Source organism: Natronomonas pharaonis DSM 2160, from assembly GCF_000026045.1.
Lineage (GTDB): Archaea > Halobacteriota > Halobacteria > Halobacteriales > Haloarculaceae > Natronomonas > Natronomonas pharaonis.
Map to the genome: position 1 here is coordinate 1,386,906 of NC_007426.1, position 901,733 is coordinate 2,288,638.

The window sequence follows — 901,733 nt, forward strand, 5'->3', positions numbered from 1 at the left end:
TCGCCCTCGAAATCCTTCGCCACCATCGGCTCCTAGAAGCGTTTCTCACCGAGCATCTCGACTACGACTGGGCGGACGTCCACGAGGAAGCCGACCGTCTTGAACACCACGTCTCCGAGGAGCTCACCGAACGCATCGCCGAGGCGCTCGACAACCCCGGCGTCGACCCGCACGGCGACCCGATTCCTGACGCCGACTTGGAACTGCCCGAAGCAGGCGAGACCACCCGGCTCACGGCAGCGGCGGAAGGCGACACCGTCGTCGTTCGCCGCATCCGCCATCAAGGCGATGAAGAACTACGGTACCTCGCTGCTGCTGGCATCGAACCGGATGTCGAAATCGAAGTCGTCGAAATCGCGCCGTTTGGGCTCGTAACCGTTCAAACGCCCGAGGGCGAACAGAGTCTCCCCGAAGAAATCGCCCGTCTCATCGAAATCGACTCGGATACCTGATTGCCAGCCCTCCCCCGTTTTTGACTACTGTTCTGCTAACGGTCGGATTCCAGACACCGCAAGCACCGACCGGAGCGTGAGAAAGACGATGAGGCCCGCGCCGACGAGCATCGGCGGGGCTGAAATCAGCGTCGCCGTTTCACCGCCGACGAGAAAGCCGCCGAAGCCGCGAACGATGAAGCTCACGAGCACGAGGCCAAACGCGAGCGCTGAGAGTTTGACGAAGGTGTTCTGGTGCATGGCTGTTGCTGGCGGCTCCGGGACCCAATAATAAAAGTGTAGCCGTTGTCCGGCTTAGAGGTAGCCTTCTTCTTCGAGCCCGTTCATGATGTCCTCGACAAGCTCGTCGGAGGACTCGTAGGGGAAATCCTGATTGCCGCCGGCCTTCGTGTTGAGTTCCATCGCAGTCATCGAAAAGTCGCCGGACTCGAATTTCGTTCCCGGTCCCTGCGGGAGCGCGGGCACGAGGTCCATCGGGCTGTTGACTGGGTAGTCTGCGCCTTCGAACGCGTCCTCGAACTGCTCACGGAGGTCGTCTTTGTCGACCATTGCGATACCGCATACAACGTACACTCAATTGAATGTTGTGCTCACCGTGGACACGCATTTATAAATGTTTCATCGTCTTTAAGACACCTGATTACGTCGCTGTCGACTATGACTGCCGACGGTGGCGGCGGCGCGCGCGCCGCCGAAGGAGACGACATACTCGCAGCGCTGTTTCGTAACAGCCGCCTCAATGCTATCATCGCGTGGCTGCTCGTTGCCGTGCTTGCTGGAGCGCTCCTTGAAAGTGTTCTCGACCGCGACCTGCTCTGGATACTGTTTGTCTCCGCGACTGCTGTCGTTGTACTGCTGCCGCCGGCAGCCTACTTCGACTGGCGGACGATGCTCCCGTGGGAGCTGCTCGTCGTTGCTCTACTGCCAGTACTGGTTCGTGGCCTGTTCGGCGGCGAACTCGGCACCTTCGGCTACTACTTTTCGGTCGCCGCGCTGGCGCTTTTGATTATCGTCGAACTGCACATGTTTACTGAGCTCAGGCTGACCCACTGGTTTGCTGTTGCGCTCGTTGTCATGACGACGCTGGCGTCAGTTGCGGCGTGGGCAGTCGTCAGGTGGATTCTGGACCGACATTTCGGAACGGAGTTTCTCAGCACGCCGGGCATGTCGCAGGATGCAGCCAACGCCGCGCTGATGGGTGAGTTCCTATGGGTAACGCTTGCCGGGCTGTTGGCGGGCATTCTTTTTGATTCGTACTTCAGACACCGTGGCCGTCGCCTCGGGCGGCATCTCCGCGGGGTGATGGGCCGATGAAGCTACCGCGGCCATCCGTCCGGAACCAGCGGCGGCTGACAGCCGGTATGCGACTGTTGCTCGCCGGCATCGTCGTCTATGGGCTCGTCTACGGCCAGCCGAAGGCCATCACCAACGGGTTGTTGTCGCTCGCCATCACGTTCGTCCCTGCCGTCATGGAGCGCAACTACGGCATTCCGCTCGACCCGTGGCTCGGGCTCTGGATTACGTTGGCTGTCTTTCTGCACACGATGGGCTCGGCCGGGCTGTACGGGCACTTCGAATGGTGGGACCACCTGACACACGCAATGTCGGCGTCACTTGTCGCCGGGGCTGGCTACACGTTCGCCCGTGCTGTCGACCTCCACAACGACCGGATTCACATCCCCCGTCGGTTCTTCTTCGTCTACGTGCTCGTCGTCGTACTGGCCTTCGGGGTCGTCTGGGAGCTCTTTGAGTTCGGTCTCGATGTCGCGGCCGATGCGACGGGCATCGAAATGCCCCTTGCCCAGCACGGCCTCGACGATACCGTTCGTGACCTCATTTTCAATTCGCTGGGTGCGCTTGCCGTCGCGACGTTTGGACAGGCGCACCTCTCCGGTGTAGCAGAGAAAATCCAAACATCGCTGACAGCCCGATAGCGGAATCCGGCAGTAGATGGGTTCGGTCCGTTGCCGGGCAGTAACAAAGTACGTCGGTTAACGAGGATTTACAGAATTGCAAGGCGAATGCCACGGGGCTTGACCCCGAGGCACTTCACGAAAGACTGATGTCTACATCGACCCCGTCCGGGAGGTCATCCGAGAGATTCTCGTCTTCCGGCAGCTCGTCCACCGTGTCTTCGTCTTCCGGTAGCGAGCCGTCTTCCGCTGGCTCGTCGTCAGCGTCGTCGGCATCGTCCCGGTTGTCTTCCGCATCATCGGCTGTTTCGTCAGCTTCCTCGATGACGCCCGTCATCAGCGCTTCAATGTTGGGGTCTTCCTGCTGGCGAACCTGCTGTGGGTAGACACCGATTGTGACGAGGTGGTCGTTGCTCGTTTCAACGCTTTCGGAGATGTGGATGTACACCGGTAGCTCTTGGCCCTCAAACATCGCATCGGCCTCATACCGTGCCACTGTCGTCTCCTGTTCCAGTATCGTTAGCTCGTCGTCTTCGACGTGTTCGACGTTGCTGATATCGTCGTAGTCAGCCTCCAGCAGCTCTGTCAGCTCTTCAGTCCCCATCTCGGCTATCGGAATTGAGCTCCCGGCCGGCAATGGATATCTGCGGCGACGTGAGAACGGTGAAGACCGCAGCCCGGAGCCGTCCGAGCGGGCCGAGGTCGATTCCCTTGTCGTGTTCGGTCAGATAGTTCCGGACAACGACCTCCTCCGATAGTCCCGGCAAGTCCACCTGCTCTCGGATGACGAGTTCTTCGATACCGACCTGACTGTACCCAGTAGACGAACGTACCTCCGGGTCGACGCCGGCCGGCGTCGCTTCATGCTCGTCGAGTCCCGCAACACCGAGACAGCCCGCGGTACCCAAAAGCGCTGTCGCCCCAACCCCCGCTAACACGTCGCGTCGCTTCATATCCGGACACAAGTACGCTGTCCGGTATGTATGTGTTGGCTATGCAGCGTCGGCCGCGTCGGCGGTTCCCTCACGGAGTCGCTCAACACGCTTTATCAGAGCGTCGATACTTTCGGCCTGACTGGTAGCCGCCGATTCGACGTCTTCGGCGGCTGTCTCGGCTCGCTCGGAGTGTTCACGGACTGTTTCGAGCGTTGCGGTTACCTCCTCGATGCTCGCCGCTTGGTCGTCGTTTGCCTGTGCGACTTCGGCGATGCCGTCGGCGGCCGCTTCGACAGCATCAGCAATGTCTTCAAAGGCATCGAACATCTCCTGTATTCGCTGGTCGGCTCTATCAACCCGCTCGCTGGAGGTCATTGCCGCTGAGACGGTCCGGTCTGTCTGTTCTCGAAGCTTCTCGATGCTGTCTGTGATGTCGTCAGTGTGGGACTGAGTTTCATCGGCCAGTGATTTGACTTCGTCGGCGACGACAGCAAAGCCCTCACCGCTCTCGTCGGCGCGGGCGGCCTCGATGTTGGCGTTCAGCGCAAGGATATTTGTTTGGTCTGCGACATCTGAGACCACTTCGACGACAGACTCAATGTCGTCCATTCGGGCTTGCAGCGCGGTAATATCGTCGACGAGTTCTTCGCTGATGTCCGTGACCTCTTTGGCAGCTTCCCGAGCGTCTTGTCCCGTCTCAAGCCCGTGCTCAGCGGTTTCTTTAGCGTCGCTCGCTGCCTCGTCGACATCTTGGGCCGTGGCCGCGACCTCTTCCATCTGTGCCGAGAATGTCTGCATCTCCGAGACGGCGTCGTCGACCAGTTCGTTTTGCTCTCCGACGGCGTCGCTGATTTCGGCGGCCGCCTCGACGACCCGGTCGACCGCGTCGTCCAGTCGGTCGGCCTGCTGTTCGACGCGGCCGCTCAACGTCTGGAATTCCTCGGCGAAGGCGTTGAGTGCGTCAACCACATCGAGCAGTTCATCGTCAAGGGCGGCAGCGTGTTCGTCTTCGAGTTCCGCGCGGGCATCAAGCTCCCCGCTTCGCAGCGATTCGAGCGTCGAGCCGAGCGTCCCGACCAGCCGCTCGATGGCAAGTCGTCGTTCGACCTCCTCCGTCCGGTCGATGACCGTCTCTACGACGCCGACCAGTTCGCCATCGCGGTACTGCGGTGTCGCGGCAAAGTAAATGTGCTTTTCGTCGCCGTACTGGTCAAGCATCGTACTCGTGTCGGCGACACGTCCCATTTCGGGGGCTTCGAGCTCGACATCGTATTCCTCGTGAACCGTTTCGGGATGTTCGAGCACCTTGTCGGCCAACGTCTTCGCCCGGCGGCCATCCGGATAGAACATCTCGCTGGCGTGGTCGTGGCCGACGGCTTCATCGCGGGTGGCTCCCGTTAGTTCCGCGAGTGCCTCGTTCCAAGCGACGACCTCACCCTCAGCGTCAAGAACGAATGTCGGCTGACTGAGACCGTTCAGCAGGAGCCGAACGTTTTCATCGACGAAGCGGCCGGTCGACAGGCCCGTCCCCGTGTCCGTCCCCATTTCTCGGGTCGTATCAGAATCAGCCGCGCGCTGTTCGCGTGCGTCTGAGTCACCCGCTGTTTCAATCTTGGAGGCCTCGTCCTGCTGTATGCCCCCGTCCGGTAGCCGCTGTCCGGTCCTCCCTCGTACCATCCGGAGCAATCTTCGAATCATATGTTGACAACTATTACCTAGGGCATAGCATTCATTACACAAAAAACAATTGCCGAACTCGAACGGTGTCGGCACGCCCCCGCTCTTGTGTACCGATACACAGGAACGACTGCAGCGCAGCCGCTAGCCGGTGGGAACCACCACCGATTACTTAATGGAGGGCGCTGTACTCCCGCTACTGTCACGCCCCGTCGGCCGACGGGACACCAAACTACTACCCATGGATATTTCAGCCATTGTTTCAACCGAATTCGAGGAGCTCAGCCCCGATACACCCGTATCGAAGCTCACCGGCGTCTTCGACGACCCCGATGTCAAAGGCGTCGTCGTCAGCGATGACGGCGACCTTGTGGGAGTTGTCACCCGACGACAACTGACGACATCCCACCATTCGCCGGAAGAAAAGCTCGCGTCGCTCGTCTGGCACGCCCCGACTGTCGCCCCGGACGAAAACGTTCGCGAAGTCGCACGGCTGATGATAGACAGCGGAACGCAGCTACTGCCGGTCGTCGAGGGCGATTCGATGGTCGGCGTCGTCACGGCCGACGAGCTGCTCGAGGCCGTCCAGTCATTCCTTGAAGCTGCGACCGTCGGTGACGCCTACTCGGAGGAACTCATCTCCATTGAGCCACAGACCTCTTTCGGAAAGGCACTGCACTCGTTCCGCGACAACCGTATCGCACACCTACCGGTTGTTGATGAGGGCTCTGCAGTCGGTGTTGTCAGCCTCTACGATGTGACCGACATCGCCGTCCGGGCGACCACACAGAGCCAGGGCGGCGACGCCGGCGGCACCGACCCCTTCGGCGGCGAAATATCGAGCAGCAGCGGCCGTGCTCGTCGCGGCGGGTTCGGTGCTCGCGAAGGCGAACGCGACCGACTGCTCGACCTGCCCGTACGCGACGTAATGGTCACGCCGGTCCGGACTGTCACCCCCGACGAAACACTTGAAGACGCCGTTGCGGCGATGTTCGATGCGGGCGTTTCGTCGCTCGTTGTCACCCGTGACGGAGAGCCGGACGGTATCCTGACCAAGACCGACATCCTCGATGCGCTGACGTGGGAAGCCGAGGGCAACCGCGCCGTACAGCTCTACGGCTCCGACCTGCTCGACGACATGAACTACGACGAGGTCGTCTCGATGATAGACGCCTTCGACGATATGGACGGCGGAACGAACGTTCTCGACGCCAAGATTCACCTCCACGAGCACAACGAGACACGCCGCGGGACGCCGCTGTTGCTCGCCCGCATCCGGCTGTACACCGACGGCGGCCTCTTTATGGCGTCCGGCGAGGGGTACGGTGCGAGCCACGCGCTCGGTGAGGCCAAGGATACGCTCGAGCGCCGCATCAGAGACAACAAGACCTACGCACAGACGAAAAAGCACCCCGACGAGGAGTTCTGGGACAAGCGGTTCGGCTGGTGGCTGGAATCGTAACCGGGAGGTCGCTCCACGGTCCAGCCACCCGCGGATTCAAGGGGAATGGCACGTAGAATCACGTATGGACATCGACACTGACGAACTGCTGGCGTCGCTGACGCCGCGCGAAGAGAACCCGGCCATCAAGTCCTACCAGAACACGGTGTCTGTCGCCTGTCCGGCCTGTGAGGAACCGTTCGATGACCTCGTCGTCTGCAAGCAGAACCCGACGAGCCTCAACCTCTCCAAACAGCTTGACCTCTGTGTCGGCGTCGAGGACGACCAAGCGTTCATCTTTACCCACAAACCCTGACTGGCGGTACAGCCAAGCGCTTCAGCCGTCGTCATCGTTGGCCCACGGACCGACGCCGAAGAGCGTCCCGGCGGCCCAGCCGACCAGAAGCGGCGTAACGACGACCAGTCCACCGATGCCGACATACCGGACTGGCGGCTGCTGCAGCGCCAGATAGAGCAGATACAGCGAGCCGAGAATCGGCCACGCCGACCGCAGGGCCGACCGAACCTTCGGGAACATACCATCGGCTCGCCGCGGCAGCGCCCTGAAGCTTCCGGCCTCACGTTGGTCGTGGCGCAACCGGCCGGAACCAAAAGGGACACCCCGCTGGCCCTCGTTGGGCCGACTACTATGGTAGCAGAAGGCGACGACGCACCCGACTTTACGGCACCGGTTCGAACGTCCGACGGCAACATTTCCGAGTTCACGCTCTCAGAAGCGCTTGCGGACGGCCCAGTCGTGCTGGCGTTCTTCCCGGGCGCGTTCACAAGCGTTTGCACCGGCGAGATGACAACGCTGCGTGACCGGCTTGACGACATCGAAGCCGGCGGGGCGAGCCTCTACGGCGTCAGCATCGACTCCCCGTTCTCGCTCGGCGAGTTCGCCGAGCAAAACGACCTTGAGTTCCCGCTCATCGGCGACACCAACAAGGAAGTCATCGACGCCTACGATGTCGTCATGGACTTCGAGGACCTCGGTATCGAGGGCGTCGCAAAGCGGTCCGTCTTCGTCGTCGACGAAGACGGCACCGTCACCTACAGCTGGGTCTCCGACGACCCCGGCGTCGAGCCCGACTACGACGAACTCGAAGCCGCCGCCAACGACGCCTGAGGAAGCCGTCGCTTTTTCGTTGCGCCCGTCGATAGCCACTGCATGGACGAGGCTGCTGACAGCTGTGCGACCGGCCGCACGTACAACCCAGAAGCCGACCACGCGTTCCCGGACGAACGTGTCAATGAGGTACTGGACCGCATCGAAAACGACGAGGAAATAACGGCGTATCTTGCGGCACAGAACGTCAATCCGGTCGACCGGATGGGATACAACGACCACGGCAGGAAACACATCGAAATCGTCCGGAATGCCGCACTGTCGCTGTACGATTTGCTGAAAGCCGGCGGCGTCGAATTCGACGGGGCCCGCCAGCAGGGCCTCGACGAGGCCGACGAAGCAGTCATTATTGCCCTTGCTGCGACGCTACATGACATCGGCCATGTCGTGCATCGCGATGACCACCCCTACTACTCGCTGCCGCTCGCCGCGGACATCCTTGACCGGTTTCTCGACGGCCTCGGGTATTATGACCCCGCAGAAACCGTTCGGCTAAAGGGCGAAATCCTGCACGCCATCCTCTGTCACCACAGCGAGGAGCAGCCGTTGACTCGGGAGGCCGGCATCGTCAGAGTCGCCGACGCGCTGGACATGGAACGGGGCCGCTCGCGCATTCCCTACGAGCAAGGCGGCCGCGGCATCAACACCATTTCGAGCCGTGCCATCACGTCAGTGGCACTGTGCCCCGGCGAGTCGACCCCTGCGATGGTCGAAATCGAGATGACCGACGCCGCGGGCGTCTATCAGGTCGACGAGCTACTGAAACACAAACTGGACGACTCTCGCATCGAATCGTTTGTCCGCATTGTCGCGGTCAACACCGACCGCGGAGAAGATCTCATCGAGCGAATCGAGCTGTAGCGAGTCTATTCTTCGAAGCCGGTCCCACGGACCGTAATGTCGTCGTCCGTGACTTCGGCCTCGCAGTCGAAGACCGCACGGATGGTGTTGTGTGCCTGGTCTTCGTGCATCGACGGGTCCATCGCGAAGACGCCGAGCATGTCTCCGGAGCGGATACGGGCAGTGAAAACATGCAGGAAGCGGAACATCGTCCGCAGTTCGGCGTACATCAGCGCTGTCGAGACGGACGCAAACCCGATACGGGCACGGACGGATTCATCTTCGCTGTCTTGGTCGAGTAGCTTGGCGAACTCGAGGCTGATACCCGTCAGGTCACCGGGTGAGCTTAGCTGCCGAACCGGCACGCCCTCGACATCAGCCTCGGTACTCGTACAGTCGATAATCCCGAGCTGGTCGCGGTCGGCCCCGCGGCGTTCGAGCTCCTTGACGACCTGCTGTGCCCCCATATTCATCGTGATGACAATTGCGCGCTCGCCGTCCTCGGGCGCGACCGCATCGAGGAGCCGCTGGTTCGTTACCGTCGACGCACCGGTCATCAGCAGGCTCACGCCTTCATCGAAGGCCGATGCGTTGCCGAGGTCAGTCGTCGAGTAGCTCATTCGTCGTCACCTCCTCGTTCGGCGTCGTCCTCACCGTCCTCGATATCACGGACCATCGCGACGAAGTCGTCGTCTTCCATGTCCGGCATCGCGGCGTCGAGGTCACCCCGGAGCTCGTCGATGCGCTCCTGTAGTTCGCTAAACTCCTCGCTTTCGTCGAGTTCTTCCTTGGGCTTCGAGGACCGCAGCGCCGCTTGCTTCGAGGACAGCGCATACAGTTCCTGCTCGATCTCGTCGAAGGCCGTCCGCGAGAGCAGTCCTTCGACGGTCTCGACGAGTTCCTCGCGCTCGACAGGCTTTGTGAGGTAGTCGTCGAACCCCATCGAGATAACGTCGAAGTCGGGCTCGACGGCGGTTACCATCGCGACCTTACAATCCGGGACCTCCTCTCGGAGGTGTTCGAGCACCTCGTCACCGCTCATGCCGGGCATTAGCCGGTCCAAAAGTGCAACGTCAATGTCGTCGCGGAACTGTTCGAGGGCTTCCTCCCCACCCGTCGCAGTCAGGACCTCGTAGTCGTTTTCGAGCCACCGAACGTAGAGTTCGATGAGGGCACGCTCGTCTTCGACGACGAGGACCGTCGGTTTGTCATCTCCATCGGCCATCCTTTGTGCACCGTTTTGAGAGGCTATGTGATATGTATTCCGGGAACAATCGCGTGGTGAAACAGAAGCAAACGACTGAAACCCACGCTAATTGACGGTTACATCGATATCGAATTCGTCAACTGCACCCGCATCAGGTGCGTCAATGGTTATTGTGTCGTCCTCGTCGCTGGCTTCGTACGTGACGATTGCTTGCCCGTTAGCGTCGGTCGCAGCTGGGCCACTTGCATCGCCCTCGTTGGCCTCGTACTCCAATTCAACGCCGCTTACAGGGTTGTTGTACCTGTCTCGTACTTCGATCGGTATCTCCACCGTTTCGTCTTCGTCGACTGTTACTGCGTTACCGGTCTCAGTCGGGTAGATGTATTCTGCATCCGCCGAGGCGACGGCGCTCCCGACCCCGACCTGTGACATCCGTAGCTCAAAGTTTTCGTGGGCGTCCTCGTCGATTTCGATGACAATGTCGTCACCCGAGTCGCTGACCGTAACAGCGTCCTCGTCCTCGAACACGGTTTCTTCCCACTCGGTAGCATCGAGGTTGCTCGGTACTGTAATTTCAATATCATCGGTCGGTTCTACCGTGACCGTTCGTGACGGCGCGCTCGCTGGAATCGTATCGAGCGTAATCGAGCCGCTTGTAGCCTGTGAAACGTCGCCAGCATAGAACATGAGGTTGATGTTGTTGCCGCTGACGACCGCACCAGTGTTTTCGACGACCTGTGCGTCAGGGAAGCTGTTATACAGGATGCCGTATTCGAGCGCGGTCACCGGTGGGTTCTGATACTCGTTGTATATCGGTTCGTATTCGATACGGCTGGTTTCGAGTTCGTCTATTTCACCGTCGATGTGCGCATCACGGATGATATCGTCGGTGGCCTCGACGTTCTCAATTGTCACCTCACCGTCTTCGACCGTCCGAACCGTTCCGGCAGGGTTCGGCGGGTTGAAGAACAGCAACCGCGAGGGGTAGGTCGTACCGGCACGGATGCCGACCGATTCGGTCGTCCCGTGGGCTGCCGTCCGGGAGGCCGCCTCTTGGAACTCGATGAGGTCGTTTTGGACCTCTTGGTTGTGGTTGAACTCGATTTCCTCGTTTGCGGTCGGGATAGCTTGTGTCTGGAGTATCGCAAGCACGGCGACAAGCAACCCGAAAAGCAGGATTGCGCCGACGACCTCCGATACGCCTCTGGTGTCTGTTGTAAGCGACATGGTTAGATGAGCATGAAGACCGCGACGGTGACTGCGACGAGGCCGACGCTGTATTTCAGCCCCGAGACGATGCTGTTTTCGGCAAGCTTGCCGGCGAGCAGCCCGCTACCGATGCCCTGGATGAGCGCCGAGTGGAAAAAGACCGTCCGGAACAGGTCGACGGGGACCTCCTGTACGTCGCCGAAGCCGCCCGCACCGGCCTCAGTACTGACCTCTTCGGTGCCGGTGAGCTCTTCGCTTATCGGCGTCAGGTAGCTCACGTCGAGCAACACCACCACAGCCAGATAGACGAGGAAGCCGATGATGACGATGGCCATGTACGCGTTCATCTCGTTGCGCCGTTTTCGCTCGATTTCGTAGCGGTTCCTCGTGTCTTCGGCGGCAATCGAGATGATTTTCGAAAGGTCGCTGGAGGCGTGGTTGCCTTTTGCCAGCAGCTTCATCGTCCGGGTAACCTGTGGAACGTCGAGCCGATTGGCGAATTTCAGCAGCGACCGTTCGACGTCGTGGTTCCAGCGGATGTCGTTTCTGACCATCCGGAGCTCCTTGCCGAGGACGCCCTCGCTCCATCGGGAGACGAGGTTCAGCGCCTCGACGAGTGGAATCCCCATCTGGTTCGCGCTCGAAAGGATGTTCAGCGTGTCGGGGAACCGCTCGTTGATTTTCTGCTCCCGTCGGCGCTCTCGCTCGTAGAGCACCATCAGCGGCACCGTTGCCACGAGGAACGGCAGGACGAAGAGCAACGTCGTCGACCGGATGGGGGCATCGAGCAGCCCCGCAACCGAAAGCGGGACCGCACCGGTAGCGACGACAACGACAAGAGCCACAAGCGACAGCGGCACCGAGACGGCAAGCGACAACAGCGGGTCCTGTGCTTTGATGTACTGTATCGGCCGACCGAGCATTTCCCGGCGGGCCTGCTTGCGCTTGCGCGACTCGTACTCCTGATATTTCTGCTCCGACTTGAGGAGCCGGCTCCATTCGCGGTCGGTGTCGATGTCCTCGATTTCGAGGTCGAAGTCGTGCTGTGCGTACGGCGCAGAGAGTACGTCGACAAACAGAATAAACAGCAGCATCGCCAGTGGAAGACACAGATAGATAATGAACTGCGCCATCGCGATGGCACCGCCGCCGAGCAGCGTCACCATCAGCAGCATGACGATGACGAAAAGCGGCGCAGCGACGAAGACGACGATGTAAATCTCGGAGAGAATCGAAAGCGTCGAGAGGAAATTCTCCTGTTCTTCTCTGGCTTCCTCCATGTAGGTCTCGGCTTCGTCCTCAAGGAAGGCCGAGAAGTCGCTGCCGGAGTCGACAACGGAAATCGTATCGTCGAGGAACTGTTCGAGGTTCTCGCTGGGGGTGAGGTTGCGGGCGTCCCGCAGCGCCGCAAAGAGGTCGTTGCCGAACAGCTCGACGTCGCGGACAATCATATCGAACTCGTCGGAGACGGCTCCGTAGACCTCGTCTGCCTCGGCCAGTTCCTCCATCACCTCGAAGGTGTTCATCCCGCCGTGGCTCAGCGCGTACATGTAGACGATGGCGTGGGGCAGCATAACGTCGATATTCCGCTTGCGGGTGTCCTTGCGGAACCACGGATAGTAGTAGCCGGCCATGAGCGTCCCGCCGGCGAAGAGGCCGACGGTGCCGACAACGATGAGACTGTTGAGCAGCGTCGTCACCGGACCAGCCGAAAGGCCGAGCCCAGCCCAGATGCCACCCGCCGAGAGCGCCACCGCAAGCGTTCCGCCAACAAGCAGCCCGATGACAGCCGCGACAACGGTGTACAGGACGACCTTGGTCAGGTAGATGTCGTAGGTATGGCCCATCCGGGCCTGATTGAGCCACCGCTGGAGCTGGCGGAACCGGTCGGGGTTCATCAGGAACCAGGTGCGGACGTAGCCGTGCTGGTCCCGGAGCCGCTCTTGGTCGGCTTCCGAGAGGTCGTGCCGTTCCGGGAAGTACTGCTCTAGCTCGTAGTCCGGAACCGGAGCGGCCTCTTCGAGGTCCGGTTGGCTCATTCGTTGAGGAGGTCGCGTGCGGTCAGCGTGCCGTCACGGACCTTCGCCATGAGCTCGTCTTGTTTCTTGCCGAACTTGTGGATGCCGCTGGTGACCTCGTGGTATCCCGAAATGTCGTTGTCGACGAGGTACTGAAGGAACTCACGGCGGTCCCGCTGCTGTTGGGCGAGCTCTTTGCCCGACCAGCCGCGGTTGTCGGCGATGTCCTGCAGCACGTGGGAGTTGTTCACCCGGTGGAAACTGTCGGCGTTGGCGTCGCGGTCGAAAATGTCGATGGCGCGGACGGAGTCACCGCCGTCGTCGCCAGCCAGCAGTTCCGTGACGCCGTCGTTGCGTCGCACTCGGTCGTCGCCTTTGAACGTCTGTTTCTGAATGCAGATGACATCGAGCTCCAAGATCATCTGCGTCGGGACGTTCAGCGGCTTGTTCTCAAGCCGGTTGAGCACGCCCTCGACGCTTTCGGCGTGGATTGTACTGTAGGCGGTGTGACCAGTTCCGATGGACTGGAAGAAGGTGAAGGCGACGTTCTTTTCGGTCCGTATCTCACCAACGAGAATATACTCGGGGCGCTGTCGGAGCGACGCCTGTAGAAGCTCATACATCGAGACTTCGCCGCGACCGTCGGAGGCGATTGAGTCCCGAGTGAGGCTCTGAATCCAGTTTTCGTGCGGCAGCGTGATCTCGCGGGTGTCTTCGATAGAAACGACCTTCGAATCCTCGGGAATGAACATCGAGACGGCGTTCATCGACGTCGTCTTCCCCGAACCAGTTCCGCCAGCGAAGATGAGCGACCGGTTGTGCCCGATGACGAGCCAAAAATACGCCATCTGTTCGACGCTGAACGTCCCGTTCTGGATGAGATCGACCGGCGTGAACGGGATATCGGCGAACTTCCGGATGGTGAAGTTCGACCCGCGGGTTGCGATATCGGAGCCGAACGTGAGTTGGACCCGGGAGCCGTCCGGCAGCGTGCCGTCGACGAGCGGCTCTGAGACGGATACCTGTTCGCCGGCCTGCTGTGAGAGCCGCAACGCGAACGACGACAGTTAGTTCTTGTCGAAGGTGATGTTCGTTTCGAGGTCCCGGTGTTCGGTGTGATAGACGTAGATCGGAATGTCGACGCCGTCACAGGAGATGTCCTCGATGTTCGGGTCCGACATGAGCGGCTCGATGCGGCCGAGATGGACGAAGTCCCTGAGCAGATAATACTTGATTTTCAGCAGCGAGCCGTCGTCGATAGTCGCCGACGCGTGGTCGGAGATGATTTCTTTGGCCTTCTCCTCGAAAATCGTCTCCCGGTCGTCGTCGGCTTCTAGGTCCTGATACATCAGGCTGTTTCGGAGTATCTTTACGAGGTCCTCGCGGACGTATTCCTCGAACTCCGAGAGGTGCGGCTCGTGGACGTAGTACCGGTACTTGTCCTCGTTGTGCCGCCGGAGCACGGAGACGTATGCGTACGGCTTGTCGACCCACATCCGCTCGACTTCCTCGTGAGTATCTAGGTACGAGAAGTCGAAGAAATGGCTCCTGATGAACTCCGTGTCCGGTCGCTCCGCGAACGACTCATCGAGGTCAGCAGCGTCGAAGTGTCGGTCGACTTCCCGGAGAATCTCACCCTTTATCGGGTGGTCCGTGACGAGCGACCGGTCGGAGGTTCGCTGGGGTGTCGATTCCGCCGCCTCGGGGGCCGACTCGTCATCGTCGTCACCACGCATCGACGGTATCGAGTCAACCCAATTGAACCCGCCCGAGCTGTCGTCTGATTCCTGTACTGTTCCGCCGTCCGTGGTCGGCGGCTCCTCTGCCCCCGACTCGTCGTTCATGTTCCCCATGGTTAGCGTTCGGCGCTCCGAATATACGGTTCGGTCTCGGCATCGCTACTGTTCTCGGCTCCAATGCGACCCACCCAGCCGTGCGCTAGCGTGTGAGACGAACCCACGTTGGTAGTGCTCTTTCCCCGCTGGTTATATCTCTGGCGGATTGTTAAGATAATAAACTAAATTAGAGTTTCATACACCACGCGTAGCGTCGTTGAGTGACTTCTTCCCGCCTGCCGCTGTACGGTTTCGGCGGTCAGACTCTTGTATTGGGGCGGCAAATGGCCGATAGCATGAGCCGGATGATGCGACTCCTCGCCGGGCTTGCACGGACAGCACTGACCTTCGCCGTGCTCGTACTGCTCGGTATCGTCGCCTTCTACGTCACCGTTTTTGTCGTCTCGACGGGGGCGGGGCTGGCCGGATACGACCCGAGCGGCGACTTCGTCGTGCTCTCGGCGTCGCTGCTCGTCGTGGCAGCGCTTCTGGGCGGTATCCCGCTTTCGGCCGCGGCGTCCGAAGCAAACGACGGCGGCGACAGTCGACCGCGGGCCGGCTTCGAATAGGCTTATACTGGCGGCGTCGGTAGATTCCAGTATGCCGCAGTTGCCGGGGGTCGACCCGCGACGGCAGGTCGTCTGCCACGTCGATGTCGACTGTTTCTATGCGGCCTGCGAGCGGCTCCGGGAGCCGAAGCTCCGTGACGAGCCGGTGGTGGTCGGGATGGGGTATGAGCCGGGAGCCGACCATGGGGCCGTTGCGACGGCGAGCTACGAAGCCCGCGAGCACGGCGTCGAGTCGGCGATGGCTATCTCCGAGGCACTAAAGCGGCTTCCACAACGTACAGACAGCGAGAGCGGCGAGGCCGGGACCGGCTACTACCGTCCCGTCGATATGGCATACTACGAGTCGGTCAGCGAAGACGTTCAGGCGGTCCTCGATGACACCGCCGAAACCGTCCGGAACGTCTCTATCGACGAGGCCTACCTCGACCTCGGAGACCTCGCGTGGGACGACGCCGAAGCGTTCGGCCGACAGCTCAAAGCCGATATCGAGGCGGCCGCCGGCGTCGTCGCATCAGTCGGCATCGCACCGACGATGGCGACCGCGAAACTCGCCTCCGACGCAGAAAAGCCAGACGGGCTGGTCATCGTCGACCCCGATTCAGTGGCGACATTCCTCAAACCGATACCGGTCGCAGAGCTACACGGTGTTGGCCCGGTAACGGCGGCGGAACTCCGCGAGCGCGGGTACGAGACGGCCGGTGATGTCGCCGCGGCCGACGAAACGGCGCTCGTAGACGCCTTCGGCGAGCGTGGCCGGGACATCTACCGACAGGCTCGCGGCGAGGACGACCGTGTCGTCGAACCGAAAGGCCGTCCGAAGAGCCTCTCCAGCGAGTCGGCGTTCCCGAAGCCGACCGACGACGGCGACAGGAAGCGTCGGAAGCTCACCGCCCTCGCCGCCGATGTCACAGAGCGAGCGACCGCGAAGGACGCCCTCTACCGCACTGTCGGTATCAAGGTCGTCGAGCCGCCGTTCGACGTACACACCCGTGAACGCTCGCTTTCCGGACCGGTCGATGACCCCAAGCTGGTCGAAGAGATCGCCGTCGACTTGCTTGCGGAATTCGACGACCCCGCCGTTCGGAAGCTCGGTGTCCGGGTTTCGAATCTCTCTTTTGACGACCGCGAGCAGGCGACGCTCGGTCAGTGGGCCGACGGGACGGCGGACCAAGAGCCCGTCCGCTTGTCGCACGTGCGGCGCTCTGGAGAGACCGACACGCAGCTTGAACTCTCTCAGTTCGAGTAGCTGCCAGCAGCGGAGGCGCCACAGCATTGTCGGGGCTCTCGGCCGACGGTAGATAGCTTCTTAACGGTGCCGGGCACGTGCTCCGGCATGGACCTCTGGAAGCGTCGCGCGCTCAAGACGGTTCTCGCTATCGTTTTACTCGTTGTCGCTACGTCGCTCGTCTACCACTACATCATGGTGGTCATGGAGGGCCAACCCCGCAGCTACTTCCGGTCGCTACAGATTATCGTCGAGACGTACACCGGAACCGGGTTCGGCTCCGACTCGCCGTGGATGACGCCGCTGGCGAACCTGTTTATCATCTTCGTTGACCTCTCTACCTTCCTGCTGCTTTTCATCATCCTCCCATACGTCTTCCAGCCGGTGCTGGAAGAGTCGCTGTCCCCGGAGGTTCCCGACGCTGTTGATGCGAGCAACCACGTCGTCGTCTGCGGCGTCGCCCAGCAGGGCGAGCGACTCATCGACGAGTTCCGCTCGCGGAACATCGATTACGCCGTCGTCGTCGACTCCGAATCCGAAGCGCTTGAGCTACACGACGAGGGCCATCCCACCGTCTACGGTGACCTCTCGTCGGTCGAAACGCTCGAAGCAGCCAGCCTCGAAGACGCCCGAGCGGTGGTCGTCGACACTGCCGACGACCATGCGGCGAGCGTCGTCTTGGCTATCCGCGAAATCGATGAACAGACGCGGACAATCGTGCTGGCGAGCGACGGGGAGTTCGAACAGTACCTCGAATACGCCGGTGCCGATGAGGTGTTGACACCGCGGCAGTTGCTCGGGCAGCGACTCGCTAGGCGCATTTCGACCGAGGTAAGCCCCGGGGCCAGTGACACAATCAGTCTTGGCAACGGGACTGCACTGCTGGAGCTGACAGTTTTCGCCGACAGCCCCATCTGTGGCGACCGGTTGGTGGATATCGAGGCCCGGAACGAATCGGTGGTGGTCCCCAGCATTTGGCAGGGCGGACGCTTCGTTCCGAACCCGAACCCGGAAACCATCGTTGACGAGGATACCGTGCTCCTCATTGCCGGGACCGAGTCGGCGCTCAGCGACCTCGAAAGCGAAACCTACGCCGGACGTGAACAGGATGTCAACGTCGTCATCGCCGGGTACGGGATGGTCGGCTCGACAGTCGCCAAGGAGCTTCAGACGACGACCGCTGACTGTACAGTTGTCGACATCGAGAACGGCGACGACATCGATGTCGTGGGTGACGCGACGCGTCCCGAAACGCTTCGGGAGGCTGGCATCGAGGATGCGACGGCTTTCGTCGTCGCGCTCCACGACGACGACCAGGCCATTCTTTCGGTGCTCGTTGCGAACGAACTCGTCGACAGTACCGACATTCTCGTCCGGGTGAACGAACCGGAAAGCACTACGAAGGTCCGTCGAGCCGGTGCGGGGTATGTGCTTAGCCTCCCGGAGATCAGCGGGCGAATGCTGGCCTTGGAGGTGCTTCAGGAGGAGATTCTCACCTACGACCGACAGCTGAAAATCGTTCGGCTTGACGCATCAAAGCTGGACGGTGCCCGGCTCTCGGAGACCATCATCGCGGAAACCGACTGTGCTGTCGTTGCCGTCAACCGGAACGGCGAATTCATAACTGACATCAACGACAACGTCCGACTCCAAGACGATGATGAGCTGCTAGTTGTCGGCAGCGATGCGGCAATCGATGTTATTGAGGCTTAATCCCCGGCTCGCTCGTATCTGACGAACGCCACCTCGTCGCCGGCCTCGCGCTCGGTTGCTGTCCACTCGTCGCCGATGGCAGGAAAGTAGGTGTCGCCGTCAGGTGACTCCGGAACTTCGGTTATCCGGAGTTCGTCGGCACGGTCGAGACACTGCTCGTAGACGGTCGCGCCGCCGGCGACGTAGACCGTCTGTTTGTCGGCGTCGAGAGCGTCTTCCGCAGCCGAAAGCGCTGCTTCGATGTCCCGAGCGTGGACGACTTCTTCCGGAATGGGAAGCGACTCTCGCGAAGAAAGGACAATATTCGTCCGACCGGGCAGGGGACCACCAAGCTGGCCGGTGATAGATTCGTACGTCGTCCGACCCATGATGACCGGATGGCCCATTGTCGTCTCCTTGAACCGCTTCAGGTCTTCCGGGTAGTGCCACGGCATCTCGCCGTCGGTGCCGATGACGCCGTTTTCCGCGACCGCAGCGATGAGCACCAGCTTCATTCTGCAACCGAAAAGGAAATGCCCGGCGCCGGGTCGTAGTCGTGTAGCTGTACGTCATCGTATTCGAGGTCATCAAGCGGCCGGTCGGCGACCTCGATTTCGGGGCGGTCACGCGGCGAGCGCGAAAGCTGCGTCAGTAGTCCGGGGACGTGGTCCAGCCCTCCCTCGTCGTCGGCCTCGGCCGGAGCCTCCGATTCGAGCCACTCGCGGACATCAACGTACTCCTCGCGGTCGTCGATGTCGTTGAGGCGGTCCTGTAGTGCTGGGAGCTTGTCGGCATACCATGCGCCGCGGTCGCCGGCACCGCAGTAAATATGTGCGTCAACGATGGTGTGACCGAAGGAGCCGACCTCGAACGCAGTCCGGTTGGCGACGGCGTGTGCCAAAAGCGAGTACGCGGCGAGGTTGAACGGGACCCCCAGCGCGATGTCGCCGGACCGCTGGGTGAGATGGACGTTCAACTGGTCGCCCTGTACGTTGAAGACAAAGGTGTAGTGGCACGGCGGCAGCGTTGAGACAGCGGCGTTGGCCGGATGCCACGCGTTGACGACGAGCCGCCGGGAGTGTGGGTTCTCTTCGAGCGTATCGAGCACGTACGCGAGCTGGTCGAACACCTGTCGTTCGGTGCCGTCGGGCGTCGTTTCGGTCGTCGTCCAGCGGTGGCTGTCGTCGGGCCAGCTCTCGCCGGGCAGCCGCGCCGGCTCGTCCGGAACCGGGAACCGACGCCAAAACCGCCCGTAAGCGGTGTCGAGATGGCCCTCGTCGTCGGCCCACGCGTCCCATATTTTTGTCTCCTCGCGCAGCGTGCGAATGTGTTCTTCGCCCGAGAGATACCACAGTAGCTCGTGGATGAGCGAGTTCCAGCGATAGCCGTCCATCCGTTTTGTCGTCAAAAGCGGAAAGCCCGCTCCGAGGTCGACTTCGTAGTGGTGGCTGAAAGAAGCGATAGTGTCGACGCCGGTCCGGTTCGGCTTGTGGGTCCCGCCGGCGAGGACATCCGAAACGAGGTCGTGGTACTGTTGCATTCGATACTGGAGGGGTTGTACCCGAAGGGCTAATAGGTGATTATTCAGCTCCCGACATCACTCCTGCAGGAACTGCCGGGCGACTATCTGGAGGACGTGGACGAAGACACCCGTAAACGCCACGTAGATGCCGACCGCGTGCCGGAGCGACTTATCGGGGGCGTAGTTGGCGCTAACCTGCCAGATTTCGTAGCCGAGGCGGAGCGTGAAGCCGGCGAAGATGGCGACGAATCCGCCAAGCAGCACGGCCGGAATGGCCGAGCCAACGGCGACAAGCAGGGCCCCGAGGATGAACGCGCCGAGCGCCCACCGTCCCCAGTGGTCGTAGCTGCCGCCGCGGCGATAGACGTAGGCAGCGATGCCGATGGTCATCGCCAGCGTCACCACGAACGCGATGCCGAGAGCGACCCCACGTGTACCCCCACCAAGGCCGGCGATGATACCGCCGCCGAAGAGCGCGTAGGCGACCTGCAGCAGGACGACGCCGACGGCCGCGAGTTCCATCGACCCCGATTCGAGGCCCCGCTCGGCGAGAATGCTGCCGCCGGTCAGCGCCGCACCGTAGACGAGCAGGCCGAGTATCGGAACCTGAAAGAGCAGGTCGTTGGCGACCGCAAGCGGCGTCGCTGCGACGAGATACATCAGCAGGATGTTGACGCCCACAAGCGCCGCCGCTGGTGCCGCGACACGGCGGAACTTCGGATGTGCCGTCCGCTGTCGTCGTGCGGTGAGACCGTCCATGTTCGGGCGTTCAGACGACAATATATAAAGCTGCTCGCTTTTGGACTGACTGCGGCGACCGTTGTCGGCGGCGGGAACATAAAGTGCGTTCGATGTAGACAGTGATACGGAAACATATGCGAACTAAATTCGACGGCAAAGAGATATACGTCGTAAAAAGCGAACCCGACGAGGAACGCACCTACCATTGCGACGCCTTGGCCTCGCGGTTCCCGACAGCGACCGAAATCGACTACCCGGCTGGCGAGCGGGTGCCGGTCGATTCAGCGGCCGCCGTCGTGCTGACGGGCAGTACGGCTGCCGTCTACGAGCCGGAGCAGTATCCGTGGGTCGATGACCAGCAGGCGCTCGTCAGACGGCTCGTCGAGCGGTCGGTACCAACGCTTGGGGTGTGCTTCGGCCACCAGATAGCCAACGCCGCCCTCGGTGGAACGGTAGAACACGTCGGGATGACCGCAGGGCTCGTCGAGGCCGACCTCGACCACCAGCCCTTGTTCGAGGGTGTCGCTCCCGTCGTTCCAGCGCTCCACGGCGACGCGGTGACAGCCCTCGGCGATGGGATGGAATCCATCGCAACAGCGCCACACGCGGACATCTTCGCGAGTCGACACCAGTCGGCACCGCTGTGGACCGTCCAGTTCCATCCCGAAATCACCGCCGCGCTTGAGCCGCGGCTGACCGAGGACTTCGGCTGGGAGTCGGGCCGGTGGTCGTTCGGCGACGTGACCGCTGCGGTGGTTTTTGAGAACTTCAAATCGATGGCCGAGTCGGCTCCCGCAGCCGCCGACAGCCCGTGAACGGTGGCTCTCAGTCCAGCGCGGCCGCGGCCTCGTCGCGAATCTCGCGTGCCTCTTCGAGTCGTTCGTTGATGTACCCCTCCAAGTCCGTATGCAGCGGCTCGACGCCGGCCGGGATATCCACGGCTTCCAGTTCCGACTCGACCGTTTCGAGGTCGTCGATAGCGATTTGTGACAGCGCCAGCGCTTCGTCGTCGTCGCTGGCCGTCGCGGCGTCATCGAGCGTCGAGAGCGTCTCCGCGAAGCTCTCGAAGGTGTCGTGATACTCCGAAAGCGCTTCAGCGCCCGCTTCGAGCCGCGAAGCGAGTTCGGGGTGGTGCGGGCTCTCCAGCGCCTCGCGTTCCTCGTCGGTGGCGGCGACGATGGGGTCGGCCCGAGCGGCGGCCACCTCGGCGTCTGCTGTTGTCGCTGCCAGTAGCTCACCGAGTTCGTCGTGTCGGTCATCGGCCAGCCCGTAGGCGTTCTGGTCGGCTAGGTCGACAGTCTCCTCGACGAGTTCGAAGCCGTCTGCCAGCGCCGCGTGGGTTTCGGCGGCGACAAAGAGGAAACTGATTTCGGCTTCTAGCAACTCGACGAGCCGCTGGAACGGCTCATCGTCGACGTTCTGTCTGTCTGCCCGGCTGACGGCACTTTCGAGCCGTGCGTCGGCGTCGTCGAGCTCGCGCTGGACATCGATTCGGTCGACGGGGTCGACGAGGGGAACCGAAAGCAGCGGCGGCTCCGTGCTATCGAACTCGCCCCCGGCAGCGTAGACCGAAATCGCCTCTTGGATGTATCCGCGGCTCGACTGTATCGTCTCCCGAATCAGCTCCGGAAGCTCCTCTTCGCGCGTCTGTAGGTCTGGCTCCTCGGGCGTCTCTGGGTCTTCCGTGTCGTCCGGCGTGTCTCCGTTCTCGGGGTCGGGGTCCGGTGTGTCCTCGCCGTCGACATCCGTCGGCGTGTCTCCGTTCTCGGGGTCGGGCTCGTCGTTGGGGGCGTCGTCAAGCAGCTCTTCGGCTTCGCTGCACCCGGCAGCACCGACTGCGATGCCGGAACCGAGGGCAACGAGCAGCCGCCGACGGGTCGAGGCGTGGGAGGACATCTCTCGACTGCGTGTAGGGCAAAGACGCATATTAAAATGATGATGGGTCAAACGGCCGCTACAGCAAATACCACGCGAGCGCCGCTCCGGCGAGCAGCCCGCCGCCGATGGCCCAGAGCACGACCGCAAGTGAGGCCTCTCCCTGTGTCGTCATGAGGCCGGCCGAGAGCCCAACGAGCACGGTAATGCCGACCTTCGCCCACCGGCGTCGTCTGCGTCGGTTGCCAGCGTCCCGTCGATACGGGTCGTCGCGACGTTCGACCATCAACGCCTCCCGGCAGCGCCGTCCGGTATCTGTCGACGTAGGCAACGACGCCGCGCTCTCGCCCGGCGGCTCGGGGGGCTCCACTTCGAACCGGTGCGTCCGGCAGCGTCAGTCGTCGGCTGTGGGTGCATCGACCAGCGTCTCGGGCTCGACGGATGCGTATTTGGCGATAGCGGCGAAGGTCTCGTCGTCCATCGCGAACCGTTCGCCGGAGGTGACGCCGTAGGCCTCGTCGTCCTCGAACCGGGTTTCGATGAACCGCGTGGCGACGAGAGCTTTCCGGCCGTTTCCGTCGGCATCTATCTGTTCTTGGGCTTCCTCCAGCAGGAGCGCTCCCGAGACAACATCGAAGACGAGGTCGGCCAGCCGCTTTGCGTGGTACTGTGCGTAGTCGCCGTCCTCGGTTGCCAGCGAGGCGAGCGCGTTCTGTAGCTCGACGAACCGCTCCTCGACGGTTCCGGCCAGCGGCTCCAGCGCCGGATGCTCGACGGCATCGAGCTTCGCCTGCAGGTAGGGGACCAGCGCCTCGTGGGCGTCTTCGCGGTTGAATGCCCGCAGCACGTCAAGCGCAAGGATGTTCGAGGGTCCTTCCCAGATGGGCAACACCTGCGCGTCCCGGAGCAGTCGCTCGGTGGTGTGCTCGCGGACGTAGCCGTTGCCGCCGAGAATCTCCATCGCATAGGAGCTCATGTCGACCGACATCCGCGCCGTCTTGTACTTCGCGACGGGGATGAAAAGCCGCATCAGCTGGTAGGCATCCGAGTCGTCGCCCTGTCGTTCACGCTCATCGAGCGTCCGAGCCGCCTCAAAGGAGAAGGCAGCGGCGGCCTCATAATCGACGCTCATGTCCACGAGGTCACGGCGGAGTAGCGGGTACTCGTCGATTGCATCGCCGAAGGCCTCCCGCTGTGCGGCCCGGACCTTCGCCTCAAGTAGTCCCCGTCCCATGACACCGAGTGCGCCGGTGGCGTTTGTGAGCCGCTCGAAGTTCATCATCTCGGACATGTATTTGAACCCGCGGCCCTCCTCGCCGACGAGGTAGGCTTCGGCCCCTTCGAACTGTATTTCGCCGGTCGGCACCGAGATGGTCCCGAGTTTGTCCTTCAGCCGGCGGAAGTGCGCCTCGTTTACCTCGCCGTCCGGCTTGGTTCGGGGAACGAGAAACAGCGACAGTCCATCGACACCTTCGGGCGCGCCCGGCGTTCGGGCGAGCGCTAGTGCCCCCTCAGCGTCGATGTTCGAGCAGAACCACTTCTCGCCGTGGAGCCGGTAGATGCGGTCGCGGTCGATGTCGGCAGCCGCGACAGAGTCGTCGGCCTCGACCGGCTCGGCTCGGGTCTCGTTTGCGCCCACGTCGGAGCCGCCCTGCTCTTCGGTCAGGAACATCGCCCCTTCGATGTGTGTATCGAGGTCGCGGGCGGTCAGCCCCTCGAAGTACGACGAGAGCTCCCCGTCGTCGAACTTATCGAGGACGATGGCCGCGCCGGTCGTCATCGAGACAGGACAGCAGAACCCGGCGTCAACGTAGGAAAGCAGCGTCTGCATCATCAATGTATGCGACAGCCCGACCGGTTCGTCCCGTCCCGGCGGCGCATGGAAGGCATCGTGCGTAACGCCGAACTCCTCGTAGGTGATTCGTTCCTGTTCCTCGATGAGCGGATGGTATTCGACCTCGTTGCGTCGCTCGCCGAACTTGTCGAACGAGCATAGCTCGTGGCCCTCCTTGTCGATTCTGTCAGCGGTGTCGGCCATCCGGTGGCCGAGCACGTCGCCGAACTCCGAAAGGACCTCTTCGGCCCACTCGAAGTCGTCGTCCGGGTAGATGCGCTCTGCCTCGAACTGCAGCGTCGGGTCCAACTCCCAGTAGTTACAACCCCGCCCCTCGTCGAGTGCTCCGTAATCAATCGGGTCGGTCGCCATACCCGTTGGATTTGTGATTCGGTATTATAAACCTCATTACAACTGCGTTATGTTCAACGCCGTTTCCTGACGGTCTGTTTAACAGCGGACGCGTTCGTCGCTGTCCGAAACCATGATTGTGAGTGACGGACACAGTCGGGTAGTATGGAACGACACGACGCCGCCTCGACCGAGGCCGTCGCCGTCCGCGTCTCGGAAGACGACCTCGTAATTCGGGCGACGATAGAGCGCCCCGAGCGACAGAACGCGCTGAACGACGCCGTCATCGAGGGGTTGACCGCTGCCTTCGACCTCGCGGCGGAGACGCCGGCCCGAGTCGTCGTTCTTCGCGGAGCAGGTGGTACCTTCTGTGCCGGCGGCGACATCGAGTCGATGGCCGCGGCTATCGGGTCCGGCTCGATGGCGTACCGGGAGGGATTTGCCGGGATGCGACGGCTCATCGAGGCCGCCGTCGACGCACCGGCACTAACCGTCGCCGCCGTCGAAGGGTACTGTCTCGCCGGCGGGATGGGGCTTGCGGCCGCCTGTGATGTTGTCATCGCTGCCGACGATACAACGTTCGGGCTACCGGAGGTCGATATCGGCCTCTTTCCGGCCCAGGCGCTCGTACCGATTATGCGAACAGTCACCGAAAAGCGGGCGTTCAAGCTACTGTTCACCGGCGAACACATCGACGCTGCGACGGCCCACGATATTGGTCTAACGACGGCAGTGGTGCCGGCGGATGAGTTCGAGGCCGCCATCGACACGACAGTCGACGACCTCACTGCGGCATCGCCCGCAGCGGTCGAACTCGGCAAGGAGGCCTTCTACAACCAGCGAGAGATGGGCTTCCGGGAAGCGCTCGATTACATGCACGAGGTCGTGACGCTCGTGGCGATGAGCGACGACGCCGAGTCGGGCATCAACGGCTACCTCACAGATTCCGAGCCGGGTTGGGACCGACGAACGGAGGGGGTGTGACGATGCCGCTCGAACAGGATTCGACGAAAGGTAACGACCCCGAAAAGGCGGTCATCAGCGCCGCGCTCACCGGTGCACTCACGACGAGAGACCAGTGTGAGCATATTCCGTACACGCCGGCGGAGATAGCCGATGACGCCGCCGCCGCCCGCGAGGCCGGCGCAGCGGTCGCACACATTCACGCCCGGACGGAAAACGGGTCACCGACCTTCGAGACGGAGGTCTACCGCGAAATATACGAGGCGGTCCGCGACCGAACGGACATCCTTATCAACTTCTCGACGGGCGCGCTCCACGAGCCGGTCGAATCACGCGTCGACTACATCGAATCCGTCGCTCCCGACATCGCGGCGCTCAACATGGGGTCGATGAACTACGCCAAATACAGCGAGTCCCGCGGCGATTTCGTCTTCGATATGGTCTTCGAGAACTCGTTCGGCGAAATCGAGACGATGCTCGCCGCGATGAACGAACACGGCGTCACCCCCGAACTGGAGTGTTTCGACACCGGCCACATCGGCAACGTCCGGCCGTTCCTCGAAGACGGAACGCTCGACCACCCACTGCATTTTTCGCTCATCATGGGCGTTCTCGGCGGTATCCCGGCGACAGTCGAGAACCTCGCCCATCAGGTCCGACAGCTCCCCGACGATGCGACATGGCAGGTCATCGGCATCTCCGAACACCAGTGGCAACTCGTTGCCGCCGCGCTCTCGATGGGCGGCAACGTCCGGGTCGGTCTCGAAGACAACTTCTATCTCCCGGACGGCGAGATGGCGACAAATCCCGAACTCGTCGCCGAAGCGGCCGACCTCGCGCGTACGGTCGGTCGTGAGCCGGCGACGCCAGCGGAGGCGGCCGACATCATGGGCGTTGACACGTAGCGAGCGGAAGCCCACCCCTTCAGGGGTGGGTCCGAGCGACAGCACAACCACACAATCCACGCGCTACGGTTCGTCTGGATGTTCCACCGCTTCCAGACCGGCCTCTAACACTTCCGTATAGGCTTCCGATAAGTCTAATCCGTTCGCTTCTGCGTAGTCTTTGATTCGCCCGCCGAGCGTGTGCGAAATGTCGATGTTTGGTCGCATACGAAAAGACTTTAAGACTAAAAGTATAATAATCTGTTGTCATGAGGCGAACCAACACGTTCGCGGTACGCCCGCTCTCTGACGACGACGAGCGGCTACTGCTGGACCTGTTGGACGCCTCTGCGAGTCTGTGGAACGAGTTGAATTACGAGCGCCGCCAGCAATTCTTCGACGGCGAATCCGTGTGGGATACCGCAGACTACCGGAAACAGTACGTCGGTGTTCTCGGTTCTGCGACCGCACAGCAGGTAATTCGGAAGAACAAATCGGCGTGGCAGTCATTTTTCGCCGCCCGTGAGAACGGCGAGGACACCGCCCCGCCGGGCTACTGGGGTAACGAAGACGACGGCAGGGAACTCCGCACGTTCATCCGCCACGACCTCTACACGCTGGATACCGGCGAACGGTCACGAGTCGAGATACCAGTCGGCCAAGACCTCAAAGACGAGTACGGGCTTGGCTACCACGACCGTCTCCGCCTCGAAGTTGCTGGCGACCCGAAATGGGACGGCGAACAGGGGCGTTTGGAGATACAGTACGGCGAGACTGACGACACGTTCAGGGCCTTTCAACCTGTCACCGTGCCTGATTCTCGACAGGATTCACCACTGGCTTCCCACGAAGCCGCACTGGACGTGGGCGCAAACAATCTCGTCGCCTGTACCACCACAACCGGCGAGCAATACTTGTACGAAGGCCGGGGCCTGTTCGCCCACTTCCGCGAGACAACGCGAGAAATCGCCCGTTTACAGTCGAAACTCCGAGAGGGCCGATACAGTAGTCAGCGGATACGGCGGTTGTATCGCAAACGGACGCGACGGCGCGACCACGCACAGGATGCACTGGTTCGAGACCTGATGGAACGGCTCTACGCCGAAGGTGTCGATACCGTGTACGTGGGCGACCTCACGGACGTTCTCTCGACGCATTGGTGCGCCGAGGTGAACGCAAAGACCCACCAGTTTTGGGCGTTCCGGGCGTTCATCGAGCGCCTATCGCACACCGCTGAGGAATACGGCATCACCGTCGAGGTGCGGTCAGAAGCCGATACTACCCGGACGTGCCCGGCGTGTGGCGAACAGGACGATACCGACCGGGACGGCGATGTGTTCCGGTGTCCGTGCGGTCACGAAGCCCACGCCGACCTGTGCGCGTCTCGCACGTTCCTCGAACGACAGACTGGCAAACCCGTTGGGTCGATGGCACGGCCCGTGCGTCTCAAGTGGGACGACCACAACTGGTCGGAGATACCACACTCTCCCGAAAGGGCACGTCCCAACGAGAAGCGCACAAACCAGAGTACCGATTCCCAAGACGGGAAACTTGCCTCCGTTGGTACGGCATAGCCAACATCCCCACCGGAGGAATCCCACGGCTGAAGCCGTGGGAGGATGTCAAACCGACCATCTCTGAGCGTCAGCCGGCCCACTCCAACATTCGCTCGTAGAAGGGGACACTCCGCAATGCCGTCGCATCGCCCACGAGAACCAGCGCTTTCTTCGCCCGCGTGAGCGCCACGTTGACCCGTCGGTAGTCCTCGAATATCGGGCTCGAAAGCTCACCGGTCGCCACGAACGAGACGATGATAACCTCCTTCGAAGAGCCCTGAAACCGGTCGACCGTATCGACGGTTACCTCGTCGATGCGGCGGGACAGCTCCGCGACTTGTGCCCGAAACGGCGCGATGACACCGATGTCGTCCGGGTCGACGCCGGCATCGAGATACGCCGAGACGATGTCGGCGACACGGTCTGCTTCCGTCGGGTTTGTGTTGCCATCGGCGCTTCCGCCGGGGTCGACAAAGGAGACGGCATCGCGGAGCGCCGACGGCAGCGTAGAGACATCCACGCCGTCGAGGTCGGCGAGCCGCTGGCTGGCCACCTCGGCGTTCGCGGGTCGGAGCTGTCCGTCGTAGAACTCCCGGCTGGCGAAGTACTGAATCCGCTGGCTCATCCGGTACTGGCGGTCGAGCATCACGGCCGCGTCGGGATAGTCGTCGATGAGCTGTTCGAAAAGCGACGTTTGCAGGTCGTTTTCGGCCCGAACCACCGGCGGGAGCTGCTCGTGGTCGCCGACGAGGACGAAGCGGTCGGCACGGTTGGTCGCGAGGAACGTCCCTGGCTCGGTGAGCTGTCCCGCTTCGTCGATGACAGCCACGTCGAACTGCTGCTGTTTGAGCGCCCGCGAACCGCAGGCGGCTGTCGTCGCTGCGACGACCTGTGCGTCCCGGAGCGCTGCCGCCCGCTCGCGGGGGTCGCCGGTCCGGTCGAAGCGGTAGGACTGCATGTCATCGCGGACCCCCGACTCCGAGCCCCACCGGAGCACGTCGGTAAAGCCCTGCGCTTCGAGGGCCTCAATGGCGTTGTCGACGGCGCGGTTTGTGAACGCCGACAGCAGTACCCGGTCGCCGCGGGCGACGAGTGCCTGCACGGTCTGTGCGAGCGTGTAGGTTTTCCCGGTCCCCGGCGGCCCGTGAATCAGCGCAAAGTCCTCCGCCGCGAGCGCGCGGTTTACAGCCTCGTTTTGGGACTCGTTGTTGTCGATGATGGGTCGGTGGTCCCCGACGAACGACGGCTCCCGGCGGCCGAAGAGCACGTCCTTCCGGTCGGGGTCGCCACGAAGGACGGCGTCGTGCAGCGCCGTCAGCTGCCGGTCGACGCCGAGTTCCGAGGGGTAGACGTCGATACGGCGGAGTTCGAACGGCTCGTCGGCGACGACGACGATTTCGTCGTCGAGGTGTCGAACCGTCGCCAGTTCTGCGGTGCCCTGTGTCGGGTGGCCGTCGCTCGCCAGCACGCGGTCGCCCTCCCGTATCTTCGAGACCGCGTCGCTCGTTCGGCGGGCGCTGAGCGCCCAGCGGCCGCCATCGAGCGGCTCCCGGCCGAGCGGGTCAAGGTCGACGAGCGCCCGGTCGTCGTCGGCCCGTTCCGCAGCCGACTGCTCCCACAGCTTCCGGTATTCGGCGTGGACCTCACGCCGCTCCTCCTCGATGGCCCGGTAGAGCCGTTCGAAATACGCCCGTTCGGGTTCCGGCAGCGGCTCGCCAAGCTGGCCGGCCTTCGATTCTTGGTCGAGGCGGCCGGAAACGACCATGCAGGTGTCCTGCTCGAAACAGTAGTCACAGTTCGCGTCGGCCTCGAACCCGGTCGGCACCGACATATCGTACTCGGCGGCCGCAATCTCGTTTCGCACCCGGAGGACGTATTTCAGGAAGCCGGGGCCGATAGAGAACTCCTTGGCCGGCGAGAGGTCGCCGCTTTCCTCGCTCCGGTCGAGGGCGCTGTTTTTCGTGTACAACAGCGTCCCAGTGTCGGGCGGGTCGGCGATGTCATCGGCGAGCAACAGCCCATAACAGGCCGCCTGCACCTTGTCCTGAAACCGTGGCGACCGCTTGAGGTTCTTTCCGGTCTTCAGTTCGACGGGCATTCCGCGCCTGACGGCGTCCGCCCGGCCTTTAATACCGAACCGCTCGGAGATAAGCGTCTGTTCGGAGCGCCACGAATCCTCGCCGAACCGCCCCTGCTGGAGCCATCCTTGAATCGCCGCCGCGTTCTGCCGTACGTCATCGGCGACCGCGTCGGCCGTCTCGCCGAGCAAACCGATGTCGAGTGCCGCCTCGGCGACCCGCGATTCGATGCTCGATTCGAGGTCCCGCCCCCGGAGCAGGTCGCCGAACACCTCGTGGACGACGGTCCCCTTGAGCACCGGGTATTTCAGCGGCAAGCCGGTGAGTTTGTTGAGATAGTACATCCGCGGACACTGGACCCACCCGCGAATGTCGGTCACATCGACCAGAAAATCCGGCTCGACGACGACCGCCGACTCGCCGGTCGTCGAGTACTGCGTGTCGCCGTCGAAGGTGCGCTCGTCGAGGTCGGTCGCCAGCAGTTCCATCCCGACCGCAAGGTACTCGACGGTTTCCGTCCACTTGCCCCACAACGTCACTGTCGTCGGGGAGGCAGCACCCCGTTCCGGCCGGATGACGACCTCCGCCAACTGGCTTGTGCCGTGGCTCGTCTCGACGGATTTCGGGTCGTCGACTTCGAGGACCGGGCCGCGTACGTTCACATCTGTCCGTGCGTCGTCGTCAAAAAAACGCTGTCGGTGCCCGGAAGCGCCGCCACCGATACCTTCATTTTTCCAACTGCCCGAAGGTCACGTATGCGCGTCCGCGACTGGCAGGAAATCCTCGAAGACGTCGTCGAATCGGACGCCGAACCGAGCGGCTGGCGCGCCGTCGCCGGCGACCGCCGCGGCGGTGTCGGCGAGGACATGTTCCTCGGCCACCCGTCGGTCGGCGTGTTCCAACTCAAGACGTTCGCCAAGAACCCCTACGAGGTACAGGGTGTCGGGTCGCGGGTCGCTCGCAAAGTCGACGACGAGCTCGACCCGCTGTTCCCCGGGGAGGAAAGCGGCGGCCGTTTCGGCGTCAATCAGGCCTTCGAAGACACAGACGAGGCCACGGAACGGGCCAAAGAGCTCGAAACCGTCATCGAAACACACGCTGAGGCTCCGACGACCGGAGATGCACTGTTCGAGGACGTGATGGGCGCCCTCGACAGCCCAGCGTTCGGGCCGATGGAGTACGACATGTACGACCGGCCGGACGAACTCGATGACCTCACAGACACCTTCGAAGAGGCCGAAGAGGTGCTCTCGAAGGAGCTTGACGACCTCATTGAGGACGACAATGTCGGCCGCGGTTTCCACTGAGTCAGGCCTGTTCGATTTCGATACGCCATGTCCCGTCGGTTTGGGACGTATCGTAAATGAACCCCCGTTCTTCGAGCACGCCGTACAGCGGTTTCGGCTCGAAGCTGTTTATCAGCAGCAGCGTTTCGTCGGCTCCGAGTTCAGTAAGCGCCGCCATGATGTCGTCGAACGGTTCCCCCTCGATGTCCCGTACGTCAAGGACAGTTTCGGCAGCCGTGTCTGGTGCCATATTCGGTTTTCGGGGTGCCTCATCGGTTGGTGTTGTTCCGATTATGTTCGGCCGGGGAAACTGGGCGGTCCGCTGGTGAGGCTTTTGGGCAGGTCGAGGGGCTACGGAAAGGCGGGGCCGATGTTCGATACCGGCAGTCAGTCCGACTGCTCCGGCGACCCGGCTGCAGAGCCGGTGTCACTGACCAGCCCGCGAACACCGCCGGGGTTGTGACGGCGGACAACGAGGGTGATGTTAGCAACGAAGACGGCACCGCCGGCAAGGACCAGCAGGCTACCGAAAAAGCGCACCGACGACGGCACCGCGAGGCTATCAGCAATGACGAGGGCGACCACCCCACCCGAAAGGAGCGTGAAATCAACGACAGCGAGCCGGTCCGAGTAAAGGTCGTCTATCATCGGCACATCGGCAAGCCCCAACTGGCCGCTGTAGCGGTCAACCCAGATGAGAAAGGGCACGATGTGGTACAGCGTCCCGAAGACGACGAAGCCGACAACGCCGAACGCGAGCAAATAAAAGGTCCCCTCGGCCCCGTACAGCGTGCCGGCAGCGAGGGGGGCGACTGCCCACGCTGGCAGCGCGAGCAGCCCCCATATGACCATTGCCACGGCAACGACAGCGTACCGCGAGAGCATCGGCGTCTGGTCGACCTGTGTTTCGTAGAGCCGCCGGGCGACGACAAAACCGACGGCAATGATACAGCCGGCCACGAGAACGCCGCCAAGGCGGGCAAGCAGGACGGTTTCAAACAGCCGGCCGACGACAAGTGCGGTCACACCGACCGGGTAGGCGACCGTCTCGGCACGGCGGACGGTCGTGTCTATACCGTGGAGTTCGGTCTGTGTGGACATTGTCGCGAGTTGATATAAAGCACCCAGCACCGTCGCCAGCACGGCTCCGAAGACAGCGACGGAAGCGTGAGCCATCCGCACTGATTCGTGGGTGACCGGCAGACTGGTGAACACCGGGCGGCTGAAGCCCACTGCAAGCGGCAGCGCCAGCATGGTCACCGCCACGAAACAGCCGAGCGCGAACGCGAAATGTCGTTCGGTCACATCCCACGGACGAGCGGCGGCGAGCGTCCGGCCGATGTTATAGACAAACAGCCAGATACCGACTGCTAGCACGGTTCCGGTGGCGGCGAGCCACGCAACGGCTCCCGAAAACAGCGCGGCGACGAGGCCAGCAAGCCCGACAGTGACAAACAGCAGTTGCACGTTTGCCAACCGCCGCGAGTGGAGGTCAAGACCGGACCACACCGGGACGAACTGCGTCATTGCGCCGAGAATGGTGATACAGACCCACCCGACAAACAGCAGGTGAACGAACGCGACGTGTTCCATCCCGGCGAGTAGACCAAACTGTCCGGCGGCACCGGCGACTGTTCCAGCAAGCAAAAACACGAGCGCGACGACGAAGTGCTGCAGTGGGACCGCCATCGGCGGCCCGCGGTCGGCGTCGATAGCGTCCGGAATTGCGGCCATACTGTCGATTGGGCGTGTCGCCGTCTCCGTTCTCTGCCGAATATGTCCCGAGTCAGGCCTCGACGTCGACCCGGGTCACGTAGCCGCCGCAGCCACACTGGTCGACGAACGCCCAATCGATGGCGGTGTCGCTGTCTTCGAAAACGGTACGGAGATGGTCGAAGAGATACGTTGACGGATGGCCGTGGGCAGCGTGAGTGACGAGGGTAACATGAACACCCTCAATTATATTAGCGTTGGAAAAGCGCGACCACGAATATATCCTTGCTGACGGTGGGGAACGACGATACCGGTGGTCAGCGCCCGTCGTCGGTCCGCTTGCCGTCAGTGCAGTCCTGTTCGAGAGCCGCTGGGTCGCGGCCGTCAGGGTCGCCGTGGCCGCCGCCGCCGGGCGTGCGGACCGTCACGGTCGTGCCGGCTTCGACATCGACGGTTGTTTTTGCTGCCACCGGCTCGCCGTCAAGCAGGTTCTCGCCGGGTGCGCCGTCCCCGCCACCAGCAATGCCGCTCGGGGCGTGTCGGCGACGTTCTGTCAGCAACGAGACGGTTGCATCGGTCTCGACGGTCAGTGCCCGTTCGAGACCGAGACCGCCCCGGTGTTTTCCCCGGCCACCGCTGTCGGGTCGGAAGGCATACCGGTCGACCCGAAGGGGGTACTCCGTCTCGATGGATTCGACAGGCGTGTTGAGCGTGTTCGTCATCCCGACCTGCACGCCGTCCATTCCGTCTTTGTCGGGGCGACCGCCGAAGCCACCGCCGATGGTCTCATAATAGGTGAACGAGCCATCGCGTGCGCCGATTGTCAGGTTGTTCATCGTCCCCTGTCCAGCCGCCGGCACGCGCTCAGGGGCAGCCTCGGCAAACGCCGCAAAGACCACATCGGTCACCCGTTGGCTCGTCTCGACGTTGCCGCCGACGACAGCCGCGGGCGGCTCGGGGTCCAGAAGCGATTCGTCGGGGACCGAAACGGAAACCGGCTCATAACAGCCGTGGTTGGGCGGAATCTCGGGGTCGGTGACACAGCGGACGACGAAGTAAACGGCGCTTTTTGCCACCGCAAGCGGCGCGTTGAGGTTTCCAGCCAACTGGCCGTCGGTCCCGGAAAAGTCGAGTTCGACCGCTCCCCCGTCGACTGTCACTTCGACGGCAATATCGATGTCTTCGTCGGTGACGCCGTCGCCTTCGAGAACATCGGCCGCTTCGTAGGTGCCGTCCGGCAGCGACTCGATTTCGCGTTCCATCCGCTCTCTGGAGTAGTCGATGACGGCGTCGAAGCCCGCAAGCACCGTCCCGCGGCCGTGTTCCTCAAAGAGCGATTCGAGCCGCTCGGCGGCGCGTTCGTTGGCCGCAAGCTGTGCGCGAAGGTCGGCACGGCGCTCGCGGGCATTGCGGACGTTCGCGAGCACGAGCGACTGGACATCGTCGCGGATGTCGCCGTCCGCAACGAGCCTCGTCGGCGGCAGCCGCAGGCCCTCCTGATAGATTTCCCGCGCGCCCGCTGGCATGCTCCCGGGCGTCATTCCGCCAACGTCGGCGTGGTGTGCCCGCGAAACGGCGTAGCCGACGATGTCACCGTCGGGGGCAAGCGGCGAGACCATCGTCACGTCCGGCAGGTGGGTCCCGCCGGTGAATGGGTCGTTGAGCACGAAGACATCACCGGGCTGTGGGTCGTGGTCCAGTACCGCCGCAACCGCCGCCGGCATCGCGCCGAGGTGGACGGGGATGTGCTCGGCCTGTGCGACCATCCGGCCTTCGGCGTCGAAAAGCGCCGTCGAGCAGTCGCGGCGTTCCTTGATGTTCGGGGAGTAGGCTCCCCGGATGAGCGTCTGTCCCATCTCCTCGGCGATGCTCTCAAGCTGGTTCCGAAGTACCTCCAAGGTCACGGGGTCGACATCGGCGTCAGCTTCAGCGTCGGACATCAGTTCTCACCCCCTTCGTGTGTCATCACGAGCGTCCCGTCTTCAAGCACGTCGCCGGCCCACGTCGGCGGGACGACAGTGGTGCTTTCGGCCTGTTCGAGGACCGCCGGCCCGGAGATAGTCGTCCCCGGTTCGAGCCGGTCGCGGTCGTAGATGGTCGTCTCTCTTGTGCCGAATCCGGGGAAGTGGGCTTGCCGGCTGCCGACGAGCGGGTCACCCGCCCCTTCGTGGCGGACGGTCGGTTCAGTTCCCGGTCGTGTCGCTGTCGCCCGGAGGTTGACAACCGATATCTCCTCATCCATCGCGTAGCCGTAGGCCCGCTCGTGGGCGTCGTGGAACCGCTCTTCGACCGCGGTGGCGTCGAACGTCTCGTCGACCGGGACGGTCAGCTCGAAGCTCTGACCGTTATACCGGCAGTCGGCGGCGCGTTCGACGACAGCCTCGTCGGGGTCGGAGGCATCCGCAAGGACATCCTCGATAAGACCGTCATAGACCGTCTCGATGCGGGAGGGGTCGGCGGTCGCGAGGTCGACCCCGACAGTTCGAACCGCATCGTAGCTCTCGTCGGCCGCCAACAGCCCGTACGCCGAGAGCACGCCACCGGGTCGCGGGACGACCACGCGGTCGATATCGAGCGACTCGGCCAGCGAGGCGGCATGCATCGGCCCCGCACCGCCGAACGCCACGAGCGCGAACGACCGCGGGTCGTGGCCGCGTTCGACTGTCACCGAGCGGATTGTCCGCGTCATCGTCGCGTTAGCGACGCGGTAGACGCCCTGTGCAGCCTCCAGCGCACCATCCAGCCCGGCCTCGTCTGCCAGCCGTTCGAGCGCGTCGTGGGCGGCCGCAACGTCGAGCGTCATCTCGCCGCCGAGCTCCGTCTCGGGGCCGATGTAGCCGAGAACGACGTTCGCGTCGGTGACTGTCGGCTTCGTTCCGCCACGGCCGTAACAGGCAGGGCCGGGCTGTGCGCCCGACGATTGCGGCCCCACCCGGAGTGCGCCGCCGGCGTCGACCCACGCTACCGAGCCGCCGCCCGCGCCGACGGTGTTGACATCGACCATCGGCGTTCGAATCGGCACGCCGGCGATTTCTGAGTCGGTCGTCCGTTCAGCTTCGCCGTCTCGAACAAGGCTGACATCGCTGGACGTCCCGCCCATATCAAAGGTGACAAGCCCGGTAACGTCGCTGTCGTCGACCGTCGCCGCCGCCCCGACGACGCCGGCTGCTGGCCCGGACATCGTCGTTGTTACGGCGTGTTCCTGTACCGTCTCCGGGTCAGCGATACCGCCGTTGGCTTGCATAATCCGGGGGGCTGGAACACCAGCATCGGCGGCCTCGTCGACAAGGCGGCCGATGTAGCCCTCGATTGCCGGCCGGACGTAGGCATCAGCGGCCGTCGTCGAGGTGCGTTCGAACTCTCGGAACTCCGCCAACACCTCGTGGGAGGCCGACACCGGCACATCAAGCTCGTCGCGGAGCGTCTCGGCGACGACCTGCTCGTTTGTCGGGTCGGCGTAGGCGTGCAGCAGACAGACGGCGACGCTCTCGACATCGCGGTCACGCAGTGTCGCCGCGAGGTCGCGGACATCGTCGGGGTCGACCGTACGCTCGATGCCATCCGGCGTCGTCCGTTCGTCGACCTCGAACCGCCGCCGTCGCGGAACGAGCGGGGCCGGCTTCTCGGCATCGAGGTCATACAGGTCGGGTCGGTCCTGCCGGCCGATTTCGAGCACGTCTCTAAATCCCGCCGTCGTCACGAGCGCGGTCTCAGCACCGTCCCGTTCGAGCAATGCGTTGACCGAAACCGTCATTGCGTGGGCGAAGGCGTCGAGCTCGCTCGGGTCGATGCCGGCCCGCTCGCAGGCCTTCTCGATGCCGTCGAGAACGCCGACGCTTTGGTTGTCGGTCGTCGGCACCTTCGCGGTGACGAGGGCATCATCGACCGAGAGCACGACATCGGTGAACGTCCCGCCGACGTCGACGCCGATTCGCGTCTCGGTGGACTGTTCGTCTGTCCGATGGGTGGGTGAGTCAGCCATATTAGAGCACGAGTACGTCGTAGAGCGTTTGCAGACCGATGCCAACGACAACGAGGGTGACAAGCCCGCCGAGGATATTCTGCAGCCGACTGTTCGTGTACTCGCCGAGCAGGTCATCGTTGTTCATCGCGTAGATGAGGAAGACCGCCAGTATGGGCAGCAGGAGGCCGTTGGCAACCTGTGCGAAGACAATGACGCTGACCGGGTTGAGGTCCATCGCCGAGCCGACGATGCCGACGCCGAGAATCGTCATCCAGATGGCGCGGAACCGCATCGAGGTGAGGTCCCGCTCCCAACCGAGTGCGCCAGCAGTCGCGTACGCACCGGCGAGCGGAGCGCTCATCGCACTGGTGAAGCCGGCTGCGAACAACCCCACAGCGAAGAACGTGAGCGCGTACCCGCCAAAGACCGGCTCGAGTTGGTTTGCCATTTCGCCGACATCGTCGATTTCGGTTCCTGGCGGAAACACCGCGGCGGCGGTGACAACGATTGCCGTCGTAATAATTCCGCCGACAGCAACCATCGCAATGGTGTCTGTTCGACACTCCGCGAGGTCGCTTTTATCATCCCAACGTTCCTGAACGGTGCTCGCATGCAGGAAGAGGTTGTAGCCGACGACGGTCGTGCCGATAAGCCCGACGATGAGATAGGCCGACCCATCCGGAATCGTCGGCACCAACCCACCGCCAAGCGCCCCGAGGTCGGGGCGGACGATGATGGCATTGAGGATGAACGCGACGCCCATCACAGCAACGAGAGCAATAAAGACGCGTTCGATGAGCTTGTAGTTGCCACTCCACAGCAGAGCGGCCGCGACGAGGCCGATAGCCGGCCCCCAGACGTTCTCGCTAACGCCGGTAATCGTCGCCAGCCCGGCCGCACCACCGACGATGTTGCCGGTCTGGAACGCGGCGGTGCCGATACCGATGGCACTCACCACAAGTCCAACAGTCGCCCACTTTGCCAGCGGGTTTGAGAACTCGTTTCGAAGCGCCTCGCCGAGTCCGTCCCGAGTTATCAGGCCGAGACGCGCGCTCATCTCCTGTAACACCATCGTCGCAAGAATCGAGAACGCGATGGTCCACACGAGGAGATACGCGTACTCCGCGCCGATGACGCTTGCCGTCGTGACCGTACCGGGACCGACAAACGCCGCTGCGACCAGCGCTCCCGGTCCGATGGCCTTCAATCGTGCTAACAGCCCCATGTTCGATATCTACTCACAACCCCCGCCGAAATGCCCAAAAGTATTGTTGAGAGTTGTTCATACAGCTATCAATCGATATGCTATGGCACACATCTGCTTATGAATCAGTATGAACGCTGCTGTGGGGGAACGCGACTGGCGCGCTCAGGTTTCCCGCTCGGTAACAATGAGCTTCGAGACGCCGCGTTCGGTCTCGATGTCACCCGGTAAATCCGTCGTGCTTCGCTCAATGAACCGGGTCATGAACCACTGAATGGCCTCGGACGGAAAGACGGCATGGTAGACGCCGTCGTCCTCGTGGCGGACATCGAGAAAGCCGCAGAACGACAACCACTCAAGCAGTTCGCCGACTGACTCAAACCGGGAGGCGTACTCGCTTGCATGGTAGTCTGAGACACGGTCGGCAGCAGCGACGAACTCCGCGTCGGGGTCGCCGCCGGCATAAAGGTGTTCAAGAAAGGCATGGAGGAAGTCGATATCCAACAGGACGTGTTCGCCGGACGAAAGCATCCGGTAGTACTGTTCGAGCGCGTCGCTTTGGCGGCCGGTTGCGGCCTCGTAGTTGGCTGCATAAAACGAGAGGGCACGGCGGACGATTTCGCTTTGACCAGCACCGGTCTCGTCGTCAAGTTGTTCGAGAGCCGCTGCCGTGTCGTCGTCGAGCGATACGGTGACCCGCCGCGTCATGAGCGGAGGGAGGCGCTACGGACGGGTATACTTCACGCCTCTAGGCGGTCAAAACCGGAAGGTCATCAAAAGCGCCTTGGCGGCGGTGTCAGTCGCCGCTGGTCCGGTTTGGAGTCTCGGGTCTTGATGGTGACTCCGAGTCGTCGTCATCGGAGCCGCGAACGTCTGGAGCGACAGCCCACGCGAGGAGCGCCGCGACTGCAAACAGCGCCAGCAGGACGGTCTGCAGCACTGTGAGGTCGATGCCGACCCACACGAGTGCGGTCCGGAGTTCGACGATTACCGGGACCAAAAACGCAATCGCCACCAGCAGACCGGCCCGACTGACCCGCATCAGTGTGTCACCCCGACGACGGTGTCAGCGGCTGTCTGGGCGATAACCTGCAATGTCTCGACGACCATCGGGTAGGTTCCGACACCCGGGCCGAAGACGCCGCCGCGGCTGATGATGGAAGCCAGCGGAAGCGCGTACGCCAGGATGACGAGGATGACCGCGATGGCGGTCCACAGCTTCAGGTTGTCGAGAACTTTCGGCGAGTCCTCGGGACCGGAGAGCGTGTCGGCGTACTCGTTTGCCGGTAGCGTCCCGGGTTCTGCCTTGTCGCCGAGAACAGTCATGACGACAACGAGGACGAACAGCAGCGTCGAAACGAACAGCAGGATACCGCCGAGGATGACCTGCGCGTTGAGTTCGCCAAGTGAACCGGCTGCCATTTCGAACTCGAAGTTCCGGTATTGGGGTTCTGCGGTCCGTCGCGGCATGCCGGCCAGCCCGGAGCGGTGCATCGCGTTCGACATGAACGTCATGCCGACAAACCAGAGGACGACCTGAGCGAGCGCGACCGATTTGCCCCAGAGCTTCTTGCCGGTCACCTGTGGGAGGAACCAGTAGGAGACAGCCATGATGGTCAGCGCGACGGCAGTACCGACGGTCAGGTGGAAGTGACCGACGACCCACCACGTGTTGTGGACGAGGTAGTTGATGTTCATCCCGGCGTTGACCATCCCGGAGAACGCGGCGGCGGCGAACATCAGCCCGGCAAGCGCCATGCCGGTAAAGACCGGGTCACGCCACGGGAGCGCTCGGAGCCAGCCGAAGTAGCCCGAGCCACCGCGCTGGCGGGCCCCATGCTCCATACTGGCGACGACGGTAAACGCCGTCAGTAAGCTCGGCAACAGCAGGAACATGGTGTTGACCATCGCCATGAATTTGAACCCTTCCGCAATGCCGGGGTCGAGGTACTGGTGGTGAATACCAGTCGGCGTCGAAAGCACCAAGAACAGCACGAAGACCACGCGAGCAAGCGGGTCACTGAACAGCTTGCCGCCGGAGATCTTCGGCAGCATGATGTACCACATCATGTAGGCCGGCATCAGCCAGAAGTAGACGACTGCGTGGCCGAAATACCAGAACAGCGTTCGAGTCAGGAGCGCGTTCACTTGGTCGATGATGCCAACCGACCACGGCAACAGAAACAGGAGAACGGATGCGGCGACACCGAGGCTGGAGAGATACCAGAATATCATCGTCGTCAAAACCATAAAGGTCGGCAGCGGAATCCGCTCGCCGGGGTTGTCCTGCTTCCAGCTCCACCATGTCGTGAACCAATCAACGCCGGCAAGCCATGTGCCGACGATGAAAATCGCGAGCCCGAGGTAGAACAGCGGGTGTGCCTGCATCGGCGCGTAGAACGTAAACAGGACGCCGGCGCTCATCTCTACGGAATCGATGAGGCCACCGATCATCGGGAGGGCCGCCAACACGGTCCCAACGACCATCAGGCCATACCACGCCTGCGTGAACCTGATATTTCCGAGGCTCCTATCGAGGCTGGTCGTGATGGCCCACGTGAAGATGCCCACAAGGAAGAAGATGGTAAACGTTATTACAAGCAACACGCCGTGGAGCGTCAGCACGTCGTAATACTTAGCGGAGTCGATGAATCGGACGATGTCGGTTCGGTGGAGTACCTGTACAAGCCCTAGCGCTGCGCCAACAGCGAGGGCAGCAAACGAGCTGAAAAACGCTAGCCGAACGATGCGTGCTTCTTCGGGGAACTGCTCAATGTACGTGCTCATTCGTCGTCCTCCAGTTCGAATTCGTCTTCAGGAACGACGGTCATCAGCGCCTCCATGTCGTGGTGGCCCGGGCCACAGTACTCGTTACAGAGGATGCCGTATTCCGTTGGCTCGTCGACATCCGGCATCTCGACGGTCAGCGAGGCGACTTCGCCGGGGATGACCATCGTGTTCGCGTTTGTACCAACGACGCTGAAGCTGTGTATCACGTCTTCGCTCGTGACGTGGAACGTTACTTCGCTGTCAGCGGGCACCTCGAAATCGCCCGGGAAATACGCATACTGCACAGCGATGATATGGACCTCGTATTCGTTTTCGCCGACTTGCTCGACGCCAGGGTCAGCAAAGCCCGGATGTTCGTCAAGGTTGTCGGGGTTGACGGTGTCTTGCTCGTCGTCGACCATCGCGATACCGATGCCCACCGAACCGTAGGTGATTGTCGCGATGAAGCCAACGATGAGAACCATCGCCGCGGCCAGCCAGAACTTCTCGTAGGTGTGGATGTTCACAACACCACCCCCACGACGGTCATCTCGTTGCCGAGGAACTCAACGAAATACGTGAATATCCACAGCCCCGCGATGAGCAGGAAGTATATCGCGATGAGCGCGAGCGTTCCCTTGGGGTCGTACTCGTCGTGTCCGATTTCTCGTTCTACGTCCGTACCCATATACGGGGATTATAGCGAGGTGTTTTATTTGTTAACCCCCTCTTTCCAGCGCACTGAGACAGGGCCAACGTTTTATGGGTCACTACTCCCAAGTCGCCTGCATGCCAATCGACGCGCTTTCGCCACGTCAAGCCGCCGCCGTCGGCGCGCTGGCGCTCATTCCGGTCGCGCTGTACGGGTATACGCTTTCGGCGACTGCAGCAGCGTTCTCGACCGTCAACGTGCTATTGACGCTTGCCGTGCTGTACATAGCGATGTCACCAGTTGAGGGCGGCCATCACGGCGACAGCGGAGCGGCCGTCTAGGTGATGCAGGCGGTGGCGCTGCCGCTCGCCTCGGTTCTCGCGCAGGCTCATGACCACTCGACGACGCTGCCGACCGAACACGTCGACCTGCTGGTGTTTCTGGTCATCGGCCTGCTCGCCGGGGCACACTGTCTCGGAATGTGTGGTCCGCTCGTGACCGCCTACGCCGACCGGTTCAATCCGCAGGCGGGAACGCGACGCGCGAACGCGCTAACGTTATACGAAGTCCGACAGCATGCCCTGTTCAATCTCGGGCGGGCAGGGAGCTACGCCCTCATCGGGGGACTGTTCGGTCTCATCGGAGCGCTCGCTTTCGCCTCGACGGACGCTGTCACCGCGGTCGGGGACTCAGTCAGAGGCGGTGTCGGGCTACTTGTCGGTATCGCCATCGTCGCCAGCGGCCTCTACTACCTCAGGGGCCAGTCCGGCGTGCCACACGGCGTTCCCGTTATCGGGACGTTCTTCGGATGGGTTTCGGGGCTGCTCACAAGCCGTATCGACCGGCTCGCGAACTCGCCGGGCATCCTCGGGCTCGGAGCGCTGCACGGACTGTTGCCGTGCCCGATTATCTATCCCGCCTATCTGTACGCGTTTGCGCTCGGTGACCCGGTCCGCGGTGCGCTCTCGCTTGCCGTACTCGGCCTCGGAACGATACCGACCCTCTTTGTCTACGGCACGGCGCTGGGCTCGCTCAGCACCTCAAGCAGGGTTCGCCTCCACCGGCTGCTCGGCGTGGCGTTCATCGTCCTGGGGTACATACCGATTCAGCACGGGCTGATGCTCGCCTTCGGCATTCACCTTCCACACCCCCCGATACCGTTCTACCAGCCGCTCTAACAGACTATGTCAGACCCCGACTTCGACTTCGACTCCGACCCCGCCCTCGACACCGACGACACCTGTCGGCTCTGTGACCTCCCGCTCCCCGCGTCGCCAGTTGCTGGTGCCGACACCGAAGGGGAGTTCTGCTGTCGGGGCTGTCTGGAGGTCCAGCGGTCACTCGGCGACCTCGACCAGGAGGCCGCGGCAGCGGTCCGGAACCGAGTCGGCGGGGACGCCCCCGACGAGAGCGACGACCGTGGCGAGGCCGCCTTTTTCGCCGTCGACGGAATGCACTGTACCACCTGTGAAGCATTCCTCGAAGGGCGGGCCGAGGCCCTCGACGGCGTCTACAGCGTCGAGGCAAGCTATGCGACCGACACTGTCCGGGTTAACTACGACCCGGAAGCGGTCGACGAGTCAGCGCTTCCCGAACAGCTCTCCGGCTACGGCTACGAGGCCGGCGAGCGGGCGGACGGACGGCACGGCGACGAGACCAACGCGGTCGCGAAGTTCCTCGCCGGTGGCGGCTTCTTCGGGATGATGGTGATGATGTGGTATGTCCTCTTTTTGTATCCGACATACTTCGGCTACGACCCGGTTGTCGACCTCGATGGATACGTCGGCCTGTACGTCTTCGCCAATATCTGGCTAATGACGTCGTTTGTCCTGTTCTACACCGGCTGGCCGATTATCCGCGGCGCGTACGTCAGCCTCAGAGCCGGCGCGCCGAACATGGACCTGCTGGTGACGCTTGCGGCCTGCAGTGCCTACGCCTACAGCACGCTCGCGATGCTCGTCGGGCGTACGGACCTGTACTTCGACGTCTCCGTCGCCGTCATCCTCGTGGTGACGGCTGGGGGCTACTACGAGAGCCGCATCAAGCAGCGGGCAGTCGGGCTGCTGTCGGAGTTGACCGAACAGCAGGTCGACAAAGCCCGCCGTGAGAACGGCGAGACCGTCCCTGTCTCGGAGGTGGCGGCCGGCGACCGGCTGCTCGTCCGACCGGGCGAGCGGGTCCCGCTCGACGCTGAAGTCGTCGAGGGGTCAGCCGCCGTCGACGAGTCGCTCATCACCGGCGAGTCCCACCCCGTGACGAAACGGCCGGGCGACGGCGTTGCAGGGGGTACCGTCGTCACCGACGCCCCGCTCGTTGTTGCGGTCGACGAGGGGGCCGAGAGTACGCTGGACCGACTTGTTGAGCTGCTGTGGTCGATACAGAGCCGCTCCCCGGGCGTCCAGCGGCTCGCCGACCGACTGGCGACGATTTTCGTCCCGCTCGTCATCGTGGTCGCGACGGTCATCACTGCGTGGATGCTCGTCGCTGGCAACCCTGTCACGGCCGCCCTCTTGGTCGGATTGACCGTTCTTATCGTTTCCTGTCCGTGCGCGCTCGGGTTGGCGACGCCGCTGGCTATCGCCTCCGGTGTCGGCGCTGCCACCGAGCGTGGTATCGTGGTCGCCACCGAGACCGTCTTTGAGGAAGCGGCAGACATCGAAACGGTCGTCCTCGACAAGACCGGCACGCTCACGCAGGGGTCGATGGCGGTTACGGACGTCCACGCGGACGACGCCGAACCCGTCGTCGAGCGGGCTGCGGCCGTCGAAGCACTCTCCGAGCACCCCATCGCCGAAGCTATCGTCGAATACGATGCAGCCGGAGATATGGCGGCCGATGGTGGTGTTGTCGAAGAATCACCGACCGACTCCGGTAGCGACCGGTCCGCCGACGCAGCCATCGCTGACGCCGACGGCTTCGAACGGCACTCCCGCGGTGTCGTCGCGCCCGTGGACGACGAGACGGTCGTCGTCGGCCACCCCGATTTGCTACGGCACAACGGCCTGTCGGTCGAGGAACGGTATTCCGACCACATCGAGGCGACCAGAGCCAACGGTGACGTACCGGTGGCAGTCGGCTGGGGCGGCCGCTGCCGCGGCGTCATCGTCGTCGGGGACACACCACGCCCAGAGTGGCGTGAAGCCGTCGAGTCGCTGTCACGCAACCGGTCGGTTGTCGTCCTTACCGGCGATGAGGGGGCTGCCGCAGACCGATTCCGTTCTGTTGACGGCGTTGACGAGGTGTTCGCCGGGGTGCCCCCCGAGGCGAAAGCCGAAACCGTTCGCCGGCTTCGCGGCGACGGCTCCGTGGCAATGGTCGGCGACGGCAGCAACGACGCGCCGGCGCTCGCAGCGGCCGACCTCGGTATCGCGCTCGCCAGCGGCACGAAGCTAGCGACTGACGCCGCCGACGCCGTCATTGTCCGTGATGACCTCCACGCCATCGAGGAGACGTTCCACATCGCCGAGCGGACGAACAGCCGCATCCGACAGAACCTCGGCTGGGCGTTCGTCTACAACGGGCTGGCGATTCCGATGGCTGTTACCGGCGTTCTCAACCCGCTACTTGCGGCCGCCGCCATGGCGCTTTCGAGCACGCTTGTGGTGTCGAACTCGGTTCGGTCGCTCGTCGACTACGAGTAGCCGCGTTCGTCAAAACGGCGTTTCCGGACCATCGTCATCGTCTCGCTCGGGAACGGGTCCGTTGGGGCCGCCCACCGCCGGACCGGCAGCGGCTGTATTGTCCGTCGGTTCCGATGTCCCGTCGCCGGCAGGCACCTCGCCCGTTTCGAGAAACTCCGCTTCGAGCGATTCGAGCTTCTGGTTTACAGCCTCGATTTGGTGGTGGCTTGACACAACGCGTACCCGCACAAGGTCGTAGCCGTGGTGGTCGTCAAGGCCGTTCCAAGCCCGAAACGAGCCGACGGTGAGCGTATCCGTCTGCGGACAGAAATCGGTCGTCGGCGTGAACTCCGCCCGCAGGACCGTCTCGTCGTCGGCTTCGACGGCGTATCGATAGCCGGCACCAGGATGGCGGGTATCGAGATTCAGCCGCGCGAGGTTGTATCCGAAGGTCATGTCGTACACTGTCCGTTCCTCGAACACCGTCTCGGTCACGTCATGAAACGCCACGTGTCGGTCGCCGGTCAGCACGTCGTGGGCGTCGAGAAACGGTCCCGGCTCCGGCAGGTGCTCCGGGACGAACTCGTCTTCGCTGTCGAAGGTCGATTCGTCGCTACCGCCGAACGGGGACGGGAAGCCAGCCATACTGAGACGTTTCGGTCCGAGCTCGCTACCGATATTGCCGAACGTATTCGGGAGGACGCCGATGCCGTTTCACTCACTCCGTGGAGCAAGCACAATGAGCGCGGTGCTTTCCTCGAGGGCCGTCGGAGATATCTCGCGTTCGCCTTCGAAACGGGCGACATCGCCCGCTGCCAGCGTATGCGTCTCGTCGTCGAGCGCCAGTTCGAGCCGTCCGTCGAGCAGGTGGAGTACGATATTCCCGTCCCGGATGTGTATGCTCCGGAACGGACTCGTCGGCCGCCAGATGCAGCCTGATTGTTTTCGGCTCCGCGTCCGGGAAGACGTTGGTGTGCGGCTGTCCCTCTATGTCATCGAGCGTTTGGACTGTCGGCATTGTTCTGCATTGCCCTGTCCGGCCGAACTCGAAAAGCGTTGTCCCGAACGCGGACGGCGGCAGGGTTCGGCCGCTCGTGGATGAAATTGACCACTATAACTTAATGCGATGGCCGCGTAGCCGGCAGTTGTCATGACCCACATCGTACTGGTTATCGACGACGACGAGGAGCGGGCGCGGACGGCAGCCGAGCAGGTCACTGACCTCGACTGGGACACGGATGCGCTGGATGTGACGGTCCTGCACGTGTTCACTGACAACGTCGAGGGGGCGACGATAAGCCAGTTCGGCCCGGCCCGGGAGGCCCGTGACGTACTGGAGGCGGCGGGTGTCGACGTGACGCTGGCGGAGACGAGCGGCGACCCTGCGGACAAGATTGTCACGTACGCTGCCGACGAGGACGCGGATGTTATCTGTCTGTCGGGCCGCAAGCGGTCGCCGGCCGGCAAGGCAGTGTTCGGCAGCGTCTCCCAGTCGGTGATGCTGAACAGCGACCGCCCGGTGCTGTTCTGCCCGCCGGAGTAGTACGCTAGTTCAGGCGTCCTGACAGCGGTCCTCGATATACTTGCCGAGGTGGTTGTCCATCCGGCGCTTGAAGCCGGCCTGTCGGGCAAGCCGGTCGAACTCCCGGGCGAGGAGGCTCCCGTACTGGAGCGCCTTCTTTTCGCGGTCGCGGATGTCAGCCGGCACGCCGCCGTCGGGGACGGTTTCGGCCGCACGGCGGAGAGCCACCTTCCGGGTATCACCCGCGACGAGTAGCTCGGCCGGAAGCCGGAGCGCTGCCGAAACCACGCCATCACACAGCAGCGGCGTCACGGGCTCGATGCCCGCGGCCCGCACTGCCAGCACGTCCCGTTCGAGCTGTGACGGCAGTGACCCGACGACCTCCCGGCGTGCGCCACGAACGGTGTCGGCGTCGACGCGGGGGTCCGCAGGGGCTTTCGCCACTTTCGCGTAGCCGCCGAACAGCTCGTCGGCCCCCTGTCCGAGCGCGAGCCGGTCGTGGCCGTCCTCAGCGACCGCCTCGGCGATGAGATACAGCGACAGCGCAAGCTGGACATCCATGGGGTTCGAGCGCCCGGTCGCCTCGACGACCGTCGGCGTCGCCCGTTCGAGGTCGGCGTGAGTGAATTCGACAACCCGGACCCGCCGGTCGAGCAGGTCGGCCGCCGAACGGGCTGCCGTAATGTCGTGGCTGCCCTCGAAGCCGCCAACGTACAGCGGGCCGTCGAGGCCGGCCGCGAGCAGCGACGAATCAATGCCGCCGGAAAAGGCGACCGCTGGCGCGCCGTCGACGCTGTCGATTGCGGCGTCGATAGCGTCGGCGACTGCCGAAACGGCACGGTCGGTATCCGCGACCGGCTCCGGGTCGGGGAGCGACCACACCTGTCTGTCGCCGTCGGCGGTCCGGATACAGCCGGCGGGGACCGGCTCCGGCTCGGAGAGGTCGGTTGGGTCAGGGCTCCACGCTGAGGGAGTCTCGGGCTCGGTAAAGGCCGGATAGCGGCCGAGGACATCCCGGACGACGCCCCCATCGAGTTCACCAGCGAACCCGCAGGTCCCAGCCAGCGGGGCTTTTGTTTCGAGGCACTCGCGGACGGCCTCGACAGCCGTCCCCTGCATCGGCTCGTCTACCATGGCAGTAATCCGGCAATGCGGCGGGTAACACCGCCGCCGAACTGTTGGATGCTAATCGCCCACGGCGTCCGTTTGCCGACGACGCTCGTTCGTCCCTCGGCGATGGCGTCCAAAATTCCTTCGGCGCTGCGATGGTAGGCGTCGACTTCGGTAACGGCTTGCCCCACCATCTCGGCGATGTGCGCATCACTGCCGGCAGTCATCGGCACGTCGTACCGTTCGGCGAACCGCTCGGCCTGCCGGTTTGCACGGCCGGTAAAGAGCCGGGAGTTGTAGACCTCGATGGCGTCGGCAGCCGCCAACTGGGCGTCAGTGATATGCGGGGCAACGCCGTGGCGGGACGTCTGGAACGGGTGGGGAACGACGGCAATTCCACCCTGGTCGCGGATACGGTCAAGCGTCTCATCGTAACTCAGGCCGGCGGGAACGAGTTCCTCGACGCCGAGTGCGAGAATGTGGCCTGCGGCACTGGAAACCTCCATACCGGGGATACCAACCAATCCGTAGTCTGCGGCCTTCGACGCAGCCGCTAAGGAAGCGTCGATTTCGTCGTGGTCGGTGACCGCGAGCGCATCGAGGCCGACCGCTTCGGCCTGCTCTAAGAGCAGTTCGACGGGGTCGCGGCCGTCGTAGGACAGCGATGAGTGGGCGTGAAGCTCGACCGACAGCACGGATAGCCGTTCGCGGCCGGCATAAAAAAGCAGCCCGGTTGTCGCCGTCTGTCAAGCGGCCGCCCGAGTGGATGGCGGCCAAAGGTTCCTACATATACACGAACGTGGACATGGAAAGCGATTTATTCGGGGGAAGGAAGCATACAGATGAATGAGCCTCTCGCCGTCGGACCGCGAACTCGTCACCGAGGAACTGGGTCGAGAGCCCACGCCCGCCGAGGAAGCGCTGTTCGAGAACCTCTGGAGCGAACACTGTGCGTACCGCTCGTCGCAGCCGCTGCTTTCGGCCTTCGAAAGCGAGGGCGACCGCGTCGTCGTCGGCCCCGGCGACGACGCTGCCGTCGTCGCGCTGCCGGACCCCGAAACCGGCGAAAACAGCGACACCTACATCACGATGGGTATCGAGAGCCACAACCACCCGTCCTACGTTGACCCCTTCGACGGGGCCGCGACCGGTGTCGGCGGCATCGTCCGGGATACGATGTCGATGGGCGCATATCCGATTGCGCTGGCTGACAGCCTCTATTTCGGCGACTTCGACCGCGAGCACTCGAAGTATCTCTTCGAGGGTGTCGTCGAGGGCATCTCCCACTACGGCAACTGTATCGGCGTCCCGACAGTGACCGGCTCCGTCGCCTTCCACGACGATTACGAGGGGAACCCGCTGGTCAACGTCGCCTGCGTCGGGCTGACTGACGACGAGCGGCTAGTGACTGCCGAAGCACAGACGCCGGGGAACAAGCTGGTTCTGTTCGGAAACGCGACCGGCCGAGACGGGCTTGGCGGTGCGTCCTTCGCCAGCGAGGACCTCGACGAGGACGCAGAGACGGAGGACCGCCCAGCCGTGCAGGTCGGCGACCCGTATGCTGAAAAACGACTTATCGAGGCCAACGAGGAACTCGTCGACGATAGCCTCGTTCGCGCGGCCCGGGACCTCGGCGCGGCCGGTCTCGGCGGCGCGTCTTCCGAACTCGTCGCCAAGGGTGGCCTCGGCGCTCACATCGAACTCGACCGGGTCCACCAGCGCGAGCCGAACATGAACGCCCTCGAAATCCTGCTCGCCGAGTCCCAAGAGCGGATGTGCTATGAGGTCCGCCCCGAAGATGTCGATGCGGTCGCGGCCGTCGCCGACAAGTACGACCTCGGCTGCTCGGTCATCGGAGACGTCACCGACGGCAACTACGTCTGTACTTTCGACGGCGAGACGGTCGTCGACTGTGATGCCGAGTATCTGGCCGACGGCGCGCCGATGAACGACCTCGACCACGTTGAACCGACACAGCCGGACCGGGACCGACCGAGCCCTGACCTTGAGACGGCCTTCGAAGCCGTTGTCGCGGCTCCGAACACCGCCTCGAAGGAATGGGTCTACCGTCAGTACGACCACGAGGTCGGGACCCGAACGGCGCTCAAGCCGGGCGACGACGCCGCGCTGATGGCGGTCCGGGAAGCCGGCGTCGGCCTCGCCTTCTCGTCGGGGGCAGACCCCAACTGGACCGATACGGCTCCCTACGATGGTGCCCGCGCGGTCGCCCTCGAGAATGCGACCAACATCGCCGCCAAGGGCGCGCTGCCGCTTGCTGCAGTCGACTGTCTCAACGGCGGCAACCCGGAGAAACCGGACGTGTACGGCGGCTTCCGGGGTATCGTCAACGGGCTGGCAGACATGTGTTCGACACTCGATGTTCCGGTCGTCGGCGGCAACGTCTCGCTGTACAACGACTCGCCGTCGGGGCCGATTCCGCCGACGCCGACGCTGGCGATGACCGGCACCAAACCCGGATACGACGCTCCGCCGGCGGCGCTATCCGGCGACGGCGACCTGCTGGTCGTCGGCGACGGTGGCGACCTCGAGCTGGGTGGCTCGGAACTCTTGGCCCAGTTCGGCGGCAGCGACCAGTTCCCCGCTCTCCCCGATTCCCCTGCAGCGTTCATCGAGGCGGTAGCAGACATCGCCGACCTCGATAGTACGCATGCGACCCACGACGTGAGCCACGGTGGGCTGGCGGTGGCACTGGCCGAACTCGTCGGCGACGCTGGGGCCGACGTGGACCTTGCAGGCAGTCCCGACGCGCTTTCGGTGCTGTTCTCCGAAGCCGTTGGCCGCGTCGTCGTTGAGACGACCGACCCTGAGGCCGTCAAAGAACGGCTCGACGGCGTCGCGCCGGTAGAACACATCGGCCACGCGACAGACAGCGGCCGACTTGAGCTGTCGGTCGGCGACGAAACACTCTCCTACAGCGCGGCGGACATCGCCTCGCTGCGGTCGGTTATCGGCGAGACACTGGAATAGCACGCCACACTCGTCCGGCTCCGGCCTTGAGCCGGCCGAGCGTCGGCGGCGTCTCCTCGTATCGCTTGCCGAGTTCGACGCTCACCCACGCGAGCGCGATGCCGAACACCACGTCGGTCGCCCAGTGAATACCGAGGTACATCGTTGAGATGGCGACACTGACGGCGAGCAACGCCGCTACCGGCACCCACAGCGGATACTCATCGCGTGTCGTCCACGCCAGCAGCGCCGCTGTGACAGCCATCGATGTGTGTAGCGACGGAAAGACGTTCGTTTCGTCGTTGACAGCCGTCGTCACGAACTGGTACTGGGCGTACTGGCTATAAAGCAGTCCGTCGGCCTGTTCGACGATGATGTTCCGCGGCCCGTAGGCGATAAACAGGACGTAACAGACGACGCCGATGACGTAGTTGGCACAGTAGGCGACGATGGTCCGGCGGAGCGGTTCAGGCCGTGGCAAAGCGAAGTAGGCTACGAGCGGAAAAACGAGCAGGAAGACGTAGCCATAGACGTAGATGAACGAAAAGTACGCGGTGAGTTCCTGTGTCGCCATCGACTGCAGCCAGACGACAAACTGGGGCGTTTCCTCGCGAAACAGCGGCCACAGTATCTGTCGGTCGATCCGCTCTAACTGGCCGGTGATGCCGACGCCGATGAGCAGCGACACGTCGGGGCCGACATCGCGTGCGACCTTGTTGGCGACGAGTACGACGGCGAGTAGCCCCGCATACGGTGCGACGGCAGCGATTCGCGTCCGGAGTTCACGCCGGGTCAACGCGAGACGCTCGCGACCCACAAACAAAACGGTCCCAGCGAGGAGCAACAGCAACACCACCGCGGCCAGACGGCCGATGACGAACGGAAACAGCACGGCAGCTACGACCTCCTGACGAGCTGTCCATCGTCGTACTGATAGCCGGCGTCTTGGAAGGCTTCGCGGGCTGCCTCGGCGTTGATTTCACCGTCCTCGCCGAAGAACGACAGGCTCGCCTGCCCGTCCCACCGGAGATCGTTGGGTACCCACTCGCCGGTAAAGGGAACCTCGGACGGGTCAGCGTATCCACCCATCGATTCGGCGACGATGTCAGCGCGGTCGATGTGTCTGGCGACGGCCCGACGGAAGTGTGGGTCGGATGTCGGTGCCCGCCGGCAGTTGTACCCGATGTGGTAGAACTGGTTGGAGCGGGCGATACGGAGCGACAGCGACTCATCGCGCTGTACCCGTGAGACGACATCGGCTTGCAGACCGTCGGCGGTCGCGTCGGCGGACCCGGCACTGAGGAGCTCTACCGCCGCATCGTGCGATGGGGCGACGGTGAACCGGAGTCGCTCGAACGGTGGCTCCCCGGCAAGCCGGTCAGGGATACCGTCGGTGTCGCCGCCGTACAGGAAGTGGTCGTCGAAGACGGACAGCTCGAGAGATTCATCAACAGTCGCGGCGGCGAGCTCCAGCGGGCCGCTGCCGACGGCCGCCTCGTTCGCGGTGACAAGCGCCTCCGTCGTGCCACCGACGATGTCAATCCCGGCGAGGTCAGCAGCATCGCTTCGGGAGTGCCAGACGTGTTCGGGCAGTACCGGCACTGTTAGTGCTCTCCGTGCTAGGTCTCTGTTGCTAGTTGTGAACTGTATTCGCAACTCACCCTCTGGGGCATTGGTTTCGATGTGGTCTATAAGCGAGACACAACCACGACGCCACGGTGTCGGAACAGGTGTCTCGAAGGTGTCAAGTGAGGTATCGCTGAGGAACCTGTATGTGAACGCCACATCGTCGGGAACGACAGGGTGGCCGTCGTGCCACGTTGCGGCCCGCAGGTCGGCAGCGGCCACTAAGCTACCGTCGTGCTCCGTCCAGTCGATATCCCGGGCAAGCCACGGAATCGGACCGGTACGGGTCTGTCTGACCAACGGGTCATACAGGAGACCGATAATGTCGCCCTGGTTTCGGTGCTCTGCGGAGAGCGGGTTCCGATTGTGAGTGGCCCGGTTGTCACGGAGGAGCAGTTCGACGGTGTCGACATCTGCGAGGCGGCGAAGTGTGAGATAATCGGCCGGGAGCGTGAGGCCACCGTCGGGCCAATCGGTGTACCGGTCCGTTCTGACTCCCGCGATGCGGTCCGGATAGGCGACGACAGTAAACGGCTGTTCGTCGACGACTTGTCGCTGAATCTCCCGAACAGTCTCGACGCGTTCGTCGCCGGTTTCGGTCCGCTGTCTGTCCAGCGTCTCGTCCATTGCGATGTCGCTGAAACCGACCGGGTTCTGCCAGCCGGCTTCCTCGGCGTACGTCGAGTACAACAGCGACCGGAGTTGGTCAGGGTCGCCTTCGCCCGGATAGCGAGCGACGTAGATGTCGAAGTCGTGGTTGACGAGAATCTCACGGAGCAGCACGTCATCGGCCATCGGGTCGAGGACGGTATCGATGCCGGAGCGGGCGAGGTTGTCCGCGAGCCGGTTGGCAATGCGCACGGCATACGGGTCATCGGCAGCGGGTGGATGGGCGATAGTGAGGCTGAGTTGCCGCGCCCGCTGGCGACCGACGAGGTTTCGCAACTCCCGGACACAGCCGGCGGTAGCCGCCGCCGTGCCTGTCGACGCCGCCGCGAGGAACGCACGGCGGCGCATCGACTGCCCAGGAGTCATTCCTGCCGTTACTGGTGCGCCGACGTTTATAAACTTCTCCGTCGCCGGGGAGAGATGCAATGCCACGGCGACAGCACGGCGAGGCCGTACGTGGCGAGACAGCCGACGAATGCGATTGCGCCGAGCTTCCCGCCGAAGCCGCCGAAGTACGGCGTCGTCGCAACGAAGAAAATGCCGGTTGCGAGCCCAGCGACGCCGACAAGCGGCTCCCCGGGGAGCCGCGACTCGGCAACCATCCCGGTAAACGATGCACAGAAGGCGACCGCGGCGACGGGTGTCCCCTCAGCGAAGACAACCGGTGCGAGACCGCCGGCAGCGAGACCAACAGCGGCGGATGCGGCGACCGGGCCGTACGCAAGCCGGACACTCAGCACGTACGTCAGGACTGCTGCGACAACAGCAACGGCCGTCAAACCCACCGCGGTGCCCACGTGCGGGACCGGCTCGGATGTAGGCACCGCACCAGTACCCAAAACGACGGCCGTACAGCCGACGAAGGCCGTCGCGCCGAGCTTGCCGCCGAAGCCGCTGTAGACGCCAGCGGCGAGGATAAAGACGGTCCCGGCGACACCGCCTGCGGCCGCGACTGTCGCGTAGCCGGGAAGCACCGCTGGAGCAGCCATGCCGACAAACGAGCCACAGTAGGCGGCCGCCGCGCGCTCGGGAACGACGAGCCACGCCACCAAACCGACAAGCGCCGACGCGACGACGACCCCGAGCGCGGCCTCGACTGCCAGCCAGCGTGTGAGTACGCCACCGACGACGACGGCCACGAAGTCGGCTCCATCAGCCACTCCAAGCCGAATCCGATGCTGGGGAAACAGCTCTGTTCCAACCTCGTGGGCGGAGACGTAGCCAACAGCGATGACGAGCGAAGCCAGCACGACGCCGCCGACAGCCGACAGTGGGGTCGGCGGTGTCGTCACTGCGCTGCCGACGCCAGCGATTCCGACGCTGATAGCAGCCGCTGCGAGCGGCGCGACGCCAACACTTCGTAGTAACCGCTGCACGGGACGGCATATCGGTGTGTCGAACAAAGCGATGTCGAAACGCGTGGAGCCCGAAAAGCGCCGCCTTCGCAATGAATCTGTCTTCGAGCCGACCGCTGCTCAAATATACCCGAAGACGGGGAGCAGAAGCGCCAGTGCCCAGCAGGCGAGCCCGGCCGAGAGCGGTGCCGGTCGTCTATCGTCGATGGCGAGTGCGCCACCAACGGCGATAAGACCGACCGCCAACAGCACCGCGGCGCGGTGAAGAATGTACCGTAGCGGCAACACGGACACCCCCATCGCAACGAAGTCGACAATGAGCGCTGCGCCGAGCCCGAGAACGGCAAACGAGAAGGCCCACGTCGTATCCGACCCACGGCCGAACCGGTAGGCGACCGCTGGGATGCCGACAGCCAACGCGAGATACAGCGGCGCCGCGACGACTTTTGGCGAGACGCCGTCGAAGAGTAGCTCGCCGGCGATACCGAGCCAGCGGACGGCCGTATAGAGCGCAAAAAGCGTGGCGCCGAGGGCGATGGCTCTGCGATGCTCGCGCAGGAACTGTGCCGTCTGGCGTCTGGCGGCCGTCGCGCGGGAGACAACGCCGAACAGCAGGAACGGAAGCACAGCGCCTGCGAAATAGATGTTCGTCACCCAGCCGTCGCTGTCTGCGGTCTCGTTCTCGAAGGGAAGCCGGACCACTTCGTCAACGCCCGGCTGGTCCATGAAGTCGCGTTCGAGTTCCCGTTGGGAGTCGCTGATTCCGGTGACGGTGTGGCGGAGCCGGAACCAGTCCCAGTGTTCTTCGTGTATCTGTACCGCGGTCCACTCCTGTTGGGGTTCGTCGTAGGCACGGATGTGGAGGCGCTCGCCGAGATACGTCCCGGAGTGGAGCTCGTAGGACTCATCGACCCACTGGCCGTCACCGTCGACCTCGAAGTAACTGTAGCGAACGGAGCCCTCTGCTGGCTCCCACGAGATGATGTCCGCAATGTCGTCGGCTTCGGGGTCGACTTCGATGCGGTCGGGGGAGACGGTGTCGCTGTCGGCGTCTCCTTCATGGACTTGCTCTTCCTCCCAGCGTAACGCTGAGCGCTCCTCAAGTGCGGTTCGAACGTCTCCGGGGTCGCCGTGGAAGACGACGTTGATGCCGAGTGTGCGCGTGCTGTGGTCCATCGCACGGGAGGTGTAGGGCCACAACTCGGTGCCGCCGTCGGCCGGCTCGACCAGATGCGGCTCATCGTCGGCATCCGGCTGTACCCCCCACAACGGCCACTCGGCGAGGAGGACTGCGCCGCCGAGGGTGGCGACGGCCACGACGGCGATGGCAACCCACGCGGTGTTTTCGCCGATGTCGAGCTCCTCGCCGTCCATCAGGGTGGCGTTGTATCGCCGGCCAGAAAACCGTTCGGGCTAGGCCCTATCGGGAGACAACGGACCTTATAAGATACCGGGCGCCGACGGCGGCGATATGCCCTTCGAGATTCGCCGTCGGCTGGTCCACGCTTCCGGAGCCGCCGTTCCCGGTGTGTACCTGCTCGACAACCATGCCATCGGCGCCGGTCTCATCACGTGGCAGGTCGTGCAGCTGCTCGCTGTCGTCGGGCTCGTTGCGACAGCCGTTCTTGAGGTGGCCAGACTCTACGGCGGACTCGAGCACGCCATCTACGACCAGCTCACCCGCGAATACGAACAGGAGACCGTTGCCGGCTACGCGCTCTACGTCCTCGGTGCCACGATAGTCGTTTTCGTCTTCGAGCCGACCGTGGCCGTCCCGGCCCTGTTTATGTTGACGCTTGCGGACCCGGTAAGTGGAATGTTGTCCGGCAATGAGTTCCGACGCGTCGCCCGTCCGCGTGTCTTCGCCGGGATGTTCCTCGTGAGCTTCGCGCTCGCGTACCCGTTCGTGTCGGCGGCTGCGGCCGTCGCCGGGGCGGTCGGGGCAGCCATCGCGGACGGGGTCAAACCGGTGGTCGGCGGGTACGTCGTCGACGACAACCTGACGATACCGGTCGTGTCGGCCGCGCTGATGTGGGCTGCACGGACGGCACTCGGTGTCTGACTGTTGTCGCTCCGAACGTTCGTGGTCGCTGTCAGTCTCCGCCGAAGTCAGCAGGGTCGAACGCGCTGGGTGCCACATCGTCGGCAGTCGGTGCTGTGGCCGTCGCTGCATCGCCGAGAATCGCCTTTCTATCCCCGACCTGAATGTCTAGCGCCGAGCAGACGGCCTCGAAGGCCGGCATCGCCGCCTCCGTCGTGACGCCGGCATCACCACCGCCAGCCGCCGTTGCGACGACGAGTTCTTCGGTCGCCGCGAGGCCAGCACGCGCCCCAACTCCGGCGACACTTGCATCGACACGGTCGATGCCAGTCTCGGCCGCGACGATGGCGTTTGCCGTCCCGCAGCCGACATCGTCTCTAAACCGGACGCCAGCGCGGGTCAGGTCGGCGCTTGCGTCCGCCAGCGTTCGGAGGAAGCCGGCGACAAACGGTGGGGTCCGGCCACCGCTGGCGTCGTCAAGGACGATATGACAATCGAAGCGGCCAAAGACGCCGGCGATGGCTGGAATCTCGGCGCGGAACGCGTCGATGAGAGTCAGATGTGCCGTCGCGCCACCTTCTCGGGCACGGAGCACGGCGTCTTCGGCGGCGTCAAGTGCCGCTTCGCTCGACCCGCCGAACGCAGCCTCAAGCCGCGGGCCGGCGACCGGGACGAACACGTCGATGATGTCTGCCTCCGTTTCGAGGGCGTCCTCGACCGCCTCGTAATCCGGTGGCGCGACAGCGACGGTGTCAGCACTGAGCGTGTCGGCAAGCCGCCGAACGACCTCCGCGTCGGTTTCGTCGTGCGCCGGCCGTCCGGCTCGAACGAGCGGGACACCGAGCCTATCGAGCGCGCGGCCGGCTTCGACGCGCTGGTCGGCGGTGTACGTCCGGTCCGGGAGCCGTGCTGCCTCGTCGACGGTCGCGTCACAGAGTCGCATACTACTCCTTGGGCCGCACGCGTGACAAGTCTCCCGCTTCGGCCGGACAAGCGAGGCGGCCGTTCAGGTCAGAACTCTTCGGCCCGTGTCGGGTCGGTATCGAGCCGTTCGTCGGCCCTGGCGAGGGCGTTTTCGTCACCGTCGGCGATGTATCGCCCGATGTCACGGGCGACAGCGACGAGTGATTCGGCCTGTCGGGAAGGTACGTCGCCGTCGAGGGCCTGTATCCGCCGGACCCGGTCGGCGAGTCGCTCGACGTGTCCGCCGACCACGGGGTCGGGCTGGTCGTCGAGATACGCCTTGAGGTCCGACCGGTAGGCGTCGACGGCGTCCGCGTAGGCGAGCCCACGCATCGCCCGCAGTTCTGACGGGACATCGCCGACATCCGGCCGGACACCCTTGTCGGCTTTGAAGAGCGTTGTGAGGTACAGCGTCTCCTCGTCGGTCGGGTCAAAGCGGCGTTCGAGTTCGCCAGCGACGTAGCGAAGCTCCATGGCTGCCAAGTACGTCTCGTCAAGCGGTTGCAGCGAGCCACCGTCGATGAAACCGTACCCGCGAGTGAACTCGCGAGTGCGTTCGATGGCGCGGGTGGCGAGTCGTCGAAGGGGAACATCGTCAACGGCCTCCCGCACCGGTGTCAAATCCAGGGTTGCCGCGGTGGCCGTGTGGAGCTTTCGCTCGTCGTCGGTACCGACACTGTGGAGACTCCCGCAGGACGGACACGCTGTGTCGCCGGTGTCGTAGTAGGACCATCGCGTCCCACACGCCTTGCACTCACGACGGCCACGGACCTTCATATCCGCTACTGGGGCGTCGCGGGACAAAACTTCCCCGATGCCGCTGCCGGTGGAATTGCCGCGACTCGAAACTTTTCCTGTACTGCGTCCCGAACAAATAGGTATGCGAGACGAAGAGGAAATCCGCGAGCAGTACGAGTTTCTGAAGGAGGAGCTGGACGACGAAGACATGAACCACGAGGGCGTCAGACAGATGTTCACGTACTACAAGCGGGCGCTCGGCTGGGTGCTTGAAGAGGAGTATATATAATACGTCACCATCCCGCAACCCGGGAGAAAAGTCGTTGGGTTTATATTCTGTCGACCGTTTGTTTCAGGTGACGCTTCGCTTGGAGGGCCGAAGCGTCAGCGGGGACCAATTCAGGGCGGCAAGCGCCCGGCCGGCCCTTTTCATCCGGCCGGGTCGCTTTCCTCTCTCGCTGAACAATATTAGACAGCAACGCGTCCGTCAGGCAATTTCGATGTCACCGTCGGTGCTGTCGCCGTTCTCGTCCCACTCGATCTCGAACTCAACGCTCAGTTCGGTCTCTGAGCCCTCGGTCTCCCGTTCAGCCTTGATTTCGAACGTCGGCTGGCTGGGAACGTCGAGTGTTACCGACTCGTCGCCTGCCGAGAGGGTAAGGTCGCCCCCATCATCGAGTTTGTCTGCAACCGTCCGTAGCATCGACGCGATGTCGGCCCGTGACTGACGCTTCTCGGTCTTGAAGAGTACTTCTTCCATAGTGTTCTGTAGGGGCGGATGCATTTATAATCGTATGGAATGTGACTGGAACACACTGACGTGGTGATAAACAAACGGACATATATCTGTAACGGCCGATAGAGATGGCACGCGGCAGTCGGTATTACGGGCGCGCTATTCGCTCGCCTCCGGAAAGCGGCTACTCCGATATATTTAACCTAATGCGATAGTAACGGATAAACAGAACTTACCGATGTACGACCTAACAGGATTCCAGCGAGACCTGCTGTACGTCATCGCCGGCCGAGAAGAACCCCACGGCCTCGCCATCAAGGAAGAACTCGAAGATTACTACGAAAAGGAGATTCACCACGGCCGGCTCTACCCGAACCTCGATACGCTCGTCGAGAAGGGGCTTGTCGAGAAGGGCCAACGCGACCGCCGGACGAACTTCTATACGCTCACCCGACGCGGCCGCCGCGAAATCGAAGCCCGACGCGACTGGGAAGACGAGTACGTCGACATCGAGTGAGGAAACTCCTTTTTGGATAAACTCGGATAAATACCCTTACCATTGTAAGTATACGAGGGAAAACAGGCAAACGTCGTTAGGAATAGTGGCTATTTTATATCTGCGGCCGAACAGACGGGTATGGACTTCGAGCTAAGCGACGAACAACAGCAGCTGAAAAAGACCGTCCAGGACTTCGCCGAAGAGGAGATTATCCCGGTCGCCAAAGAGTACGACCGCGAAGAAAAGTACCCATGGGAAGTCGTCGAAAAGGCCGCCGAGAACGGCCTGCTCGCGCCCCAGATTCCGCTCGACTACGGCGGTGCCGGCTACGAGGTTCTCGACACGGCCATCATTGTCGAGGAGCTGTTCGCTGCCGACCCCGGTATCGGCCTGTGTCTCTGTTCGACCGGTTTCGGGACCGAAGCCATCATCGAGTACGGTACCGAAGAGCAAAAAGAAGAGTACCTCGCCCCCATCGCCACCGGTGATGCCATCTGTGGTGCGGCCATCTCCGAGCCGGACACCGGCTCCGACGTCTCCAGCGTGAGCACGCGCGCCGAGAAAGACGGCGACGAGTGGGTCATCAACGGCAACAAGATGTGGATTACCAACGGTTCCGTCGGCGACTTCTTCGTCGTCCTCTGTAAAACGGACCCTGACGCCGAGGGCCGCTACAACGGCTTCTCGCAGATCATCGTCGAGTCCGACCGGGACGGCTTCGAGGCCGACAAGATCACCGGCAAGCTGGGTATCCGTGCCTCCGACACGGCCGAGCTCATTCTCGACGACGTTCGCGTCCCCGAGGAGAACCTCGTCGGAACCGAAGGCATGGGCTTCCTCCAGCAGATGCAGTTCTTCGACGAAACCCGTACCGGCGTCGCCGCACAGGGCGTCGGCATCGCAAAGGGTGCCGCCGAGCGCGCCCTCGAATACGCGCAGGAACGCGAGCAGTTCGGTCGCCCGATCGGCGACTTCCAGGCCATCCAGCACAAGCTCGCTGACATGCACACGAACGTCGAGGCCGCCCGGAACCTCACCTACAAGTCCGCGTGGTCGGTCGACAACGCCGACGGCCAGCTGACGAAGCTCGCCTCGATGGCCAAGGAGTACGCCTCCCGCGTCGCCGTCGAGAACGCAAACGAGTGTGTCCAGATCCACGGCGGCTCCGGCTACGTCGACGACTTCGACGCCGAGCGGTTCTTCCGCGACGCCAAGATTACCCAGATTTACGAGGGCACGACGGAAATCCAGAAGATGATTATCGCGCGCGAGCTGCAGGGTAAGGGCTTCTAACGGCCCCAACGCGTCCGGATGCGTATCTTTTTGAAACGGTTGGTTTACCAGCGAGCAGCCGGTAGTCCGTGGTAATGAGCAGTCTCGTTCAGGACGACAGTACTCGCGCGGCGACGTTCTTCGCAGCCGCATTCTTGCTGACCGCCCTTGGTGGCCTTCTCATCGGCGAGTTCCGAGTCGGCGTCCAGTGGGGCCTCGGCCTCGGCGCTGCCTTCGCCGTCTTCGCGTACTTCTTTATTACTCCCGCCCCCGACGAGTGAGCCCCGAAGGTCGCCGGAGCCGTCTGTTATATGCGCCCGGCCGCCCAACCGGAAGCGTATGAAGATATACACCGGTCGTGGCGACGAGGGGATGACTGACCTCCGCGACATGTCGCGGGTGTCAAAGACCAGCGCCCGCATCGAAGCCTACGGCACTGTCGACGAGGTAAACAGCCTCGTCGGGATGGTCCGTCCGTCGGGCCACGACGATGTCGACGAGAAACTCGCCGCGGTCCAAAACCATCTCCACATCATTCAGGCCGACTTCGCTAATCCCGATGCCGACGACCCCGACGCGCCGCATATCGAAGCCGACCACGTCGAGCGGCTCGAGTCGTGGATGGACGACTTCGACGACGAACTCGACCCTCTGGAGAGCTTCATTCTTCCGGGCGGCAGCGACACCGGGGCAAAACTCCACCACGCGCGTTCTGTCTGTCGTCGCGCCGAGCGGCGCGCGGTCGCTTTGGCCTCCGATGAGCCGGTCAACGATGCGGCTGTGGCGTACCTGAACCGCCTCTCCGACGCGCTCTTCGTGTGGGCGCGGGTCGTGAACAAACGCGACGGGGTCCGAGAAGAGTCACCGTCCTACTGACACGAAAAGCGGCACGCTACTGCTTCCAACGATATCGCTCCGTCTAGACGAACGGAACCACGTCCGGAAGCGGTAGCATCGTCACCATGTAGAGGCCGAAGATGGTGGCAACCCCCACGAGAACCGGGAAGACAACCAGCGCGTAGTTCGTATCACGGAGGACACGGCCGATATCGCCGCTCATGCTGGAAAGCGACGGCGTCCGGCTCTGTGAGAGGACAACCAGCTCAAGACCGAACAGAATGACTGTTGCCGCAGCCGACATCATACAGAACGGACAGATAGCGCCGATAGGCACCAGCTGCAGGTAGACGAAGTACGCCGAAAACAGCACGCCGGACGCAGTAATCGGCGTCAAAACCTTGATTATCAGCGGATGGCGCGTGTCGAACCACCAGAGGGCGAGGCCGATGGTGGTGATGTAGTAGAAACTACCCAGCGTCGCCAGCGGCACGCCAAGGACGTACGCCCACTGGCTGGTGATAACTTCGATGCTCCCCTGCACCTGCGCATCAGCCGGGATTGCGGGGATAGCGAAAAAGTGGATGGCAGTAAGGGCGACGGTAATCAGCCACCCAAAGACCGCAACAAGGGTAAAGCCACCGAGAAGGCCCGAGACGCTTGGGGAGTACTCCCACTCGTAATCGAATTGGATTGTGCTCGATGTTTCGGTTGACATGCAATACTGTCTTTGGAGTACTGGTACAAAAGTATTGCGCTACACCCACAATTTTGACCTAGCGAGGGATGGCTTTGATTGCGTCAGATGCTTTTGAAGCCCCCATTGGCGGTATAGATTCACCATTTCGGGCATGGTATTGTGCGAAGAATGCAACGAACCCTTCGGGCAGCATCCGTCCTGGTCAGCAAAAACAGCACCTGCACCCCAACCGCAAACCGTAACCGTCCGCCCCCACCCCGATGCTGCGGTTAGTAGAATTCGCGGACGAGGTCGGTGGCGTCTTCTGGGGCACCGTCGGGGATGTCGACCATCGGCTCGTCGACGCCTTCGCGGACCTCGAACGGCACCGAACTCTCATCCTGATACAGCACGCCTTGGTATTCCTTTTCGCGGTCAAGGATGAGCTCTTTGGCCTCGTCGTAATCCGAAGGGTCGTGGTCGACGTCCTCGTCGCCGACATCGACGATTGCATCCCGGAAGTAGTCGTAGGTATCGACGTCGTTGAACGTCACACACGGCGAGTAGACGTTCACGAAGCCGAAGCCGTCGTGCTCGATGGCCTCTTGGACGAGTTCGGCGTGGCGCTGGGAGTCCGACGAAAAGGACTGGGCGATGAAGGTCCCGCCTGCTGCAAGCGCCAGCGCCAGCGGATTCACCGGCTGCTGGTTGGTCCCGTCCGGCGACGTCGAGGTCTCGAAGTCCTCACGCGATGTCGGCGACGCCTGGCCCTTCGTCAACCCGTAAATGCGGTTGTCCATGACCACGTAGGTCATGTCGACGTTTCGGCGGACGGCGTGGATGAAGTGGCCGGCCCCAATCGAGTAGCCGTCACCGTCGCCGCCAGCAACCATCACCTCAAGCTCCGGATTGGCCATCTTGACGCCCGTCCCGACCGGCAGGGCGCGACCGTGGACGCCGTGCAACGCATACGAATGCATGTAGGTCCCAATCTTACCGGAGCAGCCGATACCCGCGACAACAAACGTGTTGTCCGGGTCGTTGCCGGTTTCCGCCAGCGCCTTCATCATCCCGTTCATCGTCCCGAAATCACCGCACCCGGGACACCACGTCGGCTGCTTGTCTGACTTGAAATCAGTAAAACGTACGTTCGAACTCATTGTCTTATTTTGAAACCTCTCTGGTTGCCGTATCGAGCTCGGTGATGCCGAGTTCGTCTATCTCGTCGGCGACCGCTTCCGGAAGCCGCTCGAGCGCGGTGGCCGCGTTCGGATCGATTTTGATACCGTCGATTTTGAGCCCCGCTAGCTTACCTCGGGAGCCGTTTGCTGCGATTTCAAACTCAAACGGCCGGTCCCGTTCGTCGAGGGTCCGTATCCAGACCTTCGCTAACCCGTTTGCGCTCTCCCAGCGGAGGCTGTCGGTGACGGTGAGCGTTCCCGCCGGCGGAACGCAGGGCGAGTCACACGCCGGACATTGGCCCGGATGGGGCATCGCACCGACGTACCCGTACTCGGTACCGCACCGGTAACAGTCCAGCCGGAGGCTATACATGGTCTGTCACCTCACGTCCCGCTTCCCGACGGCACCGCTTTGCGGCCGCTCTGGGGCTGTTCTGCTCCGGCGGTCTGCGGGGCGTGGTCCGATACTGCGGTTGGTCGGTCGGCATGGTTGGCACTTTTATTTTCACGTATACGGCTGAGCTACCCGAGCGAGCCCTCCATTTCGAGTTCGATGAGTCGGTTGAGTTCGACGGCGTACTCGATGGGGAGTTCTTCGGTGATGGGTTCGATGAACCCGGAGACGATCATCTGTTTTGCGTCGTCGTCGTCGAGGCCGCGCGACTGGAGGTAGAAGACGTCCTCGTCGCCGATTTTGCCGACTGTCGCCTCGTGGGCGACATCGACTTTCGACTCCTCGATCTCCATGTACGGCATCGTGTCGGAGGTCGATTCGTTGTCGAACATCAGGGCGTCACACTCGACGGCCGTCGAGGAGTTTTCCGCTCCGTCGGCGATGTGGACCAGCCCGCGGTAGTTCGTTCGACCGCCGTCCTTTGCGACCGACTTCGATTCGACGGTTGACTTCGTGTTGGGTGCGTTGTGGTAGACCTTTGCCCCCGTGTCGATGTTTTGGCCTTCGCCGGCGAAGGCGATGGTGATGTGGTTGTCCGTCGCTCCGGGGCCTTTCAGAATCGTCGACGGGTACAACATTGTGGCTTTCGAGCCCATCGACCCTGACACCCACTCCATGGTCGCATCGCGTTCGGCGATGGCGCGTTTGGTGTTGAGGTTGTAGGTGTTTTTCGACCAGTTTTGGACGGTTGAATACTGGACGTGGGCACCTTCTTTGACGAAGACTTCGACGCCGCCCGAATGAAGGTTGAACGCCGAGTATTTGGGCGCTGAACAGCCCTCGATGTAGTGGACTTCCGAGTTCTCCTCGGCGATGATCAGCGTGTGCTCGAACTGGCCCATCCCTTCACTGTTCATGCGGAAGTACGCCTGGACGGGCATTTCGACGGTGACGCCCTCGGGGATGTAGACGAAGGAGCCGCCGGACCAGATAGCGCCGTGGAGTGCGGCGAACTTGTTGTCGCTCGGCGGGACGCATTTGGTCATGAAGTACTCACGGACCAGTTCAGGATGTTCCTGAACCGCCTTGTCCATGTTGCAGAAGATGACGCCCTTTTCCTCCCAGCGTTCCTGCATGTTCTGGTAGACGACTTCGGACTCGTACTGTGCGCCGACGCCGGAGAGGGCGTTTTTCTCGGCTTCAGGAATCCCGAGTTTGTCGAAGGTGTCCTGAATTTCTTCGGGCAGGTCCTCCCACTCTTCGGCCCCGCCGCGGGCCTCGATATCGGGCCGGATGTACGGAACGATCTCATCGATGTCGACCTCGGAGAGATCGGGTTGTCCGGGCCAGTCGGTAGGCATGGGCATCTGCTGGAACTGTTCGAGCGCTCGAAGTCGCCGTTCGAGCATCCACTCGGGTTCGTCTTTGTCCTCGGAGATGACGCGGATGGTCTCTTCGGTGAGGCCCTTCTCGGTCTTGAAGGCGGAACTCTCCTCCTTTTTGAACTCGAAGCGGGCTTCCGTGTCCGTATCTTTGAGGTGGTCTTCCTCGGAACTCATCACCCGTTGCTTGGGGATTCAGTATAAAAACGCTAGTGAACGGATACCGACACTAGAAACCACAATCAGTTAACCAAATGCGGAAAGGCGGGGTTTGGAAATCTCGCGTATTTACTTGCAGAAGAGACACCACACCGCACGAGTAGTCCGAGCCGAACCGAGAAGCCACCAGTCAGCCAGCCACGGCAAGCGCCTCGGCTGCGTTGGTACCAAGCATTGAGAGCCCACCGGCTGTGAGAGCGCCAAAAGCGACGGCCCACAAAAGGAGGCCCGCGGTCATCCAAACAGCGACGCTCCGCCGCGGGGACCCGAAAAGGACCGCGAAGGCGAACACGAGGCCGTACGCGACTGCCCCGTCAGCGGTATCGAGTGTGTTGATAAGGGCCTGTCCGTACTCGCCGGAGAGGTCTGTTACTGTGACTGTTCGCGGAGGGCTTATTACCCGAGACACGGCGCGGCACGGCATGTATGCCGCGGTTCCACGGCACATGGCGGAACGTGACGGGAGCCGACGGAGCGAAAGTTGTATGATGCATGTTACCGTATGTGGACTAGTGGCCGGATACGGGTCCGGCAGGAGCGTCCAAGCTATGTCTGTATCTGAACAGTACATCGACGGCGGGTGGACTGATGGAGACGGAACGGAGACATTCGAGAGCAAGAACCCGGCAACTGGAGAGGTGGTGGGGACGTTTCGTCGCGGCACCGACACTGATGTCAGCCGCGCTGTTGCCGCGGCCGCCGATGCCTTCGAAGCGTGGCGGACGCTGTCGCGTATCGACCGCGCCGAGCACCTGTGGGAAATCTATCATCGGCTGCAGGAACGGCATGAGGAACTCGGCGAAGTAGTCACAAAGGAGTGCGGCAAGGAGATATCGGAGGGGAAAGCGGACGTGGCCGAAGCGTGGCATATGGTGGAGTGGGCTGCGGGGGACGCACGCCATCCAAAAGGCGACGTGGTCCCCTCGGAGATTTCCTCAAAGGATTCGTACATGCGCCGCAAGCCCCGCGGCGTCACCGCCTGTATCACGCCGTGGAACTTCCCCGTCGCGATTCCGTTCTGGCATATGGCGGTCGCGCTTGTCGAGGGCAACACCGTCGTCTGGAAGCCCGCCGAACAGACGCCGCGATGCGGGGAGGCCGTCGCTGAGCTGTTCGACGATGCCGGTGTTCCCGACGGCGTTTTCAACATGGTACAGGGGTTCGGCGACGCCGGGGCCGCGCTCGTCGACGACGACCGCGTCGACACCGTGCTGTTTACCGGCTCCGCCGAGGTCGGCCACGAGATCGCCGAACAGGTCGCCACCGCCCCTGGCAAGCGTGCCGCCTGCGAGATGGGCGGCAAAAACGCCGTGGTGATTACGGAACACGCCGACCTCGATATCGCGGTCCACGCAGCGGTGATGTCCGCGTTCAAAACGACCGGCCAGCGATGTGTCTCCTCGGAGCGACTCGTGGTCCACACCGACATCTACGAGGCGTTCAAAGAGCGGTTCGTCGAGATAGCGAGGACGGTGGCTGTCGGTGACCCGCTTTCCGAGGAAACGTTCATGGGACCGCTCATTGAGGCCGACCACTACGAGAACGTCGCGACGTACAACCAGCTGGCCAGAGACGAAGGTGTAAACGTCCTCGTTGACCGGACTGCACTCGACAGCGAGGCCGTTCCGGAGGGCCACGATGACGGCCACTGGGTCGGGCCGTTCGTCTACGAGGCTGCCCCCGATGCCGACCTGCGGTGTACGAGCGAGGAGGTCTTCGGCCCGCACGTCGCGCTGCTGGAATACGACGGCGGTATCGAACGCGCCGTCGAAATTCACAACGATACGGACTACGGACTCGCGGGGGCTGTCATCTCGGAAGATTACCGGCAAATACACTACTACCGTGACCACGCCGACGTCGGCCTCGCATACGCGAACCTGCCGTGTATTGGCGCTGAGGTCCAGCTCCCGTTCGGCGGCGTCGGCAAGTCCGGGAACGGCTATCCGTCCGCGCGCGAGGTGATCGAGGCAGTTACCGACAGGACGGCATGGACGCTCAATAACGCAAGGGACATCGAGATGGCACAGGGGCTCTCGGCGGATATCCGGACACAGAAGGACTGAACGTTTTACCGTGGCGCGACGACCGACTAGCATGCACACTCCGAAACCGTACCGTAGTGGAGGTGCCACAGCGTGACCCAGCCCGGGGACAGCCGGGCAGCAGCCTCCCGGGCAGAGCACGTCGAAAGCGGCGTTGAACTCGCCTACGCCGGCTTCGACACGTTCCTGAAGAGCGGTCCGACTGCCGTCGAAGCAGCCGGCGGGGCGGACGCGGCGGTGCTGGGGGTGCCATACGACGGTGCGGTGAGCAACCGCCCCGGCGCCCGGTTCGGTCCGCGAGCCGTCCGTCGGGCAAGCGGCTGGCTTGCCTACCTCTCCGGATACAAAGGCGGCTTGACCAACGTCCGAACGGAACAGCAGGTATCGTTTTCGGCTCTCGACATCGTCGACTGCGGCGATGTTCCCGTTTTCCCGATGGACCGCGAACGGACTGCCGACTCGATCGCCGCGCATGTCGCCACGGTCACAGCCCGGGGGACGATGCCGGTGGTCATCGGCGGCGACCACTACTGCACGTATCCGGCGTTTCAGGGCTTCGCGGCGGCGAGCGACCACAGCCGAATTGGACTCGTTCAGATAGACGCCCACTCGGACACCGTCGATGGAAGCGCCGCCTTCGGCGAGCACTTCCACGGGTCGACCACCCACCATATCGCGCAAACGGCATATACTGACTTCGACCACATCGCACAGGTCGGTCTTCGCGGCTACGAGTCGCCTGACTTCTTCGAGTTCGCAGACGAGAACGGACTGTCGGTGTACACGATGCGAGATGTCGAACGGCGGGGGGTTCGCCCGGTCATCGAGGACGCGGTAACAGCAGCGGCGGCAGACACTGATGCGGTTTACGTCACGTTCGACATCGATGCCGTTGACCCCGCAGCGGCACCGGGAACGGGAACGCCTGAGCCGGGTGGGCTGACCGCCTCACAGGCGCTGGCAGTTATGGACGTGCTCGGTGCCCACGACGCCGTCGGCGCGGCCGACCTCATGGAGGTCGCACCGACCCATGACCCGACGGGGAATACAGCACGGCTGGCCGCGTACCTGTTGGTGACGCTGCTTGAGCGGCAGTTCGCTGAAGCTGACGGTAACTGATACGGCGCGTATTGGAGCTCCGGGCCGATACATAGCCTATCGACGTGCGGGACTGTCGTCGACGCCATGGGGTGACGCTCCCGTTGAAGCGGGGACGGTACTGTGTTCATCGGCAGCCTCCAACAGCTCCGAGCCACCCTCCGGGCACTGGTCCACGTCGGTTCAATTGTTTTATGATACGCCGGCTCGCCGGGACAAATATGCAACAGGTAGATGTCGCCATCGTGGGCGGCGGCCCCGCCGGCTCGGCTGCCGGCCACGCGGCCGCCACGAACGGTGCCGACGCCGTCGTCATCGAGAAGGGCGTCCCCCGCGCCGACCGTGACGGCCTCGGCCCCGACTCAACGGACGCGGCCGGAATCCTCGATTACTGGGTCGACATCATGGACCTCGGTGAGCCGGTCCCAGACCACGTCAAACACCGAGAGCTAAACGCCGCAGAGTTCATCGGCCCCGAGGACCGGCTTGAGCTGACTGACACGAGCATCGACGCAAGCTATCCGAACTTCGGATTCACGATGCACCGCGCCCGCTTCGATGACTGGCTCCGCGAGCGTGCCGAAGCGGCCGGCGCGACCTACCGGGTCGGCGAGGCTGTCGGCGATATCGAGTCCGACCTCTCCGGTCGGCCAACCCATACCGTTACCCTCCGTGACGGCACCGAATTCGTCGCCGACTATCTCATCCTTGCTGACGGGCCACAGCGGACGGTCACCGACGGCGTCATTGGGTCGTGGCTTCCGGACTCGAAGACGGAAGGACTCGAAACACGCCGGGCGAACCACATTGCCTACCAGGAGTATCGGGAGTTCCCGGCCGAACTCTTCGAGGACGACCGCATCAAGTTCTGGTGGGGGCATATGCCGGGCCACACCGCCTACCCATGGGTGTTCCCCAACGACGGAACGGTCGCCCGAGTCGGGCTGACGATGCCCATCGGTCTCGACATTGACGACATCGACAACCGAAGTGCGTATCCGCTACTCCAACCGGACGACGAGCGGCTGCCGCAGGGCGGGACGTATATCGAGCGACTGTTGGAGACCGTTTACCCGGAGTATGAGCTCGCTGACTTCCCGATACTCGAAGACCGCGGGAAGTCGAACGGTACGGAGACGTATCCCATTTCTTCGACACGGCCCATCGAGTCACCAACCGACGCCAACGTGGCCATCGTCGGCGGCGCAATGGGTGCGACCTCGGCCTTCCACGAGGGCGGCGACCACGTCGCCGTCCGGACCGGGAAGCTCGCCGGGGAACTGGCGGCGACTGAAGCTCTCGGCAGCTACAACGCCGCCTGGCACGACGCCATCGGCTCGGAGGTTCGCCGGAACTGCGTCTTCGCCGACATGGTCCGGGGGTACGAGCCGGACGACTGGGACCACCTCTTTTCGCTCGTTGACGGCCTCACCTCGGAGGACGGCTTCACGCCGCACGAGGCGATCTATGCGGGGTGGTCCGGAACGAAGCTGTTTGCGGAGTACAAATACCGGGCGTTCACGTTCCGGAACGGCGGGTATGCACAGGTCCGAGAAAGCGACTACAGCATCCGATAACGCCGCCGGCCGAACAGCACCACCGAGAACAATGCGGCGATGGCCACGACAACGCCGAAGCCGGCCTGGTCTTCGGGAGCCGGGTCGTCGGCGTCGTCGGCATCGTTCGTAACCGCTGGCCCGTCTTCTGCTTCATCGTTCGTTGTCCCGCCGTCATCGCTGATTTCGATACTCGCGTCGGTCTCGATGACCGGCAGCGGGTATTCGAGCATCTGGGCGCTAGCGTCGGTGTATGCGACCGTCGTGTTCGTTGCCGGCGCATCCGCAGCGACGGCGAACGTTATCGTTGCCGTCGTTCCTTCACCGATAACACCGCCTGCAGGCGGCTGTCTGGCCTGGCTGACCGTAACAGCACCTGCTTCTTCATCGATGTCGGTCTCGAAAGCCACCGTGGTCTCGTTGCCGCCGGACAGCCACGGTCCCTCCTCGATGTCGTCGACAGACAGCAGTTCGGGGTCGTACTCGACCGTGTACTCGAAGGACTCGACTGCCTCGTTGTCATAAACGCTTATGACTCGTATCTCGGCGTCGATATCGACCGTCTCGCCGGCAGTAGCTTCGGTCTCGTCCGGTTCGAAGTAGACCAGTCCGGGGCTGTCAGCCGCCGCTGCACCGCCGGCAAGCGCCGCAACGGCGACGGCCAGGCAGCCGACGACAGCGACGAGACGCCGCATCAGTCCTCACCCACCGTCATCGACGGCATATCGAGGAACGCGGTCTCGTAGCCGGCGTGCCGGGAGACCTGCGGCGGCGACTCGACCACCAGCTCGAAGGGGCTGTCGGGGCGGTCGATTGCCGCGCCGTAGTGCAGGCCGAGTTCGCTGTCGAGAGTCTGTTCGAGGGTCGTTTCAACCGGCCCCTCGGTTGAGAGCGCCATATCAGCCAGCGGGACCCTGTTGTACGGCGTTCGCGGCGAGACGAGCAGGTACCCATCGTCGGCGAACCGCGACGCTTCGAGATGCCGGACGACGAACCGGGCGTCGCCGCTCTCGTGGACACCGAGGTCGACGCCGGGGTATTCGTCGGCCTCGGGAAGTGCGGAAAACGGCATCTGGTGGCCATCGTGGCTGTTGTGGCCGTTGTGGTCGTTATGGTCGCTGTGGCCGTTGTGGCTGCCGTGGTCGTTGTGGTCGTTGTGACTGTCGTGGTCGCTATGGTCGTCGTGACCATGTTCCATCGGCGGTGCGAGCGCACCTCGCTGCCCCCACTCGTCTTGGTCGAGGTATTCGACACCGCCGATGACCTGTTCGCGGAAGTCGTCGTCGTACTCGAACTCGAAGCTCATCGTCGCCGGCTCTTCGAACCGGCCGTCGAAGTCGCCGGTTCGTCGGGCCTGAATCGGGTTGATGTCGACCTCGACCGTGTAGGTGTCGTCGGCCGGCAGCGGCACGTTGTCACCGAAGTGAAAGCCCATCGTCTGGGAAATCATCGGCCACGGCGCGCGCTGGTCGACGATGTTGCCGTCGCGCAGCACCCGCATCTCGGCACCGGCGTCGGTCGGCAGCACGCGGCCGGTTTCAGCGTCCCACAGCGTCACCATCAGATGAACACCGCGGGCCTGCTCCGGGATGACTTCCTCACTCTCCTCACCGGTGATAAGCCAAAACGAGTGGGGATAGGTCACCATCGGGGAAAGACGGTAGTCGCCGGCCTCAACGGCCGGCAGGTGCCGCATCGCCTCCCGGTGGGTCGGTTTGTAAACGGCGTTCGGCGGGTCGTCGACCTGCGGAATGTTCGGAACGGCATCCGGCTGGTCTTCGGGTTCGCCGTCGTCCGGTTCTTCGGGGCTGTCCTCTTCGGGGTCGTCGGGCTGCTCGGCCGTACAGCCGGCGAACGCGCCGAGTGCGGCCAGTGCACTTGAGCCAAGCAGTCGTCGTCTCGTGTATCGTGTCATCGTACTACTATATTGGGTCAAAAGCTGTCGTGGGCTACAGGCTGGGAAGCGAGCGGTCCTCGCGCGGCGGCACGATGAAGTTCCCGCGCCGCCGGACGAAGATGTACTGGAGGATGCCGTTGTTGAGTCGCTGGCCGACGCCGTCGCCAGCCAGATCGGCTCCGGTCATCGCGTCGCGGACCTCGACGAACTCGTCGACCGTCCGCTGAAGTGAAACGAAGTGAACCCCCGGCTGGTCGCCGTCGACGGTGTTGAAATCACGGCGCAGCAGCGGTGGCGTTCCGTCTTCGTCGCGGGCGCGGGCGGCCTTCTGTGCGTGTCCAACCATTCCCTGATTTCGGGCATGGGACTCGGTTGCCTCGGCGATGTCACCGGCGACGCCGGTTTCGGTGCCGAGTCGCTCGCCGATTTCTCCCACCGACTCGTTGTGGGCGTGTTCGGGGCTGAACATCTTGGCGACGCGCTGGAAATGGCTGTCCTGCTCGAACCACGTCCGCAGTTGGAGACCGAGCGACGAGATGTGCATCGTCGTTCCGCCCGCAAACGGACCGTCCTGTATTGTGACTCGGTCTTCCGGAGCCTGACTCTCCGTGAAGCCGGACCGAAAGCCCATAAAGAAGGGCGCATCCTCGGGTATGGAGTCCGGAACCCCGTCGAGGTCGGTGTGCTGGGTCGGCAGCCCCGGTCCGAGGAAACCGGTGCGCCGCGGCTCCGCAGGCTCGAAAACACCTGACAGCGTCGCTTCCATCGGCGTGCCGTTCGGCGCGTCGACATCGCCTACGAGCGCCTCTTCGGCCTCAAGGACAACGTGCGGGTGGTTGCTCGCCAGATGGATGACAGCGTCGAAGGTGTCGAACTCCGGCGTCTCCATCGAGGTCAACGCCGTCGGTTCCGGAATCGGCGGGTCGCTGTCGACCCGCTCGTCGAAGTAAGCGTGTGAGTAGCCGACGGCGAAGAGCAGGCCCTCCGGGCTGTACTCGTAGGCACGTTCCAGCGACTGGAACGCGGTTTCGACCTGCGTTCTGGCGTCGTCGTCGATGTCGGTCGCAAGCGAGAGCGGCAAGAGGACGTGGTGTTCCGGCGCGACGAGATTACCGTCATCGTCGGTCGGGAGCGTTTCGTCCCACGCGTGCTGTCGGGAAGACCGTGCCTCCGGGTCACCGGACGGCACTGTCGGCTCCTCGTCGCCTCCGTTGCCTCCGGTATCTCCGTCATCGAACGCCTCGAGACACGCGGCGAGTCCCGCAGCACCGCCAGCCGCGACCATCGCGCGTACGTACTCGCGGCGAGAGAGACCGTCTCGCTCCCGGAATTTCATCAACTGTCAGTAGCCGATGGCCCTGCAAATAGCTGTCCCCTCGATTATCGGCTACCGTAACCGGTGACAGCCCGCAATTTGCCATACCACCATACAGTGGCCCTATAAGCCCCTATGAAGCCAAAACTGTACGAAAGTTTACGTCATAGCTACCAGCATTATTTTCTGGTATTTGCGACAGTCGTCAAGATTACAGAATTGCGGCGTTTTGCGGCCTTTCAGTACTGATTTCGAGCCGCACCGTCAACTTTTTCCCCGTGTGGAAGAGAGGCAGTTACAGGATGAAGCGAACAACTCGACGCCGGTTCATCGCATCTGGAGCGGCAGTAGGTGCGATTACCATTGCCGGCTGTGCTGATGAAGACCCCGAGCCGGAACCTGAAGAGACGCCCGAAGACGACGAAACGCCGACTGAGACCGAAGAGGAAGAAGCGGACGTCTTCGAGGCAGGCTACGAGATCTGGGCTGCCGACCAGGGGACGGACACGGTTTACATCTACGAGCCGGCGGACGACTCCGGTGAGGAGTACGACCTCCTCGACGAAATCGACACTGGTGCGGAAGGCGGCCACGTGCCGCACATGGCCGACTACTCGTCGGATTACGAGTACGTCGCCATCCCGTGTACCACGGGTGCGCGGACCCTCATCTACCGAGCCGAGGACCGAGAACTCGTTGCCAACCTAGAAACCGGTGCCGGGTCGCACTTCGCCGGGTTCGGCCCGAACGACGAGTACATCCACGTCGATGTCATCGGCGAGAGTGAAATCGTTCGCGTCGATGTCGACCTCGAGAACGAAGAGTTCGAGATCGTCGACGAAATCGAAGTTCTCGAAGACGAAACGGTCCAAGAAGCCGGTATCGAATCCGGGTCGCCGATTTGTCACTCCTACGATAAGAGCGGCCGCTCGATTCACACGATGGGGCCGGCCTACGATGACGGCTCGCTCGTCATCGTCGACCACGAGGAGTTCGAAGTCGACACCGCATTCCCCCACGAAGAGCTCCCGACCAACTGTGGAACGATGCCCCACGTCACCGAGGATACGTTCTATCTCACGGCCGGTAACCCGACACCGACCGACGATGACGGCAACGTCATCGAAGAGCAGGAAGACGAGGCTGTCGGCGAGTACTACGTCCTCGACACCGAAAACGACGAAGTCATCCACAACGAGTCGACCCGCGGCGTCGACGCACACGGCTTCTGGTTCACTCCGGACGGCGAAGAGCTGTGGGTGCTGAACCGCGAAACAAACGACGGTGTTGTCGTCGACCCCGACACCCACGAAGTCGTCGACGAAATCGACGCCTTCGGGCCGGCAACGGCACCTGACCCCGACGAGCGCGACGCCCCGGACATCTTCTGGGGCTCGCCCGACGGCGAGTATATGTTCGTGACTCTCCGCGGCCCCGAGCCGCAGTCGGGTGACCCCCACGCTGCAACCGGCGTCAACCCCGGGTTCGCCGTTATCGACACCGACACCCACGATATCGTCACGACCGTCCAGCCGGACCCCGACAACGACGAGAGTGACCTCCACGGCATCGGTGTCCGACCGACCCGAGAGTACGACGGCTTCAACCTCCCGCCGTTCTAGAACAGCCGAGCCGAAAGACGATTACCGCTGGCGGACCTTTCTTCGCCTGCACACCATTAGTCCCCGACTGAGTCGCCCCCTTGGGGCAGCGATGACCGCTCGGAGAACCCAGGTGTGCGACAGCGGACGGTGGCGCAGCCACCCGCCCGGCACGAGGGTTAGCCGACTGACCACGGCACGCCGCTTGGGGTGATGTCGGACGTTAGTGTTCCGGGCGTACATTTCAACTATCTACGGGAGTCATCGGTGGGCCTCCGAGCGTTCCCAGCGCACCTGAGCGCCCGCTGCTATGTGGATTTGTTTCCGAGCCACTGCTGTAGTTCGGCTCTTTTCTCCTCGTAAATCGTCTCTGGGTGCTGGTCCTTTCCGTGCCGTACGATGGCTTTCGTCTCCTCAAATAGCTCTTCACAGAGCGATTCCAACGTCTCCGAATCGGCCCGGGAGTTGTCGTTCATAATCGGGAACTCACTCCGCTCAGAGCGAGATAGTTCCTGATAGAGTCTGCGGGCGAGTGGTTCGTACAGGTTGGCGACGCGCTTCCAGTCTGCTGTCTCTTCGACTGACCGCTGTCGGTATTCCTCGTCAGTACAGACCTTCTCGGCAACGTTCCACATGTACGCCTCGGCTTGTTCGTCAAAGTGAACTGCCACGGGCGCGGTGGCCCGTGGCTTCCCGTGGATTAGTCTGACACACCCACGACACCATCGGCTTGATGACCTGTAGCGGTGTCGTGGGTCACGGTCGGCTGGTTCACACAGCCCGATGCCTGCCGTCGCACCTTCCGAACTTGTGGAAGGCTGTTGAGAGCAGGCACATTTCGATTCAGTTTTTCCAACCCTTTCTTGGCGATGTTGATAGCCGCGTTCCGGTCGGCGTGGTCTTGCCGCCCACACTCCACGCACTTGAATCGCTTCTTGTTTCGGTTTGCACGAGTCGTATGCTCACACTCGGTGAGCGAACACGCCTGACTCGTGTACTCGGGGTTAATCTCCTCGCTCGGAATGCCTTGGAACGCGGCTTTGTACGTGATGAACTCTCGAAGTTTACGGAATGGGAGACTGTGAAGGCGGCGGTTCATCCGGGTGCCATAATCAATCGAGTCCCGCATCTCTTTGAGGTCTTCAAAGACGATGACGGGGTTCTCGAACCGTGGCACCCATTCCACGACTTGTCGAGAGACTTTGTGGAGTTGGTCGTGAACGAATCGTTCTTCTTGTTGCTCGAACGCTCGGTCGAACGACGACTTCCCGCTGTTCTGCATCCGTTTCCGCATCGTGAAGTACCGATGACGTTCTTCCTTGATTTCCGGGTAGTCGATGACAACTGAGTTAACAATGTCGTCTTCGTGGAGTGAAGCGAGTGCAACGCAGTCCTCGTTGATGTCCACTCCAACAACTGTGCGTGAGTCCTGTTTGTCTCGGACTTCAGCCTCGGTGTGAGTGATGTTGATGTGGAGTTCGTAGTTCCCGTTCCGTTTCATCGCTTCCGCCGTCCCGACTCGCCACGTCTCGGACTCGATGGCCGTTCGGAGTTGTTTGAGCACGTCTAGCGACCCCTGAAGCGTACCCTTCACTGGGTTGTACGGCTTCGCACTGATTCGGTAGCGGATTGAGTCGTCTTCGAGGAACAGGTTGTAGCCTTCCTCGTAGTTTGACCGAAGTGGGTACGCGCCGTCTTTCGTGTGACTGGGTTGGTTGTAGTCGTCGTACTCGTAGTAGTTCTCCATCGCTTCCAGCGATTTCTGCACGACGAGTTGCGCGGTATTGTTTACGAGATCGGCGTCGGATTCCAAGTCCTGCCGAATCTCGTCCCAGTCGTCACCGTTCTTTGTCCGGCGGATGGTTTCGTTGTACACGCGCCGGGCTTCGAGGAAGGCGTCGTCCAGAAGTTGCTGACCAGACTCATCGGGGTCGAGTTGGAAGACGAGTGTTTTGGTCAGCGACTTCTGCATACAATAATCGTCGTACTGCGGTCTTGTAAAGGTATTGTCTGTGGTTGATAGGTTGACCCAGTGTCGGGCTTCACCCCCGCGCACGGTGGCGCGGGGTACTCACCCTTGTTCTTCTAGTATAGAACCACCGGTTTATCAGCCAGTCCGCTTCGGTATCGACCGGTTTGACGATCAGCAGGTGATTGCTCCCAACCGGACCACCGGTGTCGAATACCAGCGTAGCTTTACAGCCGTTTATCCTTCGTTCCTCTATCGTTTCGCGCACGTGGGCCGTTCCCTGCGTTATTATTCAAATACGTTCGGAAGAAGGCTGTCTCACCACGCCTCAATTGCTGCGCGTAGGACAACTGGAGACGAGCATGCTCGGCTTTCTATATACGTTAGTGGCGCGTCCGGATGTCAGCGGGGGGATGGCACGAACTGAGGTTCCATCTCCGAAGCCACGGGCGGGGTGGTCTCCGGTTGGGTTCCGTCCTGCGTCGGTAGCAACCACAATCAGTTACATCATCGTGTAAAAAGCTAAGTGCGTTGCCGCAGAGCGTTGTATCGTTGTCGATGCAACGACGCGAGTTCCTCGCCGGGGGGGCCGGCCTCACCACAGCATTCACCGCTGGCTGTGCCGACAGCGACCGCGCTAACGTCGGTATTGCCGACGAGACGCTGACACTGGCGACGACGACCAGCACCTACGACACCGGGCTGCTCGATGCGGTAACCCTCGCTTTCGAGGACCGGTATGGCGTTTCCGTCAGGACACTTGACCAAGGGACGGGAGAGGCACTCGCGACAGGGCGGCGAGGCGATGCCGATGTCGTGATGGTCCACGCCCGGTCGCTCGAAGACGAGTTCATCGCTGACGGCCACGGTATCAACCGCCGCGACCTGATGTTCAACGATTTCGTCGTCGTTGGTCCGGACGACGACCCGGCCGGGATTGCCGACTTAGAGGATGTGACAGCGGCGTTTGCGACCATCGCTGAGACGGCTTCGGCGTTTGTCTCCCGCGGAGACAACTCCGGGACCCACGCCAAGGAACTGGCTATCTGGGAGGCCGCCGAGGCCGACCCTGCCGGAGAGTGGTACCGTGAGGCGGGCGCGGGGATGGGCGTGGTGCTGAATCAGGCAAACCAGACGCCCGCGTACGCGCTGGCTGACCGTGGGACGTACATCGCTCAGCGATCACAGCTGGAGCTCTCCATTCAGGTCGAGGGGCCGATAGAAGGCGGCCCGGAGCTGTTGGCGAATCCGTACGGTGTTATTGCTGTCAATCCGGCCGTCCACGACGCTGTCAACTACGACCTCGCGATGGCCTACATCGGCTTCCTGACCTCACCCGAGGGGCAGGCGGTAATCGAAGAGTACACTGTTGCCGGCGAACAGCTGTTTTTCCCGCGAGCGGTCGCTGAGGAACCGAATTTCCAGCAGTACGTCCCCGAGGGCTGGCAGCCCACGGAGGAGTAGTTGCATGTCGCTTGGGGGGCTCTCGCTGCTTGCGGTCGCCGACGCGTTGCCTGTCGTCGGCGACCTTCCGTTCGAGCGCCACTACATTACCAGCATCATCTACGTCTCGCTGTATGTGAGCCTCACCGCTGTGGTACTCAGCACGCTCATCAGCATCCCGATAGCGCTCGGTGTCGGCTTCGCTGACTTCCCGGGGAAGGGGGTCGTGGTCGCCGTTATCAACACCGGGATGGGCTTTCCGAGCGTGGTTGTCGGTCTGCTGGTCCTGTTTGCCGTCTCGAATCAGGGGCCGCTTGGAGGTCTGGGACTCGTCTACACGAAGGAGGCGATGATTCTTTCACAGATAGTTCTGGCAACACCGGTCATTACGGGCGTCAGCCTCGCCGCGGTCACGAGCGTCGGCGACGGGGTCCGGGATGCCGCCTACGCGATGGGTGCGACGAAGATGGATATCGCCCTCGTCACGGTCAAAGAGGCCCGGTACGGAATCGCGACCGGCGTTCTCGCGGGGCTTGGACGGGCCATCAGCGAGGTCGGCTCGGTGCTCATCGTCGGCGGCAACATCGCAGGGGCTGATGGGACAGCCATCACCCGAACGCTGACGACGGCGATTCAGCTTGAAGCCCGGCAAGGGCGATTCGAAGCCGCATTGGTCCTCGGCGGCATCCTCGTCGCGCTCGTGTTGGTTATCAACGGACTCGTTCTCAGACTCGGGGGCGGTCGGATATGACGCTGCTATCGACGCTGCGAGGGATTTCCAGCCCGGCACGCCAACAGCCCGGAACGCAAAGCGAATCGAGACGTGGCGGCGACACGCTCGCCGAACGCGGATTGGCCGTCGCCGGTGTCTCTCACGGCTTCGACGGGACGGCAGTTCTGGAATCGGTGACGCTGGCTGTCGACCGGGGTGAGACAGTCGCGATAATCGGCCCATCCGGAACCGGAAAGACGACGCTGCTGCGGCTGCTGGCGCTATTTTCCGAGCCAGACGATGGGACCATCGGTCTCGACGGGACCGATGTGTGGCGGCAATCCGAACGCCAGCGGCTCGCTGCGCGTCGCCGCATCGGGATGGTCTTTCAGAAAGCGAACCTCTTCGATACGACCGTTCGGCGGAACGTCCGCTACGGGCTCTCGGTGCGCCGTAGCTGGCGGGAGCGACTCCGGTCGTGGCTCGGAGGCCGGAAGCGACAGGAATCTGTTTTCGAGGCGCTGGACATCGTTGGGCTAGCCGACGCGGCCAGCCAGTCCGCGTCGTCGCTTTCAGGCGGGGAGGCCCAGCGAGTCGCTTTCGCCCGTGCACTCGCTTACGACCCGGACTTCCTGTTGCTCGACGAACCGACCTCCGATCTGGACCCGCGGAACACGGCGGTCATCGAGGAGGCGGTCGACGCTGCGCGCTCGCGAGGACTGGGTGTCGCCGTCGCAACGCACGACATGCATCAGGCTCGACGTATCGCAGACCGGATAGTCGTCCTCCTCGATGGGCAGGTCATCGAGGCCGGACCAACCGAGCGGGTGTTCTCTGACCCCGACGACGCCCGCGCCCGGAAGTTCATCAACGGAGAGTTGGTGTACTGACGATGACGGGCGAACACTCAACTGCCCCCCGCGGCTACCCGCCGTTGATGAATCGGACGAACGGACAGGGGGAGGCTGCCCTCGTCGCAGAGGGTGTCGAGTTCGACGCGGACGATGCCACCCTACTCCGGGAAATCAATGAGACGGGGTCCGTAGCGCGCGCCTCGTCGAACCTCGGCCGGTCGCGAGCACGCCAGCTCTCCCGAATCGAGACACTGGAGTCAGCGTTCGGCGACCTCGTTGAGCGACGGCGTGGAGGCAGCGGCGGTGGAGGCAGCCGGCTGACCGAGAACGCGGGGGCGCTGTTGCGCCGCTACGACCGGCTGCAGACCGCCCTTACGGCCACAGATACGGTTCCGGAGACGGTGCTCAATGGGACGGTCACGGCGGTTCTTGGCGAACTTGCTGATGTTGAGACAGAGATCGGAACGGTCCGCGGGCTCCACCCCGATGTGACAGCCGGCGATGACGTACAGGTACGAATCGGTGCTGATGCTGTTACCCTTCAGGACCCCGCAGACAGCCCCGGACCGGACGCGACGAGCGCACGGAACCGTTATCAAGGGACCGTAACCGCCGTTGAACACGGTGAGACCGTCCTTGAGGTGACGGTGGCCGTCTCGGACGTTCCGTTCCGGGCGCTTGTGACCGACGAAAGCGCCGACCGACTCGGGTTGGATGCTGGGTGTCCCGTCGTCCTGACATGGAAGGCGACGGCGACGCGGCTCGCGCTCCGATAGCTCGCTTCCGCGGTCACAAAGCCCATTGGTGAGTCCTCCAAACGTCGGCCATGGACCCCGCCCGAGTTGTCACCTACGGATTCGTCTACGCTGCCGCGGTCTTCTTTCTTCAGTGGGTGTTGCATCCGGACCCGACTGCGTTCGAGCAGGGCGGCCTCTTCAGCCTCCTTTCGGCGCTCATATTCGGGTTCTTGGGGCTGTACCGCCGGTTCGGACCGGAGACAGCAGAGCGCAAGCCGGAGTCGTACGGGTTGTTCGTGTACGGATTCGTGGTACTGTTGGTCCTTCTGAGTGGATTGACGGCCGCGTCGCTTGTGGTTCAGTAGCCAGCGTACTCGTCGGTAGCGGCCGCTCCGTTTACTGCATAGGCCCAATTCGTCAAACGCACCACAGTCCTTTTTATGACCTCCGGCAGAACATCGTGGATATGGGTGCAACATCCACAACCAGCAGCGCGTCGGTGTTCAGGAAGCCGGGCAATCCAGTCGGCTACATCGCCATCGTGATGGCGCTCGTGACGGGCGTTTTGCACCTCGTTGCGGCGACAAACGCGATACAGTTCAGTCAGACACTCGGTATCCTGTTCGTGCTCAACGGGCTCGGGTTCCTCGGCGGTATTGGGCTCTACTTGAGCAAGTACTGGCGAAAAGAGCTGTTCATCGTGGCGGCGCTGTACTCACTCGTAACGATTCTGGCGCTTTTCCCGGTGCAAGGCTGGGGTGTCGAGGCCTTCTACATGCAGGGAGAAATCAATCCGTTAGCAGTCATCACGAAGGCCGCTGAGGCGGTACTCGTTGTCTGTGCACTCTATCTGTACGCGACGGATAGCTGAACGGGCCAGCAGCGCTCGGAGCCAATAAACCCGTCCGGGAGAGCCCGGACGGAGCGTACGGCAGCGTCCACACCAGACCGCAGGGAGAATCGCGGTCGGAGACGAGGCGTACAGCCGAAAGGCGCCCGCGGCGGAATGGTGGGGGGAAACGCCGCAGGCGTGGGTTGTGGTGGCATCGCCGGCCGCGAGCGGGGGGACCCCGCAGCCGACGAAGGCGCCGACGGCCACAGCACGGTGGGTGGGTTGCGATGGGGGGGTCGGTGGTCGGCGCCTATACGGAGATATCTCCTACAGACAACTAACGATTGAGCCACGCATCACCGGCTATTTAAAACTGAGTCGGTGGCGGGGCTGCCGCGGGATATATCACGAGGCCGCACGACGATAACATCGTGCGCGTTCACGGCTACGAGGTACGGGGCGTCGGGCTCGACGGCGAAACGCGCTGTGCCCACTACGGAACCGAGCGCGACGTCGTCGCCATCAAGTTCGCCTGCTGTGCGACCTACTACGCCTGTCACCGGTGTCACGAGGAATGTACGGACCACGAACGGAGCCGGTGGCCGCTCGGACGCCGGGACGAGAAGGCTGTACTCTGTGGAGTCTGTGGGACCGAACTCGCTGTACAGGAGTATCTCGGCGTCGATAGCTGCCCCGACTGTGGAGCGCGGTTCAACCCCGGCTGTAACAACCACACCCACCTATATTTCGAGGAGCGGCCGACGGATGGCACGTAGGTTTTGTCGTTTCCGGACGAACAGCACACAGGTTTTGTCGTTTCCGGACGAACAGCACGCATGGACAAGGACGCGCTCGCTTGGGAGACACTTGCTTCGGAACGTGACTACACCTGTCCCGGCTTCGATGTCATACGCGACGATGTGCGGCTGCCGAACGGCACCGAGACGGAGTTCCACTACGTCTCCGAGCCACCGTCAGTTGTGATACTCCCGTTCCGGCCGGACGGTGACGTGGTCGTTATCGAGGAGTGGCGACAGGCGGTCGGCCGGGTCAGCTATGGGCTCCCGGCTGGTGGCCTCGAAACTGACGACGAAGATGTCATCGCAGCGGCACACCGTGAGCTGGCCGAGGAGACGGGCTATGAGGCTGACGCGATAGAACAGCTCGGTACCTATGAGCCGGCAAACGGGCTGTTCGACTCGGTGTTTCACTACGTCGTCGCCCATGGCTGTCGGCCGACGGCCGAACAGCAACTCGACGACAACGAGTCTATCACCGTCGAAACAGCCTCATTCGACGACCTCCGCGACCGCGCGGCTGTCGGCGACCTTCGGGACGGTCGCACAGCGCTCGGGGTTCTGCAGTATGCGGTCAGAAAAGATAGCTAGCGGCGCTATTGGTCGACGTCGACGGATTCGATACTGACGTCTTCCTGCGGGTCGTCGTTTCGGCCGGTCGGCAGCGAGCCGACCTCTTCGACGACATCCATCCCGTCGATGACCTGGCCGAAGACCGCGTGTCGGCCGTCGAGATGCGGCTGTGCGTCCAGCGTGATGAAGAACTGGCTCCCGTTCGTGTCGGGGCCGGAGTTCGCCATCGAGAGGATACCGGGGCCGTCGTGGGACAGCTCGTCGTGGAACTCGTCGTCGAACTGGTAGCCGGGGCCGCCGCGGCCGGTTCCGGTCGGGTCACCGCCCTGAATCATGAAGTCCTCAATGACGCGGTGGAAGGGCACATCGTCGTAGAGTGGGTCAATCCGCTTTTCACCGGTTTCGGGGTCTTCCCACGCGCCGGTTCCGGGCTCGATGTCGGTTCCCTCGTAATCGTTGGCCCCCGTCGCAAGACCGATGAAGTTCTCGACGGTTCGCGGGGCGCGCTGCTCGAAGAGTTCGACGGTGATGTCGCCGTGGGTCGTCGCTATCGTCGCGGTCGGGTTCTCGGGGTCGGAGACCGAAGCATCATCGCTCATATCCGCATCTGGGGTGGGTGTCGCAAAAGACTGCCGGCTCCCGTCGTCGCCAGCGGGCGTCCCGGACGTCTGTTGGTCCTCGTTATCGCGGTCGAGACAGCCTCCAGCGACAAGCACTCCGATTGCTGCTAATATTGCTCGACGGTCCGTGTCCATAGGACCTGTTCGTCCCCGTAGAAATGAACCCTTCTCTATGCTGCCTGAACGGATTTCGATGGCCAGATACCAGCTAAAATCCCCGAGAAATCATGAACCACAACCCTGTTTAGCATGCTTCCGGTAGTCCGAACGTATGGTCCGGGACCCGTTGGCTGACGACGACGCCCCAGACACCGAGGCGGTGTTGGAGGCGTTACACGACGACGACTGTCGGGCGATACTCGCCGAGCTCGACGAGCCCCGGACGGCCCGGGAGTTACTCGACCGGTGTGACATCCCGCGGTCGACGCTCTACCGGAAAGTCGACCTGCTCTCGGAAGCCACGCTCATCAGAGAGGGGACTGAAATCAGCGACGACGGGAGCCACGCGTCACGTTATCACGTCGACTTCGAGGAAGTAATAATAACCCGGGAGGAATCATCCCTCAACGCCGAAATAGAACGGCCCGCAAGGCGGGCCGACGAGCGGCTCGCGGAACTGTGGTCGGAAGTCCAAAAGGAGCTATGACAATGGTACATGCAAGTGTCGACATAGAAGTGCAGTTCGCTATCGCGGTCGTGAAGACGCTCATCCTCGTTTTGGGCGGCATCGTGACGTATCTCGCCTACAGCGCCTACCAGCGTACGGGGGACGAAACTCTCTTTCAGCTGTCGGTCGGGCTGGCGCTTGTCGGTGTCGGCGTCCTTCTCGGCGGATTCACCTTCGAACTGCTCGATGTCAGCCTCGGTGTCGGCGTACTCATCGAGAGCCTGTTCGTCCTCGCCGGACTCTCGGTCATCGCCTACTCGCTCAAAAAATAGCGGTATGTGTTTTGGCTCGCGTCAGAAGGACTGTAGCGTCGAGAGCCGCTCGGCCGCAGCGCCGGATTCGAGCGCCTCGCGGGCGGCGTCAAGTCCGGCATCGATGTCGTCGGCATCGCCGCCGGCGTAGATGCGCAGCGCCGCGTTGACTGCCACCGCGTCGGCGAACTCGTCGGTTCGCTCGCCAGCGAGCACCGACTCGGTGATGGCCGCCGAATCGGCGGCAACATCGTCGACAGCGAGGTCCTCGCCCTCGAAGTCCATTCCGTAATTCGGCGTCTCGATGTCGAAGTCATCGATGTCTTTGCCCTCGTTCCAGACGGCGACCTTCGTCGACCCCGGCCGGACATCGTCGTATCCTTCCATTCCCTGGAACATCACTACGCGGTCGACGGTTGCCGTCTCGGCGGCGTCGAAGGTGTTGATGAGTCGCTTCGCATAGGGCAGGTGGTAAAACGAGCCGAGGTGGACGGACGCGTCGGCCGGATTGGCAAGCGTCTCGATGGTGTTGACGAAGGTCCGAACCCCCATCTGGTCGCGCCGGTCTTCGAGGCCGGCGACTTCGGGAGCAAAGTTCGGCTGGTAGTAGAAGCCGAAGCCGACCGTATCAGTCATTGAGGCCGACTCCGCCGGAGCAAGTTCCGTTCGGACGCCCAGTTCATCGAGGACGTGCTTGTAGGCGTCCTGTTTTTGCGTCGGGACACGGTCACCGGAGTGAACGACGACCGGTGTACCCGCTGCAGCGGCGACAAGCCCCGAAGCGACACCGAGGAGAGCGCTTCGGCCCTTGCCGTCGTAGTTCGCACCGCAATCAACAGGGTCACACTCCGGCGCAGCGCTTTCGATACCCTCGTCCATGACATCGACGTACGCCGCCAGTTCCTCGGGCGTGTTGCGCTTCCAACGGTTGGCGAGCCAGAAGGCACCGAGCGTCGTCTCGTCGGGTTCGCCATCAAGGATGCGACGGAACGCGTCGGACGCCTGCTCGCGAGTCATGTCGTCGGCGGACTTGTGTCCGGACCCGACGACCTCTGTCATCAGCCGCTTGAGCGGCCACTCGCCGTACGTCTCCGATGTAGCTGCCATACCCGTGGTTCGGGAGCCGACGGCAAAAACGTCTCCCATTCGGCAACGCAACCCCACCGCGACCGACGGAATTTAACCCTCGGACAGCCAACGTACAGCAATGAGTACGCCAGCGACCGACGACGACTGGCGCGCCGGCATCGACGATATCGACGCGGCGCTCATCGATGGCTACCAGTCAGGCTTTCCGGTCACCGAGCGTCCCTTCCGGACTGTTGCGGACGACCTCGGCATCACGGAATCGGAAGCGCTGACGCGCGTCGAAGACCTCTACGAGCAAGGCATCTTCAGGCGGTTCGGTGCCGTTCTCAATCCCCCGGTCATCGGCGCGTCGACGCTGGCTGCCGTCAGCGCCCCCGACGACCGGTTCGAAGAGGTCGCAGAAACCATCAACGGCTACCGGCAGGTCAACCACAACTACCGCCGCGACCACGAGTGGAACATGTGGTTTGTGGTTACCGCCGGCTCGCTGGAGACGCGGAACGCCATCCTCGAAGAGATAGCGGCCGAGACCGGCTGTGAGGTCCTGAACCTCCCGATGCTGACGGACTTCTACATCGACCTCGAGTTCCCGGTCGTGAACGGCGACCGCTTTGCCCGCGAATCAGTCTCCGAGACAACCGCTGATGCGACACGAATCTCGGAGACGGCCGCCGCCGACCTCTCACCGCTTGACGAGGCCATCCTGCTGGAGATTCAGGACGGGCTTCCGCTGACGGAGACGCCCTACCGAGATGTCGCGGCGGCTGTCGACGCACCCGTTGCTTCGGTCTGTGAGTCGATCGAGGCGCTCCGAGCAGACGGCTGTATCAAGCGCATCGGCTGTGTCGTCAACCACATCGTCACCGGCTTTGACGCCAACTGCATGGTTGTCTGGGACGTTCCCGACGAAGACTTAGACACTCGGGGCGAGGCGGTCGGCGAGCTGCCGTACGTGACGCTGTGTTACAACCGCCCACGGCGGCCCGACCAAGACTGGCCGTACAACCTCTTTACGATGATTCACGGCCGCGACCCCGACGCGGTCGACGAGAAAATCGACGAGTTGGCCGACGAGGCGCTGCCATACGACCACGAGCGACTCTATTCGACGGAGACACTGAAGCAGACCGGCGCACGGTACGACGAAATTCTGGGCTCGTAGCTACAAGCGCCGTTCAGCCGCTCTCGGGGCCGGTGAGGTCGATGTGCCGAAGCCAGACGAACCAGACAACTGCGAAGGCAGCCCCGTAAGCGAGTGTCCAGATAACGGTGCCGACCATCTCGTAGCCGGCCCGCGTCAGAAAATAGTCAGTGATGCCGGCGATGGAAATCGTCCCTGCCAGAAGCAGCGAGCCGAGCGCCCAGTCCGGGACGCGCTCGCCGAGGGCCGGAGTCGACATGGGGAGAGATAAGGCCTGGATGGTTTCGAGTGTTCCGGTTCCGAACGGTCTCGGTCCGATGTGAAGGGGGTCGATGCGGGCTGTCGGGGACACGGGCGGCTGGCACCCCGGCCCCCGACCGCTGGCCGCTACTGGTTCCCGTACTGCTTGAGTTCCTCCATCCGGTCGATGAGGCTATCGATTCCACCGTGTATCCTCCCGATACGCTCCTCGACACCGTCGGTTGGGACCGCCCCCTGTGGCGTCGGCTCGATGAGGTCGTCGTCTTCGAGCATCCGCATCGAGTGGCGGGTCTTGTGTTCGTCGAGGCCGGCCTCCTCGGCGATTCGCTCGATGCCGATGGGATGCTGCTGGAGGATAATCTCCAAAACGAGCAGGTCTCGTTCTTCCTTTCGAAGCTGTCTTGCCAGCCGGTCTATCATTCGCCAACCGCTACCGACCGGACCGGCAAAACAATGTCGGAGTACCGGTCACCCGTCGCGGCCGAGCAGCGCCGACAGCCACGGTGTCGACCGACAGTCCTCGAACGGCGTTGGCTCGGACGGCTCCGGTGGTCGCTCACGGAGTTGCCGCTCGTACCACGCCACGTCGTGCCAGCCGCCGAGTTTGTAGCCGACCGCGGGGAACGTAGCGTTCCGCTCGAACCCCAGCGACTCGTGGAGGGCGACGCTCGACTGATTCGGCAGTGTCACGACGCCGTAGGCGGAGACGAATCCTTGTCGAGCGAGAGTTCGCAAGAGCAGCCGGTACAGCGCCGAGCCGACGCCGGCTCCGTGTGCCGACTCTCGGAGGTAGACTGTCAGCTCGGTCGCCCACCGGTAGGCGGCCCGTTTCCGCAGTTCGCCAGCGTGAGCGTAGCCGATAACGCGCCCGTCGCGCTCGGCGACAAACCACGGGTACGTCGGCTCGTCGATTTCGTCGGCAACATCAGACGGCTCCAGCGGCTCCTCTCTGAACGTGGCGGCCGTCGATTCAATGTAGGGACGGTAGATGTCAGCGATAGCAGCCGCGTCCCTCGTCGTTGCAACGCGAAGCGAGACGTCTTCGGGCGGTGTTGGCTCCTCGACGGGCGGGGAGGCAATCTCGTCCATAGCAGCCGGTCGGACGCGCCGGCGCAAATCGCTGACGAACCACGAGCGCAGCCTTGCCGAAGCGTTATCGAGGCCATGTGAGCAAAAAGCATATCTCCGGTGCGTCCTGACTCAACACATCAGGATGAACGAGGTCCAACTCGAAGTCGCAAAAGCGTACCCGAACGATTCGGGACGGGGCATCGCCCGCCTCGACCCCGATACGCTTTTGCATCTCAAACTGTCGCCCGGGGATATCATCGAAATCGAGGGCGCGGAGACGACCGCGGCGAAGGTCTGGCGGGCTGACCGGCAGGACTGGAACACCGACACGGTCCGCATTGACGGCTTCACCCGTCAGAACGCCGATGTCGGTATCGGCGAGCGGGTGACGATTCGGAAGGCCGATGCGACCAAGGCCGACAAGCTCGTGCTCGCGCCGCCGGAGGACGCCTCCGTCCAGTTCGGCAGCGACGCTGCCGGGATGGTCAAACGGCAGATTCTCAAGCGGCCGGTCGTCGAACGCGACATCGTGCCCGTGATGAGTTCGACCAACCACCCGTTCATGCGGTCGCCGGGGCAGGCGATTCCGCTCATCGCCGTCGAAACCGACCCCGACGGCGTCTGCCTCATCACCGAAGACACCGAGGTCGAACTCCGCGAGGAGCCGATTTCCGGCTTCGAAAAGACCGGCGGTGGCATCACCTACGAGGACATCGGCGGCCTGCAAAACGAGATTCAGCGCGTCCGCGAGATGGTCGAGCTGCCGATGAAGCACCCCCAGATATTCAAGAAGCTCGGCATCGAGCCGCCGCAGGGGGTGCTGTTGCACGGCCCGCCCGGAACCGGGAAGACGCTGCTGGCGAAGGCCGTCGCCAACGAAACCTCGGCCAGCTTCTTCTCGATTGCCGGCCCAGAGATTATCTCGAAGTACTACGGCGAATCCGAACAGCAGCTCCGGGAGATATTCGAGGACGCTACCGAGGAGTCGCCGTCTATCATCTTCATCGACGAACTCGACTCCATCGCCCCCAAACGGGAGGACGTCACCGGCGAGGTCGAACGTCGTGTTGTCGCCCAACTGCTGACGATGATGGACGGCCTCGAATCCCGCGGGCAGGTCATCGTCATCGCGGCGACGAACCGCGTCGACTCCGTCGACCCGGCGCTCCGTCGCCCCGGGCGCTTCGACCGTGAAATCGAAATCGGCGTCCCCGACGAGACCGGCCGGAAGGAGATTCTCCAGATTCACACCCGTGGGATGCCGCTTGCCGACGACGTCGACCTCGACAAGATGGCCGACGAAACCCACGGCTTCGTCGGCGCGGACATCGAGAGCCTGACGAAGGAGGCCGCGATGAAGGCGCTCCGGCGGTACCTCCCGGAAATCGACCTCGACGAGGAGGACATCCCGCCGAGCCTCATCGACCGGATGATAATCAAGCGCCAGGACTTCCGCGGCGCGCTCAACGAGGTCGACCCCTCCGCGATGCGGGAGGTGCTGGTCGAGCTGCCGAAAGTCTCTTGGGACGACGTGGGTGGCCTGACAGAAGCCAAAGAGCAGGTCCAAGAGTCCGTCGAATGGCCGATGAACGCCGGCGAGAAGTTCTCGCGGATGGGCATCGAGCCGCCGTCGGGGGTGCTGTTGTACGGCCCACCCGGCACCGGGAAGACCCTGATGGCGAAGGCCGTCGCCAACGAGACGAACGCCAACTTCATCTCGGTTCGGGGGCCACAGCTGCTCTCGAAGTGGGTCGGCGAAAGCGAAAAGGCCATCCGCCAGACCTTCCGGAAGGCCCGGCAGGTCTCGCCGACGATTATCTTCTTCGACGAACTGGACTCGCTTGCGCCCGGTCGGGGCGGCGAGGTCGGCTCGAACGTCTCCGAGCGCGTGGTCAACCAACTGTTGACCGAACTCGACGGCCTCGAAGAGATGGACGACGTGATGGTCATCGGCGCGACGAACCGACCGGACATGATAGACCCGGCGCTCATCCGTAGCGGCCGCTTCGACCGCCTCGTGATGGTCGGCGAGCCGGACCTCGACGGCCGGGAGAAAATCCTCCGCATCCACACCGGTGATACGCCGCTTGCGCCGGATGTGAGCCTCCGGGAGCTGGCCGAAATGACCGACGGCTACGTCGGCTCCGACCTGGAGTCGATTACCCGCGAGGCCGCTATCGAGGCGCTCCGCGAAGACGACGACGCCGAAGCAGTCGAGATGCGTCACTTCCGGGAGGCGGTCGAGTCGGTCCGACCGACAATCACCGACGACATCCGCAACTACTACGAGCAAATCGAAGAGGAGTTCCGCGGCGGCACCCCCGACGGCAGACGCCAGAGCGGCGGCCGAATCGGCTTCCAGTAAGAAGCCCCCAGCGCGGGCTCACCGCCCGAGTTCGTCGGCTATCGTCCGCGCCTTGATGACGACGAAGCCGCTGGCGATGAGGACGAAGCCGGCGACCATTCCGGCAGTGAGCGTTTCTCCGAGCAGTGCGATGCCGCCGAGCGTCGCAACCACCGGCACGACGTAGGAAACGAGGTTGATTTCCAGCGGTCCGAACCGCTCTAAGAGCGTGAAGTAGACGACGTAGCCGACAGCGCTGGCAAACACTGCTAAATAGACAACTGACACGACGGCGACCGCCGACGGTGTCGCATGCGCCAGCCGCTCGCCGGCGACGAAGCTCCCGGCGTGGAGCAAGAGCCCTCCGACGACCATCGCCCATGCGGTCATCGGCGCGACGCCGACCGTCGGCGTGCGACGACGGAGGAGAACGCTGCCGAGCGCAACGCTGAGCGCCGCCGCGACGACGAAGGCAACGCCGACAAGCTGTGCCGAAAGGAGTCCCTCCGGGTCGGGGCGTGCGATGACGGCGACACCAACGAGACCGAGGGCGACGCCGACGATACGCCGCGCCGACAGCGGTTCAGCCGGCAGCAGGACGGCCGCCAGCGCGGTCGTCAACACCGGAATGAGTGCATAGATGATGGCGGCGACGCCGCTGGGGACGGTCTGTTGGCCGACAAAGAGCAGGCTGTTGCCGGCAATCAGGAACGCACCGGCAATCAGGATGGCAAGGGCGTCTTCGCCGGTTCGAGGACGCCAATCTGCGCCGCGGGCGGCGAGGAACGCGAGCAAGACGACGCCGCCGACATCGTATCGCAGCGCCGCAAACAGCAGCGGCGGCAGTGCTTCGAGCCCAGCGCTGATAGCGGGGAACGAAAACCCCCACAGCGCCGCAAGCAAAAAGAACAACCCGAGGTTCCGGAGCGGTCTCATCGACTGCTCCCGAGACGGCAGGAGCTACGCCTCCGGGTCGGCGGTGCGGCGTTCCGCGACAAATGGGAGCGTCTCCTCGTGGTGGTGTCTATTTGGGGTTGCACAGGTGTTGAAACGGCGGCTCAGAGCGAGGCGTCGTCACAAGGGGCTCGGAGCGGGGGTAACGAGCCTCATCACAGCCGCCACCCGTTGTAGACGGCGGTGGGATTTGTACCCTACGCGTCGTCGCCGACGACGAGTTGCTTTTCGTAGTCGGTGAGGTTCTCGTAGCCGTCCTCGGTGACAACGACGAGGTCTTCGATGCGGACGCCGCCAACCGTCGGGTCGTACAGCCCCGGCTCGACGGTGATGATATGGCCGGGCTTCAGTTCGGCGTCCTGCTCGGAGACGCGGGGCGACTCGTGAACGTCGAGGCCGACGCCGTGGCCGGTCGTGTGGATGAATCCGGTCTCGGTTTCGGGGTCGGACCGCAGCGTCGGCTCGCCGGCTGCCTCATACACCTCACAGACGGCGGCATGGACCTCGCTGCCCGAAGCGCCGGCTTCGATGGCATCGAGAGCCGCCTGCTGGGCCTCGTGGGTGAGGTCGTACCATTCTTCGACCGTCTCGTCCGGCTCGCCGACGCAGAACGTCCGGGTCATGTCGGCGTGGTAGCCTGTCTCCTTCGAGCGCGGGAAGATGTCGACGATTATCGGCTCGCCGGCTTCGAGCGGGCCGGAGCCGCGGTCGTGGGGGTCGGCGGCATCGCGACCGCAGGCGACGATGGTTTCATCGAGGGCGCAGTCCTGCCGCAGCAGCTCGATTTCGATTTCCCGTTTGACGCGTTCGGACGTGAGCGGCTCGCCGTCGTAGAGGAGCGTTCCGTCCTCGGCGGCCGCGGCTTCGAGCAACGATTCAGCGCGGGCCATCGCCGCCTCGTTGGCTCGCTGCGCGGCACGGATGTTGTCGATTTCGGCGTCCGTCTTCGTCGCACGGATGGACTGGACAACGCCGTCGTAGTCGACATCGACGACAACACCCTGTTCACGGAGCCCGTCAGCGGTGCCGGCCGGGCACGCTTCCGGTACCGCTACCGATTCGACGCCGTGGGCATCGAGAAACGCCGCCAGCGTCCGGTGCTTACCGGTTGTCGGGCCGTACTCGGCGATGTTCTCGCGGTGGTCGTACTCCGTGTGGCGGGCGACGGAATCAGCACGGGCAGTTCGTTGAGCGCGTCCGTACTCCAGCGCCGAGACAAGGAGATGCGTCTCACCGGTGTACAGCGTCACGAACGGGTCCGGCGCGGTGAAGCCGGAGAGATACCGCTGGTCGGACGTCTCGCCGTCAGCCTCGATCAGGTAGCCGTCGACGTCGGCCTCCTCGATGTAGGCATCCAGCTTCGAAAGGTCGGGGTTCATATTCGAAGGAGGGCTGGCGGCCACAAAGCCTTGGCTCTTTTTACCTTGCTGAATGTCCGTCTTGGCCGGGCTGTCCCCGGAGCCGGCAGGCATTTGCCGGCGGGCCCCGAGACGGCGCGTATGGACGCCCACATTACGCCATCTACCGTCAACGGGACGGTCCGTGCGCCGCCGTCAAAGAGCTACACCCACCGCGCGATTCTCGCGGCCGGATACGGCGACGGCGCGACAGTCAAGAACCCGCTTTTCAGTGCTGACACCCGTGCCACCGCGCGTGCTGTCGAGGCCTACGGCGGCACGACCGAGCAAGCAGATGACGACCTCGAAGTCACCGGCTTCGACGGCACTCCGGGGACGCCGAAGGATGTCATCAACTGCGCCAACAGCGGAACGACGATGCGCCTGACGACCGCCACCGGCGCACTCGTCGACGGACTAGCGGTGCTGACCGGTGACGAATCGCTGCGGTCGCGGCCGCAAGGACCACTGCTTGATGCGCTCGACCAGCTCGGTGCCCGCGCGGAATCGACCCGCGAGAACGGACAGGCACCGCTTGTCGTCGGCGGCGACATCGACGGCGGCGAGCTTGCCATCCGTGGCGATGTCTCCTCACAATACATCACCGGCCTCCTGATGGCCGGAGCAGTCACCGAATCGGGAATCGATATCGAACTGACGACGGCGCTCAAGTCCGCACCGTACGTCGACATCACGCTGGAGGTACTGGCGGATTTCGGGGTTGACGCCGAAGTCATCGGTGGCGACGACTCCGAGGTGCGGTCGGCGGGAGCCGACGGCTTCCGTGTCGACGGCGGACAGAGCTACGCGCCGACCGACGGGACCTACCACGTCCCGGGCGATTTCTCGTCGATGTCGTATCTGCTCGCCGCGGGGGCGCTCGCCGCAGACGAGGAGGTCGTCGTTGCGGGCGCTCATCCGAGCGCACAGGGCGACGCCGCAATCGTGTCCATACTCGAATCGATGGGCGCTGACATCGAATGGAACCGCGACGATGGCCGTATTACTGTCCGCCAGTCGTCGCTTTCCGGTGTCGAGGTCGGTGTCGCCGACACACCCGACCTGCTGCCGACGATTGCCGTCCTCGGGGCGGCCGCCGACGGCGAGACGCGAATCACCGACTGCGAGCACGTCCGGCTCAAAGAAACCGACCGCGTGGCTGCGATGGCGACAGAACTGGAGCGCCTCGGCGTCGAGACAGACGAATACGAGGACGAACTCGTCGTCTACGGCGGCGGCATCGACGGCGGTACCGTCGCCGGCCACGACGACCACCGCATCGTCATGTCGCTTGCGGTCGCCGGGCTGGTCGCCGACGGCGAGGTGACAATCAAAAACGCCGACCACGTCGATGTCTCCTTCCCGTCGTTTTTCGAGACGCTCGCCGACCTAGGTGTCGGCGTAGAAACTGGAGCCTGAAGCAGCGTCTACGGACTCACCGCCGCTTGCGGGCAACCCCGTGGGCAGCGTTGCGCGCGTCAGTCGTCGGCGTAACTTCCATGAACGCCGCGTTCTCGCGGGCGGTTTCGAGGTCGTGTGCGCCGGCGTAGGAAAGCCCCGAACGGATACCGGCAGCGAACTCGTCGAGGCGTTCGTTGACTGGTCCGACGTACTCGGTGACGGCCTCGACGCCCTCGTCGGCGACGACATCGACGTCCTTGTCCTCGCGGTCCTCAGCCGCCGCGGCGGTCGACATTCCCCGCGAGCGCTTGTAGGTCTGGCCGTCTATTTCGACGGTTTCGCCGGGCGATTCGTCACAGCCGGCGAAGTAGCCACCCATCATCACGGCATCGGCCCCTGCCAAAAGCGACTTGACCGCATCGCCGGATGACTGAATGCCGCCGTCGGCGATGACGGTGACATCGGCCGCCGACGCAGCGTCGGCACATCGGTCGACGGCGGTGAACTGTGGCACGCCGAATCCGGTTACCTCACGCGTCGTACAGTGGGAGCCGGGGCCGACACCGACCTTGACGCAGTCAGCGCCTGCCTCGGCGAGGTCCGCGACACCGTCCGGGGTGGCGACGTTGCCCGCACAGAGTGCCGTCTCCGGGAACGCCGATGCCAGTTCGGCGGTCACATCGAGCGTCCGTTCCATGTGCCCGTGAGCGACATCGACGACGAGCATGTCGACGCCGGCCTCGACGAGTGCTGCCGCGCGTTCGGTGTGCGGTTCGGCGATACCGACCGCCGCCGCGACCGGGACGCCGTCGTCTGCGACCGACGCGACCATCGCTGCCTGCTCTTCGGCCGGCAGGAAGCGGTGGAGGACGCCGAGCCCGCCGGCCTCGCCGACGGCCCGCGCCATCTCGGCTTCGGTGACGGTATCCATCGCAGCGGTCGTTACCGGTAGCGACAGCGTGAGCCCGTCGGCAAGCGTCGTCGTTAGCTCGACGTTATCGCGGCTGTCGACCGGCGACCGTTGCGGGACGAGCAGCACGTCGTCGTAGGAGAGTCCAGTTCGTTCGGGCATACACAAACCTTCACCGGATAGCTGAGGGCAACGAATAAGTCCGTCGTTCTGTCGCCGGAGTGGAAAGGCTAAACCCCCACCGGTACAACTGGCCAGTAATGAACGGAAACAGCTTCGGGCGGCTCTTTCAGGTGACGACCTACGGCGAGAGCCACGGCGACGCGATGGGCGTCACCGTCTCGGGCTGTCCGGCCGGCGTCGAACTCGACGAAGAAGCCATCCAGTACGAACTCGACCGCCGCAAACCGGGGCAATCGAAGATTACGACCTCTCGCGGCGAACCCGACGAGGTGACGATAAACTCCGGGACGCTGGAGGGATATACGACCGGCACGCCGATCGGTATGGTGATTCAGAACAAGGACGCCCGCTCGGGCAAATACGAGCCGTTCATCACCGCGCCGCGGCCGAGCCACGGTGATTTCACCTACTCGGCGAAGTTCGGGACGCGGAACTGGGGCGGCGGCGGCCGGTCGTCGGCCCGCGAGACAGTCAACTGGGTCGCGGCTGGCGCGGTCGCAAAGCAGGTCCTCGAACAGTCCGAGCACGATGTCGAAATCAAGGCCCACGTCAACCAGATCGGCGACATCGAGGCCCCGCCGGTCTCCTTCGAGGAGATGGTCGAGCACAGCGAGGAAAACGAGGTCCGGTGTGGCCACCCTGAAACCGCAGCGCGGATGCGGGAGCGCATCGACGAGTACCAAGAGGCAGGTGATTCAATCGGCGGCGCAATCGAGTTCGAGGTTCGCGGCGTCCCCCGCGGGCTGGGCGCGCCGCGCTTCGATTCCTTCGAGGCTCGCCTCGGAAAGGCGATGCTCTCGGTTCCGGCAACCACGGCCTTCGAGCTCGGTCTCGGGCGAGAGGCGCGGGAGTACACCGGCTCCGAGCGCAACGACGAGTGGGCCTTCGACGAGGGTGACCGCCCCGAGGCGGTCAGCGACGAGGGGGACCCGGTTCCCGTCGAGAACGACCACGGCGGGCTTCAGGGCGGCATTACGACCGGCCTCCCGATATACGGCGAAGTGACGCTGCACGCGCCGACATCGATTCCGAAAGGCCAGCAAACCGCCGACTGGGAGACAGACGAGATTGTCGACGACGCCCAGGTCATCGGCCGACACGACCCCGTGCTGCCGCCGCGCGGCGTCCCGGTCGTCGAAGCGATGCTGTACCTGACGGTGCTTGATTTCATGCTTCTCGGCGGGCGCATCAACCCTGACCGAATCGACGACAGCCCCGGCGAGTACGACACCGACTACCACCCATCGAGCCCGCGAAACGAGTAGTCGACGCCGCGGCTCACGGAGCGCTCGTTGCGAGGGCAGAACGGTTTCGCCACAACACGGTGGCGACGATGAAACAGACAAGAACACCGAACAGATGCGTTGCTATCTCTATGTCTAACAGTACTGTAGAGACCGTGCTACCACCACCCGTCGGAGACCACAGAACACCGAGGAGCAGGTTGTGTATCCCCATCACCGGGTCGGGTGCCGGAACGGTCGTATTAAATAGCTCGGTTGCAAGCTCGGGGGCAACCTCCCAAAGAAGCCGCTGTACAAAGCCAAGCCCACTGACAACGCCGCCGGCAGCGAATATCACCGCCGCAAGGCCGATTCCGCGGCTGTCACGGAGCACAATTCCGCTGGCGGCACCGAACCACAGGAGCAAGAATAGCCACTCAACTGCACCGGGGTCGAACCGCTGGAATACGTCCATCGTCGCGAGCGCCACGATACCGCCGGCCGCAGCGAGGCTTAGTGCGATACCAGCGTAGTGTGTCAGCGTCCAATCATCGCTGGAGGCTCCAGCGGCGTCGGCGTCAGGAGATGTCTCAACCGATGAGGACTGCAGGCTGCTGTCAGGGGCTGCCGACTGGAATTGGGCCCCGCAGTTCGGACAGAACGTGTCATCCGCGTCGACCGATTCACCGCAGTTGCTACATTGTTGCATGTGCTCATGCGACACGTGTTCTGGGCAGGACTAATAGCTGTCCCCGAGGTAGCAGGAGAAGGATGCGGTGGGACTGGGATTTGAACCCAGGAGGCTTGCGCCATCTGCTTTCAAGGCAGACGCAATGGGCCACTCTGCCATCCCACCGGGCAGTGTGCCTCCGTCCGTCAGTTTGCCATCGGAAGTGTTGAACCTATCGCTCTCCGCTCGGCATTGCAGTCGCTTTCAGTTCAGACCAAACTGAGCCCGTCGTCGTCGGTGACCACCTCGTATGGCATCCCGTCGATCCACGCGGCGAAGTGTCGCGGGACGAGCTCGCCCGCGGTGTCGTGGGCGCGAACGGAGACAATCGCGTCGGCGAGTTCCTGTGGTGTTCGGACGGACTGCTTGGTTTCGAGAAACTCGACATCGTGGCCGGCATCGAGACACCGGTTTGTCAGCGTCTCGACTGCGGGCGCGGCATAGCAATCGGTGAAGTCGATGGGCTCGCCGAAGGCCGCGTAGTGGACACGACCGCCGGTCGACGGTCCGATGACGACATCACAGCTTCGGAGCTTCATCGCCGCGCTGTCGATGTCCGTTCGGGCGAACGTGGCGACTTCCGGGCGGATGATACCGACCGAGCTGAGTTCTTCTGTTTCAAGGAGGTGCGTCGCCGTGTTCCCGACCCGGCCGGCAAACGTCTCTCCGACCTGTACCTCGAATCGGGCGTCGTCCGTGTCGACGACATCGGCGATTGCTTCCCGGATGATAGCTTCCGCGTCGCCGTCGACGCCGACCGCCTCGGCCGGCCGATAGTTGACGAGGAGTTCGCCGCCGCTTCCGTCGACGGCTTCGACGGTATCACACAACAGGGCGGTATAGAGGTCGGCGGCATCCTCCGGCGACACGGGCGTCCCCTCAACGAGTTCCGGAAGGACAGCCCCAGGCTGCGGCGGGTCACAGAGCACTGCGACGGTTGTCATACCGGAGGCACGGGTCGTCGCGTCTTTGCCTTTGGGAACGAGGCGGCTCGCAGGTTTGTCGCGAGCGGGCGGATTTATATCGGTGGCCGAGAACTACCGGATATGGAGTGGACGAAACCACTGTCGGCGGCGCTTGCGGTCCTCATTGCGCTGCTGGCGGTCGGCTCCGCCGTACAGCTCGGACAGACTACCTTCACGACCGGTCCCGACGTAATCGAATCCATCGCGACGATTGTGTTTGTCGGCGTTGTCGTTGTCGCAGCAATCGCCGTCGGTGCCCGGGGCGGACAGTGGCTCGACAACCCCGGCTACTGGTAGCACCGGCAGCGTCGTCCCGACATTCTGACTAGTTTGACGATTCGTTTGCGCGTTCTCGCGCTACTCCGTTCGTTTTCGTTGCTGTTCTTTTCAGCCCCGAGGCAGAAGTGACGAGCCGGAGGGAAGCAACGGCTTGGGATAGCGGTCGCCACTGAGTAGAAGAGATGTGCGGTGACCGAAAGAGCCGGTCGCCGTACGACGCAGTCGGGTCGTTATTCGAGTTCGTCGGCGATTTCGTCGGCGTCGATGTCGGCCTCTTCGAGCGCCTCTTCGAGGTCGACGTCTTCGCCGCCAGCACCGCCCATGCCACCCATCATGCCGCCCATGCCCATCCCCATGCCGCCGCCGTCGAGGATTTCCTGGATGAGGATGCGGTCGATGTCGGTGAGGTCGATGACCTGCTGTGCGATCTGCTGTTTCTGCATCATCCACTGCTGGTTCATCGACAGCTGCGGCGTCGATTCGACGTAGAGGGTCCGTTTTTCGACCGTCTCAGTGACCGTTTCGGGCTCGGCGTCCTCGTCGTCTTCGTCAGGCTCCTCGACGCGGGTTTCTTCGACTTCGTCGGTTTCGACCCACATGTCGAGGTCGAGGTCGAGAAACATACCGAGCAGACCTTCGGCCTGTTCGAGGTCGCCCTCGACAGTTTCGAGGACTTCGTAGTTGTATTCGATGTCCTCGCCGGCGAGCGGGTGGTTGAAGTCTACTCGGGCGCGGCCGCCGATGATGGTTTCGAGAACGCCCTGCTGGCCGTCAATCTGGATTCGGGCACCGGGATAGCGGTCGTCCTCGTCGATTTTGTCCGCGGAGACGGTGCGGACTTCCTCCTCGTCGTATTCGCCGAAGGCCTCCTCGGACTCGACGACGACGGAGCCTTCGTCACCGACCTCCTTGCCACGGATATCGTCTTCAACATCCGGGAAGAGGTGGCCCTCGCCGAGCACGATGACGCGGGGCTCGAACTCGCCTTGGTCGGCGACGCCTTCCTCTTCGGCAACGTCTTCGTCGGTCGTGTCGACGAGCTGGTCTTCCTCGACGGTGCGGGCGGTGTAGTCGATGCGGATGAAGTCGCCGTCCTGCAGTCCGTCAACGTCCTGCGTGTCGGCGTCGGCTTCTTCGCTTTCGGCCGCGTCGGTCTCTTCGACCGCCTCGGATTCGTCACTCATACTCGCTACGACAGTCGTCCCACCCTTAACAATCACGTTTCACGGCCGCCGAGACGCGGCGCTTTTGTCCCTGTGTCGTGAGGCTCCGGTCATGTACGAAGTCGAGTTGAAGGTACAGACCGACCACGAGCCGGTCCGAAGCCGGCTTTCGGAGCTTGAGGCCGAGCCGCTCGGGGCTGTCACGCAGGTCGACACCTACTACGACCATCCGGTCAGGGAGTTCGGAGAGACGGACGAAGCGCTCCGTATCCGTCGCGAGCGACAGGACGGGGACGCGGAGGCGCGGGTGACGTACAAGGGGCCGCTTGTTGAGGCGGCTTCGAAGACCCGTCGAGAGCTCGAAACCGCGGTCGAGGACGGCGAGACGATGGCCGGCGTGCTCGAAGCAGTCGGCTTCGAGCCAGCGGCAACCGTCGAAAAAACGCGGGAGCGGTTCGAGTACGACGGCTACACCGTCACGCTAGATTCGGTCACGGGGCTGGGGGAGTTCGTCGAGGTTGAGACGGAAGCCGGAGAAATCGAGCCCGCTCGTGAGGGGGCGGTTGCGGTGCTGACAGCACTGGGACTCGACGCCGACGAACAGGTGCGGACATCGTACCTAGGGCTGTTGCTGGACGAAGACGGGGATTGACTGGACTGGAGTATGCTGCTTTCCTGTGTTCGTCGCTGCAGCGTCTCGTTCTGTGCTTCCCGTGGTGCGGTTAGGAGTCTGTGGTGTGGTCGGTAGTCTGTGGTGTGGTCAGTAGTCCGCAGCGCTGCCGGTGTACGGACACCCCTCATTTCGTCTGTTCTTGGCAATGGAGGGGTACCGTATTCGGATGGGACGTGGGGTTGATGCGCAGGCCCACACCCCTCGTTTCGTCTGTTCTTCTCAAAAGAAGAGGGAGAGAAGTGGAGGAGAAAGAAGTTGAGGGAGAGAAGTGGAGGGAGAAAAGGAGAGGAAGAAAAAGAGATAGAGAAGGGAAGGAAGTGGAGAAAAAGAGGAGGGTGAGAGAATGCAAGGGAAACAGAGCGGGAGCAAGATGGAACAAAAAGACGAGGAGGACACCAAAGAGCTGAAAGGGCAAAAAAGAAAAACGAAAACAGCTTCATACGAAACACCCGAAACAGACGAACGCTACTTTTATTAGGTGCCGTTCTGTTTGCGACCTTACGTGAGATGACTGAGGACCTGTTTTCCGAGATGACAGAGACGCTCTTCGAGGACAAATCGATTCTGTCGGAGGAGTACCGGCCCGATGTCATCGTCGAGCGGGACGACGAGATCGACGCCTATCGGACCGCACTCAAGGACGTGCTGTTCGGCCGAAACCCATCGAACGTATTTATATACGGAAAAACCGGTGTCGGAAAGACGGCTGTCACGGAGTACATTATGAACGCTCTGCAGACGGAGGTTTCACGCCGGGACGCCGCCGACGAGCTACACGTCCACTTTCGCAACTGTAACGGAGACACCGTCTACCGGACAGTCCGGGCGCTTGTCAACAGTATCCGGGGACACAACCGGGAGAAGTTCCCCGAAACCGGCCTCTCGACTTCACACGCGCTTGAGACGCTCTACGAGGAGATGGACTCTCTCGGCGGGACGTTCCTGTTTGTCCTCGACGAAATCGACCATCTGTCAGACCCGAACACACTGCTCTATGAACTCCCGCGTGCCCGCTCAAACGGTCATCTTGAGAATGCCCGTGTCGGTGTCATCGGCATCAGTAACAACTACACGTTCCGGTCGTCGCTCAGTCCGAAAGTCAAAGACACGCTGATGGAAAAGGAAATCGCCTTCTCGCCGTACGACGCAGGCGAACTGCAGTCGATTCTCACCGCCCGCGCGGAGAAGGCGCTCGTCGACGGTGCGTGTGAGGAGTCGGCGATTCGTCTCGCAGCGGCCAAAGCCGCAAAGGATACGGGAAGTGCCCGACAGGCGATTGACCTGCTTCGGGAGGGTGGTGACGTTGCCGAAGAACACGGCGCAGAGGCCATCACTGATAGCCACATCGAGGTCGCCTCCGAGCGCGTCCAGCGTGGCCGCGTCCAAAACAAGCTTCGGGACCAGACGATGCACGGACAGCTCATCTTGGAGGCGATAGCCCGCCTCGAAGCGGACGGCGAGGCACCAGTCCGTTCCAAGGAAGTCCAAGACAGCTACGAGCGGGTGGCGGGACGCTGGAGCCGCGACCCACTGACGACGCTGAAAAGCATTCAGAACCACCTCGCTGACCTGACGATGCTCGGCTTTCTCGAACGGACCGAGCAAAACGAGGGTCGAGCCGGCGGTGTGCACTACCAGTACGAATTGACTCTCGACCCCGAAATCGTCCTCGAGACACGAGCGTCCATCGAGACGGACGCTTGAGCATTCCATCGGCGTTGCTGCCGAGTTAAAGCGTCCGTGTCTCGCGGGGCCTCGAATTGAATCCGGGAGCCCGCATAGTTCTAATGTTCGGGGAATATACCCGTACACATGGCCATCATTGCAGCGGTGGACAGCTCTGACCGAGCCATCGCAGTAGTGGAACGAGCGAGTGAACTGAGTCGGGAGTACGGTGTCGCTCTCCACGTCGTTCACGTCGCTGAGCCAACCGTTGATTTCCGGGAAGAACTCATCGACGTCTCCGCCGACGCGCTTAATCCGGAAGGCGGAGAGGTCCCAAAGCAGCGTCTCGACGACCTCCGGACGGCGGCGGCGGAAACGGCAGCGGCAGCGGCCGCCGATGTAGACGACCTCGAAGCATACGAGGCGGTCGGACTCGTCGGGAACCCAGCGACGGCCATCAAACAGTATGCTTCAGAGCACGATGCCGAGTACATAGTGGTCAGCGGCCGAAAGCGTCATCCACTCGGACAGGCGCTGTTCGGGAGCGTGACGCAGGCCCTGTTGCTGAACGCCAACCGGCCGGTAGTCGCAGTGCCCCACGACCGAGCGGATTCGTAGCCGTCCCTACCGACCGTGGCCAGTCGGACGGAATACATCCTGACGAAACCTGAGGACGCCACCGCTCTTGGCTTCAGGCCGGGGTGACTGCCGTGGCCGCCGTGACGACTTCCGCTTTACGCTGCTGTCGTCTCCAGCCTACTCGGTCGCTTCGTTCTCTCATCGAGACCGGAAGCTCCACCGCGGAGCCGCTTGGTTGCACCGCACGACTGCCGGGGGCATCCAACGACAAGAACAGACGAAACGAGGGGTGTTCGCTCGTTCGATACCCCCTCCGCACTCGACAGAACAGACGAAATGAGGGGTGCGGCCCTGTATAATGCGTGTTAGTTATCTCCAAATGATATTTGGTTTCCGTAAGTTATAGAACCGGTCGAGGGGTATGAAGCCGTAATGAGCGACCGAAACATCCGCGTCGAGCCCGTTGTCGGCCGCGCGGTAGAAGAGCAGGACGTCGAAATCGTCGAGCGGAAAGGGCTAGGTCACCCCGATTCTCTCTGTGACGGTATCGCCGAGCACGTCTCGCAGGCGCTGGCGCGGGCGTACATCGACCGCGTCGGGAAGGTTCTCCACTACAACACCGACGAGACGCAGCTTGTCGCTGGGACCGCAGCGCCGGCGTTCGGCGGCGGTGAAGTTGTCGACCCCATTTACCTTCTCATCACGGGGCGTGCGACGAAAGAGTACGAGGGCACGAAGATTCCCGCCGAAACCATCGCGCTCCGCGCTGCTCGGGAGTATATCAACGAAACCCTTCCGTTCCTCGAGTTCGGCACCGACGTTGTCGTCGATGTCAAACTCGGCGAGGGGTCCGGCGACCTCCAAGAAGTGTTCGGCGAGGACGGCAAGCAGGTGCCGATGTCGAACGATACGTCCTTCGGCGTCGGCCATGCGCCGCTGACTGAGACCGAGCGCATCGTCCTCGAAGCCGAGCGGGCGCTGAACGGCGACTACAGTGACGACAACCCCGCCGTTGGACAGGACATCAAGGTGATGGGCAAGCGTGAGGGCGACGACATCGACGTGACCGTCGCCGTCGCGATGGTCGACCGATATGTCGACGACCTCGACGGCTACGAGGCGGCCGTCGCCGGTGTCCGTGAGTTCGTTGCCGACCTCGCGACCGACTACACCGACCGGAACGTGTCGGTCCATGTCAACACCGCTGACGATTACGACGAGGGTGCCATCTACCTGACGACGACCGGGACATCCGCCGAACAGGGCGACGACGGCTCCGTCGGCCGCGGCAACCGCTCGAACGGGCTCATCACCCCGAACCGCTCGATGTCGATGGAAGCGACTTCGGGGAAGAATCCGGTCAACCACATCGGGAAGATTTACAACCTCCTGTCGACCGAAATCGCCCGCACCGTCGTCGACGAGGTCGATGGCATCCGGGAGATTCGCATTCGGCTGCTCTCGCAGATCGGTCAGCCCATCGACAAGCCCCACGTTGCCGACGCGAACCTCGTCACCGAGGATGGCATCGAAATCGCCGACATCGAAGACGAGGTCGAGGCCATCATCGACGCCGAACTGGAAAACGTCACGTCGATAACCGAGCGGGTAATCGACGGCGAGTTGACGACGTTCTGACGGGCTGCAAAGCAGAACCGTCTGCGCCGTCGCTGCCACCGATATCGACATCGCTCCGAAACCGATTTTTTCCGTCACCCGAAGGTGACGCACATGGCGCGTGTCTGTCTCGTGGGGGCCGACGACGTAGAGCTTCGGTACGAACTGCTGAGCCGTGAGACGGCCCGCGAGGCGCTCGCGACCTACAATCTCACTGAGCCGTACGAGAACACTGTCGCCGCCGAAACAGTCTCGCTCGGCAGCGCAGTCGCTCTATTGAACGACCTCAACTGGTATCTCGTCCGGTTTGCCGAGTCCGCTCTCGTATTGGAGCCGTCGGTCAGCGACACGGAGTGGCTCTCACGGACCGTAGCAGCAGGCATTCGCGATGACGACATCTCGCCGGCGGAGACGGGACAGTTGCTCAAACTATATGCCGTCGTCGATGGCACGCTCTATGACCCAATATATGTCACGCGGGACGCGATGGACGGTGACCCACCGACTCACGAACGGGAAGCTGAGGACGCTGGCGGAACTGTCGTCGTCCGGGTCGCTGAATCGGAGTTTGAGGGGTGAACTGCCCGGCTACTCTCGGCGGCGAGCGGTGCGTTGCCGGCAAGTAGGGCGCAAAAGGGTCGGCTACAGTTCGACGCCGCTCGGAATAAGGCTCTCCTCGCGCAACAGATTCCCGTCAGCATCGTAGACGAGCAGCGTTGATGCCTTGTGGGCATCGAGCTGTGTGCCGTCTTCGTCCTCAATGACAATGCGGAAGTGGCCGTCCTCGGGGTCGTCGGCGTCGCGGGCGCTCTCGACGAGCTCTGAGACGAGCCCGGCGTCGGCGTTGACTTCAAGGACGTACTCGCCAGTAACGCGGTCCGCGACGGCGAGGACGCCGCTTGGGTCGTCGATATCGATCGGCTCCTGTAGCCGGTAGGCGACATCGAGACCGTCCTCTTCGAGCGGCGTTCCGTCGTCGTGGAGCCGCTCGGCCAGTTCTTCGGTCGGTCCCTCGTAGCCCACGACCAGCGTTGGCGTCGCTGGGTCGTCGGCTTCCGTGCCCTGTTTGCTCAGAGTGAAGTAATCACGCCGCATCCTGCTTGTGGCCTACCGTAGGACCGCCGAACGAATGAACTTGACGCCGGCGGCGGTCGGCTCATTGGCGGATACCGCAGCCGACATTTATTAGGCCTGTTTTCGTCTATCAACACACCGTCAGAGACCGGGCTTCGAAGATGGCATCTAATCACACGGACAGTCGGCTCGAGTCGCTCCGTCGGCAGCTACGACGCACAGCGGAGCTACTACAGGGAACGACCGTTCCGGGCGGTGCGTATCGACCGAGCGACCACAGCCCGATAGTCGGGGATCACGATGTTGATGGCCGGGTCGTGGACCAGTACTGGCTGAACGCCCCCTTTTCATACGCCGTTATCAGCTACGACGAGACCGAAAGCCAGCACCGATATCACGCTATCGAGCCCGACCTCGACCGATTCGAGAGCGACCTGCTCGAGACACTGTACGACGACGTTCGCGCCCCGCTACTGTATGAGAAACGAGACGAACCGCCCGAGGAGGCGCTCCGTCAGGAGCTTCGCCGACGCCTCCAGCAGTACGGAACGAATATCGACACGGCGACGGTTTATCGCCTCTTCTACTATCTATACCGCCGGTTTCAGGGCTTCGGACGGCTTGACCCACTGATGTACGACCCACACATTGAGGATATCTCCTGTGACGGCTACGAGCTGCCGCTGTACATCTACCACGATGACTATCAAGATATCGAGTCGAACATCACCTTCGACCGGGACGAGCTCGATAACTACATCATCCGGATGGCCCAGCAATCCGGTCGGCACATCTCCGTCGGTAATCCCATCGTCGAGACGACGCTGCAGGATGGGTCCCGTGCTGAACTGGCGCTCGGTGAGGAAGTCACTCCTCGCGGGTCGGCGTTTACCGTCCGGAAATACAGCGACGAGCCGTTCACCCCTATCGACCTGTTGGAGTACGGTACCTACTCGCTCGAGCAGATGGCATATCTCTGGATGGCCATCGAGCACAACAAGAACATCGTCTTCGCTGGCGGGACAGCATCCGGCAAGACGACGTCGATGAACGCTATCTCAATGTTCATCCCGCCGCGGTCGAAGCTGATTACCATCGAGGACACCCGGGAGCTGTCGCTGTACCACGACAACTGGCTCTCGTGTGTCACCCGCGAACGGCTCGACGAAGGAGCCGACGTGACGATGTACGACCTGCTCCGGTCTTCGCTCCGCCATCGCCCCGAGTACATCATCGTCGGTGAGGTGCGTGGTGAAGAGGCCATTACGCTGTTTCAGGCGATGAACACCGGTCACACAACGCTGTCGACGATGCACGCCGACTCGGTGCAGACAGTCATCAACCGGCTCGAAAACGAGCCCATCAACGTGCCGCGACCGATGGTCCAGTCGCTGGACGTGCTCTGTGTCCAGACGCTCGCCCGCTTCGGCGGCGAGCGGGTCCGCCGCGCGAGCACCATCGCCGAAATCGAGGGTATCGACCAGCGAACCGGCGAACTCGACTACACCAACGCGTATCGGTGGGAATCGGGGTCCGACGAGTTCCGGGAAGGGACCCGAAGCTTGATGGATGAAATCCGAGAGGAGCGTGGCTGGTCGCAGTCGGAGCTGCTTCGCGAACTGCAGCGGCGGCGGCTGGTGTTGCAGTTCCTGCAGGAACGGGGTGTCAACGAGTACCAGCGGTTTACAGCCATGGTCAACCGGTACTACGCCTCGCCGGATACGGTGATGCAACGCATTGAGGAAGCGGAGACGGACCTCGACACCGACCTCGATGACAAATCGGACCAACAGCAAGCATAATGTTCCGGTTCCTCCCGCTTGTCGCCGCGGTGGGTGTCACGGCCGTTCTTGTTGCGGCCCCTTTCATCGGCCGTATCGATACAATGGTCTCGCGGTTGGCGTTTCGGCTCTTCGACGGCCGGTCGATATCGGCTCCGCCTCAGCGAACGAAGCTGCTTCGCGGGGCGGCAATCGGGACTCCCTACCGCGAGTACGCCACGAAGACCTATTTTTATATCGTCTTCGCGGCCGCAGTGGGTGCCGTTTTCGGGGTTTACGCCGGTGCTGGGGTGTTCGCACTCGTGGAAACGTACGGCCCCGGCGTCCCGACAGTGCTACCGACCGTCTTCGGGCTGGATGGCACTCGGCTCGCACTGTTGCTCCTCACCAGCGGGCTCGTCGGCTCACTGGCTGCGGGCGGAGCGTATGCGGCCCGATGGCGGCTGCCATCCATCCGTGCCGACGCCAGACAGCGGCAGATAGACGCCAGCCTGCCGCGGATGGTCGCCTTTACGTATGCGCTCACCCGCGGCGGGATGTCGTTTCCCGATGTGCTTCGGACGCTCTCACAGAACGAGGATGTCTTCGGTGAGGGGGCCGCCGAGATCGGCGTCGTTGTCAGGCGGATGGACCTGTTCAACGTCGACCTCGTAACAGCGGTCCAAGACATCTCACAGCAGACACCCTCCGAACAGTTCGCACAGTTCTCCGAGAACCTCGTCAGCGTACTCCAGAGCGGCCAGAACGTTTCGACGTTTCTCCGCGAACAGTACGAGCGGTACCGCGACGAGGCCGAAGAACAGCAGAAAGAAATTCTTGAGTTACTCGCGACGGCAGCCGAGGTCTACGTTACCGTCATCGTCGCTGGGATGCTGTTTCTGGTCACGATACTGCTCATCATCGGGCTGACCGTCGGTGAGACGCTGTTTATTATGCAGGCCATCGCCTATGTCATCATCCCAGCAGCGAACCTGCTGATACTGTCGTATCTGCTCGAAATTACCCAACCCCTCCGGACGGGAGGCGAGGCCCGACAGCTCCTCGGTGTCGGTGGTGCGGCAACGCCACAAGAAGTCGTCGACACCAGCAGTGAGTACCACCACCCGCAGTCGGCTGAAAACCACGAGCGTCTCGACGCCTACCGTCGCATCCAGTCGATTCAGGAGACGCTTGCGAGTCCGGTGCAGTCGCTGGTTACCCGTCCGACCCTGCTGCTCTACGTAACGGTGCCAATTGCCCTCGTCGTCACCGCCTATCGGCTGCCGGGGGCAATCGCCGGCGGCAGCATCGACATCGAGGTGCTTGACGACATCCTCATTCAAGCGGCCATCTTCCTGATGGGAACCTTCGCCGTCGTCTACGAGGTAAGCAAATACCGACTCCGGCGACTGGAGCAGGCCGTTCCGGACTTCCTCGACCGGCTCGCCAGCCTCAACGAGGCCGGCATTTCCGTCGTCTCGTCGCTGGACCGCGTCCGTGACAGCGATGTCGGCGCACTCGACGACGAAGTAAACCGCATCTGGCGGGACATCGAATGGGGTGCGACCGTCGAACAATCGCTAAACCGGTTTGAAAGCCGGGTCAAGACCCCATCTGTCACTCGCGTGGTGACGCTGATCACGAATTCGATGCGGGCCTCCAACGAAATCGGCCCGGTTCTCAGAATCGCCGCCGAGCAAGCACGCTCCGACCTCCGGCTCCGGCGACAGCGTCGCCAGGAGATGCTCACCTACCTCGTGGTCATCTACGTCTCGTTTCTGGTCTTTTTGATCGTCATTCTCGCACTCGATTATGTGCTCATCCCGAGCCTGCCGGATGCCGAAGCGCTCGCCGGGCCTGAGGGCGCACCAGCAATGCTCGGAGGCTTTGAGGGGGGCGATGAAGAGGCCTACCAGCTCATCTTCTTCCACACCGCCGTCATCCAGTCGACGCTCTCTGGGGTTGTCGGCGGCGTCATGGGGGGCGGCTCGATAAAAGACGGTATGAAGCATTCGACGGCCATGCTGACAATAACGTATGTGCTGTTGACCCTGCTGTAGGCGCTGTGGTCGAAGGGGGTCCGGACGGGCGCTGGCAGGCACAACGCCAGCGAGTCCGCGGGACCACGGCCTTCATATCCGCCCGGACCGGACGCCGCATATGGACGACAGGCCGGGCGTGCGGGCGACCTACGAACGTATCGCCGACCACTTTGCGGAGACGAGGGAATACCCCTGGCCCGAAGTCGAGTCTTTCTGTGCGGACCGCCACGTTGTGACCGCCCTCGACGTTGGGTGTGGAAACGGGAGGCACACGGAACTGCTCGGCGCACACGCCGACCACGTCATCGGCATCGACGCCAGCGGCCGCCTACTCGCGCTGGCACGTGAGCGCGCACCGAATGCGGCGTTCCTTGAGGCCGACGCTGCCGCGCTCCCGCTTGCCGACGGTGTCGTCGACCTCGCAGTCTACGTTGCGACGCTGCATCATCTCCCAAGCCGCGAGCTTCGGCGACAGAGCCTCGATGAACTCGCCCGCGTACTCGATGAGAGCGGAACGGCGCTCGTCAGCGCGTGGAGCACCGCCCACGACCGCTTCGACGCCGATGAAGACGCCGAGGACGGCTTTGACACGGATGTCGAGTGGACGCTGCCCGGCGGCGAGACCGTGCCGCGGTTCTACCACATCTATGCGCCCGCCGAGTTCGATACCGACATCGCCGAAAGCGACCTCACGGCCGTCGACTCGTTTGTCTCCAGCGGCAACTGTTATGCGGTCGTCGAGGCAGCCTGAAGCACCCGAAACGAAAAGACCCTTATACGGCGTGCCGCTACGTTGGATTGCGCGCCGATGGTCTAGTGGTAGGACCTGAGCCTTCCAAGCTCATGGCCCGGGTTCAAATCCCGGTCGGCGCACTCCCAGCGGTCGTTTGCCGACCGACTTCTCGTTCGCTTTGCTCACGAGAATCCCGGTCGGCGCATACTCGACTCCGTCGCGTCCTGCACTTTTCAGACATCTCTAAGGTGAATACAAGATGCCGAAAAAGCTCAATGCCCGGCTGTACCCAACCCACACCGCCGCCGCATTGCGATTTTCAAAAGTGTCCGGCCCAAAATAGAAAAACCGACAGACGGCAACGGGGGACCCGTCTAATGGACAAAATCGGAACAGCCCTCATCGTCGGGAACAACGTCAAAGGGTCAATGGTAGGAATCAGAAAGATAAGTGATGCGATAATTATAGGCTCCTACCGGACGGATAGTTGTCAATGTCCTCGATGGAACCACCAAAGGCATTGATGGTTGTTGACCTCCGAGAGCTGGCGCTAATTTACGAGATGAGTAAAGAGGCATCTCAAGATACAGCTCGGCACAGTAGCGACCGGGGAACAGCAGCGGAACTGCACGAGAAGTGTACGGAGCTTCTTGGCCGAGACGAGACCTCGAAGTAGTTTCAGCTATGCCGGTTGCGTGGTAAGTAAACGAAACGTGCCTGAATTGCGGGGGTGACGACGATGTGGGAGTGTCTGTAAAGGAAGAAGACAGCGGTGAGAAAGAGTGCTATACTGTGAGTCGTGTGGATGCGAGTGGTCGTAGATGCGGTAACAGGGTACGATTTTTATAAGTCGGACGTAACGGCCTACATATGTCTTCGAGTGGTGACTTACTCGACGCCCTCCACGGAATTGCTAACCGCGTTGACGATGATATGAGTGAACGCGATATCGAGAATCTATTCATTGAGACTGGGTTCTACAGTACGCTCGGCTACGAAGGGACAGGGACGGATATCCGAAGCGAATTTACGCTCTCTGACGACCGTCGACCGGACTACATAACTCTCGACACCAACGAGGCAGTTACCGCTGTCTACGAGTTCAAAACCAGCGGGCGAAGTCTTCCACCACACGAGTCGCAGCTATTCCACTACATGGAGAATCTGCGAGCGGAGTACGGCGTCCTAACGAACGGAGAGGAGCTGCGGCTCTATCGACGAGACAAAGAAAGCGCCGTTCTTGCCGTCTCGCTTGAAGCGGTTTCTGAATCTGATGCGAGAGACCTGTTCAGCACCCTCCAGAAGCGTGAGTTCGACCTCACAGACCCGGACGATGTGAATCAATTCCTTACCGGACTCGACCCGATACCGCTCGATGAAAAAGCCGAACTGGGTCAGGAACACTTCTTCGATACCTTCCGGCTGGAAGAAGGCAGTCCATTCGCCGACCTCGTTACTGGTATGATGGATTTGCTGGAGGAGCTGCGTGACGACCGGGAAGCCAAATTCGTCAAAGGAGCCTACGACTTCTGGGAGGCTACCTACGCCGATGTACCCGATGATGACGAGATTCCAGATTCATGGGAGCCGTTCATCGACGGCGACCAGTCAATCCATGACTTTATGTTCTGTCTTGAGAGCGGCCACGCGCTCTTGTCTCGGGTGCTGCTGGCGAAGGCGACCGAAGACCACGATTTCTTCGTGGGCACCGGCTACGACGGAATGGGTGAATACTTCCACGGCTTGCAGGGGTTCGGCGACAGCATCAACCTCGACGCCTTCCCGGTCGCAGCCGACAACCTCATCGACGATATGCAGGAGCAGTTGGTCGAAGGGCTGTTCCAAGACGACATTTTCGTTTGGTGGACGGACGGCTACGCGGAAGAAATATCGCGGGGACACGATACTGGTGCGAGCCAGTTTGAGGCCGTGGCGACTGGTCGCGGTGATGAGGGCGGTGTTACCCGTATCAGCGAAGCCACGCGCAATCGTTTTAGCCGCGCCGTCGCGGAGGTCTTCTTCAACGTTCTCCGGTTCGACTTCGGAGATATACAGGGCGACCTCCTTGGAGACCTCTATCAGAAATACTTCGACCCGGAGACACGCAAGGCGCTCGGAGAGTTCTACACGCCGCAGCCGGTCGTAGACTACATTATGGACGGCGTCGGGTATGAGCGTGGGGTCTCGAATGAACGCCTCATTGACCCCGCCTGTGGGTCTGGTACGTTCCTCGTTGAGGCTGTCGAGCGGTATATCGAAGATGTAGAGCAGTACGAAGACGACCCGGACTGGAAAGAGCATCTTCAAGACCTCTGCACGCGCCCTCGTGTCGTCGGTCTCGATATTCACCCCTTCGCCGTGTTGATGGCGCAGATTCGTTTTGTCGTGGCTGTCCTCCCTGCGTACCGCGAGGCAAAACAGCAGCATCCCGGCTATACAATCCGTCGTCTGCCCATCTACCGAACTGACACGCTTCGGAACGAGCGGGAACTGACTGGGGCCGACCTCGGCGACGACGGCACCCGTCAGATGACCTTCGACGCGATGACCGAGGACGAACAGGACGTTCGGATTCCCGTCCCCCTCCCGGTTGAAGTTGACGAGTCTGAGGTAGCCGAGACAGAAGACGGCTTCCTCGTCCGTCGCGTTCGGATGCCGCTATTCGATACCATTCAATTGGAAACCGGCGTGAACAATTTCGGGGAGTATTTCGCGGCGCTTCAGGGTGTGCTGGATACAGTCAAAGACCACATGGCGCTGGCAGAGGAGTTCGGCGACGACTTCGATTGGTCGTATCAGAGCGGCCTCGAAGAACGAATCAATCACCACACCGAACGGGACTATGACGGCGTAGAGGAGTTCTTCGCGCCCTACGTTGACGATATGCTGGAGAACGTTCGTTACCTCAAAGAGGAACACAACGACGGGCGGCTGTTCAAGATATTCGAGGACACCGTTCTCGCCCTTGTCGTGAAGAACTACATGGAGTACGACTACGTTGTTGGCAATCCGCCGTACGTTCGAAAAGAATCAATTCCATCAGAATATAAACAGAATATCCTGAAACCGCTATATCCAGAAGTATACACCGGCAATGCGGATTTATCAGTCTATTTTGCTCAACGAGGTATAGAGCTACTCCGGGAAGGGGGAAAAATGAGCTACATCACCTCGATTAAGTTTACAAAATCGACGTACGGTGAGGGTATACGCAACTCAATTTTATCGGATACACAAATCAAAGAGTTTTCGAATTTCGAGATGAGTAATTTCTTTGAGGATGCGACAGCGTATCCCTGTGTATTTGTTCTGGAAGAGGGTGCGCCAAACAATGATTACGACATTCCTGTAATTTATGCAAAAGACAAGCCAAATGATGTAAGTTCGGCTATCCAAACGATGCGTGACGCGATACGGAATCCAGACACCGTACGGGCAGATTATTTTGAGCGATATATCACCCGGAAAAGCAACCTCGATGAACGGGAATGGAGATTTGTCCCGAAAGAGGCAAACGATGCATTCGAAAAAGTAGATAATCTGAAAGAGGCGGTGTTATCGGAGGTAATGGAAGATATTTCTGCGGGAATAAAGACTGGTATGAATAGCGTGTTCATTTTGGAAGACGATGAAACAGACAAGGTTGAAGATGAGCTTCTTCATCCCATCCTTCGCGGCAATGAAATCAAAAAGTACGATATTGGAATACCTGATGAACACGTAATCTACACAAACGGCGTTCAAATTGACGACTATCCACAGGCTAAATCATATCTATCGGAATATAGGGAGAAGCTTGCAAATCGGAGCGATGGGGCATTCAAAGGCAAAGAATGGTTTGAGCTGAATATACCCCTCTCGACTGAGGTTCTTGATAGCAACAAGATACTGTGCCCGGACATCTCTGAAGAAAACAATTTTGCGTATGATACGGAAGCAACGCATATATTGAATACTGCATATCTCCTCCGGGCAACTGACGACTCAGATTATAGTTTGAAGTATCTAACCGGACTTTTGAACTCGAATGTATTGGAGTTCTACGTGAAAATGATTAGTCCACCGCTCCGTGGTGGCTATCACAGATATATTACCAAATATCTTGAGCCACTACCTGTGAAATCCGACGTAGACTCAGTAACAAAAGTAGAGCAACAAGTGGATGAAATTCGTGATATCAAACGAAAAGAAGAGAAAGCGAGCAAATTCCCAAAAGCGTACGTAGATGAGTACGGTGGCGAACTCGATTACATCACCTACGAGTGGCAGACCCGCCGCTACCCGGTTAATGCCGAAGTACAAGGCGACGTAGATGGAGACTTCACGGTGCAGGCCGGTCGGTCAGACACAATCAGCGACCCCGCAATGTACTCTGACGACCGCGAGGCTCGAAAGCGCCGAGCCGAGTACGTTCACGCTGCCGTAGACGGTCGCAATGTCAAGAGCGGCGAGGAGACCACAATCCCGATTCCACGAAGCGATGACGGCGTGGCAGCGCTTCTCGAAGAATTAGAGGCGGATAAGAAGGAGGTTCAGGAAACCTCGATTGAGGAATTGGAAGCAGAGATTGATGAAGCAGTTTACGACCTATTTGAACTGACAGCGGAGGAACGCGAGGTCGTAGAGGAGTATCTGGAAGTCTTCTAAAGATGCATTGATTTGATTGTGGCGACCGCGTCCGGGCGACCTTCCTGACGAGACCGACTCTGACGACGAGCTGTATCACGGCAGACACGGCGAGGTAGCTGGTTTCCGCTGGCGTGATTTGCGGCCACCATAGACCGGCGGCGTTCCTGTCGTATTCGAGCCCATCTAAGGAATCTACGATTGGTGTTGGTTGTTCGTTGGCTATGGCCTGCGTGTAGCGAACTCTCTCGGCATCTATTGATGCAGACTAAAGAGTTATGCAAAACTGATTAAGCGGCAGTTAGAGGCTTTCTATCCCGTGTTTTGGTTTCATGTAATTGTGGGCTAATCGCTTACAGGCTCATGGAGTGGGGTTTATATAGTATTGGTTCGTTTGAGGACGGTAGAGGGGCCTGAAAAGGGCAATACGGCGCTGTAATCGTGGTCTTGGTCTACGGGTACCTCGTAGCCTTCCAAGCTCATGGCCCGGGTTCAAATCCCGGTCGGCGCACTCCCAGCGGTCGTTTGCCGACCGACTTCTCGTTCGCTTTGCTCACGAGAATCCCGGTCGGCGTATTTGATACAATTCCGCTGGCGGCGTTTGCCGAACAGGAACACGACGACGCGAGAGAAAGCAGCCGTTACCGTTCGGAAATACAGCGACGAACCGTTCACTCGGAGAGCTGTTCGGCCAGATACACCGCAATCGGCTCCGGCTCCTCCTCGATGAAGCGAGCCAGTTCCGTCCCGCTGTCGGCGTCCTCGACGACCACCGTCGGGATGTACTCGATGTCGTATTCGTCGACCTTCGGGCCGTGTTTTGAGCCGTCGTCGGCTTTCTCGACCGGGTAGTGTTCGATGTCGTCAACGCCAGCGGCTTCCAGCGCCGCGCCGAAGTCGGGAAGCTGTGAGCGGCAGTCCTTACACCAGTCGCCGCCCCAGACCTTCACGACGATGTCGTCGGCAAGCGATTCGAACGTCGCGACCGTTTCGGCGTAGGCGTCGGCGTCCCACGCGGGGTTGGGTCGCATCGTCTCCAGTTCCATACCGCCAGTTCGCGCCGCGCAGCATAAATACGCGTCGCGTCGTCGACAGGGGCAGACAGAGACGGCGTCCACGGAGGTTTTGTACCGGGCAGTCAAACGGCCGGGCAATGAAACGGGGCATTCTGGACACCATCGGGTCGCCGCTGGTGCAGGTTGAATCGCCGCCCGGGTCGGTCATCGCCGCGAAAATCGAATCGAAGAACCCCGGCGGGTCGGCAAAGGACCGACCGGCGCTGGCGATGGTCGAGGCTGCCGAAGCTGCGGGCGAACTCGAACCCGGCGACCGCATCGTTGAACCGACATCCGGGAACACCGGTATCGGGCTAGCGGTCGTGGCCGCGGCGAAGGGCTACGACCTCACGGTTGTCATGCCCGAATCGAAGTCGCCGGAGCGGCGCGCGCTGATGCGGGCCTACGGTGCCGACCTCGAACTCGTCGAGGGGACAATTTCAGACGCCAAGGACTGCGCGGACGAACTCGAAGCCGAGGGGATGGTTCAGATTCGGCAGTTCGAGAACCCCGCCAACCCGGAGGCGCATTATCGGACGACCGGCGAGGAAATCCTCCGACAGGTCGGCGACCGCGATATCGACGCCCTCGTCGCTGGCATCGGAACCGGCGGAACGATTTCGGGCACCGGCCGCCGGCTCAAGGAGGTCTTCCCGGAGATGGAGGTCATTGGTGTTGAACCCGAGGGAAACGCCGTGCTGAGCGGCGATGAACCGGGAGACGACGACTTTCAGGGAATGGGTCCTGGATTCGTTGCGCCGAACCTCGACCGCGAGCTGCTCGACGGTGTCGAGGTCGTCGACATCGAGACCGCCGAGGCGGAGTGCCGTCGTCTCGCCGAGGAAGAAGGCGTTCTTGTCGGCCAATCCTCCGGCGGGTCGCTGGTTGCGGCCAAGCGCGTCGCTCGCCGGCTGGCGGACGAACGCGGCATCGAGGTGCCCTGCCCGGGACCGGTGAACGATATCGGGCTCCTTGACGATGAACCGCCGGAGCGACAGGCGGTTCCCGACGATTGCCCGCTTGTCGTGACGGTGTTTTGGGATTCCGGTGAGCGATACATGTCAACGGGGATGTTCGACTGATGTCGGGTTTCGGTTGCTGTGTCGACCGGTGGGGTTACTATACGGAGGCCGAACGATACCGTATGGACAGCGATGGCACGCCGGAGCCACGGCGGCCAGCGACCGAACGGTCGGCGGCGAACGGACCACGAGGAGTGCGACAATGAGAATTGCGATAAACCAACTCGAAGAGTACAATTATCTCGCGTCACGAGGGGCAAAGCAGGCCGCGCGGGCGCTGTCGCAGATGACCGGCATCAAGATGCGCCACGAGGTGACAGGTGTTAGCCTAGTCTCCGACGAGGCGCTCGCCGATATCTTCACCGGCCAGAAGTATGTCGGCGTACAGGTCGGTCTCAGCGGCGGTATCGCCGGCGAAACAGTCCTTATTTTCGACCCGAATTCAGCAGGGCGGCTCAGAAAGCGTCTCCAATCTCGGGGCGGCGAAAGCACCCTTGCCGGCGGTGCGTTCGCCGAACTGGGCAACATTATGATAGGCGGCTTCATCGACGGCTGGGCGGACCACCTCGGCACGGAGGTCGATATGACGCCGCCGACCTACATTGAGGCCGCAGGAACACGAATCCTGCCACCGATTACGCGCCGTGACGCCGAAGAGTACGGTGTCTTCCTCTTCGAGAGCCGGCTACAGGCGGTCAACCACGACCTCTCGGTCCCCATCTATCTCATTCCGGAGTACAGCGAGTTCGTCAAACTGCTCCGTGCCCAGCCCAGCGGACTGGCAGTTCCGGCAGAGAAACTCACCGTCTTCAACGGCTTTGCCGACCAGAGCGCCCGACGCGCCTCACAGCAGATATCCCAGCTAACCGGGCTCCGGACCGACGTGACGGTCAGCCAACTGCGATTCATTTCCTTTTCAGATATCTCCTCCGAGGTCGGCACCAACGAGTATGTCAGCGTTGTCTTCGAGCTAACGGGGCGTCCGAGCGGCTACTTCGTCGTGATGTTCAGCGAAGACTCCGCGAGCCGGGTCGCATCCGCGATGTTGCCCGGCGGCGTCGACCCCGACAACGGCGGAATGATGCAGGAAGCTATCAAGGAACTCGGTAACATCGTCACCAGCGGCTTCATCGACGGCTGGGCCAACACCCTCCAGAGCAGTATCGAACACTCCCCGCCGGAGTACATCGAGGATTCGGGGTCGAACATCATCGAAACCGTCCAACGGCGGCTGTCAGACCAGCAGGAGTATGCGTTCACAATCGATACGACAATCACCATCGACAACCGACAGGCCGAGGTCCAGCTATACGTCCTGCCGGACACCCGTGAGCTGGCCGAGGCGCTCTCGGCGCTGCCAGTACAGGAGTAACGGTACCCAACAGTACTGCTGTGCCAAACCACGGCGGTTTTAATCGCCCGCGTCGGACGTAGCGACAATGACCGACGAAGACCCGCCCGAGATTCCGATACTCTGTTCGGAGTGTGACACGAGAACGAAGATTCCGTTTCCGGAGGTCGAAGCGACCGTCGAGCGGCACAATGAACAGCTTCACGACGGCGAGCCGGTCGCACAGGTCGACCCCGCCGTTTTTGACGAACTCGCGGACTTCGTCGCCGAGGACCTCGGCCTCTACGAAGACGCCTGAGCGGCTGCCGGCAGCGTAGCTCGCGGTGCCAGCCGGGGGTCTACGTCAAGCCGGCCGACGCTGTCGGGCGTCCAACGGCAATGGTATAAAAAATCGACACCGCTACAACGACCCAGCTATGCTACGTATCGCGCCGTTCCCCGCCGTCCGATGCCGCCTCGGGGGCCGCGGAAGCCTCAGTATCGGCAGATGCCTCCGGACCCGAAGCGGCTGGTGCGGCGTCTGAATCGGTGGCTGTCCCCGCTTCGGTATCATCTGTTTCCGCAACGCCGACATCGCGTTCGCCATCGTCTGAGACGGGGGCTCCGGCGGCATCGCCAGTACCCCCCGGCGTCGCTGGCCCGTCATCAGCGGTAGCGTCGTCTGCAGCACCCTGTGCCGTGCCGGCGCCGCCGTCGGAGTCCCGTGTGGAGAAGGTATCAAGACGAGCCCTGAGGTCGCCGGTCCGGTCTGCAAGCCCCGCCGTTGCCGACTGGACGTCTCCCATCGATGCCGCGGTCTCGTCGGCCGCCTCCGCGAGGTCCCGAGAGCGGTCAGCGACGGCGTCAGCCGTCTCCCGGACGCTGTCGATAGTCGCGGCGACCTCTTCGGTACCGCTTGCTCCTTCATCGGTCGCTTTGGCGATGTCCTGCATTGCTGTGTCGATGTCTTCGACGGTGCCGGTCAAGCTCTGGAACGTCTCGCCGGCTTCGGTGACCGTCTCGACACTTTGGTCTACCTCTTCGGTCGTAGCCTCCATTTCGGCTGTCACGTCACGAACGTCGGCGTGTGCCGTCTCGACGATACCGTCGATTTCGCCAACCGCCGACTGCGTCTCTTCAGCCAGTGATTTGACTTCATCGGCGACGACAGCAAAGCCTTCCCCGACATCAGCCCCTCCACCGCCGCTCCCACCGGCGCGGGCGGCTTCGATGTTGGCGTTGAGCGCAAGGATGTTCGTCTGCTCGGCGATGTCGTCGATGAGTTCCGTCGTTTCCGAGACATCGTCCATCTGTTGTTCGAGTTGCTCGATGAGCGAACCGAGTTCGGCAACCGACTCGCCGACATTCTCGATGGCCTCGATTGCGTCTTCGGCACGCTGTTCGCCCTCAGCACCGACCTCTGCGGCGTCGGCCGCCTGCGTGGCGACTTCATCGGTTGTCGAGGCGACCTCCTCGATGGCCGCCGAAAGGTCGTTCGTCTCGGCGACGGCTGCGTGGAGCTGTTCGGACTGGTCGGCTATCTCGTCGGCCAACTCCCGGATATCCCCGGCGACCTCGCGGTTCATCTCGGCGATGTCGGCTGCTTCCGCGGCGACATCCTCGCTTGTCTCCTCGACGTCGGCAGCGAAGGCCCGCAGTTCATCGAGCGTTACCGACAGGTCAGCGGCCATCCGGTCGTAGGCGGCCGCGATGCGGTCGATAGCGTCGATGTCGGTGTCGCTGTCGAGTTCGGTGGTGAAATCGCCCGCAGCGGCGTCTTCCATCGCCGTGCCGATTTCATCGGCGTGTTCCAACAGTGCCTCGTTGAGCTGTTCGGCCTCCTGCCGAGCGGCTTGGGCATCCTGTTTTGCGGCCTCGGACTCTTCGAGCGCCGTTTTCAGCGAGAGGCGCATGTCGTCGAACGCCGAAAACAGCGACCCGATTTCGTCGTTGCGGCGTGAGTCGACCGACTCGTCGAGTTCACCCTGCTCGATAGCCGCGGCGGTGTCGGTGAGCCGCTGGAGTTCGACGGTGACGTTGCCGGCCAACACCAGTCCCAACAGCCCGAGGTTGAGCGTGAAAACGAACGCGGTACCGGTCAATGCTGGAATCGCCAGTTCCGCGGTGTCGCCTGCAGCAGCATGCCAGCCGAACAGAACGGCGAACGCAAGCGTCACGGCCATCGTCAGCCCCAGCGCCACCCCGAGCCGCCGGCTGTATCTGCTCGTGACGTACTCCCCTGGATTCATTTTAATCTGTGGTAGAGTTTACCACCCTAGGATAAGAACCCCACACCCGTTACAGTTCGTGAGCCGATACCCGCTACCGTTCTCCGCCGTCGGTTTCGATGCGTATTCGACCGTCTACGGCGGTCACAGAGAGCGTTTCTGCTGGCAGTTCGATACGGAGCGTCGACGCCGTTATCCGACCGTCCTGTGACTGCAGCACGCGGAGCAGTTGGTCGAACTCGCCGTCGACGGCCGTGACTGTCCCGACTGTATCGTCTGGCTGTCCGGTCTCGTCGCCGGGGGGTCCGACCGTGTCCACGTCTGCTCCGGTATCGGAAGCACCAGCAGTGTCGCTTGTCGCCTCCGCAGCGGAACGCTCTTGTGTGGGGTCAGCGAGCCCGAGGACGTTGCCACAGTCGCTGCACTCGATTGTCGTGACGCCGCCGCTCTCTACTGCTTCGCCGACGCCGCCGCATTGCTGACAGCGCTGGTCGGACAAGTCGTCCGTCATTCACCCGGTCGTCTATCCCCGGTGAAGAATAGTTAACGATGTTATTCCTGATATAAAAATCCATCCCGGAAATGTACGGCAGCGGCCACTCCGGGAGAGCATTAACCGGGTGCCACGAGTGTATGCAGACATGTCCGACCACGACGCTGCGGTCGAACCGCTTCCCCCGAGCGCTAAGCTCGTCTACAAGACCCTCGAGTACGAGGGCCCGATGTCCCAATCACAGCTTGCGGACGCCTCGCTGCTCCCGCAGCGAACCGTCCGTCACGCGCTTCGCAAACTGGATGCAGCCGGCGTTGTTGAGGAATCTGTCTGTCTTATGGACGCCCGGAAATCGACGTACGAACTCCGCGAGCCGGAGAGCTCCGACCCCGATACTGTTACTGCGTGACTGTGTACAGCCCTCGGACCGACGCGGTCCCGGGCAGCGAAAAAGATTATAAATGAGTGAGCGAATCAATGGCATAATGCGACAGCGTCCCCGCAGTGACCCCTCGTTTTCCGGTCCGGCTCCGAAGCCCTCCCCAAAAGCCACTGGATGTAGTCACGGCGGGAGCCGTCCGACGAAGCGATGACCGCAAGCGGCCACAGGCGAGTGCTGACACTAGCCGGGGCCGTCGTACTCGTCGCCGTGACGCTCGGGGCCGTCGGCGTCGCCGACGCACAGCTCAACCGCGGTGACCCGTCGCTCGATGTCTACCTCCCGGACAACGAGGTCGACCCGGGCACTGAAGCCGAACTCGCCGTCCAGATACAGAACGACGCCGATGTGAGTGCCGGCACCGGTACTGAAGGCGTGACGACGGCACGGGCAGTCGAAGTCGAGGTGACAGATGACGGCCCCTTCGAGATACCGACCGAGAAGACGCCCATCGGGTCGATAGCCGATGGGACGACCGGGACAGCCAATCTCAATGTCCGTGTTCCAGAAACCATCGACCCCGGAACCTACGAAATCGACTTGCGCGTTCGGTACTCGGCGACGAGACAAGAAAGCAGCGTCGGCGACCAGCGGGTTCGCCGAAGCACCCGCGAGACCGTCGAGGTTCGTATCGCCGACGGCGTCCGGTTCGACATCGACGAAGTCTGGACGGATGTCCAACCCGGGACGACCGGCGATGCGACGGTCGTCTTGGAAAACACCGGCAGCGAAACCGCGTACGGCGCTCGCGCAACAGTGACTGGCAGCGGCGGCGTCACCATCGACGACGGTGCTGCAGAGGCGTTCCTCGGTGACTTGGAGGCCGGCGACAGTGAGATGGTCACCGTCGACGCCGCGGTCGCCGAAGCGGTCGGCGGGGGTCCGAAGCCGGTAGAGGCCACCCTCAACTATCGGGACGAGAACGGCGTCGAACGTGGAAGCCGGACGGTCGACGGCAGCCTCGACTCGCTTTCGGCGCAGTCGTTCAGCATCGAGGCCCTCGAGGACACGCTCGCGGTCGGCTACGATGGCCGGATAACCGGAACGGTCAGGAACGACGGCCCGAAGACGCTGACCGACGGTGTACTGGTCGCTGAGCCGGCCAGTGACTCGCTTTTCATCGAGGAACAGCGCGTCGCGCTGTCCGAATTGGCTCCCGGGGAGACAGAGTCGTTCGTCTACCCGACCGATGTCAGCGGGCAGGCTGAAGCCGGGCCACGGCAGGTTCGGTTCACGCTGGAGTACGCTGACGGAGGCCGAACAACCGCATCCGTCGGGCCGGTCTCGGAACGTGTTGTCGTCGACGACCAGCGGGATGCGTTCACCATCACCAGCGAAGACATCCGCATCCAGCAAGGCAGTACCGAGGTGATTTCGCTGACGTTGACGAACGAACGACCGGAGACGCTCAGCAACCTCAACGCGCGGCTTTACACCGATAGCCCGCTGTCATCCGGCAGCGACGAGGGATTCATCAACGAACTCGCTCCGGGCGAGTCCGACGATGTTCGGTTCGAGGTAAGCGCCAGCAGCCGCGGGATGCCGAACACCTACCGGGTCGAAATCGACATCCAGTACGACACGGAGCGTGGCGATACCGTCCTCTCGCGGACCTACCAGCATCCTGTCGAGGTCGAAGAGCGCACCGACGACGGCGACGACGGTCCCTCACTGCTTCTGATAGCCCTTGTCGTCGCTGCCCTCGTCGGCGCGGGCATCTGGTGGCGACGGCGGGACTGACGGATGGCCGACGGCGATACCCCGGACGCCGGTGACGATTTCGACCGCGATGACAGCTTGGTTCCGGATGCCGGTGCCGGAAAAGACCCCGACAGAGACCAACACCCGTGGCTGCAGCGAATCAACTCGCTCATCACCGCACGTCCGTGGGCCATCGTTGCGGTCTTCCTTGCGGTGACTGTGCTGTTTATTGGGGGTTTGGGCGCTGGCGGCGACCAGCAGGCCGGTACCGACCAGTTCACGGAGGAACTGGAGGAGGCCGACGCCTTGGAGGACATGGAGGAAAACTTCGAACGGGGAACCAGGTCAACCGGCGGCAGCAGCGCGACGCTGTTTATCGACGAGGGGAACGTCCTCTCGAAGGACAGCCTCCTGCGGATGTTGGAGGCACAACACCGGCTGGAGACCCACGACCGGCTGCGAGTCACCTCGACGACCAGTCCCGCATCACTCACCGCCCAACAGCTTGACCCCGACGCCGACAGCGCCGAGGAAAAACAGCGGGCGGTCAGGCGGGCCTCGCCGGGGCAGCTCCGGACCGCAGTCAACGACGCCGACGAAGCCGCATCGCTGCCGGTCAGTACTGATTTCAACCGTGCTGACCCCTCTGCGTCGGTCGCACAGCTCGCGGTCAGCTATGACACGCCGCCGATGGCGGACGACAGCGACCGCGCATCGCTGCAGTTCCGCACCGTCGATGTCGTCGCCGGCGTCGACGGCTACGAGCCGGGCGAAAACGTCGTCGTCTTCGCCGATGCCATCATCGACCAGGAAGTAAACCAACTGCTGACCGACACCGCAGTGCTCGTGTTCCCGGCTGCCCTCCTGCTCATCATCTTTTTCCTCATCGTCGCCTACCGTGACCCGATTGACCTCGGGTTGGGCATCGCCGCACTCCTGATGACGCTCGTCTGGACGTTCGGTTTCATGGGGTATGCCAATATCCCGTTCTCCGACTCGCTGGTCACCGTTTTCCCGCTGTTGCTCGCGGTCGGTATCGACTTCGGCATCCATATCATCAACAGGTATCGCGAAGAGCGGCTTGCCGGGGCGGAAATCACTGACGCGATGGATATTACAGTCCGACAGCTCTCTGCGGCGTTTCTCATCGTCACGCTCACGACCGTCATCAGCTTCATGGCGAACCTCACTAGCTCGCTGGACCAGTTGCAGGACTTCGGTATCGTCGCTGCCGTCGGCATGGTGTTTACCTTCCTCATTTTCGGCGTCTTCCTGCCGGCCGGTAAGGTTGCCTTCGACGGCCTCCGCGAGGGGACTCGGTTCCCGACGTTCGGTACCCGGCCGCTCGGTCGCGAGGAATCCATCCTCGGCCGGATACTGCCCGTCGGGGCGACAGCGGCGAAGGTCGCCCCGGCAGTCGTATTGGTGTCGGCGCTCGTCATCGGCGGCGTCGGGGGTGCATACGGGACCGGCGTCGACACGGAGTTCTCACAGGAGGCGTTCTTCCCCGACGAGGAGCGTATCGAGACGCTACAAGTGCTCCCCGAGCCGTTCGCACCCTCTCAGTATACGTTCATGTCGGTGCTCAACTATCTTGAGGAAGACTTCGACCAGGGCTTTGTCGGCAGCGTCACCGTCTATATTGAAGACAGGGCCGTCCGCTCGGATGTCGCACTCGAGGACATCGACCGAGCACTACAGGACCCGCCGGAGGCGTTTGTGTCCGAAGAACGACGCGCCGACGCGACGAGCATCGTCGGCGTCATGGAGTCGCGTGCGGCCGCCGACCCGGAGTTTGCCGCGACCGTCGAACGATACGATACGACGAACACCGGGGTCCCGGACCGGAACGTCGACACCGTCTACGAGGAACTGTTCGACTCGCCGGCTGAAGACGAAGCCCTCGGCTCCCTGACGCGGGACCGAAGCGCCACGCGCATCCAGTATCAACTTGACGCCGATACCGACCAGACCGAGGCGACAGCGGCCGCGGAGACGGTCGCCGATGGGATGCGGATGGACGCTATCCCGACCGGGCAACTGGTCGTCAATCAGGTCGTTATCGACCGCATTACCGACTCGGCTATTACCAGCCTCATCGTCGCGTTCCTGCTGACAGCGGTGTTTCTCATGGTCTCCTACCGGTGGCTCGAAGGGCGGGCAATCTACGGGCTCATCAATCTCGTGCCGGTGCTCGTGACTGTCGGCGTACTCGCCGGGTCAATGCGCTACTTCGGAGTGCCGCTGACGCCGTTCAACGCGCCGATACTCTCGGTGTCTATCGGGCTCGGCGTCGACTATACGGTCCACTTCATGCACCGCTTCGTCGACGAGTACGAGGGCGGCCGGGATGTCCACGAGGCGCTCCGGGTGACCGCACAGGGCACTGGCGGTGCGCTGACCGGCAGCATGTTGACGACCGTCTGCGGGCTAGGCGTTCTCTATATCGCTGTCATCCCGCTCATCGCAGAGTTCGGGCTGCTGTTGGCGCTCGGCGTCCTCTATGCGTATCTGGCATCGATTCTCGTGCTCCCAGCGACGGTCGTCGTCTGGCACTACCTCGAAACCGACCTGCTGGCCGGCGTTGGTGACTACATTACAAACAGATAACCGGCGTCAGTCGGCGGCTGCAGCCGACGTGTCGCCGAGGTCGACCGCTCCACCGGCCGACCGCTCATCGAGGACGTCGAGGTTGTTCAGCACGAAGCCGGCGAAGCCGGCCCGGATGAGGAGGTCGACGTACTCGACAAGGATGTTGCCGCTAAACCCATCAAGAACACCCAGAATAGGCAGTACCGCGACGATGATGAGCATCCCGAACAGGAACAAGAGCAGGTTTCGAGTCTTCCAGAACAGGAGGTATCGGGACTCCGAAATCGTACCGCGGCTCTGTCGACCGAGCCAGAGAAGCAGGCTGGTTAGAACCACGAACCCGACGACCACCAGCGAGAGCATCGCCAAGCCGAGTGCTCCATCAAGAACTGACCCGAGTTCGAAGAACGTCCGGATGGCAAACATCGACGCCGCAGTGAGCACAATAATGCGTCGGCTGGCACCGCCGATATACGCGATAGCGGCGAAGATGCCGAGGTAAGCGACGTAGTCCTCAAGCAGCCGCGGAATCCCGGCCCCGTTGACAGCGCCGAACCCCGCCGACCACACGACTGATGTGATTGCTGTAAGACTGAACAGCCCGACAAACGCGTAGCCATACTTCCGGTGCCGGTCTGGTAGCCGGGTCGTCGCAGCCAACACGACAACAGCAGCGACAGCATACGCTGCCGCGAACAGGCGGTAGACTGTCGCGTCGGTTGCCAGCGCTTCAGTCATCGCCGGTCACCTCCGTGTTGTCGGCGGTCGTAGCCGCTCCCGGGCCGCCGGCGGGCGTTGCCGTCGGTTCCTCGCTCGCTGTCGACGTTGCGACATCGAACTGGTCGAGTTTCGCTCTGAGTTCGGCGGTTCTGTCGGCCAGTTCCGAGACCGACTGGGCCGAAACTGTCATCGTCTCGGCGGCCGCCTCCGCCGCGTCGGCAAGGTTCTTCGAGGTTTCAGCGACATCGAGCGCGTCGTCTTCGACCTGACTGATGGTTGCGGCGACCTCTTCAGCGCTTGCGGCCCCTTCGTCGGTCGCGTTGGCGACGTCTTTCATCGCCGTGTCGACGTCCTCTACGGTGGCGGTAATCGACTGCAGGGTCTCGTTTGCAGTCGTGACCGTCTCGCTGCTGTCTTCGAGTTCGCTCATCGTTCGGCCCATCTGCTCGGAGACGTCCAGCGCATCCTGTCGGGCGTCATCTATCGTGCCTTCGATTTCGGTGACCGCTGTCTGTGTCTCGCCGGCCAGCGACTTGATTTCGTCGGCGACGACGGCGAATCCCTCGGTGGACCCGTCGCCAGCTCCGTCGTTGCCGGCGCGGGCGGCCTCGATGTTGGCGTTGAGCGCGAGGATGTTCGTCTGCTCGGCGATGTCGTCGATGAGCTCCGTTGTCTCGGCGACGTCGTCCATCTCCGTCTCCAGCGACTCCGTGAGCGACCGAAGCTCCTGCATCGACGACTGTATCTCACCCATCGCTTCGATGGCTTCCTCGGCCTGCTCGCGGCCTTCGATACCGATATCGGCCGCCGATTCAGCCTGATTGCTGACCTCGTCGGTCGTTGAGGCGATTTCTTCGACGCTGGCGGCCAACTGGTCGGTCTCACCCTGTGCGTTCTGGAGGCTGTTGGCCTGCTCTGTCATCTCGTCGGCTAGCTGCCGAATGTCGTCAGCGAGCGACTGGTTCTCGTCGGCGAGGCCTGCGGCTTCCTCCGAAATGTCGACTGTCGAATCCTCGACATCGGCGGCGAAGGCTCGCAACTCAACGATGACGTCCCCGAGGTCGGTCACCATCTCGTTGTAGGCGGTTGTGATGCGGTTTATCGCCTCGATGTCAGCATCGGCCGACAGCCGCTGGGAGAGGTCACCGTCTGCAGTTTGCTCCATTGCGTCCCCGATGTCTTCGGCGTGGTCGACGAGCTGCTGGCTGAGCTGTTCGGCCTCCTGCTTGGCTTGCTGTGCGTCCTGTTTTGCCGCCTCCGATTCCTCAAACGCTGTCTTCAGCGAGAGCCGCATATCATCGAACGCCGAAAACAGCGTCCCGAGTTCGTCGTTTCGGTCCGACTCGGCGACCCGGTCGAGTTCACCGTCGCCGATGCGTTCGGCGTTGTCGATGAGTCGCGACAGTTCGACGGTCAGGTTCCCCGAGAGCACGAGGCCGAGCACGCCGAGGTTGAGCACCAGCACGATGGCGGACCCGATGAGCGCGGAGCTGACCGCCGCCGGCTCGCCGACAGCGAGGGCGTGGGCCCGGAACACCGCCATGAACGCGGCGGTCGCAACGAGCGTTGTCGCGAGCCCAAGGCCAATGCGTCTGCTGTACCGTTTCGTAACGTAATCGAGCATCTCCTTGCCATATGAACTATAGTTAGCAATGTTAAGCATGTGCTCGCTTTCGAGCAGTGATTCGTGCGGCGTCAGCACACGCATCACACCGGACGAGCAGACGGTTACGACGCCCGTACCAAACAGCACAAGTTTACACGAACCCAATCGGAGCGTATATGACCCAGCCTGACGGTCGCTCCTCGTCCGCCCTCTCCCGCCGGCAGTATCTCGCCGCGTTCGGTGCCGCAGGCGCTGTCAGCGCCGCCGGCTGTCTCGGCGACGTATTCGGCGGCGGGGACGCCGCTGTCGTTCTCGACGAACCGAGCGACGAACTCGACAGCGACCACCTCCCGTATCCGACCCACGGTGAGTCGTTCCCGGATTTCGAACTTCCTGACCCGATTGCAGGCGAGACGATTTCGACCGACAGCGAGACACTCGCCGACCAGACGCTCATTGTGACCGGATTCTACGCGTTTTGTCCCGCCGAGTGCCTGCTTCTCATCGGGTCGATGGCCGAAACCCAACGTGTTGTCGTCAACGACGGCTACGCCGACGATGTCACATTCCTTCCGATTACGTTCGACCCGGAGCGTGACACACCTGAAGAACTGGACGATTACGCCGACGAGATGAACGTCGACCGCGATGCCGGTAACTGGCGGTTCCTCCGTCCCGAAGACGAAGCGGAGGCTCGGGCAGTGGTCGATGAAAAACTCGCCATCAACTACGAGCAGGACGACGGTGCCGGCGACACCTACGAGTTCATCCACAACACGCTTACGTACCTCGTCAACCCCGACCGGTACGTCGAGCGAGTCTACCGCGACGACGACCTCCCGGTCGAGACGCTCGCCGACGAGGCGATGACCGTCGCTGACGCCTACTAAACACGCGTGGTCCCCCCCGGGTTACTGTCTGTGCTGTCGGTTCAGACCTGCAACGACCCGAGCGTCTCCGCAGTGCCGGGAACGGAAACACTTAGCCTCGGTGTCTTTGCGCTTGTCGGGCTGTTGGCCGGCGCCCACTGCCTCGGGATGTGTGGGCCGCTCGTGACCGTGTACTCGGACCGCCTCGGGAACGACGGACGACGGGATGTACTAACACTCCGGCAGGTGCGTCAGCATGCACTCTTCAATCTCGGGCGAGCGGTGAGCTACGGTCTCATTGGCGGCATTGCCGGGCTCGCCGGAAGCCTCGTCTTCGTCGAAGCGGGGCATTTGACCACTGCGGCAACCGAAATCCACGCCACGATGGGGCTCGTCGTCGGACTCGCCATCGTCGGTATCGGCATCGCCTACATCCGCCACGGCGGCGCGGGGCTTCCACATCTCACCATTCCCCTGCTGGGCGGGCAGTTTTCCCGGCTCCAACAGGGGATGGTCGCCCGCGTCGACCGCTGGGTTGCGGGACCCCGCATCGCTGGGCTCGGTGCGGTCCACGGACTGTTTCCGTGCCCGATTATTTATCCGGCATATCTGTACGCGTTCGTGCAGGCCTCGCCGGCCGGCGGTGCAGCGGCGCTGGTCGTGCTCGGCCTCGGAACAGTGCCGTCGCTTTTCCTCTACGGGACACTTCTCGGAGGCCTCTCTGCGACGACCCGTCAGCGACTCCACCGGCTGCTCGGCGTGGCCTTTGTCGTGCTCGGCTACATTCCGCTCCAGCACGGGCTCGCGGCGATGGGGGTTCCGCTCCCGCATCCACCGATTCCGTACTACAGCCCGTTCTAGGTGGGCGGAAAAACAGCCGACAGCTGTCCTGCTGGCTCACACGAGAGACCGCCGGGAGTTCGAGACGACGATGAGGCTGCTGGCGGCCATCAGCACGGCGGCGATAAGCGGGTTGACAAGGCCGGCGACGGCGAGCGGAATCGCGACGACGTTGTAACCGACCGCCCACACGAGGTTCTGTCTGATGCGTCGCCGGACACGGTCGGCGATGTCGAAGAACTCCGGCACCGTCGCCAGTTCATCGCCCGTGACGACGGCGTCGGCGGCATCGATTGTTAACTCCGTCCCGTGGGCCATCGCGACGCCGAGGTCGGCACTCGCAAGCGCTGCGGCGTCGTTGGTGCCGTCGCCGACCATCGTCACCTCACCGTCGGCCTGCAGCCGGGTTATCAACTCCCGCTTGGCCTCGGGGCGAACCTCGGCAAACACCTCGTCAACGGCCGGCTCGGCCTCGAACTGTCGGGCGACACGCTCGTCGTCGCCGGTGATGACAACGACATCGGTCTCCGCACCGAGGGCCGCGACCGCCTCTTGCCAGTCGTCACGTGGGGTGTCCTGCAACGCGACGACGCCAGTGACAGTCCCGTTCCAGCCGACGACGGTGGGGTGCTTCCCATCGGCCCGGGTCTCATCAACGGCCGTCCGGAACCGCTCAGGGACCGTCCATCCCTCGGCATCGAAGGTATCAGGATGGCCGACGAGCACCCGGTCGCCGTCAACGTCGGCGGCGACGCTGCGAGGGTTGCGCTCGAACGCCGTGACCGTCGCCGTGGTTTCGGGAGCGGCCGCAAGGATTGCCTTCCCGACGGGATGGCTCGACCGTTGTTCGACGGCTGCCGCCCGGCGAAGCACGGCATCAGGGTCGTCGCCAACGACATCGACGACCGCCATCTCGCCGGTTGTCAACGTCCCCGTCTTGTCGAAAGCGACCGTGTCGGTGTCGGGAATCCGCTCGAAGACCGAGCCGTCGAAGACCAGCATACCGGACGACGAGGCCGCATTCGTTCCAGCGGTAAGCGCAAGCGGCGTCGCGATGCCCAGCGAGCACGGACAGGAAACGACGAGCACCGAAACACCGATGAGGATTGCCTCACCGACCGGTCGTCCGAGCGCGACCCACCCAAGCGTCGTCACGACGGCGATGACGATGACAACAGGGACAAAGACCAAGGCAAAGCGGTTCGCAAGCCGCTGGATACCGGCATCGCTGCTTTGGACCGACCACAGCAGCTCAACGAGCCGGTCGAGAGTGCTTGTCCCCTCGTCGCCGACTTCGACCACGACGGCGTTGTCGGTGACGATGGAGCCGCCGATGACCTCCGAGCCGGGGGACTTCGGCACCGGCACCGACTCCCCGGTGATGACCGACTCGTCGACCGCGGCCGTCCCCTCGACGACGGTTCCGTCGACCGGGACTCGCTCGCCGGGGCGGACGAGCACGCGGTCGCCGGGACCACAGGACTCCAGCGGAACCTCTTGTGTCGCTCCGTCATCGTCGAGGAGTCTGGCATGGGTGACTCGCGACTCAGCGAGTTCGGAGTAGTAGTCCAGCGCACGCTCTTTGACCCGCGATTCGACGTGGTCGCCGACGGTGACAACTGCCAGAATCATCACCGCCACATCGAAGTAGACGGTCCGAGAGCCGAGCAGGAACACCGACACCGTCGAGTAGAGATAGGCGGCGCTGACAGCGAGTGCTATCAAAACGTCCATATTGGGTTGTCTGACCCGTAGACTCACGTACGCTCCTCTGAAGTACGGATAGCCGACGCCGGCGACGATTATCGTACTCCAGACGAAAAGCGGCACGAACACCATGTAGTAGAGGTTCGACTCGAAGAGAAACGACCGTGGATAGATACCAAGGTAGGTCGGGTAGACGAAAAGCAAATACGGTGCCATCACTGGCATCATCACGAGCAGCGCAATGACCGACCGGTACTCCTTGAACGAGAGCCGGTCGAGGAAGCTGTCCGGCTCCTCGCCGGGTTCAGTCGCGTAGTAGCCAAACTGGCTGAGCGCATCGGGCAGCGACGAGGGGTCGCAGGTGTCGGGGTCGTAGTGGACGCGCGCCATGTCCGTCGAGTAGCTCGCCTCGGCGGCGTAGACCCCGTCGATGTCGTCGGCGACGGACTCGATGAACAGCTCACAGGTCGCACAGTGGAGCCCCTCGACGGAGAGGTAGGCTGTCTCGGCGCTTTCAGGGACGTCGTCGGCCGGCGTTGTGTCAGTACCCAACGCCTCCTCGTCAACGTCCTCGACATCGACATCGCCGAGCGACCGGTAGACCTCCAGACAGCCCCGACAGCAGAACTCGCCGTCGACATCGGCTTCGGTCACCGGTGTGTCCGGCGTTGGCAGTTCACACAGCGTGCACGTACCCATCACCACCTATTGTGGCTCAACGTACAAGGCCGAACCGGTACGCGACGGGGGTCGCTCAGCCACCAACGACGGCCGGCTGGTGCGGCGCTCGAATCGGTTCGTTGGCTGCACCAGACGACGTTTACCGCTGGTGGTCTAACGAGCGTATATGTCGAAGCAGACGCAGGACACCTGGACCCGTCGACGAATGCTCGCCGTTGCCGGTGCCGGCGCAGTCGTCGGGCTGGCCGGCTGTGCGGACGAATCGTCCGAGGAACCGGAAGAGGAACCGGAAGAAGCTCCTGAAGAGGACCCAGAAGAGGACCCCGAGGAAGAACCGGAGGCGCTTGCCCACGACGAGCCGGCAGAGTTCCCCGAAGGCGAGGAGTGTGCCGTCTGTAATATGGTGACCCCGGAGTACCCCGAGTGGAACGCCCAGGTCGTTCACGAGAACGGCGACCGGGCGTACTTCTGTTCGAGCGGCTGTCTGTCGGCGTATGTCGCTGACCCCGAACACTTCGACGGCCCCGGAAGCGACATCGAAAACGCGTGGGTCACGTGTTACGAGTCGGGCGAACTCATCGACGGAAAAGAGGCCTACTACGTCCGCGTGACTGATTCCGACCACGTCGACGACCCGATGATGCGGAACCCGACCCCGTTCGGGATGCGGGAGGACGCCGAGGCCTTCGCCGATGAGTTCGACGAGTACGACGACAGCGACATCATCACCTACGGCGACTTCGACCAGGACCTCGCCGAGTTCTACCGGGGTAACTTCTTTGCCGACGAGGATATGGACGACCACGACCACGACGACATGGACCACGACCACGACGATATGGAGTGAGACAGGCGGTCGCAATCCGCCACCGGCAACCACAGGACGCCACGCAATTTTCTGGGAACCGTCGCAAGGCATTACACCACGCTCTGTGAACCAACACCTATGTACGACAGAATTCTCGTCCCGACGGACGGCAGCGAAGGCGCAGAACGGGCAATCGAGCACGCACTCTCGCTGGCAGAGGTCCACGGGGCGACCGTACACGGGCTCTATGCTGTCGAGCCGGTCTATTCGACGGAGACAGGTACCGCAGAGGCAGTAGCGGCTCTCGAAGACGCTGGCGAGCGGGCGGTCGCCTCGCTCGCAGAGGCAGCCGAGGCACGAAACGTCGCCGCCGTGACGGACGTCCGACGTGGGACTCCCCATCAGATGATTCTCGATTACGCCGAGGAGGAAGGCATCGATGTCATCGTGATGGGGACCGAGGGACGGACTGGCTTGAGCCGGTACTTAGTCGGTAGCGTCGCCGAGAAGGTCGTCAGACTGTCCGACGTGCCGGTGCTGACAGTCAGGGCGGAGCCAGCCGAGGAGTAGGCGGGTCAGTCCTGATAGAAGTCCGATTTTGAGGACCGATGGGGTGAAGACTGCCGCAGTTTCTCGACCCGCGTGGGTGCGTGATTGCGGACGATGACGACATCGTAATTTTTCTCCGAGGCAACCTTCGCGCCGACGCTACTGACAGTGCTGACCACTCGGCCGGCGTTCTCGCTGCCGATAAAGAACATCGACGGCGACACCTCCGTCGATAGCTCGCGGATTCGCGTGGCAATTGTCCCTGGTGGTGCGTACTTGCCGACCGTGGCATGTCTGAAATCCGCTTCCGGAGCTAGGTTAACGACCTGTTCGTGAAGGGTGGTGACTATCTGCTGTCTGTCGAACGGTTCCTCCTCGTCTATCCAGCCGCGTTCACGGGCGTACTCGGCGTTGCCGCGGGGGATAGCAGTAACCGCCAACACCTGCTCGTCGAGTACTGTGCTGAACTCGACGGCACGGACGAGTGCGGTCTCGGCGAGAGAGGTCCCGTCGAAGGGCACAACGAATATCATGATTTAATTACGTGATTGTAGACAAAACCGTTTGGTTGGCGTCAGCGTTCGCGGCTCAAAGCGGCGTCGTCAGCCGGCTGCCGACCAACTGCTCTAACAGGGCATCGGTGTCGGCCGACCGCTCCGGCGGATTCTCCAGCAGGACCGTCTCGCTGGGGAAAAGCTGTTCACCGACCCGGAGGCCGTGGTCTCTGGCCGTCGAGCCGGTGACGGTCAGATAGACGCCCATTCCGACGGAGGCGATGGCAGCTTCTTCTTCGCGCTCGCCGGGATACCGGAACGAGACGCCCTCCATGGCGTCTGTACCGAGGACTGCTTCGACGAGCCGTTCGTACCGCGGCGAGATACACAGCGGCCCCTCGTAGTCCTCGATGAACTCACGAGTCGGCGATTCGGACACGTCAGGCGTTGCGAGCAGCGTGTGGTAGACTGTGTCGCCGAGACCACCAGCGACACGAACGTCGGTGTCCCGCGGGTCGATGCGGTCGTTAAGCTCCGACAGCGACCCGAGCGGTTCGGGTTCAATACCGACAACCTCCTCCAAAACGAGGTCGGCCGCGTCGAACCCGAGGGCAAACTCGTGCTTGCGGAGTGCCCGGAACGGCTCCTCGCGGCCGACGAGGTGCAGTTCTCCGTCCTCGACCGGCACCCGCCAGCTGTCGAAGACGATTCGACGCGGCATTCCGGGGCGTGCGTCCCGGAAGAGCGTGTACTCAGGGGCGTACGTGTCAGTGTCGCTGTAGTCGGCGAGCCGGTCGTAGACCGACCGTTCGTCGGTCTGGTTGCCCTTCGTGACGGCCTTCTCGTAGCGGAGCGTCGATGCGATAGCGTCGGCACGGTCCTCGACGCCAGCCAGCGACGCGACCCGTTCCAGCACGGCCTCAAGCGGTCTCCCCTTCCGCGGAACGGCGACGCGAGTCGTCATTATCGGAGCGTGCGGCTCAAAGGGTAAAACACGACTGGTTCTCAGGCGGCGTCGGTGGTGTCGGCCTCTGTGTCGTCGCCCGCCGCTGCCCCGTCATCTGTGTCGCTTGCCTGCGCAGCATCGTCTGTGCCGTCCCCGCTCCCCGACCCGGCTACGTCGTCTGCCGCATCGGCAGCCACCGCGGGTGACGTGTCGTTCTCAGCCTCGCCCGCCTCCGTGTCCGGCTCGCCGTCCCCGACTGCCGGCACGTTCCCACCCAGGCCGCTGAGTGCCGTCGCCAGCCGGTCCCGCAACTCGGCGACATCCGAAAGCTCCGCTTCGAGCGACTCGATTTCAGCCTCCAGCTCATCGAGCCGTGTCTCGGTTTCCTCTTGAAGTCCCGTCTCTACCTCGGAAAGCTCTTCGCGCAGCTCTTCGATACCATCCGTTGCAGCAGCGGCGTCGTCGGCGATACTGTCGACCCGCGATTCAAGCGCCTCAAGCTCCGATTCAACGGCGACTTCGACCTCCTCGTCGATGGCCTCAAGGTCGTCTTCGACCTCCGTGACTACATCGTCAAGTCGAGTTTCGACATCGTCGAGCTGCTCTTCGAACGTTTCCTCAACGTCGTCCAGCCGGGCGTCGATATCGTCAGTCGCCTCGACGGCCTCGTCGGCGACGGACTCGACAGCATCGATGCGGGCCGTCGTCTCCTCGTAGTCGTCCCGAACGTCTTGGATGAGCTGCTGTGCATCGCCGTTCTCATCGAGAAACGCCTCGAGCGCCGACGTGTAGGCGTCGAGGTCGGCGACCGACGACTGAAGCTGCTCGATTCGAGCCTCGACGCTGGCGCTTGCGAGGTTGACGCCCAGTGCGTCCCGGAGATACAGCACCGTCTGCCGGTCGACGGCGCCGGCGTTTATCTCCGTCGCCAGTTGTGCGACCAGCGAGTCCTCGTCGCCGGGCGCGATAGCCGCCTGCTCGCCGTCGTCAGCTTGACCTGCGGACGGTTGTCTGTCGTCCGCGCCGGCCGTCGTTCGGCCGGCACCGGAGGCCGTCGCGTCGTCGGCTATCGGACCGATTCCCATCTCGATGTCGCCAGCGGCCTGTGCGGCGGCTCGCTCCGGTCCCGAGAGCGGTGGGTCAACCGATTCGATTTCGGGCTCGGACATGAATTTCCTTGCGACCTCGGCGTCGCCCCCACGGAGTCCGTAGACAGTGGTGAACTCTTCTCCGGCGTCGAAATCCCGCTCGAAGACGATTTGACCCTCCTCGACGTCCCAGAACTCCGCCCCGTAATCGGGGTGGAAGCCGATATCTTCCGGGGCGACGTCCTCCGGGACCGTATCCGTGATGCGGACGGATACCGACTCATCGCGCTCGGATTCGATGGCGAACGCGATAGCAGGAACTGGGAAGTCGTCCGGCTCGAACGACTTCTCGACGGTGACACCGTCGCTCGATGCCGTCACGACCTCGGTCGGGTCGGCGTTGCTCATAACCTCTAGTGAAACCAGCCGTAAATAAAGCTATTCGACGGTGAGAAACTCACGCACAGTTTCCATCGGCCGGTACGGCGGCTCAAACGGCTGATTCGGCTACACCGAGGTCCGGTCGCCGATTTCGAGTATTTCCAGCGTCCGGGGGTGGTCGAAGCTTCGGGTGTGGTCTCTGAGCGCGGTCGGGTCGGCCGTCAGCCCCTTCCACATGTCCCAGTGGGTTGGCAGCAGCCGGTCGAGCTGGAGCTGTGCGGCCGCCTCGGCGGCCATGTTCTCGTTGGAGTACCACTGCGTGTATTTTGGCTCCCGTGTCTCTTTGTCGGGAATCATGCCGGCGGACCCGAAGGCGACAGCACCGAGGTCGATGTCGTAGCTGCCGCCGATTGCCTCGAAGTCCTCACTGGGCCGGGCGTCGCCGCCGTGGAAGAAGGTCCCCGACTCGTGTTCGACGACGTAGCCGACCGGGTGGTCGGCGTCAGGGTCGTGGGCAGGTTCGACGTGAATCCGGAGCGACCCGACTTCGAGCGTCTCACCTTCGGTTATTTCGGCGATATCGTTGCCGTCAACCCCATGCTCGTCGGTCCAAGCCTCTGCCGTCGCCACCGATGTCGGCGGCCCATAGAACGTCGCGTCGGTGCCGGTGAGAATCGGGGCCTGCGAGGGACCGTGCGTGTGGTCGGTGTGGTCGTGGGTCGCCAACACTGCGTCGGCTTCAACGACGTCTGTCGGCTCGAACGGGACCGGAATCATCCGGACGGTCCGCGGCGGGTCGCCGGTGCCGAGATACGGGTCGATAAAGACGGTCGTCCCGTCTGCGGCCTTCAACGCGAAGCCGTTGCAGCCGAGATACCAGACAGCTAGTCCGTCGGGTTCGGCGGCCGCGATTGCCGTCGGCAACCAGTCGCCCCAGTCGGAGTGAATCGTCATAGCGGCGCTTCGCCGTGGCGAGTCAAAAAGCCGGCCGGTTCGTTCTTTCAGCCACTGTATGCAAACGAGCGATGGACTCCAGAAACGTGCAGGTTTTACGCCCGCGGCCACAATCGCTGTGCAATGAGTCAGCAACCGGAATCGGACCGTACGGAGGGTGATCTCCGAAATACGGGGATGGAACTCAAACACGAGCGGACGTGGGACTACGAACTCGACCGCATCGTCGACGCCGTCGAAGAACGCGACGCGATGAAGGTCGGCCTCCAGTTCCCCGAAGGGCTCAAACGACGAGCCGGTCGTGTCGCCGACGACCTCCGGCGGCTGCTCCCCGACGAGACGACGGTGCTCCTCTCCGGCCAGCCCTGCTACGGCGCGTGCGACCTCGATACCTACATGATGCGGCGGACGGACGTGTTCGTCCACTTCGGCCACTCGCCGATGAAGGAGTCGGACAAGATAATCTACGTGCCGCTGTTTTCGAACGTCGAAGTCACGCCGATTATGGAGGAAGCCCGGGCGGAGCTCGCCGCTCCCGAAGAGGACGACGCCGTCGGCCTCGTGACAACCGCCCAGCACATGAACCGGTTCGATGAAATGCAGGCGTGGCTCGAAGAGCGCGGCTATACTGTCGAGACCCGTCGTGGCGACGAGCGGCTGACACACGAGGGGCAGGTTCTCGGTTGCAACTACGCCTCCGCCGATGTCGACGCCGACCAGATTCTCTACGTCGGCGGCGGGAAGTTCCACCCGCTCGGACTGGCGATGGAGCATCCGGACAAGAAGGTCATCATCGCCGACCCGGTCAACAACGCCGTCCACGTCGCCGACACCGAGCAGTTCATGAAACAGCGGTACGCCGCCGTTCACAAGGCGATGGACGCCGAGGAGTGGGGTGTCATCTTCTGTACCAAAATCGGTCAGGGCCGATGGGACACTGCCGAGGAAATCGTCGAGGCGAACGACAACGCCTACCTGATTACGATGGACGAGGTGACGCCCGACCGCCTGACGAACTTCGGGTTCGATGCCTACGTCAACACCGGCTGTCCGCGGATTACGACCGACGACGGACCGCAGTTCAAACAGCCGATGCTTACGCCCGGCGAATACAAAATCGCCATCGGCGAAAAGCCGATGGACAGCCTCTCGTTCGACACGTTCCACGGCACGTGGTAAGGCGACGGTCGCCTGCCTCGGGACAGCCTGGGCGGGAAGCCACCAACATATATCCGTGACATAGCCGAATCCCCAGCATGGTCTGCCCTCCCCGCCGATTCCTCCCGCCGGCCGTACCCGTCGCCGGCACCATCGCTGCCGTTCCGACGGTCGCCGCACAACCATCCAGTGAGGAGGTTGTGGCTGCCACCATCGGTGACGCCCTCGGCTCAATGCTGTGGGCACTGATTGCGCTTGCCTTTTGGGTTGTCATCGCCCCCGACTACAGCAGAGACGTTACCGACTGGAGCATCAAGCAGCCGGGCAGTGCATTTTTATATGGTGTCGCTGTCACGCTCGGCGTTGTCGTTGTCACGTTTCTCCTCGTCGTTACCGTCGTCGGCGTTCTCGTGGCGATACCGCTGCTTTTGGCGGTAGCGCTTGCCGTACCGCTGGGGTTTCTGGCAGTCGGCCGGACGGTCACAGACAGCCTGGGTGCGGCTGCCATTGTCGGCGTTGTCATCGCTGGTGTCACCGGGCTCGTTCCCGTTCTGGGCGGTATTGTTGGCTTCGTCTGTAGCTGTTTGGCGCTCGGCGGAATCTTCCTCGAGTACACCGAAGGAGACGACGGCCCTCGGGGGCGGCCAGACCGGCCACCGTCTACAGGTGACGACACGCCGTACGGGCCGTTGAGTGAAGACCCAGACCGGGCATCTGATTCAGGAGGCCACAGTTCTTCTCCCCCCGGCAGCCGGCAGACCGGGGGGTCGAACGACGGCCGCCCAGAAAAAGGAGCATCAGAGGATTGGGGGGCAGGTTCCAGCCGGAGCCTCCCAGAAGAGAGTCCAGAGGAGCGCCGCCGAGACAATCCGGACGACGCGCCCGAGGACCCGCCGGAAGACCCGCGTGAAGACCTGCCGGAAGACAGGTGGAACGAAAGCGTCGAGGACTGGGACTGGGGCCTCGATGAAGACGAAGACGAAGACGACCGGTAGCGCCGACTCACAGACGGCTCGCCTGCCGACACGGCTACTGTGTCGTACCTGAGGGTTTTAATAGTACGAGGCGACCCTCCAGTAGAGCGACAGAATGGGAAACCGGCAGCGAATGGCACAGCTCTCCGCCCGGGCGCGCGAAGACCCCGCCGCGGTTGTCGACTGTCTCCCGGAGCTACGGCAAGAGCTCGCGACGCTTGACCCGCGTCCGAGAGAACACGCCGCGGAGGTCGTCGCGACAATCGCCCACCACTACCCCGAAGCCGCCCGGACAGCCGTCGACGACATTCGGCCACTGCTTTCGGATGCGAACCCCGGCGTTCGGGCCGAGGCGGCTCGGGCGCTTGCTGAAGTCGCCACTACCTTCCCGGATGCCGTCTATCCATCCGTCTGTGACCTTCTCGACCGGCTTACCGACGACCACTACGAGAGCCGTGTCAACGCTGCCTGGGCGCTCGCCGAGCTTGCGACCGAGCAACCAGCCGGGCTCCGACCAGCGGTTGAGGCTCTCTGTGGTGTCCTTACCGACGACGTTGCGGCCGTCCGGGCCGGTGGCGTCTGGGCGCTGGCCGAACTCGCCGAGGAGTATCCCGAGCCGGTACGGAACGCAGTACCTGCGCTGCGGCGGTTGCTGGATGACGACGCGACGCTGGTCCGGGTCCACGCCGCCCGGGCGCTGGCGGTCCTTGCAGAAACACATCCCGACGCTGTCGAGCCGGCCCGAGTCGACCTCGAAGCGTTCGGTAACGGAGAGCCCGAAGACCTCCGAAAAGCGGTAACGTTCGCGCTTGCCCAGCTCGACGAACAGACCACCGAGGCGAAAGCAACCTCCACGGCCGGAGCTACTATCGACGACCCGCTCCCAGAGGAGGAGTGGATATTCGGCGGCTCCGACACCGAGACGACCGCGACAAGTTCCGGTCTCTCAGCCGGCGGCATTCCCGAGACAGTCCCAGATGTGCCGACACCGGACCTCAGCTACGACGACCTCAAAAAGCAGACCACGGTCGAAAACGGCGACCTGTCCGCCGTCTATCGGGCGGCTGCGTCGACCGAGAACGGAACTGTTCCGGTCGCGCTGAAGGAGCTTCGACCGTCGGACGGGGCGACACTTGACTCCGACCTCGCACACGAGGCCTACACCGAGGCGCGACGCTGGGAGGGCCTCGACGACCACGACCACATCGTCACTCTCGTCGACTACGGTCGTGAGCCGACCGTCTGGTTCGCAATGGAGTATATGGACGCCGGCCATCTCGCTGAGGTCGCCGACTCGCTCGCGTTCGAGCACAGGCTCTGGAGCGCACTGGTACTTACCCGTGCTATCCGGCGAGCCCACCGGGCCGGAATACTGCACCTCAATCTCAAGCCGGAAAACGTGCTCTTTCGGACCGTCGACGACGGGTGGGCGGTGCCGAAAATAAGCGATTGGGGTATGGAAATCCAGCCCCATCAAGACGACCACGACGTAGTGCCACGGTATGCGGCCCCGGAACAGCTCGCTGACGATGGCCGGACAGACGGTGTCACGGATGTCTACCAGCTCGGTCGGGCGTTCTATCAGCTCTTTACCGGACGGCCGGCTTTCGAGACGACGCCGGAGTGCCCGGCAGACATCGTCGAGGCCGAACCGCCAGCACCGAGCGACATCGCGTCAGTGCCAGCAGCGGTCGGAGACATTATCCGGACGGCGATGGCACCGAGCCAGCCGGACCGGTACGGAGCGGTCGTCTACCTGCAGGAGGAACTGGAGACTATCTGTGCCGACCACGGGGTGCCGACGACGTAGCGGCACGGGGAGCAGGGACGGAACGTCAGGGGGCGGAGAAGGCTACTTGCTGAGCTCGGCTGCTTCAAGCGCCGCTTCCGCCGAGTAGTCGTCGTGAACCACAAGCGAGACCGCACGGGCAATGTGTTCCGGCGACTCGTGCTGGAAGATGGTCCGGCCCATCGAGACGCCGGCCGCGCCGGCATCCATCGCCCCGCGGACATCGCGCAGTGATTCGAGGTCGCCGTCCGGGGAGCCGCCAGCAATGAGCACGGGGAGGCTCGTCGACTCACAGACGTGTTCGAAGCTCTCGGCGTCGCCGCTGTAGCCCGTCTTGATGAGGTCTGCACCGAGTTCTTCGCCGAGCCGGACAGCGTGGCCGAGAGCCTCGGGGTCGTCGCCCTCGATGTCAGGGCCGCGAGCATATGTCATCGCCAGTACGGGCAGCCCGTACTCAGCAGCCTGGTCGGTCAGCCGACCGAGTGCCTCTATCTGCTCGCGTTCGTACTTCGAGCCGACGTTGATATGGAACGAGACAGCGTCGGCGCCCGCCCGCAGAGCGGCCTCGACAGAGCCAGTGGCCCGCTTGTCGTTGGAATCGGGACCGATGGCCGTCGAGCCGTTGAGGTGGACGATATAGCCCGCGCCGTTTTTGTTGCCGTGGACGCGGTCGGCGATTCCTTTCTGTGTCAGCACCGAGTCGGCACCGCCGCGGGTGACGGCGTCGATGGTGGATTCGATGTCCTTGAGGCCGTTGACGGCCCCGAGTGTGATACCATGGTCCATCGGAACGACGACGTAGCGGCCGTCGGTTCCGACGCGGTCGAGACGTGCAGCAATCCCTGGTGTCATCTTATGTGTGAGTGTGAGAGTGTCCGTCAAGTTCGTTCCGGTCCCGGCTGACGTTGCTTGCCGGCGACCGCCCCCGATTTCAGTTCGCGGGCGAGCGATTCGAGTCGGTCAGCGACGACGTCTGGGGCGTCACCGTTCTCGTGGCCCTCCGCAACGATGTCGACGAGCGCCGAGCCGACGATAACGCCGTCGGCACCGGCAGCAACGACGGCTTCGGCCTGTTCGCCGCTGGAGATGCCGAACCCGACGGCCTTCGGCACGTCGTACGCTTCAAGCCGGGCGAGGGTTTCGGCGGTCCGGTCGGAGACATCCTCTCGCGCGCCGGTCACGCCAAGGCGGGCCTGTACGTAGACGTAGCCCGAGACCTGCTCCATCATCCGTTCGAGCCGGTCGCCGGCGGTCGTTGGGGCGACGATGAAGACCAAATCAAGGCCGTACTCGTCACACGCCTCCCGAAGCGGTCCGGCCTCCTCCGCAGGCAGGTCGGGGACGACAAACCCTTTGAGGCCGACCTCGGCAGCCCGCTCGACGAACGGCACGACGGGCTGGCTGCCCGCAGGGCCGTACTGGTAAATGAGGTTGTAGTAGGTCATACAGACTAACGGTACATCGACATCGAGCGTCTCGACGAACTCGAAGAACCGTTCGGGGGTCATGCCGCCCTCCAGCGAGCGAACGACCGCCTGCTGGATGGTCGGCCCCTCGGCGATGGGTTCCGAGAAGGGTAGGCCGAGTTCGATAACGTCGGCGCCGCCGCGGGCCAGCGCCTCGACGTAGGCCAGCGACGACTCGAAGTCGGGGTCGCCGGCCGCGAGATACGGAACGAACGCTGGCTCGTCGAAGGCGTCTTCGAGGCTCACTCCTCGAACACCTCCATCGTCGGTGCGGCATCGAGGCTCCGCTTTTCGGTCTCCTCAATCGCAGCCTCGAGGTCCTTGTCGCCGCGGCCAGAGACGTTGACGACAACCGGTTCTTCGATGGCTGCCTCGTCAGCACCGTCCGGGCCGAGCGTCTCCTCAAGAAAGCCGAACGCGTGGGCCGTCTCTAGCGCTGGGATGATGCCCTCTGCTTGCGAGAGCCGGTGGAACGCCTCCAAGGCGGGTTCGTCGCCGACGGTAACCGGAGTGACACGGCCTTCGTCGACGAGATGGGAAAGCTCCGGCCCGACACCGGAGTAGTCGAGCCCCGAGGAGACACTGTGGGATTCCATGATCTGCCCGTGGCTATCTTGGAGTAGCTTCGTACGCGCACCGTGGAGGACACCCTCCTCGCCGGTCGAAAGCGACGCCGAGTGCGGCGCGACGCCTTCCTCCTCGTCGACAGTCAGCGACGAGCCGCCGGCTTCGACCGCATAGAGGTCAACGTCGTCCGCAACGAACTCGGCAAACGCGCCCATCGTGTTGGAGCCGCCACCGGCACAGGCAACGACTGAACCGGGGAGTTCACCGAGTTGGTCGCGCGACTGCTGACGAATCTCTTCGGAGATAACCGAATGGAAATCACGAACCATCGCGGGGAACGGAGCGGGGCCAACGATGCTGCCGATGACGTAGTGGGTCCGTTCGACCGTTGTCGCCCAGTCGCGCATCGTCTCGCTTATCGCTTCCTTGAGCGTCCCGCGGCCGATATCGACCGGGTTGACTGCCGCGCCGTTGATGCGCATCCGGAAGACGTTCGGCCGCTGCCGGTTGATGTCACGGCGGCCCATATATATCTCACAGGGCATATCGAGATGGGCCGCGGCCATCGCCGTAGCGGTGCCGTGCTGGCCCGCGCCGGTTTCGGCGATAATGCGCTCTTTGCCCATGTACTTCGCCAAGAGCACCTGACCGAGAGCGTTGTTCAGCTTGTGTGCGCCACCGTGGAGCAGGTCCTCCCGCTTGAGATATATTTCGTGGTCGTATCGCTCCGAGAGTTGGTCGGCCCGCTGCAGCGGTGTCGGCCGTCCGCCGAAGTCCCGAAGCCGCTCGCGGAACTCGTCCATGAATCCGTCCTCGTTTTCCAGCACGTACCGCTCGTAAGCGTCTGTCAGTTCCTCGATGGCGGGCATCAGCGCCTCGGGGACGTACTGGCCGCCGTAATCGCCGAATTTGGTATCAGGTTCAGACATCTGTGAGTCGCTCCGTGTTCTCGCGGACATCGCCGTCCATGATGGCCGAGCCGACGAGCAGGCCGTCGGCACCGGCCGACCGCATCCGTGTCACGTCTTCGCGCGTCTCTATGCCGCTTTCCGCAATCAGGGTGACGCTCCCGTCGCGTAGCTCCGGAACCGATTCGACGACCGACTCGAACGTCGAGAGGTCGACCGAAAGCTCCGCGAGGTCGCGGTTGTTCACCCCGATGATATCGGCTCCGGCGTCAAGCGCTGTGCGGGCTTCCCCGGGGGTATGAACCTCCACAAGGACCTGAAAGCCGCGCTCCCGGGCCGCCGCCAGCAGTCCGTCGAGGTCATCGACGAACCGAGCAATAAGCAGTACGACATCGGACGCGACGGCGTCAAGCTGGGCCTCTCTGAGCAGGAAATCCTTCCGCAGAACGGGGACCGAAACCGCCTCTCGGACCCGGCGGAGGGTTTCGGTCGACCCGCCGAAATGCTCGGGTTCGGTCAGCACCGACAATGCCGCCGCACCGCCGGCGACCATCTCTTCGGCGAGTTCGACCGGGTCATCGGTCCGTTCGCCGTCGGTCGTCGGACTCGTCGGCTTGAGTTCCGCGATGACCGGCGCGCGGCCGCCGTCGGCAGCGGCATCGAGTGCATCGGGTAATGACCGCGCGTCGACGGTACAGCGCGTCTCGCCGCCGTCCCGCTCCTCGGCTGCCGAGAGGATAGAACGGACGGCTGGAGATAGCTCGCCACTAGTGTCCATTACTGTACATTGACGAACTCATCTGCACATAAGGGTTGCGCATCGGAGCCGTACGCGATGCTGCTCGGTGAGAAAAAACGGAAAATGTGAGGAACCTCAGACGTCGGGGGCTTCGCCGCCGAACTCCTCGATGAGTTCGGGCACGACCTCGAAGAGGTCGTCGACGATGCCGTAGTCCGCAATGTCGTAAATCGGCGCGTTCGGGTCCGTGTTAATCGCCACGATGGTGTCCGAACCTTTCATGCCGGCGACGTGCTGGACCGCACCGGAGATACCGATGGCGATGTAGACATCCGGCGTGACGACCTTCCCGGACTGGCCGACCTGCCGGTTGGCGGGCAGCCATCCGTTGTCCACAATCGGTCGCGACGACGAAAGCGTCGCGTCCAGTGCATCCGCCAGCTCTTCGACCAGCGGGAGGTTCTCCTCTTCTTCGATGCCACGACCGACGGAGACGAGCACGTCAGCCTCGCTGATGTCGACGTCGCCGCCGCCGACCTCTTCGAAGCCGTTGACCGTCGTTCCGAGCGCGTCCTCGTCGATGTCCGCATCGAACGCCTCGATAGCCGCGTCACCGTCGGCCTCGGCGGTCGGCCATTCGGCCGGCCGTACCGTCAGCGCATACTGGTCGGCGTCGATGTCGTAGGTCGTCTCGACCTTTCCACCGTACTGCTCGCGGGTCACCTCGACCGTCTCGTCGCCTTCCAGCCCGATAACGTCGGTGACAAGCGGAATGTCGAGGCTCTGGGCCACGGCAGGCGCGTAGTCGAGGCCGTTGACCGAGTTCGGCATCAAAAGCGCCGTCGGGTCAAGCTCGTCGTGGAGCTGCTCGATGGCCTGCGTGTAGACGCCGTGGTTGAACTCCTCGCCCTCGTCGACAGTGTAGATGGTGTCGACGCCGTCTCGGTTCAGCTCGTCGGCGAAGGCATCGACATCGCCGCCGATGACCGCCAGCGCGAGGTCGCCGCCGAGCTCGTCGGCGAGTTCGCGGCCTGCTGACACGAGCTCAAGGGAGACATCGCGGAGCTCGCCGCGTCGGTGTTCGGTAATCGCGAGAACCGTCATCCTTCAACCACCCCTTTGTCGCGGAGGAAGGCGGCAAGTTCACCGGCGGTTTGGTCTGCGTCGCCCTCCCAGATGGTGGCGTCGCCTTCGGATTCGGGCTCGTACATTTCAGTGCGCTCAACGGGCGACTCGACGACATCGGCATCGAGGCCGAGTTCGGAGAGGTCCTGTACGTCGAGGGGTTTGCGCTGGGCCTGCCGGATGCCGCGGAGGCTAGCGTAGCGCGGCTCGTTGATACCGGTCTGGATGGTGAGGACGGCGGGCAGGTCGACATCGGTCAGCTCCTCGATACCGCCTTCGAGTTCGCGGTGGACGCTGGCGGTTTCGGCGGCGTCGTCGAGGTCGAGGTCGTTGACGACGGCTCCCCATTCGAAGTCGAGGAGCTCGGCGAGTGCGACGCCGGTAGCGCCGTTGGAGTCGTCGCCGGCCTGGACGCCGGAGAGGACGAAGTCGGGGTCTTCGGCTTCGGCGACGGCGGCGATGATTTCGGCCTTGGCGTCGACATCGAGGAACTGGGTGCCTTCGAGAGCGTCGTCCCATACGCGGATGGCGCGGTCGGCTCCCTTCGCGAGGGCCATCCGGATGGTCTCATCGGCGCGTTCGGGGCCGATGGTGACAGTGACGACTTCGACGTCGTCGCGCTCCTCGCTTATCTGTACGGCTTCCTCAACGGCGTAGTCGTCCCATTCGTTGAGGTCGTATTCGAGGGAGCCTTCGTCGATGTCGAGTCCGGAGATATCGAACTCGTCGTCGACTTCGGCCACCTCTTTGACGGTGACGAGTATTTTCATGCGGCTAGTCACCAGAAAGGTCGGACTATCCCGGGTTAAACGTTTCCGAATCGTACGCCGTTTGTCGCGGGTTTATACTCCGGTAAACACTGTTTGACGGCGATAGAAACCGAAAGAAACACAGACCCGGTTTTTATTGCTGCTATCGGGTCGTGAGGGACTGCAGCCGGGAGTGCTCACAGTTCAGAGCGGCATCGGTCCTCGGCCGCTCTCGCCGGCCGACTGTCGGGCCTGCGAGAGCATCTCCGAGACGGGCTGGCCGTACTCGTATCCGGGTACGATGCCTTCCATGTATGTTCCCTCGACGTATTCGGCTATCGCTTTCGTCATGTCGGGGACGTGGTCGGCGTTACCCCATTCAAACCCGAAGACGGCGACCGCATCGCCGGCCTCCTCGAACACTCGCTGTTCGTCGAGTTCGAGGTCCTGTCTAACCGCCATCGGCGCGTCTTCGAGCCGTCGGTCGTAGGTATCGAACCAGCCGTCCTCGACCGCCGGGCCGACGACTTCCTCAGTCGCCGACGACAGCATCGGTGCACGGACTTCGACAGTATATGAAAGCGCCCAATCGTCCGTTTCTTCGGCGGTGACACGGCCGTCGAACGTCGTCGTCGTCACGGTGAACCACTCGCCGTCGCGCTCGAAGGCATCGTGCCGCTCGAAGGCTCGAACCGCCTTCTCGGGGAGTTCGTCGCTCATCGGCATATGGTACGCGAGCAACCCTCAAAAGGGCGTCGCGAAGGGCAAGCGGTACCGCGGAGAACATATTCGCACGAGTCTTTATTGATTCTGACCACGGGCGTAGAACCGAATGATTGGCGCGAAGCGCTTCGGCAAGAAGCTCGCAGCAGGATACGGTACCGACATCGACCTCGGCCCGGAGCCGAGCAAAGCGGAGATACGGGACGCTGTCAAACAGCTCAAACGTGAAGAAGGGCTCTGTGGGCGGCGTATCGGCGAACAGCGACTCGGTCCGTACTTTATTTCGGGCGACGACTACGGGCAGCGAGAACTCGACTTACTGGATGAGGCAATCGAAACCGAGTATGCGGGTTCCGACCTCTGCATCCAAACCCGGCGGTCCGAATGTAGCCGCCTCCGCGGTGGTTGTAAGGGCAACCAGTAACGCCTGAGTGAAATCGGATGCCGCTTGCGCACACGCATGCGAGGGGAGGGATTCGAACCCACGGACCTCTACAGGAGCGGATCTTAAGTCCGCCGCCTTTGTCCAGACTCGGCCACCCTCGCGCGGTTGAAACTAACCGCGTGGGGGATTAAGAGTCCACGGTTCGGCGCGGAGCGGCCGAAGCTCACCAATCGACGCTCAGCGTGCCGTCGCCCTTCGGGTCGGGGGCGAGTTCCTCGTCGGTCCGTCGGTCGACGACGTGGATGACGCCACGGTCCTTTTTTGCCGGGCAGGCTTCGGCCGCTTCGATGTTGTGTTCCAGGTCGGACTCGTCGAAAAAGTACACGTCGGGCTTTGCGATGCCGGTGTCGATGTCCATCTCCCAGTTGGCCGACACCTCCGCGCACTTGCCGGCCGCGATGCATTTGTTGGCCTCGAAGATGATCTTGTATGGGGCCGCTTCGACTGGCGGCGCGTCCCCTTCGCCGATGTCGCTTGGGTCGACAGGTTCGTCGGGCATACCTACACTCGGTCGGCACCGGGTTTGGGTGTAACGGAAGTTCCCGCTGCTTGCCTTGGTGCGGCCGCTGCGTGCTCGGACCTATTGTCAGCTGAATCAGTCGGACGACCGAACGACGACGTTATATCGCAACGCCTGAAAGCGCAGGTAACGATGACCGACACAGGGGAGCGCGACGGCAGCCGGGCCGTCCGCAGCGTCCGCTGGCTTGGAAGCAGGCTCCCATTTCTGCTCACCGCTATCGTCGCCGTGCTCTCTGTCGTTACGGGCATCGTAAATATCGGTGCGACGGGTGTCTCGGGCCCCTTTGCGGCCTACATTCCGGAGGCGATGGCTCGAACGGCTGGCTTTACTGGTGCACTGACCGGGTTTTTGATGCTCCTCAGCGCGTACGGGCTCCGCCGGTGCTATCGCATCGCGTGGTACTCGACGCTGGTGTTGCTACCGATAACGGCCCTGCAGGGGCTGGCTCAGTCGAGCGTCGTCTCCTATCCCCTAGTGGGACTTTCGGCCATCTCGCTTCCGGTCGTTCTACTCAACTACAGCTACTTCGACCGCGCTGCGAACCTCACAACAACCCAGTTGGCATCGCTCGCGGCCGTAGTTTTTGTACAGGTCTACGGGACCATCGGAGCCTATGCGCTTCAAGACGAGTTCGAAGGCATCAATACGATACTTGATGCGTTCTACTTTACGCTTGTCACTGCTTCAACGGTCGGCTACGGCGACATCACTGCAACGACACAGTTCGGCCGGCTCTTTTCGATGTCAGTGCTCTTGACCGGCGTGTCAAGCTTCGGTGTCGCCGTCGGTACACTCCTTGGACCGCTCATCGAAGCCCGTCTTGCAACCGCACTCGGAAACATGAGCGACAAACAACTCGATTTGCTCGATGACCATTTCATCGTCATCGGCTACGGCGACCTGACAGAACCGATTCTCGAAAGCCTCGGTACCGCTTCGGCGGTCGTTGTCGTTCCCGACCCAGAGGATGCAAAGCGGCTTCGCGACCGCGACTACGAAGTCATCACGGCCGACCCGAGCGACGAGGACCCGTTACAGCGAGTCCACATCGAGCGTGCAAAGGGGCTCATCGCCGCCACAAACGACGATGCGCAGGACGCGATGACTGTCTTGACCGCACGGGAGTTGAACCCCGAGCTCCGAATCGTCGCGGCCGCGACCGATAGAGAAAACGTCCGTAAGCTCCGGCGGGCAGGAGCAGACACGGTGTTGAGCCCATCTGTCCTCGGCGGCCGGTTGCTCGTTGAGTCGGCGTTCGGCAACGACGACCCCGAACAGGTGCTCAACGAACTGCTCGGTGTCGGAAAAGACTGACAGCTAGAGCTTGGTCGTCGCCTCAAGCGCGATGCGGATGGCGCGGCCGACGTTGTCCTTGGCTTTCTCCGGGAGTTCCTCGTCGTCGGTTTCGCCTTTCTGGGTCCCTTCGATGAGGTTCCCGTCGACAGTACAGATAGCGCCGGCGCTGAGCCCGTTCCGGCGTGCGAGTGTAAACAGCGCGGCGGCCTCCATCTCGACACAGAGCAGTCCTGCCGCCTCCCACTCAGCGACGTAGGTCTCCGTCTCAGCGTAGAATGCGTCGTCGGTGGCGATAGGGCCGACGTGGACAGGTGCATCGCGCGCCTCGGCCGCGTCGACCAGCGAGTCGAGCACTTCGTAGTCAGGAACAGCCGGCACCGCCGTCGACTCGTATCGCTTCGTGGTTCCTTCGTCTTTGGCCGCCCCCGTCGCGACAACCATATCCCCGATTTCGATGTCCGACTGGAGCGCGCCCGTCGTTCCGACGCGGATGAACGTCTCGACGCCGACCGCGGCGAGTTCTTCGGCGGCGATTGCGGCTGACGGCGACCCGATGCCGGTCGAGCAAATAGTCAACTCACGACCCTCGTAGGTGGCGTTTACGACCTTGTACTCTCGGTTCTCCGCGACGACTTCGCTGTCGTCGCAGTGGTCGGCGATACGGTCGACCCGCCCGGGGTCGCCGGGAACGAGTGCGATGTCTGCGAGTTCGCCCGATTCGACGAGGAGATGCGGCTGCTTTGCCATACTGGTACCGACGACCAGCGCCGTCAAAAGTCGGTCGGCTCGACGGCATCGAGCCGCCGCGGTAGCGCCGGCAGGTGGGCGGGGCTCGAAAGGCAGATGTCAGCTTCAGCCGCGTCGCCGTCACCGACGTAGACTGTCCGGTAGCCGCGCTCGGCTGCGGGCCGGATGTCGTACTCAACGCTGTCGCCGACCATAACGTAGTCACCGGCCGGCAGCGCTGCAGTGATGGCGTCGAACGGGGCGTTGTCGGGCTTGAACGCCTCCACGTCGTCGGCGCAGACGACCGCGTCGACGTGCGGTTCCAGTCCGGTCTCGGCGAGTTTCCGGCGCTGTACGGGACCGTAGCCGTTCGTGACGATGCCAACCGACGACAACGAGGCCAGCAGGTCACCGACACCGTCGGGAACGGTCGTCGCAGCCAGTTCGGCCTCGATGTGTGCCTCGGCGAGCCGCTCCGGGTCGACATCGAGGCCAGCGTCCCGGGCCGCCCGTGCGGCGCCGAGGTAGGGGCTCTCATCGAAGGCACAGAACGTCTCAACGTACCCGGTTCTGATGATATCGGCGGCGTCGTCGGGCGGCTCGACACCCACCGCCTCGCAGGCATTCCGGAAGATGCCCGGGATGTCCGGCTCGTAGGTGACGAGCGTCCGGTCAAAGTCGAAGAGATAGCCGACGGTCACGCTTGCTGCTAGGAGAGCACGCAGATATACCGTTTATGCCGCGCTATCGGGGCTGGTCTTTCCGGAGGTCGTTGATGCGGTCCCACGAGAGGTCGATGTCGACACCGCGAGTGCCTGCCGCGAGCGCACCGGCGGCGTTGGCGACCGAAAGCGCCCGCTCTGGGTCAGTATCCTCGAACCACGCTGCGAGAAAGCCCGCGGCGAACGCATCGCCCGCACCGGTCGTATCCCGAACCGTTTCGATGTCGAATCCGGGGTGGGATATCTCCGCACCCTCTGGCCCGGCACAGACGGCTCCGTCGCCGCCGAGTTTGGTGATTCGCCACGGCACCGCGATATCGACGGCGGCGGCCTCCCGCCGGTTGACAAAGAGCAGGTCAGTCCGACGGAGTGTTGTGCTGTAGTCGCGGCTATCGACGCGGCGTCCGGGGTCGAAGCTCACCAGAACGTCGTGGTCGACGGCCCGCTCTGCCAGTTCGGCCGCAGTCTGTGGGTCCTGTCCGGTCAGATGCAGCATGTCGGCGTCGACAAGTGCTTTGGAGGGGAGGTCGTCGGCCTCGAACGCCTCGTTTGCCCCCCCGCTTTCGAGCATCGCAACCTCGCCGTCGTCGTCTGTGAACACATACTTCGCTGTCGTTTCGGCATCCTCGACAGTCCGGACGTACTGTCGAACGTCCGCCCGTTCGAGCCGCCCACGAGCGCTATTGCCCCGGTCGTCGTCGCCGACGCTGCCAAGCATCGCCGGCGCACAGCCGAGCGACGACAGCCCGACGGCGACGTTAGCGGCACTGCCACCGCCCGATTCGGTCCGGTCTTTGATTCGCCCCTCGCTGTCGGGGGCCGGCAGCCGGTCGACCCGAAGCCGGATGTCCCAGTTGAGATGGCCCGCACAGACGACGCGCATGCCGTCGGCTCCGTCGGCGATACATAAGAAACGCTCGTCGGGCAGACAGCAGTAGCTACGAGTCGGTGCTCGGTCGGCTGACCAAGAAAGACGCCAAAAAAACGGCGGTCGTCAGCGGACGGTGATGGACACGGTAGACGGCGGCAGCTTATTCGGCGTCGCCGGTCTCGATGGGGGCACGGATGGTGTTGCCCCACTCGGTCCACGAGCCGTCGTAGTTCTGGACGTCATCGAAGCCCAGCAGTTCGGCGAGAACGTACCACTCGATGGACGACCGCTCGCCGACACGGCAGTAGGTGATGACCGACTGGTCTTCGGTGATGCCGACATCCTCGTAGAGTTCACGGAGTTCGTCCGGGCCTTTGAACGTTCCATCATCGTCGAGCACTGACGTGGTGGGGACGCTCTTTGCGCCGGGGATATGGCCGCCACGCTGGGCAGTCTCCTGTAGTCCTTCGGGAGCGATGACTTCGCCGGTGAACTCCTCCGGCGAGCGGACATCAACGAGCGGAATGCCGGAGTCGATGGCCTGCTCAACGTCGCTCTTGTAGGCGCGAATGCTCTCGTAGGGGCCGGAGGCTTCGTATTCTTGGGCGGCGAACGCCTGCTCGTCGGCAGTTAGTGGATAGTCGTTTTCGACCCAGTAGGGCTTTCCACCGTCGATGATGCGGACGTCATCGTGACCGAAGTACCGGTACTGCCAGTAGGCAAACAGCGCAAACCAGTTGGGAACGCGGCCGCCACCGTAGAGAACGATAGTCGATTCCTCGGTGATACCAGCCTCGGCGTTTAGCTCCTCGAAGGCGTCCTTGTCGAGGATGTCGCGGGTCGTCTCGTCGCTGAGGTCGTCGTCCCAGTCGAAGAATATCGCACCCGGGATGTGGCCCTCCTCGTAGGGGGTGTACTCCGAGTCGGCGGTCACCGTCGGATTGTTCACTTCGAGAAGACGATACTCGGGGTCGTCAGATTGGAAGTCCTCAAGGTGCTCTTCTACCCAGTCGGCCGAAACGAGCGTCGGTGAATCGTGTTCCGTCATGCATCCCATCATATGGTCGGGGTATATAAACCGGTACTCGTAACGGGGAGTTTGGCAGTCGTCGATGACGGGGCAGAAGGGCCGGCTGCTATCCCGTAAGCGGCCGGCTACACGGCCTGTCCGAACGGAGCTGGGTCTCCTGTTCCGTCCCTGAAAGGAGCATACGTTTCTGGTATATCTGTCGAAAAAACAGGCGAGCGGCTACAGCAGCGCAAAGAGCACCAGATTGTGGAATCCGGGACCGAAGCCGACGGCCGCAACGAGACCCAAGACGAGATACCCCTCGGCAGGCGCCTCGCGGACGTAGCTTTCAAACAGCACGACGATGGCGCCCCCAAGCGCTATTTTCACGAGCGCGAACAGCCAGCCGCCGCCGATGTCGGGGGGGAGCGCCGCACCGGCTTCGAGGATTATCCTGGACAGCGGCGTCTGCTCGCCGAAGCCAAGCAGGTCGTAGCCGACGGCCGTTGAAATACCGTCGAGTGTGTGACCGAAGACCGCAAGGACGCCGACAGCGCCGGTTGCGGACACTTCGGCGGTCCGACTGAGGAGCACCCAGGCGACCGCGGTTGCGGCAATCGAGGCAGCAAGAATCACTGCTGACCCGGCGGCGCTCGTTCCCATCGTGTCCGGAGTCTCCGCCAGCGCGGCCGCGACGAGTGCGGCAGCAAGCAGCACACTGCCGGAAGCCGCGAGCGGCCCGGCAGCCCCAGTCAACGACCATGTCGACCCATCCCTATCGGCGACGCCAGCCCAGACACCCCCGGCGAGGACACCGACCGAGACGTAGACTGCGGGTGCGCTGAAGAGTGGCGCGAGCGGCTCCGGGGCCGCGCCGGCCTGATAGAGTGCATACAGCGTACCCCCGGCAGCCATCCACGGTGCCAACGCCGCCACCGTTCGCTCTGTGACCGGCGGCCGACGCCGATACAGTAGCACGACCGCCACCACCCCTCCGAGCGCCAATGCGGCGAGGTACGGCAGCGCCGGCAATGCGAAATCCGATGGGAGTACCACTACCCGTGTCCGGGTCGTCGTCGTTGGAAAACGTTGCGATTGCGGTTCCGCGGCCGCCTGTCCGGACGCGCCGAACACAACCCCTTTTGCCGCACCGGTCGAATCCGGACGTATGAGTGTCGACCTCAGCGACGAGAAGTTCGAGAAACACCGTGAGGCCGGCGAGATTCTCGCACAGGTCCGCGAGGAAGCCGCCGAGCGGGTCGAGGTCGGTGTGAGCCACCTCGACGTCGCCGAATACGCCGAAGAGCGCATTCGCGAACTCGGCGGCGAGCCGGCTTTTCCGGTCAACATCAGCATCGACGAGGAGGCCGCCCACGCAACGCCAGCCCCCGACGACGAAAGCGAGTTCGGCGAGGAGATGGTGAACCTCGACATCGGCGTCCACGTCGACGGCTGGCTTGCCGACACCGCCGTTACCGTCGACCTCTCCGGAAACGCCGAACTGGCGGAGGCTTCCGCCGAAGCGCTTGAGGCGGCCATCGACGTCGTCGAGCCGGGCGTCCACACGGGCGAAATCGGCGCCGAGATCGAGTCAGTCATCGATGGCTACGGCTACAACCCGGTTGTCAACCTCTCGGGACACGGCCTCGGCCACTGGGAGCAGCACACCGAACCCAATATTCCGAACCGCGGCGTCCAGCAGGGCGTCGAACTGGAGGTCGGCGACGTGGTTGCTATCGAGCCCTTCGCAACCGACGGCGGCGGCAAAGTGAGCGAGGGCGCCACGGAAGAAATCTACGCGCTCGAACGGGAGGCGAGCGTCCGCGACCGCGGGGCACGACAGGCGCTCGAACAGATTGTCGAGGAGTTCAAGACGCTTCCCTTCGCCCGCCGATGGCTGGAGACGAGCCGCGCCGAGATGGCGCTTCGGCGACTCAAGCAAAAGAACGTCGTCCACGGCTATCCCGTCCTCAAGGAAGAGGACGGCTGTCTTGTCAGCCAAAAGGAGCACACGGTGCTCGTGACCGAAGACGGCTGTGAAGTGACGACGCGGCCGCGCTAGCGACACGGATACGGCGCGTCTGTCGGCTGCCTTACTCGTTGTTCATTCGAATCGACCGCTCCCGGCCGCAGAGCCGACACGATGTAACGCGATACGGCTCCCGGGAGAACTGCGCGTTTTCCGCCCGGTCGCTCTCGGTACGGAGCTCAATGCTCACGTCGTGTGGCGTCTCCCGGCCGCAGTCCGCACACGGTTCTGTCATTCCAGCGTCATCGTCGTCGATTCGGGTTGCCATGCGTGGTCGACGCTATCGACGGGAGGGGGATAAAGCGGGAGTTCGGTTGCAGACCGTTCAACCGTTTACCGAAATCCGGGGGGATTCGCGGCGGCGAGCGAAGATTGTTCCAGATAGTTCTAGAGCGTTTAACAAGGCATCTAAGGCACTCTCATTCTAGCCAGCATCTGCTGAACAGCCAAAATATTTAAATACAACCTTCGGCATCTGGAGGCGCGAACATCCGTGCGCTTCATCCATCAGGGGGTTCATCATCCACCATGGACCAGGTGTTCGCGCCGTGGCGCATCAAGTGGGTCGAACGCGAGGACAAAAACGAGGCCATCGATGGGTGCCCGTTCTGTGTGCTTCCGGAGCGTGACGACGCCAGTGAGTCGCTGGTCGTTGCCGAGTCCGAACACGCCTTCGTGCTGCTGAACAACTATCCCTACAACCCCGGTCACGCGATGGTCATCCCACGACCGCACGTCGGGGAGTATCCCGAACTGGAGCCGGATGTCCTGTTCGACCACGCGCGGCTCAAGCAGCGCACCATCGAAGCGCTCAATGCGGCCTTCGAACCCGACGGCATCAACGCCGGACTCAACCTCGGCGAGGCGTCAGGGGGGTCCATCGACGACCACCTCCACACCCATCTCGTCCCGCGGTGGCACGGCGATACGAACTTCATGCCGGTCTGTTCGGACACGAAAGTCATCGTCCAGGCGGTCGAAGAAACCCACGAGCAACTCATGGAGGCGTTCGCCGCCCAGCCCGATACGGAACCGCTCGACAGCGGTGCCGTCTTTGTCGACATCTAATCGCGCGTTTTCGTCGCCGAAACCACCGGTTCGACCGCTCTAATCCTGTCACTTATCCGGACAGTCCTCCAACAGCAGCCAATGCGAACCACCGCGGCCGAGGAGGCGGGGTTGGAAACCGAGACCGCGCGTCGGCGGTTCAGCCGCGCCAGCCTCGTCAACGTCGCGGGGAACGCGGTGAAGATTCTTGTGGAGGGTGCTGTCGGCCTCGCGTTCGGGTCGGTGGCGCTGCTTGCCGACGCTGCTCACTCAGTGGCCGACCTCGTTGCTAGCGCTGTTGTGTTGGTGTGGGGCCGTAGCGTCTACACCGACCCGGACGAAAACCACCCACACGGCCACCAACGGGTTGAGCCGCTGGCGGCGCTCTTTGTCGGGAGTCTCATCGTGCTCCTTGGGCTCAACCTCTTTTATGAGTCGGCAACCGGGCTTGTCGCCGGCCCGGAGGTGCAGTTCCACCCGCTCCTCGTCGGGGCGTTGCTCTTTGCGATGGCGGATATGTATCTACTGTACTGGTATACGACGCACATCAACGAGTCGGTCGGCTCCTCGGCGCTTGAAGCGCTGGCCATCGACTGTCGAAACGATATCTACACCACTATCGCGGCTCTCTGTGGCGTCATCGGCGTTTTCTTCGGCTATCCGCTCTTCGACGCCGTCGCCGGCGGGTTGGTGAGCGTTCTGGTCGTCTACCAGGGGTTCGAAATCAGCCGCGAGAACGTCTCGTATCTCGTCGGTGCGTCACCGTCGGACCAGCAGCGTCAGCGCGTCGTCGAGACGCTTACCGACCATCCGGCCGTCCACGGTGCCCACGATGTGGCGGTCTTCTACGACGGGACCGACATCGAGGTCGAAGCCCATGTCGAAGTCGACGGCGAGCTAACACTCGTTGAGGCCCACGACATCGAGACGGAGCTGGTCTCGGCGCTGCGGTCGCTGGAGTCAGTCGGTGACGTGCATCTCCATCTTGACCCGGCCGGCATCGGAGAATGGAAAGACGCGGCGGTGAACGAACAGCGAGGGCCGGAGACTCAGACCGGCTCGCCGAAGCAGTAGACGGTCTCGCTGTCAGTAATTGTAACATCTAGCATGTCGCCCGGGTCGATGTCGTGCTCTGTGGCATCGGTAACGATAACCTGCCGGTAGGCTTCGTCGCGGCATTTCACCGAATCGCCGGTCCCCTGCTCGACAACCAGCACCTCGCGTGTCTCGCCGACCATCGAGCCGTAGACCTCTCGACAGATATCCATCTTCAGGTCGGTCATCGCCTTCGAGCGCTCCTTCTTTATCGTTCCACCGAGCCCCTTCATGTCGGCAGCGTCCGTACCTGGGCGCTTCGAAAAGCGAGTGACGTTGATTTTCTCGGGACGAACCTCTGCAAGCAGTTCCATCGACAGCTCGTGGTCGGCCTCGTCCTCTGTCGGGAAGCCGACGATGAAATCCGTCGACAGCGTCCAATGGTCGAGCCGCTCGTCGAAGGCGTCGACGATGTCTTTGAACTTCTCGACGCGGTGCTGCCGGCGCATGTCTTCGAGGACATCGTCGCTACCGGACTGCACCGGGGCGTGGATGAAGTTGTAGAGCTTCTCGTTTTCGGCGAAGACATCCGCCAGTTCCTCGTGTATCCCGTGGACGCCGCCGGGGTTTGCCATCCCGAGCCGGACGCGGAACTCGCCGTCGATGTCGCAGATGCGGTCCAACAGCTCGGGGAGTTTCCGCTCGCCCGTATCCCAGCCGTACACGCCGGTGTCTTGACCAGTGATGCGGAGCTCCTTTGCCCCCGCGTGAACCAGCGCTCGAGCCTTCTCGACGTTTTCCGCAACTGGCGGGGAGTCGACCCGGCCGGTCGCGAATTTCGTGATGCAGTACGAGCAGTTGCTCATACAGCCGCGAGCGATGGGGAGGATGCCGACAACACCGTCGAGCACCGGCTCGGCGTCGGGCGTCGTCGTCGGACATTCGCCGTTTGTGACCGCCGTCGGAACGTCTTCCCAGTGGAGCACCTGTGCGTCGATGTCGCCGAACTCGTCGCCTTGGGCGAGTGCCATACAGCCGGTGACGATGAGGTCAGCCGTCTCGGCTTCGAGTTCCTCGGCCCGCCGGAGCATGTTTCGCTCGGTCTTCTCGACGACCGTGCAGGTGTTGAGAATGGCCACATCGGCTTTCTCGGGGGTGTCGACGCGGTAGTGGCCCGCGTCGCGGAGCTTCCGCTCTATCTGGCGGCTCTCACCCCGGTTCGACGTACAGCCGTACGTCTCGATGTGATAGGTGGCCATCGGTTATCCGCGGTAATGGGTCGGCACGCAAAAGGGCGACGTTTCGGACGGCTCGCCGCTACGTCTCGAAGGCCGCCGGGTCGAAGCCGTCGACGATGGCAGCGCCCGCAGAGGCGCCGATGCGGTCGGCGCCGGCATCGAACATCTCGACAGCCGCCTCAAAGCTGCCGATGCCACCGCTGGCTTTGACGGGGAGGTACTCGGCCATCGTCTCGACGGCCGCGACAGTCGCATCCCCATTGAACCCCGTCGCTGTCTTGAGGTACGCCGCATCGGCGTCTGCGGCGAGTTCGCAGGCGGTCCGAAGCTCGGACGCCGACAGCAGTGGCGCCTCAACGATGACCTTTACCGGCACGGGGACGGCGGCGACGACCTGTTCTATCTCCGCACGGACGGCATCGGTGTCGCCGCCCCGCAGTCGGCCGACGTTGATGACGACATCAATTTCGTCAGCCCCGGCCTGCCAGACCGTTTCGGCTTCCGTGGCTTTCGTCTCCGTGGCGTGCTGGCCGTGCGGGAAGCCACAGACGGAGACGAGTGTCACGTCCGGGGCGTAGTCGGAAGCGGCCTCAACGTAGCAGGGCGGCACGCAAGCGTTCATCCCGTACTCCGCGGCGGCATCAAGCACCGCCTCGACATCCCCGGGCGCTGTCTCCGGGCCGAGGACGGTGTGGTCGATGCGGGCGGCAAACGTATCGCGGTCCATACCGTGTTATCGCAACGCCCTCAATTAAATAATACGCAGCCGGCACCGGAGACAGGACGCCCGCCCGGTCACGGAACGACCGCCGCGGGTCTTTTTGTCCCCCCGAGCGAACGGCACCCATGGACGAGACGCCGGAGCTCCATTCCGATGTCGAGGAGACTGCCCGCCGTATCGCGGAGATGGAGGTCCGTGGAGCGGCTTCGATAGCCGATGCCGCTGCCGCTGCACTAGGAACGCAGGCTGCGACAGCCGAAAGCGAGACACCGGAAGCGTTCCGGCGGACAATGCGCGCGGCTGCTCGACGGCTCTACGAGACGCGGCCGACGGCGGTCAGTCTGCCGAACGCGTTGCGGTATGTCCTGTCCGGAATGGACGGCGACGATGTCGAGACGCTTCAGACCACCGTCCAACAGCGCGTGTCAGCATTCCGGGACGACCTCGATGACGCACAGGACCGGCTCGGGCAGATAGGGGCTGGGCGGTTTAGCGACGGCGATGTCGTGATGACCCACTGCCACTCGTCGGACGCCCTATCGTGTATCGAGGCGGCCGTCGAGTCGGGGGCCGACATCGAGGCTGTCGTCAAGGAGACCCGTCCGCGGAAACAGGGGCACATCACCGCCAGCGAACTCCGCGAACTCGGCGTGCCGGTGACGCTCATCGTCGACAGCGCCGCCCACAGTTTCCTCGACGACGTTGACCACGTCCTCGTCGGGGCCGACAGCATCGCCGCCGACGGCAGTGTCATCAACAAAATCGGGACCGCCGGCCTCGCCGTGTCGGCCCGTGACCGCGGGGTTCCGGTCGTCGTCGCCGCCCAATCCATCAAGCTCCACCCGAAGACGTTGACGGGGACGGCCGTGGCAATCGAGCGCCGGGATATCAGGGAGGTCCTCGACGAGGAGACACATGAGGACATTGGCGCTGCTGAGGTCGCCAACCCGGCCTTCGACGTAACACCGCCGCGGCACGTTGACGCCATCGTCACCGAACACGGCCAGTTCCCGCCGGAGAGCATCGTCACACTGATGCGAGAGCTGTTCGGCGACAGCGTCTCCGAACCGTGGACGGACCCAGACGGAACCGGGGCGACCGGGGCCAGCGCCGCTTCAGGTGGCGAGTAGAAACGGTTTTGTGTCCGACCGCTTGAGGTACACCCGGGAACCGCACGACCGCAAATCCGACTCGCCGGCCGCTTGGCCGGCTTGGGATTGCGGTAGTGCTGGCGGCGAGGCCCGTGTGGCCGTGCCGCCGTCTACGCAACCAGCGGTCCGTGCAGTTCCAATCAGCACAGCAAACTATGGCACGAATGCATTCCCGCCGTCGCGGGTCGTCCGGTTCGGACCGCCCGACGGCAGACGAACCGCCGGAGTGGAGCGAAGTAGACGAAGACGCAATCGAAGACCGCGTCGTCGAGCTTGCCGAGGAAGGCTACGACCCGAGCCAGATCGGCCTCAAGCTCCGCGACGAAGGTGTACAGGGTGTTCCGGTCCCTGACGTGAAGCTGGCGACCGGCAAGAAGGTCACCGAGATTCTCGAGGAAAACGACGCCGAAAACGAGCTGCCGGAAGACCTCCGCAACCTGATGGAGCGGGCCATCCGGCTCCGCGAGCACATGGACCGGAACCCCGGCGACGCCCAGAACAAGCGGGCGCTCCAAAACACCGAATCGAAGATTCGACGCCTCGTCGACTACTACCGCGGCGACAAGCTCGACGAGGAGTTCACGTACAGCTACGAAGACGCCAAGGACCGACTGGAGTAACACACGCCGATGTCAGCCGCCGGCCACCCGGAACCAGCCCGCGACCGCGTCGCCGCGACGCTCCGTGACGCCGAGTTCGTTCGGCTCGTCGCGACCGCCGACGGCGACGCCCTCGCAGCCGCAGGGCTGCTCGCCAGCGGACTGGACGCCGCCGAGGTACCCTATCAGGTGAGCCTCGCGGCCGTTCCGGACCCACCGGCGACAGACGCGGACTGTACGGTCGCCGTCGGCACCGACGGCGGCGACGTAACCGTCAGCGAGTCGCCGCTTGCGGTCGCCGCCGCCGAAATCGTCCGCAGTCTCGCCGCGGAAGCCGTCGACGCTACGCTCGCACTCGCCGGCGCGTACTGTGCCGGCTACGAACCCGAAGGGTGGCTGCTCGAACAGGCCGGCCTCGAACGAGCACCCGGAATCGCTATCCCGACCGACGACAGCATCGAGGGGCTTGCAGGCTCGACACTCCTGCATGCCGGGTTCTCTGGCGACGGCGAGGCCGCAGCGGCCGCGGTCGCTGACCTCGAAACCGCCGACGGTCGGTCGCTGGCTTCGCTGGCCGCGCTTTCGGCCGTGGAGGATGCGCCGCCACGAGCCGCCAACGCGGTGCAGCGATTCCTGCATCCTCACTCCGTCGACCGCTTCGAGACACTCGGCGGCTTCGCCGACGTGCTGGATGCGGTCGCCAGAGAGCACCCCGGAAGTGGCATCGCGCTGGCGCTGGGCCACGACATCGAGGAGACGGCGCTGGAAGCGTGGCGTAGCCACGGCCAGCGCGCCCACGAGGCCGTTCGCTCGGCCTCGTCGAGCCGCTATGACGGCGTCTCCGTGGTCCGCGTCGACGGCGCAGCCCCGGACACGCTCGGGACTGTCGCCCGGCTCTGGTTCCACTATCGGAGCCCGGAGCCGACCGTCGTCGCCGTCACCGACGGCGCTGCAGCGGTCACAGCCGAGGGCGCAGTCGAGTCGCCGCTCCGGGAGGCCACGACGGCTCTCGGCGGCCGGTCGACCGCACGAAACGGCCACGGAACGGCCACCTTCGACGCGTCGGCAACCGATTTCACCGCCGCGATACGGGAGGCACTATGACCCAGCGTCGCCTGACGATACGGACCGACCACGACCGACCCGAAGTCGTCGCGGCCGCAGTCGCCGCTGACAACACAGCCGAGCTATCGACGCATGCCGAGGACGGAACGGTCGAGACCACAATCGAGCGCGAGACGACCGGCGGCCTCCGAACGACGGCTGACGACTACGTGTGTAACCTCATCGTCGCACAGCAGACAACCGACACGACAACCCAATCATGAGCGAACGTTCAGTATCCAAGCAGAAACAGGAGAAGCGATGGTACACCGTGATGGCCCCCGAGATATTCGACCGGGCCGAACTCGGTGAAACACCCGCAGACGAACCCGAGCAGGTCTACGACCGCACGGTTCAGACCACACTCGGCGAACTACAGAACGACCCGAGCGAGAACAACACGAAGCTGACCTTCCAGATTTCGGACGTCGGCAGCGACACGGCCTACACCGACTTCGTCCAGCACGAGCTCACCCGCGACTACCTGCGGAGCCTCACGCGCCGCGGAACGTCCAAGGTCGACGCCTTCGTCACCGTGCTGACGACCGACGACTACCGCGTACAGGTCCAGCCGGTCGCCTACACGACGAAGTCCGCCGACCGCAGCCAAGAGCAGGCCATCCGCAGTACAATGGTCGACCTTGTCGAGGAAAGCGCCGCCGACAACACCTTCGCCGACCTCATCGACAGCATCGTCGAGGGCCGGCTCTCGTCGGCCATCTACAACGAGGCAAAGACCATCTACCCGCTGCGCCGCGTCGAGATTCAGAAGACTCGACTGCAGGCCAGCCCCGAAGAGGTCGCGGCCGAAGAGGAAGCCAGCGTCGACGTCGACGACTGATACAGGCCGCCGCAACGAACGACCGGCAAGCGCCGGACCGTCCGGCCCTCGTCGGCACCACGTTTCGGTGCGCTGTCCGAAGGCAACTCCTTAATTTTGCGTCTGCGCTCGGCAACCGTCACGAACTTTCCTTTTATATTAATCTTTTGGCGCCTATAACCGGCAATATTGCCGAAGGGATTATATCGGTAACGAAGAATCGACCTTACAACAGCCATGGTATCCGGTATCTTCGCACAGCTTGCGGGTGTCGTTGATGGCAGCGACACTGGGGGAGACAGAGCGGAAAACGCCGGCGGAAACAGCGAGTCGCCGGGCGAGCGACTGGAACGAGTGCGGACAGCGGTCGGCTACGACGACGCCGACGCTGCCAGGTTGGCCGACGAAACAGGGGCTATCGACGGTGGGGAACGAGCGCTATCGGGAGACGATATCCGTTCGGCCTACGGCACCGATGTGGGTGATAAGCTGCTTGCACAGCAGGCTCGGGACCTCAACGCTGTCGTCGGCGAGGCTGACGACACTGAGCGAATGCGCCGCATCGCTTCTTCGGCCAGACAGCAGGCCGCCGAGGGTATCGCCCCGTCGTCGTATGTCGCCTCGCATGCGCCGCTTTTCGAGGACCTGATAGACGACGCCTTTGCGGCGGTCCAAGACGGTGGCGACCCTGAAGAAGCAAAGCAGGACCTAAAAGCGGCGATGCGGGCGTCGTTGACCGGCATGGCTGCCGGGGCTGACGAGTTCGACGGCAGCGATACCGTCGAGCCGCTCGACGAAAGCGACTACATCGAGGAGTTGACCGCGGACGACCTCTTCGAGTCGATTCCATACGGGGTCTTTCTCATCGACGACGAGAACACGATGCTGGGGTACAACACCGCAATCAACCGGCTTCTGGGGCTTGATGCGGACCACCGGGAGTTCCTCGGACGGGACTGCCGGGAAACGCTTGCGGCGGCGACCTACACCGACAACTCCCGTCACCACGCCCTTGCTGACAAGGTCGTCGACGCGCCGCGCAATGCCGACGAGGAATGGGATGTCGAGCGCCGCGAAGACACCTTCAGCTTCATCGGCAACGATGACATCGTCTACGGCGATACGAGCGTCTCGGTAAACACAGAAGGCGAGGAGACGCACATCGACTTCCTCGCAGCACCCATCTTCGACGACGACGGGGAGCTACGGGCGGTTATCGAACTGGTCGAGGACCGCTCCGAGGCGGTCCGTGAACAAAAGGAGCTCAACGGACTTGTCACCGAGGTAACCGATACCCTCGACAGCATCGGCACCGGGGAACTCTCTTCGCGGGCCGACTTCGACGGTGACGACGAACTCGTCGAAGACGAGTTGCTGGATGTCGTCGAAGCGGTAAACGGGATGGCAGAGAACTTCGAACAGCTTGTTATCAGAGTCGAAGACCAGACGGAGGCGCTGGCCGAATCGATAGCACGGGCGACAGACAGCGCACACAGCATCGATAGGCAGGTCGAAGACCAGACTGAATCGCTCGAGGAGGTGAGCAACGAACTCGAATCGTTCTCGGCGACGATGGAGGAAGTCGCCGCAAGCTCCAACGAGGTCGCGACGGCCGCCGAAAGCGCCCTCGACAACGCCGAACGCGGCGTCGATTCCGGGCAGGATGCCAAGGCAGTCACCGACGAGGTCAACGAGCTGAGCGAACAGCTCGTCGACTCGGTTGCGGAACTGGACGAGTATATGGCCGAAATCGGGGAGGTCGTCGACATTATTGCCGACGTAGCCGACCAGACGAACATCCTCGCGCTGAACGCCAACATCGAGGCCGCTCGCGTCGACGCCGACGGCGACGGGTTCGGCGTCGTCGCCGACGAGGTGAAGTCGCTGGCCAACGAGACCCAACAGTACACCGACGAAATCCGCGACCGCATCGAGACGGTGCAAGGACAGACCGACACGACCGTCGAGGAAGTCGAACGGACCAACGACCACATCCGCGAGGTTCGCGAGGAGATCGACGAGTCGCTGTCGGCGCTCGATGAACTCTCAGAGAGCATCGAAGACGCGGCCGAAGGCATCCAGGAAGTCGCGGAGGCCAACGACGAGCAGGCCGCAACTGTCGAGGAGGTGACCGCCACCGTCGATGAGGTCCGCGAGCAAGCCCACGAGGTCAAACAGGAGACAAACGACATCGTCGAGGAAGCAGAAACACAGGAGGCGGCCGTCGGAACGCTCTCCGAGCGGGTCGAACGGCTCTCGACGGACGCCACAGAAAACGACGGCGACGGCTTCGACGAAACCACCGCCGAGGACAGCGACGACTGACTGCGCGGACGGCTTTTATTCGTTGGGCTCGTAGTTCGCGTATGCTTCAGGTTCGCGGCTCGGCCCACGGGACTGCGCTGACCGGAACACTCTACGAGCCGGACGACGAGCCGCCGACGTTCAGCGGCGCGCCCGACGACAACGCACCCTACGTGTGGGTCTGTGACGCCTTCTATGAGGTCGAAAGCGGCGGCCGAACCCAGACGCTCGGCGACCGAACGCTGCAGGTAGCCTTTGAGTCGCCGATGCCACGGGGTTTCGACGACCGCGAGGCAGCGTTGGATGCCGCTGCCGACCATGTTCGGACACAGTTTGCCCGTCTCGGCGTCGACCGGTCGACGGTCGATATCGAAGTCATCGAAGCGGAGCCGCAACCGGAGTGATTTAGCAGCCGGCAGCCGAAGCGGCTCGCCGTGCGTGTCCTGAACTACCTCGAACTCGAAGCCAGGCTCCAGCGAAGCGGCATCGGGACCGCCACCCGCCAGCAGCGCCGGGCGCTCTCGCCGACCGATGTCGAGGTCGTAAAAACGCCGTGGAACGGTGCCAATCCTGCGGAGGCAGCCTTTCGGCGGGCGGTTGGTGGCCGGTTCTTCGAGCGGGTCGACCTCGCCCACTGCAACCTCGTCGGTCCCGGCTCGGCGGCCGTTGCCCGGCGGGCGATACGGACGGGGACGCCGTTGGTCCTCCATGCACACATCACGCGCGAGGACTTCGCCGGAAGCTTCCGCGGCTCGCGGGCTGTCGGGCCGGTGCTGGAGCGATACCTTCGGTGGTTCTACTCGCAGGCGGACCTCGTCGTCTGCCCGAGCGAGCATACGAAACGGGTGCTGTCGTCGTATCCGGTCGATGCGCCGGTTCGTGTCGTAACGAACGGTGTCGATATCGAGTCGCTCGCCGGCCACGAGGCGCTCCGGGACCGCTATCGGAGCCGGTTTGACCTCGACGGGACCGTCGTTTTCGCTGTCGGCAACGTCTTCGAGCGCAAGGGGCTGACAGCGTTCTGCCGGCTGGCCGAACGGACCGACTACGAGTTCGTCTGGTTCGGTCCCTACGACACCGGGCCACACGCTTCGCCGACAGTCCGCCGGTGGGTCAAGGACCCGCCGGAGAACGTCACGTTCACCGGCTGGGTCGACGATATTCGAGGTGCATACGCGGCAGGCGATATCTACCTGTTTCCGACGAAGGCCGAAAACCAAGGCATCGCCGTGCTGGAGGCGATGGCCTGTGGCAACGCGGTCATCCTGCGCGATATCCCGGTTTTCGAGGAGTTCTACACTCACGGCGAGGACTGCCTGAAATGCGACACCCGCTCGGAGTTCGAGGCGGCGATAGACCGGCTCGCGTCCGACCCTGACCTCCGGGCCCGTCTCGGCGACACGGCCGCAACGACGGCACGCGAACACGGTCTGGACCGCGTCGCTGAGGAGCTACGGGATGCCTACAGTGACGCCCAGCGGCTTGCCGGGGCGGAACACACAACCGATTAAACCCCGGTTGCCGAACGGGTCGACATGCGGACCGTCGCGGCCTTCACGGATACGTATTTGCCGACGGTCAACGGCGTCAGCTATACCGCCAGCACGTGGCGGGACCGCTGGTGTCGCCGCGGCGGTCGGATGCCGCTTGTCTATCCGGCGGCCGACGGCTACCAGCCCGAAGACGGCGAGCATCCGGTCGGCAGCGTCCGGTTCCCGTGGTATGAGGGGTTCCGGCTCGGCCGGCCAGCCGTCCCCGACGCCGTCGAGCGAGCAGCGCCGGATGTCGTCCACGCGCACACGCCGTTCGCGCTGGGGCTGGCGGCCGCACGGTTGGCCGCCCGGTCCGACGCGCCACTTATCGTGTCCTACCACACGCCGGTCAGCGAGTACGCCGGCTACGTCAGCGACGCCTTCGCCGACGCTGTCGGCGTCGCTGCCGACCGTTACGAGCGATGGTTTCTCAACCGTGCTGACGCTGTCGTCGCGCCCTCACAGACTGCTGCCGAACGCATCGACGCCGAGGAGACGCCGGTCTACGTCGTCTCCAACGGCGTCGACACCGACCGGTTCCGGCCGGTCGGAGAACACGCCGTGACAGCGTTCCGCGACCGGTACGGGCTCCCGGATGGCCCGCTGGTCGGGTATACGGGCCGGCACGGCCGCGAAAAGCGGCTCGGGGATGTATTGGCGGCAACGGCCGGCCTCGATGCCGGTGTCGTCATCGCCGGTGCGGGGCCGGCAACACCGGAACTCCGGCGGCGGACCGCCGCCCGCGAGGATGTCCGGCTACTCGGGTTCTTAGAGCGAAACGAGCTTCCGGCCTTCTATACGGCACTGGATGCCTTCGCGTTTCCCAGCCCCGTCGAAACACAGGGGCTTGTCGCGCTGGAGGCCATCGCCTGCGGAACGCCCGTCGTCGCCGCCGACGGCGGCGCGCTTCCGGAAACCGTCGACAGCGGCGAGACCGGCTGCCATTTCCCGGTCGGCGATGTTAGGGCGTTTCGGACTGCGCTCCGGCAGACACTCGCACGGACGGACGTTCTCAGCGACCGCTGCGTGGCACGTCGCGAGCAACTGGCCGTCGAGCGCGCCATCGACCGGCTTGGAGACGTCTACGAAACAGTTACGCATGCCTGAGCGGAGCGCCCGAAGAGCGGTCGCGGCGATGTGCCGGGTGTTTTAACAGCGTTCCTCGCAGATGCGGTCGACGATGCGTCCGGTCGATAGAATCTTGTCATCACCATCGCGCGCCGAGGCCCGTGCGACTTCGCAGTCGATTCCCTCCTCTGTGAGCATCTCTGCGAGCCGTTCGTCGTCGTGATGCTGGTCGTGGCCGAGGACGATAACGTCGGGGTCGATATCACGAATCGGGACGAAGAAATCGTCGGTGTGGCCGAGCCGTGCCGAGTCGACTGGGTCGAGCCCGGCGACCATCTCCCGGCGCTGTTCATCGGGAACGATAGGTGGCTGTTTGTGGGTGACGTTCTGACTGCGAGCGACGATAACGTGTAGTTCGTCGCCCATAGATTTGGCTTCGGTCAGATAGTAGAGGTGCCCCGGATGTAACAGGTCGAATGTGCCTTGGGCGACAACGCGTCTCATCGCATCTCCCGGTCGATGTCGGCCTGCGTGAAATCGAAGAACTGGTCGTCAGGCACGTCAACGGAGAGAACGTCGAGGTCTATCGGCTCCCCTTCGCGGTCGAAGGCTCGCCAGTCGCTCCGCCGGTAGGGTGCGCCGACGATGATGTGGACCTGTCCCTTGGTGAACGTCGCAAGGTCGGCGTCGCTCGGGCGTAGTACGCCGTTTGGATGTGAGTGAACAGAGCCGACGCTGTTGAGGTCGTTCGGCATATAGGTCGGTTTGAACTCGGCGCTTGTCGGGTTGGTTTTGGTTCCCGGCGCAAGCAGTACGTCGGTGATGACGGTCCCGTCGCGGTCGAGTCCCAGCGAGCGCGCGTCCTGTCCCCGAAGCTGTCCCATATACTCGTTGGGGTGTGAGTCCTCCGAAGCCTGCAGTGCAAACTGCAGCGCGTCGTCGGCGATGCCGATGACCTCTTTCGACCGGAAGAGCGTCGGCTTCCACAGCGACCCGAGCAGTCCCATACACGCAAGTGGGTTCGGACGACAACTAAGGCTTCCGGGTTCGAGGGGCACTTCGGGCAGGGTGGACAGCGCGTCGAGTTGATACAACACCCTTAAAACGTGTCGGAACCGACAGTTCCACAATGACTCACTCCGCGGCCGGCGACGCCGGCGGCAACCGCTCTGCAGAGGTCGTCTACGAGCTGGCTCCCGGTTGTACCCTCGAAGATATCGAGGCGGGGGCCGCATATCTGGCGACCGTCAACGGCGTTGTCGATTACGGCGTCTTCGTCGACCTCTCCGAGCACGTCTCGGGGCTCGTCCACGAATCGAACCTGCAAAACGACCACGATGTCGGCGACGAACTCGTCGTCGAACTCGTCGAGGAACGCGAGAACGGCGACCTCGGTTTCGAGGAACTCGACGCTGACCCCGACGAGGTCGACCGGACCTCGGTAAACGAGGGCACGGCGGCGAGAACCGGCGACCTCGCAGACCACGTCGGCGAGACCGTCCACCTCGAAGGCGACATCGTCCAAATAAAACAGACCGCCGGACCGACCATCTTCTCGCTGCGCGACGGCGACGGCGTCGTCCCGTGTGCAGCCTTCGAATCAGCCGGCGTCCGCGCCTACCCGGCTGTTGAACTCGACGACACGGTCCGCATTACCGGTGCCGTCGAGACCCACGAGGGAGCACTCCAACTCGAAGTCGACAAGTTGGTCCGGCTCCGCGGTGAGGCGGCCGACGAGGTTCGGACCGAACTCGATGCCGACCTCGAAGCGCGTGCGGCTCCCGCGGATGTCGAGCCGCTCATCGAGTGGCCGGCCTTCGAGAAGCTCCACGATGACCTTGCCGACCTCGCTCGCCGGCTCCGGCGGGCCGTGCTTGAATCGCGCCCCATTCGGCTCCGTCACCACGCCGACGGCGACGGCATGTGTGCCTCCCTCCCGGTGCAAATCGCCCTCGAACGGTTCATCGACGAGGTCCACCACGACCCCGACGCCGGCCGCCATCTGCTCAAGCGGCTGCCGTCGAAGGCCCCGTTCTACGAGATGGAGGATGTCACCCGCGACCTCAACTTCGCGCTTGAGGACCGCGAGCGCCACGGCCAGCGGCTTCCGCTGCTGTTCATGGTCGACAACGGCTCGACCGAAGAAGACACCCCTGCCTACCGTGCCGTCTCGGAGTACGACATCCCGGTGCTCGTCGTCGACCACCACCACCCCGACCCCGACGCCGTCGGCCCGCTCGTCGAACAGCACGTCAATCCGTATCTCCACGACGAGGACTACCGCATCACCACGGGGATGATGTGTGTCGAGCTGGCGCGGATGATAGACCCCTCGCTCACTGAGGAACTCGAACACGTGCCGGCTGTTGCCGGGCTCTCCGACCGCTCGAAGGCCGACGCGATGGACCAGTACCTTGAGTTGGCCGCCGACGCCGGCTACGACGAAAGCGACCTGCAGGACATCGGCGAGGCGCTCGATTATGCTGCCCACTGGCTGCGCTACCAGTCCGGTCGGAATCTCATCAAGGACATCCTGAACCTCGACTGCGACGACGCTGCACGGCATCGCGAACTCGTCTCGTTCCTCGCCGACCGTGCCGAGCGCGACGTTGCAGAGCAGATCGACGACGCGGAGCCACACGTCGAACACGAGCGGCTCGACAACGGGGCACACCTCTATCGGCTCGATGTCGAAAACCACGCCCGCCGCTTTACCTACCCCGCGCCGGGGAAGACGACCGGCGAACTTCACGACCGAAAGGTTACCGAGACCGGCGACCCGGTTATCACCATCGGCTACGGCCCGGACTTCGCTGTGCTCCGGTCCGACGGCGTCCGACTCGACATCCCGAACATGGTAACGGAGCTTAAATCGGAAGTCGACGGGGCGGGCGTCTCCGGCGGCGGCCACCTCGTCGTTGGGTCCATCAAGTTCGTTCCTGGGATGCGGGAGCCGGTTATCGACGCGCTCGTCGAGAAGATGGCCGACGCTGAACTCGACGAAGACCTCCGCAGCACGCTGGTTCGGGACGACTAGGCTACCACTGCCAGTCGGTGAGCGTCCCGTTTCTCCCGACGAACTCGAACTGCCTGACGACGAGCAGTGCCACGGCGATGCCGACCGCCACGGCACCCAGAATCCCAGCAGGAACACTCCGCGACGACGCTCCGTCGTCCCCGTGCCAATCATCGTCGAAGACCGCCGCATAGTAATCGGCGGCCGGCTCGCCCCGAAGCGCGACCAGTACCTCCCTGTTTTCGGCTTTCGCCGTCCGCACCCAGTTGAGGCTTCCAACGACGGCGGTGTCGTCAACGACGACGCCCTTCGTGTGTATCTTGTCGTACCCGGCTGGGTCGTCAATACGAACGTCGAGCGGCAGGTCGTCGGTCGCTGCCCGGTCGGTGAGCCACTCGGCGAGTGCGGCGTTGTCGTCCTCGACGTACCAGCTATCGGCGAGGTGAATACGGACCGGGACGCCGCGGTCGGCGGCTCGTACTGCCGCCCGTAACAGGCGGTTTTCGCGGCTGTCGATGCGGACCTGCTGGATGAGGATTCGCTCCTCGGCGGCGTCGAGCATCGAGACGAGTTCGTCGTCGGCGTTGTCCGGGGCGGTGAGGACCGTCGCCGAGTTGACCGAAACCGTCTCCGGAGCGTGTCGCTTCTCAAACCCGCCGAGTGCGGGGTCGCCATCGACAAACGACCGGCCGGCGCGGTACTCCTGCCACGGCGTCGCGGCGCGCCACGACCAATCGGACTCGAAGACGGCTGCCAGTTCGTCGGCGGTCGCCTCGTCGTCAAGGCGGACGCCCCACCCGCGGCTCGACATCCCGCCGGTGCCGGCCGGCTTGAAATTCTCCGTCGTGACGAGCGACCGGTCGTCCGCGAGAGCGTACTTCGGGTGGTGATGTCGGTAGCGGCTGTGGTCGCCGGCCAGGAGGCGAACGTCGACACCGGCAGCAGTGAGCCGGTCCAGCAGGCGCGCCTGCCGGTCTGTCATCCCACCGACGGGTGCGCCGTCAAGCAGGAGGCGGACATCAACCCCGCGGTTGGCCGCCGCGACGAGCGTATCGGCGATGGAATCGGAGCCGAACGTGTAGCCGGCAAGCCACAGCCGGTTCTCAGTCCCGGAGAGCGATGCTTCGACGAGGTCCGGCGAGTCGGGAAGGACGAAGGCAGTCGCCTCATCTATGTGGGTTGAGACCGGCCTATGGTCGGTCGCCCCGAGCGGTCGCCACGCCGCCGCCTCGAAGTCCCGAATCTTCGAGTCCGGAGCCCGTCGGTAGCGGGCGGTCGACACGGCCCGACCGTCGGCGCGGAGTTCGAGCCGGTCGCCGTCATCGGCCAGCAGTAGTCGCCCTTCGACCGGCTCAACGCGGTGGTCGGTGTAGTTCCGTGCGACGCCCGGCTCGGGGGAAAACGCCACCGTGCCTGACATTGTTCGGTTGGGCAGTTGGGCTGTCGCGTGGCCGTCAGTGAGGGTCCAGTTTGTCGTATCGGTCGGTCCGTCGAATCTGACGGCGACGAACTCACCGGGGTCGCCCCGGGGAACTGGGCTGGGGAATGCTTCGACGAGCGTGGCGTTCGGCCCCGCCCCCACGTCCGGAGCGGCGGCGTCGCCGTCGGCGACTACACCTGCCGGAAAGCCTCCAAGGGCGACGACAGCAGCCGCTGCAAGGACAAGCATAGCGACCAACAGCCGACCGTTTTCGGGCACGAGACCCTCTGGTCCCGTCTCCGTATATAAATCGTCGGCGAGGAAGCGTCGTCAGGCGGTTGCTTCGCGGGCCTTCTCCGCCTCAAGCTGGACGGTGTAGACGCGGTCGTCGTCGTAGGCGGCAGCAGCTTCGAGTGCTCGCTCGGTCCCGATTTGGACGAGCGCCCATGCCGCGGAGGCACGGACCTCTGGAGGCTCGTCGTCATCGCCGAGTACGTCTTCGAGAGGGGCGATAGCCCGCGTGTCGCCGATGAGGCCAAGGCCGCGGGCCGCCATCGACCGGACCATCGGCTCCTCGTCGGCCAACGCGTTCGCCAGCGGCTGGGTGGCCTCCTGGCTGCCAATTTCGCCCAGTGCGCGGATCGTCGCCTTCTGGAGCGGCGGGTTCCCGCTGTCAACGAAGTCGGAAAGCGTCTCGACGGCCCGCTCGTCGCCGATCTTCCCGAGTACCTCGATAGCGCCGACCTCACGGCGCTGTGCGAGCTGGTTCATCTCCTCGAAGGCCGCCTCGGGGCCGAGCCGGCTGAGGGCATCGATGCAGTTTTCCTGCATGAAATCCGAATCGAGCTGCTCGAAGGCCATAAGGATGCGCTCGGGGTCGTTTTCGGCCTCGGCGATGCGGACGACGTTGAGTTCCGGCGGGAAGTCCCGGCGGTTCTCGGCCGTCAGGCGGTCGTAGAACCCCTCGCGCCGGAGCTGCTCGGCGACCTCAAGGTCGCTCCATTCTTCGGCATCGTCAAGGTCGCTTTCGAGGTCGTCGACAGCATCCAGCAGCGCCGCAATCGTCTCGGCGTCGTCGTCAGCATCAAGGCGACCGTCAGCGGCTGTCTCGGCGACTGTCTCGACGGCGTCAGCGAACGCGTCGATATCGTCGCCGGCTTCGAAGTCGGTATCGAGCTGCTCGCCGGCGGCGTCGAGGAACGTCTCGACGGCTGCTTTGACGGCCGGCCGGCCGTCCCGAGTCCAGCGCGTGCTGCGTATCTGTCCCGCCGCACCGTTGGCGTCGCTCGCCACGTCGTCACCGTACGGACCGCGCTGGTCTTCGATGCCGTCGCGGATGTCGCTAAGACGGTCCACAAGCGGCTCCTTGGGGTCGTCGGGCTCTTCGTCCTCGTCGTCGGGCTCTGGAACGGGGAACTCGACCGTTTCGAGGTCAGCCTCGACATCGTCAGCGTCGGCCTCGACGGCATCGAGGTCGTCCTCCGTCGAGGCGTCCTCCAGCGCCGCCTCGATGTCGTCCAGCCGTGTCTCGAACTCCTCGATACTAATATCCGGGTCCTCGCCGTCGGAGGCCGCCTCGTCGGGGGCGTCCTCGGTGCTCTCGTCGTCCCCGTTGCTCATGGGGTAATCTGCGTCGGACCGAATCAAGAGCGTTTCCCTTCGGTACTCCGCCAGTAGGCTACCGGAGCGAGCAGCAGGTATCCGAGGGCAAACACCAGCAGCACACGAGGGAAGGCCCGTCCGAAGGCCGTCGGAAAGAGCACGACGCACGCCTGCAGGCCCCCGAGAATGAGCGCATCACGGGCGTACAGCTCCGGATAGGTAATCGACGCCACCATCAGATACGCGAAGGCAGCAGTCGCTGCGACAAACACCGCAGGGTCGGTGACGCCAGCCAGATGCAGCACCGAAAGCACTGTCGCCGCGAGCGTCGTTTGAACGCCGACCGTCTCCGGTGCTCCATCGTCTTCGAGCAGATAGAAGCCAAGCCGGACAACGGCCATCGCGACGTACAGCGCCGCGACAACGACCGCGGCGACAGCAAGCGGCTCATCGAGTGTGACCTCCCCGCCGCTCGCCAGCGCGTAGACGAGCACCGCGGGCGCGACACCGAATGACGCCACATCGGCGAGTGAATCCAGTATCGGCCCCACCGGCGTACCGCCGCGGAATCTCGCGATGACGCCGTCGAGGCCGTCAGCGATGGCCGCAAGCAGGATGAGCCGGGCCGCCAGCTCGGTGTCGAACACCGCCACGGCAGCGGCGATAAATCCCAGCGCCGCGTTGGCGACGGTCACGACATCGGCGAGCCCGAGCTGACCGAGGAACCGCGGCTGCATAGCTCTATCTCGCCGGTCGGAGACACCGACCTTAGTACGTTCGCTTCCGTTCCGGAACCGAGGTACCTTTAGTTCGCGGTGACGAAGCGCCGATTATGGACAGACGGGCGTTCCTCGCAACCACTGGCGCTGCGGCAGCAGCCTCCGTTGCCGGCTGCCTCGGTCGAGGGCTCTCTGATGAGGACTTCGACATCGGCATGTCGGCGAACGCGTTCCTACCGGAGGAGTACGAAATCGACGTCGGCGAGACCGTGGTCTGGGGAAACAACGGCTCCCGGGGCCACACCGTCACCGCCTACGAGAACTCGATCCCCGAGGACGCGACGTACTTCGCGTCCGGCGGCTACGACGACGAGGGGACGGCACGCGACGACTGGCACAACACCGCCGGCGGGAACATTCCTCCAGGAGAGACGTTCGCACACACGTTCAACACTCCCGGTGACCATCACTACGTTTGCATCCCGCACGAGCCGGGAGGGATGATAGGCGTAATCCGCGTTCGGGAGCCGTAGCGACAGGTCACGCCCGCCACGGCTCGCCCAGCTCGTCCCGGGAAGCGGTGTCCATCTTGCCGTCCCGAAACACCGAGACGCGGCCGTTTTTGCCGCTCAGCGTCACGGTCGCAACGACCTCCGGACGGAGCGATGTCTCAAGCGCACTCATACAGAGGGGGCGCGGAACCCCACGGCTTTAGCCGTGGGAGGAAGCGCGTCACTTGTGAATCTAACTACGCGCTACAGCACGACTGGGTTTCAAATCCCTCTTTTCAAGTAATACTCAGACAAATCAAATGCTAGTGCCAGCGAGCCACAAGTGTTCGCAGGTACGGGCGGTCGTCAGCCCGCTCTGAACTCGGGGCCGACGAAGCGAGCGTGCTACCCTGTCCACACTGGGCACGGGTTCTCCGCACCCCACACAGGGTTCGAGTGGAGGTCACCGAGAATTAAATCGGCGTGCCCCATCGCCTCGCCCTCGCAAGAGCGCGAGAGTGCCTCTCCATAGGTCAGTACCCACGGTCGTTTGAAGCGGACGTGGAGTACCCGAGTGTGGAATAGAGTAATTCCACACGGGGAATCGACGGGTTGCAGTCAGCCTACGACGATACGGTCGCTCGGGCCGAAACCCCACTACGGGTGGAAGCCCACGACTTCACTCGTGGGTAGCTGACGTGCCGTGCGCCCATCCAGTTCTCGTAGGCAATCTCTTCAGTAGCGACGAACGCCGGGTTCCGAAAGCGGACCAACTGCGGCTCGATGTGTCCGTCAACACCGACGACAACAGCGCCATCGGCGTCCATTCCGACTTGCCAGCTAGCATCAAGCAGCGCCGCCTCGTCGTAGACCGTCGGACACGTTTCGGTCGGCCAGCGGTAGTCGCCCATCGGGTCGGCGTAGTCGCCGTACCCCCGGTCAGCGATGACAGCGAAATAGAGGCCGGGGCCTTCGGCCCGGGGGGACTCCCACTCGTCAAACGTCCGGCTGATGCTCTCCAGACAGTATTGGAGCCTAGCAACGACCTCAGTGACGCTGTCGTGGGAGTGATACTCGATTTCAAGCGACGGCATGGCTGTAGAGAGGACTGGGGGTCGAATAACGCTTTTCGAGTACGCAGCAGCGGCCGGTCGGCTCCAGCCGTCCTTATCTGTCTTCAATATCGTCCAGTAGAACCGATACTGGGCGGGACGAACGGCACCACATGGAGAAGCCAGCGCGTCTCGCAGCACTGCTGGTCGTAGTGGCCGCATTCACGCTTGGGGTAATGGTATCTATCGGCGCGCCGGGGGTCGCCATCGTTTCCGGACTGTTCGGCGCGCTCGTACCCGTTGGGGTGATATACGGGGTTATGGTGGGCTAACCGATTTGCGAAGAACCACACGCACCAGCGGTCGCTTATGGGCGGGTACCTGGGGTACCAAAACGTTTAGAAGTAAAGTGGGTTCGGGCAGTATTGAACTGCCCGCGGGCGGTTTTGGACTTATTCGCGTTCTGATTCATTGTTGAGTGAAAGCTTCTCAAGCTGTGGTCGACGGCGATTCTCCATCTTCTCTCGGCGGGCTGCCTTGTCGTAGTGCTTCTCGATGGTCCGCAGCGAAGCGTTGACTCGCTCGGACGTGTCGTTCGGATCGAAGCCACGATCACGATGGAACGTGATCGCACCCGTCCGAACAGCGTGCGGGCTCCTCGAGGACGGACACTTGCTCGAAGCCGCTGAGGATGTCCAGTCGCAGAACTCTCGGCGCTTGTCGTGCGGGCACGGCTCGTCGGTATGCCAGCATGGCTGGGTCGCCTGGTAGACCCACGCCCGAACCGTGTTCGTCGACGGCCGGGCCTGCTGCGACCGCGTCGTGAACAGTGGCGCACGACCCTCCTCGTCGTGCTGCTCGATCCGGTGCTCCTCGATGTAACACTCAAGCGCCTCGGCGACCACCGGCAGAATCGCAACGTCCCGCTCGCCGTCCTGCTTGTTCTTGAGCGGTGTTCCCTGCCGCGGCCGATGCCGGAACTCAAGGACGTGAAACTCGCTATCGAAGTCCTCGAGGTCAAGCGCTCGAATGCCCCCGATTCGAGCACCAGTGTGCCAGATGACCTCCAGAATGGCGTGCCACTTCGAGCCGAAGAGGTCGTTCGACTTATCGCGAAAAAACAGCAGCAACTCCGTCGCATCCTCAGTCGAGAGCTTCTCATCGCGGGATTGCTCTTCCACGGTCGCGCGGGGGACGTGGACCGATTCGTGGAAGCCCTCGGGGAGCGCTCCGATGTCCTCACAGAACTTAACGAAGCGCTTGAGAAGGCCCATCTGGTTCTCGAGGCTGGTCGGTTCGATCTCGGCAGCGCGGTCGTCCTGGTAAAGCTCGAAGTCGATCTTCTCGAGCTCCGAAACCTGCTCGATGCCTTCGGCGTCACACCACTGGACAAACTGCCGAAGGTCCAGACGGTAGGTCCGGACCGTCGACTCTGCCTTATCGCGGCGCATCCGACGGACGAACCGCTTGACGGCATCGGAGACAGAGAGCGCTTCTGGGTCGGATCGGCGAGTCACGCGCCACCTCCCGGCAGCTTCGAGTCCGAGCCAGCCTCGATGAGCGGCACATCCGGGACGTAGTCGACCTCGTTGCTGTGCCAGTAATCGTCCGACTCGACAGCGGCACGGGCCTCGCTAATCGAATGGTACGCACGTTGCGGGCGACCCTCCGAGTCGACCGTGTAGTGAATATGTGTCTCGACAGTCCGGTTACTCGCCATCGTCGACGGCCTCCCGAAGTGTTGTCTGTGGCGTGTCGTCGATGACGGTAACTTTCCCGTAACAGCACTGCGGTTCGCGTCGGCTGTCGTAGTATGTGGCTTCGACGCGGAGGTTTCGCGGGCTGGCTCCGTGTTCGAGAATCGCCTCCTTAACGGCATCCTGTGCGAGACCGGCGAGCAGCTTGGCTTTTGATTCGCGGTCTCGCCAGAATGGGCAGTTCTCCCCGCCCCGTTTCTGCAGAATCTCGTCGAACGTCATTCTGCGACCACCTCCTGTCGTCGAACTGAGTCCCGCAAGGCGACTGAATCGACCTTCGAGCACTCGTAACACAGCTGGCTGTGTGGGTGGTCTCCGTCGCGACCGTCGATGGTGAACGTCTCAAGCTCGACGGCGTCGCGGTCGAAGGTCTCCCCGCAGTGCGTGACGCCGAGCAAAGACTCAACGCAGAAGCCGTTATGACCGTTGTCGAGATTGACGACGTAACCGGTCGTCATCAGTCATCGACCTCCGTTGGCCGCGCGGCGCGTTCTTGAGCGATTAGCGCGACAGTAACGATGAGCCCGAAGACGATTCCGAGCCCAGCGACCATCTCGCCGAGCGCTCCGAACCACAGCTGCGAAGCGGCCCACGTCACACCGCTCGCACCAGCGACGGCGAGCGCGACGATGGGAACAGCGTCATCCATCACTCGCTCACCTCCCGCCCGCCGACCGTTGCTTGGTCGCTGTACGCCGCGAGTGCAGCTTCGAGGATACCCGTCAGGTCTCCATCGATGGATTCGTCAATCGCTCTGTCGACGGTCTCTTGAATCTCATCGCGGGCCCTGTAGTCGACCGTGAGATCGGCTTCTTCGATGGCCTCGTCAATGAGTTCCTCAAGACGCTGTTGGTCGATATCGATAGCCTCCTGCCGAATCTTCTCCGCGTACCGATAGGCGATACCGCGCGTCATCGGTCCACGCTCCGCCCGCAGCGCGGGCAGTGTTGGATGTCGCTCTTGTCGTCGACGATGACCTCAAACTCAGCATCGTAGAGGCCGCAGGTGACCGTCACCGGCTCTGCTGTGGTGCTCATTCGCACCACCCCACGATGCTGATTTGGTCGCCATAGCGTTCCCAGAAGGTGCGGTTGCCTTCCGAGACCATCAGCGCGGTGTCGCCATGCGGCGTTTCGAACTTGAAGGCGTGCCGCTGTTCGCTGTCGGGTTGCTGTGCGTCCATACCAGAGCCGTCGGTTGTCGGTTTCATAACGTTCTGAGGGTGATTTTCGAAAACCAAGCGACTCCGCCAGAAAGCAGCGCGTCGGCGCTGCTGCTGGACAAAATCGGCGATTTTCGATATCTTTCGATAGTTTCGATTCGGCCCAGTCGCGCCCCGAGACTTATGCCGGGGTAGGTCGTTGCGTCTCATGTCGCGTGGATTGACGACACCCGGGCGGTGTTGGTCCCACCGCGCGGGACTCCTTTTCAGAGGCTCCACGCCGAGAGGCCCGAGTGTCGACAGTTATGCATCAAACGTTGCAGGTATAAATATTTACGTGGTAGCTTGCATTAGTGCGAGATATAATGCAGCAGTTCACACTACCGGTGCGATTAAGCGTTTGTTACGAAACTAAGTACGTATGCGCCCGCGGGTGCCGTGGATGAACGAAACTGACGACGCCATCCTTGAGTTCTATCTGAAGCTCGACGAGGCGGATGGCCTCCGGGTTGCGTTACCACCGACGGCAGTCTGGTACAACCTCGTAAAAAAGGAGGCGTTACTCGACAAAGGCTCGAGTACCATATCGCGCCGGATGTCGCGTCTCGACAAAATCGGTCTACTCAATCTCGTTGACAGCGACCGTGCGTACTACCAGTTCACAGATAAGGGCGCGGCGTATCTCGCGGGCGACCTCGAAGCCGACGAGTTGGAGCTTCCGGACGAGTAGGTATTCAACCACTCGGCGACAGGCTGAATATCCGCCTTTCGCAGCCCGATGCTTATACCGAATGAGAAAGCGAAAATGTGCATGGAGTATCGGGACCGGTGTCTCAAGACGAAGGGCGAGTACTGCCACAGCTGTGGCGTCCGTCAAAATATCCAAGTCCACCACATCGACGGCGACCACTCAAACAATGGCCTAGATAACCTCGTCCCGCTCTGTGCGAACTGTCACAGCAAAGTCCACTCGGGTGAAATAGACTGGCCGCCATCACGGTACAGGAAACTCGAAGTTGAACTCTCCGAGGAAAATTACGATGCGGTTAGTGGGGCTGCTGGCTCGCTTGGAACAGAACCAGAATGGCTGATTAACGCCATCATCGACAGGTTCCGGTCAGAGGGAGGTCTCCAGCAGGTCAGCACCGAGCGCCTTCGCTCCTACGAATCAAGTGAACCGGAAACAGAAACAAACGGTATCGAGTCAGAGCACGCAGCAGCAGTCTACGATATTTTAGAACCAGACGAATGGATGACGATAGGCGAGTTGTACGAGAAGTACTGTACAGAAGTCTCAAATCCAAAATCGAAGAAAACCGCAAAACGGTACATTCTGCGTCTCTGTGAAAACGGTATGGCAACGAAGCGTGGGAGAGCAAAGGGAAGGAAGTACAAAAGGGTCAGATAGCCCGATACCGCCGGCCTCGCTTCTCGCCTTTCAGTTCGACCAGATTGTATTCGGCAATCTTGCTCAGATAGTTCGAGACAGTTGTTTTCGTTCTTGCCTCGTCGACGCGCTCAGAATACTCCGGATAGAGCTCTCCCATCGGGAGCCAACCGCCGTCCTCTTCGAGCACATCGTAGATGACTCGTTGGTGGCGATTTAGCTGCGAGATAGCCTTCTGCCGGATGTTCTCTTCTGCTTCGCTGACGGCCTCGTCAACGTAGTCGGATTTGATGCTGGTGCTGTCTCGCTCGGCTTGCTTCGCGGCCTCGGCGAGCGTCCGGATCGCCACGCGGGCGTCGCCGTTAGAGACCTCGGCGATCTCCCGGAGCACGCCATCAGTCAACGACCCCGCTTCGAGCCCGACCTCGGCGCGACGGTCAAGAATGTCGACAAGCGTCGCTGTTGAGTAGGCTTCGAACTCGATGCGCCGGCAGCCACGCAGCCGCGAAACAACACGTCGGTCGAGCCCGTCCAGCAGTTCCCGCTCGCGGTTACAGATGAGTATCATGTAGACGTGGTCGAGCGTGGTGAGCTCGTAGAGGATATCCTCGCGGCAGTCGAGTTGGTCGGCCTCGTCAAGGATGACGATGTACGGCCGGTCGTCGACGTTGCGAAGCCGACGAAGCAGTTCGTCGTGGGGAGTGCTGTGCTGCTGGATATCCATCGACTGGCCGATACCGTCGACCAGCTGCAGCAGCGCGGCGAAGCGGCTGGAGTGTTGCCAGCAGTTGATGTACTGCGCTCGCACGTCGACGAGCGACCGGCGAAGCTGTTCGACAGTGTAGCGCGCGCAGGCGGTCTTTCCTGCACCGCTCGGTCCGACGACGATAGAATGTTCTCCACGGTAGCCGTCCAAGAGTGGTTCGAGCGCGTTCGAGAGGGCATTTAGCTCGTTATTCCGACGAAGAATTTCGCTGGGGACTGCTTCAACGTCGAGGGCGCGGGCGTCGACGATCATCTTCTATGCGGCTGCTTTCATCGGTGGGCCTTCAACGTCAGCCGTGCGGGGCGGAAGTGGAAGGGTCCATTTAATTACGGTTCGATAGTGGAATCCTATGTCGGCACACCTCGATAAAGTACGGAAGGGGCTGGGAAAGCGGGAAGTGTATATTGTGTTCCCTGTCGCCATATTTCTCACCGGCGCATTGCGGCCGATGCTTGAGTTACTGTGGTACGATAGTGCTTGGTTCGGTATTCTCGGAGCAGGGCTTGCAGCCCTTGTAACGGCATGGGAAATTAATCGTATACAAAACAGAATGGATGAGACAGCGGTGAAATACAGTGTTGCATTGGATTGAAATCGGAGTCGGATATGGCGGCTGTCGAAGGCAGTGTGTCCAGTATCTGGACAGCGGTATCCGTGGTGGATTGCGTCTCACGTTTGTATAGCTTCTTATAAACACTCACCTCGGTCCGGATTCTTATTCAAATAGTCCACGACCTCACGTCCGATTTTGCCCCTTACTCAACTGCAGATTCACCAGAGCTGGCCGACCCCGCTGGCCGATTCATCCCGAAATCAGATTTCCCTATGAAGAACCTTGAACCGCCGCGTCAGTAAATTGTCATTGGCGCGAGAATCACAATCAACCACGACATAGAGGGTTCTAAGCCATAGACAGTATTTCACCAGAAAAAGTCACACGAACACGCTTTGCCTTCTCACTGGTATCCGCCTGGATAACACCAGCTTCTTCGAGATCATTCACGTGGCGTACGACTGTACTCTTCGAGTGAGATGTTCTGCTTACAATCTCAGAAAGAGAGATCCATCCGCCTGCTTCGAGAATAATGGTGAACGTATCGGTTGTTCGGTCGGGGATTTGGGTAGTCAGATCTGGAAGAACCCACTCTCGTACCGTGCTGTCGAGGTCGCTGAAAAACAGCGCTGTATCAATCTGATTTGCATAGACTAACGATGCAACTGTAAGCGGAAGAAGGACGTCTCGGGCTCCACCGCCTAAGGAAACAATCGTCTCTCGGTCAGGTTCAATGTCTCCAAGGAGTCGACAGCAGTCGCGAACGGTCGCTTCGAATGATGCTGTCTCGACCCGCTCGACGTTGATCTCGAAGGCCGGTTCAGCTTCGTGCAAGTATTGTTTGACATCTGCAATTGTCTGGTTTGCCCACTCTGTATCAGATTCGGCCTCGGGGCGCAGCAATACTAACATATCTCCGCCCTGCATTCCTTGATTGATTACTGGCCGCGTAGCACGCCGAGTATCGTAGCCAATCGGCGAAATGTAGGTGCGCATATGCCCACATTCGTTGAAACAGAGAAAAACTGTGTTGGTGCAGATTCCTGCATTCGTACCCAGCAGAGTGCATATTGTCGAATAAGTATGTTTTCTTTCAGACAGGATTTAAGTAAGTGTCCGCTGAACAGTCGGCTATGGCCTCTGCCGGTGAAAAGGGAACCGTCGTCCCGCAAGTCCGACAGGTGACCGTGTCACTCACGCCGAGGACACGGTTCCCGGTACCGAAGTCAGATGGATATTCCGTGTACTCTGCACTCCTCTCAGTACTCTCCGACGTAAGCGAGGAGATTGGATCGAGCGTTCACGACTCGCCACTCGGAAGCCTCCACAATAGCGGACTACTGGGGCCGCGTGGGAGTAGTGATCGACCACATCACAAGCTGTTGCTGCCCGACGAGACCTACGAGTTGTCGCTGGGCATCGTTCACCCGGAAGATGGCGAGGTATTTCAAGCACTCGTGAACGCGCTCGTGCTACAAAATGAAACAGTCGAATTGAGTCACGGTGAACTGGAAGTGCGAGAGTTCGAGAGTTCGAACGCGACGCACGAGGAGCTGCTGGCAGAGGCTAGTCAATACGACGATCCGACGGTTGAGATGACTTTCCAGACGGCGACGTGTATTGAAGAAGCAGACGGTGTAACGACGATGTTCCCAACCCGTGGTGCCGTCTTCAACTCACTACTGGGCAAATGGAATCGAAGTGTTCCCGAGGAGTTGGAACTGGATCTGACTCGTGAGGAGGTTGATGCAAGCGTCATTGAAAAGCCCAACGACCGGAGCTATCAGACGCATTCAGTGCTGGTCAACCGAGTGAAAAACGACAACGGTGAAAACCGGAATATCTTCCGGCAAGGGTTCACTGGCGAGTGTGCATACGCGTTCAAAGGTGCCAGTGAGAGTGTAGAGAATGCCGTGACTGCGCTGGCGCTGTTCGGAGAGTATTCAGGTGTTGGGAGTGCCGTGGCGAGAGGTTGTGGACAGGTAAGTACGGAGGTCAAGGATTGATGACAGAGAACGATGGTAAACAGACCAAACTCGGTGAAATCGAGTCGGAGACTGATGATGTTGCAGAAGAAGAGCCTGCTGAAGGCGTTGGCTCGTTCTCACCGGCTTTCCTGGCAAACCCAGAGGAAGAATTTGAAACGGATCCCAATTCGGAGACTGTCGATGCAAAGTTGGATAACGTCTTGGGCGAGTATATTTCGGAGGTAGACCCACGTCTTATAGAAGCTGGCTGGGCGTTCCTCCCGAACAAGAGCGTCGAATACGGCAAGGTTGACCAGTCGATGCTCAATCACACGCGAAATCTAGTGTACTTTTTACACCAGCTTGCTCGCCAGATAGAGAACACCGATCTTCCGTCGATCACACCGAAAAAACTCCGCCATCTCGTCGCACTCGCGGTCGCTCACGATTATCACAAGCTCCGCGAAGAAGACGAGAATCCAAACGAACGGTTCGATATCAAAATCAAGGAACTAGAACCATTCATCGAGGAAATCGGGCTGGACGAATTCAGTTCTACACCGGACGATCCTGAATCAGAACTTTCGATACGAACCTTCCGCTCGTGTGCCGTCGACCATCACGACACTGAGAATGCTAACTCGACTCGCGTTACGACAACGTGGCGAGAGTATCGGCCACTAATTCGACTGGCAGACTCGATGGCTTCCTCGGCGACACCAGAGGCAGCGACGAATAATCGCGTTCAGGACCGGTTCCGTGAGGCCTTCCCCAGTGGAAACTTCGAACTCGCCTATCACCAGACCGATCACGTCAGTGGTGTTTTCACGAACTTGTTGAACAAGGTTGTGAGCGAGTATCTACAAGAGGAGTACGATTATCAACTGCTCACGATGTATCAGGATGGCTGTGTGTATCTAACACCAGCCGAACTGGACCAGCCGGAAACTGACGAAGACATTGTTGCCGCGATCACCTCCCGCCTAGGAGACAGCATCGGAGATTCCCATCCATCGTACAACGATATCGATCAACTACGATCAAACTTCTCGATTGTCGGCGCACAGGGACTCTACAGTTTGAACGAGCCCGATTTCTTCTATGCTGGCAGTGGAAAGATGTTGCAGGCTGTCGTTCGGAAGGGAGTCACCGATGGCGACGCGGACGCCAGCGCCACGGACGCTGCCACGGAGTCAATGGAACTGCTGGAAGCTGAACTGGGGACCAAGTTCGAGAAGACGGAGCAACAGTACGGTCTCGGTCGATTCGTGAACACAATAAAGAGCTGGTTTGTCGACCCCTTGCTTCCCAGCGACCGAACTGCGAACGACCTGATTCGAGCCACTGTCACCGCGTTCGGTCTTTCGGATGAGCTAGCTGAGGATCTTGTTGCTCTCTCAGAGGAGACTACCTCGGCGCTGACCAGTGGTGGCAAATGGGAGTACTCGTATGCAATTGCACAAGGACTTCTGGACCGACACGGAACCGGTCCCGTAATCCCCACTGTCGAGGACGAAATCGTTATGACACTGTCGGATGGGTTTGCTGCACTCGTTGAGGACGATTCTGATTGGCAGACCCGCATTCAGAACGCACACGCGGGTGACATGGCGACAGAAGTCCAGGCGTTCATCGGAGAAACCCTCCGTATCGGTGGTGGCAATCTCATCCTCACGAGCGCGACGGTCGATACCTACGACGAATACGTCAAATCATCGCGGGGCAAGACCTGTACACTGTGTAGCCGTGGCGTCGCGGTGGGGGGGAACCTTGGACCGATGAAATCGAAACAATCCCTGACGACGTTACAGGGGGGGTTCTCGAACAGAGAGATGGTTGGCGGGATGAAACGGGATAAGCTCCTGCTGTGTTCGATCTGTCGAATCGAATTCTCGTTGCGTGAGACAGCAGCGTCCAGGCGAGACGGTGGGCGACTGTTCTTCCATCTGGTGCCTGATTATTTTTATACGCCCTACTCCTGGCGACTCTATTCTCGTCTAGTTAACCGGTTCACGGGTGAAAACCGAGTTCGACTGGGACGACTTGCTGAGCGGGTGTTCGATATTGACTCGCTGGAGGAGTTCACTGGTGTGATGGACGAATTGACACAGCCGGAAGGGAATGGGCGAACGATGATCGAGTCGCTTTCCCAGGAGTTCGACCGTAATCGGCAGTTCGGTGCCCAGACGGTCGGCTATTTCAAGAATCCGGACAACGATACCGAATTTCAGTTTTTCGGTGCGTTTCTGGCCCTCACCGTGAGCGCCTACACTGGGATGCGTGTGTATCTGAGTTCGTCGCCTGTTCCAGAGATGCGCTCTCGTGACTTCCCGGAGTTCGCAAAGATCGGGAGTGGGTTCACGCAGGTGACGAGCTTCTACGGCGAAACTGTCTCGTTGACCAGTCTGCAGTCGGAACTCCAGTCAGCGGCCGCCGTCGTGAAGCTTGGGTACGCGATCCAGGGTAACGACCGCAACGACTCCCTGTTCGCAAAATACCTCCGGACAACACGAAACGAACTATTGCCGGGGTCGTATCTGCTCAAGCGTGCTGTCCAGACCTCAGATGAGGGGCCGTACATACCCGCCCTGATGAGGTATGCAGTCGCGCTCGATCAGCGAAACGCAATCAGACAGTCCAATTCACAAATGACTGATACACCACACAATCGCATCTCGACACTCGCGGAACTTGCATACGATGCCATCCGACCGGCGAGCGGACACGGCCGGAAACCGCATCGTGTCGAACGGGTGTTCCGTGAGAGCGTCAAAGCAGTATCGAAGACAGGACAGCAACTAGACCAAGAGGACTACAAGATGTGCGTGTCCGGGCGGCTTCAGAAGATGATCGACCGGCAGGCGGGGGATGCTGTCTATCCCGTCAGTGCCGAGGAATCAGACGCTGGGACGCCGCTTCAGGAGCGCATTGAGGAGTACGCGGCATACTTCGTCGACGAAATCCTCTACGGGATCGCAAACGGGCGTCCCTCCCAACTGAAACGACTCGAAAACAACCTCGCAGACGGGTTCTTCGGTGCGACACTTCGAGCCGAGGCAGAGTATTACGACCAAAAAGGCGAAGAGAAACAGAAAGCAAACGAGGCCTAACAATGATTCCAGACAATATCACCAACGCACTCGCAGATGGTACCGTTCCAATCGATGGCATGACCAACACTCCCGGAACGAACTACACGACGCTCCTCGTGCTCCGGGAACTGGACAGCCATGCCATCTTCACGACGAATGGACAGGACGCCGACATCACTTCACTATCGGTCGTCGGCGACAGCGGGAGTATCGAGTACTCACCCGGACTGATGTTCATGCGGAAACAGACCGGGAGTGATCGCCGGGCTGGAAAGGCAATTCAGCGGGAACTACTGGAGTACGACCGGAGCGATTCGATGGATGTCAACGACATGAACCCCCAGTCCGTCGAGTCAGCTCTCTACGGCAGTGCAGCCAGTGGAGACGATGATGTCGATATCGGGGTCACGTCACGAGTGATGTACGATACCGCGTTTACTGTTCGCGATGCCAGTGCGTGTATCGATGAAAAATTCCAGAACGCGCCCGGTGAGGGATACGCCAAAGGATCAACTGCAAATATTCGAGAACCAGATTTCTTCGAACCGGGAACCCTGTTCCCATGTACCATAACCCTACGTGACGCAACACCTGCGGAAGTGGCATTTGTTACCGCAATAACAAGTAGAAATAAGCGGTACGGAGCGGCAACGACTCGGCTAGGGCGGGTGAACAATCGTATCCTCGGCCTCTACACTGGCTCTGAAGAAGGTCCGTCAAACCGAGAACTCACCGCCGAAACGATTGTCTCGTTCGCCAGCGAGAGTAATCGGACGCTTGGTGATGTCGTCCAGGCCCCAGCGCTGAATGCTGACCAGGCAGCGGCATACGTCCGAGAGGCATACGACACAGCCTGTACGGAGACAGTTGCACAGACACCCGTTGATGACGAGGTGCTCGACGAATTACTGGCGCTCACAGATGACGACGATCTCCGAGCTGTGCTTGAGGCCCAACAACCACACTCACGATCGTTCATTGATGACGCAATCGCGGCAGACGAGAGCTAATCCGAGCCATGGAGGTACTTGAAGCAACGCTGACAACACACGGGAAGGTCGGGTTTGCATCTCGTGAGGTCGGTCGGATGGCCGACACCGACCCGTATATCCTCAACACAGCGTTACATTATGCGCTCGGTCTGGCGGGTGGCAACTACGTTGACGTCACGCACCAGCCGACATACATAGAGGATACAGCGGACATCGTAGACGAAGTGTACGTAACTCCAGCGACACCTGTCGCGGTTGAGAGCGAGTCAATCCGAACGGAATACCTCACGACCAACCGGAACGCGAGAGCGGATACCTACGCAACCCCGAACTATCCGGCCGAGGACGATCCCACAGGAAAGGCCAGCCAGAACCTGCCAACGTTCGAGCGTGAACGAGCGCTAGCGCCGGGCAACCACTTCCGGTTCTATGTCTTTCCATACGGCCGGACAGCTAAGTCAGCCAAAGAGACACTGCCGTCGTACATCCGACTGGGAAAAAAGCGTGGGAAAGGACGCGTTCGCTATCGTATCGTTGAGGCCGAGCGAAAATCGGGGACATTCTCGCTAGGTCACCCGTTGAGCATCTACGATCATGACGCACAGCCACTCGGTGGCGTTGTAATGCGGCAGATGCAACCCACACCGCTCTGGTTCGAGGGCAAGTTCGAAGCTGACCACTACGCGATAGAATCCCCGACTGAGTCTGCTGATCGCGTGTACTATCCGGCAGGTGCCAAATTCCTCGCAACGAAGCGTGGCGATGTCTGATTCGACACCACTCAACGTCCAATTGAAGGGACTTGGGTTGCGAAAATATCCAAGTGATTCGTATCCGGTCGACGGCGTTACTCCTCACCGCCACCAGTGGGCACTCCACGACGCTCTGACAACAGGTGTCTCAGGTGCCTTCGTGAACGACGCGCCAACTGGTGCGGGAAAGACGCTGTCGTGGCTTGCGCCGACGATTTCGGAGGGTCTAGACACCGTTGCGGTGTATCCAACGAACGCACTGATCGAAGATCAACGGAAGAATATCGAGTTAATGCTGGACGATATTGATGGCGGAGACGATGTCCATTTGCTGGCAGTCTCAAGTGATACACTCCAAGACGAGTACGCAACAGACTATCCTGCTGAGTCGAACGGAGAGATCCTTTCGTACCTCTTACGGGATGCATTTCAGCGTTCGGAAACGGTTATTCTGCTCACGAATCCAGACATATTCGTCCTGTTACGCCGGAGAATATATCACAATCGGACTGATGGAATCAATTTCTTCGAAGTCGCTGTGGTCGATGAGTTCCATCGAGCGACACGAAAGGAGCAGAATACGCTCCTGTTCTTACTGGACGAAATGCAGGATGCTGACACCGAAATATGTCGGTTGTCATACCTTGTGTTCCTCAGTGCAACACCAGACGAGGAACTAGCTGGCCGGTTCGAAGAAGCGGTCTCTGCACCCTACTATCCACTCACGGGTTTTGGATGGCGTGAGACGCCACACCCAGCGATGGCAGCGGACGACCAGCCAGCTATCGCATTTGCCCCCGGCCAGCTACCGACTGCGTACCGTCCAGTATTGCCTCCACTCGAACTTCGGTTGCAGCCAGCAACAACATTTCAGACTGCGTCACGTCTGGCTGAACAGCGAGAGGAAACTATCGACCAGCTCTCACAGGGTCGGACCGTTCTGATGCTGGATGGCCTACATGAAGTTGACGAAATATATCGATTACTGCAAGATTCTGAGCTCGGTACTATCGAACGAATCGACGGGTTTCATCGCGCAGACATAGCTGATAAACTCAACCGATTCGACACTCTTGTCAGCAATGCGGCAGTCGAGGTCGGTGTCGATTTCGATACTGATCAGGTGCTGTTCTCTGCACACAGTGCCGCAACGTTCTTCCAGCGACTCGGCCGTCTCCGAACACGTAAAGAAACATCAAAAGCCTACGCGTACATTCCTCCCTACGTATATAAACAACTTCAATCGGAAATAAATGCGTACGGTAACGAATGGATAAACCGAGAGAGATTCGAGGGATTGGTTGAACAACACTATGTCGATAACTCGACACCGAAGTCGTTCGACTGGCGGTATTCGACTGTCGAGGCGTACCATCACGTCGAAGAACGGGTGGAGAACACCCCGTCGGACGAAGCTGGGTTGATCAGAAAAGAGGGGTGGAAGCGGATCGAGCGGCACTTTTGCCGACCGCATGGTACTGTGTTCTCAAAACAAGATGCGAAACGTTGTCATGATTCGGTACAGACAAAGATTCTTGATGCGTTGCAGATGTACCGCGGTGACAGTCTTCAACTGACAGTCTATGATCCAGATCAACAGGTCGTCCAGAACTACAATCTGACGTATCTGCTACGACACGGTGACATCCAGTTACTAGAGCGGGATGACTTTTTGACGCGTGTTCCTGACCGTCTCGGAGACGATGTATCGCGGGTGGAACGCTACAGCATTGGATACTGCATCTACTACGGGACCTACGATGGCGATGGAACCGAAGGTGATGACGAGTACACTGGTCGTGACCTTTGCTTCAAACCGACTGGTGATCTATACTCACTGTTGAATAGAGGGAAACGACAGACTCGGGAACCAAAAGTGTGTACCGGGCTGGAAGTCGAAACGTCGCCAGACATCGATGGGTTAGACCAGTTGAAGATCGAGCTCAGTGAAACCGAAGTCCTCTGCTATCCAATTGAGGGGCACGTCAGCGAGGTCTCGAAACAATACTCCATTGGCGAGTTCGGATTCGTGTATCCACTCCTACACCCAGAAGGAGATACGGCTACGATCGCGTTCAGCCACGATGCGCTTTATCTGTACTGCCGAGTACAGGATCAACAGGAGGCTGATGGACTCGATATCGAGGTGAGTGAGTTGTGACGCCAGCAAATTCCGTCACAGATCACGATGAGTGCGTTCATGTGAGTGCGCTGAATGAGTACCTCTACTGTCCACGGCGATTCTACTACCAGCGGTACCACGACGAAATGGGAACCCCATACGAACTGGTTGATGGTCGCAGTAAACACGAGAACGCTGCCCAACGGGGCGATTGGATCAACGAGCGATACTTGAGTGATAGTTCACTCGGTCTTCATGGCAAAATCGACATTATCGAATCCAAAGACGGAGTACTCACGCCAATCGAGCGCAAGCGAGCTGAAAGCGGCGGGTACTACACCAACGATGAAGTTCAGCTGGCCGGCTACTGTATGCTGCTGTCCAACGCAATAGGCGAGCCCGTCAACGTTGGCTACATATATCTATATTCTACAGACCAGCGACATTCGATTCGAATTACAGAGGACCACCGACAGGCTGTCACCAAGATAGTGGATCAAATTCAATCCATGTCAGCCACAAATATTCCGCCACTCACGGACAACCCGGACAAGTGCGATGCCTGCTCCGCTAGGGAGTACTGTATGCCAGCAGAGACGGCAAAGCTCGAACCCGAGAAAGCCCACGGAACGGGCTGGGAGGACGAAATATGAAAGCTGCAGAAGGGATGTTCGACGAGTCAGTCGTCTACGTCACCAAACAGGGAACCCAAGTCCGTACTGACGGCGGACAAATCATCGTCTGGGACGTTGACGGCGATGACGGAGAGCTCGCAGCCTACCCCAAAGAAAAACTCGACACCATCAACGTCTTCGGGGGGGTCAACTTTTCGACACCGTTCGTTGCAGAGGCGAATGAACACGGCATCGTCCTGAACTACTTCACGCAGAATGGCAAGTATCGGGGGAGTTTCGTCCCCGAAAAGAACACCATCGCAGAGGTCAGGCGCGCGCAGTACGCACTCACACCTGCGAAGGAACTGGCAATTGCCAAGGAAATGATTCGTGGTAAGATACGCAATCAGCGCACATTGCTCTCACGGAAGGGTGTCACCGGCACAGATGTGCTGAAAGACCTTGGCGTTCGTGTAGACAATATCAAAACGAAAGACGACCTTCGAGGAGCAGAAGGCGAGGCAGCAGAGCGGTACTTCGACAGACTCGATGAGACACTCGTTGATGGCTGGACATTCGAGAAACGGACGAAGCGACCGCCCGAGGACCACATTAACTCGTTGCTCTCGCTGACCTACGTGTTCATGAAAAACGAGGTCATGAGCGCCCTCAGACAGTACAACCTGGATCCGTTCCTGGGAGTGCTACACGCAGATCGACACGGGCGACCATCACTCGCACTCGATCTGCAAGAGGAGTTCCGCCCGATCTTCTGCGATGCTCTGGTGACGCGGCTGGTCAATCGGCGGACGTTGACACACGACGATTTCAACAAGGATAACAGACTGTCCGATGACGCGTTCAAGACCTACCTCTCAAAGTTCGATGAGTTCATGCAAGAAGAGTTCACACACCCGCACTTCGAGTACTCCGTCACACGGCGAAAAGCAGTGCGACAGCAAGCAATTCTACTGCGAAAAGCAATCACAGGAGAAATGGACCAGTACCATCCTCTGACATTCCAGCGATGACAATGCGGCTCGCCGTAGCTTACGATGTCAGTGACGACACGAACCGACGCCACGTGTATCGAACACTCCAACGGTACGGGGCATGGAGACAGTACAGCGTCTTCGAGCTGGAAATCAGCAAAACCGACCGTGTTGAACTGGAAGCCGAACTGGAATCACACATTGACCCGAGTGCTGGTGACCGCATTCGTATCTATCGCCTCTGTAGCGCCTGCCAAGACGCAACAACAGATATTGGCAACGACCCGCCGGATGGGCAATCCAACGTGATCTGAGCCCCGTCGTTCATCGACCCTTATCAAATGTCTGTATAGCCCCCCTCCACGAAGAACCGCCCGAGTATCGATACCAGAGAAACGCTTATCATTCCTATCATCGTATTTCCACCCCCCGTCGAGACGGACTGAAAACCCAGAACGGGATTGAAACAAGTCCCAAGCGTGACTGAAGACTTAGAGTTTGCGGTCGAGACGGACTGAAAACCCAGAACGGGATTGAAACATTACGGCGAATGGACGCTCGATATGACGTTTGACGATGTCGAGACGGACTGAAAACCCAGAACGGGATTGAAACGTTGCGGTCGACGATTCAGGCGACCAACTCGAACGTCGAGACGGACTGAAAACCCAGAACGGGATTGAAACAAAGATACGCTCAGGCGTTGTCTCCCGCAACCCATGTCGAGACGGACTGAAAACCCAGAACGGGATTGAAACAACGTCCCTGATTCAACGCGGATTGGGTCGGTTGCAGTCGAGACGGACTGAAAACCCAGAACGGGATTGAAACTGAAGGTAAAGATATCGTCGTCAATCATGAAAACCGTCGAGACGGACTGAAAACCCAGAACGGGATTGAAACTCGCTAGTCATCGGTCAGGCCCTCCGGGCTGGTGGTGTCGAGACGGACTGAAAACCCAGAACGGGATTGAAACCGTCGGCGTCTCGCTCGACGACCGTGCCCGTCGAGTCGAGACGGACTGAAAACCCAGAATAGGATTGAAACCTGCCGGTGAAGAACGCGCGGAGCGGCGGCAGCGGTCACAGTAGACAGAAAGCCACTGATTGCGCTGAATAGTCCGAGCTGCTCGTATTGAATTGCCCTGATGCTTATTCTCGATGCTGCTCAAGCAACGCCGATGACCTGTGAGAAAGACAACAACAGTCGGAACAGTTCGATAGAGGTGTGTCCGGAGGTCGGCGAAGCGGTGGTTTCGGTGCGGGACCGTGGGGTCAGAGCTGAATGTATACGACCATCCCGATGTATGCACACTTCGTCGTCTGCTGAGCGAGTCGCGTGTATAGATCGAGCCGGTGATCGGCACGATCACGCCGGCCGCCGAGCGACGGCCACGACCGGGTATATAAAGAACAGCCGCTCGGTCACCGCAGAACGACGCAACCGAATCCCCCGTATGCACGGAGCTATATAAATGGGTGAACGAACGACCCTCAGACTGTCCGACGAACGGAAGCACCTACTCGATCAAGCAAGCGATATCGTGGCGTCCGACCCATCGGATGACCCGCCGAGGAGTGACGTCATCGACGCCGCACTGACGCACCTGATCGAATCCCACGAGAACCTCGAAGACGTCCGCGACAAGTACCCGCCCGGCGAGGTGAAAGACTGCTGCAACACGTCCGTGCTGCAGCTCCGGTACCGAACGTCAATCGAGCAGCGCTGGCGGTAAGAGGCTACCAACCTGAGAGGGTGTCATAGAACAGTTACCATACCAAAGAGCAGAGCCTGTCATAGAAAACTTCGCACGGTCTGTCTATCCGACTCTTGTCAAGACCTGCGTGCAAGATACACAGCGCGTATCTTACATAGCGGATATTTGGATTCTCCCAAAGGTCGGGCTACACGAACGAAGGTAAACCGATACAAAAATATAATATAGTCTATAACATTAATCAGTAATTATGAGTGATCCATTTACCGAAATCCGGTATGTTGGGGATCACCGGGCAGATGTCCTGCGAAATGCCGGGTACGACTCTTTAGATGAATTGAGTCAGGCGTCAAGAGATGAAATAGCGTCGATAGATGGATTTGAGGACGGAATTGCAGAGAGAGTTGTTCGGCACTTCAAAAACGAACAATAAACAGGACGATTAGACATGAGTGAGTAGCAGGAACTTGAGGCTCTGTGCTGAATAGATGCTCTATATCTTGCATACCACCTCAGATATCAATCGTATCTAGTAGTTTCTTTTTCGCCCAGTACGCAGTTCTCTAACCGGCTGAGACTGATTCTATGACACGCTATTACTGGAAAATTCGCATGTGACAGAATCAGCACACGGTTAGCAAATTGCCGAGCTGATTAGCTCTACTGTAGCGGTCGGACTAGTTTAATTGGCGCGACGTGATGGACGGACAGATTTCGACCGTGGAGCACGTTTGAGCAGTCTGGTGAGGCCGCAGAGCCAGCCCAAGAACGTCGAAGCTAACTCGTCCGGTCGACCCACTGGCAGAAGTCGTGAAAGTCGTCGGCACCCGCTTGTTTGGCTATTTGCTGCAGCGTCCCGACTGGGATCGGATCGGCTTTCGGGACCGTTACCGTCCGCACCTCGCCCGTTTCGTCATTCTCGTATCGAAGCGTTGTGTGGCTCCCCTTGCCACCAACCGGTACGAACCCGTGTTTGGTGAGCGTCTTAATCACGTCTCGCGAGGAAAAGCTCGTCCGGACCACACTACTCGAGCCACGGTGGCGAGCCATTTTCGCCGATCTCGACATCGATTCCTTGGTCCTCAAGATACGCTTCAGGATCGTCAATCCGCTCGCCGTCGCCAAAGTGGCTATCCAAAGCATCGGCGAGCTCGCGAAGCGCCTCAGCCTCGGTGTCGCCGAACGAGGCTACGCCCGACTCAACGTGTCGGGCCGTTACACGACCGTCGTCCTCGTGAACGAATTCGACGCCGGCCGGAGGCTCTGATACAGTCGCCATACTTCACATAAGCTATCGAGTGTTGTAAACTCACCGCCCAGCCGCTCGGTGCCGGCAGCGTAGGAACTCCTCAACGCGCGCGCTTCGCGGAGGTCACCGGTCCCTGACCGAACAGCGAGTTTCAGACCCCCCGCCCCCGCAGTACGCGAAATGGATTCCGGGTCGGACATCGAGGCCGTGCGACCCCCGGCCTGCCCTGTTAGAGCTGACCGTCTCATACTGTTAGCGCGTACGTACATACACATACCCTGCCTACCGCCGTTAGTAACAGTCAATCTCGGACCTCCGATGCAATCTGAGACACGCGTCCACGCGAGACCTCGCAGGCCTCCAGACGCGCGACATCCTTGCCGGTCATCTCCGTATCACGGTAGACCGATGCGATCCACTTGTCCCGCTCTTCCTCACGAGCCTCCTTCCGGGCTCGTTCGACCATCTCGTTGACCTCGCTTTGTCGCACCCAGTTCGACCCGTGGTCCCCGTCGTCAAGCCGGTCGTCTTTCAGCGCGTCCATGTATTTGAACGACTCCGAATCGTCCATGTTCGGCCACTCGAAGGTCTGGAGCGTCTCGTAGTACAGGACGCGCTTGGTGGGATGGATACGCTTCTTGTAGACACGAGCGAAGCCTCTGCGTTCGATGTTGATCCAGTAGTCCGCCAGCCGCTCGAAGCGGCTGTCTATCTCCTCCGGCGACGGCAGGTTGACGAAGGCGATAATCTCCCGAACACGGGCCATCTGCCACCTTTCGGCCGCATCGATGTTCTTGTTCGAGTTCGACCGGCGGGCATCGAACTGCTCGCCTTCCTCCATAATCGTCGCCGAGCCCGGTGGAAGGTGCCCGTAGAAATCCAAGAACTCGAAGGGGTCGATAGTCGTCTTGTGTTCGCTGAAGCCCGCTGCCGACGTATCTGAAACGTAGCCGAGGAAGTCACAGCAGTTCGACTTCCCGATGCCGGTCTGGCCGTCCTTTGCCGTGACGAGACACTTTGCGTCCCGATTCTCAGCCTTTCGCTGTGCCAACTCGCGGAAGAACGGTCCGTTGAAGGCTCCGAATAGCGACTCGGCTGCTTCGGTCGGTGCGGGGTCGGCTTCGCGCTTCCGGAGCTCGGCGGCAAGGTCGGCATCGAGGACTCCGTCGAGGTCGTGCGGCTCGTGGCCGTGATCGACGCTGACTGCCATCGCTAACTCCCTCCGGGGACCTTTTCGAGGGCATCATCCTGCCCTCTGGCTTCGAGTAGCGCCGCGAGGTCCTCGTGGCCGATATCATCGTGCGGCGTTGTCTCGCGCGCCTGTGCGCCGAAGCCGAGCTTCTTCGCCAGATCGTCGAGGTCCTCGGTCAGCTGTAGAATCTCCTCAACGGGGATCTCGGTAATCGCTGGGACAGTTTGGGTTGAGACGCCTCGTCCCCGACCGGCTGACGGCTGATGCCGTTCGACACGTTGACCGAGGCGCTGCCGTAGCGGTGCGATGTTCGGGAAGTCGCCGTCGTCAAGCACCGATTCGTCGCGGAACTCATACAGGACGTCGTAGTACTGGATGCAGGCGGCGGCTAACTCCTTGTGCGTCTGGACGCTGACCTGTCCTTCGACGCCTTCGTCCCAGTACTGATTCCGGACCATCTGTACGCGACGGCGCATATCGTGAATCATCCGCCGTGGCGCTCTGTCCTGCCGCTCGTCGTCGTCACTCGACATCGATATCGACCTCCGTTCCGGTGTCGTCGACGGGCTCGATCCAGATGCCGCCCCGGTACGTCTCGACGCGGACGGTTTGTCCCTTGTCGAGATTCAGCGTCATCGTAGCGTACTCGGTCAAGTTCGCGTAGAGGGCGGTGTTGCGCTGCTGGACAGTTCGCTCTTCGGTGTTGAGCGGTTCGTGACCGTCAGTGTACTGTCGGCGGTGGGTTCGGACGGGTTTACTGCATTGATTGGAGGCCATCGATTCGGAGTGCGCGGTGTTGCAGTAAAAGTCCCCGGTCCTGATGCAACAGCTATCCCCGGCCATACAGGAACCGGAGTCAGGCTATATGCCGTCCCATATTCAACGGCTACTCATGGCTGGTCAAAGCCAGAGTTACGTCAGCAAAGGCGCTGGCGCAGTGGAAGGAGTGTCGAACCGTACCGGGCTATCGGAGGCTCGTATCATGGGCACCGTCCGTGTCATCGGCGGTGCGATGATCGGCATCGCGATTCTCGCCCTTGTTCTGACCGAGGTGTTCACCCTCGAGGCGATGGACATCCAGGAGGGGCCATTCAGCGGAGTCGTCGATAGTCTCGAATCGACCGGGGGTGCTGCTCTCGGGCTGCTCGTCATCGGGCTGTTGGTTGCTGCTGCCAACCGCGTGATGGGCTTCTTCGGCAGCGGGGGCTTCTGACCAATGTCGGCGTCGTACGCCCACCGCGGTGCTGACGCCGTCGAACACGCGAGCGACGCAACCGGCGTTTCAGAGGCGCGCATTATGGGCACCGTCCGTGTTATCGGCGGTGCGATGATCGGCATCGCCGTCCTCGCCCTCGTCCTGACCGAGGTGTTCAGCCTTGAGCAGTTCGCTCAAGACGCTGACGGAAACTACGAGGGGCCATTCGGTGGTGTCCTTGACAGCCTCACGTCGACCGGTCCGGCAGCACTCGGGCTGCTGGTCATCGGCTTACTCGTCGCCGCGGCCAACCGCGTGATGGGCTTCTTCGGAGGCTCTGGCTTCTGAGCAGTCCATCCTGAGGCACCGCTTTTCGACTACTTTCCAACCGTCACACACCTATGAGAGGAAGCGTCTGGACCGTCGTCGTTCTGGCCGTCGGCTTAGCGATGCTGCCGTTGATACTCGATTTCGGTGACGCCGAAGGCAGCCTGACGGCTGACCTCTTCGGCATCATCGCTGTCTTCGACGGCATCCTTGGACTGTTGGTCCTCGTCGCCGCGATGGCGGCGTTCGTGGCGTACTTCCAGAGCGACGGGTTCTGAGAACGATGTACCAACGCTATTACTTCGCGCTGGCGGTCGGCGCGACGCTGCTGACAGCGGCGTGGCTGTTCCGACCGGACGAGCGTACCACTATCACGAGCTTCGGTGCATTCGTCAGCTGGAGCTTAACCGCCCTCGTCGGTGGTGAGGTCGAGCGCGTGACCAGCGACGGGAGCGTCGTCGCCGCTCCGGTTCCCGCTGAGGTCCGGTGGCTGACGTTCCTGTTTGCACTCCTGTCGCTACTCGCGCTGATTCTGTACACAGTCGGCGTCTACCCGCCGAACACCGACGATGAACCACTGAGTGATTCACAGACCAATGGATAGCGAAACGCAAGAACACATGGACGCACAGGAAGACCGGCAGCTCACCGCTAGCAGCCAGCAGGCTGTTATGTCGGCTGCTGCCGAGAAACAGCACCGGAAGCTCGAAAACAGCCACTTCCTCAACGAGCTTCGCGATTCGGATCTCGGTGATTCGGAGCTCTTCGAGTGGCTGGAAGACGAACATCCGACGTGGTTTTCCGGGGCGCATGCCGTCTCGAACCGCGGGGATACGTGGGACGATGAAGCCGACCTGCTCATGTTCAACAAGCGTGAGCGGGCACTGGCAGAGAACCGCCCTGGGCGGCTGCTTCGCGGGCGGCCATTTCTGCTTGCGACCGCGCAGGGAGCCGAAACGCCACAACTCGATGCCTACGACCAGCCGGGTATCCCTGGCGACCGGCAGTACTGGAAGCGGAAGACGGCTGACAAAGAATCGGCCCGCCGGCCGATGTCCTCCGAGGAGCAGAGCCGCCTCTACGGCGCTGCCGAGGTCGCCGCCGACCTGATGGCACTGTCGAAGAACGCTGCCGGTCTTGATGCGACCACGACCGCCACGACCGAAACGCGCGTTCGGCGCGAAGAGCAGGAAGAGGGAGCTGCATCGCGACTCGGGAGGTTCTACGAATGACCGCCGGTAACGATAGCGACCAGCCCAAGACGATGCTGGAGTACCATTTCCGGCGACTGTCGCGGAAAATCGTGGTAGTGGCTGGCCTCGTTATAGCGAGTCTCTTCGTGGCAGCCGGCATGATCGTTACGCCGTTCGACTCGGTGGTGGGATTGATACTCACACTCGCTGCGATTGCTGTACTGGCCGTTTGCCATGCGATTATGGAAGACGGGTTGCTGCGCCGCGGACTGAATAAGTTGCCTGGGGGTTCTCTCTCCGAACTCAAGCGCCCGGACGAACGCGAGCCTGCTGGAGGTGTCGCCGATGACTGACGACGACCTTCCGGGCGACGACGTCCTCGACGACGACCTGCTCGAAGACGCGGAGACAGAGGACACGGACCCTAAAACACGTGGAAAGAAAGCCGGCGAGCGAATGCGGCAAAAGACAGAGAACTTTGTCCTCTGGACCGGCGGCGTCGCCGGTGGCCTAACCAGTACCGCGTTCCGCATCGTACCGTTTACCGGTAGGCTGTTCAAGCGGATGGCGGTCAAGAGCATCGAGAACTACCACAAGAAGGCCGGCGGTGACGCGGTCGGTATCGTCGCCAAGGAGGGCCAACAGATCGACCTCATTCCGGTCAAGTACCGAACTCCTGAGGAGGTCGACGAAGGCGAAAAGGCCGGCTGGAAGGCCAAAGGAATCGACAAGGTCTGGAACCCCGGACCGGAAGGCTACTCGGTCAACTACATCGGCCGGACGCCGACAGTGCCGCTGCAGCGCGACGATCACGTCGAAGCCGGCTGGCTCAAACCCCGCATCGGCACGGCCATTGAACTCGACAACTACTGGCCGCTGTTCGTCAACCCGGACATCACCGCAAACATCGACTACGGTGCGGCCGGCGGGTCACAGCGGGCTCGTGCTGACGGTGGTATCAACGATCCGGCAGTGAGCTTCGAGCTCGACTCGCCGGGCGAGTGGGCCGGCGACAACATCATCGATCTCGACAGTGGGGACGGCTACGACGGGATGCGAATCTCGTTCAACAAGGCCAAAGAGTGGCGTGCCGAGACGACGACCTCCGAGTCGATGCAGATGCAGGAGGACCGCGGGTTCCTTCGTGGACGGCTCTCTGGCGACGAAGGGCCGTCGCTGTTCAAGTTGCTGCTGCTCTGTGCCGCCATCATCCTCGGCGTGCTGGCTATCGTCTTGATTGGTCCGCAGCTTGTCGGCGGCGAAGACGGCGGGTCGTCGATGAACCCGCTGCTGGTCAACAGCCTGATGGCCTTCGGGGCGGTCTGAGATGTTCGGCGCGTTCATCCGCGCCGTGCTTTCTGCGGGCGCAGCCGTGCTTATCGCCGCGATACTGTCGTTCATTCTTGGATTCTTTCTGCCGTTTCTTGGCCCCGAAGACGAGCTCCTGTATCGGAGCTTCGCGGCGGTCGCCGAGCACAACCTGCTGGTGATGATGCTGGCCGTCTGTGCGGCGCTGGTGGCCCGCGCCGTCGTCGAGGCGCGGCCGGGAGGGCTGTGAGATGTCGGCGTGGCTGCGGTTTGGCTACGGTCTGATGGCGACTGTCGGGCTGGCGGTTGGCGGACTCATTTACCAGCAGGTGTTCGTCGCCGAGTTGCTCCCGATTGCCCCGACTGAGGGGCCGTTCGCGACACCTGTCATCTGGCTTGACCGCCTTGTCCCGGTGATTCTGGTTGGATTGCTACTGTTCGTCTGGGCGTGGGTGATTGCGGGCTCCGTCCAGGAAGAGCGGACGCTCGATAGGAGGCGTGTGCGATGACCGACGAAGAACTACAACGGCTGCGAGATGAAGCGGTGCAGGAACAGCGGGGTCGTAATGCCGAGCGACCGCTTGCAGCAACGCGAACCGAAATCAAGACCCATGACTGACAGAGTCGAAGAACTTGAGAGCCGAGTCGAACAGCTTGAGCAAATAATCGAATCGCAATCGGCAGGTCCGAGCCGGCGGAGCGTCCTCGCATCGCTGGCTGGCGTCGCTGGCGCTGGGGCGCTCGGCGCTGGCGTCGGGAGTCAGCGGGCAGCGGCGCAAGAGGCAGTCGGGCAGGTCGGCACTGAAGCCGATCCAGTCGATTTGTTTGCCAATTCGATAGACGCGGAGTCAGCAAGCATCGGGGAGGTTGCAGGTCTGATGTACTCAACCAGCGACCAACCCATCCCGGACAATACATCAACACAGGTCGAATGGAATACTGTCGAAATAGAGGACAGCGATATTGTGGATGCTGATACTGGCAACGACCGTTTCGTTATTCAGGAGGACGGTACATATTACGTTGAGTCAAGTATTTTGTGGGGCACTGGTCTGAGTTGGGGTGAAGGTGATCGAGCACAACTGTCAATACAGGGGGATGTTGGGCTTTTTATTAACCGAACCCCAGCCCATGTCGGGTGGGTAGGCGAGGAAAAGCATATGAAAATATCCCGCGTTTACGAGATTTCGGAGGGTGACAGTATTGAGATATTTGTTGAACAACGAACAGGGGGTGAGGTGGAGCTGCGGCACTTTAGCGGTATGACAAATGCGTTTCAGGTGGTGAAGCTCGGATGAGTGACCACACCGACGCTTAACGATAAACACAACTGACAAAAATGAACGAACGCACCGGCCTCGTCGTGGTCGCGGTCGTGCTCATCGGCCTCTTGCTACCGGCCGGTGCAGCAATTGCTGTTGACCTCGGGACATTCGAGGCCAGCGAAGGAGTCGTGCTTGAAACAAACAGCGGCCTCACGGTCGAGCTCTCGGACAGCCAGGAGTTGCCAGCCGTCCCGTTCGCCGACGACGAAACAATTGCCGTTGATGGAGTTGAGATATCAGCCGACGGAAGCGCTGAGGTTGCGGTTTCGGATGCAACATTCGACGGCGATAGTGCGTCTGTCTCAGAGATCGACGCCACTTCGTCAGACATCTCAATTGCTCGTGACGATGTTGTCGAGGTTACTGTCGGCGGCGGCGTTGGCGAAGTCACGCTGCACGACGCTGAGTTAGATAACGACGAAACTGATATCGAGATATCTGGGAACTCTGAGATGCAATTGGAGCTGCACGGGACAGGATTTGATGGCGGGATTCAATTAGTTGATGCTGATGGGGATCAGGTTGGCGGCACAACGACAGCAATCGACGGTGAGACAATTGACCTTGCTGCCGGAAGCTACGAGCTTCGGCTTCAGGACGGTCCGTCACAGCTTGAAATCCGGGATGAAACCAACCCGGAGACTCTGCTTGATGACGACGAAATTGATCTCCGCGTTCGCTTTTTCGGGGATGATGAGCAGGTGTTTGAGCGGACGGCTACCGATGGCACGGTTGACCTAGATGGGTTGCCCGCCGATGAAGAGCTCGTTGTCACCGTTCGTGATGAGAATGCGGACTACGTCTGGCGGCGCATCCTCATCGACTCGATACTTGACCAAAGTGCAATTTATCTGCTACCGGCCACGGAACCGTCGTCAGAAATCCGCTTCCACCTGCAGGACGACACCGGCCGCTTCCCATCGGATGAAGCGCGGCTCTTCGTCGAGAAGCCGCTAACCATCGACGGAGAAACGACCTACCAGATTATCTCCGGTGATGAGTTCTCAGCTGGTGGGGAGTTTCCGACAACACTCGTCGAAGAGGAACGATACCGGCTGCGTGTCACCAACGATGCCGGCGAGGAACGGGTGCTCGGCGCGTATACAGTCACCGGGCCCGACAATCCCTCAGTGACGATTGGCACTGTCAACATCGCCGGCGATGTCGAAACGGAGCCAGTCGCACAAGCGTCGCTTCGCGCCGCACCACCGGATGCTGACTACGAGTACGAAGCCCGCGTCATCTATATCGACGAGGAGGGCGCGACTGACGCACTTACAATCGGTATCGAGAGTGAAGCCGGCGAGACCGTCCGGCCTGAAATTGAGGAATCTGGACCGTACGGTCGCTACATCGAAACCTACCCAATCTACGACCACAACTTCGACCCCGAAGAGGACTCGCTTATTGTCCACGTTGAGGCCGACCGCGGGTACCAAGGCACCGAGACGTGGGATATCCCGGTCGGTGACTTGCCAGACGTGCTGGCTGACGCCGATATCGACCCGTGGATTCTGGAGTTGATGGGTTGGGTCTCGTTGATTGCACTGGCAGGTCTCATCGTCATCGTCTCGCCGTCGCTGGCAGCCATCGTTACAGTCGGCTACGCGGCGCTGTTGACGGCCATCGGCATCCTACCCATTCCCGGCGTCGCCATCGGTGTCGCCGGGTCAACGGCCATCCTCTACCGGCTTGGCGGGGGTGGACTCCGATGAGGACCATCGGCGTCGTCGCATTCGTGCTGTTCCTCGGGTTCAGCGTGTCGATGCTGTCGATGTCCGGCATCGGGCCGGCTATCTTCGGCCAAGACACCGACGACGAAGTCGGCCTCGGACCGCAGGAGGACCTGGAGCAGGCCGCCGACGACGCAAGTGTCGATGAGGGTGACGAAGGTGGTATTGGGGCCGATGTCGCAGCCGAAGACGAGCCGACAACCATCGGGTTCGTGCTCGAAGGTGCGCAGTTCGCTGTCGGACTGGTAGCTTCGATAGCCGCGCTGCCGTTCACGCTGATGAATCTCGGTCTCCCGCGGTTCTTTGCCATACCGCTCGGGATGGTCCTGCAGATTGTCGGCGCAGTCGGGCTCTTTCAGTTCCTTACTGGGAGGGAGTGGATATGACGACGCCCGACTCTCCGGAGCTCGAGGACAGCTCACTCGCGTGCTTCGGGCAGGGGACTGAAGGCGACCTCGTCGAGTGCGTGACGACTGACCTGTCGGCAGCGGCCGGCGGGACGACGATGATGGGGCTACTCATCGGCGGGACGCTGCTGCTGTCGCTATACATCGCCGGCGACGGCGATCCAGCGGTCCCGACCGTCGTCACGATCCTCGTCGGCGGCACGCTTGTCCCGATGCTCCCGCCGCATCTCACGCCGTTTGCCTACTCGATAGTCGTTCTCGGCATCGCCTTCGGCGGGATGGCCGCCGCACAGCGCTGGCTGCTTCGCGGAGGGTTCTGACAGTGCGACGGATGCACCAGTTGATGGCGCTGCTGTCGTTTCCGCCGGTGCTGCTGCATGAGCTGACGCACTACGCCGTTGCGCGTCTCAGGACCGATGACGCCGCCTTCGAGGCCGAGGTCTTGGGCTCCGAAGCACGGGCCGTCTGGCGGCCGCTGGACAGTCCGCTGTGGCGATTCCTCGCGTTCCTTGCCCCGACGCTCTTCGGAGCGCTGCTGGCCGGCCTGTGGCTCGCCAGCGGCACTTCCTTCGAGGGCTGGCGTGCTGTCGCCGGCGTCGGGCTCGCACTGTACACACTCCCCTCAGTCGCTGATATACGCGGCGCGCTGGGGCGGCAACAAGCGCAGCAGTAACTACACCACAACTATGCGAACCTTTCAAAACACATCTGTAACGGAGGTAGAGTTCGGCCGTCTCGACTACGCACGTCAAGCCCGTGACGAACTCCCCAACGAGGCACTCGACGTGGATGACGACGGCCGTGAAAAGCGCCTCATCGTCGACAAGGACGCCATCGACAGGCGGACGATGTCGAGAGTCGAGGGGCTGGCTGCCGACAGCCGCGACTCCGCCCGCGGCGATATGCACGGCCAAGCCGAACTGACGCAGTCGGAACGGAACCAACTCGACTTCTCGCGAACGACGATTCCGGAAGCACGGACAGCGAAGGCGTCGCTGCAGTCCGAAGGTGTCGACGACTGGGTCGCACACTTCGACCCCACACTGACAACATCGGAGATGGCCGACAAGGCCCGTGACTCGGCAATCGGTGGCGGCCAGCGGATGGACGCCGAAGACAGCGTCCGCGCACAGGACCGCCGCCACGCCGAAGCCTTCCGCGAAGTACAGGGACAGGCAGAACGGCGAGCCCGAGATGGCTGTGAACAGGGCTTCGAGGATGCCTGCGACCAACTCGTTGAAGAGTTCGGCTTCGAACGCGCGGAAGCTGAACAGCTCCTCCGGCAGCGACAGGCGGAGGCCGTTGCACAGGCCGACCTGCAAGATACGAGTTTTCTCCGGGCAGCAACGAATGGCCGGTACCTGCAGGAGCCGCCGGAGCCAGCTCCGAACGCGCCCGGCTGGCGGAAGGCATCGACGGGGCGCTTCATTGGCTACGACCTGGTCGACCCGCGTGCAAAGCGACACCCCGAAACCGGTCATATCGCTGAAACCGACCCGATAGAACTCTCTCGCCGGGAAGCCAGAGCGCGATACGGCGACCCGGACGGTGGGTCGACTTCACCGGGCAGCCGCGAGGAAGCCAAACGCGAAGCCCTCTTCGAGTTCGAACCGATGGATCGCGGAGAGGACATCATGGCCCAAGCGGCGGCGGCTGATGTCACTCTCTCACCCGATGAGGCAGACCCCGAATACCCAGCCGGAGCGACCGGGCGGACGGCGATGGGCGGGTTTAATCCCCACTACGGCGGCGAGGTTGCCCCAAACACGAACACACCGCTCGATGAGACGCCGCCCGATATCGCACGCGGCGACGATCCCTTCGACATGAGCGAAAACGGTGGACTACTCAGTGACGACCGCGACCGTCAGGGAACACTTGACGCCGGTCTCGATGCCGGCACAACCCGCGACCGGAGCGGCGAAATAGCCGGGTCGGCTGGCTTCGAGGACCGTCGCGACGAACTGCAGCCGGACAACGACGCCGGCGAACAGACTGGGCTCGTTGAGGTCGAGAGTGACATCGGCGACGGACAGACGGACCTCTTCGGCGGCAGCGCGACGGAAACGACAGGTGGTGAGTACCGATGACCGACGATGATGACGCACAGAGCCGGAGCGGGACAGCCGAGGAACGACGTGAGGCCCGTCGTGGCGGCGGCAGCCGGCAGCGACAAAGACAGATTCAAGACGAAATCGCCGAGCAGTACGGTGTCGATAGAGATGAGGTTCGTGTTCGCGGCACTCAGCAAGGAATCGAACGGGAGCTCACCGAAGCCGGCGCGACGACCGCGGCGGAGACAACGCGGGAGCGCTTCGCTGAGAGCGATTTCGTTGAGCCGGATGATGTCGACGTCGACGTGCAACGACAGGGTGCCCGCGTCGACGCTCGTATCCCAGAGGACCGACAGCAAACAGTCGCCGAGCGGGCGCGCGAGGAACTGACAGACAGCCCAGTTGTTACTGAGCAGGATGTCGACGTTGAGGTCGGTGAACGCGGTGTTGAGGAAGGCGGCCTTACAGAAGAAGGCGAAGAGCGTGTTGAGCAGCGTCAAGAGGCGCTTGAACAGATAACAGAGGCAGATATCGAACCGACCGGGCGGGGACTCGCCATCGACACGCCCGACGCCGAAATCCTGCGGCAGCTGTCCCAGATGGGCGACACGCCGGGGGAGATTCTCGACGACCCTCGAACGTTTTCGACGAACGCGCCAGGGTTGGGCGACGCTGCCGGGTATAACATCTCAGTTTACCGGAGCGAGAGCCGGCGCGACAGCGTCGGCGGCATCTCGTTTGAGGACCGCTCCGAAGTTCGTGATGTTCTTGAGGCAGCAGCGGAGCTGCCCGACCGCACGCTCGCCGAGTTGGATGATGATCCACTCTTCGCAGGTACGGGCGATATAGCCCGGTATCGTGCCGAGCGTCGCGGGCGCAGACAAGCTCGCGAGCAGGCGCGCGAGGCGTTCGACGATATCGACGATATCGACCCGGCCGGCATCGATGCGACAGCAGAGGGCGAGATTATCGTTCAAGACGAGGAGGGCAGGACGCGAACCGGTGATGATATTCAAGCGGCTGCGGAAGGCGCGGCCGAACTTGAACGCGAGCACAGCAGGGTGGATGTTCCTGACGCCGATGGTTCAGCAGCCGCACGGACGGAGCCAGACATCGATGTCGGCGTCGAAGACGTCGAACAGGAACTCCGTGACCGCGTCGAGGACGATGTCGAGCGGATTCGCGTTCGCGAACGTGGGGATGGGCTCGTCGGTGCAGCGACGACGGAAGCTGGGGAGACCCAAGTCGTCGGTGTCGGCGTCGACGACGAGACGACGCGAGCATTCGCCGAGGATATCCAAGAGAGTCGCCGAGACCGACAGCGTCGCAACGTCGCTGAGCAGTTCGACGAGGACCTCGGCGGCGTCGATGTCGATGAAGACGATCTCGTCGAAGAGGAAGATGAGGAAGACGGCGAGATTACGCTCGGCCTCGGCGAGGATGTTCAGCAAGAGGCGGCAGTTGCACAGGCTGCTGACGAGTTCGAGCAGTTCGACGAGGACGATTTGGAGACGTTTGAGGAGGATGATGGCGACCTCGGCGTCCGTCCCGAAGCGTCGGCCGTTCGGGAGCAGGCCCGCGAAGAGGCGGCTGATGAGTTCGGCACTGGTGTTGGCCCGGACGATGTGGAGCTCCGCGAGGAGGACGGCGAGCTCGTCGCCGAAGCGGAGGTGCAGACCGCCGAGCCGCAAACGCGCGAGGAGCGCGTTCTTGACACCGTGACCGGCGGCTTCACCCGCGAGGTCCGAGACCTGCAAACGGATACGCCGACTGAGGAGGATGTGCTGCCGGACATCCGTGAGGGGTTAGAACCGGATATTGATGTTGACGATGCCGACCAAGACCGAGACGTCGTCGACGAGATTTTCAGTGGGCGAACTGGCGGCATCGCGGCAGCCGGTGGGGCAGCAGTCGCCACGCCGGAGCCTGTTTCGACGACGGGCGGCGCGGTGGCGTTGGGAGCCCTGACTGTCGGTGCAATCGCCGCCGACACCGCCCGTCGTGCTGGCGTGTTCGAGCGTTCGGAGCTTGACCCGGCCGAGCAACGACAAGTCGAGGAAGTCGGGCTCGGCGCTGTCGCCCCTGAATCCGAGATTGATGTCGCCGACCCGCAGACAACGGCTGAACTGGAGGTTGGCGACACCCGGACGACAGAGCTGGAGCCGACGGACGTGACCGACCGCAGTGAGTTGGGTGTAGCGCGCGACGGCGACACGACTGCCGACCGCCAGCCCGTCGACGACACGGTTGTCCCGGGCGAGTACCCACTCCCCGGTCGCGACATCGCGCGTGACCCCGCTCAGGACCGCCCGGAGCGTGTTGACCCAAGCGACGTGCTGGGGGACGTACAAGCCGCCACAAGCGTGACTATTGGCGATACTGTCGGCGACGCTGTCGACGGCGAGCAATTCCGCCGCGAGCGCACGGGCGTCGGGACGATGGATGAGATTATGGACGAGGTGCAACGGGATATCGACGAGCCCGTTCGGCGGGATCGTGGCGGGGCGTTCCGGCCGGAGCGGGAGTTTCCCACCGGCGCAGGGGCGGTTGTTGGCCGCGAGACGGCGCGTGTCGGAGAGGCACAGCGCCCCGGCATCGAAACTGGACAAGACCAGTTCACCGGCGCTGCGGCAGGCCAGCCGCCCGCACAACCCATGACTGGTGCGTTCGAGCGCCAGCAGCAGGCGCAGCGACCGCGCGTATTTGAGCGGACCGGCGTCACTTCAGGATCCGATATCGCTACTGGTCCGCGCACCGGTGTTGAGCCGGAGACGGGGCTCGGTGTTGATACTGGCCTCGGCACTGATATCGCGACCGAGCCAATGAGTACACAGATGACAGGGCAGCAGATGCGCATGGGGCAAGCGCAGCAGGCTACGGCCGAGCCCACGGCAACGCAAAACGTGTTCGAGCAGGCTCAGCCAGCAGAGACGGCGATGCCCCCGACGCAGCAGTTTCAGCCACGGCGACGGCTACCGCGTCTAGGCATCAACCTGCCAGCGACGGAGATTGAAGAGGAGCAAGAAGAGTTCACCGCCGACGACGAAACATTTGGGACCGGGTTCCAAGACGCCGACGACGCCTTCAGCGGCTCGGTATTCGACGACGACTTTGAGTTCGATGGTGACGGCTTCGGGCGCTGACGCCTCCGCACTTTTTTGCTGTTTGCGCGTGTCGCTTGCAATATGTTCGAGACGGTGGTACCAAAACTTCGAAAGTGGGTCCGTTTGCTGGCGTTCTTTGGTGGCTTGGCAGCCGTCGGCTTCGGGATCTACTCGATTCTTGTCGAACCGCTGTTTCTGGTTCCAGGGCCGGCGGAGCCGACTCGGGGCATCGAAGCCGAGTTGCTGCTCATCGTCGGCGGGTTCATGTGGTGTCTACTTGTCACAAAAATCTGATTTCAAAACACCATATTCGTCAGGATGAAATAGGCCAGAAAGCCGAGCACAATCACGAGCACGGCGATTTGTGCTGCGGGCGGGAGCTCTTGGATGTTCGTGGGTGATATATGCGTGGGGGGAGACTAAGAATCGGAGCTACAAGAGCTCCTCTTGGGAAACAAAACCGTCGTCGTCTTTATCATCGTCTTCGGCGTCTTGTGCCGCATCCTCGGTGAGCCGATCTAGAATTTCCTGACGTTCCTGTTCGCTGTAGCTCCGCTTGGTCTTACGTAGCTTCGTTCCGGGCATTCCGGGGATTTCCTTTTTTTCTGGTTCGTATTTCATATTCTGTCTCTCCAGTTGATCGGCTCGGTCTCTATCGTGTGCTCGCGTATGTTTTCTTGCTTGAGCGAAATAGATTCTTCCCTTTCCATCAGATCACTTCGGTTCTGGGTGTTCATGTTCTATAGCAGATACTTGCTGCGTAGTTAGCAACCGATCCGCGCCGAGGAAGACGACTGGGTTGTCGGTTCCGTGGTTCGTTATGGCAGCTACGCCGACGGTCATAGTTGGTGGACCAACCCAATTGATAAAAAACCGATGTTGGAATCGGGACAGATGTGTTACAGACCTTCATTTCGTCTGTTTCGTGTGGTGCGGGTGCGGTAGTTTTTCTGCGAAGGCCGGAGGCCTGAGCAGTCTTTGTGCTCTTAAGCACACCCCCGTAGGCCCTCCCGCCCACGAGCCGCAAAATATCCGCCGTCGACGTTCGGCGGAGCGGCTCTCGAAGGCGGTCGCGGCGCCACGATCACGGCGGACTCCCGGCTGGCGCGCGGTATCTCTTATAAAAAGACGAAGCGAAGAACAGTGTTGCCACTCGGAAGGGCCGCGTCAGTGGAGGGCGTCGACCTCGAGCTTCCCGAGCAGCTTCGTGCGGCCGCCCTGATTTACGCCAACCCACTCGCCGATATCGACCTTCTCTCCGTCGCGGTCGTAGTACGAGACCTCTGCCGATGCGAACTGAGCAACGTCGACGCTCTGGGTCATATCAGCCGCCTCGTAGCCGGCTCGCAACACAGACAGCAACTCGCTCTCGGTGAGGTTCCCTCCGACAATCGCGACGCGGAGCTGGTCGCTCCACCGGTCCGACGACTCGGCGATCTTCACTCCCCAGCGCCGGGCCCACTGACCGAGCGCGCTGTCCTCGTCGATCTCGTTCCTCCCGGAGGCCAACAAATCAAGGCCTTTGTTGACTCGGTCGAGGCGCTGCTCAACGCCGGCGAGGAGGTCCTGGACGCGGTCGCGAACGACCTCGTCGGCCAGTTGGATACTATCGAGACGCGAAAACAGCGTCTCGAACTTCCGGACCGTTCGTGATGCCGTCGACGACGACACGCCGGCTTCTTCAGCGAGGTCCTGGAGGCGCTCGAATGCGCCTTTCTCAGCCGCCGCTCCGAGCACGTCCTTCTCGGCGTCGGTCGGCGGCTCATCAAGAAGCTCGTTCGTCACCACGTCGCGCTCCGCATCGGCGACCTCGTCGATAGGGTCCGGAACGAGTGTCAGGTCCGAAGCGACATCTGGCTCGAGGCGGGCATCGGCATCGAAATGATCGTCAGAAACGAAAGCATCGTGGCCGGGGGTTCGCGGGAGCTCCGCCCAATCGAGAACGTTCATCAGTAGACTCTGTAGACGCTTCGATAGCAGTTTCCAGCCGACGTCCGGGGAACCGTCACCAGCGTCCTCTGCAAACCATGGGAGATGACCGCAGTAGGTGTACTCGCGGTTGTACTGGACCTCGATCTTCGGATGTTCGGTCGCAGTGTCGGAATCTGTGTCTTCTCCAGGGTGCTTCATCAGGTAGCTTTTGATGAGCTTCCCAACATCGTGCTCCTGATACAGATGGGATAGCTGTTCAGCATCGAGGGCGACGTGATGTCGGCGACCGAACGCCTCCCCGTTGTCCCATTTCAGCTCTCCACAGCCACTGCGCTGCCGTTCGAACTGTGACAGTCGGTCGAACAGCGCCATCTTCCCGATGACGAGTTCGTTGACGAGTTCGCGCTGACAACGGACGTAATACTCCAAGCCCATAATCCGACTCCACTCGTGGACAGCGTCAGCCTCGAAGTAATGGCTATTGACGCCGATGTTACTGGCGAGGCTCTGCAGGAGCTCCAGGACGATCTCGGGGTCGACGTTGCTTGCTTGGACCTGAACGCGGACGCCTTCCGGGAGCGTCTCCGGCATTGACCGGATGCGATTACCTGTCTCAGCGTGACAGGCTTCAGGAAGCGCCGGCCGGAACTGAAAGTTGACTCGCCGATTCCGCTTTTCATCGTCAGCATCGTAGATGGGAATCTGATATTCGAGATAGTTATCTCCTGAATCCTGTTCCCTGGTTGCGATGCTGCCGTCCCAGTAGCGGATTGTCGAGTTGTCGTAGTCGTCGACACTGTCGATACCGTGGTCGATCTTCCACGTCGTTCCGTCGCACTTGAACTCAGCTTCGAGATCCGGCTCGAAGGCGGAGACGATGGCGAAGTAGGGCCGCATCCCATCGACGTCTGGTTTTGTCTCAAACGGAGCAAACAGCAGATGAGCGTTTAGTCCGTGGACCTGCGGCTTGACCAGCTCCGGGCCGGCGTGCCCATGATCTTCCGACTCGTACGGGTCGATATCCTTCTCTTCCTGGTCGTCTTCGACTTCGAAGCGACCGCTCGGTTCGGCCTCGTCGAGCGCAGCGAACTCGTCTTCGACCGAGGTCACTGTCCATCACGCTCCTTAACAAAGCCGTCGTGGCCGTACTTGATCGCGCGCCGACGCTGTTCGAGCTTCCGGATGACGTGGTCTCGGTCGCGACATCTCTTCTCGACTTTGAACCAGTAGGCGAGTTCTTCAGGATCGTCGATGCCTTTGACGATGGACATCGCTGTGGCGAGCTCCGGCGTCTGCCCTGGTCCGGTATCGAGGCCGGATTCGGAGCGGGTGTGCAGCCACCGCGCCGGGTTGTAGCCGAGTTCGTCCTCAATCTGCGGAAACTCGGGAACATCTTTCGTCCCTGCATGTCCCCGCATCAGTCATCCCCCCGGCGAGGATGGAACCGGTCATCAACCTCGACCCACCTCCGGTCCGTCTTGATGTGGTCGACCCAGTCCTCCAGTGTCGCGTGGGCGGGGATGGTGCCGCTATCGACGAGCTCCAGGTCGGCGTCAACGACGATGATCGTCTCGGCTTCATCGTCGCGACGGCCAGGAACGATGTAGTGAGCGAGCCCGCGGTGGTCGACGCCGATGCGCTCGTAGCGAACCTTTCGCTCGAGCTCCGGCGGCGCGTCGTCAAGCTTTAAGAAGGAATCATCAGCGGCGAGGTGACGGACATCGAGTTGGTCAAGGATGTCCCAGTCGCCGCGGTCACAGTCAGCCCACAGTGCGAGATGGAAGTCACAGAACCGCTTGCCAGCGATAGTGCCGGGGTCGGGGACGCAGGCAACCGCGTCCTCGTCGCAGCACGGGTACTCGCAGTCGGCCTCGTGGTCGACGGGGCCGGGAGTCCGCGACAGCGACATCAGTCCATCCCTCCCTTCTCGGGGAAGCACTCGTCGTGCGTGCAGAGTGAAAAGCGGGCAAACGGAAGCAGCGACGGGATATGCGCTTCCCGCCAGTCGGCGTCGCGCCCACTTTCACCGCAGGCCGGCATCGGTTCGTCCGAATCAGGGCACTGGCGGTGAAGACAGCGGGAGTGTTGGCTCGATTTTCGGACGCCGGTTGTTGGGGTGTCGCGCTTCGATGTCTGCTCGGCGCGACTCATGTGCGGCACCCCCCATCGTCGAGTGCCGGGCAGCGCTGCTCAGGTTCGGTAATGTAGCAGCCACAGAAGCGGCAGATTTTCGGTTCGACGGGGCCGACCTCATCGGCACTTTGAGGCCGGCTCATGGCCGCTCACCGCCGTGGTGAGGCCCAGAAGTTACTTGTGTGTGTTTACTTGAGGTACCAAAAACCTTTAAAGTGGTATGGGTTCGGGCAGATTTGAACTGCCGGCCTCCTCCATGTCAAGGAGGTGTCATAACCAGCCTAGACCACGAACCCTCGCGTGCTCTGTCTGCACTCAACCGTAGTCGGGTGATGTAATTGAAGCTTTCGGAATCGATACCGGCTCGGGGAAAGCCACCATACGACGGTGGCGTCACGCCACCACGTGGAACGGCGGTGTTGCGATACGTTTATAAGTGTGTACGGATTTGTACATCATAACGCAGTCTTGAACATCGGTGTGCAACATGAAGGATTACATTCGACGCGTTAGTGACGGCGAAGACCTCACACAGGCGGAGGCACGGGAGGCAGCCTCGCTTGTTTTCGAGGAGGCAACAGAGGCACAGATCGGGGCGCTGCTGTCCGCCCTGCGAGCGAAGGGCGAGACCGAGCCCGAAATCGCCGGCTTTGCCGAAGGGATGCGCGCCGCGGCCCGACGAATTGACCCCGACCGGTCGCCGTTGGTCGACACCTGCGGCACGGGTGGGGACGGCCACGACACTATCAACGTCTCGACGACGAGCTCATTTGTCGTCGCCGGCGCGGGCGTCCCCGTCGCCAAGCACGGCAACTACTCGGTGTCGTCATCATCGGGCAGCGCCGATGTCCTCGAGGAAATCGGCGTGACCATCGACGCCGAGCCGCCGGCCGTCGAGACCTGTATCGAAGAAACCGGGATGGGCTTTATGCTCGCGCCTGTGTTTCATCCGGCGATGAAGGCCGTCATCGGCCCGCGAAAGGAACTGGGGATGCGGACAATCTTCAACGTTCTCGGGCCGCTGACAAACCCCGCCGACGCCGACGCGCAGGTCGTCGGTGTCTACGATGAGGCGCTCGTGCCGACGCTTGCGGACGCGCTCTCACGGATGTCAGTCGACCGGGCGCTGGTCGTCCACGGCGCGGGGCTCGACGAAATCGGCGTCCACGGCGAATCGACCGTCGCCGAGGTCGACGGCGAATCCGTCGAGCAGTATACGGTCACGCCGTCCGATTTGGGCGTCGACAGCCACGACCTGTCGGCTGTGGCTGGGGGCTCGCCGACGGAGAACGCCGCCGACATGCGTGGCATCCTCGAAGGCGATGTTGAGGGCGCAAAGCGGGATATCATCCTCGCAAACGCGGGCGCGGCAATCTATATCGCCGGCGAGGCAGACAGCCTCGCCGCTGGCGTCGATGCCGCCCGCGAGTCCATCGACACCGGGGCCGCCGCCGCCCAGCTCGCGTCGCTCCGTGAGTTCGAGCCATGACGCGGGTGAAGGTCTGCGGCATCACGAACCGCTCGGACCTCGACACCGCTGTTGATGCCGGCGTTGACGCGGTCGGTCTCATCGTCGATGTCGATGTCCAGACGCCCCGGGAGATATCGCCACAGCAGGCGGCGGAACTAGCCGCAGCGACGCCGCCGTTCGTGACGGCGGTGCTCGTCACGATGGCGGACGTACCGGACGCTGCGACCGAGTTGGTTGAGGCGGTACGCCCGGACGCCGTACAGGTCCACGGTGAATCCACTCCGGACGCGCTCGCCTCGCTCGGGGCGGCCGTCGAGGCCGATGTCATCAAGGCGACCGACCCCGGAACGGCAGCCACGTACGACGGGCATGCCGATGCCGTGCTTGTCGACTCGCTTGACGAATCGGGCGCAGGGGGTACGGGGACCGTCCATGACTGGGACCGAACGGGAGAGCTCGTCGAGTCGCTTCAGTCGCCGGTCGTACTCGCCGGTGGGCTAACCCCCGAAAACGTTGCTGACGCCGTCGAAGCGGCCGCGCCGTTCGCCGTCGATGTTGCAAGCGGCGTCGAGGCGGAATCGGGGCAAAAAGACGCCGACGCCGTCTCTGCCTTCGTCGATGCAGCGGGGGGATGCCAGTGATATCCCGCTCCGAGTTCGTGGAGCTGGCCGGCGACGAGCCGGCAGTCATCCGCCTCGTCGCCGAACTCGATGCTGCTGTTGAGCCGCTTGAGGCCTACGCGGCGTTGACCGGCCGGACGACCGATTGTTCCCCTGCCGACCACACGTTCCTGCTGGAAAGCGCCGAAAAGGTCGCCTCCAGCGACCCCGATGGAGCCTTCCGGGCCGGTCAGGGGGCCGACCGACACGCGCGGTACTCGTTTGTCGGCTACGACCCCGCCGCTGTCGTCACCGTCGACGCTGGAGCCGAAGCGACAGTCGATGTCATCGACGACCGCTACGAGGGCTTCTTCGAGCCCAACGGCGGCGACACGGTGGCGACGCTCCGGGAAACGCTGCCGGACGTTCCCCTCCGGAACTTCCCTGAAACCGACCGACAGACGCTGCAGGGCGGGTTGGTTGGCTTTCTGGCCTACGACGCCGTCTACGACCTATGGCTCGATGAGGTCGGCGTCGAGCGCCCCGACTCGCGGTTCCCGGACGCACAGTTCATGCTGACGACGAAGACGCTCGTCTTCGACGACGCGGCCGGGACCGTCTCGCTGGTCTGTACGCCGCTGGTTCGGCCGGGAGACGACCCGGGAGCGCTGTACGACGACCTCACAGCGGAGGCAGACCGTGTCGAGTCGGTGCTTGCTGCGGCTGAATCGCCCGAAACGGGCGGGTTCAGTCCGGTCGAGGAGCGGGCTGGGCCGCAGGAAGCCTACGAGGATGCCGTCGAGACGGCCAAAGAGCACGTCCTCGACGGTGACATCTATCAGGGCGTTATCTCACGGACGCGGGAACTGGACGGCGATGTCGATACACTTGGGCTCTACCGGGCGCTGCGTGACATCAACCCGTCACCGTACATGTACCTGCTTGATTACGACGACCTCGCTGTCGTCGGGGCCTCGCCGGAGACGCTTGTGTCGGTCCGCGGTCGGGAGGTGATGAGCAACCCGATTGCTGGGACCTGCCCCCGGGGCGAAAGCCCCGTCGAGGACCGCCGCCTCGCCGGAGAGATGCTCGCCGATGATAAGGAGCGAGCCGAGCACACGATGCTTGTCGACTTGGCACGCAACGACGTCCGTCGGGTCAGCGAGGCCGGTAGCGTGCGCGTCGAGGAGTTCATGAACGTCCTGAAATACAGCCACGTCCAGCACATCGAGTCGACGGTAACGGGACGGCTCCGCGAGGACTGTGACGCCTTCGACGCGACGCGAGCGTCCTTCCCGGCTGGAACGCTCTCGGGCGCGCCGAAGATACGCGCGATGGAAATCATCGACGACCTCGAACGGACGCCGCGGGGGGTCTACGGCGGCGGTGTCGGGTACTACTCCTGGAGCGGTGACGCCGACTTCGCTATCGTCATCCGCACCGCGACCGTCGAGCGGGGCCGCGGCGTTGCGGGCACCGACCGGATAACCGTGCAAGCCGGGGCAGGCATCGTCGCTGACTCCGACCCCGAGAGCGAATACGAGGAGACCGAACAGAAGATGGACGGCGTGCTTGAGGCCATCGAGGCTATCGAGACGCCGCGTGCCGAACCGGAGGACCAACGATGACGCGGGTCGTCTTCATCGACAACTTCGATTCGTTCACGTACAACCTCGTGGAGTACGTCAGCCAGCACGACGGCACCGAGACGGCCGTCCGGCGGAACACGGCGTCGCTTTCGGAGATCGAGGCGCTCGACCCCGACGCTATCGTCATTTCGCCGGGGCCCGGTCACCCGAAAAACGACCGCGACGTCGGTGTCACAATGGACGTGGTCAGCGAACTGAGCACCGAGGTCCCGACCCTCGGCGTCTGTCTCGGGCTGGAAGCGGCCGTCTACGCGCACGGTGGCACCATCAGCCGCGCGCCGGAACCGATTCACGGCAAGGCGTTCCCGGTCGACCACGACGGTGAAGGTGTCTACGCCGGGCTTGAGCAGGGTTTCCGGGCCGGACGGTATCACTCGCTCGTTGCCGAGTCAGTTCCGGACTGCTTTGCGGTGACAGCCACGACCGACCACGAGGGCGAAGAACTGGTGATGGGCGTCCGCCATCGAGCGCATCCGCTCGAATGCGTGCAGTTCCATCCCGAGTCCGTACTGACAGGCGTCGGTCACGACATTATTGCGAACTTCCTCGACACTGTTCGGGGACAGTAGCCGGACGAACTGGCGAAGCGACTGTCCGAGCGAAGAATCATAAATAATGATATACTTGCGGCACAGGCACGCGGATGCGTTCGCTGGCGGGCGCTCGACTGTTGCCGGCTGTTTTTGATTCGGAGCAACGACAGCGCTCCGCACCGCCGACAACCCGACCCCCAACTATTTCCAGTGGAAACATGCCTGCCTTCGTGCGGTCTCTACGCTTCCGATTTCACTTTCACCGTGGACCGGCTAGGCTTATGTGTTCCCGACGACTCCGTAGTTCCCGTACGAGGAGGGGACCATGCATAGTTACCGAACACCGCCGCGTGTGTGTCTCCCTCTGTTATCGGATAGACGATACATTCCCCGATGCCAAGGGTTATTTGGCGCCCCGCAGTACGAAATTCCCGTCACAATGTCCCGCTCAGTTAGCTTCGATCCACAAGTATATCGAACGAAACGAACAGCCACAGCCCGGAGGGCCGAATGATGTCCGGGCAGGAACTCTCCGCGGACGAACTCACGCTCCCCATCAAACGAACCGAGGGCGACACCCTCGAAGAACGACTCACCGGTAACGCCTATCACAACATTCTCCCGGCCCGCTACCTCCGCAAGGACGCCGACGGCGAACTCATCGAAGAACAGGAAGACCTCTTCGAGCGAGTCGCGAAGAACGTCGCGCTCGCCGAGGCCGTCTTCGAGGCCGAAAAGCAGGGAGTCGAGGTCACCGTCACGCCGGACCAACTCAAGCCCGACCACCCACGGCGTGATGAACTCGCCGCTGAGGTCTTCGGCGCGGGCGTCACGGCAGACGACGACGCCGAGACGGCGCTTTCTGTCTACAACGTCAACAAGTTCGCCTACGATACGATTGTGCCTGCGCTGCCCGACGAGGTTCGCGACCACGTCGAAGCGACTGCCGACGCCTTCCAAGAGCAGATGGAGTCGCTTTCCTTCATGCCGAACTCGCCGACGCTGATGAACGCTGGCGACGAGCTCCAGCAGCTTTCGGCCTGTTTCGTCGACAGCCCCGAAGACGACATTGACGACATCCACCAGACCGCAAAGGAGGCCGCCCAGGTCTTCCAGAGCGGCGGCGGCATGGGCTATGCGTTCTGGCGGCTCCGCCCGTACGGCGATGCCGTCGGCTCGACGGGCGGCATCGCCTCCGGGCCGATTACCTTCATGCGCACGTACGACCAGATGTGTGAGACCATCGCCCAAGGGGGTGCCCGCCGCGGCGCGCAGATGGGTGTCATGCGCATCTCCCATCCCGATGTCATCCAGTTCATCCACGCCAAGAACAAGGACGTCTCGCTGGCGGAGACGCTGCGTCTGAACGACCCCGACGACTTCACACACAACTCCTTCCAAGAAGCCCTCGAAGAGGCCCGCGAACTCATCGACGAGGACGGCAAGGTGCCCAAGCACCTCCGCAACGCCGTCGAAGGTCACCTTTCGAACTTCAACATCTCCGTCGGCGTCACGGACGGCTTTATGGAGGCGCTGAAGAACGGCGAGGAGTTCACCTTCACGAACCCCCGGACCGACGAGCCCCACATCGCCACCCCCGAGACAAAAGAGCTCTACGACATGTTCGGTCTCGGCGACCACGTTGAGGTCGGCGAGGAGCTTTCCATCCCCGCCACGAAGCTCTGGGAGCACATGATAGAGGGCGCCCACGAGAACGGCGAGCCCGGCGTCATCTACCTCGAACGGGTCAACAAAGAGCACTCCTTCGACGTCGAGGAACACCCCGACCATCAGATTCTCGCGACAAATCCGTGCGGCGAGCAGCCGCTCGAAGAGTACGAGGCCTGTAATCTCGGCCACATCAACCTCTCGACGCTTGCGGACCTGGACGCTCCTGACTGGCGTGTCTGGTACGACGAACACGGCGACGACTACGAGACGCTTGCGGACGCTGTCGACGCGTTCCTCGAAGAGGCTATTGATTTCGAGGCTCTCGACGGCCGCATCGAACTCGGCACCCGGTTCCTCGAAAACGTCGTCACGATGTCCGATTTCCCGGTCGACAAAATCGAGCAGAAGGTCCGAGAGATGCGGAAAATCGGCCTCGGCGTGATGGGGCTGGCACAGCTGTACATCCAGCTAGGTATCAAGTACGGCAGCGAGGAGGGCAACGAGGTCGCCCGCCAGCTGATGCGACATATCAACCACGGTTCGAAGTGGACCTCCCACGAACTCGCCGAAGAACGCGGCGTCTTCGACGAATGGGACAAGAGCAAGTACGCCAATCCCGCCGAGTACCGTGAGTGGTTCGAAAAGCAAACCGGCCTTGACGCCGACGAGTGGGCCGACGGCTTCGCCATCCGGAACCACAACACGACGACCATCGCGCCGACGGGAACGACCAGTATGGTCGGCAACACGACCGGTGGCTGCGAACCCATCTACAACGTTGCCTACTACAAGAACGTCTCCGACGACGTTCAGGGCGATGAGATGCTCGTCGAGTTCGACGACTACTTCCTCCGTGTGCTGGAGGAGAACGGTCTCGATGTCGAGGCCGTCAAGGAGGAGGCCCAAGAGCAGATGGCCACAAACGAGTTCGACGGTATCGACGGGCTTTCGACAGTGCCGGACGCCATCGGCGAGCTGTTTGTAACGACGGGTGCGCTGTCGGCGAAACAGCACGCCGGCGTGCAGGTCGCCTGTCAGGAAGGCGTCGACTCCGCCATCTCGAAGACCGTCAACGCGCCCAACGACTCGACGGTCGAAGACGCCAAGGACGTCTTCGAGTACATTTATGACCACGGCGGCAAGGGCGTCACCTACTACCGCGACGGCACCCGCAGCAAGCAGGTGCTGACGACGCGCGCACAGAACACCGAGTTCGCCGACATGGACGAAGCCGAGGCGGCCGAGGCCATCGTCGAAAACATCGAGGAAATCTTCGGCGGCATCGACGGCTTCCTCGAAAGCGACGAGGTCGCGTCCGCCGTGGAAACCGACCTCAGCGAACTGTTCGAAACGGACTACGACCTCGGCAAGAAGCGCCCCCGGCCCGACGTGCTCCGAGGCGTCACCCAGCGCATCGACACCGGCTACGGGAAGCTCTACGTCAACATCAACGAGGACCCCGAGACGGGCCGTCCGTTCGAACTCTTCGCCAACATCGGCAACTCCGGCGGCTTCACGGCCTCCTTCACCGAGGCGCTGGCGAAGACCATCTCGACGGCGCTGCGTTCGGGTGTCGACCCCGAAGAGATCGCCGACGAGCTGCAGGGCATCCGCTCGCCGAAGGTTGCCTGGGACAAGGGAGAGCAGATCAACTCCATCCCGGACGCCATCGGAACCGCGATGCGCCGGTATCTCGACGGCGAAATCGACAAGGCCTATCCTGACCAAGCGACGCTGGACCAGACGGCAAAGCAAGCCGAGGAAACCGCCCGAGAGACCGACGGCGGTGCCGTCTCGGCCCCGACCGGCGGCAGCATGGAAGCGGCGTCGCCGAACGACGACACCGACGCTACCCAGTCGCTCATCGACTCCGGGGAATCGCCCGAATGCCCCGAGTGCGGAAGCATGTCGCTGTACTACTCGGAAGGCTGCAAGACCTGCGAGTCCTGCGGTTGGTCCGAGTGCTGAGGCGGGCTGACACACAGACGATTTAGTAGCTGACCGCCGCACGACGACGCGTTTTTCTCGTTGCCGGCCACAGAACGGCCATGAGCGACGACAGCGGCCGGCCGTGTCCGATGTGTGGGACACAAATGTACAAGCGGCATTGCAAGTACGTCTGCCCACAGCACGGCGTCGTCGTCGACTGCAGCGACCCGTTTACGTTCTGAGCGGTCTGTCATCGGCGAGTCGACGGTAGGCGGGCCGCGAAAGGGCCAGCAGTGCCGCCAACGCCAGCGCCGTCACGACCAACAGCGGGTTCGAAGCAGCGCCGGCGGTTGTAAGCTGGCTCGTCGACGCTCCGAGCAGCACGGCCGTTAGCACCCACGGGGCCTCTCCGACCGCTGTGCCCAGCACGTACGGTCGTAGCGGGACCCCAGCCACCCCCGCAGCATACGAGACCGGGTCTGTCGGCAGCGGCGCAAGCCGCACCGCGACGATGCCCCGGAAATCACCCGTCGTCCGTCGAACGACGGCCCCAGCATCGCCGACACGGGCGAGGACGCCCTCACTGTGGCCGAGCCGCCGCGCGAGCGCGTAGGCGGGAAGTGTCGTTACGACTGCACCGGCAAGCGCGATCGGGGCCGCGGCCACGCCAAGCAGATATCCAAGCAGTATCGACAGCGCGCTGATGGGCCACGCCAAAAGCGGTCGGACGAGGTAGAGACCGACGACGGTCACGGCGAGCAGCCCGGGGCGTTCGACAAGCCGCTCGGCGGCCGCGAAAAGCGCCTGCGGCGAGGTCGAAATTGCCGCCACCGCCGCGATGGCCGCGACGACGCCGGCACCGAAAAGCTGTCGGACAGTCGCCCGGTGCACACGGAAGGAAAGCACACCGCCCGGCAAACCTCTTGTGGTCACAGCGGCCGCCGAGCGGACGAAACGCCCATAGGCTACCGTGCCGAGCACTCGGATGTGAGCCGCGACGCCTCCGACGATGGTGATATCGAAGACCCCGTCGAGCTCGGCGTACAGCTCTTGGCACGGCTTGAAGCGCCGGAACTCCCGCTGCCGGCAGTCATCGACCGCATCGAGACGATTACGACCCACCCGGAGACAACGCGGGCGATTCTGGAGGCTGCAGAGCGACGTGGACACATCTCCCGTGACGGCGAGACAGTCACGACAGCCGGCGGGCAGTTTCTCAGTTTTGAAAGCGAGGTCGTCACAAAGGAGGGCGATTTCGAGTGTCAGCGCTGCGGCGCATCGATTTCAACGGGCTATTTTATGCAACTGGAGGCTGGCGAGCACGGGCCGTTCGGTTCCTCGTGCATTAAGAAAGTCACCGGCAGAGAGTAGGCGAAAGCAGCCGTACCGACGCGGCGTCACCGACCGCGCCGAAGCTCGTCGACGAGTTGTTCGATGGTCTCCTGTTGGGCTTCGAGCAGCTCGGTCTGTCGGTCGACCTTTGCTGCAAGCGCCTCAACCTGTTGTGAGAGCGCCTCGACATCGGCGGCCGCATCGGGCGTGGCCGTCGTAGCGTCGGCGGTCGGCTGCGACTCCGCTGCACCGGCCGCAGCATCGTTGCCATCGACATCGCTGTTCGGCGTGACCCGAGCCGGGTCTTGGTCAGCCGGGGGCGACCAGTCGGCAGAGACGAAGCCGTCGTCGTCGTCCTGTCCGCCGTTTTCTTCCGGACTGGTCGTTGCTTCCGCCTCGTCGGCGTCGGCCGCCTCGTCTCCGCCGACGGGCTCTGGCTCCGTTTCGGGGTCAAGCTTCGCTTGCAGACCACTGAGCGAGGACACACCGTGATACTCGAAGACGGCGGTCTGTACCACCTGCTGTACACTTCCGGCGTGCTCGTTGGGCACCTTGACGCGCTGCCGTCGGCTGTCGGTCTCAACGATAACCTGCGTCGCGACGCTTCCTTTCTCGAAGTCCAGCCCGGTGAGTTCGTCGTATCGGAAGGCCTCGTACTCATCGTCCCAGACGGCGCTGCCGACGTGCTTGAGCAGCTGTCGGTCGGTCACAACGAGCGTTAGCTCGCTGAACCGAAACTGTGTCTGGAGCTCTTCGTCGGCCGCAACGACACCCGTCGTCCTGAGGACACCTTCAAGCGTTGCTTCAACAACCGCGTCGGCGATCTTGGATGGAACGGTGAAGCTCTCGCTTGCGTCGATGGATTCGAGTTGAATTGAGCTTTTCCGTCGCTTCGTCTTCACGCCGATCCGGTCTACGTCGTGGCCGAACGTCTCGACAGACTCGTCTTTCAGCAGTCCGTCGGAGCGGAAGACGTGCGTCGCGCTCCGGGTAACGGCGATGGTGTCGCCGCCGCCGATGTCGATGATGTCGATGACCGTCCCGCCGGCGACAGCATCAGCCAGCAGTTCCGGTAGGTCGTCCATACCAGTTGTGTACTTGGGGGATAGCATAAAATGGGGGGTCGCCCGATGGTCTCCCTGTGGCGTGGTGACGGACCGGACCGACAGACGGAGATAGGAAGGTTCAAGAGTCCAAGCGGGCAAAGCGAAAATGAGCCCGGGTGGCTTAGCTGGACATAGCGCCGCACTCATAGGGTACGAGGCGGCACACCGCGATGTCCCGAGGCGTTGCCTGCGCCTCGTTCCTGGGACATGCGGAGATCGAGGGTTCGGAGCCCTCCCCGGGCACTTTTCAATTCCTTCACACACCCATGAGCCACGGACAGCCGTCTCTCCGATGAGGGTGGTATCGCTTGGCCGCAAGTTCACGGACAGCAAGTCTTCACGCTTGAGGAATCCCATTGGGTCCCCTACGGAGAACCCGATTTAGCCGCTCCGTGGTGAGCGCCAAGAGCACGTTCGCCGCTGTATCGGTGCCATTCGAGCACAGGTTATCGTGCCGGGATTTGTGTTGAGCTGAACTGTCCGCTCTGTTCAGCGGCGCTCCTCTTGACGATGGAACTGTTCCTGAGTCGCTGCTTGAAGATGTCGACCAAGAGCTTGTTGAAATCGAGAGCGTCATCGAAGAGATTCGCCGGCGATACAGCGACAACGAGCGCTAATACGGAGCAGATATGGTCTTCTCGCCACGGGCGGGCTACGGTGAATCGCCTCGGTGTCAAGTGGCTCGAGACACCGAAGACGTCTCGTCATCACGGAAGACGAAGCCTTCCGTACGACCCCGAGAGACTCGGCCTGTATTTTCTGTAAACAATCGGCGACACCGTCACTCGGCGCGGCCGAACGTCTGCATCCCACGGACCTCGAACCGTGCGCCGCCGTCGGCGCTTTCGGCCGCCGACACGTCCCACGCATGGCTCTCCGCGATGGCGGCCACGGTCGGAAGGCCGAGTCCCGTCCCGTCGCCGTCGTCGGTCGTGTAGCCGACTTCGAAGACGGTCTCTGGGGCCTCCAGTCCCGGCCCGTCGTCGGCGACATAAATGCCGTCCGGGAGCATTCCGACGCGGACGGTCACGTCACCGCCGTGCTCGACGGCGTTCTCGAACAGTTCGGTGAGCAACCGCTCAAGCCGCTCGGGGACGGCGTTGACAGCCGTCAGCTCTTCCGTTTCAAGCCGCGCCCACATCGGGTCGGCGGCCTCCCAGGCGCTTTCGACGGCTGAATCAAGGGCAACACGTTCGAGCGCGTCGGCGTCACGATGGGCGGCTGCCAGCGCGTGTATCTCCGCCAGCGGGTCCGCCATCTCTTCGAGCGCCGTCGCCGCGTCGTCTAGCCGCCCGCTGTCGTTGCGGGTACGCTCATTGGTAACCGCCTCACTCGCCGTTGCGTGCGGTTCGCGAAGCGTCTCGTCGACTATCGGCGCGAGCCGTTCGAACTGACGGCCCCAGTGGCCGCTCCGGTCGTCAGGGGTCGCCTCCCGCTCGTGTGAGGGGGCGGTGTAGCCGCGGTGGTCGCGGGCCGAAACGACCAGCGTGTACCCGACGAGCGTTTCGCCGTCCTCGGCAGCGGTGAGCGTACCGGTGACCGGCACCCATTCGTCGTCAGCCCGCCGGAGGCGACCGTCGAGGACAACGTGGTCGGTCCGCAACGCCTGCTGGAGGTGATGTCGTGCGGACGGTTCGTGGGTGTCGTCGTCGGTATCCTGCCCGGGCTTTAGCTGTGGATGGCGGATGTCGTCATTGTCGTCCGGATAGAGGGTGCTGAGATGTTCACCCCGGATGCCTTCGGCGTCGTACCCGAGGATGTCGGCCGCGCCGGCGCTCCAGTCGTCTACCTCGCCGGCGGGCGTGAGCGAGACGAGCCCGACCCCGCTTGTGTCTGCCAGCCGTGTTTCGAGTTCGGTGACGCGCTGTCGGTAGCGTGCAAGTGTATCACGACGCTTGGTGTCGATAAACGCTGCGCCGGCCGCGCCAGCCGCACCGACCGACCCGACCGCCAGAAGGATCAAAAGCGGGTCCAGACGGACATCGAGTAGATGGACCCGGAGAAGAATCGCGCCGACGGCGGCGGTCACCGCGATAGCGCCGACACCCGTCCACAGAAGGATACGGTCGGTCCGCTCCGAGAGGGCGTGAATCCGATACCCAAGCACCAGCAGCAACCCGCCGGTCAGCAACACGGGCAGTAGCGCGGCGATGAGCATCGGTCCGATGGTCTCTGCGACGACGGTTCGCCACGCGGCAATGCCGATGACGACGAGCCCGGCGACAGCGAGTATCGGTCCTACTGGCGGCTCTTCGGCGATGCTGTTCATTGGCGGCCTCCGTCGCTGCGTATCATCCATTCCCCCACCGTTGACGGTTTGTTTCGCCCATTGGTATTAGTATGCACGGTTCGTCTCGGGAACCCGACCGGACAGCCATCTCTCTGGGGGGCGAAACAAACCCGACGAGGACGGCCGACACGCGGGCTGACAGCCGCAGAGGAACCTGTCCGTGAATGGCAAAGACGAACCGCTTTTGAACGGTGGTCGGTTACGAGAGAGTATGCAACTGCTCGTCGTCGGCGCCGGCGAGATGGGGCAGTGGTTTGCCCGTCACAGCGGCGCCGACGCTGTCGCGTTCGCCGACCGCGATTCCGACACCGCACGGCGAGCCGCAGCTGGACTGAATGACGCTCAGGCGGTACCGCTCGACACCGACGAGCGGTTCGACGTTGTCTGTATAGCGGTACCGATGTCGGCGGTGGCGGACGCGGTCGCGGCACACGCTGGGAAGGCAACAGCAGCCGTCGTCGATGTCGCCGGTGAGATGCGCGATTCGGTCGCGGCCCTCCGGAAACACGCTCCCGACCGCGAGCGAGCCAGCTTCCATCCGCTGTTTTCGGCTTCGAACGCTCCCGGTAACCTCCCGGTCGTCGTCGACGCCGAGGGACCGACCGTCGCGGCCCTCCGGGCGGCGCTTTCTGCGGCCGGCAATGAGGTCTTCGAGACAACGCCGGAAGAACACGACCGGGCGATGGAAACCGTACAAGCGCAGGCCCACACAGCCGTGCTAGCCTATGCGCTCGCGGCGGACGATGTCGATAGCCGGTTTCACACAGCACTTTCGGAGCCGCTGGAAGCGCTTGTCGATGATGTCGTCGGTAACACGCCCGAGGTGTATGCCGAGATACAGTCCCGCTTCGATGGTAGCGATGCCGTCGCGGAGGCGGCACAACGGCTGGCCGACGCCGATGCGTCCGAGTTTGCCGACCTCTACGAGGAGGCGGGTCGATGACCGACACTGAAGCCGTACTCGACACGGCGCGTTATCTCCGCGAAGTCCGGCCGATCGACCCCGAAGAGATATACGAGTACGTCGACGGCCAGCCACATCCGGCCGTCGTTCGGCAGACGCTTCGCGAACACGCCTTCGAACTCGGGCTCAAAGAACGCGAGGACGGCGCGTTCGTCCCGGTTGAGGACGGGACGGTCCACCCCGATTTCACCGGTGTTGAGCGGTTCCCAGAACAGTACGCCAGACAACTTGAATCGCTGCTTGTCGACCGCTACGGCGCTGGCTGGCCCGACAGCGACGCTGGCGACCGCCTGCGAGAGCACATTGACCAGCTGAAGGTTGACTACTTTGCCGACGCTGATGTGACATACGACGAGGAGACGGCGCTGGCCTACGCGCTGTACCATCTACCGGACTACTACGCTGCAATCCAGTATGTCCTCGATGACCTCGGCTCGGCGGGACTGCTCGGCCGACGGCTTCGCGTGCTCGATGTCGGGGCCGGCACCGGCGGACCGATGCTCGGCATTCACGAGTACCTCCCCGAGGAGACGCTCGTCGACTACGACGCCGTCGAACCGAGCGCCGCTGCCGATGTCTTCGAGCAGATGGCCTCGGAGACGCGCCGAGGGTTTGAGCCAACCCTCTACCGTGAGACCGCCGAATCCTTCTCGCCGGACGGCGACTACGACCTCATCGTTTTTGCGAACGTGCTCTCGGAGCTTTCGCAGCCGGCTGCTGTCTTCGAGCGGTATCTCGACCACCTCGCCGACGATGGGACGGTAGTCGCCGTCTCACCGGCAGAGGAGCGGACTGCGACCCGGCTGCGGGACATCGAACGTGAGGTACTCGACCGCCGGCCGGACGCGACCGTCTACGCACCGACAATTCGGCTGTGGCCCGACGAGTCACCGTCGGACCGTGGGTGGACGTTCACCCGGCAGGCTGACATCGAACCGCCAGCCTTCCAGACGCGGCTGGACGCAGCCGCGGCCGACGATGCTGCGGCGGACGGCATCGCCGCCGGCGGCGACGGGACCTACACCAAGACCACCGTACAGTACGCGTACCTCCTGTTGCGGACCGACGGCAGGCGCGCCATCGAGTATACGCCGGACCCCGACACGGTGGCAAAGATGGCGGATATGGACGCCCACGTCACCGACCGCATCGACCTCGCGGCGCTGAAGCTGTCGCCTGACCTCTCGTCGGACGGCAACCCACTGTACAAGATTAGCGACGGCAGCGAAGCGGTCGACCACTACGCCGTGCTGACTCGGGAATCGTCGCTCAACAGGGAGCTACCTGCGGCTCCCTACGGCTCGCTGCTCCGATTTGAGAACGTTTTGGTGCTGTGGAACGACGACGAGGACGCCTACAACCTCGTGGTCGACGACGAGACAGTCGTCGACCGGCTCGCCTGAACTTTCGCTCCCGACACCGAATAACAGCACGGCCGTCGCGAGGCTTTAGTCGCTTGCCATCGAACGACTGTTCGTGGTGTACATCACCCGCGGACTGCTGGCGGCGCTGTGTGAACTCGCGGCCGAGCGTGACCCGCGGTCGGTCACCGTCGCGCTAACCGTGACGCCGGCGTCGGAGCTCGCCCCCGCCGGCCCAGCGGCCGACGACGGGTCGGCGACTGTACCCGCCCGCCGCAACGACGTCGACCTCTCGGCGCTCCAGCCCGACGCCGATGTTTTCACCGATATGTACTTGCCAGATACCGGCGGGTCCGTCACGGCGGTGTTCGGCATGGACCTGTCGACGCCCGGCTCAGCCGGCCGGTTCATCTCACATCCGGAGGGGCCATTCGGTCTGACGAAGGCAGACGACCTCCACGAGGTCGTCTTCATCGCGGTGCCGCCCTATGACCGAGACGCCGTCGCCGCCTTCGACCGGCGCGGCAACGTACTGACTGTCACTGTTGTCAAAGCGGTGCCGCCGGAAGGGTCGGTGGAGCCGCTCGATACATAGGTCGCCCCGAGTCGGGAGCCTTTAGGCCCCTGTGGAACGTACCGACTCATGATGGGAGTCCGGCCGCCACAGGCAAACGACGACGAGGAGCCCGAAATAATCGCGTTCGGTATCGCCGCACTCGACGAGTACCTCGAGCAGGGCAACGTGACGTTTCCGGCCACTGACGAGGAGCTCCGCCGAGCGCTCGGCGACCCCGACATTCCTTATGACGCAAAGGGACACACGATTTCTTTTGGGTCCGCGCTCGAACGGGCCGGCCGAGAGCGGTTCGAGAACCGCCAACAGTTCATGAACGCACTGCATCCGGTCTTTGAGGCCGAGCGGGAACGGACGAACAACAGCTTCGTCGGACGCGTGCGCTCGCTGCTGCCGTTCTGACCCGAATAGGGTGGCCGAGTCGATGCGTCACGCCCGCTATTACTCGTCGTTTTGTTCTTCGAGTTGGTCGGCGATATCGTCGAGCCGGCGGGTTTGCTCTCGGTGTATTGAGACGATAATGTCGGAAAGCACCCCGAACATCAGCAGTTGGACCGACAGCAACACCAGAAACGCTGCCAAAAGCGCCAAGACCTCATGCGAAACGCCGGCAGTCAGATACCGGTAGCCCACAAACGCTCCCAGTGCCACACCACCGGCGGTCCCGACAGCCGCCACGCTCCCGAAATAAAAAATCGGATTGTTCATCCGCGCAAGCCGGTACAGCGTCAGCAGAATGCGGCCGCCGTCCTTCAGTGGATGCAGGTTCGTCTCCGACCCTCCCGGCCGAGCCTCGTACCGAATCGGCACGACCGCAGTCGAAACCCCGCGACGGACGCACTCGACGGCCAACTCGGTCTCGATGCCGAACCCGTCAGCCGAGAGCTTCGACCGCTCGAACGATTGGGTCGTAAACGCCCGGTATCCCGACAGAATGTCCTGTAAGTCACGCCCGTGAATCGTTGCAAACAGGCGATTGATGAGGCGGTTACCGACAGCGTTCAACCGCGTCATCGCCCCCGCCTCCATGTCGGCAAACCGGTCGCCGATGACATGCTCGGCCCGCCCCGCAAACAGCGGCGTGAGCATTTTGTCAGCGTCTTCCGGCCGATACGTGCCATCGCCGTCGGCCATCAACACGTACGGTTGGTCAATCTGTTCGACACCTTCCCGGACTGCCTGTCCCTTTCCGCTGCCCGACTGCGTGATGACGCGGGCCCCGTGCTCGCGGGCGATGGCCCGCGTTCCATCCGTCGAGTCACCGTCAACGACAAGTACGTGCTCGAAGCCGTGGTCGTAGAAGCCACCGACGACGTCACCGATTGTCTCGGACTCATTGAGCGTCGGTAACAGCACGCACACGTCTGTCCGGTCTGGCATTCTCATCGACTCTCCAACCCGACCCGCAAAAATACCACGGGTTCTGACAGCGGGCACAGACGCTCGCTCGGCCGCCATACTGCGGTCGCCCGGTCGGCCGCCCGGTTTTGACCGAGCTAGTCCTTCGCCGGAGGGCGGCCGTCGGACTCCGGCGTGAGATTGCCATGCTCGTCGATTTCACCCGCGACGATGCGGGTCGAGGAGATGATGTCGCCGTCCTCAGCGTAGCGGTGGTCGACGACCTCGATATCGAGCGGCTCCAGACCCTTTTCTATCCGCTCTTCGTTCACGAGTTCGCCGCCGTCCTTCGTTTCGGGGGAGACGATTAGCGCGTCAAACCCCGGTTCGGTTGCGATGCCGGTCGGCTCTGTCAGCTCTCGGACTTCGAACTCGCGGCCGTAGTCGTCCGCAAGCGTTTCCAGTTCGGCTTCAAGGTCATCCTTCCGCTCGTCGTAGGAGCGGACATGGCGGTCGACGCTGCGTGTCTTGGGGGCGAGCTCGTCGCTCGTCAGCCCGACGGTGACGTCGCCGAGTTCGAACGCGCGTTCGAAAAGCGCCCGGTGCCCGTCGTGCACCGGGTCAAACGTCCCGCCCAGTACGACCTTCATAGAGGCCGAAAGTACGGCCCCGGTTTAGCTTCTGCGATGCGGTTCCGGGAAACAACCCGGATGTGAGCCGACTCAGGGGTCGTCGCGCTCGACGGTAATCGTCACCGGCTCGGTGTCGTCGTCTTCACAGACGCCCAGATGCGAATCGAGGTTGAAAACGGTGTTCAGCTCGTCTTGAATCTCGCCGACAGCGTCGCCGACGAGCTCGCTCGGTGCCATGGCGGTGTACTCGTATGGATTGTTGCCAGCCCCATCGGCGTCGCGCTTCTGCCGTTCGAGCCGTCCTTCCTCGTGGAGCCCTGCCAGCGCCTCGCGAACGGTGCTCGGGTACAGGCCGGTCCCTTCGGCGATTTCCTCGCTCGTACTCCCCGGGTTCTGCCGGAGGAACACGTAGATACGCGCCCGTGTCTCCGTATCAAGCACCCACGAGAGCAGATCGACAATGCCGTCGTCGAACTGTTCTGCGGCCCGTTCGGCTTCCTGCTCGAGCCGGTCTCGGACGCCGTCGCTGTCGCCCGCTGTTGACTCCCCCTCGTCGTCTGACGATTTGTCCGTAGCCATGCGTTCGTTCTCAGCCGGAGACAGGGAATTGGGGGATAAAAACCCTATGACGAGTCCCACTCGACCGACAGCGACCCACAGAGGGCATCCATCCCCTCCGATTCCAGCAGCCGGCGCTGCTTTTCGGCACCGCTTTCAGCCTCGTAGACATCGCGAATCCCCGAAACGCCGAGGCGCTGGCACTCGCTTTCGACGAGCTCTCCGAGCGGGACCGACTCCTCCAACGAGCGGTCGAGTAGCTCGGCGTCGTGGCCGTGGCGTAGCGCCCGCCACTTGTTCTCGTCGAGTAGCTCCCGTCGGTGGTTGGCCCCGGACTCCCCATCCTCGTATCTGGCCGACAGGTCTTCGACGAGCGCCTGTGTGTACTCGACGAACGCGAGCACATGGTCGGGGTCGGCCTGTCCGTCCGGCGTTCTGACTTCGACGGTTCCGTGCTCGGAGTGGGGCCGGACATCGTACCACAGTTCGCCGCGGTCGTTTATCGACCCGGTTTCGACCATTGTCCGCTCGAAGGACTGGAACGATTCGAAATCCTCGAAGGCAGTCGGCATGCCGGTGTTCGGCAGTGCCTCGAATATTTTTGCCCGGGCGGACTGCAAGCCCGTATCGAAGCCGTTCCAGTACGGCGAGTTAGCAGACAGCGCCAACATGACTGGCATGTACCACCGGAGTTCGTTGGCGACCCAGACAGCTTTATCAGCGTCGTCAACGCCGACGTGGATGTGCAGTCCGGCGGTGGTGTTTCGATGCTGTGGGTACTGGATGCGGTCCAGTTGTGCGCGGTACCGCGGCTTCTCGGCGTGGTCGAGTTCGCGCCACTTCGCCGCCGGGTGCAACCCTGCAGCGGCGATGCCGAAGCCGTGGGTCTCAGCGTGACTGACGAGCGCTTTCCGCACCTCGGCGAGTGCGTCGTCGGCCGCGGAAAGCGAGCCGATGGTCGGCGTCTGAGTCTCGATAACGCATTTGAACAGTTCGTGGTCGAGACGGTCTTTGAGGGGCTCCGGGGGCTCGTTCTCGTAGACAAGTTCGTCGGTGCCGGCGGTCGGGCGTCCGTACTCGTCGACGACGAAGAACTCCTCTTCGATGCCGAGCGTTCCCGTCCGGTCGAACGCCTCACGCGAGCCCAAATCCATCGTCGGCTGTTCGCTCCCGGTCGTTAAAACTCCACGGACCTCGGACAGCACTCCCGCTGTCGTCACTGCATACGCCGGACATCTCCACAAACCGTGATACACCGACACACGCGGTCTCTACGGTACATAAACTCTGTGAACGTTCTCGACGGTGAATCCGTTCAGGCATTGATTTGTATCGCGGAAGAACGTCCTGTATGTCATCACAGCCAGCCGAGGGGGAGCCGGACGAAGACGGGCTTCCGTCGTCGCACTTCGAGCTTTCCGAGGAGTTCGAAGCGTTGGACAGCACGGAAGCGAAGGTTATGCTCCAAGAACGGACGAAGGAGCTGTCGGCAATACAGCGGGCAAACGAGCTGTTCGGGAACGTCGACCAGCCAGTCGAAGCACTCGCCGAAGAATACGTCACAGAGCTTCCACAGTGGTTTCAGTATCCGTCGGTCACCGAAGCGGAGATTCAGGTCGGCGACCAACTGTTTCAGTCGTCAGGCTACCAGCCAACCGCACATCCGCTGACGAGCGAAGAAACAACCGACGCCGGAACGACGGTCCGCATCCAGATCGTCTACACAGAAGACCGACCGGCGGAAGACGACGGCCCATGGCTCGACGAAGAACAGGAGATGTTAGATACCCTTGACGGGTTCATCCGGAACTACGTCGCTCAACTGGAGACCAGAACACAGGTCGAGACACAGGTTCAATCGAGCGTTCAGGAGGTCCGACAGACGGCCGACAACATCGCCGAAAGCTCCGAGCAGATAAGCGACTACGCCCGCCAGCAGGCCGAGTCGATGAACGACGTCGGCAACGAGGTGTCGGGGATGTCGGCAACCATCGAAGAAATCGCATCGACGACCGACGAAGTGGCCGAAAGCAGTATTCGGGCGGAGAACCTCACCGGCGAAGGCCAAGACGCCGTTACTGATGCGGTCGACGCGATGGAGGCCATCGATGCATCGAGAGCGGAGGTCAGCGACGACATCCACGACCTCGAGTCGCACGTCGATGAAATCGACGAGGTCGTCGAAATAATCCACGACATCGCCGAGGAGACAAACATCCTCGCGTTGAACGCCAACATCGAAGCCGCACGTGCTGGCGATGCCGGGTCTGGCTTCGCAGTTGTCGCCGACGAGGTGAAATCGCTCGCCGAGGACTCACAGTCGTACGCGAGCGACATCGAGACCATCGTCGAACAGGTCAAACAGAAGACAGACGAAAGCGTCTCCAGCCTCGAAACGACGGCACAGCAGGTCGACCGCGGCCTCGAACAGGTCGAAGAAGCAAAAGACAGACTGTCGGAAATCGCCGACTCGGTCGGCGAGGTGACCGAAGGCGTCCAAGACGTGGCGGCTGCGACCGACGAGCAAGCGACATCGTCCGAGGAGGTCGCCAGCATGGTTGACGAGCTCACAGAGCAGGCCGAAGAGATCGCCGACGAAATTGAGTCCATTGCTGCGGCTAACGAAGAGCAGGTCTCGAAGGTCGAAGAGATAGACGAAGCGGTAGAGCAACTCTCATCACGATAGCTGGACGTGGGGTACGGCTCCTACAAAATATAGCAGGTGGTTCAACCCCAACTTGCGGTTCGGCGGCGCCATAGTCGCTGTATCAGAAGCCACCGGTGAGACATCCGGCCGTTCGAGTCCAGCCGCGTCCCCGATGAAGTTGTGGCCACTGATATCATTTTATAGACACGGCGTGATGTCTCGGTAACCACCATACGGTGAGGGTACCGCACCGCTCCGGGGTTCAAATAATTGCTTGAAATCTTGCGATGATTTTCAGCGAACCCGTCGCTGTCTTGCTGTTTTGGGGAGTCACGAAGCAGTTGTATGGGGACGGAGGGATTTGAACCCCCGATCGACTGATATCTCCGGTATGCGCCTCGGTCCTCCAGAGGGTCGTCAACGCGGAAGCGGTGATCAGCCGTCCGCTCGGTATATCAGTCTGGAGTCTCGTCACCGGGCGCGTGGCCTCTGGAGTCAGTCGCCATGCCTGGCTTGGCCACGTCCCCTCACCTCTCTGTATTTCTGGTTTCCGTAAAGGGGTTTCGATTCGAGCTACGAGTACAGGTTGGTCCCGATTAGACGTCGAGAATCTCCGCCAGCCGCGTAGCGAGACTGAAGGTCACGATGCCACCAGCAGTCAACAGCCCGAGGAAGCCGGTCAGCTGCCCGAAGCTGGTGACGAGCCCGCCGTTGGATTCGGGGGTCGCCTCGCCACCGTCTTCATCTGACTCATCCTCGTTGTTTTGTTGTTGTTGTTGTGAGGTAGCATCGTCGTCGGCGTCGAGTTCGACCTCGAGGTCGAGTTCGAACCAGTTTGTGCCTTCGTCGGTCGCCGGCAGGTCGAGCGTCCCGTCAATCAGTGGGTCCCCTGTCTCGTCCGGCACGGTGAACTCGTTATCGACGAGTGTCGCCGTTCCGCCCTCCTCGTCCAGTGACGCCTCGCCCGACAGCGATTCACTCTCGCCGACTGTCGTCGCAATCTCAAAACTAAACTGCGTGTCATCGTCGCCTTCTATCGCCACTGACAACTCGCCGTTTGCGCTCATCTCGCCGCTGTCGGCGTCTATCTCACCCGACAGCCCATCCGGCGCGCTGACTTCCGCTGCAATCCCTGAGTCGGTCACCAAATCCGGGAACCGAATCGAACTCGACTCCCAACTGCCGTCGTCGTCGACCGCGCCGACAATCTCAATCGGCTCCTCGCCGGCATCCGCCGATGGGAACTCTAACCCTTCCTCGATGGCCGTCTCTTTGTCTCCGTCCTCAGCAAAGGAGATGAAGCCGCCCTGACTGGTCGCAACGAACGTGTCGCCGTCGGCGTCGACATCCGGTCCGAGGTCTTCTGCAACCGTCACGTCGGCCGTCGATTCGAAGCTTTCGCCCTCGATTTCGGCCGTGTGCTCGCCGAGGTCCTCTTCGGCGACGTCCCATTCGAGCGTGACCGTCTCGGTGTCGCCGGGGGCGACCTCGACGGTTTGGGTTTTGGTTTCGTCGCCGACGGTGGCGGTGACCTCTTCGGAGCCGGGAGCGCCGCCGGTGTTTTCGACGGTGGCGGTGAGTGCGACGGTGTCGCCGGGTTCGGCGTCGGTGACATCGACGTCGACGGTCATCTCGGGGTCGTCGGCGTCGAGTTCGACATCGACGGTGGTGGTGTCGTCTTCGTCGACGGTGACGTCGGTGGTGGTGTCGGCGTGGCCATCGGCGGTGATTTCGAGTGTGTAGTCGCCGGTTTCGATGTCGTCGAGTTCGAAGTCGCCGTCGTCGTCGGTGGTGGTGTCGTCGAGTTCGTCCTCGATGTCGACGGTGGCATCTTCGATGGGGTCGCCGGTTGATGATTCGACGGTGCCCTCGATGTCGCCGGTATCGGCTGCGGTCTCTTCGATGTCGATGTCGAAAGAGAGTGTGAGCCAGTTTTCGCCGGGTGTGGTGGCGGGCAGGTCGAGGGCGTTGTCCATGATGTCGTAGCCGCTTTCCTCTTGGATGAGGTATTCGTTGTCGACGGCGGTGATGGTGCCGCCGTCGGCGTCGAGGTCGGCGTCGCCGTCGAGGTCGTTGCTGCCGTCGGTGGTGGCGTCGATGTCGAATTCGAAGTTGCCGTCGGCGGCGGTGACGGCGAGTGTGCCCTCGACGGTCATGGTGTTGTCGTCGGTGTCGATGGTGCCTTCGAGGCCGTTGGGGGTGTCGATTTCGGCTTCGACGCCGTCGATGCCGGCTTCGCCGAGGTCGAGGTTGGGGAAGTCGACGGCGGTTGATTCCCAGGAGTTGTCGTCGGGGTTGTAATCGGCTTCGAGTTCGATGGGTGTGTCGCCGTCGTCTTCGTCAGGGAGCGAGAGGCCTTCGTCGCTGGCGGTGGTTTCGCTGGAGGTGTCTTCGGTGAAGGCGATGAAGCCGCCCTGGCTGGTTGCGGTGAGGACATCGTCGCCGGAGTCGGTTTCGTTGTCGTCGGCTTCGGAGACGGTGACCTCGGCTTCGGCGGTCGCATCGCCGGTATCCAGTTCCGCCGTGTACTCGCCGTCATCATCCGCATCCGTCTCCCAAGACAGATCGATAGTCGTCTCTTCCTCGAAGCCGACTTCGAGGGTTTCGGTCACCTCTTCGTCGGCGACCGAGAGCGTGACATCCTGCTCGCCGGCACCCTCACCGGTGTTTTCGACAGTTCCGAGTATTTCGGCCTCTTCGCCAGCTTCGACATCGTCGCCGACGACGGCGACGGCCTCGAAGTAGGCGTCGCCCGATTCAAGCGTGAGCGTCCGCTCTGTCGTCTCGTCTTCTTCGACAGTCACCTCAGCCGTCTTGTTGACGTAGCCCTCAGCAGTCACGTCAAGCTCCTGTGTACCGGCTTCGAGCTCGAACTCGAAGGCACCGTCTTCGCCGGTCTGAGTCGCGTCAAGTTCGTCGACAACGTTGACATCAGCGCCCTCAATAGGAGCACCGTCTTCAGACTCGACCGTTCCCTCGACCGTTCCAGTCGGTACTTCCGTATCAACAACTTCGATGTCGAGGGCGAGACTCAGCCAGTTGTCCCCCTCTTGTGTCGACGGGAGGCCGAGGCCGCTATCGACGATGTCATCACCGGTCGTGTCTTCGACGAGGAACTCGTTGTCGACAAGCGTGACTGAGCCACCGTCGTCGCCGAGCGATGCATCACCGTCGAGAATGCCGCTTTCGCCCGTCGTGGCGCCGATTTCAAACTCGAAGGAATCATCTTCATTGCCGTCGACGATAACGTTCAGGTCGCCCTCGGCGGTCATCTCGTCTCCCTCGATGTCGATGTCGCCGTAGAGATTGTCGATGACCTCGACATCGGCTTCAAGTCCCGCCGGTGCATCGAGGGTGGGGAACGTGGCGTCGGTCGACTGCCACGTTCCATCGTCGAAGATTTCGCCTTCTATCTGAATCGGTGTGTCACCGTCTTCTTGGACCGGGAACTGAACGCCTTCATCTTCTCGGTCACTCTCGTCTTCGTTGAAAGCAATGTAGTTACCCTGACTCACAGCGGTGAACTCACCGACCTGTGGACCGTCGGGGTCCTCCGGACCATCGTCGTCAAGCTCGTCGACGATTTCGACCTCGCTTGTCCCCCACCAAACGTTGTCATCGTCGTACTCGGAGATGCCGGTCGACCCCCACCACATCGTCGAGTCATCGGTAATATCGATGTCAGCCGTCTCCCCCGGGTCACCAGTGACAGCGAACTCAAGCGTCGCGAGCGTGACGTTCATATTCGGTGACGCCTCACCGTCGGCGACTTCGGCGATAAATTCGTCGGCGACGACATCAAGGAAGCTCGGCACCCACTCGACCTGCACTGAGTCGCCGTCATCGTCGATTTCGAGCTCTTCCGGTTCGGTCAGGAAGGTATCGGCGTCAGCGAAGACGAGCTTGTCATCGTCGTATTCGATATCGAGCTCGTATCCGGTTACATCGGCATCCTCGTTGTCACCGATGAGCGTCTCTGCGGTGACATCTATCTCAACGCGGTCGCCCGATTCACCTTCTGTTGTCTCCGGGACAACCATGTAGTCGGCAAAATCGGAGACGGGCGCTGATGGGCTCTCCTGTGGCTCTGATTCGCCATCGCTGGCCGCCGCTGCGGGCACTGCGGCGAACGCGACTGCGGAAGCGAGCATAATGAACGCGAGGAGGGCGGCCGTAGACTGCCGTCCTCCGCATCCCCGTATTTTGCTAACGATTCTCCCCGCCGATGGCTTACCACTGCCGTTTCGCGTCGACAAATGTGCTTCCCCCGATTGCTAAACGTATTCTTTATTGTCGTACTTAAAATGTATGTAACTATTGTCTAGTTTGGTATCGTTTATCGGTGGGAAGCGCCCAGCGATGGCGCACAACGGGCTAGCGGTCCGTCTCACTCCAGCCACAGTCCTGGCACTTGTATCCGGTGACGAACTCCGTTATGCCGGGCATGTAGCCGACCGAGAGCACGTCACCGCCACACTCCGGACACTGTCGGTCGGCGTCTTCGATGCCCTCTGTGTCCATGACGCTGTCGTCTTCGATGAGTTCGGCAAGCTTCTGTGGGGTGACCATCCGTCCTTCAACGACGCGGTTTTCGGACATACGCGTCATCGGGAGCCCGGACCCCTAAACCTGTCCGGTTGGGTCTCGAATTGCCTCAAGCTCAGAGCCACGGGGCCCTGTCGCCGTCGGAAACGCCCGGTTCGCCGTCCTCGGATTGGTCATCGTCGCTGCCGGATGGCTCGTCCAGCGGGTCCTCGAGCGGCGATTCGTCATCGACGCCACTGCCGTCAGTTGCGGCAGGAACACCAGTATCAGGTGTTTCCTGTGGACCTATCTCGAGTGCCCCGTCGGGGTTGAACGCGAGCAGTCCCGTCAGCGCCAAGACGATGAGCGCAAGCGGCTCTTCACCCGTAATGGGGCCGACTTCGAGGATCGTAAGCGGCAGTACGCCTAGTGCGACGGCGCTGCCGAACCGGAACCGGTCGATGTCGACGTTACCGCGCAGCCACGGCCCCAACAGCGCGACAGCGAGCGCGAACCCGACACCGACAAGCGCTGCGCCGGTCCCGTACACCACGTACATCGGTTCGGCGACGACGGCAACCGCAAAGCCGTTGGGCTGGAAGCTGGCGACCAATCCAAGGGCGATGATGACTCCTGGCCCGGGAAGATATTCACCGATGGTCGCGCTGGCGGTCTTCGCCGCAACCGCGAGGATGACAAGCGCTGCAAAGCGCTTGAAAATATCCATCGCCAACAGCGACTCGATAGTCGGCGCGATAGCCGCCTGCACGGCCGCAAACGGGACGACAAGCGCGCCCACAAGCAGGATGTTTCGGACTCGGTCGCGGCGACTGCCTTCCATCTCAGCGAGAACGACTGCGAGCGTCGCACTCCCGCCGAATATCAGCAGGCCGACTTCAATCATCCCCAAGACAGAGGAGACAGCGCCCGCAACGACGAGGGCGGCGAAGATACCGTCGAGTAACGGCAGCGCCATGACAGTCCCTAGTAAACGGGTGCCTTCACCGACGCGTCGCTCAAGACGGAGCGCGACCGGATGTCGGGACGTACTCATACCTTAGGCTGGCAGTCCCTCACCGTAGGAGCGGTGGTGAATATGGCGATACCCTCTCGGACGGCCGCAGAAGCCTCGCTTGAGGGTATTCTCCGCTTTATTGAATCCCATCGAAAATGTAAATGTAATGCCGGTGTCGAGAGCGGTCTCGCCGGCAATGCGCTGGTCGATGGGACTTGCGGAGTCCATACTGCGAATTACAACCGGTTTTTACATAAGTGTTGTGTGGTTGTGGTTCACAGACGAAAGACGAACGAGCACAAGGAGGTGATTTTTGAAAAAATACTCCAGCTAAGGAGACAGAAAGAGCTACGAATAGCCAGGTTTGTGCACTAATGATTGGGTCCACACATCGTTCAGCCTCCCGAAGTTATCGGAGGTCAGTCGGTCGCCGGTGTGCCGACGCACACCACGCAGTAGCCGTCTCGCAACGTTTTTGGGCGGCCGATTCGGACCGGTTACATGGCGAGCGACGAACCCTTCTCCGAGAAACTCCGCGTACCCGAGGCGCTGACGTTCGACGACGTACTGCTACGGCCGAAAGAGAGCCGTGTCGAACCTGACGACGCCGATATGGCGACGCGGGTGTCGACGAACGTCTCGCTCAACATCCCGGTCATCTCGGCGGCGATGGATACAGTCACCGAAGCCGAACTCGCAATCGAGATGGCCAGACAGGGTGGCCTCGGCGTCCTTCACCGGAATATGTCCGTCGAGGAGACGGCACAGCACGTCGAGGAAGTAAAACGAGCCGACGAGCTCATCATCCGGGATGTCGTTACCGCGTCACCGGACCAGACGGTCCGTGAGGTTGATGCGATGATGGAACGAAAGGGCGTCTCTGGGGCCCCCGTCGTTGACGACGATGATACGGTCCTCGGTATCATCTCCGGAACTGACATTCGACCGTATCTGGAGGTCGGCGAACACGACAGCGTCCAGGAGGCGATGACCGACGAGGTCATTACCGCGACTGAAGAGGTCAGCCCCCGTGAGGCGCTTGAGCTGATGTACGAGCACAAGATAGAGCGAGTCCCGATAGTCGACGACGAAAACCGGCTGACCGGTCTCGTGACGATGGCTGGCGTTCTCGCCCGCCGCGAGTACGACAACGCCGCTCGCGACGACGACGGCGCGCTCGTTGTCGGGGTCGCCGTCGGCCCGTTCGAGCTTGAGCGAGCGCGTGCTGCCGATGCGGCAGGCGCGGACATCGTCTTCATCGACTGTGCACACGCACACAACCTCGACGTTATCGACTCCGCCAGAGAGATTCGCGAAGAAGTCGACGCCGATGTCGTTGTCGGTAACATCGGCACCCGAGAGGCCGCCGAGGCTGTCGTCGACTTCGCTGACGGGGTCAAGGTCGGCATCGGTCCCGGTTCCATCTGTACGACGCGGGTCGTCTCCGGGTCCGGGATGCCACAGATTACGGCCGTCGCCGAAGTCGCCGATGTCGCATCTCAACACGACACGCCGGTCATCGCCGACGGCGGTATTCGCTACTCCGGCGACGCCATCAAGGCCATTGCGGCCGGCGCTGACGCTGTCATGCTCGGGTCGTACTTCGCCGGGACCGAGGAAGCACCGGGTCGTGTCATCACCATGAACGGCAAGCGGTACAAGCAGTACCGCGGCATGGGCTCAGTTGGTGCAATGAACGACGGCGGCGGCGACCGCTACCTCAAGGACGACGAGGAAGACGAGGAGTTCGTGCCTGAAGGTGTCGAGGCAGCGACACCGTACAAGGGACCACTCTCCTCGGAGCTCCACCAACTCGTCGGCGGAATGCAGTCCGGAATGGGCTATGTCGGCGCGGAGACGATTCCGGAATTCAAAGAGCGCAGTGAGTTCGTCCGGGTCTCCTCTGCCGGCCAGACAGAAAGCCACGCCCACGACGTCGTTATTACCGACGAAGCGCCGAACTACAGCCCCGACAGCAACTAAAACGGCAGCAATCGACCGGGCGCTACAGCTCTTCGCTGGAGCCGAGCGGGCCGTCGAGCCGGTCGTCGAGTTCTTCTTCGAGTTTATATCGCTGGACCTTCTGCGTCGCCGACCGCGGTAGCTCCTCGATGATGAAGATACGCCGTGGGTGGGCATACGTCGCGACGTGGTCAAGCGTGAAGTCTCGGAGCTGTTCTTCTTCGAGGTCGGCATCCGGCTCCGGAACGACGAACGCGACCGGCGCTTCGCCTTTGATTTCGTGTGGGGCGGCGACGACGGCAGCCTCGGCAACCCCCGGATGCTCGTAGAGGGCGTCCTCAACTTCGGCGGGGTAAATGTTCTCACCGCCGGAGATTATCATGTCGTCGGCGCGGTCGACCATCCAGAAGTAGCCGTCTTCATCGACGCGGGCGATGTCTTCGGTGTAGAACCACCCATCGTCGTCGAAGACGGCACCGGTTTTTTCCGGTCGGTTGTAGTATCCCTCGAAGACGTTCGGTCCACGGATTGCGATTTCGCCAGTCACCTGCGACTCATCGGTGAAGTCAATGTCGTCGTCTGGTGCCGGTTCGAGTTGGTCGGAATGGAGCCGCGTCTCGCGAGTCTCGGGGTCGACAAGTTTGATGTCGACCCCACGGAGCACGGGCCCGATACAGCCGGCGGATTTCCGGACGCCACGCGACGGTTCGGTACAGCCCGCCGGCCCGGTTTCGGTCATTCCCCAGCCTTCGGTCATCGGCACGTCCCACGCGTCTTCGATGGTGCGCCGCGTATCGTCCGCCAGTGGGGCAGCCGCACAGACGACATCGTTCAGCGACGCCATGTCGTAGTCGTCCGGCGACTCTCGATAGACCTGCCACATCATGTTATACAGCGCCGGCACGCCCGCGAACGTCGTCACGTCGTTCTGTGAGATGGTCTGCAGAATCATCTCCGGGTCCGGGCGCGGAATCATATGCATCGTTCCTCCCTTGTAAATGAACGTCCCCTGAATGGCGTTGAGCGCGTAGATGTGGAACAGCGGCAACACGAGCGCAGTGTTGTCGTCGGCGTCGACGGGAAGGCCGCCCTTCGTGTACGACTCGATTGTCGAAAGCAGGTTCTCGTGGGTCAACAGCACGCCCTTCGGCTTGCCGGTCGTTCCGGAGGTGTATGGCTGGACGGCAACATCGTCGTATGCGCGCTCGACCGTCTCGAACTCGTCGTCGGCTTCGGCCACCGCCTGCGAGTAGTTGACAACATCGTCATCGCCGACGCCCGGCACGTAAACGTTGCCAACACCCGCGTTGTCGGCGAGTTCGGTCGGGCCGGCGATGCGGCCGTCGTCGGTGTCCATCCCGCCGACAAGCAGCGGTGAGCCGATAAGATGGTCGACGCCGCTGTCCTGCAGCACGAACTCCAGTGTGTTTGGGTCCATCCGGAGATTCAGGGGGACGGGCACGGCACCGGTCTTGATGGCTCCGAAGTAGGCCGCCGGGAACTGGTCAGTGTTGGGGATATAGAGCCCAACGCGGTCGCCGGCCGCAACCCCGTTTTCGACGAGAACGTTGGCGACACTGTTTGCCGTCGCTTCGAGTTCGCCATAGGTCGTCTCTTGGCTCATAAACTCGACGGCGACGTTGTCCTCATACCGGTCGGCCGCCATCGAGAGGAGGTCGCCCATGTGCCGCAGTGGTGCTCCGTTATAATGTTCCATGGTAGCATCCAAATCTCCGAAGCATGGATATTAAAGATTCGCCCGAGGGGAAAAATTACAGAACACAGTACGGAGTGCCGTGGCAACGCCGAGAAATACACAAAATGTGGGCGGGCTGACGCTTCGCGGCGGTGCCGGCGGGCCAGCCCCACCATATCAGCTATTCGGGCGTGACGTCGAGCGACCAGTCGCTGTCGGCTTCGATATCAAGCCAGACCACGCCGGCTAGGTCGGTCTTGGTTTCCCCGTCGAACGTACCGAGCTCGTTGAACAGTAATTCACCAGCAAGCGATGTCGAGGCCGCCTCGCCGTAGCCTTCGACAATAAAGTTCATACTTCCGTCGTGTTCGCCGGCGACCGTTTCCGATCCGTTCAGTTCGACCGGCCCCACCACGTCCGACCCTGTACCGGTGGCCGAGACCGGCGGCGTGCGGACGGCCTCGGCCGGTGCCCGTGGCTGACCGACCTGCAACGACCACTCGCCGCCAGCGTCGACATCGAATCTGTACGACCCCGCCGGCGTCGGGACGGCGACAGCCCCGCTCGTCGCACCGATGTCGTTGACGAGCAACTCAGTTCTGTCTCCCTCAAGTTCGATAATAACGTTCCCGGCGCCCGTATGTTCGAACACGACCACAGTGAGTCCACTCCCCAGCGTCATCTCGTCGGTGACGACTGCTCCCTCGCCGTCGAGGCGTTCGATGCCGTCCGCATCAAAGAGCGGTTGGTCGCCGCCGAGGGTTTCAGTAACGGAAAGCAGTGTTCCCGCATCCGACCGGTCGGTGTCGTCGTCTTGCTCGGGTGTCTCCTCTGGCTCCGTTGGGTCCTCATCTTCGGCCGTCTCCTCTACGTCGTTGCGTGGGGTTGTCTCCTCGTTGTCGTCTGTTGCTTCGGCTCCCGGTGTCGGCTCGGGGTCGGACGGAGTTTCCGCTCCGTCCCCGTTCTCGCCCTCGTCGTCGCTGCAGCCGGCGAGAGAAGCCAGCGCCGCCCCCGAAAGAGCGATGTACGTGCGTCTACGCATTGCGCAGATATCTGCGGAGCGCGTGTAAAAACCCTCTCTCCGTATCGCGGGCCCAATCCGGTCGTGAGAGCCGACGGGAACACTGCGACCACCGTGAATGTAATGTAGGATGGATGATTACTACACCCATGAGAGAGAGGGCGGATGCCGTCCATCTCAGATCGACCAATGTACGAAAACAACCGAATATTAACCGGGGGGTGGACACGAGGTCAAATCCGCGCAGTACTGCTCGCTGCAATACTTGTGATGTCGCTGGTCGCACTCGCTGTCCCAGCCGCCGCAACGGGTGAAGACGAATCGGCCACCGAACACACCTCCACAGCAGATATCGGCCCAACGCCCGCCGTATCAGCCGTCGAGCGGGGCGGTGCTGACGCCGCGCTTCGGTCCGGTGGACTGTTCTTCCAGGGACAGACGGTCGTGCTTGAAGTACCGGAGTCGGTGACCGAACAGCGTGACTTCCAACTCCGGCGGTACGACAGGCCCGGCGACCGGACCGCCTCGTTCGTTCGTGAGTTCAACGTCGATGGACAGGACCGCTACGAGATCTCAACCAACCGACTCCGCGGCGACTACGCTGTGACACTCGGCAACGACCAAACCCAAGTTGTCGAGTTCGACAGCGACGGCGTCGCAACCGGCGTCGTCGACCAAGCCGACGCCCGGCCGTTTGAGGTCGCCGAACAGTCCCTGCGGGTTTCATGGGGCCAGGACCGAATCACGACCGGTGACGACGATGTTGACCTCAATATCCGCTCGAACCGTGCGCGGTACAACCTCAACGTCAGTGCCGACGGGCTTGACTTCGACGACCTCGTGAACGTCTTCCGCCACGGCGGCGCCTCCGACAACCCCGAACCGCACGCAGACAGAAATCCGTTTGCGGTTGACGGGAGCGTCTACGACGCCTACGAGGACGAGGACGTCCTCGTTGTTCGTGGCCTCCGCGATGGCTCGCTTACCGCTGACTTCACTCAAATCGACGCCGGCGACTACCCCTTCCGGTTTGAGGTGACGGACACGGGTGTTTCGTCAGGTGCACCGGCCAGCGAGGAGACCGACCCCTCGCCCGCATTCTTCGATGCTTCGGACATAGAGCCGATGAGCGCGACTGTCGCACCCGGTGAGACAGTGAGCGTCTCGGCGACAGTCACGAACACGGGCGAGACCGAGGGGACACAGACGGTTTCGCTCCGTATCGACGATTCACCGGTCGCCAACAGTACGGTCGGCTTGGAGGCTGGCATGTCGACAACCGTCGACTTCGAGGTTGACGCGCCGGAGGAGCCCGGACAATACGTTCATAGCATCACGACTGATAACGCGACCGTCGCTGGGAGTCTGACCGTCGAAGCACCCGCGGAGACGCCGACCGAAACGCCAACCGAGACACCGACTGAAACGCCGACTGAAACGCCGACCGAAGAAACTCCCGAGACACCGACTGAAACACCGACCGAAGACCAGCACGGGTTCGGTGCTGTCGTCGCCATCGTCGCTGCGCTCTCTGCCGCGCTACTGCTCGCCCGCCGACAACAGTCGTAAGCAGTGAACCGCCTCGGGGTCAAGTGGTTCGAGGGACTTCGTCTCTCGTCATCACGGAAGACTCCGTCTTCCGTACGACCCCGAGGCTTCCCGTTTCGATGACGCGACTTGCAGGAACCGACGAAGACCGGCCTCCATCGGTTTCCACAGCGGTCGCAGTCTCCACGGGCGTGACTTCGGCCTGTCCCAGACCTAACTCCCGAAGACCGCGAGAAAGAACGTTGTACGACGCATTCGCGTCCCTGTCCGCCTCGAACCCACACGACGGACATGAGTGTTCCCGCACCCACAACGGCTTCTCCGTCTCGACGCCACACTCGGCGCACTCTTTGGTTGTCCCCGCAGGGTTCACTTGGACAACGTGCGTGCCGTACAGGTCGCCCTTATACTCCAGCATATTGATGAACCCACGCCACGCAGCGTCCTGCTTATTCCGGGCGTTCCCCCGCTGTTGAAGCATCCCTGAGACGTTCAAATCCTCCACGAACACGGCGTCATACGTCTTGACCAGCCATGTCGTGAGTTTGTGCTGGAAATCTTCGACTTTCCGCTTGATTCGACGTTTGACTTTGGCGACCTCCCGGCGTTGTTTCTTCCAGTTGTTGCTCCTATGTTCTTTTCGGGAGAGATTGCGCTGTTCCCGACGCAGGCGTTCGTACTCGTCGGAGAGGTTAAGCCAGTCCACGCTGTCGCCATCGCTCGTATAGATGTAGTTGGTGATGCCGAGGTCGATGCCGACACAATCCTCGGCATCCAAGTCATCCACGTCGGGTTTCTCGGGGAGCGTGGTGTCTTCGACTTCGAGGCCAAACGTGACGTACCACTCGCCAGTCGTTTCTTTCTTCAGCGTGACTTCTTTGATAGTGGCGTTGTCGGGGATAGGGCGGTGGTAGCGGATGGGGATGTCACCGATTTTCGAAAGCCAGAGCGTGGCAGTCCGACCACTCGTGTTTTTGAGTTCGAAGCCGGACTGCGAGTACGTCACACTCTGGTATTCTCGCGGCGGTTTCCACTTGAGCCACCCGACCTTGTGCCCGTTCTGTTTCTTCTCGGAAAGGTTCGATAGGTTATCGTAGAAGCGTTCGACGGTTTTCTGCAACGCCTTCGAGTGGACTTCCGAGAACACGGACCATTCGTCTTTCCACTCGGTGAGGCGCTTCTGGTGTTGATACGCCGAACCGATGTTGTCCTCGTCAGTGTCGAGGGCGTTGTATTCGTAGCGGGTGTGGTTGTAGGCTTGGCGGTGGATGTCGATGTGGCGTTCCGCTTCCGCAGCCACACCTGTTCGGTCAGGATAGGCACAGAAGCGGTAGTCGTACCACATCGCCGTACCGTGATTATTGGCATATTTCGACTTAATGATTTGGTTCACAAGTTGTCGGCTTCATCCACGGGGTCAAGCCCCGTGGCATTCGCCTCGACAGCCTGTAAAGACCCCTGAATTGACCGTCAGAGGTCCTCAAAACTGAACCGCTCGCTTTCGGTTGGCCGTGTCGCCCCCGGCCGTGTCACTGTGCTGATTTCTTTCCTGAGGTCGTGGTAGTGTTCGATAACATCGTGCGCGGTGAGAACGCCGACGAGGTCGAAATCCTCGACAACCGGGAGCTTCTTGATGTTTTCTTCCTCCATTCGTTCCGTGGCCCGGCGGAGCGTTTTGTCCTTCGTAATCGTCACCAGTGGCCGGTTCATCACCTTCGATACTGGAATCTCGGAAAACGCCACGTCAGCGGCGAATCCGGCCCGGAGGGCGTCAGTCTCGGTTACCATGCCGACAGGCGTCTCATCGTCACGAACGATGACGCTACCGACATCGTTGCGGAGCATCCGCCCGGCCGCCGTTCGCAACGATACATTGGCGTGACATGTGACCACACGCTCGGTCATGGCTTCCTTGACGAGCATGTCGGCCGGTGGGGCGGGCCGTAGATAGCTCTACCGCGGCCGTGTTGTATTCACCGTCGACATCCGGCTACCGGTTCACCAGCATCGACCAGCCGAGATGTATCACGAGCGCGGCGGCCAGCCCGCCGGCGATGCCGTAGAGGAGGTTCGGCCCGTCAGTCGCAAACCCGAGCGCGAGCATCACGACACTGCCCGCTTCGAGGCCGCCACCGAGAGTTCCAAGCTGCGTGCTCGCCGGAACCCGCGCTGCGGCCTCGGCAAACGGTATCTGGTCGCCGTCGTCCGACTGCACGGACGAGATGCCGATGAACCACGGTAAAAAGAAAAACGACCCGAGAGCCGAGAGGACGCCGGCGACAGCGCCGTAGGTGATACTCTCAAGGGCGACGTAGCCGACGGCAGTGAACGCAACGAAGTGCATCACCGCGGACCCGCTTGCCAGCATGGTCAGAGAGCGCTCGCTCGCTTGCATTTCTTCGGAGGGCATACACCACCGGATTACGCGCAGTGCACAAAAATCAATATACTTGTTTCCGAGTTCTGTGGCGCGTCGGACCACAGACCACAGAAACATCAAACATCCTCCAGCCCATAGGTATCATTGTAATGGCCGAAAGGGAGCTGGAAGCAGAGCGGGAGCGACCGACCGTCGTTCAGCTTGACGACGACCGGGAGCGGGACCTGCTCGCCGGGGCGGTGACGGAGGCCGAGGGGACGACAGCCGACGAGGACGCGCTTGAGAAGTTCGCCGAGCAGCTTGCCGGCTACCGAAAGAACGCCGAGCGGCAGGAGGCCTGGATACGGACGCTCCGGCTCCCACGCGACGGTAAACCGGACCCCGGGGAAGAAATCGAAATCGAGTTTCTGCTGCCGAGCGGTGACACGTTCACCCGTTCGTTTGTCGTCCCGCCGCAGGTCTGGCCGGCTGACAACGACCTTGTCAGGCTGCTTGATGCTGTCGGCCGAACGCCCGCGACGCTTACCGACCTGCTTGGGGACGCGGTGCCGGTCACCCACGACGGCGACGAGTGGACACTTGATATCGACCCCGAACCGACCGGCGAACGGGCCAACGGCGGCTGGTCAGAACGACAGACCACGACGCTTCTCATCGGTACGCTCGTTCCGCTTGTCGTTGTCGCACAGGTACTCTCGCCGATTGCGATGTTCGTCGGCGGCGCAAGCCTCATCACGCCGCTGCTGTATCTGCTCGGCGGTATGGGGCTTGTCGCGACGCTCGGATACATGGTCACGAGCGTCGTCCAGCGGGCGGATGCCGACCTCACCCACGGGTGACCCGTTCCGAGCTCCCACTCTACGTCGGTCAAACGACAGTCGAACCGACCGATAGGTATACGTACGATTGTCCGAAATTTTCGCACAGACGATGCATCGTGCCGGACACGTCGGGGCGGCACTGCTGACGTACGTCCCGTTTGGATTTGTTCTCTCGGCGGCTGAACCTGCGCTCGCGATTCTCGGCGGCGTCGGTGTCGTGGTTCTCTCCCGGCTTCCGGACATCGACTTCGTTCTCCCCGGCGTTGAACACCGTGGTGCAACCCATACAGTCGGCTTTCTGCTCGTTGTCACGGCGGTGCTCGCCGGGGTCGGCTTCGTAATCTCGGGAACGTTCGGGACCGGAACGACTCCGGGACAAAGTGCCGTCCTCGGCGCACTCATCGGGGCGACGGCTGTCGGCTCGCATCTGCTCGCCGATATGCTGGCACCGCCCGGCCTCCCGTTGCTGTGGCCGGTATCGAGGGCACAGTTTACTGTCAATGTGACACACCCCCGCGACCCACTGGCGAACTACGGCTTGCTGACCTTCGGCGTGGTGTTGACAGTGCTCGTCGGCTACGTCGCGAGCTGAAGAGCGCCATCGGCTGCGGCGGAAGGAATATTGCTGTCGCCTCCGCAATGTCGAGGGTATGACCGACGATGCCATGGGGAACTTCCCCGTCCCTGAGCTGTCCGACCTGCCGGAGGACATCAAAGAGCGAATCGAGTCGGAAACCGAACGCGCCGGGTTCACCCCGAACGTCTTCTCGGCTTTCGCGTACAAACCGAGTCACTTCCGGGCGTTTTTCGAATACCACGACGCAATCGTCGACGAGTCTCCTCTGGAACGGGAAGAAATCGAGATGCTCATCGTGACCGTTTCGGGTGTCAACGACTGTCTTTACTGCGTGGTTGCACACGGAGCGTTGCTCCGGGTGTATGCTGATGCGCCGAAGCTCGCAGAGCAGTTGGCGACGAACCACCGGAGTGCAGACCTTTCAGAGCCGCATCGGGCCATGTTGGATTTCGCGGTCACGCTCACCGAAACGCCGGGAAAGGTCGACGAACGCGACCTCGAACGGCTTCGAGAAGCAGGTTTCTCGACCGAGGAAATCTGGGACATCGGCAGTGTCGTCGCGCTATTCAACCTCTCGAACCGAATGGCGACGCTGGCGGATATCCGACCGAACGAGGAGTTCTACACGCTGGGCCGATAGCCCGCAGTATCGAAGCGCGGGGTTCATAGCCCCCGGGGCGCTAGGTGGCGGCAGATGCGCGTCGAGACGCTGGGCGACGGCGAGCCGGAGGTGGCGATCGTCGGCGGAATACACGGCGACGAGCCGTGCGGCCCCGCAGCGGTCGAAGCGCTCCTTGATGCCGCCCCGGACGTCGAACGACCGGTGAAGCTCGTTGTCGCCAACGAGAAGGCGCTGGCCCGCGGTGTCAGATACGTCGACGAGGACCTCAACCGTGCGTTCCCGGGCGACCCCGACGCCGATACCCACGAAGGACGGCTGGCACACGAGCTTCTCGGCGAGATTCGCGGCTGTGAAATCCTCTCGCTCCACTCAACGCAGTCGTACCCGGAGCCGTTCGCGCTGGTTGACGAACGTGACGGATACGCACGGTCGGTCTGTTCGTACCTCTCGGTCGAGGCACTCGTCGAGACGGCACAGTACAGCGGCGGTCGGCTCATCGCCTACCCGGGCGTCGTCGAACTTGAGTGTGGGTTACAACGGTCCACCGCCGCCGCGAAAAACGCCGAAGCGCTCGCCCGGGAGTTCCTCGTCGCCGTCGGGGCGTTATCCGGCGGCGGCGAGCAAACACGACATCACCCGCTCCCTATATTCCGACTTGACAAGCAGATTCCGAAGCCCGAGGCCGACACCTACGAGGTGTTCGTCGAGAACTTCGAACGCGTCGCGGAGGGCGATGCATTCGCCGCGGCCGACGGCGAGCGGCTCGTGGCCGAGTGGCCGTTCTATCCGGTGTTGCTTTCGGCGTACGGCTACCGGAACGTCTTCGGTTACGCGGGCGAACTCGTCGGTCGTCTCGGCGACGAAACACCGACCCGCCATGGTGCGGTGGAAGCGGACGGCCGAGAGGACTAGCTGCTGGCTACTCTTCGGCAGCAAACTGGACCAGTTGTAGCTCCCGGTCGAGCATACAGTAGTCGTGTGGCGGGTCACCGACGACCTCGGTTATCTGATACTCTTCGTCGAAATCAGCGCCGTCCGGCTCGCAGAACTCGTGGCTTGGACACTCAGTGTACGGACATGGTCCCACGAGCGAAGCCTTACTGCCGGCGTAAGCGGCGTTCGCATCGACGTTCGCGAGCACCGGGGCAGGCTCTACTTCGACCGCGGTGACACCGGTGTCGTGGACCGCACACTCAAGCGTCCCGGAGTCACGGACACCCGTCACGCGGTAGCGGCGACCTTCCGTAAGGTTGAGACACTGCTCCCGATACGGACAGCCCTCGCAAGCGTCGGTCTCGCCCCCGTAAACGAACTCCGTCCCGACCTCCGCGAGGCGCTCGCCAAGTAGCGTGACGGTACTCATACCCACGCGTTCGCCGGCGAACGGGTTAAGCCTGTCTCGTCCGATTCTGCAGAATGATAATTTATCCTATAATGAAAAGTTTCGTATATTTCTGGGGCGGCTGACCGCTAGCAGTCGCGACCGCGCTCTTTTATATCGTGAGGAACGAACCTGTCCGTAGTGAGCGACCGAAACCGCTGTAAGGTCTGCGACGTCGTCCGGCGGTACGACATCGAGTCGCCGATCGGGGAGTACGCGACGGTTGACGAGTACCTGGTCGCCCGGTGGAGCGGTGCTGCAAGAGGCGAGGCGGTCGGATACCGGACGCTGACAGGGTGGATAAACAAGCGGATACTCCGGGAGGCATACGACGACGCCGCGCTTTCGTATCCGGGGAGTCGCATAACCGACGACTACGAGACGCTGCAGGGCGACGACGAGCTGGCACGGCAGGAGTTGCTCGAGTATCTGGACGCAAACGGCGTCGATGCGACGAGGGTCGTCAGTGACTTCGTCTCCTGGAGCACCGTTCGCCACCACCTGAAAGACTGCCTAAACGCAAAAAAGCCTGACCAGTCGGCGTCAACCGACTGGGAGCAAGAGAGTGTCGACACCGCTGTCGAGCAGACGGCAGAAAAGACAGAGCGGGCGCTACGCGCACTTGCTAACAAAGGTCGGATACGTGACGGGAAAGCGGCGACGATACGCGTGCGGGTGGAGCTGGAGTGTCCGGAGTGTCAGGTCCGGGTCCCGTTTGACGAGGCGTTCCAGCGCGGTTACGTCTGCGAGGAACATGCGCCGCAACCGGCCGAGGAGGACCATGCTGAGCCGGCAAGCGGAGGTGGTGCTGGATGACGTGGAAGCTGGAAATAGAGAATATTGCTGGCATTCGCTCCGGGGCGGCAACGATCGAACCGGGGCTGAACGTCGTCCACGCTGAAAACTGGCAGGGTAAGTCGAGCTTCTTGAAATCCATCCGAACTGTTTTCGGAACGGCCAACCCGATTACAGAAAGTTGTGATGAGGGATACGTCGAGCTTCGCGAGGAGGAAACGACCACGACGGTTCGGTTGACGCGCGCCGACGGCCGAATCATCCGAGAAGGGGACCCGGTTTTGGAGACGCCCTACGACCGACGACGGGCCATACTGTTTGCGTTCCTCGGAGAGGAAAACGAGATTCGGCGGGCAGTTCGCCGCGGCGAAGACCTTGAGGACGAACTCACTGCTCCGCTCGACCTTCAGAACATCGACGAGCAGATAACAGCACTGACCGAAAAGCGGGAAGATATTGAACGGCAGCTAGAACAGGCCGAACGCGCTGCCGACGACGCCATCGACCTCGAACAACGGGTACAGGAGCTCTCAGCGGAGCTCGAAGAGCTTCGTTCGGAGCGGTCCAGCATGGAGACCCACGGCGACTCAGACAGCGGCAGCACGACACAGGCGCTTGCTGACAAGCAGGCGCAACTGGAACGACAGCGAAACCGAAAATCACGGCTCGAAAGCACGGTACAGCGGGTCGAAGACCGACTCACAGAGCTGGACGCAGCCGAGTCGGGCATCGATGTCCCGGAGGCAGCCGTCGGCGAGGAACTCGCGACCGTCGAGACGGAGCTCCGCCGGCTGAACAGCGATATCGACCTGTTGCAGTCACTGTACTCGGCGAACCACCGACTGCTTGAAGAGGACCGCCTCGAACTCGTCGCCGATATCGACCGGTCTATCGCCGGCGATGTCGTCTCCTGTTGGGTGTGCGGCGCCGACAGCGACCGGGAGACAATAGAGTCGTACGTGACGGCCCTCGGCGAGCGATTGTCAGATGCCCGTGCGGAACGCGACGAGCTCCAGCAGCGACACGAGGAGCTGAAATCCCGCAGAGAGCAGCGACAGGAGGCAGAAAAGCGGCTCCAGGAGATTCGCGACCAGCAGTCGGAGCTGGAACGACAGCTCGAAGAAAAACGGGAGTCGCTGGCCGATGTCGAAGAGCGCATCGAGGAGCTCGAAGACAAAGTCGAAGCCCTCGAGTCGGAAGCCGAGGCTGCCAGCGAACAGCGGACGGACATCGAGAGCGAAATCAAATTCACCGAGACCAAGCTGGAGGAGACGAAGGCCTCACTCGAGGAGAAACGCGACACCGCCGACCGGAGGCCTGAGCTGGAAGCCCGCCGCGACGAGCTAACCGCCGAGATAACTGATTTGCGGACCGAGAAGAAGACGACAAAGCGGCGGCTTCGAACGGAGTTTGAAGACGCGGTTGACGACGTTATCGAACGTTTTGAAACCGGGTTCGAGAAGGCACGGCTGACGGATTCGTTCAACCTCGTTGTCGCACGAGATGGCCGCGAGGCTTCGCTCGATGCGCTCAGCGAGGGCGAGCGGGAGTTGCTGGGGCTTCTGGTCGCTCTTGCCGGCCACGAAGCCTTCGAGGTTGGCGAGGACGTACCGGTGTTGCTTTTCGATGGCTTGGGTGCGCTCTCGGCGGCCAACCTCGAAAAGCTCGCAGACTACGTCGAGGGGCGCGCCGAGCGTATCGTTTTCACCGCCTACCCCGAACACTCAACAGAGGGCGCTCACGAGATAGACCCAGCCGACTGGAAAGTCGTCTCGGGGCGGGATGAGGCCTGAATCGACAGAAGAGTATTTACAGCTACAACAACCACCACAATAAAAACGCGAGATGGTACGCGAATATATCACGTCACGCGAGTATCTTCCGGACGACCCGGAAGGTGAACACCGGCTTCAACTGACCGACGCCGAAACGAAGGAGATATTCGAGACGCAGGTCCGTATTGCGAAGTCGAAAGCGGAGCTTGCAGACCCTGCACCGCTTGTCGTCCGCGGCGGCCCACACGAGGACAGCCACGAGGCGTGGTATGTCGAACTCGTCGAGTCGGACGCCGGCGGGGAGATAGACCGGGAGCTGCTCCGCGATTGTCTCGAGGACGCACAGAGCGGGACCGATGTTATCAACGCTCGGTCGGCGGAGCTGAAAGCGGTGCTCTGTTACCTCGTCGAAAAGGGCGTCTTCGAGTCACAGTCGGAGGCAGCCCGGTCGCTACTCTGGGAAAAGCTAGCCGACGACCACCGGCCGCTGCTCCGACAGCTTGACGGAGTCTGCGATGAGCTCGAAGAAAGTGACCTCGATGCGGCACTGGGACGATGAGCGCGACCGAAAGCTTCCGCGGGTTCCTCTCGGCGCTGGATGCGGCCGGCGAGCTAAACCGGATACAGCAGCCCGTCTCGTGGGACCTCGAAGCAGCCGCAATCACCACCCGTGCGAACGAGCGGGATGCAGCGATTCCGGTCTTTGAGACGATGTCCGGCGACGCTGCATCCGCGCGACTCGTCGGCGACCCCTATCGGGGGCCGCCGACCCGACCGTGGGCAAACGTCGCACGCGGTGCTGGTATCGACCCGCGAAGCGACAGCACGACATTCTTCGAGGCGATGGTCGAACGGCTCGAATCGCGAATCGAGCCGAAGACGGTCGAAAGAGACGAGGCACCCTGCAAAGCGGTCGTCAACCGCGGCAGCGATGCCGACCTGCTCGACCTTCCGTGGCCGTATATCCACCAGGGCGACGGCGGGAGATATTCGAGCCTCCATACCCTCGTCGCTCCGGACCCGACGACCGAGTGGGGTCGCTGTGGCGACCACCGTGCGATGATACACGGAACCCAGCGGGCCAGCGTCCGGCTGCTGGCCGGCGAGCAGATTCCCAACCGCTACTACTACGACTACGAGCGAGGCGGCGAGCCGATGCCGGTTGCCATCGCTATCGGCCCGCCGCCCGCGGTGTCGTTTACGTCGAACCTGTGGATTCCGACGGGACGAAGCGAGTTCGAGTTTGCCGGCTCGATTCGCGGGTCGGCCATCGAACTCGTCGAATGCGAAACCAACGACCTGTACGTCCCTGCGACGGCCGAGATCGTCATCGAGGGGCATATCCACCCGGACGACCGGCTCGACGAGGGGCCGTACGGAGACTATCTCGGGTTTATGCACGGCCCACGGCGGTCGATGCCGGCTCTAGATGTTGCGGCGATTACGCACCGTCCGGACCCGTATCTTCCCTTCTGTGTCGACGGGTCCGGTACCGGCTATCCGTTTAATTCCAGCAACGCGATCGAACACGCCTGTTCCGGGCCGGACGCGACCATCGGCGCCCGGGCGGCCGGATTCGACATCGAGCGGAGCGCAACGTGGCCCTACACCGAGCAGACGGTGTTCGTCTTTGCGACCGAAGAACAGTACGACGGGTATTTCCACGACGTGGCGAACTTCGTGTTCACTTCGTGGGGGATGCTCCGGGTCGACTTCTTCATTTTCGTCGACGCCGACGTAGACCCGATGGACCCTCGTGCCGTCTTCGAGGCTATCGCCCTACACGCAGACCCCGAAGAGGATTTCTACCAGTTCGGCATCGAGCGGATGCCGAAGACGCCGCTCAACATCTACCAGACACCCGAAGAGAAGGGTAGCGCCGACCTCGGGACCTCAAAGACCAAGACGGCAAAAGCCTACATCGACGCGACCCGAGCCGAAAACGCCGAGGGCGTCGAGCAGACGGTCTACTCCGACCGTCGCCTCCGGGAACGCGCCCAAGAGACACTCGCGACGGCCGGCTTCGACGCCTCAAAGCTGCCGCTGTCGTCCGGACGGGGGAAGCGATGACCGCCTTCAGAGACCACCTCCAGCGGCTCGAACAGGACGGCGACGCCCTCGCTGTCGAGTCGGACCTCCATACTGTCGACGAGGTTGCAATGGTGGGATACGAGTCGCTGAAGCACAACGGTCCCGCAATAACCTACGAGAACACTGCTGGAGTGGTCCGCCTCGCAAGCGGGGCATACGCTGGGCCGGACCAGCTGCAGCCACACGAACAGAAGCCGTGGACGCGAATCGCGCTTGCTGTCGGACTCGACACAGGGACGAGCTACGCAGAACTCCTGGAGTATACGACCGGGTTGCGGGAGACGACACCGGTCGCAGAGAACGGAACCGAGCCGCTCGATGCACGACCGGCCGGTATTGACCTCGGCGACCTCGGGTTGCCGGTGCCGCCGACCTGCGAAGGCGGCATGGCGACGCTCGGAATCTTCGCCGTCGGCGGCGACCGGACGACGTGGAGCCCGGTCCGCGGCCGAGTCCGTGGCCCCAATCGGCTCCGTGTTTCGATACCGGAGCGGCTCGGCGAGGAACTTGGGACGCGAGCGCGCGTGACCGTCTCGCTGGGTGTGCCGTGTGATGCGTTGTTGTCGGCGTACCTGCCGTGGTTTACCGGTGCACGACAGCGGGAGGCGTTCCCGGTCGCCCGTGGCCCGGATTCGCTTTCGGTGAGCCGCCACCGTGGTATGCTCATCCCGACCTCGTCGGAGGTCGTTGTCGACGGTCGCGTCGTGGGAGACGCCGGAGCGCTCGAGGAACCGCTTGCCGGCTGGGAGCGGCTTCTCGACACGACGACTGTAGACATCGCTATCAACGAGATACGGACCCGCAATAGCCCGACCGTTCCGTTCGCCTCCCTCGGGGCGCCACTCAGCGACGATATCCAACTCGCGGGACTGCTTGAGGCGGCGAAGCTTCATCGACGAATCAACAGCTACTGGGGCGTTTCGCCGATAGAGTGGCTGCTCATCCCACCGGAAGCCCGGTTGAATTTCTGTATCGTCGCCAGCGAAATCCTCTATGCGGGCTTTGAGTGGCAACTGGCGAACGCGCTGTTTACCTTTTCCGATAGCTTCGACAAGGTGCTCATCCTCGATACTGACGTGCCCTCGACCGACCTCGGCAAGGCGCTACAGGATATGTGGGTAAAGGCCCACCCATCCCACAACTGGATATTCAGCACGTCCGACGCCCCACGAGCGACCGCCCCGCTGTATCGACAGGACGGGTCGACCGGGTCTCGGCTCTATGTCGATGCCACGTGGGACGCCCGTTGGGACCAAGAGTACATCGCGCCGCGGGTCGGGTTCGAGGAGTCATTCCCCGAAGAGATACAGGCGGCCGTCCGCGAGTCGTGGACGTCGATGGGGTTCAGTGACGAGTGACGAAGCTGTTGTATACATTACATTATCTGTCGACGGCGGTACGGACCGATATCGCGTTGACGTGTGTCGGTTTAGCTGCGTCGGCGTCTTGTGTGAGAGTTGATTGCATATCTCTCGGTAGCTTTCTATAACACGCTTAGGGTTTGTTATACCACGCTCCGCTCAGTGGGGTGTCAAAGCCGTGCAGGTCGCTACACATCCACTGTCCGACCTTTTGTATACAATTATGTATACAAAACCGAAGGCGAAGGCCGGCTGTATCCGCTCTCGATAGAATACGGTGTGCGCTCAGGCGTCAGCCGTCGAGGTCGAAAACGTGCATCGGCCATTCGCGCTCGTACTCCAGCGCAAGCGCCCGCTCGTCGTCCGTCGGCTCTCTGACCCGGAGCCGTACCTCGTCGCCGATTTCGACCGCCTCGTATGGGGCATCGACACGGCCCAAAAGCCGGCCGCCACCGTCAAGTTCGACGACTGCAATCGTATACGGCGCGTCGTCGTCCAGCTGTGGCGGCGGCGAGTGAACCGCAGTGTAGGTGTAGACAGTACCGGTTTTCGGCTGCGGTTCCGCGCTGACGTTGGTGCCGCCGCAGTTGTAGCAGGTCGGCCGTGGCGGGAAAAGCACGGCTCCGCAGTCGGTACAGACGCCGCCGAAGAGTTCGCCGTCGTCGAGCGCCGCAAAGAATCCCGGCAGCGTCAGCGGGCTCTCAGCGTCTAGCGGCCGGTCCGCTCTATCGCTCATCGGCCACCTCCCGCGGTGAGGACGTGTGCAACCGTCACGGCATCAGCGACGCCCCCCTCGTTCAGCAGCAGCGCCGTCTCCGGCGCTGGTGGTCCACGGTTCGGCGCTTGTCCCGTGAGCTGTTCGTAGGCCTCGATAGCCTGCAAGAGTCCCGTCGCACCGATTGGGTGGCCGCGGGCCTTGAGACCGCCGCTGGTGCTGAGACTGACATCTGTCCAGCCGTCAGCCCGCTCCGATGGGGGGCGGTAGCTCTGATAGCCGGTGCCCTTCGGTGCAAAGCCGACCGCCTCCGCAAGCAGCGCCTCGCTGACGGTAAAGGCGTCGTGTACTTCGGCGATATCAACATCGTCTGGGGTGAGGCCCGCCTCCTCGTATGCGGTCTCGGCAGCGATTCGCGCCCCGGCGATGTCGGTCATATCCCGCTCTGCGACCGCGATGTTGTTCGCCGCCGCGCCGGTTCCGCCGATGGCGACGGACGGTGCGTCGAGTTCCGCGGCCCGCTCTTCGGTCGTAACGAGGACGACGGCCGCCCCGTCGCCGACCGGCGCGCAGTCGTAGAGCTTCAGCGGCGGCGCGACCGGTGGCGATTCGATGGCTGCCTCAAGCTCTATCGGCTCCGAAAACTGTGCACGAGGGTTCGCTGCGGCGTTCCGATGGTTCTTGACAGCGATGCGAGCGAGGTCTTCCTCAGTCGCGTCGGTCTCGTGGAGATACCGCTGTGCGAGCAGCGCATACTGGCTTGGGGCAGTCACCCCCGAACGTTGCTCGATGGCGCGGTCGAACGCTGCCGAGAGAGCGTCGGTCGCACCGCCTGTCCCACCGGCAGTCATTTTTTCGACGCCACAGGCCAATACGCCCTCGTGTTCGCCGTTCCGGACATCCTTGACCGCATGGCGCAGCGCGAGCGCGCCGGCGGCCGCACATCCCTCCACACGTTCGGCGGGGACGTTCCGGAGTCCGGCCCACTCAGCAAGCAGGGTTCCCTGCATTATTTGATGTTCGTACGTCTCTGATTGGTTGCCGACGTAGACAGCGTCGGCGAGCGACGCCGGGTCGGGCAACCCATCGAAGGCCTCTGCTATGGCCAGCGAAAAGAGGTCGCGACCGGGCAGGTCTGTCTGGCCGACGGGTGATGACCCGACAGCCGCGAGTACTGGTTGGGGCATAACGGTCCAGGGTATCGCTCGCTGTGTGATAGTTCTTTTGTCACATGGAAGGTGGGTACTTGTACCCACCTGCATAAACCGGAGAGAATTACATATAGACATACTTTATTATTGTAGGTACTGGACAGCACAACCTGTATGCGCCGACCACTACTAGTCACGCAGTTCCTGGAACGCGCACGCCGTAATTACGGCGACCAGGAAGCGGTAGTTGCAACGACCGGTGAACGCTTTACCTACAATGAACTCGCTGACCGGGCCGACCGCGTCTCGAAAGCGCTGCAGGAGCGAGGCATCGAGAAGGGCGACGCCGTCGCCGTCCTTGACCCGAACACCCACTATCACCTCGAAGCCGCCTATGGGTCGATGCAGCTGGGTGCGATTCACGCCCCTCTGAACTATCGGCTGCTCCCGGACGACCTTGAGTATATTCTCAACGACTGTGACGCAAAGGCTGTCATCGCGGACTACGAACTAGCCGAGAAGATTGAGGCGGTCCGTGACGACATCCCGACCGATATATTCATCACGAACGACGCCACCGAGACGGACGGCGAGTGGGAGGACTTCGACGAGGTCATCGACGGTGTCGGCCCCGACTACGACGAGCCGGAGATGGACGAAGACGACGTCATTACCATCAACTACACCTCCGGGACGACCGGCGACCCGAAGGGTGTCATGCGGACCCACCGCAGCGAGACGCTCCACGCCTATCTAACGTCGATTCATCAAGAAATCAGCGACGATGATGTCTACCTGTGGACGCTCCCGATGTTCCACGTCAACGGCTGGGGGCACATCTACTCCATTACCGGCATGGGTGCAAAGCACGTCTGCACGCGCGGCGTCGACGCCGAGACGATCTTTGAAGCGATTCAATCGGAAGACGTCTCGTATCTCTGTGCGGCACCGACCGTTCTCAACATGCTGCTCGACTACTACGACAGCCACGATGTCGAGACGACGGGCGACAGCGACGTCCGCGTCGCGACGGCGGGCAGCGCCCCGCCGGAGGCGACCATCCGTACCGTCGAAGACGAGTTCGGCTGGTACCTCAAGCACGTGTACGGAGCGACCGAGACAGGGCCGCTCATCACGACCTCCGATTCGCGGCGGTTCTTCGACGACGACAGCGAGGACCGATTCGCAGTCAAGAAAACCCAGGGACTCGGCTTCCTCGGCACCGATGTCCGTGTTGTCGACGAAGATGGCAACGATGTTCCCCGCGACGGCCAGACCATTGGCGAAATCGTCGTCCGCGGCAATCAGGTGATGGACCGGTATCTCGGCAAGCCCGAGGCCACGGAAGAAGCGTTCAACGACCGTGTCGAGGGCTACTACCACATGGGAGACCTCGCAACGGTTGACGAAAACGGCATGATGCGGATTCAGGACCGCAAGAAGGATATCATCATCTCCGGCGGAGAGAACATCTCCTCCATCGAACTGGAGGACACGCTCTTCGAACACCCCGAGGTATCCGATGTCGCCGTCATCCCGGCCCCGAGCGACGAATGGGGCGAGACGCCGAAGGCGTTCGTCGTCCCGGAAAGTGGCGACCCCGACGACCCCGCTGTTACAGAGGACGAACTCACCGCGTTCACCCGTGAGAACCTTGCCAGCTACAAGATGGTCCGGCGCGTCGAGTTCGTCGAGGAACTGCCGACGACTGCGACCGGGAAGGTCCAAAAATACGAGCTTCGCGAGCAGGAGTGGGAAGACGAGGACGCGATGGTCGGTCAGGGATAATAACACGGCAAAGATTTAATTACGGGGACGCTGTCTACGACCACTACGGGACGGCACCACATACTGCCGTGGGCCACGCCGTCCCTGTTAGCCGCTCTCGATAGTCACATCTGGCCGCATGTTTTAAGTAGTCCTCCGTCTATAACCGGTATACTTATTATACTCTCTTACAACGTGTCGAACGGAATCTATCATGACAGACAACCGCATCCGCTCGTCCCGCCGTCGCCTGCTGAAGGGCGCTGCGGCGGCAGGCGGTATCGGAGCGTTCGCTGGCTGTGCCCTGCTCGAAGAAGCCGGCGAAGAGGAACAACTGGACGGAATTCCGGATGAGCCGTTCCGAATCGTTCACTTTACTTTCGAATCCGGCCCGCCGGCTTTCTACGGCGACGAGATGATAAACGCCGTCGACATGATGGTCGACCGGATTAACGACCGTGGCGGGCTGCTGGGCGAACGCGAAATCGAAATCGTCGACCGCATCGACGAGGACGCCGGCGTTGAGTCGATGCGCGGTAGCGTTCGCCAGATCGCCCAGAACGACGAAGCCGACATGCTCATGGGCCTCATTTCGAGCGCCAACGCGCTTTCTGTGGTGCCGGCGGCGGAGGAAAACCAGATACCGTTCCTCGTTACTGTCCCCGGAACGTACCAGCTATTCGAGGAGAACCCTGACCTAGAGTATGCGGTCCGCACTGCCGGAACGAACGCGGCAGGTGCCATCGGTGGTGCCCGTATCGTCGAGCAGATGGACGATGTCGAGACGGTCGTCACCGTCGACCAGGACTACGCGTGGGGCCACGACCACCGCGACATGTTCGTCGAAGCGCTGGAGCGTATTCGGCCCGACATTGAGGTGCTGGAGACACGGACGCCGGAACCGTTCATCTCCGACTACAGCGCCCACATCAGCGCCGTACAGGACCTTGAGCCGGATGTCGTGTTCTCGAGCCTGTGGGGCGGCGACATCTCGACGTTTACCAGTCAGGCTGTCGACGACGGGCTCTTCGATGACATCGGAACCGGCGTCTTCGTCGGCGACACGGGCGCGCCGCTTCTCCGAGCGCTCGGTGACGACATGCCGGAAAACGTCATCATGGGCGGCCGTGGCGGCTACCAGCCCAACTACCGCTACGAGACTGCTGAAGACCATCAGGAGTTCGTCGACGACTACTTCGACCGCTACGGCGACATGCCCGGCTGGGGTGCCTACCACGACTGGGTCGCCTTCCAAGCACTGGAAGCGGGTGTCGAGCAGGCGGTTCAGCTGACCGGCAACTGGCCGACGGGCAGCCAGCTGATGTCGTCGATTCGAGGGCTGTCCTTCGAGACGACCCACGGCAGCCACGTGATGGCACAGGCCGGCGGCCGGCAGGCGTCCGCCCCCGGTGTCTTCGGTCAGCCCACGCCTGACCACGACTTCCCGGTCGACCACCACCTCCTCACCGACTACGAGTTCATCCCCGCACACGAGTGCAACCCGCCAGAAGGGATGGACACCTTCGAGTGGGTCGAACAGATCGAACCAGTCGAATAAACCGAGGTGATTACTATTCTCTCAAGTATACTTGGACCAACGTTCAACGGCCTATATTTCGCCGCGCTACTGTTCTTTGCGTCGGTCGGGCTGACGCTCGTCTTCGGCGTGTTGAACCTCCTGAACATGGCGCATGCGGCGTTCTTCGGGCTCGGCGTCTACATCGGGGTCTGGACGCTGAACAACATGCACGATATCTCGACGTCGCTTGCGGTCTTGCTCGTGCTTATTGTCATCGCCATCCCGGTCGTCGTTTCGGTGCTGGCAGGGGCGCTAGACAAGACGCTCTTTGCACCACTGTACGACATCGAGCCCGTCTATCAGCTGCTCGCCACCTTCGGCGTGTTGCTGATGATAGAGGACCTCATCAAGTTCATCTGGGGAACGACGCCCATTGCCGTCGATTCCGCCGTCAATCCGAGTAGACAGCTCGGTTCATTCGAGGTCCTCGGCTCGTCGCTGTCGATGTACCGCACGTTCATTGTCCTGATGTTCATCGTGACCGCTGTCGGGCTGTTTCTGATGTTCGAGCGGACGAAGCTCGGAAAGATTTCGCTGGCGATGGCTGAAGACTACGAGATGGTTCAGATGCTCGGCATCAACGTCAACCGCGTCCGAGTGCTCATCTTCTCCATCTCGGTCGGTCTGGCCGCACTCGGCGGCGCACTCTTCGTGCCGCTTGCGCCGGCGACGCCCGCGATTACCCTTGAGTACGTGCTGCTCTCGTTCGCTGTCATCGTCATCGGCGGCCTCGGCAGCCTCAAAGGGGCAATCGTGGCATCGCTGATTATCGGGCTGGTTCGCAGCTTCGGTATCACGTACGTCCCGCAGATAGAGCTGGCTATCGTCTTCCTGCTGATGGCCGCGGTCATCATCGTGAAGCCCGAAGGTCTCTTCGGCCACGAGGAGGTGGGTGAATGAGCCGCCTCGGTCGTATCCGCAATGCGCTCGGCGACAAGCGAGTGCTCGGCGGCATCGGCCTGTTCGTCCTGCTTGCGCTCATTCCAGCCACTGGGCGGGGCTTCGAATCGTTCCTCGTCATCTGGATGATGTGCTTTGCCATCGCCGCGCTCGGCTTCAACGTCCTGTTGGGCTATACGGGGCTGCTCTCGTTCGGACACGCGGCCTTCTTCGGCAGCGCAGCCTACGCGATGGCCATCGGCATGGACCGACTGGGGATTGAGTCGCTCATCGTGTTGCTGGTGTTTGCCGTCGCTGTTGCCGGACTACTCGGTCTCGCGATGGCCCTTCTTACACTTCGGAGCAACGAGATTTACTTCGCGCTGTTGACCCTGGCGCTTGCCCAGCTCGTCTACGTCGTCGGGGTCCGAGATATCTACGGCCTCTCGGGCGGAACCGACGGCATGTCCGTCGGAACCCCCGACTTCCTCGGACTCGGGCTGAACGAGCTCGCGTTCAACACCTACATGCTCGGCTTCTACTACTACATCGTCCTGCTGTTCCTGGCCGGGACGATTCTGCTCATGTGGGCGATGCTCCGCTCGCCGTTCGGGCTGACGCTGAAGATGATTCGAGAAAACCCCGAGCGGGCGATGATGAGCGGCGTTCCGGTCGAGCGATACCGGACGTATTCGATGACGCTCTCGGCGATGATAACCGGCCTCGGCGGCGCGCTGTACGCCGTCCAGCTCGGACGCATCACGCCCGACCAGCTCTACTGGGTCCAGTCCGGTGAAATCGTCTTCATGGCCCTGCTCGGCGGCATGGGGACGTTCTTCGGCCCCATCGTCGGCGCGGCCGCCTTCATCGGGCTACAGGAGCTGACGCTCCGGTTCACCGAGTACTGGCACTTCGTGATGGGTCTCATCCTGCTCATCGTTGTGGTGACACTCCGCGAGGACGGTATCTGGGGCGGTATCAAGCAAGCCAGCGAGCGGTTCCGCGGAGGTGACGACTCATGAGTTCGACACCAATACTCGAGACGGTCGATGTCCGCAAGGAGTTCGGCAATCTGGTCGCAGTCGACGGTATCAGTTTGGAGTTCTACACCGACGAGACGGTCGGCATTATCGGCCCGAACGGGGCCGGCAAGACGACCTTTATCAATCTGATATCCGGCGTTTTGCCGCTGACGGACGGCCAGATACTCTTCGCCGGCGACGATATCAGCGACCTAAAGCGCTACAAGCGCGTCCGTCGTGGGCTGGTTCGGTCGTTCCAGATCCCGCAGATTTACGACGAGTTGACGCTCCGTGAGAACATCCAATCGAGCATTCTCTCACGGAAGCAGGAGAACAACCGTCTGTTCACGCCGACCGACCGCGAGGAGGAGTCGCTGCAAGAGGCAAACGAGCTCATCGAGACGTTCAACCTCGAAGCCCACGCCGACGAGCACACGGAGCACCTCCCACACGGTGTCCGGAAAGTCCTCGACGTGGCGATGTCGTTTGCGCTTGAGCCACAGATTATGTTCCTCGATGAGCCGACAAGCGGTGTCGGGTCAAAGGAGAAAAACGACGTGATGGAGACCATAACACAGGCAGCCGACGAACAGAACATCGGACTGGTGTTCATCGAACACGACATGGAACTCATCCGCGAGTACTCCAGCCGGACCGTTGCGCTCCATGAGGGACGCGTGCTGCTTGACGACGAGCCTGACGCGGTGTTCAACTCCGAGGAAGTAAACGAATTCATCCTGGAGGGAGGTGTCTGAGATGAGCGACGCACTGCTTGAGCTGTCCGATGTCAGTGTGACTATCGACAGTGCGCCGGTGCTTTCGGGCGTCTCGCTCCGTGTCGACCCCGGCGAAACCGTCGCGCTCGTCGGTCGTAACGGAGCCGGCAAGACGACGACCTTCCGAACTGTGATGGGCCAGACGGACATGACAGACGGCAGCATCCGCATGTCAGGAACGGAAATCGCCGACATGAAATCCCGCGAGCGGTCCCGGATGGGTATCGGATTCGCGCCGGAGGACCGCCGGCTCTTTACGTCGCTAACCGTCGAGGATAACCTCCGGATGGCGACGTGGGGCGGCGACAGCATCCCGGAATCGGAGTTCGAAGAGCGGCTCGACCGAATCCTCGATATCTTCCCGGAGATGGAGGAGTTCCTCGACCGGCCGGCCGGCCAACTCAGCGGCGGCCAACAGAAGATGGTAACCGTCGGCCGCGCACTCTCGTCTGACCCCGAGTTGGTGCTTGTCGACGAGCCTTTCGAGGGGCTTGCCCCGTCGGTCCGCGAGCAGTTCCGCAACGGCCTCGAACGAATCAAGGACCTCGATGTCTCCATTGTCGTCGCAGAGTCGAACGTCAGACACGCCGGCGAAGTCGCCGACCGTGCCTACGTCATCGAACGTGGTGAGATAATCACCGACACCGACATCACCGAAGAAGACCCGCTCGAAGAAAACGAAGAGGTCCGCCGTATCTTCGAAGGCGGCTGACCGAACACCGACGCGTCGTTTTTTGTTACTCGAACTCCGGCGTGCGGTCCTCGACAAACGCTTTCATGCCTTCTCGCTGGTCGTGGGTGCCGAACAGCCCAGCGAAGGCTCGCTTCTCGTAGTCGAGGCCGCCGGTACCGTGGCGCTGTTCGATGGCCTGCTTTGCCGCTTTGAGCGCAACGGCGGGTTTGGAGGCCAACTCCGCGGCGAACTCCTCGATGCGGTTGTCGACCTCATCGTCAGAAACGACCTCGCCGAAGAGTCCCTCCGCGGCGGCCGTCTCCGCGTCGAGCCGCTCACCGAGGAATATCATCCGCTTTGCGGTCTCTTCGCCGACGAGCCGGGGGAGCCGTTGTGTGCCACCCCAGCCCGGAATGATACCGAGGTCGATTTCGGTGTTACCGATGAGCGCCGACTCGCTGGCGATGCGGAAGTCACAGGCCATCGCCATCTCGCAGCCGCCGCCGAACGCGTAGCCGTCGACAGCGGCGACAGTCGCGCCGGGGAACTGTTCGAGTGCGTCGGCCACGTCGTGGCCGAGTTCACCCCACGCCTGTGCCTCCGGCGTCGAGAGGTCCTTCATGTATTTGATGTCCGCGCCGGCGATGAAGGCATCGTCGCCAGCACCTGCAAGCACTAACACGCGTGCGTCGCCGGCCTCCGCTGCAGCTATTGCCTCTGCGAGTGCTTCCAACGTTTCAACATTGAGCGCGTTGAGCGCCTCCGGGCGGTCGACGGTGACGGTCGCGATGCTGTCGTTCCACTCCAGAGAAACGGTTTCCCATTCCATAGCAGTTGTTCGCCGGAACGGAGAATAAAACTATGGACGCGGGCAGTTCAGCTACTTGTCCGCGCCGGTGACGACGACCGGACGGTCCGAGTCGAGGATGACAGACTGGGTGACACTGCCGAAAAGCGCCTTGCCGACTGGCGACTGCTTGCGCCCGCCGAGGACGATGCTGTCGACGTCGTGTTCGTTTGCTTCTTCGATTATCCGGTCGGCCGTCTCGCCGGCATCGTCGAGCACGGTGTACGCTACGTCGTGTTCGTCGAAATGCTCCGAGACGCGCCGGACGGAGCCGACACGAGTGGCAGATTTGAACGAGCCGAATCCCTCCGGGAGTTCTTCATCGTCGTCCTGAAAAATGAACAGGATGATAGCCTCGACATCGGTGTCGCTTCCCGGCAGCGAAGAGACGTACTCCGCTTGCTTCAACGAGCGCTCTTCGTCCGTATCGACCGGCATCAGTACGCGGTACATATCTAATGGCTCGCGCGCGGGGGAGGTAAAACCACAGGCTCACATACGAAGGTCGAACGAGGCCGCAGCCATTGAGGCCGGGTCGGCTCCGGTCGTGAGTCGATTGCACGCAACACCGAAAGGTCGTTATGCGTCCCCAGTAGACGTTCAGTTATGGCTGAGATACGGGTAGCCGGAACCGGAATCACTGATTTCGGTGAACACGACCGAACCACACGCGACCTGTTCGCGGAGGCTGGACTCGCGGCGCTGGACGACGCCAGCGTCCCGGCCGAAGACGTTGAAGCGCTCTACTACGGGAATTTCATCGGCGAACTCGCCGAGCGACAGGGCCATCAGGGACCGCTCGTCGCGGAGGCCGCCGGGCTGGATTGCCCGTCGACCCGCGTCGAAAGCGCCTGTGCCTCTTCGGGGGCCGCTGTTCGTGAAGGTGTACAGGCGATTCACGCCGGTGCAGACGTGGTCGTCGTCGGCGGCGCAGAGCGGATGTCCAACATGGGAACGGAGGGTGCGACCGAGGGGCTCGCAACGGCTGCCGACGACCTCCACGAGGTCCGGGCAGGCGTTACGTTCCCCGGCGCGTACGCGCTGATGGCCTCAGCGTACTTCCACCAGCACGGCGGCGGTCCGGAGGATTTGGCCCACATCGCCGTCAAGAACCACGACAACGCTCTCGTCAACGACCACGCACACCTCCAGCAGGAGATAACGGTTGCGGACGCTCTCGATGCGCCACAGGTGGCCTCGCCGCTCGGCCTCTACGATGCCTGTCCCATTTCGGACGGCGCGTCGGCCGTGGTGCTGGTTTCAGACGATTACGCGGAGGAAAACGACCTCAGCGCGCCAGTCGCTATCACCGCAAGCAGTCAGGCGAGCGACCACCTCGCTCTTCATGACCGGGAGTCGCTGACCGAAACGCCGGCAACGGAAGTTGCGGCCGAGGCAGCATATCAAGAGGCCGGGATTGGCCCCAACGACCTCGATTGCATCGAGGTCCACGACTGTTTCACCATCGCCGAGGTGTTGGCGCTCGAAGGGCTCGGCGTCTACGAGACCGGCGAAGCCATCGGCGCGGCCCGCCGCGGCGAGACAACACGGGACGGCGAGTTGCCGGTGAACCTCTCCGGTGGGCTGAAGGCGAAGGGCCACCCGGTCGGTGCGACCGGCGCGGCACAGATAGTTGAGCTGACGCGACAGCTCGACGGCACGCATCCGCGTGCCCCGGACGACGCGAGCGTTGGACTCGCGCACAACGCTGGCGGCACCGTCGCGAGTGTCACGGTTCACGTCCTGGAGGTGGCAGAATGAACTACGACGAGTTCCTCGATGCGCTTGCGGCGGGCGACGAAAGGTACCTTGAGTCGCCCGAGGGCCACGGTTGGCTGCCGCCACGACGGGTCTGTCCGGAGTCCGGGTCGACCGACCTCTCACCGGCAGCGCTGCCAGAGGAGGGAGAAATTGTCGCGCTAACACAGGTCCACGTTCCGGCCCCCGACTTCGCCGATGACGCGCCGTACTGTACCGCTGTCGTGGACTTCGGACCGGTTCGAGTAACTGGCGTTCTGCAGGGCGTTGAGTACGAAGCTGTCGCCATCGGCGATACCGTCACTGCGGGCGTCGGTCATTCGGAGACGACCGACGAGCGTATCGTCGTTTTCGAGCCGGTCTAGTCGGGTCGCAGTTGCATATCTGAGCGCTAATTGGCAACTGTTCGAGACGTATTTTGAACTGGTACTTCTGGCAGACGCGGGACAGCAGACAGCGGCGGAAGAAGTAGCTGCTAAACAATCTCTTCTCAAATATTGTTCTATAGCTATTATTTCTGAATTTTATATAAATTAAAGGATGTTAAACAATCAAGGCGGTCGAATCCAGTCGTCCTGAATGCTATCGTAGCGTAGCTACGTCTGTAGTATAGATGTTGCTACAAAACAACCAAAATAAAAGAAAGTCTACAGTTGGAGAGCGTTATTCCGCTGTCGGGCCGCCGGTCAGTTCGTCGAGGCGCTCGAAATACGATTCCCGAGGAATCTGATAGAGGCCGCGGTAGTCGACATCGCCATCGGCGAACCGGCGAGTAAGCCGTGCGGCGGCCGCTGCAGCTTCGGCCGCGGTGTCGTAGGCCTCAGCATCGCGATTTACCTCTGGTTCGAGGTACAACGTCACCATCCACGGAGCATCGGGGGGTAGATTCCGGTTTCCCTCGGGCCGTCTGTTGGGTCGTCCACGCGTGATATACACCGTCGGAAGACAGGGCGGCGGGAACTCGTCGCCGTCGAATACGTCGGGGCGGTAGGCCAGTACCGTCCGGTCGCTGTCGGCGCTCCAGATGTCCCAGCCGTCGCCGAGCGTCGAGGGGTCGGGCGTGCTGTCGTCGGACACGGCCGAACGTTTCATCCGCGCGGATATAAATAGCGACCGTCAGCCGTCGACTGGCGACCGGTATATATCGGGGGTGATGGCGTTGTCGGTTCTCACGGAGGGCGGCGGCACAGCATGACAACTGGGAACAAGCCTTATGCTTCTGTGGCCCCCATCTATTAATATAGTATCGGTGGGTCCGCACCGCCGAGTGCCGGTGGAGACGGCGGAGCCGCCGAAACAGCGGTGATGGCCGCCCCGGGCTGGCCGGGGACGGTCGTCCACGTGATAGAAATGAACGACATGGAAACCCTCGAAGAACTCAGCAAGGAGTACAGAGACACGATTCCGTCCGACCTCCGTCGGGTCCACTCGTTTGAGTGGTATCTTGAGACCCTCTACGAGGACCCCAAAGTGGCCCGCAGCTCCCATCAGCGGTTGGCCGACATGTTCGACTACTACGGCACCGAGTACGACGAGGAAGCCGGGGTCGTTGAGTACGCCCTCGCCGCCGAAGACCCGCTGGACGAGGGGGAAAACACCTTCTACGGCCGTGGCATCCACGAGTCCATCCACGAGTTCGTCAACAAGGTCAAGTCGGGGGCCCGCGGTCTCGGACCGGAAAAGCGTATCAAGCTACTGCTCGGGCCGGTCGGCTCCGGTAAATCCGACTTCGACCGGCAGGTCCGACAGTACTTCGAGGATTACACGGCCCGCGACGAGGGCAGAATGTACACCTTCCGATGGACCGGACTTTGCGATATCCTCGGCGACCAGGACCCGTCGGACGATGTCGTTCGGTCGCCGATGAACCAAGACCCGCTCGTGCTCCTTCCGCCGAAGCAGCGGGAGCGCGTGCTTGAGGACATCAACGAAGCGCTTGACGCCCCCTACACCATCCGCAACGAGCAGGCACTGGACCCGGCCAGCGAGTTCTACATGGACGCGCTGCTGGAACATTACGACGATGACCTCCAGCAGGTGCTCGAAAACCACATCGAGGTGGTCCGACTGCTTGCCGACGAGAACAAACGACAGGCAATCGAGACCTTCGAGCCGAAAGACAAGAAAAACCAAGACGAGACGGAGCTGACCGGCGACGTCAACTACTCGAAAATCGCCGTCTACGGCGAGTCAGACCCGCGCGCCTTCGACTACTCCGGGGCGTTCTGCAACGCCAATCGGGGAATCTTCTCCGGCGAGGAGCTCCTGAAGCTCCAGCGGGAGTTCCTCTATGACTTCCTGCATGCGACGCAGGAACAGACCATCAAGCCGAAGAGCAACCCCCGCATCGACATCGACCAAGTCATCGTCGGGCGGACGAACATGCCCGAATACCGCGATAAAAAGGGCGACGAGAAGATGGAGGCGTTCAACGACCGGACAAAGCGCATCGACTTCCCGTACGTCCTCCAGTACGACGCCGAGGCCCGTATCTACCGGAAGATGCTCAAAAACGCCGACGTGCCGGAGATGCACGTCGAACCACACACCCTTGAGATGGCCGGGCTGTTCGGGGTATTGACCCGCATCGAGGAGCCGGACGGCGGCACCATCTCGATACTCCAGAAGGCCAAGGCCTACAACGGCGAAATCGATGAGGGCGAAGACATCGATGTCACAAAGCTCCGCGAGGAGGGCGACACAACGGCCGACATCGGTGAAGGGATGGACGGCGTTTCGCCGCGTTTCATCGGTGACGAAATCGCCGAGGCCATCATGGACTCGATGCACCGCGGTCGAACGTTCCTGTCGCCGCTCGCCGCGTTCAACCATCTCGAGGAGAACCTCGAAAACCACGGCTCGATTCCCGAAGAACAGTTCGAGGACTACTACCGGTACCTTGAGCTCGTCCGCGAGGAGTACAAAGAGCGGGCCATCGAGGACGTTCGACACGCGCTGGCCTACGACCTCGACGAAATCCAACGGCAGGGCGAAAAATACATGGACCACGTCATGGCCTACATCGACGACGACACCGTCGAAGACGAGCTCACGGGCCGCGAACAGGACCCCGACGAGGCGTTCCTGCGGGCTGTCGAAGAGAAGCTCGATGTTCCCGGCGACCGGAAGGACGACTTCCGACAGGAGGTCGCAAACTGGGTGAGCCGTCGGGCCCGTGAGGGAGAACCATTCGAGCCACAGGACAACGACCGACTACGACGCGCGCTGGAGCGAAAGCTCTGGGAGGACAAAAAGCACAACATCAACTTCTCGGCGCTGGTGTCCAGCGGCGACCTCGACGACGACGAGCGCAACGCATGGGTCGATGCGCTCGAAGAACAGGGCTACAGCACCGACGGAGCCAAAGAGGTCCTTGAGTTCGCCGGCGCGGAGGTCGCAAAGAGCGAACTGGAAGAATGACAGACGGCGACTACATCGGCCGCGCCGACGACGCCCTCCGGGACACCTACGAGCCGCCGATGAGCTTGACGGAGTACGTCGAGACGGTCTTCGAAAACCCGACATCGGCAGCTCACGCCTCGAAGTACCTGCTCAAGGCCATCGAGGCAGCCGGGACCCGAACGGTAATCGAGGAGGGCGAAGAAAAGCAGCGATACCGCTTTTTCGACGACCCGTACAACGACGGCGAACACGCCGTCCTTGGAAACACAGCGGTGCTGAACGCCTTCGTTGACGACCTGCGGTCGATTGCCGCCCGCCGCGGCAAGGAGGAAAAGATACTGTGGCTCGACGGTCCGACAGCCACCGGTAAATCAGAGCTCAAGCGGTGTCTCATCAACGGCCTCCGGGAGTTCTCAAAGACGGACAACGGGCGGCGCTACACCGTCGAGTGGAACGTCTCGGCGACCGACGCCACACCGGGACTCACCTATGGCGACGACAGCAGCCCGGACGAAGACGAGTGGTATCCGTCCCCCGTACAGGCACACCCCCTTTCGGTGTTCCCCGAGCGCGTCCGAGAGCAGCTGATAGCCGACCTCAACGACAGCCGTACGGACCACATTCCGATAGCGCTCGACGCCGAACTCGACCCATTCAGCCGCGAGGCCTACGACCATCTCGAAGAGCGCTACCGGCGGGAGGGGGTCGAAGACCTGTTTTCGGCGGTGACTGACGAGAAGCATCTCCGGGTGAAGAACTTCGTCGTCGATGTCGGACAGGGTATCGGTGTCCTCCACAGCGAGGACGCCGGGTCACCGAAAGAGCGGCTCGTCGGCTCCTGGATGGCCGGGATGCTCCAGCGGCTGGACTCCCGTGGCCGGAAGAACCCGCAGGCGTTCAGCTACGACGGCGTGCTCTCGCAGGGCAACGGCCTGCTGACAATCGTCGAAGACGCCGCTCAGCACGCCGACCTCCTGCAGAAGTTGCTCAACGTTCCCGACGAACGGCGGGTGAAGCTCGACAAAGCGGTCGGGATGGACATCGACACCCAGATGGTCGTCATCTCGAATCCCGACCTCGAAGCGCAACTGAACAAGCACGCCGAGATGGAGGGGACCGACCCGCTGAAGGCGTTGAAGCGGCGGCTCGACAAACACGAGTTCCAGTACCTCACGAACCTCTCGCTTGAGGCCGAGTTGCTCCGCCGAGAGCTGACAAACGAAACCGAGCGCTGGACGGCGGAAAGCTACGACGAACTCGAAAGCCGGATTCGGGAGCCAGTGACGCTTTCGGTTAGGGACGCCGAAGGGACCGTCAAGGACAGAGAACTCGCGCCGCACGCTGTCGAGGCGGCGGCACTGTACGCGGTCGCGTCCCGTCTCGACGCGGAGTCGTTGCCACCCGGCATCGACCTCGTTGACAAGGCGCTCGTCTACGACAAGGGCTACCTGCAGGACGGCGACGAACGCCGCTACCGGGAGGAGTTCGACTTCGGTGACGCCACGGAAGGCAAGACGGGGATTCCGGTGACCTACACCAGAGACATCGTCGCAGACCTGCTCCACGAGACGCCGGACCGCCACCACCCCGACCTTGACGTCGAGACCATCGTCATGCCGCGGGACGTGCTCAACACGATGGCCGAGGGGCTTGACGATGCGCCGGTCTTTTCGTCAGCCGAGCGAACCGAGTACGAGAACCGGCTCGTACCGGTCAAAAACCACATCTTCGGCCGGCAGGAGTCCGATGTCATCGACGCCATCATGCGCGAAAAGCAGGTCGATGAATCGACAGTCGAAGAGTACATCGAACACGTCTACGCGTGGGTCGAAGACGAGACCATCGAGAACGACCGCGGCGAGTCGGTGCCGCCGGACCCGCTGAAGATGAAGGTCTTCGAGACCGAACATCTCGGCCGGTTCGACGAGGACGATTACGACGGCACCGAGCCGGAAGCAGCCGTCGAGACGTTCCGTGCAGAGAAGATAATCACCGCACTAAACCGTCACGCGTGGCGGAACCGCGATGCGGAGTTCCGTGTTTCGGATGTCGACCCGCGGGACATTCCGGTCATCGAGACCGTGCTTGGACGCCACGACTGGGACGATGTCCGCCGGACCTACGGCGACTTGGACCCCGCACAGTGGGACGATCCACCGTCGGGAACCGAGACAGAGCGCGTCAAGGAGCGAGCGCTGACGAACATGCAGGAGCTGTTCGGCTACTCGCCGGCGGCCGCAGAACTGACGAGCAGACACGTTATGGGACAGGTGAGCTACCGATGGGACTGAACAATCCAGACAGTACCGGGCGTGAACCGACGGCGAGCACGGCGGAAGCGCTGTGCAGAAGCACAACGGTAGAGGAAGATGGGACGTAGAGACGACCTCGACCGGTTCCGGGAGGTCGGCGAGGAGCGCCGGCAGGACCTCTCGGAGTTCATCCAGTACGGCGACCTCGGGGCGTCCGGCCCCGACTCGGTGAACGTCCCCATCAAAATCGTCGACCTCCCGGAGTTCGCTTACGACCCTCGCGACATGGGAGGCGTCGGACAGGGGCAGGGTGGGACGCCGGATGTCGGCGACCCAGTTGGGGAGCCGGAGCCACAGCCCGGCGATGGCGACGATGACGGCGAAGACGGCGAGCCCGGTGAAGAAGGGGGAGACCACGAGTACTACGAGATGGACCCCGAGGAGTTCGCCGCGGAACTCGACGAGGAACTCGGCCTCGACCTCGACCCGAAGGGCAAGAAAGTAATCGAAGAGACAGAAGGCGACTTCACTGACATCACCCGCTCCGGGCCGGCAAGCACGCTTGACTTCGAGCGCCTGTTCAAGCAGGGACTCAAGCGGAAGCTGGCGATGGACTTCGACGAGGAGTACCTCAAAGCGGCGCTGAAAGTCGACGGCTGGGGACCGGCAACCGTCTTCGAGTGGGCACGCGACCAGAACATCCCGGTATCGAGAGCGTGGATAGACGACGCATACGCGTCGATGCCCGCAGACGAGCGCTCGAAATGGGACTCCATCGAGGAGATGACCGACGATGTCGACCGCGAGTCGACAGCGACCCGAATCCGCCGTGAGGGGGTCGATGAGGTTCCATTCCGGCGGGAAGACGAGCGCTACCGCTACCCGGAAATCATCGAAGAGCGCGAAAAGAACGTCGTCGTCGTCAACATTCGAGACGTCTCGGGGTCGATGCGGGAGTCGAAACGCGAACTCGTCGAGCGGACGTTTACCCCACTTGACTGGTATCTGACCGGGAAATACGACAACGCCGAATTCGTCTACATCGCCCACGACGCCGATGCTTGGGAGGTCGACCGCGAGGAGTTCTTCGGCATCCGCTCGGGCGGCGGCACCCGAATTTCGAGTGCGTACGAACTCGCCAGCGAGATATTGGAGGCGGAGTATCCATGGAGCGAGTGGAACCGATACGTCTTCGCCGCGGGGGACTCAGAGAACTCCTCGAACGACACCGAGAACAACGTCATCCCGCTGATGGAGTCGATTCCAGCGAACCTCCACGCCTACGTCGAGACACAGCCCTCGGGCAACGCCATCAACGCGACACACGCACAGGAGCTTGAATCACACTTCGAGGACGACAACGTCGCGGTCGCCTACATCGAGGGGCCGGGCGATGTCCTCGATGCCATCGAAACCGTCCTTAGCGCAGAACAATGACCACAAACGACCGATTCCACAAACAGCGCGTCGCCGGACAGCTCGAAGAGCCGGCCCACGAGGCGAACGCGCTCGCCAGAAAGCTCGGGCTCGACCCCTTCGATGTAAACTACTGGATTATCGATTACGACGAGATGAACGAGTTGGTCGCCTACGGGGGCTTCCAGCGCCGCTATCCGCATTGGCGGTGGGGGATGAGCTACGACCGACAGCGAAAACAGCGGCAGTTCCTCGGCGGCAAGGCCTTCGAAATCGTCAACAACGACGACCCCTCGAACGCCTTCCTGCAGGTCTCCAACGACATGGCCGACCAGAAGGCGGTCATCACGCATGTCGAGGCTCACGCAGACTTCTTCAAAAACAACGAGTGGTTCCGGCTGTTCGACACGTCGCCGGACGCCGCCGCCATGCTGGAGCGACACGCCGAGACGGTCGAGGAGTACATTTCCGACCCTGATATCTCCCGGGAGGACATCGAGGCGTGGATAGACCACATCCTCTGTCTGGAGGACAACATCGACCAGCACCAGCCGTTCGCGCCGGCTGAATCCGAGGACGGGGCTGAGACGCCGGCGGGAGATATCACCGAGACGCTCGAATCGTTGGATGTCTCCGAGGCGGTTCGAGACCAGGTCTTCGACGAGGAGTGGCGCGAGTCGGTCGCCGGCGACGGCGACGGCGCGACGGTGCCCCCGGAGCCAGAGCGTGACGTGCTTGGCTTCCTGGCGACCCACGGCAAGGCCTACGATGAGGAAAGCGGCAAGGCGGTCGGCTACGAGGACTGGCAGCAGGAGGTCTTGGAGCTGCTTCGAAAGGAGGCCCACTACTTCGCCCCACAGAAGCTGACGAAGGTGATGAACGAGGGGTGGGCGGCCTACTACGAATCGCTGATGATGGCCGACGAGCGCTTCGCCGACGCCGACGAGTTCATCTCGTATGCCGACCACATGGCGCAGGTGCTTGGCTCGCCGGGGTTGAATCCCTACAAGCTGGGCTTCGAGCTGTGGCAGTACGTCGAGAACCGACGGAACCGCCGGGAGGTCATCGAGCGGCTGCTCCGGGTCGACGGGGTGACGTGGCGGAATTTCGACGACACCGTCGACCTCGATGCGGTTCGTGACCGACTCGAGCCCGCACCGGAAGTCGCCGACCCCGTGAGCCATCTCGACGCGCTCGACCCCGACGATGAGCGGGTTGACACCGAAGCGCTCTCAGCGGCGCGGGACGGCGACATCGATGTCGAGTCCTACCCGTGGAAGCTGCTCACCTACGAGGGGCTGGCCGAGCGGCATTACTCACTGGTCAAACCCCAGCACCGCGGGTTTCTCAAAGCGGTCACCAAACAGGAACTCGAACAGGTCGCCAGATACCTCTTCGACACCGAGCGCTACGACGCTATCGAGGAGGCGGTCGACGATGTCGACCGCACGGCCGGCTGGGACCGGATGCACGAGGTCCGGGAGAGCCACAACGACGTGACGTTTATCGATGCGTTCCTCACCGACGAGTTCGTCGAGGCAAACGACTACTTCACCTACGAGTACACCCACACGACGGAAGATTTTCGAGCGACCTCGACGGACGCCGCAGATGTAAAAAAGAAGCTGATGCTGCAGTTTACTAATTTCGGGAAGCCGACGATTGCCGTCCACGACGGCAATTTCAGAAACCGCAATGAGCTACTGTTGGCCCACCACTACAACGGCGTTCAGCTCGACATCGAGCAGGCAAAACAGACACTTGAACGGGTCTTCGAGCTGTGGGGGCGGCCGGTCGCGCTGAAGACCATCGTCAAGGAACTCAGCGACCACGACATCGAGGTCGCCCGTCGGCAGGACCGGGAGCCGGAGCCGACCGAGCAGGGCAAGCTCATCCGATTCGACGGCGAGGACTTCGAAATCGAGGACCTCCCGGACGAGGAAATCGAGGATATCACGGCGACGGACGTCGACTACGACACGAAGCCAGACGAGTGGTTGTAGCAGTCACTTCTCTTTTTCGCCGACGCGCAGCGGCTGCCACTGGCGATACGTGAGCGTTCGCCAGAGCCACTCGATGGGGCCGAAGCGGTATCGACGCAGCCACGCGACCGACAGCGGCACCTGTATCGCCCAGATGGCGACGACGACACCGAGCAGTTCGATGCGGCTCAACGTCCCGAACCACCCGACGCCGTGGCCGTAGAACAGCGTCGTCGCCAACACCGTCTGCAGAATGTAGTTCGAGAAGGCCGTCCGGCCGACCGCCGCGAGCGCGCCGGCAGCACGGCTTTCGGCGGCCGCTCGGCAAAACAGCATCACGGCCGCGACATACGAAAGCGACAGCAGCAACGCACCCCAGTAGTTGAACTGGTGGGCCAGTAAGACGACTGGCGCGGTCTCCCAACCGACGGCTTCGCGATACCACACCCCGGTCAGAATAAGCGCCAGTCCCGCTGTGCCGCCAGCGACGAGCAGCCGGCGGTAGAACCGCGACGCTCGCCGGTTCGAGATAATGCCGTACTTGTACAGCGCCATGCCGATACTCATCAGCCCGCCGAGCATCCAGAACGTCTCGACGGCGAAGCCGAACGTCTGGAGCATGAGTACTGTCGGGGCACGGTGCTGTATCTGTTCAGTCCAACTTCCCCGGTAGGCGTCGATTTCTGCCGCAATCGCGTCGCCGCCGACGCCCGCTGTCACCGCTGCATTGATTTCGTCCTGTGTAGTCGCATCAGCGACCATGTAGCCGGCTCCGCCGACGAGATAGAGCAGCGACGGCAGCGCGAACATCGCCACGCCGAGCAACAGCAGCCGGCGTGGCCGCCAATTGCGGACGAAAACGACGAGCATGCCACAGAGCGCGTACGCGACGAGAATGTCGCCGTGCCAGAGGAGATACGCATGGAGGAGTCCGGCGACCAAAAGCCATCCCGTCCGCCGGAAATACAGCCGCCGGGCCGGCCTGCCAGCCGCTTCCTTTGACTCTACGAACAGAACGATACCGGCCCCAAACAGGAACGTAAACAGCGTGACAAACTTCTGTTCGAAGAACACGTGGCTGACGAGCCACGCAAGGTAGTTGAGCCCGGAGAAGTCGCCATACAGCGTCGGGTTCATCCCAGCTGCCATCGGCAGCCCGAACAGCCAGATATTGATGACGAGGATGCCGAGAATCGCCACGCCGCGGAGTACATCGAGGCTAACGATTCGGTCTTCAGGTGCCGTCGGTCCTGACTCCCCGGAGTTCTCTGTTGGAGAGCCGTCGTTTGCACAGTCACGGCCGTCGGAGGGCATACTGGGACCGCACGCGGAACCCCTGAAACAGTTTCTATCGGTACAAAAACGGCTTACGTATGACAAGGTTGCCCACGACACCCATTCGTACCGCATACATTCTTTTTCGGCGTTGCCGTAGCCGGGGTATGCCGTCGTTTACTGTCGAGACGGACCGCGAGATACAATGTATCGATATCACCGACCGTGTCACGGAGGCGCTGCCGGACGACCACGACGGGGTCACAACAGTGGCGTCCCGTCATACGACCGCGGCGGTCGCAATCAACGAGGCCGAACCACGGCTGCTGGGCGATGTTGAGGCGTTTTTACGGGAAAATGTCGCTGATGAGGGCTGGGACCACGACGCGCTCGACGGCAACGCCGACGGCCACCTCCGGGCGTTGCTCGTCGGGCCGTCCGAGCAGGTGCCGGTCGCAGACGGCAGCCCCGACCTCGGCACGTGGCAGTCAGTCCTCCTTGTCGAGTGTGATGGCCCCCGTAGCCGGACCGTGACAGTCCGGTGGTAGGCAACGGTCGACCGGGTAAAAGCCGAGTGCTCGGTCGCCGGTATCCCGCGGTTCTTGACCCTCGCGGCCGTACTCGGTGTATGGATACCGCCGTCGTGTGGTTCCGCGATGACTTGCGCGTGACCGACAACCCGACCCTTGCCGATGCGGTTGCGGCAGCGGAGACCGTTATTCCGGTGTACACCTTCGACCCGGACCGATACACCGAAAGCGAGTACGGCCCCCCGAAGACGGGGGGCCACCGAGCGGTGTTCCGCCGACAGGCCGTTGCCGACCTTCGGGCGTCGCTGCGCGACCGCGGCGGCGACCTGCTGGTGCGGAGCGGTCGGCCGGCGACAGTCGTGCCGGAACTGGCACAGCGGGCCGGAGCGGACGCGGTCTATGCACAGACCAAGCCCGCGACCGAAGAACGAAGGCGGGCGGCCGACGTGGCATCGGCGCTCGACGATGCCGGTATTGCGCTTCGGCAGCGCTGGACGCATACGCTGTATCACCCGGACGACCTGCCGACACCGCCAACGGACATCGACGACACGTTCACGCCATGGCGGAAGGAGACCGAAGCGGCGGCGACGGTACGGGACCCGCGTTCGGCTCCGGAGACGGTGCCGACACCCGATGGGCTCACCCCGGGACCGGTACCGACAGTTGAATCGCTCGGCGTTTCCGAGCCGCCGACCGACGACCGAGCAGTCCTCGAATTCGAAGGCGGCGAAAGCGCTGGGAAGCGCCGCGTGGAGTCGTACATCTGGGAAGGCGACCATCTCCGGGAGTACAAAACCACCCGGAACGGGCTTTTGGGTGCGGACTACTCTTCGAAGTTCTCGCCGTGGCTCGCGGCCGGCTGTCTCTCTCCGCGTTGGCTCCACCGGGAAGTCGAGCGGTACGAGGACGAACGCGTCGCCAACGAAGACACCTACTGGCTGGTCTTTGAACTCGCATGGCGGGACTTCTTCCAGTTTCAGTTCGAAAAATACGGCGCGACGTTCTTCAAACCGGGCGGTATCCGGGAACGAAACATCGACTGGGACCGCGACCGGGCGCTGTTCGAACGCTGGGCCGACGGCGAGACCGGCGTCCCGTTCGTTGATGCGAATATGCGCGAGCTGAACCGGACCGGCTACATGTCGAACCGAGGGCGACAGAACGTCGCCTCGTTTCTGGCCGGTGTCCTCGGTATCGACTGGCGGTGGGGGGCGGCCTACTTCGAGGCCCGGCTGATTGATTACGACGTGGCATCGAACTGGGGGAACTGGGCGTATCAGGCCGGTGTCGGCAACGATTCACGGGACCGGTACTTCGATGTGCGGTCGCAGGCCGAGCGATACGACAGCGACGCCGAGTACATTACTACATGGCTACCGGAGCTTGCGGCGCTGCCGGCTACGATAGCACACCAGCCGTGGCAGCTCTCCGAGGCCGAACAACGAGAGTACGGGGTCGAACTCGGCGTCGATTACCCGGAACCAGTGGTCGACATCGACGCCCGATATCAGTCGCTATGAAGGTGGTGCTCCGTGGCTGCGCTGTGAATGTCGGTTGTGTCGCAGAGACGCGGGGGCAGCGTCGGACAGGCCCGTAGAATGCGGCGTATCGTCGCGGAACGGCACTGTAGCCGCGGTAAATGGTATCAACGATTATCCAAGCGAGGAGTGAAAGAACCCCCGCGATTTTAAATGCCTGAATCGTACGCGGCAGTAATGGCCGCGGATGGCTCCGAGAACCCACCATGGAAGGACCTCCCCGACAGTACGCCGTCAGTCCTTGTCGTCGACGACAGCGAGTTTTTTGCAGATATGATGGCTAGTGAGATAGAAAACGGCTCCTCCTTCGAAACTATCTCCTGCTACGATGGAGAGACGGCTCTTGAGAAAATCGAGCGGAACGACATCGCCTGTATTGTGAGCGATTACCGGATGGACCCCGTCGACGGGATCGAGCTCTTAGAGACGGTTCGCGATGAATACGGGGCGATTCCATTCATCATACTAACCGGTCAAGGCGGCGAGGAGGTCGCTATTGAGGCGATTCGACTGGGTGCGACCGATTACGTCACAAAGGAGATGATTATCGAAGGCGAAGAGTTCAGCCTCCTGCTCAATCGCATCGAGCAGTCGGTTAATCACACGATGGCACAGACCGAACTCGCTCGACGAAAGGAACTCATCGAAACCCAGCGGGACAATTTGGAGTTCTTGAACGAGGTCCTCCGGCACGATATCCGGAACGACCTGCAGATTATTTCGGCCTATGCGGACCGGCTCGAAGACCACGTCGACCAAGCAGGCAGAGCAGATCTGGAGACGATTCAGCAGAGCACCGACAATGCCATTGAACTGACAAAGACTACCGACAAGGTTGCTGAGATTATGCTCAGACAGGAAGTCGACCGGCAGGCGGTGTCCATCCGAGACATCATTACCGAAGAAATAGAGACAATCCGGGCCGCTGACCCGAATGCAACGGTCGAGGTTGTAGGCGAGATTCCGGACGTCGAGGTGCTTGCAGGACAGATGATAGATGCCGTGTTCCGCAACCTCCTGAAAAACGCCGTCCAGCACAACGACAAGCGCGAGCCGGAAATCACCGTCTCTGCTACCGAACAGGAGGAGGTACTGGAGGTCCGGGTCGCCGACAACGGCCCCGGTATCAGCGAGGAGCTACAGCAGTCGATATTCGGTAAGGGCGAGCGAGGGCTCGAAAGCGAAGGGACCGGCATCGGCCTCCACCTCGTGGCGACGCTCGTTGACGACTATGACGGGGATGTACGCATCGAAGACAACGACCCGGAAGGAAGCGTGTTTGTCGTGGAACTCCAGTTGGCGGATGCCTAGTCCCCTGCTGGCCTGAGCAACGAAACCGCTGTACTGAAAGCTGCTATACGCACCAGTCGGAAGACCAGCCCGGGTTTTTGATACCACCGTCGTGCTCACGGCGGCCGGTATCCGACCGTATCGAACCGCCTCAGTAGCTCCGGGGCAGGTCGAGTTCGTGTTCGGCGATGTAGTTCAACACGAGTTCGTTTGCCACCGGCACCGTCTGTGTGAGCCGGAGGTTCTGCCAGATGTCGTAGACCTCGTACTCGTCGGTGAAGCCGTTGCCGCCGTGGGCCTGAATCGCCCGGTCGGCCGCTTCGGTGCCGGCCTGTGAGGTGAGCAATTTGGCGACGTTGGCTTCGAGACCACAGTCCTCGTTTTCGTCCCACTTCTGTGCGCCTTTGTACATGATTTCACGGGCTGACATGAGCTTCGCGTAGGACTCGGCGATGGGATGTTGGATGCTCTGGTGGGCACCGATGGGCTGGCCGAAGACACTCCGGTCGCTGGCGTAGTCGACGGCCAAATCGATAGCACGGAGGCCGCCGCCGAGGGAACTCGCCGCGCCGGCGAGCCGCTCGGTGTTGAGCGTATCCCACAGCAGGTAGAGCCCGCCGTCTTCGGTGCCGAGGATGTCGTCTTCGCTCACTCGGAGGTCGTCGAAGGTGACCTGGTACTGCCGCTCGAACCACGGAACCGCAGTGTCGACCTCGGCGAGGTTGATGCCGGGCTGTGCCGCCGGGTCGTCGACGAGGAACAGCGTCACGCCGTGGGTCGGGTTTTCGTCATCGCGTTCTGTGGTCCGAGTAACAAGCAGCATCGTATCAGCGTTCTCGACGCCGCTGATGAACGTCTTCTGCCCGTTGACGACGAACTCGTCGCCGTCGCGGTCGGCGGTCGTCTGGATGTTGAGGGTGTTCGAGCCGGCGGTCGGCTCAGTCAGCGCCATGCAGAACTTCATCTCGCCGTCGGCGATTTGTGGCAGATACTCTTCTTTCTGTGCTTCGTTGCCGTGGCGCTGAATGCCGATGCCGCCGAAGACCGGCGTCAGAACGAAGATGATGCCGCCTTGTCCCCCTGAACGGGAGAGTTCCTCGATGATAATACACATCTCCAGCATTCCCAGCCCCTCGCCGCCATACTCTTCGGGGATGGTGACGCCGAGCCAGCCGTCGTCGGCCAGCGCCTGCCAGTACTCTTCGGGGAACTCTTTCTGGTCGATGTGTTCCTTCCAGTAGCCGCGGTCGAACTCGGAGGCGATGCCGCGTACGGACTCCCGTATCAGGTCGTGGAGGTCGGATTCACCGGTGGCCATGCCTCACGTAAATTGACACACGGTCTTAGGGTTTTCCCCCGGTTCGGCCGGGCGAGGCACGGCCCCTGTGTCGCTACTCGTCGAGTGCCGAAAGGAGCGTTTCAGCGGCGGCAGCCGACGACCCTGGGCCGCGGGCGGTTATCAGGTCGCCGTCGACGGTGACGCTCGTTTCAGCATCGAGTTCGGCGTCCCACTCGCCGCCGACAGCCTTCACCTCGTCTTCGACCCAGTACGGGAGTTTTCGGCCGTCCGGAAGCCGGTCGTGGTCGTCGACGAGGTCGGCCTCCCACGCGTTGGGGAAGCCGGTCACCGACCGGCCAGCAACGAGCGGCTTGCCGTCGTCGGTGCGGGCAAACGCCAACAGCCCGACGGCGTGACAGACGACGAGTGCGGTGCCGTCGTCACCGGAGACAGCGTCGACAAGCAGGCGTCGGGCGTCGGCATCCTGATTGATGTCCCAGCAGGTCCCGTGGCCGCCCGGGAAGACGACGGCGTCGTAGTCGTCGGCGTCCTCGCCGGCGACCGGCACCGGGTCGTTGAGCTTCGGATGGTCCTCGTCGATGGCGCGAAGCTCTTCGGCGGCTTCTGCCCCAATCTCCTCGGGGTCCAGCGACGCCTCATCGACGACCGGCGGGGCTCCCGTCGGCGTCGCAACTGTCGTCTCGACGCCAGCGTCTTCGAGCGTCGTCAGCGGCTCGATACACTCCTCTGCCCAGTAGCCGTCCTCGCTTACGACAAATAGTGTGCGCGTCATGCACCCCGTTATCGGAGGGTGGGAGACAAAACGCGGGGGGCGGCGGCAGCCGCTGCCGGGGCGGGGCGTGGCTCACATGGTCGCCTGTGCCAAACGTTTTTGCCTAGTGTTGTCATACCTCGCTACAGGAAACGGAAACCGAATTGTCGGTTTCTGCCAGCCACAACCATGGAGATACACATCGACGACGAGACCGACGGGGAGATAGCACAGGCAATCGCGACCGCCGTCGCCGAGCATCTCGGAACGAGTGTTGAACTCGTCGACGGCGGCGAGACGCTGGCCGAAGCGGGCACGGAGTGGGACGAGTCGGGAACGGTACTCACAGACCGTGAGGCGCGACTTAGAGACGATGTCGAAGCGGTCCTCTCAGGCGGTCCGGAACGGGGGTTTGAGAAAATCCGCTCGCTTGGGAAGGCCTTTGTTCGTGACCGACTGGAACTGGTCTTCGATGACATTGTTTACGAGGACGGCACCTTCGCGCGCTTTGCTGACGATGAGACACTGCCCGCAGACGGACTTGTGACCGGTATCGGAACCATCGACGGCCGGAAGGTCGCGTTCACCGCCAACGATTACACCGTTAAGGCCGGCTCGCTCGGACAGATGGGCGTCGAAAAGGTCATCCGGATACAGGAGCGGGCGATGGACCTGGGGATTCCGATGGTCCGACTCGTCGACTCGACCGGCGCGCGCCTGAACGCCGAGGAGCGCGAGCCCGGCGACACCCACATGGACCGCTACCGCGGGGGGAAGATGTTCTACAACCAGTGTCGGATGTCCGGCGAGATACCGCAGATTGGTGTCCTGTACGGGCCAAACGTCGCCGGGTCGGCTTATACGCCCGTTTTCTGCGACGTGCTGGTCATGGTCGAGGACATCTCTGGGCTGGCCATCGCCTCGCCACGCATCGTCGAGGCGATGACCGGCGAGGAGACGGATATGTCGTCGCTCGGCGGCCCGCAGGTTCACGCCCGACACTCCGGCAGCGCCGACATCGTCGTGCCGGACGAGGAGACCGCCGCCGAGCGAGTGCGGGAGCTTTTGGGGCTGCTTCCGCAGAGCTACGCCGCGGACCCACCGACAGCAGCCCCTGCCCCGCCGGCAGCGGACCCGAACGGTCTCGACCAGATTATTCCGGAAGAACCGAACGCCGCCTACGACGTTCACACAGTCATCGAGCGACTCGTCGACCGTGAGTCGTTTCTGGAGCTCAAGCCATCGTTCGCACCGGAGCTTGTCACCGGCTTCGCCCGCATTGACGGCCAGCCGGTCGGCATCGTCGCCAACCAGCCCGACCACGTCTCCGGTGCCATCTTCCCCGACTCGGCCGACAAGGGCGCGGGGTTCGTCTGGACCTGCGACGCATACAACATCCCGCTGGTCTATCTCTGTGACACGCCGGGATTCATGATCGGCTCACAGGTCGAGCGTGAAGGCGTCCTCCGGAAAGGCCGAAAGTTCATCTACGCGACATCGAACGCACAGGTACCGAAGTTCTGTGTCATCACTCGGAAAGCATACGGGGCCGGCATCTACGCGATGGCGGGGCCGTCGTTCGGGCCGGACGCGACGCTCGCGTTGCCGTCGGCGGAAATATCGGTCATGGGTCCGGATGCAGCCGTTCACGCGCTGTTCGGGGGACAGCTCGAAGGGATGGACGAAGAATCGAAGGCCGCCTTCGTCGAGTCCGCAAAAGAGCAGTTCGAAGCGTACATCGACATCCGGAAACAGGCGAGCACGATGCAGGTCGACGAACTGCTACCGGCCGGTGACCTCAGAGAGCAGCTGGCGGCGCGACTCGACACATACCGGACCAAAAGCCGCGACGAGCGGCCCAGACACCACGGGACGGTGCTCTTTTGAGACGGTCGGCTGCGCTGGATACATGCGCGGATTCCCCGGCGGACAGGCACGTCCGACGATACGAGGGGAAGCTTTTTGCATAACTGGTGGTAATCGTTCCGCATGGGTATGGACCTGCCGACGCCGGCGGACCTCAAGGAGCGTCGGACGGAGCTGGAGCTGACACAGAGCGAGTTAGCCGACTACGCCGACGTTTCACAGCCACTTATCGCCCGTATCGAGGGCGGCGATGTCGACCCGCGGCTGTCGACATTGCGGCGCATTGTCAACGCTCTCGACGAGGCCGAAAGCGCGGTGATGCACGCCGCTGATATCATGCACGAGGGTGTCGTCTCCGTCGCTCCTGATGACAGCGTCCGTGAGGCCATCGACGTGATGGTAACGGAGGGCTACTCGCAGCTGCCGGTCATTCGCGACGGTCGCCCACAGGGCATTATCTCGAACTCCGATATCCGACAGCTCGATTCGGAAAGCGCCGGTGACCTTCCCGTCGCCGAGGCGATGCGGGAGGCGATTACGACCGTCGAACCGGACGCGACACTCGACGAAGTCAACGCACATCTCAACCATCAGGACGCCGTGATGGTCGTCGAAGACGGTCAGCTACAGGGCATCGTCACCGAGGCAGACGTGGCGGCCCACATTTCCTGATACGGTTGGCGACCGGACTGAGCGGACCGAAGAACTATCCGGAGCGCGGAACCGTCGCTTGGACAGTCCGAGCCGGTCAGAGAAAGGTTTGGGAGGATTCTTTGGCGGTCAGTACAGCGAGTTCACGTCTCGTCTCATTCTTTCACCTCGGCCCACGAAGTTTCACCATAGACGTCTTTGAGTGCCTGTTGGCAACCGAAATGATACGCTGCGGTCCAGATAGAGCGCGTCCGGCAGATACGCCACGAAGACAGAACAACGCGGCTGACGACGGTGACTACTCGCTTTCGTCGTCTTCGGTCTCGAAGGTCTGGATGACCTTCAGCGGAACGTCCCGAAGCGCGCCGCCGATTTCGCTTTTGGCGATTCTGGCGGCGTGCTGGTCGCTGTCGGCGTTGAACACGGTCATCTCCAGCCCGAGGCCGACAAGCGCAGTGTCGGCAGCGACGAACGCCGAATCGAACGGCTCGCCACAGGCCGGACACGGCGTTGACCCGACTTCGACCTCGACGTAGTCCATGTCGGCCTCGTTGAGCCGCTTTCCTGCCTCGCTGACGGCGACTCCTATCGCGTCGTCGATCTCCTCAACATCACGCACCAACCATGCTGCTTCCATCGCAACGAGGTAGTTGCTCATATCCGTGTCGAACGGTGCGGGACGGATAGCCCTATTGTTTTCCGGTTCGCGCTGACAGAGCGGCCAGCGACCAGCGGCTGGCTATCGCCACTTTCCCGGCGAGACCACAGCGTACTCGTTTGCGCACGTCACCGGAGATATTCTCATATGTTATGCGTATCTGGAGCGGTAGCTACCCCTGTTATCTGCTCTGAGACGGTGGGGTCGTGGGTGGAGGCGGCGATCGAGCCAGCAAAAGAAAACCGCACGACTGCGCGGCGATGGGTCGGTTGCTTCTGCAACAAAGCTTATATACATCCACTCGCTTGGCACAGACCACGATGGCAACACGCCTGTACCAGGCTTCGGTGCTCGCGCTGTACCAACTTAGTATCGTCTTCGGCATCGCCATGCTTCCGCTCGCGCTCGTGGCGAACCGCGCCGGCATCCAGCTACCGGTCGACCGGCTGGTCTCGCGGCTCGGCTCGGCCTACGAGCGAAGCTTGCCGGAAGCCTGACCGGAAGGATTTATCTGCGGTCGGTTTGTAGAAGCGGTCAATGCGTCAACCTGATTCCTCCCTGCCGCGCACCGGACAGGACCACACGCTCTCGCCGTACGAGCCGGAGCTCGGCGAGGTCCCATCGAACGACCTCTCGATGGCCGACCTCGACAACGTCAACAAGACTGGAACGACGACCATCGGTATCTCGACCGCCGAAGGCGTCGTCATCGCGACGGACATGCGCGCCTCGCTGGGCGGCCGCTTCGTCTCGAACAAGAACGTCCAGAAGGTCGAACAGATTCACCCCAGCGCGGCGCTGACGCTTGTTGGGAGCGTCGGCGGCGCACAGTCGTTCATCCGCTCGCTGCGCGCCGAGGTAGACCTCTATGAGGCTCGACGCGGCGAGGACATCTCCATTAACGCCCTGGCGACGCTGGCCGGCAACTTCGCCCGCGGCGGCCCCTTCTTCGCTATCAACCCCATCCTCGGCGGCGTCGACGACGAAGGCCACCACGTCTACTCCATCGACCCCGCCGGCGGCGTCATGAAAGACGACTACACCGTCACCGGCTCCGGGCTGACTGTCGCCTACGGGACCCTCGAACGGGAGTACGAAGACGACATGACAAACGAGGAGGCAAAGCGCGTCGCCGCCTCGGGCATCAAGGCCGCCGTCGAGCGGGACACCGGCTCCGGTAACGGCGTCTTCCTCGCGACCGTCACCGACGAGGACGTCGAAATCAAGGGCCACAAGGACTTCGACGAAGTCCTATAGACCGGCTCCGCCCCGACGAATCACGCCTTTTAATCGGCGCTTTCTCCTACCGAGTAGTGATGGAATTCGCCGAGTTCGCCGCCCGTGCCGCGGAGATAGAGTCCGAACCGGCCGACCTGGAGACGGTCGACCTCGTCGCGACGCTGTGTGCCGACGCCGGCGACGACCTCGGGACGGTCGCCCGGTTCGTCCAGGGGCGGGTGTTTCCGGCCCACGACAGCACGAAACTCGATATCGGCCCCTCGCTGTGTTACGAGGCACTCGCCAAGGCCGCCGGCCCGAACGTCGACAGCGACGACATCGAGCGCCGGCTGGCGGAGGTCGGCGAAATCGGGGCCGTCGCCGAATCGCTCGACCTCGGCGGACAGCAGGGACTGGCCGCGTTCGGGGGTGGCACCGACCGCGAAGCACTGACCGTAAGCGGCGTCGAGGAGACGCTACAGGCACTTGCAGCCGCTGCAGGCGACGGCAGCACTGATGCAAAGCGCGACCGGCTGTTTGACCTTTTCAATCGAGCCGAGCCGACCGAGGCGCGGTTCCTTGCCCGGCTGGTGCTCGGCGAGATGCGCGTCGGCGTTGGCGAGGGAACCGTCAGGGATGCCATCGCGGCCGCATTCGAGGTCCCGGAGCCGGATGTCGAGCGGGCGTTGCAGGTCGCAAACGACTGCGGGCTGGTCGCCGAGACGGCCCGCGACGACGGTGCCGCCGGGCTCGACGACATCGGGCTGGTCGTCGGCCGGCCGGTCAAGGCGATGTTGGCACAGGCCGGCACCGCCGTCGAAGCGCTCGATGAATGGGGAACGGCGGCTGTCGAGACGAAGTACGACGGCGCGCGGGTGCAGGTCCACTACGACGGTGACTCGGCGCGACTCTTCTCCCGAAACCTCGAAGAAGTAACCGAGCCGCTGCCGGAAGTCGTCGAGTTCGTCGAACAGTCGCTGTCGGTGCCGGCCATCCTTGACGGCGAAGTCGTCGCCGTCGACGACGACGGGACCCCCCGGCCGTTTCAAGAGATACTCCGCCGGTTCCGCCGAAAGCACGACGTTGCTGCCGCCCGGGAAGATGTTTCCGTCGAGCTGTACGCCTTTGATTGTCTCCACGTAGACGGCGAAGACCTCCTCGATACCCCGCTGTCGGAGCGGCACGACCGACTGGAGTCGCTGCTTGCGGACGGTGTCTCACCGCTTTCCTACGCCGATGATGCCGACGAGGTTGCCGACATTGAAGCCGATGCGCTCGACGCCGGGCACGAAGGCATCATGCTGAAGAACCCCGACTCGACCTATACACCGGGCAGTCGGGGGAAAAACTGGCTCAAGCGGAAGCCGGACGTAGAGACGCTTGATCTGGTTGTCACCGGTGCCGAATGGGGTGAGGGCCGGCGGGCGAACCTACTCGGCACGTTCGTCGTTTCAGCCCGTGCTGACGACGGCTACGAGCCAGTCGGCAAAGTGGCAACCGGCATTACCGACGAGGAACTCGAACGGCTCCACGAGCGGCTCCAACCCCACGTTCGCACCGAGGACGGCACCGATGTCGATATCGAACCGGCTGTCGTCTTCGAGGTCGGCTACGAGGAGATACAGCAGTCGCCGACCTACGGTTCCGGCTATGCGCTTCGGTTCCCGCGCTTTGTCGGCGTTCGCGAGGACAAATCGCCGTCCGACGCCGACAGCCTCGAACGCATCGACCGCCTGACATCGTAGCGGCGCGTTGCCGACGCGCCCGACCGCCGGACTTGTTATCGCCGGCCGCCTATCGACGGACAATGGTAGAACACGAGGGTGTGACCGTCTCGTGGCTCGGGTACGCAACACTCAGAATCGACGACGGCGAGACCGTTGTGTACGTCGACCCCGGTCGGTACGGCGTTCTTGACGGCTACGACGGCGGCGACGGCGATGTCGTCTGTGTCTCCCACGGCCACCACTACGATTCGGCAGCCATCGAGCAGGTTGCGGGCGACGGGGCGACGCTTGTCTACTTCGAGGGCATCAACACACATCACATCGACCGCGACGTGGCGCGACCGGCGTCGCTTTCGCTTTCGACGCGGACAGTCGACGCCGAGGCGGACATCGCCGTCGGCGATGCCATCATCCGCACGACGGCCGCATACAATGACCCCGACGGCCCACACGTCCGTCCCGCAGGTGAGCCATACCACCCGAAAGGACGCGGCTGTGGCTTCCACATCACGCTCGGCGGCGTCTCGGTCTACTGGCCGGGCGATACAGACGTTCTCGAAGGCCACGAGCACCTCGATGTCGACGTGTTCTGTCCGCCCATCGGCGGCCGGTATACGATGGACCGCCATGAAGCCGCCGACCTCGCCGTCGCGCTTGCCCCCGAAATCGTACTCCCAGTCCATTACGACACGTTCGACGAAATCGAGGCCGATGCGGCCGCGTTCGCCGATGAGCTTGAGAGCCGTGGCGTCGATGTCGTCATCGAGCCGCCGACGTGGTAGGTGCTACTGAGTTCTGAGAACGTCCAGGTCCGGTAGCCGCCGGTAGTTTACAGCACCGACTCGATTGCGGCCTCAAGGTCGGCGACGTGCCACGAGAGCGTGTCTGTCGGCGGGTCAGCGAGCGTATTATCGTCCGCAAACAGCTCAACGGCGGCCAGCGGTACTGACTCGGCCCACAGTGAGTGACCAACATAAGAGCGGTAATCACCGCCGTATGCCGGCGTGTCGTCCGGAAGCCGGGCGTCGGCATCGAGGTCAGGAATCGTTATCGGCTCCGGCTTATCGATAGTATAGGCTGCCGGTGTATCCCCACGGGGGACGACCACCCCGTGTGTGCCAGCGGTGCTTGCGACGACGGTTGTCGTATAATCGTCGACGACAGCGAGTGTCGCGGCGTCGGCTGCCGTTTTCTCGACGAGGTCCTCAAGATGGCCGCGGAAATCCGCCCGCGCGACTTCGAAGTCGGCCGCATCGACGAGTTGGAGCCGGCGTCGTTCGTCCTCAAAGACTGGGTAAGGGCGGTGGTACCGTTGTCTGACAGCGGTTCGGGCGGCGTCAACAACTGCCATCGGCGATTGTGTCGCTGGATGAATTTCACAGACTGGCGGCGAACGACCGTCCGGGACGGCCCACGGGTCCCCGTAGAGGAGACAGGCCGCGTCGGGCCAGGCTTCGCGGACAGCGTGGAGAACGCCAGGGCCGTCACCGTCAGTAAACGACGGAGCGGCGACAGCGGCGTCGACGCGGCGGTCGGTTTCTGAGAGCGTATCGATTCGCTCCTGAGCGTTCGATTCGGTCGCCGCCGTCTCCAGTTCGACCGCCGCCGCCGACTGCGGGCGCCTATCCGGCGGCGTTGCCCAGAGGACGCGTGGCCGAGTCATTGGTGTAGTGTGGTCGATACCTGTATATCAATCGACGCTACATTTCGGCTACTGAGCCGACAGGCTACAGGACGCCCATCTCACCGAGCCGCTCGGGGAGATACGTTTCGGTGACGAAATCCAGCCCGCGGGAGGCCAGCGCCTGCTGTTCGGCCTTTTTGCCGATGTCGAGTTGGAGCTCAATCTGTTCCCGCCAGTAGTCGTCCTGGAACCGAGGGTCGTCCAGTTCGCTTTCGAGCGCGTTGATGTCCGAATCGCTCAACGGGTCCGTCGGCAGGTCGTACTCGACGATATCCGCCGGCTGGATGCCGATGTATTCGGCCTCGGGCGTCGCCAGATATTCTGAGAGATGGGCGGACTTGATGGAACCGTAGGCCACCGAGGCGTAGATGCGGTACGACCACGGGTCGCCGTCACAGAAGACGACCACCGGCAGGTCAAGGTCGTCGTGGAGCCGCTTCGTGATGCGCCGGGTCGCCCGTGCTGGCTGGCCCTTGAGGTGGACGATGATGACGTTGTGCTCCTCGTCGAAGCCGTTCTCGACGAGCCGGTCGCGCATCCCGCCGGTCTCGACACAGAGCACGAAGTCGGCGTCGTTATCGAGGAACTCGATGGTATCGGGGTTGTTCGGAATCTGGTAGCCCCCCTCACCGACATCTTTCTGGCAGTGAATCTCCCGTTCACCACGGCGGGTTTGTTCGCGAAGGTAGAGCGGCCCCATGATTGTGGCTCCGGACTCCTCCGGTCGCATGTGGAAGTCCTCGCGCGTGACCTTGCTGACGATTTCGAGGTCCTCGACGAGCTGGTTGGACTCGTCTTGGTCGTTGAACTGTGCGCGTTCTTCGTCCCACGACTCCGAGAGGTAGTAGAGTTCACGCAGCGTCGACGACCGGCCCTGTTCGAGCTGGTCGGCGAGGAACTCGATGGTGTATATCGCTTTCAAGAGCTTCTGGGCACCGCGGACACTGTTTGCCGACCGCGTCGATGTCCGGTCGCCGTAGACCCACACGTCCTTGTCCTCGTCGAAGACGATGTTGCTTTTCGTCCGGGTGGGGATCTCCATCGTCGGGACCTCCCCCTCGGCGAACTGGTCGTAGAAGTCGCTCGCGAGCTCGATGAGCCGCTCGCGGGCGATTTCGTCCTCCGTGTCTGTGTCTGATTCGCTGCTCATATTAGGCGTCTACCGTGAGTTTCTCCGCTTCGATTCCTTCGACCGAGATGTCGAACTCCGCATCACCGTCGACCTCGTATTCGAGCGTCGCCGTCTCGCCGCCGCCGACCGTCGGCGACCACTTCAGGAACCACTCGCCGTCCATCTCGACGACGGTCGCCGATTCCGCGCCGTCAGGCTCCTGTGAGACGATGTCGGTGACCTCCGGCCCGACGTTCGTGTCCCCGTAGTTGTGGACCGAGAGCTGCACCGTCGACTCCTCGACGGTCCGTTCGACGAGGACGTTGTTCATGATGCGGGCCAGCGAGTCCTCGACATCGAGCGGCTCGCGGTCGGTTACTTCCGAGAGCTTCGCGGCCATGTCCGGGAGGATATCTGCGATGACGTCCTGCTTTCGGCGTCGTTTCTCCAGAGAGCGCTGCTTTTTGAGATGCGACTGGAGGTCACGACCGGCTTGCTGGAGTGCCAAGCGGAGTTCGTCTTCGATTTCAGGGATGTTCGCGACGGCGTCCTTTGACTCGCTTGTGAAGGGGACACTCGTCGAGGCCACATGCACCATGATGACGGCGGGGCCACTCGGCATCCCGCTGCCGCCGGGCTGGTCGAGGCCGTAGTTGCGCCAGTTGACGCCCTTGAGCACGTCGACGGTCGCACACGCGCCGCGCTGGTAGACGAGCGGCACGCGATTGGCAAACCGGAGCGTCTCGACGCTGCCGTCGACCGCGATGTCGCCGCCATGAGCGATACCGACCTCAACGACAAATGGGTCGCCACCGTGGACTGACGCGTCCCGCGTGACCGAGGTGTAGAACTCGGCGTCGTATTCCTTTTTGAGCCCCGCTTTGACGAGGTCTTCGGAAATCGGGGCCAGACAATCGGTGGGGGGCGAGAGGATGTCAGTCGACCGCATCGCCTCAAGCAATCGGGCGGCCGCGTCACGGTTGTCGGCGACCTCCGTGACGGTCGGCGGCTCGTCGGGGACGGTCACGGCCCGCTCCCAGACCGCCTCGACGACGTTCTCCCGAGCCGTTTCGCCGAAGGTCGCATCGTCGTACTCCTCGGTCGCATCGGCCGCACGGTCGACGAACTCCCGGAGCGTCGAGCGGCGGAAGCGATTGCGGGCGTCTTCTTGGTCTGTGAACTTCTCGGCGAGCCGTCGGGATAATCCTTCGACGGCCGCATCGTCCTTTCGGGTCGTCGTTGCTCCGTCGACGAGCGCATAACAGTCCGCACTCACGTCGTCGGTAACGGATTTCCACGCCGCTTCGACGGCGTTTTCCCGAACGGTTTCGCCGAACGTCTCGTCGTGTTCGGCTTCGATGTCGTCAGCGACCGACGCGACGACAGCCGAAAGCTCCGCGTGAGAGAGGGCCGCCATATCGGTGACCTCGTCGGCGACAGCCCGAGCGAACGCCGCCGTCGCCTCGGCGCTCTTGTTGGCGACTGCGTCCGAGACTGCAGTCTCGATGTCTACGTCCTCGTGGGGCTGTGGCGGCGACCACGCCATCTCGCGACCGAAGTGGCGGTCGCGGAAGCTGTCGATAACTCCGTCTGCGGTCTTGTTCCCAACGCGGGTGAACTCGGCCTGCAGGAACCCCGAAAGCGAGTAGGAGTCGGTCGCATCGAGCATCTTCAGGAGCGTCCCGAGTTCGACGCCGTGGGGGTGGGGGCGTATCTCTTCGGTTTCCGGCGGAAGTTCCTCGGTCGCCCGTTCTGATTTAAATGAATCCTCGGGTTCGTGGAACTCGACGCGCGCGTGCGGGTTGACGACCGCGGTATATTTGATGTAGTCGTGGAGCTGTTTGCGGGCCCGCATGTTCCCCTCCATCTCGAGTTCGATGCGGGTCCCGTGTGGCCGCTCCCACGTTGCCTCGCGCTCGTGGTCGATTTCGGGCTCGTTGGTGTCGGTATCGATGGTCAACTCGAAATACTGGGCGCTGCTGTGGCTGTCGGTCTTCGACGTAATCTTGGCCGGCTTGCCGGAGGTAAGCTGTGAGTAAAGCACCGCCGCGGAGATACCGATGCCCTGCTGGCCGCGGGTCTGTTCGCGGGCGTGGAAGCGCGACCCGTAGAGCAGTTTGCCGAACACCTTCGGAATCTGCTCTTTCGTGATGCCGGGACCGTTGTCTTCGACGGTGAGCCGGTAATAATCCCCCCGGTCTTCGATTTCGACGTAGATATCGGGCAGGATGCCGGCTTCTTCGGCGGCGTCGAGCGCGTTGTCGACGGCCTCCTTGACGGCCGTCACGAGCGCCTTCGCGTCGCTGTCGAAGCCGAGCATCTGCTTGTTCTTTTCGAAGAACTCGGCGATGGAGATGGACTGTTGGCTCTCGGCGAGCTCCTCAGCAATGGGCTCGCCGCCGCCACCGTCCCCGAGTTGCGACTGATACGAGGTCATTCAGGCTGTGCTAAACCCCCCGGGACGTAAAACACCGTCGGGACCGTGGTGAAAGTGAAGCTTGCAGACCCCACCGCCAAGTGCCGGGCCTTATGTGGCATGCCGCCGAAGGCCGTTCCGATGCCCTCCAGACGCCGACTCCTCCGAAACGCGGCGGCGCTCACGCTCGGCGGCCTCGTCGCGAGCGCACCCGCGACAGCACAGTCCCCCGACTCACCCTCGGAATATCCGCGGTACGATGCGGGTGCTGTCGCCGACACCGAGACGGTCGTGGCGGCGACATGCGACCCTGCCGTCGTCTCCGAGACTCCGTTGCCGGCCGCCGTTCGTAATCGGCTGGCTGCGCTCCGCCGGCGCCATGATGCGTTCGCACTGTCCGATACCCGGCGATTGACCGGCAGCGTCGCCGTCGACGGCACGGCGGTCGAGGGATGTGTCACCCTCGCTGGAGCCTTCGACGCCGACGCGGCCGACGCAGAACTCCGGGCTGACGACACGCTCCGTCGACACCCCGACGAAGGCGGCCTCCATCGGTTCGATGCGCCCGACGTGTCCGTCTCGTTGGCCTTCGATGACCAACTGCTCCGTGTCGGGTATGCGCCCGACCTCGGCCGAGCAACCGACCATCTCGAAGCGGCCATCAGTGGTAGCGAGTCAGCTACAAACGATGCACACGGTGCCTTACCGGCACTGCTTGGTGGAGACGCAGCCGTCTACGCCCGACTCGGTGACCGAGAGCGGCAGCGAGCAATCGATGCGCTCGGCGACAAAGCGCCCGACGAACTCGGAGCGGTTCTGTCCCGTGCCAAAGCGGTCGGGCTGTCCCTGCAAGCAGTTCCCGAGCAGAGTCGCATTCGGTATGGGGCGGCCGGAGCACGACTCGATACAGACACCGTCCGGCGCCTTGCAGCCGACGCTCAACAACGAGAAGGCGCGCTTTCTGACGTACGACTGCACCGACAGGGACGAACAATCATCGCTGATGCGGGCGTCGAGACGGCGGTCGCTTGGAACGCCCACGCCCGCCTCGTCGGACGGGAATCCGATGCGGAAGCGCGCGGGCTAACGATGTCCGACCAGTAAATCCCGTCTACAAAAAGTGGGTTATTTTGAAAATTAGACTCGAACAGCTACGGCTGAATCGGCTCTACGTCGACATCATCATCAGGGTCACCAGGTGGTGCGGGGCCGGGTTCGGGCTCGTCATCGTCATCGAGGTCCATCGTCACGGGGCCGCCGGTGACGAGGTAGTCGGCGACGTTGCCGACGAGCACGTTGTTGTCCGCTCGCTTGGCGTTTTCGGGCGACATGAAGCTCGAATCGCCGACAAGGGCGACATCGCCGCTGGTCGCAGCGACCGTGTAGCTGCCGGTCTCGCGGGTCGTCGAAATCTGTGCGCTATCGCTCGTCTCGAAGGTGCCGCTGCCGTCCGAAGCCCCAACGGGGGCGGCACCGCGGAAGACGGCCCGGTCGACGCCGTCGGTAAGCGGCGAGCCATCGGCCGGCTCAACGAAGACGCTCAGGTAGTTGTGGTCGTTTTCGGCCATGTCATAGACGTAGCCGAAGTCAGCATACAGGCCGAACGAGGAGCCGACGTCGGTGGCCGGACCCGCGCTGCCGGGGTTGGCGGTAAGGACGACACGGCCGCCGGAGTCGGCGAACTCCTCGACGGCGTCGGTTTCCTCGCCGGAGAGCATTCCGACACCGGTCGAAATGAAGCCGTCCGCCTCGGCGAGTGTCTCGTCGAGCGGGCCGTCTTCAAACTCGTCTTGGTAGAAGACGACCTCGTGGCCGTTCTCGGCGAGCGTCGACGCTAGCGGACTGATATCGCGCTCGGCACCGCCGATGCTGCCGACAGACGCTTCATCAAGGTCGGTGTCGTCTTCGATTGGCATGGCGATGCCACCACCGGCCGGGACGCTCGGCGGCACGTGGACGACAACGGTGTTTTCCGCCTCGAAGCTATCCATCGCGATTTCGCCACCGGTCTCAGCGCCCTCCGGGGCGACTGCATCGAGGTTCCAGTGGTCCTCTTCGACCTCTGGCTGTTCGCCGACCATATCAAGGCCGATGCTACCGACGACTACAGCGCCGACAGTAACTGCGAAGACGAGCACGAAAACCCCGACGAGCGAGCGACTATCGGAGCTCATGCATCAACACCTCCGTCCGCATCGGCACCAACCTCGGACGGCTCCGGACCGGTGTAACTAACCGGTTCTAGTTCCGTCCCGACGGTTTCTTCCCACACCTCGGGGGCGACAGCCAAGATGAACGCATCGTTCAGTGTCTCGTCGTTTTCGGTAACGACAATGTCGCCGTCGTCTTCGATAAGCGGCATTCCGACGCCGACTCCGTCGGCGCGGTGGGTCTCGACGGAGTACGTTCGGAGGCCGGCCTCGTCGGCCGCATCCTCGATAGCATCATCAACGAAGCCAAAGTCGTCAGCATAGCCGTTGTTGACGGCTTCAGTACCGAGATAACTGTTCGCGTGGGCGATTTCCTCCCGGTCGAGTTCGATTTCGTCGCCACGTTGTTCGATGACGCTCTCAACGAAGAGGTTTGCCAGTATCTGCTGTTGCTCGCGCTGCTGTTCCGTGCTCGGGCCTCGCTTGTCCGGCCCGGTCGTCCCGGCGTTCGGGCCGGACGGGCTCGGCGCGGTGCCGGCAACGCCGACGCTACCGACAGCCTGTGCGGAGGGGGCGACGTATATCTCGTCGGCGGGTGCCATCGAGAGGTACGCCCCCGACGCGCCCATCGTATCGACAGTCGCGATGACCGGCATCTCCTCGGATGTCCGGTCGACGGCTGCGTATATCCGTTCGCTCTGGGCGGGGAGGCCGCCGCCGCTTTCGACTTCGAGAACGACGGCTTCGACGGCGTCGTCCTGTCGTGCGTCACGGAGTTGGTCTTCGACATCTTGGGCCATGTTCGTCTCGATGGGGCCCTGCATCTCGATGACGACGACGGTGTCGCCATCGTCGGCAACGAAGCTATACACCTGCGGTGCGGCAAGCACACCGGCGGCGATAGCAAGGAGTACCACGAGGGCAACCTGCTGTCTGCCGCTGAGTTTGTTTAGGGGACCAATCGGCATGCGTTCCGACCCTGTGGTCGATGACGTATTAATTACGGGGCTTTCGAGCGGACAGAACGCACACCACAGGGGCTACTGCAACACGACCACGTTGCCCATTCCGCGCCGTTCGCGGTCAAGTAGCCCGCGGGATTCGAGGTTGCTAAGCGTCCGGCTCACCGTCGCCTTCGAGAGGTCGGTCCGCTCGACGATTTCTCGCTGGGCGATTTCACCGTCGGCCTCCAACGCTGTCTCGTAAACAATCCGTTCCGTGTCCGCCAGCCGTGCCGCCGTCTCCTCCCAGCGGGTCCGCCGAGCCGTCTCGTCGGCGCTTTCTGACGCTCCGGGGCCATCACTTGTCCCCGCTTCCGGACTGTCGGCAACCGCCGTTTCGAGGCTACGTTTCTCCTCGCTGTCGGACGGATAGGCATCGAGCGCCAGAAACGCCGCCGACGCGCCAAACACGGCTGCTGAGACGGCGACGACGATGGCATCCCTGTAGCGAAAGTAGTAGCCAACCGTCTCAAGAGCGGCATCGTCGCCGCCAGCGACGACGAGTTCGGGTGGATTCAAAAGCTGGACTCCGAGAGCGAACGTAGAGACGACGAGCAGAGCGGCAGCAACCAGCCGGCCGTCTCGGAGGGCGTTCGGGAACATCTTAGTTGACGACTTCAAGCTGAAGGATTCGGTCGACAGTCTCTGCATTGAGGTCGACGACGGCACGGTACTCGTCGGGAGCGTCGACGGGTTCAACGACGACGAGTGCGCGACGGTCGTCGTACCGCGGCCCGACCCGTTCGAGCGCGATGGAGGACCCCGTGGTATCGACCGAGCGGAACGTCGAATTGACGGCCCCAGCGGGGGGTCCGGCATCGATATCGGAGCGACGTAGCTGTCTGTCGACCGGTTCGTCGGCGCGCAGGGGCGCGACATCGACGGTCACCCCGTCGGACGTTTCGAGCTGTTCGGCGAGTGTCGCATCCGAGACAGCGATTCGAGCGGCAGCCTCACGCTGACTGTCGGTCAACGCTCCGGACTCTTTCGGTCGCGTCGTAACCGCGAGCAGGCCGCCCGTATCGGTGATTTCAATCCGTCCGGCGGCCGTCGCGTCCGCTACCGGTGTCCGGTCGCCGCCGGCGTCGGCGAACACGACCGCCCCGTCGTCGACCGTAACCTCGCCGGCTGTCGCTGTCGAGAGGCCACCGGCAAGACCGGCGGCGCTGACGAAGCCAGCGAGGCTGACACCCAGAACGGCAAGCGAAACCACAAGCGCGAGCCGGGGGAGGGGGACCGGCACCATCGTTTTCCATACCTTCCAGCACCGGTATGAAAACTCCGATTCACCTCGGGATGAAACACCTGAAACGCGTTCGAAACGCCGCTGAAACGTGTTTCACACCTCTTTCCAACGGGGATTAATGAGGGGTTTCAACCAAGGTCTCGATGCGGTAGTCACTCGGACGGCGACGCGGAACCGCCGGGGGACTGCCGCCCTGAACTGGTCTACCCATGCAACGAGACTACCGCTACACCGTCTACGTGCTCGCCCTTGCGGCGCTTGTGACCCTCGCTACTGCGGGGCTCACAGTCGCCGGGAGTGCGAGCACCTCCGACCCCGCTGACGCATCGCTTGCGGAAACCGACTTCGAGATCGTCGACCACGACGACACGCTCACCGACGAGGAGACGGATGAGATATCCGACCTCGTGCGTGAGACCGAGCCCCTCCAAGAGCACTTCGACGGTGTTGACGCCCTCCAACTCGATATCCACCAGTCGAAGGCTCTCGATGACGGAGCGTTCGTCCCAATCGAAGGCGAATACACCGTCAAGCTCTCGCCCCCCAGTGACGACCGCCCCCTCCCGAGTGCGTCGCTGTCCGTAAACGTGGATGAGAGCGCGCTCGTCATCGACAGAACCATCGCCCCGATTGATGACGTGAATGTGACCGTCGAGGATGACGGCCACCTGAGCGACGATGAAATCGACCAGCTCACGGGAGCACTGCCCGACGACGGCGATGTGGCCTACCAGATTCAAACGTTCCTTGGCGAGCCGGATACCGTCGAGATGGCAGTGACTGACCGTGACGGCGACGAGGTTGACGCCGACGTGACGGTCGACGGCGCGTCCGATACCGTCCACGTGACTGTCGATATCGACGAAGAAACGGTTCTCAGTAACCACGTCGCGATGCAACTCGATAGCGACGAGCTCGACGAAGAGGATGACCTCACCCTCAACGTCGATATGTCGGCTGATACCGATACGGACGGCGCTGCCGACGAGAGCGACGAGACCGACGCCGAAGCGGAGAACGTTGACACGGACGAACGCGAGGAAATCACGGTCGAAATCGTCGATGATGACGGTCTCGAAGATGCCGGCGACGAGTTTACCTTTACTGTTGTGACCGAAGACGACGGCGACGAGTAGCCACAGCAGAGGCGTTCTTCACCGCCCGCTCTCATCGTCACTACCGGAGTCCGGGGGGCTACCGAACAGTATCCGTTTGAGTGACGCAAGGCCGTCCCCCCTCGTCGCTCCTTTCGATATTCGAACCCCCGAAAACGAATCGTCGTCGGCGTCCTGAAACGCTCCGCCAAGATGGTCCATATGATATGCTAGCCTGACGAGCCACACGACGGGGATTGTAAAGGCGATAAATAACCCGACAGTGGCCACTGTTCCGAGTGCGGCACCCCCGACAGCGATGCCAGCGACGACGTATGCAAACGAGACAATGACGAGCAGTACCGTCGCGCTGGCGAGCATATCGTTGACCGCTGTCACTTGGGCGTTGTACTCTATCCAGCGACCGTAGCTCCGGAGCAGCCGTTCTTCGAACGCTTCATCGCTGTCAGTGGTGAGTGCCTGCTCGACGGCCGCCGCATCGAGTCCTCCACGGAGATTTGAGGCAGTGTAGGTGACGCCCGCGAGCCCAGTTGACACAAAAAGCAACAGTCCGCCGGTCACGGTGAATACGTTGAGAAACACCGCCGCCTCGAACTCCGTCTGCACCAACACCGACCCTGCCGTGACCAGAATCCCGATGAGAAGGAGATTGGCCTTTAGAATCTCGACCGCTTTGGCGTCGATTTCCTGTATGCGGGAAACCTGATACTCGAAGGTCGTGTGGAGCTCCTCCCTCGTTAGCTCGCGTGTTGACCGAATATCGTCCGTCTCGCGGTCGCTCATACTCCACGTAGCGCAACGGGATACTTAATACACCGCTCGGCGCGAAAAGCGAGCGGACGAAGGAGTTCCTCAGTCCCCATGCCGTCGCTGGAGGACTGGGGCAACACGGCGACAGTGGAGACACAACGGTCGAACCGGTCACGACAGAACAGTAGGCCGCACTGGCCCGGGGCCGCAGTCTCGCGCGCGTACGGGAAGTTTATAACTGCAGGGTTGCAAGGTGGCGGTAAGAATCAGATGTCTCAGGATAGTGAATACAGTGCCGGACAGATTCAGGTACTGGAGGGGCTAGAGGCGGTCCGGAAGCGCCCGGCGATGTACATCGGGTCGACGGACACCCGCGGGCTCCATCACCTCGTCTACGAGGTTGTCGACAACGCCATCGACGAGGCGCTGGCCGGATACTGCGACACCATCGAAGTCGTCATCAACGACGACGGCTCGGTGACCGTCCGCGACGACGGTCGCGGTATCCCGGTCGATACCCACGAGGACCACGACAGACCGGCCGTCGAGGTCATCATGACCGTTCTCCACGCCGGCGGAAAGTTCGACAGCAAGTCCTATCAGGTCTCCGGTGGCCTCCACGGCGTCGGTGTCTCCGTCGTCAACGCCCTCTCGAAGTGGCTCGAAGTCGAAATCAAGCGCGACGGCCACGTCTGGCACCACCGGTTCGACCACGGGGAGCCGGAAAACGGGCTCGAACAGGTGCGGGAGATGGACCCCAACGAGTCGACGGGCACCGAAATCCGGTTTTGGCCCGACGACGACATCTTCGAGACGACCGACTTCACCTTCTCGACGCTGGAGTCGCGGCTCCGCGAGCTGGCATTTCTCAATCCCGGCGTCGGTATTACCATCCGCGACGAGCGCCCCGAGGAGCCGGACGCGTCGACGTTCGAGTATGACGGCGGCATCCGAGAGTTCGTCGCGTACCTCAACGAGACGCGGGACGTACTCCACGAGAACATCATCTACTTCGAAGACGAAGAAGACGACATCCATGTCGAGGTCGCCATGCAGGCGACAGCAGGGGTGCAGGGGTCGATACACGCCTTCGCGAACAACATCAACACCCGTGAAGGCGGGACCCACCTGACCGGCTTCAAAACGGCGCTGACACGCGTCATCAACGACTATGCGACGAGCAACGGCATGCTGAAAGACCTCGACGGGAATCTCAAAGGCGAGGATATCCGCGAGGGACTGACCGCCGTCATTTCCATCAAGCACCCGGACCCGCAGTTCGAGGGGCAGACGAAGACGAAACTCGGCAACGGCGAGGTCCGAGGCATCGTCGAAAGCGCCGTCCACGAAGAACTCGCGACGCATCTAGAGGAGCATCCTGACACTGCCGAGGCAATCATCTCGAAGGCCGTCGAAGCGGCGAAGGCGCGGAAGGCCGCCAAGAAGGCCGAGGAGCTGACCCGCCGGAAGTCGGCGCTCGAATCCACAAGTCTCCCCGGCAAGCTCTCCGACTGCCAGACGAGAGACCCCGAGGAGTCGGAGCTCTTCGTCGTCGAGGGGGACTCGGCCGGCGGCTCGGCAAAACAGGGCCGCAACCCGGAATTTCAGGCCATCCTGCCGCTCCGCGGGAAGATTCTCAACGTTGAGAAACACCGCCTTGACCGCATCCTCGAAAACAACGAGATACGCAATCTCATCACCGCCGTCGGCACCGGTATCGGTGAGGAGTTCGACATCGAGGAAGCCCGGTATCAGAAGATTATCATCCTCTGTGACGCCGACGTCGACGGTGCACACATTCGGACGCTGCTCTTGACGTTCCTGTATCGACACATGACGCCGCTCATCGAGGCCGGCTACGTCTATGCGGCCCAACCACCGCTGTATCGGGTCCGGGACGGCGGCGACACGTACGACGCGATGACCGAAGCCGAACGCGACCGCATCGTCGAGGAGGTCTGTGACGGCTCGCCCGACCAGGTCCAGCGGTTCAAGGGACTCGGCGAAATGAATCCCAAACAGCTGTGGGATACGACGATGAACCCGGAAAACCGCATCCTCAAGCAAATCACCATCGAGGACGCCGCCGCAGCCGACCGGATGTTCAGCGTCCTGATGGGTGACGCCGTCGAGCCGCGCAAGCAGTTCATCAAGGAACACGCCGACGAAGCCGAGTGGATAGATATATGAGCTCAGATGTCCCCGACACGCCGGACGTGCCGGCCGAGGAGATCGAACCGGTTCGCATCGAAGACGAGATGGAGCAGTCGTACATCGACTACGCGATGAGCGTTATCGTCGGGCGTGCGCTGCCCGACGCCCGCGACGGTCTCAAGCCCGTCCAACGGCGCATCCTCTATGCGATGGAGGAGATGGGCGTTACGTCCCGGTCCGGCCATCGGAAGTCCTCCTCCATCGTCGGTGAGACGATGGGTAACTACCACCCTCACGGTGACTCGGCTATCTACGACGCGCTGGCCCGGATGGCACAGGACTTCTCGCTGCGGTACCCGCTCGTCGACGGACAGGGGAACTTCGGCTCCGTCGACGGCGACCCGCCAGCCGCGATGCGCTACACCGAGGCCCGGATGGCACCCATCGCCGAGGAGTTGCTGGCCGACATCGACAAAGACACCGTCGACTTCGAGAGCAACTACGACGACCGGCTGACCGAACCAGTCGTGTTGCCAGCCCGGGTGCCGAACCTGTTGGTAAACGGTGCATCGGGTATCGCCGTCGGGATGTCGACGAACATTCCGCCGCACAACCTCGGTGAGGTCATCGATGCCGCCATCCACCTCATCGACAACCCGGACTGTGCTGTCGCTGACCTCATTGACACGCCCGACTCGGACGGCTACATCAAGGGGCCGGACTTCCCGACCGGTGCCAACATCGTCAACCGCGAGGGCATCTGGGACGCCTACACCGAGGGCCGCGGCCGACTCCGGGTTCGCGCGGAGATGGACATCGAGCGGACCGACCGCGGCGGCGACCGCATTGTTGTCACCGAGCTTCCGTATCAGGAGAACAAGGCCCGCCGCATCGAACGCATCGCCGAAGACGTCCAAGAGGGCAAGATAGAGGGTATCCGCGACATCCGCGACGAGTCCGACCGCGATGGCGTCCGCGTTGTCATCGAGTGCAAGCGCGGATCCAACGCCGATGTCGTCAAAAACCAGCTGCTGGAACACCACCTCGAAAACACGTTCTCGATTATCTCGCTTGCGCTTGTCGACGACCAACCGCGCGTGCTGAACCTCAAGGAGCTTCTGGAGGCCTTCGTCGGCCATCGCCGCGAGGTCGTTCGCCGCCGCTCGCAGTTCGAACTGCAGGAAGCCAAAGACCGCGCTCATATCCTTGAAGGCCGGCTGGTCGCCCTAGATAACGTCGACGACGTCGTCGACCACATCCAGAACAGCGACGACCGCGACGCCGCAATGGCGGCGCTTCGGAAGGCCTACGACCTCTCTGAGGACCAAGCCGAGCACATCGTTCGGATGCAGCTCGGTTCGTTGACCTCGATGGAGGCCGGCGAAATCGAGACCGAATACGAGGATGTACAGGCGGAAATCGAGCGGTTGGAGACGATTCTCAACGACGAAAGCGAGCTGCTCGGTGTCATCAAAGACGAGCTTCGGGATATCAAAGCCGAGTACGCCGACGAGCGGCAGACGGATGTCATCGAGGACGCTGGCTCGGTCACTCGCGAAGACCTCATCGCCGAGGAGGAAGTCGTCGTTGTCGTCACCGAAGAGGATTACGTCAAGCGGATGCCGCTTTCGGAGTTCGACCCACAGCACCGCGGTGGCAAGGGTATCATCGGCTCCCGGCCGAAGGAAGGCGACCGCGTCTCGACGGTGTTTACCGCTTCGACGCACGATTACCTGCTCTGCTTTACCAACCAAGGGCAGGTCTATCGGCTGAAGGTCTTCGAACTCCCGGAGATGGGCCGGACCGCCCGCGGCACCTCGGCAGTCAATGTTCTCGACCTCAACGACGGCGAGGAGATAACGGCGGTCGTCAACACCGACGACATCGACGAGGGGTATCTTGCGATGGCAACCGAGGCCGGCTACGTCAAACGAACTGCCGTCTCCGAGTTCGAGAACGTCCACGCCGGCGGCATCCGGGCTGTCAGTCTCGAAGACGACGATTCGCTGGTCGACGTCGAAGTCACGGACGGCGATGGCGACCTGCTCGTCGGGACAAAGCACGGCATGACGATACGCTTCGACGAGTCCGATGCACGGCCGATGGGCCGGTCGGCTCGCGGCGTCAACGGCATCAAGCTCGAAGGCGACGACCGGGCCACAGGGCTTGTCGCCGCCAGCAGCGACGACGACCGCGACCTGCTGACGGTAACGAAGAACGGCTACGGCAAGCGGACGCCGCTGTCGGAGTATCGACGCCAGTCCCGCTACGGGAAGGGTCTCGTCGACATCAAGACCGACGAGCGGAACGGCCCGGTCTGTTCGCTCGACGCCGTCTCGGAAGACGACGGTCTAGTTATCATGAGCGAGTCCGGCCAGATTATGCGGACAACTGTCGATGAGATATCGACCGTCGGCAGAAACACCAAGGGCGTCGTCGTCATGTCAGTTGACGACGACGACCGCATCGCCGGCATCGACGTCGACAGCGCGGAGTGACCGGCGCTCGCGCCCATCGCTGACCGGCTCCGTTCGTCTCGCAACAGTTTTGTTCGGTAGCCCACAGCGTTCAGCCATGAGCGACACCGACGGGATGGGCGACCACGAGTTCGGCGACTTCGGCGGCCGCTACGTGCCGGAGCCGCTACAAGAGCCGCTGGAACAGCTCGCGGGGACGTTCGACGACATCGTCGGCGACGATGGCTTTCAGGCGGAGTTCCGCGACCTGCTCGGCGACTTCGCCGGGCGACCGACACCGCTGTACCACGCACGAAACCTCAGCGACGCCTACGGGGCGGACATCTACCTCAAGCGGGAGGACCTACTCCACGGTGGCGCACACAAAATCAACAACGCGGTCGGGCAGGCGCTCTTGGCAAAAAAGGCCGGGAAAGACCGCCTCATCGCCGAAACCGGAGCCGGTCAGCACGGCACCGCAACGGCGATGGCGGGTGCGCTTTTCGACCTCGACACGGAGATCTACATGGGGCGGAAGGACGCCCGCCGCCAGCAGATGAACGTGTTCCGGATGCGGCTGATGGGTGCTGAAGTGAATGAGGTCACCCGCGGTGAGGAAGGCCTCGCCGAAGCCGTCGATGTTGCCCTCGAGGACTTCGCCGAGAACATCGACACCACCCACTATCTGGTTGGCAGCGTTGTCGGCCCCGACCCCTTCCCGCGGATGGTACGGGAGTTCCAATCGGTCATCGGCAAAGAGGCACGCGAGCAGGCTATCGACCGGCTTGGCGGGCTGCCGGACGCATGTGTCGCCTGCGTCGGCGGCGGGTCAAACGCCATCGGGTTGTTCGACGCCTTCCGCGACGACGACGTCGCCTTTTACGGCGGCGAGGGTGGCGGGCAAGGCAGTGACTCCGGCAGTCACGCCGCCCCGCTGGCTGCCGGTACCGAGGATGTGCTCCACGGGATGCGAACCCGCGTTCTCGAAGACGACGCCGAGGTTCACAGCGTCTCTGCAGGACTCGACTACCCGGGTGTCGGCCCCGAGCACGCGATGTTCCGTGCGGTCGGTCGCTGTGAGTACCGCGCTATCGAAGACGACGAAGCGCTGACCGCCTTCCGGGACCTCTCGGAGCTTGAGGGTATCATTCCGGCACTGGAGTCGGCACACGCGGTTGCGCTGGCCGGACAGGTCGCCGACGAGACCGACCACGAAACCATCGTCGTCAACCTCTCGGGACGCGGCGACAAGGACATGCAGCAGGTCGCGGAGCTGCTGGACCTCTAACGTGTCGCTTAGCGGTACTGTTCGCAGACTCGCTTGACGCCCTCATCGAAGCCGACGGTCGGCTCCCAGTTCGTTTCCGACCGGAGTTTTGAACAGTCGGCACAGGTGTCGGTGACGTAGACGTCTTCCGGAATCGGGTTCTCGACGTATTTCGGCCGGATGTCGGCCCCGACCGTCTCGTTTATTTTATCGACGAGGTCGTTCAACGAGTATCGGTCGCCCGTCCCGACGTTGTAGACGCCATCAAGTGCAGCTTCAGCGGCCGAGCAGAGTGCTGCGACGACATCCTCAACGTGGATGAAATCCCGGGTTTGCGTTCCGTCGCCGTAGATGGCCGGCCGCTCGCCGGTCGCGATGTCGTCGACGAACTGTGCGACGAGGTTGGCGTACTCGCCCTTGTGCCCTTCCGCAGCGCCGTAGCCCTGATAGACGGAGAACAGCCGCATCCCGGCCAGCGACAGTCCGTAATGGTGGCTGAAATACTCCGCGTAGCGCTCGCGGGCGAGCTTCGAGGCCTCATAGCCCGAGTTCGCCGCGACGGGTGCGGCCTCAGTAGTCGGTTCCGAGCGGCTCCCGTAGACGGACGAGGATGAGGCGTAGACGACAGTGTCACAGCCATCAGCGCGAGCCTGCTCGACAACGTTGACGAACCCCTCGACATTGACGCGAGCGCCGCGTGTCGGGTCCGACTCGTGCATTGGATACGACGAAAGCGCCGCACAATGAAAGACAACATCGACATCCGTTGGAAGGTCGTCGTCAAGGACGCTTCGCTCGTTGAATGTGACGGCCGACTCGAGGTTTTCTGGTGTCCCGAGATAGCAGTCGTCGACGACAACGACATCGTTTGTAACCGACAGCCGGTTCGCGAGCGTGGACCCAATAAAACCCGCTCCGCCAGTAACGAGCACGCGCTGGCCGTCCATACCGAGGCCGGCGAGCGGCCGATAAAAATGCGTACCGGAACGCGCTACGGGGCTAACGTGCTCTGATACCGCTGTGTGCGGGTCTGAGGCTGCCGACAGCGGTTCCAGCCGAATCGTCTCCGTCACCCACCGTCGCATTTAAGATTAGAACTACCAAAGGATAGGTTATGTCATCTATTGAGCTCACCCCGAGCCAGAAGACGATTCTTCAGGAGCTAATCAATCTCTACCGAGAGTCGGAAAGCGCCGTCAAAGGCGAGGACATCGCCGAGAAGGTCGACCGGAATCCGGGGACAATCCGCAACCAGATGCAGAGTCTGAAAGCGCTACAGCTCGTAGAAGGGGTACCAGGGCCGAAAGGAGGATACAAGCCGACAGCGACGGCCTACGACGCGCTGAAGATACAGGAGATGGAGCAGGCCGCCGACGTGCCGTTCAATCACGAAGGCGACCTCGTCGAAGAGGCGAACGTACAGGAAATCGACCTCACAAGCGTCCATCACCCCGAGCTGTGCCGCGCCGAAATCAAGCTACAGGGCTCGATGGCGGACTTCGAGGAAGGCGACAAGATCAGCGTCGGTCCGACGCCGCTTTCGAAGCTGCTCATCGAGGGTGAGCTCGAAGGAAAGGACGACACGAACAACAGCCTCATTCTCACTATCGACAACATGGCGGCCCCGGCCGGCGACGAGGACCCGCTCCACTGATACTGGCAGGTATTTCTCGTCAGCGACACCCGCCATTCAGGCAGCGGTGTCGTGCTCTCTCCATCGCTTCGAGCACACAGTTCGGGTAGCGACCGATGCGAGCGAGCGACGGTCCGGGCAAAATTTTTCTCGGAGGCCGGTTCCAACAGGTTTGTATCGGTGGACAACGCACACCAATCTATGACGGACGATGTCGTCGTGCTCGGGTCCGGTTATGCCGGCACCGGCGCAATCAACTCGCTCGAATCGGAACTCGACGGCGAAGCGGACATTACCTGGATCTCCGACGTCGACCACCACCTCGTGCTCCACGAGTCCCACCGCTGCATCCGGGACCCGGACATTCAGGAGAAGATCACCTTCGACGTTACCGAAATCAAGTCCCCTTCGACTCGGTTCGTGCAGGGCCGCGTCGAGGACATCGACACCGACGAACGCGTCATCACACTCGATGACGACTCCACGGTCGAGTACGATTACCTGCTCGTCGGTATCGGCTCCCAGACCGCCTTCTTCGGCATCGACGGCCTCGAAGAGCACTCGCTGACGCTCAAGACGCTCGACGACGCCCTCGAAATCCACGAGGCTGTCTCCGAAGCCGCACGGGAGGCGTCCCGTAACGACCCGGCACAGGTCATCGTCGGGGGAGCCGGTCTCTCCGGCATTCAGTCGGCCGGCGAAATCGCCGAGTACCGCGACAGCAACCGCGCACCGCTTGAAATCCACCTTGTGGAGGGACTGGACAACGTCTTCCCGAACAACGACCCGGTCGTCCAGGCCAAGCTCCGCAAGCTGCTCGAGGACAAGGATGTCCAGATTCACACCGGCGAGTTCATCGGCGAGGTCGACGACGACACCGTCTACGTCGGCGACGAGAAGGAACTCGACTACGACGTGCTGCTGTGGACCGGCGGTATCACCGGCCAAGACGCCGCCGAGACCGCCAACGTCGACAAGGACGACCGAAGCAACCGCATCGAGGCCGCCTCGAACTTCCAGACCTCCGACGAGCGGGTCTTTGCCATCGGCGATGCGGCGCTTATCGACCAGCCCGACCAAGACAACCCCGCGCCGCCGACAGCACAGGCCGCCTGGCAGGCTGCCGAGGTTGCCGGCGAAAACATCGCCCGCGAGATCCGCGGCCAGCCGCTAACCGAGTGGGAATACGAGGACAAGGGGACGCTCATCTCCGTCGGCGGCAAGGCTGTCGCTCACAACGTCAAGGGCCTGCCGGTTGATACCTTCGGCGGCCCGGCCGCAAAGGCGCTGAAAAAGACCGTCGCCGCACGCTGGATTGCGAAGGTCACCGGCTTCTCGGACGCCGCGAAAGCCTTCCCCGACATGTAAGCGACGCCCGGCGCAGCCGGGCACTCAGTGGTCGTCGAGGGATAGGCCTGCATGCCAGCGGTCGACGCCGGCCGCGTTTTTGAGTCGGTCCATCTTCGACAGCAGCGCCGCCGCCAGCGAGGCAGTCTCGGCGGCCTTCTGTTGGCCGTCGGTGCGAAACTCCCCTGTTGTTCGGTCGGCGTAGACGGTACAGACCGCGCCGGCACGGAGCCCATAGAGCCCAGCGAGCGTTAACACCGTGCTTGCTTCCATCTCGAAGTTCAGGACCCCAGCTTCCCGAAGCGCTTCGAGTTCCGCTTCAGCCCCGGCGGCACGGAACCCACCAACCCCATCCCGCGCCTGTCCGGCGTAAAACGAGTCCGTCGAGCAGGTGACGCCAAGGTGATACTCGTGGCCCAGCCGTTCAGCCGCAGTTACCAGTGCAGTTACCACTTCGTCGTGGGCGCTCGCAGGGTAGTCCGCTCGGATGTACTCATCGCTCGTGCCTTCCTTTCTGACCGCCGCAGTCGTGATGACCAGGTCGCCAACCTCGACCTCCGGCTGAATCGTGCCACAGGAGCCGACGCGGATGAACGTCTCAGCGCCGACGCGCGCGAGCTCCTCGACGGCGATGGCGGCCGACGGCGACCCGATGCCGGTCGAGGTCGCCGCCAGCGGCTCGCCGTCGTATTCGCCAGCGGCGGTCCGGTACTCCCGGTGGTCCGCCAACGGTTCCGCGTTGTCCCAGCAGTCGGCGATGATATCGATCCGGTCGGGGTCGCCCGGTAACAGCACGGGACCGTCAACATCGCCGTCGGAGAGTTCGATGTGGTACTGGTCGTCGCTCATTGGAGGTGGGAAGCGGTGATGGTCTCGGGAAGCAGTTCGCCGAGGGTGTATTCGACGCGACCGTCGGGGCCGTCACAGATGATTCGGAGGTCGTCGCCGCAAAACTCCGCCAGCGACTGCCGACACATCCCACAGGGGGTGACGCCGTCCCGGCGTGCGGAGCTGACCGCGATGCGGTCGAACGACCTGTGGCCGGCCTCGACCGCCTTCGACAGCGCCAGCTCCTCGGCGTGGACGCTGTTGGAGTAGTTCGCGTTCTCGATGTTACAGCCCGAAAAGACCGCTCCGTCGGCGGTCGCTATCGCAGCCCCGACGTAGTACTCCGAATACGGCGCGTACGATTGTTCTACTGCTTTTCTGGCCGCATCGATGAGGTCGGCATCGTCCATGCCGGACCCACTCGCCCGGCAGGCAAATAGCTCCGGGCTAGTCCGCCTCGGCGACCGCAGAGCGGACGACAGCGGCGACGTCGTCGACCAGTGCATCGACGGATTCGCTTTCCGCGTAGAGCCGGAGATACGGCTCGGTGCCGCTCGGACGGACAAGCACCCACGAGCCGTCATCGAAAGCGAGGCGGACGCCGTGGTCGGTCGTCGCTGTTGCCTCGGGGAACTGTTCGGGAAGCCGGGATTCGAGCAGCGACATCGCCCCCGACTTGTCTTCGTCCGGGCAGTCGACGTTGTGCTTCCGGTAGGGTCGTTCGGTAATCGGCTCGCGGAGCGGCTCGATACCGCGGTCAGCGACGAGTGCCCCCAAGACGGCTGCGCTTGCAACACCGTCTATCCACGGTCCGAACCGGGTATGGGTGTGCTTCCATGGCTCGGCGGCGAAGACGACGGTCCCCTCGCCGGCGCTTGCGTCGGCGATGCCCTCGTGGAGCGCGCCGAGCCGGACGCGCTCGACGCTGCCGCCGGCGGCTTCGACAGCCTCGTCGATGCGGCCGGAGGCGTTCGGCGTCGTCACGACGACCGGCGATGGCTCGGATGCCTGTGCTGTATACCGCTTTGCCAGAATTGCTAACACCGTATCTTCATGGACGACATCTCCGCTGCTGTCGATAACTACGATGCGGTCGGCGTCACCGTCGTGGCCGATACCGAGGTCGAACTCGCCGTCAGCGACGAACGTCCGGAGTGCTTCGAGGCTTTCTGCGGTGGGTTTGGACTCCCGGCCAGGGAAATGGCCGTCGACGTTGGCGTTGAGAGCCACGATTTCGGCACCCAACTCGCGAAGCACCTGTGGTGTCGCGTGGCTCGCCATCCCGTTGCCGCAGTCGACGGCCACGCGAAGCCCCTCACAGTCGCCGAAGGATGTCTTGACGTATTCGACGACTGCGGTTCGGTACGCTTCGAGCACGTCCATGCGGTAGCTGTCTCCCCACTCGTCCCATTCGACCGGCGACGGGTCAGAGAGGACGCGCGACTCGACGCGGCGTTCGGCGTCGCGGTCGTACTCGGTGCCGTCAACGAAGAACTTCAGCCCGTTGTCGGCCGGCGGATTGTGGCTCGCAGTCACCATGATGCCGCGGCGGCCGCGAGAGGCGTAGGCGAGCGTCGGCGTCGGGACAGCGCCGAGCCGGTAGACATCGGCCCCACCGCTTTCGAGCCCCGCCTCAACGGCGGCGGCGAGTGCGGGACCGGTCTCTCTCCCGTCCCGTCCGACGACGAACGTCGCCCCGTCTTCGGCGGCCGCTCGTCCGGCAGCGAGCGCGAGCGACGGCGTCACGTCGGTTTGTGCGGCGCCACGGATACCGGCCGTTCCGAACAGGTCCATACCGGTGTCTACGAGCCGGGGAACTTGAAAGGCTACTGTCGGCACACGGAGCGCGGGGAGGTGGCCGCTTCTGTCGTACAGGTCAGGCGATGTCGCGGCTGGTGTCGATGTCAACCTCGGCGGCGAGGTCGAGTTTGAGGACATCCGAGAGCGCCCGCCCGCCGCGGAACTTGGGGACGGCGAGGCGATTCTCGACGCGGTCCCCGGCGATAGTCGTCTCCAACTCGAAGACGACATCCGCCATGTGCGCTGTCGTGTCGCGCAGCCGTGGCACGTCGCGGCCGTCGAGGCAGTGGAGTACGGCGAGCCCTTGGGTGTTCGTGACGTGATTTTTAAGCTCGTTGAGGAACTTCCGGTACCGGGCTGCCTCGTTCCGTTCGAGGGGGTCAACGGGGTCGACGATGAGATTCGCGCCCTCGGGGAGCGCCGAAACGAGCTTTGCAGCGTTGTCAAGCGGCGCTTCGCCGGCGACATCACGGACGGTCGGCGACCCGGTTTCCGTCGGCGCGTTGTCGATACTCGTTGCAACCGCATCGCGGGTTCGGTCGATGGAGAGATAGAGCGTCTCGCGGGTCGCCGTCAGCTCATAGAGCAGTAGCTCCGCCTGACTGGCTGGTGCAGCCGCGAGCGCAACGACGCTGCCTGGCGGAAGGCCCCCTTCGAGCTGCCTATCGAGGGCATCGACGCCGGTTCGGAGACGCTCTGGCATCACCGTACTGTTTTCGGCAGAGCCGATTAAGCGTTCCGGCGGTTGGACCCGTTTTCCCGCCGTCCCGCCCGTATCAGTCGGCTATCCGACTGGCGTCTGCTGTCTCCGCGTGGCTGGTTCGACCACGGCAGGAGTGGACACACGGCCGTCCGGGTCGGGGGATTCAAGAGTGTTCGCGCCGGCATTCCGGTAATGCGCCACGACCATCTGCTCAGTGCGAAACAGCTCTCGCGTGGCGACATCGAAGGGGTGCTCGACCGCGCGGCCGAGATCGCGGCCGACCCGGACGCGGTCGCGGAAAAGCACAGCGACAAGCTGCTCGGCCTGCTGTTCTTCGAGCCGAGCACCCGAACGAAGATGTCGTTCGACACCGCGATGAAGCGGCTCGGCGGCGACACGGTCGATATGGGGAGCGTCGACTCCTCGTCAGTCAAGAAAGGGGAAAGCCTCGCCGACACCGTCCGTGTCATCGAGGGCTACACCGATGCCATTGTCCTCCGGCATCCCTCCGAGGGGTCGCCAAAGCTCGCAAGCGAGTTCGTTGACGTCCCGGTTATCAACGCCGGCGACGGGGCTGGCCAGCACCCGACACAGACCCTGCTCGACATGTACACCATCCGCGAGAACGCGGGGCTCGACGACCTGACAATCGGTATCATGGGCGACCTGAAATACGGCCGGACCGTCCACTCGCTGGCCCACGCGTTGACAAACTTCGATGTCAGCCAGCACTTCATTAGCCCTGAAAGCCTCCAACTCCCGCGGAGCGTCCGGTATGACCTCCACGAATCGGGCGCGCAGGTACGAGAGCATACGGATATCGAGAGCGTTCTCGAAACGCTCGATGTGCTCTACGTGACCCGCATCCAGCGGGAGCGGTTCCCGGACGAAAACGAGTATCGACAGGTCGCCGGCGAATATCGCATTGACGCAGACCTGCTCGAATCAGCGAAAGACGACCTGACGGTGATGCATCCGCTGCCGCGGGTCAGCGAAATCGCAGCCGATGTCGACGAGACCGAGCACGCAACCTACTTCAAACAGGCACACAACGGCGTCCCGGTACGGATGGCCCTACTCGATGAAATGCTATGACAGACACTGAACTCCGCGTCTCGAAAATCCAGAAGGGTACCGTCATCGACCACATCGCCGGCGGTCAAGCGCTGAACGTCCTCGCCATTCTCGGCATCGACGGCACCTCCGGCGACGAGATTAGCGTCGGAATGAACGTCCCCTCCGACCGACTCGGCCGGAAAGACATTGTGAAGGTCGAAGGGCGAGAGCTGAGCCAAAACGAGGTCGATGTCCTGTCGCTCATTGCGCCTGCAGCGACCATCAACATCGTCCGCGATTTCGAGGTTATCGAGAAACACCGAGTTACACGTCCGGAGACGGTCGAAGGCGTTCTTTCCTGTCCGAACGCCAACTGCATCACGACTGAAAACGAACCGGTCGATTCCCGCTTCGAGGTGCTCGAAGCCGGCGTCAGGTGTTCCTACTGCGGGACGATAATCCGGGAGTCGCTCGCGGCCCATATCAGCGTCGCCTGACCGCAGTCGGGGACGCGCTCTGCGGGGGAAAGATTATATCGGCGGCAGCCGAATCGGACAGCGTATGTCGAAGAAAGCACTTGTAGTTGCACTCGTCGCGGCGGCCGTTCTGCTGTACGCTATCAAGCGATAACCCCGAACGGCTGCTCGTATCGCCCTCCGACAGTTTTTTCGAACGACTTACCCGCCGGTAGTCCTTATCAGAGGTATGTACGGCGTCGTCACGCGAAACGAAGAGGAAACCCGGTGGGACGACTTCGACCGCGCTTTCTACGAGGTGAAAGACGTCTCCGGCCGGTCTTCGGAGCCGGCCGCAGAGACCGTAAGCATGGTGTCGTGCTTCGGCGACAACGCCGCTGCCGAGGAGAACCCGGAACTCGTTCCGGTCACGCCGGATGGAGAACGGGCGACCCGCGAGCAGACGTATTTCGACTGGGCGTACATCTGCCCGACACACGACGACTACCGAGCCGGGCTGTTGGAGATTATTGCGGACTGTGCGGATGTCACGCCCGACGTCCGACTCGACGACGTCGGCTTTCCCCGCCCCGAGTACTGCTACTGTGACCGGTGCAACGAGCACTTCGAGAGCTGGGTCCGCAACCGCCACGAGGCCGGCGAGGGGCCGCCGCCGGAGGAAACGGGTGTCGAGGACCGCTACGAGTGGCGGAGCGAGGTCATCACCTCGTTTGTCGCCGAGGCCGCAGACCGGATTCCCGGCCGGACGTATCTGACGCTGTATCCCGACCCCTATGAGGGACATCTCTACGAGCGGGCTGGTCTCGATATCGGGGCACTCGAATCCTATGTCGACGAGTTCATCGTTCCGCTGTACGACACCAGCTATGGGACGACCTACTGGCTAGAGGCGATAGCGAAGGGGTTCGAAAGCAGGCTCGACACGCCGTTTAGTATCGAACTCTATGCTGTCGATGTCGACATCGACAACCTGATTCACGCGACCGAGGTCGCAGAACAGTACGGCGAATCGGTGCTTTTCGGATACGACGCCGCGAACGGACGCGCGGCGCTTCGTCGCCGACGTGCCGACGCCCGCGAGGGTGTCGAGTGGTAGGCAGTGCTACGAAACCGCCCGCGCGGCGGCCACGAGGTCGTCGCGGTCGCGCGTGTCCTCGGGGAACTGCTCCGGCGCGAACCACCGGGCGGCGCTGATTTCTCCGTCGGGGTCGGCAACCGACAGGTCGACGGTCGACGCCTTCGCACCGAAGACCGGTAGCACGCCCCACGTTTGGCGACCCTGACAGCGTACTTCAACGCGGTTCAGCATCGCCAGCCCGTCGTAGTCGGCCGTGATACCGGCCTCTTCGTGGAGTTCCCGTTCGGCAGCTTCGGAGAACGTCTCCGACGGGCCGACGCCGCCACCGGGCAGTACCCACAGGTCAACCCCTTCGTGACGCACCAGCAGGACGCGGCCGTCGGCTCTCGTAACGAGCGTGTGTGCGCCGTAAGGGGTCCCGGTACGCTGAATGCGGCGCGCGAGTGTTCGGAACCGGCCCCGAGAGACGTGTCGCTCGTAGGTTCGCTGGAGCGTCCCCTCACCGTGGGCTTCTGTAAGCGTATGATATGCCCGCTCGGCGTGCTGGCTCGCCTCGTCGGCGAGATACCACAGCCCATCGACGGTCGTCATTGTCGCCACCAACGCAGGCCAGCGGCTGTCGGCGGGCGACTCGGAGCGGGAGGCATGGAGGGTGACATAGACACACGTACGGTTGCGGTTCGCAAAAACCGTTCGAAGGTCGCAGGTCCGGCCGCCGAAACGACGGGCTTTTTCCGTGTCGGCGAAAAGCGCCAGATATGGCATTCGAGAAGGGTGACCGCGTGGTCTTCCACGACAAGCACAGCGACTACGACGGTGAGACGGGCGAAGTCGCCCAAGTCTCCGAGACGATGTTCGGCGACAAGACCTACGTCGTCGACTTCGAGGAAGGACAGGAGGGCGGCATCGCCGAAGACGCCCTCGAAGCCGCAGAGGACGACGAGTAACCACCGATGAGCGCCGTCCCGTTCCACTACGTCGACCTCCGGGCGTTCTGTTATGCAACGGAGGACGAAAAGCGGGTCGAGGCGGCGCTTGAGACGTTTTTACCCGAGGAAACTGAGCTCGAACGGGAGGTAAACGAGGGGCATCACGGCGACAGAATCCTCGTGTACTCGGTGCGTCTCGAACGCGCCGACGACGTCCGGCACGTGCTTTCTCGGGTCGCCGAACTCGATGACTTCGAGCGGCTGCTCTCCGAGCTAGAACAGCGCATCGACGACAACTGCGCCTTCTACCTCCAGTTCGACAAGCAGGCGGCCTATCAGAACCGCGTCGAGTTCGGCGACGGCATCATGCTCCGTGGCAAGGTCGAGGCCTACCCCGCAAAGCGAGAGCGGGCAATCGAGACCGCCGAAGACGCCTTCCACAACCTCGCCAGCGACGACTGACCCCGCCCCGAGCCGACGGGTCCAAAAGAACGAAGCGGTGACGGCGAGATATTCAGGTATGCAGCATCCGTGGACGCTCGATGACGACGAGATGCCGACGGACCCTCGGGCGAAAAAGCGGACCCGTCGGCTCCGGATTGTCGGACTCGGGCTTTGGGGGCTCTTGCTCGGTGGCGGGAGCGTCATCGTCGCCACTGGCACCGTTGACCTGACCGCCGGCGAGGCAGCACTGCTTGGTGGCATCGGCGTGGTTGCTTCGCTCGTCGCTATCGTCGTCGGCGCACTCGCAATCGTCCTGCTCCGCCGGTTCGGTATCCTCGGCAAGCTGATTGTCTGGCTGTTGCTGTTTTTCGCGCTGCTCAGCCTGCTCCCGGAGCTTGTCGGTTGGCTCACCGAGAACGTCTCGCTCTTTGAGTCGCTGCCCGTCGACGACGACCAGCTGTTTGACCTGCTCTTCTAGCCGGATGCGATTGAGCGGGGCGAATCGGAGCGCTATATAAACGCCTATACAGGTGTGACGCGACAGCATCGGTAGCTCGTGGAGACGGTTCTGCTCGTCGGCGTGTGGTTGTTCGCCGTAACGCATCTCGATACGCTGGTCGTCATCAGCGCGTTCTGTGCGGACAACGACTACCAACTCTGGGAGGTACTCGTCGGGCATTACATCGGGTTCTGTGCCGGGCTGGTCGCTGCGGTCGCGGGGGCGGCGCTCGCTGCGGAGCTCTTTCAGGAGTGGACGTTTCTACTCGGTTCCGTTCCCCTCGGCATCGGGCTGTGGGGGTTGTTCCACCAACCACCGGAAACGACGGTTGAGAAGTCGCGTGCCGTGCCGAACACCCTCGGCCGTATCGGCGTTGTGAGCGTCGCCGGTATCGGCCTCAGCGGCGAAAACATCGCTGTATTCGTCCCGTTCTTTGCCGGCCTCTCGCTCGCCGAGTTACTGGTCGTTATCGGCGTCTATCTGGTCGGCGCAGGAATCGTGTTCCTCGCCGCGTACATAATCGTCTCCCGCGTTGCCGCCGACGGAATCCCCGGCTGGCTCGACCGGTGGCTCGTCCCGACAGTGCTGGTACTTGTCGGTGGGTACGTGCTGGCAACTGGATTGGTTCTCATATAAATTACTCCACCCTACTTCGCTCACTCCTTGAGGTCGGAGGCTCCACCTTGTATAATGCTGAAGGCAATGGCTGTGACACCAACCGTCGGTATTTCATTGGACAAGACGTATAGAGTCGCGTATGACACACGTCCCACGAGCGGAACTGCTGCAGCAACTCGACGGAGCCGATAGCGACTCCGCCCGCGTCGTCGACACTGAGTCGATGACGGTCGGGCTCAAGCGATACCGGGAGGGACCGGCCAACGAGAAGGGGCTTCGAGAGCACACCGACGACGAACTCTACTACATCCTCGATGGGTCGGGAACAATCGCGGTCGGCGATGCTGTCCACTCGGTCGCCCCCGGCGACGTACTCTACGTCGAGAAAGGAACGTCTCATGATGTTCAGGAGGTCGACGAAGCGCTTACTGTGCTCAAGGTGTTGGCTGAGTAACAATTACGTCGGCATCGATGCCGCGACGGGTGACTTTTTGAGTAACGGGGGCGTACCCTTGGTAATATGCCAGCGGCGCTTTCCGACCCTATCGGGGTCGCATATGTTACCGTATTTCTTGGAAGCGGGCTGATTTGTCTCCTTTTGATTCCGCGAGTGCGGACGTTCGACGACCCCGAGATACGCGCAGGACTGGTCTGGCTGCTGGCGACCGCAGGTGCGTGGGGACTCCTGAAAACAGCGTACTTCCTCGTTCCCGGCCCGTTGCGCGAGCCGAGCTACCTCCTCGGACTCGTTGCGGGGTTCGCGACAGTCTGGGCGTGGCTGTACTTCTGTTCCGCATACACCGGTCGGAACCTCCACCGGAACAAGACACTCCGCCGCGTCAGCGCCGCAGTATTCGCACTCGTCGTCTCGGTAAAGCTCACTAATCCCCTGCACGGGCTGTACTTTACTACCAGCGAAGCGACAGCGCCGTTTCGGCATCTGGCGGTCAATCACGGCATCATCCACTGGAGTTCGACAGGGCTGTCTTACATCCTCTCGGCTGTCGGGCTGTTCATGCTGCTTGAGCTCTATATGCGCTCCGAGTACGACACCCGTCCGCTCGCCGGGCTGACGGTGCTTCTCGGTCTTCCTGTCGTCTTTGACATCATCGCGCTGTCGACACCGAGGCTCATCAACTTCATTTATGCGCCTATCGGCGTGGCGCTCTTTGCTGTCGGTGTGCTATTTGTTTTCCAAGAGCAATTGGTGGCCGTCAGCACCGCACTACGTGGCGGTGCTGCCTCGGTGTACCTCGACGGCGAGCGACAGATTCGAGACGCGACCGGCGCGGCGACAGCGCTTTTTCCTGCGCTCGAAGGGGCGACTGGTGACCCGCTTGCGGACGTACTCCCGGACGTTGCGGCGTGTCTAGACGGCGGCGACCCGATCTTTGAGCTGGGCGGCGGCGAGGAATCGCAGTATTACCTCGTCGAAGCCGAGCCTGTCGGGGTGGCGGGCTCTGAAGCACAGGTTCTCACGTTTACTGACGTGACAACGCTCGAACAACAGCGACGACAGCTGCACCGCCGAGAGCGCGAACTTGACGAGCAGAATGAACTGTACCGTGCTGTACTCGCCGCGAGCTTTGCTTTCGTCTACCGGGCGACCCCGGAGGGGCGTCTGACGTTCGTCTCTCGGTCTGTTGAGGATGCGCTCGGATACGCACCGGATGCGCTCGTCGGCAAGCCCATCGATGCGCTGGCTCCGACCGAAGAGGTCACCGAAGAAGTCCGGAGTTACTTAGACGAAGTTGTCAGTGGGGAATCACTCCAGATTCAGGACCTTCCACTAAAACATCGCGATGGACGACGGGTGTACACCGACGTTCGGGTCGTCCCCATCTACGAGGCAGGCGTCCCGGAGTCCGAGCGAACGGCAGCGGATATCGTCGGTGTGCAGGGGATGGTCCGAGAGACGACCGACCGACACCGTCGCGAGGGACTCATCAGTGTCATCAACCGTGTGCTCCGACACAACGTCCGTAACGAACTCACAGTCATCAACGGCTACGCCGAAATGCTGGCAGATGACCTCGAAGGCGAGTCAGCGGCGAGCGCCGAACAGATCCTTGAGACGACCGATAGACTCCTCGACCTGACCGAATCGGCACGGAAGATAGAAGAGGCTCGGGAGGCGTCACCGGAACTGGGGTCATACGACATCATCCCGATACTCGAGGAGGTGGTCGGACAAGTCGAAACACAGTATCCGAACGTATCAGTTTCCGTCGACGCGCCGGAGTCAGCCGTGGCGCTGACACTTCCCCGGATAGAGACCGCGCTCTTCGAGTTGCTGGACAACGCCGCAAAGCACAGCGTCGAATCGCCGTCGGTCGAAATCGACGTAGACGTTGGGTCCGAAGGAGTCACGGTCACGATAACGGACAACGGACCCGGCCTTCCCGAAAACGAGCGCAAGGTGCTGGCGACCGGAGTGGAGGACCCACTCGCACACGGGCGCGGACTCGGGCTGTGGCTGGCCTACTGGATTGTCACGACGCTCGACGGCGACATTGTCGTCCCGAACACGGACCACGGGACGACAGTCGAGCTCCGCCTTCCGAAGCCGGAGCCCTGACGACGGCCGGTAGCCACACCACTTGGACAGCTCGTTGCCGACAGGGGAGTCAGCCCTATCGTAGCCGGTGGGTTGTCGCACGGAGCGTACGCGCTTCCTCCCACCCGTGAACGGGGGGGTTTCCGCGCTGTATCCGCTATGACTAGCCCGGGTGTGGAGGGTCCCGTTCTCTCGTCCGGCCGCGCTATACGCAACAGGCTGGCAAAGCCATCACCGGTGTTCGGAAGTGGGGTGGAGACCACCACGCTGTTCTTCCGTGGGCGAACAGACGCATCCTCCGCTGAATCGGGGACTCTCCACCGATATTGGGAGCTGAAACCCACATACGAACGCCGGTGCGGCGTAAAAACCGCCCGAAGAAAGGAACCCATATCAAACCGGCAGGGCAAGAGGCGACGGTTTCATACGAAATGAGCATTCGGTCGATACTCAGACAAGAGGCGACGGCACTGTGGGGCGACGGAAAGGGGTTCGCCCTCGTTGCGGTCGCCGTCGGCTGGGGACTTCTCAACGGAGCACGGATGGTCTATCCAGTCATCATCCCGTACCTGCAAGAGACCTACGGGCTCAGTTTAGCCGTCGCCGGGCTGTTGATAACCGTATTGTGGTTTTTCGCAGCCATCGGGCAGCTTCCGGGCGGCATCCTCGCTGACCGGGTTGACGAACGGGTCCTCATGCTCGCCGGAACGGTCGTTGTCGCCGGAGCACTCACACTCGTCGTGACATCGTCGTCGGCAGCCGTGTTGTTCTTTGCAACCGCCGTCTGGGGGCTCGGCCATTCGGTGTATCCGATTGCCAGAATCACGTTCCTCTCAAATCTCTACAGGGAACGGGTCGGGAGCGCACTCGGTGTCACGATGGCTACCGGCGACATCGGCCAGACTATCCTCCCGCCGGTGGCGACGGTGCTTGCAGCGGGGGTGGCATGGCAAGCCGGCCTCGGGTTCATTGTTCCGCCGCTGCTTGTGGCCGGGCTTTTCGTTGTCGTGACTTCGTCGAGCAGACAGCCCAAGCCGACCCGCTCGGAGTCAGAGCCACAACGGGGGATGCTTGCGGCCCTCAAAACGCTCCGCACGCCGGCTATCGGACTCATGACCGGAATCCTGTTTCTCTACATGTTCATCTGGCAGTCGTTCACGGCGTTCTATCCGACGTACCTGACGACCGTCAAGGGATTTGCGCCGGCGACGGCGAGTCTACTGTTTGGGTTCTTTTTCGCCGTCGGCGTGGTCGTAAAGCCGGTCGCCGGGACAGCCTACGACCGCCTCGGGGTTCGAACGTCGCTCGTCGGCGTGTTGTTGCCGGCGACTGCCGGCTTTCTGTTGCTCCCGCTGACCGATAACGTCCTGTTCATCGTGGGCATCACGGCGCTCATCAGCGCGATGCTCGGAACGGGCGCGATTACGCAGTCGTTCCTCGCCGAGGTGTTCGCCGACGACATGAAGGGTGCTGGACTCGGGGTCGTCCGGACGCTTACTGCGGCGCTCGCCGCCGGCGGACCGGTCGTGTTCGGTGTCATCGGCGAGTACGGCTACTTCGATTGGGGATATATCGCGCTTGGCGTCATTATGGCCGTCGTCGTCGTCCTCACGCTGTGGATGCCCAAGGCGAGATAGGCGCTCCGTGCATCGCCTTCGACCTGTGCTTCCGCTACGTGGAACCTACACCGGGTTGGTCGGCCGCGAGCACCGAAGACAGAGCGTCGAGTTGCCGACCCAGTTGACATCGGTCGAATCACAGTGTGGACATCGGTGATGGTCGGTAGCGTACTCGGTCGTTCCACGCGGAGCCGCAAGATATCTCTCGGAGAGCAGCCGCTCAACGAGCCCCGGGAACCGGCGGCGCTTGTATTCCGCTCTGACTGCCAGAAACCGGCCGGGGTCCGAGGGGTCCGGCCCGTGAAGGTCATCCCACTCGACGGCGATTTCGCCGTTAGCGAGACTTCGTGCAGCTTGTTTTATCGGAGCCGCGGCCGCTTGGAACAGCGGCGTCGTGCTCATCCGGGATGGGTCGTCGACCGTCTCGCCGGCCGCTTCGTAGGCATCAACGGCGTCGTTGTACGCCTCTGAAGCCTCCGAGAGGCCGCCAGCGACGCGGCAATCGGCTCGAAGCTCCGCAAAACAGGCCGATTGTGCTGGGCTGTCTGCCCGCCGTGCGAAGTCCCCGGCGACAGCGGTGGCTTCAACAGCTCTAAACCGCGCCGTTTGTGGCTCATCGGCGACTCGATAGCAGAGCGCAGCTATCAGCAGGTACTGGACGCCGGCCCCAACCCAGCCGTGGTCGCCGAGCTCAAAGGGGCCACCATCGGGCCGTGGGTCGGCGAGGACGCGCCGTCCGGCGCGGGTGTACTCGTCGCCGGCGTCGACGTACGCCCGCTCGGCGAGGGCAGCGATAGCTGCGTCACGGTGTCCGCCATCCTGCGTGGACATGCATGTATTACGCCCCGGAGGCGTACAGTCGTTCGGCTTCCGGAGGCATCCACGACAGTGGTGTGCCCGCAGTTCATCCGAGCAGAACTCGGCCGCCCCAAGCGATGATAAGCGCGAACACCACCGCTGCCGCGGCTTGGCGTGCTACCATCTTCGCCGCCCATGCGGCCGACACCTCGCGGGCAACGGTAAAGACGGTCACCAAGCAGGGCAACAGAACACCGGCGAGATACACCGCCACGAGCACCTCCAGCGGAGAGAGGGTGGCTGCGGTACCGCCCTCCGTCAGTAGCGCAATTCCGTCTTTTCGCACCGATGCCAAGACGACAGTGAGCGCTGCTTCCGCAGGCAGGTTGAACGCACTCATTACGGGACCGAGAACGCCACCGAGGGCGTCAATCCCTCCGCTTTCATCGAGCAACGCTGCCGCGAACGTAATCACGACGAACACTGGCAACGCTTTGAAAAAGAACTCCCGGAGCGCGCTCCAGGCTTCGCGGGCCACGGCGCGCGCGTCGGGGCGGCTCAGAAAGGTACGTCGGTCAATGACCGTCTGGGACTGTCTGGCTTCGGGCGGCGCAACCGCGGCCACGTAGATGAGCGTCGTAGCGGCAAGGGCCAGCAGATAGGGACCGACGAGCCACCACATGCCGACCGCTGCGAACACCGCAAGCGTCGCAGGAAACTGATAGGAGCACGCGGAGCCGAACGAAATCGCGGAAATCGTCGTACACCGGGTACAGTCCGAACACGACCGCGTGTTGATGACTGCGGGGACGTTACAGCCGAAGCCCATCACAACGCGGACCAAGTCCCGACCGGTCAGCCCGACCCGTCGCATCGTCGGGTGTAGCGACACGGTCATTCGGGTTACGAGGCCCGTGTTCTTGTAGACGCCGAGGACGACCGCGAAGATGAGCATGGTCGGCCCCGCCCAGACAAACAGGAACGGTCCCATCGAAAGGAAGCCGTACTGGGTGGCCAGCATCGTCGCGAGCGGTTCGGGCAGTGTTCCGGCCCACATGACTAACGGCTCGAAAGCCGCCCCGACGAGTGGGTCAAGCTCGCCGGCGAGCGTGTTCGCAAACCAGACAGCAAGTGCTGCGGGCAAAAGCAGCAAGGCGATGCTGACCGCTGGGCCGACATACGGCCATTCGAAGACCGTCTTCGGCGGCTCGATACGCCGTCCGATATCGCGAGTCGTTTCCTCCGGAAAAATACCCGGCTGGTCGATCGCTCGCATGATGCGAGCGAACTCGTCTGGCTGCCCGTGTTCGGGAAGGGTCTCGGATTCGACGCCGCCGTCTGCCATCGGGCGCGAAACGTTTCTGGCATCGACCGGGACGATTGGGACGCCGATATCGGCGCTCAGCGTCTCGAGCGCTCGTCGGGTGTCGTCTGCTTCCTCGACCTTATCCCAGAATGTGACGACGATAGCGCCCAGATGGCCGTCGACAAGCGGCAGCAAATCTTCGAGGTCACTGTCAATATCGGTCGCGGGTACAACGAGCAGTACGGTTTCGTCGTCGCTGACGCAGGAAAGCGCATCACGGGTCGCCTCAGTGTCAGTATCGAGGACGATACCCGGTGTATCGACGAACTCGTAGTCATCGGTCGTGTACCGCTCGCTTCTGACTGTCGTCCCCCGAAAGTTCCCGCTTGTCGGACGGTCGCCGGTCAAAGAGGCGACCAGTTCGGACTTCCCAACGCTTTCTTTGCCCGCCACGACAACGGTCTCTCGTTCGGTTCGGCGCTCCGACGTGGGGTCTCGTGTCTCGCTCATTACGTCTGTTTAGCAGTTGCAGTCGACCGGCTCACAGCAGTCAAGGTCGTCAAGGAACATCCCTGCCTCCCGGTACTGGTCTAGCGGCTCGGTAGCAACCCCAAGGCGCTCACCGATTTCCTCGGCGACAACGGGGAGTCGTGCCCGGAACTTGTAGATAAAGCAGAACTTCTGTCCGTTATGTTCGACCTCGGGGCCGGTCAGAAACAGGCCGGGCGTCGTCGGTGACTCGTCGCGCTCAGTCAACCGGACGCTGCCGCGCTCGCGGGGGAACAACTCCTCTACAGGCCCGAAATCGGAGTCGAAGCCGGTGGCCAGAACCGGACGGGTGGGGACAACGAACGTTCCGTCGCTGTGGTCTTCCCAGCCAGCGTTTGCTGTTGGTGGGGCCCCGGAGACGGGGTCGCTACCAACTGGGCGGGCATGGACCGCGAACTGGCCGTCATCAGTGCGGTGTACCTCCTGCACCTCGGCCCCGCCGACCAGCGTCAGCTTCTCACTGTCTCGAACCTCGTCGAGTCGCTGGAGCGTGTACGGCGAGAGCGTCTGACTGGGGTCCGGATGCCGGGTGGCCCAAGGGTGACCGCGGTCGAGGACAGTCACTGAACAGCCGAGTTCAACCAGATTGACGGCTGCGTCGATGCCGCTTTCGAACCCGCCGACAACGAGGAACTCATCGGTCGAGTTCGCCGCTGCGTGGTCAGCCCAAGAGTCCACCGCGGCGTTGTGGACACACAGGGCAGCCCCTGAGAAAACATCCGTTCGCGGGGTTCCGAACTGGCCGCCGGCCCACACGACACACTGCGCGTGGACGGACCCTCCGGATGTCTCCAGACGGAACCCTTCGGTGTCACCGCCATCGACGGCTACGCCGCGTGGCTCAGATACCGCTGGCCCGCCAGACTCGGGTGCAGCGTCTGACAGCGGCGTAACGGTGGTTACCTCAATCCCGGTTTCGACGGGGAGTTCGTAGTGGTCGACGGCCCGCTGGAGATATTCGGCGTATTCGTCGCCGGACGGTTGTTGCGTGTCGAGGATAGCCCCCGGTGAGGTGGCCGGGACGACCGCGTTCAGGTCTGGGTGGCCGAATCCGTTGCTGGGGAACGATGGGGTGATGAACCGCATCTCTGCGGGCCAGTTACGAAAGCTGGCACCGACAGCATCGCGCTCGAGAATGACTGTTTCGACATCAAGAAACGAAAGCGCCGTGCCGATACCAACACCTGCGGGACCCGCCCCGACGACAGCAACATCAACGGAGTCCGGCAGCGTCATCGTCCCTCCATGGGGGCTGAACTGCGGTCGGACATGCTATCGCCCTCGGTGTGTCTGTCACCCGTTGCGGCCGGGAGCCGAACGTGATAGCGGCTGGAGCCGCCGGTAACCGCCGCGGTTCCACGGCGCAGTAGCCAGTACAGTCCACTGCCGACGAACACCGCAACGAACATAGCCAGCGTTAGTTGTTGGATACTCCCGCCACCAGCGGCGGCTGCAGCGCTACCGCCGACAAGGAGCCCGGCGATACCTGTCGTTACCGCGTGTTGTCGCCGTTTGAGGTCGTACACGACCGTGCCGGTCGTGGACTGTTTCTCATCCATGGTATCAAAATAGTACAAGATATTATTAACTCTTGCTAATAAGAGACCTATTTGTAGTAACTCCGGCGGCGGATGTGCTTGCCAACCACTGTAGCAAAAGCTCCGGCGACAGTCCGGACGTGGAACACCGGCGGTCCAGCCCCGCCCCGCGACACCAGCAGTTCGGAGCAACAGCTACAAACCGCGATTCGCCCCAGTGTGAGACATGCCCGGCAAGGTACACCCGGACGACCTGCTTTCGCATGTTTTCGGCCGGACCGGCGAGGACGACCCGGCGGTCGTCAAAGGGCCCGCCGACGGCGAGGACGCCGCCGCAATCGACCCACCTGCGGGGACGCTCGTCGTGAGCTCCGACCCCATCTCGCTGGCGGCCTCACGGGTCGGAACGCTCGGCGTCCATGTGGCCTGCAACGACATCGCCGTCTCCGGAGCTGACCCTCGGTGGCTCTCAGTCGTTCTCATGCTCCCGAGCGAGCGTGCCCTCGAACCGATAACCCGCGATATCCACGCCGCCGCCAGCGACCTCGGAGCGACAATCGTCGGCGGCCACAGCGAGTATGTCGACGCGCTCGAACGCCCAATCGTTTCTCTCACTGCGATGGGTATGACAGAGGCGTTCGTCCCGACCGGCGGAGCCGAGCCCGGCGACCGCGTTGTCCTCACCGGAGCGGCCGGTATCGAGGGGACGGCGATTCTCGCGGCCGACTTCGGCGGCGAGCTTGATGTTCCGACCGATGTCGTCGAACGGGGGGCATCGTTCTTCGAGGACGTAAGCGTCGCGGCGGACGCCCAAATTCTGCGCGAGTACGCGACATCGATGCACGACCCGACGGAGGGCGGTGTCGCTGCAGGGCTCCACGAAATCGCCCGCGCATCCGACGTCCGGCTCGACGTCGAACGCGAGGCGGTCCCCATCCGCGAAGCGACGCGGGCACTATGTGATGCCGCAGGCGTCGACCCGTTGCGTATTTTCGGCTCCGGGGCCGTTGCGGGAACCGTTCCCGAAAGCGAGGTTGACGACGCGCTGGCGGCGCTTTCGGACGCCGATATTCCGGCTGCCGAAGTCGGCGTTGTCAGCGAGGGCAGCCCGGAGCTCCGGATGGATGGCGAATCGACTGTCGACCCCATCGAAGATGACCTCTACCCGCTCTGGGCGGCGGCGGACTCCGAAAAATGAGTGAGCCGGACGGAGCGAGGCGACTGCGCGGCGGCGGCGTCGGGTCGGTTCTTGGCGGCCTCGCAGTCGGAGCGTTCGCGCTCGTGGCGTCGTATCCGACAGCCGCCGGCGCGGTGCTCGGCATCGGCATCGCCGGATTCGTCGCCGAGCGGGGCCGGAGCCTCGATAGCCGCATCTCGCTGGGGTTCGTTGCGGTCGGCGGTATCGGGCTACTGGAGGCGACCGGAACGACCGCCGTCGGTATCGACCCGTTTTTGCTCGCCAGCTTCGGTGTCACGTTCGGTCTCATTGATATCGGCCTCAGCTCGGTGCTGGGACGAGCGAAAAACCGGTCGAACGGCGAGCGATAGCCCGTCATATCGGTTAAATGGGCTCGTCCCCGAATGTGGGTGTGACCGAATCGAGCGACACGAACCCCGTCGCACTGATTACAGGTGCCAGCTCCGGCATCGGCGCTGCCACGGCACGTCACTTCGCCCACAGCGGGACAAACGTCGTTCTCGCAGCCAGAAACGAGACATCGCTGACAGCCGTTGCAGACGACTGTGAGGCAGCGGGGAGCAACGCGCTCGCCGTCCCCACTGACGTGACCGAATACGATGCCGTCGCGGCGCTCGTCGATGCGACAATCGACCGGTTCGGCCGACTCGATACCGTTGTGGTCAACGCCGGCATCGGGGAGAAGCGAGATGTACCGATGTCCGAACTACCGCTTGAACAGTTCGAGCGGGTGACCGAGACAAACGTCCACGGTGCCTACTACACCACGAAAGCGGCGCTCCCGGCGCTATCGGATGCCAACGGGTCGCTCGTTTTCGTCGGAAGCTACAAAGGAAAACACCCGAGCACGTCGACGCCCGTGTATGCGGCCTCAAAGTGGTGGCTCAGAGGGTTTGCGCTCAGTGTCGCCGGCCGCGTGGGACCGGACGGCGTCGGTGTCACCCTGGTCAATCCCTCCGGCGTGACGACCGGCTTCGGCTCCGAGTTCCGCGAGCGGACAAACGATGCGGCGCTGGACGACGCGTCCACGCTTGACCCGTCGGATGTCGCCGCGGCGATTGCGTACGCCGTCGGCCAAGAGGCACCAGCGACAGTGACCGAACTTGACCTGAACCGACGTGACATCTACGAACGGTTTTGAGTCGATGTAGAGAGTGGCTTCCACGCCTACGGAAGCGGCAGAAAGCCGGCGGGAGGTATGCCTTTAGGGTCACGGACGCTGTTTCGGGTAACCACCGAGACACGGCATATGGATTCGACCTCTCCGGCCGGAAGGACGCCCACCAAGGCGGCTGTCGCGTTCGCTGTCTATGTGTCTGTTCTGACAGCGGCATACTACTACAACCTCACGTTCATCCAGCTCGGGCTGACCGACCTCGGGTTAGAGCGGCTAGGGCTCTCTCCCGAACGAGTTGCAGTCGGAATGGGCGTGTTGGCGCTTGTGACACTGTGTACTACACTCGTGAGCGGGTATCTGATGGACCGACTCGGAGTGGGGGCAAACCCGCTATCGAAATTTCGCGTGCTGTTCGGCATCGTCGTCCTACAGGTTGCGACGACGTACGCTGTCACCGCAGTTACATCGTTCGAGCAGTTTTTGACGTGGATAGCCCTTTGTTCGCTTCTGTTGGGGACGGCAATCCCGTTCGCGTTTAGCCTGCTTTTGGACCTCGTACGTCCGGGGATACGCGGATACGCTGCCGGGGCTGTCGCGGGCTGTGCGTTCTTTCTCGCTGCGCTGTTTCCATTTGAGTGGACCATCGAGTCGTTCGTGCCGTCGGCGGTTGCCGTGCTGGCACCCGTCGCACTCTTGCTCGGTGTGCTCTCGGTTCCGAGCATCGGCGACTGGGTGTCCGGCAGTCGAACAGACGACAGCCCCGGGCGACAGCCCGTGGGGGTCACACAGTCCGGTATGCTGACAGCGGCGTTCGTCGGTGGCGTCGTGCTGCTTTTCGGTGCCTTCTTCGTCGATAGTCTCGGCTTTGTTCGTATCATCGAATCCGAGTACGTCGAAGCGTCGTGGCAGTCATCGGAACTCGGCACGCGGCTGCTGATTGCGATGACGCACGTAATCGGAGGGCTTGCGGCCGGCGTCGCGTATGCGAAACTGCGGTATCACTGGCTTTTCGTCGCGACATTCGTGTTGTTTGCCGCCGCACAGTTCCTGTACGTGTACGACGCCGCTGTGGGCGGGCCGGCGGCACTGGCCGCGGTGCGGCCGCTCCTTTATGTGCTGGCAGTCAGCTGCTATACGACGGTTGCGTTCGCCCTGTGGCCGGACCTCGCGACGCCGGACCGGGTCGGGACATACACGGCGGTTGGCATCGGCATCGGTGGGTGGCTCGCAACGTTTACCAGTACGGCCGCCGCGCTTGTCTCCGAACGGGCCGAAATAGCGCTTGAGGTCCACCTTTTTATTGTCGGCAGCGTTTCAGTTGCGTTCCTCCTCATAACTGGCGTCCTGATGTACAGGGCTGTTCAAACAGCGTGAGACGCACAGCGGGGGAAACACGGCGGCGGGGGGCTCGCGCGTTCAGTCATAGCGTGACTGGACGCCGTGGCACCTTTACAGAACCGCCGCAGCCGCCATCCCGACAGCGAGCGCGACGATTGTGGTTTGCGTCCAGAGGATGTGGTTGCCGAGCTCGTCGTCGGTCAGGTCTCCGTTCCCCTCCAGCACTACCGTCCGGAAAATCGGCGCCAAAAGTGCGATTGGCAGGATGGCGACTGCGACCGTTGCCGGCAGGGCACCGGTGGCAATCGGATATAGCAGGCTGGCAACCAGCACACCGACGAGTCCGAAATAGATGTAGCCAGCCGTCTGGCGGCCGAGGACAACGGGAATGTTTACTCGTCCGTTCGTGCGGTCTGCCTCAACGTCGGGAAACTCGTTCAAGAGGAGCAAATTAAAGCCCACCAGAAACATCGGCACGGAGAGATACAGCACAGATTCCGGGAACGTGCCGGCTTGAATGTATCCCACCGCGACTGTCGGCAGGAACGTCAGTCCGGCCCCACACGCGAACTCCCCCAAACCGATGCGGGCGAACACGTCAGTGTAGCCAACGACGAGGACCGTCCCCACCCCGTAGAACAGCAGGACAATGCCGCCGAACTGGGAGACAAGTGGGACGACAAACAGCGCGCTGGCCAGAATCGCTATCACGCCAGCGGCGAGTGCGCGCCGGTAGCTCAGCGTGCCGCTGACGAGCACGTCGTTGCCGCCGCTGTACGGTGTCTCATCGGTTGCCTCGTCGATTCCGGTCCGGTAATCGCTGGCGAGATTGAGGATATTGACGGCGACGTGTGCGGCAAGGACACTGCCGAAGGCCAACAGCGTGTTCGTGACGTTGAGTATTCCCGCCTCTGCCGCGGCAGCCGCCGGCAGCAGAATGACGATGGCGGTGAACACGAGAAACGGGGCTCGAACGAGCGCGAAGTACGGCTGGAGCGTCCGTTTAGTGTGGTGAATGGTACTCATCAGCATAACGTGGCGTACATACAGTACGTGGAGACAGCGTATCATTGTATGGGTCGCCAACGGTCGGCGTCGCTGTCTCCGCAATCGTCCTCATCGTGCAGCCCCTCCCGTTGCTCCCGGCGATTTTCGCACTCGGAGGGCTTTTCGTCCGCCCGTATGTGCCGTTTGTCGCTCAGACCCACCCCTGAAGGGGTGGGCTTCCGCTCGCTACGTGTCAGCGTCCGGCGCTTGGAGTTACTCGCTGTCAGCGGCACGTGCTGAGTGCATTGGCTCGTCTCCGCGGCGAAGAAACAGCCAAAGCGAACACAAAAAGGCAACAGCGACAGCCCCCGACAGCAACGCGAACGCGACCCGATAGCCGAACTCGGTGTAGACGGCCGTCCCACCGACGAACGCTCCAGTGCGGTAGGTGTCAAGCGCGACACCCAGCAGTGCTGGCAGGACAGTGCCGCCGAGGAAGCCGGCAGTGACGACGGCCGCCGTCGCCACACCGCTGGCTCCGGCAGGGTATTGCTCTTTGATGACCGAAAGCGTGAGCACTGCTGCCCCGATAAAGAAGCCGGTAAAAAAGTAGCTCCCAGCGATAACGGCTTTCGGCGGACGGCCCAAAAGCGGAATCGGGACGAGCACGAGCACAAACAACCCGAAGCCGACTACCATCGGGAGATACCGTCTGCCGAGCCGGTCCGATACTCGACCGACCGCCGGACCGCCGATGAGCATTCCAATCGCACCGAGCAGTGTGTAATAAGACGCTGTGGTCACATCAAGCCCGTAGACAGTAACCAGATACGGAACGCCCCAAAGCCCCAGCAGCGTCAGAATCGACCCCATTGTCGCGAAGAAGCACAGCGAGAGCAGCCACTGTTCGGGGTCACGGGCCAGCGCTCGCAGGTGTTGGCCCGTTTCGCTAACCGTCACAGACGGCTGGGACGGAACGCTACGGATTGTATCGAACCCGAGTTCGGCCGGAGAGCGGCGCACGAGCACGTACACTGCGGCCGCGACCAGAAGGCCAAAAACGGCGAACCAGAGAAACGTCGACCGCCACCCGGCCAGTCCGATGACGACCGCCAGCGGTGTCGTCGCGAGAATCGAACCGAATCCGGCCATGCCGGCAGTCAGGCCGGTTACCGACGCGAACTCGTTGACCCGAAACCAGTTTGATGCGAATCTGAGCGTTGAAACAAAGATGACGCCGCCACCGACCCCGATGACTGCGCGAGCAAGGAGCGCGGTCGGGTACGTGCTGCTGAAAACGAACCCGATTGCACCGACGCTGACTGCGGCAGCACCAGCAGTGCCGACGTGTCGAGGGCCAACAGCGTCAACGAGCACACCGGCGGGAATCTGGACAAGGGCATATCCGATGAAGAACGAAGCATGCAGCGTTCCCAGTTGTGCTGCGGTCAGCCCGAACTCGGCAGTCAGCGCCTCCGAAAGAACGGCCGTCGAGAGGCGATGGACGCTGGCGAGCAGAAACGCCAGCGCCAGCATCCCCCAGGCTATCCAGCGGTACCTCGTCGGACGTTCAAGCACGGATACGGTATCTGCTATCATACCTATCTCCGATAAGCATACCGGGAGACAAGCAAAGCGCATACAATAGGTTGAAAAGCAGCTGAACGAGTCTGCCTGCGGTGGGACGGGCAGCTAATTGAATCCGCCCATGGCCGTGTTCGGTTCCCGTCACCGATAGTTATCAGGCAGGCTACAGCCGGTCGACGACATCGCCGATAATCTGCCGTCCCACGACGCGGTCAAGCGGGTCGTTTTGGTTGCCACAGTGCTCGGACATGATGCAGAGCGGACAGCCCCGTCGCCGCTGACAGTCGCAGGTATCGAGGTGTTCGTAGGTCCGTTCAGCAATAGTCTCGAAATTGTCGTAAATCGCACGCGAAAAGCCGATACCGCCGTCGATACCGTCGTGAACGAACCAGACTGGGCCGGGGATTCGCTCGTCGTGGTGGGCTGGCGTCGAGAGCCCACCGATATCGCTGTTGTCGATGAGCAGCTCTAAGGGAGCCAATTGGATGATGCCGTGTTCGGCTGCGTGGATACCACCCGCGTATGTGTACCGGTCGGGTTCTGTGATGCCAACGTCCTGTTTGGCGTGTTCGGTCGGCTCAAGCAGCGGGACATCGAGTCCTGCAATCGTGTCTTCGAGGTGCGTCTCCGGAAGCGACACCCACATGAGCTCGGTATCAAGAGACAGCGGCGGTGAACCGGTCGGGTGAGGGCCGCTTTCGAGTTCGCCGGTCGAGATGTTGTGGACGACATACTGGTCGTAGCTGATATCAACGTCGCCCCGCCCGAACCAGAGCGTGTAGCCGTCGCCCAACTCGCGGCTGGTCTCCGGCCGAAGGTTTGAGATGTGTTTCTGTGAGAGCGTCCGGGTGTAGCGCCCGGTGTTTCGCTCTTCGACAGTAATGCGCGGTGCCGGGGCGTCGTGAGTGACCTCGACAACCTCGTACTGCTGGCCGTCGTGCAGAAAGAGCGCTCCCTCGTGATAATCACGAGCGGCGCGTTCCTTCGCGACGGGGTCGTGGTCGATGTCGCCGTCACGGCAGTCGACGATATACTGGCGGCCGCTGGTGTCGTACATCGAGATCCGGGATTCGGGGCGGCTGTCGCCCGTGTAATGGACGCCGCTGTCGAGTCCGACGCCCTGTTCGAGCACGCCGGCGTCCTGCCACATAGCGACCATCTCTTGCAGCCGCCTTTCGTCGCCCAAGAGACCGGCATCGTCGTCAGTAAGTGGGCGTTCTCTGGCGGCGACACAGAGGTGGTCGGCGTAGACCTGCTCGTTGTCGATGGAGACGACGGCGTTCTCGACATCGTCCTCGAACAGATATTTGGGGTTGTCGAGAATGTAAGAGTCCATCGCGTCTGCGCCGCCGACCAGCACGGAGAGGGCATCCGATGTTCCGCGTCCGGCGCGGCCGACCTGCTGCCAGAAGGACTGTCGCGTCCCCGGGTAGCCGCTGGTGACGGTCGCGTCGATGCCGCCGACATCGATGCCGAGTTCGAGAGCGTTGGTGGAGGCGACCGCATCGACGCTCCCGTCTTTGAGTTGAGTCTCGATGCTTCGGCGGGTCCGCTTTCCAAGCCCACCGTGATAGGCGCGTGTTTTGATGTAGCTGTCTCGTGGGTGGTCCCTTGCAGCGGCACTGATTTTTCGGGCGGCGATTTCGGTCCCCTGCCGGGCGGTACAAAACTGGAGCGTCTGCCGTTCGTTGACAGCGAGATGTGCGGTAACCTTGGCGGCCTCACCGCCGGTTGAGGCGCGGAACTCCTCCATGTCCGCCTCGGTCGGGTCGATATCCGCGTCATGGGCTTTTTTGACGGCGTCTTCGTCGATGGGCGGCTTCCAGAGGACGATATCCCGCTCGCCGCGCGGGGAGCCGTCCTCGTCGATGACGGTGAATGCCTCGCCGGTGAGTCTGGCGGCGTGTTGGGCGGGGTTGCCGATGGTTGCGGTCGTAAGAACGAACTGCGGGTCGGCACCGTAGTAGAACAACAGCCGCCGGAGTCGGCGGAGAATCCAGGCGACATGCGTTCCCATGATGCCGGAATACTGGTGTGCCTCGTCGACGACGACGAGTTCGAGATTACTGTAGAACCGGGACCAGCCGGAGTCGGTCCCGTGTCGTGGGAGATAGACGTTCAGCCCGGCAGGATTCGTCAGTATCGTGTCGGCCCCGGTCCGAATGCTCGGTTTCCGCTCCGGCTTCGTATCCCCATCGTAGACCTCAACACGGGTGTCCACATCCCACCCGCTGAAGCGGTCGTTGAGCGTCTGCTCTTGGTCGCGCGTGAGCGCCTTCATCGGATAGAGACAAAGCGCCGTGGCATCCGGGGACGCCAGTTGATTGCGCGCCATCTGGAGGGCGTATATCCGTGTCTTGCCGGAGGACGTAGCGGTCGTGGCGACGACGTTTTCGCCGTCGGCGAGCGCGTTGAGGCCCGCCGCCTGATGGCGGTAGAGGTCGTTGTCGAGGCGGCTGGCGAGTTCCGGCCGGAGAACGCGCTCTGCGGGGACGGTATCGGCCTTCCGGGCGGAGCGGTGCTCGCTCGCGGTGACCTGTCCGGTGTAGTCGGGAAACGAGTCCGTCAGTGCGTCTTCGGAGAGTACGTCGTGGCGCCGTGGTTCGTTGCTGCTCATGGTGCTTATGAGAAATCCGAAAGCGACCCCTGCGTGGTTCGGGACTGCGGTGGCTCGCCGCCGGTGTCCGGAGCGTACCGGCTGGCATCTTGGAGCGCCTCGTAGACAGTCGCCAGCGCCCGAACGTCGTCCTCACAGTAGGCTTCGAGCCGCTCCCAATCGGGCTGGTACCCGTCTTGGCTGTCGGCCGTCCGCCGCCACGCGTTGTACGCTGCGGCGACTGCTGCGCCGTCGATACCCGTCGTGGTGGGCTCCCAGCCGAGTGCGGTCGCAACCGGTTCGAGACGGTTGCTTCGTGCCGGGAGGGCGGCGTTGTTCTTGCTGCTGGCATAGTAGAGCGGGTCGAACTGGTACCGACGCTGCCACTCGTCGGTCCATTCAGGGGCATGCTGCTCAAGTTGGCGGGCGATAATCGGGAAATCGAAACGGCGGCCGTTCCACGCGACAACGGGCCGCCCCTGTGCGGGGCCGGCGAGCCACGAGATGAACGACTCGATATGCTCCGCTGGGGCGTTGTGGTCCCGTTGCCGGAACGGAAGATACCGGCCGTCCTCGCTGCCGCCGTCGAGGACGCCGATGAGCCATACAGTATCCCCGTTGAGACCGTCGGTCTCGATGTCGACAAAGACCGGGTCGCCGCGGGGAAGCACACCGCCATCACGCGGGACGACTTCGCCGGCCGTGATGGCAGTCGCGGAGGCGTGGACGGTACGGGCGGTTCGTTCACCGACGCCACGGAGGTCAGCGAGCGCGTGTGGCCCCGCATCAGCGATGGCGGTTCGTGAATCAAAGCCGTGCTCTCTGAGTAGTCCTGCCCGCTTCCGGCCGATGTCGTCGAGGCCACGGATGCCGAAATTTGAGGGGTCGTGTGTCGTCGCATCGACAGCGCCGTTGGCGTACAGCGACAGCTCGATGAACGGTCGTTCGCTCTCGTCGATACCGGCGCCGACGGTGCTGGCCGGCGGGCCAGCACCGTAGACCGGATAGGCGCTGCCGCCACGCTCGTGGGTGGTCCGGTATTCGGCACGGAGCCCGGTTGAGAGATGCGTGACGGGCGCCCCAGCGTGCCAGCCGTCGGGCAGCGCGTCGAGGTACGCATCGATTCCATCGAGCCGTGTCATCCGGCGGTGTGGGTCGATTGTCAGGGCAAGCTGGTTCGTGAGTAGGCACACGTGTTCGGCTCCGCTTCCGGAATCGGAGCCGATACCGTCACGTTGGATATCCCCCGGCGTAGGCGGAAGCTCCTCCGGTGAGGGAGTCGCGACGATGGCAATGCCGGCATCCGGTACGAAGTAGCGGCTGGTCAACCGGGTTGGGTCGACAACGGGGACATCGGCGAGCCCTGTCACCGACGGTCCCGCAACGTACGCCTGATTAGGCGGGGCAGCGACGATGAGGTCAGGGCCGATGGCGTCGATGGCATCGGCAACGACATCCCGGACGGTGTATCGCTCGACAACAGCGCCCGGAATGGAGAGAATCGTCGCCGGCGTGCCGTCCGCTGGCGGGAGGGGCATCATAGGGGCGGTACCGCTTCCGGCGGAACCCATCAGTACTCTGCTGTCGGGTAGCGACGCACAAGTATGTGCTGCAACCCGAGGGACTCCGCAACGGGCGGCCGGTATTCAACCAAAGCCAGAGGGCCGTGTCTGCCACATCCCGAGGCAGTTTAGGTATCGAAACCCTACGCCTGTTAATGGCATCCACGTGGACCGCTGACCGAATGCCCGACTGCACCGGCACGACCGTGCTCATCACGGGCGCAAACAGCGGCCTCGGCTTCGAGGCGACGAAGGCGCTTGCGGCCAACGGCGCGACCGTAATCATGGCCTGCCGGAGCACGGACCGCGGCGAGCAGGCCGCCGCCGAGATTCAGGACGCCACCGCTGTCGGCGAAGCAGCGCTGGATGTCCGACAATGCGACCTCGCGTCGCTTGCTTCGGTCGAGGCCGTCGCCGAGGATATCGCCGAGAATTACGACGCCCTCGATGTGCTCTGCAACAACGCCGGCGTGATGGCGCTTCCGCGGCAGGAAACCGACGATGGCTTCGAGAAACAGCTCGGCGTGAACCATCTGGGCCACTTCGCGCTGACCGGACGGCTGCTTGATTTGCTCGTCGAAAGCGACGGCGAAAGCCGGGTTGTCACCCACTCAAGCGGCGCCCACGAGTTCGGCGAACTCGATTTCGATGACCTGCAGCGCGAGCAGTCCTACGGGCGGTGGGACGCCTACGGACAAAGCAAGCTGGCAAACCTCCTCTTTGCCTACGAGTTACAGCGCCGGCTCACGGCGGCCGATATCACCGACACGATTAGCGTCGCCTGCCACCCTGGGTATGCGGCGACAAACCTCCAGTACCGCGGCCCGAAAGAGGATGGCTCGACGCTCCGCATGGCGATGATGAAAGTCGCTAATGCGGTCGTCGGCCAATCGGCACAACGGGGCGCGCTGCCGCTGTTGTACGCGTCGGTCGCTGCCGGTGTAGGAGGCGGTGAGTACTACGGTCCGGGCGGGCTGTTGAACATGCGCGGTGCGCCGGAACGGCAGTCATCGAACGAGGCATCGTACGACAAGCGGGATGCGAGGCGGCTCTGGGAGGAAAGCGAGTCGCTGACAGGCGTAACCTACAGCTTCTGAACACGGTGGGCGGCTGCGAGCGCTCCGGATTGGGAGAAACCAACCGGGGTTCCTGGAAAGGTGGCCCCCACGAATGGGGGCTCCATCTGCCTTACTCCCGCATGGAGTACGATGTCGGGTTCGACGAGTCGGCAAAGACGATGAGCGTCACCAAATCTTCCCCAATGTCGAAGAAATCGTGTTCGAGGCCCTGCTCGACGAACACCGTATCGCCCGACTCGACCGAATGGACATCATCGCCGACTCGTATCTTTCCGGACCCCGAAACCACGTAATAGAGTTCGTCCTCCGTGTGTGGGTTCTTCGGGGTCGCCTCACCGGCCGTGTGGCGGGCGATCTCGACGGTCAGTGAGTCTTCATCCAGTACCTCAACCGCGTTGCCCTGTTTGTCATCGAGTTCGTCAAGCAGGTCAGTCGCTGATACGTGGGTCATCATCCCGACATTAGATACCAATCACCATACAAGCTTTGTTCGGCAGTCGTACGACGCCGAAAAACACTCCAGCCGGCACATCGATGGTCCGTCGGGAGCGGTCCGGGCGGCTAACCACGGATTGTTGGCGGCGCTGCTGGCTCTGTTTCGATGACATCTGCGAGGATATTACCCGCCTGACGAGCGCCGACGATGTTGCGGGCGAACGGTCCAAGAACCTGCTGTGCGGCCGCTCCCGAGACAGCGACGCGCGAGCGAGTCCCGTCCGCTCGTCGCCACCGGAGACTGTCGTCGTCAAGTGCCGGCGCACCCAGATATCCGGTCGCAAGCGATGTTTCGTTCCTGAGCCGGGACAAAAGCGTTCCCTCGTAGGGGGTGCCGAACCCGGTCGCACAGATGAGCCGGTCGAACCAGTCGGCGCGTCCGTCCCGGCAGGTGACGACAACGGTGCCGCCGGCTGCAGTCGCATCGACGACCTCGGTCGCTTCGACGGTTATCCAGCCGCGGTCGACCGCCCGCCGGAAGCGAGCCATCGCATACGGCGGGACGCTCCCGTCGTACCGTGCGTCTGCGACGACTCGCTCGCGTCCCCTAGAAGCCGGGGGATAGGAGTGCAGCGCTTCGAGCGCATCGGAAAAGTGCATCCAATCGGTGCCGGCCTCGCGACGTTGGGTCCGGAACGGGCTGCGGGCAAAGACCACGACATCTCGCTCCGGACACGCGAGCGAAGCGGCCAGCTGAACACCTGTCACGCCGCTGCCGATAATACCCAGTCGTTCGCTGTCCCCGACCGCGCTGGGTTCGAAGCATCCGTCCCAAACGTGCGCAACCGGGGCTGACGACGGGAGCCCATCGGCCCACGCCGGCATGCTGTACGAACCGCCGTATCCGACCGCAAGGACACACCAGGCGCTGGAGAACGACCCGGCGGTCGTCTCAACCCGAACGTGTGCCCCATGGTCTGAGAGGCCGGTCACCGCCGCGTCGACGCGGAGGGATTCGAGGCCGTGCTGTTCGCATAGCCGGTCAGCGTGGTCGAAGAAGAGTTCTGTCGTCGGTCTATCGGCTCCATCTTCACTCGCGACGAGTTCGTCTTCCCGTCCGTGTTTTTGAGCAAAATCCCGAAGCGAGAACGGGTCGGCGTCCAACTGATGAACAAACGGCGACCGGAGCGACGCCATCCCACAGGCCCGCGACTTGCGCCGGAACGACGCGAGAAGCCCCGACGGGTCGACGAGACACAGCCGGTCGCGAGAAACCACATCGTCTGACAACAGCCGGATAGCGAGGTGGACACCATGGACACCGCTGCCGACAATCGTCACTGCCTGCTCATCCGGCATGGATGTATCCGTCATCTAGTAGTGCGCAGTACTCCCCAAGAGTTAATAAATACTACCACAGAATTATTATAGTGCAGTCCGAACCGACACCCGTGACAGACGACGACTCAATGGAAGACCTCCTTGCGGAACTCGACAGCCACAGCGACCTCTCGAAAGCAGGACAAGCGCTCCGCATCCGGACCGAAAAGCGACAGTACGGCAAGGCGGTCACTATCATCGAGGGGTTCGACACCACTGCTACTGATGTCCAGTCGCTGGCCTCCGACCTCAAATCGGAACTCGCGACCGGCGGCACTTCGGCGTCTGACAGCATCGAACTGCAGGGCGACCACACTGGCCGGCTCCCGTCGCTTCTCGAAGAGCGTGGCTTCGAAATTGTCGACTAGTCTGCTGTGTCGATTCCCAACAGCTCGTTGAGCCCACAAAAGCAGGCCACAGCGTTGAATCCGAAGCCGACCGCGCCGACGACGGCAACGGAGGCCGTCTTCCGCTTTCCGGCGGTGAACAGCCGCAATGCAACGACTGAAAGGACGACTGCAAGTGCAGCTCTGAAGAGTCGGTCCCGACCACCGACGTTTGTTTCGGTCGACATGGCAGTTATTTACCCGGGCCAAGTAGCTTGTGTGCTCTTCCCGGTCGGCTGGCAGCGCCGACTCGGACACAGCCGGTGTGTCCGAACGCTCTCTTCATGCAGAAGCCAGCCCGGAATTAATAATTAATAAGTAGTGAATAATAAACAGCTCCGATTCAATCCCGGAGTAACCGATGTGGATGGAAATTAAACCGAAACACGACTCCCACAGTCCGCTTCGGCCGGAAATAATCCCGCCGCCAGATAGCTATGAGATCGCCGGGCTGGAGACCGATCCCGGAAGCTTTACAACTGAATATTCAGAAAAACAACTCAGGTTTAATATCATGATGGTCCCCAAGCGAACGAAGCGGCAAGCCGATTTGCGCCAGCGTATATCAGAAGCACCAGTGGGTACTTCGGGGTATGATATTCCGCCGAAAGACAGCGGTCAGCCCATCACAGCAGTTAACGCGTGGGGAGTATCGACCCACGGGGGCGGTAAGCTATGAAACTAACCCGACGTCAGGCGCTCACGGCGTTCGGAAGCGCTGGTGTCGTTGGTATGGCAGGGTGCCTCGGAGGTGGTAACGACGACACCGAGCTATCGAAGACCGTTGCGCTCGACAGTAGGCCTGCGGATGGCGATTGGTCGATGTATGGCGGGCTCACACCGTACTACACGCCGACCCACGAGACGCTAACCGCGTCGTCACACGATTTCTACGACATCGAACCGTGGCTTGCGACGGAGTGGGAGGCCGTCGACGACCTGATCTGGGAGTTTACGCTGCGGACGGATGCGACATTCCACGATGGAACTGCTCTCACTGCCGACCTCGTTGCACAGTCGTTTTCGGCCCTACTTGCGGAGCGGCCGCTGGGCTGGGCAAAGGTAACCGAAGACAGCTTCGAAGCGGTCGATGACCACACACTACGGGTCGAAACCGTCGAACGCTTCGGCGCGCTGGCGGGAACGATGAGTCATCCCCTGTTCGGTATCCAACATCCCGGGGACAGAGACGACCCTATCGGAACTGGCCCCTACGAAGTGGCCGAACTCGACCCCGACGGTGCCGTACGGATGGTCGCCGCTGACGACTACTGGGGCGATGAACCGTCGCTCGAAGCGCTCACGTTCGAGGGCATCGTCGATCCGATGACCCGCTCGTCGAACTTGCAGGCGGGCGATGTCGATGCTGCATTCGAACTCCCCAGAGAGCACTACGAGATGCTCAGCAGGGACGATAGCATCGAGATTCGTACACAGGAAGAACCCCGAACCGGTCTGGGAATGATGAACCTCTACCAGTCGCCGACTGATGATGCGGACCTTCGGCGAGCACTCAATTACGCGGTCGACCAACAATTGATCGTCGAAAACATTCTCCACGGCATCGGCACGCCGGCGAAAGGGCCGTACGCGCCGTCGATTCCGTGGTCGGCTCATAATGAACTCCCTGAGTACGGACCCGACCTCGACCGTGCGCGTACACTCGTCGACGAGTCAGGCTACGACGGCGACGAACTCGAAATCCATCTGGGAAGCGACAACCCACATGAGCGGCTGATCGCTTCACACATGCAGGAGCGGTTCGAGGAAATCGGCGTCTCGACATCTATCAGACAGTTCGAGAGTGGATCGTTCTACGAGGTCGAACAGAAACGCGATTCCAACATCACACTCATCGAACTCGGGTCGATAAACGGGGCTGCAGACTACCTTGTCTATCTTCAGTTCCACTCGGAGGGCGGAGACAACCGTGAGCTCTACGAGACGGAGGGGACCGGGCTTTACAATCTCGGTGGTGAGGTCGATTCCCTGATCGAGAACGGCGACCGTGCGCTCGATGCGGACCGAAAGCACGAAGCCTACCGTGAGGTACAGCGGCGCGTCATGGACGCCGCAGTCCTTATTCCGGTCTACTACAAGGAGTACGTTTTCGGGCAGCGGGCCGAAACCGCCGGGCCCGAAACACACGCTGTTCCACATATGACTCGCTGGACGGAGTTTCGGCCCGACGAGTGAGCGGTGAGCAAGCGATAGGGGAGAAACGATGAGAAAGAACGCCAATAAAATACGATGACAGGACGGTATGCAGCACGACGACTGGGCACCGCATTGGTGACGTTGTTCTTCATCTCAGTGCTCACATACGCGCTCATTTTTATTGCACCGGGGGACCCAGCAGAGGCCTCGCTACGAGCGCAGCTGGGAGAACAGCCGACCCAAGAGCAAATCGAGATTTTCCGGGTCGAACACGGCCTCGATGAGCCGTTTCACGTTCAATACGCCTCTTGGGTAGCGGATCTGCTTCAGGGAGACCTCGGTGAGTCGTATTACCATGAACGCTCCGTTGCGGAGCTAATCGGCGACCGATTGCCCACGACGCTTGCGCTCGCCGCGGGCGGGATGGGTGTCGCGCTTCTCGTTTCGGTCCCAACCGGTGTCGCAAGCGCGGTGCGTCCAAACGGGTACATCGACCACGCGAGCCAACTGTTTGCGCTGGTCGGGGTCGCAATGCCGAACTTCTGGCTCGGCTATCTCCTTATTTTCCTGTTTGCGATTACGCTCGGACTCGTCCCCGTCTCGGGCACCGGCGGGCTTCGTTCGCTTATGTTACCGTCCATTACGCTTGGAACCGGGCTTGCAGCGGTACAGACGCGACTCCTCCGAAGCGCCTTGCTGGACGTTTTAGACCATGAGTTCGTCGATGCAAGCCGTGCGAGGGGGCTTGGCGAACGGGTTGTCGTCTACAAGCACGCGCTGCGAAACGCTCTGGTGCCTGTCATCACCGTCGTCGGCCTCCAGTTGGGGATGGCAATAAACGGGGCTGTCATCGTTGAGGTCGTCTTCCAGCGACCGGGGCTCGGAGCACTGCTTGTTGAGGCGGTTTTTGACCGTGACTATCCGGTCGTCCAAGGCGTGACACTACTGGCCGGTGCCACGTTTATCGTCGTCAACGTCGCAACCGACGTTGTTTACCGACGGCTTGACCCGCGTATTTCAATCGGAGGTGCCGGTGTATGAGTTCGGCCACCACGGGCGACCACAACGGGACAGTAGGTGCCGGAGCGCCGCTGTCGCGGCGGCTTCGGCTGGCGCTTCGGGACACCCAGACGGCCGTTGGGGCCACTATCGTTGGCATCCTCGCCATCGTCGCGATTGTTGGCCCGTTTGTCGTTCCACATGACCCGGTCGCACAGGACCTCACACGGCCGCTACAGGGACCGTCGCTTGCACACCCGTTCGGCACCGACCCGTTGGGCCGGGACATGCTGGCCCGTATCGTCTACGGTGCGCGACTCTCGCTTGCTATCGCGTTCGCTGTGACGCTCGTTCGACTCGTTGTTGGCATACTGGTCGGCGTTGTCGCTGGCTATGTCGGCGGCTGGGTCGACGAGTCACTGATGCGGCTTGTTGACCTGCTGTTTGCCTTTCCCGGTATTGTTCTGGCGCTGGTCATCGCCGGTATCGCTGGCCCAAGCCTTCGTAATGTGATGCTCGCGCTCGCAGTCGTCGGCTGGGGAACATACGCCCGCGTCGTCCGATCGAGCGTGTTGTCAGCCCGCGAACGCGAATACGTCGCAGCGTCGCGGCTCGCCGGGACCGGCCACGGACGGGTCGTAGCGGACCACGTGCTGCCAAACGTTTTAGGGCCAGTAATCGTTCTCGCAACGCTCGATACCGGAAAAGTCGTTCTCGCCACTGCGGGGCTTTCCTTCCTTGGATTGGGCGCACAGCCGCCGACACCGGAATGGGGGACGATGATCGCTACTGGGCGGGACTACCTCCAGACCGCCTCATGGCTCGTCAATATTCCTGGGCTCGCCATCGCGGCTACCGTATTCGGGTTCACGCTGCTTGGCGACGGCCTCCGGGACGCCCTCGACCCGACCGGCGCGACTGAGCAGGGGTGTGACGGATGATGACCGGACGTGTATCGCAGCCGAGCGGTACGGAAAGCGACCTATTTACGTGTACAACAGATGATGCTCCTCAACGTTACCGACCTTCGAATCACGTACGAATCAGCCACGAAGCGTGCTGCGAGCGACCCTGATGACGACCGCACTCCGGCCGTCGACGGCGCTTCCCTCACGGTCGACCGCGGCGAAGTCGTCGCGCTGGTCGGAGAAAGCGGCTCCGGCAAATCAACGCTTGCCCGCTCGATTGTCGGCCTCCACCGGCCCGGCGAGATTACCGACGGCGAAATCAGGCTCGATGGCACCGAGCTAGCGGCGGCCGGTGAAGCGACGCTACGGACCATCCGTGGCCGACAGGTCGGTGTCGCATTTCAGGACCCGACCGCTGCGTTCGACCCCGTCTATCCTGTCGGCGAACAGATCACAGAGGCAATCGCAGCCGCAGAAGGCCACCAAGGGCTGTTCGAGTCGCTTGGCGTCCCACCGTTTGCCGACCGGGATGTACGCAAGCAACGACGTGAGCAGGCGGCAGCGCTTCTTGATGATGTCGGGGTTGACGACCCAAGCGCGCGCCTCGACGCCTACCCGGGCGAACTCAGCGGCGGCCAGTGCCAGCGAGCGATGCTCGCGACGGCGCTCGCCGGCAATCCCGACCTGCTTATCGCCGACGAGCCGACTGCCGGCCTCGATGCGACAACACGGGCCTGTATCCTCGAACTGCTCGAAAGCCTCGCCGAGGAACGTGATCTCGGTGTTCTCGTTATTACCCACGACCTCGCGGTCGTCGCCCAGCACTGTGACCGCGTCGCCGTGCTGAGCGACGGCCGGGTCGTCGAGACAGGAGCGACTACGGCTGTCGTTGCTGACCCCGAGCATCCGGAAACGCGGTCGCTTGTCGATGCTGGCGACGCTATCGCGCTCGGCAAAGAGACGCGACAGCAGCGGACTGCCGTTGACGGCGGCGGGATGCATGCCAACAGCGACCGCCCGCTCAAGCGGCCAACAAATAATACATCCGACGACGACAGCTCCGATTCGACTGCAGTCGTGGAGCTGGCCGAGGTCACAAAAACCTATGCCGCCGATACATCGCTTTTCGACCGGCTTCGCCCCGGCTCTCCCCCGGATTCTCGAACCGCCCTCGATGCGGTCTCGCTGTCGATTCAGCGAGGGGAAACACTCGGACTGGTTGGCGAAAGCGGCGGGGGAAAATCGACGGTTGTTGAACTGATTGCTGGGTTGACAGCGCCGACCGAGGGAACGGTCCGTATCGACGGCCGTCGGGCCGGCACCGTCGACGAACGGGGCCGAGAGCTTCGCTCCGATGTCGGCGTTGTCTTCCAGCACCCGGAGGCAAGCTTTGACCCTCGCTGGCCAGTCGGTCGGTCGATTGCGGAGCCGCTGCGGCGGCTGGGATGGCCGAAGCGACGTCGTACCGAGCGTGTTGAGGAATTGCTTACCCTCGTTGGTTTACCGTCATCCGTGGTCGACGCCCGTCCGCAGCAGCTCTCCGGTGGACAGATACAGCGAGCGGCAATTGCCCGGGCAACCGCGACGGATCCCCGCGTGCTGTTGCTCGATGAGCCAGTCTCCGCGCTGGACGCCACGACGCGTGCTCACGTGCTTGATCTCTTCGTTGAGATGCAGCGGCAGCGAAGCGGGACGGCGGTGTTCGTCTCCCATGATCTGGGGGCAGTGGGCCGTGTGGCCGACCGAATCGGTGTGCTCGAACGCGGCCGCCTCGTCGAAATCGGTGACGCCGGTCGCATTCTCTCGAACCCGTCGCATCCACACACACAGACGTTGTTGGAATCGGTGCCGGAGCGGCCGACTGAAATCGACGTGGCCGCTACCGACCGGTCACGACGGGCCGTCACCGACCACGACGACACGCAAGCAACAGAGACAGACTGACAAACTCCGAAACGATACGACACATGACTGACCAAACCCACCACTGCACAGCGAATGACGGACAAAATGAATCACCGGACAACGGAAGCATGGCCGACACCTCGTTCGACTACGATGTCGTCATCGTCGGCGGCGGCCCTGCTGGCTTATCAGCCGGCGTGTTTACCGCCCGTGCCGACTTCAGGACGCTGGTTGTCGAACACAACCGCTCGTTGCTTCGCAAGTCAGCCCATCTAGAAAATTATCTGGGCTTTCCCGCGGGCGTTCGCCCGACTACCTTTCTCGAAATAGCTCAAGACCACGCGACGAACGCGGGCTGTGTGTATGTGTCGGGCGAAGTCGTCGATATCAAACACGCACACAGCGAAGACCACAGCGGTGACGCCCCTGAGACCGGAGCCGTGGACAGCGGCTTTATTGTCTCGACGGCTGACCAGCAGTTCGAGACACGATATGTTATCGTCGCCTCGTGGTCCGATTGCTCGTTTCTCGATACTCTCGGCGTCGAGCGGGGAACCGAGGATGGCGGCCACGTTCCGATTATCGAAGTCGATGCCGACGGACGAACGAGCGTTGACGGGGTGTATGCGGCCGGGCGCATCACCGACCAGCATCACCAAGCAATCGTCAACGCCGGACACGGCGCACACGTCGCGATTGCGTTGATAGAGGAAGTCAACCCAGCGTTCTGGAACGATTGGGTCGCTATCGAGGGATACTACGATTCATACGACAAGGAGGTCCCGGTCGGCGTCGAGGAGATTAGCCACGAAGAACGCGAACGCCGAATCAGGGATTCACGGGCGACAATGCGCCGGTACTTCGGGGAACACAGCGTGAACGAACCGGAAGACGCCATGCGGTAGCCGGGACAGGCCGAGACCGCTGACCGACCGCGTGGGTTTCAGTCGTCCGAGACGCTGGCTCCCGAAGCACCCTGTGTCGAGGGCTCCGGGGTATCAGCCCAAAGCCAGTAGACGAACCCGGCGAGTGCGACCAGACAGACGACCGCAAACGGAGCGCCTGTGACGATGACCGACGACCGCAACGCGGTCGCACCCCCGACGACGACGAGCACGGAGGCGATGACTCCCTGAAGCACCCCCCAGAACGCTCGGTTCGCCTTCGATGGCGCTCGCTCTCCGCCGGTCGTCAACATTCCGAGGGCGAGCGTCGACGAGTCGGCGGACGTGACAAAGAACGTCGTGACGAGAACGAAAAACAACAGTTGCCAGACCGCGCCGCCGGTAAACGACCCGAACAGCACGAACCCAGCGATTCCATTGCCGAACTCTCCAACCGGACCGAGGAGGTCGACAACGCCGAGATGATGCAGCCAAACGGAACTTCCGCCCACCACCGTAAACCAGATGGCTGACGTGACCGTCATCGTAACGAAGGCTGTGCCGACCACTGTTCTAATCGTCCGTCCACGGGAGATACGCGCCAAAAAGAGCCCGACGAAAGGTGCCCACGCGATCCACCACGACCAGTAGAACACCGTCCAAGCGGCCGCCCACTCAGCGCCGCCATCCGCACCGAGAAAGAGGCTCATCTGGAAGAAGTTCGCCCCGTAGGACCCAAGCGCCGCAACGCCCGTATTCAGCAGCGCCAAGGTCGGCCCCGCAACGAGCGCGACCAAGAGCAGTAGCACCATCAGCCCGATGTTGAACTGCGAAACACGGCGGATGCCACGCGAAACACCGGCGATCAACGAGAGCGTAAAGAAGACAGTAATGCCAGTAATGGCGAGGATAGTCTCAGCGTCGCTGAACTGCCGCCCGGTCTCGAAGGTGATGCCGGTCAACAGCTGGGTCGCGATGAATCCGAGGCCGGTCGCAATACCGCCGATTGTCGCGACGACAGCGAGTGTGTCAACCGCCCGGGCGACGACGCCGTCAAGCCGCTCCGTGCCGAGTACCGGATACAGAGCCGTCGAAACCCGAAACGGTGCGTCGTACTTGTACGCGAAGTACGCCACGGGCAGCCCGATGGCGAGATAGCCGCCCCAAGCACTCAGCCCGTAGTGGAAAATCGTGTATGCGACTGCCGGAACGATAGCGCCCTCCGATGCCGGCCCAACCGACCCCTCGAACAGCGGCGGCGGGGTCTGGTAGTGGCCCAGCGCCTCTGCGGGGCCGAAAAAGACGATACCGGCCGAGAGCCCGGCAGAAAAGAACATCGCCACGTACGCGGGGTAGCTGTACTCCGGCGGCCCCGTCCCGAGCGTCACGCTGCCGTACGAACTGACCATGAGATAGGCCGCAAGCACGATTAGTGCGAGCATACCAGCCAAATACAACCATGCGAGCCGCTCACCGAGTGTGCCGAACGCCCAGTCGATGCCCGCCTGCACCGCGGCGACATCGTAGGCAGTGTAGATGACGAAGCCGACCGAGATGACCGCGCCGACCAAGAACGGAACCGGGTCGAGTTCGTTGATAAACGAGCGTAACGACTCACTGACCGAGGATGGTCGCTGACTCATCCGAAGATGCGTGTTTCAGGGGAGGCCTACCAAAAAACGTTCGTTCGGCGGCGACCGCTGTTCTGACAAGAAGAGGGGGAATCGCGTGCCACAGGAGACCCCCCATCCTGAAGTGAATCGCCTCGGGGTCAAGCCCCGAGGCTTCCCGTTTCCACGACGTGACTTGCAGACACACACTGAAATTCAGGTGTGTCCGTAGCGGTCACAGTCTCCACGGGCGTGTCTTCGGGCCATCCCAGCCCTAGTTCAGAAAAGCCTCTCTGCAACACGTTCATCGCCGCATTCGCGTCTCTGTCCGTTTCGAACCCACACGACGGGCAGGAGTGTTTTCTGACCCAGATGGGTTTCGCCGTCTCCACACCACACGACGCACACTCTTTCGTCGTGCCTCTGGCTTCGACTTGAACGACGTGGCACCCGTACAGGTCGGCCTTGTATTCGAGGAGGGTGATGAACTGTCGCCACGCCGCGTCCTGCTTGTTGCGGGCGTTGTGCGACTGTTCAAGCATCCCCTTCACGTTCAACTCCTCGACGAATACGGCGGCGTACTCTTTGACGAGCCACGTCGTGATTTTGTGCTGGTAGTCCAGCACCTTCCGCTTGATGTGACGCTTGACCTTGGCGACCTTCAGACGTTGCTTCTCGTAGTTACTCGACCCCCTCTCTTTCCGCGACAACTTGCGCTGTTCACGGCGAAGACGCTCGTACTCGTCTTCGAGGTCGAGCCAGTCCACGGTCTTGCCATCGCTGGTGTGGATGTAGTTGAGAATGCCAAGGTCGATTCCAACGCTGTTGCTCGCGTCGAGCGAGTCCACCGGGGGTTTCTCGGGCAGGTCAGCGTCGTCAGTTTCGAGTCCGAAGGAGACGAACCACTCCCCAGTCGTCTCCTTCTTGAACGTGACTTCTTTGATGGTGGCGTGGTCTGGAATCGGTCGGTGGTAACGGATTTTCACCCAACCGATTTTGCTGAAGCGAACGTGAGCATACCTGTCGTGGCCCCTCTTTTCATCGAGGTCGAAACCGGACTGGTTGTACGTCACGCTCCGGTAGTCGGTGGGTGCTTGCCGTTTGAGCCGACCAACGTTGTACCCTTTCTCTTTCTTTTTGCGAAGGTTCGAGAGGTTCCGGTGGAAGCGTGCAACGGTGGCTTGGGCGGCCTTCGAGTGCAGTTCGCTGAAGACGGGCCACTTGCGTTTCCACCCGGGGAGTTTGTTGTTTTGGTCGTACTCACTCGGTTTGTCGTCTTCGGGGGCTTGTTCGTAGTCCCACCGGATGTGGTTGTAGAGCTGGCGATGAACGTCGAGATGGCGTTCCAGCCGCTCCGCTACCTCTTGTGTCGGGTAGGCGTGGTAGCGGTGACTGTGTTCCATCGCTATCTCTTGATTATGGATGTGTTAACTTAATGGTTTGTATCACGAGTTGTCGGCTTCATCCCCGAGGTCAAGCCTCGGGGTATTCGCCTTGTCCGCTGATAAAGCGACAAACGTACGGGAACGGCTGGTCCGAGAGGAACAGCCCGTCGTTACTGACCCAGTCTGCAAAATGCGAATGAACAGGGAAAACGCCATCACCACCGACTACAAGCAAGAGACCGTTCACTTTTGCTCCGAACAGTGTCGGTCGCTCTTTGAGCAGAATCCGGACGCACACACAACCTCGTGGAAAGAAAAGATCACGTCGTGGAACGGCTGGGTGGAAGCGGCAAACCAGACACGGCGCGATGCCAAAATGCTCGGCAAGCCGCTTCTCGCCGGGTTCGTTATCGCCGGCTTCGCCGCCGCAGTAATTCCGGACTGGGCGTGGGAGGTTTTCTTCGGGGCCGGCGGCGAAGGCTTTACCGCGGTACTGTACAGCAGCGCAGTCGGGCCGCTCGTGTCGCTTGTGGCGTTCGTCGGGTCGATGGGGAACATCCCGCTGGCGGCGGTCCTGTGGGGCTCGGGGTTCCTGTTTGCGGGCGTTATCGCGTACATCTACGCGGACCTCATCGTTCCCCAACTCATTCTCCTCTACCGCCAGATCTTCGGGACGACGATCGGGAACCGGCTGACGATTATTCTCTATCTTTCGATGGCAACAGCCGGATTCATCGTCTACTACCTGTTTGCCGCTCTGGGTTTGATCCCGGACGCCGCCGTAGCCGACCCCGGAGCGGGGCTTGCTGTGGCCGGAGTCGACGTGGTCGTAGTTATGAACGCGCTCTTTCTGCTCATTGCAGTTGGGTTCGTCTGGCTAGTTGTGCGGGGACGCAGGGACGCCCCCGGCGACCGGACTGTCAACGACCCTGTCACTGGTGGAGAGTTGACTGTAAAGAACGCTGACTACTGTACGGTCTACGATGAGTCAATCTACTACTTCGAGAGTGACGAATCGCGCGAACGGTTCAAGCAATCGCCGGAGTCGTATCTGAAGTAGGAGCGCCTGCTTCGCGACAGCTTACACTCGGGGAATCTTCGCTCGTCGGGCCTTCCAATCAGTTTCAAAAGCCAGGGGGGAACTATCGACGGATCGGGCCTGGTGTCGGTGCCGTCGACCTGTCGGCGTGGATACGCTGGGTTTCTCAGATATGCTCAAGAAGCTCGATTCGTACGCCTGCAGGGTCGGTAACGAACGCGATTTTCAGGTCGCCGAAGACTGACGGCTCCATGATGAACTCAACGCCCGAGGCCGCAAGGTCCGCACAGGCCGCTTCAACATCGTCAACGACATAGCCGAAGTGGAGAAATCCGGTCGGACGTTCGTCAACGAGGCCAGCCGCTTCATACGGCGCCCGGTCGAAAAGATACACCCGCTTGTCGGCGACCGCCACTGCGACGTGGTTGACTGCTGTCGCTCCGTCCCCATCGTCTGCATGGCCCCGTTCGATGAGTTCTGCATCGAAATGCTGACGGTAGAATGCAAGCCCCTCATCGACATCGTCTACTTTGAGCGCGATATGAAAGAACGATTCCGGTGTCATAGACCACATATCGGGCGGTGGACCGTTATATCCTCGGCAGACTCAGCTGGATTGTGCAGGTTCCTACGGCTCAGTGTGGTCTCATTTGCCGCGTGTTTCGGAGCGAACGGTTTATGACTCGTCGAAAGGAGTTCCATAACGTCAGACGAACAGGTCTGCCGGCACCGTGTCGTGGTGACGACGATATACATTCGCCCCAATAATGACGAATGACCCCGATGATATCTTCGAGGTTCTTTCGAGCGATGTAAGCCGAGAGATTTTGGCAGCGGCGAGTGTAGGGCCGGTATCCGCCCAGGAACTGGAGAACGTATGTGATGCATCTCTCCCGACAATCTATCGCCGCCTTGAGATGCTCCAGCGCTACGACTTCATCTCGGAAGAGCAAGCCGTGGACCCGGACGGCGGCCAGTACAAGCAGTACTCGACCGATCTGAAAGAGATCACCATAGTCATCGAGGATGGAGGATACGATGTGGACATTCGAGTTCGAAAAGACACCGTGGATAAGTTCGGAGAACTGTTTCGTGACCTCAGAGAGGGACACCGTGAGTCGGATGCGTCCGGCCCATCCGAATCCGGTTCATCGACGGAGGACACAGAATGATTGACGTCGAGGTCTGGATGTTCGTCGCCAGCAACCTACTCGTGTTCGCTGTCGGTGGCACGCTGACCGTTCTCAGCTACAGAGCACAGCGACGTTTTGAGCAGACGAGCCTCCGATACACCACCCTCGGATTCGCACTCATCACCGTGAGTACGGTTGTCGAGGCCTTTTATGCGCCGGGAATGATTAATACAGGACCACTGACTGATAGTCAACTGCTCGTTCTCTACACCGTCGAATCCGGATTAATCGGGCTTGGGCTAGCTAGTGTTGCGTACTCGGTCCTGCAGTACGAGTGATAGAAGATTGCTTATATATAGGCCCGAAATATTCTCTCAAATCGCTTTTTCTCAGCGCCTGAAAACGCCACTTGACTACTAAAACGTCTAAACCGCTCGATTTCACCGGGTTCCGAGTCCTGTTATACGCCCCGTGAAGCTCGATGGAAGACTGACGTGTCGTCTCCTCGTAGGATGACTGTACCTGTGATGGAACGCGTGTTGCTACCGACGGACGGGAGCGACTGTGCGGAAACAGCTGCTGGACTCGCGAGTAGAATCGCAAGCGACTACGACGCAACGCTACACGTCTTGCATATCAGTGAAACGGTCCCCGGGAAGGTCGATGGGCCACCTATACTCGACGCTGACCTCGAAGCGACCGACTGTGAAGCAATACAGCGGATTCACCAGCAGGCACGCGGGTACGGCGCCGAGGATATCGAGGCGGCGATTTCGTCCGGCTATCCCTTCAGGGAGATTGTTCGGTATGTTGAGCTGCGGGACATCGACATCGTTGTGATGGGGAGCCACGACCGCACGGGGCTCGGGAGAGTGCTAAACCGAAGCACGACCAAGAACGTCATTCGCCGTTCCCCCGCTCCTGTACTGACAGTTCCGCAGTCCACCGAGGAGTCAGCGATGCTCCCGATTCCGGAACAGTAGCGTCTCCGAATGCCCGAACAACAGCTTGCCGACCTCTCTCAAGAGGTCGCCGCCTCAGGCGACAGTATCGCCTTCGCGGCTGACTTCGCTGTTATCGTCGTCGTCGCCACGGTCATCGGGTTGCTCGCGCGGCAGCTCGGCCAGCCCACTATCGTCGCCTACATTCTTACTGGCGTCGTTCTCGGTCCTGTCGCGTTAGATGTCGTCACCCAGGAGGGGTTGGTTGACGTGATGGCGGAGTTGGGGCTCGGATTTCTCCTGTTCCTTCTGGGCCTCAAGATGCGGTTCGACGATATCCGCGAAATACTGGCGCCGATTACGAACGTGGCTATCGGGCAGACGGTGCTTCAGACTGCGCTGGCGTTTCTTGTCGCGCTGCTGCTTGGGTTTGCCACCGACGAGATTCTGGTTATCGCGTTGGCGACTGTCTTCGGTGCAACGCCGGTCATCGTCAAGGTGCTCACTGATAAGGACGAGATTACGACACTGCCGGGCAAAATCGATGTCGGCGTCCTCATCGTGCAGGACATCTATCTCGTCGTCGTCCTCGCGCTGTTCGGTGCCGAACAACTCGGTGACGCCGGAGAGATTGCGACGACGCTCGGCGTCATCTTCGTGATGATGAGCTTCATCGGGCTGTTCTCGCTCGCGTCGTCCCGGTACCTTCTGCCCCACCTGTTCGAACGGATCGCCAACAACAAAGACGTCTTTCTCATCGTCGCAATCGCGTGGGCGTTCCTCTTTATCGCAATCGCCGAGGGGTTCGACCTTTCAGTTGAGGTCGGAGCGTTCCTTGCCGGCCTCAGCCTCGCTCAGCTTCCGTATAGTAAGGAGCTTCAGGACCGCATCACGCCGATCACCGATTTCTTCATTCTCGTCTTCTTCGCCTCGATTGGGCTTCAAATCGAAAGCGTTGGCAGCCTGCTCACACACTGGCAAGAGGCGCTCATCGCGTCGGTCGTGCTGATGGTCGGGAACTTCTGGATTATGTTCTACCTCATCGACCGGGAAGGATTCGGTCCCGAGACATCCTTCCTCGGCTCGATTAACATGGTACAAGTCAGCGAATTCTCGCTCGTCGTCGGCGCACTCGCGTTCCAGCAGGGGTATATCGGCGCTGACGTACTTGGATACCTGACCCTGATGGCGCTGCTGACGATGACTGCCTCCACGTATATCATCCTCTACAACCACGCTATCTACGAACGCGTTGCGCCGTGGATTCGGCGCATCTCGTCTGGCGACGGTATCGACGAGGGGCTCCCCGAGTACGAGAACCACGCGGTCGCAATCGGGTACGACGAGGTAACCGAGAAAGCACTCCCGGTGCTCGACGAGGCATTCGAGGAGGTCGTCATCATCGACAGGAACACAGAACACATCGCGGAAATACGTGAAGCCGGCGAGTACGAGTCGATATTCGGCGACTTCCGACACAAGGAAGTCAGGAAAGCATCGAATCTCAAGGAGGCAGAGTTCGTGTTGAGTTCGAGCGTCCAGCGTGAAATCAACGAAGCGCTGCTGCAGGAGACGGCAGACGACACCCCCGTTTTCGTCGAAGCCGAGCGCATTGCGGACGCACATCGCCTCTACGAGGCGGGAGCGTCGTACGTGGTGATGCCGCCTCATCTGGCAGCCGAAAAGCTGGGCGAGTATCTCGAACTGTATCTCACCGACCAAAGCGTGTTCCACACACGAATACAGGACGACATCGAACAGATTCGACGGCGCGCGAGTCAGGCAACCACCCGGAGGCGGATGGCATCAGACACGGGGGTCGACCTGCGAACGTCGGGAGGTGACGATGACTGACGCTGTCCTCACGCTGGCGGCTGTCTTTATCGCCGCGGGTGCGCTGTCGCTGTTGGCAAATCACTTCGAATACCCGGTCGTCCCCGCGTACATCGTCGCCGGACTCCTTGCAGGGACGTTCATCGCTCCGTCCGATGTTTTTGAACTCGCTCAGTGGGGAATCGCCTTCCTCGTGTTCGTGTTCGGAATCCGCGTCGACCTGAGCGATATCCGCTCGGTACTTCGGGACGCTGAGGTCGCCGCCCTTACGCAGTTGTTGGTTGTCGGCGTCGTCGCGACCGGCGTCGGGTACGGATTGAGCCTGTCGTTCGGCTTCGACCACCCGATTCGGAACGCCATCTATTTCGCGGCGGCAGCGACGTTTAGCTCGACAGTCGTTGGTTCGGGAGTGCTTGCAGCGGGGACGCAAAACAACCTCGTATACGGGCGGCTGGCGTCGTCGATTCACTTTTTCGACGACATCGTTGCCATCGGCCTTGTGTTGGTACTCTCGGCGGATGCGCTGACCGACCCCCAGGCAGTCACCTCGAATATCGGGTACGGTGTGGTGCTTTTGGTCGCCGGGCTGGTGTTCTACCGCTACGGCTTCCCACGGCTCGTCCGTGCCGCAGACGGCTCCGACGAACTCGTGTTGATGGGGAGTATCTCGATTCTCATCGCGTTTATCGCCGCAGCGGAGCTGGCTGGCATCTCGATAGTCGTTGGAGCGTTCGCGGCGGGGCTGGCGATTCAAGACGAAGGCGGTGAGGCCCTCGACGTTCGCAATGGAATCGACTCGATCAAGGATTTCTTCGCGGCCATCTTCTTCGTCACTATCGGTGCGCTTGTGCAGTTTCCGACAATTGAAATCGTCGTGTTGACAGCTGTGCTGGTTGCCCTTGTACTGCTCGTCAACCCAGCTGTGCATACGGCCGCATTCCTCTATGAGGGCTACGACGCGAGGACGTCGTTTTTCGCCAGTTCGACGTTGGCACAGACGAGCGAGTTCGCGTTGATTATCGCCATACACGCGTGGTTGCTCGGGACGATCGCCCCGAGTCTATTCGATGCGATTATTCTGACGGCAGCGATAACGATGGTTGTCGCAACCGTCGTCCGTCGCTTTCAGGGCCAGCTCTATACGAGCATCGTCGCCCGTCTGGTTGAGGGACAGCAGACCCGACAGGTCGACAAACATAGCTCTGTCGACGACGGACTCGAAGACCACGTTGTAATCGTCGGCCATGGTCGCCAAGGGCGGCGGGTCGTAGAGCAGCTTGAAACACTCGGTGAGGACTACGTGGTCGTCGAAAACGACCCCGCCAAACGAAGGGGTCTCAAGACGGACTGTAAAAACCACGTGTTCGGGGACGCGATGGCGACGTATCCGATGGCGAAGGCCCGCCTCCCGGAAGCAAAGCTGCTCGTCTCGACGGTCGATTACGAGCCGCTTTCGAGGTCGCTGCTTTTGCGCTCCACGGAGGCGGACATCATCGTTCGATCCGAGTCGGCAGTCGAAGCGCGAACACTGTTAGATGCCGGAGCGATGTTTGTCACCCACTCGAATATACTGGCCGCAGACCGGCTGGTCGAAAGCATCGAGCAAGTCATCCAGGGAGGCCAAGGCAGCGACACGCCGCGAACAGAACACCGCAGCCGCTTGCCGTCCCGACAGACGGCCAGAGGTGGCCGCCGGACGCCTACTGAGGGATGGGGCCATCAAGAGACTCGTGAACGGCAATGACCAGCACTAGGCCGAGTACAAACAGGACAGCAGCGGCTGACGACTGAACGGCCATTGCATCGGCGAGTCCTAATGCGCCGGCGACGGCTATCGCGACGCCGACGAGGTAAATGCAGAGATTACGAACCGTTTTGATAGCATTCGCTGAGGACATATCCGTGTGTCTCGTACCTGAGACGCCCCACAGTAAAGGCGTTTGGCTCACCGAGGCGTGCCTTGCAGTACGTCCGCTGTCTGCGACGAGAGAGTGTTTGTGGGAGAGCCGACCCGCTCCGATTGCCGATACCGTCTTCTGTCTCTCCATCCCTGCAGGCGGACACGGGTGTCGCCAGAGGGAAGTCGCTGTCAAGCGTGGGTGTATGTATGCCGGGTGCCGGCGATGACGTAGTTGACGTTCTCGGCCGTGTGCTCGACCGGCTGGGAATTATCGACGCAGAGCGGCTGCGACCCACAATCGAACTCGCGTGGCCGCGAATCGTCACGGGCTTTGCGATTATGTCCAAGCAGACGGCCGACCTCGCGATGGTCGGAATTGCCGTTGGCACTGCCGGGACGGCGGGCCTCGCGTTCGCACTCGGCTACTGGAGCATCGTGGTCCTTTTCGGCCTCGGACTGGCTGGCGGAACCGTGAGCCTCGTCTCACAGAACTACGGCGGCGGCCGGGACGACCGTGCGTCGCTCGTCGTCAAACAGAGCGCTCTCCTTGCGGCGCTGTTTGCGGCGCCAGTTATGGCCATTTTCTCTCTATTCGGCAGTGAACTAATATCCATTCTGGGTGCCACCCCTGAAGAAGTCCGACATGGGACGGCCTATCTGTTGCTCATCGCGCCGGCCGTGCTCTTTGAGCTGCTGAACCTCATCGCCAGCCGGACCTACACCGGCGTCGGGGACACTTTCACCGAGATGGTTATCCGGAGCGTTGGGGCGGTGCTCAACCTCGTCTTCAGTGCCCTGTTCGTCTTCGGGCTCGGGATGGGCGTCGCCGGGGTCGCGCTGGGGACGACGCTTTCGACTGGGATTGCGATGGTGGTTCTCGGGTGGGGGATGTTCGGTCACACCTATGGCGGGCTCGGCATGAAGCCGAGTCCGGTCCCGGTTTCGCTGTCCGGGCCGTTTGCTGACCTGACGGTCGCCCGCCAGCTGCTTGAAGTCGCGGCTCCCGAAATCGCGCGCCGGGTTGCACAGGGGCTGACTATCTTTCCGCTGTTGTGGATTGCCGCTTCGTTCGGTCCGGTGGTTGTGACTGCTCTAGAAGTCGCACGGCGTGTTCGTGCCCTGATAGACAGCGTCAACTGGGGGATGTCGCTGGCATCGAGTTCGCTGGTAGGCCAACGGCTCGGCGCTGGCGAGGAGACGGCAGCGGACGCCTATGGGGCAGGCATTATTCGACTCACGATGGTTGTGTATCTGGTTGTCGCAGCCATTGTGGTCGCGCTTGCGACCCCGATTGCCGGGCTGTTCGTCTCCGGCTCGGAGGCGGTTGCTGTGACCGCCGCTTTCGTCGCTGTCGCCGCCGTTAGCGCCATCGGGCTCGGGCTTGACGGGACGGCGTCGGGCGTTCTTGTCGGAGCCGGTGACACCCGTCGGCCGTTTGTCGCCTCGCTCATCGGTCGGTACCTCTTTGCGCTTCCGGCCGCGTTTCTGGGACTTGTTACCCCACTCGGGGTGGGCGGACTCTACTTGGCGCTCGTTTTGGAGTCGTTTGTTCCGGGAGGGATCAACTACGGCCTGTATCGGTCCGGCCGCTGGAAGGTCATTAGCCGTCGTTACCGCCCGGGAACAGATATCGACAAGTGAGACAAAGCGGATTCTCCCTCGGTGAATTGTATTTTTAGCGTAATAAACAGTACATAACAGCAGAATGGTTTTTACCTATATTGACCTATTACCGGTGGGTGCGCCTGTCGCTCGTGTGTTTCCCCCACCTCCCACAACACACCTCGCACCCACCTTTGTGGCGGCCGTATTCGCTTGCTGTACCCGACAGGACGGCAACGTAGCTTGCGGCCCCCGCTGCGGCGGTAGGCCTATGCGCCGTTCGTGAGCCAAAGCCGCAGCCGGCGATTCATTCGGTGAGATTCAACTCAATAACGTTGCCGGTCTGTTCGACCAGTTGCCGGGCTTCGGACTCGGTTTCGTCGGCGGTAATCCGGCTGACGGGACCGGTGATGCTGATTGCCGCCGGCCGGGGACCGGGCGTGGATAGCGGCCGAGCGATGCAGGCCATCCCGGGGACGCACTCCTCGCGGTCGTAGGCGACTCCCGCTGACCGGATTGCCGCCAGTTCCTCGAACAGCGCCTCCTCGTCAGTAATCGTATGCGGTGTCACCTCCGGAAGCCCGTGTCGGTCGATAATGGTCCGCACGCGTTCGTCGTCGAGCGTCGCCAGAATCGCCTTCCCAAGTCCCGTCGCGTGGAGATGCACGCGTCGCCCGGTCTGGGTATCGAGGTCGACCGCATCGTCGCCTCTGGCCGTGTGGACGTACACACCCCGGCCGCCTTCCTCGAACATGAGATTTGCCAACTCCCCGGACTTGCGGGCCATGGACTCGATTTCGGGGCGGGCCGTTTCGTAGATGCCGTCGTGGCGCTGTGCGTACCCTCCAAACTCCAAGGTCTTGAGCCCGATGCGATACCGGTCACCCCGCTGTACGACTACTCCGGTCGTCTGGAGTGTGTTGAGATGCTTGTAGACCGTGCTCTTGGCGAGCGAGAGGTGCGTCGAAAGCTCTGTCACTCCGGCCTCACCGTCGAGTTCGACGATCCCCTCCAGTATCCGCACCGACGTTGCCGTCGCCTGAACCCGGTCGTCCGACATACTGATGTGTACCCGCTGTCGGGTCATAAGTGCCCCGTCGCCGTAGAGCGCCCACACTTTTCTACCGGCGCGTTCACCCTTGGGAAACGCGCTGTTCATCTCTAGAGAACGGTCTGTCCACGCATAGTGAACGGCGAACAGAATCACATGTCAGCGCGCCATCCTGTTCATGTCCCCGGTACGCTTCGGAGAGCCGCCAGTACTACTGAGCGGCCCGCTACATCAGGAATAACGCCAAACCGCGTTTCAGTGCTCTATAGTGCCGTTCCGCTGTAAGAAACATAATATTTCCAATATATTTATTCGTCCGGAACGCCACACCGCAACCAATGCGAGAAGCAATCGCCAGCCAGTCGTCACGGCAACGCAAGCAGTGCCGTACCCTCTGGAAGGTACGGTCATTGATAGCCGACTCGTTCAGCCGACGTTTGCGGCTCTGGCACACGCCTGGGCTGCTGCCGGACGACAGCTATCGCTCGTTGGTTGCATCCGCGTCGCTTACACGAGATGGAACTTGCGTCTAACGACCGGTCGATTGCGGCGTTTACGATGTTGGGCCACGGAGTCGTCCACTGGTTTGAGCTGGCGATTCCGATTCTCCTTGTTGTCTGGCTAGACGCCTTCGACGTATCTGTCGCCGTGATCGGCCTCGTCGTCGCGCTCGGGTATGCCCCATTCGGGCTCGGGGCGCTCCCTGCAGGGGTGCTCGTCGACCGGTTCGGGCCGAAACAGCCCATACTCTGGTGTCTTACCGGGATGAGCCTCTCGTTTGCAGCTCTCGCAGTCGCACCCTCGATATACGCAGTTGCCCTCTGTCTGCTCGCGTGGGGAATTGCAGCAAGCGTCTATCACCCCGCGGGGTTGGCGCTCATCAGCACCGGCGTCGAGGACCGAGGGACGGTCTTCGCCTGGCACGGCATCGCCGGCAACCTCGGCATCGCGCTCGGGCCGTTTGCTACCGCTACGCTCCTCTTGTTCTTCGAGTGGCAGCTTGTCGCTCTCGCGCTGGCTGTACCCGGCGTCGTAGCGACCGCATACGGGCTCAGCGCCGACTTCGACTCAACGGCGGCCGTCGACGACACGCCTGACGATGCCGGCGGGAGCGGTCGCTCCTCGCTCGTTTCGGACTCAAAAAGCCTGTTCGCCAGTTCGTTTCTGCTCGTCTTCTCGATTGTCACCATTGTCGGCCTCTACTACCGGGGCGTGCTCACCTACCTGCCGGAGATCCTACAGGGGCTTCCGGCTATGGCTGGGGTGGCACTTCCGGCGGGCATCGAAGAGCTCTCGCTGGGCGATTACTTCTACGTCGGGTTGTTGGTCGCCGGGATGGCCGGTCAGTACGTCGCAGGAAAGCTCACAAGACGGATGCCCGTCGCCCGCGGGCTGGTCGTCGTCTTCGGAGCGCTCGCCGTACTCGCGGTCGTCTTCATCCCTGTCTCGGGGCTAGGGCTGGTCGCCGTGCTCGTCTACTGTGCAGTGCTGGGATTCACGCTCTTTGCAATCGAGCCGTTCTATCAAGAAGCCGTTGCGGTCTACACCCCCGCCGACTCGCGGGGGCTCTCGTATGGGTATACGTATCTCGGCATGTTCGGCCTCGGCGCGCTGAATATCTCTTTCGGCGGGTTCCTGCTTGAGTATCTCTCGCTCACTGCGTTTTTCCTGTCGCTGTCGGTGATTGCCGTTGCCGGTACGGCCGTCGCCTGGCGGCTGATTACCGCTCCCGTCGGACAAGCAGCGCCAGCCGCAGAGGCTGACGCCGCTTCTTCCGACGACGACTGACCGACAGCCGCCCGCTCGTGGCGTTCACTCGGTCAGTTCGACGACCTCCGCAGCGAGCCGCTTTGCTTCCGCGAGATGCTGGTCCGCCGTATCATCGCCTGTTTCGTCGACGTTCGCGAGCAAATCCACCACATGGCTAACCCGCCGATAAACGAGGTCGCTGTCGCTGTCGACTCCGACGAGGTCGCCCGCGACCGCCTCTGCCTCTCCTATCCAGCGGCTGGCCGTCCGTTCGACGGGGAGTTCCTGTGTCGCCGCTAACTCTTCGTGTAGCTGCTCGACCCTTGCGGCCGGCGGCTCCTTGTCCATGGCTGTCTAACGGCCGCGGCAGGCAAAAATGCTCGAACGGAAAGGAGTCCGACAGTATTGAGCGACCATATCTTAACCGAGGCTATCGAGATGTCTGACTCCGTTACGTAGCACACTCCGAGCAGACGGTGTCTTCGTGGAAAACCCCTTACTGTGGCTACCCAAAGAGGACAGCAATGGACGAGGAGGATACGGAGCCGCTTGTCACCCACGAGATGCTCGGCTACATGCTGGGTTTCGGCCTCGATTTCATTTTGCTCGCCGGGCTGCTCTGGGTCGTTGGCGTTGTCCCCGGGGTGGTGTTTGCCGGTGTAACCGGCTTCTTCGCTGTGGTGTATACGCTCTGGATTGCGTGGCGCTGGCACTCGCGTCGGCGGGACGACTCGGCTGACCGAGAGCCGGTTGACGCTCTCAAAGAGCGATACGTCGCCGGCGAGCTGTCTGAAGCGGAGTTCGAAGCGGAGCTGAGTCGACTCATGGATGCCGGGCCTGACGCGGACGGCCGCGAGCAAAAAACGTCTGACCGGACTGCGGCTGAAACGGCTTCCGACCGGCAGGAAGCGGCTGAATCAGAATGATACGACCTGCGTGCTGCGTAGGGAGCACGAGAGATACAGGGGCCGTCAATTCAACGTTCTGCGGTAGCGATCAGCCAGGTGAGCAAGCAGTACACACGCATGTCCGGGCGAAGGAACCTACGACTCGCTAGTTTTGAATGCTTCACGGGGAATGTACTCCCCGAATACGAGCCTGAATATCAAAAGCGCCCAAGCAGCGTAGAATACTCCAACTTGAACGACTCGCCCGGGGGTTTGCGGGCTGAAGTCGCTAAACGGAAGGACAAGGATTGCCAGAGCAGTCATGACGATTGCCCCAACTAACGCCAACGTGATTTTGGCCATTATCAGGAGCATCTCTTTTGGGTCCCGTAAGCGCATAGCAGTTGTTGGTATTACTATTTCGTTATTCAGTAACGCCGCTGAGATATTCTCGTGCGATTCGACCTATTTTCAATGTTGTATTGGTGGCCTATTAGTCGTTACTTATACGATTCTTGATACTTGTCGCGGTTCTCGGCCCACCGCCACGGGACCGTCTGGCCGTTGGCGTCTGGATACTCCGCCTTCAATACGGACGACGTCACCAACTCGGTGAGGTACGTCTCCGCGCCTTCGAACCGTAAATAGTCCAGTTCATCCACGTTCACTATCTGCGTGCCCTTCAGCTGGACCTCGCCGTAGTCGTAGTTGCGCTTGCCGCCGAACTGAAGGCCCTCCAGCACGCCCTCGCCGAGCGGGAGAACCGCCGGGTCATCGGCGTGGAGGTCGGCGTGGACGTACCACTTCGTCGTCTGCTGTTGCTTCCGCTGGTCGTGCCGCAACGTGCGTCCCGACGCCGCTCGAAAGCTCGACTCCGACCGCGCTTTGCACGGTAGGGCCGACCTGTCGCTAGATCCGAACGGCTGACAGCACGTTCGCTCGTTTCCGAACCACGTGGCTGAAGCAGTTGTCTTCCAGTACGCTCCTCGAGGGAACAGCTACTAACCGCAGTTCCGTCTATATCAGCCCAGCATGGACCGTTTTCAGAACACGCGGCAGCCGGACTGGGACTGGTGGGGAAAGCTGTGGCCGACGCCCGGTGCGACACTCCGAAAGTGTGGCCTTTCGTCCGGCCACACGCTCGCGGAAGTCGGGAGCGGAAACGGCTACTTCGCGCTGCCCGCCGCCCGAATCGTCGATCCGGCACCCGTGTACGCTGTCGACGTAGATCCGTCGCTTCTCGAAGCGCTTGCCCACCTCGCAGACCAGCAGAACATCAAAAACATCGAGACAGTTGCGGGCGACGCACGGTCGCTTACCGACCACCTGCCCGAGCCCGTGGATGTCTGCTTGGTGGCAAACGCGTTCCACGGAATCGAGGCTTCCGAGACGTTCGTCACGGAAGCCGTCTCGGCTCTCGCTGCGGACGGTCGTCTCGTCGTCATCAACTGGCAGGACCGACCGCGGGAGGAAACAACGATAGCCGGCAAGCCGAGAGGGCCGCCGGCTGACCTGCGGCTGGCTCCGTCTACATGCCGGGAGCGAATCGAGAGCGCAGCCGACATAACGCTCGCCGAGCAGTTTGTACTGCCGCCGTATCATTACGCGCTCGTCTTCGAGTAGCGCTTCGAACGCGGTGGCTCTCCAGCGTCGTACGTTTAAGTCCCCTCGCGGCCACACATGGTACAGATGCTTTATGATGCTGTCGCCGGGCTTGACCTGAACGTCGACGAATACAGTCTCGAACGGCGCGAGCGCGATACGTCAAGCGGATTTACACGGATGACAACCATCGTCTCGCTTCGGGGAGACGGCTGCGTCGGGCGGGGCGAAGATGTCACCTACGATACCGATGCCCACCTCTCGCTTCGGGACAGTGGTACGGCGTTCGATATCACGGGGGAGTATACGCTCGATTCGTTCTCCGAGGCGCTGTCCGGAATCGACGTTTTCCACGGCGAAACGCCCGGACAGACAGTCTTTCGGAACTACCGCCGCTGGGCCTTCGAGAGCGCTGCGCTTGACCTCGCGCTGAAACAGGCCGATACGAACCTCGCCGACCGGCTCGACCGCTCATACGACCCGGTCCGGTTCGTCGTGAGCACGCGACTCGAGGAGCCACCGACCGGCGACCGGGTGCTCGAATGGCTCGACCGCGATTCTGACCTCGAGTTCAAACTCGACCCCACCTCCGAGTGGCCGGCGGAGGCCATAGAGCGGCTCGCGGCGACCGATGCGGTCCGGATTCTCGACCTCAAGGGACAGTACCACGGCACGACGGTCGACCAGCCCGCTGACCCCGAACTCTACGAGCGGGTCATCGAGTCCTTCCCCGAGGCACTCATCGAGGACCCGGAACTGAACGAGGAGACGGAGCCGCTGTTCGAGGGCCACGAACCGCGAGTGACGTGGGACTACCCGATTCGGGGCGTCGATACGGTGAAAGAACTCCCCTGGGAGCCCGAGTGGCTCAACATCAAGCCGTCCCGGTTCGGCTCGGTGCGGTCGCTCTTCGATACGCTCGACTACTGTCGTGAACACGGGATACAGATGTTCGGGGGCGGCCAGTTTGAACTCGATGTCGGCCGCGAGCATCTCCACGCTATTGCGTCGCTGTTCTATCCGGACGCCCCGAACGACGTCGCGCCGAAAGCGTACAACGACCCCAACCCGAGCGGCGGCCTCCCGTCGAGTCCGCTTACACCGCCCACAGCCCCCAGTGGACTCTCATGGGACCGATAAGGCAGGGCTGGAAAATAGGCAGGCCAGCGGCAGGCTAGCAGTCTTCGGGCGACCGGGGCCTCCGTCCGCGGTGTGTCAGTCCCGGTCCGGATACGGCGGCGCATGCCCGCTTTCGTCTGCAACCCGGAGCGGCTCGTCGAGCAACTCCAGCAAGCGCTGCTTGCCAGCGTCCGGGTCGTAGCCATCCCGTCGGAGGTGTGCAAGTGGCGCGACGTTCGGGTTGCGCTCCCAGTGACACCAGACTGCTGTGCCGCCGGCGGCCGAGAAGAGTCTCACGTGGAGCTGCCAGCCACCAAGCAGACCGTTCGGACGGTACGCACAGCTCGCCTGTTCGTACCGTATTGTTCCGTGCCGCTCGTATGCGTGAAGGTACGCACGAACCTGCTGGCGGAATCCGTACCGGGTTTCGAGCCGGCTGCGTGCCTCGTCCGGTGGGACCTCCCACACCCCGAGATACTCGCTATCGGGAGGTGGCAACACGCGGAGATGTGTCGGCAGCCAGCGGTCGGGGAGTCGGACAAGCCGGACGGCCCACCACCGCCGAATCCGCCATAGCGGAAGAAGACGGACTGCCAGCCAAACGACAGGGAGGAACCCAAGGGAGTACACCGCCCACCGACGGGCCGAACAGGCATCCCTGAACCGACGTAGTAGTGTATCTGCCTTACGCATCCGTCTCGTTGGACGCCTGTTTGGCGGGTGTGAGGGGGGTTTCTGAACCGTCGTCAACTCCGATGCCGGTTGCGGGCGCTGTCACTATCGTAGCTGCACTGCGGCCCCGTCTGTGACGCATCGAAGGTGATGAGACAGCTGACATTATGCTTGGTAGTACACCGTACGATTGGGTGCGCAAAAGTGCTATCGGGAATCTTTCCGTTCGTCAGGTCAGTATCCGGCGGCACAACACGCGTGCCGGGACAGCAAAAACGATGTGTGAACGGCGAGAGTGGCACGTATGAGCGAGCAGCGCAAGTCCCGGCGTGCGTCGCTCGCCACTATTGTCCGCGGTGGCTCGCTGTACACCGTCGGCAAGGTCGTCTCCGATGTCGGCGAGTTCCTGTTGCATCTCCTTGTTTCGCGATGGCTTGGCGCTGGGCTGTACGGGCTGTTCGCCTACGGAAAGACGCTCGTCTTCACTGCGCTGCTGCTTACCAACCTCGGTAGCGACAAGTCCATAGTCCGCTATCTTCCGAAATACGAGTCGAATCCGGAAAAGCGCCGGTTCGTCCTCGCGCTCGCATGGGTTACTTCCCTCGGTGGTGGATTCGCCGTCGCGAGCGGACTGTTCGTCTTCGCACCGACGGTGGCAGGGGTGACACTCGACCAGCCTGGGTTCGTGCCTGTTCTCCGACTGTTTGCGGTGGTTCTCTTCGTCGATACTGCTGCAAACCTGCTGTATGCGACGTTTCGGGCGCTTGAGGTGATCGAGTACGAGGTACTCAGCAAGCGGCTGCTTAAGCCGGTGTTGCGCGTACTGGCAGTTGGGTCGGCAGTACTCATCGGCGGAACCATCTACAGCGTTGTCGTCGCAATGGTTGTCGCCAGCGTAGCGACACTTGCAGTCGCAGGGTATCTGTTTGTGACACGGTTGGAGATACGGCCGCGGCTCCGTTCGCCCGCGGGAACGCGTGAGACGGTCAGAGACTACTACAACTACTCGCTACCGTTGACGGCCAAAGACGCGGGCACAGTCATGCAAAGCCGTGTCGACGTGCTGATGGTCGGCGTCTTCCTCTCCTCGACGGCGGTCGGCGTCTACAACGTCTCGGTGTTGCTTGCCAGCGTCCTGTACGTTCCGCTATTGGCGGCTAATCAGCTGTTTGCACCCGTCATTTCACGGCTCCAATCGCAGGGACGAACCGCCGACATGCAGGCGATTTACCGGGCCGTAACGAGGTGGATATTCACTGCAAGCCTGTTTTTCGCGGCCGTGCTCGTGGTCTTTCGCGTCGAGTTGCTGGGGCTGTTCGGCCCGGAGTTTACCGCCGGCACGACCGTCTTGGTCCTCTTTGTTGGTGCCCAACTCTGTAATGCGGCCGTCGGCCCCAGCGGCGACCTGCTGATGATGACCGACCACCAATACGCTGTGATGCTCAACGAGTGGGTCTTCGGCGTCGCCAACGTCGTGCTTACCGTCGTTTTTATCCAGTTCTTTGGCTTCGTCGGCGCGGCGCTGGCCTCCGCAGGCGTGCTCCTCGCGCGGAACCTGACGAAACTCACAGAAGTCTGGTATCTCGAACGGATGCAGCCGTACGGGCGGGCCTTCGGCAAGCCACTTGCCGCTGGCGGCGTCGCCGCTGCGGGAATGGTCGGTACGCACGCCGCCACAGCGGCAGCCGGTTTCGGGGCGTGGACGGGCGTGGCTGTCGGTGTCGCTGTCGGCATCGGCCTCTACGCCGGTGGGCTCTGGATGGCTGGGTTCGAGGAGGTAGACTACGAGCTCTACGCCCAGCTAGTCGGGTCGGGGCAGTAGACACATCGTCGATGCTGTCTGGCCACCTATTGGTTCGTCAGCGGCCGTTCGACGCCCCGCGGAGCTAACTGGCTGGAGGGCCTATCGACGACACGAGCATGGGTTTCGACGGCCGACTCTACACTGCGTATCTCGAACCGGGGCTTGACCGGCTCGGTGTCCGAACACACCTCTCTTCGCTGTATTGGGCGCTCGGCGTTCCAGGAATGCTGTTCCGCCTTTCGTCGCAGGAGACCGCAACGCATGCGGTTAACGGCGTGACCGTCGAGTTCCCCATCGAAACGCGCTGGCAGTACGAACGGTTCCGATGGATGCATCCCGAGATACGGCTCTTCGAGGAGCTTGTCGACGAACTCGGGCCGGGAGACGTGTTCTACGACGTTGGGGCACACCTCGGGTGGCACTCGGTCGTCGCCGCGAACGCTGCCGACGATGTGACCGTCGAGGCCTTCGAACCCCACCCGCAGGTTGCCGACCGGCTCCGGACGGTCGTCGACGCAACCGGCCACTCGATAGCGGTTCGGGAGTGTGCGCTCGCCGACCGCGACGGAACGGCCGAGTTCGAAGCCGAGCCGACTCCAGCGGCAGCACTCTCCGGAGCACAGGACGACCCACCTGCTTCGACTGTCGAGGTTGCACTCGCAGCGGGAGACAGCCTCGTCGCCGAAGGTGCTGTCGAGCCGCCCGATATTCTCAAAATAGATGCTGAAGGTGCCGACGCAGCAGTACTCAGCGGGCTTCAGGAGACAATCGCTGCCCACCGGCCACGGCGTATCTATTGTGAGGTCCACGTCGATGGCGACGAGATACGGGAACTGCTGTCGTCGTTCGGCTACAGCTTCGAGCCGATTGCATCAACGCGCCCCGTCCTGCGGGCCGTACCGAAGTAGCTCATCCGTCTTCGGTGGCTTCACCGTGGAGGTCGCGGTCAAGCCCGCGCGGCTTGGGAATCCCCTCCGCCTGAAACTGTTCGAACACCCGTTCGGTGATATCCGATATCAGCGCCCGCTCGTAGCGGTGGTCGTTGACGTAGGCGCGGACCCGGATGAGATAATAGTACGGGCGGTCACGCATCGAGACGGTGTATGGACAGTCGTCGGTGATATACACATAGCGGGAGGTGACAACGGCTTCCTCAACAATCGCTTGGGCGCGGTCGATATCAGCCTCGGGAGAAATCATAAACTCGGTGACGACCATCATCTCTTGGTTGCCGGCGTTTGCGTTCGCCACCGCATCGGTGAAAAACACGTAGTTCGGCACGGAGACAAGGTCGTCATCGGGTGTCTCGATTCGGGTCGCCCGCAGCCCGATATCGGTGATTTCGCCGTAGTGGTCCTTGATTTCGACTTCGTCGCCGACCCGGTAGGGACGCTCTAGGATAATCACTAGCCCACCGACCATCCCGGCAAACAGGTCCCGCAGGCCGAAGCCCAGCGCGGCCCCCAATACGCCCGAAAAGGCAAGCACCTGCGTGGTGGTAAGCTCAAGCAGCGAATCAAGGATGATAAACACCGCTACGATGTAGATTCCGAACTTGATGATGGGGGTCGCCATCCGAATGCCGATACGCCTCGTCGGGAAGCGGTCGGAGAGTTTGGTCAGGATGAACACCGACGCCCGGGCGAGAGCATACGCCGCCAGCAGAATCAGGACGGCTCCCGCGACCGTTCCAACCCCAACCTCCGGCATCTCGACGCCATCAGGTGGGGCCAACTGCAGCAGCGGAGGTTGCACTCCTACCATAGTAGCCGCCTGTTAGTGAGATGTTCGACGACGGGCTTCAGTGCCGGCGGCGCAACGGAAATGCCGTCGCCGGTCAGTTCAACCACGCCCTGCTTTTCGAATCGCCGGAGCGTGCGGTCAAGGCTCTCATCGACGACCGCCTCTAACTCGCTTTGGGTAATCGAACCGTTCGCCAGCACTGCCAGCAATGCGTAGGCGTCGTCGTAGCTGAGCTCTGAGACCTCGGCTTCGTGTTCCGTGACCATACTCGTCCGGACTTCGCCTTCGGTCGCAGCCTCGGCTTCGATCGCGTTCCAGATGGTCTTTGCGACGCCGGGATTGCCGCCGGTGATTCGGGTGACCGAATCAAAAACAGCCGTTTTAGGGTCGTCATCGTCGCCGTCAGCGAAACACAACAGGCGAAGCTGTTCACGAAGTGTAGTGAGTGAGTGGATTTTCTGTGGGTCGAAGCCCGACGGGCCGTCCGCAGAATCGCGGACATACGTCAGGCCGTCAGCAGCGAGGCTTTCCAGCCACGACGTGACCGTCTCGCTGTCAGGTTTGTCGAGCGTAATGACTGAATCAAAGGAATTGCCGACGGATTTCGCCTGGTTCAGATAGGCCCACGCGTAGGCGTTCCACGTAGTGACGTGTACAGCCGATGTCTCTGCCATACCGTCGAGGAAGGCGTCAAGTTCGGAGAAGCCGCCGATGTGTCGGAGATACAACCGATGGCAATCCTCGTACAGCCGGATTGGGGCGTCAGCGGTATCCGTTCGTTCAGTGGCCTGCTCTCGGACGCTCTCGCCGACCATGTCTTCGACAATGTCCAGTACGGCGGCCCGTCCGGCCAAGGGCGGCGCGACCACGGCCACGTTCCGGCCGGCTGCGACAGCCTCGATGGCGGTCTCCAGTTCGGATACAACCCCGAGCGAAAAGAGGTCCGCCGGAGAAACCCGGTGCCGCTCCATAGCCGGACGTGACTATCCACGACCCTAAAGATACCGCCAAAGGCACAACAGGAACGCTTACGGATGCCTGCTGGATTCGCAGGCCGAGTCACGGGGCCACAGTGGATAGTCGGGACAGCGTCTCTGAGAATGGAGCGTCAGCGGCGTTCAGTACACAATATTGCAGATACGCTTCCGCCAACCTGATGATGGCGGCCGATAGGACGGTAGCTCGCTTATCCGCGTGTGGGCAATCGTATCGTATCAAGGGGAAACGGTTCGTATCAAGGGGAGACGATTTCTCCGCCCGGGCGTGACTGGTAGGTCTCACGAGCCGGCACCGAGATGAACGCCCCGCGGCGATAATCGTAGGCGGTCAGCGCACAGGGTGTGCCGCTAACTGAACAGGGTGAGGTCGTTCGTCTACGTGGACTACGGAGGCCCGGACGAGCAGCCGCTGGGTCGGATTCGGGCCGAAGAGCTCCGCGAATATCTTGCGGCCGGCGAGTTCGGGCGTGGAAACATGCGTCCGAAGGTAGAGGCGTGTCTCGCGTTCGTAGAAGACGGCAGCGGTCGGGCAGCCATCACTACGCCCGACCGTCTCAAAGGGGCCTTGGCCGGCACAGAGGGAACGCAGGTCATACCGGACTGATACGGGTATGTCCCTGCACTGTAGCTTGGAGTGCCATTTGAGAAGCATTGCAGCAAGAGATACGCTTGTCTCCCGAGGCGATGACACATCAACTCAAGCAGACCGTCACGAACAAAAAGTACCGTAGAGAGTCGGCCGCCGTTCAGTTGGACGCCTGACAGCGCGTCCAGCCGGGGTCGTCTCCAGTACGACTGATGAGGTCGGAGCGACACGCCGGACAGTAGTCGGGGGTGACCGATTCGCTTCGGGGAACGTACACCGCGCCGCCACACTCCACGCATGCATCCGCAACGATGGTTACGCAGTCCGCACAGACGCTGAAGTCGTCAGCCGTGAGTTCGCGCAGCGGTTCGAGTTGTTTATCCAAGATGTACTCGTCGATGACCGTCTGGCAGTTCTGACACGGTTTCATGGCGGTGCGTGTCATACATTGTGGGCGGACGGTAAATACCTGCCTCCGAAGTCGAGTCAGCTATCGAACTCGAATAGGCGTGGCCTGACGGCCGCCGATATAAAACGGGAGTCATGGTACCGCGACACTCGGAAGCCTTATCACCCATCCGACTAAATGATTGTTTGTAATGGCAAACGGTAAGGTTGACTTCTTCAACGACACTGGCGGTTACGGTTTCATTTCGACTGACGACGGCGACCTCGACGATGACGAAGACGTCTTCTTCCACATGGAAGATGTCGGCGGCGAGGATCTGACGGAAGGTACCGAGGTTGAGTTCGACATCGAGTCCTCACCCAAGGGCCCCCGCGCAGCGAACGTCGTTCGACTGTAATACGGAGACCTCTTCGTCGCTTGTAGCGACGTCACAGTTCTCTCGATTTTTCTGACAATCTCGCACGTAGCCACAGCCATCCGATAACGGCTGCAGGGCTGCCGGCTTCGGTGCGGTCTGTGCTGTCGAGACACAACCAAGAATATCTCTAACGGTGCCCTATCTGCATAGACCACCGTCTGAGCGGGCCGAGCACCGATAAAAATACATCCGGTAGTATCAGTATCCGTTATCGAGCCGCGATTTAACGGCTTTGGGACGAAGCTATGTAGCATGACAGATACCGAATCGGCACTCGAGCGCTTCCGGAGCGGGATTCCAGATGGAACCCGAATCGACGACGGTCAGTTTCGGCTCCGCCACCGATTCATCGTTGGGTCGCTCGTTCTGCAGGCGCCTTTGTTGTTTGTGCTCAGCCGGGCTTCGGGGACGGGAGGGATTACCGGCGTTCCGTATCCGGAGATTCCGCTGGCTCACGGCCTCGCTGGGAGCGGAATAATCCTCGTGCTCGCAGGGTTGAGTTTGCTGCCAATGCTCTCCCAGCGGATGCAGTCAATCACGGCGTCGTTCGGCTTCATGACCTGTGCGGCCGTGCTCGCGTACTTTTGGGGTGGCTTCGTCGAAGCACATTTCCTGTACTTCGTCGGCATCGGCGTTGTCGCGATGTACGAAGACTGGCTTCCGTTGGGGCTCGGCGTCGCATACGTTGCTGTCCAACACTCGCTTTTCGGTCACACCTACGGAGAGATGGTCTACAACCACGAGCCGGCGATGTCGAATCCGATGGTCTGGGGGCTCATCCACGCGGGGTTCGTCCTCCTACTCGTGGGTGCGGTCCTCTTTCAGTGGCGGTCGATTGAAACCACCCGCGACTCGCTTGACGACCGCGTCGACGACGTTGAGACGCTCGAACAACAGCGGGCCGAAATCGAGACTGCCCGGTCAGAAGCCGAAGCCCAGCGCGGACAGCTCAACGAGCTCAACGAGACGCTGCAGGCCGAGGCCGGCGCTGTCGCCGCGGCGCTGACCGCAGTCGCAAACCGCGATTTGACCGCGACGCCACCCGAAGACTCCGATATCGAAGCCGTCCAAGATATCTCAGGTGCGTACCGGGAAATGACCGGTGACCTCAGTTCAGTTCTCAGCGACCTGCGTTCCTTCGCCGACACCGTTGACCAAACGACAGGGGCGATTCGCGAGCGGGCTGCCGATCTCGAATCCAAGCAGCGTGAGCAAGCGGACGATGTCCGGGAACTCGCCGCGGAACTCGAAACCCAGACCGAACAGCTCGAATCCGCCCGCACTGAGATGGACGACCTCTCTGCGGTCATCGAGGAAATCGCCGCAAGCACACAGGAGGTTTCCGGGGAGACGGGGGACGTCGCCGAGCTCGCAGCCGAGGGGAGCAACGAGGCCGCCGCGGCAGCCGAGGCTGTCAACGAGGTCACAGAACAGGTCGCTACGGTCGCCGAGCTGACAGAGACCCTCAACCAACGGATGAGCGATGTCGAGGAGACGACGGCGCTCATCGATGACATCGCCGAGCAGACAAACATCCTCGCGCTGAACGCCAACATCGAGGCCGCCCGTGCCGATGGCGCAAGCAATGACGGCTTCGGCGTCGTCGCCGACGAGGTCAAAGAGCTCGCCGCGGAGACGCAGAAACACTCCACGACGATTCAGGGGACGGTCGCGGAGACGCTCGGTGACGTCGCCGACGTCCACGAAGACGTCGAACGGCTCGATACAGTCGCCGCTTCGGGGGCAGATAGCGTCGAGGCGGTGGCAGCGCTGTTCGAGCAGGTCGATTCTGCCGCTGAGGGCCTCCAAACGTCGGCTGACGAGGTCGCCCGTGCCACCGATGACGGCGCTGCAAGCACAGAAGAAGTCACCTCAGTAATCGATGGAGTCGCCGATAAAGCACGGGAACTCGCCGACATCGGAACCGCTGCGGCCGACGCCAGTGAGTCGACAGCCGATGCGGTCGCCGAAATCAGAGCAGAGCTCGCAGACCTCGGTGAAGAGACGGCGACGCTACAGGCGGAACTCGACAGGTTCACCCTCCAAAACAACGGCGAGGCTGGTCCGACAGGCGATACGGACAGCGGGCCGACAGCCGCAGACGACTGAGTACACGCTTGTGGGTCGAGGGCTGTTTTCAGGGTCGTCCGGGAACCAAAGCTGATGGTCGGACCCGAGTATTAGATATAGCATTATTTGGTTTATAGACTTCGTTTGCGACATCGGTCCTTCTTTATACCGCAAATTTTTGTCTGAAATGTTCCTACGGCAGCAGCTGATAAATGTTCGCCTCGTAGACGGTCCGCACCCGGTCGCCCCAGTTGTGGGTGTAGGTGTCAATGACATCAGAGGCGACATCACCACGCAGGTACTTGACGACGCCTCTGTCGCCAGTTCTGTCGCGGAGATGCGTCGTGAAAAAATGCCGGAAGTAGTGTGGCGTGACGTTTTCCGCAGAATCGCCGCCCTGACGATACCAGCCACGCTCGCGTGCCTGCTCTGCGACCATGGACCGCACCATCGACGGGGTCGCACGGTCGCCCCACTCGCTCGTCGAGCAGAAAAGCGGCTCGGCGGCTGATGTCGTGTCCGGCCGAACGGCAAGCCAAGCCTTCAGCAGCCGCTTGAGCTCTGAATCGACCGGGACGACAGTGTCGCGCTTGCGCTTGTTGGAGGCGTTCCGTTCCTCGCCGTTGTAGACCTCACCACGAGCCGGCTCGCTCGAAACGTATACCGAGTCCGGACGCCCCTCGAGACGCCCTCGGTGGGGAACGTCGAACGCAGCCTGTACCTCGTCGTCATCGAGATGCAGGTCGCGTACATCGAGGTTGCAACACTCACCGACACGCATTCCCGTCTTTAGGAGGGTTCCGACGAGCGCCCGTTCAAGCGGGTGGGAAAGCGACGTCACGAATGCCCGCATCTCGGGAACGGAAACGTCACGTCTGGCAGGGTCGGTGTCTATCGACTCGTCCATCTCCTCGGTGACAAGCGCCATCGGGTTCGACTCCAGTTCGCCGACTTGCGTCATGTATGCGTAAAATCGGTGGACGTAGGAGGCATAGGAGGCAACCGTACTCGGCGCGTGTTCGTCCCGAAGTGAATGGACCCACGCCATACACGCCCGGCGGTCAGCAGCGTCGAGTGTTGTTCCTCGGCGGGTCTCGATGAACTGCTCGAAGTCTCTGAGCACCCGTTCGTAGGCGTCCCGGGTCCGTTCGGTCCGTCCGTGGAACGTCATGTCCTGCAAAAAATACGCCACGGGGTCTACAGCGGCTGATTCGTCGGTCCGGTTGTCACTACTCATCGTCAACCACCGTGTAGCCGCCTCGCCGACCACTGTATCGGACCCGGTTGTCCGCCTGTAGCCGCTCCAACGTCGTATCAAGCCGCGACTCGATGTCGTCCGTGACGCCAGCGACAAGCGTTTCCCAGTCGGCAACCCCCTCGTTTTCGAGAACGTCGAGGATGCGGTCTTCGAGCCCATCTACCCCCGGGGTAGCATCGGAAACTTGGGCATCGCCGGCATTGCCCGAGTCGCCGTTTGTATCCGTTCCTGTCTCACTCAGCTCGAAGCTCCGACGCCCGGCCTGTACCATCGTTCGGACGTACTCCGCTCGGCTCATATCGCGCTGTTTTGCTTCCCGTTCCCAGATGTCCCGCTGGGCTTCGGTGACGTAGGTCTGAACCGGAACGCGTTCGCCGTTCGCCATATCCGAGAATCGTCGCCCGGGTACATCAAAGTATGTCAGACAGAGCGATAAGGGCTTTTATCGTTGAGTGTAATTCCAAAATCGTCACGCTGAGAGCTGGTTATCGTCGTGTCTAATTCCTAAATTGCGGTTGAGAAACTACATTCAGCGATATACATATGTGCGACAGCACACCACAAAGTCTGAAGCACTCGGCTCCCCCTCCTGCTCTCTAAGCTGCCGATGGAGTGTTACACCGGCTGGTGCCAAGAGGGACCCCATGGAGGCCGCATCGTTTCTCACTACCCGGACCGCTCAGGAGCAGCTGCCAACGTTTGCCGAAAACAAGCAACGCTGTCTGCCGGAAGAGATACTCCACGCCACAAGGGCATCAGACATGCTATCGGAGCCTGTCAGTGGGATACGTGCTATTCTGAGCAGTCCATCAATGCTATCAGCGTTGATGCGGGGCTTGCGGTGAACACAGCACGACCGGGGCTGGTCAGCGGAGCGAAGCACCAGCAAGCAAGTGGCCCCCAGCGCCATGAGTGAGAGTATGCAGCGACGCCGAGTTCTCCAGCGTGGCTGTCATTTTGTTTGGCCCGGCTGGCTGCAGGTGGCAATCGTCCCGGCCTGTATAGTAGAAATGCTGTTATCAACCGCAAAGCCACAACAGTCGGGCTGGCTTCACTCTGTGCTTGATTCAACAAGGAACTCTAGCGACGGGTAGCCAGCGGAGAGGTGGCACGATGGTAGACAAAAGCACCACCTCGTCCCGCTGTACGAGGCGGCTGGGGGGCGGGAGCGTTGATACTTGCATGCCAGCGGACTCAAAACGGGATATCGTCTTCCAGATGCGGCCATAGCTGTCGCTGACGTGATAACGCTGGGTTCTCACAAGTAGCGTCGGGGACCAAGGCTGGAAAACGATGGCATCATAAAGCACACAACGCTGTACGACGAGGTACAACGCGGCTTTCGTCAAGCCCCAGTCAAGAGGTTCAAAACGATGCGTGGCCGGGGCGAGACGGGGGCTTCGAACCGTGGCGAGCCTGCCCCTAGGTGGGCACAGAAGCCATCTTCCCGAAGTGGCTGACAGTAAATCTAGACAGGCCGCTACGGCGGAGCGCCGGCGGATGCTACCTCAGCGTTCTCAGGGTGCGTGGGCGACAGTTGGCTGAGACCAGTCCGAAAACGGTGACTGGGAATCGCCCAGTAGCACACGGTTGGCCTCGGGACTCACGTCTTCCGGACCTCCGCATCTACGGCTCAAGAGACACACTACGGAGACTGTCTCGGCTGTCGTGGGAGTAATCGACCAGCGTACCCAGCCGACACGGGGGCGTGGTACTGCTTGATGGCCGTTGTACCTCGTCAGCGGTGGGTGGTTGCCTTGCTGTTCCGCTCTCGGAGTGTTTTCTGCACAACTCATAAACCATATGCCGCTATATCAATTCCGCAGGCGCATTTCCTTCAACGAGGGCAAGAGACGACCGAACCCATGACAACCGCAGGCCGTTTGCAGCCGTATCCGGCGGACGAAACGGATAAACTGACGCCGTGGTGACGGTGCCGTATGGCAGTCTCCTTCGAGCGCGACGGTATCGTTGCCGGCTTTCGGACCGGGCTTCCCGTCGCCATCGGCGTCGGCGCGTACGGAATCGCCTTCGGCGTTCTGGCCCGACAGTCAGGGCTCTCTGTCGCCGAGGCGACCCTGATGAGCGCCACCGTCGTCGCCGGTGCGTCCCAGCTTGTCGCCGTCGAGCTCTGGGGGACGCCGCTGCCCGTCGTGACGATTCTCGTGACGACGCTTGTCATCAACCTCCGGTATGTGCTAATGGGGGCGTCGTTGCGGCCGTGGTTCAAGTCGCTGACGCCCGCACAGGCCTACGGAAGCTCGTTTTTCATCACCGACGAAACGTGGGCGCTGTCTATCGCCGACCTTCGGTCGGAAACCGGACGCGGAGCGTTTCTACTCGGAGCGGGGCTGGCGTTGTGGTCGCTGTGGGTCCTGACGACCGCCATCGGCGCCGCAGCCGGAAGCGCTGTAACAGACCCCGAGCGGTTCGGGCTCGACTTCGTCCTTACAGCGATTTTCGTCATCCTCGCGGTCGGCCTCTGGCGCGGCCGCAACGACACAGCCCCGTGGGCGGCGGCAGCGGCGGTCGCCGTCGCTGCTGAGGCCGCTGCGCCCGGCCAGTGGTACATCCTCTTCGGTGGGCTGGCCGGGAGCCTCGTGGCGGTGGTCCAGCGTGCTTGAACTGGGGACACTCACTGTCGGTGTCATCCTCGGAATGGCGGTGCTTACCTACATCACAAAGGCCGGCGGCCTGTGGCTTCTCGGCCACGTCGATATCGGAGACCGGACCGAGGCGGCGCTTGAGGCGCTTCCGGGCGCGATAATCATCGCCATCGTCGCACCGGAACTCGCATCCGGCGGCCCTGCCGAGTGGGCTGCTGCAGCCGTCGCTGCCGGAGTCGCAATAAAGACCGATAACCTCCTGATTTCGCTCGCGGCCGCGATGGGAGCGCTCGTCGTTTTCAGAGGGCTTTGACAGCGGTTATGCCGTACTGTCCGGGCCGCCGTCTGCCATTTTCCGCTCGCCACGGGGGAACCAGGCGAGTTCGTGGTCGGCGTCGATAGAGACAAAAACAGGGTCGTCAAGCGAGACTTCGTCGGCGTGGTTATGCATGCAGCCGACGACATCGCCGGATTCGATTTCGACGCGATACAGCACCGTGGGGCCGAGATACCGCCGATGGACGACTTCGCCGTTTGCCTCCTCGGGGGATGCAGGGCGGGCACAGACATCGTCAGGCCGGACCATCAGGTCGATTTCGGAGCCGTCGTAGACGTCGGTCAGACCGTTTACCTGCTCGAGCGGAACGCAGCCGACACCCGTTTCGACGCAGCCGTCCTCGACATAGCCGCTGACGAAAGAGGCGTGGCCGAGGAACCCAGCGACAAAGCGGGACTTCGGCTGCTGGAAAACCCCTTCAGGCGTTCCGACCTGTTCGATGCGACCGTTGTTCATCACCGCGACGCGGTCCGAAATCGACATCGCCTCCTCTTGGTCGTGGGTCACGGAAATGGCCGTAACACCCGCTTCTTTGAGGATATCTCTGACCTCTTCGCGCATCTCGACACGGAGGTCGACATCGAGATTCGAGAACGGCTCGTCAAGCAGAAGCAGTTTCGGCTCGGGGGCCAGCGAGCGAGCGAGCGCGACACGCTGTTGTTGGCCGCCGGACAGTTCCTCCGGGGACTTGTCGCCGTGGTCGACCAGGCCGACGAGTTCGAGCAGTTCGTCGACCCGCTCTTGCTGTTCGGCTTCGGACCACTCCTGGATACCGAAGGCGATATTTTCACGAGCCGAGAGGTGGGGAAACAGCGCGAACTCCTGGAAGACAACACCGACATCGCGCTGTTCTGGCGGCACAAACTCCGACCCGGAGACGGGCGTTGAGCCGAGTCGGACAGTCCCGTTATCCGGTCGTTCGAGCCCTGCGATAAGCCGGAGCGTCGTCGTCTTCCCGCACCCGGACGGTCCCAGAAGTGTCAGCAGCTCTCCGTCCCGGACATCCAACGAGAGGTCGCGGATGACATCCATCCCATCGTAGGATTTCTGCACGTCATCCAGCTCGAGTACGGTCTGACCCGCGGCGGCCGCTGCGGGGCCGGCAGACTGGTCGGTTCGCTTGAGTTCGCTAGACACGGCACCCACCTCCGAGTGTTCGGAACGGGCCGTCGGTTCTCATTGTTCGCCCCTTTGTTTAGGTAGGCCAAAAACCCTTCCGTTCGTCCCACGGCTTGGATAGGTACCAACCACCACAGCTAATTGAGAAGCTGTGGACAACCGAGACGGTGCTCTGTCGGGGGCACAGCAACCACCCGATATCAACCGTTGTGGTCGTTCCGCCATCCAGTGTTTCGTGACTTTCGGGATGGGGAGGATGTCCGACAGTATTAGGGGCTCACCGGGAGAGGCCCACGTATGCCAGACGTAGCCGTCATCGGAGCCTCGATGACGAACTTCGGGACGCGAGAGAAGTGGATACGCGAGTTGCTCGCCGAGGCGGGGAAAGACTGTCTCGACGATGCCGGAGTCACTCCGGGAGAGGTAGACCACCTCTACGTATCGAACATGGCAAGCGGCGAGTTTGAGGGGCAAACTGGCATTCAGAACGCGCTCGCACACGACCTATCGGTGGTGCCGGCCTACGCACAGCGTGTCGGACAGACGTCTTCGTCAGGAGCGGCCGGTATTTACGCTGCCTGGCAGTCCATTGCCAGCGGCGCGTCCGAAATGACGCTGCTGGTCGGCGGAGAAAAGATGACCCATCGAACGACCGGCGAATCCAGCGACATCATCGCCTCGATAACGCATCCGGTCGAGTACAAACACGGCGTGACGCTGCCGTCCTTCGCCGGGCTGGCGGCGCGGCTGTACTTAGACGAGTACGACGCTCCCCGGGAGAGCCTCGCAGAAGTCGCGGTGAAGAACCATCATAACGGCGTCAAAAACCCTGACGCACAGTTCAAGAAAAAAATAGACGTCGAGACAGCGCTGGAGTCGCCGCTGGTCGCCGACCCGCTCCGGCTCTACGACTACTGCCCCGTAACGGACGGTTCAGCAGCGTTGCTGTTCTGTCCCGTCGACCAGGCCCGCGAGTACGCCGACGAGTTCGCCGTCGTCTCAGGTGTCGGCGGCGCGACTGACACCCACGTCGTCCACGAGCGACCCGACCCGACATCAATGAGCGCCGTCGTCGAGTCGGGACGGCAGGCCTACGAGATGGCCGGCGTCGAGCCCGAGGACATCGACGTTGCGGAACTTCACGATATGGTCACTATCCTTGAGCTGCTCCAGATGGAGGCGTTTGGCTTCTCCGAGGAAGGGGCGGCTTGGAAAGACGTCAAGGCAGGCCGAACCGAGCTCGACGGTGAGCTTCCGATAAATCCCTCCGGAGGACTGAAGGCCCGTGGCCATCCCCTCGGGGGGACAGGTGTCGCACAGGCCTACGAACTCTACACACAGCTTGTCGGCGACGCCGGCGACCGGCAGGTCGATGCCGACATCGGGCTCGCCTGCAACATCGGCGGCTTCGGAAACTGCGTCAACACGACCATCATGGAGGCAAGCCAATGACGATGGAAGCGTATCGCTACCCTGACGGCTCGATTACGTATCCGGGGCACCCGGTCGGCCCAAACGGCGACGAGCCAGTCGGAACGGTCGACCTGAGCGACCACACTGCCGAAGTGCTCACGTGGACGACTTCGCACGCGACGCCGGTCGGGGTCCGGGAGCCAAACCACCTCGCGATAGTCGAGTTCCGTGTCGACGGGCAAGCGGTCCGAGCGCTTGGACAACTGACCACTGGCGATGTTGCTATCGGCGATGAGGTCCGTCCAGTCTACCACGAGGAGCTTCGGGACCCTGAGGCCGGCATCCGGGACCCGGAGAGTCAATCATGGGACGGCTATCGGTTCGAGCCGGTCGAATAGCGGCCCACGGGAAGCGCTGCCCGTTACTCGTTGTTGTCGGTGGCATCAGCGTCCGCATCGCTGTCGCCGCCGTCGACGGTCCGTTTTATCGAGGCTAGTTCCTCATCGACATCGATGCCAACTTCAGAGCTGGACACATCGGTACCGGCGTCGTCGTCGCTGGTGTCCGTTCCCGCGTCGGTGGTGCCGCCCTTGGAGTCGGGAGATGATATGTCGGAGGCATCTGTCGCCGCCGCAAGCTGGTCGCTGACCTCGGCACGAAGCGAGCGCGCCTCCGAGAGCAGCTCACGGATTTCCTCGTCACCGGGGTCGCCGCCAGCGGCGGCCGCCTGCAGCTCTGCGAGCGCGTCGTCCAGTTTCCGGAGCGTTGTGTGACTCGCGGCGGCGAGGCGGTCGCCACCCTCGCGGCCGGCAGCCTCGAACGCGGCCACCACGCGGTCCCGGTCGTCGTCGGTCGAGACCGGACGACCATCAACAAGCCTGATGCCGGCAGCAAGCAGCTCCAGTGTGCGGATACTAGCCTCAAAAAGCGAGATGAGCGCCGGGATCGTATACTGTTCAGTAAACCGCAGTAGCTCGGCCGGCCGCGGCGGCTGCGGGATACCGAGCGGCCCGCGACGCGGTTCGGTAAGCTCTTCGCGCAGCGCTTCCAGCGTCTCCGCGAGTTCATCGGCCGCTTCGGCGAGGTCACGCTCCCGGTCGTCCATATTCTACGTGGGGATTCGACACCCAAAACAGTAGTGTCCATCCCCGTTCTTTTAGGCCGACCAAAACACTTTAGCTGACAGACCAATCATATACGGGGTAATGACAGCGGCTTCAGACCGGGAGTCGGCCCCGATAGAGCTACGGGCACACTCGACATCGCCGGAAAAAACAGTCTTCACCGAGCCCGGAAACAGCGACGGGTGGATAGCGACCGACTACACCGTCGACGTCAGACGGTAAGCGGCAGCGTTATTTCGTCGCCGAATCGAGGACGAGCGTGTCGTCTTCGAGGTAGTGTTCGAGGTGGTGGGCGTGTTCTTCGACGCCCGCAAGCACATCACGGAGTAGTTCTTCCGTCGTGTAGTCGCCGAGGTCGTTGGCGAGTTCGATGTGGTCCCGCAGGGAATCGATGATAACGCCGAAGGCCTCGATGTCGTTTTCCAGCGAGGTACGGATGTCGTAGACATCGTCTCCTTCGGGGTCGATGGGGGCATGCTCTTCGAACGTCGCTCCGCCAGCGAGTGGAACGCCGCCGATAGCCTGTGCACGCTCGGCGAGTTCGTCGGCGTCGGCCTCAAGGTCCGCGGCGACCTCGCCGAGATACTCGTGGACGTCGAGGAACTCAGCACCCTCTACGTTCCAGTGGTGCTTCTTGATCTGGTGGTAGAGGACGTACGTCGCGGCGAGGTCGGTGTTTAGCGCGTCGACGAGCTGTTCTGCTTTTTCGGGGTCGATGTTGAGAGCGGTCTCTTCGACGCTGCCGGCTTGACGGCGGACGGTCTCTTGGGTACTCATACAGACGCTATTTCGTCCGCATCCGCCTTAAGCGTTTCCACCAAATGAAATTCAGTTCTTTTGTTAGAAAGTATCTTTTTGGATGGCCAAAATATTCGGCGACAAGCTGGTCCATGAGAGTACGCCGCACATCGATGCTTCCCGCCGTCTGCGGTGGAGTCGCACGCCGAGCGGCGTTCATAAGCGCTTTTATGCAGGGGTGCAGTACGGTGGTGTACAGCCTACGCGGGGTTGTGATGCTCCTAGCCGGAAGGGAATCGACACGTCCGGTTCGGGCGTGAGAACCAGGTCACAGGCGGCCCGGTTCGACGGCGGGGGAGCGCGAGCCCGCGCGTAGGAGGAGTTCAACAATGTCAGTATATGTAGACTTCGACGTGCCGGCCGACCTCGAAGACGACGCCCTTGAGGCGCTCGAGGTCGCCCGGGACACCGGCTCAGTAAAGAAAGGCACAAACGAGACGACGAAAGCCGTAGAGCGCGGCAACGCGGAACTGGTCTTCGTCGCCGAGGACGTCAGCCCCGAGGAGGTCGTCATGCACCTTCCGGAGATCGCCACCGAAAAGGAGATTCCGTACGTCTTCGTCGGTACACAGGACGACATCGGCCACGCCGCTGGCCTGCAGGTCGGCAGCGCTGCCGCGGCCATCGTCGATGCCGGCGAGGCGAACGGCGAGGTCGAGGATATCGCCGAGAAAGTTGAGGAACTTCAGTAGGTGACCAACGATGAGTGCTGAAGAACAAGAAGAAGGCGGCGCGACCCCTGCCGAAGTAATCGAGGTCGTCGGCGAGACCGGCATGCACGGTGAAGCCATGCAGGTCAAATGCCGGATCCAAGAGGGCGAAAACCAGGGCCGTATCATTGCCCGGAACGTCCTCGGCCCGGTCCGTGTCGGCGACGTGATTCAGCTTCGCGAGACCGCTCGTGAGGCCGACTCCATCGGAGGACAATAATGGTTCAGAAACGTACCTGCGATTACAGCGGACAGGAAATCGAGCCGGGAACCGGCACGATGTACGTCAAAAACGACGGTACCGTGCTCTGGTTCGCTGACTCGAAGTGCGAGAAGAACTACTTCATGGGCCGCGAAGCCCGTGACCTCGAATGGACTGGTGGCGAGGAAGCAGCCGAAGACGAAGCGGCCGACGAGGAAGACGAGGCTGCTGAGGCTGCCGACGAGGAAGCAGCCGACGAAGCGGCCGAGGAGACGCCCGATCTTGAGGCCGCCGAGGAAGAGGCTGCCGACGAGGAAGACGAAGAAGAGGTGCAAGCGTAGATGGCCGACACCGAGCGCACCTTCGTGATGGTAAAGCCTGACGGGGTCCAGCGCGGCCTCATCGGCGACATCGTCTCCCGATTCGAGGACCGCGGCCTCAAGCTCGTCGCCGGCAAGTTCATGCAAATCGACGACGAGCTCGCCCGCGAGCACTACGCCGAGCACGTCGACAAGCCGTTCTTCGACGAGCTCAAGGAGTTCATCACCTCCGGGCCGGTCTTTGCCATGGTTTGGGAAGGACAGGACGCCGTCGCGCAGGTCCGGACCATGATGGGCGAGACCGACCCCGCCGAGTCCGCGCCCGGCACCATCCGCGGTGACTTCGGGCTTGACCTCGGCCGCAACGTTATCCACGGCTCCGACACCGAGCCCGGCTCCGCCGAGCGCGAAATCGGGCTGTTCTTCGACGACGACGAACTGCAGGATTACGAGCGCATCGACGAGCCCTGGCTCTACGAATAACGGCTGCTGACCGCGGCCGACGCGCTCCCCGATTTTATATCCTCCCCGCTCGTAGCCATCGGTATGTTCTGGAAAACACTCGCGGTCGCATACGGCGTCTTCGCCGCCGTCTTCCCGGAAAAGAAACTCGAGTACCTGACGCGGATGGTGCTTGTCGGCTACGAAAACCCCGAAGACCTCGAACCGAGCGACTGGTACGTCTCGGCGGTCCGTACCGAGGGCGTACTCGTTGCGCTGGCCGGCGTCGGGAGCATCGTTCTGTCGCTGGTCGCAGCCTCCAGCGACACCGAGGATGCGGCCGCAACCGGTGACGAGACAGACGAATAAAAAAAAGACGAAAACCGCTTACTGGCCGGCGTAGCCGACGGTTATCTCGCCGGCGTCGAGCTCTTTTTCGACCTGTCGGGCCGCTTCAACCATGTTCTCCATCTTCTGATAGGCGACCTCACGGGGCAGCAGCTTCACGCCGCAGTCGGGCGAGACGGTGAGCCGCTCCGGCGGGACGATCTCGAAGCCTTTGATGATGTTCTCCTTGATTTCCTCGACGGTCTCGACGTCCGTCGTGTGAACGTCGACGACACCCAGTGCGAGGTCTTTCTCGAAGGTCGGCTCTTTGAACACGTCGAGCTGTTCGTAGTCGCCATTGGCGAGTTCGAGGTCGTACTCATGGACCGGCATGTCCAGAATCTCCGGGTAGATGCGCGAGTAGTCGCCGTAACAGACGTGTAGCCCGAGACGGACGTCCTCGGGGATACCGTCGGCGATGTGTTCGAGACACTCGCCGACGATGGCGTGGTCGTCCGGCGTCGTCGCCAGCGCCGGCTCGTCTATCTGGATGTATCGGCAGCCGGCCTCGACAAGCCGGTTTATTTCCTCGTTGACGAGGTCGGCCAACTCGTAGGCCAGTTCCGCCTCGCCCTCGTAGTGTTCGTTGAACGACCACGACGCGAGCGTGTAGGGGCCGGTAATCGGGACTTTTACCGGTCGCTCGGTGACACCGGTGGTGAACTCGAATTCGTCGACCAGCCACGGCTCGTCGTATGCGACCTCGTCGGCGACGGAGGGTTTGTCGAAGTAGTTGTGCCCCCAGACCTTGACTGGGCCGTTGAACTCGTAGCCGTCGATGCGGTCGGCGAAGTACTCGACCATCTCGTTGCGGCGCATCTCGCCGTCGACGACGGCGTCTAGCCCGGCGCGGGTGTGTTCTTCGGTGATGAGTCGAGCAGCGTCGTCAAGGGCCTCTTCGAGGTCGTCGTCGTCGAAGTCCCGGTCGTCGTCCTCGGCGAGTTCCTTCGCCCGGTTGAGCCACTTCGGCTTGGGGTAGGAGCCGACGACGGTTGTCAGGAGGAAATGCTCGGTCGGATGGTCCTTCGGGCGGAACTGTGCTCTCGTTTCGGGAAGGGAACGGTTGCTCATCGGGGCACCTCCTCGGCTGCGGCGGTCGCAAGTGCGTTCAGCTTCGCTTCGGCCTTGTTTGTCGGCAGGTAGAACAGCTCGGTGTTCGATGTCACATAGAGCTGTTCGAACTCGGAGACAGGGACCTGCTCTTCGACCCACTCGACGCGTTCGGCGATTTCCTCGGGCGTCTCAACGAGCGTGTTCTGCCCGTCGACGACGCCGAGTGCGATGCTGTCCTTCGTGCCGTATTCCTGAATGTTGTAGACGCTTCCTTCGTGGTCGGTGACAAAGTCGAAGCCGATGGCATCGATGTCGGCGTCCATCAGGTGGGCGTAGGGCTTCTCCGGAATCGAACCCCAGTACGTGTGGACGACGACCTCGGCGTCGACGGCGTCGGCAACGGCGTCGATGGCCTCGCTGGCACGCTCGTCGGCCCCGTCGTCCGGGGCGTCGGTGACGAGAGACGGTTCCAACAGGAACAGCGTCTCGACATCGGGGAGCGCCCCCGCCTCCGCGGCGAGGAAGTCGGCGACAGCGTCAAGGAACGCGGCGTCGTCGCCGTAATGTTCGTCGGTCGCGAGCTCGGAAAGCGAGTAGGGGCCGGGGAGGACGGCCTGATTCACGCCGTCGGCGGCGGCAATCTCGTCGGCAACGTCGCCGTCAGGAGTCAGCGCGTCTTGGACGACCGGCTCCCGATAGAAGTTGTTGTTGTCGTAGTAGCGAACGATACCGCGGGTCTCGACGCTGTCGTGGACACAGAGCGGGTGGGCGAGCATGTCGTCCCACCGGAGCTGGCCTTCGACGACGCGGTCGATTCCGGCGTCGGTCTGCCATTCGAGCACGTCAGCGCGAGCGCGTTCGTAGGCGTCGACGATGGCGTCGGACTCGTCGCCGGAAATCAGGTCGTCCTTTTGATGGCCTTTGAGGTCCGACAGCTCGTCTTTCGCCCAGTCGGGCAGCGGATACAGCCCGGGTGTCGTAGCGAGTACCTCCGTCATTGCAGCCGGCTACGAGATGACGGCGTTTAATATTTCCTACTCAGCTATTCGCATGGGTTATTTCAAGGACGACGAGCCGCTCGAACGGGAACGACTCCTCGGCCACTTCACGGCTCTCGAAGCCGGCGTCGGCTGCCAGTTTGACGACAGCATCGATGTCGGTCAGCGACGAGACGAGCAGGAGACAGCGGCCGGCCGGCCGCAGCACTCGGCCGAGGTCGTCAAGAAACGGCCGAATCACGCGGCGGCCGTCTTCGCCGCCGGAGAGAGCATGTTCCAGTGGGTCATCCCACTCTTCTTCGGGAGGCGTTGGGAGGTAGGGCGGGTTGAACAGCACAACATCGAAGCTGTCGGCCGCGAAGGGGTCGGTCAGGTTCGACCGCACTGTTTCGATACCGGCTTCCCGGGCGCGCACACACGCCTCGGGGTTGATATCACAGCCGACGACGCGGGTCTCGGTTGCGCTGGCGACCTGCGCGGCGACGTAGCCGAAGCCGACGCCGACCTCAAGCGCGACACCGCCATCGACTCGTTCGACTGCAGTATCGGCCAGTAGTCGTGAGTCCTCCGCAGGCTCGTAGACAGTCGGCATCTCACGGCGGTCTTCGAGCGTCACCGTCTCGCCTCCTCGTCTGCGGGCGGGTCCGTGACTGACTCCTCGAAATCGGCAGCCGGGTGTTTCTCCTCGTCGTCCGAGTCAGCGAGGTCGTCCTCGACTGGTTCCGAAATGTCGCCGCCTGCGCCCGGCCGACGACGGACCGCTTTCCGGCTGTCGTCGTTGTCAGTCGGAGTATTTGTAATATGGAATCCACCGGTTTCCGCTCGTCCGGTGAGTTCACGCTGTGGGAACGGGATTTTGATGCCTTCGTCCTCGAAGGCCTGCTTGACGGACTCGATGACCGCGTTTTGTGCACGCCACTTCTCTTGGACCGTCGGGGTCGTTATCCAGTAGCGTAGCCGCAGTATAACCGCCGAGTCGGCGAACTCCAGTCGGATGACATCCGGTGACGGCTGGGGGGCAACCGCTTCGACCCGCTCCATCGCTTCGGCCGCAACAGCGGCCGCAGTCCCGATGTCCGTCTCGTAATCGACGCCGACATCGGTCTCGATTCGGAGCCGGTCTGTCTTCGAGTAGTTGATAATCTCGTTTTCCGTCACTGTATCGTTCGGCACCAGCACGTGCTCTTCGTTGAACGTCCGTATCTGTGTGTTGTAGACGGTGATGTCGGTCACAATGCCTTCCCGCTCGCCGACGCGTATCCAGTCGCCGACTTCAAACGGCCGGGCAAAGAGGATGACAAACCCCGAAAGGATGCCCGAGAGTGTCTTTCTGGCCGCAAAGCCGAGCACGATACCGAGCACACCGGCCCCAAGGAAGATGTTGCTGACCGGAATGCCCCAGAGAGCAATAATAAACGCCAACACCGGCACGAGCACCACAATCTGAACGAGATGGTGGGCCAGCTCACGCTGGTGTGGGGTTATCGTCACGCGGCCACTTCCGTATTTTATCGACCGCTTTGTCAGCCGCGTAACGGCGTACCCGACGGCGACGACGATAACCGTCACAAGCGCTTTGACGCCGGATTCGGGAGTCACCGAAAGAAAGCCGAGCGCCTCGATCACCTCACTAGAGGTACGCCACACCGCAACCAGAAAGGCGCTCACGAGGATGGCAGTTACGGCGATGGCAATCGACTGCATCGCCTCTACCGCGTCCGGGTCGCGACGCGCTTTGAGTCGTCGGCCGCCATAGTAGACGGTAAGCGAGACGGCTACGAAGGTCACTACTGCCCCGATTGTCGCAGCGTACTGTGCGGTCGGCGTATCGAACGTTACTTGGATACGCCGTATGATCCGCCAGTACCACGGTATCGAGTTCGCGGGAACCATCTCAATGGGTAGTCCGTATCGACATCAGCCGTCGACCTCCGCGGCGATGGCCGCGAGGCGGGCGAACGCTTCCGGTGGGACGTTCCCGGCCCGCTTGCTCATCAGGTCCTCCCCGGCCGCCTCAACGACTGCCTCGGCGTCTTCAATGCCGGAGATGTGCGTCGTATTCCGGACGGCGTTCCGCATCGTCTTACGACGCTGGGTGAAAACAGCCCGGACGAGGCGCATAAACAGTTCGTCGTCCGGCACTTCGTAGGGCGGTTCGCGTGGTGTCGTTCGCACAACGGCGCTTTCGACCGCCGGCGGCGGCGAAAACGCTTCTTTCGGCACCGGCTCAACAACCTCGACATCCGCGTAGTGGCCGGCCGTCACCGAGAGCCGTCCGTACTCGTCTGTCCCTGGTTCCGCAGCCATCCGTTCGGCGAACTCCTGCTGGAACATCAACACCAGCGGCCGCTTTTCGGGCAGCAGCCGGAACGCAATCTCCGAGGAAACCCCGTACGGGAGATTCGACACGGATGCAGTAAAATCGGGCAGTGGGACCTCCAGTGCATCCCCCTCGATGACGGTCAACGACCCCGCCTCGATCTCGTCGGCGAACTCGTCGGTCAGAAACGTCGCCAGCCCGGGGTCTCGTTCGATAACCGTCACGCGGTCGGCGACGTCAAGCAGTCGGTCAGTGAGTGCCCCCGTCCCGCCACCGATTTCGAGGACGTGGTCAGTGTCGGCCGAGTCCGGCAGATAGCCCGGTAGGCGGTCGAGAACGCGGTCGTCGATGAGGAAATGCTGGTCGCGCTCCGGGTCGCCGCGGACGCCTGCCCGGACGAGGAGCGCGTCGGGGTCGCGCATATCAGCAGTCTATGCCGCGAGTCGTATATGGTTCACCCTTCACTGCCGCTACTCGTCGTCACGGCGGGCGAAGATGCGGTACTTCAGGTCGTCTTCCTGTAGCTCCTCAGTGATTCGCTCGATGAGCACGCCTTTGGGGTCGTGGAGTCCTGAAACCCGCTCCTCGATGTCGTCGAAATCCTCGAAGGGCTGTCGCTTCCTGGCATCGAGGACGTTGTTCCGGAGCTTCTTCCCGATTCCCGGCAGGAGGTTCAGCACGTGGAGCCGGGTCGTAATCGGCTGGGCGTCGTTGTAGAAATCAACAAACTGCGCCTCGTCGGCATCGATTATCGACTCGATAGCGTACTCCAGTTCCGATTCGGCGGTGCTCGTGAGGTCCCTATACTCAACGGTCCGGAGGTCTTTGACGTTGTCTCCGACCGGATCAATCTCGATTCGGTCGCCGATGTTGATACCGGCGTCGTCGGTAAGCGCCGCCTCCACGAGTTGGAAGTCCTCCTCGCCGACCGCGAAGGCGACCGGGGACTTCTCGTACTGTGGTCGGTCGTCGCTCGGGCTCCCCCGCGGCAAGAAATCCAACACGACCGCTGTCCGTGCTGCGGTGTCGTCTCCGTCGTCGCTCATACACCCACGTACGGGAAGCCGATATTTAAAACAGGGGTCGATTCAGGCGTACTTGGCGACGATGTCGAGAATGTCGTCGAGTTCGTCGCCCGAAAGCGAGTACCGTTCCTGTGCGAAGACGGTCCGGAGCTCGTCGCGGTCTTCCGGCAGGAGATTTGCGACCTTGTAGGCGGTTGCCTCGTCCACCTTCTCGAGCTCCCGTAGGTCCTCGACGAGCGCTTGTGCTTCCTCGACGTCGAGGAGGGCAAAGCGGTTGACGTGCTCGATGGCACGAGCGAGTTCGTACCGCATTTCGCGGTCTTCGTCGAGCGCGCGCTCGGCCTCGATGTCAGCCAGCAGCTCCTTGGCCTCCGGTGTCGTGAGGTACTCTTCGTCGAGTACCTCCTTGAATATCGTCATGCCTGCTGGCGGCGAAGGTGTGCAGGGGCGGCGATGACCGTCTTGGTCACGTTGCCGTCTTCGATTTCGACCTTGAAGGCGTCGCCCTGCTCGCCGACGACCGTTCCGGTGCGGCCGTTGAATCGCGGGTGGAACTGACCGTTCGGAACCGAGGGGTCGAGCTTGAGGTGGACCTTCTCGCCGTCGTCGTACTCTTCGATGGAACGCTGCGGCGGCGACGTACCGCGTTCGCGAGCGTCGTTTTTCAGCTTGTTACGAGTTGCTTGACGTGGACCGTTCGAACTAGGCATTCTTGACCCACCCTAAACAGGACCCACACATAAAAGGTGCGTTCCGGCGACGCTCCTTCCCCAGCCGCCCACTCGCCGTGGGCGGAGTGCCGGCCGCACCGAAGTATTCGAGGTATTATGCATCAAAGTAACGGTCTCGGAACGCGGGGTCGAGACCCTGACACCGGCGGCTATCAAGGTGTGCTCGCTTTGGAAAACGGAGAGATGGTGGTTTATATCCGGCCGACTTCGTCGACATCGACGCTTTCGACACCGTCGACGCCGCTGAAGGCGTCCTCGACGGTGTCGGTCCCGCCGGCTTCGTCAGGGATGATAACCGTCGGGAACAGCGCGATGAGGCCGAAGGCGACGTCTTCGCGGTCGACGCGGCTGATCTTCGCGCCTTCTGGCAGGGAGTTCTCGAGGCGGTCCTGAAGTTCGTCCAGGTCGACCTCGGGGCTCTGCGGCATGACTTTCATCTTGGCAGCGACTTTTCCCATGGTTGTTACGGTCCGGTGAACCCGCAGTCGGGGCACTCGTAGAGGTTACTCTGCTTGCGGCACTTCGAACAGCGGTAAATCAGCGTTCCGCACTCCGGACAGTCGAACTTCGCCGCGTCCGTTCCGGAAATGCTGATACCGCAGGAGATACACGAGTGGTCCCTGCGTTTGTCGCTTGTGCTACTCATACCTCTCCGTCCGGTGCCGCGCCATTTAACCCTTGCCAAGCACGCCGAGGCGTCTGCTCCGTCCGGAGCCGGCGACCGACGAAGCCTTCCGCCGCGCCGACGTTGGCTCCCGCATGGACACCGTCCGGGAGACGGCGCGTGGGCTCTGCTCGGAGGCGTCAGCGACGAACGAGCGCCGCCTGCTCGTGCTGGCCGGCGGTCGTGATGCCGGCTACCGAGGGGCAGCGGCGGCCGTAGAGGCGGCAGGCATCGACAGAACGGAAGTCGCCGCTGTCAGCGAGCAGGAGCTGCCGGTTGGCGCGGGGGTTGCACCGAAGCGAACCGACGAGTTGCTCGGAACGACGCGGGCGTGTGTCGTCTTTGACTGCCACGACAGCTGCCGGCCGAACGCGCTCGGCCGCGCGGTCGGAGCCGTCGACGGCGGCGGCCTCCTCGTTGTCCTCACGCCACCGCTTTCGTCGTGGCCGGACCGCGTCGACGGCTTCGAGACGACGCTTGCTGTTCCGCCGTTCTCGGAAGCGAATGTCGGCGACCGGTTCCGTACCCGTCTCGTTGAGACCCTGCGTTCCCACCGGGGCATCGCCATTGTCGATGTCGACAGCGACCGGCTACTGAAAGACGGCCGGACAAACCCTGCGCCACGGCTTCCGACACCGAATGAGCGACACTCGACGGGCGATGTGTTCCCCGACGCTGCCTACGAGGCCTGCCGTACCAGCGACCAACGAGACGCTCTGCAGGCTTGCGAGCGGCTCCGCAAGAAAGGGGCCGCCGTCGTGCTTGAGGCCGACCGCGGGCGGGGAAAATCGAGCGCGGCTGGGCTTGCCGCGGCGGCGCTGGCCGCAGATGGTGGCGACGTACTCATTACCGCACCCCAGTACCGGAACGCGGCAGAGGGATTCGACCGCGCTGCCGAACTGCTCGATACACTCGGGGCGCTCGCTGACGACGCCCGCGACGGGGACCGCTCGCCGGCGCTGCTCGCCGACAGTGGGGGTCGCGTTCGGTTTCTGTCGCCGGCCGATGCCGCCGACGCATCGGCGGACGCACTCATCGTTGACGAGGCTGCTTCGCTTCCCGTCGGGACGCTCGAATCACTGCTTGGGGTTGCCCCGTCGGCCTGCTTTGCCACGACGGTCCGTGGCTACGAGGGGGCCGGCCGCGGCTTCGATGTCCGGTTCCGTGAAACGCTCACCGAGACCCACGAGACGACGACACAGGTGCTTTCGGAGCCGATACGTTATGCGCCGGGAGACCCAGTTGAGGTGTGGCTGTTCCGGGCGCTACTGCTCGATGCCAGCCCGCCTGTCGACCCGCTGGTCGAGGATGTCAGTACAGCGGAGACGGCGTACCGTCGGCTCGATGCCGATACGCTCGCCGACGACGAACGGCTGCTCCGGGAGGCGTTCGGACTGCTCGTCTACGCACACTACCGGACGGAGCCGAACGACCTCGCACGTCTGCTCGATGCGCCGAATATCGCTGCCCGCGCGCTGGTCGCAGACGGCCATGTCGTTTCGGTCGCCCTACTGGCCCGCGAGGGCGGCCTCAACGACGACATCGCTGTCGATGTCTACGAAGGAAGCCGCATCAGGGGTAATCTGGTGCCCGATGTGCTGGCGAGTCAGCTTCGGGACCCTGATGCCTGCGGTCCCGTCGGCGTTCGGACGCTCCGCATCGCGACCCACCACGCGGCTCGCTCACGGGGCCTTGGCTCCCGGCTGCTCTCCGAAATCGAGGCCGAACTCAACGAGCGGCCACGGCTTTCGTCGGCGTGGCCGCCCGGCGTCGACTATCTCAGCGTCAGCTACGGTGTGACGCCGCCGCTCTTGGACTTTTGGTCGGCAAACGACTATCGCCCCGTCCACCTATCGACGACACAAAACGACACGAGCGGCGAGCGTTCGGTGCTGATGGTCCGGCCGCTCTCCGAAACTGGGGCGCAGTTGACCGACCGTCACGAACGGCAGTTTTACGCCCGGTTGCCGCCTGCGCTTACTGACCCGTTGTCGACGGCAACTCCCGACATTGTCCGCGGTGTCCTCTCGGCAATCGATGGTTCGGTCGCCGACCCCGTCTCGCTTACAGCTTCGGAGTGGCGTCACGTCGCCAGCGCTGCCTCCGGGCCGGGGCTCTACGATGTCTCACCGGGGCCGTTCCGTCGGCTCGCGGTGCGGGCGCTCGTTGACGGCGCTGTTGACAACACAGCAGCCGAGCGGCTCCTTGTCAGCAAGGTGTTGCAGGCCCACTCGTGGGACGGGGTTGCCGACCGTCTCGGCTACGTCTCGACCAGAGAGTGTATGCGTGCCCTCGGCGACGCCTACGAGCCGCTGGTCGAGCAGTACGGAACGGATGCCGCAACGGAAGAACTCGAACGGTACCGCTAGATACGGTTCTCGCGGCCGGGGTCGACGTCGATAGCGTCGACCGGGCAGACGTCGACACAGAGCATACAGTCGATACACTGGTCTTCGTCGGCCGGTGTCACCTTTTGCTCGCTTTCGGGGTGGTCAGGCGTGTCTATCCACTCGAAGACATCGACCGGACAGTCTTCGAGACACGCGCCGTCGCCCACACAGATATCGAGGTCGACAGCGACGTGAGTGCCGTGGATGCCGAGTTGCTCCGGCGGGTCGGTCGGTCCCCAGACGTCAACGCCGCGTTCCTGACCCTCTCGTTCCCGCGTCTCTTCGAAGTTCGGGTCGATGGCCATCGTTACTGTAGGAGAGGGCCGGGCCCTTAAGGATTCGTCGATGCTACGGGTGCGCGAAGTAGGCGACCGATTCCTCGTCGTCGTGGCGGTCGATTCGTGCGAAGCCGATGCGCTCGAACTGGACGATGTCGTCGGCGTCGTAGGTTTCGATGCCGGGTTCTGCGTGACCGGCCTCGTCGCCGTCTACGGTCCGCAGCCGAAGCGGGACGCTCTCTTGGGCGGGGACCCAGTGAACGACGTCAACGGCGCCGTCTCTGACGACCTCGATGTCGTCGTCGGTTGCGACGAACGCCCCGTCCTCGTGGCGGACCGGCCCAAGGCCCTTCAGCCAGACCCGCTCGCCGTCAGCCGGCACGTCGTCGGGTTCGACGTAGACGGCGTCGCCAACCGGGATTTCCCGCCGACCGCGGTCCTCGTCGTTGGGGTGGAGCGGCGGCGACGCCGACTCGGGGCCGCCAGCGAGGGGTTTCTCGACGCCATCCCGAACGAAGAAGCGACGGTCAGCCTCGTCGTCAACGAACTCTCGGTTTTCGGCGTAAACCGACGACATCGCAAGGTCCACATTGGATGTCGAGGTGCCGAGTTCAACCATCGCGTTGACGATGGCTTGCCCACGGATGCCGCGTCGCTTGAGGCTCGCAACCGTCGGTGCGCGCGGGTCATCCCAGTCATCAAGCTCGCCGTCGTCGATGAGTTGCTTAATCGTTGATGTCGACATCTCGATGTCGTAGGCGTCTATCTGGACGTGCCCCCAGTGGATAACCTCGGGATACTCCCAGTCGAAATACTCATAGACGAACTGCTGTCGTTTCGCCGAATCCTGCAGGTCGATGCCGCGGATGATGTGTGAGATGCCGAACTCGTGGTCGTCGATGCCGGATTGGAAATCGAGCATTGGCCAACATCGGTAGTCGGCGGCTTCCTCGCGGGGATGGGGGGTATCCACCATCCGGAAGGCGACCCAATCGCGCAGCGCCGGGTTCTTGTGCTCGATGTCGGTTCGGACTCGTAGGACCATCTCACCGGCGCTGTACTCGCCGTCAATCATCGCTTCAAATTCCGACAGCGTCGTCTCGATGTCCTTGTCACGGTGCGGGCAGGCTTCGGCGTTGTTTTTCAGCTCGGAGAAGGACTCGGCGTCACACGAGCACGTGTAGGCACCGCCGGCTTTGATGAGCTTCCGGCCGTACTCGTAGTACGTCTCGACGCGGTCGGAGGCCTTGACGACCTCGTCCGGCTCGAACCCGAGGTAGTCGATGGCGTCGAGAATCTCGCCGTACGCGTCGAGGTCCGGCCGCTTCGTTTCGGGGTCGGTATCGTCAAAGCGGACACAGAACCAGCCATCGTAGCGGTCCTTGTACGTCCCGATGACAGCGGGCATCCGGGCGTGGCCGACGTGCCACGGGCCGTTGGGGTTGGGCGCGAGCCGCATCCGTACGTCATCGTAGGCGTCAGCGTTCGGGAGCTCTGGCAGCGGTCGGTCGTCGCCTTCGTCTTCGGCCGCAAGCGCCTCGACTTTCTCGGGAGCCAGCTCTTCGAGCCGTTCGCGCTTTTCCTCGTCGGAGAGTCCGTTGACTCGTTCGATGACCGGCGAGATAATCCCTGGAATCTCGTCGCCGTGTGGGCGGAAGTCGGGATTTTCGCCCATCATCGGACCCAGTATCGCGCCGACCTGTGCGTCGCTTTCGTGCTTGAGCGCGTTGAACAGCGCTGCCGTCTCGGCCTCGCGCTCGATGCGCTCGCGGAGGTCTTCGTCCATTGACGGCGGCTACTCTTGGGACCACCAAAACCCGTTGGGTTCGCAGCCGACGTGAGAGGGTGTAGCGAACAGGCGGAACGAAACCGCAGGCTCCGGAGCCCGTGTTCCGCACACCGGCCTCGGCGGGGCTCCGGCGATGCTCAGCGCACAGGCTGTCTGGTTCCGTTCCGATATATAAATCAGCGGACGCCAACGGCCCCGTCGCTAGTAGCTGCGTTCGACGAGGAAGTCGGCGATGTCTTCGAGTAGCTGTCTGGCTTCGTTCTCCGGTAGCACGTCGAGCCGTTCTTTGCCGCTCGTCACGAGGTCGAGCGCCATCTCGCGGGCGAAGTCAATGCTGCCGGCGTCTTCAAGTGTTTGCACGGCAGCCTCGATTTCCGCGTCGCTTGGGTCATCGGAGACAAGCCCTTCGACATCGATGCCCTGGTCACGGGCGTGTAGCGTGATGACGGTCCGCTTGTTTTCGACGAGGTCCGAGCCGCGCTGCTTGCCGAGTTCGTCGCTCGGCGCTGTCAGGTCAAGCAGGTCGTCTTGAATCTGGAAGGCCCGGCCGATGTCGAGGCCGTAGCCGTGTAGCGCCTCGACGGTCTCGTCGTCGCTTCCCAGCAGGATAGCTGGAATCGATGCGGCAGCGGCGTACAGCACCGCTGTCTTGAATTCGACCATCTCCAGATACTCCTCGGTCGTCACGTCCGACCGGTTCTCGAAGTCGACGTCAAGGGCTTGGCCCTCACAGATTTCGGTGCAGGTCGTCGCCAGTTCGTCGAGCGCCTCGACGCTTCGTTCCGCGGGCGCTCCCGTATCGAGCATATACTCGAAAGCCTTCGAGTAGAGCGTATCACCCGCCAGAATGGCAGTTTCAAGGTCATACTCCCGGTGAACTGCCGGAACGCCCCGCCGGAGGTCGTCGTCGTCCATGATGTCGTCGTGGATAAGCGTGAACGACTGGATGACCTCAATGGAAACAGCCGCCGAGAGAACATCGACTTCGTCGCCGGGCAGCGACGGGAACTGTCGGTAGTCAGCCGACAGCGGCTCGACATCGGCAAGCGATTCGGCGGCCAAAAGCAGTATCGTCGGCCGCAGTCGCTTGCCGCCGGCATCAAGCAGATACCGCGACGCCGAATAGAGCCGCTCGGGTTTCTGTACCGGCAGCTGCTCGGAGACCGCCTCGTTGACAATCTCGCGGCGCTCGGCGATGGCCGATTCGACGTGGTCTGCGCTCGTCATTCGGTCAGCTGTATCGTGTTGCCGTTCTTCGTGACGTGGAGGTCACGCCCGAGTTCGTAGCCCTCGTTGCTCGCCAGTTCGACGTACGGCGAAAAGCCCTTCATGTCTTGGTGGGCCGGGATGACGTTGGTCGGGTTCAGCGCCTGCAGCATCTGGTAGTGCCCCTCCGAGTTCAGGTGGCCGGAAACGTGGATGTCGTCGTAAATACGGGCTCCCTGCATGCCGAGGAGCTTCTCGGCCTGATAGCGCTGTCCCTCGTTTGTCGGCTCGGGGATGACGCGGGCGCTGAAGATGACCTTGTCGCCCTCGTCGAGTTCGTAGGGCGTCTCGCCGCGGGCCATCCGGGTGAGCATCGCTCTTGGCTCTCCTTGGTGGCCGGTCACGACCGGGAGGTAGTCCTCCTTGCCCTCGTCCATAATTCGCTTGAATGTCCGGTCGACGGACTTCCGGTGGCCGTACATCCCGAGGTCGCTCGGGAAGTCGACGAAGTCGAGCCGCTCGGCGGTGCCGGAGTATTTCTCCATCGAGCGACCGAGCAACACCGGCTGTCGGCCGATGTCCTCGGCGAACTCGACGAGGCTCTTGACACGGGCGATGTGGCTGGAGAACGTGGTTGCGACGATGCCGCCGTCGTAGTCCTCCAGCGAGTACATGACATCTTTCAGCTGCGAGCGGGCAACCGACTCGGAGGGCGTCTTGCCCTTCTTGCCGGCGTTCGTACAGTCCTCGATGTAACAGAGGACGCCCTCGCGGCCGATCTCTCGGAACCGGTCCATGTCGATGGGGTCGCCGAGAACCGGGTTGTGGTCCATGCGCTTGTCGAGCCCGTAGACAACAGCGCCTTCAGGGGTGTGCAGGACCGGGTTGATGGCGTCGATGATGGAGTGTGTGACGTTGACGAATTCGAGTTCGCACTTCTCGCCGATGGGCATCGTGCCGCCGGCATCCATCTTGACGAGGTCGTTCTGCACGCCGAACTTCTCTTCGCCCTCGATCTGCTGTTTGACCAGTTCGATGGTAAACGGCGTTGCGACGATGGGGGCGTCGTAGCGGTGGGCCAGTTTCGAGATGGCACCGATGTGGTCGAGGTGGCCGTGGGTCGGGACGATGGCCTGTACGTCACCCTCGATGTCGGACATGACGCGGTCGTCCGGGATAGCGCCCATGTCGATGAGGTCGAGGCTGTGCATCCGCTCTGTTTCGACGTTGTCGTGAATCAGTACCTTCGAGAGGTTCAGTCCCATGTCGAAGATAACCACGTTATCGCCCGCGCGAACCGCGGTCATCTGTCGACCGACTTCCTCGTAGCCGCCAATGGTTGCGATTTCGACTTCCATAGTTTCCTCCGAGAGACCGCTCGCCGGACTCGGCGGTGGGCGACCGGCTACGTACACGACCGTCTGTGACGGACGCCACACCGACGGTGTCGGTGGGCTAGCGGTCGAGGTCTGCCAAGGCCCGTGAAGGCGACGAACGCCCACAGCGAGCCCGGGCAGCCGAACCGCCAGCGACTGCCGGTCGCCCACCCGAGACCGGGGCGACCGTTGCTCGGTTACTCCCGGCTTTGTCCCCCTCGCTTAAAAAGCCGTGGGTCGACGCCTCAGAACAGAGACGCCACGAAGAACGTCGCTCCGAGGGCCACAGTTATAGCTCCCGCGAGGAGCCGCGTCTCGGCGTCACGGCGGGAGGCGATGACATCTGCCTCGTCGCCATCGGCGACAATGAACAGTTCGGCGTCACGGTGGCCGTCGTCCGCCGTCTCCCGTATCTCGTGGGCGACATCGCCGAACGACCGGCTGTCGGTTCTGGTCGCAGTCCCGTGGACGTAGACCTCCTCACCCGGGCGAAGGAGCCGCTGGTGATAGCGCCGGTCGCCCGCTTCGTTGCCCCATCCAAACGACGGTAGCAACGACCCGGTCGCCTCTCCCGGCGTCGAATCGCGTTCGAGAAATTGTTTCACCGTCGCGGGCGGCTCGTCGTCGATTTCGACCGTCTCAGTCCGCCACGGGTCGGTTAGCTCGATAGATGCGCCTTCGGGGGCAACACGAACGGTCCCGGTTCCGTCGTCGACAGCAAACGGAACCGCGACCGTTCCGGTATCGAGCGTCTGCCACGAGGAGTTATCTCCCGAGGTGTCCCACTCCTCAATCTGCCATTCGGCGAGCAAACACGACGCGTCGGTAAACGGTGCGGTGAGCGTCCGGTCGTCATCGGTAACCGCTGTGCCGGATACCTCTGTCGGACCGGGCGTCACCGACAGCGCATCGGTCGTCTCCCGGGCGGCGATTGTCTGCCGCTCCTGACGGCGTTGCCAGCCGCTCCATCCCAGCCAGACGCCGCCACCGGCAAACAGCAAACCGAGTACCATGCCAACAGCGCTCATTGCTGGCCTCCAGTCGAGGGGGGCAACCTGACGGGGTGACAGAGCGATGCGTTCGAGGACCGTTCGAATCGGGGACCCATCGACCGCTGGGTCAGCGGCCGGGCAGAAACGGTTTGTGGTCGAGTAGTTGTCATGGCATTCCTGAAGCCGTTTGTCTCAGTACGGCGACGAAAACAGCAGTTGTCCCCCGTCGACCGGATAGTAGCCGCCGGTGACATACGCCGCTGCGGGTGAAGCAAGAAACAGCGCCAGCGACACACAGTCGGCCGGCGTCCCGAAGCGGTCTGCGGGGATGTCCTCAAGCAGTTCCGGCGGGAGTGCTCCGCCCGCCGCCTCGGTGACGCCTTCGGTTTCGATGATGCCCGGGGCTATCGTGTTCGCGCGCACGCCGTGGTCGGCCCATTCGCTGGCGACCGTCTGCATCAGGTTGTGCACCCCGGCCTTTCCGGCTCCGGAGTGGGCATGGAACGGCGCACCGTGGACGGAGTTTGTCGCCCCCATCGACAGCACCACGCCGCCACCGCGCTCGATGAGATGCTCACCGACAGTCATCGTGCAGTAGGCGGTTCCGTCCAAAATCGTGCCGACGACCGCCCGCCAGCCGTTCGGCGACAGCTCCTCGAACGGCGTCACGAAGTTCGCGCCGGCGTTGTTGACGAGTATCGAGATGTCTCCGAGCTCGTCGAGGACGGTGGCTGTCATTTCCTCGACGGCCTCCGGCTTGCGGATATCGACCGTCGTCGCGAAGGCGTCTGCCCCGGCGTCCTCGGCAGCCTCGACGACCGGCCGGAGATGGTCCATGTCGCGCGAGGCGACGGCTACGTCTGCTCCGTGCTCGGCGAACGCAACTGCCATCGCCTTTCCGATGCCGGTCCCGCCACCGGTGATGAGCGCTGTTTCGCCGGCAAGAAGGTCGTCAGCGAAAAGCTCCGTCGTCGGCGGCGTCTGGGGCCACTCGTCGGTCATAGCTGTTCCGTGTTACCGACACACAAAATCGGTTGCGGTGACCAGACCCCGGCAACGTGCAGGGCGTTTGTGCCGCGGGGCTACTGCACTGCGGCGATTTTTTGCTTCAGCGTCGCTTCGTCCTGCATGCCGACCATTCGGTCTTCGACATCGCCGTTGTGGAACAGGTACAGTGTCGGCACGCCCTGGACCTGATACTCGCTTGCGAGGGCTTGGTTGGCGTCGATGTCGACTTTCAGCACCGCCGCATCGGTCTCGGCGGCGACAGCCGATAGCTTCGGGGCGAGCATCTTGCAGGGACCACACCAGTCCGCATAGAAGTCGACCAGTACTGTTTCGTGTTCGTCGAGACGTTCCTCCAGGTGGCCCGGCCCCTCGACGGAAACGGGCTCGTCGGGTGTCGCGGCCCGCGACATGAGCGCTTCGCGTTTCTGTTCCCGTATCGCTTCGAGGTCATCGTCGCTCATGGTCGCCTCTCTGTGGGCGGTTCCGTTAACTCCTTCGGGGGTGTGTCTCCAACGTATCACCTCGTTGCACGTGCAGTATCGCCCGGCCGATAATCAGTGGGCCGACGACCCGATAACCCGACGGCGGGCGTGGTTGCGCTGCCGGGACAGCGAAAACAGTTAAGGGAGCCCCACTCCACCGGCCGCTATGGAGACGGAGTCCGCCCCACAGGAAATCACGTCACTTGTCGGCCGGGAAGTCTACTCGAACAACGGCGTCTTCGTCGGCGAGGTCGAAGACCTACAACTCAACTTGGACCGGGAGTCGGTGACCGGGCTCGCGCTCGGCGAACTCAACCGGGAGCTCTTCGCCGGCCACGTTCCGAGTTCGGACGGCGTTATCGTCCCCTACCGCTGGGTGCGCGCCGTCGGCGACATCATTCTGGTCAACGACGCCGTCGAGAAGATTCAGGAGCCAGAGGAACCGGACGCCGTCTAGCTGCTGTTCGAGCTGTCTCCGCTGCTTCCTTCGACGCCCATCGCCTCGAAGAGCCGCGTCCTGACTGCCTGCTCTGTCAGCTCCAACAGTGTATCGCGGTTGTCGCCGGTGATTTCGAGCCCGGTGAAGATGCCGAGCGGGATTTCGGCCGAAGCGTCGGTTGAGTGACCGCGCACGTCGCCGATTTCGCCAAACGCGTCCTGGAGCACGTTGCCGATGTTGATTCGGATGTCCTTCGAGCGGGCGGCGAGATAGATGGTATCGTCGGCGATGGCGAACACCGCCGAGGTCGTGATGCCTTCGAGGTTCAGCAGGTGTTGAGAGGCCTGCGAGAGCGCATCGCGGTCGCGGATGACGCCGGCGTTCGAGATGAGGTGGGAGCCTTTGACCTCACGGTTGCGAATCGCCTCGGCGAGAACGTCCAGCGTTTCGGGGCTCATCGACGGCGACTCGACCTGTTCGAGGGTATCGTGGTTGGCGAAGGGGTATAGATACGCCGCGGCTGTCAGGTCCGCCGGCGTCGTATCCCGCTTGAAATCCAGCGTCTCGGCGCGAATCCCGTACAGCAGCGCCGTCGCGACTTCCTCGGAGAGGCTGAGGTCGAACTCCTGGATGTATTTTGTCAGAATCGTCGATGTCGAGGAGACGTTCGGCCGGATATCGTTGAACTCGGCCTCGTAGTCGACCTCCGGCTCGAAGTGGTCGATGAGGATATCGACCTCGCCGTCGACGACGGGCTCGGTCGCTTTCGCACAGTCGACGAGCGCGAGCGTGTCGTACTCTTCGAGGTCGGTCTCTCCCAGCGAAACCAGCTCGATGCCGAGCAGGTTGACGAACGCACGGTTCTCCTGATGACCGATTTCGCCCTCGTAGAGGATATCCGCCTCGACATCACGGGCCTCGGCGATAGCCTGTAGCGCGACCGCTGACGCGATAGAGTCCGGCCCCGGCGACCGATGGGCAAGGACCGCCAGCGTCTCTCCGTCGTCGATGATATCCGCAAGCTGTGCGGCCTTGTGCTCAAGTTCCCCCTGTTCAAGCGCCCGCAGCGCCGAGTCGGCGATGACCGCCGAGGGGTTGATGACGACATCCGCGCCGGCTTCCTTGAGTTCATCGGCGGTGACAGGGTCCGACGCCCGGACGATGATGAACTTATCCTCGGCGTGTTCCCGGAGATTTTCGACTGCCACCCGGTTTGCTTCAACATCTGGCGAGAGAATCAAGACGACATCGCGGTCGGCGATGGCCTCGGCGGCCGTCGGGTCCTCGATGTCAGCGGTCCGCGCATCGAGGTCCTGGTCGCGGAGCGCCTCAACGCGGCCCTCGTCGCGGTCGAGAATGAGGACGTCTTTGCCCTCCTCGACCAGCTCCTCGGCGACGGCATGACCGACGCTCCCGCAGCCGAGAATCGCATACGACGACATCGAGGCCATCGAGATGGCACTGCTCATTGTAGCCGGGCTGACGGGCGGCGGCTACTTAAGACGCCCGTCCGTTCATCCGTGGGAGTCATTCCCCTGCCGTCGGCGGAACGCAACCTATTTGGGGCAACCGCAGCAACGTGATATCGAGGGCCGATAGCTCAGCCCGGCAGAGCGTCTGGCTCTTAACCAGACGGTCGGGGGTTCAAATCCCCCTCGGCCCGCTCTCAGTTTTCGGCGTCGGTTTACGTTGGTTTGGAATGCGAGCCACGGCTCCGGTCAAGAGCACCATCCCGATACTCGGGGCTCATCGCCGGTTGCGCGTTCCGATACACGGCTGTGTGAGAACGGTCGGGAGTACTATGGTCCGTGGTTTCTAATGTCATGATAACAGGTGACGTAAATGAGTAAGACATCGCCACCACAGGCCAATGTCCAGTGACCCATCCGAGCCGACCGAAACGATCTGTCCGTACTGCGGCGTCGGCTGTGGCATCAAAATAACACAGGACACGGACGACCCTGGCGACGTGCAGTTCATGCCGTGGGGAGAAGCGCCCGTCAACGAGGGCCGCGTCTGCATCAAAGGGGGTGCAGCGACAGAAGTCATCGACCACGAGGACCGTCTCACTGAGCCGCTGATCAAGGACGGCGAAGAATTCCGTGAAGCCTCTTGGGAAGAGTGCTACGAGTATATCGTTGCTGAACTCGAACGGATTCGCGACGAGTACGGTCCCGACGCGATGGGCTTTTTCGGCTCCTCGAAGACGATGAACGAGGGGAACTACCTCTTCCAGAAGCTGGCGCGGCGGTACGGGACGAACAACGTCGACAACTGCACCCGGATGTGCCATGCGTCGACAGTGTGGGCGCTCCGGACGAGTCTCGGGATGGGTGCGATGACAAACAGCATGGAGGATATTCGGGAGTCGGCCGACCTGCTTTGGATTCAGGGCGCGAACCCGGGCGAACAGCACCCGATCGCGACCAGTCAGTATCTCCGACAGGCCGCCCTCGACGGGGCGACCGTCATTCAGGTCGACCCTCACGCGAACGGAACGACCGAGTCCCTCGAAGTCGAGGCGACCGACCGCCACCAGCATCTTCAGTTGAATCCGGGCACCGACATTCCGTTGCTGAACGTCGTCCTCAAGACCATCCTCGACCACCATGCAGAACATCCAGAGGACGGCTGGGTCGATGCGTCGTTCGTCGAGAGCCGCACCGAAGGCTTCGAAGACCTGCAAGCGACACTCGACGGCTTCGACGCGCAGGCGGCGGCCGAGGAGTGTGGCGTCCCGCTTGAAGACATCCAACGGGCGGCAAAAAAGTACGCTACGGCGGACAACGCGGCCATCTTCACCGGGATGGGGATGAGTCAGCACGCCTGCGGCGTCGACAACGTCCAAAACGAAATCAACCTCGCACTGATTACGGGCAACGTCGGCCGGCCCGGAACGGGCATCAACCCCCTGCGTGGTCAGAACAACGTCCAGGGGACCTGTGACGTGGGCGTGATGCCGAACGTCCTCCCGGGCTACCAGCTCGTTGACGACGATGCGGCTCGCAGCGCCGTTGAAGAAATCTGGGGCTTCGAGATTCCGGACGCCCCCGGGCTGACAAACGTCGAACTCTCCCACGAGTTCGGCGACTCTGTGCATGGCCTCTACGTCATGGGCGAAAACCCCGTGATGAGCGAACCCGACGCCAACCGCGTCGCCGAACGCATCAAGGACCTCGAATTCATGGTCGTGAACTCACCCCGGGGGGTCAAGCCCCGGGGCTTCCTGCTTCAACGACGCGCTTTGCACTCACAGCCTCCCGGTGAGGCGTGAGCGTAGGGAGCGCAGTCTGCACAGGCGTTGATTCGGAGCGTCCCGCCCCTAACTGCTTGAGTCCGCGATAGAGAATATTCTTCGCCGCGTTGAGGTCGCGGGCTTCCGTATGGCCGCACGCTGGACAAGAGTGTTCGCGTACCCAGATTGGCTTGGCTGTTTCGACACCACACACAGCGCACTCTTTGGTTGTTCCTCCCGGCTTCACCGTTTCGACGTGTGTGCCGTGTAGGTCAGCCTTGTACTCCAGCAGTTCGATAAACTGCGACCACGCGGCATCCTGCTTGTTCTTGGCGTTCTGACTGGCTTCCAGCATCGGTTTCACATCCAAGTCTTCGACAGCTACAACATCGTGCTCTGTGACGAGCCACGTCGTCAACTTGTGCTGGTAGTCTCGCACCTTCCGTTTGATTTTTCGTTTCGCTTGGGCAACCTTCTGACGCTGTTTCTCCCAGTTGGCGGAGCCGTGTTCTTTCCGGTCAAGTTTCCGCTGTTCGCGTGCGTAGCGGTCGTACTCATCGGACAGGTCGAGTGTATCAACGGACAGGTTCTCCGAAGTGTGGATGTAGCTGGTGATGCCAAGGTCAACGCCCACGCAGTCCTCGGCTTCAATCTCACTGAGTGGCGGTTTCTCGGGTGTGTCTTCGACAGTGGTGACGAGTGAGACGTACCATTCGCCAGTCGTCTCTTTTTTGAGGATAACCTCGTCAATGTCCTCTTCTGGTGGCACGTCGCGGTCTGCTCGGATTTTGAACCAGCCAATCTTTTCGAGTCGGAGTCGCACGAATCGGTCGTCGCCCGTGTTGTAATCCACGTTGAAGCGACTTGCCTGATTGTACGACACTGACCGAAATTCGCCTGCTCCTTGCCACTGCAACCGCCCAACATCGTAGCCTTCGTTTCGGCGTTCTTGCAGCGTCTCTATGTCGCTGTGAATTTGGCTGATAGCCTGTTGTGCGGCGTGTTGTGACGGGTCGGCAAAGGTCGGCCACTGGTCTGTCCAGTCTTTGAGTTTGCTGTGTTGGTCGTAGTCAGATGGCCTGTCGTTGTAGTCTGCGTTGTAGTAGTCTCGGACAGCGTGATTACGAATCTGCCGGAGAATGTCGATGTGCCGCCACGCTTCGCTTGCCACGTCGTCGGGCAGGTACGCGCGGAAGCGAAGCGTGTGTTTCATCGGTGTTAGTCAAGTTTTTCCACAGTGAGTTTCAACTGGTCGCCTTCTTCCAGATTAAGCCCGTCTCGGACTTCTTCTGGGATTGTAACGACACCGCGCTGTCGCATCTTCGGGTAACATTCCATCTGACCCATACCGTATTATACTGTTTGAATCAGTATAAAGCTGTCGGCTTCAACCCCGGGGTCAAGCCCCGGGGCAGTCGCCTTGTACCGCCTGTACAGGATATCTTCATGACCGAGACGGCAGCATATGCCGACGTGGTACTCCCGGCAACGACTTGGGCCGAGCGGGACGGCACGGTCACCAACACCGACCGTCGCGTCCAGCGAATGCGAGGGGTCGAGAAAGTACACGAAGCAACGAAACACGACTTCGAAATCCTCTCTGCGGTCGGGACACGGCTGTTCGGCGACGGCTTCGACTTCGACGACCCAGCCGAGATATTCGAGGAGCTCCGGGCGGTCTGTCCCATCTATCACGGAATGGCCTACGACCTGCTGGGCGAGACCGGACTCTACTGGCCCTGTCGTGACCCCGGCGACGAAGGCGACCCGTACCTCTACGAAGACGAGTTCGAAACCGACACCGGGCGCGGGACAATCGAGGGCGTCACTCACCAGCCGCCGAAGGAAACGCCGGACGACGAGTATCCGCTCGTCCTGACGACCGCCCGAATCGAGGAACACTACAACACCGGCACGATGAGCCGGCGGTCGCCGACGCTGAATCGGCAGGTTCCGGAGAACTTCGTCGACATACACCCGAACGATGCGGACCGGTACGAAATCGAGGACGGCCAACAGGTCGTACTCCGCTCCCGGCGCGGCGAGATTACGCTCACGGCGCAGGTCACCGAGGACATCACGGAGGGGACGGTGTGGACGACGCCACACTTCGCGTCGGCACCCGCGAACGTGCTCACGAACGACGCACTTGACGAGCGGGCGAAGATTCCTGAATACAAGGCGGCAGCCGCCGAAGTGGAGGTGGGAATCGAACCCGCCGAGCCGGACGGCGGAACGGAACCGGCCGAGGACTGAACGGGCGGCACAGCCGACGGTTCGTACCTACCTCGGCTCGGCTTCGGTGAGGGCGGTCGCTATCTCCGACAGCCACGCCGACCGGTCGCTCGCGTCGACAAACGCCGACGCCGCGCCGGCAGCATCGGCTCCGCATTCGAGGCTCGCCGCTACGTCCGCCGCCGTGGTGATACCGCCACCGAGGAGTACCCGAGTGTCGGGACGTTCCGCTTGGACCATCGAAACGAACGCCTCGACACGTTCCGGGTCCGTCCGTGCCAGCGCACGGTCGCTCGCAATGTCCGCCGGGTTCTCAAACAACAGACAGTCGGGGTCGAAGGCAACTGCGGCCCGCCCGAGTTCGACGCTGTCGACGCAGACAATCGATTCGAGACCGTGCTCCGCACAGCCGGCGACGATGTCGCCGACATCGCCGAATGCATCTTGGCTCTCAGGATGGTTTATCAGCGCGCCCGATGCTCCCGCCTCGGCAACTGACGCGAGCGATATGTTGCCGTTTCCGCGCCCGGCCGCTGTCGAATCGACTGACTGGGCGACGACCGGTAGGTCAGTCGCTTCGGCTATCCGGTAGATATCCGGTGTTTGTGGGGCGACGGCAAACGACGCGCCAGTCTGTTGTCGGACGGCGTCGATGGTCGTTGCCAATTCGAGGCCGTCTGTTCCTGCCGTTCCCTCGTAGGTCTTGTAATTAACCAGAAAGCACGGATAGGTGAGCGACATTGTGTGGGTCGACACGGGGGCGCGGTTTGAGGGTTGTGGCAACCTGAGCGGAGAATGTGTGGGACCGGATTTGAACCGGAGGAAGACACGGACCTGCTCTTTCCTTCGTCTTCTCGCTTCGCTCGAAAACTCAGTCAGTGCGCGGGACCGGATTTGAACCGGCGGACCCCTACGGGACAGCGTCCTAAGCGCTGCGCCTTTGGCCTGGCTCGGCAACCCGCGCTCGGCCCATCCTACTGGAGTCGGCTAAAAATAGCTGTCGGGTCGGAACGGTTTATACGGCTGGAGGGCGAGCAGGCGTGTATGTATCGTGCCCGCGACCACGTCGAAAACGAGCAGTGGCTGGCAGCCATCGACGACGCCGCCGAGCGGCTCGACCTCGGGAGCGAGGCGAAGTCACGGGCAACGGACCTGTTTCTGTCGACGGTACCCGAGGAGGACCGTTCAAAACAGGCCGTCGTCGCTGCCAGCCTCTATGCCGGCGCGCTCATTGCGGGCGACCAGCGCTCGCAGTCGGACGTCGCCGATGCGGTCGGCGTGTCGCGGCTAACCGTGCAGAACCGCTGGCGGGAGCTGCTGTCCGAGGCGGGGCTTGAGCCGCCGCAGTGGTAACCGGCGGGTAGTGGTGGCGGCCAGTTGTTTCGGCGCTCGTCCGAACCTAATGGAAAAGGCTTATGCGCGTTTTGACAGTGGGTCTGACCAATGAGTCAGCGGTTAGATGAGTTCGAAGAGCGGCTCGAAGCCTACGAGTCGCAAATCGACACCGTATACCGACTGTATCACATCCCCGTTCTCGCTGTCCTCATGGCGTTCATGCTGTGGGTTCGGATTCGAGACTACGGGCGACACATCGCGGCGGATGGGACCGTCCTCTACCGCGGGAACGACCCCTACTACCACTACCGGACGACAAACTACGTCCTGGAAAACTACCCGTTCAATATGCCGTTCGACCCGTGGACGAGCTTCGATACCGGCACCCGGGTCGGCCAGTTTGGGACCATTCTCGACCAGCTTGTTGCCACGGCGGCGCTCATCGTCGGCCTCGGCTCGCCGTCCGAGGAGACGGTTATTCTGACGACGCTGTTTTCGGGGCCGGTGCTGGCAGCGCTGTGTGCAATTCCGCTGTACTTCATCGGGAAGCGTCTCGGTGGCCGCTTCGGCGGTATCATCGCTGTCGTCGTTTTGGCGCTGACAGCTGGACAGTTCCTTACCCGGAGTGTGGCCGGCTACTACGGCCACCACGTTACTGAAGTGCTGTTTACGCTCATTGCGCTGCTCGTTGGGATGAAGATGGTCGCCGTCGCCCAGCGCGAAAAGCCGATTTACGAGTTCGTCCGCACCCGCGAGTTCGACCTGCTCCGTGAACCGGTGCTGTGGGGTGCAGCCTTCGGTGTGACGCTGGTCGTGGCGATACTAAACTGGCCGCCAGCGGTCTTCCTCTTCGGCGTCTTCGCGGCCTTCCTGTTCGTCCAGCTCTCGCTGGAGTTCATCCGGGGCCACAGTCCGGACCACATCGCCATCCCCTCGGTCGTCGCGATGGTCGCCACGGCGGTGCTGTTGCTGCCATTTATCCAGACGACGGAACTGACAGTCACCGACTACTCGGTGTTCCACTTGGCGTTCGCGCTCGGCGTCGCGGCCGGCGCTGTTGTGATGGCCGGGGTCGCGCGTCTCTGGGAGCGCCGCGATATCGCCCGTGCGGCGTATCCGGCCGGCGTCGTTGGCGTCGGACTCATCGGCGTCGCTGTCATCGCTGTTGCCCTCCCCAGCGTGTTCGACTTCCTCATCTCACAGGTTGAGCGGGTCGCGGGCTTCGGTGCGACAGACACCCGAGCGACGATTGGTGAGGCGCAGGCCCCCGATAGCCCGGTCAGCTTCTTCTTTGCGAACTACGGGCTCGGCATCTACACGGCGCTTGCTGGCTTTGGGCTGCTGCTCTACCGTGTGTTCTCCACGAAGCGTCCGCAGGCTGAGTACCTCCTCATCGCCGTCTTCTCGGCGTTCATGCTCGCCTTCACGCTCACACAGGTACGGTTCGACTACTACTTCGTTATCGCGGTCGGTGCCGGCAACGCCTATCTCGTCGGTTGGGTCTACCAGTACGTCGACCTCGATAACGTCCGTCAGGACTTTACGAACATTCAGCCCTACCAGATTCTCATCGTTATCGCCATCCTGTTCGTCATCGCCGGCGTGCCGCTGGTGACTGGCGCAACACTCGCGACGGCGGATGACGCGTCGCAGCCGGGCGAAATGGAACAGTGGACCGATAGCCTCGATTGGCTCTCCGAGGAAACGCCCGAACCCGGGGCGTACGGAACGGGTGATGACCCGCGGCTTGACTACTACGGCACCTACGAGCCGACCGACGACTTCGAGTACGAGGCCGGCGAGTACGGCGTCCTGTCGTGGTGGGACTACGGCCACTATATCACTACCCGCGGCGAACGGATTCCGGTCGCTAACCCGTTCCAGCACCACGCGACCGAGTCCGCCGACTTCCTGCTTGCCGACGACGAGGACGAGGCACTCGACCTCCTCGATGAAAACCACGGCGATGGTGAGGGCGTCCAGTACGTGATGGTCGACTACCAGCTCGGCTACGCCGGCACGCAGAAATACGGCGCACCGACGGCCTTCGAGTCCGAACACGACATCAGCGACGGCGATGTCGGCATACAGGTTATCAACCCCGAGACCGGCGAATTCGTCTACGGGGCACACACACAGCGCGGCTACGACAGTATGCGGGTCCAGCTCTACCAGCACCACGGGAGTGCACAGGAGCCAGCAAGCTTCACGCTCCAACTCGGTGAATACGACGAAGCAAGTGGTATTGCGACGATTCCGGAAGGTGCACAGCCCGATGACCTCATACAGGAGCACGCAAGCCCTGAAGAGGCCCGTGAAGCCGCCCAAGCGCCGAACGTCATCCACGGCGGCGTTCTCGGGCAGCCGGGCGAGCGGACGGAAGCACTTGAACACTTCCGACTCGTCCACGCTGGCGGTCCGGTTCAGCCGTCGATGTTCGAGCTGCTCATGACACAGCAGGTCGGGGCCGGCGACCAGTGGGTCAAGACGTTCGAGCGCGTTGACGGCGCGACCATCGAAGGCACCGGCCCTGCGGAAAGCGAAATCCAAGCGGCCGTTGAGATAGATGATGGTACTGGCGAAGCGTTCACCTACACCCAGTTCGCCGAAACCGACGCTGACGGGAACTTCGAGATGACGGTCCCGTACGCGACAACCGGCTACGATGAGTACGGCGTCGAAGAGGGGTACACCAACACTGACGTCCGCGCAAACACCACCTACCAGTTCATCGAGATGGAGGAAGGAATGATCGCTGAAGCCGATGTCTCCGAGGCGCAGGTCATCGGCGAGGACGACTCGCCGGTCGCAGTCGAGATGGAGCCATTCGAAGAGTCCGACCTCACTGACCCTGCTCCGGACGGCGATGTTACCGCACCCCCTGAAGAGGACGCAGCCGATGAGGAGATGGTCGCCGGTTCGGTAGACGGTGATGAGACGGCTGACGGAGAAACGGGCGACGACGAGACGGCCGAAGAGTAGAGTAAATGAGCGCCACGCCCACAGGCGCCCGCGCGTGGCTTGCGGTGTATCTCAAGGGCGTCTGCATGGGCGCGGCAGACACTGTCCCCGGCGTCTCGGGCGGCACTATCGCGGTTGTACTCGGCATCTACGAGCGGCTTATCGCTGCGCTGACATCGCTTGACCCGAAAGCGGCGACGACGCTACGGGAGATACACACCGCAAACGGCCGGGCGCGGCTGGCGGCAGAACTTGTCCGTATGGACGTCCCGTTTTTGCTCGTGCTCGGTGCCGGCGTGCTCTCAGCGGCCGCGACGGTTGCGACGGCAATGAACGTCGCCGTCACGCAGTATCCTGCGCCGACGTACGCCTTCTTCTTCGGTCTCATCGCCGCATCGGCTGTCGTGTTGTACCGATATGTCGACGCGGGGACGCCGGGACGGCTGCTCGCGGCCGGTGTCGGCTTCGTGTTCGCGTTCGTGGTTACCGACCCGTCGCTCGCTGGCGACATGCCCGCGACCGCGCCGATGCTGTTTGTCGCCGGCGCGATTGCGGTGTCGGCAATGGTACTTCCCGGCGTCTCCGGGGCGTTTCTATTGCTCGTGTTGGGTCAATACGAGTACGTCAGTGGGATTCCACGGCGGTTCGTCGAAGGATTGCTGTCCGGCGGCGGCGAGACCTTCATCGAGGCCGCGGTCGCGTTCGGGGTCTTCCTCGGAGGTGCGCTTGTCGGGCTGTTTACGGTTGCCTATGCCGTTCGTGCGGCACTCAAGCGGTATCGACAGGCGACGCTCGTCTTCCTCGTTAGCCTGATGGTGGGGGCGCTCCGTCTGCCGGTCCACGAGATGGCCGTCGGCGTTGAGACGCGGCCGTTCGATATGGCGGTGCTCGGTATCGACACGGTGCCGACACCGCGTTCGGGCGCTATCGTCGCTGTTGCTGCCGCCTTGGGGGTTGCTGCAGTCATGGTACTGGACCGGTACACCGAAGACCTACAATACTAACAGGGTGAGGACGTACGCTCCTGTATGTCTTCCCGTCCGACGCTGCAGGCGCTTGCGGCCTGCGTCGTCGTGTTTCTCCTCCAGCAGGCGGGCGGTGCCGTCGGGCTCGGCGATGCGGTGTTCGCGCTGGCGCTGCCGCTTTCGTCGCAGCCGTGGACGCTCGTCGTCAGCGTCTACGCTCACGGCGGCCTCACTCACCTGCTTGCCAACGCCGTCGCACTCGTCCTCATCGGCCCACTCGTTGCCCGCGTTACCACGCCAGCCCGGTTCCACGCGTTCTTCATTATCACGGGCGCGCTCGCTGGCATCGCACAGGTGCTCGTACTCATGCCGTTCGGCGGCGGTGCGGTGCTCGGCGCGAGCGGGGCCATTTTCGCGCTGTTCGGCTACCTACTCGTCGGCAACCGGGGAACCGGCCGTCTGCTGTCGGTGGTCGCGCTCGGAACCCGTGGAAAACTCGTTGTGCTCGCTGTGCTCGCTGCGCTGCTCACAGCAGCGACCGCAACGCCGGGGGCGGCGCTTGTCGCCCACTTCGTCGGGTTCGTTCTCGGGGCCGCGGCCGGCGGCTCTCGGCTGTTGCATACGTCCGGTTCGGCCGGCTGAGCGACGGGCTGCCGAGACGCAACACCAAAGGCCGCGCCGGCCACAGCCAAAGCCATGTACGAAGGCGTCCACGCACACCCCGACGGCAACGCAACCGTCGCGCGGTTCGCCGAGACGGCAGCCAGCCGCGGCTACGACGGTATTGTCGTCCGGAATCACGGGGACGCTCAGACCGACTACGACGCCGACGCTGTCGCGGCCGAGTACGGTGTCGAGGTCGTCTCCGGTATCGAAATCCGAACTGACGACACCGCACAGGCCAGTGGGCTGGTCGGCAACTACCGGTCGAAACGCGACATTGTCTGCGTCCACGGGGGGGAGTTGAACCGGTTCGCCGTAGAGGAGCCAAAAGTAGACGTGCTCGCCCACCCGATGCGTGACGGCGACGTAAACCACGTACTCGCCAAAGCGGCCGCGGAAAACGGCGTCCACTTCGAGTTCAATTTCGGTCGGGTACTCAGAGCCGATGGGGGAAAGCGGGTACAGGCGATACAGGGGCTTCGGAAGCTTCGCGAACTCGTCGACCAGTACGATGCCCCATACGTCGTCTCTGCGGACCCCGAATCCCATCTCGAACTGCGGTCCTCGCGGGACCTCGCCGCGGTCGGCGAGACGGTGGGCTTTGACCGTGAGGCCATCACCGACGGCTTGGCCGCGTGGGCCGACATCGTCGAGCGCAATCGTCGACGACGCTCCGCCGCCGTTGTCGAGCCCGGCGTCCGCATCGAGCGTGCTGATGGCGAAACGGACGACAGCCGCGAGTGATTTAAGTCAGCGGGGACAGATGCACCGGTATATGCGCCGCCGCGTCCTGCTCTCACTGGTGTCCGGCACGGCGGCGGCCCTGGCCGGCTGTGCAGATGGGATGGAAGAGGCAAACGATGACGACGGCGGGACGCCAGCCGCAACGCCTGCGGCGGACGATGCGGCGGCTATTCCCGAACCACAGATGACAGTCGAGGTGCCGGACAAGCGCCAGCGCGGCGAACCGTTCTCGGTGCGCCTCACGGCGGAGAACCCGGCTGACGAACCACAGGCAGTCTCCAGACAGGTCTCCGACGTGACCGCTGACGTGACCGTCGGCGAGTTTTCCAGCACACTTCCCCCGGGGGAGACGGTCGTCTGGGAGAGCCCTCCGATTGTCTATCAAACGATACCGGACGACGGCGTCGTCGAACTCGATGTCGGTGGCGACACCGTTTCAGTTCGTATCTTTGAGCCACTCTCCGTTGGGGCGAGCCACACCTACGAGGACGGCGTCACAATCCACGTCGAGGGAATACAGACAGTCCGTGCCTATCCGCATCGAATAGACGACAGACGGCGCTGGCGACACGCCGGAGACGGCGCGCAATACGTGTTCGTCTTTGTTTCAGCAACCGGGGTCCACAGAGACGGCCAAGTCGGGACACCGCCCTCGAAGCGAGGGCTTTTACTCCGCCACGGCGGCCAGGTGTTCCGTCCGCAAACACCGCGGTATACGCCATTGACCGGCGTTCCGGTGCCGTCGGAGTATACCATCGACAGTTGGGGGGCCACCCCGCGGGCTGATGTCTCGGCGTACGACAGCGTTGATATCCGACGGTCGGCACTGGATGGGGAACATCCGGACGAGAATCTCTACCCCGACGCGGCGGCAGCACCCGATGAGACGCTATGGCTCTTTTATGAAGTCTCGACGGAGATACCTGCAACCGGGCTCCGGGTGCTCGCGAGCCGGTAGCTACGCGAGCCGACCGCCGACAGCCGCACCGATGCCGCCGGTAAGCGCGGCGAGTACGGACGCAGCAACGAGCACCGACAGATACGATGTCGTCCACAGCGACCCGGCCGCGGTGCCGAGCGACCCCAGCGCGGCGACGACGAGCCCGAACACGAGTGTTCCGACAAACCCGCCAACCGCGGCGACCTGTATCGACCGAACCGGCTGGAAGATGCCGCGGCCGACGAGCACGCCAGCGAGGGTACTCATTACCGGCGTCAAAGCGAGCACTGTCACGCCGAGCTGTAGCAGCACCGTATTGACAAACGCCGGACCGAGTTCGGCGACCGCATCGCCCGTCGCGGCAGTAATAAAGTACGTGTGCGCCCACCGAGCGCCGAGGAAGGCGAGCACGCCGACCGCGAGGCTCAGACCGCCGTACACCGCCACAAGCCCAACCGCCGTATCCCGCACACGTGTCATTCGTTCACCGATAGCGCGGCCTCTCGCATTACGGTTTCGTGTGTCTGGCGGTCGTTCATAGCTCAATGTGGAGCCAGGTGTGGTCTAGCGGAACCGTCCACGGCTCGTCGTCATCCCGTCCCTCACGGTCTTCTATAGACGTTCTGGACGGCGCGAGCGTGATAATATACGGGCCGAACTGCTTGAACGGGGCGTAGATGACATCCCCGTCAAGGCGGTAGCGGGCCTGTCGCCACTCGATGTCTCCGATGGCGACCGCCCAGTCGGCTTCGAGGAAGACGGGACCGTCGACGAGTAGTGAGGCAGCGGTCTCCGCCGCCGCAGGGCTGTGGTACCGCTGTATGTAGACCGGCCACGAGTGGAACCGGTCGGTGTAGACGCCGACCGGAGTCCCGTCGTAGTCCTCCCAATCGTTGACCACGAGTGCAAGTTCGTCACGGCGGCCCTGCGGTACCGACATCGGCTCGAAGCGCTCTGTGAACGTGTACGTCGGCGACCATCTAATAGAGCCAGCGGGGGTGGCGGCCGGTTCCCCGAGGAGGTTGGGGTCGTCCCGGTCTTCTTGGCCGTCCTCGGTGTAGGCACGCGTCGAAAGCGACTCGCCGTTCCGGTAGCGGAACTCGAAGAGTATGTCGTCGATATCGCCGCCGATGTCGTCCCGAGAGAGGAACTCAACGAGACGGTTCCGAATCGGGTCCCTGGAGAGGTTCCGCTGCCGGAACAGGAACCCACGAATCCCCTCGTAGAAGCTCCGGAGCGACTCGAGTTCGTCGTTGACCGCCGGTCGGTCGCCGCGCTCCCCGAAGCGCTCGACGCGCTCTATCGCCCGCTCGTTGCGCCGGCTGACCCGACCGTGAAGCCGGAAGTGGGGTTCGAGTTCGTCCTGAATCGTCACCTCGACGTGTTCGGCGACATCTTCGAGCCGTTCGATGTCACCCTCAGTTATTGTGGTCGTGTTCTCTAGCTGGAGGACGGTTTCGATGGCCCGGTCGAGGGCGCTCACGTAGGCGTCCATCGCGTCCTCGTATTCGGTCGCGAACCACTCGATTTCGTCAAGCACGCGGTCGGTCGCCGCCACGAGCTGTCGGGTCGGCTCGTCCAACGTCGGCTCGTCCGGCTCTTCGTCGGGGTCCGTCTCGGGGGTCGGCTCCTCGTCGGGCTCCGGTTCGGGCGTCGGGGTTGCGTCCCCGCTCCCGAAGTCGGCACCGCCGTTGTCAAGGCATCCGGCTACGAGACCGCCCAAGCCAACCGTTCCGAGACGGAGTACGTCCCGACGTTCCGGGGGCATACGCGTATGCGACGGCGGCCGCGCATATATGGCTTTTTGAGAGTCCCGTCCACTGCCTGTCTGGGCTAGTTCGGGGCAAGCGACTCCTGACCATACACTCCAGTCCCGCACAAGCGGTTGTTCTCGGAGGCGTCCCTGGGCTGATTCGGGACCAGCATCACAGAAGTGCTGTATCGGCGAGGATTCCGAGTAGAATCGGATATATAGACAAGTATTACGCGTTTAAAATATATTTCAGACATATGTATCTGATACAGCCGATGTGAACACCAATTGCAAACCTTTATACGTGTATGCGGCTTTCGTTAGCTTGCAATGGCAACCGGAACGGTTGATTTCTTCAACGACACTGGCGGTTACGGATTTATCGAGACTGAGGACGCTGACGAGGACGTTTTCTTCCACATGGAGGACGTTGGCGGCGAGGACCTGACTGAAGGTACCGACCTCGAATTCGACATCGACGAGGCCCCCAAGGGCCCGCGCGCGACCAACGTCGTTCGCGTCTAACTACGGACCCGAGTCGCCCTTCGGCGACACGACCGAATTTCGTTTCTTTGCGCCGCTTACACCCGAAGCGACGGCTCCATCTACCGGCCCCGGCCGACAGCACCGCGACCGCCGAAGCTATGTAGCCGACAGCCCGAACCAACGTGCGTGAAGCACCTTCCGAAGCATCTCCGGCCGCGCTGGCGGTATCTCGCGGTCGGGCTGGAGTCGTGGCCCGACGCCGACATCGACCGTCGGGCCTTCCAGCGCGAGCTGTGGTTTGCCGCCCAGAACCTCATCGGTGATGCGGGAAGTGCCGCACTCGACGGCAGCGTCCTCCATTTCAGATTCGAGGACGGCGACGGCGAGGCGGTCATTCGAGCACGCCGCGGTGAAGTCGACGCGCTTCGGGCGGTGCTGGCGACGCTGTCGACAGTCGACGGCCACCCGCTGGGCGTCGTCGTCCGCGGCGTAAGCGGTACCGTCCGAGCCTGTGAGGAAAAGTATATACGCGGCCCGCAGGAAGGAACTGAAGAGAGAACCGTCGCGTTTGCGGGTGCCGACCGCCCCGCCGTCGTCCGGAACGACCGGGTTACGGTGGAGCTCTCCGGTGGCCCCGTAGGCGCGACAGCACTCGATATCCGCGACAACTAACAATGCAGGGACAATCCCAACAGCAGGCCTACGACCGGGGAATCACCATCTTCTCTCCGGACGGTCGCCTGTATCAGGTCGAGTACGCGCGCGAAGCTGTCAAACGAGGCACGGCGTCTATCGGTATCCGCACCGAGGACGGGGTCGTGCTGGTGGTGGACAAGCGAATCCGCTCGCCGCTGATGGAACGCACCAGCGTCGAGAAGATCCACAAGGCCGACGACCACATCGGCATCGCCAGCGCCGGCCACGTCGCCGACGCCCGACAGCTCATTGACTTCGCGCGCCGGCAGGCACAGGTCAACCAGCTACGCTACGACGAGCCTATCGGCGTCGAGACGCTGACGAAGGCCGTCACCGACCACATCCAGCAGTACACGCAGGTCGGCGGCGCACGGCCGTTCGGTGTCGCACTCATCATCGGCGGCATCGAGGACGGCGAGCCGCGTCTCTACGAGACGGACCCCTCGGGAACGCCGTACGAGTGGCAGGCGCTCGCTGTCGGCGCCGACCGCGGCGACATCCAGGAGTACCTCGAAGAACACTACAGCGAATCCCTCGACACCGAGGCGGGCATCGGCCTCGCGCTGGAAGCGCTGGCCTCTGTCAACGACGATTCGCTAACGCCGGAAGGCATCGGCCTCGCAACCGTGACAGTCGATGATGACGACGGCTTCAGCCAACTCTCCGACGAGGAGATCGAAGCCCACCTCGAAGAACGCGACCTCCTCGAAGCCGAAGACGACGCCGACGAAGACGACGAGGAGTAACGCCGCCCCGCTTTTGGGAACACCTTTTACCCCGCCCCACACCTACCGGGACGTATGATATCCCTCGACGAGGCAGTGACGGCTCGACTCGAATCCCACGGCGAGCGGTTCGAGGTGCTCGTCGACCCCGATGCGGCCCTGTCTATCAAGCGTGGGGAGTTCGACGGCGACCTCGAAGATGTCATCGCGGCCGAAGATGTCTTCGAGGACGCTTCCTCGGGCGACCGCCCGCCGGAGAGCGCTCTCGAAGAGGTTTTCGAGACCACGGACCCGCTGGAAATCATCCCGGCGGTCATCAAGCGCGGTGAGATTCAGATTACCGCCGAACAGCGCCGGAAGATGCAGGAGCAAAAGCACAACCAGCTCGTCAACAAAATCGCCCGCAACGCTGTCAACCCGCAGATGGACGACGCGCCGCACCCACCGGAGCGTATCGAGCGGGCGCTCGAAGAGGCTGGCTTCCAGGTCGACCCGATGGAACCTGTCGAAAACCAAGTCGACGAGGCGCTGGACGACCTGCGGCCGGTCATCCCCATCCGTTTCGACGAGGTTGTGATGGCCGTACAGGTGCCAGCCGACTACGCAGGCAGCGCACAGGCACAGATACGGCAGTTCGGCGAGCTCCAAAGCGAGGAGTGGCAATCCGACGGCTCGTGGGTCGGCGTCCTGAAATTCCCGGCAGGGCTGCAAAACGAGTTCTACGACCTCGTCAACGAGCACACGAGCGGCGAGGCCGAAACCCGGACAGTCAAAGACGAAGACGAAATCGGCACCCGGTAGCCGTCCCGCTGTCGGCCGCCCGCTGCCCGGAACTTAAATATCGTGATGCCGTAGTCGCCGACGAGTGACAGGGACAAACGGCACGGCGGTCGTCGCAAAGCGAGTCGACGACGGCCATCCGGACACGGCGGAGATTCGTGACCTCGCAGCAGCCGCCGGCTACACGGTCGCCGGCGAGGTGACACAGACGCGCACCGAAGACCCCGCGCTGTGTCTTGGCGAGGGAAAGGTCGCCGAGCTGGCCGACCTCGTCGCCGACACCGGGGCGACCACGGTTGTTTTCGACAACCGTCTCGGCCCCTACCAAACCTACAACCTCGGGAATAACCTCCCGAAGGGCACCGAAGTCGTCGACCGGTTCAAGCTCATCCTCGATATCTTCGGCCAGCGGGCACAGACGAAGAAGGCCCAACTACAGGTCGAACTCGCCGAGCTGCGGTACGAGCTGCCGCGCGCGGAGGCGAAGGCGTCGCTCGCAAAGCGCGACGAGCGGCCGGGCTTTATGGGGCTTGGCGAGTACGACGAGTCCCGCGAACAGGACATCAAAGCCCAAATAAGCCGGATTCGAGACGAGCTCGAACGCATCGAGCAGACGGAGGAACACCGACGCGAGCAGCGGCGGGAATCCGGGTTCGACCTCGTCGCCTTGGCCGGCTACACCAACGCCGGGAAATCGACGTTGTTGCGCCGGCTTGCGGCCGACGTCGACATCGACGAAAACGAGGGACTCCATCCCGACCTTGATGCGACCGCCGAGTCCGAAGACCGCCTTTTTACCACCCTCGGAACGACGACCCGGCGAGCCGACTTCGACCGCCGCGACGTGCTCGTCACCGACACGGTCGGGTTCATCTCCGACCTGCCCCACTGGCTTGTCGAGTCGTTCAAATCGACGCTCTCGGAAGTCTACCGGGCCGACCTCGTATTGCTGGTCGTTGACGTCTCCGACCCGGTCGAGGAGATACGGGAAAAGCTCGTCACCTGCCACGACACGCTGTATGAACGCAACGAAGCACCCATCGTGACGGTGCTGAATAAAATCGACCGCGTCGACGACGAGGAACTCGAACGCAAGCGCGAGGCGCTGTCGGCGCTGGCACCAGAGCCCATCGTCGTCAGCGCAAAGACCGGCGAGAACGTCGACAGCCTCCGGGAGCGCATCGACGAGGAGCTCCCCGACTGGCGGCGTGAACGCCTCGTCGTGCCAATGACCGACGACACGATGAGTTTCGTCTCGTGGGTCCACGACCACGGCCACGTCGACTCGGTTGATTACGGCGACGAGGTTATCATCGACTTCGAAGCGCGGCCGGCCATCATCGAACAGGCCCGCGCCCGTGCCAGCGAACTGCCTGCCGCTGCGGCCGAATAGCGGACGCATGGTGCGTCTCGTCGCCGCCGCACGGTCGCCGTGGGCGTATATCGGACTCTGGTTGCCAGTCGTGACCGTCGTCGCCTTCCTGCTCGCCGATTTTGTCGGCGTTGTTGCCGTGCCGAGCGCCGTTCTCGCGGTGACCCTTGCCGCGGCGCTCGGCTGGGTGGTCGTCGGGGTCGGCGGGAGCCGGACCGACCCCGAGTTCGCGCTGCGTGCTCGCGGCGAGCAGCAACCGGCTGCCAAGGCGAACGGGCGCGACAGCGACAGACCGCTCGGGACGGCCGTTTTGGTGTATCTGACTGCGACGACAGGGCTCGGGTGGCTCGCCGTCGTCACAGTCGTGTAACCGGACGTTACAGCGCTCGCTTTTCTTTTTCGATGACTTCGACGCTGTCGATTCCCGTATCAGGATACTGTCCGTCAGCGTCCTTTTCGGCGGCTTTGACCATATCCCAAACGACGTTCAACCCGGTTGTGACGCCCTCCAGCGCCTCCATCTCACAGCCGGTCTTCCCGGTTGTCTCGACGGCGACAGTGAGTTCGACGGCCGTCTCCGATGTCGAGAACTCGGTGTCGACGTTCGTAATCGGAATCTGGTGACACATCGGAACCGTCTCCCAGGTGTGTTTGACGGCCTGAATCGCGCCGACCCGGGCGACCGCGAGGACGTCGCCTTTCTCGACGTCGTTTGTTTCGATTGCCGCAACGGTCGACGGCTGGAGCGTAATCTCGCCCCGGGCGACCGCCCGTCGGGCGGTGTCCGGCTTCTCGCCAACGTCGACCATCTGGGCGTCGCCGTCGTCGGTGACGTGTGTGAGTTCGGAATCGTCGCTCATACCGTCGTTTCCGGCCCCGACGCCGAAGTAACGTACGGTCAGTCGTCCGGCCACAGCGCCTTCGGCAGCGCCGCAGTCAGGTCCGTAGCCACCAGCCCGTATCCCTGCTCTTCGACGACGATATCGCCGGCGCGGCCGTTCGCATAGGCGGCGACAGCGGCCGCATCCTGCGTGTCGAGCACGCACGCCAGCGCCCCCGCCGCGCCCGCAAGCACATCGCCGGTTCCGCCGACGGTCATCCCGGGATTGCCGGTCCGGTTCCGGCGCGTCCGGTCGCCGTCTGTGATGATGTCTTCTGCCCCCTTGAGGAGAAGCGTGACACCGAGGTCAGCGGCGAACGCCGAAACGAGGGAGGCTCGCTCCGCCGGGTCTGCGGCCGTCTCGCTCCCCATTTTCCGTAGCTCCCCCTGATGGGGAGTACAGAGCAGTTCGGCGTCGGTCTCGACATCCGGAACGACCTGTAGCGCGTCGGCGTCGACGACCGCGGTGCCCTCGAAGCCCTCGAAGAACGCCTCGACCGCCGAAAGCGTCGCTTCGTCGTCGCCGAGCCCCGGCCCGAAGACGACGCAGTCGACAGCGGCGGCCCGTTCCAGCAGGTCAGGGACGTGCGGCGGCGCGAGCCGGTCGCCCGGCAGCGGTTCGACGATGAGGTTCTCGCTGTAGCCCTGTACCTCGCCTGCGACCGCTTCGGGGCAGGCAACGAAGGCCAGGTCCGCGCCAGCCCGGAGCGCCGCCTGTGCCGACAGCGCGGGCGCGCCAGCGTAGGGGCCGCCGCCGACAACGAGGACGCGACCGAAGTCGCCTTTGTGTGCGGTCGGGTCTCGGGAGAGCCGAAGCAGGTCGCCACGCTCGACGAACCGTTCGGCGGCGTCGGGGATGCCGATGTCGGCGACTGTCACCGGCACAGCAATCGCTTCGAGTCCCGGTTTCTCGTCGTGGAACGTAACAACGTGGTCCGCCGCAACGGCGACACCGTGGCGTTCGCCCGTGTCGGCGTCGATACCGGAGGGGACATCAACGGCAACGACCGTCGCGTCTGTCGCATTGATTGCCTCGGCGGCGCTTGCCTCCGGCTCCCGAAGCGCACCCGTGATACCTGTCCCGAGCATTGCGTCGACGACGACATCGGCGTCGTCGAGAGACAGGTCGTCGGGGGCCGTGATTTCGGTCGTGTCGATGGCTGCCTGCTGTAGTGCGGTCCAGTTTTCGCGGGCGATGTCGGTTCGAATCGTCTCCGCGCGGCCGAGCAGCGAGACCGTCACGTCGTAGTCGGACAGAAATCGTGCCGCAACGAAGGCGTCACCACCGTTGTTGCCGCGACCGCAGACCATCGCCACCGAGGCATCGGGGTCGGCGACGGACTCGACAACCCGGGCGACGGCATTGCCGGACGACTCCATCAACTGCTTCCGCGGCACGCCGAGCGCCTCGGCGTTGGCGTCAACGACGGCCATTTCCTCGCTGGATATCATGGACGGCGGTTCGACCGGCGGCGACCTAACGGTTGTGCCGGCTAGCGGCGTATCTCGAAGCCGTCGACTCCCTCCGGGTCGTCGTACGCTGCATCGACGGATTCGACACGCGCCTTCGGGCTGCCCGTGTGACACCAGCCGACCATCGATTCGACAGCCTCACGGGGGCCCTCGAAGACGGCCTCAACGCGGCCGTCATCTAGGTTCCGGACCCACCCGTCGATATCCCGCTCCCGGGCTGTATCCCGTGTGTTCGCCCGATAGTAGACGCCCTGTACCCGACCGGAGACGTAGACGTGTGCACGGATGCGGTCGCTCATGCACGCGGGCGTTGTGTCGGCGACGACAAAAATCCAGCCGGCGACGGGGGGCCTGCCGGCAGATACCCCGGTTTCGGCGACCGAATTGTCGGTGGTACGGTATAATTATATGCGGCCTCGGCTTAGTACGGCTAGAATCGGACCGATGTCACGAGACCCCCGGCGGCTCGAGACGCTGTTCGAGCACGCGCCCGACATGATGAATCTCCACGACGCCGAGGGCACGATACTCGACGTGAACGAGCGCTTTTGTGCGGTGCTCGGCCGGGAGCGGGAGGACGTTCTCGGGAAAAAAATCTGGGAAATCGACACCGAAATCGAGCCTGACGGAATTCAACAAAAGCTCGGTCGTATCGAGCCGGGGGAACGAATCGCCGTCGAGACGCGCTTCGAGCGGGACGACGGGACCACGTTCCCGGTCGAACTCAACGTCCGGTGTGTTGATGTCGACGACGAGCGCCTGTTCGTCGTCATCTCACGAGACATCTCCGAACGAAAGCGACGAGAACAGCGGCTCCAACGACAAAACGAACGGCTCGAAGCGTTCGCGAGCACGGTGAGCCACGACCTCCGAAACCCGCTTGCGACCGCCCACGGATATCTCGACCTCGCCCGCGAGAGCGGCGACCCCGAGGATTTCGACCGCATCGACCAGAGCCTCACCCGGATGGAGCGCATCATCGACGACGTGCTCTGGCTGGCCCGCGAAGGACAGGAAATCGGCTCGACAAGCGATGTCGAGTTGGCGACGGCAGTTGCGGACGCGTGGACAGTGGTCGGCGGTGCCGGAGGGGATGCCCGCATTGAGATTGAAGACGGGCTCGGCACCGTCACCGCCGACAGTGACCGCCTCCGACAGCTCATTGAGAATCTCCTCGGCAACGCCGTCGACCACGGTGGCGAGGTGGTCCGCGTCGAACCGACAGCCGACGGCTTTGCCATCGAGGACGATGGCCCCGGAATCCCCGAAAGCGAGCGAGAACGGGTTTTCGAGCGGGGGCATACGCTTTCGGAGGACGGCTCGGGGCTCGGCCTCGCAATCGTCGACGAAATCGCCGAGGCACACGGTTGGTCGGTCGAGATAACCGACGGCGACCTCGGCGGCGCGCGGTTCGAGGTCACCACCGACGGCTAGTCGCCGGTTCGGAGGTGGTGGAAGACGTAGGTCTGTGTATACCCCGCATACTCGTTGCCGAACTGTCGGCGAATCGCTCGTGAGGTGTCGGCGTAGTTGCCGCGTGCGCAGTCGGGGTAGTGGTCTTCGATGGCCGTCCGAATCCACGTATCCAGCGGGACCGCTTCGAGATAGCCGAGCGAGAACAGCAGCACGCAGTCGGCGACTTTCTCGCCGACGCCGACAAACCGGGTCAGCGACTCCCGAGCGGCCTCGTACGCAAGTCCCACGGCGTCTGTCGGATGTGCGTCGCCGTTGGCGACCATCTCGGCGGTGCGCTGGACGTACGGCGCGCGGTAGCCAAGCGAGAGGTCCCGGAGGGCGTCTTCGCTTGCTGCGGCCAGCGCGGACGGCGTCGGGAAAGCAGTGTACTCGGTGCCGTCAAAAACAACCGTCTCGCCGTAGGCGTCGGCGAGGGCGGCCTGCATATCGTGTATCCGGGAGACGCGCATCTGGGCCGAACAGATGAATGAGATGAGCGTCCCGAACGGCGGGTCGCAGACGAGCCGTAGCCCACGGTGGGCGTCGTAGGCGCTAGTGACAAGTGGGTCATCCGGTGTCGCCTCGAAAATGGCATCGAGGTCATCGTCGAGCCGCAGTAACGCTTCGAGCCGCTCGTAGGCGTTCGGCGTTGAAGCGGCCCACTCTAATCGGTCGCCGACCGAGCGGACACGTAGCACTTCGGGCTCGTTTGTCTCGGTCGCCGTCGCCGGTAGCACGGTGTAATACCACGCCCCCTCTGCAGGCGCGTCGTCGTACATCCGTCCGTCTTCGCGCCGCCACAGGTACGACTGGCCGCTTTCGAGGGTCGTCTGCAGGTCCAGTCCGCCGTCGAAGGCCGCTATCGGGCGGCTCCCGGTGTCCATACAGTTTAGACGGCTCCTGTCGGCTTCGGGGTTTCGGGTCGTCGGCGGTTACCTGCTGTCCAGCGCCGCTCCGGCAGGCGTCGTGCCGTGCTTGACAAACGACAGGTAGAACGGCTCGCCACAGCCGGCCGCACCCGGGTCGCGGGTGGCGTCGTCCTCGCCGCAGACGAACCTGACACCGTCGGCCTCGGGAGTGTCGTAGTCTTCGTCCGCGGTGACGTAGTCCCATCCGTCGAGCGGATACGGCGTCACCGATTTGTCGGCGAGATAGCCATCCCGCTGGAGTTCGACGGTCGTCTCACAGCGCGGGCAGTAGTAGCTGACGGCAGGCATACCCGTTGTAGGCGTTCCGGGAGACTGAACGTGTCGGTTCCGGTGATTCGGTTGTCTCGACGCCGGGCGTCCAGCGCCTTTTTGCGCTGCCAACCCGTTTGGGTGTGTATGACGCTCACGCTCTATCGGCTCGAAGGCTGTCCGTACTGTGAATTCGTCGTCGACACGCTGGAAGACCTTCCCCTCGATTTCGAGAGCGTCTGGGTGGAGGGGCTTCACTCGAAGCGCAACGAAGTCCACGAAATCACCGGCCAGCGGCAGGTGCCGGCGCTCGTCGACGATGCTCACGGGGTCTCGATGAGCCAATCGGCCCGCATCATCGAGTATTTAGAGACGACCTACGGCGACGCCACCTCACCCGACGAGGTCGAACTCGACTTCTAGTCCAGTCCGTGGGGGTCGACGCCGGGGTCCGCAACCGGCGGCGCGCCAAGTGACAGCACGACACCCTCGTCGTCACCGATGTATCGGTGGCCATGGCCGACCTCGGGCTTGGCGACCCAGAACGTCCCCGAATCGACCTCGACGTACTCTGTCTCGCCGGAGCGACCGAGTTTCAGCGAAAACTCCCCGTCGAGTACGAAGTAGACCTCCTCTTGCTCGTGGTGGGCGTGGTACTGAATCTCGTCGCCCGGCTCGAAATACCAGACCGTCGCTCGGAGCTCCGAGAGCCCGAGCTGTTCGCCGACGGGTTTGATATCCAGGTCCGGCGGCACCTCGTCGATTTCCGAGAGGTCCGTCGTCGGCACGTCGTCGAGGTCGACTACCTCGTAATCCATGTTGACTATTGCCAGATGACGATAGCGTATAAAAGTGTCCGTCGGGCAGCGAGGCTCACTCTTCGAGAACTGTCTCGGTCAGCCGCGGCAGCGCCTCAGTCACGTCCGCCCGCAGGTCAAAGTCGGCCCGCTTCGACTGCTCTGTCCGGTCGAGGTTGACAACGACGAGTTGGCCGCCGTTGTCGACGGTGTGCCGCGGGAGAGAGGCTGCAGGCTCGACGGTTAGCGACGACCCGACAGCGAGAAAGACATCGGCTTCCCGAGCCGCCGACTGGGCCCGCATGAGGTCGTGTTTCGGCAGCTGTTCGCCAAAGAGGACGACATCGGGCTTGAGTACGTCGCCACAGCGCTCACACGTCGGTGGGGCCTCTCCAGCCGTAACCCGCTGTACCGCCTCATCGATGTCGATGCGACGGTTGCAGCCGGTGCAGGCTGCACGCCGACCGTTGCCGTGAATCTCGATTGGGTCGTCGCTGCCGGCGGCCTGGTGGAGGCCGTCGACGTTCTGCGTGATGAGTGTATTGAGATGTCCGGCCGCCTCAAGGTCTGCTAAGGCCTCGTGAGCAGCGTTTGGCTCGACCCCGTCGCCGAAAAGGTCCGCTATCAGCTCGACCCGGTCGCGCCAAAAGCCCGCCGGGTCGGCCCGAAAGCGGCTCATATGGAAGTCGTTGGGGTCGTATTCGTTCCAGAGGCCGTCCTCCGAGCGGAAATCAGGGATGCCGGAGGCCGTCGACACGCCCGCACCGGTGAGCGCGGCGACGGTCTCGGCGTCCCGGACCGCGTTTGCTGCCGCCGAGAGCGTCTGGTCCATACCGCGTTTGCGTGACGGAGTCACAAAACCGCTACGCCGGTTACCGACCGGGCAGGTTGACGCGGCCGCCCTCGGGTTCGGTCTCGGGGAATATCTTTCCGGGATTGAGGATGTCCGTCGGGTCGAGGGCAGCCTTCACCGCCCGCATGGCCGCAACGCCGCCCTCGCCGTGCTCGGCCTCTAGGAATCGGCGCTTGCCCATACCGATGCCGTGTTCGCCGGTCGCCGTCCCGCCGTGTTCGAGCGCCCGCTCGACGATGGCGTCGTAGATTTCTTCGGCTGTCTCGACCATCGCCCCGTCATCCTGGTCGACGAGCACGGTGTAATGGATGTTGCCGTCGCCAGCGTGGCCAAAGCAGGGCAGCAAGACATCGTATTCCTCGCCGAGGTCGCGGATGTATCGGACCATCTCCGGGTAGTCGCTGAGCGGGACCGTCACGTCACCCGGGTGCCGCGGCGAAAGCTCCGGGTCGTACTGCTGGATTGCGAAGGCGAGTTCGTCGCGAGCACGCCACAGTTCGTCCATTCGGTCCTCGTCGGCGATTTCGAACTCCGTTACGTCGTGGGCCTCCAACACCGTCCGGAAGAAGGCCACCTCCTCGTCGATGCCGTGGTTGGCGTGGAACTCGAAGAATATCATCGCTCCCTCGGGCAGCCCCGTATCGAAGTACTCGTTTGCCATCTCCGCGGCCAGCGGGTCAAGCAACTCCAGCTTCGCCACATCGACGCCGGACTGGACGACATCGGAGACGGCCTCCGCGGCGGCGTCAACCGACGCAAAGACCGCACGGCCGCCCTGTATCTGCTCCGGGCGGCCCTCAAGTTCGAGGGTCGCCCGCGTGACGACGCCGAGTGTCCCTTCGCTGCCGATGATGAGGTCCTTGAGATTGTAGCCGGAAGAGGTCTTGACCGCCTTGCTCCCCGTCTCGATGACCGTCCCGTCGGCGAGAACGACCTCCAGTTCTAGTATCCAGTCAGCGACTTCGCCGTATCTGACGGTCTTTTGGCCCGAGGCGTCGTTTGCTATCATCCCACCGATGGTTGAGAGATTGCCCGACGACGGCATCGGCGGGAAAAACAGACCGTGGTCGGCGGCCGCTGCATCGACGGCCGACCCCATCACTCCCGGTTCGACATCAATCTGAAAATCATCGGGGCGAACCGCCAGCACCGAATCGAGCTTTGTCATATCCATACTGATGCCGCGGAACAGCGGGACAGCGTTGCCTTCCAGCGACGTGCCGGCGGCGTATGGTGTGACCGGAACACCGTGTTCGTTTGCCGCCGCCAAGACCGCCGAGACATCCGCCGTCGAGGCCGGCCAGACAACCGCGTCGGGCGTGACGCCGAAGCCGGCTTCCTCGGCGACCCAGTCGGCAGCGTGGTTCTCGCGCTCCCCCTCGTTGAACGAGACATCCCCCTCAAGGGCCAGCCCGTCAAGAAACGAGCAGTCGTGTGGCATACAATGTCTGCTGACCGCGGCGTGCATAAATCTGTTCGCGCAAGCATACCACCGGCTGAGCCTTCCGCTGGAAGCATAATATAAAAACAGTGGTTAACAACCGGCAAAATAACGGCTCGGGCAGGAGTTTGATAAGCCGGCGGCGCGGACGGAACCTACGATGAAAGCAGCAACCGTAACTGAATACGGCGAGGCCGATGTACTGGAGGTAACCGACCGCGAACGTCCACGCCCGGGTGAGGGCGAGGTGCTTATCGAAGTTGAGGCGGCCGGCATCAACTTCGCTGACATCATGCAGCGCCGCGGCCATTATCAGGGCGGCCCCTCCCCCGAGTACGTGCCCGGAATGGAGGTTGCCGGCACCATCGCCGAGGTTGGCGACGGCGTCAACCGTGAGGCAGGCGAAGCGGTCGTCTCGCTCGTCAACGGTGGCGGCTACGCGGAGTACGCTACCGCCGACGCCCGTGGGCTGCTGGATATCCCCGGGGACCTAAGCTTCGAGGAGGCCGCCGGCTTCCCCGTCCAGTGGCTCACCGCTCACAACTGTCTCCACGAGTGGGGCGGCCTCGAAGCCGACGAGACGGTTCTGGTCCACGCCGCCGCTGGCGGCGTCGGGAGTGCGGCCGTCCAGCTGGCCGACGAGGCCGGCGCTGCGGTCATCGGCACCGCCTCTACCGAGGAGAAACTCTCGATGGCGTCCGACCTCGGGATGGACCACGGCATCCAGTACACCGAGGAGGACTTCGTCGACCGTGTCAACGAGATTACCGACGGCGACGGCGTCGACCTCGTGCTCGACGGCATCGGCAGCGACACCTCCGACCGGAGCCTGCAGGCGCTGCGGTCGTTCGGCCGCATGGTCTCCTACGGCGCCGCCGGCGGCGAACCGGGGCGGCCGAACACCGCCGACCTGCTGTTTTCCAACCAGCGCGTCATCGGCTACCATCTCGGGCGCGCAATCGAACAGAAGCCGATGAAGGTGATGGGTGCAGTGCCGGAGCTAACCCAGCTACTCGGTGAGGGGACACTTGAGGTACAGGTCGGCCACACCTTCGACCTCGAAGAAGCCGCCTCGGCCCACCAGTTCATCGAAGACCGCAAATCGAGCGGGAAGGTCGTCCTCGTTCCCTGAGACTCCCGTCGCGGAAAAAAGGCCGCACGCCCAATAGCTGCTAGGCGAGCCACGGCAGCCTGATGTCTCCCCGTCGGCCGTCAAGGACGCCGAATTCTTCGTTGCGCCGTAGCTCCAGCCACCGGAGCAGCCGGGCGGCCCAGCGGAGCTTTTCGGCCTTCGCTGCGGAGACGGCCGTATCGTCGAAGTCCCATCCCGGGAACACCAGCCGGTCGGCCCCGCAGGCGTCGGCGAGAAACGCCGCACGGTCGCCGTCGGTGAAGCCACCGGGATTTACCACTGGGGGCCGGGGAGCGGCCTGTGTCGTCGGCAACACCGACCCGACGTCGATGGCCGGCACGTACGCCTCTATGAGGTCGACGTTGTCACCGTGGGCGTGAACAGCGACCGGCGTTCCGGCCGCCGCGAGTTCGACCGCAGTCTCGGGATTCTTGTCGAGGTCGGTTACCATGCAGTCGACGGCGACACCGGCGTCTCGGCAGACATCGGCGGCTGTCGAGGCGGCGACGACGGTGTCGGCACGCCGTGCCCGGTCGAGGTCAGCAGCAAGCGACGGGCCACCGCCACAGACGGCGACCGTTCCCGGAAGGTCGATGCTGTCGCTTTTCAGCGGCGCGGCATCGGTGACTAACCCGAAGAGCACGTCGCGCGCCGCAACGTCTCCAGCGGCGTCGTAGCCGAACGCCGTCAGTATCGCCTCATACGCCGGTTGCCACTCTCGGTGAAGCATCGCCACTAAACAATGTGAAAGACTGGGCCCCGAGGACACCGTTGGCCCCTACCCGACTGTGTCCTCCGGGCTTCCAATCGTGCGTTCCGGGGCCTTCGGTATAAGCTTTCTTGTACTGTGGGCCGTGCGTCTGCCATCCGTCAGACGCCGCCAAACTGGGCCGAGAGCTCCGTTATCGCCTCGCTGGCCCGCTGGGGCGCGTCGGCATCGTCCTCGATGGCCGTCCGCAGCGTCTTGAAGCCATCGGCCGTTCCGACGACGACGAGCCGGTCGCCGTGGTAGGTTTCGAGCCCTACCGTTCGGGCCTGTTCGCCCAGATACGCCGCCGGCCCCGACGGCAATCCAAAGGCGACAGCGTGCGGAAGCACCGACGGCTCCGGAGCGTCGTCAACTGTCCGGCCGAGATGGCGAGCCAGTTCCCGGTCCGTCGTCACGTCGAGTGCTTCGAAGCCGGAACCGTTTGCCCGCTCCGGAGTGAACTCGTGGCCGACAAGCGCCGCATCCCGTGTCTCGGCGACATCGTGGGTTCGGATGACGTGTGCGCCCCGTTCGACGGCCATCGACGTCGCCGCCAGCGACACCGGCAGCGCGGCCTCGGTGTCGCGGCCGGCGATATCGCGCAGGAAGTTCTTCCGGTTGATAGAGACGAGCAGCGGCCGGCCGTAGGCGCGGAACTCCCGCAGCCGCCGGAACGTCTCGCGGTCGTCCTCGATGGTCTTCGTTTCGCTCCAGCCGCCGAAGGCCGGGTCAAGGATCGTCTTCTCGGTAAACCCGTTCTGTTCTAATGCCGCATAGATGTCGTCGACATCGTCGATTGCGCCCGGCCGTTCAAGATCCGGCGGCGAGGCCATCTTCGAGACGGCGACATCGTACTCCGCACAGACGGTCGTCATCTCCGGGTCGGCGAAGCCGCAGATGTCGTTTACCATGTCAAAACCAGCGTCAAGGGCGGCCTCCGCGACCTCGTGGTACCGGGTCTCGATGGACCAGACGGCGTCACCGGAGGTCGAACGCAGCGTCTCGACAGCGGTGTCGAGCCGGTCGAGTTCTTGGTCGGCCGACAGCACCTCGAACTTTTTGTTTGCTGACTCCAGCCCGACGTCGACGATGTCAGCGCCCTCGCCGATGAGGTCCTCGTCGACGTAGCGGGCCGCCTCGTCGGGCTCATCGAAGACGCTTGGGTCGTAGGGGGATTCCTCGGAGACGTTCAACACGCCCATGATTCGTGGCGGGTGGTCGTCGCCGATCTGCAGGCCAGCGGCGTCTACCGTTCGCATACCGTTTCAGTCGGCCCGCGACGGGTAAAGCCGACCGAAACCGGCAGGCCCGCCCCGTGATACGGCTTCACAATTGCGCCGAGACGGACGCGCTTATACGCGGCGGCTGCCAAGCCGGACCAGCCACATGCCGAACATCGCTGTCGCCGTCGTCGGCGCGGAGACACCGGGCAACGTCGGCACCATCGCCCGCTCGATGAAGAACTTCGGGCTCTCGGAGCTGTATCTCGTCGACCCGCCGGAGCTTGACCCCGACGGCGAGGCGTACGGCTTCGCCGGCCACGCCCGCGAGGACGTGCTTCCGAACGCCACCGAAGTCGAGTTTTCGTATCTGACAGAGCAGTTCTACACGGTCGCCTGCACCGCGACAACCAACGAGGACGCGACGAAACACGTCCGGTACCCGTTCATCGAGCCGGCGGCGCTCTCCGACGAGCTGGCTGGCCTCGACGCCGACGTGTGTATCGTCTTCGGCCGCGAACGCGTCGGCCTGACGAACGACGAACTCGCCCAGCTGGACCGTATCTGTTCGATTCCAGCCGACGGCGACTACCCCGTGTTGAACCTCGCACAGGCCGCAACAATTGTCCTCTATGAGCTCCGCGAACTGACCGTCGAAGAGACCCAACATCCAAAGCAGGCCCACGAACGGGCCGACGAACACGAAATTGAGGGACTCCACGAGACGTTCTCGGAATACCTCCACGAGGTCGGCCATCCGGAGGAGAAGATACCCAAAACCGAGCGGCTCTTCCGCCGGCTGGCCGGCCGCGCCAGCCCGACCGGCCGAGAGGCCCGGACGCTACGCGGCGTGCTCCGCCGTGGCGCGCTGGTCGCCAGCGGCGAAATCCCGCGCCCAGGTACGTCGGACCCCGGAGACGAACCGAATCAGAAGGACGAATCGAATCGGGAAAACGAGTAGCTAGGCGCGCTTCTGTATCTCTTCTCGCAGCAGTTCGGAGACGACTTCACCGTCGGCCTTGCCGCGGAGCTGGCCCATACACTCGCCCATGAGTCCGGAGAACGCCCCCATGCCCTCAGCCTCTACTTGGTCGGCGTTGCGCTCGATAACCTCGACGACGGCTTCGCGGACCGTCTCGCGGTCGACACCGCCGAGACCGGCCTCCTCGACGGCCGCTTCGGCGGTGAGCGATGGGTCGTCGGCGAGCGTCTCCAGCGCCGGATTGATACCTTCCTGCGGCAGGTCGCCGGCCTCGACGAGTTCAAGGACAGAGAGCAGATGCTCGTCGGTGAGATTTTCGACGGCAACGTCGTCGCGTCGCAGTTCCGTTAGGGTCGACGCAAGCGTGCCGGCGGCGGTCGTCGGGTCAACACCGCGGTCGACGGCCGTCTCGAAGACGGGCATGTATCGTCCGTATGCGACCTGCTCAGCCAGTCCGGCGTCGAGTCCGAGGTCGGACTGATAGCGGTCGACTCGCTCGGTCAAAAGCTCCGGTGGGTCGATGTCGCTTGGGTCCGGTTCGACCGGCGGCACGTCCGTTTCGGGGTACATCCGCGCTGCACCCGGCAGCGGCCGCAGATAGCGGGAGGTGCCGTCCTCGTTTGCCCCGCGAGTCTCCTCGGGGACGCCTTCGATGGCCGTCTCGGCGCGGTCGGCAACGGCCTCGATGGCCGTCTCGGCGACGTCGGTGTCAGCGGCGACCAGCGCGACGGCATCGGCCGCATCGGCTCCGACAGCGTCTCGGAGCGCTTCGACCTCGGCCTCGCTGACGCCGTAGGCCGGGAGTTCGTCGGTATGGAAGATGCCGCCCGCGCCGTGCCGCTTGGCGTGGTCGGAAAGCTCGGTGCCGAGCCGACGGTCGGGCTGGATTTCGCGGCCAACGAGGCCGTCGAACCCATCGAGCCGAACCGCTTCGACGCGTTCTGCCCCCGCGATGACGCCGCTTTCGGTGTCCTCGAAGACCTCGGTCACATCTCGTGGCTCGCCGACGGCAGCATCGCGCTCCCGGAGCGTCTCGGCGATGTCGAGCAGCTCGATTTGCCGGCCGACCTCGTTTTCGACGAGGTCGTCGATGTCGTCGAGGCTCTGGACGCCCTTCATCTCGACGCGTGCGCCCTCCTCGATGGAGACGTTGACGTCCTGTCGGATGGTTCCGAGGCCGCGTTTCACCTTGCCCGTCGAGCGGAGCAACATCCCGATTCGCTCGGCGGCCTCGCGGGCCTGCGTCGGCGTCCGGATATCCGGTTTCGTGCCGATTTCGACAAGCGGGATGCCCAGCCGGTCGAGGCCGTATGTGACGCCGTCGTCGTGTTCTTCGATGCGAGCGGCCGACTCCTCTTCCAGCAGCATATCTGCGATGCGGACCGCTCCCTCGTCGGTCTCGATTTCGCCGTCGGTCGCCAGCAGCGTCGACCGCTGGAAGCCGGAGGTGTTCGAGCCGTCGACGACGATTTTCCGCATCACCTGCGCCTGGTCGACGACGCTGCAGTCCAGCAGCGTCGCAATCTCCATCGCCGTCGCAAGCGCCTCCTCGTCGAGACGGTGTGGCGGTTCGTCGTCTTCTTCGACGAGACAGGTCGTATCAAAGGCGAGATACTCGAACTCCCGGTCGACGCGGGATTCTTCGAGCGCCGCCTCGTCGAGTTCGCCGAGCTCCGATTTCGTCGGATGGAGATAACGGGTAAACGAGCGGACCGCCTCCTCGGGTTCCCGGCGTTCTGTCGGACAGTTACAGAAGAGCTTGGTCTCGGTATCGAGCTGCTGGTGGATTTCCAGCCCGGCGACGAGACCCAGGTCCTCGTAGTCGTAGCTCATTGCCTGTCGATGCGTCGGCGACGGTCAAAAAAGACACCATCCGCACGGGTCGGCAGTCGGTCGTTACTCGAAGTCGCCTTCCTCAAGCGCGGCCCGAAGCACCATACCGAGCGCAAGGTGCTGGCGGGCGGCCTCCGCGATGTCGGATTGGGCCTCCGTAGCGTCGTCGAGGGTGTATTCCTTGGTCTTGACGAGTTCGCGCTGTTCGAGTACGTCCTCGTCACAGAGGTCATGCAGGCGCGGATACACCGTGCCGGGGCTGAGAATCGTGTCGAACTCCTGTGCGAGGTCGTCGAGCAGCTGCTTGCCGTGCGTGTCGGAGCTCCGCAGCGCCACAAGCGAAAGCAGCAGCTCGTCCAGCGAGGATTTGACGTGGGTTTCTTCGAACGAGAAGCCGTCCGTGCCGAAAAGCGAGGCCTCAACCTCGTCGACGACTTCGGAAATCGCCGTTCCCGGCGCTTCGCTCTGCCCGGTACCGTCCAGCTCGGCCCGGAGCTGGGAGACGGTTATTGACTGGTCGCTTTCTGCCGACCCGAGCTGGGCGGTGGGGTCCATCTCTGTCATCGGTATACTGTACTCACCCCGAAGTATATAACAGCGCCCCGCGTTTTCAATCGGCGAATAATGGCCGTTGGATTTTTATACAAGAAGTAGCTGACAGTCAGTCGTCGCCGAGGATGACCCGCTCGGTCATCGCCTTCGGGTCAAGCACTTCGTCGGCTTCCGCCTCGGTGAGGTAGCCTTCCTCGACAGCGACCTCGCGGACGGTTTTGCCCTCTTTGAGCGCCTGTTTTGCGACCTTGGACGCCTTATCGTAGCCAATGGCGGGGTTCAGCGCCGTCGCGAGCGCCATCGACTGTTCGACCTTCGTCCGGCAGTGGTCGGCGTTGGCTTCGAGCTTGCCGACGAACCGCTCGCCGAAGAGTTCGGCGCTACTGGCGATAATCGAGGCGCTCTGCAGGAAGTTGTACGCGAGCACCGGCTTGTAGAGGTTCAGGTCGATTTCGCCGCGCGCCGCGCCGGCCGACACCGCCGCGTCGTTGCCGATGACCTGCTTGTGGACCTGATTGACCGATTCAGCGACGACCGGGTTGATTTTGCCGGGCATAATGGAGCTCCCCGGCTGGTTTTCGGGCTGTTCGACCTCGCCGAGACCGTTCCGCGGCCCCGAGGCGAGCAGTCGGAGGTCGTTGGCGATTTTGTTCATCGAGCCGGCGACGGTCCGGAGCGCGCCGTGGGCCTCGCTCATCGCGTCGTGGGCGGCCTGGGCCTCGAAGTGGTTGTCCGCCTCGCGGAACGAAAGGCCCGTCTCCTCGGAGATGTATTCGGCGGCCCGCTCGGGGAACTCCGGATGCGTGTTGAGCCCCGTCCCGGTGGCCGTGCCACCGAGGGCGAGTTCTTCGAGCCGTTCGGTCGCGCCTTCGACGCGGTCGATACCCTTCTCGATTTGGGTCCGGTAGCCGCCGAACTCCTGTCCGAGCCGGACGGGCGTGGCGTCTTGCAGGTGGGTGCGGCCGGTCTTGACGACGGCATCGAATTCGTCTTCCTTAGCCGCCAGTTCCTCAGCAAGCGTCTCAAGCCCCGGAAGGACGTCTTTCCGGGCGGCCTCCAGCGACGCAACGTGCATCGCGGTCGGAATCACGTCGTTGCTCGATTGGCCGTAGTTGACGTGGTCGTTGGGGTGGATTTCACGGGTGCCGATTTCACCGCCGTAAATCTCGGTCGCCCGGTTGGCGATGACCTCGTTTGCGTTCATGTTCGAGGACGTCCCCGAGCCGGTCTGGAAGACATCGACCGGGAACTGGTCGTCGTGTTCGCCGGCGATGACCTCGTCGGCGGCCTCGATGATGGCTTCGGCCTTGTCGGCCTCCAGCAGCTCGAGGTCGAGGTTCGCCTTCGCGGCGGACTTCTTGACGATGCCGAGCGCGCGGATGAACCGGCGCTGGAAAGTGATGCCTGAGACGGGGAAGTTCCCGAGCGCGCGTTGGGTCTGTGCGCCCCAGTAGGCGTCGGCCGGCACTTCCATCTCGCCGAGGCTGTCCCGTTCAATGCGGTAGTCCGTGTCCTCGTCTGCCATAGGCGGCATCTCGTACGGGGGGACGTAAAACGCACCGAAACGAGACCGGCGTGGTCACTCGGGAGTGCGGGTCGTAAGCTCCAGCGCGTGGATGTCGGTCGTCATCGCCTCGCCGAGGGCGTCGTAGACCAGCTGGTGTTGGTCGACGAGCGATAGCTCCTCGAACGCCGGGGAGACGACGGTCGCTTCGAGGTGGTCGTCGTCGTGTTTCCCGCGGGCGCGGCTGACGGTCGCCTCGCAGTCTTCGAGCGCTGCCTCGATTTCGGCCTCGACGTCTTCGGGCGTCATATCACGCCGTGCGGGCGCGGCGACCAAAAGCCCGCCGTCCCCGGCCAGCCCGGACGCCGCCAGCGACCAACCGAGCGGCTTTACCGTCCCGGCGACCAGCCCGCGGTATGGACTGTACCGTCGTTCGGTACGGCGAACTCGGCGTCAAGGGGCAGTCGGTTCGTCGACGCATGGAGACGCGGCTCCGCGAGAATATCGCGGCAGCCCTTGAGTCCGACGGCATCTCCGGCTCCGTCGAGCGGCGACACGGCCGGCTCGTGGTACACACCACTGCGCCGGAAGCAGCCGCCCGAGCCGTCACAGCGGTTCCCGGTGTCGCCTCGGCAAGCCCCGCTGTGCGGGTCTCGCCGGAGGCCGCCGAGATTGAAGCCGCACTCGCCGACCTCGCGCGCGGCCGCGAGTTCGACAGCTACGCCGTCCGCGCATCGCGCGCCCGCGATGACCACCCGTTTACGAGCCCCGAACTGGAGCAAAGCGGCGGGGCAGCCGTCGGCGAGGTGACGGACGCAACAGTCGACCTTGAGGCCCCGGCGGTGACCTTCGAAGCCGACGTACGGCCGGACGTGGCCTACGTTTTCGCAGCCCGGCACGAGGGACCGGGGGGGCTCCCGGTCGGCACACAAGCCCCGCTCGTGGCGTTGGTCTCCGGCGGCATCGACTCGCCGGTCGCCGCCGCAGAGATGCTCCGCCGGGGGGCACCGGTCATTCCGGTCTACGTCGACCTCGGCGACTACGGCGGTGTCGACCACCGTGCTCGGGCCATCTCGACCTGCGAGCGGCTCGCAGCGCGTGCGCCCAACACCGACTGCCGACCCTACGTCGTCGACGGCGGCGATACTCTCGACGACATCGCGTCGGCACTGGACCGGGGGCGGATGCTTTCGGTGCGGCGGTACTTTTTCGCCGTCGCCGAGGCCATCGCCGAAATCGAGGACGCCGCCGGCATCGTCACTGGCGAGGCCCTCGGACAGAAATCGAGCCAGACCGCCCGGAACCTGCAGGTCACCTCCGCGGCGGTCGAACTGCCGGTCCATCGGCCGCTGCTCTCGATGGACAAACCGGAAATCACCGAGCGGGCACGGAAGCTGGGAACCTACGAGGAAGCGACGATACAGGCCGGCTGCAACCGGCTGGCCCCGGACACCCCCGAGACAGACGGCCGCCTCGAAAAGCTCCGCGACCTCGAACCCGACAACCTTCTGGAACGCGCCCGTGAGGACGCGCTGGCCGCAACACGGGTGTCGCTTTCGGACGCCTGAGCGCGGTCAGGTCCAGCGGTCCAGCCCTGTCTGGATGACGGACTCCTCGATGCGTTCGAAGCCGCGTTCGACCTCGTCGGCCGGCACCCCCCACGTCTCGGTGACGAACTCGCGTGCGCGCTCGAAGTCCGGGTCGATGTCCGTATCGTAGTCGTAGTCGTCTGTGACCGCGGGGTCGAGAAACAGCTCGCGGATGCGGTCGGCGTGGGGGATGTCGTCGTCGCGGGCCGCCAACACGCTCCGAAGGTCGCCGTGTTCATGAATCAGTTTCACGGCGGTTTTCGGTCCAACGCCGGAGAGTCCCTCGTTGAAATCGGTCCCCATCAGGATGGCGGCGTCAACGAGGCCCTCCCAACTCAGGTCGTGGGTCGAAAGCGTCGCCTCGAAATCCATGCACTCGGGGTCGCCGTTGCTCGTCAGCCCCCGCAGCGTGTACGGAGCGCCAAGCAAGAGCGCGTCGTAGTCCTCCGAGCCGACGTAGTCGGCGTCGCCGCGTCGAGCCATGTGAGCAGCCTGTGCCTCCCCTTCAGCGGGCGCTTCGACGACCGGCACGTCGAGCCGTGCAAGGAGCTCGCGGGTTGTCTCTACAATCGTGTCCGTGAGCCGCTGGGTCCGAGACTCGAGGGCGGCGATTTCGGCGGCGTCGGTCTCGTCGCGTTCCTTTGCGGCTTCGAGCTGTGCCTCGTAGCGTTCGCGCTGGTCGCGTCGCTTTTCGACCTCGTCGGCTTTCAGGTCGGAGACACCACCGTCGAAGACGAACACCGGCGTCACGTCGTGTTCGAAGAACTTGGGCAGCCCCTGGACGACGCCGATGAGGTTGGCGACCTCCTCGCCGTCGGCGGTCGTGTACGCCTCGCTCCGGGTGAACTTGACGGTGGTCGTCAGGTACCGATACAGCCAGTTGTGGGCGTCGACAGCCACGACCGACCCGCCGAGTTCGTCGAACGGCTTGGGCTCGATGGCCGCCAGCGTCCGGAGGTCCGCGTTTCCCATTGTGCCCGGGTTCGCACGGCGCGGGCTTGAAATCGCCGGTCGGCGGACGACGAGAGTGTTTTCAACCTGAGGCGGCTACCGTAGAGCAATGAGTCGTCGGCAGACCGTCGACCGTGCCGCAGTGGCCGTCTTCGCCGCCTTCTCGATTGCCGGACTCTTTGTCTTCCGAGCGGCAATGGGCTGGTCAGTCACGGACCCGTACGTCCCGGCCGGCGTCCACGAGGCGCTGCCGGCGACGGCCTGGATTTCCGTTGTTCCGCTGTTCGTCCTCGTGGGGCTGCTGGCGGCGATCTTCGTATACCGGCTCTCGGGCGTTCCGATGCCCGGCAGCCGGTATCGCGACTAGTCCGTGGGCTCGGGGGGCGTTGCCTGTCGCTTCCGACGTAGGAAGGCCGTCTCTGCTTGTTCGAGGTCACGTTCGCGGTACCGGTCGAGGCCACGCTGGTACGTCTCCTTCGAGCGGTCCGGCGCGGGCGCGTCAGTCGGTCGCTCCAATATCAGCTCCGCGATGCCGGTCGTTTCGCCGGTGTATGCAAACCCCGCCCGGTAGAGCGCCTCGTAGGCGAAGGGGTTGTTCACCGCGATTTTGGCCGTCGCATAGCCGCGCCTTTCGGCCCGTGCGACGACGAAGCGGCAGAGCCGCGGGCCGAGCCCCTCGCCGCGGCGGTCCGCCCGGACGGTGACATACCGAAGCCACAGCGTCTCCGGAGCGGTCCGGTCGGCGTTGAACGCGACGGCGGCGACAATATCGTCGTCGAAGTCGCGTTCGGTGTCGGCACCGCTCGGGTCGCGGACGACGGCCTTGCCCGTCGAAGACATGACGAACTTGCCCGCGTAGCTGAATTGACGGTAATCAAGCCGCAGGGTCGGTCCGTCAGGGGGCCACCCGAGCAGTTCCGGCTCCATAGCGGGGCTTGTGGGACAACGATGTTATGGCCGGCGGTCGATGGCCGCGTATGCGCTGGGATGTACAGGCCTTCGACCTGTTTGCGCCGCTGTACGACATCTGGATGCCGTCGGCCGACGAGACCGCGCTCCGAAAGGGACTGGCGTGTGCCGACCGCGAGGGAGACCGAATCATCGATGTCGGCGGCGGCTCCGGGCGGGCCGCCCGGACTGTCGGCGCGACAGTCGTCGACCCTGCTGCCGGAATGCTGGCGCGGGCGCGGGCCAAAGGGCTCGAAACCGTCCAGGCGAGCGCGACCGACCTCCCTCATCCGGACGACTCGGTCGATGCCGTCATCGTCGTCGACGCGCTTCACCATTTCCCCGACCCCGAGGCGGGCCTCGCGGAGATATCGCGCGTGCTCGCGCCGGGCGGCGTCCTCGTCGTCCGCGAGTTCGACCGCTCGACACGGCGTGGCCGGCTCCTCGAAGCCGGCGAGCATCTGTTCGGCTTCGAATCGACGTTCTACACTGCCGCGGAGCTAGAAGCAGCCATCGAGGCGGCCGGGTTGGAGGCACGTCCGGTCGAGTACGGCTTCGAGACGACTGTTTGCGGCGTCGCACCCGCCGGCAGGGACGACGAGTAGCCACCGGCTGATGGACTACTCGCCGTCCGGCCGCCGAGGGAGCACCTGTCCCCAGACGTGTTTGTCCAGCAACCGAACCGTCATCGGCTCCTTGACCTCGATACAGCAGGAGAGCCGCGGGTAGCCGAACCGGACCGCCGCCGCATCATGCCAGTGGGCCGGCTCCGGTGGCGGGTCGACCTCGACGGTGCAGGTCGCACACAACCCCCTGCCGCCACAGTTGACCCGCGAAGAAACCGTCCCGTAGACTGAAAAGCCTCGTTCGAGGAGCACATCCCGGAGTACCGACCCACGCTCGACCGTGATGGTCGATTCGTCAGCAGCGGTGATAACGGTCAGTTCGATGTCATCGCCCATGCGAACGATTAGCCCGGGCGTCACAAAACCGCTCCGCCGCCGGCGATGTACAGGCGGTTGAGGCGACTGCCCGGGGGCTTGCCCCCGGGGTGAGTTCACCACCTAGCGGAGTTTGAAATAGAGGAACCGCCACGCCGAGATGACGACCGCGCCGCCGACGAGCATGATGCCGATGAAGACCGGCTCAACGCCGCGTTGGGGGAGGGCGACGTATCTGACGACGAAGCCGACGATTGCGGCCGGCACCCACGACCGGATAGCGAGCGGAATCGAGGAGTTCGGCGCGGAGCCGCCGCCGGGCGAGTAGGCACCGATGAGCGGCGCACAGATAACCCACCCGAGGAGGAAGGGGCCGGCAGCGGCCAGATAGATTGTCGGGTCTGCGAGCATGGCGTCGAGTGGCCAATGCGAAAGCGTCCCGAGGAAGATGAACGCGAGCAGGACAACGATGTCTCCGACCGCTATCGGCCACGTGCTCGCATCGAGGCGCTGTTCCAGGAACGACTGCTCTGACATGGCCGACCGTTCGACGGGGGCGTATCAAACCCTTGCGGATTCGATGCCGAAACGGCTTTTCGCCGGCCGGCCGAACGCGGTTCCGTGCGAGGTCGTCCCCGCCCCGGACGCCGGTCCTCCAGAGCGGCGCTTGTCGTCTCCAATCTCGTCCCGCTCGTCGCCGCCGTCCTGCTCGAGTGGTCGTTGACGGTACTGCTCGGTATCTACGTCCTTGAGTTGTATGCGGTGCTGTTTTGGACTGCGGTGAAGCTACCGTTCGCCGAGCGGACGGTGGTCCTCGACGAGGAGCCGACAGAGACCCGCTTCCGGCTGTTCGACCGGGGCTGGTCGACTGACCTCGAAGAAAAGCGCGGCGGCATCCGGCTTTTCGGATGGTTGCCGCCGGTGTACCCGCGGAACATCCCTGCGTTCGTCGTGTTCACCGTCTTCGTCGCGCCGTTGGCTGCTCTCGTCGCCTTCATCGTTTTCGCACTGTCGCAGCCGACAATCACCACGGAGGTCGTCTCGTTGTTACTTTTGGGGGGACTGGCGGTCTTTCTTAGCCGCGGTGTCTCCTTTGTCACGGAGTACCTGTGGCAGGGCGGCTACCGTGACCACTCGACCCGGAGCCTCATCTCCGGGCCGTTCCGCTATCTCGCCGGCTTCGGCGTCCTGATGATTGTTCTCTCCGCGGCCGTCACTGAGGCGTCAAACCCCGATGGAGTCTCGACGGCGGCGGTGCTCGTGGTGGTTGTCGCCGGGAAGATAACGGCCGAACTGTACTTTTACTGGCGGGACCACACCGAAGGCGGGCGGCCGCTCTTCGAGCGGTTCCTCGATGGCGACGAACGACGGCCGTCGTTGCCGGAGCCCCCTGACGCGGACCCGACAGCCATCCTTCGGCCGCGGCGGCTCGCGGTCGCCGGCGGTGGGCTTCGGCGCGGGGTCGCATACCTGTTCGTCGGCGGCGACGGGTCGCTCGGCGTCCTGTTCGTGGGGGCGTGTCTACTGGCGGCGCTCGTCTCGCCGGGGGCCGTCCTCGTCGTCGCCGCGGGGGTCGGGATTCCGGTCGTCGCGCTGCGGGCGTTCGTCTACTGGCTGCGATACGGGCCGCTGGAGTATCGCCTCTATGCGGATGTCGTCATCGAGCACGACCGGCTGCTGGCGGCGCCACAGCGACGGCTGCCGCGCGGTGCGGTCGGTGACGTTGCAACACACGAGCCGAAACTGCCACAGCTCCTTGCCAACGAAAGCGTCGAGCTTCGGCCGGCCGGCTGGAGCGATGCCGGGCCGGTTACGGCTCGCCATCTACCGGACGGCGAGCGGCTTCGGGAGTGGGCCGACGGCTAGCCGGCGGTTGCGTCGTCCCTTTCTAGCCCGGCGTCGGTCGGCGGGCGCAACAGGAGCGCCGCCAGCCCCGCCGCGACCGCGAGCGCACCGCCGAGTGTGAGCGTCGGCACCCAGCCGAACGCCGCGACAAGGGCTCCAGCGACCGTGCCCGCGAAGACGCCGCCGCCGACCTTCGCGGTGTAGAGGGCGGCGTAGTTGCTCGAAGAGTGTTCCGCGCCGTAGTAGTCGGCGACCATCGCCGGGAAGTAGACGTACAGCGGCGACGAAAAGAACATCGCTCCCAGCACGAAGGCGACGAAGGCGATGCCGGCATCGGCCACTCCGGCGGGAACGAGCGCCAGTCGGAACGCGCCCGCGAGAACGAACGAGACAGCCATGACGTGCACGCGGTCGAAGCGGTCCGAGACCGCCCCCAACACGAGCCGCGAGACACCGGCCGCAATCGGCAGCAGCGTCGCGGCGGCCGTGGCAACGACCGCAGCCAGCCCCAGCGCTTCGGCCATCCGGACGACGTTGGCGATGAGCAGCAGGTCAGCGCCCGCCGTCGCGACGAACATCGCATACAGCAGCCAGAACTGCCACGTTCGGAGCATCTCGCCGGTCGTGTACGCTCGCCCCCGGAGTGAGGCCGCGAGGCCGTCGTCGTTGTCGTCGGCCCGGTCGTCGAGGCCAAGCCAGTCTTCCGGAGGGTCTCGCAGGAGCACCGCGCCGACGAGCAACACGAGAAGAATCACCAGCCCGACGTTCCGGAGCACGTCGGCGTAGCCCGCGACGGTCGCGTTGGCCCGAACGTACGGGACGACGAGCGCGCTCCCGCCGGCGAAGGCCATCGTCCCGATGCCGGTCGTCAGTCCGGTTCGGTCAGGAAACCACTTGACCGCGGTGTTGACCGCGACGGTATAGACGATGCCGACGCCGACCGCACCGAGCGAGTAGAGGACATAGAGCTGCCAGACGCTCGTGGCGTACGCGAGGCCGATGTAGCCGCCGCCGGCGAGAAGCGCCGCGAAAAACATGAGCGCCCGCGGGCCGCGGCGGTCGCGCCACCAGCCCGCCGGTAGCTGCGACAGCGACTGGAAGACGACATAAAACGAAAAGACTGCTCCGAGCGCCGGCAGCGCGATGTCGAGGCTCTCGGCCAACGGCCCCTCGATGGACGACCAGACGTACTGGTAGGGACTGACCGCAGCCATCATCGCCGCCGCCGCGACGATTTGCCACCACCGGGAGAAGCCAAGAGCCTCCCGCGCGCGGCCGGCATAATCGATGTCCGACGAATCACCCATCGACAGCAGGTTTCCGCGGCGGTAGGTTAAACCACCTGATACGGCCATTCGGAAGGCGGCCCGTTGCTGCTGGGGTCGGCGAGCCGGCGACATCCGGTGCTGTTCAGGATTCGTGTCACACATACCGCTGGAGCGGGCCTTAAAAGACATTCGAACCGCCCTGCTGCATCCTATTCCTGTCGTTGAGAGCCGCTAAGACCTATTCTGCTCCTATAACGCCTCTATAAGTTATGAGTATAATCTATGCTGGTTCTACAGCACCTCTCTATCTATCCAGGGTAAAGTATCAATCAAATCTGGAAAACACTTATATGGATATCACTCATATATCTTGATGTATTATGACTGGTTATTACGACATCGTCCTCGGCCTCATCCCCGCTTCACTCATCGGCCTCACCGCACTCTTCGTCTTTGGGGGGCTGTCGCTTTCGGCGTCCGTCCCGCTTGCGTCGGTCGCCACTATCGGGCTGATGGGCCATGCGATGTTCGTCAACGCCCCTGGTCCGTCGGAGCCGGCTACGAGCCGGCCGGCTGATTCGGCCGCCCAGACCGGTGTCTCCGCCGACTGACCGCGAAGCACGAGTTTTTGCCGACGGCCGACGAAGGCCGTTTCATGACTGACGTTCTGTTCCTCCGAAGCGACGAACTCGCCGGCCTTGCAACGCCGGCCGAATACGTCGACGCTGTCCGCGATGGCTACGAAAGCTACGGCACCGACGGCACGGCCGCCCCACGAACGAAGCTCACAAACGAGGAGCCGCCGGGCATGTGTACCGGCTACCTCGCCGTGCTGCCCTCTGTCGGCGCGATGGGCGGGTACACGTACGCCGCGGGCTTCGGCGACGGCGATGTCCACTTCGCCCTGCCGCTTTTCGACGCCGAATCTGGGCGGATGATAGCGCTGCTCGATGGCGCGTCGATGAATCCACACAAAACCGGCGCGACGGGCGCGGTGGCGGTCGATGCGCTCGCACGCGAGGACGCGACGACATGTGCGGTCATCGGCTCCGGCGCGCAGGCCCGCGGCCAGCTCCGGGCGACGGCCACGGTCCGGGAGTTCGAGACCGTGCAGGTCTTTTCGCCGACGCTGGAGAGCCGACAGTCCTTCGCCGACGAGTTCGACGACCGACTCGCGGCGGCTGTCTCCGCGGTGCCGAGCGCCGCCGACGCGCTCGATGGCGCTGATGTCGTTATCACCGCCACGCGGGCGAGCACCCCCGTCTTCGAGGACGCCGACCTCCCCGACGGCGCACACGTCACCGCGATGGGACAGTACGACCGTGGTAAATACGAACTCCCGCCGGAGACGGTCGCCAGAAGTACCTACGTGCCGGACCTCCACGACCGCGCCTTCCAAGATGCCGGTGCGTTTCTGGCCGCCCGCGATGCTGGCCTCGTTGACGACGACCATATCCGGGCCGACCTCGGGGATATCGTCGCCGGCGAGGCGGCAGGCCGCACGAGCGATGAGGCGATAACAGTCTTCGATAGCGGCGGCACGGGCGTCGAGACAGTCGCCGCCGCGTGGATGCTCTACGAGAAAGCCCGGGAAGCGGGGCTTGGGGAGCGAATCGAGTTCGCACCCGGCAGCGAAGCGTTGACTGGCGAGTAGCCGCCTACACGATATCGGCCGGCGAAAGCGGCTCGGCGGCGGTGCGGTGCTGTTCGTGGACTGAAGCCGCCCACTCGGCGACAGCTTCGTCGTCGGTGTCGAGCGCCGCCTGTACGACGCCATCGTCGTCGCGCAACAGGAGGCTGACGGTGCCGTCGGCAAGCGTCACGGCAAGCGAGAGCGGCCCCTCGTAGACGTGGATGTCGGCACTCTCGGCGGCCACGAGTTCGCGGAGCTTCGGCCGGAGCCGGTCGTCGTCGACGAGTGCCTCTATCGCCCGGGCGGCGAAGACCCCGTCGACAGTACAGCCGTCCGCTACGGCCCGACGCCGGAGCAGCCGCAGCGTCCGGTCGTTGAGCGCCCGTGAGACCGCGCGAATGTGGCCGGCTTCCCGCAGAATGTCCAGCGACCGCGTCACCGGCGCACTCGGTCGGGTTTCGGTCGGCGTGGTGAGCGTCGCCGTCCGGAGCCGCCGGAGGTCGACATCCAACTCGTCCGGGAGCATACCCACGACCGGACGCAGCCGCCGCTCGGTCTCCAGCCGTTTCCGGAGGTCAAGGACGCCGTCAGCGACGAGGTTGCCGGTCGGCGTGGCGACGTATGCGCCGTCAGTCCGGGCGAGCCAGTTTCGTTCCTCGAAGTCGCGTAGAATCCGGCCGAGCGTCGCCTGTGAGGCACCCGTCCGCTCGGCGAGTTCGCTGCGGGTGTGGGGGCGTTCGGAGACCGCTTCCAGCACCGCAATGCGGTTGCCGGAACGGGCGAGAAACTCCATCTCCGCCAGCGCGTCGTCCATACGACGAGTCGGGCCGCTACGTCAAAAGAACTTTCGCAGTATGAAATTTTTTCAGGGTAAGAAATCGCGGCATGGGGGCGCAGACCTGCAGCGGACAATCGTACTTCTCGTCGGGAAATAGTTTCTAGATTGGCTTAATAGGTTCGGTCAGGTAGACATGCATAACAATGAAGTCGGATATTAGAAACATTTGTTTTTCGGCATCCTCCATCTGCCGCCCGTTCGCTACGGAGGTGGCCTCTCGGTGAGTCTCCGTCGAGCGATAGGGCTGTTTGCTGTCGCCAGCCTCGCGTTCGGCGGCACGTTCGTCGCCGCCCGCGCCGGACAGGTCTACATCCCGCCGCTGCTTTTCGTCGCCATCCGGTTCGACCTCGCGGCGATACTCCTGCTCGGCTACGCCGCCTACGCGACCGAGGGCTCTATCCGCCCGCGAACGCGCGGCGACATCGGCGGCGTCCTCGCCGCCGGCGTGCTCACTATCGGGCTAGCAAACGGCCTGCTCTTTGTCGGGCAGGGGTACGTCACCAGCGCGGTCGGCGCGATTCTCTTCAGCCTCGTGCCCATCATCGCCCCGCTGTTTGCGGCCCTGCTGCTTTCCGACGAGCGAGTGTCAGCGCTCGGTGCCGTCGGGATGGGCGTTGCGGCCATCGGCGTCGGGATGGTCGTCGGCGTCTCGCCGAGCAATCTACTGGCCGAAAGCGGCGTTGGGGCGGCCCTCGTTCTCGGCGGCGCGGCCAGTGCCGCGCTCGGGACGGTGCTGACTCGCCGGTGTGAGGCGACGATTTCCAGCACCGCACAGGTCGCGTGGGGGCTTCCGATAAGCGCCGTGCTGCTCCACGGAATGAGCCTCGCGGTCGGCGAGTCGGCGGCCGCCATCGAGTGGACGCTCACCGCCATCGTCTCACTCGCCTACGTCACGGTCGTTGCCGGCGCAGTCGGCTACATCGCCTACTTCGCGCTCATCGAGGAGGTCGGGGCGCTGCGGTCCAGCCTCATCTTCTACGCCAGCCCGCTCGTGGCCGCGCTCGGTGGCTGGTGGTTCCTCGGTGAAGCCATCACCACGACGACGGTCGCCGGATTCGTCACCGTCGTTGCCGGCTTCCTCGTCATCGGCCACGAGCAGTTCCGGGCGGCGTTCAGGCGGCTGGCAGACGGCCGCGGGCAGGCAACTGGCGGTTACGAGCCGAGCGACTGAGCCGGGCACTGCTGTTTCAGAGGTACGGGGCGACGCCAAGGGCCTCGACGACCGGGATACCGACCGCTGCCGCGCCGAGGAGGTAGCCGGCGATGGCACCGCCGTTGAGCAGCGGCAGCCCGGCGTGTGCACGGCCCTTCATCACAAACCACATGAGCGCAAGCAGTCCAGCGATGGTACCGACCATCGCGCCCAGCGCCGGGACCGTGAGCGCGATACCCGGCACGGAAAGCAACTCCACGCCGCCCGGGCGGAAGAAGGCCGCCGAGGCGACCAGTATCGTCGGGATGACCGCGTCTCCGAGTCCGATGAAAAACGCATCGCGGGCGAAGGGGTCGGCGTGCTCGTCCGGGGCCGCTTCGGCAGCCGCCGGGTCGTCGGCATCAGCGTCGCTATCGGCGTCCGTGTCAGCGTCTTCTGCCATCGTGTCAACCGGTTCGGCATCGCCTGTCGCTGTAGATACGTCGTCGCCCTCGTCCGGCTCGGCTTCGGCGTCCGACTCCGGGGTGTCGTCTTCGAGCGACTCCGGATTGTCGGCGTCCAAAAACGAATACGAGAGCGTCAGCGGCACAACGAAGATGACCGGCAGCCGGAGGTCCATCGCCCCGGAGGCGAGCGCGAGCATGTGTTCGGTGCCGTAGACGGAGATGGCGTCGTAGACGGCCAACACGACGAGCAACACGAGCGCCGGCAGGAGTCCGAAGCTGATGCCGAAAAGCCCTGCCGCGCCGGCACCCATCACGATACCCGCGGCGTCGATGACGTACCACTCGGGATAGACCAGCAAGCCCACGCCGAGCGCCAGCGCCAGCGCGACCGCCACGAGATTCAGCCCCGCAACGGCGACAACCGGCGGGACGACGACGGTGAAGACGTAAAACGAGATGAACACCGCCGCAAAGAGGACAAGCCCCTGGAGGAGCCGGTCGACGCCGAACTTCATCGCCGCGAGCATCACGCCCGTGGCGACGAGGATGGCGATGATATACAGGAGGCTATTCGTCGGGTCGGAGGGGTCTTCGACGGCTTGGAAGCCGGCGCTCATGAACGGCTCGACGAGCGCCAGCGAGCCAAGCTGGACCAGGAGGAAAAGACAGACGGTCGCGGCGACGGCGGCGAATGCCCGCTTCATATCACGTCGTTTGCCGGCGGTCGCTTGGACGTTGTGGTTCCGCGCCGCCTACCGCGCGTAGAGCTTCTCGCCGAGCAGCGACGGCGGAACGACATCGTCGGCCGGTGAGACGGCGACGTACGGCCGGTCGACGGGGCCGAAGACATCGACGATGCGACCGACCGAATCGAGCTCTTCGTTGACGACCGACGTGCCGATGTCGGGTGGGTCGTCGTCGCCGTCGGCCAACCGCGCGACGAGGAGCCCCTGTGCGATGCGGACGACCTCGCCGGCGCGCTTCATTCGCGGATGGCGGTGACGTACGCCGCCACCGCTTCGAGCAGGTCCGACTTCGAGGCGTCGTCGGCCCCCTTGACGACGACGCGGCCCCGCGGCTCGTACTCGCGTGGGTAGGTCTTGCTCCGCTCGATGACGGCGTCGTAGCCGACCTGCTGGACCGCGCTCGCGATTTCGTCGACGGTCGGCTCCTCGACGGCGAGGTCCTCGGCGACCCGCCGGCCCTCGTTGCGGGTACAGTTGGCATCGAGATAGGCGGGCCAGATGACGTTCTCGACCATGCCTGGTCCTCCGCGACCGTGGCGTAAAAAGCGGGCGGTTGGCCGTCGCAGTCCGGCGACGCCGTCGGTCAGCGACGGCGCAGTGTTCTGACGAGGAGTCCGGCAACGACCGCGAGCACGAGGCCGGCAGCCGCAGGGGCGATACCGACGCCCGGCTGGTCGTCGACGGTCGCGTCCGTGGGTCTATCCGCCGTCTCCGCATCCGCCAGTCCGTCGGCTATCGTCTCCAGCGCGTAGACGAGCCGCGGCGCAGGCTGGCTGACATCGTTGCTGTCGACGGTGACTACTTGCCCATGTTCGACGGCAACGGTCGACTCGTAGGCGGCCGTCTCCGGTAGCGGCTCCGCGTCGCTGGCGACGATGACATCGGGGTTCCACTCGACGAGGGCCTCTTCGTTGATTTCGTCGTAGCCGTCAATGCCGGCCTCGGCGGCGACGTTGACGCCGCCCGCGGTGGTGATGAGGTCATCGATGAACGTTCCGGAGCCGGCGGTGTGGTTGTCGGTAAAGTACATGACGTGCGGGTCCTCGACCGCCGCCGCGCGTTCCTCGACGGCGTCGATACGGTCCCAGTAGTCATCGTTGACCTCGGCGGCTGCGTCGCAGGCATCGACCAGTTGGCCGGTCAGCGCTGTCTTGTCAGCGACGAACGAAAGCGACGTACCGAACCCAAACTTGAACACCTGCTGGTCGGCCTCGCGCAGGCTCGTGACGGTGTCGTCGGGGACGATGTTCGGCGCGAGCACGAGGTCCGCATCGAGTTCGACGACTGCCTCCTGATTGACCGTGAAGTCGTCGACCTGTAGGACGTTCTCGGCTTCCTCGATGCCGTCGAGGTCCGACGTGTACGGAACGACCGGTGCGCCGACGACGCGGTCCTCGGCACCGAGTTCCCAGACCGTCTGTGCGGCGCTGGGCTGGAGGACGACGATACGTTCGGGCCGCTCTTCGACAGTCACCTCAGTGCCGGTCGCGTCAGTCTCCGTGACCGGAAACGAACACGTCGGGTCGGCTGGGGCCGTGTCGGCGGCCGGCGCGGCGGCAACCGGAGCGCCAGCGGCGACGGCGACGAGGGCGATAGCAAAGACGACTGCGGAGAGTGTTCTCATTGACTGGTGGAGAGGCGAGGACAACAAGTATTTGGCTAAACCAAGCCCAGTTGCAGCTATGGTTCTCCGGCGGACGCTCTCGTGGTCGGCCGGCCTGACCGGCCTGCTCGTCGTGACGGTGTTGACGAGCACGGCGCTCGGGTACGCCGAAATCGGTCCGCTGGAGGTTCTGTACGTCGTTCTCAACGCCATCCGGCTGCCGACGCTGGCCGACGGCGGCGTCGCCTGGGTGCAGCCGTTCGGCTTCCCGGTCGACGAGTCGACGCGGCTCATCGTCACCCAAATACGGCTGCCACGCATCCTGTTGGGAGCGATTGTTGGCTTTGCGCTGGCGCTTGCCGGCGCGGTGATGCAGGGGTTCTTTCGGAATCCGATGGCCGACCCGTCCATCATCGGCGTCTCCTCCGGCGCGGCGGTCGGCGCGGTGGCGTTCATCGTGCTGCCGCTGTCGGTGCCGTTCGGCCGGACCGCTGCCGCGTTCGCGGGAGCGCTCGTAGCAGCGTTTGCGGTGTATCTCATCGCAACCGAGGACGGCCGAACCCCGGTGGCGACGCTGCTGCTTGCCGGTGTCGCGCTCCAGACCTTCCTCGGCGCGGTCATCTCGTATCTGCTGTTGCATGCCGGTGACAACCTCGAAACCGCCGTGTATTGGCTGATGGGGCATCTCCAAGACAGCACGTGGGGCCGGGTCCGACTGGCGCTGCCGCTCGTCGTTTTCTTTTTTGTGGTCCTGCTCGCGTACGCCCGCGACCTGAACGTCTTGCTTCTCGGCGAAGAGGACGCTCACACACTCGGTATCGAGGTCGAGCGCACAAAGCGCATACTGCTTGCGGCCTCAAGCCTCGTCACCGCCGCTGCGGTGGCTGTCTCCGGTGTTATCGGCTTTGTCGGCCTCATTGTCCCACACATGATGCGGCTGCTCGTCGGCCCGGACCACCGCATCCTGCTGCCGACGAGCGCCCTCGCCGGGGCCGTCTTCCTCGTCGCGACCGACACGGTCGCCCGTTCGGGACCGGGGCAGCTACCGGTCGGTATTGTCACCGCGGCGCTGGGCGCGCCGTTCTTCCTATATCTGCTCCGCAAGCGGGAGGTACACGCACTATGATTTCGCTTTCGGACGTCGTCGTCGAGTTCGGAGAGACAACGGTGCTCGACGGTGTCTCGCTGTCCGTCGAGGAAGGGGAGTTCCTTGCGCTTGTCGGACCCAATGGGGCCGGTAAGACGACACTACTGCGAACGTGCAATGGCGTCCTTACGCCGGCGGCCGGCACCGTCACCGTCGCCGGTCGCGATGTAGCGGCTACATCGGCCCGCGAACTCGGCCGGCAGGTCGCAACGGTGCCACAGGAGACGACGCTCGCTTTCGAGTTCGACGTCGAGGCGGTCGTGCGGATGGGTCGGACACCGCACCGGTCGCGGCTCTCGCCGGCAGACAGCGCCGGCCGTGCGGCCGTCGAATCGGCGCTGGAGCGGACGGAGACGGCGGCGTTTGCCGACCGGTCTATCGACTCGCTGTCCGGCGGTGAACGACAGCGCGTCATGCTCGCGCGGGCCCTGGCTCAAGCGACGCCGGTACTACTGCTCGATGAGCCGACCGCCAGCCTCGACATCAACCATCAGGTCCGAACGCTCGCGCTGGCGCGGGAGCTCGCCGACGACGGCAAGACGGTCGTCGCTGCCATCCACGACCTGGAGCTTGCCGCCCGGTTCTGTGACACCGTCGCGCTGCTTTCCGACGGGCGAATTCTCGATAGCGGTCGCCCGGAAGCAGTGTTGACAGCCGAGCGGCTGGAAGCCGCTTTCGGGGTTAGAACCGCCGTCGGCACGAACCCCGTCACCGGCAGTCCGTCGGTGACGCCGCTCGCCGACGCCCCGCCTGACGGACAGCGGGTTCACGTTCTCGGGGCAGGACAGCCGGCCGCCCGACTCCTCGGTGACCTCGCAGAACGCGGTATCGACGTGACCGCCGGGCCGCTCCCCACCGGCGATGTCGCCGCTGCGACCGCGGGGAGCGTCGGCCGTGAGGCCGTTACTGCCCCGCCGTTCAAGCCGGTCTCCGAGTCGGACATCGAGGCCGCCACAGACCTCATCGAAGCGGCTGACGTGACCGTTCTCGCCGGCCGACCGGCCGGCCCGACAGAGCGGCTTACTGCCCGGAGCGAGCGACTGCTGGCACTTCCCGGCACCGATGCGCCACCGTCGGCACATATCGCCGCGCCCGGCGACATCGTCGACGCGCTTGAGGACCCGACTCGGCGACAAACGTCCTCCTCCGCTGTCGAGTGAGCGCCGCCGACAATGTTATGTGTCACCAACCCTCATAGTTGATACGGAGGAATCCCGCATGGCGACCAACCACAGTCCGGTGCGTATCGACGACCAACTTCATCCGGCGGACGAGCGGATTCTCGAGTACTTCGCTGAAGAGCCGCCGGACTACGTGCCGCTGGCGGCCAACCGGCTGGGGATGCATCTCGGTTACGTCGAACGGCGGGTCGAGACGCTCGTCGAGAACGGACTGTTGGAGCCGGTCAGCCAAGAGCGCATTTACACGATTACCGACCGGGGACAGCGGTGTGTTGAATCGGAGACGGCACTCAGGGCGGACGGCGGCAGGTAAAATCTAGGTTAGTTCTGCCGAGTCGAACGGGCCTCCCGTACTTCGGCCCCGTCGCGGAGCTTGTCCTCGCAGTTCGGACAGACGCGGACCGTCGACATTCCCTGCGGAGCAAAGACGCGCACATAGCTGTCGGTCACGAACGCATCGCAGTTGCTGCAGCGTGGCATACCATACACACCCGATGATACCACCAAGTATCTTTCCCTCGTTCTCTCCGAAAAATACGTCGCGTTGTGAACGACAGATTCCGACGGTGCCGGCTTCTCTGCCGCCGGCGCTCACATCGCGATTTCGTTGCCACACTCGCCGCAGGTAAACGAGAAGCTCCCCTCGTCGGTCAACGACATGCTGTGTCCGGTCTCCTCGCCGCAGTCGCCGCAGTGCATGACTGACTCGATGGCCTCCCAGTCGTGCTTCGAAGACGGCGCGCCGAGCGCGAAGCCGACCACGGGGTCGTCGTTTTCGGCGTCGTTGTAGCCCTCCTGAAACTCGCCCGGCGGGAAGCGGATGACCTCTCCCGCACCGGCTGTCACCGCCTCCGTCGTCGAAGAGTCGGGCTCGTCGGTCACCTCGAAGGTGGCTTCGCCGGACTGGACGTAGAAAACCTCCTCTTGGTCGTGGTGGGTGTGGAGCCCGCCGGAGAAGGATTCGCCCGGCTGCAGCTCAAAGTAGTTCATCGCGAAGTGCTCGGTGCCGAGGGCGTCGGAGACCGGCCGGCGAACGCTGTGTACTCCGAGCGGGCTGTTCTCGATGTCGACCTCGTCGATTGCGACTTTCCGCATGGAAATTGTTGTCGCGCCCACGGTACAAATTGTTTACCCGAACGCATCACGTCTCGTCTGGCGTTTCCGGCAGCTACTGTGCGTGGACGATTTGCTCGCCGACGGCCAGCCCCTCCGCGAGCGCTGCATGGAGCCGTCCCTCACCGGCGACCCAATCGCCGAGACAGTACAGTCCGGCCTCGGCGGCGGCAGAAACAGGACCGCGACGAACACCATCCTCGGGGAGCGCATAGCGCCAGCCCTGGTGGTCGGTCCAGACCGGCTCCGCCAGCCGCTCGTCGCCGACGATATCGGCCGTCAGCGACGCCAGTTCGGCGACGTTCTCGGCCGGGTCGGCGTCGTAGTTCGCCGCTGACCACTGCGCGCTTGCCTGTACGACAAGCAGCGATTCGCCGTCGGGGACGTGCCCCCGCTTGCACTCTTCGCGGGCTATCCAGCCGACATCGTGGTCCTTCCCGGGGTTGACGAGCGCGTAATAGGGCCGGTCCAGTCGGAACGGATACCGCAGAACCGCGGTCCATATCGGCCGATACTCGACCGACTTGACGGCCTCCTGCAGCGTCGCCAGGCGCTTGTCGTCCCAGTCGGTCGCGGCGAGTAGTTCGGCCGTCTGTGGCGCGGGGGGATTCAACCCGACGACATCGAACGGCCCCCACGAGTCACCGTCGGTGTCTTCTATGGTCCAGCCCTCTTCTGTCCGGGCAAGCGACTCGACGCGAGTGCGGCGGTGGACAGTCGCGTCGGTGGCTCCGAAAAGTCGTTTTGCGACCTGAGTGAGCCCGCGCTCGTAGCTCCACTTGTGGTCGTCCGCCGACCGTCCCGGAGCGACAGCCCCCGACTCGTCGAACGTGTAAATCGGCTCACTGACATCGACGAGCCCATCGGTGTCGAGCGTCTCGGTGAGCAGGTCGACGACGCGGTCGTCGTCGGATTTGACGTAGTTCGCCCCGTAATCGTACACGAGGTCGTCGTGGCGACGCGTCGCCGCGCGCCCACAAACCCCGCCGGACTTTTCGAGGACAGTCACTTCCGCGTCTGGAAGCGTTTGGTCGATGACGAAGGTCGCGGCGGCGGCAGCGGCTCCCGCGCCAACGATACCAATGTGTACCATGCAGAACTGTTTGGTTTCCCACCCCTAAACCCGCCTGCTTGCGGCCATCCGTGCGCTATTCGCCGTCGGATTCGAGACTGACCTCCGGCGGTTCACCGTCCCAGCCGTAAGCGAGTACGACGAACAGTACCGCTGCTAGCCCGACAATCGCCAGTCCGTACACCACGAGGCTTCGGAACGTACTGCAAAGTCCCATGTGCATTGGTTCGCTGCTCGCTGAAAAAAGCGTACCGTTCGACGCGCGCTGCCGGGGACGTGTATCACGACTGGAGCACAATGTGCCGTCCGGGAATCGAACCGAAATCAGACGTGCTCGCTCACGCCGTTCGCTGTACGCGACTGATAGGGCTCAATTCCCGACCTAGACGCCTCCATACCGACCGAAACGGCCATGCGCCGTCCGGGAATTGAACCCGGGCTAGAGCCTTGGGAAGGCTCTGTCCTACCACTGGACCAACGGCGCACAGCGAAACGTACCGGACGCCCGCACTTCAACGTAGCGGCTCACCGGCACCTGTCCGACCGGACGCGCGTCCAGCTATACCCCGGCAGTAGGTGCTTATTAGTTCCGAGGGGCCCAACTGAGACTTGATGACAGCTAGCGAACCCACTATCGAGGGGACGAATGTCGAGCTCCTCTTTTCCGAGTCGGAGCTGCAGCGCCGACGCGACCACATCGTCGAGTTTATCGAGGAAACAATCGAGACAGCAGGGGCAGACCGTGCAGTTCTCGGGCTGTCCGGCGGTATTGACTCAACAACTGTCGCCTACCTCGCTGTTGCGGCGCTCGGCCCCGACCGTGTTCACGGAATTTCGATGCCGAGCTCGGTCAACCCCGATGACGACGAAACCGACGCCGAACGGGTCGCCAACGCGCTCGATATCGAATTCGACGTCATCGATATCAACCCCATCGTCGATGCCTTCGTCGACGCCGCCCCCGACCACGCCGCCGACGACCGGATGGCACTGGGGAACGTCCGGGTCCGGACGCGAGCGGTACTGAACTACTTCGTCGCCAACGCGGAGGACGGTCTCGTATTGGGGACCGGCAACCGCTCGGAGGCCGCCACCGGCTACTTCACGAAATACGGCGACCAAGCCGTCGACTGCAACCCTATCGGCAACCTCTATAAGTGTCAGGTCCGCCAGCTTGCCCGCGAGTTGGGCGTTCCGGAGGACCTCGTCAGCCGGACGCCGACAGCGGCGATGTGGGAAGGCCAAACCGACGAAGAGGAGATGGGGCTCGGATACGACGAACTCGATGCGATTCTCGCAGTCCACGTCGACGGACCGCTGTCGAAGTCCGCGACGGTCCGAACCCTCGACGTGCCGGAATCGGCTGTCGACCGCGTCGTCGAACTCTACGAGACGAGCACGCACAAACGGGCGATGCCGCCCGCTCCGGAGCCGCTGTAGCTACTGTAGGTCTTGCAGCCGGTCGGAGTGAGCCGCCGCCAACGTCTCGAAGGCCTCGCGTTCGGCGCGCTGTTGGGCCGACTTTTCGGCTCTGTCCCGAAGCCGCCGCTTGAGGTGTTCCAGCGCCAGTGGGTCGTTGTCGGCGACCGATTCGGCGACACTCCGTGGGTCCGTACACACCCGAGAGACGAGCCCGATTTGCTTTGCTTCCTCGGCGTCGAGGACCCGCCCCGAAAGCGAGAAATCGAGCGCCGCGCCGAGGCCGACAACCTCCGGGAGGCGGACCGTGCCCCCCCACGCGCCGAAGAGGCCGAACGTGACGCCCGGCTCGCCGAGCGTCGCCGTCGGCGTCGCGACCCGGATGTCACACGCCAGCGCCAGTTCGACGCCGCCGCCCCGTGCCGGGCCGTCGATGCCGGCGACGACGACAGTATCGGTGTTCTCGATGGCGTCAGCGGTTGCCTGCCCGCGTTCGATGAACTCGGCAGCGGCCCCCTCCGCGGCAGCGTCGGCGACCGTCGAGAGGTCGGCACCGGCACAGAAACTCTCGCCTGCCCCCCGCAGATAGGCGACCGGCTCGGGACACGCCTCGATTGCCGTTCGGAGGGCGTCGAGGCCGTCCGCCGTCAGCGCGTTGCGACGCTCCGGCCGGTCCAGCGTGACGACGCGCACTCCGTCGGTGTCGTCGGTGTGAATCATGAGGCGTTGGAGCGGTCGCCGGCACCTAAACACTACGGTCCCCGGCGACGGCGTCGATTCTTTCCAAACTGATTTGCCCCTCGCGTACGTAGTGCGAGTACGTCAAATGGACGAAACCGCCCACGCTCGGGCCGCCTTCCGCGAGGGCCTCGCCGACATCACCCCCGGAGCGCTCCGTGACCACCTCGAGGAGGTGCTCGAAGACGCGTCGCTGACTCCCGGCGCGTTGACTGTCGCAACGGCGACAGCGCTCGATGGCGCTGTCGACCGCGACCTTGCCGCCCGTCGAGGGGCCGGCGTGCAGATGAGTTACGAGGGGCTTCGGCTGTCCCGCTCGCTTATCCGAACGACGCCGTGGGAACACGGCGACCGCGAAAGCGGCGACCTCGATGTCATCGCCGCCGAAGTGCTCGTCGCCCGCGGCTTCGAGTATCTCGCCCATACCGGCGTCGCGCTCGATGTCGTCGAGGCTGTCCAGCAGTTCGGCCGCACCCAGACCCTCCGGGAAGCCCCTGATTGCGAGGCGGTCCCGGCGACCAGACTGGAGGCCGATTTCGTCCGCATCGCCGTCGAAGCCGGCGCTGATGTCGCGCTTGAATCGACGCCACAGGAGGTGACGGCTCTCGCTGAAGCCCTCGCCGAGGAGTTCAGCGCCGACCCGCTACCGACCCCGGACGTTGTCTTGGCCGACGCCGACCGACGGCTCGAACGACTCGCCTTGAGCCACGACCGACCAACGGCCGGCGATGTCTCCGGCTCCTCGGAGACGTGACGATATCGGCGACGGCACGGCGATTCTCACTGCGGTAAATCGAAACGCCTAATTAACTAACCCGGCTACGGTGGAGTGCCTGCCTGGGTAGCTTAGCGGTAAAGCGCGTCCTTGGTAAGGACGAGAGCCCGGGTTCAAATCCCGGCCTAGGCTTCAGCCCTTTTCCCTAAAGCCCAAAACGACATTCACTTAGTGGTTTCCCCGCTATTGGTTTCCAATCTTTCTCGTATCTATTTTCGTATAATCTGGTGGCGTCATATGTAGAGTAATGTGAGTCCGATTGAGTAGCTCGATGTGCAAGCTGTGTGCAGTCAGCGAAACCGTTATGGGTCTATGTGCAAGATATGCACATAGAATGAGTGCAAGCGATGACCCGCGGCGAGTCCACTTCCAGTCCCCGGAGTACCTCGTTGACCGCCTCGACGCGATCGCCGATCTCTTCGATAAGGATCGGACGGATCTGCTCGTCGAAGCGATCCGTGAATACATCGAAGATACTGCCGACAGCGAGACGTTTCAGGAGCTCGTCGCAACGAAATACTACGACGACCAACTCGACTTCGAGACCGTCAAGCAACTGGTCGGTGCTGAGAGCGCCCAGCGTCTCCGCCTACTCAAGAAAGACCTCGAAGACGAACCACTCGATCTTGCGGCACCCGACGATATCGATATCTACGATGGCAAGGCGACGACAGTCGATGCAGATGACGAGCGATGAGCGGTTCCCAACTGCGAACAGCCGTCGCCGACACCAGTGCGCTCGTTAGTCTCGCCGTCCCCCATGCCGACTCAGCCTTCGATACCGAGAGGACTCCCGATCCACTCCAGTATCTCCTTACCTCCTGTGATGTGTTCGTGCCACCGGAAGTTCTGACGGAACTCCGCGAAATCACACAGTATCAGGACATCCACGCCGCCGCCGCAAGCAATGTCCTCGCAGCTCGCACCCACTATACGGTCGAGGGTCCCTACGAGTATGACGCCACGCCGGATTCGCGGCCAACGTTCGGGCTTGACGACGGCGAAACCGACGGCATCGTCCTCGCGAACGCCCTCTCTGCGGATGGGTTTCTCACCGATGAGTTCGGTGGGACGAACTTCCCGCTCATCCATGCGGTTCTCCAAGGACCTCGTATCGTGCCGACACCGCGGCTCATCTGTGACTACGCCCGGAACGGTCACATGACCCACGAGGAAGCGAAAGCGTTGATCACGATGATTAGCCCACATCGAAGCTGGGAGAACAGTCCCTACGTTGGACAGTTACTCCAGTACCTCGAGGAGTAGGCATACTATGGGCGGTCAGCCTGGGCTTCGGAGTGGACCGTATCGAGGACAAACACGCTATGCTGACGCTTCGAGGTACGTCATGAGTTCTGCGTTACTGATCCCGATTAGCGATCCCACCTTACCAAGCGATTGGCATGCTTCTTCGAATTACTTGGTAAGGTAGGCCTTTTAGAGGCCGATATCGCAGGTTCTGCGCTCGCTTCGTCACCGATTTCCTGTTGACACCTGGTTCTTTTTCTACCCGCATACGTAGCCCCAACTAATGAGCGACTGTCGCTACTGCGAGCAAACTTTCAACGAGGAGACTGCGCTCCGCAAGCACCTCTACGAGGCCCACGAACGTGACGAACTGAGTCGAATCGACCGAAAGCGTGTCGAGCAATACATCGACGAACACAGCGTAGATGAGAGCAGTAACGACGCGGACACGGACGGCAGTCAATCCATCCAGCGTGAACAACGAACAGTCAATACATCAGACGGCACCTATCCTGCCGATGCATGGGAACTCAGTGATGTCGAAGCACTTTCGACGGACGAAATCGTCGCGAAGCTCGAGGATCACGGTATCGAAACAAACGAGACGGCGTTTCGGAACCGAGCAGAAGACCTCGATTCGGCGACGACACTCTCTGAGCAGTGGGAAGCAGAATACGAGGTTGATGCCACGGGCTATGATCAGGACTTTATCTGGATGGCGGCACAGGAACTCTGGGAGCGCTGGATACCCGAGGTTCCGAATAAAGAACGGATATACGACTTCGTACAGGAAGGCCGCGATCTCCGAGAGAAGGGGAACCGTGCTGGAGCCTGCAATCAGTGGCTAACTGCCTGGGAGTACATCCTCGCTGTCATACCCGACGAGAGTACGACCATCGAAGAGGCAGACCGAACATTGCCGACGTTTCTCTCGCTCGAGGCGTTCATTCGATCGCTCGACAGCGATCTTGCCACCGTCGCTGAGGGCAATCCGGCGTATCACGAACATCGACTTGAGTTCTGTCGGGAGGTCTGCGACCAGTTTCCTGACGCAGACGACGAGTTCCTGCTCGACTTTCGTCACTTCGTCGCCGACTCGCTCGCGGAACTGGGTAGAACCGCTGACAGCAGGGCCGAGCTCGAGGCGCTCATCGAGGAGTACCCCGAGGATCCTTACGCATATAAGAAACTCGCGGATAGCTACTGGCTTGATGAGCCCGACGAGCTATCGATGGAAGAGCTGGAGCGTACTGCGGAACTGTATCGAGCAGCGCTGGACGTCGAGGGCCCTCTCGAAGGAGCGTCGATGGTAGCCGACTGTCTCGAGGACGTCGAAAACCGACTGACTGACGCGAGGGCGTCCGACGAACGGGGAGGTGAAAAGCCATGAAGCTTCGATACTATGCTGACGCACCAAACTACGATGATCACGAGCAGATCATCGACCTCCTGTACACGATCTCCGACAAGTACGGCATCACAGTCGAGATCGAGCGTGTGAATAATCGGTATGGGTCGATCCAGGTCTTTCCGGGAGACATACGCGAGAATTCGCCGGAAGACGTCTACGACCGGGATTTCCACTACAACCGGACGCTTGGCTCGAATATCGACGAATCGCCGTCACAAGCATTCAAAGCCAGTGGCCGACACGTCGACATCGATGGGTACGTTGGCATCATCGACGACGGACTCGTCTGGGCGACAACCAACCGCGGTGATCAAATCGGCTATGGGCCGGACGTCGACCCTACGGACACCACACTCGGATTTCTCGATCAGGCCGCCAATCACGGGCTGGAAGCGATTGAGGAGAAGTACATGGATGAAGACGAACGTGAGCGAACCGTCATCGAGCAGTTCCTCACAGCAGATGTGGTTGACGGCACTGTTCATCGAGATGTTGTTGTCGGTACGTCACAACTCCCCGACTCGCCCGCGCATGGAGTGGACAGTTCAGTCGGCGAGATAGTTACCCGGACGGTCGATGCCATCATCGAGACGGACGAGAGTGACTGGATCGTTCAAACGGCGAAAACTTTCGAGGCATCGGCGTTCGACACCGCTCTCGGACAGATCCTCGTTCGCGATCGGCTCTACCGTTTCGATACAGGCACGAATACAGACACGACTCTTGCGATCGTATTCAATACGGTTCCCTGGGAATTGGATATCGACGCTGTTCCGGCGACTGTAGATCAGTTGACCGCGATATCAGACGGACCAGACGTTCGAGTGTTTGCCGGTCGTGATAGAGAGTTCAAGGAGGTTACCGAGTGAGTCAAAACCCGGCCTTCTCGAGCTCGTCGAGGAATGCTGGCCGATTCGAATGTTTATCCTTCAGGAACTCGACGAACTCTTCGAGCCGAGCGTCAGAAACCAACCCCTGCATCGACTCCAGGTGATCCGCAATTTCTCGATAATGACGACGCCCCGTCTCACCGGCGGCAAACGGGATCAACTGTTCGCGGTACATCTCGAAATACTCGATCGGATCGACCGTTGCGACCGGGTCCTGATAGCGACGCATCCACGATAGATTCTCGGCTTCCTTCAGTTCGAAGAATGCCTTCTCGAGATCCATCTCGTGGACGTACATAGAGATCAACCGTTGTCGGTCACGCTGGTCGAGTGTACGCTCGAACTCTCCGTATATCGACGCCCATTCGCGATCGGTACAGGCCTCCTTTAGCTCGTCGTAGGCGTCCCATTCAGAGTGATCGAGGAACAGTTGCTTCAACAGCGCCTTGTATTTGTCCGGCTCCCGATTTCGGTAGAGATCGACGGCGAGCCAGCGCAGGTCAGTCGTCGAACGGAATGTGTCAATTCCGTGTTCGACGACCTCAAGTGCACGTTCTTCGTCGTCTTGTTCGATCAGCCGCTCGGCGTACGCCTTACAGAACCGCTTGTCTTCGAGGTAGATCTCTTCGTACAGCGTATCCAGAACATCTTCCTCGCCAAGTTCCTCCAGCACGTACACGTACGTCGAGAGGACACGTCGTTTCTGGAGCTTCGAAGCAAGATCTGACTCGGAAGCACTGGATTCGGGCGATTCGATTTCAACAGTGTGCCGTTCGACGGTTGTTGGAGCGTCCACGCGGAGCTCGTCAAACGCATCGCCGACGAAGTATCCGATCTCTAGTGGTCCGACTGCTAAATGCTCGACATCAAGCGTTCCGCCAGTAAAGTCGTCCGTAGAGAGCGGTCCGGTCGCGAAATCCGAAGTATAGAGGACATTGTCGGTCCGCCCGTTTTCGACAGTTGTGTCTGTCTCGTCTTCCGACTGCGCGTTCGAACCGTCTGTCGGTTCGCTTGATGAGATGTCTTCTTGAACGTCGTCCTGAGTCGTCTCCGTCGAAGAGCCGACCGATGCTTCGAGTGCCCCTGGCTCGAGGTCGACACCCGAAACGTGTGCATCCAACAGCTCGAGCCAGTATTCGAGGTCCGCTCTCGTTGTGCAGATCGTCCGTAATGCTTCGGCGTAGTCCTCGCTGGCAAATCCGTAATCCGCATCGATGAATTCCCCGAAGAGATATTCGATGTGCGGTCGCTTTTCTGGGTGTCCATACCCTTGTTCGGTGATCGTCTCAGCGTACCCCTCGATGGCACGGCTCAATTCGCGACCGTAGTGCCCGCTACTGTCGTCGATCCGATTCATATTCTCACGGATTGTCTCCGCCAGCGCACGGTAGAGATCGGTCGCTGTGCCAATGTTTCCACGACTTCGGTGCATTTCCACCAAGTCGTGATACTGGGAGAAGTCGATACGAGTATCGTATTCGATCATGCCACCACGACCGGCTGCATCCTCGAACAGACGGTCGATTTCTTGTTTGTAATCGTAGACCGTCTTGCCTGGCTCCTCACCAGCAAATGCGACGAAACGATCACGGATATCACGGTCGTCCGCGATGATGTCGAGGAGAAACGTTCGAAGCTCGTCGTCAGGCGTCCGGTCGATCAGGGCTTCAACATCGACCGTCTCGGAGTTATCTGATGAATCGGCTGTCTCAGCAGTTGACTCGGGTGAGCGATCTTCGACGGCCAAGAGTACAGCGACGATGTGCTTGCAATCTCCAGCATAGTCGTAGGGGCAACTACAGACGGTCCGAATCGTGTCGTCCTCGATGTCGATTGAGATATCGTAATCGCGGGATCCACGAACGATTGCAGTAATGTCTCCGCCCTCGACCTCCAGTTTCTGAATCCTATCCTGCTCGTAGTACTTGACCCCCCGTTCGAAGGACTGTTCCGTACAGAACGAACGAATTTTCGATCGGGTCGGGTACTCCATTACTGGCTATCTTTTCCTATGAAAGAGCGTGGCATAGAAACCTTCGCACGGTAGATCAATCCAACTGTTGTCAAAAATAGCGTGCAAGATGGAACGCGCATATGCAGCACCAACTATCCCATCCTGACTGAGTTCCAATTTCTCGGCAAGATTTACAAGATACCCGATGAATCGTGACGTATGGACGTAGACTGGCAAAACTCGGGTGGTATCGTTGCACTTGGTTTGTTGGGGATTGCGTTGGTGTTGACGCTGGCCGGTATCGAGACTGTGGCAGGATACGAGGTACTTTCCGCTGGCCAATCGGCATTCGGATTCCTCGCAGCGGGGAATTTCAGTCTTGGTGTGCTCTCCGCAGGCATCTTTTCAGTCGGAATCTTCTCCGCAGGGGTTTTCTCGGTCGGGGTTTTTTCAATCGGGATTTTCGCTGTTGGACCGTTTGCTTTCGGGATCTACGCCATCGGATTCTACGCAACACAAAAGTATGTCGCATCTTCAGAAACAACCACTGGTTAATGAACGGTGGCGAGTGTTGACTACAACCTCTATATCTTGCACGACGATTTCAACATATCCGTGGTCTGCCATTCTGGACAGTAGGAGGATCTACGCTAATCCCTATCAGTATCTCCAGCAAGTCCAAGTATCTCCCAGGGCGTAGGCCAAGTTGAATGCGTATTGCGTTTGAAGATGGAACGCTTCTTCTCGAAAATGCGCCAGACTCTATCCCATATGCTGAATGGGACGACCGTGTCGACGAGTATCGCGCGCGTGCCCAACACTATCGTGAAATCAAAGAGTGGACAAGCAAAACTGACGGACAAGCAACGCTCCACGAATCCGCAGCGACTGTAGACAGCGTTGAGGACGTTGCTCGTGCCTATTCTGAATTTGCTCTTACACCGTCTGTCGCGATTGAACCGCGTGACTATCAGCAGAAAGCCCTCTCAGCGTGGCGAGCCAACGACCGCCGTGGAACCGTCGTACTCCCGACGGGAAGCGGGAAGACGTTTCTCGCTGTCCAAGCTATTGCTGATGCGGGCGTCAGTACGCTCGTTGTTGTTCCGACGATCGATCTGATGAACCAGTGGCATGCGACGCTCACCAACGCTTTCGGTGACCAGCTTCCAGATGGAATCGGCGTTCTCGGCGGAGGAAGCCACAACGTGACCAATATTACGGTGACAACCTACGATTCTGCCTACCGCTACATCAACGAATACGGCGATCAATTCGGACTCCTTGTCGTCGACGAGGTGCATCATCTACCTGCGCCAACCTACCAGCAGATCCCCGAGATGACGATTGCCCCGTACCGACTCGGCCTGACCGCTACCTACGAGCGTGCCGATGGGCAGCACGAAGAACTGGAAGATCTACTCGGGACGGTCGTCTACAGAGAAGAAGTTGACGAGTTGGCTGGCGACTATCTCAGCGAGTACGAGACGATTCATCTCCAGGTCGAACTCACGCCAGACGAGCGAGAAGAGTACGATGAAGAGTATCAGATTTACCGCGACTACGTGGATAGCCACGAGTTTGACCTCTGGAAAGAACGTGGGTATCAGGAGTTTCTCAAACGGACATCGTACGACCCGCAGGGGCGACGAGCGCTCATCGCCAAACAGCGCGCCGAAGAGATTGCGCGTACTGCCACGAAGAAACTGGACACGCTGGATAACCTTCTGAAACGCCACTACGACGACCGGGCAATTATCTTCACCGCGAACAACGACTTTGCCTACGACATCTCCCAAGAGTTCGTTGTTCCGTGTATCACGCATCAAACCGAAACGGACGAACGGACAGCCATTCTCGAGCGGTTCCGCACTGGTGAGTACTCGATGCTGGTCACGTCCCAGGTCCTCGACGAAGGGATCGATGTGCCGGCAGCGAACGTCGGTATCATCCTGTCTGGAAGCGCTTCGAAACGTCAGTATGCACAACGGCTGGGACGGATTCTACGTCCAACGGATGGCCGGCAGCCAGCCCGCCTCTACGAAATCATCGCCGAAGATACGGTGGAAACCTACGTCTCCGAACGGCGTCGACAGGGGGTGACGTCGGATGCTGACAGCTGATCTCGCCCGCTCACGTACGTACGAGGATACGATCACTCCGCTGTTCATCGACACTGACGACCAGCGGTATCGAGACACAGCCGAAGAGCTGATTCACATCTTTGAGGAGCATCTCGGTGGACCGAAGGGAGAATTGGAAGACACGATTGATCAACTCACTGCCGCAGATACGGACTACAAAATCGTTCAGGGATTAGCGAAGCTACTCAAGGACGAGTGTGAATTCGAGACTGTTGCGCCAGTTGCCCCACAGAGGATTCGAGAGGAACTCTTTGCAGTCGCGAATGACAATTATCCGATCGTCCGACAACCGACGCTGGGAGAGGATACAAAGTCAATTTGGGTGTATAGTACAGTTGCTGAGAGACTCGGTATCACGCTCGAAGAATGCTATCGGGGGATGTACGCGGACTTGGAAGAAAACCAGCAACTGGTTCGATTCGGACACCGTGTTTCTGATGAATACGAAGGTGTAGAGGACTCAACAACGACGACTCGGCTAACGGGCAATAGCGAGGAATCTTACGCCGAGGACACGGTTACAGTAGACTGGCTGCTGACTCGATACAATCTTGCCTTAGCACAGGCGGTACTGTACGATGCAACTGAAATGCGGGTACGTGTCTGGGACTCGTTTGCGACAGTGTTCAGCTACGTCAAATTGTTCGGGTTGATGCACCGTATCTATCCAATTGACCGTGACGGAAACCGGGTCCCCAGTACCGACGTTGCAGATGGGTATGAAGCGGTTCTCGATGGAGCGGTGTCCCTCTTTTCGAAGTCGCGAAAGTACGGCATTCGGATGGCGAATTTCCTCCCTGCACTCCCGTTGTGTGACCGCTGGGAGATGGAAGCCGACATCTTAGACGATGACAGCGGACCATCCAGTCGGACGCTCTCATTTGAACTTGATCATACCGAGGGATTGTCCTCCCACTACTCGGCACAGAGTGATTTCGACTCTGACGTGGAGCGGACGCTCGCCCAGAAGTGGGAGCGAGCAAACACGGATTGGGAACTCATTCGAGAAGATGACGTACTGGATCTGGGAGCGGAAGTGATGCTCCCTGATTTTGCGGTCGAACACCCTGATGGACGCCGAGTGTTGTTCGAGATCGTTGGATTCTGGACACCCGAGTATCTGGATGAGAAGCTGGCAAAGATACGAGATGCTGACCGTGACAACCTCATCGTCGCTGTGTCCGAACGGTTGGATTGCTCGGCTGACGATTTTGAAGGGATGGACGACCGGGTGCTGTGGTTCAAGTCGGGAATTCACGTCTATGACGTCGTGGAGTTAGCTGAGGAATATGCCGTTGAAACGACGCTGGAACATTAACAGATCGATAAAATTTTTCTATCGGTTATGGATGCGTGATAACAACGGCGGGAAGACGATTAATTGTAGTTAAGATCAGCAATTATCGAGACCATTGTTTAGAGACGCATCCACGAATAGATTATAGAGATCTTCATCACACAGGACGGTTTGGAGAAGTTCCTGTACTTCATCTGTAGACTGGATCAGATTGTATCGATTGACGAGCCGTTCTGCCATGTCGAGTTCGATGGTTCGATCGGTCGCGATCGCCTCTCGGAGTGCGAGACGGACGATCTGGAGATCATTTCGTGATCGGAACCCCCATTCGTGGGCCCGTTCTTCGACCTGGTTGTCATAGCTATCGAAGCCGATGACGTCGTGACATTCCCGGCAGAGCGTGATGCCTTGGTCAGGATCTGTTGACCAATGATGGTAGTCGAGACTGCCATTGACTCCGGATACATCTTGTTTAAGCTGACTGATCCCTCGACGACAGAGCGGACAGGTGAGTTCCCAGTCCCAGCCGAATTCCGACGCCTTCGCGCTGAGTCGGTTAGTGTATTCATCGTTGCGAGGCTGGCCTTTGTAGTTGGTAATGCCAGCCCAGAGCCACTCGTTCCAGTACGCCTGGGTCATCGCAGTCAGCGTCGGCGGTTCGACTAGCTCTTTGTAGGCTGCGTCGACGGCGACTGCACACCAGCGTCGAAGTTCGACTTGACAGGTCGTACATCGGCTGTCGAATTGCGGGACAATCTGCGGTAGTCCCTGTTCGTAGGTCGCGACGACATCTCCGCAATTAGGACAGAGGACGACAGTTGGCGTCGATTCAAAGATAGAAGTTCCATCGGTTGCCGCGAGGACGGAGGCGCGATCACCATATGGTTGAGGATCGTTTTCCGGCTCCGAGCGGATCGTCGGCAGTGATGGCACGTCCTCCAGCGGTTGCTTGGATCGACTCATCAGTCGATCAGATGCTGTTCCGGGTACTCCGCTTCGGGAGCGGTCTGTCCTACTCTGAGCTGTTGGATGGGCTCGCAGCCGACAATTCGCCAGGTTCGATCCTCTTTGACTTCGTGGATGCGCCACATTCCGGGTTGCTCTTCGAGACAGAGAAACCGGAAGCGGTGTCGAGTACCGTCCGCACGACTGGTGAAGGCGATGGTTGCTTCGGTTTCGCCGCTGGTGTCGACTCGTCTGTTCCGCTTGGGTGGGCTTCTTCTGCTCATATTTGTTGAGATGGACGGACATCACGGGTGTGTACACCACTACCCACGTGTCCGTTCCACCTCTCCCGGCGGATACAAACTGATCCTGCAGCGAACCTTACCAAGAATTCTGATAGCTCGTCTAGCCGCGCTTGGTAAGGTTGGCTGTACAAGACGATATCACGATCCCGTCGCAGTCTACCGGTTTTACTTCCACCATAGTTGGAGAGTCTATTTATGACCACAGAATGATCGTGCATACAGAGGGTACCCACCCTCGTGTCACACGCTCTCCCCGCGATTTCGGAACAACCGTGAGGTGCATACTGATGTCTACGACAGGACCTTCGACACTCGGCGGCTGTCCGTTCTGTGGTGCCGATGTAACGAGTACTAACGTTCTCATCGAGTACGAGGTAGACGGACAGCCCGCGGTATTCGCAGAATGCCCCCAGTGTCGCGAGGTGGTAAAACCAGAATGAGCTCGCTTCAGCGGCTAAAACGAGTGTTCACATTGACGGACCGAACTGTCTCGGTCGTTGAATGCAGACAGTGCGGAACGTCGCTTACTGATGAAACGGAGACCTGTCCGGAATGTGGTTCCCAAGAAATCGCATGCTATGAGTTCTGAAACTGGTGTTTCAGACGTGGTTACTCTTTGATTTCTGTCCCTGTTCGAAAGCTTGTGAGCTCGTCAATACGATCTTCGAGTTCTTCGATTTCTTGGCGGAGTTGATCGGCTTCCTCTCCCTCGGTTGCAGCAAGTTGCTCCTTGAGCCCCTGGAGACGAGTCTGCTTGACCTCTTCGTCGACCTCGGCCTTGCGGACGTACTCACGTTCGTCGATTTCGTAGACACCGGACTCAGACAGTTCGGTGACCTCAAGAGCCTCATCGATCTTATCGCGATCAACGCTCATAACTCGCTCCTGATCAATCCCGGCTTCTTCTAGGATCTCCAGAACCTCTTGTTCGTCCTTGAGCGTTCGGTTCCGGCGTGTCGTTCGCTGAACGGAGCCATACGGCCCGCTGACTGGCCGATCATGATGGAGGCGGTTCAAGAGAACATCTGCGACATTCTTTCGGAATTCGTTAGCGTTGCGCTGGACATCTGAAAGGAGGGTATAGAGATTCACCAGCCCGTCTGTCTCCATGTCGTCGAGTGTGGCGACATCGTGACGTTCGAGTGCATCAACGAGCAAGAGCGCATCAGCGTAGATGTTCAGATCGGGTTCAGTTCGTTCTTCGGAGGTCGATTCGGAGTCGCTTCCGAGGAGTTGATCGGACGTTGGTTTCTCTGTTTTGACGATCACGCCATTGTCTTCGTCAATCTCGAATCGGGGATGAAGGCTCAACACGGCTGGATATGGATCCGCATCGGATGGAAGTCTATCCAACTCGAATCCCTCTGGTTCGTCACTGACTCGGCGGTAAAGCGTCTCGAACTGATCACGCTGAAGCGGACGTTTCTCGTCGGCGTCTTCGAATTCGATGATAACACGATGCTCTTGGACATCGGTAATCCGGAACCGCTTGTGTGACAACGGCGTAATTAGTGTCGCTCCGTCAGGAAGATCCTCAAGTTCATCGAGAAGTGTGTGCCAGCTCGCCGTGAATGGCATACCTACTAGTTGACGTGTCATGGCAAAACTCTGCGGGCGTCGTTCACCAAGACACGTGAGGAGAGTCGCTTAACTCGTGAGCGGATCACGACCGTGGTCCGTTCCCGTAACGTCGCAGGACGAAAACAGATCGGAGAAAGCCTCCACCAGACACGAGGATGATTCGTAACAGGTCGTCAGTTCATGTAGGCCTCAGATGAGGAAAGGGGGAAACGGATACTATCGAGAAGCGATGTGTGCATCGACGATAGGTTTGTCTCGCTCAAGGAGAGCTTCTAATTTCCCGCTTCGAGCATCGACATGGATTTCTTCTTGCCGCCAGTTCTGCGACGCTTTCGCTTGCCAGACACCATAGAGCGTTGCTTTGGGTAGCACGATGACGCCAAATGTAACGGCAAAGACGTAGAGCAGCGTCGCGATCTGGTCCCATGAGCCAGTAAGCTGGCGCTGAACGTCGATAGCGAAATCCACGTGGACGGCTGGGATCTTTCGGTCGCGCGCCTGATCGACGAAGCCATAGTCGTTCGAGAAGAGGATTACGCCGGTCGGTTCGTTCTCATAGTACTCCAGACAGCCCTCGATGATGGCTTCGTCACTAGGCTCGCTCGCGATGATATCGTGGGAGCGTGTTTCGCGAAGGCGGCGATATTCTCTGAGTCCGAGCCGTGTTTCGCGGTTATCCTCCGTCGGTTGACCGGCGAGACGCTCAAATTCCGGACCCAGAGCATCGGCGAGACGTTCAGCATCCATCGCATTCTTGTCGTACCGGTAGCTGATACTGAGTTCCTCATCCACGCCAGCAGGAAGCGTATACCCATTGACTGGTGTACGCCCTGTATCGTCGCTGTAGAGTTCTGGATCAATGCCAAGAACATCGTGCATCCGCCAGGGAAAGAGATTGGTATCGAACCCGGCGTAGCGAGGTGGATGACCTGCCTGAAGATCCTGATACCCGTATCGATCGATGATCTTATCGACCTCCTCTCGGTTACGGATATCGACGAGCCCACTCGCGACGAGCGCTTTGACGTAGGCAGCGCGGTTGGGGAGTTCTTCACGCACCTGGGAGCCGTATTCGCGTTCGATCTCTTCCAAATGCTGTTCGTAGGAGACTGCTCCAGTGGTGATGGACACTGTGCTTGCAGCTGGATCGGACAAGTCTATACGAAGCAACTCTCCGAGTTCCGAGGCTGGATGTTCGACCGTGATCGTCTGCTCGTCGAGTTCGTAGTACGCATTCAAGAGGAGCGTCAGATGCTGACGAGCGAGATTCATGACAGCACCTCTGTGAAGTCGTACAGTTCGGCAGCCGGTTTGGGGATGTCTGGGTAGATGCGACTGTAGTACTTGCTCGATTTGAGATAGAAGTAGAAGATGTGGTCAACGTCAAATGTTGTACCGGCGTTGAAGGCGATCACGGACATGAATTTCCGACCAGGCGTAACATCGACGGCAATCTCCGCATCAGCATCTTGGGCTGCCTCGATGGCTCCTCGAAAGTGACTCACGATTGCGTCAAACTCTGTCTCGTGATCGATAGTTCCAATCCTGATCTCCGGTTCGGCCACGCCATGTTGTTCGAGAATCGTTCGCGTTAGATTGCTCGCTGTGTCGATCGAATCTCCCAACCCAGGATTGTTGAGAAAATAGACTGTATCCGGGATGAATTGCTCGTCTATCCCATCGCCGACACACGCGGCTGCAATCGGATTCACCATTGCCTCGATGGTCGTACTTCCTGAACTGATCCAAACGTGGTCCATCCAGTAACTACCTCGTAGCAGATTGGTATAAGGATTGGCCGATGACCACGCAGCTATCCTACTGATTCTCAAAAACTGTCGAACGTGACCAGTTTGGTCAGTTCGTCGTTTCCTCCGCCTGATCCATGTCTTGCAGTTTGATCCATGCTTCGTGATACGTTTCTTGCTTTTCGAGGACCGATTCATTCACGCTGTCCAACCGCGTCAGATCCATGTTATCCTCGATGTCAGCGATTTTCACTTTCCTCGCGGTCGGATTGGCTGCTGCCCGTTCGACGAACTCCATGTATGACTCGTCCTCACGTTTCGTGAGCGCATCAACGGCATTGCGGATGTCTGGCCCGAACTCTTGCTCGATGACCTCCAATGTGTAGTTGGCATCTTCGACGACATCATGGAGGACAGCGACGACTCGTTCTCTTTCGGTATCCATTTCGTCCATGACGCGAAGCGGATGACGGATGTAGGTCTCGTTCGCCTTATCGGTCTGTCCTGCGTACGCATCAACGGCCAGATCGATCGCCTGTTCGAGATCGTTCATATGGATCAGTAAACAACGGTCTATCTTAGTGTTGGTTGCAGAGGGATATTGGCGAATCTGGTGAACAACAAACAACCTGCTGATATTGTGCCAGTTGTCGTACAAGACTTAGAGGATCAGAGGATAGACTTATAATCGGGTCACAGCCATCGAATTCAGAGTCATGTATCTGTTACCTACATTTTGTATCGGAAAGATTTTAACGGCACACACGTGCTTGCTTGGTAATGGCAGTCGCAAACCTTGTTGACTCATACGGTGGCGCACCAGTAGACGGCTTGATTAGTGACTTCCATTCTATCGAGATGATTGGCCAATCGAGTGTTGATTCCGAGTTACCCAAACTGCGAATCTGGTGGGATGATCCTGACGCAGTAGATGCGGATTTTGTCGAAACTGAAACTTGTTTTGTGGAGGAGGTGTACGGCGGAGGGGGTAGTCAGAACCAGAGTTTGAAGATTCATGTGGCCGATTCATACGAAGATGCGGATCTACAGTCTTCTGTAGAATTCGAACAAGTACGCTACGCCAGACGAACAGTCAGTCATCCAAGAGGTGGTGACGTCTCGGTAGTCGTCGTCCGCTTTGATCATCATCCGACTCAAATGGGTGAAGAAATCATTGAAGTCCATGTTGAGTGAGATCCTCACCCTCCTGTATTGCAGGGTTCTAATTCACAGGTGATTTCATCGTAGTACACAAACTACCTGTCTGGCAGGGTCTATTCCCCGTGATTCGTAGAGCGGTAGATACAATACTCGCGGCTCTGTTTTACACTGGCCCACCCACCAATTTTCCGATGGGTTCCGCTGTTTCACTGCATTCGGTAAGAACCCACAGAGTATGCTGAGCGGTGAACTTTCTGGCTATCGCGACTGGTCAGCACGATAAAGCTCCATTGCGGTGGTTTCGGTACCAAGCTGAACCTGTGTGTCGCCGTTGAATTCGTTGATCTCAATGCTCTCGAATCGATACCAGACCTCTTCCTTAACTGTCGGTGGCGACTCGGTGGCCCATGACACGAATCGAATCGTTCCAGACTGATCCTCAAGCACTCCTGCTTGATGCTGAGTCTCGTGTAGATCATCCCAGAGGAGCTGTACTTTCGCAGTGATTGATTCTTCCTCGTCACTTGGGGAGAGGCTGGCCACCGATTGATTGAGGGTCAAATATGGTTTGATTTCCTCGATGAATAGCGACCATTGCTCCCCACGGGTTAGAACGTGCATTTCCGATTCAGCACGGGTTAGCGCCACATAGAACAGCCGCCGTTCCTCCTCGACCGTCGCCGTCTCAAGGTCTTGGACAGGTGCAACCAACGAGTTTTCTCGGTGATCTGCTGGAAAGCCGTACATTCCCGAGACGACGTTCAACACGATCAACTGCTCTGCTTCACGTCCCTTTGCCTGGTGAACCGAGTAAACGGCAACCCCCGCATCAGGGTCGAAATCGGGATCGTATTCATCGGGCATATCCTCGGGCCGATAGTGATCGTCTTTCCCGTCGTAAGGGATGTTCCGTCGCTCGAGTTCCGCTTTCACCCGGTCGGTGAACGGTGCGCCGGCATCGTATCGACAGAGAACCATCGCGTCGCTTGGTTCGGTGCCTATACCCTTTTCAAGGCGCTGTTCGACGAGGTTGGCTGCGTACTCTCCAACCCTGCGCTCGTAGGCGTTCTCGGTGTAACCGTCGAGGACGTGTAGCGTCGGCTGGCAGTCGTGACCTGCCGCCGCTCGAACGGTCTTCGCGATCTGGTGGTCGTTGTTGGCGATCAGGTCGTTACCTGCCTCAAGGACTGTCACCGGGTTCCGATAGTTTTCCGTCAGGCGGGTCTCCGCTGTCGGTCCAAAATTCTCCTCGAATGCAATGAACTGGTCGACATCTGCTCCCTGGAACGAGTAAATGCTCTGCCAGTCGTCGCCGACACAGAACAGCCGCGGGGTCTCCTGCAGGTCCTCACCACCAGTAAATGCTCGAATGAGTTCCAGCTGGTGTCTCGAGACGTCCTGAAATTCGTCAACCAGCAGGTGATCGAACTGTGCCCAGTAGGATTCGGGGTCGGCCTGGATGGCGGCGATTGCCTCGTTGATCATGTCGTCGAAGTCGACTAATCCTGCCCGGTCCAGATACGCATTGTACGCTTCAAGCACGAACGCACCGCAATGGCCGAAGTGATATTTCCGGGCATTGGTTGGGGTCAACCGTGATCGGGCGTCGTCCGCATCAATCCGGAACGTCTTGGCGTTGTGGACGAACGACGCCAGCGATTCCTTGATATCCCGCTCTTTTTTGTTGTATTCGAAGGCTTGATTGACGAACTCTTCGAAGTCGAGTCGGCGAAGTTCCACGCCGGCGTGTTCGAGCCGATGCTGAAGCGCTGCTTTGAGCCGTCCCGCTTCGTACTCAAACTCATAGGTTTCGATGAGACTCCTGTCGTTGTTGACGAACTCCTCCCGGGCCCAGAACAGCTTCTCGTGGTACTGGTCGGTACTCCAGGAGAACCATGGCGAGACCTCTCCGTTCCTGTCGAGTCCCCAATGTTCGATGTAGAGATCATACTCCGGGAGATAGAAGTCTGGACGGTATTCGCCCTTGTCGTCGGCACTGTCCGCCCAGGTTGCAACGGCCTCGTACTGGTAGGTCACGTCGTGGGTGAACAGGAAGTCGGCGATAACCCGTTCAGCACGGGAGGCGACGGTTTCGCCGGCAAGCGTCTCGTAGGATTCCTCGCTGCGTTTGGCGACGTAGTTGGTCCGCGAGTCGAAATCAGCTTCCTCAAGATGTGTGTGATCATAATGAAATAGGAACTGTGTGTAGTGTTCGAAGAACCGCTCACGCTGTCCATTTCTGGCCTCACGGATGACCTCGTCGATGAGGTTGTAGAGATCTTGGCTATCCGCGACGTCCAGATATCCGTCGGCGGTTTCTTGGGCGATTTCGTAGGCAAACGAGTGGATCGTCCGGACATCGGCTTGCTCGATCCCGAATTGCTCTTCGAGGCGAAGTTCCATCTCCCTCGCTGCTTGGCGGGTATACGTGAGGGCGGCAATCCGAGCCGGATCGACACCTTCGGCGACGAGGTAGGCAACCCGATAGGTTAGCGCGAGGGTTTTACCCGTGCCTGCGGCGGCGACGACGAGATTCCGGAGATCGTTGGTGACGACCGCCTCGCGCTGCGCACGGTTGAGATCGTTACCCTCCTCATCGATATCCGAAAAGAGGTCATCGTACTCGGCACAGCGGCGATCGACAAACTCGTTGTTGTAATCTTGGAGGTGTTCGATTATCGCGTCGAGTGTGGTTTCGACGTCGCTTAACCTGTGACGATCAGTATCTGCGAGCAGGTCGAGATTGAGTTCGTTCCTGAGTCTATCAAGTTGATCCCTGATCTGTCGACAACGCTCGTTGATCTCGGTTTGCTCCGGTCGCGTGAGATACTGGTCGTACGAGCGGTAGCACTCTGTCCGTTCGTAAAGTCGTTCCACTGTGCGTTCCATGGCTGGCATCCGGTCGTCAAATTCGACCTTTGCTTTGAGGAACGATTCAAGTTGGTCGTGTTGGCGCTTCCAGTCTTCAAGTGTCTGCTGCTCTTCAGAGCGAAGGAAAGCTTCTGGGGGACGGTCCACAGAAAGCTGTTCATCGAGGTCGACATGGAATGAGTCGAGGTCGTCACGGAGGTGTTGAAGCGTCTTCTCGTACTTGGGACTGGCGTCAATCGACTGCCCGTCTTCAATTGCAGGCGAGAGATCTGTGTGTAGCCGCTGGAGATTGTCATCTATGGTCGAATGTAGTTCATCGTAGCGCGTTTTGACTTGTTCGCGGGCGACCTCGTATCGGCGTCGCTGCTGTTCGGGATCGCCAAATAGCCGGATGTGTACAGCTTGAGGGAGAAATCTGCGTCCCCACCGACGTTCGTCACGCTTGAGTTCGTGTTGCAATTCCTCCCATGTCATAGACTGCTCCTACTGATGTTCCTGTACCCTGTCTCTCGAAGGCACTGTTTTATGAAGCGTTCCCCAGTCACAGCCTTTCGTAGAGTACGTCGAGGATCTTCCGCTCTAGCGACAACAGGATTCCGAGGCTCTCGACATCATTATCGTCGTATGAGGCTTGTACGGCCTTCGACACCCGGTCGTGCATTGCCACCAGTTGCTCTGTATCGATCTCACGAAGATTGATTGGTGTATCTTCTCCCCACACGTTGGTTGCAACTTCGTGTTCCCTGTCAGTAAGCTCAGTCATTATATTTCAGTACTATGCCGTCGGATAACATCATGCAGTTCGTCGAGTGACAGGGGATCGATCCGTTCTCGAACACCGTCGCTCGTGTAGAACAGACTCGCTGTAATCGTTTTCTCTCGAAACCACTCGGAGAGAACGTGATAGTACACGCTAACCTGCTTCCGATATTCCGGCTGTGCCCGTCGTGTACTGTCGGTCTTGTAATCGATGATTTCGATCGTGTCGTCGGTTTCGTGCACGAGATCGACGATCCCAGAAATCGTAACTCGATAGCCATCGACTTCCAACGGGAGCGTTACTGGCTCTTCGACGTACAATCGTCCTGATAACCCATCAATGAGTTCTGCGGCACGTCGTTCGTGTTCGTTTGATGCCGTCACGTCCTCACCCAGTGCGTACGCCTCCGCAAAGTCGTGGACGCGAGCGCCGAAATCCATCCCTCGTGTCTCCGGTTCTTCGTCGGGGCCTAGTTCCATCTGTTCGCCCGTCTCCTCGAAGACGGTTTCGTCCATCAACGAGTGGGGGCTATGACCGATCGGACTCTCGGGCGCTGCCACCGCAAACGGGAGTTCCGCTTCTACGTGTTTCTCGTGATCAACGGGATCAATCGACACGTCGGGTTCGTTAATCTCGACTGGAAGTTCCTCGAGGAACGTATTGAGGTCTTCACCGCCCGCGAAGAGGACATGCTGTTCGGCTCGCGTGATTGCGACGTACAGCAGCCGTCGCTCCTCATCATACTCTCGTGGCAGGCATCGTCGAAGTACATCTGAGCGCCAGTTGTCGTAGACGTGGGGATACGTTCGTTCCTCGGAGTAGACCTTCCGCTGCCGGAGTCCGATTGGATCCTGATACTGAATTATGCCGGAGCCACCCGATCGAGGTGGGAAGCTCCCGCTGTTCATGTTTGCCATAATAACGATCGGATACTCCAGCCCCTTGGCAGCGTGAATCGTCTGGACTGTCACCGAGTTATCGCTCGCGCTGGCATGGATATCGACGCTGGTTCCGTTCTCGATCCCGCGCTCGATAAACTGGATTACTTCCCCACGGGTCAGCGTCGTCGAATCATAGACTGACTGGATCGTGTGGAGGAGCGCATCCGCCGTATCGCCATGGAAGCCATAGCGATCAAAGATGCGACGAGCGACTGCGCCAACCGATTCGAGACCGCGAAGCTCGTCCCGGAACGTGGCCAGTTCCGTTGGATAAGTCTCTGTCTCAAGGATGTGGTCGATCTCGTCGAGTGTGTAGCCTGCCCGCTCTAGCACCACTGCCCAGCCTCGGTCGGCATCCGATTCGAGAATCCGAAGCCACGCCAGCAGAAGTTTGGCCGGATCAGTCCGGAAGAGTTCGCTGCCACCATCGTAGGCCATCGGGAAGTCGTACTCGTCGGCGATATCGAGCAATTCCCGGCCATAGTCTCGCGTCCGCGTGAATACTGCAACGTCCCGATACTCCGGTACCCGCGGCTCACCATCTTCGTCTTCGACGGCATAGTCGTCATTCCCAACGATGTCCTGAATTTTCGAGAGGAGCGCCTCATGTTCGTCCTCGTGTTGGATCCCCTCTATGACGGTATTGTCGAAGGCAGCGTTCGATGAGAGTTCGACAACATCGTCGAGCGTCGTGTCGACATCTTCGCCGCTTGTAGCCGGTGTCACGATCGCATCCTCGGAAAGATCGATAACCGTCTCCGTCGATCGATAGTTCTCCTCTAGTTCGATTCGGGTGAGATCATCCGTCTCGAAGGATACCCGCTGGGAGTCGCTGTTGAGGTCTGCGCTGAACGTGTCGAGGCGATCTTCGAACTCGAGAATGTTCTGAACGTCCGCGTACTGGAAGGCGTAGATGCTCTGTTTCCAGTCACCGACGACACAGAAGTTGTTCGTTCCCGAAAGCAGCAGCGCGAGCTTGAATTGGATCTCGCTCGTGTCCTGGAATTCGTCGACCATGACGTACTCAAAGCGAGCCTGTTCCCGAATCCGCGGGTTCTCACAGAGGAGGACGAACGCGAACAACTGGAGGAAGCCGAAATTGAGGTAGTTCCGATCCAGCGCGAACTGCAGATACTCGAAGTATACGTCGTGGACAAACGCCTTGAGCCGGTCACGATCCTCGTGAAACACGTTAGTTGCGACCGTCTCGTCCAACTGTTTCGTCCCGCGACCTCCACGCAGCTCTGACTTTGAGGGCGCATCGGAGAGATAGGTCTTGTTCCGCCCGAAGCGACTCAGATCGTCGCGCAGTTGTGATTGCTTCCGTCCGTCGTTACGTGGCTCATTTACCGCATCGAACTGCTGTTTGAACGCCCCGAAGTCGCCGTCGAGGTGCGATTCGCCGTCCCGATACCAGCCGTCGGCAGTTGGGAAGATTCCCTTCGACGCGAGTTCCCCGATTAAATCGAGTAGCCCACCGGGATTCGATAGGACCCGGTAGAAGTCGGTATACTCGGAGTGATTACTTCGGAACTGGCTGAAGAACTCTCGGAACAGTTCGCCCTCGATAAGTTCGTTGTCGACGACTCGAGTCGATCCGGTAATTTGTCCGTCGAGACCGAGATGTCTCGGGGTCGCATAGCCATGTTCGGAGAGGATATCGTGGCAATGAGAATGGAACGTCTGAATCGGGGCGTCGGCCAGCTCTCGGAGGCCGTACGTACTGTGCTCGACAATCCGCTCTTTCATCTCCGCAGCGGCGCTTCGGGTAAAGGTCACGAGTAGAACGTCCTCTGGTTCGACATCGGGCTGGTCGATGATGTTCCCGTAACGGCGGGTGATCGCGAAGGTCTTCCCAGTCCCGGGGCCGGCGTCGACGAGGTAGAGTCCCTCCGTGCTCTCGATGAGTTCCTTCTGTTCGTCGTTGGGCGTCGGTTCAGTCATCGCTCTCACCCTCTAGGAGGAGATCTCGATTGTTTATCCGCCGGTAGTTCGGCTCGCCGGCCAGTCCATCGACGGGGAACCGCTCTTCACCGGCCCGTCGACGGTTGAGTTCCTCAAGACGCTCATCGACGAAAGATTCGAACGCATCTAGGTCGTCTCGGAAGAACGTCCTCTTGCGAACGCCGTTAAGTTCGCGAATCGCCTGATCGGCACCCTTCTCGGCGTCTACGTCTTCTGCTGTCCCCACGTCGACAGCGGTTGTAAACTCCTCAGCGAATTCCGATGCCCGCAGCTCTCCTTTGTCCGTCGTTTTTGGGAAGGCCAACTGATCCATGATATCGCTATAGGCCGGATAGCCGAGGTCCTCGAAGGTTTCCTCACAGTCGTTGTAGCCGTCGAGCAGTACGTCGTAGGCGTCGCGGGAGCCGACGTACTCATCGAAGGTGAACGGGTAGTACGAGACGGTCGTGAGGGCATCCTCCATGTTTGCCTCGCCTGTGATGACGTCGTCCATCGGCTCGAGGAAGTGGAAGAAGGTAAACTCAAGCGACTCGTCGGGATGGATCGTTCGATAGTAGGTGAGATACAGCGCCGCTTGGAAATTCGGCGTATCTGCCGGTGGATCGACCGCAGCACGTTTGACGATCTGCGAGGTTCGCTTCTTGCTGCCGCTTTTGTAATCGAGGAGGTGATCCGGCGCTTTGACGAGGTCGATCTTTCCCTTCACGCCGAGTGAACTGTCTTCGAACCACCGTTCAGTGAGCGGCGAATCGACCGGTTCATCAAAGTACTCCGCAAAGAAGTTCGTTCCCCACCCGGATGCCGGCGTGAGGAAGTCATCCGACTCGGGACCGTGCTCATCGAGATACTCCACGATCATCTCCAGGCCGATGCGGTACGTCCGCCGACGCAACGTCTCATCTGCACTCGAAAAGAAGGGCTCAGCTTCCCCAAGCATGACGTCAACGAGTTCTTCGAGGTCCGTCGTCGCGATAATGTCGGGATAGTTCACGTAGAACTCCGCGAAGTCGTGAAAGAGGTTCCCTTCGACGAAGTGTTCCTGATCTGGCGATTCAACGAGCCGGCTGAAAAAGTAATCCCGCGGACTGTTGACGTAGCTGTTGAGACTCGACTGGCTGATCGTCTCGATGGTCTCCGGTTCGACGCCAATCGGTTCGCGGTCGAAGCCGCCATCGTTCGAACGAGGTCGTCTGCTGTGTTCGACCGAATCCAGATCGCTGAATCGCTCGAACTCCTCATCAAGGAGATCACCGAGGTAGAGACATGGAGTGACCGGTTCTCCACCAGCAGCATCCTGGACAAGATAGTACTGCTGGTTGCCGCTCTGGAGCAGTCGCTGGAAGCTCCCGATGTAGCGTCCGAACTGCTGTTCAGTATCAACCCACGGACGCTGTGGAGCCGAGTGCGTCCAATCTTGGCTCATTCCGAGATGGAAGACGACGGGACGATCAACGTATGCGGAGGACTTCGCATCTGCCAGGAGGACGCCCTCGTTGTCTCTGTCGACGGGTACCTCGTAGGTCTGCAGGTAGTAGGCAAGGCGATCGACACCATCGTTGGTCACGGAGTCGTCAGCAAGCCCGAGGTTCTGCAACTCTTCATCGAAGAGGGGGAGTTCGATCCCAGTTTGATTCGTATATGTACTGAGCACCTCCGCGAACGTCCGTTCCTCGATAGACGCACAAAATTCCTGTAGCCACTCGATTCCTGGTGTGTCGACCGTCTCCAGTCGTTTTTCGTGATCGTCGATCGGGACGTCGACGCCCATCTGGGTGAGTACTGGCTGGACGTCGCCGACGGTTGTTTCGGAGCCCCGGAAGGCGATCCGAAGGAGGCGGACGAATGCACGGTGGTGTGGATCGTCGATGAATCCCGGTCCACCGTAGAAGGGAATGTCGGCTGCTTCCAGAGCGGACTCGACGAGCGAGGAGTACTGACTGCTCCCCTCGAGGACGACCGCGACGTGTTCGGCGTTGTGTGCCGTGATCGTATCCAGGAGTGCGGTGACGATATCGGTCGCCGACTCGAAGACGTGAAACTCCGGATAGTCGAACGACTCGTCTGTGAACAGATCGATACGGTCGAAATCGTCGGGGAGAATGCTACGCTCTAGGTTGGTCAGCTGGTCGTACCCGACGACAGCAACCGACTGGTCGTCGTCGATCGTGTACCCGGTGAGCTGTTTCGAGGTCGTCCGAAGGGTTCGCATGATATCGACGACCTCGTGGGTCGTCTCGTCGACGTAGGCGTCGTACTTGAGGATTGCATCGAGACTGCCCTGGTGTTCCCAGCACTGGAGGACGTTCCCGATGGCGTAGGCAACTGCTTTCCAGTCGTGGTCAGTCTGCTCGATCACTTCGAGGAAGGCGAGGCGGTCCTCTGCCTGTTCGCGTCGGCCAGCGGCGAGACGCCGCGGAGGGATGGCAAAGTGTCCGAACTGTGGTCGGTCGAGACGGCGGTTGAGAGCACTCGCGAACGGGGCGTCGGGGACGAGAACGAGGTCGTAGTCTTCGACTTCTTCGTAGAGTGATTCTGCAGGTTTCGCTCTGCGGATAGGCACGAATATATGAATTACATACCAGTCACAAAAAGATAGTGACGCATTCTAATGTCAGAAACTAGGTATCAAACCATCCCCGGTAGACATAAGTGCATTCTCTTTGGAGGTTAGAAGTATCCTCACGATCAACAGATACCTATCCTAACCTCCAACAAATGAGTTCACAACTTCCATCAAATATCCAGCCCGGTTCTGTAGTAGAAAACCGCAATCGACTGTGGAGAGTTGACGCTGTTGACGGAAATGTAGTCACCGCAACTCCTCTCGATGGGAACACGGCTGACAGACACCGATTCTATACGCCTGTCGAAAATATCGAAGAAGGAAGTCTCGAACCACCAGACCCGAAGAAGCTCGGCAACCCAGAGTTTCAGCGCTTGTTGAATCGGGCCTATCGGCTTTCGATGCTACACGGGACGGCCCCACTCGTGAGCCTCCAGCGATCACGAGTCATCCCAACTGAGTACCAGCTTACACCGGTCGTGATGGCACTCGATATGCCTCGTGTCCGGATGCTGCTGGCGGACGACGTGGGACTCGGGAAAACAATCGAGGCGGGTCTCATCACGAGCGAGCTTATGGCTCGCAACAAGGCTGATCGAATCCTCATCATCACTCCCGCGAATCTCCGAGAACAATGGCGTGAAGCGTTCAACTACTTCTTCCACATCGATGCTGACATCATCAGCCGTCGCCACCGGAAGGCGATGGAAAAGGAGATCCCACCGGGGACCAGTCCATGGGAGCACTTCTCGAAGCTGATCGTCAGCATCGACTATGCCAAGCAGAACAGCGTTCGGCACGAGATTCTGGATCAGGACTGGGATCTCGTGATTATCGACGAGGCACACCAAGCGGCGAAGCCTCACGAATCCGGGGCGAATGAAACGGTCGATATGCAGCGCTGGGACTTTGCGACCGAAATCACCGACCACGCCGAGCACTGTCTCCTCCTGACGGCGACGCCTCATAACGGTTACACGGATTCATTTGCCAGCTTGATCCGGATGCTTGATGTCGACGCTGTCTCCGGTCCTCGACACGATCCTACCATCCACCGTGACATCGCCCAGAGACACGTCGTACAACGACGACGAGACGATGTCAAACAATGGTTCTCCGATAGCGATGGGCAGAGTCCCTTCCCAGAACGTGATCAAGATGAGGTTCGGGTCACACCCACGGAGTACGAACAGGAAACGTACGACGCCGTCCGAGAGTACGGTGAACTGCTGATGTCCTCCGCTCAGCGTTCCAGTTCCAAGAGCCAGACGCTGGCCCGGTGGTCGGTCATCCATTTCCTCAAGCGAGCGCTGAGCAGTCCCGAAGCCCTCCGACAGTCCCTGAAGAACCGCCAAGACAAGCTCGAAGACCGGTTAGAGGACCTAGACGAGGAAGACACGCAAACCGTGATCGAGGAGACAGCCGGGATCTCTGAGTCGATGGCGCAGGCGAATGCACTCGACGACGATCCCGGCGAAGAGTACAGTGAAGAGGAAGTCGGGGAACGAGTCGAACGAGTCGTCACCGGCGATAAGGCGGCTATCGAACGAGAGCTGGACGTTCTCGAAAACGTCGCAGAGAAGGCAGAACGAGTCACGAAAACCCGAGACGCAAAGCTACAACGACTCCTCGATGAAACACTCCCCAACCGGTTCCAGTATCCCCGTGTCATCATCTTCACGAAATACGTGGACACGCTGGAATACCTCGAAGAGCAAATCAAGGACTCTCAGAGCGACGAGACTGAGGTCTTCACGCTCCACGGTTCTTTGAACGAAGCCCAGCGGAAGGAGCGATTCAAGGAGTTCGAGGACTCCACACGGGGCGTCCTCATCGCCACCGACGTCATCAGCGAGGGGATGAACCTCCAGCACGCCGCAAACCAGATCATCCACTACGAGCTGCCGTGGAACCCGAACCGGTTGGAACAGCGGAACGGTCGAATCGACCGGTACGGGCAGAAGAACGACGAAGTTGTCATCCGGACGATGGTCGTCGAGGATCAGATGGACGTCGCAATCCTCGAAAAGTTGGTCCAGAAAGCGAACAACATCAGGCAGGAGTATGGGTTTTCACCGCCGTACTTCGGCGACGACGAGGGAATCCTCGAACTCCTCAAAGACGAGGGGATCGACGCCGGCGTTCCACAGGCGACCCTCGAAGAGTTCGGAGGCGGTTCCGCACCAGCAGAGCGTGAGAGTGCGAGCGTCTTCGACGACCAGACGCTCGACCGGATCAAGTCCGAGTCCTTCTACGGACACACCGAAGTCGGACTGCAAGAGGTTCAGAAGCGACAAGAAGAGACGCACCAGCGGATCGGCGGTCAGGGAACCTTGGAACAGTTCGTGAAGAGTGCTCTGGACCTGTTCAGTTGCTCGTACGAGATGAACGTCCAAGGTCATCTCGACATCAAAATCACCGCTGATCGGCTTCAGGGGCCAGACATCAAGCGTGAGTACGAGGACGTGACGTTCGATCCGAACGAGGCGTCCCAGTCCTCGGATACGGAGATGCTCGACATCGCCCACCCGCTAGTACAGCGGCTCATTGAAGCCGTCAAGGAAACTGCGTTGACCGACGAGGATCGCTACGGGCGGACAGCCATACGGGGAACCAACGAAGTGAGCGAGCCAACAGCAGTGTATACAGCACTGGTTCGGTACGTGGCAGACACCAAGCCCGATCCAACGATTATGGAGGAGTTGGTACAGGTCGGGTTGCCGATCTACGGAGACGAACCGCTCGAACAGGACATCGTCGAGGCGCTGGAGGAAAGCGAAGCCAAACCAGTTCAGCGTACTTCGATGGAGAAGGAAGACGATCTCAAAGACGCTCTCGGACATGGGGCGTTCGAACAGACGCTACAACGGCGAGCAGAACAGCGGCGGGACAAGATCGTCGAACAGCGAACGGAGATGCGAGCGGAGCTTGAGAAGTCCGGAAGTGGAAGCTGGCTATCCGGCATTGACGACGTTGAGATTGCGAGTAAAGATCTGCTGACAGTCACCGTCTACTACGGGAGCAACTAACGATGAGTATCGATACATCCTCTACCGACGCCGAAGCCGAATCGAGTTCCAGTACGCCACGAACCGGATCGACGACGTTCATCAACACCAGCGGCGGTTTACTCACGGACGAACTGGTGAGCAAGCTCCGCCAGCGTCATTGCGGGGAGTCCGCCGTCCGTCCGGAGACCTTTGCGTTACCGAACACAGAGCCGCCCGAAGAGGCCGACATCGAAGCGGAGATTGGGGATACGTGGGACATGCTTCGAGAGCGGTGGGACGAGCTCACGATGGACGAGACGCTGTTCCATATGGACGTCTCGGACGCTCGTACGAAGTGGATCCTCAAGCTGTTCCAGAATCTCGGGTTCGAGCCGGTCTTCCAGCGTGAGAATCTCGAAGCAGGCGGCATCGAGGCGAACCTCTCACACAAGGGGTGGCCCGACGGGGAGATCGAAAGCTACGGTGAGATGGAGGGGCGGACGGCTCCGATCATTCATACCGTCGAACCAGAACAGAAGCTGGACGAGAAACCGGAGGATGCTCCCCGTGGAGCCAAGAGTCCACACGACACGCTCCAGGAGTTCCTGAATGCCAGCGATGAACACGACTGGGCCGTCGTAACCAACGGGCTGACGCTCCGGGTTCTTCGAGATTTCTATCACACATACACCCGTGGGTACGTGGAGTTCGATCTGGAGAATATGTTCACAAGCCGGAACTACGGGGACTTCCGGGCACTCTACCGGCTCTGTCACGCCACACGGTTCATCGAGCCGGTCGTCGCCGAGGATGAAGACGATGACGTCGAAACCCCGCTGGAGCAGCTGTATCAGGTCGCTCTATCGACCGGGGTCAAGGTCGGCCAAGACCTCCAGTCCAACGTCGTAAGCGCTATCGAGACGCTGGGAACTGGTCTGCTCAACCAAGAGATTCGAGAATACCTCAAAGAAGGCGGCGAAAAGGAAGCTAAGGAGTACTATCAGGAAGTTCTCCTCTTAGTGTACCGCCTACTCTTCCTGATGTATGCAGAGCAGCGGGGAATGATGGCTTCCCGTGATAGCCTGTACACCGACGAGTACAGTATCACGAACCTTCGGGACAAAGCCGAAACACGCCGAAGCGGAAGTGACCGGAACACCGATCTCTGGCACGGCTTGCAATCCACGTTCCGCCTCGTCGAGAAGGGTGACGACGAACTCGGTGTTCCCTGTTACAACGGGATGCTCTTCGACTCAGATCGGCTCGACTGGGTGTCGGAAAGCGAGTGTTCCAACGACGACCTCTTGGACACAATCGAAGATCTAACTCTCATCGAACATGAAGGAACTCGACAGCGCATCTCGTACGCTGACCTCGGCGTTGAAGAGATCGGTTCCGTCTACGAAAGCCTTCTCGAATTCACTCCGAAGCTTGCTACCGAGGTTATTGAACTAGAAGACCGAACGGTCTCGCATGGTGAATTCTATCTTGATGACCGAGGAACCGAGCGGAAAGAGACGGGGAGCTACTATACAGACCCCGGACTGGTACAGGAACTCGTTCAGAGTTCGCTCAAACCCGTCGTTGAAGATCGCCTCGAAGACGCTACCACGACTGACGAGCAGGAAGATGCTCTCCTCGACATCACGGTCTGTGATCCGGCAAGCGGAAGCGGTGCGTTCCTGATCGCCGCCAACAACTTCCTCGCACAGCGACTCGCACGCATTCGATCTGACAGCAACTATCCACCTGAAGACCAGATACGTAGGGCACGCCGAGACGTCCTACAGCATTGCATCTACGCTGTCGACCTCAACCCAATGGCCGTCGAACTGGCCAAGGTCAGCCTGTGGATCAATTCTGCCGTGGAAGACAAACCGCTGAATTTCCTCGATCATCACATCAAGTGCGGAAACTCCTTGATCGGGACTAACTCGGAACTTCTTGAAGGTGAGTTCCCTGTGGACGCTTACGAAACGTCCGGGGGACGTGACTGGCACGTCGGAAACGAAATTCGCAAACAAGTCAGAAATGAAAACAAGGAGCGGTCTAAGGGTTCCTCCGAATCGTCGCTGCAACAATGGGGTGCGAGCAAAGAAGAGTATGTAGATATCGCTGAACAACTCGATGAGATTGAAGAAGAAGACACTGAAGATATAAAGAAGAAAAGGCAGCTGTACGACGAACTCCAGCAGTCAGAGGCGTACCAGCAAGAGAAGTTGGCGCATGATGTCTGGACAGCGGCATTTTATTGGCCAATGGATGGCTCTACGAAGGAATATCCATCTCCGTCCACTATCGAAAAGATTCGACGTAACTCAAATCCCGATGACGAAGCGCTTCAGGAGTTGGTAACACAGACTATAGAGATAGCAGAGCAACAACGGTTCTTCCACTGGGAATTAGAGTTCCCTGAAATATTTAGCGGACACTCATCTGGCTTCGATTGCATTCTTGGAAACCCACCGTGGGAGACATTTGAATTAAAAGATAAGGAGTTCTTTGCCGTGGAAAAACCCCAAATAGTCGAAGCGGGAACCCCCGCAAAAAGGGAAAAACTAATTGAGCAATTGGAACAGACGGATCCCGATTTGTATGAGAGGTATGAGCGTGAAAAAAGGTCTCTTGAGTCAGCCTCAAAATTCATCAAGGAGAGCGGGAGGTATATTAGGACAAATAGTGGGAAGACTAGCACACATGGTCCCTTTGCGGAGCTAGCACTAGATAATATTAGTCCAAATGGGTACTCTGGGATTATTGTACCAACTTCTTTGGTAATGTCATCATCTTCAAAAGACTTTTTCAAAGAACTAGTTGAAGATAATAGGCTTATTAAGATATTCGACTTTATAAATACAGGAATCTTTCCAGAGATACATCGAGAATACAAATTCAGCCTTTTGGCGATCTCAGGCAGTGCAATTGTAAGTGAACAATTTGAGATGGGATTCCATCTGGATGAAATTGAGGGCCTTAGAGATGATGAAAGAATATTTGAAATAACGCCGGAAGAGATAGAACTGTTAAATCCGAATACAAAGACATGTCCCACTTTTCGCACAAGGTCTGACGCAGAGCTCACGCTTTCTATCTTCGAGAATGCTGGGGTTTTCCAGAATGAATCACGTGGAGAGAACCCATGGGGCGTCAATCTAAGAACTCTGTTCCAACGCTCTGGCGATTCAGATCTATTTTCCACTAGTGAAGAACTGGTAGACGATGGATGTCATCTTGAGAGAAACCGGTTTGTCTGTAATAATGGACAAACATTTCTCCCACTTTATGAGCCAAAATACATTCACCAGTATGATAGTACATTTGCGACATATGAGGGGGTTTCGGGAGACCATGAGGATAAGAACCCGAAAGAATTCGCATTGGAACGAAAAGATGATCCAGAGCGTTATATCCTGCCTCGGTATTGGGTATCAGAAAAGGAATACACGTCAAAGAGCGGCGACGGTTGGCATTTAGCAGTTCGGAATATTACCAAATCTACTAATCGGCGGACTGTTATATCTACCATACTTCCAGGAGTTCCAGCTGATCACAATTTCTACATTTTTGAGGATATCGATGCAGATAACTCACTTTTGCTATTAGCTATATTGAATTCTTATGTCTTGGATTTTGCTGCACGCCAGAAAGTAGACGTCTATATTAGTGCATATACGATCAAGCAATTCCCTATTCCAAGTCCAAATCAGTTTGAAGAGATACTCTTTAGAGGAGAACCTCTCAAACAAACAATTAGAGATATAAGTTTTAAATTGATGTACAATACCCATTCCCTAGATTCTTTAGCTGAGGATCTGGGACACCAAGGTAATCCATATTCGCACTCAGCGCCCGCTGGGGTATCAAGAGAAGAATTACGGTTCAAGCTGGAAGCGCTTATGTTCTATTTGTATGGGCTAGATGAAGATCAAATAGACGATATCTTTGGGTCATTTGAACAACTCAAAAAGGAAGAAAAATCCGACCACGGGTACTACCGAACCCGAGAAAAAGTCAAAAATAAATTCTTGGAACTTCAACCTGACATTGAATATAAACGGGGGCAAATATAATGAGTTCCCGTCTCAACCCCTTCGACGCCCTCGATAACGTCCAATCCTCCTATCGGTCCTACGTCGAGACGTTCCAGAACGTCGACGACGAGACAATCAACGCTTGGATTGAGAACCGCATCGAGACGGGAAAGGTACTGTGGAAGGAACCGTTCGTCCAACTGAATCAACGCTTCAAGTACGGCGACACCCTCGAAGAGTTCGTTGCGGACGATAAACTCCACGAGGGTATTCTGGACGTCTTCACCGGTGCTAGCGGCGATCCTATTGAGCCGTACAAACACCAGACTGAGGCGATTCAGTCGATCCAAGCTGGGAACAACACAATCGTCTCCACGGGCACGGGGTCAGGGAAGAGCTTCGCTTTCGGCATTCCCATCGTCAGCCACTGTCTCGAAGCCAAAGAGCGGGGTGAGGATGGGATCAAGGCGGTCATCATCTATCCGATGAACGCTCTGGCGAACTCCCAGTACGAAGACTTCGCAGAGCGACTTGATGGAACAGGCCTCCGGTTGGGACTCTACACGGGTGACACGCCATACAACCCTGACGAAGCACCTGAGTTCCTCCGGCAGTTTGGTCGTGAGGAGGCGTTCGACTCCGAAGTCGTCTCTCGGGAGGAGATGCAGAACGACCCGCCGGACATCCTGATGACGAACTACGTCATGCTCGACCTCATTCTTACCAGGCATGACGACAAGAAGCTCTTCCCAGAGATGCACGAGGGAGTCCTACAGTATCTGGTCCTTGACGAGATTCACACCTACACCGGCCATCAGGGAGCCGACGTCGCCGCACTCGTCCGCCGGCTGAAGCAGAATACCGACGCCGGAGAGGAACTCGTCTGTGTCGGTACCTCTGCGACGGTCCAGAGCGACGAAGGAATCAACGCCAACGACGAGATCGCCGAATTCACCGGGAAGATCTTCGGCGAAGAGGTTGACGCCGACAACGTCGTTCGGGAGTCTCACTATCCGCTGCCCCTCTCCGACGACGAACCGCTCCCTGAGGACATCGAAGTCACCGAGGAAGACATCGCAACCTTCGACGGGAGTCTCGAAGCCGCACAGGATCTCACCGAGAAACTCCTCGACCGGGATCTGATGCCAGCCGAGACGACCGATGCGTCGGCACTCGGGAATGCGCTGGAGGATCACCCCACGATCAAGTTCCTCGACGAAGAGCTTAGCTCCCAGAGCCAGCAGATCTTCGCTGGCGAGGACGACGAAAGCGAAGACGGGAAGGATCTCGTCAGTAGCTATCAGGAACAGTACCGACCCGATGCATCTCGGTACGACATCGAGCAAGAACTCCAAGCCGCTCTGCTCGTCGGAACGGTTGGAACGACCGAGATACAGGGCGAGGAACAGCCGATTTTTATCCCGAAGCTCCACACCTTCTTCAGTCAGGGCAGTGGTCTCGTCTCCTGTCTTACCGAGGAGTCCTTCGAGGACGACGATCCCCACCTGAGTGACGCCGGCGACATCGAGTGTCGTACGTGCGCCCAAGAACACGACCGTACTCGGACTGCCTACCCACTCTCGTTCTGTCGGGGATGTGGTCAGGAGTATTACACCACCGTCGTCGATCAAGAGAAAAACGTCACACAGGGTGCGCTGAGTACCTTTGTGGACACCGAAGAGGACGAAGAGGAGGCGTACCTGATGCGGGGCGATTGGGACCGAGAAACCGCTCCCCTCCCCGATGAGTGGCTGAACGACAACGGGCAGCTTCGAGACACCTACGTCGAGGCTGAACCCCGACCAGCTACCTATTGCCCGGAGTGCGACCAGCTTACCCCCGGACGAGTGGAACAGGGGCAGCTCGAATGTGGATGCTTCGCTGCGCAGGGCGTCGAGGTGATGCGAGTCAACCAGCCGTTCCTGTTCTGCCCAAACTGCGGGGTTCACTACACTCGTCGGGTCAAGAACGAGTTCAACAAGCTGTTCACGTTCGGGACGGTCGGTCGTTCGACGGCGACGGACGTTCTCATCGGGAACACGATGCGGAACCTCCCTGACGACCAGCAGAAGACTATCGCCTTCTCTGACAATCGACAGGATACTGCATTACAGGCGGCTCACCTCAACAACCTCTACCAGCGGGTTCGATTCCGACGCTCGCTGTACCATACCCTCGCAGAGGGCGACGACGTTAGCCTCACTACGCTCGGGAACGACGTCTTCGACCTCCTCGATGACGAGGAAGCCCTTCCGCCAGCCATAGACACGGGAATGTTCGGGCCGTCGGCGGAGGACCGTCAGAACTACAGCGACTATCTGCTGTTCAACACCATTCTCGAACTCGGTCGTGAACAGCAACGCACCCAGCAGAGTCTCGAAGACGTCGGGCTGATCGACGTCGAATACGAGAACCTCGATAAGCTGGCGGACGTCGATGATGTCTGGGACTCGATCCCCGTGCTTTCGAATGCAGATCCAACGGTGCGGGAAGAGTATGTCCACGGCTTCTTGGACATCTTCCGCCGGAGTATTGCGATAGACCACGAGAGCACCACCAACTTCACCGATTTCAAGCGGAACGTCATCAACCAACTCGACGAAGAGGTCCATTTCCACGGCCAGGAGTTCTTCAACTTCCCAGTCGGATACAGTGATACGGCAAGTACTAGTGGGAGACACCGTGTCCGTCGCCTCACACATCCTCGCTCTCGACACGTCCGTTGGACAGCCCGTGCGTTAGACGTTGACACCGATACTGCGAAAGCGATCATCAACAGCGTCATCGACCTCATCAGCGACGACGAGGTACTCAAGCTGTTGACGCAGGAATCGCTGAAGTACACCGGGAAGGTGTATATGCTCAACCACAGTGCGATTCGGGTCACGCACGCCGATCCCGAGGACGTGCGAGTCTGCCCGAAGTGTGGAACACCGACGACTCGGGATGAACTCGACGTCTGTCTGAACTACAGCTGCGACTCGATCACGCCCGAGGAGACGGATCTCGAATCGTCCTACTTCTACGATCTCTATACCGAATCGTTCGACGACGCCGTCGACATCATCGCCGGCGAACACAGCGGTCAGGTTGAGAACGAGAAGCGGAAGCAACTGGAGTCGGACTTCCGAGAGGGCGAGAAGGTGAACACCATCGTCTCGACGCCGACGATGGAACTCGGGATCGACATCGGTGACCTCTCAAACGTTTATATGCGAAACGTCCCGCCGAACCCGAGTAACTACGCTCAGCGTTCCGGGCGAGCCGGGCGACAAAACCAGCCGTCACTCGTCACGACGTTCTGTGGCCGTGGGTTCGGACGTGGCTCCCACGACCAGTACTTCTACCGAAACCCGGAACGAATCATTGCTGGGGAGATCAGCCCGCCGACGTTCCTGCTCAACAATCAGGATCTGGTTGAGGCGCACATCAACGCTCTCGTTCTCGAACAGATCGAACTGAAATTCCAGAGCAAGCCCCGCCAGATGCTGGTCATCGAGGAGGGGAGCGACTACGAGATTATGCCCGATTATCGGGCAGATCTGGAGGACGCCGTCAAGAACAACCGACAGAAGATCATTCAAGCGGTGAAGCAAGCGTTCGCCCGTGAGCGTGAACAGGATACCGTCGGAGAGTGGTTCACGGATGCCTTCATCGAGCGCCAGGTGGACAACTTCGTCGAGAATCTCGATGAGGCATTCGAGCCATGGCGGCGTGAGTACACTCGCCTGAGTCGTGAACTGCGGCGCTTGAACCAACTCCTCGCCACAGAAGGAGGATCGTATCAGGATCGGATCGAGCGCAACGCCATCGAGGACCGTCTTGAGGATATGCGTTCGGGGAAGAAACGCTTCTACACGTATCAGTACCTCCGCTCACAGGGATTCTTGCCGAACTACGGATTCCCCAGACAGAGTACGACGCTAACGTTCACTTCCCGGGAAGACGACATTCAGCGGGATCAAACACGGGCTATCAGCGAATTCGCACCCGGAAACCACGTTTATTACGCTGGGGAACGGTTCGCTGTTCGGTATGCTCGACCTCGCACGGAGGATGCGGAGCCGGTTACCCGTCATCTTCGTGTCTGCCCGGAGTGTGAAACCATCCTGATGGGAGAAGACGCACAGGAGGCCGCAGCGTGCCCCTCTTGTGAGATGTCCTTCGATGGGACCCATCCGAATCCGAATGCGATGGAACTCCCGAATCAACACGCTCGGCCGGAGGAGTACATCACCAGTGACGAGGAGGAACGTCGTCGGCAGGGGTACGAGATCAACAGCTACTACGAACGATCCGATCCCCAAGCATACGACCTAGAAGGAAACGGAATCGAGGCCCGAGTGACATACGAAGGGAGTGCGAATATTGTCTTGGTCAATAGCGGGCTTCGAGATGCTGACGAAGACGATCTCAACGGATTCGCTCTCTGTATGGAGTGTAACCGCTGGCTAACTAGCGAGGACCAAATCGAGAGTCACGTCGACGAAGACGATCCGGATTGCTATGCTAATGCGTCAGAGGAAGCGATCAAGCGTGAGATAGAGTTGTTCTCTGAGGGACAGCACGACACGGTGACACTGACAACGCCACTCCCCAGCGATCTTGAGCCTGAGCAGACTGAAGAATTCTATCGAACCCTCAAGGAGACCGTCTATCAGGGAATTCTGGTTGCGTTCGATCTGGACGAGGAAGAGATCGACACGTTCGTGAAACCAGCGACAGGGGAACACGGACAGGTCACCATCGTAATCTACGAAACCAGTGAGGGCGGCGCAGGTGTGCTTCACTCGCTGATGGACGAAGCACGCTTCAGAAAAGCAGTTCGGGAGGCACAGACCGTCCTCCACGGGGATCCCGATGACGATGGTTGCGAGCGAGCGTGCTATGAATGTCTCCTATCCTTCTACAACCAGCCGGAACACGAGTTCCTCGATAGAACACTCGTTGATTCGTGGTTAGGGAACATGGAAACTGCGACCCTGACAGAAGTCGCTGGAACGAGTAAAGATAGAGATTACGAGAACTTCGACGAGCTACTGGAAGCTTGCGACTCCAGCTTCGAGCGTGAAGTCCTTCACGCTATTCGAGGTCAAGGCTTCGAGCTTCCCGATGAGGCACAGAAAATTATTTATGACGGTGACGAGCCAGTCGCAAAGCCAGATTTCTTCTACGAACGACCAGGTAGATCGATCGCAGTATTCGTCGATGGGCCCGCCCACGAGAAAGATTACGTTAAAGAAGATGACAAACGCAAGCGAGCTAGACTCAAACAGATGGGATATCGAGTTGTTCCGGTGTCAGATATTAACCAAGTTCCTGAGTTATTAGAAAGTATATAAATTCAATCATTCGATCTCCCAGATGGTTTAAAACGATGACTGCGTTCCGTTTATCGATATCCCCCGATGTTTTTCGTATCGGTCGTTTCTACGGCTTTGTATGTCAACAGTTGATCGTGCCCCAGGCATACTGTTGGGATTAGCGTGTGGTGACGCACTTGGCCGTCCAGTCGAGTTCCGCTCTGCAACCCAGATCAAACGAGAGTTCGGCCAGTTGGACGAGATGATCGGAAACGGAACGCACAAGCAACCAGCCGGTACGATCACCGACGATACAGAGCTCGCGTTACGGATTGCGCGCAGCTTGGTCGAACAGAAAGAATTCGACGGAGCCGACGTTGCCGAACGATTCGTCGAGTGGTACCGGAGTGGTCCGTTCGACATCGGACTGATGACAGCTGATGCCCTCCAGCGGATTGAAAACGGGATGCTGTGGGACGAGGCTGGTCAAGAAGTCTGGGAGGAGCGACCCGAAGGTCAGAATGCAGGCAACGGCAGCGTCATGCGCTGTGCTCCCTATTCCATCGCCTTCTCCGAAGATCCAGACCAACTCCTCTCTGTGAGTAAAGCATCGTCCCGAATCACCCATGCGGATCCACGCTGTACCTACGGCTGTGCGGTCCTGAACCTCACGCTGGCTGGACTACTCCACGGGGAAGACGAACCGCTCAGGAGGGCACTGAATCGCGTTCGATCTGAAGCACCGGAGGAACTCGTCGAAGCACTTGATCCAGTAGCGAAGGGAGCATCGATCGATACACTCCGGAACTCGGGCTACGTAATTCACTCGCTACAAACCGCGCTTCACGATGCTTTCGCAGCTGACAGCGCAGAAGAGGCGATCGTGACGGCTGTCAATCGAGGCGGTGATACGGATACGATCGGGGCGATCACGGGCGCAGTTGCCGGCGCTCGATTTGGAGCTGGTGGTCTCCCCGATCGATGGCTTGAGACGATAGACGAGCGCGAAGAGCTGATCGATCTGGCGTTGGAACTTCACGAGATCTCCACCTCATAAGAGATACATTCGCAGTCGGGCGTCATCCTTCAACAGAGGCGGATGAACGTATACCAAATGATTCATCACACTCTCGGTAAGTGACTTGTAAACGAATGACTGTCCGGTTCCTCCATACAGCGGACCTGCATCTGGGAAGCCAACTCAAAACTCAGCATCGGCAAGCGACCGGAACGATTGAAACGCTTGATTCTGCCATCTACACCGCGGTTGAACGGCTCTTCGATACGGCGATTGAGGAAGACGTCGATTTCGTCGTAATCGCCGGTGACCTCTATGATGAGGACTCTCGGAGCGTCAAGGCGAACACGTTTCTGAAAGAGCAGTTCGACCGGCTTGCGGATCAAAACATCCCAGCCTACGTCTCCTACGGCAACCACGATCCTGTCGGGAGCGCAACGACCTACGTTGATCTCCCTGACAACGTCTACGAATTCGATCACGAGGATCCGCAGGAATTTTACTATCCTGATGAGGATACGCCAGAGGCTCGAATCTGGGGCCAATCCTATCGCGACCGCCACGAAAGCCGCTCGATGTACCACCGATTCACGCCGGCTGACGAGCGGGTCCCGAACATCGGCGTTCTTCATACAGGATTGAATCCCGATGGCCGGCGGTACGTCCCGGTCGCACGCAGTGACCTCGAAAGCAAAGACGAGATCCACTACTGGGCGCTCGGGCATATCCACGATCCACGTATCTACGAGAACGAACAGCCAATCGCGTATTCAGGTGTCCCGCAAGGTCGCCAGATCACGGAACCCGGATTCGGTGGAGCGTATCTCGTTGAACTCGACGCTGAAGGCGACTACGAAATCGAGTTTGTCCCGACGAGCCCGGTCATCTGGCAGACCGTCGAAGTCGACATTGGGGACGACGACATTTCCTCAATTCCAGATATTGAGCGTCGAATCGAGCAGACCCTCGACGAGTTCTCCGCGCCGACTGAGCTGTTCGATGGTACCAGCGTCGCCGTTCGCGATGCCGAGTGGGGAATCGATGGCTACGTTTGCCGATGGAAACTGACCGGGAACGGGCCAGTTCACGAGACGCTGTCGAGTGACGACGAAGCTATCCACGAACTCACTCGACGGCTCCGAGACGGACTGACCTCGCGACGGCCATTCGTCTGGACCGAGGCCGTTCGGGACGAAACCGGACCACCGATTCCATCTATCGACGAGCTCCGTGGTAACGATCGGGTGATTGACGAGTATATCGCTTTCATCGACGAACTCGACGAAGTAGACGCCCGAGAACGCTACCGTGAGGAAGTCGGCATGGTCTGGGAATCCGTCGAGGACCACGAAGAAGGACGGCCAGACGAGCTGTCTCTTACTGACGAACAGCTTGACAATCTCATCGAGCGCGCACAGGAGCGTGTACTCGAGGAATTGGCACGACGGAGGGCGACATAACATGTATCTCAACGAACTACGAATTGACGATTTCGGGTGCTTCCGAAACGCACGGCTCGACAACCTCGATGACCGCCTCATCGTCATTGGCGGCCCACAGCGGGCCGGCAAGACAACATTCATGCAGGCGCTCCGGCAGTTCCCGAACGGCGTCAGTCGGGGCGGCGATCTCCCACCTGCGACCGACGAGTATCGGATTGATGCTGAACTCACACACGAGGGGGAGCGCTACCGATACGTACTAAATGGGCACGCAAGTCCCTCTATCTCTCCGATCGGTGACGGGCAAAATATCGATGCTGGGGATATCTTTGGGCCCGTCACGGAACGGCAGTACAGAAATCTCTATACAATCAGTCTCGACGAGCTTCGACGACTGCCGCCAGGGATTGATGACTCGGAAGATCTGGCCCGCGTATTACTCGGTGGCGCATACGGTGATATCGCCGAAATCCCGGAAATCGAGGAATCATTCAACGATCGAGCGTACGACATCGGGTTGTCGAGAGGGGATCCAAGTACCACATCCTCCGAACTCAACGATCCATATCGAACGATTCGCGAGGGGATCGAAGCCAGAAAAGAGGCAAGCCAGCAGGTCGACGAATACAGGTCAGTAACTCAGAAACTCGAAGACAAGCGATCGGAGCAATCCGATCTTGAAGATGAAATCGCCCGCAGACAGCAGATTCGGGACCGGCTGAATATTCTCAAGGAGTTGTTCGATCCACTCCAACAACTTGAGACGTTGAACGCCCAACTCGAAGATGTCGACCTGGATGCAATCGACGACTTCCCAACACATCTGGCGGATCGATTGGATCATTTCGAAGAGCAGTTCCAGACGGCCACGACAGATCTCGCTGAAGCACGACGGGAGTTCGACCAGAATGCAACATTCGATACGACAGACGAGTACTACGAGTGGCTCCTTGAGCACGAGACGGAGATCGATTCCCTCACCGAGGATCAAAAGCTGTGGGCCAGAACTGCCGAAGAACTCGTCGAGAGTGAGGAGTCTCTCGAAGAGAACCGGCGAGACATCGAACGTGAGATAGCGTCTCTGCATTCGGAGTGGGGCGAATCATTCACGCATATTGACGAGATAGAAACGAGCGCCGTCGACACAGCCCGAGTTGCCGACGTAGCCTCCACGATCGAGGATCTGCGGACGGAACGGAGTGATTTGAAGGCCTCTATTGATTCAGCACAGACACGGAAGCAGGAACTTGAGTCACAGCTGGAGGGGATGGAAGAAGAACACGAAGAAACCAGGGAGATCACCGTTCCGAAGCAAAAACCGGCGATCGTAGCTGGTGTTGCAATCGTAGTCGGAACGGGCGTTGGATTTGCGGCCACGCCTCTCGTTGGCGGGGTTGTTGGGCTCGTCGTCCTCGCAGTTGGCCTATACGCGACTGATTCAACGGTTACCGTCGAAACGACCGTTGATGCTGATCCGTATCGCGAACTCAAAGGCCAGGTGGCGACACTCGATGGCGATCTTCAGGCCGATTCAGAGCGACTTACAGAACTCGACGATCAGATCGAGGAAAAGCAGTCGGAACTCACTGAACTCGTCACCGAGTTGGGCCTTCCGGAAGCGCTTCCGGCAAGCGAGGTTCCTGAGTTCTACAAACAAGTCGTCGAACTCGATGACGAAATCGCAGCCTATCGCGAGAAGCAAACGGAGTGGGAAGAAGACAAAGAGAATTTTGCCTCCGATATCGAAGATGTCGCGACACTACTCGACGACGTGGCTGACTTTTCATGGGCGGCTGAAGAGCCCCTAGAAGACGCCGACAAGGTGCTGGCCATGCTCGAAGCGGTCGCTGCCGATCTCGAACTAGCACGGGATGTCCGACGTGCCGAACGGGATCGAACCGAGTGTATCGAGGACATTGATGACGTCCTGACGGAGTGGGACGAAGATCAGTCGATCGATCAAGAGACTGACGACGAAGACATCCTCGAATATATCCAGGCGTTCAACGACGAGGCCGAACGGATCAGCGAACTTCAGGAAACAGTCGAGGAACGTGATCGGATTGAAACCCAGGTCACCAGTCGGCTAGAGAATGAGTCAGCTCGAGAGGCGTTCGAGCCGCTTCAGGAGGACGACGAACCGTGGATCGATGTCGTTCGCAATGTCGCTACCGAGTACGCCGACACAGATGCGATTGCAGACGAGATTCGCAACGAAAAGAGACAGATCGAGGAGTTGGAAGCCAAGCGTGACGAGTTGCACGAGGATTGTATCGAACTTGAACAGCGACAGGAAGATCTCGCCTCGGAAGAAGATCTCCGGGAAGCACGAGGGAAGATCGAGGAAGGACGGGTCGAATTCGAGAGACTCGGGGAGGCCTATGCGGTTAATCGAATCGCCGAAACGATGGTCAAACAGCTCCACGAGCGACTGATGGAAGATATCGTTCATTCCCTTGTCGACGATGCGAGCGATATTTTCAGAGAGATAACCCAAGAGTACGAGGGTATCGAACTCGATGGTGATGTCCAGAGCCTCGATTTCCGAGCGCTTCGCGAGGATAACCATGACCATGGCGTCGGCGAGTTGAGTCGCGCAACCGCTGAACAACTCTTCCTTGCCGTCCGGCTGGCACGGATCCAGCAAACGGACGTGTCACTTCCCGTCGTGCTGGACGACGCCGCGACGAACTTTGATCCAAATCATATGAGTCGTGTCTTCGAGGTCATCGACCAGCTAACGGCGTCGAATCAGGTGTTCTTCCTCACGTGTCATCCGCAATGTGTCCGAATAACTGCGTCGAACGATCTTTCTGCACAGTACTGGTCACTCAACAGTGGGCGATTCACTCGCCGTGAAACTGCCGATACATTAGAACAGCAGCTTTCGGCGGATTGAGTAGTAAACCGTTATTCGTCCTTGGCGAGGTATTCGTCGACTTTCTCGGCGAGTTGTTCGGCGTCGATATCCCTATCTCCACCAAGGGTAACGAGGATACCTGACCGACCGCCTCTAAGATCATCGGCATAGGCACGGACATCGTCCTTCGCCACGCCGACTGAATCTGCTAACTCTTCTACGTCGATGTCGTCAGCAGGTATATCGTAAATTTCGACTTTGAAGACCTCCGTTCGAGTTCGGGCGATAACGCGATTCTTCCGATTTTGTTTAAACGACACGTATTGCTTTTGGCCCCAGTGAGGCCCATCTAATGATTCAACGTTGCCAAGTGCCTCTACAACCTCTCTCAGGCGGTCTGCTGTATTGTCGTTTAGCTTTTTGTCCAGATGCCAGCTCTTCCCGTCCACTTTCCACGGTTCCTTGGAGGTCTGTGGACTGATCTCTGAGACAGTATCCTCGGGAATAGGAATCGTCTGCTCAGTATCGAGATAGAGCTGGTTACCATCCTGGAGCATGTCTACTTCCAACACCGATATTTCTACATCTCTCTCGCTGAGCCACCTCACGACCAGATCTAATCGCTCACGAATTGACTCACCGACGAGCAAGATCCGCTGATTCTGGTTCAGTTCGTACTCGTCGTTGCAAAAGCTCTCCAACTTTTCGTTGAAGTCGACTTCTCCGTTGTACAGTTTCTGTCCCCATTTTGAGTCAGTGAACTTGTCAAACTGGGCACTGAGATGATCCCAATCCCAATACGAGGTATAGGCCGCATATTTCAGTGACTGAAAATCGACATTTCCTCTCAACGACCCCGTCTTTAGTTCGATGACTACGACGTTACCATCCCTGTCGATTCCGAGAAGGTCTATTGCGTCACCAATATACTGGACCTTGACTTCTCTACCAATGATTAAGATATCCTCGCCAAGAATTGAATGTGGATTATCGAGGATCCACTCCCGAAGATCTTCCTCTTTGTACCCCTGATCCGATAGTGATGTCGGCTCTAATGAAGTTGTTTTCTCGTCTTCACTAATCCTAAGCATACTTGAAAAGTAGTATCGACTATGCAATAGTTGCAACGACGTCGACTATGCCGGACAACTTTGATAAGAGTCCTCTTTGTTGCTTCCTGTATTAATGTCGGTCTTATCCGAACAGGAACTTCGAAGCAGATGGCGGGAGCGGTGGGGAAACTTCCTGTCTCACGTTCAAGAAGCTAGCACACCAGAAGCTGCTCGGAACGCACTCCGGGACAAGGTTATCATCGGCAACGCCGAACGGAAAATCGCTGGAGGCCACGAAGGCAGAGAGATTCTAGAACTACTCCAGAACGCTCGAGACGCGATCCGACAAGGGGATGCAGAACAGGGTCGTGTCTACGTCGGCGTTTACGACGAGGGAGTGTTAGTCGCCAATACTGGGAGCCGATTCGACCTCTTCGACGAACAGGTCGAAGACGCAGTAACGATGATCGGCGAGACTGGAAAGGGAGACGACGACCAGTCCATCGGTCACAAGGGCGTCGGGTTGAAGTCGATCCTGGCGACCGGGGATTCCTTCGAAATATTCACTCGCCCGGATGAATCCGCCGATGACATCCTTGCTGTCCGGTTGAGCCGGGCATACCTAGTCGCTGCGATTCTGAATCGACTGGGACAGGACGGGAACGTATCTACCCTCACGGATGATCTTGACGACGCTGCTCTCCATGACCTCCTCGAAGATGGAACTCCTAACGAGACTGTCTCACTCCCGGAGGATCTTCGCGACTCAATCTCGAAGCTCCCGCTGTTCAATTTCCCAGTTCCGTTGGCTATGGACGAGTCAGAAGTGGCGACTGATCCGATTCGATCCCGTGCTCGCGACCTTCTCACTGACTCGCCAGCGACCGGCGGGGAGAACCAGTTCCGTACCGCCGTATTCATTCGCTACGAAGATGACGACTGGCGTTCTCAGCTCGCAGATATCGGTATCTCTGTCCCAGAAGAAGAAAATACTGGCTCGATCGAAGATCGGCCTCAACGGATTTGGGACTATCTTTCGGCGACAGCGAGTGAAGACGGCCTCCAGCCGGAAACACTCGTTCAGCTCGGCGGCATCGAGGAATTCATACTCGAGCGGGCGACTGACGGCGGACGCAAAACCGTAAACAAGGAGCGGTGGGAGATCGTTCGCGATCCGAGTCCACACGTCGTGACGTCGGATCTCTCGCACCAAGAAGTTCGCGTGCGGATCCACGCTGATGACGATGAATCACTCCACCGATTCGATCAATTCCAGTTCGAAACCCCTCGCCAGCATCATACCGCAGTACTCGTGAACAAGGCAGCCGACGGCGAGAGAGTCCCAACCGCTTCGTACCCACTCTATCTGTTCTATCCTATAGAGGGTACCAGTACAGCTGGGCTTCCGTTTTGTTTCCATGGCCGATTCCGGGTCGAAACGAACCGCAAGGACCTCAGTTCGAATAACCTCGCGACGAACCGGAGCGTGCTTGAAGAGGGACTGGATCTCATCGAGTTGATTGGCCAAGAAGTCGCTATCGCGGCAACCGACACTGATTCGCCGACGTACAGCACCCACCTCCCATGGTGTCTTCTACCTCCTGTTCCAGATGCTGATGGGCTATCGGAGCCGACGTCGAACGACGAACTGCTCAACTGGTTCCGTCTCGAGGTCTTCGAACGCCTCGGTGCGACCGACTGTCTTCCGAGTGTTGACGGCCCGCGCCAACCGGAGGCAACGCTACTTCACTGGGATGAAACTGTTCTCGAGGGACAACTCGCCTATCGGACTCTCGTCGATCATCTCGGTAGAACAACCGAAACTGCGACCGACTCGACACCACTGTTGACTCAGGAGGCACTGGATGCCCTTCTTGGAGTACCTGCAGCCTGGCGCGAGCGTCTTCAGAAGCTTCTGGCGGTCGAAGACGAGCAGGCCGCATCGAGAGCCCTCCTCGAAGAATGGGTAGCCCAGCTCGATGCAACGCTTGCGATGGACGACGACGATTCCCCCGCCCATATCGTCCCAGCAACGGCTGCCAGAACGCTCCTCCAGGGGACCGTAACGCTGCTAACGGCTGCCACCGAGGGTGACGAATCACTCGACGAGGCGCTTACCGACCTTGCTGATCGCTTCGACGGGATCTACCTCTTGCCATGTCGGATCCGCGATGTTGATCCAGAGGAAGAACTCGCGCTCGTCACGATCGAACGCCGGCAGACGCCGACCGGAGGACAGCGAACACAGCGCCGGATCCGGTCAGTGATCTGGGATATCGAATCGGCTACCCGCGATATTGAACGCCCACCGACCCCACCGCAGTCCTCCAACATGACCGTCTACTTCCTTGACGAGGCGGTCCAGGAAGACGCTGCCGTCCATCACGTGTTGAACACGGCTGGGCGGGTTTGGGGCCTTCGTGCCTACGAGGGAATTCCGAGTTTCGTCCGTTCGCTACTGGATACGTTCGCTGATGGACGCCACGACGTGGTCGAACCGATCGACTTTGCGTTTTTGACGGCTCTCGTCGACCGCATCGGCGACGAATCGGACGACTTGCAGACGGGAGAGGGCGAGTTCTTCCCGTTAGGGTATCTCAAAACCGCGGTCACACAACAAGAAGGCGACCAGCGGGCTAATCTGCGTCGTCGTGTGCAGCTTCGGACCTGTGATCTTCAGCTCCATCGAACGGAAGCGCAACCAATTTCGGATACCGTTCTACCTGACGAATGGCAATCCGTTCGCGAGCGTGCCCTTGCCTCTGAAGACGAGCGACAAGAACAGGACAGCGAAATCACAGAGGATTGGACTGGCGTGACGCCAGGGGAGTACCCTGCACCAGCCTGGCCGACGCCTGACACCGACACTTGGTCAGTATATCGCGAGCAAATCAAGCGTGACGTTACGGATGTCGACTTCGTCCGGGCGTTATCACTCCTCGGCGCGGGTTCGTTGCCGGGTGTCAACGTTCTCTGGATGTATGGCGACGATCACCCGTCGATGCGGCGCGACCACCACTGGGATCCGATGGAATGGACAGAGGACGACTTCACGGGTACGACTCCCGATACCGTGCGAGAGTTGCAGTCGACCCTGTCGGACGTTCCGGACTACCGCTCGCTTATTACCGGGCTGGAGTATCACCCGCGCTTCAGTGCGGATCACTCCTCGAAATGTAACGTCAAAACGGATGGCGACCTCAACCAAGTGAACTTGGCGTCGTGGGTCTGGATCGACGACACCGAGCGGCTCGTCGAACACGATCATGCTGTCCGGGAAGTCCTTCGTCGGCACGGGGAGTCACTTGTCTCGACGCTGCTCCAGACCGGCTGGTCGTGTAATAATGGTCACAAGCGACGATCGTGGACAGAGCCAGTTCCGAGCCTGTTGAACTGGCAGCTTCGCGACCTCGAGATCTGGGAGCCCGTCGTTGAGGTAGATGAGGAACTCGAAGAACAGTGGACCGACTACGCGGCTCAGCTTCGGTTTGCCGTTCGAAAAGAGAGTAGCCGCGGGGCACAGGCTGCTCGGATGTTCCCACACGTCGACGATGAGACTGGGTTTTCTGAGGAGGTTCTTGCCACGCTTGGGGTTCGTCCTATCGGTGATCTCGGTCCAACCGGTGCGACGAAACGATTGCAGCAGCTCCAGGCAGTTCTAACCGATGGGCCCTTACCGGAAGACGGACCGGCTAGCCTCTGGATTCCCGGTGAGCGCATCAACGACTGGAACCAGGCGTATACCCAGCTCCTGCAACCGCTGGTACGGCAGTTCCCGGACGATCCAGCGAAGCAACGAGATGAGTTGAACTGGGGATCGCTGACACATCTTCCACTGCGAGACGGTGACCAGTGGCTGACTGCGCCGGTCGAGTGGATACAGGCCAATTCGGATCAGATCCGTTACTATCAGGACCAGTCCCCGAAGCCGTGGGAACTGCAGACCGCTGAAGAAAACGACTACTACATCCTTCCTCGACCACGGAGTGGACCCTTCGTGCAGCTAGCGACTGCGCTTGGAGTTGACCAACTACAGGCGTCAAAGCTTGTGCTCGATCTGGAAAACGACGATTTGGACGTCGTGACCGACCAGTATAGCGATCGCATCGCCGAGTTCCAGCGGGCACTGACGGAACGACAGGATCTTTTCGTCGCCTCGACTGAGCGGTCCGACGAGGAAGAGATTGTAGACACAGCTGAAAATCTCTCGACTGCTGCAGCGAACATTGCTGTCGTCGAATCGTTCCCTGACGACGTCCTTCGACAGCTTTCGGATCCCGCATCCGCCCTCTATGAGACCGACGATGGCGAGGAAGCCTTACTCCTGAACGCCGCCGAAGCCGGTGATTCACTCTCGTTGCAAGGCCTTTCTATGGGGATTGCTCTGCTTGTCGAACGCCCGACGAAGGTCGCCACTTTTCGGGAGGCACTACGGAGCGATGTCGAAGTCGACGAACTCGAATCACGCTGGAAGAAGCGAACGTTCCCGATCGACACAGTCAAGCGAGTGCTCGGATCGAATGCACTCCAGTCGATCGAACGAGACGTCACAGCCGTCAACGACCTACTGGATCGGCTCGACCGGTCCCCAATCGATGCTGACCCACTTCTCGATGCACTCGAGGATGCGGACCCTGAAACGATAGACCTCGTCCGCGAGTGGTGTGCCACGGGCGAACGACCGGATGTTGGAACGGATGCCGATCTGGATCTGACTGATCTTGATCCAGCTATCGAAGAGTGGATCACTGAGTTCCATGCAGCGCTTCCAGACGAGCTGGAGTTCGTCGCTGCTGGCATCTTCTCCGAGACGGTTACTCACTGGATTCGCGAACTTGAAGGACAGGATGTCGATGAGATGACGGCAGTCATCGTCATTGATTGGCTCGACGAGCAGCGTGCTGCGCTCGAACGCCCACCGTTCGATAACGCTGCCAGGCAAGCCTACGTACGTCTCGAGACTGTCGCCGAACTCTGGGAGCAGACGGATCCTGCAGAACTCACTGAACTCGACACGTGGAGCGATCGACTTCGAGAACTTCATTCGTCTGCAGTCCCCGACTGGTCGGATCCAATTCCCGAGTCGTATGCGGAGGCACTCGATTGTCCTGCACTCGTGGCGCACGTCAGCATCAACGACCGTGTTCACGTCCTCGTCGAGACTATCTGTGAGGAGATCGACGCCGAGCTCCCGGACGTCGAATTTGACTGGCATGGTCTGGTCACCACCTACGTTGAAGAAGGGACGATTCCCGAGCCAGAGACCGATCGAGGAGCCAAAGATCACCAGGAGCGAGCGTTCGCCGACCTGGCGACAGCGATCGACACCAATGGCGAGTTGGCAGGCGGTAGCTCGGATGGCCCACTTATGCCAGAAACCGTCGACATCTCTGACGGTAGCGGATCTCTCTCCGTCTCGGAAGGTGGCGGAAGCGGCGGCGGGAGCACGCAATACCGCGGACGCGGGCAGCAGGCAGAAGCATATGTTATGGCCGGTGTCCTCGACCGGATTGCCACGTGGCTCGATGAACATCCTGCTGGCGATATTCGCCAGTTCCGCTCTCGGTTCAAGCGATTACACTCTGATCAGCAGGAACAGTCGTACAAGTGGCACGTCGAAAATGTCTGGTCATCGGATCTCCTCCCGCTATTGCGAGACTCAGACGCACTTAACAGCGTTACCGTGAGCGACTGGCGAACAGAAGTTGATGCGGAGTCGTTCGCCGAGTTCCCGCTCGTTCGGCTCGTAAACGTCACGATGGAACGGGGACCAGGGTTCGATGTCATCGATCCACTTGGGCCGCTTTCTGACGACGAAGAGACCGATGACTTCGGGCTCCAGTTCGTTCCCGTCGAGGTCAAAGCCGTAAATGGGACGACACCGCCGTTCAATTTCCGGCTCACAACAAACGAGTATCGTCAAGCCAAGGCATTCGTTCGAGACGGGAATATTCCGTATGTCATCCGCCTCGTCTCTGTTCCCGAGGCTGGAACACCCGATTGGCCGTCACAAACAGAAATTGCAGCTGAACAGATTCTGAGCACTGAAGCGGAACTCGAAGCGGTCGTAGAGTCCCAACGGTTCGAGGAAGTGGTGAAGGGCGGATACATGAACATGAAGATTGAGGAGTGAAGACTCGAAATCAAAAAAGATGCTCAGTGAAGTATGGACAAAGCATATTGAGTTGATTAAGAGGTGAAAGAAACTCTTCTAAATCAAGTTAGGTGGTGGAAATATGAATAATATTTGAAATTCAGCCGACGCCATCCGCACTCGGCGTTACGTAGGCCGTACCTCGCCATCGAGTTCGTACACTTGACCACGATTTTTCAGAGACTGAACGTCGTTTCTGACTCGCTTTTCTGTTTCGTCTATGATCTCCGCGACCTCCTCTACCGTGGTTCCTTGCTTGTCTTCGATAATCGCAAGAACTCGCTTCCGGCGTGTCCGTTGGCTCTTCGACTGGCTCGTCTCAACAACATCCGCATCAAATTCTCCTGTTTCAGGGTCGATACCGACCTGTTCCATCGACTTTCTCACGAGGCCTAACGCCCGATCGACATCGCCTTTGGTAACTTCATCATCGAGACGAACTCGTGCGGAAGCCTCAGCAAGCCGCTCGATCGCTTCCTCCTGCCGAAACGTTACTGGAACAGGACTGCTCTCATCGTCCTCGTTCGCGAGTCGCAACTTTAGAAATTCCTGCTGGAGGTAGTCCCGCGCTTCACTATTTCCCTGAGGCAGATACGGTGTAACTTCATTTTTCGCGTACGCAATGTACGCTCGAAGAATCCTTTTCGGGATTGCCGGTTCAATACTCCGTTGTTCTTTTTCCGTGAGTTCTTCCCCAAGTTCCTGCTTTGCTGCCGCTCGTCGCGAGCGGATCATATGTTCGACCACTTCTCGATCACTGTCTACATCGGGCGAGTCGGAGACCATGAACATCAGATCGAACCGGCTCATTAGCGTTGGACCTAGGTCGATCTGTTGAGCACGTGGTTGATACGGATCGAACCGACCCTCAGATGGATTCCCTGCGGCAAGCAGAGCAGTTCGAGAATTCAGGGTAGCATTGATTCCGGCTTTGTTCACCCGAACTCTTTGGCTCTCAAGCGCATCGTGCATCGACGAGACGGCCTTCTTCGGGACTTTGTCAATCTCATCGAGACAGGCGATCCCACCATCTGCGAGGACGAGCGCTCCAGCCTCAAGTCCCCATTCTGATTCGCCGAAGTCGTCGGCTACCGCAGCAGCCGTAATTCCAGCTGCTGTGGCTCCCTTGCCGGAGGCATACGTAGAACGGGGGGCGAGATCGTCTACCGCCTGGAGGAAAGTCGACTTACCGCAGCCAGGATCTCCTAACAAGAGAATATGGGAGTCTCCACGTACCCGGCCACCGCGTGACCATCCACCGAACATTTGCAGGGCAATCGCGAGTTTGATATCTTCGTCTCCTTTGTGTTCCGGGTTAATCGAGTCGATGAGCAGTTCATACGGGTCTCCTTCTTCGCCGGAAGCGATGGCGGTAATCTCATCGCGATAGGTCTTGACGTCGATATCCTCGTAGTCGCTTTCTTCACGAATGACGGCTTGGGCATCTACCGTAGTATCGAACGCCCGAGACTGATTTCGATCCGGAGTTTCGATATCAAGCATTCCAGTAAGCGTGATCCGATCGCCGGCTTCGAATTCCCGGATCAGATCGTCTTCGAGATGAACGTCGATCGTTTCACCTTCGCCCCCTTTCGTTCGCTCTGGCGGTTGCTGGATCCGCGCATACTGGTGGTCAACCCAGTCGCTCGATTTCTCAGCCAAGACGAACGGCCCCTGCCGTTCACAACCTGAACACTCGTGAGGTTCCTGTAGCTGTTCACCCGTTTGCGGAATTTCGGTTCGGGTAGAGCAGCGCTGGCATTCGAAGACGGCAGTCTGGATTCGTGGCTTAACCGCACTGACTTTCTGTACCTGACCGCGGATATCGAGGAGCGTTCCGATATTGCTGTGTCGCGAGACTTGCTCAACATCGAGGGTCGTCGGCAAATTGTAGATGCGAACGTGTGCACCCCCTATATCAACGTCGACAGGAAGATCATAGTGAGAAAGCGCCTCCTCGAAGGCCTCTAACATCCGTTCTGGTTGCTCACGCAGGTCATCCGCAAGATCTGGATCAAATCGATATACGTCATCGAAGTCTACGTATAGCGACTTCTGATCCCGCGGGAACCGCATCGCAAGCTGTCCGATTTCATCCGGGTAGTAATCCCGGAAGAACTGTACCAGTTCCTCGATGGTTTCTTGCATGATGGACATCAGCTTGATTTGTGGATACTCCACAACACTCTTCCCGGCGTGTGAATTCCGAGACGGAGCGAGCGGAGCGAGCTGTCTTTGACATACTAACGACTAACCGACACTTCTTTCAGGTCCCTTCTATCCCGCATATACTGCAGATAGAGGGGATTACTGGTATCGAAGTAATGGAGGAGGGGGCTTCCCCTTTGACAGTTGTTGTGGAGCCGCCACAGTCACCGGCCTCCGTGTTCCTGGGTGAGTTTTGTAGGAAGTTCGCCGACCTCAAGATTCAGCTTCAGACGGCTATCTCCACCAGAACCGCTCTCGTACCAGAGTATTTCTTTATCACCGACGAGACGCTCTGCACGGTCCATATCAGTGTAAATCGTCGTCCGATCGACATCTGGATACTGAAGGGCACGTTCGGCTTCCTCGCGGTTGATCGATACCTTCGCTGCTCGCCCGCGCTCGCGCTCACGCATCGCCGCTCGTCGCAGATGTTGAATCAACGCGACTGACCGCTGCTTCCCGCTCATCTCGTCGCTATTCTCTACGAGACGAAGAAGATCGGTTCGCGAATCGATATGGTCAACCGCATCGTGAAGGTCGTCTTGATCTTCCTGAAGCCGACGTTGTTCGGTTCGTACCTCCTGCAGTTCATCCTGCAGATCTTCAATCGCATCCCATGCGTTGTCGTGCCCTTGTTGAAGAGCATTCAGCTGTCCTTCGAGTTCGTCGAGCCTTTTGGAGTCGTTGCTCATTGTTCAAGCCTCGCTTTGTAGTAGCGCTCAGCGATTTCGTGGTATCCTTCGTCTTTCAGTACCGAAGGATCGATACCGTACGTTGTCCCGTGTACGTGCCCCTCATGCCGCTCTCCGACTTTCTTTAGGATACCCCGATCGATGAGATCGTTCGCTCGTTTTCGTCCTGCAGTAACGCTGAAGCCCACAAGATCTCCGACGTCGGATTTTATCACCGGCTCATTTTCGGCGATGGCAGCCAAAATAGTCGCATCAGATACTACTTCAGGCCAGTCAACGGGCTCATCCGCTGCTTCGAAGAACTCGCGAGTGGATATATGATGGAATAAGCCCATCAGTTTTGCAATCTCCTCCGAGGAGAAGCCCATCCGAACGAGATTGGTACCGTAGGTCGCTCGAACGTCTCGTGATGTGACATCACGACCGATATCAGCCCGATCCGCTAACTTTGATAGTCGTCTTTCCAGACTATTCACACTGATCGGCGTCGAATCGTATCTCGCAAACCACCAGTAGAGGGTTCTTGCCGTCGTCTCATCTGGTATAGGTATACTTCGAACACGACAATCACTGTCGGGTTGGCCAGGATGCCAAACTTCGTAGCCAAGATCGTTACAATATCCACAGCGACCCGTTCGTTGATGAATCTCCAGGTTCGTCCCGAGCTTGATCCCCCGACAGTCTGCTTCTGTGGGGATCCGAATTATTGGGGTATCACCTTGGTAGGCCTCAACTGACTCAGGAAGCGGCTCGAGCCAGTTATCGTGCATATGCGTGAACTCAGTCGCAGTCAAGCCTGTATGAAGCAACACCATCAGCAATCGGTCAACGAAGTCGCCTTGATCAGCTGCTTGCCGGAATGCAGCCGTTTGCTCCCGCGTGAGTGGATCGCCGTTCATAGATTATCCATGTCGTATTTTTCTTCGACCAGGTCACGAGATGCCTGGGCAGTATACGTGATGTACTTCCGAGGCATCTGGATCGATCCATGACCAAGACGGTCCATTATCTGAACCGCTGTCCAGTCCATTCGTGCCAGCATCGTTCCGTGCGTATGACGGAGATCGTGTGCTGTCACTTTCCGATTGAGGCCGGCTTCCTCAGCAAGTTGCTTGAGGTGATAATTCACTGATCGATGAGAAAGTGGTAAGTAGTCGTATCCTTCTTTCCACCACTTGAGGAGGTCGATTAGGTCTTCCTGCTCGCTATTGATCGGGATTGTCCTATCGGAGGATCGCGTCTTGCACGTCCACCGATTATCTTCGCGGTGGGGCCTATTTCGACATTTTGAGCAGGGTTTGCCCCTGTCGCTCAGGTCGAACTGATTCTGATTCCCGAAACCGGCTTCACCAGCACCGCCGACACATTCCTCTCGCCGCGGAATGTCGATCCGGTAGTTTCCATTCTTTTCGAGTACCCACCACGGGCGCATGTGGTTGAACTCGCCATTGCGCATTCCAGTGTGTAGGAGTAGACGGCCCGTTAGCGTCCGAATCGGATTATCTGCGTCTTTCGCCGCTTCTTCGAAGACCTGAATCTGGTCAAGCTTGAGTGGTTTGAATCCTCTTCCCGTCATTATCCACTCACATCCGTTCTGGCACGGTTACTGATCTCGCTGGCTTCTGGGCCGGTCTCTATGTCGTTTTCTTGACCGAGGGCCGACTTCGTTCGATGTTCGTCTGCCGGGTTTGACCTGATTTTAGTCATTTTTCTTTTATTGTATCTTATCTGTTTTTTCTGCCCTTCCGTTGCTGAAATCCATCCAGAGTCTTTCGCCGGATCCGTTCTCGTACACAAGACTTCTCCGGCTGAAATGCCTGATTTTGGACGCTTCAAGTCAGGGGAGGTGGCTTATTGTAGAAGGAGTGCAAATCGTCTACAATTCCCCTTTTATATATGAATCCGTTGCTGTCCCTCGATATTTGGTTGAATAATGGGTTGGATATAATTGAGATCTCCATGAACGGGGGGACTTGCCGAATAGAGAAATAAATATAATTATTTTTATAAATTCTACGAATGTAGTGATTAACGATATTTCTGTCTCTGGTTTTGCTTTTGATCACCCCCTCAGTACCTATATCTGTCATAATAACTATATTCCTTCTACGTCCCGCAGTTGAGCAAGCTCTTTTTCAATCTGATCTTTCCCGACTTTTTCTCCTCCGTATTTGACTAAAGCAGCCAAACACAACCCCCGGATAAACCGATCGTTACTGTGTTTTATAATGTATACCAGCTGATCAGAGTTCTTCTCGACGTACGTCTCTGGATCAATCTCATTTTCGTTCATCTTCTTCTGCCTACTCCCGTTTTGTACACGCAGAAACTTATAGTTTACTTCGTATTGTATAGAGCTTCCAAACGTTCTACAGATAGTCTAAAGTCGCTATTAGGATTCAAGAGAAACTCGTATTAGTCCGACCCTCATAGGGAAACTATGAGAAAACAAGGCGACTGGATGGCTAATTGGGATGATCGATTTCTCGAGTTTGCTTACGATCACGGCGGGGCAACTCCCAAACGAATTGCCGATAATGAGCATGTTCATGTCTCACGACAATACGTTGCAAAACGGCTCCGTGAATTATCGGATCACGGGTTATTAAACAAAATCGGCAGAGGATCATATACGATTACTAAGAAGGGTAAATACTATTTAGCGGGCGCATACGATGCAGAAAAGGACGAATTTCTAGAGTATGAGTTGAGGAATTATGAGTGGTTGATTCTTGAATCCGAAGACAAAATCGAGGACTTTCGATCTTGGTTCAATGATCGTTCCAGTGCCCCATAATGTACCATCCTTCGTCTTTCACTAGTCCTACTTCCACGGTTGGGTCCGGACGAGTATCACGATGTTTTCAGAGTGGATGCAGCCTGTCTATTTTGATTGATGAGTCGTGACATTCCGCCAAGTGAGTACGCTTTACCGTGGAGCCAATCTGGAACCCATTCCCGCTGAAATGGCACAGACGCAACAGAGATACGACCCTGTAACACGCGAAAACGACCGCACGACGGCTATTTGCTGAATCGCGGAAGTAGGATTAGGAGGTACCAGGCGGCGGCAGCTTATCGAGCCACTTTTTGAGAAGGAGATAAGTCTACACACTCCTCTCGACGTGTTGCAAAATGGAAGAATAATGGAGAGATTCGATGGTGATCACTCACCAGACTGCGTGCTCTCGCGTGCCCCTGCTCACGAATGAATTACCCTTCTTCAGAGCGGCGAAAAAATTGATCATCGTGAATCTACTCCGTAGACTGCAGCTTTGTCTCTACCTCTCCAATTTTGTCTGTGATATCAGCCGTCGTGAATACAAGGTAGACGAATCTCGTAACTCGAGATGCCAGTACTGAAGCAGAGGTTCACGTATTTGGACTTTTTTTCGATGTCGCAAACCGCGGCATCCGGGCTGTAACGCCCAAATCGGCTTCCGCCGCGTATGAAAATCAGGTACCACGTGCTTGATAGCACGGAATACAACTCAGTTTCTTGCATCCCATGCTTATACTTCCCATTCTCCTTGGATAGTAGCGTCTCCGTCGAACCAATAGAGCTACTGAAAAATCTATAACCCTGTGTGGATTTCAACAAGACTCGGGTGATTTTGGTTCAGTATTATTCAACCGCTTCGGTGAAGCTTGCTGCAGTATCAATCAATTCTGCATCGCCGCCAAGTGCCTCAATGAGTGGTTCCATCTCTTCGAGTGTTTCGAGGAGCTCGGGGTTGTCTTGGGCGATTCTGAGCAGCTTTCGTCGCTGTTCATCCTCTTGTTCTTCCAGTTCCTGGACTGCTTCAGGCTCCATTGCCTGATGGCACCAGACGCAGAAGGGCTCATCCCGGGGCGTCTCCTTGTCACATCGAGGACAAGTCAGGGGAGTCCTGTCCTTCGTCTTCTCAGTCTCAACCTCAAGTCCTTGGAGTTCAGCATACTGTTTGTTCTCGTTTTCGGGGCCGAACTCAGCCAGGTACCGACGCGCGTGATCGGACGTCTTGGTACGTCCCTGACGGGCGTTGATCAGCGACTCGTTAGCCCCCTGTTTGGCCAGCCAATAGGTGTTCGACTTTCTGAAATTGGTCGGCGTCACGGGTTTGTCGATCCCCGCCCGCTCGGCTGCCTTCTTGAATCGTTCGAGGAAAGTCTGGTATGAGGCGTTGTCGTAGGGATCGTCCAGATTACACCAGAGGTAGGCTTCGTCATCATCTGGCGCAGGATGATCGGCGAGCCACTGTTGGAGATACGGGCCGCAGTTGATCAGGGTGACCGAGTGTTCGCCCTGCTTCCCGTCAAGAACGATTTGTAGACCGTTATCCGCATCCTGCACTTGGCCCATTCGAACTTCGTGCATCTCCTCACCACGTGGCCCGAGTTCGTATGAGACAGTGATGAGAGCCGCATCTCGTTTATTATTCGTTCCTTCGTCCGCCATATTCTTCGCCTCTTCCCACTCCAGCATATCTGACCGACGTGGGGTCGGATCATGGCTATTACTCGTCCCTGTTGGTATCCACGCCAGTGGCTCGGGAACTTCGTCGCGCTTCAGCGTCCGTTTACCGAAGATTCGGATTGCGACGCGGTAGTCGTGGTTCGTCTCCTCGGCGTAGTCCTCGGTACTTCGCTCCGTGTTGATCCAGCGGACGATGTCTTCTGCAGTGTCCCGATCTTCGAGGGATTCAGCGAGTCCACCGACCTGTTCGGCCATGATGACGCAGTGCCGTAGCAGCTTCTCGTGGCGGTAGTCGCTATACTCGGAGCTGAGGAGGTCTAACTGCTTACTGAACTCAAGGAGTGCCTCTGCGTCCTCATCGCTGATTTGAGGATAGTCGTCCGTTTCTGGAGTCTCCTCGGAGAGCCCAGACCGGAGTTTGATTCTCTCTTGGAGGTTCTCGATTCGACTTCTGGTACCCATCTGTGATTTATATATTTTATACGCAGGGATTTAGGGTTTAGCCTTAAAGCCCGGCCTAGGCTTTCCAATTCGCTCGGCTTTCGGAATACACTCGAATAGTTGCTTTTCTCCAGTATCGCCAGTACTACCGCAATGCGCGGATGAGAAACAAAGCTACGCAAAACGCACCGAATCGTCAGTTTACGCCACTGCGGTAGAGCCGTCCAATACCAACCCACACCAACGCTTAACACCCCGCTGGCAGAACTCGGAGACATGGCCTCGGTTCCGTTCGTGATGCGACGGATGCTCAAAACCTGCCGGTCGGAGGAGCGGCTCCCGTCCGACGAGGAGTTCAAGGCGAACAAGCCGGCGTACAAGGCAGCGCTGAAAGCGGCCCGGGACCTCGCCGGTGAGGAGCCATTGGACGACATCGGCGAATGGGCAGTCGAGTGGACCAAAGAGACGGGAGAACTACCAACACCGGAGCGGTTCCGGAAACAGACCCGGCAGTTTCTGACCCAGCGCGGTATTGAAATCCCGGAAGACTCTGTGCTCGCTACGCCCTGACCGACGCCCCGGTTTGCGTGCTGGTCATTTGTCGTCGCCGTCAATCATCTCGCTGATATCCTCGCCTTTGCTCTCGCCGGGGAGAATGTCCGCCAACACAGCGCCGAGTGCGGCGGCGGCCCATATCACCGTGACACGTCCGAATTGCTCGATTGTCGCCGGGTCCTCCTCGTGGAGCCGACCCCACATGAACATGGACCCCACTGCGACGATAAGAGAGATAGCGAGTACGCCCACAAGTCGCCGGGGGATGAACCCGAATATCGGCTTCGTAATCGTGATTTCACGGACATCGATGGCGTACAGGAGCCCCGTTACCAGAACGCCAATAAATAACACGTTCAGAACGAGGAATATCGGAACCTGGGCGATAGTGTGCTCGGCGAACCACTCCGCGATCTCGAAGACGCCATCTTCGACGAGCAGCGGCAGCGAGAAGACGACGCCACCGACAAACGACTCACCCATGTCCCGGGTGGTGTACTTGTTAATATGGTCGCTCCCGGGAACGCGTTTCAACATTTTCCGGGCGCGTCTGACCTCCTCGCGTTCCGCGTCGCTCGTGACTGTTTCTTCAATCAGCTGTAGCTGTTTGTACACGTCGTCAATATCGTACTCTGCCGTCGACCCGTCCAGACCGTTCGGCAGGGACTCCTGTGATTCTGGTTGGCCATCCACAGGGGGGTCCGTTGTGTTATCTTCGTCACGTGACATCTATACCACGGCCTGCGGGCGCGAGTATAAAAACAGGTGTGTTTCAATGCACGTTGTGCAAACTGAAATTGAATGGGGTTCTCACGAACTACCCACCATATCTTACAGAAGTGATAGGTAAGATATATTACGACACAACGAATGCACGTTGGCATGGTCGTTTTGGGGCTCTCAGACGGGACGTTTGTCGTCTTTGCGTTGATTGCCGTCGCGCTCGTGTTGTTCGTGACCGAGGTGATTCCCAACGACATGACAGCGGTCGGGATAATTGTCTCGCTTGCGCTGTTGGAGCCCCTGACTGGCGTCACGCCACGCAATGCGATCTCAGGGTTTGCTAACACCGCGACGATTACCATCGTGGCGATGTACATGCTGAGCGCGGCCATCCAAGGAACAGGCATCGTTCAGCGGCTTGGTGTCTATCTCGCCGACTTCACACAGGGAAACGAAAAGCGCGCACTCGCCGCTACCGTCGTCACGACCGGCCCTATCGCCGGGTTTATCAATAACACGCCGGTCGTCGCGGTGTTCATCCCGATGATCTCGGATTTGGCTAAAAAGAGCGGGATGTCTCCCTCAAAGCTACTGCTGCCGCTGTCCTATGCGGCCATTCTCGGCGGGACGCTCACGCTAATCGGTACCTCAACGAACCTGTTGGCGAGCGAGTTCGCAAGCACGCTCATCGAGGATCGCGGTCCGATTGGGATGTTCGAGTTCACCGCGCTTGGACTGGTGATTCTGGTGATTGGTATTATATACCTTATGACAATTGGCTGGCGACTGACACCCGCACGGATCCCAGCTGAGGCCGATCTCGTTGAGAAGTTCGATCTTGAAGACCACCTCACGAAGCTCCAAGTCAGACCCGGCTCCGCACCCGAGGGGCTGACCATCTCCGAGCTCGAAGAACGGACAGAGGCAACCGTCAGAGTACTTCAAATACGTCGCGAGGACGGTACTGTGTACGTCGCAACGGACACCGACCAGCGGATCCAGGACGGGGACGTGTTGACAGTCCATGGAAGTCTGCAGGCGGTCAATCAGTTCCGCGAGAACCAAGGGCTGCGACAACTCGTCCACGAGGATGTGACTGAAGAAACATTTACCCAGGCCGAAACCGATGGCGTGCTGGAAAAAGCAGTCGTGCCTGAAGCGTCACAGTTCGTCGGGGAGACACTAGCCGAAGCACGGCTCAAGGAGTTTCACCGGACGACGGTGCTTGCCATCCGGCGAGAGGGCGAGCTGATTCGGAGTGGACTAAACGAAATCCGACTCAAGCCAGGGGACCTGTTGCTCGTCCAAACAACGCCCAACTCGACCCAGTACTTCATCGAGTCCGGTGATTTGGTCGTCATTGACGAGGATGCCTTCGACCGGATGGCCGAAGCGGACATCGACGACATCGCGCCACTGTCACCGAAGACCCCCATCGCTGTCGCAATCATGATAGGGGTCGTCGCCACGGCGGCATTGGGGGTTACGCCGATCGTCATCGCCGCGCTTGGGGGTGTCTTCATGATGGTGCTTACCGGCTGTCTCTCGACGGCCGACGCCTACGACGCAGTCTCGTGGAACATCATTTTCCTGCTTGCAGGTGTGATACCGTTGGGTATTGCGCTCGATGAAACCGGCGGGTCGGAGGTCATCGCCGAGGTCCTCGTCGCCAGCGATGCGTTCTTGCCGCTTCTCGGGGTCCTGCTGCTGTTTTATCTCGTCACGGGACTGCTCGCGAACGTCATCACGCCGGTCGCGACAGTAGTGCTGATGATTCCAGTAGCAGTCGAAGCGGCGGCCGAGCTCGGGGCCAACGAGTTCTCATTCCTGCTGGCGGTGATGTTCGCCTCCGCGACCTCCTTTATGACGCCCGTGGGGTATCAGACGAACCTGATGGTTTACGGGCCTGGCGGCTACGAGTTTACCGACTTTCTGAAAGTTGGTGGACCGCTACAGTTCCTACTCGCCGTCGTCACGACGTTCGGCATCTTCCAAATTTGGGGGTTGTAGCCCACTGCAGCGTTCAGGTTACCTAGGCTGCCACTCTCGGCTGCCGGGAGCCGGCCATCACTTTTTCGAGTGGGTCACGTGAACACGCAGCAACGGGCACGTAGTTCAGTCCGGCAGAGCGCTCGGGCAGGCCGGCCCGCAAGGGTGTGAGTCCGCGCGGCACGCCCCGCGGCCTTTGGGCAGCGGGCCGACCTCTTGGGAGGCCCTGGGTTCAAATCCCAGCGTGCCCATCCCCAGTCAGTTGGCAGTTCACGTCCGGCAGGATTCAAACAGTAGTAAACAACCTCGGGCACGGTGGCCCGAGGCTTTTGTAGTTCCCTCAGCCGTGCGCTAGCACTCCCTGCTCGGCAAGCGAGCGGGATGAGGTTGGGCGGCTTACACGCCCCGACCCGGACAGACGCACCAACCGAACCTGTGGCTGGGTTTTGTGAGTCCGGTAATTCGTTGTGTTCCCATCGAGTTTCGCCTTCTCACGCCATGCGATGGTCACCGACGCATTGCGGTCAGCGTGGTCTTGCACCACGTCACACTCGTCGTTCGTACATCGGAACCGCCGTCCCTGCCGATACCCACGCTCACCGCAGCACGAACACGTCTGGGAGTTGTAGTAGGCATCTACTGTGTCCGTCGGAATCTCTCGCCACGTCGCCTTGTACGAGACGAATGTCTCGAACTTGTGGAACGGCAGTTTGTGCAACCGGCGGTTCATATACGTCCCGTACTTGATTTCGTCACGGATACCGCTCATATCCTCGAACACGATAACCGGGTTCGAGAATTGCTCTGCGAACTCCACGACAGCGCGGGAAAGACGATGCAACACCCACTCGGTGAATCGCTCTTCTTCGTCACCGAGTCTGTGGTGGATGCTCGTTTTGCCGTGTTCCTGACAGCGTTTCGTAATCGTGTGGTAGCGTTGGCGTTCCTGTTTGACTCGTCCGTAATCGAGGACGAGCGTCCCCTTCGTCCGCATCGTTTCGCGGTCGAGGGCAGTGAGTGCGACGTTTCGCTCGTTGATGTCCACGCCGACCAGCGTATCGGCGGTGTCGGGTTCGGGCACGTCGAACTCGCGTGTGACCGTGACGTGTAGGTAGTACACGCCATCGCGGTACAGGAGTTCGGCCTGCCCAACATCCAGCTCGTCCGACGTGAGGGCATCTCGAAGTTCTTCCATCACGTCCGGCTCGCCGCGCAGATGACCCTTCACCTTCTTATAGGGTTTCGGGCTGATGCGGAACTGGATGCGGTTCGTGTCGTCGTCAACGGTGAGGCGGTAGCCTTCCGTGTGCGCCATCACAAGCGGGTATGCACCAGATTTGTCCGTACTCGGTGGCGTCGGCTCCCCGCCGTCAGGGTCGTCTTGGTTCTCCCACCACTCCTTGAGCGACTGGTAGGAGTCCCACGTTTGGAGGGCTTTACCGACGACCGCGCACTTGTTGTTCCGCAAGAAGTCGTCGCGGTCAACCTCCTTCTGTATCTCGGTGCGCGTGTATCCCCGTTGTGTGAGGCGGATAGTGTCGTTGAAAATCTCGCGTGATGCGAGGCGGGCGTCGTGAAGCCACGACCGTTCGCCAGACGCTATGTGAAGGCGCGTCTGAATCGTCTTCGTGGCTTCTTCACCCATGCTTTTTGACAATCGTTCCAGACTATCATAAATGTAAGGATTAGGGATGGAAGAATACCGTAGTCATGCACATTCAGTTAGTTCCTGCAAGTATCACTTCGTCTGGTGTCGCAAGTATCGCCATCAAATTCTCAACGCAGTTGAAGACGATGTTCGAGAATTGTTTGATGAGACTGCTGACCACTTCGGACACGAAATTCTGGCGTTGGAGATTGCGGACGACCACGTACACCTGTTCGTGCAAACAGACTCAAAGTACAGCCCTGCGAACATCGCTCGGCAGTTCAAGTCGTACTCTGGAAAGCACTTGCTGGAACGGTATCCCGAAATTCGAGAGTCGTATTTTTGGGGTGGCGGATTTTGGAAGGTCGGATACTACGTGGGAACGACGGGAGCAGTGTCGGAGGAAGTGGTTGAACGGTATATCGAAGAAACGGAACACGCGCCGGAGTGACGCGCTTCACCCCCGCCCACAGTGGGGCGGGGAACTCGCGCTGCTTTTCGTTTAGAACCCGCCGTAGTCCGAGGCTGCCAACAGCAGCTGACCGATGCCGGCGGCGACGAGCAGGACGCCGGCGATCTGTTTGCTGTGTCGCATGAGCCAGCCTGTCCGGTCTTCCCACGTGTCGACGCCGACAGCGATAGCGACTGTCGCCAGCGTCAACAGTCCGGCCGTTGCGCCGCCGTATGCGCCGACGACAAGCGTCGCCTCGGGAGCGGGCAACGCCAGTCCCTGCACGAGCACCGAAAGGAACACCGGGGCCAGACAGGCAACCGCTGCGAGCCCGTAGCCCGCCCCGAACACCCAAAAGCCGAGCACGCTCGCGCGGCGTTTCGGCAGCGGAACCGAGACGGGCGAGGAGACGCCCGAAAGCACCGCAACACCGGCGAGCAGGAAGACCACGCCGACAAGCGGCTCAAAGACGCTGATGTACTCCAACTGCGAGCCGTCGACGAAGACGGCAGCCGCTGAAATGACGGCAACGACCGAGAAGACGCCAAGCCCGGCCGCCGCGCCGCGAGCGGCGACGCCGGCAAGCGGCGCGTCCGTCTCCTGCTGGGCGACGTAGAACCCGACGTAGCCGGGCAACAGCGGGTACGAACACGGGGCGAAAAACGTCATGACACCGGCCGCGAACGCCCAGCCGACCGTCCCGCCGAGCGCCCAGTCAAGCATTGTCGGCGACGGTAGCGGCTTCAGCAACGAGGGCGTCCGTATCGACGTGGCCGGAATCGGACCACACCACCTCGCCATCAGCGTCGACGAGGACGACGGACGGAATACCGATGACGCTGAACTGGTTCATCACCTGACTGTCAGGGTCGAGGCCGAGCGACCATGCACCGTCGTGTTCTCGCCACCAGTCGGCGACTTCCGCACGGGAAACCGACCGGCCGACGACCTCGCCGGTCAGCGAGAGGAACGGTACTTGGTCGCCAACTTCGGCGTGGGCGGCCGTGAGGTCGCTCATTTCTCGGCTACAGGAGCTACACCACGTCGCGAAGAACGTCACGACGAGGGGGTACTCCTCTTCAAGCACGAGGGACCCGGCTTCGCTCCCGGGGGCGTCGATAGTCTCGATTTGTGCCGGTACACCACCGCTCCCGTCGCCGTCTTCATCACCCGCAGCGTTACCGACGGAGTCACCCGCTGTGGGTCCACGACGGGCCGCCCAGCCGCCGACGGCGAGGGTAGCTGCGCCAGCGAGTCCGCCGAGCACCGTCCGGCGTTGCATACCCTCCGCTAGCGGCCCCGGCATCATAGGTGCCGTGGTACGCCGTTCGAAAGCGGCAAGGAATTCGGCAGACGGCAGCCCGTCAGCGCGGCTGGTTCGAGGCACGAACCAGACAGCATATTGCCGGACACCCTGTAGCCCGATTATGAACATCCGCGTCGCGGTCGCGGTCGTGTGCTGTCTGCTGGCGCTCGGCGGTGGCGCCTCGTTTTTTGTCTCACCGGCCGACTCAGCGCCCGGTCCGACGGAGTTCGACCGGACTGTCGCTATCGGGCTGACACTGGAAGAACAGCGCGGCGTCGCCGACGAGCAGTTCCTTCCGCGAGCGCAGGTCGCCTACTCGCAGTACCCATACATCGTCGGGTATCGCGGCCTCGGAACGGCTGCCAACGATGTCGATGATTCGCTCGTCCGGCAGCAGTTCGGATATCCGCAGGCGGTCCACATCGAGACGGTGCCGGACGATGTCGATATCGACGACGACGGCGCGCTCGTCGCCGCCGGATTCGGCCGATGGACGCCGGCCGACGAGACGTTCTTCGCGGTCAATACCGGCGCGGAAACGCCATCAGGACCGACCCCGGTTCCCTTCGCCGACCGTGCCGACGCCGAGGCGTTTGTCACCGAACACGGCGGCGAGATACGCACGTGGGACGACCGGGCAACCTTCGCCGCGTCGGACCCCGGCGGCGAGGCGGCTAAAGAGCGCGTCGACAGACAGCAACGGCTGGCCGACGAGAACGTCTCCGCTGCGATGGAGCTACTCGACCGGCCGGTCGAGATAGTCGTCGGCGACGACGAGCCGACGTTGCAGGACGCCATCGACGCCGCACCCGCCGGGACGGCCATCGAGTTGCCGCCCGGAACGTACGACGGCCCCGTCGAAATCGACCGGCCGGTCACGCTCGTCGGCGAGAACGCGACCGTCGTCGGCGACGACAACAGCACTGTCATCACTATCGAGGCCGACGAGGTCGCCGTCTCCGGCCTCTCGATAGCCGGTATCGGCGACTCACTGCGGGCCGACGAGGTCGATGCCGAGGGCTGGGACCGACGAACGGAGGAGGCCTACGGCTACTCCGACGCCGGCATCACTGTCGCCGAAGCCGACCGCATCCTCGTCGAGGGTGTCGACATGGAGACGCCGGCCTCGGGCGTTGTCTTCCGCGACTCGGCCGAAAGCGTCGTCGCCAACAGCAGCGTCGACGGGGCCGAAGAGTGGGCTGACGGATTCATGGGTGTCGTCGCAATGCGGTCGCCGCTCGTCGTGCAGGATTCGACGTTCACCGAAGGACGGGATGGTGTCTACACTCACCGCGCTGAGGGGGTCACTGTCCGCGATAATCACTTCGTCGAGGGGCGGTTCGGTGTCCATCTGATGTACACCTCCGACGCGCTCGTCGACAACAACTGCGCGGTCAGCCAAGAGCTCTCCGGCGTGGTCGTGATGACGAGCCCCGCGGGGACTGCAATCACGAACAACGTCGTTGTCGATACGGCACAGGGGGTTCCGACCAGCGGCTCCGACGCATACATCGGCGGCAACGTCATCGCCGACACCGAACAGGCGCTCAGCACCAGCGCCCGGAACTCGCTGTACACCGAGAACACGATTGTCGGCAACGAGGTCGGAATGCGTGCCTCGTCAGTGTTCCCGACGAGTACTGTCGTCAGAAACGACTTCGCCGACAACGACCGGCATGTCAGAGCGACAACCGGCCCGCTGCGGGTCTGGAGCGACGGCGACGAAGGGAACTACTGGGAGGGCGCTGCGGGGCTCGACCGCCGGTACACGCCGACAGACCCCGTCGACGAGCGGCTCCACCGGACTGACGCCGCGCGGACGCTCTCCGATGCCCCGGTCGTGCGGGGGCTCAGAACGCTTCGCGGCTCGGTGCCCGGAATGCGCGGCGAGAGCGTCGTCGACGCCGCGCCACGGAGCCACCCGGTCAACGAGACGCGAATCGAGACTGCGCGCGCACTTGCGGATGGCACGGCGACGGCGGAGGAGGTGTGCGGCGTATGAGCGACGGCCCCGAAACGCCGACCGACGGCCCCGTGCTGACCGCCGATGGCGTCTCGAAGTCGTTCGGCCCGGTCGACGTACTCTCGGACATCTCCTGTGTCATCCCTGCTGAGGAGGTTGTCGCCATCATCGGCCCGAACGGCAGCGGCAAGACGACGCTGTTGCGGACGCTCGTCGGCGACCTCCGACCGACCGCCGGCGAGGTCACCTACCACGGCCCGTCAGTCGACCGGCCCATCGGCTATCTGCCGCAACGAGCCACATTCCGGTCCGGCTTCAGCTGTGCGGAGACGCTTTCGTTCTACGGGTCGTTCGTCGATGGCCCCGACCCGGCGACGCTGCTGGAACGCGTCGGCCTCGAAGGGGCAGCCGACCGGAACGTCGAAGCCCTCTCCGGCGGGATGCGACGGCTGCTCGGCATCGCACAGGCGATGGTTGGCGACCCGCCGCTCGTCGTCCTCGACGAGCCGGCCAGCGGCCTCGACCCGAACATGAGTGCCAGCGTCTTCGAGACCGCCGGCGAGATGGCCGGCGGCGGAACGACCGTACTGCTCAGCTCACACGACATGTCGCTGGTCGAGGCGGTCGCCGACACCGTGCTGGTTGTCTCACAGGGCGATGTCGTCGCCAGCGGCGCGGTCGCGGAGCTGTACGACCGATTTGAGGTGTCGTCGCTGCGCGGTGTCATCGGGTCGGTCGTCGATGACAGCGACCGCGTCGCGGTGCTGGGGGGTGACGCATGAGCCGCCACCGTGCTTTCGGGGCGGTCGCCTGGCGAGAGCTCCAAACGGTCGTCCGGACCCGGACCTACGCCCTGCTGTCGGTCGGGCTTGCGGTCGTCTTCGTGCAACTGCTCCGGTCAGGCGGTGGGGTCGAGATGGGCTATGTGCCAGCCGCTGTCGACCTGCTCTTGGCACTGGAACTGCTAGTTCCGCTCGTGGCCGTCGCGCTCGGCTATCGGGCGTTCACCGGCGACAACGACGACCTCTCGGTGCTACGGACGTACCCGGTCTCCCGGTCGTCGCTCGTTGCTGGTGTCTTCGTCGGCCGGTTCCTCGGCCTCGCCGCCATCGTCGGTGCGCCGCTTTTGCTCGTCGCCGGGATGGTCGCCCGTGCCGGGGGGCCGACCTCGCGGGTGTTCGCGACACACCGCGGCGTCGACTCGCCGGTGCTTTTCATCCGCTTCATCGCGCTCACGCTGCTTTTCGGCGCGGTCGTGCTGGCGATGGCGATGGCCGTGTCGGTCATCGTTCGCTCCGGCCGGGCGGCGCTGGTGTTGGCGCTTGCGGTGCTCGTCGTCGTCGTTGCCGGCGGGGACCTGCTAGCACTGGCGGGGCTTTCCGCCGGCATCATCGGCGACGACATGCTAGCCTCGGTGCTGGGCGCAAGCCCCAACAGCGCCTACCGGGGGCTCGTTCTGGACCTCGTTGTTGGCGTAGCAACCGACCAAGCGGGGGCGATAGCGGTACCGGCTGCCGTCGCCGGGCTGGCGACGTGGCTCGGTGGGAGCCTCCTCATCGTCGCCGCCGGGCTGCACCGCCAGCCGGCCTCGCGCCTCCGAAACGCTATCCGGTCAGCTATCGAGCGGGCCCGGACCACCATCGTCGGGCGCTGATTCGGGGAGCGGGGACATCGGTACCACGGTGGGTTCTGACAATCGTTCGAACGCCGCACCAGATTACCCAAGACGGTCGCACACGAACGTTTGCCCGTGAGGCAGACGTACGCGGTCGGTGTGGCTCTCGCTGTTGCCGTGGTCGCAGTGGCGCTTGGTGGCCTCTTTGTCGCCGACTTCGGCTCTGCGACCCCGGAGCCAGCCGACTTCGATGAGACGGTGACGGTCGGGCTGGCACTCGAAGACGAGTTCAGACTGGAAGACAAAGAAGACATCAACGTCGCACTCCCGCGCGTACAGGTCTTCTACTCGCAGTATCCGTACGCAGTCGGCTACTACGGCGTCGGCACGTTCGTCGAGACCCAGCGGCAACCCGCCCACGAACAGCGGTTCGGCTATCCGACGGTGACATACGTTACCGACTACGCCGGCCACGACATCGAGTTGACCGAACGCGGCGAGCCGGTCATCGAAGACCGGCTGGTGACCGGTTGGGTGCCCGCCGACTCGGCCGTCTACGTCGTCGGAAGCGAGGCGGAGACGCCGGGCGGCGAGGCGGTACTGCCATTCAGCGACCGCGACGACGCCGCAGCCTACGCCGACGAGCACGGCGGCGAAGTCGTCGACTGGGAGACGATACTGGACCGGTCGTTCGACATCGACGATGCGGCCACAGTCAGAGACCGTGTCGACGACCAAGCACGGGCTGCCGATGCGACAGTCACAAACCGGACGGCGCTGCTCGACCGGCCGGTCGAAACGGTCGTTGGCGAGGACGAGCCGACACTACAGGCCGCTATCGACGCTGCACCGCCCGAAACGACGGTGCACGTGCCGCCAGGAACGTACGACGGCCCCGTCGAAGTCGACGCGCCGATAACCGTCCGAGGGGAAGCGGCGTCCGTTCACGGCGACGGCAACGGGACCGTCGTGACGGTTAGTGCCTCCGACGCCGCCGTGTCCGGATTGAATATCTCCGGTGTCGGCACGGGGACGCCAGGGCCGACCGTCACCGGGGCACACGCCCACGGCGTCTCAGAGGGCGGCGGCCACGACCACGGCGCTGACGACGAGGACAGCACGTGGGATGCTGGCATCGAAGACGACTACGCCGTCGGCGACGCTGGCATCGCCGTCAACGTCTCCGAGGATGCCCTCATTGCAGATACGGAAATCCGAACGCCCGCTGCGGGTATCATTCTCCGTAACGCGCCGGGAACCGTCGTTCGGAACGTGAGCGTCGTCGGCAACGAAAGCTTCCAGCAGGGTCACATGGGCCTTGTCGCGATGCGGTCGCCGGGCGTCTTCGAGAACTCGACGTTTGCTCGGGGGCTCGATGGCGTCTACACCCACCGAGCCGACGGCGCGGTCATCCGCGACAACGAGATGACCGGAAACCGGATGGGTGTCCACACGATGTTCTCCTCTGGTGTGCTCCTCGCTGACAACACCATCACCGACCAGCAAAGCGCTGGCATCTACGTGATGACCGGTCCCCAACGGAACGGTATCGTCGGCAACGAGATATCCGACACGCCGATGGGTATCAACATCGGCGGCACCGACACCTACGTCGCCGACAACGTCCTCGTCGAAAACGACCTCGGGTTCCGGCTCGAAGCGACGGCGTCGATAATCGAACGGAACGTCGTCGCCGACAACCGCGACGGCGCGGAGGCGTGGTCGCTGCTACCGACGAACCGCGTTACGCACAACGACTTCGTCGGCAACGAACGCCACATCACAGTCAGCAGCGGCCCGCTGCGGGTCTGGACCCACGACGGACGCGGGAACTACTGGGAGGGGGCAGTCGGCCCGACCGACGGGACGGTCATCGAACGGCCCTACACGCCCACCGGCGAGGTCGACAGCCTCCTGCATCAGTCAGACGGCGCACCGGCGTTAGCTCAGGCCCCCGCGACCGACGCCTTGGCCGGCTTCGAGGGCTCGATGCCCGGCATGCGAGCAAACGAAATCGTCGATACCGCGCCGCTTTGTTCGCCGGCCAACGAGGCGTGGTTCGAACAGAACGACCGGACGAACCTGCAGCCGGTCTGCCGCGCCGACAGCGAGACCGGAACACATCCGAATCCATGACCGACGAGACACCGATACTACGCATCTCCGACCTCGAACACGCATACGGTAGCATCGACGTACTCGACGGCGTCTCTCTCGATATCGACGCCGGCGAAGTGACCGCCATCATCGGCCCGAACGGCTCGGGCAAGACGACGCTCATTCGAGGCATAGTCGGCCTTCACGAGCCGACCAGCGGTACCGTCGAGTACACCGGTCCCGAGACGACCCGCCCCATCGGCTACCTTCAGCAGCGGCCGGCGTTCCGGCCGGGCGAGACGGTCGAACAGACGCTTTCGTTTTATGCGTCGCTGGTCGGCGAGACAGATGCCGACGTCGCCGACCGACTCGAACAGGTCGGCCTCTCGGCGGCCAGCGACCGCGACGTCGACGCACTTTCCGGCGGGATGACGCGGCTCGTCGGTATTGCGCAGGCGACAATCGGTTCGCCGCCGGTGGTCGTCCTCGACGAGCCGGCCAGCGGCCTCGACCCGGGGATGAGCGTCCGCATCTTCGAGGTCGCCGCCGAACTCGCTGATGCGGGAACGGCCGTGTTGCTGACCTCACACGACCTCTCGCTCGTTGAACGGACAGCCGACCACGTCGCACTGCTCGATGCGGGCGAGATAGCCGAGTCGGGGCCGCCGGAGGCGATTCGAGAGACGGTTGGAGCCGACTCGCTGCTGTCGGCCTTCGAGGACGCGATTACCGGCGACGCAGGCACCGTCACAGTACGGGGGGAGCCATGAGCACGCCGACAGACACTGCCAACACAGCTGTCTCGGAGGCCGAAACGCGCCCGGAGACACCGACAACGGCAGCGATACTGCGGGCGCTCGTCAGCCGTGAACTCTCGACAGCCGTATTGCGGCGGTCGACGCTGCTGCTTTGGGTCGGCTTTCTCGGCGTCCTGCTGGGCATCGCGTGGTTCGGCGGCGGCATGCAGGTCGGCTATATCGCGACGGTTATCGACCTCTTGACGCCGCTGGAACTGCTCGTGCCGGTTATCGCGATGGCGCTCGGCTACCGGGCCATCCTCAGCGACGAACGGCGCGGTGAACTCGATGTGCTCAAGACGTACCCGGTTGCCTCGTGGCAGGTCGTCGCCGGTGTCTACGTCGGCCGTGCGGTCGGCCTCGTCGCCCTCGTGGGGTCGTCGCTACTGTTTTTGCTATATCCGATTTTCCTCACCGATGCTCACCAGTCGCTGTTTTATGCGACACACACCGGCGCGGACTCCGTCTGGCTGTATCTCCGGTTCGTCGTACTCACCGTCGGCTTTGCGCTGGTGCTTTTGGCGGTTGCAATCGCCATCTCGTCGCTTGTCGGCTCGACACGGAGTGCCGTCACCGCCGCCGGTCTCGGACTCTTCGTGTTGCTCTTCGGGGCGGACCTCGCGCTCGTCTACGGCCTCTCCCGCGGCTTTGTCGACCCGTCGTCGCTTGCGAGCTCGCTGGCGATAAGTCCGCTCAGCGCGTACCGCAGCCTCGTTATCGAGACGACAGTCACCGTGACAGCCGGGACGGGTCCGCAGACGGCGTCGCCGGTCGCCGCAGCGATTGGTCTCCTCGCGTGGGGTGTGGGGTCGCTTGCGGTCGCCGCTGCGGCGATTCGCCGCTGAGGACGTAACTTCCCACAGTTACGGATTTACCGAAAGGTAATCGTTTTACCCAATCGTACGCACACGCTGATGGTTTCGAACGGGACGGAAGCGTCGTGTTCGCGCCGGTCGGTGTTGGCTGCGGTTGGCACCGGCATCGCCGGCGGAGTGGCGGGCTGTCTCGACTCGTCGGCGTCCGTCTCCGTGCTCGCGGCCGGCAGCCTCGCACAGACCGTCGAACACCACGTCGGCCCGGCCTTCGAGTCGGAGACCGACACCGCCGTTCACGGCGAGTACTACGGCTCGAACGCGCTGTTGCGGATGGTCGAAGACCGCATGAAAACGCCCGATGTCGTCGTCAGCGCTGATGCGACGCTGCTCCGCGACCGGCTCTACGACGAGTATGTCTCCGGCGATGTCGAGTTCGCGACGAACGTCCTCGGCATCTGCTATGCGCCATCGACGGAACTCGGCGAGCGGCTCGATGCCGGCGAGCCGTGGTACGAGCCGGTCCGGGACGCCGACGACGGCGCGGTCGCCATCACAGAACCAGACCTCGACCCGCTCGGCTACCGGGCACTTCTGGCGTTCGAACTCGCCGAACGGAAACACGGGCTCGATGGATTCCGTGACACCGTCGGCGAGGCCGTCTACCGTGAGCCGGAGGAACCGCAGTTGCTGGCCGGCGTCGCGGCCGGCAACCGTGCGGCGGCAATCTCATACCGGAACATGGCGGTCGACCACGACCTTCCGTTCCGGTCGTTCCCGCCGGCGTACAACTTCGCCGACCCGGCCTACGCCGACGACTACGCGACTGTTTCATTTGTCACCGACGACGGGTACGAGGTCGTCGGTCGGCCGATAGTCTACAACGCTGCCATCCCGGACGATGCTGATAACCCCGATGCGGCCGAGTCGCTCGTCTCGTTTCTCGCAACGTCGCCGTCGCTGCTTGAGACAGCCGGGCTGTCGGTTCCGGAACCGTATCCACAGACGGCTGGCGCGGAACCGGGTGTCGACCTATGAACGACGACGACCGCTCACCGGGGATGCTGTCGGGGGGGCTGGTCGTGCCCGGGCTGCTCGGCGGGCTGCTCGTCGTGTACTTTCTTTTGCCGTTTGTCGCGTTTCTGTCCCGTGCCGGCAGTGTCGATGTCGTCGCACACCTCTCGTCGCCGGCCGCCAGAAGGGCCGTTCGGAACTCGCTTCTGACAGCTCCGGTGGCGACAGCCATCGCGACTGGCCTCGGCGTTCCACTAGCATATCTGCTCGCCCGCGGCTCGTTCCGCGGCAAGCGGCTGCTTGAAGCCGCCGTCGTACTTCCGCTCGTAGCTCCGCCGGTCGTCGGTGGCGTGATGCTCCTGACGGCCGTCGGGCAGTTCACACCGCTGGGACGCGTCGCCGCCAGCCTCGGCGTCCCGCTGACTGACAGCTTGCTCGGCGTCGTGCTCGCACAGCTGTTTGTCGCCGCACCGTTTGTCATCCTCACTGCCCGTGCCGGATTTGCGGCCATCGACGAACGGCTCGAACAGGCGTCCCGGTCGCTCGGCTACGGGCCGATAGCGACCTTCTGGCGCGTTTCGCTGCCGCTGGCCAGTGGTGCCATCGTCGTCGGCGTTACGCTGACGTTCGTCCGGGCGGTCGGCGAGTTCGGCGCGACCATGATGGTCGCGAACAACCCGCGGACGATGCCGACACAGATATGGGTCGATTTCGTCGCCGGAAACATCGACGGCATCGTCCCGCTGACGCTTGCGCTGCTTGCGGTCACGCTCGCTGTCGTCTTCATTGTCCAGCGACTCGGCCGTACGCCGGCGGTGGTTGATGCATGACACTGGAACTTGACGGCGTCTCCTACCGGTACGGAGACACCGACGTGCTGGCGTCTGTCGACCTTCGGCTCGACGACGGCGAGTCAGCCGCAGTGCTCGGACCAAGCGGCTGCGGGAAGACGACGCTCGTCCAGCTTGTCGCCGGCCACCTCCGGCCGACAGCGGGGCGTATCCGCCTCGACGGCGACGATGTGACTGCCGACCCACCGGAAGAGCGGGATGTCGGCGTCGTGTTTCAGGAGTCGACGCTGTTTCCGCATCTGACGGTCGCCGAAAACGTCGGCTACGGACTCACAGCCGCGGACGTTCCCGACGACCGGCGGCAGCGCCGCGTCGACGAGTTGCTCGAACTCGTCGGGCTCGATGACAGACGCGACGCCGCCCCATCGTCGCTCAGCGGCGGCGAAAAGCGGCGCATCGAACTCGCACGGGCGCTTGCACCTCGTCCCGACGTGCTCGTCCTCGACGAGCCGCTGTCGGCACTGGACAGACAGCTCAAAGGCAGGCTCCGTCGGGATGTCGACCGGCTGCGGCGGGAGACCGATGTCACGATGCTCGTCGTGACACACGACCAGCCGACCGCGACGGCGCTTTCCGACCGGCTCGCGGTCCTCCACGAGGGGCAGTTTACGGGCGTCGGGACGCCAACAGCCCTCCGGGAAGACCCGCCGTCGGCGTTTGTCGCCTCCTTTGTCGGCCGCGAAAACGTCGTCGAGGCGACGGTTCGCAGTCGCCAGCCGCCGGAACTGTCGGTCTGTGGCCGCCGGCTCCGGCTTGCGGAGCTACCCGACGAATGCGGGTCGGAGGAGGAGGAGGAGGAGGTGGCCTGCTGTATTCCGCCGGATGCGATTGAGCTGACCGTCGACGGAGATGAACCGGCCGAGGAGCGGCCGACGGCGCTTCGGCTACAGGGCGCCGTCGACCACGTCGCAGAACTCGGCCGTGAATACAGTGTCTTCGTGCGGCTACAGAACGATGAAACGCTCCGCGTCGAGCAGCGGCAGTCGCCGCCGGTCGGTGCGTCGGTGCGGCTTGCGGTTGAACGCTCTGCCATCCGGCTGTTTGCCGACCTTCCTACATCCCCATGCCAAGGCCGGTAAGCACTTCCCGAGTGACCTCGTCGTGGGCCAGCAGTTCCCCGCCGTGCTCGCTCTGAAACGCCTCGGCGTCGTCGGGGTCGCTGAACCCGATAAGCGAGCCGCCCATCGCACCTTCGGCGTCGCTGTCTGCGACGAACGTCAGGTCGTGGAGGTCGGCGAATGCGTCGGCTTCGAGATGTGCACTGATGACCGTCACGCCGTTGTCATCTCGGAGGGTATAATCGACAGTTGAGTAGTCGGTCCCGTAGGAGATAGCCGGCTCGTGGCCGCGTTCTTCTTCTTCGAGGATGAACTGATAGGCACACGTCGAGCTACAGAACCATGCAGCGCCGTCGTCTCTGTCGTCCGGCAACGACCGCGGCGCGTCGTCGCCGTAGAACGCCTGCCCGACGGGGCCGGGGTGCATCTCGATTAGCATATCACAGGTATCACACGCCTGCCCATCGTCGAGCGACACTGGGTCCGGGCCGTCCCGGTCGCCATCGAGGCAGCCAGCAACGGCACCGATGCCGCCGGCAACGGCCGACACGAGTACCGTTCGACGCGAGAGACTACCGCTCTGGTCAGGTGACATGCGTTTCCCTACGTGGACGATACCGATAGAACGTCTGGTGTAGCCGTCGAAACGGGGCGACTACGGTTCCAAGAGCGAGTCGACAAGCCGGGAGAACCGGTCGACGAGGCGGTCCGGAAGCGTCGGGTCGATTTCGACCAACAGTTCCCGGAGTAGCTCCGGTTCGGTCACGTGGACGCGCACCGAGCGACCTTCGTACTGCTTTTCGGCGAGTTCACAGTCGACGAGATTCGAGAGATGCCATTCGACGGTGCTCCGAGCGATGTCGGCCTCGGTGGCGAGGTCGTCGGGAGCCATCGGCCCCTCATCGAGCAGCAACACGACGAGCTCGCGGGTGGTTTCTCGGCGAAGCAACGCGAAGCCGGCCTGTTCGTGCTCGGAGTAGCCCAGCGGGAAGTAGTGGGTCCGACCACAGAGCTCCATGCTCGTCAGCCGGTTTTCACGAAGCAGCTTTCTGATATGGTATTGGGTCTGCCCCGTCGCGATGTCGAGTTCCCGGCTGATGGCGTTGAAGTGGACACCGGGGTTCGACTCGACGTGGGATTTCACCCTGGCTCTCGTGTCGCTCATCTTGTTCTATGCCGGAGCTTTCGATTCCCTTCGTATAAGTAGTCGGCCGTTTCTCAGCAGTTGGGACACGGGCGGAAGTGTAGGTTCTTTTCGGGGCTTCGGTATAATACCTACACGATGCTTACGTCCCAACTGTCCGTTGCCGACCCGTGGTGGGGTGTCGAGGGGTCGATGCTGATTCTCGGCGTCATCCTGCTGGCGGCGCTCGGGACCGCAGTGTTGTTTCTCATCAGCCTCGCCGCCTACCTCCAGCGGCGGACGCTTCAGTACGGCCTCATCACAGTCGCCATCGGACTGTTGCTGTTGCGGTCCGTTGTCGGAGCCGGGACTGCGCTCGGCCGCGTGCCGATGCCGGTGCATCACCTCGTCGAGCACGGCCTCGATTTCGCTATCGCCGGACTGCTTCTGTTTGCCATCTATATAAGCTACTCCTCGACGGGCAGCGACCCGGAGCAGCTCTAGGCCGCGCCACCAACCGACGCGTTTTTGCTCCGCTCGGCCACCGGTTCGAACATGACCGAAGACGACTCCGAGGCGGAGGGGCTCACGTACGCTGAGACGGGCGTCGACATCGAAGCCAGCGAGGCCGCGACCGCGGCACTGCTCGGCGCTGTCGAGGACTTCGAGGGCGACTACGCCGGGCTCGTGGACATCGGCGACCGGTACTTGGCGCTCGCGACCGACGGCGTCGGGACGAAACTGCTTGTCGCGGAGGCGCTCGATGACTACTCAACCATCGGCATCGACTGTATCGCGATGAACGCCAACGACCTCATCGCGACCGGAGTGACGCCCGTCGCGTTCGTCGACTACCTGGCTGTCGAAACACCCGACGACGAGACGGCAGAACAGGTTGGGGAGGGGCTCTCGGAGGGGGCCGAGCGGGCCGAAATCGCGCTCCTCGGTGGCGAAACGGCCGTCATGCCCGATGTAATCCGCGGGCTCGACCTCGCTGGAGCCTGTGTGGGACTGGCGACAGAAGACGAGCTGTTCGACGGTGAGGCTGCCGCCGGGGATTATCTTGTCGGGCTGCCCTCCTCCGGTATCCATTCCAACGGACTCACGCTCGCACGCGAGGCGGTAACGCAGCGACACGACTACACCGACCCGTTCCCGTACGACGACGACCGAACCATCGGGGAGGTGCTGCTGGAGCCGACACGCATCTACCGGGAGGTACTCGGACCGCTCCATGCGGCAGAGACACACGCCGCAGCCCACGTCACCGGCGGTGGCTGGACGAACCTCTCACGGATGGGCGAGTACCGGTACGTCATCGAAGACCCATTCGAGCCGCAGCCGGTCTTCGAGTTCGTCCAAGAGGAAGGCTCGGTCGACGACGAGGAGATGCACCGAACGTTCAACATGGGAACCGGGTTCGTCGCGGCGCTGCCGGCAGACGACGCCGAGGCGGTCGTCGAGGAGCTTTCGGACGCCCGAATCATCGGCCGGGTCGAGGACGGCGATGCCGTCGAGATACGGGGCCTCGAACTGTAGCGAACAGGCGGCGCTGCTGTCGGCCGACCCTCGCCCCGCGCTCCCGCCTTGGGGGCCGGCCGTTATCGGTTAGGTCACACCGCGGTTGGTCCCGTCCCGGTATTTAAACCCGAGGTGGAAGAGCGGTCGGAGCTACTCGCCGAGCTTATCCCTTGCGCGTTCGACAGTGTCGGCGACGGTAATCCGGTCTTCGTATCCGCCCCGTTCGAGCCACTCGTCGGCGTCGTACCCACGCAGGTCGATGGCGTAGTAGGTCCAGGCTTCATCGGCGGTGAGCCCGTCGGCCCACAGCGCGTTCACCACCGCCTCGACGAGCCGCTGCCCGGCCAGCGCCGACTGCGGCTTCCGGACGACAAGCGGGTCGGTGCCGTCGAAATCGCGGTCGGTCAACCGCTTTGCGGCCTGATGGTGGATGACGCGCAGTATCGTCCGTTCGACCTGGTTGTACAACTGAACGGCATCGAGTAGCTGCGTCCATCTGGTCCGTTCGGGGTCCTCAAAGACGACCAGCGAGCCGGTATCGCGGGCGACAGACAAAGTGTCCTCCCGGATTGCGGTCGTGTACTCGTCCCACTCGTCTTCGAGTGTTTCCTGCAGCGTCGCCAGCAGTTCGCGGGCGTCGGAGATTGTCAGCGCGTCCGGGTGTTCCGGGTCATCGTAGTGGTTGATGACGGCCTGTATTTCCTCGTCGGTAAAGTGTGCGGCCGGTGTCGTCATGACATCTCCTCCGTTCGTGTGCCCGCCACGTCCGGGAACAGGGGGTCGAGTTCCGGGTCCGACACAACGAGCTCGAACGTTCCGTCCGACTCGGTGACGACGCGTGCCTCCGAGAGATGGTCTAGATGGGCGAAGGCTTCGCCGGGGCCGTGGAGCACGTGAATCCCTGAAAGCGAGCCGAACAGCTCAGCGCTTACCTCCCACGGCGTCGCCGGCCCCGACCGAAGGACCGACACCACCCGCTCGGTGCGCTCACGGTGGTGGGCGACGATGTCGGCGGCACGTCCCGTCGGGTCGATTATCGGACCGCGGTGGCCGGGCCACGCGCGGCTGTACTCGCGCTCGATGATACCGGCGAGGGTATCGAGATATGCCGCGAGCGCGCCGTCGACGCGCAGGTCCGCGCCGCCGACGTTGGGCGTGTAGTACGGCAGGAGTGCGTCCCCGCTGAAAAGCTCCGTCCCGTCCCGCCCCTCAAAGGCATAGCCTGCGAGTCCGGCAGCGTGGCCGGGCATGTGGACAGCCTCCAGCGTGACGCTTCCGAGGTCGAATCGCTCACCGCCGTCGAATGTCGTCACTGTCGGCGGCCGGCCGCCGATACCGTCCGTTGCGTCGAGAAACCGCAACAGTTCGGTCTGCTTTGCGTCCGGCATCCCCCAGCGGTCGATGGTCACCCGAAGCCGCTCCGACTGGGCGGCCATCGCCGCCGAATCCTGCTCGACAAGTGGCGCGTCGGCCTCGTGGACATAAACCGTACAGCCGCTTTCGGCCTGTATCTCGCCGGCCAGCCCCGCGTGGTCGGAGTGGTGATGGGTGAGGAACACCCGCTCGATGTCGGCGACAGAGAGGCCCTGCCGGTCGAGGCCGTCCCGGAGCTGCTGTTCCGTTGTCGGCTCGGCAACGCCCGTGTCGATGAGCGTTGTCGTCGCCTCCGGCTCGGTGCCGAGTACGTAGCTGCTGTTGTTGCCCTCGAAGGCGGTGTTACCGAGCGAGAGAACGCCCAGTTCGAACGGCAGCGCCGGGTCGGTCATCGGTTCCCCCCGCCGCCGGCGAGCCCCGGCGCAAGCATGAGCCGGTCACCGTCCGAAAGCTGCCGGTCCCGTCGTGGCTCTCCGGTGACGGGGTCGCCGTTGACGGCCACCGCGACGTTCGACCGGATGCGGCCGTCGCTGCCGAAGACCAGCGGACCGAGCGACTCGTAGTCGTCGGCGAGCGCCTCAAGAACCGCTCCGAGCGTCTGGTCGTCGCCGAACTGCCTGGTGACAGACGACCCGTCGGCGGCATCCCGGAGCGTCCCGTGGAACTCGACGGTCAGTTGCATACCCGTGGTGGTTGCTCCGGCGGCCAAAACGTTTCGCCTGCCGGCAGCCGGTCCGGGCAGATGGCTGTCGCCGTTGCTGGCTATTCGACCCCCGCGCCGGTCGGAGCCGACCCTTCAAACCGGGGCTCGGAATCGAGTCCGAGTTCCGAAAGCGCCGCCTGCATGTGCTCGTCGTCGACGTAGCCAGCGCCGGCCTCGACCCGCTTTTCGTGGGCCAAGGCGAGTACCTCGCCCCGCCGCTCCGGTGGGAAGTCGTACTTCTCGACGACCAACTCGACGACGAGGCCGCTCGGGTCCTGTGTGTACAGCGAGTGGAATGCTCCGCGGTCGAACTCGTTGAATCCGTAGCCGGCGTCATCAAGCGCCGTCTTCGTTTCCTCGAAGGAGTCGGGAGCGATACTGAACGCCAAGTGGTGGACGTTGCCGGCCCCGCGGTACGGCCGTGGTGAACGGCCCTCGCCGACGAAGAACGTGAGAATCCGGCCGTCACCCGTGTCGAAAAACAGGTGGGTAAGCTCCGGCGCATCGAGGTTCGGCTGTTCGAGCACCAGCGGCATTCCGAGCAGGTCTCGATAGAAGGCGATTGTGCTCGCCGCGTCGCCGCCCATAACCGTCATGTGGTCCGTGCCGATGGTGTGAACCGGGCTTTCGGGCGGCGCAGCCGTAACGTCGTGCTCTGGGGTGTGTTCCATACCGGCTATAGAATCCGCTGGCGGAAATACCCCAGTCGTCGCCGGTGTTACCCGGTGACAGAAGGGTTACCGCGTCGACGTCACGGAGCAGTGGCGGTGAAACTGTACCAGACGAGAGCGGCCGACAGCATGACGACAAGCAGCCACGCGATGCCGACGAGTACCCACTTGCTCGTGAGACCGTTCCGGCGGGCGCGCGGTGTTGCTGCCATGGGAACCACCTCAGCGGAGATACGAGCGGAGAAATAAAAACTCCAGTGTCGGCCGCTCACCCAACAGTCGTTGCGACGCCTTTCGTCTGCCTGTAGTCGCTGTTCAGCAGCGCTGTCAACCGCTCGACGAGCGCGGCTTCCTCGGCGTCAGTCCACGTTGCCGGGTCGGCGACGGGGACGACCAGAAACCCTCGGCCGCGAATTTCCTCGGCGTGTAGCTTGGCGGCGTCAGCCGGAAGCTTGCGGGCCTGTGTCGTGTACGCTTCGAGGACGTACTCCAGCGGGTCGTCGCCGACAGGGAGTAAAATATGTGCGTTCAGCGCCCGGAGCTCGGCGTCAGCATACCGTTCAAGCTCCGCCGCCGGGCCGGGAGAAAGGCAGAGATACGAGAGATAGCAGTTGGTCAGTGTCGGTGCGTCGCTGTAGGCGGCGGCGGCGAAACCAGTCGCATGGAGGACGCGCTGAAGCCGGACGCCGGCCAGCGAGCCGGTAAACGGGACGCCGGTCTCCCGGCCGCCGTGCCTTTCGGCATCGGCTCCGAGGACGTGGAAGTCGGCGTTTGCGTCGCCGTAACCGTAGACAGCCGGCTCGTCGGGGGCCGACATCCCGAAGGGATTCGAGACACGGTCGGTAACTCGCTCCACACCGGTCGGTAGCGAGCGGTAGTATAAAAGTCAAAAGGTGTGGGGCGTTCGGCCCCCGTCGATGAGTGGTACGAAGAGCGATTACTCGACGATGACAGCGCCGTACATGCCCTGCGCACGGTGGGGCGTACAGACGTAGAGCGCAACGCCTTCCTCGTCGAAGGTTACCTCGAACGTGTGGCCTTCCTCGTCGACGCGGTCGCTCTCGAACTCGAAGTCGCTGCCGGGTTCGTCAACGACGTTGTGTGCGCCACCCTCGCCGGTCCACTCGAAGACGACGGTCGTGCCGGCATCGACGCGAACCGCGGCGGGGTCGAACGCGAAGCCGTTGTTACCGGCACCGGTCGCGACGACGACCTCGTCCTGACCCGTCTCATCGGTGATGTCGCCATCATACATGAGGGCGTCGTTGTCGGTCAGGAACTGGTCGGCACGGCCTTCCGGCGTGTCGGGTTCGCCGTTGCCGTTACCGTTACCGTTGCCGTTGCCATTGCCGTTGCCGTTACAGCCTGCGAGCGTTGCCGCCGCGACCGTTGCACCGGTCCCGAGTACGAAGCGGCGTCGACTGATGTCTTTCATGTGCAATATTACTGTATGTGCCGAGGAAACATAAAATTCCTTTGAGCCGTGCCAACGGCTCACGCTCCATTTTCCGGGATAAACCCGAAGAGCAAAGTCGGCGGAGATTTTTGGTTCAGTGGGTCATACGTTCGGACGAGCGATTCGATGACTGTTCTCGTCCTCGGCGACTGTTTGACCGAATTCGGTCCGCTTGCGTCGGATGCCCGGAGCACCGACGAGCGCGTGCTGTGTATCGAAGCCCGCGCCTTCGCCCGTCGCAAGCCGTACCACCCACACAAACTGACGCTCGTCTTCAGCGCGATGCGGCACTTTCGCGACCGGCTGCGGGAGGCGGGATACACCGTTGACTACCGGCGGGTCGAAACGTTCGCCGAGGGTCTCGACGCCCATTTTGCGGCACATCCGGAGGACCACATCGTCACGGTCCGGCGGACGGCCCACGGGGCGACCGACCGGCTACAGCGGCTCGTTGCGAACCGTGGTGGGACTGTCGAGTTCGTCGCTGACCCGCGGTTCCACTGCTCGCGGGAGGAGTTCGACGCGTGGGCCGACGGCGACCCGCCGTATCGACACGAGTCGTTTTACCGCCACATGCGCCGCGAAACCGGCTATCTGATGGACGGCGACGAGCCCGTCGGCGGCGAGTGGAACTTCGACGATGAAAACCGCGAGTTCCCTGGCCCGGAGTACGTACCCCCGGAACCGCCACAGTTCGAGCCCGACGAGACGACCCGCGAGGTCCGCGAGTGGGTCGACGCGACCTTCGGCGAAGACGGCTACGACGACGCGCCGTACGGCGGCGCATGGGCCGACCCGGAGCCGTTCAGTTGGCCAGTGACACGCGAGGGGGCGCTTCAAGCACTGGAGGCGTTCATCGAGGAGCGCCTCCCGACGTTCGGCCCGTACCAAGATGCCATGCTCGGCGATGAGTGGGCTATGAACCACGCGCTGCTGTCATCGAGTCTCAATCTCGGGTTACTGTCCCCGAGTGAGGTCATCGAGGCGGCGCTTGCGGCCTTCGAGGAGGGGTCGGTGTCGATAGCGAGCGTCGAGGGGTTCCTCCGACAGGTGCTCGGCTGGCGGGAGTTCGTGCGACACGCCTACCGACGGACGCCGGGAATGGCGGCGGCAAACCAACTCGGCGCGGCGGAGCCGCTCCCGGAGTTCTTCTGGACCGGCGACACCGACATGGCCTGTGTTGCCGACGCTGTTGATGGTGTCCGAACGCGCGGCTACGCCCACCACATCGAGCGGCTGATGGTGCTTTCGAACTTCGCGACGCTGTACGGCGTCGAGCCGTCGCGGCTCAACGAGTGGTTCCACGCCGCCTTCGTCGACGCCTACCACTGGGTAACGACGCCGAACGTCGTCGGGATGGGGACGTTCGGCACCGACACGCTCTCGACGAAGCCCTACGTCGCTTCGGCAAACTACATCGACCGGATGAGCGACCACTGCTCGGGCTGTCCCTACTACAAGACGAAGACGACCGGCGACGGCGCGTGTCCGTTCAACGCACTCTACTGGGACTTTCTGGGCCGCAACGAGTCACAGCTTCGGTCGAACCATCGGATGGGGCTGGTCTACTCCCATTACGACGACAAAAGCGACGGCGAGCGGGAAGCCATCGCCGACCGGGCTGAAACGTTGCGACAGCGGGCGCGAAACGGGACGCTGTGAATCGCGCTGTGCTCAACCCCGCCGGTTAACTCGCTTGCGCTCCAGCCCCGCGTATGGAACTGACCGTCGAGCCGATAGACATCGGTACAGAGCGGCCGGTCGTGTTGCTTAATTGCGCCGATGCGGAAACGCTCGGCGTCCACTCTCTGGACCGCGTCGAAATCGACTGGGACGGAACAACCGAGGTTGGTATCGTGAAGGTGACTGACGAACTGGTCGCGGCGGGACGAATCGGAGCGAGCCATGGGTTTCCGGAGATAACCGACGGGACCGTCGTCGCGGTTACCCCAGCCGGACAGCCCGAGTCGGTCGAGAGCATCCGCCGGAAGCTCGATGGCCGCGAGCTTGACAGCGACGAGCTCGGCGCTATCGTCGCAGATATCGAGGCCGACCGCCTCTCGGATTTGGAGCTGTCCGCGTACGTCTGTGCCAGCCACGCAAACGGGCTCTCGCTTGAGGAGACAAAGCAGCTCACAGAGCGGATGGCCGAGGTCGGCAAGCAGTTGTCGTGGGAGCAGCCGGTCGTCGCCGACAAACACTCCATCGGAGGCGTCGCCGGCAACCGGGTCACGCCTGTCGTCGTCGCTATCGTCGCCGCAGCCGGATTGACGATTCCGAAGACGTCCTCACGAGCGGTCACTTCGCCGGCCGGAACCGCCGATACGATGGAGGTCTTCTGTCCAGTGGAGTTCTCTCGGGAGGAAATCCGTGATATCGTTACCGAAACGGGGGGCTGTCTCGTGTGGGGCGGGGCTGTCGACCTCTCACCGGTCGATGACAAGGTTATCCGCGCCCAGCGGCCGCTGTCGCTGGACCCGCCGGGGCAGGTCATCGCGTCGGTACTCTCGAAAAAGCAGTCGGCCGGCTCCTCGCACATCGTCGTCGACATCCCGTACGGAGCCGGGGCGAAAGTCACGAGCCTCAGTGAGGCGCGCGACCTCGCCGACGATTTCCGACGTGTCGGCGACCACCTCGGGCTGACAATCGAATGTGCGCTCACCCGCGGCTCCGACCCCATCGGACACGGCATCGGCCCGGTGTTGGAGGCCCGCGACGTGCTCGCCGTTCTCGAAGGCGAAGGGCCGGAGCCACTGCGCATCAAGAGCCTCCGGCTGGCGGACATCATCTTCGATATGGCCCGCGAGGCGGGTATGCCGGTCGACGACCGGTCGGCCGCCGACATCCTCGATTCGGGGGCGGCACTGTCGAAGTTCCGCGATATCGTCGCTGTGCAGGGTGGAGACCCGGACGTATCAAGAGACGACCTCCAGCCGGGCGATAGAACAGAGACGGTCACAGCCGACACTGACGGCCTCGTAGTCGATGTCGACAATCAGGCCGTGAGTCAGCTTGCGCGGCGGGCCGGTGCGCCGAACGACCACGGGGCCGGCGTCGTCATCCACCGTCGAACTGGCGACAAAGCCGTTGCGGGAGACGTACTCTACACCATACACGCAGAAAGCAGCGACCGGCTTGAAGCCGCTCGTGAATACGCCGCAGGGGACGAAATCGTCCGCGTCGGCGGCCGCGACGAGGCACTCGTAGAGCGACGCTAACGCCCAGAAGCTTTTCCTGCCGGCCGTCCAAGGCTACGGCGATGAGTCTCGACGACGCTGCCGAGGACCTTGCCTCCAGCCTCGGTGTTGATAAAGCGGAGGTCAAAGAAGACCTAGAAAAGCTCGTCTCCTACTCGGTGCCGATGGACGAGGCCAAACAGAGCCTCAGGCGCAAGTACGGTGACGAAGGCTCGACCGGCGGCGGGGCCGACGACGCCCCGACGACCGACATCGAAGAAATAACGACCGACGACGACCGGGTGACTGTGACCGCCCGCGTGCTCACTGTCGGCAAGCGGTCGATTCGCTACGACGGCGACGACCAGACGATTTTCGAGGGCGAACTCGCCGACGGAACCGGTCGCATCTCCTACACCGCATGGACTGATTTCTCGCTGACACCGGGCGATACCGTCACCGTCGGCAACGCCGGCGTCCGAGAGTGGGACGGCAACCCTGAGTTGAATCTCGGGCAATCGACGACCGTAACGCTCGAAGAGGAGCCGCTTTCCGTCCCTTACGATGTCGGCGGTCAGCGCAACCTCATCGACCTCGAACCCGGCGACCGCGGCCGAACGGTCGAGGTACGCGTTCTGGAGGTCGAGCAGAAGACCATCGACGGCCGGGACGGCGAAACGGAGATTCTCGACGGCGTTTTCGGCGACGAGACATCGCGACTGCCGTTTACTGACTGGGACCCCCACGACGCAATCGAAGCCGGCACATCGGTCAGGCTCGAAGACGTATACGTCGACGAGTTCCGCGGTGTCCCGTCGGTCAACGTCACTGCGTTCACGACCGTCGAGGCAATCCCGGAGGTCGCAGTCAGCGACGAAGCAACGGCGATGTCCGTCCAAGAGGCCGTCGACGCTGGCGGCGTCTACGATGTCGAACTCACGGGCAACATCATCGAGGTCCGTGATGGTTCTGGCCTCATTCAGCGATGCCCGGAGTGTGGCCGCGTTGTCCAAAACGACCAGTGCCGCAGCCACGGAAAAGTCGACCCCGAAGACGACCTGCGGGTCAAGGCCATCCTCGACGACGGCACCGACTCAGTGACGGTCATCCTCGGCCGAGAACTGACCGAGGAGGTCTACGGAGGCACTCTCACGGACGCGCTGGAAGCAGCCCGCGACGAGATGGACCGTGGCGTCGTCGCCGACGACATCGCCGAGACGCTTGCGGGCCGCGAGTACCGCGTCCGGGGGTCGCTGTCGGTCGACGAGTACGGCGCGAACCTCGATGCAACCGACTTCGAGGAAAGCGGCGGTGACCCGGCGAGCCGTGCCGAACGCTTCCTCGCGGAGGTGGGCCGATGAGCAGTTCCGGCCCGGGGCGTCGTGAGGTGGCCTACCGGCTCTTTGCGGCCGAGTTCGACGACGCCGAGTTTTCCTACAGCGAAAGCGACGAAGAGCGAGCGCCGAACTACGTCGTCACGCCAACGGGCGCGCGCGTAAACCGGCTGTTCGCGGTCGGCGTTCTCACCGAAGTCGAGGACGTAAACCCCGAGATGGTCCGCGGCCGCGTCGTCGACCCGACAGGCGCGTTCGTCACCTATGCCGGCCAATACCAGCCGGACGAGCTCGCCTTCCTCGAACGCACCGACCCCCCGACGTTCCTCGCGCTCTCCGGCAAAGCCCGCACCTACGAGCCGGAGGACGGCGACCGCGTTTTCACCTCGGTCCGGCCGGAGTCGATAAGCGAAGTCGATGCCGACACCCGCGACCGATGGGTCATCACCGCCGCCGAGCGAACGCTCGACCGCATCGGCATCGTTGCCTCGGCCATCGAGGCCGACCTCGCGGGCGACCAGCTACGGGCGGCACTGGAGGCCGATGGCGTCGACGAGCGCCTCGCCGATGGCGTCGCGCTCGCGTTAGACCACTACGGCACGACGCCCGACTACCTCGATGCGCTCCGGGAGTTGGCTGTCGATGCCGTCCGCGTCGTCGCCGGTGAACGCGACGAGGTCGGCCGCCTCGATATCGCTCCCGGCGAGGGCGGCGGCGACGCCACCGCGCTCGCGGCACTTGATTTGTCCGGTGCGCCATCCCCCGAGACAGCGGCCGCGGCGGCCGGCATCGGCGATGCGGACGACGCCGGAGCGGGAGTCGAGGCCGAACCAGAACCGGAGACTGAGACGGAGACCGACACGGAGCCCGCCGGGGCCAGCGACTCCGAGCCGGCTGAAACGACGGGAACGGATGACGCACTGAGTGGCGACGGCCGCGATGCGACGGGTGTCGACGAGCCCCTCGCGGGTTCCGACGAGGCTGCCACGGCGAGTGACGGACCCGAGACGACGACCCCGGCTGACGAGCCGACGGCGGATACCGCTGAACGCTCGGCCACCGACGCCCTTGATGAGTCACCGACAGCCGAGGCTGCCCCGGCCGCCGGCTCGGAGCCCGGCGCAGTCGATACCGAGCCGCCGTCCGCTGGCGACGCTGGGCTCGATGAGAGCGATGCTGAAGCCGATAGCCCCGACGACGACTTCGACCCCGGTGAGTTCGACCTTGACGAGGAGGAACGCGAGGAAATCAAAGAGGAGTTCGGCACCGAGTTCTCGACGGCCGACGAAGTCGAGCCAGCAGACATCGAGCCGGAAGCCGGAGACGGAGCCGACGACGCCGAACCGGGGCAGGAATCAAGCTCAGAGTCGGAGCCTGAACCAGAGCCGGGGCTGGAGGCAGAGTCCGAACCCGAACCGGAGGTGGAGACGGAATCTGAACCCGAACCGGAGGTGGAGACGGAATCTGAACCCGAACCGGGGGTGGAGACGGAGCCGGAAGCTGCCGACACCGGCGAGTCAGCCGCTGCCGACGACTTGCCGGGCGACGCGGACGGTGAAACCGGCGTTGACGACGGGGGTACGGCTGACGATGTCGACCTCGAAGCCGCCGTCTCAGAGGCGATGGCGTCGCTGGACGACGGCGATGGAGCCGCCCGCGAGGAACTCGTGTCGACGGTCGCCGACGAGCAAGGTGTCTCGGCCGACGCCGTCGAAGACACCATCCAGGAGATGCTGATGGGCGGTCGCTGTTATGAGCCGCAGGACGGTGTGTTGAAGCCAATCTGAATGCTCGAACCGGTCTTCGGCGAGCCGCTTGCGGTCGCCGACTGCGGCCCTGAGCGAGTGCTCGTCGTCGCCGACTACCACGCCGGTATCGAAGTCGGGCTCCGAGCGGACGGCGTCGAACTCCGGAGTGCGGCCGAAAAGCGCCGCAAGCGGTTGCTGTCGGCAATCGAATCCGAGCTGGTCGACCGCTGTCTCTTCCTCGGCGACCTCGGAGACAGCATCGGGTCGCCATCGCGGACCGAGCGCGCCGAGCTCAGGGAGCTCCTGTCTGCGGTCACCGACCACGTTCCGGTGACGGTGACGAAGGGCAACCACGACGGCGGTATCGAATCGATTACGGAGGCTTTCGACGCCGTGAATGTCGTCGACGGTCGCGGGACGACCATCGGCAGTGTCGGCTTCTGCCACGGCCACACGTGGCCGTCGGCGTCCGTTATCGGGGCCGACGTTGTGGTCGTCGGCCACGAGCATCCGCTCGTTCGCTTAGAAGACGAAGTCGGCGGCGGTCGCACCGAGCGCGTCTGGCTTCGGGGGCGAATCGACCCCGCTGGGTTCCCCGACAACGATACTGTCGGCGACCGGCTTGTCGTCTGTCCGGCGTTCAACGAACGCTCCGGCGGGACCAGAATTAACGAACGCGACGAGTTCCTATCGCCGTTTCTCCCCGATGGGCTGGCTGACGGCGACGCCTACCTGCTCGACGGGACGCGGCTGGGTCCCTACCGGGATGTCTGAGGCGGCCGGCCGCTACAGCCACTCGATGGCCTCGTCGATATCGTGTTTCGGCGGCGAGCAGGTAAACGACCGACAGGCATAGACCGTCGGTTCGCCGTCTTTGGCGTCGCGGTTGGCCCAAATCGGCGGTACGTCGTCGACGTCGAGCGCCGCAAGCCACGGGTCGAGCCCGTCGTCGGTCGGCGGCCGACGGCTGAGCAGCCGTCCCGGCAGGTACGTCTCCGCCAGCGACGTCCGCCACGTTTCCGGGAGGTCCGCTGCGGCGACCGTCAACTCGATGCGACCGGCCGCGCTGTCGTGAGCCGCGGCCACGAGCGAGGTGTGTGAAAGCGGGTTCGACTCCAACGTGGAGGCGTGGGTTTCGATGACCGTTTCGGCGACGTCGTCGAAGCCAGCGTCCGGGTCAAACGCCGCGAGCCGCGACAGTAGCTCGACGGCGACGCCGGTACTCGACGGCGTTGAGCTGTCGGCGAGCTGTTGGGGGCGAGCAAGCAGCGAGTCGCCGCCTTCGGCGGTGAAATACAGCGTCCCGGCGTCGGCGTCGTAAAACTCCGACTGAATGACCCGCCCGAGCGACAGCGCAAAGGAGAGCTGCTCGACGTCGCCGGTCGCCTGATAGAGGTCAAGCGCTCCACGGCCGAGGAAGGCGTAATCCTGCAGATATCCGTCGATGCCGACGGTGCCGCCCTCGAAGCGGCGGTTGAGAACCTCCTCCGTCTCATCCCAGAGTTGCTCCCGACAGAACGACAGCGCAGCCGCGGCGTCGTCGGCGTATTCGGGGTCGAGAACGAGTGCTCCTTCCGCAAGAGCGGATATCATCAGTCCGTTCCAGCCGGCAAGGACTTTCTCGTCGCGCGGCGGGCGGCTGCGCTCGGCGCGGCTCTCGAAGAGCTGCTCGCGGGCGCGTTCGATTCGCTCTTCGACGGTTGCAGTGTCCATCACGCGCTCTGCGGCCAGCTCCTCCGGCGGTCTCGACTCGGTGAGTACTGTCGTCGCGTTCTCGAAGTTGCCGGCGTCCGTCACGCCGTAGCGCTCACAGAACAGTTCGGCGTCGGTCTCGTTGTCGACTGCCGCAGCGACCACCTCGGGCGTCCACACGTAGAACGCGCCTTCCTCTCGGGTGCCGGTGCTGTCCTCGCTTTCGGCGTCGAGCGTCGAGTAGAAGCCGCCGTCCGGGTGGGTCAGCTCCCGGTCGACGAACGCGAACGTCTCCGCGACGATTTCGGCGTATCGGTCGTCGCCGGTCACCTGATAGCCGGCGAGGAACGCCCGCGGGATTTCGGCGTTGTCGTAGAGCATCTTCTCGAAGTGGGGGACAGTCCACTCCCGGTCGACGCAGTAACGGTGGAAGCCACCGCCGACGTGGTCGTAGAGTCCGCCGGAGGCCATCGCATCAAGCGTCTCGACGGCGACATCGCGGTAGGTCTCCCGGTCGGTTTGCTGGTAGGCGCACAACAGCAGATGAATCCGTCCGGGGTGCGGGAACTTCTGGCCGCGGCCCCAGCCGCCGTGTTCACGGTCGGCGTTTCCGACGGCAGCGTTGGCGGCCGTATCGAGGAACTCCTCGCCGGGCGGCTCCGCAACTGGCTCCGGCGTGTCTTCGAGTTCGCTGGAGATAGAGGTCGCCCACTGGTCGGCCTGCTGTTCGAGCTGCTGGCGGCGCTCGGTGTCGTCCCACGCCTCGGCGATGTCTTCGAGCACTGATTTGAACCCCGGCGTGTTTTTGGTCGGCTCCGGCGGGAAGTAGGTCCCAACATGGAAGGGTTTCCCCTCGGGCGTCAGCCACACCGACAGCGGCCATCCGCCGGAGCCGCGGACCATCTGACAAACCTGCATGTAGACGTTGTCGACATCGGGACGCTCCTCGCGGTCGACCTTGATGGGGACGAAGTGCTCGTTGAGCACGTCGGCCGTGTCGGGGTCGTCGAAGCTCTCGTCGGCCATCACGTGACACCAGTGGCAGGCCGCATAGCCAATCGAAAGGAAAATCGGCACGTCCCGCTCGGCGGCGGTTTCGAGCGCCGTCTCGTCCCACGGCTGCCATGCGACGGGGTTGTCGGCGTGCTGGCGGAGGTACGGCGAGGACGCCTCGTCGAGGCGGTTTTCCATACCCCCGGTATCGAGGCGAGTGTACTAAACGGCGTGGCTTCTGGCCAACCACGCCGCGAGGCCGAGACGAGATAGCACGGTATTTCAATGGTGGGCATCTCACGGACGGTATGGAGCTTTCCCGCAGGGACGCCCTCCGCGCCGGCGGCGGCCTGCTCGCCGCCGCGGCGCTTTCTGGCTGTGTCGAAGAGCGGGTGACGCGGCGGGAGACACGCGTCACCGACAACAGCGCGTGGTCGCTTTCGACCGCGACGGAGGACGTAGCGCTTTCGGCGACAGAGTTTGATAACTACACAGAGCGGATGGCCGACCGCTACGGCGACAGCGGCGTCTGGGGGAGCGACGGCGACCCCGGCGAGGAGTTCGAGACGGCCTACGTCCAGCGCTACGCCATCAAACGCGAGACGCCCGGGAGCCCGACCGAAAGCGAATTCGACCTCGTCCCGGACAACGTCGACCCGGAAGCGCCGATGCTCATCGCCGATAGCTGTGTCGCCCTCTACCGGACGGACGACGGCCGGCACCGCTACTGGTTGTGGGCGGCGACCGACTCGACGGATAGCCGACTGGTTCGGGACGTGAACGTCACAGAAATCGCCGCCGGCGTCCGATTCCGGGACGCACCGCTCGATGACGCTGCTGTCCCGTCAGCGCTCGGCGACGAGGCGACCGCCAGCCTCGGCACGCCGCCGTCGGCGTCGTTCCCGGTTCGGGGCGGCGCGCTTGACGTGACCAACGTTCGCGACGACACGAGCGTCTACGTCGTCGAGTGGGGCGGCGAACTCGACGGTATCCAGTCAGTAAACGGCGTCTGCGAGGTGAGCCATCCCGGGGCGTACGAATTCGAGTGGACGATGTCGCTCGGTTACAACTTCTACGAGACGGTCTAACGACCTTTTCAGGCGAATTCATCACGAAGCGTCGCCACATCGACCGGGTCGTGGCCGCAGAACACGCGGACGTCGTGGCGGCGCTGTCGCTCCTGTATTTTGCGGAGGCTGTCGTACCAGTCGCGCTTGCTCCACAACAGCCCGGCTCCGAGGGGCTGTTCGTCTTCGAAGTTCGTCCGCGTGTAGAATTCGTCGCCGGCGATGAGCACCCGCCCCTCGTCGTCGAGGTCGATAGAGAGCCCCAAAAGTCCCGGCGTGTGGCCGGGGAGATGGAGGAACTCGATGTCCTCGAAATGTGTCTCGCCGTCCCGGTGGACAATCTCCCAATTGAGGTTGTGGTCGAAGTCGTCGGCGAGGTAGGCAGTGCTGCCGGCGTCAGTCTTTGCGCTGTAGTACGCGTATTTGAGCTCCGCTTCGTGGACGAACACCGGTACGTCGGTGTCGGCAAAACGGTAGAGCCCGCCCGCGTGGTCCAAGTGGAGATGCGACTGGACGACGTAGTCGATATCGTCGACGGTGTATCCGACCTCACCGAGGGCTGTATCGAGGTCCCGTTCGTCGGCATCGGCGTGTTCGAACGCTGCGTACAGTTCGTCCGGCCAGTGGCCGTCGCCGGCCTCGGGGTGGGAGCCGGTGTCCCAGAGGATAGTTCCCTCGGGGTGGTCGATGAGGAGGTTGTAGACCGGGCCATCGACGAGTGCGACATCGGGATGTGGGTTGTCCGCCGACGCCGTGATGTGTCCCTCAATGATGTGGTTGCTGTCGGTACGAATCGTTCCGCGGTCCAGTAGATGGATGTCGGCGTCGACCATACGGTCAGCACACGCCGCGCCTGTATCATCTTTTGGCGCAGCGGCGACGCGACGGCCGCGCCGGGAGCGCCACAATCCACGTCCATGCATATCTCGGCCACTGGCAAAGGCAACGTTTACACTTCCGTGCGTTCCCGATTCGCGTATGACAGAGACGGTGCTGCTCGTCGGCGGCGGCGGGCGCGAACACGCAATCGCCCGCGCGGTCGACGATTCGGAGCACGGAACCCTGTATGCTTGTGCCTCGAACCGCAATCCCGGTATCGACGAACTGGCGGCCGGATACCGCGAACTCGACGAGACCGACGCCGAGGCGGTCGTCGACTACGCCGAGTCGGTCGATGCGACGCTTGCAGCCATCGGCCCCGAGTCGGCGCTCAACGCCGGTGTCGCGGACGCACTCGATGCGGCCGGCGTGTACGCCTTCGGCCCACGCGAGGCCGAGGCCAAGATTGAGACGGACAAGGCCTTCCAGCGGGAGTTCATGGCCGACGAGAACATCCCGGGCTGTCCCGACTTCGCCACCTTTGAGGACCCCGAGGCGGCCGCCGACTACATCCGCGACTACGACGGCGACCTCGCTATCAAGCCCCGCGGGCTTACAGGCGGCAAGGGCGTCCGCGTCATCGGCGACCAGATAACCGCTGCAGAGGGCGTCGACTACGTCCTCGAAAGCGACTACGAGGAGTTCGTTCTCGAAGAGCGGCTCGTCGGCGAGGAGTTCACCGTGCAGGCGTTCGTCGCCGACGGCGACTACCGCGTTTCGCCGGCCGTTCAGGACCACAAGCGCGCCTACGAGGGCGACGAGGGACCGAACACCGGCGGCATGGGCTCGTACACCGACGCGACACCCGAGCTGCCGTTCATGGACGAGGCCGACTACGAGGCCGCCGTCGACGTTATCGACGCCGTCGTCGAGGCGATGCCCGAGTACAAGGGAATTCTCTACGGTCAGTTCATGCTTACCACCGACGGGCCGAAGGTCGTCGAATTCAATGCCCGGTTCGGCGACCCCGAGGCAATGAATACGCTCCCCGTCCTCGAGACGGACTTCGTCGAGTTGCTCGCGGCCGCCCGCGACGGCGAGCCGCTGCCGGAGCTTTCCTTCGCCGAACAGGCGACCGTCTGTAAGTACGCCGTCCCGGACGGCTACCCGACCGACCCCGAAGCGGGCGCTCGTGTCGAAATCGACGCCGAAAGCGCCGGGGAGGCCGAACTCTTCTATGCCAGCGTCGACGCCCGCGAGGACGGCATCTACACGACGACCTCCCGGTCGTTCGCGGTCGTTGGCATCGACGACGACATCAGCGGCGCAGAGCAGATCGTCGAAGCCGCCTTCGAACGAACGGGCGAAGAGGGGCTCCGCGTCCGGCACGACATCGGCAAGCCCGACCTTGTCCAGAAGCGCATCGACCACATGACCGAACTCCGCGGAGAGTAAGCGGCTTGGGGACATCCACCGGAGCACTCACCGTGCGCATCCGGTAGCCCCCCGTAACCTACGGATTGTCGGCGCGGCGGCGAAGCCAAAGTTGTATGTCCTCGACCCTACTGTACCCGATTAGGATGACTAGCGTGAGCGTTATCGGCTGTGGAAACATGGGGGGCGCCCTGTTGCGTGGCCTCGCCGAGAGCGGCAACTACACCCTGACGGCGTGTGACCTCGACCCGGAGGCCCGCGAGGCCGTCGAGGAGTACGCGGAGACGACCGACGACCCGGCCGTCGCCGCCGACGCCGACATCGTCGTCGTCGCCGTCAAGCCCCACATCGCCAGAGACGTCGTCGACGACATCGAGCTATCGTCGGACCAGACGCTTGTCACTATCGCCGCGGGCGTCTCGACGGACGCCCTCGCAGACCGGACTGACGCGACTGTCGTCCGCGTGATGCCGAATCTCGCCGCCGAGACCCGCAACATGGCGGCGGCCGTAACGGAATCAACCGTCACCGACGATGTCCGGTCGATGCTCGACGATGTCGGCGAATTCGTCGACATCGACGAGGAGTTGATGGACATCGCGACCGCAGTCAACGGAAGCGGTCCGGCCTTCGTCTTCTATCTCATCGACGCGATGCGGCAGGCTGGCGTCGAAAGCGGACTCGACGATGAGGACGCGCGAGTCCTCGCCGCACAGACGTTCAAGGGGGCCGCCGAAACCGTACTGCGGTCCGATGAGGACATCGAGACGCTCATCGACGCCGTCTGCTCGCCGAACGGGACGACCATCGAAGGGATGGACGTGCTGTGGGACAGCGACGCCGACGAAGCGGTCGTCGATGCGGTCGCCGCAGCCGAGCGCCGTTCGAAGGAACTGGCCGACGAATCCGACGATGAGTGAAACGATAGCCGACGAACTCGGTTCGGTGCCCCAATCGGTTGTCGAAGCCGCACGCGAAGACGCCGCAAACGCCAAGCGCGTCGTCGTCAAGGCGGGGACGAACTCGCTCACCGACGAGGAGTCGAACCTCGACGACGACAAACTCGACAAGCTCGTCGATGACATCGCCGACCTCCTCGAGCGGGACAAGGATGTCCTGCTCGTCTCATCCGGCGCGGTCGGAGCCGGCATCGGACGGGTCGGCTACGGCAGCAGGACGGTCGAGGAATCACAGGCGCTGTCGACGGTCGGCCAGAGCCACCTGATGCGCCGGTACACCGAGAGCTTCGAGCGGTACGACCGAAAGGTCGCCCAGATTCTCCTGACCCAGCAGGACCTCGAAAACCCCGAGCGGTTCACGAACTTTTGTAACACCGTCGAGACGCTGCTTGAGTGGGACATCGTCCCGATAATCAACGAAAACGACGCCGTCGCGACACAGGAGATTCGCATCGGCGACAACGACATGCTCTCGTCGTCGGTCGCTGTCGGCGTCGACGCCGACCTGCTGGTGACGTTGACCGATGTCGACGCTGTCTACACCGGCAACCCGAAGGAAGACCCCGACGCCGAGCGTATCGAAGCGGTCGGAGAGAACTACGACCAGATACAGGGGCTCGTCGAGGAGAGCTCTTCGTCGGACTTCGGCGGCATCCGAACCAAAGTCGAGGGGGCGCGCAACGTCAGCGAATACGGTATCCCCGCAATCATCGCCGGCTCCGCCGAACCGGACGTACTACAACAAATCGCCACCGGCAAATCGGTGGGCACACTATTTGTCCCAATAAACGGTGAGACAGATGACTGAGACGACCGAAGCCAAAGTCGACGCCGCACAGACCGCCGCGCTCGAACTCGCAAACGAAAGCGACGAAGCCCGGCAAGAGAACCTGCAGGCCATCGCCGACGCCATCGACGAACGGCGGGCGGAGGTTCTCGAAGCAAACGAAAAGGACGTCGAAGCGGCCGAGGAGATGCTGGAGGCCGGCGAGTACAGCCAAGCGCTCGTCGACCGGCTGAAGCTTTCCGACGCAAAACTCGACAGTATCATCGAGATGGTCCGCAGCGTCGCCGGTCAAGAAGACCCCCTCGGAAAGACGCTCACCGCCCGGGAACTCGACGATGGGCTCGACCTGTATAAGGTGTCGGTCCCCATCGGCGTCATCGGGACCGTCTTCGAGTCCCGTCCCGACGCCTTGGTTCAGATTGCGGCGCTCAGCCTCCGGTCCGGCAACGCCGTCATCCTGAAGGGCGGCAGCGAGGCCAGCCACTCGAACCGGGTCCTCTATGAGATTATTCGCGAGGCGACAGCGGACCTTCCCGACGGCTGGGCACAGCTCATCGAGGCCCGCGAGGATGTCGATAGACTGCTTGGAATGGATGATTCGGTCGACCTGCTGATGCCGCGTGGCAGCTCGGCGTTCGTCAGCTACATCCAAGACAACACCAGCATCCCGGTGCTGGGCCACACCGAAGGTGTCTGCCACGTCTATGTCGACGACGCAGCCGACCTCGACATGGCAACCGACATCGCATACGACGCAAAGGTCCAGTATCCGGCGGTCTGCAACGCCGTCGAGACGCTCTTGGTCCATGAGGATGTCGCCGAGGAGTACCTGCCCGACATCGCGGCCCGATACGCCGAGGCAGACGTCGAGATGCGCGGCGACGAGGCCACCCGCTCGGTGCTTGACCGCGACATCGAGGCCGCGACAGACGACGACTGGACCAGCGAATACGGCGACCTCATCGTAGCCATCAAAGTCGTTGACTCGCTGGAGTCGGCCATCGACCACATCAACACAAACGGCTCCAAGCACACCGAGTCCATCGTCACCGAGGACGACGGCCGGGCGTCGACATTCATGCGCCGGCTCGACTCGGCGAGTGTCTTCCACAACGCTTCGACGCGCTTCAGCGACGGCTACCGGTTCGGGCTCGGTGCGGAGGTCGGTATCAGCACCGGCAAGATACACGCCCGCGGCCCGGTCGGCCTTAAGGGGCTCACGACGTACAAATACCACCTCGAAGGCGACGGTCACCTCGTGGCGACCTACGCCGGCGAGGACGCCAAGCCGTTCAGCCACGAGGAGTTCGACGGCGAGTGGTCACCCTAACCGAGCCGGGCGAGGGCCGATTATAGCGCTTGGAAGAAGACTATCGGCTTTCGCGCTGTTCGACCTTGTTCAGTTCTATCAGCAGGCGGAAAATTGCTTTGACGAGATTGGCGTCGACATCGAACTGTTCGGCGTTCTCGCCGGCCCGCTCCATGACGGCTTCCTCCTGTGACTCGTCGGTCGTGGGCAGGCCACGCTCGCGTTTGACGGCGGCGATGCTCTCTGCGACGTAGGTCCGCTGGGCGATGAGTTCGACGATTTCTTGGTCGATACTCTGTATCTCCTTGCGGAGTTCGTCGAGGTCCATCTCTGCGGGGTCGCCGCGAGTCATTTCCGTGTCGCTCCGGTCTGTTGTGTCGTTGTCAGCCATGTGTGTCCCTCTCTGTTGCTCCAGGTAGTTTCCAGCGATTCGAGCGTCTCCCGGTCGCCGACAGCCGTGTAGCTGGGGCCGGTGCCGGAAAGCGACGCGGCGGCGGCCGGCAACGCCTCGACGAGCGGGTCGGTCGGATAGCCAAGCGCCGCACAGAAAGCGAAGCCGTTGACGCACATCGCCCGCTCGTAGTCGCCATCGCGGGCCAGTTCGTAGACGACATCGGCCATCGGCGCGATTCGCTCACAGCGGTCGGCGTCGGCATCCGCCGAGAACGCCCGTTCGTCCGGCGTATAAACCAGCACGTCCCAGTCCGGCTCGTCGCGCTGTAGCAGTTCGTCGCTCGTGTTGTCGGTGACGGTGACGCCGCCGAGCATCGACGCCGAGGCGTCGTCGAAGGCTCCGGTAACGGTGACACCGACATCGCGAGCGGCGTCGACGCCGATACGGCAAGCCGCCTCGCGGTCGAGGTCGACATCCAGCGCCGCAAGCGTCGCCAGCACCGTTGCGTTGGCGGCGGCGCTGGAGCTTTTCAGCCCCGAGGCCATCGGCACGTCGCTTTCGGTCCGGACGTGGCCGCCTTGGCCGTCGCCGAACCGTTCGACGACGGCTTCGACACACCGCTCGATGAGACGCGTGTCCGCATCGGGGGCGTCGGCTATTTCGCCGGTGACGGACCCGGTATCGTCCAGCGTCACCGTCGCCTCGGTGTAGGCGTCGATGGCGAACGCCGAGCCATACCCGTTCGCCAGCGCGTTCAGTACGGTCCCTGCCGCGGGTGCGGCTGCGCGACCCTCCATCGTCTCCATCTCTTCCGGGGGCACACAAAGCCGTGGCGGTTGCCGCGGCGGCTACGGCTCTAGAAGCTCGATGCGGTTGCCGTCGGGGTCACGCAGGAAGACGAGCCGCGTGCCGCTGGCAGTCGTTTGTGGGTCGCTGAGCGGGGCAACGCCGTCGGGCAGGTCGTTAACAAAGGCATCGACATCAGCAACCTCAAAGGCGACATGTGCCGCACCGGGCTGGACGAGTTCGGCCGACGGGGTCGGCTCGCCCGCCGGCTCGTAGGCGACGAGTTCGAGTCGCGTGCCGCCGGCATCAAGGTGGGCAAAGGAGCCGGCAGCGCCATCGACGCCGACGACCGTCTCGAAGGCCTCGCCGTCGACGGTAAAGCGACTCTCGACGGTACAGTCGAAGAGGTCGGTATAGAACGCAATCGCCCGTTCGAGGTCGGAGACGGTCAGCCCGACGTGGTGGGCCGTGGGGCGTTCGGCTGCCGTGGCGTCGGCTGTCGAGTCAGCGTCAGTCATCGCTAGTACAGAGACAGCAACGGCTGAAAGAGCGTTGTGGTCTGAGAATGCTCGCTAGGGGATTTGAACCCCTGTCATCGGCTCGAAAGGCCAATATGATTGGCCGGGCTACACCAAGCGAGCGACATCTGCACGTGGGAGGTCAGTGATAATAAACCTGTCCTTATAGCTCGACGACGCGGCCGCAGTCTGCGGATTTCGGGAGGGAATACCACACGTTGCAGCGGACGTACTGGTCCGACAACACACCGCCACACGTCGTCGCCGCGCCCTACACATCGAAGACGACGTAGGCACGCCAGCCGTCCTCGGTTTCGGTGAGTTCCATCTCGGAGTACGTGACGGCCTTGATTTCGCGCGCTGTGATTGCATCGAGCGGCACGCCGCGAGCGGACCCCTCCAGCTGCCAGTCGCCGGCGTCTTCCTCGACAGCCAGTTCGTGGTCGACAGGGAGGACACCGCGGACATCCCGCTGGTAGATGAGCTCGGCGAGATACTCAAAAAGCAGCGCCTCCCGAGATTCGGCTGCGGCCGCGACCGAAACCCGGTCGCCGCGGTCGTCGGGCCACGTCTCACAGTGGGCCGCCGAGAGCCCGTCGGCAACGGCCGCAAAGACCGCATCGAGCGTCGCGCCGGTCGCCGCGACGGCGATGTCGGCGGTGTGGTCGCGGAGTTCGTATCCCATCAGCGGAACCCACCGGGCGGGCGACCGAAAGCGTTGCGGGGCGAGTGACGCCGAGGGCGGTGGAATTATATTCGGCGACGCCGTAGTTCGTGGCAGTGAGTGTCACCATCGACACCCGGACCATCGGTGCCGGTGACGACGCCCTCGTCGAATCTGCGTGGGAGTTGAAAGAACGGATTCGGCGCGCCGAGGGCGTCCTCAAACAGCGCCGGGACTTCTTCACCGATGCCTACCGGCGCGCGCGCGTCTACGCGCTCGTCGAGCCCGGCTACGACGACGAGCAATTGGTCGGCTTCGCGGCGACACGACGGGACGGCTACATCCTCTTTTTGGCGGTCGACCCCAACTACCGCGACCGTGGCTTCGGGAGCCAACTGGTCGCGGCGGTCGCCGACGACCACAGCTCTGTCACCTGCCATGCCCGGACGACAAACGAGCCGGCGCTCGATTTCTACCGGTCGCTCGGCTTCGAAATCGAGCGTCGAATCGACGACTACTACGAAGACCACGGCGACGCCTACTACCTCCGGCTTGGCGAAAACGAGAGCCTGACGACGAAGCTCTCGCGGTTCATGCCGGGGACCTAGTCGGGCGGCGGCGGACGGCAATGCTTTTTCGTCGGACCGTGCTACCGCGGGTATGAACGGTCGCACCCGTGAGTATCTCAAGGGCCGGTTCGGCGACCACTACCGCCGGGCGTCACTGTCGCCGCCGCCGGCCGCCAACGAGCGCGAGTGGGGCTACATCACGTGGGGCGACGGCGGGACCACGATGGTCCGCCACCACTCGTATCTCGATGTGACCGGCGGCGGGGACCTCGGCGGCTTTCTGGCAGGCGAGCGCCCGCGACACGTCTATTTTTCTGCGGGTCGGTACGACGACCCCGGAGCCAGCAGCATGGGACAGAAGGGCTGGCGGGGCTCCGATTTGGTTTTCGACCTCGACGCCGACCACCTTCCCGGCATCGACCCCAGCGAGACGAGCTATGCGGCGATGCTCGAAGCTTGCAAGGGTGCGCTCAGTCGGCTGCTGGACCTGTTGGTCGAGGATTTCGGCTTCGAGCCGCTCGCTGTCGTTTTCTCCGGCGGTCGAGGATATCACGTCCACGTTCGCAGAGACGACGTACTCGAACTCGACCGAACCGCGCGTCGGGAAATCGTCGAGTACGTGCTCGGCGAGGGACTCGACTTCGACGACATCGTCTCGACACAGGCGGTCGCCGGCAGTGCGGGGCGGTCGTCGCCGGCACAAAAGCGAACGCTGCCGGACGGCGGCTGGGCCGGCCGCGTCCGAACGCGGCTGACCACACTCTTTGATGAGGTACTCACAATGGAGGAGGCGGCGGCGCTCGACCGACTCCGGGAGTTCGACGGCATCGGCGAAGGAAAAGCCAAGGCGGCACTGACCGCGGCCAGAAACAACCGCGAGGAACTAACGAAGGGCAACGTCGATGTTCATCCGGCGGTCTACAGCATCGCGCGGGAACTCTTCGAGACCGTCGTCGAAGCGGAGTCCGCACCCATCGACGAGCCGGTCACGACGGATATCAACCGGCTGATACGGCTGCCGGGGAGCCTCCACGGCGGCACCGGACTGGAGGTCCAGCACCTCGACCGCGACGCTATCGACGCGTTCGACCCGCTTTCCGATGCGGTCCCCGAGACATTCGTCGGCAACGAGATAGCGATATACACCCAGGAACCGACGACGGTCGAGCTCCGTGGGGAAAGCTTTAGGCTCTCGGAGGGTGTGTCTTCCGTCCCGGAGTACGTGGGCGTCTTCGCGATGGCCCGCGGCTATGCGAGCAAGGCAGGAGAATGAACCTCGACGAACTACAATCCGTACAGGCACGCGAGCGCCAGTCCAGCGACCTCCAGCAGCTTCGCCCGTCGTTTTATCGTGAGGTTGGGGCGTTCGTCCAAGAGCTGACCGAGCAGCGCGCGCGCGTCGTCGAGGAAGTCGACGACCCGTTCTCCTCGCCGAAGGTACGACAGTTGACCAACGACATCGAGACGGCCGAACAGACCGTCGAGGCGATATACGAACGGCGCGTCGGCAAGGTCGTCAAGAAGGCCTCCATTGCTGCGGCCGGGATGCCCGTCGACGATGCCGGCCTGACAGACGAGGAGGAACGGCTCTTTGAGGACCTTGTCGACCGCATCGAGGACAACCGCGACGCGGTGCTTTCGGTACTCGACGGGGACGGCCCCGACGTGTCGTGTTCAGTTGGCGGAACAGAACAGCCCAAAAGTAAGACAGAACCGGCCGCAGCCGACACGTCCGAGCCGGACGCACCGACAGCACCTGACGGTCGCTCGTCACCGTCGGCGGAAGATGGTGTCAGCGCCGCGGACCTGATGGGCTCCGGCAGCGACGAGGGCGGCGACAGCGACGAGCCAGCGGCCGACACACCAGTCGAACCGTCAGCCCCGGACCAGTCCACGCCGTCGGAAGCTGAACAGCCCACGGCGTCGGACCCCGAACAACCCGCTCCGCCGGAGCCGGAACAGCCGTCCACGGCAACCGCAGAGCAGCCCATCCCGTCGGAGGGCCCGCCGGCACCGAATCCCGAACAGCCGAGCGGTGATGGGCACCCGGTCCCGCCAGACCCACCGGAACAGGCCGAGGCAACCGATGGCGGGACAGCGGCCGCCGGCCCGTCGACTGAATCGGCATCGGACGCTACTGAGACGGCGTCGTCGATGCCCGGACTGCCGCGTACAACGGTCCGCATTACCGCCGATGTCGGTGAGATTGTCGGCGCTGACGACCGTGATTACGAACTCGGCTCCGAGGATGTCGTCACGCTTCCGGAGCCGAACGCCGAGGTGCTCGTCGAGAAGGACGCCGCAGAGCGGCTTGACTGATTAATCGAGGAACGAGCGAACGGCCTCGTTGAACGCTGCCGGTCGTTCGAGCATCGGCATGTGTGCCGCGTCGTCGAATATCGTAAGCGAACAGTCCGGCAGCTCGTCGGCGAGGAACTCGTGGAACGCCGGCGGCGTCAGCGGGTCGTGTTCACCGCAGAGCGCCAGCGTGGGCACCGAAACCGTGCCGACGCGGTCGCGGACATCATAGGCGTCACAGGTCTCGAAGTCCCGGAGCGTCACGTCCTGTCCGGTCTCCAGCAGCGCCTGTCTGGACGGTTCGACGAGCTCGTCGCTTGGCTCGTGGAACAGCATATCGGGACGGTGGAGGAAATCAACCGCGCCCTCGAAGTCCGCCGAAATAGTGTCGAGAAAGTCCGGGTCTACCGAGAGCTTTGCGCCGGTGTCGGCGAGTATCAATCCGTCGGGCTCGAAGGCCCGTTCGAGCACAATCCACAGCGCGACAGCGCCGCCCATCGAGTTGCCGCAGAGTACGCTCGCGCCGGTGGCTTCACAGACTGCAACGACATCATCAGCGTAGGCGTCAAGCGTCTCCGTCCCGGCGTCGGCCGAGATATCATCGCTTTCGCCGTGCCCCGAAAGGTCGAGGGCAACCGCCGGCGGAGCGTCACCGCGGAACTGCTGGGTCCAGACGTCGTGTGCCCCCCCAGCGCCGTGGATGTAGCAGACGGTCGGGTCGTCGTCGCTCGCTGTCCGATAGGCCGTCGTCCGGCCGTCGTGGCTGACAGTCTCCATGGCGGACGGTTGCGGCCGTCGAGTATAAACACAGCGACGTCCCTGTCGCTTGTGTGTCGGGGGTGTCCGTGGGCTGTTTCTGTGTGAACCGCAATTCTACTATTCTTTAACGGCCCTGCCGCTTGAGGGCGTTTTCAGGAAAAAGCTTATATACCTTGAAGACTAACTCTGAGTTAGCATGAGAGAAAAACTCCGCACACTCCGGAACGACCTCGACGGTCCTGTCCGGCAATACGACTACGAGGACGCGGCTGTTCTCGCAGCGGACTTCGGTGCCGTCGACGGCCACGTCGACGTCGTCGACGGCACTGCAATCGTCGTCGTTGACGGCGAGCAATACGAGTTCGCAGTACCGGCTGACCCGGCCCGTGCTGTTATGAACAATGGGGTCGTCACCATTGAGATGGAGCGATAATCCATGAAGCTGACTGTCAAACCCCTCAAGCAGAAAGACGCCGGCCGCGGGTTGGCCGCCATCGACCGCGCCGCCATGGACGAACTCGACGTCGAGAACGGCGACTACGTCGTCCTCGATAGCGGCGACTCCCGCGCCGTCGCTCGCGTGTGGCCCGGCTATCCCGAAGACGAAGGCAACGGCGTCGTCCGCGTCGACGGTCGGCTTCGGCAAGAGGCAGACGTCGGCATCGATGACAACGTCCACATCGAGCCGGCCGATGTCAACCCCGCCAAGGAAGTGACTGTTGCGCTGCCGCAGAACCTCCGCATTCGCGGAAACATCGGCCCGCATATTCGCGACAAGCTCAGCGGGCAGGCGGTCACGGAGGGACAGAACGTGCCCTTCTCGCTCGGCCTCGGCCCGCTCTCGTCGAAGAGCGGCCAGCGGATTCCGCTGAAAATCGCCGGCACGGAGCCGAGCGGCACCGTCGTCGTCACCGATTCGACGGAGATTCAGGTCAGCGAAAAGCCGGCCGAGCAGATCGCCGGGCCTTCCGATGGGTCGGGAGCGGCGCCCGGCGAGGGCGGCACGCCCTCGGTGACCTACGAGGACATCGGCGGCCTCGACAGCGAGCTCGAACAGGTCCGTGAGATGATCGAGCTGCCGATGCGACACCCAGAGCTGTTCCAGCAGCTCGGCATCGAGCCGCCGAAAGGTGTCCTCCTACACGGCCCGCCGGGGACTGGGAAGACCCTGATGGCGAAGGCTGTTGCCAACGAAATCGACGCCCACTTTACGGACATCTCCGGCCCCGAGATCATGTCAAAATACTACGGGGAATCCGAAGAACAGCTCCGTGAGGTGTTCGACGAGGCCTCGGAAAACGCGCCCGCGATCGTCTTCATCGACGAAATCGACTCAATCGCGCCCAAGCGGGGCGAGACCAGCGGCGATGTCGAGCGTCGGGTTGTCGCGCAACTGCTGAGCCTGATGGACGGTCTCGAAGAGCGCGGCGATGTCATCGTCATCGGCGCAACCAACCGCGTCGATGCGATTGACCCTGCGCTCCGACGCGGCGGCCGCTTCGACCGCGAAATCGAAATCGGCGTCCCCGACAAGGAGGGCCGCAAGGAGATTCTGCAGGTCCACACCCGCGGAATGCCGCTGGCTGACGGCATCGACCTCGAACAGTACGCCGAAAACACCCACGGCTTCGTCGGCGCGGACCTCGAAAGCCTAACCAAAGAAGCCGCGATGAACTCGCTGCGGCGCATTCGGCCGGAGCTCGACCTCGAGCAGGACGAAATCGAGGCTGAGGTCCTTGAGTCGATGACTGTCACCGAGAGCGACTTCAAAGACGCGCTCAAGGGCGTCACGCCGTCGGCGATGCGAGAGGTCTTCGTCGAGGTACCCGACACCACCTGGGATGCGGTCGGCGGTCTCGATGACACCAAATCGCGGCTCCGCGAGACCATCCAGTGGCCGCTGGAGTACCCCGAGGTGTTCAAGCAGATGGACATGCAGGCCGCCAAGGGCGTCCTCCTGTATGGCCCGCCCGGCACCGGGAAGACCCTGATGGCAAAGGCCATCGCCAACGAGGCCCAATCGAACTTCATCTCGATCAAGGGTCCGGAGCTGCTGAACAAGTACGTCGGCGAATCCGAGAAGGGCGTCCGCGAAGTCTTCGAGAAGGCACGGTCGAACGCTCCGACTGTCGTCTTCTTCGACGAAATCGACTCCATCGCCGGCGAACGCGGCGAACGGATGGGCGACTCCGGCGTCGGCGAGCGCGTCGTCTCCCAGCTTCTGACCGAGCTGGACGGCCTCGAAGAACTCGAAGACGTGGTCGTCATCGCGACGACGAACCGTCCCGACCTCATCGACTCGGCGCTTTTGCGCCCCGGCCGGCTGGACCGCCACATCCACGTTCCGGTTCCCGACGAGGAGGCTCGCGAGGCAATCTTCGCCGTCCACACCCGGAACAAACCGCTCGCCGACGATGTGGACATCAGCGAATTGGCTGGACGGACCGACGGCTACGTCGGCGCCGACATCGAGGCCGTCTGCCGTGAGGCCTCGATGGCCGCCACACGCGAGTTCATCGAGAGCGTCTCCCCCGAGGAGGCAGCCCAAAGCGTCGGCAACGTCCGCATCACTGCCGAACACTTCGAGGAAGCCCTCGACGAGGTCGGCCCAAGCGTGAGCGAGGACACTCGCGAACGCTACGAGGAAGTCGAAGAGGAATTCACGCCCGGTGAGGAGCCGTCCGGCAAATCCGATGTCGGCCGGACGTTCCACTGAGTCCGGGGGTCACTCACTCGGAGTGCCTCCTGTCACTCCAGTCCTCGGCTGGTGTGTCGGAGCATCTCATCAGATATTATTTTCCATTATATATAACTAAATACCACCGTACAGCAGATACTTATTTCTCCGACAGCTAGGCCTGAATATGATGTCCCCGGACAAGAAGTCGACGCTGTTCTGTCCGGACTGCGACCACTACGGTCCGATGGCGACCGACTGGTCCCGCAGCCGGCGGGACGGCAGAGAGGAACTGGAATGTCCCGACTGCGGGACCGTCGTCGTCAGCCAGCCGCAGTTCGGCACAGCTGACGATGGACGCACGCGAGTGGCGCTTGCCGCCTGTGCCGGGCTTGCAACGCTGCTGGCCGGACTGGTGCAGCTGGCGGGCTTTTTCAGCGTTCACAGCCGATAGTGTGGCCGTGATTGCGGCCGGTGATGTGGGAGAGCGGGCCGCTTATTCCGTTCGCGGAACAAGGACACGATGATGAGTGAGGGCCACAGCGCCGCAGCCGGAATGGACGCCTTCGCGCGGCTCCACGACGATGTCCGGCAGGCGCTCTCGGAGCGTGGGTTCTCGACACCGACCGCCCCACAGCGGAAGGCGATTCCAACGCTTGCGGCCGGCGAGAGCGGACTTGTTGTCGCTCCGACCGGTTCGGGGAAGACGGAGACAGCGATGCTGCCCGTGTTGTCATCGATTCAGGAACGACCGCCACGACACGGGATACAGGCGCTCTATATCACGCCGCTGCGGGCGCTGAACCGCGACATGCGCGAGCGGCTCGAATGGTGGGGCGAGACGCTCGGTATCGATATCGACGTGCGGCACGGCGATACGACCGACTACCAGCGACAAAAGCAGGCCGAAGACCCGCCGGACGTGCTAGTGACGACGCCGGAGACGCTACAGGCGATGTTCACCGGTGAGAAGCTCCGGCGGGCCATCGAGGACATCGAGCACATCGTCGTCGACGAGGTCCACGAACTCGCCGGCTCCAAGCGCGGCGCACAACTGACAGTCGGGCTTGAACACCTTCGGGAACACGCAGGTCCGTTCCAGCGTATCGGCCTCTCGGCGACGGTCGGCGACCCCACAGAAGTGGGTCGGTTTCTGACCGGCGACCGGGGGTGCCACGTCACCGACGTCGAAGCCGGAACGAACCTCGATGTGACCGTCCGGACACCCGAGATACGACCTGAAGACCGGACTGCGGCCGGCGAACTGCTGACCGACGCCGAGGTGGCAAGCCACGTCCGTGTTATCGACGAACTGGTCGACGCCCACGACTCGGTGCTGATATTCGTCAACACCCGGCAGACGGCAGAGGGACTCGGCTCGCGGCTGAAAGCCTACGGCACGAATATCGGTATCCACCACGGGTCGCTGTCGAAGTCGGCCCGCATCGATGTCGAGGACGCGTTCAAGACCGGGGAGATCGACGGGCTCATGTGTACCTCCTCGATGGAGCTCGGCATCGACGTCGGGGACATCGACCACGTCATCCAGTATGCGAGTCCGCGAGAGGTCCGGCGGCTACTCCAGCGGGTCGGCCGGGCAGGCCACCGGCGCGACGAAACGTCTTCGGGGACGGTCATTACGACCCATCCTGACGACACCTTCGAGGCGCTTTCCATCGTCGACCGCGCCGAGCGTGGGGCCGTCGAATCGGCCGGCATCCACCACGGAAGCCTCGATACGGTCGCCAACCAAATCGCGGGCCTTCTGATGGGGTTCGAAGAGCTCCCCGCGGCCCGCGCCTACGAGATACTGACCCGGGCCTATCCGTTCCGGAACCTCCCGGAAGAGCAGTTCAAAGCCGTCGTGCGGGAGCTCTCGGAGAACCGCATCCTGTGGCTCGAAGAAGGCGACGACCGCATCGAGAAATCCGGCGGGACGTGGCAGTACTTCTATGCGAACCTCTCGATGATACCCGACGAGGCCAATTATACGGTCACGGACATGGCCTCCGGCGACCCGGTCGGAACGCTCGCCGAGCGCTTTGTTGTCACGTTCGCCGAGCCCGGCGAGACGTTTGTACAGGGTGGCGAGATGTGGCGCATTACGGAAATCGACGACGAAGAAGAGGAGGTACTCGTTTCGCCCATCGAGGACCCGACCGGCGAGGTGCCCTCGTGGGTCGGCCAGGAGATACCGGTCCCCCGCGGTGTTGCGGAGGCTGTCGCAACCGCCCGTGCTGACGCCCGGGGCCGGTTCGACGGCGGCGACGGCCGCGGTGCGGTCGCCCGGTCGGTCGCCGACCGCTACCCGACCGACGAACACACCGCAAGCGAGGCGCTGAAACCGGTCGAAGCCCACAAAGGGCCGATTCCGACCCCCGACCGAATCGTCGTCGAGGGGTTCGGCCGACAAATCGTCCTCAATGCCGCTTTCGGCCACACGGCCAACGAAACGCTGGGGCGGCTGCTCTCGGCGCTTATCGGCCAACAAACCGGCGGCTCAGTGGCAATGGAGGTCGACCCCTACCGCATCGAACTCGAAGTCCCGTCGGGGACCTCCATCGGCGATGTCGTCGAGCTACTGGAGACCACGGACCCCGACCACGTGCCGACGCTCGTCGAACTGAGCCTGAAAAACGCCGAGACGCTGAAATTTACGCTCGCGCAGGTGGCCGCGAAGTTCGGTGCGCTGAAGCGCTGGAAAGGGACCGGCTCCAGCCAGAACCGCTTCGGCAAGGACCGGCTGCTGGCGGCGCTTGAGGATACCCCCATCTACGACGAGGCGGTCCGAGTCGTCCTCCACGAACAGCTCGATGTCGACGGCGCAAGCGATATACTCTCCCGGTTGCAGTCCGGCGACATCGAGCTGGCGACGGTCGGCGAGCGAACCGCGCTCGGACAGGCGGGCCGCTCGTCTGGCCGGGAGCTGCTGTCGCCGGAGAACGCCGACGCCTCCGTCGTCGAGACGGTCAAGGAACGAATCCTCGACGACGACGTGTTGCTTGCCTGCCTGCACTGCAAAGAGTGGGACCGCAGACAGACGGTAAAGCGGGTCGACGACCAGCCGGAGTGTCCGCTGTGCGGGTCGACACGAATCGCGGCGCTAAACCCGTGGGCCGATGAGGTGCTTGAGGCAGTGCGGACCGACGACAAGGACGACGACCAACAAAAAGCGACCGAACGCGCATACAAGGCCGCCAGTATCGTTCAAAGCCACGGTAAACGGGCCGTTATCGCGCTCGCTGCCAGAGGCGTCGGGCCACGGAACGCCGCCTACATCATCAACAACCACCGCGAGGAGGAAGCCGACTTCTACCGCGACATCATCGAACGCGAACGTCAGTACGCCCGGACGAAGTCGTTCTGGGATTAGCCCCATTAACCAGCAATATTGTCATGTTCCTCTGTCGTGTCTGATAAATATAATTAAAATTATATATCTTGTACCGTCCGGCAGTTAGCCGAACAGAGAGTATATAAAAGGCCATTATACCGTGTCATCACCACTCCTCGCGCCTCTACCACCGGTTTTGCGGCCACTGGCGAGGAGTGGAAACCGTTTCCGCAACGGGAAGGAGGATGGGTGTACCCCTCATGTGTCCGTATACAGATGTATCAGAACCAGCCGACAAAAACGCAAACTGAGACCAAGGGGAACCGATGACGCTGGATATCGACACTATCGCTCCCGAAGCGCTTGCGGACGAGCGGGAGCAGTACACCATCGTCGACGTTCGGGAGCCGAGAGACTACCGCGAACTCGGGCATATCCCGGGAGCGGCCAACGTTCCGTTCGAGCGGATTCGGGACCGCAGCACCGACGCCGCGGGCCGACTCCCGACACCGGCGACGGTTCGACAGCAGCTATCGGCTGCCGGTGTCGAGCAAGGGGACCCACTCGTCGCGTATGACAACAGCCGCGGCGTTGAGGCGGCTCGATTTCTGCTAACGGCGGCGGTTTACGGCCACGACGGACCGCTGTATCTCCTTGAGGGTGATTTCGATGTCTGGCAGCACGACAACGAGACGGAACGCGGCCCGGGGCCGGAGGGTTCCTCGGAGTACGGCGCGGTGGCGCTCGATGAGGACGCCATCGTCAACCGTGCGACCGTCGAGGCGGCCATCGACGCGGACGAAGGGGCCGTACTGGTCGATACGCGAACGGCCGGCGAGTACGAGAGCGCCCACCTGCCGGGGGCAGTGCATCTCGGCTGGGAGGCCTTCGTTGACGCCGAAACCGACCGACTCAAGCCGGAGTCGGAGCTGCGGACGCTGCTGGAGAGCCGCGGCCTCTCGTCCGACGACGAGATACTGCTCTACTGTAATACAGCCCGGCGGCTTAGCCACACCTACGCCGTTCTCTCGTCGCTTGGCTACGATGAGGTCCGATTCTACGAGGGCGAACTTACCGGTCTGGTGCGGGCGAACTCGCCCGCGTGGGACCCCCAAGAGCTCTACCACTCAGTGAGGGCGGTCGCCCCGGAAGGGTTCGACGCACTGCCGGCCGAACTCGGTGACGATATCTTCAGCCGCCTCCACCTGCTCGGACTCTACACGACCCGGCAGGACGGCTACTTCATGCTCCGAACGAAGATTCCCGGCGGGCAGCTGACAGCCGAACAGGCTCGCACTGTCGGGCGAGTCGCCGACGAGTTCGCCACCGCGCCGCCGGAACACGGCGGCAGCGAGCAAAACCCCGTCTTCGGTGACGGCTTCCTTGACGTGACAACACGGCAGGGCATCCAGATGCACTGGATTCGCATCGAGGACATGCCCGAAATCTGGGACCGGTTTGAGTCGGTCGGGCTGACGACGATTCAGGCAAGCGGGAACACGCTCCGGAACGTCGTCATCTGCCCGGCAGCGGGAGTCGGCCACGAGACGGTCGACGTTCGCGGGCTCGCGGAGGATGTCGCCGACGCCTTCGAGGGGAGTACCCGGTATGCGAACCTCCCTCGGAAGTTCAAAGTCAGTCTCTCGGGCTGCCACGAAAACTGTGGCCGCGCGGAGCTACAGGACCTCGGATTCGTCCCGGCGGTCAAGGACGGCCGCGACGGCTTTGCTGTCAAGGTCGGCGGCGGCCTCTCCGACGGGCCGCGAGCGGCGACCGACCTCGGCGTTTTCGTTCCACCGGAGCGAGTCGTCGACCTCTCGCTTGCGGCTGCGGACCTGTTTATCGACCACGGTGCGTACCTCGATACTGCAGTCAATCGCTTGAAATACATCGTCGACCGCTGGGGGACCGACCGATTCCGCGAGGAACTCGAATCCTACGTCGAGTTCGAGTTCGAGCCCTACGACGAGCTGTTGACAACCGAGTACCGCGGCGACCACGTCGGTATCCACGAGCAAGCCGATGGGAACCACACGGTTGGGCTGAACCTCCCGACCGGTCGAATCTGCGGCGATGAGCTACAAACGCTCGCCGACATCGCCGAGCGGTACGGCAGCGGCGAGGTCCGGACGACGGCGAACCAGAACCTCGTCGTCCCCGGCGTCCGTGGCGAGGTGCTCGAATCGATGCTCGGCGAGCCGCTGCTTTCGTCGTACAGTCCCGACCCGGGGCCGTTCTCGCGGGGTATCGTCACCTGTACCGGCCGGGAGTTCTGCAAATACGGCGTTATCGAGACAAAGAGCCGCGGCTATCGGTGGGCGAAGGAACTCGACGCATGGCTGGACGACGCCGATATTCCAGAGTCCGCTGTCCCTGAAGCCGTTCGTATTCATATGAGCGGCTGTTCGGCGTCGTGTGCGCAGCCACAAATCGGCGACATCGGGCTGCGCGGCGAAGCCTATCGCGACGAGACCCAAGCCGCACAGGCGGTCGATGTCGGCCTCGGCGGCGACCTCGACCGCGACCAGTTCGTCGACTGGGTCTCCGGCCGCATACCGGTTGGCGAAGTGCCGACAGCGGTAAAACGGGTCCTTCGGCGGTTCGTCGAGACCCGACGGGACGGCGAGACGTTCGCCGAGTGGGCCGACCGGACCGACACCGAACGACTAGACCGAATCGTCACGACAAGCACACACCCACAGGAGGCAGACTGATGTCGAAACGAGCGACACCCGGCGTTCCAAGCGTCGGCAACGACCCGCGGGATAGCATCACTGAGAGCCGAGAGCCGGAAGAGAAAACGTGGTTCAGAGACCTCGATGAAGCTGTCATTGAGGCCGACCGTTGTGTCCAGTGTGGTAGCTGTATGGCGGCCTGTCCTTCTGACTCCATCGGCATCGAGCCCGAGACCGGACGGCCGACGCTGGTCCGGATGTGTACTGGCTGCTCTCGATGTTGGGACTTCTGTCCTCGGAGCGGGCTGCGCTACGAGCGGCTCAACGAACTCGAAGGCGAATCCCCCGACGCCGCCTACGCCGCCAGCGCCGACGACGACCACGAAGGCCAAGACGGGGGCGCGGTGACGGCGCTGCTGGCCGGGCTGTTAGCGGCCGGCGAAATCGATGGGGCGGTCGTCGTCAGCGACGGCGACGACCCGCTCGCCGGTGAAGCAACACTGGCGACGAGTCCCGAAGAGCTGTTCGAAAGCGCCGGTAGCACCTACAGTCAGACGATGCAACTCGGGCAAGTCGACGACCTCGTCGCCGAAAGCGACCTCGTCGACCCCGACATCGCGCTTGTCGGGACGCCGTGTGTGATTCAGGGCGCGGCGGCGCTCGATAGACTGCAGTACGACGACGAGTTGGCGTCGGTGTCTCTAACCGTCTCACTGGTCTGTACGCGGAGCTTTGCGGCCGACAGGCTCCGGTCGCTGCTCGTCGGCAACGGGGTCGATATGGACGATGTCGACAGCCTCGAAGTCGTCGGCGGTGCGTTGACAGCCCGCGATGCTGACGGACATCGGCTGCTGACAAAGGATGTCGAGGCGTTCGACGCCGCGGCTCTCCGCGGCTGTGCCGAGTGTGCCGACGCAGTCGGAAAGGCTGCTGACATCTCGGCGGGCAACGTCGGCAGCCCGGACGGCAAGACGACGCTTCTGGCCCGCACCGACGACGGGACGGCCGCAATCGAAGCCGCTATGGAAGCACTCGACATCGACGAGCTAGACAGTACGGACGCCCTCGATGCCTTCGCCGACTGGAACCGGCGGCAGGCGGAGGCGACGATTCCACGGGAGCGCGACAGTGAGGCGTCGCTTACGGTCACCTACACCGAACACCGGGAGGCCTACGATGGAACCGGCCGTGAACCGGAGCCGCTCAATCCGGCCCGCGTCCACCAGTACGAGGAGTGGTGCTGAGAGCCGAAGCTCGGGGTGAGAGTGTCGAAATCTGCACGACCGAAGTCGGCCGTGCTTGCCCGGTTTCCGCCGCGACGACGGGACAGGGATGTGGTGCCGCCCGCCGGAAACCGGGTGGACATGAACAGGTGTTGTATATAAACTTTCGGTTCGACGGACGGGCCAGCCTCGGCAGCTAACCCGGGCGCGGTATTGATGAGGCTCGGCGACCAACGACGAACGTATGGACGACCGTGCGGTGTCGAACACTGTCGGAATTGTGCTCATCCTCGGCATGACGATAGCCGCGGTGAGCGCGCTCGTGTTCGTTGGCGGAGCGGTGCTCGAAGACACCCGCGCGGACACCGAACAGTCGCAGGTCGAGAGTTCGATGTCGCAGTTCAGCTCCAAGGCGAGCCTCGTCGGGCTCGGCGAATCAGACGCCCAAGAGTTCGCGCTCGGACGGATTACCGACGGACAGGTAACCGTCGAGCCCGATGAAGGACACGTTTTGATGTACGTCGAGGACGCTGAGGGTGACAGAGACGACATCGGCGATGTTTCGCTGGGTGCGATGGTCTACGAGAACGGCGACACCGAAATCGCCTACCAAGGCGGCGGCGTCTGGGAACGGACTGGCGACCACAGCCGGATGGTCTCACCACCCGAGTTCCACTACCGGAGCGAGACGCTGACGTTTCCGATTCTAAACGTCTCCGGGGCCGGAAGCGCCAGCGGCGACGTGCGGGGAGCGGCAACGCGGGGCGATGACCCACGGCAACTCTACCCCAACGTCTCGAAAAACGAAGACTTCGACAATCCACTGACCGATGGGACCGTCTACATCGAAGTCGAGAGCCGGTACTGCGAGGGCTGGGAGTCGTTCTTCAGAGACCGCTCACAAGGTGGGCTCGATGAGACGTGTGACGAGGGCGACTCGGATACGCTCGTCGTCGATTTGACTGCCTCCTTCGAGCCGGCGTTCGGCGCTACTGTCACTGCAAAACAAATTGAAAACGATGGGGCAGAGGTTGATGGGTCGACACGGGAAGGCATCATCGCACCGTCGGCGAGTGACCGCATTGAGCAACGAATCGACGACTGCGAAACCAACGGTTGTCGCGACGATTTCTCATCAACGCTCACGCATGGGACCTACTACACGACTGACGCCGACGACATCGAGAATATCGACATCGACACGACCGACGGAGCGGTCGATATCGTTGTCGATGACTCGGACGGGGTCGACGGTACCGGGTCGATAGATATCGTCGACGGGGACGCGACTGTCTCGCTGTACGTGGGTCCCGGCGGAGAGTTCAGTATGACTGGCGGCAGCGACGAAGTCAATGTCGGCGGTGAGCCAAGCCAGTTCATCACGTATATCCATTCCGACGTGCCGGCGGTACGGATGAATAGCGCAACGTACGTCGGCGGCATCTATGCACCCAACACGGTCATGGAAGGTGACCAAGGTGGTGGTGGCGGCTGTGGTGGTGGCTCAGTCGATGTCACCGGCTCCGTCGTTGTCGAGAACTTCTGCTTCCAAAACGGTGCGTTCACCCACGACGATGATATGAGCGATATCGACGTCGACATCGATGCGAATACCGTCAAGTACCTCCACGTCAGCGAAAACCGGGTTACAATCGACATATAGCCGTCTCAGCCGGCAAACCGCAGTCGCATTCGGAACTGCGGGGCCTCCAGCGACTCCGTCTCGATGCGCAGCACGCCGTCGGCCACGTATTCCCACTCGCTATCCGTATCGGCCTGCCGCTCTAAGTACCGATTCCACGCCGACTGTCGCTGTGAATCGACTTCGATTTCAATTTCGTCAGCGTCCTGCAGGTCCGTCGGGGTAGTCGGCACACGGCTCGTCCGGACGGTCTCGACCTGTACAGTCCCGTCCCTAGAGACGGCTGTCGGACCTGGTGCACGGGTCGTCCCAAGCAACGGGAGCAACGTCCGCTCGCTATGTATCCGGAACGGTGGCTCCCGGACCATCGCCCCGCCGTGGCCGTCGCCGCGGATGATCGCCCCGCCCTCGTATGCGATTTCAGCATCGCCATCGGTGTAGACGAGCGGCGTATAGCGCACGGTGAGGTTCTGGTCCTCAGCAGTGGCGTCGGCATCCCGAACGACGAGTTCTGTCGGCTCGCCGTATCGCAACGTCCCGCCTGCGAGCCGCATCTCTGTCGCCCGGCTTGGCGCGCCGCCGCGGTAGATGTCGTCAGCGTTGTTCGCAAAGACATCGAACGCTCGCTCGGCGTTGTTGAGCTGTTCGGCGCTTTGGCGGTCGTCGAGTGTGGCGAAGCCGACCGTCGTGACAATCCCGATGGTGGCGACAATAAGCGAGAACACGAGCACGTACCCGACGACATCGCTGACGGCGCGGTCGGTCACGACGACTGCACCTCCAGTACGTCCTCGCCGTCATCATAGACAATCGCTACCTGTCCTCCGGAGAGAGTCGTGTTTTCGACCGGCGTTTCGCTCCGGAGCGGGACGGTCACCGTCACCTCTGGATGTGTGCTTTCGAGTTCGATATGACCCGCTGACTCTCCATCGGGCTGCGCGACGGTTATCGAGTAGCTGCCGGCGGCCGTCCGCTGTGGCAGGTCGGTCTGGAGCGTGAGCGTCTCGGTCTCGCCGGCGCGGGCGAGCCGGTCGGCGCTGGCGAGGTCGCCGGCGAGCTGTTGGCCCGCGACGGTGAGTTCGTCGTGGGTGACCTGCTCGGTCTGGCTCTCGATGAGGCTGCCGCCGGCCATCAAAAGCGCCGAAACCAGTATCGCAGCGATGGCGAGGTTGAGCACGTAGCCGACCGTAACCGAAACACCACGGTCGTCAGTCATCGAACTCACCCGGCGCGACAGTCACCCTCGATTCGTAGCTGCGGTCCGGCGAATGGATGCCGACATCGAGTACAACGCTGTAGAGCACCTCGGAAACCTCCGGGGCAGCCGGCTCCGATGTCGTGGCAACAATCAGTTCATACTCCCCATCGACCGTGTCGGCGTTGTCGAAGCCGACAAAGTCATCGTCGAGGTCACTCGACAGCCCGAGCGGACACGGCTTCCCGTCGAGTCGTTCGTCGGTCACGTCGAAGGAAACATCGCCACTGGCGTCGACGCGACAGCGGACCTCACCGTCTACGCTGACCGTCAGGTCGTCGTCGTTCTCAGCGTCGAGGTAGACTTCGAGTTCGCCATCCCCGAGGTCGATATTGAACGGGTCGGGGTCGTCTTCGTCATCGATATCGATAGAATCCATCGAGCCGCGCTCAAGCGTCATCGAGAACGCCCTGACGCCGTCAGCGCCGCTAACACCCCAGTTGTCGATGCCGTCGGATTGCTGGATGTGTCGGCCCTCGGTGAAACCGCTGGTGCCCGTCTCCGTCGTCGCCGCGCGCTGGAGATGTCGCTGTTCGAGCATCGATAGCGACTCCTCGAAGCCGTCTCGGACGTTGCTTTCAATGGTGCCGAAGTCGTCGCCATCCTCGTTCTCCGCCTCGATGAGCCCGCTGGCGACAGACACCGCCCCCTCCTGGTATGCCAGCGGCTCGCTTGCCGCATCCCCGTCTCGGGTCGCCACGTTGTCGGTGTATATGGCGGTGTTGACAAGCAACGCTAAGGCGACAAACAGCACCGCCAGCACGATGCCGGCGACCAAAAGCAACTGGCCGCGGTCGCGGTCTGTCACTTCCGCCATACGACCACCTCCACTTCAATGACGGTGTAGAGTTCGCTGTTGTCGTCGATGTCATCAGCGTAGAACTCGGTGCCGTCCAGCTGTTCGCCTTCGTAGCCGTCGCTTGTCAACTCCGAGCTATCGTACACGCCAAGCGCCCGCGTGGCGGCGACGGCGTTGTCGCTCGGCTCACCCATCCGGACCATCGACTCGGTTCCGACCCCACCGTCCGGCTCCGCGTAGTGAACGTCGATGTTGAACGCAATCTGGCGCTCTAAGAGTGTCTTGTTAAGTGCCTCGCCAAAATCGTTCGGTGGGCCGGCGGCGTAGGTCCCTTGGTCGGGAACACCTTGGAACTCCTCTTCGTCAGGGTCCCAAAAGAGGACCGCCTCCTGCAGCATGCCCTCCCGTTCGGCCGTCGCCAGCAACCCCTCGACGGTCGCCTCTTGTTGGTTCTCGATGTGCTGGTTGGAGGTACTGGCCGAAAGCGGTGTCACTGCGGTCGCCTGTGTCGCAAAGACCAGCCCACCGACGATGAGCACGGCGGCGACGAACGCCTCGACGGTGTGTGCTTGACCACGCATTGTTACCACACCTCTACGGTCATTCGGTACTGGTCGCCCGCGACCGAGACGGTGCGGGTCGCGACGGCGACATCCTGCCGCTGGCTGTCCGGAGCGTTTGTCCACGCGAGGTCGGCGTCGCTGTCGACGTTGTGGCTGTCGTCGATTGCGGTTTCGGGAAGCGTCGCCGGCGATGTGGGTGACGCATCGAGTGGGTGAATCGTCACCGCGGCGTTTCGGTCATCGAGGGCGAGCATCTGTTCTTCGTCATCGAAGTCGGTGCCACAGAACTCCGCAGGGCCGGCATCAAAGAATGCGGCTACACAACCGACAGAGAGCGTTCCGGGTTCGGCCGTCGAGGTGGCGAGCAAGTCACCCGAAAGCGTCGCGGCAGCGTGGTCGGCAACGACGAGTTTTGAGCCGCCCCCACCGGCAAAGGGGTCGAACATCGTCGGCACGTATGCGACAACGAATATCGTCGCAAGCAGGAACACGCTCGTCCCGATGGCGAAATCGAGCGTCGTCTGTCCGCGGTCGGTCGGTACGGAAATCATATGAGCATGAACACCACCAGCGCGAGCGTGGGCAGGACAACGACGAACTTCAGGCTCGCCATGATGCTCACCTCACGAATGTAGCCGGCGATGACGCCGGAGATGATACCTTGCAGGGTGACAGCGTGGAAAAACAGCATCGTCAGCTCGTCGACATCGAGGCCATCGCCGAACTGCCCCGCGCCGGGAGCGTCCTCGGCTTCGGCGGCGCCCGCCTGGTCGACGAGCCCAGCCATCGTATCGAGGAACTCGACTTTGAGCAGCGCCATCACGCCCAAGAGCGTGACGTAGGTCATGATGATGATGACCATCTGCATCCGTGTTCTGGACTTGCGGTTCCGCTCGATGTCGTCTTGGTTCTCTGAGGCCTGTGCGGCCGTCGAAAGCACCTGTGTAATCTGGCTGGAGGCCTCCTGTGCCTTCGAAATGAGCTTTAGTGTCCGGGCGAGCCGTGGGATGTGGTACTTGTTGTTGAACTCCCGCAGCGCCGTCTTGAGGCTGGTCCCGTAGTTGACCTTCGCATACATCACACGGAACTCTTCGGCCAGCCGTCCCGACGAGGTGTCGGCGACGACGCGGATTGATTCCAAAAGCGTCATTCCCGTATCGTTGGCACTGGAGAGTTTCCGGAGGTCATCCGAAAGGGAGTCGGTAATCTTGCGCCGCGAGCGGACGTTCCACTCATAAAAGAGCGTCAGCGGGATGAGGTTGATATACAGCGGGACGTAGACCCAAAAGAACGTCCCCATTACCGGGGCAGCTATCATCCCCTCCAGCGACAGCGGCGCGACGCCGGCGGAGACGGACATTCCGACAAGCACCGCGGACGCCGGCACCGTTATCGCGAGCACCGCCAGCGGGTTGTCGCGGAAGAACAGATGCGGCCGGGCAAGCAGCTGTAGCGTGAGGTGGGTGCCCTCTTTGGTCTCGATTCGGTCGAAGACCGCCCGTCGCCCGGCGTAGTCGGCCGCGAGCCCGAGGTCGAACATCGAGCTGGACTCGTCAGCGACCGCCCCGTCGTCGGCTCGGAGATAGCCGTCCCCGACTTCGTCCTGTACGACCGTCGAGACGAGCACCAAAAATCCGGCCCCAATGAGCGGTATGAGCCCGTATACGGTGCCGTACAGGAGCGCGTCCTGTGCCTCCCCGAGCATCGACATGATGACGACGATGATGATGAGCAACAGCGGGAACAGCGACAGCGTCATGTACATCTCCCCGAAGAGTTCGAGCGTTTCGAGGACGGTCTCCTGTTCCTGCTTGGAGGTCCGCATGTGCTTTTCCTTCTGGTCTTCGAGGAACTGCTCCATGTCGCCCCCGGAGTTGATAATCGAGAGCATGTCGGTGAGGAACTGACTGAGCTCCTCGGAGGGCGTCTGCATCGCCTGGTTCCGGATTGCGGTCCGGTAATCGGTGTCAAAATACTCGGTTTCGAGAACGATAGACTGGAACTCCTGGGAGACTTCGCCGTAGGTGTCGTCGGCGCGCGCCATCGCTTCGAGGATTTCGAGCTGATTGAGGCCGCCGACTGACAGAGCGTACATGAACGACACCGAATCGGAAAGCAGGACGTTGATTTCGCGCTTTCTGGCGTCCGCTTCGAGATACGGCTTGGCGACCATACCGCCGAAGCCGGCGCCGAACCCGATGCTCCCGAAGAACAGCCCGGAGACAGCGATGATGAACGGGAATTTCAGCTCGTTGACGATGCTGAGATACGGCTCCGGAAGCGGCAGGCCGAGAAACGTCGGCGGCGCAGTAAGCACGACCGACACGAGGAGCCAGCCGACGAGCGTGCCGAGTAGCCACAGGAGCAGTCCCGAAAGGATACCGACGCCGAGCGATTTCGAGAGGTAGATTTCGACCGTCTGTGGGATGCGCGCCTCGGCGAGTTTCCGTTCGAGGTTGGCGACGAAGTCGCTGTCGTCGTCGAAGAGCCGCGTGTACAGCGGATAGAAGAGGTCGGCGAGGGCGTCAGTTCCGGCGGTCTGTCGACCGTACTCGAAGCTCATCGGTCTGGGTCGTCGGTGCCGGTCCGACGGATGTCATCGAGGTCCGGCACCGATGTCTCCGCGTCGGTTATCCGCTGTTCGCCACCATCGGCAGAAGCGGAGGCGTCATCCGAAGGCGTGTCTTCATCGTCGACTCTCGACGGCGTCTCACTGCTCTGTCCGATATCGATATCCGTTTCGGGCTCGATATCGAGCGCGTCGGCGACCTCACCGGCTGGCTGGTCGCGGTACTGCTCTAAAAGCGGTTCGGCCGCTTCGAGGGCGGCGGCGGTCTCCTCGCGGAGTGCTTCACCCGGGTCGGGACGTGGAACCATCGCCTCCTTTTCGGGGTCGATATCGATTTGCACCGACTCCATCTCACGGAGGTCCTCAAGCGAGCGTTCGAGGTCGCCGCTGGCGATGAGTGAGATGATAGTGTCGGGGTCGTTAACGAACGCCTGTAGGGTCGCTGCGACCTGCGTGTAGGTGTTGAGCCCCTCATGGATGAGGTACGCGAGGGCGACCTTCCGCTTCCGGAGCTCAGAATCGAGTCGCTGCTGTGTCCAGCCCCGGTCGAAGCGTATCTGCTCCAGCGTGTTCGAGGTTCCCATTTCCAGGAACTGGTCGGTCTCTGCTTGCCACTGGTAGACATCGCGAACGTTTATTTCGTCGTTTTCGGGGTCGTAGTGGTTGATTTCGGTCAGCGACTTGTTCCGGCGGACCTTGTTGCCGCCGACGCGCGTCTGGGTCTGAATCGAGACCAAATCAAGCGCGGTGAACATCGTCTTCGAGACGTTGATGGGGTCGGTTGTGAACCGCTTTATCACCTCGCCGACCGAGTCGGCGTGGAACGTCGTCAGGGTCGTGTGCCCGGTCGACATGACCTGAAACAGCGTTCGGCCCTCCTCGCCGCGAATCTCGCCCATCACGATGTAGTCCGGGCGCTGCCGCAGCGCCGCCTCCAGCAGGTCGAATTCGTCGACATCGCCCTTGTCGCCGTCGCTGAATGACGGTCGGGTGACGCTTGCAATCCAGTTTCGCTGCGGTAGCTCGACCTCGCGGGTGTCCTCGATGGAGACGATTTTCGCCTTGCTCGGGATGAAAAGCGAGACGGCGTTTAGCGAGGTTGTTTTCCCCGACGCGGTGCCGCCGGCGAACACGAGCGACTTGTTGTTCTCGATGCAAAGCCACAGAAACGCCATTTCGTCGAGTGAGAACGTGTTCCAGTTGATGAGGTCTATCGGGGTGAACGGAACGTCCTTGAACTGCCGGATGGTGTAGTTTGTCCCGTGGTCGGAGACCTCGCGGCCGAGCGTGAGCTGCGAACGGGAGCCATCGGGCAGCGTCGCATCGACCTGTGGGCTCCGCTTGGAAATCCCCTTGCCGGAACGCTGAGCAAGCTTGACGACGAACTCGTCGAGTTCGTCCTCACCGTGGTAGACGTTCGTGATGACCTGCTCGTAGTCGGAGTGGTAGACGAAGACAGGCGAGTTGTAGCCGTCACAGGAGATGTCCTCGACGTTAATGTCGTGTTTGATGCCGTCGATGCGCTCGTAGCCGATGAAGTCCCGCTTGAGCATGTAGAGGAGCTTCTCTATCTGGTGGCTCGTCAGCGTCTCGGCGTCCTCTTCGACGACGGCCGGCTCCGGGCGGGCAGAGACCGCCCGCAGGCTGGAGCCACGTTCGGCGTCGTCCGTGTCGGGGGACGCATTGTCACCGCCGTTTGCTTCCCCGCGGTCGCTGGCGTCCTCGTCGTCAGCGTCGCCGAACCCGAACTGCGCCCGAATATCCAGCCCGTCGAAGAGCCCTGCTTCACCGTCGTCGGTGTCGACAAGGGAGGAAAGCGTCGCGACAAGCCCGTCGCCGTTTTCGTCGGGACGAGCCCCGTCGGCATAGAGGTCGTAGCGGTCGAGCAGCGCGTGGGTTTCGGATTCGATAACCGACGCCCGGACATCCTCGCCGCCATGAACGACGGTCTCGTCGCTGGAGTACTTGATGGCGGTTTTCAGCTTGCCGGCCAGAAACTCACGGAGGTCGTCCTCAATCGGCGACAGATGCGGTTCGACGAGGTAGTACTTCTTTTCGTTTTCTTTCTCGGAGTGGAATATAATGACGAAGGCGTACGGCTCGTTGACCCAGTAGCGGTCGACCTCGCGGAAGTGCTGTTTCTTTTCGTCGGGGACCGCCTTCTCGAGGTCATAGCGGGTCGTAACGGTCGCTGCACCGCCGTCAGTCGTAAAGAATTCCGCCTCATCGACATCGGGGTCGACGCGGACGGTCCGTCGGTTCGCAGCCTCGGCGACCGTCTCGGCTGCTATGTGTGCCACACCGAGCCGTCCGTCAGCGTCACGTGGGTCGAATCCGAGATACGATTCGGGGGAAAACGGCGCATCGGCGTCGCTGTCGTGGAACTCGCGTCGAAAGTCGTCCCAGTCGTAGGTGCCGACAGTCGCCGACTGTGTGCCGTTGTCGTCGGCTTCCGGCGCCGCTGGACCGGCGTCTGATGCCGCTCCCCCGTCGTCGCCCTCCCCCTCGTCGACGGCCATTGTGTTTCGGTTCGGTGTCTCGCTGAAAAAGACTTCTGCCCTAATCGAGCGCTGATTCGGGCGATTCAGCTACGAAACGAACCGTTCGAGGCGGTCCATCGCTTCCCGTAGCTCGTCGAGACCGGTTGCATAGGAAGCCCGGAGGTGACCCGAAGCGCCGGCCCCGAAGGCATCGCCGGGGACCATCGCAACCTGTTCGGCCTCAAGCAGGTCTTCGGCGAACTGGCCGGCATCGTCGCCGGGACACTTGGGGAAGACATAGAAGGCACCCGTCGCCTCGAAGCAGTCGATACCCATCTCCTCGAACCGCGAGAGCACGAAGTTCCGTCGGCGGTCGTACTGGTCGCGCATCTCTTCGACATCCTCTCGGCAGGTCTGCAGCGCCTCGATGGCCGCGTGTTGGGCGGTCGTCGGCGCCGAAAGCATCGTGTACTGATGGATGCGGTTCATCGCACTGATGACGTCGGCGGGACCCAGTGCGTAGCCGAGCCGGAGGCCGGTCATCGCGTAGGCCTTCGAGAAGCCGTTGAAGACGACGGTCCGCTCGCGCATGCCATCGAACTCGGCGATTGAGACGTGGTCGCCGTCGTAGGTGAGGTCGGCGTATATCTCGTCGGCCAACACGTCGACGTCTTCCTCCCGACAGAAGGCGGCAACCTCGGCCAGCTCCTCGCGGTTCATCGTCGCACCCGTTGGGTTGTTCGGATAACAGTAGACGAGCAGGTCGGCCTCGTCGGCCCCCTCCTCGTAGAGGACCTCCTGTGTCAGCTTGAATTCGTCTTCGGCGCGGGTCGGGACATCGAGCACCTCGCCGCCGGCGAAGGTAACGCCCGGCGTGTAGGAGACATAACAGGGCTGGACGACGGCGACGGTGTCGCCCGGGTTGACGAGCGCCCGGAACGCGAGGTCGATGGCCTCGCTTGCGCCCGCGGTGACGAGAATCTCGTCGTCGGGGTCATACTGGAGATTCCAGCGGCGGACATCGTCGGCAATCTCTTCCCGGAGTTCCCGTTTGCCGCGGTTTGCCGTATAGGATGTTCGGCCGCGCTCCAGCGAGCTAATGGCCGCCTCACGGGCCGCCCACGGGGCCGAGAAATCCGGTTCACCGACACCGAGGGAGATGACATCGTCCATCTCTTCGGCGAGTTCGAAGAACCGGCGGATGCCCGATGGCGGCACGTCGGCGACTCGGTCGGACGGCTCCAGCGTCATGGCGTCACCGAGAGCCGGTCGTCGTCGGTGTCGTCGTCGAACCGATAGCCGCCCTGCTTGTAGTTCTCCATGATGTAGTGGGTGACCGTCTGAGTGATTTCGGGGACAGGAGCGACCTTGTCGCTGATGAACTTCGAGACCTCGCGCATGTTTTCGCCTTCAACTTCGAGCGCGAAGTCGTAGTCGCCGGAGACGAGCCGCAGGTCCTGTATCTCCGAGAAGCCGGCGAGGCGCTCGGCGACATCGCGGTAGCTCGTCTCGCGGTCGAGCGTAACGTTGAGTTCGACGTGGGCACGGACTCGCTCGTCGCCGGCAGCGTCCCAGTCGACGACGGCCGTGTATCCCTGGATGATGCCCTCCGCTTCGAGTTCCTCGATCGTCGCTTCGACCTCGTCCTCGTCGGAGTCGGTCAGGCGGGCGAGGTCAGCCGTCGAATACCGGGCGTTCTCGCACAACAGTTCCAGCAGTTCGTCGGCGCGGTCCATACATAATAGGGCGGGAGCGCGGACTAAAACGTTGCGAGGACCGACCCGCGGTCGCCTAATATCACGGTCGTTCGTGTTCGTCGGCATATTAGGACATGGGTTGGTATATTATCTCTCGATACTATTATAATCCCGAACACCGATAGTGGAGGTATGAACCAACACGCGATGCGGACGGCGATGGCGCTCTACGAGAACGGCACACTGACAGCCGAAGCGGCCGCACGACAGGCTGGCGTCTCTGTCGACCGGCTGAAGCGCGCCGTCCGCCGGGCCGGCGGCTCGACGCCGTCCCCCACCGTCGACTCCGGACGCCCCCGGGTCAGCGCCGACTAACGACCGACACCGACAGACAGCGAAACCGAACCGGCTTACACGGAGGGCGGCAAACGCCCGCCCGTGACATCGCGGGAAGCCACGTCCGTCATCGGTCTCGTTTCCGGCTCACACGTCGTCAACCACGCGTATCTGCTTTTGTTCGCTCCCGCGTTTCCTCTCCTGAGCGCCGACCTTGACGTCTCCTTGGCCGCGCTTGGGGTCGCACTCGGCGTCGTCAACGTCGTTGTCACCGTCTTCCAGTTGCCGCTGGGCTACGTCTCCGACAACTACAGCCACGGGGCAGTACTGGTCGGGAGCCTCGCTGTCGGGACGGTCGGCTGTGCGCTCGCGGCGGTCGCCCCCGACTACTGGTGGCTGCTCGGGGCTGCTGCTGTCATGGGCCTCGGCGTTGCCGGCCACCACCCCGCCCACTATCCGCTCATCTCGGCGGCCACACCGGACGGCTTCCGGTCTCGTGCCTACAGCGCCCACGGCTTCGCCGGGGCGCTTGGGCTGGCGTTGCCCTTTGCCGTCGTGCCGGCATCGGTCGCGGTCGGCGGCGGCTGGCGGCTCGCGTTCGGCGCTATCGCGGCGCTCGGCGCGGTCTACACGCTCGTCGCCGTCGCCGCTGTCCGGCGGCTCCCCGAGAGCGTTACCCGCGCCGGCGCGCTCGCAAACGACGGGGCGATGGACCGACTCCCGGCAGAGACCCGCCGCGAGCGGCTCCGGCGGGTCATCGGACGGGTCCGCGGCTACGGACGGACGCTTCTGGCTGCGCCGCTTGTGTTGCTGTTGGCGGCGCTGTGGTTTGTCAACAGCGTCGCTGCGTGGGGTGTCAGAGCGTATGCCGCAACGCTCTTGGAGGGGAGCTACGGACTCGCCCCCGAACCCGCCAGCCTCGTCGCCAGTGCGATGCTCGTCGTCGGTGCAGTCGTACTGCTCGGTGGCGGGTACGTTGCGGACAAGATCGGCCCGATGCCGATGCTGTTTGTCGGCTACGGCAGCCTTGTCGTTTTGGCGACGCTCGTTTCCTCGGCGCTTTTGCCGGTCGCCGCCGCCGTCGGCGTCGTGTTGCTTTTGGCGGCCACTATCGATATCTCCCGGCCGGCGCGGTCGACACTGACAGACCTCGCGTCGGAACGGAAAGATGTCGGCAAGAACTTCGCGGTCATCACACTCGGCGTCTCCGCGGGCGGGGCTGTCGCACCGCCGGCGTTCGGCTACGTCATCGACGCCGCCAACACCGGCGTCGCGTTCCTTGTTGTCGCCGCTGTTGCCGCGCTGGCGCTGGCGCTTTCGGTCGCCGTGGGCCGTCTCGCCGGCCAGTAGAAAGGCACAAAGCCGGCGACCGGCTACGGCCGGCCATGACCGTCCGGAACATCGCGCGCGGTATCCGCTCGTTTACCAGCAATGCGTTCCTCGTCGACGGCGAGCGGACCGTCCTCGTAGACACCGGCAACGACTTCGACGCGGTCTCGAACGTCGATGCGGCGACCGGCGACCTCGATGCGGTCGTGCTGACACACACCCATCCCGACCACGTCGGTAACGTGCCCGCTGTCGTCGAAGCGTTCGATGTCGAGGTCTGGGGGTACGACGGCGACCACGACCTCGTCGACCACGAGGTCGGTGATGGCGACACGGTCGACATCGGAGACCACCCGTATGAGGTGCTGCATACGCCGGGCCATAAGGAAGACCACGTCTGCCTGTATGCTCCGACGGCGGCGACGCTTTTCGCCGGTGACCTCGTGTTCGCTAACGGTGGCTTCGGCCGCACCGACCTCCCCGAAGGAGACCGAGACCAGCTCATCGAAAGCATCGAGTACCTGCTCGATGCCGTCGACGAGTCGCTGTCGACGATGTACGTCGGCCACGGTCCGACGGTCGATGCCGACCCCAGACACCACATTGAGCTAGCCCACGGGGCTGCACGGATGCGGTAGCTCCTAGCCGCCTAGTAGGGTACGACCGCAGAGACCGTTCGAGCGGACGAAAAACGGCTCTCAGGCAACCGCAAGCAGTTCGTCGTAGGCCGGCGCGTAAGCGTCGGCAACAGTCCCGACATCGCTCCGCTCCTCGCTGGAAAGCGCGGGCAGCGTCACCGTCGCCGCCGGGTCCAACAGTTCCGTAACGCTCCCGACGTGTTCTTCGAGTTGCCCCTCGCGGGCGCTGCCACTGGCGACTGAACAGGCTTTATCGTATCGCTCACCGTCGTAAATGCGACAGCGGCGCGGCTCGACGACGGCGACGGCGTCGGGGACGAACCCGGACAGCGGCCGGGCGATGTCGGCGTAGGATTCGACGATGGCTTCGCCACGGCGGTCGATTTCGTCCGCCAGCGCCGAAAGCGCCGGGGCGTGTCGCTGCTCCATGAGGTCGTTGAACGCCGGCAGTGACTCGACATGTGGCGACGAATCGACCGGAAACGCACGCGTGGCGGCCGGCGGGAGTTCGGCATCCCCGTTGACGACGTAGCTGTCGTCCCCATCCAGTGTCACTCTGTCGAGGAGGAACCGCCGGCCCTCGCGGCCGAGGAGCCCCTTCCCGCGACCGGGGGTCGGCATCCAGAGCCGGTGGACGGGGTTTATCGCTTCCGGCGGCGCGCTGTCGGGGTTGGCGGCCGCGATTCGCTTTGCGTCCTTTCCGTAGAGCCGCTCGGTCTCGACGGCGCGGCGGTAATCATCCTGGTCGTACCAGTAGCCGTTGCCGGCGCGAGGCTTGTAGCCGCGGACGCCGGTGCGTGCGACGAGTCCGGTTGTAAACGTCGTCTTTCCCGCGTCGACCTCCGCGCCGCCGGCGACGAGCAGCCTCATTTGAGTCCGTAGTATCCCGGCTCCTCGTCGGCCTCCGGTTCGGCGAAGACGAAGGCGTCGCTGTGGTCGAGCATCCACGGAATCGCCCAATCGAGCAGGATGCCCTCGGTCCCGGGGTCGAGGTCAGCGTCGGGGTCGAGCCCCTGCAGCAGGCGGGCGATTTCGTAGACGGTGTAGAGCTTATCGGCATCGAGAACCTCCTCGGGGTCGCGGAACTCGAACGAGCGAAGGTCGTCGAACGACGAGCGCGGTCGTGGCATACCCCGGCGTTGGGTGCCGGGCCTTTTATGTATTAATCGACCGGATGGCTCCAACACTTTTGTTTCCGTGGGGAGAGGCGAAAACGATGAGCGACGAAGACGACCTCCGCGACGAGGTGTGCCGCCTGCGCGAGGAGGTCGACGCCCTCCACCGTCGACTCGATAGTATAGAAGCGGCCGAGCAGCCACAGGATGAGGGGTCGCCACCGGACGCGGAACCGCCGGCTGACAACCGCGAGCCGACGGGAAAAGCAGCCGAGGGCGGCGCAGCCAGCGACCCCGCCAGCGAGGACGGTCGCGACTGGGAACTCCGAGTCGGCGTCCGCTGGCTTGGTGTCGCCGGCGCGGTCGCGCTCGTGGTCGGCGTCGTCTTCTTTGTCCGGCTTGCCATCGAACTCGGCTGGCTCGGCTATCTCGGTCGCGTCGCCGCCGGCGTCGTCGGCGGTGGCGTGCTGTTTTTCGGTGGCCGCTACGCCGCCGAAACGCAAGGCTACGACCGCTGGGGAACCATCGCTGCCGGGGCCGGCGTCGCGGCCGCATACTTCAGCCTCTATGCCGCCTATGGCCTTGAGGCCTACCGCGAGGCTATCGGAACGCCGCTGTGGGCGACTATCGCCGGGCTAACCGTACTCGTCGCCGCCGTCGCAGCCGTCTCGGTCCACGACGGCCGGCCGGCTATCGGCGGCGAGGCGTTCCTGCTTGGATATCTGACCGCCGCCATCGGCACCGAAGCGGTGACAGTCGTGCTGACCCCGGTGTACCTGCTTTTCGTCACCGCCTGTCTGGTCACCGTCTCGGCCGTCCGGCCGTGGCGACGGACAGCCGTCGCCGGCGTAGTGGCCTGCCACGTCGCGGCGTGGGCGTGGGTCATCGAGGCTGTCCCGCCGCCGTGGATGGTTGTCACCGTCGGCGCGGCGGTCTTTTTGCTGTATCTCGCCGTCGGGACGCTACTGCGGCGGCCGGTGGTGCCGGTGCTCGGGAGCGCGTGGCTCACGTTGGCCGCGCTAACAGTTGGAAACGCTGTGCTCGCCGCGCTGCTTTTGGATGCGGCGTTGTCAGAACTGACCGTTCCCGGGGGTATCGATGTCGGCGGGGCCGGCGCTGTCGCCGTTGCCGGGGCACTTGTCGGCTTCTACGTCCTCACCGACCGAACGCCGCTCCGGCGTGACAGGGCAGCCGCGCTGGTCGCTATACCGCTTTTTGCGGTCGGGGTCGGCCAACTCGCGGGGGTATTCGGCGCGACGGCCGCGGCGCTCGTGGTCGCCTGTGCCGGCGTCTGGCTCTCGGTTGTCGAAGACGAACCCGCGTTCAGATTCGGCAGTCACCTGCTTGCGGCCGGGGTCGTGATGAAGTTGCTAGTCGTCGACGCGACGGAGCTACAGCCGGGCGATAGCGGCGATATCGTCGGCAGCCTCACCGGACGACCGGCGGCTTTCGCTGCCGCAGTCGGCGTCTTTTATTTGCTGGCGTGGACACTCAGCCGGCTCGACCTGCACAGCGCCGAACGGGACGAGCGAGCGACCATCGCCGGGGGATACGCCGTGGCGGCAACTGCGCTCGCCGTCATCGGCATTGCGCTGGAGCTGTCCGGCGTCGGCGTCTCCGTCGCGTGGACGCTTTTTGCCTTCGCGCTGCTTGCGGTCGGCTTCGTCGCGGCCGTCCGCGGCGTTCGACTGCTCGGCATCGCTGTCTTCGCGCTGGCGACGGTGAAGGTCTTCCTCTACGACACCCGCGACCTCGATGCGCTCCCACGGACACTGTCGTTTCTCGCGCTGGGCGTGGTGCTGCTCGCGGCGTCCTACGTCTACGCGCGGTCACAGGACATCGACATCGGGCTCGCCGACTGAGACACCGGCTGCTCTCGACGACGCGGCTCCGAAGAAAAATCGGTGGTGTGACGTACGGCTTACTGCTGAGTCGCCTTCTCGTACTGCTCTGCGACGTTGTCCCAGTCGACGACCTCGAAGAAGCCGTCGATGAACTCGCCGCGGTCGGGGCCGTAGTCGTAGTAGTAGGAGTGCTCCCAGACGTCGAGCGCCAGAATGGGGTGGCTACCCCACAGCGCGCCCTGGTCGTGCTTGTCGACGACGAGGTTGCGCAGCTGGTCAGCGACAGGGTCGTAGACCAAAAGCGCCCAGCCGCCGGCGGCACCGGCAGCGGCCTTGAACTCGCCTTTCCAGCCTTCGTAGGAGCCGAAGTCCTCCTCGATGCGGTCGGCGAGGTCACCGGACGGCTCGCCGCCGCCGTTGGGGTCCATGTTCTCCCAGAAGAGCGTGTGGAGATAGTGGCCGCTACCGTTGTGCGTTACGTTACGAATGGCGGCAGCGGAGCCACCGAACTCGCCCGCCTCGCGGTTCTCGGCGAGCGTCTCCTCGGCGGATTCGAGGCCGTTGACATACCCTTGGTGATGGGTGTCGTGATGCCACGTCACGACCTGCTCGGAGATGGACGGTTCGAGGGCGTCGTAGTCGTAGGGAAGCGGCGGCAGTTCGGGGTTTGAGTGCTCGGGCATTTATATCGTCCTCCAGTTGTACTCCTCGCCCGCATCGCTGTTAAATCTTCAGTGATAGACCGTACCAAGATTTAACTGCGTCCGGTTACCTCACCTCGGAGGCGACGGCGCTAGCGGTATCAAAACCGGTTCCTCAATCGTCGCCGCGTGCCTGTTCGAACATGTCGAGGGCCTGCTCGCGCCGCTGGCTGTGGTCGACGACCGGCTGGGGGTATTCCGGGGCCGCATTGGCGCGCTGTGTCGGCGACAGCTCGTGCCACGAGTGGATGACATCGGCCTCGACACCGGACAGCTCCGGGACGTACTCGCGGATGTATTCTGCGTCGGGGTCGTAGCGCTCTCCCTGTGTCATCGGGTTGAAGATGCGGAAATACGGCTGGGCGTCGGTTCCCGTCGAGGCGGCCCACTGCCAGCCGCCGTTGTCGTTTGCGGTGTCGTGGTCGACAAGCCGGTCGCGGAAGTGGGCGTAGCCGTGCCGCCAGTCGATGAGCAGGTCCTTCGTCAGGAAGGAAGCGACAATCATCCGGACGCGGTTGTGCATGTACGCCTCCGCCTGAAGCTGGCGCATGCCGGCATCGACTATCGGGTAGCCCGTCTCACCGCGCTTCCACGCCGCGAGCAGTTCGGGGTCGTCCTCCCAGTCGATGTCGTGTTCGTAGCGCTTGTAGTTCTCCGTGACGACCTCGGGGTTGAACGCGAGCACGTGGGTGTAGAACTCCCGCCACGCCAGCTGTGAGCGGAACTCGGCGGCCGACTCCCGCTCGGAATCAGTCTCGGCGGCCGCAATCGCTTCCCGAACCTGCTTGTCGACCGCTCGAATGCCGATAGTGCCGAACTTCAGGTCCGCCGAGAGCCGCGAGGTACACTCCGTGGCAGGGTAGTCGCGGGCCTCCTCGTAGCGGTAGATGTCGTCTTCGAGAAACGCCGCAAGCCGCCCGCGGGCCGGGGCAGTGCCCGCCTTCGGAAGCTCCGCTGTCGGCTCGTCGAACCCGAGGTCGGCGAGTGTCGGCAGCGTCGTCTCATCGGTCGCGTCGGCGAGCGCTGGAACCGGATAGGGGTCGTCCTTCTCGCGGTCGCGCCACTTCTTCCAGAAGTAGCTGTACACCGAGTAGGGGTCGCCGGCGTTCGTCGTGATAGTTCCGGGCGGGTGGCAGATGGCGTCGTGGAACCGCTGGGGCGTGACACCGACTTCGTCGAGCACGTCGGCGACGCGGTCGTCGCGGTCGGCGGCCAGCCCGGAGTAATCACGGTTCCACGAGACGACGTCTACACCGAGGTCATCAGCGAGCGCCGACAGCACATTGGCAGGGTCGCCGCGACGGATGAAAAGCTCCGAGCCACGGTCCCGGTAGGCTGCCCGAAGTGACGATAGCGCATCGAGCAAAAAGGCGACTCGCGGGGGGGCGGCGTGGTCAAGAACCGCTTCGTCGAAGACGAACAGCCCGACGGGGCGGCCGGGAGCGTCGGCAAGCCCGCGGTTATCGGCCACCCGGAGGTCCCGACGGTGCCAGTGAATTCGCATTGATGGAACCGACGCCCTCCGGCCTCCTAAAATCCCGCATTCGGGGGACAGGCTGCCGGAACGGCCGGCAGTCTTCGTGCGGCGACTCGCGTGTCAGCGATGTGCGTCGAGCAGGTCGTAGCTGCGTTCCCACTCGTAGTCGTCCTCGTGGTACTGTTCGGCCAGCGGCCGCTCGGGCATCTCGCCGACAGCCCGCTTTTCCTCGCCGTACGACAGCCGGTCGTCGTCGTGGTAGAACCGACCGGTCAGCACCTCGCCCTCGTAGAGGGCCGACTCCGCCTCGTACATCATCTCCGATGCCTCGCGTCGGTCGGTGTGGTCGAAGCCGTACTCGTCGCTTTGCTGGACATCGATATACGGGACGTACTGCTTTGCGTCCTTGTTCCACGTCGGACACTGCGTGAGGAAATCGATATGGGAGAACCCGTTGTGTTCGATGGCCTCGACGAGAATCTCCTGTGCCTGATTGGGATTGACCGCCGCCGTCCGCGAGACGTAGGAGGCACCGCTTGTGAGCCCCATCGACAGCGGTCGGATGGGGTCTTTCGCCGAGCCGTGCGGTTGGGTCTTCGATTTGTGACCCTTCGGGCTCGTTGGTGAGGTCTGGCCCTTCGTCAGCCCGAATATCTCGTTGTTGAAGACGATGTAGGTGATGTCGTGGTTCTCCCGGGCCGTGTGGGCAAAGTGGTTGCCGCCGATGCCGTAGCCGTCGCCGTCGCCGCCCGCGGCGATGACCTCAAGGTCGGGGTTGGCAAGCTTGGCCGCGCGAGCGATGGGCAGCGCCCGGCCGTGGAGTGTGTGAAATCCATAGCTCTCGAAGTAGCTGCTGAGCTTGCCCGAACAGCCGATGCCGGTGACGAGCAGCACTTCCTCGGGGTTCTTGCCGAGTTCGGCCATCGCACCTTTCAGTGCCTTCAGCACCGCGAAGTCGCCACAGCCGGGACACCACGTGGCCTGTGGCTCGATGCCGGGCGTGAAGTCGTCTCGCTCTACGTCCTCGCTGTCGTCGATTGCGTTGAATGCGCTCATTGTCAGTCACCTGCCGCGGGAACAAAGCGGGTCGTCGGCGCGGGGTCTTCGTCCTCGATGGCGCTTTCGAACCCGTCGACGACCTCCTGTGGTTCGAAGGGGTTGCCGTTGTACTTCAGGAGACTATGCAGCTTCGGCCCGAACCGGCCGAGCTCCTTCTGGATGAGCCCCCGGAGCTGTGCGGAGGCGGTCATCTCGACGACCACAGCCTCCTCGACTGACTCGATGAACGTCTCGATTTCGGCCTCGGGGAACGGCATCAAATCGGAGATGCTGACGGCCCGGACGCTGTGGCCGGCGTCATTGAGCCGGGTGACAGCCTCTCTGACTGTTCCCTGCTGGCTGCCGAAGGTGATGAGGCCGTACTCCGCCTCGTCGGGGCCGTAGTAGGTCTGGTGGCTCGAATCGGCCGCATCGAGTTCCTCGCGGATGGCGTCGAGCTTTCCGAGCCGGCGTTCGAGCTGTGCGACCCGGTTTTCTGGGCTTTCGCTGATATGGCCCTGCTCGGTGTGTTCGTTGCCGGTCGCGAGGAAGCGACCGCCCGTCTGGCCGGGCAGCGACCGCGGCGAGACGCCACGGTCGTTGTCCGGGTCGTGCTGGAAGCGGTTGAACTTCCCGGAGGCGTGGTGGGCCGCCTCGGCGATTTCCGCTTCGGTGAGCGTCGCCCCGAGGTCGGCGTCCGGTTCGCGGTCGAAGAAGGACTCGTCGACGTTGCGCAGTTCGCCGGAGAGCTTCTGGTCGTAGAGGACGATGGCCGGCAGGTGGTACTCGTACGCGAGTTCGAAGGCCGCCCGCGTCTGCTCGTAGGCTTCACGGACGTTGCCGGGGGCGAAAACGACCCGGCAGGAGTCGCCCTGGCTCGTGTACAAAACGTGTTCGAGGTCGCTTTGCTCGGGCTTTGTCGGCATCCCGGTCGAGGGGCCGGCACGGGTTGCCTCGACGAGGACGAGCGGCGTCTCGGTCATCTCGGCCAGTCCCAGCGGCTCGCTCATCAGAGCGAAGCCACCGCCACTGCTGCCGGACATCGCTTTGACACCGGCATGGGAGGCACCGAGCGCGAGCGCGGCGGCGGCGATTTCGTCTTCGACCTGTTCGGAGATGCCGCCGACTTCCGGGAGGTGCTGGCTCATCAGGGTAAAGACCTCCGTCCACGGCGTCATCGGATAGCCGGCGATGAACCGGCAGCCGGCATCGAGCGCGCCGTAGGTGATGGCGTTGCTTCCCGACAGCAGCACCTGCTGTTCGTCGTGGCTGCCGGTCGGTATCCGGAGGTCGTGGGTGTGTTCCATCTCGGCGACCTCCTCGTAGGCGGTCTCAAGGATGTCGAGGTTCGTTTCCAAAACCTCACCGGACATCGCATCGGCCATCAGGTCCTCAACGTGTTCGAGGTCGTACTCAAGCAGGGCGGCAGTCGCGCCGACGCCGGCCGTGTTTCGCATGACCTCGCGGCCGACATCGCGGGCGAGGCCGCGGAGGTCGAGCGGGTAGACGTGCCAGTCGTTTGCCTCGACCCGGGCCTCGAAATCCTCGATGTCGTCGATGTCGACAAGGCCTTCATCGTAGACGATGATGCCCCCCTCGCGGAGGTCATCGAGGTTCTCTTCGAGCGGCTTTACCTCTTCGTCGCCGTAGTAGGCTTCCTCTTGGGGGTTCCGGGCGAAGGAGTCGCCCAGCGCCAAGAGGAAGTTATAGCCGTCGCCGCGGGAGGAAACTGGTTCGGGCGCGGCGCGAATCTCGACATACGTGTGGCCCCCTCGAATCCGTGAGGGGTAGTGTCTGTGTGTGAAGACGTTCAGTCCCGAGCGCATCAGGGCCTTCGCGAAGTTCTGGCTCGTCGAGTCGATTCCGTCGCCGGAACCCCCCGCGATTCGCCAGACGAGTTCCTCTGTCATTGGGTATCACTGCGCCGGACGGCGCACTGGGCGTAATTCGGCTCGCTATGTTAAAAGCGTTTGCGACCTATTGGCACGGATTAATAATGATATAGGTATATTAATCGTACAGCCCGACTGCGGTTTTCGTGGACAACCGGACGGGCTACCGATTCCGGTGGAAACGCCGCAGCCACAGGCTTATTATCCACAACATCATGGGTCTATTGAAGGGAATGTCTCTTACCGAGCTCATCGCGGGGGTCGAAGACCACGAGAAGCGGCTGACGGTGTTTAACGCCGATTCAGACGCCGTTGCGGCCCTAAGCGAGCAGTTTCATGACCGCAACGTCGATGTCGTCGGCGAGCACACGCCGAGCGGGCGACCGAAAACGTTCGCGGTCCTGTCCAGCGACGGGTCGTTCGTCACCGCGGCCGATGTCGACAACATCCTCGAACCAACAACGACCGAGGAAACGGAGCCGGGCTTCGACGGCGAGGCCTACCAGCCCATCCTTGATCATCTCGACGAGACGATGTTTACCTCCTACGACATCGGACAGATGGTCGCCGCGTCACGCGAAATCGAAGACCGAGCGTGGCGGGTCGGGAAGGGAACGCTACACTCCGGCTTCCAAAAGCTGTCCATCCTGCAAGACCAGATGGACATCTACGAACAGTTGGCCGAAAAGAAACATCTCGAAGTCCACGCGTACGCCGTGCCGGACGCGGATGTCCCCGACCACGACAGCGACCTCACGATACACGTCGAGCGCAGCGACGAAATCGAGCGGTCGTGGTTTGTCGCCTACGACGGGGCGGGCGTCGACGTCAACAAGTGTGCGCTACTGGCCGAGGAGCGGGAGCCGCGGTCCTTCTATGGCTTCTGGACCTACGACCCGTCGACGGTCGACTGGATAATCGACCACCTCGATTCGACCTACGGCCTCGTCGAATCGCAGTGAGCTACCACGGCCCCTGTCCGTAGATGAGGTTCCGCTGTATCTCGTTTGCACCCTCGTAGATGACCGGAATCCGGACATCCCGATAGACGCGTGAAATGCGGTTTTTCGTCAGCACCGACCGACCGCCGTGAAGCTGCATCCCTCGCTCGGCGCAATCGTTGGCGGTCTCGGTGGATTTGACCTTCGCCATTGCTGCCCAGAAGCCAGCGTTGTCGTTTTCCTCAACGCGTGTGGCGGCCTGCCAGTTGAGGGTCCGCGCCGCCTGGAACTCGGTCATCATGTCCGCGAGGATGTGCTGGACCTTCTGGAAGCCGGCGACATCGCGGCCGAACGCCGTGCGGTCGTGGACGAAGTCGGCGGTTTCCTCGATTGCCGCCGCTGCCAGCCCGAGACCGTGACCGCCGACGACGACCCGGCCGTGGTTGAAAAACTCAGCGAGCATGTAGAAGCCGGCCCCCTCGACGCCGATGAGGTGGTCTTCGGGAATCCGAGCGCCGTTCAGTTCGATGTGGGCCTGTTTGGACGCTCGGAAGCCCATCTTCTCGGGGATGTGCTCGGCATCGTAGCCGTCCGTGTCAGTTGGAACGACAAATAGCGAAAAGTTGCCGTACGGGTCGTCCGGGTTGTCGCCGGTGCGGGCATACAGCGTCACCCAGTCGGCTTCGACGCCGTTTCCGACCCAGTATTTCTCGCCATTGAGAACCCACTCGTCGCCGTCCTTCTCGGCCGTCGTTTCCATGCCGGTGAGGTCGGAGCCCGTATCCGGCTCGGAGACAGCAAGCCCCGTGAGCTGGTCGTTTTCCGCCACGGGCCGGAGGAACGTCTCCTTCTGGTCGTCGCTGCCGTGGGTCTGGAGAATCTGTGCGCCGAAGCTCGCAAGCTGGAGCGTCAGCGCGATGCCGGCGTCGGCCCGGTAGAACTCCTCGGCCATCGCGAGAATCTCATGGAGGTCGAGTCCGCGGCCACCGTACTCCTCGCTGATGTCTTGGGCGACAAGCCCAGCGTCCATGCCGGCCTCCAGCACGTCCCACGGGTACTCGCCGGACTCGTAGTAGTCAGCGGCGTTGGGCGCGATGTGCTCGGCGGCGAACTCCCGTGCCTCCTGTTTGATGTCGTGTGCGTGTTCGGGGACGACAGAATTATCTAACAGTTCCATCTCAAAACATGTTTAGGGTTTCTACTGGTAAGTATGTTCGGGAGGCGGCGGAACCGGTGTTTACCTCTTGTCTCGTTGCTACACCTACTATGGTACGCACTATCAAAAGCTTGTCCGCAGTCCAAGGGGTTGCCGCTTACTACTCAACCTTCCCGTAAAGCAGCCACACGGCGTCGTTTGGGGATGGTATTCCCGTCAGCGCAAACGAAGCGTATCAGACGAGAGCGGTGCCACCAGTTGTCCCGCTAGGTAACGGAGAGTACCCGCTCGATACGGCCAGCGGGGTCGTCGGGAGCCGCCTCAAGCCCCGCAACGGTGTCGAGAAACGCCGTTTTGTAGCTGGCGGGGCCATTGTATTCGCCCTCTTCAGCCGCTTTTTCGCCGGCGAGGCCGAAGCCGACCGTCCCAGCCAGCGCTGCATCCAACGGCGTGGCGTTCTCCATCCCCGCGGCGAAGGTCGCAAGCGTCACGCCGAGCATGCAGCCGGTGCCGACAATCTGTGCCATCAACGGGTGTCCGGCGGTAATCTCGTAGGCTTCCTCGGGGGAGGCGACGATATCGGTCTCCCCGGAGGCGACGACGACCGTATCGTGGGTCCGGGCACAGGAAAGCGCTGTCTCGGCGATGTCGGCGTATTCGCCGACCGATTCGACGCCACGGACGTCGGCGTCGTCGCCCGCCAGCGCCGTGATTTCGCCGTGGTTGCCGTTCAGTATCGTCACGTCGAGTTCGTCGAGCAGGCGGTTGGCAACGCGCGTCCGGGTCGGCGTCGCACCGACGCCGACGGGGTCGACCACGAGGGGCTTGTCCCCCTCGTTTGCCGCCGTGCCGGCGACCACCATCGACTCCTCGCCGTCCTCGTCGACGGTCCCCATGTTGATGAGACAGCCGTCGGCGGTCGCAACCATGTCGTCGACCTCACGGGCGTCGTCGGACATGACCGGTAGCCCACCCCAGTGAAGCGTGATATTGGCGACATCGTTGACCGTCACGTTGTTTGTCACGGAGTTGACAAGCGGCGTCGCCGTATCGATGTCGCCGAGGGCGGCTGCCAAATCGACAGCAGCGTCGACATCAGACATTCGGGGCCACCCCCTCAACGGCGTCAGCGAGCCGGCGAGTCGCGTGTTCGGGGTCGTCGGCCGCGGTAATCGCCGAGATGACGGCAACGCCGTCGGCACCCGCCTCGACGACGGGGGCGGCGTTGTCGGGGGTAACGCCCCCGATGCCGACGAAGGGCAGCGACGTGGCGTCCCGAACGGCCCGAATCCGGTCGAGGCCGATGTTCGACTGTTCAGGGTCGGTGTCCTTGGAGTCAGTTCCGTAGATGGCTCCGACACCGAGATAGTCGGCACCGGCCTGTTCGGCCTCGCGGGCGGCATCGGGCGTCGAGACCGAGCGGCCGACGATGGCGTCCGATCCGAGCTGTTCGCGGGCAACCTCGATGGGCAGGTCGTCATCACCGAGGTGTACGCCGTCGGCATCGATTGCAGCGGCCAAATCGAGCCGGTCGTTGACCACGAGCGGAACGCCCGCGTCGCGAGTCAGCGTCCGTAGCTCCGTGCCGACCTCGTAGCGTTCGCGCGCAGTCGCCGTTTTGTCTCTGAGTTGGACGATGTCAACGCCGCCACGGATGGCGGCTTCGACGACCTCGGCAGTCGACCGCCCTGCAGAGTGTTCGGCCCCCGTAACCAGATACACGCCGAAATCCTGTGTCATACAACCCGCTGGTAGGGGCTCCGAGGGTATCGGACTTTCCGTTCACAGTCCGAGCGAGCCAGCCACGTCATAGCTGACTCCGAGGTAGTCGACCGATTTGAACCCAAGGTAGATGCCGACGATACCGAGAACGCCGGCCAGCGTCGGCGGCGCGGGAATCGGCACGCCGACAAGGGCAAAGACCGCGCCCGCGAGAAATCCAGTCAAAAGCGCCAGCGCTGCAATCAGGAGGCTCGCTTCCATGCCGTGTATCCACGGTGGCGACGGCAAAACGCTGTCGGCCTGTCGAGCCAGCGAAGCCAGCGGCTGGCGAGTGTATGCAGAAACGAGAGTAAAAGTTAGCTCAGCTTACAGCTTGCCGGCCTTCTGCAGCTTCATCAGGTCCTCGGTGTCGAGGGTTTCGCCTTCCTTGAACTTCTGGTAGATTTCCTCGGCTTCTTCCTTTGCGGCTTCGCGCTCCTCGGCGCGGTCCTCTTCGCGTTCTTCCTCCTCTTCCTTGTCGAGTTCGCGCAGGCGCTTCTGGACGCGGACGAAGTCCTCGTGGTGGCGGTCAGCCGCCTCCTGGGCCTCGACGAACTTGTCGTGCCACTCGTCGGCCTCGTCGCGGATGTCGTCGGCCTCGCGATAGGCCTCGATCATCTCGTTGTGGTGCTCTTGGGCCTTGTCGGCCAGCTCGGTCACCTTCTGGTGGTGCTGGGAGGCTTCGGCGCGGACTTCCTGGGCCTCCTCTTTGAGCTCTTCAAGCTCGCCGCCCTGGTCGAGCTTTTCCTTTCGCTCGGAGAGCTTCTCGCGTTTCTCCTCGATTTTCTCGATGAGTTCGCGCTCGTCTTCCGAGGAGAGCACCTCGGTCTGCTGTTTGAACTCGAGGTCTTCGATTTCCTCTTCGAGCTGGTCGATGCTTTTGCCCTCGTCGAGTTCGAGGTCAGCCTTGAGGTCGTCGACCTTGTCGAAAAGCTCGTTTGCCTTGGCGTTGAGCTCGTTTCGCTTTTCCTTGTGCTCTTGGACTTGCTCGTTGAGCTCGTCGCGTTTCTCGCGGTGTTCCTGTGCCTCGTCGACTTTTTCTCGGGTCTTGGCGTTGAGGTCGTCCCGCTCGGAGGCCCGCTCGGAAGCCATCTGGTTCAGCTCGTTGCGCCGGTCACGAAGCTGGCCGGCGAGCTTGATGAGCTGGCCCTTGGATTTGTTTTCGAGGTCGTCTTCGGTCAGTTCTACGTTGTCGGTTTCGTCGATTGACTCTGCCATGGTTAATCACGCTACTCCATTACCGCTCCGGCCGCGGACAGCAACCGCTATGAAAAAATCGGTCGCCGTGGAAGGAAGGTTCCCTGTCATTCTGGTCGGCTGACGATGCTGCCGAACGCCGGACGCGTTCTGGTAGTTGGTATTATCCCGTGTTCGTATTTAAATCTTGTGGAGGTTCGTTCCCGTGGAAGAGCCTGTCACAGGCAAAAATACGCCCGGTAACTGTTCCCACACACCGCTAGCAGGGACATAAACGCCCGCGAACGGACGGCCTGAAATACCGGGCTATCCTGATTTCGGTCATGGAGAAAGTAATCCGCGCCAGCGGCCACGAGAACGTCAGCGCCGAGCATTCGAGCACCTTCGAGCTGACGAGCGACGACTGGCTGACGCCGGCCGGCGACTGCATCCTCGGTGTCGAGGCTGACACCGTTCCGGCCGACTTCGACGACGCCTTTGTCGAAGCCTGCCAATCCCACGAGGCGACGATTACCGCGACGCTACGGGTCGGCGACGAGACACAGGTCATCGAAGGGCACGGCCACCCGGAGCTGACCTTCGAGAGCGACCGGAGCCTCGTCGGACGGACCAGCGACTACGTCGACGACCGGACGGTGATGGTTGGTGCGTCCGCGGCCGCGGCCGACATCGACCGTGCCATCGCCGACCGGCTTGCCGACGGGGCCGACATCGAGTGCCGATTGGCTGTCGACCCCTGAGCGAACACCGCCAGTAGCCATGGACCGAACCTGACAGAGCAGCCGCAGCGGCGTCGGTAGACAACGATATGTCTGAGGGCCATTTATCGCCGACATGGGAAGCGACGAAACGACGTACGGTCGTCGAGCACGCATTATCGTCGTCGTATTGGTAGTCATCACCGGTCTCAGCGCTCTCGCGCGCGCTGTCGAGGGGGGCGCGACCGGAGCCATCGAGGGCGGGCTGCTGCTGTACGTCGCGCTCGTGCTCGCCTACGGTGTCTTCACGGGCGCGCTCGAAACGCCGTCGGTACAGGCTGCATTCGGCGTCGGCCTGGCGGGATACGGCGGACTGCTGTACGGAACCGGCGGCGGCGTCCTCTGGCTCGGCCTCGCTGCCGTTGGGGGACTGCTGGCCGCCCACAGCCTCCGGCAGGCCGTTGAAGCTCGGTGACCCCCGGCCTACTCGCCGGCTTGAACAGCGTTTTTTCGGTTGCCAGCGTAGCCATCGGCATGGCCGAGGAACCATCGGTGAACATCTCCGGCAGCGACGCCGGCGGCGGGGCGGCCGCTGACTTCGAGGCGGCGACAGCGGCGACTCGCGCCGAGGCGGTCGTTGACGAACTCGGCGACCGCTACTGGCAGAAGGCCTACGGCGGCCGGGACGGCTTCGAGTGTCTCGTTCGGACGGTCCTGAGTCAGAACACCTCGGATACGGCCAGCCAGCCGGCCCACGACGCCCTGCTGGAGCGATACGGTGGCGGCGACCTCGCGGCGGCGCTGGCCGACGCCGACCAGCCGACACTCGCCGAGACAATTTCCGGAGCGGGCCTCTACAACCAGAAATCAACACGACTCATCGCCCTCGCCGAGTTCGTCGTCGAGACCTACGGCGGTGCCGACGGGTTCGACGGGTTCGTTACGGAAGCGCCGCCCGACGAGGTTCGAGAGACGCTGCTCGAACTGAACGGTGTCGGCCCGAAGACCGCCGACTGCGTGCTCTTGTTTTCGGGTGGTCGTGACGGCGTCTTTCCCGTTGATACTCACGTCCATCGCATCGCCCGGCGAATGGGACTGGCTCCGGCCGATGCCGACCACGAAGCGGTCCGTTCGGCGCTGGAGGCAGACGTTCCCGGTGAGAAGTGCGGCTTCGGCCACACGGCGATGATTCAGTTCGGCCGTGAGTACTGCACGGCCCGCAAGCCGGCGTGTCTCGACGACCCCGAGGCGTGCCCGCTGGCCGACCGCTGCGACCAAGTCGGCGTCTATCCGGAACGCGGCGAGGTCGTCGACCCCGCTGACGCACCCGAAATAGAGTAGCCCGACAGGTGGCCGTCGGTGTGTTTTTGTCCGGCGGTCGCCGAGTACAACCGTGCTCACAAAGGAGTTGCTCCGTGTCTCCCGCGCGGGCGGCGGCTACCACCCGCAGTTCACGACAGCGGCCGACGAAGACGTTGCTGCCCGCGTCCTCGGCGTCTATCAGGGCCACGTTGGTGAGCCGCGGGCACAACTGGAGTCGGCACTTACGGACCTCGAACGGGAAACGGGGCAGTTCAAGCTCGTTCGCGGGTTCGCAAAGCTGTTAGAGCGGGAGGCAGCCTTCGAGACGCGGTCGCCAGTGTCACCCCGTCGGGCACGTACCGCCGCCTTCGTGGCTGCCGAGTCGGTCGGCGTCGTCACGGAGGCCGACCGGGATGCCGCACTCGTTGCCGCGGCCGACGACCTCGACACGAGCGCCGATGCCCTTGCGGCGTCGCTGTTTGCCGACCGCGATTGCGAGCAGCGTCTCACGGCGTTCGATGTCGACTACGACCCCGAGAGCTTGTGTACCCAGTATGACCTCTCGCTGGCGCAGACGGCGCTTTTCGACGCCACGTCGGTCCGAGTGCGAACCGACGACCCCAAGCGGCTCGTCTCGGCGGTAAAGCGGCTCCGGCTACTGTACGAAATCCGACGGGCTGACGCCGGCCGTGACGTCGTCGTCACTGGACCTGACGCGCTCTTCAAGCGCTCGCGCCGCTACGGGACGCGGTTTGCCCGTCTGCTTCGGACGGTCGCTGCGACGGCCGACTGGCAACTGGAGGCGACTATCGACGACCGCGGCACGGAGCGACGGCTGCGGCTCGAAGCCGGCGATATCGAAGTCCCTGACACCGACCCGGTCGCGGAGCCAACCTTCGACAGCGCCGTGGAAGCGGACTTCTATAGCCGCTTTTCGTCGCTGGACCTCGATTGGCGGCTGCTCCGAGAACCGGAGCCGCTGGCCGCCGGCGAACACGTCGTCATCCCGGATTTCGCCTTCGAGTGGAAACACGGCGACTTCCGGGTGTTCTTCGAGATTATGGGGTTTTGGACCCCGGAGTACGTCGAAAAGAAGCTCTCCCGCTTCAGCGACCTCGAAGACGTGGCGTTTCTCGTCGCCTACGACGAGAGCCTCGGCGTCGGCGAGGACATCGAGGCGACCGGCCAGCGGGCCTTCCCATACACGAAAACAGTCCGGCTGAAGGACGTTCGTGACGCACTGCGGCCATACGAGGAGACGCTCCGGGAGGCAAGCGCCGCCTCGCTGCCGGACCGGCTCGTTCCGGACGCCGACGTGACGACGCTTGCAGCCGTCGCCGACGACCACGGCGTCTCGGAGGCGGTCGTCGAGTCGGCAACGTTTCCCGAACACGACCGGGTCGGTCGGACACTGGTACGACCGGCGGTGTGCGACGCTGTCGACGAGGAACTTACCGCCGGGATGTCGCTTGCAGAGGCAGAGACGGTGCTTTCGGGCCACGGCATCGACGAGACGAGCGCGATGCTTTCGGCGCTCGGCTACCGCGTCGAGTGGGAGGGGCTGGGCGGTGGCACTGTCACGGAGGCCTGACAGATGGGCAGGCGGCGAATCTGTCAGGGTCGCTTCCGAAGCCGCTGCCGCCGGTCGAGATAGTCGACGAGTTCCTCGACCGCAAGCGGTTCGTAATCGAGCAGTTCGACGGAGACGTTGATACGGCGGCTGTCGGGGGTAACGAACGGGTATTCGTCGGGCCGCATGTCGTGATGGTGGCCGTGGATGAGCCAGTCGGTACCGCGGTCGTCGACATCGTCAGGGTCGTGGATACAGCGGAACCGGTAGCCACCGGCCGAGAAGCGATACTCCTGTCTGACATCCAGACCGTGGCTGCGGTGGAGCCCCGCATCGTGGTCGCCGACGACGAAGGTAATATCGCCTGCGAGACGGCGGACCCAGCGGCGGATGGTCGTCGGCTCGGAGGGGATGGCGAAGTCCCCAACGAACACGACCTCGTCGCTGTCGGCAACGGTGGCGTTCCAGCCGTCGACGAGCCGGCGGTTCATCTCTGCGACGGATGCGAAGGGTCGGTCGGTGTATTCGAGGACCTCCGCGTGGTCAAGATGGAGGTCGGCAATTAGATAGCGGCTCACAGCTCTCGCTGGCGGCCCTTCGGCATCTGTGAGCGGAACTCGTCGTGGACGTAGAGGCCGACGCCGATGGGTTCGACTGCGCCGGCGATTTCGTGGGCAGCGATGAGGTATCCCCAGTCGCCGTCCCAGCCGGGGGTGGTCGTCTCACCGCGGAGAAACGCCTGTGCGTCGGCCGCATCGAGAACGACGATGTTTCGCGTCGCATCGGCGCCGAACCGCTGGACGGCGTCGGTTGTCGGTTTCCAATGCTCCTGCCGCGTTCTGAGAAAGGTCATGCCGAGTCCCTCGACGCGGGCGGGGCTGTCGATGTCGTCGGCAAAGGCCCATATTTTGCCCGCGCCCTTCTCCCAGAAGGTGTGGTCGGAAAAGTGGTCGGCAGCAAGACCGAACCGCTCGGTCCACCAGTCGATGACCTCGGCTCTGGTTGCCCGGCCCTCGACCGTTCGTTCGTCGGCCGTCTCCGGGAGGCGGTCGAACCGCTGGCCGTCGTTTTCGGCGCTCATCGTGCCACCTCCAGTTTCGCACAGAAGAACCCGCCGGTGTCGTTGTGGTGGGGGTAGATGCGCTGTGCCTTCCGGACGGCGTCGTCGAAGCGTTCGTCCTCCCAGTCGGTGACACCGGGGACCGACTCCAGCGGCAGGTCAAAATCGACCAGCCGACAGTCGCCGCCGTCGAGCGCGTGCTGGAGGACCGCCTCGTTTTCTTCGGGCGCGAAGGTACACGTCGAGTAGACGACGGTGCCGCCGTCGCGAGTTACTTCGATGGCCCGTTCGAGAATCGCCTTCTGGACGCCGGCGATGCCTTCGATATGGTCGAGCGACCACCCGTCGACCGCGTCCGGGTTCTTTCTGACGGTTCCCTCACACGAGCAGGGAACGTCAACGAGCGTCCGGTCGAACCGCTCGCCACCGAAGGGCTTCAGCGAGAGGTTCCGAGCGTCCTGCCGGGTGACCGCGATGTTCGTCACGCCGCAGCGCTCGGCGTTCGACCGGAGCGCCGAAAGCCGGCCGAGGTTGTTGTCGTTGCCGACCAACAGCCCACGGTCGTCCATCAGTGCCGCCAACTGCGTCGTTTTGCTACCCGGGGCAGCACAGCAGTCCAGCACCCGTTCGCCGGGCTGCGGGGCGAGCGCAAGCGCCGGCACGGCTGAAACCTCCTCTTGGCCGTAGACCCAGCCGTGGACGAACGGCCAGGAGTTGCCCGGCGACTCCCCCTCACCGAGCCGGAAGAGGCCGTCGTGCCAATCGACCGGCTCGTAGTCGACACCCGCCTCGTCGAAGGCCTGACGGACGCTCTCGGCGGTGGCCTTGATACGGTTGACGCGGACGACCGACGGCAGCGGCCGCTCGCAGGCCTCGTGAAACGCCGCCGGGTCGTCGACGAGCGGGTCGTAGCGCGAAAGCGGCTCCATACCGACCTTCGCGGACGCGACGGCTTGTCGGTGTCGGTCCGTACCGACAGCAGCGGGTTTCGGGGGTCGAACTCCCAGCGGAAACCGAAACAGGGTTGGCTCAGGGTTTAAGCGGCTGCCGGGAGTGGCCCCGCGCATGGCAAGCGTCCAGATACACAACGACGATATACAGCTCGAATCGCCGGTGTTCGTCGAAGGGCTCCCGGGGGCGGGGCTCGTCGGCAAAATCGCCGCCGACCACCTCATCGAGACGTTTGACATGGATTACTATGCGGCGTTCCACTGTGAGGGGCTTCCGCAGGCGGCGGTCTACGAGGCGGAAAAATCAGTTGTCCGGCCGCCGGTCCGGCTCTACGCCGACAGCGACCGGGATATTGTGGTCCTACAGAGCGACGTTCCCGTCTCGCCGACACAGGCAAGCGAGTTCGCCGGCTGCGTCACCGGCTGGATTCAGTCCACCGACGCCCTGCCGCTGTATCTCAGCGGGCTTGCGGAGGAAAAAGAAGGCGTTCCGGAGCTGTATGGGGTCGCAACGGGCGATGCCGAGCCGGTGCTCGATGACGCCGGCATCGTCCCACCGCGCGGCGGGGGCATGGTGACCGGACCGACTGGAGCGTTGCTCCATCGGGCCGCCGAGGAGGCCATCGACGCTGTCGGCCTCATCGTCCAGACGAACCCGCAGTTTCCGGACCCCGAGGCGGCTCGTGTCATTCTCGAACACGGCGTCGAGCCGATTGCTGGCATCGATGTCGAGACCGACGAACTGGTCGACCGGGCCGACGAGATTCAGCAGGCCCGCGAACAGCTCGCAAAGCGCGTACAAGAAGCAGCCAACGAGGAGAGTACGGCCGCACAGCCGATTCGCGGGTTCCAGTAGCGCCCGCGGCCTCCGGCAGACGCCAAGACCTTTTACCGAGGACGGGCCACCTCGGGTATGCCGCCGATACACTCGAATCAGCGGGTGGCCGTTCTCGCCGACTCGCAGAACCTCTATCACACCGCCCACAGCTACTACTCGCGGAACCCCGACTACACCGAACTGCTCTCGGCTGCGGTGCGGGACCGCGAACTCATCCGCGCTATCGCCTACGTCATCCGCGCAGACCCGCCGACAGAACAGGAGTTCTTCGAGGCACTACGCGACATCGGCTTCGAGACGAAAATCAAGGACATCAAAACGTTCGCCGACGGCACCCAGAAGGCCAACTGGGACCTCGGAATGTGTCTCGATGCCGTTACGTTGGCTCCGAAAATCGACACGTTCGTCCTCGCCAGCGGCGACGGCGATTTCGCCCGACTGTGTACGCATCTCCGGCACGAAGGCGTCCGAACCGAAGTGTTCGGCTTCGGCGACTCGACAGCTGAGGAGCTCATCGATGCCGCCGACTCGTACGTCGACATGAGTGAGGACGAAGACCGCTTCCTGCTCTGAGCTAGGGCATCGTTTCCGCAGTTGCGGCGATAGCGTCGGCAAGTACATCCACGCCGAGCGACAGCGACGCCTCATCAACATCGAACGTCGCCGTGTGGTGGCCGCCGGGATGGTCGGTGCCGATGCAGGCGTAGGTCGCCAGCCCGCCGGTGTCCTGTACGCGCTGCATCAGAAACGTCGCGTCCTCGCTGCCGCCAATTTCGCCCCGGCGGGTCGCTCGCTCGACGTCCGGGTGCCCCCGAGCAGCGTCGGTTACTAACTCGACGAGTTCCGCATCGCTTTCGGCCGAGGGGGCGTCGCCCTCTATTTCGATGTCGACGGTGCAATCGTGGCTGACGGCGGCGCCCTCAAAGACCTGTTCGGCGCGCTCGAAGGTGTAGTCTCGGACGTCGGTCGTCTCACCGCGGACCTCGCCGTGGATAAACGCTTCTTCCGGAATGATGTTGGTCGCGGTGCCGCCACCGACGTGGCCGGCGTTGACCCGCGATTCACCCTCGCTGTGGCGCTCGATGCCGTAGAGGTTCTGGACGGCCGTCGCCATCGCCTGGACGGCGTTGCGGCCCTCCTCGGGGCGTGCGCCGGCGTGTCCGGGATGGCCCTCGAAGGTCGTGTAGAACTGCGTGATGGCGAGGAAATCGTCGATGCCGGCGACGACTTCGCCGGTCGGATAATCAAGCCCGACGTGGACGGCAAACAGGTAGTCGACATCGTCGAGATGACCGGATTCGGCCATCGGCTTGCCGCCGCCGATGACCTCCTCGGCGGGCTGGAAAAATAGTTTCAGCGTTCCGGAGAAGTCGGTCTCCGTAATGGCCTCGGCGACTCCAAGCCCGAAGGTCATGTGCGCGTCGTGGCCGCAGGCGTGCATCGCGCCAGTCTCCGACCGAAAGCCCTCGCGGGCGGGGATGTGGTCGTCGGCGGTCGACTCCTCGCGGGGGAGGCCATCGATATCCACCCGGAGGCCGACGGTCGGCCCCTCGCCGCAGTCGATAGCGGCGACACAGCCGGTCCAGCCGTCGGCCAGTTCCTCCAGCAGGTCCGGGTCAGCGCCGGCTTCTCGGGCGCGCTCGCGCCACGATGCCAGCTCCTCCTCATCGGGGACGGCAAGTCGTTCATCGGACAGCGCCTCACGACCGATGTGGAGTTCGTCAACGCCGATGTCACGGAGTTCGGAGACGACCTTCGCGGTCGTCCAAAACTCCCGCCATGCCGGTTCCGGGTGCTGGTGAAACGCCCGGCGCAACTCGATTAGCCGCTCGCGTGGGACGTACATACCGCCACCTTGGGGCGGACGCGTATAACAGTAGCCGGAAACGCGGCAGCGATACCGTACAGGTGCCGTGCGCGGTCGGGGAGGTGGGAGCCGCTGTCAGGAGGGGCTGCGGCTATCTCCAAACAGCAGGCGACGGTTCGTTGAAACAGAACAGGTCGGCTAGTTCAGCTGTACGCGGCGTCGAAAAACGCCGCTTCGAGCGCGACGGTTCGGTCGAAAATCTCCGCGACCCGCCGTTGCCGTTCCGGCGAGAGCTGTGGGCCGTACGTGTCGAGTTGCGTCCGGAGCCAGTCGACGTAGGCCTCGAACTCCTCGTTGACGTGAATCTCGACCCATTCATCGAGATACCAGCGTTCGTGGTCCGCCTCGGCGTGTTCACACCAGTCCAGATACACCCACTCCGCCGGCGCAATCGCCGCAAGCGTCTCCTCGTAGGTGCCCTCGTTGGCCGCCCGCAGCATGAAGTCGTTGAACGCCGCCGTCGTCGGATGGATTTCCGGACGTTCCCGGTCGGCCCCAGGAACCGAAAGGGCGTCGAAGGCCCGCTGGAAGTAGTCGTTTTCACCGCCGGTCAGCACGGCCAGCGATTCGGTCAGTTGTCCCATCTCCTCCATCGTGTGTGCCTGATTCACCGCGAGCGCGGTTACACGCGCCCCGGTCTCGAGGAACTGGTAGTCCTGAACGAGATACTGCTCGAACACGTCGTCGCTGAGGTCGCCGGTGCGGTACGCCTCGACAAACCGGTGTCTGGTCGCTTCCTCCCAGTCGGACCGGTCACGGAGCCACTCAGTGAACCGGTCGTACTCGGCGGGGTCGTACGTGCTATCCGCTGTGCTGCGGCTCACAGCGACCAACCCTCTTGTGTGTAGCACATCTCCCAGAACTGATGTTCAAGCCGTGCGCTTGTGAGGAACGCCTCCCGCATCGCCTCGCGTTCGCCCGGATTCTCCTCAGCACACCTGTTGACCAGCGTGCGCATCTGGTCGACGGCGTCGTAGAATTCATCGCTCGTGTATTTCTCGATAAAGGGCGTGTAGCGGTGTTCCTCCGTGGCTCGCTCCTGCATGTGCTCGGCGACATCGAGGTACCCCTGTCCACAGGGATAGATTGCGGCCATGATTTCCGGCAGCGTGCCCTCATAGGCCGTCCGGACGAGGAAGTTCGTGTATCCGATGCAGGTCGGGGCTTTCTGAACCGCTTCCAGCTCTTCGGGGTCGATGCCGTACTCGGCCGCAAACTCCCGATGCAGGTCCATCTCGTAGTTGAGCACCGTGTGAGCGACATCGAACAGCCCTGCCATCGTCTCTTCGCGGCGGGCCTTCGTCCCTGCGAGGGCAAACGTCCGGGCGTAATCGAGGAGATACCGGTAGTCCTGCTTCACCCAATGCTGGAACGCCTCGGGGTCGAGCGTCCCCTCGGCAAGCTCGGTCACAAACGGGTGCTCGTACTGGGCGTCCCAGATGTGGCTTCCCTCTTCGAGGAGTTCGTCGCTGAAATCCATGGACCATGTTCGTATCGAATCGTAATATATCCGGGTGGTACAATCGTATTGTTGCAGTAGCGGCACCCATCGGACATATCTCGCAGCGGCTTTCTCATCGGACTGTTTTCTCTAGCTGAAAAACGTCGCCGGTTGTTACTGGCACGCACGTCGGACGGCCACCCATGGGCAGTGACCGACGACAGCAAGGCGTTGAGGTTGTCGGGGCTGTAGACCTACACAGCCCGCTCGCTACTGCGGCATATCAGCGCGAGACCGCCCGACGGCGAAGCACGCGGCGCGCGGCCGCGTAGTCCGAAGTGCGTTGGCTGCTCATTCGGCCGGGACACAATGGGCGTTAACGAGCTTGTAGCATCACGGATAGACCACGCTATAGTAACGCCCTACACTTCCGGAATACGGCGTTCCATCGCTTCGATATACGCCGCAGCGAGTTCGCGGTCGGAGAGTGTCTCCCGTGCAGCCGAACAGCCGAACCGAAGCCGGTCGCGTCGGTCACCGTCCGGAAGCTTGTGTTCGGCAACCGTCGAGGCGGTATCGAGAAGTGACGCCGCAGTGTCGGTGTCGCCCGCTCGTACCGACTGCCGGGCGTTCGAGAGGAGTTGGCTGAGGCTCGCGCGGACATCCGCCGGCATATCGTCAGCCATGCTGTGCGAAGACGAACTCCGTGCTGCTGCCGAGCGGGTCGGTCGCCGTCTCGGTCCGAAGGTCACTGAATCCGGCGGAGCGTAGCGCTGCCAGCGTCCGGTCGCGTCCCGGAGCCGAAAAGAACATCCGCCCGCCCATCCAGTCTCGTCGGACTGTCTCGAAGCGCCCGCTCGGCAGCGTCATCAACAGCCGGCCGCCGGGGCGAAGGACGCGCGCAAACTCCGTATACACGTGGGAATGCTGTTTCCGTGGAACGTGAAACACCGCGTGATACGCTGTGATTCCGTCGAAAGCATCGGCTGCGAACGGAAGCGCAGTCATATCGCCGTAGACGAGCAAGGCATGCGGAACCGTCTCCGAAGCGAGCGACAGCCCCTGTCGGGAGATATCAAGCCCGACGCTACCGGGCGGGAGGTTCGCAAGCGTCCGGGCACCATCCCCGCACCCCACATCGAGAACATCAGGGTCGGTTGGGAGAGCCGCAAGCAGGTCATCAATCAGGGCGGCGTCCGAGCCGTCCGGGTCGCGCTGGTCGGCATACGTCTCGGCGACGGCATCCCAAGCGCGCCGCACGTCGTTGCGGTCCATACTGTTGATACGGCGTCGAAGGGCTTCATACCACGGGCGGCTACGCTTCCGCGGTCAGGCTTCTCAATCCGGGTCACCAGCCAGTCCGGGGTCGATGGCAAATCTCACCCGTTGACGAGTTCGACAACATCCGGAACCGCACGCGCTTCGGCGGCGGCCGCGCGAAACCGCAGATAGGCGGTGTCGCGACGGGAAACCCACGCCTCGTGGTCGTAGGAATTGACGTTATCGAGCAGACGGGTCAGCTGTCGGTCGCCACGGTCTGCGGTGTCGATTGCCTCGGCGAGCAAGTACCGTCCCAGCGGGTCGACACCAGCCTCGTCAGCCGCTGCGGTGAGTGCCTCGGTGGCGTCCCGCTTTGCGGCGAGCAGGGGCTCGCTGTCGTCGGTCAGCACGTGCTCCGAACCATCCAACGCCCGGGTAGATGGAAACCCCGCAAGCGAATCAAGCGTGGCTGCAATCATCGCCGTCTGTGCTTGCTCCCGCACTGCGAGTGCGGGGCGTCCAGCATCGAAATGTGTCTCCGGGGCAGTGCCGGACAGCCTGCGGTCAGTCAAGCGCGCTGCCGCATGGGACCGAACGCCATCCTCGTACTCCGAGGTGACGTTCTCAGTGTCGGTGTCGACCCGGTCGGTGAGCCGCTCGAATGCATCAGCGAGGGCCCCTGTCCGGTCCCGGCCGTCCTGTTCGTCGAACAGCCAGTCAGCATCGTAGACCGTCTGCCGCGCCGTCTCGACGACCTCCCACGTGACCGCATGCGAGTACTCGGAGTCGTCTAAAAACCGTTGTGCCCGACTGGCTCGCGAGGCGGCTACAGCGCACATCTCGTCGGCTTCGCCACACTGGACGACAGCCGCCGAAAGCGACGAACCGCGATACTGGGGCTCGATACCGTCGAGGTCGGCTCGAAGCGCCTCGGATGCGTCGTGGAGGGCCTCGCTTGGCGGGCCGGCGCTACCATCGTGCACTACTGACCGAGCCCACGCACTGCCTGCGATGGCCAGTCGGTAGGTCGTAAGTATCTCAAGCGGCACCTCGTCGTCTGTCAGTTCTGACGGCCGAGATGCATCGAGGTCTTCGTGGGCGTCGTCAAGCTGCGCTCGGGCACGACGACTGTGTTGGGTCCCGGATGCGTCAGCCGCCGAATCAAGCAGCGACGCCGTTTCCTCGATGTGGTCGCGTGCCCTGCTGTAGGAGGCATGGAGGTGGGCGTCGGTGACGGCGACCGATGTCTCGACGGCCGGGGGGTCGATTCCGAGCGCAGCCTCGATGGCATCCGTCTCGTCTCGCCGACGGAGACGGTGCCGCTGCCAGTAGCCAACGCCGGCACTGAGAGCAGCAGCAGTAGAGCCGACAGCTGCGAGGACAGTACGTCTGCGGGGACTCATACACGAAGATGAGCCACCTGACAAAAACTTCTTTTGGATATTCAGCGGTGAAAGCTATACAGCAACGGCGAACGGCCCCCCGAGTAGCTCTTCATCCGGACGCCAGCGAGATATCGCACCACGCAGGCGGGCACGACGAGACGGCTGGTCGGCGCTACAAGCGACCGGCATAGACGGGACGTCGACTGGGCCGATGGCGAAGGCCGACGCCGCTGAGACACGTGTGAGGGCGGGCTAGCGACTTCCGGGTGCTGAGACGCGCTCGACATCGACATCGATGTGGACGCCGTCGGGGAAGTCACGGCCGGCGACCGACCGGGCGAAGTCGTCGTGGCCGACGATTTCCATGCGGCGCTCGTAGACGGTGTACCGCCAGTGGCTGTAGGAACTGCCGTTGGCTTCGAGGCGCTTCGACTGTGGGACCGAAACATCGGCTGGCGTCTCCGCGTGCGGCCCGCGGAGTTCGACGCCTTTCCGCTCGGCCCGTTCTTTGATATCCCCGACGACGCGTTCGAGGACATCTCGGTCCCCGCTTTGCAGCGTCAGGGTCGTGACGAAAGGCATACCGACGTGTGAACGCTGGAGCGGCAAAAGCGCACCTATCGGTCGGGAGCCGGGGGACGCGGCGACGGGTTGACCGGTTATCCGCCGTCCGATACCCATTTATCGCATGACCGTTTACGGTGAGGTAATGATAGAGGCCACGAGCGCGGGAGCCATCCTCTTTCGTGACACGCGTGGCCGGCGCGAATACCTGCTGCTCAAGTCCCGTCCCGGCGATTGGGAGTTCCCCAAAGGCGGCGTCGAGGGCAACGAGGAGTTACAGCAAACCGCCATCCGCGAAGTGAAAGAGGAGGCCGGAATCGAGGACTTCCGGCTCTTGGACGGCTTCCGAGAGGATTACGACTACGTGTTCGAGGCGAACGGCAAGACCATCCACAAGACGGTCCACCTGTTCATCGCCAGGTCCTTCGAAGCGTCGGCGGAGCTCTCCGAAGAGCACCGCGACCTACAGTGGCGAGACTACGAGCAGGCGATAAACACCATCACGCAGGACGGCCCGCGAGAGATTCTGGAGGAGGCCCACGAGTTCATCGACGATTACTACGAGGAAGACGACGAGGACGAAAGCAAAGCGTAGGCGTCGTTCAGTTGGCTCGTTTCTCCAGTTCGCCTTTCAGTGCCGCCGCATCGAAATCGTGGTCGGGACGGAGGGCGACGAAATCGAGGAACTCGCGCGCAGCGAGTAGCTCAGCCGACGAGTACACTGCTGTCGCCGCAGTGACAGCCTCTCGCGGGCCGACAAGCGGCGACAGCGACGCCAGCGCACACGCGATGTCGTACCCACGGGCGTCTTCGATAGCGCCCTCTGAGACGTGGGTCGCATCAATGAAGTACAGCGTCTCGATGCCGTCGGCGTCGGGCGCGACGAGGACGTTCTCGGCCCGCAGGTCGCCGTGTGCGAGACCCGCCGCGTGCAGTGTCGCGAGGTTCTCAAACAGCGTCGGCGCGAACTCGGCTGCCCGGGCCGGCGAAAGCGCATCGAACGTCCGGAAATCCGGCAGGTACTCAAGCACGAGCACGCCGTAGCCGTCGTGTTCGAAGGCCGCTATCGGCTCCGGGGCAGCAACGCCGAGTTCGCGGGTCCGCTGGGTCGCCGCGAGTTCGTGTTCTGCCATCTCGACCGGCGAGGCGAACCGTTCGAAGAACCCTTCGGTGCCCGCTGAAAACGCGCCGATGTTTCGGCCCGTTGTCAGCAGGGCGTGCATGAGGGTATGCTGGTCGCCGATGACTTTCACAAACCACTGGTCGTCGACGACACAGGGGACAGAAAGCCAGTTGTCAGCCTCCAGCAGTTCTATATCGACCGCCTCCGGGTCGCCACCGTCGAATCGGCGGGCAACCTCGGCGGCAATCGCCTCCAGTTGCTCGTGAGGAACGCTCGCTCGCAGGAGGCGTCGGAGGGGCATATGGGAGCAGACGGGTGGGGATAATATATATGCCGCGTCTCAGACGACTTTCAGCAACTGCCGTTCGAACTTGCCGACCCGGACGCGCATCCAGCCACGGAGCGCTTCATCGAGTTCGGGGTCGCCGGTATCGACGCGCAACACGCCGATGTCCTTGAGCTTCTGCTTCGAGGCAACGACCTCGATGTCGGATTGCCTGATGACCGGCGGCGAAATCTGGTCGTTTCCGCGGCCGAAGATGAACCCCTGCCCACCGATGGGGGAGACGACGATGACGTTCCGTTCACCGAGAGCATCGAGAATGTCCGATTCGCCAGCATCGCGAGCAACGACCTCGCCGCCGCGCCAGACGTCGACGCCGAGCGGGGAGCCGTTGAAGCCGAGTTCGGTCTTGACCGCATCGACTGTCGAGCCGGGGCCGAGGACGTAGGTGGTTTCGGGGTCGACCTCCGCGGCGACAGCCTCGGCGAGCGCCTCGACCGTTCCGCCGCCTATCTGCTTCGAGGACTGAATCTCATCGCCGACCGGCACCTCCGCCAACGCTTTCAGTTCGGTGTTGACATCGCCGCCGCGGTAGGCGTCCTCGTCGATGTCGTTGACCTCGCGGCGCTCGGTCCGCTCGAACGTCGTCGCGATGCGGCCGGCCGCCCGCGGCGTGACAGCAAACACCGACGAATAGACTTTCACACCGCCGGGGACGCCCAAAATCGGCGTTGCATCGTCGAGTTCGTCGAGTGTTTCTGCGACATCGACGGCGGTGCCATCGCCGCCGACAAAGAGGATGAGGTCGACATCGGCGTCGACAAGCGCCCGGACGGCGGCCCTGGTGTCGGCCGTACTCGTCTCGTCACCGTCCGGGCGGCCGACGACGGTCGGCTCGAAGCCGGCGGCGACGGCCTCGTCTTCGCCCATCACGCCGCCATACGTGTAGACCGCGACCTCGGTTGACTGTTCTTCGAGGTGTTCAAGCGCCTGTCGGGCACGGTCCGGCGCTCGCGGCTCGGCACCGCGGCGGCGGGCCTCCTCGACCTTGTTGTCGGTGCCTTTCAAGCCGACGCGGCCCCCCATCCCCGCTATCGGATTGACCACGAGCCCGATGCGTCGCATGGTTGAACGCCGGGGACGAACGACAAAAAGCGCCCGGTCTCAGCCGGCCCACGCCGGCGCGAAAAAGGGAATCGATTAAGGGACCCCGGAAGGTACGGGCGTGTATGAACCTCATCTTACAGGCGTACGAGGAAAGCCCACACATCATCGACATCTCGGGGTGGGTTGTACTGGTTGCGAGCCTCCTCTTGACGGTCGGCTGGCTCTGGTATCTCTACCGGTAGTCTCAGTCGCTTTCTTCGACCTCAGCCCGGTCCTGTAGCCACGCCATCGCCGCATTGACCGCCGCGGCGTCCGTGCTCTCGATTTTGACTCGGACGTGCTCGCCGGGATAGCTACCGACGGTGACAGCAAACCGCTCCTGTAGCTCCTGTAGCCGGTCGACAAGCTGGCTTTCGGGCTCGTTGACAGCAACGTAGCCAACGTGTGGCGGCTCGCCGTCGAAATCATCGGCGACCGACTCGAACATCGCCTTCATCTCCGCGGGGACGCCCGGCAGAACATAGACGTTTTCGACCTTGCAGCCGGGAGCGACGCCCTCCGTGTTGTGAAGCGGCTCCGCATCCGCCGGCAGCAGCGTCGTCCCCTCGGTGAGGTCCTCGCGGGCGTAGCCGCCGGCGGATTCGAGCCACTCCAGCGCCGCCTCGTTGCGGGAGAGCGACCGACCGACGGCCGCGGCTACCCCCTCCATTGTCTTGTCGTCGTGGGTCGGGCCGATACCGCCGGTCACGATAACGGCATCGTAATCGGCAGCGTGCTCGTTGACGACGCGAGCGATGTCGGCAACCCGGTCAGGAACGACGGTGACGCGGGCGACCGACGCGCCGCGTTCGGTGAGCCGTTCGCCGAGCCACGCCGCGTTCGTGTTGACCGTATCGCCCGAGAGCAGTTCGTCGCCGACAGAGACCAGCGCAACGTTCATACGAGCGGTTGGAGCGGGAACTGAATAAAGGTCAAGAAAGCGCGTGTCGTCCCGAGCGGTGGACGCAGGCCGTCACCCCATTCCGGGGGGTGGCCCGTCGTCGCCGTCATCGTCAATGTCGATATCGAAGCCTTCCTCTTTGCGCGTCTTCTCGGCCTGCTTTATCTGTCGGTAGTAGTAGACCGCGCCGCCGACGGCGGCGATAACGGCGATGACGACGAGGCCGCCGAAGAGCCAGAGGTCCCGGTCCAGATACCAGCGGACGACGACTACAGAGGTGTCGACTTCGTCCCACTGGAGGTGGACGCGGTCGCCGACCTCCTCGCGGTCGTCGTTGGATGGGCGGACCTGCGACAAAAGCGGGAGTGCTGCGTCGGTATCCGGCGGGAGCGCGATTTCATAACTGCCGTGGACGGGCGCATAGACGGCGATTCGCTTCCCCGTCTTCGGCGTCGTGTAGGCGAGTTGGCCGTCTGCCGACGGCAGGTCGACGATGGTACGGCGTCGGGTGTTGTCGACGCTGAGGCTGTCTGTCGGCTCAGTCGTGCCGTCCTGATGGATGCGCATCGGCTCGCCCTCAATGTAGCGGATGGTCGTGCCGTTGTCGTAGCGGAACTGGAGGCCGTAGAGCTCAAGCGGTTGCTCGATTGTCAGGCGGTTGGTCCGCCACAGCTCCATCGTGCCCTCGTCGCCGGTCGCCGACGCCGACGTGTTGTAGACGGCGGTGTAGTTGTCGCGGTTGACCGTGATGAAGGCGTCGCGGTCGGTGTCGAAGTTGTACTCGGCCTCCTCGGAGAGCGCCTCGGGGTCGTCGACATCGGCCCCGAAGATGGTCGTACAGCCGGCGAGCCCAAAGAGCACAAACACGGCGACGGCGGCGAGCAGGCGACGGTTCATAGGTTAGGGAACGACAGCGAGCAGCTCCGCTTCTAGGTATGGCCCGATGTCGGCAAGCAGGCCTGGGGCGTCCGTATCCTCACGGCAGACGACGCTACATTCGAGCAGGCCGAGCCGTTCGACGGTGACGATGTCCTGTGCGTGACCGGCGCGGTTGACCGTCGCCCTGAGTTGGGCACGCGTCGTGCTGTTGGCGTTGACCCGACCGTTGCCGCGGGTCCAGTCGTAGAGCCGGTCCCGTTCGGCATCGGCGAGTCGGGCAGGGTCATCGCCTCCCTCGACGAACCGCAGCGGCATGTGCTGGACGAGCCCGAACCGCTTGCGAATCTGGTCCGGCGACCCCTGTCCCAGACCGAGTTCGTCGCCCGGAATCCGTACCGCTTCGCCGGCATCAAGCACGAGGCCGTCTTCATCCCACGATTCGAGCGTGCCGACGTAGACGCCGCCCGGTTCTCGGTGGGGGACGATTGCACCCCACTCTTCTTCGAGGAGGTTGCGGGCGACTGGAGCATCCTCGCCGGTGACGGTGACCGACGGGAAATCATCATCGCGGAGTCCAAGGGTAAACTCAACGTCGAGTCCATCGAGCACGTTGGAGACGAGGGACTCAAGCGAGTCCATCGCTCGCCGCTGGCTCTCACCCGAGACGTAGAGTTTGGTTGCGAGGACGACCATCAGGCTTCCGCCGTTTCGACGTGTAGTTCATCGCGCAGTGCTTCGATATGTTGCTCCATGGCGTTGACCAGCCGGTCGTTTTCCATCGACTCCAGCCGGCCGCCACACTCCGGACACTCGAAGCCGAACTCCATGGCCTCGTCGAACTCAAAGCGAAGCTGACACTCCCCACAGAGGTAGAACTCGTTTTCGGATTCGTACTGTCTGCGGTTTTCAAGCGCCTCCAGCAGCCGGTGCATCTCCTCTTCGAGCTGTTCCGGGATGTTCTCGTACTGGAACGTCCACAGGTAGGTCAGCCAGCCGGAGTCCTCGTCGCGGAGCCGCCGGTAGGAGGCCAAGTCGTTCTCGTAGAGAATGAAAAGCGCCCGGCGGACGTCGTTGAGTTCGAGCCCGAGCTCCTCCGCGAGTTCCTCGTCGGTAACCTCGCCGTCCGGCGGCGCGGCGGCGACGGGCATCCCCGTCGGTCCGACAAGCTCGTGGAGGTACTTCTGAATCACCGGGTCGTTCAGCAGGTCCTCAAAAGCCATTACTGTAGAATGGGCCAGCGAGTCGTTTAAAAGCTCCGGAAGCGCCGACGCCTACATTTATGCGCCGGTCGCTGCAACGGCCGGTATGGTGTCGTTTCCCGCCGGCGACACGCTCGCTGCCTACGCCACCGGCGAACGGCCGCGTGCCGCTACCGGCGTCGTTGTCGCCGTTGCCGCCGTCGCTGCCGTTTCGCTCGCCGCGCTGGGTGCTATGGAAGCCGCTTTCGGTGATGCCCCCAGTGGCGCGGTGTTCATGTTCGTGGTCGGACCGCTGCCGGTTGCCGCCGGGGCAGTCTGCGGCTGGTTTCGGCTCGGCTTCCCCGCGGCGGCGGTCAGCGGCGTCAGCACCGGTGTCGCCTTCTACGTCGTTGTCGCAGTCGGTGCGGCGGTCGACGTTGGAGGCTTCGGTGGTGGCGACACGCCGCTTGCGGCGTTTTCGATGGTGCTGGCCTCGACGGGGCTTGTCTGGGCGACCGGCGGCTTCGTCGCCGGCGTCATCGCGAACCTCGCCACCGGCGGGGCGGAAAGCTGACCGCAGCGGGCGTGGCAGCGCCTGCTGCCGTGAACGCTCCGCCATGAGGCGGCACGTCGCTGGGCGACTCGTATCGGCACCTCGCCAAGGCTACTCCTCGTCGACCGGCTCGACGCGCTTGCCGGTCTCTTTCGGCACGACGCGTCGGTCGGCGTTCTCCCACTCGCGGTCGAGCTGTCGGCCCTCGAAGAGACGGTCGAGAAAGACGGCGAGTCCCGCAACCTCCGAGTGCGGCTGATTCGTCACGCCGACGTTGTAGTCCGCCTGCTCGTAGACATCGAACGGAACCTTCTCCGCCCCAACGACGATGAGCACCGGCCCGGAGGCGTGCGCCTCGCGGATGTCGGCTTCGACGTCCTGTATCCGCTGGCCGTACATCGTCAGGTGGACAACGGTTCCCGCCCAGTCGCGGACCAGCGCGCGCGGCTCCGTGGTCAGTTCGACTTCGAAGGGACCGCCGAAGCGGTCGGTGATATCCTCGATGGTGGCCTTCGAATCCGACGCCGCGCCGGCGATGGATACTCGGTCGGCACCGAGGGCTCTGGCGGTCAGTCCGACGTGGGTCGTCATCCGGTTGTCCCGCCCGGGGCGGTGGCCCAGCCGGAGGACAACGACCTCGTTTTCGCCGTGCATACCCGCCCTTTCGTCGGGGGCGGTTAGGGGGTTTCGGTGGCCGTCCCGAAACCGACTTACCGCCGCCGGACCCACCGCCAGCAATGCAACTGGACGGCAAGCGCGTCTGCATCACCGGCGGCGGCGGCTTTGTCGGCTCGCATCTGGCGGAGCGGCTCGTCGACGCAAACGACGTCGTCGTTGTCGACCGCTTTTCGAACGGGCGTCGCGAGTGGGTGCCCGATGCCGCCGACATCGTCGCCGGCGACCTTCGGGACCAGACGGTTCGTGCGGCGGCCATCACCGACGACACGGACCTCGTCTTCCATCTCGCCGCCGACAAGGCTGTCGACAGCGACGACCCCGACGAGCAGTTCCGGCTGAACACCGACCTGACCGCCGGTGTTCTCGAACGGATGCGGTCGGTCGGCTGCGATGCCATCGCCTTTACGTCCTCGTCGACGGTGTATGGCGAGGCTCCACGGCCGACACCCGAGGATTACGCGCCGCTCGAACCGATAAGCATGTACGGGGCCGCAAAGCTCGCTGAGGAGTCGCTGCTGTCGGTGCACGCACACAGCCACGGAATGGATGCGTGGGTGTTCCGGTTTGCGAACATCGTCGGTCCACGGCTCCAGCCCGGGGCCGTGATACCCGACTTCATCGAGAAACTCCGCGAGGACCCGACCACGCTGGAGATACTCGGCGACGGCCGCCAGCGGAAGTCTTACATGCATATCGACGACTGCGTCGACGCGATGTGCCACATCGTCGAGACGGCTGACGGCGACGGGCTCAACACCTACAACCTCGGCACCCGGACAACCACCGCAGTCCGGCGAATCGCCGACATCGTCGCCGACGAGCTAGGGGCCGACCCGACCTACGAGTACACCGGCGGGGACCGCGGCTGGGTCGGTGATGTCCCGCGAATGCGACTCGCTATCGAGAAGCTGTCCGCGCTGGGCTGGGACCCATCGCAGTCGTCGGACGAAGCGGTCAGGCAAGCCGCAAGCGAGCTATCGGCAGTCTCGTTCGAGCGCTGACACAGAACGCGGGCCACAGAGCGTAGCCGACAGCTCAGACTGAAAACGGCGTCCGAGCCCGAATATCACCTTCGAGCACGCGGAGCGTCGCCTCGGCAGTGTAGTCGCCGGGCGCTGGGGACGGCCACGACCGCTCGAAGGTTGCTGTCTCCCCGGGCTGGAGGTCGGCCGTCGACGTGGCCTGTGCGAACGCGCGGCCGTCACTGTACCGCCAGACGACGGTGTCGGCTTCACGGACTTCGATGTCGGCCCTGCAGGCGTCCCGAAACGTCAGTTCGACGGGCGTGTCGCCGGCGTTTGTAACAGTAAACCGGAAGGAAACACCGTCGCCGACGGTCACTTCGAGGGCCGTATCGAGCATGCAAACGGTAGAGCCCGCACAATCAAAGTCCTGACGACCGTGGTGGCGAGAAAAACGCCTATGCGGGTCGGCGACGTAGCCTTCGGTGTGCAGGTCGTGGGATACGAGACCGGTGTTGGCGACGACGAGCCGCCGGCGCTGCAGGTCGCTGTCGACGGCGCTGTCTCCCGGGAGCCGCTGGCCCCCGGCCGGGAACTGGAGTACTCGCTCGGGCAGCGCCGGTGTGCCGGCGTTGTCGACGGCGACGACCACGTCGCCTGTGACGCATCGGCCGCCCCGTACTGTCAGGCACACGACTCGACGTGGGTCTGTGCCCGCTGTACGGGAACCTGCCTGAAAGCCGAAATGGACTGCCATCAGGAGCACGCCATCTATCTGGCGGCGTTCGCACCGTCGACGTTCAAGGTCGGCGTGACGCGCCGGTCGGACCCGAGGGTGCGGCTCCGCGAGCAAGGAGCCGACCGCGGGGCAATCATCCGCCGGGTTTCGAACGGCCGCATCGCCAGAGAAATCGAAGCCGACATCGCCGCCTCGGAGCCGCTCTCCGATGTCGTCAGGACTGCTGTGAAGGTGGCGGGGCTCGGAAAGCCCATCGACGAGACGGCGTGGAAGCGGCTACTCAGCCGCTTCGAGGTTTCTGCTCGACATTCGTTCGACTACGGACTCGGCCTTGATGCGACCCCTGTCGCCGAGACGCTCGCGGCGGGAACGGTGCGCGGAACGAAGGGACGGATTCTCGTGCTCGACCGCGGAGACGATACCTTTGCGGTCGATATGCGGGCGCTCGTCGGCTACGAGGTACGCTCGGAGCCGCCCTCGCGGCGGTTACAGTCGAGCCTCGGCCGGTTCGAGTAGCCCAGGCCAGCAAGCAGTCACCGTCGGGGCGAAGCCGAGGGGCTGATTGTTTTCGTATTGTGTACGCGTCGCTTCGTCGGTAACCATCAAAAGTCGTCACGAGAGACCTTCATGCAGCGGGTCGTCTCGCTCGTCAGTTCACCGGTCGACGAGTTCTCGGAGTCGGTCCTCGCTCTGTGCGCCGACGACCTGTTCTGCGACCTCACCGTCGACGAAGACGACAAGCGTGGGGACACCCTGTACACCGAACTCGGCGGCGAGGTCCTGGTTGGCGTCGACATCGACCTTGATGACGGCCGCGTCGGTCGACTCGGCGACAGACTCGACCGCGGGTTCCATCATCTGGCAGGGGCCGCACCAATCGGCGTAGAAATCAACCAGTACAGTATCGTACTCCGAGGTGACGGCATCGAGGCCGTTCGTCTCTTCGATGGGAATCGGTTCGGACGGCGATGTGGACGCACTCTCTGATGACATTATCGAACTGTAGGGTCCACGGACGGATAACGGTTGTGGAGGTGAAGGACAATATTGCCCGGAGCGGTCGTGTACGAAGACCGCATCGTGTCGGGGTGGTTATCACGGCAGGGCAGATAGAAGCGTTTGTGGGACATCACACATTCGACAGCGACCGCGCGGCACAGCTTGAGGAAGCAGGGCGGCGGTATCGGTATCTCTCCAGGGACGAGCTGCTGGGGGCACTCGCCCCCGACGGCGACGAGGTGGTTGCCGACCTCGGCAGCGGGACCGGATTCTACACTGACGACATCGCACCACACGTCGGCGGTGTCCACGCCGTCGACATCCAAGAGCAGATGCACGAATTCTACCGCGAGAAGGGCGTCCCAGAGAACGTGAGCCTCGTCACGAGCGGTATTGCGGACCTTCCGTTCGAACCCGGAGCCCTCGATGCCGCCGTCTCGACGATGACCTACCACGAGTTCGCCAGCGACGAAGCGCTCGCAGAGCTAACGCGAGTGCTCGCCGACGGCGGCCGCTTCGTCGTTGCCGACTGGCGAGCCGGTGGGAACGGCGAGGCGGGGCCACCGCTCGACGAACGGTACTCGGCGACAGCAGCGGCAGATGCACTGGCTGCGGCAGGGTTTGAGCGACGACGCGAGGAGACCAGACCGGAGACATTCCTACTCGTTGTGCAGGCTCGGTAACTCGTGTGGGGCATTATCGTCAATCGAAACCCGTAGAAAACACCGTAGTGTAGTTCGATTCCGCCCGCTCAGAGAACGCAGAGAGCGACGAACCCGACAGCGTCAGTTCTCGGCGACCGCCGCCTGCTCGGCGGGGTCGTCATACTTTTCGCGGAACTCGCCGATGAGATTGCCCATCTTGGCGTACCAGTCGTTGAGCATCCGCTGCATGTCGTCGGCGATTTCGTCGGGGTCGGTCGGCCGGAAAACGTGATAGTAGCCGCCCTGGTCGTAGTTGACCTGCTCTTTCTGGACGAAGCCACTCTGGACGAGTCGCTGGACCGAGCGGTAGGCCGTCGAGCGCTCGCGGTCGACGGCGTCGGCGATTTCATCGACCGTCATCGGCTCGGCGGTTTCGGTGAGAAGTTGGAAGATTTCCTTGTCGAGTTCCTTGAGACCGTGGATACACTCAAGCAGCCCCTCACACTCCATATCCTGCTTGAGGTATTCGCTCATCGAGTTCGCCATTTCACATACATATATTTTCCGCTCGTACATAAGTGTTTTGCGAGTGTAGTACAATACTGCCCGCTCGGCAGTAACAGGACAGTCCCGTCGACGAATCCGAACCGTAAAAACCGCAGACGGCACTGGGGCACGTATGGAGGTACTCGTCCGGCTGCTGGGGCTGTTGGTGCTTTTGCTCGCCGGCACCGGCCTGCGGGCCTCCGGAGTGCTCAACGCGAGCCGAACCGACCGGCTGAATGCGTTGGCCTACTACGTCGCGCTGCCAGCACTGGTCTTTGTCTCTACCTACACGCGGTCGCTCGTTGAGCTGCTCTCGGGAGCGCTATTTGTCGGCCTGCTCGCGGTGTTTTTTGCGACAGCCGGGCTAGCATGGGTCATCCATCGTGGACGGGAGGCAAACGAGCGCTGGAGTGTTGCCGTCATCCAGTCGTACCACTCGAATCTCGGCTACCTCGGGTTGCCGCTCGTCGCGGCGACCTTCGGCGGCGACGTGACCGCCATCGCCAGCGTCGTTCTCGGCGTCGTCTCGCTGATGCAGATTATGCTCACTGTCGTCATTCTCTCGACGGTCAACGGCGCGTCGACAACCGTCGGCCGCGAGCTTTCGCGGCTCCTGAAGAACCCGGTGTTGGCAGCCCTAGTGGCTGGCATCGCTGTTGGCACCGCCGGAGTACCGATTCCTGCTCCGGCTGCGACCGGCCTAGAGTACCTCGGCAGCCTCGCACTACCCATCGCGCTGCTGTGTGTCGGCGCGTCGCTCCGGGTCGAACTCGGTGATGCGGATTTCGTGGCGACAGCGGCCATCGTCGCGCTGAAGCTCGGCTGTATGCCGGCGCTCGCGTGGGTCGTCTTCACCGGGCTCGCAGTCGAGCCGGCGACGCTTACGGCAACGGTCGTGATGTTCGGCACGCCGACAGCCGTCTCGACGTACGTCTTCGCGAGCGAACTTGGCGGCGACGAGCAGTTCGCCTCGCTCAACGTCTTTTTGACGACGCTGCTTTCCATCGGAACGCTCTTTATTCTCATTGAAGCGGTCGGATGAACAGCCCGCGATAGGCGCTGCTGCGAGCTTTGAACTGAAGGAAAGGAGCCAGGGGTGGGATTTGAACCCACGAACTCCCGATTACAAGTCGGGTGCTTGGACCACCCAAGCTCCCCTGGCACAGATGTCTATCAGCCGTCGTCGGTTTTGAGCGTGTCGGTTCGGATAGCCTTTTCGAGTTCCACTCGATGGGGTGTGTACCCGTGGTCGCGATAGAAGGACCGGGCGGCCTCGTTGTCGGCCATCGCCTGCAGACCGACGGCGTCCGCCCCGTCAGCATCGAGTTCGGCCTCAGCAGCCGCAAGCAGCGCGCTGCCGATGCCCTCACCGCGGTGGTCGGGTGTAACGTAGAGGTTGTACACGATGCCCCGAGTCACGTCCTGCTCGTACGCGTCGGTCTCAACACCGTACGTGACAAAACCGACGACTGCGCCCGCACGCCGGGCAACGAGCGCCGTGTCGGCGACGGCGTGCTGGAGCATCGATTCGTGAATCCGAGACCGGTTTTCCTCGGGGCGGAGGTGGGAGCCATGTCGTCGCTGGTCGGTTGCGAGGTCGACCCACATATCCGCGATGCGGTCGGCGTCGTCGGCGTCGGCCGGCTCGATATCGACATCGACGGGTGGCTCCCCGGACACGAATTACTCCCTGAGCGCCTCAACACCGACAAGCGTCTCGCCGGTCAGCATGTTCAGCGCCGCACCGCCGCCCGTCGAGACGTGGTCGAAGTCCTCAAGAATACCGAGCTTCCGGAGCGCGGAGGCCGTATCCCCACCGCCGACGATACTCTGTTCGGCGCGGGTCGCGGATTTGTAGAGTTCGAGCGTCCCGGTTTCGAAGCGGTCGTCCTCGAAGACCCCGGCGGGGCCGTTCAGGATGGCCGTTCCGGCGTCATCGAGGATATTGGCGTAGGCGGCGACGGTTCGAGCGCCGATGTCCATCGCGGGCGTCGACGCCGGCAGGTCCTCGAGGTCGTGCTCGACGCGCTCGCCGGCGTCGTTTTCGACGGCCACGTCGCGCGGCATGTAGATACGGTGGCTGAAGTCATCGAGCAGGTCGCCGGCCTGCTTGACGGCCTCGTGGCTGCGCTCGTTGACGACAGCCGCGGATGCGGCACCAAGCGAGACGCCGTCGGCGAGCAAGAAGGCGTTGCCGACGATGCCGGCGGTGAGAACGGAATCAGCGAGGCCGCGTTCGAGGACCGAGCGGGCGACTGCTATCGAGTCGTCGACCTTCGCGCCGCCGAGCACGTAGACGCGGGGCTCCGGACTGGACTCGATGTTGCCGAGGACATCGAGTTCCCGTTCCATTACGCGCCCGGCGTATGCGGGCAATCGTTCCGGAAAGCCGACGACCGACGGCTGGCTCCGGTGGGCAGTCGCGAAGGCGTCGTTGACGTAGGCGTCCAAGGCCGGCGCGAGCCGGGACACGAGATACGTCTCGGCAGCCGCCGACGGCTCGAAGGACATGTACTCCTCGGAGTAAAAGCGCGTGTTCTCGAGCAGCACCGCTCGTCCGGGGTCGAGCTCGTCGATGCGGGTTCGTGCTTCCGCGGAGAACGTCGAATCGCAGTACTCGACCGGCGCATCGAGCAGTTCATCGAGGCGTTCGGCGTGTCGTTCGAGGTCGGAGAACTCGTCGCCCCCCGGCCGACCCTGGTGTGCTAAGAGGGCGACACGAGCGTCACGCCGACATAGTTCCTCTACGGTGTCGACGTGGGCCCGCAGCCGGGCGTCGTCAGCCAGCCCGTCCGACGAAAGCGGACTGTTGATGTCGATGCGGACCCCGAGCGCCGTCCCGTCGGCTTCGAGGTCGTCCAGCGTCCGTATCATGCCCGGGACTCCCGGCGGGCCGAGCAAAGACCTTTCCGTTCGCTGTCGTGGGGCTGCCCGCGACAGCATCGACGGCCCGCAAGGAGCGTACTAACAAAGCATTATTTATGGTCCGGACCGCGAACCTACCCAGTGAATCGTATCCATGGACGTAGCTAACTCAACGCTGGCCGCTTCGATACGGGAGCGACCGGGCACCGCCCTCGTTGGACTGTTCGGTGTCCTGCTCGCTGTCGACCTCGTCGCGAAGCTGGCCGGCGTACAGCTCGGGCCGATAGGCGGCCGGCTCTCTGTTGGCCGCTTTACCAGCGGTCTCACACAGGGCATCGTCATCGGCGTCATCATCGGACTTGCCGGCATCGGCCTGTCGATGACGTACAGCATTCTGAACTTCGCGAACTTCTCGCACGGTGACCTCATCACCGTGGGCGCTTTCAGTGGCTGGGGCGTCGCGTATCTGATTTTGGGCTGGGGCATCGTCGCGACCGACCCCGAGTACGGAATCGGAACGCTGCTTCTCGTCCGCCGCCCCGGCGTCGGCTTTACTGAACTGGGCGCGAGCGTCCTGCTGTCACCGTGGGCCATCCTCGGCGGGCTCGTGGCAGCGGCAGTGATTACGGCGCTGCTCGCGCTCGCCATCGACCGTGTTGTCTACAAGCCGATGCGAGACCGGAGCGGCATCTCCCTGCTCATCGTCTCTATCGGTGTGGCGCTCGTGCTCCGCTACGGCATCCAGTTCATCTACGGTCCCGGCACCCGACCGGTCACCTCCAGCGAACGGACGCTCGAACTGGGCGTTGCGTCCATCGACACCCACCTCGCAACCATCGTCGTCGTCGGCGTCGGGCTCATCATCGGAACGCACTACCTGCTCCAGCAGACGAAACTCGGGACGGCGATGCGGGCCATGTCCGACAACAAGGACCTCGCGCTCGTGACTGGCATCCCGACCGAGCGAACGATAACGTGGACGTGGCTCATCGGCGGCGGGCTGGCCGGCGCGAGTGGCTTCCTCTACATCCTGATTCAGACGCTGCAGTTCGACCGGGGCTGGCTGCTGTTGCTGCTCATCTTCGCTGCGGTTATCCTCGGTGGCATCGGCTCGATATACGGAGCCATCGCGGGCGGGCTCGTCATCGGTCTCGTCTTCCAGCTGTCGCCGATATGGGTCGGCAGCGACTTCAACTACGTCGCCGCCTACGCGATTATGATACTCGTGTTGCTGCTCCGGCCTGAAGGGCTGTTCAAGGGGGTGTCAACAGCATGAGCGACTCACTGCTCGGACGAATCGGCGGTGCGCTCGAAGAGCGGGACCTGCTGTTGGTCCTGTTGACGCTTGGACTTGTCTACGTGCTGTTTGCGCTGTCGGTTCTCGACCAAGGGCTCGGAAGCATTGTCTCGACGCTGGCCCGAGTGACGTTCCTCTCGCTTTCCTTTGCGCTCGTCGCGCTGGCGCTGAATCTCCACTGGGGTTACACCGGCCTGTTCAACATCGGTGTCGTCGCGTTCATGATGGTCGGCGTCTACACGATGGCGATGCTGACCCGGCCGCCGGACCCGGCCTTCGGCGCACCCGGTCTGGGGCTGCCGCTGTGGGTCGGCATCCTCGCCGGTGTCGCCGTAGCGGCTATCCTCGGCTTGCTCACCGCCCTGCCGGCGCTTCGGCTTCGGGCCGACTATCTCGCCATCGTCACGCTGGGGCTTTCCGAAATCGTCCGACTGACCATCGCGTCCGGTGACTTCAACGAGTGGCTCATCGAGAACGTCGGTGCCGGTACCGGCAGCGCGACGAGCCTGACCTTCACGGTCAGCCCACAGACGCCGATACGGGGGCTCTATTTCACCGATGCCGGCGACCCGACGGCGCTTGGGACGGCCGTGTTCGGGGTCACAGACGACCTCGGCATCAGCCAGTCGGCGGTCGTCGACTGGACGTACATCCTGGCGCTGGCGGTGGTGCTCATCGCCGTCTATCTCTTCTTGGAGCGGCTCGGCCGCTCACCGTTTGGCCGGATTCTAAAAGCCATCAGAGAAGACGAGGTGGTCGCCAGCTCCCTCGGCAAGGATATCCGAATGGCGAAAATCAAGGTGTTTGTCATCGGCTGTGCGCTGATGGGGCTTGGCGGCATCCTCTGGTACGGAGCCGAGGGGGCGGCCAACCCACAGGCGATGACGTACTCGCCGCTGTACACCTTCTACATCTTCATCGCCGTCATCGTCGGCGGGGCCGGCTCCAACACCGGCAGCGTGCTTGGCGGCATCGTCTTTGCCAGCTTCCTCTTCGAGGGGCCACGTCGCGCTGGAGGGTTCGTCAGAGACCGTATCGCGGCTGATGTCGACACGCCGGAGAACTTCGCTGAAGCGGTCGCACCGTTCAGCTCGCTCGATTTCACGCCGTTTATCGCCTACGCAACGGACGAGATTGCGGCGCTGCAGTTCGTGTTGCTCGGCCTCGTACTGATTTTCATCATGCACCGACGCCCGGACGGCCTCCTTGGCCACCGTGTCGAAACAGCATCGGCGGTTGACCTCTCAGAACGCCCCGAGACGGGGGGTGACGACAATGAGTGACGCACCGACTGCAGCCCCGCCGGAAGAACTCGGCGAAGTCGAAGACTCACCGACAGAACAGGCCGCCCAAGAGACGCCGCCGGGACTGCCGCTTCGGGTCAACAACCTCAAAAAAGAGTTCGGCGGTATCACCGCTGTGGACGGTGCCAGTTTCCAGGTTGAGGAGGGGACACTGACCGGCCTCATCGGTCCGAACGGGGCCGGCAAATCGACGACGTTCAACTGCATCACCGGCGTCCACAAGGCGACGAGTGGGCACATCCACTTCAAAGACGAGGAGATTACCGGCCTCGAACCGTACGAGATCGCTCAAAAAGGCCTCGTCAGGACGTTCCAGATAGCCAGAGAGCTCGAAGAGATGACCGTCCTCGAAAACCTCATGCTCGCGCCGAAAAACCAGCGTGGCGAGGCCATTTGGCGGTCGGTGACCCCCGGCGCGCGACGCGGCGTCATCGCGGAGGAAAAGGACGTCCGAAAGCGGGCCTGGGAGACGCTGGAGTTCTTCGAGATCGACCATCTTGCCCACGAGTACGCTGGTGGGCTTTCGGGCGGCCAACGGAAGCTGCTGGAGATGGCACGGGCGCTGATGACCGACCCCGAGATGGTGCTGCTCGACGAACCGCTCGCCGGTGTCAATCCGACGCTCGAAGAGAAAATTCTCGACCGCATCCACGAGCTCCGAGAGCAGGGCCAGACCTTCCTGCTCGTCGAACACGATATGGACGTTATCATGAACAACTGCGAGCACATCATCGTCATGCACCAAGGACAGGTCCTCGCTGAGGGGACAGCAGAGGACATCCGAGACAACGACCAGGTAATCGAGGCCTACTTGGGGGAGGACATATGAGCGACGACGCGACCGTCGGCACGGAGACGATGACGACCGAAGGCGAGAGCATCCTCGAAATTCGCTCGCTGGATGCCGGCTACGGCGACCTGCAGATTCTGAGTGATGTCGACCTCGATGTCGACGACGGCGAATACGTCACGATTGTCGGCCCGAACGGGGCCGGCAAGTCGACGGTGATGAAATCCGTTTTCGGCCTGACAACGCACATGGGCGGGACCGTCACCTTCGACGACGAAGAGATACAGGACCACTCGCCGGAGCGCATCATTCGGACCGGCATCGGGTTCGTTCCACAGACCGACAACGTCTTCGGCGGGCTGACGGTCCGGGAAAACCTCGAGATGGGTGCGTACATCCTCGAAGCAACACCCGCCGACCTCGCCGAGCAGTATCCCCGAACGGCCGGGCAGCTCTCGCAGTCGTCGCTGGAGTCGCTGTGCCGATGGGTACCGCTACATCGCGTGCTTGGCGACTCGGTCCCACAGGACCGCATCGACACCATCTACGACCGGTTCCCGATACTCGAAGAGCGAAAGCACCAGAAGGCCGGAACACTCTCCGGCGGCCAGCGGCAGATGGTCGCGATGGGGCGGGCGCTGATGCTCGACCCCGACCTGCTGTTACTTGACGAGCCGTCGGCGGGGCTGGCCCCCGACCTCGTTGAGGACATGTTCGACCGCATCGACCGCATCAACGACGCCGGAACAGCCATTCTGATGGTCGAGCAGAACGCCAAGGAGGCGCTGCGGCGCTGTGACCGCGGATACGTGCTTGTTGACGGGCAGAACCGCTACATGGACAGCGGCGACGCGCTGCTGGCGGACGACCAAGTCAGACAGGACTTCCTCGGCGGGTAAAAAAGCAAAAACGGATTTTGTGACGCGTTACGTGTCGAGGACTTCAGCCCACTGGCTGGAGTAGGACGGCTGTTCCGGCTCGAAGGAGACCTGCTGGAAGACCTCACCGCCGAGGTCCTCAAAGCCGTTGACGTAGCTTGCTTCGAGCGCCTGCCCGTACTCGTCGTTGAGATACAGCGTCGCCGTGTTGTCGTGGCCGAGTCGGTCCATGACGACCTCCGCCATCACCGGACCCTGCAGGGCGTCGGAGGGTGCTGTTCGGAAGATGTAGCCGTCGTCATCAAGCTCGGTGACGCCAGGAGCCGTCGAAGCCGGCGAGATGCCGACCACGGAGTTGGGTACGTAGACCTCCGTGGAGACAGGGAAGTTCTGGTCGGAACCGGCCGGGCCGACGACCGCCGGGTAGCCGGCGTTGACGAGCGACTCCGCGCTGGAGATAGCCGCCGTTGGGTCGGTCTGTGTATCCTCGACGGACGTGTCAACAGACACGTTGAGGTCGGCATCGTTGATTTGTGTGGCAGCCAGCAGGGCACCGTCACGAATCGGGCCACCGAGCGGCCCGAGGTCTCCGGTCTCGGGCATCAACACGCCGACCATCGCCTCGAACTCATCGACACCAACCGGGTCCTCGGCAGTGACATCACCGATTTCGCCGGCCTCAAGTTCGAGGCTGTCGACGACTTCGAGTTGCCCGCCTTGGAAATCGACGATATCGTAGGCCGCAGAGACGATGTCGCCGTTTTCGTCGAAGTCAACGCTGGAGGACGCGCCCTGGTAGTTGATCGAGTCGCCGGCTGCGACCGTCTCGACGGCTTCGGGAAGTTCAGCCGGGCCGAACTCCTCGCCGTTGGGGTTGGCAACGGTCGCCATTCGGTCCCGGATGGCCTCGCCGTCGTTTTCGCCGGCCGCAACCGCAGCCAGTACCGAAACGGCCATGGCGTCGTAGGCGTGGCTGGTGAACACGCTCGGTGCCTCGCCGTATTCGTCCTCGTAGCTGTCGGCGAAAAAGTCCGCTCCCGGACCGTCAGCCGCCGGCTCGGTGCCGATGACGTTGTCCATGTCGTTGTCGACATCGCCCGGGAGGTCGCTGTCGATGAGCCCATCCGGAACGATGATGTCAACATCGTAGTCGTCGGCGAACTCGCCGTAGTAGTCGCGGAACAACTGGATGCCGGACTGTGGGAAGCCGACAACCATCACCGAGTCGGGCGTCTGAGCGACACCATCCCCGTTTCCGTTCCCGTTCCCGTTGCCGTTACAGCCAGCCAGCGCGACCATGCTCGCTGCGCCGGCGGCTTTCAATACGTTGCGTCGGTTGATGTGACGTGTCATACTGGAGAATCATAACAAGGCCCCCTGTATAAAGGTATCCACAGCCACAAAAGTACCGGCCGCAATGTTCGTGGCGGCTACCGTACTACCGGGCGAACTCGACGTCGGTGTTTTCCTCACGACACGTCTCAAGCGCATGCTTTGCTGCCATCCCGGCGGCCTGAGCGGTTCGGTCGAGGCCGACACCGACTTTCAGCTCGACGCCGACGGTTTCGTTGACGTGCTCGATGGCGTCGAGATATGCTGCCTCGTCGATACCGTCACAGACTGCGATGATATTGTCGCCGCCGACGAAGAACGACAGCGAGTCGTTCTCGTGGCGCATATACCGCATCAACTCGGCGTAGCCCTGTTCGATGTTGATAAACGAGTCGAACTCGTTGAGCTGGTCTGTATACTTGCCCGTCGCATCGTTGACATCGAAATGAGCGATTTGTACGTCGGTGTCGGTCCGCTCGGACGGCTGAATCGGGTCGCCACGAAGGATTTCAGTGCGGCCCTTGTCCTGTGCGCTGCCGGCATCCTGTAGCTGGTCGGTCGCGGTGCCGAGCGCCGCGGCTGGCGACGAATCAACGCCGATGCTCAGGCTCACCGTCACGGGGTACCGGTTGCCAACGGATTCCTGAATCAGCGCGTGAGCGTCGGCATCGAGGCCGTTCGTAACCGCCACCATATTGTCGAAACGGGTAAAGAAAACATAGCCCATCCGGTTGCCGATAAGCTGAGAGAGGTCGGCGTAGAGCCGCGATTGCAGGGTCTGTAAGTCGACTTCGCGGCGCGGTTCGGGGGTGACAGTCCACGGACCGTAGTTGTCTATCTGAACGAGCGTTACCTGTGTGTTCGTCACATGCCATACTCCGGTCGGGGTAGATATTTGTCTTATCATCCCCGAACGTGCATCACAAAAACGAGACGGAAACCGCGGGCTACGCGTGTTTCTCGACGTCGACTTCCCACATGTCGGCGTTCCGCATCGCTTGGCCGACCGCCTTGTGGAAGGAGACAATGTCGTCAAACTCCGATTGGTCGACGTGCTCGAAGATATCGGCGACGCTTACGACCTCGCTGTGGTTGAGCCGAACCGGCTCGTCACCGTGCTCGTCAACGAAGTCGGAGGCCGAAAGCGGGAAGTCTCCCTCTTCGTCGAGTTTCTTTGCGAGTATCGCCTGCCCGTACTTCCGTTTCCCCTCGGAGCCTTCTTCGCCGTCGGGGTCGTGGGGCCAGTCCATACCAGTGTGTGGAGCAGCCACTATGAAAGCGTTTCCGCTCTCGGTCCGTCGTCGGCGGCGAGCGCGGCAGTATCCACGCGTGAAACGCTCGCAGTATTAAGTAGGCGGCGCGCTAATCTGTCGGTAACGTCAGCCGCCGTGGCCGTCGGCGACCGCCAGCGACGGCGACCACGGGGCCGACCTCAGAACCATGTCCGAGGACCAACCGCAGACGACCGAGACGAAGCAGGTACTTGAGTTTCGTCTCGGCGACGAGACCTACTGTGTGAGCATCGACTTCGTGACCGAAATCGTCGACATGGGGGAGCTGACCCCCATTCCGAACTCCCCGCCGCACGTCGAGGGGGTCATCGACCTCCGTGGAAACACGACCTCGATCATCGACCCGAAAGTCGGACTCGACATCGAAGGCGAACTCGGCGAGCGCATCGTCATCTTCGATTCCGAAATCTTCGACGACGAGCGGTCGGTCGGGTGGGCCGTCGACAGCGTCGAGGAGGTGTCCGATATCGACCTCGAAGAGGTCGACGACTCGCCGGTCGAACAGGAGCACATCTATGGCCTCATCAAGCGCGAGGAGGATTTCGTCGTCTGGATAGACCCCAAAACGATGGACAACGAGTTCGCCGCGGGCGAGGAGCTGGCGACGCCGGACGCGGTCTCGGAAAGCTAAGCCGCCAGGCAGGGTGACGGAGGCATCGACCGCAGAGAAAACACCTATCGGGACGCCTCCGGTAGGTGGCGGTGATGAAGCTACGCGCGTGGACCCGCGAACACGTACTCGGCATCACCGTTGTCCTCTCCGTTGTCTCGCTTACGCTCGTCTTCGGCGCGGCTCTGCAGGCAGTCCCGACCGACCCGCTGCCGAAGCCGCAGCCGCTTCTCGACGCGATTCCGCACGCCAACGCCGTCATTAGTCTCGCTGCTATCGGGACAATTCTCGGTGGCGTTTACGAGATTCGGCGCGGAAACGTCGACCGCCACCGACTGCTGATGGTCGCCAGCTTCCTGCTTTTCGCCGGCTTTCTCGTACTGTACCTCTACCGAGTCGCCATTGTTGGGCCAAGTGCGTTCCCCGGCGGAGAAACCGTCAGAACGTTCGTTTACCTGCCGTTCCTCGCAGTCCATATCGTGCTGGCGGTCGCCTGTGTCCCGTTCGTGTTCTATGCGCTCCTCGTCGCGGGGACCCGCCCAGTCGAAGAAATCTACCGGACGAACCACCGCACAGCGGGCCGAATCGCGGCCGCCCTGTGGTTGATTTCGTTCTCGATGGGGATTGTCATCTACCTGATGCTATATCACATCTACTGAGTACCCAAGCCGTGGTATGCTTTCGCAGCCGACAAAAAAGAGACTACGTTCTGTAGGAACCGCCGTAGACCGCCTTAGCTCTCTTCGGGCGCGGCCTCGTCGGGGACCTGCCCCTCAAGCAGCGACTCGTCGGTGTACTGCTGGCGGATGTCCTTCTTGGAGAACTTCCCGGTTGCGGTCTTGGGAATCTCGTCGATGAACTCGATAGCGTCCGGCAGCCACCACTTCGGATAATCCTCGCGAAGGAGGTCCATAACCTCATCGCTCAGCGTCTCGGTGTTGGCCGTCTCGCCGGGGACGACGAACGCGACCGGCCGTTCCTGCCACTTTTCGTGGGGGACGCCGACGACAGCCGACTCCGCGACATCGTCGTGGGCCATGATGGCGTTTTCGAGTTCGACAGACGAAATCCACTCGCCGCCGGACTTGATGACGTCCTTGGCGCGGTCGACGATTTTGATGTAGCCTTCCTCGTCGACGGTGACGACGTCGCCGGTCTTCAGCCACCCGTCCTCGAAGTCTTCCTCGTTGGCCTCAGGCCGCTCGAAGTACTCCTGGGTGACCCATGGGCCACGAATCCAGAGTTCGCCGAACTCCTCGCCGTCCCAAGCGATTTCTTCGCCGTCCTCGTCGATGACTTTCATCTCGAGGCCGGGAGCGAGCAGTCCCTGCTTGGACCGGTGTTCGAGCTGGGTTTCGTAGTCTTCGTCTTCGAGGTTGTACTTGAGCTGAGAGACCGAACCGATGGGCGACATCTCGGTCATGCCCCACGCGTGCAGCAGTTCGACATCGCGGTCGTCGAACCAGCGAATCATCGACTCGGGCGCAGCGGAGCCGCCGACGATGACGGTATCGAGCGCCGATAGGTCAAGGTCGTTCTCCTCGGCGTAGTCCATCAGCCCCAGCCAGACGGTCGGGACGCCGGCCGTAATCGTGACGCCCTCCTCTTCGATAAGCTGTGCGAGGTCTTCGGGGTCCGGCTCCGGTCCGGGATAGACGTGCTTCGAGCCGGCCGCAGTCGCGGTAAAGGGCATCCCCCACGCGTTGACGTGGAACATCGGTACCACGGGCATAATGACATCGTCGTCGTCCATCGGGATGCCCTGCGGCGTCAGCGACGCCATCGTGTGGCTCCACAGCATCTGCTGGGTGTATTCGACGCCCTTGGGGTTGCCCGTCGTCCCCGAGGTGTAACACATGCCGGCGGGCTGGTCCTCGTCGAGGACCGGCCAGTCGTACTCCGTCGGCTGGCCGCCGACAAACTCCTCGTATGGGGTTGCATCGAGGCTGTCGGTTCCCGATTCGCCCATCACGACGAAATCGACGCCCTCAAACTCGGGGGCGTCTTGGGCCGCCTGCGCCAGCTTCGGCGCAAGCGACTGGTCGACGAAAATGAGTTCGTCGTCAGCGTTGTCGACGATGTACTGGATGTGCTCGTCGGGCAGCAGCGGATTGATGGTGTGGAGCTGTGCCCCGATAGTCGGCACGCCGAAGTAGGTCTCGAAGTGTCGGTGGTGATTCCAGCAGAACGTACCGATGCGGTCGCCCTCCTCGATACCGTACTCGTCAAGCGCGTTGGCGAGCTGGGCCGTCCGGTCGGCGTATTCGCTGTAGGTGTAGCGTTCGATACCGCGATGGGTCCGGGAAACGATTTCCCGGTCCGGATAGAGATTTTCCGCGCGCCACAGGAACGGTCTGAGTGTCTGGTCAGTGCCTCCTGGCATACGCTACACCACTACGAGTAACCACAACTTGATTCTTGGCACAAACTGTTGTAGCGTGTTAACTGAAAGAATCTCAAGGCCGCTGGATGCGGCGGCTGACAGCCAGCCCCTCACCGAGCGGTAGCAGCGTCGTCTCGAAGCTACTGGCGTCGTCAAGATGGTCGAGGTACGCTGCGATGCCGCCCGCAGGGCCGCCGTCGTCGGTTCGATTCCCGATGACGAGGTCGGCTATCTCGTCGAACTCGAACGGACCGGCGGTCATGTTATCGGCGACGACGACGCCGCCGGGGGGCACCTTCGGTGCAACAGCCTCGAAGGCTTCGACGTAGCGTCGCTTTTCGTTGTCGATGAGGACCACGTCGAACGGCCCCTCATATTTGCGGACAATCTCGATTGCGTCGCCGACCTCGAAGGTAGCGCGGTCGGCGACCCCGCCCCGTTCGAAATAGGCTCGGGCGTCGTCGAGCTCTTCGGCGTCGATTTCGGTGAGCACTACCTCACCGTCCTCGGAGAGCGCCCGCGCGAACCAGTACGCCGAGTAGCCGAAGCCAGAGCCGAACTCGAAGACCCGGCGTGCCTCAACAAGGCCAGCGAGTTGCTGGAGCCAGCCGCCGACAGCAGGACCGACCGTTGGAAACCCGGTCTCGTCGGCGCGGGCGTCCATTTCTTCGAGCACCGCATCCGGTTCGGGGCCGATTGCGGCGGCGAACGCACCGAGGTCGTCCGGAACAGTCATTCCAACCACTTAATCGAGCAGCCCCGGGAGGGGCCGGGAGCCGGCTCCGGCTCCGCACCGTTCAGGACAGCCTCAATAGCCGCTCGCATCTCGAAGCCAGGAGCCTCAGACGGCTCGTCGTCGGGGGCAAGCGCGTCGTCGAAGCGCCCGTGGTAGACGAGTCGGAACGCCCCGCCGTCGTTGTGAAACAGGAAGGGGTCGGGCGTACAGACTGCCCCGTATGCCTCAGCGGTCGACTGCGGCTCGTCTCTGAGGTAGGCCGTGATGTCGATGTCACCGCGGTCTGCGTACTCGACCATCGTCTCGAAGCTATCCTCCGGGTACTCGTCGGCGTCGTTGGGATTGATGCCGACGACAGCGAGGTCGTCGTAGTCGTCAGCAAGCCGGTTCATCGTCTCGAACTTCGCCTGCACGTATGGGCAGTGGTTGCACATGAAAACGACCAGCAGCGCGTCGTAGCCACCGAAGTCATCGAGGCTGTGCTGGTCGCCATCGACTCCCGGAAGTTCGAAGGCCGGGGCCGGGTCGCCGACATCGAGTTCGTCCGACGCTGATTCGAGTGCCATACCGGGGCGTTAGACCGGAACCGACAAAAATCACCCCTCGAAGGTCGTCAAGAAGACCGCCACGACCGCGAGGACGATACCGGTCGCCTTCCGGAGGGTAAGCGCCTCATCGAGAAACAGGATGCCGATGACGGAGCTAGCGACCAAAAAGAGTCCGAAGATAGGAACCACGACGCTGACCGGCCCGGCCGCAAGCGCCCGGTAGTAGGCGATAATGCCGACCGCGAGGCAGACGCCGGCAGCGTACATATACGGCGCGTGTTCGTGGGTCAGCGCCGAGAGTATCGGTCGGTCAGTCGCGACAACAAGCCCAAAGGCAGCAACGACGAGCATGCCGTTGGTCACCATCGCGACCGTGTCGGCCGGCAGTTCCTGCGTAGCGAGTTTCGTCAGCGGCGCAACGAGCGCGTAGGCGGCGAGGGCGACAAGCGCATACCAGATGTACTGCATGGGCGGAGTCAGCGGTCCGGCGGACAAGTCCCCACCGGAAGCGGTCGGATAGAGGGGTTGGCTGACGCCTCCGAAACCGTGAAACCCGGACGCCGTCAACACCCACACAACAGATGGCGCTCACCAAACGTATCATCCCCTGCATCGACGTTGACCTAAACGAAGACGGGGAGGCGGCCGTCTACACCGGTGTCAACTTCGAGGACCTCGAATACACCGGCGACCCGGTCGAACTCGCCAAAAAGTACAACGAGGCCGGTGCCGACGAGTTCGTCTTCCTCGACATTACCGCCTCGGCGGAGGGCCGAGAGACGATGCTCGATACCGTCTCAGCGGTCGCCGACGAGTGTTTCATCCCCCTCACCGTGGGCGGTGGCATCCGAACCCGAGACGACATCAAAGAGACCCTGCGAGCCGGCGCGGACAAGGTTTCTATCAACACCGGCGCGCTCCAGCGGCCCGAACTCATCGGCGAGGGTGCGGAGGCGTTCGGCAGCCAATGTATCGTTATCTCCGTCGACGCCCGGCGGCGATTCGACGAGGCAGGCGAACACTACGTCGAGGTCGACGGCGAGTCCTGTTGGTTCGAGTGTACAATCAAAGGTGGCCGCGAGGGCACCGGCACCGACGTCGTCGAGTGGGCCGGTGAGGCCGCCGACCGCGGGGCCGGCGAGCTGTTCGTCAACTCCATCGACGCCGACGGTACAAAGGACGGCTATGACATCCCGCTGACGAAGGCGGTCTGTGACAACGTTCCGACGCCGGTCATCGCCTCCTCCGGCTGTGGGTCGCCGGAGCATATGGCCGAAGTGTTCGAGGATGCCGATGCCGATGCGGCGCTTGCGGCGTCTATCTTCCACTTCGAGGAGTACAGCATCGAAGAAACGAAACGCTCTCTCGACGAGCAGGGGATTCCCGTTCGGTTGTAGCCGCCGCGCAAGCGCGGCTGAGTCACGGTCAAACATCCCCGAACGGAACGCTTTCGTCGTCCGGTCCCGTTTAGAAAAGCGTGCAATGGCGGTGTGAGTGGTGCGGACGGAACTATGAGAGCGACGAGCCACCGGCAACGTGTGAGACGTGTGGTCGCGAATCCTTCGAAGCGGATACCGACGACGACCCGTTCGAGAGCGAACAAATCGTGTGGGCGTGTGCCGACTGCGGCCGCGAACACGTCAAGCATTCGCCGCCGTGTGCCCGCTGTGGAGGGCACAACCTCGAACGACAACGGGTCACGGTTGATGTCGACGAAGACGTCTCAGCGCCCGGCTACCTCTCGGTCGGGGCGCCGTATCTGCTTGGAGCGCTCGTTGTGGTCGTCATCGTCGGCCTCGCGCTGGTCGGCGTCATCCCAGTGCCCGGGCTCTCGGGGCCGCCGGCTCCACCGGACGCTCCGGCCGACGAAGAACGGACAGCATCGCTTTCGCTTGCGGAGGTTGAGGCGAACCTCCACGACCGCTTCGAGACCGAACGCGACAGCGAGGGCGTCCAGTCACGGACGCTTGATGGCGGTGACACCGGTGCGTTCGTGACGTATCTCACGCGCCATACTGTCGCAGAGCGGTACGACGACGGCTACGACGGCGACGGCCCCGACCCGAGCGCGTTCGATATCCGGTGTCAGCGCCAGCCGGCTGTTGGCGTCTTTGAGACTGCTGTCGATGCGGACGCCTTCAACAGCGAGTCGGCGCTTGCGGACGAACTCGCGACGGCGATGCTAGACGTGACAGAGTATCGGAGCGCGATACGCAACGACGCACAGCGGGAAGGAATCAGCGTGCATGTCGCCCCCGACGGGACGGTCTTTGTCGGCTATCTCAGCTGTTGAGCGGCTTCAGGCGGCCGCCTCAAAGGCTTCTTCGAAAGCGTCTGTCTTGTCTCTGACCCGGCTGGCGCCTTGTTCGAGCGCGTCGAGGGGGTCGATGCTGCCGTCGGTCTTGATGGTGACGATGGGCTCGGTCTGGCCGCCTGACTGTTCGGGGTTGACGTCGTATGTGGCCGCGGTGACGCCGTCGAGTTCCAGCAGCGCACCCTTCAGGACGTTCATGAACGTGTGGTCTTCACCCTCGATTTCGATAGCCAGTTCCGTCTCCAGATTCTCGATGACGCGGAGGTCCATTGGCGACGGATACGGTCATCCGCCGTATGAGCGTTACGGAGCCGGCTGGTGGCGCAGCGGCTGGCCTACAGCGAGCCGTCGGCGAGCGGCAACTCCAGCGTCGAGCCGTCGTTGTGGACCGTTGCCGACCCGTACTCGTCGAGATAGAAGGGGTCCTCGGCGGCGATTTCAAGCCGCAGCGTCTCGCCGTCCGGGACCGACCGCTGGAGCGGCTCCAACTCCAAAGCGACCGTCTGCGTGCCATCTTCGATACGGACGGCGGTCACCTGGTCGTCGATTTGCTCGCTTCGGCCCCACCGGTCGACGTGGGAGAAGCTGACAAAGAGGTTCAACACGTCGTTGTCGGTTTCGACTGTCAGCGTCAGTTCGGGCGTCCCGAACACCTCGAACGCTCCGTCGGAGCCGATGTCGTAGTCCGCCGTCCGGCTCGCCCACAGGGGAGCCTGCCGGACCGTCGAGCGGTCGTCCGCAAGCGAATCAAGCGACACCGCTACCGGCTCGGCGCCGTCGCCGAAGCCCTCGAACGTCCGCCATGTCTCCTGCTGTTCGTCGTACAGCGATACCTCGGGGATGTCGGGGTCGCCGTCGCCACGAACGTGTGCGTTCATCCATTCGAGCGCCGCCTCGTGCATGTAGGTCTGCTGGTCGTCGCCGACGCCCAACTCGGCGATGTTATGACCGCCGTTGTAGATGACGAGTCGTGCATCGACGCCCACGGCGGATGCCTGTCGGTAGTTCGCAACCGCCTCACTCGGTGGAAAGAGCGTATCCTTCCAGCCGGAAACGACGAGCGTCGGCGCATCGAGGTCGTCGAGATACGTCGCCGGCGAACGCGCTTCGAAGTACGATTCGGCATCCGCCGGCAAGGCGTTTGCTTCGAGTGCTTCCCCGTACCATTCCGGAAGGCGCTCGTCGAGCGTCTGCTCGATGTTGCCGGTAAACCGCGAGGTCACCGCTCCGGAGCCGACGAGCGCGCCGAGCCAGCCGGACTTGATGGTTTCGTTCGGCGCGCCCGAGTAGACGAGGTCGTTCCACGCGATGCGCGGAACGATAGCGTCAATGCGGTCGTCCTGTGCGGCCGCCAGAAGCTGGATACCACCGCCATAGGAGCCGCCGTCCATACCAACCGCCGGGTTGTCACCATCAGCGCGCACTTCATCATAGTCTGCGAGCCAATCGAGCAGCGCCGACACGTCTCGTACTTCATTTGGCCCGTTGACCTGTACCTCACCGTCGGAATCACCGAATCCACGGGAGTCGTAGGCGAGAACAACGTAGCCGTGGCTGGCGTACATCTGTGCGGTACACCGCATGAGGTCCTTGTTGAGTCCCCAGCCGTGGGTCGTAAGCACCGACGGATGGGGACCAGCGGTGTCCGGCTCATACACCGTCGCAGCCAGTTCCGTTCCGTCGAAGGACGCAATTGTTACGTCGCGGCTCGTCACATCGCCGCTCGGCTCAAAAAGCTCCCCCGAGAGCGCACAGTCGAGTTCGATTGCCGAGGCCTGTCCCACCGCTGTCGTGGTGCCGGCCGCCGCCACCCCACCGGCAGCGAGCGTCCTGAGCACCGTACGTCTGGTAACCCCCATTCGTGTTACCGTGTGTCTCGGCACCGTCTATTAACGGTTTTTAATCTTCAAACTAGTTCATGCATGTTTCTATCACGGTCCACGACTAGCGGTAGCAAGGGGTAGGCTTTTGCGCTCTGCTGGGTTTACTCGTGGACATGGAGCTTGACCTCTCAGGCAAGACCGCCGTCGTTACCGGTGGCTCGCGTGGCATCGGTCGTGCAATCTCTCTCGGGTTCGCCGCTGCCGGCGCAGACGTTGTCCCGCTCTCCCGGACGGAATCTGACGTGGAGGCTGTTGTCGAAGATATCGAGTCCCACGGCGTTGAGAGCCGCGTTGAGACACTCGACGTCGCCGACAGTGACGCCGTCGAAGCCTGTTTTGAGCGGATTGACGATGCCCTCGGCATCGATGTCGTGGTCAACAACGCCGGCATTAATCCTGACGCGGCGCTCGGCACGCCGGAGTCAGTCCCCGATGAAGGGTTCGACAGCGTTCTCGATGTCAACCTCGGCGGTGCCTTCGCCTGTGCTCGCGCCGCAGAGCCAACACTGAGAGACAACGGCGGCTCGCTAATCAACGTCGCCAGCGTCGGCGGACTGGTTGGGCTCCCGCGGCAGCACCCCTACGTCGCCTCCAAGCACGGCCTCGTCGGGCTGACAAAAAGCCTCGCGCTCGATTGGGCACCGGACGTACGCGTCAACTGTCTCGCGCCGGGCTACGTTGCTACGGACCTCACAGATGACTTACAGGAAAACGAGGACCTCAGGCGTTCCATCGAGCGTCGAACGCCGCTTGACCGCTTCGCCGAACCGGAGGAAATCGCCGGACCGGCGGTGTTTCTTGCCAGCGACCTCGCCTCGTATGCGACCGGCGAAGTCTTCGCCGTCGACGGCGGGTGGACCGCTCGGTAACCGGGAGGAACGGGACAGGCCAGCGCCGCCTGTTCGTAAAGAGTTTTGCCGCCCCGGCGTCGAAACGTTGCCATGACCACCTTCGAGTACGACGTCGCCATCGTTGGAGCCGGCACCGCCGGCTGTTACGCCGGCGCGACTATCGCTGACGCGGGCTACGACGTCGTCATCGTCGACCGAAAGGACGCCGAGGAGGCCGGACACATCGCCTGTGGGGATGCGCTGAAGGGTGCCGATACGTTCCCCGAGGCGATTCCGAAATCCGAAATCGAATCGTCGTTCACAAACACCGATGTCGACCACGGGCAGTTCGAAATCCCACAGGAGGACGTCTCGCTCGACATCCCGATTCCGGGCGAACTCGCCGTTATCGACCGCTGGGAGTACGGCCGCCAGCTTATCGATGCGGCCGAAGACGCCGGCACTGAGTTCCACTACGACACCGTCGTTCAGGATGTCCTGCAGGACGATGACGGCCGCGTCTACGGCTTCTCAGCCATCAAGAAGGGCGACCCACGAACCTACGAGGCCGAAATCGTCCTCGACGGGGCGGGAGCGCTATCGATTCTACAGGACAAGGCCGACTTCGAGGATGCGACCTTCGATACGAACGTCCAGTACTCGCAGTTCTCCTCGGCCTACCGGGAGGTTATCGAGGTCGACGAGCCCGTCGAGTGGGACGACGCGCTCGTGTTCAAGCCGACGAAGCGCTCGGCAGGATATCTCTGGTACTTCCCGCGGACGCCGACCGAAATCAACGTCGGGCTCGGCTTCCAGATGAACGAGGAGCCGATGAAACTCGTCGACGACCTTCGGGAGGATATCAGCCGTCGGCCGGAGCTGAAAGGCGCCACTGTCAAAGACAAACTCGGCGCGGCGCTGCCGACTCGCCGACCGTACGACTCGGCAACCGCGCCGGGCTATATGGCCATCGGCGACGCCGCGGCCCACGTCAACCCCATCAGCGGCGGCGGCATCGCCGGCGCGGCCTACGCCGGCCAGTACGCCGGGGAAGCCGCAATCGGTGCCATCGAGGACGGCGATGTCAGCGAGGCGAACCTCTGGGAGTACAACGAGCGCGTGATGGACCACTACGGCGGTCGGTATGCGGCCCTCGATGTGTACAACATCTTCTCGACGGCCTGTGACCTCGACGAGCTACTGGGGCTACTGGCGGCGATGCCCGCCGAAAAGCTCTCGGATGCGCTGTACTCCGGGTCCGCGGAGGTCGGGCTACCGCTCAAGCTCCGCGTGCTGGTCAAGAGCTTCGGCCATTGGAAGACGCTCAAGGAGCTTTTCGACACTAAACAACTCGCCGACCGGCTGTTGGAGCATTACGAGACGTATCCGTCCAGTCCCGAGGGACTCGACGCCTGGCAGGAAACGAGAGACGAGATTATGGACGACATCTACGCACAGACCGGCGCGGAACCGAAGTACTAGCGGCGTCGCCGTCCGACAGCGGCAGCGGATGTTACGACCGCCGGACGACTTCCGCAACCGATTCGTCGAGCGGCTCGTTGACACGCCACAGATAGAGACTCGCGTAGCTCCGGTACGGAGCCCAGCGTTCGGCCGCTTCAGTCATCGCCGCGCGGTCGAGGTCCTCGTCGAGAAGCGCCCGCATACCTTTCCGGATTCCGAGGTCTCCAACCGGGAAGACGTCTTCTCTGCCCAGCGAGAACAGCAGTTGCATGTTCGCCGTCCACTCGCCGACGCCGGTGATATCAGTAAGCTCTGCCCGCACCGCCTCGTCGTCCATCGGCTCGAAGTAGGCCCTGTCGTAGCCGTGGTCTTCGAATGCCGCCGCAATGTTGTGGAGATAGGTGGCCTTCTGCCGGGAGAGGCCGGCCTCACGGAACGTCTCTGTGTCGGCGGCCAGCACTGCTGTCGGCGTCGGCTCGACGGCATCGAAGAGCCGCTTTTTCGTGGCCTCGGCCGACGCCATCGACACCTGCTGGCGGAGCACCGAGACGAGCAGTCGGCGGAACAGGTCGTCGGCCGGCTCGATTGTCAGCGCGCCGTGGCGTTCGATGAGCGGTTCGAGGACCGGGTCGGCACGGAGGGTGTCGTGCGGAGCGGTCACAGGCTTCTGTAGGGCTGGCGGACAGTTATGTCTCTCGGGCCTATGCCGGCCCATCAACCCGCTCGCTGCCGGTGCCGTCGACCGGCTCGGCGGGAGAGCCAGCGACAGTCTGGCCGGGAGCGACATCCTCGACGACAACGCTGCCAGCGCCGACCGTCGCCGATTCGCCGACGGTAATGTCGCCGATAAGGGTCGCGTTTGCGCCGACAGTAGCGCCGTCCGCAAGCGTCGGGTGGCGCTTCTCCCGGCGCATCGAGTCACCGCCGAGGGTGACACCGTGGTACAGCAGCACGTCATCGCCGATTTCGGCTGTCTCGCCGACGACAACGGCCGCGCCGTGGTCGATGAACAGTCGCCGGCCGATATCGGCGGCGGGATGGATTTCGACGCCAGTCAGGAGGCGGATACACTGCGACAGCGCTCGGGCGGCGAACGTGTGGCCACGCTCCCAGAGCGCGTGTGCGATGCGGTAGCCCCAGACGGCGTGGAGCCCCGGATACAACAGCGCGACAGAGAGCGCGCTCGTCGCGGCCGGGTCCTTTGCGAGGGCGGTCCGGATGTCCTCTCTGAGATGGCGACGTATCGTTCGGATGAGATTGTGGAGTGACATTGATATATTCGGAGCCATGCCGGTACCGACAGGAGAACAACGCGGCCGCCGATACCGCGTCGCTGCCGGACGAGACCGGAAAGTACCGACTACTCGGACGACGACATCATAAAAAGTGTCGGTGCGGGACGGCGCTACTTGTTGTAGTCGTCGCCGTAGATATCCTGGACCTGCTCTTCGAACTGCTCCATGACGTTCCGCCGCTTGATTTTCATCGACGGCGTCAGCAGGTCGTTGTCGGCCGTCCACTCGATGGGGACGAGCCGGAACTCTTTGATTTTCTCCGACTTCGAGAGCGTCTTGTTGACCTCTTCGACTTCCTCGTTGACGTACTCGCGGACGCGACTGTCTGCACAGATCGCCTCGGAGTCGTCGGGAAGGTCGATGCCCTCCTTGTCGGCCCACCGCTCGACGGCTTCGAGGTTCGGGACAAAGAGCGCGGCGATGAACTTCTGGTTGTCGCCGATGACCATCGCCTGGTCGATGCGCTCGGAGGTCGCAAACTCGTCTTCGATGGGCTGTGGGGCGATGTTTTTGCCCGTGTCGAGGACGATGAGCTGTTTCAGTCGGTCGTGGTAGATGAGGTAGTCATCGTCGGTCTGTTCGATGATGTCTCCGGTGCGGAACCAGCCGTCCTGAGTGAACGCTTCCTCGGTGGCCCCGGGTCGGTTCCAGTACCCCTCGGTGACGTTGGGACCTTTGACGTGGAGTTCGCCGATGTCGCCGTCGGCGTTGGCCTTCTGGTCGTCGGAAACGACCGTCTCGTCGAGTCGAACCTCGACGTTGGAAAGCGGCGGGCCGAGCGTCCCGGAGCGGTAGTCTTCCGGCGGGTTCACAGAGACGACAGGCGAGGTTTCAGTCAGCCCATAGCCTTCGAGAATCGGAATGCCCATCCCGTCGAAGAGCTCGGCGAGCTGCTTGGAGAGGCTGCCGCCGCCGCTGACGAAGAACTCGATGTTGCCACCCATCTGCTCCCGTACCGACGAGTAGACGAGCTTGTCCATGAGCTTGTACTTGAGCTTCAGCCCAAGACCCGGGCTCTCGGTGTTTGCCCACTGGCGGGCGATGGGCACCGCGCGGTTGAACACGGCCTCGGGAGCCTCGTCGCGGAGGCTATCGTAGATGCGTTCGTAGACTCGCGGCACCGACGACGCGCCAGTCGGCTTGACAATCTGAATGTCGTCGGCGACCGTGTCGGTCGACTCGGCGTATGAGACAGTCGCGCCGGAGCCGAACATCAGGAAGTGGCCGGCGACGCGTTCGAAGACGTGGGCCAGCGGCAGGAACGAGAGGACGCGGTCGCGCTCATCGATTGCGGGCAGGTCCTCGTCTTTGTCTGGGCGGGGTGCAAAGCGCTTTCGGAGCCCGTTGACGTTCGACCGGAAGTTTCGGTGAGTGAGTTGGACGCCCTTCGGTTTGCCGGTCGTCCCCGAGGTGTAGATGAGCGAGGCCAGGTCGTCGAGGTCACGTTCGGCGAGCCGTGACTCGTAGGCGTCCTGGTCGAAGTGCTCGTCGCCGAGGTCGTGGACCTCGGCCAGCGAGAGGATGTCATCGCGGTCGTCGTGGCCGTCGAAGTCGTCGATAACGACGATAAACGAGAGGTCGAGTTCGTCTTCGACCTCGAGTACCCGTTCGAGCAGTTCCCCGTTCTCGACGACGACGCCGTCGGCATTCGGGTCATCGAGAAGGTACTGGACCTGATTGGGCGACGACTCAGTGTAGACAGTCGTCACGACGCCACCGGCTGCAAGGATGGCGAAGTCTGACTGTGCCCACTCCATCCGGGTGTTGGCAAAGATGCCGACCCGTGTGTCGTTTTCGACGCCGAGTTCCCGAAAGCCGGCACTGAGGTTCCGGACGATTTCCTGCATCGTCTCGTATGTCAGTGATTCGAACTCGCCGGAGGGGGCCGCCGGGAGAACGTCCGGTGTCAGCGAGCGCTCGTAGACGCCCCCCTTGTACCACTGGGCATCTCGATCCGCGTGCCGCGAGGCGCTCTGCTCGAACAGCCTCGGAATCGTGTTCTCCCCAACCACCTCGTCCTCGAACTCCGCTTCGGCCTGTTTCCAGGCTGCCGTGCTGCTAGACATGGTCTGCTATAGGCATACTCACAATCCTCCCATATTAATGCAAGCACTTTCGGCGAAGTTTGCTTTCCATCCGAAATATTAGAACAGAAAATAATACAAGCACGACCGGGAATCGGGTGAACAGGTAAAAACCAATTAACAGTTTTAAACAGCAAAGCAATGTCGCGCCACGAGAGGCAAAACGGAACCACCTTGTCGGAGGGGCCGAATACCGGAAATCGTGTTCCCATCGATACCGTCGGTCGCTCCGGGGACCTGGCGATACGCTCGATTTCCACTGGTGGCAGCAGTCGTGTTCGCCGTTCTTTGGCCGCCGCTTGCGCTTGCGTGTCTCGCGGCCACCGTCGGCGTCTACTGGTTCCACCGCGACCCGGAGCGGTCACCACCGCCGACAGGCGTCGTTTCACCTGCCGACGGTCGCGTGTCCGTCGTCCGGACCGAGGGCCAACGGGTCCGGGTTGCGGTCTTCATGAACGTCACGGACGTGCATATCAACCGCGCGCCAGCCGCCGGCACCGTCACCTCAGTCGAGCATACGCCCGGCGGCCACCTGCCAGCGTTCAGCAAAAAATCCGACCGGAACGAGCGCGTGACAGTCGAGTTCGAGGAATACGAGCTCACGCTCATCGCCGGGACCGTCGCTCGACGGGTGTATCCCTACGTTGCGGCCGGTGACGAACTCGACCGCGGCGAACGCCTCGGTCACATCTCGTTTAGCTCTCGGGCCGACGTGTTACTCCCACCTGAATACGACCGGAGCGACATTCGGGTCGAGGAAGGCCAGCACGTCCGGGCCGGCGAAACCGTCATTGCCGCTCGTTGATACGGGCTGTTGTGGCGGCTCACCGAGCGAGATACGTCACGTCGTGTTCGACCTCGTAGCCCTTCGGGACGCCGACTGCTTCGAGACACTCCTCACAGAGCGGCTTTTCCATGTCCTTGTTGTGCGTCCGTTCGAGCACCGAAACCTCCGAAAGCGGAAAGATTTCTTCACACCGGCTGCACTCGGTCTTGTCGCCGTCGATGATGTTCATCCTCGGCGGCGTTTGAACGACAACGAACCTATGTACTTCGGGTGTTTCGTCTCGTGAACCGAAACGGCTATATTCACCGACAGCACCGAAGGTGCTCGACCGTCCCCCTTTTATTGACAGCCCCCCAACGCGCCGTCGATGACCAGCCGAAGCGACATCGCCCCGGAGACGCTGACAGTCTCGCTTGAATCCGAGGGCGTCGAAGTGGAGTACCTCGATGGCCGCTCGGTGTTCTATCATGGTGTCCCGGAAAAGAAAGCGGGAGCGGTTCACTGCCCGCCGGGCAAGGATGTCCACGTGCTCGTGACGGCACCGGACGAAACGCAGGGTGTGATGGTGTACGTCAACGACCGCAACACGCACGACGACATCCTCGAATCGACTGGCGTCGGCCGCGTCATCATTGAGGGAGGCGAGACAGCGTCGCTGTTCCCTGGGGTTGCGGCCGAAAGCACCGGCTACCGGGTTGAGGTTAGCGCGGACTTCGATGTCGCCGACGGGCGCGTGTTCGTCTTTGCGGAAGACCAGATGGGCGAGTTCAGCTACGAACTCGTTCCGGAGTCGGAGGTGGCGTGATGCCGCTGCAGAAGCCGTGGCAGCCGCTTGAGCGGTCGACCATAGGTGGCGTGCCGGACCGCTACGGTGTCTACGAACTCGGCGATGGTAACGGAACGGTGCTGGCCGTAGAGCACGGCCCACTCCGGGATGAACTCAAGGAAGCGCTGGCCTACGGGGACGGCTCGAAGGTTCGGTGGAAAGAAACACAGACCCGCGAACAGGCCGTCGAGATAGCCGACACACACAGAGAGCGGCTGGGCGAGTGACGGGACTGACGGCGGCTTACTGGATGTAGCTCGGTTCCTCAGCGTCACAGGACGCCTCGTGCTGTGTGGCGTCCTCGCGGTTGTCGAAGAGCATCCCGCACTTCTCGCACTTGTACCACGTCGTCCCGTCTTTCTCTGTGGTTTCGACCATGTCTGGAACTGTGACACGTGGGCGTATAACGGTTACCCCGCTACCAACCCGGACGACGACGGGGCGGTCGCTGCCGTCGTCGGAACGGTAAAGCGGCCGGCGGCCCGATGGCTACGCATGGACCGGCAGGTTACGCTCACGGTGAAAGGTGCCGAAAAGCGGGACGCGGGACGCGGGGTGGCCCGCCTGCCGGAAGCAGCGCGGCAGCAGTTAGGCGTGCTGAGCGGCGACACCGTCGTCATCGACGGCGAGTCGCCGACAGTCGCAAAGGTCTGGCCGGGCACGGGCGGCGGGGAGACGGTTCGCATCGACGCCGAAACCCGCGCCAATGCAGGTGTCACTATCGGTGACACCGTCACCGTTGAGCCGGTATCGATTGCTGACGCCGACCGCGTCGTCGTCGAACTCCCGGTAAGCGCCGACGATGACCTCCTCGAAGCGGTCGCGACCGACCTGCAAGACCGGCCGCTACGGGACGGCGAAGCGGTTCGGCTCGAACGGCCGGGGGTCAGAGCCCGCGTCGTCGAAACCGACCCGGGCGGGACCGTTCGGGTCACCGGTGAGACGACGATTCGCGTTCGCGAAAGCCCCGACGCGTCCGACGGAATCACGGACAGCGCCCCGGAACAGACCGAGACAGCCGAGCGTGCGGCTCCGGAGCCGACGCCCGACGCAACCTACGAGGACATCGGCGGTCTCGACGAGGAACTGGAACAGGTCAGAGAGATGATAGAGCTGCCGCTTTCGGAGCCGGAGCTGTTCCGCAAACTTGGCATCGAGCCGCCGTCGGGCGTCCTGTTGTACGGCCCGCCGGGAACTGGGAAAACGCTCATCGCCAAGGCCGTCGCCAACGAGGTCGACGCCCACTTCGAGGTCATCGACGGCCCGGAAATCGTCTCTAAGTACAAGGGCGAGAGCGAAGAACGGCTCCGGGAGACCTTCGAACGCGCGGTCGACAACCAGCCGGCCGTGGTCTTCATCGACGAAATCGACTCCATCGCCGGCACTCGCGACGAGGACGCCGACATGGAAAACCGGGTTGTCGCCCAGCTTTTGACGCTGATGGACGGCCTCGAAAACCACGGCCGCCTCATCGTCATCGGCGCGACCAACCGCGTCGACGCCATCGACCCCGCGCTCCGGCGCGGCGGCCGCTTCGACCGTGAAATCGAAATCGGCGCACCCGACGAGGGGGGCCGCAGGGAAATTCTCGATGTTCACACGCGTGGAATGCCGTTGAGCGAGGATGTCGACATCGACTATCTGGCGGCGCGAACGCACGGCTTCGTCGGCGCTGACATCCACTCGCTGGCGACGGAGGCGGCCATGGAGGCGCTTCGGAGCCGCGACGAGCGCGGCGAGCTTCGGGTCACCGCCGGGGACTTCGAGGCGGCACTGACCGCTACCGACCCCTCTGCGATGCGGGAATACGTCGCTGAGACCCCCGAGGCGGCGTTCGAGGATGTCGGTGGGCTCGACGCAGCCAAGCAGCGGCTGACCGAGGCAGTCGAGTGGCCGCTGTCGTATGGCCCGCTGTTCGAGGAGACGAACACCGACCCGCCGACCGGTATCCTGCTGTATGGGCCGCCCGGGACCGGAAAAACGCTCCTCGCGCGGGCGCTGGCCGGCGAAAGCGACGTGAATTTCGTTTCCGTAGCCGGGCCTGAGCTCCTTGACAAGTACGTCGGCGAGTCCGAGAAGGCCGTCCGGGAAGTCTTCGACCGGGCGAGACAGGCCGCGCCGGCAATCGTCTTCTTCGACGAAATCGATGCCCTCGCCGGTGTTCGCGGCGATGCCAGCGAGGCGACAGAACGGGTCGTCTCACAGCTGCTTGCGGAGCTCGACGGGCTGGCGGACAACCCGAATATGGTCGTGTTGGCGGCGACAAACCGAAAAGCGGCGCTCGACCCGGCGCTGCTTCGACCGGGGCGGCTTGAGACCCACGTCGAAGTTCCGGACCCCGGGGAAACAGCCCGCAAGGAGATTCTCGATGTTCACACGCGTGGCAAGCCGCTCGGCGAGGATGTCGACCTCGACGAGGTCGCCGCCGAGACGGCAGGCCGGTCGGGAGCAGAGCTCGAAGCCGTCGTTCGAGACGCCTCGATGCGGGCGATTCGGGAGCTGGCAACGGAACTTGGACCGGAGGCGGCCGCCGACCGCGCCGACGAGGTGACAATCGAGCGGCGACACTTCGAGGCGGCGCTGGATGCCATCGAAACGGCCTAACAGCTACTCGTCTGCCGGTTCGACATCACTGACGGTGCCGGCCGGCGTCCACCCGTCGTCGGTTTGTTCGCCGGCGACGAGCGGGTCGTCCCCACCGTCGGTGACGAACCGGTAGACCGTCCCGTCGTCTGCGACACCTTCGGCCTGAAAGGCTTCCTGAAAGAACTCCGCAGAACGGGGTTCGACAACGACCGAAGAGCCGTCTTCGAAGGTTACCAGTATCCGGTCGGGGGTGATGTTGTGAAACCGCTTTGCGAGCGTATGCATACGTGGAGTCAGTCTACCGACCGACAAATCGGTGCCGCTTTTTCGCCCGACGCCACAGGGCTCGTATGGACGAACGCGCCGACTGTGCCCGTCGGGCGGCCGAGGCCGGGGCCGATATCGCCGCGGCGGCGTTTCGGGACGGCATCGATTCGGAAACCAAGGGCGAAAAAACCGACGTAGTGACGCAGGCCGACCGAGACGCCCAGCGGCGCGTCGTTGGCGTCATCCGTGAGCGGTATCCGGATGAGCCGATTGTCGGAGAGGAAAGCGATGGCGAAACCGAAGCGACGGCTGATGAACTCCCGGCAGAGGGTGCGGCGTGGGTCGTCGACCCCATCGACGGGACGAACAACTTCGTTCATGGGCTCCGTGAGTGGGCCACAAGCGTCGTCGCCGTCGTCGATGGGGCCGCCGTCGCCGGAGCGACCGTCGCGCCGGCGCTTGGGGAGACATTCCTGCTGACGCCGGATGGGGCGTTTCTGAACGGGGACCCACTCGCCGTCAGCGACCGGTCGGACCCCGAGACGTTTACCGTGGTGCCGACCGTCTGGTGGGGGTTCGACCGCCGCGACGAGTACGCCGCGACGTGTGAGGCTATCGTTCAGCAGTTCGGCGATATGCGCCGCTTCGGGTCGGCGCAACTGGAACTCGGATACTGTGCCGCTGGGGCCGTTGAGGCGGTCGTGACAAACATCGACCCCGAGCCGTGGGACACCGTCCTCGGCGCGGCGCTCGTGCGGGCCGCCGGCGGGACCGTCACCGACATCCACGGCGAGCCGTGGCGACACGACAGCACGGGACTCGTCGCCTCGAACGGCCGCGCACACGACGCCGTTCTTGAGGCGGCTCGGAAGCCGGAGCGACAGTAGCCGGCCGCTCAGCGAACGCGGAAGCGACAGCCGCGCCACGGCGATAGTTGCGGTCGGTACGGACCGGAAACGTGAAACCGCCGTGGGACACGACTGTCGGTATGGACTCTTCCGACTTCGACCTCGCCCGGATGTGGCTCGCGGTGTTCGTCGGGGGCATCGTCGCCATCGTCGCCGCGGCGGCTGCGTTCCCGCGGCGGGTCTATAACGGGTTCCTCTGGCAGTACTTCTGGGGTCCGGTCGATGCAGACGCCCACGGCGCTGTCTGTGCGGTCCGTTCAGGGGGTACGACGGAGCGACTCTACAGTCGGGCGGCCTGTTCCGGGGCTGAAGGTTTCGTCGCCGAGCCGGGCTATACGACCGTCTCGACGGTTAGCTACGCCGTCGTTCTCGTCTTCATGCTCATCGGCGTGCTCTTCTTGCTGCGTCGGTTGGACATTGAAATGTCTCCGGCGTTCTACTTCGCGCTGTTTCCCTACATGCTTCTTGGCGGGGCGCTCCGGACAGTCGAGGACGTCAACGTCGCGTTCCGAGGCGAAGCGGTCGGGATGCTGATTCCGTATCCGGCTGTTGCGCTCATCATCAGCCCCTTCATTTATTTCGTGATGTTCGGGTTTACGCTGGCGGCGCTTGTCGGCGGCGTCTGGCTCGAAGGCCGGGGGACGCTCTCCCGTAGCGAGACGTTCCTCGGCGGTATCGGAACCGCCGCCGTTGTCGCCGTCGTTGGCTGGCTGCTCTATGTCGCCGGTACCACCGACATCGTCGAGTTCTACCTACTCGTTCCAACAATCGTGCTCGGCGGTGCGACGCTGACCACGCTGGTGTTTTGGTGGGTGACAGAGCGGTTCGTGCCGGGTATCAACGAGGGCACCGGGGCGATGGGTGCCTTGGTCGTTTGGGGACACGCCGTCGACGGCGTTGCCAACGTGCTGAGCCTCGACTGGGGTGAACAGCTCGTGGGCGTCCCCTACGGCTCCAAGCACGTCATCAACGAAGCGACCGTCCGGATAACCGGGGCTATCCAGCCGCAGTGGCTCACCGACGCAGTCGGCAGCGCATGGCCGTTCTTTTTCATCAAGGTCATCGCCGCTGTCGTGGTCGTTTGGGTATTCAACGAGGAGATATTCGAAGAGAGCCCGCGATACGCCTACCTGCTTTTCATCGCGGTGCTTGCGGTCGGGCTCGGCCCGGGGACCCGTGATATGCTGCGGGCGACGCTCGCCATCTGAGACCACTGACGGCCGCCTCTGCTTTTAAATACGCATTTATTACAGCGTAACTTGGTAAGTACTGCAGATATTATACAACCATAGTAAACTTACTTCCGGGTTTTAGTTTCCACTGTCGAATCATTTTTATGGTGGGTCCGTCATAGTGTGAGTGTACTATGGCAGACAAAGACGACCTCCGCGAGCAGATGATCGACGCCTTCGAAGGTGCAGACTACCCCATCAACAGCCCGATGGACCTCGTGCCTGCGCTCCCGCAGGGGCCCGGTACGAAGTTCGAATCCGGCGACTTCTCGATGACCGCAATGGAGCTCAACACGAAGCTCGGCGGCGGCGAATTCCCCTACGACTCGGCGGAAGCGTTCGTCGACGACGTCATCGAGCAGCTCGAAGACCAGGACCTCATCTGAGGTTTCCCTGTTTTCCGCTCACCGACCACACAGAGCGGCAGCGCCGTTCGTCGACCGTCAGACATGCGGCTGACGCTCCCAAACACTTTTTCTGTCCGGCACCGACACTCCCCCGATGAGCGAACTCAGCGACCTGCTGGACGATATCGTTGCCGACGTCGATGGTGTGTTTCTGTTTTCCCCGAGCGGGTCGTTCTACGAGCGGTTCGGCGAGTCCGACCCCGTCGTCGTCGCCCCGGAAAACGACGTGGGGGCGGACCGATACGTCGAGTTGCCGCTGGCGTTCAAAGACGTCAGCGAGCGGATTCGGTTCGGTATCGAAGGGGGGCTCGAACACGAGTTCGTCGCCGAAGGCGACCAAGTCGCCTGTGCGGTGGCGCTTTTTGACGATGACATCGACACGGTCACGCGGGTTCGTGCCGGCGATTTCGACCAATCGGGCGTCTACGACCTCTTTGTGAACAGCCGCGCCGAGCCGGAGGTCATCCGGAACGTCTTCGAAGTCGCCATCGAGCTGGGCAAGAAGGGCCAAAAAGGAAAGCGAGTCGGCGCGCTGTTCGTCGTCGGTGACGCTGGCAAGGTGATGAACAAATCCCGGCCGCTGAGCTACAACCCCTTCGAAAAGAGCCACGTCCACGTCGGCGACCCCATCGTCGATGTGATGCTCAAGGAGTTCTCCCGGCTTGACGGGGCCTTCGTCATCAGCGATTCGGGGAAAATCGTCTCCGCCTACCGGTATCTCGAACCGTCCGCGGAGGGCGTCGACATCCCGAAGGGACTCGGCGCGCGACATATGGCCGCCGGGGCAATCACCCGCGATACGAACGCCGTTGCGGTCGTCCTCTCGGAGTCGGACGGGCTGGTCCGGGCCTTTTCGGGCGGAGAAATCATTCTGGAGTTGGATCCGGAGGAGTACTGATGGTCGACCTCCCGCTCCGAAGCTGGTTCGAAGGGCTGCCGACACCGGGGCAAAACCTGCTCGTCGCCGCCGGCGTCCTCGTGGCCGGACTCGTCGCCGGTGCGCTGACCGCCTATCTCGTCAGCCGTGCGCTGCGGGCCTTCGGTGTCGATGACGCTGTCGAAGGAACGCCGTTCGAGCGGACGGCGAGACAGCTCGGCACCTCCACAGTACGCCTGCTGGCCCGGCTCTGTGGGCTGTTCGTCTTCGTCGTTGCGGCACTGTACGCCGGGCAGGTACTCGAAGTCATGCCGGAGGAGGCGGCACTGGAACGGATTAGCGCCTTCCTCCCGCAGCTTTTTGTCGCAGTGCTTGTCATTCTCGTCGGCCTCATCGCCGCCGACAAGGCCGAACTCGTCGTCAGCGAACGACTCAAGAGCATTAAGCTGCCGGAGGTGACGCTCATTCCGACACTTGTCAAGGTCTCGATTCTCTACGTCGCCGCGCTGATTGCCCTCTCACAGCTCGGCGTTGCGACGGGCGCGCTGCTGATTCTCCTTGCGGCCTATGCCTTCGGCGTCTTCTTTCTCGGCGGGTTGGCGTTCAAGGACCTCCTGTCGTCGGCCGCGGCCGGCATTTACGTGCTGATGACTGAGCCGTACAGTATCGGCGACGAGGTCGCAATCGACGGCTGTCGGGGCATCGTCCAAGAGGTCGACGTGTTCGTCACCTACGTCGAAGCGGAAGGCGAAGAGTACATGATACCAAACCGAAAAGTTCTCCGTGAGGGGGCGATGCGGGTCCGGTCGGGCTAGCTTCGGTTGACCGGTTCGGCCGGCACACCCGCCCACGTCTCGCCGGGCGGAACGTCCTCCGTTACGAGTGAGTTCGCTGCGACCTGTGCGCCGTCGCCGATTTCGACCCCCGGGAGGACGATTGTGCCGGCACCGACCATCGCCCGCCGGCCGATGCGGACCTGGCCGGTCCGGTATTCGTCCTGCAGAAACTCATGGCAAAGCAGCGTCGTATCATAGCCGATAACCGCGTCGTCGTCGACGGTGACAAGCTCCGGCCAGAAGACATCTGGCGTCGATTCAAGCCCCCACGAGACACCAGTACCGACGGTGACGCCGATTCGTCGGAGCAGCCAGTTCTTCAGGCGGAGGCTCGGCGAATGGCGGGCGAGGACGATGACGACGTAGTTGAGCGCGACCCGAAGCGGATGCTTCGCCTCGGGCCACGACCAAAGTGAGTTCCGGGGGCCGGGCGTCGCATGGCGGCGGAGGCGGTCATGGCGTCGCTCGCCGGCCGTGTCGTCGTCTGCGGGGCTGTCGGCAGCGTCGGTCACGAGAGGTGCGTCGGCGGCGACCGTGTTAAGTCATTCTTCGTCGGCGACGCGGCCGTCGCCGAAGGCGAGCGGCTCGGCCTCTTGGACGCGAACCCCGCGAGCGGCTAAGTGCTTGGTTCGCTTGCGGGCGAAGTCCTCCTCGCGGGACCCCCGCGTTGCGAGGACGTACATCCGTGCTTTCCCGACGGGGCGCATCGTCCGACCGGCTCGCTGTGCGCCCTGCCTGCGGGAGCCGCCGAGTCCGGAGGCGGCAATGGCGACCTCAGTGTCCGGCAGGTCGATGCCCTCATCGCCGACCCGGGAGACGACAATCGTATCGAGTTGGCCGCCGCGGAACCGGCCAAAGAGCTTGCTCCGACGGGCATGAGGCGTCTCACCGCTGATGAACGGGACGCCGAGCGCTTCGGCGATTTGGTCGCCCTGCTCGATGTATTCGACGAAGACGATGGCTTTCGAGCCCCGGTTCTCGTGCAGGATGGCGGATATCTCCCGTATCTTCGCCGGGTTCGTTGCCGCCAACTGTCGTTTCTCGTGGCCGGTCGCCGAGCCGTACTCGTTGCGGTGAGTCTCGGACGCCCACGGCAGAAACCGGATTTCGACCTCCGGCTCGGCGACGTAGCCGGCCTCGAACAGCGCCTCCCAGTTGGTTCCGATGGGCTGGCCGACGAGGGTGTATATCTGCTGTTGGTCGTCTGTTTCCCGAACCGGCGTCGCCGTCAGCCCAAGCCGGTGTTTGGTCTGGAGTTGGGCGCTCCGGCGATGGACGGGGCTGGGGATGTGGTGGACCTCGTCGTAGACGATGAGCCCCCACTTCCGCGAATCGAAGAGGCTCCGATGGCGGTCCATCCCGGCGGTCTGGTAGGTCGCTATCGTTACCGGGCGGATTTCCTTGCTGCCGCCGTGGTACTCGCCGACCTGTTCCGGCGACAGTGTTGTCTCGTTGAGGAGATTCTCCCGCCACTGGGCGGCCAGCTCTCGGGACGGAACCAGAATGAGCGTCTCGCCCTCGATGTCGGCCATGATGCCGAGCGCGGCGACGGTTTTGCCGGACCCCGGCGGGCCGACGAGCACGCCGGACCCGGCGTCGGCGAACCGAGCGATCCAGTCGCTCTGATACGGCCGCAGCTCAAGTGTAAGGTCCATCGGCAGCGGGTCGCCGGTGTCGAGATTCCGGTGGTCTTGGACCGGATAGCCGGCCTCGTAGAGGGTCTGTTTGAGGTCGGCGGTCCGTTCTTCGGCGACCCATGCCGTCTCGTCGTCAAGCCGGGCACGGAGGACGCCGTCGTCGAGCCGCGGTTCAGCGACGTTCCCCAGCAGGTCAGCGCTCTTTGCTTCGAGCACCACGTAGCCGTCCTCGTGAGTCGTAAGCCGGAACTTGTGGGCCCGCTCCCATTGGCCTTCGACCCACGATTCGAGCGCCTCGTGGTGGCCGCCGAGCGCGGACCGAATCGTCGCCAGCAGCTCCGGCAGCGACTCGTAGGGGGCGTTCCAGATGTCCTCTTCCCGAACGGCGTAAATGTAGCCCGACTCGCTGTTCGTCTCTTCGAGGTGGGCAAACTGCGTCAAAAGTGCCCGCGTGTACTGTTCGGGTTCATCGACGACAATGTCGCGACGCTCAGGAAAGACAGTGACCCGCTCTGTGGCCCCGGCTGTTCGCTCGGGAGCCCAGACCGCCGACTCGTCGTCGACATCAAGCCGTTGGACCTCGCTTTCGTCAGCGAGGGCGGCAAGCGCCTCGTTAGCGACCTCGACGGTACAGCCGGCTGTCGTGGCGAGGTCCTCGGCGGTGACGACCGGGCGGCGCGCGGCGGCCAGTGCGTCGTAGAACGTCTCGATGTCGATGTCGGCGTCGGCGTCAGCAGACGCGATGTCAGGGTCGGCTGTCACTACACACCGGTTGGACATCGGCGGTAAAAAGCGACTCGCGTCGGTGCCACGGGGCGACCGCCGACAGCCGGCAGGCTTTTTCTGTCGGACGCTGTGGCTCCGGTATGGGCGATTCAGACCTCGATTTGCAGACCGCGGAAGACGAGCTGGACGACCTCGACACCGGCGGCGATGTCGTACTCGGCGTGCTTGACGGGACGACTGACCCCGACGAGTGGGTGGCACACGTCGAAAACGACGACGTGCTCGTGTTGAATATCGAGGGGGACCTAAGCGAGTTGGCAGCAGGGTTCGCCCGCGACATCCGAGAGCTCGGCGGCGAGCTGATGCATTTCCGTGACTTTCTCGTTATCTCGCCGCCGGGGCGGGACATCGACACCGACCGACTGAGCTAGCGCTCCGACCGGACGAACGTCAGATAGTGGCCGTCCGGGTCCCTGATTCGGACGGCACCGTCGTCGAGCTGTTCGCGTTTCGTGACCCGTTCTGCGACGTTGTCGGCGACCGCCGCGGGGGATTCGGCGTTGATACCGACATCGACGTGGACGCCACCGCGGGCGTCGGCAAGGCCGAGCTGTGGCTCCCACAGCTCGATGTCGAGCGGCCCGTTAGTAAGACGAGTCCGCGTTCTGTTCTCGCCCCTGTCGACGACCTCGAAGCCGAGGGCCGTATAAAACTGCTCGGACGCAGGCAGGTCCGCAACCTCGAAGACGACCTCGAAAATGCCCGAAAGCGTCCGGCCAGCGGTCCCGCTCGGCTCGTCCGCGCCGGCGATTTCGACGCAGTTGCCCGCCGGGTCGTAGAGATACAGCGACCGCATGCTGCCGAAATCAACCTCCTGCAAGTCGAAGTCGGCATCGAGACGGTCCCACCACGCGTCGTAGGCGTCGGCCGGACAGGAGAAAGCATAATGCGTATGCAGACCGCCACGGGGAACCGCCGTCGGCCGTCGGAGCCGAAGCTCCGAGCTACCGCCGGCATCGAAACGGTACTGTCGGTCGGTCGCCTCGATGAGCGGCAGTGATAACCGCTCGCGGTAGAACGGAGCGACCGAGTCGAGGGACGTGACCTCCAGCGTGAGCCACCGGCAGTCGCCGAGCATACACGGGCTAGGGACCTGCGGCGATAAAGTTCCGGGGGCTCGCGGCGGGTTGGCAGGGGCTGCCGGCAGTTCGGGATATATACGTCCCGGGGTCGTACGTACATTTATGCCGATGAAAGGCTCCGGCGAGGGCGAATTGACGGTCATCGACGAGTTTGACGGCGGCGTCGGCTGGATCGCGTATCCCGACGAGACGATGCGGCGGGCTTCCCATGCCGTCGAAAGCGACGGCGAGCTGTGGGTGCTCGACCCGGTCGATGTCGACGGCCTCGACGACCTGCTCGCGGAGTATGCGCCGGTCGGCGGCGTCGCCGTCCTGCTCGACCGCCACAAGCGCGACGCGGCAGCCATCGCCGAACGCCACGGTGTCTCGGTGTTCGTTCCGGAATGGATGGGTGGTGTCGTCGACGACATCGACGCGCCGACAGAGCGGTTCAGCGACGAGCTGGCCGGCTTCTCGGTGCGGCGGCTTGTCGACAACCCGTTCTGGCAGGAGGCGGCGCTGTTCGACGGCGAGACGCTCGTCGTTCCGGAGGCGCTCGGGACGGTCGATTACTTCCGGACGGCAAGCGAGGACCTCGGCGTCCATCCGATGTTGCGGCCGGTGCCGCCGAAGTGCCTCAAAGAATACGACCCCGAGCGGCTGCTCGTCGGCCACGGCGAGGGTGTCCTTGATGCGCCCGCGGCGGCAATCCAGGCAGCCGTCGACGGCGCGCGCAAGGGAACGCTGCCGCTGTACGCGAAGAACCTCGCCGGATTGGTCGGGCTGCGGTAGTCGCGGGACCAGCGAGACAAATTTTATACGCAGTCGGCTGTTCCGCCCCCGTATGCGGCTTCCCCGTCCAGCGCCGGCAACGTATCTGGAGACTGTCCTCATCTTCGTCGGGCTGCTCGCCGGGGTCCAGTATACGGGCCTGTTTTTCGGGTCCGGCGGGTCGCTAGATATTCCGTATCTCGTCGGTTCCGCGCTCGTCTTTCTCGTTGCTGCGTATCTGCTCTCGGTCGTTGCAGCGAACACGCCATTGCTCTCCGAGTGGGAGCGGCTGTCCCGCGACAGCGGCGAGTGAACGCGGGCAGCGGTGAACTTTTGCGCGCCCCCGCCGCAGGAGTGGTATGGACGTGCTGCTCACCAACGACGACGGCATCGACGCGGTCGGTATCCGGGCGCTGTATGATGCGCTCGCAGAAGTCGCCGACGTGACTGCCGTCGCGCCGGCCGACGACCAAAGCGCCGTCGGCCGACAGCTCTCGCGGACCGTCGAGTTACACGACCACGAACTCGGCTACGCCGTCGAGGGGACGCCGGCCGACTGCGTCATCGCTGGGCTGGGGGCGCTCGACCTCGACCCCGATATCGTCGTTGCCGGCTGCAACGAGGGGGCCAACCTCGGCGAGTACGTGCTCGGGCGGTCCGGCACCGTCTCGGCGGCCGTCGAGGCGGCCTTCTTCGGCGTGCCCGCCATCGCTGCGTCGGTGTACTTCCCGGCCGGCGATGTCACCATCGAGGAGTTCGACCCGGACAAGACGGATTTCGCTGAAGCGTCTCGCGCGGTCCGGTATCTGGTCGACAACGCCATCGGTGCGGGCGTTTTCGACGCCGCCGACTATCTCAACGTCAACGCGCCGCTACCACCTGAAACAGGCCACGCCCCGATGGAGATTACTGAACCGTCCCACGTCTACGAGATGGACGGCGAACGGGACGGCGAAACCGTCCGCATTCAGGACCACATCTGGGAGCGAATGGCCGAGGGGACGATTCCCGACCCGCCGGGAACCGACCGCCGCGCGGTCGTCGAAGGCCGCGTCAGTGTCTCGCCGCTGACCGCACCGCATCCGACGACCGGCCACGAGGGACTGGCAGGGCTGGCCGAAAAATACCAGTAGTTCCCGTAGCGCACCTACCGCACAACGCCGTCGTCGTTGAGCCGCGCCCGCTTTTCGTCGCTGAGCCCCGCTGCCGCCAGCAGCGTATCGGTGTGCTCGCCGTGTCCCGGAACGTCTCCCTCGGCGGCTCCGCCGGTTGGGACAGCCGACCCCCGGAGGGGAAAGCCCACCCGCGGCTGGCCGTCAGCGGGGCGGTCGATGTAGCCCCGGGCCTCGATTTGTGGGTGTTCAAGCGCCTCATCGGGCGTGTAGACCGCCTCGACGGCAGCATCAACGTCATCGAGTGCCGCTATCCACTCCTCGCGAGTCTTCGAGCCGAAGATGTCCGCCAGCGTCTCCCGAAGCGCCGCCCGCTCGGCGTCGTCATCTGTCATATGCGCTTCGACGAGGTCGGGACGGTCGACAGCATCACAGAAGGCCTCCCAGAACTGCGGTTCGAGCGCCCCGAGTGTCACGTACCGGCCGTCGGCCGTCTCGTAGACGTCGTACCACGGATACGCACCCGCCAGCGGCGTCTCGCCGGGACGTGGGTCCTCACCGGCTAGTGCCTCGGGGGCGAGCGCCTGCGAGAAGGAAACGACGGCATCAGTCAGCGCTACATCGAGGTATTCCCCGTCCGTGTTGCCGAGTTCGCGCGACAGGAGCGCCGATACGATGCCGAACGCGGCCAACAGCCCGCCAGCCATGTCGGCGACCTGATAGCCGGGGACGCGGGGGGCTTCGTCGGTGCCGCGGCGGGTCATATCCAGCAGCCCGGCGATACCGACGTAGTTGAGGTCGTGGCCCGCCCGGTCGGCGTACGGCCCGGACTGTCCGTAGCCGGTCAGCGAGCAGTAGACGAGGTCCGGCTGGCGCTCGGAGAGCGTCCCGTAGTCGACGCCGAGCCGTTCGGCGACGCCGGGGCGGAAGCTCTCGATGACAACGTCGGCGTCATCGACGAGCGCGTAGAAGGCTTCGCGGCCGGCATCAGTTTTCAGGTCAATGGCGACGCTCCGCTTGCCGCGATTGACCGCGTCGAAGACCGCACCGACGCCGTCGTCAGTCAGCGGCGGCATGTGTCTGGCGTAGTCGCCAGCGTCGGTGTCTTCGACTTTGACGACATCGGCACCGGCGTCGGCGAGAAGTTGGGTTGCGTACGGTCCGGGGAGCAGCCGCGTGAGGTCGAGTACGCGGACACCGTCGAGTCGCATGGGGTCCGGTGCGCCGGCCACGATATAAGCGTGCTGCAGGGAGAAGAAGCTACATTCAGACATATATTCAGCGTTTATCCGGAAGATATTCATGCTACGGGGAAAGTGAACTATCGTATATATTCTTCTGACGCCACTAGAAGCACATCCACACAAAATCTATATGTCGTGTCAAAGTGGGTGTGTCCGTAATGCGACACGGAGATATCTCGTCGTCGGGCGACACCGTCGGCGTCGCGGTCCATCAGACCGCCGCCCCGAGCCCGGAGACAAAAGACGAAGTACTCGAACAGTGTGAGAACATCGCCTCGAAAATCGAGGGCATCAAAACCGGCGCGCCCGGTGTCGACCTCGTCATTTTCCCGGAGTATTCGACGCAGGGAATTACGTACGACGAGGAGCTGATGATGGAGCTTGCGACCGAAGTCCCGGGACCGGAAACGGAAATCTTCTCCCGAGCGTGCGACGAACACGACGTGTGGGGTGTGTTTTCTATCACCGGTGAGAAACACGAGGACCATCCCGAACGGAACCCCTACAACACGCTCATTCTCATCGACGACGAGGGCGAAATACGACAGACCTACCGGAAAATCATCCCGTGGTGTCCGATAGAAGGGTGGACCGCCGGCGACCAGACCTACGTCACCGAGGGGCCGAAGGGGCTGAACATCAGCCTCATCATCTGCGACGACGGTAACTACCCTGAAATATGGCGCGACTGTGCCTACAAGGGGGCCGAACTCATCGTCCGCTGTCAGGGATACATGTATCCCGCCGCCGAGCAACAGGAACTGGTCGCCCGCCATGCGGCGTGGGCCAACAACGCCTACGTCGCCGTCTCGAATCTCGCCGGGAGCGACGAGGTGTACTCATTTTTCGGCAACTCGAACATCGTCGGCTTCGACGGCCGGGTGCTCGGCTCCTGTGGCAGCGACGAGAACGTCTGGCAGTACGCCGAGCTCTCGGTGTCGGCCATACGGGACGCCAGAGCCAACTGGCAGAGCCAAAACCACCTCTACAAGCTGCTCCACCGCGGCTACACCTCAACGGAGGATGCGGGACTCGGCGACGGTGAAGCAGAAAACCCCTTCGACTTCTACGACGACTGGGTCGAGAACCCGGAGAAAGCGGCCGAGCAGATAGAATCGATAACCCGTTCGACCCCCGGTGTCGAAGAAGCCCCCGTCGAAGGTGTCCCCACAGAGACAGCGGAACCGCCCGAAGCGGCCGGCGACGACTGACGGCGCTGTTCCACAAACAACCGTCGGTGCGTTCAAGGGGGAGGCGAAGTATGTGGTGGTATGTCACCACATGGGGCAGTCTCCGGGGTGAGCTTCGAAACCGACGAGGAAACGTCGCTCGTGCTGTCGAGCCTTGATGAGTTCATCGAGCAGGAAGTCAAGCCGCTCGAAGCCGACCTCGGGGAGAGGTGGTCGAACCCGCGAAAGCGCCACGAGGACGACGGTCGATTCGTCCCAGACGTGCTGGAAGCCATCGAGACGGTGCGGAAGAAAAGCGCCGAGGCGGGGTTCTACGCGATGAACCTCCCGCCGGAGGTCGGCGGCGACGGCGTTTCGAACGTCACGTGGTATCGGGCGATGCGACACGTCGCATCGAACGGCCCTGGGCTGACAGAACACGTGCTCGCCGGGCCGGAGGGACCGAAGCCACTGTTGGCACAGGCGGAAGGCGAGCAGGCAGAGCGGTATCTCAAGCCGTGCGTCCGCGGCGAGAAGTCGACGGCTTTCGCACAGACCGAACCCGGCGCCGGCTCCGATTCGCCGAACATGGAGACGACCGCTGAGAAGGACGGCGACGAGTGGGTCCTCGACGGCCGCAAGCAGTGGATAACGAACGGCCCCTACGCCGACTTCGTGCAGGTGTTCGCCCGAACGACGCCACAGGAGGAGTTGGGCCGCTACGGCGGCATCACCTGCTTTCTCGTCGAGGACGACGAATACGAGGTCAGCACGCTGAACAACGCTGTCGGCATGGTCGGAATGCAGGCCGAACTCGTCTTCGATGCGGTTCGACTGCCCGAAAACAGGGTGCTCGGAACCGTCGACGGGGCGTTTTACGATGCGATGGAGTTCCTCTCGCTGGGCCGACTCGAAATCGGCGCGCGGGCGCTCGGCCACGCCGAGTTCCTTCTCGACCGCGGCGTCGAATACGCCGGCGACCGCGAGGCGTTCGGCCGTCCCATCGGAGCGTTCCAAGGGATTTCGCATACGCTCGCACGCGGGCGAGCCAGAACGTTCGCCGCCGACGCGGCTGGCCTCCGGCTGGCGTGGCTGCTAGACCGCGGCGAGCAGGCCATCGAGGAGTCGTCCATTGTCAAATATCTCGCGACGAACGTCCTCTTCGATGTTGCCGACGGTGTCGTCGGCGTCCACGGCGGCAACGGCGTCGCCGAGGACAATCCGTTCATGAACGAACTCCAGACAGCCAGAATCCTCCGTATCGTCGAAGGAACCGACGAGATACAGCTAAACACCATTGCGAAGGAACTCGGTGTCCGGTAGGTTGGGCGCCCCCGGCGTTCGTATCGCATCTCGAAGCCGAGCGTAGCGTTAATGGGCTTCGTCTGAAACGGACGTGTATGCCGAGTCGACGGGAACTGCTCCGTCTCGGAGGCGCGACGCTCGCAGCAGCGTCAGCCGCCGGTATCGCCGGCTGCAGCGAGGAGGCGTTCGAGGGGCCGGCTGACGAGATTACCGGCGACGACCTCGCGCTGCCGGGCGACAGAGCAGTCCCGGCGGAGGACCCGGACGAAGAGGACCCGGACGAGGACACAGCAGACGAAACGGAAACAGAGCCGACACCGGATGAAGACGAGTCGGAGCTGTCGGACGAAGAGATTGCAACCGCATTCGAGACCGCAATCGAAGCGCTCTCGACAAATGACGAAGCACTCGCCGACCACGACGCCGCAGCCGCTCCGGAGGAACTCGACGTAGCCGCGGTCAACGAGCGGGCCGACACAGCGGAGACGGCGCTTGAAGACATCGAGCCCCACGTGGCCGGCGATGACGCCGACGACGTCGAAGCGCTGCAAGCGGTCGCGACCTATCAACGGTACGTCGCCGGCTACGAGACTGCTCGGACGGAGCTGCTCGTCCGGCTCGACATCATCGAGGCATACGTCGCCATCGGCGAGCCGGAAAACGCCGCTGCGGAGCTTCCATCGGCGCTTGACTACCACGATGAGGTTGAACCGGAGCTGACAGCCGCCGAACGGGCCGCCGAACACCTCCAGCCGGTCACCCGGAGCGAAACGCTCGGGGATGGGGGACACCTCGACGGCGAACGACAGACCTTCGAGCGGCTCGGAACGACGCTTGAGGCGGCCGACGAATTCCTCGACGGCGCCGTCTCGATGCGTGAGGGGCTTCGGGCGTTCGACGAGGAGCGATACGAAGACGCGCTGACGGCGTTCTCTGCGGCGTCGCCGTCGCTTGCCGCCAGCGAGCGTACGTTCGACCAGCTTGAGACGGACGAGGAAACGCCACAGCGGCTCCGGACCAACGTTATCGAGCTCCGGTGTACCGCCGGAGCGTTCGCCGAGGCGGCGACACACTTCGAGGCGGCCGCATCGCTCGCGACGGCGGGAGAAAGATGGGAGGCCGAAGACAGGTTCGAGGACGGAGAGGCGGCGTTAGACCAGTGTTGATTGCTCTCTGACCGTACTTGTCACAGACGCTCGACTGCAGCCTCGATATCCTCGTGGGGCACCGGGCGTATCCAATCGTCAGCGAGCCAACGCTCTGTGACGACGCCCTCGGAGTTGAGTACGAAGACAGCCCGCTGTGGCGTCTTTGTGCCGACCATCCCATCACGCTCGACGAGCAGGTCGTATGCGGCCGCGACATCGCCGTTGAGGTCCGAGAATATCGAGAACGGACTCTCTAACTGCCTGAGAAACTCGTTGACCGAGTAGGGGCCGTCTCTGACGACACCGTAGACGGGCACGGCGTCGAACTCGTTCCAGCCGTAGGCCTCGTAGCGAGGCCACCAGTTGCGTGCGATAGCCGAGAAGACGAACCCATCGAAAACGAAGACCGCACCGCGGTCGCCGACGGCGTCGGTAAGCGATGTCGGTCGGAACGTCTCGCCGTCACAACACAGCGCCTCGAACGCCGGGGCGTGGTCGCCGACTTCGGGTGGCATACGTTCTCGTCCAGCGCGTCGAACATAAAGTACGTGCATCCATATCACGGCAAGGCGTTCGACAGCGAGCGTCAGACAGCCATCTCGGCAACGTTGGCACGGAGCCTGACGGCAAGCATGAGGAGAAACGTCGCCGACATGACGATGAAGATGGTGGAGGCACTTTGAACGAGTACAGGAGGCACGCCGATGAGTGTCCCGACGCTCGGGACCGTGTATACCCATTGTCGAAACTGTGACCGAGGGGCGGCCCGGACGGGCGAGTTAAAACTGATACCGACGGGCGTTGTCGTCGTTTTGCCCGAATAGGTCGGAGCCGCCGCCCATCTCCTCGAATGTCATTCCGGAGAGATATTCGTCGTAGGTCACATCGTAACCGCTCCGGAGGTGGAAATCGAGGTTTCCGGTCTCGATTGCGGTCTGAAAGAGCATGTGGACCGCCCGCCGGACGAGTTCGTCGGGGTCGTCCGGCTCGTAAGCGCTCTGGAGCATTGCCAGTTCGTTTCTGGTCTCGGTGTCGAGGTCGACAGAGAGTTCCTCGCCGAGGTCGCTGTAAGCCGTTTCGATGTCGTCCGAGAGGTCCTCAAGTCCCATATCGGCTGTCGGCGGGGCGGGCGGAAGTGGGTTTCGCTCGGTCGACATCGGCTTCGGTGTCAGGACCGCCCGGTCGTTCCGGACCGTCATATCCAAGCGCCGGCGACGGCTACGGGCTATCGATGGAGGACGGTCCCGATACACTGCCGGCGGATGTCGACGCGGTCAGGGCGGCACTCATCGAGTGGTACGAAACCGACCACCGGTCGTACCCATGGCGGGAGACCGAAGACCCCTACGAGATTCTTGTCTCGGAAGTGATGAGCCAGCAGACACAACTCGACCGAGTTGTCGAAGCGTGGCACGCGTTCCTCGATGAGTGGCCGACCGCTGAGGCACTCGCCGAAGCCGACCGAGCGGCTGTCGTCGGCTTCTGGACCGACCACTCGTTGGGCTACAACAACCGAGCGAAGTATCTCCACGAGGCCGCTCGGCAGGTCCGCGACGAACACGACGGCGAGTTCCCACGAACGCCCGATGGGCTACAGGAGCTGATGGGTGTCGGCCCATACACCGCCAACGCCGTCGCCTCGTTCGCGTTTAACAACGGCGACGCCGTCGTCGATACGAACGTAAAGCGGGTGTTGTACCGTGCGTTCTCCGAGTTGCACGACAAAGAGGAGCCGCCGTACCAGCACATAGCGGACGAGTTGCTGCCGAAGGGCCGCTCCCGCGTGTGGAATAACGCTATTATGGAACTCGGCGCGGTTGCCTGCGGGAAGACCCCTCGCTGCGACGAAGCGGGGTGTCCGTGGCGGGAATGGTGTGACGCCTACGACACAGGCGATTTCACCGCTCCTGATGTACCGACCCAGCCCAGTTTCGAGGGCAGTCGCCGACAGTTCCGTGGCCGGGTCGTCCGTGCACTAAACGAGTACGGCGAGCTACCGATAGACGAGTTGGGACCCCGTATCCGGGTCGATTACTCGCCTGACGGCGAGTACGGCCGAGCGTGGCTTCGGAGCCTGTTGGAAGACCTCTCCGATGAGGGAATGGTGCAGCTAACCGAACGCGATGGTGCGGTTATTGCTAGGCTCCAGCGTTGACCTCTTCGCATGACTTCAGTCGTGAAATTCTTCTGTCGGTTGTGTCGGCCCCTAGTGCGGCCTAGTCGTCAGCACCTTGGACGCCCTTGGTGGCCTGCTTTTCTGCATCGAACGGATACCACGACTGCTTGGCGTCGTAGAGACACGGGTCGTCGTAGCTCGTCTCGACAGGCTCACACAGCTCAATCAGTTGCTCGTCGCTCGTCGCAGCAACCCACTCACGGAACGTCTGTCCCGCAAAGCGGTGGGCCGCGTACGCTTCGACGATGTTTTTGATCGCGCCAGGCACTTCGTCGGCGGGGACGCGTTGGCGAATCCAGTTGACAAACGATGGGTCCTCACCGATACCGCCACCGAGGCCGATATCTAGCGCTTCGACCATCTCACCGTCTTTCCGGGCCCGCATCCCGAGCAAGCCGATGTCGGCGGTGTTGGCCTGTCCGCAGTCGGCCGTGCATCCGGAGAAATGAATTTTAAGCTGGCACACGTCCTCGGGCAGGTCGACGTTGTCCCGCAGCCACCGGAGCATCCGGGCCATTCGGGCCTTCGTTTCGGTTAGGGCGAGTCCACAGAACTCCGTGCCGGTACAGGCGGTCGCGCCGCGGACGAATGGGTTTGGTTCGGGCGTGTGTTTGTGCAGCAAGGGCTCTCGGAGCAGGTCATCAACCCTGTTCGGGTCGACATCCATAATCAGCGGATTCTGTCGGCGCGTTAGCCGAACTTCACCCGAACCGTACTCCGCGGCGAGTTCCGCAAGCCGAATCGCTTCCTGTGATTCGAGCCGTCCACAGGCAACACTGAGACCGACCCATTTCTTCCCGTTTTTTTGGTCGTGGACGCCGACGTAGTCGAATGCGCCGTCTTCGCTGGGACGCCCGGCATTGTAGGTGTATCTATCCCGCATATCCGCGCCGCTGGTTTTGAGTTCCCAGTCGACGTACTCCGCCTGCAGTGTCTCTCGGATCCATTCGGGTCCGTTATCATCGACGAAGAACCGTGACCGATTCTTGCTGCGGTTTTCGCGGTCCCCGTAATCGTGGTACAGTTCGACGAAAGCGCGCACGATGTCGACCGCACGGTCGGGGGCGACCCAGACGTCGAGCGGACGCGCAACCCGCGGCTCATGGCCGCCCAGACCGCCGCCGACGCGAACATTGAATCCGAGCTGCTCCTCGCCGTCAATCTCTTTTTGTGCTGGTTCGAGTCCGATATCGTTGATCGAGTCCTGTGCGCCGCCCTCCGGCGTCCCTGTAATAGAGATGTTGAATTTCCGCGGCATATTACAGAGCGCGTCATCATCCCGGATCTCGTCTTGGAACCGGTCAAGAATCGGCTGGGTGTCGATGATTTCGTCGTCGGCCTTGCCGGCAACCGGGCACCCAACGATGTTCCGCATTGTATCGCCGCCCGACGAGCGGGTCGTAACACCGGCCGCTTCGAGTTTGTCCCACACATCCGGAACGTCTTCGAGCCGTATCCAGTGGAGTTGTACCGACTGCCGCGTCGTCAGGTCAATCCACCCGTTGCCGAACTCGGGGTTCGTTTCGGGACCTGTCGCGTATTCGTCGGCGACTTCGCCGATTGCTCGAAGCTGTCCCGGGTCGAGCCGACCGTTACAGTTGGTCAAGCGCATCATGAAGTAGCCTTCCTGTCCAGAGCGCTGGTGGAAGAGCCCCCAGAATTTGAACCGGCAGAACCACTCGTCGCGCTCCGACTCGGGAATAGAATCGAACCCGCGGTCGGCGAACTCGAGGATTTTCTCCTGTACTGTGTCACCGTACAACTCCTCCTTGTACGCTTCTTTTTTATGCGGCATCGACCATCACCAGACACGTTAAATCGGAACCATTTCCGTTTTCAACCATTCGTCTGCTCATCATACACGCATATTACTTTGTATTGTTTGGGAAAAAGCTGTCTATTTAATATATTCGGAAATTCGGGCTAGAAGCGGAAACCACAATATCCGACACGCCAACCCGGTATTATTTCTCCTTCTTTCTACAGAATTTTATTTACAACTCATTCTCCGAGGTATTTTTGTCATACGTTTTTCGCTCTCCACAGGGGGCGTTTCAGTGTCCGCCCGTCGGCAGCACATCCACCGGCCGCGATGCTCTGGCCGCTACTGTTTTGAATATCTAAACATATTCAGGAGAAACTCTGCCAATAAGCACGCCGTCGAAAGCATTATTGCATTGATTGACTCAGTATGAGCTGGTTAACCAAACGTCGATAATGCACATGCCACAACATCTCCGGACGGGTGACAACGGACTGGCTACACTGAGTGTCGAAACAGCCGCGTCGGTGACTGTGCGGCCGATAGGGCCCGACCGACCGCCGAGGGCGAGAATCCGATGAGCCAGTGGACGCCGACGACCTGCATGCGGTGTGCGGTCGGCTGTGGCTTGCTACAGCGTAGCGACGGGACAGAGTTGACAGATGTACGTGGTGACCCATCACATCCGGCTACTTGCGGTGCGGACTGCAAGCGTGGCGTTCAAGAAACGCTTGCTGCCGAAAGCAAACGCCTCACAAAGCCGCTTGTTCGTCGAGGAGGGACGCTGCAGCCAACCGACTGGGATACCGCCATCGGCGTCGTTGCGACCCGGTTCATTGAGGCGGTTCGTGCCGATTCCGGCAACGTTGCTGTCTTCGGCAGCGGCCAGCAAACGAACGAAGCCGCCTACGCACTCGGAAAGCTCGCGCGCGGCGGGCTTGGGACGCCGCATTATGACGCCAATACTGGGCTTTGTATGGCTTCAGCGATCACAGCCTACGACCACGCATTCGGGGGGAACGCTCCACCGCCGACGTACGACGATATCCCCGCGGCAGACACACATCTTATCTGGGGAGCAAACCCCGCAACCGCCCATCCGGTTCTGTTTAATTGGGTCGTCAACAGCGCCAACGATGGCGGCCAGATAGTCGTCATCGACCCGGTCGAAAGCAAGACCGCAGCTCGCGCTGACACGCACATCCAGCTGAAACCGGGCGCTGACCTCGCCTTGGCGCGAGGGGTGATCGCCCATATCGTCGATACCGGCGGTGTCGATACCACGTTTGTCAAGTCGAACACCACTGGGTACGACTGTATGGCCGACGCCCTGCCGGCCGTACAGGAGGCCGCTGAGACGGCCGGTGTAACCGTGGATGACATCGAGACGATAGCCGACGCGGTCGACGCAAAGACGCTTCTCTACTGGGGGATGGGTGTCAATCAAAACATTCAGGGGACAGCGACGGCGCGTGCGCTGATAGATCTCTGTCTCGTGACTGGCAATCTCGGCCCCGGAAGCGGCCCCTTCTCGCTGACCGGCCAGGCCAACTCGATGGGAAACCGCGTCTGTGCCTCGAAAGAGACCTGGCCCGGCCACCAGCAGTACACCGACCAGTCGGTGCGGAAAACAGTCGCGAACACGTGGAACGTTCCGTTTAGTCGGTTGCCAACCGGCCGAGGCGACGGGTTTGTCAGCATCATCAACCGGATGGCTCGTGGCGAGATCGATATCTGCTGGACGGTCGCAACGAACCCCGCTGTCGGGTTGCCTGATGCCGACCACGTGCGCTCCGTATTAGAGGATGTTTTCCTTGTCGTTCAGGATGCCTTCCGCTCTCAGACCGTAGAGTGTGCGGACGTTGTCTTACCAGCCGCAACGTGGGGAGAAACCACCGGGACGACGATGAACATGGAACGCCGGGTCGCTCCACTCTCGGCTGCGGTTGAACCGCCCGGAGAAGCCAGACAGGACCTCGATATCATCGCCGCTATCGGCAACCGAATCGAGCCGGAGCTGTTTGACGAGCCGCCGCTTGACCCCAGCGACGTCTTCGCGGAGCTTCGGTCGATAACGGCCGGTGCCCCTGCGGATCTCTCGGGCATCAGCTACGAGCGGTTGGAGCGGCACGGGGCCGTCCGATGGCCCGCTGCCGACACCGATTCAGAGGGCGGCTATTTGTATTTCGACGATGGTGAATGGTCATTCGACACTGACAGCGGTCTGGCAGCCTTCTCGTCCGGCACGCATAGTGGCGTCGCCGAGCCAGTCGACGGGCAGTATCCGCTCACGTTAACGACCGGTCGGTCAGCCGGCGTTTATAATACGGGCGTCCGGAACGCCGAAACGCTCACTGACGGGCTACCGCGGGCCCGGATGCACCCCCGGACGATCACCGAGCAGCTGGCCGCATTTGACCGAGGCCGAACGGTGGTGGAGTCCCGACGCGGCTCCGTTACGGTTGCAGTTGAACCGGACGAGGGGATTCCACGGGGACTCGTCTGGCTGCCGATACACAATCCTGCAGTCAACACGTTGACCCTCCCGACCGTCGATCCACAGTCCGACGAACCGAATTACAAGCAGTGTGCGGTCAGGATTCGAGCCCCGACAGAAACCGACCCTGTAGCCGAAACCGAGCAGGCAGCCGACACAGTTAACGGATGAGGACGTCCGTCCGGACCTTCGGCTTTCCATCTACTGTCGTCGGGGGCGTTCATGCGGTGCTCGCTTGTTAATTTTTTCAGCGGGGGAAATACGCCGTCTGAGACGGTGTAGAGCAGTTTATAATGGATCATAATAGCGTCTCTTCGCCAGAGCGGCTGTGGGTTTCCAGCTTTTTGCGCCTATCTGCCAGACGTTTTATTTTCGTTCGTTACTCGGCGGGTGATAATCCACGGACGAGTGGAACTGGTGAACGTGCGTCTCGCAGAGAATGTATTGACATACGTCAATCGTTTGGTTTATTTGCTGCCCGTATAATCCGTCTATACGGAATTAGAGCATGTCCAGAGAAAAAATAGGCCGTTTTGGACAACGGTTGACCAAGAATTGTTCAGACGCAGGCCGGACCGCCGACCGTTCCGACGTAACACCCACTGGCTACTGCAACGTCAGCGACCACCCCCCGGCTAGTTCCCATCTAAGAGGTGAACACTAATGGCGATAACCGACCTCCTGTACGGCAAATACCGGAACCTGCTGATGGCGACAGCGATGTTTAATCTCGGATTCGTCATCTGGTTCTCGTTTGCCCCATACACCGGAGAGATAGCCACGGAGTTCGGTCTTTCAGTCGCAGACCTCGGCATCGTTGCCAGTGCCGCGATCGTTGCAGTCCCGCTGGGCCGGATTGTTATCGGCCCGCTGACAGACCGGTTCGGTGCGCACGTAACGGGCTCTGTGACACTGATTACTGTCGGTATATTCGCTGTCATCAGCGCATTCGCAACGACGTACGCAGTGTTCACCGGCTCACGGATTATCGCATCCCTCTCGGGTATCACGTTCGTCATCGGGATCCAACACGTCGCCGAATGGTTCGAAGAAGAGAACCTCGGCACCGCTGAAGGGATTTTTGCTGGTATTGGAAACGCCGGAGCCGGACTGGGCGCGTACTTTACGCTGCCGCGAATCTTCGGCGAGGGGTACATCGACCCGATTTTTGGCCCGGAGTTTCTCGCCACATCGGCCAACTGGCGAGCGGCGTTCTTTTATACTGGACTCATCGCCATCGTGCTCGGTATCGCATACTACGTGCTCTGTGATGCGGCAAAGTCCGAGGCAAAGCGTAATGCAACCAAAGCCGGGGTGAGCTGGGACCAATGGAAGTTCATCGTCACCCGATACGGTGCCGTCGTGCTGTCAGTAGCCTACATCATGACATTCGGGCTAGAACTCGCAATGAACGGATGGCTCGGTACCTACTACCGCGAGGCGTTCGGGCAGGGCGACATCGTCATTGCAGCCACGTTCGCAGCGACGTTCTCGATTGCTGCGGGGCTACTGCGACCGTTGGGTGGCTACATCAGCGACCTCGTCAAGCGCAAAGAGATGAATCTCTTGCCGTGGTTCCACGGCGAGTACCGGAACCAGTGGACGTTTGTGACACTCGTATACGTCATGTTGACTATGTTCGGGATGACCGCAGCGGGGCTAACCGGAAACATCTACCTCGCGGTCGTGGCAGCGTTCTTCGTCGGCCTCGGCTGTGCCTTCTCCGAAGGAGCGATTTTCGCACAGGTCCCGTCGATGTTTCCCGACAATTCCGGCTCCGTCGCCGGGATTGTCGGTGGAATCGGAACCGTCGGTGGCGTCGTCTATCCGATCGCCTTCTCACACGCGATGTTGCCGAGTCTCCACTGGGGTTACACGGTAGTCGGTGCCTCGATGATTCCGATCATCGCACTCAGCGCATGGGTCTTCCAACCCCACATCTCCGAGGTTGCAAACACGTCTGGCTGGGTCGTTCCAGACGATCTAATGAGTAAAACAAAAGGGTCTCCGAGCGACGACTAACGGTTGTGTGTGGCGGATAGTGTCTATTTATTTGAATGTTAATTATCTTGCCACATTTCTGAAGTCCGCTCTGCGGTATTATTGAAAGGAGCTTTTTTCGCCTCTAGAAAATCCTTTCTGCAGATATATGTTTATCCAACAACTAAATTACATCTCGTGATATAACGGATAACATATTTTACCAGAACTACCATATTTCATTCATATTAGGCATCGTTGCCACCGCCTCACCGAGCTGCCGAACAGCTGTCGGGGCTGGCGAGGGACGCTCCGGGAGCGTCTCGACAGGACAGTCACACATCCGTTCGAGTTCGTCCGGGTTCGTCCGTTCGGCGACCGATGCTGCCGTATAGCGGTTCAAGGCGACGCCAGCAACCGGTACCGACCGGCGTCGGAGCGTCTCGACGGTCAGTGCCGTGTGGTTAAGCGTGCCAAGTCCAGAGCGGGCGACGACGAGCGCTGGGACATCGAGCGCCGCCACGAGGTCGACGATTTCTTGGTCGCCGTCGGTCGCCAGCGGCACCCGGAGGCCACCGGCCCCTTCGACAACGCCAATATCCGCTTCAGCAAGCGCTGTCCGCGTCGCTGCAACCACGTCATCGAAGGCGATGGTCGAATCCGCCCGACGGGCAGCAACAGCGGGAGCCAACGGCTTCTCGAACGTTCGCAATCGGGTGGCCGCCGCCGCTTCGCCACAGATATTTCGGACGTAGTCAGCGTCGTCGTCCTCCGGATAGCCGGTTTGGACCGGCTTGACCGCGCGGGCCTTGCGACCCTGCTCGCGGAGCCATGCAACCAGCCCAGCGGTCACAACCGTCTTGCCGACGCCCGTGTCGGTACCGACGACAGCGATAGTCACAACAGCCCGACCTCCGTTCCGGCCACTTCAAAGGCGGCCAGACACCGGTCGATGTCGGCTGCAGTATGCGTTGCTTGAGGAGCCAATCTGATGCGGCTCGTTCCCTCCGGGACGGTCGGTGGGCGGATGGCCGGGGCGACGATGCCGGCATCCTCGAGCCGGTCGGCGAGAGCAAGGGCGTCTCCCCGGTCGCCGACGACGACCGGAAGGATATGTGTGTCGCCCCAGACCTCGTAGCCGAGAGCCTCCAACCCGGACCGGAGTCGGTCGACGTTCGACCACAGTGGCTTGCGCTGCTGTGGTGCCAGCGCAAGACCTCGTTCGGCAGCAGCCGCAGCGGGCGGGGCCAGCCCCGTCGAGAAGACGAACGAGCGGGCGGCGTTGAGCAGGTACTCCACCAGGGGCTCATCCCCGGCGACGAAACCGCCCTGTGCGCCCAGCGCCTTCGAGAGCGTACCGAGCTGTACGTCGACGCGGTCTTCGAGCCCCCGCTGGCCGACGATGCCACCGTCATAAACGCCGGTGGCGTGGGCCTCATCGACCATCACCCACGCGCCGTACGTATCGGCAGCATCGCAGATATCCGCGAGCGGAGCCACGTCGCCGTCCATCGAGAAGACCGAATCAGTGACGACCAACCACGACTCGTCGGCAGCAGCCTCGTCGGCACAGTCGCGCATACATGCTTCGAGCGCCGCGGCATCACAGTGGTCGTACACCTCGATGTCGGCCCCCGAGAGCCGCGCGCCGTCGATGATGCTAGCGTGGTTGAGCTCGTCGGAGAAGATTCGGTCGGGGGACAGTGCCGTCAGCGTGCCGACGTTCGCCGCATACCCCGACGAAAAGACGAGCGCCCGTTCGGCCGATTTCTCCGCGGCGAGCCGACGCTCCAGCGAGCGATGAGCCGGCGTATCGCCGACCACGAGCCGTGAGGCGCCCGCGCCGGTACCAACCGCACTGGCTGTGTCTGCGGCCGCAGCAGCGAGCCGGTCGTCACCCGCGAGCCCGAGATAGTTATTGGCGGCGAAGACCAGCTTTTCGTCTCCGAACGCCGGCGGCTCGCCTTTTGGGTCGACCGCAGTACGGGCGCTGGCACCGACGCTGTCGACCGGCGCGAGGTCGCGCCGGAGGCCTGTGTCTTCCCGGTCGGCGAGGCGGGCTTCGAGGTCGAACCCGCGGGTGTCGTATCGCTGCATCGGTCAGAAGCCGGGCATCAAGTCGGTGGGGCCGAAGACGCCATACTCGCCGGCACGGTTCCGCCGAACGCCGGCCTTCAGATAACCTAGCGCCGGCCCGTTGACATTGGCTTCCATGCTGGTGTCGTCGTCGAGCTGGAAGGTGTTGGTTGCCCGCTCGCCGTCGAAGGTCCGGCCGGTGACTTCGACGGTTGTCGTCGTCGGCTTCTCGTCGGAGCGGACATCAAGGATACCACCGACGGTGACGTCTTCGGCATCGCAGATGCCGGCGCGTTCGAGGAGTACGTCATCAGCGTGCTCCATGTCGTTGAACTCAATGCGGCCGTCGTGTTCGTCGACAATCGCTTCGATTTCCTCGTCGGAGAGTTCGCGTGCGGTTTCGATGTCGTAGCCGTCGAGGTGGGCGATGTCCTCGCGGACGGTCCCGCGGTTGTCCTCGTAGCCGGATTTGAGCCCGACACCCCACCAAATGTCGACGGATTCGACCTCGACGAACGATTGGGCGGCAAGCGCCGCCGCACCGGTCAGGAAGCCGGGGGTCGCGCCCGCCCCACAGACGAACGTGATACCGGCGTCTTCGAAACTGTCGACCCGGTCGTCGAGCATACCGATGACACGAGAGCGCTTGAGCACATCGACGAGGACACCTTCGTAATCCGCGTCCGCGAACCGGTCAGCAACACGAGGGATGAAGTCGTGTTCGAGGTTCGGCAGCGCGATGAGCACTGCATCGATGGCGTCGGACTCGGCGATGATGTCGTCTATCGGTGTTTCAGTCGGCTCCGCCTGCGTCGAGGCGGCGACACCGCGCATCTCGCCGGACTGCTTGACCGCCACCGCGCCGCCGTCGCTGGCGATGTTGCCCTCCGTCGCGGCCAGAAGTTCGTCGACATCGAGGCCGTCGTGGTCGATTGCGACGCCGTGACGGTCACACGCCGCCACGGGGGTCAGCGCCGTCTTCTCCGTCGCGTATTCGAGCGTTCGTCGACCGATGCCACCAGTACCGAGCACTGCGAAGTTGATGTCGTCCATTGTTAGTCGTCAGTTTCCGTTGTTGCGTTCGTTCGGTTCGCGTTCGATGCCGTCTCGGCTGCCGGGGACCGGTGTCGAGCCTTGACCGACTCGGGGTCGAACGTGTTGGCCTCGCGGTTGGGTTCCAGCCCCGCCCGCTCGATAATCTCGATGTCGTCGGCGGGCGTCTGGCCGTCCGTCGTGAGGTAGTCGCCGGTGAGGAGACCGTCGGCACCGGCCTCGAAGGGTAGATGCTGTTCGTCCGGGTCAAGGTTGACCTCACGGCCGCCTGTCAGCCGCACGCGGGCCTCCGGATGGAGGAACCGGTAGACGGCGATGGTCTTGATAAGCTCCGTCCGCGAAATCGTCGCCGCCTCGCGGTCGCCGATGGGCGTTCCCTCGACCGGGTTGAGGATGTTGACCGGCAGCGACGAGACGCCGACCTCCTGCAGTTCGATGGCGGCGTCGACGCGGTCGGCCGGCGTCTCGCCCATACCGAGGATGACGCCGGCACAGAGGTCCATCCCCGCGGCCTTCGCTCGGTGGAGGGTCTTTAGCCGGTCGTCGAAGCTGTGGGTGTTGACAATCTCCGAGAAATATCGTCGGGAGGTCTCGATATTGTGATTGTAGTGGTTGAGTCCCTCCGCGGCGAGTATCTCGGCTTCCTCCTCGGTCAAGACACCGAGGGAGGCGTCGACCTCGACGTCCGTCTCGTCGCGTACCAACCGGATGGCGCGGATGACATCGTCCCACTCGTCGGGCCGTTTTTCCTTGGAGACGCCCTTTTCGGCGACAACGATGCCGAACCGCTGGGCACCGTCGGCTTCCGCTCGCTTCGCGGCATCGAGGATGTCCTCGGGGTCGAGGAACCCATAGGTGTCGATGCCGGTGTCGAAATGGGCGGACTGCGCGCAGAACCCGCAGTCCTCGGCGCAGTTGCCCGCCTTCGCGTTGACGATGCTGCAGGCGTCGACCGTCCCGTCCGAAAAGTGCCGGCGGAGCAGGTCGGCCCCCGCAGCCAGTTCGTCGACGGGCTGGGCGAGCAGCGCGAGCCCATCGGTCCGGTCGAGTCGCTCGCCGTCGAGCGCCCGCTGGACCGCGTCATCTACCGTCTCGTTTCCGGTCTCGTAAACCACGACTAGCACCTCAGTTTACGAGACTATAAATCTAGTGGAGGGGCTACCGGACAGCGGATAGAGACAATAAAAAGCGTATGGCGGTGGTCGGTTGCGGCCGTCGATACAGCTACTGGACGGGGTCTATCTGCTCGACCCAGTCGAATGTCATCACGCCGTCCGGCGGGTTGCACTCGTGTGCGGGGATGAACTCGTAGTCGGTGAGGAGGTGGTGGTCGACCGGGTGGTCGTGGTCCGGCGTTGGCTGGCCGAAGACGGCGGGTGCGGACGCCTGCCGGCCGCCGGCCTGCGCCATCACGTGACTACCGTGGCTCATCTCGAAGGACAGCCCCCGGATGGAGTTCATCAGTTGGCTGCCCGTCGGCCAGTTGCCAGTGACCTCAACTGCCTGCTGGACGCCCGCCTCCAGTGCTTTGAACGAAGCCCACTCGTGGTAGGCACCCCAGCCGGGCATCTCATCGTAACGGTCGAAGTAGTCGTCCACGAACGCTCGGTGGTCGGACGATATCTCGTAGCGGTAGTTGGGCTGGTAGCCGCCGCGGCCGCCCATGATGACGTTTTCCGGCATGTCGTCGCCGAGGGAATCGAGCAACGGCGCACCGGTGTCCCCGTACAGCAGCGCCGTCCCGATGTCGTCGAAGAGGCCACCGTCGACGGCCTGGCTTGTGAACGTCGAGATGTCACCACCCCACAGGCTCGACGCGAGGAGGTCCGGCTCGAGGTCCTGTATGGCGTTTACGTGGGCGCTGTAGTCGGAGATGAACGGCTCCGGCGTCCGGGTCTCCAGTACTTCGATGTCGGGCCGGATGCGCTCTATCGCCGCGGTGAACATATCGCGGTGGTCGTGGCCCCACGCGTAATCCGGGTCGATGGTAACGACGGTTTCGACATCGTCCATCTGCTCGACGAGCCGCGCTCCGCCGACGGCACCCGCCGCGTTCGACCCCGCGGGCCGGACGACGTAGTCGAGGTCCGGGTTCTCTTCGAAGAGCTGGTACGTGCCGGGCGCGGTCACGATGAACGGTATCTGGTTTTCCTCGGCGGCCGGCGCAATGGAAAGCGAGTGGGCACTCGAAACCAGCCCCATCAGCATATCCGCTTCGTCGTTTTGGGCGATTTGCCGGACGCTACCGCGCATCGACTCGACGCCGACGTCCTCGTCGATTCGGTCGACAACCTCGATTTCGCGTTCGCCCAACAGCCCCCCACGGTCGTTAATCCGGTCGACCATCATGTCGACGACGTTTATCATCGGCTCACCGTAGAATGCCGGTGGCCCTGACTCGAACGTGAAATGGACGATGCGGAACGGCTCGTCCGGAATCCCCTCAACCTGCTCTTCCCCGCCGGCGTCGTCAAGCAGCGCACAGCCGGCAAACGCACCGATGCCGCCTGCCGCCGCAGCCCCCTTCAGGAAGCGACGCCGAGATGCATGCGTGGTGTTGTCAGACATATCCGTCACGTCACCGGAGTCTTCTCATAGTATAATAAAATCTTTGGTTTAACTCTAAATGTTGGAAATATAAACATGGAGACGCGGCTCTTCGAGGTGGGCTGCCGAAACGTCGCTGCTGTTTTCGGGCGTTCTTGAATGCTACTCACACACACAGGTACATAATTGTTTTCCATGTCAGTACTGGCGCGCGGCCGAACACACCGATTAGCGGCCGCTACGCGGACGGGCACCAGCGGAGGCAGTAGAGCGACCACCGTTAGAGTAAAGCACATTCGATGGGAAACGCTGGTTGGTACGGTAGCTATGCCCGCAGAGACACCCACACAGGACGAAGTAGTCCATAGACCGGACGAGGAGTTCGTCGAATCGACAAACGTCTACCAGTTCATGCAGGAGTACGGTATCGACGACTACGACGAACTCATCGAGCGAACGACGGGGGATGTCGAGTGGTTCTGGGACGAGCTTCCGTCGTATCTCGACATCGAGTTCTACGAGGACTACGACACCGTCCGAGACAACAGCGACGGCCCACAGTTCACCGACTGGTATCCCGGCGGCGAGTTGAACGTCGCCCACAACACCGTTGACAGACACGCCGACGGTGAGCGCCGCAATACGGTCGCCTGCATCTGGGAGGGAGAAGACGGCGACGTACGGAACCTCACCTACCACGAACTCCAGCGGCAGGCCAATCAGGTCGCCAACTACCTCGAATCGAGAGATGTCGGCGTCGGCGACACCGTCGGCCTCTACATGCCGATGGTGCCGGAGGTCATCAGCATCCTCTATGGCTGCTTCAAGGCGGGCGCTATCGCGGTTCCGATTTTCTCCGGATTCGGTGTCGATGCGACGGCAACCCGCATTGCGGACGCCGAGTGTTCGGTGCTTTTTACCGGCGACGGCTTCCTGCGCCGCGGCAGCGAGGTTACGCTCAAGGACGCTGCCGACGAGGCCATCGCCGAAGCTGGTCACGTCGAGCACACCGTCGTCTTCGAGCGGCTGGGAGCCGACGTGCCGTGGGACGACAACCGCGACGAGTGGTGGGCCGACGCGGTCGGTACCCAGTCCGACGACTACGAGACGAAGGCACTCGGCAGCAGCCAAGAGTCGATGCTGCTGTACTCTTCTGGGACGACCGGCAAGCCGAAGGGCATCGTGCACACGCACGCGGGAACGCAAATGCAGGCCCCCAAGGAGGTCTACTTCGGCTTCGATTTACAGCCCGACGACCGGTTCTTCTGGGTCTCCGACATCGGCTGGATGATGGGTCCGTGGACGCTCATCGGCACCCACACGTTCGGCGGAACGATGGTGATGTACGAAGGTGCACCCGACCACCCAGAGCCGGACCGCTTCTGGGAGATGATAGACCGCCACGGAGTCACCCAGTTTGGTATCTCGCCGACGGCCATCCGCGCGCTCCGCAAGCGGGGCGACGAGTGGGTCGAGGGCCACGACCTCTCAAGCCTTCGGCTGCTCGGCTCGACCGGCGAGCCGTGGGACCCCGAATCGTGGGCGTGGTTCTACGAGGAGGTCGGCGGCGGCGACACGCCGATAATCAATATCTCCGGCGGCACCGAGATATTCGGCTGCTTCCTGATGCCGATGCCGACCCAGCCGCTAAAGCCCTGCACGCTCGGCGGCCCCGGACTCGGCATGAACATCGACATCGTCGACGAGACGGGCGCGTCAATCAAAGCGGACAACGAACGTGGCTACCTCGTCGCCCGGGACTCTTGTCCGGCGATGACGAAGTCGCTGTGGAGCGGCGATGACCGCTATCTCCACGAATACTGGTCGAGCTTCCAGGACCCGCCGATGTGGGACCACGGCGACTGGGCACAGAAAGACGAGGACGGCTTCTGGTTCCTCCACGGCCGGGCCGACGACGCGCTGAACGTCGCCGGTCGAAAGGTCGGGCCCGCGGAGGTCGAAGGCGCAGCGATGGAACACGAGGCGGTCAATCAGGCCGCGGCGGTCGGCGTCCCCGACGACACGACCGGCACCGCCGTCGTCCTCTACGTTGTCGTCGAGGAGGGCGTCGAGGAAACCGACACCCTCCGGGAGGAGATTCGCGAACTCGTCGGCGAAGAGCAGGGGAAGCCGTTCCGGCCGCGCGAGGTGCTCTTTGTCGATGCGTTCCCGAAAACACAGTCCGGGAAAATCGTTCGCCGAGCGGTCGAAGCCGCCTACACGGGCGAAGACCTCGGCGACCTCTCATCGGTCGAGAACCCGGGCGTCCTCGACGACATCGAAGACGCGCGGTAGCGACTTTTTTCGCGCTTTTTATTGCGACGCCGTGGTCCGGCTTCCTGTTCTCCGCCAGCGGCACAGCCGCTCACAGGCAAACAAAAAGAAAGCCAGGAGGAGCTAGTTCGCTCGGGTGCCCGCGTTAGGCGTCGATGTCGGCTTCTTCCTGTGCCTCGTCGCGGAGCTCGGTGCGCCGAATCTTGCCGGTGACGGTGGTCGGCAGCTCGTCGCGGAACTCTATTTCACGCGGATACTCGTGGGCGGACATCTCCTCTTTGACGTGGGTTTTGATGTCCTCTTTCGTTTCCTCGGTTGGGTCCGCACCGTCGCTGGGGACCGCGTAGGCCTTCACGATGTTGCCCCGCTCCTTGTGGGGCTTGCCGACGACGGCGACCTCCGCGACCGCCGGGTGTTCGCCCATCGAGCTTTCGACCTCGAAGGGACCGATGCGGTAGCCCGACGAGAGAATGACGTCGTCGGCCCGGCCCTCGAACCAGAAGTAACCGTCCTCGTCTTTGTGTGCGAGGTCGCCGGAGAGATACCACTCACCGTCGGGCCCGTCAACGAAGCAGTCTGCCGTCTTCTCCGGCTTCTGCCAGTATTCGGCGAAGAAGCACGGATAGTCGCCGCGCTGGGCGATTTCGCCGGTCTCGTCCGGCGGGAGTACCTCGCCGGTATCGGGGTCGACGATGTCGGCCTCGATGCCCGGCAGCGGCTTGCCCATCGAGCCGGGACGGACCTCCTCGGAGGGGTAGTTGTTGATAATCATGTTGCCGGTCTCGGTTTGGCCGTAGGTGTCGTGAATGGTGACGCCGAGGTTCTCTTCGCCCCACTCGACGACGCCGGCCGAGAGCGGTTCACCGATAGACAGCGCATGCCGGAGGTCGAGCGACGTATCCTCGAAGACGTCCTCGTTCTCCCGGAGCATCCGGTATGCCGTCGGCACCGAGAACAGCACCGAAATCGGGTACTCGTCGAGGAGTTCCGCCCACTCTTCGGGGTCGAACTCGCCCTCGTAGGTAAAGAGGCTCGCACCCCAGAACCACGCGCCGAGCGTGTTGATAGCGCCGGTCAGCCAGCCAAGGTCGCCGGTCGACCAGTAGAGGTCGCCGGGCTGGAGGTCGACCGAATACCGCTGGGTCGCAGCAACGCCCAGCACCCACCGGTGCTTGTGGAGAACGCCCTTCGCGGGGCCGGTCGTTCCGGAGGTGTAGTACAGCAGCGCGTCGTCTTCGCTTTCCGTGTCGGCGGCCTCGTATTCGCGGCTCGCTTCGTCGAGGCGGTCGTTGAACGCGACATCGTCGTCCGGCACGCCGGAGCCGCGGTCGACAGTGATGACGTGTTCGACAGAATCGACCTCTTCGAGGGCATCCGCGACTGTCTCACGGTTATCGTCGGTCGTGACGACGACTTGCGCGTCACAGTCGTTCAGTCGGTAGGAGATGCCGTCCGGGCCGTACCGCTCGTTGACGCTCCCCCAGACAGCGCCGCGCTTGAGCGTCCCCACGAGGGCAATGTAATGTTCGGGGATGCGGGGCATATACGAAAAGACCCGGTCGCCCTCGTCGACACCAAGGGCCTCGAGCGTGTTCGCAAACTGGCTCGACCGGTCGGAAAGCTCCCAGAACGGCAGCGTCGTCAGCTCGCCGTCCTCGGAGACCTGGTAGAGAGCGACCTTCTCGGCGTTGTCCGCGTGTCGGTCGCAGGCTTCGTGAGCGATATTGAACGAATCGGGGTAGTCGCCGTCGGCCTCATCGGCGATGTCGTCCCACGTGAACGATTCGCACAGCTGGTCGTAGTCAGGCAGGTTGTGACTCTCGGGCATGCGCAAGCTAGACACCAGTACGGAAGGACATAATATTTGCGGCAACTGTTCGATTCGTTATATAAAGAACCCGTCCAAAGACGGGGCATCCGTGGCAGTCGATACCACTTAGTTCCCGTCCCGACAACGGACGGGTATGGCTCGCCGAAGCGTGCTGTTCGCACCGGGGGATAGCCCTGAAATCATGCGGAAGGCAGCGGCAAGTAGCGCTGACGTAGTGGTCTTCGACCTCGAAGACGCTGTCGCGCCCGGTGACAAAGCCGAGGCTCGCCGCGCGGTCGCCGACGTACTCGCCGACCTTGGAGACGGGAACGACATCGAACACTGCGTTCGTGTTAACCCGGTCGGCAGCGGGGCGGCGCGGGACGTTGCGGCCGCGTTCGCACACGCCGCACCCGACAGCGTGATGCTACCGAAAGCCGAGGGCAGCGACGACGTACTCCGGCTCCGTGAGCTCCTGCGCGGCGTGGATGCAGCACAGCCGGTATTGGCGCTCGTGGAGTCCGCCGCCGGCGTCCTCAACGCCGACGAAATCGCCGCGGCGGCCGCAACCGACGCGCTCCTCTTTGGGGCTGAGGACCTCACCGCCGACATCGGCGCGACCCGCACCGACGCGGGGACGGAGGTCCTGTACGCTCGACAGCGCGCTGTCACCGCCGCCAGCGCCGCCGGCGTTGACGCTATCGACACTGTCTACACGGACTTCGGCGACACAGAGGGGCTCCGGGCGGCGACGGAGACAGCCGCCCAGTTCGGCTACGACGGTAAGATGGCTATCCACCCTGACCAAGTAGCGGTCATCAACGAGGCGTTCACACCCGACGGGTCGGACATCGAGTGGGCCGAACGCGTCGTGACGGCCGACAAAGAAACCGACGCTGGCGTCTTTGAGGTCGATGGCGAAATGATAGACGCCCCGCTCGTGACCCGGGCGGAGCGAATTCTCCAACGGGCGGAGGAGGCCGGGGTACGATGAGCCGCTCGGAGCAACGACAATGACGACCCACAACGCCCCCAGCGCGCTCGTCGGAGCGACCGGCACAACGACGTTTACCGTCGCGGCGGCACACACGACGGTGGTCTTCGGTCACCAGCAGTCCCCGCCGGGCGTGCCAGCAGCCACCGACAGCAGCCCGGACGAGGCTATCAGGCTGCTCGGAACGGCGCATCTGCTTGCCCGCGTGGAGTTCACCGGTCGGGAATCGATAGCCGGCGAGATTCCGCCGGGAACCGGTGTCGTCGGGAAGACAGCGACGGTTGCTCACCGCGGTGCTGCACCGGTCGGGACGGAGGTGGTGGTCGAAACGGAGGTCGTAGGCGTCGACGGTGCCGACATCCGAATCGACGGCGACGCCAACGCCGACGGCCGGACAGTCGGCCGCGCCGAGGTGACGCTACAGTTGGTCGACAGAGAACGGTTCCGGGACGGCCTCGAAGCCGCGCCCGACGGGTAGTTACTCGGGGCGCTTCAACGATAGGGCCGTCCGGTCGAACGAGCAGACGAGTTCCTCTTCTTTGCCGTTTACTTTGAACACCTCGACGTGCATCGTGACGATGCCGCGTTCGCCGTCACTCGTCTCCCGCTTGTCAGTCACAGTCGACTGGACGCGGATGGTGTCGCCGTGGAAGACCGGATTGGGGTGTTCGACGTTATCGTACGAGAGGTTGGCGACGATGGTGCCGTCTGTCGTCTCCGGAATCGAGAGCCCGACGGCGAGGCTCATCGTATAGAGCCCGTTGACCAGCCGCTCGCCGAACTCCGTGTCATCGGCGAAGTCGGCATCAAGGTGCAGCGGCTGCTGGTTCATCGTCATGTCGCAGAACTGCTGGTTGTCGGCCTCGGAGATGGTCCTGCGCTTGTCGTGTTCGATGGTTTCTCCGACCTCGAAGTCCTCGTAGTATCGTCCTGTCATGGGTGTGTAATCGGGTGGGTGGGTGTTAATCATAGCGTCGAGCGCATTCGAAAGGCGATGCATTGGGGGCGACCCCCGATACGTTGGGAAGCGTTTCGCGGCCGGTCAGATGATGGTGCCGTGTTTCTTGTCCGGGAGGTCTTTCTCGATGCCCTCATAGAAGGCAAAGCGGTTCGTGAGTTCCTCACGTAGCGTCGAGGGCGGCACGATTTCGTCGATAACGACTTCGCTTGCCATCCGGTGGACATCGATGTCCTCGCGGTACTCCTCGCGGAGTTCCTGTTCCTTCTGCTTTCGTTCCGCTTCGTCGTCGATTTCCGCCAGCTTGCGGGCGTAGACAGCGTTGATGGCCGCCTCCGGACCCATAATGGCGATTTCGCCGGACGGAAGCGCGATGGTCGACTCGGGGTCGTATGCCGGGCCGGACATCGCGTAGATGCCGGCTCCGTAGGCCTTCCGGACGACGACACACTGCTTCGGCACGGTCGCCGACGAGGTGGCGTAAATCATCTTCTTGCCCTTCTCGAGGATGGCGTCCTTCTCGACCTGTGAGCCGGCCATGAAGCCGGGCGTGTCAGCCAAGTACAGCAGCGGGATGTTGTAGGCGTCGCACTTCCAGATGAACTCCGCGGCCTTCTCGGCGGCGTCGGGGAAGATGGCCCCGGCTCGCTGGTCGGGCTGGTTGGCGACGATGCCGACCGGCCGGCCGTCGATGCGGGCGAAGCCGGTCAGAATCTCCTTGCCGTACTCGGGCTGGAGTTCGAACCACGAGTCGGCGTCGACGACCCGGCGTATCAGGTCGGTCATGTCGTAGCCGCGGTTCGGCTCCTGCGGAATGATGCCATCGATTTCCTCGGCAGGGTGTTCCGGGGCGGTGCCATCGGTTTTCGGCGGCTGGTTGTCGCTGTTGTCCGGGAGGTAGCTGACAAGCTGGGCAACCAGCTCGCGGGCGTGTTCTTCGTCGTCGGCGACGAGGTCGGCGCTCCCCGAATACTGGGCGTGAACGTCGGGACCGCCGAGGTCTTCGAGGCTGATGTCTTCGCCGGTGACCATCTCGACCATTCGGGGGCTGGCGATTGCCATCGCACTCATATCCCGGACCATCACCGTGAAGTCGGCAAACACCGGCGTGTAGGCCGCACCGGCGATGCAGGGACCGTAGAGGACACAGATTTGCGGCACCCGGCCGGAGAGCATCGAGTGGTTGTAGTAGTATTTCCCGATGCCCTCGCGGTTGGCGAAGAAGCCGGTCTGCTGGTCGATGCGGCCGCCCGAGGAGTCCATCAGGTAGAGTACCGGCTGGCCCGTCTTCAGCGCGCGCTGCTGCATCCGGAGGAACTTCTCGACGCCCTTGGCAGCCATGCTGCCGCGTTTGACCGTGTAGTCGTTGGCCATGAAGTGGACGTCACGGCCCTCAAACTCCGCCGCACCGGTGATGAGACCGTCGGCCGGTAGCCGGTCGTCGGCGTCGAACTCCGCGAACTTGCCGTCCTCGAAGAGGAAGCCGTCGCCGAACCAGAGGTCGATACGGTCACGGACGAACTTCTTGCCCTGTTCGGGGAGCTGCTCTTTGTATTTTTCCGGGCCGCCGAGTTCGATGTCCTCGATTTCCTTCCAGAGCGTTTCTTCACGCTCGGTCGGGCCGAGGTCACGGTCCGGCTCGCTCCGGGTGCTGCCAGCGCCGGCGGCTCCGGCACCGCCGTCGTAATCGGCGGCTGCAAGCCGCTCGCCGTCCTGTGAGCGGACGGTCACGTCGTCTTCGAACCGGGTTGCAAGCGCCTCCGCGATGGCGCGGGCCTGTTCTGCCGTCGTATCGGCTGCGACTGTTACTTTCATCTGAATCACTCCAAGACGAGCAGGGTGTCACCCATGTCGACGGAGTCGCCTTCCGAGACGGGGACCTCGGAGACGGTCCCGCCGGCCGAGGCGACGACATCGTTTTCCATCTTCATCGCTTCGAGCACGCAGACGACATCACCCTCCGATACCTCGTCGCCCTCCGACACCTCGACGGAGAGTACGGTTCCCTGCATCTCGGCGGTGACCGCGCCCGCAGCGACCTGTCCGCCGCCGGAGCCGCCGGAGCTTGACCCCGAGCCGCCCGCGGGGGCCTCCGGTAGCCCGTCCTCGACGACGACATCGATGCGCTTGCCATCGACCTCGACGGCGAGTTCGTGGGTCGACGTGTCGCTGCCGCCGGCTGCCGGACCGTCGCCGCCCCAGCGGTCGACAGCGTCGGCCAGTGCTTCGGGGGCGAGCTCCTCGTCGAGGTACTTCGTCGTGTGGCTCCCGTCGACGAAGGCGTCGTCTTCGAGCATCAGCCGGTGGAACGGAATCGTCGTTCCGACACCGGAGACGTCGAAGTGTCGGAGCGCGCGCTTCGAGCGTTCGAAACACTGCTCGCGGTCTTCGGCGGCGACGATGAGCTTCGCAATCATCGAGTCATAATCGCCGCTTACCGTATCGCCCTGTGAGACCGCGTGGTCGAGACGGACGCCGATGCTGCTCGGCGGGTTGTAGGTTTCGAGATGACCGGGGGCGGGCGCAAACTCCTCGGCCGGGTTCTCGGCGTTGATGCGGTACTCGATGGCATGGCCGTCGATTTCGACGTCGTCCTGCTCGAAGGCCAGCTCCTCGCGGGCGGCGATACGAATCTGCCAGCGGACGATATCGATACCGGTCACTTCCTCGGAGACGGTGTGTTCGACCTGAATCCGGGTGTTGACCTCCATGAAGTAAAACTGGCCGTCCTCGACGAGGAACTCGACGGTGCCGGCGTTCGTGTAGTCGGTGGCAGCGACCCCCCGACGGGCGGCCGCACCGATTTCCTCCCGGAGGTCGTCCGACAGCGCCGGACTCGGGGCCTCCTCGATGACCTTCTGGTGGCGGCGCTGCAGCGAGCAGTCCCGCTCGCCGAGGTGGCGGACGTTGCCGTGCTCGTCGGCCAGTACCTGAACCTCGATGTGCTTGGGGTCGTCGAGGTATTTTTCGACGTAGACGGAGTCGTTGTCGAAGTAGGCCTCGCCCTCCCGCTTTGCGCTTTCGAGGGCGTCTTCGACCTCCGACTCGCTCCGGACGATTTTCATGCCGCGGCCGCCGCCGCCGCCCTCGGCCTTGATAGCGACCGGGTAGCCGTACTCGTCGCCGAGTGATTTGACCTCCTCGGCTGACTCGACGGGGTCTGTCGTTCCCGGCACGACGGGGACATCGGCCTCCTGCATGACCGTCCGGGCCTTCGTCTTCTCGCCGAGCCGTTCCATCGTATCGCCCGCGGGACCGACCCACGTGATGCCGTCGGCCGACTCGACGCGGCGGGCGAACTCGGCGTTCTCCGCGAGGAAGCCGTATCCCGGATGGATGGCGTCCGCGCCGGCGTCCTTTGCGGCCTCGATAATCGCCTCCTGGTCGAGGTAGGAGTCGCTTGCCGGTGCGGGGCCGATATTGTACGCCTCGTCGGCGTAGTCGACGTGGCCGGCGTCGCGGTCGGCGTCGCTGTAGACGGCGACGGTGTCGACACCCAGTTCCTCGCAGGCGGCCATCACTCGAATCGCGATTTCGCCACGGTTGGCAACGAGTAGCTTGTCGAACATGGGTCAGTAGGATTTCGGGAAGCCGATTTCCTGGCTGAGGTGGTTGTACGCCATCTGCTGTGAGACGGGGGCGAGTCGCGTCAGGTTAATCTCGCGCCACCAGCGCTCGACATCGTACTCGGTCGCATACCCCCAGCCACCGAAGGCCTGCATCGACTGTTTGACAGTCTCGATGCCGGCTTCGACGGCGGTCGCCTTGGCGATGTTCGTCTCGTAGCCACAGTCTTCGCCCTGGTCGTAGAGCCACTCGGCCTTCTGACGCATGAGTTTGGCAGCCTCGAGCCGGGCGTAGGGCTTGGTTATCGGGAACGAGACCGCCTGATGGGTGCCGATGGGGTCGCCGAACACCTCGCGGTCGTTGGCGTAGTCGATAGCGGTGTGGGCCGCGAGCTTGCCGATGCCGACGCCAGCGGCGGCAAAGCCGATGCGCTCGGGATTGAGCATGCTGACCAGCGCCCGCCACCCGTCGCCCTCCTCGCCGAGAAGGTCGGCTTCGGGGACGCGAACGTCTTCGAGGAAGACCTCACAGGACTTGGAGTAGTTCATCGCGTGCTTTTCGATGGGCGAGACCTCGATGCCGGGCGAGTCCATGTCGACGATGAAGAGGCTGATGCCGTCGGTGCCACGGTCGACTTCCGACCGCGGCGTCGTCCGCGTCACCAGAATCATGTTGTCAGCGCGGTCGGAGAAGGTAATCCACGCCTTCTGTCCGTTGAGGACGTACTCGTCGCCGTCCTTTTCGGCAGTCGTGGCGACGTTGAGCGTGTTCGTTCCGGCCTCCGGTTCGGTGATGCCGATGGAGAAGTTCCGGTCGCCGGTCGCGATGTCAGTCAGGTACGTTTCCTTCTGTTGCTCGTCGCCGTGCTGTTTGATACCGACCGCAGCCATGCCGGCGGTCAGGACCAGATACCACGTGCCGGCCATCCCACAGCCCTCGGCACAGAGCGTCTCCATCGCCAAGCCGAGTTCCTGCATTCCCATGCCGGCCCCGCCGTACTCCTCGGGAACGGCGAGTCCGTGGAAGCCGGCCTCACCGAGTTCGTCCCAGAAGTCCTCGGCGAACGCCTCGTTTTCCTCCTTCTGCCGCCAGTATTCCGGCCCGAACTGCTCGGCGATTTCGGTCGCAGTCGACGCTATCATCGAGTGTTCGGGGCTGGTCTCGAATGTCATACGTTGCTCCTACTGTATATGCTTGGCCGACAGCATTAGTAGTTTACCCTCGGAAAAGGGAGCCGGTGTCAGACGGCTACCGACTGAATTCGTACCCGCTGTCGCGGTCCCACGTCGCGGCCGGGTCGGTCCGTCTGAGCGGCGCTTTCCGGACCTTCCCGGTCGGGTCGCGGGGCAGTTCCGCACGGAGCTCGACGTACCGGGGAACCTTCACGTACGGCAGCGACCCCCGGCAGTGCCGATACACGTCAACCGGGTCAAGGGAAGCGTCGGCGTCAGGGACGACGACGGCTTTGATTTCCTCCGTGCCGGTAACGTCCTCGACGCCGACGACAGCCGACTCAGCAACGCCCGGGACGGCGTCGATGACGCTTTCTATCTCCAGCGAGGAGATACGGCCGGCAACCCGCCCGCGGTATATCGAGTTGTCCTCGTTGGCGACAAAATGCAGATAGCCGTCTTCGTCCATGTAGCCGATGTCACCCGTGTGTATCCACTGGTTCCGGCAGTCTTCGATTGTTGCCTCGGGGTCGCCGCGGTAGCCCTGCATCATCGTGTTCGGCCGCGTCGGCCGGATGACGATTTCGCCCGCTTCGCCGGCATCGACCGGCCAGTCGTTGTCGTCGACGACCGCCACCTCGGCGTGGGAGACCGGACGCCCGGCACTGCCGACCGTGCGGTCGTCGGCGGTGTTGTACGTCGCCAGCGTCGCCGTCTGGGTCACGCCGTACCCTTCGAGGACGGTGATGTCGAAGCGCTCCTCGAAGTTCTCGATGAGCGCCTCATCGGTTCCAAAGCCGAACCCGTGCCCGATGGCCGTCTCGACTGCGTTGTCCGCTCCGTCAGCGTCGTCATCCTGATTGTACAGTACCGACAGCATCCGCCCCAGATACAGCACCACGGAGGCGTCATAGCGGTCGACCTGCGACCAGAAGACATCGGGGTCAAAGGGGTCTTCAAAAGCGAAGGCGGCGTCGGTCACAAGCGAGCCGACAACGCCGATATGGAAGGCAAAAATGCTGTACAGCGGCAGCGTTGTGAAGATGCGGTCCTTGCCGGAGAAATCAAAGAGGTGCTGGCTGGCTTCCCAGCCGGTGTTGAGATACGAGTACTGTGGAAGCTCGATACCCTTCGGCTGCTCGGTGGCGTGTCGCTGAACGAACGTTACAGAGAGCGTATCGGCTTCGGAGACAGCAACGTCAGGGGGCGTCTCGTCGCCGTCAAGCAGCGGCGCGAACGGTCGGTAGGGACCACCGTCCTGCTGTGGGCCGACGAAGTACTCCGTCGGCAGCCCGGAGACGTCTTCGCGGACGGCTTCGTACTGCTCGCGGGTGTCGGTGTCGACAAACACCGCCTCCGCGTCGGCCGTCTCCAGCACCGTGGCAAGCGTTTCCCCGGTAAACCGGGTGTCCACCGGCGCGACAACGGCTCCGAGCTTTGCGAGCGCGAAGTAGAGGTAGATGTACTCCATCGAGTTGTACAGGAACAGACAGACGGTGTCGCCCGTCCCGATGCCGTTTGCCTGCAGACGGCCGGCGATGGCGTTGGCCATCCGGTTGACCTCGCCGTAGCTCGCGCGGGCGTCCTTGTACTGGACAAACGGGGCAGCGCCGTCGCGGTCGGCGCGGCGTTCGAGCGCTTCGCCGACGGTCCGGACCGAATCACGCGGCAGTGACATCTCAGGCACCTCCCTCGGTGGTATCGTTCTGCCCTGCGGCCGCGAGTTCGTCGGCGGCGGCTGAAAGTGCCGCCGTGATGTCGGATTCGGGCGGTATTCCGAAGTCGTGGGAGTACCCGAACACGCCGAGGCCGTGGGTGTACCCGCTCGGGCCCTCAAAGGCCACCCCGACAGACCGGACGCCGAGGGCGGCCTCGCCGTCGGCCACGGCGAAGCCCCGCTTGCGAGCCGTCTCAATGTCTTCACGAAGGGAATCCAGGTCAGTGTGGGTTCGTTCAGTGTGGCCCGGTAGCCCGTGGAAGTCGACGATGTCCTCGATATACTCGTCCGACAGGGCCGCGAGTATCGCTTTCCCCGGCGCGTGGGTATGGAGGTACGAGCGCTTGCCGACGCGACCGTAGATGCGTCGTGTCCCCGGCGGTATCGCGCTCTCAACGAAGATGCCGCGACCGTGTTCTTCGACGACCCACCACGTTGGCTGACCGACGGTTTCGGCGACGGAACCGATGACCTCGGCGACAGCCGGCCGCAGCCGAAGGCTACTCTGGGCGGCCATCCCCTCGGTCAGAAACCGGAGGCCGAGCCGGTAGCTGCCGTCACGCTCGACGACGTACCCCATCCCGCGCAGCGTCGAGAGATAGTTATGGACGGTGCTTTTGGCTAGCCCGAGCCTGTCTGCCAGTTCGTCAATGTCGACCCCGTCGTAGTCACGGAGAATATCGATAATTCTGAACGCCGTACGGACCGACTTGACCTCCCGGGACGACGTATCGGGAATCATACCATGGCATTTCGGCGGCTATCGTATATATGTATCCCATATCGTGCCATTTTGGGTCGCCAATGCCGGTTGAATCGCCATTTCTATTCACACATCGTGAATACAGAGACAGCAGTAGCGAAGCGCCTCTAGACAAAAGGTGAATTTTTGCTACAAAGGGCGTCCGATAGCCTTCTATAACATAGTTATGTTTGTTATTGAATCCGTTCACTGCAGCCACAGGACAGCGGCAGCCGTCGAACAGCACAAGATACTAACCACCACCGGACGGATAGGTCAGGTATGAGCGAGCCAGAAAAGAAATCGTCGGAAGCCGAACGTGAGTCCTCACGGGGGCGACGAAGCAAGGTCGCCCGCCTGCTTGATGACTACGACATGGCCGGCGTCGGGGCTGAACTGGAGCGGCAGTGGACCGCCGATGAAGACCGAATGAGCCTCCGAGACCTGGCGTCGTATTTTAACCGCCAGCTCCTCCAACAGCGGCTCGAGGCGGCGAACGTCCGGCCCGTCGATGGAGAAGTGGCGAACATCTATCGAATACTGACTGACGACGACGACGTTGCCGAGGCCGACAAGACCCGCGTGCGCCGGCGGCTCGAACGGGACGGCATCGATGTGGAAACGCTGGAGAACGATTTCGTCACGTATCAGGCAATCCGGACATACTTAAAGAGCTATCGAGGGGCCGAGTACAGCCCCGACGAGACCGACCCCATCGAACGGGAGATAACCAACCTCCAGAAGCTCCGCGGGCGGGTCGACGCAGCCACCACCGGCAAACTCGAACAACTGGGGCGGAGTGGGGACCTCGATATCGGAGCGTTCAGAACGCTCGTCGATATCCGTGTCGTCTGTGAGGACTGTGGAACCCAATACGAGGCTGTCGAACTGCTCGAACGTGGCGGCTGTGACTGCGCTCAGTGACCAGTATTTATATACGAGGTCCGAGTATCGGTAGGTATGAGTTCCGAGCAACGGGCCACAGGCGCGGAGATTTCGGTCCGGAACATCGGCGGTATCGACGAGACGACGGTCGCGTTCGAGCCTGGCGTGACCGTCCTCGCCGGGGAGAACGCGACAAACAGGACCTCGCTGCTGCAGTCGTTGATGGCTGTCCTCGGTAGCGACGACGTGTCGATGAAAGCCGACGCCGACAAAGCGTCCGTCGAACTGCGAGTTGACGGCGAGACCTACACCCGGACGCTCACGCGACAGGGGTCGACAATCGCTACCGGCGGCGACCCCTACCTTGCGGATTCGACACTTGCCGACCTGTTTGCGTTCCTCCTGGAATCGAACGAAGCGCGTCGGCGGGTCGCCACGGAGGGTGACCTCAGGGAACTCATCATGCGGCCGGTCGACACCGAGGAGATACAGCGTGAAATCGACCGACTCTCCGAGCGACGGAACGAAATCGACGATGAGCTGTCGACGCTCGATTCCCTGAAAGACCGGCTCCCATCGTTGGAGGAACGCCGCACGCAGCTCCGCGGGGAGATAGAGGAGACGGAGGCGGAGCTGGCAGACGTCGAGGCGCGACTCGACGAGCGAGACGCGGATATCGAACAGACACGCGAAGAGAAGGCTGAACTCGAAGAGCGGCTCACGGAGCTCCGGACCAAGCGCTCGGAACTCGAAGACGTTCGGTACGACCTCGAAACCGAGCGGGAAAGTCTCGAATCGCTACAGACACAGCGCCGCGAGGTCGAGTCGGAGCTGGAGTCCCTTCCGGAGACGCCGGTCGGCGAAATCGACGACCTCGAAGCCCGTATCAGCAGCCGCCGCGAGCGAAAGGCCACCCTCGAATCAGCGGTAAACGAGATACAGAGCGCGGTCCGGTTCAACCAGGAGATGCTGGAAGGCGACGAAGCGGCGGTTTCGCTGCCCGCCGAAGACGACGGCGACCTCACAGACGAACTACTGCCGTCCGAGACAGTCACCTGCTGGACCTGCGGCAGCGAGGTGCCACAGGACCGCATCGAGGAGACGGTCGGCCGGCTCAGAGAGCTCAGCCAGTCGAAGCTCGGCGACATCGACGACATCGAGTCGGAGATAACGGAGCTTCAACAGGAGGTCGAAGACCTCCGTGAGACACAACGCCGCCGCGAGACGCTCCAGCGACAGCTGTCGGACCACAAGGCAGACATCGAGCGGAGCGAGACTGCTATCGACCGGCTTACCGACCGCCGCGAGGCGCTCCGGTCGGAGATATCAGAACTGGAAGAAGAAATATCGGAACTGGAGTCGGACAGCTACGAGGAGATACTTGACATCCACCGGGAGGCCAATCAGCTCGAATACGAACTCGGTCGGCTCGAAGGCGACCTCGAATCCATCGAGGACGAAATCGCCGACATCGAGTCACGGCTCGACGAGGAGTCGACCCTGCAGGAGGAACGCGATGCAGTCGAAGCAAAGCTCCAAGAGCTGCGAACAAAAATCCACCGCATCGAGCGGGAGGCAATAGACGCCTTCAACGAGCACATGGAGACCGTACTCGGGATTCTCGGCTACGAGAACATCGAACGCATCTGGATAGAGCGGCTCGAACGCGAGGTCCGTAAGGGTCGTCGGACAGAAAGTGAGGCCACCTTCGAGCTTCACATCGTCCGGCAGACCGACGGCGGCGCAACCTACGAAGACACCATCGACCATCTCAGCGAGAGCGAACGAGAGGTCACCGGGCTGATATTCGCGCTGGCCGGCTATCTCACCCACGAGGTCTACGAGACGGTCCCGTTCATGCTCTTGGACTCGCTGGAGGCGATCGACTCCGAACGCATTGCCGCGCTCGTCGAATACATCGCGGGCCACAGCGACTATCTCGTCGTAGCGCTGTTGCCGGAGGATGCTGCAGCGCTGCCGGAGACGTACCCACGGGTGACCGACATCTGAGCGGCCCATCCGTTGGGCTGTCAGCCTGTGGGTAGCACGCCCCCACCTGTTGGAGGACGTATGCTAAGAAATATATTCATTCTATTTCTCGGACCGTTTCAAGAAGCTACTTTAATCTCTACCCGGATAGACAATCATACGACCATTGATATCTATTATAAAACTTAATACTGAGTTTTTAGGGAAAGTTCTTTGTTTTTGTAGACTATATATACTCTATTTCATTACTGTATTATTATGTTTTTTAGATAAAGTCGATTCCATGTCAATATACACCTTGTTACGAAAGCAAACTACACACGGCACTCCCCGGCCGAGAAAAGCAAAAGCAGCGCGCTAAGCGGGGGTCGTTAGTAGGAGCGGACTTTCGGCTCGTATTCTTTGTTTTCGCCTTCAAGGATGACGGGCTTGTAGTAGAGCTTCGGGCTGCCGTCGTTCCACGAAATCATCGTGTGCTTGAGCCACTCGTCGTCGCGTCGCTCCTGGTACTGTTGTCGCCAGTGTGCACCGCGGAACTCCTCGCGGGCGAGCGCACCGAGGGTGATGGTCTCGGCGACATCGATGAGGTTCCGCGTCTCGATGGTGTGGATGAGGTCCGTGTTGAACGTTCGCGAGGGGTCGGAAACGGCGACGTTCTGGTACCGCTCGCGGCACTCACGGATGACCTCAAGGGCCTCTTTCAGGCCTTCTTCCTCCCGGAAGACGTTGACGTTCTCCGTCATCGCCTTCTGGAGGTCCTCGCGGATTTCGGCGTGGTTGATGCCGTCGCTTTCGAGCAGTTCCTCGACCCGCTGCCGTTCGGTTTCGACGGCCTGCTCGACGAGTTCGTCGGGTTCGACGAGCGCGCCGTCGGCGGCGACATCGCTGTCGCCGGTATCGAGCGCACCGGGGTCGACAGGGGTTTCGAGGCCCTCCTCGCGTTCGGTTTCGGCGGAGGGACCGGTGGGGACTTCGGCGGTGCCGAGGTCCCGTCCGGCGGCGTGGTGGCCCGCGCGGGCCCCGAAGACGATGAGCTCCGGCAGAGCGTTGCCGCCGAGCCGGTTCGAACCGTGGACCGACGCACACGCACATTCGCCGGCCGCGTAGAGACCGTCAATACAGGTCTCGCCGTGCTCGTTGGTCTCGACGCCGCCCATGTGGTAGTGCTGGCCGGGCTTGACCGGCATCGGCTCCTCGACGGGGTTGACGCCCTCGAAGTCCTCCGCGAGGTGGATGATGTTTTCGAGGCGGTCGTTGATGCGCTCATCGCCGAGGTGACGCATGTCGAGGAAAACGTACTCGTCGTTGATGCCGCGGCCCTCGTTTACCTCGGTGAGTTCTGCACGGGAGACGACATCACGGGAGGCGAGTTCGCCGTCGTTGTTCGCGTAGCCGTACTCGAACATGAAGCGCTCGCCCTCGCTGTTGTAGAGGATACCACCCTCGCCCCGGACACCCTCAGAGATGAGGACGCCGGTCGACGGCAGCGTTGTCGGGTGGAACTGGACGAACTCCATGTCCTCGACGGGAACGCCGGCGCGGTAGGCCATCGCCGGGCCGTCACCGGTGTTGGCAACAGCGTTGGTCGTGTGGTCGAAGACCTGCCCGTCGCCACCGGTCGCGAGAATGACGCCACCGGTCGCGCGGAAGCCAACGATATCGCCGGACTTGATGTCGTAGGCGACACAGCCGTGACACTCGCGGTCCTCGGGGTCGTCGTGGTCGGTGACTGCGAGTTCGCTGACGTAGAACTCGTCGTAGACCTTGATTCCCCGCTTGACGACCTGCTCGTACATCGTATGCAGCAGGTGGTGGCCGGTCTCAGCGCCGGCGTAGGTGGTTCGTGGGAACGAGAGGCCGCCGAACGGCCGCTGTGAAACGCGGCCGTCGTCCTCACGGGAGAACGGCATTCCCCAGTGTTCAAGCTGGATGACTTCTTCAGGGGCGTCTTGGGCCAGCGTCTCGATGGCCGGGGCGTCCCCGAGGTAGTCCGAGCCCTTCATCGTGTCGTAGGCGTGCAGTTCCCAGTCGTCGCCGTCGCGGATGGCGGCGTTGATGCCACCTTCGGCCGCGCCGGTGTGTGACCGGACCGGATGCAGTTTCGTGACCATCGCTACGTCGGCGCCTTCCTCGTGGGCCGCGATGGCCGCACGGAGGCCAGCGCCGCCGGCGCCGACCACGATTACGTCGTGTTCGTGTATCGTCATTGGTTGTATCTAGAGTTTGGTCTTGAGAGACTTTAGCGTGCTGCTACCAGAACTTGAGGTTGTTCTTGACCGCTTCGCGTTTTAGCTCCTGAATGTGCTCGGTGAGCGGGATATCCTTCGGACAGACCTCAGTACAGGAGAACTGGGTCTGACAGCGCCAGACACCGTGTTCCTGCTCGATGATGTTGAGCCGGTGTTGTTTCATTTCCTCGCCTTCCCGCTTGTCCATCGCAAACCGGTAGGCCTTGTTGATGGCCGCCGGGCCGAGATACTCGTTGTCGCCGGCAGCGATGTTACAGGAGGACATACACGCGCTACACCAGATACAGCGCGTGGACATCTTGACCTTCTCGCGGTTCTCTCGGGTCTGGCGCTGCTCTTCGAGGTCGCCGTCCGGGAGCTCGTTCGTCTGGAAGTACGGCTCGACGGACTCCATTTGGTCGTAGAAGTGCTCCATGTCGACGACCAGGTCTTTGACGACCTCCGCGTGCGGCAGCGGTTCGATGCGGACCGGCCACTCGAGGTCGACCATCTGGGTCTTGCAGCCGAGGCGCTGTGCGCCGTTGACAAAGAGCGCATCGGAGCCACAGATAGCCTGCCGACAGGAGTGTCGGAAGGTAAGCGTCGAGTCGAAGTGGTCCCGCGCGTAGATGAGCGCGTCAAGCACCGTCATCCCCTTCGTGAAGGGGATTTCGAAGGTGTCGAAGCGCGGGTCCTTTTTGCCCTCGACTTCGGGGTCATAGCGGAACACCTTGATCTGGACCGTCTCGTCGGCATCGGAGAGGTCCGATTTGGCTCGCTCCGACATATCCGCCCGCTCGCGCTTCTCCGAAAGGCGTCGTTCTTGATGTTCAGATGTCTGTTCGGGTTCCGTCTCTTGTTCTTGTTCGGTGACTTGCGTACTCATGGTTAGAACAGCCCCGTCATAGCGATTGCAACGCGAATGCCCTGCACGATGAGCAGCGCGCCCGCAACGATGAGCAGCCACTTGACGACGGTTTTCTGAGTTCCCTTGAGGCCCTGGTTTACCAGAGCGTTGTAGACGCCGTTGACGCCGTGGAACGCACCGGCGATGAGGAACAGTACCATCGTGATGAAGTAGCCGACCTCGCTCATCCGGGCCTGCGTCCCGGCGAAGGTGATTTCGGCCGCGTGGTTCACGAAGTGCAGCAGCATAAAGTGATACGCCAGCACGGCGACGAGGAACACCGCCGTGATTCGCTGCAGCAGCCATCGGGTGCCTTTCGGTTCGAACGAGGAGTAGTGTTCAGCCATCTTAGAACGCCCCCATCAGGAAGGTCGGGATGCTGGCGACCGTGATGGCCGCAGTTACTATCAAGGCGGCGTAGAACGCCTTGTCCTGTGCTTCAAGGCCGACACCGAGGTCGACGAATAGCAGGCGGATACCGTTCAGGATGTGGAAGACGGCGACCGCCAGCAGGCCGACTTCGAGGAAACGGACGACGAGCAGACTCTCAAGCCCTTGGAGAGTCTGGGTGTACGTCGCCGCGTCCACCGTCGCGGTGCTCAGTACGGCAACGTGCGTAAACAGGTAGCCGATGAGCACCCAGCCGGTGAACTTGTGGAATATCCAGGCCCACATGCCGGCGGAGAACTCCTGCCACCGCCCGAAGTCTTCGACCAGACCTCGGTCGTACGATTGACTCATGCAGCGTAAGGTGAGGACCCCGCTGGTATAGTAGTTACTACCTGCGAACGTCTCACAGGCCGAAGCGGCAGAAATATCCGGGTATCGACGCACAGAGGTCAACGGCGCGTTTCCGACCGGGAGGCACGCGCCGCGCGCGTCGTCGGGTCGTCAAGCGCGACAAGATGACACAGCGGATTGCCGGGATAAACGAGCGGATTCTCCAGAACACCGACCAACAGCCCGGTAAAGGGAGCCTCGACGACCGTCGATTCGGTTTTGAACGGCGTCGTAATCGTACAGATCCGGTCGCCCGCTTCGACGATGTCGCCGCGGTCGTGGTACATTTCTACGAGGCCGCCCGCATCCGCGCGAAGCCACGTTTTTTCGTCGGACCCGTCGATGACCGTCCGCCACCCCGGCCACTTTACCGGTGCGGAGTCACGCATGCCGAGTTCGGCCATCACCGAGAGTACACCCTCAAGCGCCGCATCGATGAGTTTCCGCTGGAATCGATGGGCTTCACCGAGTTCGACGGTAACTGTCGGCGTCGCCGCATCGGTCGCTTCCCGGCGAAGCGTTCCACTCGGGCCATCACTGGAGATGACGACATTAGAGCCGAACGCATACGCCAGCCGTGCGGCGTCGGCATCGTCTACGTCGGCACGGACATGGAGCATATTCGTCCGACCGCGGGTCGAGGTATGGAAATCGAGGCCGAAATCACACGGCGCAATGAAATTGCTGAAAATACGGTCGGCGATGCGCTTGGCACTCGTTCCGGAATCGTTGCCGGGAAACGAGCGGTTGAGGTCGCGGTCGTACACCGGTAGATAGCGCTCTTGGGCGATGAAGCCGGGGACGTTGAGCACCGGCAGACAGACCAGCGTCCCGGCGAGGTCGTCGTGGTTCCATTCGTGAGCGACTTCACGGACGATTTCGATGCCGTTCAGTTCGTCGCCGTGGATGGCAGCCGAGAGAAACAGCGTCGGCCCCGGTCGCTCGCCGTTGATAATCGTGACCGGTATCCGGGCCGGGTCGCCGAGATACGTTTCGCTGACCGTGTACCTGATATTCGCCGTCTCCCCGGGGACGACGGCCCCGCCATCGTAGGTGAATGTCTCGGTCATGCACGACCTGTCGCGGCGACCACCTAAGGCTCTTGGTGGCCGGGCGGTAGCGTTTTGTCGTCAACAGACGAATGGCATCCATGTCAGATGTGCTTTCCGTCGGCGTGTTGAGCCTGCACAGCTCCAAGGAGTCGAAAGCTATTCTCAACGCTGTCGACGACCTCGGATACGACACCGAGTGGCTACGAACGGAAAACACGGCCGTTGATATCACCGATGGGTCGGTAACACTCGAGCCGGATGTCGATATCGTCGTCAATCGGCTGTTGCTCTCAAAAGAGGAACAGCCCGCGGAGGCGCTCGGGTTAGCGACGATGCTCGAACGGGCGCGGCCGATGCTCAACACGCCGACAGCGACGATGACGGCGATGCATAAATTCGCCACCGGGACGGCGCTTGCCGAAGCGGACATCCCGGTACCTGACGCCTACATGGCGCTTTCTTCGGACCTGCTCAACGAGCGCCGGGGGCAGTTCGGGCCAGAGGTCGTCTACAAGACGGCTATCGGCACTCACGGCGGCGGCACGTGGAAACTCGACACCGAAAGCACCGTCAATCCGATGGTCGGGTCGCGACAGGCGTTTCTACAGGAACTCATCGAGCACGACGAACACCGCCACCACGACCTTCGGGTCTACGTCGTCGGCGAGCGCATCGTCGGCGCGATGAACCGCTATGCGCCCGACGGCGAGTGGCGAACGAACGTCGCACTGGGCGGGTCGGTCGAGGATGCGACCGACGAGCTGCCCGACGAGGCCGTTTCGATGGCCAAGCGCGCGGCCGACGAGGTCGGTCTCGATTACGCCGGCGTCGATATCGTACAGGGCGAGGACGGGTATTACGTACTGGAAGTGAACCCGACGGCCGGGTTCCGCGGTCTGTATAAAGCGACGGGGCGGTCGCCAGCCCCCCACATCGCCCGGCTCGCAATCGAGCGCGCCGGTGGTGATGTCGACGCCGAGCGTGTCGCCGAGCTTTCGGCGACGCTCGATGACTCCCGGCCGGCCTGTATGCCGCCGAAGCGGCAGCCGGAGCCTGTCGACCCGCCGGTCATCGGGTACACCGAGGAGGTTGTCGTGATGGGAACGTCGGGACAGGAGACGGTAACCGCAAAGTCCGACACCGGCGCGACCCGAACGAGCATCGACGCCCGGCTGGCGGCCGACATCGGCACCGGGCCGATAAAGGATATCGTGAAAATCAAATCCGGGAGCCTCAAGAGCGGCAAATCCCGCCCCGTCGTCGATGTCGTCGTCGGCATCGGCGGCAAACAACACACCGTCAGCGCAAGCGTCGAGGACCGAAGCCATATGGACTATCCACTGTTGCTCGGCCGCGATATTCTCGAACACTACCACGTCGACGTTCGCAAACGCATCGACGACGGCGAGCGGTCGGCCCCCGACGGAACGACACTCGAAGAGGAGTAACGCGACGGGGGACCCGATAGCTTTTGCTTTCGGGTCGCGACCGGCCGGTATGCAGACGGTGATTTTGGCCGCCGGGAAAGGAACGCGGATGCGGCCGCTGACGGAGGCGGTCCCCAAACCGATGTTGCCCGTCGCCGACCGGCCGCTGTGTGCCCACGCCGTCGACGCCGCAGTCGAGGCAGGAGCCTCGGAGCTCGTATTTGTTGTCGGCTACGGAGCCGACACCGTCCGTGAGTATTTCGGCGACCAGTATCGTGGGGTCGAGGTGTCCTATGCGGTGCAGACGGAGCAACGCGGCACGGCCGATGCGCTTTCGGCGGCAGTAGAGCTCCTCAGCGGCGAGTTCGCCGTCCTCAACGGCGACTCTCTGTATCCCGCGGCGGGACTCCGGCGGCTCTTCGAGTCCGGGCCGGCGATTGCGACAGCGACAGTCGAGGACCCGACAGCGTACGGCGTCGTCTCGACGGCCGCTGGCGACCGCGTGACGGAAATTGTCGAGAAGCCGGACGACCCACCGACGCGGCTCGCCAACGCCGGGGCGTACGTGTTCCCCGCGTCCGCCCGCTCGTGGCTCGATGTCGACGCCAGCGAGCGCGGCGAGTTCGAACTGACCGATGTTGTCGCCCACACCATTGAGGAGACGGCAGTGACTGCTGTACAGCTATCACGGTGGCTCGATGTCGGCCATCCGTGGGAGCTTTTAGCCGCAAACGAACAGGAACTCGACACACTCGACCGCCGCATTGCGGGGACCGTCGCTGACGATGCCACTCTGGAGGGGTCCGTGGTCGTCGAACAGGGCGCGACAGTCGAGTCCGGTGTCGTCATCGAGGGGCCGGCACTGGTCCGGAAGGGAGCGTCGGTCGGGCCGAACGCATACGTTCGCGGTGCGACGGTAGTCGGCGAGGGCTGTCACATCGGCCACGGTGTCGAGGTCAAAAACACTGTTATGCTGCCGGAGGCAGCGGTGCCCCACCTCAGCTACGTCGGCGATAGCCTCATCGGCCACGGGGCAAACCTCGGTGCCGGAACGCAGGTCGCGAACCTCCGACACGACGGAGCGACAGTCAAACAGACCGTCGCCGAGACACGTCGCTCAACCGGCCGGCGAAAGTACGGTGCTGTCGTCGGCCCCGGTGCGAAGACCGGCGTTAATACCAGCATCGCCCCCGGCGTCGTGCTCGGTGCAGACGCTCGGACCGACCCCGGCGAATCGGTCTGTCGGGACCGGCGGCCGGATACCTGAAAACTGATAGCAACATCAAACTCGTGTATCGGCTGTCGAATATCTCCGGGGTTTATGGTCGCCGGCACGGACATGCCCGGTATGTCAGTTGACGCGCCCGACCTCTCGGGACAGACCGCATTTATTACGGGAACGACCCGCGGTATCGGAAAGGCTATCGCGCTGGCGCTGGCCGAGCAGGGCTGTAACATCGTTTCGACCGGGAAGACGAGCGAAGCGGACGATTACGGCGAGGACAAGGACCTCGAAGGCACCATCGAGCAGACCGCACGGGAATGTGAGGAAAAAGGCGTAGAAGCGCTGCCGATTCAGCTGAACGTCCGCGATGAGGACCGCGTTGAGGCGGCCGTCGAGGAGGCCATCGACCACTTCGGCGAAGTCAACATCGTCATCAACAACGCCAGCGCCATTCAGTTGGCGAACGTCGAAGACCTGCCGGCAAACAGGTTCGACCTGTTGACCGATGTCAACGTTCGCGGGACGTATCTGGTCTCGCGAGCGTTCATGGACCACCTCAAGCAAACCGACGAGGACGCCTGGATACTGACGAACGCGCCGCCAGTGACGGTCGACCGCGCCCCCGGCGAAGCCCCTTACGCGTGGTCGAAGATGGGAATGTCGTTTTTGACGCTGTCGCTGGCGACCGAGCTGAGCGGACACGACATCGGCTGTAACTCCTTTTGGCCGGTGACGGCTATCGACACCCGCGCGACGCGGTACTTCGGGCTTGGGACCGAAGACGACTGGCGTTCCCCGGACATCGTCTCCGACACGGTCCTCGAAATCCTCTCGCGGGACCCCGCCTCCTATACCGGCAACGCCGTCTACGACGAGGAGCTGCTCGCTGCGGCTGGCGTCGAGGACTTCTCCGAGTACAACCTTACTGAGGGCAACCCGGCACCGATGTCAGCACAGATGTTCGACCCCGACTACGAGCGGTCGATATGACATCCTCCGCGCCGTGAATGGCGCGGTTTCTCCGTGGGAGTCTCAGCCGGTCTAAGAATCGCCGGAGACAACATTCCCGTCACGGGGGACGGTACTCGGGTCTGTGCGCTGTTCTTTGGGACTTTCCCTCGCGGGAGAGCGTGGTGACTCCGACCATTCGTGGTCGTCCCACTCGAACCGCACGGGCCGTGCCATCGGCCTGACTGCTTTCTCTGTGTGCCGCTCTAAGAACGTTTCTGACGCCGTAACGTCGGCGTGCCCTTCGAATCCACACGGACAGGTGAGCGTGTCCTGCTGCCGTGTCGTTCGGTCTGTCGAACCGCACTGTGGGCACTCCTGACTGGTCCATGCCTCTGACCGCACTTCGACCGAGATGCCGTATTCGTCGGCGGTCCACGCCAGTCGCTCGGTGAATTGCTTGAACGCCCAGAAGTTGTGTGTCTTGGCGTTCGTCTCAGCCGACCAGTGCGTCTCGAGTACATCGGTCAACCCGCCGATATACACCGTGTCCACACCCTCGCCGTACAGCTGTTCGAGCAAGTCACGACACAGTGTCTCTTGTGCGTGGTCGCGGCGACGAGTCCGTTTCCGGTACAGTCGCCGGATACGCTTGCTACTGTATCGGCCTTCCGGTAGCTTGGACTGCAACCGGGCTATTTCTCGTGTCGTCTCACGGAATCGCTGAAACAACTCGCGGCCTTCATACAGGTACTGCTGGCCGGTTGTGGTGGTACAAGCGACGAGGTTGTTTGCACCAATGTCTAGAGCGGCCTTCTCGTTGGCCAGTGGAGTGGCCCGTGCATCGTCAGAAACAGTCACGGGTTGCGAAGCTCGGAAGGTGCAATCAGTCTCGTCGTACCACAGTTCTAGTCGGCCTTGGTCCTCGTAGTCAGACCAGTTCGGGTCGCCAACAATTTCCAACCGGAGGCGACTTTTCGGGCTGTTGTGCCTGTCTCGGAGTTGTTCTCCGACGACCATCTCGAGTCGGGAGCGGTCGCCCCATTCGACGCTGTATGCGTCCTTACGGACAACGCCTTTGAGGACGCGCCCGTCGTCTTTGTTTCCACGGAAGCCCGGCGGTTCTGGGTGTTCCGTAACCGACGTGTTTGACTCGTCGTGAAACTGCTTTTTCAATCGAAAGAACGACCGCCACGCTTCGGTGTTTGCTCGCCGGACAGTTTGAGCGGTTGACGCACCGAGAACGGCTTTGTATTTGCCTTCGAGAGCGCCGGTATCGGCGTCCCACACGTCCTCGTCCTCGAAGCCGTCCTTGTCGTTGTAGCGCATGAGCCGCTGGTAATTGATTTCGTTCCAGAGAGCGGCGGAAGCGTCCAACAGGTCGCGTAGCACCTGTTCATCGTCGGCGGTGAGCGGTCGCATAGCGAACGTGTTGGCACGCTTCACGACAACAGATTCTTATACTTTTAGTCTTAAAGTCTTTTCGTATGCGACCGAACATCGACATTTCACACACGCTCGGTGGCCGAGTCAAAGACTACGCAGAAGCAAACGATTTGGACCTTTCGGAAGCCTATACAGAGGTGTTAGAAGCAGGTCTTGAAGCATTGGAGACTCAGGACCAGCCGTGACGTGGCGGTTTCTCACCGGAGCGTACGCGATTCACTCCCGCCCTGTTCGCTCCTCGGTTCCGACTAAGCGTCGGAACGCTCGTCACTCACGGGAAGGGCGGGATTCTCTCGCTGTATCAAGATAGCGGATATCTGCCGGAACAGGACAGCTCTTTTTGTCTCCACTGTCAGTGGTCGACAATGGTTGACCCGACATCCGACCTCTGTGAGAACGTCGCTGAAGCGGACGCGCCACGGTGTACGGCGTGTTCGGAGCCGATAGTCGCCGACCCGGGCCATCGGGTCGTGACCGAAGTGGTCGACAGCCGCGTCGAGACAGCCCACTTCTGTGGCGGCTGTCTGAGCGCAGGCAAGTAACCCCGGTCAGGGGGTCGGGGCGACGCTTGATTTGTCCTCGTGGTTCGAGAGGAACCGCTTGATTATTTGCTCTTCTGCCCGGTGGAGCGTTTCGCTACAGGTCGATTTCGCTATCCCCAGCTCGTCGGCGAGCTCCTCCTGTGTACAGCTCCGGGGGGTGTCGTAGTAGCCGCACTCGACGGCCGCCGACAGCACGTCCCACTGGTGGTCGGTGAGGAGCTGTTCGGACTCAACCTGCTGGTAGATTGACTCGACAGTAAAGGAGATGCCGAGCGATTCGAGCTGGTCGCCGAGCATCGAAAGGCGCTCTCTGGAGGTCGTAACCTCCCAGACGACCTCGCCGTCCTGCACGTTGAACGGCATCTCCAGCGGAACCCCGGAGCGCTGTAGCGGCTCCAAGAGCAACGGCATCGTCGTCTCAAGCTGGAGCAGCAGCCCCTCGGCCTCGTCGTTGAGCACTTCGACTGCGGCGACGCTGTCGTACTCGCGGGCCGCCGAAATGACGGCCTCTTCGTGTGGGGACGTGAGCTCAACGAGCGCGACGCCGCCCTCGTCGTTCTTGACGGCGGAGAGCACCCGGAGTCTCGTCTCCGGGTACGTCCGCGAAAGCTCCCCCATCCAGATTGCCTCCGGAATCGTTAGCGTGAGTGTCGCTCGTGGCATAGTTCGTTGGTCCGCATTGGACCGGGTTCGGGAATCACGAAGCCGAGCGACGTGTCGCCGACGCCGCCGGCCAACCGTGGTGCAGTTCTCGAAGCCGGTCCACACTGCTTCCTTATCATAGCCTTACAAATACAGCTTTGCCATGTCCCATGGGCTTGGATTTGCCGCAAGGGGGCGGCGACCGCGGCGCGGGGCAAAAACATATTCGGGGGAAGGACATCGAAGGCGGGAGAGCCATGCTCCGTGTATGCAGCGGTTCACCGGTCTCGTGACGGCGACGACGCTCGCGACGTACCTCCTCGTTGTGCTGGGTGTAGCGACGGAACTGACCGGCGGCGTCAGCCCCGCCGCAGTCGCCCACTACGTTACCGCAGGAGCCGTCTGGCTCCTGCTGGTTGCGGCTGCGGCACTGGCGTGGCGCGACAGTCGACTGCCACGCGTCAAGTGGGGCGTGACCGCCGCGGCGGTTGCCTATCCGGCGCAGGCGGCGGTCGGGATGGCCGTCCTCGCTAGCGGCGGTCCGGGACAACTCCACCTGTTCGGGGGTGTCGGTGTCTTTGCACTGTTGCTTATCACACTGACATGGCATCTCGACCGTGAGGTTGAGCCGCGCGAACGGGCTGCGGCGACGGCGTTCAACCGCGAGGGCGACGGCGACGACAGCGTGCTGCTGTACCGGCTTCCCGACGGCCTCCGGCGATACGTCGAACTCACGAAGCCGCGGCTGATGTGGCTACTCTGTCTGCTGGCGCTGTCGGGGATGGCGCTTGCGACGGTTACCGGCGCGGCGCTCGATGGGGTGACCATCGCGGCAACGCTTTTCGGCGGTGTGCTGGCTGTCGGCGCGGCAGGGACGTTCAACCACGTCTACGAGCGCGACCGCGACCGGCGGATGAACCGAACCGCAGACCGGCCGGTCGCGACTGACGCCGTCGGTGTCGGCCGGGCAACGGCGTTCGGCGTCGGCCTGCTCGTCGTCTCGATGGCTGTGTTGGTCTGGCTCGTCAACCCGCTCGCTGCGGCGCTGACTGCGGTCGCCGTCGTCTACTACGCCGTCGTCTATACCGTCGTGCTGAAGCCGACGACGACATGGAATACCGTCATCGGTGGCGGCGCGGGCGCGCTGCCGGCGGTCATCGGCTGGGCGGCAGTGGCCGGAAGCATCGGGCTGCCGGCGCTCCTGCTCGCAGCAGTGGTGTTTTGCTGGACGCCGGCCCATTTCTACAATCTCGCTATCGCATATCGGGACGACTACGCCCGCGGTGACTACCCGATGTTGCCGGTCGTCGCCGGCGTGGCGGCGACCAGACGGCGGATACTCTACTGGCTTGGAGCAACGCTGCTGGTCGCCGGCGCCCTCGGCGCGGTCGCCGGTTTCGGCCCCGTTTATGCGCTTACTTCAGCGGTGGTTGGCTTCGGGTTCCTTTGGACCGTCGTCGTCCAGTTCCGGACGGAGTCGGACCGCGACGCCTATCGGAGCTTTCACGCCTCAAACGCGTATCTCGGTGCGCTGCTTGTGGCGATTCTCGTCGAAACGATGGTGATATAATATGCTGAGCACCCGCTACGCCGACCGGTGGACGGTTTCAGTCCGTCGGACAGCGCTTGTCGCGGTCGGCGACATCGTCGCCATCGCCGCATTCTTGCTGTATGGGCTGTTGATACACGCAGTCAACCCGCTTTTCTTCCCGCAACACACTGTCTTGGCGGCAGCGCCGTTCATTTTCGCATGGGTGATTACAGCGCCGCTGGGCGGTCTCTACCGACCGGAGACGGTCACGTCAGTTCGCTCGGCGCTGACTAAAACGACGGCCGTCTGGGTCGTTGCCTCTCTCGCCGGCGGGGCGATTCGGGGCACCGAGTATTTCCCCGGAGAAGCACCGGCCGTTTTCCTTGTCGTGAACATCGTCTTCGGGCTGGCGTTCCTGCTGCCGTGGCGGCTCGCGGTCGCGTACACGCTCGGCCGGTAACATTTTTTATGCTACTTAAGTTAGATAGTTGAACATGTGCGCGCTAAGCTTTAGGCTTGTATATAGGTAAGTTGCCGACGTGACACATGAGCAGCGACACATCACCGGAAGAGATACCCGTGATGCAACGGCTATACAACCGAATCTGGCTACTGGCAGCGGTAGCGCTCCTGTTTTTCATCGTCGTCTACGTCGGCTGGGGCGTCGCCGACCTACTTTCGGTTCCATCGAGGTGAATACGTATGTCTGATCCACTCGACGAGCCAGAGGGCAACTGGTGGGACGAGAAAGTAAACCGCCGAGAGACGATGTGGCTCGGCATCGCTGGGCTGTGGTCGCTCGGTATCTTCGGCTGGATGAGCGGCTTTACCCGCTTCGGCGACCAGAACCCGGTCGGCGAGACCTATGAGGTAACGCCCGAAGAGTTCCAAGCGGCCGTCGACGAATACAAAGAGGCCGCCGACGAGACCGAGGACGGCCATCTGATTCCACCGGGCGACTCAGTCTACATTGCTGGCCGACGGTTCGACTGGGATGGGCTCCCGGTCGTTCTCGAAGCCGGCCGTGAGTACGACATCCACCTGGGGGCCTACGACGTCCAGCACGGGTTCTCAGTCCGGCCCGAAGAGACGCTGAGCAAGCAGATCAACCTGCAAATTTTCCCCGACCATGAGTGGGTTATCCCGATGACCTTCGAAGAGCCGGGAACCTATCAGGTCATCTGCAACGAGTTCTGTGGCCGCGGGCACAACGGGATGCAGGGCAAATTCATCGTGGAGGAACCGTAAGATGGTGGTTTCGAAGCTCTTCAGCAACGACTACGGCGACGACGGGGTCCGGACATGCTCGGTTACCGGCCTCGATATCCATCGCTCAGCCGAGAGACACGTGAAGCTCTTCGGGCTTACGGCTGTCATCGCACTCGTCATCGGTGGCATCTTCGCGGTCTCGGTCGCACTAACCCGGTGGGAGCTCATCAGTCTCATCCCCGAGGACGGCTACTACACCCACCTGAGCCTCCACGCGTGGAACATCCTCATCTTCTGGATGGTGTTCATGGAGATAGCCATCCTCTACGTTGGCGGGCTGATAGTGCTGGGCCGTCGTCTCCCGCTGACAAAGCTCGCCAAGGCCGGCTGGATTACCATGGTCGCCGGCGCGGTCGGCGTCAACTGGTCGATATGGACCGCCACTCAGAGAGGACAGGAAGCACCGCTGTTGACGGCATATGTGCCACTCGACATACCCGTTGAATTCTACGCCTCCGCTATCGTCTTCCTGCTCGGAGCGACAATCGCTGCGCTGCCGTTCTTCGTTGCCATTTGGAAAGAAAAGCGTGGCGCGCCGAACAAGACCCTGCCGCTTGTGGCCTTCGGGGCCTTCATCACGAGCATTATCGCTGTTGAGGCCATTCTCGGTGGCCTCGTTGCGTTCGGCTACGCGCTCGTTTGGCAGGTCGGTATCATCGATTCCATCAACACCGGCATTTACCGACAGCTCTACTGGATTATCGGCCACGGGAGCCAACAGATCAACCTGCTGGCGCTGATTACGGTCTGGTATTTCCTGACCCACGTCGTCGGTGGGGCGGTCGTCGTCTCCGAGAAAGTCTCCCGGTCGGCGTTCGTGCTCTACCTGTTTTTCATCAATCTCGGCGCGGCCCACCACCTGATGGTCGACCCCGGTGTCTCCGTCGGCTGGCGTATCTTCAACACTTCGTATGCCTTCTACGGAGCCGCCTTCGCCAGCATGATTCACGCCTTCGCCATTCCGGCGGGGCTGGAGGCCGGACGCCGGCAGCGGGGTCTCGGCGGCGGCCTCTTCGGCTGGCTCACGTCCGGGCCGTGGAAGAACCCCGTCTTTTCGGCGACCATCTTCAGTATCATCCTCTTCGGATTCATGGGCGGTATTACCGGCGTTCTGATGGGCCAGCTCCAGCTTAACATGACCTGGCACAACACCTTCGCGACGGTCGGCCACTTCCATGGGACGGTCGCCCTCGGGACGACGCTGGCGTTCATGGGGCTGGTGTTCTTTGTCATCAGAACCATGTTCCAACGGAGCTTCGTCACCAACAAGCTCGCGTCGCTGGTGCCGTACTTCTACGCGGGCGCGATGGGTATCGCCGTGCTGATGATGATGTACGTCGGCATCCTCTACGGTGTCCCACGGCGGACCTCCAGCGTCGTCCGCGACATCCCGGGGACTGACTTCAGCCTCGCTGCTGCTGAGCCGCTGTTCCTCATTCTCGGCCCAGCCGCCGTGCTCGCTATCATCGCCGGTGCGCTCTTTGTCGTCGTCGCCGTGCTATCGTTGCTCTTCGGTGACCGTCTCGAAGAAGGGGACAACGACGACATGCTTCCGGACGGCGGCCTTCGGCCCGACGGCGGCGTCGATGTCCACGCCGTCGAGATGCGCGGGACCTTCACGCTGTGTCTCATCTTCATGGCGACGTTCATCGTCCTCTATGTCCTGAACTGGTATCTGCTCACACAGGTCTGGCACATCGGCGCCTGACCGCACTCTCCGTACAGCTTTCCGACCGGCCCCGATTTCCGACCCCAGATACCGAATGTCAGAATCCACCGCAGAAAGCATCGTCCGACGCTACGTCAAGCAGCCATGGCGCGACCTGATACGCATCTACTACACCAACACGCCGGTCTGGCGGTGGCTCAAAAGCGGTGCGCTCGTCGTACTTGGCTTCTGCCTTTGGACAGGAGGGAACGTCCTGCTGTCCGTACAGCCGGACTGGACGTTCCTCCACTACGTGATGTCGTACGGGCTCATCGTCGTCGTCTGGGGACCGCTGACCCATTTCGTCATCGTCCCGTTGACGATACGCCTCCGGCGGACTGCCGAACACCCGGCAGTCAGGTGGCTTGCCAAGAGGTCCGGAAAGATTCAGTTCAGCCTCTTCGTGCTGGTCGTCATCGTCGTTGGAGCCGCTGCGCCGGGGGTTATGTTTCTTGATTTCTCCGTATCAATCGAGGGTGGCGGGACCGCAGTCGGCGGCGAGTTGACCTGCGAAACAGCCGACGGCCTCGTCTCATGTCACGTCGCCGACCCGCAAGGAATCGACCACGTTGTCGTTACGTCCGGGGGCGAGACGCTGGCGACTGTCGAGGAAGAACCCTTCGCCTTTGAACTCGATACCGACGACATCGCCGAGACGCGGACCGGAAAGGAGTTCCGGGTCGACTACCGGAACGCCGACGGCGAGACCGTCTACCGACAGGTCGAACACGTCGGCTAGTACGTCCAGCCCCGGCGTAGCAGCCTTTTGTACTGAGAAGTTTCCGCGCCGCACCAACGGAGCCGGGAGGCGTCCACAGGTCTGTTACGAAGCGCTACCGCTGCTTTCTATCGGTATCCGGGCGAACGCAAACACCGTAGGCCGGACAGCGGAGGAACCGCTGCCGGCTACTCCCCGACAACCGGCCGCCGGGAGTTCGAGACGACAATGATGCTGCTTGCGGCCATCGCCACCGCCGCAAAGAGCGGGTTGATGAGCCCAACAACGGCCAGCGGTATCGCTACAGCATTGTAGAGAAACGCCCAGCAGATGTTCTCACGGATGCGTCGCCGGGTGCCGTCAGCGACATCAAAAACATCCTCCAGCGTAGTGAGGTCGCCGTCAGTAATGACGGCATCGCCGGCATCGACAGCGCGTGCGGTCCCGCTGCTCATCGCGACGCCGAGGTCGGCGGCCGCAAGCGCCGGCGCGTCGTTTGTCCCGTCACCCACCATCACCGTCGTCCCGTCGGCGGCGAACCGACGGACGGTTTCGACCTTCCCATCCGGAGGAACGCCGGCAAAGACCTGGTCGACTGCAGGGTGGTCGGCGAACCGGTCAGTGTCGGCCGACTCGTCGCCGGTAAGGATGGCGACATGTCGGTCAGCAACCGCATCGAGAGCTTCCGACCACGCGGCCCGCTCGCGGTCGGCGACAGCGACAACGCCGCGGGCCGTTCCATCCCAACCAACGACGACCGGACGGCCGCCCGCAGCGTCGATTTCGTCGACCCGAGCGGCCAGTGTCTCGGAGAGCGGGCCGACACGGTCGGCAACGAGATCCGCCGTCCCGACAACAACGCGGGTACCGTCGACGGTACCGGAGACGCCGGCTCCCGGATGGCGGGTAAACGCTTCCACATCAGGGAGCGGTCGGTTCGCGGCCGTGGGGTGGGTACCGCCGGTTGTATCCGTAGTCACCGTTCCCCCATCGGTAGCAACCGGGTCTGCACTTTCGCTTGCGGCATCGAGAAGGGCGTCGGCGACCGGGTGGTCCGAAAGACATTCGACGGCTGCAGCACGCCGAAGTGTCGCCTCGTGGCCGTAGACATCGGTCACTTCCATCGTGCCCGCAGTGAGCGTGCCTGTCTTGTCGAAGACGACCGTATCGGCATCGGGTGCGAGTTCGAACACCGACTCGTTGGCGACGATGAGGCCGTCCTGCAGCGCGTCCCTGAGCCCCCCCGCGACCGCAAGCGGCGTCGCAAGCCCCATTGCACACGGACAGGAGACGACAAGGACGGTTAGCCCAGCGAGAAGCGCCGCCGCGACCGGCTCGCCCGAAAGGAGCTGCCATGCCGTGACGACGGTTCCAAGGCTCAAAACGACCGGCACGAAAACCGTCGCCAGCCGGTCGGCCAACCGCTGGACACCGGGGCGGGAGCTCTGTATCTCCCAGAGCGTCGTCGCAATCCGGTCGACAGTGCTCTCGGCCTCAGGACCGACCGCAACGACGAGGGCGTCATCAGCGACGACAGCCCCGCCGATGACATTGTCACCCGGCCGTTTCGTGACCGGCAGCGACTCGCCGGTCAGTACCGACTCGTCGACATCGGCGATGCCCTCGATGACAGTACCGTCGACCGGAACCCGCTCGCCGGGCGCGACGACCAGCCGGTCGCCGGGCTCGATGTCGTCAACAGACACCGTCTCGCGGCCGTCATCGGTAAGCCGGGTCGCCTCGCTGACACGAATCGCCGTCACCGACGAGAGGAGGTCCGTCGCCCGGGAGCGAATGCGCCCCTCGTAGTAGCGACCAAGGGTGACAACCATGACGACGGCGACGCTGACATCATAGTAGAGGTGTGTGCTGCCGGTCGCCAGCGCGACGGTGCTGTACCCGTACGCCGAGAGGGCCGCCACCGACACGAGTAGGTCCATATTGGGACGCCGTGCGCGGATGCTTGTCCACGCGCCGCGGAGCACCGGGAAGCCGACGTAGAACAGCACAATAGTCGTCAGCAGGCCGATGATACTGAGCGGGAGGTAGATGCCGATGGGTGTCGTCGTGTCGATATCGAGAAGCCCCGTCTCGATGCCGACGTAGCTGGGGTAGAGGTAAAACAGGTACCACGGCATGATGAGCATGCTGAGAAAGCCGCCGATGACGAGCCGTTCGACGGTTTCGTGCTGCTGGCGCGTGGCCGGTCCGTCGTCGGTTTCGGCGGGCGAACGAAAACGGGCCGTATAGCCGTAGCCGGAGAGCCGCTCGGGGAGGTCGGCCTCGTCAATCCGGTCGGGGTCGTATCGGACCCGTGCGGTTTCGGTCGCGTAGTTCGCTTCGATGCTGTAGACGCCGTCGACGGCGTCGGCACGAATGCCGAGGAAGGCCTCACATGTCGTACAGTGCATGCCGTCGATGGCGACGAAGGTCTCAGCCGCGTCGTCAGGAACCGACACAGCCGTTGTCTCGTCCGTGGAGCCGTCGACAGGGACGGATTCAGCGTCGACGTCGTCGAGCGTCCGAGCGACTTCCAGACAGCCGCGACAGCAGAACGTCCCGTCGACGCCGTCGTCAGCTACCGGCGGGTCAGGGGTCGGAAGGTCACAGAGCGAACACTCGTCCATCAAAGGACGATTCGGTGACCCACAGCATAGCCGTTGGGCGGAACATATTCAGCCGCAGGGTAGCCTCAATCGACTCGGGCGAGCCACGCCTCGGGGGCGTCCAGTTCGTCGTCGGTCGGGAGGTTCTCCGGGTGCTCCCAGACCGCAGCGGCCCCGGCGACACCCCGCTCGTCGGCGATGGCATCGAAAAACGCCTTGCCGCGCTCGTACTGGCGGCGTTTCATGCCGAAGCCGAGCAGCCGACGGACGAGTCGCGAGACGGGACCTGCCTCCTGTCGCCGGGCATCGAGCTTCGCCCGCAGGTCCGCATACTCGTCGTCGAACGCACGGTCCATGACGAGTTCAGCGTATCCTTCCACCGCCGTCATCGTGACGTTGAGTTCACCGAGAGCATCGCGGTCGAGGCTTCCCGACGCCAGATCCGAGACGGCGGCTTCCATCTGCGATTCGAGGTGGTCTGCGAGCCACGGGGCCGAGCCGAATTCGGCGGCGTGGGCGACCTCGTGGAACGCGATCCAGCGACGGAACCGGTCGCGGTCGACTTCGAGAGCGTCGGCGACGGCCTCGATGTTCGGGTGGACGAAGTAGAGTTCGTGGTCGTCGTCGCCGAGCAACAGCGGGTCGTACTGCCCGAGGACGTTCCGGGCGAGAAAGCCGAGTGTGACCGCCATCGAACCGGTGTTGGCGGTGCGTGCCAGCGACGGCGTCGCCGACACCTGTGCTTCAAGCGGTCCGAGAAGCCGCTGGAACGTGTCGACGTTGGCGTCTATCCAGTGATGACGGGTCTGTACCTGAACGGTGTCGGGCAAATCGAAATCGACGCCAGCGGCCGCCCGGATACCGTCGCGGGCGTCGGCAACGTCGTCGGCATAGCCCTGCCGTTCGGCGGTCGAAAGGGATAGCTCACCCGAGTCGGTCGCCGAGCGGGCGGCGTTCCCGACGGCGCTCCAGTCGATGGCACCGTCGCCCTCGGCGTCGGCGACGGCACACGCGGCGCGGAAGAGACTCACATGTGTAGTATCGCGGGCCAGGCCAAAGGCCTTCCGGGCGGTCAACCGCCCGACTAGAGGTCGTCTGCGATGGCGGTATCGTCGTCTGTTGCCCCCTCGCCGCCGACGGCCTTTTTGACCGCGTAGGCGACAGCGGCGAGGAAGAAAACACCGATAAGTGCCGCGAGAACGGCTCCGAGCCGGGAGCCATCAGAGTCCGGTTCGAGCTGTTCTGCGGACTGACCCACCGGCTGGTCTGCCGTCTCGTCTGACCGACCGGCATGGAGGTTGGCATCGCGGAGGTGGACTTCGAGGAAGGTGAACTCAGCCATATACTCGCTTCGTCGCACGAGTATATAAATACCGGCGACCGCCGCTGTCGGGACGTTCTTGTGGGTGCGGAACCGAACAGAGCGCATGGACGAGACGCGACGAGCGTTCCTCGATGAGTTGCTTTCGGAGTCGACTCCCTCCGGATTCGAAACCGCTGGCCAGCGCCGCTGGCTCGACTACGTCTCGGAGTTCGCCGACGAGACGCGCGTCGATGACTACGGCAACGCGGTCGCGGTTTACGAAGGCGACCCCGACGCCCCGTCGATTGCGGTCGCCGGCCACAGCGACGAAATCGGGCTGATGGTCAGAGACATCACCGACGACGGGTTCCTGAAGCTGACGCGCATCGGCGGTTCCGACCGGACGGTCACTCGCGGCAAACACGTTACCGTACACGCCGACGACGGCCCCGTCTCGGGTGTTATCGGACAGGTCGCTATCCACCTCAGAGACACCGGCAGCGAGGAGTACGACGACATCAACGAGCAGTACGTCGACATCGGTGTCGAGGACGGCGACCGCGCCGAAGAACTGGTCGATATCGGCGACCCAATCACGCTCAACACCGAAATCGCGGACCTCGAAGACAGTCGGGTCGCCGCCCGTGGCATGGACAACCGGGTCGGCGTCTGGACGGCCGCCGAGGCGTTCCGCCGAGCGGTCGAACAGGAGCCGGACGCGACCATCTATGCCGTCTCGACAGTTCAAGAGGAGGTTGGCCTCAAGGGTGCCCAGATGGTCGGTTTCGATGTGGCACCTGATGCGGCTATCGCCGCCGACGTGACACACGCGACCGACCAGCCCGAGTCGCCGGGCGACAAGGGCAGCGGCATCGAACTTGGTTCGGGACCCGCCGTCGCCCGCGGGAGCACCAACCATCCGAAGCTCGTCGAAGCAGCACGCACAGCAGCCGATGATGCGGATATCGACATCCAACTGGCAGCCGCGGGGAGCCGAACCGGGACTGACGCCGATGCCTTCTACATCAGCCGCGGCGGTATCCCGTCGCTGAACCTCGGTCTGCCCAACCGCTATATGCACACGCCGGTCGAGGTCATCGACCTCGACGACTTGGATGCCGCTGCGGACCTGCTCGCGGCCGTCGCTGCACGGGCCGACGAGTTCGCGCCGTTCAGCGTCGACATCTGAGTTCGGCGTCGCCGCCGGCAGTCACCGTTCCCGACGACATGCCGGTGCGTTTATACTGTCGGCGTGAGCGGCCAGTCGTATGTCGAACCGTCCACTCGATGTTCTCGAAGAGACGCTCGGTGCGGAAGTACACGTGACGCTGAAAGGCGGCGAGACCTACGAGGGAACGCTTTCCGGCTACGACCAGCATATGAACCTCGTCTTGGAGGAAGGCGACAACGTAACCATTATCCGCGGTGACAACGTCGTCTCGATAGAACCATGACTGGCGCCGGGACCCCGAGCCAAGGCAAGAAGAACAAGACGACGCACGTCAAATGCCGACGCTGCGGCGAAAAGTCCTACCACAAGCAGAAGAAGGTCTGTGCCTCCTGCGGCTTCGGCAAGAGCGCGAAACGACGCGACTACGCCTGGCAGTCGAAGCAGGGCGAGTAACCGTTCTCAGAGACGTTCTCTGCTCTCAGTAGCGACCCGATAGCCGCCGGCATAGGTAGCCGGCAGCACACACAGCAGCGGGAGGGACCCGCGCTTTGTCTGCCGCTGAACACACGCTGCTCTGCTCCCCACCCCGAATAGCGTCAGCCGCCGTCGCGTCGTTCCCTGTAGTATCCACGAACGTGGATATTCAGGGCCATATTTACCGCGGTGTCACTCACGATGGAGTGGGTTTTTATCGCTGGACGTTCGAGAGACGCCCATGCCAGACGGGCGGCACTCGGACGAACCGACCGAAAAATGCGGCGTCGTCGGAGTCTCGCTGGATGGGCGGGACGCCGCGCGACCGCTATACTACGCGCTGTATGCGCTGCAACACCGCGGACAGGAGTCCGCCGGCATCGTTACCCACGACGGCTTCCAGCAGCACAGCCACGTCGAGATGGGCCTCGTTGGGGACGCCTTCGAGGAAGGCGACCTCGATTCGCTGAACGGCCCGACGGGTATCGGCCACGTTCGCTACCCGACGGCCGGCAGCGTCAACTCCTCCTGTGCACAGCCGTTCTCGGTGTCGTTCAAGTCCGGGTCGCTCGGACTGAGCCACAACGGGAACCTCGTCAACGCCGACGAACTGCGGCAGGACCTCGCCGCAAGCGGCCACGCCTTCACAAGCGACGGCGACACCGAGGTCATCGCCCACGACCTCGCGCGGAACCTCCTCGAAGAGGACCTGATTCGTGCGGTAAAGCGGACAATGAACCGGATTCACGGCTCCTACTCGCTGACGATAACCCACGACGACACCGTCCTCGGGGTTCGGGACCCACAGGGCAACCGGCCGCTCTGTATCGGTGAACTCGACGACGGCTACATACTCGCCTCCGAGTCGGCGGCCATCGATGTCCTCGACGGAGAGTTCGTCCGGGATGTCAATCCCGGCGAGCTCGTCGTCCTCGACGACGATGGGGGCGGATACGACAGCTATCAGCTCGTCGATGCCGAAAACAGCGCCCACTGCTTCTTCGAACACGTCTACTTCGCCCGACCCGATTCGCGCATCGACAGCAAGCTCGTCTACGATGTCCGCCGCGAACTCGGCCGGAAGCTCTGGGAGGAGGCTGGCGTCGAAAGCGATGTCGTGGTTCCGGTGCCGGACTCCGGTCGGGCGTTCGCATCGGGGTACGCCGAGGCCGCCCAGGAGGACGGCACGAACGTCGAGTTCGCAGAGGGGCTCATGAAGAACCGCTATGTCGGCCGCACGTTCATTATGCCGACACAGGACGCCCGCGAGCGGGCCGTCCGGCTGAAGCTCAACCCCATCAAGGATGTCATCGAAGGCAAGACGGTCACTGTCATCGACGACTCTATCGTTCGCGGAACGACCTCAACGCAGCTTGTCGAGTTGCTGAAGGACGTGGGTGCCGAATCCGTCCATATGCGCATCGGCGCGCCTGCCATCGTTGCCCCCTGTTACATGGGTATCGACATGGCTTCCCGTGATGAGCTCATCGCCGCCGGCCGGGACGTCGAAGAGATTCGGGAGGAAATCGCGGCTGACTCGCTTTCGTATCTCTCCGTCGACGCAGTCGCCGAGGCGCTCGGCGAGTCGGAAGACGACCTCTGTTTGGGCTGTGTCACCGGGGAATACCCCTACGATATCGAGGGCGAGCCGACCGACCGGGACATTGCGCGCCCCGAAGTCGGCGGCGACCAGCCGGAAGCCGGCGTGGCTGGCAGCGACGACTGAGAAAAAGCGCTCGCGTGCCGATTCGAGCAGCCGACAGTATCCGTATCAGTTGCCGGCGGGCGACCGCGCGCCGCAGGCCTCACACCGCAGTACCTCCGCGCCGTTTTCTTTTTCAAGCCGCGTGTCGGGGAGACCACACTCCGGACAGATGACGTACCCCTCTACGTAGTCGTTGATGGCTTCTTCGACGCGGGCTTGGCGGAACTCGCCGGTCAGCCGGAGCCGGCCGCGTTCGTCGATGTTGGCGCTTGTACCCAGCTCGTTTTGCAGGAACTTCATTACGTGGGACTCCTCGCGGTCGAGGCGGTCGATTGTCGGCTGGAAGTTCTCGTAGACAGTCGCGTTGCCCTCTTGGCGCACGTCAGGGTCGGGCACCGAAAAGCGGGCGGCAGTGCCCTCGATATCCGGCGTCTCTTCGAGCGCTCGGTCGAGTTGCTCTTCGTATCCCATACCGCTGGTTGCCCCCCCATGAGGAAAAAAGTTTCACGGCGCGACGGTCATCCCCACGCCCGCTGTGGAAACGAAATCCCGTGTGAGCGGCCAGCACAGGCCGCCTGCGGGAGAAACGTGTTAACCAGTGTCAGGATACTACTATATGCCCTCAGTCGTTACGCGAAGATGACTATGAAGAAGCAGGAGCTCATTCATCTCCACGGCCTGCTTGCAGAGGTATGCAACCACTACGAGCAGATTGCAGAGTGTAACGTCGAACACGCTAAATACACCGAACTCGGCGTCCGGCCGACATCGATCCACAAATCGAAGACCGACCACAAGGCGGCTGTTTTTGCGCTGGCTGACGGCATCACCGAAGAGATGGAAAGCGAGACGGAGACGGCTGTCTCCGCCGCTGCCGACTGAGCTTCTCTCGACGTCACCTCCCGCAAACTGGCGCGTCCGACAACGATAGCGCTGGGTGAAAAAAAGCGACCGCGCAGTTACTCGTCAATTAGCTCCTCGAACTCCGGCAGGACCTCGTCGTCATCGTCCGTGCGGCGGCCGCCGTCAGTTCTGTCCTCGCCGTCCGCGCCCGCTGTGGCCCCGTCATCGGCCGCTGGCGGCTCGTCGGCGTCGTCTTCGACGGCGGCTTCGTCGTCTGCCGCTGTCTCGTCGAGGTCTTCTTCTTCGACCGTTTCGACCTCAATGACCTCAAGCGGGATGTTTTCGAGCCGCTGGCCGATTTCCTTGCGTGCGATCCGGGAGGCGTGTTCCTCCCGTTCGACGTTGAACACCGTCATCTCCAGTTCCAGCGCCACGAGGCCTTCGTCAGCTGCGATAAATGCCGGGTCTTGGTCGGCCCCACACTCCGCACAGGACCGGGAACCCATGTCGATTTCAACGTAGTTGAGGTCGGGGTTCAGCATCTCGCCGGTCTTCGAGATGGCGATGCGAACCGCCTCGTCGGTCGTTTCGACGTCGTATACTGGGACCGCAGCTTCGACGACAACTCGGCAGTTCATGTGTGACTATTACACGCGCTTCGACAAGAAGGTTCGGCCGGGGGCTACAACAGCACGACGAGTCCGGTCACAGCCCCTGCACCGACCAAGAGAACGGCGCTCCAGACAACAACCCCCCGGGCGAACTCCCGGTTCGGCGAGAGTGCCGACAGCCCGGCCTTCACCGCGATACTCGCCGCGGAGGCGAGCAGGATGGCGACGACGGCCTGGTCGGCCGTGATCTGGCCGTTCGAATAGAGGATGACCGCCGACGCCGTCGCGCCGGCGCTGGAGACAAGCCCCGAAATCGCCGCGGCGGCGTAGAGCCCCTCGGTGCCGAAAAGCGCCTCTGCGAAGCCACCGGCCAACAGCACGACGAGAAAGAGCCCCCCAACACCGAGGGCATAGCGGAGCGTGAAGGGGGCACCGAGGTCCATCTCGACGCTTTCCGACCACTCTGCGGTGAATGCTGCAACCACAATCGCTCCGACTACGACTGCACCGAGCGGGATAACCGCTTCAACGAGCACGCCCGCGCCGATTGTGAAGACGACAGCGATAGCGAGGTTCCGCATCGCCATCGCGGCGTTCGAGAGGACGACGGCGGCGATACCGTACCGGGAGGCATCGGGCTGCTGGCTGACGTGGTCGAGCATCGCGCCGACAACGCCCGTCGAGGAGGCGAATCCACCGAAAAAGCCGGTGACGGCGATGCCGCGGCCGCCGTAGAGTTGGACGATAGCGTAGTTGGCGATACCGATGCCCGCAACGAAGACGACCATGAGCCAGACGACCCGTGGTTCGACAGCGACGGCAGCATCGCCGACAGCGATGGTCCGTTCCTCCGGCGGCAAGAGCGGATAGATAACGAACGCGAGGATAGCGAACTCGGTGCTGGACCGGACTTCCTGTCGCGACAGCGACCCCGCAACGGCGTGGAGTTCCTGTTTCAATACGAGCAACAGCGAGGAGACCACAGTGACAGTAACGCCTTCGAGAACGTGGCCGGAGGCGACAAGCGACCCGACGCCGTAGGCGACAAGCAACGACGCCGAAGTGGTAAGCGAGAGCGTCTCCGTCTGGCCGACCAGTCCGCGGATGCCGAGGATGACGCCCACAACCACGACAAAGGCCGCACCGACGAACAGCAAGAGCGGCTCGCCGAGTATCGTAAACACCGCTGCGATGAGGCTGACAAGCGCGAACGTCCGGATGCCGGCGACCTTATCCGACCACTCCCGTTCGAGGCCGAGAAAGAGCCCGAGAAGCGCCGCTAAAACGAGCGCCGCGACGTTGTCGTCCAGCATCGCCGGGCCGAGTTCGCTCATCGGGCGGGGCAACTCGGCCACGGCGGATAAACGCGTCGCTGCTGGCAGCCGGCGAAAAGAAAACGAGAGCGCCGCTGGCTTACTTGCCTTCGAACTCGGGCTCGCCGTCGCCCATGAAGGCGGTGATACCTTCCATGAGGTCGTCGGTCTCCATCAGGTGACCGAAGGCCTGCGCCTCGATTTCGAGGCCGGCATCGATGTCTTCCCAGCCGCGGAGCATTGCTCGCTTTGTGAGTCGCTGGGAGATGGGCGGTCCGGCGGCGAGGTCGGCAGCGAACTCGTGGGCTCGCTCCTCGAAGTCCTCGTTGTCGACGACTTCGGTGACGACATCGTAGTCGTACATCGTCTCGGGGTCGAACCGCTCGGCCGTGAAGACGACCTCTTTCGCGCGGCCGAAGCCGGCGATACGCATCAGCCGCTGGGTGCCGCCCCAGCCCGGCAGCAGGCCGAGGTTGTGCTCGGGGGTACCGAGCTCGGAGCGTTCGGAGGCGATGCGGAAGTCACAGCAGAGCGCAAGCTCGAAGCCGCCGCCAAGCGCGAAGCCGTCGATGCCGGCGACGACCGGCATATCGCATTCTTCGAGCTTGCCGAACGTCGACTGGCCCTTCCGGGAGAGGTCGATGGCATCGAGCGGGTCGGCGCTGCCGGCCATGGAGGTAACGTCGGCACCGGCCGAGAAGGCACGGTCGCCGGCTCCGGTGATGAGCAGCGCACGGACCTCATCGTCGTCTTCCAGCAGGTCGATGGCCTCGGAGAGTTCGTCGAGGAGGTCCTCGTTGATGGTGTTCATCCGGGCTTCACGGTCGAGGACGATCTGTCCGACCATGTCGCCGGGGTAGGTGATTTCGATGTTGGTGAAGTCGACGCCGCCATCGTCGTCGCCGCCGTGGAAGCCGCCTTCGTCAGCGGCCGCACGCAGGCCGTCGGAGACTTCGAAGCGCGGGTGGTCGACTTCGTCTGCCAGCTCTTCGAGCGTCTCGACGAGCGTGTCGAGACCGGTCTCGTCGGCGATTTTCGCCGGGCCGTCCGGGAAGCCAGCACCGAGCATGACCGCTTCGTCGATGTCAGCGGGGTCGGCAACGTCGTTGCCGACGAGGTTGCCGACCTCGTTTGCCATCACGGCGATGAGCCGGTTGGCAATCGCCTCGCTGCCGGCGTCGGTCGGAACGTCGGCTCCGTCGCCGTCCTCGTAGTCGTAGACGCCTTCGCCGGACTTCTTGCCGTAGCGCTCCTCTTCGATAAGCTCTTCGAGGAACGGCGCAGGCTCGTAGGCCTCGCCGAGGACATCGTTCATATACTCAAGGACGTGGTAGGTCACGTCGTGGCCGACCTGGTCGCCGAGTTCGAACGAGCCCATCGGCAGGCCCATGTCGAACTTCGTCGTCGAGTCGATTTCCTCGACGGTGGCGGCGTCTTCGCTGACCATCCAGCAGGCCTCGTTCATCAGGGGGACGAGGATGCGGTTGACGATGAAGCCCGGCGAGTCCTTGCGGACGCGGACGGGCGTCTTGTCGAAGTCCTCTGCGAGGGCCTCGGTGACCGCAAGCGTCTCCTCGTCGGTGTGTTCACCGGAGATGACCTCGACGAGCTGCATCCGCACCGGCGGGTTGAAAAAGTGCATACCGGCGAACTGCTCGGGCCGCTCGGTGACCTCCGAGAGGTCCGTGATAGAAAGCGAGGACGTGTTGGAGGTGACGATGGCGTGTTCGGGAAGGTGCTCTTCGACGTCGGAGTAGACGTCCTGCTTGATATCCATCTGCTCCGGGACGGCCTCGATGACGAAGTCAGCGTCGCCGACAGCTTCCTCGACGTCGACGTACGGCGTGACGTTATCGAGGGCATCTTCGGCCTTCTCGTCGGTTATCTGGTCCTTTTCGGCGAGCTTTTCGAGCGACCACTCGATCTGCTCGTAGCCGTCCTGGACGAACTCCTCTTTGATGTCACGAAGGTTAACCGTATACCCCGAAAGGGCGGCGACCTCAGCGATGCCGTGGCCCATGTTACCGGCCCCAAGCACCGCGATGGTCTCGATGTCGTCGATTTCCATTGTTAGCGTTCGCACAGTCTTTCGGCATCCGTTTCAACGTTTCCCTATCGGTTCGGTTTCACATGGACCACGTCCGGGAGTTCGCCACAGCGGCCGTAAAGACGGGAACAGGGAAAGCGGCGAAACCGGTGAAACGAATACAATGTTAAACCAAGTTTTGATTTCGTTGGTCGCGCTGTGACGGGAGGCTTTTGCGAGGACGGGCCGACGTATCGGCTATGAGCGCTGACCTCGAGGAAAAAACCGACCGATACGAGCGGCTGCTCGCGGAGGCGCTCGCAGCCGCCGAAATCGCACCGCAGGAGGGAACACCGCTGTATGAGGCGGCAGTTGAGTTTCGGGAGATGGCCCAATCGTATCTGGAGGACGGCCGACATTTTCGCGACAACGACGACCCGGTCAACGCTTTGGCGTCGTTTTCATACGGACATGGTTGGATGGACGCCGGCGCGCGCGTCGGTATTTTTGAGGTACCGACCGACGGTCACCTGTTTACCCAGTGAGGAAACGTTTATTACCCACCATCCGTGTGAACACGTTCACACACGTGATGCGATATACCGGTTAGCGCCTGAGAGCGGCTAACACCCCGCTTTAGGGAGCCAGCTCGGCGAAAGGTTTAAGTAGCTTTCGGACTAACATTGTATTAGGAGTTAGGCCCCTCCGAGTTCTTTGGTTTTCCTCCCTCGGAGCCGGCTGTAACCGACCCATCAATCCAACCATGAGTGACACCGGAATCCGAACCTACACCGAGAAGAGCCGCACCGAAACGACCGAACAGACCGACGAGACGGAGCGCAACGAGGGCGTAGCGACGTGTCCGGAGTGTGACGCCCGGCTGCAGGCGGATACCGAGCACGGCGAAACCGTCTGTAGCGACTGTGGCCTCGTCGTCGAGGAGGACGAAATCGACCGCGGTCCCGAATGGCGTGCCTTCGACAGCGCCGAAAAGGACGAAAAATCGCGTGTCGGTGCCCCCACGACCAACATGATGCACGATAAGGGGCTCTCGACGAACATCGGCTGGCAGGACAAAGACGCCTACGGCAACTCCCTGTCGAGCCGCCAACGCCAGAAAATGCAGCGACTCCGCACCTGGAACGAGCGGTTCCGCACCCGCGACTCCAAAGAACGCAACCTCAAACAGGCCCTCGGCGAAATCGAACGCATGGCCTCGGCGCTCGGCCTCCCCGAAAACGTCCGCGAAACCGCCTCGGTCATCTACCGCCGCGCGCTCAGCGAGGACCTGCTCCCCGGACGCTCCATCGAAGGCGTCGCAACCGCCGCGCTCTATGCGGCGGCCCGGCAGGCCAACGTTCCGCGGAGCCTCGACGAAGTCGAGCACGTCTCCCGCGTCGACCGGATGGAGCTGACCCGGACCTATCGGTACATCATCCGGGAGCTGAACCTCGAGGTCCAGCCCGCCGACCCCGAAAGCTACATCCCCCGGTTCGTCAGCGACCTCGACCGCTCGGACGAAGTCGAACGACGCGCCCGACAGCTCATCGACAACGCCCGGGAAGCGGGCGTCATTTCGGGCAAGTCGCCGGTCGGCCTCGCTGCGGCCGCCGTCTATGCCGCCTCGCTGCTCTGCAACGAGAAGGTCACCCAGACCGAGGTCAGCGAGGTCGCCGAGATCTCCGAGGTCACCATCCGCAACCGGTACAAGGAGCTGCTCGAAGCCAGCGAAGTCGCCACCGCCTGAGCGCCGCGCGAGCAGAGCGGTAGGCGTCCATCGTCCCCGTACGGGTGGTCCGGGTCGGCGGCCGGTCACGGCGGCCACGCCGTCAGACAGCAACAAAGGTTTTCATAACGGGGCGTCGTTGTGCTGAGTATGGAAACGTATGTCAGACTGCTGTGTCCCGAGTGCGGCAAGAACTGGCAGAAATCACCCAGCGACCTCCCGGAGCCGTCGACGACGTTCCACTGTCCCGGCTGTCATGCGAGCCGCCGGCTTTCGGAGTTCACCCGGACCGAACAGGATCTGAAGACGCTCAAGGAGCTGTAGCACTCCGCGGGCGGGCGTAGGCTTATTGCGGTTCGGACGGTGGGTCGAACCATGGCGGAACACGACACCAACGTCGAATCGCTGATGACCTCTCCGGTGGAGACAATCGCGCCGGATGCGTCGCTGGCCGACGCCGCGACGCGACTCACCGAACAGAGCATCGGTTCGCTCGTCGTCGGCGAGGGGCAGTTGCGCGGTATCATCACCGAATCCGACATCGTGACCGCAGTGAGCGAAGAGCTTGACCCCGAAACGCCGGTCACCGAGCTGATGTCCGACCCCGTCGTGACAATCCGGCGGACGGAGACGCTGCAGGCGGCCGCCGAGCGAATGGGGCACAACGGGGTCAAGAAGCTCCCGGTGGTCGAAGGCGGCTCCGCAATCGGTATCATTACCACGACGGACCTCGCGCTCCACCTGCCGAACTATCAGGTCAACATGGCCCACCAAGCCGAACCGGACATCGTCGACGGCGAGTGGGAGTAATCCGGGCTATCCGTCCCCGAGCCGGTCTCTGAGTTCCGATATCCGGACCGGGTCGAGCACCACCCAGTAGTTTTCGCCGTCGTATTCGACGAGCCACTCGCCCTGCCTGTTCGTTTCGTATATCGGGTCGTGTGCAAGCAGCCGTTCGCCGAGGGCAACGTAGGCCTCGTTGTCCAGCCCGACGACAGTACGGCCGTCATCGAGTGCATCTTCAACGAGCGCCCGCTCGTCGTCGGAGAGTCCCTCGAACACGACCGTTGCATCGGCTGCGAGCCGGTCGCCGAACGCGGCTGGGTCGTCGCTCCGGACGGTGGCGCTGTACTCGAAGTCGGTCAGCGTCACGGTCTCGGCCTGCGGCGCGATATTGAAGGCGGTCGTTCCGACGATGACATCGTATTCGGGGTCGGGAACGAGCACTGACGCTGAAAGCGCCGCCTCGTCGTACCAATAGTAGTCGAAGGCCATCTCGAAATCCTCGTCGAACGCCGCATCGCCGAGTTCTACCTCGTGGCGTTTGAGGTCGGCGAGAGCGATACGGTCGATAGACGGAAGTTCTTCGTACTCGATTCGGTCCCGTCCGTTTGTCGACGGCGACACGACGGCGAGATAGCGGTCGACGGGGTCGGTGGGTCCCTCGGTCACCGAGACATCGTAGACGGTCGCTCCGTAGAGCACCGGTCGGTCGGCTGAAAGCGGCGGCCGCTCGTCGGTGATAACGGCAGCGGTGTCCGCGAGCGCGGCATCGAGGACGGCCGCCTCGCGTCGGTGCCGCTCGGGGTCGATGCTACGTGTTGCCGCCTCGGCGACCGCGGTGCCGTCGGGGGCAGGGTGCATTTCGAGTGCGCCGCCGGGAGTGGGGCTTGGACAGCCCGCGAGGGCGCTGCCCAGAGCGGCGGCACCGCCCACGAGAAGGCGTCGTCTGGAAATGGAGGGCATCATCCGAAACTCCAGCGGTTGGGAAATATATGTTCCGTCAGTAGATATCCTCAATGTCGTCCTCGTAGTGGCTGTGCTCGTCGCCGGGGAACGAACCGGAATCGACGGCGTCGGTGTAGGCTTCGATAGCCTCGCGCATCTCGCCGCGAACGTCGCCAAAGCGCTTCGAGAACGGAGCCGTCCCTTCAGCGAGGCCGACAACCTCGTCGACGACGAGTACCTGCCCGTCGCAGTCGGGACCGGCCCCGATGCCAATGGTCGGAATCGAGAGCGCGTCGGTCACCGACGCCGCGAGGTTCGCCGGCACGTGTTCCAACACGAGCGAGAAGGCCCCGGCGGCCTCGTGTTCGCGGGCGAGTTCGAGGATACGGTTCGCCGACTCCTCGTCGGTCCCCTGCCGGTACAGCCCCGTCTCGTTTTCCCGCTGGGGGGTCAGCCCGAGGTGGGCCTGTACCGGGATTCCGAGGTCGGAAAGCGTCTTCGTCAGCGACACGGTGTGGGGACCACACTCCAGTTTGACCGCGTCGGCGTCGGCCTCCTTTAGCATCCGGCCGCAATTGTCGACAGCATCGGCCTCGTCGGCTCCAAAGGAGAGAAACGGCATATCGGCGACGACAAGCGCGTCGTCGGTCGCACGCGCGACGGCGGCGGTGTGGCTCGCCATCTCGTCGACGGTTACGGGCAGCGTCGAGTCGTAGCCGAGCCGCGTGTTGCCAACCGAGTCGCCGACGAGGAGCACATCGACGCCAGCCGCCTCGGCTATCTCGGCGGTCGGCGCGTCGTAGGCAGTAAGCATCGTAATCGGCTCGTCGCCGGCCTTCGCGCGAATATCCTTCGCTCGCATGTCACGGTCTGTGGGTCCAGAGCGGATGAAGCTACCGCTCGCCGGCAGGTACTGCAGTTCGTCGGGAACCGTAACTGCTTACCCGGAGACAGACGGAGTTTCGGTAATGCCGACTCGCGTCGAGACGACCGACCCCGATGGCGTCGACTACGGGTGGGTGATGCAGACGACGTTCGTGTTGACGATTATCGTCGGCGCACCGGTCGTCGCGGCGCTGTCGCTGCTTGTCGAGCTACCAACATGGGGCCAGCGGGCCAACTTCGCCATCCGGGTCGGAGCCGTCGTGTGGCTCTGTCTCGGAATTGGCGTATTCTTCTATGCGCGGCGGGATGCTGGAGCCGGACAGGCAGACAGCGACGGTGAAAGCGGCGACGAAACGAGATAGCCGCTCTGTTCGTCGAACGCACCAAACGCCACTTATCCACATCGGCCGGAGAAGAGACCGTAGCGCCACACACTCCCGGCTGCCCCGCTCACGTCCGGTGTGGGTCCGGAGCGAGCGGCGGGCGACAGGGATGCGGCGACAAAAGAGATGAACGGTCTCAAATCCCACCTCGGAAGCTGGCTCGGCCCGGAGCTCGCACCGATACTTCTCTGTGCGATTGCGCTGGCGATTCTCGGGACGATGCTGCTTTTTGCGCTCGGAGTGGCGGCCTATCTTCGGACCCGGAGCGATAGATATCTCCTGTTGGCTGCCGCAACCGGAGCGCTTGTCGCCCGGTCGCTGCTCGGGCTCGGGACCGTCTTCGATATCGTACCGATGTTTGTCCACCACCTCGTCGCTCACAGTCTCGATTTTCTCGTCGCGCTTACCATCCTCGTTGCGGCATACCTGCACCGCGGCAGCGACAATTACAGCACGAACACGTAGAGAATCCCCGCGGCAGCGAGCAACAGCACGGTGTAGACGAGCAGGCTGACAAGCAGCGAGACTATCTTGAACGGCAGCATGAGCAGCTTGAACGGAAGCTTCAACAGCGTCACGAGGAGTCCAAGCAGGGTGCGGAGCATAGAACGACCGTAGCCGGCGGGGGAACTTAAATTACGCCACACGGACGGTCGGTTCCGCAGCCCCGTATTATAAACGGCGGCGACGCCTCAGTGTTGGTATGTTCCGTGAGGCGATGGGGTATCCGACCCGGCAACCAAACGGCGGCCGGGTCGTCTTCGCCGGCGGCGCGCTGCTGGCAGTCGTCTTCGTCGCCGTTGCGATGACGCAGTTTGGGTGGCCATACGGGCTCGTGGCGGTCATCGGACTGCTGCCGTGGCTGCTGGTCCGCGGCTACTACGTCCGTGTCATCCGGACGACAATCGGTCGGGACGCTCCCTTGCCCCCCTCGTTTTCGAACTGGCGAGCGCTGCTTGCTGACGGCGCGACGGCAGTCGGCATCTCCGTTGCCTACATGTTGCCCGCAGCGATTATTTTGGCCCCGCTTGCGGCCGTCCAACTGCTCGGCAACGACCTTTCGGCACCCATCTCCGCGCTGCCGACGCCGGTCGTCGACGGTGTCCTCTCGGGAGTCGGCTTCCTCGCCGTCTTTGCGCTGATGTACCTGCTGGGGGCGCTCTACGTTCTCCCCGTCGCTGTCGCCCGGTTTGCGTACACCGACCGGGTTTCAGCCGCGTTCGATATCCGAGCAGTCGTTGCCGGGGCGCTGACCGAGGATTACGCCACGGCTTGGTTCGTCTCGGTCGCGCTACAGTTCTTCGTGCTACCCGTCGCCTACCTACTACGGATTATTCTCGTTGGGTTCCTCCTCCAGTTCGTGGTCGCGGTTGCGGTCCGGTACTGCTACGGCCAGGGCGTCGGCGATGCGATGGGCTGGGACCCCGTCGACCCCGACGGCGGACCGGTCCCATGGAACGAGCTAACGCCGGCAGTAACGCGGGTCGCGGAGGCTGGTGCCAAGCGGGCGACCACACGGAGAAACACCACGCGCGCCGGTCGTTGGCCGGACACCGAGCCGGCGGTTGCCCGCATCAAGGCCCCAGCATCCGATGGAGGCGGCGAAGACAACGGCAACGGGGACACCAACGGGGGACAGGAGGCCGAAGGCGACTGGGTTCCGGCCTCGTCCGTGACGATACGGCGGAACGACGGGTAGCGCCCCGGGCCGAGAATGGGAGAGCACTTACCGATGCCGGCCGCAGGGTCGGTATGCGCATTGTCGACCGCGAGTCCGCCGAGGGCCGTCGGGAGCGAATCACGCTCGTTCCCGAGACCCTCGACGACCTCTGGCATCTCACCTACGTACTCGAACCCGGAGACCTCGTCGCAGGGGATACGACCAGACGGATTCAGCGCGACGACGACAAGATGCGGGACACCGGCGGCGAACGCGAGCCGATGTGGATACGGATAGACGTCAACAACGTCGAGTTCGCCAAGTTCGCAAACCGGCTCCGGGTCGGCGGCGACATCGTCGACTGCTCGCGTGAGGACCAACTCGGGTTTCACCACACGTTCAACGTCGAGGAACACGACGAGCTCACAGTCGAGAAGGTCTGGCAGGTCGACCAGCTCGAACGGCTCGAAGAAGCCGTCGAGGCGGCCGAACAGCCTGACGTCGCCATCGCGACTGTTGAAGAGGGACAGGCCCACATCCACACCGTCGCCCAGTACGGCGTCGAGGAACGCGCCTCGATAACCGGCACGACCGGTAAAGGCGAGTACGCCCGCAGCCGTGACGAGCTGTTCGAGGAGTTGGCGGCAATTTTGCGGCGGTTGGACGCCGAGGCTATCATCCTGGCCGGCCCCGGATTCACGAAGCAGGACGCACTGGAACACATCGAGGACAACGCACCGGAGGCCGCCGAGAAGATACAGGTCGTCGACACCGCCAGCGTCGGCGACCGCGGCGTCCACGAGGTGCTCAAACGGGGGGCCGTCGACCGCATCCAGACGGAGACGCGCGTCTCGAAGGAAGCAGAGTTGATAGACGAGTTGATGGAGCGAATCGGCGAAGGCGAAAAGGCCGCCTACGGCGTCGACGAGGTCGCCGAGGCGGCGGAGTTCGGAGCCATCGAGACACTGTTGATTCTCGACGAGCGGCTCCGCGAGGAGCGGGCCGGCGAGGGCGACTGGGCGGTCGACGTCAACGACATCATCGAGAACGTCGAACAGCAGGGTGGCGAGGTCGTCGTCTTCTCACACGAGTTCGACCCCGGCCAGCAGCTGGCGAACCTCGGCGGTATCGCGGCGCTGCTCCGCTATCGGCTCAGCTAACGACGGCTAGACGCCCGAGATAGAGACCGTCAACCCGTCGTTGGCAATTCTGACATCGCCGTCGAAGCAGTCTTCGACAGCCGCGACCATCTCCTCGTGGTGGCCGTCGGTGTGGGGATACAAATGCGTCAGATAGACCCGCCCGATATCATAGCCGGAAAGTGTCTCCCCGAGCCGGGACGGCGTTGGATGGTTGTCGACATCGACGCCGTCGGGAAACGAACAGTCGTGGGCCAGCACCGCAGAGCCTTCCGCCAGCGCTGCAATCTCGTCTATCGGTTCGGTGTCGCCGGAGAACGTGAAGATTGCGTCGTCCGTTTCGAACCGGTAGGCGAGTCCGTCCATGGAGTGGTCCGTTTCGACGGCCGTGACATCGTAGCCGGCGACAGTCGCCGACCCCGCCGACAGCTCTCGAACGGTGATAGCAACCCGGCCCTGCAGGTACTCGTGAACCGACAGCAGGTCTTCGATAAGTGCCGCCGTCCCTGCAGGACCGACGAGTTCGAGGTCGGTCTCGCCGGCCAGCCAGCGGGCCTTCAACAGCGGCAACAGGTCGGCCACGTGGTCGAGATGATGGTGTGTGAGCAGGACTGTTCCGGGGGCCTCGTATCCACCGTCGGTCCGTGCAAGGCCGTGCAGGACGCCGCTGCCGCAGTCGACGAGCAACGGGCTGGCAGTGCCGCCGCTGTCTTCGAGCAGCAGCCCCGTCTGGAACCGGTCGCCGGATGGCATCGCCGCGCCGGTACCGAGGAAGGTCACGCGCATGGGTGGCAGTCGGTGCCTGCGGGCAAGTACGCTGTGGTCGGCGTCGCTAAGAAGAAATGCGGCGAGCGTGACGGGATTCGAACCCGATGGCGAGGCATCGCTTCGCTCGCCTCGCGTGGCTCGAATCGACAGTCCCGCCGAATCACGCACGGCGATTCGTGAACACGACGGGCGTGACGGGATTCGAACCCGCGCTCTAGAGGTTAGGAACCTCTCGCCGTCGTCCGCTTGGCCACACGCCCAGAAAGGATGCGACGGTCAGTTCGTCTTCGATTCGGCGTCAGCGATGTCGACCGGTTCATCGGCGTCGTCCTCGGCCGACTCCGCCGTGTCATCGGTGTCGCTGTCGTCGGCTTCGGCGTCAGTACTCTCCGTGTCATCCGATTTGGACATCTCGTCGGCGGCGGTATCGGCCGCGGTCGAGCCGCCGGCGGACCCCGATTCAGCGCGCTTTGTCTGCTCGACAGCCCGGTCGACGGCCGTCTGTGGCGATGACGAGGAGCTACCGCCTTTTACCTCTTCGAGTTCCTCTTCGATTTCCTCGCGGCCCTTCTGGAACTCGCCCATCGCCTCGCCGGTCGAGCGGGCGAGCTTCGGGACCTTGTCCGCCCCGAAAAGTAGGACTGCGATGAGCACCACGACGAGCAGCTCCATGCCGCCCGGGATGCCGAACTGCAGCGGAAGCAGGTCTATCATTAGCGGCAGCTAGCCGAGTATCGGTTATAGGCCTTTTTGTCGGCAGCAAAACGGAATCCGGACACTCAGGCGCTCGAGCCGTCGGGGTCGGTCTCCGGTTCGGTCTCCGACTCAGTCTCCGGTTCGGTCTCGACATCCGGTTCGGACGCAGCATCGGAGGCCGATTTGATGTCGGCTTCGTCGTCGTCGACCGTTTCGTCACCCGTCGTGGACTCGCCGTCGCGCATTTCTTGGAGTTCCTGCTCGACCTCCTCGCGGCCCTTCTGGAACTCACCGGTGGCGGTCCCCATCGACCGGGCAAGCTCCGGCAGCTTGCTCGCACCGAACAGGAGGACTAACACACCAGCAATCAGCGCAATCTCCATCGGACCGAGTCCGCCGATGAACAGTAGCGTTGTCATACATCGACCTTCGCGCGGGTGCTTGTAGGCCTTTCGCCAGATGGTTTCGTCAGATGTGTGCGACGGAACCGACTACAGCACGGCACCGAAACCGACGAGGATGGCTCCGAGTACTCCCGAAAGCGCCGTGAGACCGACAACGGCCGTGCGCGACGGCGGCGCGGGGAGGTCGGCGGTGCGTGCGTCCCGTCGGTGTTTCTCGACGGCGACAACGAAGCCAGCCGCGCCGAGCAAGACCCCATAGCCCGCCGAGCCCACGAGAGTGACGGCGACATCCAGCCACGTCCCCTCGGCCAGCGGCACACCGAGCCGCCCGGCGGTCGGCACGAGGCCGCAGGCCCAACTGGCGAGCAGTCCCCCGTTCAGATAGCCGGCGACAAAGGCCAAGACGAGACCTCCGGCCGTACCGACTGCGACGGCCGGCCAGCCGACCCCCGGCGCTCCACCGCCGACGCTGAGCCGAGCGGCCGCAACGCCGGCGACGAGCAGCGACAGCCCGACCGCAAGCCCACAGAAGTACAGCGTCAGCCGCGGTGTCCGGCCGAAGAGGTGTTGCCGCATACCCGGCGGTATGCCGCCGGCTGTATACCACAGTTTCGGTCGCGAAAGCGGAAAGTGAGACGGCGAAGCGACGCCGTTACAGGAAGGACTCGATGTTGTCAGCGACTTCTTCCGGCGTATCGCCGACGGGCACGCCAGCGTTGTTGAGGGCGTTAATCTTCGATTCGGCGGTGCCGGTGCCGGAGCCGGAGACGATAGCGCCGGCGTGGCCCATCCGCTTGCCCGGCGGGGCCGTCCGGCCGGCGATGAAGCCGGCGACGGGCGTGTCCATGTTCGCGCCGATGAACTCGGCGGCCTCTTCTTCGTCTTCGCCGCCGATTTCGCCGCACATCACGACCGCCTCGGTGTCGGGGTCGTTTTCGAACATTTCGAGGGCGTCGACGAAGTCGGTGCCGATGATGGGGTCGCCGCCGATGCCGACGGCGGTCGTCTGGCCGATACCGCGCTGGGTGAGGCTGTCGACGACCTGGTAGGTAAGCGTCCCGGAGCGGGAGACGAGGCCGACGTTCCCCTCGGCGAAGATGTTGCCCGGCAGGATGCCGAGCTTGGCCTCGCCGGGGGTAATGAGGCCGGGACAGTTCGGACCGATGAGGTTCGTGTCGGTCTCACGGAGCTTGCGGTAAACCTTCGCCATATCCTGCTGGGGGATGCCCTCGGTGATGGCGACGACGAGGTCAACCGGCGAGTCGAGCGCCTCGAAGAGCGCGTCGGCAGCGAACGCCGGCGGTACAAAGACGACAGCGGCGTTGGCGTCTTCCTCACGAGCAGCCTTGTGGACCGTGTCGTAGACTGGAACGCCTTCGACTTCCTGGCCGCCACGGCCGGGGACCGCTCCGGCGACGACGTTGGTTCCGTACTCAAGCATCTGGCCGGTGTGGAACTTCCCTTCACCGCCGGTGATGCCCTGTACCACGACGCGTGTGTCGTTGTCGACGAGGATGCTCATTGTTCTTCCTCCGCGTATTTGACGGCGCGCTGGACGGCGTCCTCCAGCGTCTTTTCGACCGTCACCAAGTCCGTGTTCAGAATCTCCATACCTTCCTCGGCGTTGGTGCCGGCGAGCCGCACGACGACGGGCTTGGGAATCTCGTCGAACTGCTCGAGCGCTTCGTTGATACCTTTGGCGACCTCGTCGCCGCGGGTGATGCCGCCGAAGATGTTGAAGACGACTGAGTCGACGTTGTCGTCGGAGAAAACCATATCGAGCGCGTTGGCGACCCGCTCGGCTTTGGCACCGCCGCCGATGTCGAGGAAGTTCGCCGGCTCGCCGCCGTAGTGGTCGACGAGATCCAGCGTCGTCATCACGAGTCCGGCACCGTTGCCGATGATGCCGGTGTTACCCGACAGTCGGACGTAGTCGAAGCCGTACTCGTTGGCTTTGGCTTCGAGTTCGTCTCCCGCGGCTTCTTCCTCCATCTCTTCGAGGTCGGGATGGCGGAACAGAGCGTCCTCGTCGATGTTCATCACCGCGTCGGCGGCGATGACCTCGTCATCATCGGTGACCATCAGCGGGTTGACCTCGATTTCGGTGGCGTCCTTGTCGGCCCACAGCTCGTAGAGCTGTGTGAGAATCGAGGCGACATCGTTTGCGACCGCGCGGTCGACGCCGGCCTCGAACGCCGCCTTCCGGGCCTGGAAGGGGTGCATGCCGAACGCCGGGTCGATGTGCTCGCGGACGATGGCGTCCGGGTCCTCTTCGGCGACTTCTTCGATGTTGACGCCGCCGCGGGTCGAAACCATCGCGACGGGCTTGCCCGCCGCGCGGTCCATCGTGACGCCGACGTAGAGTTCGTCGGTGAAGTCGACGGCGGCCTCGACGAGAACGCGGTCGACGTGCAGTCCCTTGAGGTCCATGCCGAGAATCTCGTCGGCGGCCTCGCGGGCCTCGTCGGCGTTTTCGACTAGCTTGATTCCGCCGGCCTTGCCGCGGCCGCCGACCTGTACCTGCGCCTTGATAGCGACCGGGTAGCCGATGTCGTCGGCTGCCTCGACCGCCTCGTCGACGGTCGACGCGAGCGTCGACTCCGGGACGGGAATCCCGGCATCGGCGAATACACCCTTCGCCTGGTACTCGTGCAGTTTCATCGCTGACTCGCCTGAGTGGTCGTTCGACCCGGAGTTAGTATTACCGGAACCGGCCCAGGTGAACTACCTCTGCCTACTCGGCGGCTTGCGCCGCCTCTTTGAGGCAGGGGCTTCCTGTTTCGACGACGCGACTTGCAGATACGGCAAGCGTATCCACAGCGGTTGCAGTCTCCGCAGGCGTAGCTTCGGAGTGAACCACTCCTAGTCGATTCCAACCGCGTTGTTGGACGTTCAACGCAGCGTTCCAATCACGGTCGAGTTCGAAGCCACAACTTGGGCAGGAATGCTCGCGGACCCACAGCGGTTTCGCGGTTTCAACCCCGCACTCGGCGCATTCTTTCGTGGTGCCTCGGGCTTCGACTTCGACGACGTGACAGCCGTTCTTGTCGCCGTGATGTTCGAGAATGGTAAGGAAGTCACGCCACCCGACCTCGGCCTTGTTCCGGGCGTTCTGCTGGCTTTCTAGCATCCTCTTCACGTCGAGGTCTTCGACGAACACGGCGTCGTACTCGGTGGTGTAGAAGTGTGCGAGTTTGTGCTTGAAGTCCTGTTTCTTGTTCGACATCCGCGCGTGGACTTCGGCGACGCGTTGGCGTTGTTTCTCCCAGTTGTTCGAGCCTTTTTGTTTCCGTGACAGCGAGCGTTGCTCGCGTTCGAGTCGCTCGCGGTCACCTGACAAGTTGAGGCGGTCAACGCAGCGTCCGTCCGAATCGTGGATGAAGTTGCAGACGCCGAGGTCAAGGCCCACCGTGTCTTCCGCGTCGATATTGCCCGGCTCGGGTTTCTCGGGGGTGTCGGTGTCGATGGTGAACGACGCGTACCACTCGCCCGTTGCGTCTTTTTTCAGCGCAACCTCTTTGATGCCGTTGTGGTCGGGGAGGTCGCGGTGGAGTCGAACTGGTATCTCACGACTTTCGCCTTTGAGTTTCTTTAGCTGAAGGAGTGCGTGTCCGTCGGGGCCACTCTTCTTGTTGAGTTCGAAGCCGGATTGACGGTACGTGAAACTCCTGAATTCGCGTGGTGCCTTCCAGTTCAGCGCCCCCACGTCGTAGCCTTGTTCTTTTAGTTCGCCGAGGCTGTTGATGTTGTCGCGGATGCGTTCGACGGCTTTCTGTAAGACGGTGGAGTAGACTTGCTTCAGGTCGGGCCACCAGTCTTTCAGTTCGGGGATACTGTCGCGGACCATCCAGACGCGTTGCCGGAGCGTTCCGGCGTCCTCGGGGATTTTGTTGAATTCTCTGAGCGCGTGGTTGTATAATTGTCGTACGGTGTCGCGTTGCCAGTCCATCGCCTGCCGTTGCTCTTCGGTTGGGAAGAGTCGGTAGCGTGGACTGTACTTCATGCGACGTGGCTCCTGCTACGAATTATCATTAGTTAAGGATTCTGATTGAAACGATTGTAACTCGTGCGGGCGCTGTATCCCCGCCCTACTCGCTCGGCTTCGCCTCGCTCCTTGAGGACGGGGGCTTAGCGCCCTCACTTTCAGCTAAACCGGCAACTGGTTCGCCGTTCGAAAGCCGACGGCTACTGGCGGCTCTCCGGGAGCGAAACGGGTCGGTCGGCGATGACGCCGTCGACACCGCGTTCAGCGAGGGTCTCGGCGTCAGCGGGTGTATCGACCGTCCACGCGTTGACGCTCATGCCGGCGCGGTGCGCCTCGGCGACGACGCGCTCGGTCGCGACATCCAGCGAGGGATGGAGAAACGCACAGTCGAGGTCGATGGCGACCTCGACGGCGTCGGTGCCCGATTCGTCGCTGCCGTCGGTGATGTAGGCCCGCGGCAACTCCGGTGCCGCGTCCCGACAGGCAGCAAGCACCTCACGGGACCGGGACGAGAGGGTCACCTGCTGGCGCGTCTCCGAAAGCAGCGCGACCGCATCGGCGGCGATTCCCGACTCTTTGAGGTCGAGCGTGATGCCGATGTGAGCGGGGACGGCCTCGAGCACCGCCGCGAGCGTCGGCACGCCCTCACCGGTGTCGAGTACATCAAGCGCGTCGAGGTCTGTGCGGGTGAACGACGACACCGGACCCGACGCGTCGGTCACCCGGTCGACGGTCTCGTCGTGGATGACAACCAGTTCGCCGCTCCCACAGCGGCGGACATCGACCTCAACTCCGTCGGCGACCTCGGCGGCCTCGGTCACCGCCTGCAACGTGTTCTCGGGGGCGGTGGCAGCGAACCCGCGGTGGGCGATGAGACGCATACCGGCACTCCCCGGCGGGACGGCAAGTGCCTGTCGACTGCCGGCCGATGGCGGACGTCCGATTCGAACAGTAGCCGGCGTCTCCCGCGTGCCGACGGTTGTTGTGTGCTGTCACAATGCCTCCGTGTCGTGCCGCTTATGTGAGGCGGCGGGCGAATGTCACCCAATGGAACGAGAAACGTGGGCGACACGTATCGGATTCATTCTTGCGGCGGTCGGCAGCGCCGTGGGGCTCGGGAACATCTGGCGGTTCCCCTTCCAGGTCGGGCAGAACGGCGGCTCGGCCTTTCTGATAATGTACCTCGCGTGTGTGCTGCTCATCGGTATCCCGGCGATTCTCGTCGAGTTCGTCATCGGACGCCGGTCGCAACGGAACCCTATCGGGGCCTTCCATGCCCTCGGAAAATCGCGGTTCAGGGCCATCGGGGCCGTCTGTGTCGTCACCGGCTTCGTCATTCTCTCGTATTACACCGTCGTCGCCGGGTGGGTCCTGCGGTACATCGGCGGGAGCGCGACGGGAGCGTACTTCGGCAGCGAGGAGGCGTATTTCCTCGAAATCGCCACTGGATACGATGCCGTCGTCCTGCATGCCGTCTTCCTGGCAGTGACGGTCGGTATCGTGATGCTCGGCATCAAGCGTGGAATCGAGCTCGCGGTCAAGGCGATGGTGCCGGCCATCGCGCTGTTGCTTGCCGGGCTTGCGGTGTACGCGCTGACGCTCGACGGCGTCGTCGACGGCTACCGCTACTATCTCTCGCCCGACTTTGCGACGCTTGCGGCCGAGTGGACAACGATTCTCCCGGCCGCGGTCGGACAGGCGCTGTTTACCCTCTCGCTCGGGATGGGCGTGATGATAACGTATGCGTCCTACGTCGGCGAAGACCAGAGCCTGCTCGTCGACAGTGGCTCAATTGCGCTTTTGGACACCGTCATCGCCTTCCTCTCGGGGCTCATCCTCTTCCCGATTCTCTTCACCATCGACGCCACGCCGGGCGACGGCGGGGCCGGCGAGTTCTTCATCGGCGTCGGCGGCGCGTTCGCCGACATCCCGCTTGGAACCATCGTCGGCGTTGTCTTCTTCGTGACGCTCGCGGTGGCGGCGCTGTCCAGCGCTATCAGCATCCTCGAAGTCATCGTCTCGTATTTCATCGACGAGTTCGGCTTCGACCGACGGGTCGCGACGTTCGGCGTCGGTGTCATCGTCTTCGTCGCCGGTATTCCGGCAGCGCTCGACATGGGCACGTTCGAGGTCTACGACCAAGTGACCGGCGAGCTGTTGTTGCCCCTCGGAATGTTCCTGCTCGTGCTGTTCGTGGCGTGGGTGGTCCCGGAAGAGAGCCTCGACGAGCTGCTCAAGGGCCGCTCGGGCAGCAACCTCGACGTGTTCTGGTTGTGGTGGGTCCGAACCGTCGTCACCGTCGCTGTCGGCCTCACGCTCGTGTTGAGCGTGTATGGCTTCGCCGTCGAGTTCGGACTGCTAGCCGAGTCGGCCTGATACGGCCGCCGCTCCGATAGCGGAACGCCTTTTTCGTTGCTGTTCGTTTCCAGACCAAGGTGGCCTATGACAATGGACGATGAAATCGAGGAACTCCGAGAGAAAAAGCGGGACGCAGAGCTGGGGGGCGGCGAGGAACGCATCGAGAAACAACACGAGAAAGGAAAGCTGACCGCGCGGGAGCGCATCGAGTATTTCCTCGACGACGGGACCTTCGAGGAGTTCGACCAGCTGAAGACCCACCGGTGTACGAACTTCGACATGGAGGACGACCAGCCGTACGGCGACGGCGTCGTCACCGGCTACGGCGAGGTCGACGGCCGGAAAGTCTTCGTCTTCGCCCACGACTTCACGGTCTTTGGCGGGTCGCTGGGGGAGGCGTTCGCCGAGAAGGTCTGTAAGGTGATGGACCGAGCCATCGAAACCGGCGCGCCCATCATCGGCCTCAACGACTCCGCCGGCGCACGCATTCAGGAGGGCATCGACTCGCTTGCCGGCTACGCCGACATCTTCCACCGAAACCAGAAGGCGTCGGGTGTTGTCCCGCAGATTTCAGCCATCATGGGCCCCTGTGCCGGCGGCGCGGTCTACTCGCCGGCGATTACCGACTTCATCTACATGGTCGAGGACACGAGCCACATGTTCATCACCGGGCCGGACGTTATCGAGACGGTCACCGGCGAGGAGGTCGGCTTCGAGGAACTCGGCGGCGCAAGCACCCACACCGGGGAATCCGGCGTTGCCCACTTTTCGGCCGCCGACGAGAAGGATGCCCTCGACGATATCCGGTATTTGCTTTCGTATCTCCCGTCGAACAACGTCGAGGACCCGCCGCGCGTCGAGCCGTGGGACGACCCCGAGCGCCGCGATGAAAAGCTAAAAGAAATCGTCCCCAGCGAACCGAAAAAGCCCTACGACATCGTCGATGTCATCGACCGGATCGTCGACGAGGACTCCTTTTTCGAGGTCGCCGAATCCTACGCCCGCAACCTCGTGACCGGCTTCGGCCGCCTCGATGGCCGTTCTGTCGGCGTCGTCGCAAATCAGCCGCGCGTCAACGCCGGCACGCTCGACATCGACGCCTCGCTGAAGGGCTCGCGGTTCGTCCGGTTCTGTGATGCGTTCAACATCCCCATTGTCACGTTTGTCGACGTTCCAGGCTTCATGCCCGGGACCGACCAAGAGCACAACGGCATCATCAAGCACGGCGCGAAGCTCCTGTACGCCTACAGCGAGGCGACGGTGCCGCTTTTGACCGTCATCACGCGGAAGGCCTACGGCGGTGCCTACGATGTGATGGCCTCGAAGCATCTCGACGCCGATGTCAACTACGCGTGGCCGACCGCCGAAATCGCCGTGATGGGGCCGAAGGGCGCGGTCAACGTTCTCTACCGGGACGAACTGGCCGACGCTGACGACGTCGAGGCTCGCCGACAACAGCTCATCGACGAATACCGGGACGCCTTCGCCAATCCCTACACGGCCGCCGAGCGCGGCTTCGTTGACGATGTCCTCGAACCGCAGGACACCCGCCCCCGCCTCATCAACGACCTCGAGATGCTCGAATCGAAACGGAAGGACCAACCGGACCGGAAACACGGCAACATCCCGCTGTAACGATGCAGGTCGAGATACCACCGGATGCCGACGCCGACGAGGCCGCAGCTATCGTCGCAGCGGTTCGGTCCCACGTGGCCGCCCTCGAAGCCGCTGCCGACGACGGCGACGCGGACGACGACTGGCACGGCGACCGCTGGCGGTTTACCGGCCGCCTCAACAGCCTCCAGAACCGCCGAAGCCGAGTGCCGACCGACGCCCCGCGAAACGAGTGGGCGGCGGCCGGCCGCACTGACCGGTACTGAACCGCACGACTGCGGCCGGTTGCCGTCCGGTTCGTATACCACAGATTCACCGTTTGTTTACGTTCAATCGATAGAATAACGTGGGCGGCGCGACAGCCATCGCACAGTATGTTCGACAAGGTGCTCGTCGCCAATCGGGGGGAAATCGCGGTTCGTGTCATGCGCGCCTGCGACGACCTCGGTGTCGATACCGTTGCGGTCTACAGCGACGCCGACAAACACAGCGGCCACGTCCGGTACGCCGACGAGGCGTACAACATCGGACCGGCGCGTGCGGCCGACTCCTATCTCGACCACGAGGCAGTCATCGACGCCGCCGAGAAGGCCGGCGCGGACGCTATCCATCCGGGGTATGGCTTCCTCGCCGAAAACGCCGAATTCGCACGGAAAGTAGAGGCGACCGAGGGCATCAAGTGGGTCGGGCCGGCGGCCGACTCGATGGAACAGGCCGGCGAGAAGACGAAGGCCCGGACAGTCATGCAGGAAGCCGACGTACCCATTGTCCCGGGGACGACAGACCCAGTCGAGTCGGCTGAAGAGGTCGAAGCGTTCGGGGACAAACACGGCTACCCAATCGCCATCAAGGCCGAAGGCGGCGGTGGCGGCCGCGGCATGAAAATCGTCCGCAGCCCCGACGAGGCGGCCGACCAGCTCGCGGCTGCACAGCGGGAAGGCGAAGCGTATTTCGACAACGACTCGGTGTATCTGGAGCGGTATCTGGAGAACCCGCGGCACATCGAGGTCCAGATTCTCGCCGACGAGCACGGCAACGTCCGCCATCTCGGCGAACGGGACTGCTCGCTGCAGCGTCGCCACCAGAAGGTTATCGAGGAGGGACCGAGTCCCGCGCTGTCTGACGAGCTCCGAGAGAAAATCGGCGAGGCAGCCCGCCGAGGGGCCGACGCGGCCGACTACTACAACGCCGGCACCTTCGAATTCCTCGTCGAGGAAGAAGACCGCGAGGACGGCGAACTGCTCGGTCCGGACGCGAATTTCTATTTCCTTGAGGTCAACACCCGGATTCAGGTCGAACACTGCGTCACCGAGGCGCTGACCGGCATCGACATCGTCAAATGGCAGCTCCGAGTCGCAGCCGGCGAGGAACTCGACTTCGAGCAGGCGGATGTCGACCTCGACGGCCACGCCATCGAGTTCCGTATCAATGCCGAAAACGCCGCTGACGACTTCGCGCCGGCGACGGGCGGCACGCTGGAGACCTACGACCCGCCGGGCGGTATCGGCGTTCGCGTCGACGACGCACTGCGGCAGGGCGACGACCTCGTCACGGATTATGACTCGATGGTCGCAAAGCTCATCGTCCACGGCGGGGACCGCCAGGAGTGCTTCGCTCGGTCGGACCGCGCTCTCGCCGAGTACGACATCGAAGGCATCCCGACCATCATCCCGTTCCACCGGCTGATGCTCGAAGACGACGCCTTCAGCGCCGGCACACACACGACGAAATATCTCGACGAGGAACTGGACGCCGAGCGCATCGAAGCGGCACAGGAACGCTGGGGAACCGAAACGACGGCCGAGGCCGGCGACGAGGAGGTCGTCGAACGGGAGTTTACCGTCGAGGTCAACGGCAAGCGCTTCGAGGTCAACCTCGAAGAGCGCGGCGAACTGCTCGGAGCCGTCGAGGCCGGCGGGAGTGCCGAATCGTCCGGGCCGCCACAGCGTCGCTCCGGGGGCGGCGGCGGGGACAGCGGCAGCGCGTCGGCTGTCGACGCCGACGGCGAAGTCGTCAGCGCCGAGATGCAGGGGACGATTCTCGAAGTGAACGTCGAGGAAGGCGACACCGTCGAAAGCGGCGACGTCATCTGTGTCCTCGAAGCGATGAAGATGGAAAACGATGTCATCGCCGAGACGGGCGGGACCGTCGCCGAGGTCGCCGTCAGCGAAGACGACTCGGTCGACCAGGGTGACCCGCTCGTCGTCTTGGAGTGAACCGCCTCGGGGGCAAGTGGTTCGAGACGCCGAAGGCGTCTCGTCATCACGGAAGACTTCGTCTTCCGTACGACCCCGAGGCACTCGGCCTGCTCCGCCTGTAGAAAGCGTCCAAATCGGCAGCCGCCGGTACAATCATAGGTGCGGCGGCTGTCGAATCCGTCTATGCCGACAGACCAGTTCAGTGTCGACGGACAGAACGTTATCGTAACCGGCGCCTCACAGGGTATCGGTCGCGGAATCGCCGAGCGGTTCGCCGCTGACGGTGCGAACGTCGCTATCTGTTCCCGCGCACAGGAGCGAATCGACCCGGTTGCCGAGTCCATCCGTGAGGACGGCGGGACGGCCCTGGCCGTCGAATGTAACGTCAGAGAACCGGAGGATGTCGAGGCCTTCGTCGAGGCGACAGCCGAGGAGTTCGGCGGTATCGATGTGCTCGTAAACAACGCTGGTGGCGAGTTCGTCGCCGCCTTCGAAGACATCTCCGAGAACGGCTGGAAATCCATCATCGACCTCAATCTCCATGGGACGTTCCACTGCACGCAGGCGGCTGGCGAGTATATGCGCGACGACGGCGGCGGCTGTATCATCAACATGTCGAGTGTCAACGGCCAGCACGCTGCGCCGAACGAGAGCCACTACAGCGCCTCGAAAGCGGCCATTATCCGGCTGACCGAGACGCTCGCCGTCGAGTGGGCAAGCGACGGCATTCGGGTCAACTGCATCGCACCGGGGCTGGTTCAGACGCCAGGGGTCGCGGAAACGCTCGGCATTCAGGAAGACCAGATGCCGCCACGGGAGACGGTCGACCGCCGCATCGGTCACACGGAGGACATCGCCGACGTCGCACAGTTCCTCGCCAGCGACGCCGCGGCGTTCATGACCGGCGAAACGGTCACGGCAAAGGGCGTCCCCCGCCCGGGCAACAGCTTCGAGGTCGACCTCGGTCTGCAGTAGCTACGACCGAAACAGCACCCGGTCGATAATCGGTTCGAGGAACGTCGTTCGGCGGCTTTTCTGTGAGTGGACCAGTATGACCGGCTGGTCGAGCCGGGCGGCAACCCGGTCGGACCGCTGTGCGAAAAGCAGGTCCGGAAGCCGTCGGTGAGTCACCGTCGAGAGCATCACCATGTCCGCACCAGCGAGGGACTCGACGAGGGCATCCGTGTCGTCGGACTTGACGACGACACCCTCGACAGGCGCATAACAGCGGTTGTCGAGTTCGTCGTGGTAATCCTGAATCGTCTCTAAGTACTGCTCGGAGGGGTCGTCGCCAGCGGCGAAGACGAACCGCAGGTTCGCGCCGGCCACACCGGCGATGGCGTCGGCGAGTTCGATTTTCAGCGGGTCATTGAACGGGCTCCGGTCGGTGACGATGGCCAACTCCGAGAGGGAATCGAAGGCCCCCGGCTGGACGAAGACAACGTCGCAGGGCGCATGCTCCATAATCCAGTCGCTGTCGCGGCCGAAGAGCGTCCGGAGGCGGCTGACTGGGTCCGACCGGGTGATGATGAGGTCGACACCGCGCCGTTCGGCGTAGTTGACCACCGCGTGTTTGGTGTCGTGGCTGACGATTTCGCCGACCTCGATGTCGACATCGTACTGGTCGGCCAAGTCGTCGGTCCGCTCTTCGAACTCGATGTCCGAAGGCGTCTGGCCGGTCGCCTGGTCAAGCGGATACTGGTCGGGGACTTCGTCGAAGCGGACGACACGAATCTGGCTGCCACGAGTCTGTGCGACTGGGGCCGCCACCTGCAGAAGCCGGTTTTCTTCGAGCCGGCTGGCGTCCTGTCGGAGCGCGATGAGTATCTCATCGCCGTCGGTCGTGGCTTCGTCAAGCCGGCTTTCGGTTTCCGAAACGAACTGTCGGCCAGCCTGTCGTCGAGCCGCGTCGACGGCGACACCCTCCCGGTCGACTTTGCTGCGGGCATACCAGAGATACCACGCCAGCCCGAAGACGGTGATGCCGACGGCACCGACCTGCGGGAGCAGGTCCATCTGTGAGATGATGTAGAGCCCCGAGACGATACCGAATATCTGCACCCACGGATACCCCGGCGCATGGAAGTCCGGGTCGTACCACTCCAGCGGCCGTTCACGGAAGGCGATGAGCGAGGCACAGACCAGCGCGTAGACGAGAATCTGGAACGCACCGGCCGTCTTGGCTATGTCCTCGACCGGGAGGGCGACAATGATAAACAGCATCGCGCCACCAGTCACGAGAATGGCCGTCGTCGGGGTCCGGAACCGCGAGTGGACGTGTGCGAACTGGTCGGGCAGCAGGTCATCGCGGCTCATCGCCAGCGGATAGCGCGAGGCGGTGAGAACGCCTGCGTTGGCCGTCGAAACAAGGGCAAGAATGGCAGCGAGAACGATAGCCGCCACCGCGATGAACAGCAACTGTGCCGAATCGAGCACCCAGACCCCAGCCCAGCCGACCGCATCAACCGCATCAACCATGGGGATGTTCGAGTCCGCGAGCTGGGCGGGGTCAACAACCCCGACGAGCACGAAGACAATGAGTATATACAGGAACGCGGTCAGAATGAGCGACCCGAACAGCCCAAGCGGCAGGTTCCGACCGGGGTTTTCTATCTCCTCTGCAACGGCAGCGATTTTCGTGACGCCGGCATACGAAACCAGTACCGTCGTCGTCGCAGCGATGAGGCCGCTGTATCCGTCGTCGAAAAACGGCTCGTACTGTGCGCCATCAACGCGAGTAATCGTCGCGATGACGAATACTGAGAGGATGACGATGAGCACGACGACCATAATCGACTGCAACTGCCCGGTCTGTTTGACCCCAAAGAGGTTGATGAGGATGAGCACCGTGCCGATAACGACGGCGGCGGCGGCGTGGCTCGGAAGCTGTACGAGCACGTCGAGATAGAACATTCCGCCGACAAGCGCGAGCGCGCCCTTGAACATGAGCATTAACCACGTCCCGAGGCCGGCGATGGTACCAGCCGCTGGACCGATACCCCGTTCGATGAAGACGTAGTCGCCGCCGGCGTCGGGCATCGCCGTCCCTAGCTCGGCGATGCTCAGCGCGGCCGGAACGACGAGAACCGCTGCGAGAGCGAACGCAAGAATCACCGATGGCCCGGCCTCGTTCATCGCGATGCCGGGAAGAACGAAGATACCGCTCCCGATCATCGCGCCGGTGCTTATCGCGACGACGGAAACGAGCCCAAGGTCCCGCTCAAGGTCTTTTGTCATTCACGAATGTCTTTTTCGTGAACACCTATATGCAGTTCGCTTCCGCCCGGATATGGGATAAAGAATTCAAGAAAAGTTAGTTATAGTTTCTGTTCTTCACACTCATCCGTCGCTTGGCGCGAGCGCGTTGGTCGTCTGTCGCCGTTCGTCTGCATCCATGTCCCCGAAGTAGCCGATACGAACCGCGTCAACGCCATCGACTGCTTCATACCGGCGCACTGTCTCTCGGACGGCCTCCGGCGTGCCGGCAGCGACAAGCGAGTCAACCATCTCCTCGGTGACGGCTTCGATGGCCCGCTGGCGGTCGCCGTCCGTCCACGCCCCGTGGATGTCGTCGGTTGCGGCCTCGAATCCCTGTCGGGCTATCGACTGTCGATAGTAGGGGCCGTAGGCACCGACCATGAACGCCAACTGTTTTCTGGCGGCCGTTCGGGCACGGCTGGCATCCTCTAGAGCACACGAGCGGACCGTCACAGCGACGCGGAGGTCGTCCGTCGAGCGGTCCCCAAGCGCCGCGCCGCGACGGAGGTCTTCAAGCCGGTCTTCGAGGGCCGCAACGGTAAAGAGCTGCGGCACCCAGCCGTCAGCGAACCGGCCGGCAAGCTCGACTGCCTTCGGTCCGAGCGCCGCGACATCAACCGGCACCGAACGCGGCTCGACGCCACGGAGTCTGAGGCCGCCGCCGTCGAAGTGGTCGCCGTCGTAATCGAGTTCCTCGCCGGCAGTCACCTGCCGAATGATATCGATGGTTTCCCGGAGCCGTCGCAGCGGCCGCTCGTATGCCGCCAGATGCCAGCCCTCGGTGAGGTTTGGCGAAGACGTTCCAAGGCCCATCCGGTAGCGGCCGCCGCTTGCTTCCTGTACGGTGACCCCCGTCTGGCCGAGCATCGCCGGCGACCGCCCCCACGGGGAAAAGACGTCGTTCGAGAGGCCGATGCGGTCGGTCCGAGCCGCAAGCGTCGCCAGCAGCGTAACCCCGTCTCGGCCGGTCACCTCCGGCAGCGAGAGGCGGTCGTAGCCGAGTGATTCGGCGCGCTGTGCGACGGCGACGACGTCGTCGAGCGAGTCGAGCCCGCTGGGGAGCACGATATCACGGTCTACCATGCGGGAGCCGTCGTCGTCGGCAGCAAAAAAGGTGGGTACGCCCGAGAGGCGGAGCCGTTTCGTACGGACAGAGGCGTCCGCGACAGTCGCCGCTCTCAGAAGGTTTCGAGGTAGCGGTCGAGTTCCCACTCGGAGACCTCGACGAGGTATTCGCCGAACTCCTCGCGCTTGGCCTCCATGAACTTCTCGGGAACGTGCTCGCCGAGAGCATCGAGGACGACCTCGTCGGCTTCGAGGGCATCGACGGCCTCGCCGAGGTTGCTCGGCAGCGTCTCGATACCGTATTCGTCGCGTTTGGCCTCGTCGAACTCGTAGATGTTCTCCCGGACCGGGTCGGGACAGTCGAGGTCGTTTTCGATGCCGTCGAGGCCGGCGTGAATCATCGCCGCGAAGGCGAGGTATGGGTTACACGACGGGTCCGGCGAGCGCAGTTCAATGCGCGAGGCCGCCGGTACGCGTGCAGCCGGCTTGCGAACCAGCGCCGAGCGGTTCGTGTCGGACCACGCGACGTAGACGGGGGCCTCATAGCCCGGCACCAGCCGCTTGTAGCTGTTGACCGTCGGGTTCGCAACCGCCGTAATCGCCGGCGCGTGCTCGAGAACACCGGCGAGGAACGAACGGGCCGTATCGGAGAGGTCGAACTCGTCGTCGCCGTCGTGGAAGGCGTTTTCGCCGTCTTCGGTGAAAAGCGACAGGTGCGTGTGCATGCCAGAGCCGTTGATTTTCGGAATCGGCTTGGGCATGAACGTCGCATGCAGGTCGTGCTGAGCGGCGATGGCCCGGACGACGGCGCGGAAGGTAGCGACGTTGTCGGCCGTCGTCAGCGCGTCGTCGTACTCGAAGTCGATTTCGTGTTGGGATTCGGCGACCTCGTGGTGGGAGGCTTCGACGTCGAAGCCCATCGATTCGAGCCCGGCGATGATGTCGTAGCGGACATCGGACGCGAGGTCCTTCGGCGCGAGGTCGAAATACCCGCCCACGTCGGAGAACTCCGTGGTCGCACGGCCCTCGTCGTCTTCCTCGAAGAGGAAGAACTCCGGCTCGGGGCCGGCGTTGACAGTGTATCCCATCTCCTCGGCGCGTTCGAGGGCCTGCTTGAGGACATACCGCGGGTCACCCTCGAACGGCTCGCCGGTCGAAGTGTTGTAGATGTCACAGATCATCCGCGCCGACGCGCCGTCCTCGCGTTTCCGCCACGGGAGAATGGCGAAGGTGCTGGGGTCGGGCTTGAGCCGCATGTCGGACTCCTGAATGCGAACGAATCCCTCGATGGAGGACCCGTCGAAGTAGATACCTTCAGTGAACGCCTTCTCAGCCTGGTCGGCCGGGACGGCGACGTTCTTAATCGTACCGAGGATATCGATGAACTGCAGTCGCAGGAAATCGACGTTCTTCTCTTCTATCTCATCAAGGACGCGCTTTTCGTCCGGAGTGAGGCTTTCGTCCGTCATCTCTTGTACACGTAGACAATACAGACACAGGATATAAGCCGTAGCTAATCGTGCAAGTATTCTCAAAACGCATCTATCATAGAACGTTCGTCCATAACAATGCTTGAATAGAGGTATGTGAACAGATACACGGGCCGCATCGGGAGCTGAACGGGACGTTCGTCAGTCTGTATCGGTCGATAATGTTCATTGACGGGCGCATCTGCCCACGTAGAAAACGGATGGTCGGATTCGGGAGGCCGGCCCGCGGGACAGCGGTCGGGGGCGGCGACGGTGGCGTTATGGCCATCGGACCCACAACGGACGGTATGCAACAGACGCGACGACAGGTACTCGATGCGCTCGCCGATGGCCCGGTTGCGGGACCGGAACTCGCGACGCGGCTCGACATCTCCCGTGCGGCGGTCTGGAAGCACGTCGAGGCACTCCGCGAGGACGGATTCGACATCGAGAGCCGCAACAACGGCTACGTGCTCGTCGACGTGCCGGAGTTCGGCGGCGCAGCCGTCGAACATCAGCTGGACGCCTCAGTCGACATCGAATACCACGACCGGATAGCGAGCACGAACGACCGCGCGCGCGAATTGGCGGCCGACGGAGCCGAGGGCGTCTGCGTCCTCGCCGACGAACAAACCGGCGCGCGCGGTCGGCTCGACAGGCCGTGGGAGTCACCCGCCGGCGGCGTCTGGCTCAGTCTCGTCTACCGGCCCGACCTGCCGCCGTCGCAGGTACCGGTGTACACGCTGGCGGCTGCGGTTGCGGCGACAGCGGCACTCAGGGAGGTCGGTGTCAGCGCCGAAATCAAGTGGCCGAACGATATCCTCGTCGACGGGGAGAAACTCGTCGGCATCCTCACCGAGATGGAGGGCGAAGCCGACAGGGTCTCGTGGGTCGTCGTCGGCATCGGCATCAACGCCAATATCGACGCTGCATCGGTCCCAGACCACGCAACGACCGTCAAAGAGCAGGTCGGTGACATCGACCGGGGGGCACTAACTGCGTCCATCATCGACCGACTCGAAGCACTCCGAAACGCCCCGGAGGACGTTCCCGAGGCGTGGCGGGAGCTTTCGACGACCATCGGACAGATTGTCCGCGTCGAGACGCCCGGTGAAACGGTCACCGGTGAAGCGGTTGGTATCGAGTTCCCGGGAACTCTTGTCGTCGAAACTGACGACGGCAAGCGGCGAATCGCTGCCGGCGACTGCGAACACTTGCGCCCTGCCTAGTTGCGCCGGCGGTCGGCTGCGAGCACGGTCCCCATCCCGAGCAGCATCAACACCACGCCGAGCCAGATATAGTTGGCAAGCGGGTACGTATCAACGGTGATGCTGGCACCCGCCTCGTTTATCGAGCCGACGACGTAGGTGTCGCCGGTCGCGCCGCGTTCGATGATAGCGTCATTGGTGTTCATCTCCGAGCGGAGATACTCCTGTTCGGCTATCGTGCCGCTTGCGACCTGCCGGTCGCGTTCGTAGACGGTCACGTCAAGTTCGTGGGAGACGACGCGCGGCGAATGAGCGTCTCGGGGCGGGTCCGAGACCGGACCCATATTTTGGCTGTCGGTGTACACGTACGCCTCGACGTTGTCTCCGAGTTCATCGCCGCCGAAGACGGTCCCGCGGGCGATGACTTCCTCGCCGGACTCGAAGGTCACCTCGGGGTCGGCGCTGGCGAGCCAGACCGTCGAGTCATCGAGTCGGGCGACATCGGTGTTTTCTATCGACCCGACCTCGGTTATCGTTCCCCGCACAAGTGAGGCGTCCTCGTTGACTTGGAGCACCTCTTCGGGCGACCGGGCCGCTTCCTCAACGGTCGGCTCTTCGATGGTCCGGTAGTCGCTTATCTCGACGGTGTAGGCCGACTCGGGGACCTCCTCGACTATCGGTTCTGGGTTGTTCTGTGCGTCGTCGACACCGATAACGGCGACCGATGCCGAGGTAGCAAACAGGTACACAAACGAGACGGCGACGATGAGTATCGCACCGCCGACGTGGATACCGAGGATGCCGGTTTCTCTGAGCTTGAACGTCCGCGACGGGACGCCCCTGACTCGTGAGACGTACCGGGTCGTCCACGCGCCAGCGAAGAAGGCCGCTGGCGGAACGATAGAGAGGACACTGAGGGTGCCGACGATGCGGTAGATAGCCGGGTCGTGGGCGCTTGGGTCACTCAGATACCAATTGGCAGACGGCGTCACGAAGGCCGCAGCGACAGTTGCCACGGCCACGGCGGCGGTAGCAGCGATGGCGAGCCGCCGTCGCTGGATGTCCAGCAGCGCATAGAGCCCGCCGGCGAGGAGTCCGAAGACGACGACGGGGTAGCTCCAGAGGTTGTAGTGGTCCTGACCGACGCTCACTTCGACGCCGGTGGCTGCGTTCCGCAACACCGGGAACGACAGTCCCCACGCGGAAATAAACGCGAGCGTAACGAAGGAGAGCACCGCCGCGTGGTAGACCGTCCGGCGGCTGAGCCACGACTCGCCGGCGGCGCGTTCGACACCCTCCGACTGCAACAGCCAGTAGGCGAGCGGAAGCCCGATGGCTGCAACGCCAGTTGTAGCCAGCAAAAACAGGATACCGGTCCCGATGCCGCCGGCGGCAAAGGAGTGAACGCTTCGGAAGACGCCGCTGCGAACGACTGTGGTCGCGAAGATGACGAGTGGGAAACACGCCGCGGCGGCAGCCGGTGCGAAGACGGGGTACTCGCCGGTCTTGCCGTACCGGTTGATGGCGTGTAACGAGGCGGTCAACCCGAGCCACGGGATGAGTACCGCCGTCTCAACGGGGTCCCACGACCAGAACCCTCCCCAGCCGAGAACGCCGTAGGCCCAGATACCACCGAAGACGATAGCAGCCGTGAGGAGCAGCCACGAGACGCGGAGCCACTGCAGTAGGCTCGCGTGCCATTCATCGAAGACGCTTTCCTCGCCGCGGAACAGCGAGACGAAATGCGTCACGCCGAGGGCAAAGGGGACGACCAAAAGCGCATACGCCGCAAACGTTATCGGCGGATGAATCGCCATCCATGGGTCGATGAGCAGCGGATTGAGACCGTCACCATCGGGCGGAACGAAGCCCTCCGGCGTGTCGGGAAACTCTATTCCGATAGGAGTAAACGGGCTCTGAACGACGAGCATTGTCGCGAACGTGGCGACGATACCGAGTGAGATGGCTTGTGTGAGGCGTGCACCGCGGCCGCTGAAGCGCCCGGAGTAGACGGTCCACGTCGCGACGACGGCGGTCAGCATCGCCCACAGGAGTATCGACCCCTCGTGGCTCGCGTACGCGCCGGTGAACCGATACAGCAACGAAAGATAGTCGGCGGAGTTGCGCCAGACGTAGGCGTTCGTGTAGTCGCCGACGATGAACTGGTAGGTCAGATAGCTGTGAGCGACGACGAGTGCTGCAGTCGCCGTGCCGGCCGCCGCGAGCGTTACCCGGCGGAAGTCGTCTGTTCGGAAGACGTAGCCGTACGCCAGCAGAATGGCTGCAAGACTGCTGCCGACGGCAGCGAGCAAGATGAGTACCGTACCGGTGGTGAGTATCGTCGTTATCATTCGTTCGAAACCGCTCCGAGGGCGCTTTCTATTTCCTGTAAGAACTGGTCGCGCTCGACGAAGCCGCCGAGCTGGGATATCTCCTCGCCATCAGGCGTCATCATCACGTGCTGTGGCGGATAGCTCGCGCCGTGGTCGGCCGCCATGCTCGCTCCCGGACCAGGGTCGTCAAGATTGATGGCGAGCAGGGTATACGCATCGAGTGTGTCCCGTATTTCGTCGTGTTGGTAGTGGTTCTCGTCGTATGTCTGGCAGTACGTACACCACGTCGTCCAGTAATAGACGAGTACCGGTTTGTCCTCGTCTTGTGCGATAGATAGCGCTTCGTCGGGGTCTTCGTGCCACTGAAGGCCGCCCTGATAGGTGTAGTCGTGGTCGCTCAACACCGGTGCGGCGTTCATCGAGTAGTAGCCGAACCCCAGAACCGCGACGAGAACAGCTATCGTGATTACCTTCCGGGGATTCATTCGATATTCTGGTTTGGGATAGGGGACTGATAGGCGTGTCGCTCAGTCGAAAAAGGCGGGAATGCGGCCTTACTGCTCGGTGCGGCGGTTGTAGCCGATGAGGGCCGTTGCCAGCACGAGCGCAAGCGCGAGGACGGCGGCACCGATGGTGAAGCCGGGAGTGTCCTCGACTTCCTCGTCGTCAGCGCCGTTCTCCTCGATATCGTTCTCCATGTCTTCTTCGGGCTCTTCTTCCATGTCCTCGAATTCAGTGTCAGCATCCATCGGGATCATGGATTCACCGCTCGGGTTCGGGAGCCGGGGCATCTCCTGGTCGGGGTACTCGCCCGTCAGGCTGGTGAGGAAGGCGTGGATATCCTCGACTTCCTCATCGGAGACCTCCTCGTCAAGCGAGCAGGCGGCCATCACGCGGATGGCGTCCTCAAGCGTTTCAACCTGTCCGGTGTGCATGTACGGGGCGGTGTGTTCGACGTTCCGCAGCGTCGGGACCTTGTAGAGGAACTCGTCGGCGGCGTCGTCAGTCACACCCATTCGGCCGGGGTTGTCCATCAGACCGTACTCCTCGACGTATTCCTGACACTGCTCGTTCTCGCGGAACGTCGGGTGGGGCTGGTAGACGCCCTCACCGGATTCAGGCTCTTCCCACTGGCCGCTGAACATCGGGCCGCTGTGGCAGCTCTGACAGCCAAGCTCCTGGAACGTCTCCATGCCGTCGAGCTGCTGTTCGGTCAGAGCGTCTTCGTCACCCTCGACGTACTGGTCGTATGGGCTGTTCGGCGTCACCAGCGTCCGCTCGTAGGCGGCGATGGCGTCAACGGTTCGTTCGAGCGTGATGAGGTCGTCGGGGTCGGTGCTTTCGGCCTCGTCACCGTAGACTTCCTCGTAACTCTCAACGTAACCGGGGACCGAGCGGATTCGGTCAAGGGCTGCCTCGTGGTCGGGCATCCCCATTTCGACATCAGCAACGAGCGGGCCTTCGGCCTGCTCGGCGAGCGTGTCGGCGCGACCGTCCCAGAACTGGGTGTGGTGGAACCCGGAGTTCCAGACAGTCGGTGAGGCGACCGGACCGGTCTGGCCGTGGACACCCATCGCGGTCGGGCGGCTATCGTCACCGCCCTCCATCACGTTGTGGCAGGTGTTACAGGAGATGGTCCCGGTCTCGGAGATGCGCGGGTCCAAGAAGAGCTGTTCACCGAGTTCTATCTTTTCTTCGGTGTCACCTTCCTGTCGGATATACTCGTATCCGGGGTGGGAGACCTCAGTGGGTGGCTCAACCGGCAGGTCGGTCGTCTCGTTGTCCATCTGCTGGACCTGCGAGACATCGCCGGTGTCCGATTCGACGTCGTCGGCCGCGGCGACGGCCCCGGCTCCTAACACGAGCATGAGGGCGACGCCCAGCGCGACAAACAGTTGCCGTCGTCGATTCAGCATATTCGGGGGTTCTCACTACCATTCCATAAAGGCATGTGATAAGTATCTGACGCGAACACGGTGGTCTTCCGAACATGTGCGCCGTTTATACATTCGACCCGCCCTATTCGTCATGAAAGTATACATACATTTCATCGAACAGTGTTCTCAAGCGTCCCGATGCCGTCGACGAACAGCGAAACCGTGTCGCCGGATTCGAGGAACTGGCCGAGCTCGAGGCCGCACCCCTCGCCGACGGTCCCACTACCGAGGACGTCCCCGGGATAGAGCGTCTCACTCTGTGAGACGTGGGCAACGATATCGGCAAAGGTGTGGTACATTTCGCCGGGCGTCCCCTCCGACCAGACCTCGCCGTTAACAGTCGCCCGCATTTCGGCGGTTTCGGGGTCGAAATCGTCAGCAGTGACCAGATACGGCCCGAAGGCGTTGGCGAAGTCTTTGCCCTTCGCGGGGCCGAGTCGGGCCTGCATCTCTTCGCCCTGAATGTCGCGGGCGCTGAAGTCGTTGAATATCGTGTACCCGGCGATGTATTCGTCGGCCGCTTCGGCGGGGATGTCCCGTCCCTCTTTGCCGATGACGGCTGCCAGTTCTAGCTCGTAGTCCATCAGCGAGGAGTACGCCGGCCACTCGACCGTCTCGCCGGGGGCGACGACGCTGTCGGCAGTGCTCTTGTAGTAGACCGGCATCTCGTACCAAGCGTCGGGCGGCTCCTCGCCGAGGGCGTTCCGGACGTGCTCTTCGAAGACCATGAAATCACGCAGGGAGTTCGGGCGCGGCACCGGCGCAAGCAGCGACACCTCGTCGGCATCGAACCGGAGCCGACCGCCGGTCGGGCCGCGCTCAATGGCAGCCTCGTCTGCGTACGCGACTGCTTCTTGGGCCGCCTCGCGGCTTCGGTCGCCCCGGCGGAGGAACTCGATGATATCCGGCGGCGCGTGAGCGTCGGCGATAGACACCGGGTCGGCCTCCCCATCGGCGGCGAGCGCGGCCGCATACGCACTGTGGATATCGATGAGTTCGTCGTCGTGAGGAACGCCGAGTCGACGGACGGGGCCGACCGGCGTCTCAACTTCGAAGGTGGCGAGCTTCATGCCGTCCCCTCCGGAAAGACAGCGAGCGGCCGCACCCAGCCGGCGCTGCCGTCCTCAACGACGACCGGGGCAGCGACAAGCGGCACCGCTGTCTTCCGTGGCAGCGCATCGAGGTTCGCCATCTTCTCTATCTGGCAGTACTCCCGCTCGCGGCCGGCGAGATGTGCCGGCCACAGCTCCTCGCTTTCACCGTTGGCCTCGAACCGGCGACCCATCTCAAGGAACGGTTTGTCGAACCCGTACGCGTCGGTCCCGATGACGCGTACGCCCTGTTCGACGAGCCACAGCGTCGCATCCCGTCCCATTCCGGGGAAGTCGGTCAGGTACTCGGCGGAACCCCACAGCTCGTCAGCACCGGTCTGAATGAGCACGATCTCGTCGCCGGAGAGTTCGTATCCGAGGTCCGAAAGCGCGGCTTCGAGATGCGGCACCGTAATCTCATCGCCGCCGTCGAGATGGCGAACGTCGAGAACGACGGCCTCGCCGAGACACCAATCGAGCGGCACGTCGTCGATTCGTCGGGCGGGGTCGCCGCCGCTTTCCGGTCCGTAGTGGTATGGCGCGTCCATGTGGGTGCCGGTGTGGGTAATCGCCTCGATTTCCTCCCATGCAAGTGCGGTTCCGTCGGGGAAATCGTCGGCGCTCACGTCGACGCCCATCGCCTGCAGGTTCTCAGCGAGCCACTCAGCGCCCTCCCGGTGGTCCATCCGGTCGATAGTTGCAGGGTCGGGTTCACTTGCGGCCCCGTCTTCGATGCCGATGCTCAAATCGACGATGGTCGCGTCGGCGAACATACCCTGCTCCGCGTTGGCAACCAACGTATACTTTCGGCTTGCGGTCAGCGCTCATCGACACACGTGCCGCTGTGCTAGCAGCGGAAAAGTTTAGAAACGGGTCGGTGCTAGATACCGCTGTGGAACGAGTACACGTCGTCCTCGCTGTCGTCGGCTGCCTACTGCTCGCCGGCTGTGCCGGGTTCGGCGGGACTGAGGGCGGAACCGAAACCGAGTCACCATCGGTGAACGCGACCGCGCTTGCGGCAAACACCGATGCGGTCGAGACATACTCCGTCGAGATTACCCGGACGCTCCAGTCGACAGGCGCAAACCAGACTGTCGAGGTCGACGGCGCCGTCGATAGAGAAAACGAGGCCGCACGGCTGGTACAGACGACGGAAACAGCGTTCAGAGACGAGCCGCGCCGGACGGAGCAGTACGTCCACGAGGGGACGCTCTACACCAGCAGCGACGGTGAGTGGGAACAAAGTGAACTCGAAGATTGGACCACCGTCGACCATCTCGCAAGCGCGATTCCGGGGCCGCTTGCCAGCGACGACCTGGAACCAATCCGCACTGAGACCGTCGCCGGGACCGAGACGACGATGTACGAAGCGAACATCACCCGTGGGCAGGCTGCCGACCTCGCAGGCGTCGACGGAACGGGTCACGTCCCGATGACAATCGAGGACTACGTCTACTACGTTCTGGTCGACGACGAGACGGACACGCTCTACGGGGCTGACCTCCGGCTGGAGGTTTCACAGGGCGGCGACCCCGCGTTCGTGACCATCGAGACGACAATCACCGACCGCGACGGCCCGGTCGACGTCGAACTACCCGAGGAAGCGACAGCCGACTGATGCCGTCGGGGGCGGCCCGCAAGCCCGCAGCGCAGGAAGCGTGCGTTCGATGACACCTACGGCTCGAACGCTTCGAGCCGGCGCACGCTCGGCAGCCCGTCGATTACGTCTTCGTTTCTGAGAATACGCCGTCCATCACGGCGCCGACCGTCGCCGGTTTCGGTGTCCCGGTCCCTGTACGCCGCTGCGCTGGCACCGTACTCGGTCGCGGCTTCGGCGAGCGCCTCCGCCATCCGGACGAACGTCTGATACCGGGTGTCGAATCGCCGGTCGTCGACTGGGTCGGCGGCAAGTCGTTCACTGGCGTCTTCGAAGGCCGAGGCCGCTTGGTCGAACCGCTGTTCGGCGCTCGTCCACGACCGCCGCCGGTAGAGCCGCTCGCCTCGAATCCAGTCGTCGTGTGCCTGCGTGTATGTCTCGCGGGCATCGAGCAGCCGATGGAACGCATCGCGCTCGGCGGCCAACTGGTCGGTTTTGTTTGCCAGTTCGTCCGCGGAGACGTGGTCGCTCGCGTCGGCATCGGAGGGGTCGCCGGCGTCAGTAAGGCGGTCGAAGCGCGTGTCGATGGTGGCCATCCGCTCGTCAAGCCGTCGCCACGCGACCGGACTGACGGTATCGCCTTGGTGGGCCACGACGATATCCCCGAACGACTCGAAGGCCGTGGCGACGCGTTCCTGTGTTCTGGCCATCTCAGTGAGGAGTGCACCGACGCGGCGGAGGGTGTCGACCCGAGTTCGCTGTGCGGCGGTCCCACGGTTTGCTGCGCGGGCAAACTGTTCGTTTGCCGCTTGAACGTGTCTGTAGACCGGCACCCACCGGAACCCCGTCGTCGAGGCACGGACATCGAGAAACGACTCGCTGTTGCCGGCGTCGGCGTAGGCAGAAAGCGCCTCCCGAAGCTGTTCGTCACCGCTCTGTATGCGGCTTTCCGCGAACTGCTCGGCGTCGGACGGAGGCTCGTCTTCCGGTGTCGGCTCCGGGTCATCCGGAGCGGGAGTTTCGTCGGGAGCGGGCTCGGACTCTGGCGTCTCTTCCGGGGAGGGCTCCGGCTCCGGCGTCTCTTCGGGGGCTTCCTCGGGTTGAAGCTCGCTACAGCCGGCGAGGGCAGCGGCGGCGATGGTCCCGAGATAGTAACGGCGCTTCATACGGACAACTTACCGCCGGGGGACAAGATAGTAACGGCACTTCACCCGGACAACGTACCGCCGGGAGAAAAGAAGCTATGGCCCCCGGTTACGGACGCCGACCGTCCCCGGCTTCGACACAGCCGTCGGCAACAGCACGCCCAATTCGTCCACAGGCGAGCCCGAACGCAGCAAACAGGCCGCCACTGACAGCGCCGATACTGGCACCGACGACGACGGTGCGGGCGACCACGGCCGGAGCCGGCTCGACCGGCGTTGGCGTCGGCGAGACGAACCCGACGACGAGTACCACCGTGAGATAGACGACCGCGACCCCGCCGCCGGCGGCTGCCGTCCGGGCAATTGCGAAGGGATAGCCGTCTTTCGCGTCGAGCACGTCAACAAATCCAGCGGCGACGAGTGACAGCAACCACAGGTAGCCGAACAACAGTCCCGCTGCGGCCGTCCCTATCGCTGGAAGTACGGTCGACAGCACGCCGACGAGGTGGCCGGCAAGCAGCGCGCCGACGGTGACGACCACAAGCGCAGCGGTGCCGGCCGTCCAGACGGCCAGTCTATCGGCTGGTTCAGCCACGGGCGAGCACCCCCGCGAGCAGGACCGCCGCCGTCGAAAGCCACGCTGTCGCCGCATAGAGCAGGCGGAGCCGCCGACCGCCGACAGCTCCGTTGCCCGCTCGCTGGAGCTCGATGACTGCGGCGGCCCGAACGAGGGCGAACACAGCGAGGCCGAGAACGGCTACAAATTTCGCTGTCAGCACAATACCCCGGTGACTATCCACCGGAGGGATGCCGAAGGCGACGAGATTGCCGAGGCCGGTGAAGACGACGATGCCGAGGCCACCCCAGAAGACGGCTTCGAACCACGACAGCAGACGGACCGGGAGCCGAGCGGTGCCGACGCGAAGCCCGAGCCACAGGACGGCGCTGCCACCAACGAGCAGCGAAACGGCGAGAACGTGCAACGTTCGGACGGCGGCGTACGTCGAAAGCACCATCGTCTATCCGTCCCGGCGGCGGGGCCATATACGTTCGCCATCGTTGTCGGTGCTCCACATATCGGAGCCTTCCACAGCAGAGCGGCCGTCTCCGCCGACCCACCGTCCGGGTGCTTGCGTGGCACCGCCACAGCCCGACGGTGTCCCGGCCGCGTTGCCACGCCGCGCAGGACTTTGTTACGCCGGTCTATGCCAGGACAGAGACACACCCGGCGAGGACACTATATCCGTGAATAATACGCGTATATTCCTGTCCGTTACCGGTCCAATACAGAACAGTAATATTGTTCTATACACCCAAAACCGTTATTTACCCCTGCGTGATAGCCTCCGATAGCAACACACAGATGATTCGAACACAGCGAAAACGGGGCAATGTCGATGCTTGATACAGTGCTCGCTTCGCCGGCGGTACAAGCGATTGCGGTACTGGCTCTCGTCTCAGTCGAGGCGGTCGCCCTGTATCTCGGCTACGGCGTCGTCGAAAAGCGCGCAGCGCCGGCTCTCTTCGAACGAATCGAAGCCGAGGGGTAGTCACTCCGTCAGCAGCATCACCGGGAGCATAATCGCGACGCCGACGGCGATGCCGACGAGCAGTTCACGCCGACCGTGTCCGGGAAGGTCGCTGCCGTGGTCGAGCCCTTCGGGGAAGATGTCATGGAGAACGAGGAATATCATCGCCCCGGACGCGAAGCCGAACCCGAACGGGAGGAACTCTCGGGCGGTCGTCACGAAGACGTACGCGATGCCGGCCCCTATCGGCTGCGGGATGCTGGAGAAGACCGCCCAGCCGAATATTTTCCAGTTTGCGATGCCGTAGGTGTGGAGCGGAATGGCGACGGCCAGTCCCTCGGGGATGTTCTGAATGGAGATTGCAGCGGTGATGAATATTGCAAGCCCCGGAATCGCAAGCCCGGCCAACACGAGGTCACCCTCGATGCCGAGGTCGGCGAAGGCAACGCCGAGAGCGACCCCCTCGGGGAAGCTATGGACCGTTAGAACACCGACAATAAGTACCAGTTTCCGGAAGTCCGCATCCGGGATGTCGCGGGGTTCGAACTCATAGCCCGTGATAATACGGTCGGCGACGACGACAACGACGACGCCGACGACAAGGCCGGCACCGACCTCAAAAACGGTGCCGTCCCTGAGTCCTTCGAATATGAACCCGAAAAGCGACGCAAAGAGCATGATACCACCGGCCAGTCCCCACAGAGCGACAGTGACGCGGTCACTAATCTCGTCGACAAAAAAGAACGGGAGCGTTCCGAACCCACAGACGATAGCGGTGAAGATGCCGGCGGCGAGGACAAAGAGGAGGCCTTCGAGGAGCATCCGTTGTGGGGGACTTTCGACTCCGATACCGTTGTAGTTCCGGTTCGTTGCGGGTCGGCCGAACCTGTGGACTTTTCTATCGCGAGACAAAAGAGAGGGCCATGACGGACGAAGAAGAAGGCGAAAGCGGCGAGGAGAAATCGTTCCGAGAGCGAGTCGAAGAAATCCGCCAACAGCGCGCCGAGGAAGGCGACGGCGAGGGCGACGGCGAAGGCCTGAGCCGAGAAGAGAAAATGCAGGAGATGATGGGTGGCGGCGGCGGCCCCGGTGGCATGGGCGGTGGCGGCGGCATGGGCGGCAGCCCCTTCGCGCAGATGATGGGCGGCATGATGGGTGGCGGCGGCCCCGGTGCCGGCGCTGGCGGCCCCCCCGGAATGGGCGGCAGCCCCGAGGGAGAAGGCAGCGACAACGAAGAACTCGTCCGCGAAGTCCGCAAGGTTCGCGACGAACTCCACGACATCCGCCGTGAGATGGAGCGCGTCGCCGACGCCCTAGAAGAGCGGTAGTGTTCTCGGAGCGGCGCAGCTTTTTGTAGCTCGGCGCGAAAGCGGGCGATGACCCGTGGCAGCGCCTACACTCGAACTGGACGATTCGATAGCGAGTCTGCTGGAGTCGGTCCCGGATGTCGTCTGTATCCTCGATACCGACGCCAGGCTCCGCTGGTGGAACGCACGCGTGCCCGAGGTAACCGGCTACGGCGTCGGCGCGCTCGCGGGGCGGGATGTCGGCGAACTGCTTGCCGCCGAATCCGGCGAGGTCGCCCGGCGAACGCTCGCCGATATTGACGACCATCCGCCCGACCACAGCCTCGAAGTCGACATTCTCACTCGGGACGGCAGACAGCTTCCGTACGAGTTCAACGGCGGCCTCGTCGATATCGGCGGCGAGCAGTTCGTCGTCACTATCGGCCGGAACATCACCGCCAGACGGAACCGGCAGGCCGCTATCCGGAGACAGCACGACGAGCTCGACACGCTCCACCGAATCAGTCAGTCAGTCCATCGGGCGATTAGTGCCGTCGCCGAGGCGGCCGACAGAGCCGAAATCGAACAGGCCGTCTGCGACCGTCTCACCGCCTCCGAACTGTATCGAGCGGCGTGGGTCGGGCGCAGCGGCCCCGGAAAGACGATGACACCGACGGCAGGGACCGGCTCGGTTGACGGATTGTTGTCGGAGGTCGAACGGCTCAACGCGCTCGACTGGGAGGGTCCAGCGGTCGTGGCTGTCGAAACCGGCGAGATACAGGTCGTCCAGCAGATTGCAGAGTCTGATTTCCCCGAGGAAGTAAAGCAGGCAGCTGACGGACGTGACATCGCTTCCGGCGCATCGGTTCCCCTCGTGCACCAAGACTCCGTCGTCGGCGTGCTCTCTGTGTACTCGTCTCGACCGACCGCCTTTACCGACCGCGAGCAGGCCGCGCTGCGCCGGCTGGGCGAGGTTGTCGGCTTCGCGGTCACCGCGCTACGAATGCGACGGATGTTGCTGGCCGAGACGACGACGGAGCTTACCTTCCGTATCACGGGGCGGGAGGCGTTTCTGGCGACGATTTCCGCGAAAACCGGCGGCCGTTGTGAACACGAATGGTCCGCAGCCGACGGCGACGGCGAGTACCGGCACTACTTCACGATGGCGGATGCCGACCCGGAGACCGTCGGCGAAATCGCTGCCGAGACGGACAACGTCACCGAAGCCACCCGTGTCGGCAGCGACGGCGACGCCGACATCTTCGAGGTCCGCTTCCGTGAGTCACTCGTCGAGCAGTTCTTCGACGCCGGAGCCGTCCCGACGGCCGTTGTCTCTGAGGCGGGCGAAACGACCGTCGTCGCCGAACTCCCGAGCAGGGAGAACCCACGGCCGCTCGTTGATGCGGCCGACGACATCTACGGCGCCGACCTCGTCTCGAAGCGTGAACTCGACCGGCCACCGCGGACGGAAGACGAGTTCCGAACCGCCGTCGACGAACGCCTCACCGACAGCCAGCGGACCGCACTCCGGCATGCCCACCTCAGGGGCTACTTCTCGTGGCCACGCGAGCAGACCGCCGAGGAAATCGCCGAGGCGATGGACCGCAGTTCAGCGACGTTCCACTACCACATCCGTCGAGCACAGCGGGCGCTCGTCGAGGCGTACTTCCGTCATCTAGACACCTAGAGGGACGTTTCATACCCCTCCGCTCCAGAAAGACAAGCGAAGGCCTTGCGATGCGCTGCCGCCCGGCCGGGGACTCCCCGGTCAGCAGGGCCTTCGTGCCGACGGCGCCTCGCGTGGCGTGGGGGCCATCCGTCGCCGACCGGCTCGCAGCACGGGGTTGGGGATGCACCTCGTTTCGTTTCTCCCGCCGCCGAACGATGGCGGCCGGGCGTATTTACAGAAATACAAGGAGAATGCCACGGGGCTTGACCCCGAGGCAGTTCACAGGTAGCCAGCGTCGACGAGGCGCTCAACACCGGTCTTGAGCCGCTCTTCGCTGGCCGCATAGGAGAGTCGCGCGTAGCCGGGCGTCCCGAAGGCGCTGCCCGGAACTGTCGCCACGTGGGCGTCCTCGAGCGCGCCCTCACACCACGCTTGGTCGTCGTCGTCGACCGGCAGCATCATGTAGAACGCGCCGTCCGGGAAGGGAACCTCCTTGCCGTGGTCGGCAAACAGGTCGATAAGCATGTCGCGCCGGGCCTCGAAGGCGTCCCGCATCTCGTCGACGGCGTCGTCGGTGTTGCGGAGCGCCTCGACGCCGGCGTGCTGGACGAAGTTGGCCGCACTCGAAACCGAGTGGGAGTGCAGCTTGCCGGCCTGTTCGACGAGCGGTTCGGGCGCTGCGAGATAGCCGAGCCGCCAGCCGGTCATCGAATAGGCCTTCGAGAAGCCGTTTATCGTCACCGTGCGGTCGGCCATCCCCTCGAGGCTGCCGAGCGAGGTTTGCTCGGTATCGTAGGTGATGGCGTCGTAAATCTCGTCGGAGATGACGGTGATGTCGTGGTCGACCGCGAGGTCGCGAACGCCTTCGAGAGCGGCATCGGAGAAGACAGCCCCCGAGGGGTTCGACGGCGAGTTGATAACGAGCAGTTCGGTCTCGTCGGAGACGGTTGCGGCGAGGTCCTCAAGCGCCGGTTCGAGCTGGAACGACGACCCCGAGAGGTCGACACGCGAGAGGTCACCGCCGGCCATCTTCGCCATCGCCTCGTAGCTCACCCACGCGGGGTCGAGCAAAACGACCTCGTCGCCGTCCTCGACGAGCGCCTGGAACGTCTCATAGAGGGCCTGCTTGGCGCCGGGGGTGACGATAACCTCGTCGGTCGAGTAGTCAAGCCCGTCGGCGTCGAGTTTGTCCGCGATGGCTTCCTTGAGTTTCGGGATGCCGTTCGACGGCGGATACCCGGTATGGCCGGCGTCGAGGGCATCTTTACCGGCCTCGACGATGTTCTCCGGCGTCGGGAAGTCGGGTTCGCCGACCGACAGGTCGACGACATCGACACCGTCGGCCTCCAGTTCCGATGCGAGGTTGCTGATAGCGAGCGTCGCGCTCGGTTCGACCCGCTCGAGGCGGGCTGTGAAATCCATTGTCATTGTCCTTCGAGTTCCTCCGCGAGTGAAATAGCGCTACGGACGGCGGTCCCACCGTGTTCAATCCGCTCTTCGGCCTCGGCGTGGCTCATGCCGGGGCCGGTGATGCCGAAGGTGACCGGCGTATCGCGGTCCAATGAGACGTCGGTCAGTCCCTGGGCGGCCGCGTCGGCGATAACCTGGTCGTGGTTCGTGTCACCGGTGACGATGGCACCGAGCACCGCGACCGCGTCGATGTCGTCGCGTCGGGCGAGGCGGTCGGCCGCAAGCGGCGTGTCGTACGAGCCCGGCACCTCGATGGTCTCGACGATTTCGGCGTCGGCGTCAGCGGCGGCCTCGCGTGCACGATCTTCCATCTCGTGGGTTATCGGCCGCTCCTTGTTGAACTGTGCGACCACCAGTCCGAGCGCTACCATACTCATCGGTGGGCAACGGCCGCTAAAAGGCTTGCCGATACCCGACAACCGGACAACTCCTCACGGGGCAACGGGGCGGTCGCCGAGTATCTCGACAGCATCACCGACCCTGATGTCACATCCAGCCGACTCCTCCGGGACGCGGGTGTTGACCATCAGCCGGAACGGGTGGTCGAAGCGGTCGCAGTCGGTCCACGGCGGGAGCGTCTCCCGACGGCGGCCGATGAATGTCTCCCGGAACCCCGCTGTCTCCTCACCGGTGTCGGGGTCGCGGCTCGGGACCACACACCGCTGGCAGGGATGATACCCCTCAATGGTTGCCTCGCCGACGCGGACGGCGACAGCACGACCCTCGTCGGTGAACAGTCTGTCCTCCCAGAACGGCGGGACGCCGCCGATTTCGAGGTTCGCCCGGAACCGGCGGCGTGCGGACTCGACGGTGATGTCGAACCACGCGGCGACCTCCCGCAGCGTCGCCGTCGAGACGACGGTCGGGCCGTGGAAGGTCCGGTCGTCGTGCTGGCCCCCGCCATCCCAACGGACGCTGACGGGCCGGTCGAAATACGACGACAGCCACGCGTCGAGGTCGGCATGGCACTCCGTCTGGGCGTCGCCGCCCGCCCGGTTGCCGCCCGTCCGGCCATCGTAGAGCCGAAAGCGGCGGGCGTCCGACACTGGGTCGTCGTGACGGCGCAGCGTCACTGCGGGGCCGCCATCCTCTCGCGAATGAAACGTCGAGCGGAGCCGATGGACAGCGGCGGTCTTCTTGCCGTTGACGTAGTCGCCGCTGCCGCCGACATCGGCCGCCGTGGGGTCGTATGGAGCTTCCGGCGGCCGGTCGAGAATCGCCCACTCGCGGTCGCCGAAAAGCGCGCCGGAAGGGACAAGCCGAGCCGTCTCCGGATACTCGGCGTCAAGGGACTTCACGGGAAACCGGGCGATGGTCTGGAGGTGCGGGTCGGCCGCGGCCGGCGAGACAACCGGGTGGTCAGCGGCGAGGGCGTCAGCGTTCATAAATGAGGGGAGTTACCATTCGACGGAAAAGGCTGCGGTTCGGCCGTGGAGCTAACCATTTTTCATCCCGCAACGATAACGGACGTGTATGAGCGGCGAACCCACTGACGAAGACCTCGAAGAGCTTCGCAAGAAAAAGATGGAACAGCTCAAAGAGCAGGGCGGCGAGGGCCAATCAGAGGCCGCAGAAGCCCAGCGGCAACAGGCCGAGGCCCAAAAGAAGGCCATCCTGCGAAAGACGCTGACCGACGGCGCGCGCAAGCGGCTCAACACTGTGCAGATGTCGAAGCCGCAGTTCGGCGAGAAGGTCGAACAGCAGATTGTCGCCCTCGCACAGAGCGGGCGCATCCAGGGGAAGATAGACGAAGAAAAGATGAAAGAGCTGCTCCAGGAGATGAAGCCTGACTCACAGAGCTTCGATATCAAGCGTCGCTGATGGCGTGTGGGCTGTTGTTCAGCGCCGGCAAGGATTCCTCGCTTGCGGCGCTGCTTCTCGAGCGGTTCTATGACGTGACGCTTGTGACCGCTCACTTCGGGACGACGGACGACTGGCGGCACGCCCGCGACGCCGCGGCCGAACTCGGCTTCGAGTTCGAGACGCTCGAACTCGACGCGGCGGTCGCCGAAGAGGCCGTCGAGCGGATGCGCAACGAGGGGTTCCCGCGGCCGGGCATCCAGCAGGTCCACGAGGCAGCGCTGGAGGCCGCCGCTGCCGAGTACGATGTCGTCGCCGACGGAACCCGTCGCGACGACCGTGTACCGACCGTCTCGCGGGCGTTCGCACAGAGCCTCGAAGACCGGCACGGAATCGAGTACGTCGCACCGCTTTCCGGCTTCGGCCGCGGTGCGGTCGACGACCTCGTCGAGACGTATCTCGAGGTCGAACAGGGGCCCAGCGAAACGGTCCCGAAGGGCGATTACGAGGCAGAGCTGCGGGCGCTCATCCGCGAGCGCTGGGGAGCAAGCGCTATCGACGACATCTTCCCGGACCACGAGCAGACGCGGGTCCGCGGCCGGGCTGACGGGTAGCGGCGGCCCGGATGAAACAGGGGCGCACGGTGGGGAGGATGGGGAATGAAATTGCCGTCAGGTCGTGCGCCCACCGTACGTTCACGGCCCGCTGGCATATAAAAACGCGTCAGACGGGACGGCTGCGTGTATCTGGGATGAAACCAAAGATAGTTACACTGCCGTAGCGGGAAATGGAAGGTAGTTTCTGAAAACGCCTTTGTGTATCGCCTTCTTGCATTGTTTGTGCCACCAGAGGCGGCATTTCGAACTGGTCGTGGCTTCAGCTTTGACGCCGGAGAGGTTACAGGCGCGATAGGGGATTCAGTTACGGTCCTGCCCCTCGTCGTTGCGCTCGGACTCCTGACGCCGGCATCACTGCCACATCTGCTTGCCGGGTTCGGCGTCTTCCAAGTCATTTGGGGCCTCTACTACGGCGTTCCGCTCTCGGTCGAGCCGATGAAAGCGCTGGCCGGACTGGCGATTGCGGGGACGCTCTCTCACGGTGGCTTAGTCGCGGCGGGGCTTGTGGCCGGCGGTGTGTTGCTCGTTGCGGGGCGGACGGGGTCGCTCTCGTGGATACAGCAGTTCGTTGGCGAGCCGGTCGTCAGGGGCGTCCAGTTCGCCGTCGCCTGTCTGCTTGTTGTCGCCGCTGTCGACCTCGTCGCCGGGTCGGTTGGCATTGCCGCTGCGGGCGCTGGGCTGGCGCTTGTGGTTGCGCTCGTCTCCCGAAACGCCGTAGCGCTGGTCGTTCTTGCGGTCGGGGCGGTGTGGGCGGCGACAGCGGGCGGCATTCCAGCCCCGGCTGCGCCGTCGCTGGAGCTGTTTCCGGCGGGCGGACCGACGCTTTCGGTCGGTGCAATCGAGGGCCTTCTCGCGCAACTGGCGATGACGGTCGGCAACGCGGCCGTCGCGACCTCGCTTTTGCTTTCGGACCTCTATGACGCCGAGATATCGCCCGACCGGCTGGCCGACAGCATGGGCGCGATGAACCTCGCGGCCGTCCCGCTCGGGGCGGTGCCGATGTGTCACGGGTCCGGGGGCCTCGCCGGAAAGCACGCCTTCGGCGCGCGGACGGGGACCGCAAACCTCGTCGCCGGCGGCTTCTATGCCGGGCTTGCGCTTGTCGCCGGGCTGCTCGCCGCGTTCCCGATGGCGCTTTTGGGCGTGCTGCTCGTCGTCGTCGCCGCGTCGCTTTCGCGGGTCGCCTTCACCAAGACCGACCGGCGACTCTTTGTCGCCGGCGTCGGGGGGCTTGCAGTAGTCACGAACGTCGCCGTCGCCTTCGTCGCCGCAACCCTGTGGTGGCAGCTCCGCGGGTGACTGTCAGACGGGGCTATCCTTTTGTGTGCGCGGCGGCCACCGACAGCCATGACGTGGGCCGACCTCTTCGAGCGCGCCGACCAGTACGATGTCTCGACCGACGCGGTGACGAACGCACTGGACGCCCGGCGAAATGATAACTGACGGCCATGAGCCGGACCCGACGCGACTCGTCGCCGATGCCGACGTGCTGGCGGCGGACCTGCTGGTCGGCGGGCCGGCACGGGCAGCCCTGGATGAGTGGCGGCGACACTCGTGGCTCGACCTCGTCGTGACTGCGCCGCTGTGTGCCGATGCCGCGGCCGTTATCGAGTCGCTTGCCGATGAGACGCTGGCTGCCGACTGGCGTGGGCGGCTCGAACAGGAGGCGGTCGTCGTCGACCAGCCGGCCGGCGACCACCCGGCGCTTGCGGCCGCATACCGGGGCGACGGAGCGCATATTCTCTCCTTGGACGAGCGGCTCCAATCAGCCGAGGCCGGGGCGAATCTCCGCGGCATGATGTCGGTCAGCGTCCGCTCGCCGGACGCCTTCGCGACTGTCTTCGACGCGGCGGTCGTCTACGAGTCGACGTTCGACGAGCCGTATCCGGGGGCCGACCGCGACCCGCGAGCCTAGTCCGACGGCTGCCTACCGCCCGGCGTACCACTCGGCGAACGTCGATAGCGCCCGGCCGCGGTGAGAGACGGCGTTTTTCTCTTCCGGCGTCATCTCCGCGAAGGTCGTCCCGTCGTGTTCGAAAATCGGGTCGTAGCCGAAACCACCGTCGCCCCGCGGCTCCACGATATGGCCCGGGACGGCGGCAGGAAAGAGCTTCACCGGCAGTTCCTCGCCGGCCACCGTCTCGTCGGTCGCCGCCGTCGCCCGCTCGTCGGCATCGATATCGGTCCCGCGTCGGTCGTCAGTGTCGACCGGCTCCGGCGATGCCTCGAAGGAGTCGCCGTCACAGTAGGCGATGACACACCGGAACTTCGCCTGCGTCGCCTCTTCCCGGCGGGCGAGCCGGCCGACACACTCGACGCCGAGCGTGTTCTCGACGTACGCCGAGTAGGGGCCGGGGAAGCCGTCGAATCCCTCCAGATAGAGACCAGCGTCGTCAACGATGACCGGCTCGCCGACGTGCCGGTAGGCCTTTCGCGCGCCGTCGGCCGCGACCGCCTCCAGCGAGTCGGCCTGTATCTCCTGATAGTCGTATTCGAAGGCCGCCACATCGTCGTCGAGGTAGGCCTCTGCCTCCCGAACCTTCCCGTCGTTCGTCGTCACGTATCGGAGCATGGGCGGCGGTTGGCCGGCGGGGCGAAAAGACCCACCGGTACTCGATGGCCGGGACCCGGAGGCTTATTCGAGCGACGTGTGTACATAACCACCATGGCAGACGACGACGGCGTCAGGGCGCTGCTTCTCGACCACTCCGACCAGCAGGCAGTTCGCAACGTCTTCGAGGCATACACCGGGACAGGGTCGGCGACGCTGACCGACTACGTCACGGCGATGCGGGCGACGGGTGGCGACCTCGCGGTTGTCGCCAGCGACGGCGCGGCGGATATCTACGCCTGCTGGAACGGGAGCGGCGGCCGGTACGAACATCTCACCGTCTGGCCGCCATGGTCTATCGGCGGCTACGACCACGCCGACAGGGCGGGGCTCGAATCGGTGCTCGATGCTACCGACGACCTCCGGGTGATTCCGCATTCGGAGACGCCGTTCGCCGAGCCGGGGACGCTCGGGTCGCTTTCTCACCGGACAGAGCTGCAGCCGTAGCTCGGCGGGCAGCCTAAGAAAAAACGAACGTCGGGGGCGTTAGTTGCCGACTTCGATGGCGCGCTCGACGACGTCCTCGCTGTAGAGGTCCGCGAGGTCGTCGTGCTGGTCCGGACGGTTCTCGTAGACGTCCTGGAACAGCTTGACGGGCGTCATCAGAGCCTGGTAGGTCGCCTCGTCCCACATGCGGTCGCTGGAGACGTCGACCTGAACGCCGTCGATTTCGATGGTGGCCGCGCGGGTCATCGCGATGGCACCCTTGCCGGCCTCCTTTGCGGCCTCGAACTCCTCCATGGAGTCGACGATATCGTCCATGCTGGGGACGTAATCGACGAGGTCAAGCAGTTCGTCGGCGAGTTCCTCCTCGGACTCACAGAAGATTTCGGTGCTACCGACTTCGAGTTCGTAGCCGCCGTCTTCTTCTTCAAGCTCGATGCGGTCGCCGCTGTAGACCTCGACGCCGTCTTCGCTTTCGAGTTCGACCTCGCGGCCGTCGGCGTCGATGAGCCAGTAGCCCGTTGCCGGCGGGAGCGGGCTCTTGTTGGCCTCGACGACCTGCCCGGGCGTCAAAGACCAGATGCCGAGCATCCCCATCGCGTTGTTGGCGGTGATGCGGTCGTGGTAGCCCTCGACGTCGCGGATGTCGTCGTAGGGACCGTCCACGGAGATGAGGCCGGCAGCGCTGGCTGCGCGGGACGTGTTGTGGCGGAGCTCCTTCCACTCGGGGAGGCCACCGGTCGGCGTGATGGCGCGCATATCCTTCGTGTAGTCGACCTCGCCGTCGACGAGCAGGAAGAGCCGTTCGAGGTTGTTGTCAGCCTTGCCCATCTCCTCGCGGAGCTTGCCCATCGCGAGTTCGGCGGAGCCGGACTCGATGATGACGGACATGGCAATCGAGCCCTCTTCGAGGCCGTACTCGTTTTCGACGATGGTGATGAACTCGTCGGCCTTCTTCCAGTCGTCGATGTCGCCGACTTCAGGGATGACAAAGCCGTCGATGTGCTCGATAGCGCCGTTTTCGGGGTCGGCGATTTCGAGCATGTGCTGGAAGCCCTGATAGCGGGTCTCGGGGCTGTCGCGGTGCCAGACGACGCGCGGGTGAATCTCGCCGGGGAAGTCGGCGCCGCTCTCGGCGACGACCTCGGCGATGTTCTCGGCACCCTCATCGCGCATGTTCGGGGCGGTGGCGTCTTCGTTGTCCGGGACCCACACGTCGGGGGCCTGCATGCCGCGGAGTTCGATGGCGCTACGAAGCTTCTTGGCGGAGTCTTCGACGCCCTTCTCGGCGGTCGGGGTCGTGAAGAACGTCCGCACGAACGTTCGGTCGTGGGTTCGCTTGTCGAGAGTCATCTCGGTCACCAGAACCGTCGAGTCGACCATTATTAAAAGTGGCCGATTCGGCATTACGGTCGGAACGGGCCGTTTTCACGTAGTAACCACTACTGACCGCGAAGAAAGAAAGGACGTAATCGGGATGCCGGGTTAGTTGCCGTCGGAGGTGAGCGGGTCCGACTCTTCCTCGGTGAAGCCGGCGGATTTTTCCATCCGCTCTTTGGCTTCGGGGTCGAACTGCGCCTCGATGTCCTGGAAGCGCGAGACGAACGAAAGCTCGTGGTGGCTCTCGGTCTCGTGGCCCAGGTAGCGGCCTTCGAGGTCCCACTGCGCTTCCTCGTCGTTCTGCTCGATGTTCTTCATGTCCTCGTAGACGGCGTGTGCGCCGGAGTGCAGGGCGTACAGCGTGATGAAGATGTACTGGTAGCCGAGGTCGCCGAGTTCCTGGAACGTCAGGGCGTCTTCTTCCTCGGACCACGCGAAGGAGCTGGAGTAGTTGAAGGCGAGGTCCAGCTCGGGGTGGGTCTCGTGGATGGTTTCGGCGTACTCGACGGCGTCCTCGCGGGACGGGTCGGGCATCTCGGGCCAGACCAGGTCGACGCCGGCGTCGGCGTAGATGCGGCCGCGCTCGAGGTGTTCTTCCCAGTCACCGTTGGCGGAGCCGTAGGCGTCCGTCCGGGCGATGATGATGGTGTCCTCGGACTGCTTGGCGTCGACGGCCGCGCTGAAGCGGGCCTCGGCGTCCTCGCGGGAGATGATCTTCTTGCCGGCGATGTGACCGCAGCGCTTGGGCGTCGTCTGGTCCTCGATGTGGACCGCAGCGACGCCGGCCTTCTCGTATTCGCGGACGGCACGGCGGACGTTGTGGATGCCACCGTAGCCAGTGTCACAGTCGGCGACGACCGGCAGGTTCGTCGCTTCGACGATGCGCTTTGCGTTCTCGACCATCTCGGTCATCGTGACCATCTCGAGGTCCGGGAAGCCGAACTGGCCAAGGACCGTCGAGTAGCCCGACATGTACGCGGCGTCCAGACCGGCCATCTCGGCCAGTCGGGCGTCGAGGGCGTGGTAGAGGCCCGGCGCGAAGGTGAAGTCCTGCTCCTCGAACTTCTCTCGAAGCTCGCGGGCGGCAGGGTTGTCAACGTCTCGAACAATCGATTCCGTGTTCTGGACGCGGCTCGCAACCTCGTCCGTTCCGTCGTTGTCGTGTGCCATAGTTAATTCGTAGTAGGGTCGGCCCCGAACGCCGAAGCGTCCGAGAAACCGGTGGTCGTTCCTGAGTGCCCCAGCGCGGCGCGGACGGCCCCCATCGCGGCGGCCACCAAACAGTTCGGCCCGCACCGTCGCTGCGAATCACTCATCGTGTGCACTTGACCGGAACGCCGACTGGTACAAAACCCTTATGATTTTTAATGTTAATACTCGATAAACAGTATTGAGTATATAATGGATTGTGATTGACTAGCGACCGTCTTTGTGTACCACAGGTAACGCAACAGCCGTTAATCGGTGGTAGCAGGCGTCAATCCGCCGCTGTCGAGTCTTCCGACAGCGTGACGAGCGTCTCGACATCCGGAATCGATGCATCGGCGTCGGTGATGACCTCGATACGCCGGGTGAGTTTCTCGCTTGCGTACTCGACGAGCGGTTCGGGGTCGGTTACCTCGTCGGTCGCGCTCACCGTCTCCGCGACGAGCGGCAGCAGTTCCTGCAGCGTCTCCCGGACGACAGACTCGTCGACGCCATCCTCGGCGAGATGTGATTGGACTTTCTGCATCCCGAAGCCGACATGGCGGCCTTCGTCGCTCCGAATGAACGAGATGCCCTTCACTAACCCCTCCAGATGCGGCATGCCGTCTTCCCGAAGGGCCTCGCTGCCGCGAGGGGACATAGAGGAGACGATGCCCCAGTAGCCGGTCTGGGCGAGCACCGACTCAACAGTGAGATGGTAGTGACAGTAGGCCCGCACGCGGTTCGTCGGGGTATCTTCGCCCGGTTCCAGAAGCCGCTCCATGGCTGCCTCGGTCCGGTCGAAGAGGTCGACGTAGCCATCGACGAAGAACCGCTGGTCGGTGGGCGCTCGCCGCTCGAAGCCGCGGGCGTCGGCGACCGGGTGGATGACCTCCCGCCAGTACCGGTCGAAAAACTGGGTGTGTTTCGCCTCCTCGTATATCTGTGAGGAGACGAACATCTGGTCGTTGATATCATCCACAACAAGCATGAGCGGCGCGAGGTCTTCGGTGACCGCTTCCTCGCCGGCTCCGAACAGCGCCAGCGTCCGCATCAGGTCCTCGAACTCGGTTTCGCCGAACTCATCGGCGTCGATGAGCCGCTTGCGGTCCTGTTCGATGAGTGCTTTCTCGATGTCCTCGTACGGGTCCCAGTGATTGTAGACGGCGTGTTTGAAATAGCCCCCAGCGACGCTGTCAGGGTCGATGCGCATCTCCCGGCTGTCATCCCGTATCTGTGTCATACGTGTTCGTATGCCGATTGGCTATTCGACGTGTCGCCCCTGATTCGAGGGAAGTTGAAATGCGCTGGTGCTGTGCCGCTGGAGGGGCTGTGGCAACAAAAGAGGTAAGCCGGTCCGACAGAACAGCGATATATGCGCTATGCGACCGTCACTATCACGCCCGAAAGTGGCGCGTTTCAGCCGGCGGACGGGGCGGTCGCGGACGACCCTGCCGTCGTTCGCGAATCGATAGACCAGCTTGAGTCTCTCGACGACGGTACCTGCGTGATGCTCTCTCGGGTCCGAGGCGACCTCTCGCGGGCCGCCGACATCCTCGATGGGCAGTCGGACGTCCTCGGCTACGACATCGCGACCGACGGCGACAGCCGAGTCGGCCAACAGCACGGCTACATCTACGTCCATTTCCGACCGACGGAAACGGTCGCAGAGCTGCTTGCGGCCGTCGAAGAGACGGAGGCCGTCCTGAAGACGCCGCTGGAGTACCGTGACAACGGCGGCGTCCGGGTGACGCTTATCGGCGACGATGAGACGATACAGCGAACCGTCGAGGCAGTCCCGAATACGGTCAGAATATCGTTAGAGGGAACGGGCGATTACCGGCCGAGCACCGGGCGGTTGCTCTCCGTGTTAACGCCGCGGCAGCGGGAAATCCTTGAGGCAGCGGTCGAGGCCGGCTACTACGAGGTACCGCGACAGGCAACCCACGAGGACATCGCCGAGACGGTCGACGTTTCGGCCGGAACGGTCGGCGAACATCTCCGGAAAGTGGAAGGAAAGCTGCTGTCGTCGCTCGTCGAGTGACCGACAGCGGCCACGACCGACGGGCTCTTTGACGCCCGCCGTGAGCGTTCCCCTATGACTGTTGCCGCCGATACTCGGGCTGCCGTCCGCGAGCGGCCGTTCCTCGAAACCGCGCTCAGGGCCGGCGTCGTCAACTACACCGCAGCCGCGCGCGTTCTCGATGTCGGCGACACCGAGGCCGTCGCTGCGGCACTACGCCGATACGCTGAAGCGGCCGACGAGTACAGCCCGCCCAAGACGGACGCCAGTGTTTCTATGCGGTCGGGCATCGGCCGTAGCGACGACAACAGTAACGGCCTGTTCTCCGTCGGCGACACGTGCTTTGCCGCCGACGGCGGGGACCTGACGGCTATCGTCGCAGAAGGCGATGTCGAACCCGGGGTGCTCGAACCGGTGCTTGGCCGGCTCCGAACCGCCGATATCGGGGTTGAGGCCGCAGCCGCGGGCGACGGATATCTCGCTGTTGTCGTCGGCCGCCGGGACGGAGCCGACGCGGTGCGGGCCGTGGAGGGCAGCCTCGGCCAAGCGACGCATTGAAACCGGCTCCGGGCGACTCCCCGACAATGACGCTCCGTGTCTCGAATACGCTTTCGGGCGAACGCGAGGAGTTCGAGCCGGCCGACCCCGACAACGTCCTGCTGTATTACTGCGGCCTGACGGTTTCGGATTACGCCCACCTCGGTCATGCCCGGACGTGGGTACACGTCGATGTGATTCATCGGTGGCTGGAGGCGCTCGGCTACGATGTCCGCCACGTCGAGAATATCACCGACGTGAACGAGAAAATCGTCGCCCGCGTCGGCGAACCGGCCGACGGCGACACGTTCGGCGACGACGAGGGTGATGTGGCGACCCACTTCATCGACCAGTTGCTCTCCGATATGCGCTCGCTCAACCTCAAGCGGGCGGAGGTCTACCCACGCGTTTCCGAACACGTCCCCGAGATTATCGACCTCATCGAGACGCTCGTCGAGCGCGGCTACGCATACGAATCCAACGGCTCGGTGTACTTCGACGTGACCGAGTTCGAGGAGTACGGAAAGCTCTCCAACCAGCGGCTCGAAGCCGTCGAGGCACAGGGGCCCGAGACCGAACAGGCCGAAAAGCGCCATCCGGCCGACTTCGCCCTCTGGAAGGCCGGCGGCGTCTCCGAATCGGCACTCGAAGAGCACCGCGATGCTGACTGTGAGTACGCTACCGAATCCCCCGCCGGCCAGACGTGGGCGTCCCCATGGGGCGAAGGACGCCCCGGCTGGCACATCGAGTGCTCGGCGATGTCGATGACGCATCTCGACGACTCCATCGACATCCACATGGGCGGCCGCGACCTCGTGTTCCCGCACCACGAAAACGAAATCGCCCAAAGCGAGGCCGCCACCGGCGAACAGTTCGCCCGCTACTGGCTCCATGCCGACCTCTTCCAGATGGACGACGAGAAGATGTCCTCCAGCCTCGGCAACTTCATCCCGGTCTCGGAGGCCGTCGCCCGCTTCGGCGTCAACCCGCTCCGGATGTTCTTCCTGTCGGCGTCGTACAACTCGACCCAGACCTACAGCGAGGCAGCCATCGAGGAGGCACTCGAACGGTGGGACCGGCTTGCGGCCGCGTATGAACGGGCTGCCGCGGCCGCTGACAGCCCTGCCGCGGGGACAAAGGTCGACTCCCCGCTCGGTGAGGCGGTCGAAGCAGCCGAGGCGGCGTTTACCGAGGCGATGAACGACGACTTCAACACCCGCGAGGCGCTGTCGGCGCTTTTCGACCTCGCAAGCGCCATCAACAGCCACCTCGACGACCGCGACCGCTACGACTACCGGGCGCTACGCCGAGGTATCGAGGCGTTCGAGCGGCTCGGCGGGGACGTCCTCGGCTTCGACTTCGACGGCAGCGCCGACGGCGAGGCGGCGCTGGCTGGCGAGCTCGTCGAGCTCTTGCTCGAGGTCCGAGAGGCCGAACGCGAGGCCGAAAACTACGAACGGGCCGACAAAATCAGAGACGACATCGAGGCCCTCGGCGTCGAGATACAGGACACCGACGACGGCGCTGAGTACCGACTGTAGGCAAAACACACATATTTCGGTGTAAAAAAGCGTGCGTATGCCGCCCGAGCCCCTCCAGTCCAACGGCTCCTGTCCCGAGCAGACAGCCGACAGCGAGACACCGAGCGGCGGACAGCCAGACACCAACCGGCATCGACCCAAGGCACTCGGTCGTATCGTGTATGTCTGCGCACAGGCCGGTTCGGCCGCGTTCTTTGTCGGAATTGCCCTCGCAGGGGCGGTCGTTCGGCTCCGGGAACCGGAGCGTCAACTGGCCGAAATAGACGCCCCGAAGTCGGCGTTTAGCACACTACCGGACACGACCGAAGCGCTGCTGTGGACCCTGTTTCAAGCCCACGGCGTCGATATCACCGTCAGGGAGAGCAGTACTGCCCCGGAAACGTCTGCGGCCATCGCGGACGCAGCCATCGTCGACCCTAGCTGGCTTGTTGTGGCCGTGCCGCTCGTGCTGCTCGCTGCCGGGGGTGCCGCCACCGCGGCTCTTGCTCCCCAGTCGCTTTGGGGGGCTGCCGGGACAGGTGCCGCTATCACGGTTGCGTACGCGCCGCTCGCGGCGCTTGCGGTGTGGCTTGCCACGTACTCGCCGTCGACGGTGACGATGGGCATCGAAGGCGACCCTGGTCCGGGAACGGCCGTGTTCGGTGACGGGTGGGCCGTCGGGTTCAGCATCGGCCCCGACCCGCTGGCCGCGGTGTTTGTTGCCGGCATCGCGTATCCAGTCGTGTTCGGGGCTGTCGGTGGTGCCGCAGCGCATCTCAAAAAGCAGAGCCGCTCAGAGCCGAGTCAGTAGCCGCCGCGAGAAGCGTCAGTCGTCCATTTCGTCGACATCAATCTCGTCCAGCGCTCGGCTGAAGACTAATCCGAGCGCGAGGTGCTGCTGCATCGCCGCCTGAATCTCGCCCCGGACTGCTTCTGTGTCATCGATAGTGTATTCCTTCGTCTGGACGAGCTCCCGCATCTCAAGTAGGTCGTCCGCTTCGAGGTCGTGCAGCATCGGATACACTGTTCCGGGGCTCAACTGTGCGCCGAAAAATCGGCTGAGGTCCTCCATGATGCCTTTCCCGTGGGTGTCCGTCGAACGAAGGCCGACAAGCAAAAGCAGCAGCTCCGGCAGCGACTGCTTGATAAGTCCGTCATCGACATGGAGCGTTCCACCCTCGAACAGCGTCTCGGAAGCCTCTGTGACGACCGCTTCGGTCCGTGCCGCCGGGTCGGCGTCGTCGCGTGTTGCGTCCCCGTCCCCGAGTTCGGTCACCAGCCGCTCCAGCGTCGGTTCGACGTTACCTTGGGAGCTCATTCGTCAACCACCTGCGTGTGAGGCATACTCGCACAAAGAGAGTCATGTTATATAAATGTCCGGTAATGGAAGGTCAACAAAAACAGTGAAAAGAAGGTGCGACGACGGCTGCTCGTGATGCTTGGCGGCTACGTGAAAAGAATTGGACAGATTAACACACCCATCAGATTCGCCCGTCGCGCCCGGTATCGGGCCGGAACAAGGCCAACAACGGCGGCAGCGGCATACGCTACGACACCGACGGCACCGGCAAAGAGAAACGATACTGCCGCGAGGCCACAAAGCAGCGCCACCGAAAGCCGGGCAGGGTCGAGCGCGCCGACGACAGCGAGATATCTGTCGCCGACGAGTGGAACGGCGACCACGCCAACGAGCGCTGAGACGCCGACCGAAGCGAGCAGGTGGGGGACCGAAAGCGGGACCGACGCCGCCTCGACAGCGACGAGAACGCCTGTCCGCGGCGACCCGAGGGCGATGAGCGCAAAGAGCGCAAAGACCGTGTTTGCTGTATTAACGCCGGATGTGGCGACGATGAACCCCCGGGCACCGTACCGGCCGGGGACGGCAAGCAGCGCAAACGTCGCGGCGATGGCACTGGAGACCGCCGGGACGTAGCCAACAACTGCGCCGGCAGCGGTCCCCAGTCCCGCGAGTCCGGTGACGCTCCGCCCCGAGGCAGCGATTTCGGGGCCGTCCTGTGGCGGAATGCCGTCGCCGCTAATGGCGTCGACGAGCACCGGCGCGCCGAAGAGCCCGGCAAAAAGCGGCGCAAGCATTCCGCCAGCAGAAAGCGGCGCTTCGGGCGAAAGCGAAAGCGTCGCGACGCCTAGCAGGCCGCTCAACCCGAACGAGACGGCGGCGACGAGCTTGCGACCCGGAGTGGGCTCTGTCAGGACGAGTGCCGCCGCGACAGCCATCAAGACGAGCGATAGGTGTGCCCGAAGAACGGGCCACACCGCCGTCATCAGCCGCGTTATCGGAACGGCGAGTGGGACCGCAAGCGCGACCGCGATGCCGCTACCGAGTGCCGATAGGCGCAGCGCTTCACGCCCACGCCCCTCCAACACGAGCCGGTGGCCGGGGAGCGCGGCGACGGCCATCGCCGGGTCGGGGACGCCGAGCGCGAGCGTCGGGACGATTTCGAGGAACGTGTGGACAACCCCAGCGGAAAGCATCGCCATCCCGACGTACAGCGGCGGCCCCGGTACCGACGGGGCAATGCCAGCAAGCAGCAGCGCCATGTTGTTGGCGTGCAGTCCCGGGACAAGCCCGCTCGCGGTGCCGAGCGCGATGCCCGCCGCGACGAACCCGAGGGCGACTGCCGTCTCTCTCGGCGCGAGAACCACTTCCATCGGAGCGTCTGGCGTCGCTATCCTACATAAGCCGCCGGGAGCGACACGGCCGGGCCGGTAGCTGTCGCTGGGTGAGAGAAAAAACGGGAGAAGGTGGTGTCGGCGTTATCCGAACAGTTCGCCGAGGCCTTCGCCGCCGTCCTCGTCGTCGCCGTCGTCTTCGGCTTCCTCTTCGGCTTCCTCGGCCTCGTCGGCGTCGCCGCCTTCGTCGGCTTCCTCGGCCTCGTCGGCCTCGGCAGCGCCGCCCGCGGCAGCGCCACCAGCGCCGCCAGCGGGGACGGCTGCGGCCGTCTCGATGGCCTCCTCGACGTCGACGTCCTCGAGTGCGGCGACAAGCGCCTTCACACGGGACTCTTCGACGTCGACGCCGGCCGCGTCGAGAACGTCAGTGAGGTTGTCTTCGTTGAGCTCTTCGCCAGATTCGTGCAGGATGAGTGCTGCGTAAACGTATTCCATTGTAAATCACCCGAACATGTCGCCGAGCGCGTCGCCACCGTCGCCGTCTTCCTCGTCGGCGTCGTCGGCGTCGTCGGCATCGTCAGCATCGTCAGCATCGCTTTCGTCTGTCTGTTCTACGTTGCCGGTATCGTCCTCGTCGTCAGCCTCGGCAGCCGAATCGGCTGCAGCCGGCTGTTCGACGTCCTGGAGTTCCTCCGGGAGCGCCTCCTCGTCGTCGATCTGGGCCGCGAGCGCACGAACCTGTGCGTCGGCCTTCGAGACGAGGTCGTCGGCGAGGTCGGGGCTCTCGACAGCAGCCGACAGCCCGACGGATTTGGCTTCGCCAGCGGCCTTCGCAAGCATCGACGGCGCGGTGCGCGCGGTCGGATACTCGGCGTTGACCGAGAGGTTGCGAGCGGCGCTTGCGGCCGACTCGATGTCGGTCCGGTAGGACTCGACATCGATGTCGAGTTCCTCGGGGGAGAACAGCACGCCCTCCGAAGAGACACCGCGGAGGTCAAGGCCGACCTCCTTCGGCTCGATACCGAGCTCGCTCAGGACGTTCGATAGGTCCGAGGAGACCTCCTCGCCGGCCGAAAGGACCGTCGAATCCTCAACGACCTTGATGGAGCCGCCCTCGATGCGGGCGTTGGCGCCGACCTGCTGGAGGTCGCCGACGAACGGCCCGGGGTCGACGCCGGTGTCGCCCTCCGGAATGACGATGTCGTTGGGGGCGACCTCGCCAGCGTTGATGGGCGCGGGCGTCTTGGACTCTTCGAGCTGCTGGTAGAGTCCGAAGGGGTTGTCGTTCGTGCCGATGAGCCCGACCTGCCCTTCGACGTGCTCGACGAGTTCTCCGAGGCCGTCGCCGCCCTCGTTGAGAGCCCGTTCCATCAGGGTGTTCCGCGAGACGCGCAGCGCAGCGGTGCCGTGTAGGTCACGGCGCATGTCCTGCAGCTGGCGGCTCGGAATGCCGGTGATATCGACGACACCGACGGACTCGTAGCGTTCGAGGAACGCCACGAGCTCGTCAATTTCTTCCTGCTTCCACTCAGGGATCGTCTCGGTTTTGCGAGCTTCGGCGCTCATGCGGGCACCTCCACAGCTGGCCCCATCGTCGTCTTAACGTACACCGTATCGATGTTCTGGGGGCCTTTTTCCAGATCCGTGAACAGGCGTCGAAGGATGACGTCGACGTTGTCGGCGATAGCATCGGCGTCCATATCCTCCGCGCCGACGCGCGTGTGGAACGTGCGCCGTTCGCCGGACCGGACCTGTACGGTGTTCTTCATCCGGTTGACCGTCTCGACGACATCGTCGTCGGGCTGCAGGGGCGTCGGCATCTTCCCTCGGGGGCCGAGCACGGTCCCGAGGTACCGACCGATGTCCTGCATCAGGTCAGCCTCCGCGATGAAGAAGTCGGTCTCATCAGCGAGATCTTTCGCCGCATTGTCGTCGTCTCCGAGGTCTTCGAGGTCGTCGCTGTCGAGTACATCGTCAGCAACGTCCTCGGCACGGAGGGCGGTTTCGCCCTCTGCGAAGACGACGATATGCGTGTCCTGGCCCGTACCCGAAGGTAGGACGATGCTCTCGTCCACCCGGTTGTTGGGGTCTGCTAGGTCTAGGTCGCGCAGGTTGATAGCGAGGTCGACCGTCTCACGGAAGTTCCGCTCGGGTGACTCGCTCATTGCGCGAGATACTGCGTCCTCTATCGAATCTGCCATCGTTCACCTCCGTAGTTGCAGCCACATGGGCTACTACGGCGTGAAACAGGCTACGCCTGTCTCATTTCGAGGGATGGGGATGACCTACTTAAGGCCGTCGAACCAGCGGCGGTATGCCGACCGCTCCCATCGGTAGCGACAGCGATATCGCACGCGGCGAGAAGCGAATAAAGAGCGACGCTCGGCTTAGGCCGCCGGCTCGGCTTCGGCGAAGACGTCGTCGAACTCGCCGTTGTCGAGCCGCTGGTTGAACGTTCGGGCGTCCTCGCCCTCGATGGTAACACCGAGGGAAACGCAGGTGCCGGCGACTTCCTTGGCGGCGTTGCGGGTGTCGTAAGCAAGCAGGTCAGGGAGCTTCTGCTCTGCGACCGTCTTGAGCTGTTCGGCGGACATGTCGGCGACGAACTCCTCGTTGGGCTCGCCGGAGCCGGTCTCGAAGTCGAGTTCGTCCTTGATAAGCGCCGCCGTCGGCGGGACACCGACGTCGATATCGAAGGAACCGTCGTCATCGTAGTCGATGGTGACGGGGACTTCGGTGCCGTCGAAGGCTTCAGTCTGGTCGTTAATCTCGTTGACAACCGCTTGCACGTCAACCGGCGTCGGGCCGAGTTCGGGGCCGAGCGGCGGCCCGGGGTCGGCCTGCCCGCCGGCGACGAGCACTTCGATAGTTCCAGCCATACACGAACGGAGTGTCCGGGCGACTTTAAGGGTTGTCGATTCGTTCCGACGTGGGACTGTCGGACACCCGCTGCTGGTTTCGGCGGTGGTGGAGTCGCCGATAACAGCCGTCTCAGGCGCTAACCACAAAGAGCCCGAAGACAGCCGCCGCGACGAGCACGCCGCCGACCCACCGGAGCCCGTAGTCGAACGCCGTCGAAAACACGATGTGGAAGACGCCGACGAACGCGAGGCCGACACAGGCGAGCGAGTACGCGAGCTTCTGCTTGCTCTCCATGCAGCACCGTTGCGGCTCGAAGGCCATAGCCCTGTACGTTCCCGAAGCCGAGACGGCCGGCCAACCGAACGGCTTTTTCCGCGGGGACGTTAGGACTCACCCAATGGGGCTCAAAGAGGAAATCGAGGCGATAGAGGAGGAAATCGCCAACACCCCGTACAACAAATCGACCGAGCAGCATATCGGTCGGCTGAAAGCCAAGCTCTCCGAAAAGAAGGAGAAGCTAGAGCGACGGCAGTCGTCAGGAAGCGGTGGTGGTGGGTACGCCGTCGAGAAACACGGCGATGCGACCGTCGCGTTGGTCGGCTTTCCCTCTGTCGGCAAGTCGACACTGCTGAACGCCCTGACGAACGCCGAAAGCGAGACGGGCTCCTACGAGTTCACGACGCTGGATGTAAACCCAGGGATGCTGGAATACCGCGGGGCGAACCTCCAGCTGCTCGACGTGCCGGGGCTCATCGAAGGGGCCGCCGAGGGCCGTGGCGGCGGCCAGGCGGTCCTGTCGGTGGTTCGGACTGCCGACCTCGTGTTGTTCGTCCTCTCGGCGTTCGAAATCGACCAATACGAGCGGCTTAGCACGGAGCTGTACAACAACAAGGTTCGTCTCGATACGGAGCCCGTTCAGGTCAACATCCGCAAAAAGCACAAGGGCGGCATCAATCTCACCACCTCTGACAGGGTGAGCCTCGACGACGAAACGATAATGGGGGTGCTCAGACAGTACGAGTACGTCAACGCCGACGTGACCATCCGCGAAGACCTCACCATCGACCAACTCGTCGACGCGCTACAGGACAACCGCGAGTACCTCCCCTCCGCGGTCGCGGTCAACAAGGTCGACCTCATAGAACCCAACTACGTCGAGACGGTAAAGGAGAACCTTCGCGCCCACGATATCGACCCCGAGGAGGCGGTCTTCATCAGCGCCGAGAAAGAGAAGGGACTCGAATCACTGAAAGAGACTATTTGGGAGAAGTTGGGCCTCATCCGGATTTACATGGACAAGCCCGGCCGGGGCATCGACCGGGACGAACCGCTCATCCTGACTGAATCGGAAAACACTGTCGACGATGCGCTCCAGAAGCTCGGGGGGAGCTTCGACGACCGGTTCCGCTTTGCACGCGTAACCGGCCCGTCCGCCAAGCATGACGAACAACAGGTCGGCCGCGACCACGAGCTACAGGACGAGGACGTGCTGCGAATCGTCGCCCGGAAGTAGAGCCGACAGTTAGTCGTCTGCCGGCACCCGCCAGCGGCCGTCGACGGTGAGCCGGTCGCCGTCGATGTCGATGTCGCGGGTGCTCGCTGAGGTGCCGATATCGTTTTCGTGGGCCGCCCGCTCCGGCGCGTCACCCTCGGGATAGACCGCTGCGAGCGTCGCCGACCCCTCCTCCGGTCCAAGCGTCAACGAACTCACGAGGCCAGTAGCCGCATCGAGCGATTCGCCGCCCTCGATTGCCGTCTCTGCTGCGGCCTCGTCGGGGTCGATGCCCCACGCGCCGAGTGTGATGTGGCCCTCGCCCGCGGTCGCCAGCGCCCACGCGGCATCGTCGTCGCCGGTAAGTCCCGATTCGTCGCCGGCGACGATGTCGAGGGCAGCATCGATATCGCCTTCATCAGTCAACGAAACGACAACGACATCGTCGGCGACAGCGAACGCGAGCCCCTCGGTGCCGAAGAGTCCGTCGTCGGTCCCCTCGTAGACATCGAACGCGCCGCGCTCGTCGGCGAGTTCGAAGCCGTCGCTCGCGGCGACAATCGCTCGTGCGTCGAAGGCTCCGCGGAAGACACCGACGCCGTCGGCGACGAGTATCGAGTCGATGCGGACCGACTCGTCGATGTCGGTCCCGCCATCGTCCTCATCAGCCGGGGCGTCAGCATCGCCATCGGCCCCGCCGTTTGCTTCGTCCCCGTCGGCGATGTCGTCCCCGGAGCCGTCCTCGGGCTCCGCTTCGGTATCGGGAACATCGTCGCCGAACGGCGCAAGCAGTTCGTCGCCGAAGCCGTAGGGGGCAGCACCGAAGCTGACCGTGAGCGAAGCGACCAACAGCCCGCCGATGGGGTACCCAATCAGCGGGTCGACTTCCGCGACGGTCCCGTCAACTCCGAGGCTCGGGTCGACGGCATCCGGAAGTTCCTCCGCGTACGGTCGGTCGCCGTCGTCGGTTCGAAGCCACTCGGCGTCGAGATGGACCGCGAAGACGCCGTCACCGTCAGCAGCCAGCATGTCATCGGCGTAGGCGGGCGGGTCCTCGCCGAGGACGCCCGAACAACCAGCGAGGGCTGCAACCGCGGCTGCTCCCGTCGCTCCGAGAACGGTGCGTCGGGTCGGCTGGAGCTTTCGGTTGTCCGGCGGCGAGTCCTCGGCTCGGCGGCGAGTGTCGTCTACCATCGTCCGAGTGGAGCGACGCCGGCAAGCCGTATAGGTCGTGTGGCCGTCCACACCGGGTGCCTTTTGTGGTCGACGGGGGTTTCCGGCATCCTTTCGGTGCTGGCGGCGCTTCCGTCCCACATGGACGGCATACTCGACCACACGATGATTCGCGTCGAAGACCTCGATGCGTCGCTGGAGTGGTACACCACGCACCTCAACTACGAGGAGAAGGGCCGCTGGGAGGCCGAGACGTTCACCAACGTCTATCTCGGTCCGGAGGACGCCGGCGACGCTGCCGCACGTCTGGAATTGACCTACAACCACGACGGCCGCAGCTACACGATGGGCGACGCGTGGGGCCACATCGCCGTTCGGGTACCGGACGTCGAGGCCGCATACGATGAACTGATGCAAAGCGGTGTCGAGGATTACCGACCGCCCGCGGAGAATCCAGGGTATGCGTTCGTTACGGACCCCGACGGCCACGAGGTCGAAATCGTCGAACGCGACTACGGGACCAAGTGGTCGCTGGACCACACGATGCTGCGCGTCGAGGATGTCAACGCCGCCCTCGGCTACTGGATACGGACGTTCGAGTACGAACCGACCGGCCGCTGGGAAGCAGATAGCTTCGCGAACTACTTTGTCAGTCCCCAAGACGCTCCGGCGGAGGCGATGGACATCGAACTGACCTACAACTACGACGGCCGTAGCTACACGATGGGCGACGCGTGGGGCCACGTCGCCGTTCGCTGTGCTGACCTCCAGTCGGCGTGGGAGACGCTGCAGGAACGCGAGGCACCGGACTACCGCGACCCCGAATCCTGTGACAACCGCTATGCGTTCACCAAAGCCCCCGACGGCCACGAAATAGAGATTCTCCCGACGGAGTAGCCCGACCAGCGGCCCGAGGGACCGCTCACCGAACCGATGCAACCGATTGTCCACCCCGTTGTCGGCTATCTCTGCTATGCGGGGTACGTGCGCGCCAGCGACGGAGAAGCGCCGCAGGGAGAGCTGACGGTCGTTGCCGTGTTCGCTGCGGTGCTTCCGGACCTGATCGACCAGCCGCTGTGGCTCATCGGTGTCACGCCGGTCGGACGCACGGTCGCACACTCGCTTTTTGGCGGCGCCCTGCTTGTCGGGGCTGTCGGTCTACTCGCCCGTCGGCGGGGCCGCACTGATATCGGCGTCGCGTTCGCAATCGGCTATGCGTCGCACATTGCGGCGGACATCCCGTGGCACGTGCTGGCCGGCGACTACCACGAACTCGGGTTCCTGCTGTGGCCGGTGACGGGGATGCCGGCGTACTCGGGGGTAAAATCACTCGGCACGGTCGGTGCAGTCGACATCACGACGCTGTGGCTGGAAGCTATACTGTTCGTCGCTGGCGCGGCGCTTTGGTGGAACGACGGCTGCCCGGGGGTCGAGGTCGTCCGCCGATACGTTGGCTGATGGCCGTATCGCTCACGCATCGTCATCGCTCGCCCTCGGAGTCGATGGCGACCCATCAGCGGACGGGCCTCAAAGGTCCGCGGAATAGCGGTCGGCGACGTCATCTATCGCCGGGGCAATCGTATCGACGTTTCCGCCGGCTCGCATCGCGCTTGCGGCATCCTTCAGCCCGGTCCCGGTGACGACGACCACCACCGATTCACCGGGCTCGATAATTCCGTTCTCGCGTGCGTTCCGCAACCCGGCGACCGGTGTGGCTCCCGCTGGTTCAGCGTAGATGCCTTCGGTTCGCCCCAGCAGCGACTCCGCTTCGAGGATGTCCGTATCGTCGACGAGAACTGCCGTCCCACCGCTTGCTTCGAGCGCCGAACACGCCTTGACAGTGTTCCGCGGGCGACCAACGGAGATGCTGTCGGCGACGGTGTCGGCGACCGCATCGACGTCGTCGAACTCGTGGAACGCGTCGTGGATGGCGCTTGCGCCGTCGGCCTGGACGCCGAGCATCCGCGGCGTCTCCTCGACAAACCCGAGGTCGGCGAACTCGCGGAACCCTTTCCACCCACCGGCTATCGTACAGCCATCACCCATCGCGAACACGAGCCAGTCCGGAACCGCACCCCGTGTTTCTTCGGCCAGCTCGTGGCCGACGGTTCGTTTACCCTCGACCTGAAACGGGTTGACCGCGGCGTTGCGGTTATACCAGCCGAACCGGTCTGTCGCCTCCATGCTGAGGTCGTAGGCCTCGTCGTAGCTTCCCTGCACGCCGAGCACGTCGGCTCCGTACACGAGCGGCTGTGCGAGTTTCTCCTCCGGTGCGTCCTCGGGGACGAATATCCGACAGTCGAAATCCCCGCGAGCGGCGAAGCCAGCGAGCGACGCTGCCGCGTTGCCTGTCGATGCACAGGTGACAACATCAGCATCGAATTCGGCGGCTTTCGTTACCGAGACGGAACTCGCCCGGTCTTTCAACACACCAGTGGGGTTTCGGCCGTCGTCTTTTATGTGAAGGTCCACGTCGAGTTCCGCACCGAGCTGCGGCGCAGAAAGCAGCGGGGTGCCGCCTTCACCGAGTGTCACCGGGTCAGCCTCAGCCTCGACGGGGAGAAACGCTCGATACTTCCACTGGGAGTCGATGGCTCCGTCCAGCGGCTCGTCAAACCGGTCGACGATGATGTCGTAGTCGTATGTGACCTCGAGGATTCCCGTTACTCCGGGATGATTGGGACACGTATAGCGGAGCTGGTTCGGGTCGTATTCCGCACCGCAGCGAACGCACTCAAGCGAATCGACGTGGTCCATACGAACTCCTGCATAGCAGGGAGAAAGAAGTTGCCGTTCCCCGAGCGTCCGCGTGTACTTTCCGCACCGATGCTGTCAGGTCACTGCTGCTGTCACTGCAGTGGGGGCAGTTGTACGCCAACAGCGATGCAGGCCCCGGGGAAACGAAAGCCGGACATCAAAGCACGACGAGCGCAGCTGCCAGCGAAAGCACGCTCACAAGCAGGACCGCAGCGAAGACGATAAGCGCCGGGGTGATGCCGGTCGCACGAAGCTCCGCGGTCCGAATTTGTGTGCCCAAGCCGACAAACGCGAGTAGGAACAGCCAGTCAACGACAGTCGAAATCATATCCTGCTGGGCCGGTGAGAAAGCCCCGAGGCTGGCGAGGCCAACGAGCACCAGAAATCCAAGCACGAACTTCGGAAAGTTTTCCCACAGCATCCGCACCGATGTCGAGCCACCAGCGCCGCGGCGCGCGTAGTAGCTTGCGTAGCCGAGCGCCACGACCCCTATCAGAGCGTTTCGAGCGAGTTTCGTTATCGTCGCCCACTGGCCGGCGACCTCCGAGTGTGCGAAGCCGACCGCGACGACCGGACCGGTAGAGAGCATGCTCACGCCGGCCCAGACGCCGAAGACGACATCGGGAAGGTCGAGCACCGCCCCGACAATCGGATAGACGACGATGGTAACCGCATCAACGAGCAATACGACGCCTGCCGCATACGCGATGTGCATTTCCTTGGCCCGTACTGCACCGCCGACCGCGGCGACTGCGGAAACACCACAGATGCCCGCGCCTGCGGCGAGCAGTGAGCCGAACCGGTCGGTCACGCCGGCGACGTTCCGGGCGAGCACCTCGACGGTGACGAGCGTGAGCGTGACGGCGGCTACGAGCAAAAGGAGAACGGTAGCACCGACTTCGATAATCATCCCCACCGTCAGCGACGACCCCAAGAGCACGATTCCGGCCGCCAGCCAGATGTTGTAGGTTGCTGTTCCGTGGCGGAATCGCTCCGGGATGCCGACGGTGTTTACTAGCACGGCCCCAAGCGCGATTGCGAGAAGTAGCTCGTTGATGCCGATAAGTACCGATAGGCTGCGGGCGAGCAACGCTCCGAGACAGAGCAGCACAAGGCCGGGAACGACCTTCCGACGCCCGGCTACCATGGGGTGTCCACACCGGGAGAGCCGGCAAGGATAATGAACGCTCCGGCAAAGACGTCCGTCCAGTCGTTGGCAGGTCCGAGGTGGTAATCGGCCGTATACCGTAGCGTCCCGGTGAGCCGATTACCGTTCATAGCCCTGTCTATCCGATATAGATGTTTATATATACTGACTTGTATCGTGGCGCGTCCCGATTCGCCTTCTCTTACCTCGTACCGACAGCCCAAGTACCGATGGCACGAAGCCCGACTATGGAACGCAACGTTGGTCCGCTAGATGCCCGGATTCGGGTACTCGTCGGGATTGTTCTGTGCGGGCTTGCGCTTGCCGTTGCCCGTGGTGTCGTCGGGGTCCCGCTCATCTCGTCGCTCGGGCTCGGGATCGCCGGTGTCGTGCTCGTTGTCGAGGGGTCGCTGCGTCGGTGTCTGCTGTACCAGTTGCTGGGGATTAATCGCTGCCCGCGTGAGACAAAATGAACGGTCCACGGCTGTCTGTCAGCCGTTGACCGTTCGGAGAACGAATGGGCGCTGCAGGATTTGAACCCGCGACAGCTTGGTCCGAAGCCAAGTACTCTGTCCAGACTGAGCTAAGCGCCCTCACCACTTCGTATCGGCTACCCCGGCTTAAGTCCCGTGGTTTCCGTCGGCTCGAAGTCGGCGTCCTTATGTCGTCACCACCGGACTGGCGACCCATGGAGCGGGTTCGTGGCCTCGTCGAGCTGCTGCGTCCGGGCAACGCGGTCGCCGCGGGGGGACTGACGTTCATCGGTGCGTTCGTCGCCGGCGGGCTCAGTTCACCTCAGTCGATGGCGTTCGCTGTCGTCGCGACAGTGCTCGCGACGGGGGCTGGAAACGCCATCAATGACTACTTCGACCGGGATATCGATGCCATCAACGAGCCGGACCGACCGATTCCGCGGGGGGCTGTCTCACCTCGCGGGGCGTTGGTCTACAGCGTCGCCCTCTTTGCCGTCGCAGTCGTGCTGACGTTGCTTTTGCCGTGGCTCGCTATCGCCATCGCGGCTATCAACCTCGTCGCGTTGGTTGCCTACACCGAGGTGTTCAAAGGACTGCCCGGCGTCGGGAACGCACTCGTGGCGTATCTGACCGGCAGCACCTTCCTCTACGGTGGGGCTGCGGTCGGCGGTGACCTCGCAGCGGTCGTCGTGCTGTTCGCGCTGGCCGCGTGTGCGACGATGGCCCGGGAAATCGTCAAGGACGTCGAGGACATCGACGGCGACCGGGCGGAAGGATTGCGAACGCTCCCGATAGTCATCGGCGAGCGCCGGTCGCTGTATGTCGCTGCCGGCTTCGTCGTCGTCGCCGTGCTTTCGAGTCCGCTACCCTACCTGCTAGGGCTATTCGGGTGGGTGTATCTCGTGGTGCTTGTGCCGGCGCTTTGCGGGTTGGCCGCTGCGACGTGGCGGTCCTTCAGCGACCCGACGACCGGACAGGCGTGGCTCAAGGCGTCGATGTTCGCGGCGGCGGTCGCGTTTGTTATCGGTCGGCTGGCGGTCGTTGCCTGAGCGGCGTCGGGCGGCTTTTATCCTCGGCCGATGTAGGTGTGTGCATGCCTGTCGAAGACGACGAGACGCTCGAATCGATTCTCCAGCTCGATACCATCGCCGTCGTCGGCTGTTCGGCGACGCCACAGAAGGAAGCCCACCAAGTGCCGAAGTTCCTCGACGAGCGCGGCTACGAAATCATACCAGTCAACCCCTACGCCGACGAAATCCTCGGCCGCGAAGCCTACGATTCGCTTTCGGCGGTCGAAGAGACAGTCGACATCGTCGATGTCTTTCGGCCGAGCGAGGAGGTAAGCGGCATCGTCGACGAGGCCGTTGCACGGGACGACGTTGCAGCCGTGTGGACGCAACTCGGCATCCGTGACGCCGAAGCGGGCGAACGCGTTGCGGCGGCCGGCAAGCAGTACGTCGAAGACAAGTGTCTCAAAGTCGAGTATCAGCGGTTGATGGCGTAGAACGCTCCGGCTATGCGTCGTCGGCGCTCGGAATCGTCTCCGCTGCGTCGTCGGCCGCCTCGCTGTCGCCGTCGGCTGGCTCTGCTTCCTCGATTGCGACCTCAGTGAGCAGCTCGTCGACATCGATGCCCTCCGCCTCGGCGAGGGCTTCGAGTATCGCTTCCTGCTGGTCGAGCCGGTTTTCCAGTGCCGCAACTCGTTGGTTCGTCTCCTGAACCGTTTCCCGGACTTCGAGTATCTGTTCGCGCAGTTCGCCCATCTTGCTGTAGAGCTCCTCGCCCATGTCGGCGACTTTCTGGAGCTTTTTGGTTGCGCCTCCGAGTCCCATGGCGCTGGTTTCGATGGCCGACGTTGTGTGCCTTGCGGTCAGCCGAACGACGGGCCGGCGGCTACGGAGTGTGAAAACGGAATGAATGGTGGACCCGAAGATTGCCTGGGCCGCTCGGTACGGGGATTCCCGCGCGCCTCCTCCACCCCGCGACCCTGCGGGCGACAGCTGTCCGTGGGCCCGCTGCTCACTTCCGTGCCTGACGGATTACCCACGGTTAACCGCGCCCGAGCGTCCCTGCAGACGCCGGACGACGGACCGCTGCCCTCGCAGGACGAGGCTTCCACGTTGGCTTGCGGGGCCCGTACTGGTTGGCCCAGACGTTCCCCGGCTTCGGTCCCCGCTAAAGACCATAGTGCGGGTTTCGAGCGGGGCCTAACCGCCCGACCTAGTCCAGTTCAGCGTAACGGCTTTCCACTTAAGTCTCTTTCGGCGGCAGGCGGCGCGGTGTCGAGAAGAAAGCAACGGAGGGCGGGGAGATGCTGCAGCGACAACCGGGAGACAGCCCGGCGGTCGCTACTGCTCGGCGACCGGACCGTCGGCGACTTCGATACCGCCGGTGAGCGTTCGGTGCGGGTAGGGGATGTCGATGCCCTCCTCGTCGAACCGCTCTTTGACCCGCTTGACGTACTCGCCGCGAATCTTCACGAAGTCGGCCCGCGAGGGGCTTGCTATCCAGATGCGCGACTGGAGGCCAACGTCGGAGTCACCGAGTTCGGTCAGCCGAACGGATGGCTCAGGGGCGTCCATGATACCGTCGTGGGCTCGCGCCTCTTCGAGAATGATGTCGGTCGCCGCATCGATATCGTCGTCGTAGCCGATGCCGAAGACGAACTTCAGGCGGAGCTTGTCGGCATCGACCGGGTTTTTGACAACGTTATCGGTGAGCTGGGAGTTCGGTACCGTCAACAGTTCGTTGTCGAAGGTCCGGACGCGTGTAACGCGCAGACTGATGTCTTCGACGACGCCGGTGTTGTCGTCCCATTCTATCCAGTCGCCGATTTTGAACGGCCGCTCGGTGAAAATGAAGATACCGGCGACGAAGTTCTTGAGGACATCCTGCATCGCAAAGCCGATGGCGAGGGTCGCGGCGGCGGCAATCGTCGCCAGCGACCGCAGGAAGTCGTCGTACCCGGCAACGCCGAAGGCGATGGTGATACCGACGAACAGATAGACGAGCCAGACGAGCTTCCGTATCGGTGTCTTCGCGTGTCTATCGAGGTCTCGGGCGTTCAGTACCCGGTTCAAAAGCGGGAGAATGAACCGCTTGCCGACGACGTACAGAAGGATGAAGGCGATACCGAACAGGGACACGCCGACGATAGTGTCGCCGAACGGTCCGGCGAGTTCCGGCGGGACGCCGACCGTCTCAAGCGTGTCGGCGATAAACCGACCGGCTCCGGTCTGGAGCAGGCCCCCGCTCATCGATGGAAGACGGCCGTATGGCCGCGGGTCTCGACGAGGTCGGCATTGACCCGGTCGGCGAGGTCAGCCGCAAGCTCTTCGGTCGTCGTTCCGCCGCGAGCCGCTCGCAGGAACTTCACTTTGACGAGGTCTCTGTCGGCGAGTTGGTCGGACAGCTCATCGACGACGGCGTCGATACCGGCTTTGCCGACCCGGAGCGTCGCGTCGATGTCGTGGGCTCTCGCCTGCAGGTCTCGGTCGTTCATCTACGTTCTGTAGCGGTGCCGGCATTAAAAAGCTGCCACACTCAGCCGGTCGTCCGGTCGCTCGGAGCGGTTGCTGTAGAGCACACAGTCTATCCGTGTCGAAACCGGTCAGCCGTCGTACGGATACCGCGCATGCTCGCCACAGTCGCAGGTGATGACGAGGTGGCCGTTCCGGGTGCGGACGCGGGCATTCCGGCCGGGGATGAGGTACGCATCACAGCGGTCGCAGGTAAACCGCTTGAACCGCCGCGGCAGCGGCAGCCGGTTGCGCTCTGCGAGCCGTCTGGCGCGCCGCACGTATCGCCGCGCGAGGTCGTCGTCGCCGTCGCTGGCTGCATCGCGAGCCAGTTCGTGTAGCCGTTCGAGACGCTCCTCGGCGACGCTCACGGCGTGGAATTTTCGGGCGGCGAATAAAGGCGTTCTGTAACGGCGGTGGTCAGCCGGCGGTCGGCTTCACGTCACGGCCGGCCCGCTTGGCCTCAAAGACGGCACCAGCAGCCAGTTTCCGTGCGACTGTTTCGGTGTTGTCCTCGGGGTCAAGCCCCGCGGAGACGACGCCGCCGGCCGGCGGCCGAATGGCGATAGTCGCCCGCAGCGAGCCGTCCCCGCCGTCGGCGACTTCGCCGCCGACCACGAACTCATCGGAGAGGAGGTCGCGGGTCGAGGCGGCGACGGAGACGAGTTCGCGACGCAGCGCTCGGCGGTGTTCCGGCGTCGGCTCGGCGTCGGCAGCAGGTGCGCCAGCGTACGGTGTGTTCCCGTGCATCGAGTCCTCTGGACGTAGCAGCGGTAGTAATAAAAACCCGTCGTCGGTTCGCCGTCGCCCGGCGTCACAGCAGCGGGTCGCTGTCCCCGTAGACGGCCAACACGAGCGCCGTCGTGTACCCGTCGGGGTCGGCATCGGCATGTACGACCCGGCGGCCGGTCACATCGCAGTCCCACTCGCGGAGTTCGAGCCCCGCGTCGAGTCCTGCATCGAGCCGCTTTTCGACGGCGTCGGGGTCAGAGCCGGAAACCTCATAGAAGATGCCGGGACCGTCGCTGTCGCGCGCCCAGCCGAGCGCCGCAGCGGCCGACCGGTCTTTCTCGGGCGGGACCGTGGTCCGCCCCTCCACGACGGTCAGCCGCTCGCCGTCCGGACCGAGGTCGGGGGCCGTGCCGGCGACTTCGATGTCGGCGTCTGCGGGCACAACTGACGAGACGGCGACGAGATTGTAGTTGTGGACGTTCGCCGCCGCGAGCGCGGCGTCGTAGGACGCCATCGCTGTCGGAGCGGTTGCGGTCCCCCAGACGATACGGATACGACCCATACGCCGAACTCGACGGCCGAGACATAACCGCGTTACGGAACCGACCGCAACACGCTCACGCCGGTCGGAACGGCCGCTCTGGCTAGCAGATGAGCGACGGGGAAGGGAAGATGACGGGCGACAGGCTTTTTGTCGACTGCGACCCCGGAGCGACTGTGACCATTACCGACCGGCTCGAAGGCGAACGGATTCCGCGGGCCGAACTCGACTTGGCGGTCGCCTGCGACCACTGTGGGGCGGCCATCGAGGCGGGGGCGCACGTGACACTGTATGCGAGCGACACCGACTACGGCCCGACCGACCGTGACGGGACCTTCGATGTTGCCCGAACGTACTGTGCCGGATGCGACCGGCAGTCGATACGGCTTCCCTGCCGTGGGGCCGTCGAAGCCGTCTTCGCAGCGACCGTCGACGATGAGTGGCGACTCGATGGCGTCGAGCTTCGCGACCGGTCGTTGTCGGACGACGGTGTCGAGTGGAAGCCGCCTGCCGTCTGGCGGCGGCTCGTCGGCGTTGACCTCGATGCCTATCTGCAACATCCGAAGACAAACGGGATGACAGCAGCGCCGGAGGATGTCTATGACACGCTCGAACGGCTCGGGGTTGACCTCTCGACGTTCATCGAAGACGGACAGCTACGGCTCGAGGGGTCGGCCGAAAAGGCGGCACAGGAGACAATCGAAGCACACCTCTCTGAGGGTGCGAAAACAGTTCGAGAAACGGTTTCGGGACGTTAGCTACCGGCGGACTCCTTGTCGAGGCCGGCCGATTCGATGTCCTCGCCACCGACCGACGAGCGGAGGGCGTCCATCCCGTCGTCGCCCTCGATACCGAAGTTGTCGGCGTACAGCGATTGGACGCGCTCGTATTCCTCGTCGGAGAGCGGCGGGACATCGCTTGCGGCCGCCCACTCGTCGATGTCGTCACGCGTGCGGAACGTCGGCGTGACCGTGGCGACAGAGTCGTGGAAGAGCAACCACTGGAGGGCTGCCTGCGACATCTCCCGCTCGCCGTCGCGTTCGAGGAACCGGAGCGATTCGATTTTCTCCCACCCCGTCTCGTACCACTCGTCGGGGCGGTAGGCGCGGTGGTCGCCCTCGTCGAGTTCCGTCTCCGGGGTCACCTGCTCGTTCAGCAGGCCGGACGAGTGCGGGACCCGTGGGATGAGACTCGTCGCGGAACCGGTGCGTTCGAGCGTATCGAGAAAGTGGTTGCCGACCTCCTGTTCGAGCATGTTCCAGACGAGCTGGACGGCGTCGAACTCCTCTTCGATGGCGAGGTCGCCCTCAGCGAGCCACCCGATGGATGGGCCAAGCGCCATGCCGATAGCATCGACGCGACCCTCCTCTCGGAGTTCGTCGAGGAACTCCAGGACGTCGGCATCAATCTCGTCGGCGTTAGCGTTGTGGAGCTGGAGCATCTCGACGGAGTCCATGCCGAGGCGGTCCAGCGACTTCTCGAAGGCCTCCTCAAGGTAGTCGCGGTGCATCTCCTTGGGGAGTTCACCGTGACCGGCCTGCGGGTTGTTGTAGAAGTCGTAGCCGATTTTCGTCGCGACGGTCACCTCGTCGCGGACCGGCTCCAGCGCCTTGCCAAGCAGCTGTTCGGAGTCGCCGTGGCCGTAGACGTCACCGGTGTCGAAGTAGGTGATTCCCTGGTCGACGGCGTACCGGACCATGTCGATGGCCTGCTGTTCGGTTCGGTCGCCCCACCAGTCGCTGCCGACAACCCACGCGCCGAAGCCGATTTCGGATACCTCAAGGCCGGATTCACCGAGCGTACGGTAATTCATACACCATAATTTGGTTCTCACCCACTTATCACTCGTGGTTCGACTGTCGTCTGCCGAGAGCCCGCATTATCAGGAGTGCCGTCGCAGCGTGCCACAACAGCAACCCCTAACAACCAGCACACCCTTTTCGACGGGTATGACAAAGCGACACGTCTCGCTGCCGGCGACGGCCGAGGAGGGGCTCGAGGCGTTCCTCGAGACGGTCGACCGTCGGCTGTCCAGCGACGAGGACACGTGTCAGGTCGTCGAGGACGTTCTCGTCGACCTCCACGGCGACAGGGAGGCCTACGAGCGCTGGCAGTCAGGCGACGACGTCTCGCCGGCCGAACGGGTCCGACTGCAGGGGTACGACCCCTGTAACGCGACGCTGGAAAGCGAGTATTACGCCGAGAAAGACGAGGCGGCGTTCGAGGAATCGAAGCATCTCCAGTGGCTCTGGCGGCAGTTCGACGCCACGCCAATGGCCGACAATGTCGAGTTCGCGCTCCGGTTCCGCCGGATGCTGGCCGACCACCTCTTCGAGGAGTGTGGCGATGGCTGCCGGTTTTTCAAGGGGATTACGTTCACCTACGGCCACAACATCTCAATCGGCGACAACGTCGTCGTGCACGACGATGTCCACCTCGACGACCGCGGCGAACTCACCATCGGCGACCGCGTCTCCATCTCCGATGGTGTCCACGTCTACAGCCACGACCACGATATCGTCGACCAGACCGAGGTCGACAACTACCACACCATCATCGAAGACGACGTGCGGCTCACGTTCGACGCGATGGTACGGGCCGGCGTACAGGTCGGCGAAAACGCCGTTGTCGGCGCGCGTGCGGTCGTTCAGTCCGACGTACCGGCCCACCATGTCGTCGTCGGCCAGCCAGCAAAGAGCGTCCGCGTCAAGCCCGGCTGGGAGTCAGTCGCCGAACCGGTCGATGCCGACCACCACGACGGGCGTAGCGACCGAAAACTGCCATACGAACTGCCCGACGGCCTCGAACAGTTCGACGAGTTCCAGCGGGACCTGCAGCCGCCGGACAGACGGTAACGCCACGGGTCCGCCCGGCCGCCGCCCGCGTCGGCAGGGGGAACCGTTTTGTCGCCCCCTGCCGGAGACCCGGTATGTTCGAGAAGTCGACGTGGATTCGCCTCCCGCGAAGCGTCGTCGTCGGCCACGGCGTCCTCGACCGGACGGCCGAGGCCGTCGAGGAACTCTACCTCGACGGTCGGCCGCTCATCGTCACGAGCCCGACACCGGAAGAACTGGCCGTCGACCGACTCCGCGAGCAGTTCGTGTCGGCCGGATTCGACCCCGCAGTCGCGGTTGTCGAGGAAGCGAGCTTCGACGCCGTCGAGCGGGTAATCGAGACCGCCGAACGCGAAACGGCCGGCTTCCTCGTCGGGTTCGGCGGCGGCAAACCCATCGACATCGCGAAGATGGCCGCAGACGAACGGAACTGTGGCTTCATCTCGGTGCCGACCGCCGCCAGCCACGACGGTATCGTCTCGGGGCGCGGCTCGGTCCCCGAGGGCGACACGCGACACTCAGTCGCGGCACATCCGCCGCTTGCAGTCATCGCAGACACCGAACTGATAGCCAACTCGCCGTGGCGGCTGACGACCGCCGGCTGTGCCGATATCATCTCTAACTACACCGCGGTCAAAGACTGGCAGCTCGCACACCGGCTGAAGAACGTCGAATACAGCGAGTATGCGGGGGCGCTCTCACAGATGACCGCCGAGATGCTCGTCGACAATTCGGCGTCAATCAAGCGGGGGCTCGAAGAGTCGGCGTGGATAGTCGTCAAAGCGCTCGTCTCCTCCGGCGTCGCGATGTCGATAGCCGGCTCCTCGCGGCCGGCATCGGGTGCCGAGCACCTCATCTCACATCAGCTCGACCGCATCGCGCCGGAGACGGCACTGCACGGCCATCAGGTCGGCGTCGCCTCTATTGTCACCGAGTATCTCCACAGCGGCGAGGGCGGCGACTGGCGGCGGGTTCGTGACGCGCTGGCCAGCATCGATGCGCCGACAACCGCGGCCGAACTCGGCATTGACGGCGAGCGATTCATCGAGGCGACGACCAGCGCCCACGAGATTCGCGACCGGTATACGATTCTCGGCGACGGCATCGAACGCGAGGCCGCAATCGAGGCCGCTGCGACGACCGGCGTCCTCTGATACGGCCATCGAAACGCTCTATTTGGCGGTCTACGAACCCTCTACAGCAGATATAAAGAATCCCACGGATTTATCCGACTATCGGTCATCCGGACGAACATGAACGGCTCGGGACCGGGGGCGGTATCGCAGTATCTCGATGCACTCTATGCGGAGTACGACCGCTTCGATGTCCAGCAGACAACCGTCGCCGTGACGCCGAGCGAGTTTGACGAGCTAGACGACCACGGATGCCACGTGAGCGTTCGGGTGCACGTCAAAAGCGACGAAAACGGCGTGTTGGTTCGCCGCGATGGCGACGAGTGGACGCTGCCCGGCGGGGAGGTCACGGCCGAGCCACTCGACGCCGCGGCTGCCGACCTCGCGGAGCGGCAAACCGGCGTCGCTTGCGAAGTGCGAACGCTCCGGCAGGTCGCTGTCGTCTGTCTCCAGTGTGAGCCGCGCGACGACGAGGTCTGGGAGCTGTCCGCCGAGTTCGTCGCGGAGCCGGTGGGCGGGACGCCGGCCGACAGGGCGGAGTGGCAGCGCGGCGTCGACCTGGAGCCCATCTCTCCACCGTAGCCGCCCGTCCTGAACCCGACACAGCCAAGGGTAATCAACCGGTGTATCGGGTATGGGTACGCCGCTCGAGCCGCGCGAGTCGCAGGTCGCCGAAGTGCTGGACCGACTCTACGAGGAGTATCCCGAACCGGAGATTTCGCTTCGGTTCTCGAACCGCTTGGAGCTGCTTGTCGCCGTTGTCCTCTCGGCGCAGTGTACCGACGAGCGCGTCAACACGGTCACCGAAACGCTCTTCGAGAAATACGAAACGCCGGAGGAGTACGCCAGCGCCGACAAAGAGGAACTGGCGTCGGACATCGACTCGATAACCTACTACAACAACAAGGCCGGCTATCTCACGTCCGCCTGTGCGGACATCGTCGAGAAACACAACGGTGAGGTTCCGGACACGATGTCGGAACTGACAGACCTGGCCGGCGTCGGCCGCAAGACCGCCAACGTCGTGCTCCAGCACGGCCACGAGGTCGTCGAGGGCATCGTCGTCGACACGCACGTCCAGCGCATCTCCAGACGGCTCGGGATGACGACCGAAAAGCGCCCGGACGCCATCGAAGACGATCTTATCGATATCGTCCCGCAGGATGACTGGAAGGAGTTTACGCATCTGCTCATCAGCCACGGCCGCGAAACCTGTACGGCCCGGAACCCCGATTGTGGGGACTGCATCCTTGAGGATATCTGCCCGTCGTCGAAGCTCGACAACGATATCGACCTCGCTGACGGCAACGGCTGGTCGGATTGAGCCCGTCCCCGAGAGGTACCCCGTTTCCCACTATATCGTGGTTGGAACGAGCGAGGCGCTTATTTCCCCGCCGTCCAACTAGCCGACAATGAGTGAAACCGCCGGGCTGGACCGACTCGACCGCGCCGTCATCAACGCCTACCAAGGCGGCTTTCCGGTCGTCGAATCGCCGTTCGAGCCCGCCGCCGAAGCGCTTGCCGACCATGGGGTCGATGTCACCGCCACGGAGTTGCTGAAACGAGTACAGACCCTCGACGAGGAGGGCGTTCTCACCCGATTCGGGGCGCTCATCAACGCCGCCGAAATCGGCGGCGCAGCGACGCTCGTGGCGATGCACGCGCCGGAAGACCGTTTCGAGGCGGTCGCCGAGCAGGTAAACAGCCACCGCGAGGTCGCCCACAACTACCGACGCGAGCATCCGCATCTGAACATGTGGTTTGTCGTCTCCGTGGCCGACGCCGACGCCGTCGAGCGGGTGCTGGCCGACATCGAAGACGAGACCGGGCAGGAAACCTACAACCTCCCGAAACAACAGGAGTTCCGCGTCGAGGCGAAGTTCCTCGTCGACGGCCCCATCCCGGACGGCGACGTTGACCTGTCCGACCTCGGCCCCGATGCGAGCCCGACCGACCGCGGGACGCTGACGCCCGAAGAACGAGACCTCGTCGTCGAGATACAGGACGGGCTCCCGGTGACTGAGACGCCGTACGCCGATGTCGCGGCCGAACTCGGCGTCGACACCGACTGGGTGCTGCGGACGATACAGCGCTTCAACGAATCGGGGAAGATTCGCCGCGTCGGCGTCATCCCGAACCACTACGCGCTCGGCTACACCGAAAACGGAATGACCGTCTGGAGCGTCCCCGACGAGAAACTCGACGAGGTCGGACCGGAGGTCGCAGGGCTGGATTTCGTCACGCACTGTTATGAGCGGCCGCGCCACGAAGGCGTCTGGCCGTACAACTTCTTCGCGATGACCCACGGCCGAAGCGAAGACGAAAGTAAGCGCCGAATCCAGCAGGTAAAATCGACGATGGAGGAGTACTGGGATGTCGGCGACGACGACTGGGACTCGCTGTTCTCGACGGAAATCCTGAAAAAGACCGGCATCAGACTCGACGAACGAGCAACGGCAAACACTGAGTAGGATGATACCGTTGTACCACGATTTCACCGGCCAGACCGTGCTGGTGTTCGGCGGCGGCAGCGTCGGGGCACGAAAAGCCCGCCGGTTCGCCCGCGAAGCGGACGTTGTCGTCGTCAGTCCGGCGTTCCCCGAAGCGGACTACGGCGGCGCGTCGCTGGTTCGAGCGGCTCCGGAGCCGGAGGCAGTCGACGACTGGTTCGACCGCACCGAACCGGCGCTTGCGGTCGCCGCAACCGACGACGCGGCGGTCAACGAGGCCGTCGCCGAGGCGGCAACGGCCCGCGGGCGGCTCGTCAACCGGACCGACCGGTCCGGCGGCCGCGACCCCGGAAGCGTCGTCGTGCCGGCGACGGTTCGGGACGGCGACGTAACCGTCGCTATCTCGACCGGCGGCCAGAGTCCGGCGCTCGCCAGAGAACTCCGAAAGCGCATCGAGAGTGAAATCGAAGGCGCCGGCGAGTTGGCGACAACAACCGCGTCGCTTCGAGAACAACTCAAAGACCGCGATATTTCGCCGGCAGCGCGGCGACAGGCCGTCCGCGACGTGGTACAATCGCCACAGGTTTGGAAGGATTTAGGTACCGGTGTGTCCAAGCACCGACAGACGGTAGACGCCGTCGTCGAATCGGCGTTGGGTGACACACAGTGACAGTAGAAACCGGAATCGTCGTCGGAGCGAGCGTCTCCCACAGCCACGCTTCCATCGACCAGATAGAAACGGCGGCTGACGGCAGCCAGCAGACAGCCGTCGAGGAACTGTTGTCGAAGGAGGGTGTCTCCGAGGCGTTCGTTCTCCAGACGTGTAATCGGGCGGAGGCGTACGTTGTCGCCAATGACAGCGAGACCGGCACCGCCGCACTCGCCGGCTATCTTGCAGGCGTCGACGACGACGCCATCCGGATGCTCAGCCACAATCAGAGCCTGAAACATCTTATGGCCGTCGCCTGCGGGCTCGAGTCACTCGTCATCGGCGAAGACCAGATTCTCGGGCAGGTCAGAGACGCCTACGAGGACGCCCGTGGTGTCGGCGGCGTCGGGCCAACACTGAACGATGCGGTCCTCAAGGCGCTCCACGTCGGCGAGCGGGCACGGACAGAAACCGCCATCAACGAAGGCGCTGTCTCGCTGGGGTCGGCCGCCGTTCGGTTCGCGGCCGAGCGCCACGGCGTTACTGGTTCGACAGCGCTCGTCGTCGGTGCCGGCGAGATGGCGACATTGGCGGCAAAGGCACTTGACGACCCCGCGAGCCGCGTCATCGTCGCCAACCGAACCAGAGAGCGTGCCGAACGGCTGGCCGAGGAGCTCTCGACGACCGCGTCAGTCGTTGGTGTCGATAGCGTCGACGAGGCGGCCGACGCTGCCGATGTCGTCGTCTCAGCAACCGGCAGCGAGGACTATGTCATCGACACCGCCGACCTCGGCGGCGTCGGCGAAACGTGCGTCCTCGACATCGCCCAGCCGCGGGATGTCGCCCCCGGCGCTGACGGCATCGACGGGGTTGCGGTCTACGACCTCGACACCATCGAGTCGGTCACCGACGAGGCACGCGCAAAGCGACGCGAGGCCGCCGAGACAGTCGAGACTATGATAGACGAGGAGTTCGAGCACCTAATGACACAGTATAAGCGCAAGCGCGCCGACCAGGTCATCGCGGCGATGTACGAGGGCGCCGAGCGAATCAAGGCCCGCGAGCTCCGAACTGCTGTCTCGAAGTTCGAGGCCGAACGTGAGGACGGCCTCTCCGAGCGAGAACACGAAATCGTCGAGTCGATGGCCGACGCCCTGGTCGGTCAACTACTCTCTGCGCCGACCCAGAGTCTTCGTGACGCCGCCGAAGAGGACGATTGGGCGACTATCAACGCCGCGCTCCAGCTTTTCGGACCGGGGCTGGAGCCGGAGCCAACGGAGCTGCCGACCGTTCCCGATGGCCCCGAAGGCGTCCCCGAAGAGCTCCGCGAGCGGATGTCGTCGGGGATGCTCGAACAGTTCTCGACGAACGACGACTAACTTCGGCTGTCGCTTCTGCGATATCTACGTGTCAGTCCGAGTCCGCGGCTACGGCGTCCTCAAAAGGGAAAAGAAAGCGGCGCCGGCTACAGTTCGTTGAGCTTCCGCAGGAGCTGGCCCTTGTACTCCTCGTCAGCGCGGATGCCCTTTAGTTCGAGGACGTTCCGTTCAAGCTTGTCGACAGCGACGCGGAAGGCCGTTTTCGAACCGTAGCCCTCGCCGGAGCCGGCGATCTGCCCGCGGTTCGTCCGGAGCCGAATCTGGCAGTAGATGAGCGGCGTCCCGCGCATCCGCTCTTTGTGTTCCGTAAAGCGGACGTGGGCGTGGTGGACCTGCATGTCCTTGTACTTGTCAGCGACTTCGGTAATGGACTCGCGGACGGCCTCGCGGCTGATACCGTCGAGCAGGCCGATATTCGTAATCTGGACGTCCATGCTTTCCTCTTCGGTGTAGGTCAGCGCACGGAGGACGTCCGTCTTCGTGAGGATGCCGGCGACGAACTCGTCGTTGTCATCGGGAGTGACCACGAGACCACCGAAGTCGTTTTCGAACATCCGCTCGACGGCGTCGCGGACCGACGCCTCGGCCGATATCGTCTGGACAGGGCTGTTCATCGCGTCGTAGACCGGCAAATCGAGCATTCGCTCGGTGTCGCCGCGGCGGTCGCCGGTCCGCTGGCGGTCCATCTTCCGGACGGCGAAATCGGCGATATCGTGGGTTGTAATTATCCCGGTCAGCTTGCCGTTGTCGTTGACGACTGGCAGCCGCGAGATGGCGTTCTCGCGGAGGTGGTTGATGGCCTTGCCGAGCGTGTCGTCCTCGCGGAGCGTGACGACTTCCTCGGTGTGAATCTGGTCGACGGTGAGCACGTCAAGGTTGTCGAGAACCGCGTTGAGAATTGCGTTGTCGGTGATGACCCCCCACAGGTCGCCGTGCTCGAAGACGGGAGCGACCTTGGTGTCGCCCTCGACGAGCATCCGCGCGACTTCGCGGACGCCGTCTTCGCGGTTGACCTGCGGAACGTTGCTCCGGGTCAGCACGTTCGCCTTCGCGTCGTCCTCGACGTGGGACTGCAGCAGTTGGCGCTCGGTGATGATTCCCTCGTAGTCGCCGTCGTTGGTGACGACGATGCCTTTGGGGTTGTCCTGCTCGAAAACCGACCGTACCTTGCCGAGTCGCTCGTCGGCGTCCACCTGGGCGTAATCCTTGGTGGCGATGTCTGCGATGTTCATCTCTCCGCGAAGGTTAGCCGCCGTGGTTCTTGAAAGTACCTCAACGGAGACGGCCGAAACCGGGAAAACGAGGCGTGTCAGCGCCTGCCACGACAGGGTGGCGAGGCAGTAGTTCGGGGTGCTGTGTCGGTCAGTAGCCCCACTTGCGCTGCTCTGTGGGTCGCTCGGAGAGTGCCATCACGTCAAGCGGCTCGTCTTTCGTCTCGATGGCCTCGATGGTGGCGCGCGAGCTCGGCACCGTCGAGAGGTAGGCGATTTCCTCTTCGACGGCGACCTCCAGCGTGTCGCGGTCACGGGAGAAGATGATATCGATATCGCCGTCGCGGAGCGCACCGGTGAGGTCGTCGTAGTCGTCGGGCGTCGTGACCTCGTAGTGACGTTCCGCACCCTCGCGGATGTCGGTGATATCTTCGTCCTGCTGGGACATGCCGCCCAGCGTTTCGAGGTCGACGAGTGCGGTGCCCGCAGTCGGCAGCGGCGTGCCGGTCGCCGACTGGGCCTTCTGGTAGGCCTTGCCGAGCGAGCGGGCCGTCCCCATGACCTCGCCGGTCGATTTCATCTCCGGGCCGAGTCGTGGGTCGCTGCCGGGGAGGCGGTCGAACGGCAGCACGACCTCCTTGACGGAGACGTGCTCGGGAATCTGCTCTTCGGCTGCAAGCTCCTCGAGCGACTGGCCGGCCATGACTTTCGCCGCCAGCTTCGCGATCGGAACGCCGGTCGCCTTCGAGACGAACGGGACCGTCCGTGAGGAACGTGGGTTCGCCTCGAGGACGAACACTTCGCCGTCACGGACAGCAAGCTGGACGTTCAGCAGACCGACCGTATCGAGCCCGCGGGCGATATCAAGCGTAACCTCGCGGACGCGTTCGAGGACGTCCTGCGAGAGCGACCGCGGCGGAATCATACACGCCGAGTCGCCGGAGTGGACACCGGCGGCCTCGACGTGCTCCATGATGCCGCCGATGATGACGTCCTCGCCGTCGGAGACCGCATCGACATCGAGTTCGACGGCATCGGCGAGGAAGTCGTCGACGAGAATCGGCTTGTCGGGGGAGACGCGGACGGCTTCCTCGATGTACTCTTCGAGTTCCGCGTCGGAATACACAACGTCCATTGCGCGGCCGCCCAGCACGTAGGAGGGACGCACAAGCACCGGGTACCCGATGTCGTGGGCCAAATCGAGCGCCTCCGCTTTGCTGGTGGCGGTGCCGCCCTCCGGCTGGCTGATTCCGAGTTCGTCCATCAGGGCGTTGAACCGGTCGCGGTCCTCCGCCAGATCCATCGCCTCGACGGACGTGCCCATGATGTCACAGTCCAGTCCACGGCGTTCGAGTTCGTCTTCCAGCGGTTCGCCGACGTTGACCGACGTCTGACCGCCGAACTGGACCATCACGCCATCGGCGTCGGTCTCCTCGATGATGTCGGCGACCTCTTCGGCCGTAATCGGCTCGAAAAAGAGGCCGTCGGAGGTGTCGTAGTCCGTCGAGACGGTCTCGGGGTTGTTGTTGACGACGTGTGCGTCGATGCCCTCCTCGCGGAGCGCGCGGACGGCGTGGACCGCACAGTAGTCGAACTCGACGCCTTGCCCGATACGGATGGGACCGCCCCCGACGACAACGACGCTTTCGGCCTCGCGGTCGACCTGGACCTCGCTTGCGCCCTGCCCCGTCGGTGGCTCGCGCGCGGAGTAGTAGTACGGGGTCGAGGCACGGAACTCGCCGGCACAGGTGTCGACCTGCTTGAATGTCCGGTCGGAGGTCTCGGTGTCGACATCGTCGATGGTGACGCCCGCGCCGTCCGTCTCGACCTGCTGGCCGTCTTCCTCGTCGGCCTCGCGGACCTCCGAGGGAATCCAAGAGGCGTGGGTGTCGTTGAACTCGCCGCCGGCGATAGCGGTGATTTCCTGGTTTGTAAAGCCCTTGTCGGCGGCCGCTTGGAAGTCGCCGTCCTGTGCGGCGTCGGCAGCCTCGGCGATGCGACCGAACCGTTCGAGATACCAGTCGTAGATACCAGTCAGGTCGTGAATCTCGTCGACGGTGTAGCCGCGGTCGAAGGCCTCGAAGATCGCGTAGGGGCGGTCGGGCGTCGGGGTCTCCAGATAGTCGGCCGCAAGCTCGTCGTCGTCGACCTCACTCCAGTCGACGGCGGGGTCGTACTCCGAGGAGCGAAGCGCCTTCAGAAGCGACTCCTCGAAGGTCCGACCGATTGACATCGCCTCCCCGGTTGATTTCATCGCCGGGCCGAGCTCGAACTCGACATCGGAGAACTTGTCCTTCGGCCATCGCGGGACCTTGGTGACGACGTAGTCGATTGCGGGCTCGAAGGCAGCGGTCGTCTCGCCGGTGATTTCGTTTTCGATTTCGTGGAGGCGCTTGCCCATTGCGACCTTTGCGGTCACACGAGCGATGGGGTAGCCGGTCGCCTTGGAAGCCAGCGCGGAGGACCGCGAGACGCGTGGGTTGACCTCGACGACCCGGTATTCACCCGACGGCGTGCCGTCGTCGCGCCACGCGTGCTGGATGTTACAGCCGCCCTCGATGCCGAGTTCGCGGATGACTTTCAGCGCCGAATTGCGCATCTCTTGGTGGGCCTCATCAGGGATAACCTGCGAGGGTGTAACGACCGTCGACTCGCCGGTGTGGATACCCATCGGGTCGATGTTCTCCATGTTACAGATGATGATACAGGAGTCGTCGGCGTCCCGCATCACTTCGTATTCGAGTTCGACCCAGCCGGCGATGGATTCGGTAATCTGGACCTCGTGGTTCCGGGAAAGCTGGAAGCCCTTGCGGGCGATTTCGCGGAGCTCTTCCATGTCGTCGACGACGCCGGAGCCGGAGCCACCGAGCGTGTAGGCGGTGCGGGCGATGACCGGAAGGCCGCCGACCGATTCGACGGCGTCTTCGACTTCGTCCATCGAGGAGATGGTCTCCGAGCGACAGACCGGCTCGCCGATGTCCTTCATCCGCTCGCGGAAGAGGTCGCGGTCCTCGGTCGCATAAATCGTATCGAGCGGCGTCCCCATAATCTCGACGCCGTGCTCGTCGAGAACGCCCTCCTCGGCGAGTTCGGCGGTGACGTTTAGCCCTGTCTGGCCGCCCAGCCCCGCGATGACGCCGTCTGGGTCCTCTTTCCGGATGACCTCGGCGATGGCATCGGTCGTGATCGGCTCGACGTAGACCTTGTCAGCCATCTCCGGGTCGGTCATGATGGTTGCCGGATTGGAGTTGACGAGGACGACCCGGGCGCCCTCCTCCTGGAGCGCGCGGCACGCTTGTGCCCCGGAGTAGTCGAATTCGGCTGCCTGTCCGATCTGTATCGGTCCGCTGCCGATAAGTAGGATAGTGCGGTCCTCGTCTGGCATTACTCGACCGGAGTTCGCACATCGTAATAAGCCCGGCGAAAGGGTGCGGATTTCGTAACTCGAATACGAATTTCGAACCGGCAGCGGCCTTGGCGACGTCGTCGCCGCCCGCGCTCACCTGGCTTCCTCTCCGAGCCGGTACCGGTAGGGCTGGCCGTCGACGACTTCGATAGGGCCAGCGTCAGCCTCCCGCCCGAGCACCGTTGCGACGCGGTGGGCGCTGTCGAACGATTCGCCGTGCTCGTCGAGCAAATCGAGTATCTCGCGCGCTGTCAACGGCTCGTCGGGGTCAGCCTCCGCTAGTACCGTTCGGATTCGCTCGAACTCCCCCCGGCGTATGCGCATGGTCGTACGTATGGCACCAACTACCATAATTTCCCGTCAGACGCATGTCATACACCACGGCGGAGAACCCGGTGACGGGTCCGGGTGCCGTTCCGGGCGGTGTCAGACGCTGTCGACTACGCCGGGCGGTCGGCCTCGGTTTCGAACTCCCGCTCGCGGCGGTACTCCTCGACGAACGTCTCGACATCGAACGCCGATAGCTGTTGCTGGAACTCCGCGGCCGTCTCGTCGTCAGCGTGGCCGACCGCGTGGTCCATCAGTTCGACGAGCAGTTCGACGACGATTTCGTGCAGGCGGCGGGCGTCGAAGTCAGTCACCCACAGCAGCGCGTAGCCGACGACACCGTCGTCGGCACAGTCGGCGACGGCAACCCGGTCGGGAAACTCCTCTAACACCATTCCCATCACGTGTGCCATTCCGAACGTCGGAAAGTCGTCGTCGGTCTCGATTGTCGCTTCGAGGACGTCGACGGTCTCCTCGGGGACGAACCGCGAGACGGGATGGACATCGACAACGACAGCGTGGGTCTCACCGCAGTCACACGACAGCTCGCGGAGGCCCATGTCGACGTCGTGGGGGTGTATCGACTCCCCACAGGGGAGTTCGAGCCGGTCTGTGCCGTCGTCGCCGGGGACACGCGGCGTTGGCATTGCTTCGAACAGGGACGGAAACGGGTTAAAAACAGCGTTCGGAGACGGCTACCGTGAGAGGTCGTCCGGGCCGAGCGCGGCGTCGTAGGGGTCGTCTTCGATATCGTCAGTCGTCTCGTCTACGTCAGCGTCGCTGGCATCGTCGTCGTTTATTTGGACGTACGCACGAGTCACGACGGCGGTCCCGAAGGCGGCGAGCAGACCACCGACGATGGCGGCTGCGACCGCGCCCGCGGGCGTTGAGACGACACCGACAGCGGTGGAGGATATCTCTTCAAGCCGCGAAACAAGGACAACAATGAATCCGATGAGGAACACCTCAATGCGGTGGCCCTTGGTGATTCGCCAGGAGTCGGCCATCGCCTGCACGAAGTTCTTGTCATTGAGGGCAATTTCCTGCCGGAGGAAGTAGAACAGCACGGCGAGGATGATACCCGGAATAATGATGAAGACGAGCCCGACGATAATCAGTCCCCAGACGACGATACCGCCGATGAAGCCGTTCAGCGTCGCCAGCAGGATGTTGTCGGTGACGAGGTCGCTCGTAACCTCATCGGAGCTATCGGTCGCGAAGACGCGGACCGCGATGAGACGCGCCGCCTCGTGAACCAGCGCGAGCACGAGCAGTCCGCCAGCGGCGGCACCAACAGGGAGGCCGAGCGCCAGCGGGGCCGTGTCACGGAACTCCTCGGCGGCGGCCTCTAGTTCGGCCGTCATTTCTTCGAACTCCGCTTCGCTCATGCCGGCCTCCTGCATCTCCTCGGCCGATAGCTCCTGAACGAAGTCCAACATTGCCTCCGCGATGCCAACAGTCAGCGTCTGGAACAGCACGGTCGTGAGGAGGGCGATGCCCGCGAACACGGCAGCGAGCGTCAGCCCGTTCTTTTCGACCGTTCGGGATGCACCCTCACGGAGGGCCTGACCGATATCGAGACTCATGTGTTCGATTCGCGGCCCCCATCCCCTTAAGAATAGTCGAATCGGACAGCGACAGAAGCGCCGGCCGTCGGACGAATGGGTCCGTTATGGCCAGTCGTCGCGGCGCTCCGGCTCCGGCTCCGATTCGGGTTCGTCTTCGGCGAGTGTCCAGCCGGCCGCCTCGGCGGCCTCGGTTATCGGCAGGTACTCCCAGTCGACTGACTCGGCAAGCGCTTCGTCGTCTTCGTCAGTACCGACGAAAACGTGCCGTTCGGTCTGGAACTGAGATTCGACGTTCTCGAGGCTCTCCTCACGGCCCCGGGGGCCCGAGAAGAAGTCCTGTCGGATGCGGTTTTTCCGCGTGAAGTTCGTCACGACGTAGGTCGGTTTTTCCGAGATAACACCGACGTACTCGCTCCACGAGCGGGCGTCGGAAAACACCGCTTCCGGGTCCTCGAGTTCTTTGAGTGCTTCCAGCTCGAACGCGAGCGTCATGTCTGATGAGCCGCCGCCGTTCATACTCTTGGGGGACGCCCGGGGCGGAGAAAACACTTTGGAAACAGCCGTCGTGCGTCGCCGTCAGCGTGGCGACGGCGGACGGAACGGTCAGTCGGCGGTCGCAGCGCCTTCGAAGGCTTCGATGTCGACGCCCTCCTCCAAGAGGAGGTCCGTCTGGTCCGAGACATCGATTTGCTTGCGGGCGAGCTTTTTCAGCACCGACTGCGCCGAGAGGTCGCCGATGAGAACGCCGCCGATGACGCGGCCGTCCTTGAGGGCGACGCGCCGCCACGTTTCGTCGTCGTATTTCTTCTCGACTGTCTCGTCGCCGCGGGTCGGATGGCCAAACGAGAGGAACGGGAAATCAAAGTGGGTAATCGAATACGACGACACCCACTCGAAGGTGGCCTCGGGACCGTCGGCGACCATGTTCTGGCCGGCGATGTTGCCCTGTTCCTTGGCCGACCCCCACGCGCCGTTCTGGGCGCGGTCCCCGACGATGACATCGTGGAACTGCGTGATGTCGCCGGCGGCGTAGACGTCATCGACGTTCGTCCGCATGTGCTCGTCGGTGACGATACCGTTGTCCGTCTCGATTCCCGTTCCTTGCAGGAACTCGGTGTTGAAATTGAGGCCGATGGCGACGCCGGCAAACTCCGCCTCGAAGCGGTCGCCGTTGGGGTCGACCGCGGCGGTGACGCGGCCGTCGTCGTCGGTTTCGAAGTGGTCGACACCGGAGTCGAAGACGGGCGTGACGCCCATCTCTTCGAGGGCGTCGTGGATGATTTCCGCGCCGTCCTGTGAGAGCGCATAGCGCCACCACGCTTCGCCCCGCATGAGATAGTGAGCGTCGAGACCCTGTGCCCCACAGATGGCCGCGAGGTCGATGCCGAGCAGGCCGGCACCGACAACGACGCCCGAGTCAGCGCTCTCGGCGTTTTCCTTGATAGCGCGAGCGTCCTCGAAGGTCCAGAAGTGGTTGACCCCTTCGGCGTCGCTGTTGTCGACGGGCAGCTGCGTCGGCGTACCGCCGGTCGCTACGAGGAGCTTATCGTAGGCGACCGTCTCGCCGTCATGGGTATAAACCTCGTGGGCATCAACGTCGACGCCCGTGACGACGGTGTTCAGCCGCAGGTCGATGTCTCGCTCCTCGTACCACTCCGGTTCGTGGATGGACACCGGAGCCTCCGGGAGCTTCCCCTTGGCGAACTCCTTGATGAGAATGCGATTGTACAGGGCCTCCCCCTCCTCCGTGATGACGGTAATATCGGCGTCCGGGTCTTCCTCCCGGATTGTCTCGGCCGCCGAAGAACCGGCAATGCCGTCACCGATGATTACGTGCGACGCACACATGCCCGGGCGTACGATACCCGGGTTAATGTGAATTGCTATACGAATCTCCGCGGCGACGGGACACGCGTTCAGCAGGCCCGTTGCCGCCACGGACGGCTGTGTACACGACTGGAAAGGAACACGGGTGCAGCGAAAACCAGTGTTCGACCGTTTGTCTGCAGCCTTGCCGCTGGAAAGGCCAGCCGAAGCCCGCAGTTTGAAACGGTTCCGTCGCATACAGAGGGACACATGAAGCTCTACCAGAACCCTCGCCACTGGGCGTCGAAACAGGCGTTGACGACGCCCGGCCTCCGTGGGGCCGCGAACTACGCGCTGGTCAAACTCCATACGAAGATATTCCTGGGCAAAGCCGATGCCGACCGCCGGGAGGAGCGGCGCGACCACCTTGACGACCTCTTCGATGCGACGATAGACGCCTACGTCGCCGCGCTCGAAGCCGACTACACCGAGGCCGAAGCGCGCGAGATTACCCACATCCAGGCGAACTTCGATTTCTTCAACCACGGCTGGACGGAGATGATGGAGATCCCGGCCGACGAACTCGAGCCCCACTACCGCCGCTATGAGTCGTTCTTCCAAGAACACGGCATCACCATCGACGACCCGCTCGGGGAGTTCCGGCCCGCCGGTGGTCTCACGTCGGCCCCAGAAACGCCCGAAAAGCTCGATGAGCCGGCGTTCGAGAACGCAATCGCCGGGTTTGCTGACGACGTATACGTCGAGACGGCCGACGGCGAGACGGTCGTTGGCGGCGACACGGAGCCGCCGGAGGATGTCGACCCGACAGCGGTGCCGGGCGTCGACGACGAGGAAGCACAGGCCGACTGACCGGCGACGCTACCGAGCGTCGAGGACGCCGTCGGCGGCGGCGAAGCCAGCCTCAATAGCCCCGTTGAGGCTTCGTTCGGGGTACTGTGCCCGGGAGGCCATGCCGGCGTAGTAGACGCCGGGCGCGCCGTCGTCCGTGAGGTCGTAGGGAACGACCATGTCGAGGTAGCCCCGTTCGTACACGGGAGCGGTTTTCGGGTTGCGAGAGATAGCAACCCAGTTGACGCGGTCGCGGTCGAACTGCGGAAACATGTCGGCGATGCCATCGAGCCACAGCGCTTCGATTTCGTCGTCGGACCGCTGCCAGAGGTCGTCTGCAAGCTGCTGGACGTAGCTTGCGACGTACAGCAGGTGCTCGCCGCCGTACCGTTCGGCCGGCACGAAGTTGGTGTGCTCGATGAGCGCGCCGAAGGGCGCGTCGTCGGCGATGTTGAGCCAGTAGGTGTCGAGCAGTGATTCGTCCATCGAGACGACCGCACACACAGACCCCTGAAAGTCGATATCGCACGTATAGCCGGTGAGCGACTCCAGCACGTCCGGCATCGTCGCGACGACGACGCCGTCGACCGCGTGGGTCGTAGCGTCGCCATCAGCGTCGGCGACGGTCAGCGACTCGACGGGGCCGCGCCCGGTGGTGTCGGGCGTCTCGGCGAAGTCGAGTTCCCGAACGCGGCTGCCGGTCTCGATGTGCTCGCGGCCGACAGCGTCGACGAGCGCGTCGACGAAGACGCCGAAGCCGCCATCGAGGTAGCCGAGTATCTCGCCTCGGAGGAGGTCACGCTCGCCGCGGAACTTGACACGACCGAGCAGCCACGCCGCCGAGACATCCTCCTTTCGGTCGCCAAACTTGGCGTCGAGAAGCGGCTCGAAAAAATACTCGTAGACACCGCGGGTGGTGTGCTCGATGAGGAACTCCCGAATGGGAACGTCCTCGAAGTCCGCAAGCGACTCGTAGGTGTCGCGACGCGGCCGCCCACCGCGGACATCGACTTCGAGCGTCAGCATCGTCAGCCGGAACTTGTCGTAGACGGAGAGATACGGGTAAGCAGCGATTTCCCACGGCGTATCGAGCGGATGAGAGACGCCGTCAACGTAGTATGCGTTCTCGCCGACGCGCCACTCGATACGGTCGGCGACCCCGAGGTCGGCCGCGAGGTCGACAATCGTCTCCTCGGATTTGGAGAGGTGGTGGTAGTACCGCTCTATCGGGTCGCCGGCCGTCTCATAGGTAGCCGCGAGGCCGCCGACCGTCTCCGAGGCCTCGAAAATCCGCACCTCGTGGCCGGCTTGCTGGAGCCGGTAGGCGGCGGCCAGTCCGGCCAGCCCGCCGCCAACGATGCCTATCATACTGGCGGGTGGCGGTCCCGGCAGTTGGCTCTTTTCACTCGGCTCGCTGCCAGTCGACGTCCGCCTCAAGTCGGGCGTGTATCGACGACAGCATGGACATCTCGGCCCCGTAGAAGCGTTCGCGGCCGACCGGCGTCCGGACCCGCATGACGAGCGTCGTCGTTGTCGCGTCAAAGACCGTCAGTTCCCACGTTCCGTCGGACCCCTCCCAGTGGCTCCGCCGTTCGGTCGCTTCGTCCTCAATGACGCGCGTTCCAAGTTCCCAGCTCAGTCGGGTACGGTACGGAACCTCAGAGGGGAGCGCCGTCTTGGCCGGCCCGTCGGTCAGGCTCCCACTCGTCGAGGCGTTTGTGGCCATGTCACACTGCCCGTGACCCACAGTAAAAAACATGACTCTTTCCCGCCGACGGCGCGAAAGGTCGGGTTTTATCCCGACCCAAGCGGAACGGAGGCGTATGATAACGGTGCGGGCCCCAGCGACGAGCGCGAACTTGGGCAGCGGGTTCGACGTCTTCGGGGCGGCGCTCGAACGTCCGGCGGACATCCTTCGCATCGAGAAGGCCAACCGCACCACGATACGCGTTACCGGCGTCGGAAGCAAGTACATCCCGGAGGACCCGGAGAAAAACACCGTCGGCGCGGTCGCGGAGGCGCTGGATGCGCCGGCACACATCGAGATCGACAAGGGCGTCCGGCCGGCCTCAGGGCTCGGCTCCTCGGCAGCGTCAGCGGCAGCGGCCGCTGTCGGGCTCAACGAGCTCTACGACCGCGGGCTGAGCCGCGAGGAACTGGTTCCGATAGCCGCAGAGGGCGAAGCGGTCGTCTCGGGGGCCGCTCACGCCGACAACGTCGCGCCCTCGATTATGGGCGGCTTCACCGTCGCCCGCGAAGACGGCGTCACGCAGGTCGATGCCTCGATTCCGCTCGTGGCCTGTCTGCCGGAAATCGTCGTCTCGACGCGTGACGCGCGCGGAGTCGTTCCCGAAGCGGCTCCGATGGAAGCTGTCGTCGACGTCGTCGGCAACGCGGCGACGCTGGCGGTCGGGATGGCCCGTGACGACCCGGCGCTTGTCGGCCGCGGAATGGAAGACAGCATCGTCACACCCGAGCGGGCTGAGCTCATCAACGGCTACGAGACGGTCCGCTCGGCCGCCGAGAACGCTGGCGCGACCGGCGTGACGATTTCCGGTGCTGGTCCAACGGTTATCGCCGCCTGCCATCGGGGCGACCGCACCGCCATCGCCAGCGCAATGCTCGATGCCTTCTCGGAGGCCGGCGTCGAGGCGCGGGCCTACAAGACTGAAATCGGCCGCGGGGCCGAACTCTTCTGAGGTTCAGCCGTCGACACGCCGTTCGACAACCGCGAGTGCGACAGAAAGCGCCGCAAGCAGGAGAAACGCCACAAGCGCCAATCGCGGAATCGTAAAGACGCCGAGCCCGCGCCAGTAGATGGCGGTGCAGCCGCCGCCGACGGTGCAGGTCGTCTCGGGAGTAAGCTGGATAGCAGTGTGGTACGCCGAGACGACGACGCCAAGCCCAGACAGCGGCAGCGCCGTTCGCCAGACACCGACGCGGCTCTCAACGGCAGCAACACCGAACACGACGACGAGCGGGTACATCAGGATGCGCTGGTACCAGCAGAGGTCACAGGGAACAAAGCCGGCGACGTCGCTGAAATAGAGGCTCCCGAGCGTCGCCACAGCAGCGACAAGTGTACCCACAGCGAGTAGTCGACGGCGCATAGCTACGGTCACGTCGCGCGGCTAAAAAAGCGGTCGGGTCGGCAGGTTCGTGCGGGAAGCTCCTCAGATGCCGCGGTCCTGCAGCTTCTCTTCTTCGGGCAGCGTCTCGTTGGCCTGCCCCTTCATGCCCTTGCCGGGCGACTTGGCGATTTCTTTGAGCGTCTCGGGGTCGTCGTAGTTGTTGACCGCCGCGACAACCGCCTCGCCCATCGCTTGTGGGTTCTCCGCGCCGAAAATACCGGAGCCGACGAAGATGCCGTCACAGCCGAGCTGCATCATCAACGCGGCGTCGGCGGGCGTCGCGATGCCGCCGGCGGCGAAGTTGACGACCGGAAGCCGGCCCATCTCGGCGGTCTCGTGGACGAGTTCGCGGGGGGCGCCGTGTTCTCTGGCCCATTCGTCGCGTTCTTCGTAGTCCATCCCCGAGAGCTTCCGGATGGAGCGCTGAATGTTCCGCTGGTGGGTGACCGCCTGATTCACATCGCCGGTACCGGCCTCGCCCTTCGTGCGAATCATCGCCGCGCCCTCGTCGATGCGTCGGAGGGCCTCACCGAGGTTCCGCGCACCGCAGACGAACGGCGCGGTGAACTCCCGTTTGTCGATGTGGTAGCGGTCGTCGGCCTGCGTCAGGACTTCCGACTCGTCGATCATGTCTGCGCCGGTCGCCTCGAGAATCTGTGCCTCGGCGGTGTGGCCGATTCGGGCCTTCCCCATCACTGGAATCGAGACCTCGTCGATGACGTCTTCGAGCCCGCCCGGGTCAGCCATACGCGCGACGCCGCCGCGCTTGCGGATGTCTGCGGGAACGGATTCGAGATGCATCACCGCAACCGCACCCGCGTCCTCTGCGATGCGGGCCTGCTCGCGGGTGACAACGTCCATGATGACGCCACCCTTCTGCATCTTCGCGAAGCCGCGCTTGACAAGGTCCGTCCCGCGACGGAGCTCTTCGAGGTCCGTATTGCTCATGACGGATTTTAGGGGCTGGACGTATTTAATGCGTGTCGTTCCCCCCGACGCTGTTCCGGAAAGAGGACGGGGAGGTTTTTGTCGATGGAAACGGAGCCTCGGGCATGAACCTCCGCCGGTACCTGGAATCGGACGTACCCCGCGACGACCTGCCGTGGTACCTCGCGCCGCTGCCGGCGGCACTCGAGAATCTCGCGCTCAATCTCGCGTGGCTTGTCGTCGCCGTCAACCTCGCCGGCACCGCGTTCGGCTTCTATTATTATAGCCCGCAGCTCGCACAGACGCCCGTCGAAATGTGGGTGTTCGTCCCCGACAGCCCGATGGCGACGCTGTTCATGGCGCTGGCGCTGGCGTCGTGGAAGCTCGGCCGTCCACAGCAGTGGCTCATCGCGTTGGCGTTTTTCGGCAACATCATCCTCGGCGGCTGGACGGTCTGGGTCCATCTGGCCTTCTGGGAGCAGTTCAGCTACCTCCATCCGGCGATGCGGCAGTTCCTCATCTGGAGCCACGCCGCGATGGTGGCACAGGCGTTTCTGCTCCACCGTATCGGCGATTTCTCGCCGTGGGCAGTCGGAGCCGCAACGCTGTGGTACGGCGTCGACACGACGGTCGATTATTTCATCCCGGTTCGCGGCGACCTCCATCACACCTTCCTGCCGGCGGACCGCGAGGCGGCGATGTTCCTTGGGGCCGATGCCCTCGGTGTCGCGGCAGCCGGAGCCGTCCTGCTGTTCGTTGTCTCGGTGTATCTCGCGTTGACGACCCACGTCGCAACGCTCAGACAACGGTCAACGGCTGCCTGAGTCGGCCCTCGCAGCGAACCGCGGGGGCTGAGCCATGCGGCCGCTACAGGTCGGATTCGTCAGCGTGGGAGCGAACCCACAGTTCGCCGATACGGGAAAGCCGCGTCCGGTAGGACTTGCCGTGGGATTCCTGTTCGATGTAACCCTTTCCGCCCGGGCCGAGCCGGTCGACGTTGTAGATGACCTTCGAACGGAACGAGTCGGTGTACTCTTCGCCCAGTTCACGGGCCAGCGTCTGGGCGAGCTCCGAGACGGACTCAAACTCGTCGTGTTCGCCGAGCGTGAACAGAATGAGCTCCTCGAACGGTTTGACGTTCGAAAACGAAGCGACCGGGAGTTCGATGATGTGGCTATCGCCGAACTGCTTTGCGCCGATTGTCGTCCCGCGCTCGTCGAACTCTTCCAGGAGGTCGCGGGCAACGTCGAGATGCTCTTCGATTCGTTCATCTTCGACGTCGTCTTCGAGGACATCTTCGAGAAGCGAACACTGTGCGCGCAGTTCCTCGGCCAACTCCGTTTCGAGATATTTCTCGGGAACCGTGTAGTAGGTGTGGATGCGGTCGCGGTCTCCTTCGCGTTCTACCATAATCGAATGAGCCGCTGTCGCAAACGCAAACGAGACAGTCCGGGGCATCGCCGAGACGTTGACCCACACCTCGCTGCCGGTGTCGAGTTCGCCGTTAATCAGGTCGTAGGCCTGCTCGAAGGCGGCGTCGTAGTCGTAGACATCCTCGACGAGGTACTCCTCAGTTTCGGCCCCGAGCAGGTTCGTAAAGTCCTTCTGAAGCTTGTCTGCGAGGTTCCGCGAGTACTCGACGTTGGCCTCACTGCCGACCGCCCCTTCAAGGAGAATCACGCGGTCGACATCGAGCTGGTCTCTGACCAGCGGCGCAATCAGCCGGTCGTAGTCGAAGCCGACCGGGACGATGTGGGTCTGCATGGCTGCCGATAGCACCGAGGCCGGTAAAAATCCGGGGAGTCACCGAGCGCGGCCGCCGTTCAACCGCGTCGGAGCGACTCGAAGAACAGCGCAGGGCGTTCGCTGTCGGCCTTCGTCGTCGCCGCCGAGACGACGACGGTTGCGACCAGCCCCAACAGCAGACAGTATATCGAAATCCCCCACCCGAGGTACGTCTCGGAAAACAGCATGGCCGAGCCGACCTCGGTCGCCGGCAGGAAGTTGAACGCCAGATAGACCGCCTGTGGCAACAGGATGCCGGCGACGAGGCCCTGCTTTGTCGTCCCACGCCAGTAGAGGGCTACGAGAACCGGCACCGTGAGCTGTGCGAAACCGCCGAAGGCGAGGTCACCGATTTCAACCAGTACCGAGCCGACGGCGACCGCGCCGAAGGCCTCGGCTTCGGCCCAGACGCTGGCCGCGAGCGCGGCGATAGCGAAGACGGCAACGCCGATGCGGCCGAGTCGGTCCTCTTGTCGTTCGGTAATCCCATCGTCGACGAGCGGGCGGTAGACATCGCGGGTGAAATACGACGACCCCGAAAGCAGCATCGAGTCCGACGAGGACATCATCGCCGCGATGGCACCGGCGATAACGAGCGCCGCGAACCACGCCGGCGTGTAGGTATCGAGCAGTATCGGCAGGATGCTCTCGCCGGCACCGACATCGGCCTGCAGCCCGAGCCCCTGTGCCCACGTGCCGAGCAGGAACGCCGGCACGAAAAGCAAGAGCACAAGCAGCGGCCACAGCGCAAACGAGCGCTTCAACACCGTCTCGGAGGCGGCGGTGAAGAATCGCTGGTTCACTTGCGGGAACATCGCGACACCGAACGCAATCGAGATGGCGAAGGTCAGCATCGTGCCGGGGGTATAAAAGTCGCTGCCGAGCGCGAAGAACTCGGGGCTGGACTCGGTAAGGCCGGCGTTGATTGTCGAGACGCCGCCGTCGACGGCGACGAGTACCCACACGAGCGCCGCCCAGACCATGCACAACATAAACGCCCCTTGGAGGGTGTCGGTCCACGCGATGCCGCGCATGCCGGCGAGAACGACATAGAGTATCATGAACCCAGTAATGAGCGAAGCGCCGGCCCAGAAAGGTACCACGCCGTCAGTCAGCGCTGCGAGCGCGCCGCCGGCCCCGATTTGCTGCAACATTACGTACGGGAAAAGCCAAAACAGTGAGACAACGGCGACAAGCGCCCGGACGCCGGTCGAGCCGAACCGGTCGCCGAACATCTCGCCGAGCGTGACGTAGCCGTGGCGCTGCCCGAGGAGCCACTGCTTGTAGCCGATGAGATACCAGAGGATGGCGAAGATGAGCCCGTCCATGAGCCCCATCACCAGAATCCACTCGGGGCCGAACGCGTAGGCGTTGTCCGGGCCGCCGAAGAAGGTAAACGCCGAAAGCAGCGTCGCAAAGACGGTAAAGAGGAGAACAGCTGTCCCGAACGTCCGGCTTGCCAAGTAGAAATCCTCGGCGGCGCGTTCGGTGACCCGGTAGGCGAGAAGGCCGATGGCAAGCGCGACAAGCAGGTACCCGACGACGATGGTGACCTGAAGCGTCGCTGTCATCGCTTTTCACCCGCCGGCTCGACGATGCCGATGCCCCACGCACGCTTTGTGAACACCCAGAAGACGACCGATGAGGCCGCCAGCCAGCCAACGTGCCACCACAGCCACAGCGGCAGCCCCAGTGCTGTCCGGCTGTCGCCCCACAGGAACCACGGTATCGCGAGCGCCAGAAGCACGGCAAACAGTACGGCCCAGCCGTATCGCTCCGCCGTCGAAACCATCGTGGACCCGACTATCGCATCGCCCGCCCTAAACATTACTATTCCTTGAACAGAGGCGAGCTTCGAAGAACAAATTTCTTCAGACCTGCGGCAGCTACCGGAGTGCCGAGAGAGGTTACAACTGGAACCCACGGCCGCATCATTTATATCACTACCATAACGTATTTAAAACGACCATGAGGTCACTCATGGATTCATCACCATCACCGCCCGGCAACGGGCAGTTCATCAATGCAAGACACGGCAAAATATCTCGTTCACGCGGACATCACGGCGGACGGTGTCGTCGAACGGTCAGACGTCGTCGGGGCCGTCTTCGGCCAGACCGAGGGGCTCCTCGGCGACGAACTGGACCTCCGAGAGCTACAGGACGCCTCAAAGGTCGGTCGTATCGACGTCGAAATCGACTCCGAGAACGGCCAGTCGTTCGGCCGTATCACGATAGCGACGAGCCTCGACAGGGTTGAAACGGCCATCCTCGGCGGCGCTTTGGAGACGATAGACCGGGTCGGACCCTGCCGGTCGGCAATCGAGGTTCGGAAAATCGAAGACGTCCGGTCGGCAAAACGCCGCGAGGTCGTCGAGCGGGCGAAGTCGCTGTTGGACGGGGCCTTCGACGAGTCGATGCGGTCGAGCCGCGACCTCGTCGAGGAGGTCAGAGAGTCGGTTCGCGTCGAGGACATCACTGACTACGAAGGGCTACCGGCTGGGCCGGCGGTTGCGGACTCCGATGCTATCGTCGTCGTCGAGGGCCGTGCTGACGTGCTCACGTTACTACAGTACGGCATCAAAAACGCCGTCGCTGTCGAGGGAACAAACGTTCCGGAAGCGGTTGCAAGCCTGACTGAGACGCGAACGGTAACCGCTTTCCTCGACAACGACCGCGGCGGTGAACTCATCCGCAAGGAACTCGGACAGGTCGGCGACATCGACTACGTCGCCACGCCACCGGACGGCAAATGCGTCGAGGACCTCGCTCGTCACGAGGTCATGTCGGCGCTTCGGGAGAAGGTTCCCTACGGCCGCTTCAAGCAGGCAGCGTCCGATGACGCCGACCCGGAAGCAGCCGAGCAGCGGACCGGAGAGGCTGCGGGAGCGACTGCGGCGGACAGCGAACCGGCGGCGACCGACGGCATCGGCGGGGTGACGACTGACGCCGAGGGGAAACCGGTGAGCAGTCCGGAATCGCCGGCAGAAAGCCCTGCAGCCGACGAGACAGCCGCTGTCAGCGCCGGCACCACGCCGGCGGATGCCGAAGAAGCGGCCGTCGACGGAGCGACGAAAACGTCCACAGCCGGTGAAGAGCCGAATACACCAGACGACGAGCTGACAGCCACGTCAGAGGCCGCAGAACCCGGCAGTGCCGAGACGAAGGGAGAAAGCACCGCCGCCGAGGCCCCGGAGTCGTCGGCCGACGGGCCAGCGGCTGCTGGGGCATCGACCGACGAGCAACCGAAAACGCTCCGCGGCCACGTCAGCGATGTCATCGAAGCGGAGACGGGGACATTCCGGCTTCTCGATGCGGAGTTCGCGCCGCTCGCGGCGGGCGATGCGGGTGACGTTTTCGAGGCTGTCGCCGACGCCGAGACGGTCCCAGCCGCTGTCGTCGTTGACGGCGAAGCAAGCCAGCGGCTCCTCGACATCGCCGCCCAACGAGGAATCGACCACGTCGTCGCCGCGTCGACCGGCGAGTTCGTAAAGCGGCCGACGAGCGTTCGTGTTCGGACCGCAACCCAGCTACTCAACCCGGAGAAAGCGTAACCCGTCGGTCCCGTCGGCGTAGAACTCGGGGAGTCGCTCGTCCGGCTCGAAGCCGAGGTCGAGATACAAAGAGCGGGCAGCCTCGTTTTCGACCGGTGTCACCGCCGCGATACCGTCGGCGGCGATGGCCGTGTCGACGGCATCGACGAGCGCGCTCGCACAGCCGCGGCGGCGGAACGACGGCCCGACGACAAGCTCCGAAAGCGTCGCCGTCGTGCCCGGGAAGGCAATAGCGTAGCCGGCCGGCATCCCCTCGTCGACGGCAAGCCGACCGACGAACGGGCCGTCAACCGCGGCCTCAACCAGCGATGGGTCGGCGTACGTGAGGTGTTCTTGCAGCGTCTCGATTGCCGGCCGGTCTGCTTCCGTCAGCGGCCGAATCATATGAGAACAGCAACGACCGCGGCGGCCGTCCCGGCCGAAAGCGTCGCCAGCAGGTTCACGCTTTGGTTGCCGAGCCGGCCTCCTTCGAGCGTCGCACCGAGAATGCTGTCGACGACCATCCCGAGAACACCCGCACCGAGGACGGTCGCCGTTGCGATGGTGTCGAACTCGAAGAACGCCCAGCCGAGGCCGGCGATGATGCCCGACCCGGTCGCACCGGCGACAGCGCCCTGCCAAGTGACGCCGCCGTCGGTTCCAGGGTCGACGCGCTCAAGCGTCGTTATCAGCCGCGGAGCATCGAAGAGACCGCCGAACTCGCTGGAGAACGTATCAGCGAGGGCGGCCGCGACGGCACCGGCGAAGGCGAATTTGAACACGGTCGCGTCGATGCCGACGTGTCCCGAGGCGGCGTAGCCGACAACGGCGACCAGCGCGACCGCGGAGTTCGCGAGGACGTTTCCGCCGCCGCGTGCCCCCTCGTTTTCTTGGGCGATACCACGGTCCAGTTTCTCGTCGTAGCGGTACTTCGAGGCGAGGCCGCCGAGGCCGAAGAAGGTCACGAGCAAGACGAACCATCCGTAGCCGCCGAGCACGACGGCAAAGAGCGCAAGCAGAACGCCGGTGAGCATCCCCGTCACCGAGGCGGTATCGAGCGCGTAGGCGATGTAGCCGAGGCCGACCGTGACGGCGAGGCCGACAGCGACCCGCTCCGGGGTCGGCGAGAGCCCAAGTGAGAGCAGCAGCCAGACGAGAAGCGCGACCGCGAGGACGACAAGCGAGTCGTCCTGCACGTAGAGCACCGAGCGAATGAGCCCCCCGAGCAACGCGCCGCTGGCGGCGACGAAAACGACGAGCGGCAGCGAGGCTACCGCCGCACCGAGCCAGCCGGCAGCGACAGCGGCGACGCTTCCACCGACCGTCCCGAAGGCGGCAAACGCCGACGCGCCGACGGCTGGGCTGGCGACGTAGCCGGCGGCGAGTCGCTGGCCCACGTTGCCGACAGTCAAAACAAAGACAGCGACGACTGGCACAACCGCTGGGAGTTCAACAGCGACAAGCAGGACGCCGAGAGCGGCGACCGCGAGGGCGAACGAGGCGAGACCGTAGAGCCGCTCTTCGGCCCGGTCGCGGCGGCGGGCAAAGAGTTCAAAAAGCGGTCCGTCGCTCGTCTTGAAGCCGGCGACGGCAACGAGTCCGAAGACGGCGGCGGTAGCCGCCGCTGCGGTGGACGAGCCATAGTGGGCGTCGAGAGCCGGCGCAAGGAAGACGAGACTCCCCACCAGCAGATACGCGACTGCCCGCCGCAGGTCCCGAGTCACGGGGCGAGATACCCCCGTCTGCCACTTAACCTTCCCGAAGGGTACCGATACGTTCACCCGCACGGGGACGAAGATACGGCTGTGGGCCTGTACGACCGCTATCTCGCCGCCCGGGTCCGGCTAAGCAACGAGGATGCCCCCAATCATATCGCGCTTGTCATCACGGAGCGTGACCTGCTGGAGCCGAACGCCTACGGAACACTCACGTCGTTTCTCCGCTGGGCCTTCGACACCGGTACCGAGACAGTGACAATCTACGTGAGCGTCCTCGATGCCGAAGCCATCCCGACACTCCGACAGACGCTATCGGAGCTGGAGAGCCCGCGGGAAGTGGCGATTCGCGGCCCCGAGGCGGACGCCCCTGCGGATGCACCCGTACAGGTGAGTATCGGTCTCGGTGGCCGCGAGGAGTTCGCCGCGGCGGTGAGACAGATAGCCGAAGACGCCGCGGCGGGAGCGCTCGCCCCGGACGATATTGACGAATCGGAGATAGAACGGCGGCTCGTGTTCCGCAACCAGCCTGACCTCGTCATCAAGACGGGGGCCGAACGGCTCTCGGATTTCCTCATCTGGCAGTCGGTGTACTCGGAGCTGTACTTCACCGACGTCAATTGGCGAGCGTTCCGCCGCCGTGATTTCCTCCGGGCTGTCAGAGAGTTTCAGGAACGGCAGCGCCGATTCGGCCGGTAGCGAACGGGAGGAAGGATGTATCAGCCCAAAGAGTATTAACTGAGGAGTGCGTGGCAAGTTCACATAGCCCTGAACGCGGAGACGCGCGGTGAGAGCCTGTAAGCTAACCAACGGCTAAAGCCGTTGGCTTTCAGCGTGGACTCCCGCTCTGGCCGAATCATCGGCAGGTGATTCATACTCACCGTTCGCGTTCAGCATCCCACTGTTCAAGCGCACGCCTACGGGTGCGCCTTCGTCGCCCCCAGTTTGGTTGCGACGAAGATACCGCAAACCGATGTTCTTCGCGGCGTTGTAATCAGCATGGTTCTCATACCCACATTTCAAGCACTCAAACGACTCGCTTTCGCGGTTATCCGGGTGCGTAAACCCACACGTCGAACACCGACGCGACGTGTTCTCAGGGTCTACCTGCGCAACCGTGATACCGTATTCTTTGGTTTTGTACTCGACATATTCGTACAGACGGTTGAACGCCCACTTGTGCCCCCACGACGCACCAGTACGCTCACGAATATCGGTCAACTCCTCGAACGCGATTACCGAACACTCGTACTTGTGGGCTTCAGCCACCAACTCGTTCGATATGCGATGGAGTGTCTGCTTGAACCGCCCTTCCTCTTTGCGACCAACTGCCTGCATATTCTCGTGTGCCCATCGTGTTCCGCACTCTTGTAGGTCGCCACGTCGCTTCTCGTATTCACGCCGCCAGTGGTCGAACTCGTCGCCCGTCCAGAACGTGCCAGTTGAGGCAACTGCGAGATTGTTCACGCCGAGGTCAACCCCGAGAACCGTTCCATTCTCCGGTGTTGCCTGTTCCGGCGTGTTAGACTCCACGTCCGTCTTGCAGTGGATGTGAAGCATCCAGTTGCCGTTCGTGTAGTGCAGTTCTGCCCCTGCGGTTTCGTACTCGTCGGAAAAGAAGTAGTCCGTGTGGGGCGTATCCCTGGTCTTGTCTGGCAACACGTAGTCAGTTTCAATGCGTCCGTCGACGGTTGCCAGCGACACGTACTCGTCGTGGAACGTGGCTGTGCGGTGGTCGTAGACGAGGTGCGGACTGGTGAAGTGCGGCATCGACGCCTTCTTGCCGTTCTTCCAGCGTGCAACGACGCTTTTGCAGGCTTCAGCGGCCTTGTTCCGGGCTGCTTGGACGTGGTTGCTGTGTAACGCCGTCTGGTCGCGCACGTCTTCGTAGGTGTCGTCGTGGAGCGTGGTCTTGCTCGTCGTGACGTATTCGCCTTTGAAAGCGTGGCGAGTTGTGTAGTTGGCGGCCCAGAGGAATTCGTCTACGGTGTCTTCGAGGAGTGCGGCGCTGTGGCTGTCCACGTCGAGTTTGACCGGGACAGTACGCCGCTTCTCCATACATCATATGTAGATTTGGTAGTTCAAAAATGCTTGGGAGTCAGCCCTATCGTAGTCGGTGGGTTGTCGCACGGAGCGTACGCGCTTCCTCCCACCCGTGAACGGGTGGGTTTCCGCGCTGTATCCGCTATGAAGCAGGCCGGTGTGGCGGTGGCCCCGAGCCGTTGGCTCGCCAGACGGACGGATGGAGGGACCGCTCGCTACGTAGCACCAACCGTCGGAAACGGTGAAAATTTGGGGAATGCTTATTGAAAACGTGCGCCACAAGGCTCGTATGGAGGATATTTTCGTTGGACGGATAATGTCGTCGCCAGTCGCAACGACCCAGCCAGAAACACCGATTCAGGAGGCCGCTCAGACGATGCTGGACCAGAGCATCAATTCCCTCATCATCGTCGGCGAGGACGGCCATCCCGAAGGCATTCTTACATCGACAGACCTCGTTCACGTCGTTGCCGACCAAACCCCGATTGACGATAGCCGTGTCGAAGAATACATGAACCAAGTCGACACGGTGACGACAGCGAACACGTCCATTCAGGAGGCCGCGGATACGATGATGGCCCGCGGAACCCATCACCTCCCGGTTGTCGAAGACGAAGCAGGCCTCATCGGCATTCTCACCACGACGGACCTCACAGCGTACCTCTCCGATAACTGGGCCCCTAGTCCATCGTGACCGGCTGTACAGCCGGAGACACGGGGTATCGGATGCCGTTAGTCCGCTGAGGGGTCGCGGTCAGAGGGGTCCTCGACCTCGTCGAGTTCACCCTCGGGGACGGACCCCCGAAATTGGCCGACGACGCGTCTGGCCTCGGCGAGTTCACGGTCGCCGAACGCGCGGACGAGAGCGGCTGCCCGTTTCGCACGGGTTCGCTCCCAAGAGGCTTCGCGGGCCTCGTAGGTCCGAATCGCCCGCAGAAAGTCGATGCGGGAGAACTCCGGCCAGTACGGGGTACAGAAGTAGACCGCCGCCTCGTTGCCGTTGGCGTGCCACGGAAGGAAATTCGAGGTTCGCTCGTCGCCGCCGGTTCGGATGATGAGGTCAACCGCCTGCGTCGGGCCGGCGGTGAGTCGGGATTCGATTTCGTCGACAGTGACCGCCTCAGGGTCGAGGTCGCCAGCGGCCGCCTCGGCGGCGATATCGCGTGCGACATCGAGAAGTTCGGCCCGGCCGCCGTAGGCCAGCGCGATGTTCAGCCGGAGGGCGTCGTAGCCCTCGGTCCGGCGTTCAGCGTACGCCGCCGCCTCGCGGACGCGGTCCGGCAGTCGGTGGGTCTGACCAATCGCCCGGATTCGGACCTCGCGGTCGTGGACCTCCTCGTGGTCGGCGAACTCACGTAATTTCTCGGCGATGAGGTCGAACAGCGCCTCACGCTCGTCGGGTGGCCGCTCGAAGTTCTCCGTCGAGAACGCATACAGCGTCAACTCCTCGACGCCGAGGTCGGCACACCACTCGAGGACGCGCTCTGTGGTCTCCGCACCGGCTCGGTGGCCAGCCGTCGCCGCTTCTCCCTGCGTCTCGGCGTACCGACGATTCCCGTCCTGAATCACGGCGACGTGTGACGGCGCTGCCGATACCTCCCGTTCAAGCAGCCGCTCGTAGAGCCGCGATAGGTAGCCAGCGCCGGGAGCCATCTACTGAAACCAAGGTGCCGCGGACGCATGAGTGTTGTTTTCGTCCCCGAAGCAACCCCGGGTGCCGTAGCATTTATATACGGTCGCAGCCACCGACTAACTGCAATGGCGAAAGGCGAGGTTGACTTCTTCAACGACACTGGCGGCTACGGTTTCATTGACACTGACGAGTCCGACGAGGACGTGTTCTTCCACATGGAGGACATCGGCGGTCCTGACCTCGAGGAGGGGCAGGAAGTCGAGTTCGACATCGAGCAGGCCGATAAAGGCCCGCGGGCGAAGAACCTGACACGTCTGTAAAGCGGCCAGCAAGCGGTATCGACTTCTGACTGCGGTGCGGGCGGTACTCTCGTCGCGGACCGTGACCTGTATTACCCCTCGGCAGCGACATCACCGTATGGACAGCGCTGTCGAAGACGACCTCTACAAGCGGACAAAGGCACTACTCGAACCCGGCGACATCGAGCTGAACGGCGTCATCGTCGACACCGACCTGACAAACGACGAGGAGCCGACGCTCCATCAGGCGACGCTGGATGTCGGGAACGTCATCGCGGCGGCCGCGGGCATCGAGCCGACCGACACCTACGTCTACTCCGGCAACGACGACGAGGAGTTCGGCATCAACCAACATCAAGGACTGACGCTCGACGGCGACGAGTTCGTCTGGGAGTGCCAGCAGTTGCTCCGGGAAGGGACGTACAAAGTCGTCTTCTACTACGAGGCCAGCGCCGACCAGACGGCCATCGTCGAAGGGGTCGAGGGCCTGGGCTTCGAGGCAACGAGCGTCCGCGGCGAATAGCCTACACGTCCCGTTCGACGACGAAATCGGCGAAGCCGCGGAGCTTTGCCTCCGGGTCGGGCTGTAGCCCGAGGTCGTCGAGGTGGGCTTTGGCTGACGTGGAGAGCTCTTCGGCCGTCTCGCGGGCGTATTCGACGCTTCCGGTCGATTCGAGAATTTCGATAGCCTCTGCGACCTCTTCGTCGGTGTTTTCTGCCGCCCAGAGAATCGATTCCAACCGGGCGGCCGCCTCCGGCGACGCGTTCCGTGCGGCGTGAATCGTCAGCAGCGTCTTTTTGCCCTCACGGATGTCGTTGCCGACGCCCTTCCCGAAGTCGCCGCCCTCTTCGAGGGCGTACTCCACGTCGAGAACATCGTCGGCGATCTGGAAGGCGATAGCCATCTCCTCGGCGTAGGCGGCGAGGTCTGACTCGGCAGCTTCGTTGTTGGTCACGATAGCAGCGAGCCGAGCGACAATACGAGCGAGACAGCCCGTTTTGCACGCGCACATCTCTAGATACTGGTCTTCGGTGATGTCGATTTCCTGCTGGTTGTGCCAGTGGATGTCCATTCCCTGTCCGAGATGCGTCCGGTTGAGTTCGTACATCAGCATCTCGTAGGCTGCCAGCCGTGTGTCCGCATCCAAGTCAGCGGGATTGTGGGTGATGATTTTCAGCGGCAGGAAATACATCGCGTTGCCGGCATTGAGCGCAATGTCGGTTCCGTGGGTATGATGGAGCGCCGGGTCGCCCCGGCGGTGGGTTGCGCCGTCCTCGACGTCGTCGACGATGATGGTGCCGTTGTGGAGAATCTCTGGAATGGCGGCGTACTCCAGATACGCATCGGGGTCGTCGTCGAGCGCCTCGACCAAGAGCAAAAAGAGCACGGCCCGCCACCGCTTGCCGCCGCGGTCCAACAGCTCCCAGACCGGGTCCGAGAGAGCGTGCTGGAGCGCCGACGGGTCGTAGGCGTAGGTCGCCTCGCCGAAAAACGAGGTGAGATAGGCGTCGTCGACCGTCCGCGGAAGCACCGACTCAATCGTCTCGTCGACCGCCGGCCGCCACGATTCGAGTACGCGCTGCATGTGACGACGCTTGCGATGGAGCGGTAAAAACCCACCCCACCGCGGCCGGACGGCGACGGGGGACTTTTAGGTCCCCCGTCCGTTCGACCGCTCGATGAGCGGACAGCGCGTCGGCGTGTTCGGAGAGACGGGGCTCGAAGCGGCAATCGAGGCCGCAGGGGGCGAGCCGGTCGACGGCGAGGCGACGGACGTGGCGTTCGTCGTCGCCGCCGGCGACCGGGCAGTAAGCGACATCGCCGCCGAGGCGGGGCCGGAGGCCGCCCCAGTGTTACCGGTCGGCGAGACGAAGGGCATCCGTGCGGTCCCACAAGACCGGCTGGAGCAGGCCGTCGCGGACGCGCTGGCCGGTACGGCCCGCACGGAACGGCATCCAGTCGTTACCGCGGCGGCGGGCGAGGAGACGACGACCGCCGTCTTCGACGTAGCACTGATGGCCGCCGAGCCGGCACAGATTTCGGAGTTCTCCGTCCGGACCCAGGAGACAGCGGTCTCACAGTTTCGTGCCGATGGGCTCGTCGTCTCGACGCCGGCCGGCTCGACCGGCTACGGCCGCCGCGCCGGCGGCCCGACCGTTGCGGCCGAAACCGGCGTGGTCTCGGTCGTTCCCGTCGCGCCGTTTTCGACCGCGTCCGGACAGTGGGTCCTCCCCATCGAGTCGGTGACGCTCACCGTCGAGCGCGACGAAACGCCGGTCGAGCTGCTTGCGGACGGCCGTCGGGAGTGGACTGTCGGCGCGGCGACACCGCTTTCGTTTGTCGTTGACGGGCAGTTCGAACTGCTGGTTGTCGACGGCAGCCGGTCGCGGTTCTGATTATTCGCAGTCGGGTATCGCTCCGACAGTCAACAACTTCAGGCCGCTTCCTCGGCTGATTCCTCGTCGGTGTCGGACGATCGAGGGCGAATCAGGTCAGCGAGCGTGACGACGAAGCCGAGGAACCACCCGAGCGGCGTCGCGATACCGACCCACATCAGGACGACGCCGATACCCTCAAGGCTGAACTGCCGGAGGAACTCGTCGATGCCGTAGACGTTCAAGACGTTGTCCAGCAGGAATATCGCCAGCGTCTCGCTCTGTTCGAGGACACCGCTGAGCGAGGGGTCATACAGCGCCGCGACGACCGGCGGCAGGAAGACGGCGTTCATCGCGAACGGATAGGCGAAGATGACCGTCGTTCCACGGCCGCCGATCTTAATGAATATGGCCGCGAGGGCGGCCGACAAGACAGCAACGGCGCTTGCTGCCCCGACAGCCATCGACCCCTCAAACGCCAGCCGTAGCCGCGAGAGCGCAGTGAGGCCACCCCACAACAGCGCCGTGAGCACGACCACGCCGGCGAGGCCGAGGTGTGCACGGGCGCTGTTGAACCGGCGGGCGGTAAAGCGAGCGGCAAAGCCCACGAGCAAGAGCGGGTACAGCAGCGCGACGAGCGGAACCCCGAGCGCGGCCCACAGGCGATATTTTATTTTGTCGCCCCGGGTTCGCGGCTGCCACTTGCCGAGTACTTCGTGGACGGCCGTCCGCTGCCGGGGGAAGACGAGCTCCATCCAGGTCTCGTGTAACCGCACAACGTCGACTTTGATTCCCTCGACGAGGCCGCCATCTGACATACCAGCATCCTGCCGTCCGGCGTAAAAATAGGTTCCGGCCTCGCCCTCCGTCGCCGTGTTAGCGGGGCGTTACCACGCGTCAGGGCCGAAATCGGGGTCAACGAACCGCTGTTCGTCGTCAATGTCGTCGATGCGGGACAGCTCCGACTCGGAGAGCGACAGCTCCAGCGAGGCCAAGTTGTCGGCGATGTGGCCCTCGCCGGTCGCCTTGGGGATAGCCGTCAGCCCGTGCTGGCGGAGCCACGCGAGGCTGACCTGTGCTTCGCTGACGCCGTGGTCGTCGGCGATGTCGGAGAGAACCTCGTTGCCGAAGACATCGCCGCGGGCGAGCGGCGAGTAGGCGACGAGTTCGACGCCGTTCTCGTCACAGAACTCCCGAAGGCGCTGCTGCTGGAGGAGCGGGTGAATCTCGACCTGATTGGCAAACAGCGGCGCATCGAGGACCTCCTGTGCCGTTTCGATGTGCTCCGGCTCGAAGTTCGAGACGCCGATACGCTCGATGACGCCGTCCTCGCGGAGTTCTTCGAGCGCCGGCAGCGTCTCCTCGGGGTCGTAGGTCCGTGCCGGCCAATGGACGTAGAGTAAGTCGAGATAGTCGGTGCCGAGACGGTCCAGACTCTCGGCGGTTGTTTCGAGGACATCGTCGTATTCGAGGCTGTCTATCCAGACTTTCGTCGCAAGGAAGATATCCTCGCGGTCGACGTCCGCGGCGGCGATACCGCGGCCAACCGCCTCCTCGTTGCCGTATATCTGTGCGGTGTCGATATGTCGATACCCCATCTCCAGTGCCGTCCGAACCGACTCGGCACACTGGTCGGGGTCCTCGTTTTGCCACGTTCCCAGCCCGAGTGCTGGCATCCCATCGTGTACTGGCGGCTGCGCGTCTGTCATACAGACGGCGGCTACGACTGTGGAGCCGAAAACCGTTGCGGCAGCGGCCACCTGCGGAGCGTCGCCGGGCGACATCGAAAGCAAAAATCCCGAAGGCGTGAGAGACCTTCCGCTCCGCCGGTCATTTAAGTATCACTCCGACAGGTGGGTTATTTATGTCGCACTCTATATACCCCTGTATATGCCCCCCGAATCGTACGACATAGTTGTCGTCGGCGGCGGAACAGCAGGCTGTTTCGCTGCAGCGACGGCGGCCCAAAACGGGCTGGACGTGGTCCTCCTCGAACGCAAATCCGAAGAAGAGGGCGGTCACATCGCCTGCGGCGACGCTATCAAGGGGACGAGCACGTTCCCGGATGTCATCGACCGCGAGTATCTGCGCGAGGAGTCGTTCACCAACGAGGGCATCACGCTGGCCCGCTTCGAGAACCCGAAAGGGGAGAACCTCGACATCGGCTTCCGGGGGAACAACGGCGCTATCGTCGATCGGAAACGATACGGTGAGGTACTGCTCGAGGAGGCTGACCGGGTTGGGGCTGAACTCCACTACAATACGGTCGTCCAAGACGTTATTCAGGAAAACGGCGTCGTTCGTGGCGTGCAAGCGATGCGAAACGGTGATGCACTGGAATACGAGGCCGATGTCGTCATCGATGCCGCGGGTGCGCTCTCGCTCCTGCAGGACAAGGCCGACCTCGGGGATGCGACCTTCGATACGAAAGTCAACTACCAGCAGTTCTGTTCTGCCTACCGGGAAGTCATCGAGGTGCCCGAGCCGGTCGAGTGGGACGACGCCATCGTGTTCAAACCGACCGCGGAGCTGGGGTATCTGTGGTACTTCCCACGGACGCCGACCGAAATCAACGTCGGGCTTGGCTTCCAGATGAACAAGGAACCGATGGAGCTCGTCGACGAGCTAAAAGCCGACATCCGGAACCGCCCCGAGTTCGAGGGCGCGACGGTCAAAAACAAACTCGGCGCGGCGCTGCCGACGCGCCGCCCGTACGACTCGGCGACTGCGCCCGGCTACATGGCGGTCGGCGACGCCGCCGCACACGTCAATCCCTGTACTGGCGGTGGCATCCCGGGGGCGGCAAAAGCCGGCACGTGGGCAGCAGAGGCCGCCATCGAGGCAATCAGCGACGGCAACGCCGACGAGGAGGCGGCGCTGTGGGAGTATAACCGCCGCGTCCAGACCGACTTCGGAAAGCGGTTCGCCGCGATGGACCTCTACAACATCTGGGGCGGCACCCACGATGTCGACGAACTCACCGACATCGTCGCAGCGATGCCCGGCCAGCAGCTCGCCGACGCGCTGGCGCTGGAGGGGACGGCCTCGATGAGCTGGCCGCTGAAAATTAAGACGGCGGTCAAGACGTTCGGCCACTGGGGGACGCTCTTCGAGCTCAAGCAGCTCAACGACCTCGCAACCGAACTGAAGGGCGTCTACGACCAGTATCCGACCAGCCCGGACGACTTCGCCGACTGGCGAACCGAGCGGGACGAACTCATGGACGACGTCTACGAGTTGACGGGCGCAGAGCCGAAATACTAGTCCCGCCCACAGTGTGAGACCACACTCGGCCCGTGGCCCAGCGTGTGCGAACGTTTACTATCTCATGGCACGTTGACAAGTACCATGGACATCTGTTTCGACTCGGCGGCGACCATCGCGGCCGGCGTCCGGAACGGTGAGTACGAGGTCGCCGACATCGTCGAGACGACGCTCGACCGTATCGACGAGCGGGGGGCCGAGACAAACGCGTACATCACCGTGACGGCATCGGCCGCCCGCGAACGGGCTCGCGAGGTGCAGGCACAAGTCGACGAAGGAGCCGAACTGCCGCTGGCAGGCGTTCCAGTTGCAATCAAGGACCTCTCGGAGACAAAAGCCGGCGTGCCGAACACGAAGGGACTGGAGCCGCTGGCGGATACCGTCGCCGAGGAGACAAGCGTGACCGTTCGGCGACTGGAGGCTGCCGGCGCAATCGTTGTTGGGACGACGAACACCCCCGAACTCGGACACAAGGTCCGGACAGACAACCGCCTGCAAGGGCCGACGGGCACGCCGTTTGATACGGCGTACAACGCCGGTGGGTCCTCAGGCGGTTCGGCGGCCGCGCTTGCTGACGGATTGTGTGTGCTCGCGACTGGCTCCGATGTCGGCGGGTCACTCCGGAACCCCGCAGCCTGCTGTGGCGTGGTGGCACTCAAACCGAGCCACGGACTAGTGCCGCGCGGCAACCGGGTCAACGGGTTCCGGGGACACACGCCCATCGGCGTTCTCGGCCCGATGGCCCGGGATGTCGAGAGCCTCGGGATGCTGCTGGAGGTACTGGCCGGCAAGGACTCGGTTGACCCGCTGAGCGTGCCGCAGCCGGACAGCTACGACGAGCCGGACGGGAGCGTCGTCGACTCCCTCCGGCTAGCCTACAGCCCTGACCTCGACTGTTTCGCTGTCGACCCGTCGGTGCGGAAGACCGTTCGGTCGACGCTCTCGTCGCTTGAGGCCGCCGGTGCAACCGTCGAGGCGGTGTCGCTGGAAACGCCGGAGTACGGCGAACTGACACACGCGTATATCACGGCCGTTACGACCTTCTTCGCGACGGCGGTCACAGAGCTGGAGGCGTCGCTGGGTGTCGACCTACTCGAAGCCTACGACGAGGAGGTCCCACCGGAGCTGCGGACGCTTGTCTCGATGGGCCGGAGCCACGACATCAACACCTACACCGGAACGGAGTTCCCCCGTACGGAGCTGTTTCACGCCATCGAGCCGGTCTGCAAGGAGTACGACGCCCTCGTTTGTCCGTCGCTTGCGACGCCGCCGCTGACACACGACGAGCCGTTTCCACAGGAAATCGACGGCCAGTCGACCGGCGGGCTCCCGACGGACTGGACGATGGCGTGGCCGTTCAACCTGACCGGCCATCCGGTTGTCAACGTTCCTGCCGGCACCGTCGGTGGGCTCCCGGTCGGGATGCAGGTCGTCGGCGAGACCTTCTCGGAGGCAACGCTACTCGATATCGCGGCCGCGGTAGAAGCTATCGAGCCGTGGTCGTATCCGGGCGCGTAGCGGGTCAGTCGTCTGCGGCGGCGGCGTCGGTACCGTCGGCGTCGACATCGACTTCGTCTTCGATACTCGGCGGATACTTCCCGCGGTCGAGTTTGAGGTCCGACTGGGGACGGGCCATGCAGGTCAGGGCGTAATCTTCCCGCTCGGCATCGGTGAGTCCGCGGGCGGCCGGCTGGGTGACTTCACCCTCGATTATTTCGGCAGAACAGGCCAGGCACATGCCAACGCGGCAGGAGAACTCCTGGGCGATGCCCTCCTCGATACACCGGCTCAGGATGGTGTCCTTGTCGGAGACGGTAATCGTCTCGCCGGTGCCGACGAACTCGACGGTGTAGTCTGTCATAGCCGACGTTTGGACCAACCCGGACAAAACTCTTTGCCAACGAAGCGAAAGCGGAGAGCCGTTCCCGGGCTTACATGTAGCCGAGGTCGCGGAGCCGCGCCATCAGGTCTTCTTTGTCCTGAGCCCGGCCGGCTCGCTCGGTCGTGTTCTCGAGGTCCTGTAGCCATGCCGGTTCCTCGTCGCTCTTTTCGGTCGAAATCTCGCTGCCGAGCGACCGGAATCCGGCGAAGTACTTCGGCGAGACGGGGATATCCTCATGGCCGAGGTCGTTCGGCAGGTCGTCATACGACTGCGGGACGTAGCCGTCATCGGGGAACGCCTCGACAGTCTCGGGGACGACGTAGTACCAGAAGGCATCCCAGACATCGCCCTCATCGAACTGCAAAATCGGCTGAATCCGGTCGTGTGGCGGGTAGATGTCGGGGTCGTGGCGCGGACTGAAGAACGTCTCGTCGGCGCGGGCCTCCTGTTCGTCCCAGCGAATGCCTGAGATGATACCGTCGATGTCGTGTGCTTCGAGAGCGTTGTTGAGCGCGACGGTCTTCAGCAGGTGGTTGCCGACGTAGGTGTCCAGCAGGAACGGGAACGTGTCCTCCTCGTATTCGAGTATCTCGCGGATGTGGCGGCGGTTGTTCTCGTCGAGTTCGTCGACCGGAATCTCATCGCCCGGGGCAAGGCCGTGAGCATCAACGTAGTCGCCGATGTCCTCGTTGCGCGCAAAGACGACATCGAGGTCCCACTCGTCGGCCCAGCGGTCGACGAACTCGAGCAGTTCGTCGAAATGTTGGTAGTGGTCGATAAAGACCGCCGGCGGCAGGTCGTAGCCGAACTCCTCGGCGACTTCTTTGACGAAGTACAGCGTCAGCGTCGAGTCCTTCCCGCCGGTCCACATGATAGCCGGGGTCTCGTACTCTTCAAGCCCGGCCCGGACGACCTCGACTGCCTTCTCGATTTTGTCCTCCAGCGCCGGATACGTTTCGGGGGTCTCGCCCTCCCCATCAGTGTAGTCGACGTCCACGTAGTCGGGAAAGTCGCTCATCGTGTTCGACACCTGAACCGGGACTCAAAAGGGGCTTTGGAGGACGGCGAAGTTGCGTGCAACCAGCGACACATCGTCGCAAACACCGGCAAGTACGGACGGTTCTCGCGGGGAGAAACTCATACAGAGGCAGCGCGGAACCCCACGGCTTTAGCCGTGCGGAGGAAGCGCGTCACTCCTGAATCAAACCACGCATCCAGCCACGGCTGACTCCCCAACGCAAAAACACAGTCTTTAAATAATACACTCCCAATATTTGAATCGTGGCGGTCGTCAGAAACCTCGAAATCAAGCTCGACGTTGACGAGGACGCCCACAGCGTTCTCGATGAGACGTTCGAGCAATTCCGTCAAGCCGCCCAACACGCCGCGGACTACGGCTGGTCTGACGACCCTACTCAGATAATCGACAGCAAGAGCAAACTCCACGACGCCACGTACTCCGACGTACGTGAAAAGACAGACCTCACTGCAAACCACGTCCAAGCCGCACGCAGCCTCGCAGCAAACGCACTCGAAAACTGCAAAGACCGTATCCTCGAAGACGGCAAGAAAGCCAGTAAACCAGAATTCCGCGGCACCGTGGTCTTCTACGACGGTCGCACGATAACGTACAACGACGACCACTGCACGCTATCAACTACAGAAGACCGTGTCACCGCGGAATACATCGTCCCCGAGGACACTCGCGGAACGCCGTTCGAAGAATACTGGGAGAATGATGAGTGGGAACGTGGTGAGTCCACTCTTCACAAGCGTGATGGCACGTACTACTTGCACGTGTCGATGAAAAAGGAACGCGAGGAAGACGAGGCGTCTACATCCGAGTACGGAGCGGTACTCGGCGTAGACTTGAACGTCGACGGCTACCTTGCCGTCACCTCGACTGGCGCGTTCCTCGGCAACGCAGACTACCTCAACCACAAGCGTGCGGAGTACGAACGGCGTCGTGGAAAGCTGCAACAGACAGGCACTCGCAGTGCCCACTTGACGCTGAAATCCATCGGTGACAGATTCTCGAATTGGAGTGAAGACTACTTGCATCGTGTCGCACTCGCAGTGGTTCTCGAAGCCCGTCGACACGATTGTGACGCGATAGCGTTCGAGAACTTGAAACACATTCGAGGGCGTATCTCGAACGCTTCTAAGTTCCAACAGTGGGCATTCAACAAACTCCAATCTCTTGTTGAGTACAAGGCTGAAGAGTACGGCATCCTCGTTGATGACGTGAAGCCACAGTATACGTCACAGCGGTGTAGTCACTCGAAGTGTGGGTTCACACACGAGGATAACCGTGATGGGGACGAGTTCGAGTGCCTGAAGTGTGGGAAGGAACTGCACGCGGATTACAACGCTGCTCGGAATGTTGGGTGGCGTCTTGTCCAGCATTGGCTCAAGTCTGGTGCTGGACGGGCGGACTGTCAGGTCGCCCTGAAGTCAGGGATGGTGAACGCGAACGGCGAGTTTTCGCCTACCACTGGTTCTAGTGGTCAGAGCGGGAGTCCACTGACAAGCCCACCGCTTTAGCGGTGGGTACCTGACTTCTGCGTATCGTCCGGTTCCTGCGCTCGGCTGCAGCCGGTCGCCGCTGACACGTCCGAGTCATCCTTATGGGCTGTCAGTGTGTTGCATATAAGAACATCGCGCCCGTTCTCACGGGTCAAGAACTGCCGTTGGCGACCGCCGCGGCGGGGAGACAGATGAAGAACGCTATCAGGACGAACTTCGACGAGAGCGAGCAGGCCTACGAACGATACGAGAATGCAACGGGCCGGTTTGCGGCGCTTGCGGACCGACTCGCCGGACAGCTGGCAAGCGACGGCGACGGTCTGGGACGGACGCTTGATGCTGGCGCTGGCAATGGGCATAGCACTCGCGTCTTCGCCGAGGAAAGCAAACGGCTCGTCGCCCTCGATATTAGCCGCGGAATGCTCCGTGCGAATCCGACGGCCGACCGGGTACAGGCCGACTTCGACGCGCTGCCGTTCCGAGCAGAGCGCTTCGATACTGTCGCCTTCACCGCCTCGCTGTTTCTGACGCCGAGCCCGGAAACGGCCGCCGGAGAGGCAGCGCGCGTGCTCCGAGCGGATGGCACTGTCGGCGCGGTCGCGCCGCTGGGCTGGACGACGCCTGCTGGCGACGATGTCTTTGGGCCACTGGAGCGCGACTCGCGGTCCCCGACCGGCGCGGAGGCGGTTGTCGACGCACTCAGACGCCACTTTTCGGTCGAAACCGGCACGTGGACGTTCGAGACGACCGCCGAGGCGCTCCGGCAGTTCCACGCTATCCCTGCAATGGCCGCGCGGCTGTACCCACGGCTGGACGCCGATGCCAGGGTCGAACGGGCACAGGAGCTACTGGAGGCCGTCGAGGGACCGCTCGAACAGCGATGGCAGTGGATTGTTGGCGAGCCGAAGCCAGCGTCGCGGTGACGAAAAGGGGGGTTCTGCCCCGGCGAGCGACGGCGGGGTTTTATTTCGCGGCGAAAAGAGCATAGTTCACATGGACGAAAAGCGACTTGCTGTCGCGGCTTTCGGCGTACTCGTGGCCGCCGTTGTCGCCTACGTCGCCGCCCGCTTTATCGCCGCCCTGACGGTCGCCGTCTTCCTCTACTACTCGACGCGGCGCTTTTATGCGCTGCTCGGTCGCCTCCGCCTCCCGAAACGCATCCGGGCTGTACTGGCACTGTCGGTACTGGGCGTACCGCTCATGTTGCTCATCAGCTATACGGTCATCCTGCTTGCCGTGGAGGCGAGACAGTTCGTCGAGGAGTATCCGGTTTTCGAGTCGGCACCGGACGATGTTGCGTGGTTCGAGGGGCTCGAAGACCTCCCCGAACCGACAATCAACGGCATTATTCAGGCCTATCAGGCGGGCGACCTCGATATCTTCATCGACTTCGCGGTCGAACACGCCGCCTTCCTGTCGAGTCTCATCACCGGCTTGTTGCTGAACCTCCTCATCGTCGTTGTCGTCACCTACTACCTGCTCATCGACGGCACGAAGGCCCGCGACTGGCTGCTCCGTTTCGACGAGGACGCCATCGTCAGAGAGTATCTGGAAGCCGTCGACGACGAACTCGAAGCGGTGCTCTTCGGAAACCTCCTCAACGTTATCGTCATTTCGCTGATTGCCGTGGCGGTTTTCATGGGATATAACGCCGCGGTACCCGCCCCTGTCGAGGTGCCGTATCCAGCACTCGCCGGCGCATTGACCGGCGTTGCGAGTCTGATTCCCGTCGTCGGGATGAAAATCGTCTATCTCCCGCTGGCTGTCGCGGCGGCGGTGCCGGTCGTCCTCGATGGGCCGACCGAGCTGCTCGTCTACATCGTCGGCTTCCTCGCGCTGGCAGTGATTGTCGTCGACACGATTCCCGACCTCGTCCTGCGGCCGTACTTCAGCGGCAATCGGACCCACGTCGGCTTGTTGATGCTCGCCTACATCTTCGGGCCTGTCGTCTTCGGGTTCTACGGGCTCTTTTTCGCCCCAATTTTGCTCGTCTTGGGGCTTACCTTCGCCGATACGGCACTGCCACGGCTGCTCGGGGTTGACCCGGACGACGGCCGGTCTATCGCGCCGAGCCAGGCGACGCTCGACCGATTCAGGCGGTAGAAAACACGTTGGCGCTCACACTGCTTTGGGGGACGGACTAGCCGTCCATATCGAAGGCGGCAGCGACGAGCAGCGGGAACACGAGCGTCGCCTCGGCCTCGATTTGCGTGTAGTTCGTTTCCTCGCTCTTGATTTTTCCCCACGAGACGGCTTCGGTCGGCGGTGCACCCGAAAGCGAGCCGTCGCCTTCCATTCCCGTCGAGATGTAGACCGCATACTCAGCGCCACCGCGGAAGAGGTTCGTCATGATGGCGTGATGCTTGGGAACACCGTCTCCGACCGCGATGAGCCCGGTGGTGTCGGCATCGAGGCCGTCTTCGATGAGTCGCTCGTAGTCGTCAAGGATTTCGATACCGACCGACTCGTCGTACATCTGCCGGTAGTAGTACAGGAAGTTGCCGACCTCGGCGTCAGTCAGGGCCGGGCAGTAGACCGGCACATCGTTGTCAGCGGCCTGCTTGAGCACCGAATCCTCGTCGTCGAGTCGCTCGCCCAGTTCGCGGGCGAAGGCCGTCGGCGTCCGCGTTTTTTCCTCGGCGAAGAAGTCGTCGAAGAACTCATAGAGGTACTCCTCAAGCCAGACGTAGCGGTCCGACGGCACGAAGATATTGCCGAGGCGGTTGATACCCTCCTCGCGGAGCTTTGCCTCGTCGGCATCCCACTCGCCCATCTTGAACGGTTTGGCCGTTTTGATGACATCCTCCGTCAGCGACCCGGAGGTCGTGATGAGCACGTCGACATGGCCCTCACGGATGAGCGCCGCAACGACTTCCCGGAGTCCCGAGGAGACGATGTTCGACGTACAGGTCAGAAAGACTGTCGCGCCATCGTCCTGCATCCCGGTAGCGATATCGACCGCCTCAGCCAGATGTGTCGCCTGGAAGCCGGTCGTCGCATACGAATCGATGAGGGATTCGAGGTCGAACGTCCCGCGGAAATCATAGCCGCGAACGTCGTCCGTCTGCAGCTCTCCGTCGCTGCCGGGGACGACGTGGTCGCGTGACTCGTCTGCGTCCATACGGACGGATACGTGAGGACGCGTTTGAATGTCTCGGGATGTGTCCGCCCCAGCAGTGGCCTGGACTGTATCCGCCCTCAGTATCGCTCGATGATTGTTGCGATGCCCTGCCCGAAGCCGATACACATCGTACAGAGGCCATACTGGCCATCGCAGGCCGCCAGCTGGTAGGGAAGCTTCCCGAGGAGCGCCGCTCCCGTCGCGCCGAGGGGGTGGCCGTGGGCGATGGCACCGCCCCAGACGTTCGTTCGGTCCCAGTCCGCGCCGGTTTCGTCGAGCCACGCCTCGACGACCGCTGCAAACGCCTCGTTGACCTCGAAGCGGTCGATGTCGTCGACCGTCAGGTCGTGCTGTGCCAGCAGCTCTTCGGTCGCCGGTATCGGCCCGGTCAGCATCGTCACCGGGTCGACGCCGACGACGTGGCTGTCGACGATCCGGGCCATCGGTTCCCAGCCGTGTTCCTCGGCAGCGGCCTCACTCGTGACGAGCAGTGCCGATGCGCCGTCAACGATTCCCGAAGCGTTACCCGCGTGGTGGACCCCCTCGCCGGGGTCGCGGAACGAAAGCGGCAGCGACGAAAGCGTCTCGGCGTCGGTATCGGGGCGCATATGCTCGTCGCGGGTGAGTTCAACCCGCTCGTCGCCGACCTCGGTGTCGACCGACACGACCTGCTCGTCGTAGTGGCCCGCCTCCCACGCGTCACCACACCGGGACTGTGAGTCAGCGGCGAGTTCATCCAGCGTCCGGCGGGAGAAGTCATACGTCTCGGCGATGCGCTCTGCACCCTCTCCCTGTGTCGTCAGCTCGTCGAAATGCTCGAAATACGTGTCGGTGACGCTTTGCCCGTCCGAGCCCATCGGCACGCGCGTCATGTGCTCGACGCCGCCGGCGATGAGGACATCGTGTGCACCGCTTGCGACCTGTCCGGCGGCGAAGTTGACCGCCTGCTGACCGGAGCCGCACATCCGGTTGAGCTGGACGCCGGGAACGCCGTCGCCCCAGCCGGCGACCATCGGCGCGAGCCGAGCGATGTTGAGCCCCTGCTCGTCGATCGGCGTGACGCAGCCGTAGATGACATCTTCGATGGTTTCCGGGGCGAACCCGTTCCGTTCGCGGAGGGCAACGAGCGGCTCGGCAGCGAGGTCTTGGGGGTGCATGTCTGCCAGTGCGCCGTCTCGCTTGCCGAACGGCGTGCGGACAGCGTCAACGATAACCGGGTTGTTCATGGGTCCTGTGAACACACGAAAAGCGGCGGCTTGTGTGTTGGGGTCGTATTGCGGTACACAGGCGCGAGACGTCGGGATTCTATATCTCGCTATATGGTTTATCGGGCGTATTTCGGCCGCCATCGGAAAACTACAACTTGGTGGCCGTCGAAGGCCCCGCTATGAGCCTCTCACTGGAGAGAACCTGCCCCGAGTGTGGAACCGAGGAGTTCTACAAGGCCGCGAGCATGCAGATCCACCTCGGCACCAAGAAGAAGTGGCACTGTACCGAATGCGAGTACGGCTTTGTCGCCATCAACGGCATCGACACCGCATCAGCTTAGTCACTCAGTCCACAGTTCTCCGGCGATCGCACAGAAAGACACAGCGGGTCGCACGCACGATGTACCTATCAAAAATGTCGTCCAGTCTCAACTGTGCGGCTGTTCGCCGAACCCGTGGAACCGCCAGCCGGACAGCGACTCCGGAACGAGCTGGTAGAAGTCGAATCGGAGCTCGTCCAGCGGCGTATCGAGGCTGACGTTCAGTGTCGGGATGACGGCGTTTTCCGCGATGGCGTTCGTCGCAAGCGTCTCCTCACCCTCGGGGACTGGCTCAAATGGCCCCTGTACGATGACACTCTGTGCCGGTCGCTCCTCGTAAACGGTGAATGTGGCTGTGTCGGTCGTCTCGATGTACTCCATCTTCCGGCTGTCGTCGTCGTAGGCGAGCTGAAAGTAGAGCGTCTCGCCGTCGTACCCGAACGACTGTGGGACAGCGTAGGTGTCGCCTCCGTCGGCAAGCGAGAGAGTCCCCGTGTTCGCTCGCCGGAGCAACGCCTCGACCTCATCGTCTGGCAGCTCGTCGGCGGTCATCGGAGAAATTTGTTCGGCCGGATAGTTATACTCTGGCACGGGCACGAAAGCCGTGGCGCATTCGAAGGCTCATAAATCGCATGTTGGGATATGAAATAAGAGATACTCAGGTAGTTACTAGTTCTACCGGAAATCAGATTGGAAAACACCACTGTCGGATTCGGTCTGACGTGGTTCTGACGTTCGTGTTTGCAGGCGTGGTCAGAGAATCCGGTCGCGAAGCTGGTCGAGCTGCTTGGCGTTGTATACAAGCTTCACTTCGTCGGTGGCCGGCGTAGCAACACAGGTCAACCGCAGGTCCATTTCATCGACTTCCTCGTCGGAGAGGCTACGGTTGGTCTCCATCTCGACCTCGCCGTCGACCAGTACTGCCGCACAGTTGATGCAGCCGCCACCCCGACAGAAAAACGGCCAATCGTGGCCGTCTCTCTCAGCGGCGTCAAGAATGTACTCTCCTTTCTCGGTAGCTATCGTCCCGTAGGCGCCAGCTGGGAGGTCAGCTTCGGCTGCTTTCTCGAAGAGGTCGTCGTCTTCTAACGACCAGCCGTTGTCGTCCACGGCTTCGTAATCGAGAAATTCGACGGTAACGCCGTCCGTCTCCGGCTTTACCGAGATAACCGGAACCGGTGAGAACCGAACCGTACGCTCGGTGACGCTCCCGAGCAGGTATTGTCTGATGCCGCCGCGTCCGTGTGCGCCCATTACGACGACATCGATTCCAGCCTCAGCCACGTATCCAGCAATCGCCTCGTGTGGCCGGCCGCTGCGTGTTGCTGTGACGACTTCTATCCCAGCAGTTTCGCCCCGGTTGCGCACGTCGGTAACTGGCGATGGCTCCGCTTTGTCGCCGTCCGACGTGACCTGCAGTGTATGGAGCGTCGCACCGACTTCCGCCGCGAGGTCGACAGCATGCTCCGTGGCGGCCTTGGCCCCCTCGCTCCCGTCGGTCGGGACGAGGACGTTGTCGACCGCAAAATCGCGGGCGGTGTCTTCATGAACGGTTACGACCGGAATCGGCGACTCCTTGAGGGTCTGTTCAGCCACGCTGCCGAGCAGGAACCGACCGATTCCCGTTCGCCCATGCGTCCCCATTACGATGATATCAACATCGTGTGCTCCAGCATAATCGATAATCGAGCGATGGACCGACGTCTCCCCGCCATCGATAGTCTTCGTCTGTGGTGAAATATCGGCCTCGGCTGCGGCCTCTTTGAGCGCTTCATGGGCTCGTTCCGCCCTGTCTCCGTCGCCCGGCTCTTGAACGGAGAGGAGCGTCAGATCAGCGTCGAACAGTGCAGCCATTCGAACGCCAACGGTTCCGGCTCGCTCCGCAACGTCGCTCCCGTCGGTCGGGACGAGAATCGTATCGTACATGCGCGAAACTGTCGCCGGTATCGTATATCAATCCCCCACGTCGTTCCAACCGGGAAAACCACGGTTACACTACATGGCAGACAGTTGATGGCTGTTTCTGTCCTCTTCGTCTAGGTCACAGGTAGAATTATAATAGGAAGCGACGAAGGCGGCATTGAAACTGATATGTCTGCAGATACAAACAACGAGCTGACACATCATTTAGCGGTCGGCATCGGTAGCGTCGGCGTCGCTGTGTTGCTGTGGGTGGTGGGGTATCACGAACAGCGAGTCGTCGGAGCAATCCCGTGGTTTCTCCTCGTCTTGGTGCTAGCCATCGGGCCGGCGGTGAAGCTTTGGCCCGGAATCAGACGCCGGGGTTCGGGGAACTTCCCGGTGAGTTGGCGGTCAGAGCTGGGAATCTGGTTTGCTATCTGGAGCGTCGTCCACCTACTGTTCGTGTTCCATGCGAGAGACTGGGACGTTATCGGCTATCTCGCCGGGATGAGCCCATGGGCGTTCGGTTCGTTCGTGGCGGTGATTATGGCGGTCGTCCTCGCAGCCACCTCGAACAACAGGGCCTACGATTACATGGGTGCGAAAGCATGGAAGTGGCATCAGACCGCCGGTACGTATGCGATTTTCTGGCTCCTCGCGGTTCACATCTACGATAGGGCCTACCTCCGGCCTGGATTCCCGTCCGAAGACCCCCTCCATTGGCTCTACCTACTCACACTCGGCCTCGTCGTTGTGCTCCAAATCGCCGCGTTCGTCAAAGTCGTTTCTCACTATCGGAAGACCGGTGAGTATCCCGCCGGGCTGGGCTAGCGGATTGAGCCAGTCATAGTATTCTGCGAGCGGGCTACTCTCACTGCGTGTCCAACCGCGTGGCGACTGTCCGTAGCTGCCATGTCCGGCATTGTATTGCGTAGTATCCACAAAACTATTATATACAAGGTTGATAGGGTAGTATACCGGAACCAATGGAATCCACGATGTCAGCGCCGCACCGCGATGGCCGGGGGCGAGCAAACGACGGGCCAGCACGCGACATAGCTGTTGCGGAACAGGGACAATAATGGAACTACTCGGGCTTACCCCGCAGCTAGCGGCGCTTTTCGTCGGCTTCGGATTCATGGTCGGCGTTTTCTTCGGGTTCTTCGGGATGGGCGGGTCATTCCTTGTTACGCCGACGCTTCTGATACTCGGGTATCCGGCGCCGGTTGCCATCGGGTCGAGCATGGCATTCGTGTTCGGGACGGCGGTCATCGCGACGCTGAAGCACCACGATGTCGGACAGGTAGACTACAAGCTGGGTGCGCTGATGTTTGTCGGCATCGCGGTCGGCATCGAGGCCGGGAAGATGCTCGTCTTCTTCCTCGAGGCGCTCGGGCGGGCGGAGGTTGTCGTCGGCAGCGCGTACGTGGTACTCTTAGCCGCCATCGGCGGTGTCTTCGTCCGCAGCGCAGCCGGCGGCGACAGCGCCGACAGCGCCGACAGCGAGGGCGGCGACGGAAGCGAAGACGACATTCCAGATATTGCGAAGAAGATCAAATCGTACACCATTCCACCAATGGTGACGCTGACCGACGGCAGCAAAGCATCGATGTGGACTATCTCGGGGGTCGGCGGCGGTGTCGGCGTCGTCTCCGGCTTTCTCGGCGTCGGTGGCGGCTTCATCCGGATGCCGGCCATCTACTACATCATCGGCGTCCCGCTTGCCGCGGCGGTCGGAACGAGCCTCTTCGGCGCGCTCATGTCCGGTGCCGTCGGCGCGTTCACCTACGGCCTCTCGGGCGTTATCGACCTCGGCGTCGTGACGGCGCTGCTCGTCGGCAGTGCGCTTGGGGCCCGTATCGGGTCGGCGGCGACAGCCTACGTCGATGAAGACGATGTGACGATCTATTTCGGTGTCATGTTGCTCCTTGCGAGCATCGCCGTGGCGGCCGGCGAGTTGGCGACGTGGCTCGACGCGCCGGTGTTAGACACCGTCAGCTTCGTGCTTCTCGTGGGGTCGGCAGCGTTCGTGACCGCCGTCATCTTCTATTACGGCGCAACGGCGGTCCGAAACGGGACGCGGGTCGGCTAGCGAGGTTGCCGTGGCCGCTCCGGCGGCACTAGCAGGACGTTCCCATCGGCGTGGGCGACGATTTCCTCCGAAACGCTACCGAGGAGCAGCCGCCGGAGCCGGCCGTGGCCGCGGGAGCCAAGCAACACCATCGTCGGCTCGTGGTCGGCTTCCGCCGCGAGAATCTCGTCGGCCGGGTCGCCGTATCGAACGTCGGTTTGGGTGTCGATATCCCACTCGCGGAGCCGGTCGGCGAGCGCTGCGAGACGCTCCTCGGGGTCGTCGTCCTCCGGGTCGGGGTCTTTCGGCGTCTGGACGTGGACGAGCGTCGCATCTTGGACGGCGGGATGTAGATACGAGAAGGTCTCGAAGGCCTGCTCGGCGTTCGAGGAGAAATCGGTCGCATACAGCGTGTGTTGGAAAAGATGCTCTCTGACGACCTCAGGGTCGTCGGTGGCCTCTTCGACCCGGTTGACGAGCAGCGGCGCAACGGCCGTTCGGGCGAGATTGCGCGCCGTCGAGCCGATAGCGCGGTTTTCAAGCGGGCTTTCACCGCGCGAGCCGACGATGATGAGGTCGGCGTCGACCGCCTCGGCGACGCCGTTGATGCGGCGGTACGGCGTCCCGCGGACGGCATGGGCCTCGACTTCGAAGCCCGCCGATTCCAGCACGGACTGGTATCGGGACAGCGCCGACTGGCGGCGCTCCTCGAAGTTGAGCCCCGGAATGCCGGTGTGGACGTTCGAGGGGACGACCGTCACGAGGTGGAGTTTCTCGACGCCGATGCGGCTCAGACACCGCAGGCAAGTCTCTGATTCGATGGCCGCCTCGCTGGCCGCCGAGAGGTCTGTTGCACAGACGGCTTTCATACTGGTAGTACGTGGGACGCGGCGAATATTGCTTTCGTTCTGCAAAACGACAAGGGAGGATTACGCGTCGTCGAGGGCCTGCCAGGAAAGCCGGGGGTCCCGGGCGGCCGAGGTCTGGTCGATACGGCCGGCTGCCGTCCGCTCGGGAGCAGCAGCGAGCGTGTCCGCATCGTCAGCACGGGCGGCGTTGAACGCCGCCGCGAGCTGGTCGAGGGTCCGCTTGCTCTCGATTTCGGTCGGCTCCGTCATCAGGGCCTCGTCGACGATGTCCGGCCACTTCGTCGTCGGCGGGTGGACACCGTAATCAAGCATCCGCTTTGCGACATCGGCGGCGTCTTGGTCGCCGGCGCTGGCGACGAATTCGTGATGGAACGGGCCGAACGGCACCTCGTAGTCGACCTGCGTCGCGAGATAGTTGGCGTTCAGTACCGCCTTCGCGCTGGCGTCGGTCAGCCCCTCGTCGCCGAGCCGGGCGATGTAGGCGTAGGCCTTCAGCAAGACGAGCCAGTTGCCCTGATAGCCGTGGACCTTGCCGATGGTGTGGTCCGGCTCGTATCGCTCGTAGCCGCTGTCCGTCTCACGGACGTGCGGTGCCGGCAGGAAGTCGGCAAGTTCCTCAGTAACGCCGACCGGGCCCGCACCGGGGCCGCCGCCGCCGTGCGGCGTCGCGAACGTCTTGTGGACGTTGTAATGCATGATATCGAAGCCCATGTCGCCCGGGCGGGCGCGACCGAGCAGCGCGTTGAGGTTCGCGCCGTCGTAGTAGAGCAGGCCGCCGACATCGTGGACCAGTTCGGCGATGGACTCGATGTCACGCTCGAAGAGCCCCAGCGTGTTCGGGTTCGTCAGCATGAGCGCCGCCGTGTCCTCCGAGAGCGCTGCCGACAGCGCATCGAGGTCGACGCAGCCGTCGTCGGCGCTCGGCAGTGTCACGACATCGTAGCCGGCCATCGCCGCGCTGGCGAAGTTCGTCCCGTGGGCCGAATCGGGGACGATAACCTCCGTCCGGTCGTCGCCGTTGGCCTCGTGGTAGGCCTTGGCCATGAGAATGCCGGCGAACTCCCCCGCCGCACCGGCCGGCGGCTGGAGCGTCACGGCGTCCATCCCGCCGATGGTTGCGAGCTGCTCTTGGAGGCCGTGCTGGAGCGCCAGCACACCTTGTACAGTTCCTTCGGAGCGGGCAGGATGGACCGCAGCCTTCGGGTCGGCGGCGACGTCTTCGGTGAACTTGGGGTTGTACTTCATCGTACACGAGCCCAGCGGGAACGGCCCGGAGTCGACGCCGTAGTTCATCTCCGAGAGGCGCGTATAATGGCGGGCCAGTTCCGGCTCCGAGAGCGCCGGCAGTTCGAGTTCGTCTCGGGTTAGCTCGTCGGGCAGCGTCGAATCGACCGTGACGCTCTCGGTCGATTTCTCGGCAAGCAGCGGCTCGTAGGTCTCCTCGTCGGCCATCCAGCGCGCCTGGTCGTAGCCGAGCGGGTCGTCGTCGCTCATCGTGCGGCCTCCGTGACGGCCTCGACAAGGCCGTCGATGGCGTCGGCGTTTGTCTCGGTGACACAAACCTGCAGCAGATGGTCATCGACCGCGTGGACGGCATAGCCAGCCGCCGCCAGATCGTCGGCCACCGCCCGCGCCGGCTGGTCGGTCCGGGCAAGGAACTCCCGGAAGTGGTGGCGGTCGTGGACCGGCGCGGCGACGCCGTCGAGCGCGTCGAGCCGCTCGGCTGCCTCCCGGGCACGGACAACACAGGATTCAGCAAGGTCGACGAGGCCGTCCGGGCCGTGCCATGCGATGGTCATCGCCGTCCGGAGGGCGACCCACGCCTGATTCGTACAGATGTTCGAGGTCGCTCGCTCGCGGCGGATATGCTGTTCGCGGGTCTGGAGCGTCAGCGTGTAGGCGCGGTGGCCGTTGGCGTCCTCGCTCGCGCCGACGAGTCGGCCGGGAACCTGCCGGAGGAACGACTCCCGGCAGGCAAACAGGCCCATACCAGTTCCGTAGGCGGCTGGAAGCCCGAGTGTCGCCGCCTCGCCGACGACGACATCCGCACCGACATCGGCGGGCTTTTCAAGCAGCGAGAGCGCGACCGGGTCCGAACCGACGACAAAGAGGGCGTCGTTTGCCGTTGCGATGGCTCCGATTTCGTCGAGCCGCTCTTCGATGACACCACGGACGGTCGGCGTCTCGGCGTAGACGGCCAGCGTCTCCTCGCCGGCCGCGGCGTCGAGGGCATCGACATCGGCGATGCCGTCGGCCATTGGGTAGGTCGCAACCGAGACATCGTGGCCGATGAGGTAGTTTTCGAGCGTCCGTCGCTTGCCTTCGCGGAGCTGTTCGGGCACCAGCACGCGGTCGCCATCGGCCTCGCGAACGCGGATGGCAAGCGTCGCCGCCTCGCCAAGCGCTGTCGCGGCGTCGTACATCGAGCAGTTGGCAATCGCAAGGCCGGTCAACTCGGCGACCATCGACTGGTACTCGAAGAGCGCCTGGAGAAAGCCCTGTGCGATTTCCGGCTGGTATTGGGTGTAGCTCGTCAGAAACTCCGAGCGGCCGGCGAGGTCATCGACCATCGACGGGACGTAGTGGTCGTAGTGGCCGCGGCCGAGAAACTCGGTGAGGTCGTGGTTGCGGCCGAGCTGTCGGTCGACAAGCGAACGGACATCGCGTTCGCTGCGGGATTCGATACCGAAGGTGTCGTCGAAACGGACCGAATCCGGGATGTCGAAAAGCGCCGCTTCGCTTTCGACACCCACCGCCGAGAGCATCGCCTCGGTCTCGGCGTCCGTATGGGGCGCGTAGGGGCTGCCGTTGGCTGTCATGGACGGTGTCAGTCTGTCAGAAGGTTACGTCGCACCCGTAATAGGGGTTGCCTTGCCAGCGCGGTGGGTGGCTGGCTCGCCTACTCGTCGTCCGACGAGTGCGGCACCGCGATAAAAGCGTACAACCGTGGTAACACGATGCCGATGCCGACGAGCACAGCCGCGGCGACGACCAGCGACCACTGCTGGTAGGCGGCATACGAGAAGGGTGCCGCAAGGATGACACAGACCGCCGTAACGAGCGTCTTCGAGGGGGCCATCTACCGCGGCGGTACCGGCGGCTGCGATACCAACGTTCCGGTCTCGGTCAGCCGGTACGAGTCGTCACACGCCAAGCGTGGTCGGAGCGGGCGCGTACCCGTCTGTAGAAGGCGGCGAGTCCCGGCGGCTCGGTCCCCGGAAGAACATGGAGTTCGATAGCGCCGTCGCGGACAGCGACACGGAAGGTGTCGCCCGTCTCGTCGTCGTGGACGATATAAACCGGCATCGGCAGGTCGAACCAGTCGCCATATCGATACGGCCCCTCGTCGAGAACCCGTTCGATGGCAGCGGCGAGGGCGTCGTCGCTCCGGGCTGTCGCCGGCTGCAACGAAAAGACGGTCTCACCGTCGTATTCAACGCCGCCGCTCCGGGGGTAGCGTCTGACCGGCCGTTCCGGGATGGCGAACGTCGGCGTATCGTCGTCTGCCACGGACACACATACGCCGCCATCTGATATAAGTAGCCGGTCGGACACCGGCAGACGACGGAATAGTTGCTGACGCCGTGGGGACGAAAGCCTACCCGGAGACGAACGCCTTTGAGGACGTCGACCATACAGTGTCTGTGAACCCGCTCGACGAGGACAACGAAGGAGAAGTCCCGTTCGGCGAACCGTCCTCGGCCGAACAGGAGCTGGCACCCGATGCGCCGGATGCTTCGGTACAGACGTTCGAGACGGAGAGCGATTTCTCGTCGATGTCGGAGGTCTCTTCGGAGACGCTCGGCGCGTTCGGCGCGTGCTTCGTCTATGCGCATCTCGCGTTGTTTCTCGGTGCAATCGGGCCGATGGGCTGGTATTTCGAGGGCTGGAGCCGGGCCGGGCCGCTGTTGTTCGCCGGCGGCGTGGTTGCAGGGTGGCTGACATATCGGCGGTATCGAAAGTGGGAGCGACAGCGGGCGACAGACGACACCGCCGGCAGTGACACCGCGACTGCGGCTGCTGACGGCGAAGACGCCGGCTGAGCTGTCTACTTGGCGACGGCGGCGCTGCCGACAGCGCAATCGGGGGGTATAAGCCCCCCGGGCGAAATGTGGCGCAGCTGCATTGACGGGGTCAACGTGCCCGTCCTTTCAAAAGGTATCGCGGCTGTGCACGGCTGTGGCCGGCGGTGGGCGCTATTCGTCTGTCGACTCCCGCCAATCGAGCAGCGGTGAGTCGGCGTTCGCACAGTCGGGGCTGCCACAGACACCGGCGTCTGCGCCGGCGCGTTCGACGCCCTCAGCAGCGTGGTCGATATCCCAGTCGATATCGTGGCCCGTCTCCGTCTCGTGGGCAGCCAGTGCAGTGCGGGCGCGGCCGAGGCTCGAAAACGACGCGGTGTACTCGCAGTCGCGGCACGCTACAGCGACACGCTCGTCGGACATACCCGCCGTTTGTGGCCGGCGATAGAAAACGCTCCGGCTCAGTCGGCCTGTTGCAGCTCAACGACAAAGACCGCCCCGCGTGGGTCGTTGTCCTCGACGCGTATCTCGCCGTCGTAGCGGTCGATGAGTGTGTCGACGAGATACAGCCCCAGCCCCGTGCCATCGCTGTCGAGCCCCTTCTCGCCCTCCTGGAATATTCGGTCTTTCTGGTCGTCGGGGATACCGGGGCCGTTGTCGGCGATTCGAAGTTCGACGGTCTCGTCATCGGCTGTCGCTGCGACGGTCACTCTGGGGTGGTCGTTGTCGTTGTGTTGGATAGCGTTCGAAAGCAGGTTCCGGACGGCTGATTCAAGCATCTCGTCGGCACGGACCGCACAGTCCGGGATTGACCCCTCGATGTCGATGGTCGCGCGTTCGTGGCTCGCTCGGATGCTCGTGACTTGGTCATCGAGGACGCAGGTGAGGTTGACAGCTGTCAGTTCGTCCGCCGACCGGAGTAGGACTTCCGTCACATCGCGCGCCGTCTCGGTGATGGTGACCGCATCGCTGGCGGCCTCCGTGACGTGTTCGACGAAGTCCGCTGCGTCGCCATCGACGTGTGCTTCGAGCATCTCGCCGTAGGCGAGTACGAGCTGGAGGCTGTTGCGGATGTCGTGGCGGACAACCTGATTCAGGGTTTCGAGGTTGTCCCGCTGCTGTTCGAGCGTCCGCTCGTATGCTTTGAGTGCGGTGACATCACGGGCGTACGTGAGCGCTGTCGGTGTATCGGCGCGCGTGGTCTCGTACGGGATTCGTGTCAGTTCGAGCGTTTTATCGTCGCCGTGGGCTGTCGTCAATTCCTCTTCGGCTTCTATCCGTTCGCCGGAGTCGATGACTGCGGCGACATCTTCGGTGCAGTCACTCGAATGCTGGACCTCGAAGGGGAGGTCATCATCGTCCTTTCCGTTGAGTGCCTCAGGCGTCGTTCCGTAGAGCTCTGCGGTCGCCTCGTTGGCGAGGATAAACCGACCGTCCTTGTCTCTGACGTGAATCGGGTCGGGCACGAGGTCGATAATCCGCCGGAGTTCGTTGCGAGCCGTCTCTAGTTCCTGTTCTCGACGCTTCCGTTCGGTGATATCGACAACATAGCCGAGAGCGATACGCCTGTCCTCGGTGTTATGTTGGACGAACTTCGTGTGCTCGAAGACCCATCGTGTTTCGCCGTCAGCGGTGACGACCCGGTATTCATGGCTGCCGCGGCCTCGTTTGCGAGCCTGCTCGGCCTTTTGTCGTGCTTGTCCAATGTCATCGTCGTGAATGATTTCCGCAAACGAACCGATATCGTCAGTCAATTCTTTGGGCTCGTATCCGAGAAGCGCTTCGACGTTGTCAGAAGCGTACTCGATGGGCCAGCCCGGCTCGTCGCGCCATCTGAAGAGCACGACAGGCCCCTCGGTGAACATATCTCGCTCCTGCTCGACGGTTATCCACGCCCGCTTTTTGTCGTCGATATCTAATTGGACACCGACCGCGCGGATCGGTTCACCGTCTTCGTCGCGTTCGATGACTTGGCCGAGGTCACGAACCCACCGCCAGTCGCCGTCACCGGCCAATACCCGATATTCTGCTTCGTAGTATTCTGATTCCTCCACAACGTGGTCTTCGAACGTCTCCCAGATACCGTCGATGTCGTCCGGATGGATTCGGCGTTCCCACTCTTTTTGCTTGATTCTACTATTATCGGAGTCCTGTCTTGACACTATCGCCGAGCTGTTGTGTAGTTCAATCGTGTTGGATTCGATATCCCAGTCCCAAACGGAGATGTTTGCGCCCTTGATAGCGAGCTCAAGCCGTTCGCGGAGCTGGTTGATCTCCTGTTCGCGTTGTTTCTTTTCGGTGATGTCCCGGGCGACAAGGACGAATCCGTTTGGGTCGCCTTTGTCATCGGTTAGCGGCGACACCGTCTGGGAGAACGTGATTTCCTCACCGTCGGCACGTTCTTTGATGGCTTCGCCCTCCCAGCGCTCGCCAGCGAGAATCGTCTGCCACAGCTCGACATAAAAGGACCTGTCGTGGGCGTCCGAGCGGAGCAGCTGAATCGGCTCGCCAATCGCTGTCGCTGCATCGTACCCAGTAATGGCCTCAAAGGCGGGGTTGACGTATTCGATAGTACCGTCGGCGTCGAGCAGACAGACAGCGTGGCCGGTTTGTTCGGCAGCCTCACGGAACTGTTCGAGCTTTCGACTGCGGCGCTTTTCGTCGGTGATATCCCGGATAGTACCGACAAGGCGGTCCGGGGTACCGTCGGTGCTGGCGACGGGCTGTGCGTGAACCCGGACCCAGTTGGCCGATTCACCATTCGATTGAACACGGAATTCGACCTCGCGCCCTGACGGATCCCCAACAGCCTGGTCGTAGGCTGTCTCGAAATCATCCCAGTCGCCTGGGTGAACACACTCGGTGATTTCTGTCCACGTCCCGGTAAACGACGTCGGGGACAGCCCAAATATCGAGCAGGCTCGGTCGTCGCAGTAGACGGTCCGTGTTTCGGGGTCTACCTCCCAGACGCCGGCATCAGCGGCGTCGAGTGCCGATTCGAGCCGCTGGTGGATATGCTCGGGGGAGTGCCGCCGTTCATGGGAGTCTTTTGGCTGGGTCTGTTCCCGGGGCGATTCTGTTGGCGATTCAACGACACCGACAATGTGGTCGACTGCTCCGTCTTCGACGACCGGCGTGAGTGTTGTTTCCCAGCGGTCGGTCGCCGACGGCGTCGCAAACGACGCCGCATACTGGAGGGTTGTCTGTTCTTCGACACATCGCCGGCAGTAATGGTGGGCGCTTTGTTGCTGTGTTGTTGCTGGCTCTGGAATCACATTCCGGGCCGTATCGTGGCTCGATGTGTGTTCCGTGAGACGTCGGTAGGCGTCGTTGTGTTCCAGCAGCGTGAACTCGTAGCCGTCGTCCGTTCGTTCGGCATCGACGAGGAAGGCAGCATCGCTGGTTGCACAAAGAAACGCCTCGTGGGTACTGTTGGCAGCGGCGGCACCCTGGGAGCTATCAGGGTCAGTAATAGATTCCTCGCTCATATTCTCTGCTCGAATTGTCCTATTGCTTGCGACGGAACCTCTTAGTCTTCTAGGTTCTCAGGATACCGTTTTCACGCCCTCTGCCGGGAATATATGTGGGAATTCGATTCCCAATCGTAACCGGCATCGTGGGGTGGACCTCTCCACCGTGGATGTGAGACAAAAGAGATTAGTATGCATAAATAATGGAGATAATATTATATAGACAAGTGAAAATGCTAGCCGAGCAATCGACGACCGTACCAGAAACCGAAACAGGATACCCTCCTTGCATGTATCCATGCGCGACGACCCCCGACCCGAGCAGCGCCTCTCGCCCTCTCAGCACGTATCACGCCGTCGACTCATCCAAGGCATCGGAGCCGGAGCAACCGTCATGCTTGCCGGCTGTGCCGAGGAGAACGGAAACGGCGCTACTGAACAAACCCCCGACGATGACGACGAGACCGGTACCGAGCCGGACGACGGCGAGGAAGAACTAACAGCAGCCGCCTATGCGTTCACCGACACCGCCGTCGTCGGACTCGATACGGAGACAGAAGCGACAGCCGAAGTCGAATCCGTGCCCAACGCTAGCTGGGAGGATGTCATCGCGACGCCGGAATATCTCTTTGCTGTTGAGAATGGGAGTAGTGAGGTCTACGTCCTCGACCCCGGTACTGACGAAATCACCGACCGGATTCCAGTCGGTACCAACCCTGTCCATGGGTTCTATGCCGAAAGCACCGATGAGGTATGGGTCCACTCGGACGACGAAGCACAATTTTACGTCGTCGATGCGGCGGCACCTGATAGTGTCGAAGCGCGGGTCGCCGTCGGCGATGTCGGGGCCGGCCACGGGAAGGTTGCTGCGACCGGTGATGGACGAGCGGTCGTAACGAACATGGAGGCCGGTGGCCTGTTCGTGGTCAATCTCGAAGCCAAAGAGACAACCGAGCACATCGAGTTCGATGCGGATTACCACAGCCACTCCCACAGCGGCCACCAAACCCTGGAGCTACTGCATGATGCTGGTGATGACCACGACCACGATGACGACGACCACGACCACGATGACGACGACCACGACCACAGCGACGGCACGCACTACGTCGCATACGCTCCCGAAAGCGGGCTTGCCTTTGTCGAGGAACTCGGCGGTGGCCACCACCAGCACAGCATGAGCGGCTCGAAAGAGACACAGCGGCTGACGGCCCGCGGCGTCTCCCCGCTTCACGGTGATGATGACGGGGGCGACGCCCGGACGGTCGTTGTTGATGTCGACAACGCCGAGGTTGAAGGGACGATTGACGCTGGCGGCCCCACGTACGGCGCAGACGCCCACGAGCTCGTTTCGGTCATTGATGGCGATGATGTACACTTCGTGGATTCGACCGACAGCCACGGTCATGCGGACGAAACAGTAACGCTTTCTGATGCGTCACCCGCGGCTGTCAGATTCGGCGCGGACGGAGCCTACACCGCAAACCCACATTCCGGGGATATCTCGATTCTCGACATCGAGAGCTACGAGGAACTCGAACGACTCTCGGTTCCGGGAGATCATCTCGACGACATGCCGAGTGTGATTGCCGATGAGACCTTCGCGACTGTCGCCGCAGACACAGCAGTGCTCGTCGACCTGGAGAGCCAAGACCCGGTACAGTTCGATGTGTCCGACATTCAGACGGTTGGCCTGCTTTCCGCCGGTGCGGTGACGAACTGATGGCTGTCAGGACCGGCTGATACTCACAAAGCCGGCCACACGACACAAAATTCAGCAGTTAAATGACACACACGCGGACGTTCGCACTCGTTGTTGTACTCCTTGTTGCCCTCTCGGTCGTTGCCGGGCCGGTGAGTGCACACGCCAACCTCGATTCGTCGACACCCGCAAACGGAGCGCAGGTGGAGTCAGTTCCAGAGGCTGTCGAACTTTCATTTACCGGCGATGGGATCCAAAGCGCCGAGGTTGCCGTCATCGGCCCCGACGACGAAGACATAAGCGGTGCTGTGTCGGTTGACGGCACGGACAGACAACAGGTCACGGTACCCATCGATACTGCTGGCGACGCGTCGGGAATGTACGTCGTCGAGTGGGAGGTACTGGCCGATGACGGCCACACGACAAGTGGGAGCTTCTTTTTTACAGTCGGTGATGGGCCAGCCGACCGCGAGGTGATTCTCGACACGCTCGAAGACGGTGTCGAGGCCGGGACGTCTTGGGCCGAAGCCGTGGCGAACGGGCTGTTGCTCGGTGCGATTGTCGGACTGTTCGGCATGGCCGTCGCGTTCAAAACCGCTGTCATGCCGGTGGTTGCAGGACGCAGCCACGCGGGCACCGGAACGCTCCAGCGACGGGCGTTTCGTCTCTGTGCCGCGCTCGTCGGGGGATTGGTGGCTGCAGTGCTCGCTGTCGGCCTCGTACAGCTCCGTTTGTTCGGGCCGCTCTCGGCTGAGACCGCCGAGGGGTTCCTTGCCAGTTCGCTTGGGCTCGTGTGGAGCATACAGCTGCTTTCGGCCGTTGGCCTCCTTGCTGCAGTGTTGTTTTCGGTCCGGAGGGCAGCAGGCACTGACACGCGCCCGAGGCCACCGTTGAAAGCGATTGCTGTGGGCACGTTCGTCGTCGCGGCCGGCGTCGCCGCGACGAGTCACTCCGCGACGGCGGTTGATGGACTGCTCGGAGGCGGCGTTGGGCTCCTCCATATCCTCGGTGCGGGGCTGTGGGCCGGCGGGCTGCTTGCCGTCTGGGTGGCTGTCTCCGGCCTCGACCAACAGTCCTCGATGGCATCTCGTATACGAATCGTCGGACGAATCGTCCGCCGGTATGCCGTCCTCGCTGTTGCCGGGGTTGCACTCTTGCTTTCAACGGGGCTGTTTTTTGCCTCGTGGCATGTCGGCGGGGCTGCGGGACTGCGGGACACCCAATATGGCCTCCTGTTGCTCGGCAAGCTCAGCGGTGTCGCTGTTGGGCTTGCTATCGGTGGCTACCATCATTTCGTCGTGCTTCCGCGACTCGAAGGGCGGCCGTCTCTGCTGTCGCGGTTGCGTGGGGACCCGGCGGCGACCGATGGGGGGTCACCCGCAGGCCTCGACCGGTTTGGGCGGACGCTGCGGCTCGAAATCGGTGTGTTGGCGGTCGTTGTACTTCTCTCCGGAATCGTGACGGCGACCGCTCCAGCCGCTGTTGCGCTCGATGCCGGCGAGGACACAAGCGAACAGATCGAGACGACCTTCGATGACGCGGCCGGTATCGAGAGTCACATCGAACTCCAGCCGACGGCTGCGGCAGCCGACGACGAGCTTCGTCTACAGGACGGCCAGCCGGTCGTGGTCGATGTCCGGTTTGAACGCGATGGGGACCCGGTATCCGCCACAGACGGGCTTGAGCTCCGGGCGACGGCGCTCGATGGGGGGACGAACATGAACTTCGATGTCGAGCAACATGACGACCGATACAGCGCCGTCATCACCCTCCCCGAGACCGGCGCGTGGGAGCTGCGGCTCGTCGGCGACCCGGACGGCGTTTTCGGGAGCGTTTCGCTCGATGTAACCGTGGGTGGCGACCCGCAGTCGGAGGCCAGCAACGAGGCCAGTGATGACGACGGGGGCCACGACCACGAACACGACCACGGCGCGGGAGACCTCTCCGAGGACCCGCTGCAGGTCGGCGGGGTGTTGGTCGGTATTTACGGCTTGCTGGCCGTTGGCTATCAAGCACAGGCGCTCACCGGGCGGGCCGAAGAGGGCGACGGCGAAGAAGGATAGTTCAGGCCGTGCCTATCTCTGAGGCAAGATTCCCCTCGCGAGTACTCCGGTTTATATGATGAGAATCAGAACTCGTCACGTGCTCGCTCGAGAGCCGTCCCGTACAACTTGTCTGAGATCCAAAAGCCCGCTTCGCGGAGGCGGTCGAGTTCTGTCCGTAGTAGCTCTGTATCGTCACCACATTCGCGTAGCAACATTCCAATTACAGTGGTAGCGAGGCGAAAGCCCACTGGCTTTAGCCGTGGGATGAAGCCAGTGGTAGCGAGGCGAAAGCCCACTGGCTTTAGCCGTGGGATGAAGCCAGTGGTAGCGAGGCGAAAGCCCACTGGCTTTAGCCGTGGGATGAAGCCGACTCGCTTCGTGCTCGCACTCGTCACCGGAACCTAGCCGGCCGTCCGTCGGTCCACTCGACTGCAGCGACTGCATCGGGGAGTGATTCGAGTCTCCGCTCGATAACGTCGAGCGGGTGTGAGTCGATGAAGTCCGCTGGCTGATGGTCCACAGCTGTTGTGCTATCGTTGACTTGCAGGTGAACTGGTCCAATATCGTCGTGCGTGTCGTCTTGATGCCAGCCAACCAGCAGCTGTCGTTCCGGTTCGATCCAGTTGAACCAGTAGTATTCGTGCGGGTCGCCCGTCTGCAGTTGGAATCCGACTTCGATTCGTGCGGTTGTCGTCGGATACGCTTTCTCACCGAAGAACTGTCGTGGATTGACTGTGCCGACGACGCGGTACGGCCCAGTTTCACGTGGTTCGGTACGGCGTCGGCAAACAGCATCGAACTCGGAACTGAGCCGATTTTGAATGCGATCGTGGAGCCGCTTGCTCTGTAAGTTCGCCCGATTAGCGAGAAAAACGACCATTAGGCAAACGAGGAGAAACTGTTACTTTTGGGTGAGGTAAGTTCGACGACGTCACCATACAGGTAGAGCGCATGTTTCACGAGCGCGAGTTCCGTGTTGACCGCCTCCCATGTAGCGATCACATTACGCCGTTCACGAAGTTCCGAAGCCGACAATTCCTCTTCGGCGAGTTGTTCACGAAACTCATCGAGCGAACTGGCATTGAACTCCGATGCTAATGCTTCTTGTTCTTCTTTCAGGTCTGTGAGCTGCTCTTCTAACTCATCCCGCGTATGCTCCTCGATGAGGGTGGTAACCTCGTCAAAGAGCATCCGAACTGGATTCGCGTCGTATGCTTTCGTGCCGTCAATTGTCGTTTCGATGACCCAGTCGTCATCTTCTAACCGCTGGAGTTCATCATCTGCCGTTGCCCGCGAAACCGCTGCCTGATCGGCAATCTCTTGGACAGCTGTCGCCTCGTTCAGCGTTTCGACGACTTCACGGACGCGTTCACGGCCACTCATCGTGTTCGTCCACGGCCCGTGACTTGCGTCTCCCATTGTCTCCCTCTAGGACTCGCTTCCTCAAATAATTTATCGTGGATTAACTATCTGAATGGCCGATTTCTCGAGTGGACCAGTGTGGTGAACTGCCTCGGTGTCAAGCGGTTCGAGACGCCTTCGGCGTCTCGTCATCATCATTGAGCCGAGCCCATCGCTCGATGAGTTACTCGCATCCACGCTGGCGAGCTCGAACGCGGTGACGTGCTGGAGCGGGGTCGGGAGAATGAAAGACGAGTAGCAGCTCGTAGCCGACGTGACCGCTATTGTCGGCGCTCAAGCAGTGACGCAAAAAACGAAGGCCCGAACGTGTCGGCCGGCCTAGTGCTCTATCCTTGAAGCTGCAGCAGTGCCGCGGTCTCGCCGTCGGCAAGAACGACAGCGTTGTCGAGGTCGTCACAGTCAACTTCGGAGGCGATGCCGGCCGTCTCCGCGTCGTTTACGTCCTCGGTGCCGTCGCGGACGAAGAAGGCCACGTTCCCATCGCCGAGGGCATCGGCGTCGGTTTCAAAGCGGACGTAGCCGCCGCCGGCGGGGACCTCGACATCGTAAAGCTGGCCGAGTTCGTCGACGGTCGGCGCGTCGTCGGCACTTTCGGTCGCGTCGACGGGTTCTGCGTCGCCGCCAGCGGCGTCGCAGGCCGCCGCGACATCGTCGGCGTCGATGGTGACTTCGTCTTCCTGGACGACATCGAGGTCGACTTCGAAGAGCATCTCAAACCAGTTGTTGCCCGGCTCTGTCGACGGCAGGCCAAGGTTGGCGTCGACGATGCCGTCGCCCGTCTGGTCGTCGATGACGAACTCGTTGTCGACAAGCGTCACTTCGCCGCCGTCGATATCGATTGTCGTCTCGCCTTCGAGGTCGCCGCTTTGGTTCGTCGTCGCCGAGATATCGAAGCTAAACGAGCGGTCCTCGTCGCCGTCGATGAGCGTGTTGAACCGGCCTTCCAGCGTCATCACGCCCGTCTCCTCGTCGATTTCGCCGCTGACGCCATCGGGTGCTTCGACGACAACATCGATGCCGTTGACATCCAGGACGGGAAACTCGATGGAGTCGGAGGCCCACTGGTTGCCGGCGACGGTCCCCTCCAGCTGGATGGCTTCGTCGCCCTCGGCGGCCGACGGGAAGTCGACACCGCCCTCGCGAGCCTCGTCTTCGGTCTCCTCGTTGAACGAGACAAAGCCACCCTCGCCGGACGCCTCGAAGTCGCCACGGACCGGCAGGTCGAACTCGGCGGATTCCTCACGTTCGACGGTTTCGTAGGCGACCCCGTCGGCGAGCAGGCCGACGGTCGCTGCCTCTGGGTCTTCCTCGGGGGTTTCCTCCGGCGTCTCTTCAGGTGTCTCGTCGGGCGTTTCCTCGGGGGTTTCTTCGGGGTCTTCTTCGCCGTTGCCGTTACCGTTTCCGTTACAGCCGGCGAGTGCCGCGGCGGCCGCCACGCCCACACCGGATTTGAGAACCGTTCGTCGTGAAGGATTCATACACCGGTTTCATGTTGAGTAGTTACAAAAGATTATCGCTTCCTTCACCATTGTTAACTACAGTCCCGGAGTATGATAACTGTGGATGGGCGGGTGTTCGCCGCACGCTGATGGCTTCGGGAGGTATGGGGCGCTGTCAGTCGAACCGCTGGACGAGCGTGCCGTCCTCGCGGGGTTCAGGGGCGTTTTCGGGCTGTTCCGCAAAATCGTAGGACGTGATTATCGCGCGACCTCTTGGGCACATCCATGCTGTGGTCAGGGCGTGCATCGTTCGGCCAAACCAGCCACCGCTATCGAACGAAGCGCGCGAAAGAATGAAACCGCGAAACGGCGGGACTGCGCCGCGGTGGCTCAGTTAGTTGTCGAGTGCGTTGCGTCGGCGGGTCGCCAGCAGAGCTGCGCCGATAAGCGCGATGAGGGCGACGACAGCACCGAAGCCGGCCTGGTCGTCAGGCTCTTCCGGTGTGTCCTCAGGCGTCTCCTCAGGCGTCTCCTCAGGCGTCTCCGGTGTCTCTTCTGGTGTGTCCTCAGGCGTGTCTTCCGGCGTCTCTTCCGGTGTGTCCTCAGGCTCTTCGAATTCACCGAAGATACCGTTCTGCTGGACGACCGTGCTCCCACGGACGCGGAAGCCGACTCGTGCTTCATCGCCTTCCTCGCGGTCGCTCAGGTCGATCTCTGCCTCGAAGGCACCGTCGTCGTCGATGTCGACGCTGACGGTCTCGAGGAAGCTCTCGGTGTCACCACGCTGCTGGACGCGGACGGAAGCTTCCGAACCGGGTGCGACGTTTGTCGTCCCCGAGACGGTCGCTTCCTCGCCGGGTTCGATGGTGACGAGGTCGTCCTCGTCGACGTTGTCGAACTCGGCGTCGGCGTCAGCGAACGTGAACGTGGCGCTGGTCACAGCGCCTTCACCTGCTTGGAAGTACGGGTAGGCAGCCTCGCCGGTGTCGCCGTCGTCAGCGCCACCCAGTGGGCCGTACTCTTCAATATCGCCGATATCCTCGAAGCGGAACCGGTCATCGTCGTCGGTTTCGTATTCGAGTTCAACCTCGAACTCCGCACCGTCGCGGAGGTCGCGGTCGAATGGCTCGTCATCCGTGTCGACGATAACGTACATCTCGCCGGCCTCGTTGTCGGCGAGGATGAAGATTTCATCGTCACCGGACTCTTGGAGGTCGAGTTCGTTGGCGTCCTGGTTGCCAACCGGGTCGACATCCTCGAAGGTGAAGGAAATGCCTTCGCCTTCACGCTCAGTCAGCTCATAGAGCGTTTCGCTGTCGAAGCCCTCTTCCTCCTCGGGGATGACGGGGTCGAACTCGCCTTCGATGTCGACCATGTGGCCGTAGAGGCCGGAGGCTTCGATCTGTGCGACGAGGAGGTCATCAATCGCGACTTCGTCCGTCTCCGTCAGCGGACTGTCGTTGATGAGCTCTTCGATGGTGTCTTCCTCGTCGGCGTTCTCTTCAGGGCCCATCCAGACCGTCGTGTCACCGAGGCCGGGGCGCTGGAGGTCAACCGTCGCGAATCCATCCTCGTCTTCGAGGTCGGATTCGCCGTCCTCAACGATGAACTCCTCGGAGCTGGTCGCTGCGAGGTCGTAGTCGGCCGGCTGGAGCGGTCGAACGAGCTGCTGAGTCGGGTGCTCGTCGCTGTCGTCCAGCAGGTCAAGGTCTTCGAGGTAGGTCTGGAAGTCAACGCGGTCACCATCATCGAGGTCACTGTCGTCGTAGAACTCGGGGATGGCATCCCAGCCGGCGTCATCGGCTATCTGCGAATAGGCACCATCTGGTACCTCGGTTTCACCATCAGGGTTGACGGGGTCCTCGTTTGCAATGCCGATGAGACTCTCCGCGATGTCATCCTCGGAGTGAATCATCTGGTCAGAGGGAGCGTTGGTTCCCATCATCCGTGTGTTCACCCAGAATTCGACGGTATCGTCATCCGTGTCGTCCTCGGCGTAGATGACGTCGACGAAGCCGGCGTCCTCGTCACCGAACTGCAGCAGTACCTCATCGGCGGTGCCGATGTCGGCCTCAACGTGGACGATGTCACCCGCAGATTGGGTGTAGACGTTCTCATCGAAGTCGACAGTCACGTCCTCGTCGATGACTTCGATTTGGGCGTCGTCTGAGGCGTCGGCATCGTGGACATCAAAGTCGATAACGTAGATGAGTTCGTCGCGTTCGAAGAAGCTCAGGAATTCCTCTTGGTCCTGTATGTCGTGTGCGAGCGCTTTGCTGTCTGCGTCGTCGACCGCATCAGGGTCGTATAGTCGGATGTTCCACGGGCCAACGGCGTCACCGGATGGCTCAATCTCGTGGTTGGCATCGCCTTCAAGAGTCGTGAAGCCAGGGATATAGACTGCGTTATCGTCTGGGCCGAGATCGCCTGGCGGGCTCTCTTCGATTGGGTCCCACGCATTTCGCGCGATGACCTCATCGGCGCTATCGTCAATACCCGCAACATACTCTTGGAACTCCATTAGCGTCTCGCCACCGACGCCTTCATTTTCGAGTATCTGAGCGGCGTCGAACAGCTGTCCGTCGAGATAGGCTTCGTAGGGGCCGTCATATTCGTCGTCATCAAAGACCGTATAGGCGACAGTCGCCGAATCGAAGATGTTCTCGACATCACCCCAATCGCCCACACTCACGTTAACCGAGTAGCTTCCACGGTTTGATTCCGCATCGAGATCGACAAGGCTCTGATCAAAGTCGTCGCTAATGAGCGGCTCTTCGTCCTCATCGAGCTCGGTGTCAAGTGTTTGGGTAGTCGTCTCAAAAGTTGCCTGCTGTGGATACGCTCCGCTGGATGGCAAGGGCGTACCACTAACGAAGTAGTCACCGTCATCGTAGTCCTCAGTGTCAATCTCAACGACTGCCGTTTGGGTCTCCGGTTCACCCGGTGCGATTGTAAATAACGTTCCAAAGTTTGGCTCATCGCCAATCGCGGAGGCAATGACGCTTGCCGGAAGCTCAGCAACATCAACCGCTTCCGGAGGAACGCCCTCTTCTTCTGCAACTGCTTGCTGTAGCTGGGCCTCTAGGTCGTCGTCAGCGAAAGAATCAACTGTCTCAAACACTCCGTAAAGCCCTTGATCTTCAAATTCGCCGCCGATATACCCCTGCTTCAGCAAGAAATCAAGTGTCCCAGCCGAAAACTCATCAACAAAATCGTTGATTGTATTATCGTCTTCAAAGAAGACCACATCGAGTTCTTCTTCGAATGAGCTCGAATCGACTGTTCCACTGTCAAAGCCATCAGCGCTCCGAAGTTGGTAATCGTCAAACTCCGGGTCAATGTCGTCGCCGAAGGCATATGTCGTCTGTCCCTGCCAGACAACACTTCCGTCAAAAGCGTATGTTATCTCAACGTCGCCTTGTTCCTGTGCCATCGCTGTACCGCCGAAAGCGACGCCTGCACCGATTACAGAGGTAACCATAACCAACGATAGAAAGATAGCACGTACACATAGCCGCTTGTTATTCATTCTTCCCTCCGAGAGCGTGCTTGATCGATGGTCGAACCTGTCTATCACCGGTAGTCGCCGCCGACAAATGACATCTTCTTATGTCTCCTGTCAGCCACCCCGGTACGGGACTCCAATGCATAGTGGATACCACACCCACACAATTGAAACTGTGATACAAATATTTTGCGCTCAGAACCGTCATCAACCGGTTTATTAGTTATTCAGATGACCTGATGAATGATTATAAACCCACTTTGGGTTTTATCAGGGATAATTGAGTGTATTGTTAGCAGATTGGGCGAGATGCCTCCCACACTCTAGGAGCGACCAATTGGGAGCGAGCAGGATGAGGTTGACTTTCTCCCACCCGTAAACGGGGTGGGATTCCCACGGCACCGCACCGCTTGGTTGGGAGTTTCAGGTTTGCAGTCCAGTCGGCATGACCAGAACTCTTGGCGGGGCCAAGCCGCCGTTACTCCTCTCCCAGCATGGGATTCAGAGTTACCGTGCTGTTCGGCATCCACAGCCAGCGGCCCGAAGGGTTCCTCCAGACGTGGCGTGGCCCGAATCCCGATAGTATCCGTTTACCAGGGCGGTGAAACCGCCTCGGCGAGATTATATTCACGTCCCGATTGAGCATAAAACTCCGGGATGACTTGATCTCGTGGAGGGGTTTCTAGTTGTCGGCTTCATCCACACCCGTGTGGGCTTTCGCCTCGCTACCGCTGTAAACTAGCTGCCGCTGTCGAACGAAGCGCGCGAAAGAATGAAACCGCGAAACGGCGGGACTGAGTCGTCGGGGACTCAGTTAGTTGTCGAGTGCGTTGCGTCGGCGGGTCGCCAGCAGGGCTGCGCCGATGAGCGCGATGAGGGCGATGACAGCACCGAAGCCGGCCTGGTCATCGGGGTCCTCAGGCGTGTCCTCAGGCGTGTCCTCAGGCGTGTCCTCAGGCGTGTCCTCAGGCGTGTCCTCAGGCGTGTCCTCAGGCGTGTCCTCAGGCGTGTCCTCAGGCGTCTCTTCGGGTTCCTCTTCGACTTCACCGAAGATACCGTTCTGCTGGAGAACCGTGCTGCCACCAACGCGGAAGCTAAGGCGCGCTTGGTCGCCTTCCTCACGGTCGCTCAGGTCGATCTCTGCCTCGAAGCTACCGTCGTCTTCGATATCAACGTCGGCAGTCTCAAGGAAGCTTTCAGTGTCACCACGCTGCTGGATGCGGACAGCGGCGTCCGAGCCGGGTGCGACGTTCGTCGTACCCGAGATGGTTGCTTCCTCGCCAGGTTCGACAACAACGAGGCCGTCGTCAACGTTGTCGAACTCGGCGCTCGCGTCAGCGAACATGAACGTGGCCGACGTTATCGCGCTTTCACCCGCGTCGAAGTACGGGTAGGCAGCGTCTCCGTCACCGTCGCTACCGTCCTCAGCGCCATCGGGACCGTACTCTTCGATACCATCGCGGTCGAAGAAGTTGAATCGGTCATCGTCGTCGGTTTCGTATTCGAGTTCAACCTCGAACTCCGCACCGTCGCGGAGGTCGCGGTCGAATGGCTCGTCGCTCGTATCGACGACAACGTACATCTCGCCGGCTTCGTTGTCGACGAGGATGAAGACCTCATCGTCGTTTGCGTCTTCGAGGTCAAGGTTGTTGGCGTCCTGGTTGCCAATCGGGTCAACATCTTCGAAGGTGAACGAGATACCTTCACCTTCTCCGAAGTGGCTTTCGTCTTCAGCCAGCTCGTAGAGCGTTTCGCTATCGAAGCCATCCTCTTCGTCAGGGATGACGGGGTCGAAGTCGTCTTCGACGTCAACCATCGCGCCGTAGAGGCCGGAGGCCTCTATCTGGGCAACGAGGAGGTCGTCAATTGCGACTTCGTCAGTCTGCGTCAGCGGACTGTCGTTGACAAGCTCTTCGATGGTTTCTTCTTCGTCAGCATTCTCTTCAGGACCGGTCCAGACGACTGTGTCGCCGAGCGTCGGTCGCTGGAGGTCAGCTGTTGCGAAGCCGTCTTCATCTTCGACTTCGGATTCGCCGTCCTCAGCGATGAACTCGGTCGAGCCAGTCGCAGCCATTTCGTAGTCAGTCGGCTGGAGCGGGCGGACGATCTGCGTGGTCGGGTGTTCATCGTCGTCGTCAATCAGGTCGAGTTCTTCGAGATACTCGGTGAAGCTGATCTGGTCGTTGTCGCCACCAAGCTCGAGGTCGTCGTCATCGAAGAACTCCGGCTGCAGCTCCCAAGAGGAAACTGCGGCCGTGTAGTCGCCTGCTTCTGCGTCAGGGTCGACATCCTGAGTCTCACCGATGAGGCTCTCCGCGATGTCGTCATCGGAGTAGAGCATACGGTCAGAGTCGACACCAGTACCCATCATACGGGTGTTCATCCAGAATTCGACGCTGTCGCTGTCATCGTCATCCTCGACGTAGATGATGTCGAGGAAGCCAGCGTCTTCGCTACCGAACTGAATGAGTGCCTCGTCGGTGTCTTCGAGGTCAGCTTCGAAGTGAACGACGTCACCTGCGGACTGCGTGTAGACACTCTGGCTGAAGTCAACGGAGACATCTTCTTCGTCGACGTTGGCTTCGGCTGTGTCTTCTGCCTCAGTGTCGTGGACCTCGAACTCAAGCTCGTAGCTGTCTTCGTCAATGCCAAAGAAGCTCACGTCCTCATCAGTGTTGCCGGTGTTAACCAGCAGGACCTGTTCGTCGGCGTCGTCAACGTCCTCATCATAGAGGATGACGTTCCAGTCGCCGATAGCGAGGCCGGTGTTGCGGAGGTCGTAGTCACCGTCACCGTCGACGGTAGCCTCGTAGTCGCTGATATCGAGGAGGCCTTCCTCGTCAGCCTCTTCGAGTGCTTCGAACGGACTGTTGACGGTCTCGTCATCATCGCCACCGATGATGAGCTCTTCTGGGCTGTCGCCACGTTCGATGCCGGGGACTTCATCGATTCCCGTCCACGCGAAGATGTCGAACAGCTCCTCGTTGTCGAGGTCGCCGTCAGCACTCACGTTCATCGAGTAGCCGCTACGGGTAGAGTCCGTTTCGAGTTCGGCGAGACTGTCGTTCCAGTCATCGTTGAGAACCGGGAGGTCATCCTCGTCGAACTCAGCATCGAGGTCCTGAATGGATATCTCGAAGGTGTCTTGTTCAGGCGGGTTGGTTGGCAGATCGCCGCCACGGAGGAAGTGGTCGTCAGCGTCGAGGTCGTCACTGTCGATAACAACTATCGGGCCTTCACCGTAACCCGCCTCAGTAACGAGTTCTTGGGCACCGTCCGAGAGGTCCTCGAACTCTTCGATGTCGTCGTCATCGATTTCGGTTGCGAAGGAGCTGGACTCAACTGCGTCGTCTTCGAAGTCATCGACGGAGCGGACCTGGTAGTCGCCACCCTCGACGATTTCCTCACCGAAGGCGAAGACATCCTGGCCCTGGAATGCAACGGAGCCCGGGAACTCGTAGGTGAGCTCAGCAGGCTCGCCCGGTTCGGGGGCGCCGTTGTCGCCGTTGTCGCCGTTGTCAGGCACCGTGACCGTCTCGGTCACGTCAATCTCTTCGCCACCAATGCCGACGTTAAAGAAATTAAAGTCGACATCCGCACCGGGAGTCAGGTCAGCTTCGCCGGTCAGAGAGATGGTGACCTCGGAGGGATTGTTATCGAAGTTGATCAGGCTGCCAAAATCGCTGGCATCAACGTCGAAGTCATCCTCTTCGAGTTCGAATTCGTTGCCGTCAACCTCAACTGTGGCACCGATGCCAGTCAGTTCGTCGGACGACAACGTGGCGTCAATCTCGACGTTATCTGGGTCGTCAATGTCTATAAACTCTACATCTACATCCACTTGGTCCTCTTGAGCCGCTGCCGAGCCGGCAAAGGCTGCGCCGGCAGCGACCATAGAGAGCACCATTATCGCAGCAAGGAATAGTGCGCGGCCTTGCTCGCGATAAGTCGTATTTCCTGTCATAGTTATTTTTGAATCCTCGGATGCCGCCCGGTCACGTCGGAACTCCGACGGTCGCGGCGCGGTTCCATGGGTAGGGGCGTCTGATGTTACCCGAGCCTCCATTAAATGTTTTGTGGTGCTGTATGGGACAGTTCCCCACGAGAAGGCGTCTATCCAGCAATTTCGGATAAATAGTCTATTTGCACAGCGAGCATCGATTTGACATCTTCCCCAGCGTGATCACAGGGGAATTCAAGCAGTGGGTGGTTCAGGCTTGCAGTCCGACCACCGGACTATCACACCTTTCGGGCGCGGGGCGTCCCACAGGCACGGTGGAGTATCGTTTGGCTCGCTTTGAGCAATCGCGGGCTCCGCAATCATCCAGTCATTCAATCGCAGAGTGGCTACACGGCAAGAAGCCGCAGCTACGAGCGAAGGAAAAAATAAAACCGTGAAACGGACGTTGAGCGTGTATTACCGCGACACGCTCTTCAGGTCGTTATTCTTGCTGTTCTTGCCAGGCGTCGATGACTTCGAAGATACCGCCTTCGAGCTCAACGTCGTCTGCGAATGCGCCTTCGTCATTCTGGAAGTCATCGATGATGCCGAAGATGTCCTGGATCTGGCCATCTTCGTCAGCGTAGAACTCGACAACCGTGTCGGGTTCAGGCTCACCAGCATCTTCGACGAACGTCAGCGTGGCGCTGAGCTCATCGTCTTCGGTTGCGAAGACGTAGTCAATGCTGTCACCAGTTTCGAGGACTTCCTCGGCGAGGCCGAGGTCGACATCGAATTCAACCGTTTCGGTGGCCTCTGCGTCAAGCTCGACGGTAGTCTCGCCGAGATCGAGTTCACCGAGTTCTTCATCGGTGGCTGTCAGGGAGACCTCAGTCTCACCAGCCTCGTCGTTGTTGTTCGTAACGTCGACGGAGGCAGTGACATCCTGATCGAATTCGACCTCAACGTCACCGGGCTGGATGTTGCTCAGCGTGAAGCCTTCTGCGGGTTCGTCATCTTCGAGGGTGACGGTCAGCGTGGCAGTCTCCGAATCGATGTCAGTGGAGATACCGTGCTCGTAATCGCCTTCCTCGACATCAGGCACGGTCACGTCGAAGGAGACCTCTTGGGTTTCACCGGGGCCAAGAGTGAGCTCCTGCGAGTCGACATCCTGACTGTCGAAGAAGAACGTTACGTCGCCAGTGTCTTCCTCGCCAGCAGTGTTGGCGACGTTGGCCGTCACTTCGATCTCGTCACCGGGTGACGCCTCAGCCGGAGCCGCGAGGTCGGAGACCTCGAAGCCTTCCGGCGCGAGGACATCCTCGATGACGATGTCGGCGTTCGTCGTGCCACCGGGGATCTCGGTTAGCTGGGCGAAGCCAGTACCTTCGTTACCTTCTTCGTCAACGAAGGTAGCCTCGACCGTGTAGTCCTGCCCGGAGCGCACGCCGTCACTACCGGTGAAGGAGAACGAACCTCCCGGACCGGCAGTCGTCTCCGCCACCTGCTCGAGTTCGCCGGTTTCGTTCTCGACGAAGAGCGTCACTTCGGCACCCGGCAGGTTGTTACTGGGTGTCTCGTCGTCGACAACGTCGCCGGTGATCTGTGCGCCTTGGAAGACGTCAATGGTTGCCTGCTCGGAGCCTTCAGTCTGGAAGACCTCTCCAGCACTCTCAGCGGACGCACTGATGTTCGTCTCGCCAACGGTTGGCGAGTCACCAGTGAACGTCGTGGTGGCAACGCCCTCATCGTCGGTAGTCACCGTCTCGTCGGCGAGGTCACCGACGATCTGGTCGGTGGCTTCGAGGTCGATCTCGAGGCCTTCGGCCGCTTCAGGTTCGTCGTCAACGCCGATCTCTTCCTGTGTGGCCTCTACTTCAACGCTAACAGGCTCATCAACAGGAACTTCCGTGTACTTGTCACCGTTGTCGACAGTCACGTCAAGGTTGTACGTGAACTCATCGACGGGTTCGAATTCCTGAGCGCTCAGGTCGACGTTCATCTGGTCGCCCTGGGCGTTCGCGGAGACGTTCACGACGTCGTAGCCACGGAAGTTCGCGAAGCCGTAGGCCGTGGATGCGTCGTCAGTATCGTCACCGCCAGCGATCACGGCGTAGGTCCGTGGGTCGTCGACGTCGACGGGCAGGTTCAGCAGTTCGAAGTCACCCTGGTCGTTGGTGACGTCGGTGGGGATCGCACGCTCGTCATCGAAGCGATTCTCGGTTGCTTCGTAGGTCAGGTCCTCAGACGCATCGAACACGTTCTCAGTGTCCTGCTGGAAGTCCTCTTCACCATCCAGATCCTCGTTGACCGTGATGTTCTGGAAGGTCGAGACCGACGCTTCGACGGATTCGTTCTCGATGGTTACCTTCTGCTGGACCTGGTAGTCCTCAGCAGGTGCGAGGAACGACAGGTCGAAGGACGGCTCATCGCCGGTTGCGGAGTTGATTTCGATACTCCGGTCGGTTTCGTTCTGGATGACCTCGACGTTCTCTGGCGTGTGGGTCAGGTAGTCCGACCGTGGATCCTGCACGACAGCATCGCCATCGTCAGTGAAGGTGACGACACGGAACTGGTCGCCCACGTCGAGGCGGACGTCACCGAGACCCGTTTCCTCACCGTCGACATCACTGTAGTCCAGGTTGATGTCTGCATCTTCAACCTCACCGAAGTCATCAACGTTGATGTCCTCGAGGAGCGTCGACAGCTCGATGCTGTTCAGCTCTTCGACGCCATCGTTGGTGGCGTTAACGCGAACGGTGTTCTCAAGGACCCGATCGAACTCGACAGCGTGGACTTCCACGCCGGACTCAGCAGCGATGTTGGACTGAGTGCCCACATCGATGTCCTCATCGATCACGTCGGCCTCACCGGAGATCGTACCGGTGTCGCCGATGTCCGGGACGAATTCGAGTTCCGCTTCTTCGGTAATGACCTCGTCGTCACCCTCAGTCGCTTCGAAGGTGAGTTCAGTTACTTCGACGATATCCTCGATGTCATCGAAGCCGTTGTCGGGGTCGACCTCGAAGGTGAAGTTGACTGTACCGTCGTCACCAGTCTCTGCGGTCGTTGGGCTGCCTGGTTCGATGGTGTTGACTTCAGGAATATCGCCCTCATTGTCCTCGAAGGTCACTTCAACGGGCGTGTTATCGAGCGGCAGGTCATCTCCCTCCGGGAAGTCGTCAGTGGTCACCGTGACCGTTGCCTCGATCTCGTCATCGATGCTGACGGTCTGGCCCGGATCGAATTCGACGTCGATGTCGTCAGGCGTGATGATTCGCTGAAGCGATGGGTTCACCGTCTCTTCGACGTTGTTCTCGTCGAGAGAGGCACTACGGGTCGATGCTTCGAACCCTTCTCGTTCTGCTTTGACAACGTATTCGACGCCGTTAGCAGCACCGACTGCAAGACCGTCGTCGATTCCGTCGACACTACCGTCGAAGCGGAAGAAGTCATCATTGCCAGTGTTTCCTGTAGCAATGAGGTTACCAGATGCTTCACTACCCTTGTAGAGGAGCACATCAACTCCCTCAACGGGGTTGTTTGCTGTATCCGAAGTGACAACTTCGACAGCACCGCCATCATCAGTACCGATTGTTAGCGTTCGGGCGTTACTTTCGCCACCATCGCCGCTGTCTGCATCCTGAACAGTAGCTTGGAGGTCATCTGCCTCGGCAGCACCAGCAGTTGCGTCAGTGTCATCTTCCGTATTGAATGTTTCACTGACAGTCTCATTTTCACCTGCTGAGAGTGCATCAATGTTGTCGAAGGTTATTGACGCATTGAGGTCGTACTCGTTATCCGCATTGTCATTGTCGACCTCGATGTCTTCAACGTCGATATCGGATTCACCAACGTTTTCGACAGTTACGTCAACGCCAACATCAGCACCGAACGGTGCTGCGCTTGTGACGCCGAGAGTGACATCGATTGATGACTCGATGTCGAGGAGGTTAGTTCCAGTTTCGGTCTGCTGGGAGGAATCATTACCAGACTGAGAGTCACTGAAACCAACGGTAACATTAACGTCAGATTCCTCGGTCTCAGGGTTCACAACACCATCATAAGTGATGTTGATGGAATCTCCATCACTCAGTCCAGTCTCACCTGTCTGAATGAAGAAATCCTCACCGCCAGCATCACTTACATTCTGAGTGATATTCTCGCCACCGACATCCACATTCACGTTAGAAACGTCAGTGGTGTTGAAAGCGTCACCATCAGAGAGGTCAATCTCCAGCTCTTCGAGAGCACTGCTTGTCCCATTGGTAACTGAAATATCTATACTATGCGATGCAACATCGTTAGTGGTATTCACCGTGAGATCAGCATCGTCGACGGTGAACTCTGCATCACTATCTGCGGCCGCCGCCGGTGCCGCAAACGCTGCGGACATGGCGACCATCCACATAACCATAATCGCGGCCAGGAACACGGCACGGACTTTCCCTTTTGTGTTTACGTCCCCTGACATATATCAGAGTACCTCCTGTGGGCTAGCCGCTCCCGTATCAGACACGGTACTCCTGTACCGAGTGTGAGTCAATGTTACGCTACGTTGTGTTTCTATCATATTTCGTTTGTCTCGTAGGTAGTTAGCGAACGATACGACAGCCGTCCCCGCGAGCCGGCAGCACTGCCACCGAATCGCGGTATATGGTGTGTCATAGTGTATTTGTTTGGTGGGTCTGGTTCAGTCTCTTAGCAGCGATGTCACGTTCGTGGCTGTCGAAGCGCCCCATTATATATTTTCCCCTCTAGCCTCCCTTGCGAAGCGGTGGCGTTTATACGCTGAGCAGGCGCAATACCACGGCCTTCAGGCCGTGGATACGCGCCGTCACTTAATGAGTAACGGCTGGTTGGCACAGCCCGGAGTCTTCCTGTTCGACCGCGAGAGCGGACGGTTCACACCAAGAAAACAGGGAGTCTGCAAACCGTAATATCCCAACGCTGAGCAAATCGGAGATTTGCGATGTACGCGAATCTTCGATTCGCTTGACTCGGGATTCCTCCGCCTTCAGGCGGAGGAGGATGTCAACTGGGAACCCTGCATCTGACGGACACCGCGGGTTCGGGAACCACTCTTTGGACGTGGATTCTACCACGAAACTTATAACGGTAGCACAAAAATCAGCAAATCGCCTACAAGGGTACTCCCCCGTGTAGGCAGCGATGTCACACCTCCGGGGGCGGCGGTCGCTCCCGGTGCGGTTTCCGGTTCGGTCTCGACTGGGGCCCCACGCGGGGCATAACCCACTTTTCGGGGCGTTTTTCACGGCGTTGGCGAGACACAAAGCGCCGTCTGGTCTCCTGTATGGCTTCAGTGTGGCGTCGAAGCAAGTGGGCTTTCGCCTCAAAGCGCTGTGGGCTTCCGCGCGGTGTCCACTCAGGAGGTCTGGAAGGCATTGATGACATCGAAAATCGACCCCTCTACGGTCGACCCCGGAGCGAACGCACCGCGGTCGTTCTGAAAGTCATCTATCGCATCAAACACCGCTATCGAACCGTCATCGCGCGTGTAGTACTCCACCGCCGTCTCTGGGTCGTCTAACGAGTTCCAGGCATTGATGACATCGAAAATCGACCCCTCTACGGTCGACCCCGGAGCGAACGCACCGCGGTCGTTCTGAAAGTCATCTATCGCATCAAACACCGCTATCGAACCGTCATCGCGCGTGTAATGGTCCTCCGCCCGCTCTGGCTCTGTCGGCGGGGCAACAGCATCCACGGCCGCGGAGGCATTGATACGACCGGCTCCCTGCCGGGTGGCTGGCTCACCAAGGTCGTCTGTGGTTTCAGCAAGGACATCTCGAGTGGCTTCCGGGGATAGCTCTTCGGAGGCGGTGGCGGCCAGCAGCGCCGCGACACCGCTTGCGTGCGGGACAGCCATGCTGGTACCGAACTTGCGCTCGTACCCGCCGTCTGCTGAGGCACTGCGGACATCAGCACCGGGCGCAACGACGTTCGGAACAACGTACTCGTCGGGCCACGTTGATGGGATTTCGTCCGTATCCCACTCGCTTTTGAAAACCTGCTCGCCGCTCGATTCAGGCCAGATTTGCTCCCCGTCTTGGCTGGTCGCCCCGACCGAAAGCACGGGATAGACATCAGCCGGTGACGTGCTCGTTCCCGGACCGTTATTGCCCGCCGAAGAGACGACGAGGGAACCGGACGCATGCGCGTTCTGAATGTGTTCGACGTACTGGTGTGTTCTGCTGTCGCCACCAAGACTGATGCTGATAACATCAGCATCGTGTTTTACCGCCCACTCCATCGCCGCGGTGAGCTGGCTGAAGGTTGCACCGTCGTCGTCGAGCCGTCCGTGGAACAGTTCGGCGTCGGGAGCGACGCCGATTCCGTTGTCGCCAGCAACGGTACCACTGACATGTGTTCCGTGGCCGTCACCGTCGTGTGGCTCCGAGTCGATTCGGTTTCCAGCTAGATCAAAGTCGGCCCAGCCATTGGGAGCAAGCTCAATATCCGGATGCGACGCATTGACCCCGGTATCAAGGACGGCGACTCTGGCTCCGTCCCCTCGGTTTCCGGCACGTTCCCATGCCTCCGGGACAGCTATCGCCTCTATACCGGTTGTGTACGCTTCTTGTGATGTCAGTTGAGCGGCCGGCTCGGTCGCTGCTGACGACTGCGCCGGGTCGGAAGCAGCGAGGTCGACACCATCGGCGGTTGAAGCGCTGTGATGCTCTACTTCGAAGTCGGCATGGACCTCCGAGACGGCCTCGAACCGACCAACAGAGCGTTCAAAATCAATCGCAGTTGTATCGACGGTAATCGAAACAGCATTAACCAACCAGAACTGCCGTTCGATGGCTATTCCTGGGTGATCGTTGGCAAAGTCAACGAACGCCGCTTGCGTGTCGTTTGCCCGCGTCTCCATTGTGGCTGGGCCCGCTTTCGCTTCGGTGTCGAGTGCCGCTGAAGCCTCAAACCGAACAATGGCGGTCACCGTTTCGTTCGTTTCAGCCTCTTCTGCGACTTCGGGGCCGATTTCAAGGTCTGGTTCCGACGCGGCCGCTCCCCCAACGGTGATACCAAAGCAAGCACCGAAACCGAAAATCAATACGAGTAGCAGCCTAAGCGTGATTTCGTCTGGCATTTGTTGTTGCGGCTTATAGGCGGAGCAGGCGCAATAACACTGTCGCGTTTCGAGTTGGTGAACCGCCTCGGGGTCAAGTGGTTCGAGACGCAAAGCGTCTCGTCATCACGGAAGACTCCGTCTTCCGTCCGACCCCGAGGCTTCCCGTCTCTACAGAGAAAGCAGGCAGAGTGCCTCGGGGCTTGACCCCGAGGGTGAATGCCGTAAGCTCCATTAGACGTGTTCAGTGCGTTCGATATACTGCTCAATCGTCTGGCTAGATACTTCACCAGCCGTTCCGATGTAGTATGATTCTTCCCAGAATCCGCCACCCCACAAGTAGTTTTCCAAGAGGTGTTCGTGTTGCTGCCACATCTCTCTGGCCGTGATGCTCTTGATTTTTCGTGCAATCTTACTTGGAGAATATTTTGGATGTGCTGAAAGAAACAAGTGAACGTGGTCTGGCGAGATATGCAATGAGGGTATTTCATAATTGTACTCGCCGCAAACGTCTTTGAACGATGCTTCTAACGACTGTTCTATCTCATCAAGCACTGAGTGACGGTACTGAGCGGGATCGGAGATCCCGCGAGGTACGCAAATCTTCGATTTGCTTGACTTCGGACACCACACGAAGTGGTAATTGATGTTGTAAACCGTGTGATTTGACCGTGTTTCGCCCATATCGGCTAGAGTCATGCCAAAAAATTAAGTATAAGCGTATCTAAGTATATACTGTAGAGATGACCAAACGCCTCACCGTAGACTTCGAGGACGATTTGTACAAGGAGTTCTCGAAGAAATGTATCGACGTTGAACGTCCGAAATCAGAAGTCGTGCGTGAACTTGTCCAAGACTGGGTAAACGACCAAGAATGACGCAGACACAGGCTCTCACCAAGACGCTCGTGTTTCCGCTTGACGTGCAGAGTGGCAACGAGAGCCTGCTTCACGACGCCCGCTTGGAGTGTCGCCGCGTGTTCAACGAGGTGCTACGTCTCAACTACGACGGGTGGAACTGGGACAAGATAGAAAACGTTGTTGAGCAGAACGCTGACCTCGTGCAAAACACCGCACAGCGTATCATCGACAAAGCCTTTGACGCACTCGATAACTACTACGACTACGACGACTGGGGACGACCGTGGTACAAACACGAGACGTTCCCACTGCGGATGAACTACGGCGAAGGCTACAACCTCTTTCTCGAAGACGAAACGGTACGGTTCCGCATTTCAGCAAAGCCGTACAATCACGTCAAAGGCGAGCTTCGCGGTACGCAAGACCAATTCGACCTGCTCAGACAAGCAATCGAAGATGATGACTGGCACGTTGGCACTGCTGAGGCGCTTGTCCGACACGGACGCGAAGAGTTGCACGCCACCGTCACGAACGAAACTGCCGAAGTCGGTGCGAAAACAACGACAGAAACGGTCACCGGCGTCGATATTAACGAAGACTGTGTTGCGCTAGCGGCACTGACTGAACACGGTATCGAAGATTCCGTCGTCATTGACTACCCAGAAATCAAGGAACAACGCCACCGGTACTTCACGATGCGGAAACGCATGCAGGAAGCCGGACAGACCGGGTTTAACGATGTGTTCCGCGACAAGGAACAACAGTTCGTTCACGACCAGCTACACACGGTGTCACGGCGCGTAGTCGAGTGGATTCAACGGTTCGACAGTCCTGTAATTGTCTTTGAAGACCTCAAGGACATGAGAGACGACATTGAGTACGGGACGCGAATGAACCGGCGACTCCATTCACTACCGTTCGCCAAACTGCGGGACTTCATCACGTACAAGGCCGCATGGCGCGGCATTCCGTCAGATGACGTTGACCCGGAGTACACCAGCCAACAGTGTCCGGTCTGTGGACACACAGAACGGGCGAACCGTCACAAGAAACGGTTCAAGTGCTGTGAGTGCGAGCATCAAGACCACGCTGACCGTGGTGCTGGTATCAGTGTCGCACAGAAATGGTTGAGAACACAAGAGGATAGAAATGTGCCTGCTCTCAACACACTCCCGCAGGTGCGGAAATGGGAGTTGCGACGGCAGGCATCGGGGCCTGTGGACGGCCCGACCGTGACCCACCACACCGAGAGAGGCCACCAGACCGATGGTGTGTCGGGTGTGTCCGACCAATCCACGGGAAGAAGCTCCGGGGCTTGACCCCGGAGCAGTTCACGCCGCATGACGCAGACTTTTTCGTCGTGCCTCGTGCTTCGACCTGCACGACGTGACAGCCGTACAGGTCGGCCTTATATTCGAGGAGTGTGATGAACTGTCGCCATGCCGCATCTTGCTTGTTTCGAGCGTTGGCCAACTGTTCGAGCATTCCCTTCACGTTCAAGTCTTCAACGAACACGGCGTCGTACTCGCGGACGAGCCACGTCGTGAGTTTGTGCTGGTAGTCCAGGTCGTGTTTAGTTAAGGATGAAGAGTGAGGCGAGCCGATTTACTGAGTGGATATGGCAGAAATCGCTCGCCTCAGCGGTCGTAGCGACTGGATCGAGTTAGACGTTGTGGAGCGAGAGCGGACACCGAGCGAGCTGATGAAGCTCGGTATTCGACTCCATCTGGCTGGATTATCACTTTCGAATACCATTCGAGAACTTGAGAAGTTCGGTGTCAACCGGTCGCGGAAAGCCGTCCACGATTGGGTACAGAAAGCCGATCTACAGCCGGCAGACGATGCCAGTCCGGATCACATCGCGCTTGACGAAACCGTGATCCGAATCAATGGACAGCAGTTTTGGCTGTACGCCGCTGTCGATCCTGATACAAATGAACTCCTGCACTTGAGACTATTCACAACAACTACAACCGCACTAACTCAGACGTTTTTGCGGGAGCTTCAACAGAAACACGACGTCGAAGACGCCGTGTTTCTCGTCGATTACACGCAACATCTAGCGACAGCACTCCGCCGAGCAGGGCTCCGATTTCAGACGGTCCGCCATGGAAATCGGAATGCTGTCGAACGTGTATTTAGAGATATAAAACGACGGACACCTTCATTTAGTAATAGCTTCAGCCACGTGCAGCCGACGACCGCAGAAATATGGCTGCAAGCCTTCGCCGTCTGGTGGAATTCGCTTAACTAAACACGATGGATACAGCCACACAAGCACTTTTAACTTTTGCAGGCTAAGTCCCCGTCCTCAAGGAGCGACCAACGGAAGCGAGTAGGGCAGAGATACAGCCGTTCGCTCCTTTACTTCCCGAATGTTCAAGTGGTAGGCAACCAAGCAGGTCAGTAGTGGTTGAGGAGAGGTTCAAGTACGCTGCAACGCCGGAAGACGCCAAGACAGCCACGGTTGCATGGGCCGATATTCAGACGTGCCGGGAAGTGTGCAATCACGCTCTCACACAAGAATATCGGCCACGTCCAGACTACGACAAACCCTCCTACACGGCAATGCAAACAAACTCACCGGCCCCAATGGATGGAAACAACGGTGGCCAGAGTGGAAGCACATACGATGACAGTAGGTCAGGGCATGGCCGAATCAACGCTTGTGGAGACTGCGCTCCCTGGGGAGACTGAGGAAACATCCGATGATGTGTCTCCAAAGCGCGTCGTTGAAACAGGAAGCCCTTGCCTCAAGGAGCCGCCAACGGCGGCGGGTAGGCAGAGGTAGTTCACTAGAGAGCACACAAGTAATCGAGGCGAAACGGGTACACAAGGGAGAGCGGCCAATGCATGAGTGACAGGCAGGAGGCATCGGAAACAAACGAACCCAGACCAGACTGGGGCCAGCTCGCATTGGTTGGTCTGGCAATTGTACTATTGGCGTTCACAGCGGTTGCCGTATCCGCAGCCGGAGGGGTCAGTCTAGACGGGACTGCCCAGGATGACAGGCTGGACACCTATGGCAGCACCGATGAAACCAGCTCGGATGAAGGGGGCAGCCAACAAGATGAAACAGACGAGGACGCATCGGACACAGAGCGCTCCGAAGACGACGCCGCACGCAAACCGAACCAGCAAGGCGGTGACGAGGAAAGCAAAGGACAATCCCAGGAGCCGGAACAGCAAGACGGTGATTCCGAAGCGGCGGAAGGACCAGAAAACGAAGCCGAGGCCGAGCCGGGAGGCACTGATAAGGCAAGCCAAAGCGACAGAGGGCAGCCGAAAGATCCAGGGGCAGAAAGCCCGGACGAGACCCAGCCAAGCGATGCGCAAGCCGGCGATACGCAAACTGCTGAAGAGACGGATTCCGAACCGAACGACGACAGCAGTGGTGACTCAGGGACAGACGCCACTGATGCAGACAGCGACAACGACACGGCCGACACAGGCGACGCGGGCGGAAGCGGCTCCGATGCACAGGAAATCGGGGACGATCCCACAGACACAGAGAACATAGACGAAGACGCCGAGGACGGACACGACCGCGAAGGCGATGCCACTGATGATGCTGCTGCAGGAGAAGACGCTGACGACACGCCGGAGGCGCAAAAAGATACCAACGGCACAGAAAGAGAGACAGATGATGCACAGGGTCCTGAAGGAGATACTGAAAACCCCGGAGACACAGAAGAGACACAGGACACTGAAGATGGTGCTGACGGCATTGACGAGCCGGAAGCAGACGGTGGTGATGCTGATGATGATGCTGCTGCACCCGACTATACTGTCTCGCTCGCTGAAGAGCCGACCCCTGGTACGACAGTCGAAGTAACCGTCACCGAGGATGACCGTCCAGTTGAGGGAGCGACGGTCTACTTTGATAATAACTCAATCGGAACCACCGACGCTGATGGGACAACAAATGGTGAAGTCCCATTTACCCAGTCGCTGACTATCAAAGTTACACCACCTGGAGAGGGGGCACAAGCGGACGTGTTTGCCAGTGGAACCACGGTGCGAGGGCTTGCTAGCGCGACCACGGCCGCAACGGAGAACGTAACAAAAAGCGTCGAAATCGATGCAGAGCCAGCACTAAGAATTGACGGCCCAGCAGTAACTGGCGAACAGGTGCGCCTGTCGGCGGCGGTAAACGACGTTCCGATTCCGAACGGTGATGTAGTCGTTGACGGTGAGAAACAGACCACTACCGGCGGGGACGGGCACGCAACGGTGACCCTTCCAGAGAACACCGACGAGGCGACGCTGGCTGTCACACGCGGCGAAATCAACGCCGAGCGATCAATCGATATCATTGAGTTCTCAATTGAAGTCGTCGATTCACTTCCGCTCCCAGGCCGTCCAGCCGAAGTCGAAATCAAACGGGGAGATGACCCAGTCTCGGGGACACAAATATCCGTCGATGGTGATGTTGCAGAAACGACCGATGACAATGGGATTGCCATCGTTGATTTGCCCATAGCAAGCGAGGCAACGCTGTCCGCACAATCCGATGGAACAGCAGTAGAAACGACTGTTGACGGGCTCTATCGAAATCTTGCCATCTTCGCTTTCATGGGGCTTGGTGCACTCGTCCTCACTGGATACGTATCGAAACGGTACTTAGGCCACTCACGGACAGCTGCTCGCAGGATTCCACAGTTGCTCATCGCCGTCGTTCGAAGTGGCAGTCGGTGGTGTATCAGTGCAATCGTACGTACTGCTGCCACGCTCGAACGCACAGGCGACTGGCTGTTCAGACAGTGGCAGACGGGTATCGATACACTTCAGCGAGGGGGAAGGTTACTTATGAGCCTTCCAGGCGTGATCGCCGACAGAGGACTGGCAGCGCTGACTGCGGTCCACCCGAGCCGACTGTACCGGGCTGTTATCGCTGTGCTCCAATCTCTGTTTCATGTCTCAGCCGAACAGGTTACTGAAGCAGCTCGCTCAGGGGGTGGTGATACGACGACCGGACAGCGGCAGGCGACAGTCAACGAAACGGTGCTCACCCTGCGAGGGTTGTGGGCGGAGTTCGTCCGACTGGGCGGCCCAGACAAAAGCCGGACAAAAACGCCGGGGGAAATTGGTCGGTATGCGGTTAAGAGGGGAATTCCTGAGTCGTCAGTCCGAACCATCGTTGAGTCCTATAGAGATGTCGAGTATGGCGACCAACGCCCGTCATCCGAGCGAGTCAAACGCGTTTACACAGCGCTTCGGTCAGCTGTAGATGACCCGGACGAGATCGATCTCGATGCGCCGTCTACATCTTACAGAGATGGAAAAGCAACACATAATATTAGGAAAAACACTACAGCGGCCGAACGTGAGATATCCAAACAAAAAGAGTCAGCTACAGAATCGACCGGTGATCCTGTAGATAGTGAGCATGCTGACGCATCGCTTGATAACCCATCGTCCAACAGCAGTGATAGAGCTAATCAGTGATACACGCCTATGAGCCGCTTCTCAACTATTATAAACAAACTACTCGTCGGCATCGCCCTTTTTGCGTTCGTTTTTGCGATTATCCTGTCAGTACAGCCATCACTACTTCCGTCAGCCGTACTGGATTCCTTCTTGACAGTCGAAAACGAGGCCAATCATAATTATGTCCTCCTGGGTATCGCAACAGTAGTGGCGCTGTTCGCGCTGTGGCGGATGTGCTTCCCAACGAGCGGGAGTCTGGATGCCGAGGACGGCAGAGGCGGGGCAGCTGCCAGTGTGTACGACCATGAGTATGACGCCGGCATCGTCGGCGAGCGGATGGACCGGCGTATAGAGCAGGCACTCGAGTCGCTGAAGCAAGGCCAGCGGTCTGAAAGCAACGTCGAGACAGTCATCGACGATATGCGAAAGACGCTGTTGGCTGTTGAAAAATCCAAGGGGCGATCAGATGCGGCTGCTTCCGAGCGGGTCCAGTGTGGTGACTGGACTGACGATCAAGTCGTTGCGGTGTTCCTCGGTGATGCACCTGCTGGCAGGCTGTCGTTTCGGCATCGCGTTGAGATGTGGCTGTTCCCTGAACGAACATGGAGGCGGCGGCTCGAGCGAACGGTTGCCGAGCTCGAGCAGTACGCGACTGAATCGAGAGAATGGACTGCTGAGGGGGAACGAGGTGAATCCGATGGGAACCAGACATATTAACCGGTTGAATTCGGGGGTTACTGCATCGGCTACCCTTGTTGCCGCCGGCGTCACGTTTGGCTCGGCGGCGCTACTGCTTGCCGCGGCTGTTCCCATTACGTACTTGGGCTATGCTGCAGTATCTTCGGTTCCTGACCCGGAAGCAAAGATATCGGTTACCCGTGAGCTCACTCCCCGAAATCCGCTTCCGGGCAGGCGAGTCGAAGTGACGCTGACCGTGCGCAACGAGTCTAGCCGGACGCTGGCAGATGTTAGGATTGTAGACCAGATCCCGGACAATCTAGAGCTGGCTGATGGCAAAGCCAGCAGCGCAGTCACCCTCCAAGCCGGCGAAGCGACAGAAATTACGTACACGCTGCGACCTCGTCGCGGAACATATGTCTTCGACGACGCTTGGGTTCGTGTTCGAAGCCTAAGCGCAGCCAGCATCGGAACGGCTTCGATTCCAGTTACCGGCGACACCGAACTAGAGTGCACCGTTCCGCTGGACGGCTTGCCGGTGTATCGGGAAACGGTGGCGACGACGGGCTCGGTTGCAAGCGATCGCGGAGGAAACGGAACTGAATTTTATGCCACAAGGGAATACCGACATGGAGATTCGCTCAGCCGGATCGATTGGCGACGGTACGCTCGAACCGGGGAACTCGGCACAGTTCTGTATCGTGAGCAAGAAACGACGAACATTATCGTTCTGGTTGACGGACGTGAAAAAGCAGGCGTCGCGCCGGCTCCTGGACAGCCCGGTGGCCTAACGCTTGCGGCATATGCAGGGCTGATAACCAGCAGTGCCGCTGCCAATGCCGGCCACAATGTTGGTGTCGTTGGGCTCGGTGTCGACAGTGAGCTGCCTGGGGTCTATCGGGGGCCGCCAGCCTACGTCCCTCCTGGCAACGGTGCCGATATCGGTGGGAGAATCGCCCGTGTTTGTGATGCGATTGCAGCGCGAGGCAGTGGAACCGAGCTTTCGACAACAGACGGAGACGAACACACGGCAGGCGATGCCTGTACGACGAAAGCTGATGGAGGCACGCAAAACACTCAGGCGGCGGGGGTATCTATCGCTCGCCTTGAGGCACTCCTTCCAGCTACTGCACAGCTTGTTGTCTGCACTCCAGCTATCGACGACGAGGGCATCGATCTCATAGCAAAACTCCGACAGCGAGGCTATCCGACGGCGGTCGTCTCGCCGGATGTCAATGACCACGACAGTATCGGTGCTCGACTGGCAGACGTTCGTCGCCAAGCACGGCTGGAGCGGCTCCGTCGTCTGGATGTTGCGGTTACGGACTGGGACCCTAAGACACCGCTTGCTTCGGCGTTCAACCGGGGGATCGATGAGGTGATTCGATAATGGGAAGCTCGCCTGAGGGCAGTACGACCGCCCCAGACGGATCTGGACGGTCCAACGCGGAATCAGCCAGCGCAACCGCGGCTGCAATTATCACGGGTTTTGGAGCGCTTGCTGGGGGGATTTTGCTTTCCGCCGGAATCGGTGTTTTACGAGCTGGGGTTGTCGCCGCTATCGGCGGTGGGGTGATGGCTGCAGCTGTTACAGCAACGAGTCGTCGGACGCCCGGCGGCCGAGCTGTCGGAAGCGTTCTCATCGTTGTCGGCGCCATCGCCGTTACTGCAGCCCTTAGTCTCGCAGCCATCGAGGGCCGCACAACTGATCGGGCAACTGCTTATATCATGGTTGTCTTAATGGTCGTGCTTTCGACATTCGGCGCGACGGCAGCTACCACGGGAGCGATAGGTGCCAGTAGTGTTCAGTCTGCACTCCCAGTCACCGCCTTTAGTTTGCTTCCAGTCAGCGCCGTGGCTGCCGGGTATGCCGACCTATTCCACGAGCTTATACCCACCGCACCGCACGAGGGCGCGAACATCAGTGCTGTCATTTCTGAGAACGTGTTATTCCCTAACGACCAGCCTGAGGCAGCTATCTCGTTCGTTTTCCTTCTGGTTGGTGGGCTATGGCTTTCTGCGTATCTGATTCCACGGCTCTCACTCTCGGAGCTCGTCCCACGAGAGAAGCGCTCTGAGGCCCGCCAGTTTGTCAGGCGGGTCGCGACGGGGTTAAGCAGATTTAGCTTACTCACGCTGCTCGGAAGCGTTGGGCTCGGTGTCTTTATGAGACTTTCCCACGGAGATAGAATACAGCGGGTTACTGAAACGCTTCCAATGTCAACGATAGAGGCGTTTCTCCACTCAATCACAACAGTGGTTGGGCTGCGCATAATAATCCTTCTCGGTATCGGTGTTGTTCTGCTCGTATATTTTCTCTCAAAACTCCGGAGGCTACGCAGTATCGAAGAGTATGTTATCATCCAGTGGTTGCCGGCTGGAGCCGGGGGGGCATTGGTTGCGGTATTTGTTATTATAGCCTATCCATATGCCTTTGAACAGTGGATACGTCCTGTTGCCAGGGGGACGTCCGAACAAGGGCCCGGCCCACTGCTATGGGTTGCGGAAGCCGGGGTCGAGCTATCGCAGCTCGCACCGCCGAACGGAATCGCACTTGCCGCCATCGCGATGATCGGAATCATTGGCGGCCTCTTCGGTATACTGGCGATAGTTTGGCTCCTGGAATCGGTACAGCTCCTTCCCGACCGTGGTCCCTCGGGCGGTCTTGCAGCCGCCGCACTTATCGGCGGCACAATCGCCGCAGCAGTGGCAGAAGCCTCGGTCGTTGTAGTCAGCGGCGCAGTTGCATTTGCTATACTGTCGTGGGATGCCGCTACGTACGGGGTATCCGCCACCGAAGAACTCGGTCCTGATACCGATATCCGCCGCCCAGCACTTGCCCACGCACTCGGCTCGGCAGTTGTAGGTGGTATCGGGATTGCCCTTGCTTTGGGAGCTAATCAGATCGCACAGACGATAGCCGAGGAGACAGGCATCATAATCGTTGGGGGCCTAGTTGTCGGCTTCCTTGCATTGGCCATCACACTAACCGCTTCTTCCTCAGCCTGAGGCAACTGCAGGGCAGTCTTGCTTATTTTTGTGGGGTAGGGGTTTCTACCCGCTCAAGAACATCATAGACGACATCGGCACCACTGATACCATCAATCTGCGCGTCGGTCGTCAAGACAATTCGATGCTGCATAACTGGTTCAGCAATCTGCTTGACATCGTCTGGGGCAACATAGTCTCGTCCTTCAATAGCCGCTTTCGCCCGTGCGGCCTCGAAATATCGCTGAATGCCACGCGGAGAAATACCAACATCGACACGGCGGTCAGTTCGTGTCTCGCGTGCGAGCGTCACGAGATATTCCCGTATCGCTGAATCCATTGTAATCCGCTCTGGAACCATCTGTATCCGTTGGGCTCCTTCAGTATCTAGTACCGAGTCAACGGTTGGCATCTTTGCGTGCCGCTGACTGCGGCGTTCAAGCAGTTCAAGCTCTCCCTCCTTATCGGGGTAACCGATCGAACTTTTCACAATAAATCGGTCGCGCTGGGCTTCCGGAAGCTCAAAGGTTCCCTCCTGCTCGACCGGATTTTGTGTTGCGATTACGAGAAATGGATCGGGCAATCTACGGGTGGTCCCGTCGACTGTGACTTGAGATTCATCCATTGCTTCAAGCAGCGCTGCCTGCGTCTTCGGTGGAGCGCGGTTAATTTCGTCAGCCAAAACCACATTTGCAAACACTGGGCCCTTGGTGAATTCAAAGTCCCCTGTTTGCTCATTGAACACGTGCGATCCGGTGATATCGTTTGGAAGGAGATCTGGGGTAAACTGAATTCGGGAAAACTCTAGCCCGAGTGCCTGTGCAAACGTCAGTGCTGTCAGCGTCTTGCCTGTCCCAGGTACATCTTCAAGCAGAACGTGTCCACGGGCAAGAGTGGCAGTAAGTACAGTTTTCAAGAATTCACGGTCAGTGATTACCGCGTCACTAACCCGCTCGATGATTTTTTTACAGGTGTTACTAGTTTCGGCAAATGAAGGACCTTCGACACCCATTGTATACATTGTCGAAAGGCTGTTATATCAGCATTTGGGATTTGCTGAGGGGAGTATTTAGCTGAATGCAGGCGCTAAGCCCTCTTCTTCGAGCAGTCAGTCGAGAATTGAAGAGTCTCGTGATCACAAAAAGCGGGGGTTCTCCGACGGCCCCACCCGCACCGAGCACGTCAGCGCGAGCAGGATGGGCAGTTCACTATGATGGATAACAAAATTTGTATCTATCTGAATGTAATTAAATTTTTGATATACTAATCATATATTCTCCAACTTCCGTCCGCTGATACCGAGGCGGCCGTGGGGGTGCTGTACCCATTCGCCAGCGGCTGGCCGACCCTCGGCTCCGTGCTCGCAGATGCCACGCGCGAGCAGCCGCGGACACTTAAGAGAGACGACGAAAACGACCCCGCCCGCCGCCGAACAGTTTTATGTGTCGCCGGGGAACTACGCAGTATGACTTCCTGCGGTGAGACAGCATGAAGGCAGCTATTCTGGCGGCCGGCGAGGGGCGGCGGCTCCGGCCGCTGACGAACCGCCGACCGAAGCCCATGCTTCCGGTCGGGAACCGACCGATTTTGGAGCACGTCGTTGCGGCAACGGCAGCGGCCGGCCTCGACGGCATCGTCCTCGTCGTCGGCTACGAGCGCGACCGAATTCAAACGCACTTCGGCGACGGCGACGACTGGGACATCGACATCGAGTACGCCGTCCAAAAGCGACAACTCGGCACCGGCCATGCAGTCCAGCAGGTCAGCGACCGCATCGACGGCGAGTTCCTCGTGTTGAACGGCGACCGCATCGTCAACGCCGACCTCATCGAACGCATGGCCGGCGACGTTGCCGCCCCCGCCGTCGCGGTGACGCGGGTCGACCAGCCACAACGCTACGGCATCGTCGACACCGACGGCGACCGGCTCCGCGACATCGACGAAAAGCCGGCCGAGCCCGCACCGAGCGAGGTCATCAACGCTGGGGTCTATCGGTTCTCCCAGTCCGTGTTCGAGACCATCGAGCGAACCGACCCCGACGAAAGCGGCGAGCGAACGCTGCCGGACGCCCTCGCTGCCATGGCCGCCGACGGCGATGTGCGGGCGGTCCGATACCGAGGGACGTGGCTGGACGTAACCCAGTTGTGGGACCTGCTGGCGACGAACAACGACGTACTCGACCGGCAGGGGGCAACGACGCGGGGCGACATCGCGCCGTCAGCGGCCATCGCCGACCGCGTTGATACGGCGTCCGGGGTCGCTGTCGGCCCGAACAGCACGCTCAAACGCGGAACCACGCTCGGCGCGAACGCGACCATCGGCGCGAACGTTGTCATCTCGAACGCCATCGTAATGGCGGATGCGACCATCGCCGACGGTGCAGTTATCAGAGACTGTATCATCGGCGAGAACGCGACGGTCGGCCCGAACACGACTATCACTGGTGGGCCAGCCAAACAGGTCGTCATCGATGGCGAAGTCCACGCGGAGGTGCCATTGGGCGGCGTCATCGGCGACAACGCGACCCTCGGCGGCAACGTTTCAGTGCTGCCGGGGACAGTACTTGGTGACGGCTCAACGGTCGCCGATAACGCGACTATCAGCGGCACCATCGAACCGGACACGGAGGTGCGACGCGGCTAGCCATGTGCGGCATCACTGGCTACGTCGGCGACGGCGATGCACTTGCCCCTGTTCTTGACGGGCTACGAAATCTCGAATACCGCGGCTACGACTCGGCCGGCATCGCCTTGGTCGATGGCGGAGCGCCATCGGTCTACAAAACGAGCGGTGAGGTCGACGCCCTCGTTGCGGCGGCCCCGGACGAAAGCGAGGCGAACTGCGCTATCGGCCACACCCGCTGGTCGACGCATGGCCCGCCAACCGACACGAACGCTCATCCACATACAGACTGTACGGAGAAAATCGCCGTCGTCCACAACGGCATCATCGAGAACTACGAGACGCTGCAGGCAGACCTCGATGACCACACCTTCACCAGCGAGACCGACACAGAGGTCATCCCGCATCTCCTCGAAGAGCGGCGGGCCGCTGGCGACGCACACGTCGAAGCAGTACAGGCAGTTACCGACCGCCTCGACGGTAGCTACGCCTTCTGTGTCGTCTTCGAGGACTTCGAGGGCATCATCGCCGTCCGCCACGACAGCCCGCTTGTCGTCGGCCACGGCGAAACGGGCGCGTACGTTGCAAGCGACGTGACCGGCTTCCTCGACCGCACCCGCCAAGTTAGCTATCTCGAAGACAACGACATTGCCGTCCTTGACGGGGACGTGACAGTCTACCGCGACGGCGAGCGCATCGACCCCGCTATCGAGACCATCGAGTGGGAAGCCGACGCCGCCGAGAAAGGCGGCTACGAGCATTACATGCGCAAAGAGATTCACGAACAGCCCCAATCGCTCCGGCAGACGATAGCCGGCCGGCTCGATGTCGACGGTGGCGATGTCGACCTCGATGTCTCGCTGTCCGAAGAGCAACTGCAGTCGCTCGACGAAATCGAGTTCGTCGCCTGCGGCACGTCCTACTACGCTGGGCTGTATGCCGCCCGGCTCTTCGAGACGCTCGCCGACGTGCGGGCGTCGGTAACCATCGCCAGCGAATACGACTTCGGCGGCGGCCGCGACCCATGGCGGACGTTGACGGTCGCTGTCACCCAGAGCGGCGAAACCGCCGACACGCTGTCGGCGATTCGAGCGGCCAAGCAGGCGGGCGCACAGACGCTCGCGGTGACGAACACGCTGGGCAGCACCGTCACTCGCGAGGTCGACGACAGCGTCTTCATCCGCGCCGGCCCCGAAATCGGCGTGGCGGCGACAAAGACCTTCGCCTCACAGGTGGCGACGCTGGCGCTTCTGGCGGTCTATGTCGGCCGTCGACGCAACGCACTGCGGGCTGGGCGTGCCTCGACGTTGTTGGAAAACCTCCGAGCGCTGCCGGGGGCGGTCCAGCAGGTCCTCGACAACGAGCCGGTCGTCGAGGAGTTGGCCGACACCTACGCGGACAGTGAGGCGTTCTTTTTTATTGGCCGCGAGCTCGCCTACCCGGTCGCGCTGGAAGGCGCACTCAAGCTGAAGGAGATCTCCTACGACCACGCCGAGGGGTTTGCAGCCGGCGAACTCAAGCACGGCCCGCTGGCGCTTGTCACCGAAGAAACGCCCGTGTTGGCATCGCTGACAGACGGCAGCCGGGCCGAAAAGACCCACAGCAACGTCAAGGAGGTACAGGCCCGCGGCGCGCCCGTTATCGCCGCAGCCTCGGCGGACGGGGACGGAACACGGCCGGCGGTTGACGAACAGCTTCCGGTGCCGAACATTGGGCTCGTCGAACCGCTCGCGGCAAACGTCTACTGGCAGCTGTTTGCCTATCACGTCGCCGCAAACAAGGGCCGACCCATCGACAAGCCACGGAACTTAGCCAAGAGCGTCACTGTTGAGTAAACTGCCGCGGAAAGCTACCGGACGCTATTTGTCACCGGCGACGCTTGGGCGGCGTATGGATGCTGTTGTTATCGCCGCCGGTCGCGGCACTCGCATGCGGCCATTGACCGAGACGCGTCCGAAGCCGCTGTTGCCTGTCGGGGAGGCGTCGTTGCTCGAACGAACGCTGTCGCAGTGTGTTGGGCTGGTCGACCGGTTTGTCATCGTCGTCGGCTATCGCGATGACATGATACGCGGACGCATCGGCGACAACTACGAGGGCGTCCCCGTCGAATACGTCAAACAGACGGAGCGTCTCGGAACCGCCCACGCGGTCGAGCAGGCGGCCGACATCGTTTCGGACTCGTTTCTCGTTCTCAACGGCGATGTCGTCTGTGACAAACCGTTGCTGAGACAGCTTGCCGACGCTGACGGCCACGCCATGGCGACGACGACGGTCTCCGACCCGACCAGCTACGGCGTCGTTGAAACCGAGGCTGGGGCTGTCAGCGCGTTGTACGAAAAGCCCGACGACCCGCCGACTGACCGAATCAATGTCGGCATCTACGCCTTTGAGCCGTCGGTGTTCGAAGCGATTGCAGCGACGGCCGAAAGCCCACGCGGCGAGTACGAGCTCACCGACGCTATCGAACGGCTTATCGACGCCGGCGAGCGGGTGACAACAGTTGATTACGACGGGGCGTGGATTGATGTCGGCCGACCATGGGAGCTGCTGGAGGCGACGACGGCGACGCTTGATGGATTGGAGACGCGGCTTGCTGGTACCGTCGAAGAGGGCGCACACCTGCACGGACCGGTCGTCGTACAGGAGGGCGCACGCGTCCGTTCGGGTGCGTACATCGAGGGGCCGGTCGTCATTCACAAAGGCGCAGACGTTGGGCCGAACGCCTACGTACGCGGAGCGACGGTCATCGGCCCCGATGTCCGGGTCGGCAACGGCGTCGAAATCAAGAACTCAGTGTTGATGGCCCACACCGCAGTCGGACATCTCTCGTATGTCGGGGACTCGGTGCTTGGAGCCGACGTCAACGTCGGCGCTGGGACGATGGTCGCAAATCTCCGCCACGACGACGAGTCAGTTCGCGTGACTGTCAAAGGTGACCGCGTCGACACCGGCCGGCGGAAGCTGGGCGTTATCGTGGGCGACCGGGCGAAGACAGGTATTAATACGAGCCTGAACGCCGGCGTCGTGCTAGGTGTTGATGCTCGGACTGCGCCCGGCGAAACGGTCACGCGGGACCGACGATAGCCGGCCGTCAGCGCCTCGGTATTGTTACTCGTCGTTTTGTTCTTCGAGTTGGTCGGCGATATCGTCGAGCCGGCGGCTTTGCTCTCGGTGTATTGAGACGATGATATCCGAAAGCACCCCGAACATCAGCAGTTGGACCGACAGCAACACCAGAAACGCTGCCAAAAGCGCCAAGACCTCATGCGAAACGCCGGCAGTCAGATACCGGTAGCCCACAAACGCTCCCAGTGCCACACCACCGGCGGTCCCGACAGCCGCCACGCTCCCGAAGTAGAAAATCGGATTGTTCATCCGCGCAAGCCGGTACAGCGTCAGCAGAATGCGGCCGCCGTCCTTCAGTGGATGCAGGTTCGTCTCCGACCCTCCCGGCCGAGCCTCGTACCGAATCGGCACGACCGCAGTCGAAACCCCGCGACGGACGCACTCGACGGCCAACTCGGTCTCGATGCCGAACCCATCAGCCGAGAGCTGCGACCGCTCGAACGATTGGGTCGTAAACGCCCGGTATCCCGACAGAATGTCCTGTAAGTCACGCCCGTGAATCGTTGCAAACAGGCGATTGATGAGGCGGTTACCGACAGCGTTCAACCGCGTCATCGCCCCCGCCTCCATGTCGGCAAACCGGTCGCCGATGACATGCTCGGCCCGCCCCGCAAACAGCGGCGTGAGCATTTTGTCGGCGTCTTCCGGCCGATACGTGCCATCGCCGTCGGCCATCAACACGTACGGTTGGTCAATCTGTTCGACACCTTCCCGGACTGCCTGTCCCTTTCCGCTGCCCGACTGCGTGATGACGCGGGCCCCGTGCTCGCGGGCGATGGCCCGCGTTCCATCCGTCGAGTCACCGTCAACGACAAGTACGTGCTCGAAGCCCTCCTCATGAAAGCCCTCGATAACATCGCCTATCGTCTCGGCCTCGTCAAGCGTCGGCAACAGCACGCATACATCCGTCCGGTCTGGCATTCTCATCGACTCTCCGACCCGACCCGCAAAAATACCACCGGGTATCACGGCAGCGAAAAGCGCTGGACACCCGATTCATCACGGCCATCATCCGTTCATGCAGGCCGAGCCGACGCCACGATATCCCGGGCCGTAGCCAGTAGCGACGCGGCGTCCGCATCGGTTGTCCCTTCGGCAGTCAGCCGGACAAGCGGCTGGGTGCCGCTGGCGCGGATGAGCATCCAGCCGTCGTCGCGTTCGATACGGACGCCATCAAGCTGCTGGACGGTGTCGTATCGGTCGGTCGCAGCCTCGGTGACGCCGTCCATCACAGCGCGCTTGTCGTCAACCGGGATGCTTTCGCGCCGCAGCGGATACTGTTCGAGTGACGCAACCTGCTCGGATAGTGGCCCATTCGTGGCAACGAGTTCGACTGCACGCGCGGCAGCAAGCGGACCATCAGGAGCCAGCGTCGTCGTCGGCCATATCCACGCCCCGCTCGGCTCGCCGCCGAAGACGACATCGGCTTCGCGTGCCCGCTCGGCAACGTACACATCGCCAACGCGGGTACGAACGAGTTCAGCGCCAACCTCCGCCAAGGCAGCGTCAACGAGTTGGCTGGTGTTCAGCGGCGCAGCGATGCGGTCGCCCTCCGTCGCGACCGCGCGGCCGAAAAGCGCCAGCAGTTCGTCGCCGCCAACGAACCGCCCGGTCTCGTCGACAGCCATCATCCGGTCGCCGTCGCCGTCGTGGGCGATGCCGATATCGGCCGCCGTCGCTTCGACATGGGCTTGGAGTGCGGTACAGGCCTCCGCGGTCGGTTCGCTGGGACGGCTCGGGAAGTGACCGTCCGGGCGGGCATTGAGCGTGTCGACGGTACAGCCGAGGGCGCGAAGGGCGTCAATAGTGAGGTCGCCAGCGCCGTTGCCAACATCGACGACTGCATGCACGTCTTCGACTTGCGGGACTGTATCAGCGATTGCCGTTATGTGTTGCTCGGTGGCTGCCTCCCAACGTTCTTCACTGCCGACAGCATCCCACGCCGCCGACTCGAAGCGGTCCGACGCCAGCAGCGTCTCGATTTCGCTCCGTTGGGCTTCGTCGAAAGCCATGCCGGATGGTGACCAAAGTTTGATACCGTTGTCTTCGGGCGGATTGTGTGAGGCCGTTACCGAGACGCCCGCATCGGCTGCCCGCCAGCCGACGCTCCGAGCGACAGTCGGTGTCGATGCAACGCCGACGTTGATGACGTTGCCACCGCCCTCGCGGATGCCCGCCGACAGCGCGTCGACAAGGAGCGGGCCAGTCGTCCGTGGGTCGCGACCGACGACGATGGTGTTGTACCCTGCCGTTGTGAGCGCACGGCCGATGTCGAGCGCCAACTCCGCTGTGACCGTCTCGCCGAAGGGACCGCGAATACCGCTCGTGCCGAACATACACCCGTCTGCGATGCCGCGGGGTAAAACGGCTCCGACCGAGTGGGTGGCTGCAGATTGACCTCCTCCCCGCGCTAAAGCACGGCGCTTTCTCATTGGTTTTCCGTAATATCTGCTCACGCAGAACGATGCTCTGATATCAACGGTAGCGTTTATTTCACTTAAATTATCTATTCGGAATATGCGCAGATAGCGGTATCGGCTCGGTGGCATCGCAGGCGTTGCCGCACTCACGGCGTTTGCCGGCGCTGTCAAAACCATCCGGTCTTCCAACAGCTTTTCGCTACATATGTGCCGCTGTTCTGGCGTCTCGGCCCAGCTGTGCTCTTTAGTCTGCTGTGTTGAATAGCGACCTCTGTGCTGGTGTATGGCTATCTGTCTTGTGCGATTACTACCGACGGCGTCTCATGCGAGTAGCCAGATTACAACTAGTCCCAGAAGCACCGCTATTCAACAGAGCAGAATCGAGGGTCTCGAACGGCTTGGCCCCAGAAGGCGAATCCTCGGGGCTTGCTCCCGAGGTGTTTCACTACTACAGGAACGGTTCAGGAGCCCCGCACGAGCGGGTCGTACCACGCTTTGTTCTCTCGGTACCAATCAATAAACGCCGATACGCCCTCACGGATGTCGACAGTCGGCTCATAGCCAAGCAACGCGTTGGCTTTCGAGATGTCAGCATGGGTGTGTTCGGCATCGCCCTCTCGGGGGTCTGTATACTCAATGTCCAGCGACGGATCAATTTCGTCGCGGACGACCTCGGCCAGCGTCTGGATATCGATCGTATCAGTCGAACCGATATTCAGAATCTCGCCATCGGCGCTGTCGTCATTCAGTAGCTGTGCGTTCACCCGCTTTATATCAGCAACGTAGGTGAAATCCCGCGTCTGTGTCCCATCGCCATAGATGACCGGCGACTCGCCGTGCAAACACCGCGAGACGAAGTTCGTCATCGCCATGTTCGGTCGCATGCGCGGCCCGTAGACGGTAAAATAGCGCAGCCCGACAGTCGGTAGGCCATACACTTCGCTGTACACGCGGGCGTATTGTTCGGCCGCCAGCTTCGAGACGCCATACGGCGACACAGGCGTTGTCGGGTGGGCTTCGTCATACGGCAGATACTCCGGTTTGCCATACACCGACGACGACGAGGCAAGCACGACACGCTCGACGTCGTGCCGGCGAGCTGCCTCCAAAAGCGTCACCGTGCCATCAACGTTGTAGGCATTGACCTTCGCGGGCTGTTCGACGCTTTTGCGAACGCCTGCTTGAGCGGCTTGATGGTAGATGACATCAGCTTCACTAACCAGTGTGTCCACTTGATCATCGTCCGTAATCGAGCCATCAATCAGTTTGTACGTGGCGCCGTTTGCCTTGGCGGCGTCACGGGCCGCTTCGACGTTGTGTTCTTTGATGCCAAGATCGTAGTATGGCTCGAAGTTATCGAGCACCACCACATCGTGGCCATCAGCGGCGAACTGTTCGGCGAGATGGCCGCCGATAAAGCCCGCCCCGCCAGTGACAAGCACCTGCATTGCCACCGCCTGCGTTGGCCAGCATAAAAAGTCGTCTGCTCTGACTCAGTTGTGTAGACACAGATCGGCATTCGCCTCCACCTGAGGACGGCAGCAAATGCCAACTAGTTTGGAGCGTATTCTGACGGCAACAGCTCTTGCCGGAGCCTCCTCGCGAAAATACGACCGAACACATAGACAGAGAGGCGTGCTATAGAAACGACCACGAATTGCTGACAGCCGGTCGACTGGACGCAGACGGTGTCTGTCCGAGACCGAGGTGTCTACGCAACTGGCACTTTCATATTATTCCGACAATATCTGGACTGGTTTGAATAGCCACGTTTATTCGCGTGCATACAATAATGCATACATGAGCACGTCGATCCGACTTTCAGAGGAGGCAAAGTCCCGGCTCGATCTCTACAAACGCGAAGGTGAGAGCTATGACGACGTCATCATTCGGCTCACATCCGACGATAAGTGGGCTGGGTTCGGCGTTGCATCGTCGGACCCAAAAGAATCTAGGGAGGGCATGGAAGCGATCCGTGACCGGATGCGGAGCCGAATGGACGACCACGTCGAGAAGCTGGACCGATGACGCTGCTCGTCATTGACACCAACCTGCTGAGTGATTACCTGAACGGTACTGACGAAGCAAGAGCGTTCCTTGCGGCGTTTGAACGCGACCGCTGGGGCGTTCCGTCCATCGTTCTCTTTGAAGCGCTCATGGGATCTCTCTACGGACATATTGACGCCACGCCTGACGAGATCGTTCGGAGTGTCGACTCCTCGATGGAAGTCCTCGAGACAGGAATGGAAACCGCGATCGAAGCCCAAGAGTTACAGGCGGCCCTTCTCAGTCGAGGAGCGCCTGTCGACCAACTCGATGCACTAATCGCTGCCGCTGCTCTCGAACACGGCGGAACGTTTGCGACAGCCGAGAAGCAGTTCTGGACGGACGATGTCCAAGAGATCATTCAGGTCGAGCCGTACGATCCGTATTGATCGCTACGGCTACCACATTCCGGTGTTTCCAGTCATCTCCACCGAAACTTGAGGTCGTCGAACGGCAAGTTCTCGGGAAACCGTTCGACGGCGTCAGTTTCCTCGATCGCCTCCCGAAGCTCGCGTTCGGCCGGGGCCTCAAGGAAGACGGTTCACCACGTCAGCCCTTCATACGTAATCCCCTCGCGTCGGTCGATAATCCGGCGGCCATCGACCACCACCGGCGTGGCCATCTCATCGAAGGCCGAATCAAGCGCCGCAAACTCGTCCCAGTCGGTCGTGACAACCGCACCGGTCGCATCAGCGAGGGCCTCAGCCGCCGAGTCCGCGTACGTTAGCGACGGGAACCGCTCGCGCATGTTTTCGGCCGCAACAGGGTCGTAGCCAACGACGGTCGCTCCACGGTCCAGTAGCCCCTCGATAACCGGAATCGCCCGGGAGTTGCGGATGTCGTCCGTCCCGGGCTTGAACGCCAACCCCAGAACGGCAACCCGTGCGCCTTCGATGTCGATGTGTGAAGCAAGCAGCTCAAGCAGCCGATCGGGCTGGCGGTCGTTGACCGTCGTCGTTGCCCCAAGCAACGGCGGCTCATACCCCGCCTCGCGTGCCGCCGCCCGCAATGCGGCGACATCTTTCGGGAAGCAACTGCCGCCGTAGCCGACGCCGGACTCAAAGAATGCCCCCGCAATTCGGTCATCGAGCCCGACGGCATCCATTACCTCGTAGGCATCAAGGCCAAACGCCTTGCAGATGTTTCCGATATCGTTGGCCAACGAGATTTTCGTCGCCAGCGTCGCGTTGTTGGCGTATTTGATCATCATCGCCGTTTCGGGGTCCGTTCGGACGACGGGCGCGTCAGTCGACGCCATCAGTGGCGCATACAGCGTCTCAAGCGTCTCCAGTGCCCCCTCGGATGCCGTCCCGAACACGAGCTTGTCGGGATTGCGGAAATCCTCGACCGCGCTGCCTTCCCGGAGGAACTCCGGATTGGTCGCTACCTCGATGTCCAGTTGGTCACTATCGACGCTTGCGCCGTCGGCAAGCGCCTCCCGAACCGTCGCCACCGCCGGCGGCGTAATCGTCGATTTGACAACGACAAGGTGGTCGTGGGTGTCCTCAGCAGCGGCGTCGGCACTCCCATCGGCGCCAGAACCGACATTGCCACCGCTATTGCTGGATTCGCCGTTGGCTTCTGTCAACGCCGCACCGAGCATCTCGGCGGCCGCAGCAAGCGGCGCCACGTCGATACTGCCGTCGTCGTTGGTGGGCGTGCCGACAGCCAGGAAGCTACAGTCGGCCGCCGCCGCGTCGGCATACGAGGTCGTCGCCTGCAGGCGGTCGCCAACGTGGTCGGCCAGCAGGTCCTCGAGCCCCGGCTCATGGATCGGGGCCGACCCTTGGTTGAGCGCGGCGACGGTTGCCTCGTCAATGTCGATCGCAGAGACGTTGTGGCCCATCTCCGCCAGACAGGCGGCCAGCGTCGTTCCCACGTAGCCGCTGCCGACGACATTTAGCTTCATACTGGTGGTGTGTGCGGCGGCGGCTAAATACGCGTGGGTCGACGGGGACACTCCAAGTGCCAGCGATAGCAACGTTGCCATTGCCACCGCCAAGTCGACTACCTCTGTCTACAGAAAACGCAGGCAGAGTGCCTCGGGGTCGTACGGAAGACGAAGTCTTCCGTGATGACGAGACGCTCTGCGTCTCGAACCACTTGACCCCGGAGCGGTTCACGCTGACGCCGGCGATTCGGATGCGTCGTCGAGCGACTTAGTGAGTTCGACTTCAATCTTCACTGTGTCGTACGGGACGTGTGGCTTCTTCGCGCCCCCCTCTTCGCGGAAGTGGACGATCCGATACTCGTTCAGGATCTGGAGGTCGTCGTGGACCTGCCTTACGTCCCGACCGAGGCGGTCGGCGAGGGCACGCATACTCTCGGCGGGCGAACCCATCAGACTCTGCACCAGCTCCAAGCGACGTGACGTGAGGATGCGCTGGAGACGGCTAGCGTCTTGGAAATTGACGACGTGTGGCACTTCTTCGCCCTGCTCCCAGCGCTCAGCACGATCCAGAACGCTCTCTTTGTGGTCCGCAAACGGCTTCGACGTGATACGAAGCGTCGAGGGGTACTCGGCATCCTCTGGCGGTTCGTGGGGGTTGTCAGGCGTATTCTTGCTCATGGATGGTTTCGACTTCCTCGAGGAAGTTCTGGATATGCGACCGAAGGCCCTCGAATTCGATACCTTCGACCTCACCACGGGAGTGGCGGTGGTGCCGCCCAACACCGTGGGCGTCGTTCGCGTTGTCGTATCGCAGGATCTCTTCGTCTGCCGGCCCGAGGTACTGAAAACTGTACTTCAGCCCCTCAGGAAATTTGTCGCTCTTGGAGACATCCCAGGCAAGCGCTTCCCATCGGTCGCCTTCCGGGAATTCATCGTCGTCCTCGAAGAGCTTCCTCGCTGGCATCCGAGCACCTGTGTTGTCCACATAGAACAACGGCTGTCTGACTAATAGGTGTTGTGGCTATCGAACAACACAGCACCAACCGAAGCATCGAGGGGCAGAGACTCATTTATTTCACAGCATACGATGCCCTCAAAGACCTAAAAAGTCGCGAGCAATGGAAACAGGGCGAAACCACGGGACGCCTAGCGTCTCGAACCACTTGCTCCCGAGACAGTTCACTCTACGGCGACGCTTTCAGTCTCATCAGCCGCCGCGTTTTGCAGCCTGCGCTCGGCCTCGTCACGGTCTTCCGGGTAACCAACGTCGATCCGCCAGCCTTCGAGTCCGATAGCGTCAATCGTCCGGCCGGACTGAAGCAGCAGGTCGATCGCCTCGCTAATCTCGTATTCGCCGCGGTCGGAGGGCTGCACCAGATGGCAAGCGTGGAAGATAGCAGGTGTAAACGTGTAGAAGCCGGTCATCACGAGATTTGACGGCGGGTCGTCGGGCTTCTCGATGACATCCGTAATTTCGCCGTACTGGTTGGTGTCGCAGACGCCGTAGCGGCTGGCCTCATCCCACGGTACCTCTTCGACGAGAAAGGCGGCGTCAGCGCGCTCTTCTTGCTGTCGCCGGACAACATCCTCAAGATTGGCCTGGAAGATGTTGTCGCCGAGCATGAGCATGAAATCGTCGTCAATGTGTTCCTCAACGGTCAACAGCGCGTGGGCAAGCCCCTGCTGGTCGCGCTGGTGGGTGTAGGTAATCGGCACGTCGCGGTACTCATCGCCGTAATGGTCGATGATGACTTCTTTCATGTAACCGACGACCACGACGAGTTCGTCAGCACCGAGGTCGACGAGCTGGTCAAAACAGTGCGTCAAGATCGGCTTGTCATCGATTTCGACCATCCCTTTCGGCTTGTCTTCAGTCAGCGGGCGGAGGCGGGTCCCCTCACCGGCGGCCAAGACGACTGCTTGCATATGGAATTGGATTGGAGCCTTACGTGATAATTTTTCGTGTTTATCAGGAGGAGCCGGGCAGGATGCTTTCTGCTTTCTTAACCAACAAAACGAGGCGTCCGGCGAATTCTGTTGGTTAAATCAAAAATCGACGCTGCCGCCGATTCTCACTGCATGGGCATACGCAAGCACAATGTATAGCCTACGTTAGCAGATTGAACGCAGATGTCGGACCCCAATAATATTCAGTCTGCATTCCATCTGCTTGTCCAAACATAACTATGGACACAGCAAACATCGAGACCATTGCGTTCGGCACAGACGGCTGGCGAGACACGAGAGAGGCGTTGACGCCGATACGTCTGCAGGCGGTCGCCGCCGCGGTGAGTACAGTTGTAGCTGAACGTGGGCGACGGGAAGACCCTGTTGCGGTCGGCTACGATGCTAGGGCAGGCGCCAGCGAAGCTGCCCGCGAGGTCGCGGCCGGGTTGGCTGCTAACGGCCATGATGTCCTGTTTGCCGAACGTGATTGTCCCACGCCAGCGTTAGCGTATGCGGTCGTCGACCGCGATCTTGCCGGCGCACTCACCATTACCGCCTCGCACAACCCACCTTCAGATAGCGGTGTCAAATTCATCCCGGAAGACGGTGCCCCTGCGCGACCCAAGCAGACAGATGCTATCGAGACAGCCCTCCAATCAGTCGATATACCACCGCTGGCACCGAAGCCGGATATCGGACCCAAACCGTTAGCCACGGAAGCCCAAATAACAGATGGGGCGACAGAATCTCCGGTGCGTGATCGGCCGCTCAGCGGTCATTGTGAAGAAGTCGATTTTTGTAGGCCACATGTCGACGCCGTCCTTGAGCGGCTCGGCGCTGACCTCGAAGGGGTAACGGTTGCCTACGATGCGATGTACGGCAGTGGCCGTGGCTGTACTGATGCAGCTTTGGCCGCCGCCGGCGCCGATGTCATTCGGCTTCGGTGTGGTCGTGACCCGACGTTCGGCGGTGGCGCCCCTAACCCAACGCCCGGGCGGCTGGCAGCGCTGACCGACCGAGTCGTCGATGGGCCGGCCGACATCGGGATCGCAAACGATGGGGATGCCGACCGGGTCGCCGTCGTGACTGAGGATGGGCCGCTTGATGCCAATCGGCTGTTTGCCGTCTTGTACGACTATCTGCTAGCGGCGACTGATACGCCCGCACCGGCTGTCCGGACGGTCTCAACGACATTCCTGATCGACCGTATCGCCGACGCCCACGGCACAACAGCTGTCGAGACGCCGGTCGGCTTCAAATGGGTCGCCGAGACAATGGCGGAGCACGACGCTCTCATTGGCGGCGAGGAAAGCGGGGGATTCACGATTCGAGATCATATCCGGCTGAAAGACGGTGTTCTGACCGGGGTGTTGGCAGCGATGGCCGCCGCCGACCAGCCACTCACAGACCGGCTCGCCACACTGGTAGACACCTACGGCGACATCAAGCAGGCCCGGCGGAGTCTCGAGTGCCCGGACGCAAAGAAGGCGCCGACGATGGCGGCGTTGACATCGCATCCGCCCGAGTCCATCACCGGTACTGCGGTCGACGAAATTAACGACGCCGACGGTAGCAAGTTCCTGCTGGCGGACGGAGCGTGGCTGCTGGTTAGACCCAGCGGCACCGAAGCGAAACTTCGGATATACGCCGAGGCGGCCACCGACGACCGCGTTGAAGCGCTTTTAACAGCCGGCGAAGCTCTCATCAACGACGCCAGAGAGTCCGCCGAGCTCGACTGATTGATACCTAGCGAGCGAAAGCCCTCCTCTCGGAAAGCACAATCTCGTATTGCCTACCGGTCGGCGTACCAACCTCGGACTCGAGCAGCGAGCGTTGCCATCGGCTGCAACTCCAAGTATGGGCGGAGTGCATACCATACAACAACACCACTGGCGCCGAGCGTGTTCGCCGCGACATCGATGAGGAGAAAATCAGACCGATGCGGGAGGAATGCTTGCCCGAGTTCCATACAGGCACCATACAGCGCTGCGGCCGCAATTACTAACACAGCATTCCGCCAGCGCGGGATCGCCCAGTGGTCGGTCGCATAGGCGAGTACACCTGCGAGGCCGAAGTACGCGAGGATGTGTCGCCACAGATGGAGCGGAACAATACCTGGGTCAGTCTCATCGATTACCGTCTCAGGAACTGTAGCTAGCGATGAATAAAAGATGAGCCCTGCAACGGCAAGTACGCCAAGCCAGCGTATTGACCACGGTAACAATGGTACCGGGAGCTTCACTGTGGGCGAGTGGTCAGCCATCCTGTGCAAATCTTTTGGTATCGGGTCACAGTGTGTTATCCGACAGCTGCTTCCAGCGATACGCACTTTACCGGACATTGAGACGGTTGTGACTGAAACGTGGTCAAAGTCAATTCTCCCATCCCTGGACTTGCGCCGTTCTGCCACGCCTTTTATATATCAGCCACCCACAGACCGAGCCAATGGACGCTATCGTTCTGGCTGGCGGTTATGCGACGCGACTGTGGCCGGTCACGCGCCATCGGCCGAAGATGCTCCTGCCGCTCGGGGAAAGAACAGTCCTCGATCGATTGCTGGCCGAGTTGGAAGCCGAATCCCGCATCGACGACGTCTTCGTCAGCACCAACGCGCAGTTCGAGACGCTCATCCGAAACCATCTCGCGGAAACGGACTTCGAGAAACCACAGGTCAGCGTCGAGTCGACGACCGGCGAGGACGAGAAGCTGGGCGTGATTGCGGCGCTGGCACAACTCGTCGAGCGAGAAGCCCTCGACGATGACACGTTGGTCGTTGGCGGCGACAACGTCCTCGGGCTGTCGCTTGCGCGGTTTTGCGACCAGTTTGAGGCACACGGTGGGCCGACACTGGCCGCCTACGATGTCGGCACGCCAGCGGCCGCCAGCAGCTACGGCGTGCTCGAAACCGCAGCGCCAGCAGGGCAGACGGACGGTGGGAGCGACACAGCAGCTGCGACACCCACAGACAGCGACGCTGAGGTCGGCGGCGATACCAGCCTCGAAGTCACCACTTTCGCCGAAAAGCCCGACGATCCGTCGAGTTCGCTCGTTTCCGTTGCCTGTTACGGCTTCCCGGCCGAGCTGCTGTCGAAGTTTGACGCCTATCTTGCAGCCGGCAACAACCCGGACGAGCCGGGATGGTTCGTCAAATGGCTCGTCGAGGAGACGCCTGAAACCGTACAGGCCGTGCCCTTCGATGACGCGTGGTTCGATGTCGGCACGCCGGAGAGCTATCTCAACGCGGTCGCTTGGGCACTCGATGGCGACAGCTATGTTCACCCTGAGGCGGCTATCGGCGACGACGTGACGCTTGGGTCGAATGTCCACGTGATGGCCGACGCAGAGATCACTGATTCGAGCCTTGAGCGGACGGTCGTCTTCCCCGAAGCGACGATTGCCGACAGTGAGCTGGAACGAACGCTCGTTGACACCGGAGCAGAATTGGAGTCGGTGGCGCTTTCTGAGTCCGTTATCGGCGCTTATACGCGGCTGGGTGGTGCTGGCGGGCGGCCGGGCTGACAGTGTGACGAACGGAAGCCCACCCCTTCAGGGCTGTCTCTTACAGGGATACAGGAGAAAGCCCACGGCTTTAGCCGTGGGATGAATCTGTCACCCACAACTCCTATCGCTGTAGCTCGTCGAGAAAGAGACCAAGATGCAGAGCGGCTCACGAAGCCAGCGGACTGATCTAGACGAGGCGGGGCTGTGTGAGATCGATGTTTCTGGCACGGCTCGAAAGGAATTCCAGTCTGCTGAGTTCGGTGACAAACGGCTCACTGACCGGTTGGTGCAGGTCGGAGATCGGCTCGGTAGGGCACCCGCCGAGTCGAGCCCACAAACCGGAGTACCCGTGAGGGGAATCTTGCCTCAGAGTCAGGCATGGCCTAAATCACCCACCGAGGAATCCCACGGCTTCAGCCGTGCGGAGGATGTCAATTAACTAGCTGCTTCGCTCTACTACGCTCGCACGTATCTTAACCAACAGAACGATGTCTATTCGTTAATGTTGGTTAAGATAGCGTTGAGTGGGGTCGGCGGTCGCTCCGCTGTCGGGAGGTCTTGAGGGGTGGGGTGAGGTGTTTCTGTTGGCGTGGGGGGACGCGCGTGGGGGCCTGCGATGGAGGGTGTCTGGTGGCCCGCCGCTGGGCGTCGCCGCCGAGGCGTGGGGTGGGCGCGGCTCGATGCCGCCCGGAGGTGGTGGGTGTGGTTTTGGGTCGTCCCACGCCTGCGCGTGTAGTGTCTCAGGTGGGCGGTGGGTGCAGTAGTGGTTGTGCTGTCCACCGTCGGCGGAAATGGCTGTGCAGAAGACCGCCCACACACCGTTATCGATTTGAAATGCTTCACTGGTGCTCCCCAGAGAAGCAGCTCTCACACACCATATTCGAATGAGGCTCTTCCCATACATTTACTGTGGTGGGATTCGTACCATAGGGTATTGATGGGCCATACGGTCATTGAAGACGTCGAGGACCGCGTTGGCAACCGTGTGATCCGGCGAAAGATCATCAAGACCGATGACCCGCAGTATCCCAGCGGCTACCGCTATGCGCTCCACTACGGCTATACGGATGGCCGAGACACCATCCTCCGGTACGACAACGAGAACGAAACTGTCGGCCGACACGAGTGTCACACACCGGAGGGCGTCACCGAAATCGAGTTTCCGGGGATGATGGACCTCCGTGACCGGTTCCGCAAAGAAATCGAACACAACCCATGACCGAAAACACACTCAAAATCACGTTCCAGCAAGCCAGGGAGCATCGCCAGGCGGCACGCGAACGCTTGCGACAGGCTGAAGCGGGTGACACTAGCAAGCCGATCGAACAGGACGTGCGATTCATCCTCAACTTCGAGGAGTTCGACGACATCGCCCGACTCATGCGTACCGCAAATCTTGAGCTCATCGAGGCAATCGTCTCCGAGGAGCCAGCAAGCATCCGTCAGCTGGCTGAGACTGTTGACCGCGATTACCGCGAAGTCCACCGCAATCTGACTGAGCTCGAATCACTCGGTGTGATCGAGTTCGAAGACGACGGCTCCCGTAAGAAGCCACTGCTCCGTGATGGAGCCGAGAACATCGATTTCTCAATTCGGTTCCCCCGGTCTCCTGACCGTGGAGAGGTACCGGGCACATCGGCTTGAGGCACATTGACATCCTCTCCACCTTGGAGGGTGGGGATCCCTCGCGTGGGGGTCTCGGCTCATGCCGAACCACCCCGCGAGCGACATTCTCCGACGCCGGTTGTAGGGTACTCTGGTCTGTGCGCGCTTCTTTGGGACTTTCGTGGGAGTGTGGTTGTGCTGTCCACCGTCGGCGGAAATGGCTGTGCAGAAGACCGCCCACACACCGTTATCGATTTGAAATGCTTCACTGGTGTTCTTCTCAAATCGGTTCTCACACACCGTTGTCGAAATGAAATACTGTGGCTAGGGCGGCCAAACTCGAACACCCACACACCGTTTTCGAAGTGAAATGGATTCGCAAAATCCGGATATTGGGCCATATGGACAGTGGGTGGCGTTATTGGTAGCTGCTGTAGCCACGCTAGCTGATTCATTTCGATGGCGGTCTCACGTCCTGGGGTGCGACAGACGATTTCACTTCGAAAACGGTGTGTGACGGTGGCCGCTCCGCCTCGACTCTCCCCCACTGGGTGTGAGAAGACGGACAGTGTTTCATTTCGAATACGGGGCCTTCATTTCGATGACACCCCTTTCATTTCGACAACACCCCCTTCATTTCGAAGACGGGTCGCCGGAGTGCGTCAGCTAGCCCGAACGACCACCAGACACGATATCTGTGAGAAGCCCCCGAAACGAGCACGCCCAGCGCATGGGGCGAGACCCACACGAAAACGACTCGCCTGTCGGTTGTGGGAGAGCGGATGTCGCGAGTTCTTTCGACCACAGTGCGAACCGCTTCGCCAGAAGAACTCGCGACATCTCCTCTCTTTTTCGCCACCCGAACAGTGGAGCACACGCCGCCGTCCCCCGAGCTTCACGTGAAAAAGTGGTGTGTCCCCCCCACCGTCTTACCCAACAACGCGACGGCAAAGAGTCCGGTGTTGGGTAAGATGGCACCCACCACCGTTTCAGCAATTCTCAGCCAACCGCCTCCACACCGCAGAACAACGACCACGAACACACACCACCGTTTTAATTAAATCAGAGTGAAATCATCGTCCTCGGCATCAATTAGATCCCAGA

Annotated in this window: 894 protein-coding genes, 15 tRNA genes, 1 other RNA gene, 9 pseudogenes and 1 CRISPR repeat array (2 of these 920 cut by a window edge); of the genes and pseudogenes, 446 read left to right on the forward strand and 473 right to left on the reverse strand. The window is 62.3% G+C overall.

Annotation, left to right across the window (positions count from 1 at the left end; genetic code table 11):
- Positions 1-452: the 3' portion of a metal-dependent transcriptional regulator gene (locus NP_RS07115; RefSeq protein ID WP_011323155.1), read on the forward strand. Its footprint begins 208 nt before the window's first position; only the last 452 of its 660 coding nucleotides appear in the window; its start codon lies off the left edge, out of view; the stop codon is at positions 450-452.
- 24 nt (positions 453-476) lie between these two features.
- Here the strand turns inward: NP_RS07115 and NP_RS07120 are convergent, their stop codons facing one another.
- Positions 477-692, reverse strand: coding sequence for a hypothetical protein (locus tag NP_RS07120; RefSeq protein ID WP_011323156.1), 216 nt, complete (start codon positions 690-692; stop codon positions 477-479).
- A 54-nt stretch (positions 693-746) separates the two neighbouring features.
- Entirely contained in the window at positions 747-1,001 is a 255-nt protein-coding gene (locus NP_RS07125; RefSeq protein ID WP_011323157.1) for an MTH865 family protein, read from the reverse strand.
- Between the two features lie 108 nt (positions 1,002-1,109).
- On the opposite strand from NP_RS07125, the gene NP_RS07130 reads away from it, so the two are divergent.
- Both NP_RS07130 and NP_RS07135 read left to right on the forward strand, forming a co-directional pair.
- A complete protein-coding gene (locus NP_RS07130) occupies positions 1,110-1,766 on the forward strand; it encodes a hypothetical protein (RefSeq protein WP_011323158.1) in 657 nt (218 codons plus the stop codon).
- Positions 1,763-2,386: a hypothetical protein gene (locus NP_RS07135; RefSeq protein WP_011323159.1), complete on the forward strand. Its 624-nt coding sequence runs from the start codon at positions 1,763-1,765 to the stop codon at positions 2,384-2,386. Before NP_RS07130 ends, NP_RS07135 begins: the two co-directional genes overlap by 4 nt.
- Positions 2,387-2,501: 115 nt before the next feature.
- Here NP_RS07135 and NP_RS15090 read toward each other — a convergent pair whose 3' ends face one another.
- From NP_RS15090 to NP_RS07150, 3 genes are read right to left on the reverse strand one after another with little or no spacing between them, the layout of a single operon-like run.
- A complete protein-coding gene (locus NP_RS15090) occupies positions 2,502-2,969 on the reverse strand; it encodes a DUF6517 family protein (RefSeq protein ID WP_011323160.1) in 468 nt (155 codons plus the stop codon).
- On the reverse strand, positions 2,959-3,318 hold the full coding sequence (locus NP_RS15095; protein ID WP_011323161.1) for a DUF6517 family protein: 360 nt from the start codon (positions 3,316-3,318) through the stop codon (positions 2,959-2,961). Before NP_RS15095 ends, NP_RS15090 begins: the two co-directional genes overlap by 11 nt.
- Positions 3,319-3,357: 39 nt before the next feature.
- The gene (locus NP_RS07150) at positions 3,358-4,998 is read right to left on the reverse strand and encodes a methyl-accepting chemotaxis protein (protein ID WP_011323162.1); all 1,641 of its coding nucleotides are present in this window, start codon (positions 4,996-4,998) and stop codon (positions 3,358-3,360) included.
- Positions 4,999-5,218: 220 nt separating this feature from the next.
- Between NP_RS07150 and NP_RS07155 the strand changes: the two genes are divergently transcribed.
- Complete coding sequence (locus NP_RS07155; protein ID WP_011323163.1) at positions 5,219-6,439, forward strand: CBS domain-containing protein; 1,221 nt, start codon at positions 5,219-5,221, stop codon at positions 6,437-6,439.
- A gap of 64 nt (positions 6,440-6,503) precedes the next feature.
- Complete coding sequence (locus tag NP_RS07160) at positions 6,504-6,734, forward strand: DUF7385 family protein (RefSeq protein ID WP_011323164.1); 231 nt, start codon at positions 6,504-6,506, stop codon at positions 6,732-6,734.
- Positions 6,735-6,755: 21 nt separating this feature from the next.
- On the opposite strand, the gene NP_RS07165 is transcribed toward NP_RS07160, so the two are convergent.
- Positions 6,756-6,956: a hypothetical protein gene (locus NP_RS07165; RefSeq protein WP_011323165.1), complete on the reverse strand. Its 201-nt coding sequence runs from the start codon at positions 6,954-6,956 to the stop codon at positions 6,756-6,758.
- A 111-nt stretch (positions 6,957-7,067) separates the two neighbouring features.
- On the opposite strand from NP_RS07165, the gene NP_RS07170 reads away from it, so the two are divergent.
- Together NP_RS07170 and NP_RS07175 are read left to right on the forward strand one after the other, a co-directional pair.
- A complete protein-coding gene (locus NP_RS07170; protein ID WP_011323166.1) occupies positions 7,068-7,547 on the forward strand; it encodes a redoxin domain-containing protein in 480 nt (159 codons plus the stop codon).
- Between the two features lie 42 nt (positions 7,548-7,589).
- Complete coding sequence (locus NP_RS07175; RefSeq protein WP_011323167.1) at positions 7,590-8,408, forward strand: HD domain-containing protein; 819 nt, start codon at positions 7,590-7,592, stop codon at positions 8,406-8,408.
- 5 nt (positions 8,409-8,413) lie between these two features.
- On the opposite strand, the gene NP_RS07180 is transcribed toward NP_RS07175, so the two are convergent.
- The 6 genes from NP_RS07180 to NP_RS14395 all read right to left on the reverse strand — a co-directional run bounded on the left by NP_RS07180 (position 8,414) and on the right by NP_RS14395 (position 14,665).
- Complete coding sequence (locus NP_RS07180) at positions 8,414-9,007, reverse strand: DUF7504 family protein (RefSeq protein ID WP_011323168.1); 594 nt, start codon at positions 9,005-9,007, stop codon at positions 8,414-8,416.
- Positions 9,004-9,612, reverse strand: coding sequence for a response regulator (locus NP_RS07185; RefSeq protein ID WP_011323169.1), 609 nt, complete (start codon positions 9,610-9,612; stop codon positions 9,004-9,006). The genes NP_RS07180 and NP_RS07185 overlap by 4 nt, the downstream gene beginning before the upstream one ends.
- A gap of 87 nt (positions 9,613-9,699) precedes the next feature.
- The gene (locus tag NP_RS07190) at positions 9,700-10,821 is read right to left on the reverse strand and encodes an Ig-like domain-containing protein (RefSeq protein WP_011323170.1); all 1,122 of its coding nucleotides are present in this window, start codon (positions 10,819-10,821) and stop codon (positions 9,700-9,702) included.
- Positions 10,822-10,823: 2 nt separating this feature from the next.
- Entirely contained in the window at positions 10,824-12,842 is a 2,019-nt protein-coding gene (locus tag NP_RS07195; RefSeq protein ID WP_011323171.1) for a type II secretion system F family protein, read from the reverse strand.
- Positions 12,839-13,873, reverse strand: coding sequence for a type II/IV secretion system ATPase subunit (locus NP_RS14390; RefSeq protein ID WP_049939559.1), 1,035 nt, complete (start codon positions 13,871-13,873; stop codon positions 12,839-12,841). The genes NP_RS07195 and NP_RS14390 overlap by 4 nt, the downstream gene beginning before the upstream one ends.
- A gap of 15 nt (positions 13,874-13,888) precedes the next feature.
- Complete coding sequence (locus tag NP_RS14395) at positions 13,889-14,665, reverse strand: hypothetical protein (RefSeq protein WP_148215440.1); 777 nt, start codon at positions 14,663-14,665, stop codon at positions 13,889-13,891.
- Between the two features lie 287 nt (positions 14,666-14,952).
- Here NP_RS14395 and NP_RS07210 point away from each other — a divergent pair, with 287 nt between their 5' ends.
- The 3 genes from NP_RS07210 (at position 14,953) to NP_RS07220 (ending at position 18,163) form a co-directional block, all read left to right on the forward strand.
- A complete protein-coding gene (locus NP_RS07210; RefSeq protein WP_065813958.1) occupies positions 14,953-15,225 on the forward strand; it encodes a hypothetical protein in 273 nt (90 codons plus the stop codon).
- 31 nt (positions 15,226-15,256) lie between these two features.
- Positions 15,257-16,471 (forward strand): DNA polymerase IV, encoded by a 1,215-nt coding sequence (gene dinB, locus NP_RS07215; protein ID WP_011323174.1) that lies wholly within the window; start codon positions 15,257-15,259, stop codon positions 16,469-16,471.
- 87 nt (positions 16,472-16,558) lie between these two features.
- On the forward strand, positions 16,559-18,163 hold the full coding sequence (locus NP_RS07220; RefSeq protein WP_011323175.1) for a potassium channel family protein: 1,605 nt from the start codon (positions 16,559-16,561) through the stop codon (positions 18,161-18,163).
- Here NP_RS07220 and NP_RS07225 read toward each other — a convergent pair.
- Genes NP_RS07225 through NP_RS07235 form a run of 3 tightly spaced genes read right to left on the reverse strand, consistent with a single transcriptional unit; the run spans position 18,160 to position 20,423 of the window.
- The gene (locus NP_RS07225; RefSeq protein ID WP_011323176.1) at positions 18,160-18,657 is read right to left on the reverse strand and encodes a dihydrofolate reductase; all 498 of its coding nucleotides are present in this window, start codon (positions 18,655-18,657) and stop codon (positions 18,160-18,162) included. The two genes, NP_RS07220 and NP_RS07225, sit on opposite strands and share 4 nt — an antisense overlap.
- Positions 18,654-19,682: a thymidylate synthase gene (gene thyA / locus NP_RS07230; RefSeq protein ID WP_011323177.1), complete on the reverse strand. Its 1,029-nt coding sequence runs from the start codon at positions 19,680-19,682 to the stop codon at positions 18,654-18,656. The genes NP_RS07225 and thyA overlap by 4 nt, the downstream gene beginning before the upstream one ends.
- 57 nt (positions 19,683-19,739) lie before the next feature.
- Positions 19,740-20,423, reverse strand: a complete 684-nt coding sequence (locus NP_RS07235; protein ID WP_011323178.1) for a Bax inhibitor 1 family protein — start codon at positions 20,421-20,423, stop codon at positions 19,740-19,742.
- A gap of 116 nt (positions 20,424-20,539) precedes the next feature.
- Here NP_RS07235 and NP_RS07240 point away from each other — a divergent pair, with 116 nt between their 5' ends.
- The gene (locus NP_RS07240; protein ID WP_011323179.1) at positions 20,540-21,220 is read left to right on the forward strand and encodes a type 1 glutamine amidotransferase; all 681 of its coding nucleotides are present in this window, start codon (positions 20,540-20,542) and stop codon (positions 21,218-21,220) included.
- Positions 21,221-21,230: 10 nt separating this feature from the next.
- Here the strand turns inward: NP_RS07240 and NP_RS07245 are convergent, their stop codons facing one another.
- The 3 genes from NP_RS07245 to NP_RS07255 form a co-directional block, all read right to left on the reverse strand.
- Complete coding sequence (locus NP_RS07245; RefSeq protein ID WP_049939561.1) at positions 21,231-22,301, reverse strand: hypothetical protein; 1,071 nt, start codon at positions 22,299-22,301, stop codon at positions 21,231-21,233.
- 58 nt (positions 22,302-22,359) lie between these two features.
- On the reverse strand, positions 22,360-22,566 hold the full coding sequence (locus NP_RS07250; protein WP_011323181.1) for a hypothetical protein: 207 nt from the start codon (positions 22,564-22,566) through the stop codon (positions 22,360-22,362).
- A 108-nt stretch (positions 22,567-22,674) separates the two neighbouring features.
- On the reverse strand, positions 22,675-24,486 hold the full coding sequence (locus NP_RS07255; RefSeq protein WP_011323182.1) for an acyl-CoA dehydrogenase family protein: 1,812 nt from the start codon (positions 24,484-24,486) through the stop codon (positions 22,675-22,677).
- Between the two features lie 144 nt (positions 24,487-24,630).
- On the opposite strand from NP_RS07255, the gene NP_RS07260 reads away from it, so the two are divergent.
- From NP_RS07260 to NP_RS07270, 3 genes are all read left to right on the forward strand, one after another.
- Positions 24,631-25,449 (forward strand): enoyl-CoA hydratase/isomerase family protein, encoded by an 819-nt coding sequence (locus tag NP_RS07260; RefSeq protein ID WP_011323183.1) that lies wholly within the window; start codon positions 24,631-24,633, stop codon positions 25,447-25,449.
- A 2-nt stretch (positions 25,450-25,451) separates the two neighbouring features.
- Entirely contained in the window at positions 25,452-26,333 is an 882-nt protein-coding gene (locus tag NP_RS07265; RefSeq protein WP_011323184.1) for a BKACE family enzyme, read from the forward strand.
- Between the two features lie 248 nt (positions 26,334-26,581).
- Positions 26,582-27,886 carry an IS200/IS605 family transposon protein TnpB gene (locus tag NP_RS07270; RefSeq protein WP_011323186.1) on the forward strand — a complete coding sequence of 435 codons (1,305 nt, stop codon included), beginning with the start codon at positions 26,582-26,584 and terminating at the stop codon, positions 27,884-27,886.
- Between the two features lie 70 nt (positions 27,887-27,956).
- On the opposite strand, the gene NP_RS07275 is transcribed toward NP_RS07270, so the two are convergent.
- Positions 27,957-30,608: an AAA domain-containing protein gene (locus tag NP_RS07275; RefSeq protein WP_011323187.1), complete on the reverse strand. Its 2,652-nt coding sequence runs from the start codon at positions 30,606-30,608 to the stop codon at positions 27,957-27,959.
- Positions 30,609-30,701: 93 nt separating this feature from the next.
- On the opposite strand from NP_RS07275, the gene NP_RS07280 reads away from it, so the two are divergent.
- Positions 30,702-31,253, forward strand: coding sequence for a hypothetical protein (locus NP_RS07280; protein WP_011323188.1), 552 nt, complete (start codon positions 30,702-30,704; stop codon positions 31,251-31,253).
- A gap of 1 nt (position 31,254) precedes the next feature.
- Here the strand turns inward: NP_RS07280 and NP_RS07285 are convergent, their stop codons facing one another.
- The 11 genes and pseudogenes from NP_RS07285 to NP_RS07330 form a co-directional block, all read right to left on the reverse strand.
- Positions 31,255-31,482 carry a DUF2249 domain-containing protein gene (locus tag NP_RS07285; protein WP_011323189.1) on the reverse strand — a complete coding sequence of 76 codons (228 nt, stop codon included), beginning with the start codon at positions 31,480-31,482 and terminating at the stop codon, positions 31,255-31,257.
- Between the two features lie 137 nt (positions 31,483-31,619).
- The gene (locus NP_RS07290; protein ID WP_011323190.1) at positions 31,620-32,966 is read right to left on the reverse strand and encodes a heme-copper oxidase family protein; all 1,347 of its coding nucleotides are present in this window, start codon (positions 32,964-32,966) and stop codon (positions 31,620-31,622) included.
- A 52-nt stretch (positions 32,967-33,018) separates the two neighbouring features.
- The gene (locus NP_RS15215) at positions 33,019-33,333 is read right to left on the reverse strand and encodes a CGCGG family putative rSAM-modified RiPP protein (protein WP_455429677.1); all 315 of its coding nucleotides are present in this window, start codon (positions 33,331-33,333) and stop codon (positions 33,019-33,021) included.
- Positions 33,263-34,885: a hydantoinase B/oxoprolinase family protein gene (locus NP_RS07295; protein ID WP_011323191.1), complete on the reverse strand. Its 1,623-nt coding sequence runs from the start codon at positions 34,883-34,885 to the stop codon at positions 33,263-33,265. The genes NP_RS15215 and NP_RS07295 overlap by 71 nt, the downstream gene beginning before the upstream one ends.
- On the reverse strand, positions 34,885-36,927 hold the full coding sequence (locus tag NP_RS07300; protein WP_011323192.1) for a hydantoinase/oxoprolinase family protein: 2,043 nt from the start codon (positions 36,925-36,927) through the stop codon (positions 34,885-34,887). Before NP_RS07300 ends, NP_RS07295 begins: the two co-directional genes overlap by 1 nt.
- Before the next feature lies 1 nt (position 36,928).
- Positions 36,929-38,134, reverse strand: coding sequence for an Nramp family divalent metal transporter (locus tag NP_RS07305; protein WP_011323193.1), 1,206 nt, complete (start codon positions 38,132-38,134; stop codon positions 36,929-36,931).
- Positions 38,135-38,278: 144 nt separating this feature from the next.
- Complete coding sequence (locus tag NP_RS07310) at positions 38,279-38,821, reverse strand: ribbon-helix-helix protein, CopG family (protein WP_011323194.1); 543 nt, start codon at positions 38,819-38,821, stop codon at positions 38,279-38,281.
- An 88-nt stretch (positions 38,822-38,909) separates the two neighbouring features.
- Positions 38,910-39,155, reverse strand: a complete 246-nt coding sequence (locus NP_RS07315) for a hypothetical protein (RefSeq protein WP_011323195.1) — start codon at positions 39,153-39,155, stop codon at positions 38,910-38,912.
- The gene (locus NP_RS07320) at positions 39,155-40,900 is read right to left on the reverse strand and encodes a b(o/a)3-type cytochrome-c oxidase subunit 1 (protein ID WP_011323196.1); all 1,746 of its coding nucleotides are present in this window, start codon (positions 40,898-40,900) and stop codon (positions 39,155-39,157) included. The genes NP_RS07315 and NP_RS07320 overlap by 1 nt, the downstream gene beginning before the upstream one ends.
- 5 nt (positions 40,901-40,905) lie before the next feature.
- A pseudogene (locus NP_RS07325) lies at positions 40,906-41,409 on the reverse strand (cytochrome c oxidase subunit II); the annotation flags it as partial.
- Entirely contained in the window at positions 41,406-41,570 is a 165-nt protein-coding gene (locus NP_RS07330; protein WP_011323198.1) for a cytochrome oxidase, read from the reverse strand. The gene NP_RS07330 and the pseudogene NP_RS07325, both read right to left, overlap by 4 nt.
- A gap of 101 nt (positions 41,571-41,671) precedes the next feature.
- Here NP_RS07330 and NP_RS07335 point away from each other — a divergent pair, with 101 nt between their 5' ends.
- The 3 genes from NP_RS07335 to NP_RS07345 are packed head-to-tail and all read left to right on the forward strand — an operon-like array spanning position 41,672 to position 45,175.
- Positions 41,672-41,875, forward strand: coding sequence for a hypothetical protein (locus tag NP_RS07335; protein WP_011323199.1), 204 nt, complete (start codon positions 41,672-41,674; stop codon positions 41,873-41,875).
- A gap of 3 nt (positions 41,876-41,878) precedes the next feature.
- On the forward strand, positions 41,879-42,712 hold the full coding sequence (locus NP_RS07340; RefSeq protein ID WP_011323200.1) for a sulfite exporter TauE/SafE family protein: 834 nt from the start codon (positions 41,879-41,881) through the stop codon (positions 42,710-42,712).
- A gap of 6 nt (positions 42,713-42,718) precedes the next feature.
- Positions 42,719-45,175: a heavy metal translocating P-type ATPase gene (locus NP_RS07345; protein ID WP_011323201.1), complete on the forward strand. Its 2,457-nt coding sequence runs from the start codon at positions 42,719-42,721 to the stop codon at positions 45,173-45,175.
- 9 nt (positions 45,176-45,184) lie between these two features.
- On the opposite strand, the gene NP_RS07350 is transcribed toward NP_RS07345, so the two are convergent.
- Complete coding sequence (locus NP_RS07350) at positions 45,185-45,799, reverse strand: hypothetical protein (protein ID WP_011323202.1); 615 nt, start codon at positions 45,797-45,799, stop codon at positions 45,185-45,187.
- A gap of 505 nt (positions 45,800-46,304) precedes the next feature.
- Here NP_RS07350 and NP_RS07360 point away from each other — a divergent pair.
- Positions 46,305-46,697, forward strand: a complete 393-nt coding sequence (locus NP_RS07360; RefSeq protein ID WP_011323203.1) for a universal stress protein — start codon at positions 46,305-46,307, stop codon at positions 46,695-46,697.
- A gap of 9 nt (positions 46,698-46,706) precedes the next feature.
- On the opposite strand, the gene NP_RS07365 is transcribed toward NP_RS07360, so the two are convergent.
- On the reverse strand, positions 46,707-47,795 hold the full coding sequence (locus tag NP_RS07365; RefSeq protein WP_011323204.1) for an asparagine synthase C-terminal domain-containing protein: 1,089 nt from the start codon (positions 47,793-47,795) through the stop codon (positions 46,707-46,709).
- A gap of 8 nt (positions 47,796-47,803) precedes the next feature.
- Positions 47,804-48,481, reverse strand: a complete 678-nt coding sequence (locus NP_RS07370) for a PHP domain-containing protein (RefSeq protein WP_011323205.1) — start codon at positions 48,479-48,481, stop codon at positions 47,804-47,806.
- A gap of 151 nt (positions 48,482-48,632) precedes the next feature.
- Between NP_RS07370 and purL the strand changes: the two genes are divergently transcribed.
- Entirely contained in the window at positions 48,633-50,774 is a 2,142-nt protein-coding gene (gene purL / locus NP_RS07375; RefSeq protein WP_011323206.1) for a phosphoribosylformylglycinamidine synthase subunit PurL, read from the forward strand.
- Here purL and NP_RS07380 read toward each other — a convergent pair.
- From NP_RS07380 to NP_RS07395, 4 genes are all read right to left on the reverse strand, one after another.
- Positions 50,752-51,645: a phosphatase PAP2 family protein gene (locus NP_RS07380; protein ID WP_011323207.1), complete on the reverse strand. Its 894-nt coding sequence runs from the start codon at positions 51,643-51,645 to the stop codon at positions 50,752-50,754. The genes purL and NP_RS07380 overlap by 23 nt on opposite strands.
- A 5-nt stretch (positions 51,646-51,650) precedes the next feature.
- Positions 51,651-53,414 (reverse strand): ABC transporter substrate-binding protein, encoded by a 1,764-nt coding sequence (locus tag NP_RS07385; protein ID WP_011323208.1) that lies wholly within the window; start codon positions 53,412-53,414, stop codon positions 51,651-51,653.
- Between the two features lie 26 nt (positions 53,415-53,440).
- Positions 53,441-54,424: a hypothetical protein gene (locus NP_RS07390; RefSeq protein WP_011323209.1), complete on the reverse strand. Its 984-nt coding sequence runs from the start codon at positions 54,422-54,424 to the stop codon at positions 53,441-53,443.
- Between the two features lie 99 nt (positions 54,425-54,523).
- Positions 54,524-55,777 (reverse strand): DUF998 domain-containing protein, encoded by a 1,254-nt coding sequence (locus NP_RS07395; RefSeq protein ID WP_011323210.1) that lies wholly within the window; start codon positions 55,775-55,777, stop codon positions 54,524-54,526.
- Positions 55,778-55,874: 97 nt separating this feature from the next.
- Here NP_RS07395 and NP_RS07400 point away from each other — a divergent pair, with 97 nt between their 5' ends.
- Positions 55,875-56,465, forward strand: coding sequence for a diacylglycerol/polyprenol kinase family protein (locus NP_RS07400; protein WP_011323211.1), 591 nt, complete (start codon positions 55,875-55,877; stop codon positions 56,463-56,465).
- 31 nt (positions 56,466-56,496) lie between these two features.
- Here the strand turns inward: NP_RS07400 and NP_RS07405 are convergent, their stop codons facing one another.
- Both NP_RS07405 and NP_RS07410 read right to left on the reverse strand, forming a co-directional pair.
- Complete coding sequence (locus NP_RS07405; RefSeq protein WP_011323212.1) at positions 56,497-57,387, reverse strand: beta/alpha barrel domain-containing protein; 891 nt, start codon at positions 57,385-57,387, stop codon at positions 56,497-56,499.
- A 68-nt stretch (positions 57,388-57,455) separates the two neighbouring features.
- The gene (locus tag NP_RS07410; RefSeq protein ID WP_011323213.1) at positions 57,456-58,184 is read right to left on the reverse strand and encodes a DUF7117 family protein; all 729 of its coding nucleotides are present in this window, start codon (positions 58,182-58,184) and stop codon (positions 57,456-57,458) included.
- Positions 58,185-58,287: 103 nt separating this feature from the next.
- Here NP_RS07410 and NP_RS14765 point away from each other — a divergent pair, with 103 nt between their 5' ends.
- Positions 58,288-58,434, forward strand: coding sequence for a hypothetical protein (locus NP_RS14765; protein WP_011323214.1), 147 nt, complete (start codon positions 58,288-58,290; stop codon positions 58,432-58,434).
- Positions 58,435-58,632: 198 nt separating this feature from the next.
- Here the strand turns inward: NP_RS14765 and NP_RS07415 are convergent, their stop codons facing one another.
- On the reverse strand, positions 58,633-58,905 hold the full coding sequence (locus NP_RS07415) for an amphi-Trp domain-containing protein (RefSeq protein ID WP_049939566.1): 273 nt from the start codon (positions 58,903-58,905) through the stop codon (positions 58,633-58,635).
- 214 nt (positions 58,906-59,119) lie between these two features.
- Between NP_RS07415 and NP_RS07420 the strand changes: the two genes are divergently transcribed.
- The 4 genes from NP_RS07420 to NP_RS07435 all read left to right on the forward strand — a co-directional run bounded on the left by NP_RS07420 (position 59,120) and on the right by NP_RS07435 (position 61,528).
- Positions 59,120-59,398, forward strand: a complete 279-nt coding sequence (locus NP_RS07420) for a PadR family transcriptional regulator (protein WP_011323216.1) — start codon at positions 59,120-59,122, stop codon at positions 59,396-59,398.
- Between the two features lie 120 nt (positions 59,399-59,518).
- A complete protein-coding gene (locus NP_RS07425; RefSeq protein ID WP_011323217.1) occupies positions 59,519-60,673 on the forward strand; it encodes an acyl-CoA dehydrogenase family protein in 1,155 nt (384 codons plus the stop codon).
- Between the two features lie 74 nt (positions 60,674-60,747).
- Positions 60,748-60,933 (forward strand): hypothetical protein, encoded by a 186-nt coding sequence (locus NP_RS07430; RefSeq protein ID WP_011323218.1) that lies wholly within the window; start codon positions 60,748-60,750, stop codon positions 60,931-60,933.
- A 58-nt stretch (positions 60,934-60,991) separates the two neighbouring features.
- Positions 60,992-61,528, forward strand: coding sequence for a cob(I)yrinic acid a,c-diamide adenosyltransferase (locus NP_RS07435; protein ID WP_011323219.1), 537 nt, complete (start codon positions 60,992-60,994; stop codon positions 61,526-61,528).
- Positions 61,529-61,571: 43 nt separating this feature from the next.
- Here NP_RS07435 and NP_RS07440 read toward each other — a convergent pair whose 3' ends face one another.
- The 4 genes from NP_RS07440 to sufB form a co-directional block, all read right to left on the reverse strand.
- The gene (locus NP_RS07440; protein ID WP_011323220.1) at positions 61,572-62,207 is read right to left on the reverse strand and encodes a vitamin K epoxide reductase family protein; all 636 of its coding nucleotides are present in this window, start codon (positions 62,205-62,207) and stop codon (positions 61,572-61,574) included.
- 251 nt (positions 62,208-62,458) lie between these two features.
- Positions 62,459-63,328, reverse strand: a complete 870-nt coding sequence (locus NP_RS07445) for a 2-oxoacid:ferredoxin oxidoreductase subunit beta (protein WP_011322344.1) — start codon at positions 63,326-63,328, stop codon at positions 62,459-62,461.
- Positions 63,329-63,332: 4 nt separating this feature from the next.
- Positions 63,333-63,722, reverse strand: coding sequence for a hypothetical protein (locus NP_RS07450; RefSeq protein WP_011323221.1), 390 nt, complete (start codon positions 63,720-63,722; stop codon positions 63,333-63,335).
- 149 nt (positions 63,723-63,871) lie between these two features.
- Positions 63,872-65,302, reverse strand: a complete 1,431-nt coding sequence (gene sufB / locus NP_RS07455) for a Fe-S cluster assembly protein SufB (protein WP_011323222.1) — start codon at positions 65,300-65,302, stop codon at positions 63,872-63,874.
- A gap of 590 nt (positions 65,303-65,892) precedes the next feature.
- On the opposite strand from sufB, the gene NP_RS07465 reads away from it, so the two are divergent.
- The 3 genes from NP_RS07465 (at position 65,893) to NP_RS07475 (ending at position 70,064) form a co-directional block, all read left to right on the forward strand.
- Positions 65,893-67,410: an aldehyde dehydrogenase family protein gene (locus NP_RS07465; RefSeq protein ID WP_011323224.1), complete on the forward strand. Its 1,518-nt coding sequence runs from the start codon at positions 65,893-65,895 to the stop codon at positions 67,408-67,410.
- Between the two features lie 72 nt (positions 67,411-67,482).
- Complete coding sequence (gene speB / locus NP_RS07470; protein ID WP_011323225.1) at positions 67,483-68,508, forward strand: agmatinase; 1,026 nt, start codon at positions 67,483-67,485, stop codon at positions 68,506-68,508.
- Positions 68,509-68,708: 200 nt separating this feature from the next.
- The gene (locus NP_RS07475) at positions 68,709-70,064 is read left to right on the forward strand and encodes an NAD(P)/FAD-dependent oxidoreductase (protein WP_011323226.1); all 1,356 of its coding nucleotides are present in this window, start codon (positions 68,709-68,711) and stop codon (positions 70,062-70,064) included.
- On the opposite strand, the gene NP_RS07480 is transcribed toward NP_RS07475, so the two are convergent.
- Genes NP_RS07480 through NP_RS07490 form a run of 3 tightly spaced genes read right to left on the reverse strand, consistent with a single transcriptional unit; the run spans position 70,049 to position 73,276 of the window.
- Positions 70,049-70,738, reverse strand: coding sequence for a cohesin domain-containing protein (locus NP_RS07480; RefSeq protein WP_011323227.1), 690 nt, complete (start codon positions 70,736-70,738; stop codon positions 70,049-70,051). The two genes, NP_RS07475 and NP_RS07480, sit on opposite strands and share 16 nt — an antisense overlap.
- Positions 70,738-71,958 carry a DUF7350 domain-containing protein gene (locus NP_RS07485; protein WP_011323228.1) on the reverse strand — a complete coding sequence of 407 codons (1,221 nt, stop codon included), beginning with the start codon at positions 71,956-71,958 and terminating at the stop codon, positions 70,738-70,740. The genes NP_RS07480 and NP_RS07485 overlap by 1 nt, the downstream gene beginning before the upstream one ends.
- Positions 71,959-71,992: 34 nt before the next feature.
- Entirely contained in the window at positions 71,993-73,276 is a 1,284-nt protein-coding gene (locus NP_RS07490; protein WP_011323229.1) for a DUF7405 family protein, read from the reverse strand.
- A 281-nt stretch (positions 73,277-73,557) separates the two neighbouring features.
- Between NP_RS07490 and NP_RS07495 the strand changes: the two genes are divergently transcribed.
- Positions 73,558-74,877 (forward strand): YncE family protein, encoded by a 1,320-nt coding sequence (locus NP_RS07495; protein WP_011323230.1) that lies wholly within the window; start codon positions 73,558-73,560, stop codon positions 74,875-74,877.
- A gap of 287 nt (positions 74,878-75,164) precedes the next feature.
- Here the strand turns inward: NP_RS07495 and NP_RS07500 are convergent, their stop codons facing one another.
- Positions 75,165-75,527 carry a hypothetical protein gene (locus tag NP_RS07500; protein ID WP_198408082.1) on the reverse strand — a complete coding sequence of 121 codons (363 nt, stop codon included), beginning with the start codon at positions 75,525-75,527 and terminating at the stop codon, positions 75,165-75,167.
- Positions 75,528-75,556: 29 nt separating this feature from the next.
- Positions 75,557-76,828 carry an RNA-guided endonuclease InsQ/TnpB family protein gene (locus tag NP_RS07505; RefSeq protein ID WP_011323232.1) on the reverse strand — a complete coding sequence of 424 codons (1,272 nt, stop codon included), beginning with the start codon at positions 76,826-76,828 and terminating at the stop codon, positions 75,557-75,559.
- Positions 76,829-77,377: 549 nt separating this feature from the next.
- Here NP_RS07505 and NP_RS07510 point away from each other — a divergent pair.
- From NP_RS07510 to NP_RS07545, 8 genes are all read left to right on the forward strand, one after another.
- Positions 77,378-78,289 carry a substrate-binding domain-containing protein gene (locus NP_RS07510; RefSeq protein WP_049939568.1) on the forward strand — a complete coding sequence of 304 codons (912 nt, stop codon included), beginning with the start codon at positions 77,378-77,380 and terminating at the stop codon, positions 78,287-78,289.
- 4 nt (positions 78,290-78,293) lie between these two features.
- The gene (locus tag NP_RS07515; protein ID WP_011323234.1) at positions 78,294-79,019 is read left to right on the forward strand and encodes an ABC transporter permease; all 726 of its coding nucleotides are present in this window, start codon (positions 78,294-78,296) and stop codon (positions 79,017-79,019) included.
- Entirely contained in the window at positions 79,016-79,870 is an 855-nt protein-coding gene (locus NP_RS07520) for an ATP-binding cassette domain-containing protein (protein ID WP_011323235.1), read from the forward strand. The genes NP_RS07515 and NP_RS07520 overlap by 4 nt, the downstream gene beginning before the upstream one ends.
- Before the next feature lie 2 nt (positions 79,871-79,872).
- Positions 79,873-80,610 (forward strand): TOBE domain-containing protein, encoded by a 738-nt coding sequence (locus NP_RS07525; protein ID WP_011323236.1) that lies wholly within the window; start codon positions 79,873-79,875, stop codon positions 80,608-80,610.
- 50 nt (positions 80,611-80,660) lie between these two features.
- The gene (locus NP_RS07530) at positions 80,661-80,936 is read left to right on the forward strand and encodes a hypothetical protein (protein ID WP_011323237.1); all 276 of its coding nucleotides are present in this window, start codon (positions 80,661-80,663) and stop codon (positions 80,934-80,936) included.
- A gap of 101 nt (positions 80,937-81,037) precedes the next feature.
- Complete coding sequence (locus NP_RS07535) at positions 81,038-81,442, forward strand: DUF7475 family protein (protein ID WP_011323238.1); 405 nt, start codon at positions 81,038-81,040, stop codon at positions 81,440-81,442.
- Positions 81,443-81,834: 392 nt separating this feature from the next.
- Positions 81,835-82,179: a CHY zinc finger protein gene (locus tag NP_RS07540; protein WP_011323239.1), complete on the forward strand. Its 345-nt coding sequence runs from the start codon at positions 81,835-81,837 to the stop codon at positions 82,177-82,179.
- A gap of 60 nt (positions 82,180-82,239) precedes the next feature.
- Positions 82,240-82,791: an NUDIX hydrolase gene (locus NP_RS07545; RefSeq protein ID WP_011323240.1), complete on the forward strand. Its 552-nt coding sequence runs from the start codon at positions 82,240-82,242 to the stop codon at positions 82,789-82,791.
- Between the two features lie 5 nt (positions 82,792-82,796).
- Here the strand turns inward: NP_RS07545 and NP_RS07550 are convergent, their stop codons facing one another.
- On the reverse strand, positions 82,797-83,372 hold the full coding sequence (locus NP_RS07550) for a peptidylprolyl isomerase (RefSeq protein ID WP_011323241.1): 576 nt from the start codon (positions 83,370-83,372) through the stop codon (positions 82,797-82,799).
- A 292-nt stretch (positions 83,373-83,664) separates the two neighbouring features.
- On the opposite strand from NP_RS07550, the gene NP_RS07555 reads away from it, so the two are divergent.
- Positions 83,665-84,039: a winged helix-turn-helix domain-containing protein gene (locus NP_RS07555; protein ID WP_011323242.1), complete on the forward strand. Its 375-nt coding sequence runs from the start codon at positions 83,665-83,667 to the stop codon at positions 84,037-84,039.
- A 2-nt stretch (positions 84,040-84,041) separates the two neighbouring features.
- Positions 84,042-84,332: a DUF7521 family protein gene (locus NP_RS07560; RefSeq protein ID WP_011323243.1), complete on the forward strand. Its 291-nt coding sequence runs from the start codon at positions 84,042-84,044 to the stop codon at positions 84,330-84,332.
- A 21-nt stretch (positions 84,333-84,353) separates the two neighbouring features.
- Here the strand turns inward: NP_RS07560 and NP_RS07565 are convergent, their stop codons facing one another.
- Positions 84,354-85,418, reverse strand: coding sequence for an anthranilate phosphoribosyltransferase (locus NP_RS07565; protein ID WP_011323244.1), 1,065 nt, complete (start codon positions 85,416-85,418; stop codon positions 84,354-84,356).
- Positions 85,419-85,518: 100 nt separating this feature from the next.
- On the opposite strand from NP_RS07565, the gene ahbB (NP_RS07570) reads away from it, so the two are divergent.
- A complete protein-coding gene (ahbB, locus tag NP_RS07570) occupies positions 85,519-86,562 on the forward strand; it encodes a siroheme decarboxylase subunit beta (RefSeq protein ID WP_011323245.1) in 1,044 nt (347 codons plus the stop codon).
- Between the two features lie 13 nt (positions 86,563-86,575).
- On the opposite strand, the gene NP_RS07575 is transcribed toward ahbB (NP_RS07570), so the two are convergent.
- The 3 genes from NP_RS07575 to NP_RS07585 form a co-directional block, all read right to left on the reverse strand.
- The gene (locus tag NP_RS07575; protein ID WP_011323246.1) at positions 86,576-86,800 is read right to left on the reverse strand and encodes a hypothetical protein; all 225 of its coding nucleotides are present in this window, start codon (positions 86,798-86,800) and stop codon (positions 86,576-86,578) included.
- A 128-nt stretch (positions 86,801-86,928) separates the two neighbouring features.
- Positions 86,929-87,222: a hypothetical protein gene (locus NP_RS07580; protein ID WP_011323247.1), complete on the reverse strand. Its 294-nt coding sequence runs from the start codon at positions 87,220-87,222 to the stop codon at positions 86,929-86,931.
- Positions 87,223-87,270: 48 nt separating this feature from the next.
- Complete coding sequence (locus NP_RS07585) at positions 87,271-87,891, reverse strand: GNAT family N-acetyltransferase (RefSeq protein ID WP_011323248.1); 621 nt, start codon at positions 87,889-87,891, stop codon at positions 87,271-87,273.
- A gap of 124 nt (positions 87,892-88,015) precedes the next feature.
- On the opposite strand from NP_RS07585, the gene NP_RS07590 reads away from it, so the two are divergent.
- Positions 88,016-90,238: a CDC48 family AAA ATPase gene (locus NP_RS07590; RefSeq protein WP_011323249.1), complete on the forward strand. Its 2,223-nt coding sequence runs from the start codon at positions 88,016-88,018 to the stop codon at positions 90,236-90,238.
- Between the two features lie 18 nt (positions 90,239-90,256).
- On the opposite strand, the gene NP_RS07595 is transcribed toward NP_RS07590, so the two are convergent.
- Together NP_RS07595 and NP_RS07600 are read right to left on the reverse strand one after the other, a co-directional pair.
- Positions 90,257-91,153 (reverse strand): DMT family transporter, encoded by an 897-nt coding sequence (locus NP_RS07595; RefSeq protein ID WP_011323250.1) that lies wholly within the window; start codon positions 91,151-91,153, stop codon positions 90,257-90,259.
- Positions 91,154-91,368: 215 nt separating this feature from the next.
- Positions 91,369-92,550, reverse strand: a complete 1,182-nt coding sequence (locus NP_RS07600; protein ID WP_011323251.1) for a M24 family metallopeptidase — start codon at positions 92,548-92,550, stop codon at positions 91,369-91,371.
- 120 nt (positions 92,551-92,670) lie between these two features.
- Between NP_RS07600 and aroA the strand changes: the two genes are divergently transcribed.
- On the forward strand, positions 92,671-93,987 hold the full coding sequence (gene aroA / locus NP_RS07605) for a 3-phosphoshikimate 1-carboxyvinyltransferase (RefSeq protein ID WP_011323252.1): 1,317 nt from the start codon (positions 92,671-92,673) through the stop codon (positions 93,985-93,987).
- 16 nt (positions 93,988-94,003) lie between these two features.
- Here the strand turns inward: aroA and NP_RS07610 are convergent, their stop codons facing one another.
- A complete protein-coding gene (locus NP_RS07610) occupies positions 94,004-95,041 on the reverse strand; it encodes a guanosine monophosphate reductase (RefSeq protein ID WP_011323253.1) in 1,038 nt (345 codons plus the stop codon).
- 98 nt (positions 95,042-95,139) lie between these two features.
- Here NP_RS07610 and aroC point away from each other — a divergent pair, with 98 nt between their 5' ends.
- Positions 95,140-96,327 carry a chorismate synthase gene (aroC, locus tag NP_RS07615; protein WP_011323254.1) on the forward strand — a complete coding sequence of 396 codons (1,188 nt, stop codon included), beginning with the start codon at positions 95,140-95,142 and terminating at the stop codon, positions 96,325-96,327.
- A 13-nt stretch (positions 96,328-96,340) separates the two neighbouring features.
- Here the strand turns inward: aroC and NP_RS07620 are convergent, their stop codons facing one another.
- The 3 genes from NP_RS07620 to NP_RS07630 form a co-directional block, all read right to left on the reverse strand.
- Entirely contained in the window at positions 96,341-96,994 is a 654-nt protein-coding gene (locus NP_RS07620) for a zinc ribbon domain-containing protein (protein ID WP_011323255.1), read from the reverse strand.
- Between the two features lie 65 nt (positions 96,995-97,059).
- Positions 97,060-97,141 (reverse strand) — tRNA-Ser (locus tag NP_RS07625).
- A gap of 83 nt (positions 97,142-97,224) precedes the next feature.
- Positions 97,225-97,959: a glycosyltransferase family protein gene (locus NP_RS07630; RefSeq protein WP_011323256.1), complete on the reverse strand. Its 735-nt coding sequence runs from the start codon at positions 97,957-97,959 to the stop codon at positions 97,225-97,227.
- Between the two features lie 102 nt (positions 97,960-98,061).
- On the opposite strand from NP_RS07630, the gene NP_RS07635 reads away from it, so the two are divergent.
- Complete coding sequence (locus NP_RS07635; RefSeq protein ID WP_011323257.1) at positions 98,062-98,277, forward strand: hypothetical protein; 216 nt, start codon at positions 98,062-98,064, stop codon at positions 98,275-98,277.
- 212 nt (positions 98,278-98,489) lie between these two features.
- On the opposite strand, the gene NP_RS07640 is transcribed toward NP_RS07635, so the two are convergent.
- Positions 98,490-99,443, reverse strand: coding sequence for an FKBP-type peptidyl-prolyl cis-trans isomerase (locus tag NP_RS07640; RefSeq protein WP_011323258.1), 954 nt, complete (start codon positions 99,441-99,443; stop codon positions 98,490-98,492).
- Positions 99,444-99,534: 91 nt separating this feature from the next.
- On the opposite strand from NP_RS07640, the gene cyaB reads away from it, so the two are divergent.
- The 6 genes from cyaB (at position 99,535) to NP_RS07665 (ending at position 104,535) form a co-directional block, all read left to right on the forward strand.
- Positions 99,535-100,074: a class IV adenylate cyclase gene (cyaB, locus tag NP_RS07645; RefSeq protein ID WP_011323259.1), complete on the forward strand. Its 540-nt coding sequence runs from the start codon at positions 99,535-99,537 to the stop codon at positions 100,072-100,074.
- Between the two features lie 203 nt (positions 100,075-100,277).
- On the forward strand, positions 100,278-100,502 hold the full coding sequence (locus NP_RS14405) for a hypothetical protein (protein WP_148215444.1): 225 nt from the start codon (positions 100,278-100,280) through the stop codon (positions 100,500-100,502).
- 100 nt (positions 100,503-100,602) lie between these two features.
- The gene (locus tag NP_RS07650; protein ID WP_011323261.1) at positions 100,603-101,799 is read left to right on the forward strand and encodes an orc1/cdc6 family replication initiation protein; all 1,197 of its coding nucleotides are present in this window, start codon (positions 100,603-100,605) and stop codon (positions 101,797-101,799) included.
- Between the two features lie 108 nt (positions 101,800-101,907).
- On the forward strand, positions 101,908-102,378 hold the full coding sequence (locus NP_RS07655; protein ID WP_011323262.1) for a universal stress protein: 471 nt from the start codon (positions 101,908-101,910) through the stop codon (positions 102,376-102,378).
- A 393-nt stretch (positions 102,379-102,771) separates the two neighbouring features.
- Entirely contained in the window at positions 102,772-103,977 is a 1,206-nt protein-coding gene (locus NP_RS07660) for a methionine adenosyltransferase (protein WP_011323263.1), read from the forward strand.
- Between the two features lie 93 nt (positions 103,978-104,070).
- Entirely contained in the window at positions 104,071-104,535 is a 465-nt protein-coding gene (locus NP_RS07665) for a DUF5804 family protein (protein WP_011323264.1), read from the forward strand.
- A 63-nt stretch (positions 104,536-104,598) separates the two neighbouring features.
- Here NP_RS07665 and NP_RS07670 read toward each other — a convergent pair whose 3' ends face one another.
- Positions 104,599-105,051 (reverse strand): DUF5793 family protein, encoded by a 453-nt coding sequence (locus tag NP_RS07670; protein ID WP_011323265.1) that lies wholly within the window; start codon positions 105,049-105,051, stop codon positions 104,599-104,601.
- Between the two features lie 140 nt (positions 105,052-105,191).
- On the opposite strand from NP_RS07670, the gene NP_RS07675 reads away from it, so the two are divergent.
- From NP_RS07675 to NP_RS07700, 5 genes are all read left to right on the forward strand, one after another.
- A complete protein-coding gene (locus tag NP_RS07675) occupies positions 105,192-106,832 on the forward strand; it encodes a type II/IV secretion system ATPase subunit (protein ID WP_011323266.1) in 1,641 nt (546 codons plus the stop codon).
- A complete protein-coding gene (locus tag NP_RS07680) occupies positions 106,832-108,850 on the forward strand; it encodes a type II secretion system F family protein (RefSeq protein ID WP_011323267.1) in 2,019 nt (672 codons plus the stop codon). Before NP_RS07675 ends, NP_RS07680 begins: the two co-directional genes overlap by 1 nt.
- 100 nt (positions 108,851-108,950) lie before the next feature.
- Complete coding sequence (locus NP_RS07685) at positions 108,951-109,583, forward strand: class I SAM-dependent methyltransferase (protein WP_011323268.1); 633 nt, start codon at positions 108,951-108,953, stop codon at positions 109,581-109,583.
- Between the two features lie 51 nt (positions 109,584-109,634).
- Positions 109,635-109,705 (forward strand) — tRNA-Gly (locus NP_RS07690).
- A 730-nt stretch (positions 109,706-110,435) separates the two neighbouring features.
- Entirely contained in the window at positions 110,436-114,212 is a 3,777-nt protein-coding gene (locus NP_RS07700) for a TaqI-like C-terminal specificity domain-containing protein (protein WP_011323269.1), read from the forward strand.
- Positions 114,213-114,862: 650 nt separating this feature from the next.
- Here the strand turns inward: NP_RS07700 and NP_RS07710 are convergent.
- Positions 114,863-115,237, reverse strand: coding sequence for a TlpA family protein disulfide reductase (locus NP_RS07710; RefSeq protein ID WP_011323270.1), 375 nt, complete (start codon positions 115,235-115,237; stop codon positions 114,863-114,865).
- Positions 115,238-115,344: 107 nt separating this feature from the next.
- Between NP_RS07710 and NP_RS07715 the strand changes: the two genes are divergently transcribed.
- The 3 genes from NP_RS07715 to NP_RS07725 all read left to right on the forward strand — a co-directional run bounded on the left by NP_RS07715 (position 115,345) and on the right by NP_RS07725 (position 117,917).
- Positions 115,345-116,328: a PLP-dependent cysteine synthase family protein gene (locus NP_RS07715; RefSeq protein WP_011323271.1), complete on the forward strand. Its 984-nt coding sequence runs from the start codon at positions 115,345-115,347 to the stop codon at positions 116,326-116,328.
- Positions 116,329-116,470: 142 nt separating this feature from the next.
- Positions 116,471-117,640 carry a chemotaxis protein CheC gene (locus tag NP_RS07720; protein ID WP_011323272.1) on the forward strand — a complete coding sequence of 390 codons (1,170 nt, stop codon included), beginning with the start codon at positions 116,471-116,473 and terminating at the stop codon, positions 117,638-117,640.
- A 67-nt stretch (positions 117,641-117,707) separates the two neighbouring features.
- Positions 117,708-117,917 (forward strand): hypothetical protein, encoded by a 210-nt coding sequence (locus NP_RS07725; RefSeq protein WP_011323273.1) that lies wholly within the window; start codon positions 117,708-117,710, stop codon positions 117,915-117,917.
- Positions 117,918-118,038: 121 nt separating this feature from the next.
- On the opposite strand, the gene NP_RS07730 is transcribed toward NP_RS07725, so the two are convergent.
- Both NP_RS07730 and NP_RS07735 read right to left on the reverse strand, forming a co-directional pair.
- A complete protein-coding gene (locus NP_RS07730; RefSeq protein ID WP_011323274.1) occupies positions 118,039-119,847 on the reverse strand; it encodes a methyl-accepting chemotaxis protein in 1,809 nt (602 codons plus the stop codon).
- 73 nt (positions 119,848-119,920) lie between these two features.
- Positions 119,921-120,337: a hypothetical protein gene (locus tag NP_RS07735; RefSeq protein ID WP_011323275.1), complete on the reverse strand. Its 417-nt coding sequence runs from the start codon at positions 120,335-120,337 to the stop codon at positions 119,921-119,923.
- 130 nt (positions 120,338-120,467) lie between these two features.
- Between NP_RS07735 and NP_RS07740 the strand changes: the two genes are divergently transcribed.
- The 3 genes from NP_RS07740 (at position 120,468) to NP_RS07750 (ending at position 125,069) form a co-directional block, all read left to right on the forward strand.
- A complete protein-coding gene (locus NP_RS07740) occupies positions 120,468-120,728 on the forward strand; it encodes a helix-turn-helix domain-containing protein (protein WP_011323276.1) in 261 nt (86 codons plus the stop codon).
- A 180-nt stretch (positions 120,729-120,908) separates the two neighbouring features.
- A complete protein-coding gene (locus tag NP_RS07745; protein ID WP_011323277.1) occupies positions 120,909-122,498 on the forward strand; it encodes a COG1361 S-layer family protein in 1,590 nt (529 codons plus the stop codon).
- A gap of 3 nt (positions 122,499-122,501) precedes the next feature.
- Positions 122,502-125,069: an efflux RND transporter permease subunit gene (locus tag NP_RS07750; RefSeq protein WP_011323278.1), complete on the forward strand. Its 2,568-nt coding sequence runs from the start codon at positions 122,502-122,504 to the stop codon at positions 125,067-125,069.
- Positions 125,070-125,075: 6 nt separating this feature from the next.
- Here the strand turns inward: NP_RS07750 and NP_RS07755 are convergent, their stop codons facing one another.
- The gene (locus NP_RS07755; protein ID WP_011323279.1) at positions 125,076-125,789 is read right to left on the reverse strand and encodes a G protein-coupled receptor family protein; all 714 of its coding nucleotides are present in this window, start codon (positions 125,787-125,789) and stop codon (positions 125,076-125,078) included.
- Positions 125,782-127,395 (reverse strand): methyl-accepting chemotaxis protein, encoded by a 1,614-nt coding sequence (locus NP_RS07760; RefSeq protein WP_158303758.1) that lies wholly within the window; start codon positions 127,393-127,395, stop codon positions 125,782-125,784. Before NP_RS07760 ends, NP_RS07755 begins: the two co-directional genes overlap by 8 nt.
- Positions 127,396-127,553: 158 nt before the next feature.
- Between NP_RS07760 and NP_RS07765 the strand changes: the two genes are divergently transcribed.
- Together NP_RS07765 and NP_RS07770 are read left to right on the forward strand one after the other, a co-directional pair.
- Positions 127,554-128,267, forward strand: coding sequence for an SCO family protein (locus tag NP_RS07765; protein WP_011323281.1), 714 nt, complete (start codon positions 127,554-127,556; stop codon positions 128,265-128,267).
- A gap of 30 nt (positions 128,268-128,297) precedes the next feature.
- Entirely contained in the window at positions 128,298-129,107 is an 810-nt protein-coding gene (locus tag NP_RS07770) for a sulfite exporter TauE/SafE family protein (RefSeq protein WP_011323282.1), read from the forward strand.
- A 36-nt stretch (positions 129,108-129,143) separates the two neighbouring features.
- On the opposite strand, the gene NP_RS07775 is transcribed toward NP_RS07770, so the two are convergent.
- Positions 129,144-131,492: a heavy metal translocating P-type ATPase gene (locus NP_RS07775; RefSeq protein ID WP_011323283.1), complete on the reverse strand. Its 2,349-nt coding sequence runs from the start codon at positions 131,490-131,492 to the stop codon at positions 129,144-129,146.
- Between the two features lie 148 nt (positions 131,493-131,640).
- Between NP_RS07775 and NP_RS07780 the strand changes: the two genes are divergently transcribed.
- Both NP_RS07780 and NP_RS07785 read left to right on the forward strand, forming a co-directional pair.
- Complete coding sequence (locus NP_RS07780; protein WP_011323284.1) at positions 131,641-132,321, forward strand: nitrous oxide reductase accessory protein NosL; 681 nt, start codon at positions 131,641-131,643, stop codon at positions 132,319-132,321.
- 99 nt (positions 132,322-132,420) lie between these two features.
- Positions 132,421-132,852 carry a universal stress protein gene (locus tag NP_RS07785; protein ID WP_011323285.1) on the forward strand — a complete coding sequence of 144 codons (432 nt, stop codon included), beginning with the start codon at positions 132,421-132,423 and terminating at the stop codon, positions 132,850-132,852.
- Between the two features lie 5 nt (positions 132,853-132,857).
- Here the strand turns inward: NP_RS07785 and NP_RS07790 are convergent, their stop codons facing one another.
- The 4 genes from NP_RS07790 to NP_RS07805 all read right to left on the reverse strand — a co-directional run bounded on the left by NP_RS07790 (position 132,858) and on the right by NP_RS07805 (position 136,694).
- On the reverse strand, positions 132,858-133,364 hold the full coding sequence (locus NP_RS07790) for a universal stress protein (protein ID WP_011323286.1): 507 nt from the start codon (positions 133,362-133,364) through the stop codon (positions 132,858-132,860).
- Positions 133,365-133,419: 55 nt separating this feature from the next.
- Complete coding sequence (locus NP_RS07795; protein ID WP_011323287.1) at positions 133,420-134,289, reverse strand: hypothetical protein; 870 nt, start codon at positions 134,287-134,289, stop codon at positions 133,420-133,422.
- A gap of 41 nt (positions 134,290-134,330) precedes the next feature.
- Positions 134,331-135,767: a coiled-coil domain-containing protein gene (locus NP_RS07800; RefSeq protein ID WP_011323288.1), complete on the reverse strand. Its 1,437-nt coding sequence runs from the start codon at positions 135,765-135,767 to the stop codon at positions 134,331-134,333.
- A 99-nt stretch (positions 135,768-135,866) separates the two neighbouring features.
- Positions 135,867-136,694 (reverse strand): MBL fold metallo-hydrolase, encoded by an 828-nt coding sequence (locus tag NP_RS07805; RefSeq protein WP_011323289.1) that lies wholly within the window; start codon positions 136,692-136,694, stop codon positions 135,867-135,869.
- Positions 136,695-136,817: 123 nt separating this feature from the next.
- On the opposite strand from NP_RS07805, the gene dph2 reads away from it, so the two are divergent.
- The 3 genes from dph2 to NP_RS07820 all read left to right on the forward strand — a co-directional run bounded on the left by dph2 (position 136,818) and on the right by NP_RS07820 (position 140,636).
- Positions 136,818-137,873 carry a diphthamide biosynthesis enzyme Dph2 gene (gene dph2, locus NP_RS07810; protein WP_011323290.1) on the forward strand — a complete coding sequence of 352 codons (1,056 nt, stop codon included), beginning with the start codon at positions 136,818-136,820 and terminating at the stop codon, positions 137,871-137,873.
- Positions 137,874-137,950: 77 nt separating this feature from the next.
- The gene (locus tag NP_RS07815; RefSeq protein ID WP_011323291.1) at positions 137,951-138,847 is read left to right on the forward strand and encodes a hypothetical protein; all 897 of its coding nucleotides are present in this window, start codon (positions 137,951-137,953) and stop codon (positions 138,845-138,847) included.
- A 112-nt stretch (positions 138,848-138,959) separates the two neighbouring features.
- On the forward strand, positions 138,960-140,636 hold the full coding sequence (locus NP_RS07820) for a protein kinase domain-containing protein (RefSeq protein WP_011323292.1): 1,677 nt from the start codon (positions 138,960-138,962) through the stop codon (positions 140,634-140,636).
- A 42-nt stretch (positions 140,637-140,678) separates the two neighbouring features.
- Here the strand turns inward: NP_RS07820 and NP_RS07825 are convergent, their stop codons facing one another.
- From NP_RS07825 to NP_RS07855, 7 genes are all read right to left on the reverse strand, one after another.
- Positions 140,679-141,467: a 2-amino-3,7-dideoxy-D-threo-hept-6-ulosonate synthase gene (locus NP_RS07825; protein ID WP_011323293.1), complete on the reverse strand. Its 789-nt coding sequence runs from the start codon at positions 141,465-141,467 to the stop codon at positions 140,679-140,681.
- Between the two features lie 26 nt (positions 141,468-141,493).
- Positions 141,494-142,327, reverse strand: coding sequence for a tryptophan synthase subunit alpha (gene trpA / locus NP_RS07830; protein ID WP_011323294.1), 834 nt, complete (start codon positions 142,325-142,327; stop codon positions 141,494-141,496).
- Positions 142,324-143,577: a tryptophan synthase subunit beta gene (trpB, locus tag NP_RS07835; RefSeq protein ID WP_011323295.1), complete on the reverse strand. Its 1,254-nt coding sequence runs from the start codon at positions 143,575-143,577 to the stop codon at positions 142,324-142,326. The genes trpA and trpB (NP_RS07835) overlap by 4 nt, the downstream gene beginning before the upstream one ends.
- On the reverse strand, positions 143,570-144,334 hold the full coding sequence (gene trpC / locus NP_RS07840) for an indole-3-glycerol phosphate synthase (protein ID WP_011323296.1): 765 nt from the start codon (positions 144,332-144,334) through the stop codon (positions 143,570-143,572). Before trpC ends, trpB (NP_RS07835) begins: the two co-directional genes overlap by 8 nt.
- Before the next feature lie 96 nt (positions 144,335-144,430).
- Complete coding sequence (locus NP_RS07845; protein WP_011323297.1) at positions 144,431-145,399, reverse strand: electron transfer flavoprotein subunit alpha/FixB family protein; 969 nt, start codon at positions 145,397-145,399, stop codon at positions 144,431-144,433.
- The gene (locus NP_RS07850; RefSeq protein ID WP_011323298.1) at positions 145,396-146,190 is read right to left on the reverse strand and encodes an electron transfer flavoprotein subunit beta/FixA family protein; all 795 of its coding nucleotides are present in this window, start codon (positions 146,188-146,190) and stop codon (positions 145,396-145,398) included. The genes NP_RS07845 and NP_RS07850 overlap by 4 nt, the downstream gene beginning before the upstream one ends.
- A gap of 183 nt (positions 146,191-146,373) precedes the next feature.
- Complete coding sequence (locus NP_RS07855; RefSeq protein ID WP_049939576.1) at positions 146,374-146,889, reverse strand: DUF5813 family protein; 516 nt, start codon at positions 146,887-146,889, stop codon at positions 146,374-146,376.
- A gap of 112 nt (positions 146,890-147,001) precedes the next feature.
- Between NP_RS07855 and NP_RS07860 the strand changes: the two genes are divergently transcribed.
- A complete protein-coding gene (locus NP_RS07860; RefSeq protein ID WP_011323300.1) occupies positions 147,002-147,316 on the forward strand; it encodes a hypothetical protein in 315 nt (104 codons plus the stop codon).
- A gap of 37 nt (positions 147,317-147,353) precedes the next feature.
- On the opposite strand, the gene NP_RS07865 is transcribed toward NP_RS07860, so the two are convergent.
- Both NP_RS07865 and NP_RS07870 read right to left on the reverse strand, forming a co-directional pair.
- Positions 147,354-147,438: transfer RNA gene (locus NP_RS07865), tRNA-Leu, on the reverse strand.
- A gap of 62 nt (positions 147,439-147,500) precedes the next feature.
- Positions 147,501-147,836, reverse strand: a complete 336-nt coding sequence (locus NP_RS07870; protein WP_011323301.1) for a ferredoxin — start codon at positions 147,834-147,836, stop codon at positions 147,501-147,503.
- A gap of 153 nt (positions 147,837-147,989) precedes the next feature.
- On the opposite strand from NP_RS07870, the gene NP_RS07875 reads away from it, so the two are divergent.
- On the forward strand, positions 147,990-149,174 hold the full coding sequence (locus NP_RS07875) for an NAD-binding protein (RefSeq protein ID WP_011323302.1): 1,185 nt from the start codon (positions 147,990-147,992) through the stop codon (positions 149,172-149,174).
- Positions 149,175-149,177: 3 nt separating this feature from the next.
- Here the strand turns inward: NP_RS07875 and NP_RS07880 are convergent, their stop codons facing one another.
- The 5 genes from NP_RS07880 to NP_RS07900 all read right to left on the reverse strand — a co-directional run bounded on the left by NP_RS07880 (position 149,178) and on the right by NP_RS07900 (position 153,540).
- Complete coding sequence (locus NP_RS07880) at positions 149,178-149,903, reverse strand: nucleoside phosphorylase (RefSeq protein WP_011323303.1); 726 nt, start codon at positions 149,901-149,903, stop codon at positions 149,178-149,180.
- Between the two features lie 23 nt (positions 149,904-149,926).
- Positions 149,927-150,583 carry an HAD family hydrolase gene (locus NP_RS07885; RefSeq protein ID WP_011323304.1) on the reverse strand — a complete coding sequence of 219 codons (657 nt, stop codon included), beginning with the start codon at positions 150,581-150,583 and terminating at the stop codon, positions 149,927-149,929.
- Between the two features lie 43 nt (positions 150,584-150,626).
- Positions 150,627-151,487 carry a carbohydrate kinase family protein gene (locus NP_RS07890; protein ID WP_011323305.1) on the reverse strand — a complete coding sequence of 287 codons (861 nt, stop codon included), beginning with the start codon at positions 151,485-151,487 and terminating at the stop codon, positions 150,627-150,629.
- A 148-nt stretch (positions 151,488-151,635) separates the two neighbouring features.
- Positions 151,636-152,523: a sulfurtransferase gene (locus NP_RS07895; protein ID WP_011323306.1), complete on the reverse strand. Its 888-nt coding sequence runs from the start codon at positions 152,521-152,523 to the stop codon at positions 151,636-151,638.
- 201 nt (positions 152,524-152,724) lie between these two features.
- Complete coding sequence (locus NP_RS07900) at positions 152,725-153,540, reverse strand: DUF63 family protein (RefSeq protein ID WP_011323307.1); 816 nt, start codon at positions 153,538-153,540, stop codon at positions 152,725-152,727.
- Positions 153,541-153,652: 112 nt separating this feature from the next.
- Here NP_RS07900 and map point away from each other — a divergent pair, with 112 nt between their 5' ends.
- The gene (map, locus tag NP_RS07905; protein ID WP_011323308.1) at positions 153,653-154,546 is read left to right on the forward strand and encodes a type II methionyl aminopeptidase; all 894 of its coding nucleotides are present in this window, start codon (positions 153,653-153,655) and stop codon (positions 154,544-154,546) included.
- A gap of 31 nt (positions 154,547-154,577) precedes the next feature.
- Here the strand turns inward: map and NP_RS07910 are convergent, their stop codons facing one another.
- The gene (locus NP_RS07910) at positions 154,578-154,781 is read right to left on the reverse strand and encodes a DUF7835 family putative zinc beta-ribbon protein (RefSeq protein WP_049939577.1); all 204 of its coding nucleotides are present in this window, start codon (positions 154,779-154,781) and stop codon (positions 154,578-154,580) included.
- Positions 154,782-155,041: 260 nt separating this feature from the next.
- Between NP_RS07910 and NP_RS07915 the strand changes: the two genes are divergently transcribed.
- Both NP_RS07915 and NP_RS07920 read left to right on the forward strand, forming a co-directional pair.
- A complete protein-coding gene (locus NP_RS07915; protein ID WP_011323310.1) occupies positions 155,042-155,581 on the forward strand; it encodes an HIT family protein in 540 nt (179 codons plus the stop codon).
- Positions 155,582-155,662: 81 nt separating this feature from the next.
- A complete protein-coding gene (locus NP_RS07920; RefSeq protein ID WP_011323311.1) occupies positions 155,663-156,634 on the forward strand; it encodes a cation diffusion facilitator family transporter in 972 nt (323 codons plus the stop codon).
- On the opposite strand, the gene NP_RS07925 is transcribed toward NP_RS07920, so the two are convergent.
- Together NP_RS07925 and deoC are read right to left on the reverse strand one after the other, a co-directional pair.
- Positions 156,610-157,854, reverse strand: a complete 1,245-nt coding sequence (locus tag NP_RS07925) for a tRNA (N(6)-L-threonylcarbamoyladenosine(37)-C(2))-methylthiotransferase (protein WP_011323312.1) — start codon at positions 157,852-157,854, stop codon at positions 156,610-156,612. The genes NP_RS07920 and NP_RS07925 overlap by 25 nt on opposite strands.
- A gap of 58 nt (positions 157,855-157,912) precedes the next feature.
- Positions 157,913-158,560 (reverse strand): deoxyribose-phosphate aldolase, encoded by a 648-nt coding sequence (gene deoC, locus NP_RS07930; protein WP_011323313.1) that lies wholly within the window; start codon positions 158,558-158,560, stop codon positions 157,913-157,915.
- Between the two features lie 119 nt (positions 158,561-158,679).
- Here deoC and NP_RS07935 point away from each other — a divergent pair, with 119 nt between their 5' ends.
- The 9 genes from NP_RS07935 to NP_RS07975 all read left to right on the forward strand — a co-directional run bounded on the left by NP_RS07935 (position 158,680) and on the right by NP_RS07975 (position 167,171).
- A complete protein-coding gene (locus NP_RS07935; RefSeq protein WP_011323314.1) occupies positions 158,680-159,684 on the forward strand; it encodes a ribose 1,5-bisphosphate isomerase in 1,005 nt (334 codons plus the stop codon).
- Between the two features lie 176 nt (positions 159,685-159,860).
- Positions 159,861-160,325: a 30S ribosomal protein S15 gene (locus NP_RS07940; RefSeq protein WP_011323315.1), complete on the forward strand. Its 465-nt coding sequence runs from the start codon at positions 159,861-159,863 to the stop codon at positions 160,323-160,325.
- Positions 160,326-160,334: 9 nt separating this feature from the next.
- The gene (locus NP_RS07945) at positions 160,335-161,408 is read left to right on the forward strand and encodes a hypothetical protein (protein WP_011323316.1); all 1,074 of its coding nucleotides are present in this window, start codon (positions 160,335-160,337) and stop codon (positions 161,406-161,408) included.
- Complete coding sequence (locus tag NP_RS07950) at positions 161,405-161,632, forward strand: KEOPS complex subunit Pcc1 (RefSeq protein WP_011323317.1); 228 nt, start codon at positions 161,405-161,407, stop codon at positions 161,630-161,632. The genes NP_RS07945 and NP_RS07950 overlap by 4 nt, the downstream gene beginning before the upstream one ends.
- Positions 161,629-162,249, forward strand: coding sequence for a 30S ribosomal protein S3ae (locus tag NP_RS07955; RefSeq protein ID WP_011323318.1), 621 nt, complete (start codon positions 161,629-161,631; stop codon positions 162,247-162,249). Before NP_RS07950 ends, NP_RS07955 begins: the two co-directional genes overlap by 4 nt.
- Positions 162,250-162,465: 216 nt before the next feature.
- Positions 162,466-164,553, forward strand: a complete 2,088-nt coding sequence (locus tag NP_RS07960; RefSeq protein WP_011323319.1) for a methyl-accepting chemotaxis protein — start codon at positions 162,466-162,468, stop codon at positions 164,551-164,553.
- Positions 164,554-164,594: 41 nt separating this feature from the next.
- On the forward strand, positions 164,595-164,936 hold the full coding sequence (locus NP_RS07965) for a DUF7113 family protein (protein WP_011323320.1): 342 nt from the start codon (positions 164,595-164,597) through the stop codon (positions 164,934-164,936).
- Positions 164,937-164,966: 30 nt separating this feature from the next.
- Positions 164,967-166,043: a glycosyltransferase family 4 protein gene (locus tag NP_RS07970; RefSeq protein WP_011323321.1), complete on the forward strand. Its 1,077-nt coding sequence runs from the start codon at positions 164,967-164,969 to the stop codon at positions 166,041-166,043.
- Between the two features lie 24 nt (positions 166,044-166,067).
- On the forward strand, positions 166,068-167,171 hold the full coding sequence (locus NP_RS07975) for a glycosyltransferase family 4 protein (protein ID WP_011323322.1): 1,104 nt from the start codon (positions 166,068-166,070) through the stop codon (positions 167,169-167,171).
- A gap of 42 nt (positions 167,172-167,213) precedes the next feature.
- Here NP_RS07975 and NP_RS07980 read toward each other — a convergent pair whose 3' ends face one another.
- Positions 167,214-167,636 (reverse strand): adenylyltransferase/cytidyltransferase family protein, encoded by a 423-nt coding sequence (locus NP_RS07980; RefSeq protein WP_011323323.1) that lies wholly within the window; start codon positions 167,634-167,636, stop codon positions 167,214-167,216.
- Complete coding sequence (locus NP_RS07985) at positions 167,633-168,139, reverse strand: Mov34/MPN/PAD-1 family protein (protein WP_011323324.1); 507 nt, start codon at positions 168,137-168,139, stop codon at positions 167,633-167,635. The genes NP_RS07980 and NP_RS07985 overlap by 4 nt, the downstream gene beginning before the upstream one ends.
- A gap of 122 nt (positions 168,140-168,261) precedes the next feature.
- Here NP_RS07985 and NP_RS07990 point away from each other — a divergent pair, with 122 nt between their 5' ends.
- The gene (locus NP_RS07990) at positions 168,262-170,169 is read left to right on the forward strand and encodes a DHH family phosphoesterase (protein ID WP_011323325.1); all 1,908 of its coding nucleotides are present in this window, start codon (positions 168,262-168,264) and stop codon (positions 170,167-170,169) included.
- Position 170,170: 1 nt separating this feature from the next.
- On the opposite strand, the gene NP_RS07995 is transcribed toward NP_RS07990, so the two are convergent.
- Genes NP_RS07995 through NP_RS08005 form a run of 3 tightly spaced genes read right to left on the reverse strand, consistent with a single transcriptional unit; the run spans position 170,171 to position 173,907 of the window.
- Complete coding sequence (locus NP_RS07995; protein WP_049939579.1) at positions 170,171-171,847, reverse strand: phospholipase D-like domain-containing protein; 1,677 nt, start codon at positions 171,845-171,847, stop codon at positions 170,171-170,173.
- Between the two features lie 51 nt (positions 171,848-171,898).
- Positions 171,899-173,188, reverse strand: a complete 1,290-nt coding sequence (locus NP_RS08000; protein ID WP_011323327.1) for a HEAT repeat domain-containing protein — start codon at positions 173,186-173,188, stop codon at positions 171,899-171,901.
- 23 nt (positions 173,189-173,211) lie between these two features.
- Positions 173,212-173,907, reverse strand: coding sequence for a protein sorting system archaetidylserine synthase (locus tag NP_RS08005; protein WP_011323328.1), 696 nt, complete (start codon positions 173,905-173,907; stop codon positions 173,212-173,214).
- 95 nt (positions 173,908-174,002) lie between these two features.
- Here NP_RS08005 and NP_RS08010 point away from each other — a divergent pair, with 95 nt between their 5' ends.
- The gene (locus tag NP_RS08010) at positions 174,003-174,422 is read left to right on the forward strand and encodes a plastocyanin/azurin family copper-binding protein (RefSeq protein WP_011323329.1); all 420 of its coding nucleotides are present in this window, start codon (positions 174,003-174,005) and stop codon (positions 174,420-174,422) included.
- Positions 174,423-174,429: 7 nt separating this feature from the next.
- Here the strand turns inward: NP_RS08010 and NP_RS14770 are convergent.
- Both NP_RS14770 and NP_RS08015 read right to left on the reverse strand, forming a co-directional pair.
- Positions 174,430-174,573: pseudogene (locus NP_RS14770) on the reverse strand (hypothetical protein); the annotation flags it as partial.
- A 430-nt stretch (positions 174,574-175,003) separates the two neighbouring features.
- On the reverse strand, positions 175,004-175,474 hold the full coding sequence (locus NP_RS08015) for a hypothetical protein (RefSeq protein WP_049939580.1): 471 nt from the start codon (positions 175,472-175,474) through the stop codon (positions 175,004-175,006).
- A gap of 131 nt (positions 175,475-175,605) precedes the next feature.
- Here NP_RS08015 and NP_RS14590 point away from each other — a divergent pair, with 131 nt between their 5' ends.
- A complete protein-coding gene (locus tag NP_RS14590) occupies positions 175,606-175,764 on the forward strand; it encodes a hypothetical protein (protein ID WP_158303759.1) in 159 nt (52 codons plus the stop codon).
- A gap of 120 nt (positions 175,765-175,884) precedes the next feature.
- Here the strand turns inward: NP_RS14590 and NP_RS08020 are convergent, their stop codons facing one another.
- Genes NP_RS08020 through NP_RS14595 form a run of 8 tightly spaced genes read right to left on the reverse strand, consistent with a single transcriptional unit; the run spans position 175,885 to position 178,372 of the window.
- Positions 175,885-176,949 (reverse strand): tyrosine-type recombinase/integrase, encoded by a 1,065-nt coding sequence (locus NP_RS08020; RefSeq protein WP_011323332.1) that lies wholly within the window; start codon positions 176,947-176,949, stop codon positions 175,885-175,887.
- Positions 176,946-177,152 carry a hypothetical protein gene (locus NP_RS08025; protein WP_011323333.1) on the reverse strand — a complete coding sequence of 69 codons (207 nt, stop codon included), beginning with the start codon at positions 177,150-177,152 and terminating at the stop codon, positions 176,946-176,948. The genes NP_RS08020 and NP_RS08025 overlap by 4 nt, the downstream gene beginning before the upstream one ends.
- Complete coding sequence (locus NP_RS08030; RefSeq protein ID WP_011323334.1) at positions 177,142-177,411, reverse strand: hypothetical protein; 270 nt, start codon at positions 177,409-177,411, stop codon at positions 177,142-177,144. Before NP_RS08030 ends, NP_RS08025 begins: the two co-directional genes overlap by 11 nt.
- Positions 177,408-177,647, reverse strand: coding sequence for a hypothetical protein (locus tag NP_RS08035; protein WP_011323335.1), 240 nt, complete (start codon positions 177,645-177,647; stop codon positions 177,408-177,410). The genes NP_RS08030 and NP_RS08035 overlap by 4 nt, the downstream gene beginning before the upstream one ends.
- The gene (locus NP_RS08040) at positions 177,647-177,838 is read right to left on the reverse strand and encodes a hypothetical protein (protein ID WP_011323336.1); all 192 of its coding nucleotides are present in this window, start codon (positions 177,836-177,838) and stop codon (positions 177,647-177,649) included. Before NP_RS08040 ends, NP_RS08035 begins: the two co-directional genes overlap by 1 nt.
- Complete coding sequence (locus NP_RS08045; RefSeq protein WP_011323337.1) at positions 177,838-178,104, reverse strand: hypothetical protein; 267 nt, start codon at positions 178,102-178,104, stop codon at positions 177,838-177,840. The genes NP_RS08040 and NP_RS08045 overlap by 1 nt, the downstream gene beginning before the upstream one ends.
- Entirely contained in the window at positions 178,101-178,226 is a 126-nt protein-coding gene (locus NP_RS15100; RefSeq protein WP_011323338.1) for a hypothetical protein, read from the reverse strand. Before NP_RS15100 ends, NP_RS08045 begins: the two co-directional genes overlap by 4 nt.
- Positions 178,223-178,372 carry a hypothetical protein gene (locus NP_RS14595; protein WP_158303760.1) on the reverse strand — a complete coding sequence of 50 codons (150 nt, stop codon included), beginning with the start codon at positions 178,370-178,372 and terminating at the stop codon, positions 178,223-178,225. The genes NP_RS15100 and NP_RS14595 overlap by 4 nt, the downstream gene beginning before the upstream one ends.
- A gap of 400 nt (positions 178,373-178,772) precedes the next feature.
- On the opposite strand from NP_RS14595, the gene NP_RS08050 reads away from it, so the two are divergent.
- Both NP_RS08050 and NP_RS08055 read left to right on the forward strand, forming a co-directional pair.
- Entirely contained in the window at positions 178,773-179,081 is a 309-nt protein-coding gene (locus tag NP_RS08050) for a hypothetical protein (RefSeq protein ID WP_049939584.1), read from the forward strand.
- Between the two features lie 81 nt (positions 179,082-179,162).
- Positions 179,163-179,759, forward strand: coding sequence for an HNH endonuclease signature motif containing protein (locus NP_RS08055; protein ID WP_049939586.1), 597 nt, complete (start codon positions 179,163-179,165; stop codon positions 179,757-179,759).
- Here NP_RS08055 and NP_RS08060 read toward each other — a convergent pair.
- Positions 179,752-180,756, reverse strand: a complete 1,005-nt coding sequence (locus NP_RS08060) for a Cdc6/Cdc18 family protein (RefSeq protein ID WP_011323341.1) — start codon at positions 180,754-180,756, stop codon at positions 179,752-179,754. The two genes, NP_RS08055 and NP_RS08060, sit on opposite strands and share 8 nt — an antisense overlap.
- A 649-nt stretch (positions 180,757-181,405) precedes the next feature.
- Positions 181,406-182,053, reverse strand: coding sequence for a MarR family transcriptional regulator (locus NP_RS08070; protein ID WP_011323342.1), 648 nt, complete (start codon positions 182,051-182,053; stop codon positions 181,406-181,408).
- 137 nt (positions 182,054-182,190) lie between these two features.
- Here NP_RS08070 and cas6 point away from each other — a divergent pair, with 137 nt between their 5' ends.
- From cas6 to NP_RS14145, 10 genes are all read left to right on the forward strand, one after another.
- Positions 182,191-183,063 (forward strand): CRISPR system precrRNA processing endoribonuclease RAMP protein Cas6, encoded by an 873-nt coding sequence (cas6, locus tag NP_RS08075; RefSeq protein WP_011323343.1) that lies wholly within the window; start codon positions 182,191-182,193, stop codon positions 183,061-183,063.
- Positions 183,030-186,134 carry a type I-D CRISPR-associated protein Cas10d/Csc3 gene (gene cas10d, locus NP_RS08080; protein WP_198408083.1) on the forward strand — a complete coding sequence of 1,035 codons (3,105 nt, stop codon included), beginning with the start codon at positions 183,030-183,032 and terminating at the stop codon, positions 186,132-186,134. Before cas6 ends, cas10d begins: the two co-directional genes overlap by 34 nt.
- Positions 186,135-186,136: 2 nt before the next feature.
- Positions 186,137-187,126, forward strand: coding sequence for a type I-D CRISPR-associated protein Cas7/Csc2 (gene cas7d, locus NP_RS08085; protein WP_011323345.1), 990 nt, complete (start codon positions 186,137-186,139; stop codon positions 187,124-187,126).
- A gap of 8 nt (positions 187,127-187,134) precedes the next feature.
- Positions 187,135-187,878 (forward strand): type I-D CRISPR-associated protein Cas5/Csc1, encoded by a 744-nt coding sequence (gene cas5d, locus NP_RS08090; RefSeq protein WP_011323346.1) that lies wholly within the window; start codon positions 187,135-187,137, stop codon positions 187,876-187,878.
- On the forward strand, positions 187,871-190,021 hold the full coding sequence (gene cas3, locus NP_RS08095; RefSeq protein ID WP_011323347.1) for a type I-D CRISPR-associated helicase Cas3': 2,151 nt from the start codon (positions 187,871-187,873) through the stop codon (positions 190,019-190,021). The genes cas5d and cas3 overlap by 8 nt, the downstream gene beginning before the upstream one ends.
- Before the next feature lie 41 nt (positions 190,022-190,062).
- Positions 190,063-190,635 (forward strand): CRISPR-associated protein Cas4, encoded by a 573-nt coding sequence (gene cas4 / locus NP_RS08100; protein WP_232503962.1) that lies wholly within the window; start codon positions 190,063-190,065, stop codon positions 190,633-190,635.
- Positions 190,632-191,627 (forward strand): type I-D CRISPR-associated endonuclease Cas1d, encoded by a 996-nt coding sequence (gene cas1d, locus NP_RS08105; RefSeq protein WP_011323349.1) that lies wholly within the window; start codon positions 190,632-190,634, stop codon positions 191,625-191,627. Before cas4 ends, cas1d begins: the two co-directional genes overlap by 4 nt.
- A gap of 2 nt (positions 191,628-191,629) precedes the next feature.
- Positions 191,630-191,902: a CRISPR-associated endonuclease Cas2 gene (gene cas2 / locus NP_RS08110; protein WP_049939589.1), complete on the forward strand. Its 273-nt coding sequence runs from the start codon at positions 191,630-191,632 to the stop codon at positions 191,900-191,902.
- A 117-nt stretch (positions 191,903-192,019) separates the two neighbouring features.
- Positions 192,020-192,635: a CRISPR direct-repeat array (repeat unit 37 nt; unit sequence GTCGAGACGGACTGAAAACCCAGAACGGGATTGAAAC).
- A 427-nt stretch (positions 192,636-193,062) separates the two neighbouring features.
- Complete coding sequence (locus tag NP_RS08115; protein WP_011323351.1) at positions 193,063-193,323, forward strand: DUF7386 family protein; 261 nt, start codon at positions 193,063-193,065, stop codon at positions 193,321-193,323.
- Between the two features lie 232 nt (positions 193,324-193,555).
- Complete coding sequence (locus NP_RS14145) at positions 193,556-193,738, forward strand: helix-hairpin-helix domain-containing protein (RefSeq protein WP_083761672.1); 183 nt, start codon at positions 193,556-193,558, stop codon at positions 193,736-193,738.
- Positions 193,739-194,082: 344 nt separating this feature from the next.
- Here NP_RS14145 and NP_RS08120 read toward each other — a convergent pair whose 3' ends face one another.
- The 5 genes from NP_RS08120 to NP_RS08140 all read right to left on the reverse strand — a co-directional run bounded on the left by NP_RS08120 (position 194,083) and on the right by NP_RS08140 (position 196,523).
- Positions 194,083-194,448: a type II toxin-antitoxin system HicA family toxin gene (locus tag NP_RS08120; RefSeq protein ID WP_332370221.1), complete on the reverse strand. Its 366-nt coding sequence runs from the start codon at positions 194,446-194,448 to the stop codon at positions 194,083-194,085.
- The gene (locus tag NP_RS08125; protein ID WP_011323353.1) at positions 194,330-194,584 is read right to left on the reverse strand and encodes a type II toxin-antitoxin system HicB family antitoxin; all 255 of its coding nucleotides are present in this window, start codon (positions 194,582-194,584) and stop codon (positions 194,330-194,332) included. The genes NP_RS08120 and NP_RS08125 overlap by 119 nt, the downstream gene beginning before the upstream one ends.
- A 271-nt stretch (positions 194,585-194,855) precedes the next feature.
- Positions 194,856-195,764, reverse strand: coding sequence for a hypothetical protein (locus NP_RS08130; RefSeq protein ID WP_011323354.1), 909 nt, complete (start codon positions 195,762-195,764; stop codon positions 194,856-194,858).
- A 2-nt stretch (positions 195,765-195,766) separates the two neighbouring features.
- Positions 195,767-196,279 (reverse strand): hypothetical protein, encoded by a 513-nt coding sequence (locus NP_RS08135; protein WP_011323355.1) that lies wholly within the window; start codon positions 196,277-196,279, stop codon positions 195,767-195,769.
- Positions 196,269-196,523 carry a hypothetical protein gene (locus tag NP_RS08140; protein ID WP_049939591.1) on the reverse strand — a complete coding sequence of 85 codons (255 nt, stop codon included), beginning with the start codon at positions 196,521-196,523 and terminating at the stop codon, positions 196,269-196,271. The genes NP_RS08135 and NP_RS08140 overlap by 11 nt, the downstream gene beginning before the upstream one ends.
- 115 nt (positions 196,524-196,638) lie before the next feature.
- On the opposite strand from NP_RS08140, the gene NP_RS08145 reads away from it, so the two are divergent.
- The 17 genes from NP_RS08145 to NP_RS08225 all read left to right on the forward strand — a co-directional run bounded on the left by NP_RS08145 (position 196,639) and on the right by NP_RS08225 (position 208,686).
- Complete coding sequence (locus NP_RS08145; RefSeq protein WP_011323357.1) at positions 196,639-196,959, forward strand: hypothetical protein; 321 nt, start codon at positions 196,639-196,641, stop codon at positions 196,957-196,959.
- A gap of 3 nt (positions 196,960-196,962) precedes the next feature.
- On the forward strand, positions 196,963-197,289 hold the full coding sequence (locus NP_RS08150; protein ID WP_011323358.1) for a hypothetical protein: 327 nt from the start codon (positions 196,963-196,965) through the stop codon (positions 197,287-197,289).
- Positions 197,290-197,342: 53 nt separating this feature from the next.
- Positions 197,343-197,546 carry a hypothetical protein gene (locus NP_RS08155; RefSeq protein WP_011323359.1) on the forward strand — a complete coding sequence of 68 codons (204 nt, stop codon included), beginning with the start codon at positions 197,343-197,345 and terminating at the stop codon, positions 197,544-197,546.
- A gap of 5 nt (positions 197,547-197,551) precedes the next feature.
- Positions 197,552-197,872, forward strand: coding sequence for a hypothetical protein (locus tag NP_RS08160; RefSeq protein WP_011323360.1), 321 nt, complete (start codon positions 197,552-197,554; stop codon positions 197,870-197,872).
- Positions 197,865-198,500: a hypothetical protein gene (locus NP_RS08165; protein WP_011323361.1), complete on the forward strand. Its 636-nt coding sequence runs from the start codon at positions 197,865-197,867 to the stop codon at positions 198,498-198,500. The genes NP_RS08160 and NP_RS08165 overlap by 8 nt, the downstream gene beginning before the upstream one ends.
- On the forward strand, positions 198,497-198,814 hold the full coding sequence (locus NP_RS08170) for a hypothetical protein (RefSeq protein ID WP_011323362.1): 318 nt from the start codon (positions 198,497-198,499) through the stop codon (positions 198,812-198,814). Before NP_RS08165 ends, NP_RS08170 begins: the two co-directional genes overlap by 4 nt.
- Entirely contained in the window at positions 198,807-199,787 is a 981-nt protein-coding gene (locus NP_RS08175) for a hypothetical protein (RefSeq protein ID WP_011323363.1), read from the forward strand. Before NP_RS08170 ends, NP_RS08175 begins: the two co-directional genes overlap by 8 nt.
- Before the next feature lies 1 nt (position 199,788).
- On the forward strand, positions 199,789-200,019 hold the full coding sequence (locus NP_RS08180; protein ID WP_011323364.1) for a hypothetical protein: 231 nt from the start codon (positions 199,789-199,791) through the stop codon (positions 200,017-200,019).
- Position 200,020: 1 nt separating this feature from the next.
- Positions 200,021-200,278, forward strand: a complete 258-nt coding sequence (locus NP_RS08185; protein WP_011323365.1) for a hypothetical protein — start codon at positions 200,021-200,023, stop codon at positions 200,276-200,278.
- 102 nt (positions 200,279-200,380) lie between these two features.
- The gene (locus tag NP_RS08190) at positions 200,381-201,067 is read left to right on the forward strand and encodes a hypothetical protein (protein WP_011323367.1); all 687 of its coding nucleotides are present in this window, start codon (positions 200,381-200,383) and stop codon (positions 201,065-201,067) included.
- A gap of 41 nt (positions 201,068-201,108) precedes the next feature.
- Entirely contained in the window at positions 201,109-202,809 is a 1,701-nt protein-coding gene (locus tag NP_RS08195; protein WP_011323368.1) for a hypothetical protein, read from the forward strand.
- Positions 202,806-203,213: a hypothetical protein gene (locus NP_RS08200; protein ID WP_011323369.1), complete on the forward strand. Its 408-nt coding sequence runs from the start codon at positions 202,806-202,808 to the stop codon at positions 203,211-203,213. The genes NP_RS08195 and NP_RS08200 overlap by 4 nt, the downstream gene beginning before the upstream one ends.
- Entirely contained in the window at positions 203,210-203,554 is a 345-nt protein-coding gene (locus tag NP_RS08205; protein ID WP_011323370.1) for a hypothetical protein, read from the forward strand. The genes NP_RS08200 and NP_RS08205 overlap by 4 nt, the downstream gene beginning before the upstream one ends.
- A gap of 11 nt (positions 203,555-203,565) precedes the next feature.
- On the forward strand, positions 203,566-203,907 hold the full coding sequence (locus NP_RS08210) for a hypothetical protein (RefSeq protein WP_394296338.1): 342 nt from the start codon (positions 203,566-203,568) through the stop codon (positions 203,905-203,907).
- Positions 203,908-203,920: 13 nt separating this feature from the next.
- Complete coding sequence (locus NP_RS08215; protein WP_011323372.1) at positions 203,921-205,324, forward strand: hypothetical protein; 1,404 nt, start codon at positions 203,921-203,923, stop codon at positions 205,322-205,324.
- A complete protein-coding gene (locus NP_RS08220) occupies positions 205,321-208,431 on the forward strand; it encodes a mediator complex subunit 15 domain-containing protein (RefSeq protein WP_011323373.1) in 3,111 nt (1,036 codons plus the stop codon). Before NP_RS08215 ends, NP_RS08220 begins: the two co-directional genes overlap by 4 nt.
- Positions 208,432-208,473: 42 nt before the next feature.
- Positions 208,474-208,686: a hypothetical protein gene (locus NP_RS08225; protein WP_011323374.1), complete on the forward strand. Its 213-nt coding sequence runs from the start codon at positions 208,474-208,476 to the stop codon at positions 208,684-208,686.
- A gap of 138 nt (positions 208,687-208,824) precedes the next feature.
- Here the strand turns inward: NP_RS08225 and NP_RS08230 are convergent, their stop codons facing one another.
- The 6 genes from NP_RS08230 to NP_RS08250 form a co-directional block, all read right to left on the reverse strand.
- On the reverse strand, positions 208,825-209,013 hold the full coding sequence (locus NP_RS08230) for a hypothetical protein (protein ID WP_011323375.1): 189 nt from the start codon (positions 209,011-209,013) through the stop codon (positions 208,825-208,827).
- A 546-nt stretch (positions 209,014-209,559) separates the two neighbouring features.
- Positions 209,560-211,434, reverse strand: coding sequence for a DUF7845 domain-containing protein (locus NP_RS08235; protein ID WP_049939594.1), 1,875 nt, complete (start codon positions 211,432-211,434; stop codon positions 209,560-209,562).
- A complete protein-coding gene (locus tag NP_RS08240; protein WP_011323378.1) occupies positions 211,431-211,742 on the reverse strand; it encodes a hypothetical protein in 312 nt (103 codons plus the stop codon). The genes NP_RS08235 and NP_RS08240 overlap by 4 nt, the downstream gene beginning before the upstream one ends.
- Complete coding sequence (locus tag NP_RS08245) at positions 211,742-212,233, reverse strand: hypothetical protein (RefSeq protein WP_011323379.1); 492 nt, start codon at positions 212,231-212,233, stop codon at positions 211,742-211,744. The genes NP_RS08240 and NP_RS08245 overlap by 1 nt, the downstream gene beginning before the upstream one ends.
- Positions 212,233-212,475 (reverse strand): hypothetical protein, encoded by a 243-nt coding sequence (locus NP_RS14410; RefSeq protein ID WP_148215447.1) that lies wholly within the window; start codon positions 212,473-212,475, stop codon positions 212,233-212,235. The genes NP_RS08245 and NP_RS14410 overlap by 1 nt, the downstream gene beginning before the upstream one ends.
- 203 nt (positions 212,476-212,678) lie before the next feature.
- A tRNA-Val gene (locus tag NP_RS08250) sits at positions 212,679-212,753 on the reverse strand.
- A 191-nt stretch (positions 212,754-212,944) separates the two neighbouring features.
- On the opposite strand from NP_RS08250, the gene trpD reads away from it, so the two are divergent.
- The 6 genes from trpD to NP_RS15105 all read left to right on the forward strand — a co-directional run bounded on the left by trpD (position 212,945) and on the right by NP_RS15105 (position 220,551).
- Positions 212,945-213,946 carry an anthranilate phosphoribosyltransferase gene (gene trpD / locus NP_RS08255; protein WP_011323380.1) on the forward strand — a complete coding sequence of 334 codons (1,002 nt, stop codon included), beginning with the start codon at positions 212,945-212,947 and terminating at the stop codon, positions 213,944-213,946.
- Positions 213,943-214,569, forward strand: coding sequence for a phosphoribosylanthranilate isomerase (locus NP_RS08260; protein ID WP_011323381.1), 627 nt, complete (start codon positions 213,943-213,945; stop codon positions 214,567-214,569). The genes trpD and NP_RS08260 overlap by 4 nt, the downstream gene beginning before the upstream one ends.
- Positions 214,560-216,155, forward strand: a complete 1,596-nt coding sequence (gene trpE / locus NP_RS08265; protein WP_011323382.1) for an anthranilate synthase component I — start codon at positions 214,560-214,562, stop codon at positions 216,153-216,155. Before NP_RS08260 ends, trpE begins: the two co-directional genes overlap by 10 nt.
- Complete coding sequence (gene trpG, locus NP_RS08270; RefSeq protein WP_011323383.1) at positions 216,152-216,745, forward strand: anthranilate synthase component II; 594 nt, start codon at positions 216,152-216,154, stop codon at positions 216,743-216,745. The genes trpE and trpG overlap by 4 nt, the downstream gene beginning before the upstream one ends.
- A 477-nt stretch (positions 216,746-217,222) precedes the next feature.
- Positions 217,223-220,348 carry an adenosylcobalamin-dependent ribonucleoside-diphosphate reductase gene (locus NP_RS08275; protein WP_049939838.1) on the forward strand — a complete coding sequence of 1,042 codons (3,126 nt, stop codon included), beginning with the start codon at positions 217,223-217,225 and terminating at the stop codon, positions 220,346-220,348.
- A gap of 80 nt (positions 220,349-220,428) precedes the next feature.
- A complete protein-coding gene (locus NP_RS15105) occupies positions 220,429-220,551 on the forward strand; it encodes an HVO_2523 family zinc finger protein (protein WP_011323385.1) in 123 nt (40 codons plus the stop codon).
- Here the strand turns inward: NP_RS15105 and NP_RS08280 are convergent.
- Positions 220,541-221,200 (reverse strand): TVP38/TMEM64 family protein, encoded by a 660-nt coding sequence (locus tag NP_RS08280; protein ID WP_011323386.1) that lies wholly within the window; start codon positions 221,198-221,200, stop codon positions 220,541-220,543. The genes NP_RS15105 and NP_RS08280 overlap by 11 nt on opposite strands.
- A gap of 96 nt (positions 221,201-221,296) precedes the next feature.
- On the opposite strand from NP_RS08280, the gene NP_RS08285 reads away from it, so the two are divergent.
- A complete protein-coding gene (locus tag NP_RS08285) occupies positions 221,297-221,680 on the forward strand; it encodes a DUF5830 family protein (protein ID WP_011323387.1) in 384 nt (127 codons plus the stop codon).
- 26 nt (positions 221,681-221,706) lie between these two features.
- On the opposite strand, the gene NP_RS08290 is transcribed toward NP_RS08285, so the two are convergent.
- Positions 221,707-222,726 (reverse strand): DUF7115 domain-containing protein, encoded by a 1,020-nt coding sequence (locus NP_RS08290; protein ID WP_011323388.1) that lies wholly within the window; start codon positions 222,724-222,726, stop codon positions 221,707-221,709.
- Positions 222,727-222,857: 131 nt separating this feature from the next.
- Between NP_RS08290 and NP_RS08295 the strand changes: the two genes are divergently transcribed.
- Positions 222,858-222,990, forward strand: a tRNA-Met gene (locus NP_RS08295).
- Positions 222,991-223,528: 538 nt separating this feature from the next.
- Here the strand turns inward: NP_RS08295 and NP_RS08300 are convergent.
- Positions 223,529-225,016: a sensor histidine kinase gene (locus NP_RS08300; RefSeq protein ID WP_011323389.1), complete on the reverse strand. Its 1,488-nt coding sequence runs from the start codon at positions 225,014-225,016 to the stop codon at positions 223,529-223,531.
- 232 nt (positions 225,017-225,248) lie between these two features.
- Between NP_RS08300 and NP_RS08305 the strand changes: the two genes are divergently transcribed.
- The 4 genes from NP_RS08305 (at position 225,249) to NP_RS08320 (ending at position 228,338) form a co-directional block, all read left to right on the forward strand.
- Positions 225,249-225,980: a prephenate dehydrogenase/arogenate dehydrogenase family protein gene (locus tag NP_RS08305; RefSeq protein ID WP_011323390.1), complete on the forward strand. Its 732-nt coding sequence runs from the start codon at positions 225,249-225,251 to the stop codon at positions 225,978-225,980.
- Positions 225,977-227,404 (forward strand): methyltransferase domain-containing protein, encoded by a 1,428-nt coding sequence (locus tag NP_RS08310; RefSeq protein ID WP_011323391.1) that lies wholly within the window; start codon positions 225,977-225,979, stop codon positions 227,402-227,404. Before NP_RS08305 ends, NP_RS08310 begins: the two co-directional genes overlap by 4 nt.
- A 73-nt stretch (positions 227,405-227,477) precedes the next feature.
- Positions 227,478-227,957, forward strand: a complete 480-nt coding sequence (locus NP_RS08315) for an MPN domain-containing protein (RefSeq protein ID WP_011323392.1) — start codon at positions 227,478-227,480, stop codon at positions 227,955-227,957.
- Between the two features lie 48 nt (positions 227,958-228,005).
- Complete coding sequence (locus NP_RS08320) at positions 228,006-228,338, forward strand: DUF5789 family protein (RefSeq protein ID WP_198408084.1); 333 nt, start codon at positions 228,006-228,008, stop codon at positions 228,336-228,338.
- A 39-nt stretch (positions 228,339-228,377) separates the two neighbouring features.
- Here NP_RS08320 and aglJ (NP_RS08325) read toward each other — a convergent pair whose 3' ends face one another.
- The 4 genes from aglJ (NP_RS08325) to NP_RS08340 form a co-directional block, all read right to left on the reverse strand.
- The gene (gene aglJ / locus NP_RS08325) at positions 228,378-229,322 is read right to left on the reverse strand and encodes an S-layer glycoprotein N-glycosyltransferase AglJ (RefSeq protein WP_011323394.1); all 945 of its coding nucleotides are present in this window, start codon (positions 229,320-229,322) and stop codon (positions 228,378-228,380) included.
- A gap of 110 nt (positions 229,323-229,432) precedes the next feature.
- Positions 229,433-229,924 (reverse strand): phosphopantetheine adenylyltransferase, encoded by a 492-nt coding sequence (locus tag NP_RS08330; protein ID WP_011323395.1) that lies wholly within the window; start codon positions 229,922-229,924, stop codon positions 229,433-229,435.
- A 72-nt stretch (positions 229,925-229,996) separates the two neighbouring features.
- Complete coding sequence (locus NP_RS08335; protein WP_011323396.1) at positions 229,997-230,485, reverse strand: winged helix-turn-helix domain-containing protein; 489 nt, start codon at positions 230,483-230,485, stop codon at positions 229,997-229,999.
- Between the two features lie 44 nt (positions 230,486-230,529).
- The gene (locus tag NP_RS08340; RefSeq protein WP_011323397.1) at positions 230,530-231,618 is read right to left on the reverse strand and encodes a glutamate--cysteine ligase; all 1,089 of its coding nucleotides are present in this window, start codon (positions 231,616-231,618) and stop codon (positions 230,530-230,532) included.
- Between the two features lie 197 nt (positions 231,619-231,815).
- Here NP_RS08340 and NP_RS08345 point away from each other — a divergent pair, with 197 nt between their 5' ends.
- Positions 231,816-233,150, forward strand: coding sequence for a methyl-accepting chemotaxis protein (locus NP_RS08345; protein ID WP_011323398.1), 1,335 nt, complete (start codon positions 231,816-231,818; stop codon positions 233,148-233,150).
- A 307-nt stretch (positions 233,151-233,457) separates the two neighbouring features.
- Here NP_RS08345 and NP_RS14415 read toward each other — a convergent pair.
- From NP_RS14415 to NP_RS14420, 5 genes are all read right to left on the reverse strand, one after another.
- Positions 233,458-233,638: transfer RNA gene (locus tag NP_RS14415), tRNA-Trp, on the reverse strand.
- A gap of 69 nt (positions 233,639-233,707) precedes the next feature.
- Positions 233,708-237,262: a carboxypeptidase regulatory-like domain-containing protein gene (locus NP_RS08350; RefSeq protein ID WP_011323399.1), complete on the reverse strand. Its 3,555-nt coding sequence runs from the start codon at positions 237,260-237,262 to the stop codon at positions 233,708-233,710.
- A 223-nt stretch (positions 237,263-237,485) separates the two neighbouring features.
- Positions 237,486-237,710, reverse strand: coding sequence for a DUF5795 family protein (locus tag NP_RS08355; RefSeq protein ID WP_049939598.1), 225 nt, complete (start codon positions 237,708-237,710; stop codon positions 237,486-237,488).
- Positions 237,711-237,771: 61 nt separating this feature from the next.
- Entirely contained in the window at positions 237,772-238,689 is a 918-nt protein-coding gene (locus NP_RS08360) for a DUF5794 domain-containing protein (protein WP_011323401.1), read from the reverse strand.
- Positions 238,690-238,692: 3 nt separating this feature from the next.
- Positions 238,693-238,878, reverse strand: coding sequence for a hypothetical protein (locus NP_RS14420; RefSeq protein ID WP_148215449.1), 186 nt, complete (start codon positions 238,876-238,878; stop codon positions 238,693-238,695).
- A 273-nt stretch (positions 238,879-239,151) separates the two neighbouring features.
- On the opposite strand from NP_RS14420, the gene guaB reads away from it, so the two are divergent.
- On the forward strand, positions 239,152-240,633 hold the full coding sequence (guaB, locus tag NP_RS08365; protein WP_011323403.1) for an IMP dehydrogenase: 1,482 nt from the start codon (positions 239,152-239,154) through the stop codon (positions 240,631-240,633).
- Between the two features lie 22 nt (positions 240,634-240,655).
- On the opposite strand, the gene NP_RS08370 is transcribed toward guaB, so the two are convergent.
- Both NP_RS08370 and NP_RS08375 read right to left on the reverse strand, forming a co-directional pair.
- Positions 240,656-242,329, reverse strand: coding sequence for a class I adenylate-forming enzyme family protein (locus tag NP_RS08370; RefSeq protein WP_065813939.1), 1,674 nt, complete (start codon positions 242,327-242,329; stop codon positions 240,656-240,658).
- A gap of 160 nt (positions 242,330-242,489) precedes the next feature.
- Complete coding sequence (locus NP_RS08375) at positions 242,490-243,350, reverse strand: hypothetical protein (RefSeq protein WP_011323405.1); 861 nt, start codon at positions 243,348-243,350, stop codon at positions 242,490-242,492.
- Between the two features lie 168 nt (positions 243,351-243,518).
- On the opposite strand from NP_RS08375, the gene NP_RS14970 reads away from it, so the two are divergent.
- Positions 243,519-244,898 (forward strand): PGF-CTERM sorting domain-containing protein, encoded by a 1,380-nt coding sequence (locus tag NP_RS14970; protein WP_011323406.1) that lies wholly within the window; start codon positions 243,519-243,521, stop codon positions 244,896-244,898.
- 19 nt (positions 244,899-244,917) lie between these two features.
- Here the strand turns inward: NP_RS14970 and NP_RS08385 are convergent, their stop codons facing one another.
- The 3 genes from NP_RS08385 to NP_RS08395 form a co-directional block, all read right to left on the reverse strand.
- Positions 244,918-246,222 carry an RNA-guided endonuclease InsQ/TnpB family protein gene (locus NP_RS08385; RefSeq protein ID WP_011323407.1) on the reverse strand — a complete coding sequence of 435 codons (1,305 nt, stop codon included), beginning with the start codon at positions 246,220-246,222 and terminating at the stop codon, positions 244,918-244,920.
- Between the two features lie 125 nt (positions 246,223-246,347).
- Positions 246,348-246,800, reverse strand: a complete 453-nt coding sequence (locus NP_RS08390; protein WP_011323408.1) for a CBS domain-containing protein — start codon at positions 246,798-246,800, stop codon at positions 246,348-246,350.
- 67 nt (positions 246,801-246,867) lie between these two features.
- The gene (locus tag NP_RS08395; RefSeq protein WP_049939602.1) at positions 246,868-247,287 is read right to left on the reverse strand and encodes a hypothetical protein; all 420 of its coding nucleotides are present in this window, start codon (positions 247,285-247,287) and stop codon (positions 246,868-246,870) included.
- A gap of 119 nt (positions 247,288-247,406) precedes the next feature.
- Here NP_RS08395 and NP_RS08400 point away from each other — a divergent pair, with 119 nt between their 5' ends.
- From NP_RS08400 to NP_RS08415, 4 genes are all read left to right on the forward strand, one after another.
- Positions 247,407-248,096: a hypothetical protein gene (locus NP_RS08400; protein ID WP_011323410.1), complete on the forward strand. Its 690-nt coding sequence runs from the start codon at positions 247,407-247,409 to the stop codon at positions 248,094-248,096.
- A gap of 91 nt (positions 248,097-248,187) precedes the next feature.
- A complete protein-coding gene (locus NP_RS08405; RefSeq protein ID WP_011323411.1) occupies positions 248,188-248,670 on the forward strand; it encodes a metal-dependent hydrolase in 483 nt (160 codons plus the stop codon).
- A gap of 58 nt (positions 248,671-248,728) precedes the next feature.
- On the forward strand, positions 248,729-249,295 hold the full coding sequence (locus tag NP_RS08410; protein ID WP_011323412.1) for a peroxidase-related enzyme: 567 nt from the start codon (positions 248,729-248,731) through the stop codon (positions 249,293-249,295).
- A 54-nt stretch (positions 249,296-249,349) separates the two neighbouring features.
- On the forward strand, positions 249,350-250,189 hold the full coding sequence (locus tag NP_RS08415) for a M14 family metallopeptidase (RefSeq protein WP_011323413.1): 840 nt from the start codon (positions 249,350-249,352) through the stop codon (positions 250,187-250,189).
- A gap of 7 nt (positions 250,190-250,196) precedes the next feature.
- Here the strand turns inward: NP_RS08415 and NP_RS08420 are convergent, their stop codons facing one another.
- Entirely contained in the window at positions 250,197-250,640 is a 444-nt protein-coding gene (locus NP_RS08420) for a UPF0179 family protein (protein WP_011323414.1), read from the reverse strand.
- Positions 250,641-250,799: 159 nt separating this feature from the next.
- On the opposite strand from NP_RS08420, the gene rdfA (NP_RS08425) reads away from it, so the two are divergent.
- The 5 genes from rdfA (NP_RS08425) to NP_RS08445 are packed head-to-tail and all read left to right on the forward strand — an operon-like array spanning position 250,800 to position 256,677.
- Positions 250,800-251,474 carry a rod-determining factor RdfA gene (rdfA, locus tag NP_RS08425; protein WP_011323415.1) on the forward strand — a complete coding sequence of 225 codons (675 nt, stop codon included), beginning with the start codon at positions 250,800-250,802 and terminating at the stop codon, positions 251,472-251,474.
- Positions 251,471-253,246, forward strand: coding sequence for an archaea-specific SMC-related protein (locus tag NP_RS08430; RefSeq protein ID WP_011323416.1), 1,776 nt, complete (start codon positions 251,471-251,473; stop codon positions 253,244-253,246). Before rdfA (NP_RS08425) ends, NP_RS08430 begins: the two co-directional genes overlap by 4 nt.
- 52 nt (positions 253,247-253,298) lie before the next feature.
- A complete protein-coding gene (locus tag NP_RS08435; protein ID WP_011323417.1) occupies positions 253,299-253,787 on the forward strand; it encodes a hypothetical protein in 489 nt (162 codons plus the stop codon).
- The gene (locus NP_RS08440) at positions 253,784-255,298 is read left to right on the forward strand and encodes a UbiD family decarboxylase (RefSeq protein WP_011323418.1); all 1,515 of its coding nucleotides are present in this window, start codon (positions 253,784-253,786) and stop codon (positions 255,296-255,298) included. The genes NP_RS08435 and NP_RS08440 overlap by 4 nt, the downstream gene beginning before the upstream one ends.
- Positions 255,295-256,677, forward strand: a complete 1,383-nt coding sequence (locus tag NP_RS08445; RefSeq protein WP_011323419.1) for a UbiD family decarboxylase — start codon at positions 255,295-255,297, stop codon at positions 256,675-256,677. Before NP_RS08440 ends, NP_RS08445 begins: the two co-directional genes overlap by 4 nt.
- Positions 256,678-256,972: 295 nt before the next feature.
- On the opposite strand, the gene NP_RS08450 is transcribed toward NP_RS08445, so the two are convergent.
- Entirely contained in the window at positions 256,973-257,416 is a 444-nt protein-coding gene (locus NP_RS08450; RefSeq protein ID WP_011323420.1) for a Zn-ribbon domain-containing OB-fold protein, read from the reverse strand.
- On the reverse strand, positions 257,413-258,582 hold the full coding sequence (locus NP_RS08455; protein WP_011323421.1) for a thiolase C-terminal domain-containing protein: 1,170 nt from the start codon (positions 258,580-258,582) through the stop codon (positions 257,413-257,415). Before NP_RS08455 ends, NP_RS08450 begins: the two co-directional genes overlap by 4 nt.
- Positions 258,583-258,720: 138 nt before the next feature.
- Between NP_RS08455 and NP_RS08460 the strand changes: the two genes are divergently transcribed.
- The 6 genes from NP_RS08460 (at position 258,721) to NP_RS08485 (ending at position 265,281) form a co-directional block, all read left to right on the forward strand.
- Positions 258,721-260,334, forward strand: a complete 1,614-nt coding sequence (locus NP_RS08460; protein WP_011323422.1) for a long-chain-fatty-acid--CoA ligase — start codon at positions 258,721-258,723, stop codon at positions 260,332-260,334.
- A 193-nt stretch (positions 260,335-260,527) separates the two neighbouring features.
- Complete coding sequence (locus NP_RS08465; RefSeq protein ID WP_011323423.1) at positions 260,528-261,871, forward strand: ABC transporter substrate-binding protein; 1,344 nt, start codon at positions 260,528-260,530, stop codon at positions 261,869-261,871.
- A 6-nt stretch (positions 261,872-261,877) separates the two neighbouring features.
- On the forward strand, positions 261,878-262,792 hold the full coding sequence (locus tag NP_RS08470; RefSeq protein WP_011323424.1) for a branched-chain amino acid ABC transporter permease: 915 nt from the start codon (positions 261,878-261,880) through the stop codon (positions 262,790-262,792).
- A complete protein-coding gene (locus tag NP_RS08475) occupies positions 262,789-263,793 on the forward strand; it encodes a branched-chain amino acid ABC transporter permease (protein WP_011323425.1) in 1,005 nt (334 codons plus the stop codon). The genes NP_RS08470 and NP_RS08475 overlap by 4 nt, the downstream gene beginning before the upstream one ends.
- Complete coding sequence (locus NP_RS08480) at positions 263,790-264,548, forward strand: ABC transporter ATP-binding protein (RefSeq protein ID WP_011323426.1); 759 nt, start codon at positions 263,790-263,792, stop codon at positions 264,546-264,548. Before NP_RS08475 ends, NP_RS08480 begins: the two co-directional genes overlap by 4 nt.
- Position 264,549: 1 nt before the next feature.
- Positions 264,550-265,281 carry an ABC transporter ATP-binding protein gene (locus NP_RS08485; RefSeq protein ID WP_011323427.1) on the forward strand — a complete coding sequence of 244 codons (732 nt, stop codon included), beginning with the start codon at positions 264,550-264,552 and terminating at the stop codon, positions 265,279-265,281.
- A gap of 25 nt (positions 265,282-265,306) precedes the next feature.
- Here the strand turns inward: NP_RS08485 and NP_RS08490 are convergent, their stop codons facing one another.
- Positions 265,307-266,071, reverse strand: a complete 765-nt coding sequence (locus tag NP_RS08490) for an enoyl-CoA hydratase/isomerase family protein (protein ID WP_011323428.1) — start codon at positions 266,069-266,071, stop codon at positions 265,307-265,309.
- A 51-nt stretch (positions 266,072-266,122) separates the two neighbouring features.
- A complete protein-coding gene (locus tag NP_RS08495) occupies positions 266,123-266,542 on the reverse strand; it encodes a universal stress protein (RefSeq protein ID WP_011323429.1) in 420 nt (139 codons plus the stop codon).
- A gap of 153 nt (positions 266,543-266,695) precedes the next feature.
- Here NP_RS08495 and NP_RS08500 point away from each other — a divergent pair, with 153 nt between their 5' ends.
- Positions 266,696-267,850 carry a thiolase domain-containing protein gene (locus NP_RS08500; RefSeq protein ID WP_011323430.1) on the forward strand — a complete coding sequence of 385 codons (1,155 nt, stop codon included), beginning with the start codon at positions 266,696-266,698 and terminating at the stop codon, positions 267,848-267,850.
- A complete protein-coding gene (locus tag NP_RS08505; protein ID WP_011323431.1) occupies positions 267,847-268,212 on the forward strand; it encodes a Zn-ribbon domain-containing OB-fold protein in 366 nt (121 codons plus the stop codon). The genes NP_RS08500 and NP_RS08505 overlap by 4 nt, the downstream gene beginning before the upstream one ends.
- A 298-nt stretch (positions 268,213-268,510) precedes the next feature.
- Here the strand turns inward: NP_RS08505 and NP_RS08510 are convergent, their stop codons facing one another.
- Positions 268,511-268,939: a DUF5820 family protein gene (locus NP_RS08510; RefSeq protein ID WP_011323432.1), complete on the reverse strand. Its 429-nt coding sequence runs from the start codon at positions 268,937-268,939 to the stop codon at positions 268,511-268,513.
- A 258-nt stretch (positions 268,940-269,197) separates the two neighbouring features.
- Here NP_RS08510 and NP_RS08515 point away from each other — a divergent pair, with 258 nt between their 5' ends.
- The 4 genes from NP_RS08515 to NP_RS08530 all read left to right on the forward strand — a co-directional run bounded on the left by NP_RS08515 (position 269,198) and on the right by NP_RS08530 (position 276,920).
- On the forward strand, positions 269,198-271,267 hold the full coding sequence (locus NP_RS08515) for a PrkA family serine protein kinase (protein WP_049939845.1): 2,070 nt from the start codon (positions 269,198-269,200) through the stop codon (positions 271,265-271,267).
- Positions 271,264-273,540, forward strand: a complete 2,277-nt coding sequence (locus NP_RS08520) for a PrkA family serine protein kinase (protein ID WP_011323434.1) — start codon at positions 271,264-271,266, stop codon at positions 273,538-273,540. The genes NP_RS08515 and NP_RS08520 overlap by 4 nt, the downstream gene beginning before the upstream one ends.
- Before the next feature lie 78 nt (positions 273,541-273,618).
- Positions 273,619-274,938 carry a YeaH/YhbH family protein gene (locus NP_RS08525; protein ID WP_011323435.1) on the forward strand — a complete coding sequence of 440 codons (1,320 nt, stop codon included), beginning with the start codon at positions 273,619-273,621 and terminating at the stop codon, positions 274,936-274,938.
- Positions 274,935-276,920: a SpoVR family protein gene (locus NP_RS08530; RefSeq protein ID WP_011323436.1), complete on the forward strand. Its 1,986-nt coding sequence runs from the start codon at positions 274,935-274,937 to the stop codon at positions 276,918-276,920. The genes NP_RS08525 and NP_RS08530 overlap by 4 nt, the downstream gene beginning before the upstream one ends.
- 3 nt (positions 276,921-276,923) lie before the next feature.
- On the opposite strand, the gene NP_RS08535 is transcribed toward NP_RS08530, so the two are convergent.
- Entirely contained in the window at positions 276,924-278,213 is a 1,290-nt protein-coding gene (locus tag NP_RS08535) for a DUF418 domain-containing protein (protein WP_011323437.1), read from the reverse strand.
- 128 nt (positions 278,214-278,341) lie between these two features.
- Here NP_RS08535 and NP_RS08540 point away from each other — a divergent pair, with 128 nt between their 5' ends.
- The 3 genes from NP_RS08540 (at position 278,342) to NP_RS14155 (ending at position 281,556) form a co-directional block, all read left to right on the forward strand.
- On the forward strand, positions 278,342-278,722 hold the full coding sequence (locus tag NP_RS08540; protein ID WP_011323438.1) for a secondary thiamine-phosphate synthase enzyme YjbQ: 381 nt from the start codon (positions 278,342-278,344) through the stop codon (positions 278,720-278,722).
- Positions 278,723-278,802: 80 nt separating this feature from the next.
- Positions 278,803-280,227: a DASH family cryptochrome gene (locus tag NP_RS08545; protein ID WP_011323439.1), complete on the forward strand. Its 1,425-nt coding sequence runs from the start codon at positions 278,803-278,805 to the stop codon at positions 280,225-280,227.
- Positions 280,228-280,398: 171 nt separating this feature from the next.
- On the forward strand, positions 280,399-281,556 hold the full coding sequence (locus tag NP_RS14155; RefSeq protein WP_011323440.1) for a hybrid sensor histidine kinase/response regulator: 1,158 nt from the start codon (positions 280,399-280,401) through the stop codon (positions 281,554-281,556).
- Between the two features lie 130 nt (positions 281,557-281,686).
- Here NP_RS14155 and NP_RS08555 read toward each other — a convergent pair whose 3' ends face one another.
- Both NP_RS08555 and NP_RS08560 read right to left on the reverse strand, forming a co-directional pair.
- Positions 281,687-282,853, reverse strand: a complete 1,167-nt coding sequence (locus NP_RS08555) for an acyl-CoA dehydrogenase family protein (RefSeq protein ID WP_011323441.1) — start codon at positions 282,851-282,853, stop codon at positions 281,687-281,689.
- A gap of 73 nt (positions 282,854-282,926) precedes the next feature.
- Positions 282,927-283,607, reverse strand: coding sequence for a type 1 glutamine amidotransferase domain-containing protein (locus NP_RS08560; protein WP_011323442.1), 681 nt, complete (start codon positions 283,605-283,607; stop codon positions 282,927-282,929).
- Positions 283,608-283,775: 168 nt separating this feature from the next.
- On the opposite strand from NP_RS08560, the gene NP_RS08565 reads away from it, so the two are divergent.
- Complete coding sequence (locus tag NP_RS08565; RefSeq protein WP_011323443.1) at positions 283,776-285,473, forward strand: acyl-CoA carboxylase subunit beta; 1,698 nt, start codon at positions 283,776-283,778, stop codon at positions 285,471-285,473.
- A 108-nt stretch (positions 285,474-285,581) separates the two neighbouring features.
- Positions 285,582-286,124, forward strand: a complete 543-nt coding sequence (locus NP_RS08570; protein ID WP_011323444.1) for a CBS domain-containing protein — start codon at positions 285,582-285,584, stop codon at positions 286,122-286,124.
- 277 nt (positions 286,125-286,401) lie between these two features.
- Here the strand turns inward: NP_RS08570 and NP_RS08575 are convergent, their stop codons facing one another.
- Entirely contained in the window at positions 286,402-286,761 is a 360-nt protein-coding gene (locus tag NP_RS08575; protein WP_011323445.1) for a DUF555 domain-containing protein, read from the reverse strand.
- 320 nt (positions 286,762-287,081) lie between these two features.
- Between NP_RS08575 and NP_RS14775 the strand changes: the two genes are divergently transcribed.
- From NP_RS14775 to NP_RS08590, 4 genes are all read left to right on the forward strand, one after another.
- Positions 287,082-287,258, forward strand: a complete 177-nt coding sequence (locus tag NP_RS14775) for a hypothetical protein (RefSeq protein WP_169303786.1) — start codon at positions 287,082-287,084, stop codon at positions 287,256-287,258.
- A 40-nt stretch (positions 287,259-287,298) separates the two neighbouring features.
- Positions 287,299-288,018 (forward strand): archaeal proteasome endopeptidase complex subunit beta, encoded by a 720-nt coding sequence (gene psmB / locus NP_RS08580; protein ID WP_011323447.1) that lies wholly within the window; start codon positions 287,299-287,301, stop codon positions 288,016-288,018.
- Between the two features lie 59 nt (positions 288,019-288,077).
- Positions 288,078-289,724 carry an ATP-dependent DNA ligase LigA gene (ligA, locus tag NP_RS08585; RefSeq protein WP_011323448.1) on the forward strand — a complete coding sequence of 549 codons (1,647 nt, stop codon included), beginning with the start codon at positions 288,078-288,080 and terminating at the stop codon, positions 289,722-289,724.
- A gap of 62 nt (positions 289,725-289,786) precedes the next feature.
- Positions 289,787-290,488: an MBL fold metallo-hydrolase gene (locus tag NP_RS08590; RefSeq protein ID WP_011323449.1), complete on the forward strand. Its 702-nt coding sequence runs from the start codon at positions 289,787-289,789 to the stop codon at positions 290,486-290,488.
- 47 nt (positions 290,489-290,535) lie between these two features.
- Here NP_RS08590 and NP_RS08595 read toward each other — a convergent pair whose 3' ends face one another.
- From NP_RS08595 to NP_RS08605, 3 genes are all read right to left on the reverse strand, one after another.
- A complete protein-coding gene (locus NP_RS08595; protein ID WP_011323450.1) occupies positions 290,536-291,369 on the reverse strand; it encodes a hypothetical protein in 834 nt (277 codons plus the stop codon).
- A 64-nt stretch (positions 291,370-291,433) separates the two neighbouring features.
- On the reverse strand, positions 291,434-292,540 hold the full coding sequence (locus tag NP_RS08600; protein ID WP_011323451.1) for a DNA topoisomerase IV subunit A: 1,107 nt from the start codon (positions 292,538-292,540) through the stop codon (positions 291,434-291,436).
- 1 nt (position 292,541) lies between these two features.
- Positions 292,542-294,938 (reverse strand): DNA topoisomerase VI subunit B, encoded by a 2,397-nt coding sequence (locus NP_RS08605; RefSeq protein WP_011323452.1) that lies wholly within the window; start codon positions 294,936-294,938, stop codon positions 292,542-292,544.
- A 120-nt stretch (positions 294,939-295,058) separates the two neighbouring features.
- Here NP_RS08605 and NP_RS08610 point away from each other — a divergent pair, with 120 nt between their 5' ends.
- Positions 295,059-296,021, forward strand: coding sequence for a hypothetical protein (locus tag NP_RS08610; RefSeq protein WP_011323453.1), 963 nt, complete (start codon positions 295,059-295,061; stop codon positions 296,019-296,021).
- Between the two features lie 47 nt (positions 296,022-296,068).
- On the opposite strand, the gene NP_RS08615 is transcribed toward NP_RS08610, so the two are convergent.
- The 4 genes from NP_RS08615 to NP_RS08630 form a co-directional block, all read right to left on the reverse strand.
- Complete coding sequence (locus NP_RS08615) at positions 296,069-297,091, reverse strand: DUF4350 domain-containing protein (protein WP_011323454.1); 1,023 nt, start codon at positions 297,089-297,091, stop codon at positions 296,069-296,071.
- Positions 297,088-298,035 (reverse strand): S49 family peptidase, encoded by a 948-nt coding sequence (locus NP_RS08620; RefSeq protein WP_011323455.1) that lies wholly within the window; start codon positions 298,033-298,035, stop codon positions 297,088-297,090. The genes NP_RS08615 and NP_RS08620 overlap by 4 nt, the downstream gene beginning before the upstream one ends.
- Positions 298,036-298,107: 72 nt before the next feature.
- A complete protein-coding gene (locus NP_RS08625) occupies positions 298,108-298,671 on the reverse strand; it encodes a helix-turn-helix transcriptional regulator (RefSeq protein WP_011323456.1) in 564 nt (187 codons plus the stop codon).
- A 1-nt stretch (position 298,672) separates the two neighbouring features.
- Positions 298,673-299,314: a hypothetical protein gene (locus tag NP_RS08630; protein ID WP_011323457.1), complete on the reverse strand. Its 642-nt coding sequence runs from the start codon at positions 299,312-299,314 to the stop codon at positions 298,673-298,675.
- A gap of 209 nt (positions 299,315-299,523) precedes the next feature.
- Between NP_RS08630 and NP_RS08635 the strand changes: the two genes are divergently transcribed.
- Positions 299,524-300,450 carry a hypothetical protein gene (locus NP_RS08635; protein WP_011323458.1) on the forward strand — a complete coding sequence of 309 codons (927 nt, stop codon included), beginning with the start codon at positions 299,524-299,526 and terminating at the stop codon, positions 300,448-300,450.
- Positions 300,451-300,468: 18 nt separating this feature from the next.
- On the opposite strand, the gene NP_RS08640 is transcribed toward NP_RS08635, so the two are convergent.
- Positions 300,469-301,212 carry a hypothetical protein gene (locus NP_RS08640; RefSeq protein ID WP_011323459.1) on the reverse strand — a complete coding sequence of 248 codons (744 nt, stop codon included), beginning with the start codon at positions 301,210-301,212 and terminating at the stop codon, positions 300,469-300,471.
- A gap of 237 nt (positions 301,213-301,449) precedes the next feature.
- Here NP_RS08640 and gyrB point away from each other — a divergent pair, with 237 nt between their 5' ends.
- The 3 genes from gyrB (at position 301,450) to trpB (NP_RS08655) (ending at position 307,077) form a co-directional block, all read left to right on the forward strand.
- Entirely contained in the window at positions 301,450-303,369 is a 1,920-nt protein-coding gene (gyrB, locus tag NP_RS08645) for a DNA topoisomerase (ATP-hydrolyzing) subunit B (protein WP_011323460.1), read from the forward strand.
- Positions 303,366-305,831, forward strand: a complete 2,466-nt coding sequence (gene gyrA, locus NP_RS08650) for a DNA gyrase subunit A (protein WP_011323461.1) — start codon at positions 303,366-303,368, stop codon at positions 305,829-305,831. Before gyrB ends, gyrA begins: the two co-directional genes overlap by 4 nt.
- 76 nt (positions 305,832-305,907) lie before the next feature.
- Positions 305,908-307,077 (forward strand): tryptophan synthase subunit beta, encoded by a 1,170-nt coding sequence (gene trpB, locus NP_RS08655; RefSeq protein ID WP_011323462.1) that lies wholly within the window; start codon positions 305,908-305,910, stop codon positions 307,075-307,077.
- An 8-nt stretch (positions 307,078-307,085) separates the two neighbouring features.
- Here trpB (NP_RS08655) and NP_RS08660 read toward each other — a convergent pair whose 3' ends face one another.
- The gene (locus NP_RS08660) at positions 307,086-308,003 is read right to left on the reverse strand and encodes an NAD-dependent epimerase/dehydratase family protein (protein WP_011323463.1); all 918 of its coding nucleotides are present in this window, start codon (positions 308,001-308,003) and stop codon (positions 307,086-307,088) included.
- Positions 308,004-308,170: 167 nt separating this feature from the next.
- Between NP_RS08660 and NP_RS08665 the strand changes: the two genes are divergently transcribed.
- Entirely contained in the window at positions 308,171-308,710 is a 540-nt protein-coding gene (locus NP_RS08665; RefSeq protein WP_011323464.1) for an Rrf2 family transcriptional regulator, read from the forward strand.
- 180 nt (positions 308,711-308,890) lie between these two features.
- A complete protein-coding gene (locus NP_RS08670) occupies positions 308,891-310,057 on the forward strand; it encodes an NAD(P)/FAD-dependent oxidoreductase (RefSeq protein WP_011323465.1) in 1,167 nt (388 codons plus the stop codon).
- Between the two features lie 24 nt (positions 310,058-310,081).
- Here NP_RS08670 and NP_RS08675 read toward each other — a convergent pair whose 3' ends face one another.
- The 4 genes from NP_RS08675 to NP_RS08690 all read right to left on the reverse strand — a co-directional run bounded on the left by NP_RS08675 (position 310,082) and on the right by NP_RS08690 (position 313,367).
- Positions 310,082-310,885, reverse strand: a complete 804-nt coding sequence (locus tag NP_RS08675; RefSeq protein ID WP_011323466.1) for a nucleoside phosphorylase — start codon at positions 310,883-310,885, stop codon at positions 310,082-310,084.
- On the reverse strand, positions 310,882-311,274 hold the full coding sequence (cdd, locus tag NP_RS08680) for a cytidine deaminase (protein WP_011323467.1): 393 nt from the start codon (positions 311,272-311,274) through the stop codon (positions 310,882-310,884). The genes NP_RS08675 and cdd overlap by 4 nt, the downstream gene beginning before the upstream one ends.
- 37 nt (positions 311,275-311,311) lie before the next feature.
- On the reverse strand, positions 311,312-312,658 hold the full coding sequence (locus NP_RS08685; RefSeq protein WP_011323468.1) for a phosphohexomutase domain-containing protein: 1,347 nt from the start codon (positions 312,656-312,658) through the stop codon (positions 311,312-311,314).
- An 82-nt stretch (positions 312,659-312,740) separates the two neighbouring features.
- A complete protein-coding gene (locus NP_RS08690; RefSeq protein ID WP_011323469.1) occupies positions 312,741-313,367 on the reverse strand; it encodes an RAD55 family ATPase in 627 nt (208 codons plus the stop codon).
- A gap of 192 nt (positions 313,368-313,559) precedes the next feature.
- Here NP_RS08690 and pyrB point away from each other — a divergent pair, with 192 nt between their 5' ends.
- The 3 genes from pyrB to NP_RS08705 all read left to right on the forward strand — a co-directional run bounded on the left by pyrB (position 313,560) and on the right by NP_RS08705 (position 315,995).
- Positions 313,560-314,462 (forward strand): aspartate carbamoyltransferase, encoded by a 903-nt coding sequence (pyrB, locus tag NP_RS08695; protein WP_011323470.1) that lies wholly within the window; start codon positions 313,560-313,562, stop codon positions 314,460-314,462.
- Complete coding sequence (pyrI, locus tag NP_RS08700; RefSeq protein WP_011323471.1) at positions 314,459-314,920, forward strand: aspartate carbamoyltransferase regulatory subunit; 462 nt, start codon at positions 314,459-314,461, stop codon at positions 314,918-314,920. The genes pyrB and pyrI overlap by 4 nt, the downstream gene beginning before the upstream one ends.
- A gap of 208 nt (positions 314,921-315,128) precedes the next feature.
- A complete protein-coding gene (locus NP_RS08705) occupies positions 315,129-315,995 on the forward strand; it encodes a hypothetical protein (RefSeq protein WP_011323472.1) in 867 nt (288 codons plus the stop codon).
- 6 nt (positions 315,996-316,001) lie between these two features.
- Here NP_RS08705 and NP_RS08710 read toward each other — a convergent pair whose 3' ends face one another.
- The gene (locus NP_RS08710) at positions 316,002-316,568 is read right to left on the reverse strand and encodes an NUDIX domain-containing protein (protein ID WP_011323473.1); all 567 of its coding nucleotides are present in this window, start codon (positions 316,566-316,568) and stop codon (positions 316,002-316,004) included.
- A 167-nt stretch (positions 316,569-316,735) separates the two neighbouring features.
- Between NP_RS08710 and NP_RS08715 the strand changes: the two genes are divergently transcribed.
- The 7 genes from NP_RS08715 to NP_RS08745 all read left to right on the forward strand — a co-directional run bounded on the left by NP_RS08715 (position 316,736) and on the right by NP_RS08745 (position 322,661).
- Positions 316,736-316,924, forward strand: coding sequence for a DUF1918 domain-containing protein (locus NP_RS08715; RefSeq protein ID WP_011323474.1), 189 nt, complete (start codon positions 316,736-316,738; stop codon positions 316,922-316,924).
- A 6-nt stretch (positions 316,925-316,930) separates the two neighbouring features.
- The gene (locus NP_RS08720; RefSeq protein WP_011323475.1) at positions 316,931-317,368 is read left to right on the forward strand and encodes an RNA-binding protein; all 438 of its coding nucleotides are present in this window, start codon (positions 316,931-316,933) and stop codon (positions 317,366-317,368) included.
- A gap of 58 nt (positions 317,369-317,426) precedes the next feature.
- Positions 317,427-317,828 carry a hypothetical protein gene (locus NP_RS08725; RefSeq protein ID WP_011323476.1) on the forward strand — a complete coding sequence of 134 codons (402 nt, stop codon included), beginning with the start codon at positions 317,427-317,429 and terminating at the stop codon, positions 317,826-317,828.
- Positions 317,829-317,906: 78 nt separating this feature from the next.
- Entirely contained in the window at positions 317,907-318,485 is a 579-nt protein-coding gene (locus tag NP_RS08730; protein WP_011323477.1) for a cadmium resistance transporter, read from the forward strand.
- Positions 318,486-318,606: 121 nt separating this feature from the next.
- Positions 318,607-318,921, forward strand: a complete 315-nt coding sequence (locus tag NP_RS08735; RefSeq protein ID WP_011323478.1) for a cupin domain-containing protein — start codon at positions 318,607-318,609, stop codon at positions 318,919-318,921.
- Positions 318,922-318,987: 66 nt separating this feature from the next.
- The gene (locus tag NP_RS08740) at positions 318,988-321,045 is read left to right on the forward strand and encodes an ATP-binding protein (protein ID WP_011323479.1); all 2,058 of its coding nucleotides are present in this window, start codon (positions 318,988-318,990) and stop codon (positions 321,043-321,045) included.
- A gap of 410 nt (positions 321,046-321,455) precedes the next feature.
- Positions 321,456-322,661 carry an MFS transporter gene (locus NP_RS08745; RefSeq protein ID WP_011323480.1) on the forward strand — a complete coding sequence of 402 codons (1,206 nt, stop codon included), beginning with the start codon at positions 321,456-321,458 and terminating at the stop codon, positions 322,659-322,661.
- A gap of 45 nt (positions 322,662-322,706) precedes the next feature.
- Here the strand turns inward: NP_RS08745 and NP_RS08750 are convergent, their stop codons facing one another.
- The 4 genes from NP_RS08750 to NP_RS08765 all read right to left on the reverse strand — a co-directional run bounded on the left by NP_RS08750 (position 322,707) and on the right by NP_RS08765 (position 326,855).
- Positions 322,707-323,474 carry a hypothetical protein gene (locus tag NP_RS08750; protein ID WP_011323481.1) on the reverse strand — a complete coding sequence of 256 codons (768 nt, stop codon included), beginning with the start codon at positions 323,472-323,474 and terminating at the stop codon, positions 322,707-322,709.
- Positions 323,475-323,547: 73 nt separating this feature from the next.
- Positions 323,548-325,257: a nucleoside recognition domain-containing protein gene (locus NP_RS08755; protein WP_011323482.1), complete on the reverse strand. Its 1,710-nt coding sequence runs from the start codon at positions 325,255-325,257 to the stop codon at positions 323,548-323,550.
- A 9-nt stretch (positions 325,258-325,266) separates the two neighbouring features.
- The gene (locus NP_RS08760) at positions 325,267-326,532 is read right to left on the reverse strand and encodes an NAD(P)/FAD-dependent oxidoreductase (protein ID WP_011323483.1); all 1,266 of its coding nucleotides are present in this window, start codon (positions 326,530-326,532) and stop codon (positions 325,267-325,269) included.
- Positions 326,529-326,855, reverse strand: a complete 327-nt coding sequence (locus NP_RS08765) for a hypothetical protein (protein WP_011323484.1) — start codon at positions 326,853-326,855, stop codon at positions 326,529-326,531. Before NP_RS08765 ends, NP_RS08760 begins: the two co-directional genes overlap by 4 nt.
- A gap of 205 nt (positions 326,856-327,060) precedes the next feature.
- On the opposite strand from NP_RS08765, the gene NP_RS08770 reads away from it, so the two are divergent.
- The 4 genes from NP_RS08770 to NP_RS08785 all read left to right on the forward strand — a co-directional run bounded on the left by NP_RS08770 (position 327,061) and on the right by NP_RS08785 (position 330,523).
- Complete coding sequence (locus tag NP_RS08770; protein ID WP_011323485.1) at positions 327,061-328,032, forward strand: AIR synthase family protein; 972 nt, start codon at positions 327,061-327,063, stop codon at positions 328,030-328,032.
- The gene (locus NP_RS08775; protein WP_011323486.1) at positions 328,029-328,382 is read left to right on the forward strand and encodes a hypothetical protein; all 354 of its coding nucleotides are present in this window, start codon (positions 328,029-328,031) and stop codon (positions 328,380-328,382) included. The genes NP_RS08770 and NP_RS08775 overlap by 4 nt, the downstream gene beginning before the upstream one ends.
- Positions 328,383-328,399: 17 nt before the next feature.
- A complete protein-coding gene (locus tag NP_RS08780) occupies positions 328,400-329,173 on the forward strand; it encodes an SDR family oxidoreductase (protein WP_011323487.1) in 774 nt (257 codons plus the stop codon).
- Between the two features lie 108 nt (positions 329,174-329,281).
- Positions 329,282-330,523 carry an MFS transporter gene (locus tag NP_RS08785; RefSeq protein ID WP_065813940.1) on the forward strand — a complete coding sequence of 414 codons (1,242 nt, stop codon included), beginning with the start codon at positions 329,282-329,284 and terminating at the stop codon, positions 330,521-330,523.
- Positions 330,524-330,598: 75 nt separating this feature from the next.
- Here the strand turns inward: NP_RS08785 and NP_RS08790 are convergent, their stop codons facing one another.
- The 4 genes from NP_RS08790 to NP_RS08805 form a co-directional block, all read right to left on the reverse strand.
- Positions 330,599-331,513 (reverse strand): prenyltransferase, encoded by a 915-nt coding sequence (locus NP_RS08790; protein WP_049939609.1) that lies wholly within the window; start codon positions 331,511-331,513, stop codon positions 330,599-330,601.
- Between the two features lie 234 nt (positions 331,514-331,747).
- On the reverse strand, positions 331,748-333,073 hold the full coding sequence (locus tag NP_RS08795) for an MFS transporter (RefSeq protein ID WP_011323491.1): 1,326 nt from the start codon (positions 333,071-333,073) through the stop codon (positions 331,748-331,750).
- A 151-nt stretch (positions 333,074-333,224) separates the two neighbouring features.
- Entirely contained in the window at positions 333,225-335,678 is a 2,454-nt protein-coding gene (locus NP_RS08800) for a DEAD/DEAH box helicase (RefSeq protein WP_011323492.1), read from the reverse strand.
- Positions 335,679-335,683: 5 nt separating this feature from the next.
- Positions 335,684-337,198, reverse strand: a complete 1,515-nt coding sequence (locus NP_RS08805) for a ribonuclease H-like domain-containing protein (protein WP_198408085.1) — start codon at positions 337,196-337,198, stop codon at positions 335,684-335,686.
- A 176-nt stretch (positions 337,199-337,374) separates the two neighbouring features.
- Between NP_RS08805 and NP_RS08810 the strand changes: the two genes are divergently transcribed.
- Positions 337,375-338,316, forward strand: a complete 942-nt coding sequence (locus tag NP_RS08810; RefSeq protein ID WP_011323494.1) for an oxidoreductase — start codon at positions 337,375-337,377, stop codon at positions 338,314-338,316.
- Between the two features lie 91 nt (positions 338,317-338,407).
- Here NP_RS08810 and NP_RS08815 read toward each other — a convergent pair whose 3' ends face one another.
- Positions 338,408-338,749: a cupin domain-containing protein gene (locus NP_RS08815; RefSeq protein WP_011323495.1), complete on the reverse strand. Its 342-nt coding sequence runs from the start codon at positions 338,747-338,749 to the stop codon at positions 338,408-338,410.
- Between the two features lie 110 nt (positions 338,750-338,859).
- The gene (locus NP_RS08820) at positions 338,860-340,107 is read right to left on the reverse strand and encodes an FAD/NAD(P)-binding protein (protein ID WP_198408086.1); all 1,248 of its coding nucleotides are present in this window, start codon (positions 340,105-340,107) and stop codon (positions 338,860-338,862) included.
- A gap of 77 nt (positions 340,108-340,184) precedes the next feature.
- On the opposite strand from NP_RS08820, the gene NP_RS08825 reads away from it, so the two are divergent.
- Positions 340,185-340,481 carry an SUI1 family translation initiation factor gene (locus NP_RS08825; protein WP_394296333.1) on the forward strand — a complete coding sequence of 99 codons (297 nt, stop codon included), beginning with the start codon at positions 340,185-340,187 and terminating at the stop codon, positions 340,479-340,481.
- Here NP_RS08825 and NP_RS08830 read toward each other — a convergent pair.
- Complete coding sequence (locus tag NP_RS08830; RefSeq protein WP_011323498.1) at positions 340,478-340,687, reverse strand: YgaP family membrane protein; 210 nt, start codon at positions 340,685-340,687, stop codon at positions 340,478-340,480. The two genes, NP_RS08825 and NP_RS08830, sit on opposite strands and share 4 nt — an antisense overlap.
- A gap of 544 nt (positions 340,688-341,231) precedes the next feature.
- On the opposite strand from NP_RS08830, the gene NP_RS08835 reads away from it, so the two are divergent.
- From NP_RS08835 to NP_RS08855, 5 genes are read left to right on the forward strand one after another with little or no spacing between them, the layout of a single operon-like run.
- Positions 341,232-342,695: an ABC transporter substrate-binding protein gene (locus tag NP_RS08835; protein WP_158303761.1), complete on the forward strand. Its 1,464-nt coding sequence runs from the start codon at positions 341,232-341,234 to the stop codon at positions 342,693-342,695.
- Between the two features lie 54 nt (positions 342,696-342,749).
- On the forward strand, positions 342,750-343,697 hold the full coding sequence (gene nikB, locus NP_RS08840; RefSeq protein ID WP_011323501.1) for a nickel ABC transporter permease: 948 nt from the start codon (positions 342,750-342,752) through the stop codon (positions 343,695-343,697).
- Complete coding sequence (nikC, locus tag NP_RS08845; RefSeq protein ID WP_011323502.1) at positions 343,694-344,596, forward strand: nickel transporter permease; 903 nt, start codon at positions 343,694-343,696, stop codon at positions 344,594-344,596. Before nikB ends, nikC begins: the two co-directional genes overlap by 4 nt.
- A 60-nt stretch (positions 344,597-344,656) precedes the next feature.
- Positions 344,657-346,507 carry an ABC transporter ATP-binding protein gene (locus NP_RS08850; protein ID WP_011323503.1) on the forward strand — a complete coding sequence of 617 codons (1,851 nt, stop codon included), beginning with the start codon at positions 344,657-344,659 and terminating at the stop codon, positions 346,505-346,507.
- Between the two features lie 23 nt (positions 346,508-346,530).
- Entirely contained in the window at positions 346,531-347,373 is an 843-nt protein-coding gene (locus tag NP_RS08855; protein ID WP_232503967.1) for an NAD(P)/FAD-dependent oxidoreductase, read from the forward strand.
- 38 nt (positions 347,374-347,411) lie between these two features.
- Here the strand turns inward: NP_RS08855 and NP_RS08860 are convergent, their stop codons facing one another.
- Together NP_RS08860 and NP_RS08865 are read right to left on the reverse strand one after the other, a co-directional pair.
- The gene (locus tag NP_RS08860) at positions 347,412-348,995 is read right to left on the reverse strand and encodes a BCCT family transporter (RefSeq protein WP_011323505.1); all 1,584 of its coding nucleotides are present in this window, start codon (positions 348,993-348,995) and stop codon (positions 347,412-347,414) included.
- A gap of 128 nt (positions 348,996-349,123) precedes the next feature.
- Positions 349,124-350,365 carry an RNA-guided endonuclease InsQ/TnpB family protein gene (locus NP_RS08865; protein ID WP_011323506.1) on the reverse strand — a complete coding sequence of 414 codons (1,242 nt, stop codon included), beginning with the start codon at positions 350,363-350,365 and terminating at the stop codon, positions 349,124-349,126.
- A 91-nt stretch (positions 350,366-350,456) separates the two neighbouring features.
- Here NP_RS08865 and NP_RS08870 point away from each other — a divergent pair, with 91 nt between their 5' ends.
- Positions 350,457-351,407 carry a permease gene (locus NP_RS08870; RefSeq protein ID WP_269764007.1) on the forward strand — a complete coding sequence of 317 codons (951 nt, stop codon included), beginning with the start codon at positions 350,457-350,459 and terminating at the stop codon, positions 351,405-351,407.
- A gap of 145 nt (positions 351,408-351,552) precedes the next feature.
- Here the strand turns inward: NP_RS08870 and NP_RS08875 are convergent, their stop codons facing one another.
- Complete coding sequence (locus NP_RS08875) at positions 351,553-351,951, reverse strand: VOC family protein (RefSeq protein ID WP_011323508.1); 399 nt, start codon at positions 351,949-351,951, stop codon at positions 351,553-351,555.
- Between the two features lie 202 nt (positions 351,952-352,153).
- Between NP_RS08875 and NP_RS08880 the strand changes: the two genes are divergently transcribed.
- The 6 genes from NP_RS08880 (at position 352,154) to NP_RS08905 (ending at position 358,834) form a co-directional block, all read left to right on the forward strand.
- On the forward strand, positions 352,154-352,558 hold the full coding sequence (locus tag NP_RS08880; RefSeq protein ID WP_011323509.1) for a winged helix-turn-helix domain-containing protein: 405 nt from the start codon (positions 352,154-352,156) through the stop codon (positions 352,556-352,558).
- The gene (locus NP_RS08885; RefSeq protein ID WP_011323510.1) at positions 352,555-352,857 is read left to right on the forward strand and encodes a DUF7521 family protein; all 303 of its coding nucleotides are present in this window, start codon (positions 352,555-352,557) and stop codon (positions 352,855-352,857) included. Before NP_RS08880 ends, NP_RS08885 begins: the two co-directional genes overlap by 4 nt.
- Before the next feature lie 174 nt (positions 352,858-353,031).
- Complete coding sequence (locus NP_RS08890; protein ID WP_083761676.1) at positions 353,032-353,502, forward strand: universal stress protein; 471 nt, start codon at positions 353,032-353,034, stop codon at positions 353,500-353,502.
- A 9-nt stretch (positions 353,503-353,511) separates the two neighbouring features.
- On the forward strand, positions 353,512-355,314 hold the full coding sequence (locus NP_RS08895; RefSeq protein ID WP_011323512.1) for a cation:proton antiporter: 1,803 nt from the start codon (positions 353,512-353,514) through the stop codon (positions 355,312-355,314).
- Entirely contained in the window at positions 355,307-357,037 is a 1,731-nt protein-coding gene (locus tag NP_RS08900; protein ID WP_011323513.1) for a cation:proton antiporter, read from the forward strand. The genes NP_RS08895 and NP_RS08900 overlap by 8 nt, the downstream gene beginning before the upstream one ends.
- A gap of 363 nt (positions 357,038-357,400) precedes the next feature.
- On the forward strand, positions 357,401-358,834 hold the full coding sequence (locus NP_RS08905; protein WP_011323514.1) for an MATE family efflux transporter: 1,434 nt from the start codon (positions 357,401-357,403) through the stop codon (positions 358,832-358,834).
- Positions 358,835-359,102: 268 nt separating this feature from the next.
- On the opposite strand, the gene NP_RS08910 is transcribed toward NP_RS08905, so the two are convergent.
- Positions 359,103-359,855: an IclR family transcriptional regulator gene (locus NP_RS08910; RefSeq protein WP_148215450.1), complete on the reverse strand. Its 753-nt coding sequence runs from the start codon at positions 359,853-359,855 to the stop codon at positions 359,103-359,105.
- Between the two features lie 507 nt (positions 359,856-360,362).
- Between NP_RS08910 and NP_RS08915 the strand changes: the two genes are divergently transcribed.
- Positions 360,363-361,634 carry an MFS transporter gene (locus tag NP_RS08915; protein WP_011323516.1) on the forward strand — a complete coding sequence of 424 codons (1,272 nt, stop codon included), beginning with the start codon at positions 360,363-360,365 and terminating at the stop codon, positions 361,632-361,634.
- Positions 361,635-361,658: 24 nt separating this feature from the next.
- Here the strand turns inward: NP_RS08915 and NP_RS08920 are convergent, their stop codons facing one another.
- Entirely contained in the window at positions 361,659-361,943 is a 285-nt protein-coding gene (locus NP_RS08920) for a hypothetical protein (RefSeq protein WP_011323517.1), read from the reverse strand.
- 176 nt (positions 361,944-362,119) lie between these two features.
- On the opposite strand from NP_RS08920, the gene NP_RS08925 reads away from it, so the two are divergent.
- Positions 362,120-362,521 carry an SHOCT domain-containing protein gene (locus NP_RS08925; RefSeq protein WP_011323518.1) on the forward strand — a complete coding sequence of 134 codons (402 nt, stop codon included), beginning with the start codon at positions 362,120-362,122 and terminating at the stop codon, positions 362,519-362,521.
- Between the two features lie 485 nt (positions 362,522-363,006).
- On the opposite strand, the pseudogene NP_RS08935 reads toward NP_RS08925, so the two are convergent.
- Positions 363,007-363,321 (reverse strand): annotated as a pseudogene (locus NP_RS08935) (hypothetical protein); the annotation flags it as partial.
- 193 nt (positions 363,322-363,514) lie between these two features.
- Here NP_RS08935 and NP_RS08940 point away from each other — a divergent pair.
- Entirely contained in the window at positions 363,515-364,105 is a 591-nt protein-coding gene (locus tag NP_RS08940) for a class I SAM-dependent methyltransferase (RefSeq protein WP_011323520.1), read from the forward strand.
- Positions 364,106-364,171: 66 nt separating this feature from the next.
- A complete protein-coding gene (locus tag NP_RS08945; protein WP_049939616.1) occupies positions 364,172-365,224 on the forward strand; it encodes an enolase in 1,053 nt (350 codons plus the stop codon).
- Positions 365,225-365,299: 75 nt separating this feature from the next.
- On the opposite strand, the gene NP_RS08950 is transcribed toward NP_RS08945, so the two are convergent.
- Positions 365,300-365,833 (reverse strand): hypothetical protein, encoded by a 534-nt coding sequence (locus NP_RS08950; protein WP_049939618.1) that lies wholly within the window; start codon positions 365,831-365,833, stop codon positions 365,300-365,302.
- Positions 365,834-366,179: 346 nt separating this feature from the next.
- Between NP_RS08950 and NP_RS08955 the strand changes: the two genes are divergently transcribed.
- Both NP_RS08955 and NP_RS08960 read left to right on the forward strand, forming a co-directional pair.
- Positions 366,180-367,697, forward strand: a complete 1,518-nt coding sequence (locus NP_RS08955) for an oligosaccharide flippase family protein (protein ID WP_011323523.1) — start codon at positions 366,180-366,182, stop codon at positions 367,695-367,697.
- A 98-nt stretch (positions 367,698-367,795) separates the two neighbouring features.
- The gene (locus NP_RS08960; RefSeq protein ID WP_011323524.1) at positions 367,796-368,587 is read left to right on the forward strand and encodes an FkbM family methyltransferase; all 792 of its coding nucleotides are present in this window, start codon (positions 367,796-367,798) and stop codon (positions 368,585-368,587) included.
- Between the two features lies 1 nt (position 368,588).
- On the opposite strand, the gene NP_RS08965 is transcribed toward NP_RS08960, so the two are convergent.
- Positions 368,589-369,443, reverse strand: a complete 855-nt coding sequence (locus NP_RS08965) for a mechanosensitive ion channel family protein (RefSeq protein WP_011323525.1) — start codon at positions 369,441-369,443, stop codon at positions 368,589-368,591.
- Positions 369,437-370,393 (reverse strand): hypothetical protein, encoded by a 957-nt coding sequence (locus tag NP_RS08970; protein ID WP_011323526.1) that lies wholly within the window; start codon positions 370,391-370,393, stop codon positions 369,437-369,439. Before NP_RS08970 ends, NP_RS08965 begins: the two co-directional genes overlap by 7 nt.
- Before the next feature lie 406 nt (positions 370,394-370,799).
- On the opposite strand from NP_RS08970, the gene NP_RS08975 reads away from it, so the two are divergent.
- Positions 370,800-371,024: an amino acid kinase family protein gene (locus tag NP_RS08975; protein WP_049939620.1), complete on the forward strand. Its 225-nt coding sequence runs from the start codon at positions 370,800-370,802 to the stop codon at positions 371,022-371,024.
- Positions 371,025-371,166: 142 nt separating this feature from the next.
- Here the strand turns inward: NP_RS08975 and NP_RS08980 are convergent, their stop codons facing one another.
- Positions 371,167-371,436, reverse strand: a complete 270-nt coding sequence (locus tag NP_RS08980) for a DUF7571 family protein (protein WP_011323527.1) — start codon at positions 371,434-371,436, stop codon at positions 371,167-371,169.
- 169 nt (positions 371,437-371,605) lie between these two features.
- Here NP_RS08980 and NP_RS08985 point away from each other — a divergent pair, with 169 nt between their 5' ends.
- Entirely contained in the window at positions 371,606-371,812 is a 207-nt protein-coding gene (locus tag NP_RS08985; RefSeq protein ID WP_011323528.1) for a cold-shock protein, read from the forward strand.
- A gap of 273 nt (positions 371,813-372,085) precedes the next feature.
- Positions 372,086-373,942: a methyl-accepting chemotaxis protein gene (locus NP_RS08990; RefSeq protein WP_011323529.1), complete on the forward strand. Its 1,857-nt coding sequence runs from the start codon at positions 372,086-372,088 to the stop codon at positions 373,940-373,942.
- A gap of 154 nt (positions 373,943-374,096) precedes the next feature.
- Here NP_RS08990 and NP_RS08995 read toward each other — a convergent pair whose 3' ends face one another.
- Together NP_RS08995 and NP_RS09000 are read right to left on the reverse strand one after the other, a co-directional pair.
- Entirely contained in the window at positions 374,097-375,140 is a 1,044-nt protein-coding gene (locus NP_RS08995) for a tyrosine-type recombinase/integrase (RefSeq protein WP_011323530.1), read from the reverse strand.
- Positions 375,133-375,546: a DUF5805 domain-containing protein gene (locus NP_RS09000; protein ID WP_049939621.1), complete on the reverse strand. Its 414-nt coding sequence runs from the start codon at positions 375,544-375,546 to the stop codon at positions 375,133-375,135. Before NP_RS09000 ends, NP_RS08995 begins: the two co-directional genes overlap by 8 nt.
- Positions 375,547-377,101: 1,555 nt before the next feature.
- Between NP_RS09000 and NP_RS09005 the strand changes: the two genes are divergently transcribed.
- Positions 377,102-377,785, forward strand: a complete 684-nt coding sequence (locus NP_RS09005; RefSeq protein ID WP_011323531.1) for an AzlC family ABC transporter permease — start codon at positions 377,102-377,104, stop codon at positions 377,783-377,785.
- Positions 377,778-378,080 carry an AzlD family protein gene (locus tag NP_RS09010; protein ID WP_011323532.1) on the forward strand — a complete coding sequence of 101 codons (303 nt, stop codon included), beginning with the start codon at positions 377,778-377,780 and terminating at the stop codon, positions 378,078-378,080. The genes NP_RS09005 and NP_RS09010 overlap by 8 nt, the downstream gene beginning before the upstream one ends.
- A gap of 6 nt (positions 378,081-378,086) precedes the next feature.
- Here the strand turns inward: NP_RS09010 and NP_RS09015 are convergent, their stop codons facing one another.
- Positions 378,087-379,241, reverse strand: a complete 1,155-nt coding sequence (locus tag NP_RS09015) for an ABC transporter ATP-binding protein (protein WP_011323533.1) — start codon at positions 379,239-379,241, stop codon at positions 378,087-378,089.
- Between the two features lie 279 nt (positions 379,242-379,520).
- On the opposite strand from NP_RS09015, the gene NP_RS09020 reads away from it, so the two are divergent.
- Positions 379,521-380,675: a thiolase family protein gene (locus NP_RS09020; protein ID WP_011323534.1), complete on the forward strand. Its 1,155-nt coding sequence runs from the start codon at positions 379,521-379,523 to the stop codon at positions 380,673-380,675.
- Positions 380,672-381,034, forward strand: a complete 363-nt coding sequence (locus NP_RS09025) for an OB-fold domain-containing protein (protein ID WP_011323535.1) — start codon at positions 380,672-380,674, stop codon at positions 381,032-381,034. Before NP_RS09020 ends, NP_RS09025 begins: the two co-directional genes overlap by 4 nt.
- Before the next feature lie 23 nt (positions 381,035-381,057).
- On the opposite strand, the gene NP_RS09030 is transcribed toward NP_RS09025, so the two are convergent.
- Positions 381,058-381,741: a DUF7547 family protein gene (locus NP_RS09030; RefSeq protein WP_011323536.1), complete on the reverse strand. Its 684-nt coding sequence runs from the start codon at positions 381,739-381,741 to the stop codon at positions 381,058-381,060.
- Between the two features lie 100 nt (positions 381,742-381,841).
- On the opposite strand from NP_RS09030, the gene NP_RS14785 reads away from it, so the two are divergent.
- Positions 381,842-381,982: a hypothetical protein gene (locus NP_RS14785; RefSeq protein ID WP_011323537.1), complete on the forward strand. Its 141-nt coding sequence runs from the start codon at positions 381,842-381,844 to the stop codon at positions 381,980-381,982.
- Between the two features lie 9 nt (positions 381,983-381,991).
- Here NP_RS14785 and dpsA read toward each other — a convergent pair whose 3' ends face one another.
- Positions 381,992-382,537 carry a DNA starvation/stationary phase protection protein DpsA gene (gene dpsA / locus NP_RS09035; protein ID WP_011323538.1) on the reverse strand — a complete coding sequence of 182 codons (546 nt, stop codon included), beginning with the start codon at positions 382,535-382,537 and terminating at the stop codon, positions 381,992-381,994.
- A gap of 350 nt (positions 382,538-382,887) precedes the next feature.
- Here dpsA and rpl7ae point away from each other — a divergent pair, with 350 nt between their 5' ends.
- From rpl7ae to NP_RS09060, 5 genes are all read left to right on the forward strand, one after another.
- Complete coding sequence (gene rpl7ae, locus NP_RS09040; RefSeq protein WP_011323539.1) at positions 382,888-383,250, forward strand: 50S ribosomal protein L7Ae; 363 nt, start codon at positions 382,888-382,890, stop codon at positions 383,248-383,250.
- A gap of 10 nt (positions 383,251-383,260) precedes the next feature.
- The gene (locus NP_RS09045; RefSeq protein WP_011323540.1) at positions 383,261-383,488 is read left to right on the forward strand and encodes a 30S ribosomal protein S28e; all 228 of its coding nucleotides are present in this window, start codon (positions 383,261-383,263) and stop codon (positions 383,486-383,488) included.
- Positions 383,488-383,811: a 50S ribosomal protein L24e gene (locus NP_RS09050; RefSeq protein WP_011323541.1), complete on the forward strand. Its 324-nt coding sequence runs from the start codon at positions 383,488-383,490 to the stop codon at positions 383,809-383,811. The genes NP_RS09045 and NP_RS09050 overlap by 1 nt, the downstream gene beginning before the upstream one ends.
- A complete protein-coding gene (gene ndk, locus NP_RS09055; RefSeq protein WP_011323542.1) occupies positions 383,812-384,273 on the forward strand; it encodes a nucleoside-diphosphate kinase in 462 nt (153 codons plus the stop codon).
- Between the two features lie 63 nt (positions 384,274-384,336).
- The gene (locus NP_RS09060; RefSeq protein WP_011323543.1) at positions 384,337-384,600 is read left to right on the forward strand and encodes a hypothetical protein; all 264 of its coding nucleotides are present in this window, start codon (positions 384,337-384,339) and stop codon (positions 384,598-384,600) included.
- Between the two features lie 18 nt (positions 384,601-384,618).
- Here the strand turns inward: NP_RS09060 and NP_RS09065 are convergent, their stop codons facing one another.
- The 10 genes from NP_RS09065 to NP_RS14165 all read right to left on the reverse strand — a co-directional run bounded on the left by NP_RS09065 (position 384,619) and on the right by NP_RS14165 (position 391,391).
- Positions 384,619-385,689: a methionine synthase gene (locus NP_RS09065; RefSeq protein ID WP_011323544.1), complete on the reverse strand. Its 1,071-nt coding sequence runs from the start codon at positions 385,687-385,689 to the stop codon at positions 384,619-384,621.
- The gene (locus NP_RS09070) at positions 385,686-386,669 is read right to left on the reverse strand and encodes a methionine synthase (RefSeq protein WP_011323545.1); all 984 of its coding nucleotides are present in this window, start codon (positions 386,667-386,669) and stop codon (positions 385,686-385,688) included. The genes NP_RS09065 and NP_RS09070 overlap by 4 nt, the downstream gene beginning before the upstream one ends.
- Before the next feature lie 40 nt (positions 386,670-386,709).
- Positions 386,710-387,285 (reverse strand): HemK2/MTQ2 family protein methyltransferase, encoded by a 576-nt coding sequence (locus tag NP_RS09075; RefSeq protein WP_011323546.1) that lies wholly within the window; start codon positions 387,283-387,285, stop codon positions 386,710-386,712.
- Positions 387,282-388,562 (reverse strand): mechanosensitive ion channel family protein, encoded by a 1,281-nt coding sequence (locus NP_RS09080; RefSeq protein WP_011323547.1) that lies wholly within the window; start codon positions 388,560-388,562, stop codon positions 387,282-387,284. Before NP_RS09080 ends, NP_RS09075 begins: the two co-directional genes overlap by 4 nt.
- Before the next feature lie 24 nt (positions 388,563-388,586).
- On the reverse strand, positions 388,587-389,411 hold the full coding sequence (locus NP_RS09085) for a 16S ribosomal RNA methyltransferase A (protein WP_011323548.1): 825 nt from the start codon (positions 389,409-389,411) through the stop codon (positions 388,587-388,589).
- A gap of 48 nt (positions 389,412-389,459) precedes the next feature.
- Positions 389,460-390,035: a DUF655 domain-containing protein gene (locus NP_RS09090; RefSeq protein ID WP_011323549.1), complete on the reverse strand. Its 576-nt coding sequence runs from the start codon at positions 390,033-390,035 to the stop codon at positions 389,460-389,462.
- 42 nt (positions 390,036-390,077) lie between these two features.
- Complete coding sequence (locus tag NP_RS09095) at positions 390,078-390,434, reverse strand: RNA polymerase Rpb4 family protein (protein WP_011323550.1); 357 nt, start codon at positions 390,432-390,434, stop codon at positions 390,078-390,080.
- Positions 390,431-390,724, reverse strand: coding sequence for a 50S ribosomal protein L21e (locus tag NP_RS09100; RefSeq protein WP_011323551.1), 294 nt, complete (start codon positions 390,722-390,724; stop codon positions 390,431-390,433). Before NP_RS09100 ends, NP_RS09095 begins: the two co-directional genes overlap by 4 nt.
- Positions 390,725-390,936: 212 nt before the next feature.
- Positions 390,937-391,203, reverse strand: a complete 267-nt coding sequence (locus NP_RS09105; protein WP_011323552.1) for an elongation factor 1-beta — start codon at positions 391,201-391,203, stop codon at positions 390,937-390,939.
- A gap of 5 nt (positions 391,204-391,208) precedes the next feature.
- On the reverse strand, positions 391,209-391,391 hold the full coding sequence (locus NP_RS14165; RefSeq protein WP_011323553.1) for an HVO_2753 family zinc finger protein: 183 nt from the start codon (positions 391,389-391,391) through the stop codon (positions 391,209-391,211).
- 113 nt (positions 391,392-391,504) lie between these two features.
- Here NP_RS14165 and tmcA point away from each other — a divergent pair, with 113 nt between their 5' ends.
- Positions 391,505-393,778 (forward strand): tRNA(Met) cytidine acetyltransferase TmcA, encoded by a 2,274-nt coding sequence (gene tmcA / locus NP_RS09110; protein WP_011323554.1) that lies wholly within the window; start codon positions 391,505-391,507, stop codon positions 393,776-393,778.
- On the opposite strand, the gene NP_RS09115 is transcribed toward tmcA, so the two are convergent.
- From NP_RS09115 to trxA (NP_RS09145), 7 genes are all read right to left on the reverse strand, one after another.
- A complete protein-coding gene (locus NP_RS09115; RefSeq protein ID WP_011323555.1) occupies positions 393,775-394,104 on the reverse strand; it encodes a 4Fe-4S binding protein in 330 nt (109 codons plus the stop codon). The genes tmcA and NP_RS09115 overlap by 4 nt on opposite strands.
- 43 nt (positions 394,105-394,147) lie before the next feature.
- Positions 394,148-395,863: a glutamate--tRNA ligase gene (locus NP_RS09120; RefSeq protein ID WP_011323556.1), complete on the reverse strand. Its 1,716-nt coding sequence runs from the start codon at positions 395,861-395,863 to the stop codon at positions 394,148-394,150.
- Positions 395,864-396,067: 204 nt separating this feature from the next.
- Positions 396,068-397,093 carry a geranylfarnesyl diphosphate synthase gene (idsA3, locus tag NP_RS09125; protein WP_011323557.1) on the reverse strand — a complete coding sequence of 342 codons (1,026 nt, stop codon included), beginning with the start codon at positions 397,091-397,093 and terminating at the stop codon, positions 396,068-396,070.
- Positions 397,090-398,430: a ribonuclease J gene (locus tag NP_RS09130; RefSeq protein WP_011323558.1), complete on the reverse strand. Its 1,341-nt coding sequence runs from the start codon at positions 398,428-398,430 to the stop codon at positions 397,090-397,092. Before NP_RS09130 ends, idsA3 begins: the two co-directional genes overlap by 4 nt.
- Before the next feature lie 263 nt (positions 398,431-398,693).
- On the reverse strand, positions 398,694-399,476 hold the full coding sequence (locus NP_RS09135) for a GIDE domain-containing protein (protein WP_011323559.1): 783 nt from the start codon (positions 399,474-399,476) through the stop codon (positions 398,694-398,696).
- Between the two features lie 156 nt (positions 399,477-399,632).
- Positions 399,633-400,442, reverse strand: a complete 810-nt coding sequence (locus tag NP_RS09140) for an SDR family oxidoreductase (RefSeq protein ID WP_011323560.1) — start codon at positions 400,440-400,442, stop codon at positions 399,633-399,635.
- A gap of 80 nt (positions 400,443-400,522) precedes the next feature.
- Entirely contained in the window at positions 400,523-400,909 is a 387-nt protein-coding gene (trxA, locus tag NP_RS09145; protein WP_049939625.1) for a thioredoxin, read from the reverse strand.
- A 187-nt stretch (positions 400,910-401,096) separates the two neighbouring features.
- On the opposite strand from trxA (NP_RS09145), the gene NP_RS09150 reads away from it, so the two are divergent.
- Positions 401,097-401,387, forward strand: coding sequence for a PRC-barrel domain-containing protein (locus tag NP_RS09150; RefSeq protein WP_011323562.1), 291 nt, complete (start codon positions 401,097-401,099; stop codon positions 401,385-401,387).
- Here NP_RS09150 and NP_RS09155 read toward each other — a convergent pair.
- Positions 401,384-402,838, reverse strand: a complete 1,455-nt coding sequence (locus tag NP_RS09155; RefSeq protein WP_011323563.1) for a DHH family phosphoesterase — start codon at positions 402,836-402,838, stop codon at positions 401,384-401,386. The two genes, NP_RS09150 and NP_RS09155, sit on opposite strands and share 4 nt — an antisense overlap.
- 120 nt (positions 402,839-402,958) lie before the next feature.
- Between NP_RS09155 and NP_RS09160 the strand changes: the two genes are divergently transcribed.
- A tRNA-Lys gene (locus tag NP_RS09160) sits at positions 402,959-403,032 on the forward strand.
- 207 nt (positions 403,033-403,239) lie between these two features.
- Positions 403,240-404,562, forward strand: a pseudogene (locus NP_RS09165) (molybdopterin oxidoreductase family protein); the annotation flags it as partial.
- A 16-nt stretch (positions 404,563-404,578) separates the two neighbouring features.
- Here the strand turns inward: NP_RS09165 and NP_RS09170 are convergent.
- Together NP_RS09170 and NP_RS14170 are read right to left on the reverse strand one after the other, a co-directional pair.
- On the reverse strand, positions 404,579-405,817 hold the full coding sequence (locus NP_RS09170) for an RNA-guided endonuclease InsQ/TnpB family protein (protein WP_011323565.1): 1,239 nt from the start codon (positions 405,815-405,817) through the stop codon (positions 404,579-404,581).
- Between the two features lie 5 nt (positions 405,818-405,822).
- Positions 405,823-405,951 carry an AbrB/MazE/SpoVT family DNA-binding domain-containing protein gene (locus tag NP_RS14170; protein WP_083761678.1) on the reverse strand — a complete coding sequence of 43 codons (129 nt, stop codon included), beginning with the start codon at positions 405,949-405,951 and terminating at the stop codon, positions 405,823-405,825.
- An 84-nt stretch (positions 405,952-406,035) separates the two neighbouring features.
- On the opposite strand from NP_RS14170, the pseudogene NP_RS09175 reads away from it, so the two are divergent.
- Positions 406,036-406,860 (forward strand): annotated as a pseudogene (locus tag NP_RS09175) (molybdopterin oxidoreductase family protein); the annotation flags it as partial.
- A 27-nt stretch (positions 406,861-406,887) separates the two neighbouring features.
- On the opposite strand, the gene NP_RS09180 reads toward NP_RS09175, so the two are convergent.
- Both NP_RS09180 and NP_RS09185 read right to left on the reverse strand, forming a co-directional pair.
- A complete protein-coding gene (locus NP_RS09180) occupies positions 406,888-407,580 on the reverse strand; it encodes a triose-phosphate isomerase (protein WP_011323566.1) in 693 nt (230 codons plus the stop codon).
- 138 nt (positions 407,581-407,718) lie between these two features.
- Positions 407,719-407,803: transfer RNA gene (locus NP_RS09185), tRNA-Leu, on the reverse strand.
- An 80-nt stretch (positions 407,804-407,883) separates the two neighbouring features.
- Between NP_RS09185 and NP_RS09190 the strand changes: the two genes are divergently transcribed.
- The 6 genes from NP_RS09190 (at position 407,884) to NP_RS09215 (ending at position 414,465) form a co-directional block, all read left to right on the forward strand.
- Positions 407,884-408,192 carry a transcription initiation factor IIB family protein gene (locus NP_RS09190; protein WP_011323567.1) on the forward strand — a complete coding sequence of 103 codons (309 nt, stop codon included), beginning with the start codon at positions 407,884-407,886 and terminating at the stop codon, positions 408,190-408,192.
- Positions 408,193-408,282: 90 nt separating this feature from the next.
- The gene (locus tag NP_RS09195; RefSeq protein ID WP_011323568.1) at positions 408,283-411,156 is read left to right on the forward strand and encodes an oligosaccharyl transferase, archaeosortase A system-associated; all 2,874 of its coding nucleotides are present in this window, start codon (positions 408,283-408,285) and stop codon (positions 411,154-411,156) included.
- A gap of 5 nt (positions 411,157-411,161) precedes the next feature.
- Positions 411,162-412,139 carry a DUF368 domain-containing protein gene (locus tag NP_RS09200; protein ID WP_011323569.1) on the forward strand — a complete coding sequence of 326 codons (978 nt, stop codon included), beginning with the start codon at positions 411,162-411,164 and terminating at the stop codon, positions 412,137-412,139.
- Positions 412,140-412,163: 24 nt separating this feature from the next.
- Positions 412,164-412,742, forward strand: a complete 579-nt coding sequence (locus tag NP_RS09205; RefSeq protein ID WP_011323570.1) for a rhomboid family intramembrane serine protease — start codon at positions 412,164-412,166, stop codon at positions 412,740-412,742.
- A 54-nt stretch (positions 412,743-412,796) separates the two neighbouring features.
- A complete protein-coding gene (locus NP_RS09210; RefSeq protein ID WP_011323571.1) occupies positions 412,797-413,507 on the forward strand; it encodes an RNase P subunit p30 family protein in 711 nt (236 codons plus the stop codon).
- A gap of 31 nt (positions 413,508-413,538) precedes the next feature.
- Positions 413,539-414,465, forward strand: a complete 927-nt coding sequence (locus tag NP_RS09215) for a hypothetical protein (RefSeq protein WP_049939627.1) — start codon at positions 413,539-413,541, stop codon at positions 414,463-414,465.
- Here the strand turns inward: NP_RS09215 and NP_RS09220 are convergent, their stop codons facing one another.
- Together NP_RS09220 and NP_RS09225 are read right to left on the reverse strand one after the other, a co-directional pair.
- Complete coding sequence (locus NP_RS09220; RefSeq protein ID WP_011323573.1) at positions 414,466-414,927, reverse strand: hypothetical protein; 462 nt, start codon at positions 414,925-414,927, stop codon at positions 414,466-414,468.
- Between the two features lie 55 nt (positions 414,928-414,982).
- On the reverse strand, positions 414,983-416,215 hold the full coding sequence (locus NP_RS09225; protein ID WP_011323574.1) for a hypothetical protein: 1,233 nt from the start codon (positions 416,213-416,215) through the stop codon (positions 414,983-414,985).
- A 315-nt stretch (positions 416,216-416,530) separates the two neighbouring features.
- On the opposite strand from NP_RS09225, the gene NP_RS09230 reads away from it, so the two are divergent.
- The 6 genes from NP_RS09230 (at position 416,531) to NP_RS09255 (ending at position 420,629) form a co-directional block, all read left to right on the forward strand.
- Positions 416,531-416,725, forward strand: coding sequence for a cold-shock protein (locus tag NP_RS09230; RefSeq protein WP_011323575.1), 195 nt, complete (start codon positions 416,531-416,533; stop codon positions 416,723-416,725).
- 147 nt (positions 416,726-416,872) lie between these two features.
- Complete coding sequence (locus NP_RS09235) at positions 416,873-417,358, forward strand: Rpp14/Pop5 family protein (protein WP_011323576.1); 486 nt, start codon at positions 416,873-416,875, stop codon at positions 417,356-417,358.
- Between the two features lie 2 nt (positions 417,359-417,360).
- A complete protein-coding gene (psmA, locus tag NP_RS09240) occupies positions 417,361-418,128 on the forward strand; it encodes an archaeal proteasome endopeptidase complex subunit alpha (RefSeq protein ID WP_011323577.1) in 768 nt (255 codons plus the stop codon).
- 54 nt (positions 418,129-418,182) lie between these two features.
- Positions 418,183-418,908 (forward strand): ribosome assembly factor SBDS, encoded by a 726-nt coding sequence (locus NP_RS09245; protein WP_011323578.1) that lies wholly within the window; start codon positions 418,183-418,185, stop codon positions 418,906-418,908.
- Between the two features lie 64 nt (positions 418,909-418,972).
- A complete protein-coding gene (gene hflX, locus NP_RS09250) occupies positions 418,973-420,280 on the forward strand; it encodes a GTPase HflX (RefSeq protein ID WP_011323579.1) in 1,308 nt (435 codons plus the stop codon).
- Between the two features lie 7 nt (positions 420,281-420,287).
- Positions 420,288-420,629, forward strand: coding sequence for a hypothetical protein (locus NP_RS09255; RefSeq protein ID WP_011323580.1), 342 nt, complete (start codon positions 420,288-420,290; stop codon positions 420,627-420,629).
- 7 nt (positions 420,630-420,636) lie between these two features.
- Here the strand turns inward: NP_RS09255 and moaC are convergent, their stop codons facing one another.
- The 3 genes from moaC to NP_RS09270 are packed head-to-tail and all read right to left on the reverse strand — an operon-like array spanning position 420,637 to position 422,911.
- Positions 420,637-421,119: a cyclic pyranopterin monophosphate synthase MoaC gene (gene moaC, locus NP_RS09260; RefSeq protein ID WP_011323581.1), complete on the reverse strand. Its 483-nt coding sequence runs from the start codon at positions 421,117-421,119 to the stop codon at positions 420,637-420,639.
- A 38-nt stretch (positions 421,120-421,157) separates the two neighbouring features.
- Positions 421,158-422,591: a bifunctional ADP-dependent NAD(P)H-hydrate dehydratase/NAD(P)H-hydrate epimerase gene (locus NP_RS09265; protein ID WP_011323582.1), complete on the reverse strand. Its 1,434-nt coding sequence runs from the start codon at positions 422,589-422,591 to the stop codon at positions 421,158-421,160.
- Between the two features lie 41 nt (positions 422,592-422,632).
- Positions 422,633-422,911 (reverse strand): acylphosphatase, encoded by a 279-nt coding sequence (locus NP_RS09270; RefSeq protein ID WP_011323583.1) that lies wholly within the window; start codon positions 422,909-422,911, stop codon positions 422,633-422,635.
- Between the two features lie 145 nt (positions 422,912-423,056).
- On the opposite strand from NP_RS09270, the gene NP_RS09275 reads away from it, so the two are divergent.
- Complete coding sequence (locus tag NP_RS09275) at positions 423,057-424,046, forward strand: sensor histidine kinase (protein ID WP_049939629.1); 990 nt, start codon at positions 423,057-423,059, stop codon at positions 424,044-424,046.
- Here the strand turns inward: NP_RS09275 and NP_RS09280 are convergent.
- The gene (locus NP_RS09280; RefSeq protein WP_011323585.1) at positions 424,043-424,951 is read right to left on the reverse strand and encodes a DNA-3-methyladenine glycosylase family protein; all 909 of its coding nucleotides are present in this window, start codon (positions 424,949-424,951) and stop codon (positions 424,043-424,045) included. The two genes, NP_RS09275 and NP_RS09280, sit on opposite strands and share 4 nt — an antisense overlap.
- An 87-nt stretch (positions 424,952-425,038) precedes the next feature.
- Positions 425,039-425,284: pseudogene (locus tag NP_RS14870) on the reverse strand (hypothetical protein); the annotation flags it as partial.
- Positions 425,285-425,392: 108 nt separating this feature from the next.
- On the opposite strand from NP_RS14870, the gene NP_RS09290 reads away from it, so the two are divergent.
- A complete protein-coding gene (locus tag NP_RS09290; RefSeq protein WP_011323587.1) occupies positions 425,393-425,668 on the forward strand; it encodes a glutaredoxin family protein in 276 nt (91 codons plus the stop codon).
- Here NP_RS09290 and NP_RS09295 read toward each other — a convergent pair.
- The 3 genes from NP_RS09295 to NP_RS09305 are packed head-to-tail and all read right to left on the reverse strand — an operon-like array spanning position 425,665 to position 428,336.
- Positions 425,665-426,063, reverse strand: coding sequence for a cupin domain-containing protein (locus NP_RS09295; protein WP_011323588.1), 399 nt, complete (start codon positions 426,061-426,063; stop codon positions 425,665-425,667). The genes NP_RS09290 and NP_RS09295 overlap by 4 nt on opposite strands.
- A 55-nt stretch (positions 426,064-426,118) precedes the next feature.
- Complete coding sequence (locus NP_RS09300) at positions 426,119-426,874, reverse strand: SIR2 family NAD-dependent protein deacylase (RefSeq protein ID WP_011323589.1); 756 nt, start codon at positions 426,872-426,874, stop codon at positions 426,119-426,121.
- Positions 426,875-426,914: 40 nt separating this feature from the next.
- Positions 426,915-428,336, reverse strand: a complete 1,422-nt coding sequence (locus NP_RS09305; protein ID WP_049939630.1) for an FAD-binding oxidoreductase — start codon at positions 428,334-428,336, stop codon at positions 426,915-426,917.
- Between the two features lie 160 nt (positions 428,337-428,496).
- Here NP_RS09305 and NP_RS09310 point away from each other — a divergent pair, with 160 nt between their 5' ends.
- Positions 428,497-429,468: a quinone oxidoreductase family protein gene (locus NP_RS09310; protein WP_011323591.1), complete on the forward strand. Its 972-nt coding sequence runs from the start codon at positions 428,497-428,499 to the stop codon at positions 429,466-429,468.
- A gap of 40 nt (positions 429,469-429,508) precedes the next feature.
- Here NP_RS09310 and NP_RS09315 read toward each other — a convergent pair whose 3' ends face one another.
- Together NP_RS09315 and folP are read right to left on the reverse strand one after the other, a co-directional pair.
- Complete coding sequence (locus tag NP_RS09315) at positions 429,509-430,198, reverse strand: 6-hydroxymethylpterin diphosphokinase MptE-like protein (protein ID WP_011323592.1); 690 nt, start codon at positions 430,196-430,198, stop codon at positions 429,509-429,511.
- A 140-nt stretch (positions 430,199-430,338) separates the two neighbouring features.
- A complete protein-coding gene (gene folP, locus NP_RS09320) occupies positions 430,339-431,475 on the reverse strand; it encodes a dihydropteroate synthase (RefSeq protein ID WP_011323593.1) in 1,137 nt (378 codons plus the stop codon).
- Between the two features lie 127 nt (positions 431,476-431,602).
- Between folP and NP_RS09325 the strand changes: the two genes are divergently transcribed.
- On the forward strand, positions 431,603-432,397 hold the full coding sequence (locus NP_RS09325; protein WP_011323594.1) for an RNA methyltransferase: 795 nt from the start codon (positions 431,603-431,605) through the stop codon (positions 432,395-432,397).
- Here the strand turns inward: NP_RS09325 and gatE are convergent, their stop codons facing one another.
- From gatE to NP_RS09345, 4 genes are all read right to left on the reverse strand, one after another.
- Positions 432,398-434,251, reverse strand: coding sequence for a Glu-tRNA(Gln) amidotransferase subunit GatE (gatE, locus tag NP_RS09330; protein ID WP_011323595.1), 1,854 nt, complete (start codon positions 434,249-434,251; stop codon positions 432,398-432,400). It abuts the gene before it with no gap.
- 63 nt (positions 434,252-434,314) lie between these two features.
- The gene (locus tag NP_RS09335; RefSeq protein ID WP_011323596.1) at positions 434,315-434,815 is read right to left on the reverse strand and encodes a helix-turn-helix transcriptional regulator; all 501 of its coding nucleotides are present in this window, start codon (positions 434,813-434,815) and stop codon (positions 434,315-434,317) included.
- A 97-nt stretch (positions 434,816-434,912) separates the two neighbouring features.
- Positions 434,913-436,328 carry a class II fumarate hydratase gene (locus NP_RS09340; protein WP_049939632.1) on the reverse strand — a complete coding sequence of 472 codons (1,416 nt, stop codon included), beginning with the start codon at positions 436,326-436,328 and terminating at the stop codon, positions 434,913-434,915.
- A gap of 54 nt (positions 436,329-436,382) precedes the next feature.
- Complete coding sequence (locus tag NP_RS09345; protein WP_011323598.1) at positions 436,383-436,616, reverse strand: BolA family protein; 234 nt, start codon at positions 436,614-436,616, stop codon at positions 436,383-436,385.
- Between the two features lie 107 nt (positions 436,617-436,723).
- Here NP_RS09345 and NP_RS09350 point away from each other — a divergent pair, with 107 nt between their 5' ends.
- The gene (locus tag NP_RS09350; protein WP_011323599.1) at positions 436,724-437,875 is read left to right on the forward strand and encodes a tRNA sulfurtransferase; all 1,152 of its coding nucleotides are present in this window, start codon (positions 436,724-436,726) and stop codon (positions 437,873-437,875) included.
- Between the two features lie 6 nt (positions 437,876-437,881).
- On the opposite strand, the gene fen is transcribed toward NP_RS09350, so the two are convergent.
- Positions 437,882-438,868 (reverse strand): flap endonuclease-1, encoded by a 987-nt coding sequence (gene fen, locus NP_RS09355; protein WP_011323600.1) that lies wholly within the window; start codon positions 438,866-438,868, stop codon positions 437,882-437,884.
- A gap of 88 nt (positions 438,869-438,956) precedes the next feature.
- On the opposite strand from fen, the gene NP_RS09360 reads away from it, so the two are divergent.
- Positions 438,957-439,214 carry a hypothetical protein gene (locus NP_RS09360; protein WP_011323601.1) on the forward strand — a complete coding sequence of 86 codons (258 nt, stop codon included), beginning with the start codon at positions 438,957-438,959 and terminating at the stop codon, positions 439,212-439,214.
- On the opposite strand, the gene NP_RS09365 is transcribed toward NP_RS09360, so the two are convergent.
- Positions 439,211-439,774, reverse strand: coding sequence for a GNAT family N-acetyltransferase (locus tag NP_RS09365; protein ID WP_011323602.1), 564 nt, complete (start codon positions 439,772-439,774; stop codon positions 439,211-439,213). The genes NP_RS09360 and NP_RS09365 overlap by 4 nt on opposite strands.
- 50 nt (positions 439,775-439,824) lie before the next feature.
- Here NP_RS09365 and NP_RS09370 point away from each other — a divergent pair, with 50 nt between their 5' ends.
- Positions 439,825-440,400 carry a class I SAM-dependent methyltransferase gene (locus NP_RS09370; protein WP_011323603.1) on the forward strand — a complete coding sequence of 192 codons (576 nt, stop codon included), beginning with the start codon at positions 439,825-439,827 and terminating at the stop codon, positions 440,398-440,400.
- Between the two features lie 15 nt (positions 440,401-440,415).
- Here the strand turns inward: NP_RS09370 and NP_RS09375 are convergent, their stop codons facing one another.
- Both NP_RS09375 and NP_RS09380 read right to left on the reverse strand, forming a co-directional pair.
- Complete coding sequence (locus tag NP_RS09375; RefSeq protein ID WP_011323604.1) at positions 440,416-440,757, reverse strand: 2Fe-2S iron-sulfur cluster binding domain-containing protein; 342 nt, start codon at positions 440,755-440,757, stop codon at positions 440,416-440,418.
- 102 nt (positions 440,758-440,859) lie between these two features.
- Positions 440,860-441,273, reverse strand: coding sequence for a DUF3054 domain-containing protein (locus tag NP_RS09380; protein WP_011323605.1), 414 nt, complete (start codon positions 441,271-441,273; stop codon positions 440,860-440,862).
- Positions 441,274-441,357: 84 nt separating this feature from the next.
- Between NP_RS09380 and NP_RS09385 the strand changes: the two genes are divergently transcribed.
- Positions 441,358-442,602, forward strand: coding sequence for a DUF6498-containing protein (locus NP_RS09385; protein ID WP_011323606.1), 1,245 nt, complete (start codon positions 441,358-441,360; stop codon positions 442,600-442,602).
- On the opposite strand, the gene NP_RS09390 is transcribed toward NP_RS09385, so the two are convergent.
- Positions 442,599-443,888 (reverse strand): MFS transporter, encoded by a 1,290-nt coding sequence (locus tag NP_RS09390; RefSeq protein WP_011323607.1) that lies wholly within the window; start codon positions 443,886-443,888, stop codon positions 442,599-442,601. The genes NP_RS09385 and NP_RS09390 overlap by 4 nt on opposite strands.
- Positions 443,889-444,229: 341 nt before the next feature.
- On the opposite strand from NP_RS09390, the gene NP_RS09395 reads away from it, so the two are divergent.
- Entirely contained in the window at positions 444,230-444,460 is a 231-nt protein-coding gene (locus NP_RS09395) for a hypothetical protein (RefSeq protein WP_011323608.1), read from the forward strand.
- Between the two features lie 44 nt (positions 444,461-444,504).
- Complete coding sequence (locus tag NP_RS09400) at positions 444,505-445,503, forward strand: ornithine cyclodeaminase family protein (RefSeq protein ID WP_011323609.1); 999 nt, start codon at positions 444,505-444,507, stop codon at positions 445,501-445,503.
- Positions 445,504-445,507: 4 nt separating this feature from the next.
- On the opposite strand, the gene NP_RS09405 is transcribed toward NP_RS09400, so the two are convergent.
- Positions 445,508-446,296, reverse strand: a complete 789-nt coding sequence (locus NP_RS09405) for a helix-turn-helix transcriptional regulator (RefSeq protein ID WP_049939633.1) — start codon at positions 446,294-446,296, stop codon at positions 445,508-445,510.
- A 244-nt stretch (positions 446,297-446,540) separates the two neighbouring features.
- Here NP_RS09405 and NP_RS09410 point away from each other — a divergent pair, with 244 nt between their 5' ends.
- Positions 446,541-447,491 (forward strand): DMT family transporter, encoded by a 951-nt coding sequence (locus NP_RS09410; protein ID WP_011323611.1) that lies wholly within the window; start codon positions 446,541-446,543, stop codon positions 447,489-447,491.
- A 16-nt stretch (positions 447,492-447,507) separates the two neighbouring features.
- Here NP_RS09410 and NP_RS09415 read toward each other — a convergent pair whose 3' ends face one another.
- The 4 genes from NP_RS09415 to NP_RS14875 all read right to left on the reverse strand — a co-directional run bounded on the left by NP_RS09415 (position 447,508) and on the right by NP_RS14875 (position 450,289).
- Positions 447,508-448,623, reverse strand: a complete 1,116-nt coding sequence (locus NP_RS09415) for a presenilin family intramembrane aspartyl protease PSH (RefSeq protein WP_011323612.1) — start codon at positions 448,621-448,623, stop codon at positions 447,508-447,510.
- A gap of 48 nt (positions 448,624-448,671) precedes the next feature.
- Positions 448,672-448,905 carry an H/ACA ribonucleoprotein complex subunit GAR1 gene (locus tag NP_RS09420; protein ID WP_011323613.1) on the reverse strand — a complete coding sequence of 78 codons (234 nt, stop codon included), beginning with the start codon at positions 448,903-448,905 and terminating at the stop codon, positions 448,672-448,674.
- On the reverse strand, positions 448,902-449,180 hold the full coding sequence (gene srp19 / locus NP_RS09425; protein ID WP_011323614.1) for a signal recognition particle subunit SRP19: 279 nt from the start codon (positions 449,178-449,180) through the stop codon (positions 448,902-448,904). Before srp19 ends, NP_RS09420 begins: the two co-directional genes overlap by 4 nt.
- A 68-nt stretch (positions 449,181-449,248) precedes the next feature.
- Entirely contained in the window at positions 449,249-450,289 is a 1,041-nt protein-coding gene (locus tag NP_RS14875; RefSeq protein ID WP_011323615.1) for a PGF-CTERM-anchored ABC transporter substrate-binding protein, read from the reverse strand.
- A 58-nt stretch (positions 450,290-450,347) separates the two neighbouring features.
- On the opposite strand from NP_RS14875, the gene btuC reads away from it, so the two are divergent.
- From btuC to NP_RS09445, 3 genes are read left to right on the forward strand one after another with little or no spacing between them, the layout of a single operon-like run.
- A complete protein-coding gene (gene btuC, locus NP_RS09435) occupies positions 450,348-451,394 on the forward strand; it encodes a vitamin B12 ABC transporter permease BtuC (protein ID WP_011323616.1) in 1,047 nt (348 codons plus the stop codon).
- Positions 451,391-452,575: a heme ABC transporter ATP-binding protein gene (locus tag NP_RS09440; protein WP_011323617.1), complete on the forward strand. Its 1,185-nt coding sequence runs from the start codon at positions 451,391-451,393 to the stop codon at positions 452,573-452,575. Before btuC ends, NP_RS09440 begins: the two co-directional genes overlap by 4 nt.
- Before the next feature lie 58 nt (positions 452,576-452,633).
- Entirely contained in the window at positions 452,634-452,909 is a 276-nt protein-coding gene (locus NP_RS09445) for a helix-turn-helix domain-containing protein (protein ID WP_011323618.1), read from the forward strand.
- An 8-nt stretch (positions 452,910-452,917) separates the two neighbouring features.
- On the opposite strand, the gene NP_RS14790 is transcribed toward NP_RS09445, so the two are convergent.
- The 5 genes from NP_RS14790 to NP_RS09460 all read right to left on the reverse strand — a co-directional run bounded on the left by NP_RS14790 (position 452,918) and on the right by NP_RS09460 (position 455,265).
- A complete protein-coding gene (locus NP_RS14790) occupies positions 452,918-453,076 on the reverse strand; it encodes a DUF7563 family protein (RefSeq protein ID WP_169303787.1) in 159 nt (52 codons plus the stop codon).
- 111 nt (positions 453,077-453,187) lie between these two features.
- Positions 453,188-453,691 (reverse strand): cupin domain-containing protein, encoded by a 504-nt coding sequence (locus NP_RS09450; RefSeq protein ID WP_011323619.1) that lies wholly within the window; start codon positions 453,689-453,691, stop codon positions 453,188-453,190.
- A gap of 73 nt (positions 453,692-453,764) precedes the next feature.
- Positions 453,765-454,802 (reverse strand): NAD(P)/FAD-dependent oxidoreductase, encoded by a 1,038-nt coding sequence (locus NP_RS09455; protein ID WP_011323620.1) that lies wholly within the window; start codon positions 454,800-454,802, stop codon positions 453,765-453,767.
- 55 nt (positions 454,803-454,857) lie between these two features.
- Positions 454,858-454,998 carry a hypothetical protein gene (locus tag NP_RS14600; RefSeq protein ID WP_158303762.1) on the reverse strand — a complete coding sequence of 47 codons (141 nt, stop codon included), beginning with the start codon at positions 454,996-454,998 and terminating at the stop codon, positions 454,858-454,860.
- Positions 454,999-455,194: 196 nt separating this feature from the next.
- Positions 455,195-455,265, reverse strand: a tRNA-Gly gene (locus tag NP_RS09460).
- A 128-nt stretch (positions 455,266-455,393) separates the two neighbouring features.
- Between NP_RS09460 and NP_RS09465 the strand changes: the two genes are divergently transcribed.
- On the forward strand, positions 455,394-456,221 hold the full coding sequence (locus NP_RS09465) for an NAD+ synthase (RefSeq protein WP_011323622.1): 828 nt from the start codon (positions 455,394-455,396) through the stop codon (positions 456,219-456,221).
- Here NP_RS09465 and NP_RS09470 read toward each other — a convergent pair whose 3' ends face one another.
- Entirely contained in the window at positions 456,222-456,920 is a 699-nt protein-coding gene (locus NP_RS09470; RefSeq protein ID WP_011323623.1) for an enoyl-CoA hydratase/isomerase family protein, read from the reverse strand. It abuts the gene before it with no gap.
- 106 nt (positions 456,921-457,026) lie between these two features.
- Between NP_RS09470 and NP_RS09475 the strand changes: the two genes are divergently transcribed.
- From NP_RS09475 to NP_RS09500, 6 genes are all read left to right on the forward strand, one after another.
- A complete protein-coding gene (locus NP_RS09475; RefSeq protein WP_011323624.1) occupies positions 457,027-457,692 on the forward strand; it encodes a DUF7114 family protein in 666 nt (221 codons plus the stop codon).
- An 81-nt stretch (positions 457,693-457,773) separates the two neighbouring features.
- Positions 457,774-457,845: transfer RNA gene (locus NP_RS09480), tRNA-Thr, on the forward strand.
- A 202-nt stretch (positions 457,846-458,047) separates the two neighbouring features.
- A complete protein-coding gene (locus NP_RS09485; protein WP_049939634.1) occupies positions 458,048-458,410 on the forward strand; it encodes a hypothetical protein in 363 nt (120 codons plus the stop codon).
- Positions 458,407-458,979 (forward strand): hypothetical protein, encoded by a 573-nt coding sequence (locus tag NP_RS09490; protein WP_011323626.1) that lies wholly within the window; start codon positions 458,407-458,409, stop codon positions 458,977-458,979. Before NP_RS09485 ends, NP_RS09490 begins: the two co-directional genes overlap by 4 nt.
- 265 nt (positions 458,980-459,244) lie before the next feature.
- Entirely contained in the window at positions 459,245-460,351 is a 1,107-nt protein-coding gene (locus NP_RS09495; RefSeq protein WP_011323627.1) for a hypothetical protein, read from the forward strand.
- On the forward strand, positions 460,348-461,241 hold the full coding sequence (locus NP_RS09500) for a hypothetical protein (protein ID WP_011323628.1): 894 nt from the start codon (positions 460,348-460,350) through the stop codon (positions 461,239-461,241). The genes NP_RS09495 and NP_RS09500 overlap by 4 nt, the downstream gene beginning before the upstream one ends.
- A 1-nt stretch (position 461,242) precedes the next feature.
- Here the strand turns inward: NP_RS09500 and NP_RS09505 are convergent, their stop codons facing one another.
- The gene (locus NP_RS09505) at positions 461,243-463,255 is read right to left on the reverse strand and encodes an SWIM zinc finger family protein (protein ID WP_011323629.1); all 2,013 of its coding nucleotides are present in this window, start codon (positions 463,253-463,255) and stop codon (positions 461,243-461,245) included.
- A 180-nt stretch (positions 463,256-463,435) separates the two neighbouring features.
- Here NP_RS09505 and NP_RS09510 point away from each other — a divergent pair, with 180 nt between their 5' ends.
- From NP_RS09510 to NP_RS09520, 3 genes are all read left to right on the forward strand, one after another.
- On the forward strand, positions 463,436-463,771 hold the full coding sequence (locus tag NP_RS09510) for a hypothetical protein (protein ID WP_011323630.1): 336 nt from the start codon (positions 463,436-463,438) through the stop codon (positions 463,769-463,771).
- Between the two features lie 155 nt (positions 463,772-463,926).
- Entirely contained in the window at positions 463,927-465,336 is a 1,410-nt protein-coding gene (locus NP_RS09515; protein WP_011323631.1) for a DEAD/DEAH box helicase, read from the forward strand.
- On the forward strand, positions 465,323-466,675 hold the full coding sequence (locus NP_RS09520) for a DUF790 family protein (RefSeq protein ID WP_011323632.1): 1,353 nt from the start codon (positions 465,323-465,325) through the stop codon (positions 466,673-466,675). Before NP_RS09515 ends, NP_RS09520 begins: the two co-directional genes overlap by 14 nt.
- 75 nt (positions 466,676-466,750) lie before the next feature.
- On the opposite strand, the gene NP_RS09525 is transcribed toward NP_RS09520, so the two are convergent.
- Positions 466,751-467,617: a hypothetical protein gene (locus NP_RS09525; RefSeq protein ID WP_148215455.1), complete on the reverse strand. Its 867-nt coding sequence runs from the start codon at positions 467,615-467,617 to the stop codon at positions 466,751-466,753.
- On the reverse strand, positions 467,617-467,883 hold the full coding sequence (locus tag NP_RS14435) for a hypothetical protein (RefSeq protein ID WP_148215456.1): 267 nt from the start codon (positions 467,881-467,883) through the stop codon (positions 467,617-467,619). Before NP_RS14435 ends, NP_RS09525 begins: the two co-directional genes overlap by 1 nt.
- 308 nt (positions 467,884-468,191) lie before the next feature.
- Here NP_RS14435 and NP_RS15220 point away from each other — a divergent pair, with 308 nt between their 5' ends.
- Positions 468,192-468,344: a DUF7837 family putative zinc-binding protein gene (locus tag NP_RS15220; RefSeq protein WP_011323634.1), complete on the forward strand. Its 153-nt coding sequence runs from the start codon at positions 468,192-468,194 to the stop codon at positions 468,342-468,344.
- Positions 468,345-468,513: 169 nt separating this feature from the next.
- On the opposite strand, the gene NP_RS09530 is transcribed toward NP_RS15220, so the two are convergent.
- The 4 genes from NP_RS09530 to NP_RS09545 all read right to left on the reverse strand — a co-directional run bounded on the left by NP_RS09530 (position 468,514) and on the right by NP_RS09545 (position 471,786).
- Entirely contained in the window at positions 468,514-469,482 is a 969-nt protein-coding gene (locus NP_RS09530) for a hypothetical protein (protein ID WP_011323635.1), read from the reverse strand.
- A gap of 219 nt (positions 469,483-469,701) precedes the next feature.
- The gene (locus NP_RS09535) at positions 469,702-470,757 is read right to left on the reverse strand and encodes a hypothetical protein (protein WP_011323636.1); all 1,056 of its coding nucleotides are present in this window, start codon (positions 470,755-470,757) and stop codon (positions 469,702-469,704) included.
- On the reverse strand, positions 470,754-471,245 hold the full coding sequence (locus NP_RS09540) for a PDDEXK family nuclease (RefSeq protein ID WP_011323637.1): 492 nt from the start codon (positions 471,243-471,245) through the stop codon (positions 470,754-470,756). The genes NP_RS09535 and NP_RS09540 overlap by 4 nt, the downstream gene beginning before the upstream one ends.
- 97 nt (positions 471,246-471,342) lie before the next feature.
- Positions 471,343-471,786 (reverse strand): HD domain-containing protein, encoded by a 444-nt coding sequence (locus NP_RS09545; protein WP_011323638.1) that lies wholly within the window; start codon positions 471,784-471,786, stop codon positions 471,343-471,345.
- Between the two features lie 227 nt (positions 471,787-472,013).
- Between NP_RS09545 and NP_RS14440 the strand changes: the two genes are divergently transcribed.
- On the forward strand, positions 472,014-472,427 hold the full coding sequence (locus tag NP_RS14440; protein WP_011323639.1) for a hypothetical protein: 414 nt from the start codon (positions 472,014-472,016) through the stop codon (positions 472,425-472,427).
- 225 nt (positions 472,428-472,652) lie between these two features.
- Here the strand turns inward: NP_RS14440 and NP_RS09550 are convergent, their stop codons facing one another.
- The 4 genes from NP_RS09550 to NP_RS09565 form a co-directional block, all read right to left on the reverse strand.
- Complete coding sequence (locus tag NP_RS09550) at positions 472,653-475,739, reverse strand: UvrD-helicase domain-containing protein (RefSeq protein WP_011323640.1); 3,087 nt, start codon at positions 475,737-475,739, stop codon at positions 472,653-472,655.
- Positions 475,740-475,806: 67 nt separating this feature from the next.
- On the reverse strand, positions 475,807-476,028 hold the full coding sequence (locus NP_RS09555) for a hypothetical protein (protein ID WP_011323641.1): 222 nt from the start codon (positions 476,026-476,028) through the stop codon (positions 475,807-475,809).
- On the reverse strand, positions 476,028-478,910 hold the full coding sequence (locus NP_RS09560; RefSeq protein WP_011323642.1) for a UvrD-helicase domain-containing protein: 2,883 nt from the start codon (positions 478,908-478,910) through the stop codon (positions 476,028-476,030). The genes NP_RS09555 and NP_RS09560 overlap by 1 nt, the downstream gene beginning before the upstream one ends.
- Positions 478,903-481,491 carry a PD-(D/E)XK nuclease family protein gene (locus NP_RS09565; RefSeq protein WP_011323643.1) on the reverse strand — a complete coding sequence of 863 codons (2,589 nt, stop codon included), beginning with the start codon at positions 481,489-481,491 and terminating at the stop codon, positions 478,903-478,905. The genes NP_RS09560 and NP_RS09565 overlap by 8 nt, the downstream gene beginning before the upstream one ends.
- Before the next feature lie 428 nt (positions 481,492-481,919).
- Here NP_RS09565 and NP_RS09570 point away from each other — a divergent pair, with 428 nt between their 5' ends.
- From NP_RS09570 to NP_RS09595, 6 genes are all read left to right on the forward strand, one after another.
- Positions 481,920-484,523, forward strand: a complete 2,604-nt coding sequence (locus tag NP_RS09570) for a helicase-related protein (RefSeq protein WP_232503968.1) — start codon at positions 481,920-481,922, stop codon at positions 484,521-484,523.
- A 2-nt stretch (positions 484,524-484,525) separates the two neighbouring features.
- Positions 484,526-488,554, forward strand: coding sequence for an Eco57I restriction-modification methylase domain-containing protein (locus NP_RS09575; protein ID WP_011323645.1), 4,029 nt, complete (start codon positions 484,526-484,528; stop codon positions 488,552-488,554).
- Positions 488,554-493,857 (forward strand): DEAD/DEAH box helicase, encoded by a 5,304-nt coding sequence (locus NP_RS09580; protein ID WP_011323646.1) that lies wholly within the window; start codon positions 488,554-488,556, stop codon positions 493,855-493,857. The genes NP_RS09575 and NP_RS09580 overlap by 1 nt, the downstream gene beginning before the upstream one ends.
- 100 nt (positions 493,858-493,957) lie before the next feature.
- The gene (locus tag NP_RS09585) at positions 493,958-494,875 is read left to right on the forward strand and encodes an ADP-ribosylglycohydrolase family protein (protein WP_011323647.1); all 918 of its coding nucleotides are present in this window, start codon (positions 493,958-493,960) and stop codon (positions 494,873-494,875) included.
- A 95-nt stretch (positions 494,876-494,970) separates the two neighbouring features.
- A complete protein-coding gene (locus tag NP_RS09590; RefSeq protein WP_011323648.1) occupies positions 494,971-496,296 on the forward strand; it encodes a metallophosphoesterase family protein in 1,326 nt (441 codons plus the stop codon).
- 1 nt (position 496,297) lies between these two features.
- A complete protein-coding gene (locus NP_RS09595; protein WP_011323649.1) occupies positions 496,298-499,177 on the forward strand; it encodes an AAA family ATPase in 2,880 nt (959 codons plus the stop codon).
- Positions 499,178-499,188: 11 nt separating this feature from the next.
- On the opposite strand, the gene NP_RS09600 is transcribed toward NP_RS09595, so the two are convergent.
- Complete coding sequence (locus tag NP_RS09600) at positions 499,189-500,229, reverse strand: PDDEXK family nuclease (protein ID WP_011323650.1); 1,041 nt, start codon at positions 500,227-500,229, stop codon at positions 499,189-499,191.
- A 94-nt stretch (positions 500,230-500,323) separates the two neighbouring features.
- Here NP_RS09600 and NP_RS14445 point away from each other — a divergent pair, with 94 nt between their 5' ends.
- Positions 500,324-506,323 (forward strand): sacsin N-terminal ATP-binding-like domain-containing protein, encoded by a 6,000-nt coding sequence (locus NP_RS14445; protein WP_011323651.1) that lies wholly within the window; start codon positions 500,324-500,326, stop codon positions 506,321-506,323.
- Positions 506,324-506,470: 147 nt separating this feature from the next.
- On the opposite strand, the gene NP_RS09610 is transcribed toward NP_RS14445, so the two are convergent.
- From NP_RS09610 to NP_RS09625, 4 genes are all read right to left on the reverse strand, one after another.
- Entirely contained in the window at positions 506,471-508,501 is a 2,031-nt protein-coding gene (locus NP_RS09610) for a minichromosome maintenance protein MCM (protein WP_011323652.1), read from the reverse strand.
- 215 nt (positions 508,502-508,716) lie between these two features.
- Positions 508,717-509,244, reverse strand: a complete 528-nt coding sequence (locus NP_RS09615; protein WP_011323653.1) for a hypothetical protein — start codon at positions 509,242-509,244, stop codon at positions 508,717-508,719.
- Entirely contained in the window at positions 509,241-510,143 is a 903-nt protein-coding gene (locus tag NP_RS14180; protein ID WP_011323654.1) for a tyrosine-type recombinase/integrase, read from the reverse strand. Before NP_RS14180 ends, NP_RS09615 begins: the two co-directional genes overlap by 4 nt.
- Positions 510,140-510,820 (reverse strand): tyrosine-type recombinase/integrase, encoded by a 681-nt coding sequence (locus NP_RS09625; RefSeq protein WP_011323655.1) that lies wholly within the window; start codon positions 510,818-510,820, stop codon positions 510,140-510,142. The genes NP_RS14180 and NP_RS09625 overlap by 4 nt, the downstream gene beginning before the upstream one ends.
- Positions 510,821-511,684: 864 nt before the next feature.
- Between NP_RS09625 and NP_RS14185 the strand changes: the two genes are divergently transcribed.
- Entirely contained in the window at positions 511,685-512,041 is a 357-nt protein-coding gene (locus NP_RS14185) for a hypothetical protein (RefSeq protein ID WP_011323656.1), read from the forward strand.
- A gap of 828 nt (positions 512,042-512,869) precedes the next feature.
- Here NP_RS14185 and NP_RS09635 read toward each other — a convergent pair.
- Complete coding sequence (locus NP_RS09635) at positions 512,870-514,162, reverse strand: tyrosine-type recombinase/integrase (protein WP_011323658.1); 1,293 nt, start codon at positions 514,160-514,162, stop codon at positions 512,870-512,872.
- Positions 514,163-514,417: 255 nt separating this feature from the next.
- Between NP_RS09635 and NP_RS09640 the strand changes: the two genes are divergently transcribed.
- Positions 514,418-514,711, forward strand: a complete 294-nt coding sequence (locus NP_RS09640; protein ID WP_011323659.1) for a hypothetical protein — start codon at positions 514,418-514,420, stop codon at positions 514,709-514,711.
- A gap of 24 nt (positions 514,712-514,735) precedes the next feature.
- Here the strand turns inward: NP_RS09640 and NP_RS09645 are convergent, their stop codons facing one another.
- Positions 514,736-515,425 carry a hypothetical protein gene (locus NP_RS09645; RefSeq protein ID WP_011323660.1) on the reverse strand — a complete coding sequence of 230 codons (690 nt, stop codon included), beginning with the start codon at positions 515,423-515,425 and terminating at the stop codon, positions 514,736-514,738.
- 153 nt (positions 515,426-515,578) lie between these two features.
- Here NP_RS09645 and NP_RS09650 point away from each other — a divergent pair, with 153 nt between their 5' ends.
- Both NP_RS09650 and NP_RS09655 read left to right on the forward strand, forming a co-directional pair.
- Positions 515,579-517,429, forward strand: a complete 1,851-nt coding sequence (locus tag NP_RS09650; protein WP_049939639.1) for an SLC13 family permease — start codon at positions 515,579-515,581, stop codon at positions 517,427-517,429.
- Positions 517,430-517,523: 94 nt separating this feature from the next.
- A tRNA-Pro gene (locus NP_RS09655) sits at positions 517,524-517,659 on the forward strand.
- A gap of 89 nt (positions 517,660-517,748) precedes the next feature.
- Here the strand turns inward: NP_RS09655 and NP_RS09660 are convergent.
- Complete coding sequence (locus NP_RS09660; RefSeq protein ID WP_011323662.1) at positions 517,749-519,053, reverse strand: RNA-guided endonuclease TnpB family protein; 1,305 nt, start codon at positions 519,051-519,053, stop codon at positions 517,749-517,751.
- 46 nt (positions 519,054-519,099) lie between these two features.
- Here NP_RS09660 and tnpA (NP_RS09665) point away from each other — a divergent pair, with 46 nt between their 5' ends.
- Positions 519,100-519,507 carry an IS200/IS605-like element ISNph6 family transposase gene (tnpA, locus tag NP_RS09665; protein WP_011323663.1) on the forward strand — a complete coding sequence of 136 codons (408 nt, stop codon included), beginning with the start codon at positions 519,100-519,102 and terminating at the stop codon, positions 519,505-519,507.
- Between the two features lie 51 nt (positions 519,508-519,558).
- Here the strand turns inward: tnpA (NP_RS09665) and NP_RS09670 are convergent, their stop codons facing one another.
- Both NP_RS09670 and NP_RS09675 read right to left on the reverse strand, forming a co-directional pair.
- Complete coding sequence (locus NP_RS09670) at positions 519,559-520,230, reverse strand: cytochrome c biogenesis protein CcdA (protein WP_011323664.1); 672 nt, start codon at positions 520,228-520,230, stop codon at positions 519,559-519,561.
- A complete protein-coding gene (locus NP_RS09675; protein WP_011323665.1) occupies positions 520,223-520,789 on the reverse strand; it encodes a TlpA family protein disulfide reductase in 567 nt (188 codons plus the stop codon). The genes NP_RS09670 and NP_RS09675 overlap by 8 nt, the downstream gene beginning before the upstream one ends.
- Before the next feature lie 145 nt (positions 520,790-520,934).
- On the opposite strand from NP_RS09675, the gene NP_RS09680 reads away from it, so the two are divergent.
- The 9 genes from NP_RS09680 (at position 520,935) to NP_RS09720 (ending at position 531,041) form a co-directional block, all read left to right on the forward strand.
- Positions 520,935-522,815: a NosD domain-containing protein gene (locus NP_RS09680; RefSeq protein ID WP_011323666.1), complete on the forward strand. Its 1,881-nt coding sequence runs from the start codon at positions 520,935-520,937 to the stop codon at positions 522,813-522,815.
- Positions 522,812-523,558 (forward strand): ABC transporter ATP-binding protein, encoded by a 747-nt coding sequence (locus tag NP_RS09685; protein WP_011323667.1) that lies wholly within the window; start codon positions 522,812-522,814, stop codon positions 523,556-523,558. Before NP_RS09680 ends, NP_RS09685 begins: the two co-directional genes overlap by 4 nt.
- Positions 523,555-524,430: an ABC transporter permease gene (locus NP_RS09690; RefSeq protein ID WP_011323668.1), complete on the forward strand. Its 876-nt coding sequence runs from the start codon at positions 523,555-523,557 to the stop codon at positions 524,428-524,430. Before NP_RS09685 ends, NP_RS09690 begins: the two co-directional genes overlap by 4 nt.
- 120 nt (positions 524,431-524,550) lie before the next feature.
- Positions 524,551-526,527, forward strand: coding sequence for a NosD domain-containing protein (locus tag NP_RS09695; RefSeq protein WP_198408088.1), 1,977 nt, complete (start codon positions 524,551-524,553; stop codon positions 526,525-526,527).
- On the forward strand, positions 526,524-527,258 hold the full coding sequence (locus NP_RS09700) for an ABC transporter ATP-binding protein (protein ID WP_011323670.1): 735 nt from the start codon (positions 526,524-526,526) through the stop codon (positions 527,256-527,258). Before NP_RS09695 ends, NP_RS09700 begins: the two co-directional genes overlap by 4 nt.
- Positions 527,255-528,130 carry an ABC transporter permease gene (locus tag NP_RS09705; RefSeq protein WP_011323671.1) on the forward strand — a complete coding sequence of 292 codons (876 nt, stop codon included), beginning with the start codon at positions 527,255-527,257 and terminating at the stop codon, positions 528,128-528,130. The genes NP_RS09700 and NP_RS09705 overlap by 4 nt, the downstream gene beginning before the upstream one ends.
- Positions 528,131-528,199: 69 nt before the next feature.
- Positions 528,200-529,135, forward strand: coding sequence for an extracellular solute-binding protein (locus NP_RS09710; RefSeq protein WP_011323672.1), 936 nt, complete (start codon positions 528,200-528,202; stop codon positions 529,133-529,135).
- Entirely contained in the window at positions 529,132-529,941 is an 810-nt protein-coding gene (locus NP_RS09715; RefSeq protein ID WP_011323673.1) for an ABC transporter permease, read from the forward strand. The genes NP_RS09710 and NP_RS09715 overlap by 4 nt, the downstream gene beginning before the upstream one ends.
- Positions 529,938-531,041, forward strand: coding sequence for an ABC transporter ATP-binding protein (locus NP_RS09720; protein WP_011323674.1), 1,104 nt, complete (start codon positions 529,938-529,940; stop codon positions 531,039-531,041). Before NP_RS09715 ends, NP_RS09720 begins: the two co-directional genes overlap by 4 nt.
- On the opposite strand, the gene NP_RS09725 is transcribed toward NP_RS09720, so the two are convergent.
- Entirely contained in the window at positions 531,016-531,615 is a 600-nt protein-coding gene (locus tag NP_RS09725) for a nitrous oxide reductase accessory protein NosL (protein ID WP_011323675.1), read from the reverse strand. The two genes, NP_RS09720 and NP_RS09725, sit on opposite strands and share 26 nt — an antisense overlap.
- A gap of 60 nt (positions 531,616-531,675) precedes the next feature.
- Positions 531,676-532,185 (reverse strand): winged helix-turn-helix transcriptional regulator, encoded by a 510-nt coding sequence (locus tag NP_RS09730; protein ID WP_011323676.1) that lies wholly within the window; start codon positions 532,183-532,185, stop codon positions 531,676-531,678.
- A 117-nt stretch (positions 532,186-532,302) separates the two neighbouring features.
- On the opposite strand from NP_RS09730, the gene NP_RS09735 reads away from it, so the two are divergent.
- Both NP_RS09735 and purM read left to right on the forward strand, forming a co-directional pair.
- Positions 532,303-532,647 (forward strand): DUF7471 family protein, encoded by a 345-nt coding sequence (locus NP_RS09735; protein WP_011323677.1) that lies wholly within the window; start codon positions 532,303-532,305, stop codon positions 532,645-532,647.
- 51 nt (positions 532,648-532,698) lie between these two features.
- Positions 532,699-533,682, forward strand: a complete 984-nt coding sequence (gene purM / locus NP_RS09740; RefSeq protein ID WP_011323678.1) for a phosphoribosylformylglycinamidine cyclo-ligase — start codon at positions 532,699-532,701, stop codon at positions 533,680-533,682.
- 132 nt (positions 533,683-533,814) lie between these two features.
- On the opposite strand, the gene NP_RS09745 is transcribed toward purM, so the two are convergent.
- From NP_RS09745 to NP_RS09770, 7 genes are all read right to left on the reverse strand, one after another.
- On the reverse strand, positions 533,815-534,399 hold the full coding sequence (locus NP_RS09745) for a hypothetical protein (RefSeq protein ID WP_011323679.1): 585 nt from the start codon (positions 534,397-534,399) through the stop codon (positions 533,815-533,817).
- A complete protein-coding gene (locus tag NP_RS09750; RefSeq protein ID WP_011323680.1) occupies positions 534,396-535,430 on the reverse strand; it encodes an MBL fold metallo-hydrolase in 1,035 nt (344 codons plus the stop codon). The genes NP_RS09745 and NP_RS09750 overlap by 4 nt, the downstream gene beginning before the upstream one ends.
- Positions 535,427-535,720 carry a ubiquitin-like small modifier protein 1 gene (locus NP_RS09755; protein ID WP_011323681.1) on the reverse strand — a complete coding sequence of 98 codons (294 nt, stop codon included), beginning with the start codon at positions 535,718-535,720 and terminating at the stop codon, positions 535,427-535,429. Before NP_RS09755 ends, NP_RS09750 begins: the two co-directional genes overlap by 4 nt.
- Before the next feature lie 80 nt (positions 535,721-535,800).
- Complete coding sequence (locus NP_RS09760; RefSeq protein ID WP_011323682.1) at positions 535,801-536,412, reverse strand: VOC family protein; 612 nt, start codon at positions 536,410-536,412, stop codon at positions 535,801-535,803.
- 80 nt (positions 536,413-536,492) lie between these two features.
- The gene (locus NP_RS15110) at positions 536,493-536,624 is read right to left on the reverse strand and encodes a hypothetical protein (protein WP_269764009.1); all 132 of its coding nucleotides are present in this window, start codon (positions 536,622-536,624) and stop codon (positions 536,493-536,495) included.
- 56 nt (positions 536,625-536,680) lie between these two features.
- Positions 536,681-537,268, reverse strand: coding sequence for a uracil-DNA glycosylase family protein (locus tag NP_RS09765; RefSeq protein ID WP_011323683.1), 588 nt, complete (start codon positions 537,266-537,268; stop codon positions 536,681-536,683).
- An 81-nt stretch (positions 537,269-537,349) separates the two neighbouring features.
- Positions 537,350-537,847: a halocyanin domain-containing protein gene (locus NP_RS09770; RefSeq protein WP_011323684.1), complete on the reverse strand. Its 498-nt coding sequence runs from the start codon at positions 537,845-537,847 to the stop codon at positions 537,350-537,352.
- A 147-nt stretch (positions 537,848-537,994) separates the two neighbouring features.
- Here NP_RS09770 and NP_RS09775 point away from each other — a divergent pair, with 147 nt between their 5' ends.
- From NP_RS09775 to NP_RS09795, 5 genes are read left to right on the forward strand one after another with little or no spacing between them, the layout of a single operon-like run.
- Positions 537,995-539,530 carry a cryptochrome/photolyase family protein gene (locus NP_RS09775; RefSeq protein WP_011323685.1) on the forward strand — a complete coding sequence of 512 codons (1,536 nt, stop codon included), beginning with the start codon at positions 537,995-537,997 and terminating at the stop codon, positions 539,528-539,530.
- Between the two features lie 53 nt (positions 539,531-539,583).
- On the forward strand, positions 539,584-541,086 hold the full coding sequence (locus NP_RS09780) for an AMP phosphorylase (RefSeq protein ID WP_011323686.1): 1,503 nt from the start codon (positions 539,584-539,586) through the stop codon (positions 541,084-541,086).
- Between the two features lie 41 nt (positions 541,087-541,127).
- Entirely contained in the window at positions 541,128-542,405 is a 1,278-nt protein-coding gene (locus NP_RS09785) for a Single-stranded DNA binding protein (protein ID WP_011323687.1), read from the forward strand.
- Positions 542,402-544,165, forward strand: a complete 1,764-nt coding sequence (locus NP_RS09790; protein WP_011323688.1) for a hypothetical protein — start codon at positions 542,402-542,404, stop codon at positions 544,163-544,165. Before NP_RS09785 ends, NP_RS09790 begins: the two co-directional genes overlap by 4 nt.
- A complete protein-coding gene (locus tag NP_RS09795) occupies positions 544,166-544,900 on the forward strand; it encodes a metallophosphoesterase (protein WP_011323689.1) in 735 nt (244 codons plus the stop codon). It abuts the gene before it with no gap.
- Between the two features lie 12 nt (positions 544,901-544,912).
- Here NP_RS09795 and NP_RS09800 read toward each other — a convergent pair whose 3' ends face one another.
- Positions 544,913-547,009: a thioredoxin domain-containing protein gene (locus NP_RS09800; RefSeq protein WP_011323690.1), complete on the reverse strand. Its 2,097-nt coding sequence runs from the start codon at positions 547,007-547,009 to the stop codon at positions 544,913-544,915.
- A gap of 110 nt (positions 547,010-547,119) precedes the next feature.
- Between NP_RS09800 and NP_RS09805 the strand changes: the two genes are divergently transcribed.
- Complete coding sequence (locus NP_RS09805) at positions 547,120-547,899, forward strand: twin-arginine translocation signal domain-containing protein (RefSeq protein WP_011323691.1); 780 nt, start codon at positions 547,120-547,122, stop codon at positions 547,897-547,899.
- A gap of 8 nt (positions 547,900-547,907) precedes the next feature.
- Here NP_RS09805 and NP_RS09810 read toward each other — a convergent pair whose 3' ends face one another.
- Entirely contained in the window at positions 547,908-548,711 is an 804-nt protein-coding gene (locus tag NP_RS09810) for an N-acyl homoserine lactonase family protein (protein ID WP_011323692.1), read from the reverse strand.
- Positions 548,712-548,856: 145 nt separating this feature from the next.
- Here NP_RS09810 and purD point away from each other — a divergent pair, with 145 nt between their 5' ends.
- From purD to NP_RS09830, 4 genes are all read left to right on the forward strand, one after another.
- Positions 548,857-550,152, forward strand: a complete 1,296-nt coding sequence (gene purD, locus NP_RS09815) for a phosphoribosylamine--glycine ligase (protein WP_011323693.1) — start codon at positions 548,857-548,859, stop codon at positions 550,150-550,152.
- Between the two features lie 125 nt (positions 550,153-550,277).
- Entirely contained in the window at positions 550,278-551,051 is a 774-nt protein-coding gene (proC, locus tag NP_RS09820; RefSeq protein ID WP_011323694.1) for a pyrroline-5-carboxylate reductase, read from the forward strand.
- Positions 551,044-551,898 carry a glutamate 5-kinase gene (gene proB, locus NP_RS09825; protein WP_011323695.1) on the forward strand — a complete coding sequence of 285 codons (855 nt, stop codon included), beginning with the start codon at positions 551,044-551,046 and terminating at the stop codon, positions 551,896-551,898. The genes proC and proB overlap by 8 nt, the downstream gene beginning before the upstream one ends.
- On the forward strand, positions 551,891-553,207 hold the full coding sequence (locus tag NP_RS09830) for a glutamate-5-semialdehyde dehydrogenase (RefSeq protein ID WP_011323696.1): 1,317 nt from the start codon (positions 551,891-551,893) through the stop codon (positions 553,205-553,207). The genes proB and NP_RS09830 overlap by 8 nt, the downstream gene beginning before the upstream one ends.
- A gap of 40 nt (positions 553,208-553,247) precedes the next feature.
- On the opposite strand, the gene NP_RS09835 is transcribed toward NP_RS09830, so the two are convergent.
- The 5 genes from NP_RS09835 to NP_RS09855 all read right to left on the reverse strand — a co-directional run bounded on the left by NP_RS09835 (position 553,248) and on the right by NP_RS09855 (position 555,569).
- Complete coding sequence (locus tag NP_RS09835) at positions 553,248-553,577, reverse strand: chorismate mutase (RefSeq protein ID WP_049939642.1); 330 nt, start codon at positions 553,575-553,577, stop codon at positions 553,248-553,250.
- Complete coding sequence (locus tag NP_RS09840; protein WP_049939643.1) at positions 553,535-554,377, reverse strand: shikimate kinase; 843 nt, start codon at positions 554,375-554,377, stop codon at positions 553,535-553,537. The genes NP_RS09835 and NP_RS09840 overlap by 43 nt, the downstream gene beginning before the upstream one ends.
- A gap of 51 nt (positions 554,378-554,428) precedes the next feature.
- The gene (locus NP_RS09845; RefSeq protein ID WP_011323699.1) at positions 554,429-554,884 is read right to left on the reverse strand and encodes a VOC family protein; all 456 of its coding nucleotides are present in this window, start codon (positions 554,882-554,884) and stop codon (positions 554,429-554,431) included.
- A gap of 48 nt (positions 554,885-554,932) precedes the next feature.
- Positions 554,933-555,007 (reverse strand) — tRNA-Glu (locus tag NP_RS09850).
- A gap of 148 nt (positions 555,008-555,155) precedes the next feature.
- Entirely contained in the window at positions 555,156-555,569 is a 414-nt protein-coding gene (locus NP_RS09855; protein WP_011323700.1) for an archease, read from the reverse strand.
- Positions 555,570-555,664: 95 nt separating this feature from the next.
- Here NP_RS09855 and NP_RS09860 point away from each other — a divergent pair, with 95 nt between their 5' ends.
- The 3 genes from NP_RS09860 to NP_RS09870 are packed head-to-tail and all read left to right on the forward strand — an operon-like array spanning position 555,665 to position 558,436.
- Positions 555,665-556,156 (forward strand): GNAT family N-acetyltransferase, encoded by a 492-nt coding sequence (locus tag NP_RS09860; RefSeq protein WP_049939645.1) that lies wholly within the window; start codon positions 555,665-555,667, stop codon positions 556,154-556,156.
- A gap of 52 nt (positions 556,157-556,208) precedes the next feature.
- A complete protein-coding gene (priS, locus tag NP_RS09865; RefSeq protein WP_011323702.1) occupies positions 556,209-557,390 on the forward strand; it encodes a DNA primase small subunit PriS in 1,182 nt (393 codons plus the stop codon).
- Positions 557,387-558,436: a DNA replication complex subunit Gins51 gene (locus NP_RS09870; protein ID WP_011323703.1), complete on the forward strand. Its 1,050-nt coding sequence runs from the start codon at positions 557,387-557,389 to the stop codon at positions 558,434-558,436. The genes priS and NP_RS09870 overlap by 4 nt, the downstream gene beginning before the upstream one ends.
- Here the strand turns inward: NP_RS09870 and NP_RS09875 are convergent, their stop codons facing one another.
- Positions 558,437-559,192, reverse strand: a complete 756-nt coding sequence (locus NP_RS09875) for an alpha/beta fold hydrolase (RefSeq protein ID WP_011323704.1) — start codon at positions 559,190-559,192, stop codon at positions 558,437-558,439.
- A 178-nt stretch (positions 559,193-559,370) separates the two neighbouring features.
- On the opposite strand from NP_RS09875, the gene NP_RS09880 reads away from it, so the two are divergent.
- The 7 genes from NP_RS09880 (at position 559,371) to NP_RS09910 (ending at position 570,746) form a co-directional block, all read left to right on the forward strand.
- Positions 559,371-559,607, forward strand: coding sequence for a DUF7127 family protein (locus tag NP_RS09880; protein ID WP_011323705.1), 237 nt, complete (start codon positions 559,371-559,373; stop codon positions 559,605-559,607).
- A 3-nt stretch (positions 559,608-559,610) separates the two neighbouring features.
- Complete coding sequence (locus NP_RS09885) at positions 559,611-561,890, forward strand: CDC48 family AAA ATPase (protein ID WP_011323706.1); 2,280 nt, start codon at positions 559,611-559,613, stop codon at positions 561,888-561,890.
- Positions 561,891-562,038: 148 nt separating this feature from the next.
- Entirely contained in the window at positions 562,039-562,305 is a 267-nt protein-coding gene (locus NP_RS09890; RefSeq protein ID WP_011323707.1) for a hypothetical protein, read from the forward strand.
- A 72-nt stretch (positions 562,306-562,377) separates the two neighbouring features.
- Complete coding sequence (locus tag NP_RS09895; RefSeq protein ID WP_049939648.1) at positions 562,378-565,224, forward strand: DEAD/DEAH box helicase; 2,847 nt, start codon at positions 562,378-562,380, stop codon at positions 565,222-565,224.
- Between the two features lie 287 nt (positions 565,225-565,511).
- Positions 565,512-567,899 (forward strand): rhodanese-like domain-containing protein, encoded by a 2,388-nt coding sequence (locus tag NP_RS09900; protein ID WP_011323709.1) that lies wholly within the window; start codon positions 565,512-565,514, stop codon positions 567,897-567,899.
- Entirely contained in the window at positions 567,899-569,104 is a 1,206-nt protein-coding gene (locus NP_RS09905) for a Coenzyme F420 hydrogenase/dehydrogenase, beta subunit C-terminal domain (RefSeq protein WP_011323710.1), read from the forward strand. Before NP_RS09900 ends, NP_RS09905 begins: the two co-directional genes overlap by 1 nt.
- Before the next feature lie 223 nt (positions 569,105-569,327).
- Entirely contained in the window at positions 569,328-570,746 is a 1,419-nt protein-coding gene (locus NP_RS09910; RefSeq protein WP_011323711.1) for a DUF7289 family protein, read from the forward strand.
- Positions 570,747-570,751: 5 nt separating this feature from the next.
- On the opposite strand, the gene NP_RS09915 is transcribed toward NP_RS09910, so the two are convergent.
- The 9 genes from NP_RS09915 to NP_RS09955 all read right to left on the reverse strand — a co-directional run bounded on the left by NP_RS09915 (position 570,752) and on the right by NP_RS09955 (position 580,127).
- Positions 570,752-571,492: a DUF7289 family protein gene (locus NP_RS09915; RefSeq protein ID WP_011323712.1), complete on the reverse strand. Its 741-nt coding sequence runs from the start codon at positions 571,490-571,492 to the stop codon at positions 570,752-570,754.
- Positions 571,489-571,941: a DUF7266 family protein gene (locus NP_RS09920; RefSeq protein WP_011323713.1), complete on the reverse strand. Its 453-nt coding sequence runs from the start codon at positions 571,939-571,941 to the stop codon at positions 571,489-571,491. The genes NP_RS09915 and NP_RS09920 overlap by 4 nt, the downstream gene beginning before the upstream one ends.
- Entirely contained in the window at positions 571,934-572,797 is an 864-nt protein-coding gene (locus NP_RS09925; protein ID WP_011323714.1) for a DUF7261 family protein, read from the reverse strand. Before NP_RS09925 ends, NP_RS09920 begins: the two co-directional genes overlap by 8 nt.
- Positions 572,785-573,360 carry a DUF7288 family protein gene (locus NP_RS09930; RefSeq protein WP_011323715.1) on the reverse strand — a complete coding sequence of 192 codons (576 nt, stop codon included), beginning with the start codon at positions 573,358-573,360 and terminating at the stop codon, positions 572,785-572,787. The genes NP_RS09925 and NP_RS09930 overlap by 13 nt, the downstream gene beginning before the upstream one ends.
- A 2-nt stretch (positions 573,361-573,362) precedes the next feature.
- Complete coding sequence (locus tag NP_RS09935; RefSeq protein WP_011323716.1) at positions 573,363-573,893, reverse strand: DUF7287 family protein; 531 nt, start codon at positions 573,891-573,893, stop codon at positions 573,363-573,365.
- Positions 573,890-575,905 carry a type II secretion system F family protein gene (locus tag NP_RS09940; protein WP_011323717.1) on the reverse strand — a complete coding sequence of 672 codons (2,016 nt, stop codon included), beginning with the start codon at positions 575,903-575,905 and terminating at the stop codon, positions 573,890-573,892. Before NP_RS09940 ends, NP_RS09935 begins: the two co-directional genes overlap by 4 nt.
- Entirely contained in the window at positions 575,902-578,430 is a 2,529-nt protein-coding gene (locus NP_RS09945; protein ID WP_011323718.1) for a type II/IV secretion system ATPase subunit, read from the reverse strand. Before NP_RS09945 ends, NP_RS09940 begins: the two co-directional genes overlap by 4 nt.
- Before the next feature lie 69 nt (positions 578,431-578,499).
- Positions 578,500-579,642 (reverse strand): pyridoxal phosphate-dependent aminotransferase, encoded by a 1,143-nt coding sequence (locus NP_RS09950; protein ID WP_011323719.1) that lies wholly within the window; start codon positions 579,640-579,642, stop codon positions 578,500-578,502.
- Entirely contained in the window at positions 579,639-580,127 is a 489-nt protein-coding gene (locus NP_RS09955) for an Lrp/AsnC family transcriptional regulator (RefSeq protein WP_011323720.1), read from the reverse strand. The genes NP_RS09950 and NP_RS09955 overlap by 4 nt, the downstream gene beginning before the upstream one ends.
- A 153-nt stretch (positions 580,128-580,280) precedes the next feature.
- Here NP_RS09955 and NP_RS09960 point away from each other — a divergent pair, with 153 nt between their 5' ends.
- The 3 genes from NP_RS09960 (at position 580,281) to NP_RS09970 (ending at position 582,391) form a co-directional block, all read left to right on the forward strand.
- Positions 580,281-580,463 (forward strand): hypothetical protein, encoded by a 183-nt coding sequence (locus NP_RS09960; RefSeq protein ID WP_011323721.1) that lies wholly within the window; start codon positions 580,281-580,283, stop codon positions 580,461-580,463.
- 63 nt (positions 580,464-580,526) lie between these two features.
- Positions 580,527-581,774, forward strand: coding sequence for an MFS transporter (locus NP_RS09965; RefSeq protein WP_011323722.1), 1,248 nt, complete (start codon positions 580,527-580,529; stop codon positions 581,772-581,774).
- Between the two features lie 35 nt (positions 581,775-581,809).
- Complete coding sequence (locus tag NP_RS09970) at positions 581,810-582,391, forward strand: MBL fold metallo-hydrolase (protein ID WP_011323723.1); 582 nt, start codon at positions 581,810-581,812, stop codon at positions 582,389-582,391.
- A gap of 60 nt (positions 582,392-582,451) precedes the next feature.
- Here the strand turns inward: NP_RS09970 and NP_RS09975 are convergent, their stop codons facing one another.
- Both NP_RS09975 and NP_RS09980 read right to left on the reverse strand, forming a co-directional pair.
- Positions 582,452-583,261 (reverse strand): ATPase, encoded by an 810-nt coding sequence (locus tag NP_RS09975; RefSeq protein WP_011323724.1) that lies wholly within the window; start codon positions 583,259-583,261, stop codon positions 582,452-582,454.
- Positions 583,258-583,521 (reverse strand): DUF5827 family protein, encoded by a 264-nt coding sequence (locus NP_RS09980; RefSeq protein WP_011323725.1) that lies wholly within the window; start codon positions 583,519-583,521, stop codon positions 583,258-583,260. Before NP_RS09980 ends, NP_RS09975 begins: the two co-directional genes overlap by 4 nt.
- 86 nt (positions 583,522-583,607) lie before the next feature.
- Between NP_RS09980 and NP_RS09985 the strand changes: the two genes are divergently transcribed.
- Positions 583,608-585,368: a DUF2339 domain-containing protein gene (locus NP_RS09985; protein WP_011323726.1), complete on the forward strand. Its 1,761-nt coding sequence runs from the start codon at positions 583,608-583,610 to the stop codon at positions 585,366-585,368.
- Positions 585,369-585,427: 59 nt separating this feature from the next.
- Here the strand turns inward: NP_RS09985 and sod are convergent, their stop codons facing one another.
- The 4 genes from sod to NP_RS10005 all read right to left on the reverse strand — a co-directional run bounded on the left by sod (position 585,428) and on the right by NP_RS10005 (position 590,476).
- Positions 585,428-586,033: a superoxide dismutase gene (gene sod, locus NP_RS09990; protein ID WP_011323727.1), complete on the reverse strand. Its 606-nt coding sequence runs from the start codon at positions 586,031-586,033 to the stop codon at positions 585,428-585,430.
- 133 nt (positions 586,034-586,166) lie between these two features.
- Positions 586,167-587,555, reverse strand: a complete 1,389-nt coding sequence (locus tag NP_RS09995; protein ID WP_011323728.1) for a cryptochrome/photolyase family protein — start codon at positions 587,553-587,555, stop codon at positions 586,167-586,169.
- A 93-nt stretch (positions 587,556-587,648) separates the two neighbouring features.
- Positions 587,649-588,584 (reverse strand): thiamine pyrophosphate-dependent enzyme, encoded by a 936-nt coding sequence (locus tag NP_RS10000; RefSeq protein WP_011323729.1) that lies wholly within the window; start codon positions 588,582-588,584, stop codon positions 587,649-587,651.
- Between the two features lie 2 nt (positions 588,585-588,586).
- A complete protein-coding gene (locus NP_RS10005) occupies positions 588,587-590,476 on the reverse strand; it encodes a 2-oxoacid:acceptor oxidoreductase subunit alpha (RefSeq protein ID WP_011323730.1) in 1,890 nt (629 codons plus the stop codon).
- Positions 590,477-590,691: 215 nt separating this feature from the next.
- Between NP_RS10005 and NP_RS10010 the strand changes: the two genes are divergently transcribed.
- Positions 590,692-591,420, forward strand: coding sequence for a DICT sensory domain-containing protein (locus NP_RS10010; protein ID WP_011323731.1), 729 nt, complete (start codon positions 590,692-590,694; stop codon positions 591,418-591,420).
- A gap of 1 nt (position 591,421) precedes the next feature.
- Here NP_RS10010 and NP_RS10015 read toward each other — a convergent pair whose 3' ends face one another.
- From NP_RS10015 to NP_RS10035, 5 genes are all read right to left on the reverse strand, one after another.
- On the reverse strand, positions 591,422-592,576 hold the full coding sequence (locus tag NP_RS10015; RefSeq protein ID WP_011323732.1) for an acyl-CoA dehydrogenase family protein: 1,155 nt from the start codon (positions 592,574-592,576) through the stop codon (positions 591,422-591,424).
- Positions 592,577-592,821: 245 nt separating this feature from the next.
- Positions 592,822-593,658, reverse strand: coding sequence for a hydroxyethylthiazole kinase (gene thiM, locus NP_RS10020; protein WP_011323733.1), 837 nt, complete (start codon positions 593,656-593,658; stop codon positions 592,822-592,824).
- On the reverse strand, positions 593,651-594,295 hold the full coding sequence (gene thiE, locus NP_RS10025; RefSeq protein ID WP_011323734.1) for a thiamine phosphate synthase: 645 nt from the start codon (positions 594,293-594,295) through the stop codon (positions 593,651-593,653). The genes thiM and thiE overlap by 8 nt, the downstream gene beginning before the upstream one ends.
- A gap of 42 nt (positions 594,296-594,337) precedes the next feature.
- On the reverse strand, positions 594,338-594,538 hold the full coding sequence (locus tag NP_RS10030; RefSeq protein WP_011323735.1) for a XapX domain-containing protein: 201 nt from the start codon (positions 594,536-594,538) through the stop codon (positions 594,338-594,340).
- Positions 594,539-594,643: 105 nt separating this feature from the next.
- Positions 594,644-595,534: a coiled-coil protein gene (locus NP_RS10035; RefSeq protein WP_011323736.1), complete on the reverse strand. Its 891-nt coding sequence runs from the start codon at positions 595,532-595,534 to the stop codon at positions 594,644-594,646.
- 302 nt (positions 595,535-595,836) lie between these two features.
- On the opposite strand from NP_RS10035, the gene NP_RS10040 reads away from it, so the two are divergent.
- From NP_RS10040 to NP_RS10055, 4 genes are all read left to right on the forward strand, one after another.
- Positions 595,837-596,253, forward strand: a complete 417-nt coding sequence (locus tag NP_RS10040) for a DUF371 domain-containing protein (RefSeq protein WP_011323737.1) — start codon at positions 595,837-595,839, stop codon at positions 596,251-596,253.
- A gap of 94 nt (positions 596,254-596,347) precedes the next feature.
- Entirely contained in the window at positions 596,348-596,686 is a 339-nt protein-coding gene (locus NP_RS10045) for a hypothetical protein (RefSeq protein ID WP_011323738.1), read from the forward strand.
- A gap of 59 nt (positions 596,687-596,745) precedes the next feature.
- Positions 596,746-597,552 (forward strand): endonuclease III domain-containing protein, encoded by an 807-nt coding sequence (locus NP_RS10050; protein WP_011323739.1) that lies wholly within the window; start codon positions 596,746-596,748, stop codon positions 597,550-597,552.
- Between the two features lie 52 nt (positions 597,553-597,604).
- Complete coding sequence (locus NP_RS10055; RefSeq protein WP_011323740.1) at positions 597,605-599,104, forward strand: DUF790 family protein; 1,500 nt, start codon at positions 597,605-597,607, stop codon at positions 599,102-599,104.
- A 23-nt stretch (positions 599,105-599,127) separates the two neighbouring features.
- Here NP_RS10055 and NP_RS10060 read toward each other — a convergent pair whose 3' ends face one another.
- From NP_RS10060 to NP_RS10070, 3 genes are read right to left on the reverse strand one after another with little or no spacing between them, the layout of a single operon-like run.
- Positions 599,128-599,661 (reverse strand): metallophosphoesterase family protein, encoded by a 534-nt coding sequence (locus tag NP_RS10060; RefSeq protein WP_011323741.1) that lies wholly within the window; start codon positions 599,659-599,661, stop codon positions 599,128-599,130.
- A complete protein-coding gene (locus NP_RS10065) occupies positions 599,658-600,164 on the reverse strand; it encodes a DUF7122 family protein (protein WP_011323742.1) in 507 nt (168 codons plus the stop codon). The genes NP_RS10060 and NP_RS10065 overlap by 4 nt, the downstream gene beginning before the upstream one ends.
- Positions 600,161-601,072, reverse strand: coding sequence for an RsmB/NOP family class I SAM-dependent RNA methyltransferase (locus NP_RS10070; RefSeq protein WP_011323743.1), 912 nt, complete (start codon positions 601,070-601,072; stop codon positions 600,161-600,163). The genes NP_RS10065 and NP_RS10070 overlap by 4 nt, the downstream gene beginning before the upstream one ends.
- 136 nt (positions 601,073-601,208) lie before the next feature.
- On the opposite strand from NP_RS10070, the gene NP_RS10075 reads away from it, so the two are divergent.
- Together NP_RS10075 and NP_RS10080 are read left to right on the forward strand one after the other, a co-directional pair.
- Positions 601,209-601,949, forward strand: coding sequence for a proteasome assembly chaperone family protein (locus tag NP_RS10075; protein ID WP_011323744.1), 741 nt, complete (start codon positions 601,209-601,211; stop codon positions 601,947-601,949).
- Between the two features lie 57 nt (positions 601,950-602,006).
- Entirely contained in the window at positions 602,007-602,504 is a 498-nt protein-coding gene (locus NP_RS10080; protein ID WP_011323745.1) for a LabA-like NYN domain-containing protein, read from the forward strand.
- 1 nt (position 602,505) lies between these two features.
- On the opposite strand, the gene NP_RS10085 is transcribed toward NP_RS10080, so the two are convergent.
- The 7 genes from NP_RS10085 to NP_RS10115 form a co-directional block, all read right to left on the reverse strand.
- Positions 602,506-603,777, reverse strand: coding sequence for an amidohydrolase (locus tag NP_RS10085; RefSeq protein ID WP_011323746.1), 1,272 nt, complete (start codon positions 603,775-603,777; stop codon positions 602,506-602,508).
- 164 nt (positions 603,778-603,941) lie between these two features.
- Positions 603,942-604,622, reverse strand: a complete 681-nt coding sequence (locus tag NP_RS10090; RefSeq protein WP_011323747.1) for a TenA family protein — start codon at positions 604,620-604,622, stop codon at positions 603,942-603,944.
- Positions 604,619-605,278, reverse strand: coding sequence for a thiaminase II (gene tenA / locus NP_RS10095; RefSeq protein WP_011323748.1), 660 nt, complete (start codon positions 605,276-605,278; stop codon positions 604,619-604,621). Before tenA ends, NP_RS10090 begins: the two co-directional genes overlap by 4 nt.
- 383 nt (positions 605,279-605,661) lie before the next feature.
- On the reverse strand, positions 605,662-605,925 hold the full coding sequence (locus tag NP_RS10100) for a hypothetical protein (RefSeq protein WP_011323749.1): 264 nt from the start codon (positions 605,923-605,925) through the stop codon (positions 605,662-605,664).
- A complete protein-coding gene (locus NP_RS10105) occupies positions 605,918-606,514 on the reverse strand; it encodes a class I SAM-dependent methyltransferase (protein WP_011323750.1) in 597 nt (198 codons plus the stop codon). Before NP_RS10105 ends, NP_RS10100 begins: the two co-directional genes overlap by 8 nt.
- A gap of 104 nt (positions 606,515-606,618) precedes the next feature.
- Complete coding sequence (locus NP_RS10110; protein WP_011323751.1) at positions 606,619-607,902, reverse strand: hypothetical protein; 1,284 nt, start codon at positions 607,900-607,902, stop codon at positions 606,619-606,621.
- A 234-nt stretch (positions 607,903-608,136) separates the two neighbouring features.
- Positions 608,137-608,466 (reverse strand): uS10/mL48 family ribosomal protein, encoded by a 330-nt coding sequence (locus NP_RS10115; RefSeq protein WP_011323752.1) that lies wholly within the window; start codon positions 608,464-608,466, stop codon positions 608,137-608,139.
- 127 nt (positions 608,467-608,593) lie between these two features.
- Between NP_RS10115 and NP_RS10120 the strand changes: the two genes are divergently transcribed.
- Positions 608,594-609,043: a bis(5'-nucleosyl)-tetraphosphatase gene (locus NP_RS10120; protein WP_011323753.1), complete on the forward strand. Its 450-nt coding sequence runs from the start codon at positions 608,594-608,596 to the stop codon at positions 609,041-609,043.
- Positions 609,044-609,050: 7 nt separating this feature from the next.
- Here the strand turns inward: NP_RS10120 and NP_RS10125 are convergent, their stop codons facing one another.
- From NP_RS10125 to tfe, 6 genes are all read right to left on the reverse strand, one after another.
- A complete protein-coding gene (locus tag NP_RS10125) occupies positions 609,051-609,872 on the reverse strand; it encodes an RIO1 family regulatory kinase/ATPase domain-containing protein (protein WP_011323754.1) in 822 nt (273 codons plus the stop codon).
- A 39-nt stretch (positions 609,873-609,911) separates the two neighbouring features.
- Positions 609,912-610,979 carry an ATP-NAD kinase family protein gene (locus NP_RS10130; protein WP_011323755.1) on the reverse strand — a complete coding sequence of 356 codons (1,068 nt, stop codon included), beginning with the start codon at positions 610,977-610,979 and terminating at the stop codon, positions 609,912-609,914.
- Positions 610,980-611,205: 226 nt separating this feature from the next.
- Complete coding sequence (locus NP_RS10135) at positions 611,206-611,901, reverse strand: competence/damage-inducible protein A (RefSeq protein WP_011323757.1); 696 nt, start codon at positions 611,899-611,901, stop codon at positions 611,206-611,208.
- A 72-nt stretch (positions 611,902-611,973) separates the two neighbouring features.
- Complete coding sequence (locus NP_RS10140) at positions 611,974-612,798, reverse strand: DUF5803 family protein (RefSeq protein WP_011323758.1); 825 nt, start codon at positions 612,796-612,798, stop codon at positions 611,974-611,976.
- A 3-nt stretch (positions 612,799-612,801) separates the two neighbouring features.
- Entirely contained in the window at positions 612,802-613,473 is a 672-nt protein-coding gene (locus NP_RS10145; RefSeq protein WP_011323759.1) for a DUF2110 family protein, read from the reverse strand.
- Complete coding sequence (gene tfe, locus NP_RS10150; RefSeq protein WP_011323760.1) at positions 613,473-614,000, reverse strand: transcription factor E; 528 nt, start codon at positions 613,998-614,000, stop codon at positions 613,473-613,475. The genes NP_RS10145 and tfe overlap by 1 nt, the downstream gene beginning before the upstream one ends.
- Positions 614,001-614,085: 85 nt before the next feature.
- Between tfe and NP_RS10155 the strand changes: the two genes are divergently transcribed.
- A complete protein-coding gene (locus NP_RS10155) occupies positions 614,086-614,532 on the forward strand; it encodes a hypothetical protein (protein WP_011323761.1) in 447 nt (148 codons plus the stop codon).
- A 90-nt stretch (positions 614,533-614,622) separates the two neighbouring features.
- Here NP_RS10155 and NP_RS10160 read toward each other — a convergent pair whose 3' ends face one another.
- Positions 614,623-615,165 (reverse strand): tRNA (cytidine(56)-2'-O)-methyltransferase, encoded by a 543-nt coding sequence (locus NP_RS10160; RefSeq protein WP_011323762.1) that lies wholly within the window; start codon positions 615,163-615,165, stop codon positions 614,623-614,625.
- 83 nt (positions 615,166-615,248) lie between these two features.
- Here NP_RS10160 and NP_RS10165 point away from each other — a divergent pair, with 83 nt between their 5' ends.
- Entirely contained in the window at positions 615,249-616,190 is a 942-nt protein-coding gene (locus tag NP_RS10165) for an NAD-dependent epimerase/dehydratase family protein (protein WP_011323763.1), read from the forward strand.
- Between the two features lie 34 nt (positions 616,191-616,224).
- Here NP_RS10165 and NP_RS10170 read toward each other — a convergent pair whose 3' ends face one another.
- Entirely contained in the window at positions 616,225-616,551 is a 327-nt protein-coding gene (locus NP_RS10170; protein ID WP_011323764.1) for a BsuPI-related putative proteinase inhibitor, read from the reverse strand.
- Positions 616,552-616,638: 87 nt separating this feature from the next.
- On the opposite strand from NP_RS10170, the gene NP_RS10175 reads away from it, so the two are divergent.
- Positions 616,639-617,406 (forward strand): DUF2797 domain-containing protein, encoded by a 768-nt coding sequence (locus tag NP_RS10175; RefSeq protein ID WP_049939855.1) that lies wholly within the window; start codon positions 616,639-616,641, stop codon positions 617,404-617,406.
- A 138-nt stretch (positions 617,407-617,544) separates the two neighbouring features.
- Here the strand turns inward: NP_RS10175 and trxA (NP_RS10180) are convergent, their stop codons facing one another.
- A complete protein-coding gene (trxA, locus tag NP_RS10180; RefSeq protein ID WP_011323767.1) occupies positions 617,545-617,883 on the reverse strand; it encodes a thioredoxin in 339 nt (112 codons plus the stop codon).
- Between the two features lie 128 nt (positions 617,884-618,011).
- Here trxA (NP_RS10180) and NP_RS10185 point away from each other — a divergent pair, with 128 nt between their 5' ends.
- Positions 618,012-618,572 (forward strand): class I SAM-dependent methyltransferase, encoded by a 561-nt coding sequence (locus tag NP_RS10185; protein ID WP_011323768.1) that lies wholly within the window; start codon positions 618,012-618,014, stop codon positions 618,570-618,572.
- A gap of 102 nt (positions 618,573-618,674) precedes the next feature.
- On the opposite strand, the gene NP_RS10190 is transcribed toward NP_RS10185, so the two are convergent.
- On the reverse strand, positions 618,675-619,079 hold the full coding sequence (locus NP_RS10190; protein ID WP_011323769.1) for a helix-turn-helix domain-containing protein: 405 nt from the start codon (positions 619,077-619,079) through the stop codon (positions 618,675-618,677).
- Between the two features lie 133 nt (positions 619,080-619,212).
- On the opposite strand from NP_RS10190, the gene NP_RS10195 reads away from it, so the two are divergent.
- Positions 619,213-620,121, forward strand: coding sequence for an AEC family transporter (locus tag NP_RS10195; RefSeq protein WP_011323770.1), 909 nt, complete (start codon positions 619,213-619,215; stop codon positions 620,119-620,121).
- 46 nt (positions 620,122-620,167) lie between these two features.
- Here NP_RS10195 and NP_RS10200 read toward each other — a convergent pair.
- The 3 genes from NP_RS10200 to NP_RS10210 all read right to left on the reverse strand — a co-directional run bounded on the left by NP_RS10200 (position 620,168) and on the right by NP_RS10210 (position 621,953).
- Positions 620,168-620,241 (reverse strand) — tRNA-Thr (locus NP_RS10200).
- Between the two features lie 11 nt (positions 620,242-620,252).
- Positions 620,253-620,759 carry a GNAT family N-acetyltransferase gene (locus NP_RS10205; protein ID WP_011323771.1) on the reverse strand — a complete coding sequence of 169 codons (507 nt, stop codon included), beginning with the start codon at positions 620,757-620,759 and terminating at the stop codon, positions 620,253-620,255.
- A gap of 3 nt (positions 620,760-620,762) precedes the next feature.
- Positions 620,763-621,953 (reverse strand): phosphoglycerate kinase, encoded by a 1,191-nt coding sequence (locus tag NP_RS10210; protein WP_011323772.1) that lies wholly within the window; start codon positions 621,951-621,953, stop codon positions 620,763-620,765.
- Between the two features lie 145 nt (positions 621,954-622,098).
- Here NP_RS10210 and NP_RS10215 point away from each other — a divergent pair, with 145 nt between their 5' ends.
- The 4 genes from NP_RS10215 to NP_RS10230 are packed head-to-tail and all read left to right on the forward strand — an operon-like array spanning position 622,099 to position 626,234.
- The gene (locus NP_RS10215) at positions 622,099-623,220 is read left to right on the forward strand and encodes a branched-chain amino acid ABC transporter permease (protein WP_011323773.1); all 1,122 of its coding nucleotides are present in this window, start codon (positions 622,099-622,101) and stop codon (positions 623,218-623,220) included.
- The gene (locus tag NP_RS10220; protein WP_011323774.1) at positions 623,217-624,524 is read left to right on the forward strand and encodes a branched-chain amino acid ABC transporter permease; all 1,308 of its coding nucleotides are present in this window, start codon (positions 623,217-623,219) and stop codon (positions 624,522-624,524) included. Before NP_RS10215 ends, NP_RS10220 begins: the two co-directional genes overlap by 4 nt.
- Positions 624,517-625,374 (forward strand): ABC transporter ATP-binding protein, encoded by an 858-nt coding sequence (locus NP_RS10225; protein ID WP_011323775.1) that lies wholly within the window; start codon positions 624,517-624,519, stop codon positions 625,372-625,374. Before NP_RS10220 ends, NP_RS10225 begins: the two co-directional genes overlap by 8 nt.
- Positions 625,371-626,234 carry an ABC transporter ATP-binding protein gene (locus NP_RS10230; protein ID WP_011323776.1) on the forward strand — a complete coding sequence of 288 codons (864 nt, stop codon included), beginning with the start codon at positions 625,371-625,373 and terminating at the stop codon, positions 626,232-626,234. Before NP_RS10225 ends, NP_RS10230 begins: the two co-directional genes overlap by 4 nt.
- A gap of 27 nt (positions 626,235-626,261) precedes the next feature.
- Here NP_RS10230 and NP_RS10235 read toward each other — a convergent pair whose 3' ends face one another.
- The 3 genes from NP_RS10235 to NP_RS10245 all read right to left on the reverse strand — a co-directional run bounded on the left by NP_RS10235 (position 626,262) and on the right by NP_RS10245 (position 628,795).
- Positions 626,262-627,566 (reverse strand): substrate-binding domain-containing protein, encoded by a 1,305-nt coding sequence (locus tag NP_RS10235; RefSeq protein WP_011323777.1) that lies wholly within the window; start codon positions 627,564-627,566, stop codon positions 626,262-626,264.
- A gap of 85 nt (positions 627,567-627,651) precedes the next feature.
- Positions 627,652-628,413 (reverse strand): GTP cyclohydrolase III, encoded by a 762-nt coding sequence (locus NP_RS10240; RefSeq protein WP_011323778.1) that lies wholly within the window; start codon positions 628,411-628,413, stop codon positions 627,652-627,654.
- A 79-nt stretch (positions 628,414-628,492) separates the two neighbouring features.
- Positions 628,493-628,795, reverse strand: a complete 303-nt coding sequence (locus NP_RS10245; protein ID WP_011323779.1) for a DUF5785 family protein — start codon at positions 628,793-628,795, stop codon at positions 628,493-628,495.
- Between the two features lie 190 nt (positions 628,796-628,985).
- Here NP_RS10245 and NP_RS10250 point away from each other — a divergent pair, with 190 nt between their 5' ends.
- The gene (locus tag NP_RS10250; protein WP_011323780.1) at positions 628,986-629,468 is read left to right on the forward strand and encodes a chemotaxis protein CheW; all 483 of its coding nucleotides are present in this window, start codon (positions 628,986-628,988) and stop codon (positions 629,466-629,468) included.
- 74 nt (positions 629,469-629,542) lie between these two features.
- Positions 629,543-630,106: a DUF420 domain-containing protein gene (locus NP_RS10255; protein WP_011323781.1), complete on the forward strand. Its 564-nt coding sequence runs from the start codon at positions 629,543-629,545 to the stop codon at positions 630,104-630,106.
- Between the two features lie 74 nt (positions 630,107-630,180).
- On the opposite strand, the gene NP_RS10260 is transcribed toward NP_RS10255, so the two are convergent.
- From NP_RS10260 to NP_RS10275, 4 genes are all read right to left on the reverse strand, one after another.
- On the reverse strand, positions 630,181-631,830 hold the full coding sequence (locus tag NP_RS10260) for a long-chain fatty acid--CoA ligase (protein ID WP_011323782.1): 1,650 nt from the start codon (positions 631,828-631,830) through the stop codon (positions 630,181-630,183).
- 73 nt (positions 631,831-631,903) lie between these two features.
- Positions 631,904-632,566 (reverse strand): O-methyltransferase, encoded by a 663-nt coding sequence (locus NP_RS10265; RefSeq protein WP_011323783.1) that lies wholly within the window; start codon positions 632,564-632,566, stop codon positions 631,904-631,906.
- Complete coding sequence (locus NP_RS10270) at positions 632,563-633,132, reverse strand: thioredoxin family protein (RefSeq protein ID WP_011323784.1); 570 nt, start codon at positions 633,130-633,132, stop codon at positions 632,563-632,565. The genes NP_RS10265 and NP_RS10270 overlap by 4 nt, the downstream gene beginning before the upstream one ends.
- 30 nt (positions 633,133-633,162) lie before the next feature.
- Entirely contained in the window at positions 633,163-633,582 is a 420-nt protein-coding gene (locus tag NP_RS10275; protein WP_011323785.1) for an EamA family transporter, read from the reverse strand.
- A 113-nt stretch (positions 633,583-633,695) separates the two neighbouring features.
- Here NP_RS10275 and hisF point away from each other — a divergent pair, with 113 nt between their 5' ends.
- Together hisF and NP_RS10285 are read left to right on the forward strand one after the other, a co-directional pair.
- Positions 633,696-634,511 carry an imidazole glycerol phosphate synthase subunit HisF gene (gene hisF, locus NP_RS10280; RefSeq protein ID WP_011323786.1) on the forward strand — a complete coding sequence of 272 codons (816 nt, stop codon included), beginning with the start codon at positions 633,696-633,698 and terminating at the stop codon, positions 634,509-634,511.
- Positions 634,512-634,591: 80 nt separating this feature from the next.
- Positions 634,592-635,407 (forward strand): J domain-containing protein, encoded by an 816-nt coding sequence (locus NP_RS10285; protein WP_011323787.1) that lies wholly within the window; start codon positions 634,592-634,594, stop codon positions 635,405-635,407.
- A 6-nt stretch (positions 635,408-635,413) separates the two neighbouring features.
- Here the strand turns inward: NP_RS10285 and NP_RS10290 are convergent, their stop codons facing one another.
- The gene (locus NP_RS10290) at positions 635,414-635,698 is read right to left on the reverse strand and encodes a DNA-directed RNA polymerase subunit L (protein ID WP_011323788.1); all 285 of its coding nucleotides are present in this window, start codon (positions 635,696-635,698) and stop codon (positions 635,414-635,416) included.
- Positions 635,699-635,763: 65 nt separating this feature from the next.
- Positions 635,764-637,287 carry a CocE/NonD family hydrolase gene (locus tag NP_RS10295; RefSeq protein ID WP_011323789.1) on the reverse strand — a complete coding sequence of 508 codons (1,524 nt, stop codon included), beginning with the start codon at positions 637,285-637,287 and terminating at the stop codon, positions 635,764-635,766.
- A gap of 137 nt (positions 637,288-637,424) precedes the next feature.
- Here NP_RS10295 and NP_RS10300 point away from each other — a divergent pair, with 137 nt between their 5' ends.
- Together NP_RS10300 and NP_RS10305 are read left to right on the forward strand one after the other, a co-directional pair.
- The gene (locus NP_RS10300) at positions 637,425-638,180 is read left to right on the forward strand and encodes an SDR family NAD(P)-dependent oxidoreductase (RefSeq protein ID WP_011323790.1); all 756 of its coding nucleotides are present in this window, start codon (positions 637,425-637,427) and stop codon (positions 638,178-638,180) included.
- Positions 638,181-638,252: 72 nt separating this feature from the next.
- Complete coding sequence (locus NP_RS10305) at positions 638,253-639,623, forward strand: geranylgeranyl reductase family protein (RefSeq protein WP_011323791.1); 1,371 nt, start codon at positions 638,253-638,255, stop codon at positions 639,621-639,623.
- Between the two features lie 31 nt (positions 639,624-639,654).
- Here the strand turns inward: NP_RS10305 and NP_RS10310 are convergent, their stop codons facing one another.
- From NP_RS10310 to NP_RS10320, 3 genes are all read right to left on the reverse strand, one after another.
- Entirely contained in the window at positions 639,655-640,266 is a 612-nt protein-coding gene (locus NP_RS10310) for a DNA-3-methyladenine glycosylase family protein (RefSeq protein ID WP_011323792.1), read from the reverse strand.
- Positions 640,267-640,306: 40 nt separating this feature from the next.
- Entirely contained in the window at positions 640,307-640,876 is a 570-nt protein-coding gene (cysE, locus tag NP_RS10315) for a serine O-acetyltransferase (protein WP_011323793.1), read from the reverse strand.
- 134 nt (positions 640,877-641,010) lie between these two features.
- Entirely contained in the window at positions 641,011-642,966 is a 1,956-nt protein-coding gene (locus tag NP_RS10320; RefSeq protein ID WP_011323794.1) for an AMP-dependent synthetase/ligase, read from the reverse strand.
- 220 nt (positions 642,967-643,186) lie between these two features.
- On the opposite strand from NP_RS10320, the gene NP_RS10325 reads away from it, so the two are divergent.
- On the forward strand, positions 643,187-643,789 hold the full coding sequence (locus tag NP_RS10325; protein ID WP_011323795.1) for a protein sorting system archaetidylserine decarboxylase: 603 nt from the start codon (positions 643,187-643,189) through the stop codon (positions 643,787-643,789).
- 19 nt (positions 643,790-643,808) lie between these two features.
- Here NP_RS10325 and NP_RS10330 read toward each other — a convergent pair whose 3' ends face one another.
- Entirely contained in the window at positions 643,809-644,000 is a 192-nt protein-coding gene (locus NP_RS10330) for a hypothetical protein (protein ID WP_011323796.1), read from the reverse strand.
- A 138-nt stretch (positions 644,001-644,138) separates the two neighbouring features.
- On the opposite strand from NP_RS10330, the gene NP_RS10335 reads away from it, so the two are divergent.
- Positions 644,139-644,576 carry a DUF5796 family protein gene (locus tag NP_RS10335; protein WP_011323797.1) on the forward strand — a complete coding sequence of 146 codons (438 nt, stop codon included), beginning with the start codon at positions 644,139-644,141 and terminating at the stop codon, positions 644,574-644,576.
- On the forward strand, positions 644,576-644,824 hold the full coding sequence (locus tag NP_RS10340) for a DUF7508 domain-containing protein (protein ID WP_011323798.1): 249 nt from the start codon (positions 644,576-644,578) through the stop codon (positions 644,822-644,824). Before NP_RS10335 ends, NP_RS10340 begins: the two co-directional genes overlap by 1 nt.
- 16 nt (positions 644,825-644,840) lie before the next feature.
- On the opposite strand, the gene NP_RS15115 is transcribed toward NP_RS10340, so the two are convergent.
- Complete coding sequence (locus NP_RS15115; RefSeq protein WP_049939658.1) at positions 644,841-644,975, reverse strand: DUF7128 family protein; 135 nt, start codon at positions 644,973-644,975, stop codon at positions 644,841-644,843.
- Between the two features lie 117 nt (positions 644,976-645,092).
- On the opposite strand from NP_RS15115, the gene NP_RS10350 reads away from it, so the two are divergent.
- Positions 645,093-647,201 carry an AAA family ATPase gene (locus NP_RS10350; protein WP_011323799.1) on the forward strand — a complete coding sequence of 703 codons (2,109 nt, stop codon included), beginning with the start codon at positions 645,093-645,095 and terminating at the stop codon, positions 647,199-647,201.
- A 3-nt stretch (positions 647,202-647,204) separates the two neighbouring features.
- Here the strand turns inward: NP_RS10350 and NP_RS10355 are convergent, their stop codons facing one another.
- Positions 647,205-647,468, reverse strand: coding sequence for a hypothetical protein (locus NP_RS10355; protein ID WP_011323800.1), 264 nt, complete (start codon positions 647,466-647,468; stop codon positions 647,205-647,207).
- Positions 647,469-647,533: 65 nt separating this feature from the next.
- Between NP_RS10355 and NP_RS10360 the strand changes: the two genes are divergently transcribed.
- The 5 genes from NP_RS10360 (at position 647,534) to NP_RS10380 (ending at position 651,689) form a co-directional block, all read left to right on the forward strand.
- Complete coding sequence (locus NP_RS10360) at positions 647,534-648,337, forward strand: inositol monophosphatase family protein (RefSeq protein WP_011323801.1); 804 nt, start codon at positions 647,534-647,536, stop codon at positions 648,335-648,337.
- 101 nt (positions 648,338-648,438) lie between these two features.
- Positions 648,439-649,566 (forward strand): DUF63 family protein, encoded by a 1,128-nt coding sequence (locus NP_RS10365; protein ID WP_011323802.1) that lies wholly within the window; start codon positions 648,439-648,441, stop codon positions 649,564-649,566.
- A gap of 158 nt (positions 649,567-649,724) precedes the next feature.
- A complete protein-coding gene (locus tag NP_RS10370) occupies positions 649,725-649,976 on the forward strand; it encodes an MTH865 family protein (protein ID WP_011323803.1) in 252 nt (83 codons plus the stop codon).
- Between the two features lie 115 nt (positions 649,977-650,091).
- A complete protein-coding gene (dacZ, locus tag NP_RS10375) occupies positions 650,092-650,895 on the forward strand; it encodes a diadenylate cyclase DacZ (RefSeq protein WP_011323804.1) in 804 nt (267 codons plus the stop codon).
- Positions 650,895-651,689: a mechanosensitive ion channel domain-containing protein gene (locus NP_RS10380; protein WP_011323805.1), complete on the forward strand. Its 795-nt coding sequence runs from the start codon at positions 650,895-650,897 to the stop codon at positions 651,687-651,689. Before dacZ ends, NP_RS10380 begins: the two co-directional genes overlap by 1 nt.
- Here the strand turns inward: NP_RS10380 and NP_RS10385 are convergent.
- Together NP_RS10385 and NP_RS10390 are read right to left on the reverse strand one after the other, a co-directional pair.
- Positions 651,686-652,222 (reverse strand): acyltransferase, encoded by a 537-nt coding sequence (locus tag NP_RS10385; protein WP_011323806.1) that lies wholly within the window; start codon positions 652,220-652,222, stop codon positions 651,686-651,688. The two genes, NP_RS10380 and NP_RS10385, sit on opposite strands and share 4 nt — an antisense overlap.
- Before the next feature lie 30 nt (positions 652,223-652,252).
- The gene (locus tag NP_RS10390; protein ID WP_011323807.1) at positions 652,253-654,127 is read right to left on the reverse strand and encodes a DEAD/DEAH box helicase; all 1,875 of its coding nucleotides are present in this window, start codon (positions 654,125-654,127) and stop codon (positions 652,253-652,255) included.
- A gap of 86 nt (positions 654,128-654,213) precedes the next feature.
- On the opposite strand from NP_RS10390, the gene NP_RS10395 reads away from it, so the two are divergent.
- On the forward strand, positions 654,214-654,504 hold the full coding sequence (locus NP_RS10395; protein ID WP_011323808.1) for a DUF5779 family protein: 291 nt from the start codon (positions 654,214-654,216) through the stop codon (positions 654,502-654,504).
- Here the strand turns inward: NP_RS10395 and NP_RS10400 are convergent.
- Positions 654,501-655,211, reverse strand: a complete 711-nt coding sequence (locus tag NP_RS10400) for a VOC family protein (protein ID WP_011323809.1) — start codon at positions 655,209-655,211, stop codon at positions 654,501-654,503. The two genes, NP_RS10395 and NP_RS10400, sit on opposite strands and share 4 nt — an antisense overlap.
- 106 nt (positions 655,212-655,317) lie before the next feature.
- Here NP_RS10400 and NP_RS10405 point away from each other — a divergent pair, with 106 nt between their 5' ends.
- From NP_RS10405 to surE, 3 genes are read left to right on the forward strand one after another with little or no spacing between them, the layout of a single operon-like run.
- The gene (locus NP_RS10405; protein ID WP_011323810.1) at positions 655,318-655,986 is read left to right on the forward strand and encodes a hypothetical protein; all 669 of its coding nucleotides are present in this window, start codon (positions 655,318-655,320) and stop codon (positions 655,984-655,986) included.
- A gap of 52 nt (positions 655,987-656,038) precedes the next feature.
- Positions 656,039-656,278: a hypothetical protein gene (locus NP_RS10410; RefSeq protein WP_049939661.1), complete on the forward strand. Its 240-nt coding sequence runs from the start codon at positions 656,039-656,041 to the stop codon at positions 656,276-656,278.
- A gap of 46 nt (positions 656,279-656,324) precedes the next feature.
- Positions 656,325-657,098 (forward strand): 5'/3'-nucleotidase SurE, encoded by a 774-nt coding sequence (gene surE, locus NP_RS10415; protein WP_011323811.1) that lies wholly within the window; start codon positions 656,325-656,327, stop codon positions 657,096-657,098.
- A gap of 14 nt (positions 657,099-657,112) precedes the next feature.
- Here surE and NP_RS10420 read toward each other — a convergent pair whose 3' ends face one another.
- Positions 657,113-658,288, reverse strand: a complete 1,176-nt coding sequence (locus NP_RS10420) for a CaiB/BaiF CoA transferase family protein (protein ID WP_049939860.1) — start codon at positions 658,286-658,288, stop codon at positions 657,113-657,115.
- A gap of 191 nt (positions 658,289-658,479) precedes the next feature.
- Here NP_RS10420 and NP_RS10425 point away from each other — a divergent pair, with 191 nt between their 5' ends.
- The 3 genes from NP_RS10425 (at position 658,480) to NP_RS10435 (ending at position 661,961) form a co-directional block, all read left to right on the forward strand.
- Positions 658,480-659,532 carry an aliphatic amidase gene (locus NP_RS10425; protein WP_011323813.1) on the forward strand — a complete coding sequence of 351 codons (1,053 nt, stop codon included), beginning with the start codon at positions 658,480-658,482 and terminating at the stop codon, positions 659,530-659,532.
- A 60-nt stretch (positions 659,533-659,592) separates the two neighbouring features.
- Positions 659,593-660,813: an acyl-CoA dehydrogenase family protein gene (locus NP_RS10430; RefSeq protein ID WP_011323814.1), complete on the forward strand. Its 1,221-nt coding sequence runs from the start codon at positions 659,593-659,595 to the stop codon at positions 660,811-660,813.
- Between the two features lie 77 nt (positions 660,814-660,890).
- Entirely contained in the window at positions 660,891-661,961 is a 1,071-nt protein-coding gene (locus NP_RS10435; protein ID WP_011323815.1) for a hypothetical protein, read from the forward strand.
- Between the two features lie 20 nt (positions 661,962-661,981).
- Here the strand turns inward: NP_RS10435 and NP_RS10440 are convergent, their stop codons facing one another.
- Both NP_RS10440 and NP_RS10445 read right to left on the reverse strand, forming a co-directional pair.
- Positions 661,982-662,458, reverse strand: a complete 477-nt coding sequence (locus NP_RS10440; protein ID WP_011323816.1) for a peroxiredoxin family protein — start codon at positions 662,456-662,458, stop codon at positions 661,982-661,984.
- A gap of 264 nt (positions 662,459-662,722) precedes the next feature.
- The gene (locus NP_RS10445; RefSeq protein ID WP_011323817.1) at positions 662,723-663,052 is read right to left on the reverse strand and encodes a hypothetical protein; all 330 of its coding nucleotides are present in this window, start codon (positions 663,050-663,052) and stop codon (positions 662,723-662,725) included.
- Positions 663,053-663,174: 122 nt separating this feature from the next.
- On the opposite strand from NP_RS10445, the gene NP_RS10450 reads away from it, so the two are divergent.
- Positions 663,175-664,098: an HhH-GPD family protein gene (locus NP_RS10450; RefSeq protein ID WP_011323818.1), complete on the forward strand. Its 924-nt coding sequence runs from the start codon at positions 663,175-663,177 to the stop codon at positions 664,096-664,098.
- A gap of 61 nt (positions 664,099-664,159) precedes the next feature.
- Here NP_RS10450 and NP_RS10455 read toward each other — a convergent pair whose 3' ends face one another.
- The gene (locus NP_RS10455; RefSeq protein WP_011323819.1) at positions 664,160-665,914 is read right to left on the reverse strand and encodes a nitrite/sulfite reductase; all 1,755 of its coding nucleotides are present in this window, start codon (positions 665,912-665,914) and stop codon (positions 664,160-664,162) included.
- A 544-nt stretch (positions 665,915-666,458) separates the two neighbouring features.
- Here NP_RS10455 and nasA point away from each other — a divergent pair.
- Together nasA and NP_RS10465 are read left to right on the forward strand one after the other, a co-directional pair.
- Positions 666,459-668,549, forward strand: a complete 2,091-nt coding sequence (gene nasA / locus NP_RS10460; protein ID WP_011323820.1) for an assimilatory nitrate reductase NasA — start codon at positions 666,459-666,461, stop codon at positions 668,547-668,549.
- 492 nt (positions 668,550-669,041) lie between these two features.
- Positions 669,042-670,400, forward strand: a complete 1,359-nt coding sequence (locus tag NP_RS10465; protein ID WP_011323821.1) for an MFS transporter — start codon at positions 669,042-669,044, stop codon at positions 670,398-670,400.
- Positions 670,401-670,587: 187 nt separating this feature from the next.
- On the opposite strand, the gene bioD is transcribed toward NP_RS10465, so the two are convergent.
- From bioD to NP_RS10490, 5 genes are all read right to left on the reverse strand, one after another.
- Positions 670,588-671,259, reverse strand: a complete 672-nt coding sequence (gene bioD, locus NP_RS10470) for a dethiobiotin synthase (RefSeq protein ID WP_011323822.1) — start codon at positions 671,257-671,259, stop codon at positions 670,588-670,590.
- Positions 671,256-672,455 (reverse strand): aminotransferase class I/II-fold pyridoxal phosphate-dependent enzyme, encoded by a 1,200-nt coding sequence (locus NP_RS10475; RefSeq protein ID WP_011323823.1) that lies wholly within the window; start codon positions 672,453-672,455, stop codon positions 671,256-671,258. Before NP_RS10475 ends, bioD begins: the two co-directional genes overlap by 4 nt.
- A 3-nt stretch (positions 672,456-672,458) precedes the next feature.
- Positions 672,459-673,487, reverse strand: coding sequence for a hypothetical protein (locus NP_RS10480; protein WP_011323824.1), 1,029 nt, complete (start codon positions 673,485-673,487; stop codon positions 672,459-672,461).
- A 2-nt stretch (positions 673,488-673,489) separates the two neighbouring features.
- On the reverse strand, positions 673,490-674,602 hold the full coding sequence (gene bioB, locus NP_RS10485) for a biotin synthase BioB (RefSeq protein WP_011323825.1): 1,113 nt from the start codon (positions 674,600-674,602) through the stop codon (positions 673,490-673,492).
- A gap of 109 nt (positions 674,603-674,711) precedes the next feature.
- The gene (locus NP_RS10490; RefSeq protein WP_011323826.1) at positions 674,712-676,055 is read right to left on the reverse strand and encodes an ABC transporter substrate-binding protein; all 1,344 of its coding nucleotides are present in this window, start codon (positions 676,053-676,055) and stop codon (positions 674,712-674,714) included.
- Positions 676,056-676,361: 306 nt separating this feature from the next.
- Here NP_RS10490 and NP_RS10495 point away from each other — a divergent pair, with 306 nt between their 5' ends.
- Positions 676,362-678,329 (forward strand): AMP-binding protein, encoded by a 1,968-nt coding sequence (locus tag NP_RS10495; protein ID WP_011323827.1) that lies wholly within the window; start codon positions 676,362-676,364, stop codon positions 678,327-678,329.
- A 124-nt stretch (positions 678,330-678,453) separates the two neighbouring features.
- Here the strand turns inward: NP_RS10495 and NP_RS10500 are convergent, their stop codons facing one another.
- Positions 678,454-680,136: an acyl-CoA synthetase gene (locus NP_RS10500; RefSeq protein ID WP_011323828.1), complete on the reverse strand. Its 1,683-nt coding sequence runs from the start codon at positions 680,134-680,136 to the stop codon at positions 678,454-678,456.
- Positions 680,137-680,272: 136 nt separating this feature from the next.
- Here NP_RS10500 and NP_RS10505 point away from each other — a divergent pair, with 136 nt between their 5' ends.
- Complete coding sequence (locus tag NP_RS10505; protein WP_011323829.1) at positions 680,273-681,112, forward strand: HpcH/HpaI aldolase/citrate lyase family protein; 840 nt, start codon at positions 680,273-680,275, stop codon at positions 681,110-681,112.
- Between the two features lie 19 nt (positions 681,113-681,131).
- Positions 681,132-681,590 carry a thioesterase, FlK family gene (locus NP_RS10510; protein WP_011323830.1) on the forward strand — a complete coding sequence of 153 codons (459 nt, stop codon included), beginning with the start codon at positions 681,132-681,134 and terminating at the stop codon, positions 681,588-681,590.
- Here the strand turns inward: NP_RS10510 and NP_RS10515 are convergent, their stop codons facing one another.
- The 6 genes from NP_RS10515 to NP_RS10540 form a co-directional block, all read right to left on the reverse strand.
- Positions 681,591-682,049, reverse strand: a complete 459-nt coding sequence (locus tag NP_RS10515; protein WP_011323831.1) for a MaoC family dehydratase — start codon at positions 682,047-682,049, stop codon at positions 681,591-681,593.
- 105 nt (positions 682,050-682,154) lie between these two features.
- Positions 682,155-683,885, reverse strand: a complete 1,731-nt coding sequence (locus NP_RS10520) for an acyl-CoA carboxylase subunit beta (protein ID WP_011323832.1) — start codon at positions 683,883-683,885, stop codon at positions 682,155-682,157.
- 5 nt (positions 683,886-683,890) lie between these two features.
- Positions 683,891-685,639, reverse strand: a complete 1,749-nt coding sequence (locus NP_RS10525; RefSeq protein ID WP_011323833.1) for an acetyl-CoA carboxylase biotin carboxylase subunit — start codon at positions 685,637-685,639, stop codon at positions 683,891-683,893.
- Positions 685,640-685,642: 3 nt separating this feature from the next.
- Positions 685,643-686,809 (reverse strand): acyl-CoA dehydrogenase family protein, encoded by a 1,167-nt coding sequence (locus NP_RS10530; RefSeq protein ID WP_011323834.1) that lies wholly within the window; start codon positions 686,807-686,809, stop codon positions 685,643-685,645.
- 76 nt (positions 686,810-686,885) lie between these two features.
- The gene (locus NP_RS10535) at positions 686,886-688,487 is read right to left on the reverse strand and encodes an AMP-binding protein (protein WP_011323835.1); all 1,602 of its coding nucleotides are present in this window, start codon (positions 688,485-688,487) and stop codon (positions 686,886-686,888) included.
- 1 nt (position 688,488) lies between these two features.
- Entirely contained in the window at positions 688,489-689,268 is a 780-nt protein-coding gene (locus tag NP_RS10540; protein ID WP_011323836.1) for an IclR family transcriptional regulator, read from the reverse strand.
- A gap of 282 nt (positions 689,269-689,550) precedes the next feature.
- Between NP_RS10540 and rdfA (NP_RS10545) the strand changes: the two genes are divergently transcribed.
- Together rdfA (NP_RS10545) and NP_RS10550 are read left to right on the forward strand one after the other, a co-directional pair.
- The gene (gene rdfA, locus NP_RS10545) at positions 689,551-690,192 is read left to right on the forward strand and encodes a rod-determining factor RdfA (RefSeq protein ID WP_011323837.1); all 642 of its coding nucleotides are present in this window, start codon (positions 689,551-689,553) and stop codon (positions 690,190-690,192) included.
- A 36-nt stretch (positions 690,193-690,228) separates the two neighbouring features.
- Entirely contained in the window at positions 690,229-692,163 is a 1,935-nt protein-coding gene (locus NP_RS10550) for an archaea-specific SMC-related protein (protein ID WP_011323838.1), read from the forward strand.
- 350 nt (positions 692,164-692,513) lie between these two features.
- On the opposite strand, the gene NP_RS10555 is transcribed toward NP_RS10550, so the two are convergent.
- From NP_RS10555 to NP_RS10575, 5 genes are all read right to left on the reverse strand, one after another.
- The gene (locus tag NP_RS10555; protein WP_049939863.1) at positions 692,514-694,343 is read right to left on the reverse strand and encodes an FAD-binding protein; all 1,830 of its coding nucleotides are present in this window, start codon (positions 694,341-694,343) and stop codon (positions 692,514-692,516) included.
- Positions 694,344-694,392: 49 nt separating this feature from the next.
- Positions 694,393-695,256: a succinate dehydrogenase/fumarate reductase iron-sulfur subunit gene (locus tag NP_RS10560; protein ID WP_011323840.1), complete on the reverse strand. Its 864-nt coding sequence runs from the start codon at positions 695,254-695,256 to the stop codon at positions 694,393-694,395.
- Between the two features lie 2 nt (positions 695,257-695,258).
- A complete protein-coding gene (locus NP_RS10565) occupies positions 695,259-695,624 on the reverse strand; it encodes a succinate dehydrogenase hydrophobic membrane anchor subunit (protein WP_011323841.1) in 366 nt (121 codons plus the stop codon).
- 1 nt (position 695,625) lies between these two features.
- Positions 695,626-696,018, reverse strand: coding sequence for a succinate dehydrogenase, cytochrome b556 subunit (sdhC, locus tag NP_RS10570; protein WP_011323842.1), 393 nt, complete (start codon positions 696,016-696,018; stop codon positions 695,626-695,628).
- Positions 696,019-696,116: 98 nt separating this feature from the next.
- Positions 696,117-697,127 (reverse strand): succinylglutamate desuccinylase/aspartoacylase family protein, encoded by a 1,011-nt coding sequence (locus NP_RS10575; RefSeq protein ID WP_011323843.1) that lies wholly within the window; start codon positions 697,125-697,127, stop codon positions 696,117-696,119.
- 80 nt (positions 697,128-697,207) lie between these two features.
- Here NP_RS10575 and NP_RS10580 point away from each other — a divergent pair, with 80 nt between their 5' ends.
- The 3 genes from NP_RS10580 (at position 697,208) to NP_RS10590 (ending at position 700,751) form a co-directional block, all read left to right on the forward strand.
- Positions 697,208-698,557, forward strand: coding sequence for a RimK family alpha-L-glutamate ligase (locus tag NP_RS10580; RefSeq protein WP_049939665.1), 1,350 nt, complete (start codon positions 697,208-697,210; stop codon positions 698,555-698,557).
- A 49-nt stretch (positions 698,558-698,606) separates the two neighbouring features.
- Complete coding sequence (gene glmU / locus NP_RS10585; protein ID WP_011323845.1) at positions 698,607-699,803, forward strand: bifunctional sugar-1-phosphate nucleotidylyltransferase/acetyltransferase; 1,197 nt, start codon at positions 698,607-698,609, stop codon at positions 699,801-699,803.
- Between the two features lie 81 nt (positions 699,804-699,884).
- On the forward strand, positions 699,885-700,751 hold the full coding sequence (locus tag NP_RS10590; protein ID WP_011323846.1) for an SDR family oxidoreductase: 867 nt from the start codon (positions 699,885-699,887) through the stop codon (positions 700,749-700,751).
- A 51-nt stretch (positions 700,752-700,802) separates the two neighbouring features.
- On the opposite strand, the gene NP_RS10595 is transcribed toward NP_RS10590, so the two are convergent.
- Complete coding sequence (locus tag NP_RS10595) at positions 700,803-702,155, reverse strand: RNA-guided endonuclease InsQ/TnpB family protein (protein ID WP_011323847.1); 1,353 nt, start codon at positions 702,153-702,155, stop codon at positions 700,803-700,805.
- 41 nt (positions 702,156-702,196) lie between these two features.
- Here NP_RS10595 and NP_RS14605 point away from each other — a divergent pair, with 41 nt between their 5' ends.
- Positions 702,197-702,340 carry a hypothetical protein gene (locus tag NP_RS14605; protein WP_011323848.1) on the forward strand — a complete coding sequence of 48 codons (144 nt, stop codon included), beginning with the start codon at positions 702,197-702,199 and terminating at the stop codon, positions 702,338-702,340.
- 180 nt (positions 702,341-702,520) lie between these two features.
- Positions 702,521-702,697, forward strand: a complete 177-nt coding sequence (locus NP_RS14795) for a DUF7576 family protein (RefSeq protein WP_011323849.1) — start codon at positions 702,521-702,523, stop codon at positions 702,695-702,697.
- 6 nt (positions 702,698-702,703) lie between these two features.
- On the opposite strand, the gene NP_RS10600 is transcribed toward NP_RS14795, so the two are convergent.
- Positions 702,704-703,360 (reverse strand): helix-turn-helix domain-containing protein, encoded by a 657-nt coding sequence (locus tag NP_RS10600; RefSeq protein ID WP_011323850.1) that lies wholly within the window; start codon positions 703,358-703,360, stop codon positions 702,704-702,706.
- Between the two features lie 247 nt (positions 703,361-703,607).
- Between NP_RS10600 and cyoE the strand changes: the two genes are divergently transcribed.
- The 6 genes from cyoE (at position 703,608) to NP_RS10625 (ending at position 708,586) form a co-directional block, all read left to right on the forward strand.
- Complete coding sequence (gene cyoE / locus NP_RS10605; protein ID WP_011323851.1) at positions 703,608-704,909, forward strand: heme o synthase; 1,302 nt, start codon at positions 703,608-703,610, stop codon at positions 704,907-704,909.
- A 1-nt stretch (position 704,910) separates the two neighbouring features.
- Positions 704,911-705,330, forward strand: coding sequence for a DUF3054 domain-containing protein (locus NP_RS10610; protein WP_011323852.1), 420 nt, complete (start codon positions 704,911-704,913; stop codon positions 705,328-705,330).
- An 86-nt stretch (positions 705,331-705,416) separates the two neighbouring features.
- Positions 705,417-705,566 (forward strand): hypothetical protein, encoded by a 150-nt coding sequence (locus NP_RS14610; protein ID WP_011323853.1) that lies wholly within the window; start codon positions 705,417-705,419, stop codon positions 705,564-705,566.
- Between the two features lie 6 nt (positions 705,567-705,572).
- Positions 705,573-706,118, forward strand: coding sequence for a cupredoxin domain-containing protein (locus NP_RS10615; RefSeq protein ID WP_011323854.1), 546 nt, complete (start codon positions 705,573-705,575; stop codon positions 706,116-706,118).
- 1 nt (position 706,119) lies between these two features.
- Positions 706,120-707,847 (forward strand): cytochrome c oxidase subunit I, encoded by a 1,728-nt coding sequence (locus NP_RS10620; RefSeq protein WP_011323855.1) that lies wholly within the window; start codon positions 706,120-706,122, stop codon positions 707,845-707,847.
- 55 nt (positions 707,848-707,902) lie between these two features.
- Complete coding sequence (locus tag NP_RS10625) at positions 707,903-708,586, forward strand: hypothetical protein (protein WP_011323856.1); 684 nt, start codon at positions 707,903-707,905, stop codon at positions 708,584-708,586.
- A gap of 167 nt (positions 708,587-708,753) precedes the next feature.
- On the opposite strand, the gene NP_RS10630 is transcribed toward NP_RS10625, so the two are convergent.
- The 3 genes from NP_RS10630 to NP_RS10640 all read right to left on the reverse strand — a co-directional run bounded on the left by NP_RS10630 (position 708,754) and on the right by NP_RS10640 (position 712,513).
- Entirely contained in the window at positions 708,754-711,192 is a 2,439-nt protein-coding gene (locus NP_RS10630; RefSeq protein ID WP_011323857.1) for a heavy metal translocating P-type ATPase, read from the reverse strand.
- Between the two features lie 65 nt (positions 711,193-711,257).
- Complete coding sequence (locus NP_RS10635) at positions 711,258-712,202, reverse strand: zinc-dependent metalloprotease (protein ID WP_011323858.1); 945 nt, start codon at positions 712,200-712,202, stop codon at positions 711,258-711,260.
- A gap of 53 nt (positions 712,203-712,255) precedes the next feature.
- Complete coding sequence (locus NP_RS10640; protein WP_011323859.1) at positions 712,256-712,513, reverse strand: hypothetical protein; 258 nt, start codon at positions 712,511-712,513, stop codon at positions 712,256-712,258.
- 85 nt (positions 712,514-712,598) lie between these two features.
- Here NP_RS10640 and NP_RS10645 point away from each other — a divergent pair, with 85 nt between their 5' ends.
- From NP_RS10645 to purF, 4 genes are all read left to right on the forward strand, one after another.
- A complete protein-coding gene (locus tag NP_RS10645; RefSeq protein ID WP_011323860.1) occupies positions 712,599-713,663 on the forward strand; it encodes a M20/M25/M40 family metallo-hydrolase in 1,065 nt (354 codons plus the stop codon).
- Between the two features lie 79 nt (positions 713,664-713,742).
- The gene (locus tag NP_RS10650) at positions 713,743-713,928 is read left to right on the forward strand and encodes an LSM domain-containing protein (protein ID WP_011323861.1); all 186 of its coding nucleotides are present in this window, start codon (positions 713,743-713,745) and stop codon (positions 713,926-713,928) included.
- Entirely contained in the window at positions 713,925-714,098 is a 174-nt protein-coding gene (locus NP_RS10655; protein WP_011323862.1) for a 50S ribosomal protein L37e, read from the forward strand. Before NP_RS10650 ends, NP_RS10655 begins: the two co-directional genes overlap by 4 nt.
- A 262-nt stretch (positions 714,099-714,360) precedes the next feature.
- Complete coding sequence (purF, locus tag NP_RS10660; RefSeq protein WP_011323863.1) at positions 714,361-715,845, forward strand: amidophosphoribosyltransferase; 1,485 nt, start codon at positions 714,361-714,363, stop codon at positions 715,843-715,845.
- 45 nt (positions 715,846-715,890) lie between these two features.
- On the opposite strand, the gene NP_RS10665 is transcribed toward purF, so the two are convergent.
- Entirely contained in the window at positions 715,891-716,295 is a 405-nt protein-coding gene (locus tag NP_RS10665; RefSeq protein ID WP_011323864.1) for a translation initiation factor IF-2 subunit beta, read from the reverse strand.
- A gap of 174 nt (positions 716,296-716,469) precedes the next feature.
- On the opposite strand from NP_RS10665, the gene NP_RS10670 reads away from it, so the two are divergent.
- Positions 716,470-716,706 carry a UPF0058 family protein gene (locus tag NP_RS10670; RefSeq protein WP_011323865.1) on the forward strand — a complete coding sequence of 79 codons (237 nt, stop codon included), beginning with the start codon at positions 716,470-716,472 and terminating at the stop codon, positions 716,704-716,706.
- Between the two features lie 77 nt (positions 716,707-716,783).
- On the opposite strand, the gene NP_RS10675 is transcribed toward NP_RS10670, so the two are convergent.
- The 3 genes from NP_RS10675 to NP_RS10685 form a co-directional block, all read right to left on the reverse strand.
- The gene (locus tag NP_RS10675; protein ID WP_011323866.1) at positions 716,784-717,305 is read right to left on the reverse strand and encodes a DUF555 domain-containing protein; all 522 of its coding nucleotides are present in this window, start codon (positions 717,303-717,305) and stop codon (positions 716,784-716,786) included.
- Between the two features lie 44 nt (positions 717,306-717,349).
- Positions 717,350-718,612 carry an MgtC/SapB family protein gene (locus tag NP_RS10680; protein ID WP_011323867.1) on the reverse strand — a complete coding sequence of 421 codons (1,263 nt, stop codon included), beginning with the start codon at positions 718,610-718,612 and terminating at the stop codon, positions 717,350-717,352.
- Between the two features lie 79 nt (positions 718,613-718,691).
- Positions 718,692-720,659 carry a 3-hydroxyacyl-CoA dehydrogenase/enoyl-CoA hydratase family protein gene (locus NP_RS10685; protein ID WP_011323868.1) on the reverse strand — a complete coding sequence of 656 codons (1,968 nt, stop codon included), beginning with the start codon at positions 720,657-720,659 and terminating at the stop codon, positions 718,692-718,694.
- A gap of 218 nt (positions 720,660-720,877) precedes the next feature.
- Here NP_RS10685 and NP_RS10690 point away from each other — a divergent pair, with 218 nt between their 5' ends.
- From NP_RS10690 to NP_RS10700, 4 genes are all read left to right on the forward strand, one after another.
- The gene (locus tag NP_RS10690) at positions 720,878-721,162 is read left to right on the forward strand and encodes a DUF357 domain-containing protein (protein WP_011323869.1); all 285 of its coding nucleotides are present in this window, start codon (positions 720,878-720,880) and stop codon (positions 721,160-721,162) included.
- Positions 721,163-721,380: 218 nt separating this feature from the next.
- Positions 721,381-722,364 (forward strand): transcription initiation factor IIB, encoded by a 984-nt coding sequence (locus tag NP_RS10695; protein ID WP_011323870.1) that lies wholly within the window; start codon positions 721,381-721,383, stop codon positions 722,362-722,364.
- A gap of 129 nt (positions 722,365-722,493) precedes the next feature.
- The gene (locus NP_RS14800) at positions 722,494-722,667 is read left to right on the forward strand and encodes a DUF7836 family putative zinc-binding protein (RefSeq protein ID WP_011323871.1); all 174 of its coding nucleotides are present in this window, start codon (positions 722,494-722,496) and stop codon (positions 722,665-722,667) included.
- A gap of 51 nt (positions 722,668-722,718) precedes the next feature.
- Entirely contained in the window at positions 722,719-723,153 is a 435-nt protein-coding gene (locus tag NP_RS10700) for a CBS domain-containing protein (RefSeq protein WP_011323872.1), read from the forward strand.
- A 6-nt stretch (positions 723,154-723,159) separates the two neighbouring features.
- On the opposite strand, the gene NP_RS10705 is transcribed toward NP_RS10700, so the two are convergent.
- A complete protein-coding gene (locus NP_RS10705; protein ID WP_049939668.1) occupies positions 723,160-724,089 on the reverse strand; it encodes a hypothetical protein in 930 nt (309 codons plus the stop codon).
- A 37-nt stretch (positions 724,090-724,126) separates the two neighbouring features.
- A complete protein-coding gene (gene panB / locus NP_RS10710) occupies positions 724,127-724,933 on the reverse strand; it encodes a 3-methyl-2-oxobutanoate hydroxymethyltransferase (RefSeq protein WP_011323874.1) in 807 nt (268 codons plus the stop codon).
- 106 nt (positions 724,934-725,039) lie between these two features.
- On the opposite strand from panB, the gene NP_RS10715 reads away from it, so the two are divergent.
- Both NP_RS10715 and NP_RS10720 read left to right on the forward strand, forming a co-directional pair.
- Positions 725,040-725,318: a DUF5822 domain-containing protein gene (locus NP_RS10715; protein ID WP_011323875.1), complete on the forward strand. Its 279-nt coding sequence runs from the start codon at positions 725,040-725,042 to the stop codon at positions 725,316-725,318.
- A 99-nt stretch (positions 725,319-725,417) separates the two neighbouring features.
- Positions 725,418-725,804 carry a DUF7471 family protein gene (locus NP_RS10720; RefSeq protein WP_232503971.1) on the forward strand — a complete coding sequence of 129 codons (387 nt, stop codon included), beginning with the start codon at positions 725,418-725,420 and terminating at the stop codon, positions 725,802-725,804.
- On the opposite strand, the gene NP_RS14615 is transcribed toward NP_RS10720, so the two are convergent.
- Positions 725,786-725,944, reverse strand: a complete 159-nt coding sequence (locus NP_RS14615) for a hypothetical protein (protein ID WP_011323877.1) — start codon at positions 725,942-725,944, stop codon at positions 725,786-725,788. The genes NP_RS10720 and NP_RS14615 overlap by 19 nt on opposite strands.
- Positions 725,945-726,042: 98 nt before the next feature.
- Here NP_RS14615 and NP_RS10725 point away from each other — a divergent pair, with 98 nt between their 5' ends.
- On the forward strand, positions 726,043-727,038 hold the full coding sequence (locus NP_RS10725; protein WP_011323878.1) for a DUF4013 domain-containing protein: 996 nt from the start codon (positions 726,043-726,045) through the stop codon (positions 727,036-727,038).
- A 53-nt stretch (positions 727,039-727,091) separates the two neighbouring features.
- Complete coding sequence (locus NP_RS10730) at positions 727,092-728,159, forward strand: mRNA surveillance protein pelota (protein ID WP_011323879.1); 1,068 nt, start codon at positions 727,092-727,094, stop codon at positions 728,157-728,159.
- Between the two features lie 6 nt (positions 728,160-728,165).
- Here NP_RS10730 and NP_RS10735 read toward each other — a convergent pair whose 3' ends face one another.
- The 9 genes from NP_RS10735 to NP_RS10775 form a co-directional block, all read right to left on the reverse strand.
- Complete coding sequence (locus NP_RS10735) at positions 728,166-728,924, reverse strand: MBL fold metallo-hydrolase (protein WP_011323880.1); 759 nt, start codon at positions 728,922-728,924, stop codon at positions 728,166-728,168.
- A 168-nt stretch (positions 728,925-729,092) separates the two neighbouring features.
- A tRNA-Arg gene (locus NP_RS10740) sits at positions 729,093-729,166 on the reverse strand.
- 16 nt (positions 729,167-729,182) lie between these two features.
- Positions 729,183-729,620, reverse strand: a complete 438-nt coding sequence (tatA, locus tag NP_RS15165; protein WP_011323881.1) for a twin-arginine translocase TatA/TatE family subunit — start codon at positions 729,618-729,620, stop codon at positions 729,183-729,185.
- Positions 729,621-729,685: 65 nt separating this feature from the next.
- Positions 729,686-730,021, reverse strand: coding sequence for a twin-arginine translocase TatA/TatE family subunit (locus tag NP_RS10750; protein WP_011323882.1), 336 nt, complete (start codon positions 730,019-730,021; stop codon positions 729,686-729,688).
- Between the two features lie 72 nt (positions 730,022-730,093).
- Positions 730,094-730,582 (reverse strand): hypothetical protein, encoded by a 489-nt coding sequence (locus tag NP_RS10755; protein ID WP_011323883.1) that lies wholly within the window; start codon positions 730,580-730,582, stop codon positions 730,094-730,096.
- Positions 730,583-730,658: 76 nt separating this feature from the next.
- Complete coding sequence (gene sucD / locus NP_RS10760) at positions 730,659-731,528, reverse strand: succinate--CoA ligase subunit alpha (protein ID WP_011323884.1); 870 nt, start codon at positions 731,526-731,528, stop codon at positions 730,659-730,661.
- Positions 731,525-732,667 (reverse strand): ADP-forming succinate--CoA ligase subunit beta, encoded by a 1,143-nt coding sequence (gene sucC / locus NP_RS10765; RefSeq protein WP_011323885.1) that lies wholly within the window; start codon positions 732,665-732,667, stop codon positions 731,525-731,527. The genes sucD and sucC overlap by 4 nt, the downstream gene beginning before the upstream one ends.
- A gap of 73 nt (positions 732,668-732,740) precedes the next feature.
- Complete coding sequence (locus NP_RS10770) at positions 732,741-734,009, reverse strand: RNA-guided endonuclease InsQ/TnpB family protein (RefSeq protein WP_011323886.1); 1,269 nt, start codon at positions 734,007-734,009, stop codon at positions 732,741-732,743.
- Positions 734,010-734,191: 182 nt separating this feature from the next.
- Positions 734,192-734,872, reverse strand: coding sequence for a glycerophosphodiester phosphodiesterase (locus NP_RS10775; protein ID WP_011323887.1), 681 nt, complete (start codon positions 734,870-734,872; stop codon positions 734,192-734,194).
- A 166-nt stretch (positions 734,873-735,038) separates the two neighbouring features.
- Between NP_RS10775 and NP_RS10780 the strand changes: the two genes are divergently transcribed.
- From NP_RS10780 to NP_RS10800, 5 genes are all read left to right on the forward strand, one after another.
- Entirely contained in the window at positions 735,039-736,367 is a 1,329-nt protein-coding gene (locus tag NP_RS10780) for a sodium-dependent transporter (protein ID WP_011323888.1), read from the forward strand.
- A 66-nt stretch (positions 736,368-736,433) separates the two neighbouring features.
- The gene (locus tag NP_RS10785) at positions 736,434-737,984 is read left to right on the forward strand and encodes an acyl-CoA carboxylase subunit beta (protein WP_011323889.1); all 1,551 of its coding nucleotides are present in this window, start codon (positions 736,434-736,436) and stop codon (positions 737,982-737,984) included.
- 2 nt (positions 737,985-737,986) lie between these two features.
- Positions 737,987-738,229: a hypothetical protein gene (locus tag NP_RS10790; protein WP_011323890.1), complete on the forward strand. Its 243-nt coding sequence runs from the start codon at positions 737,987-737,989 to the stop codon at positions 738,227-738,229.
- A 108-nt stretch (positions 738,230-738,337) separates the two neighbouring features.
- A complete protein-coding gene (locus NP_RS10795) occupies positions 738,338-740,179 on the forward strand; it encodes an acetyl-CoA carboxylase biotin carboxylase subunit (RefSeq protein WP_011323891.1) in 1,842 nt (613 codons plus the stop codon).
- A 165-nt stretch (positions 740,180-740,344) separates the two neighbouring features.
- Positions 740,345-741,136 (forward strand): SDR family NAD(P)-dependent oxidoreductase, encoded by a 792-nt coding sequence (locus NP_RS10800; protein WP_011323892.1) that lies wholly within the window; start codon positions 740,345-740,347, stop codon positions 741,134-741,136.
- Here the strand turns inward: NP_RS10800 and NP_RS10805 are convergent, their stop codons facing one another.
- The 3 genes from NP_RS10805 to glnA form a co-directional block, all read right to left on the reverse strand.
- Entirely contained in the window at positions 741,137-743,398 is a 2,262-nt protein-coding gene (locus NP_RS10805) for a universal stress protein (RefSeq protein WP_011323893.1), read from the reverse strand.
- 102 nt (positions 743,399-743,500) lie between these two features.
- Positions 743,501-744,502 carry a TIGR04024 family LLM class F420-dependent oxidoreductase gene (locus NP_RS10810; protein WP_011323894.1) on the reverse strand — a complete coding sequence of 334 codons (1,002 nt, stop codon included), beginning with the start codon at positions 744,500-744,502 and terminating at the stop codon, positions 743,501-743,503.
- 95 nt (positions 744,503-744,597) lie between these two features.
- The gene (glnA, locus tag NP_RS10815) at positions 744,598-745,953 is read right to left on the reverse strand and encodes a type I glutamate--ammonia ligase (RefSeq protein WP_011323895.1); all 1,356 of its coding nucleotides are present in this window, start codon (positions 745,951-745,953) and stop codon (positions 744,598-744,600) included.
- Between the two features lie 308 nt (positions 745,954-746,261).
- On the opposite strand from glnA, the gene NP_RS10820 reads away from it, so the two are divergent.
- Positions 746,262-747,182 carry a biotin--[acetyl-CoA-carboxylase] ligase gene (locus NP_RS10820; protein ID WP_011323896.1) on the forward strand — a complete coding sequence of 307 codons (921 nt, stop codon included), beginning with the start codon at positions 746,262-746,264 and terminating at the stop codon, positions 747,180-747,182.
- On the opposite strand, the gene ccsA is transcribed toward NP_RS10820, so the two are convergent.
- The 5 genes from ccsA to NP_RS10845 form a co-directional block, all read right to left on the reverse strand.
- Positions 747,179-749,512 (reverse strand): cytochrome c biogenesis protein CcsA, encoded by a 2,334-nt coding sequence (gene ccsA, locus NP_RS10825; RefSeq protein WP_011323897.1) that lies wholly within the window; start codon positions 749,510-749,512, stop codon positions 747,179-747,181. The genes NP_RS10820 and ccsA overlap by 4 nt on opposite strands.
- Positions 749,509-749,979 (reverse strand): thioredoxin family protein, encoded by a 471-nt coding sequence (locus NP_RS10830; protein WP_011323898.1) that lies wholly within the window; start codon positions 749,977-749,979, stop codon positions 749,509-749,511. The genes ccsA and NP_RS10830 overlap by 4 nt, the downstream gene beginning before the upstream one ends.
- Positions 749,980-750,048: 69 nt before the next feature.
- Positions 750,049-751,410, reverse strand: coding sequence for a cytochrome-c peroxidase (locus NP_RS10835; protein WP_011323899.1), 1,362 nt, complete (start codon positions 751,408-751,410; stop codon positions 750,049-750,051).
- Between the two features lie 131 nt (positions 751,411-751,541).
- Positions 751,542-752,501 carry a fumarylacetoacetate hydrolase family protein gene (locus NP_RS10840; RefSeq protein ID WP_011323900.1) on the reverse strand — a complete coding sequence of 320 codons (960 nt, stop codon included), beginning with the start codon at positions 752,499-752,501 and terminating at the stop codon, positions 751,542-751,544.
- Positions 752,498-753,295 carry a cyclase family protein gene (locus NP_RS10845; protein ID WP_011323901.1) on the reverse strand — a complete coding sequence of 266 codons (798 nt, stop codon included), beginning with the start codon at positions 753,293-753,295 and terminating at the stop codon, positions 752,498-752,500. Before NP_RS10845 ends, NP_RS10840 begins: the two co-directional genes overlap by 4 nt.
- Before the next feature lie 119 nt (positions 753,296-753,414).
- Between NP_RS10845 and NP_RS10850 the strand changes: the two genes are divergently transcribed.
- Positions 753,415-754,140, forward strand: a complete 726-nt coding sequence (locus NP_RS10850; protein WP_049939670.1) for a hypothetical protein — start codon at positions 753,415-753,417, stop codon at positions 754,138-754,140.
- A gap of 56 nt (positions 754,141-754,196) precedes the next feature.
- On the opposite strand, the gene NP_RS10855 is transcribed toward NP_RS10850, so the two are convergent.
- The 3 genes from NP_RS10855 to NP_RS10865 all read right to left on the reverse strand — a co-directional run bounded on the left by NP_RS10855 (position 754,197) and on the right by NP_RS10865 (position 756,280).
- Positions 754,197-755,285: a hypothetical protein gene (locus NP_RS10855; RefSeq protein ID WP_011323903.1), complete on the reverse strand. Its 1,089-nt coding sequence runs from the start codon at positions 755,283-755,285 to the stop codon at positions 754,197-754,199.
- Positions 755,286-755,373: 88 nt separating this feature from the next.
- A complete protein-coding gene (locus NP_RS10860; RefSeq protein WP_011323904.1) occupies positions 755,374-755,859 on the reverse strand; it encodes a hypothetical protein in 486 nt (161 codons plus the stop codon).
- Positions 755,852-756,280: a CopD family protein gene (locus NP_RS10865; RefSeq protein ID WP_011323905.1), complete on the reverse strand. Its 429-nt coding sequence runs from the start codon at positions 756,278-756,280 to the stop codon at positions 755,852-755,854. Before NP_RS10865 ends, NP_RS10860 begins: the two co-directional genes overlap by 8 nt.
- A gap of 381 nt (positions 756,281-756,661) precedes the next feature.
- Between NP_RS10865 and NP_RS14620 the strand changes: the two genes are divergently transcribed.
- Positions 756,662-756,814: a DUF7512 family protein gene (locus NP_RS14620; RefSeq protein ID WP_011323906.1), complete on the forward strand. Its 153-nt coding sequence runs from the start codon at positions 756,662-756,664 to the stop codon at positions 756,812-756,814.
- On the opposite strand, the gene NP_RS10870 is transcribed toward NP_RS14620, so the two are convergent.
- Positions 756,815-757,615, reverse strand: coding sequence for a ZIP family metal transporter (locus NP_RS10870; protein ID WP_011323907.1), 801 nt, complete (start codon positions 757,613-757,615; stop codon positions 756,815-756,817).
- 101 nt (positions 757,616-757,716) lie between these two features.
- Between NP_RS10870 and NP_RS10875 the strand changes: the two genes are divergently transcribed.
- Both NP_RS10875 and NP_RS10880 read left to right on the forward strand, forming a co-directional pair.
- Complete coding sequence (locus NP_RS10875) at positions 757,717-758,121, forward strand: hypothetical protein (RefSeq protein ID WP_011323908.1); 405 nt, start codon at positions 757,717-757,719, stop codon at positions 758,119-758,121.
- Between the two features lie 55 nt (positions 758,122-758,176).
- Entirely contained in the window at positions 758,177-759,766 is a 1,590-nt protein-coding gene (locus NP_RS10880) for a bacterio-opsin activator domain-containing protein (RefSeq protein ID WP_011323909.1), read from the forward strand.
- A gap of 261 nt (positions 759,767-760,027) precedes the next feature.
- Here the strand turns inward: NP_RS10880 and NP_RS10885 are convergent, their stop codons facing one another.
- The 3 genes from NP_RS10885 to NP_RS10895 are packed head-to-tail and all read right to left on the reverse strand — an operon-like array spanning position 760,028 to position 762,603.
- Entirely contained in the window at positions 760,028-761,176 is a 1,149-nt protein-coding gene (locus tag NP_RS10885; RefSeq protein WP_011323911.1) for a pyridoxal phosphate-dependent aminotransferase, read from the reverse strand.
- Positions 761,173-761,589: a 6,7-dimethyl-8-ribityllumazine synthase gene (ribH, locus tag NP_RS10890; RefSeq protein ID WP_049939672.1), complete on the reverse strand. Its 417-nt coding sequence runs from the start codon at positions 761,587-761,589 to the stop codon at positions 761,173-761,175. The genes NP_RS10885 and ribH overlap by 4 nt, the downstream gene beginning before the upstream one ends.
- 60 nt (positions 761,590-761,649) lie before the next feature.
- The gene (locus NP_RS10895; protein ID WP_011323913.1) at positions 761,650-762,603 is read right to left on the reverse strand and encodes an MOSC domain-containing protein; all 954 of its coding nucleotides are present in this window, start codon (positions 762,601-762,603) and stop codon (positions 761,650-761,652) included.
- An 88-nt stretch (positions 762,604-762,691) separates the two neighbouring features.
- Between NP_RS10895 and NP_RS10900 the strand changes: the two genes are divergently transcribed.
- The 4 genes from NP_RS10900 to NP_RS10915 all read left to right on the forward strand — a co-directional run bounded on the left by NP_RS10900 (position 762,692) and on the right by NP_RS10915 (position 765,550).
- Positions 762,692-763,039, forward strand: a complete 348-nt coding sequence (locus NP_RS10900; protein WP_011323914.1) for a DNA-binding protein — start codon at positions 762,692-762,694, stop codon at positions 763,037-763,039.
- Positions 763,039-763,632 carry an alpha hydrolase gene (locus NP_RS10905; protein ID WP_011323915.1) on the forward strand — a complete coding sequence of 198 codons (594 nt, stop codon included), beginning with the start codon at positions 763,039-763,041 and terminating at the stop codon, positions 763,630-763,632. Before NP_RS10900 ends, NP_RS10905 begins: the two co-directional genes overlap by 1 nt.
- Before the next feature lie 225 nt (positions 763,633-763,857).
- Complete coding sequence (locus tag NP_RS10910; RefSeq protein WP_049939673.1) at positions 763,858-764,934, forward strand: putative sulfate/molybdate transporter; 1,077 nt, start codon at positions 763,858-763,860, stop codon at positions 764,932-764,934.
- Positions 764,935-765,067: 133 nt separating this feature from the next.
- Positions 765,068-765,550: a DUF7384 family protein gene (locus tag NP_RS10915; protein ID WP_011323918.1), complete on the forward strand. Its 483-nt coding sequence runs from the start codon at positions 765,068-765,070 to the stop codon at positions 765,548-765,550.
- A 12-nt stretch (positions 765,551-765,562) separates the two neighbouring features.
- On the opposite strand, the gene NP_RS10920 is transcribed toward NP_RS10915, so the two are convergent.
- The gene (locus NP_RS10920) at positions 765,563-766,207 is read right to left on the reverse strand and encodes a non-canonical purine NTP pyrophosphatase (RefSeq protein ID WP_011323919.1); all 645 of its coding nucleotides are present in this window, start codon (positions 766,205-766,207) and stop codon (positions 765,563-765,565) included.
- 93 nt (positions 766,208-766,300) lie between these two features.
- Between NP_RS10920 and NP_RS10925 the strand changes: the two genes are divergently transcribed.
- Entirely contained in the window at positions 766,301-766,693 is a 393-nt protein-coding gene (locus tag NP_RS10925) for a hypothetical protein (RefSeq protein ID WP_011323920.1), read from the forward strand.
- A 39-nt stretch (positions 766,694-766,732) separates the two neighbouring features.
- Here the strand turns inward: NP_RS10925 and aceB are convergent, their stop codons facing one another.
- The 3 genes from aceB to NP_RS10940 all read right to left on the reverse strand — a co-directional run bounded on the left by aceB (position 766,733) and on the right by NP_RS10940 (position 770,498).
- On the reverse strand, positions 766,733-768,043 hold the full coding sequence (gene aceB / locus NP_RS10930) for a malate synthase AceB (protein WP_011323921.1): 1,311 nt from the start codon (positions 768,041-768,043) through the stop codon (positions 766,733-766,735).
- Positions 768,044-768,175: 132 nt separating this feature from the next.
- On the reverse strand, positions 768,176-769,240 hold the full coding sequence (aceA, locus tag NP_RS10935; protein WP_011323922.1) for an isocitrate lyase: 1,065 nt from the start codon (positions 769,238-769,240) through the stop codon (positions 768,176-768,178).
- A 307-nt stretch (positions 769,241-769,547) separates the two neighbouring features.
- A complete protein-coding gene (locus NP_RS10940; RefSeq protein ID WP_011323923.1) occupies positions 769,548-770,498 on the reverse strand; it encodes a ferritin family protein in 951 nt (316 codons plus the stop codon).
- 132 nt (positions 770,499-770,630) lie between these two features.
- On the opposite strand from NP_RS10940, the gene NP_RS10945 reads away from it, so the two are divergent.
- The 4 genes from NP_RS10945 to NP_RS10960 are packed head-to-tail and all read left to right on the forward strand — an operon-like array spanning position 770,631 to position 774,146.
- A complete protein-coding gene (locus tag NP_RS10945) occupies positions 770,631-771,299 on the forward strand; it encodes a helix-turn-helix domain-containing protein (RefSeq protein ID WP_011323924.1) in 669 nt (222 codons plus the stop codon).
- 54 nt (positions 771,300-771,353) lie between these two features.
- A complete protein-coding gene (locus NP_RS10950; RefSeq protein WP_011323925.1) occupies positions 771,354-771,836 on the forward strand; it encodes a DUF7523 family protein in 483 nt (160 codons plus the stop codon).
- Between the two features lie 26 nt (positions 771,837-771,862).
- Positions 771,863-773,356, forward strand: a complete 1,494-nt coding sequence (cysS, locus tag NP_RS10955; RefSeq protein WP_011323926.1) for a cysteine--tRNA ligase — start codon at positions 771,863-771,865, stop codon at positions 773,354-773,356.
- 37 nt (positions 773,357-773,393) lie between these two features.
- Positions 773,394-774,146 carry a hypothetical protein gene (locus NP_RS10960; RefSeq protein WP_011323927.1) on the forward strand — a complete coding sequence of 251 codons (753 nt, stop codon included), beginning with the start codon at positions 773,394-773,396 and terminating at the stop codon, positions 774,144-774,146.
- Positions 774,147-774,161: 15 nt separating this feature from the next.
- Here NP_RS10960 and NP_RS10965 read toward each other — a convergent pair whose 3' ends face one another.
- From NP_RS10965 to NP_RS14625, 7 genes are all read right to left on the reverse strand, one after another.
- Positions 774,162-774,653, reverse strand: a complete 492-nt coding sequence (locus tag NP_RS10965) for a PadR family transcriptional regulator (RefSeq protein WP_011323928.1) — start codon at positions 774,651-774,653, stop codon at positions 774,162-774,164.
- A gap of 128 nt (positions 774,654-774,781) precedes the next feature.
- Positions 774,782-776,005 (reverse strand): tripartite tricarboxylate transporter permease, encoded by a 1,224-nt coding sequence (locus NP_RS10970; protein WP_011323929.1) that lies wholly within the window; start codon positions 776,003-776,005, stop codon positions 774,782-774,784.
- A gap of 105 nt (positions 776,006-776,110) precedes the next feature.
- Complete coding sequence (gene rpl12p / locus NP_RS10975) at positions 776,111-776,461, reverse strand: 50S ribosomal protein P1 (protein ID WP_011323930.1); 351 nt, start codon at positions 776,459-776,461, stop codon at positions 776,111-776,113.
- Positions 776,462-776,467: 6 nt separating this feature from the next.
- Positions 776,468-777,532, reverse strand: a complete 1,065-nt coding sequence (locus NP_RS10980) for a 50S ribosomal protein L10 (RefSeq protein WP_011323931.1) — start codon at positions 777,530-777,532, stop codon at positions 776,468-776,470.
- A complete protein-coding gene (locus NP_RS10985; protein ID WP_011323932.1) occupies positions 777,529-778,167 on the reverse strand; it encodes a 50S ribosomal protein L1 in 639 nt (212 codons plus the stop codon). The genes NP_RS10980 and NP_RS10985 overlap by 4 nt, the downstream gene beginning before the upstream one ends.
- A 186-nt stretch (positions 778,168-778,353) precedes the next feature.
- Entirely contained in the window at positions 778,354-778,845 is a 492-nt protein-coding gene (locus tag NP_RS10990; RefSeq protein ID WP_011323933.1) for a 50S ribosomal protein L11, read from the reverse strand.
- A 112-nt stretch (positions 778,846-778,957) separates the two neighbouring features.
- Positions 778,958-779,122: a hypothetical protein gene (locus NP_RS14625; protein ID WP_158303764.1), complete on the reverse strand. Its 165-nt coding sequence runs from the start codon at positions 779,120-779,122 to the stop codon at positions 778,958-778,960.
- Between the two features lie 103 nt (positions 779,123-779,225).
- Between NP_RS14625 and NP_RS10995 the strand changes: the two genes are divergently transcribed.
- Positions 779,226-780,341, forward strand: a complete 1,116-nt coding sequence (locus tag NP_RS10995) for an OBG GTPase family GTP-binding protein (protein WP_011323934.1) — start codon at positions 779,226-779,228, stop codon at positions 780,339-780,341.
- A 9-nt stretch (positions 780,342-780,350) separates the two neighbouring features.
- Here the strand turns inward: NP_RS10995 and NP_RS11000 are convergent, their stop codons facing one another.
- Positions 780,351-781,514 (reverse strand): hypothetical protein, encoded by a 1,164-nt coding sequence (locus tag NP_RS11000; RefSeq protein WP_011323935.1) that lies wholly within the window; start codon positions 781,512-781,514, stop codon positions 780,351-780,353.
- A 120-nt stretch (positions 781,515-781,634) separates the two neighbouring features.
- Here NP_RS11000 and NP_RS11005 point away from each other — a divergent pair, with 120 nt between their 5' ends.
- Positions 781,635-782,390 (forward strand): VOC family protein, encoded by a 756-nt coding sequence (locus tag NP_RS11005; RefSeq protein WP_011323936.1) that lies wholly within the window; start codon positions 781,635-781,637, stop codon positions 782,388-782,390.
- A gap of 36 nt (positions 782,391-782,426) precedes the next feature.
- On the forward strand, positions 782,427-782,951 hold the full coding sequence (locus NP_RS11010) for a metal-dependent hydrolase (RefSeq protein ID WP_011323937.1): 525 nt from the start codon (positions 782,427-782,429) through the stop codon (positions 782,949-782,951).
- A gap of 69 nt (positions 782,952-783,020) precedes the next feature.
- Here the strand turns inward: NP_RS11010 and thrC are convergent, their stop codons facing one another.
- From thrC to NP_RS14630, 3 genes are all read right to left on the reverse strand, one after another.
- Positions 783,021-784,250 (reverse strand): threonine synthase, encoded by a 1,230-nt coding sequence (thrC, locus tag NP_RS11015; RefSeq protein WP_011323938.1) that lies wholly within the window; start codon positions 784,248-784,250, stop codon positions 783,021-783,023.
- Between the two features lie 157 nt (positions 784,251-784,407).
- Positions 784,408-785,397 carry a YeiH family protein gene (locus NP_RS11020; RefSeq protein WP_011323939.1) on the reverse strand — a complete coding sequence of 330 codons (990 nt, stop codon included), beginning with the start codon at positions 785,395-785,397 and terminating at the stop codon, positions 784,408-784,410.
- On the reverse strand, positions 785,391-785,528 hold the full coding sequence (locus tag NP_RS14630; protein WP_158303765.1) for a hypothetical protein: 138 nt from the start codon (positions 785,526-785,528) through the stop codon (positions 785,391-785,393). The genes NP_RS11020 and NP_RS14630 overlap by 7 nt, the downstream gene beginning before the upstream one ends.
- A gap of 117 nt (positions 785,529-785,645) precedes the next feature.
- On the opposite strand from NP_RS14630, the gene NP_RS11025 reads away from it, so the two are divergent.
- Positions 785,646-785,870 (forward strand): YgaP family membrane protein, encoded by a 225-nt coding sequence (locus tag NP_RS11025; RefSeq protein ID WP_011323940.1) that lies wholly within the window; start codon positions 785,646-785,648, stop codon positions 785,868-785,870.
- A 45-nt stretch (positions 785,871-785,915) separates the two neighbouring features.
- On the opposite strand, the gene NP_RS11030 is transcribed toward NP_RS11025, so the two are convergent.
- Positions 785,916-785,990 (reverse strand) — tRNA-Arg (locus NP_RS11030).
- 95 nt (positions 785,991-786,085) lie between these two features.
- Between NP_RS11030 and NP_RS11035 the strand changes: the two genes are divergently transcribed.
- A complete protein-coding gene (locus NP_RS11035; protein ID WP_011323941.1) occupies positions 786,086-786,919 on the forward strand; it encodes a geranylgeranylglycerol-phosphate geranylgeranyltransferase in 834 nt (277 codons plus the stop codon).
- A gap of 44 nt (positions 786,920-786,963) precedes the next feature.
- Complete coding sequence (locus NP_RS11040; protein WP_011323942.1) at positions 786,964-787,374, forward strand: CoA-binding protein; 411 nt, start codon at positions 786,964-786,966, stop codon at positions 787,372-787,374.
- A gap of 10 nt (positions 787,375-787,384) precedes the next feature.
- Here NP_RS11040 and NP_RS11045 read toward each other — a convergent pair whose 3' ends face one another.
- From NP_RS11045 to NP_RS11070, 7 genes are all read right to left on the reverse strand, one after another.
- A complete protein-coding gene (locus NP_RS11045) occupies positions 787,385-787,702 on the reverse strand; it encodes a DUF5798 family protein (RefSeq protein WP_011323943.1) in 318 nt (105 codons plus the stop codon).
- An 86-nt stretch (positions 787,703-787,788) separates the two neighbouring features.
- An RNA gene (gene ffs, locus NP_RS13235) (signal recognition particle sRNA) lies at positions 787,789-788,101 on the reverse strand.
- Positions 788,102-788,218: 117 nt separating this feature from the next.
- Positions 788,219-789,127, reverse strand: a complete 909-nt coding sequence (locus NP_RS11050) for a mechanosensitive ion channel family protein (protein ID WP_011323944.1) — start codon at positions 789,125-789,127, stop codon at positions 788,219-788,221.
- Entirely contained in the window at positions 789,124-789,372 is a 249-nt protein-coding gene (locus tag NP_RS11055; protein ID WP_011323945.1) for a YhbY family RNA-binding protein, read from the reverse strand. Before NP_RS11055 ends, NP_RS11050 begins: the two co-directional genes overlap by 4 nt.
- Before the next feature lie 108 nt (positions 789,373-789,480).
- Complete coding sequence (locus NP_RS11060) at positions 789,481-789,759, reverse strand: ribonuclease P protein component 4 (protein ID WP_011323946.1); 279 nt, start codon at positions 789,757-789,759, stop codon at positions 789,481-789,483.
- Positions 789,760-789,808: 49 nt separating this feature from the next.
- Entirely contained in the window at positions 789,809-790,138 is a 330-nt protein-coding gene (locus NP_RS11065) for a DUF5811 family protein (protein ID WP_011323947.1), read from the reverse strand.
- Between the two features lie 64 nt (positions 790,139-790,202).
- Positions 790,203-790,682, reverse strand: a complete 480-nt coding sequence (locus tag NP_RS11070; protein ID WP_011323948.1) for a pyruvoyl-dependent arginine decarboxylase — start codon at positions 790,680-790,682, stop codon at positions 790,203-790,205.
- A gap of 89 nt (positions 790,683-790,771) precedes the next feature.
- Between NP_RS11070 and NP_RS11075 the strand changes: the two genes are divergently transcribed.
- Positions 790,772-791,419: a hypothetical protein gene (locus tag NP_RS11075; RefSeq protein WP_148215457.1), complete on the forward strand. Its 648-nt coding sequence runs from the start codon at positions 790,772-790,774 to the stop codon at positions 791,417-791,419.
- On the opposite strand, the gene NP_RS11080 is transcribed toward NP_RS11075, so the two are convergent.
- On the reverse strand, positions 791,416-792,474 hold the full coding sequence (locus NP_RS11080) for an aldo/keto reductase (RefSeq protein WP_011323950.1): 1,059 nt from the start codon (positions 792,472-792,474) through the stop codon (positions 791,416-791,418). The two genes, NP_RS11075 and NP_RS11080, sit on opposite strands and share 4 nt — an antisense overlap.
- A 136-nt stretch (positions 792,475-792,610) precedes the next feature.
- Between NP_RS11080 and NP_RS11085 the strand changes: the two genes are divergently transcribed.
- From NP_RS11085 to hemA, 7 genes are all read left to right on the forward strand, one after another.
- Positions 792,611-793,516 (forward strand): acetyltransferase, encoded by a 906-nt coding sequence (locus NP_RS11085; protein ID WP_011323951.1) that lies wholly within the window; start codon positions 792,611-792,613, stop codon positions 793,514-793,516.
- Between the two features lie 74 nt (positions 793,517-793,590).
- Positions 793,591-794,649 carry an NAD(P)-dependent glycerol-1-phosphate dehydrogenase gene (locus NP_RS11090; protein ID WP_011323952.1) on the forward strand — a complete coding sequence of 353 codons (1,059 nt, stop codon included), beginning with the start codon at positions 793,591-793,593 and terminating at the stop codon, positions 794,647-794,649.
- Positions 794,650-794,748: 99 nt separating this feature from the next.
- Entirely contained in the window at positions 794,749-795,210 is a 462-nt protein-coding gene (locus tag NP_RS11095; protein ID WP_011323953.1) for a hypothetical protein, read from the forward strand.
- Positions 795,211-795,262: 52 nt separating this feature from the next.
- Positions 795,263-795,952: an endonuclease III gene (nth, locus tag NP_RS11100; protein WP_011323954.1), complete on the forward strand. Its 690-nt coding sequence runs from the start codon at positions 795,263-795,265 to the stop codon at positions 795,950-795,952.
- A gap of 88 nt (positions 795,953-796,040) precedes the next feature.
- Positions 796,041-797,099, forward strand: a complete 1,059-nt coding sequence (ahbB, locus tag NP_RS11105; protein WP_011323955.1) for a siroheme decarboxylase subunit beta — start codon at positions 796,041-796,043, stop codon at positions 797,097-797,099.
- A gap of 1 nt (position 797,100) precedes the next feature.
- A complete protein-coding gene (locus NP_RS11110; protein WP_011323956.1) occupies positions 797,101-797,748 on the forward strand; it encodes a precorrin-2 dehydrogenase/sirohydrochlorin ferrochelatase family protein in 648 nt (215 codons plus the stop codon).
- A complete protein-coding gene (gene hemA / locus NP_RS11115; protein WP_011323957.1) occupies positions 797,745-799,106 on the forward strand; it encodes a glutamyl-tRNA reductase in 1,362 nt (453 codons plus the stop codon). Before NP_RS11110 ends, hemA begins: the two co-directional genes overlap by 4 nt.
- Positions 799,107-799,192: 86 nt before the next feature.
- Here the strand turns inward: hemA and NP_RS11120 are convergent, their stop codons facing one another.
- The 7 genes from NP_RS11120 to NP_RS11150 form a co-directional block, all read right to left on the reverse strand.
- Positions 799,193-800,338, reverse strand: coding sequence for a CBS domain-containing protein (locus tag NP_RS11120; RefSeq protein ID WP_011323958.1), 1,146 nt, complete (start codon positions 800,336-800,338; stop codon positions 799,193-799,195).
- Positions 800,339-800,468: 130 nt separating this feature from the next.
- On the reverse strand, positions 800,469-803,702 hold the full coding sequence (carB, locus tag NP_RS11125) for a carbamoyl-phosphate synthase large subunit (RefSeq protein WP_011323959.1): 3,234 nt from the start codon (positions 803,700-803,702) through the stop codon (positions 800,469-800,471).
- A 114-nt stretch (positions 803,703-803,816) separates the two neighbouring features.
- Positions 803,817-804,047, reverse strand: coding sequence for a hypothetical protein (locus NP_RS11130; RefSeq protein WP_193763572.1), 231 nt, complete (start codon positions 804,045-804,047; stop codon positions 803,817-803,819).
- Between the two features lie 116 nt (positions 804,048-804,163).
- Positions 804,164-804,697, reverse strand: a complete 534-nt coding sequence (locus tag NP_RS11135) for a DUF5815 family protein (protein WP_011323961.1) — start codon at positions 804,695-804,697, stop codon at positions 804,164-804,166.
- 48 nt (positions 804,698-804,745) lie between these two features.
- Positions 804,746-805,636 carry a hypothetical protein gene (locus NP_RS11140; RefSeq protein ID WP_011323962.1) on the reverse strand — a complete coding sequence of 297 codons (891 nt, stop codon included), beginning with the start codon at positions 805,634-805,636 and terminating at the stop codon, positions 804,746-804,748.
- An 84-nt stretch (positions 805,637-805,720) separates the two neighbouring features.
- On the reverse strand, positions 805,721-806,134 hold the full coding sequence (locus NP_RS11145; RefSeq protein WP_011323963.1) for a DUF7124 domain-containing protein: 414 nt from the start codon (positions 806,132-806,134) through the stop codon (positions 805,721-805,723).
- Between the two features lie 87 nt (positions 806,135-806,221).
- Entirely contained in the window at positions 806,222-807,466 is a 1,245-nt protein-coding gene (locus tag NP_RS11150) for an NAD(P)/FAD-dependent oxidoreductase (protein ID WP_011323964.1), read from the reverse strand.
- 228 nt (positions 807,467-807,694) lie between these two features.
- Here NP_RS11150 and NP_RS11155 point away from each other — a divergent pair, with 228 nt between their 5' ends.
- Entirely contained in the window at positions 807,695-808,294 is a 600-nt protein-coding gene (locus tag NP_RS11155) for a DUF6149 family protein (RefSeq protein ID WP_011323965.1), read from the forward strand.
- 9 nt (positions 808,295-808,303) lie between these two features.
- Here the strand turns inward: NP_RS11155 and NP_RS11160 are convergent, their stop codons facing one another.
- Positions 808,304-809,641, reverse strand: coding sequence for an NAD(P)/FAD-dependent oxidoreductase (locus tag NP_RS11160; protein ID WP_011323966.1), 1,338 nt, complete (start codon positions 809,639-809,641; stop codon positions 808,304-808,306).
- Positions 809,642-809,675: 34 nt separating this feature from the next.
- A complete protein-coding gene (locus NP_RS11165) occupies positions 809,676-809,999 on the reverse strand; it encodes a hypothetical protein (RefSeq protein ID WP_011323967.1) in 324 nt (107 codons plus the stop codon).
- Positions 810,000-810,096: 97 nt separating this feature from the next.
- Between NP_RS11165 and NP_RS11170 the strand changes: the two genes are divergently transcribed.
- Entirely contained in the window at positions 810,097-810,972 is an 876-nt protein-coding gene (locus NP_RS11170) for a homoserine kinase (RefSeq protein ID WP_011323968.1), read from the forward strand.
- Positions 810,973-810,975: 3 nt separating this feature from the next.
- On the opposite strand, the gene NP_RS11175 is transcribed toward NP_RS11170, so the two are convergent.
- Entirely contained in the window at positions 810,976-811,383 is a 408-nt protein-coding gene (locus tag NP_RS11175) for a disulfide bond formation protein B (protein WP_011323969.1), read from the reverse strand.
- A 63-nt stretch (positions 811,384-811,446) separates the two neighbouring features.
- A complete protein-coding gene (pdxS, locus tag NP_RS11180) occupies positions 811,447-812,352 on the reverse strand; it encodes a pyridoxal 5'-phosphate synthase lyase subunit PdxS (RefSeq protein ID WP_011323970.1) in 906 nt (301 codons plus the stop codon).
- A gap of 104 nt (positions 812,353-812,456) precedes the next feature.
- On the opposite strand from pdxS, the gene NP_RS11185 reads away from it, so the two are divergent.
- A complete protein-coding gene (locus NP_RS11185; RefSeq protein WP_011323971.1) occupies positions 812,457-813,155 on the forward strand; it encodes a DUF1405 domain-containing protein in 699 nt (232 codons plus the stop codon).
- Between the two features lie 43 nt (positions 813,156-813,198).
- On the opposite strand, the gene NP_RS11190 is transcribed toward NP_RS11185, so the two are convergent.
- From NP_RS11190 to NP_RS11200, 3 genes are read right to left on the reverse strand one after another with little or no spacing between them, the layout of a single operon-like run.
- Positions 813,199-814,095, reverse strand: a complete 897-nt coding sequence (locus NP_RS11190; RefSeq protein WP_011323972.1) for an HFX_2341 family transcriptional regulator — start codon at positions 814,093-814,095, stop codon at positions 813,199-813,201.
- A 59-nt stretch (positions 814,096-814,154) separates the two neighbouring features.
- On the reverse strand, positions 814,155-815,687 hold the full coding sequence (locus NP_RS11195) for a sodium:solute symporter family protein (RefSeq protein ID WP_011323973.1): 1,533 nt from the start codon (positions 815,685-815,687) through the stop codon (positions 814,155-814,157).
- Positions 815,684-815,908: a DUF3311 domain-containing protein gene (locus NP_RS11200; RefSeq protein WP_049939681.1), complete on the reverse strand. Its 225-nt coding sequence runs from the start codon at positions 815,906-815,908 to the stop codon at positions 815,684-815,686. The genes NP_RS11195 and NP_RS11200 overlap by 4 nt, the downstream gene beginning before the upstream one ends.
- Before the next feature lie 231 nt (positions 815,909-816,139).
- On the opposite strand from NP_RS11200, the gene dnaG reads away from it, so the two are divergent.
- On the forward strand, positions 816,140-817,669 hold the full coding sequence (gene dnaG / locus NP_RS11205) for a DNA primase DnaG (RefSeq protein ID WP_011323975.1): 1,530 nt from the start codon (positions 816,140-816,142) through the stop codon (positions 817,667-817,669).
- Here the strand turns inward: dnaG and NP_RS11210 are convergent.
- Both NP_RS11210 and NP_RS11215 read right to left on the reverse strand, forming a co-directional pair.
- A complete protein-coding gene (locus NP_RS11210; RefSeq protein WP_011323976.1) occupies positions 817,646-818,053 on the reverse strand; it encodes a GNAT family N-acetyltransferase in 408 nt (135 codons plus the stop codon). The genes dnaG and NP_RS11210 overlap by 24 nt on opposite strands.
- Positions 818,050-819,372 (reverse strand): DUF92 domain-containing protein, encoded by a 1,323-nt coding sequence (locus NP_RS11215; protein ID WP_011323977.1) that lies wholly within the window; start codon positions 819,370-819,372, stop codon positions 818,050-818,052. The genes NP_RS11210 and NP_RS11215 overlap by 4 nt, the downstream gene beginning before the upstream one ends.
- 81 nt (positions 819,373-819,453) lie before the next feature.
- Between NP_RS11215 and NP_RS11220 the strand changes: the two genes are divergently transcribed.
- The gene (locus tag NP_RS11220; RefSeq protein WP_011323978.1) at positions 819,454-820,062 is read left to right on the forward strand and encodes an undecaprenyl diphosphate synthase family protein; all 609 of its coding nucleotides are present in this window, start codon (positions 819,454-819,456) and stop codon (positions 820,060-820,062) included.
- A gap of 114 nt (positions 820,063-820,176) precedes the next feature.
- Here NP_RS11220 and NP_RS11225 read toward each other — a convergent pair whose 3' ends face one another.
- The gene (locus NP_RS11225; RefSeq protein ID WP_011323979.1) at positions 820,177-821,421 is read right to left on the reverse strand and encodes an RNA-guided endonuclease InsQ/TnpB family protein; all 1,245 of its coding nucleotides are present in this window, start codon (positions 821,419-821,421) and stop codon (positions 820,177-820,179) included.
- Between the two features lie 274 nt (positions 821,422-821,695).
- Between NP_RS11225 and NP_RS11230 the strand changes: the two genes are divergently transcribed.
- Entirely contained in the window at positions 821,696-822,100 is a 405-nt protein-coding gene (locus NP_RS11230) for a CBS domain-containing protein (RefSeq protein WP_049939683.1), read from the forward strand.
- Between the two features lie 38 nt (positions 822,101-822,138).
- Here the strand turns inward: NP_RS11230 and uppS are convergent, their stop codons facing one another.
- Positions 822,139-823,059 carry a polyprenyl diphosphate synthase gene (gene uppS / locus NP_RS11235; protein ID WP_011323981.1) on the reverse strand — a complete coding sequence of 307 codons (921 nt, stop codon included), beginning with the start codon at positions 823,057-823,059 and terminating at the stop codon, positions 822,139-822,141.
- A 105-nt stretch (positions 823,060-823,164) separates the two neighbouring features.
- Here uppS and NP_RS11240 point away from each other — a divergent pair, with 105 nt between their 5' ends.
- Both NP_RS11240 and NP_RS11245 read left to right on the forward strand, forming a co-directional pair.
- A complete protein-coding gene (locus NP_RS11240) occupies positions 823,165-823,359 on the forward strand; it encodes a cold-shock protein (RefSeq protein ID WP_011323982.1) in 195 nt (64 codons plus the stop codon).
- Positions 823,360-823,456: 97 nt separating this feature from the next.
- Entirely contained in the window at positions 823,457-823,861 is a 405-nt protein-coding gene (locus NP_RS11245; RefSeq protein ID WP_011323983.1) for a DUF5778 family protein, read from the forward strand.
- A 1-nt stretch (position 823,862) separates the two neighbouring features.
- Here NP_RS11245 and NP_RS11250 read toward each other — a convergent pair whose 3' ends face one another.
- A complete protein-coding gene (locus NP_RS11250; RefSeq protein WP_011323984.1) occupies positions 823,863-824,924 on the reverse strand; it encodes a polyprenyl synthetase family protein in 1,062 nt (353 codons plus the stop codon).
- A gap of 94 nt (positions 824,925-825,018) precedes the next feature.
- Between NP_RS11250 and NP_RS11255 the strand changes: the two genes are divergently transcribed.
- Complete coding sequence (locus NP_RS11255) at positions 825,019-825,735, forward strand: NAD(+)/NADH kinase (protein WP_011323985.1); 717 nt, start codon at positions 825,019-825,021, stop codon at positions 825,733-825,735.
- A 38-nt stretch (positions 825,736-825,773) separates the two neighbouring features.
- Here the strand turns inward: NP_RS11255 and NP_RS11260 are convergent, their stop codons facing one another.
- Positions 825,774-826,532, reverse strand: a complete 759-nt coding sequence (locus tag NP_RS11260) for a hypothetical protein (RefSeq protein ID WP_011323986.1) — start codon at positions 826,530-826,532, stop codon at positions 825,774-825,776.
- A 69-nt stretch (positions 826,533-826,601) separates the two neighbouring features.
- On the reverse strand, positions 826,602-827,390 hold the full coding sequence (locus NP_RS11265; protein ID WP_049939869.1) for an aldo/keto reductase: 789 nt from the start codon (positions 827,388-827,390) through the stop codon (positions 826,602-826,604).
- Positions 827,391-827,604: 214 nt separating this feature from the next.
- Between NP_RS11265 and NP_RS11270 the strand changes: the two genes are divergently transcribed.
- Positions 827,605-828,978: a geranylgeranyl reductase family protein gene (locus NP_RS11270; RefSeq protein WP_011323988.1), complete on the forward strand. Its 1,374-nt coding sequence runs from the start codon at positions 827,605-827,607 to the stop codon at positions 828,976-828,978.
- A gap of 84 nt (positions 828,979-829,062) precedes the next feature.
- Positions 829,063-830,496: an amidase gene (locus NP_RS11275; protein ID WP_011323989.1), complete on the forward strand. Its 1,434-nt coding sequence runs from the start codon at positions 829,063-829,065 to the stop codon at positions 830,494-830,496.
- A 4-nt stretch (positions 830,497-830,500) separates the two neighbouring features.
- Here NP_RS11275 and NP_RS11280 read toward each other — a convergent pair whose 3' ends face one another.
- Both NP_RS11280 and NP_RS11285 read right to left on the reverse strand, forming a co-directional pair.
- The gene (locus NP_RS11280; RefSeq protein ID WP_011323990.1) at positions 830,501-830,839 is read right to left on the reverse strand and encodes a 2Fe-2S iron-sulfur cluster-binding protein; all 339 of its coding nucleotides are present in this window, start codon (positions 830,837-830,839) and stop codon (positions 830,501-830,503) included.
- 70 nt (positions 830,840-830,909) lie between these two features.
- A complete protein-coding gene (locus NP_RS11285; protein WP_011323991.1) occupies positions 830,910-831,878 on the reverse strand; it encodes a phosphoadenosine phosphosulfate reductase family protein in 969 nt (322 codons plus the stop codon).
- Between the two features lie 263 nt (positions 831,879-832,141).
- Here NP_RS11285 and NP_RS11290 point away from each other — a divergent pair, with 263 nt between their 5' ends.
- The 3 genes from NP_RS11290 to NP_RS11300 all read left to right on the forward strand — a co-directional run bounded on the left by NP_RS11290 (position 832,142) and on the right by NP_RS11300 (position 835,489).
- On the forward strand, positions 832,142-833,404 hold the full coding sequence (locus NP_RS11290) for an RNA-guided endonuclease InsQ/TnpB family protein (RefSeq protein ID WP_011323992.1): 1,263 nt from the start codon (positions 832,142-832,144) through the stop codon (positions 833,402-833,404).
- Between the two features lie 173 nt (positions 833,405-833,577).
- Positions 833,578-834,309: a class I SAM-dependent methyltransferase gene (locus NP_RS11295; protein WP_049939684.1), complete on the forward strand. Its 732-nt coding sequence runs from the start codon at positions 833,578-833,580 to the stop codon at positions 834,307-834,309.
- Positions 834,310-834,379: 70 nt separating this feature from the next.
- Positions 834,380-835,489: an AI-2E family transporter gene (locus NP_RS11300; protein WP_011323994.1), complete on the forward strand. Its 1,110-nt coding sequence runs from the start codon at positions 834,380-834,382 to the stop codon at positions 835,487-835,489.
- A gap of 37 nt (positions 835,490-835,526) precedes the next feature.
- On the opposite strand, the gene NP_RS11305 is transcribed toward NP_RS11300, so the two are convergent.
- Positions 835,527-836,507, reverse strand: a complete 981-nt coding sequence (locus NP_RS11305; RefSeq protein ID WP_011323995.1) for a deoxyhypusine synthase — start codon at positions 836,505-836,507, stop codon at positions 835,527-835,529.
- 77 nt (positions 836,508-836,584) lie between these two features.
- Positions 836,585-837,733 carry a thiolase family protein gene (locus NP_RS11310; protein ID WP_011323996.1) on the reverse strand — a complete coding sequence of 383 codons (1,149 nt, stop codon included), beginning with the start codon at positions 837,731-837,733 and terminating at the stop codon, positions 836,585-836,587.
- Positions 837,734-837,894: 161 nt separating this feature from the next.
- On the opposite strand from NP_RS11310, the gene NP_RS14805 reads away from it, so the two are divergent.
- Positions 837,895-838,056 (forward strand): DUF7838 family putative zinc beta-ribbon protein, encoded by a 162-nt coding sequence (locus NP_RS14805; RefSeq protein ID WP_011323997.1) that lies wholly within the window; start codon positions 837,895-837,897, stop codon positions 838,054-838,056.
- Positions 838,057-838,143: 87 nt separating this feature from the next.
- Here NP_RS14805 and NP_RS11320 read toward each other — a convergent pair whose 3' ends face one another.
- Together NP_RS11320 and fer are read right to left on the reverse strand one after the other, a co-directional pair.
- Entirely contained in the window at positions 838,144-838,587 is a 444-nt protein-coding gene (locus NP_RS11320; protein ID WP_011323998.1) for a pyridoxamine 5'-phosphate oxidase family protein, read from the reverse strand.
- Positions 838,588-838,788: 201 nt separating this feature from the next.
- Positions 838,789-839,961, reverse strand: a complete 1,173-nt coding sequence (fer, locus tag NP_RS15170; RefSeq protein WP_011323999.1) for a ferredoxin Fer — start codon at positions 839,959-839,961, stop codon at positions 838,789-838,791.
- A gap of 165 nt (positions 839,962-840,126) precedes the next feature.
- Here fer and NP_RS11330 point away from each other — a divergent pair, with 165 nt between their 5' ends.
- Both NP_RS11330 and NP_RS11335 read left to right on the forward strand, forming a co-directional pair.
- On the forward strand, positions 840,127-840,768 hold the full coding sequence (locus tag NP_RS11330; RefSeq protein WP_011324000.1) for a cytochrome b family protein: 642 nt from the start codon (positions 840,127-840,129) through the stop codon (positions 840,766-840,768).
- Between the two features lie 250 nt (positions 840,769-841,018).
- Entirely contained in the window at positions 841,019-842,029 is a 1,011-nt protein-coding gene (locus NP_RS11335; RefSeq protein WP_011324001.1) for a sulfite exporter TauE/SafE family protein, read from the forward strand.
- Here the strand turns inward: NP_RS11335 and NP_RS11340 are convergent.
- The 5 genes from NP_RS11340 to NP_RS11360 form a co-directional block, all read right to left on the reverse strand.
- Positions 842,026-842,877, reverse strand: coding sequence for a universal stress protein (locus tag NP_RS11340; protein WP_011324002.1), 852 nt, complete (start codon positions 842,875-842,877; stop codon positions 842,026-842,028). The two genes, NP_RS11335 and NP_RS11340, sit on opposite strands and share 4 nt — an antisense overlap.
- A gap of 60 nt (positions 842,878-842,937) precedes the next feature.
- The gene (gene gcvPB, locus NP_RS11345) at positions 842,938-844,371 is read right to left on the reverse strand and encodes an aminomethyl-transferring glycine dehydrogenase subunit GcvPB (RefSeq protein WP_011324003.1); all 1,434 of its coding nucleotides are present in this window, start codon (positions 844,369-844,371) and stop codon (positions 842,938-842,940) included.
- A complete protein-coding gene (gene gcvPA / locus NP_RS11350) occupies positions 844,368-845,696 on the reverse strand; it encodes an aminomethyl-transferring glycine dehydrogenase subunit GcvPA (protein WP_011324004.1) in 1,329 nt (442 codons plus the stop codon). The genes gcvPB and gcvPA overlap by 4 nt, the downstream gene beginning before the upstream one ends.
- Before the next feature lie 80 nt (positions 845,697-845,776).
- A complete protein-coding gene (locus tag NP_RS11355) occupies positions 845,777-845,956 on the reverse strand; it encodes a hypothetical protein (RefSeq protein ID WP_011324005.1) in 180 nt (59 codons plus the stop codon).
- A gap of 47 nt (positions 845,957-846,003) precedes the next feature.
- Positions 846,004-846,393, reverse strand: coding sequence for a hypothetical protein (locus tag NP_RS11360; RefSeq protein WP_011324006.1), 390 nt, complete (start codon positions 846,391-846,393; stop codon positions 846,004-846,006).
- 128 nt (positions 846,394-846,521) lie between these two features.
- Between NP_RS11360 and NP_RS11365 the strand changes: the two genes are divergently transcribed.
- The gene (locus NP_RS11365; protein ID WP_049939872.1) at positions 846,522-846,920 is read left to right on the forward strand and encodes a MerC domain-containing protein; all 399 of its coding nucleotides are present in this window, start codon (positions 846,522-846,524) and stop codon (positions 846,918-846,920) included.
- A 153-nt stretch (positions 846,921-847,073) separates the two neighbouring features.
- Here NP_RS11365 and NP_RS11370 read toward each other — a convergent pair whose 3' ends face one another.
- Together NP_RS11370 and NP_RS11375 are read right to left on the reverse strand one after the other, a co-directional pair.
- Entirely contained in the window at positions 847,074-847,322 is a 249-nt protein-coding gene (locus NP_RS11370) for a DUF7542 family protein (RefSeq protein ID WP_011324008.1), read from the reverse strand.
- 38 nt (positions 847,323-847,360) lie between these two features.
- Positions 847,361-850,387, reverse strand: a complete 3,027-nt coding sequence (locus tag NP_RS11375; RefSeq protein WP_011324009.1) for a PAS domain S-box protein — start codon at positions 850,385-850,387, stop codon at positions 847,361-847,363.
- Between the two features lie 280 nt (positions 850,388-850,667).
- Between NP_RS11375 and NP_RS14635 the strand changes: the two genes are divergently transcribed.
- On the forward strand, positions 850,668-852,092 hold the full coding sequence (locus NP_RS14635) for a YncE family protein (protein WP_011324010.1): 1,425 nt from the start codon (positions 850,668-850,670) through the stop codon (positions 852,090-852,092).
- Between the two features lie 62 nt (positions 852,093-852,154).
- Positions 852,155-854,134 carry a copper resistance CopC/CopD family protein gene (locus NP_RS11385; RefSeq protein ID WP_011324011.1) on the forward strand — a complete coding sequence of 660 codons (1,980 nt, stop codon included), beginning with the start codon at positions 852,155-852,157 and terminating at the stop codon, positions 854,132-854,134.
- Positions 854,135-854,199: 65 nt separating this feature from the next.
- Here the strand turns inward: NP_RS11385 and NP_RS15175 are convergent, their stop codons facing one another.
- The 10 genes from NP_RS15175 to tnpA (NP_RS11425) all read right to left on the reverse strand — a co-directional run bounded on the left by NP_RS15175 (position 854,200) and on the right by tnpA (NP_RS11425) (position 872,199).
- Complete coding sequence (locus NP_RS15175; protein WP_148215458.1) at positions 854,200-854,331, reverse strand: DUF3368 domain-containing protein; 132 nt, start codon at positions 854,329-854,331, stop codon at positions 854,200-854,202.
- A 176-nt stretch (positions 854,332-854,507) separates the two neighbouring features.
- Positions 854,508-854,996 carry a hypothetical protein gene (locus NP_RS11390; RefSeq protein WP_011324012.1) on the reverse strand — a complete coding sequence of 163 codons (489 nt, stop codon included), beginning with the start codon at positions 854,994-854,996 and terminating at the stop codon, positions 854,508-854,510.
- Positions 854,996-855,535, reverse strand: coding sequence for a DUF7342 family protein (locus NP_RS14880; RefSeq protein ID WP_011324013.1), 540 nt, complete (start codon positions 855,533-855,535; stop codon positions 854,996-854,998). Before NP_RS14880 ends, NP_RS11390 begins: the two co-directional genes overlap by 1 nt.
- Before the next feature lie 329 nt (positions 855,536-855,864).
- Complete coding sequence (locus NP_RS11400) at positions 855,865-857,016, reverse strand: twin-arginine translocation signal domain-containing protein (RefSeq protein ID WP_011324014.1); 1,152 nt, start codon at positions 857,014-857,016, stop codon at positions 855,865-855,867.
- Between the two features lie 136 nt (positions 857,017-857,152).
- A complete protein-coding gene (locus NP_RS15125; protein WP_011324015.1) occupies positions 857,153-857,284 on the reverse strand; it encodes a hypothetical protein in 132 nt (43 codons plus the stop codon).
- Positions 857,285-857,371: 87 nt separating this feature from the next.
- Positions 857,372-860,506: a BGTF surface domain-containing protein gene (locus NP_RS11405; protein WP_011324016.1), complete on the reverse strand. Its 3,135-nt coding sequence runs from the start codon at positions 860,504-860,506 to the stop codon at positions 857,372-857,374.
- Positions 860,507-861,296: 790 nt separating this feature from the next.
- Positions 861,297-864,446: a BGTF surface domain-containing protein gene (locus NP_RS11410; RefSeq protein ID WP_011324017.1), complete on the reverse strand. Its 3,150-nt coding sequence runs from the start codon at positions 864,444-864,446 to the stop codon at positions 861,297-861,299.
- Positions 864,447-864,924: 478 nt separating this feature from the next.
- Positions 864,925-868,896, reverse strand: coding sequence for a surface glycoprotein (locus NP_RS11415; RefSeq protein WP_011324018.1), 3,972 nt, complete (start codon positions 868,894-868,896; stop codon positions 864,925-864,927).
- 912 nt (positions 868,897-869,808) lie between these two features.
- Entirely contained in the window at positions 869,809-871,536 is a 1,728-nt protein-coding gene (locus NP_RS11420; protein WP_011324019.1) for a S8 family serine peptidase, read from the reverse strand.
- Positions 871,537-871,749: 213 nt separating this feature from the next.
- Positions 871,750-872,199, reverse strand: a complete 450-nt coding sequence (tnpA, locus tag NP_RS11425; protein WP_011324020.1) for an IS200/IS605-like element ISNph7 family transposase — start codon at positions 872,197-872,199, stop codon at positions 871,750-871,752.
- 59 nt (positions 872,200-872,258) lie between these two features.
- Between tnpA (NP_RS11425) and NP_RS14205 the strand changes: the two genes are divergently transcribed.
- Together NP_RS14205 and NP_RS11430 are read left to right on the forward strand one after the other, a co-directional pair.
- Entirely contained in the window at positions 872,259-872,393 is a 135-nt protein-coding gene (locus tag NP_RS14205) for a ribbon-helix-helix protein, CopG family (RefSeq protein ID WP_011324021.1), read from the forward strand.
- Positions 872,390-873,694 carry an RNA-guided endonuclease TnpB family protein gene (locus tag NP_RS11430; protein WP_011324022.1) on the forward strand — a complete coding sequence of 435 codons (1,305 nt, stop codon included), beginning with the start codon at positions 872,390-872,392 and terminating at the stop codon, positions 873,692-873,694. Before NP_RS14205 ends, NP_RS11430 begins: the two co-directional genes overlap by 4 nt.
- Before the next feature lie 13 nt (positions 873,695-873,707).
- On the opposite strand, the pseudogene NP_RS14210 reads toward NP_RS11430, so the two are convergent.
- A pseudogene (locus NP_RS14210) lies at positions 873,708-873,941 on the reverse strand (IS200/IS605 family accessory protein TnpB-related protein); the annotation flags it as partial.
- A gap of 52 nt (positions 873,942-873,993) precedes the next feature.
- Here NP_RS14210 and NP_RS11440 point away from each other — a divergent pair.
- The 6 genes and pseudogenes from NP_RS11440 (at position 873,994) to NP_RS11460 (ending at position 881,492) form a co-directional block, all read left to right on the forward strand.
- Positions 873,994-874,629: an IS6-like element ISNph1 family transposase gene (locus NP_RS11440; RefSeq protein WP_011324024.1), complete on the forward strand. Its 636-nt coding sequence runs from the start codon at positions 873,994-873,996 to the stop codon at positions 874,627-874,629.
- A 384-nt stretch (positions 874,630-875,013) separates the two neighbouring features.
- Positions 875,014-875,166 (forward strand): annotated as a pseudogene (locus NP_RS15195) (RNA-guided endonuclease TnpB family protein); the annotation flags it as partial.
- 62 nt (positions 875,167-875,228) lie between these two features.
- Entirely contained in the window at positions 875,229-877,823 is a 2,595-nt protein-coding gene (locus tag NP_RS11445) for a DUF4129 domain-containing protein (protein ID WP_011324026.1), read from the forward strand.
- 9 nt (positions 877,824-877,832) lie between these two features.
- Complete coding sequence (locus NP_RS14985) at positions 877,833-878,522, forward strand: DUF7269 family protein (protein WP_011324027.1); 690 nt, start codon at positions 877,833-877,835, stop codon at positions 878,520-878,522.
- The gene (locus tag NP_RS11455) at positions 878,503-879,873 is read left to right on the forward strand and encodes a DUF58 domain-containing protein (RefSeq protein ID WP_011324028.1); all 1,371 of its coding nucleotides are present in this window, start codon (positions 878,503-878,505) and stop codon (positions 879,871-879,873) included. The genes NP_RS14985 and NP_RS11455 overlap by 20 nt, the downstream gene beginning before the upstream one ends.
- Before the next feature lie 185 nt (positions 879,874-880,058).
- Entirely contained in the window at positions 880,059-881,492 is a 1,434-nt protein-coding gene (locus NP_RS11460; RefSeq protein ID WP_148215459.1) for a DUF7519 family protein, read from the forward strand.
- A 22-nt stretch (positions 881,493-881,514) separates the two neighbouring features.
- On the opposite strand, the gene NP_RS11465 is transcribed toward NP_RS11460, so the two are convergent.
- Positions 881,515-882,483, reverse strand: a complete 969-nt coding sequence (locus NP_RS11465) for an AAA family ATPase (RefSeq protein ID WP_011324030.1) — start codon at positions 882,481-882,483, stop codon at positions 881,515-881,517.
- A 476-nt stretch (positions 882,484-882,959) separates the two neighbouring features.
- Between NP_RS11465 and glmU (NP_RS11470) the strand changes: the two genes are divergently transcribed.
- The 3 genes from glmU (NP_RS11470) to glmU (NP_RS11480) are packed head-to-tail and all read left to right on the forward strand — an operon-like array spanning position 882,960 to position 887,177.
- Positions 882,960-884,114 (forward strand): bifunctional sugar-1-phosphate nucleotidylyltransferase/acetyltransferase, encoded by a 1,155-nt coding sequence (glmU, locus tag NP_RS11470; protein WP_011324031.1) that lies wholly within the window; start codon positions 882,960-882,962, stop codon positions 884,112-884,114.
- 2 nt (positions 884,115-884,116) lie between these two features.
- Positions 884,117-885,928 (forward strand): glutamine--fructose-6-phosphate transaminase (isomerizing), encoded by a 1,812-nt coding sequence (gene glmS / locus NP_RS11475; protein WP_011324032.1) that lies wholly within the window; start codon positions 884,117-884,119, stop codon positions 885,926-885,928.
- Positions 885,929-885,983: 55 nt separating this feature from the next.
- Positions 885,984-887,177 carry a bifunctional sugar-1-phosphate nucleotidylyltransferase/acetyltransferase gene (gene glmU / locus NP_RS11480; RefSeq protein WP_011324033.1) on the forward strand — a complete coding sequence of 398 codons (1,194 nt, stop codon included), beginning with the start codon at positions 885,984-885,986 and terminating at the stop codon, positions 887,175-887,177.
- Positions 887,178-887,201: 24 nt separating this feature from the next.
- On the opposite strand, the gene aglJ (NP_RS11485) is transcribed toward glmU (NP_RS11480), so the two are convergent.
- The 3 genes from aglJ (NP_RS11485) to NP_RS11495 form a co-directional block, all read right to left on the reverse strand.
- A complete protein-coding gene (gene aglJ / locus NP_RS11485) occupies positions 887,202-888,146 on the reverse strand; it encodes an S-layer glycoprotein N-glycosyltransferase AglJ (protein WP_011324034.1) in 945 nt (314 codons plus the stop codon).
- An 89-nt stretch (positions 888,147-888,235) separates the two neighbouring features.
- Positions 888,236-889,555, reverse strand: coding sequence for a phosphoglucosamine mutase (gene glmM / locus NP_RS11490; protein ID WP_011324035.1), 1,320 nt, complete (start codon positions 889,553-889,555; stop codon positions 888,236-888,238).
- 545 nt (positions 889,556-890,100) lie between these two features.
- Positions 890,101-891,087 (reverse strand): GDP-mannose 4,6-dehydratase, encoded by a 987-nt coding sequence (locus NP_RS11495; protein ID WP_011324036.1) that lies wholly within the window; start codon positions 891,085-891,087, stop codon positions 890,101-890,103.
- A 352-nt stretch (positions 891,088-891,439) separates the two neighbouring features.
- Here NP_RS11495 and NP_RS11500 point away from each other — a divergent pair, with 352 nt between their 5' ends.
- On the forward strand, positions 891,440-891,667 hold the full coding sequence (locus tag NP_RS11500; protein ID WP_011324037.1) for a DUF7557 family protein: 228 nt from the start codon (positions 891,440-891,442) through the stop codon (positions 891,665-891,667).
- Positions 891,664-892,074 (forward strand): PIN domain-containing protein, encoded by a 411-nt coding sequence (locus tag NP_RS11505; protein ID WP_011324038.1) that lies wholly within the window; start codon positions 891,664-891,666, stop codon positions 892,072-892,074. Before NP_RS11500 ends, NP_RS11505 begins: the two co-directional genes overlap by 4 nt.
- Before the next feature lie 152 nt (positions 892,075-892,226).
- On the opposite strand, the gene NP_RS11510 is transcribed toward NP_RS11505, so the two are convergent.
- The 4 genes from NP_RS11510 to aglF form a co-directional block, all read right to left on the reverse strand.
- Positions 892,227-893,594: a UDP-glucose dehydrogenase family protein gene (locus NP_RS11510; RefSeq protein WP_011324039.1), complete on the reverse strand. Its 1,368-nt coding sequence runs from the start codon at positions 893,592-893,594 to the stop codon at positions 892,227-892,229.
- Between the two features lie 210 nt (positions 893,595-893,804).
- Positions 893,805-894,254, reverse strand: coding sequence for an HVO_A0114 family putative DNA-binding protein (locus tag NP_RS11515; protein WP_011324040.1), 450 nt, complete (start codon positions 894,252-894,254; stop codon positions 893,805-893,807).
- A complete protein-coding gene (locus NP_RS11520; RefSeq protein ID WP_011324041.1) occupies positions 894,235-894,540 on the reverse strand; it encodes a toxin-antitoxin system TumE family protein in 306 nt (101 codons plus the stop codon). Before NP_RS11520 ends, NP_RS11515 begins: the two co-directional genes overlap by 20 nt.
- A gap of 215 nt (positions 894,541-894,755) precedes the next feature.
- A complete protein-coding gene (aglF, locus tag NP_RS11525) occupies positions 894,756-895,502 on the reverse strand; it encodes a UTP--glucose-1-phosphate uridylyltransferase AglF (RefSeq protein ID WP_011324042.1) in 747 nt (248 codons plus the stop codon).
- A 260-nt stretch (positions 895,503-895,762) separates the two neighbouring features.
- On the opposite strand from aglF, the gene NP_RS11530 reads away from it, so the two are divergent.
- The gene (locus tag NP_RS11530; protein WP_011324043.1) at positions 895,763-897,262 is read left to right on the forward strand and encodes a phosphoglucomutase/phosphomannomutase family protein; all 1,500 of its coding nucleotides are present in this window, start codon (positions 895,763-895,765) and stop codon (positions 897,260-897,262) included.
- A 53-nt stretch (positions 897,263-897,315) separates the two neighbouring features.
- Here the strand turns inward: NP_RS11530 and NP_RS11535 are convergent, their stop codons facing one another.
- The gene (locus tag NP_RS11535; protein WP_011324044.1) at positions 897,316-897,786 is read right to left on the reverse strand and encodes a VanZ family protein; all 471 of its coding nucleotides are present in this window, start codon (positions 897,784-897,786) and stop codon (positions 897,316-897,318) included.
- A gap of 182 nt (positions 897,787-897,968) precedes the next feature.
- Here NP_RS11535 and NP_RS11540 point away from each other — a divergent pair, with 182 nt between their 5' ends.
- The 4 genes and pseudogenes from NP_RS11540 to NP_RS11550 all read left to right on the forward strand — a co-directional run bounded on the left by NP_RS11540 (position 897,969) and on the right by NP_RS11550 (position 900,668).
- A complete protein-coding gene (locus NP_RS11540) occupies positions 897,969-899,042 on the forward strand; it encodes a nucleotidyltransferase family protein (RefSeq protein ID WP_011324045.1) in 1,074 nt (357 codons plus the stop codon).
- Positions 899,043-899,178: 136 nt separating this feature from the next.
- A pseudogene (locus tag NP_RS14990) lies at positions 899,179-899,358 on the forward strand (IS4/Tn5 family transposase DNA-binding protein); the annotation flags it as partial.
- 603 nt (positions 899,359-899,961) lie between these two features.
- The gene (locus NP_RS11545) at positions 899,962-900,243 is read left to right on the forward strand and encodes a toxin-antitoxin system TumE family protein (RefSeq protein WP_011324046.1); all 282 of its coding nucleotides are present in this window, start codon (positions 899,962-899,964) and stop codon (positions 900,241-900,243) included.
- On the forward strand, positions 900,240-900,668 hold the full coding sequence (locus tag NP_RS11550) for an HVO_A0114 family putative DNA-binding protein (RefSeq protein ID WP_011324047.1): 429 nt from the start codon (positions 900,240-900,242) through the stop codon (positions 900,666-900,668). The genes NP_RS11545 and NP_RS11550 overlap by 4 nt, the downstream gene beginning before the upstream one ends.
- Before the next feature lie 1,018 nt (positions 900,669-901,686).
- On the opposite strand, the gene NP_RS11555 is transcribed toward NP_RS11550, so the two are convergent.
- Positions 901,687-901,733 carry the 3' end of a hypothetical protein gene (locus NP_RS11555; protein WP_011324048.1) on the reverse strand. It continues 490 nt past the right edge of the window, so 47 of the gene's 537 nt are visible here — the last part of the coding sequence; its start codon lies off the right edge, out of view; its stop codon occupies positions 901,687-901,689.

Coding starts and splice junctions, on each gene's coding strand:
- NP_RS11330 (WP_011324000.1), top strand. CDS start 840,127: ATGTCTGCAGATACAAACAACGAGCTGACACATCATTTAGCGGTCGGC.
- NP_RS11430 (WP_011324022.1), top strand. CDS start 872,390: ATGACGCAGACACAGGCTCTCACCAAGACGCTCGTGTTTCCGCTTGAC.
- NP_RS08035 (WP_011323335.1), bottom strand. CDS start 177,647: ATGACGACCGGTTACGTCGTCAATCTCGACAACGGTCATAACGGCTTC.
- NP_RS07955 (WP_011323318.1), top strand. CDS start 161,629: ATGAGCGAACGTTCAGTATCCAAGCAGAAACAGGAGAAGCGATGGTAC.
- NP_RS11000 (WP_011323935.1), bottom strand. CDS start 781,514: ATGGTAGACGACACTCGCCGCCGAGCCGAGGACTCGCCGCCGGACAAC.
- NP_RS07920 (WP_011323311.1), top strand. CDS start 155,663: ATGCGAACCACCGCGGCCGAGGAGGCGGGGTTGGAAACCGAGACCGCG.
- NP_RS14610 (WP_011323853.1), top strand. CDS start 705,417: ATGAGCAGCGACACATCACCGGAAGAGATACCCGTGATGCAACGGCTA.
- NP_RS11410 (WP_011324017.1), bottom strand. CDS start 864,446: ATGACAGGAAATACGACTTATCGCGAGCAAGGCCGCGCACTATTCCTT.
- NP_RS09190 (WP_011323567.1), top strand. CDS start 407,884: ATGTATCGTGCCCGCGACCACGTCGAAAACGAGCAGTGGCTGGCAGCC.
- pdxS (WP_011323970.1), bottom strand. CDS start 812,352: ATGAGCAATACGGACCTCGAAGAGCTCCGTCGCGGGACGGACCTTGTC.
- NP_RS10430 (WP_011323814.1), top strand. CDS start 659,593: ATGTCACCACATGGGGCAGTCTCCGGGGTGAGCTTCGAAACCGACGAG.
- NP_RS07545 (WP_011323240.1), top strand. CDS start 82,240: ATGGACAAGGACGCGCTCGCTTGGGAGACACTTGCTTCGGAACGTGAC.
- NP_RS08165 (WP_011323361.1), top strand. CDS start 197,865: ATGGATAGCGAAACGCAAGAACACATGGACGCACAGGAAGACCGGCAG.
- NP_RS07675 (WP_011323266.1), top strand. CDS start 105,192: ATGGCATCTAATCACACGGACAGTCGGCTCGAGTCGCTCCGTCGGCAG.
- NP_RS10665 (WP_011323864.1), bottom strand. CDS start 716,295: ATGGGATACGAAGAGCAACTCGACCGAGCGCTCGAAGAGACGCCGGAT.
- NP_RS07315 (WP_011323195.1), bottom strand. CDS start 39,155: ATGCGGGTCAGTCGGGCCGGTCTGCTGGTGGCGATTGCGTTTTTGGTC.
- NP_RS10885 (WP_011323911.1), bottom strand. CDS start 761,176: ATGACAATGGATTTCACAGCCCGCCTCGAGCGGGTCGAACCGAGCGCG.
- NP_RS08885 (WP_011323510.1), top strand. CDS start 352,555: ATGATTGACGTCGAGGTCTGGATGTTCGTCGCCAGCAACCTACTCGTG.
- NP_RS10995 (WP_011323934.1), top strand. CDS start 779,226: ATGGGGCTCAAAGAGGAAATCGAGGCGATAGAGGAGGAAATCGCCAAC.
- NP_RS07640 (WP_011323258.1), bottom strand. CDS start 99,443: ATGAGTGACGAATCCGAGGCGGTCGAAGAGACCGACGCGGCCGAAAGC.
- ahbB (WP_011323245.1), top strand. CDS start 85,519: ATGAGTACGCCAGCGACCGACGACGACTGGCGCGCCGGCATCGACGAT.
- NP_RS09170 (WP_011323565.1), bottom strand. CDS start 405,817: ATGAAACACACGCTTCGCTTCCGCGCGTACCTGCCCGACGACGTGGCA.
- NP_RS07555 (WP_011323242.1), top strand. CDS start 83,665: ATGGTCCGGGACCCGTTGGCTGACGACGACGCCCCAGACACCGAGGCG.
- trpE (WP_011323382.1), top strand. CDS start 214,560: ATGCCAGTGATATCCCGCTCCGAGTTCGTGGAGCTGGCCGGCGACGAG.
- NP_RS08690 (WP_011323469.1), bottom strand. CDS start 313,367: ATGCCAGAGCGTCTCCGAACCGGCGTCGATGCCCTCGATAGGCAGCTC.
- NP_RS07345 (WP_011323201.1), top strand. CDS start 42,719: ATGTCAGACCCCGACTTCGACTTCGACTCCGACCCCGCCCTCGACACC.
- NP_RS10455 (WP_011323819.1), bottom strand. CDS start 665,914: ATGCCGCATAAAAAAGAAGCGTACAAGGAGGAGTTGTACGGTGACACA.
- NP_RS11165 (WP_011323967.1), bottom strand. CDS start 809,999: ATGGCCACAAACGCCTCGACGAGTGGGAGCCTGACCGACGGGCCGGCC.
- NP_RS07975 (WP_011323322.1), top strand. CDS start 166,068: ATGCGGACCGTCGCGGCCTTCACGGATACGTATTTGCCGACGGTCAAC.
- NP_RS07220 (WP_011323175.1), top strand. CDS start 16,559: ATGGACCTCTGGAAGCGTCGCGCGCTCAAGACGGTTCTCGCTATCGTT.
- NP_RS10390 (WP_011323807.1), bottom strand. CDS start 654,127: ATGTCCAACCGGTGTGTAGTGACAGCCGACCCTGACATCGCGTCTGCT.
- NP_RS07160 (WP_011323164.1), top strand. CDS start 6,504: ATGGACATCGACACTGACGAACTGCTGGCGTCGCTGACGCCGCGCGAA.
- NP_RS08830 (WP_011323498.1), bottom strand. CDS start 340,687: ATGTCGACCGAAACAAACGTCGGTGGTCGGGACCGACTCTTCAGAGCT.
- aroA (WP_011323252.1), top strand. CDS start 92,671: ATGGACGCCCACATTACGCCATCTACCGTCAACGGGACGGTCCGTGCG.
- NP_RS15100 (WP_011323338.1), bottom strand. CDS start 178,226: ATGAGCACCACAGCAGAGCCGGTGACGGTCACCTGCGGCCTCTACGAT.
- NP_RS09615 (WP_011323653.1), bottom strand. CDS start 509,244: ATGAGCAACGACTCCAAAAGGCTCGACGAACTCGAAGGACAGCTGAAT.
- NP_RS07980 (WP_011323323.1), bottom strand. CDS start 167,636: ATGAGACGCGTTGTCGCCCAAGGCACATTCGACCTGTTACATCCGGGG.
- cas3 (WP_011323347.1), top strand. CDS start 187,871: ATGTCTGATTCGACACCACTCAACGTCCAATTGAAGGGACTTGGGTTG.
- NP_RS11190 (WP_011323972.1), bottom strand. CDS start 814,095: ATGCAGACCCACATCGTCCCGGTCGGCTTCGACTACGACCGGCTGATT.
- NP_RS08835 (WP_158303761.1), top strand. CDS start 341,232: ATGGCAGGGTGCCTCGGAGGTGGTAACGACGACACCGAGCTATCGAAG.
- NP_RS09920 (WP_011323713.1), bottom strand. CDS start 571,941: ATGACTGACGACCGTGGTGTTTCGGTTACGGTCGGCTACGTGCTCAAC.
- NP_RS10550 (WP_011323838.1), top strand. CDS start 690,229: ATGAGTTCCGAGCAACGGGCCACAGGCGCGGAGATTTCGGTCCGGAAC.
- NP_RS11500 (WP_011324037.1), top strand. CDS start 891,440: ATGAGCACGTCGATCCGACTTTCAGAGGAGGCAAAGTCCCGGCTCGAT.
- NP_RS08190 (WP_011323367.1), top strand. CDS start 200,381: ATGACTGACAGAGTCGAAGAACTTGAGAGCCGAGTCGAACAGCTTGAG.
- glmU (WP_011324033.1), top strand. CDS start 885,984: ATGGATGCTGTTGTTATCGCCGCCGGTCGCGGCACTCGCATGCGGCCA.
- NP_RS07860 (WP_011323300.1), top strand. CDS start 147,002: ATGATTGGCGCGAAGCGCTTCGGCAAGAAGCTCGCAGCAGGATACGGT.
- NP_RS08210 (WP_394296338.1), top strand. CDS start 203,566: ATGCACCAGTTGATGGCGCTGCTGTCGTTTCCGCCGGTGCTGCTGCAT.
- NP_RS10750 (WP_011323882.1), bottom strand. CDS start 730,021: ATGACAACGCTACTGTTCATCGGCGGACTCGGTCCGATGGAGATTGCG.
- NP_RS10580 (WP_049939665.1), top strand. CDS start 697,208: ATGTCAGATGTGCTTTCCGTCGGCGTGTTGAGCCTGCACAGCTCCAAG.
- NP_RS08290 (WP_011323388.1), bottom strand. CDS start 222,726: ATGGACGACCTACCGGAACTGCTGGCTGATGCTGTCGCCGGCGGGACG.
- NP_RS09475 (WP_011323624.1), top strand. CDS start 457,027: ATGGACGAAACCGCCCACGCTCGGGCCGCCTTCCGCGAGGGCCTCGCC.
- NP_RS08895 (WP_011323512.1), top strand. CDS start 353,512: ATGCCCGAACAACAGCTTGCCGACCTCTCTCAAGAGGTCGCCGCCTCA.
- NP_RS09540 (WP_011323637.1), bottom strand. CDS start 471,245: ATGGACCACGTTTGGATCAGTTCAGGAAGTACGACCATCGAGGCAATG.
- NP_RS07910 (WP_049939577.1), bottom strand. CDS start 154,781: ATGGCAACCCGAATCGACGACGATGACGCTGGAATGACAGAACCGTGT.
- sucD (WP_011323884.1), bottom strand. CDS start 731,528: ATGAGCATCCTCGTCGACAACGACACACGCGTCGTGGTACAGGGCATC.
- psmA (WP_011323577.1), top strand. CDS start 417,361: ATGCAGGGACAATCCCAACAGCAGGCCTACGACCGGGGAATCACCATC.
- NP_RS14165 (WP_011323553.1), bottom strand. CDS start 391,391: ATGAGTAGCACAAGCGACAAACGCAGGGACCACTCGTGTATCTCCTGC.
- panB (WP_011323874.1), bottom strand. CDS start 724,933: ATGCGAGCGAAGGATATTCGCGCGAAGGCCGGCGACGAGCCGATTACG.
- NP_RS08175 (WP_011323363.1), top strand. CDS start 198,807: ATGACTGACGACGACCTTCCGGGCGACGACGTCCTCGACGACGACCTG.
- NP_RS07875 (WP_011323302.1), top strand. CDS start 147,990: ATGACCGACACAGGGGAGCGCGACGGCAGCCGGGCCGTCCGCAGCGTC.
- ndk (WP_011323542.1), top strand. CDS start 383,812: ATGGCCGACACCGAGCGCACCTTCGTGATGGTAAAGCCTGACGGGGTC.
- rpl12p (WP_011323930.1), bottom strand. CDS start 776,461: ATGGAATACGTTTACGCAGCACTCATCCTGCACGAATCTGGCGAAGAG.
- NP_RS08980 (WP_011323527.1), bottom strand. CDS start 371,436: ATGAAACCGTGTCAGAACTGCCAGACGGTCATCGACGAGTACATCTTG.
- NP_RS14775 (WP_169303786.1), top strand. CDS start 287,082: ATGGCAACACGCCTGTACCAGGCTTCGGTGCTCGCGCTGTACCAACTT.
- trpB (WP_011323462.1), top strand. CDS start 305,908: ATGAGCGACACCGACGGGATGGGCGACCACGAGTTCGGCGACTTCGGC.
- NP_RS10050 (WP_011323739.1), top strand. CDS start 596,746: ATGGCCGAGGAACCATCGGTGAACATCTCCGGCAGCGACGCCGGCGGC.
- NP_RS08345 (WP_011323398.1), top strand. CDS start 231,816: ATGTCATCACAGCCAGCCGAGGGGGAGCCGGACGAAGACGGGCTTCCG.
- dnaG (WP_011323975.1), top strand. CDS start 816,140: ATGCAAGACACGGCAAAATATCTCGTTCACGCGGACATCACGGCGGAC.
- NP_RS10755 (WP_011323883.1), bottom strand. CDS start 730,582: ATGCGGCAACACCTCTTCGGCCGGACACCGCGGCTGACGCTGTACTTC.
- NP_RS09395 (WP_011323608.1), top strand. CDS start 444,230: ATGACTGGTTATTACGACATCGTCCTCGGCCTCATCCCCGCTTCACTC.
- NP_RS14630 (WP_158303765.1), bottom strand. CDS start 785,528: ATGAACGGTAATCGGCTCACCGGGACGCTACGGTATACGGCCGATTAC.
- NP_RS07590 (WP_011323249.1), top strand. CDS start 88,016: ATGAACGAGGTCCAACTCGAAGTCGCAAAAGCGTACCCGAACGATTCG.
- NP_RS14805 (WP_011323997.1), top strand. CDS start 837,895: ATGAGCCTCTCACTGGAGAGAACCTGCCCCGAGTGTGGAACCGAGGAG.
- NP_RS11050 (WP_011323944.1), bottom strand. CDS start 789,127: ATGAGCGGGGGCCTGCTCCAGACCGGAGCCGGTCGGTTTATCGCCGAC.
- NP_RS11265 (WP_049939869.1), bottom strand. CDS start 827,390: ATGCCAGCACTCGGGCTGGGAACGTGGCAAAACGAGGACCCCGACCAG.
- NP_RS07260 (WP_011323183.1), top strand. CDS start 24,631: ATGGAACGACACGACGCCGCCTCGACCGAGGCCGTCGCCGTCCGCGTC.
- NP_RS09065 (WP_011323544.1), bottom strand. CDS start 385,689: ATGAGCAACCGTTCCCTTCCCGAAACGAGAGCACAGTTCCGCCCGAAG.
- NP_RS09105 (WP_011323552.1), bottom strand. CDS start 391,203: ATGGGAAAAGTCGCTGCCAAGATGAAAGTCATGCCGCAGAGCCCCGAG.
- NP_RS09905 (WP_011323710.1), top strand. CDS start 567,899: ATGTCGAAACGAGCGACACCCGGCGTTCCAAGCGTCGGCAACGACCCG.
- NP_RS09465 (WP_011323622.1), top strand. CDS start 455,394: ATGACAGCTAGCGAACCCACTATCGAGGGGACGAATGTCGAGCTCCTC.
- NP_RS08620 (WP_011323455.1), bottom strand. CDS start 298,035: ATGCCGATTGGTCCCCTAAACAAACTCAGCGGCAGACAGCAGGTTGCC.
- NP_RS08150 (WP_011323358.1), top strand. CDS start 196,963: ATGTCGGCGTCGTACGCCCACCGCGGTGCTGACGCCGTCGAACACGCG.
- NP_RS08355 (WP_049939598.1), bottom strand. CDS start 237,710: ATGTCCGAAAACCGCGTCGTTGAAGGACGGATGGTCACCCCACAGAAG.
- NP_RS07985 (WP_011323324.1), bottom strand. CDS start 168,139: ATGGGACTGCTCGGGTCGCTGTGGAAGCCGACGCTCTTCCGGTCGAAA.
- NP_RS11275 (WP_011323989.1), top strand. CDS start 829,063: ATGGACATCTGTTTCGACTCGGCGGCGACCATCGCGGCCGGCGTCCGG.
- NP_RS07785 (WP_011323285.1), top strand. CDS start 132,421: ATGTACGACAGAATTCTCGTCCCGACGGACGGCAGCGAAGGCGCAGAA.
- NP_RS08955 (WP_011323523.1), top strand. CDS start 366,180: ATGAGCGAGCAGCGCAAGTCCCGGCGTGCGTCGCTCGCCACTATTGTC.
- NP_RS11185 (WP_011323971.1), top strand. CDS start 812,457: ATGAACCTCCGCCGGTACCTGGAATCGGACGTACCCCGCGACGACCTG.
- thiM (WP_011323733.1), bottom strand. CDS start 593,658: ATGTCTGATGTCGACGCTGCTGTCGATTTGGCAGCCGCCCTCGGCGAC.
- NP_RS10355 (WP_011323800.1), bottom strand. CDS start 647,468: ATGCATACGCTCGCAAAGCGGTTTCACAACATCACCCCCGACCGGATA.
- fer (WP_011323999.1), bottom strand. CDS start 839,961: ATGTACGATACGATTCTCGTCCCGACCGACGGGAGCGACGTTGCGGAG.
- NP_RS11465 (WP_011324030.1), bottom strand. CDS start 882,483: ATGGGTGTCGAAGGTCCTTCATTTGCCGAAACTAGTAACACCTGTAAA.
- NP_RS11080 (WP_011323950.1), bottom strand. CDS start 792,474: ATGAATTACCGTACGCTCGGTGAATCCGGCCTTGAGGTATCCGAAATC.
- NP_RS08875 (WP_011323508.1), bottom strand. CDS start 351,951: ATGACACCGGAATCGTTCTTTCATATCGCGCTCAAAGTAGACGATGTC.
- NP_RS10140 (WP_011323758.1), bottom strand. CDS start 612,798: ATGAACCGTCGCCTGCTCGCCGCCGTCGCCGTGTTTGTGCTCTTTGGG.
- NP_RS08595 (WP_011323450.1), bottom strand. CDS start 291,369: ATGACTCGGCCACGCGTCCTCTGGGCAACGCCGCCGGATAGGCGCCCG.
- NP_RS08745 (WP_011323480.1), top strand. CDS start 321,456: ATGAGCATTCGGTCGATACTCAGACAAGAGGCGACGGCACTGTGGGGC.
- NP_RS11075 (WP_148215457.1), top strand. CDS start 790,772: ATGAGCGACGGGGAAGGGAAGATGACGGGCGACAGGCTTTTTGTCGAC.
- NP_RS10560 (WP_011323840.1), bottom strand. CDS start 695,256: ATGAGTACGCAAGTCACCGAACAAGAACAAGAGACGGAACCCGAACAG.
- NP_RS07575 (WP_011323246.1), bottom strand. CDS start 86,800: ATGTCGACTCCGGCCCTCGGCGAGCGCGTCCCGGACTGGGCGCTCGGC.
- NP_RS08565 (WP_011323443.1), top strand. CDS start 283,776: ATGGAGATACACATCGACGACGAGACCGACGGGGAGATAGCACAGGCA.
- NP_RS09400 (WP_011323609.1), top strand. CDS start 444,505: ATGACTGACGTTCTGTTCCTCCGAAGCGACGAACTCGCCGGCCTTGCA.
- NP_RS08415 (WP_011323413.1), top strand. CDS start 249,350: ATGCGCGTCGAGACGCTGGGCGACGGCGAGCCGGAGGTGGCGATCGTC.
- NP_RS07795 (WP_011323287.1), bottom strand. CDS start 134,289: ATGACGACTCGCGTCGCCGTTCCGCGGAAGGGGAGACCGCTTGAGGCC.
- NP_RS09150 (WP_011323562.1), top strand. CDS start 401,097: ATGGAGACGGAGTCCGCCCCACAGGAAATCACGTCACTTGTCGGCCGG.
- NP_RS08665 (WP_011323464.1), top strand. CDS start 308,171: ATGTCATCTATTGAGCTCACCCCGAGCCAGAAGACGATTCTTCAGGAG.
- NP_RS10730 (WP_011323879.1), top strand. CDS start 727,092: ATGCGCATTGTCGACCGCGAGTCCGCCGAGGGCCGTCGGGAGCGAATC.
- NP_RS11300 (WP_011323994.1), top strand. CDS start 834,380: ATGGACGAAAAGCGACTTGCTGTCGCGGCTTTCGGCGTACTCGTGGCC.
- NP_RS08490 (WP_011323428.1), bottom strand. CDS start 266,071: ATGGAATGGGAAACCGTTTCTCTGGAGTGGAACGACAGCATCGCGACC.
- NP_RS09895 (WP_049939648.1), top strand. CDS start 562,378: ATGAGTGAGGGCCACAGCGCCGCAGCCGGAATGGACGCCTTCGCGCGG.
- NP_RS10785 (WP_011323889.1), top strand. CDS start 736,434: ATGACAATGGACGATGAAATCGAGGAACTCCGAGAGAAAAAGCGGGAC.
- NP_RS09085 (WP_011323548.1), bottom strand. CDS start 389,411: ATGCGCGACCCCGACGCGCTCCTCGTCCGGGCAGGCGTCCGCGGCGAC.
- cas2 (WP_049939589.1), top strand. CDS start 191,630: ATGCGGCTCGCCGTAGCTTACGATGTCAGTGACGACACGAACCGACGC.
- NP_RS11305 (WP_011323995.1), bottom strand. CDS start 836,507: ATGGACGCAGACGAGTCACGCGACCACGTCGTCCCCGGCAGCGACGGA.
- NP_RS07620 (WP_011323255.1), bottom strand. CDS start 96,994: ATGCAACAATGTAGCAACTGCGGTGAATCGGTCGACGCGGATGACACG.
- NP_RS07340 (WP_011323200.1), top strand. CDS start 41,879: ATGCAGGCGGTGGCGCTGCCGCTCGCCTCGGTTCTCGCGCAGGCTCAT.
- NP_RS07635 (WP_011323257.1), top strand. CDS start 98,062: ATGGAGTGGACGAAACCACTGTCGGCGGCGCTTGCGGTCCTCATTGCG.
- NP_RS08765 (WP_011323484.1), bottom strand. CDS start 326,855: ATGGATGAGAAACAGTCCACGACCGGCACGGTCGTGTACGACCTCAAA.
- NP_RS08230 (WP_011323375.1), bottom strand. CDS start 209,013: ATGAAATACGAACCAGAAAAAAAGGAAATCCCCGGAATGCCCGGAACG.
- tatA (WP_011323881.1), bottom strand. CDS start 729,620: ATGATAGACCTGCTTCCGCTGCAGTTCGGCATCCCGGGCGGCATGGAG.
- NP_RS11420 (WP_011324019.1), bottom strand. CDS start 871,536: ATGCCAGACGAAATCACGCTTAGGCTGCTACTCGTATTGATTTTCGGT.
- NP_RS11230 (WP_049939683.1), top strand. CDS start 821,696: ATGGAGGATATTTTCGTTGGACGGATAATGTCGTCGCCAGTCGCAACG.
- NP_RS11545 (WP_011324046.1), top strand. CDS start 899,962: ATGGGCCATACGGTCATTGAAGACGTCGAGGACCGCGTTGGCAACCGT.
- NP_RS08025 (WP_011323333.1), bottom strand. CDS start 177,152: ATGGCGAGTAACCGGACTGTCGAGACACATATTCACTACACGGTCGAC.
- NP_RS09650 (WP_049939639.1), top strand. CDS start 515,579: ATGGTCGTTTTGGGGCTCTCAGACGGGACGTTTGTCGTCTTTGCGTTG.
- NP_RS07395 (WP_011323210.1), bottom strand. CDS start 55,777: ATGGACGGCGAGGAGCTCGACATCGGCGAAAACACCGCGTGGGTTGCC.
- NP_RS08520 (WP_011323434.1), top strand. CDS start 271,264: ATGACAGACGGCGACTACATCGGCCGCGCCGACGACGCCCTCCGGGAC.
- cyoE (WP_011323851.1), top strand. CDS start 703,608: ATGCAGCGGTTCACCGGTCTCGTGACGGCGACGACGCTCGCGACGTAC.
- NP_RS07780 (WP_011323284.1), top strand. CDS start 131,641: ATGTCGAAGCAGACGCAGGACACCTGGACCCGTCGACGAATGCTCGCC.
- NP_RS09500 (WP_011323628.1), top strand. CDS start 460,348: ATGAAGCTTCGATACTATGCTGACGCACCAAACTACGATGATCACGAG.
- NP_RS07495 (WP_011323230.1), top strand. CDS start 73,558: ATGAAGCGAACAACTCGACGCCGGTTCATCGCATCTGGAGCGGCAGTA.
- NP_RS08340 (WP_011323397.1), bottom strand. CDS start 231,618: ATGGATTTGGGCTCGCGTGAGGCGTTCGACCGGACGGGAACGCTCGGC.
- NP_RS09805 (WP_011323691.1), top strand. CDS start 547,120: ATGGAGCTTTCCCGCAGGGACGCCCTCCGCGCCGGCGGCGGCCTGCTC.
- cysE (WP_011323793.1), bottom strand. CDS start 640,876: ATGTCACTCCACAATCTCATCCGAACGATACGTCGCCATCTCAGAGAG.
- NP_RS10105 (WP_011323750.1), bottom strand. CDS start 606,514: ATGGACCGCAACGACGTGCGGCGCGCTTGGGATGCCGTCGCCGAGACG.
- NP_RS14880 (WP_011324013.1), bottom strand. CDS start 855,535: ATGGGAGACGCAAGTCACGGGCCGTGGACGAACACGATGAGTGGCCGT.
- NP_RS10855 (WP_011323903.1), bottom strand. CDS start 755,285: ATGAAGCGCCGTTACTATCTCGGGACCATCGCCGCCGCTGCCCTCGCC.
- NP_RS09730 (WP_011323676.1), bottom strand. CDS start 532,185: ATGAGCGACACGAGAGCCAGGGTGAAATCCCACGTCGAGTCGAACCCC.
- NP_RS10795 (WP_011323891.1), top strand. CDS start 738,338: ATGTTCGACAAGGTGCTCGTCGCCAATCGGGGGGAAATCGCGGTTCGT.
- glmS (WP_011324032.1), top strand. CDS start 884,117: ATGTGCGGCATCACTGGCTACGTCGGCGACGGCGATGCACTTGCCCCT.
- NP_RS08685 (WP_011323468.1), bottom strand. CDS start 312,658: ATGGACCTGTTCGGAACGGCCGGTATCCGTGGCGCCGCACAAACCGAC.
- NP_RS15125 (WP_011324015.1), bottom strand. CDS start 857,284: ATGCACGCCCTGACCACAGCATGGATGTGCCCAAGAGGTCGCGCGATA.
- NP_RS11550 (WP_011324047.1), top strand. CDS start 900,240: ATGACCGAAAACACACTCAAAATCACGTTCCAGCAAGCCAGGGAGCAT.
- NP_RS07720 (WP_011323272.1), top strand. CDS start 116,471: ATGAGAATTGCGATAAACCAACTCGAAGAGTACAATTATCTCGCGTCA.
- NP_RS10080 (WP_011323745.1), top strand. CDS start 602,007: ATGCCGCCGATACACTCGAATCAGCGGGTGGCCGTTCTCGCCGACTCG.
- NP_RS08900 (WP_011323513.1), top strand. CDS start 355,307: ATGACTGACGCTGTCCTCACGCTGGCGGCTGTCTTTATCGCCGCGGGT.
- NP_RS09100 (WP_011323551.1), bottom strand. CDS start 390,724: ATGCCTAGTTCGAACGGTCCACGTCAAGCAACTCGTAACAAGCTGAAA.
- NP_RS07300 (WP_011323192.1), bottom strand. CDS start 36,927: ATGGCTGACTCACCCACCCATCGGACAGACGAACAGTCCACCGAGACG.
- NP_RS08715 (WP_011323474.1), top strand. CDS start 316,736: ATGGCATTCGAGAAGGGTGACCGCGTGGTCTTCCACGACAAGCACAGC.
- NP_RS07265 (WP_011323184.1), top strand. CDS start 25,452: ATGCCGCTCGAACAGGATTCGACGAAAGGTAACGACCCCGAAAAGGCG.
- NP_RS10810 (WP_011323894.1), bottom strand. CDS start 744,502: ATGGTAGACCGTGATATCGTGCTCCCCAGCGGGCTCGACTCGCTCGAC.
- NP_RS14970 (WP_011323406.1), top strand. CDS start 243,519: ATGTACGAAAACAACCGAATATTAACCGGGGGGTGGACACGAGGTCAA.
- NP_RS09875 (WP_011323704.1), bottom strand. CDS start 559,192: ATGGAGACTGTCAGCCACGACGGCCGGACGACGGCCTATCGGACAGCG.
- NP_RS08350 (WP_011323399.1), bottom strand. CDS start 237,262: ATGCTCGCTTCCGCAGTCGCGTTCGCCGCAGTGCCCGCAGCGGCGGCC.
- NP_RS08725 (WP_011323476.1), top strand. CDS start 317,427: ATGCAGCATCCGTGGACGCTCGATGACGACGAGATGCCGACGGACCCT.
- NP_RS08615 (WP_011323454.1), bottom strand. CDS start 297,091: ATGAGCTCCGATAGTCGCTCGCTCGTCGGGGTTTTCGTGCTCGTCTTC.
- NP_RS08705 (WP_011323472.1), top strand. CDS start 315,129: ATGTACGGCGTCGTCACGCGAAACGAAGAGGAAACCCGGTGGGACGAC.
- NP_RS10245 (WP_011323779.1), bottom strand. CDS start 628,795: ATGGACTGGCCCCACGACCCCGACGGCGAAGAAGGCTCCGAGGGGAAA.
- NP_RS09000 (WP_049939621.1), bottom strand. CDS start 375,546: ATGGCGAACGGCGAACGCGTTCCGGTTCAGACCTACGTCACCGAAGCC.
- NP_RS08410 (WP_011323412.1), top strand. CDS start 248,729: ATGACCGACGATGCCATGGGGAACTTCCCCGTCCCTGAGCTGTCCGAC.
- aceA (WP_011323922.1), bottom strand. CDS start 769,240: ATGGCACACGACAACGACGGAACGGACGAGGTTGCGAGCCGCGTCCAG.
- NP_RS08320 (WP_198408084.1), top strand. CDS start 228,006: ATGATGGGAGTCCGGCCGCCACAGGCAAACGACGACGAGGAGCCCGAA.
- NP_RS08810 (WP_011323494.1), top strand. CDS start 337,375: ATGGCATCCACGTGGACCGCTGACCGAATGCCCGACTGCACCGGCACG.
- NP_RS07790 (WP_011323286.1), bottom strand. CDS start 133,364: ATGATATTCGTTGTGCCCTTCGACGGGACCTCTCTCGCCGAGACCGCA.
- NP_RS09870 (WP_011323703.1), top strand. CDS start 557,387: ATGAACCTCGACGAACTACAATCCGTACAGGCACGCGAGCGCCAGTCC.
- NP_RS07945 (WP_011323316.1), top strand. CDS start 160,335: ATGTCAGCCGCCGGCCACCCGGAACCAGCCCGCGACCGCGTCGCCGCG.
- NP_RS10065 (WP_011323742.1), bottom strand. CDS start 600,164: ATGAGCGCCGAAAACGACGGCCAGCGGTTCGACCGCCTCCCGGAGACG.
- NP_RS10365 (WP_011323802.1), top strand. CDS start 648,439: ATGGACTCTTCCGACTTCGACCTCGCCCGGATGTGGCTCGCGGTGTTC.
- NP_RS07475 (WP_011323226.1), top strand. CDS start 68,709: ATGCAACAGGTAGATGTCGCCATCGTGGGCGGCGGCCCCGCCGGCTCG.
- NP_RS10685 (WP_011323868.1), bottom strand. CDS start 720,659: ATGGAAATCGACGACATCGAGACCATCGCGGTGCTTGGGGCCGGTAAC.
- NP_RS14625 (WP_158303764.1), bottom strand. CDS start 779,122: ATGGAGAGCAAGCAGAAGCTCGCGTACTCGCTCGCCTGTGTCGGCCTC.
- NP_RS10830 (WP_011323898.1), bottom strand. CDS start 749,979: ATGAATCCCCGGAAGGTAATCACGATAGCTGTTCTCGTCGCGGTTCTG.
- NP_RS10380 (WP_011323805.1), top strand. CDS start 650,895: ATGGTCGACCTCCCGCTCCGAAGCTGGTTCGAAGGGCTGCCGACACCG.
- NP_RS09795 (WP_011323689.1), top strand. CDS start 544,166: ATGCTCGAACCGGTCTTCGGCGAGCCGCTTGCGGTCGCCGACTGCGGC.
- NP_RS07120 (WP_011323156.1), bottom strand. CDS start 692: ATGCACCAGAACACCTTCGTCAAACTCTCAGCGCTCGCGTTTGGCCTC.
- NP_RS08995 (WP_011323530.1), bottom strand. CDS start 375,140: ATGAGTAGTGACAACCGGACCGACGAATCAGCCGCTGTAGACCCCGTG.
- NP_RS09755 (WP_011323681.1), bottom strand. CDS start 535,720: ATGCAACTGACCGTCGAGTTCCACGGGACGCTCCGGGATGCCGCCGAC.
- NP_RS09045 (WP_011323540.1), top strand. CDS start 383,261: ATGAGTGCTGAAGAACAAGAAGAAGGCGGCGCGACCCCTGCCGAAGTA.
- NP_RS11090 (WP_011323952.1), top strand. CDS start 793,591: ATGTTCGAGAAGTCGACGTGGATTCGCCTCCCGCGAAGCGTCGTCGTC.
- NP_RS07450 (WP_011323221.1), bottom strand. CDS start 63,722: ATGTATAGCCTCCGGCTGGACTGTTACCGGTGCGGTACCGAGTACGGG.
- NP_RS09230 (WP_011323575.1), top strand. CDS start 416,531: ATGGCAACCGGAACGGTTGATTTCTTCAACGACACTGGCGGTTACGGA.
- NP_RS14405 (WP_148215444.1), top strand. CDS start 100,278: ATGCGCAGGCCCACACCCCTCGTTTCGTCTGTTCTTCTCAAAAGAAGA.
- pyrB (WP_011323470.1), top strand. CDS start 313,560: ATGCGCCACGACCATCTGCTCAGTGCGAAACAGCTCTCGCGTGGCGAC.
- NP_RS10075 (WP_011323744.1), top strand. CDS start 601,209: ATGGCAAGCGTCCAGATACACAACGACGATATACAGCTCGAATCGCCG.
- ribH (WP_049939672.1), bottom strand. CDS start 761,589: ATGGTAGCGCTCGGACTGGTGGTCGCACAGTTCAACAAGGAGCGGCCG.
- NP_RS11515 (WP_011324040.1), bottom strand. CDS start 894,254: ATGAGCAAGAATACGCCTGACAACCCCCACGAACCGCCAGAGGATGCC.
- NP_RS07125 (WP_011323157.1), bottom strand. CDS start 1,001: ATGGTCGACAAAGACGACCTCCGTGAGCAGTTCGAGGACGCGTTCGAA.
- NP_RS09550 (WP_011323640.1), bottom strand. CDS start 475,739: ATGACATGGGAGGAATTGCAACACGAACTCAAGCGTGACGAACGTCGG.
- tenA (WP_011323748.1), bottom strand. CDS start 605,278: ATGGATTTCAGCGACGAACTCCTCGAAGAGGGAAGCCACATCTGGGAC.
- NP_RS10565 (WP_011323841.1), bottom strand. CDS start 695,624: ATGGCTGAACACTACTCCTCGTTCGAACCGAAAGGCACCCGATGGCTG.
- NP_RS09715 (WP_011323673.1), top strand. CDS start 529,132: ATGAACGACGACGACCGCTCACCGGGGATGCTGTCGGGGGGGCTGGTC.
- NP_RS10170 (WP_011323764.1), bottom strand. CDS start 616,551: ATGCTCGATACGGCCCTCGAAGTGACCGTCGGCGACGGTGTTTCCTTC.
- NP_RS09685 (WP_011323667.1), top strand. CDS start 522,812: ATGAGCGACGGCCCCGAAACGCCGACCGACGGCCCCGTGCTGACCGCC.
- cas7d (WP_011323345.1), top strand. CDS start 186,137: ATGATTCCAGACAATATCACCAACGCACTCGCAGATGGTACCGTTCCA.
- NP_RS08610 (WP_011323453.1), top strand. CDS start 295,059: ATGCCCTCCAGACGCCGACTCCTCCGAAACGCGGCGGCGCTCACGCTC.
- NP_RS08390 (WP_011323408.1), bottom strand. CDS start 246,800: ATGCTCGTCAAGGAAGCCATGACCGAGCGTGTGGTCACATGTCACGCC.
- NP_RS08775 (WP_011323486.1), top strand. CDS start 328,029: ATGAGTGAGCCGGACGGAGCGAGGCGACTGCGCGGCGGCGGCGTCGGG.
- NP_RS10615 (WP_011323854.1), top strand. CDS start 705,573: ATGTCTGATCCACTCGACGAGCCAGAGGGCAACTGGTGGGACGAGAAA.
- NP_RS10630 (WP_011323857.1), bottom strand. CDS start 711,192: ATGGACGAGTGTTCGCTCTGTGACCTTCCGACCCCTGACCCGCCGGTA.
- NP_RS09700 (WP_011323670.1), top strand. CDS start 526,524: ATGACCGACGAGACACCGATACTACGCATCTCCGACCTCGAACACGCA.
- NP_RS10165 (WP_011323763.1), top strand. CDS start 615,249: ATGCAACTGGACGGCAAGCGCGTCTGCATCACCGGCGGCGGCGGCTTT.
- NP_RS08525 (WP_011323435.1), top strand. CDS start 273,619: ATGGGACGTAGAGACGACCTCGACCGGTTCCGGGAGGTCGGCGAGGAG.
- NP_RS09130 (WP_011323558.1), bottom strand. CDS start 398,430: ATGGAAGTCGAAATCGCAACCATTGGCGGCTACGAGGAAGTCGGTCGA.
- NP_RS09195 (WP_011323568.1), top strand. CDS start 408,283: ATGAGTCAGCGGTTAGATGAGTTCGAAGAGCGGCTCGAAGCCTACGAG.
- NP_RS14395 (WP_148215440.1), bottom strand. CDS start 14,665: ATGAACGACGAGTCGGGGGCAGAGGAGCCGCCGACCACGGACGGCGGA.
- NP_RS08575 (WP_011323445.1), bottom strand. CDS start 286,761: ATGAGCAACTACCTCGTTGCGATGGAAGCAGCATGGTTGGTGCGTGAT.
- NP_RS07235 (WP_011323178.1), bottom strand. CDS start 20,423: ATGGACGGTCTCACCGCACGACGACAGCGGACGGCACATCCGAAGTTC.
- folP (WP_011323593.1), bottom strand. CDS start 431,475: ATGCGAACGGTAGACGCCGCTGGCCTGCAGATCGGCGACGACCACCCG.
- NP_RS14620 (WP_011323906.1), top strand. CDS start 756,662: ATGCTTGATACAGTGCTCGCTTCGCCGGCGGTACAAGCGATTGCGGTA.
- pyrI (WP_011323471.1), top strand. CDS start 314,459: ATGACAGACACTGAACTCCGCGTCTCGAAAATCCAGAAGGGTACCGTC.
- NP_RS08305 (WP_011323390.1), top strand. CDS start 225,249: ATGCAACTGCTCGTCGTCGGCGCCGGCGAGATGGGGCAGTGGTTTGCC.
- NP_RS10695 (WP_011323870.1), top strand. CDS start 721,381: ATGAGTGACACCGGAATCCGAACCTACACCGAGAAGAGCCGCACCGAA.
- NP_RS09995 (WP_011323728.1), bottom strand. CDS start 587,555: ATGCGAATTCACTGGCACCGTCGGGACCTCCGGGTGGCCGATAACCGC.
- NP_RS07465 (WP_011323224.1), top strand. CDS start 65,893: ATGTCTGTATCTGAACAGTACATCGACGGCGGGTGGACTGATGGAGAC.
- NP_RS08890 (WP_083761676.1), top strand. CDS start 353,032: ATGACTGTACCTGTGATGGAACGCGTGTTGCTACCGACGGACGGGAGC.
- NP_RS10340 (WP_011323798.1), top strand. CDS start 644,576: ATGCCGCTGCAGAAGCCGTGGCAGCCGCTTGAGCGGTCGACCATAGGT.
- NP_RS07190 (WP_011323170.1), bottom strand. CDS start 10,821: ATGTCGCTTACAACAGACACCAGAGGCGTATCGGAGGTCGTCGGCGCA.
- NP_RS10655 (WP_011323862.1), top strand. CDS start 713,925: ATGACTGGCGCCGGGACCCCGAGCCAAGGCAAGAAGAACAAGACGACG.
- NP_RS09510 (WP_011323630.1), top strand. CDS start 463,436: ATGGACGTAGACTGGCAAAACTCGGGTGGTATCGTTGCACTTGGTTTG.
- NP_RS09705 (WP_011323671.1), top strand. CDS start 527,255: ATGAGCACGCCGACAGACACTGCCAACACAGCTGTCTCGGAGGCCGAA.
- cdd (WP_011323467.1), bottom strand. CDS start 311,274: ATGGACGATGCCGACCTCATCGATGCGGCCAGAAAAGCAGTAGAACAA.
- NP_RS10350 (WP_011323799.1), top strand. CDS start 645,093: ATGGACCGGCAGGTTACGCTCACGGTGAAAGGTGCCGAAAAGCGGGAC.
- NP_RS10590 (WP_011323846.1), top strand. CDS start 699,885: ATGTCAGTTGACGCGCCCGACCTCTCGGGACAGACCGCATTTATTACG.
- NP_RS10840 (WP_011323900.1), bottom strand. CDS start 752,501: ATGAAGCTCGCCACCTTCGAAGTTGAGACGCCGGTCGGCCCCGTCCGT.
- NP_RS09030 (WP_011323536.1), bottom strand. CDS start 381,741: ATGGACGACCGGGAGCGTGACCTCGCCGAAGCGGCCGATGAACTCGCG.
- NP_RS08360 (WP_011323401.1), bottom strand. CDS start 238,689: ATGAGTACGTCCCGACATCCGGTCGCGCTCCGTCTTGAGCGACGCGTC.
- dacZ (WP_011323804.1), top strand. CDS start 650,092: ATGAGCGAACTCAGCGACCTGCTGGACGATATCGTTGCCGACGTCGAT.
- NP_RS11460 (WP_148215459.1), top strand. CDS start 880,059: ATGGCTGCAGCTGTTACAGCAACGAGTCGTCGGACGCCCGGCGGCCGA.
- NP_RS08135 (WP_011323355.1), bottom strand. CDS start 196,279: ATGTCGAGTGACGACGACGAGCGGCAGGACAGAGCGCCACGGCGGATG.
- NP_RS07655 (WP_011323262.1), top strand. CDS start 101,908: ATGGCCATCATTGCAGCGGTGGACAGCTCTGACCGAGCCATCGCAGTA.
- NP_RS08560 (WP_011323442.1), bottom strand. CDS start 283,607: ATGACGCGCACACTATTTGTCGTAAGCGAGGACGGCTACTGGGCAGAG.
- NP_RS09960 (WP_011323721.1), top strand. CDS start 580,281: ATGAACCAACACGCGATGCGGACGGCGATGGCGCTCTACGAGAACGGC.
- NP_RS08405 (WP_011323411.1), top strand. CDS start 248,188: ATGCATCGTGCCGGACACGTCGGGGCGGCACTGCTGACGTACGTCCCG.
- purL (WP_011323206.1), top strand. CDS start 48,633: ATGAGCCTCTCGCCGTCGGACCGCGAACTCGTCACCGAGGAACTGGGT.
- glmM (WP_011324035.1), bottom strand. CDS start 889,555: ATGTTCGGCACGAGCGGTATTCGCGGTCCCTTCGGCGAGACGGTCACA.
- NP_RS07925 (WP_011323312.1), bottom strand. CDS start 157,854: ATGGCCACCTATCACATCGAGACGTACGGCTGTACGTCGAACCGGGGT.
- NP_RS11505 (WP_011324038.1), top strand. CDS start 891,664: ATGACGCTGCTCGTCATTGACACCAACCTGCTGAGTGATTACCTGAAC.
- NP_RS08785 (WP_065813940.1), top strand. CDS start 329,282: ATGGATTCGACCTCTCCGGCCGGAAGGACGCCCACCAAGGCGGCTGTC.
- NP_RS11385 (WP_011324011.1), top strand. CDS start 852,155: ATGACACACACGCGGACGTTCGCACTCGTTGTTGTACTCCTTGTTGCC.
- NP_RS09300 (WP_011323589.1), bottom strand. CDS start 426,874: ATGGACCAGACGCTCTCGGCGGCAGCAAACGCGGTCCGGGACGCCGAG.
- NP_RS11415 (WP_011324018.1), bottom strand. CDS start 868,896: ATGTCAGGGGACGTAAACACAAAAGGGAAAGTCCGTGCCGTGTTCCTG.
- NP_RS07405 (WP_011323212.1), bottom strand. CDS start 57,387: ATGCGACTCTGTGACGCGACCGTCGACGAGGCAGCACGGCTCCCGGAC.
- NP_RS07165 (WP_011323165.1), bottom strand. CDS start 6,956: ATGTTCCCGAAGGTTCGGTCGGCCCTGCGGTCGGCGTGGCCGATTCTC.
- NP_RS08300 (WP_011323389.1), bottom strand. CDS start 225,016: ATGAACAGCATCGCCGAAGAGCCGCCAGTAGGACCGATACTCGCTGTC.
- NP_RS09365 (WP_011323602.1), bottom strand. CDS start 439,774: ATGGAGCCGGAACTGCTCGGGTGGCCCCCTGACGGACCGACCCTGCGG.
- NP_RS11285 (WP_011323991.1), bottom strand. CDS start 831,878: ATGAGCGACTTTCCCGACTACGTGGACGTCGACTACACTGATGGGGAG.
- NP_RS10875 (WP_011323908.1), top strand. CDS start 757,717: ATGACGGACGAAGAAGAAGGCGAAAGCGGCGAGGAGAAATCGTTCCGA.
- NP_RS11540 (WP_011324045.1), top strand. CDS start 897,969: ATGGACGCTATCGTTCTGGCTGGCGGTTATGCGACGCGACTGTGGCCG.
- NP_RS11445 (WP_011324026.1), top strand. CDS start 875,229: ATGAGTGACAGGCAGGAGGCATCGGAAACAAACGAACCCAGACCAGAC.
- NP_RS07700 (WP_011323269.1), top strand. CDS start 110,436: ATGTCTTCGAGTGGTGACTTACTCGACGCCCTCCACGGAATTGCTAAC.
- NP_RS09925 (WP_011323714.1), bottom strand. CDS start 572,797: ATGGCGGAAGTGACAGACCGCGACCGCGGCCAGTTGCTTTTGGTCGCC.
- NP_RS11170 (WP_011323968.1), top strand. CDS start 810,097: ATGATAACGGTGCGGGCCCCAGCGACGAGCGCGAACTTGGGCAGCGGG.
- NP_RS10575 (WP_011323843.1), bottom strand. CDS start 697,127: ATGACCGAGACATTCACCTACGATGGCGGGGCCGTCGTCCCCGGGGAG.
- NP_RS10400 (WP_011323809.1), bottom strand. CDS start 655,211: ATGCTCGGCGACTGCCGGTGGCTCACGCTGGAGGTCACGTCCCTCGAC.
- NP_RS11155 (WP_011323965.1), top strand. CDS start 807,695: ATGAAGCTCTACCAGAACCCTCGCCACTGGGCGTCGAAACAGGCGTTG.
- NP_RS08515 (WP_049939845.1), top strand. CDS start 269,198: ATGAACGACATGGAAACCCTCGAAGAACTCAGCAAGGAGTACAGAGAC.
- NP_RS07320 (WP_011323196.1), bottom strand. CDS start 40,900: ATGAGCACGTACATTGAGCAGTTCCCCGAAGAAGCACGCATCGTTCGG.
- NP_RS09155 (WP_011323563.1), bottom strand. CDS start 402,838: ATGAGCAGTGCCATCTCGATGGCCTCGATGTCGTCGTATGCGATTCTC.
- NP_RS07855 (WP_049939576.1), bottom strand. CDS start 146,889: ATGAGCGACGAACTCCCCGAGAAGGCGGTTCGAGCCTTCGAGCGGCAC.
- NP_RS09680 (WP_011323666.1), top strand. CDS start 520,935: ATGAACATCCGCGTCGCGGTCGCGGTCGTGTGCTGTCTGCTGGCGCTC.
- NP_RS10610 (WP_011323852.1), top strand. CDS start 704,911: ATGCTGAGCACCCGCTACGCCGACCGGTGGACGGTTTCAGTCCGTCGG.
- NP_RS08925 (WP_011323518.1), top strand. CDS start 362,120: ATGGACGAGGAGGATACGGAGCCGCTTGTCACCCACGAGATGCTCGGC.
- NP_RS09290 (WP_011323587.1), top strand. CDS start 425,393: ATGACGCTCACGCTCTATCGGCTCGAAGGCTGTCCGTACTGTGAATTC.
- NP_RS08510 (WP_011323432.1), bottom strand. CDS start 268,939: ATGAAACGTTCGGCCGTGTCCGACGACAGCACGCCCGACCCCTCGACG.
- NP_RS08125 (WP_011323353.1), bottom strand. CDS start 194,584: ATGGCGACTGTATCAGAGCCTCCGGCCGGCGTCGAATTCGTTCACGAG.
- NP_RS09645 (WP_011323660.1), bottom strand. CDS start 515,425: ATGTCACGTGACGAAGATAACACAACGGACCCCCCTGTGGATGGCCAA.
- NP_RS07295 (WP_011323191.1), bottom strand. CDS start 34,885: ATGTCCGACGCTGAAGCTGACGCCGATGTCGACCCCGTGACCTTGGAG.
- NP_RS07175 (WP_011323167.1), top strand. CDS start 7,590: ATGGACGAGGCTGCTGACAGCTGTGCGACCGGCCGCACGTACAACCCA.
- NP_RS09985 (WP_011323726.1), top strand. CDS start 583,608: ATGAGCGACGAAGACGACCTCCGCGACGAGGTGTGCCGCCTGCGCGAG.
- NP_RS11280 (WP_011323990.1), bottom strand. CDS start 830,839: ATGACAGACTACACCGTCGAGTTCGTCGGCACCGGCGAGACGATTACC.
- NP_RS09690 (WP_011323668.1), top strand. CDS start 523,555: ATGAGCCGCCACCGTGCTTTCGGGGCGGTCGCCTGGCGAGAGCTCCAA.
- sdhC (WP_011323842.1), bottom strand. CDS start 696,018: ATGAGTCAATCGTACGACCGAGGTCTGGTCGAAGACTTCGGGCGGTGG.
- NP_RS09490 (WP_011323626.1), top strand. CDS start 458,407: ATGAGCGGTTCCCAACTGCGAACAGCCGTCGCCGACACCAGTGCGCTC.
- NP_RS07825 (WP_011323293.1), bottom strand. CDS start 141,467: ATGACACCAGGGATTGCTGCACGTCTCGACCGCGTCGGAACCGACGGC.
- tfe (WP_011323760.1), bottom strand. CDS start 614,000: ATGGCTTTTGAGGACCTGCTGAACGACCCGGTGATTCAGAAGTACCTC.
- NP_RS08640 (WP_011323459.1), bottom strand. CDS start 301,212: ATGAGCGACCGCGAGACGGACGATATTCGGTCAACACGCGAGCTAACG.
- NP_RS07335 (WP_011323199.1), top strand. CDS start 41,672: ATGCCAATCGACGCGCTTTCGCCACGTCAAGCCGCCGCCGTCGGCGCG.
- NP_RS08865 (WP_011323506.1), bottom strand. CDS start 350,365: ATGGAACACAGTCACCGCTACCACGCCTACCCGACACAAGAGGTAGCG.
- NP_RS10465 (WP_011323821.1), top strand. CDS start 669,042: ATGGCGATAACCGACCTCCTGTACGGCAAATACCGGAACCTGCTGATG.
- NP_RS11140 (WP_011323962.1), bottom strand. CDS start 805,636: ATGAGTCTCGATATCGGTCAGGCCCTCCGTGAGGGTGCATCCCGAACG.
- NP_RS09505 (WP_011323629.1), bottom strand. CDS start 463,255: ATGGAGTACCCGACCCGATCGAAAATTCGTTCGTTCTGTACGGAACAG.
- NP_RS09745 (WP_011323679.1), bottom strand. CDS start 534,399: ATGACGACACCGGCCGCACACTTTACCGACGAGGAAATACAGGCCGTC.
- NP_RS09520 (WP_011323632.1), top strand. CDS start 465,323: ATGCTGACAGCTGATCTCGCCCGCTCACGTACGTACGAGGATACGATC.
- NP_RS11035 (WP_011323941.1), top strand. CDS start 786,086: ATGGAGCGGGTTCGTGGCCTCGTCGAGCTGCTGCGTCCGGGCAACGCG.
- NP_RS09525 (WP_148215455.1), bottom strand. CDS start 467,617: ATGAGTCGATCCAAGCAACCGCTGGAGGACGTGCCATCACTGCCGACG.
- NP_RS10220 (WP_011323774.1), top strand. CDS start 623,217: ATGAGCGACTCACTGCTCGGACGAATCGGCGGTGCGCTCGAAGAGCGG.
- NP_RS10520 (WP_011323832.1), bottom strand. CDS start 683,885: ATGAAAGTAACAGTCGCAGCCGATACGACGGCAGAACAGGCCCGCGCC.
- NP_RS07290 (WP_011323190.1), bottom strand. CDS start 32,966: ATGGCCGCAATTCCGGACGCTATCGACGCCGACCGCGGGCCGCCGATG.
- NP_RS09625 (WP_011323655.1), bottom strand. CDS start 510,820: ATGACGGGAAGAGGATTCAAACCACTCAAGCTTGACCAGATTCAGGTC.
- NP_RS07750 (WP_011323278.1), top strand. CDS start 122,502: ATGGCCGACGGCGATACCCCGGACGCCGGTGACGATTTCGACCGCGAT.
- NP_RS10905 (WP_011323915.1), top strand. CDS start 763,039: ATGGCGTGTGGGCTGTTGTTCAGCGCCGGCAAGGATTCCTCGCTTGCG.
- NP_RS09215 (WP_049939627.1), top strand. CDS start 413,539: ATGCGCCGCCGCGTCCTGCTCTCACTGGTGTCCGGCACGGCGGCGGCC.
- NP_RS09720 (WP_011323674.1), top strand. CDS start 529,938: ATGACACTGGAACTTGACGGCGTCTCCTACCGGTACGGAGACACCGAC.
- trpB (WP_011323295.1), bottom strand. CDS start 143,577: ATGTCTGAACCTGATACCAAATTCGGCGATTACGGCGGCCAGTACGTC.
- NP_RS10420 (WP_049939860.1), bottom strand. CDS start 658,288: ATGCGACTCGACGGTGTCCGCGTACTCGACCTCACGCGGCTGCTCCCC.
- NP_RS10510 (WP_011323830.1), top strand. CDS start 681,132: ATGACGACCCACAACGCCCCCAGCGCGCTCGTCGGAGCGACCGGCACA.
- NP_RS09800 (WP_011323690.1), bottom strand. CDS start 547,009: ATGGAAAACCGCCTCGACGAGGCGTCCTCGCCGTACCTCCGCCAGCAC.
- NP_RS10835 (WP_011323899.1), bottom strand. CDS start 751,410: ATGCTGAATCGACGACGGCAACTGTTTGTCGCGCTGGGCGTCGCCCTC.
- NP_RS09575 (WP_011323645.1), top strand. CDS start 484,526: ATGAGTATCGATACATCCTCTACCGACGCCGAAGCCGAATCGAGTTCC.
- NP_RS10620 (WP_011323855.1), top strand. CDS start 706,120: ATGGTGGTTTCGAAGCTCTTCAGCAACGACTACGGCGACGACGGGGTC.
- NP_RS08625 (WP_011323456.1), bottom strand. CDS start 298,671: ATGTTCCCGAACGCCCTCCGAGACGGCCGGCTGGTTGCTGCCGCTCTG.
- NP_RS07170 (WP_011323166.1), top strand. CDS start 7,068: ATGGTAGCAGAAGGCGACGACGCACCCGACTTTACGGCACCGGTTCGA.
- NP_RS09555 (WP_011323641.1), bottom strand. CDS start 476,028: ATGACTGAGCTTACTGACAGGGAACACGAAGTTGCAACCAACGTGTGG.
- NP_RS09265 (WP_011323582.1), bottom strand. CDS start 422,591: ATGATATCCAGCGAGGAAATGGCCGTCGTTGACGCCAACGCCGAGGCG.
- NP_RS11055 (WP_011323945.1), bottom strand. CDS start 789,372: ATGAACGACCGAGACCTGCAGGCGAGAGCCCACGACATCGACGCGACG.
- NP_RS15115 (WP_049939658.1), bottom strand. CDS start 644,975: ATGGTCGAAACCACAGAGAAAGACGGGACGACGTGGTACAAGTGCGAG.
- NP_RS07600 (WP_011323251.1), bottom strand. CDS start 92,550: ATGAACCCCGACCTTTCGAAGCTGGATGCCTACATCGAGGAGGCCGAC.
- NP_RS10600 (WP_011323850.1), bottom strand. CDS start 703,360: ATGCCACGAGCGACACTCACGCTAACGATTCCGGAGGCAATCTGGATG.
- NP_RS09930 (WP_011323715.1), bottom strand. CDS start 573,360: ATGCGTGGTCAAGCACACACCGTCGAGGCGTTCGTCGCCGCCGTGCTC.
- NP_RS07135 (WP_011323159.1), top strand. CDS start 1,763: ATGAAGCTACCGCGGCCATCCGTCCGGAACCAGCGGCGGCTGACAGCC.
- NP_RS08245 (WP_011323379.1), bottom strand. CDS start 212,233: ATGTCGCTGTCGCGGACTCCCGGCCCCGTCGACCACGAGGCCGACTGC.
- NP_RS09225 (WP_011323574.1), bottom strand. CDS start 416,215: ATGCCCCCGGAACGTCGGGACGTACTCCGTCTCGGAACGGTTGGCTTG.
- NP_RS09910 (WP_011323711.1), top strand. CDS start 569,328: ATGGACGACCGTGCGGTGTCGAACACTGTCGGAATTGTGCTCATCCTC.
- NP_RS11335 (WP_011324001.1), top strand. CDS start 841,019: ATGGAACTACTCGGGCTTACCCCGCAGCTAGCGGCGCTTTTCGTCGGC.
- sod (WP_011323727.1), bottom strand. CDS start 586,033: ATGCCCGAGCACTCAAACCCCGAACTGCCGCCGCTTCCCTACGACTAC.
- map (WP_011323308.1), top strand. CDS start 153,653: ATGAGTGTCGACCTCAGCGACGAGAAGTTCGAGAAACACCGTGAGGCC.
- NP_RS09935 (WP_011323716.1), bottom strand. CDS start 573,893: ATGATTTCCGTACCGACCGACCGCGGACAGACGACGCTCGATTTCGCC.
- NP_RS14600 (WP_158303762.1), bottom strand. CDS start 454,998: ATGGGACTTTGCAGTACGTTCCGAAGCCTCGTGGTGTACGGACTGGCG.
- NP_RS08940 (WP_011323520.1), top strand. CDS start 363,515: ATGGACCGTTTTCAGAACACGCGGCAGCCGGACTGGGACTGGTGGGGA.
- NP_RS10845 (WP_011323901.1), bottom strand. CDS start 753,295: ATGTTCGCCGACGCGACCATCGTCGATTTGAGCATCGGCATCGAAGAC.
- NP_RS08505 (WP_011323431.1), top strand. CDS start 267,847: ATGAACTACGACGAGTTCCTCGATGCGCTTGCGGCGGGCGACGAAAGG.
- NP_RS10425 (WP_011323813.1), top strand. CDS start 658,480: ATGCGACACGGAGATATCTCGTCGTCGGGCGACACCGTCGGCGTCGCG.
- NP_RS08180 (WP_011323364.1), top strand. CDS start 199,789: ATGTTCGGCGCGTTCATCCGCGCCGTGCTTTCTGCGGGCGCAGCCGTG.
- NP_RS09120 (WP_011323556.1), bottom strand. CDS start 395,863: ATGGACGAAGACCTCCGCGAGCGCATCGAGCGCGAGGCCGAGACGGCA.
- NP_RS07445 (WP_011322344.1), bottom strand. CDS start 63,328: ATGAGTTCGAACGTACGTTTTACTGATTTCAAGTCAGACAAGCAGCCG.
- NP_RS10230 (WP_011323776.1), top strand. CDS start 625,371: ATGAGCGACGACGCGACCGTCGGCACGGAGACGATGACGACCGAAGGC.
- NP_RS07240 (WP_011323179.1), top strand. CDS start 20,540: ATGCGAACTAAATTCGACGGCAAAGAGATATACGTCGTAAAAAGCGAA.
- NP_RS15175 (WP_148215458.1), bottom strand. CDS start 854,331: ATGTTGCTACGCGAATGTGGTGACGATACAGAGCTACTACGGACAGAA.
- NP_RS11085 (WP_011323951.1), top strand. CDS start 792,611: ATGACAAAGCGACACGTCTCGCTGCCGGCGACGGCCGAGGAGGGGCTC.
- trxA (WP_049939625.1), bottom strand. CDS start 400,909: ATGAGCGACGATGACCTCGAAGCGATACGGGAACAGAAACGCGAAGCG.
- NP_RS08160 (WP_011323360.1), top strand. CDS start 197,552: ATGTACCAACGCTATTACTTCGCGCTGGCGGTCGGCGCGACGCTGCTG.
- NP_RS09890 (WP_011323707.1), top strand. CDS start 562,039: ATGATGTCCCCGGACAAGAAGTCGACGCTGTTCTGTCCGGACTGCGAC.
- NP_RS10965 (WP_011323928.1), bottom strand. CDS start 774,653: ATGAGCTCCCAAGGTAACGTCGAACCGACGCTGGAGCGGCTGGTGACC.
- NP_RS11355 (WP_011324005.1), bottom strand. CDS start 845,956: ATGGCCCCCTCGAAGACGCTCGTTACGGCGGTCTGTGTCATCCTTGCG.
- glnA (WP_011323895.1), bottom strand. CDS start 745,953: ATGACGGACGAAAGCCTCACTCCGGACGAAAAGCGCGTCCTTGATGAG.
- NP_RS08815 (WP_011323495.1), bottom strand. CDS start 338,749: ATGACCCACGTATCAGCGACTGACCTGCTTGACGAACTCGATGACAAA.
- NP_RS07740 (WP_011323276.1), top strand. CDS start 120,468: ATGTCCGACCACGACGCTGCGGTCGAACCGCTTCCCCCGAGCGCTAAG.
- NP_RS10960 (WP_011323927.1), top strand. CDS start 773,394: ATGCCGCCCGAGCCCCTCCAGTCCAACGGCTCCTGTCCCGAGCAGACA.
- NP_RS10295 (WP_011323789.1), bottom strand. CDS start 637,287: ATGGGGGTTACCAGACGTACGGTGCTCAGGACGCTCGCTGCCGGTGGG.
- NP_RS11495 (WP_011324036.1), bottom strand. CDS start 891,087: ATGCAGGTGCTTGTCACTGGCGGGGCGGGCTTTATCGGCGGCCATCTC.
- NP_RS10305 (WP_011323791.1), top strand. CDS start 638,253: ATGACCACCTTCGAGTACGACGTCGCCATCGTTGGAGCCGGCACCGCC.
- gyrA (WP_011323461.1), top strand. CDS start 303,366: ATGAGCTCAGATGTCCCCGACACGCCGGACGTGCCGGCCGAGGAGATC.
- NP_RS10915 (WP_011323918.1), top strand. CDS start 765,068: ATGATAACTGACGGCCATGAGCCGGACCCGACGCGACTCGTCGCCGAT.
- NP_RS07710 (WP_011323270.1), bottom strand. CDS start 115,237: ATGGAACTGGAGACGATGCGACCCAACCCCGCGTGGGACGCCGACGCC.
- NP_RS09950 (WP_011323719.1), bottom strand. CDS start 579,642: ATGACGCTGGAGCCGTCCGACCGAGTCGCCGACGTGCCGCCATCGGGC.
- NP_RS09580 (WP_011323646.1), top strand. CDS start 488,554: ATGAGTTCCCGTCTCAACCCCTTCGACGCCCTCGATAACGTCCAATCC.
- NP_RS11160 (WP_011323966.1), bottom strand. CDS start 809,641: ATGATAGGCATCGTTGGCGGCGGGCTGGCCGGACTGGCCGCCGCCTAC.
- NP_RS08805 (WP_198408085.1), bottom strand. CDS start 337,198: ATGATGCCCCTCCCGCCAGCGGACGGCACGCCGGCGACGATTCTCTCC.
- NP_RS14795 (WP_011323849.1), top strand. CDS start 702,521: ATGGTTGACCCGACATCCGACCTCTGTGAGAACGTCGCTGAAGCGGAC.
- NP_RS09940 (WP_011323717.1), bottom strand. CDS start 575,905: ATGAGCTTCGAGTACGGTCGACAGACCGCCGGAACTGACGCCCTCGCC.
- NP_RS11530 (WP_011324043.1), top strand. CDS start 895,763: ATGGACACAGCAAACATCGAGACCATTGCGTTCGGCACAGACGGCTGG.
- NP_RS14185 (WP_011323656.1), top strand. CDS start 511,685: ATGAGAAAACAAGGCGACTGGATGGCTAATTGGGATGATCGATTTCTC.
- NP_RS07800 (WP_011323288.1), bottom strand. CDS start 135,767: ATGAGCAACGCCGACCCGACCGAGGTCGTGACGGCATCGAGCGACGGT.
- NP_RS09020 (WP_011323534.1), top strand. CDS start 379,521: ATGCCAGACGTAGCCGTCATCGGAGCCTCGATGACGAACTTCGGGACG.
- NP_RS07595 (WP_011323250.1), bottom strand. CDS start 91,153: ATGAGACCGCTCCGGAACCTCGGGTTGTTCTTTTTGCTTGCGGCGCTG.
- NP_RS07280 (WP_011323188.1), top strand. CDS start 30,702: ATGCGCGTCCGCGACTGGCAGGAAATCCTCGAAGACGTCGTCGAATCG.
- NP_RS08485 (WP_011323427.1), top strand. CDS start 264,550: ATGAGCGACGCACTGCTTGAGCTGTCCGATGTCAGTGTGACTATCGAC.
- moaC (WP_011323581.1), bottom strand. CDS start 421,119: ATGAGCGACGATTCCGAACTCACACACGTCACCGACGACGGCGACGCC.
- NP_RS08385 (WP_011323407.1), bottom strand. CDS start 246,222: ATGTGGTACGACTACCGCTTCTGTGCCTATCCTGACCGAACAGGTGTG.
- NP_RS11320 (WP_011323998.1), bottom strand. CDS start 838,587: ATGACCGCCGACGAGCTGCCAGACGATGAGGTCGAGGCGTTGCTCCGG.
- NP_RS07505 (WP_011323232.1), bottom strand. CDS start 76,828: ATGCAGAAGTCGCTGACCAAAACACTCGTCTTCCAACTCGACCCCGAT.
- NP_RS10670 (WP_011323865.1), top strand. CDS start 716,470: ATGAAGAAGCAGGAGCTCATTCATCTCCACGGCCTGCTTGCAGAGGTA.
- NP_RS10115 (WP_011323752.1), bottom strand. CDS start 608,466: ATGCCTTTCGTCACGACCCTGACGCTGCAAAGCGGGGACCGAGATGTC.
- NP_RS10970 (WP_011323929.1), bottom strand. CDS start 776,005: ATGGAAGTGGTTCTCGCGCCGAGAGAGACGGCAGTCGCCCTCGGGTTC.
- NP_RS08445 (WP_011323419.1), top strand. CDS start 255,295: ATGACCGCCTTCAGAGACCACCTCCAGCGGCTCGAACAGGACGGCGAC.
- NP_RS09275 (WP_049939629.1), top strand. CDS start 423,057: ATGTCACGAGACCCCCGGCGGCTCGAGACGCTGTTCGAGCACGCGCCC.
- NP_RS10780 (WP_011323888.1), top strand. CDS start 735,039: ATGGAACGAGAAACGTGGGCGACACGTATCGGATTCATTCTTGCGGCG.
- NP_RS10985 (WP_011323932.1), bottom strand. CDS start 778,167: ATGGCAGATTCGATAGAGGACGCAGTATCTCGCGCAATGAGCGAGTCA.
- NP_RS10700 (WP_011323872.1), top strand. CDS start 722,719: ATGGCGGAACACGACACCAACGTCGAATCGCTGATGACCTCTCCGGTG.
- NP_RS09545 (WP_011323638.1), bottom strand. CDS start 471,786: ATGAACGATCTCGAACAGGCGATCGATCTGGCCGTTGATGCGTACGCA.
- NP_RS08240 (WP_011323378.1), bottom strand. CDS start 211,742: ATGCGGGGACATGCAGGGACGAAAGATGTTCCCGAGTTTCCGCAGATT.
- NP_RS07130 (WP_011323158.1), top strand. CDS start 1,110: ATGACTGCCGACGGTGGCGGCGGCGCGCGCGCCGCCGAAGGAGACGAC.
- NP_RS07485 (WP_011323228.1), bottom strand. CDS start 71,958: ATGACACGATACACGAGACGACGACTGCTTGGCTCAAGTGCACTGGCC.
- NP_RS11210 (WP_011323976.1), bottom strand. CDS start 818,053: ATGATTCGGCCGCTGACGGAAGCAGACCGGCCGGCAATCGAGACGCTG.
- NP_RS10805 (WP_011323893.1), bottom strand. CDS start 743,398: ATGACAAAAGACCTTGAGCGGGACCTTGGGCTCGTTTCCGTCGTCGCG.
- NP_RS14590 (WP_158303759.1), top strand. CDS start 175,606: ATGGAGAAGCCAGCGCGTCTCGCAGCACTGCTGGTCGTAGTGGCCGCA.
- NP_RS14765 (WP_011323214.1), top strand. CDS start 58,288: ATGCGAGACGAAGAGGAAATCCGCGAGCAGTACGAGTTTCTGAAGGAG.
- nikC (WP_011323502.1), top strand. CDS start 343,694: ATGAGTTCGGCCACCACGGGCGACCACAACGGGACAGTAGGTGCCGGA.
- NP_RS09025 (WP_011323535.1), top strand. CDS start 380,672: ATGACGATGGAAGCGTATCGCTACCCTGACGGCTCGATTACGTATCCG.
- NP_RS07820 (WP_011323292.1), top strand. CDS start 138,960: ATGGCACAGCTCTCCGCCCGGGCGCGCGAAGACCCCGCCGCGGTTGTC.
- NP_RS08570 (WP_011323444.1), top strand. CDS start 285,582: ATGGACCTGCCGACGCCGGCGGACCTCAAGGAGCGTCGGACGGAGCTG.
- NP_RS07415 (WP_049939566.1), bottom strand. CDS start 58,905: ATGGAAGAAGTACTCTTCAAGACCGAGAAGCGTCAGTCACGGGCCGAC.
- NP_RS07535 (WP_011323238.1), top strand. CDS start 81,038: ATGGGTGCAACATCCACAACCAGCAGCGCGTCGGTGTTCAGGAAGCCG.
- NP_RS09845 (WP_011323699.1), bottom strand. CDS start 554,884: ATGACTGACGCTGACTCGACAGCCGACGCCACGGCAGCCGAACGCCCC.
- NP_RS14410 (WP_148215447.1), bottom strand. CDS start 212,475: ATGAGTCGCGCCGAGCAGACATCGAAGCGCGACACCCCAACAACCGGC.
- NP_RS07725 (WP_011323273.1), top strand. CDS start 117,708: ATGACCGACGAAGACCCGCCCGAGATTCCGATACTCTGTTCGGAGTGT.
- NP_RS09790 (WP_011323688.1), top strand. CDS start 542,402: ATGAGCAGTTCCGGCCCGGGGCGTCGTGAGGTGGCCTACCGGCTCTTT.
- NP_RS10495 (WP_011323827.1), top strand. CDS start 676,362: ATGCCCGCAGAGACACCCACACAGGACGAAGTAGTCCATAGACCGGAC.
- NP_RS10535 (WP_011323835.1), bottom strand. CDS start 688,487: ATGTCACTGCCGCGTGATTCGGTCCGGACCGTCGGCGAAGCGCTCGAA.
- NP_RS08790 (WP_049939609.1), bottom strand. CDS start 331,513: ATGAGTACCATTCACCACACTAAACGGACGCTCCAGCCGTACTTCGCG.
- NP_RS10445 (WP_011323817.1), bottom strand. CDS start 663,052: ATGGGACTTGAGGACCTCTCGGACGACATCGAAACGGCTTACAGCGAC.
- NP_RS09255 (WP_011323580.1), top strand. CDS start 420,288: ATGGTGCGTCTCGTCGCCGCCGCACGGTCGCCGTGGGCGTATATCGGA.
- NP_RS10100 (WP_011323749.1), bottom strand. CDS start 605,925: ATGGCTGACGATATGCCGGCGGATGTCCGCGCGAGCCTCAGCCAACTC.
- thrC (WP_011323938.1), bottom strand. CDS start 784,250: ATGGACCACGTCGATTCGCTTGAGTGCGTTCGCTGCGGTGCGGAATAC.
- NP_RS14875 (WP_011323615.1), bottom strand. CDS start 450,289: ATGAGAACACTCTCCGCAGTCGTCTTTGCTATCGCCCTCGTCGCCGTC.
- NP_RS09060 (WP_011323543.1), top strand. CDS start 384,337: ATGTTCTGGAAAACACTCGCGGTCGCATACGGCGTCTTCGCCGCCGTC.
- NP_RS08140 (WP_049939591.1), bottom strand. CDS start 196,523: ATGGCCTCCAATCAATGCAGTAAACCCGTCCGAACCCACCGCCGACAG.
- NP_RS09750 (WP_011323680.1), bottom strand. CDS start 535,430: ATGACCGACCCGGCGCTGCCGTTCGAACTGGGCGTTCTCTCGCTCGGT.
- NP_RS10275 (WP_011323785.1), bottom strand. CDS start 633,582: ATGCAGTACATCTGGTATGCGCTTGTCGCCCTCGCCGCCTACGCGCTC.
- nasA (WP_011323820.1), top strand. CDS start 666,459: ATGAGCCAGTGGACGCCGACGACCTGCATGCGGTGTGCGGTCGGCTGT.
- NP_RS11520 (WP_011324041.1), bottom strand. CDS start 894,540: ATGCCAGCGAGGAAGCTCTTCGAGGACGACGATGAATTCCCGGAAGGC.
- NP_RS11225 (WP_011323979.1), bottom strand. CDS start 821,421: ATGGAGAAGCGGCGTACTGTCCCGGTCAAACTCGACGTGGACAGCCAC.
- NP_RS08760 (WP_011323483.1), bottom strand. CDS start 326,532: ATGACGCTGCCGGACTCCGTTGATGTTGCTGTCGTCGGGGCGGGTCCC.
- aroC (WP_011323254.1), top strand. CDS start 95,140: ATGAACGGAAACAGCTTCGGGCGGCTCTTTCAGGTGACGACCTACGGC.
- NP_RS07745 (WP_011323277.1), top strand. CDS start 120,909: ATGACCGCAAGCGGCCACAGGCGAGTGCTGACACTAGCCGGGGCCGTC.
- NP_RS11145 (WP_011323963.1), bottom strand. CDS start 806,134: ATGAACGGCGGCGGCTCATCAGACATGACGCTCGCGTTCGAGCTGGAA.
- NP_RS08215 (WP_011323372.1), top strand. CDS start 203,921: ATGCGAACCTTTCAAAACACATCTGTAACGGAGGTAGAGTTCGGCCGT.
- NP_RS09140 (WP_011323560.1), bottom strand. CDS start 400,442: ATGACCGACGAGTGGCCCCAGACGCCGCCGACGACGGAGCTTTTCGCT.
- NP_RS10265 (WP_011323783.1), bottom strand. CDS start 632,566: ATGACTGTTCCGGACGACCTCGGTGCGTTCGCCGCCGCAATCGGCCCC.
- NP_RS07480 (WP_011323227.1), bottom strand. CDS start 70,738: ATGCGGCGTCTCGTCGCTGTCGTCGGCTGCCTGGCCGTCGCCGTTGCG.
- NP_RS10925 (WP_011323920.1), top strand. CDS start 766,301: ATGGCAGACGACGACGGCGTCAGGGCGCTGCTTCTCGACCACTCCGAC.
- NP_RS08195 (WP_011323368.1), top strand. CDS start 201,109: ATGAACGAACGCACCGGCCTCGTCGTGGTCGCGGTCGTGCTCATCGGC.
- NP_RS14155 (WP_011323440.1), top strand. CDS start 280,399: ATGCCTGAATCGTACGCGGCAGTAATGGCCGCGGATGGCTCCGAGAAC.
- NP_RS09760 (WP_011323682.1), bottom strand. CDS start 536,412: ATGGAACACACCCCAGAGCACGACGTTACGGCTGCGCCGCCCGAAAGC.
- proB (WP_011323695.1), top strand. CDS start 551,044: ATGAGTGAAACGATAGCCGACGAACTCGGTTCGGTGCCCCAATCGGTT.
- NP_RS08735 (WP_011323478.1), top strand. CDS start 318,607: ATGACACACGTCCCACGAGCGGAACTGCTGCAGCAACTCGACGGAGCC.
- NP_RS08465 (WP_011323423.1), top strand. CDS start 260,528: ATGACAGACAACCGCATCCGCTCGTCCCGCCGTCGCCTGCTGAAGGGC.
- NP_RS09370 (WP_011323603.1), top strand. CDS start 439,825: ATGCGCTGGGATGTACAGGCCTTCGACCTGTTTGCGCCGCTGTACGAC.
- deoC (WP_011323313.1), bottom strand. CDS start 158,560: ATGGACCGCGATACGTTTGCCGCCCGCATCGACCACACCGTCCTCGGC.
- cas1d (WP_011323349.1), top strand. CDS start 190,632: ATGAAAGCTGCAGAAGGGATGTTCGACGAGTCAGTCGTCTACGTCACC.
- NP_RS11250 (WP_011323984.1), bottom strand. CDS start 824,924: ATGCAGCGCGTACTCGAATCGTGGCGGCCGGCGGTCGACGAGACGATT.
- NP_RS11150 (WP_011323964.1), bottom strand. CDS start 807,466: ATGTGTGCGTCGCACGTAATCATCGGTGACGGCATTGCCGGTTCTTCG.
- sucC (WP_011323885.1), bottom strand. CDS start 732,667: ATGAAACTGCACGAGTACCAGGCGAAGGGTGTATTCGCCGATGCCGGG.
- idsA3 (WP_011323557.1), bottom strand. CDS start 397,093: ATGACGAGCGCAGACCACGTCGAATCGGCCATCGCCGAGCGCCGCGAG.
- NP_RS07350 (WP_011323202.1), bottom strand. CDS start 45,799: ATGGCTGGCTTCCCGTCCCCGTTCGGCGGTAGCGACGAATCGACCTTC.
- NP_RS09975 (WP_011323724.1), bottom strand. CDS start 583,261: ATGAGGCTGCTCGTCGCCGGCGGCGCGGAGGTCGACGCGGGAAAGACG.
- NP_RS09945 (WP_011323718.1), bottom strand. CDS start 578,430: ATGGCCGTCGACGAGGGGGAGGGCGACGACGGGGGAGCGGCATCAGAC.
- NP_RS09135 (WP_011323559.1), bottom strand. CDS start 399,476: ATGAGCGCTGTTGGCATGGTACTCGGTTTGCTGTTTGCCGGTGGCGGC.
- NP_RS08435 (WP_011323417.1), top strand. CDS start 253,299: ATGGTACGCGAATATATCACGTCACGCGAGTATCTTCCGGACGACCCG.
- NP_RS09585 (WP_011323647.1), top strand. CDS start 493,958: ATGTCAACAGTTGATCGTGCCCCAGGCATACTGTTGGGATTAGCGTGT.
- NP_RS07965 (WP_011323320.1), top strand. CDS start 164,595: ATGCTTCAGGTTCGCGGCTCGGCCCACGGGACTGCGCTGACCGGAACA.
- fen (WP_011323600.1), bottom strand. CDS start 438,868: ATGGGAAACGCGGACCTCCGGACGCTGGCGGCCATCGAGCCCAAGCCG.
- NP_RS07610 (WP_011323253.1), bottom strand. CDS start 95,041: ATGCCCGAACGAACTGGACTCTCCTACGACGACGTGCTGCTCGTCCCG.
- NP_RS07935 (WP_011323314.1), top strand. CDS start 158,680: ATGGACGAGACGCCGGAGCTCCATTCCGATGTCGAGGAGACTGCCCGC.
- NP_RS09530 (WP_011323635.1), bottom strand. CDS start 469,482: ATGCCATTCACGGCGAGCTGGCACACACTTCTCGATGAACTTGAGGAT.
- NP_RS09245 (WP_011323578.1), top strand. CDS start 418,183: ATGATATCCCTCGACGAGGCAGTGACGGCTCGACTCGAATCCCACGGC.
- NP_RS10505 (WP_011323829.1), top strand. CDS start 680,273: ATGGCTCGCCGAAGCGTGCTGTTCGCACCGGGGGATAGCCCTGAAATC.
- NP_RS10215 (WP_011323773.1), top strand. CDS start 622,099: ATGGACGTAGCTAACTCAACGCTGGCCGCTTCGATACGGGAGCGACCG.
- NP_RS07580 (WP_011323247.1), bottom strand. CDS start 87,222: ATGATAGACCGGCTGGCAAGACAGCTTCGAAAGGAAGAACGAGACCTG.
- NP_RS10300 (WP_011323790.1), top strand. CDS start 637,425: ATGGAGCTTGACCTCTCAGGCAAGACCGCCGTCGTTACCGGTGGCTCG.
- NP_RS11025 (WP_011323940.1), top strand. CDS start 785,646: ATGGAACGCAACGTTGGTCCGCTAGATGCCCGGATTCGGGTACTCGTC.
- NP_RS08480 (WP_011323426.1), top strand. CDS start 263,790: ATGAGTTCGACACCAATACTCGAGACGGTCGATGTCCGCAAGGAGTTC.
- NP_RS10895 (WP_011323913.1), bottom strand. CDS start 762,603: ATGAACGCTGACGCCCTCGCCGCTGACCACCCGGTTGTCTCGCCGGCC.
- trpG (WP_011323383.1), top strand. CDS start 216,152: ATGACGCGGGTCGTCTTCATCGACAACTTCGATTCGTTCACGTACAAC.
- NP_RS09325 (WP_011323594.1), top strand. CDS start 431,603: ATGCCGAACATCGCTGTCGCCGTCGTCGGCGCGGAGACACCGGGCAAC.
- NP_RS14435 (WP_148215456.1), bottom strand. CDS start 467,883: ATGAGCAGAAGAAGCCCACCCAAGCGGAACAGACGAGTCGACACCAGC.
- NP_RS09635 (WP_011323658.1), bottom strand. CDS start 514,162: ATGGGTACCAGAAGTCGAATCGAGAACCTCCAAGAGAGAATCAAACTC.
- NP_RS09830 (WP_011323696.1), top strand. CDS start 551,891: ATGACTGAGACGACCGAAGCCAAAGTCGACGCCGCACAGACCGCCGCG.
- NP_RS08920 (WP_011323517.1), bottom strand. CDS start 361,943: ATGGACAAGGAGCCGCCGGCCGCAAGGGTCGAGCAGCTACACGAAGAG.
- NP_RS08530 (WP_011323436.1), top strand. CDS start 274,935: ATGACCACAAACGACCGATTCCACAAACAGCGCGTCGCCGGACAGCTC.
- NP_RS07845 (WP_011323297.1), bottom strand. CDS start 145,399: ATGACGGTTCTCGCGATTACCGAACACCGACGCGGCGAGCTCCGCGAT.
- NP_RS10540 (WP_011323836.1), bottom strand. CDS start 689,268: ATGATTCCCGATACGTCGTCCCGGGAGGTCAAGTCGGTCCGTACGGCG.
- glmU (WP_011324031.1), top strand. CDS start 882,960: ATGAAGGCAGCTATTCTGGCGGCCGGCGAGGGGCGGCGGCTCCGGCCG.
- NP_RS08750 (WP_011323481.1), bottom strand. CDS start 323,474: ATGTCCACGCAGGATGGCGGACACCGTGACGCAGCTATCGCTGCCCTC.
- NP_RS09315 (WP_011323592.1), bottom strand. CDS start 430,198: ATGCTTCACCGAGAGTGGCAACCGGCGTATGAGGCGATACTGACGGCG.
- NP_RS08555 (WP_011323441.1), bottom strand. CDS start 282,853: ATGGCCACCGGTGAATCCGACCTCCACGACCTGATACGGGAGTCCGTA.
- NP_RS11070 (WP_011323948.1), bottom strand. CDS start 790,682: ATGGGTCGTATCCGTATCGTCTGGGGGACCGCAACCGCTCCGACAGCG.
- NP_RS07185 (WP_011323169.1), bottom strand. CDS start 9,612: ATGGCCGATGGAGATGACAAACCGACGGTCCTCGTCGTCGAAGACGAG.
- NP_RS08420 (WP_011323414.1), bottom strand. CDS start 250,640: ATGAGTACCGTCACGCTACTTGGCGAGCGCCTCGCGGAGGTCGGGACG.
- NP_RS08660 (WP_011323463.1), bottom strand. CDS start 308,003: ATGGACGGCCAGCGCGTGCTCGTTACTGGCGGAGCGGGTTTTATTGGG.
- gcvPA (WP_011324004.1), bottom strand. CDS start 845,696: ATGACAGCCAACGGCAGCCCCTACGCGCCCCATACGGACGCCGAGACC.
- NP_RS09340 (WP_049939632.1), bottom strand. CDS start 436,328: ATGGCAGACGAGGACACGGACTACCGCATTGAACGGGACAGCCTCGGC.
- NP_RS08905 (WP_011323514.1), top strand. CDS start 357,401: ATGCCGGGTGCCGGCGATGACGTAGTTGACGTTCTCGGCCGTGTGCTC.
- NP_RS11340 (WP_011324002.1), bottom strand. CDS start 842,877: ATGAAAGCCGTCTGTGCAACAGACCTCTCGGCGGCCAGCGAGGCGGCC.
- NP_RS09180 (WP_011323566.1), bottom strand. CDS start 407,580: ATGTCGCTCACCTATCCGTGCTTTCTGGTTAATTACAAGACCTACGAG.
- NP_RS07305 (WP_011323193.1), bottom strand. CDS start 38,134: ATGGGGCTGTTAGCACGATTGAAGGCCATCGGACCGGGAGCGCTGGTC.
- NP_RS15090 (WP_011323160.1), bottom strand. CDS start 2,969: ATGGGGACTGAAGAGCTGACAGAGCTGCTGGAGGCTGACTACGACGAT.
- NP_RS07560 (WP_011323243.1), top strand. CDS start 84,042: ATGGTACATGCAAGTGTCGACATAGAAGTGCAGTTCGCTATCGCGGTC.
- NP_RS08990 (WP_011323529.1), top strand. CDS start 372,086: ATGACAGATACCGAATCGGCACTCGAGCGCTTCCGGAGCGGGATTCCA.
- NP_RS14605 (WP_011323848.1), top strand. CDS start 702,197: ATGCGACCGAACATCGACATTTCACACACGCTCGGTGGCCGAGTCAAA.
- ahbB (WP_011323955.1), top strand. CDS start 796,041: ATGAGTGAAACCGCCGGGCTGGACCGACTCGACCGCGCCGTCATCAAC.
- NP_RS10395 (WP_011323808.1), top strand. CDS start 654,214: ATGGGCGATTCAGACCTCGATTTGCAGACCGCGGAAGACGAGCTGGAC.
- NP_RS09450 (WP_011323619.1), bottom strand. CDS start 453,691: ATGCGGAAAGTCGCAATCGACGAGGTCGACATCGAGAACAGCCCGCTC.
- NP_RS14445 (WP_011323651.1), top strand. CDS start 500,324: ATGTCGGTCTTATCCGAACAGGAACTTCGAAGCAGATGGCGGGAGCGG.
- NP_RS10725 (WP_011323878.1), top strand. CDS start 726,043: ATGTTCCGTGAGGCGATGGGGTATCCGACCCGGCAACCAAACGGCGGC.
- NP_RS11065 (WP_011323947.1), bottom strand. CDS start 790,138: ATGCACGGGAACACACCGTACGCTGGCGCACCTGCTGCCGACGCCGAG.
- NP_RS10370 (WP_011323803.1), top strand. CDS start 649,725: ATGGCAGACAAAGACGACCTCCGCGAGCAGATGATCGACGCCTTCGAA.
- NP_RS08220 (WP_011323373.1), top strand. CDS start 205,321: ATGACCGACGATGATGACGCACAGAGCCGGAGCGGGACAGCCGAGGAA.
- NP_RS07225 (WP_011323176.1), bottom strand. CDS start 18,657: ATGAAGCTGGTGCTCATCGCTGCGGTCGCGGAAAACGGCGTCATCGGC.
- NP_RS07805 (WP_011323289.1), bottom strand. CDS start 136,694: ATGACGATTCACTCCGACTGGGGCGACTGGTTGCCGACGGCAATCGCG.
- NP_RS10980 (WP_011323931.1), bottom strand. CDS start 777,532: ATGAGCGCCGAAGCTCGCAAAACCGAGACGATCCCTGAGTGGAAGCAG.
- NP_RS09415 (WP_011323612.1), bottom strand. CDS start 448,623: ATGAAGCGGGCATTCGCCGCCGTCGCCGCGACCGTCTGTCTTTTCCTC.
- NP_RS11010 (WP_011323937.1), top strand. CDS start 782,427: ATGCAACCGATTGTCCACCCCGTTGTCGGCTATCTCTGCTATGCGGGG.
- NP_RS10035 (WP_011323736.1), bottom strand. CDS start 595,534: ATGGCAGAGTCAATCGACGAAACCGACAACGTAGAACTGACCGAAGAC.
- cyaB (WP_011323259.1), top strand. CDS start 99,535: ATGTACGAAGTCGAGTTGAAGGTACAGACCGACCACGAGCCGGTCCGA.
- NP_RS08860 (WP_011323505.1), bottom strand. CDS start 348,995: ATGAGTCAGCGACCATCCTCGGTCAGTGAGTCGTTACGCTCGTTTATC.
- NP_RS09855 (WP_011323700.1), bottom strand. CDS start 555,569: ATGGGATACGAACTCCGCGACCACACCGCCGACATCGCCGTCGCGGCG.
- NP_RS07880 (WP_011323303.1), bottom strand. CDS start 149,903: ATGGCAAAGCAGCCGCATCTCCTCGTCGAATCGGGCGAACTCGCAGAC.
- NP_RS08130 (WP_011323354.1), bottom strand. CDS start 195,764: ATGGCAGTCAGCGTCGATCACGGCCACGAGCCGCACGACCTCGACGGA.
- NP_RS09840 (WP_049939643.1), bottom strand. CDS start 554,377: ATGGAGGGTCGCGCAGCCGCACCCGCGGCAGGGACCGTACTGAACGCG.
- NP_RS07150 (WP_011323162.1), bottom strand. CDS start 4,998: ATGATTCGAAGATTGCTCCGGATGGTACGAGGGAGGACCGGACAGCGG.
- NP_RS10530 (WP_011323834.1), bottom strand. CDS start 686,809: ATGACATTCGAGACCAGCCCCGAACACTCGATGATAGCGTCGACTGCG.
- NP_RS10900 (WP_011323914.1), top strand. CDS start 762,692: ATGAGCGGCGAACCCACTGACGAAGACCTCGAAGAGCTTCGCAAGAAA.
- NP_RS09350 (WP_011323599.1), top strand. CDS start 436,724: ATGGACTGTACCGTCGTTCGGTACGGCGAACTCGGCGTCAAGGGGCAG.
- NP_RS14985 (WP_011324027.1), top strand. CDS start 877,833: ATGAGCCGCTTCTCAACTATTATAAACAAACTACTCGTCGGCATCGCC.
- btuC (WP_011323616.1), top strand. CDS start 450,348: ATGGTTCTCCGGCGGACGCTCTCGTGGTCGGCCGGCCTGACCGGCCTG.
- NP_RS08970 (WP_011323526.1), bottom strand. CDS start 370,393: ATGGAGCGGCACCGGGTTTCTCCGGCGGACCTCTTTTCGCTCGGGGTT.
- aceB (WP_011323921.1), bottom strand. CDS start 768,043: ATGACTCTCGACAAGCGAACCCACGACCGAACGTTCGTGCGGACGTTC.
- NP_RS10085 (WP_011323746.1), bottom strand. CDS start 603,777: ATGTACGTCCCACGCGAGCGGCTAATCGAGTTGCGCCGGGCGTTTCAC.
- NP_RS10870 (WP_011323907.1), bottom strand. CDS start 757,615: ATGCTCCTCGAAGGCCTCCTCTTTGTCCTCGCCGCCGGCATCTTCACC.
- NP_RS09310 (WP_011323591.1), top strand. CDS start 428,497: ATGAAAGCAGCAACCGTAACTGAATACGGCGAGGCCGATGTACTGGAG.
- NP_RS07760 (WP_158303758.1), bottom strand. CDS start 127,395: ATGCTCGATTACGTTACGAAACGGTACAGCAGACGCATTGGCCTTGGG.
- NP_RS09380 (WP_011323605.1), bottom strand. CDS start 441,273: ATGTCAGAGCAGTCGTTCCTGGAACAGCGCCTCGATGCGAGCACGTGG.
- NP_RS08770 (WP_011323485.1), top strand. CDS start 327,061: ATGCCCGGCAAGGTACACCCGGACGACCTGCTTTCGCATGTTTTCGGC.
- NP_RS09600 (WP_011323650.1), bottom strand. CDS start 500,229: ATGCTTAGGATTAGTGAAGACGAGAAAACAACTTCATTAGAGCCGACA.
- surE (WP_011323811.1), top strand. CDS start 656,325: ATGGACGTGCTGCTCACCAACGACGACGGCATCGACGCGGTCGGTATC.
- NP_RS11405 (WP_011324016.1), bottom strand. CDS start 860,506: ATGAATAACAAGCGGCTATGTGTACGTGCTATCTTTCTATCGTTGGTT.
- NP_RS11295 (WP_049939684.1), top strand. CDS start 833,578: ATGAAGAACGCTATCAGGACGAACTTCGACGAGAGCGAGCAGGCCTAC.
- NP_RS07940 (WP_011323315.1), top strand. CDS start 159,861: ATGGCACGAATGCATTCCCGCCGTCGCGGGTCGTCCGGTTCGGACCGC.
- NP_RS15095 (WP_011323161.1), bottom strand. CDS start 3,318: ATGAAGCGACGCGACGTGTTAGCGGGGGTTGGGGCGACAGCGCTTTTG.
- NP_RS11040 (WP_011323942.1), top strand. CDS start 786,964: ATGCCTGTCGAAGACGACGAGACGCTCGAATCGATTCTCCAGCTCGAT.
- NP_RS09390 (WP_011323607.1), bottom strand. CDS start 443,888: ATGGGTGATTCGTCGGACATCGATTATGCCGGCCGCGCGCGGGAGGCT.
- NP_RS07915 (WP_011323310.1), top strand. CDS start 155,042: ATGGACCAGGTGTTCGCGCCGTGGCGCATCAAGTGGGTCGAACGCGAG.
- NP_RS09970 (WP_011323723.1), top strand. CDS start 581,810: ATGACCGTCCGGAACATCGCGCGCGGTATCCGCTCGTTTACCAGCAAT.
- NP_RS14205 (WP_011324021.1), top strand. CDS start 872,259: ATGACCAAACGCCTCACCGTAGACTTCGAGGACGATTTGTACAAGGAG.
- NP_RS08855 (WP_232503967.1), top strand. CDS start 346,531: ATGACTGACCAAACCCACCACTGCACAGCGAATGACGGACAAAATGAA.
- NP_RS09670 (WP_011323664.1), bottom strand. CDS start 520,230: ATGCTTGACTGGGCGCTCGGCGGGACGGTCGGCTGGGCGTTCGCGGCC.
- NP_RS10225 (WP_011323775.1), top strand. CDS start 624,517: ATGAGTGACGCACCGACTGCAGCCCCGCCGGAAGAACTCGGCGAAGTC.
- NP_RS08945 (WP_049939616.1), top strand. CDS start 364,172: ATGCTTTATGATGCTGTCGCCGGGCTTGACCTGAACGTCGACGAATAC.
- NP_RS09470 (WP_011323623.1), bottom strand. CDS start 456,920: ATGATTCACACCGACGACACCGACGGAGTGCGCGTCGTCACGCTGGAC.
- NP_RS11400 (WP_011324014.1), bottom strand. CDS start 857,016: ATGAATCCTTCACGACGAACGGTTCTCAAATCCGGTGTGGGCGTGGCG.
- NP_RS08395 (WP_049939602.1), bottom strand. CDS start 247,287: ATGCCCTCCGAAGAAATGCAAGCGAGCGAGCGCTCTCTGACCATGCTG.
- hisF (WP_011323786.1), top strand. CDS start 633,696: ATGGCGCTCACCAAACGTATCATCCCCTGCATCGACGTTGACCTAAAC.
- NP_RS08985 (WP_011323528.1), top strand. CDS start 371,606: ATGGCAAACGGTAAGGTTGACTTCTTCAACGACACTGGCGGTTACGGT.
- NP_RS09445 (WP_011323618.1), top strand. CDS start 452,634: ATGGCGACCAACCACAGTCCGGTGCGTATCGACGACCAACTTCATCCG.
- NP_RS08430 (WP_011323416.1), top strand. CDS start 251,471: ATGACGTGGAAGCTGGAAATAGAGAATATTGCTGGCATTCGCTCCGGG.
- NP_RS10210 (WP_011323772.1), bottom strand. CDS start 621,953: ATGATACGGACGCTGGACGACCTCGAAGCCGACGGGACGGCGCTCGGG.
- NP_RS09900 (WP_011323709.1), top strand. CDS start 565,512: ATGACGCTGGATATCGACACTATCGCTCCCGAAGCGCTTGCGGACGAG.
- NP_RS11245 (WP_011323983.1), top strand. CDS start 823,457: ATGGACAGCGCTGTCGAAGACGACCTCTACAAGCGGACAAAGGCACTA.
- NP_RS10360 (WP_011323801.1), top strand. CDS start 647,534: ATGGACGAACGCGCCGACTGTGCCCGTCGGGCGGCCGAGGCCGGGGCC.
- NP_RS07250 (WP_011323181.1), bottom strand. CDS start 22,566: ATGGTCGAACGTCGCGACGACCCGTATCGACGGGACGCTGGCAACCGA.
- NP_RS08820 (WP_198408086.1), bottom strand. CDS start 340,107: ATGACGGATACATCCATGCCGGATGAGCAGGCAGTGACGATTGTCGGC.
- NP_RS09775 (WP_011323685.1), top strand. CDS start 537,995: ATGACTGTTCTCGTCCTCGGCGACTGTTTGACCGAATTCGGTCCGCTT.
- srp19 (WP_011323614.1), bottom strand. CDS start 449,180: ATGGTCGAGAACGTCATCTGGCCCGCCTATCTCGATGCCAACTGTACC.
- guaB (WP_011323403.1), top strand. CDS start 239,152: ATGGCGAGCGACGAACCCTTCTCCGAGAAACTCCGCGTACCCGAGGCG.
- NP_RS11200 (WP_049939681.1), bottom strand. CDS start 815,908: ATGGTTTCGACGGCGGAGCGATACGGCTGGGCCGTACTGTTTGCCGTG.
- priS (WP_011323702.1), top strand. CDS start 556,209: ATGAACGGTCGCACCCGTGAGTATCTCAAGGGCCGGTTCGGCGACCAC.
- NP_RS07665 (WP_011323264.1), top strand. CDS start 104,071: ATGGCGCGTGTCTGTCTCGTGGGGGCCGACGACGTAGAGCTTCGGTAC.
- NP_RS09360 (WP_011323601.1), top strand. CDS start 438,957: ATGAGTCGTCGGCAGACCGTCGACCGTGCCGCAGTGGCCGTCTTCGCC.
- NP_RS07195 (WP_011323171.1), bottom strand. CDS start 12,842: ATGAGCCAACCGGACCTCGAAGAGGCCGCTCCGGTTCCGGACTACGAG.
- NP_RS08630 (WP_011323457.1), bottom strand. CDS start 299,314: ATGGTGCCGGTCCCCCTCCCCCGGCTCGCGCTTGTGGTTTCGCTTGCC.
- NP_RS07685 (WP_011323268.1), top strand. CDS start 108,951: ATGGACGACAGGCCGGGCGTGCGGGCGACCTACGAACGTATCGCCGAC.
- rpl7ae (WP_011323539.1), top strand. CDS start 382,888: ATGTCAGTATATGTAGACTTCGACGTGCCGGCCGACCTCGAAGACGAC.
- NP_RS07180 (WP_011323168.1), bottom strand. CDS start 9,007: ATGAGCTACTCGACGACTGACCTCGGCAACGCATCGGCCTTCGATGAA.
- NP_RS11110 (WP_011323956.1), top strand. CDS start 797,101: ATGATACCGTTGTACCACGATTTCACCGGCCAGACCGTGCTGGTGTTC.
- NP_RS10435 (WP_011323815.1), top strand. CDS start 660,891: ATGCCGAGTCGACGGGAACTGCTCCGTCTCGGAGGCGCGACGCTCGCA.
- NP_RS08780 (WP_011323487.1), top strand. CDS start 328,400: ATGGGCTCGTCCCCGAATGTGGGTGTGACCGAATCGAGCGACACGAAC.
- NP_RS07630 (WP_011323256.1), bottom strand. CDS start 97,959: ATGACAACCGTCGCAGTGCTCTGTGACCCGCCGCAGCCTGGGGCTGTC.
- NP_RS09115 (WP_011323555.1), bottom strand. CDS start 394,104: ATGGCCATCGACCCGAACTTCGAAGAGACGCGGGAACGAGAGGGTCAG.
- aglJ (WP_011324034.1), bottom strand. CDS start 888,146: ATGAGAATGCCAGACCGGACGGATGTATGCGTGCTGTTGCCGACGCTT.
- NP_RS07435 (WP_011323219.1), top strand. CDS start 60,992: ATGAAGATATACACCGGTCGTGGCGACGAGGGGATGACTGACCTCCGC.
- NP_RS10135 (WP_011323757.1), bottom strand. CDS start 611,901: ATGAACGTTGCGCTGGTCTCTGTCGGCGACGAACTGCTCTCGGGCGAT.
- NP_RS10690 (WP_011323869.1), top strand. CDS start 720,878: ATGAGCGCTGACCTCGAGGAAAAAACCGACCGATACGAGCGGCTGCTC.
- NP_RS07245 (WP_049939561.1), bottom strand. CDS start 22,301: ATGTCCTCCCACGCCTCGACCCGTCGGCGGCTGCTCGTTGCCCTCGGT.
- NP_RS10490 (WP_011323826.1), bottom strand. CDS start 676,055: ATGTCTGACAACACCACGCATGCATCTCGGCGTCGCTTCCTGAAGGGG.
- NP_RS08535 (WP_011323437.1), bottom strand. CDS start 278,213: ATGCCCTCCGACGGCCGTGACTGTGCAAACGACGGCTCTCCAACAGAG.
- NP_RS09710 (WP_011323672.1), top strand. CDS start 528,200: ATGGTTTCGAACGGGACGGAAGCGTCGTGTTCGCGCCGGTCGGTGTTG.
- NP_RS08440 (WP_011323418.1), top strand. CDS start 253,784: ATGAGCGCGACCGAAAGCTTCCGCGGGTTCCTCTCGGCGCTGGATGCG.
- proC (WP_011323694.1), top strand. CDS start 550,278: ATGACTAGCGTGAGCGTTATCGGCTGTGGAAACATGGGGGGCGCCCTG.
- NP_RS10525 (WP_011323833.1), bottom strand. CDS start 685,639: ATGTTCGACAAGCTACTCGTTGCCAACCGTGGCGAAATCGCGATTCGA.
- NP_RS15220 (WP_011323634.1), top strand. CDS start 468,192: ATGTCTACGACAGGACCTTCGACACTCGGCGGCTGTCCGTTCTGTGGT.
- cas6 (WP_011323343.1), top strand. CDS start 182,191: ATGGCCTCTGCCGGTGAAAAGGGAACCGTCGTCCCGCAAGTCCGACAG.
- NP_RS08795 (WP_011323491.1), bottom strand. CDS start 333,073: ATGATAGCAGATACCGTATCCGTGCTTGAACGTCCGACGAGGTACCGC.
- NP_RS09455 (WP_011323620.1), bottom strand. CDS start 454,802: ATGGTACACATTGGTATCGTTGGCGCGGGAGCCGCTGCCGCCGCCGCG.
- NP_RS09095 (WP_011323550.1), bottom strand. CDS start 390,434: ATGACGATATTCAAGGAGGTACTCGACGAAGAGTACCTCACGACACCG.
- NP_RS10675 (WP_011323866.1), bottom strand. CDS start 717,305: ATGAACTGCCGAGTTGTCGTCGAAGCTGCGGTCCCAGTATACGACGTC.
- NP_RS09785 (WP_011323687.1), top strand. CDS start 541,128: ATGAGTCTCGACGACGCTGCCGAGGACCTTGCCTCCAGCCTCGGTGTT.
- NP_RS10820 (WP_011323896.1), top strand. CDS start 746,262: ATGCAACAGACGCGACGACAGGTACTCGATGCGCTCGCCGATGGCCCG.
- NP_RS07660 (WP_011323263.1), top strand. CDS start 102,772: ATGAGCGACCGAAACATCCGCGTCGAGCCCGTTGTCGGCCGCGCGGTA.
- NP_RS08045 (WP_011323337.1), bottom strand. CDS start 178,104: ATGACGCGCGGTATCGCCTATCGGTACGCGGAGAAGATTCGGCAGGAG.
- NP_RS07420 (WP_011323216.1), top strand. CDS start 59,120: ATGTACGACCTAACAGGATTCCAGCGAGACCTGCTGTACGTCATCGCC.
- NP_RS11240 (WP_011323982.1), top strand. CDS start 823,165: ATGGCGAAAGGCGAGGTTGACTTCTTCAACGACACTGGCGGCTACGGT.
- NP_RS11270 (WP_011323988.1), top strand. CDS start 827,605: ATGCCCCCCGAATCGTACGACATAGTTGTCGTCGGCGGCGGAACAGCA.
- NP_RS09070 (WP_011323545.1), bottom strand. CDS start 386,669: ATGACGGAGGTACTCGCTACGACACCCGGGCTGTATCCGCTGCCCGAC.
- NP_RS10500 (WP_011323828.1), bottom strand. CDS start 680,136: ATGCCCGAGAGTCACAACCTGCCTGACTACGACCAGCTGTGCGAATCG.
- NP_RS10130 (WP_011323755.1), bottom strand. CDS start 610,979: ATGCGACGCATCGGGCTCGTGGTCAATCCGATAGCGGGGATGGGGGGC.
- NP_RS08910 (WP_148215450.1), bottom strand. CDS start 359,855: ATGTCGGACGACCGGGTTCAGGCGACGGCAACGTCGGTGCGGATACTG.
- NP_RS10195 (WP_011323770.1), top strand. CDS start 619,213: ATGGAGGTACTCGTCCGGCTGCTGGGGCTGTTGGTGCTTTTGCTCGCC.
- gcvPB (WP_011324003.1), bottom strand. CDS start 844,371: ATGAGCGACGACGACCCGCTCGGCTACGACCAGGCGCGCTGGATGGCC.
- NP_RS10070 (WP_011323743.1), bottom strand. CDS start 601,072: ATGGAGCCGCTTTCGCGCTACGACCCGCTCGTCGACGACCCGGCGGCG.
- gatE (WP_011323595.1), bottom strand. CDS start 434,251: ATGAGCTACGACTACGAGGACCTGGGTCTCGTCGCCGGGCTGGAAATC.
- NP_RS10270 (WP_011323784.1), bottom strand. CDS start 633,132: ATGGCACTCGAATCAGCGTCGGACGAACTCGATGTCGGCGACCCGGCC.
- NP_RS10735 (WP_011323880.1), bottom strand. CDS start 728,924: ATGCGCGTGACCTTCCTCGGTACCGGCGCGGCGATGCCATCCGGCGAC.
- NP_RS09640 (WP_011323659.1), top strand. CDS start 514,418: ATGGCCTCGGTTCCGTTCGTGATGCGACGGATGCTCAAAACCTGCCGG.
- ccsA (WP_011323897.1), bottom strand. CDS start 749,512: ATGATAACGACGATACTCACCACCGGTACGGTACTCATCTTGCTCGCT.
- NP_RS09280 (WP_011323585.1), bottom strand. CDS start 424,951: ATGGACACCGGGAGCCGCCCGATAGCGGCCTTCGACGGCGGACTGGAC.
- NP_RS10120 (WP_011323753.1), top strand. CDS start 608,594: ATGATAGAGGCCACGAGCGCGGGAGCCATCCTCTTTCGTGACACGCGT.
- NP_RS10775 (WP_011323887.1), bottom strand. CDS start 734,872: ATGCGTCTCATCGCCCACCGCGGGTTCGCTGCCACCGCCCCCGAGAAC.
- NP_RS11260 (WP_011323986.1), bottom strand. CDS start 826,532: ATGTCAGATGGCGGCCTCGTCGAGGGAATCAAAGTCGACGTTGTGCGG.
- NP_RS09660 (WP_011323662.1), bottom strand. CDS start 519,053: ATGGGTGAAGAAGCCACGAAGACGATTCAGACGCGCCTTCACATAGCG.
- NP_RS11535 (WP_011324044.1), bottom strand. CDS start 897,786: ATGGCTGACCACTCGCCCACAGTGAAGCTCCCGGTACCATTGTTACCG.
- NP_RS09880 (WP_011323705.1), top strand. CDS start 559,371: ATGAGAGAAAAACTCCGCACACTCCGGAACGACCTCGACGGTCCTGTC.
- purF (WP_011323863.1), top strand. CDS start 714,361: ATGCCAGACGGGCGGCACTCGGACGAACCGACCGAAAAATGCGGCGTC.
- NP_RS08170 (WP_011323362.1), top strand. CDS start 198,497: ATGACCGCCGGTAACGATAGCGACCAGCCCAAGACGATGCTGGAGTAC.
- glmU (WP_011323845.1), top strand. CDS start 698,607: ATGCAGACGGTGATTTTGGCCGCCGGGAAAGGAACGCGGATGCGGCCG.
- NP_RS11390 (WP_011324012.1), bottom strand. CDS start 854,996: ATGGTCGTTTTTCTCGCTAATCGGGCGAACTTACAGAGCAAGCGGCTC.
- NP_RS07310 (WP_011323194.1), bottom strand. CDS start 38,821: ATGACGCGGCGGGTCACCGTATCGCTCGACGACGACACGGCAGCGGCT.
- NP_RS10650 (WP_011323861.1), top strand. CDS start 713,743: ATGTCGAACCGTCCACTCGATGTTCTCGAAGAGACGCTCGGTGCGGAA.
- NP_RS09295 (WP_011323588.1), bottom strand. CDS start 426,063: ATGGATTACGAGGTAGTCGACCTCGACGACGTGCCGACGACGGACCTC.
- NP_RS10045 (WP_011323738.1), top strand. CDS start 596,348: ATGGGAAGCGACGAAACGACGTACGGTCGTCGAGCACGCATTATCGTC.
- NP_RS07285 (WP_011323189.1), bottom strand. CDS start 31,482: ATGGCACCAGACACGGCTGCCGAAACTGTCCTTGACGTACGGGACATC.
- NP_RS07735 (WP_011323275.1), bottom strand. CDS start 120,337: ATGACGGACGACTTGTCCGACCAGCGCTGTCAGCAATGCGGCGGCGTC.
- NP_RS10645 (WP_011323860.1), top strand. CDS start 712,599: ATGGACGAGACGCGACGAGCGTTCCTCGATGAGTTGCTTTCGGAGTCG.
- NP_RS07990 (WP_011323325.1), top strand. CDS start 168,262: ATGACTCACTCCGCGGCCGGCGACGCCGGCGGCAACCGCTCTGCAGAG.
- NP_RS10640 (WP_011323859.1), bottom strand. CDS start 712,513: ATGGCTGAGTTCACCTTCCTCGAAGTCCACCTCCGCGATGCCAACCTC.
- NP_RS08055 (WP_049939586.1), top strand. CDS start 179,163: ATGGAGTATCGGGACCGGTGTCTCAAGACGAAGGGCGAGTACTGCCAC.
- NP_RS09495 (WP_011323627.1), top strand. CDS start 459,245: ATGAGCGACTGTCGCTACTGCGAGCAAACTTTCAACGAGGAGACTGCG.
- NP_RS08030 (WP_011323334.1), bottom strand. CDS start 177,411: ATGACGTTCGACGAGATTCTGCAGAAACGGGGCGGGGAGAACTGCCCA.
- NP_RS10015 (WP_011323732.1), bottom strand. CDS start 592,576: ATGGAACTGTTAGATAATTCTGTCGTCCCCGAACACGCACACGACATC.
- NP_RS11130 (WP_193763572.1), bottom strand. CDS start 804,047: ATGCGCATACGCCGGGGGGAGTTCGAGCGAATCCGAACGGTACTAGCG.
- NP_RS08375 (WP_011323405.1), bottom strand. CDS start 243,350: ATGCGTAGACGCACGTACATCGCTCTTTCGGGGGCGGCGCTGGCTTCT.
- NP_RS10990 (WP_011323933.1), bottom strand. CDS start 778,845: ATGGCTGGAACTATCGAAGTGCTCGTCGCCGGCGGGCAGGCCGACCCC.
- NP_RS07755 (WP_011323279.1), bottom strand. CDS start 125,789: ATGACTGAAGCGCTGGCAACCGACGCGACAGTCTACCGCCTGTTCGCG.
- NP_RS10680 (WP_011323867.1), bottom strand. CDS start 718,612: ATGAGCGAACTCGGCCCGGCGATGCTGGACGACAACGTCGCGGCGCTC.
- NP_RS08450 (WP_011323420.1), bottom strand. CDS start 257,416: ATGAGCGATAGAGCGGACCGGCCGCTAGACGCTGAGAGCCCGCTGACG.
- NP_RS08205 (WP_011323370.1), top strand. CDS start 203,210: ATGACGACGCCCGACTCTCCGGAGCTCGAGGACAGCTCACTCGCGTGC.
- NP_RS09885 (WP_011323706.1), top strand. CDS start 559,611: ATGAAGCTGACTGTCAAACCCCTCAAGCAGAAAGACGCCGGCCGCGGG.
- NP_RS10515 (WP_011323831.1), bottom strand. CDS start 682,049: ATGACAGGACGATACTACGAGGACTTCGAGGTCGGAGAAACCATCGAA.
- NP_RS09050 (WP_011323541.1), top strand. CDS start 383,488: ATGGTTCAGAAACGTACCTGCGATTACAGCGGACAGGAAATCGAGCCG.
- NP_RS07410 (WP_011323213.1), bottom strand. CDS start 58,184: ATGAAGGTCCGTGGCCGTCGTGAGTGCAAGGCGTGTGGGACGCGATGG.
- NP_RS10040 (WP_011323737.1), top strand. CDS start 595,837: ATGGAGAAAGTAATCCGCGCCAGCGGCCACGAGAACGTCAGCGCCGAG.
- NP_RS09485 (WP_049939634.1), top strand. CDS start 458,048: ATGAGTGCAAGCGATGACCCGCGGCGAGTCCACTTCCAGTCCCCGGAG.
- NP_RS11195 (WP_011323973.1), bottom strand. CDS start 815,687: ATGACAGCGACGCTTCAGGTCACCATCGTCGTCGGGTACCTGCTTGTC.
- NP_RS10335 (WP_011323797.1), top strand. CDS start 644,139: ATGACCAGCCGAAGCGACATCGCCCCGGAGACGCTGACAGTCTCGCTT.
- NP_RS07895 (WP_011323306.1), bottom strand. CDS start 152,523: ATGACGGAACACGATTCACCGACGCTCGTTTCGGCCGACTGGGTAGAA.
- NP_RS07440 (WP_011323220.1), bottom strand. CDS start 62,207: ATGTCAACCGAAACATCGAGCACAATCCAATTCGATTACGAGTGGGAG.
- NP_RS11255 (WP_011323985.1), top strand. CDS start 825,019: ATGAGCGGACAGCGCGTCGGCGTGTTCGGAGAGACGGGGCTCGAAGCG.
- carB (WP_011323959.1), bottom strand. CDS start 803,702: ATGCCAGACGAGGACCGCACTATCCTACTTATCGGCAGCGGACCGATA.
- thyA (WP_011323177.1), bottom strand. CDS start 19,682: ATGCAACAGTACCACGACCTCGTTTCGGATGTCCTCGCCGGCGGGACC.
- NP_RS10320 (WP_011323794.1), bottom strand. CDS start 642,966: ATGTCTAGCAGCACGGCAGCCTGGAAACAGGCCGAAGCGGAGTTCGAG.
- NP_RS07210 (WP_065813958.1), top strand. CDS start 14,953: ATGAGCCGGATGATGCGACTCCTCGCCGGGCTTGCACGGACAGCACTG.
- NP_RS14595 (WP_158303760.1), bottom strand. CDS start 178,372: ATGGACGCACAGCAACCCGACAGCGAACAGCGGCACGCCTTCAAGTTC.
- NP_RS10125 (WP_011323754.1), bottom strand. CDS start 609,872: ATGCCCCTCCGACGCCTCCTGCGAGCGAGCGTTCCTCACGAGCAACTG.
- NP_RS08915 (WP_011323516.1), top strand. CDS start 360,363: ATGGAACTTGCGTCTAACGACCGGTCGATTGCGGCGTTTACGATGTTG.
- NP_RS09810 (WP_011323692.1), bottom strand. CDS start 548,711: ATGGTCGACGCCGACATCCATCTACTGGACCGCGGAACGATTCGTACC.
- NP_RS07520 (WP_011323235.1), top strand. CDS start 79,016: ATGACGCTGCTATCGACGCTGCGAGGGATTTCCAGCCCGGCACGCCAA.
- NP_RS10330 (WP_011323796.1), bottom strand. CDS start 644,000: ATGAACATCATCGACGGCGACAAGACCGAGTGCAGCCGGTGTGAAGAA.
- NP_RS08495 (WP_011323429.1), bottom strand. CDS start 266,542: ATGTACCGCGTACTGATGCCGGTCGATACGGACGAAGAGCGCTCGTTG.
- NP_RS14785 (WP_011323537.1), top strand. CDS start 381,842: ATGACAGCGGCTTCAGACCGGGAGTCGGCCCCGATAGAGCTACGGGCA.
- trpC (WP_011323296.1), bottom strand. CDS start 144,334: ATGGACACTAGTGGCGAGCTATCTCCAGCCGTCCGTTCTATCCTCTCG.
- NP_RS11020 (WP_011323939.1), bottom strand. CDS start 785,397: ATGGTAGCCGGGCGTCGGAAGGTCGTTCCCGGCCTTGTGCTGCTCTGT.
- NP_RS07680 (WP_011323267.1), top strand. CDS start 106,832: ATGTTCCGGTTCCTCCCGCTTGTCGCCGCGGTGGGTGTCACGGCCGTT.
- NP_RS09345 (WP_011323598.1), bottom strand. CDS start 436,616: ATGACGCCCGAAGACGTCGAGGCCGAAATCGAGGCAGCGCTCGAAGAC.
- NP_RS08850 (WP_011323503.1), top strand. CDS start 344,657: ATGATGCTCCTCAACGTTACCGACCTTCGAATCACGTACGAATCAGCC.
- NP_RS09735 (WP_011323677.1), top strand. CDS start 532,303: ATGCTTACGTCCCAACTGTCCGTTGCCGACCCGTGGTGGGGTGTCGAG.
- NP_RS08200 (WP_011323369.1), top strand. CDS start 202,806: ATGAGGACCATCGGCGTCGTCGCATTCGTGCTGTTCCTCGGGTTCAGC.
- NP_RS09770 (WP_011323684.1), bottom strand. CDS start 537,847: ATGAAAGACATCAGTCGACGCCGCTTCGTACTCGGGACCGGTGCAACG.
- NP_RS08755 (WP_011323482.1), bottom strand. CDS start 325,257: ATGAGCGAGACACGAGACCCCACGTCGGAGCGCCGAACCGAACGAGAG.
- NP_RS10770 (WP_011323886.1), bottom strand. CDS start 734,009: ATGAAGTACAGTCCACGCTACCGACTCTTCCCAACCGAAGAGCAACGG.
- NP_RS11175 (WP_011323969.1), bottom strand. CDS start 811,383: ATGCGCCGTCGACTACTCGCTGTGGGTACACTTGTCGCTGCTGTGGCG.
- NP_RS08185 (WP_011323365.1), top strand. CDS start 200,021: ATGTCGGCGTGGCTGCGGTTTGGCTACGGTCTGATGGCGACTGTCGGG.
- NP_RS07385 (WP_011323208.1), bottom strand. CDS start 53,414: ATGACTCCTGGGCAGTCGATGCGCCGCCGTGCGTTCCTCGCGGCGGCG.
- NP_RS08800 (WP_011323492.1), bottom strand. CDS start 335,678: ATGAGCAGCAACGAACCACGGCGCCACGACGTACTCTCCGAAGACGCA.
- NP_RS10160 (WP_011323762.1), bottom strand. CDS start 615,165: ATGCACGGCGAAAACGAGGTCGTTGTCCTCCGGCTGGGCCACCGCCCC.
- NP_RS08965 (WP_011323525.1), bottom strand. CDS start 369,443: ATGGTAGGAGTGCAACCTCCGCTGCTGCAGTTGGCCCCACCTGATGGC.
- aglJ (WP_011323394.1), bottom strand. CDS start 229,322: ATGAGAATGCCAGACCGGACAGACGTGTGCGTGCTGTTACCGACGCTC.
- uppS (WP_011323981.1), bottom strand. CDS start 823,059: ATGGCTCCCGGCGCTGGCTACCTATCGCGGCTCTACGAGCGGCTGCTT.
- NP_RS08400 (WP_011323410.1), top strand. CDS start 247,407: ATGGCCGAAAGGGAGCTGGAAGCAGAGCGGGAGCGACCGACCGTCGTT.
- NP_RS07585 (WP_011323248.1), bottom strand. CDS start 87,891: ATGGACGAGATTGCCTCCCCGCCCGTCGAGGAGCCAACACCGCCCGAA.
- NP_RS09405 (WP_049939633.1), bottom strand. CDS start 446,296: ATGGACGACGCGCTGGCGGAGATGGAGTTTCTCGCCCGTTCCGGCAAC.
- NP_RS07565 (WP_011323244.1), bottom strand. CDS start 85,418: ATGGCAGCTACATCGGAGACGTACGGCGAGTGGCCGCTCAAGCGGCTG.
- NP_RS10255 (WP_011323781.1), top strand. CDS start 629,543: ATGAAGCTACGCGCGTGGACCCGCGAACACGTACTCGGCATCACCGTT.
- NP_RS08545 (WP_011323439.1), top strand. CDS start 278,803: ATGGATACCGCCGTCGTGTGGTTCCGCGATGACTTGCGCGTGACCGAC.
- NP_RS09780 (WP_011323686.1), top strand. CDS start 539,584: ATGGAACTGACCGTCGAGCCGATAGACATCGGTACAGAGCGGCCGGTC.
- NP_RS11135 (WP_011323961.1), bottom strand. CDS start 804,697: ATGCCAACGCCGCGTGTCCCCGGCGACGACGGCACAGACCGGCTCGAA.
- purM (WP_011323678.1), top strand. CDS start 532,699: ATGACCGAAGACGACTCCGAGGCGGAGGGGCTCACGTACGCTGAGACG.
- NP_RS07155 (WP_011323163.1), top strand. CDS start 5,219: ATGGATATTTCAGCCATTGTTTCAACCGAATTCGAGGAGCTCAGCCCC.
- NP_RS08455 (WP_011323421.1), bottom strand. CDS start 258,582: ATGCCCCAACCAGTACTCGCGGCTGTCGGGTCATCACCCGTCGGCCAG.
- tnpA (WP_011324020.1), bottom strand. CDS start 872,199: ATGGGCGAAACACGGTCAAATCACACGGTTTACAACATCAATTACCAC.
- tnpA (WP_011323663.1), top strand. CDS start 519,100: ATGGAAGAATACCGTAGTCATGCACATTCAGTTAGTTCCTGCAAGTAT.
- NP_RS09375 (WP_011323604.1), bottom strand. CDS start 440,757: ATGGGCGATGACATCGAACTGACCGTTATCACCGCTGCTGACGAATCG.
- NP_RS07430 (WP_011323218.1), top strand. CDS start 60,748: ATGAGCAGTCTCGTTCAGGACGACAGTACTCGCGCGGCGACGTTCTTC.
- NP_RS10190 (WP_011323769.1), bottom strand. CDS start 619,079: ATGGCGAACTCGATGAGCGAATACCTCAAGCAGGATATGGAGTGTGAG.
- NP_RS07490 (WP_011323229.1), bottom strand. CDS start 73,276: ATGAAATTCCGGGAGCGAGACGGTCTCTCTCGCCGCGAGTACGTACGC.
- NP_RS09725 (WP_011323675.1), bottom strand. CDS start 531,615: ATGTCACCTGACCAGAGCGGTAGTCTCTCGCGTCGAACGGTACTCGTG.
- dinB (WP_011323174.1), top strand. CDS start 15,257: ATGCCGCAGTTGCCGGGGGTCGACCCGCGACGGCAGGTCGTCTGCCAC.
- tmcA (WP_011323554.1), top strand. CDS start 391,505: ATGGACACCGTCCGGGAGACGGCGCGTGGGCTCTGCTCGGAGGCGTCA.
- sufB (WP_011323222.1), bottom strand. CDS start 65,302: ATGAGTTCCGAGGAAGACCACCTCAAAGATACGGACACGGAAGCCCGC.
- gyrB (WP_011323460.1), top strand. CDS start 301,450: ATGTCTCAGGATAGTGAATACAGTGCCGGACAGATTCAGGTACTGGAG.
- NP_RS10480 (WP_011323824.1), bottom strand. CDS start 673,487: ATGGACGACATCAACTTCGCAGTGCTCGGTACTGGTGGCATCGGTCGA.
- NP_RS10030 (WP_011323735.1), bottom strand. CDS start 594,538: ATGGAAGCGAGCCTCCTGATTGCAGCGCTGGCGCTTTTGACTGGATTT.
- purD (WP_011323693.1), top strand. CDS start 548,857: ATGACAGAGACGGTGCTGCTCGTCGGCGGCGGCGGGCGCGAACACGCA.
- NP_RS07330 (WP_011323198.1), bottom strand. CDS start 41,570: ATGGGTACGGACGTAGAACGAGAAATCGGACACGACGAGTACGACCCC.
- NP_RS08370 (WP_065813939.1), bottom strand. CDS start 242,329: ATGGAACATTATAACGGAGCACCACTGCGGCACATGGGCGACCTCCTC.
- NP_RS08740 (WP_011323479.1), top strand. CDS start 318,988: ATGCCAGCGGCGCTTTCCGACCCTATCGGGGTCGCATATGTTACCGTA.
- NP_RS09305 (WP_049939630.1), bottom strand. CDS start 428,336: ATGCCACACGACTGCTCGTTTCTTGACGGGCTGGCCCTTGAGGGGGAT.
- NP_RS11005 (WP_011323936.1), top strand. CDS start 781,635: ATGGACGGCATACTCGACCACACGATGATTCGCGTCGAAGACCTCGAT.
- NP_RS08720 (WP_011323475.1), top strand. CDS start 316,931: ATGAGCGCCGTCCCGTTCCACTACGTCGACCTCCGGGCGTTCTGTTAT.
- NP_RS09835 (WP_049939642.1), bottom strand. CDS start 553,577: ATGGCTGACAACGACACAACAGACCGGAGCGACACGGAAATGACTCGC.
- NP_RS07715 (WP_011323271.1), top strand. CDS start 115,345: ATGAAACGGGGCATTCTGGACACCATCGGGTCGCCGCTGGTGCAGGTT.
- NP_RS08060 (WP_011323341.1), bottom strand. CDS start 180,756: ATGATCGTCGACGCCCGCGCCCTCGACGTTGAAGCAGTCCCCAGCGAA.
- NP_RS14420 (WP_148215449.1), bottom strand. CDS start 238,878: ATGGACTCCGCAAGTCCCATCGACCAGCGCATTGCCGGCGAGACCGCT.
- NP_RS08500 (WP_011323430.1), top strand. CDS start 266,696: ATGGCTGAGATACGGGTAGCCGGAACCGGAATCACTGATTTCGGTGAA.
- NP_RS10260 (WP_011323782.1), bottom strand. CDS start 631,830: ATGCCAGGAGGCACTGACCAGACACTCAGACCGTTCCTGTGGCGCGCG.
- NP_RS11120 (WP_011323958.1), bottom strand. CDS start 800,338: ATGAACATCGCAGACATCGCCACCAAGGATTACGCCCAGGTGGACGCC.
- NP_RS07730 (WP_011323274.1), bottom strand. CDS start 119,847: ATGAATCCAGGGGAGTACGTCACGAGCAGATACAGCCGGCGGCTCGGG.
- NP_RS10005 (WP_011323730.1), bottom strand. CDS start 590,476: ATGACAGAGGAACTCGTCTGGCGAATCGCGGGGGGTTCCGGCGACGGA.
- NP_RS09440 (WP_011323617.1), top strand. CDS start 451,391: ATGATTTCGCTTTCGGACGTCGTCGTCGAGTTCGGAGAGACAACGGTG.
- NP_RS08005 (WP_011323328.1), bottom strand. CDS start 173,907: ATGCAGCCGCGGTTCCTCGGTCAGCTCGGGCTCGCCGATGTCGTGACC.
- NP_RS08670 (WP_011323465.1), top strand. CDS start 308,891: ATGACGGACGATGTCGTCGTGCTCGGGTCCGGTTATGCCGGCACCGGC.
- NP_RS08145 (WP_011323357.1), top strand. CDS start 196,639: ATGGCTGGTCAAAGCCAGAGTTACGTCAGCAAAGGCGCTGGCGCAGTG.
- NP_RS07890 (WP_011323305.1), bottom strand. CDS start 151,487: ATGCGCGTCGTCTGTGCGGGCCATCTCAACTGGGACATCCGGCTTCGG.
- NP_RS09080 (WP_011323547.1), bottom strand. CDS start 388,562: ATGGTTCCCGCGAACTCGATACCGTGGTACTGGCGGATCATACGGCGT.
- NP_RS09210 (WP_011323571.1), top strand. CDS start 412,797: ATGTACGAAGGCGTCCACGCACACCCCGACGGCAACGCAACCGTCGCG.
- NP_RS14180 (WP_011323654.1), bottom strand. CDS start 510,143: ATGAACGGCGATCCACTCACGCGGGAGCAAACGGCTGCATTCCGGCAA.
- NP_RS07670 (WP_011323265.1), bottom strand. CDS start 105,051: ATGCGGCGTGATTACTTCACTCTGAGCAAACAGGGCACGGAAGCCGAC.
- NP_RS08330 (WP_011323395.1), bottom strand. CDS start 229,924: ATGAAGGTCGTACTGGGCGGGACGTTTGACCCGGTGCACGACGGGCAC.
- NP_RS08460 (WP_011323422.1), top strand. CDS start 258,721: ATGCGCCGACCACTACTAGTCACGCAGTTCCTGGAACGCGCACGCCGT.
- NP_RS10450 (WP_011323818.1), top strand. CDS start 663,175: ATGGAGGACGGTCCCGATACACTGCCGGCGGATGTCGACGCGGTCAGG.
- psmB (WP_011323447.1), top strand. CDS start 287,299: ATGCGTCAACCTGATTCCTCCCTGCCGCGCACCGGACAGGACCACACG.
- trxA (WP_011323767.1), bottom strand. CDS start 617,883: ATGTCATCAGAGAGTGCGTCCACATCGCCGTCCGAACCGATTCCCATC.
- NP_RS08050 (WP_049939584.1), top strand. CDS start 178,773: ATGCGCCCGCGGGTGCCGTGGATGAACGAAACTGACGACGCCATCCTT.
- NP_RS08960 (WP_011323524.1), top strand. CDS start 367,796: ATGGGTTTCGACGGCCGACTCTACACTGCGTATCTCGAACCGGGGCTT.
- NP_RS15110 (WP_269764009.1), bottom strand. CDS start 536,624: ATGGCAGCAACACCGCGCGCCCGCCGGAACGGTCTCACGAGCAAGTGG.
- NP_RS09590 (WP_011323648.1), top strand. CDS start 494,971: ATGACTGTCCGGTTCCTCCATACAGCGGACCTGCATCTGGGAAGCCAA.
- NP_RS07815 (WP_011323291.1), top strand. CDS start 137,951: ATGGTCTGCCCTCCCCGCCGATTCCTCCCGCCGGCCGTACCCGTCGCC.
- NP_RS09200 (WP_011323569.1), top strand. CDS start 411,162: ATGAGCGCCACGCCCACAGGCGCCCGCGCGTGGCTTGCGGTGTATCTC.
- NP_RS07950 (WP_011323317.1), top strand. CDS start 161,405: ATGACCCAGCGTCGCCTGACGATACGGACCGACCACGACCGACCCGAA.
- NP_RS08115 (WP_011323351.1), top strand. CDS start 193,063: ATGGGTGAACGAACGACCCTCAGACTGTCCGACGAACGGAAGCACCTA.
- NP_RS08590 (WP_011323449.1), top strand. CDS start 289,787: ATGGTAGAACACGAGGGTGTGACCGTCTCGTGGCTCGGGTACGCAACA.
- NP_RS08710 (WP_011323473.1), bottom strand. CDS start 316,568: ATGACGACCGTCGATGGGCTGTGGTATCTCGCCGACGAGGCGAGCCAG.
- NP_RS10945 (WP_011323924.1), top strand. CDS start 770,631: ATGCGCTATGCGACCGTCACTATCACGCCCGAAAGTGGCGCGTTTCAG.
- NP_RS10715 (WP_011323875.1), top strand. CDS start 725,040: ATGCCGACTCGCGTCGAGACGACCGACCCCGATGGCGTCGACTACGGG.
- NP_RS08015 (WP_049939580.1), bottom strand. CDS start 175,474: ATGCCGTCGCTTGAAATCGAGTATCACTCCCACGACAGCGTCACTGAG.
- NP_RS11455 (WP_011324028.1), top strand. CDS start 878,503: ATGGGAACCAGACATATTAACCGGTTGAATTCGGGGGTTACTGCATCG.
- NP_RS10475 (WP_011323823.1), bottom strand. CDS start 672,455: ATGCAGCGATACGACACCCGCGGGTTCGACCTCGAAGCCCGCCTCGCC.
- NP_RS10865 (WP_011323905.1), bottom strand. CDS start 756,280: ATGGTGCTTTCGACGTACGCCGCCGTCCGAACGTTGCACGTTCTCGCC.
- NP_RS10800 (WP_011323892.1), top strand. CDS start 740,345: ATGCCGACAGACCAGTTCAGTGTCGACGGACAGAACGTTATCGTAACC.
- nth (WP_011323954.1), top strand. CDS start 795,263: ATGGGTACGCCGCTCGAGCCGCGCGAGTCGCAGGTCGCCGAAGTGCTG.
- NP_RS09535 (WP_011323636.1), bottom strand. CDS start 470,757: ATGAATCTCGCTCGTCAGCATCTGACGCTCCTCTTGAATGCGTACTAC.
- NP_RS09980 (WP_011323725.1), bottom strand. CDS start 583,521: ATGCCACGACCGCGCTCGTCGTTCGACGACCTTCGCTCGTTCGAGTTC.
- NP_RS08635 (WP_011323458.1), top strand. CDS start 299,524: ATGCAACGAGACTACCGCTACACCGTCTACGTGCTCGCCCTTGCGGCG.
- NP_RS09955 (WP_011323720.1), bottom strand. CDS start 580,127: ATGGACCGCGCCGACGAACTGCTGGAACTGTTGTGCGAGAACGCCCGG.
- cysS (WP_011323926.1), top strand. CDS start 771,863: ATGACGCTCCGTGTCTCGAATACGCTTTCGGGCGAACGCGAGGAGTTC.
- NP_RS07360 (WP_011323203.1), top strand. CDS start 46,305: ATGACCCACATCGTACTGGTTATCGACGACGACGAGGAGCGGGCGCGG.
- NP_RS10235 (WP_011323777.1), bottom strand. CDS start 627,566: ATGACACGTCACATCAACCGACGCAACGTATTGAAAGCCGCCGGCGCA.
- NP_RS07960 (WP_011323319.1), top strand. CDS start 162,466: ATGGTATCCGGTATCTTCGCACAGCTTGCGGGTGTCGTTGATGGCAGC.
- NP_RS10440 (WP_011323816.1), bottom strand. CDS start 662,458: ATGCCACCCGAAGTCGGCGACCACGCCCCGGCGTTCGAGGCGCTGTGT.
- NP_RS10790 (WP_011323890.1), top strand. CDS start 737,987: ATGCAGGTCGAGATACCACCGGATGCCGACGCCGACGAGGCCGCAGCT.
- NP_RS08155 (WP_011323359.1), top strand. CDS start 197,343: ATGAGAGGAAGCGTCTGGACCGTCGTCGTTCTGGCCGTCGGCTTAGCG.
- NP_RS08310 (WP_011323391.1), top strand. CDS start 225,977: ATGACCGACACTGAAGCCGTACTCGACACGGCGCGTTATCTCCGCGAA.
- NP_RS14800 (WP_011323871.1), top strand. CDS start 722,494: ATGGAAACGTATGTCAGACTGCTGTGTCCCGAGTGCGGCAAGAACTGG.
- NP_RS10625 (WP_011323856.1), top strand. CDS start 707,903: ATGTCAGAATCCACCGCAGAAAGCATCGTCCGACGCTACGTCAAGCAG.
- NP_RS08260 (WP_011323381.1), top strand. CDS start 213,943: ATGACGCGGGTGAAGGTCTGCGGCATCACGAACCGCTCGGACCTCGAC.
- NP_RS11045 (WP_011323943.1), bottom strand. CDS start 787,702: ATGGGACTCGGAGGCGCAACCAAAAAGCTCCAGAAAGTCGCCGACATG.
- NP_RS14145 (WP_083761672.1), top strand. CDS start 193,556: ATGAGTGATCCATTTACCGAAATCCGGTATGTTGGGGATCACCGGGCA.
- NP_RS08225 (WP_011323374.1), top strand. CDS start 208,474: ATGTTCGAGACGGTGGTACCAAAACTTCGAAAGTGGGTCCGTTTGCTG.
- NP_RS10145 (WP_011323759.1), bottom strand. CDS start 613,473: ATGGTCGTCCTCGCAACCAAACTCTACGTCTCGGGTGAGAGCCAGCGG.
- NP_RS08540 (WP_011323438.1), top strand. CDS start 278,342: ATGCCGTCGTTTACTGTCGAGACGGACCGCGAGATACAATGTATCGAT.
- NP_RS11440 (WP_011324024.1), top strand. CDS start 873,994: ATGGCAGAAATCGCTCGCCTCAGCGGTCGTAGCGACTGGATCGAGTTA.
- NP_RS09090 (WP_011323549.1), bottom strand. CDS start 390,035: ATGAGCGACGACGGAGACGACACCGCAGCACGGACAGCGGTCGTGTTG.
- cas5d (WP_011323346.1), top strand. CDS start 187,135: ATGGAGGTACTTGAAGCAACGCTGACAACACACGGGAAGGTCGGGTTT.
- NP_RS09205 (WP_011323570.1), top strand. CDS start 412,164: ATGTCTTCCCGTCCGACGCTGCAGGCGCTTGCGGCCTGCGTCGTCGTG.
- NP_RS14170 (WP_083761678.1), bottom strand. CDS start 405,951: ATGGGTCAGATGGAATGTTACCCGAAGATGCGACAGCGCGGTGTCGTT.
- NP_RS10405 (WP_011323810.1), top strand. CDS start 655,318: ATGCCGATGAAAGGCTCCGGCGAGGGCGAATTGACGGTCATCGACGAG.
- NP_RS10155 (WP_011323761.1), top strand. CDS start 614,086: ATGGTGTCGTTTCCCGCCGGCGACACGCTCGCTGCCTACGCCACCGGC.
- NP_RS10110 (WP_011323751.1), bottom strand. CDS start 607,902: ATGAGTCCCCGCAGACGTACTGTCCTCGCAGCTGTCGGCTCTACTGCT.
- NP_RS14440 (WP_011323639.1), top strand. CDS start 472,014: ATGGCAGTCGCAAACCTTGTTGACTCATACGGTGGCGCACCAGTAGAC.
- NP_RS08070 (WP_011323342.1), bottom strand. CDS start 182,053: ATGCGCACCTACATTTCGCCGATTGGCTACGATACTCGGCGTGCTACG.
- NP_RS09560 (WP_011323642.1), bottom strand. CDS start 478,910: ATGACTGAACCGACGCCCAACGACGAACAGAAGGAACTCATCGAGAGC.
- NP_RS14790 (WP_169303787.1), bottom strand. CDS start 453,076: ATGCCACGCTGCAGCAACTGCGATGCGTTCGTGACCGACAGCTATGTG.
- NP_RS08605 (WP_011323452.1), bottom strand. CDS start 294,938: ATGACCTCGTATCAGTCGCAACTCGGGGACGGTGGCGGCGGCGAGCCC.
- NP_RS09515 (WP_011323631.1), top strand. CDS start 463,927: ATGCGTATTGCGTTTGAAGATGGAACGCTTCTTCTCGAAAATGCGCCA.
- NP_RS08000 (WP_011323327.1), bottom strand. CDS start 173,188: ATGAGCAACGGGGACGACGAGAGCACCGAGGACGCCCCCGACGAGGCG.
- NP_RS08675 (WP_011323466.1), bottom strand. CDS start 310,885: ATGAGCGACGACCAGTACCACATCGAACTCTCCGACGGCGATGTTGAC.
- NP_RS11095 (WP_011323953.1), top strand. CDS start 794,749: ATGAACGGCTCGGGACCGGGGGCGGTATCGCAGTATCTCGATGCACTC.
- dph2 (WP_011323290.1), top strand. CDS start 136,818: ATGAGTCAGCAACCGGAATCGGACCGTACGGAGGGTGATCTCCGAAAT.
- NP_RS08475 (WP_011323425.1), top strand. CDS start 262,789: ATGAGCCGCCTCGGTCGTATCCGCAATGCGCTCGGCGACAAGCGAGTG.
- dpsA (WP_011323538.1), bottom strand. CDS start 382,537: ATGAGTACCCAAGAGACCGTCCGCCGTCAAGCCGGCAGCGTCGAAGAG.
- NP_RS14635 (WP_011324010.1), top strand. CDS start 850,668: ATGCGCGACGACCCCCGACCCGAGCAGCGCCTCTCGCCCTCTCAGCAC.
- rdfA (WP_011323837.1), top strand. CDS start 689,551: ATGAGCGAGCCAGAAAAGAAATCGTCGGAAGCCGAACGTGAGTCCTCA.
- NP_RS09335 (WP_011323596.1), bottom strand. CDS start 434,815: ATGACAGAGATGGACCCCACCGCCCAGCTCGGGTCGGCAGAAAGCGAC.
- NP_RS11510 (WP_011324039.1), bottom strand. CDS start 893,594: ATGAAGCTAAATGTCGTCGGCAGCGGCTACGTGGGAACGACGCTGGCC.
- NP_RS08010 (WP_011323329.1), top strand. CDS start 174,003: ATGGACAGACGGGCGTTCCTCGCAACCACTGGCGCTGCGGCAGCAGCC.
- NP_RS07870 (WP_011323301.1), bottom strand. CDS start 147,836: ATGCCCGACGAACCTGTCGACCCAAGCGACATCGGCGAAGGGGACGCG.
- NP_RS10000 (WP_011323729.1), bottom strand. CDS start 588,584: ATGAGCGCATTCAACGCAATCGACGACAGCGAGGACGTAGAGCGAGAC.
- NP_RS10705 (WP_049939668.1), bottom strand. CDS start 724,089: ATGCCCTCCATTTCCAGACGACGCCTTCTCGTGGGCGGTGCCGCCGCT.
- NP_RS08600 (WP_011323451.1), bottom strand. CDS start 292,540: ATGAGCAGCGAATCAGACACAGACACGGAGGACGAAATCGCCCGCGAG.
- NP_RS09420 (WP_011323613.1), bottom strand. CDS start 448,905: ATGAAGCGCGCCGGCGAGGTCGTCCGCATCGCACAGGGGCTCCTCGTC.
- NP_RS07765 (WP_011323281.1), top strand. CDS start 127,554: ATGACCCAGCCTGACGGTCGCTCCTCGTCCGCCCTCTCCCGCCGGCAG.
- NP_RS10250 (WP_011323780.1), top strand. CDS start 628,986: ATGTCCGAGGACCAACCGCAGACGACCGAGACGAAGCAGGTACTTGAG.
- NP_RS11370 (WP_011324008.1), bottom strand. CDS start 847,322: ATGTCCGACGAGCGTGTCGCTGTAGCGTGCCGCGACTGCGAGTACACC.
- NP_RS07515 (WP_011323234.1), top strand. CDS start 78,294: ATGTCGCTTGGGGGGCTCTCGCTGCTTGCGGTCGCCGACGCGTTGCCT.
- NP_RS07850 (WP_011323298.1), bottom strand. CDS start 146,190: ATGAAAATACTCGTCACCGTCAAAGAGGTGGCCGAAGTCGACGACGAG.
- NP_RS09610 (WP_011323652.1), bottom strand. CDS start 508,501: ATGTCCATCATGCAAGAAACCATCGAGGAACTGGTACAGTTCTTCCGG.
- NP_RS09270 (WP_011323583.1), bottom strand. CDS start 422,911: ATGAGCGACCGCATCCGTGCACACGTCTACGTCTCCGGTCGGGTACAG.
- NP_RS07525 (WP_011323236.1), top strand. CDS start 79,873: ATGACGGGCGAACACTCAACTGCCCCCCGCGGCTACCCGCCGTTGATG.
- NP_RS09595 (WP_011323649.1), top strand. CDS start 496,298: ATGTATCTCAACGAACTACGAATTGACGATTTCGGGTGCTTCCGAAAC.
- NP_RS08040 (WP_011323336.1), bottom strand. CDS start 177,838: ATGGATGACGCTGTTCCCATCGTCGCGCTCGCCGTCGCTGGTGCGAGC.
- NP_RS10010 (WP_011323731.1), top strand. CDS start 590,692: ATGTCTCTTACCGAGCTCATCGCGGGGGTCGAAGACCACGAGAAGCGG.
- NP_RS07530 (WP_011323237.1), top strand. CDS start 80,661: ATGGACCCCGCCCGAGTTGTCACCTACGGATTCGTCTACGCTGCCGCG.
- nikB (WP_011323501.1), top strand. CDS start 342,750: ATGACAGGACGGTATGCAGCACGACGACTGGGCACCGCATTGGTGACG.
- NP_RS09675 (WP_011323665.1), bottom strand. CDS start 520,789: ATGCAACGCCGGACGGTGCTCGGCGGACTCGCTGGCGCAGCTACCCTC.
- NP_RS07650 (WP_011323261.1), top strand. CDS start 100,603: ATGACTGAGGACCTGTTTTCCGAGATGACAGAGACGCTCTTCGAGGAC.
- NP_RS09220 (WP_011323573.1), bottom strand. CDS start 414,927: ATGACACGTGTGCGGGATACGGCGGTTGGGCTTGTGGCGGTGTACGGC.
- ligA (WP_011323448.1), top strand. CDS start 288,078: ATGGAATTCGCCGAGTTCGCCGCCCGTGCCGCGGAGATAGAGTCCGAA.
- NP_RS10290 (WP_011323788.1), bottom strand. CDS start 635,698: ATGGACCTCCGCGTCATCGAGAATCTGGAGACGGAACTGGCTATCGAA.
- NP_RS07270 (WP_011323186.1), top strand. CDS start 26,582: ATGAGGCGAACCAACACGTTCGCGGTACGCCCGCTCTCTGACGACGAC.
- NP_RS10920 (WP_011323919.1), bottom strand. CDS start 766,207: ATGCTCCGATACGTGACGACGAACGACGGGAAGGTTCGGGAGGCAGAG.
- NP_RS07365 (WP_011323204.1), bottom strand. CDS start 47,795: ATGCAGGGGACGGCTGTCGAGGCCGTCCGCGAGTGCCTCGAAACAAAA.
- NP_RS10950 (WP_011323925.1), top strand. CDS start 771,354: ATGACTGTTGCCGCCGATACTCGGGCTGCCGTCCGCGAGCGGCCGTTC.
- NP_RS07550 (WP_011323241.1), bottom strand. CDS start 83,372: ATGAGCGATGATGCTTCGGTCTCCGACCCCGAGAACCCGACCGCGACG.
- NP_RS14615 (WP_011323877.1), bottom strand. CDS start 725,944: ATGCTCCGCACCCTGCTTGGACTCCTCGTGACGCTGTTGAAGCTTCCG.
- NP_RS10410 (WP_049939661.1), top strand. CDS start 656,039: ATGCGGCTTCCCCGTCCAGCGCCGGCAACGTATCTGGAGACTGTCCTC.
- NP_RS08880 (WP_011323509.1), top strand. CDS start 352,154: ATGACGAATGACCCCGATGATATCTTCGAGGTTCTTTCGAGCGATGTA.
- NP_RS11375 (WP_011324009.1), bottom strand. CDS start 850,387: ATGAGCGAGGAATCTATTACTGACCCTGATAGCTCCCAGGGTGCCGCC.
- NP_RS08120 (WP_332370221.1), bottom strand. CDS start 194,448: ATGCTTTGGATAGCCACTTTGGCGACGGCGAGCGGATTGACGATCCTG.
- NP_RS08275 (WP_049939838.1), top strand. CDS start 217,223: ATGTCCGGGCAGGAACTCTCCGCGGACGAACTCACGCTCCCCATCAAA.
- NP_RS10940 (WP_011323923.1), bottom strand. CDS start 770,498: ATGACACAGATACGGGATGACAGCCGGGAGATGCGCATCGACCCTGAC.
- NP_RS09005 (WP_011323531.1), top strand. CDS start 377,102: ATGGCAGTCTCCTTCGAGCGCGACGGTATCGTTGCCGGCTTTCGGACC.
- trpD (WP_011323380.1), top strand. CDS start 212,945: ATGAAGGATTACATTCGACGCGTTAGTGACGGCGAAGACCTCACACAG.
- NP_RS07775 (WP_011323283.1), bottom strand. CDS start 131,492: ATGGGTACGTGCACGCTGTGTGAACTGCCAACGCCGGACACACCGGTG.
- NP_RS15105 (WP_011323385.1), top strand. CDS start 220,429: ATGAGCGACGACAGCGGCCGGCCGTGTCCGATGTGTGGGACACAAATG.
- NP_RS07255 (WP_011323182.1), bottom strand. CDS start 24,486: ATGGCGACCGACCCGATTGATTACGGAGCACTCGACGAGGGGCGGGGT.
- NP_RS07425 (WP_011323217.1), top strand. CDS start 59,519: ATGGACTTCGAGCTAAGCGACGAACAACAGCAGCTGAAAAAGACCGTC.
- thiE (WP_011323734.1), bottom strand. CDS start 594,295: ATGACACAGGATTTCGGCGTGTATCTGGTTACGGGGGCCGAACACTCT.
- NP_RS11310 (WP_011323996.1), bottom strand. CDS start 837,733: ATGAACAACCCGGTTATCGTTGACGCTGTCCGCACGCCGTTCGGCAAG.
- NP_RS08335 (WP_011323396.1), bottom strand. CDS start 230,485: ATGGCTACGGACAAATCGTCAGACGACGAGGGGGAGTCAACAGCGGGC.
- NP_RS07400 (WP_011323211.1), top strand. CDS start 55,875: ATGCCCTTCGAGATTCGCCGTCGGCTGGTCCACGCTTCCGGAGCCGCC.
- aglF (WP_011324042.1), bottom strand. CDS start 895,502: ATGCAAGCAGTCGTCTTGGCCGCCGGTGAGGGGACCCGCCTCCGCCCG.